The organism is Cellulosimicrobium sp. G4 BAM 1002 (assembly GCF_057126935.1).
Window position 1 is genome coordinate 2,904,556 of sequence record NZ_CP182109.1, and the last position, 922,746, is coordinate 3,827,301.

At 73.3% G+C, this 922,746-nt stretch carries 747 protein-coding genes, 9 tRNA genes, 3 rRNA genes, 3 pseudogenes and 2 riboswitches (2 of these 764 cut by a window edge); of the genes and pseudogenes, 271 read left to right on the forward strand and 491 right to left on the reverse strand.

The annotated features are described in order from the left end of the window. The 14 genes from ACMXGY_RS13200 to hrcA all read right to left on the reverse strand — a co-directional run. A protein-coding gene (locus tag ACMXGY_RS13200) for an isoprenyl transferase (protein WP_483773447.1) crosses the window boundary here: on the reverse strand, positions 1-365 show its start. 439 nt of this gene lie to the left of the window's left edge; 365 of the gene's 804 nt are visible here — the first part of the coding sequence; its start codon is at positions 363-365; its stop codon lies beyond the left edge, outside the window. After that, positions 365-1,189 carry a DNA repair protein RecO gene (gene recO, locus ACMXGY_RS13205; protein WP_483773448.1) on the reverse strand — a complete coding sequence of 275 codons (825 nt, stop codon included), beginning with the start codon at positions 1,187-1,189 and terminating at the stop codon, positions 365-367. Before recO ends, ACMXGY_RS13200 begins: the two co-directional genes overlap by 1 nt. A gap of 558 nt (positions 1,190-1,747) precedes the next feature. After that, a complete protein-coding gene (gene leuA / locus ACMXGY_RS13210) occupies positions 1,748-3,526 on the reverse strand; it encodes a 2-isopropylmalate synthase (protein WP_483773449.1) in 1,779 nt (592 codons plus the stop codon). Positions 3,527-3,717: 191 nt separating this feature from the next. Continuing rightward, positions 3,718-5,874 (reverse strand): DUF7937 domain-containing protein, encoded by a 2,157-nt coding sequence (locus ACMXGY_RS13215; protein WP_483773450.1) that lies wholly within the window; start codon positions 5,872-5,874, stop codon positions 3,718-3,720. A 113-nt stretch (positions 5,875-5,987) separates the two neighbouring features. Beyond that, positions 5,988-7,460 carry an outer membrane protein assembly factor BamB family protein gene (locus tag ACMXGY_RS13220; protein WP_483773451.1) on the reverse strand — a complete coding sequence of 491 codons (1,473 nt, stop codon included), beginning with the start codon at positions 7,458-7,460 and terminating at the stop codon, positions 5,988-5,990. A 44-nt stretch (positions 7,461-7,504) separates the two neighbouring features. Continuing rightward, positions 7,505-9,082: an alpha/beta hydrolase family protein gene (locus ACMXGY_RS13225; RefSeq protein ID WP_483773452.1), complete on the reverse strand. Its 1,578-nt coding sequence runs from the start codon at positions 9,080-9,082 to the stop codon at positions 7,505-7,507. A 95-nt stretch (positions 9,083-9,177) separates the two neighbouring features. Continuing rightward, the gene (era, locus tag ACMXGY_RS13230; RefSeq protein WP_483773453.1) at positions 9,178-10,128 is read right to left on the reverse strand and encodes a GTPase Era; all 951 of its coding nucleotides are present in this window, start codon (positions 10,126-10,128) and stop codon (positions 9,178-9,180) included. Then, positions 10,125-11,492 carry a hemolysin family protein gene (locus ACMXGY_RS13235; protein WP_483773454.1) on the reverse strand — a complete coding sequence of 456 codons (1,368 nt, stop codon included), beginning with the start codon at positions 11,490-11,492 and terminating at the stop codon, positions 10,125-10,127. Before ACMXGY_RS13235 ends, era begins: the two co-directional genes overlap by 4 nt. Continuing rightward, entirely contained in the window at positions 11,489-11,941 is a 453-nt protein-coding gene (gene ybeY, locus ACMXGY_RS13240; RefSeq protein ID WP_483773455.1) for an rRNA maturation RNase YbeY, read from the reverse strand. Before ybeY ends, ACMXGY_RS13235 begins: the two co-directional genes overlap by 4 nt. After that, positions 11,938-13,017, reverse strand: coding sequence for a PhoH family protein (locus tag ACMXGY_RS13245; protein ID WP_483773456.1), 1,080 nt, complete (start codon positions 13,015-13,017; stop codon positions 11,938-11,940). The genes ybeY and ACMXGY_RS13245 overlap by 4 nt, the downstream gene beginning before the upstream one ends. 153 nt (positions 13,018-13,170) lie before the next feature. Then, positions 13,171-13,539 (reverse strand): HIT domain-containing protein, encoded by a 369-nt coding sequence (locus ACMXGY_RS13250; protein ID WP_483773457.1) that lies wholly within the window; start codon positions 13,537-13,539, stop codon positions 13,171-13,173. A gap of 49 nt (positions 13,540-13,588) precedes the next feature. After that, positions 13,589-14,386, reverse strand: coding sequence for a 16S rRNA (uracil(1498)-N(3))-methyltransferase (locus tag ACMXGY_RS13255; protein WP_483773458.1), 798 nt, complete (start codon positions 14,384-14,386; stop codon positions 13,589-13,591). Positions 14,387-14,399: 13 nt separating this feature from the next. Next, a complete protein-coding gene (gene dnaJ, locus ACMXGY_RS13260) occupies positions 14,400-15,524 on the reverse strand; it encodes a molecular chaperone DnaJ (protein ID WP_483773459.1) in 1,125 nt (374 codons plus the stop codon). Positions 15,525-15,645: 121 nt separating this feature from the next. Then, positions 15,646-16,662 (reverse strand): heat-inducible transcriptional repressor HrcA, encoded by a 1,017-nt coding sequence (gene hrcA, locus ACMXGY_RS13265; protein WP_483773460.1) that lies wholly within the window; start codon positions 16,660-16,662, stop codon positions 15,646-15,648. A gap of 180 nt (positions 16,663-16,842) precedes the next feature. Between hrcA and ACMXGY_RS13270 the strand changes: the two genes are divergently transcribed. Beyond that, entirely contained in the window at positions 16,843-17,706 is an 864-nt protein-coding gene (locus ACMXGY_RS13270; protein ID WP_483773461.1) for a DUF3097 domain-containing protein, read from the forward strand. A gap of 336 nt (positions 17,707-18,042) precedes the next feature. Here the strand turns inward: ACMXGY_RS13270 and ACMXGY_RS13275 are convergent, their stop codons facing one another. The 4 genes from ACMXGY_RS13275 to lepA form a co-directional block, all read right to left on the reverse strand. Further along, entirely contained in the window at positions 18,043-19,065 is a 1,023-nt protein-coding gene (locus tag ACMXGY_RS13275) for a DUF2189 domain-containing protein (RefSeq protein ID WP_483773462.1), read from the reverse strand. Positions 19,066-19,190: 125 nt separating this feature from the next. Continuing rightward, positions 19,191-20,258, reverse strand: a complete 1,068-nt coding sequence (locus ACMXGY_RS13280) for a DUF7544 domain-containing protein (RefSeq protein WP_483773463.1) — start codon at positions 20,256-20,258, stop codon at positions 19,191-19,193. Between the two features lie 181 nt (positions 20,259-20,439). Further along, positions 20,440-21,774, reverse strand: a complete 1,335-nt coding sequence (gene hemW / locus ACMXGY_RS13285; protein ID WP_483773464.1) for a radical SAM family heme chaperone HemW — start codon at positions 21,772-21,774, stop codon at positions 20,440-20,442. Then, positions 21,771-23,663 (reverse strand): translation elongation factor 4, encoded by a 1,893-nt coding sequence (gene lepA, locus ACMXGY_RS13290; protein ID WP_483773465.1) that lies wholly within the window; start codon positions 23,661-23,663, stop codon positions 21,771-21,773. Before lepA ends, hemW begins: the two co-directional genes overlap by 4 nt. A gap of 223 nt (positions 23,664-23,886) precedes the next feature. Between lepA and ACMXGY_RS13295 the strand changes: the two genes are divergently transcribed. The 4 genes from ACMXGY_RS13295 (at position 23,887) to rpsT (ending at position 26,308) form a co-directional block, all read left to right on the forward strand. Then, positions 23,887-24,441 (forward strand): type 1 glutamine amidotransferase domain-containing protein, encoded by a 555-nt coding sequence (locus tag ACMXGY_RS13295; protein WP_483773466.1) that lies wholly within the window; start codon positions 23,887-23,889, stop codon positions 24,439-24,441. A 51-nt stretch (positions 24,442-24,492) separates the two neighbouring features. After that, entirely contained in the window at positions 24,493-25,197 is a 705-nt protein-coding gene (locus tag ACMXGY_RS13300) for a maleylpyruvate isomerase family mycothiol-dependent enzyme (protein WP_483773467.1), read from the forward strand. Positions 25,198-25,254: 57 nt separating this feature from the next. Further along, on the forward strand, positions 25,255-25,818 hold the full coding sequence (locus ACMXGY_RS13305; RefSeq protein WP_483773468.1) for a type II toxin-antitoxin system PemK/MazF family toxin: 564 nt from the start codon (positions 25,255-25,257) through the stop codon (positions 25,816-25,818). Positions 25,819-26,047: 229 nt separating this feature from the next. Further along, complete coding sequence (gene rpsT / locus ACMXGY_RS13310) at positions 26,048-26,308, forward strand: 30S ribosomal protein S20 (protein ID WP_483773469.1); 261 nt, start codon at positions 26,048-26,050, stop codon at positions 26,306-26,308. Between the two features lie 116 nt (positions 26,309-26,424). Here the strand turns inward: rpsT and holA are convergent, their stop codons facing one another. From holA to ACMXGY_RS13330, 4 genes are all read right to left on the reverse strand, one after another. Continuing rightward, positions 26,425-27,438 (reverse strand): DNA polymerase III subunit delta, encoded by a 1,014-nt coding sequence (gene holA / locus ACMXGY_RS13315; protein ID WP_483773470.1) that lies wholly within the window; start codon positions 27,436-27,438, stop codon positions 26,425-26,427. A gap of 40 nt (positions 27,439-27,478) precedes the next feature. Further along, on the reverse strand, positions 27,479-30,085 hold the full coding sequence (locus tag ACMXGY_RS13320; protein WP_483773471.1) for a ComEC/Rec2 family competence protein: 2,607 nt from the start codon (positions 30,083-30,085) through the stop codon (positions 27,479-27,481). Then, on the reverse strand, positions 30,082-31,212 hold the full coding sequence (locus ACMXGY_RS13325; protein ID WP_483773472.1) for a ComEA family DNA-binding protein: 1,131 nt from the start codon (positions 31,210-31,212) through the stop codon (positions 30,082-30,084). The genes ACMXGY_RS13320 and ACMXGY_RS13325 overlap by 4 nt, the downstream gene beginning before the upstream one ends. Positions 31,213-31,341: 129 nt before the next feature. Further along, positions 31,342-32,220, reverse strand: a complete 879-nt coding sequence (locus tag ACMXGY_RS13330) for a DegV family protein (protein ID WP_483773473.1) — start codon at positions 32,218-32,220, stop codon at positions 31,342-31,344. A gap of 85 nt (positions 32,221-32,305) precedes the next feature. Here ACMXGY_RS13330 and ACMXGY_RS13335 point away from each other — a divergent pair, with 85 nt between their 5' ends. Further along, the gene (locus ACMXGY_RS13335) at positions 32,306-34,249 is read left to right on the forward strand and encodes a helicase HerA-like domain-containing protein (RefSeq protein WP_483773474.1); all 1,944 of its coding nucleotides are present in this window, start codon (positions 32,306-32,308) and stop codon (positions 34,247-34,249) included. A gap of 87 nt (positions 34,250-34,336) precedes the next feature. Here ACMXGY_RS13335 and leuS read toward each other — a convergent pair whose 3' ends face one another. Further along, the gene (leuS, locus tag ACMXGY_RS13340) at positions 34,337-37,336 is read right to left on the reverse strand and encodes a leucine--tRNA ligase (protein ID WP_483773475.1); all 3,000 of its coding nucleotides are present in this window, start codon (positions 37,334-37,336) and stop codon (positions 34,337-34,339) included. 97 nt (positions 37,337-37,433) lie between these two features. On the opposite strand from leuS, the gene ACMXGY_RS13345 reads away from it, so the two are divergent. Beyond that, complete coding sequence (locus ACMXGY_RS13345) at positions 37,434-37,877, forward strand: YbjQ family protein (protein ID WP_483773476.1); 444 nt, start codon at positions 37,434-37,436, stop codon at positions 37,875-37,877. Positions 37,878-37,915: 38 nt separating this feature from the next. Here the strand turns inward: ACMXGY_RS13345 and ACMXGY_RS13350 are convergent, their stop codons facing one another. From ACMXGY_RS13350 to ACMXGY_RS13375, 6 genes are all read right to left on the reverse strand, one after another. Then, a complete protein-coding gene (locus ACMXGY_RS13350) occupies positions 37,916-38,578 on the reverse strand; it encodes a vitamin K epoxide reductase family protein (protein ID WP_483773477.1) in 663 nt (220 codons plus the stop codon). An 891-nt stretch (positions 38,579-39,469) separates the two neighbouring features. Next, positions 39,470-40,771, reverse strand: coding sequence for an MFS transporter (locus ACMXGY_RS13355; protein WP_483773478.1), 1,302 nt, complete (start codon positions 40,769-40,771; stop codon positions 39,470-39,472). A gap of 111 nt (positions 40,772-40,882) precedes the next feature. Further along, positions 40,883-41,626, reverse strand: a complete 744-nt coding sequence (locus ACMXGY_RS13360) for a metal-dependent transcriptional regulator (protein ID WP_483773479.1) — start codon at positions 41,624-41,626, stop codon at positions 40,883-40,885. A gap of 36 nt (positions 41,627-41,662) precedes the next feature. Then, positions 41,663-42,367 (reverse strand): YceI family protein, encoded by a 705-nt coding sequence (locus ACMXGY_RS13365; RefSeq protein ID WP_483773480.1) that lies wholly within the window; start codon positions 42,365-42,367, stop codon positions 41,663-41,665. A 55-nt stretch (positions 42,368-42,422) separates the two neighbouring features. Next, positions 42,423-44,219: a metallophosphoesterase family protein gene (locus ACMXGY_RS13370; RefSeq protein WP_483773481.1), complete on the reverse strand. Its 1,797-nt coding sequence runs from the start codon at positions 44,217-44,219 to the stop codon at positions 42,423-42,425. Positions 44,220-44,316: 97 nt separating this feature from the next. Next, positions 44,317-45,783, reverse strand: a complete 1,467-nt coding sequence (locus tag ACMXGY_RS13375; RefSeq protein WP_483776863.1) for an MFS transporter — start codon at positions 45,781-45,783, stop codon at positions 44,317-44,319. A gap of 281 nt (positions 45,784-46,064) precedes the next feature. Between ACMXGY_RS13375 and ACMXGY_RS13380 the strand changes: the two genes are divergently transcribed. Continuing rightward, positions 46,065-46,700 (forward strand): TetR/AcrR family transcriptional regulator, encoded by a 636-nt coding sequence (locus ACMXGY_RS13380; protein ID WP_483773482.1) that lies wholly within the window; start codon positions 46,065-46,067, stop codon positions 46,698-46,700. A gap of 66 nt (positions 46,701-46,766) precedes the next feature. On the opposite strand, the gene ACMXGY_RS13385 is transcribed toward ACMXGY_RS13380, so the two are convergent. The 3 genes from ACMXGY_RS13385 to ku form a co-directional block, all read right to left on the reverse strand. Beyond that, on the reverse strand, positions 46,767-48,497 hold the full coding sequence (locus tag ACMXGY_RS13385; RefSeq protein WP_483773483.1) for a hypothetical protein: 1,731 nt from the start codon (positions 48,495-48,497) through the stop codon (positions 46,767-46,769). A gap of 134 nt (positions 48,498-48,631) precedes the next feature. Beyond that, positions 48,632-49,087 (reverse strand): VOC family protein, encoded by a 456-nt coding sequence (locus ACMXGY_RS13390; RefSeq protein WP_483773484.1) that lies wholly within the window; start codon positions 49,085-49,087, stop codon positions 48,632-48,634. 116 nt (positions 49,088-49,203) lie between these two features. Further along, a complete protein-coding gene (gene ku / locus ACMXGY_RS13395; RefSeq protein WP_483773485.1) occupies positions 49,204-50,226 on the reverse strand; it encodes a non-homologous end joining protein Ku in 1,023 nt (340 codons plus the stop codon). Positions 50,227-50,328: 102 nt separating this feature from the next. Here ku and ACMXGY_RS13400 point away from each other — a divergent pair, with 102 nt between their 5' ends. After that, complete coding sequence (locus tag ACMXGY_RS13400; protein WP_483773486.1) at positions 50,329-50,631, forward strand: DUF1905 domain-containing protein; 303 nt, start codon at positions 50,329-50,331, stop codon at positions 50,629-50,631. Positions 50,632-50,651: 20 nt separating this feature from the next. Here the strand turns inward: ACMXGY_RS13400 and ACMXGY_RS13405 are convergent, their stop codons facing one another. Both ACMXGY_RS13405 and ACMXGY_RS13410 read right to left on the reverse strand, forming a co-directional pair. Further along, the gene (locus ACMXGY_RS13405) at positions 50,652-51,344 is read right to left on the reverse strand and encodes a response regulator (protein WP_483773487.1); all 693 of its coding nucleotides are present in this window, start codon (positions 51,342-51,344) and stop codon (positions 50,652-50,654) included. Continuing rightward, entirely contained in the window at positions 51,341-52,477 is a 1,137-nt protein-coding gene (locus ACMXGY_RS13410) for a sensor histidine kinase (protein WP_483773488.1), read from the reverse strand. Before ACMXGY_RS13410 ends, ACMXGY_RS13405 begins: the two co-directional genes overlap by 4 nt. 198 nt (positions 52,478-52,675) lie before the next feature. Here ACMXGY_RS13410 and ACMXGY_RS13415 point away from each other — a divergent pair, with 198 nt between their 5' ends. Together ACMXGY_RS13415 and ACMXGY_RS13420 are read left to right on the forward strand one after the other, a co-directional pair. Next, complete coding sequence (locus ACMXGY_RS13415; protein ID WP_483773489.1) at positions 52,676-53,638, forward strand: ABC transporter ATP-binding protein; 963 nt, start codon at positions 52,676-52,678, stop codon at positions 53,636-53,638. Next, complete coding sequence (locus ACMXGY_RS13420) at positions 53,635-54,453, forward strand: ABC transporter permease (RefSeq protein ID WP_483773490.1); 819 nt, start codon at positions 53,635-53,637, stop codon at positions 54,451-54,453. The genes ACMXGY_RS13415 and ACMXGY_RS13420 overlap by 4 nt, the downstream gene beginning before the upstream one ends. A gap of 23 nt (positions 54,454-54,476) precedes the next feature. Here the strand turns inward: ACMXGY_RS13420 and ACMXGY_RS13425 are convergent, their stop codons facing one another. After that, positions 54,477-55,175, reverse strand: coding sequence for a GTP pyrophosphokinase (locus tag ACMXGY_RS13425; RefSeq protein WP_483776864.1), 699 nt, complete (start codon positions 55,173-55,175; stop codon positions 54,477-54,479). Between the two features lie 268 nt (positions 55,176-55,443). Between ACMXGY_RS13425 and ACMXGY_RS13430 the strand changes: the two genes are divergently transcribed. Continuing rightward, positions 55,444-58,155 carry an ATP-dependent DNA ligase gene (locus ACMXGY_RS13430; protein ID WP_483773491.1) on the forward strand — a complete coding sequence of 904 codons (2,712 nt, stop codon included), beginning with the start codon at positions 55,444-55,446 and terminating at the stop codon, positions 58,153-58,155. An 86-nt stretch (positions 58,156-58,241) separates the two neighbouring features. Beyond that, a complete protein-coding gene (locus ACMXGY_RS13435) occupies positions 58,242-58,733 on the forward strand; it encodes a nitroreductase/quinone reductase family protein (protein WP_483773492.1) in 492 nt (163 codons plus the stop codon). Between the two features lie 6 nt (positions 58,734-58,739). Here ACMXGY_RS13435 and ACMXGY_RS13440 read toward each other — a convergent pair whose 3' ends face one another. Further along, the gene (locus ACMXGY_RS13440) at positions 58,740-59,408 is read right to left on the reverse strand and encodes a GntR family transcriptional regulator (RefSeq protein ID WP_483773493.1); all 669 of its coding nucleotides are present in this window, start codon (positions 59,406-59,408) and stop codon (positions 58,740-58,742) included. Positions 59,409-59,460: 52 nt separating this feature from the next. Here ACMXGY_RS13440 and ACMXGY_RS13445 point away from each other — a divergent pair, with 52 nt between their 5' ends. Next, positions 59,461-60,717: a hypothetical protein gene (locus tag ACMXGY_RS13445; RefSeq protein WP_483773494.1), complete on the forward strand. Its 1,257-nt coding sequence runs from the start codon at positions 59,461-59,463 to the stop codon at positions 60,715-60,717. Then, positions 60,714-61,955, forward strand: a complete 1,242-nt coding sequence (locus ACMXGY_RS13450; RefSeq protein WP_483773495.1) for an amidohydrolase — start codon at positions 60,714-60,716, stop codon at positions 61,953-61,955. Before ACMXGY_RS13445 ends, ACMXGY_RS13450 begins: the two co-directional genes overlap by 4 nt. Positions 61,956-61,974: 19 nt before the next feature. Here the strand turns inward: ACMXGY_RS13450 and ACMXGY_RS13455 are convergent, their stop codons facing one another. Beyond that, the gene (locus tag ACMXGY_RS13455; RefSeq protein ID WP_483773496.1) at positions 61,975-62,832 is read right to left on the reverse strand and encodes an alpha/beta hydrolase; all 858 of its coding nucleotides are present in this window, start codon (positions 62,830-62,832) and stop codon (positions 61,975-61,977) included. 401 nt (positions 62,833-63,233) lie between these two features. On the opposite strand from ACMXGY_RS13455, the gene ACMXGY_RS13460 reads away from it, so the two are divergent. Both ACMXGY_RS13460 and ACMXGY_RS13465 read left to right on the forward strand, forming a co-directional pair. Beyond that, entirely contained in the window at positions 63,234-63,641 is a 408-nt protein-coding gene (locus ACMXGY_RS13460; RefSeq protein ID WP_483773497.1) for a VOC family protein, read from the forward strand. 105 nt (positions 63,642-63,746) lie between these two features. Continuing rightward, positions 63,747-64,682 (forward strand): NADP-dependent oxidoreductase, encoded by a 936-nt coding sequence (locus ACMXGY_RS13465; protein WP_483773498.1) that lies wholly within the window; start codon positions 63,747-63,749, stop codon positions 64,680-64,682. A gap of 84 nt (positions 64,683-64,766) precedes the next feature. On the opposite strand, the gene ACMXGY_RS13470 is transcribed toward ACMXGY_RS13465, so the two are convergent. Then, positions 64,767-65,147 (reverse strand): cupin domain-containing protein, encoded by a 381-nt coding sequence (locus ACMXGY_RS13470; RefSeq protein ID WP_483773499.1) that lies wholly within the window; start codon positions 65,145-65,147, stop codon positions 64,767-64,769. A gap of 137 nt (positions 65,148-65,284) precedes the next feature. On the opposite strand from ACMXGY_RS13470, the gene ACMXGY_RS13475 reads away from it, so the two are divergent. Then, positions 65,285-66,460: an aminopeptidase P family protein gene (locus ACMXGY_RS13475; RefSeq protein ID WP_483773500.1), complete on the forward strand. Its 1,176-nt coding sequence runs from the start codon at positions 65,285-65,287 to the stop codon at positions 66,458-66,460. Positions 66,461-66,523: 63 nt separating this feature from the next. Here ACMXGY_RS13475 and ACMXGY_RS13480 read toward each other — a convergent pair whose 3' ends face one another. Beyond that, the gene (locus tag ACMXGY_RS13480; protein ID WP_483773501.1) at positions 66,524-67,981 is read right to left on the reverse strand and encodes an MFS transporter; all 1,458 of its coding nucleotides are present in this window, start codon (positions 67,979-67,981) and stop codon (positions 66,524-66,526) included. Positions 67,982-68,074: 93 nt separating this feature from the next. On the opposite strand from ACMXGY_RS13480, the gene ACMXGY_RS13485 reads away from it, so the two are divergent. The 4 genes from ACMXGY_RS13485 (at position 68,075) to mqo (ending at position 72,431) form a co-directional block, all read left to right on the forward strand. After that, on the forward strand, positions 68,075-68,650 hold the full coding sequence (locus ACMXGY_RS13485) for a TetR/AcrR family transcriptional regulator (RefSeq protein ID WP_483773502.1): 576 nt from the start codon (positions 68,075-68,077) through the stop codon (positions 68,648-68,650). Next, positions 68,647-69,315: a pyridoxine/pyridoxamine 5'-phosphate oxidase gene (locus tag ACMXGY_RS13490; protein WP_483773503.1), complete on the forward strand. Its 669-nt coding sequence runs from the start codon at positions 68,647-68,649 to the stop codon at positions 69,313-69,315. Before ACMXGY_RS13485 ends, ACMXGY_RS13490 begins: the two co-directional genes overlap by 4 nt. Further along, the gene (locus tag ACMXGY_RS13495) at positions 69,312-70,160 is read left to right on the forward strand and encodes a maleylpyruvate isomerase family mycothiol-dependent enzyme (RefSeq protein ID WP_483773504.1); all 849 of its coding nucleotides are present in this window, start codon (positions 69,312-69,314) and stop codon (positions 70,158-70,160) included. Before ACMXGY_RS13490 ends, ACMXGY_RS13495 begins: the two co-directional genes overlap by 4 nt. Before the next feature lie 750 nt (positions 70,161-70,910). Next, positions 70,911-72,431, forward strand: a complete 1,521-nt coding sequence (mqo, locus tag ACMXGY_RS13500; RefSeq protein ID WP_483773505.1) for a malate dehydrogenase (quinone) — start codon at positions 70,911-70,913, stop codon at positions 72,429-72,431. Between the two features lie 27 nt (positions 72,432-72,458). Here the strand turns inward: mqo and ACMXGY_RS13505 are convergent, their stop codons facing one another. Beyond that, the gene (locus tag ACMXGY_RS13505) at positions 72,459-72,866 is read right to left on the reverse strand and encodes a hypothetical protein (RefSeq protein WP_483773506.1); all 408 of its coding nucleotides are present in this window, start codon (positions 72,864-72,866) and stop codon (positions 72,459-72,461) included. 90 nt (positions 72,867-72,956) lie between these two features. On the opposite strand from ACMXGY_RS13505, the gene ACMXGY_RS13510 reads away from it, so the two are divergent. Continuing rightward, a complete protein-coding gene (locus ACMXGY_RS13510; protein WP_483773507.1) occupies positions 72,957-73,910 on the forward strand; it encodes a helix-turn-helix domain-containing protein in 954 nt (317 codons plus the stop codon). Positions 73,911-74,064: 154 nt separating this feature from the next. Next, complete coding sequence (locus ACMXGY_RS13515) at positions 74,065-75,174, forward strand: fatty acid desaturase family protein (RefSeq protein WP_483773508.1); 1,110 nt, start codon at positions 74,065-74,067, stop codon at positions 75,172-75,174. A gap of 67 nt (positions 75,175-75,241) precedes the next feature. On the opposite strand, the gene ACMXGY_RS13520 is transcribed toward ACMXGY_RS13515, so the two are convergent. Continuing rightward, the gene (locus ACMXGY_RS13520) at positions 75,242-76,084 is read right to left on the reverse strand and encodes a siderophore-interacting protein (RefSeq protein ID WP_483773509.1); all 843 of its coding nucleotides are present in this window, start codon (positions 76,082-76,084) and stop codon (positions 75,242-75,244) included. A gap of 176 nt (positions 76,085-76,260) precedes the next feature. Here ACMXGY_RS13520 and ACMXGY_RS13525 point away from each other — a divergent pair, with 176 nt between their 5' ends. Next, a complete protein-coding gene (locus tag ACMXGY_RS13525; RefSeq protein ID WP_483773510.1) occupies positions 76,261-76,479 on the forward strand; it encodes an SCO4848 family membrane protein in 219 nt (72 codons plus the stop codon). Here the strand turns inward: ACMXGY_RS13525 and ACMXGY_RS13530 are convergent. The 4 genes from ACMXGY_RS13530 to ACMXGY_RS13545 form a co-directional block, all read right to left on the reverse strand. After that, the gene (locus ACMXGY_RS13530; RefSeq protein WP_483773511.1) at positions 76,466-77,350 is read right to left on the reverse strand and encodes an RNA polymerase sigma-70 factor; all 885 of its coding nucleotides are present in this window, start codon (positions 77,348-77,350) and stop codon (positions 76,466-76,468) included. The genes ACMXGY_RS13525 and ACMXGY_RS13530 overlap by 14 nt on opposite strands. Then, positions 77,347-77,940, reverse strand: coding sequence for a carboxymuconolactone decarboxylase family protein (locus tag ACMXGY_RS13535; protein WP_483773512.1), 594 nt, complete (start codon positions 77,938-77,940; stop codon positions 77,347-77,349). The genes ACMXGY_RS13530 and ACMXGY_RS13535 overlap by 4 nt, the downstream gene beginning before the upstream one ends. Positions 77,941-78,036: 96 nt before the next feature. Then, the gene (locus ACMXGY_RS13540; RefSeq protein WP_483773513.1) at positions 78,037-79,317 is read right to left on the reverse strand and encodes an MFS transporter; all 1,281 of its coding nucleotides are present in this window, start codon (positions 79,315-79,317) and stop codon (positions 78,037-78,039) included. Between the two features lie 47 nt (positions 79,318-79,364). Further along, positions 79,365-80,282 carry a LysR family transcriptional regulator gene (locus tag ACMXGY_RS13545; protein ID WP_483773514.1) on the reverse strand — a complete coding sequence of 306 codons (918 nt, stop codon included), beginning with the start codon at positions 80,280-80,282 and terminating at the stop codon, positions 79,365-79,367. A gap of 159 nt (positions 80,283-80,441) precedes the next feature. Here ACMXGY_RS13545 and ACMXGY_RS13550 point away from each other — a divergent pair, with 159 nt between their 5' ends. The 3 genes from ACMXGY_RS13550 (at position 80,442) to ACMXGY_RS13560 (ending at position 82,800) form a co-directional block, all read left to right on the forward strand. Continuing rightward, positions 80,442-81,302 carry an aldo/keto reductase gene (locus tag ACMXGY_RS13550; RefSeq protein WP_483773515.1) on the forward strand — a complete coding sequence of 287 codons (861 nt, stop codon included), beginning with the start codon at positions 80,442-80,444 and terminating at the stop codon, positions 81,300-81,302. Between the two features lie 40 nt (positions 81,303-81,342). Beyond that, on the forward strand, positions 81,343-82,275 hold the full coding sequence (locus ACMXGY_RS13555; protein WP_483773516.1) for an aldo/keto reductase: 933 nt from the start codon (positions 81,343-81,345) through the stop codon (positions 82,273-82,275). Positions 82,276-82,341: 66 nt separating this feature from the next. After that, positions 82,342-82,800 (forward strand): ScoMcrA-related endonuclease, encoded by a 459-nt coding sequence (locus tag ACMXGY_RS13560; RefSeq protein WP_483773517.1) that lies wholly within the window; start codon positions 82,342-82,344, stop codon positions 82,798-82,800. A gap of 69 nt (positions 82,801-82,869) precedes the next feature. Here the strand turns inward: ACMXGY_RS13560 and ACMXGY_RS13565 are convergent, their stop codons facing one another. Further along, positions 82,870-83,715 carry an aldo/keto reductase gene (locus ACMXGY_RS13565; protein WP_483773518.1) on the reverse strand — a complete coding sequence of 282 codons (846 nt, stop codon included), beginning with the start codon at positions 83,713-83,715 and terminating at the stop codon, positions 82,870-82,872. A gap of 271 nt (positions 83,716-83,986) precedes the next feature. Here ACMXGY_RS13565 and ACMXGY_RS13570 point away from each other — a divergent pair, with 271 nt between their 5' ends. Next, positions 83,987-84,832, forward strand: a complete 846-nt coding sequence (locus tag ACMXGY_RS13570; protein ID WP_483773519.1) for a VldE C-terminal domain-containing protein — start codon at positions 83,987-83,989, stop codon at positions 84,830-84,832. A gap of 81 nt (positions 84,833-84,913) precedes the next feature. On the opposite strand, the gene ACMXGY_RS13575 is transcribed toward ACMXGY_RS13570, so the two are convergent. From ACMXGY_RS13575 to ACMXGY_RS13635, 13 genes are all read right to left on the reverse strand, one after another. After that, complete coding sequence (locus ACMXGY_RS13575) at positions 84,914-86,233, reverse strand: hypothetical protein (RefSeq protein WP_483773520.1); 1,320 nt, start codon at positions 86,231-86,233, stop codon at positions 84,914-84,916. Positions 86,234-86,423: 190 nt separating this feature from the next. Beyond that, positions 86,424-86,496 (reverse strand) — tRNA-Ala (locus ACMXGY_RS13580). 80 nt (positions 86,497-86,576) lie between these two features. Beyond that, entirely contained in the window at positions 86,577-87,257 is a 681-nt protein-coding gene (locus ACMXGY_RS13585; RefSeq protein ID WP_483773521.1) for a histidine phosphatase family protein, read from the reverse strand. Next, positions 87,254-87,706: a ribosome silencing factor gene (gene rsfS, locus ACMXGY_RS13590; RefSeq protein WP_483773522.1), complete on the reverse strand. Its 453-nt coding sequence runs from the start codon at positions 87,704-87,706 to the stop codon at positions 87,254-87,256. Before rsfS ends, ACMXGY_RS13585 begins: the two co-directional genes overlap by 4 nt. Before the next feature lie 22 nt (positions 87,707-87,728). Further along, on the reverse strand, positions 87,729-88,910 hold the full coding sequence (locus ACMXGY_RS13595; protein WP_483773523.1) for a hypothetical protein: 1,182 nt from the start codon (positions 88,908-88,910) through the stop codon (positions 87,729-87,731). Beyond that, a complete protein-coding gene (gene nadD / locus ACMXGY_RS13600) occupies positions 88,903-89,508 on the reverse strand; it encodes a nicotinate-nucleotide adenylyltransferase (RefSeq protein ID WP_483773524.1) in 606 nt (201 codons plus the stop codon). The genes ACMXGY_RS13595 and nadD overlap by 8 nt, the downstream gene beginning before the upstream one ends. A 38-nt stretch (positions 89,509-89,546) precedes the next feature. Beyond that, positions 89,547-89,702, reverse strand: coding sequence for a hypothetical protein (locus ACMXGY_RS13605; protein ID WP_021483496.1), 156 nt, complete (start codon positions 89,700-89,702; stop codon positions 89,547-89,549). 186 nt (positions 89,703-89,888) lie between these two features. Continuing rightward, positions 89,889-91,208, reverse strand: a complete 1,320-nt coding sequence (locus ACMXGY_RS13610; protein WP_483773525.1) for a glutamate-5-semialdehyde dehydrogenase — start codon at positions 91,206-91,208, stop codon at positions 89,889-89,891. 74 nt (positions 91,209-91,282) lie between these two features. Then, positions 91,283-92,410: a glutamate 5-kinase gene (gene proB / locus ACMXGY_RS13615; RefSeq protein WP_483776865.1), complete on the reverse strand. Its 1,128-nt coding sequence runs from the start codon at positions 92,408-92,410 to the stop codon at positions 91,283-91,285. 82 nt (positions 92,411-92,492) lie between these two features. Next, positions 92,493-94,013 carry a GTPase ObgE gene (gene obgE / locus ACMXGY_RS13620; protein WP_483773526.1) on the reverse strand — a complete coding sequence of 507 codons (1,521 nt, stop codon included), beginning with the start codon at positions 94,011-94,013 and terminating at the stop codon, positions 92,493-92,495. A 137-nt stretch (positions 94,014-94,150) separates the two neighbouring features. Beyond that, positions 94,151-94,408 (reverse strand): 50S ribosomal protein L27, encoded by a 258-nt coding sequence (gene rpmA / locus ACMXGY_RS13625; RefSeq protein ID WP_047234735.1) that lies wholly within the window; start codon positions 94,406-94,408, stop codon positions 94,151-94,153. A gap of 86 nt (positions 94,409-94,494) precedes the next feature. Then, entirely contained in the window at positions 94,495-94,815 is a 321-nt protein-coding gene (rplU, locus tag ACMXGY_RS13630) for a 50S ribosomal protein L21 (protein ID WP_483773527.1), read from the reverse strand. Between the two features lie 231 nt (positions 94,816-95,046). After that, positions 95,047-95,253, reverse strand: coding sequence for a dodecin family protein (locus ACMXGY_RS13635; protein WP_483773528.1), 207 nt, complete (start codon positions 95,251-95,253; stop codon positions 95,047-95,049). A 207-nt stretch (positions 95,254-95,460) separates the two neighbouring features. On the opposite strand from ACMXGY_RS13635, the gene ACMXGY_RS13640 reads away from it, so the two are divergent. Next, positions 95,461-96,042 carry a protein-L-isoaspartate O-methyltransferase family protein gene (locus tag ACMXGY_RS13640; protein WP_483776866.1) on the forward strand — a complete coding sequence of 194 codons (582 nt, stop codon included), beginning with the start codon at positions 95,461-95,463 and terminating at the stop codon, positions 96,040-96,042. Here the strand turns inward: ACMXGY_RS13640 and ACMXGY_RS13645 are convergent. The 4 genes from ACMXGY_RS13645 to ACMXGY_RS13660 form a co-directional block, all read right to left on the reverse strand. Beyond that, positions 95,979-96,674, reverse strand: a complete 696-nt coding sequence (locus tag ACMXGY_RS13645; RefSeq protein ID WP_483773529.1) for a thymidine kinase — start codon at positions 96,672-96,674, stop codon at positions 95,979-95,981. The two genes, ACMXGY_RS13640 and ACMXGY_RS13645, sit on opposite strands and share 64 nt — an antisense overlap. 64 nt (positions 96,675-96,738) lie before the next feature. Beyond that, positions 96,739-98,208 (reverse strand): 5'-nucleotidase, encoded by a 1,470-nt coding sequence (locus ACMXGY_RS13650; RefSeq protein WP_483773530.1) that lies wholly within the window; start codon positions 98,206-98,208, stop codon positions 96,739-96,741. 53 nt (positions 98,209-98,261) lie between these two features. Next, positions 98,262-98,507 (reverse strand): hypothetical protein, encoded by a 246-nt coding sequence (locus ACMXGY_RS13655; protein WP_483773531.1) that lies wholly within the window; start codon positions 98,505-98,507, stop codon positions 98,262-98,264. A 118-nt stretch (positions 98,508-98,625) separates the two neighbouring features. Beyond that, on the reverse strand, positions 98,626-102,261 hold the full coding sequence (locus ACMXGY_RS13660; protein WP_483773532.1) for an Rne/Rng family ribonuclease: 3,636 nt from the start codon (positions 102,259-102,261) through the stop codon (positions 98,626-98,628). A 531-nt stretch (positions 102,262-102,792) separates the two neighbouring features. On the opposite strand from ACMXGY_RS13660, the gene ACMXGY_RS13665 reads away from it, so the two are divergent. From ACMXGY_RS13665 to cydC, 4 genes are read left to right on the forward strand one after another with little or no spacing between them, the layout of a single operon-like run. Continuing rightward, positions 102,793-104,307 carry a cytochrome ubiquinol oxidase subunit I gene (locus tag ACMXGY_RS13665; RefSeq protein ID WP_483773533.1) on the forward strand — a complete coding sequence of 505 codons (1,515 nt, stop codon included), beginning with the start codon at positions 102,793-102,795 and terminating at the stop codon, positions 104,305-104,307. 41 nt (positions 104,308-104,348) lie between these two features. Then, positions 104,349-105,461: a cytochrome d ubiquinol oxidase subunit II gene (gene cydB, locus ACMXGY_RS13670; RefSeq protein ID WP_483773534.1), complete on the forward strand. Its 1,113-nt coding sequence runs from the start codon at positions 104,349-104,351 to the stop codon at positions 105,459-105,461. After that, positions 105,458-107,233 (forward strand): thiol reductant ABC exporter subunit CydD, encoded by a 1,776-nt coding sequence (gene cydD, locus ACMXGY_RS13675; protein ID WP_483773535.1) that lies wholly within the window; start codon positions 105,458-105,460, stop codon positions 107,231-107,233. The genes cydB and cydD overlap by 4 nt, the downstream gene beginning before the upstream one ends. After that, positions 107,230-109,029 (forward strand): thiol reductant ABC exporter subunit CydC, encoded by a 1,800-nt coding sequence (gene cydC, locus ACMXGY_RS13680; protein ID WP_483773536.1) that lies wholly within the window; start codon positions 107,230-107,232, stop codon positions 109,027-109,029. The genes cydD and cydC overlap by 4 nt, the downstream gene beginning before the upstream one ends. Positions 109,030-109,047: 18 nt before the next feature. Here cydC and ACMXGY_RS13685 read toward each other — a convergent pair whose 3' ends face one another. From ACMXGY_RS13685 to gadC, 3 genes are read right to left on the reverse strand one after another with little or no spacing between them, the layout of a single operon-like run. Beyond that, positions 109,048-110,448: a M20/M25/M40 family metallo-hydrolase gene (locus ACMXGY_RS13685; protein WP_483773537.1), complete on the reverse strand. Its 1,401-nt coding sequence runs from the start codon at positions 110,446-110,448 to the stop codon at positions 109,048-109,050. Then, a complete protein-coding gene (locus ACMXGY_RS13690; RefSeq protein ID WP_483773538.1) occupies positions 110,445-110,978 on the reverse strand; it encodes a hypothetical protein in 534 nt (177 codons plus the stop codon). Before ACMXGY_RS13690 ends, ACMXGY_RS13685 begins: the two co-directional genes overlap by 4 nt. Then, a complete protein-coding gene (gadC, locus tag ACMXGY_RS13695) occupies positions 110,975-112,462 on the reverse strand; it encodes a glutamate/gamma-aminobutyrate antiporter GadC (protein ID WP_483773539.1) in 1,488 nt (495 codons plus the stop codon). The genes ACMXGY_RS13690 and gadC overlap by 4 nt, the downstream gene beginning before the upstream one ends. Positions 112,463-112,684: 222 nt before the next feature. Here gadC and ACMXGY_RS13700 point away from each other — a divergent pair, with 222 nt between their 5' ends. Beyond that, positions 112,685-113,626 carry an NAD(P)-dependent oxidoreductase gene (locus tag ACMXGY_RS13700; protein ID WP_483773540.1) on the forward strand — a complete coding sequence of 314 codons (942 nt, stop codon included), beginning with the start codon at positions 112,685-112,687 and terminating at the stop codon, positions 113,624-113,626. A 12-nt stretch (positions 113,627-113,638) separates the two neighbouring features. Here ACMXGY_RS13700 and mutM read toward each other — a convergent pair whose 3' ends face one another. The 6 genes from mutM to coaD form a co-directional block, all read right to left on the reverse strand. Beyond that, on the reverse strand, positions 113,639-114,628 hold the full coding sequence (gene mutM / locus ACMXGY_RS13705) for a bifunctional DNA-formamidopyrimidine glycosylase/DNA-(apurinic or apyrimidinic site) lyase (protein WP_483773541.1): 990 nt from the start codon (positions 114,626-114,628) through the stop codon (positions 113,639-113,641). Continuing rightward, complete coding sequence (gene rnc / locus ACMXGY_RS13710) at positions 114,621-115,379, reverse strand: ribonuclease III (RefSeq protein ID WP_483773542.1); 759 nt, start codon at positions 115,377-115,379, stop codon at positions 114,621-114,623. Before rnc ends, mutM begins: the two co-directional genes overlap by 8 nt. Positions 115,380-115,384: 5 nt before the next feature. Next, complete coding sequence (rpmF, locus tag ACMXGY_RS13715; protein WP_069387572.1) at positions 115,385-115,579, reverse strand: 50S ribosomal protein L32; 195 nt, start codon at positions 115,577-115,579, stop codon at positions 115,385-115,387. Between the two features lie 2 nt (positions 115,580-115,581). Beyond that, the gene (locus tag ACMXGY_RS13720; RefSeq protein WP_483773543.1) at positions 115,582-116,100 is read right to left on the reverse strand and encodes a YceD family protein; all 519 of its coding nucleotides are present in this window, start codon (positions 116,098-116,100) and stop codon (positions 115,582-115,584) included. Positions 116,101-116,369: 269 nt separating this feature from the next. Beyond that, positions 116,370-116,945, reverse strand: a complete 576-nt coding sequence (locus ACMXGY_RS13725; protein WP_483773544.1) for an ATP synthase subunit B family protein — start codon at positions 116,943-116,945, stop codon at positions 116,370-116,372. 23 nt (positions 116,946-116,968) lie between these two features. Next, positions 116,969-117,484: a pantetheine-phosphate adenylyltransferase gene (gene coaD, locus ACMXGY_RS13730; RefSeq protein ID WP_483773545.1), complete on the reverse strand. Its 516-nt coding sequence runs from the start codon at positions 117,482-117,484 to the stop codon at positions 116,969-116,971. 105 nt (positions 117,485-117,589) lie between these two features. On the opposite strand from coaD, the gene ACMXGY_RS13735 reads away from it, so the two are divergent. Beyond that, entirely contained in the window at positions 117,590-118,393 is an 804-nt protein-coding gene (locus ACMXGY_RS13735; protein ID WP_483773546.1) for a GNAT family N-acetyltransferase, read from the forward strand. Between the two features lie 429 nt (positions 118,394-118,822). Here ACMXGY_RS13735 and rsmD read toward each other — a convergent pair whose 3' ends face one another. The 3 genes from rsmD to ACMXGY_RS13750 are packed head-to-tail and all read right to left on the reverse strand — an operon-like array spanning position 118,823 to position 123,445. After that, positions 118,823-119,419, reverse strand: coding sequence for a 16S rRNA (guanine(966)-N(2))-methyltransferase RsmD (gene rsmD, locus ACMXGY_RS13740; RefSeq protein WP_483773547.1), 597 nt, complete (start codon positions 119,417-119,419; stop codon positions 118,823-118,825). A 31-nt stretch (positions 119,420-119,450) separates the two neighbouring features. Further along, entirely contained in the window at positions 119,451-121,721 is a 2,271-nt protein-coding gene (locus ACMXGY_RS13745) for an ATP-dependent DNA helicase RecG (RefSeq protein WP_483773548.1), read from the reverse strand. After that, positions 121,718-123,445, reverse strand: a complete 1,728-nt coding sequence (locus ACMXGY_RS13750) for a DAK2 domain-containing protein (RefSeq protein ID WP_483773549.1) — start codon at positions 123,443-123,445, stop codon at positions 121,718-121,720. Before ACMXGY_RS13750 ends, ACMXGY_RS13745 begins: the two co-directional genes overlap by 4 nt. Before the next feature lie 321 nt (positions 123,446-123,766). Between ACMXGY_RS13750 and rpmB the strand changes: the two genes are divergently transcribed. Then, positions 123,767-123,958: a 50S ribosomal protein L28 gene (rpmB, locus tag ACMXGY_RS13755; RefSeq protein WP_024840757.1), complete on the forward strand. Its 192-nt coding sequence runs from the start codon at positions 123,767-123,769 to the stop codon at positions 123,956-123,958. Positions 123,959-124,124: 166 nt separating this feature from the next. Further along, positions 124,125-124,640, forward strand: coding sequence for an N-acetyltransferase family protein (locus tag ACMXGY_RS13760; protein WP_483773550.1), 516 nt, complete (start codon positions 124,125-124,127; stop codon positions 124,638-124,640). Between the two features lie 10 nt (positions 124,641-124,650). On the opposite strand, the gene ACMXGY_RS13765 is transcribed toward ACMXGY_RS13760, so the two are convergent. Further along, positions 124,651-125,643: a thiamine-phosphate kinase gene (locus tag ACMXGY_RS13765; RefSeq protein WP_483773551.1), complete on the reverse strand. Its 993-nt coding sequence runs from the start codon at positions 125,641-125,643 to the stop codon at positions 124,651-124,653. A 64-nt stretch (positions 125,644-125,707) separates the two neighbouring features. Here ACMXGY_RS13765 and ACMXGY_RS13770 point away from each other — a divergent pair, with 64 nt between their 5' ends. Next, positions 125,708-126,292 (forward strand): DUF3515 family protein, encoded by a 585-nt coding sequence (locus ACMXGY_RS13770; protein WP_483773552.1) that lies wholly within the window; start codon positions 125,708-125,710, stop codon positions 126,290-126,292. A gap of 20 nt (positions 126,293-126,312) precedes the next feature. Here ACMXGY_RS13770 and ACMXGY_RS13775 read toward each other — a convergent pair whose 3' ends face one another. Further along, positions 126,313-127,527: a D-alanine--D-alanine ligase family protein gene (locus tag ACMXGY_RS13775; protein ID WP_483773553.1), complete on the reverse strand. Its 1,215-nt coding sequence runs from the start codon at positions 127,525-127,527 to the stop codon at positions 126,313-126,315. 205 nt (positions 127,528-127,732) lie between these two features. Between ACMXGY_RS13775 and ACMXGY_RS13780 the strand changes: the two genes are divergently transcribed. The 4 genes from ACMXGY_RS13780 to ACMXGY_RS13795 all read left to right on the forward strand — a co-directional run bounded on the left by ACMXGY_RS13780 (position 127,733) and on the right by ACMXGY_RS13795 (position 132,661). Continuing rightward, positions 127,733-129,145 (forward strand): hemolysin family protein, encoded by a 1,413-nt coding sequence (locus ACMXGY_RS13780; protein ID WP_483773554.1) that lies wholly within the window; start codon positions 127,733-127,735, stop codon positions 129,143-129,145. After that, the gene (locus tag ACMXGY_RS13785) at positions 129,142-130,164 is read left to right on the forward strand and encodes a CNNM domain-containing protein (protein WP_483773555.1); all 1,023 of its coding nucleotides are present in this window, start codon (positions 129,142-129,144) and stop codon (positions 130,162-130,164) included. Before ACMXGY_RS13780 ends, ACMXGY_RS13785 begins: the two co-directional genes overlap by 4 nt. Before the next feature lie 76 nt (positions 130,165-130,240). Then, positions 130,241-131,452: an acyl-CoA dehydrogenase family protein gene (locus ACMXGY_RS13790; RefSeq protein WP_483773556.1), complete on the forward strand. Its 1,212-nt coding sequence runs from the start codon at positions 130,241-130,243 to the stop codon at positions 131,450-131,452. Between the two features lie 57 nt (positions 131,453-131,509). Continuing rightward, positions 131,510-132,661 carry a trans-sulfuration enzyme family protein gene (locus ACMXGY_RS13795; RefSeq protein WP_483773557.1) on the forward strand — a complete coding sequence of 384 codons (1,152 nt, stop codon included), beginning with the start codon at positions 131,510-131,512 and terminating at the stop codon, positions 132,659-132,661. Here the strand turns inward: ACMXGY_RS13795 and ACMXGY_RS13800 are convergent. Both ACMXGY_RS13800 and ACMXGY_RS13805 read right to left on the reverse strand, forming a co-directional pair. Then, positions 132,658-133,344: a GNAT family N-acetyltransferase gene (locus tag ACMXGY_RS13800; RefSeq protein ID WP_483773558.1), complete on the reverse strand. Its 687-nt coding sequence runs from the start codon at positions 133,342-133,344 to the stop codon at positions 132,658-132,660. The two genes, ACMXGY_RS13795 and ACMXGY_RS13800, sit on opposite strands and share 4 nt — an antisense overlap. A 7-nt stretch (positions 133,345-133,351) precedes the next feature. Beyond that, positions 133,352-133,546, reverse strand: a complete 195-nt coding sequence (locus ACMXGY_RS13805) for a hypothetical protein (RefSeq protein WP_483773559.1) — start codon at positions 133,544-133,546, stop codon at positions 133,352-133,354. 156 nt (positions 133,547-133,702) lie between these two features. On the opposite strand from ACMXGY_RS13805, the gene ACMXGY_RS13810 reads away from it, so the two are divergent. After that, positions 133,703-134,434 (forward strand): AMIN-like domain-containing (lipo)protein, encoded by a 732-nt coding sequence (locus tag ACMXGY_RS13810; protein ID WP_483773560.1) that lies wholly within the window; start codon positions 133,703-133,705, stop codon positions 134,432-134,434. A gap of 6 nt (positions 134,435-134,440) precedes the next feature. On the opposite strand, the gene ACMXGY_RS13815 is transcribed toward ACMXGY_RS13810, so the two are convergent. The 6 genes from ACMXGY_RS13815 to ACMXGY_RS13840 form a co-directional block, all read right to left on the reverse strand. Next, entirely contained in the window at positions 134,441-135,511 is a 1,071-nt protein-coding gene (locus ACMXGY_RS13815) for an NAD(P)H-dependent glycerol-3-phosphate dehydrogenase (RefSeq protein WP_483773561.1), read from the reverse strand. Next, positions 135,508-136,233, reverse strand: a complete 726-nt coding sequence (locus ACMXGY_RS13820) for a lysophospholipid acyltransferase family protein (protein ID WP_483773562.1) — start codon at positions 136,231-136,233, stop codon at positions 135,508-135,510. Before ACMXGY_RS13820 ends, ACMXGY_RS13815 begins: the two co-directional genes overlap by 4 nt. 32 nt (positions 136,234-136,265) lie before the next feature. After that, the gene (locus ACMXGY_RS13825) at positions 136,266-136,871 is read right to left on the reverse strand and encodes a response regulator (protein WP_483773563.1); all 606 of its coding nucleotides are present in this window, start codon (positions 136,869-136,871) and stop codon (positions 136,266-136,268) included. Continuing rightward, a complete protein-coding gene (locus ACMXGY_RS13830) occupies positions 136,868-138,166 on the reverse strand; it encodes a sensor histidine kinase (protein ID WP_483773564.1) in 1,299 nt (432 codons plus the stop codon). Before ACMXGY_RS13830 ends, ACMXGY_RS13825 begins: the two co-directional genes overlap by 4 nt. Positions 138,167-138,266: 100 nt before the next feature. Continuing rightward, positions 138,267-139,583: a UDP-N-acetylglucosamine 1-carboxyvinyltransferase gene (murA, locus tag ACMXGY_RS13835; protein WP_483773565.1), complete on the reverse strand. Its 1,317-nt coding sequence runs from the start codon at positions 139,581-139,583 to the stop codon at positions 138,267-138,269. A 185-nt stretch (positions 139,584-139,768) separates the two neighbouring features. Beyond that, positions 139,769-140,665, reverse strand: a complete 897-nt coding sequence (locus ACMXGY_RS13840; protein ID WP_483773566.1) for a formylglycine-generating enzyme family protein — start codon at positions 140,663-140,665, stop codon at positions 139,769-139,771. Positions 140,666-140,792: 127 nt separating this feature from the next. Between ACMXGY_RS13840 and ACMXGY_RS13845 the strand changes: the two genes are divergently transcribed. The 3 genes from ACMXGY_RS13845 to ACMXGY_RS13855 all read left to right on the forward strand — a co-directional run bounded on the left by ACMXGY_RS13845 (position 140,793) and on the right by ACMXGY_RS13855 (position 143,587). After that, positions 140,793-142,151 (forward strand): lytic polysaccharide monooxygenase, encoded by a 1,359-nt coding sequence (locus ACMXGY_RS13845; RefSeq protein ID WP_483773567.1) that lies wholly within the window; start codon positions 140,793-140,795, stop codon positions 142,149-142,151. A 108-nt stretch (positions 142,152-142,259) separates the two neighbouring features. After that, positions 142,260-143,159 (forward strand): alpha/beta hydrolase family protein, encoded by a 900-nt coding sequence (locus ACMXGY_RS13850; protein WP_483773568.1) that lies wholly within the window; start codon positions 142,260-142,262, stop codon positions 143,157-143,159. Next, positions 143,156-143,587 carry a MarR family winged helix-turn-helix transcriptional regulator gene (locus ACMXGY_RS13855; protein ID WP_483773569.1) on the forward strand — a complete coding sequence of 144 codons (432 nt, stop codon included), beginning with the start codon at positions 143,156-143,158 and terminating at the stop codon, positions 143,585-143,587. Before ACMXGY_RS13850 ends, ACMXGY_RS13855 begins: the two co-directional genes overlap by 4 nt. On the opposite strand, the gene ACMXGY_RS13860 is transcribed toward ACMXGY_RS13855, so the two are convergent. The 5 genes from ACMXGY_RS13860 to ACMXGY_RS13880 form a co-directional block, all read right to left on the reverse strand. After that, positions 143,584-144,327 carry a response regulator gene (locus ACMXGY_RS13860; protein ID WP_483773570.1) on the reverse strand — a complete coding sequence of 248 codons (744 nt, stop codon included), beginning with the start codon at positions 144,325-144,327 and terminating at the stop codon, positions 143,584-143,586. The two genes, ACMXGY_RS13855 and ACMXGY_RS13860, sit on opposite strands and share 4 nt — an antisense overlap. Beyond that, positions 144,324-145,568, reverse strand: a complete 1,245-nt coding sequence (locus ACMXGY_RS13865) for a sensor histidine kinase (protein WP_483773571.1) — start codon at positions 145,566-145,568, stop codon at positions 144,324-144,326. Before ACMXGY_RS13865 ends, ACMXGY_RS13860 begins: the two co-directional genes overlap by 4 nt. 10 nt (positions 145,569-145,578) lie before the next feature. Then, positions 145,579-146,448 carry a lysostaphin resistance A-like protein gene (locus ACMXGY_RS13870; protein ID WP_483773572.1) on the reverse strand — a complete coding sequence of 290 codons (870 nt, stop codon included), beginning with the start codon at positions 146,446-146,448 and terminating at the stop codon, positions 145,579-145,581. 50 nt (positions 146,449-146,498) lie between these two features. Then, on the reverse strand, positions 146,499-147,056 hold the full coding sequence (locus tag ACMXGY_RS13875; protein ID WP_483773573.1) for a hypothetical protein: 558 nt from the start codon (positions 147,054-147,056) through the stop codon (positions 146,499-146,501). Between the two features lie 153 nt (positions 147,057-147,209). Next, on the reverse strand, positions 147,210-147,359 hold the full coding sequence (locus ACMXGY_RS13880) for a hypothetical protein (protein ID WP_483773574.1): 150 nt from the start codon (positions 147,357-147,359) through the stop codon (positions 147,210-147,212). A gap of 59 nt (positions 147,360-147,418) precedes the next feature. On the opposite strand from ACMXGY_RS13880, the pseudogene ACMXGY_RS13885 reads away from it, so the two are divergent. After that, positions 147,419-148,454: pseudogene (locus ACMXGY_RS13885) on the forward strand (IS3 family transposase); the annotation flags it as partial. Between the two features lie 72 nt (positions 148,455-148,526). Here ACMXGY_RS13885 and ACMXGY_RS13890 read toward each other — a convergent pair. Together ACMXGY_RS13890 and ACMXGY_RS13895 are read right to left on the reverse strand one after the other, a co-directional pair. Then, on the reverse strand, positions 148,527-149,003 hold the full coding sequence (locus ACMXGY_RS13890; RefSeq protein WP_483776867.1) for a nitroreductase/quinone reductase family protein: 477 nt from the start codon (positions 149,001-149,003) through the stop codon (positions 148,527-148,529). Beyond that, positions 149,000-149,779 (reverse strand): SDR family oxidoreductase, encoded by a 780-nt coding sequence (locus ACMXGY_RS13895; protein WP_483773575.1) that lies wholly within the window; start codon positions 149,777-149,779, stop codon positions 149,000-149,002. Before ACMXGY_RS13895 ends, ACMXGY_RS13890 begins: the two co-directional genes overlap by 4 nt. 146 nt (positions 149,780-149,925) lie before the next feature. On the opposite strand from ACMXGY_RS13895, the gene ACMXGY_RS13900 reads away from it, so the two are divergent. Further along, positions 149,926-150,570 (forward strand): TetR/AcrR family transcriptional regulator, encoded by a 645-nt coding sequence (locus ACMXGY_RS13900; RefSeq protein ID WP_483773576.1) that lies wholly within the window; start codon positions 149,926-149,928, stop codon positions 150,568-150,570. Positions 150,571-151,617: 1,047 nt separating this feature from the next. On the opposite strand, the gene lpdA is transcribed toward ACMXGY_RS13900, so the two are convergent. Continuing rightward, positions 151,618-153,021 carry a dihydrolipoyl dehydrogenase gene (lpdA, locus tag ACMXGY_RS13905; RefSeq protein WP_483773577.1) on the reverse strand — a complete coding sequence of 468 codons (1,404 nt, stop codon included), beginning with the start codon at positions 153,019-153,021 and terminating at the stop codon, positions 151,618-151,620. A gap of 267 nt (positions 153,022-153,288) precedes the next feature. Between lpdA and ACMXGY_RS13910 the strand changes: the two genes are divergently transcribed. The 3 genes from ACMXGY_RS13910 (at position 153,289) to ACMXGY_RS13920 (ending at position 158,084) form a co-directional block, all read left to right on the forward strand. Beyond that, on the forward strand, positions 153,289-155,838 hold the full coding sequence (locus ACMXGY_RS13910) for a leucine--tRNA ligase (RefSeq protein ID WP_483773578.1): 2,550 nt from the start codon (positions 153,289-153,291) through the stop codon (positions 155,836-155,838). Between the two features lie 195 nt (positions 155,839-156,033). Continuing rightward, positions 156,034-157,017, forward strand: coding sequence for a DUF808 domain-containing protein (locus ACMXGY_RS13915; RefSeq protein ID WP_483773579.1), 984 nt, complete (start codon positions 156,034-156,036; stop codon positions 157,015-157,017). 170 nt (positions 157,018-157,187) lie between these two features. Next, positions 157,188-158,084, forward strand: coding sequence for an LLM class flavin-dependent oxidoreductase (locus ACMXGY_RS13920; protein ID WP_483773580.1), 897 nt, complete (start codon positions 157,188-157,190; stop codon positions 158,082-158,084). A 16-nt stretch (positions 158,085-158,100) separates the two neighbouring features. Here the strand turns inward: ACMXGY_RS13920 and leuD are convergent, their stop codons facing one another. Both leuD and leuC read right to left on the reverse strand, forming a co-directional pair. Then, positions 158,101-158,739: a 3-isopropylmalate dehydratase small subunit gene (leuD, locus tag ACMXGY_RS13925; RefSeq protein WP_483773581.1), complete on the reverse strand. Its 639-nt coding sequence runs from the start codon at positions 158,737-158,739 to the stop codon at positions 158,101-158,103. Positions 158,740-158,803: 64 nt separating this feature from the next. Beyond that, the gene (leuC, locus tag ACMXGY_RS13930) at positions 158,804-160,285 is read right to left on the reverse strand and encodes a 3-isopropylmalate dehydratase large subunit (protein ID WP_483776868.1); all 1,482 of its coding nucleotides are present in this window, start codon (positions 160,283-160,285) and stop codon (positions 158,804-158,806) included. Between the two features lie 162 nt (positions 160,286-160,447). Here leuC and ACMXGY_RS13935 point away from each other — a divergent pair, with 162 nt between their 5' ends. The 3 genes from ACMXGY_RS13935 (at position 160,448) to ACMXGY_RS13945 (ending at position 162,498) form a co-directional block, all read left to right on the forward strand. After that, the gene (locus tag ACMXGY_RS13935) at positions 160,448-161,167 is read left to right on the forward strand and encodes an IclR family transcriptional regulator (protein ID WP_024840729.1); all 720 of its coding nucleotides are present in this window, start codon (positions 160,448-160,450) and stop codon (positions 161,165-161,167) included. A 171-nt stretch (positions 161,168-161,338) separates the two neighbouring features. Next, positions 161,339-161,506 (forward strand): hypothetical protein, encoded by a 168-nt coding sequence (locus ACMXGY_RS13940; RefSeq protein WP_483773582.1) that lies wholly within the window; start codon positions 161,339-161,341, stop codon positions 161,504-161,506. A 2-nt stretch (positions 161,507-161,508) separates the two neighbouring features. Beyond that, on the forward strand, positions 161,509-162,498 hold the full coding sequence (locus ACMXGY_RS13945) for a PH domain-containing protein (protein ID WP_483773583.1): 990 nt from the start codon (positions 161,509-161,511) through the stop codon (positions 162,496-162,498). A 142-nt stretch (positions 162,499-162,640) separates the two neighbouring features. Here the strand turns inward: ACMXGY_RS13945 and ACMXGY_RS13950 are convergent. Both ACMXGY_RS13950 and ACMXGY_RS13955 read right to left on the reverse strand, forming a co-directional pair. Beyond that, positions 162,641-162,713 (reverse strand) — tRNA-Glu (locus ACMXGY_RS13950). A gap of 101 nt (positions 162,714-162,814) precedes the next feature. Then, positions 162,815-162,886, reverse strand: a tRNA-Gln gene (locus ACMXGY_RS13955). Between the two features lie 242 nt (positions 162,887-163,128). On the opposite strand from ACMXGY_RS13955, the gene ACMXGY_RS13960 reads away from it, so the two are divergent. Both ACMXGY_RS13960 and ACMXGY_RS13965 read left to right on the forward strand, forming a co-directional pair. Further along, positions 163,129-163,950, forward strand: a complete 822-nt coding sequence (locus ACMXGY_RS13960; RefSeq protein ID WP_483773584.1) for a class I SAM-dependent methyltransferase — start codon at positions 163,129-163,131, stop codon at positions 163,948-163,950. Beyond that, entirely contained in the window at positions 163,947-164,588 is a 642-nt protein-coding gene (locus tag ACMXGY_RS13965; protein WP_483773585.1) for a hypothetical protein, read from the forward strand. Before ACMXGY_RS13960 ends, ACMXGY_RS13965 begins: the two co-directional genes overlap by 4 nt. Positions 164,589-164,606: 18 nt before the next feature. Here ACMXGY_RS13965 and ACMXGY_RS13970 read toward each other — a convergent pair whose 3' ends face one another. After that, complete coding sequence (locus ACMXGY_RS13970; protein WP_483773586.1) at positions 164,607-165,530, reverse strand: LysR family transcriptional regulator; 924 nt, start codon at positions 165,528-165,530, stop codon at positions 164,607-164,609. 70 nt (positions 165,531-165,600) lie between these two features. On the opposite strand from ACMXGY_RS13970, the gene ACMXGY_RS13975 reads away from it, so the two are divergent. After that, positions 165,601-166,833, forward strand: coding sequence for a YeiH family protein (locus ACMXGY_RS13975; RefSeq protein ID WP_483773587.1), 1,233 nt, complete (start codon positions 165,601-165,603; stop codon positions 166,831-166,833). 113 nt (positions 166,834-166,946) lie between these two features. On the opposite strand, the gene ACMXGY_RS13980 is transcribed toward ACMXGY_RS13975, so the two are convergent. The 5 genes from ACMXGY_RS13980 to ACMXGY_RS14000 form a co-directional block, all read right to left on the reverse strand. Continuing rightward, complete coding sequence (locus ACMXGY_RS13980; RefSeq protein ID WP_483773588.1) at positions 166,947-167,714, reverse strand: HAD family hydrolase; 768 nt, start codon at positions 167,712-167,714, stop codon at positions 166,947-166,949. Next, positions 167,711-169,213: a glutamate--tRNA ligase gene (gene gltX / locus ACMXGY_RS13985; RefSeq protein WP_483773589.1), complete on the reverse strand. Its 1,503-nt coding sequence runs from the start codon at positions 169,211-169,213 to the stop codon at positions 167,711-167,713. The genes ACMXGY_RS13980 and gltX overlap by 4 nt, the downstream gene beginning before the upstream one ends. A 436-nt stretch (positions 169,214-169,649) precedes the next feature. Beyond that, the gene (locus ACMXGY_RS13990) at positions 169,650-170,273 is read right to left on the reverse strand and encodes a hypothetical protein (protein ID WP_483773590.1); all 624 of its coding nucleotides are present in this window, start codon (positions 170,271-170,273) and stop codon (positions 169,650-169,652) included. Between the two features lie 2 nt (positions 170,274-170,275). After that, a complete protein-coding gene (locus ACMXGY_RS13995; RefSeq protein ID WP_483773591.1) occupies positions 170,276-171,058 on the reverse strand; it encodes a fumarylacetoacetate hydrolase family protein in 783 nt (260 codons plus the stop codon). Positions 171,059-171,086: 28 nt separating this feature from the next. Then, positions 171,087-171,974, reverse strand: coding sequence for a methyltransferase domain-containing protein (locus tag ACMXGY_RS14000; RefSeq protein ID WP_483773592.1), 888 nt, complete (start codon positions 171,972-171,974; stop codon positions 171,087-171,089). Positions 171,975-172,072: 98 nt separating this feature from the next. Between ACMXGY_RS14000 and ACMXGY_RS14005 the strand changes: the two genes are divergently transcribed. The 3 genes from ACMXGY_RS14005 to ACMXGY_RS14015 are packed head-to-tail and all read left to right on the forward strand — an operon-like array spanning position 172,073 to position 174,825. Next, positions 172,073-173,359 carry a heparan-alpha-glucosaminide N-acetyltransferase domain-containing protein gene (locus ACMXGY_RS14005; RefSeq protein ID WP_483773593.1) on the forward strand — a complete coding sequence of 429 codons (1,287 nt, stop codon included), beginning with the start codon at positions 172,073-172,075 and terminating at the stop codon, positions 173,357-173,359. A gap of 9 nt (positions 173,360-173,368) precedes the next feature. Further along, a complete protein-coding gene (locus ACMXGY_RS14010; RefSeq protein WP_483773594.1) occupies positions 173,369-174,385 on the forward strand; it encodes an aldo/keto reductase in 1,017 nt (338 codons plus the stop codon). 59 nt (positions 174,386-174,444) lie between these two features. Beyond that, positions 174,445-174,825, forward strand: coding sequence for an MmcQ/YjbR family DNA-binding protein (locus tag ACMXGY_RS14015; protein WP_483773595.1), 381 nt, complete (start codon positions 174,445-174,447; stop codon positions 174,823-174,825). Between the two features lie 43 nt (positions 174,826-174,868). Here the strand turns inward: ACMXGY_RS14015 and ACMXGY_RS14020 are convergent, their stop codons facing one another. Both ACMXGY_RS14020 and ACMXGY_RS14025 read right to left on the reverse strand, forming a co-directional pair. Then, positions 174,869-175,798: a hypothetical protein gene (locus ACMXGY_RS14020; RefSeq protein ID WP_483773596.1), complete on the reverse strand. Its 930-nt coding sequence runs from the start codon at positions 175,796-175,798 to the stop codon at positions 174,869-174,871. A gap of 40 nt (positions 175,799-175,838) precedes the next feature. After that, positions 175,839-176,882 carry a DUF4190 domain-containing protein gene (locus ACMXGY_RS14025; protein WP_483773597.1) on the reverse strand — a complete coding sequence of 348 codons (1,044 nt, stop codon included), beginning with the start codon at positions 176,880-176,882 and terminating at the stop codon, positions 175,839-175,841. A 172-nt stretch (positions 176,883-177,054) separates the two neighbouring features. Between ACMXGY_RS14025 and ACMXGY_RS14030 the strand changes: the two genes are divergently transcribed. Continuing rightward, the gene (locus tag ACMXGY_RS14030; protein WP_483773598.1) at positions 177,055-177,999 is read left to right on the forward strand and encodes a 3-methyladenine DNA glycosylase; all 945 of its coding nucleotides are present in this window, start codon (positions 177,055-177,057) and stop codon (positions 177,997-177,999) included. On the opposite strand, the gene ACMXGY_RS14035 is transcribed toward ACMXGY_RS14030, so the two are convergent. Beyond that, positions 177,977-178,447 carry a peptidoglycan-binding domain-containing protein gene (locus tag ACMXGY_RS14035; RefSeq protein WP_483773599.1) on the reverse strand — a complete coding sequence of 157 codons (471 nt, stop codon included), beginning with the start codon at positions 178,445-178,447 and terminating at the stop codon, positions 177,977-177,979. The genes ACMXGY_RS14030 and ACMXGY_RS14035 overlap by 23 nt on opposite strands. Positions 178,448-178,582: 135 nt before the next feature. On the opposite strand from ACMXGY_RS14035, the gene ACMXGY_RS14040 reads away from it, so the two are divergent. After that, complete coding sequence (locus ACMXGY_RS14040; RefSeq protein ID WP_483773600.1) at positions 178,583-179,410, forward strand: phosphotransferase; 828 nt, start codon at positions 178,583-178,585, stop codon at positions 179,408-179,410. Between the two features lie 84 nt (positions 179,411-179,494). On the opposite strand, the gene ACMXGY_RS14045 is transcribed toward ACMXGY_RS14040, so the two are convergent. Then, positions 179,495-179,908 (reverse strand): isomerase, encoded by a 414-nt coding sequence (locus ACMXGY_RS14045; RefSeq protein ID WP_483773601.1) that lies wholly within the window; start codon positions 179,906-179,908, stop codon positions 179,495-179,497. A gap of 156 nt (positions 179,909-180,064) precedes the next feature. Between ACMXGY_RS14045 and ACMXGY_RS14050 the strand changes: the two genes are divergently transcribed. Beyond that, a complete protein-coding gene (locus ACMXGY_RS14050) occupies positions 180,065-180,853 on the forward strand; it encodes a helix-turn-helix transcriptional regulator (protein WP_483773602.1) in 789 nt (262 codons plus the stop codon). A 9-nt stretch (positions 180,854-180,862) separates the two neighbouring features. Here ACMXGY_RS14050 and ACMXGY_RS14055 read toward each other — a convergent pair whose 3' ends face one another. Continuing rightward, positions 180,863-181,456, reverse strand: a complete 594-nt coding sequence (locus ACMXGY_RS14055) for a YdeI/OmpD-associated family protein (protein WP_483773603.1) — start codon at positions 181,454-181,456, stop codon at positions 180,863-180,865. A 115-nt stretch (positions 181,457-181,571) separates the two neighbouring features. Beyond that, positions 181,572-186,503: a glycoside hydrolase domain-containing protein gene (locus ACMXGY_RS14060; protein ID WP_483773604.1), complete on the reverse strand. Its 4,932-nt coding sequence runs from the start codon at positions 186,501-186,503 to the stop codon at positions 181,572-181,574. Positions 186,504-186,892: 389 nt separating this feature from the next. Between ACMXGY_RS14060 and ACMXGY_RS14065 the strand changes: the two genes are divergently transcribed. Then, a complete protein-coding gene (locus ACMXGY_RS14065) occupies positions 186,893-189,628 on the forward strand; it encodes a DEAD/DEAH box helicase (protein WP_483773605.1) in 2,736 nt (911 codons plus the stop codon). 30 nt (positions 189,629-189,658) lie between these two features. Here ACMXGY_RS14065 and ACMXGY_RS14070 read toward each other — a convergent pair whose 3' ends face one another. Beyond that, the gene (locus ACMXGY_RS14070) at positions 189,659-190,063 is read right to left on the reverse strand and encodes a carboxymuconolactone decarboxylase family protein (protein ID WP_483773606.1); all 405 of its coding nucleotides are present in this window, start codon (positions 190,061-190,063) and stop codon (positions 189,659-189,661) included. A 196-nt stretch (positions 190,064-190,259) separates the two neighbouring features. After that, complete coding sequence (locus tag ACMXGY_RS14075; protein ID WP_483773607.1) at positions 190,260-191,117, reverse strand: N-acetyltransferase family protein; 858 nt, start codon at positions 191,115-191,117, stop codon at positions 190,260-190,262. A 94-nt stretch (positions 191,118-191,211) separates the two neighbouring features. Here ACMXGY_RS14075 and ACMXGY_RS14080 point away from each other — a divergent pair, with 94 nt between their 5' ends. Continuing rightward, a complete protein-coding gene (locus ACMXGY_RS14080; RefSeq protein ID WP_483773608.1) occupies positions 191,212-191,937 on the forward strand; it encodes a VIT1/CCC1 transporter family protein in 726 nt (241 codons plus the stop codon). A gap of 26 nt (positions 191,938-191,963) precedes the next feature. Beyond that, a complete protein-coding gene (ybaK, locus tag ACMXGY_RS14085; protein WP_483773609.1) occupies positions 191,964-192,467 on the forward strand; it encodes a Cys-tRNA(Pro) deacylase in 504 nt (167 codons plus the stop codon). An 18-nt stretch (positions 192,468-192,485) separates the two neighbouring features. Here ybaK and ACMXGY_RS14090 read toward each other — a convergent pair whose 3' ends face one another. Continuing rightward, positions 192,486-192,884: a YccF domain-containing protein gene (locus tag ACMXGY_RS14090; protein ID WP_483773610.1), complete on the reverse strand. Its 399-nt coding sequence runs from the start codon at positions 192,882-192,884 to the stop codon at positions 192,486-192,488. Between the two features lie 109 nt (positions 192,885-192,993). Between ACMXGY_RS14090 and ACMXGY_RS14095 the strand changes: the two genes are divergently transcribed. Beyond that, on the forward strand, positions 192,994-193,740 hold the full coding sequence (locus ACMXGY_RS14095) for a YggS family pyridoxal phosphate-dependent enzyme (protein ID WP_483773611.1): 747 nt from the start codon (positions 192,994-192,996) through the stop codon (positions 193,738-193,740). A 39-nt stretch (positions 193,741-193,779) separates the two neighbouring features. On the opposite strand, the gene murQ is transcribed toward ACMXGY_RS14095, so the two are convergent. The 8 genes from murQ to cimA all read right to left on the reverse strand — a co-directional run bounded on the left by murQ (position 193,780) and on the right by cimA (position 204,365). After that, positions 193,780-194,748 (reverse strand): N-acetylmuramic acid 6-phosphate etherase, encoded by a 969-nt coding sequence (gene murQ, locus ACMXGY_RS14100; protein ID WP_483773612.1) that lies wholly within the window; start codon positions 194,746-194,748, stop codon positions 193,780-193,782. After that, complete coding sequence (locus ACMXGY_RS14105) at positions 194,745-196,046, reverse strand: anhydro-N-acetylmuramic acid kinase (protein WP_483773613.1); 1,302 nt, start codon at positions 196,044-196,046, stop codon at positions 194,745-194,747. The genes murQ and ACMXGY_RS14105 overlap by 4 nt, the downstream gene beginning before the upstream one ends. Beyond that, complete coding sequence (locus tag ACMXGY_RS14110) at positions 196,043-197,719, reverse strand: glycoside hydrolase family 3 N-terminal domain-containing protein (RefSeq protein ID WP_483773614.1); 1,677 nt, start codon at positions 197,717-197,719, stop codon at positions 196,043-196,045. The genes ACMXGY_RS14105 and ACMXGY_RS14110 overlap by 4 nt, the downstream gene beginning before the upstream one ends. Continuing rightward, the gene (locus ACMXGY_RS14115) at positions 197,716-198,549 is read right to left on the reverse strand and encodes a carbohydrate ABC transporter permease (protein ID WP_483776869.1); all 834 of its coding nucleotides are present in this window, start codon (positions 198,547-198,549) and stop codon (positions 197,716-197,718) included. The genes ACMXGY_RS14110 and ACMXGY_RS14115 overlap by 4 nt, the downstream gene beginning before the upstream one ends. 65 nt (positions 198,550-198,614) lie before the next feature. Beyond that, the gene (locus ACMXGY_RS14120; RefSeq protein ID WP_483773615.1) at positions 198,615-199,625 is read right to left on the reverse strand and encodes a carbohydrate ABC transporter permease; all 1,011 of its coding nucleotides are present in this window, start codon (positions 199,623-199,625) and stop codon (positions 198,615-198,617) included. Positions 199,626-199,755: 130 nt separating this feature from the next. Further along, on the reverse strand, positions 199,756-201,066 hold the full coding sequence (locus ACMXGY_RS14125; protein ID WP_483773616.1) for a sugar ABC transporter substrate-binding protein: 1,311 nt from the start codon (positions 201,064-201,066) through the stop codon (positions 199,756-199,758). A gap of 291 nt (positions 201,067-201,357) precedes the next feature. Continuing rightward, the gene (gene lplAB, locus ACMXGY_RS14130) at positions 201,358-202,407 is read right to left on the reverse strand and encodes a lipoate-protein ligase LplAB (RefSeq protein WP_483773617.1); all 1,050 of its coding nucleotides are present in this window, start codon (positions 202,405-202,407) and stop codon (positions 201,358-201,360) included. A 299-nt stretch (positions 202,408-202,706) separates the two neighbouring features. Further along, complete coding sequence (cimA, locus tag ACMXGY_RS14135; RefSeq protein WP_483773618.1) at positions 202,707-204,365, reverse strand: citramalate synthase; 1,659 nt, start codon at positions 204,363-204,365, stop codon at positions 202,707-202,709. A 337-nt stretch (positions 204,366-204,702) separates the two neighbouring features. On the opposite strand from cimA, the gene ACMXGY_RS14140 reads away from it, so the two are divergent. Beyond that, a complete protein-coding gene (locus ACMXGY_RS14140; protein WP_483773619.1) occupies positions 204,703-205,287 on the forward strand; it encodes a hypothetical protein in 585 nt (194 codons plus the stop codon). Between the two features lie 130 nt (positions 205,288-205,417). Here the strand turns inward: ACMXGY_RS14140 and ACMXGY_RS14145 are convergent, their stop codons facing one another. After that, positions 205,418-206,551 (reverse strand): branched-chain amino acid aminotransferase, encoded by a 1,134-nt coding sequence (locus ACMXGY_RS14145; RefSeq protein ID WP_483773620.1) that lies wholly within the window; start codon positions 206,549-206,551, stop codon positions 205,418-205,420. A gap of 207 nt (positions 206,552-206,758) precedes the next feature. After that, the gene (locus tag ACMXGY_RS14150) at positions 206,759-207,802 is read right to left on the reverse strand and encodes a 3-isopropylmalate dehydrogenase (protein WP_483773621.1); all 1,044 of its coding nucleotides are present in this window, start codon (positions 207,800-207,802) and stop codon (positions 206,759-206,761) included. Positions 207,803-207,964: 162 nt separating this feature from the next. On the opposite strand from ACMXGY_RS14150, the gene ACMXGY_RS14155 reads away from it, so the two are divergent. Then, positions 207,965-209,185, forward strand: coding sequence for an ROK family transcriptional regulator (locus tag ACMXGY_RS14155; RefSeq protein WP_483773622.1), 1,221 nt, complete (start codon positions 207,965-207,967; stop codon positions 209,183-209,185). 68 nt (positions 209,186-209,253) lie between these two features. Here ACMXGY_RS14155 and ACMXGY_RS14160 read toward each other — a convergent pair whose 3' ends face one another. The 11 genes from ACMXGY_RS14160 to ACMXGY_RS14210 all read right to left on the reverse strand — a co-directional run bounded on the left by ACMXGY_RS14160 (position 209,254) and on the right by ACMXGY_RS14210 (position 223,018). After that, positions 209,254-209,796, reverse strand: a complete 543-nt coding sequence (locus ACMXGY_RS14160; protein ID WP_483773623.1) for an ASCH domain-containing protein — start codon at positions 209,794-209,796, stop codon at positions 209,254-209,256. Positions 209,797-210,121: 325 nt separating this feature from the next. Next, the gene (gene ilvC / locus ACMXGY_RS14165) at positions 210,122-211,147 is read right to left on the reverse strand and encodes a ketol-acid reductoisomerase (protein WP_483773624.1); all 1,026 of its coding nucleotides are present in this window, start codon (positions 211,145-211,147) and stop codon (positions 210,122-210,124) included. 109 nt (positions 211,148-211,256) lie between these two features. Further along, entirely contained in the window at positions 211,257-211,781 is a 525-nt protein-coding gene (gene ilvN, locus ACMXGY_RS14170) for an acetolactate synthase small subunit (protein ID WP_483773625.1), read from the reverse strand. Positions 211,782-211,794: 13 nt separating this feature from the next. Beyond that, entirely contained in the window at positions 211,795-213,720 is a 1,926-nt protein-coding gene (locus tag ACMXGY_RS14175; protein ID WP_483773626.1) for an acetolactate synthase large subunit, read from the reverse strand. A 363-nt stretch (positions 213,721-214,083) separates the two neighbouring features. Next, entirely contained in the window at positions 214,084-215,943 is a 1,860-nt protein-coding gene (locus ACMXGY_RS14180; RefSeq protein WP_483773627.1) for an alpha-glucosidase, read from the reverse strand. A gap of 16 nt (positions 215,944-215,959) precedes the next feature. Continuing rightward, positions 215,960-217,006 (reverse strand): DUF4037 domain-containing protein, encoded by a 1,047-nt coding sequence (locus tag ACMXGY_RS14185; protein ID WP_483773628.1) that lies wholly within the window; start codon positions 217,004-217,006, stop codon positions 215,960-215,962. A 104-nt stretch (positions 217,007-217,110) separates the two neighbouring features. Then, complete coding sequence (locus tag ACMXGY_RS14190; protein ID WP_483773629.1) at positions 217,111-218,082, reverse strand: NAD-dependent epimerase/dehydratase family protein; 972 nt, start codon at positions 218,080-218,082, stop codon at positions 217,111-217,113. After that, positions 218,079-219,800, reverse strand: a complete 1,722-nt coding sequence (locus ACMXGY_RS14195) for a class I adenylate-forming enzyme family protein (RefSeq protein WP_483773630.1) — start codon at positions 219,798-219,800, stop codon at positions 218,079-218,081. Before ACMXGY_RS14195 ends, ACMXGY_RS14190 begins: the two co-directional genes overlap by 4 nt. Beyond that, on the reverse strand, positions 219,797-221,095 hold the full coding sequence (locus tag ACMXGY_RS14200) for a cytochrome P450 (protein ID WP_483773631.1): 1,299 nt from the start codon (positions 221,093-221,095) through the stop codon (positions 219,797-219,799). The genes ACMXGY_RS14195 and ACMXGY_RS14200 overlap by 4 nt, the downstream gene beginning before the upstream one ends. Then, positions 221,092-221,886: a glycosyltransferase family 2 protein gene (locus tag ACMXGY_RS14205; RefSeq protein WP_483773632.1), complete on the reverse strand. Its 795-nt coding sequence runs from the start codon at positions 221,884-221,886 to the stop codon at positions 221,092-221,094. The genes ACMXGY_RS14200 and ACMXGY_RS14205 overlap by 4 nt, the downstream gene beginning before the upstream one ends. Positions 221,887-221,911: 25 nt before the next feature. After that, positions 221,912-223,018, reverse strand: coding sequence for a 3-oxoacyl-ACP synthase III family protein (locus ACMXGY_RS14210; protein WP_483773633.1), 1,107 nt, complete (start codon positions 223,016-223,018; stop codon positions 221,912-221,914). Between the two features lie 128 nt (positions 223,019-223,146). Here ACMXGY_RS14210 and ACMXGY_RS14215 point away from each other — a divergent pair, with 128 nt between their 5' ends. Beyond that, complete coding sequence (locus tag ACMXGY_RS14215; RefSeq protein WP_483773634.1) at positions 223,147-224,508, forward strand: cytochrome P450; 1,362 nt, start codon at positions 223,147-223,149, stop codon at positions 224,506-224,508. A 24-nt stretch (positions 224,509-224,532) separates the two neighbouring features. Here ACMXGY_RS14215 and ACMXGY_RS14220 read toward each other — a convergent pair whose 3' ends face one another. From ACMXGY_RS14220 to ilvD (ACMXGY_RS14240), 5 genes are all read right to left on the reverse strand, one after another. Further along, complete coding sequence (locus ACMXGY_RS14220; protein WP_483773635.1) at positions 224,533-225,201, reverse strand: 4a-hydroxytetrahydrobiopterin dehydratase; 669 nt, start codon at positions 225,199-225,201, stop codon at positions 224,533-224,535. 217 nt (positions 225,202-225,418) lie between these two features. Then, positions 225,419-227,122 carry a dihydroxy-acid dehydratase gene (gene ilvD / locus ACMXGY_RS14225; protein ID WP_483773636.1) on the reverse strand — a complete coding sequence of 568 codons (1,704 nt, stop codon included), beginning with the start codon at positions 227,120-227,122 and terminating at the stop codon, positions 225,419-225,421. A 32-nt stretch (positions 227,123-227,154) separates the two neighbouring features. Next, entirely contained in the window at positions 227,155-228,441 is a 1,287-nt protein-coding gene (locus ACMXGY_RS14230) for a type II toxin-antitoxin system HipA family toxin (RefSeq protein WP_483773637.1), read from the reverse strand. Next, the gene (locus tag ACMXGY_RS14235; protein WP_483773638.1) at positions 228,410-230,020 is read right to left on the reverse strand and encodes a DUF262 domain-containing protein; all 1,611 of its coding nucleotides are present in this window, start codon (positions 230,018-230,020) and stop codon (positions 228,410-228,412) included. The genes ACMXGY_RS14230 and ACMXGY_RS14235 overlap by 32 nt, the downstream gene beginning before the upstream one ends. Positions 230,021-230,227: 207 nt before the next feature. Continuing rightward, the gene (ilvD, locus tag ACMXGY_RS14240; RefSeq protein ID WP_483773639.1) at positions 230,228-232,090 is read right to left on the reverse strand and encodes a dihydroxy-acid dehydratase; all 1,863 of its coding nucleotides are present in this window, start codon (positions 232,088-232,090) and stop codon (positions 230,228-230,230) included. A 283-nt stretch (positions 232,091-232,373) separates the two neighbouring features. Here ilvD (ACMXGY_RS14240) and ACMXGY_RS14245 point away from each other — a divergent pair, with 283 nt between their 5' ends. After that, complete coding sequence (locus tag ACMXGY_RS14245; protein WP_483773640.1) at positions 232,374-232,997, forward strand: DoxX family protein; 624 nt, start codon at positions 232,374-232,376, stop codon at positions 232,995-232,997. A 46-nt stretch (positions 232,998-233,043) separates the two neighbouring features. Here the strand turns inward: ACMXGY_RS14245 and ACMXGY_RS14250 are convergent, their stop codons facing one another. Then, a complete protein-coding gene (locus ACMXGY_RS14250) occupies positions 233,044-234,666 on the reverse strand; it encodes a peptide MFS transporter (protein ID WP_483773641.1) in 1,623 nt (540 codons plus the stop codon). A 52-nt stretch (positions 234,667-234,718) separates the two neighbouring features. On the opposite strand from ACMXGY_RS14250, the gene ACMXGY_RS14255 reads away from it, so the two are divergent. The 3 genes from ACMXGY_RS14255 to ACMXGY_RS14265 all read left to right on the forward strand — a co-directional run bounded on the left by ACMXGY_RS14255 (position 234,719) and on the right by ACMXGY_RS14265 (position 237,065). Next, positions 234,719-236,095 carry a cryptochrome/photolyase family protein gene (locus tag ACMXGY_RS14255; RefSeq protein WP_483773642.1) on the forward strand — a complete coding sequence of 459 codons (1,377 nt, stop codon included), beginning with the start codon at positions 234,719-234,721 and terminating at the stop codon, positions 236,093-236,095. Between the two features lie 107 nt (positions 236,096-236,202). Next, the gene (locus tag ACMXGY_RS14260; RefSeq protein ID WP_483773643.1) at positions 236,203-236,580 is read left to right on the forward strand and encodes an ArsR/SmtB family transcription factor; all 378 of its coding nucleotides are present in this window, start codon (positions 236,203-236,205) and stop codon (positions 236,578-236,580) included. Further along, a complete protein-coding gene (locus ACMXGY_RS14265; protein ID WP_483773644.1) occupies positions 236,577-237,065 on the forward strand; it encodes an SRPBCC family protein in 489 nt (162 codons plus the stop codon). The genes ACMXGY_RS14260 and ACMXGY_RS14265 overlap by 4 nt, the downstream gene beginning before the upstream one ends. Before the next feature lie 59 nt (positions 237,066-237,124). Here the strand turns inward: ACMXGY_RS14265 and allB are convergent, their stop codons facing one another. The 9 genes from allB to ACMXGY_RS14310 form a co-directional block, all read right to left on the reverse strand. Then, positions 237,125-238,483: an allantoinase AllB gene (gene allB, locus ACMXGY_RS14270; RefSeq protein ID WP_483773645.1), complete on the reverse strand. Its 1,359-nt coding sequence runs from the start codon at positions 238,481-238,483 to the stop codon at positions 237,125-237,127. 97 nt (positions 238,484-238,580) lie between these two features. After that, positions 238,581-240,365 carry a glyoxylate carboligase gene (gcl, locus tag ACMXGY_RS14275; protein WP_483773646.1) on the reverse strand — a complete coding sequence of 595 codons (1,785 nt, stop codon included), beginning with the start codon at positions 240,363-240,365 and terminating at the stop codon, positions 238,581-238,583. Positions 240,366-240,406: 41 nt separating this feature from the next. Beyond that, positions 240,407-241,327: a 2-hydroxy-3-oxopropionate reductase gene (locus tag ACMXGY_RS14280; RefSeq protein ID WP_483776870.1), complete on the reverse strand. Its 921-nt coding sequence runs from the start codon at positions 241,325-241,327 to the stop codon at positions 240,407-240,409. Between the two features lie 47 nt (positions 241,328-241,374). Continuing rightward, positions 241,375-242,184: a hydroxypyruvate isomerase family protein gene (locus ACMXGY_RS14285; RefSeq protein ID WP_483773647.1), complete on the reverse strand. Its 810-nt coding sequence runs from the start codon at positions 242,182-242,184 to the stop codon at positions 241,375-241,377. 501 nt (positions 242,185-242,685) lie between these two features. Further along, a complete protein-coding gene (locus tag ACMXGY_RS14290) occupies positions 242,686-243,258 on the reverse strand; it encodes an Ltp family lipoprotein (protein WP_483773648.1) in 573 nt (190 codons plus the stop codon). Positions 243,259-243,809: 551 nt separating this feature from the next. Beyond that, complete coding sequence (locus ACMXGY_RS14295; protein ID WP_483773649.1) at positions 243,810-244,640, reverse strand: bifunctional allantoicase/(S)-ureidoglycine aminohydrolase; 831 nt, start codon at positions 244,638-244,640, stop codon at positions 243,810-243,812. Between the two features lie 74 nt (positions 244,641-244,714). Continuing rightward, on the reverse strand, positions 244,715-246,064 hold the full coding sequence (locus ACMXGY_RS14300) for a DUF6986 family protein (RefSeq protein WP_483773650.1): 1,350 nt from the start codon (positions 246,062-246,064) through the stop codon (positions 244,715-244,717). Continuing rightward, entirely contained in the window at positions 246,064-247,719 is a 1,656-nt protein-coding gene (gene aceB, locus ACMXGY_RS14305) for a malate synthase A (protein WP_483773651.1), read from the reverse strand. The genes ACMXGY_RS14300 and aceB overlap by 1 nt, the downstream gene beginning before the upstream one ends. Positions 247,720-247,760: 41 nt before the next feature. Continuing rightward, positions 247,761-249,263, reverse strand: a complete 1,503-nt coding sequence (locus ACMXGY_RS14310) for an NAD-dependent malic enzyme (RefSeq protein ID WP_483773652.1) — start codon at positions 249,261-249,263, stop codon at positions 247,761-247,763. Between the two features lie 131 nt (positions 249,264-249,394). Here ACMXGY_RS14310 and ACMXGY_RS14315 point away from each other — a divergent pair, with 131 nt between their 5' ends. Then, a complete protein-coding gene (locus ACMXGY_RS14315; RefSeq protein ID WP_483773653.1) occupies positions 249,395-250,204 on the forward strand; it encodes an IclR family transcriptional regulator in 810 nt (269 codons plus the stop codon). 75 nt (positions 250,205-250,279) lie between these two features. Here ACMXGY_RS14315 and pucL read toward each other — a convergent pair whose 3' ends face one another. The 12 genes from pucL to ACMXGY_RS14375 all read right to left on the reverse strand — a co-directional run bounded on the left by pucL (position 250,280) and on the right by ACMXGY_RS14375 (position 264,863). Further along, positions 250,280-251,221, reverse strand: coding sequence for a factor-independent urate hydroxylase (pucL, locus tag ACMXGY_RS14320; protein ID WP_483773654.1), 942 nt, complete (start codon positions 251,219-251,221; stop codon positions 250,280-250,282). 1 nt (position 251,222) lies between these two features. Continuing rightward, positions 251,223-251,591, reverse strand: a complete 369-nt coding sequence (uraH, locus tag ACMXGY_RS14325) for a hydroxyisourate hydrolase (protein WP_483773655.1) — start codon at positions 251,589-251,591, stop codon at positions 251,223-251,225. Next, positions 251,588-252,085, reverse strand: a complete 498-nt coding sequence (gene uraD / locus ACMXGY_RS14330; RefSeq protein ID WP_483773656.1) for a 2-oxo-4-hydroxy-4-carboxy-5-ureidoimidazoline decarboxylase — start codon at positions 252,083-252,085, stop codon at positions 251,588-251,590. Before uraD ends, uraH begins: the two co-directional genes overlap by 4 nt. 212 nt (positions 252,086-252,297) lie before the next feature. Further along, complete coding sequence (locus ACMXGY_RS14335; RefSeq protein WP_483773657.1) at positions 252,298-252,873, reverse strand: GNAT family N-acetyltransferase; 576 nt, start codon at positions 252,871-252,873, stop codon at positions 252,298-252,300. 34 nt (positions 252,874-252,907) lie between these two features. Beyond that, positions 252,908-254,413 carry an Asp-tRNA(Asn)/Glu-tRNA(Gln) amidotransferase subunit GatB gene (gene gatB, locus ACMXGY_RS14340; protein ID WP_483773658.1) on the reverse strand — a complete coding sequence of 502 codons (1,506 nt, stop codon included), beginning with the start codon at positions 254,411-254,413 and terminating at the stop codon, positions 252,908-252,910. Positions 254,414-254,417: 4 nt separating this feature from the next. Further along, complete coding sequence (gene gatA / locus ACMXGY_RS14345) at positions 254,418-255,950, reverse strand: Asp-tRNA(Asn)/Glu-tRNA(Gln) amidotransferase subunit GatA (RefSeq protein WP_483773659.1); 1,533 nt, start codon at positions 255,948-255,950, stop codon at positions 254,418-254,420. After that, entirely contained in the window at positions 255,950-256,246 is a 297-nt protein-coding gene (gene gatC / locus ACMXGY_RS14350; RefSeq protein ID WP_483773660.1) for an Asp-tRNA(Asn)/Glu-tRNA(Gln) amidotransferase subunit GatC, read from the reverse strand. The genes gatA and gatC overlap by 1 nt, the downstream gene beginning before the upstream one ends. A 111-nt stretch (positions 256,247-256,357) precedes the next feature. Then, positions 256,358-256,474: ribosomal RNA gene (gene rrf, locus ACMXGY_RS14355) — 5S ribosomal RNA — on the reverse strand. Between the two features lie 104 nt (positions 256,475-256,578). Further along, positions 256,579-259,686: ribosomal RNA gene (locus ACMXGY_RS14360) — 23S ribosomal RNA — on the reverse strand. Between the two features lie 510 nt (positions 259,687-260,196). Continuing rightward, positions 260,197-261,720, reverse strand: a 16S ribosomal RNA gene (locus tag ACMXGY_RS14365). The 16S, 23S and 5S rRNA genes sit together here, the layout of an rRNA operon. Positions 261,721-262,305: 585 nt before the next feature. After that, positions 262,306-264,066, reverse strand: coding sequence for a 5-oxoprolinase subunit B/C family protein (locus ACMXGY_RS14370; RefSeq protein ID WP_483773661.1), 1,761 nt, complete (start codon positions 264,064-264,066; stop codon positions 262,306-262,308). Continuing rightward, a complete protein-coding gene (locus ACMXGY_RS14375; protein WP_483773662.1) occupies positions 264,063-264,863 on the reverse strand; it encodes a LamB/YcsF family protein in 801 nt (266 codons plus the stop codon). Before ACMXGY_RS14375 ends, ACMXGY_RS14370 begins: the two co-directional genes overlap by 4 nt. 91 nt (positions 264,864-264,954) lie before the next feature. Here ACMXGY_RS14375 and ACMXGY_RS14380 point away from each other — a divergent pair, with 91 nt between their 5' ends. Further along, a complete protein-coding gene (locus ACMXGY_RS14380) occupies positions 264,955-265,548 on the forward strand; it encodes a GNAT family N-acetyltransferase (protein WP_483773663.1) in 594 nt (197 codons plus the stop codon). Here ACMXGY_RS14380 and ACMXGY_RS14385 read toward each other — a convergent pair. Beyond that, positions 265,497-265,832: a hypothetical protein gene (locus ACMXGY_RS14385; RefSeq protein WP_483773664.1), complete on the reverse strand. Its 336-nt coding sequence runs from the start codon at positions 265,830-265,832 to the stop codon at positions 265,497-265,499. The genes ACMXGY_RS14380 and ACMXGY_RS14385 overlap by 52 nt on opposite strands. Before the next feature lie 46 nt (positions 265,833-265,878). Continuing rightward, the gene (locus ACMXGY_RS14390; protein ID WP_483773665.1) at positions 265,879-267,273 is read right to left on the reverse strand and encodes an FAD-binding oxidoreductase; all 1,395 of its coding nucleotides are present in this window, start codon (positions 267,271-267,273) and stop codon (positions 265,879-265,881) included. A gap of 174 nt (positions 267,274-267,447) precedes the next feature. On the opposite strand from ACMXGY_RS14390, the gene ACMXGY_RS14395 reads away from it, so the two are divergent. Then, positions 267,448-268,479, forward strand: coding sequence for an AraC family transcriptional regulator (locus ACMXGY_RS14395; RefSeq protein ID WP_483773666.1), 1,032 nt, complete (start codon positions 267,448-267,450; stop codon positions 268,477-268,479). 36 nt (positions 268,480-268,515) lie between these two features. On the opposite strand, the gene ACMXGY_RS14400 is transcribed toward ACMXGY_RS14395, so the two are convergent. From ACMXGY_RS14400 to ACMXGY_RS14470, 15 genes are all read right to left on the reverse strand, one after another. Further along, positions 268,516-269,193: a hypothetical protein gene (locus ACMXGY_RS14400; RefSeq protein WP_483773667.1), complete on the reverse strand. Its 678-nt coding sequence runs from the start codon at positions 269,191-269,193 to the stop codon at positions 268,516-268,518. A gap of 314 nt (positions 269,194-269,507) precedes the next feature. Next, positions 269,508-275,108 (reverse strand): ThuA domain-containing protein, encoded by a 5,601-nt coding sequence (locus ACMXGY_RS14405; RefSeq protein WP_483773668.1) that lies wholly within the window; start codon positions 275,106-275,108, stop codon positions 269,508-269,510. Positions 275,109-275,214: 106 nt separating this feature from the next. After that, positions 275,215-276,153, reverse strand: a complete 939-nt coding sequence (locus ACMXGY_RS14410; RefSeq protein WP_483773669.1) for a sugar phosphate isomerase/epimerase family protein — start codon at positions 276,151-276,153, stop codon at positions 275,215-275,217. A gap of 219 nt (positions 276,154-276,372) precedes the next feature. Next, positions 276,373-277,599: a substrate-binding domain-containing protein gene (locus ACMXGY_RS14415; protein WP_483773670.1), complete on the reverse strand. Its 1,227-nt coding sequence runs from the start codon at positions 277,597-277,599 to the stop codon at positions 276,373-276,375. 131 nt (positions 277,600-277,730) lie between these two features. Beyond that, positions 277,731-278,813 (reverse strand): ABC transporter permease, encoded by a 1,083-nt coding sequence (locus ACMXGY_RS14420; protein ID WP_483773671.1) that lies wholly within the window; start codon positions 278,811-278,813, stop codon positions 277,731-277,733. Then, positions 278,810-279,856: an ABC transporter permease gene (locus ACMXGY_RS14425; RefSeq protein ID WP_483773672.1), complete on the reverse strand. Its 1,047-nt coding sequence runs from the start codon at positions 279,854-279,856 to the stop codon at positions 278,810-278,812. The genes ACMXGY_RS14420 and ACMXGY_RS14425 overlap by 4 nt, the downstream gene beginning before the upstream one ends. Beyond that, entirely contained in the window at positions 279,853-281,481 is a 1,629-nt protein-coding gene (locus tag ACMXGY_RS14430) for a sugar ABC transporter ATP-binding protein (RefSeq protein WP_483773673.1), read from the reverse strand. Before ACMXGY_RS14430 ends, ACMXGY_RS14425 begins: the two co-directional genes overlap by 4 nt. After that, positions 281,478-282,728, reverse strand: a complete 1,251-nt coding sequence (locus ACMXGY_RS14435; protein ID WP_483773674.1) for a Gfo/Idh/MocA family protein — start codon at positions 282,726-282,728, stop codon at positions 281,478-281,480. The genes ACMXGY_RS14430 and ACMXGY_RS14435 overlap by 4 nt, the downstream gene beginning before the upstream one ends. Before the next feature lie 240 nt (positions 282,729-282,968). Then, positions 282,969-283,970 (reverse strand): sugar phosphate isomerase/epimerase family protein, encoded by a 1,002-nt coding sequence (locus tag ACMXGY_RS14440; protein ID WP_483773675.1) that lies wholly within the window; start codon positions 283,968-283,970, stop codon positions 282,969-282,971. 41 nt (positions 283,971-284,011) lie between these two features. Beyond that, positions 284,012-284,719 (reverse strand): hypothetical protein, encoded by a 708-nt coding sequence (locus tag ACMXGY_RS14445; protein ID WP_483773676.1) that lies wholly within the window; start codon positions 284,717-284,719, stop codon positions 284,012-284,014. Positions 284,720-285,002: 283 nt separating this feature from the next. Continuing rightward, complete coding sequence (locus ACMXGY_RS14450) at positions 285,003-289,982, reverse strand: ThuA domain-containing protein (protein WP_483773677.1); 4,980 nt, start codon at positions 289,980-289,982, stop codon at positions 285,003-285,005. Between the two features lie 254 nt (positions 289,983-290,236). Continuing rightward, complete coding sequence (locus ACMXGY_RS14455) at positions 290,237-291,409, reverse strand: Gfo/Idh/MocA family protein (RefSeq protein ID WP_483773678.1); 1,173 nt, start codon at positions 291,407-291,409, stop codon at positions 290,237-290,239. A gap of 117 nt (positions 291,410-291,526) precedes the next feature. Continuing rightward, the gene (locus ACMXGY_RS14460) at positions 291,527-292,594 is read right to left on the reverse strand and encodes a substrate-binding domain-containing protein (protein ID WP_483773679.1); all 1,068 of its coding nucleotides are present in this window, start codon (positions 292,592-292,594) and stop codon (positions 291,527-291,529) included. A gap of 96 nt (positions 292,595-292,690) precedes the next feature. Beyond that, a complete protein-coding gene (locus ACMXGY_RS14465) occupies positions 292,691-293,731 on the reverse strand; it encodes an ABC transporter permease (protein WP_483773680.1) in 1,041 nt (346 codons plus the stop codon). After that, a complete protein-coding gene (locus tag ACMXGY_RS14470) occupies positions 293,728-295,248 on the reverse strand; it encodes a sugar ABC transporter ATP-binding protein (protein ID WP_483773681.1) in 1,521 nt (506 codons plus the stop codon). Before ACMXGY_RS14470 ends, ACMXGY_RS14465 begins: the two co-directional genes overlap by 4 nt. Before the next feature lie 401 nt (positions 295,249-295,649). Here ACMXGY_RS14470 and ACMXGY_RS14475 point away from each other — a divergent pair, with 401 nt between their 5' ends. Together ACMXGY_RS14475 and ACMXGY_RS14480 are read left to right on the forward strand one after the other, a co-directional pair. Then, positions 295,650-296,831: an ROK family protein gene (locus tag ACMXGY_RS14475; RefSeq protein ID WP_483773682.1), complete on the forward strand. Its 1,182-nt coding sequence runs from the start codon at positions 295,650-295,652 to the stop codon at positions 296,829-296,831. Positions 296,832-296,903: 72 nt separating this feature from the next. Then, entirely contained in the window at positions 296,904-297,569 is a 666-nt protein-coding gene (locus ACMXGY_RS14480) for a ThuA domain-containing protein (RefSeq protein WP_483773683.1), read from the forward strand. Between the two features lie 46 nt (positions 297,570-297,615). Here the strand turns inward: ACMXGY_RS14480 and ACMXGY_RS14485 are convergent, their stop codons facing one another. Then, complete coding sequence (locus ACMXGY_RS14485; RefSeq protein WP_483773684.1) at positions 297,616-298,221, reverse strand: TetR/AcrR family transcriptional regulator; 606 nt, start codon at positions 298,219-298,221, stop codon at positions 297,616-297,618. A 117-nt stretch (positions 298,222-298,338) separates the two neighbouring features. Between ACMXGY_RS14485 and ACMXGY_RS14490 the strand changes: the two genes are divergently transcribed. After that, a complete protein-coding gene (locus tag ACMXGY_RS14490) occupies positions 298,339-300,603 on the forward strand; it encodes an MMPL family transporter (protein WP_483773685.1) in 2,265 nt (754 codons plus the stop codon). Positions 300,604-300,935: 332 nt separating this feature from the next. On the opposite strand, the gene ligA is transcribed toward ACMXGY_RS14490, so the two are convergent. Both ligA and ACMXGY_RS14500 read right to left on the reverse strand, forming a co-directional pair. Then, a complete protein-coding gene (gene ligA / locus ACMXGY_RS14495; RefSeq protein WP_483773686.1) occupies positions 300,936-303,338 on the reverse strand; it encodes an NAD-dependent DNA ligase LigA in 2,403 nt (800 codons plus the stop codon). Positions 303,339-303,385: 47 nt separating this feature from the next. Further along, complete coding sequence (locus ACMXGY_RS14500; protein ID WP_483773687.1) at positions 303,386-303,973, reverse strand: M15 family metallopeptidase; 588 nt, start codon at positions 303,971-303,973, stop codon at positions 303,386-303,388. A 195-nt stretch (positions 303,974-304,168) separates the two neighbouring features. Here ACMXGY_RS14500 and ACMXGY_RS14505 point away from each other — a divergent pair, with 195 nt between their 5' ends. Together ACMXGY_RS14505 and ACMXGY_RS14510 are read left to right on the forward strand one after the other, a co-directional pair. Continuing rightward, positions 304,169-305,395, forward strand: coding sequence for a sensor histidine kinase (locus ACMXGY_RS14505; protein ID WP_483773688.1), 1,227 nt, complete (start codon positions 304,169-304,171; stop codon positions 305,393-305,395). Next, positions 305,392-306,141, forward strand: coding sequence for a response regulator (locus ACMXGY_RS14510; protein WP_483773689.1), 750 nt, complete (start codon positions 305,392-305,394; stop codon positions 306,139-306,141). The genes ACMXGY_RS14505 and ACMXGY_RS14510 overlap by 4 nt, the downstream gene beginning before the upstream one ends. An 81-nt stretch (positions 306,142-306,222) precedes the next feature. On the opposite strand, the gene adhE is transcribed toward ACMXGY_RS14510, so the two are convergent. Then, positions 306,223-308,979: a bifunctional acetaldehyde-CoA/alcohol dehydrogenase gene (gene adhE, locus ACMXGY_RS14515; RefSeq protein WP_483773690.1), complete on the reverse strand. Its 2,757-nt coding sequence runs from the start codon at positions 308,977-308,979 to the stop codon at positions 306,223-306,225. 196 nt (positions 308,980-309,175) lie between these two features. Between adhE and ACMXGY_RS14520 the strand changes: the two genes are divergently transcribed. Then, positions 309,176-311,389, forward strand: coding sequence for a prolyl oligopeptidase family serine peptidase (locus ACMXGY_RS14520; RefSeq protein ID WP_483773691.1), 2,214 nt, complete (start codon positions 309,176-309,178; stop codon positions 311,387-311,389). A gap of 725 nt (positions 311,390-312,114) precedes the next feature. Here ACMXGY_RS14520 and ACMXGY_RS14525 read toward each other — a convergent pair. The 3 genes from ACMXGY_RS14525 to ACMXGY_RS14535 all read right to left on the reverse strand — a co-directional run bounded on the left by ACMXGY_RS14525 (position 312,115) and on the right by ACMXGY_RS14535 (position 316,479). Further along, entirely contained in the window at positions 312,115-314,592 is a 2,478-nt protein-coding gene (locus ACMXGY_RS14525; RefSeq protein ID WP_483773692.1) for a glycoside hydrolase family 65 protein, read from the reverse strand. Continuing rightward, positions 314,589-315,347 carry an HAD family hydrolase gene (locus ACMXGY_RS14530; protein WP_483773693.1) on the reverse strand — a complete coding sequence of 253 codons (759 nt, stop codon included), beginning with the start codon at positions 315,345-315,347 and terminating at the stop codon, positions 314,589-314,591. Before ACMXGY_RS14530 ends, ACMXGY_RS14525 begins: the two co-directional genes overlap by 4 nt. 85 nt (positions 315,348-315,432) lie before the next feature. Then, complete coding sequence (locus ACMXGY_RS14535; RefSeq protein ID WP_483773694.1) at positions 315,433-316,479, reverse strand: uroporphyrinogen decarboxylase/cobalamine-independent methonine synthase family protein; 1,047 nt, start codon at positions 316,477-316,479, stop codon at positions 315,433-315,435. 182 nt (positions 316,480-316,661) lie between these two features. Here ACMXGY_RS14535 and ACMXGY_RS14540 point away from each other — a divergent pair, with 182 nt between their 5' ends. Then, on the forward strand, positions 316,662-317,105 hold the full coding sequence (locus tag ACMXGY_RS14540; RefSeq protein ID WP_483773696.1) for an ester cyclase: 444 nt from the start codon (positions 316,662-316,664) through the stop codon (positions 317,103-317,105). Here ACMXGY_RS14540 and mnmA read toward each other — a convergent pair. Together mnmA and ACMXGY_RS14550 are read right to left on the reverse strand one after the other, a co-directional pair. After that, positions 317,075-318,328 (reverse strand): tRNA 2-thiouridine(34) synthase MnmA, encoded by a 1,254-nt coding sequence (gene mnmA / locus ACMXGY_RS14545; RefSeq protein WP_483773697.1) that lies wholly within the window; start codon positions 318,326-318,328, stop codon positions 317,075-317,077. The two genes, ACMXGY_RS14540 and mnmA, sit on opposite strands and share 31 nt — an antisense overlap. Beyond that, on the reverse strand, positions 318,325-319,635 hold the full coding sequence (locus tag ACMXGY_RS14550; RefSeq protein ID WP_483773698.1) for a cysteine desulfurase family protein: 1,311 nt from the start codon (positions 319,633-319,635) through the stop codon (positions 318,325-318,327). Before ACMXGY_RS14550 ends, mnmA begins: the two co-directional genes overlap by 4 nt. A 256-nt stretch (positions 319,636-319,891) precedes the next feature. Between ACMXGY_RS14550 and ACMXGY_RS14555 the strand changes: the two genes are divergently transcribed. After that, a complete protein-coding gene (locus ACMXGY_RS14555; RefSeq protein ID WP_483773699.1) occupies positions 319,892-320,938 on the forward strand; it encodes a phosphotransferase in 1,047 nt (348 codons plus the stop codon). A 303-nt stretch (positions 320,939-321,241) separates the two neighbouring features. On the opposite strand, the gene ACMXGY_RS14560 is transcribed toward ACMXGY_RS14555, so the two are convergent. From ACMXGY_RS14560 to ACMXGY_RS14570, 3 genes are all read right to left on the reverse strand, one after another. Then, complete coding sequence (locus ACMXGY_RS14560) at positions 321,242-323,362, reverse strand: PhoX family protein (protein ID WP_483773700.1); 2,121 nt, start codon at positions 323,360-323,362, stop codon at positions 321,242-321,244. 172 nt (positions 323,363-323,534) lie between these two features. After that, the gene (locus ACMXGY_RS14565) at positions 323,535-324,566 is read right to left on the reverse strand and encodes an electron transfer flavoprotein subunit alpha/FixB family protein (RefSeq protein ID WP_483773701.1); all 1,032 of its coding nucleotides are present in this window, start codon (positions 324,564-324,566) and stop codon (positions 323,535-323,537) included. 14 nt (positions 324,567-324,580) lie between these two features. After that, complete coding sequence (locus ACMXGY_RS14570) at positions 324,581-325,396, reverse strand: electron transfer flavoprotein subunit beta/FixA family protein (protein ID WP_483773702.1); 816 nt, start codon at positions 325,394-325,396, stop codon at positions 324,581-324,583. Positions 325,397-325,568: 172 nt separating this feature from the next. On the opposite strand from ACMXGY_RS14570, the gene glgX reads away from it, so the two are divergent. From glgX to ACMXGY_RS14585, 3 genes are all read left to right on the forward strand, one after another. Beyond that, positions 325,569-327,842 (forward strand): glycogen debranching protein GlgX, encoded by a 2,274-nt coding sequence (gene glgX / locus ACMXGY_RS14575; RefSeq protein ID WP_483776871.1) that lies wholly within the window; start codon positions 325,569-325,571, stop codon positions 327,840-327,842. Between the two features lie 61 nt (positions 327,843-327,903). Further along, complete coding sequence (locus ACMXGY_RS14580; protein ID WP_483773703.1) at positions 327,904-329,658, forward strand: FAD-binding dehydrogenase; 1,755 nt, start codon at positions 327,904-327,906, stop codon at positions 329,656-329,658. A gap of 50 nt (positions 329,659-329,708) precedes the next feature. Then, a complete protein-coding gene (locus ACMXGY_RS14585) occupies positions 329,709-330,968 on the forward strand; it encodes a hypothetical protein (RefSeq protein ID WP_483773704.1) in 1,260 nt (419 codons plus the stop codon). Between the two features lie 148 nt (positions 330,969-331,116). Here the strand turns inward: ACMXGY_RS14585 and ACMXGY_RS14590 are convergent, their stop codons facing one another. Then, positions 331,117-332,166 carry a DUF559 domain-containing protein gene (locus ACMXGY_RS14590; protein ID WP_483773705.1) on the reverse strand — a complete coding sequence of 350 codons (1,050 nt, stop codon included), beginning with the start codon at positions 332,164-332,166 and terminating at the stop codon, positions 331,117-331,119. A gap of 279 nt (positions 332,167-332,445) precedes the next feature. Then, positions 332,446-335,046, reverse strand: coding sequence for an alpha-glucan family phosphorylase (gene glgP / locus ACMXGY_RS14595; RefSeq protein ID WP_483773706.1), 2,601 nt, complete (start codon positions 335,044-335,046; stop codon positions 332,446-332,448). A 227-nt stretch (positions 335,047-335,273) separates the two neighbouring features. Here glgP and ACMXGY_RS14600 point away from each other — a divergent pair, with 227 nt between their 5' ends. Next, positions 335,274-337,355, forward strand: coding sequence for an alpha-1,4-glucan--maltose-1-phosphate maltosyltransferase (locus tag ACMXGY_RS14600; RefSeq protein WP_483773707.1), 2,082 nt, complete (start codon positions 335,274-335,276; stop codon positions 337,353-337,355). Positions 337,356-337,438: 83 nt separating this feature from the next. After that, positions 337,439-339,163 carry a maltose alpha-D-glucosyltransferase gene (treS, locus tag ACMXGY_RS14605; RefSeq protein WP_483776872.1) on the forward strand — a complete coding sequence of 575 codons (1,725 nt, stop codon included), beginning with the start codon at positions 337,439-337,441 and terminating at the stop codon, positions 339,161-339,163. Here the strand turns inward: treS and ACMXGY_RS14610 are convergent, their stop codons facing one another. Then, the gene (locus ACMXGY_RS14610; protein WP_483773708.1) at positions 339,164-339,322 is read right to left on the reverse strand and encodes a hypothetical protein; all 159 of its coding nucleotides are present in this window, start codon (positions 339,320-339,322) and stop codon (positions 339,164-339,166) included. It lies immediately after the preceding gene. Between the two features lie 126 nt (positions 339,323-339,448). On the opposite strand from ACMXGY_RS14610, the gene ACMXGY_RS14615 reads away from it, so the two are divergent. Beyond that, positions 339,449-340,945: an aminoglycoside phosphotransferase gene (locus ACMXGY_RS14615; protein ID WP_483773709.1), complete on the forward strand. Its 1,497-nt coding sequence runs from the start codon at positions 339,449-339,451 to the stop codon at positions 340,943-340,945. Between the two features lie 73 nt (positions 340,946-341,018). Here ACMXGY_RS14615 and ACMXGY_RS14620 read toward each other — a convergent pair whose 3' ends face one another. The 9 genes from ACMXGY_RS14620 to ACMXGY_RS14660 form a co-directional block, all read right to left on the reverse strand. Further along, positions 341,019-342,350, reverse strand: a complete 1,332-nt coding sequence (locus ACMXGY_RS14620; protein ID WP_483773710.1) for a cellulase family glycosylhydrolase — start codon at positions 342,348-342,350, stop codon at positions 341,019-341,021. A gap of 129 nt (positions 342,351-342,479) precedes the next feature. Further along, positions 342,480-343,733: a cellulase family glycosylhydrolase gene (locus ACMXGY_RS14625; protein WP_483773711.1), complete on the reverse strand. Its 1,254-nt coding sequence runs from the start codon at positions 343,731-343,733 to the stop codon at positions 342,480-342,482. Between the two features lie 292 nt (positions 343,734-344,025). Then, positions 344,026-345,912: a PfkB family carbohydrate kinase gene (locus tag ACMXGY_RS14630; protein WP_483773713.1), complete on the reverse strand. Its 1,887-nt coding sequence runs from the start codon at positions 345,910-345,912 to the stop codon at positions 344,026-344,028. Next, complete coding sequence (locus tag ACMXGY_RS14635) at positions 345,909-347,195, reverse strand: AGE family epimerase/isomerase (protein WP_483773714.1); 1,287 nt, start codon at positions 347,193-347,195, stop codon at positions 345,909-345,911. The genes ACMXGY_RS14630 and ACMXGY_RS14635 overlap by 4 nt, the downstream gene beginning before the upstream one ends. Further along, a complete protein-coding gene (locus ACMXGY_RS14640; RefSeq protein WP_483773715.1) occupies positions 347,192-349,726 on the reverse strand; it encodes a glycoside hydrolase family 2 protein in 2,535 nt (844 codons plus the stop codon). Before ACMXGY_RS14640 ends, ACMXGY_RS14635 begins: the two co-directional genes overlap by 4 nt. Further along, entirely contained in the window at positions 349,723-350,574 is an 852-nt protein-coding gene (locus ACMXGY_RS14645; RefSeq protein ID WP_483776873.1) for a carbohydrate ABC transporter permease, read from the reverse strand. The genes ACMXGY_RS14640 and ACMXGY_RS14645 overlap by 4 nt, the downstream gene beginning before the upstream one ends. A 65-nt stretch (positions 350,575-350,639) precedes the next feature. Next, positions 350,640-351,572 (reverse strand): carbohydrate ABC transporter permease, encoded by a 933-nt coding sequence (locus tag ACMXGY_RS14650; protein WP_483773716.1) that lies wholly within the window; start codon positions 351,570-351,572, stop codon positions 350,640-350,642. A 75-nt stretch (positions 351,573-351,647) separates the two neighbouring features. Then, positions 351,648-352,952 (reverse strand): ABC transporter substrate-binding protein, encoded by a 1,305-nt coding sequence (locus ACMXGY_RS14655; protein WP_483773717.1) that lies wholly within the window; start codon positions 352,950-352,952, stop codon positions 351,648-351,650. A gap of 165 nt (positions 352,953-353,117) precedes the next feature. After that, positions 353,118-354,134, reverse strand: a complete 1,017-nt coding sequence (locus tag ACMXGY_RS14660) for a LacI family DNA-binding transcriptional regulator (protein WP_483773718.1) — start codon at positions 354,132-354,134, stop codon at positions 353,118-353,120. A gap of 88 nt (positions 354,135-354,222) precedes the next feature. Between ACMXGY_RS14660 and glgB the strand changes: the two genes are divergently transcribed. Beyond that, positions 354,223-356,448, forward strand: coding sequence for a 1,4-alpha-glucan branching protein GlgB (gene glgB / locus ACMXGY_RS14665; protein ID WP_483773719.1), 2,226 nt, complete (start codon positions 354,223-354,225; stop codon positions 356,446-356,448). Positions 356,449-357,027: 579 nt separating this feature from the next. Here the strand turns inward: glgB and ACMXGY_RS14670 are convergent. From ACMXGY_RS14670 to ACMXGY_RS14680, 3 genes are read right to left on the reverse strand one after another with little or no spacing between them, the layout of a single operon-like run. Next, positions 357,028-357,984: a tetratricopeptide repeat protein gene (locus ACMXGY_RS14670; RefSeq protein WP_483773720.1), complete on the reverse strand. Its 957-nt coding sequence runs from the start codon at positions 357,982-357,984 to the stop codon at positions 357,028-357,030. 30 nt (positions 357,985-358,014) lie between these two features. Beyond that, on the reverse strand, positions 358,015-359,046 hold the full coding sequence (locus ACMXGY_RS14675) for a DUF8094 domain-containing protein (RefSeq protein ID WP_483773721.1): 1,032 nt from the start codon (positions 359,044-359,046) through the stop codon (positions 358,015-358,017). Next, complete coding sequence (locus tag ACMXGY_RS14680) at positions 359,043-360,161, reverse strand: hypothetical protein (RefSeq protein ID WP_483773722.1); 1,119 nt, start codon at positions 360,159-360,161, stop codon at positions 359,043-359,045. Before ACMXGY_RS14680 ends, ACMXGY_RS14675 begins: the two co-directional genes overlap by 4 nt. Positions 360,162-360,546: 385 nt before the next feature. On the opposite strand from ACMXGY_RS14680, the gene ACMXGY_RS14685 reads away from it, so the two are divergent. Continuing rightward, a complete protein-coding gene (locus ACMXGY_RS14685; protein ID WP_483773723.1) occupies positions 360,547-361,983 on the forward strand; it encodes a hypothetical protein in 1,437 nt (478 codons plus the stop codon). Between the two features lie 15 nt (positions 361,984-361,998). Next, positions 361,999-362,439 carry a hypothetical protein gene (locus tag ACMXGY_RS14690; protein ID WP_483773724.1) on the forward strand — a complete coding sequence of 147 codons (441 nt, stop codon included), beginning with the start codon at positions 361,999-362,001 and terminating at the stop codon, positions 362,437-362,439. 57 nt (positions 362,440-362,496) lie between these two features. Here ACMXGY_RS14690 and ACMXGY_RS14695 read toward each other — a convergent pair whose 3' ends face one another. The 3 genes from ACMXGY_RS14695 to ACMXGY_RS14705 form a co-directional block, all read right to left on the reverse strand. Beyond that, the gene (locus tag ACMXGY_RS14695) at positions 362,497-363,285 is read right to left on the reverse strand and encodes an alpha/beta fold hydrolase (protein WP_483773725.1); all 789 of its coding nucleotides are present in this window, start codon (positions 363,283-363,285) and stop codon (positions 362,497-362,499) included. A 92-nt stretch (positions 363,286-363,377) separates the two neighbouring features. Continuing rightward, the gene (locus ACMXGY_RS14700; protein ID WP_483773726.1) at positions 363,378-364,226 is read right to left on the reverse strand and encodes an alpha/beta hydrolase; all 849 of its coding nucleotides are present in this window, start codon (positions 364,224-364,226) and stop codon (positions 363,378-363,380) included. A gap of 22 nt (positions 364,227-364,248) precedes the next feature. Continuing rightward, entirely contained in the window at positions 364,249-364,554 is a 306-nt protein-coding gene (locus tag ACMXGY_RS14705) for a hypothetical protein (RefSeq protein ID WP_483773727.1), read from the reverse strand. Between the two features lie 226 nt (positions 364,555-364,780). Here ACMXGY_RS14705 and ACMXGY_RS14710 point away from each other — a divergent pair, with 226 nt between their 5' ends. Together ACMXGY_RS14710 and ACMXGY_RS14715 are read left to right on the forward strand one after the other, a co-directional pair. Then, complete coding sequence (locus ACMXGY_RS14710; protein ID WP_483773728.1) at positions 364,781-365,758, forward strand: FKBP-type peptidyl-prolyl cis-trans isomerase; 978 nt, start codon at positions 364,781-364,783, stop codon at positions 365,756-365,758. 100 nt (positions 365,759-365,858) lie between these two features. Next, complete coding sequence (locus tag ACMXGY_RS14715; protein ID WP_483773729.1) at positions 365,859-366,428, forward strand: phosphoribosyltransferase; 570 nt, start codon at positions 365,859-365,861, stop codon at positions 366,426-366,428. Between the two features lie 18 nt (positions 366,429-366,446). On the opposite strand, the gene ACMXGY_RS14720 is transcribed toward ACMXGY_RS14715, so the two are convergent. The 37 genes from ACMXGY_RS14720 to argS form a co-directional block, all read right to left on the reverse strand. Further along, positions 366,447-367,316, reverse strand: coding sequence for a fructosamine kinase family protein (locus ACMXGY_RS14720; RefSeq protein ID WP_483773730.1), 870 nt, complete (start codon positions 367,314-367,316; stop codon positions 366,447-366,449). Between the two features lie 86 nt (positions 367,317-367,402). Continuing rightward, on the reverse strand, positions 367,403-368,383 hold the full coding sequence (gene nrdF / locus ACMXGY_RS14725) for a class 1b ribonucleoside-diphosphate reductase subunit beta (protein ID WP_483773731.1): 981 nt from the start codon (positions 368,381-368,383) through the stop codon (positions 367,403-367,405). Between the two features lie 137 nt (positions 368,384-368,520). Beyond that, a complete protein-coding gene (gene nrdE / locus ACMXGY_RS14730) occupies positions 368,521-370,662 on the reverse strand; it encodes a class 1b ribonucleoside-diphosphate reductase subunit alpha (RefSeq protein WP_483776874.1) in 2,142 nt (713 codons plus the stop codon). Between the two features lie 26 nt (positions 370,663-370,688). After that, positions 370,689-371,120 carry a class Ib ribonucleoside-diphosphate reductase assembly flavoprotein NrdI gene (nrdI, locus tag ACMXGY_RS14735; RefSeq protein WP_483773732.1) on the reverse strand — a complete coding sequence of 144 codons (432 nt, stop codon included), beginning with the start codon at positions 371,118-371,120 and terminating at the stop codon, positions 370,689-370,691. A gap of 105 nt (positions 371,121-371,225) precedes the next feature. Beyond that, positions 371,226-371,471: a glutaredoxin-like protein NrdH gene (gene nrdH / locus ACMXGY_RS14740; protein WP_483773733.1), complete on the reverse strand. Its 246-nt coding sequence runs from the start codon at positions 371,469-371,471 to the stop codon at positions 371,226-371,228. Positions 371,472-372,432: 961 nt separating this feature from the next. Then, on the reverse strand, positions 372,433-373,920 hold the full coding sequence (locus tag ACMXGY_RS14745; RefSeq protein ID WP_483776875.1) for a GH1 family beta-glucosidase: 1,488 nt from the start codon (positions 373,918-373,920) through the stop codon (positions 372,433-372,435). A 126-nt stretch (positions 373,921-374,046) separates the two neighbouring features. Further along, entirely contained in the window at positions 374,047-376,356 is a 2,310-nt protein-coding gene (gene yicI, locus ACMXGY_RS14750; RefSeq protein WP_483773734.1) for an alpha-xylosidase, read from the reverse strand. A 53-nt stretch (positions 376,357-376,409) separates the two neighbouring features. After that, positions 376,410-377,351, reverse strand: coding sequence for a carbohydrate ABC transporter permease (locus ACMXGY_RS14755; protein WP_483773735.1), 942 nt, complete (start codon positions 377,349-377,351; stop codon positions 376,410-376,412). Further along, the gene (locus ACMXGY_RS14760) at positions 377,351-378,343 is read right to left on the reverse strand and encodes a carbohydrate ABC transporter permease (protein WP_483773736.1); all 993 of its coding nucleotides are present in this window, start codon (positions 378,341-378,343) and stop codon (positions 377,351-377,353) included. The genes ACMXGY_RS14755 and ACMXGY_RS14760 overlap by 1 nt, the downstream gene beginning before the upstream one ends. Before the next feature lie 86 nt (positions 378,344-378,429). Next, positions 378,430-379,734, reverse strand: coding sequence for an ABC transporter substrate-binding protein (locus ACMXGY_RS14765; protein ID WP_483773737.1), 1,305 nt, complete (start codon positions 379,732-379,734; stop codon positions 378,430-378,432). A gap of 72 nt (positions 379,735-379,806) precedes the next feature. Further along, positions 379,807-380,859: a LacI family DNA-binding transcriptional regulator gene (locus ACMXGY_RS14770; RefSeq protein WP_483773738.1), complete on the reverse strand. Its 1,053-nt coding sequence runs from the start codon at positions 380,857-380,859 to the stop codon at positions 379,807-379,809. Between the two features lie 210 nt (positions 380,860-381,069). After that, on the reverse strand, positions 381,070-382,350 hold the full coding sequence (locus ACMXGY_RS14775) for an N-acetylglucosamine-6-phosphate deacetylase (protein WP_483773739.1): 1,281 nt from the start codon (positions 382,348-382,350) through the stop codon (positions 381,070-381,072). A 78-nt stretch (positions 382,351-382,428) separates the two neighbouring features. Continuing rightward, positions 382,429-382,950 (reverse strand): DUF1990 family protein, encoded by a 522-nt coding sequence (locus ACMXGY_RS14780; RefSeq protein WP_483773740.1) that lies wholly within the window; start codon positions 382,948-382,950, stop codon positions 382,429-382,431. Beyond that, the gene (locus tag ACMXGY_RS14785; protein ID WP_483773741.1) at positions 382,947-383,945 is read right to left on the reverse strand and encodes a YndJ family transporter; all 999 of its coding nucleotides are present in this window, start codon (positions 383,943-383,945) and stop codon (positions 382,947-382,949) included. The genes ACMXGY_RS14780 and ACMXGY_RS14785 overlap by 4 nt, the downstream gene beginning before the upstream one ends. Beyond that, on the reverse strand, positions 383,942-384,688 hold the full coding sequence (locus ACMXGY_RS14790) for a TetR/AcrR family transcriptional regulator (RefSeq protein WP_483773742.1): 747 nt from the start codon (positions 384,686-384,688) through the stop codon (positions 383,942-383,944). The genes ACMXGY_RS14785 and ACMXGY_RS14790 overlap by 4 nt, the downstream gene beginning before the upstream one ends. 273 nt (positions 384,689-384,961) lie before the next feature. After that, positions 384,962-385,657, reverse strand: coding sequence for an endonuclease NucS (gene nucS / locus ACMXGY_RS14795; RefSeq protein ID WP_483773743.1), 696 nt, complete (start codon positions 385,655-385,657; stop codon positions 384,962-384,964). Between the two features lie 66 nt (positions 385,658-385,723). Next, positions 385,724-386,140, reverse strand: coding sequence for a DUF2550 domain-containing protein (locus ACMXGY_RS14800; RefSeq protein ID WP_483773744.1), 417 nt, complete (start codon positions 386,138-386,140; stop codon positions 385,724-385,726). 19 nt (positions 386,141-386,159) lie between these two features. Beyond that, positions 386,160-386,429 (reverse strand): F0F1 ATP synthase subunit epsilon, encoded by a 270-nt coding sequence (locus ACMXGY_RS14805; protein ID WP_483773745.1) that lies wholly within the window; start codon positions 386,427-386,429, stop codon positions 386,160-386,162. Between the two features lie 133 nt (positions 386,430-386,562). Continuing rightward, positions 386,563-388,044 carry a F0F1 ATP synthase subunit beta gene (gene atpD, locus ACMXGY_RS14810; protein WP_483773746.1) on the reverse strand — a complete coding sequence of 494 codons (1,482 nt, stop codon included), beginning with the start codon at positions 388,042-388,044 and terminating at the stop codon, positions 386,563-386,565. 97 nt (positions 388,045-388,141) lie between these two features. Beyond that, entirely contained in the window at positions 388,142-389,038 is an 897-nt protein-coding gene (locus tag ACMXGY_RS14815; RefSeq protein WP_483773747.1) for a F0F1 ATP synthase subunit gamma, read from the reverse strand. 2 nt (positions 389,039-389,040) lie between these two features. Beyond that, positions 389,041-390,672: a F0F1 ATP synthase subunit alpha gene (gene atpA, locus ACMXGY_RS14820; protein ID WP_483773748.1), complete on the reverse strand. Its 1,632-nt coding sequence runs from the start codon at positions 390,670-390,672 to the stop codon at positions 389,041-389,043. Positions 390,673-390,777: 105 nt separating this feature from the next. Next, positions 390,778-391,593, reverse strand: a complete 816-nt coding sequence (locus ACMXGY_RS14825) for a F0F1 ATP synthase subunit delta (protein ID WP_483773749.1) — start codon at positions 391,591-391,593, stop codon at positions 390,778-390,780. Beyond that, entirely contained in the window at positions 391,593-392,204 is a 612-nt protein-coding gene (locus ACMXGY_RS14830) for a F0F1 ATP synthase subunit B (RefSeq protein WP_483773750.1), read from the reverse strand. Before ACMXGY_RS14830 ends, ACMXGY_RS14825 begins: the two co-directional genes overlap by 1 nt. After that, positions 392,204-392,431, reverse strand: coding sequence for an ATP synthase F0 subunit C (locus tag ACMXGY_RS14835; RefSeq protein ID WP_024839300.1), 228 nt, complete (start codon positions 392,429-392,431; stop codon positions 392,204-392,206). The genes ACMXGY_RS14830 and ACMXGY_RS14835 overlap by 1 nt, the downstream gene beginning before the upstream one ends. 108 nt (positions 392,432-392,539) lie before the next feature. Further along, complete coding sequence (gene atpB / locus ACMXGY_RS14840) at positions 392,540-393,430, reverse strand: F0F1 ATP synthase subunit A (protein ID WP_483773751.1); 891 nt, start codon at positions 393,428-393,430, stop codon at positions 392,540-392,542. A 107-nt stretch (positions 393,431-393,537) separates the two neighbouring features. Next, entirely contained in the window at positions 393,538-394,056 is a 519-nt protein-coding gene (locus tag ACMXGY_RS14845; RefSeq protein WP_483773752.1) for a Cg1360 family ATP-synthase-associated protein, read from the reverse strand. After that, on the reverse strand, positions 394,053-395,279 hold the full coding sequence (locus tag ACMXGY_RS14850; RefSeq protein WP_483773753.1) for an MraY family glycosyltransferase: 1,227 nt from the start codon (positions 395,277-395,279) through the stop codon (positions 394,053-394,055). The genes ACMXGY_RS14845 and ACMXGY_RS14850 overlap by 4 nt, the downstream gene beginning before the upstream one ends. Then, complete coding sequence (locus tag ACMXGY_RS14855; protein WP_483773754.1) at positions 395,276-396,010, reverse strand: L-threonylcarbamoyladenylate synthase; 735 nt, start codon at positions 396,008-396,010, stop codon at positions 395,276-395,278. Before ACMXGY_RS14855 ends, ACMXGY_RS14850 begins: the two co-directional genes overlap by 4 nt. Further along, the gene (prmC, locus tag ACMXGY_RS14860) at positions 396,007-396,921 is read right to left on the reverse strand and encodes a peptide chain release factor N(5)-glutamine methyltransferase (protein WP_483773755.1); all 915 of its coding nucleotides are present in this window, start codon (positions 396,919-396,921) and stop codon (positions 396,007-396,009) included. Before prmC ends, ACMXGY_RS14855 begins: the two co-directional genes overlap by 4 nt. Further along, positions 396,914-398,017, reverse strand: a complete 1,104-nt coding sequence (prfA, locus tag ACMXGY_RS14865; RefSeq protein ID WP_483773756.1) for a peptide chain release factor 1 — start codon at positions 398,015-398,017, stop codon at positions 396,914-396,916. Before prfA ends, prmC begins: the two co-directional genes overlap by 8 nt. Positions 398,018-398,169: 152 nt before the next feature. Beyond that, complete coding sequence (gene rpmE / locus ACMXGY_RS14870) at positions 398,170-398,388, reverse strand: 50S ribosomal protein L31 (protein WP_483773757.1); 219 nt, start codon at positions 398,386-398,388, stop codon at positions 398,170-398,172. 143 nt (positions 398,389-398,531) lie between these two features. Then, positions 398,532-400,673, reverse strand: a complete 2,142-nt coding sequence (gene rho / locus ACMXGY_RS14875; RefSeq protein ID WP_483773758.1) for a transcription termination factor Rho — start codon at positions 400,671-400,673, stop codon at positions 398,532-398,534. A 250-nt stretch (positions 400,674-400,923) separates the two neighbouring features. Further along, the gene (gene thrB / locus ACMXGY_RS14880; protein ID WP_483773759.1) at positions 400,924-401,886 is read right to left on the reverse strand and encodes a homoserine kinase; all 963 of its coding nucleotides are present in this window, start codon (positions 401,884-401,886) and stop codon (positions 400,924-400,926) included. Continuing rightward, entirely contained in the window at positions 401,886-402,989 is a 1,104-nt protein-coding gene (gene thrC / locus ACMXGY_RS14885; RefSeq protein WP_483773760.1) for a threonine synthase, read from the reverse strand. The genes thrB and thrC overlap by 1 nt, the downstream gene beginning before the upstream one ends. Beyond that, positions 402,989-404,326 (reverse strand): homoserine dehydrogenase, encoded by a 1,338-nt coding sequence (locus ACMXGY_RS14890; protein WP_483773761.1) that lies wholly within the window; start codon positions 404,324-404,326, stop codon positions 402,989-402,991. Before ACMXGY_RS14890 ends, thrC begins: the two co-directional genes overlap by 1 nt. A 172-nt stretch (positions 404,327-404,498) precedes the next feature. Continuing rightward, positions 404,499-405,923, reverse strand: coding sequence for a diaminopimelate decarboxylase (lysA, locus tag ACMXGY_RS14895; protein WP_483773762.1), 1,425 nt, complete (start codon positions 405,921-405,923; stop codon positions 404,499-404,501). Next, positions 405,920-407,605: an arginine--tRNA ligase gene (gene argS, locus ACMXGY_RS14900; RefSeq protein WP_483773763.1), complete on the reverse strand. Its 1,686-nt coding sequence runs from the start codon at positions 407,603-407,605 to the stop codon at positions 405,920-405,922. The genes lysA and argS overlap by 4 nt, the downstream gene beginning before the upstream one ends. A 223-nt stretch (positions 407,606-407,828) precedes the next feature. Between argS and ACMXGY_RS14905 the strand changes: the two genes are divergently transcribed. The 3 genes from ACMXGY_RS14905 (at position 407,829) to ACMXGY_RS14915 (ending at position 409,656) form a co-directional block, all read left to right on the forward strand. After that, complete coding sequence (locus ACMXGY_RS14905; protein WP_483773764.1) at positions 407,829-408,635, forward strand: isocitrate lyase/PEP mutase family protein; 807 nt, start codon at positions 407,829-407,831, stop codon at positions 408,633-408,635. Positions 408,636-408,840: 205 nt separating this feature from the next. After that, positions 408,841-408,913 (forward strand) — tRNA-Arg (locus ACMXGY_RS14910). A 119-nt stretch (positions 408,914-409,032) separates the two neighbouring features. Continuing rightward, a complete protein-coding gene (locus ACMXGY_RS14915; RefSeq protein WP_483773765.1) occupies positions 409,033-409,656 on the forward strand; it encodes a CYTH domain-containing protein in 624 nt (207 codons plus the stop codon). A 79-nt stretch (positions 409,657-409,735) separates the two neighbouring features. Here ACMXGY_RS14915 and ACMXGY_RS14920 read toward each other — a convergent pair whose 3' ends face one another. From ACMXGY_RS14920 to ACMXGY_RS14930, 3 genes are all read right to left on the reverse strand, one after another. Beyond that, positions 409,736-410,545, reverse strand: a complete 810-nt coding sequence (locus ACMXGY_RS14920) for a M15 family metallopeptidase (RefSeq protein ID WP_483773766.1) — start codon at positions 410,543-410,545, stop codon at positions 409,736-409,738. Between the two features lie 210 nt (positions 410,546-410,755). Continuing rightward, positions 410,756-411,799: a hemolysin family protein gene (locus tag ACMXGY_RS14925; RefSeq protein ID WP_483773767.1), complete on the reverse strand. Its 1,044-nt coding sequence runs from the start codon at positions 411,797-411,799 to the stop codon at positions 410,756-410,758. Further along, complete coding sequence (locus tag ACMXGY_RS14930) at positions 411,796-413,181, reverse strand: hemolysin family protein (protein WP_483773768.1); 1,386 nt, start codon at positions 413,179-413,181, stop codon at positions 411,796-411,798. The genes ACMXGY_RS14925 and ACMXGY_RS14930 overlap by 4 nt, the downstream gene beginning before the upstream one ends. A 271-nt stretch (positions 413,182-413,452) precedes the next feature. On the opposite strand from ACMXGY_RS14930, the gene ACMXGY_RS14935 reads away from it, so the two are divergent. The 3 genes from ACMXGY_RS14935 to ACMXGY_RS14945 all read left to right on the forward strand — a co-directional run bounded on the left by ACMXGY_RS14935 (position 413,453) and on the right by ACMXGY_RS14945 (position 419,450). Beyond that, positions 413,453-414,133, forward strand: coding sequence for a response regulator transcription factor (locus ACMXGY_RS14935; protein ID WP_483776876.1), 681 nt, complete (start codon positions 413,453-413,455; stop codon positions 414,131-414,133). Continuing rightward, a complete protein-coding gene (locus ACMXGY_RS14940; protein ID WP_483773769.1) occupies positions 414,130-415,287 on the forward strand; it encodes a HAMP domain-containing sensor histidine kinase in 1,158 nt (385 codons plus the stop codon). The genes ACMXGY_RS14935 and ACMXGY_RS14940 overlap by 4 nt, the downstream gene beginning before the upstream one ends. A 350-nt stretch (positions 415,288-415,637) precedes the next feature. After that, positions 415,638-419,450 carry a multifunctional oxoglutarate decarboxylase/oxoglutarate dehydrogenase thiamine pyrophosphate-binding subunit/dihydrolipoyllysine-residue succinyltransferase subunit gene (locus tag ACMXGY_RS14945; protein WP_483773770.1) on the forward strand — a complete coding sequence of 1,271 codons (3,813 nt, stop codon included), beginning with the start codon at positions 415,638-415,640 and terminating at the stop codon, positions 419,448-419,450. A gap of 746 nt (positions 419,451-420,196) precedes the next feature. Here the strand turns inward: ACMXGY_RS14945 and ACMXGY_RS14950 are convergent. Further along, complete coding sequence (locus tag ACMXGY_RS14950) at positions 420,197-421,192, reverse strand: aldo/keto reductase (protein ID WP_483773771.1); 996 nt, start codon at positions 421,190-421,192, stop codon at positions 420,197-420,199. Positions 421,193-421,300: 108 nt separating this feature from the next. On the opposite strand from ACMXGY_RS14950, the gene ACMXGY_RS14955 reads away from it, so the two are divergent. Both ACMXGY_RS14955 and ACMXGY_RS14960 read left to right on the forward strand, forming a co-directional pair. Further along, positions 421,301-422,215 (forward strand): aldose 1-epimerase family protein, encoded by a 915-nt coding sequence (locus ACMXGY_RS14955; protein WP_483773772.1) that lies wholly within the window; start codon positions 421,301-421,303, stop codon positions 422,213-422,215. Positions 422,216-422,295: 80 nt separating this feature from the next. Then, positions 422,296-422,910 carry a GDSL-type esterase/lipase family protein gene (locus ACMXGY_RS14960; RefSeq protein ID WP_483773773.1) on the forward strand — a complete coding sequence of 205 codons (615 nt, stop codon included), beginning with the start codon at positions 422,296-422,298 and terminating at the stop codon, positions 422,908-422,910. Positions 422,911-423,009: 99 nt separating this feature from the next. On the opposite strand, the gene ACMXGY_RS14965 is transcribed toward ACMXGY_RS14960, so the two are convergent. The 3 genes from ACMXGY_RS14965 to ACMXGY_RS14975 all read right to left on the reverse strand — a co-directional run bounded on the left by ACMXGY_RS14965 (position 423,010) and on the right by ACMXGY_RS14975 (position 425,397). Continuing rightward, positions 423,010-423,813, reverse strand: coding sequence for a DUF4097 family beta strand repeat-containing protein (locus tag ACMXGY_RS14965; protein WP_483773774.1), 804 nt, complete (start codon positions 423,811-423,813; stop codon positions 423,010-423,012). A gap of 67 nt (positions 423,814-423,880) precedes the next feature. After that, positions 423,881-424,480 (reverse strand): PadR family transcriptional regulator, encoded by a 600-nt coding sequence (locus ACMXGY_RS14970; protein ID WP_483773775.1) that lies wholly within the window; start codon positions 424,478-424,480, stop codon positions 423,881-423,883. Beyond that, positions 424,480-425,397, reverse strand: coding sequence for a DUF4097 family beta strand repeat-containing protein (locus tag ACMXGY_RS14975; protein WP_483773776.1), 918 nt, complete (start codon positions 425,395-425,397; stop codon positions 424,480-424,482). The genes ACMXGY_RS14970 and ACMXGY_RS14975 overlap by 1 nt, the downstream gene beginning before the upstream one ends. Positions 425,398-425,606: 209 nt before the next feature. Between ACMXGY_RS14975 and ACMXGY_RS14980 the strand changes: the two genes are divergently transcribed. After that, positions 425,607-425,681, forward strand: a complete 75-nt coding sequence (locus ACMXGY_RS14980; RefSeq protein ID WP_375791718.1) for a 50S ribosomal protein bL37 — start codon at positions 425,607-425,609, stop codon at positions 425,679-425,681. Positions 425,682-425,786: 105 nt separating this feature from the next. Here ACMXGY_RS14980 and rsrA read toward each other — a convergent pair whose 3' ends face one another. Both rsrA and ACMXGY_RS14990 read right to left on the reverse strand, forming a co-directional pair. After that, the gene (gene rsrA, locus ACMXGY_RS14985) at positions 425,787-426,122 is read right to left on the reverse strand and encodes a mycothiol system anti-sigma-R factor (protein WP_483773777.1); all 336 of its coding nucleotides are present in this window, start codon (positions 426,120-426,122) and stop codon (positions 425,787-425,789) included. Next, positions 426,119-426,835, reverse strand: coding sequence for a sigma-70 family RNA polymerase sigma factor (locus ACMXGY_RS14990; RefSeq protein ID WP_483773778.1), 717 nt, complete (start codon positions 426,833-426,835; stop codon positions 426,119-426,121). Before ACMXGY_RS14990 ends, rsrA begins: the two co-directional genes overlap by 4 nt. A 287-nt stretch (positions 426,836-427,122) precedes the next feature. On the opposite strand from ACMXGY_RS14990, the gene ACMXGY_RS14995 reads away from it, so the two are divergent. From ACMXGY_RS14995 to hisN, 5 genes are all read left to right on the forward strand, one after another. Further along, positions 427,123-427,668 carry a ferritin gene (locus ACMXGY_RS14995; RefSeq protein ID WP_483773779.1) on the forward strand — a complete coding sequence of 182 codons (546 nt, stop codon included), beginning with the start codon at positions 427,123-427,125 and terminating at the stop codon, positions 427,666-427,668. An 83-nt stretch (positions 427,669-427,751) separates the two neighbouring features. Further along, on the forward strand, positions 427,752-428,429 hold the full coding sequence (locus ACMXGY_RS15000) for a DoxX family membrane protein (RefSeq protein ID WP_483773780.1): 678 nt from the start codon (positions 427,752-427,754) through the stop codon (positions 428,427-428,429). 72 nt (positions 428,430-428,501) lie between these two features. After that, positions 428,502-429,845, forward strand: coding sequence for a 3-phosphoshikimate 1-carboxyvinyltransferase (gene aroA / locus ACMXGY_RS15005; RefSeq protein WP_483773781.1), 1,344 nt, complete (start codon positions 428,502-428,504; stop codon positions 429,843-429,845). After that, positions 429,845-430,903: a ribosome small subunit-dependent GTPase A gene (gene rsgA / locus ACMXGY_RS15010; RefSeq protein ID WP_483773782.1), complete on the forward strand. Its 1,059-nt coding sequence runs from the start codon at positions 429,845-429,847 to the stop codon at positions 430,901-430,903. Before aroA ends, rsgA begins: the two co-directional genes overlap by 1 nt. Positions 430,904-430,988: 85 nt before the next feature. Beyond that, entirely contained in the window at positions 430,989-431,783 is a 795-nt protein-coding gene (gene hisN, locus ACMXGY_RS15015; RefSeq protein ID WP_483773783.1) for a histidinol-phosphatase, read from the forward strand. Positions 431,784-431,801: 18 nt separating this feature from the next. Here the strand turns inward: hisN and ACMXGY_RS15020 are convergent, their stop codons facing one another. From ACMXGY_RS15020 to ACMXGY_RS15030, 3 genes are read right to left on the reverse strand one after another with little or no spacing between them, the layout of a single operon-like run. Then, complete coding sequence (locus tag ACMXGY_RS15020; RefSeq protein WP_483773784.1) at positions 431,802-432,344, reverse strand: DUF6912 family protein; 543 nt, start codon at positions 432,342-432,344, stop codon at positions 431,802-431,804. A 4-nt stretch (positions 432,345-432,348) separates the two neighbouring features. After that, positions 432,349-433,728, reverse strand: coding sequence for a CpaE/TadZ family protein (locus tag ACMXGY_RS15025; RefSeq protein ID WP_483773785.1), 1,380 nt, complete (start codon positions 433,726-433,728; stop codon positions 432,349-432,351). After that, positions 433,725-434,420 (reverse strand): hypothetical protein, encoded by a 696-nt coding sequence (locus ACMXGY_RS15030; protein ID WP_483773786.1) that lies wholly within the window; start codon positions 434,418-434,420, stop codon positions 433,725-433,727. Before ACMXGY_RS15030 ends, ACMXGY_RS15025 begins: the two co-directional genes overlap by 4 nt. 130 nt (positions 434,421-434,550) lie before the next feature. On the opposite strand from ACMXGY_RS15030, the gene ACMXGY_RS15035 reads away from it, so the two are divergent. After that, on the forward strand, positions 434,551-434,766 hold the full coding sequence (locus ACMXGY_RS15035) for a helix-turn-helix domain-containing protein (RefSeq protein ID WP_483773787.1): 216 nt from the start codon (positions 434,551-434,553) through the stop codon (positions 434,764-434,766). Positions 434,767-434,819: 53 nt separating this feature from the next. On the opposite strand, the gene ACMXGY_RS15040 is transcribed toward ACMXGY_RS15035, so the two are convergent. Beyond that, on the reverse strand, positions 434,820-435,359 hold the full coding sequence (locus ACMXGY_RS15040; RefSeq protein ID WP_483773788.1) for a hypothetical protein: 540 nt from the start codon (positions 435,357-435,359) through the stop codon (positions 434,820-434,822). A gap of 175 nt (positions 435,360-435,534) precedes the next feature. Here ACMXGY_RS15040 and ACMXGY_RS15045 point away from each other — a divergent pair, with 175 nt between their 5' ends. Together ACMXGY_RS15045 and ACMXGY_RS15050 are read left to right on the forward strand one after the other, a co-directional pair. Beyond that, a complete protein-coding gene (locus tag ACMXGY_RS15045; RefSeq protein WP_483773789.1) occupies positions 435,535-436,527 on the forward strand; it encodes a LysM peptidoglycan-binding domain-containing protein in 993 nt (330 codons plus the stop codon). Between the two features lie 28 nt (positions 436,528-436,555). Beyond that, positions 436,556-437,152: an Rv3235 family protein gene (locus tag ACMXGY_RS15050; RefSeq protein WP_483773790.1), complete on the forward strand. Its 597-nt coding sequence runs from the start codon at positions 436,556-436,558 to the stop codon at positions 437,150-437,152. 130 nt (positions 437,153-437,282) lie between these two features. On the opposite strand, the gene ACMXGY_RS15055 is transcribed toward ACMXGY_RS15050, so the two are convergent. From ACMXGY_RS15055 to mtrA, 8 genes and pseudogenes are all read right to left on the reverse strand, one after another. Continuing rightward, positions 437,283-437,615 carry an SEC-C metal-binding domain-containing protein gene (locus tag ACMXGY_RS15055; protein ID WP_483776877.1) on the reverse strand — a complete coding sequence of 111 codons (333 nt, stop codon included), beginning with the start codon at positions 437,613-437,615 and terminating at the stop codon, positions 437,283-437,285. 233 nt (positions 437,616-437,848) lie between these two features. Then, positions 437,849-440,345 (reverse strand): annotated as a pseudogene (secA, locus tag ACMXGY_RS15060) (preprotein translocase subunit SecA); the annotation flags it as partial. Between the two features lie 262 nt (positions 440,346-440,607). Then, a complete protein-coding gene (locus tag ACMXGY_RS15065; protein ID WP_483773791.1) occupies positions 440,608-441,843 on the reverse strand; it encodes a winged helix-turn-helix domain-containing protein in 1,236 nt (411 codons plus the stop codon). Positions 441,844-442,866: 1,023 nt separating this feature from the next. Continuing rightward, positions 442,867-443,520, reverse strand: coding sequence for a ribosome hibernation-promoting factor, HPF/YfiA family (hpf, locus tag ACMXGY_RS15070; RefSeq protein ID WP_483773792.1), 654 nt, complete (start codon positions 443,518-443,520; stop codon positions 442,867-442,869). Positions 443,521-443,824: 304 nt separating this feature from the next. Then, the gene (locus ACMXGY_RS15075) at positions 443,825-444,553 is read right to left on the reverse strand and encodes a ComF family protein (RefSeq protein WP_483773793.1); all 729 of its coding nucleotides are present in this window, start codon (positions 444,551-444,553) and stop codon (positions 443,825-443,827) included. Between the two features lie 101 nt (positions 444,554-444,654). Continuing rightward, positions 444,655-446,367, reverse strand: coding sequence for an LpqB family beta-propeller domain-containing protein (locus tag ACMXGY_RS15080; protein ID WP_483773794.1), 1,713 nt, complete (start codon positions 446,365-446,367; stop codon positions 444,655-444,657). Further along, the gene (mtrB, locus tag ACMXGY_RS15085) at positions 446,364-448,199 is read right to left on the reverse strand and encodes an MtrAB system histidine kinase MtrB (protein WP_483773795.1); all 1,836 of its coding nucleotides are present in this window, start codon (positions 448,197-448,199) and stop codon (positions 446,364-446,366) included. The genes ACMXGY_RS15080 and mtrB overlap by 4 nt, the downstream gene beginning before the upstream one ends. Further along, positions 448,196-448,879, reverse strand: coding sequence for an MtrAB system response regulator MtrA (mtrA, locus tag ACMXGY_RS15090; RefSeq protein WP_483773796.1), 684 nt, complete (start codon positions 448,877-448,879; stop codon positions 448,196-448,198). The genes mtrB and mtrA overlap by 4 nt, the downstream gene beginning before the upstream one ends. A gap of 127 nt (positions 448,880-449,006) precedes the next feature. Here mtrA and ACMXGY_RS15095 point away from each other — a divergent pair, with 127 nt between their 5' ends. The 7 genes from ACMXGY_RS15095 to ACMXGY_RS15125 all read left to right on the forward strand — a co-directional run bounded on the left by ACMXGY_RS15095 (position 449,007) and on the right by ACMXGY_RS15125 (position 456,977). Then, complete coding sequence (locus tag ACMXGY_RS15095) at positions 449,007-450,326, forward strand: DUF7847 domain-containing protein (protein ID WP_483773797.1); 1,320 nt, start codon at positions 449,007-449,009, stop codon at positions 450,324-450,326. Continuing rightward, complete coding sequence (locus tag ACMXGY_RS15100; protein ID WP_483773798.1) at positions 450,323-451,000, forward strand: DUF4129 domain-containing protein; 678 nt, start codon at positions 450,323-450,325, stop codon at positions 450,998-451,000. The genes ACMXGY_RS15095 and ACMXGY_RS15100 overlap by 4 nt, the downstream gene beginning before the upstream one ends. Further along, positions 450,997-452,286: a DUF4350 domain-containing protein gene (locus tag ACMXGY_RS15105; RefSeq protein WP_483773799.1), complete on the forward strand. Its 1,290-nt coding sequence runs from the start codon at positions 450,997-450,999 to the stop codon at positions 452,284-452,286. Before ACMXGY_RS15100 ends, ACMXGY_RS15105 begins: the two co-directional genes overlap by 4 nt. Further along, positions 452,283-453,455: an AAA family ATPase gene (locus tag ACMXGY_RS15110; RefSeq protein WP_483773800.1), complete on the forward strand. Its 1,173-nt coding sequence runs from the start codon at positions 452,283-452,285 to the stop codon at positions 453,453-453,455. The genes ACMXGY_RS15105 and ACMXGY_RS15110 overlap by 4 nt, the downstream gene beginning before the upstream one ends. 10 nt (positions 453,456-453,465) lie before the next feature. Next, positions 453,466-454,758 carry a DUF58 domain-containing protein gene (locus ACMXGY_RS15115; RefSeq protein WP_483773801.1) on the forward strand — a complete coding sequence of 431 codons (1,293 nt, stop codon included), beginning with the start codon at positions 453,466-453,468 and terminating at the stop codon, positions 454,756-454,758. An 862-nt stretch (positions 454,759-455,620) separates the two neighbouring features. Next, positions 455,621-455,743, forward strand: a complete 123-nt coding sequence (locus tag ACMXGY_RS15120; RefSeq protein WP_483773802.1) for a hypothetical protein — start codon at positions 455,621-455,623, stop codon at positions 455,741-455,743. 7 nt (positions 455,744-455,750) lie between these two features. Then, positions 455,751-456,977, forward strand: coding sequence for a winged helix DNA-binding domain-containing protein (locus tag ACMXGY_RS15125; RefSeq protein WP_483773803.1), 1,227 nt, complete (start codon positions 455,751-455,753; stop codon positions 456,975-456,977). A 30-nt stretch (positions 456,978-457,007) separates the two neighbouring features. On the opposite strand, the gene ACMXGY_RS15130 is transcribed toward ACMXGY_RS15125, so the two are convergent. Then, positions 457,008-457,997: a stage II sporulation protein M gene (locus tag ACMXGY_RS15130; RefSeq protein WP_483773804.1), complete on the reverse strand. Its 990-nt coding sequence runs from the start codon at positions 457,995-457,997 to the stop codon at positions 457,008-457,010. Positions 457,998-458,048: 51 nt separating this feature from the next. Between ACMXGY_RS15130 and ACMXGY_RS15135 the strand changes: the two genes are divergently transcribed. Beyond that, positions 458,049-458,867 (forward strand): RDD family protein, encoded by an 819-nt coding sequence (locus tag ACMXGY_RS15135; protein ID WP_483773805.1) that lies wholly within the window; start codon positions 458,049-458,051, stop codon positions 458,865-458,867. Positions 458,868-458,882: 15 nt separating this feature from the next. Here ACMXGY_RS15135 and ACMXGY_RS15140 read toward each other — a convergent pair whose 3' ends face one another. The 5 genes from ACMXGY_RS15140 to ahcY form a co-directional block, all read right to left on the reverse strand. After that, positions 458,883-460,250: an acyltransferase family protein gene (locus ACMXGY_RS15140; protein ID WP_483773806.1), complete on the reverse strand. Its 1,368-nt coding sequence runs from the start codon at positions 460,248-460,250 to the stop codon at positions 458,883-458,885. 144 nt (positions 460,251-460,394) lie between these two features. Then, on the reverse strand, positions 460,395-461,054 hold the full coding sequence (locus ACMXGY_RS15145; protein ID WP_483773807.1) for a response regulator transcription factor: 660 nt from the start codon (positions 461,052-461,054) through the stop codon (positions 460,395-460,397). A gap of 100 nt (positions 461,055-461,154) precedes the next feature. After that, positions 461,155-462,627, reverse strand: a complete 1,473-nt coding sequence (locus ACMXGY_RS15150) for a sensor histidine kinase (RefSeq protein WP_483773808.1) — start codon at positions 462,625-462,627, stop codon at positions 461,155-461,157. 184 nt (positions 462,628-462,811) lie between these two features. Next, positions 462,812-463,411 carry a hypothetical protein gene (locus ACMXGY_RS15155; RefSeq protein WP_483773809.1) on the reverse strand — a complete coding sequence of 200 codons (600 nt, stop codon included), beginning with the start codon at positions 463,409-463,411 and terminating at the stop codon, positions 462,812-462,814. 29 nt (positions 463,412-463,440) lie between these two features. Beyond that, complete coding sequence (gene ahcY, locus ACMXGY_RS15160) at positions 463,441-464,997, reverse strand: adenosylhomocysteinase (RefSeq protein ID WP_483773810.1); 1,557 nt, start codon at positions 464,995-464,997, stop codon at positions 463,441-463,443. A 519-nt stretch (positions 464,998-465,516) separates the two neighbouring features. Between ahcY and ACMXGY_RS15165 the strand changes: the two genes are divergently transcribed. The 3 genes from ACMXGY_RS15165 to ACMXGY_RS15175 all read left to right on the forward strand — a co-directional run bounded on the left by ACMXGY_RS15165 (position 465,517) and on the right by ACMXGY_RS15175 (position 468,783). Beyond that, entirely contained in the window at positions 465,517-466,878 is a 1,362-nt protein-coding gene (locus tag ACMXGY_RS15165) for a quaternary amine ABC transporter ATP-binding protein (RefSeq protein WP_483773811.1), read from the forward strand. After that, positions 466,875-467,744, forward strand: coding sequence for an ABC transporter permease (locus ACMXGY_RS15170; protein ID WP_483773812.1), 870 nt, complete (start codon positions 466,875-466,877; stop codon positions 467,742-467,744). Before ACMXGY_RS15165 ends, ACMXGY_RS15170 begins: the two co-directional genes overlap by 4 nt. A 94-nt stretch (positions 467,745-467,838) precedes the next feature. Continuing rightward, positions 467,839-468,783: a glycine betaine ABC transporter substrate-binding protein gene (locus ACMXGY_RS15175; RefSeq protein ID WP_483773813.1), complete on the forward strand. Its 945-nt coding sequence runs from the start codon at positions 467,839-467,841 to the stop codon at positions 468,781-468,783. A 91-nt stretch (positions 468,784-468,874) separates the two neighbouring features. Here ACMXGY_RS15175 and ACMXGY_RS15180 read toward each other — a convergent pair whose 3' ends face one another. Genes ACMXGY_RS15180 through rfbB form a run of 3 tightly spaced genes read right to left on the reverse strand, consistent with a single transcriptional unit; the run spans position 468,875 to position 471,574 of the window. Further along, the gene (locus ACMXGY_RS15180; RefSeq protein WP_483773814.1) at positions 468,875-469,063 is read right to left on the reverse strand and encodes a Trm112 family protein; all 189 of its coding nucleotides are present in this window, start codon (positions 469,061-469,063) and stop codon (positions 468,875-468,877) included. Beyond that, entirely contained in the window at positions 469,060-470,526 is a 1,467-nt protein-coding gene (locus ACMXGY_RS15185; protein ID WP_483773815.1) for a phosphomannomutase/phosphoglucomutase, read from the reverse strand. Before ACMXGY_RS15185 ends, ACMXGY_RS15180 begins: the two co-directional genes overlap by 4 nt. 52 nt (positions 470,527-470,578) lie before the next feature. After that, positions 470,579-471,574 carry a dTDP-glucose 4,6-dehydratase gene (gene rfbB / locus ACMXGY_RS15190; protein ID WP_483773816.1) on the reverse strand — a complete coding sequence of 332 codons (996 nt, stop codon included), beginning with the start codon at positions 471,572-471,574 and terminating at the stop codon, positions 470,579-470,581. 120 nt (positions 471,575-471,694) lie between these two features. Here rfbB and rfbA point away from each other — a divergent pair, with 120 nt between their 5' ends. Continuing rightward, positions 471,695-472,555 (forward strand): glucose-1-phosphate thymidylyltransferase RfbA, encoded by an 861-nt coding sequence (gene rfbA, locus ACMXGY_RS15195; protein WP_483773817.1) that lies wholly within the window; start codon positions 471,695-471,697, stop codon positions 472,553-472,555. On the opposite strand, the gene rfbD is transcribed toward rfbA, so the two are convergent. Beyond that, positions 472,528-473,448 (reverse strand): dTDP-4-dehydrorhamnose reductase, encoded by a 921-nt coding sequence (rfbD, locus tag ACMXGY_RS15200; RefSeq protein ID WP_483773818.1) that lies wholly within the window; start codon positions 473,446-473,448, stop codon positions 472,528-472,530. The two genes, rfbA and rfbD, sit on opposite strands and share 28 nt — an antisense overlap. A 38-nt stretch (positions 473,449-473,486) precedes the next feature. Between rfbD and ACMXGY_RS15205 the strand changes: the two genes are divergently transcribed. Then, positions 473,487-474,104 (forward strand): dTDP-4-dehydrorhamnose 3,5-epimerase family protein, encoded by a 618-nt coding sequence (locus tag ACMXGY_RS15205; RefSeq protein WP_483773819.1) that lies wholly within the window; start codon positions 473,487-473,489, stop codon positions 474,102-474,104. A gap of 3 nt (positions 474,105-474,107) precedes the next feature. On the opposite strand, the gene ACMXGY_RS15210 is transcribed toward ACMXGY_RS15205, so the two are convergent. Further along, positions 474,108-474,461 (reverse strand): DUF3499 domain-containing protein, encoded by a 354-nt coding sequence (locus ACMXGY_RS15210; protein WP_047232115.1) that lies wholly within the window; start codon positions 474,459-474,461, stop codon positions 474,108-474,110. 116 nt (positions 474,462-474,577) lie between these two features. On the opposite strand from ACMXGY_RS15210, the gene ACMXGY_RS15215 reads away from it, so the two are divergent. Then, the gene (locus ACMXGY_RS15215; protein ID WP_483773820.1) at positions 474,578-475,156 is read left to right on the forward strand and encodes a metallopeptidase family protein; all 579 of its coding nucleotides are present in this window, start codon (positions 474,578-474,580) and stop codon (positions 475,154-475,156) included. A gap of 32 nt (positions 475,157-475,188) precedes the next feature. Here the strand turns inward: ACMXGY_RS15215 and ACMXGY_RS15220 are convergent, their stop codons facing one another. From ACMXGY_RS15220 to ACMXGY_RS15230, 3 genes are all read right to left on the reverse strand, one after another. Continuing rightward, entirely contained in the window at positions 475,189-476,934 is a 1,746-nt protein-coding gene (locus tag ACMXGY_RS15220) for a DUF5719 family protein (protein ID WP_483773821.1), read from the reverse strand. A gap of 3 nt (positions 476,935-476,937) precedes the next feature. After that, the gene (locus ACMXGY_RS15225) at positions 476,938-480,327 is read right to left on the reverse strand and encodes a glycosyltransferase (RefSeq protein WP_483773822.1); all 3,390 of its coding nucleotides are present in this window, start codon (positions 480,325-480,327) and stop codon (positions 476,938-476,940) included. A gap of 85 nt (positions 480,328-480,412) precedes the next feature. Then, positions 480,413-480,742 (reverse strand): WhiB family transcriptional regulator, encoded by a 330-nt coding sequence (locus ACMXGY_RS15230; RefSeq protein WP_483776878.1) that lies wholly within the window; start codon positions 480,740-480,742, stop codon positions 480,413-480,415. A 180-nt stretch (positions 480,743-480,922) separates the two neighbouring features. Between ACMXGY_RS15230 and ACMXGY_RS15235 the strand changes: the two genes are divergently transcribed. Beyond that, entirely contained in the window at positions 480,923-481,768 is an 846-nt protein-coding gene (locus tag ACMXGY_RS15235; RefSeq protein WP_483773823.1) for a TIGR03089 family protein, read from the forward strand. Between the two features lie 11 nt (positions 481,769-481,779). On the opposite strand, the gene lhgO is transcribed toward ACMXGY_RS15235, so the two are convergent. The 3 genes from lhgO to ACMXGY_RS15250 form a co-directional block, all read right to left on the reverse strand. Further along, positions 481,780-482,967, reverse strand: a complete 1,188-nt coding sequence (lhgO, locus tag ACMXGY_RS15240) for an L-2-hydroxyglutarate oxidase (protein ID WP_483773824.1) — start codon at positions 482,965-482,967, stop codon at positions 481,780-481,782. Between the two features lie 92 nt (positions 482,968-483,059). Further along, positions 483,060-485,162, reverse strand: a complete 2,103-nt coding sequence (locus ACMXGY_RS15245) for an N-acetylmuramoyl-L-alanine amidase (protein WP_483773825.1) — start codon at positions 485,160-485,162, stop codon at positions 483,060-483,062. Positions 485,163-485,407: 245 nt separating this feature from the next. After that, positions 485,408-486,439 (reverse strand): lysylphosphatidylglycerol synthase transmembrane domain-containing protein, encoded by a 1,032-nt coding sequence (locus ACMXGY_RS15250; protein WP_483773826.1) that lies wholly within the window; start codon positions 486,437-486,439, stop codon positions 485,408-485,410. 340 nt (positions 486,440-486,779) lie between these two features. On the opposite strand from ACMXGY_RS15250, the gene ACMXGY_RS15255 reads away from it, so the two are divergent. Further along, on the forward strand, positions 486,780-487,751 hold the full coding sequence (locus ACMXGY_RS15255) for a Gfo/Idh/MocA family protein (RefSeq protein ID WP_483773827.1): 972 nt from the start codon (positions 486,780-486,782) through the stop codon (positions 487,749-487,751). Between the two features lie 63 nt (positions 487,752-487,814). On the opposite strand, the gene ACMXGY_RS15260 is transcribed toward ACMXGY_RS15255, so the two are convergent. Genes ACMXGY_RS15260 through ACMXGY_RS15270 form a run of 3 tightly spaced genes read right to left on the reverse strand, consistent with a single transcriptional unit; the run spans position 487,815 to position 490,376 of the window. After that, positions 487,815-488,264: an acyltransferase gene (locus ACMXGY_RS15260; RefSeq protein ID WP_483773828.1), complete on the reverse strand. Its 450-nt coding sequence runs from the start codon at positions 488,262-488,264 to the stop codon at positions 487,815-487,817. Further along, complete coding sequence (locus ACMXGY_RS15265; RefSeq protein ID WP_483773829.1) at positions 488,264-489,196, reverse strand: NAD-dependent epimerase/dehydratase family protein; 933 nt, start codon at positions 489,194-489,196, stop codon at positions 488,264-488,266. The genes ACMXGY_RS15260 and ACMXGY_RS15265 overlap by 1 nt, the downstream gene beginning before the upstream one ends. A gap of 40 nt (positions 489,197-489,236) precedes the next feature. Further along, positions 489,237-490,376 (reverse strand): DegT/DnrJ/EryC1/StrS family aminotransferase, encoded by a 1,140-nt coding sequence (locus ACMXGY_RS15270; protein WP_483773830.1) that lies wholly within the window; start codon positions 490,374-490,376, stop codon positions 489,237-489,239. A gap of 66 nt (positions 490,377-490,442) precedes the next feature. On the opposite strand from ACMXGY_RS15270, the gene ACMXGY_RS15275 reads away from it, so the two are divergent. Next, the gene (locus ACMXGY_RS15275; RefSeq protein ID WP_483773831.1) at positions 490,443-492,476 is read left to right on the forward strand and encodes a SpoIID/LytB domain-containing protein; all 2,034 of its coding nucleotides are present in this window, start codon (positions 490,443-490,445) and stop codon (positions 492,474-492,476) included. Here ACMXGY_RS15275 and ACMXGY_RS15280 read toward each other — a convergent pair. Beyond that, a complete protein-coding gene (locus tag ACMXGY_RS15280) occupies positions 492,458-493,444 on the reverse strand; it encodes a glycosyltransferase family 2 protein (protein WP_483773832.1) in 987 nt (328 codons plus the stop codon). The genes ACMXGY_RS15275 and ACMXGY_RS15280 overlap by 19 nt on opposite strands. A 168-nt stretch (positions 493,445-493,612) precedes the next feature. Between ACMXGY_RS15280 and ACMXGY_RS15285 the strand changes: the two genes are divergently transcribed. Next, positions 493,613-495,823: a glycosyltransferase family protein gene (locus ACMXGY_RS15285; RefSeq protein ID WP_483773833.1), complete on the forward strand. Its 2,211-nt coding sequence runs from the start codon at positions 493,613-493,615 to the stop codon at positions 495,821-495,823. Positions 495,824-495,939: 116 nt separating this feature from the next. Beyond that, positions 495,940-497,805 (forward strand): glycosyltransferase, encoded by a 1,866-nt coding sequence (locus ACMXGY_RS15290; RefSeq protein ID WP_483773834.1) that lies wholly within the window; start codon positions 495,940-495,942, stop codon positions 497,803-497,805. A 90-nt stretch (positions 497,806-497,895) separates the two neighbouring features. Here the strand turns inward: ACMXGY_RS15290 and ACMXGY_RS15295 are convergent, their stop codons facing one another. The 8 genes from ACMXGY_RS15295 to ACMXGY_RS15330 all read right to left on the reverse strand — a co-directional run bounded on the left by ACMXGY_RS15295 (position 497,896) and on the right by ACMXGY_RS15330 (position 507,817). Continuing rightward, a complete protein-coding gene (locus ACMXGY_RS15295) occupies positions 497,896-498,615 on the reverse strand; it encodes an ABC transporter ATP-binding protein (RefSeq protein WP_483773835.1) in 720 nt (239 codons plus the stop codon). Then, entirely contained in the window at positions 498,615-499,487 is an 873-nt protein-coding gene (locus ACMXGY_RS15300) for an ABC transporter permease (protein WP_483773836.1), read from the reverse strand. Before ACMXGY_RS15300 ends, ACMXGY_RS15295 begins: the two co-directional genes overlap by 1 nt. Positions 499,488-499,490: 3 nt before the next feature. Then, positions 499,491-501,350, reverse strand: coding sequence for a glycosyltransferase (locus tag ACMXGY_RS15305; protein ID WP_483773837.1), 1,860 nt, complete (start codon positions 501,348-501,350; stop codon positions 499,491-499,493). Then, a complete protein-coding gene (gene glf / locus ACMXGY_RS15310) occupies positions 501,347-502,534 on the reverse strand; it encodes a UDP-galactopyranose mutase (RefSeq protein ID WP_483773838.1) in 1,188 nt (395 codons plus the stop codon). The genes ACMXGY_RS15305 and glf overlap by 4 nt, the downstream gene beginning before the upstream one ends. Positions 502,535-502,653: 119 nt before the next feature. Beyond that, positions 502,654-504,669: a DUF6541 family protein gene (locus ACMXGY_RS15315; RefSeq protein ID WP_483773839.1), complete on the reverse strand. Its 2,016-nt coding sequence runs from the start codon at positions 504,667-504,669 to the stop codon at positions 502,654-502,656. Positions 504,670-504,674: 5 nt separating this feature from the next. Then, positions 504,675-505,505, reverse strand: a complete 831-nt coding sequence (locus ACMXGY_RS15320) for a glycosyltransferase (RefSeq protein ID WP_483773840.1) — start codon at positions 505,503-505,505, stop codon at positions 504,675-504,677. After that, a complete protein-coding gene (locus tag ACMXGY_RS15325) occupies positions 505,502-506,452 on the reverse strand; it encodes a glycosyltransferase (RefSeq protein ID WP_483773841.1) in 951 nt (316 codons plus the stop codon). Before ACMXGY_RS15325 ends, ACMXGY_RS15320 begins: the two co-directional genes overlap by 4 nt. Before the next feature lie 54 nt (positions 506,453-506,506). Continuing rightward, positions 506,507-507,817 carry a nucleotide sugar dehydrogenase gene (locus ACMXGY_RS15330; protein ID WP_483773842.1) on the reverse strand — a complete coding sequence of 437 codons (1,311 nt, stop codon included), beginning with the start codon at positions 507,815-507,817 and terminating at the stop codon, positions 506,507-506,509. A gap of 155 nt (positions 507,818-507,972) precedes the next feature. On the opposite strand from ACMXGY_RS15330, the gene ACMXGY_RS15335 reads away from it, so the two are divergent. Both ACMXGY_RS15335 and ACMXGY_RS15340 read left to right on the forward strand, forming a co-directional pair. Beyond that, positions 507,973-509,481 (forward strand): FG-GAP-like repeat-containing protein, encoded by a 1,509-nt coding sequence (locus ACMXGY_RS15335; protein WP_483773843.1) that lies wholly within the window; start codon positions 507,973-507,975, stop codon positions 509,479-509,481. 102 nt (positions 509,482-509,583) lie between these two features. Then, positions 509,584-511,083 carry an FG-GAP-like repeat-containing protein gene (locus ACMXGY_RS15340; RefSeq protein WP_483773844.1) on the forward strand — a complete coding sequence of 500 codons (1,500 nt, stop codon included), beginning with the start codon at positions 509,584-509,586 and terminating at the stop codon, positions 511,081-511,083. A 34-nt stretch (positions 511,084-511,117) separates the two neighbouring features. On the opposite strand, the gene ACMXGY_RS15345 is transcribed toward ACMXGY_RS15340, so the two are convergent. From ACMXGY_RS15345 to ACMXGY_RS15385, 9 genes are all read right to left on the reverse strand, one after another. Beyond that, entirely contained in the window at positions 511,118-512,221 is a 1,104-nt protein-coding gene (locus ACMXGY_RS15345) for a glycosyltransferase (RefSeq protein WP_483773845.1), read from the reverse strand. Beyond that, positions 512,214-513,284 carry a hypothetical protein gene (locus ACMXGY_RS15350; protein ID WP_483773846.1) on the reverse strand — a complete coding sequence of 357 codons (1,071 nt, stop codon included), beginning with the start codon at positions 513,282-513,284 and terminating at the stop codon, positions 512,214-512,216. Before ACMXGY_RS15350 ends, ACMXGY_RS15345 begins: the two co-directional genes overlap by 8 nt. Positions 513,285-513,418: 134 nt before the next feature. Further along, entirely contained in the window at positions 513,419-514,702 is a 1,284-nt protein-coding gene (locus ACMXGY_RS15355; protein WP_483773847.1) for a glycosyltransferase family protein, read from the reverse strand. Beyond that, positions 514,699-515,808: a glycosyltransferase family 2 protein gene (locus ACMXGY_RS15360; RefSeq protein WP_483773848.1), complete on the reverse strand. Its 1,110-nt coding sequence runs from the start codon at positions 515,806-515,808 to the stop codon at positions 514,699-514,701. The genes ACMXGY_RS15355 and ACMXGY_RS15360 overlap by 4 nt, the downstream gene beginning before the upstream one ends. Further along, positions 515,801-517,591, reverse strand: a complete 1,791-nt coding sequence (locus tag ACMXGY_RS15365) for an ABC transporter ATP-binding protein (RefSeq protein ID WP_483773849.1) — start codon at positions 517,589-517,591, stop codon at positions 515,801-515,803. The genes ACMXGY_RS15360 and ACMXGY_RS15365 overlap by 8 nt, the downstream gene beginning before the upstream one ends. A 63-nt stretch (positions 517,592-517,654) precedes the next feature. Further along, positions 517,655-518,824: a glycosyltransferase gene (locus ACMXGY_RS15370; protein ID WP_483773850.1), complete on the reverse strand. Its 1,170-nt coding sequence runs from the start codon at positions 518,822-518,824 to the stop codon at positions 517,655-517,657. Between the two features lie 42 nt (positions 518,825-518,866). Beyond that, entirely contained in the window at positions 518,867-519,988 is a 1,122-nt protein-coding gene (locus ACMXGY_RS15375) for an acyltransferase family protein (RefSeq protein ID WP_483773851.1), read from the reverse strand. A gap of 70 nt (positions 519,989-520,058) precedes the next feature. Beyond that, a complete protein-coding gene (locus ACMXGY_RS15380; protein WP_483773852.1) occupies positions 520,059-521,159 on the reverse strand; it encodes a DegT/DnrJ/EryC1/StrS family aminotransferase in 1,101 nt (366 codons plus the stop codon). Continuing rightward, a complete protein-coding gene (locus ACMXGY_RS15385) occupies positions 521,156-521,752 on the reverse strand; it encodes an acyltransferase (protein WP_483773853.1) in 597 nt (198 codons plus the stop codon). The genes ACMXGY_RS15380 and ACMXGY_RS15385 overlap by 4 nt, the downstream gene beginning before the upstream one ends. 143 nt (positions 521,753-521,895) lie before the next feature. Between ACMXGY_RS15385 and ACMXGY_RS15390 the strand changes: the two genes are divergently transcribed. From ACMXGY_RS15390 to ACMXGY_RS15405, 4 genes are all read left to right on the forward strand, one after another. Then, complete coding sequence (locus ACMXGY_RS15390) at positions 521,896-522,615, forward strand: glycosyltransferase family 2 protein (RefSeq protein ID WP_483773854.1); 720 nt, start codon at positions 521,896-521,898, stop codon at positions 522,613-522,615. 12 nt (positions 522,616-522,627) lie between these two features. Continuing rightward, positions 522,628-523,023 carry a DUF2304 family protein gene (locus ACMXGY_RS15395; RefSeq protein ID WP_483773855.1) on the forward strand — a complete coding sequence of 132 codons (396 nt, stop codon included), beginning with the start codon at positions 522,628-522,630 and terminating at the stop codon, positions 523,021-523,023. Between the two features lie 91 nt (positions 523,024-523,114). Then, positions 523,115-524,422, forward strand: a complete 1,308-nt coding sequence (locus ACMXGY_RS15400; protein ID WP_483773856.1) for an LCP family protein — start codon at positions 523,115-523,117, stop codon at positions 524,420-524,422. 7 nt (positions 524,423-524,429) lie between these two features. Next, on the forward strand, positions 524,430-525,890 hold the full coding sequence (locus tag ACMXGY_RS15405) for an LCP family protein (protein ID WP_483773857.1): 1,461 nt from the start codon (positions 524,430-524,432) through the stop codon (positions 525,888-525,890). Between the two features lie 48 nt (positions 525,891-525,938). Here ACMXGY_RS15405 and purE read toward each other — a convergent pair whose 3' ends face one another. After that, complete coding sequence (gene purE, locus ACMXGY_RS15410; protein WP_483773858.1) at positions 525,939-526,478, reverse strand: 5-(carboxyamino)imidazole ribonucleotide mutase; 540 nt, start codon at positions 526,476-526,478, stop codon at positions 525,939-525,941. Beyond that, entirely contained in the window at positions 526,475-527,725 is a 1,251-nt protein-coding gene (locus ACMXGY_RS15415) for a 5-(carboxyamino)imidazole ribonucleotide synthase (protein WP_483773859.1), read from the reverse strand. The genes purE and ACMXGY_RS15415 overlap by 4 nt, the downstream gene beginning before the upstream one ends. 111 nt (positions 527,726-527,836) lie before the next feature. On the opposite strand from ACMXGY_RS15415, the gene ACMXGY_RS15420 reads away from it, so the two are divergent. After that, positions 527,837-528,373, forward strand: a complete 537-nt coding sequence (locus tag ACMXGY_RS15420) for a GtrA family protein (protein ID WP_483773860.1) — start codon at positions 527,837-527,839, stop codon at positions 528,371-528,373. A gap of 9 nt (positions 528,374-528,382) precedes the next feature. Here the strand turns inward: ACMXGY_RS15420 and ACMXGY_RS15425 are convergent, their stop codons facing one another. After that, positions 528,383-529,714, reverse strand: coding sequence for an ATP-binding protein (locus ACMXGY_RS15425; protein ID WP_483773861.1), 1,332 nt, complete (start codon positions 529,712-529,714; stop codon positions 528,383-528,385). 41 nt (positions 529,715-529,755) lie between these two features. After that, on the reverse strand, positions 529,756-530,439 hold the full coding sequence (locus ACMXGY_RS15430; protein ID WP_483773862.1) for a response regulator transcription factor: 684 nt from the start codon (positions 530,437-530,439) through the stop codon (positions 529,756-529,758). A 105-nt stretch (positions 530,440-530,544) separates the two neighbouring features. On the opposite strand from ACMXGY_RS15430, the gene ACMXGY_RS15435 reads away from it, so the two are divergent. The 5 genes from ACMXGY_RS15435 (at position 530,545) to ACMXGY_RS15455 (ending at position 540,792) form a co-directional block, all read left to right on the forward strand. Further along, positions 530,545-532,074, forward strand: a complete 1,530-nt coding sequence (locus ACMXGY_RS15435; protein WP_483773863.1) for a sensor histidine kinase — start codon at positions 530,545-530,547, stop codon at positions 532,072-532,074. Positions 532,075-532,116: 42 nt separating this feature from the next. Beyond that, entirely contained in the window at positions 532,117-532,833 is a 717-nt protein-coding gene (locus tag ACMXGY_RS15440; RefSeq protein ID WP_483773864.1) for a response regulator, read from the forward strand. A gap of 197 nt (positions 532,834-533,030) precedes the next feature. Then, positions 533,031-533,852 (forward strand): ABC transporter ATP-binding protein, encoded by an 822-nt coding sequence (locus tag ACMXGY_RS15445; protein ID WP_483773865.1) that lies wholly within the window; start codon positions 533,031-533,033, stop codon positions 533,850-533,852. Continuing rightward, positions 533,852-536,410: an ABC transporter permease gene (locus tag ACMXGY_RS15450; protein WP_483773866.1), complete on the forward strand. Its 2,559-nt coding sequence runs from the start codon at positions 533,852-533,854 to the stop codon at positions 536,408-536,410. The genes ACMXGY_RS15445 and ACMXGY_RS15450 overlap by 1 nt, the downstream gene beginning before the upstream one ends. Positions 536,411-536,541: 131 nt before the next feature. Continuing rightward, complete coding sequence (locus ACMXGY_RS15455; protein WP_483773867.1) at positions 536,542-540,792, forward strand: FtsK/SpoIIIE domain-containing protein; 4,251 nt, start codon at positions 536,542-536,544, stop codon at positions 540,790-540,792. 5 nt (positions 540,793-540,797) lie between these two features. Here ACMXGY_RS15455 and ACMXGY_RS15460 read toward each other — a convergent pair whose 3' ends face one another. Next, on the reverse strand, positions 540,798-541,268 hold the full coding sequence (locus ACMXGY_RS15460; RefSeq protein ID WP_483773868.1) for a hypothetical protein: 471 nt from the start codon (positions 541,266-541,268) through the stop codon (positions 540,798-540,800). A gap of 240 nt (positions 541,269-541,508) precedes the next feature. On the opposite strand from ACMXGY_RS15460, the gene ACMXGY_RS15465 reads away from it, so the two are divergent. After that, positions 541,509-541,757 carry a WhiB family transcriptional regulator gene (locus ACMXGY_RS15465; protein ID WP_021481972.1) on the forward strand — a complete coding sequence of 83 codons (249 nt, stop codon included), beginning with the start codon at positions 541,509-541,511 and terminating at the stop codon, positions 541,755-541,757. A 105-nt stretch (positions 541,758-541,862) separates the two neighbouring features. Here ACMXGY_RS15465 and ACMXGY_RS15470 read toward each other — a convergent pair whose 3' ends face one another. Then, positions 541,863-543,344, reverse strand: a complete 1,482-nt coding sequence (locus ACMXGY_RS15470) for a sensor histidine kinase (RefSeq protein WP_483776879.1) — start codon at positions 543,342-543,344, stop codon at positions 541,863-541,865. A 111-nt stretch (positions 543,345-543,455) separates the two neighbouring features. Between ACMXGY_RS15470 and ACMXGY_RS15475 the strand changes: the two genes are divergently transcribed. From ACMXGY_RS15475 to ACMXGY_RS15505, 7 genes are all read left to right on the forward strand, one after another. Continuing rightward, positions 543,456-543,956 (forward strand): DUF2505 domain-containing protein, encoded by a 501-nt coding sequence (locus ACMXGY_RS15475; protein WP_483773869.1) that lies wholly within the window; start codon positions 543,456-543,458, stop codon positions 543,954-543,956. 250 nt (positions 543,957-544,206) lie between these two features. After that, positions 544,207-545,538 (forward strand): ABC transporter substrate-binding protein, encoded by a 1,332-nt coding sequence (locus tag ACMXGY_RS15480; protein WP_483773870.1) that lies wholly within the window; start codon positions 544,207-544,209, stop codon positions 545,536-545,538. 94 nt (positions 545,539-545,632) lie between these two features. Next, positions 545,633-546,754, forward strand: a complete 1,122-nt coding sequence (locus ACMXGY_RS15485) for a carbohydrate ABC transporter permease (protein WP_483773871.1) — start codon at positions 545,633-545,635, stop codon at positions 546,752-546,754. Continuing rightward, positions 546,751-547,671 carry a carbohydrate ABC transporter permease gene (locus ACMXGY_RS15490; protein ID WP_483773872.1) on the forward strand — a complete coding sequence of 307 codons (921 nt, stop codon included), beginning with the start codon at positions 546,751-546,753 and terminating at the stop codon, positions 547,669-547,671. The genes ACMXGY_RS15485 and ACMXGY_RS15490 overlap by 4 nt, the downstream gene beginning before the upstream one ends. A gap of 119 nt (positions 547,672-547,790) precedes the next feature. Beyond that, on the forward strand, positions 547,791-549,362 hold the full coding sequence (locus tag ACMXGY_RS15495) for a glycoside hydrolase family 1 protein (RefSeq protein ID WP_483773873.1): 1,572 nt from the start codon (positions 547,791-547,793) through the stop codon (positions 549,360-549,362). Positions 549,363-549,420: 58 nt separating this feature from the next. After that, positions 549,421-550,437: a LacI family DNA-binding transcriptional regulator gene (locus tag ACMXGY_RS15500; RefSeq protein WP_483773874.1), complete on the forward strand. Its 1,017-nt coding sequence runs from the start codon at positions 549,421-549,423 to the stop codon at positions 550,435-550,437. A 73-nt stretch (positions 550,438-550,510) separates the two neighbouring features. After that, the gene (locus ACMXGY_RS15505; protein ID WP_483773875.1) at positions 550,511-551,734 is read left to right on the forward strand and encodes a DNA glycosylase AlkZ-like family protein; all 1,224 of its coding nucleotides are present in this window, start codon (positions 550,511-550,513) and stop codon (positions 551,732-551,734) included. On the opposite strand, the gene ACMXGY_RS15510 is transcribed toward ACMXGY_RS15505, so the two are convergent. Next, positions 551,731-555,333 (reverse strand): bifunctional proline dehydrogenase/L-glutamate gamma-semialdehyde dehydrogenase, encoded by a 3,603-nt coding sequence (locus tag ACMXGY_RS15510; RefSeq protein ID WP_483773876.1) that lies wholly within the window; start codon positions 555,331-555,333, stop codon positions 551,731-551,733. The two genes, ACMXGY_RS15505 and ACMXGY_RS15510, sit on opposite strands and share 4 nt — an antisense overlap. Before the next feature lie 53 nt (positions 555,334-555,386). Here ACMXGY_RS15510 and ACMXGY_RS15515 point away from each other — a divergent pair, with 53 nt between their 5' ends. From ACMXGY_RS15515 to ACMXGY_RS15525, 3 genes are all read left to right on the forward strand, one after another. Then, positions 555,387-556,145 (forward strand): helix-turn-helix transcriptional regulator, encoded by a 759-nt coding sequence (locus ACMXGY_RS15515; RefSeq protein ID WP_483773877.1) that lies wholly within the window; start codon positions 555,387-555,389, stop codon positions 556,143-556,145. Positions 556,146-556,336: 191 nt separating this feature from the next. Then, a complete protein-coding gene (locus tag ACMXGY_RS15520) occupies positions 556,337-557,149 on the forward strand; it encodes an aldo/keto reductase (RefSeq protein ID WP_483773878.1) in 813 nt (270 codons plus the stop codon). 215 nt (positions 557,150-557,364) lie between these two features. After that, positions 557,365-558,573, forward strand: a complete 1,209-nt coding sequence (locus ACMXGY_RS15525) for a Glu/Leu/Phe/Val family dehydrogenase (RefSeq protein WP_483776880.1) — start codon at positions 557,365-557,367, stop codon at positions 558,571-558,573. Between the two features lie 28 nt (positions 558,574-558,601). Here ACMXGY_RS15525 and ACMXGY_RS15530 read toward each other — a convergent pair whose 3' ends face one another. Then, positions 558,602-559,438, reverse strand: coding sequence for a tryptophan-rich sensory protein (locus ACMXGY_RS15530; protein ID WP_483773879.1), 837 nt, complete (start codon positions 559,436-559,438; stop codon positions 558,602-558,604). Between the two features lie 142 nt (positions 559,439-559,580). On the opposite strand from ACMXGY_RS15530, the gene ACMXGY_RS15535 reads away from it, so the two are divergent. Then, complete coding sequence (locus ACMXGY_RS15535) at positions 559,581-561,458, forward strand: M48 family metallopeptidase (RefSeq protein ID WP_483773880.1); 1,878 nt, start codon at positions 559,581-559,583, stop codon at positions 561,456-561,458. Between the two features lie 90 nt (positions 561,459-561,548). On the opposite strand, the gene hemQ is transcribed toward ACMXGY_RS15535, so the two are convergent. Then, positions 561,549-562,283, reverse strand: coding sequence for a hydrogen peroxide-dependent heme synthase (hemQ, locus tag ACMXGY_RS15540; RefSeq protein ID WP_483773881.1), 735 nt, complete (start codon positions 562,281-562,283; stop codon positions 561,549-561,551). A gap of 29 nt (positions 562,284-562,312) precedes the next feature. Beyond that, a complete protein-coding gene (locus ACMXGY_RS15545) occupies positions 562,313-563,518 on the reverse strand; it encodes a ferrochelatase (RefSeq protein WP_483773882.1) in 1,206 nt (401 codons plus the stop codon). A gap of 275 nt (positions 563,519-563,793) precedes the next feature. Here ACMXGY_RS15545 and ACMXGY_RS15550 point away from each other — a divergent pair, with 275 nt between their 5' ends. After that, the gene (locus ACMXGY_RS15550) at positions 563,794-565,098 is read left to right on the forward strand and encodes an alkaline phosphatase (protein WP_483773883.1); all 1,305 of its coding nucleotides are present in this window, start codon (positions 563,794-563,796) and stop codon (positions 565,096-565,098) included. A 144-nt stretch (positions 565,099-565,242) separates the two neighbouring features. Here the strand turns inward: ACMXGY_RS15550 and ACMXGY_RS15555 are convergent, their stop codons facing one another. The 6 genes from ACMXGY_RS15555 to ACMXGY_RS15580 all read right to left on the reverse strand — a co-directional run bounded on the left by ACMXGY_RS15555 (position 565,243) and on the right by ACMXGY_RS15580 (position 574,599). Continuing rightward, positions 565,243-566,325, reverse strand: coding sequence for a carbohydrate ABC transporter permease (locus tag ACMXGY_RS15555; RefSeq protein WP_483773884.1), 1,083 nt, complete (start codon positions 566,323-566,325; stop codon positions 565,243-565,245). After that, the gene (locus ACMXGY_RS15560; protein ID WP_483773885.1) at positions 566,322-567,287 is read right to left on the reverse strand and encodes a carbohydrate ABC transporter permease; all 966 of its coding nucleotides are present in this window, start codon (positions 567,285-567,287) and stop codon (positions 566,322-566,324) included. The genes ACMXGY_RS15555 and ACMXGY_RS15560 overlap by 4 nt, the downstream gene beginning before the upstream one ends. 120 nt (positions 567,288-567,407) lie before the next feature. After that, the gene (locus ACMXGY_RS15565; protein ID WP_483773886.1) at positions 567,408-568,805 is read right to left on the reverse strand and encodes an ABC transporter substrate-binding protein; all 1,398 of its coding nucleotides are present in this window, start codon (positions 568,803-568,805) and stop codon (positions 567,408-567,410) included. A 75-nt stretch (positions 568,806-568,880) separates the two neighbouring features. Further along, entirely contained in the window at positions 568,881-570,629 is a 1,749-nt protein-coding gene (locus ACMXGY_RS15570) for a glycoside hydrolase family 13 protein (protein WP_483773887.1), read from the reverse strand. Between the two features lie 455 nt (positions 570,630-571,084). Next, the gene (locus ACMXGY_RS15575) at positions 571,085-572,116 is read right to left on the reverse strand and encodes a LacI family DNA-binding transcriptional regulator (protein ID WP_483773888.1); all 1,032 of its coding nucleotides are present in this window, start codon (positions 572,114-572,116) and stop codon (positions 571,085-571,087) included. A gap of 149 nt (positions 572,117-572,265) precedes the next feature. Further along, a complete protein-coding gene (locus tag ACMXGY_RS15580; protein WP_483773889.1) occupies positions 572,266-574,599 on the reverse strand; it encodes a glycoside hydrolase family 65 protein in 2,334 nt (777 codons plus the stop codon). A gap of 95 nt (positions 574,600-574,694) precedes the next feature. Between ACMXGY_RS15580 and ACMXGY_RS15585 the strand changes: the two genes are divergently transcribed. The 5 genes from ACMXGY_RS15585 (at position 574,695) to ACMXGY_RS15605 (ending at position 581,487) form a co-directional block, all read left to right on the forward strand. Continuing rightward, positions 574,695-576,722 carry a beta-N-acetylhexosaminidase gene (locus ACMXGY_RS15585; protein ID WP_483773890.1) on the forward strand — a complete coding sequence of 676 codons (2,028 nt, stop codon included), beginning with the start codon at positions 574,695-574,697 and terminating at the stop codon, positions 576,720-576,722. Further along, positions 576,719-578,359, forward strand: coding sequence for an N-acyl-D-amino-acid deacylase family protein (locus tag ACMXGY_RS15590; RefSeq protein ID WP_483773891.1), 1,641 nt, complete (start codon positions 576,719-576,721; stop codon positions 578,357-578,359). The genes ACMXGY_RS15585 and ACMXGY_RS15590 overlap by 4 nt, the downstream gene beginning before the upstream one ends. Beyond that, positions 578,356-579,747, forward strand: a complete 1,392-nt coding sequence (locus ACMXGY_RS15595) for a type III PLP-dependent enzyme domain-containing protein (protein ID WP_483773892.1) — start codon at positions 578,356-578,358, stop codon at positions 579,745-579,747. The genes ACMXGY_RS15590 and ACMXGY_RS15595 overlap by 4 nt, the downstream gene beginning before the upstream one ends. Before the next feature lie 38 nt (positions 579,748-579,785). Continuing rightward, positions 579,786-580,193: a RidA family protein gene (locus ACMXGY_RS15600; protein ID WP_483773893.1), complete on the forward strand. Its 408-nt coding sequence runs from the start codon at positions 579,786-579,788 to the stop codon at positions 580,191-580,193. An 82-nt stretch (positions 580,194-580,275) separates the two neighbouring features. After that, positions 580,276-581,487 carry an AAA family ATPase gene (locus ACMXGY_RS15605; protein WP_483773894.1) on the forward strand — a complete coding sequence of 404 codons (1,212 nt, stop codon included), beginning with the start codon at positions 580,276-580,278 and terminating at the stop codon, positions 581,485-581,487. Between the two features lie 7 nt (positions 581,488-581,494). Here ACMXGY_RS15605 and ACMXGY_RS15610 read toward each other — a convergent pair whose 3' ends face one another. Further along, positions 581,495-582,349, reverse strand: a complete 855-nt coding sequence (locus ACMXGY_RS15610; protein WP_483773895.1) for a helix-turn-helix transcriptional regulator — start codon at positions 582,347-582,349, stop codon at positions 581,495-581,497. 121 nt (positions 582,350-582,470) lie between these two features. Between ACMXGY_RS15610 and ACMXGY_RS15615 the strand changes: the two genes are divergently transcribed. Then, a complete protein-coding gene (locus ACMXGY_RS15615) occupies positions 582,471-583,214 on the forward strand; it encodes an SDR family NAD(P)-dependent oxidoreductase (protein ID WP_483773896.1) in 744 nt (247 codons plus the stop codon). Between the two features lie 42 nt (positions 583,215-583,256). Here the strand turns inward: ACMXGY_RS15615 and ACMXGY_RS15620 are convergent, their stop codons facing one another. The 3 genes from ACMXGY_RS15620 to ACMXGY_RS15630 form a co-directional block, all read right to left on the reverse strand. Further along, on the reverse strand, positions 583,257-584,480 hold the full coding sequence (locus ACMXGY_RS15620) for a glycerate kinase (protein ID WP_483773897.1): 1,224 nt from the start codon (positions 584,478-584,480) through the stop codon (positions 583,257-583,259). A 77-nt stretch (positions 584,481-584,557) separates the two neighbouring features. Next, positions 584,558-585,061: a MarR family winged helix-turn-helix transcriptional regulator gene (locus ACMXGY_RS15625; protein WP_483773898.1), complete on the reverse strand. Its 504-nt coding sequence runs from the start codon at positions 585,059-585,061 to the stop codon at positions 584,558-584,560. 58 nt (positions 585,062-585,119) lie between these two features. Beyond that, the gene (locus tag ACMXGY_RS15630; RefSeq protein ID WP_483773899.1) at positions 585,120-585,881 is read right to left on the reverse strand and encodes an isoprenyl transferase; all 762 of its coding nucleotides are present in this window, start codon (positions 585,879-585,881) and stop codon (positions 585,120-585,122) included. Positions 585,882-586,155: 274 nt separating this feature from the next. On the opposite strand from ACMXGY_RS15630, the gene trhA reads away from it, so the two are divergent. Then, on the forward strand, positions 586,156-586,887 hold the full coding sequence (gene trhA / locus ACMXGY_RS15635) for a PAQR family membrane homeostasis protein TrhA (protein WP_483773900.1): 732 nt from the start codon (positions 586,156-586,158) through the stop codon (positions 586,885-586,887). A 63-nt stretch (positions 586,888-586,950) separates the two neighbouring features. Here the strand turns inward: trhA and ACMXGY_RS15640 are convergent, their stop codons facing one another. The 3 genes from ACMXGY_RS15640 to mca are packed head-to-tail and all read right to left on the reverse strand — an operon-like array spanning position 586,951 to position 589,045. Further along, positions 586,951-587,757, reverse strand: coding sequence for a carbon-nitrogen hydrolase family protein (locus tag ACMXGY_RS15640; RefSeq protein WP_483773901.1), 807 nt, complete (start codon positions 587,755-587,757; stop codon positions 586,951-586,953). 2 nt (positions 587,758-587,759) lie between these two features. Then, a complete protein-coding gene (locus ACMXGY_RS15645) occupies positions 587,760-588,110 on the reverse strand; it encodes a hypothetical protein (RefSeq protein ID WP_483773902.1) in 351 nt (116 codons plus the stop codon). Next, positions 588,107-589,045: a mycothiol conjugate amidase Mca gene (gene mca, locus ACMXGY_RS15650; RefSeq protein ID WP_483773903.1), complete on the reverse strand. Its 939-nt coding sequence runs from the start codon at positions 589,043-589,045 to the stop codon at positions 588,107-588,109. The genes ACMXGY_RS15645 and mca overlap by 4 nt, the downstream gene beginning before the upstream one ends. 197 nt (positions 589,046-589,242) lie before the next feature. Between mca and ACMXGY_RS15655 the strand changes: the two genes are divergently transcribed. Further along, positions 589,243-589,701: a DUF4307 domain-containing protein gene (locus ACMXGY_RS15655; protein WP_483773904.1), complete on the forward strand. Its 459-nt coding sequence runs from the start codon at positions 589,243-589,245 to the stop codon at positions 589,699-589,701. Between the two features lie 331 nt (positions 589,702-590,032). Then, on the forward strand, positions 590,033-590,515 hold the full coding sequence (greA, locus tag ACMXGY_RS15660; RefSeq protein WP_483773905.1) for a transcription elongation factor GreA: 483 nt from the start codon (positions 590,033-590,035) through the stop codon (positions 590,513-590,515). An 89-nt stretch (positions 590,516-590,604) separates the two neighbouring features. On the opposite strand, the gene ilvA is transcribed toward greA, so the two are convergent. The 3 genes from ilvA to ACMXGY_RS15675 all read right to left on the reverse strand — a co-directional run bounded on the left by ilvA (position 590,605) and on the right by ACMXGY_RS15675 (position 594,496). Next, complete coding sequence (gene ilvA / locus ACMXGY_RS15665; RefSeq protein WP_483773906.1) at positions 590,605-591,870, reverse strand: threonine ammonia-lyase; 1,266 nt, start codon at positions 591,868-591,870, stop codon at positions 590,605-590,607. Next, on the reverse strand, positions 591,867-593,162 hold the full coding sequence (locus tag ACMXGY_RS15670) for an AI-2E family transporter (protein WP_483773907.1): 1,296 nt from the start codon (positions 593,160-593,162) through the stop codon (positions 591,867-591,869). The genes ilvA and ACMXGY_RS15670 overlap by 4 nt, the downstream gene beginning before the upstream one ends. Before the next feature lie 89 nt (positions 593,163-593,251). Then, the gene (locus tag ACMXGY_RS15675; protein WP_483773908.1) at positions 593,252-594,496 is read right to left on the reverse strand and encodes a cystathionine gamma-synthase; all 1,245 of its coding nucleotides are present in this window, start codon (positions 594,494-594,496) and stop codon (positions 593,252-593,254) included. Positions 594,497-594,629: 133 nt separating this feature from the next. On the opposite strand from ACMXGY_RS15675, the gene ACMXGY_RS15680 reads away from it, so the two are divergent. From ACMXGY_RS15680 to ACMXGY_RS15690, 3 genes are all read left to right on the forward strand, one after another. Then, positions 594,630-595,424 (forward strand): SDR family NAD(P)-dependent oxidoreductase, encoded by a 795-nt coding sequence (locus ACMXGY_RS15680; protein ID WP_483773909.1) that lies wholly within the window; start codon positions 594,630-594,632, stop codon positions 595,422-595,424. Between the two features lie 134 nt (positions 595,425-595,558). Then, positions 595,559-596,233, forward strand: a complete 675-nt coding sequence (gene msrA / locus ACMXGY_RS15685; protein WP_483773910.1) for a peptide-methionine (S)-S-oxide reductase MsrA — start codon at positions 595,559-595,561, stop codon at positions 596,231-596,233. A 137-nt stretch (positions 596,234-596,370) separates the two neighbouring features. Further along, positions 596,371-597,207 carry an aldo/keto reductase gene (locus ACMXGY_RS15690; protein WP_483773911.1) on the forward strand — a complete coding sequence of 279 codons (837 nt, stop codon included), beginning with the start codon at positions 596,371-596,373 and terminating at the stop codon, positions 597,205-597,207. Between the two features lie 6 nt (positions 597,208-597,213). On the opposite strand, the gene ACMXGY_RS15695 is transcribed toward ACMXGY_RS15690, so the two are convergent. Continuing rightward, on the reverse strand, positions 597,214-598,428 hold the full coding sequence (locus ACMXGY_RS15695; protein ID WP_483773912.1) for an acyltransferase family protein: 1,215 nt from the start codon (positions 598,426-598,428) through the stop codon (positions 597,214-597,216). Between the two features lie 50 nt (positions 598,429-598,478). Between ACMXGY_RS15695 and ACMXGY_RS15700 the strand changes: the two genes are divergently transcribed. Next, complete coding sequence (locus ACMXGY_RS15700) at positions 598,479-599,306, forward strand: CPBP family glutamic-type intramembrane protease (protein ID WP_483776881.1); 828 nt, start codon at positions 598,479-598,481, stop codon at positions 599,304-599,306. A 19-nt stretch (positions 599,307-599,325) separates the two neighbouring features. After that, positions 599,326-599,826 carry a hypothetical protein gene (locus ACMXGY_RS15705; protein WP_483773913.1) on the forward strand — a complete coding sequence of 167 codons (501 nt, stop codon included), beginning with the start codon at positions 599,326-599,328 and terminating at the stop codon, positions 599,824-599,826. Between the two features lie 22 nt (positions 599,827-599,848). Here ACMXGY_RS15705 and ACMXGY_RS15710 read toward each other — a convergent pair whose 3' ends face one another. From ACMXGY_RS15710 to ACMXGY_RS15730, 5 genes are all read right to left on the reverse strand, one after another. Next, entirely contained in the window at positions 599,849-600,688 is an 840-nt protein-coding gene (locus ACMXGY_RS15710) for a phosphatase PAP2 family protein (protein ID WP_483773914.1), read from the reverse strand. Positions 600,689-600,877: 189 nt separating this feature from the next. Next, positions 600,878-601,534: an SRPBCC family protein gene (locus ACMXGY_RS15715; protein WP_483773915.1), complete on the reverse strand. Its 657-nt coding sequence runs from the start codon at positions 601,532-601,534 to the stop codon at positions 600,878-600,880. After that, positions 601,531-601,926, reverse strand: a complete 396-nt coding sequence (locus tag ACMXGY_RS15720; protein WP_483773916.1) for an ArsR/SmtB family transcription factor — start codon at positions 601,924-601,926, stop codon at positions 601,531-601,533. The genes ACMXGY_RS15715 and ACMXGY_RS15720 overlap by 4 nt, the downstream gene beginning before the upstream one ends. Positions 601,927-601,965: 39 nt before the next feature. Continuing rightward, positions 601,966-602,571, reverse strand: a complete 606-nt coding sequence (locus ACMXGY_RS15725) for a GNAT family N-acetyltransferase (RefSeq protein WP_483773917.1) — start codon at positions 602,569-602,571, stop codon at positions 601,966-601,968. Further along, positions 602,568-603,443 (reverse strand): LysR substrate-binding domain-containing protein, encoded by an 876-nt coding sequence (locus tag ACMXGY_RS15730; protein WP_483773918.1) that lies wholly within the window; start codon positions 603,441-603,443, stop codon positions 602,568-602,570. The genes ACMXGY_RS15725 and ACMXGY_RS15730 overlap by 4 nt, the downstream gene beginning before the upstream one ends. A 73-nt stretch (positions 603,444-603,516) precedes the next feature. Between ACMXGY_RS15730 and ACMXGY_RS15735 the strand changes: the two genes are divergently transcribed. After that, entirely contained in the window at positions 603,517-603,897 is a 381-nt protein-coding gene (locus ACMXGY_RS15735) for a DUF5997 family protein (protein ID WP_483773919.1), read from the forward strand. Between the two features lie 43 nt (positions 603,898-603,940). After that, a complete protein-coding gene (locus ACMXGY_RS15740) occupies positions 603,941-604,321 on the forward strand; it encodes a VOC family protein (protein ID WP_483773920.1) in 381 nt (126 codons plus the stop codon). Positions 604,322-604,347: 26 nt separating this feature from the next. Here the strand turns inward: ACMXGY_RS15740 and ACMXGY_RS15745 are convergent, their stop codons facing one another. Together ACMXGY_RS15745 and ACMXGY_RS15750 are read right to left on the reverse strand one after the other, a co-directional pair. Then, on the reverse strand, positions 604,348-604,740 hold the full coding sequence (locus ACMXGY_RS15745; protein WP_483773921.1) for an Rdx family protein: 393 nt from the start codon (positions 604,738-604,740) through the stop codon (positions 604,348-604,350). 64 nt (positions 604,741-604,804) lie between these two features. Beyond that, positions 604,805-606,202 (reverse strand): DUF2252 domain-containing protein, encoded by a 1,398-nt coding sequence (locus ACMXGY_RS15750; RefSeq protein ID WP_483773922.1) that lies wholly within the window; start codon positions 606,200-606,202, stop codon positions 604,805-604,807. Between the two features lie 121 nt (positions 606,203-606,323). Between ACMXGY_RS15750 and ACMXGY_RS15755 the strand changes: the two genes are divergently transcribed. After that, positions 606,324-607,604 carry a class I SAM-dependent methyltransferase gene (locus tag ACMXGY_RS15755; protein ID WP_483773923.1) on the forward strand — a complete coding sequence of 427 codons (1,281 nt, stop codon included), beginning with the start codon at positions 606,324-606,326 and terminating at the stop codon, positions 607,602-607,604. Between the two features lie 64 nt (positions 607,605-607,668). Here the strand turns inward: ACMXGY_RS15755 and ACMXGY_RS15760 are convergent, their stop codons facing one another. Beyond that, complete coding sequence (locus ACMXGY_RS15760; protein WP_483773924.1) at positions 607,669-608,079, reverse strand: FKBP-type peptidyl-prolyl cis-trans isomerase; 411 nt, start codon at positions 608,077-608,079, stop codon at positions 607,669-607,671. A 136-nt stretch (positions 608,080-608,215) separates the two neighbouring features. Between ACMXGY_RS15760 and ACMXGY_RS15765 the strand changes: the two genes are divergently transcribed. From ACMXGY_RS15765 to ACMXGY_RS15775, 3 genes are read left to right on the forward strand one after another with little or no spacing between them, the layout of a single operon-like run. Then, positions 608,216-609,118 (forward strand): alpha/beta fold hydrolase, encoded by a 903-nt coding sequence (locus ACMXGY_RS15765; protein ID WP_483773925.1) that lies wholly within the window; start codon positions 608,216-608,218, stop codon positions 609,116-609,118. Next, positions 609,111-609,734 (forward strand): TetR/AcrR family transcriptional regulator, encoded by a 624-nt coding sequence (locus tag ACMXGY_RS15770; RefSeq protein ID WP_483773926.1) that lies wholly within the window; start codon positions 609,111-609,113, stop codon positions 609,732-609,734. The genes ACMXGY_RS15765 and ACMXGY_RS15770 overlap by 8 nt, the downstream gene beginning before the upstream one ends. Then, positions 609,731-610,432: a hypothetical protein gene (locus ACMXGY_RS15775; protein WP_483773927.1), complete on the forward strand. Its 702-nt coding sequence runs from the start codon at positions 609,731-609,733 to the stop codon at positions 610,430-610,432. Before ACMXGY_RS15770 ends, ACMXGY_RS15775 begins: the two co-directional genes overlap by 4 nt. A 16-nt stretch (positions 610,433-610,448) precedes the next feature. Here the strand turns inward: ACMXGY_RS15775 and ACMXGY_RS15780 are convergent, their stop codons facing one another. Then, positions 610,449-611,858: a cystathionine beta-synthase gene (locus ACMXGY_RS15780; RefSeq protein WP_483773928.1), complete on the reverse strand. Its 1,410-nt coding sequence runs from the start codon at positions 611,856-611,858 to the stop codon at positions 610,449-610,451. Positions 611,859-611,998: 140 nt separating this feature from the next. On the opposite strand from ACMXGY_RS15780, the gene ACMXGY_RS15785 reads away from it, so the two are divergent. Next, positions 611,999-612,709: a DUF5701 family protein gene (locus ACMXGY_RS15785; RefSeq protein WP_483773929.1), complete on the forward strand. Its 711-nt coding sequence runs from the start codon at positions 611,999-612,001 to the stop codon at positions 612,707-612,709. Positions 612,710-612,712: 3 nt separating this feature from the next. Here the strand turns inward: ACMXGY_RS15785 and ACMXGY_RS15790 are convergent, their stop codons facing one another. Both ACMXGY_RS15790 and ACMXGY_RS15795 read right to left on the reverse strand, forming a co-directional pair. Next, positions 612,713-613,231: a hypothetical protein gene (locus ACMXGY_RS15790; RefSeq protein WP_483773930.1), complete on the reverse strand. Its 519-nt coding sequence runs from the start codon at positions 613,229-613,231 to the stop codon at positions 612,713-612,715. 2 nt (positions 613,232-613,233) lie between these two features. After that, the gene (locus tag ACMXGY_RS15795; protein ID WP_483773931.1) at positions 613,234-614,121 is read right to left on the reverse strand and encodes a Bax inhibitor-1/YccA family protein; all 888 of its coding nucleotides are present in this window, start codon (positions 614,119-614,121) and stop codon (positions 613,234-613,236) included. A gap of 376 nt (positions 614,122-614,497) precedes the next feature. Here ACMXGY_RS15795 and ACMXGY_RS15800 point away from each other — a divergent pair, with 376 nt between their 5' ends. From ACMXGY_RS15800 to ACMXGY_RS15815, 4 genes are read left to right on the forward strand one after another with little or no spacing between them, the layout of a single operon-like run. Next, on the forward strand, positions 614,498-615,490 hold the full coding sequence (locus ACMXGY_RS15800; protein ID WP_483773932.1) for an ABC transporter ATP-binding protein: 993 nt from the start codon (positions 614,498-614,500) through the stop codon (positions 615,488-615,490). Next, positions 615,487-616,341, forward strand: a complete 855-nt coding sequence (locus ACMXGY_RS15805; RefSeq protein WP_483773933.1) for an ABC transporter permease subunit — start codon at positions 615,487-615,489, stop codon at positions 616,339-616,341. The genes ACMXGY_RS15800 and ACMXGY_RS15805 overlap by 4 nt, the downstream gene beginning before the upstream one ends. Next, entirely contained in the window at positions 616,338-617,828 is a 1,491-nt protein-coding gene (locus ACMXGY_RS15810) for a sensor histidine kinase (protein ID WP_483773934.1), read from the forward strand. The genes ACMXGY_RS15805 and ACMXGY_RS15810 overlap by 4 nt, the downstream gene beginning before the upstream one ends. Further along, complete coding sequence (locus ACMXGY_RS15815; RefSeq protein WP_483773935.1) at positions 617,825-618,538, forward strand: response regulator; 714 nt, start codon at positions 617,825-617,827, stop codon at positions 618,536-618,538. Before ACMXGY_RS15810 ends, ACMXGY_RS15815 begins: the two co-directional genes overlap by 4 nt. A gap of 892 nt (positions 618,539-619,430) precedes the next feature. On the opposite strand, the gene ACMXGY_RS15820 is transcribed toward ACMXGY_RS15815, so the two are convergent. After that, complete coding sequence (locus ACMXGY_RS15820; protein ID WP_483773936.1) at positions 619,431-622,598, reverse strand: efflux RND transporter permease subunit; 3,168 nt, start codon at positions 622,596-622,598, stop codon at positions 619,431-619,433. A 126-nt stretch (positions 622,599-622,724) separates the two neighbouring features. On the opposite strand from ACMXGY_RS15820, the gene ACMXGY_RS15825 reads away from it, so the two are divergent. Next, complete coding sequence (locus ACMXGY_RS15825; RefSeq protein ID WP_483773937.1) at positions 622,725-623,309, forward strand: MarR family winged helix-turn-helix transcriptional regulator; 585 nt, start codon at positions 622,725-622,727, stop codon at positions 623,307-623,309. Positions 623,310-623,343: 34 nt separating this feature from the next. Here ACMXGY_RS15825 and ACMXGY_RS15830 read toward each other — a convergent pair whose 3' ends face one another. Beyond that, on the reverse strand, positions 623,344-624,576 hold the full coding sequence (locus ACMXGY_RS15830) for an MFS transporter (protein ID WP_483773938.1): 1,233 nt from the start codon (positions 624,574-624,576) through the stop codon (positions 623,344-623,346). Between the two features lie 92 nt (positions 624,577-624,668). Here ACMXGY_RS15830 and ACMXGY_RS15835 point away from each other — a divergent pair, with 92 nt between their 5' ends. Continuing rightward, the gene (locus ACMXGY_RS15835) at positions 624,669-625,163 is read left to right on the forward strand and encodes a MarR family winged helix-turn-helix transcriptional regulator (protein WP_483773939.1); all 495 of its coding nucleotides are present in this window, start codon (positions 624,669-624,671) and stop codon (positions 625,161-625,163) included. Positions 625,164-625,169: 6 nt separating this feature from the next. On the opposite strand, the gene ACMXGY_RS15840 is transcribed toward ACMXGY_RS15835, so the two are convergent. Then, on the reverse strand, positions 625,170-626,015 hold the full coding sequence (locus ACMXGY_RS15840; RefSeq protein ID WP_483773940.1) for an oxygenase MpaB family protein: 846 nt from the start codon (positions 626,013-626,015) through the stop codon (positions 625,170-625,172). A gap of 114 nt (positions 626,016-626,129) precedes the next feature. Between ACMXGY_RS15840 and ACMXGY_RS15845 the strand changes: the two genes are divergently transcribed. The 5 genes from ACMXGY_RS15845 (at position 626,130) to ACMXGY_RS15865 (ending at position 634,644) form a co-directional block, all read left to right on the forward strand. Further along, positions 626,130-626,747: an ArsR/SmtB family transcription factor gene (locus ACMXGY_RS15845; protein ID WP_483773941.1), complete on the forward strand. Its 618-nt coding sequence runs from the start codon at positions 626,130-626,132 to the stop codon at positions 626,745-626,747. After that, on the forward strand, positions 626,744-627,007 hold the full coding sequence (locus ACMXGY_RS15850) for a hypothetical protein (RefSeq protein WP_483773942.1): 264 nt from the start codon (positions 626,744-626,746) through the stop codon (positions 627,005-627,007). The genes ACMXGY_RS15845 and ACMXGY_RS15850 overlap by 4 nt, the downstream gene beginning before the upstream one ends. 226 nt (positions 627,008-627,233) lie before the next feature. Then, positions 627,234-633,266: an Ig-like domain-containing protein gene (locus tag ACMXGY_RS15855; protein ID WP_483773943.1), complete on the forward strand. Its 6,033-nt coding sequence runs from the start codon at positions 627,234-627,236 to the stop codon at positions 633,264-633,266. A gap of 95 nt (positions 633,267-633,361) precedes the next feature. Then, positions 633,362-634,030, forward strand: a complete 669-nt coding sequence (locus ACMXGY_RS15860) for a ClpP family protease (RefSeq protein ID WP_483773944.1) — start codon at positions 633,362-633,364, stop codon at positions 634,028-634,030. After that, positions 634,030-634,644: a ClpP family protease gene (locus ACMXGY_RS15865; RefSeq protein WP_483773945.1), complete on the forward strand. Its 615-nt coding sequence runs from the start codon at positions 634,030-634,032 to the stop codon at positions 634,642-634,644. The genes ACMXGY_RS15860 and ACMXGY_RS15865 overlap by 1 nt, the downstream gene beginning before the upstream one ends. Before the next feature lie 2 nt (positions 634,645-634,646). Here ACMXGY_RS15865 and ACMXGY_RS15870 read toward each other — a convergent pair whose 3' ends face one another. The 3 genes from ACMXGY_RS15870 to ACMXGY_RS15880 form a co-directional block, all read right to left on the reverse strand. Continuing rightward, positions 634,647-635,585: a DUF6882 domain-containing protein gene (locus tag ACMXGY_RS15870; RefSeq protein ID WP_483773946.1), complete on the reverse strand. Its 939-nt coding sequence runs from the start codon at positions 635,583-635,585 to the stop codon at positions 634,647-634,649. Positions 635,586-635,669: 84 nt separating this feature from the next. Beyond that, on the reverse strand, positions 635,670-636,116 hold the full coding sequence (locus tag ACMXGY_RS15875; RefSeq protein ID WP_483773947.1) for a helix-turn-helix domain-containing protein: 447 nt from the start codon (positions 636,114-636,116) through the stop codon (positions 635,670-635,672). 154 nt (positions 636,117-636,270) lie between these two features. Next, positions 636,271-637,023 (reverse strand): TenA family protein, encoded by a 753-nt coding sequence (locus ACMXGY_RS15880; protein ID WP_483773948.1) that lies wholly within the window; start codon positions 637,021-637,023, stop codon positions 636,271-636,273. Continuing rightward, positions 637,014-637,143, reverse strand: a riboswitch (TPP riboswitch). Its footprint overlaps the gene before it by 10 nt. Before the next feature lie 126 nt (positions 637,144-637,269). Here ACMXGY_RS15880 and ACMXGY_RS15885 point away from each other — a divergent pair. After that, positions 637,270-637,671 carry a VOC family protein gene (locus ACMXGY_RS15885; RefSeq protein WP_483773949.1) on the forward strand — a complete coding sequence of 134 codons (402 nt, stop codon included), beginning with the start codon at positions 637,270-637,272 and terminating at the stop codon, positions 637,669-637,671. A 3-nt stretch (positions 637,672-637,674) separates the two neighbouring features. On the opposite strand, the gene ACMXGY_RS15890 is transcribed toward ACMXGY_RS15885, so the two are convergent. From ACMXGY_RS15890 to ACMXGY_RS15900, 3 genes are all read right to left on the reverse strand, one after another. Next, positions 637,675-637,748 (reverse strand) — tRNA-Leu (locus ACMXGY_RS15890). Positions 637,749-637,844: 96 nt separating this feature from the next. After that, positions 637,845-639,335, reverse strand: a complete 1,491-nt coding sequence (locus tag ACMXGY_RS15895) for an NAD(P)/FAD-dependent oxidoreductase (protein WP_483773950.1) — start codon at positions 639,333-639,335, stop codon at positions 637,845-637,847. 185 nt (positions 639,336-639,520) lie between these two features. Next, a complete protein-coding gene (locus ACMXGY_RS15900) occupies positions 639,521-640,537 on the reverse strand; it encodes a Ppx/GppA phosphatase family protein (protein WP_483773951.1) in 1,017 nt (338 codons plus the stop codon). Positions 640,538-640,660: 123 nt separating this feature from the next. Between ACMXGY_RS15900 and ACMXGY_RS15905 the strand changes: the two genes are divergently transcribed. Further along, entirely contained in the window at positions 640,661-642,778 is a 2,118-nt protein-coding gene (locus ACMXGY_RS15905) for a SpoIIE family protein phosphatase (protein ID WP_483773952.1), read from the forward strand. Between the two features lie 19 nt (positions 642,779-642,797). Here ACMXGY_RS15905 and ACMXGY_RS15910 read toward each other — a convergent pair whose 3' ends face one another. The 6 genes from ACMXGY_RS15910 to ACMXGY_RS15935 form a co-directional block, all read right to left on the reverse strand. Further along, positions 642,798-643,325, reverse strand: a complete 528-nt coding sequence (locus ACMXGY_RS15910) for a DUF501 domain-containing protein (RefSeq protein ID WP_483773953.1) — start codon at positions 643,323-643,325, stop codon at positions 642,798-642,800. 49 nt (positions 643,326-643,374) lie between these two features. Next, positions 643,375-644,208 carry an FtsB family cell division protein gene (locus ACMXGY_RS15915; RefSeq protein WP_483773954.1) on the reverse strand — a complete coding sequence of 278 codons (834 nt, stop codon included), beginning with the start codon at positions 644,206-644,208 and terminating at the stop codon, positions 643,375-643,377. A gap of 225 nt (positions 644,209-644,433) precedes the next feature. Next, a complete protein-coding gene (gene eno, locus ACMXGY_RS15920; RefSeq protein WP_483773955.1) occupies positions 644,434-645,720 on the reverse strand; it encodes a phosphopyruvate hydratase in 1,287 nt (428 codons plus the stop codon). 186 nt (positions 645,721-645,906) lie between these two features. After that, complete coding sequence (locus ACMXGY_RS15925) at positions 645,907-646,617, reverse strand: nucleoside triphosphate pyrophosphohydrolase (protein WP_483773956.1); 711 nt, start codon at positions 646,615-646,617, stop codon at positions 645,907-645,909. 83 nt (positions 646,618-646,700) lie between these two features. Beyond that, complete coding sequence (locus ACMXGY_RS15930) at positions 646,701-650,813, reverse strand: endo-1,4-beta-xylanase (protein ID WP_483773957.1); 4,113 nt, start codon at positions 650,811-650,813, stop codon at positions 646,701-646,703. A gap of 249 nt (positions 650,814-651,062) precedes the next feature. After that, positions 651,063-653,225, reverse strand: coding sequence for a carbohydrate-binding module family 20 domain-containing protein (locus ACMXGY_RS15935; protein ID WP_483773958.1), 2,163 nt, complete (start codon positions 653,223-653,225; stop codon positions 651,063-651,065). A 250-nt stretch (positions 653,226-653,475) separates the two neighbouring features. Here ACMXGY_RS15935 and ACMXGY_RS15940 point away from each other — a divergent pair, with 250 nt between their 5' ends. After that, the gene (locus ACMXGY_RS15940; protein ID WP_483773959.1) at positions 653,476-653,694 is read left to right on the forward strand and encodes a PLD nuclease N-terminal domain-containing protein; all 219 of its coding nucleotides are present in this window, start codon (positions 653,476-653,478) and stop codon (positions 653,692-653,694) included. Positions 653,695-653,700: 6 nt separating this feature from the next. Here the strand turns inward: ACMXGY_RS15940 and mfd are convergent, their stop codons facing one another. Next, positions 653,701-657,450, reverse strand: coding sequence for a transcription-repair coupling factor (mfd, locus tag ACMXGY_RS15945; RefSeq protein ID WP_483773960.1), 3,750 nt, complete (start codon positions 657,448-657,450; stop codon positions 653,701-653,703). 208 nt (positions 657,451-657,658) lie between these two features. Between mfd and ACMXGY_RS15950 the strand changes: the two genes are divergently transcribed. Then, positions 657,659-658,360: a phosphatase PAP2 family protein gene (locus ACMXGY_RS15950; protein WP_483773961.1), complete on the forward strand. Its 702-nt coding sequence runs from the start codon at positions 657,659-657,661 to the stop codon at positions 658,358-658,360. Here ACMXGY_RS15950 and ACMXGY_RS15955 read toward each other — a convergent pair. Then, positions 658,347-659,552, reverse strand: a complete 1,206-nt coding sequence (locus ACMXGY_RS15955; protein ID WP_483773962.1) for a glycosyltransferase family 4 protein — start codon at positions 659,550-659,552, stop codon at positions 658,347-658,349. The genes ACMXGY_RS15950 and ACMXGY_RS15955 overlap by 14 nt on opposite strands. Positions 659,553-659,712: 160 nt before the next feature. Between ACMXGY_RS15955 and ACMXGY_RS15960 the strand changes: the two genes are divergently transcribed. Beyond that, the gene (locus tag ACMXGY_RS15960; protein ID WP_483773963.1) at positions 659,713-660,819 is read left to right on the forward strand and encodes a glycosyltransferase family 4 protein; all 1,107 of its coding nucleotides are present in this window, start codon (positions 659,713-659,715) and stop codon (positions 660,817-660,819) included. A gap of 17 nt (positions 660,820-660,836) precedes the next feature. Here ACMXGY_RS15960 and ACMXGY_RS15965 read toward each other — a convergent pair whose 3' ends face one another. Beyond that, positions 660,837-664,229: a hypothetical protein gene (locus tag ACMXGY_RS15965; RefSeq protein WP_483773964.1), complete on the reverse strand. Its 3,393-nt coding sequence runs from the start codon at positions 664,227-664,229 to the stop codon at positions 660,837-660,839. A 176-nt stretch (positions 664,230-664,405) separates the two neighbouring features. Here ACMXGY_RS15965 and ACMXGY_RS15970 point away from each other — a divergent pair, with 176 nt between their 5' ends. From ACMXGY_RS15970 to ACMXGY_RS16000, 7 genes are read left to right on the forward strand one after another with little or no spacing between them, the layout of a single operon-like run. Further along, entirely contained in the window at positions 664,406-665,623 is a 1,218-nt protein-coding gene (locus ACMXGY_RS15970) for an ABC transporter ATP-binding protein (protein ID WP_483773965.1), read from the forward strand. A gap of 1 nt (position 665,624) precedes the next feature. Beyond that, positions 665,625-666,455 (forward strand): ABC transporter permease, encoded by an 831-nt coding sequence (locus tag ACMXGY_RS15975; RefSeq protein WP_483773966.1) that lies wholly within the window; start codon positions 665,625-665,627, stop codon positions 666,453-666,455. Continuing rightward, on the forward strand, positions 666,455-667,297 hold the full coding sequence (locus ACMXGY_RS15980) for a glycosyltransferase family protein (RefSeq protein WP_483773967.1): 843 nt from the start codon (positions 666,455-666,457) through the stop codon (positions 667,295-667,297). The genes ACMXGY_RS15975 and ACMXGY_RS15980 overlap by 1 nt, the downstream gene beginning before the upstream one ends. Further along, positions 667,294-668,280, forward strand: coding sequence for a glycosyltransferase family 2 protein (locus tag ACMXGY_RS15985; RefSeq protein ID WP_483773968.1), 987 nt, complete (start codon positions 667,294-667,296; stop codon positions 668,278-668,280). The genes ACMXGY_RS15980 and ACMXGY_RS15985 overlap by 4 nt, the downstream gene beginning before the upstream one ends. After that, complete coding sequence (locus ACMXGY_RS15990; RefSeq protein ID WP_483773969.1) at positions 668,277-669,425, forward strand: glycosyltransferase family 4 protein; 1,149 nt, start codon at positions 668,277-668,279, stop codon at positions 669,423-669,425. The genes ACMXGY_RS15985 and ACMXGY_RS15990 overlap by 4 nt, the downstream gene beginning before the upstream one ends. After that, the gene (locus ACMXGY_RS15995) at positions 669,422-670,579 is read left to right on the forward strand and encodes a GNAT family N-acetyltransferase (protein ID WP_483773970.1); all 1,158 of its coding nucleotides are present in this window, start codon (positions 669,422-669,424) and stop codon (positions 670,577-670,579) included. The genes ACMXGY_RS15990 and ACMXGY_RS15995 overlap by 4 nt, the downstream gene beginning before the upstream one ends. After that, a complete protein-coding gene (locus ACMXGY_RS16000; RefSeq protein ID WP_483773971.1) occupies positions 670,579-671,565 on the forward strand; it encodes a glycosyltransferase family 2 protein in 987 nt (328 codons plus the stop codon). The genes ACMXGY_RS15995 and ACMXGY_RS16000 overlap by 1 nt, the downstream gene beginning before the upstream one ends. Before the next feature lie 67 nt (positions 671,566-671,632). On the opposite strand, the gene ACMXGY_RS16005 is transcribed toward ACMXGY_RS16000, so the two are convergent. Further along, positions 671,633-672,601 carry a glycosyltransferase family 2 protein gene (locus ACMXGY_RS16005; RefSeq protein ID WP_483773972.1) on the reverse strand — a complete coding sequence of 323 codons (969 nt, stop codon included), beginning with the start codon at positions 672,599-672,601 and terminating at the stop codon, positions 671,633-671,635. 22 nt (positions 672,602-672,623) lie between these two features. Beyond that, the gene (locus ACMXGY_RS16010; protein ID WP_483773973.1) at positions 672,624-673,430 is read right to left on the reverse strand and encodes a polysaccharide deacetylase family protein; all 807 of its coding nucleotides are present in this window, start codon (positions 673,428-673,430) and stop codon (positions 672,624-672,626) included. Between the two features lie 180 nt (positions 673,431-673,610). On the opposite strand from ACMXGY_RS16010, the gene ACMXGY_RS16015 reads away from it, so the two are divergent. The 3 genes from ACMXGY_RS16015 to ACMXGY_RS16025 are packed head-to-tail and all read left to right on the forward strand — an operon-like array spanning position 673,611 to position 678,534. Further along, positions 673,611-675,911 carry a BUD32 family EKC/KEOPS complex subunit gene (locus tag ACMXGY_RS16015; RefSeq protein ID WP_483773974.1) on the forward strand — a complete coding sequence of 767 codons (2,301 nt, stop codon included), beginning with the start codon at positions 673,611-673,613 and terminating at the stop codon, positions 675,909-675,911. Beyond that, positions 675,908-676,858: a glycosyltransferase family 2 protein gene (locus tag ACMXGY_RS16020; protein ID WP_483773975.1), complete on the forward strand. Its 951-nt coding sequence runs from the start codon at positions 675,908-675,910 to the stop codon at positions 676,856-676,858. Before ACMXGY_RS16015 ends, ACMXGY_RS16020 begins: the two co-directional genes overlap by 4 nt. After that, positions 676,855-678,534, forward strand: a complete 1,680-nt coding sequence (locus ACMXGY_RS16025) for a methyltransferase domain-containing protein (RefSeq protein ID WP_483773976.1) — start codon at positions 676,855-676,857, stop codon at positions 678,532-678,534. The genes ACMXGY_RS16020 and ACMXGY_RS16025 overlap by 4 nt, the downstream gene beginning before the upstream one ends. A 12-nt stretch (positions 678,535-678,546) precedes the next feature. Here the strand turns inward: ACMXGY_RS16025 and ACMXGY_RS16030 are convergent, their stop codons facing one another. Next, positions 678,547-679,500, reverse strand: coding sequence for a glycosyltransferase family 2 protein (locus tag ACMXGY_RS16030; protein ID WP_483773977.1), 954 nt, complete (start codon positions 679,498-679,500; stop codon positions 678,547-678,549). A gap of 136 nt (positions 679,501-679,636) precedes the next feature. Here ACMXGY_RS16030 and ACMXGY_RS16035 point away from each other — a divergent pair, with 136 nt between their 5' ends. Genes ACMXGY_RS16035 through ACMXGY_RS16055 form a run of 5 tightly spaced genes read left to right on the forward strand, consistent with a single transcriptional unit; the run spans position 679,637 to position 686,433 of the window. Further along, a complete protein-coding gene (locus tag ACMXGY_RS16035; protein WP_483773978.1) occupies positions 679,637-681,658 on the forward strand; it encodes a glycosyltransferase in 2,022 nt (673 codons plus the stop codon). Next, positions 681,655-683,064: an O-antigen ligase family protein gene (locus ACMXGY_RS16040; RefSeq protein WP_483773979.1), complete on the forward strand. Its 1,410-nt coding sequence runs from the start codon at positions 681,655-681,657 to the stop codon at positions 683,062-683,064. Before ACMXGY_RS16035 ends, ACMXGY_RS16040 begins: the two co-directional genes overlap by 4 nt. Further along, positions 683,061-684,233: a glycosyltransferase family 4 protein gene (locus ACMXGY_RS16045; protein WP_483773980.1), complete on the forward strand. Its 1,173-nt coding sequence runs from the start codon at positions 683,061-683,063 to the stop codon at positions 684,231-684,233. Before ACMXGY_RS16040 ends, ACMXGY_RS16045 begins: the two co-directional genes overlap by 4 nt. Next, a complete protein-coding gene (locus ACMXGY_RS16050; RefSeq protein WP_483773981.1) occupies positions 684,230-685,261 on the forward strand; it encodes a glycosyltransferase family 4 protein in 1,032 nt (343 codons plus the stop codon). Before ACMXGY_RS16045 ends, ACMXGY_RS16050 begins: the two co-directional genes overlap by 4 nt. Beyond that, a complete protein-coding gene (locus ACMXGY_RS16055) occupies positions 685,258-686,433 on the forward strand; it encodes a glycosyltransferase (RefSeq protein ID WP_483773982.1) in 1,176 nt (391 codons plus the stop codon). The genes ACMXGY_RS16050 and ACMXGY_RS16055 overlap by 4 nt, the downstream gene beginning before the upstream one ends. Here the strand turns inward: ACMXGY_RS16055 and ACMXGY_RS16060 are convergent. The 6 genes from ACMXGY_RS16060 to ACMXGY_RS16085 form a co-directional block, all read right to left on the reverse strand. Then, entirely contained in the window at positions 686,387-687,583 is a 1,197-nt protein-coding gene (locus ACMXGY_RS16060) for a glycosyltransferase (protein WP_483773983.1), read from the reverse strand. The two genes, ACMXGY_RS16055 and ACMXGY_RS16060, sit on opposite strands and share 47 nt — an antisense overlap. Then, on the reverse strand, positions 687,580-689,478 hold the full coding sequence (locus tag ACMXGY_RS16065; protein WP_483773984.1) for a polysaccharide biosynthesis tyrosine autokinase: 1,899 nt from the start codon (positions 689,476-689,478) through the stop codon (positions 687,580-687,582). Before ACMXGY_RS16065 ends, ACMXGY_RS16060 begins: the two co-directional genes overlap by 4 nt. Beyond that, on the reverse strand, positions 689,475-690,644 hold the full coding sequence (locus ACMXGY_RS16070) for a glycosyltransferase (RefSeq protein WP_483773985.1): 1,170 nt from the start codon (positions 690,642-690,644) through the stop codon (positions 689,475-689,477). Before ACMXGY_RS16070 ends, ACMXGY_RS16065 begins: the two co-directional genes overlap by 4 nt. Positions 690,645-690,756: 112 nt before the next feature. Then, positions 690,757-691,359: an aminoacyl-tRNA hydrolase gene (gene pth / locus ACMXGY_RS16075; protein ID WP_483773986.1), complete on the reverse strand. Its 603-nt coding sequence runs from the start codon at positions 691,357-691,359 to the stop codon at positions 690,757-690,759. Between the two features lie 159 nt (positions 691,360-691,518). After that, positions 691,519-692,124 (reverse strand): 50S ribosomal protein L25/general stress protein Ctc, encoded by a 606-nt coding sequence (locus tag ACMXGY_RS16080; protein WP_483773987.1) that lies wholly within the window; start codon positions 692,122-692,124, stop codon positions 691,519-691,521. A gap of 301 nt (positions 692,125-692,425) precedes the next feature. Further along, positions 692,426-696,700: a LamG-like jellyroll fold domain-containing protein gene (locus ACMXGY_RS16085; RefSeq protein WP_483773988.1), complete on the reverse strand. Its 4,275-nt coding sequence runs from the start codon at positions 696,698-696,700 to the stop codon at positions 692,426-692,428. A 267-nt stretch (positions 696,701-696,967) separates the two neighbouring features. Between ACMXGY_RS16085 and ACMXGY_RS16090 the strand changes: the two genes are divergently transcribed. Then, positions 696,968-698,278, forward strand: coding sequence for a UDP-glucose dehydrogenase family protein (locus tag ACMXGY_RS16090; RefSeq protein ID WP_483773989.1), 1,311 nt, complete (start codon positions 696,968-696,970; stop codon positions 698,276-698,278). 27 nt (positions 698,279-698,305) lie between these two features. Here the strand turns inward: ACMXGY_RS16090 and ACMXGY_RS16095 are convergent, their stop codons facing one another. Next, on the reverse strand, positions 698,306-699,037 hold the full coding sequence (locus ACMXGY_RS16095; RefSeq protein WP_483773990.1) for a GOLPH3/VPS74 family protein: 732 nt from the start codon (positions 699,035-699,037) through the stop codon (positions 698,306-698,308). A 268-nt stretch (positions 699,038-699,305) separates the two neighbouring features. Here ACMXGY_RS16095 and ACMXGY_RS16100 point away from each other — a divergent pair, with 268 nt between their 5' ends. Then, a complete protein-coding gene (locus ACMXGY_RS16100; RefSeq protein WP_483773991.1) occupies positions 699,306-702,047 on the forward strand; it encodes a hypothetical protein in 2,742 nt (913 codons plus the stop codon). Here ACMXGY_RS16100 and ACMXGY_RS16105 read toward each other — a convergent pair. From ACMXGY_RS16105 to ACMXGY_RS16120, 4 genes are all read right to left on the reverse strand, one after another. Further along, positions 702,019-702,630 carry an SIMPL domain-containing protein gene (locus ACMXGY_RS16105; protein WP_483773992.1) on the reverse strand — a complete coding sequence of 204 codons (612 nt, stop codon included), beginning with the start codon at positions 702,628-702,630 and terminating at the stop codon, positions 702,019-702,021. The genes ACMXGY_RS16100 and ACMXGY_RS16105 overlap by 29 nt on opposite strands. Positions 702,631-702,664: 34 nt before the next feature. Then, positions 702,665-703,648: a ribose-phosphate diphosphokinase gene (locus tag ACMXGY_RS16110; protein ID WP_483773993.1), complete on the reverse strand. Its 984-nt coding sequence runs from the start codon at positions 703,646-703,648 to the stop codon at positions 702,665-702,667. A 48-nt stretch (positions 703,649-703,696) separates the two neighbouring features. Continuing rightward, positions 703,697-705,364: a bifunctional UDP-N-acetylglucosamine diphosphorylase/glucosamine-1-phosphate N-acetyltransferase GlmU gene (glmU, locus tag ACMXGY_RS16115; protein WP_483773994.1), complete on the reverse strand. Its 1,668-nt coding sequence runs from the start codon at positions 705,362-705,364 to the stop codon at positions 703,697-703,699. Between the two features lie 30 nt (positions 705,365-705,394). After that, positions 705,395-705,466: transfer RNA gene (locus tag ACMXGY_RS16120), tRNA-Gln, on the reverse strand. A 195-nt stretch (positions 705,467-705,661) separates the two neighbouring features. Here ACMXGY_RS16120 and ACMXGY_RS16125 point away from each other — a divergent pair. The 10 genes from ACMXGY_RS16125 to ACMXGY_RS16170 all read left to right on the forward strand — a co-directional run bounded on the left by ACMXGY_RS16125 (position 705,662) and on the right by ACMXGY_RS16170 (position 715,827). Next, positions 705,662-706,267 carry a TetR/AcrR family transcriptional regulator gene (locus tag ACMXGY_RS16125; protein ID WP_483773995.1) on the forward strand — a complete coding sequence of 202 codons (606 nt, stop codon included), beginning with the start codon at positions 705,662-705,664 and terminating at the stop codon, positions 706,265-706,267. Between the two features lie 108 nt (positions 706,268-706,375). Further along, positions 706,376-707,062 (forward strand): hypothetical protein, encoded by a 687-nt coding sequence (locus ACMXGY_RS16130; RefSeq protein WP_483773996.1) that lies wholly within the window; start codon positions 706,376-706,378, stop codon positions 707,060-707,062. 134 nt (positions 707,063-707,196) lie between these two features. Then, the gene (locus ACMXGY_RS16135; protein WP_483773997.1) at positions 707,197-708,114 is read left to right on the forward strand and encodes an ABC transporter ATP-binding protein; all 918 of its coding nucleotides are present in this window, start codon (positions 707,197-707,199) and stop codon (positions 708,112-708,114) included. Further along, positions 708,111-709,364: an ABC transporter permease gene (locus ACMXGY_RS16140; protein ID WP_483773998.1), complete on the forward strand. Its 1,254-nt coding sequence runs from the start codon at positions 708,111-708,113 to the stop codon at positions 709,362-709,364. Before ACMXGY_RS16135 ends, ACMXGY_RS16140 begins: the two co-directional genes overlap by 4 nt. A gap of 831 nt (positions 709,365-710,195) precedes the next feature. Further along, a complete protein-coding gene (locus ACMXGY_RS16145) occupies positions 710,196-710,708 on the forward strand; it encodes a MarR family winged helix-turn-helix transcriptional regulator (protein WP_483773999.1) in 513 nt (170 codons plus the stop codon). A gap of 63 nt (positions 710,709-710,771) precedes the next feature. After that, positions 710,772-712,157 (forward strand): MFS transporter, encoded by a 1,386-nt coding sequence (locus tag ACMXGY_RS16150; RefSeq protein WP_483774000.1) that lies wholly within the window; start codon positions 710,772-710,774, stop codon positions 712,155-712,157. Positions 712,158-712,308: 151 nt separating this feature from the next. Next, positions 712,309-713,256 carry an ATP-binding cassette domain-containing protein gene (locus ACMXGY_RS16155; RefSeq protein ID WP_483774001.1) on the forward strand — a complete coding sequence of 316 codons (948 nt, stop codon included), beginning with the start codon at positions 712,309-712,311 and terminating at the stop codon, positions 713,254-713,256. After that, a complete protein-coding gene (locus ACMXGY_RS16160; RefSeq protein ID WP_483774002.1) occupies positions 713,253-714,080 on the forward strand; it encodes an ABC transporter permease in 828 nt (275 codons plus the stop codon). Before ACMXGY_RS16155 ends, ACMXGY_RS16160 begins: the two co-directional genes overlap by 4 nt. Before the next feature lie 145 nt (positions 714,081-714,225). Then, a complete protein-coding gene (locus ACMXGY_RS16165) occupies positions 714,226-715,251 on the forward strand; it encodes a TetR/AcrR family transcriptional regulator (RefSeq protein WP_483774003.1) in 1,026 nt (341 codons plus the stop codon). Positions 715,252-715,341: 90 nt separating this feature from the next. Further along, positions 715,342-715,827, forward strand: coding sequence for a MarR family winged helix-turn-helix transcriptional regulator (locus ACMXGY_RS16170; protein ID WP_483774004.1), 486 nt, complete (start codon positions 715,342-715,344; stop codon positions 715,825-715,827). A 24-nt stretch (positions 715,828-715,851) separates the two neighbouring features. On the opposite strand, the gene ACMXGY_RS16175 is transcribed toward ACMXGY_RS16170, so the two are convergent. The 8 genes from ACMXGY_RS16175 to ACMXGY_RS16210 form a co-directional block, all read right to left on the reverse strand. Continuing rightward, entirely contained in the window at positions 715,852-716,187 is a 336-nt protein-coding gene (locus tag ACMXGY_RS16175; protein WP_483774005.1) for a hypothetical protein, read from the reverse strand. Continuing rightward, complete coding sequence (locus ACMXGY_RS16180; RefSeq protein WP_483774006.1) at positions 716,184-718,049, reverse strand: ABC-F family ATP-binding cassette domain-containing protein; 1,866 nt, start codon at positions 718,047-718,049, stop codon at positions 716,184-716,186. Before ACMXGY_RS16180 ends, ACMXGY_RS16175 begins: the two co-directional genes overlap by 4 nt. A gap of 151 nt (positions 718,050-718,200) precedes the next feature. Then, entirely contained in the window at positions 718,201-719,169 is a 969-nt protein-coding gene (locus ACMXGY_RS16185) for a carbohydrate ABC transporter permease (RefSeq protein ID WP_483774007.1), read from the reverse strand. After that, positions 719,159-720,046 (reverse strand): carbohydrate ABC transporter permease, encoded by an 888-nt coding sequence (locus ACMXGY_RS16190; RefSeq protein WP_483774008.1) that lies wholly within the window; start codon positions 720,044-720,046, stop codon positions 719,159-719,161. The genes ACMXGY_RS16185 and ACMXGY_RS16190 overlap by 11 nt, the downstream gene beginning before the upstream one ends. 2 nt (positions 720,047-720,048) lie before the next feature. Beyond that, the gene (locus ACMXGY_RS16195) at positions 720,049-721,407 is read right to left on the reverse strand and encodes an ABC transporter substrate-binding protein (RefSeq protein ID WP_483774009.1); all 1,359 of its coding nucleotides are present in this window, start codon (positions 721,405-721,407) and stop codon (positions 720,049-720,051) included. A 47-nt stretch (positions 721,408-721,454) separates the two neighbouring features. Continuing rightward, positions 721,455-723,086 carry an FAD-dependent oxidoreductase gene (locus tag ACMXGY_RS16200; protein ID WP_483774010.1) on the reverse strand — a complete coding sequence of 544 codons (1,632 nt, stop codon included), beginning with the start codon at positions 723,084-723,086 and terminating at the stop codon, positions 721,455-721,457. A 54-nt stretch (positions 723,087-723,140) separates the two neighbouring features. Next, entirely contained in the window at positions 723,141-724,283 is a 1,143-nt protein-coding gene (locus ACMXGY_RS16205) for a LacI family DNA-binding transcriptional regulator (protein WP_483774011.1), read from the reverse strand. 307 nt (positions 724,284-724,590) lie between these two features. After that, positions 724,591-726,567 (reverse strand): beta-xylosidase family glycoside hydrolase, encoded by a 1,977-nt coding sequence (locus tag ACMXGY_RS16210; RefSeq protein ID WP_483774012.1) that lies wholly within the window; start codon positions 726,565-726,567, stop codon positions 724,591-724,593. A gap of 275 nt (positions 726,568-726,842) precedes the next feature. Between ACMXGY_RS16210 and ACMXGY_RS16215 the strand changes: the two genes are divergently transcribed. Further along, the gene (locus ACMXGY_RS16215; RefSeq protein WP_483774013.1) at positions 726,843-727,868 is read left to right on the forward strand and encodes an acetylxylan esterase; all 1,026 of its coding nucleotides are present in this window, start codon (positions 726,843-726,845) and stop codon (positions 727,866-727,868) included. A 347-nt stretch (positions 727,869-728,215) separates the two neighbouring features. On the opposite strand, the gene ACMXGY_RS16220 is transcribed toward ACMXGY_RS16215, so the two are convergent. The 4 genes from ACMXGY_RS16220 to ACMXGY_RS16235 all read right to left on the reverse strand — a co-directional run bounded on the left by ACMXGY_RS16220 (position 728,216) and on the right by ACMXGY_RS16235 (position 733,091). Beyond that, positions 728,216-729,154: a 4-(cytidine 5'-diphospho)-2-C-methyl-D-erythritol kinase gene (locus ACMXGY_RS16220; protein ID WP_483774014.1), complete on the reverse strand. Its 939-nt coding sequence runs from the start codon at positions 729,152-729,154 to the stop codon at positions 728,216-728,218. Further along, a complete protein-coding gene (gene rsmA, locus ACMXGY_RS16225) occupies positions 729,151-730,083 on the reverse strand; it encodes a 16S rRNA (adenine(1518)-N(6)/adenine(1519)-N(6))-dimethyltransferase RsmA (RefSeq protein ID WP_483774015.1) in 933 nt (310 codons plus the stop codon). Before rsmA ends, ACMXGY_RS16220 begins: the two co-directional genes overlap by 4 nt. Before the next feature lie 25 nt (positions 730,084-730,108). Then, positions 730,109-731,533, reverse strand: a complete 1,425-nt coding sequence (locus ACMXGY_RS16230; protein ID WP_483774016.1) for a transglycosylase family protein — start codon at positions 731,531-731,533, stop codon at positions 730,109-730,111. Between the two features lie 391 nt (positions 731,534-731,924). Beyond that, the gene (locus ACMXGY_RS16235) at positions 731,925-733,091 is read right to left on the reverse strand and encodes an aggregation-promoting factor C-terminal-like domain-containing protein (protein ID WP_483774017.1); all 1,167 of its coding nucleotides are present in this window, start codon (positions 733,089-733,091) and stop codon (positions 731,925-731,927) included. A gap of 233 nt (positions 733,092-733,324) precedes the next feature. Here ACMXGY_RS16235 and ACMXGY_RS16240 point away from each other — a divergent pair, with 233 nt between their 5' ends. Next, complete coding sequence (locus tag ACMXGY_RS16240; RefSeq protein ID WP_483774018.1) at positions 733,325-733,825, forward strand: SdpI family protein; 501 nt, start codon at positions 733,325-733,327, stop codon at positions 733,823-733,825. A 42-nt stretch (positions 733,826-733,867) separates the two neighbouring features. Here ACMXGY_RS16240 and ACMXGY_RS16245 read toward each other — a convergent pair whose 3' ends face one another. From ACMXGY_RS16245 to ACMXGY_RS16270, 6 genes are all read right to left on the reverse strand, one after another. Continuing rightward, positions 733,868-734,833: a TatD family hydrolase gene (locus tag ACMXGY_RS16245; RefSeq protein ID WP_483774019.1), complete on the reverse strand. Its 966-nt coding sequence runs from the start codon at positions 734,831-734,833 to the stop codon at positions 733,868-733,870. Positions 734,834-734,835: 2 nt separating this feature from the next. Next, positions 734,836-736,638 carry a methionine--tRNA ligase gene (gene metG, locus ACMXGY_RS16250; RefSeq protein WP_483774020.1) on the reverse strand — a complete coding sequence of 601 codons (1,803 nt, stop codon included), beginning with the start codon at positions 736,636-736,638 and terminating at the stop codon, positions 734,836-734,838. 172 nt (positions 736,639-736,810) lie between these two features. Beyond that, positions 736,811-738,064 (reverse strand): aggregation-promoting factor C-terminal-like domain-containing protein, encoded by a 1,254-nt coding sequence (locus tag ACMXGY_RS16255; protein WP_483774021.1) that lies wholly within the window; start codon positions 738,062-738,064, stop codon positions 736,811-736,813. Between the two features lie 277 nt (positions 738,065-738,341). After that, positions 738,342-739,607 (reverse strand): PQQ-dependent sugar dehydrogenase, encoded by a 1,266-nt coding sequence (locus ACMXGY_RS16260; RefSeq protein WP_483774022.1) that lies wholly within the window; start codon positions 739,605-739,607, stop codon positions 738,342-738,344. 109 nt (positions 739,608-739,716) lie between these two features. After that, positions 739,717-740,901, reverse strand: a complete 1,185-nt coding sequence (locus ACMXGY_RS16265; RefSeq protein WP_483774023.1) for an aminotransferase class I/II-fold pyridoxal phosphate-dependent enzyme — start codon at positions 740,899-740,901, stop codon at positions 739,717-739,719. Between the two features lie 142 nt (positions 740,902-741,043). Then, positions 741,044-741,517 (reverse strand): MarR family winged helix-turn-helix transcriptional regulator, encoded by a 474-nt coding sequence (locus tag ACMXGY_RS16270; protein ID WP_483774024.1) that lies wholly within the window; start codon positions 741,515-741,517, stop codon positions 741,044-741,046. A 109-nt stretch (positions 741,518-741,626) separates the two neighbouring features. On the opposite strand from ACMXGY_RS16270, the gene ACMXGY_RS16275 reads away from it, so the two are divergent. After that, on the forward strand, positions 741,627-742,238 hold the full coding sequence (locus ACMXGY_RS16275; protein ID WP_483774025.1) for an isochorismatase family protein: 612 nt from the start codon (positions 741,627-741,629) through the stop codon (positions 742,236-742,238). Positions 742,239-742,308: 70 nt separating this feature from the next. Here the strand turns inward: ACMXGY_RS16275 and rsmI are convergent, their stop codons facing one another. Continuing rightward, a complete protein-coding gene (gene rsmI, locus ACMXGY_RS16280) occupies positions 742,309-743,229 on the reverse strand; it encodes a 16S rRNA (cytidine(1402)-2'-O)-methyltransferase (protein WP_483774026.1) in 921 nt (306 codons plus the stop codon). A gap of 34 nt (positions 743,230-743,263) precedes the next feature. On the opposite strand from rsmI, the gene ACMXGY_RS16285 reads away from it, so the two are divergent. Further along, positions 743,264-745,030, forward strand: a complete 1,767-nt coding sequence (locus ACMXGY_RS16285) for a dolichyl-phosphate-mannose--protein mannosyltransferase (RefSeq protein ID WP_483774027.1) — start codon at positions 743,264-743,266, stop codon at positions 745,028-745,030. Position 745,031: 1 nt separating this feature from the next. Here the strand turns inward: ACMXGY_RS16285 and ACMXGY_RS16290 are convergent, their stop codons facing one another. From ACMXGY_RS16290 to ACMXGY_RS16300, 3 genes are all read right to left on the reverse strand, one after another. After that, entirely contained in the window at positions 745,032-746,732 is a 1,701-nt protein-coding gene (locus tag ACMXGY_RS16290; RefSeq protein WP_483774028.1) for a hypothetical protein, read from the reverse strand. Between the two features lie 84 nt (positions 746,733-746,816). Next, entirely contained in the window at positions 746,817-748,277 is a 1,461-nt protein-coding gene (locus ACMXGY_RS16295; protein ID WP_483774029.1) for a family 20 glycosylhydrolase, read from the reverse strand. Positions 748,278-748,443: 166 nt separating this feature from the next. Further along, the gene (locus ACMXGY_RS16300) at positions 748,444-750,087 is read right to left on the reverse strand and encodes a hypothetical protein (RefSeq protein ID WP_483774030.1); all 1,644 of its coding nucleotides are present in this window, start codon (positions 750,085-750,087) and stop codon (positions 748,444-748,446) included. Positions 750,088-750,254: 167 nt separating this feature from the next. On the opposite strand from ACMXGY_RS16300, the gene ACMXGY_RS16305 reads away from it, so the two are divergent. Continuing rightward, positions 750,255-750,773 carry a DUF4190 domain-containing protein gene (locus ACMXGY_RS16305; protein ID WP_483774031.1) on the forward strand — a complete coding sequence of 173 codons (519 nt, stop codon included), beginning with the start codon at positions 750,255-750,257 and terminating at the stop codon, positions 750,771-750,773. Positions 750,774-750,876: 103 nt separating this feature from the next. On the opposite strand, the gene ACMXGY_RS16310 is transcribed toward ACMXGY_RS16305, so the two are convergent. Together ACMXGY_RS16310 and ACMXGY_RS16315 are read right to left on the reverse strand one after the other, a co-directional pair. Then, positions 750,877-753,528: a discoidin domain-containing protein gene (locus ACMXGY_RS16310; protein WP_483774032.1), complete on the reverse strand. Its 2,652-nt coding sequence runs from the start codon at positions 753,526-753,528 to the stop codon at positions 750,877-750,879. Positions 753,529-753,659: 131 nt separating this feature from the next. Then, positions 753,660-757,793, reverse strand: a complete 4,134-nt coding sequence (locus tag ACMXGY_RS16315) for an NPCBM/NEW2 domain-containing protein (protein WP_483774033.1) — start codon at positions 757,791-757,793, stop codon at positions 753,660-753,662. A 364-nt stretch (positions 757,794-758,157) separates the two neighbouring features. Between ACMXGY_RS16315 and ACMXGY_RS16320 the strand changes: the two are divergent. Beyond that, positions 758,158-758,436 (forward strand): annotated as a pseudogene (locus ACMXGY_RS16320) (glycosyltransferase); the annotation flags it as partial. Positions 758,437-758,487: 51 nt separating this feature from the next. On the opposite strand, the gene ACMXGY_RS16325 reads toward ACMXGY_RS16320, so the two are convergent. The 13 genes from ACMXGY_RS16325 to ACMXGY_RS16385 all read right to left on the reverse strand — a co-directional run bounded on the left by ACMXGY_RS16325 (position 758,488) and on the right by ACMXGY_RS16385 (position 773,858). Beyond that, positions 758,488-759,324, reverse strand: coding sequence for a class II fructose-bisphosphate aldolase (locus tag ACMXGY_RS16325; protein WP_483774034.1), 837 nt, complete (start codon positions 759,322-759,324; stop codon positions 758,488-758,490). Continuing rightward, complete coding sequence (locus ACMXGY_RS16330; protein WP_483774035.1) at positions 759,325-760,287, reverse strand: 1-phosphofructokinase family hexose kinase; 963 nt, start codon at positions 760,285-760,287, stop codon at positions 759,325-759,327. Next, positions 760,284-761,327 carry an ROK family protein gene (locus tag ACMXGY_RS16335; protein WP_483774036.1) on the reverse strand — a complete coding sequence of 348 codons (1,044 nt, stop codon included), beginning with the start codon at positions 761,325-761,327 and terminating at the stop codon, positions 760,284-760,286. Before ACMXGY_RS16335 ends, ACMXGY_RS16330 begins: the two co-directional genes overlap by 4 nt. After that, positions 761,324-762,220, reverse strand: a complete 897-nt coding sequence (locus ACMXGY_RS16340) for an SIS domain-containing protein (RefSeq protein ID WP_483774037.1) — start codon at positions 762,218-762,220, stop codon at positions 761,324-761,326. Before ACMXGY_RS16340 ends, ACMXGY_RS16335 begins: the two co-directional genes overlap by 4 nt. 62 nt (positions 762,221-762,282) lie before the next feature. After that, positions 762,283-763,134 carry a DeoR/GlpR family DNA-binding transcription regulator gene (locus ACMXGY_RS16345; RefSeq protein ID WP_483774038.1) on the reverse strand — a complete coding sequence of 284 codons (852 nt, stop codon included), beginning with the start codon at positions 763,132-763,134 and terminating at the stop codon, positions 762,283-762,285. Next, positions 763,131-764,018, reverse strand: coding sequence for a carbohydrate ABC transporter permease (locus tag ACMXGY_RS16350; protein WP_483774039.1), 888 nt, complete (start codon positions 764,016-764,018; stop codon positions 763,131-763,133). Before ACMXGY_RS16350 ends, ACMXGY_RS16345 begins: the two co-directional genes overlap by 4 nt. Next, positions 764,015-765,004 carry a carbohydrate ABC transporter permease gene (locus tag ACMXGY_RS16355; protein ID WP_483774040.1) on the reverse strand — a complete coding sequence of 330 codons (990 nt, stop codon included), beginning with the start codon at positions 765,002-765,004 and terminating at the stop codon, positions 764,015-764,017. The genes ACMXGY_RS16350 and ACMXGY_RS16355 overlap by 4 nt, the downstream gene beginning before the upstream one ends. 106 nt (positions 765,005-765,110) lie before the next feature. Next, on the reverse strand, positions 765,111-766,391 hold the full coding sequence (locus tag ACMXGY_RS16360) for an extracellular solute-binding protein (RefSeq protein ID WP_483774041.1): 1,281 nt from the start codon (positions 766,389-766,391) through the stop codon (positions 765,111-765,113). A gap of 447 nt (positions 766,392-766,838) precedes the next feature. Beyond that, positions 766,839-766,911: transfer RNA gene (locus tag ACMXGY_RS16365), tRNA-Ala, on the reverse strand. Between the two features lie 65 nt (positions 766,912-766,976). Next, complete coding sequence (locus ACMXGY_RS16370; RefSeq protein WP_483774042.1) at positions 766,977-768,206, reverse strand: hypothetical protein; 1,230 nt, start codon at positions 768,204-768,206, stop codon at positions 766,977-766,979. A gap of 61 nt (positions 768,207-768,267) precedes the next feature. Continuing rightward, entirely contained in the window at positions 768,268-768,918 is a 651-nt protein-coding gene (locus tag ACMXGY_RS16375; protein WP_483774043.1) for a GNAT family N-acetyltransferase, read from the reverse strand. A 132-nt stretch (positions 768,919-769,050) separates the two neighbouring features. Further along, positions 769,051-771,507 carry a glycoside hydrolase family 94 protein gene (locus ACMXGY_RS16380; protein WP_483774044.1) on the reverse strand — a complete coding sequence of 819 codons (2,457 nt, stop codon included), beginning with the start codon at positions 771,505-771,507 and terminating at the stop codon, positions 769,051-769,053. A gap of 83 nt (positions 771,508-771,590) precedes the next feature. Continuing rightward, entirely contained in the window at positions 771,591-773,858 is a 2,268-nt protein-coding gene (locus ACMXGY_RS16385) for an NTP transferase domain-containing protein (RefSeq protein WP_483774045.1), read from the reverse strand. 199 nt (positions 773,859-774,057) lie between these two features. On the opposite strand from ACMXGY_RS16385, the gene ACMXGY_RS16390 reads away from it, so the two are divergent. Next, the gene (locus tag ACMXGY_RS16390) at positions 774,058-774,690 is read left to right on the forward strand and encodes a 5-formyltetrahydrofolate cyclo-ligase (protein WP_483774046.1); all 633 of its coding nucleotides are present in this window, start codon (positions 774,058-774,060) and stop codon (positions 774,688-774,690) included. 166 nt (positions 774,691-774,856) lie between these two features. Here the strand turns inward: ACMXGY_RS16390 and ACMXGY_RS16395 are convergent, their stop codons facing one another. Beyond that, positions 774,857-777,376: a penicillin acylase family protein gene (locus ACMXGY_RS16395; RefSeq protein ID WP_483776882.1), complete on the reverse strand. Its 2,520-nt coding sequence runs from the start codon at positions 777,374-777,376 to the stop codon at positions 774,857-774,859. 311 nt (positions 777,377-777,687) lie between these two features. Between ACMXGY_RS16395 and ACMXGY_RS16400 the strand changes: the two genes are divergently transcribed. The 3 genes from ACMXGY_RS16400 to mscL all read left to right on the forward strand — a co-directional run bounded on the left by ACMXGY_RS16400 (position 777,688) and on the right by mscL (position 779,501). Further along, positions 777,688-777,996, forward strand: a complete 309-nt coding sequence (locus ACMXGY_RS16400) for an FmdB family zinc ribbon protein (RefSeq protein ID WP_483774047.1) — start codon at positions 777,688-777,690, stop codon at positions 777,994-777,996. Between the two features lie 150 nt (positions 777,997-778,146). After that, complete coding sequence (locus ACMXGY_RS16405; protein WP_483774048.1) at positions 778,147-778,917, forward strand: SAF domain-containing protein; 771 nt, start codon at positions 778,147-778,149, stop codon at positions 778,915-778,917. Positions 778,918-779,054: 137 nt separating this feature from the next. Then, a complete protein-coding gene (gene mscL, locus ACMXGY_RS16410) occupies positions 779,055-779,501 on the forward strand; it encodes a large conductance mechanosensitive channel protein MscL (protein WP_483774049.1) in 447 nt (148 codons plus the stop codon). An 89-nt stretch (positions 779,502-779,590) separates the two neighbouring features. Here mscL and ACMXGY_RS16415 read toward each other — a convergent pair whose 3' ends face one another. Both ACMXGY_RS16415 and ACMXGY_RS16420 read right to left on the reverse strand, forming a co-directional pair. After that, positions 779,591-779,824, reverse strand: a complete 234-nt coding sequence (locus tag ACMXGY_RS16415; RefSeq protein ID WP_483774050.1) for a hypothetical protein — start codon at positions 779,822-779,824, stop codon at positions 779,591-779,593. A gap of 314 nt (positions 779,825-780,138) precedes the next feature. Continuing rightward, on the reverse strand, positions 780,139-784,236 hold the full coding sequence (locus ACMXGY_RS16420) for a hypothetical protein (RefSeq protein WP_483774051.1): 4,098 nt from the start codon (positions 784,234-784,236) through the stop codon (positions 780,139-780,141). A 769-nt stretch (positions 784,237-785,005) separates the two neighbouring features. On the opposite strand from ACMXGY_RS16420, the gene ACMXGY_RS16425 reads away from it, so the two are divergent. Next, positions 785,006-786,040, forward strand: a complete 1,035-nt coding sequence (locus ACMXGY_RS16425) for a hypothetical protein (protein WP_483774052.1) — start codon at positions 785,006-785,008, stop codon at positions 786,038-786,040. A 36-nt stretch (positions 786,041-786,076) separates the two neighbouring features. On the opposite strand, the gene ACMXGY_RS16430 is transcribed toward ACMXGY_RS16425, so the two are convergent. After that, positions 786,077-788,296 (reverse strand): DEAD/DEAH box helicase, encoded by a 2,220-nt coding sequence (locus tag ACMXGY_RS16430; protein ID WP_483774053.1) that lies wholly within the window; start codon positions 788,294-788,296, stop codon positions 786,077-786,079. A 320-nt stretch (positions 788,297-788,616) separates the two neighbouring features. Further along, positions 788,617-788,689: transfer RNA gene (locus ACMXGY_RS16435), tRNA-Arg, on the reverse strand. Between the two features lie 142 nt (positions 788,690-788,831). Here ACMXGY_RS16435 and uriH point away from each other — a divergent pair. Next, positions 788,832-789,800 carry a uridine-preferring nucleoside hydrolase UriH gene (uriH, locus tag ACMXGY_RS16440; protein ID WP_483774054.1) on the forward strand — a complete coding sequence of 323 codons (969 nt, stop codon included), beginning with the start codon at positions 788,832-788,834 and terminating at the stop codon, positions 789,798-789,800. Between the two features lie 43 nt (positions 789,801-789,843). On the opposite strand, the gene ACMXGY_RS16445 is transcribed toward uriH, so the two are convergent. Together ACMXGY_RS16445 and ACMXGY_RS16450 are read right to left on the reverse strand one after the other, a co-directional pair. Continuing rightward, positions 789,844-790,461 carry a dihydrofolate reductase gene (locus ACMXGY_RS16445; RefSeq protein WP_483774055.1) on the reverse strand — a complete coding sequence of 206 codons (618 nt, stop codon included), beginning with the start codon at positions 790,459-790,461 and terminating at the stop codon, positions 789,844-789,846. Continuing rightward, positions 790,461-791,279: a thymidylate synthase gene (locus tag ACMXGY_RS16450; protein WP_483774056.1), complete on the reverse strand. Its 819-nt coding sequence runs from the start codon at positions 791,277-791,279 to the stop codon at positions 790,461-790,463. The genes ACMXGY_RS16445 and ACMXGY_RS16450 overlap by 1 nt, the downstream gene beginning before the upstream one ends. A gap of 131 nt (positions 791,280-791,410) precedes the next feature. Here ACMXGY_RS16450 and ACMXGY_RS16455 point away from each other — a divergent pair, with 131 nt between their 5' ends. Then, positions 791,411-791,674, forward strand: coding sequence for a GlsB/YeaQ/YmgE family stress response membrane protein (locus ACMXGY_RS16455; protein WP_483774057.1), 264 nt, complete (start codon positions 791,411-791,413; stop codon positions 791,672-791,674). 163 nt (positions 791,675-791,837) lie between these two features. Then, a complete protein-coding gene (locus tag ACMXGY_RS16460) occupies positions 791,838-793,187 on the forward strand; it encodes an NAD(P)/FAD-dependent oxidoreductase (RefSeq protein ID WP_483774058.1) in 1,350 nt (449 codons plus the stop codon). A 94-nt stretch (positions 793,188-793,281) separates the two neighbouring features. Here ACMXGY_RS16460 and ACMXGY_RS16465 read toward each other — a convergent pair whose 3' ends face one another. Next, the gene (locus ACMXGY_RS16465; protein ID WP_483774059.1) at positions 793,282-794,016 is read right to left on the reverse strand and encodes an SDR family oxidoreductase; all 735 of its coding nucleotides are present in this window, start codon (positions 794,014-794,016) and stop codon (positions 793,282-793,284) included. Between the two features lie 170 nt (positions 794,017-794,186). Between ACMXGY_RS16465 and ACMXGY_RS16470 the strand changes: the two genes are divergently transcribed. Genes ACMXGY_RS16470 through ACMXGY_RS16480 form a run of 3 tightly spaced genes read left to right on the forward strand, consistent with a single transcriptional unit; the run spans position 794,187 to position 796,233 of the window. Beyond that, entirely contained in the window at positions 794,187-794,705 is a 519-nt protein-coding gene (locus ACMXGY_RS16470) for an OsmC family protein (protein ID WP_483774060.1), read from the forward strand. Between the two features lie 32 nt (positions 794,706-794,737). Further along, positions 794,738-795,661: a hypothetical protein gene (locus ACMXGY_RS16475; RefSeq protein WP_483774061.1), complete on the forward strand. Its 924-nt coding sequence runs from the start codon at positions 794,738-794,740 to the stop codon at positions 795,659-795,661. Further along, positions 795,658-796,233, forward strand: a complete 576-nt coding sequence (locus ACMXGY_RS16480; RefSeq protein ID WP_483774062.1) for an SRPBCC family protein — start codon at positions 795,658-795,660, stop codon at positions 796,231-796,233. Before ACMXGY_RS16475 ends, ACMXGY_RS16480 begins: the two co-directional genes overlap by 4 nt. A gap of 103 nt (positions 796,234-796,336) precedes the next feature. On the opposite strand, the gene ACMXGY_RS16485 is transcribed toward ACMXGY_RS16480, so the two are convergent. Further along, on the reverse strand, positions 796,337-797,197 hold the full coding sequence (locus ACMXGY_RS16485) for a PadR family transcriptional regulator (protein ID WP_483774063.1): 861 nt from the start codon (positions 797,195-797,197) through the stop codon (positions 796,337-796,339). Between the two features lie 322 nt (positions 797,198-797,519). On the opposite strand from ACMXGY_RS16485, the gene ACMXGY_RS16490 reads away from it, so the two are divergent. The 5 genes from ACMXGY_RS16490 to ACMXGY_RS16510 all read left to right on the forward strand — a co-directional run bounded on the left by ACMXGY_RS16490 (position 797,520) and on the right by ACMXGY_RS16510 (position 803,745). Further along, positions 797,520-798,464, forward strand: coding sequence for a dimethylarginine dimethylaminohydrolase family protein (locus ACMXGY_RS16490; protein ID WP_483774064.1), 945 nt, complete (start codon positions 797,520-797,522; stop codon positions 798,462-798,464). Then, on the forward strand, positions 798,461-799,693 hold the full coding sequence (gene rocD, locus ACMXGY_RS16495) for an ornithine--oxo-acid transaminase (RefSeq protein WP_483774065.1): 1,233 nt from the start codon (positions 798,461-798,463) through the stop codon (positions 799,691-799,693). Before ACMXGY_RS16490 ends, rocD begins: the two co-directional genes overlap by 4 nt. A 10-nt stretch (positions 799,694-799,703) precedes the next feature. Further along, positions 799,704-801,029, forward strand: coding sequence for an aspartate aminotransferase type Ic (locus ACMXGY_RS16500; RefSeq protein ID WP_483774066.1), 1,326 nt, complete (start codon positions 799,704-799,706; stop codon positions 801,027-801,029). Between the two features lie 863 nt (positions 801,030-801,892). After that, positions 801,893-802,894 carry an ATP-binding cassette domain-containing protein gene (locus tag ACMXGY_RS16505; protein ID WP_483774067.1) on the forward strand — a complete coding sequence of 334 codons (1,002 nt, stop codon included), beginning with the start codon at positions 801,893-801,895 and terminating at the stop codon, positions 802,892-802,894. Then, positions 802,894-803,745, forward strand: a complete 852-nt coding sequence (locus ACMXGY_RS16510; RefSeq protein WP_483774068.1) for an ABC transporter permease — start codon at positions 802,894-802,896, stop codon at positions 803,743-803,745. The genes ACMXGY_RS16505 and ACMXGY_RS16510 overlap by 1 nt, the downstream gene beginning before the upstream one ends. 29 nt (positions 803,746-803,774) lie before the next feature. On the opposite strand, the gene ACMXGY_RS16515 is transcribed toward ACMXGY_RS16510, so the two are convergent. After that, the gene (locus tag ACMXGY_RS16515) at positions 803,775-804,326 is read right to left on the reverse strand and encodes a TetR/AcrR family transcriptional regulator (protein ID WP_483774069.1); all 552 of its coding nucleotides are present in this window, start codon (positions 804,324-804,326) and stop codon (positions 803,775-803,777) included. An 88-nt stretch (positions 804,327-804,414) separates the two neighbouring features. Between ACMXGY_RS16515 and ACMXGY_RS16520 the strand changes: the two genes are divergently transcribed. Continuing rightward, entirely contained in the window at positions 804,415-804,918 is a 504-nt protein-coding gene (locus tag ACMXGY_RS16520) for a DUF6463 family protein (RefSeq protein WP_483774070.1), read from the forward strand. On the opposite strand, the gene ACMXGY_RS16525 is transcribed toward ACMXGY_RS16520, so the two are convergent. The 3 genes from ACMXGY_RS16525 to ACMXGY_RS16535 form a co-directional block, all read right to left on the reverse strand. Beyond that, complete coding sequence (locus ACMXGY_RS16525) at positions 804,860-805,810, reverse strand: universal stress protein (RefSeq protein WP_483774071.1); 951 nt, start codon at positions 805,808-805,810, stop codon at positions 804,860-804,862. The genes ACMXGY_RS16520 and ACMXGY_RS16525 overlap by 59 nt on opposite strands. Positions 805,811-805,995: 185 nt before the next feature. Continuing rightward, positions 805,996-806,796: a C40 family peptidase gene (locus ACMXGY_RS16530; protein WP_483774072.1), complete on the reverse strand. Its 801-nt coding sequence runs from the start codon at positions 806,794-806,796 to the stop codon at positions 805,996-805,998. 2 nt (positions 806,797-806,798) lie between these two features. Next, positions 806,799-806,960, reverse strand: a riboswitch (cyclic di-AMP (ydaO/yuaA leader). Between the two features lie 167 nt (positions 806,961-807,127). Further along, complete coding sequence (locus ACMXGY_RS16535; protein WP_483774073.1) at positions 807,128-807,847, reverse strand: iron-dependent transcriptional repressor DtxR; 720 nt, start codon at positions 807,845-807,847, stop codon at positions 807,128-807,130. Positions 807,848-808,009: 162 nt separating this feature from the next. Between ACMXGY_RS16535 and serC the strand changes: the two genes are divergently transcribed. Next, positions 808,010-809,152 (forward strand): phosphoserine transaminase, encoded by a 1,143-nt coding sequence (gene serC / locus ACMXGY_RS16540; protein ID WP_483774074.1) that lies wholly within the window; start codon positions 808,010-808,012, stop codon positions 809,150-809,152. A gap of 120 nt (positions 809,153-809,272) precedes the next feature. Here serC and ACMXGY_RS16545 read toward each other — a convergent pair whose 3' ends face one another. After that, positions 809,273-810,619, reverse strand: coding sequence for an MFS transporter (locus ACMXGY_RS16545; RefSeq protein ID WP_483774075.1), 1,347 nt, complete (start codon positions 810,617-810,619; stop codon positions 809,273-809,275). Beyond that, positions 810,616-811,074 (reverse strand): MarR family winged helix-turn-helix transcriptional regulator, encoded by a 459-nt coding sequence (locus ACMXGY_RS16550; protein WP_483774076.1) that lies wholly within the window; start codon positions 811,072-811,074, stop codon positions 810,616-810,618. The genes ACMXGY_RS16545 and ACMXGY_RS16550 overlap by 4 nt, the downstream gene beginning before the upstream one ends. A 59-nt stretch (positions 811,075-811,133) precedes the next feature. Here ACMXGY_RS16550 and ACMXGY_RS16555 point away from each other — a divergent pair, with 59 nt between their 5' ends. Further along, a complete protein-coding gene (locus tag ACMXGY_RS16555) occupies positions 811,134-811,337 on the forward strand; it encodes a hypothetical protein (RefSeq protein ID WP_483774077.1) in 204 nt (67 codons plus the stop codon). 190 nt (positions 811,338-811,527) lie between these two features. Here the strand turns inward: ACMXGY_RS16555 and manA are convergent, their stop codons facing one another. The 4 genes from manA to ACMXGY_RS16575 form a co-directional block, all read right to left on the reverse strand. Beyond that, on the reverse strand, positions 811,528-812,838 hold the full coding sequence (manA, locus tag ACMXGY_RS16560; protein ID WP_483774078.1) for a mannose-6-phosphate isomerase, class I: 1,311 nt from the start codon (positions 812,836-812,838) through the stop codon (positions 811,528-811,530). A 10-nt stretch (positions 812,839-812,848) separates the two neighbouring features. Continuing rightward, entirely contained in the window at positions 812,849-814,324 is a 1,476-nt protein-coding gene (locus ACMXGY_RS16565; protein WP_483774079.1) for an NCS2 family permease, read from the reverse strand. An 85-nt stretch (positions 814,325-814,409) separates the two neighbouring features. Then, positions 814,410-815,132 carry a hypothetical protein gene (locus tag ACMXGY_RS16570; RefSeq protein ID WP_483774080.1) on the reverse strand — a complete coding sequence of 241 codons (723 nt, stop codon included), beginning with the start codon at positions 815,130-815,132 and terminating at the stop codon, positions 814,410-814,412. A gap of 38 nt (positions 815,133-815,170) precedes the next feature. Next, a complete protein-coding gene (locus ACMXGY_RS16575) occupies positions 815,171-816,688 on the reverse strand; it encodes a sugar transferase (RefSeq protein ID WP_483774081.1) in 1,518 nt (505 codons plus the stop codon). Between the two features lie 448 nt (positions 816,689-817,136). Between ACMXGY_RS16575 and ACMXGY_RS16580 the strand changes: the two genes are divergently transcribed. After that, positions 817,137-817,403 (forward strand): DUF2530 domain-containing protein, encoded by a 267-nt coding sequence (locus ACMXGY_RS16580; protein ID WP_483774082.1) that lies wholly within the window; start codon positions 817,137-817,139, stop codon positions 817,401-817,403. On the opposite strand, the gene ACMXGY_RS16585 is transcribed toward ACMXGY_RS16580, so the two are convergent. From ACMXGY_RS16585 to ACMXGY_RS16600, 4 genes are read right to left on the reverse strand one after another with little or no spacing between them, the layout of a single operon-like run. After that, positions 817,376-820,510: a sacsin N-terminal ATP-binding-like domain-containing protein gene (locus ACMXGY_RS16585; protein WP_483774083.1), complete on the reverse strand. Its 3,135-nt coding sequence runs from the start codon at positions 820,508-820,510 to the stop codon at positions 817,376-817,378. The two genes, ACMXGY_RS16580 and ACMXGY_RS16585, sit on opposite strands and share 28 nt — an antisense overlap. After that, on the reverse strand, positions 820,507-821,427 hold the full coding sequence (locus ACMXGY_RS16590) for a DUF3027 domain-containing protein (RefSeq protein ID WP_483774084.1): 921 nt from the start codon (positions 821,425-821,427) through the stop codon (positions 820,507-820,509). Before ACMXGY_RS16590 ends, ACMXGY_RS16585 begins: the two co-directional genes overlap by 4 nt. Positions 821,428-821,429: 2 nt before the next feature. After that, positions 821,430-821,813 (reverse strand): cold-shock protein, encoded by a 384-nt coding sequence (locus ACMXGY_RS16595; protein WP_483774085.1) that lies wholly within the window; start codon positions 821,811-821,813, stop codon positions 821,430-821,432. A gap of 40 nt (positions 821,814-821,853) precedes the next feature. Continuing rightward, entirely contained in the window at positions 821,854-822,660 is an 807-nt protein-coding gene (locus tag ACMXGY_RS16600; RefSeq protein WP_483774086.1) for a TetR/AcrR family transcriptional regulator, read from the reverse strand. Between the two features lie 120 nt (positions 822,661-822,780). Between ACMXGY_RS16600 and ACMXGY_RS16605 the strand changes: the two genes are divergently transcribed. The 6 genes from ACMXGY_RS16605 (at position 822,781) to ACMXGY_RS16630 (ending at position 833,659) form a co-directional block, all read left to right on the forward strand. Then, positions 822,781-823,719 carry an NAD-dependent epimerase/dehydratase family protein gene (locus ACMXGY_RS16605; RefSeq protein WP_483774087.1) on the forward strand — a complete coding sequence of 313 codons (939 nt, stop codon included), beginning with the start codon at positions 822,781-822,783 and terminating at the stop codon, positions 823,717-823,719. 75 nt (positions 823,720-823,794) lie between these two features. Then, positions 823,795-826,299, forward strand: coding sequence for a helicase-associated domain-containing protein (locus ACMXGY_RS16610; protein WP_483774088.1), 2,505 nt, complete (start codon positions 823,795-823,797; stop codon positions 826,297-826,299). A gap of 103 nt (positions 826,300-826,402) precedes the next feature. Beyond that, positions 826,403-828,082, forward strand: a complete 1,680-nt coding sequence (locus ACMXGY_RS16615) for a DNA repair helicase XPB (RefSeq protein ID WP_483774089.1) — start codon at positions 826,403-826,405, stop codon at positions 828,080-828,082. 267 nt (positions 828,083-828,349) lie between these two features. Beyond that, the gene (locus ACMXGY_RS16620; RefSeq protein ID WP_483774090.1) at positions 828,350-830,536 is read left to right on the forward strand and encodes an adenylyl cyclase; all 2,187 of its coding nucleotides are present in this window, start codon (positions 828,350-828,352) and stop codon (positions 830,534-830,536) included. A 195-nt stretch (positions 830,537-830,731) separates the two neighbouring features. Further along, positions 830,732-832,768, forward strand: a complete 2,037-nt coding sequence (locus ACMXGY_RS16625; RefSeq protein WP_483774091.1) for a TPM domain-containing protein — start codon at positions 830,732-830,734, stop codon at positions 832,766-832,768. 87 nt (positions 832,769-832,855) lie between these two features. After that, positions 832,856-833,659, forward strand: a complete 804-nt coding sequence (locus ACMXGY_RS16630; protein WP_483774092.1) for a PspA/IM30 family protein — start codon at positions 832,856-832,858, stop codon at positions 833,657-833,659. 764 nt (positions 833,660-834,423) lie between these two features. On the opposite strand, the gene ACMXGY_RS16635 is transcribed toward ACMXGY_RS16630, so the two are convergent. After that, the gene (locus ACMXGY_RS16635; protein WP_483774093.1) at positions 834,424-835,179 is read right to left on the reverse strand and encodes a type 1 glutamine amidotransferase; all 756 of its coding nucleotides are present in this window, start codon (positions 835,177-835,179) and stop codon (positions 834,424-834,426) included. A 191-nt stretch (positions 835,180-835,370) separates the two neighbouring features. On the opposite strand from ACMXGY_RS16635, the gene ACMXGY_RS16640 reads away from it, so the two are divergent. Next, entirely contained in the window at positions 835,371-835,970 is a 600-nt protein-coding gene (locus ACMXGY_RS16640) for an NYN domain-containing protein (protein ID WP_483774094.1), read from the forward strand. A gap of 16 nt (positions 835,971-835,986) precedes the next feature. Here ACMXGY_RS16640 and ACMXGY_RS16645 read toward each other — a convergent pair whose 3' ends face one another. Next, positions 835,987-837,216, reverse strand: coding sequence for a DNA glycosylase AlkZ-like family protein (locus ACMXGY_RS16645; RefSeq protein ID WP_483774095.1), 1,230 nt, complete (start codon positions 837,214-837,216; stop codon positions 835,987-835,989). Between the two features lie 94 nt (positions 837,217-837,310). On the opposite strand from ACMXGY_RS16645, the gene ACMXGY_RS16650 reads away from it, so the two are divergent. The 4 genes from ACMXGY_RS16650 (at position 837,311) to ACMXGY_RS16665 (ending at position 841,084) form a co-directional block, all read left to right on the forward strand. Further along, a complete protein-coding gene (locus ACMXGY_RS16650) occupies positions 837,311-838,054 on the forward strand; it encodes a response regulator transcription factor (RefSeq protein WP_483774096.1) in 744 nt (247 codons plus the stop codon). Next, the gene (locus tag ACMXGY_RS16655; RefSeq protein WP_483774097.1) at positions 838,051-839,733 is read left to right on the forward strand and encodes a sensor histidine kinase; all 1,683 of its coding nucleotides are present in this window, start codon (positions 838,051-838,053) and stop codon (positions 839,731-839,733) included. The genes ACMXGY_RS16650 and ACMXGY_RS16655 overlap by 4 nt, the downstream gene beginning before the upstream one ends. 198 nt (positions 839,734-839,931) lie before the next feature. Further along, positions 839,932-840,663, forward strand: a complete 732-nt coding sequence (locus ACMXGY_RS16660; protein ID WP_483774098.1) for an HD domain-containing protein — start codon at positions 839,932-839,934, stop codon at positions 840,661-840,663. A 127-nt stretch (positions 840,664-840,790) separates the two neighbouring features. Further along, positions 840,791-841,084, forward strand: a complete 294-nt coding sequence (locus ACMXGY_RS16665; RefSeq protein ID WP_483774099.1) for a WXG100 family type VII secretion target — start codon at positions 840,791-840,793, stop codon at positions 841,082-841,084. A 64-nt stretch (positions 841,085-841,148) separates the two neighbouring features. Here ACMXGY_RS16665 and uca read toward each other — a convergent pair whose 3' ends face one another. The 16 genes from uca to groL all read right to left on the reverse strand — a co-directional run bounded on the left by uca (position 841,149) and on the right by groL (position 863,562). Then, entirely contained in the window at positions 841,149-844,964 is a 3,816-nt protein-coding gene (gene uca, locus ACMXGY_RS16670) for an urea carboxylase (RefSeq protein WP_483774100.1), read from the reverse strand. A gap of 647 nt (positions 844,965-845,611) precedes the next feature. Then, complete coding sequence (locus ACMXGY_RS16675; protein WP_483774101.1) at positions 845,612-846,310, reverse strand: GntR family transcriptional regulator; 699 nt, start codon at positions 846,308-846,310, stop codon at positions 845,612-845,614. 100 nt (positions 846,311-846,410) lie between these two features. After that, positions 846,411-847,103, reverse strand: a complete 693-nt coding sequence (gene urtE / locus ACMXGY_RS16680) for an urea ABC transporter ATP-binding subunit UrtE (RefSeq protein WP_483774102.1) — start codon at positions 847,101-847,103, stop codon at positions 846,411-846,413. Further along, the gene (gene urtD / locus ACMXGY_RS16685) at positions 847,103-848,092 is read right to left on the reverse strand and encodes an urea ABC transporter ATP-binding protein UrtD (RefSeq protein ID WP_483774103.1); all 990 of its coding nucleotides are present in this window, start codon (positions 848,090-848,092) and stop codon (positions 847,103-847,105) included. Before urtD ends, urtE begins: the two co-directional genes overlap by 1 nt. Continuing rightward, complete coding sequence (urtC, locus tag ACMXGY_RS16690; protein ID WP_483774104.1) at positions 848,089-849,312, reverse strand: urea ABC transporter permease subunit UrtC; 1,224 nt, start codon at positions 849,310-849,312, stop codon at positions 848,089-848,091. Before urtC ends, urtD begins: the two co-directional genes overlap by 4 nt. Further along, the gene (gene urtB / locus ACMXGY_RS16695) at positions 849,309-850,193 is read right to left on the reverse strand and encodes an urea ABC transporter permease subunit UrtB (RefSeq protein ID WP_483774105.1); all 885 of its coding nucleotides are present in this window, start codon (positions 850,191-850,193) and stop codon (positions 849,309-849,311) included. Before urtB ends, urtC begins: the two co-directional genes overlap by 4 nt. 595 nt (positions 850,194-850,788) lie before the next feature. After that, positions 850,789-852,060: an urea ABC transporter substrate-binding protein gene (urtA, locus tag ACMXGY_RS16700; protein ID WP_483774106.1), complete on the reverse strand. Its 1,272-nt coding sequence runs from the start codon at positions 852,058-852,060 to the stop codon at positions 850,789-850,791. A gap of 199 nt (positions 852,061-852,259) precedes the next feature. Beyond that, entirely contained in the window at positions 852,260-855,391 is a 3,132-nt protein-coding gene (locus ACMXGY_RS16705; RefSeq protein WP_483774107.1) for a hypothetical protein, read from the reverse strand. Positions 855,392-855,439: 48 nt separating this feature from the next. Next, positions 855,440-856,465 carry an energy-coupling factor ABC transporter permease gene (locus ACMXGY_RS16710; protein ID WP_483774108.1) on the reverse strand — a complete coding sequence of 342 codons (1,026 nt, stop codon included), beginning with the start codon at positions 856,463-856,465 and terminating at the stop codon, positions 855,440-855,442. A 1-nt stretch (position 856,466) separates the two neighbouring features. Further along, positions 856,467-857,477 (reverse strand): urease accessory protein UreD, encoded by a 1,011-nt coding sequence (locus ACMXGY_RS16715; RefSeq protein WP_483774109.1) that lies wholly within the window; start codon positions 857,475-857,477, stop codon positions 856,467-856,469. A gap of 23 nt (positions 857,478-857,500) precedes the next feature. After that, positions 857,501-858,322, reverse strand: a complete 822-nt coding sequence (ureG, locus tag ACMXGY_RS16720; protein ID WP_483774110.1) for an urease accessory protein UreG — start codon at positions 858,320-858,322, stop codon at positions 857,501-857,503. Continuing rightward, positions 858,315-859,112, reverse strand: coding sequence for an urease accessory protein UreF (locus tag ACMXGY_RS16725; RefSeq protein WP_483774111.1), 798 nt, complete (start codon positions 859,110-859,112; stop codon positions 858,315-858,317). Before ACMXGY_RS16725 ends, ureG begins: the two co-directional genes overlap by 8 nt. Before the next feature lie 3 nt (positions 859,113-859,115). After that, the gene (locus ACMXGY_RS16730) at positions 859,116-860,819 is read right to left on the reverse strand and encodes an urease subunit alpha (protein ID WP_483774112.1); all 1,704 of its coding nucleotides are present in this window, start codon (positions 860,817-860,819) and stop codon (positions 859,116-859,118) included. 3 nt (positions 860,820-860,822) lie between these two features. Beyond that, on the reverse strand, positions 860,823-861,272 hold the full coding sequence (gene ureB / locus ACMXGY_RS16735) for an urease subunit beta (RefSeq protein ID WP_483774113.1): 450 nt from the start codon (positions 861,270-861,272) through the stop codon (positions 860,823-860,825). A gap of 38 nt (positions 861,273-861,310) precedes the next feature. Continuing rightward, on the reverse strand, positions 861,311-861,613 hold the full coding sequence (locus ACMXGY_RS16740) for an urease subunit gamma (protein WP_237840218.1): 303 nt from the start codon (positions 861,611-861,613) through the stop codon (positions 861,311-861,313). A 323-nt stretch (positions 861,614-861,936) separates the two neighbouring features. Beyond that, positions 861,937-863,562, reverse strand: a complete 1,626-nt coding sequence (gene groL / locus ACMXGY_RS16745; protein WP_483774114.1) for a chaperonin GroEL — start codon at positions 863,560-863,562, stop codon at positions 861,937-861,939. Between the two features lie 303 nt (positions 863,563-863,865). Between groL and ACMXGY_RS16750 the strand changes: the two genes are divergently transcribed. Continuing rightward, positions 863,866-865,332, forward strand: a complete 1,467-nt coding sequence (locus ACMXGY_RS16750) for a glycoside hydrolase family 15 (RefSeq protein ID WP_483774115.1) — start codon at positions 863,866-863,868, stop codon at positions 865,330-865,332. A gap of 33 nt (positions 865,333-865,365) precedes the next feature. On the opposite strand, the gene ACMXGY_RS16755 is transcribed toward ACMXGY_RS16750, so the two are convergent. The 4 genes from ACMXGY_RS16755 to ACMXGY_RS16770 all read right to left on the reverse strand — a co-directional run bounded on the left by ACMXGY_RS16755 (position 865,366) and on the right by ACMXGY_RS16770 (position 868,314). After that, on the reverse strand, positions 865,366-866,868 hold the full coding sequence (locus tag ACMXGY_RS16755; RefSeq protein ID WP_483774116.1) for a phytoene desaturase family protein: 1,503 nt from the start codon (positions 866,866-866,868) through the stop codon (positions 865,366-865,368). 18 nt (positions 866,869-866,886) lie between these two features. Then, on the reverse strand, positions 866,887-867,090 hold the full coding sequence (locus ACMXGY_RS16760; RefSeq protein ID WP_483774117.1) for a cold-shock protein: 204 nt from the start codon (positions 867,088-867,090) through the stop codon (positions 866,887-866,889). A 177-nt stretch (positions 867,091-867,267) separates the two neighbouring features. Continuing rightward, entirely contained in the window at positions 867,268-867,915 is a 648-nt protein-coding gene (locus ACMXGY_RS16765; protein ID WP_483774118.1) for a LytR C-terminal domain-containing protein, read from the reverse strand. A gap of 78 nt (positions 867,916-867,993) precedes the next feature. Further along, a complete protein-coding gene (locus ACMXGY_RS16770; RefSeq protein WP_483774119.1) occupies positions 867,994-868,314 on the reverse strand; it encodes a DUF3263 domain-containing protein in 321 nt (106 codons plus the stop codon). A gap of 182 nt (positions 868,315-868,496) precedes the next feature. Between ACMXGY_RS16770 and ACMXGY_RS16775 the strand changes: the two genes are divergently transcribed. Then, complete coding sequence (locus tag ACMXGY_RS16775) at positions 868,497-869,237, forward strand: uracil-DNA glycosylase (protein ID WP_483774120.1); 741 nt, start codon at positions 868,497-868,499, stop codon at positions 869,235-869,237. A gap of 402 nt (positions 869,238-869,639) precedes the next feature. Continuing rightward, positions 869,640-870,470: an SGNH/GDSL hydrolase family protein gene (locus ACMXGY_RS16780; protein WP_483776883.1), complete on the forward strand. Its 831-nt coding sequence runs from the start codon at positions 869,640-869,642 to the stop codon at positions 870,468-870,470. A 57-nt stretch (positions 870,471-870,527) separates the two neighbouring features. Here ACMXGY_RS16780 and ACMXGY_RS16785 read toward each other — a convergent pair whose 3' ends face one another. From ACMXGY_RS16785 to ACMXGY_RS16805, 5 genes are all read right to left on the reverse strand, one after another. Beyond that, positions 870,528-876,740 carry a GH92 family glycosyl hydrolase gene (locus ACMXGY_RS16785; RefSeq protein ID WP_483774121.1) on the reverse strand — a complete coding sequence of 2,071 codons (6,213 nt, stop codon included), beginning with the start codon at positions 876,738-876,740 and terminating at the stop codon, positions 870,528-870,530. Between the two features lie 137 nt (positions 876,741-876,877). Continuing rightward, positions 876,878-876,953: transfer RNA gene (locus ACMXGY_RS16790), tRNA-Thr, on the reverse strand. A 76-nt stretch (positions 876,954-877,029) separates the two neighbouring features. Next, positions 877,030-877,896 carry a DsbA family protein gene (locus ACMXGY_RS16795; protein ID WP_483774122.1) on the reverse strand — a complete coding sequence of 289 codons (867 nt, stop codon included), beginning with the start codon at positions 877,894-877,896 and terminating at the stop codon, positions 877,030-877,032. 71 nt (positions 877,897-877,967) lie between these two features. Further along, complete coding sequence (locus ACMXGY_RS16800) at positions 877,968-878,543, reverse strand: hypothetical protein (protein WP_483774123.1); 576 nt, start codon at positions 878,541-878,543, stop codon at positions 877,968-877,970. Positions 878,544-878,615: 72 nt separating this feature from the next. Beyond that, entirely contained in the window at positions 878,616-880,331 is a 1,716-nt protein-coding gene (locus tag ACMXGY_RS16805) for a protein kinase domain-containing protein (protein ID WP_483774124.1), read from the reverse strand. A gap of 140 nt (positions 880,332-880,471) precedes the next feature. Here ACMXGY_RS16805 and ACMXGY_RS16810 point away from each other — a divergent pair, with 140 nt between their 5' ends. The 5 genes from ACMXGY_RS16810 to ACMXGY_RS16830 all read left to right on the forward strand — a co-directional run bounded on the left by ACMXGY_RS16810 (position 880,472) and on the right by ACMXGY_RS16830 (position 887,450). After that, positions 880,472-881,920 carry an alpha,alpha-trehalose-phosphate synthase (UDP-forming) gene (locus tag ACMXGY_RS16810; protein ID WP_483774125.1) on the forward strand — a complete coding sequence of 483 codons (1,449 nt, stop codon included), beginning with the start codon at positions 880,472-880,474 and terminating at the stop codon, positions 881,918-881,920. Next, positions 881,917-882,819, forward strand: coding sequence for a trehalose-phosphatase (gene otsB / locus ACMXGY_RS16815; RefSeq protein WP_483774126.1), 903 nt, complete (start codon positions 881,917-881,919; stop codon positions 882,817-882,819). The genes ACMXGY_RS16810 and otsB overlap by 4 nt, the downstream gene beginning before the upstream one ends. Before the next feature lie 233 nt (positions 882,820-883,052). Further along, complete coding sequence (locus ACMXGY_RS16820) at positions 883,053-884,177, forward strand: ABC transporter ATP-binding protein (protein ID WP_483774127.1); 1,125 nt, start codon at positions 883,053-883,055, stop codon at positions 884,175-884,177. Between the two features lie 178 nt (positions 884,178-884,355). Further along, positions 884,356-886,062 (forward strand): discoidin domain-containing protein, encoded by a 1,707-nt coding sequence (locus ACMXGY_RS16825; protein ID WP_483774128.1) that lies wholly within the window; start codon positions 884,356-884,358, stop codon positions 886,060-886,062. 128 nt (positions 886,063-886,190) lie between these two features. Continuing rightward, positions 886,191-887,450, forward strand: a complete 1,260-nt coding sequence (locus ACMXGY_RS16830; RefSeq protein ID WP_483774129.1) for a DUF4032 domain-containing protein — start codon at positions 886,191-886,193, stop codon at positions 887,448-887,450. A gap of 66 nt (positions 887,451-887,516) precedes the next feature. Here ACMXGY_RS16830 and rlmB read toward each other — a convergent pair whose 3' ends face one another. The 3 genes from rlmB to ACMXGY_RS16845 form a co-directional block, all read right to left on the reverse strand. Beyond that, entirely contained in the window at positions 887,517-888,551 is a 1,035-nt protein-coding gene (gene rlmB / locus ACMXGY_RS16835) for a 23S rRNA (guanosine(2251)-2'-O)-methyltransferase RlmB (RefSeq protein ID WP_483774130.1), read from the reverse strand. A gap of 126 nt (positions 888,552-888,677) precedes the next feature. Further along, a complete protein-coding gene (gene cysS, locus ACMXGY_RS16840; protein ID WP_483774131.1) occupies positions 888,678-890,108 on the reverse strand; it encodes a cysteine--tRNA ligase in 1,431 nt (476 codons plus the stop codon). A gap of 22 nt (positions 890,109-890,130) precedes the next feature. Next, entirely contained in the window at positions 890,131-891,411 is a 1,281-nt protein-coding gene (locus ACMXGY_RS16845) for an alanine racemase (protein ID WP_483774132.1), read from the reverse strand. Between the two features lie 86 nt (positions 891,412-891,497). On the opposite strand from ACMXGY_RS16845, the gene ACMXGY_RS16850 reads away from it, so the two are divergent. Next, the gene (locus tag ACMXGY_RS16850) at positions 891,498-892,919 is read left to right on the forward strand and encodes a D-arabinono-1,4-lactone oxidase (protein ID WP_483774133.1); all 1,422 of its coding nucleotides are present in this window, start codon (positions 891,498-891,500) and stop codon (positions 892,917-892,919) included. Here the strand turns inward: ACMXGY_RS16850 and ACMXGY_RS16855 are convergent. From ACMXGY_RS16855 to ACMXGY_RS16870, 4 genes are all read right to left on the reverse strand, one after another. Further along, a complete protein-coding gene (locus ACMXGY_RS16855) occupies positions 892,883-893,542 on the reverse strand; it encodes a TetR/AcrR family transcriptional regulator (RefSeq protein ID WP_483774134.1) in 660 nt (219 codons plus the stop codon). The two genes, ACMXGY_RS16850 and ACMXGY_RS16855, sit on opposite strands and share 37 nt — an antisense overlap. 108 nt (positions 893,543-893,650) lie before the next feature. Next, the gene (gene ispF, locus ACMXGY_RS16860) at positions 893,651-894,211 is read right to left on the reverse strand and encodes a 2-C-methyl-D-erythritol 2,4-cyclodiphosphate synthase (RefSeq protein WP_483774135.1); all 561 of its coding nucleotides are present in this window, start codon (positions 894,209-894,211) and stop codon (positions 893,651-893,653) included. Continuing rightward, positions 894,208-894,960: a 2-C-methyl-D-erythritol 4-phosphate cytidylyltransferase gene (ispD, locus tag ACMXGY_RS16865; RefSeq protein ID WP_483774136.1), complete on the reverse strand. Its 753-nt coding sequence runs from the start codon at positions 894,958-894,960 to the stop codon at positions 894,208-894,210. Before ispD ends, ispF begins: the two co-directional genes overlap by 4 nt. Positions 894,961-895,057: 97 nt before the next feature. Next, the gene (locus ACMXGY_RS16870) at positions 895,058-895,540 is read right to left on the reverse strand and encodes a CarD family transcriptional regulator (RefSeq protein ID WP_031315710.1); all 483 of its coding nucleotides are present in this window, start codon (positions 895,538-895,540) and stop codon (positions 895,058-895,060) included. 323 nt (positions 895,541-895,863) lie between these two features. Between ACMXGY_RS16870 and ACMXGY_RS16875 the strand changes: the two genes are divergently transcribed. Beyond that, positions 895,864-896,370 (forward strand): hypothetical protein, encoded by a 507-nt coding sequence (locus ACMXGY_RS16875; protein WP_483774137.1) that lies wholly within the window; start codon positions 895,864-895,866, stop codon positions 896,368-896,370. Between the two features lie 89 nt (positions 896,371-896,459). On the opposite strand, the gene pstB is transcribed toward ACMXGY_RS16875, so the two are convergent. The 6 genes from pstB to ACMXGY_RS16905 all read right to left on the reverse strand — a co-directional run bounded on the left by pstB (position 896,460) and on the right by ACMXGY_RS16905 (position 902,748). Beyond that, complete coding sequence (gene pstB, locus ACMXGY_RS16880; RefSeq protein WP_483776884.1) at positions 896,460-897,239, reverse strand: phosphate ABC transporter ATP-binding protein PstB; 780 nt, start codon at positions 897,237-897,239, stop codon at positions 896,460-896,462. Positions 897,240-897,331: 92 nt separating this feature from the next. After that, a complete protein-coding gene (gene pstA, locus ACMXGY_RS16885) occupies positions 897,332-898,396 on the reverse strand; it encodes a phosphate ABC transporter permease PstA (protein WP_483774138.1) in 1,065 nt (354 codons plus the stop codon). Continuing rightward, a complete protein-coding gene (pstC, locus tag ACMXGY_RS16890; RefSeq protein WP_483774139.1) occupies positions 898,396-899,373 on the reverse strand; it encodes a phosphate ABC transporter permease subunit PstC in 978 nt (325 codons plus the stop codon). Before pstC ends, pstA begins: the two co-directional genes overlap by 1 nt. An 85-nt stretch (positions 899,374-899,458) precedes the next feature. After that, positions 899,459-900,595 carry a phosphate ABC transporter substrate-binding protein PstS gene (gene pstS / locus ACMXGY_RS16895; protein ID WP_483774140.1) on the reverse strand — a complete coding sequence of 379 codons (1,137 nt, stop codon included), beginning with the start codon at positions 900,593-900,595 and terminating at the stop codon, positions 899,459-899,461. A 165-nt stretch (positions 900,596-900,760) separates the two neighbouring features. Next, entirely contained in the window at positions 900,761-901,468 is a 708-nt protein-coding gene (locus ACMXGY_RS16900) for a response regulator transcription factor (protein ID WP_483774141.1), read from the reverse strand. Continuing rightward, on the reverse strand, positions 901,465-902,748 hold the full coding sequence (locus ACMXGY_RS16905) for a sensor histidine kinase (RefSeq protein ID WP_483774142.1): 1,284 nt from the start codon (positions 902,746-902,748) through the stop codon (positions 901,465-901,467). Before ACMXGY_RS16905 ends, ACMXGY_RS16900 begins: the two co-directional genes overlap by 4 nt. A 220-nt stretch (positions 902,749-902,968) precedes the next feature. Here ACMXGY_RS16905 and phoU point away from each other — a divergent pair, with 220 nt between their 5' ends. Then, a complete protein-coding gene (phoU, locus tag ACMXGY_RS16910; RefSeq protein ID WP_483774143.1) occupies positions 902,969-903,652 on the forward strand; it encodes a phosphate signaling complex protein PhoU in 684 nt (227 codons plus the stop codon). 669 nt (positions 903,653-904,321) lie between these two features. On the opposite strand, the gene ACMXGY_RS16915 is transcribed toward phoU, so the two are convergent. After that, positions 904,322-905,059, reverse strand: coding sequence for a phosphoglyceromutase (locus ACMXGY_RS16915; RefSeq protein ID WP_483774144.1), 738 nt, complete (start codon positions 905,057-905,059; stop codon positions 904,322-904,324). Between the two features lie 134 nt (positions 905,060-905,193). On the opposite strand from ACMXGY_RS16915, the gene ACMXGY_RS16920 reads away from it, so the two are divergent. After that, positions 905,194-905,640, forward strand: a complete 447-nt coding sequence (locus tag ACMXGY_RS16920) for a nitroreductase family deazaflavin-dependent oxidoreductase (RefSeq protein WP_483774145.1) — start codon at positions 905,194-905,196, stop codon at positions 905,638-905,640. Between the two features lie 33 nt (positions 905,641-905,673). On the opposite strand, the gene mshA is transcribed toward ACMXGY_RS16920, so the two are convergent. The 17 genes from mshA to folE form a co-directional block, all read right to left on the reverse strand. Further along, on the reverse strand, positions 905,674-906,897 hold the full coding sequence (gene mshA / locus ACMXGY_RS16925; protein WP_483776885.1) for a D-inositol-3-phosphate glycosyltransferase: 1,224 nt from the start codon (positions 906,895-906,897) through the stop codon (positions 905,674-905,676). A gap of 63 nt (positions 906,898-906,960) precedes the next feature. After that, positions 906,961-908,121 (reverse strand): lactonase family protein, encoded by a 1,161-nt coding sequence (locus ACMXGY_RS16930; RefSeq protein WP_483774146.1) that lies wholly within the window; start codon positions 908,119-908,121, stop codon positions 906,961-906,963. 158 nt (positions 908,122-908,279) lie between these two features. Next, positions 908,280-908,612: a histone-like nucleoid-structuring protein Lsr2 gene (locus ACMXGY_RS16935; protein ID WP_483774147.1), complete on the reverse strand. Its 333-nt coding sequence runs from the start codon at positions 908,610-908,612 to the stop codon at positions 908,280-908,282. A gap of 144 nt (positions 908,613-908,756) precedes the next feature. Beyond that, on the reverse strand, positions 908,757-908,942 hold the full coding sequence (locus ACMXGY_RS16940) for a hypothetical protein (protein ID WP_483774148.1): 186 nt from the start codon (positions 908,940-908,942) through the stop codon (positions 908,757-908,759). A 29-nt stretch (positions 908,943-908,971) separates the two neighbouring features. Beyond that, positions 908,972-910,432, reverse strand: coding sequence for a lysine--tRNA ligase (gene lysS / locus ACMXGY_RS16945; protein WP_483776886.1), 1,461 nt, complete (start codon positions 910,430-910,432; stop codon positions 908,972-908,974). A gap of 123 nt (positions 910,433-910,555) precedes the next feature. Then, positions 910,556-911,437 (reverse strand): carboxylating nicotinate-nucleotide diphosphorylase, encoded by an 882-nt coding sequence (gene nadC, locus ACMXGY_RS16950; RefSeq protein ID WP_483776887.1) that lies wholly within the window; start codon positions 911,435-911,437, stop codon positions 910,556-910,558. A gap of 161 nt (positions 911,438-911,598) precedes the next feature. Then, complete coding sequence (locus ACMXGY_RS16955) at positions 911,599-911,805, reverse strand: hypothetical protein (RefSeq protein WP_483774149.1); 207 nt, start codon at positions 911,803-911,805, stop codon at positions 911,599-911,601. Between the two features lie 208 nt (positions 911,806-912,013). Then, the gene (locus ACMXGY_RS16960) at positions 912,014-913,699 is read right to left on the reverse strand and encodes an L-aspartate oxidase (RefSeq protein ID WP_483774150.1); all 1,686 of its coding nucleotides are present in this window, start codon (positions 913,697-913,699) and stop codon (positions 912,014-912,016) included. Further along, positions 913,696-914,145 carry an aspartate 1-decarboxylase gene (panD, locus tag ACMXGY_RS16965; protein ID WP_483776888.1) on the reverse strand — a complete coding sequence of 150 codons (450 nt, stop codon included), beginning with the start codon at positions 914,143-914,145 and terminating at the stop codon, positions 913,696-913,698. Before panD ends, ACMXGY_RS16960 begins: the two co-directional genes overlap by 4 nt. Before the next feature lie 62 nt (positions 914,146-914,207). Continuing rightward, positions 914,208-915,182 (reverse strand): pantoate--beta-alanine ligase, encoded by a 975-nt coding sequence (panC, locus tag ACMXGY_RS16970; RefSeq protein WP_483774151.1) that lies wholly within the window; start codon positions 915,180-915,182, stop codon positions 914,208-914,210. Continuing rightward, a complete protein-coding gene (locus tag ACMXGY_RS16975) occupies positions 915,179-916,132 on the reverse strand; it encodes a Rossmann-like and DUF2520 domain-containing protein (RefSeq protein WP_483774152.1) in 954 nt (317 codons plus the stop codon). The genes panC and ACMXGY_RS16975 overlap by 4 nt, the downstream gene beginning before the upstream one ends. After that, the gene (locus ACMXGY_RS16980) at positions 916,129-917,784 is read right to left on the reverse strand and encodes a PH domain-containing protein (protein ID WP_483774153.1); all 1,656 of its coding nucleotides are present in this window, start codon (positions 917,782-917,784) and stop codon (positions 916,129-916,131) included. Before ACMXGY_RS16980 ends, ACMXGY_RS16975 begins: the two co-directional genes overlap by 4 nt. Continuing rightward, positions 917,781-918,317, reverse strand: a complete 537-nt coding sequence (locus ACMXGY_RS16985; protein WP_483774154.1) for a PH domain-containing protein — start codon at positions 918,315-918,317, stop codon at positions 917,781-917,783. Before ACMXGY_RS16985 ends, ACMXGY_RS16980 begins: the two co-directional genes overlap by 4 nt. A gap of 59 nt (positions 918,318-918,376) precedes the next feature. After that, positions 918,377-918,886, reverse strand: coding sequence for a DUF3180 domain-containing protein (locus tag ACMXGY_RS16990; RefSeq protein WP_483774155.1), 510 nt, complete (start codon positions 918,884-918,886; stop codon positions 918,377-918,379). Then, positions 918,886-921,303, reverse strand: coding sequence for a 2-amino-4-hydroxy-6-hydroxymethyldihydropteridine diphosphokinase (folK, locus tag ACMXGY_RS16995; protein ID WP_483774156.1), 2,418 nt, complete (start codon positions 921,301-921,303; stop codon positions 918,886-918,888). The genes ACMXGY_RS16990 and folK overlap by 1 nt, the downstream gene beginning before the upstream one ends. Before the next feature lie 52 nt (positions 921,304-921,355). After that, entirely contained in the window at positions 921,356-922,195 is an 840-nt protein-coding gene (gene folP, locus ACMXGY_RS17000; protein ID WP_483776889.1) for a dihydropteroate synthase, read from the reverse strand. A 64-nt stretch (positions 922,196-922,259) separates the two neighbouring features. Beyond that, positions 922,260-922,746, reverse strand: partial view of a GTP cyclohydrolase I FolE gene (folE, locus tag ACMXGY_RS17005; RefSeq protein ID WP_483774157.1) — the 3' portion only. The gene runs 149 nt beyond the window's last position; the window shows 487 of its 636 coding nt (coding positions 150-636); its start codon lies off the right edge, out of view; the stop codon is at positions 922,260-922,262.

Sequence of the window (922,746 nt, forward strand, 5' to 3'; positions counted from 1 at the left end):
CCGGCCCAGCGCACGCGCACGCCCCACGAGTCCATCTCGTCGCGGCGGCGCCGGATCACGTCGCGGTTGAACCCCATGAGGAAGCGCACCTCCTCCGGCGAGCGCTTCCAGTTCTCCGTCGAGAACGCGTACGCCGACACGTGCTTCACGCCGATCTCGACGGCGCCCGCGACGACGTCGAGCAGCGCCGCCTCGCCCGCCTCGTGACCCGCCGTCCGCGGCAGCCCGCGCGCGTTCGCCCAGCGACCGTTGCCGTCCATGACGACCGCGACGTGCTGCGGGACGAACTGGGCGGGGATCGCCGGGGGGCGGGCACCGCTCGGGTGCGGGAACGGCGCGGCGTACGTCCGCCGGGTGCGGACCATCAGGCTTCCTGCCCGGCGCCGGTGACGGGCCCGCCGTCGAGGGCGGGGTGCGGGACGACGGCCGGTGCGGCGGGCACGTCCCGCTCCACCATGCGCAGTGATCGCAACGTTCTCTCCAGGTGGTATTGGCTGTAGGCGGCCACGAGGCCGCTCGCTTCCTTGCGGTGCCGCGCGTCGGAGGCGTCGGCGGTGTCCCACTCCCCCGCGAGGAGCGCGGCGAGGAGGACGAAGGTCTCGGGGGCGGGCGCCGTCGACCCGGGCGGGCGACAGCGCGAGCAGACCGCCCCGCCCTGCGCGACGGCGAACGACCGGTGCGGGCCCGGCTCCCCGCACCGCGCGCAGTCGACGAACGACGGCGCCCAGCCTGCGACGGCGAGCGCTCGCAGGAGGTACGAGTCGAGCACGAGCCCCGGAGCGTGGGCGTTCTCGGAGAGCGCGCGGAGCGCGCCGGCGAGGAGCCAGTACTGCTGGACGGCCGGCTCCCGCTCGTCCGCAACCAGCCGCTCCGCCGTCTCGAGCATCACCGTGCCCGCCGTGTAGAGCGAGTAGTCCTCGCAGATGCGCCGCGCGTACGGCCCGATGGTCTCCACCTGCGTCACCGTGTCGAGCGAGCGCCCCACGTAGAGCTGCACGTCCACCGCCATGAACGGCTCGAGCCGCGCCCCGAACCGCGACGACGTGCGCCGCACGCCCTTTCCCACCGCACGCACCTTCCCGTGCTCGCGCGTGAGGAGGGTGATGATGCGGTCCGCCTCGCCCAGCTTCTGGGCGCGCAGCACGATCGCGTCGTCTCGGTACAGGACCACGCCCCCATTGTCCGTCATCCCACCCACGTCCCCGCGCGCGGTGGTCGGGACGGCCCCGCATGGTCGGGTCCGCGCCGGGGGGCGGTCCATGCGCTCGAGTCGTCTTTCGCGACACGTGGTCGGGTCCGCGGTGGGGGCGGACCATGTGCTCGGACTGGCGCGCCGTCACCCTGGTTCGTTCGTCCTCGCTCCACGAGCGCGCCTTGACGTCCTTCGCACACGGCCCGCCCCCACCGCTCGTCCTGCCCGTCACCTTCCCGACGACGCAGGCCGAGTTCGCCCGCGCCTGCCCAGCCGCAGGCCGGGCAGAGCCGAGCCGCTCGGCGAGACGGGCGAGCCGGGCGAGCCGGGCGAGCCGACGACGGTCGGTGCGGGAACGACGTCGGGCAGGAGCGCCGCGAACGGCGAGACGAAGCCGGGTCGGGGCGGGTGGTGTGCGAAGGGCGTCAGAGCCGCGCTCCACACAGCGAGGACGAACGACCGGGGCGACGGCGCGGCAGCCCGAGCACACCACCCGCCTCGACCACCCGACCCGACCACGCGCGGCTCTCGGACAGCCGAGCGAGCACGGGACGGTCAGGCGGTGGTGCGCTCCGCTCGGTTGACCGCCGAGACGATCGCCTTGAGGGACGCCGTCGTGATCGACGGGTCGATGCCCACGCCCCAGAGGACGTCGTCGCCCACCTGGCACTCGACGTAGGCCGCGGCCGTGGCGTCGCCGCCCTCGGAGAGGGCGTGCTCCGCGTAGTCGAGGACCCGGACGTCGACGCCGACCTGGGCGATCGCGTCGACGAACGCGGCGACCGGGCCGTTGCCGGTGCCCTCGAGCGTCAGCTCCTCGCCGCGGTCGACGACGTCGACGCTCAGCGTGTCGGGTCCCACCTCGCTGGACGACGCGCGGGTCGCGCGCAGCTTGAGCCGACCCCACGGCTCCAGGCCGGAGCCCGGCTCGACGGGCAGGTACTCGTCGGAGAAGATCCGCCAGATGTCCTCGCCCGTGACCTCGGTGCCCTGCTGGTCGGTGTGCTGCTGGACCGCCTGGGAGAACTCGATCTGCAGCCGGCGGGGCAGGTCCAGGTGGCGTTCGTTCTTGAGCAGGTAGGAGATGCCGCCCTTGCCGGACTGGGAGTTGACGCGGATGACGGCCTCGTACGAGCGGCCGACGTCCTTGGGGTCGATCGGCAGGTACGGGACGGCCCACACGAGCTCGTCGACAGTCTTCCCCTCGGCCTCGGCGCGGACGGCCATCGCGTCGAAGCCCTTCTTGATGGCGTCCTGGTGCGAGCCGGAGAACGCGGTGAAGACGAGGTCGCCGGCGTACGGGTGGCGCTCGGGCACGCCGAGCTGGTTGCAGTACTCCACGGTGCGGCGCACGTGGTCGATGTCGGAGAAGTCGATCTGCGGGTCGACGCCCTGGCTGAACAGGTTCATGCCCAGCGTCACCAGGCACACGTTGCCGGTGCGCTCGCCGTTGCCGAACAGGCAGCCCTCGATGCGGTCCGCGCCGGCCTGGTAGCCGAGCTCGGCGGCGGCGACGGCGGTGCCGCGGTCGTTGTGCGGGTGCAGCGACAGCACGACGTTCTCGCGGTGGTTCAGGTGCCGGTTCATCCACTCGATCGAGTCGGCGTAGACGTTGGGCGTCGCCATCTCGACCGTCGCGGGCAGGTTGATGATGACCTTGCGGTCGGGCGTCGGCTCGAAGACCTCCAGCACCTCGTTGCAGATGCGGGCGGCGAACTCGAGCTCGGTGCCGGTGTAGGACTCCGGCGAGTACTCGTAGTAGACGGTGGTCTCGGGAACCGTCTCCTCGAACTTCTTGCACAGTCGCGCGCCGTCGACCGCGATCGCGATGATGCCGTCCTCGTCGGAGCGGAACACGACCTCGCGCTGCAGGACCGACGTCGAGTTGTACAGGTGCACGATCGCCTGCTTCGCACCCTTGATCGCCTCGTAGGTGCGGGCGATGAGGTGCTCGCGGGACTGTGTCAGGACCTGGATCACGACGTCGTCGGGGATGCGGTCCTCCTCGATGAGCATCCGGACGAAGTCGAAGTCGGTCTGCGAGGCCGACGGGAAGCCGACCTCGATCTCCTTGTAGCCCATCTCCACGAGCAGCTCGAACATGCGCAGCTTGCGCTCGGGGTTCATCGGCTCGATGAGGGCCTGGTTGCCGTCGCGCAGGTCGACGGCGCACCAGCGCGGGGCCTTCTCGATGCGCTTGTCCGGCCACGTGCGGTCCGGGACGGAGACCTCGATCTGGCGGTGGAACGGCTGGTACTTGTGGATCGGCATGCCCGACGGCTGCTGCGGGTTCGCGCTGGTGGCGTCGGTGACGGGTGCGGGGGTCGAGTTCATCGTGGGTCCTTCGTCGTCGTCCTGATCGGTGTCAGCCGGCACACCAACCACCGCGACGAGGAACCGGCTAGAGAGCCTCGCCGCGGCAACGAAGGAGGAGCTGCCGCTTCAGGTGCACGTCGCCACTGTACCCCGCCGTCGTGCCCGGGTGCGGGACGTCCAGCACCCGGGCACGACGGAGGTCGGGTCCGTCAGCCGCGCCGCGACCGCAGCGCGGCGTCCACGGCGGGGTCGCCGAGGTTGCCGAGCCACTCGAGCAGCGCCGGGTAGGTCGACGGGTTCGCCGCGACCTGCGGGCGCAGGTGCGGGGCGTCCTGGACGATCTGCGCGAGAACCTCGAGCGGGGTCGACGGGTCGAGTGCCTGGGCCGCCGTGAAGCCGGCCGGCTGGGCGGGAGCCGTCGGCTGCTGCTGCACCGGGCCGGTCTGCGGCGCGTACCCCTGCCCGGCCTGCGGGCCGTGGCCGGGCTGGGCGTAGCCCGGCTGCGCGTACCCGGGCTGCGCGTAGCCCGGCTGGGCGTACCCCGGCTGGGCCGGCGAGGCCGTCGTCGGCTGAGGGCCGGTCCCGGGGTTGCTCTCGTCGTACGCGGGCATGACGGCGGTCGTCGAGCTGTCCGGGGGCGTGAGCCCGGGACGCGCGGCGTAGCCGCTGCGCTCCGGCTCGACCGTCTGGACCGGCAGGACCTCGGTCGAGTCGCCGCCGGGAGCCCAGCGCGCGGTACCTGCGCTCGGCTGGGCATGCTCCGGTCCTCCGGAGGCCCCGGCGGGCGTCTGGCCGTGAGCGACGGGCGCCGGGCCGTAGCCGGCGGGCGCCGGGCCGTAGCCGGCGGGCGCCGGGCCGTACCCGGCGGGCGCAGTGGTGCTCGGGGCCGGGCGGGCCGGCTTGGGGGCCGGCGGCTGCCAGACGTAGGCACGCGCGGCCTCGCCCGCCGTCGCGACGGGGACCGGCCGGTGTTCCGCGAAGTAGGCGCGGATCTCGCGCGGCACGGTGAGCGCACCCACCACGAGCAGCGGCAGGCCGAAGGCCAGGAGCACGTGCTCGACACCGCCCCCGAGGACGACCCGGTTCGACGTGACGACGAGCAGGACGATCCCGAGCAGCGCCACGACGCCCGCGGCACCGAGCGCGAGCGGACGACCGGTCGCCGAGTCGCGCACGAGGGAGCGGCGCGCGACGAGCGCGACGACCGCGGCCAGCACGCCCACGACGACGGCGAGGACGACGGGCACGTCCCGGAACCCGTTGGCGAGCGTGAGCACCGCGCTCACGGCGACATAGCCGGCGACCACCATGACGAGGTCGAGAGCGTTCACCGCGACGCGCACCCAGGTCGTGACGGCCTCGGCCGGGGACATCGCGCGGCGCACCGCCGGCGACGCCGCGACGGCCGCGAGCGCCGGCACGAGGACGAGCCCGAACCGGCCCGTGTGCGTGCTCTCGATGGCCGCCAGGCCGTTATTGCCGGAGCCCAGGACGAAGGCCACGGCCAGCATGACGCCGAGCGCGACGAGCGTGAGCCGCGCCGCCTCCGAGCGCCGCCACGTCCCGTACGTCGGCAGGCCGACGAGCGCGAGCAGGAACAGCGCGGAGACCAGGACGGCGAGGACGAACAGCGCCCCCTCGGGGCGCACCCCCGTGACCGTGAGGATGATCGTCAGCAGGACGGAGACGACGAGGACGCCGGACAGCACCAGCAGCGCCTGCATCCACCGTGACGTGACGGCGCGGTCGACGTCCTGCGGCCCGAGCTCGCTCTGGCGCGGCTGCGCGGCGAGCACCGCACCGGCAAGACCCAGCGCGGCAGCGGCTCCGAGCCCGCCCCAGCCGTCGCCCAGGTCCCCGCCGCCGACGACGTCCACGACGAGGTAGATCGCGACGAGCAGCGCGTACGGCGCGTTCGCGAGGAGCCGCACACGACGCGTGGTGTGCACGGTCCACGAGGTCGGGAGCACCCCGGTCCGCGCGAGGTACGGGAGCGCGAGGGTGAGGAGCGAGAGGATCGTCAGGAGCACGACCTCGACCTTGTCGGACGCCCGGTGGGCGACGTCCCACGGCAGCGCGAGCGAGACGAGGAGCAGGAGTGCCGCGACCCCGTCGCGCACGTAGTCGCTCACGGGGATGCCCACGAAGGGCGACACCGCGCCGGGCTCGGTGCCGGGCTCGCCGGCCGCCGTCTGCGGCGCGGGCCGAGGGTCGGCGCCCGCCGCGTCGCCCGCGGCCGCCTGCTCGTCGGTGCCCGGGGTCTCTCCGGTCGTGGAGTCGTCGCCACCCGTCACCCTGCGGTCGGGCGTCGTCCCCGGCCCCGAACCCGCGTGCGGCTCCTCGGCCGCTCCGGTCTGGTTGGTCATCCTGCACTCCCTACGCTGTCGCGTCACGCACGCACGCACGCACGCCGGGCCACGAGGCCCCGACCGTTTCTACCGGTTCATCACGTCCGGCTCAAGCGGCCACGCGGCGCACGTCACGACACGGCCGTCAACCGGTCGCCGTCGAGGAGGAAGAGACGGCCCTCGACGGCGAGCACCTGGAAGGTGTCCTCGGGCGGGTTCCACCGCCACTCCACGGTCCCGTCGTCGAGCGCGACCGACACGATCCCCGGGTTCCCGGCGCGGTCACGCTCCGTGACGAACAACGACTCGCCGTCCGTCAGCACGGGCCACGTGCTCCCCTCCTCCAGGTCGAGGGACCACGCCTGCTCGCCGGTGCGCGCGTCGACGCTCCGGAACGACGAGTCCGTCTGCACGACGACGCGCCCGTCGACGCGCGCCACGGCCCGGAGACCCGCTCCGGGGAGCACCCAGAGCTGCGACCCCGTGGCGGCGTCGACGCCGACGACGCTGCCGAACGTGTTGGTCAGGATGACGCCGGGGACGGACCCGTCGGACAACGGGGTCTCCAGCACGCGGCCCCTGATGCGGAAGGCCGGGTCACCCGCCGAGGTGAAGACGGTCGCGGTGCCGCGGCCGTACTCGTTGCCGACGTAGCGCCCGTCCTGCAGCCGCACGATCGTCCAGACGTCGTTGTCGACGAGCGGGACGCCGTCCTCGGTGAGCACCGCGGTGACCCCGGGTGCGAGGACGTCGACGACCCCGCGCGACACGTCGACGACGACGTCACCGCCCTGTGCGGGTCCGTCCTGCTCGAACGCGCGCTCCCAACGCGGCTCGCCCGACGCCGCGTCCTCCCGCGCGACGACGACCTTCCCCCCACGCCACCATGCGCGCACGAGGTCCGTCGAGCCGATCGGCACGACCGACCGTCCCGCCGTCTCGACGACGCGCTCACCGAGCACGTCCCCGGTCGTCGAGCTGACCGTGGTCACGCGCGCCACCTGCTCGCGCCACCCGGCAGGGGTGACGCAGACGACGACGTCGCTCGGGCGCTGGTCGGGGCCGGGCAGGCAGCTCGTCCGGTCGCCGAGCGGCTCGGTCCGCCACAGCACGGCGCCGTCGTCGACGCCGTACGCGGTGAGACCGTCGTCGAGCACGACGACAGCGCCGGGGGCGGGGACGACGCCTGCGCCGGGCGTGACGGGGACCGACCACTGCGGGACCGGGGGTTGCTCGAGGGGCCGCAGACCACCCGGCAGCGTCGTGACGTCGAGCGGGCGGGCCTGCTCCAGGGACGCCGTGACGGCGAAGGACCCGGCGAACGCGACCGACACGGCCGCGACCACCCAGGGCAGCGGGTGGGCGAACCACGGCCGGGCGCCCGCCGGGCCGTGGTCGCTCGACGGTCCGGACGCCGTCGACGCGTGCCGCGGTGCGCCGGGGTCGTCGAACTGGGCGTCGAACCGCGCGTCGCTGCGCGCGTCGGGCGGGAGCAGCTCGAAGCTCAGGGACCCCGCCCGTGCGGCCGCGCCGTCGGACGTCGGCTCGTGGGCGCTGCGCCCCTCCCGAGCCGCCCGGCCGTGCGCGAGCCACCGGCGCCTCACCGTTCCACTGTAGGCAGGCCGGACGCACCGCGCCCCGCGAGAGGTCAGATGCCGAGCTGGTACACGCCCCAGTACGCGAGGATCACGAGGAGGACGGCCGAGCCGACGACGACGCACCACAGCATGATCCGCGTCGCGACGTCCGGCGCGACGCGGACGACGGCCGCGCGCTCGCCGTCGACGACGTGCCGCGGGTCGTCGGCCAGGGCCCTGCGGGAGGCCCGGACGTCCGCGGACCGGTTGAGGAGCAGCGCCGCCGCGACGAGCGTCGCCAGCCCGAGGAGGCGCACCGCGACCCAGCCGCCCTGCACGACCCACGCGTCCTTCTCGTAGTCCAGCGCGAGCCGCGCGACCGCCACGAGGTACACGACGAGGCCGACGGTCGAGGCGGCGGCGCCGGCGCCGAGCCCGACCAGCGGACCGCGGAACCCAGGGGCGAGCCCGGACGGTGCCGTGGGCCTGCCGGCGACGCGGCGGAGCCGTCGCACCAGCCCTACGGCGAGCCGCACGAGCGGTCCGACGACCAGGAGCGCTCCCGCCACGACGACGAGCGCGACGAGCAGGTCGCCGTTGCCCAGCCACCGCGGCGTCGGGACGGGGCCCGCGAGGAACTGCTGGCTCGGCTGCGCGCCGGCGATCTGCGGCAGCGCGGTGGCGCTGTCGGGCAGCGAGGTGACCCACGCGGCGGCGTCGCGCGGGAAGTCGGGCACGAGGACGTCGTCGATCTTGATGCCGTGGTTGGCACCCTCGTAGTAGCGGACCGTCACGTCCGCCCCCGGGGTCGACGCGGTCGCGTCGAGGATCTGGCGCGCGCCCTGCTCGACGGGCATCGACGGGTCGGCGGTGCCGTAGACGACGAGGACCGGCTGCGTGAGCTCCTCGAGGTACGGCTCGACGTCGAAGTCCGCGTACTCGAAGCCTCCGCCCGGGATGGCCATCCCCACGGCACGGGGGATGGCGCGGAACACGCCGTGCGGGACCTCGGTGTTGCGCAGGTAGCTGTCGACCGCGAAGGCGGCCTGCTGGCGCGGCGGGACGACGGGCGCGGAGACCAGGACCGTGAACGCGATCGTCGGGTCGTCGGCCGCCATGACGGGCACGATCCACGTGCCCTCGGACTCGCCGTAGAGACCGACGCGCTCGGGGTCGACGCCCGGGCGGGCGCGCAGGAGCTCGACCGACCGGGCGTAGTCGCGCGCCATGGCGCCGTAGTCGCGATGCCGCGTCGTGTACGTGTCGAGGCGCTTGTCGGGGACGAGCGTCACGACGCCTGCGCTCGCGAGGTCGGCCGCGACGTCGACGAACGCCTCGGTCGCGAGCCCGGTCCCGGCGCCGTGCACGAAGACGACGCCCGCCAGGTCGTCGCCCGCGCCGACGGGCTCGCGCAGGACGCCCCCGACGGTCGCGCCGTCGAGCCTGACCGTCACGTCGGTCTCACGCACCTCGTAGGTCCCGACGGGGTCGGCCCCGCCGGGGGGCTGCCCGCCGATCGTCGTGTCGGGCGTCGCGGGTTCGAGGTGCTCGGTGACGGGCACCGGGTCCCACTGGGGGCCGGTGACCGCACCGACGATCGCGAGCACGACCGCGAGGGCGGCCGTCGTCGCTGCGGTCCGGAAGATCACCGGGGAATCGTACGTCGCGCGTCGTCCGCCGGTCCCTGGTGCGGTCCCCAGAGCCCGTCGGGGGCTGACCCCCGGGCGGGCCGTGCGGGGCGTCGTCAGAACCCGAGCCGGTGGAGCTGCTTGGGGTCGCGCTGCCAGTCCTTGGCGACCTTGACGTGCAGGTCGAGGTAGACGCGCGCGCCCAGCAGCGCCTCGATGCCCTGGCGGGCCCGCGTGCCGACGTCGCGCAGGCGCGACCCCCCGCGGCCGATGACGATCGCCTTCTGCGAGTCGCGCTCGACGAAGAGGTTGACGCGGACGTCGAGCAGGGGCGGCCGGCCCGTCGACTCGTCCCCGCTGCCCTCGCGCGGGAGGATCTCCTCGACCTGCACGGCGAGCGAGTGCGGCAGCTCGTCGCGCACGCCCTCGAGCGCGGCCTCCCGCACGAGCTCGGCGACCATGACGGCCTCGGGCTCGTCGGTGAGCTCCCCGCCGGGGTAGAGCTCGGGACCCTCGGGCAGGTGGGAGACGAGCACGTCCGCGAGCACGTCCACCTGGTAGCCGTCCTGCGCCGAGACCGGCACGATGTCCGCCCAGCCCCCGGCCTGCTCCCCGAGCCGGTCGACCGAGAGCAGGTGGGCGGCGAGCGTCCCGCGGTCCACGAGGTCGGCCTTGGTGACCACGGCGACCACGGGTGTCCCCCGCCGCCCCCGCATGAGGTCGGCGAGCTCGTTCGCGATGAACCGGTCGCCCGGGCCCACCTTCTGGTCCGCGGGCAGGCAGAACGCGATGACGTCGACCTCGGTGAGCGTGCCGCGCACGAGGTCGTTCAGGCGCTCGCCCAGCAGGGTGCGCGGGCGGTGCAGTCCGGGGGTGTCGACGAGCACGAGCTGCGCGTCGGGCCGGTGGACGATCCCGCGGATCGTGTGCCGCGTGGTCTGCGGGCGGCCCGACGTGATGGCGACCTTCTGGCCCACGAGGGCGTTGGTCAGCGTCGACTTGCCCGCGTTGGGACGCCCGACGAAGCAGGCGAACCCGGAGCGGTGCTCGGGAGGTGTGGTGCTCACGGGGCGTCCTTCGAGGTCGGGAGAGCGGAACGGTGGCGCGTGGCGCCGGAGGGTCGGGTGTCGTCGGGGACCGGGGCGGGCTGGACGTCGACGGGAGCGTCCGCAGGGGTCTCGGTCGGGGCTGTACGGGCCACGAGCACCGTCGCGAGCTGCTTGCGCCGCCCCTGCACGCGGTCGGCCTCGAGCCGCAGACCGTGCACCACGGCCGCGGACCCGGGCAGCGGGACCTTGCCGAGCGCCTTCGCGAGCAGGCCGCCCACCGTGTCCACGTCGTCGTCGTCCAGGTCGAGGCCGAAGAGCTCGCCCAGCTCGTCCACGCCCAGCCGGGCGGGCACGCGCAGGACGCCCTCGCCGAGGTCCTCGACCTCGGGCTCGGGGCGGTCGTGCTCGTCCGTGAGCTCGCCGACGATCTCCTCGAGCGCGTCCTCGATCGTCACGAGGCCGGCGACCCCGCCGTACTCGTCGACGACCATCGCGATGTGCGACGAGGACGCCTGCATCTCGCGCAGCAGGTCGTCCACCGGCTTGGACTCGGGGACGAAGATGGCGGGGCGCGCTACGTCGCCCACGGGCCGCGCGTCCGCGTCCGGACCCTCCTGGAGCACGCGCACGACGTCCTTGAAGTAGGCGACGCCCACGAGATCGTCGGCCGACGTGCCCGTGACGGGGACGCGGGAGAAGCCGGAGCGCAGGAAGAGCGACAGCGTCTTGCGCAGCGGCGTGTCGCTCGGGGTCGTGATCATGTCCGTGCGCGGGACCATGACCTCGCGCGTCAGGGTGCTGCCGAGCTCGAACACCGACCGGATGAGCTCGCGGTCCTCCTCCTCGATGACCTCGGACTCGTTGACGCGGTCGACCATGTCCTGCAGCTCGCGCTGGTGGGCGGCGGAGTCCGGCGCCGGCGCGACGCGCGTCAGCCACCGGGTCGCCGCGACGACCCCCGTGAGCAGACCCGACAGCGCGAGCAGCACCCGCACCGCGTGGCGACGGCCGAGCGAACGAGGGCTGACCCGCACGACGAGCAGCCCGACGACGACGCTCACCGCGAGCGCGACGAGCAAGACCTGCCACCAGGGCTCGAGCCAGGCCGCGACCAGCAGCGTGAGGCACGTGATCGACGCGACCTCCGCGACGACCCGCGCGAAGCCCACCGAGCGCGCCGTCACGACCGGGTCGGCGAGCAGCGCGAGCGCCCGACGCCCGCCCGGACGCGTCGAGCCCGACGCGTCGAGCCCGCCGGTCGCCTCGACGACGGCGGCGCGCGTCACGCGCAGCACCGCCGCCTCGCCCGCGCTCAGCGCGGCCGCGAGCGCGACCGTGAGCACGGTCAGCGCCGCGAGCAGTGCGACCGGTTCGCCGCTCACCGGCCCGCGAGGAAGGTCAGGAGCAGCTTGCGCTGCAGCGCGAACATCTCCTTCTCCTCCTCCGGCTCGGCGTGGTCGTAGCCGAGGAGGTGGAGGATGCCGTGCGTCGTGAGCAGCAGCATCTCCTCCGCGGTCGAGTGCCCCGCGGCGAGCGCCTGCTGCGCCGCGACCTCCGGGCACAGCACGACGTCACCGAGCTGGCCCGGCCCGGAGACCTCGCCGTCGCGGCCGGGCCGCAGCTCGTCCATGGGGAAGGAGAGCACGTCGGTCGGTCCCGGCTCGTCCATCCAGCGCACGTGCAGCTCGCTCATCACGTCGGTGTCGACGAAGAGGACGGAGAGCTCGCTCTGCGGGTGCACGCGCATCGCGTCGAGCACGAAGCGCGCGAGCGCCGCGAACTCGGCCTCGTCGACCTCTGCCTCGGTCTCGTTGTTGACCTCGATGCTCACGTGTCGGTCCTCGCCCGTCGGTTCCGGTCCGCGGTCCGTCCGCGGTGGTCGTCGTCACGGCGCCTCGACGGCGCGCCGGCCGCGACGTCCCACCGTGCGTACGCGTCGATGATGTCGCTCACGAGCCGGTGCCGCACCACGTCCGACGACGTGAGCCGGCAGAACTCGACGTCGTCCACGCCGGTGAGCACGTCCTCGATGACGCGCAGGCCGGAGGGGGTGCCGCCCGGCAGGTCGACCTGCGTCGCGTCGCCCGTGATGACCATGCGGGAGCCGAAGCCCAGGCGCGTGAGGAACATCTTCATCTGCTCGGACGTCGTGTTCTGCGCCTCGTCGAGGATGATGAACGAGTCGTTGAGCGAACGCCCGCGCATGAAGGCCAGCGGTGCGACCTCGATCGTGCCTGCGTCGATGAGCTTGGGGATCGTGTCCGGGTCGATCATGTCGTGCAGCGCGTCGTACAGCGGTCGCAGGTACGGGTCGATCTTCTCCGTGAGCGAGCCGGGCAGGAACCCGAGCCGCTCCCCCGCCTCGACCGCCGGGCGCGTGAGGATGATCCGGTTGACCTGCTTGGACTGCAGCGCCTGCACGGCCTTGGCCATCGCGAGGTACGTCTTGCCGGTACCCGCCGGGCCGATGCCGAACGTGATGGTGTTCGCGTCGATCGCCTCGACGTAGCGCTTCTGGCCGACGGTCTTGGGCCGGATCGTCCGCCCGCGGCTCGAGAGGATGTTGAGCGTCAGGACCTCGGCGGGGCGCGACGCGGTCGCGGCGGTCAGCATCGCGATCGACCGGGCGACGACGTCCGCGCTGAGCTGTGTCCCCGCCTCGACGACCTCGACGAGCTCGTCGAGCAGCCGGGACGCGAGCGCGACGTCACCGGGAGGTCCGGTCACCGCGATCTCGTTGCCGCGCACGTGCACGTCCACGCTGGGGAAACCGGACTCGACCGCCCTCAGGACGGAGTCGCCGCTGCCGAGGAGCGCGACCATCGGCACGTGCGCGGGGATGACGATGCGGTGCTCGACCCGGTGCTCGGCGGGCCTGGGGTCGGGTTCTCGGGAGAGGGATGTCATGAGCCGGCTTGCGCCGCTGCGCTCCTTCGTCGGGCAGGTAATGGCGACCAGGGCGGCAGGGCCCCGGAACCCGACCATCCTACCGAGCGGGACCCGGCCCCACACTCCCTTTCGCGCACGGCTCAGCACGCTGTCCCGCGGTCACCGGTCCCGTCAGGCCGGGGTCCAGCCCAGCTCCGCGCCCGCGATGACGTGGCCGTGCACGTGGAACACGCTCTGTCCGGCGCGCGGGCCGGAGTTGAAGATGAGCCGGAACTGGCCGTCCGCGAGCTGTCCCGCGACCTCGTCCGCGAGCGCCACGACGTCGCCGAGCAGCTCCGGGTCGGCCGCCGCGAGCTGCGCGATGTCGCCGTGGTGGTCGCGCGGCACGACGAGCACGTGCACCGGCGCCTGCGGGTCGATGTCGCGGAACGCGATCGCCCGCTCGCTCGTCGCGACGACGTCCGCGGGCAGCTCGCCCGCGACGATGCGGCAGAAGAGGCAGTCCGTGTCCGTCCGCGGGGGCGTGTCCGAGCTCGTCATGCGCCGAGGGTAGTCCACCGCTCGCGCACCCGCGCGTGGCCGGCGCGGGTCAGGCCTCGACGCCCCAGCGGCCGAGCCGCTGCGCGAGCAGCGCGATCGCGACGGGCCCGGCGGTCGAGGTGCGCAGGACGTGCGGTCCGAGGCGGGCCGCGACGGCGCCCGCGCCGGTCAGGGACCCGAGCTCGCCGTCGGAGATCCCGCCCTCGGGCCCGACGACGACCAGCACCTCGGGCGCGGACGTCTCCTCCGGCACACCGGCCCCGGAGGGCGCGGGCAGGTCGACGTCGGCGAGCGCCGTCGTCGCCTCCTCGTGGAGGACGATGGCGCGGCCGCCCGCCGCGACGACGGCGGCGACACGCGCCGCGAGACCGCGCGAGTCCAGGGAGACCTCGACGAGCGGGAGCCGCGCGCGGCGCGCCTGCTTCGTCGCGGTGCGTACGGTCGCGAGCCAGCGCGCGCGAGACTTCGCCGCGCGCTCCCCCCGCCAGACCACGACCGACCGCTCGGCCTGCCACGGGACGACGACGTCGACCCCGATCTCCGTCGCCGCCTCGATCGCCATCTCGTCGCGGTCGCCCTTGGCGAGCGCCTGGACGAGCGTGACGACGACGCCGGGCGCGGGCTCGCGGTCGACCTCCTGGACGAGCAGCGTCACCCGGCCCGCCTCGGTGTCCTCGACCACGCAGCGCAGGCGCAGCCCGTCGCCGTCGACCACGTCGACGCGCTCACCGCGTGCCTTGCGCTGCACGACGCCCGCGTGGCGGCCCTCGGCGCCGTCGAGCACGTAGCGGTCGCCGGGGACGACCGTGTCCACGCCGCTCTCGGCGAGAAAGACGGGTGCGCTCACGCCCGGGCCCCGCTCAGCGCCCGGAGAGCTTGTCGCGCAGGCGGGAGAACACGCCCGGGTGCGCGGCGGACAGGCGCGGCTCCGGCCGCTCCTCGCCGCGCAGCGCCGCGAGCGAGCGCAGGAGCTGCTCCTGCTCCTCGTCCAGCTCTCTCGGCACCAGGACCTCGATGTGCACGTTGAGGTCGCCGCGGCCGTTGCCGTGCAGGTGCCCGACACCGAGGTTCTTCAGCGTGACGATCTGCCCCGGCTGCGTGCCCGGACGCAGGTCGATCTCCTGGGCGCCGTCGAGCGTCTCGAGCTCGAGCACGGTGCCGAGCGCGGCAGCCGTCATCGGCACCTGGAGGGTGCAGTGCAGGTCGTCGCCGCGGCGGACGAACGTGTCGTGGTTGCGCTCGCGGATCTCGACGTACAGGTCGCCCGCCGGGCCACCTGCAGGCCCGACCTCGCCCTGCGACGTGAGCTTGATGCGCGTGCCCGTGTCGACGCCGGCCGGGACGTTGACGGTGATCGAGCGCCGGCTGCGCACCCGGCCCTCGCCGGAGCACTCCGCGCACGGCTCGGGGATGACGGTGCCGAACCCCTGGCACGCGGCGCACGGGGCGCTCGTCATGACCTGGCCGAGGAACGAGCGCGCCACGCGCTGGACCGTGCCGCGGCCGTGGCACACGTCGCACGTGCGCGGCGACGTGCCGGGGCGACAGCACGTGCCGCCGCACGTCCCGCACACCACGGCCGTGTCGACCTGGAGCTCGCGCTGGGCGCCGAACGTCGCCTCCGCGAGGTCGATGTCGAGGCGCACGAGCGCGTCCTGGCCACGGCGGGCGCGCGGGATCGGACCCTGCTGCGCCTGGCCACCGCCGAAGAACGTCTCGAAGATGTCCTGGAAGCCGAACCCGCCGCCCATCGGGCCGCCGGCCCCGCCTCCGGGCGCGCTCGGGTCGAAGCCGAGGTCGTACTGCTGGCGCTTCTCCGGGTTCGACAGCACCTCGTAGGCGCGCGCGACGTCCTTGAAGCGGTCGCCCGCCTCCTCGCCCGCGACGTCCGGGTGCAGCTCGCGCGCGAGCTTGCGGTACGCCTTCTTGATCTGGTCCTGGCTGGCGTCACGCGTCAGGCCGAGGATCTCGTAGTAGTCGCTCACACGTCACTCTCTGCTGGTGCCGGTCGTGGGCCGGCGGGCCGGCCGGGGTCGGGGATGCTCGGGCGAAGCTCGGGAGCAGGGTCGCGGGCGGCGGGCCGCACCGGTCCGCAGCCGGGGCGGCTCACGTGCCGAGCACCCGCGACATGTAGCGCGCGACCGCCCGTACGGCCGCGATCGTGCCCGGATAGTCCATGCGCGTGGGGCCGATCGAGCCGACCAGCGCGACCGTGTCCCCGTCGCTACCGTATCCGGTCGTCACGACGGAGGTCTCCGAGAGGCCCTCGAGCTGGGTCTCGTGGCCGATCCGCACGCTGACGCCGGACTCCGCCGCCATCTCCGTGAGGAGGCCCAGGAGGACGACCTGCTCCTCGAGCGCCTCGAGGACGGGGCGCAGGGCGTGCTCGAACCGCATGCCCGCGCGCGCGAGGTTGGCCGTCCCGGCGAGGACGATCCGCTCCTCGCTCTCCTCCGCGAGCGTCTGCGCGACGAGGTCGCCGACGGCCTCGACGAGCGGGGCGTCGTCGGGGTGGAAGCCGTCGCGCACCGCCGCGAACCCCGACGTCAGGTCGGCGAGCCGCTTGCCCGCCGCCGCCGCGTTGAGGCGCGCGCGCACCTCGGCGAGCGTGCCCTCGTCGGGCACCGCGGCGACCTCCAAGGTGCGCTGCTCGACCCGCCCGGTGTCGGTGATGATCACGACGAGCAGGCGCGCGTCGCCCACGGGCACGAGCTCGAGGTGACGCAGGCCCGAGCGCCGCAGCGACGGGTACTGCACGACCGCGACCTGGCCGGTGATCTGGGCGAGGAGGCGGCCGGCGCGGGCGATGACGTCGTCGAGGTCCACGCCCTCGGACAGGAACGTCTCGATCGCGCGCTTCTCCGGCGCCGACAGCGGCTTGACGCCCGACAGCCGGTCGACGAACAGCCGGTAGCCCTTGTCCGTCGGCACGCGGCCGGCGGACGTGTGCGGCTGGGCGATGTACCCCGCGTCCTCGAGCGCCGCCATGTCGTTGCGGATCGTCGCGGGCGAGACCCCGAGCTCGTGGCGCTCGGTGAGGATGCGCGAACCCACGGGCTCCCGCGTGAGGACGTAGTCCTCGACGATGGCCCGCAGCACCTCCAGACGGCGCTCCTCGCTCACGTCCACCTCCCGTGCACCGCTCCGCACCGCCGGGCAGGCGGGCTGGTCTCGGCACTCTCGACCTTCGAGTGCCAATCCTACGCGTCCGCGACGACTCGTCCTCGGCCCTCCGCTCGTCGCGAACGCGTACCCGCGTGTCGCGCGCCGGTCCGCGCCGCGCGACGAACCTAGGGTGTCGGGGTGTCCTTCGACCGCTACGGCTCCGACGTCCTCGGCGGCACGCCCGCCCCCGCCCACCACCGGCAGCGACCGGTCTCCCGTCCGCAGCCCGCCGAGCGCGGGCTCGTCGTGGAGGACGTGCAGACCGGGTGGGTCGGCGCCGTCGTGCGGGTCGAGAAGTCCGGCGGCATGCACGTCGTCGTGCTCGAGGACCGCGCGGGCCGCACACGCACGTTCCCCCTCGGCCCCGGCTTCTGGGTCGACGGCGCCCCGGTCGAGCTCACCGCCCCCGTCACCTCCCGCCCCCCCGCTCCCCCGTCGCGCACCGCGTCCGGCTCGCGCGCCGTCGTCGGGCAGCGGGCACGCGTCGCGCGCGGCAGCCGCATCTGGGTCGAGGGCAAGCACGACGCCGAGCTGGTGGAGAAGGTCTGGGGCGACGACCTGCGTGTCGAGGGCGTCGTCGTCGAGCCCCTCCACGGCGTGGACGACCTCGCCGCGGCGCTCGCGGACTTCGGCCCGACGCCGCAGCGCCGGGTCGGCGTGCTCGTGGACCACCTCGTCGCCGGCAGCAAGGAGCGGCGGATCGCCGACGAGGCCCTGCGGAGCGTGCCCGCCGGCACGGTCATGGTGCTCGGCCACCCGTACGTCGACGTGTGGCAGGCCGTGAAGCCGGCGCGCGTCGGGCTGGAGCGCTGGCCCGTGATCGAGCGCGGCACCGAGTGGAAGCGCGGGATCCTGCGCGAGCTCGGCTGGCCCGCCGCGTCGGCGGAGGACGTCGGTCGTGCGTGGCAGCGCATCCTCGGCACCGTCCGGACCTACGCCGACCTGGAGCCGTCCTTGCTCGGGCGCGTGGAGGAGCTCATCGACTTCGTGACCGCACCCTGAGCGACGGCGCCACCGTCTGCCCGTGGCCTCGGCACCTCAGGGGAGGACTGCGACGGCCTCGACCTCCACGAGGAGGTCCGGCTCGCCGAGCGCGGTGACCTCAGCAGCGTGATCGGGCGGACGAGGTCGAAGCCCAGGCGCTGCGCCTCGTGCACGTCGGCGTAGGCCTGCTCGGTCTGCGCGGCCAGGTCGCCCGGGCCTCGACCCCTCGGCGACCGACACCTGCGCGTAGACCTCGGGCTGCGGCAGTGCGGACGGGTCGAGCAGCCGAACCGGCACCGGCACCTCCGTGCTCGTGGGAACTCCCTGGGGCCGGGCGTCGCCCGGCCAGGGCGGTCAGGCGGGCATCCCGCCCGTCAGCCGGCGATAGGCGTAGCCGACCGCGACGTAGCTGAGGGGGATCGTCACGAAGAGACCGAGGCCGCACGGGATCGCGCCGAGGATGTTGATGCCGAAGAGCGCGAGCAGGAGCAGGAACATCTGGCCGAAGTTCTTCGCGACCAGCGAGAAGCTCGTGCGGATCGCGGTGATCGCGTCCTGGCGCTGGTCGAGGGCGACGTAGTAGACGAATGCGGAGAAGAGCAGGACGGCCAACCCGGGCAGGATGCACAGGACGAGCCCGACGCCGGTGAGGATGCCCACGATCAACGCGGCGAGGATCACGTTGACGACGTTGCCGATCCGGAAGAACGCCGCGACGTCGGGACGGCGGCCGTCGACCTCGTCGAGCGCGCCCCGGGTGAAGAAGGCGGTGATCAGGTAGCCGATCACGGTGCCCACGATCCCGAGCAGGATGCTCGTGAACGTGATGCCCGTGACCGCGAAGACGTTGGTGTCCGTGAAGTCGTACTGGTCCTGGAGCTGGTCGAACCCGCCCGTGATCCAGCTCCACGCGATGTTCACCGCGAGGAAGATCAGCGCCACGAGGATCCAGGGGCCCAGGTTCGACGTGACCTTGCGCCACCCGTAGGAGATCGCGTCGCCGACCGCGAAACCCGGCCCGGTCGGCACGGGCCCCACCGGAGTCGCCGAGGGCGGGTACGCCGCACCGGGCGGCGGATAGCCGGGCCCGGCGGGCGGGTAGCCAGCCCCGGGCGGCGGGTACCCGGGCGCACCCGAGGGAGAGCCGTACGCTCCCGGCTCGCCGTACGCCGGCGGTCCCGACGGCGCGGCACCGGGGGCGGTGGACGGCTCACCGGAGGACGGCGCCGCGGGAGGCGTCGGGTCGGACGGCGTCGGGTCAGGGGGCGTGGGGCCGTACGGTGACGGCTCCGGCGGTGTGGCGCCGTCGGCGCCGTCGGCGCCGTGCTCGTCGTCGCGCGGGGGCTCGCCGGTCGGGTTGGCGGGGTCGTGCGTCATGGTCCACCTCGGTTCTCGTCTGCACCGTTGGTGCTCGGTCCTACGATGACGGTCCGCGGGGCTCGGCGCGCGGCGAGACGACGGCGCCGGGCGCCGGGTGGCGCCGCTCGCGGCGCCAGGTCAGGTCACACCGGCTGCTCGTCGTTGAGCCGGCGGTAGACGTAGGCGGTCGCGATCTGCGCCACGGGCAGCGCCACGAGCAGGCCGACGTAGCACAGCAGCGATCCGACGAGCTGCGCGACGTAGACCCCGAGGAACAGCAGCACGACCGTGCCGAGGTTCTTGCTCACGACCGTGAAGCTCGACCTGATCGCGTCGAAGACGCCCTGGTTCTTGTCGATGACGTAGAACAGCGCGAACTGCGCGAAGAAGGCGAACACGATGCCCAGGACGAACGTCACGCTGAGGATGCCGACGGCCAGGCCGACGACGAGAGCGGTGAGGATGACGTTTCCGAGGTGCGGGATCCGGAAGAAGTCGGCGTACTCGATCTTCTTGCCGCGGGTGACGAGCAACGAGACGTTGACCACGACGCCCTGCACGATGAAGCCCAGCACCGCGACGACCGCCACGAACAGGAAGGTGCTGAACCCGAACGCGATGCCGCCGGTGGTCGTGAGCTCGTTCGTCACCGGGTCGACCGACGTCGACGCGGTGCCGATGATGACGAAGAAGAACACCAGGCTCAGGGCGAGCAGCACCGCGGCCCACGTGAGGACGCCACCGATGATGGCGCCGGCGTTCTGGGTGAACCTGTTCCAGCCGTAGCTGAACGCCTCGCCGACCTCCACGGGCTGGCCCGGGTAGCCCGGCTGTCCGTACGGCGCGGCCGGAGGCGGGTAGCCGGGCTGCCCGGGCGGCGGCTGCTGGCCGTACGGCGGCTGGCCGGGCGGGGGGTAGCCGGCGCCGGCGGGCGCGCCGTAGGGCTGCGAGGGCGGAGGGGAGGCTGCGGCGGGCGGTGCGCCGTACGGCGACGCCTGCGGCGGCGCGACCGGTTGATCGGGCGCCGGTGGCGTCTGCAGTGCCGGTTGCTCGGGCAGTGCCGGTTGCTCGGGCAGTGCCGGTTGCTCCGGCGTGAAGGGCGTGGCCGCGTACGGGTCCTCGGGCGCAGGCTCTGCGGTCGGTGCGGGCTCGGCGGGGCGGTGCGGCTCGTTCTCGTCGCGCGGCGGACCGCCGGCGGTGCTGTCGCTCATGTGTCTCCTCGTTCGGGCCGGACGGACCGCAGGACCGGCGCCGCGCGCGACGCGCCGGATGTGGACGTCGTGTGTCGGTCGCCCATCTCAGGCGGTCCTGCTCCACCCTGGCGGGGATCGTCTCGGCGCGCTAGAGGAAACGCCGCGACGACGGCGAACTCACCCGGTCCCGGGCCGGTCGTCAGCCGTCCGTGAGCGCCCGGACCACCGTGTCGGCCAGCAACCGCCCCCGCAGGGTGAGCAGCGCGCGACCGGCCACGGCGGCGCGACCGTCGAGGAGTCCGGTCGCGACGAGCCCGGCGACGGCGTGCCGTCCAGCCGGGGACAGGACCGCGAGGTCGAGCCCGTCGCGCAGGCGCACGCCGAGCATGACCTGCTCGAGGTGCGCCTCGGTGCGGTTGAGGAGCTCGCGCCCCGCCGCGGGGCTCGTGCCCGCCTCGAGCAGCGCCGCGTACCGGCGCGGGTGCTTCACGTTCCACCACCGCACGCCGACACGGTCGCCGTCCGGACCCGACGAGCCGTCGAGACCCGACGTGCCACCGTCCATCGCGGCGACGTACGAGTGCGCTCCCGGGCCGATCCCCCACCAGTCGTCACCGCGCCAGTAGGCGAGGTTGTGGCGGCACCGGTCGTCGTCGGTGCGGGCCCAGTTGCTCACCTCGTACCACGTGAGCCCGGCACTGGTGAGGAGCTCGTCGGCGAGCTCGTACTTCGTCGCCTGGTCGTCCTCGCTCGGCAGGGCGACGTCGCCCCGGCGCACCTGGGCGGCCATCCTGGTCCCCTGCTCCACGACGAGCGCGTACGCCGAGACGTGGTCGACGCCGGTCGCGAGCGCCGCGTCGAGGCTCGCCCGCCAGTCGTCGAGGCTCTCCCCCGGCGTGCCGTAGATGAGGTCGAGCGAGATCTTCAGCCCGGCGTCGCGCGCCCAGCGCACGACGTCCGGGATGCGACGCGGGTCGTGCGTGCGCTCGAGCGTCGCGAGCACGTGCGGCACGGCCGACTGCATGCCGAACGAGACGCGCGTGAACCCGGCGGCCGCGAGCTCGGCGAGCGAGGCGGGCGTCACCGAGTCCGGGTTCGCCTCGGTCGTCACCTCGGCGTCGGGCGCCAGGCCCCACGCGTCGCGCACGCCACGGAGCATGCGCGCGAGGTCCGCCGCGGGCAGGAGCGTGGGCGTCCCGCCGCCCACGAAGACCGTCGACACGCGCCGCTCGGGCAGCCCGGCCTCGCGCAGCACGCGCGCCGCGAGGTCGATCTCGCGCAGCGCGGTGCTCGCGTACGACGCCTGGCTCGCGCCGCCGCCGAGCTCGGAGGCGGTGTAGGTGTTGAAGTCGCAGTACCCGCACCGCACGGAGCAGAACGGGACGTGCAGGTAGACGCCGAACCCGCGCCTCGCCGTCGTGCCCGACGACGCGCCCGTGTCGTCCGTGGACGGCTCGCCCCCGCGCGGCGCGACCCATGCGGGCAGCGAGCCGTCGGGCGGGACCGGCTCGCCGTCGGGCAGGGCCGGGCTCACTTCTTGGACTTGTCCTTGGCGTCCTTGCCGCCCGCGGCGTCGGAGGAGAGCGCGGCGATGAAGGCGTCCTTCGGGACCTCGACGGACCCGATGTTCTTCATGCGCTTCTTGCCCTCCTTCTGCTTCTCGAGCAGCTTGCGCTTGCGGCTGATGTCACCGCCGTAGCACTTCGCGAGGACGTCCTTGCGCATCGCGCGCACGGTCTCGCGCGCGATGACGCGAGCGCCGACGGCCGCCTGGATCGGCACCTCGAACTGCTGGCGCGGGATGATCTCCTTGAGCTTGGCGGTCATCATCACGCCGTAGTCGTACGCCTTGTCCTTGTGCACGATGGCGCTGAACGCGTCGACCTGCTCGCCCTGCAGCAGGATGTCGACCTTGACGAGGTCGGCCACCTGCTCGCCCGAGGGCTCGTAGTCGAGCGAGGCGTAGCCGCGCGTGCGCGACTTGAGGTGGTCGAAGAAGTCGAAGACGATCTCGGCCATCGGGAGGGTGAAGCGCAGCTCGACCCGGTCCTCGGACAGGTAGTCCATGCCGAGCATCTGCCCGCGACGGTCGTTGCACAGGCCCATGACGGTGCCCACGAACTCGCTCGGCGCGAGGATGGTCGCGCGCACGACCGGCTCGCTCACCTGCTTGATCTTGCCGCCCGGGAACTCCGACGGGTTGGTCACCTTGATGACGGTGCCGTCCTCGAGCGTCACGTCGTAGACGACGTTCGGCGCGGTGGAGATGAGGTCGAGGTCGAACTCGCGCTCGAGGCGTTCGCGCACGATCTCGAGGTGCAGCAGGCCGAGGAACCCGACGCGGAAGCCGAAGCCGAGCGCGACCGACGTCTCGGGCTCGTAGTTGAGCGCGGCGTCGTTGAGCTTGAGCTTGTCGAGCGCGTCGCGCAGCACCGGGTAGTCGGTGCCGTCGATCGGGTACAGGCCCGAGAAGACCATGGGCTTGGGGTCGGAGTACCCGCCGAGGGCGTCGGTCGCGGGCTTGGCCGCGTTCGTCACCGTGTCGCCCACCTTCGACTGGCGCACGTCCTTGACGCCCGTGATGAGGTAACCGACCTCGCCGACGCCCAGGCCCTTCGTGACGATCGGCTCGGGCGAGATCACACCGATCTCGAGGAGCTCGTGCGTCGCACGCGTCGACATCATGACGATGCGCTCGCGCGGGTTGAGGTTGCCGTCGATGACGCGCACGTAGGTCACGACGCCGCGATAGGTGTCGTAGACCGAGTCGAAGATCATCGCGCGCGCCGGGGCGTCTGCGTCGCCCACCGGCGCGGGCACCCGCTCGACGATCCGGTCGAGCAGCACCTCGACGCCCTCGCCCGTCTTGCCCGAGACCTTGAGCACGTCCGCGGGGTCGCCCCCCACGAGCCCGGCGATCTCCTCGGCGTACTTCTCCGGCTGGGCCGCGGGCAGGTCGATCTTGTTGAGGACCGGGATGATCTCGAGCTCGTTCTCCATCGCGAGGTAGAGGTTCGCGAGGGTCTGGGCCTCGATGCCCTGCGCCGCGTCGACCAGGAGGACCGCGCCCTCGCACGCCGCGAGCGAGCGGGAGACCTCGTACGTGAAGTCGACGTGCCCGGGCGTGTCGATCATGTTCAGCGCGTGCGCCGTCTCGATCCCGTCGTGGTCCACCGACCACGGCATCCGCACGGCCTGCGACTTGATCGTGATGCCGCGCTCGCGCTCGATGTCCATGCGGTCGAGGTACTGCGCGCGCATGGCGCGCGGCTCGACGACACCGGTGAGCTGCAGCATGCGGTCGGCCAGGGTCGACTTGCCGTGGTCGATGTGCGCGATGATGCAGAAGTTCCGGATCAGCTCGGGCGGCGTGGCCGCCGGCTGGATGCGGGTGCTCAGCTGGGCGCTGGGGATCGGGGACAACGCGGGTGCGCTCCTGGGAGTGGTGCGGGTCGGGACGCGCGCTCGCAGGGCGGCGCGCGCCGACGCTCGCTCTCGGGCGGGCGGGAGGATCCATTGTCCCACGTCCGGCGTCGGACTCGTCCGGCCTCGCTCCCGCTGCCCGCCCTGCGGGGGGAGGGCCTCCGGCCTAGCGTGGAGGGCGGTCGACCAGTCCGCGTCGACCCGCCGACGAGAGGAGCCACTCATGGCCACGGACCTCGCAGGACGCCGCGTGCTGGCGATCGTGACGAACTACGGCGTCGAGCAGGACGAGCTCGTCGTCCCCGTAGAGCACCTGCGCGCCGAGGGCGTGCAGGTCGACGTCGCCGCCACCTCGGCCGACGACGTGCAGACGCTCGTGGGCGACAAGGACCCGGGCCGCACGGTGACGCCGACGCTCACGCACGCGGACGCCGACCCCGCCGACTACGACCTGCTGCTCGTGCCCGGCGGCACGATCAACGCGGACGCGCTGCGCCTCCAGGACGACGCCGTCGGCCTGGTCCGGGCGTTCACGTCGGCGGGCAAGCCCGTCGCCGCCATCTGCCACGGCCCGTGGGCGCTCGTCGAGGCGGCGGCCGTCGAGGGCAGGACGCTCACGAGCTACCCGTCGCTCGAGACGGACGTGCTCAACGCGGGCGGCGCGTGGGTGGACCGTGCGGTCGTGCGCGACGACGGCGCCTACACGCTCGTCACGTCCCGCACCCCGGACGACCTGGACGACTTCCTGCGCGAGGTCGACGCGGTGCTCGCCGCCTGACCGCCGTCGCCGCCTCTTCCGAGGAGCCGGCGCAGCGGGCATGATCCCGCCATGACCGACGCCCTCGACCACGTCGCGCTCCTCGCCCGCCTGCAGGACGCGTTCCTCACCGACGTCCGCGACGCCGACCCGCAGGCGCGCGTCCCCGCGTGCGGCGGGTGGGAGGTGCGCGACCTCGTCGAGCACCTCGGGCAGGTCCACCACTGGGCGGCAGCGCAGGCGCGACGCCGCGAGGAGACGCCGCTCGGCGACGGCCCGTCCGACCTCGCGCCGTTCTACGCCGCGCAGGCCGCCGAGCTCCGCGAGACCCTTGCCGAGCTCGACCCGGACGCCCCCGCCTGGACCCTCCTCGGGCCCGACGACCCGGCGTCGACCGTACGGTTCTGGCACCGCAGGCAGGTGCACGAGACGCTCGTCCACCTCCACGACCTCCGCGCGTCGGCCGGCACGACCGTCGACGACGTCCCGCCCGCCGTCTGGGCCGACACGGTCGACGAGCTCGTCACCGTCATGCAACCCCGGCAGGTGCGCCTCGGACGCATGGCTGCGCTCGCCCGCCCGGTCGCGCTCCGGGCGACGGACGCCGGGGCGTCCTGGGTCCTCGGCGGCGGCGACCCGGTCGCGACGGCGTCCGCACCCGCTCGCGAGCTCGCGCTCGTCCTGTGGGGACGACTGGCTCCGGTCGAGGCAGGTGTCCTGGTCGACGGAGAGCCCGACGCGCTGGCCGCCACCCTGTCCGAGCGCATCGTGCCCTGACGTGACTTCGGTCCGGACGCTCCCCCGTCCGGACCGAGCCCCGGGTAGATTGCGCGCGTGGCACGCAACCGATGGCTGGGAATGCTCACCGACGCGGCGCGCGCCGTGGTCGGGACGATCACGCGCCCCTCGGGCGGGCGCGGCGGGGCCGCGACGACACGCCCCCGTCCGGCGCCGGCGCCCCGCCCGGGCCCGCGTGGGTCGAGCGGTGCGCCCGACGGGTACCCGGGCGACTACGAGGGTCGCGTGCGCTCGGAGTACGCGCCCCGGCTCGACGGCGACCCGGACCCGGGAGAGATCGTCTGGACCTGGGTTCCGTACGAGGAGGACCACTCGCAGGGCAAGGACCGGCCCGTCCTGCTCGTCGGGTCGGACGGCCGGTGGCTCCTCGGCGTCATGCTCACGAGCAAGGACCACTCTCGCGACGCGCGCGACGAGGCGCGGTGGGGCCGGTACTGGCTCGACATCGGGTCGGGTCCGTGGGACGCGAAGGGACGTGCCAGCGAGGTCCGCCTGGACCGCGTGATCCGGGTGGACCCGGGCGCCGTGCGGCGCGAGGGAGCGGTCGTCGGACGGGACGTGTTCGACCGGGTCACGCGGGGCGTCTCCGAGCACCGCTGAGCCCCCTGCCTCGGACGACGCGCCGGTCGGGAGCCCGGCGCCGGAGCCCGTGGCGGCGGATTGGGTTCGGGCCGGGACTGCTGGTAATCTTGTTGGTCGCGTGTCCGCCCAGGTCGGCGGGCACAGCTCCAGCACCTCTCCACGGGTTCCCCACCCCAGTCCCGGAGCTGGAGTCGCCCTCTACGACCTATCCGCTCGCTTCGGCGAACACACACCAGAAAGTCCACACGTGGCCAACATCAAGTCCCAGATCAAGCGCATCCGCACGAACGAGAAGGCTCGCCTGCGCAACAAGGCGGTCAAGTCCGAGCTCAAGACGTACGTGCGCCGCGTGCGTGAGGCCGTCGCCGCGGGCGACAAGGAGGCGGCGACCACCGCACTCCAGGCGGCGTCGCGCAAGCTCGACAAGGCTGTCTCGAAGGGCGTCATCCACGCGAACCAGGCCGCGAACCGCAAGTCGGCCATCGCGAAGACGGTCAACGCGCTCTGAGCCCACGGCTCACCAGGTCGTCGTGACGCGCTGATCGCCACGACGACCGCACAGGCTTCCCACGAGGGGCGCCGACCCGGCTGGGTCGGCGCCCCTCGTGCGTCCCGCTCGCGGCGTCAGCGCCCGTGCGCACGGGCGATCGTGAGGACCGCGCGCTCGACGGCGAACACGGGGTCCCGACCGGCGCCCTTGACCTCGGCGTCGGCCTGGGCAACGGCGGTGATCGCCGTCGCGAGGCCCTCCGGCGTCCAGCCGGCAAGCTCCCGGCGCGCGCGGTCGACCTGCCAGGGCGCGAGGCCGAGGTCCTTCGCCGACGCGCCGCCGCGCCCGCGCATGGCGCCGACCTTCGCGAGCGCGCGCAGCTTCATCGCGAGGGCCGCGACCAGCGGCACCGGGTCCGCGCCGGTCGCGAGCGCGTGCCGCAGGAGCGCGACCGCCTCCCCCGCGTTACCGGCCACCGCCGCGTCCGCGACGCGGAAGCCCGTCGCCTCGACCCGGCCGCCGTAGTAGCGGTCGACGACCGCCTCCGTCACGGTGCCGTCGGTGTCCGTGACGAGCTGGCCGCACGCCGCGGCCAGCTCGCGCAGGTCGTTCCCGAGCGCCTCGACCAGCGCACGGACGCCCGACCCGTCGATCCGGCGTCGGGCACGGCGGAACTCCGCGGTGACGAACGCCGTCTTGTCGGAGTCCTTCTTGATCGTGTCGACCGCGACGACGGGTGCGCCGCCGGCCTTGATCGCGTCGAGCATGCGCTTGCCCCGCACCCCGCCCCCGTGGACGACGACGAGGGTCGTCTCCGGGTCGGCGACGGCGACGTAGTCGACGACATCAGCGACGAGCGCGTCCGTAGCCGACTCCGCGCCCTCGACGACGACCACCTTCGCCTCGCCGAACAGCGACGGGCTCACGGCGACCGTGAGCATGCCCGCCTGGTACGTGGACGCCTCGATCGTCACCTTCTCGACCCCGGGATCGCGCTCGCGCGCGAGCACGAGGATGCCCTCCACGGCACGCTCCGCGAGCAGCGACTCCGGCCCCTGGACCAGCACGACCGGAGCGAGCCGGACGTCGTCCCACGCGGTGGTCGGGCCGGCGGACGGACGGGTGGAGGACCGGGTGGGTGCGGGCATGGCACCAGCCTGCCACGAACCTCCGACCAGCCGGCCGACGTCATCCGCAACCGGCGGCGCCGAGCACGCCGTCCCGCACGACGAGCGCGAACGTGCCGCACATGTCCGTCCGGAGGACTTTCGCACCGACCCCGCGGTACAGGTCGAGCGCCCGGTCCGTGGGGTGCCCGTACGTGTTCTCGCCCGAGCTCACGAGCGCGACACCGGGCGCCAGGACGTCCGCGAGCCGCTCGGACTGCGTCGCGGACCCGTGGTGCGCGACCTTCACGACGTCCACGCGCCCGATCCCGGACGCGGTGAGCGAGCTCGCGAGGGCGGCCTGGCCGGCGTCCTCGAGGTCGCCCAGCGCGACGACCTCGACGCCCTCGACGACGGCCAGCAGCGCGATGCTCGCGTCGTTCGCCCCGCCCTCCTCGCCGTCGTGGTGTGCCGTGCGGGCGCTCCCGTCTCCCACCTCGCCCGCGCCGTGCGGAGGGCCGGCCTGGAGCACCTGCCAGCGCACGCCCGCGACGCCCGCCTCCCCCGTCTCGCCGGCACGCCCCACGTCGACCCGGACACCGGCGGCGTCGAGCAGCGCTCGCGCGCGCTCGGCCTGGTCCGCAGGGTCCGCGGTGCCCGTCACGAGTGCGCGGTCGACCGTGCGGCCACGGAGCACGGGCTCGAGACCGCCCACGTGGTCGGCGTGGAAGTGGCTGAGGACCAGCAGGTCGACGTGGTCGACGCCGAGGCCGTCGAGGCACCGGTCGGCCGCGTCGCCCGCCGGACCCACGTCCACGACGACCGCCGACGCCGGCCCGCTGCGCAGCACGAGCGCGTCCCCCTGCCCGACGTCGCACGCCACCACGGCCCAGTCGGCCGGCACGTCGGTCGCCACCAGGCCGCCCGACGCCAGGTGCGGCCGCACGAGCACGACGACGAGGACTGCGACGAGCACGGCGAGGGAGCCGATCGCGGCCGCGAGTGCCGCCGTCGTGACCGGGCGGCACCGGGTCGCGCCCGACCCGGCGAGACCCCGCCGCACAGCCCGCACCCCGCGCCTCGCCCGCACGCGCCACGGGAGCGCGGACGCCCTGCGGGCGGCCCGGCGCTCGCCCAGCGCGGCCAGGGCGCGCGACCGCACGATCACCGCCGCCACGGCGGCCGTGAGGACCGCGAGGAGCACGAGCCCGCCCACGCCGCCCGGCCAGGGCAGACGCGCGCCGGGCAGAACCGCGAACGCCTGCGCGACCCCGGCGATCCACCAGGTGAAGCCGCCCGCGGCCCAGGCGACCGCCGTCGCTCCCGCAGGCCACCAGGGTGCCACGAGGGTCGCCAGCACCCCCAGGACCGTCGCGGGGCCGAGCGCGGGGGCCGCGAGCAGGTTCGCCGGAACCGCCCAGGTGCTCACGCTCGGGTCGAGCAGCACGAGGATCGGGGCGCACGCGGCCTGCGCGGCGACGGGCACGGCCACGACGTGGGCCGCGACCCGTCCGCACCACGGCGCGAGCCGTCGGGCGATCGGCGCGGTGAGGAGCGCGAGGCCCGCCGTGGCGGCGACGGAGAGGACGAACCCGTAGGCCCGTGCGAGCCACGGGTCGACCACCAGCAGCAGGACGACGCCCGCCCCGAGCGCCGCGACGGCGCGCGACGGCCGGCCGAGCGCGATCCCCACGACGCCGACGGCGCCCATGGCGGCCGCACGCAGGACGCTCGGCTCCGGGTGCACGAGCACCACGAAGCCGGCCATCGCCGCCGCCGTGACGACGACGCGGAGCCCGCGCGGCGCGCGTGCGGCCACGCACAGCGCTGCGACGCACGCCACCACGATCGCGAAGTGTCCACCCGAGACGGCGGTCACGTGGGTGAGTGACGTCGCGCGCATCGCCTCGTCGAGCTCCGGGTCCAGCCGCGACGTGTCGCCGATCGCCACGCCGGGGACGAGGCCGCGGGCCTGGGGGCTCAGGCCGTCCGTCGCCGCCAGGAGGTTCTGCCGCATCGCGTGCACGCCGCGCAGGAGCGGCCCCGCCGGCTCGACGACGCGCGGTGCATCCTCGACCCGCAGCAGGATCCGTTCGCCCTGCACCGCGAGGACGCCGTGGGCATCGACCGTCGACCCGTAGACGAGCCCGGCCCAGCCGCCGGGTCCCGAGACGACGACCTGCCCGGCGGCCGTCGTCCGCGCGCCGCGCGCCGTGATCTCCTGGAGCTCCACGCGCACCTCGGACCGGTCCGCCGCGCCGGTCCAGGGATTGGTGCGCGGCTCGACGGCGGAGCGCACCGTCGCCGTGACGCTCGCCGTCGCGCCGTCCGCGGCGAGCTCCGCGAGCCCGGACCGGGCCACGAGCTGGGCGCCCGTCGACAGCAGCACGGCGACGACGCACGCCGCGACGAGCAGGGCCTGCCCCGCGACCCCGGCACGCACGCTCTCGACGCGCCCCGCAGCGCCCGGCGCTCCGGCACGCCCGGTCCCAGCGCGCGACGTCCCGGCCTGCGACGCCCCGCCCCACGCTCGCCGCACGCTCGGTGTCGCCGCTCCCAGCACGAGGAACATCAGCGCGAGGACGCCCACCATGGTGAGCCGCAGGACGTCCGGCCCGTCCGCACCCACGGCGAGCGCCGCCGTCGTCCAGGCCGCGAGCGCCGCCGGGACGAGTCGCAGGTCGGTCACACGCGGACGAGGTCGCGTACGTCGGCGAGCACCGCGGGGCCGATCCCGCTCACCTCGCCGAGCTCGTCGACGGACGTGTACGGCCCGTTCTCGTCCCGCCAGGCGACGATGCGCTCGGCGAGCACGGGCCCGATGCCGGGCAGGGCGTCGAGCGTCGTGGCGTCCGCGGTGTTGAGGTCGACGACGTCGCCGTCCCCGGTCGCGCCGCCGGTCGTCGGTCCTGCGGTTCCGGGCGGCGCAGCCACGCCCTCCCCTGGGCGTGGCACGACGATCTGCTCGCCGTCGGCGACGGTCCTCGCGAGGTTGAGCGCCCCGAGGTCCGCGTCCGGTGTCGCCCCGCCCGCCGCGTCGAGCGCGTCGGCGACCCGTGCGTCGGGCGCGACCGTCACCAGGCCGGGCGCGACCACCTGGCCGACGACGTGCACGACGACCCCCGTCCCGGGCGCCTCCGCCCCGGGGACGAGACCGACGTCCCCCGCCGGGTCGTCGGGGGCGCCGGCAGCGTTCTCCTCCGCCCCTGCGCCCGGCGCTGCGACGTCGTCGTCGACCGCTCCCTCGGACGCCGTGCCCGGCGACCCGACCGGCACGAGGGGTTCGACGTCGTCGGCACGCAGGCCCGTCACGGCCACACCGGCGCCGAGTGCGAGGACGACGACGAGGGCGGCCACCGCGACACGGGGCGAGGCCGCCCAGCGTCGCCGGCCGCCGTCGTCGAGCCCGGCGAAGCCGGAGTGCGCGGTCGGGTGCCCGTGCGCGGCGGTGTAGGCGCTCGCGACCGTCGTCGCAGCCCGGGACCGCAGGCGGACCGCGAGGTCGTCCTCGCCGCGGACGCCGTCGTCCGCCGGTCGCGCAGGGAGCCAGCCGTCCCCCGGTCCCCTCGGCTCTGCCGGGATGCCGGGGTCCTCGCCCGTCGGGTCGCCCTCGCGGTGCTGCTCGACGTGCGGGAACGCCGCGGTGACGGGCTGCCAGGCGAGGGCCGGGCGGCCGCCGCGCGTCACCGGGACGGGGTCCTCGCGCGCACGCCCGGTGACGGCGCGCAGGCGCTGCCGCACGACGGCGTCGCCGTGCTCGAGGTCGCGACCGGTCCGCGCATGTCGCCGAGGCAGCTCCTGCCGTGGTGTGCTCACGGCGGCCACGCTAGGCAGGCAGGACTCCGGCGGGTCGACGCCGGCGAGGTCCTGTGGACGAGCCCGCCCTGGAGCCGGCCTGTGCACGGTCAGGACCCTTCGGCCGTCTCGGACGGACGGCGTCGGCGCTCAGCCCGGCGGCGGCTCACCCACGCCGGAGCCGCGGTCGGCGAGGTCCGCGACCATCACGGCGAGGACTCCCGGGCCGACGTGCGCCCCGAGCACGGCGCTCACCGGCGTCACGACCGCCTCCAGGCCGGTCCGGGTGGCGAGCTCGTCCGCGAGGCGACGTGCGCCGTCGTCGTCCCCGACATGGTGGACCGCGAGCGCGGGCCGCCCGCGGCGGCCCGCCGACTCCGCGGCGACCGCGGTCAACCGTTCGAGGGCCGCCGCCTTGGTCCGGACCTTCTGGACGACCTCGATCCGGCCGTCGCGCACGGCGAGCAACGGACGGACCCCGAGCACCGTGCCGAGCGCCGCGGACGCGGCGCTGAGCCTCCCGCCACGACGGAGGTGGTCGAGGGAGTCGACGAGGAACACGGCACGGCTCGCGTCCGCGACCTCGAGCGCGCGCCGCGCGACCACACCGACCTCGGCACCGTCCGAGGCCGCGCGGGCGGCCGCAAGGGCGGCGAAGCCCAGCCCCATGGCGACGGTGCGCGAGTCCACGACCCGCACCGGCACGGGCGCGTCGGAGGCTGCGAGCGCCGCGGCGTGCACGGTCCCGGAGAGCTCGCCCGAGAGGTGGACCGACACGATCTCCCGCGCCCCGGCGGCGGCCGCCGCCGCGTACACCTCGCTGAATGCGCGGGGCGTCGGCTGCGACGTGGTCAGCCGTCGACCTGCCTGGAGGTGCTCCGCGACGTCCTCGGCCGTGAGCCCCACGCCCTCGAGGAAGGACTGGTCGTCGACGACGACGTGCAGCGGCACGACGTGCAGGCGCGGCTGCGCACCCGGCGGGAGGGACGCCGTCGAGTCGGTGACGACGTGGACGTGGTGGTCGGTCATGGCCGCGCCACCTTACGGCGGTGGTAGCCCGGCACGCATCTTCCGTCCGGCTGCGCCACGTCGTGGGCGCCCCTACGATCCGAGCATGGCCGACGACGCCGCCCCGCCCCCGCCCGACCTCGCCGCCCTCCGTGCCGCCGCGGCACAGGCCGCCGCCGAGGCGGCCGAGGCCAAGGCAGCCGCCGCACAGGCAGCCCTCGAGGCCGCCGAGGCGGCCGAGGCCAAGGCAGCCGCCGCACAGGCAGCCCTCGAGGCCGCCGAGGCGGCCGCCGCAAGCACTGAGGTGGCGGGCGGCAGCGCCGAGGCCGCTGCGCCGTCGGGCCCGGTGGACGCACCGGACGGGCCGGAGGGCTATGCCGCCGAGGTGGCCACCGGCTACGCGTACGAGGGCGGGACGCTCGCGCTCGGTGCGCTGCTCGAGGGCGAGCCGGGCGGCGACCCGACGCCGCGGGCGGACGTCCAGGTGGGGTTCGCCCTCGGGATGCTCAACCGCCACGGGCTCGTCGCGGGAGCCACCGGGACAGGCAAGACGAAGACGCTGCAGGGCATGGCGGAGGGGCTGTCCCAGGCTGGCGTGCCGGTGTTCCTCGCCGACGTCAAGGGCGACCTGTCGGGGCTCGCCGTCCCGGGCGCGTCGAACGAGAAGATCCTCGAGCGCACGGCGTCGATCGGGCAGGACTGGGTCCCCACGACCTTCCCGGTCGAGTTCTACTCGCTCGGCGGTCTGGGCGCGGGCGTGCCGATCCGCACCACCGTCACCGACTTCGGCCCGCTGCTGCTGTCGAAGGTGCTGGGCCTCAACGAGACGCAGGAGTCGAGCCTCGGGCTGATCTTCCACTGGGCCGACGCGCAGGGGCTCGCGCTGCTCGACCTCAAGGACCTGCAGTCCACGATCGCGTACCTCACCTCGGACGAGGGCAAGGCCGAGCTCAAGGGCATCGGCGGGGTGTCGAGCGCGACCGCGGGCGTCATCCTGCGCGAGATCGTCGCCCTCCAGTCGCAGGGCGCGGACGTGTTCTTCGGCGAGCCGGCGTTCGCGACGTCGGAGCTGCTGCGCACCGCGGCGGACGGCCGCGGCGTGATCTCCGCGCTCGAGCTGCCCGCGGTCCAGGACCGCCCGGCGCTGTTCTCGACGTTCCTCATGTGGCTGCTCGCGGACCTGTTCCAGGAGCTGCCCGAGGTCGGGGACGTCGAGAAGCCCCGGCTCGTGTTCTTCTTCGACGAGGCGCACCTGCTGTTCACGGGTGCGTCGAAGGAGTTCCTGCAGCAGGTCGTGCAGACGGTGCGGCTCGTGCGCTCGAAGGGTGTCGGGGTGTTCTTCGTGACGCAGAGCCCCAAGGACGTGCCGGCCGACGTCCTCGCCCAGCTGGGCAACCGCGTCCAGCACGCGCTGCGCGCCTTCACCCCCGACGACGCCGCGGCGCTGCGCGCGGCCGTCCGCACGTACCCGACGTCGCCGTACGACCTGGAACGGCTGCTGCAGTCGCTCGGGACGGGCGAGGCCGTCGTCACGGTGCTCACCGAGAAGGGTGCGCCGACGCCGGTCGCGTGGACCCGGGTGCGGGCGCCGCAGTCGTCGATGGAGCCCGCGCCCGCGTCCGTGCTCGAGGACGTCGTCGCGGCGTCGCCAGGGTTCGCGCGCTACGGGACGGCCGTCGACTCCGAGTCGGCGTTCGAGCTGCTCCAGGTGCGGGTCCAGGAACAGGCCGCCGCGCGCGCTGCCGCCGAGGCCGCCGAGTCTGAGGCGGCGGCGCAGGAGAAGGCGGCGAAGGAGGCCGCCAAGGAGGCCGAGCGCGCGGCGAAGAAGGAGCAGGCCGAGCTCGAGAGGATGCGCGCGAAGCTCGAGCGCGACGCGGCGAGGACCGGCACGGGGTCGAGGTCCGGATCGGGGTCGAGGTCCGGATCGGGGACTGGCTCGGGGTCGAGCCGGTCGCGCTCGTCGAGCCCGCTGGACTCGTTCCTCCGCTCGGCCGGGACCCAGCTCGGCCGCGAGCTCACCCGCACCATCTTCGGCACGCGCCGCCGCTGAACCGAGTCGTTGTGGGGCATGAAGGGGGCCCGGTTCTCAGCCGAGAACCGGGCCCCTTCATGCCCACAACCACGCGCGGGAGGGGCGTCAGACGACGATGTTCACCAGCTTCGGGGCGCGGACGACGACCTTGCGGACCTCGGCACCGTCGATGGCGCGCACGACGTTCGGCTCGGCGAGCGCGGCGGCCGTCAGGTCTGCCTCCGAGATCGACGGCGGCACCTCGAGGCGGGCGCGCACCTTGCCCTTGACCTGGACGACGCAGGTCACGGTGTCCTCGACGAGGAACCGCTCGTCGGCCGTCGGGAACGGCTCGTGCGCGAGCGAGGTCTCGTGGCCGAGGCGCTGCCACAGCTCCTCCGCGATGTGCGGCGCGACGGGCGCCGTCATGAGCACGAGCGGCTCCACGGCCTCGCGCGGTACCCGGTCGAGCGACGTGAGGTGGTTGTTCAGCGTGATGAGCTTCGCGATCGCCGTGTTGGGGCGCATGTGCTCCATCTCGACGCGCACGTCGGCGATCGCACGGTGCACGGCGCGCAGCGTTGCGGCGTCGGCGGGCTCGTCGACGACCGTGACCTCGCCCGTCTCCTCCGAGACGACGTTGCGCCACAGCCGCTGCAGGAACCGCTGCGACCCGACGACGGCGCGCGTCTCCCACGGACGCGACAGGTCGAGCGGACCCATCGACATCTCGTAGACGCGGAAGGTGTCGGCGCCGTACTCGGCGTACATGTCGTCCGGCGTCACGACGTTCTTGAGCGACTTGCCCATCTTGCCGTACTCGCGCTGCACGACCTCGCCGTTCCAGCGGTACACGACCTCGCCCGAGCCGTCCGCGGCGGGCTCCTCGGTGACCTCGGCCGCGGGCACGTGCTGACCGCGCGCGTCGGTGAACGCGTACGCCTGGACGTAGCCCTGGTTGAAGAGCTTGTGAAACGGCTCGACGCTCGACACGTGGCCCAGGTCGAAGAGGACCTTGTGCCAGAAGCGCGCGTAGAGCAGGTGCAGGACGGCGTGCTCGACGCCGCCGACGTAGAGGTCCACTCCCCCGGCGCGGCCGGCCGTCGCGTTGTGCTCCGGGCCCAGCCAGTAGCGCTCGAGCTCCGGGTCCGCGACGACGTCGGACCCGCCGCCGTCCCACTGCGGGTCCAGGTAGCGCAGGTAGTACCAGCACGACCCGGCCCAGTTCGGCATGGTGTTCGTGTCGCGGCGGTACTGCTTCGGACCGTCGCCGAGGTCGAGCGTGACGTTGACCCAGTCGTCGTTGCGGCCGAGCGGCGCCTCGGGCGACGAGTTCGCGTCGTCCGGGTCGAACGTGCGCGGCGCGTAGTCCGGCACGTCCGGCAGGTCGACGGGCAGCAGCGCGTCGGGGATCGCGACGGGCTGGTCGTTCTCGTCCCACAGGATCGGGAACGGCTCGCCCCAGTAGCGCTGGCGGCTGAAGAGCCAGTCGCGCAGGCGGTACGTCGTCGTGCCCTCACCGACGCCCTTCGCGACGAGCCACTCCGTGATGCGACGCTTCGCCTCGGGCACGTCGAGACCGTCGAGCGAGATCTCCTCGTTCGACGACCCGACGACCACCCCGTCGCCCGTGTAGGCACCCTCGAAGTCGTCGGGCAGACCGTCCGCCGGCTCGACCGTCCGCACCACCGGGAGCCCGAACGCCTCGGCGAACCCGAAATCCCGCTCGTCCCCTCCGGGGACGGCCATGATCGCGCCCGTGCCGTAACCCATGAGGACGTAGTCGGCGGTGAAGACCGGGATCGCCTGCCCGTTGGCAGGGTTCACCGCGAGGTGCCCGGTGAAGACGCCAGTCTTCTTGCCCGCGTCGGCCTGGCGCTCGACGGCGGTCTTCGCAGCGGCCTCGCGGCGGTACGCCGCGACCGCCTCGACGGGCGAGCGGTGCCCGCCGGTCCACGCCGACGACGTCCCGTCCGGCCAGTGCGCCGGCACCTCGTCGAGCAGCGGGTGCTCGGGCGAGACGACCATGAACGTCGCGCCGAACAGCGTGTCGGGACGCGTGGTGAAGACCTCGATCTCGCCGCCGCCCTCGGCCGCGACGTCGTTCGCGCCGTCGGGCGCTCCGAGGACCGCGAACCGCACGAGCGCGCCGTGGCTGCGACCGATCCAGTTCCGCTGCATCGCCGTGACCTTCTCAGGCCAGTCGATGAGGTCGAGGTCGTCCGCGAGGCGGTCCGCGTAGGCGGTGATGCGCATCTTCCACTGCCGCAGGCTGCGCTGGAAGACGGGGAAGTTCCCGCGCTCGGACCGCCCGTCGGCGGTGACCTCCTCGTTCGCGAGGACCGTGCCCAGGCCGGGTGCCCAGTTCACGGGCGACTCGTCGACGTACGCCAGGCGCTGGGAGTCGACGACGGCGCGCCGCTGCTCCGGCGTGAGCGTCGCCCAGTCGGCACCGGCCACGACACCGTCCACGCCCTCCGGCACGGGACGCGCGCCGGACGCCAGCTCCGCCTCGAGCTCGGCGATGCGACGCGCACGGCCGCGACCGCCGTCGGGCCGCGGCGCGTCGGCGTCGTACCAGGAGTCGAAGATCTGCAGGAAGATCCACTGCGTCCAGCGCACGTACTCGGGGTCGATCGTGGCGAACGTGCGGCGCGAGTCGTGCGCCAGCCCGAGGCGGCGCAGCTGGCGGCGCATCGTGACGATGTTGGCCTCGGTGGTCGTGCGGGGGTGCTGGCCCGTCTGCACCGCGTACTGCTCGGCCGGCAGGCCGAACGCGTCGTAGCCGAGCGCGTGCAGCACGTTGTCGCCGCACATGCGGCGGAAGCGCCCGACGACGTCGGTCGCGATGTACCCGAGCGGGTGCCCGACGTGCAGGCCCGCACCCGACGGGTACGGGAACATGTCCATGATGAAGTACGGGCTCGCGTCACCGGGGCCCCGGCCGTCGCCGTCGGTGAGGTCGCCCGTGGGGTTCGCGGCCCAGAACGTGCCGCGCTGCTCCCAGAGCTCCTGCCACTTGAGCTCGATCTTCTCCGCGAGCGCCGGCGTGTAGCGGTGGGCGGGGCCGCCGCTCGCGGCGGCGTCCTGGGCGTGCGAGATCGCGGTGGTGTCAGGGGTGGTCACGGGCCCGATTCTACCGAGCCCTGCGGCGTCCGACGGCGGCCCGAGCGGACGCCCGGCGGCGGTCCGTGCGCCGAGCCGCCGTGGCAGGATGTGCGTCGTGATCGTGGTGACGACCAACGAGGTTCCCGGGTACCGCATCGACGCCGTCCTCGGCGAGGTGATGGGCATGACCGTGCGCAGCGCCAACATCGGCGCCAACTTTGTCGCGGGCTTCCGCGCGATCGGCGGCGGCGAGGTGAAGGAGTACACGCAGCTCGTGTACGAGTCGCGCCAGGAGGTCATGCACCGCATGGTGCAGGAGGCGCAGCGGCGCGGCGCAAACGCGGTCGTCGGCATGCGGTTCGACACGGGCGAGATCGCGCAGTCGTTCTCCGAGGTGTGCGCGTACGGCACGGCCGTCGTCGTGAGTCCGATCCCCGCCGGTCAGCCCGGCGCGACGGCGCAGTCCGCGCACCAGGCGCAGGCAACACCGGCTCCCCCGCAGGGCGCCGGGCACCCCTACCCGCAGGACGCGGCGCCCGACCAGCCCGCCTGGGGCTGACCCATGTCGTCTGGCGCGAGTCGCCCACGGGCGTCGCGTCAGAAGAGCGAGACGATGATCGGGCCCTTGACGAGCAGGATCCACGCGACGAGCGCGACGTAGCCGATCGCGAGGAACAGGTGCCGGTTGCCCACGAGGGTGCGGCGCACGCCGTCGCCGGCCGGCAGGTAGCCCTCCTGCACCGCGTGGACCACCTGGTACCAGAACAGCGGGATCATGGCGAACCACACGACCATGCAGTAGGGGCACATCGCCGAGATGGCGTACATCGTCGTCCAGATGAGGAAGAGGATCAGCCCCATCCCGAGCGTCGTCCCGCCCAGCAGCGCGAGCCAGTACCAGCGGGGCAGCCGAGCACCGACGAGCACGACGACGCCGGTCGTGATGACCACCGGGAACGCCGCCACACCGAGCAACGGGTTGGGGAACCCGAGGAGCGCCCCCTGCCAGGAGTCCATAGCGTCGCCGCAGTCGAGCAGGGCGTTGACGCTGCACGACGCCACGTGGTTCGGGTCCGCGAGCTTGAGGAACTTCTCGATCGCCAGCGCCGCCGACCCGGCGAGACCGATCGCGCCGAGGACCACGAGCAGCCAGCCCATCGTGCGAGAGCTGATCGGGCGCGGACCGTCCGGCTGCAGCAGCTCGTGGTCGTCGTCGGGCGCAGCGGAGAGGCTCGCACCGGCGGTGGCGCTCTTGCTCACGGGGACGCTCCTCGTGGGGTCACCGGCTCGCGCCGGACGTCACGCGCGCGCACGGCGGTGCGCGCACGGCACAACCTACCGCGCGACGCTGGGACACCGCTGAGAGACCGCCGAGGTAGAACGCTGGTCGCGCGAAGTAGAACCGCGGTCTGCCGAGGTAGAACCGTGGTCACGCGAGGTAGAACCGTGGTCTGCCGAGGTAGAACCGTGGTCACGCGAGGTAGAACCGTGGTTCCTTGTCGGACGGCGCGGGTCGCCCTGGGTGTCGGGGTGGGTGGGGGCGCCGCGTCTACCATCCGCGCCGCTCGTTCCTCGCGGCGCCCCCGCCAGGCCCGACCACGACGCGGCGCCCCCACCCACCCCTCCCGGCGTCGTCCCACCCTGGTCTGTGCTCACCCGGGCACGACCCGCGGTGTCGCGCCGAGCATGTCGTTGCGGCTCGTCCTGAGCGCCTGACGGGCGACAACCGCATGCTCGACCCGCCGGGACCGCATGGTCACAACGAGTCCAGGCGCGAACCGAGGCCCCGGTACGGTCGCCGCGCACCCGTGCGCGGCCGGTCCGGCCGTCGTCGGACAGCAATTCTACCTTGGCCGACCACGGTTCTACTTCGCGCGACCACGGTTCTACCTCGGCAGGGTCGCGGCCGGGCGTCCGCCCGGGTGAGGTGATGGCTGAGCGGGTGGGGCGGCGTCGGATGCGAAGGGCGTCAAGGCCGCGCTCCCAAGACCCACGCCCGACAGGCCAGGGTGACGGCGCGGACAGCCCGAGCAGCGACGCCGCCCCGCACGCGGACCCGACCACGAGCTGCCCGACCCAGCCCAAACACCTACGCCGCCCCGCACGCGGACCCGACCGCAGAGCCGCCCGGCCCAGCCCGAGGACCGAGGATCAGCTCGCCGAGGTCAGTCGGTCCGCGACAGGTGCGGGGGCGTCGTCCGACAGGGTGGCGACGACGACGCCGGCGGGGCGGCGCCCGACGACGAGGATGATCCCCAGGCCGAGGACGGTGAGGACGACGCCCGTCCACGCGGGCGCGAGGTAGCCCCAGCCTGCCGCGATGACGAGACCGCCGAGGAACGCGCCGTTGGCGTTGCCGACGTTGAGTGCCGAGTGGCACAGCGCGGCGCCGAGCGACGGTGCGGAGGGCGAGAGGTCCATGAGCCGGGTCTGCAGGGAGAGCCCGAGCACCTGCGACGTCACGCCGAGCAGGAAGAGCGACAGGACGGCGGGCACGGGGTGCTGGCCGGTGAGGGCGAAGAGCACGAGCGCGAGGCCGGTCGTCGCGAACCCGAGGTAGACGGTGCGCATCACGGAGCGGTCGGCGAGCCTGCCGCCGAGGACGGTGCCGGCGGTCATCCCCACGCCGAAGATCGCGAGCACGAGAGGCACCGCGGCCGCCGCCAGGCCCGTGACCTGGGTGATCGTCGGCTCGACGTACGAGTAGACGGCGAACATGCCGCCGAACCCGATCGCCGCCCCCACGAAGCCGACCCACAGCGGACCGTTGCGCAGCGCGCCGAGCTCGCGCCGCACGCTCGACGACTCGTTCCCGGCCCCGGCGGGGATGAGCCACCACAGCGCGGCGAGCGTCACGAGCCCGAGGACACCGACCACGACGAACGCCGCCCGCCACCCGAGCTGCTGCCCCGCGAAGGTGGACAGCGGGACCCCGACGACGTTCGCGACCGTCAGGCCGGTCATCATCGTCGCCACGGCGCGGCCTCGGCGCCCCGGCCCGGCGACGGCCGCCCCGACCGCTGCGCCGACCCCGAAGAACGCGCCGTGCGGCAGCCCCGCGAGGAACCGGCCGGCCACGAGCGTCTCGATGCTCCCGGCGGTCGCGGAGAAGAGGTTGCCCAGGGTGTAGAACGCCATGAGCGCGACGAGGAGCGTCTTGCGCGGCACGCGCGCGGCCGCGACGGTGAGGAGCGGCGCTCCCACCACGACGCCGACCGCGTACGCCGTGATCGCGTGCCCGGCCGTGGGGATGGACACGTCGAGGTCGGTCGCGATGTCGGACAGGAGCCCCATCGTCGCGAACTCGGTGGTGCCGATCGTGAACCCGCCCATCGCGAGGGCGAGGAGCGCCCCGGAAGGGCTGCGCATCCGGAGGGCGCGGCTCCCGGCGGAGGGAGCGTCCGAGGCAGGGGCGGGCGTACCGTCGGTCGGGGGCGTGGAGCGGTCGGTCATGGTGTCCTCGGGGCGTCGGTCGGTCGTCGAGCAGTCCTCGGAACGATGGGTCGAATCGATTCGAGGAGTGTCGGCGCCGTCGACGACGAGAATCGGGATGGAGCCGCCAGTCTAGGCGCCGACCTCGGCGCGCACGACCCACACGTGCTCGGCGGCACGCAGCCCGAGCTGCGACGGAGAGGTCGCGGGACGTGCGTCGTCGGCTGCCCCGGTCGCGCCGCCGATCGCGCCCGGCGCGGGCGGCGTCCAGACGACCGACAGGATGCCGGCGTACTCCCGGCGCTCCCGCACCTCGACGCCCGTGTCGAGCCCGACGCCGATCTCGGCGAGATAGCGCAGGACGTCGGGGTCCGCGTCGGAGATCCGCGCGACCGTCCCCCGGTCCCCCACGACGAGCTCCGCGAGCGGGACGGCCCCCGGGCGGACGACGACGCCGTCGGGCCCGGGGATCGGGTCCCCGTGCGGGTCGCGCGTCGGGTGCCCCAGCCGTGCGTCGATGCGCTCGATGAGCAGGTCGGACACGGCGTGCTCGAGCACCTCGGCCTCGTCGTGCACCTCGTCCCAGCCGTACCCGAGCTCGGAGACGAGGTACGTCTCGAGGAGACGGTGGCGCCGCACCATGGCGAGCGCGAGCGCACGGCCCCGCTCCGTGAGGGTGATCGCACCGTAGGGCGCGTGCTCGAGGAGGCCCTGGGCGCTGAGGCGGCGCACGGTCTCCGAGACCGTCGAGGCGCCCACGCCGATGCGCTCGGCGAGGAGCTTGGTCGTCACCCGCTCGTCGGTCCACTCCTGCGCGGCCCAGACGACCTTGAGGTAGTCCTGGGCGACGGCGGTGAGGTCGGTCGGGCGGTCCACGCCGACCACCCTAGGTCACGGCTCCCGGACGGTGCCTCAGGACGACGGCGCCCGGACGACCTCGAGCCGCACCTCGACGGTCCCGTCGTCGCGCACCTGGACGGGTGCGTCGGGAGGGACGGCGATGCCGAAGTCGGAGAACGTGACGCCGATGGCACCGCTCGCGACCAGGCCCTGCGCCGACCGCCGGATCTCGAGCGCGACGGTCACGGGCTGGGTCTCGTCCCGCAGGGTCAGCGCACCGACGGCCTCGAGCTCGACGGGCTGCGTCGTCGCCTCGAGCTCGCTCACGTCGAGCGGTGTGGTGAGCGAGAAGAGGGCCGTCGGGTAGAGGTCGGTCTCGAGCGCCTGCCGGAGCTGCCGGTCGGCGGCTGCCGACCCGGTCCGGATGCTCGCCACCTGGGCGGTCACGTTCGCGGCCTCGAGCTCCCCCGCACGTACCGTGAACGTGCCCTCGACGTCCGAGGTGACCCCGAGCAGCACCGAGTCGTCCTCCGGGACGTCCGTCCGCACGGCGCGGAATCCCGCCTCCGACCCGGTCCCGACCACCCAGTCGCCGTCCACGTCGAACGGCCCCGGCTCGGGCGGGGCCGCCGGCGCCGTCTCCTCCCCCGGTGGCTGCAGGCCGAGCGGGGGCGGGGTCCGTCCCTCCTGCACCTCCGTGTAGACGAACGGCGCGAGGAGCACCACGACGAGCGCAAGGACCACCGACACGACGATCCAGCGCGTGGACCTGCTCATACGCCCCATCCTGCCGCGTCGCACACGCTGTCGCGAGGACCGACGCGCACCCGTATCAGCCCTCGGTGGCGGGGAGGTCAGCCGGCTCGTCGGCGGGCACCTCGCCCTCGGGTGCTTCGACACCCTCGTCGGTCACGTCGGGTGTCGCGACGCCGGACGGCGTCGGCCACGCGATGCGCGGCCACACCTTCGCGGACTCGTCGACGCCGATCTGCACGAGCTGCCAGTCCACGATGCGCCGCCGCTCGGGGTCGAACCGCAGGACGGTCATCTCGGCCGTCCCCTTGAGCGGGCCGACCCGCAGCTGGTCCTTCACCGCACCGGCCGTGCTCCCGCTCACGTACCGCACGCCTCCGCCCATCCGCTCGGGCCCGGACCGCGTGTGCATGTGGCCGGAGATCTGGTTCGGCACACAGCCGGAGTCGAGGGCCTCGTTGCCCATGCGGGGCGTGTGGATCATGAGGATGTCGATGCCCTCGCCGTCCTCCTCCTCGGCGCAGGCGACCTCGGTGAGGCGCGTGGCGTACTCCTCGGGAGTCTCCTCGCGCGGGGGCTGGCTCCCGAGCCCGAGGCGCGTCTCGAGCGGGTCGCGGTCCCCGAGGATCCGGATGCCCTCGACCTCGACCACCTGCCCGTCGAGGACCGTCTGCCCGTTCGCGCGCTCCTGCGCTGACGTCTCGACGCTGTCGTGGTTGCCGTCCGCGACGACCATGGTCGCGCCCTGCGGCACCGCGGACGCGAACGAGTCCACGCAGAAGGACTCGACGGTCGTGCCGTTCATCGTCGTGTCGCCCGCGTTGAGCACGATCGAAGCCCCCGAGCGCTCGGCGACCGTGCGGATGAGCGGGGTCATGCCGGTGTTGCAGTGCAGGTCGCTCACGATCAGGAGCGTGACGAGGTCCTCCTCCGCGGCGGGCGTCTCCTCGGTCTCCCCGTCGGCCGTCGGCTCGTCGGCGTCCGTGCCCGACGCCGGACCACCGGTCGCCGTGCCGGCATCACCCTCACCGGTCGGCTCGTCGGGCGTGGCGCCGTCCGCGGGGTCCTCGTCGGTCACCGGGGCGGCCAGCCGCGGCGCGGTCAGCCGCTGGATCCGTTCGCGCCGGTCCCACGCGGCGACGAGGTTGGTGTTCGCGCGGTCGTAGAAGTCCTCGTTCTCGCGGTACAGGTCGATGAGCAGGGCGCCGTACGTGTCGACGACGCCGGCCAGCCGGCCGGTGATGCGGGCGCCTTCGAGCGGCGTCCCGTCGAAGACGGCCGACGCGCGCTGGGAGGGTCCGCGCGTCGCGCCGGGGTCGCTCGCCGCGAGCGACGCGGCGACGAGCGACACGAGGACCACGCTCGCCGTGATCTCGTAGGTCCGCGGCGCGACGCGTGCAGCCAGCTCGTGCCGCCGAGCGGCGCCGAGCAGGAGGTACAGCCCTCCCCCGGCGGCGGCGGCGACGAGGACCGCGAAGCCGGTGCGGCGCAGCGCGTCGACGACGAGCGCCCGGGCGACGGAGCCGATCGTCTCCTGCGGGCCGCCGAAGAAGCGCAGGTAGTCCTCGAGGTCCTGCGAGAGCCCTTCGAGGGTGTCGGCCTGGCCGACTGCCGTCAGGTCGGCCGGGATCTCCTGGACCGTGACGTCGGCACCGAGGTTGATCGGCAGCGGCGAGTCGATCTGGAGCGTGCCCAGCGGGCCGAGGTCGACGGTCACGAGACCGTTCGTCGTCACCTCGTAGAGCGCCTCGTGCGGCCCGAGGCTGCGCTCGGCGGTCGCCGTCGTCACGCCCCAGACGACGCACGGGACGAGCGCGAGGAGGATGCCGAGGGTCCAGCGGACCCAGCGGGGCGGGGTGCGGTGCGGACGGCTCATCACCGCCCAGCCTCCCGGATCAGGCCCGGCGCCGCCAACCGCACGGTCGGGGACGGCGGGACCGGGCCACCTCCGGGAGTGCTGGAAGGCCGCGGCGTCAGGACTTCGCGCCGCGCAGCGTGACCAGCGCCACCCCGGCCGCGACGAGCATGAGCACCACGCCGATGAGCGACGTCACGCCCACGCCGCTGCCGAACGCCGCGTGCGCGGAGTCGAGCAGCGCCTGGGCCTGGCCCGTGGGCAGGGTCGACGCGACCTGCGTCGCGCCGCCGAGCGTCTCGGCCGCCGCGACGGCGTCCGAGGCGGGCACCCCGGCCGGGACGACGACGTTCGCGTGGTACGACGCCGTGAGGATGCTCCCGAGGACCGCGGTACCGAGCACGGCGCCGACCTCGTACGCGGTCTCGGAGATCGCGGACGCCGCGCCCGCCTTCTCGGCCGGGACGGACGAGACGATCAGGTCGTTCGACACGGTCTCGGCCGCGCCGACCCCGAGCGAGAGCACGACGAACGCCACGATCAGCAGGACCAGCGTGCTCTCGCCCGCGCCCGTGGCGACGATCGCGTAGCCGGCGGCGGAGAACAGCAGCGCGACCGCGACGACGTGCGCCGGGCGGACGCGCCGCACGACCCGGACGACGCCCAGGCCCGCCACGATCATGACGACCAGCCCCGGCAGGAGCGCCAGGCCTGCCTGCATGGGCGTGAGGCCGAGCACGAGCTGCACGTCCTGCGACACGAAGAACAGGAACCCGACGAGCGAGAACACGGACAGCAGGTTGACGAGCACGGCGCCGCTGAACGCGCCGCGCGTGAACAGGCGCACGTCGATCATGGGGTCGGGACGGCGCAGCTGGCGGCGCACGAACAGGGCACCCGCAGCGAGCCCGACGACGACGCTCCCCACCACGAGCGTGCTCACGCCCGTCTTGGCGAGGGTCTTGATGCCGTAGACGACCGGGGTCATGGTCGCCATGACGAGCATGATCGAGAGCACGTCGACGCGCCCCGGCGCGGGGTCGCGCGACTCGGGCACGAAGAACGGCGCGAGTACGAGGAGCAGGACGAGCACCGGCACGGCCAGGAGGAACACCGACCCCCACCAGAAGTGCTCGAGCAGGAACCCGCCGACGATGGGCCCGAGGGCCGAGCCCGCCGCGAACCCGGCCGCCCAGATCGCGATGGCGAGCCGCCGCTCCTCACGGTCGGTGAAGACGTTGCGGAGCAGCGAGAGCGTCGACGGCATGAGCATCGCGCCGAAGAACCCCAGACCGGCGCGGGACGCGACCAAGGCCTCCGCAGTCGTCGCGTACGCCGCGACGACCGACATCGCGGCGAACCCGACGGCGCCGGCGAGCAGCAGGCGACGACGTCCGACGCGGTCGGCGAACGAGCCCATCGGCACCAGGAGGCCGGCGAGCACGAGCGGGTAGATGTCGATGATCCACAGCAGCTGCGTGCCGCTCGGGCGCAGCGACTCGGAGATCTGCGGCAGCGCGAAGCTCAGCACGGTGTTGTCGATCGACACGAGCAGCACGGGCAGCATGAGCACGGCGAGCGCCATCCAGCGGCGCGCGGCGCCGCTCGCCGGTCCGCGAGTCGCGGGCGCGTGCTGCGCGGCCGGGGTCGTCGTCACGGAGGTCGTCACGGCGAAGGGTCCTTCCACGTTTCCGACGGCGGGGCGACGCGATGGCGCCGAACTTCCAGACCGTCCAGACGGTACAGTAACGAGATTCGACCGCACCGTCATCCCGAGCACGGTGTGATGCTGCGCACCGGTAACTCCTCGCCCGACGTCGCCCAGCGGGATCATCCGTGACCTGCGGTCCTACTACCCTCGGAACCATGCCGCCGCCCCCTGCCGCCCGCGCCAAGGTCCTGCGCGCGTTCGCGTCCCTGCTCGTCGAGCAGGGCGAACGCGCCGCCACGCTCGACGCGGTCGCGGAGCGCGCCGGGGTCTCCAAGGGCGGTCTGCTCTACCACTTCGGCTCCAAGGACGCGCTCGCCGACGGCCTCACCGAGCACCTGCGCGAGCTCACCGCAGCCGACGTCGAGACGATGCGCGCCGCCCCCGCCGGCGCGGTGGACTACCTCATCCGCACGTCCACGCTCGTCGACACCGAGTTCGAGCTCGCCTACCTCGCCGTCACGCGCCTCGCGCAGGGGTCCTACCCGCGCGCCCGTGCCGCGCTCGACGGCGCGCACGACGCGTGGACCCGCGCGGTCCTCGACGAGGTGGGCGACCCCGTCGTCGCGCGCGCCATCGTGCTGCTCAGCGACGGGCTCTACGCGCACGCAGCGCTCGACGGCGGCCTGCTCAGCCAGGCCGCCGCCGGAGACGCACCGCCGCCCGACGGCGGCGGGTCACCCACGAGCGACGGCCTCGCCTTCCGCGCCCCGCGCCCGGGCGACGACGTCGAGGACCTGCTGGACCTCCTCGGCGAGCTCGTCTCGCTGCGTCGCCAGGCGGCCACGGACTGACGCCCCCAGGACGCGGCGAGGCCGGCGACGCCTCGCTCGAGACGTCGCCGGCCGCGTCGTCCGGCGCTACCAGCCGATCCAGAAGGAGACGGTCCGCTCCCGCGTGAGGAACTGGCCGTCGACGTCCGTGGTGAAGGTCACGACGGCCTCGCCCTCCGTGGGTCCGGCGGGACGGACCGCGAACGCCTGGTAGGCGCTCGTTCCCGGCGCGACCCCGGCGAACTCCCTGGTACCGAACGGTGTCACGACGCGGATGTCCGCCGCACTGTCGTCCTCGTTGACGACGCGCACCGCGACGTACGCCTTGCCCGCGAGCCGGCGCTCTCGGGCCTCGACGGAGAAGCGGGGACCAGGATCGTCGGCACAGGGATCGGCGGTCGGAGCGTCCTCGACGCGCGCGTCGTACCCGATCGAGTAGGAACGTCCTTCGGTATCGACCGTCGCGTAGAGGACCAGATCGACGTCGTCCAGACGCCACGTCGGGTCGTTCTTCGGAGAGACGGTCCCGTCGTCGTGCGTGACGAAACCCGGCCATCGATGGCGAGCCGTCCAGGGGTGGCCGAACCCGGCGTCCCCGTAGACGACCTCGTAACCGCCGCCCGGGCCCTGCCACTCGATGTAGAAGGTCGAGTTGTCCTCGGTAGCCCCCGCTGGCGGTGTCACGGAGATGTCGAGGTAGGCGACACCTTCGACGCACACCGGCTGGACGGAGACGCCCTCGAACGCGCACGACGGCCGCAGCGCCGCATACCAGCCGAGGAGGAGCTGTCCGTCGCCGTGCGGCCGCCACTGGTCGAGACCGAACGGGAACTCGTACCCCGGTGCGGCCGTCGCGACGATGCCCGCGTCCGCGCGGGTGTACGAGATCCCCTCGGTGTCGTCCGGCAGCACGACGTCGTCCGGCGTGGCCGAGCAGTCCGTCACCACCGCCGGGGTCACGGGCTCCACCGTCGTCGGCGGCACCCAGCAGGGTTCGGAGACGCCGGACTCGGTCCGGTCCAGCGCGTCGTCGACGGCATCGATCTCGACCGTCCACTCCTGCGCGGACGACCCGTCGACGGGCCAGTCGCCCCAGAAGTACCCGCTCTCGTCGATCGCGCCCTCGCCGACGACGTCGACTCCCACGCGCACGACGACCGCTGTACCGACCGGATATCCGCCGACCGACACCGACATCGACTCGCAGTAGGCGTTGACGTCGACGCTCAGGCTCGGGTCGAACCTGCACGGCTCGGTGGTCCCCGACCACGTCCGGTCGAGCGTGTCGTCAGCAGCGTCGAGGACGACGGACCAGTCGTGCGCAGTCCTCCAGTCGAGCGACCACGCGTGCCCGGAGGAGCCGTCGAACGTCTCGTCCGAGAGGACCGCCCCGTCGATCGTCGTCACGACTCGCGAGCCCGCCGGGTACTTCGAGACGGACGCGACGATCTCGCCGCACGACGCGTCGACCCACGCTGAGATCTCGGGGTCGGAGTCGCACGGAGCGGTGGTGCCGCTGTCGGAGAAGTCGCCGTCCGAGCCTTCCGGGGCGTCGACGACGACGCTCCAGTCGTGCGGTGTCGACCACTCGAGGTCGCGCCAGAAGCCGTGGGACCCGCCGAAGGTGACGGTCTCGGTCTCGCCGTCGAGGACGAAGGTCAACGTCGTTCCGTCGGGGTACCCGTCGAAGCTGACGGAGAGGGCGTTGCAGTAAGGCTGGACGTACTGGGTTGCGGCGACTGCGGGGGTCGCGGTGGCGACACCCAGCCCGCCGAGGGCCAGCACCGTCCCCAGGGCGCCGGCAAGGAGCTTCTTCACTCGGTTCGTGGTCCTTCACGAGGGACGGCGCGGGCCGTCGGCGGAGATGTCGAGCGCATTCAACCAGACCTGGGGACGGTCTGGACATCCCCGACGAACCACCTGTGCATGCGCCACCAGGAGCGGCGCGGGCGTCAGCCGACGTACGCCGCCCGCAAGGGCACGAGGTCGAGCTTGCTCTGCGTCATCATCACGTCGACGACGCGCTGCACCTTCGCCGCGTCGGGGTCCTGCAGCATCGCGAGGAACTCGACGGGCACGACCTGCCACGACAGCCCGAACTTGTCCTTGAGCCATCCGCACTGGGACTCCTGGCCGCCGTCGCCGGTGAGCGCGGACCAGTAGTGGTCCACCTCCTCCTGGGACTCGCACTCGATGACGAACGACACCGCCTCGGTGAACGAGAACTGCGGCCCGCCGTTGATCGCGTCGAACCGCTGACCGGCGAGCTCGAAGTCGGCGGAGACGGCCGTGCCGTCGGGCTGGCGGAACACGTCACCGACCTTCGCGTCGGGGAAGACGCTCGCGTAGAAGGCGACGGCCTCCTCGAGGTTGCCGTCGAACCACAGGCTGGGGACTATCGCGCGCATCGTCTGCTCCGCTCCTCGGTAGGTCTCGGCCGGCCGGCCGCCCATCCGTACGACGGGTCGGGCGCGCCGAACTCATCGGCGGCGTCCGCCGCGGGCGGGCGGGCGGCCGCGGCCGCCTACGCCGACGCCTTCTTGCGCGTCGTCTTCGCCGCGGTCGACTTCTCCTTGGACGCCGTCGAGCGGCTCGCGCTCTTCTTCGCCGGAGTCTTCGCGGGGCTGTCCTTCGCGCTGCTGCTCTTCGAGCGGGTGCTCGACCCCGACGACGAGGCGGCCTTGCGGGTCGAGCCGCCCTTCGACGTCGTGCCCGAGGAGCCCGAGCCGGAGCCCTTCGACGACGACCCTCCCGACCGCGCGCTCTTCGACGACGCGACCGACTTGCGCAGTGCCTCCATGAGGTCGATGACCTCGGCGCCCTCGCCCTCCTCCGCCTGCTCGCCGAACGTCTCGGCGGTGTCGAGCGCGTCCCCCTGCTCGATCTTCGCCTCGATGAGCTGGCGGAGCTGGGCCTGGTACTCGTCCTCGTAGTCCTCGGGCGTGAAGTCCGCCTCGAAGCTGGCGACGAGCTGCGACGACATCGCGAGCTCCTTCTCCGTGACCTTCGCCTCGTCGTCGAGCGACGGGAACGCGGCCTCGCGCACCTCGTCGGCCCACAGCAGCGTCTGGAGCACGAGCACGTCGTCTCGCACGCGCAGCGCGGCGAGGCGGGTGCGCTGGCGCAGCGCGAACTTCACGATCGCGGTGCGGTCGGTCTCCTCGAGCGTGCGCCGCATGAGGACGTACGCCTTGTTCGACTTGGAGTCCGGCTCCAGGTAGTAGCTGCGGTCGAGCAGCATCGGGTCGATCTGCTCGCTGGGCACGAACTCGACGACCTCGATCTCGCGGCTGCGCTCGGCCGGGAGCGCCGCGAAGTCGTCCTTCGTCAGCACGACGGTGCTCTCGCCGTCGTCGTACGCCTTGTCGATGTGCTCGTACGGCACCACCTCACCGTCGATCTCGCACACGCGCCGGTAGCGGATGCGCCCACCGTCCTTGTCGTGCACCTGGTGCAGCGGCACGTCGTGGTCCTCCGTCGCGGAGTACACCTTGACGGGGACGTTGACGAGACCGAACGTGATGGCGCCCTTCCAGATGGCCCTCATCCGTCCATGGTGGCTCCCGGCACGCGCGTCCGCGAGCCCATACCGGCCCCGGACCTCGGAAAGGTCGTGACCGTGTGGGTGCCGCGCGGGACGATGGGACGCATGACGGGGACGCGGTACGAGTTCGAGACCGAGCTCTGGCGGTGGGAGGCACGCACCGACAGCTGGGTGTTCGCCGCCCTGCCCGAGGACGTGAGCGACGAGATCGCGGAGCTGCCGCTCCCGCCCGCGGGGTTCGGCTCGGTCAAGGTCGAGGTGACGCTCGGGGCGCAGCGCTGGTCGACGTCGGTCTTCCCCGACGCGGGCCGCAAGACGTACGTCCTGCCCGTCAAGGCCGCCGTGCGCCGCGCCGAGGGGGTGGACGTCGGGGACCGCGTCCGGATCGGCGTCCAGACCATGCTCTGACGCGTTCTCCGAGCGTCCCCTCAGCCGAGGACGCCGTGGTGCAGTGCGCGCAGCACCGCGCGCGTGCGGTCCCGCGCCCCGAGCTTGAGCAGCAGGGTCGACACGTGGTTCTTCACGGTGCCCTCCGCGAGGAAGAGCGCGTGCGCGATCTCCCGGTTCGAGTACCCCGCGGCGACGAGGCGCAGCACCTCGAGCTCGCGCGCGGTGAGCTCCTGGACCAGCACCGTCCCGTCGGGCTCGTCGTCGACGGAGGCCGCTCCCCCGCGGACGGCCCGCAGGAGCCGGTCGGTGATCGACGGCTGGACGAGCGTCCCGCCACCGGCGAGCGCCCGCACCGCACCGGTCAGCTGCTCGAGCGTCACGTCCTTGAGCAGGTAGCCGCGCGCTCCTGCGCGCAGCGCACGGAGCACGAGCTCGTCGTCATCGAAGGTCGTGAGCACGAGCACGGGGACGTCCAGACCGCTCTCGCGCAGCGCCTCGAGCGCCCAGATCCCGTCGTGGCGCGGCATGCGGAGGTCGAGCAGCACGACGTCGGGCGCGTGCTCGCGCACCGCCGCGAGCGCCGTCATGCCGTCCTCGGCCTCCGCGACGACGTCGATGTCCGGCGCGAGCCCGAGCAGGCTCCGGATGCCCTGCCGCACGAGCGTCTGGTCGTCGACGAGCAGGACCCGGATCATGGCCCTGCTCGCGGGGTCGGTCGCGCTGCCGCTCACCGGGCCGCCCCTCCGTCGGCGAGCACAGGCTCGGCCGCGAGCTCGACCTCGACCCGGAAGCCCGACCTGCCGTCGAGCCGCACGCTGCCGCCGTGGGCTCGCACGCGCTCGGTGAGACCCCGCAGGCCGTTGCCCGGCTCGACACGGTACGCCCCGCGCCCGTCGTCCAGGGCGACGAGGCGGACGGTGCCGTCCCGGGCGTCGACAGTGATGGTGAGCTCGGTCGCGTCGGCGTGCCGGATCGCGTTCGTGACGATCTCCTGGACGGCGCGCACGAGCACGACGGTCTGCTCCTCGTCGACCGCGACGTCGTCGTCCACGAGGACGTGCACGCGGGGCGAGCCGACGCGCTCGACGAGCGCCTCGATCGCCTCGCGGAGGCGGGGCGCTCGGCGCCGCAGCTCCCCCACGGTCGCGCGCACGTCGGCCAGGAGCTCGCGCGCTACCTCCTTGGCGCGCAGCACGTGCTCGCGCGCCCGCTCGTCGTCCTGGTGGCTCGCGGTCTCGAGCTCGAGGGCGAGCACCGTGAGCTGGTGCCCGAGCACGTCGTGCAGCTCGCGCGCGATCCGCAGCCTCTCGTCGGAGCGGGTCGACTCGTCACGCAGGACGGCCGCGGCGCGCAGCTCGACGTGGGCCGCCGCGAGCTGCTCGCGCATGCTGCGTTCGCGCTGGAGCGCGAGCGTCGAGCCGACGCTCGCGACCTGGAGGAGAAGGTAGATCACCCCGGAGAGCAGCGCGTCGGTGAGCGACGCCCGGAGGCCGACGGAGACGCTCACGACGACGACGTTCACGACGACCACGGCGGCGGTCACCGGCACCGGGACCACGTACACGCTCAGGGCCGCGACCGCGACGAGCAGGATCGGGAGCCACCCCGCCCCGGGAGCCGTGAGCACCAGGACCCCGACGAGCACGACCTGGACGGCCAGCAGCGCGTACGCGCGCGGCGTCGCGAACCGTGCGCCGAAGACGAGCACCACGGTCACGACGACGAACGCCGCGAACACGGAGAGCCAGGCGCCGACCGGGATGGTCATCGCCTCGCGTGCGGCGACCGGGACGAGCGCACCGAGACCGAGGACGACGACGAGCATCGCGACACCCGCCCACGTCTCCGGATCCCTGCGCCCCATCCCTCCACCCTACGGACCGCCGTCCCCGGCGCGACGTGCCGGAAGTCACGGTCGGCACCGGTGACGACCGGCACGCGCGCCCGGCACCTCGCGGTCCCTAGCGTCGAGAGCGGCCCTCGGGACCCAGGGGCGTCACCACCAAGGCGACGGACAGACCCGGCGAGGACCAGGCACAGGCCGGACGAAGGGACGTGGACCGTGACGAGCGCCGTCGACGCGAGGAACCTGACGAAGCACTACCGCGGCAGGCACGGCGAGAAGGTCGCGGTGGACGACGTGAGCGTCGTCGCCGCGGAGGGCGAGGTCCTCGGGATCCTCGGGCCCAACGGCGCGGGCAAGACGACGACGGTCGAGATGGTCGCCGGGGTGCGCCGGCCCGACGGCGGGTCGGTCCGGGTCGCGGGGCTCGACCCCTTCACCGATCGCGCCGCGGTGCGCAGCCTGCTGGGGGTGCAGCTCCAGTCCGGTTCCCTGCACGACGCGCTGACCGTGCGCGAGCTGGCGCACCTCTACCGCACGTTCTACCGGACCGGCCGGGACCCCGACGAGCTGATCGACACCCTGGGCCTCCACGAGCAGCGCGACGTGCGGTACGCGAAGCTCTCCGGCGGGCAGCAGCAGCGGGTCGCCATCGTCGTGGCGCTCGTCGGCGACCCGCGCGTCGTGATCCTCGACGAGCTCACCACGGGCCTCGACCCGCAGGCCCGTCGTCAGGTGTGGGCAGTCGTCGAGTCCCTGCGCGACGGCGGCGCGACCGTCCTGCTCGTCTCGCACCTCATGGAGGAGGTCGAGCGGCTGTGCGACCGCGTCACCCTCCTCGACGACGCGCGCGTCGTGGCGCACGACACCCCGGCGGGTCTTGTGGCAGGTGCGGGGCTGGACCAACGGGTGCGGTTCCGGGTCGCCGAGCCGCTCCCGGCCGCGCTCCTGGACGCCGTTCCCGGGGTGGACGGGGTCGAGGTCCGCGGGGAGCAGGTCGTCGTGACCGGCCGTGGCGAGCTCCTCCAGGAGGTGAGCACCGCGCTCGTGCGTGCGGGCGTCGTCGCGACCGAGACCCGCCTCGAGCGCGCCACGCTCGACGACGCCTTCCTCGCCCTCACCGGCCGCTCGCTGGCGCAGGACGGCCCCGTGCACCCCACCGAGAAGGAGACCGTCCGATGACCATCACCAGCCGGACCACCACAAGCCAGTCCCCCACGGGCCAGACCGCCCGGACCTCGTCCGGTCCAGGCCCACGGGCGTGGGCGGCGCTCGTCGTGGCCGAGGCGAAGATGGTGGTACGCGACACCGCCGGCCTCGTCATGCCGTTCGGGATGCCGCTGCTCATCCTCGTCATGTACGGGATCAGCGACGCGACCGAGATCGTCCTCCCCGGCTCGGACGGTCGCACAGCGTTCGACGTGTTCGTCGTGCCGGTCGTCCTCGCGATCGTCGTCGGCATCGTCGGCGTCATCAACATGCCGAGCTTTCTCGCCTCGTACCGCCGCACCGGGGTCCTCAAGCGTCTCTCGGTCACCCCGGCGTCGCCCGCGATGGTCCTCGTGGCGCAGGTCGTGGTGAGCGCCGCCCAGACGGCGCTCGGCGTCACGCTCGCGCTCGTCGTCGCGACGGCGGCGTTCGACGCCCAGCCGCCCGCCTCGCCGTGGGTCGCGGTGGGGGTCTTCGCGCTCTCGGCGACCGCGATGTACGCCGTGGGGATGCTCGTCGCCGCGGTCTCGCCCACGCCGAACGCCTCCCTCGCGATCGGCCTCGTCGCGTTCTTCGCGTTCGGCGCGACGGGCGGCATGTTCGGCGACGTGTCGAACCTGCCCGAGCCGGTCGCCCGCGTCGGTGAGCTCCTGCCGTTCGGTGCCTCGGTGCAGGCCCTGGGCGACGCGTGGGCGGGTCAGCCCGTGGAGGCCTTGCACGTCGCCGCGCTCGGCGGGGCCGTCGTCCTCTGCGCGCTGGTCGCGGCACGATTCTTCCGCTGGACCTGAGCGACGCCACGACGGCGAGCGCGTCAGCCGTCGTGGCGTCGTTCGTGGAACGCCTCGTCGGCGACCTGGGCGGTGCGCATGAAGGTCTCGATCATCTCGCGCGGCGTGACGAGCGCGTCCGTGCTCTCGACCGGCTCGGGCGCGCCCTCGAGGCCGCGGACCTCGTCGTGGATCCGCTCCATGGTCGTGTCGAGGGTCGCGGCGACGTCGGCCGCGAGCTTGAGCGCGTCCGTGAGGTGCTGCGGGACGTCGCGCTGGTACTTGTAGTAGATCTTGTGCTCGAGGCTCGCCCAGAAGTCCATGGCGATCGTGCGGAGCTGGATCTCCACCACGACGTCCTCGACGCCGTCGGACAGGAAGACCGGCACCTTGACGATGAGGTGCAGGCTCTTGTAGCCGTTCGCCTTGGGCCGGGCGATGTAGTCGCGCTCCTCGAGCACCGTCAGGTCGCGCTGGCCGACGAGCAGGTCCCGCACACGGTAGATGTCGGAGACGAAGGCGCACGTCACGCGCACGCCCGCGACGTCGAACATGTGCTCCCGCACGGCGTCGGGGGTGAGCGGGATCCCCTTGCGCCGCGCCTTGGCGACGATCGAGTCGAGCGACTTGAGCCGCGAGCCCAGGTGCTCGATGGGGTTGTCGTCGTGGACGTGGCGGAACTCGTCACGCAGGACCGTGATCTTCGTCATCACCTCGTCGATGCCGAACTTGTACGTCATCATGAGGCGCCGGAACTCACGGACGCGGGGACCGATCTCCGCGGGGAGCGGCACGTCGTCGGTCGTCAGGTGCGTCACGGTGTTCCTCTCGGTTCCTGCCATCGGTCGGGCGGTGCCGGACGGACCGGTCGCCTCCTCCAGTGTCCACGGTCGGGGGCGTCGAGAAGTTCCCGCGAACGTCCCGTCGGGCGGGTCGTCGGTCCCTGACCCTGGACGGCCCCGGCTGCTCTCCGGCGCGCGACCTCGACTCCCGCGCGCCACGATGGGCCCCATGGCCACCTCCTCGAGCCGTAGCGCAGGCGAGACGGTGAACGTCGACGGCCACCGCCTGCGGCTCACGAACCTCGACAAGGTGCTGTACCCCGCGACCGGCACGACGAAGGCGGACGTCCTCGCGTACCTCGCCGCCGTCGCCGACGTCATGCTCCCCCACTGCGCGAACCGTGCCGCGACGCGCAAGCGCTGGCCCGACGGCGTCGACGGACAGGTCTTCTTCCAGAAGAACGCCGGCCAGGGCGTCCCGTCCTGGGTGCGCACCCGCCGCATCCAGCACAAGAACAGCGCGAACGACTACGTGCTCGTCAACGACCTCGCGACGCTGACGTGGCTCGGGCAGACCGGCTCGCTCGAGCTGCACGTGCCCCAGTGGCAGTTCGGGCGCACCGGCGCGCACCTGAACCCGGACCGGCTCGTGCTCGACCTCGACCCCGGACCGGGCGCCGGCCTGCCCGAGTGCGCCGAGGTCGCGCGGCACGCCCGGCAGATCCTCCAGGGCATGGGCCTCGACCCCTTGCCCGTGACGAGCGGCTCCAAGGGCATCCACCTGTACGCCGCGCTCGACGGTAAGCAGGACGCGGCCGCGGTCTCCGCCGTCGCGCACGAGCTCGCGCGCTACCTCGAGGCCGAGCACCCCGACCTCGTGGTGAGCGACATGAAGAAGTCGCTGCGCGGCGGCAAGGTGCTCGTCGACTGGAGCCAGAACAACGGCAACAAGACGACGATCGCGCCCTACTCGCTGCGCGGTCGCGAGCACCCGACCGTCGCCGCACCCCGCACGTGGGACGAGCTCGACGACCCGGACCTGCGCCACCTCGACAAGGACGAGGTGGTCGAGCGCGTCCGCACCCTGGGAGACCCGCTCGCCGCCCTCACCCAGGGCCACCTGTCCGCTCTCGAACCCACGCCCGAGCGCATGGCGACGTTCGAGCGCAAGGGCGCGGCGTCGTCGGGCACGAACGGCGGACGCGCGCGGCGCAGCCGCGCCGCCCGGGACGACGGCGACGACGACCCCGGCGACCGACCGGACCGCCTGCAGACCTACCGCTCGATGCGCGACGCGAACCGCACGCCCGAACCGGTCCCCGACGAGGCCCCGCCCCCGAGCGAGGGCAACAGCTTCGTCATCCAGGAGCACCACGCCCGGCGCCTGCACTGGGACTTCCGCCTGGAGCACGACGGCGTCCTCGTGAGCTGGGCGCTGCCCCGCGGCGAGCCGACCGACCCGAAGAAGAACCACCTCGCGGTCCAGACCGAGGACCACCCGCTCGCGTACGGGTCCTTCGAGGGCGAGATCCCGAAGGGCGAGTACGGCGCGGGCGAGGTGACGATCTGGGACGCAGGCACGTACGAGCTCGAGAAGTGGCGCGACGGCAAGGAGGTCATCGTCACGCTCCACGGCGAGCAGCACGGCACGCGCCGCCTCGCGCTCATCCACACGGGCGGCCGCGACGGCCGTGAGGACAACAACTGGCTCATCCACCTCATGGCGCCGAAGACGGAGGGCACGTCGGACGGTCGGGGTCGGGGTCGCGGCGCGGGGGTCGGGGAGGGGGCGCCGGGTCTACCATCCGCGGCTCGTTCCTCGCCGCTCCCGCCAGACCCGCCACGACCCGGCGCCCCCTCCCCGCCCCCCGCTTCGTCGTCGTCTCACCAGGGCGCCACGCGACCCGACCACGACGAACCCACGCCGGCCCGGACGGACTGGCGGCCGATGCTGGCGTCCGTCGGGACCGCGGGGGACCTGGCCGACGGCGACGCGTGGGCGTTCGAGATGAAGTGGGACGGCTTTCGGACGCTCGCGTACGTGTCGCACGGCAAGGTCCGGCTCGTGAGCCGCTCGGGCAAGGACATGACGGTGACGTACCCGGAGCTGCAGGCGCTCGCGGAGCAGGTGCCGGCCGACGCGCTGCCCGTCGTGCTCGACGGCGAGATCGTCGCGCTGGACGCGCGCGGGCGTCCGAGCTTCCGGCGGCTGCAGCAGCGCGCGAACATCGCGAAGCCGGCGGACGTCGCGGCTGCGCGGCGCAAGGTCACGGTCGACCTCATGGTGTTCGACCTGCTCGAGACGGCGGGCCGGTCGCTCGGGAAGCGTCCGTACGACGAGCGCCGCGAGATCCTGGAGGACCTGCTCGGCGACACCCGGGCGCCGGTGCACGTGCCGCCCGTGTTCGACGGCGACCTCGACGCCGCGATGGAGACGTCCCGGCGGCTCGGGCTCGAGGGCGTCGTGGCGAAGCGGCGCGACGGGACGTACTCGTCGGGCCGTCGTTCGGCGCTGTGGCTCAAGCTCAAGCACGCGCAGTCGCAGGAGGTCGTCGTCGTGGGGTGGCGGCCGGGTCACGGCGACAGGACGCATCTCGTGGGCTCGCTCCTGCTCGCCGTGCTCGACGGCGACCGGCTCGTCTACGTGGGACGTGTGGGCTCGGGCTTCACGGACGCGGAGCGCCGCGACCTCGTCACCGACCTCGGGCGGATCGAGCGCACGACGCCGGCCGCCGTGGGCGTGCCGCGCGACGACGCGCGCGACGCGCGCTGGGTGTCGCCGCGGCGGGTCGCGGAGGTCGTCTACGCGGAGTGGACGACGGCAGGCCAGGAGTCGAGCGAGAGCGAGGGCGACGACATCCCGTTCGGGAAGCTGCGCCACCCCGTGTGGAAGGGGTGGCGGCGCGACAAGTCGCCGGACGACGTCGTCCTGGAGCATTGACTCAGCACGTCGGGAGCGGGACCGTAGGCGCGTCGACCTCCCCTCGACACCTCTTCGACACCTCTTCGACACGGGACGGGTCACCAATGTCCGAGACGTCTGCCGCTGCTCCCGGTCGCCCACCGCGGGTCCCGCCACGCTGGTTCGTGCGCTCGGCGTGGGTGGTGCACCGCGGGTACTACCGCCTCACGGGCGGGCGCCGTGGGCTCTGGAAGCCCCGCCCGCAGAAGTGGGGCACCCTCCTGCTGCGCACCGTCGGGCGTCGCACGGGCCGCGAGCACGCGGTGATCGTGGGCTACTTCGAGGACGGCCCGAACCTCGTGACCCTCGCCATGAACGGCTGGGCCGCGCCCGAGCCGGCCTGGTGGCTCAACCTCCAGGCACATCCCGACACGACGGTCGTCCTCGACGGCGCGACGCGCGCGGTGCACGCACGTGCCGCGCAGGGCGCCGAGCGCGCACGCCTGTGGGAGCGGTGGCGCGGGTACGACGACGGCCTCGACGGTTTCGCCGCGCGGCGCCCCGCGGAGACCGCGGTCGTGGTCCTGGAACCCCGCGCGGAGGACACCGCGACCTGAGGCCGGTCACGCGGTCGGGGTGCGCGCCGCGGCCTTCCGGGACGTCTCGAGGTGGCCGACGACGCGTCGCGCCGCCTCGTCCGCGTCACCCGCGCGGATCGCGTCGAGCAGGAGGCGGTGCTCGTCGGCCATCCCCGCGAGGTCCTCGTGCTGGCCGAGCAGCCACCGCGAGCGGCTCGCGGTGACGGCCGTGAGCTCGTCCAGCACGCCGTTGCCGGCGGCGGCGAGCAGCGCCTCGTGGAAGTCGGCGGCCGCGCGGCGGGCCGCGGTCCCGTCGCCGCGTGCCGCGGCGTCGTCCTCGCGCGCGAGCGCGTCCGCGAGCGCCGCCACGTCCTCCGGCGTCCCCCGCTCGGTGGCGCGGCGTGCGGCGAGCACCTCGAGCGCGGCGCGCACCTCGAGCAGCTGCGCGACGTCGTCGGGCGTGAAGGTGCGCACGACGGCCCACGTGCGGGGGCGTGGCGTGACGAGCCCTTCGGCGACGAGCGACCGCAGCGCCTCGCGGACGGGGACGCGGCTCACGCCGAGCTCGTCGGCGAGGTCGCGCTCGACGAGCCTGCTGCCGGGCGCGCGGTCGCCGTCGACGATCTGGTCGCGCAGGACGCGGGCGACGCGCTGGGCCTCGGGCTCGAACGCGGTGAGCGCGGACGTCTCGGGGCCGGAGGAGCGGGGTGACATGGCGCCATCCTCCCGGATCCGTCGTGGGACTTGTTTGGTATACCATTCTGCCATGGTGGTGAACCCTTCGCATCCCTCCGAGGCTCGCCCGAGCCACGCGCCGACCCGCACACGGCGCCGCGGGGGCACCTGGGCGGCGAGCGCCGTCGTCCTGCTGCTCGCGGCGTGCTCGCAGGCGACCCCGACCGACCCGGTCGGGCCCGACGCCACGCGGACCGCCGAGAGCACGCCGAGCGCGGATCCGAGCCCTGACCCGCTGACGCCCGGGTCGGAGTCCGAGACGGAGCCCGCCGAGGTCCCGCCGCGCTACCTCCTCGCGACCGAGTCGGAGTCCGACGGCCTCGCCGTCGTCGACCCGACGATCCGTGGCGGCAGCGCCGTGGTCGACCGGGTCGAGGTCGGCGCCGCGCCGTGGGGCATCGCCGTGCACGCGCCGACGATGCGCGCGTACGTGTCGACGGCGCAGGGCGTCGCGGTCGTCGACCTCGCCACGCGCGAGCGCGTCGACCTGCTCCCCTACCGGGACGCGCCGTCGCGCGTGGCGTTCGGCGAGTACCGCCGCGGCGGCATGGGCATCGCGGTGTCGCCGGACGGGACCCGGGTGCACGTGGCCGTCCACCGCGGCGACTCGTCGGCGCTCGAGACGATCGACGTGGCCTCGCGCGAGGTCGTCGCGAGCACCCCCGTCGGGCTGCGCCCCTTCGACGTGCTCGTCTCCGCCGACGGGGCCGAGGCCTACACGGTCGACCACGACACGTTCTCCGTGCACGTCGTCGACACGACGACGTTCGAGGCGCGCCGCATCGAGGTCGCGCCGTTCGGCACCGAGGGCGGCCTCGCGTCGTTCGAGAAGGCGCACTACGCCGTCCTCGACGACGACGGGACGCTCCTGCTCCCCTACCAGGGCCGGGTGCTCGTGCGGCTCGACCCGACGACCGGCACGACGACGACGGTCCCGTCAGGCGCCGACAGCCACCAGCACGGCGTCGCGCGCACGCCCGACGGCCGCGTCGTCGTCGTGGGCAACGGCCCGTTCGGCAACGCGACGGGCGGTCCGAACGTGTCCGTGCTCGACCCGGCGACGGGCGAGGAGCGCGTCGCTCCCCTGACCCGCCGCCACGAGACGGTCACGACGTGGACCGACCCCGCCACCGGCACCCTGCAGGCCGTGCTCGCCGGCGGCTACACGCAGGCCGAGGCGTGGGACGGCGCGACCGTCGTCGACCTCGCCACCCTCGCGACGCACGAGATCCAGATCCCCGGTCGACCGCAGGTGGTCGTCCCCCTCCCGGAAGGACCCGCCGCATGACCGCGCCCGCACCGCAGACCGCCCCCGAGACCGTCACCGTCCTCCGCGACGTCCGCCCCTGGGGCGGCGAACCGGTCGACCTGCACGTCGCGGACGGGCGCATCGCCGCGGTGACGCCGCACGACCCGGCCGGCGCGACGGCGTCGGGCACGGACGGCGCGGGCGACGGCGTCGTCGACGGGCGGGGACTGCTCGCCCTGCCGGGGCTCGTCAACGCGCACGCGCACGTCGACAAGAGCTGGTGGGGCAAGCCGTGGGTGAGCTACGGCGGCGAGGCGACGACGCAGGGGCGCATCGCGCACGAGCGCGCCCACCGCGACGAGCTCGGCATCCCCGGCGTGGACGTGACCCTGGCGGTCCTGCGGGAGTTCGTGCGTCACGGCACGACGGCGATCCGCACCCACGTCGACGTCGACCTCGGTCTCGGCCTGCGCGGCATCGAGGTCGTGCGCGAGTCCCTCGCCGCGCTCGGGGGCGCGGTGCACGCCGAGATCGTCGCGTTCCCGCAGGACGGCGTGCTCCGCCGGCCGGGAGTGCTCGACCTCCTCGACGCGGCCGCCGCCGCGGGTGCGGAGCACGTCGGCGGGCTCGACCCGGCGTCGATCGACCGCGACCCCGTCGGGCAGCTCGACGGGCTGTTCGCGATCGCCGAGCGACGCGGCGTCGGGGTCGACGTGCACCTGCACGACGGCGGCGACCTCGGGGCGTTCCAGGTCGAGCTCATGATCGACCGCACGCTGCGCGCGGGGCTGCAGGGCAAGGTCAACGTCGCGCACGGGTTCGCGGTCGGCGACGTGCCCGCGGCGCGCCAGGCCGACCTGGTCGCCGCGATGGGCGAGGCCGGTATCACCATGACGACGGTCGCGCCGATCGGCGCCGCTCCCCTGCCGGTGCACGCGCTACGCGCGGCGGGCGTCGCCGTCGGGCTCGGCACGGACGGGATCCGCGACCTGTGGTCGCCCTACGGGACGGGCGACCTGCTCGCGCTGACGACGCAGCTCGCGCGCCTGTCGCGGTTCCGCCACGACGGCGAGCTCGTCACCGCCGCGCGCATCGCGTCGTCCGACGCCGCGAGGTTCGTCGGGCGCGACCTGCACGACCTCGTCGTCGGTGCCCCCGCGGACGTCGTCCTCGTCGACGCGGAGAACGTGCCCGACGCCGTCGTGCGCGCCCCCCGACGCGCGCTCGTCGTGTCCGGGGGTCGCGTCGTCGCGCGCGACGGCGTCGTGCTCGTCTGAGCCGCTGGAGCCCCGGGCGTCAGGGCTGCGCGACCCGGGCGTGCGCGAGCGCCCAGTCGAGCGTGTGGTCGGCGACGGCCTCCCAGCCGGGGGCCGCGCACGTCCAGTGGTCGCGACCCTCGAACTCGAAGTACTCCGTGAGCGCCGGCGACTTCTCCCAGTGCTTCGCGTTCGACCGGTTCACCGAGGGCGGCATGATGTGGTCCTTCTCGCCCGCGATGAAGAGCAGCGGCGCACGGTCCGTCGAGTAGTCGACCCACGTCTCCTGGTGACCGGGCTTGAAGTTGGCGATGAGGCCGTAGTCCCACACCCAGCTGCCCGGCGCGGGGATGGCGTACCGCTCCCACACCGCGAGCGACTCCTCCTCCGTGAGCGTGTTCGTGAACGCGTAGTGGAACTCCTCCGGCGTGAAGCCCACCGCGCGGCGCCGGTTCGCGGGGTTGCGCAACGCCGGGAAGAGCGACCGCGCCTGGGAGACCGGGTTGACGCGCACGCCCTCGGTCGGCGCGGAGTTCACGACGACGCCCGCACAGCCGAGGCCGCGCGCGAGCAGGAGCTGCGTCAGCGTGCCGCCGAACGAGTGGCCCATGATGATCGGCGGTGCGTCGAGCGCCTCGACGGCCGCCGCCAGGTGGTCCACCGTCTCCGGCACGGTGAGGTCCGCGATGATCTCCGGGTTCTCGCGCAGCGCCTCCACCTCGACCTCGAACCCGGGGTAGCCCGGGGTGACGACCCTCATGCCCCGCTGCTCGAAGTGGGCGACCCAGCCCTCCCAGCTGCGTGGGGTCATCCAGAGGCCGTGCACGAGCACGACGGTGTCGGGGCGGGCGCCCGCGGGCGCCTCGCTCGGGGCCTCGGGCCTGTCGATGTCCGTCATGGTGCTTCCTCTCGTCTCACGTGCTCAGTGATCGATGACGGCCAGGAGGTCGGCGTGCACGCGGTCTCGCACGGTGTCGGAGGTCGATGCGGGCGAGCTCGAGCACGGCCGGCCGGCGCAGCTCCTCGCACCTGGCGTACAGCTCGTCCCCATGCGCCCGCTCCCATGTCTCGACCGTGCTGGCAAGACCTCAGACACCCTCCGACCACGTCGTCGGTGCTGCTTGGGTGCCGCGCGCCGGGACGCCTGCGCCGGACGCTACGGCGACGATCCCACAGCGACACCGTTCCGTCGCGCCGAGCCCTCCCGCGCTCGCGCACCGATGAGTTCGCGCCGAAGCGCTCGTCTACCCCCACGACATCCCACGGAGGGCACCACGCCCACGAGCTCGGAGGACCACCATGAGCACGCAGATCTTCGTCAACCTGCCCGTCAAGGACCTCGACGCCTCCAAGTCGTTCTACACCGCCCTCGGGTACAGCGTGAACGAGCAGTTCACGGACGAGAACGCGTCGTCGATCGTCATCAGCGACACGATCTACGTGATGCTCCTCAGCGAGGGCTTCGCGAAGCAGTTCACGAACAAGGCGATCGCCGACGCGACCACGACGACCGAGGTCATCAACGCGCTGAGCGCCGACAGCCGCGAGGAGGTGGACCGCCTCGTCGACGCCGCGTTCGCCGCGGGCGCGACGGCCGTCAAGGACCCGCAGGAGGAGGGCGGGTTCATGTACTCCCGCAGCTTCGCCGACCTGGACGGCCACCAGTGGGAAGTCCTCTACATGGACCCGAGCGCCCTCGAGGGCTGACCCTGCCAGCCGAGGCAGAACCCCGGTCCGCCGAAGGAGAACCGTGGTCCGCCGAAGTAGAACCGTGGTGGGAATCGCGAGGCGGGTCGCGCGGTTGCCGCCGGTATGCGAGCCATCACGTACTCCCGCTTCGGCGGCCCTGAGGTCCTCGAGCTCTCCGAGCTCCCCACGCCCAAGGTCGGGCCCGACTCCGTGCTCGTGCGCGTGCGCGCCGCGAGCGTGAACCCGGTCGACTGGAAGGTCCGCGAGGGCTACCTGGACCAGGTCATGGACGCCGTCTTCCCGGTGGTGCCGGGGTGGGACGTGGCGGGCGTCGTGGAGCGCGTCGGCCTCGACACCCCGGAGCTGCAGGTCGGTGACGAGGTGTACGGCTACGTCCGCAAGGACGTGGTGGGCGGGCAGGTCGCGGGCGGCACGTTCGCGGAGCTCGTCGCGGCGCCGGTCCGGACGCTGGCTCGGAAGCCGACGGCGTGGTCGTTCGAGGAGGCGGCGGCGGTCCCGCTCGCGGGCCTGACGGCGTACCAGACGATCCGTCGGACGGGGTTGGGAGAGGGCCAGACCGTCCTCGTGCACGCCGCGGCCGGTGGTGTCGGGTCGTTCGCGGTCCAGGTCGCGCGGGCGATCGGCGCGCGCGTGATCGGCACGGCGTCCGAGCGCAACCACGACTTCCTGCGCGCCCTCGGGGCGGAGCCCGTGACGTACGGCGACGGCCTCGCCGAGCGCGTGCGCGCGCTCGCCCCCGAGGGCGTCGACGTCGTCCTCGACTACGTCGGCGGGGACGCCCTGGACTCCGTGCCCCAGGTCCTGCGCGACGGCGGCACGGTCGCCTCGATCACGGACGCGCGGGCGCGCGACGAGCTCGGCGGGCACTACGTCTGGGTGCGCCCGGACGCGGCTGATCTCACGGAGCTCGCGCGCCTCGGCGACGAAGGTCTGCTCCGACCGGAGGTCGCGGAGGTGTTCGACCTCGCTGACGCCGCCGACGCCCACCGCGCGAGCCAGTCCGGCCACGTGCGGGGCAAGGTCGTCGTCCGCGTCTGAGCCGGCGAGGCGACTCCCCGTCCCGGGGTAGAACCGTGAAGCGTGGTGCGATGAGACCGGCCGCCGAAGGTCGTGACCACGGTTCTACCTCGGTGGGAGCTCGCGCAGTGGTGACGTCAGGTCGCCCCCGGCGTCGCCCGTGTTGACGGTCCCCTGCGGCTCGACGAGCACGGCGGCCGTCTCGACGTCGGCGCGGGGGCGGTGCTCGACGCCCCGCGGCACGACGAACACGTCGTTCGGACCGAGCACGACCTCGCGCTCGACGCCGTCCTCGCGCAGGCCGATCGTCAGCTCGCCCGACAGCACGAGGAACAGCTCGTCGGTGTCCGGATGGGTGTGCCAGACGAACTCGCCGAGCACCTTGACGACCTTGACGTCGTAGTCGTTGAGGCTCGTCACGCGGTGGGGCTGCCAGTGCCCGTCGAACGCGTCGAGGGCGGCGAAGAGGTTGCGCGCGTCGGTCATGCGCCCACCCTGCCACGCGGAGTCGGCGCCGCGGCACCCGCGCGAGATTGGGCCCGTGCGGTCGAGATCGGCCCTCGCGGTGCCGGTCTCGCGAGGCTCGGGTCGATCTCCGCGGCCCGGGGTGCCAGGCTGACGACATGACGAGCACCGACGCACGAACGGGGGCCGCGTTCGGCCCCGAGGTCTACGCCGCCCGCCGCGAGCGCGCGGCCGAGCACGCGCGCGACGCGGGGCTCGCGGGGCTCCTCGTCTCGCCCGGCCCGGACCTCGCGTACTTCACGGGCTACGCCCCGCCGGAGACCGAGCGGCTCACCCTCCTGGCCGTCCCGGCGGGCGAGCCGGGCACGCCTGCCCGGGCGACCGTCGTCGTGCCGCTCTTGGAGCGCGGCGACCTCGCGAGCGCCCCGGGCTCGGACGGGCTCGACGTCGTCACGTGGCGCGACGGCGACGACGAGCACGACGCCGCGGCGCGGCTCCTCGACCGGACGGGGACCTACGCCGTCTCCGACGCCACGTGGGCGCTCCACGTCCTCGGTCTCCAGCGCGCGCTCCCGGACGTGCGGTTCACGGCGTTCACCGAGTCGGTCCCGACCCTGCGCGCCGTCAAGGACGCGGCGGAGGTCGAGCGACTCGCCGCAGCAGGAGCCGCCGCCGACGCCGCGTTCGCGCAGGTGCTCCAGGTGGCGTTCGCCGGGCGACGCGAGCGGGACGTCGCCACCGACCTCGACCGGTTCCTGCGCGAGCACGGGCACGAGCAGGTCGACTTCACGCTCGTGTGCGCCGGGCCGAACGGCGCAGACCCCCACCACGACGGCGGGGACCGGGTGATCGAGCCGGGCGACCTCGTCGTGCTGGACTTCGGCGGCCTCCGCGACGGGTACGGGTCGGACACGAGCCGCACCGTGCTGGTCGAGGGCGGTACCGACGACGCGCTCGCCGCCCAGCAGCGCGAGGTGTACGACGTCGTGCGTCGGGCCCAGCAGGCGGGCGTGGACGCCGTCCGCCCGGGAGCTGCGTGCCAGGACGTCGACCGGGCCGCACGCGCGGTCATCGCGGAGGCCGGGTACGGCGAGCAGTTCGTCCACCGCACGGGTCACGGCATCGGCACGACGACGCACGAGCCGCCCTACATGGTCGAGGGCGAGGACCGTCCGATCGAGCCCGGCATGTGCTTCTCCGTGGAGCCGGGCATCTACCTGCCGGGACGGTTCGGCGTGCGGATCGAGGACATCGTCGTCGCGTTCCCGTCCGACGTGCCCGACGGCGCTCGCCGCCTCAACACGTCGACGCACGACCTGCAGACGGTCCGCTGACCGACGTCACCGCCGGCCGACCCGGCGGTCGTGCCGCCAGTCCTGCCAGCGGCCCGACCGTGGTCATCGGCTGGGCTCGGCCTCCGGGTGGTCCGGGGCGTTCTCGACGTCGGCTCCGCTGGACGCGCCCACGTGCTCGTTCCGGATCCCGACCCAGCTGAGAACCCCGCCGAGCACCAGCAGGGCTGCGGTGACGAGGAGCGAGCGGTGGAACCCGTCGAGGTCGAGCACGCCGCCCACGATCACGCCCGCGAGGGCGATGACGACGAGCCCCGCGACGCGCGACACCGCGTTGTTCACCGCGGAGCCGATGCCGGCGTCGGCCGCCGGGATGGACCCGAGGATGGCGGACGTGAGGGGCGCGACGGTCATCGCGAGGCCGAGCCCGAAGAGCACGAGGCCGGGGAGGACCTGAGTGACGTAGACGGCGTCCTCGGTGGTGGTGAGCAGGAGCAGGTAGCCCGCCCCGCCGACGATCGGGCCCACCGTCATGAACAGCCGCGGACCGTAGCGGCCCGCGAGCGCCCCGAACCGCGTGGACAGCGCGAGGAGCACGAGCGTCACGGGGAGCTGCGCGAGCCCCGCAGCGGTGGCGCTGTACCCGCCGACCTGCTGGAGGAACAGCGTCACGACGAACCCGCCGAAGTACAGCGCACCGTAGATCGCGGCGGTCGCGAGGTTGCCCCACGCGAAGTTCCGCACGGTGAACAGGCGCGGCGGGAGCATGGGGTCGGGGGCGCGCCGCTCCCACCAGACGAACGCGACGAGGCACGCCACCCCCACGACGCACGGCCCCCAGACGAGCGGGCTCGCCCACCCGAACCGCCCCTGCTCGATGAGCGCGAACACCGTCCCCGCGAGCCCGACGGCGGCGAGCGTCGCCCCGGCGACGTCGACCCGGCGCGTGGCGACCGCGCCCACCTCCTCCGCTGCCGAGCGCGGGACGCCGCGCAGCAGCCACAGCGTGACGGCGACAGGCAGCACGTTGATCCAGAAGACCCACCGCCAGGAGATCGTGTCGATGAGGATCCCGCCGAGCAGCGGCCCGACGAGCGACGCCGTGCTCGTCCACGCCGTCCAGGAGCCGATCGCGCGCGACTGCCGCTCGCCGTCGAAGGTCGAGATGATCATGGCCAGCGAGCTCGGCACGAGCAGGGCACCCGCCACGCCCTGCAGGCCGCGTGCCACGACGAGCACCAGGCCGTCGGGGGCGACCGCGCATGCGACGGAGGTCACCGCGAAGCCCACGAGGCCGATCGCCATGATCCGACGGCGGCCGTGCACGTCGGACAACGACCCGGCGAGGAGTATGAACGCACCGAGCGTGATCATGTAGGCGTCGACGACCCACTGCTGGAGCGCGAGCCCCGTGACCGGGCCCGTCGTGAGCTCCTCCGAGATCGCGGGCAGCGCGACGTTGACGACCGAGCCGTCGAGGAACGACACGAACGACGCGAGGACCGCCACCACCAGCACCCGCTGCTGCACCGTCACCGACCTACCGTACGACTCGACTCTCATGCCGTACCGACCGAGCGCCGGTCGGGTGTGTGACGGCCAGGCGGACGCGCGTCTGGCTCGCCACCATACCTAGAGGTAGGTATGGTGGCGGTCATGACGACGACCGACGCCCGCGAGCGTCTCGTCGCCGCCGCGGAGGAGCTCTTCTGGGCCCAGGGCGTCGGCGCGACGAGCCCGCGCCAGGTCCTCACCGCGAGCGGCGTGGGCCAGGGCAGCCTCTACCACCACTTCCCCACCAAGCACGACCTGGCGGTGGCCGCGGTGCACGCGACGACGACCACCGCGCTCGACGCCGCGCGCCGCGACCTCGACGCCGGTGGGACCGCCGTCGAACGCCTCGTGCGCTACCTGGAGCGGCCGCGTCCCGCGCTCGCCGGGTGCAAGGTGGGCCGCCTCGTGAGCGACCAGGCCGTCATGGACGACGCGACGCTCACCGCGGAGGTCCGTGACTACTTCCGCGGGCTCGTCGACCTCGCGGCCGCCGTCCTCGTCGCGGACGGCCTGCCCGACGACGCGGCGCGCGACCGCGCGCACGCCGCCGTCGCCGTCGTGCAGGGCGGGTACGTCCTCGCCCGCGCCCTCGACGACCCTGACGCGATGGCCGCCGCGGCCCGCGGCTTCGTCGCGCTGCTCGACCCCGGCACGACCAGCCCCGAGGAGGACGCATGACCGGCACCCCGTCCCTGCGTGACCGCCTGCGCGCCCTGCCGGTCTTCGGCACCGACCTGCCCGGCCTCGACGTCGACGCGGCACCGGACGACCCGGTCCCGCTCTTCGTCGACTGGCTCGACGACGCGATCGACGCCAGGCTCCCCGCACCGCACGCGGCGACGCTGTCGACCGCCGACGCGAGCGGCCGGGTGGACGCCCGGACGCTGATCCTCAAGGACGTGGGCGGCGACGGCTGGCAGTTCGCGACGCGCGCGGACTCGCCGAAGGGCGTGGCGCTCGCGCAGAACCCGAACGCCGCCCTGACCTTCCTCTGGCGCGAGCGCGGCCGACAGGTCCGGGTGCGCGGCCCCGTCGTCCCCCTCGGGTCCGAGGCGTCCGCTGCCGACTTCCTCGCGCGCTCCGACCTCTCCCGCGCCACCGCGCTCGCCGGCCCGCAGAGCGCCCCGCTCGTGTCGCGCAACGCCTACAGGGTGGCGTGGGACGCCGCGCTCGCCCGTGTCCGCGCCGAGCCCGGCCTCGTCCTCGACGCCTGGACGGCGTACGCGCTCGAGCCGACGAGCGTCGAGTTCTGGGCGTCGTCCGGCGCCGGACAGACCCGCCTGCGCTACACCGCGTCGACCGACGCGCCCTCCCCCTGGACCAAGGAGCTCCTGTGGCCGTGACCGACCCCCACCTCGTCGCCGTGCCGGACGTCGAGGAGGTTCGCCGTGACGCGCGCGCGGCACTCGCCGCCGTGACCACCGCGACGCGCGCCCTCGACGACTCGCCGCTCGAGCCGAGCCCCGCCGACGTGCCCTCACCGGCGCGCGCTCTCGCCGGACCGTCGAGCCTGCCCGGCTGGTCCCGCAGCCACGTGCTCGCGCACGTCACCGCGATCGGCGAGGCGATGGCCCGCCAGGCGGAGCACGCGGCGCGCAGCGAGCTCGTCGAGGTGTACGACGGCGGAGCGGCGGGCCGCGAGACCGGCATCCAGGCGGGTGCTCGCCGCACGGTCGCGGAGCACGTGGCCGCGCTCCAGGCGCTCGCCGACCGCCTCGACGCCGCATGGCCCGAGCCGGGGTCGCCCGGATGGACGGCGCCCGTGACGTACCGCGACGGGACCGTCGTCGACGCGCTCGTCGCGTGGTGGCGCGAGGCGCGAATCCACGCGGCCGACCTCGACGCGGGCCTCGGCCTCGACACCTGGCCGCGCGCGCTCGGCCTCCACCTCCTCGACTTCCTCGGCGTCCGCCTGTCCGACGACGTCGTGGTCGAGCTCCTCGACGACGCGGTGCCGGACGACGTGGACAGTCACACCGCCGCCCTCGCCGTCGGGCCGGCAGGGCTCCGCAGCGTCCTCGAACCCGACGACCACCGCACCACCGTCGTCCGCGGGCGACTCACCGACGTCGCCGCCTGGCTCGCGGGCCGCACGCCCGACGTCGAGCCGGTCGCCCGGCGCGCAGGCGAGCCGGTCCCCCTCCCAGATGTCGGCCCCTGGCCCTCCCCCTACTCCCCGCCCAGGTAGCAACCCGCGGCTGCTCGGGTCGCGGACGGCTCGTGGTCGGCTCCCCAGGCCGGCGCGTGGTCGGTTCCGCGTGCGGGGCGGACTCGGTGCTGCCCGGGCCCGCCGAGGGAGAACCCTGGTCGCGCGAAGTAGAACCCTGGTCGCGCGAAGTAGAACTGTGGTCTGCCGACGGCGGGCGCGGGCCGTGCCGGGCGAGCCGGCGCCGGCCGTGCTCGTGGCGACCATGCGGTCCTTGCCAGTCGGGCATGCGGTTGTCGCCCGTCAGACGCGCAGGACGAACCGCAACCGCATGCTCGGCGCGCCACCGGGGTTCCGCCCAGGTGACCCGAGACCAGGGCGAGACGACGCCGGGAGGGGTGGGTGGGGGCGCCGCGTCGTGGTCGGGCCTGGCGGGAGCGCCGCGAGGAACGAGCGGCGCGGATGGAAGACGCAGCGCCCCCACCCACCCCGACACCCAAGCCGACCACGCGCCGTCGGACACGACCACGGTTCTACCTCGCGCGACCACGGTCCTACCTCGCGCGACCACCGTTCTACCTCGCGCGACCACTGTTCCACCTCGGCCGACCACCGTTCTACCTCGGCCGACCACCGTTCTACCTCGGCCGACCACGGTTCTACCTCGGTCCCGCGGACGTTGCTCAGGACTTCCAGAACTGGGTCTCGGGACGTTCGTCCTGCGAAAGTGTGACGCACGCCCGTGATGCACCGCACAGTTAGTGCACTCTTTCACAAGCGTAGAATCGAGGGGTGTCGAGTCGAGCGAGCAACCCCGCAAGCAGCGCAGACCAGATCGACGTAGCCCTCATCGGCGGTGGCATCATGAGTGCCACGCTGGGGGCTCTTCTCAAGGTCCTGGAGCCCACGTGGACCGTGCGCATCTACGAGCGCCTGGACGCCGTGGCGCAGGAGTCGTCGAACCCGTGGAACAACGCCGGGACGGGTCATGCCGCCCTGTGCGAGCTGAACTACACGCCGGAGAAGGCGGACGGCTCGATCGACATCACCAAGGCGGTGAAGATCAACGAGCAGTTCGAGGTGTCCCGCGAGTTCTGGCACCACCTGCTCACGACGGGCGCGCTGCCGCAGCCCGCGAGCTTCATCTCCCGCACGCCCCACATGACGTTCGTGCGCGGCGCGGAGAACGTCGACTACCTGCGGCGTCGGTTCGAGACGCTGCGCCAGCACCCGCTGTTCAGCGAGCTGGAGTTCAGCGACGACCCCGCCGTGATCGCCGAGTGGGCACCGCTCCTCGTCGCGGAGCGCGACGGTGACGAGCCGGTCGCGGCGACGCGCGCGACGAGCGGCACGGATGTCGACTTCGGCGCTCTCACGCAGCAGCTCGTCGACCACCTCGTCGCCCAGGGCACGCAGCTCTACCTCGAGCACGAGGTGAAGAACCTCCGGAAGACGAAGGACGGCCGCTGGCGCCTGACGGTCAAGGACCGCTCGTGGAACGCCCCGAAGCGCCGCTCGACGGTCGAGGCCCGGTTCGTTTTCGTCGGCGCGGGTGGTGGCGCCCTGCCGCTGCTCCAGGCCGCGGGCATCCCCGAGGCCAAGGGCTATGGCGGCTTCCCGATCAGCGGCGAGTTCCTGCGCACCGACAGCCCCGAGCTGGTCGCGCAGCACCAGGCCAAGGTGTACGGCAAGGCCGACGTCGGCTCGCCGCCCATGTCGGTGCCGCACCTGGACACGCGCGTCGTCGAGGGCAAGACCTACCTCATGTTCGGCCCGTACGCCGGGTTCAGCCCCAAGTTCCTCAAGAAGGGCAAGTACCTCGGGCTGCTCACCTCCCTGCGCCTGCACAACCTCGGTTCCATGGTCGGGGCCGGCCTGAAGAACATGGACCTCACGCAGTACCTCGTGGGTCAGGTCGTCGCCAGCCCGGAGACCAAGTTCACCGCCCTCCAGGCGTTCATGCCCACGGCGCACCCGAAGGACTGGGAGACCATCACCGCGGGCCAGCGCGTCCAGGTGATCAAGAAGGACGCCGACGGAAAGGGCGTCCTCGAGTTCGGCACCGAGGTCATCGCCGCCGCCGACGGCTCGATCGCCGGTCTGCTCGGCGCCTCGCCGGGCGCGTCGACCGCCGTCCCAGCGATGATCGACCTGCTGGAGCGCTGCTTCCCGAACCGCTTCACCAAGTGGCGCCCGGAGCTCGCGACGATGATCCCGAGCCTCGGCCAGGCGCCGTGGGAGGCCGAGGAGCTCGAGGGTCTCGACCAGCTCACCGGCGGCGCGGACGTGGACGCGATCGGCTCGCGCGCCTGATCCGACGCCCCTCTCCCGGCTGGGTGGTCAGCGCGCCAGGGGCGCGCGCCGCGACGACGCCTTCGGTGCCCCAGGCGCCGGCCGGGCAGGGGCCGGAAGTACGCCGCGGACGCCGTCGCGCACCGCGGGGTTCGGCACGACGCGCCGCAGCACGAGCTCGGCCGCGACCTCGTGCGGGTCGACCGACGGCGTCCGCACATCCCGCTGCGTCGCCGCTCCCCGCAGGTCCGCGTCGAGCCGCTGCGCGTCGCGGTCCCAGCGCTCGCCGTGGACGGTCCGGTCCGACCGACCGTGCCACGCGTCGCCACCCGGCCATGCGCCGTCGGACCCGGCGGGGAACCAGGGCCGCGCCGGGTCCTCGCGCCGCACCGCGAGCGCCGCCGTCGTCGAGCCGACGACCAGGAGAAGTGCCACCACACCCCAGAAGATGTCCATGACCCCACCCTCGCGCCGCGCCCGCGGAGCGACGAGTGGCAGAACCGACACCTCTCGACAAGATCCCGCCACAGGCGTAGCGTGCGCTGCATGTTGCGCTCCGTCGCTGCCGTCGTGTCCGACGGCCTGGCCCCGTTCGAGTTCGGCGTCGTGTGCGAGGTGTTCGGCCTCGACCGCAGCGAGGACGGCGTCCCGCGCTTCGACTTCCGCGTGTGCGGCCCGGAGGCCGGTCGACCGGTGCGCACCTCGGTCGGGGCGCAGGTCGTCCCGGGTCACGGTCTCGACGCGACCGACGACGTCGACCTCGTCGTGGTGCCCGCGATCCGGATCGGGTCGCACTACCCGCCCGAGGTGCTCGACGCCGTCCGCCGGGCCTCCGAGCGCGGCGCCCTGCTGCTCAGCGTGTGCTCGGGCGTCTTCGTGCTGGCGGCAGCGGGCGTGATCGAGGGACGGCGCGTCACGACCCACTGGATGCACGCCGACGAGCTGCGGCGCCGGCACCCGAGCCTCGACATCGACCCGGACGTGCTGTTCGTCGACGACGGCAACCTCATCACGAGCGCCGGCACCGCGGCGGGGATCGACGCGTGCCTGCACCTCGTGCGGCGCGAGCTCGGCGCGAAGATCGCGAACACCATCGCGCGGCGCATGGTCGTGCCGCCGCAGCGCGACGGCGGCCAGCGCCAGTTCATCGAGCGCCCGGTGCCCGAGTGCGAGGAGGACTCGTTCGCCGAGCTGCTCGGGTGGATGACCGAGCACCTCGACGAGCCGCTGACGGTCCGCGACCTCGCCCGGCGCGCGCACACGTCCGAGCGAACGTTCGCACGCTCGTTCGTCGCGCAGACCGGCACGACCCCGCTCGCCTGGCTCACGTCGCAGCGCGTCGCGCACGCACAGACGCTGCTCGAGGAGACGCGCCTGGACCTCGAGGAGGTCGCGCGCCGCTGCGGGCTCGGGTCGGCGGCACTCCTGCGTCACCACTTCCGACGAGCCGTCGGTATCACGCCCACGGAGTACCGCCAGACGTTCCGCTTCGCGGCCTGAGCTCCCGCACGGGCAGTACGGCTCCCCCACGGCTTCTTCACGTGCACATCTCGCGCGTGCAACCTACGGTCCCGTAGGGTGGGGTGATCTGCACCACGAGCACCTGCTCAACTCCGCGGCTGGGAAGTCGACACCGACCTCAGCGAGGACGTCCATGACCTCAGCCACCGTACGCCCGGGATTCCGGGCGACCCGCCCCCGCACCGACGACGGCAAGACCGTCACGAGCACCTACAGCGCCCTGTCACGCACGGTCCGTGACGCCGGGCTGCTGCACCGCACCCACGCCTACTACCTGTGGATGCTCGCAGTGCTCACGCTGGCGCTCGGCGGGGCCGTCGCGGGCTTCGTGCTCCTCGGTGACTCGTGGTTCCAGCTCCTCATCGCCGGCGCGCTCGGCCTGATCTTCACGCAGTTCGCGTTCGTCGCGCACGAGGCGTCGCACCGCCAGGTCTTCACCTCCGGACCGGCGAACGACCGGCTCGGGCGCGTGCTCGCCAACGGCGTCGTGGGGATCAGCCACTCGTGGTGGATGAACAAGCACACCCGCCACCACGCCAACCCCAACCAGCGCGGCAAGGACCCGGACATCAACCCGGACGTCGTCGTCTTCATCGACGAGGACGCGGCCGCCGCCAAGGGCTTCCGTGCGGTCATCAACCGGTACCAGGGTTGGCTGTTCTTCCCCCTGCTGACGCTCGAGGGCCTGAACCTGCACGTCCAGGCATACCGCTCGCTCCTCGCGGGTGGCCGGGCGCGCGGCAACGTCCGGGCTCGGGTCAACGAGCTCGTGATCCTCACGCTGCGCCTGTCGCTCTACGTCGGCGCGATCTTCTGGTTCCTGCCGCTCGGCATGGCGTTCGCCTTCCTGGGCGTACAGCTCGCCGTCTTCGGCGTCTACATGGGCGCCTCGTTCGCGCCGAACCACAAGGGTATGGCGATCATCCCCGAGGACGCCAAGATCGACTTCCTGTCCAAGCAGGTCCTCACGTCGCGCAACATCCGCGGCGGCTGGTGGATGAACATCCTCATGGGCGGGCTGAACTTCCAGATCGAGCACCACCTGTTCCCGAGCATGCCCCGGCCGCACCTCGCGCGGGCGCGCGAGATCGTGCGCGAGCACTGCGCGAACCTCGGTCTGCCGTACACGGAGACGAGCCTCGTGCAGTCCTACGGGATCGTGGTGCGCTACCTCAACCGCGTGGGCCTGTCCGCGCGCGACCCCTTCGACTGCCCGATGTTCAACCAGCTGCGCAAGGTCTGAGCACCCGCGACCGTAGCGGGGACCTGCCGCCCGACGCCGCGCGGCAGGTCGCCCGAGAGTCGTCGGCTCAGGCCGAGGCCGCCTGCCCGTGGCGCCAGTACCCGACGAAGTCGACGTGCGCCTTCGGCACGCCACGGTCGTTGACCAGGTGCCGGCGCACGCCCGTCGCGAGCGAGGACTCCCCCACCGCGTAGGCGTAGACCGGCCCGGCGGGGAGCTCGGCGGACCGGACGGCCTCGAGGGCGAGGCGGCCGGGCACCCCGTCGTGAGCGTCGCCCGCGCCCGCCTGGGCGCCCGGGAGTCCGTCGCGCGCGATCCAGCGCAGCTCGACACCCGCCGGGACGCGGAAGTCCTGGGTGTCGGCCATCTCGGGGACCTCGACGATCGCGAGGCCGCGCGCGTCGTCGGGCAGCGACTCGCAGATGCCCGCGACGGCCGGCAGGCCCGTCTCGTCGGCGACGACGAGCGTCCAGTCGTGCGGCACCCGCGGGTTGTAGCCCACGCCCTGGTCGAGCAGGCCGACGCGGTCGCCGGGCTGGGCGGTCAGGGCGAACGACGACGCCGGGCCCTCGCCGTCCCCGTGCACGACGAAGTCGACGTCGAGCTCCCCCAGGTCGGGACGCGTGGCCCGCACGGTGTAGCTGCGCACCCACGGGCGCCGCGCCTTGGGCGTCGCGAGGTACTGGACGTACCACAGGCCCGACGTCCGGGTCGGCAGGCTCAGCGCGTCCTGGTCGTCGCGCGTGAGGAAGAGCCGGAACCACTGGTCGAAGCCCATCGGCGTGAAGTGGTCCATGCCCTCGCCGCCGAGCGTCACGCGCACGACGTTGGGGCTCACGCGCTTCGACCCCACGACCTCGAGCGTGACGACGTGGGCGTCGACCGGCTTGACCATCTTGAACGCGGCCACGATGGGCTCCTCGCGGGCGGCCCGGCGCCGAGGCCGGGCGGGACGACCCGCCGCGGGCGCGGCGGTCGGAGGCAAGGCTAACCTCACAGGAGCGACCGCGTCGATGTGGTCGAGCACACAAACCGACGGACGACGCCGGGTCCCGCCGCGCGGTCCCGACCTGTCATGCTCGAGGCGTGGAGCTCCCCGTCGCCTGGTCCGTCGTCCTGCTCGTCGCCGCCGGGTGGAACCTGCTCATCTGGCCGCGCTTCTTCCAGCGCATCGCCAAGGACCCCCGCTCGCGCGACGCCGACGGACGCGCGACGCGCTTCCTCACGGTGCACGTCGTGCTCATCGCGGTCTCGCTCGCGCTCGCCCTGGCGGTCGGGGTGCTGGGCGTCCTCACGCTCGTCTGAGCCCGGCCAGCCGCTCCGGGTTCCGGAACAGCAGGACGCGGACGACGCGCTCGCCGTCGTACTCGACGGTCGCCGCCATGGCCGGCTCCCCGTCGACGGTCCACACGCCACCCAGGGCGCCGTTGACGAGCGCAGGCTCGAAGTCCATCGCGGTCGTCTCGGGCTTCGCGGACAGACCCACGAGCATGCGCGCCACCTTGTCCGCGCCCGCGACGGGCCGCAGCGCCGCGCGTGCCTTGCCGCCGCCGTCGCTCACCACGACGACGTCCGGCGCGAGGATCTCGACGAGCGCGGCCGTGTCTCCCGTGGCGCACGCGACCATGAACCGCTCGACCGCGGCCCGCTGCGCATCGTCGGGCGGGGTGAACCGCGGGCGGCGCGCCCGCACGTGCTCGCGCGCACGGTGCGCGAGCTGCCGGACGGCGTCGGGCGTGCGGTCGAGCGCCCGGGCAACCTCGTCGTGGGGGACGTCGAACACCTCGCGCAGCACGAAGACCGCCCGCTCGAGCGGGCTGAGCGTCTCGAGGACGACGAGCAGCGCCATCGACACCTCCTCCGCGCGCTCCACCTGCAGCGCGGCGTCGGGCGATGTGAGGAGCGGGTCCGGCAGCCACGAGCCGACGTACGTCTCGCGCCGCGACCGGAGCGCGCGCAGTCGGTCGAGGGCGAGCCGGGTCGTGACGCGCACGAGGTAGGCGCGCGGGTCCCGGACGCCGGACCGGGCCGACGACGACCAGCGCAGCCACGCCTCCTGGACCACGTCCTCGGCGTCCGCGGCCGATCCGGTCATCTCGTACGCGACCGTGAAGAGCAGGCGGCGGTGCGTCGCGAACGGCTCGAGGGGTGCCCCGGGCGCGGTGCTGTCGCTCACCCGGCCAGCCTGCCAGCCGTCCCCGCCGTGCGCAGGCCGCCGGCGAGCGGGACCTCGCACCGGTCGCTGAACCCCTGGCTGGACAGTCCCAGGGCCGCGTTGATCCGGCTCCGCAGGTTCTCGAGCGCGACCAGGGCGGTGAGCTCGACGAACGCGGCCTCGCCCAGGTCGTCGACGAGCGCCGCCGCGAGCTCGTCGGTCACGGTGGGCGGGGTCGCCGTGGCCGCCTCGGCGTACTCCAGCACGCGCCGCTCGACGGCCGTGTACGCCTCGCTGTCGCGCCACCCTGGCACGTCGTGGAGCTTGCGGGGGTCGACGTCGCCGTGCTCGGACTCCCAGTAGCCGAAGTCGACGCACCACGAGCAGCCGATCTGCACCGCCGACGCCATCACCGCGAGCGCGGTGAGGGTCGGGTCCAGGCTGCGCCAGCGGGCGACACCGGCCTCGAGGACGCAGTACGTCGTCGCGACGCGCGGGTTGTGCCCGACCGCGGCGAGCGGGTCGAGGACGGCGCCGTACCGACGACGGGACAGCACTGCGAGGGCGCGGTTGAGCAGGGTGCGCGGCGGGTCGAGCGTGATACGGGCCACGACGGTCTCCTTCCGGTCGCCGGCGCGGGAGTGCACCGGACGAGCATGAAGACGTGCGCGGGGCCCGTCACGTGACATCGCGAGTGGTGACCGCCCTCACATGCGGTCGTGCCCGCTGCCCGAGCTGGCCGTCGAGCCACGCGAGGACGCGTCGGACGACCCGTGCACGCCCTTGTGCCCAGAGTCCCGCCGCACCAGGTTCGCGAGCGGCGAGTACCGCGGCACCCAGCGCGCGAGCGCCGCGGCCGAGCCGGCGCCGAGGGCCGCCGTCGCCCACACCCCCGCCGCGAGCGAGCCGAGCGCCGCGCCCGCCGACAGGACGAGCGGGCCGAGAGCGTCGCCCGAGTCCTGGAAGAGCCGCCACACGCTGAGGAACGTCGGACGCGCGTCGGGCGGCGCGACGTCGGCTCCGAGCGTCATGACGATGCCCGATCCCATGCCGTTGCCCACGCCGAGCAGCGCCGCGACGACCGTGACGGCCGCGACCGTGTGGGCCAGCGGCATCAGCGCGAGCGCGACGGCCATCGTGAGCATCGACGGCACCGCGACCCACAGCCGGCCGAACCGGTCCATGACCTTGCCCGCCGGGTAGAAGAGCAGCATGTCGAGCGCACCGGAGACGCCGAAGACGAGCGACGTGACCTCCGCGTCGAGGCCGAGGTGCTCGCCCCAGAGCGGGATCACGGTCTGGCGCGCGCCCCGCACGGCGCTCACGAGGAGGATCGCGACGCCGAGCGTCGCGAAGAGGTGCCGGTTGCGCCGGGCGACGCCCGCGATGCTCACGCGTGGTCGGCGCTCCGTGGCGCGCGTGGTCCGTAGGCCGTCGTGCGGCGTCGGGTCCGGACGCACGACGGCGAGGACCACCACTGCGGCGGCCGCCGCCCCGGCCCCGAGCCAGTACGCCCCGCGGACGTCCGTCGCGGCGATCACGGCCGCGCCGGCGAACGGACCGAGGAACAGGCCGATGCGGTGCACCCCCGCGAGCGTCGAGAGCACACGCGCCCGCCGCAGCGGCGGCGTGATCTCCGTGAGGTACGCCTGTCGCGCGAGGTTGAAGACGGCGGTCGACGCCCCGAGCGCCAGGACCCCGGCAGCCAGACCCCACAGGTCCGGCGTGAGCGCGATCGTCGCGAACGCGGCGACGGCGAGGCTGCCGGCGAGCAGCATCGCCGCGCGGTCGCCGACCCGCTGGGCGAGCGCGCCTGCAGGGAGGTCGAACAGGATCTTGCCGATCGGAACGAGGGCTGCGACGAGTCCGGCGACCGTGAGGCTCGCGCCGCGGCCCGTCGCGGTGACCGCGACGACGGGGAGCATCGCCCCCATGCCGATCTCGAGGACGAGCGTCGGGACGAACGCGCCGAGGACGACGCTCCGCATCGGGAAGAGCGGCGTGGCGCCACCGGTGGGCGAAGGCGCCGACCGCCTCACGAAGCGTCCGCCACGACCTCGACGCCGCGGCACGCGGGCGCGTCGGCGAGCAGCTCGAGGAGCTGGGGCGCGGCGGACGCGCTGCTGTCCCACCGCCCGGTCACGACGGACACCACCCAGCTCGGCGTCCCGACGTCGGGCAGCGCGAGCGTCACGAGCCGCTCCGCCTGGGGCTTGGCCGCGACGTGCCGAGGCACCAGCGCGACGCCGAGCCCGCGGTCGACGAGCTCGAGCAGCGTGTGGACGTCGTTGACCGTGCACCGCACGCGGCGGTGGACGCCGTTCGCGGCGCACGTCGCGTCGTTCACAGGACGCGCGCCCCATGTCGGGTCGAAGTCGACGAACTCCTCGCCCGAGAGGTCGGACCACTCCACGCGTCCGCGTGCGGCCAGCGGGTGCTCGGGCGCGCACACGAGGACGAGCGGCTCGCTGCCGAGGACCGTCTGCGACAGCGGCCCGAGGTGCTCGGTCGTCGCGACGAAGGCCACGTCGAGGGCACCCTCGCGCACGCGCCCGAGCAGGTCGTGCGAGCCGGCTTGGGCGAAGTGGATCTCGACGAGCGGGTAGCGGCGGTGGAAGCGCTCGAGCAGCGCCGCGACGTCCACGATGCCGAGGCACTGCTCCGCGCCGACCCGCAGGGACCCCGACAGCTCTCGCGTCGCCTGGACGACCGCGTCGCGAGCGGCCGCAGCCTGCGCGAGCATGGACCGTGCGTGGGGCAGCAGGGCGAGACCGGCGTCCGTGGGCTCGACCCGGCGCGTCGTGCGCGTGAAGAGGCTCGCGCCGAGCTCCTGCTCGAGTCCACGAATCGCCGCCGAGAGGCCCGACTGCGAGACCCCGACGAGCTGGGCGGCGCGGGTGAACTGGCGCTCGTCCGCGAGCGCGACGACGTACTCCATCTGCCGCAGATCCATTGATGACTCACACTTCTACATACGACAACCAGCAATCGTTGGACTTCTAGGTTACCGCTTCCTAGGCTCGTGGCTGCCGGGACGTCGTCCCACGGGAGCCCAGCGGGCAGCCGGCTCGGCGCCACGTTCTTCCTACCCCTCGACCGTGAGGAAGTCTCCATGCAGCAGCGCACTCTCGGATCCTGGACGGTCTCGGCGATCGGCCTCGGCGGCATGCCGATGTCGATCGAGGGCCGCCCGGACGAGGCACGCTCGGTCGCGACGGTTCACGCCGCGCTCGACGCGGGCGTCACCCTGATCGACACCGCCGACGCCTACCACGTGCACGCCGACGAGGTCGGTCACAACGAGGAGCTCGTCGCCCGCGCGCTCCGGTCGTACGGCGGCGACACGTCCGGCGTCCTGGTCGCCACCAAGGGCGGCCACCTGCGCCCCGGCGACGGGACGTGGACGCGCAACGGCGACCCTGCCTACCTCAAGCGGGCCGCCAAGGAGTCGGCGCGCCGGCTCGGCGTCGACGCGATCGGGCTCTACCAGTTCCACCGCCCCGACCCGACGGTCCCGTACGCCGACTCGATCGGGGCTCTCGTCGAGCTCCTCGACGAGGGCGTGATCCAGCAGGCCGGGATCTCGAACGCCGACGTCGCGCAGATCGACCTCGCGAACGAGCTGCTCGGCGACCGCCTCGCCTCTGTCCAGAACCAGTTCTCGCCGCGCTTCCGCTCGAGCCAGGGCGAGCTCGAGCACTGCGCGACGCTCGGTATCGCGTTCCTCCCGTGGAGCCCTCTCGGCGGGATCGCGAACGCTGGCGAGCTCGGCACGCGCCATGCGGTGTTCCAGGAGGTCGCCGACGCGCACGGCGTGAGCGTCTACCGGGTCACGCTCGCGTGGGAGCTCGCGCTCGCGCCCGTCGTCGTGCCCATCCCCGGCGCGTCACGGCCCGAGTCGATCCGCGACTCCGCCCAGGCCGCCGACCTCGCCCTGAACCCCGAAGAGGTCGCGCGGCTCTCGGCCGCATGACGTCCCGACCGACCCACCCGACATCGAAGGAGCAGCACCGGTGAAGACCTTCACCCTGCCCGGAACGGACCTCGTCGTCCCGAACGTCGTCCTCGGGCTCATGCGCATCCAGGACAAGACCGACGACGAGGTCCGCACGCTCGTGCGCACGGCCCGCGACGCGGGCATCACGTTCCTCGACCACGCCGACGTCTACGGCACCGACCTGCACGGCTGCGAGCGCCGCTTCGCCGAGGCCGTCGCCCTCTCACCCGCCGAGCGCTCGGAGTGGGTGATCCAGTCCAAGGCCGGGATCGTGCCCGAGGGCCCGTACTTCGACTTCTCCTACGAGCACCTCGTCGCGTCCGTCGAGGGCTCGCTCCAGGCCCTGCGCACCGACTACCTGGACGTCCTGCTGCTCCACCGGCCCGACGCGCTCGTCGAGCCCGAGGAGGTCGCACGCGCGTTCTCCGACCTGGAGGCCGCGGGCAAGGTGCGCGCCTTCGGCGTGTCCAACCACACGCCGGGACAGATCGAGCTGTTGCGCCGGTACGTCGAGCAGCCGATCGTCGCGAACCAGCTGCAGCTCTCGATCACGCACGCGCCGATCGTCGCGCAGGGCGTCGCGGCGAACATGCAAGGCCTCGACCAGTCGATCAGCCGCGACAGCGGGATTCTCGACTACTGCCGCCTGCACGACATCACCGTCCAGGCGTGGTCGCCCTTCCAGGCCGGGTTCTTCACGGGCGTCTTCCTGGGCTCGGAGCAGTACCCGGAGCTCAACGCCGTCATCGACCGTCTCGCGTCGCGGTACGACGTCCCGCCCATCGCGATCGCGACCGCGTGGATCACGCGCCACCCGGCCCAGATGCAGGTCGTGCTCGGGACCACGAGCCCCGAACGCGTGGCCGGCGCCGCGCAGGGCTCGGAGGTGCCGCTCACGCGCGCCGAGTGGTACGAGCTGTTCCGCGGTGCGGGCCACACGGTGCCGTGATCGCGCGTGGCCGAGGTCACGCGCCCGTCGTCGGGGACCCCGAGCCGAGCGGTCTAGGCTCGTTCCGTGGCGACCTTCTCGGCAGTGACCCGGCAGCACATCCTCCAGGCGATAGCGGACTGGGACGACCGCGGCCGGGACGCGTTCCTCGGGGTGTACGGATTCAGCCCGACCCCCGGGTCGCCGCTGGTCCACGACGACCGTGTGTACGACGCGCAGGCGATCCTCGGCGTCGCGCACCGCTACGCCACCGGCCGGGTCGCGACGGCCGAGGAGTTCCGCAGCAGCCCCGTCGCCGTGGCCGACCTCCTGCGCAAGCGCGGCTTCGACGTACCCGGCGCTGCGCCCGCCGCACCTGCGGCACCGGCGCGTCGGACGGCCGCGCGGGCGTCCTCCTCGGCCGCGCCGCGCGCCACCCGACGCACGACGACGTCGCGCTCCTCCGAGCCGGAGAGGCCCCCGGCGATCTGCCCGACGTGCTTCACCGTGCTCCCCGCCACCGGCGTCTGCGACGAGTGCGGCTGACAGGTCACGCTCCGACGCCGAGGGGCGCCGTCCGGACCGGACGGCGCCCCTCGGTGTCTGTGGGTCGCGTCAGTGGACCTCGGACGGGTGCGCGCTCACGCGGCCCGAGCCGTCGCCCGTGTCCAGCGCGTCAATCGCTGCGACCTCGTCGCCGGTGAGCTCGAAGCCGAAGACGTCGAAGTTCTCCGCCATGCGCTCCTTGCGCGACGACTTCGGGAAGACGACGAAGCCCCGCTGCAGGTGCCAGCGGATGACGACCTGCGCGGGCGTCACGCCGTGCGCGGCGGCCGCCGCGGCGACGGCAGGGTTCTCGAACAGCGGGTACTTGCCCTGCCCGAGCGGACCCCAGGCCTCGATCCTCGTGCCGTTCGCCTCCGCCCACGCGAGCACGTCGCGCTGCTGGTAGGCCGGGTGCAGCTCGATCTGGTCGACGGCGGGGACGACGCCCGTGTCGGCGACGATCCGGTCGAGGTGCTCCGGAAGGTGGTTCGAGACGCCGATCGAGCGGGCCAGGCCCGCGTCGCGGATCTCGACGAGCTTCGACCACGCGTTCGAGTAGGTGCCCAGGTCGGGCGCGGGCCAGTGCGTCAGGTAGAGGTCGACGTACTCGAGCCCGAGCTTGTCGAGGCTCTCGCGGACCGCGTCGTGCGGCTGCTCCCCGGACTGGCGGTCGTTCCACAGCTTGGTGGTGACGAAGAGCTCGTCGCGCGCGACGCCGCTCTTGGCGATCGCGGCACCGACCCCCTCCTCGTTGCGGTAGATCGCCGCGGTGTCGATGTGGCGGTAGCCCACCTCGAGCGCGTCGGTGACGGCCTTCTCGGCCTCGTCCGGCGGCACGAGGAACACGCCGAAGCCGAGCTGAGGGATGGTGTACCCGGAGTTCAGGGTCACCGGGGGGACGCTGGGAGAAGTCATGCATCCACCCTAGACTCGCGATCCGCGAGCACGACAACCGTGGCCCCAGGGCAGCGGGGCCTCGAACCGAGCGCGCGGGTTGGACAGCCCGTATAACAGTTTGGTTACACTGGCGCGGTCCCCGTCACCGAAATCCCTGGAGCGCACCGTGTCTCGTGGCCGCCACAGCGCAGCACCCGCTGCCCGTGCGCGCTCCTTCCGGCTCCCGACGCCCCCGCGTCCGTCCCGGCTCGCAGCGCCCGCACGATCCCTCCGGCTTCCCGCCCTCGCGATGGTCACCCTTCTCGGAGCAGGAGTCGTCGGCTCCGGCCCGCAGGCGGCCGGCGAGAACGCCGACCTCGCGCCGCTGAGCGCCGAGCCGGTCACGGAGCGGTCCCCCGCCGCGGCGAGCCGGTCCTTCGAGCGCGAGCCGATCGCCGCCGAGGAGAAGGCCCCGACGCCCGACCCCGCCCCCGCACCGCCGATCGCGGTCGTGCCCGCACCCGAGGCCGCCGCGGCGCCCGCCCCGGCTCCGCTGCCCGCCGTCACGGGCCAGATGTGGACCACGGACGCGGTGAACGTCCGTACCGGACCGGCAGCGGACACGGGACGCGTCACGACGGCGGCGTTCGCGACCGCCGTCGACGTCACCGGCGCGATCGAGGGCGAGTGGAGCCAGGTCGTCTGGGAGGGCGCCGTCGCCTGGGTCAACTCGAGCTTCCTCTCCGCGACCCAGCCCGAGGCCCCCCAGGCGGTGGCCGCGAGCGCCGGCGGGACGTCCGGAGCGGCGTGCTCGGTGAGCAGCGGGATCGAGTCGGCGCTGCAGCCCAACGCCCGCGCGGTGTACCGGTCGGTGTGCGCCGCGTTCCCGCAGGTCGGCTCCTACGGCGGGCCGCGGCCCGGCGACAGCGGCGACCACGGCACCGGCCGTGCCGTCGACATCATGATCTCCGGGGAGACCGGCTGGGAGATCGCCCGCTTCCTGCAGGCCAACGCCGGCTCGCTCGGCATCACCTACGTGATCTACGAGCAGCAGATCTGGATGGCGGGCGACCCCACGAGCGCGTGGGAGGGGATGGAGGACCGCGGCGGGGCGACCGCGAACCACTACGACCACGTGCACGTCAGCACGTCGTAGAGCGGCACCTCACGGCACGTCACCGCGCGGCACGCCACGTCACGCCACGTCACGTCACGTCACCGCGTCACGGCACCGCGTTTACGGCACCGCGTTGAGGGACAGCCGCCTCGCGAGGTCGTCCGCAGCCGATGCCTCGCTGGTGAGCCCGACGTACCCCTTGTGCTCGACCACGCAGAGATCTTCTGGCACGGCCGTCAGGAGCTGCGAGACCCACGAACGCTCGAGCCGGGGCACAACAACGTCCACGCCCGCGCGGACCAGCTCCAGCGCCACGTCGACGAGGCCGGGGTGTGCAGCCCGCCGCGCAGGGCCGGACTCGTCGACCCACTCGGTGTCCTCCGGGACCAGGCCGCCCGAGAGCACGAGAGACCGCAGCCGCGGCATGCGCCCGAGGAACGCGCCGTCGGCACCGTCGAGGGAGACGGAGAGGCGCTCGACGGGGGCCTCCTGGAGCACCGTGAGGTCGGCGTTCCTCGTCGTGCCGATCAGGTGCAGCTCCGTGAGGGCAGGGAGGTGCACCAGGGGCTCGACGCTCGTGAGCCCGCGGTTGCCGGTGGCGTTCAGTCGCAACCGTCGAAGGTCGGCGCACTCCCCCAGCGGGGCGAGGTCGACGTCGTCGCGGAGCAGCGCCTCGAGCTGCTCGAGGCCGTGCACGGCGCCGATGCCCTCGAGGCTGGAGCACTCGCCGAGGCTCAGGCCGAGCACCCCGGGAAGGAACATGGTCGCGGCGAACTCGCGCCGGTCGAAGCTCCCCCACGCGCGGTGCAGCTCGGCGAGCTCCGCGTCGGGGTAGCTGTCGCGTGCGTACCCGGCGAGCACCTCGAGCGCAGCCGGGGAGGCCAGTGCGCCCAGGGCGCGCAGCGCGACCCGCCGCTCGGCAGCCCGCTGCGTGGGGTGTGCGGCGAACCGCCGTGGGTCGGTCTCCGGGTGCGCGGCGACCCACTTCGCCACCTGCGCCACCTTGTCGGGGAGCGCCGGGCCGTCGGTCGCCGGGGCGGTCCCCGACGCGGGAGCGCTCGGCATCGCCGCGCCGTGCTTCGCAACCGCTCGGCGGATCATGGCCACCTTCGCGGTGTCCATCTCGGCGACCTCGGCGGGGAGCCGGTCGAGGACGGTCACGTCGGCGCGCGCCGCCAGCGCCAGGAGCGCCCAGAGCGCCTGGGCGTCGAGGGCCCCCTCGAGGTCCCACGAGACGAGCCTGGCGCCTGCCCCGAGAGTCGGGTCGTCGAACACCTGCAGCGCCGCACGCTCCAGCGCGGGGTCGCTCGGCAGCTTCGAGGCGCCCTTGACGGCGTTCGGCTGGTTCGAGTACCGGGAGAACTGGTCCAGGACCTGCTCGACACGTTCCTCGCCCAGGGCGTCCGACAGCGAGGCGAGGATGGTCTTCGTGCCCGGCATGCGAGCCTCCGTCCGTGTCAGGGTCCAGGTGAACGCCGAGGAGCCTCGCGACCACGGACACGACGGCCGGGTCCGCGGGTCCGACCCTATCGACCGATCCCTCCCTCGCGCCCCGCGAGACGCGCCGGGCGGCAACGGAGCCAGAACGCAGAACAGCGGGGCGCCGACGAACGACGCCCCGCTGTGGAGGTGGAGCTGAGGGGACTCGAACCCCTGACCCCCTGCATGCCATGCAGGTGCGCTACCAGCTGCGCCACAGCCCCGTGGATCCGCGAAGATCCTGGTCAAACACTGGATGAACACTCCCCTGGGGCGGTTTCCCGTCCTGCGGAGCGTCGCTAGTCTACGCAGAAACCGGCTCCAGATTCCAATCCGGCCCCGCGTTCCACTCGTCGAGCGGGAATCCCGCCCCGACGTTGTGCGCCACGAGGCGCCACGCCGGCACGGCGTCGGGCGCGGACCGGTGCAGGTGGGACCAGTGGACGTTGTGCAGGCCGGAGATCCCGCGCCACCCGGCGGGGTCGATCCCGAGCAGGGCCGTCACCGCGAGGGTGATGGCGGCGCCGTGGGAGACGACGACGAGCGTGTCGTCGGCGCCGAGCGCCTCGACGTGCTCCGTGACGGCGTCGACCATGCGCGCCGCGACGGCGGCCTTGGACTCCGCGCCGGCCCGTGTCGGCTCGTCGCCACGCCGCCACGCCACGTACTCCTCGGGCCAGCGCTCGGCGATCTCGGGCCCCGTCAGGCCCTCCCACACGCCGAAGCCGCGCTCTCGCAGCCGGGGGTCGAGCGCGACGTCGGCACCGACCGCCGACGCGTAGGCACGCGCCGTGTCCGCCGCGCGCACGAGGTCGGACGCGACGACGCGCGTCGCACGGTGGGCGGTCGCGAGCGCCTTCGCGCCCTGCTCGGCCTGCCACTGGCCCACCGCGTCGAGGGGGATGTCGACCTGGCCCTGGAGACGCATCGACGCGTTGTACTCCGTGCGACCGTGCCGCAGCAGGACGAGCGTTCCCGCGCTCACGCCAGAGGCTCCCCCGAGAGCCGGATCGCGCCGTCACCGCCGCGACCACCGGTGTCGTCGGAGTCGTCCACGGCACCGTCGCCCCCCCGCGCGTCCTCGGGCAGCTCGATGAGCGGGCAGTCCTTCCACAGGCGCTCGAGCGCGTAGTACACGCGGTCCTCCGCGTGCTGGACGTGCACGACGACGTCGCCGAAGTCCAGCAGGACCCACCGGGCCTCCTGCTTGCCCTCGCGGCGGATCGGCTTCGAGCCGGCCTTGTACATGGCCTCCTCGACCGCGTCGACGATCGCGGACACCTGGCGCTCGTTCGTCCCCGACGCGATGAGGAACACGTCCGTGAGGACGAGCTGCTCGCTCACGTCCAGGGCGATGATCTCCTCCGCCTTGCGGTCCGAGGCCGCGCGGGCGGCGGTCACGGCGAGCTCGACGGCCCGTTCTGTTGCAGTCACGTGTCTCCGTTCGTCGGCCGCTTCAGCGGCCGTTGTCGAGGGGTCCGGTGTCGCCCCACGCCTGCGCGGGGTCGCTCACCGTCCAGGTGACGCCCGCGGCGTCGGTCGAGAGGCCGGGGTCGTCGCGTGACACGAGCTCCCAGACCAGCAGACCGAGCACGAAGGCGACCGCCACGAGGATGAGGTAGTGCAGCCAGGTGTACGACGGGCCGCGCGGCTCGTCGTCGAGGTCGTCGTCCGCCTCGGGGTCCTCGTCGGCGCCCGTGCGGGCACCGGCGTGGACGCGGGGGAAGGGGTCGTCGGACGCGGCACCACGCTGGGGCGTCTGCGCCGCGGGCGACGGCGCGGCGCCGCGCACCGATCCGAACGGCGCCGACGCCTCGTGGCCCGAGCCCACGGGCTCGGGCGCCGAACCGGAGGTGATCGCGGACCACGGGAGGCTGGCCGCGGGCGCCTCGGCGGGCGTCGCCGCGGGGCGGCTCGCGGCCGCCGGGGGCTGAGCCGGTGGAGCAGCGGGGGCGACCGCGGTCGCTCCCCAGGGCGACTGCGCCGCCGAGTGCTCGGTGGGCGGTGCCGGAGCGGGAGGACGTGCGGCCGGGGGCGGTGTCGTCGTCGAGGGCGTCGCGTTGGCGAACGCGGACAGCCGCTGCGGCTGCGCGGGGGGCGTGCCAGGCCCGGCCGGCGTGCCGGGAGCCGCGATGCGCCCGACGCTCGCGCCGGCGCCGAGCCCGCCCACCGGGGTGGGAGGACGCACCGGGCCTGACGCGCCGGGAACCTGCGGGCGCGACCCGGGGACGGGAGGCCGCGAGCTCGTGCGCGTCGGGACGGCGGGGGTGGGCGCCGGGGGCCGGATGGCGACGCGCTCCGCGGTCTCCTGGACCGGCGTGAGACGGCCGGTCTCGTCGAGGCCGCGCATGCCGCCCGAGGCCGCAGGCGGGCGGACGACGGACGGTTGCGACGGGAACTCCGTCGGCCCGGTCGACTCGCGCAGCGTCCGCCGCGACGGTGGTGGCGCGGCGGGACGTGCCGGCTGGGCGGGCGACGCCGCCTGACCTCCCCGCGCTCCCCCGGCGGGTGCCGCAGGGGCGGGCGGCGGTGCGCCCGTCTGCGCGGCGCGCTCCGCGGCGGCCGCCTGCTCGCGTTCGCGGATCTCGCGCCGCGTGAGGGGGCGGACGGGCTGCATGTTGCTGCCGTTGTCACTCATCGTGCTGACCTCGATACAAACCGTGCTTGGCGATGTACTGGACCACGCCGTCCGGAACCAGGTACCACACCGGCTGGCCGGCCTCCGCGCGCCGACGGCAGTCCGTCGACGAGATCGCGAGGGCAGGGACCTCGAGCGTCGTGACGACGCCCGGCGGCATGCCCTCGACGCTCAGGTGGTGACCCGGGCGCGAGACAGCCACGAAGTGTGCCATCTTCCACAGCTCGTCAGCATCCTTCCAGGTCAGGATCTGCTCGATCGCGTCGGCACCCGTGATGAAGAAGAGCTCCGCGTCCGGCCGTGCCTCGCGCAGGTCGCGCAGCGTGTCCACCGTGTAGGTGAGCCCGGGCCGGTCGACGTCCACCCGGCTGACCGTGAAGCGCGGGTTCGAGGCGGTCGCGATGACCGTCATCAGGTACCGGTGCTCGGCGGGCGTGACCTGCTGGTGCTGCTTGAACGACGGATGACCCGTGGGGACGAAGACGACCTCGTCGAGGTCGAAGCGCGCCGCGGCCTCGCTCGCGGCGACGAGGTGGCCGTGGTGGACGGGGTCGAAGGTTCCGCCCATCACCCCCAGCCGGGGTCGGCGCGCGCTCATCGGTGCGTCATCGGATCGCGGGGAGCTCTCGTCCGCCGTCAGTGCCGCGTGCCGACGCTGCGGAACGCGTACGTCACGAGCAGCAGGGCCACGAGCCCGCCGAACCCGAGCAGCCCGTACGCGAGCGGCGGGATGGGCAGGTGCGACGCGGCCTCGGCGCCTTCCTCGGCGGCCAGCACGACGGCAGAGATCACGACGTCCTCCTTGAAGGTCGTTCCCGGTCCGGACCGGGTCACGGACCGGGTGGTGCGATGGAGCGGGACATCCGGCGGAACCAGGTCCGACGGCGGACCGGGCGGGCGCCGGTCGCCGACCAGTGTCTCACGGTCGCCCGTGAGACCGGTCCGACCGGTACCGGGTACTTGCCGACGAAGGGCGCGTCACGGACGAACGTGACCGTCGCCGTGCACGACCCATTTCGTCGTCGTGAGCTCGGCGAGGCCCATGGGACCGCGCGCGTGGAGCTTCTGGGTCGAGATGCCGATCTCTGCCCCCAGCCCGAACTGACCGCCGTCGGTGAACCGCGTGGAGGCGTTCACCATGATGGCCGCCGAGTCGAGCTCCGCGACGAACCGTTCGGACGCCGCCAGGTCACGCGTGACGATCGCCTCGGTGTGCCCCGACGTCCAGGTGCGCACGTGCTCGATCGCCGCGTCGAGGTCGTCGACCACCCGCACGGCGATCTCCGGCGCAAGGTACTCGGTCGCCCAGTCCTCGTCGGTGGCCGCGAGCACCTCGGTGCCGTCGGGCGCGAGACGCGCGGTGCGCTCGTCGCCGTGGACCACGACTCCGGCGTCCGCGAGCGCCGCGAGGGCCGCGGGAAGGAACTCGGGCGCCGCGTCCGCGTGCACGAGGAGCGTCTCGGCCGCGTTGCACACGCCCACGCGCTGCGTCTTGGCGTTGAGCAGGATCTCGAGCGCCATGGCCCGGTCCGCGCTCGCGTCGACGTAGACGTGCACGTTGCCGACGCCCGTCTCGATGACGGGGACGCTCGACTCGCGCACGACGGTCCGGATGAGGTCGGCGCCCCCGCGCGGGACGAGCACGTCGACCAGGCCGCGCGCCCGCATGAGCGCGACGGCGCCCGGGCGCCCGTAGCGGTCGATCGACTGCACGAGGTCGCCCGGCAGCCCCTGCGCCTCGAGCGCGCGCGCCAGGACGTCGACGATCACCTCGTTCGAGCTCGCCGCCGCCGACCCGCCGCGCAGGACCACCGCGTTGCCGCTCTTGAGCGCGAGCCCGGCGGCGTCGACGGTCACGTTCGGCCGCGCCTCGTAGATCATGCCGACGACACCCATCGGCACGCGCAGCTGGCGCAGCCGCAGGCCGTTCGGCAGGGTCGAGCCGCGCACGACCTCCCCGACCGGGTCCGGCAGCCCGGCGAGCGCACGCAGCGCGTCCGCGATCGCCTCGATGCGCGGCCCGTCGAGCGCGAGGCGGTCGAGCAGGCCCTCGCTCATCCCGTTCGCGCGCTCGCGCGCCAGGTCGACGGCGTTCGCCGTGACGATCTCGTCCGTCGCCGCGACGAGGGCGTCCGCGAGCGCGAGGAGCGCCGCGTCCTTCGTCGCGCGCGTCGCGGTCGCGAGCGTGCGCGACGCGACCTTCGCCCGGCGCGCGACGTCCTCGACGGCGGCCACGACGTCGTCGTTGCGGTGCTCGGCGGCGCCCGTGACCTGGGGTGCGTCCTGCGTGGTGGTCATGACCCGAGCCTACGACGGTACCGCCGGGCCGCGGGAGCGCCGTCCGACCGCCGGGACCCGCAGCCCGCGCGCGCTCAGCGGGGGCGCTTGCGGACCAGCACGAGGTCGTCGCGGTGCACGACCTCGCGGTCGTACCCCTCCCCCAGCTCGTCCCGCAGGTCCTTCGTCGAGCGGCCCAGGAGGTCCGGGATGTCGCGCGACTCGAACGCGACGAGCCCGCGCGCCACCACGCGCCCGTCGGGCGTCACGAGCTCGACCGGGTCCCCGGCGTCGAACTCCCCCTCCACCGCGGTGATCCCCGCGGGCAGGAGCGACGCGCGCCCGCCCTGCACGGCGCGCACCGCGCCGTCGTCCAGGACGAGCCGGCCACGCGTACGCGCGGCGTGCGCGAGCCACAGCCGACGGCGCGTGGTGCGCTTGCCCGTCGCCGCGAACCACGTGCCCACGGGGTCGCCCGCGAGCGCAGCGGCCGCGTTGTCGGCCTTCGTCAGGACGACGGGGATGCCCGTGCCCGTCGCGATCGACACCGACTCGAGCTTGGTGAGCATGCCGCCCGTCCCGACGGCGCTCCCCCGGCCCGTGACCTCGATGCCCTCGATGTCGGCCGACGAGCGCACCTCGGCGATGCGCCGGGTCCCCGGCCGGGCGGGCGGACCGTCGTAGAGCCCGTCGACGTCGGTGAGCAGGACCATGGCGTCCGCCCGCACGAGGTGCGAGACGAGCGCCGCGAGACGGTCGTTGTCGCCGAAACGGATCTCGTCGGTCGCGACCGCGTCGTTCTCGTTGACGACGGGCACGACGCCGAGGTCGAGCAGGCGCTCGAGCGAGCGCTGGGCGTTGCGGTAGTGCCCGCGGCGCACGGTGTCCTCCGCGGTGAGCAGCACCTGGCCGACGCGCAGCCCGTGCACCGCGAAGGCCTCGGTGTACCGCGCGACGAGCATGCCCTGCCCGACGGACGCGGTGGCCTGGGCCGTCGCGAGGTCCCGCGGCCGGCTCGGGAGGCCGAGAGGGCCGAGCCCGGCGGCGATCGCCCCGGAGGTGACCAGGACGACCTGGCCCCCCGCCGCGCGTCGCGCCGCGAGGACGTCGACGAGCGCCCGCAGGGCCGCGAGGTCGAGGTGGCCGTCGGCGCCCGTGAGCGACGACGAGCCGATCTTCACCACGACGCGGTGGGCGGTGGCGATCTCGGAGCGGGAGGACAGGGCGTTCACGCGACCATCATCGCCGCCACCCGCCGTCCGACGCGCACGATTTCACGTGGCAGGACGTCCGCACGCGCCGTGGTCAGTCGTCGGCCGGGTCCGTCCAGGTGCCGGCCTCGCGCTCGGTCCACAGCTCCGCGCGCGCCTCCGCCTTGGCGTCCATGCGCTCGGTGTACTCGCGGCGCTTGTCGCCGCGCGTGGGACGCAGGCTCTCCTCGAGGCGCAGGTCGGTCCCGCGCGGGCCGCCGAGAAGCTCCGAGCCGGAGATCAGCGTCGGCTCCCAGTCGAAGACCACGGCGTTCTTGTCGGTCCCGATCCGCACCTCGTCGCCCGCGACCGCACCCGTCTTGAGCAGCTGCTCCTCCACGCCCAGGCGCGCGAGACGGTCGGCGAGGTAGCCGACGGCCTCGTCGTTGCTGAAGTCGGTCTGGCGCACCCAGCGCTCGGGCTTGGCGCCCCGCACCTCGAACCAGTAGTCGGTCGCCCCGCCCTTGCGCGTCACCGTGAAGCCGGCCTCGTCCACGGCGCGCGGCCGCAGGACGACGCGCGTGGGCTCGGGGGCGGGGGCGTCGGCACGCGCCTTCTCGACGAGCTCGGCGAGCGCGTAGGTGAGCGGGCGCAGCCCCTCGTGGCTGGCGGTCGAGATCTCGAAGACGCGCAGCCCGCGCGCCTCGAGCTCGGGCTTGACGAACTCGGCCAGCTCGCGCGCCTCGGGCACGTCGATCTTGTTCAGCACGACGAGCCGGGGACGCTCGGTGAGGGGCACCCGGCCACCCTCGATGTCGAGGTCCTGGGCGTAGGCCGCGAGCTCGGCCTCGATCACGTCGAGGTCGCTGATCGGGTCCCGGTCCGGCTCGAGCGTCGCGCAGTCGAGGACGTGCACGATGACGGCGGTGCGCTCGATGTGGCGCAGGAACTCCAGGCCGAGGCCCTTGCCCTCGCTCGCGCCCGGGATGAGGCCGGGGACGTCGGCGACGGTGTACCGCGCGGAGCCCGCCTGCACGACCCCGAGGTTCGGCACGAGCGTCGTGAACGGGTAGTCGGCGATCTTGGGCCGCGCGGCCGAGATCGCGGCGACGAGCGACGACTTGCCCGCGCTCGGGTAGCCCACGAGCGCGACGTCCGCGATGGTCTTCAGCTCGAGGACGACGTCCCGCTCGTCGCCGGGCTCGCCCAGCAGCGCGAACCCGGGCGCCTTGCGGCGCTGCGACGAGAGCGCGGCGTTGCCGAGGCCGCCGCGGCCCCCTGCTGCGATCACGAGCTCCGTACCGTCTCCGACCAGGTCGGCGAGGACGGTCCCGTCGGTGTCCTTGACCACCGTGCCGTCGGGGACGCGCAGGACCAGGTCCTCGCCGTTCGCGCCGTCGCGGTCGTCCCCCATGCCCTGCGTGCCCGACGTCGCGTGGCGGTGCGGGGAGTGGTGGTACTCGAGCAGGGTCGTGGTCTGCGCGTCGACGACGAGCCTCACCGTGCCGCCGTCACCGCCGTTGCCGCCGTCGGGGCCGGCGAGCGGCTTGAACTTCTCGCGACGGACCGAGGCGCACCCGTTCCCGCCGTTGCCGCCGGAGACGTGCAGGACGACACGGTCGACGAAGCTGGCCATGGGTGGATCCTCTCAGAGGTGATGCGGTGCCGCGGGGTCGCGGCGGGTGTCGCTGCGTGCTCTGCCGCGGCAGGAACGGCAGGAGGGGCGCACCGCGTCGGTGCGCCCCTCCTGCTCGAAACCTGCTGGTGTGCTCGTCAGCCCTCGACGGCGACGATGTCGATGACCTTGCGGCCACGACGCGTGCCGAACTGGACGGCGCCGGCGGCCAGGGCGAACAGCGTGTCGTCCTTGCCGCGGCCGACGTTCTCACCGGGGTGGAAGTGCGTGCCGCGCTGGCGGACGATGATCTCGCCCGACTTGACGACCTGCCCGCCGAAGCGCTTCACGCCGAGGCGCTGGGCGTTCGAGTCGCGACCGTTGCGCGAGGAGCTCGCGCCCTTCTTGTGTGCCATGACGAACCTGCTTTCGTGCTGGTGCTGAGGGAGGGTGCCGGTCGGCGCCCGGTCGGTCCCGCAGGACTACCGCGCGCCGGGCGAGATCACTTGATGCCGGTGACCTTGAGGCGGGTCAGCTGCTGGCGGTGACCCTGACGACGGCGGTAACCGGTCTTGTTCTTGTACCGCAGGATCGTGATCTTCGGACCCTTCTCGTCCCGCACGACCTCGGCGGTGACCTTGACCTTCGCGAGCTTCGCCGCGTCGGTGGTCACCTTCTCCCCGTCCACCAGCAGGAGAGCGGGCAGCTCGAGGGACTCACCGACCTTGACGGACACCCGGTCCACCACGACGATGTCGCCGACAGAAACCTTCTCCTGGCGGCCACCGGCCTTGACGATCGCGTACACCACGTTGCTGCTCATCTCTCCTAGTCTTGGCGTGCTCGTCACGGCGAGTTCGTCTTGGAGGACTCCGATCACGCCGCGGCGTGCGAGTGCGAGTCGTCCGTGGGCACACGGGACCGGCGCGCCTGGGCGCGCCGACGTTCAAGACTACGGAATCGCAGGCCCGTAGGTCAAATGCGCTCGACCCGTGCGGGTCCCGCGCTCAGGCACCCACGTCCGGCGTCCGTCGGGGCCACGGCGCGCCGCCTGTCACTCGAGCACGAAGGTCACCTCGAGGACGACCTGCCACGCGACGATACGGCCGTCCTGCACATCGACCTTCTGGTCCTTCACCCACGCGCCCGAGACGTTGCGCAGCGTGCTCGCGGCACGCTCCACCCCGATCCGGACCGCGTCCTCGAAGCTCGTGTCCGACCGCGCGCTGATGTTCGTGATCCGTGCCACCGTGCCGCTCATGCCAGCTCTCCCCGGGGTTCCGGGCGGGCACCGGGTGCGCCCGCGCACCCGTCGAGCATCCCGCCGGGCGCAGGCTCACGCCACTCGGCAGGGCCCGGGGCTCGTGCCTACGCTGGCGGGACGGAGGTGATCGCGGTGGGAACGGACACGGGCACGTGGGAGGGCGCCGGGCCCGACGGCGACGGGCTCGACCCGGTGGCCGCCGCGATGCGGGCGCTGGACCGGCGGGCGTTCCTCCCGCGCGCCCAGCGGCGCTGGGCGGAGCAGGACCGGCCGCTCGGGATCGGGCACGGGCAGACGAACTCCCAGCCGTCCACCGTCGCGGCGATGCTGCGGCTCCTCGACGTCACCCCCGGCACGCGCGTCCTCGACGTCGGCGCCGGGTCGGGCTGGACGACGGCGCTCCTGGCCGTGCTCGTCGGCCCCGACGGCCGCGTCGTCGGCGTCGAGCGCGACCCCGGGCTCGCGGCGTGGGGCGCCGCGAACCTGGCGACGACGCACCTGCCGTGGGCCACGATCTCGCCGGCCCGGCCAGGCCTGCTCGGGACCCCGGGCGAGGTGTACGACCGCATCCTCGTCTCGGCCTCGGCCGCGTCCTTCCCACGTGCTCTCGCAGACCAGCTCGCCACCGGTGGCCGGATGGTCGTTCCGGTCGGCCACACGATGCTGCTCGTCGAGCGCGACCCGGCGGCCCCGGACGGTCTGCGCACGAGCGAGCACGGCTCCTACTCGTTCGTGCCGCTCGTCGAGGACCCTCCCCCGGGGCCGGCACCGTCGTCGGACGGCTGAGCCCGCCAGGGCGCGCTCGGCAGATGGGTGCGGCACCGGGCCTCGTAGCTCTCGGCACCGCCCACGTGCTCGGCCGCCGGGGCGAGCGGGTCGCCCGGTCCGCGACCGGCGTCGGGCACCAGGCGGACGTGGAACGCCGCGTCCTCGCCGCAGACCGCGCACACCGCCGTCAGCTTGTCGACGCGCTCCGCGAGCGCCGCGAGCGCCGGCAGCGGCTCGAACGGCCGGGCGTCGAACGTCACGTCGAGGCCGGCGACGACCACGACGTGCCCCTCGTCGGCGAGGCGCTGCACGACGTCGACGAGCCCGGCCCCGAAGAAGTGCGCCTCGTCGACCGCGACGAGGTCGAGACCGTCGGCCGCGCGCACGATCCGCTCGAGGTCGTGCGCGTCCTGTGCCGTGCGGGAGGGGATCGCGAGCCCCGAGTGCGAGCTCACGGTGCCCGTCCCCCGGCGCGTGTCGAGCACGTGCCCGACCACCTCGACCCGTCGCCCCGCGACCTCCGCACGTCGCACCCGGCGCAGGAGCTCCTCCGTCTTGCCCGCGAACATCGGTCCGCACACGACCTCGACGCGCCCGCGGCGCCCGACGGGTCGGGCACCGGTGTCCAGAGGGCTCGCGGAACGCTCCATGCGAGCAGTGAACCACCCGGGTCCCACGGCCGCCGGGGGGCGCCGGGTCAACGGGCCGCGGCCGTCACCGGTGCCGCGCGCCGCCGTTCGACGACGGACGCACGGGCAGCGGCTTGGGCTCGGGAGCCGGGCCGAGGACCGAGACGCGGTCGGGCATGCCCGGTCGCGCGAGGTCACGACGGCTGACGAGCGAGGTCTCGGACCGTGCCGGCTGATCGGTCGTCGTCGGGGCGGTCACCGGCACGGAAGATGCTGCCGAAGCCCCCGATGCCTCCGTCGTCCCGGCCGACGTCGCGGGCCCGCTCTCTGCCGCCCGCGCCACGGGGTCGTCCTCGCGGGTGACGTCGTCGCCGCGGTCGCGGTCGGGACCCGGCGCGATCGTCGTTCCTCCCGCAATCCCGGCGAGGCCGGTGCCGCCGATGCCCGGTACGGACCGCACGAGCGGCAGCTCACGCGTGCCCGTGCCCGCCGACCGGCTCGGCTCGGACGGGCGCTCGGGCCGGGGCGCCTCGTCCGCGGCGCCAGGCTCCGCCGTCGTGGGCTCAGGACGGGTCGGGGCGTCGGCGCCCTCGCGGACCGGCTCCCGCCCGGCGTCGGCCGGGAGCACCCCGCGGTTCAGGGCGCCGTACGGGACGTGGACCGACGGAGCGACGCGGCGGGCGGCCTCGACGTGCGCCCGCTGGTCGTCGAAGAAGATGTGCGGCCGCAGCACCTCGAGCACGCTGCCCTTGTCGATCCCGCCGAGGAAGAAGGCGTCGTCCACGGTGACGCCCCACGAGGAGAGGGTCGCGACCGCGCGCTCGTGCGCCGGTGCGGAACGCGCGGTGACGAGCGCGACGTGGACGCGCGGGTCGTACGACGGGTCCGCCTCGTGGCGCTCGCGCTCGACGACCTGGATGCGGTGGATGCCGACGAGGAGGTCACGCAGCGGACCGCGCCCGAGCGGGACGTCCGCGTTGAGCTCCTCGTGCGCCCGGTAGGACGCGAGCCCACCGTCCTGGAAGCGGCGCTCGGAGGAGTCGTCGGCGAGCACGCCGTCGAAGTCGAAGGCGATGCGCAGCTCGTCGCCCGGCTCGTCGGCGAACGTCGGGTCGAGCACGTACCCGGCGGGGAGACCGAGGTCGACCGCGTCGCGCACCGACTGCTCGTCGGCCGAGAGGAACAGGTCCACGTGCAGCGGCCGGATGAACTCGTGCGGGCTGCGGCCCTGCCGGAAGACGGCGCGCGTGATGTCGAGCGCGTGGTGGTGGATCGAGCGCATGACGCGCAGGCCCGTCTCCGGGGAGTTGCGCGACATGACGATGACCTCGACGAGCGGGTCGTCCGACGACGGCGCGAGGTCGTTGAGCGCGAGGAGGCGGCGGACGAAGCCGAAGGCCACCCCCGGGGCCAGCGGGTCGTCGCGGTGCTGCTCCTGGAAGTCGCGGTACGCCGCCACTCCGTCGGTGCGGAACACACGGTCGGACTCGGTCAGGTCGAACAGTGCGGAGGAGGCGACGCCGACGACGAGGCGGCCAGAGAGGTCGTAACCCATGCGCGCACTATGCCAGGTGCGGGTGACGTCGAGGCAAGGGGCCCGGGAACCGGTCAGGGCCTGGCGGCCCACTCGCGGCGCAGCACGCCCAGGACGACGGCGTCGTACCGCACGCCGTCGACGACCCGCGCGCCGCGGAACCGGTCCTCCTCGTCGGCGACGACCACGCGCCGCGGCGGGAGTCCGTCGTCGTCGAGGCCGCCTGGGCGGGACGCCTGCGCGGCGGCCGCACGCGCGAGGCGCGCGACCGCCGCGTCGGACGCGGCGTCGTCGGGCACGGGGTAGTAGGGCCGTCCCACCGGTGCCACTCGTGGTCCGGGCGCAACCACTCGCGGTACGCCGCGAGGTCGTCGTCGCGCCAGCCGCGCAGGCGGAGCCGCGAGCCACCGCCATACACGGGGACGATGCCCGGCGAGGTCACTCCTCGGAGTGCTCCGCCGCGGTGTCGGCCGGCTTCACCTCGTCCGTCACGACGGGCTCCGTCGCGACGGCGTCGCTCGTGGCGTCGGTCGGAGCGTCGCCCTCCGGGTGGTCGTGCTCGTGGGCGTGCGCCGCGGCGGCCGCGATCGTGGCGAGCGTGGCCTTGACGGCCTCGCGAGCCTCCGACGAGACCTCCGGCAGGACGGGGACGGCCGGGTGGGGCAGCGTGATGCCCGCGTCGTTCGCCGCGGAGCCGCCCTGGGCACCGCTCCCCGCGCCCCGCTTGCGGCGGGAGCGCGACCGCGAGGAGTCCCCCGCGTCGTCGGCCGCGGGGGCGGACGCGTGCGTGTGCCCGTTGCCGTTGCCGCCCTGCTTCTCGATCGGGTCGGTGTGCACGATGAACCCGCGCCCGTGGCAGTGCTCGCACGTCTCGGAGAACGCCTCGACGAGGCCCTGACCCACGCGCTTGCGCGTCATCTGGACGAGTCCGAGCGACGTGACCTCGGCGACCTGGTGCTTGGTCCGGTCGCGGCCCAGGCACTCCACGAGACGGCGGAGCACGAGGTCGCGGTTGGACTCGAGCACCATGTCGATGAAGTCGATGACGATGATGCCGCCGATGTCGCGCAGCCGGAGCTGACGGACGATCTCCTCGGCCGCCTCGAGGTTGTTGCGCGTGACCGTCTCCTCGAGCGTGCCGCCCGAGCCGGTGAACTTGCCCGTGTTGACGTCCACGACCGTCATGGCCTCGGTGCGGTCGATGACGAGCGAGCCCCCGGAGGGCAGCCAGACCTTGCGGTCCATGCCCTTGGCGAGCTGCTCGTCGACGCGGTGCACCGTGAAGACGTCCTGCGTGCCCGTCCACTTCGAGACGCGCTCGCGCAGGTCCGGCGCGAGCTCCTCGACGTAGGTCGAGATCTCGGACCACGCACCGTCGCCCTCGACGACCAGGGAGCTGAAGTCGTCGTTGAAGATGTCGCGGACCACGCGGATCGCGAGGTCGGGCTCGCCCTGGAGGAGAGCCGGCGCCGACGCGCTCTTCGACTTCTTCTCGATGGCCTCCCACTGCCCGCGCAGTCGCTCGACGTCGGCGCGCAGCTCGTCCTCGCTCGCGCCCTCGGCGGCGGTGCGCACGATGACGCCCGCGCCGTCGGGCACGACCTCCTTGAGGATCTTCTTGAGCCGGTTGCGCTCGGTGTCGGGCAGCTTGCGGCTGATGCCCGTCATGCCGCCGCCGGGCACGAACACGAGGTAGCGGCCCGCGAGCGTGATCTGCGACGTGAGACGCGCGCCCTTGTGCCCGATCGGGTCCTTGGTGACCTGGACGAGCACGGAGTCGCCCGACTTGAGCGCCTGCTCGATGCGGCGCGGCTGGCCCTCGAGGCCGGCCGCGTCCCAGTTCACCTCGCCCGCGTAGAGCACGGCGTTGCGGCCCTTGCCGACGTCGATGAACGCGGCCTCCATGCTGGGCAGCACGTTCTGGACCCGGCCCAGGTAGACGTTGCCCGCCATGGACGCCTGCGACTGCTGGGAGACGTAGTGCTCGACGAGCACGCCGTCCTCCAGCACCGCGATCTGGGTGCGCCCGGCCCGCTCGCGCACGACCATCGACCGCTCGACGGACTCGCGACGTGCGAGGAACTCGGCCTCGGTGATGATCTGGCGACGACGGCCCGCGTCGCGTCCCTCGCGACGGCGCTGCCGCTTCGCCTCGAGACGCGTCGAGCCCTTGAGCGCCGTGACCTCGTCGGCCAGGCTCCGCTCGCGCGGCCGCGGTCGCGCCGAGGTGCCCTCGCCGTTCTCGCGGCCACCGCGGCGACGGCGACGACGGCGCCGGCTGCTGCCGGCGTCCTCCTCGCCCGCGTCGCCCTCAGAGGACTCGGCCTCGGGCTCGTCCGGCTCCGCGCCGGCATCGAGCCCGCCCGTCGCCTCGCGCCCGGGCTCGCCGCCCGCCTCGCGCTCGGACTCACGGGCCGGCTCGTCGGTCTCGTCCTGCTCGCGCACCGAGTCGTTGCGCCCGCGGCGCCCCCGGCCGCCGCGACGACGACGGCGGCGCGGTCCGGACTCGGAGTCCTCCGCCTCGTCCTCGCCGGTCGCCTCGGTCTCGCTCTCGTCGTCGAAGTCCGCCGGGCCGAAGCCCTCCTCGGGCAGCTCGACACCCTCGGCGACGAGCTCGGTCTCGATGGCCTCGACCTCCTCGACCGCCGCACGGTCCTCGCCGCTGAGCACGAGCTCGACGGCGACGTCGGTCACCTCGTCCTCGGCCGTCTCCTGCGCCTGGACCTGTGCGGGCGCCGACTCACGGACGGACGCCCCACGACGCCGCCGGCCGCTCGGACGCTCGGCGCTGGTCTGAGGCGCCGCGGGCTCGGGGGCGGCGCTCGGCTCCGTGACCGCTGCCGGCTCGGACACCGGGGTCGGCTCGACGTGGCGCGGAGGGCCGGCAGGGCTCTGCGCCCGGCGCGGACGACGCGGCGCCGCCGCGGGGTCGGGCGCCTGGAACAGCAGCGCGGTGGTCGCGAGGCGCGGCGCGCTCGTGCCCGCCCTCGTCGCCGCGGGCGACACAGGTGCCGGTGCGTCCGACGTCGGCGGCGCGACGGGCGCCGCGGCGGCAACCGGGGTCGCCTCGACGGCAGGCTTCGACGTCGCGCGACGCGAGCGGCGCGCGGGCTTCTCGGGCTCTGCCGTGGGCGCCGCGGCGGGTGATCCCGGCACGCTCTCGGCGGCCGGGACGTCGACGTCCGTGGTCTCGGCGGTCGCGCTCGCGACCTCCTTGGCCTTCGACGTCGCCCGGCGCGAGCGGCGCGCGGGCTTCTCCTCGGCAGGAGGCTCGGCCTCCGGTGCCGTCGCGTCGGTGGCGGGCGCCGTGTCGGCCTCGGCCCGGGACTCCTCCGCGGGGGTCGCGGCAGCCTTGCGCGACGTCCTCGTCCGCTTCGCCTTGCGAGGCTCGTCGGGAGCGCCCAGGAGCGCGTCTGCGTCGGGACCGGCCTCGACGGCGCGGCCGGGCGCGTCGTCGGCCGGCGGGGCGGTGAGACCGAACGCGGAGAGGACGTCGAGGACGGGGACCGTCGAGTCGTCGGGACCGGCCTGCTCGTCCGCAGGTGCGGCTGCCGGCTCCTCGGAGGGAGCGGCCGGCGGCGTCACCTTCGTGCGCGCCGACGCGCTCGTGGCACGCCGGGGCGCACGGGTCTTGCGCACGGGAGCGCTCGGTGCCTCGTCCGACGCCTCGCTCGACACCTCGGGTGTCGGCTCGGTGCCCGCGGGCGGGAGGTCGGCGGCCGGGGCGTCGCCCGGGCTCGGCTGCTCGGGCGTCGGCGCGACCGGGGTGGACGTGCTCCGCGTCGCGCGGCGCGAGCGGCGCGCCGGCTTCTCGTCCGCCGCAGGGGCCTCGGCCGGGGCGACGGGCGCCCCGGTGCCGGCCGGCGCGGGGGCGACGCTCTCGGCGGTGCGCGGCGGGTCCACCGCAGGGGTGTCGGTGCCGGGCGCGGCGAGAGGTGCAGGCGGGGCCGCGGTGCGCGTCGCGCGGCGGCGACCCGGCTTGCGGGCCGTCGGCGGGGTCCCGCCCTCGGTGGTGGCCGAACCCTGCGCCGTCGTCTCTGAGGGGGTGCTGTCGGAAGTGCTGTCGAGCGTCACGCGTCGTGCTCCTGCTGCCACAGGAACCGCCCCGCACCGTGCGGCCCCTCGGGGCGGTCGGTCGTCGCTCGTGACGAGCGCACCGGAGCGCGTCGTCCGGCGACGGAAGTCGTCGGTCACGGCTGCGGCACGCGTAGACGGCGCGGGCGCCTGCCACCGGGCCCTTCGCCCCGAGGCGGCGCTCCGCCTGCCGCGGTGCGCGGTAGCTGCGAGCTCGTGTGCGTCGGGGAGGCGATGCGGAGCCCACCCGGCTGCGCCCAGTATCGCACAGGGCCACGAACGAACCCCGGCGACACGCGACCCCCACCGGGCCCTTCGGCCCGACGCGCGGGACCAAGGGCCCTCGTTGCTTGTGAACATAGTCACAAGGGCCCACTTTCCAGTGCTTTTCGGCCCCGCGCAGCTCGCCGATGGGGCAGATTGGGCCTAGCGCCGAATTCCGCGCCGGGTCGCACGTCGGTCCGGCCGGTGGGCGCCGCCGTCCCCGACGACCCCCTCCCCCGATCCGGTCCGGCCTCCCGAGGAGCGCACGTGGATGCTCTAGATCTCGCCCGGTGGCAGTTCGCCATCACGACCGTCTACCACTTCATCTTCGTCCCGCTGACGATCGGGCTCTCGCCCCTCGTCGCGATCATGCAGACGGCGTGGGTCCGCACCGGCAACGAGCGGTGGCTGCGGCTGACGAAGTTCTTCGGCAAGCTCCTGCTCATCAACTTCGCGCTCGGCGTCGTGACCGGCATCGTGCAGGAGTTCCAGTTCGGGATGAACTGGAGCGAGTACTCGCGCTTCGTGGGCGACGTGTTCGGCGCGCCGCTCGCGATGGAGGCGCTCGCCGCGTTCTTCATCGAGTCGACGTTCCTCGGGCTGTGGATCTTCGGCTGGGACCGCCTCAACAAGAAGGTGCACCTCGCGTGCATCTGGGCCGTCGCGATCGCGACCAACCTCTCCGCGTTCTTCATCCTCGCCGCGAACTCGTGGATGCAGCACCCGGTCGGGGCGATCTTCAACCCGGAGACGGGCCGCGCCGAGATGAACGACATCGGCGCCGTCCTCACCAACAACACGCTGTGGGCCGCGTTCCCGCACCAGATCACCGCGACGTTCCTCACCGCGGGCACGTTCGTCACCGGCGTCGCCGCGTGGTGGATGGTCCGCCTCGTGCGCACGAGGAAGGCCGAGAACGTCGAGCTGGCCCGCGACGTCTACCGGCCCGCCGTCGCCCTCGGCGTGATCGCGATGCTCGTGGGCGGGATCGGCGTCGCCGTCTCCGGCGACATCCAGGGCAAGATCATGTACGAGCAGCAGCCCGGCAAGATGTCCTCGGCCGAGGCACTGTGCCAGGGCGAGGAGGGCGCCGCGTTCTCCATCCTCACGATCGGCGACCTGTCGAACTCGTGCGAGAACGTGCGGCACCTGATCGAGATCCCCGGCCTCGCGTCCTACCTGGGCACGGGCCACTTCTCGGGCCCCGAGAGCTACCTGCCCGGCGTCGAGGACGTCCAGGAGCAGATGACCGAGCGGTTCGGCGACGTCACCGCGTCCGGCGACCCCGTGACCTACACCCCGAACCTCGCGATCACCTACTGGTCGTTCCGGCTCATGATCGGCATGGCCGCCGGCTCCGTCCTCCTCGCGCTCATGGCGCTGTGGCTCACCCGCAAGGGCCGGGTCACGGACAACGTGTGGCTCGCGCGCGTCGGGCTCGTCGCCATCCCCATGCCGTTCCTCGCGAACTCGTTCGGCTGGATCTTCACCGAGGTGGGCCGCCAGCCGTGGGTCGTCGCGCCCAACCCGACGGGCATCGACCAGATCCGCCTGCTCACCGAGCGCGGCGTGTCCACGGTGGTGAGCCCGGGCGTCGTGCTCACGTCGATGATCGTCTTCACGCTCCTCTACGGCGCGCTCGCCGTCGTCTGGTTCACCCTCATGCGCCGCTACGCGATCGAGGGCGTGCCGCTGAGCGTGCGCGACGAGTCGCCCGAGGCGCAGGAGCCGCCCGACGAGGGCTCCGAGGCCGCCGAGCGTCCCCTGTCCTTCGCGTACTGACCCGACGCGCCTGAACCCGCCCAGAACACTCAGGAGACACCGTGGATCTCGCCGTCGTCTGGTTCGTGCTCATCGCCGTCCTGTGGACCGGCTACCTCGTGCTCGAGGGCTTCGACTTCGGGGTCGGCATGCTGCTGTCGATCCTCCCCCGGGGTGACAAGGAGCACCGCGAGAAGGAGCGCCGCGTCCTCATCAACACCATCGGTCCCGTCTGGGACGGGAACGAGGTCTGGCTGCTCACCGCGGGCGGCGCGACCTTCGCCGCCTTCCCCGAGTGGTACGCGACCCTCTTCTCCGGCTTCTACCTCCCGCTCCTGCTCATCCTCGTCGCGCTGATCGTGCGCGGGGTGGCGTTCGAGTACCGCGGCAAGATCCGCGACGAGGGCTGGGCCCGGCGCTGCGACGTCGCGATCCAGGTCGGGTCGTGGGTGCCCGCCGTGCTGTGGGGCGTCGCGTTCGCCAACCTCGTGCGCGGCGTCCAGCTCGACGCCGACCACCAGTTCGTCGGCGGGTTCTTCTCGCTCCTGTCGCCGTTCGCGCTCCTCGGCGGGCTCGTCACGCTGAGCCTGTTCCTGCTCCACGGGTCGGTGTTCGTCGCGCTGAAGACCGACGGCGAGATCCGGGCCCGCGCCCGGCAGCACGCCTCGGTCTTCGGCGTCGTCGCGCTCGTCCTGGCGGGCGGCTGGGCCCTGTGGGCACAGCTCGCCTACTCCGTCCCGTGGACGTGGGCGGCCGTCGCACTGGCCGCCGCGGGTCTCGTCACGACCCTCGTCGCCAACCGCAAGGGCTCGGAGGGCCGTGCGTTCACGGCCTCGGCCGTGACGATCGTGGCGGCCGTCGTGCTCATCTTCGGCTCGATGTACCCCGACGTCATGCCTGCCGTCGACCCGGCGAACTCGCTGACGATCCACAACGCGTCGTCGACCGACTACACGCTCACCGTCATGACGTGGGTCGCGGTGATCCTCACCCCGCTCGTCATCGGGTACCAGTCGTGGACCTACTGGGTGTTCCGCCGCCGCCTGTCGACCAAGGACATCCCGGCCCCCGCCGGGCTGTCGCTCAAGAAGGTGCGCGAGGCGGCGTTCGGCGGCGCGTCGTCGGGCGGTGCGGCGGGGCGCGACCTCGGCTCCGGCGGGCCGGGCGGCGCGTGAAGCCGCTCGACCCCCGGCTGCTGCGCCACGCGCGGGCCGCACGGGGATACGTCGTCCTGACGGCGGTGCTCGGGTTCGCCACGGCGGGCCTGGTCGTCGCGCAGGCGATCGTCCTCGCGTCGATCCTGGCGCCGGCGATCCAGGGGACGGTCACGCTGTCCGACGTCGGCACCCGCCTCGGCCTCCTCGCCGCCGTGGTCGCGGCGCGGGCCGGCACGTCCTGGGCCCAGGAACGCTTCGCGCTGCGCGCCGCGACGCGGACCGTGACCGAGCTGCGCGAGCAGGTCGTCACGCACGCGGTGGCCCTGGGCCCGCGCTGGCTCGCGTCGGGTCGCGGTCCGGAGGTCGCCACGCTCGCGACGCGCGGTCTCGACGCCCTCGAGCCGTACATGGTGCGCTACCTCCCCCAGCTCCTGCTCGCCGCGACGGTCACGCCCGCGACGCTCGCCGTCGTCCTCGGCCTCGACTGGGTCTCGGCGGTCATCATCGCGGTGACGATCCCGCTCGTCCCGCTCTTCATGGTCCTCGTCGGCCGGCTCACGGCCGGGACGTCCGAGCGGCGGCTGGTCGTCATGCAGCGTCTCGGCGCCCAGGTGCTCGACCTCCTCGCGGGTCTGCCCACGCTCCTCGCGTTCGGCCGGGCGCGAGGACCCGAGAGGCGCGTGCGTGCCCTCGGCGAGGCGAACCGGCGCGCGACCATGGGCACGCTGCGCATCGCGTTCCTCTCCGGCATGGTGCTCGAGCTCCTCACCACCCTGTCGGTCGCCGTCGTCGCCGTCGGGGTGGGACTGCGGCTCGTGCACGGCGGCATGGAGCTCGAGCCCGCGCTCGCGGTGCTCGTCCTCGCGCCCGAGGTGTACCTCCCGCTGCGCCAGGTCGGCATGCACTTCCACGCCTCCACCGACGGCATCGCGGCCGCCGAGCAGGCCTTCGCCGTCCTCGACGAGGAGGCACCGCGTCCCGGGACGGCCCTCGCTCCCGCGCTCGCCGGGGCCACCCTGGCCCTGCGCGGCGTCAGCGTCCGCGCCGGGGACCGCGACGTCCTCGCGCCCGCCTCGCTCGACCTCGCCCTCCGCGTCGACGCGTCGTCGGGCCGGGTCGTGGCCCTCACCGGACCGAGCGGCGCGGGCAAGACGACGACGGCGCTCCTGCTGCTCGGCCTCGTCCGCCCGGACCTCGGCACCGTCACGCTCACCGGGCGGTCGGGCGAGCGCCTCGACCTCGCGGACCTGGACCTCGCCACCTACTGGCGACAGGTCGCGTGGCTCCCGCAGCGGCCGGTGCTCGCCCCGGGGCGCCTGCGCGACGTCGTCGCGGGCGGCCTCGCCGTCGAGGACGCCGACCTGGAGCGCGCGGCCCGCACCGCCGGGCTCGACGCCGTCCTCGCGACGCTGCCCCACGGCTGGGACACCGCGATCGGCCAGGGTGGCGTGGGTCTCAGCGTCGGCCAGCGCCAGCGCGTCGCGCTCGCCGCGGCGCTGCTCGGCGACCCGGCCGACGTCCCCCTCGTCGTGCTCGACGAACCCACCGCCCACCTCGACGCACGCGGTGAGCAGGTCGTCCTCGACGCCGTGCGCGCCTTCCGCGACCAGGGCCGGACCGTCGTCGTCGTGGCGCACCGGGCGTCGCTCGTCCGCGCCGCGGACGACGTCGTCGAGGTCCGCTCCGCGCCGCTCACCGGTGCTCCCACGCCGTGCACCGGCACGGATGCTCCGGGCGCCGCGCCGTCGCTCGCAGCGGCCACCGCTACGGCCGAGAGGAGGCAGCCGTGACCGGACCTCGTGACCGCCTCGCCGCCGACCCGCTGTGGCGGGCGGTCGGGCTGCTCGACGTGCGCTGGCGCCGTGTCGTGTGGGCGGTCGTGCTCGGCACGCTCTCCCTGGGCAGCGCCGTCGGCCTCGCCGCCGTCGCGGCGTGGCTCGTCGCGCGCGCCTCGCAGATGCCGCCCGTCCTCACCCTGTCCGTCGCCGTCGTCGGCGTCCGGGCGTTCGGCATCTCCCGCGGCGTCTTCCGCTACCTGGAGCGGCTCGCGTCCCACGACGTCGCGCTCCGCGGCATGGCCGCGCTGCGCGCAAACCTCTACACCGCTCTCGCCCAGGGGTCCCCCGCTGCGCTCGTCGGGCTGCGGCGCGGGGACCTGCTCGCGCGCGTCGGCGCGGACGTCGACGCGGTGGGCGACGTCGTCGTGCGGGCGCTCGTCCCCGCCGGCGTCGCGCTCATGGTGTCCGTCGGGTCGGTGGTGCTCGTCGGCGCGTTCCTGCCCGCGGCGGGTGTCGCGCTCACGCTGTGCCTGCTCCTGGCCGCGGTCGTCGCCCCGTGGCTGTCCGCCCGGACGGCGCGCACGGTCGAGGCCCGCGGCGCGGCCACGCGCGCGGCGATGACCGCGACGACGCTCGAGATCCTCGAGCAGTCGGGTCCGCTCGCCGTCTCCGGGCGGCTCGACGCCCGCCTCGACGACCTGCGCGCGACCGACCGCGCGCTGGCACGCGTGACCGACGACGGCGCGCGGCCCGCGGGCGTCGCGGCCGGGATCGCGGCGCTCGCCGTCGGGCTCGCCGTGCTCGCGTCGCTCGTGCTCGGCATCCCCGCGGTCACGGCGGGGACGCTCGCACCCGTCGAGCTCTCGGTGATCGTCCTGACGCCGCTGGCCGTGTTCGAGGCCGCGAACGTCCTTCCCGCCGCGGCGGTGCAGCTGCACCGCTCGCGTCAGGCGGCCGCGCGCATCGTCGCCCTGCTCGGCGAGCCGGCACCTCGCGCCGCCACCCCGTCACCTCGTGGCGACACGGGCCTCGTGCTCGACGACGTCGCGGCGGGCTGGCCGACCGTCGACGGCCCGCGCGCCGTCGTCGAGGGCGTCGACCTGGACGTCCGGCCGGGCCGGGCGGTCGCGCTCGTCGGGCCGTCCGGCGTCGGGAAGACGACGCTGCTCGCGACCGCGGCCGGGCTCGTCCCCCCGCTCGACGGCCACGTGACGCTGGGCGGGGCGGACGTGCGCGGGATCGACCGTGAGGACACGGCGCGGGGCGTCGTGCTCGTGGCCGAGGACGGGCACGTGTTCGACACGACGGTCCTGGAGAACCTGCGCGTGGCTCGCGGCGACGTGACACCCGAGGAGGCGACGTCGACCCTGGCCGCCGTCGGGCTCACGGGGTGGCTCGCTGCCCTGCCCGACGGCGTCGAGACGACGCTCGGACCCGACGCCACGACCGTCTCCGGTGGCGAGCGCCGTCGGCTGCTCGTCGCCCGGGCGCTCCTGGCACCCGCTCCCCTGCTGCTCGTCGACGAGCCGGCCGAGCACCTCGACGCGGCAGGAGCGGACGCGCTCGTCGGCCACCTCGTCGCGACGGCGCACGACGGGTCGGACCACGCACCGCGCCGGGGAGTGGTCCTCGCGACCCACCGGCTCAGCGCACTCGCAGCGGTGGACGAGGTGCTGCTCCTCGGGACCCCGTCGGGTTCCCCGGACGGCGCTCCGGCCCGTGTGGTCGCCCGCGGCACGCACGACGAGCTGCTCGCCCTCCCCGCCTACCGCTGGGCTCTCGACCAGGAGGCACCCGCACCCCTCTGACCGCCGCGGTGCGCCCGGTCAGCCCGCGCCGAGGCGTGCGAGGAAGAGCGCCTCGCCGACGGCGAGGTTCTCGATCTCGCTCGGCGCGACGGACTCGTTCGGGGCATGGATGAGGCACGCCGGCTCCTCGACACCGAGGAGCACGATCTCGGCGTCCGGGTACTGCCCGGCGAGCACGTTGCACAACGGGATCGACCCACCCTGCCCGGCCGTGACCGTCTCGCGCCCGTACGCGTCCGCGAGCGCCGTCGTGAGCGTGTCGAACACGTGCCCGCTCGTCCGCGCCGCGAACGGCTGCCCGACGGCGTCGCGCTCGACGCGCACCCGCACGCCCCAGGGCGCGTGGGCCTCGAGATGGGCGACGAGCCGGTCCTGCAGGTCCTGGGCATCCGCACCAGGCGGGACGCGCAGGTTGAGCCGCGCGGACGCGTGCGGCTGGATCGCGGCCGCGGAGCCGACGACGCTCGGCGCGTCGATCCCGAGGATCGTCACGACCGGACGTGCCCACAACCGGTCCGCGACGCTCCCCGTCCCGACGAGGCCGACACCGTCGAGCACGCCGGCGTCGCGGCGGAACTGGTCCTCGTCGTAGGCGACGCCGTCCCACGTGCCGTGCGCGACGGCGGGAGGGACCCCGTCGATGGTGGTGTCACCGCGCTCGTCGCGCAGGCTCGCGAGGATCGCCACCAGGGCCGCGAGGGCGTCGGGTGCCGCACCTCCGAACATGCCGGAGTGGATCTCGCCCTCGAGCGCCTCGACGTGCACGACGACGTTCGCCGCGCCGCGGAGCGTGACCGTGAGCGTCGGCAGCCCGAGCTCGGCGTTGCCCGTGTCCTGGATGAGCATCGCGTCCGCCGCGAGCGCCCCGGGGTTCGCCTCGACCCACCGGTCGAGGCCGCCGGTCCCCTGCTCCTCCGACCCCTCGACGACGAGCCGGACCCCCACGGGGTAGTCGTCGCCGCCGAGCGCGCGCAGGGCGCGCAGCGCGGTGAGGTGCGTGACGACGTTGCCCTTGCAGTCGGCGGCGCCGCGGCCGTACAGGCGCCCGTCGCGTTCGGTGAGCTGGAACGGCGGGGTCGTCCACGCGGCGTCGTCGAGCGGGGGCTGCACGTCGTAGTGCGCGTAGAGCAGGACGGTGGGCGCGCCGTCGGGACCGGGGCGGTGACCCAGCACGACCTGCGACCCGTCGGGAGTGACCTCGAGGCGCGTGTCGATCCCTTCGGCGCCGAACGCGTCGGCGACCCATCGCGCCGCCCGCTCGCACTCCTCACGCGGGAACAGCCGCTCGTCCGCGACGGACGGGATCGCGACGAGGTCGCGCAGGTCGTCCAGCGCGCGGGGCAGGAGACCGTGGACGGCGGCGCGGACCTCCTCGACGTGCCCTGTGCCGCCGGCGCTCGCAGTGCTTGACGGGCTCACGCGTCCTCCTCGGTCGTGGCGGCGCCGTCGTCGGTGCCGGTCTCGGTGCCGGTCTCGGTGGTACGGCCCGGGTCGAGGTCGAGCGAGTCGACGTACGCGTCGAACGCGTCGAGCTGCTCGGGGCAGTAGACCTCGATGACGAGGCGGTCCCCGGCGAGGCGCCGCTCGTCGAGCACCGACGGCCGCAGGCCGGGTCCGGCGGCGCCGTTCGCGGCGGCGAGGTTCGCCGTCGCCTCGACGAGCGCGGCCGGGTCGGTGCAGAAACCGCCGCCGTCGTCACCGAGCACCTGGGCGATCGTCTCCTCGCTGAAGGTCGTGATGCCGATCTCGGCGAACCGCTCGTGGAGCTCGGCGGCCTTCTGCTCCGCCTCGCGTGCGTCGCGGTTGGTCCGGACGTTCTCGAAGACGACGAGCATCACCGCCCCGAGCGCGACGAGGAGCAGCGCGACGGCGGTGAACGTGACCCACCGCCGGGACGTCACCGGCTCGGGCTCGTGCTCGGGGACCCGCGAAGCCCGTGTCGCCGTCATGCCGCGTCACCCTCTCCCGACTCGTCCGCCGCGGCGATCGCCGCCGCCTCCGGGTTCTTCCACGACGGCTTGCGCAGCAGGTAGAACAGCGCGGGCACGAGGAGCCCGATGATCCCCAGGCCACCGCCCACGATCAGCACGTACACGCCCGCGTTCCCGCTCGAGAACTGTGCCGGCGGGACGAACCCGATGACCATCGCGGCGACCGACGCGCAGAACCCGACGACGCACAGCAGCGTCAGGGCGGGCGCGCGATAGCCGCGCGGATGGTCGGGCGCGCTGCGGCGCAGGCGGACGGCCGCCACGAACAGCAGCAGGTACATGATCAGGTACACCTGCGTCGTGATGACGGACAGGATCCAGTACGCGCTCGACACGTCGGGGATGAACGCGTAGAGGAGGGCGATCCCGGTCGTCACGACGCCCTGCGCCACGAGGATGTTCTGCTGCACGCCGTGCTTGTTGAGGCGCTGGAGGAACGGTGGCAGGTAGCCCTCCTCCCGCGCGACGGTGAGCAGACCCTTGGACGGCCCGGCGAGCCACGTGAGCATCCCGCCGAGCGACGCGGCGATGAGCATGAGGCCGAGGATCGGGGTCAGCCAGCTCACCCCGAAGTTGGCGAAGAACGCGTCGAAGGCCTGCATGACGCCGGCCGTGAGGCTGAGCTGGTCCGCGGGGATGACCCAGCTGATGGCGACCGCCGGGAGGATGAAGATCACGAGGACGAGCCCGATCGCCAGGAACATCGAGCGCGGGAACTCCGTCGCGGGCTTGCGCAGGCTCGTCACGTGCACGGCGTTCATCTCCATGCCCGCGTAGGACAGGAAGTTGTTCACGATGAGCACGAGGGACGCGAGCCCGGTCCACGCGGGCAGCAGGTGCTGCGCGTCCATGGGTGCGGCGGACGGGTTGCCCTGGGCGAGGAACACGATGCCGAGCACGACGAGGATCGCGGCCGGGATGAGGGTGCCGATGATCAGTCCCATGCTCGACAGGCCGGCGACCGTCTTCGTCCCCTGCGACGACAGCCACACCCCGGACCAGAACAGCACGACGATGACGATCGCCACGTAGAGCCCGTTGCTCGCGAGGTTCGGGTTGATGACGTACGCGAACGTGCTCGCGACGTACCCGAGCAGGCTCGGGTAGTAGAAGATCGTCATCGCGAACTGGCACCAGATCGCCAGGAAGCCGAGCGGCTTGGACACGCCGTCCGCGACCCATCTGTACACACCGCCCGACCACCCGGACGCCAGCTCGGCCGACACGAGCGACGTCGGCAGGAGGAACACGAGCGCGGGCACGACGTAGAGGAACACCGCGGCGAGCCCGTACACCGCCATCGTCGGCGCGGCCCGCAGGCTGGCGACCGACGACGTGATCATGAACGCGAGCGTGATCCAGGTGATGTAGTTCTTCGGCGTGCGGGCCGTGATCGCGGCGCGAACCTCCGCGCGCGTGGGTGCACCCGTGGACGACCCCATCCGTACCCCCCGATGCCGCGGCCCGCGAGCGGACCGGACGGGACGACGCGCACCGGGCGGCCCGCGTCGTCGGAACACCGCGAACATAACCCCGGCTCGGCCGTCGCGCCTGCGGACCTGCAGGTCGGAGGCGCCGCGCGGGCCCGGTGATACGTTCGCGAGGCGCCCGGACCTCACCGTGGGTCGGTCGCAGCCCGCACGCCGAACGACCCGGGAGCAGCGTTGAAGATCCTCGTGCCCGACACCATCAGCCTCGACGTGCACGCGGAGCCGGGCGACGACGTCGTCGTCTACGACGCAGCGGCTTCCCTCGCGGCCGAGGACGCCGACGCAGAGGTGCTCGTCGCCTGGGCGAACTCGTCGGCGAACCTCGCCGACGCCGCGGCACGGCTCACGCGCCTGCGCTGGGTGCAGACCCTCGCGGCGGGCCCGGACGCGGTCCTGGCCGCAGGGTTCGGGCCGGACGTGACGCTCACCTCGGGCCGGTCCCTCCACGACGGCCCCGTCGCCGAGCACGCGCTCGCTCTCGTCCTCGCGGCCGTGCGTCGGCTCGACGCGCTGGGGACGGCGCAGCGCGAGCACCGCTGGGACGCCGTCGTGAACCGCGCGCAGGCCGAGCCCGCGACGGCGAGCCGCTACACGCTCGACGGCGCCCACGTGACGATCTGGGGGTTCGGGTCGATCGCAGCGCGGCTCGCACCACTCCTCAGCGCTCTCGGCGCCGCCGTGACCGGGGTCGCGGGAAGCCGCGGCGAGCGCCACGGCTTCCCGGTCGTCACGGACGACGATCTCCCCGACCTGCTCGCGACCACGGACGTGCTCGTCTCGCTGCTCCCCGCGCTGGACGCGACGCGGCACGCGTTCGACGCCGCCCGGATCGACCAGCTCCCCGACCACGCGATCTTCGTCAACGTCGGGCGCGGCGCGACCGTCGACGAGGACGCGCTCGTCGCCGCCCTCCGCGAGCACCGCCTCGGCGGCGCCGCCCTCGACGTCACGGAGACCGAACCCCTGCCGGAGACGTCACCCCTCTGGGACGCACCACGCCTGATCCTCACGCCGCACGTCGCGGGCAACCGCCCGCAACGCGCGTCCGACCTCGTCAACGCCAACCTCGACGCCCTCCGCGCGGGCCGCGACCTCCGCAACGTCGTCCGCCGCTGACCTCCGGCCGAACTACCAGCGACCGTTGCGCGGGCGCGGCTGACAGCGGGGGCACGTGTACGACGACCGGTTCATGAACTCGTCGCGCCGCACGGGCGTCCCGCACCGCGGGCACGGCTCGCCCTCCTGCCCGTACACCGCGAGCGAGCGCGAGAAGTAGCCGGACTGCCCGTTGACGTTGACGTAGAGGGAGTCGAAGCTCGTACCGCCCTGCACGAGCGCCTCGCTCATGACCCCGGCGGCGGCGTCGAGGAGGCGGTGCGCCTCGGGCCGGCGCAGCGTGTCGGTCGCGCGTGCGTAGTGCAGGCGCGCGCGCCACAACGCCTCGTCGGCGTAGATGTTCCCGATGCCGGAGACGACGGTCTGGTCGAGCAGCGCGCGCTTGACCCCGGTCCGACGACGGCGGATCGCCTCGACGACGTCGTCCCGCCGCAGCGCGGGGTCGAGCAGGTCGCGGCCGATGTGCACCACCGGCGCGGGCACGGCGGCGAGGTCGGAGCCCCGACCGCCGGGGGCACCGTCGAGGGTGGGCACGAGGTCCTGGACGGACAGGTGCCCGAACGTGCGCTGGTCGACGAAGTCGAGCGCGAGCGCACCACCCGGACCCACGCCGTCGGGCTGGAGCACGATCCGCACCCGCAGGTGGGGCGAGCGCTCGGCGAGGCCGGGACCCGATCGCACGAGGAGCTGCCCGGACATGCCGAGGTGCGCGAGGAGCGCGGCCGCGGGACCGTCGTCGGGCGCATCCGTGTCGTGCGGTGCGGCGAGCGTGCCCTCGGACGGGACCGTCGTCGTCGGGACGAGCGGGAGCCAGAGGAACTTCCCGCGGCGCACGGCCGCGTCGAGCCGGTGGCCGAGGAGCTGGTCCCGGAAGTCCTGCGGACCGCCGTCGTGACGGCGCACGCTGTAGTCGCGCAGCACCTCGACGTCGGTGACGACGCCGCCCAGCACGTGCCGTGCGAGACCGTCACGGACGGTCTCCACCTCGGGCAGCTCAGGCACCGGCGCCCTCGGGCACGTCGTCGGCGTTCGTCGCCGCAGCCTTCGCGTCCTGCCGCTCCGCGTGCTCGACGGCGAGCGCCTCGTAGGCCCGCTCCGCCGCCTCCTGCTCCGCGTACTTCTTGGCGGTCCCGCTGCCGGTCCCGTAGAGACGGCCGTCGAGGTGGACGTAGGACGTGAAGACGCGTGCGTGGTCCGGCCCGACGGCGTCGCTCGAGTAGACGGGCGCGCTGAGGCCCGCGGCGGCGGCCGCCTCCTGGAGGGACGTCTTCCAGTCGAGCCCTGCGCCGAGGCCTGCGGCCGCGGCCAGCGTCGACTCGACGAGGCGGTGCACGAGCTCGCGCGCCGGCTCGAGGCCGTGGCTCAGGTAGACGGCGCCGATGATCGCCTCGACGGTGTCGGACAGGATCGAGTCCTTGTCGTTGCCCCGCGTGCGGATCTCGCCCTTGCCGAGCAGGACGTACTGGCCGAGCCCGAGCGTGCGTGCGATGGCCGCGAGGGACTTCTGGGAGACCGTCGCGGCGCGCATCTTGGCGAGCTCGCCCTCGGACAGGTCAGGATGGCGGCGGTAGAGGGTCTCCGTCACGACCAGCCCGAGCACCGTGTCACCGAGGAACTCGAGACGCTCGTTGGTCGGGATGCCGCCGTTCTCGTGCGCGAACGACCGGTGCGTGAGCGCAAGCACGAGAAGCTCGGGGTCCAGATGGACCCCGAGCTTCTCGAGAAGACCGGATGCCGGTGCAGCCGGTGCCACGCGCCTCAGCCTGCGTGCTCGGAGCGCAGCGCCTCGGCGTACTGGCGGCCCTTGTAGGTGCCGCACGTCGGGCACGCCGCGTGCGACAGCTTGTCGCCCTTGCACTGCGGGCAGGTGGTGAGGTTCGCGGCGGTCGTCTTCCACTGCGAACGACGCGCACGGGTGTTGCTGCGCGACATCTTGCGCTTCGGAACAGCCACGGCTAGCTCTCTTTCGTCTCGTCGGACACGTTCGAGGTGTCGAACATGCTCTCCAGCGCCGACCAACGGGGGTCGGCAAGGTCGTGTGCGTGCCCCGGGTCGTCCGCCAGGCGCGCTCCGCACTCGGAGCACAGGCCCGGGCAGTCCGGTCGGCACACCGGACTGAATGGTAGTGCAGTGACCACCGAATCCCGAAGCGCGGGCTCGATGTCGGCCCGGTCGCCGTCGAGGTCGTAGACGTCCACGGCGTCCTCGAGGTCGTCGCCCGAGTCCTCGGCGGCCTGCGCGCGCTCCGGGTAGGCGAAGAGCTCACCGAGCTCGACGGTGACGTCCTGGTGCACCGTCTCGAGGCAACGCACGCACTCCCCGACCGCGTGACCGGTGACCGTCCCGGAGACCAGGACACCCTCCATCACGGCCTCGAGGCGCAGGTCGAGCTCGAGGTCGCTGCCCTCGGGGATGCCGATGACAGCCGTACCGAGGTCGGCCGGGGCGGCGACGGTCCGCCGGACCGTCCGCATGCTCCCGGGTTGCCGACCGAGCTCGTGCGTCTCGAGCACGAGCGGCGACGTCTTGTCGGCAGTGATGGCGCGCTCCAGGTTCTGTGCCCGCGGGCGCGACGGCCTGCGGACGGGTTTCAACGATGGTCGAGGTGGGCCGGCTGGGACTCCTGCCGGGCACGCGCTCGCGCATGACGCGGAGCCAAAGGTCCATCTTACGGCACCGGACGACCCCGCCGCCACCTGCTCCCCCGGCCGCCTCGCTCTGCGGGCGAGGCGGGTACCCGCCGTCAGCGGCCCGAGCGTTCGCGCATCGTCGCCGGGAAGGGCGACTGCTCGTCGTCCGTGAGGGGTGACCCGAGCCGGTCGGCGAGCTTCGCGCGCCCGGCCTGCACCTGGGCGAGCAGCTTGCCGAGGTCCACCTCGAAGTCGGCGAGCCTCCGGTCGCAGTAGTCGTCCGCGTCCCGGCGCAGCCCCGCCGCGGCCTCCTCGGCCTCGTCGACGATCTCCAGCGCCCTCGACTGGGCCTGGACGACGACCTGCTCGGTCTGGACGAGCTCGATCGCGCGGGCCCGTGCGGTCGTGAGGATCTCCTCCGCCTGGCGGTGCGCGTCCTCGAGGACCTGGTCCGCCTCCGCCAGCACCTCGTCGGCGTGCGCGAGCTGCTCCGGGAAGGCGGCGCGCAGCTCGTCGACGAGCGCGAGCGCGTCCCCCTTGTGCACGAGCACCGACGACGACATCGGCATCGTCCGCGCCGTCTCCACGAGGCGCGCGAGGTCGTCGAGGATCGCGTTGAGCCCGACCTGCGCCTCCTCCGCCGCGCGCTCGTCGGCCTCCGCCGCCATCCGTCGGTCCTGCTCGGTCATGTACCCGGTCCTTCCCGTCGTGCTCACCTGCTGCTCGCGTCCTGCGTCCGTGACGGTGCCTGTGCCAGTGCCGCCCTGACCGCGTCGCCCACGCCCGGGGGCACGAGGTCGTCGACCGGCCCGCCGTACCTCGCGATGTCCTTGACGAGCGAGGACGCGACGTGCAGCAGCGCGGCGTCGCCCGCGACGAAGACCGTCTCGACACCCGCGAGGTGCCGGTTCATGAGCGACATCGGCAGCTCGGCGTCGAAGTCGGCACCACCCCTCAGGCCCTTCACCACCGCCGTGGCCCCGACGTCGCGGCAGAAGTCGACGAGCAGACCCGGGACCACCTCGACCCGGACGCCGTCGAGGCCCGCGCCGTCGACCGCCGAGCGGGCGAGGGCGACCCGCTCGTCGACGCTCAGGAGCGCGGTCTTCGACGCGTTGCGCGCGACGCCCACGACGACGTCGTCGAACAGCGCACGCGCTCTCCGGACGATGTCGAGATGGCCGAGGGTGATCGGGTCGAACGACCCGGGACAGACGGCTGTGGTCACGCTCGTCACGGTAGTACACGAGGCGCGTCAGCCCCTGGAGCCACGGCGGGGACGCCCGCAGGCATCGCCGGGCGGCGTCGGTGCGCGGGGGCGACGATAGGCGTCATGGAGACCCCCGCCGTCGTCCCGCTGGAGACGCCCGCACTCGTGCGCTCGCTGTACCGCGAGGTGCTCGCGCCGTCGTTCCCTCCGGCCGAGCTCGTCGCGGAGGAGAGGTTCGTCACCGACCACGCGACGGGCCGGCTGCTGAGCCTCGGCGTCGTCGAGGACGACCGCGTCGTGGGCGGCGTCGTCGGCTCCTGGTATTCAGGCCCGCGCGTCCTGCTCGTCCTGTACCTCGCTCTCGCGCCGGGGCGCCGTGGCGGCGGGGTCGGCGGGCGTCTCGTGGCGACCGCGCTCGACCGCTGGCGCTCGCTCGGACCGGCCCTCGTCCTCGGCGAGGTCGAGCACCCGGCCCATCACGCGGGCAGCGCCGCCCACGGCGACCCCGTCGCCCGCCTGCGCTTCTACGCGCGCCTCGGAGCGCGGGTCCTCGCTGTCCCGTACTTCCAGCCCGGCGACGGCCCGGGCGGCGAGCGCGTGCCCGCGCTCCTGCTCGTCTCGTTCCCGCTCGCCGAGCACTCGGCTCTCGAGCAGGCGCCAGCCGACGCTCCGGCCGCGCCGCTGCGCGCGTTTCTCGAGGAGTACCTGCGCGAGAGCGAGGGCACGCTCGCCGATGACGCCGCGACCCGCCGCCTGCTCGACGCCGCGAGCGGCGACCGCGTCCCCCTCGTCGACCCGGACGACGAGGCCGCCCTCGCCACGGTCCCGATCGGCCTCCTCACCCCGGACGAGACCCAGGCACCCCCGCACCCCACGCCGAGGAAGAACCCCGGACCGCCGAGGGAGAACCCCGGGCACACGAAGTAGAACCCCGGTCCGCCGAAGCAGAACCCCGGTCACACGAAGTAGAACCCTGGTCACGCGAAGTAGAACCCCGGTCCGCCGAAGCAGAACCCCGGTCGCGCGAGGTAGAACCCCGGTCTTCCGGGTGGAACAGGGTCGCGCCTACGGTCGTGTCCGCCCTGGTGAGCGAAGACCAGGGTGAGACGACGCCGGAGGGGCGGGTGGGGGCGCCGCGTCGTGGTCGGGCCTGGCGGGAGCCGCGAGGAACGAGCGGCGGATGGAAGACGCGGCGCCCCCACCCACCCCGACACCCAACCCGACCACGCGCCGTCGGACACGACCACGGTTCTACCTCGCGCAACCACGGTTCTACCTCGCGTGACCACGGTTCTACCTCGCGCGACCACGGTTCTACCTCGGCCGACCAGGGTTCTACCTCGGCAGACCCGGGTTCTACGTCGCGGTGTCGTCGGGGAGCTCGGGGCCGACGAAGTACACCGCCGTCTCGCCGTAGTCCTTGCGTGCGACGACCTCCCAACCCGCGGGCCAGGTCGGTTCGGGGGTGCGGGTCGAGCGCTCGACGACGACGACGGCCGTCGGGTCGAGGACGCCCGGCACGGCGAGGTGGTGGAGGACGCGCTCGAGCGCCTCGGCCGTGACGTCGTAGGGCGGGTCGACGAGGACGAGGTGGTACGGCCCGCTCACGGCGGTGCCCGAGGCGGACGCGGCGGCGGCGACGAACGACTCGGCCTGCTGCGCGACGACGCGCACGCCGCTCAGCCCGAGCGAGGCGACGTTGCGTCGGGCGACGTCGACGGCGACGCGCGCCGAGTCGACGAGCGTCACCTCCGCCGCGCCGCGGCTCGCCGCCTCCAGACCGAGCGCGCCCGAGCCGGCGTAGAGGTCGAGGACGCGGGCGTCGTCCACGACGCCCAGGTGTTCCAGGCGGGAGAAGATCGCCTCCCGCACGCGCTCGCTCGTCGGGCGCGTGCCCCGCGGCGGGACCTGCAGCGTGCGTCCTCCGGCAGCTCCCGCCACGATCCTCGTCACGCGCCCAGCCTAGACGTGGGCGTCGTGGCGCTCACGCGCGCTCGAGGAACTCCTCGCGCTCGGGGTCGAGCTGCGCGCGGATCTCGTCCGCGAGCGCCGGGTGCTCGGTCAGTTCGGGGTCCTGCGCCACGACAGCCGCCGCGTCGGCGCGCGCCGTCTCGATGACGTCGGCGTCCTTGACGACGCGCAGGAGCCGCAGCGAGCTGGCCCGACCGGACTGCGCGGCGCCGAGCACGTCGCCCTCGCTGCGCAGCTCGAGGTCCACGGTCGCGAGCTCGAAGCCGTCGGTCGTGCGGGCGAGCGTCTCGACCCGCGTGGCTGCGGGGGTGCCGGGCTGCGCCGTCGACACGAGGAGGCACAGGCCGGCAGCCGACCCTCGGCCGACGCGGCCGCGGAGCTGGTGGAGCTGCGAGATGCCGAACCGGTCGGCGTCCAGGACGACCATGACCGTGGCCTCGGGGACGTCGACGCCGACCTCGACGACCGTCGTCGAGACGAGCACCTGCACGGCGCCCGACGCGAAGTCCGCCATGACCGCGTCCTTGTCCGCGGGCGGCATCTGACCGTGCAGCACGCCGACCGTCAGCCCGGCGAGGCGGGGGTGGGCGCGCAGCTCCTCCGCGACCTCGAGCACCGCGCGCAGCGGCTCCCGCTCCGCGTCGGGCTCGGACGGGTCGAGGAGGAAGTCGGGCACCTCGTCGAAGTCGTCGGCGCCCTTCGCCCCGGGGGTCTTCGCGGTGCCCGCGGCGTCGGGCTCGTCGGGGTGGATGCGCGCGCAGACGACGTAGGCGCGGTGACCGGCGTCGACCTCCTCGCGCACGCGGGCCCACGTGCGGTCCATCCAGGCCGCGTTGTCGGCGGGGACGACGTGGGTCGTGATCCCCGCGCGGCCGGCCGGGATCTCGGTGAGCGACGACGTCTCGAGGTCGCCGAACACCGTCATCGCGACCGTGCGCGGGATGGGCGTCGCAGTCATGACGAGCAGGTGCGGGCTGGTGCGCGCCTTGGCGCGCAGGGCGTCGCGCTGCTCGACGCCGAACCGGTGCTGCTCGTCGACCACGACGAGCCCGAGGTCGGCGAACTGCACGTTCTCGGAGAGCAGCGCGTGCGTGCCGACGACGATGCCCGCCGCACCGCTCGCGGCGTCGAGCAGCGCCTCCTTGCGCGCCGCGGCACCGAGCGACCCGGTGAGCAGCGCGACCCGTGTCCCGTGCTCGGCTCCGCCGAGGAAGCCGCCCTCGGCGAGCGGCCCGAGGAGCGCGCGCAGGGTCCGAACGTGCTGGGCCGCGAGGACCTCGGTCGGTGCGAGGAGCGCAGCCTGCCCCCCGGCGTCGATCACCTGCAGCATCGCGCGCAGCGCGACCACCGTCTTGCCGGAGCCGACCTCGCCCTGCAGGAGCCGCTGCATCGGGCGCGAGCGCTCGATGTCCGCGGCGATCTCCTCGCCCACGTCATGCTGCCCCTGCGTCAGCGTGAACGGCAGCGCGGCGTCGAAGTCGGCGAGGATGCTCGGCTCCCCCGGCGCCCGGGGCGGGCGCGCGGTCGCGGGCTCCGCGGCGGCGCGCGCCCGTCGCTGCGCGAGCGCGGCCTGCAGGACGAACGCCTCCTCGTACCGCAGCCGGTCCCGGCCGCGCTGCCACTGGCGCTCCTCGTACGGCTCGTGCACGTCGCGCAGCGCCTGGAGGCGCGAGCCGAAGCCGTGCGCTGCCCGGACGGACTCCGGGATCGGGTCCGGGACGTCCTCCTCCCGGAGCGGGTCGAGCACTGTGCGCACGGCGGGCTGGATCTTCCAGCTCGGGATGCTCGCGCTCGCCGGGTAGATCGGGATGGGACGGCTCGCCTCGAGCAGGGCGCTCTCGGTGTCCTCGGCGTCGTCGTCCATGCCGATGATCTTGTAGTCGGGGTGCGTGAGCTGCCGGGTGCCCCGGTAGAGGCCGACGACGCCCGTGAAGAGCCCGTGCCGGCCGGGAGCGAGCCGCTGCTCGTGGTAGCGCAGGACGTTCGGGCTCTTCGCGAAGAACGTCAGCGAGAGCTGCTGCGGCCCGTCGGTCACGACGGCCTCGAGGATCGCGCCCGAGCGGGCTCGCATCCGGCGCACCGTCGCGCTGCGCACCTGCGCGACGATCGTCACGTGCTCACCGAGCGCGAGCCCGCCCAGGTCGGTGAGCCGACCCGGGTCCCCGTACCGGCGCGGGTAGTGCCGCAGGAGGTCGCCCACCGTCTCCAGGCCCAGCTTGGCGAGCGGTCCCGCGCTCCGTGCGCCGAGAGCCTTGCTGAGCGGCTCGGCGAGACGATCGGTCATGGGCGGCCCTCCTCGACCGGGTGGTGGTCGTGTGCCTCGGCGGCGAGCGTGACCGTGCCCCCGAGGCGGCCCGAGCGCAGCGGGACGACCTCGGCCCCGGCCCCGGAGGCCGTCGCGACGAGAGCGGCGACCGCGTCCTGCGGCACGTCGTCGTCGGCGAGCACCGTGAGGACCTCGACGCGGTCGACGGGGTCGGTGAGCAGGTCCCGCAGCGCGGACGCCGACCCGTCCGTTCGGGCGGCGACCACCCGCGCGCCCGCGACCGCGGCCTGGGCGGCGTGCAGACGCTGCACGCCCTCGCCCTCTCCCGTGCCGTCCCCCTCGACGAGCAGGACGGCCGCGAGCGCGACGACGACGTGCACGTCGGTGGGGGCGGGCAGGACGTCGAGCCGGTCCACCGCGTCCTCCTGCACGGCGGCCCGCAGGGTCCGGACGTCCTCGGCGGCCAGGTCCGCGCCGGGCAGGACGACGACGTGCGCCGCCCGCGTGTCGAGCGCCGCGCGGTGCAGCGCGGCGAGGTCGGGGACGCTGCCGGGCTCACGCAGGAGCACGACGGCGCCGGCGCGTGCGAGATCGGCGACGAGGCCCGGGGCGGACGTGACGGCCACGAACCCGACGTCCGACGCGGGCGGTCCGGCCGGGTGCCCGTGCTGTCCCGGGAGGTGCCGGACGCGGACCTGGCGCAGGCTCGCCGCCTCGCCGTGGGCCGTGCCCGGGAAGCTCGAGAGTGCCGCGCGGCCCACCGCGACCGCGGCACCGGGGTCGTCAGTGTGGACGTGGGCCTGCCAGAGCCCCTGGCCCGCGGGACCGGTGGCGTCCGAGCCACCGACCACGACGACGGAGTCTCCGATGCGGGCGAGCTCGGCGCGCAGGAGGTCGGCGGGGTCGCCGCCGAGCGCACGGGCGCGCTGCGTCCCGTGGTCCGGCGCCTGCACGACGGTCGACCCGTCGACGACGTACATCACCTCGAACTCGCCCCCCTCGTGCGCGGCCCGGTCGGTCGCGCCGGGCACGTCGACCGTCCCGGGCGCGGGCTGCATCGCGGACATCATGCCGAGCACCTCCGACACGCTCGTGCCGGAGGCGTCGCCGGTGGTCCCTCGCAGCGCGGCGAGGAGCGCGTCGAGCACGAGCACCAGGCCGAGGGCCCCGGCGTCGAGGACACGGGCCTGGGCGAGGACGTCGAGCTCGTCGGCGCTGCGCAGCGCCGCGGCGCGTGCACCGTCCCGTGCGGCCGCGACCACGGTCGCGGCGTCCGGGGCGCCCGCCGCGACGGCCTCCGCGGACCGGGCGGCGGCGTCGGCCGCCGTGAGGATCGTGCCGGGCGCGGGACGAGCCACCGCTCCGCGCGCGGTGCATGCCGCGCGGTGGAGCGCCACGGCGAGCGCGTCAGGCCCGATCTCGCGGTGCCCCGCGAGCTCGACCGCCATCCCGCGCAGGTACTCGCTGAGGATGACGCCGGAGTTGCCGCGCGCCCCGACGAGCGCCCCGCGCGCCATCCGGACGAGCAGCTCGCCGGCCCCGGTGCCCTCCGCCGGTGTGCCGGGCAGGGCGCGTGCCGCGTCGAGGAGGGTGAGATACAGGTTCGTCCCGGTGTCCGCGTCCGCGACCGGGAACACGTTCACGCGGTCGAGGGCACCGCGCGCCGCGTGCAGGGCGCTCACCCCGTGGTGGGCCCAGGCGACGACGGCCGAGGCGTCGACCACGTCGGCTCCGGGTCTCACGTCGGTCCGGCTCCTCGCTCGCGGACGGCGGACGCGCAGGCTCGCTGCGGCGGTCCGGACGACCGGGCGGTCGTCGAGAACACCGTAGTCTGCACGAGTCCGCAGCGAGCCGGCTGCGCGGTGCGGGCGGTCGTGCCGAGCGTCACGGGCGCCCTGACCTCGTCGGCTTGAGTCCGCGCCGTCGCATCCGGTACCCTGACGAGGTTGCCCGGGTGCTTCGCGCGCCCTGCCGCCCTCGAGGCTCATCCGGGCGAGACACCCTACAGACCATTCACTACGTCGCCGCTGCCTGCGCGACGTGCACGACGATCAGGAGAAACCGTGGCTGCCAACTGCGACGTCTGCGGCAAGGGCCCGGGCTTCGGGCACAGCATCTCGCACTCCCACATCCGCACGAAGCGCCGCTGGAACCCGAACATCCAGCGCGTGCGTGCCGTGGTCGCGGGGACGCCCAAGCGCCTCAACGTGTGCACCTCGTGCCTCAAGGCCGGGAAGGTCACCCGCCCCGCCTGAGCCCCGCTCGACACGTCTTTCGAGAGCGCCCGCCGGATCCCGGCGGGCGCTCTCGTCGTCCCTGGACAGGTCACGACCACGAAACGTCCCGCCCGATTGCGGAGATCTCCTGGAGGTCGGGACAAACCGGTTTGGTGGATCCCTGCCCCGGTGGCAGTCTTTGTGCATGGTGACGGAACTGAGCGAGGTAACGATCCGCCCGGCCCATCCCACGGACGCGAGCGACATCGCAGCCGTGCACATCGCCTCCTGGCGGGGCGCCTACGCGGGCATCGTGCCCGACGAGTACCTGGCCTCGCTCGACCACGACCAGCGCGAGAAGCACTGGGTCGACAGCCTGAACACCCCCGGGGCCCGTACGTGGCTCGCCGACGCCGACGGCCGCACGATCGGCTTCGCGACGCTCGGGCCCAGCCGCGACGAGGACGCCGAACCGGGCGACCTCGAGATCTACGCCATCTACCTCGACCCCGAGTCGTGGGGCCGCGGCGTCGCGCGCGACCTCATGCGCACCATGTTGGCGGACGTCCGACCCGGTGTGACCGTGACCCTGTGGGTCCTCGCCGACGCCGAGCGCGCCCGCCGCTTCTACCGTCGCCACGGCTTCTCCCCCGACGGCGTCGAGCGCCGCGACGACATCGGCGGCAAGGACCTCACCGCCGTCCGCTACCGCCGCAGCTGACCGCACGCGCTCAGGCGCGGAAGTGGTCCCACCCGGTCGCGCGGTGCGCGATCGCTCCGTCCAGCCGGACGCCCGCTCCGTCGTGCCCCGGGCTCCGGACGGCACCGACCGCCCGGAACCCGGTGGGAAGGGCGACGCCGTCGGGGAACGTCGCGAGCAGCGCGTGGTCCTCGCCCCCGGACAGGACCCACCCGTCGACGCGCTCACCGGCACCGGTCCCGGCCGCGAGCGCCGAGGCGGCCGCGCGCAGGCGGTCGCGGTCGGCGTCGAGCGCCGCCGGGTCGAGGTCCACGACGACGTCGCTCGCCCGGGCGATGCGCCCGGCGTCGCGCAGCAGCCCGTCGGAGACGTCCATCATGGCCGTCGCCCCCGCGTCGGCCGCCGCGGGTCCGGCGGCGAGCGGCGGGTCGGGGCGCAGGTAGGCGGCGACGAGCGCGTCGTCGACTTCCGGTCTCCCGGCGTCGAGCAGCGCGAGGCCCGCGGCAGATCGCCCCAGCGTCCCCGCGACCGCCACGACGTCACCCGGGCGGGCACCTGAGCGCAGGACGGGGTCACGGCCCTCGAGGTCGCCGTGGACGGTCACCGCGACGACGACCTGGTCGCCTCCCGACAGGTCCCCGCCGACCACGGCCGCGCCGAGCGGCGTGCAGGCAGCGGCGAGGCCGCGCGCCAGGCCCGTGACCCAGTCGACGGGCAGGTCCCCCGGCATGACGAGCGACACCACGAGCGCCGCGGGCCGCGCCCCCATGGAGACCACGTCGGCGAGGTTCTGCACGGCGGCCCGCCACCCGACGTCGTAGCCCGTCGACCAGCGCCGACGGAAGTGCCGGTCCTCGACGAGCACGTCGGTCGAGACGACGTAGCGCCCGTCCGGCGCGGCGACGACCGCGCAGTCGTCCCCAGGACCGACGATCGTCGTCGCCGCTGCGGGCAGCAGGGGGAAGATCCGGGCGAGGAGCGCTTCCTCGGGGACGTCGCGGACCAGCAGGGGCGTCTCGCTCACCCGGCAACCCTAGTCGGCGCGCAGGCGGTCACCGGCACGCCTGCCGGGCGGCTACGGTGGTCGCGTGCGCGTCGCCCGTCCCCTCCCGTCCCGTCCGTCCGGCGAACCGTCCGACGAGCCGACCGACCAGCCCCGCCACGCCGTGCACCACCCTGCGCGCCGCCGGGCCGTCCGCACGGGCGCCGTCGTGCCGCTCCTCGCGGCCGTCGTCGTCACGAGCGCGTGCGCGCCGACCATCGGGGTCCCGGTGGCCGACGACGCCGCGAACCCCCTGTGCGCGGACGTCGTGCTCGCGCTGCCGGACTCGCTGGCCGAGGACCTGCCGAAGGTCGGCACCACCAGCCAGGCGACCGCCGCCTGGGGCGAGCCGGGCGCCGCGGTCACGCTGCGGTGCGGCGTCGAGGTGCCTGGCCCCACGACGACGGAGTGCCAGAGCGTGCAGTCGGAGGCCGGGACCGTGGACTGGCTCGTCGTCGAGGACGACGGGACGTGGACGTTCACGACCTACGGCCGGGACCCCGCGGTCCAGGTCGTCGTCCCTCCCGCCGTGACGGAGACCCACTCGACGGCGTTCGTCGCCGACCTCGGCCGGGCCGTCATGGAGGTCCCCCAGACGCGGGCGTGCGTCGGCGTGGACGACCTCGGCTGACGCGCCTTCGGCCCGGTGGCTCAGCGCAGGCCGGTGGGCCGCTCGAGCGCGAGCGCGACGAGCTCGTCGATGAGGTCGGGGTAGCTCAGGCCCGACTTCTCCCACATGCGCGGGTACATCGAGAACGGCGTGAACCCCGGCATGGTGTTGATCTCGTTGACGACCACCTGCTCGTCGGGCGTGACGAACACGTCGACGCGCGAGAGCCCCTCGGCACCCACCGCCTCGAACGTCCGGATCGCGATCTCGCGCACGCGCTCCACGAGGTGCTCGGGCAGGTCGGCGGGGCACGAGAGCTCGACACCCGCCTCGTCGAGGTACTTGGCCTCGAAGTCGTAGAAGTCGTGCGCCTCGCCGGTGACGACGATCTCGCCCGGCAGCGACGCGCGGGCGCGGGCGCCACCGCGTCCGCCGAGCACCGCGCACTCGATCTCGCGCCCCACGATGCCCGCCTCGACGACGACCTTGGGGTCGTGCTCCTGCGCGGCGGCGATCGCCGCGGGCAGGTCGGCGAGGTCATCGACCTTGGAGATGCCGAGGCTCGACCCGGCGCGCGCGGGCTTGACGAACACAGGCAGGCCGAGCGCGGCGACCGTCTCGGTCCACGCGGCGGGGTTGCGCTCGAACTCCCCCGGCCGGATGACGGTGTACGGCCCGACGGGCAGGCCCTCCCCCGCGAGCACGAGCTTCATGTAGTGCTTGTCCATGCCGACCGCGGAGGCCAGCACGCCGGCGCCGACGTAGCGCACGTCGGCGAGCTCGAGCATCCCCTGGAGCGTGCCGTCCTCGCCGTACGGGCCGTGCAGCAGCGGGAAGACGACGTCCACGTCGCCGAGCACGCGCGGCACGTCGCCGGGGGTCAGGACGCGCAGGTCCCGGCGCCCGGTGGACAGCGGCAGGATGACCTCCTCGCCGGTGGACTCCACCTGCGGCAGGCGCCCGTCGGTGATCTCCCAGCGCGCGGGCTCGTCGGCGGCGAGCACCCACTCGCCCGCGGGCGTGATGCCGACCGGGACGACGTCGTACCGCGTGCGGTCGATCGCGCGCAGGACCCCGGCGGCTGTCGCGGCCGAGATCGCGTGCTCGCCGGAGCGCCCCCCGAACAGCACGAGCACGCGAGGCTTACGGGTCGCGCCGGGTGCGGCGGCGTCGTGGGCGGCGGGACCGTCGGCGGACGGCGCGTTCGACGCGCTCGACGCGGTCGGCAGGGGCGGCTCTGGGCTCTGGCTGGACATCGCGGACGACCCTACCGGACGCCCGCCCGCGCGCGGCCCCGCACCTCGGGAACCTTTCGCACGAGCTCCGCGTTGAGGGTGCCGTGGAAGACACATCCGTCGAGGCCCCCACGGCCGACGACCCCGACCATAGTCCCGGCCGCACCGGCCCCGACCCGGCAGGCGCTGCTCCGGCAGCCCGCCACCCGAGGGCGGTGCGGACCCCGTGATCCCCCTCCTCTCCCTCCTGCTCGGCATCGTCGTGATCCTCGCGATCACCGCCGTCACCGCCTACTTCGTGGCGCAGGAGTTCGCGTACATGACCGTCGACCGCTCGCGCCTCGCGGCGCGGGCCGAGTCCGGTGACCCGACGGCGCAGCGCGCCCTCGCGGTGACGCGCCGCACGTCCTTCGTCCTCTCCGGCGCCCAGCTCGGCATCACCGTGACGGGGCTGCTCGTCGGCTACGTCGCGGAACCGCTCGTGGGCGACGCGCTCGGGACGATGCTCGGCGGTGTCGGCGTGCCCACGGGCGTGGGCGTCGCCGTCGGGACGGTGCTCGCGCTCGTCCTCTCCACGCTCGTCCAGATGCTCTTCGGCGAGCTCTTCCCGAAGAACCTGGCGATCGCCCGGCCCGAGCCCACGGCCCTGCGCCTCGCCCGCTCGACGACGCTCTACCTCACGGTCTTCGGCTGGCTCATCGCCGTGTTCGACAAGGCGTCGAACGTGCTCCTGCGGGCGCTGCGCATCGAGCCGGTGCACGACGTCGAGCACTCGGCGACCGCGCGCGACCTCGAGCACATCGTGGCCGACTCGCGCGAGAGCGGGGACCTGCCCGACGAGCTGTCCGTGCTGCTCGACCGGATCCTCGACTTCCCGCAGCACGACGTCGAGCACGCGATGATCCCGCGCTCGCGCGTCGGGACCGTGCGTCCCGACGCCACGGTCGGCGCGGTCCGCGTCCTCATGGCCACGGGCCACTCGCGCTACCCGGTGGTCGACGAGACAGACCAGGCGATCGGCGTCGTGCAGCTCGCGGACCTGCTCCGCACGGCGCTGCCCGACGACGCCCCCGTCACGGACCTCATGCGGCCCGTCGCGGTGCTGCCGACCCTCATGGCCCTGCCCGACGCGCTCGCGGAGCTCTCGAGCTCGCGCAACCAGCTCGCGTGCGTCGTCGACGAGTACGGCGGGTTCGCGGGCGTGCTCACGCTGGAGGACCTCGCGGAGGAGCTCGTCGGCGAGATCACCGACGAGCACGACCCGGAGCAGCCCGTGACCGTGTCCGCCCAGGACGACGGGGCGTGGATCATGGGCGGCGACGTCCACCTCGACGAGGCCGAGCGCGCCGTCGGGCACGACCTGCCGCGCGGCGACCACGAGACGGTCTCCGGGCTGCTCATCTCCCAGCTCGGCTCGTTGCCCCGCGCGGGCGACACCGTCGTCGTGGAGCTCCCGCCCGACCCGGCTGACCTCGTGCACGACGAGCCCGTCGTCCGGCGCCTCGTCGTCGACGTCCTGTCGGTCGAGCGGCACGTGCCGCGGCTCGTGCGCGTCCGGCTCGTCGACGACGCGCCGCAGGACCAGAGACAGGATCAGCGACCCGTCCCGAACGGCACGACCCCCGAGGAGTCCCGATGAGCAACCCGTGGGTCGTCGTCGTCGCGACCGTCCTCATCATCGCGCTCAGCGCGTTCTTCGTCGCCGTGGAGTTCGCGCTCCTCGGCGCCAAGCGGCACCGGCTCGAGGACGCCGCAGCCACGAGCCGCTCGGCGCGTGCCGCCCTGCGGAGCTCGGCCGAGCTCACGCTGCTGCTCGCCGGGTCCCAGCTCGGCATCACCGCGTGCACGCTCGCGCTCGGCGCCATCACCAAGCCGGCGGTGCACCACTGGCTGACGCCGGTCTTCGAGTCGTGGGGCCTGCCCCTGTGGGGCGCCGACGTCGCCGGCTTCGTCCTCGCGCTGGCCATCGTCACGTTCCTGCACCTCGTCGTGGGCGAGATGGCGCCGAAGTCCTGGGCCATCGCGCACCCGGAGACGTCCGCGACGCTCCTCGCTCTGCCCATGCGCGCGTTCATGTGGGTCACGCGCCCTGTCCTGCGCTGGCTCAACGCGCTCGCGAACCGCTGCCTGCGGGCCGTCGGCGTGGAGCCCGTGGACCAGGTCGAGGGCGGGCAGGACCCGGCCGCGCTGCGACACCTCGTCGAGCACTCGGCGAACGTGGGCGCGCTCGACGCGTCGTACACGGCGCAGATCTCGAGCGCGCTCGAGATCGAGACCCTCACGGTGGACGAGCTCGTCCCCGACGGGTCCGCACCCACCGCGGTGACGCCCGACGCCACCGCGGCCGACGTCCGCGCGGCGTCCGTCCGGTCGGGTCACCTGCGGATCCTCCTCGGGTCCGGAGACGACGTCCGCGGGGTCGTGCACGTTCGCGACACGCTCCTCGAGCCGGACGACGCTCCCGTGGCACCGCTCGCGCGCACGCCGTTCCTCCTGGACGCGTCGACGACGGTGCACGTCGCCCTCGCGCGGATGCGCGAGACGAGCGAGCAGCTCGCCCTCGTCACGCGAGACGGCCACGTGGTCGGCGTCGTCACCCTCGCGGACGTGCTGCGCCGTCTCCTGCCGCGCCCGGAGGAGCCCGCGCTCGTCGGCTGACTCCCGGCGTACGGTGGGAAGGCCCTGGCGACACGTGTCGCCGGGGCCTTCCGCACACCTCGACCGAAGGCAGGCCATGCCCACGCCCGTCCCGTTCACCGAGCCCTTCGCCGCGCCGTTCGCTGTGCCGTTCCAGGTGCCCCGGACGCTCCTCACCGACGACCTCCTCGAGGAGGTCCGCTCCCGCGCCGCGGGGTACGACCGCGAGAACGCGTTCTTCACCGAGGACCTCGCCGCGCTCACCGACGCGGGCTACCTGAGCGCCCTCGTGCCGGAGTCCTTCGGCGGTGCGGGCCTCGGGCTGCGGGAGGTCGCGCACGAGCAGGCGCGCCTCGCCGGCGCCGCGCCCGCGACGGCGCTCGCGGTGAACATGCACCACGTGTGGACCGGGGTCGCGCGGTACCTGCACGAGCGGGGCGACGACTCCCTCGACTGGCTCCTCGAGGAGGCCGGTCGGGGCGAGGTCTTCGGGTTCGGGTACTCCGAGGGCGGCAACGACCTCGTGCTGCTCGGCTCGCGCACCGAGGCGCGGCCCGACGGCGCAGGCGGGTACACGTTCCACGGCCGCAAGATCTTCACGTCGAACTCGCCCGCCTGGACCCGTCTCGGCGTGCTGGGGCTCGACTCGGTGTCCGACGACGCCCCGCGCCTCGTGCACGCGTTCGTCCCCCGCGACGCGGGCGGGGTCGAGGTGCTCGACGACTGGGACACGATGGGCATGCGCGCGTCGCAGTCGCGCTCGACCGTGCTCGACGGCGCTCCTGCCGCGGCGGACCGCGTGGTGCGGCGCCTCGCGCCCGGGCCGACGCTCGACCCGCTCGTCGTCGGGATCTTCACGACGTTCGAGATCCTCCTCGCGTCGGTGTACACCGGGATCGCCGAGCGCGCGCTCGAGCTCGGCGTCGCGGCAGCCCGGCGCCGGACGTCGATGAAGAACGACGGGGCGTCGCTCTCGCAGGACCCGGACATCCGCTGGCGTCTCGCGGACGCCGCGCTGGCCCTGGACGCCGTCTGGCCGCAGATCGACGTCGCCGCGGGCGAGATCGACGCCGTGGTGGACCGCGGCGCGGGCTGGTTCCGCGCGACCGCCGGGCTCAAGGTCCGGGCGACGGAGACGGCGAAGACCGTCGTCGACCAGGCGGTGCGCGTCGCGGGCGGGTCGAGCTACTTCGCCGGGAACGAGCTCGGCCGCCTGTACCGCGACGTCCTCGCCGGCATCTTCCACCCGTCCGACGACGAGTCCGCGCACTCGACGGTCGCGCAGTCCCTCCTCGGCCCTCTCGACTGACCGACGGGGGACGGTCGCCCCGGGCACGTGTCGGCGCCTGCGGCGTACGCTGCCGCCATGAACGAACGGCAGCCCTCCGACGCCCTCTCCCCCTCGACCGTCGCCGTGACCGCCGGACGCCCGGAGCGCACGCAGGGCGCGCCGGTGAACCCGCCGATCGTCCTCTCGTCGACCTACGTGTCGCAGGGCGTACAGCAGCCCGGGGAGCTCCTGTACACACGCATGGACACGGAGACCTGGCACCCGTTCGAGGAGGCGCTCGCGGCGCTCGAGGGCGGCGAGCACCCCGGCGTCGTGTTCGGCTCCGGCATGGCCGCGATCGCCGCCGTGTTCTCCTTCGTCCCCGCGGGCGGCAAGGTCGTGCTTCCCCGGCACGCCTACCAGGTGACGCTCGGCTTCGCGGACGACCTCGCCGCACGTGCGGGGGTCGAGGTCGCCCGCGTGGACATCGCCGACACGGACCAGGTCGTCGGCGCGCTCGACGGCGCGTCCCTCCTGCTCGTCGAGTCGCCCACCAACCCCATGCTCGAGGTCGCGGACCTGCCCGTCCTTCTCGCCGAGGCGCGGGAGCGCAACGTGCTCACCGCGGTCGACAACACGTTCGCCACCCCGCTCGGGCAGCAGCCGCTCGCCCACGGTGCGGACGTCGTCGTGCACTCGGTCACGAAGTACCTCGCCGGGCACTCCGACGTCGTGCTGGGTGCCGCCGTCGCGCGCACGAGCGAGCTCACCGCGGCGCTGCGCTCGTACCGGACCCTGCACGGCTCGATCGCCGGGCCGTTCGAGGTCTGGCTCGCACTGCGCGGGCTGCGCACTCTCGCGCTGCGCGTGGAGCGGTCGCAGGCGAACGCGGCCGAGCTCGCACGCCGCCTGGCCGAGCACCCTGACGTGGTGGAGGTGCGCCACCCGAGCCTGCCCGACGACCCGGGTCACGAGCGCGCGTCGCGCCTCATGACGGGGTACGGGTCGATCCTCGGCCTGCGCCCGCGGGGCGGAGCCGCAGGCGCCGACGCCGTCGCGGCAGCCGTGCGGCTCTGGGTCCCGGCAACGAGCCTCGGGGGTGTCGAGTCGAGTCTCGAACGCCGCCGCCGCTTCGCGACCGAGTCGCACACCGTCCCCGAGGACCTGCTGCGCGTGTCCGTCGGGATCGAGGACGTCGAGGACCTGTGGCGCGACCTGGACCGCGCGCTGCGGTCGGCGGTCGGCTAGACCGGCACGAGGGCGTCGGCGGCGACCGTCGCTCTTCCCAGGTACGTGAGGGGTCCGGCGTCGGCGACGGCGATCTCGTGGAACCCGAGCGCGTCGTAGAAGCGCCGCGCCGGAGCGTTCGCCGTGATCATCCCGACGTGCACGGCCGGGGCACCCGCAGCGGCCGCAGCCGCCGACCACGTCTCGAGGAGACGCCGACCGTGCCCGTGACCCTGGTGCTCCGGCAGCAGGTCGATGTGCAGGTGAGCCGGGTAGGGCGCCAGCTCCGGGACGAGCAGTCGCTCCGGGTGGTGGTGCAGGTGGAGCATGACGTCGTCCGGCGACGCGTCGTCCGGGACCGGGTCGCCAGGTCGCGGACGACGGTCCCCGAGAGCCGGGATCCACTCGGCGCGGTAGCGCTCGACGAACCGTGGCGTGTCCGCCGTCCCGACGACGTACCCGACCACCCGGACCCCGTCGTCGAGGACGAAGGCCAGCCCCGGGTCGAGGGCCGTGTAGGGACCGGCGAACAGGTCGCCCATGAGCTCGTCGTCGGCGTACGTGCCGCGAGCGTCGGCTCCCGCGTCCGCGGTGCGCACGCAGACGTCGTAGAGGTCGTCGCGGTCGTCCGTCCGGTACGCACGGATGCCGGGCCGCCGAGCGGAGACCGGCGCGGCGGATGCCGTCACTGCCGAGGGTCGCACGACGCGATCATGGCACGTCGCTCGGCGGCACGTAGAACACGTCGCCGTCGAGGTCCACGTCGAACGGCCGACCCTCGGCGGGGCGCTGCACGATGTCGAGGCGCTGCCGCTCCTTCTCCGCCGTCAGGTGCACGCGGCTGGGCTGGAAGATCTCGACGATCTCCCCGAACATCCCCGAGCCGGCGCTCTCGCCGCTCCCCACGTCGCGCCGTGCACGCGCTTCCGCGCCGGACGTGTAACGCGTGATCCCGCGGACGAGCAGCGCGACGAGCGGCCGTCACCGTGCCGTGACCAGACCGGGACCGGACCGTGCCCCGGCCGCCGCGCGCGTGTGACCAGCAGTTTCTAGGATCGACGCATGAGGACACGAGCAGCGGTGCCGTCGTCGACCCGACCCGAGCGCGACCGACCCCGGAGGACGCTCGGGGCGCGACCGCTCGCGGCCACCGCCTCCGGGCTGCTGGTCCTCGCGCTCACCGCGTGCAGCACGGGAGGCGGCACGGACGACTCCCCCGCACCCGACGCCGGCGAGACCGCGACGACGGCCCCCAGCCCCAGCGAGCCGCCCACGGACGCGAGCTCGCCCACCCCCACGGACGACGGCTCGACCCCGGCCGACGACGCGACCGAGGCGCCGCTCCCGTTCCCCGCGAACATCGATCCCGACACGCAGGACCCCTCGGCGGACGCCGTACTGAACGTCACGGACATCCGGATCGGCCACCACGACGGGTTCGACCGCGTCGTGCTCGAGCTCGGCGGCACCGGGACGCCCGGGTGGCGTGTCGAGTACGTGGACCAGCCGACCGACGACGGCAGCGGCAACCTGGCGACGGTCGCCGGGGACGCCTACCTGCAGGTCATGATCTCCGGCTCGGGCTACCCGATGGACACCGGCGTCGAGGAGTACACCGAGCCCAACCCCGTTGTGGGCAGCGACGACGGGGAGGTCGAGGAGGTCCTGCTGCGCGGTGTGTTCGAGGGGTACACGCAGGCGTTCGTCGGCGTGGACGACGAGCGTCGGCCCTTCCGCGTCTTCGCGCTCGAGGACCCGACGCGCGTCGTCGTCGACGTGCGCGACGACGACTGAACGACCTCAGCGCTCCGCCGAGACTCCCTCGGACTTCTGGGGCCGTGACAGCAGCCCGCGTGCCATGTCGTCGACCGGCATGCCCTCGTGCAGCACCGCGACGACCCCGGCGGTGATGGGCATCTCGACGCCGACCTTCTGCGCGAGCTCGAGGACCGCGCGGCAGGACTTGACGCCCTCCGCCGTGCCGCCCGTGGCGGCGATCGCCTCGTCGAGGGTCATCCCCTGCCCGATGTGCTTGCCCAGCGTGTGGTTGCGCGAGAGCGGCGACGAGCACGTCGCGACGAGGTCGCCCAGCCCGGCGAGGCCGGGGAACGTCTCCGCATCGGCGCCGAGCGCGAGCCCGAGCCGCGTGATCTCGACGAGGCCGCGAGTGATGACGGTCGCTGTGGTGTTGTAGCCGAACCCGCGACCCTGCGCGATGCCGACGGCGAGCGCGATGACGTTCTTCACGGCGCCGCAGAGCTCGACCCCGACGACGTCGCGGTTCGTGTACGGGCGGAAGTACGACGACGAGCAGGCGCGTGCGACGAACCGGGCGACGTTCTCGTCGGTGCACGACACCACGGTCGCGGTCGGCTGGCGGTGCGCGATCTCACGCGCGAGGTTCGGCCCGGAGACGACGGCGACCCGCTCGGTCGGCAGGCCGAGCGACTCCGCGACGACCTCGCTCATGCGGCGGTCCGTGGTCAGCTCGACGCCCTTCATGAGGGACACCGCGACGGCGTCCGGCTCCAGGAAGGCCCGCAGACCGGCGAGCGTCGCGCGGGCGACCTGGGACGGGATCGCGACCACCACGAGCCCGGCCCCGGCGAGGGCCTCGCGCGCGTCGGTCGTGGCGCGGACCCCCGCAGGGAGGTCGATCCCGGGAAGCCGCTTCTCGTTGCGGTGCTCGGTGTTGACCTGCTCCGCGACGTCGGCATCGCGACCCCACAGCCGGACCTCGCACCCCGCGTCCGCGAGCACGGCCGCGAACGTCGTGCCCCAGCTCCCCGAACCCAGGACGGCGGCGACGACCCGCTCGGCGCCGGGCGTGCTGGGCGCGGGCGTGCTGGACGCGGACGGACCGGCGGTCATCGGCGGCGCTCCGAGCCAGGGTTCTTGCGCAGGTCGAACCGCTCGGCGGGTGCCTTCTCGCCGCGGATCTCCTCGAGCTGGCTCGTGATGGCGGCCATGATGCGCTCGGTCGCCTCGCGCAGCGTGGCGGTGTCCTGGGGGCGGTCGTAGAGGTCGGACAGGTCGACGGGCGCCCCGGCGTGGACCGAGACGCGCTTGGGCGGGACCGGCTTGAACACCTTGCCGTACGGCGCGAGCAGCTCGTGCGCACCCCACTGCGCGATCGGGACGACGGGTGCCCTGCTCGTCAGCGCGAGTCGGGCGACACCCGTCTTGCCGACCATGGGCCAGCCGTCGGGGTCGCGCGTGAGCGTCCCCTCCGGGAAGAACACGACGCACTCGCCCTCGTCGAGCCGCGCCGTCGCGTCGACGAGCGACTGCGCGGCCCCCGACGTGCCGCGGTGCACGGGGATCATCCCCGTGCGGCGCAGGATGCTGCCGAAGACCGGGACCGTGAACAGCGAGGACTTCGCCGTGATCTTGGGAGCACGCCCCTGCTTGTAGAGGAAGTGCGCGAGCGTCACGGGGTCGACCTCGGTCACGTGGTTCGCCGCCGCGATGAAGCCGCGTGCGGGCAGGTTCTCGGCGCCCCGCCAGTCCCGACGGGTGATCAGGTTGAGGATCGGGATCAGCAGGAACGCGAGCACGCGGTACGCGCGCGGGATCTCGGGCAGGCTCGGCACGGTCACCGAGCCTACCCGCCGGAGTCCGGCGCTCAGATCCAGCCGTGCCGTCGGGCGGTGTGCGCGGCCTCGTGCCGGTTCGCCGCACCGAGCTTCGCGGCGGCCGACGAGAGATAGTTGCGCACGGTGCCCGGAGCGAGGTGCGCGCGCGTCGCGATCTCCTCGACGGGCGAGCCGTCCGCCGCGAGCTCGAGCACGTCCGCCTCGCGTGGCGTGAGCGGGCTCGCTCCGGCGGCGATGGCCTCTGCGGCGAGCTCCGGGTCGACGTACCGGCCGCCGTCGTGCACCTGACGCACGACGTCCGCGAGGACGCGTGCCGAGACGGTCTTGGGCAGGAACCCGCGGGCCCCCGCCTCGAGCGACCGCTTGAGGTATCCGGGACGGCCGTGGCTCGTGACGATGACGACGCCGCACCCCGGGAGCTCCGTCGCGAGCCGTTCCGCGACCTCGACGCCGTCGAGCCCGGGCATCTGGAGGTCGAGCACCGCGACGTCGGGCGCGTGCTTGAGGGCGGCGGCCACCGCCTCCGGGCCGGACGCCGCGAGGGCGACGACCTCGAGGTCGTCCTCGAGGGCGAGCAGCGAGGCGACGGCGTCGCGGATGAGGTTCTCGTCGTCGGCGAGCAGGATGCGGATCACGTGGGGGTGGTCCTCTCGGGGGTGCGGGCGGAGCGGGAGGACAGTGACGTCGTGCTGTCGGGGACCCGGGCGACGAGGCCGAACCGGCCGCCGTCGGACCACGTGTCCAGCCGGCCGCCGGCGCCGTCCAGACGCTCCGCGAGCCCCACCAGGCCCGAGCCCGAGCTGCGGGCGCGTCCGCCGGCCGCGGCGACACCCGTGGGCACGCCGTCGTTGACGACCTCGACGACGCTCGTCGCACCGTCGCGGTGGACCGTGATCGTGCACGTGCGCGCGGTCGAGTGCCGGACGACGTTCGTCACCCCCTCGCGCACGGCCCACGCGAGCGCTTCCTGCGCGGCCGGCCCGACGGGCGTCTCCTCGCCGTGGACCGTCGTCTCGATCCCGGCGGAGCGCAGGACGGAGCGGGCGCCGACGAGCTCGGCGGCGAGGTCGGCGGTCCGGTAGCCCGCGACGACGGCGCGGACCTCACGCAGCGCGTCCTGCGCGATGCGGCGCACCTCGAGCATCTGCTCGTCGGCCCCGGGGCGACCCCGGGCCGCGAGCTCGGCCGCGAGCTCGCTCTTCACGGCGACGACCGAGAGCGTGCGACCGAAGACGTCGTGCAGGTCTCGCGAGAACCGCAGGCGCTCCTCGGCGACGGCCAGCCGCGCGTGCAGGACGCGCGTGCGCTCCTGCTCCCACACGATGCCGAGCATCCACACCGAGACGCGGTACGACCCGAAGATCGCGACGAGCATGAACGCGGTCGAGAGCGCGAGCGCGAGCGCCACGCCGGCCGTCGTGGGGGTCACCGGTCCGGTCCCGACCCACACCGAGCACCCCGTGAGCGTGGCCAGCACGAGCGCGACGACGCTGAGCCGTCCGAACGTGAGCAGCGGAACCAGGGCGAGGGTCCCGAAGCCGAGGCCGACGAGGAGCCCGAAGTAGCGCCCGCTGCCCGCGACGTCGTCGGACGAGCCGACGGGGAACGCCCAGAACGCGAGGACCGCCACGGCGACCGTCAGCGCGCCGAGCACGGCCAGCAGGACGCGCGGGACGTTCGGACCACCGAGGAAGTGCACGATGCCCGCACGCAGGGTCGCGACGCACACCGCCGTCTGGGCCAGGACGACCAGGAGCCAGTACCGGACAGCCGTCACGTCGAACGTGGGGTCCATGCCGACGACGGCGAGCGCGGCGAGCGGCTCGGACGCCGAGAGCAGGTAGAGCGACCAGCGCGTGTAGGCGTCGAACCGCTCCGGCGCGGTCCGGCGGTTCCACACCTCGAGGAAGGTGCGCGGACGGGTGATCACGACGTCCAGCGTCGCACGCCCGGAGCGTGCGACGCCGTGACAGTCGTCATGACCTGCGACGTCGTGCGCCGTCCACGGTCCCGCCGCGTCCCCGGCGGACTCAGCCGCGCGTGACGTCGGCGCCGAGCGCGACGAGCTTGTCCTGGAAGTTCTCGTAGCCGCGGTCGATGAGGCTGATGCCGCGCACGGTCGAGGTGCCCTGCGCGGCGAGCGCGGCGATGAGGTGGGAGAACCCGCCGCGCAGGTCGGGGACCTCGATGTCGGCGGCGACGAGCGGCGTCGGGCCCGAGACGACGGCGGAGTGGTGGAAGTTGCGCTGCCCGAACCGGCAGTCGCGCCCGCCCAGGCACTCCTTGTAGACCTGGATGGTCGCGCCCATGCCGCGCAGCGCGTCGGTGAAGCCGAAGCGGTTCTCGTAGACCGTCTCGTGCACGATCGACAGGCCCTTGGCCTGGGTGAGCGCGACGACCAGCGGCTGCTGCCAGTCCGTCATGAAGCCGGGGTGGACGTCGGTCTCCAGGACGATCGGGGACAGGTCGCCGCCGGGGTGCCAGAACCGGATGCCGTCGTCCTGGACGTCGAACCGGCCCCCGACCTTGCGGAACGTGTTGAGGAACGTCATCATCTCGGGCTGCGTCGCGCCCTTGACCGTGATGTCGCCGCCGGTGGCCAGCGCGGCCGACGCCCACGACGCCGCCTCGATGCGGTCGCCGAGCGCGGTGTGGGTGTACCCCTCGAGGCGGTCCACGCCCTCGATGCGGATCACGCGGTCGGTGTCGACCGAGATGATCGCGCCCATCTTCTGCAGCACCGCGATGAGGTCCATGATCTCGGGCTCGATCGCCGCGTTCGCGAGCTCGGTGATCCCCTCGGCGCGCACCGCGGTGAGCAGCAGCTGCTCCGTGGCCCCCACCGACGGGTACGGCAGTGCGATCTTCGTGCCCTGCAGGCGCCGGGGGGCACGGATGTGGATGCCGTTCTCGCGCTTGTCCACGACGGCACCGAACTGGCGCAGGATGTCCAGGTGGTAGTTGATCGGCCGGTCGCCGATCCGGCAGCCACCCAGGTCCGGGATGAACGCCTCACCCAGGCGGTGCAGCAGCGGGCCGCAGAACAGGATCGGGATGCGGCTCGACCCCGCGTGCGCGTCGATGTCCGCGACGTGCGCGGACTCCACGTTGGACGGGTCCAGGTCGAGGATGCCCGCGTCCGGGTCGGACTTCACGGCCACGCCGTGCAGCTCGAGCAGCCCCGTCACCACGCCGACGTCGCGGATCTGCGGCACGTTGCGCAGCACGCTCGGCGACTCCCCCAGCAACGACGCCACCATCGCCTTGGACACGAAGTTCTTCGCGCCCCGCACGGTGATCGTCCCGTCCAGCGGGTTGCCGCCGTTCACGTACAGCACGTCGTTCATCTGCTCAGGTCGCCCTCTCGACAGCGGGGTGGTCGAGAGCCGGACGAGACCGGCCCTCGTGCGCCAACACGGGGCACCCGGAGATTATTCACCCCCTGCCGCGCTCTCGACACCGCTGACAGCCCGCCGAGCGCGTTCGCGCCACGTCCTCCACAGGACCACCACACGACGACTGGCGCGCCGCCCTAGGGCTCGACGGACGCGGCACAGCGGAAGCCGAGGTGCGACGTCGCGCTGTCGTCGCTCTGCGGCGAGCGGGCCGCGGGCCGGTACCGGAGGCAGTACTCCGGGGCGCACAGGTGGGAGCCGCCCTTGGTCACGCGCATGACACGGGGCGACGTCGTCGGCGCCAGGAGGCCGCGCCGCTCGCCCTGGTGGACGGGGGTGTCAAGGGGATGGTGCCGGGGGACGAAGACGTCGGACGTGCGTTCCCAGACGTTGCCGATCATGTCGAGGAGGCCGAACCCGTTCTCCGGGTACGAGCCGACGGGCGACGTGCCGCCCCACCCCTCGTTCCGGTGGGGGAAGGCGCCCACCCAGGTGTTGGCCAGGCGACGACCGCCGGGCGTGGGCTCCGCCCCCCAGGCGTACTCCGCGCCGTCGAGGCCCCCGCGCGCGGCTCGTTCCCACTCGGCCTCGGTCGGCAGGCGCCGGCCCGCCCACGCGGCGTACGCGGCGGCGTCGGCGTAGGCGACGTGCACGACGGGGTGGTCGAGACGGCTCTCGGCGTCAGAGCCGGGCCCCTCGGGGTGCCGCCACGACGCGCCGGGCTGCCAGCGCCACCACTGCGACCAGTCCCGCAGGTCCACGGGGACTTCGGTCGGGGTGAAGACCACGGATCCCGGGACCAGGGTCGCGGGGTCGGCCCCCGGGAAGTCGGCGGGGTCGGGCGTGCGCTCGGCGACCGTGACGTACCCGGTCGCGTCGACGAACGTCGCGAACTGCTCGGTGGTGACGGGGTGGCGCTCCAGCGCGAACGGCTCGACCGCACGGGGGTGCGCCGGCTGCTCCTCCGGGTAGTGGTCGTCCGAGCCCATCCGGAACGTCCCGCCGGGGATGGGCACGAGCTCGGTGAGGGTCACCCGCCCAGCATAGGAAGTCCGCTCCCGCCGCGGAGCGCCTGCGTACGAACCGATTAGGCAGGTGTCCCGGCGAACCGTCGTCCGGCATCGTCGTGGTGTTCGACGTCCGTGAGCGAAGGAGCTTGAGATGCGACGCATAGCAGCCTGGGCCGCCGCGGTGGTCCTCGGCGCGGCAGGGCTCGTGGCGGCCACGCCACCCGCCCCCGCCGAGGCACACGGTGCCGAGGTCTTCCCCGGCAGCAGGCAGTACCTGTGCTGGGTCGACGGGATGACGGAGTCCGGCGCGGTCGACCCCCAGAACCCGGCGTGCGCGAACGCGTACGCCGTCAGCGGGACCTCGGCGTTCTACAACTGGTTCGGCAACCTCGACTCGAACGGCGCCGGCCAGACCGAGGGCTACATCCCCGACGGTCAGATCTGCGACGGAGGCGGCAGGGGGCCGTACGACTTCAGCGGGTTCAACGCCGCACGGGGCGACTGGCCGACGACGCACCTCACCGCCGGCGACACGTACCAGTTCCAGCACAACAACTGGGCCGAGCACCCGGGACGCTTCGACGTCTACGTGACCGAGCAGGGCTGGGACCCGTCGAGCCCGCTCGCGTGGAGCGACCTCGAGCTGATCGACAGCGCGACCAACCCGCCCGACACGGGCGGCCCGGGCGCCCTCAACTACTACTACTGGGACGTCACGCTGCCTGCTGACCGCACGGGCGACCACATGATCTTCACCCACTGGGTCCGCTCGGACAGCAACGAGAACTTCTACAGCTGCTCCGACGTCACGTTCGACGGCGGCGACGGCGAGGTCACCGGGATCGGGGACGACGGCGGCGAGCCGACGGAGCCCGCGTGCCCCGACGAGGCCCCGGGCACTCCGGGCTCCGTCATGGCGATGTCCGTCACGGCGACCAGCGCGCACGTCATGTGGGGAGCGGCCGAGTCCGGGTGCGTCACGGGGTACGACGTCCTCGACGCGGGCACCGGCGCGGTGGTCGCGAGCACCGACGGTTCGCCGATGGTCGACCTGACAGGGCTCGAACCGGCCACCGAGTACACGCTGACGGTCCGGTCGCGCAACGACCACACCGACACCGTCTCGGGCACCCGCACCGTCACGTTCACGACCCTGGACGACGACACGCCGGTGCCCACCGGCGACTGCGAGGTCGACTACTCGGCATCCTCCTGGGGCGTCAACAGCACAGGGTTCACCGCGTCCGTCACCGTGACGAACACGTCGACGGCGGCGGTCAACGGCTGGTCCGTCGCGTTCGCCTACCCCGGCGGACAGACGGTCGACGAGCCCGGCTGGAGCGCTGTGGTCGGCCAGGACGGGACGGCGGTCACGGCGACGCACCCGGCGTGGCAGTCGAGCATCGCCGCGGGCCAGTCGGTCACGTTCGGCTTCAACGGCGCCACCGCTGCGCCCGGCGCCCACCCCGACCCGACAGGGTTCACGCTCAACGGGGTCGCCTGCTCCTGACGGCCTCTCGACGGTGCGCCGGCGGGCATCTCCCCCGCCGGCGCACCGTCGTGCGGGCGCTCCGCGCCGCGCTGGTCACGCGGTTCGCCGCTCGCTAGGGTATTTCGCATGCGAAGTGATGAGCCGACGACGATGACGTCCGAGGAGCTGGTGGTCGAGGTCCAGGATGGCGGGCGGGTCGTCGGGACGGTGCGGCACCCGGACGACCGCCCGCCGCGCGCGGCCGTGGTCGTCCACCCGGCGACCGCGGTCCCGGAGCGCCTGTACACGGCGTTCGGCGAGTTCCTGGCCCAGCACGGGTACGCCGTCGTGACGTACGACTACCGCGGCACGGGCCGCTCCGGCAGGCCGCGGGACCACCGGGGCCTGCGCATGCGCGACTGGATGCGCGGGGACGTGCCCGCGGTCGCCGACTGGGCGCGGGCGCGGTTCGACGACGTGCCGCAGCTCGCGGTCGGGCACAGCATCGGCGGGCACGCACTCTCGCTCGACCACGGCTCCCGCGGCCTCACCGGCTTCGTCACGGTCGCGTCGCACGCCGGGGTGACGGCGACCATCCCCGACCGCGCCGAGCGGGCGCGCGTCGGCCTGGTGCTGCGGGCGGTCGGCCCCGCGACGGCCCGGACGCTGGGCTACGTGCCCGGACGCCGCCTGGGCCTCGGGGAAGACATGCCCGCGGCGGCGATGCTCGAGTGGAGCCGCTGGTCCCGGCGCCCGGGGTACTTCTTCGACGACCCGACGATGGACGCCGCCGAGCGCGCCGCACGGGTGGAGGGCGAGGTCCTGGCCGTCGGGTTCACCGACGACCCCTGGGCGACGCCCGCCCAGATCGACGCGATCGCCGACCACCTGACGAACGCCCGGGTCGAGCGACGCACCTGGAGCCCGTCCGACGGCGGCGTCGAGACGATCGGGCACACCGGGTTCTTCCGTCGCGGCCTGCGCGAGACGCTGTGGCCGTCTCTGCTCGGATGGCTCGACGCACGCGTCCAGGACGCGACCCGGTGACGGACGCCCGGGAGGGTCCGCCGCGGCTGGTCTTCCTCACCACCGCGGCGGAGCGCCAGATGCGGCGCTGGATCTCGCGGCGCGGCGCCGACCGTGGGATCAGCGCGGCGGCCGGCGGGGTTCTGCTCTACCTCGCGGAGCACCCCGGAGCGACGATCGGCGACGTGACGGCGGCCCTGGAGGCCTCCGCCGCGGGCGCCAGCGGCCTGCTGGCACGGATGGAGCGTGCCGACCTCGTGCGCCGTCGTACCGACCCCGACGACCGACGCACGGTCCGCCTCGACCTCACGCCCGGCGGCACCGCCGCGGTGAGCGACGTCCGGTCGGCGCTCGGCGAGCTGAACGTCCGCCTGACCGAGGGCTTCACCTCCGACGAGCTGGCGACGGTCGCGCGCTGGCTCGAGCACGCGAGGCGCGAGCTGCGCTAGCCGTTCCCGCGCACGCGGCGTGCGGCGACGTCCACCTGGTCCGTCGGCGAGACCAGGCCCACGCGGTAGGCGAGGACGACCGCCTGCACCCGGTCGCGCAGGCCCAGCTTGGCCAGGATCCGGGACACGTACGTCTTGACCGTCTCCGGGGTGATGACGAGCTCTCGCGCGATCTCCGCGTTGGACAGACCGGCAGCGAGCTGCTCCAGCACCTCCCGCTCGCGCGGGGTCAGGCTGCGCACGACCTCGTCCCGCGCGCGGCCGGACGCGTCGGTCGGCCGCACCCGCTCGGCGTAGCGGCCGATGAGAGTCCGGGTGACGGACGGGGCCAGCAGGGACTCGCCCCGGGCGATCGTCCGGATGCCGTCGACCAGCTCGGCGGGAGGAGCGTCCTTGAGCAGGAACCCGCTCGCCCCGGCACGCAGCGCCTCGTAGACGTACTCGTCGACGTTGAAGGTGGTCACCATGAGCACCTTGGCCGGCGTCTCGGCGTCCGGGCCGGCGATCTGCCGCGTCGCCTCGATGCCGTCGAGCACGGGCATCCGGATGTCCATGACCACGACGTCGGGGCGCAGCCGTCGCGCGGCCTCGACGGCCGCCCGCCCGTCCTCCGCCTCGCCGACGACCTCCATGTCGGCCTGCGCGGAGAAGATCGTGACGTAGCCGACCCGGACCAGCTCCTGGTCCTCGCAGACCAGGACGCGGATCGGGGGTGGTTGGTCCGGCGGCGAGACGGTCATGGGCTGCTCCTGGTCGTGGCGGAGGGGATCGAGGCCCGCACGCGGAAGCCCCCGTCGGGCGTCGGGCCGGCTTCGAGGTCGCCGTCGAGCACGCGGACGCGTTCGCGCAGACCGGCGAGGCCGCGGCCGGCGGGTGGTGACACCGCCGCGGCGGCGAGCCTGCCCGGCGACGTGGTGCCAGTGGTGGCGGCCGGCGTGGCGGGTCCCCCGGTGGTCACCTCGGTCACGAGGTGCTCGGCGCCGTGGCGCACGCGGACCGTGGTCGGCCGTCCGGGGGCGTGCTTGAGCGCGTTGGTGAGGCCTTCCTGCACCACCCGGTAGGCGGCGAGCTCGACGGCGTCGGGCAGGTCGCGCCGTCCGCCCTCCTCGACCCACTCCACCGGCTGGCCCGACCGGCGGGCCTGCTCGACGAGGTCGCCCACCCGGCCGAGGGCGGGCGCCCGCCCCGGCGACGCCGACTCGCCCGTCGCCTCGAGCACGCCCAGCAGGTACCGGAGCTCGGTCAGGGCTCGTCGCCCCGTGCCGCTGATCGCGACCAGCCCGTCGGCCGCACGGTCCGGCGTCGCGGGCAAGAGGTACTGCGCGGCGTCGGCCTGCACGACCATCGCCGTCACGTGGTGCGTCACCACGTCGTGCAGCTCCCTCGCGATCCGGGCTCGCTCCTGGGACGTCGCGACGGCGGCGGCAAGACGCCGACGCTCGACCTCCTCGGCCCGCCATCGACGCATCCCCGTACCCGCCATCCAGATCACCACCAGCACGAGGTAGAACGCGAGGAAGACCGGGAGCCGGTTGGGCGAGCCGAGGCCGGACAGCGTAGCCGCGAGGGCCACGTAGCCCGCGGTCACCAGGGCGGCGGAGCGTCGCCGGAACCGCACCTGGTGGGCCCCTGCGGTGTACAGCGCGATATAGAGCCCGACGCTCGCGAACGTCGGCGGGTACGACAGGACCTGGTCCACGGCGAACGCCGCTCCGACGACGGCGAGGCACGTCCCGGGGCTGCGGCGGCGGAGCGCGAGCGGCACGCACTGCGCGAGGACCAGCGTCACGGCCAGCGAGTCCGCCGGCCGCTCGGGCAGGTCCCCGAGCTCGACGCCGATCGCCGAGAGCGTCGGGACGAACCCGAGCGCCGCGAGTGCGATCGCGAGCGACGCATCCCGGGCGTCCTGCCGGCTCGCTCGCCACCGTCGAGGCGCCTGACCGGTGCGGGGGGCCCGGTCGCGGAGGAGGTTGGCGGGCACGGCCCCGAGCCTACGGGCGACGGCGGCGGGCGGGGACCAGCGTCCCGCGGCGCCGTGCGAGCACGAGCATCGGGACGGCGATGAGCACGCCGAGCGCGACGGTCACCACGGAACCCTCGATGCCGAAGGCACCGCCGGTCAGCGCGGGCGCTCCGGAGACGTCGGCGACCAGCACGCCAAGGGCCGCGTGACCTGAGACCGGGATGCCGAGCAGCGCGACCGTGGCGTTCCAGGCGAAGTGCAGGCCGATGACGAACCAGAGGTTGCGGCGCCAGAGGAACGCGGCGCCGAGCAGGCCACCGGCCTCGATCGCGATGGCCAGCGAGCTCCACGGGGTCGCGCCCGGGTTGAACAGGTGGGTCAGGCCGAAGAACAGGGCCGTGATCGCCAGGGCGACCCAGCTGCCGAGCAGACGCTCGAGAGCCTGGAGGGCGAAGCCGCGGAACGTGAGCTCCTCGGTGACCGCGGCGCCGACGGTGACCGCGAGGATCGGTGCCACCACGGCGAGGAGGTCGACGTCCGCGACGCGGAACGTGTAGCCGCCGAGGGCCGTGACGACGGCTGCGGACACCGCGACGAACCCGAGCCCGAGCGCGGCGCCCAGCAGCGCCTCGGGCACGGCCCGGCGTGCGGCGATCTCGGGCATGCGGCGTCGGGCGACGAAGCGCATGACCACCCGGTAGACGAGGACCGCGAGCGCCGCGCCCAGCACGGGAAGCAGCAGAAACGGTTCGGCCGATGCCGTCAGGCCCGCGACGAGGCCGACGCCGACCACACCGATCAGCATCCACGTCAGCGGATGCCGGAAGAAGCGGGCTACCCGACCGCTCGGGTGATCGTCCAGAGAATCAGGGCGGGGTGTCGTGGTCGTCGTGCTCATGAGGGCCTCCGTTGCTGCGTGGCCGCCCGGATCGGCGACCAGCAGCAACGCTAGGAACTCACGGCCCCGAGCGAATCGCCCGCAGGTGAGCAGTCCGGGTAGCTCTCCCGGGGGATGGTCTGGGCCCACGGCTCGCAAGGCCCAGGCTCGACGTGCTCGCCCAGCGACGCGCGCGGATCTCGGCGCCGGCTCAGGCTCTGCGCGTAGAGGTCCAGCACCCGGAGTATGCCGGCGTGCTGGTAGACCCGGTTGCGTTGCATGCCGGTGCGCTCTTCCAGCACCCCGGCGTCGACCAGCTGGCCGAGCGCGCGCTGGGCACCCATGCCGTTCATGCCGACGCGCTCGATCAGGAAGCTCGCGTTCACCACCGGGTGCGCCACCAGGTGTGGCAGCACCTTCCACGCTCCGGCGTTGCGTCGTACGCCTGACATCCGGCCGCGGGACCACTCCACCTGCGCGGCGAGGTCGTCGACCAGCCGAGCCCCGGACGAGGCGGCGAACCGGCTCGCGTCGCCGAACGCCTCGATGATCGGTCGCGCGTCGCCGTCGCGGAACGCACCGAGTGCACTGCATCGTGAGGATCGCGTCGGTGTCGAGCCGGTCGGCAAGGTCGAGCGCCGTTTCCTTGGCCCGCACGTTGGCTACGACGACCCTTGCGTTCTGCGACGTCGACTGGTCGATCTCCGCGAGCGCCAGCTGCCCCGCCCCGACGGTCAGGTTCTCGATCTGGGAGGACGAGGTCGACTCCGTCCGCAGCAGGATCAGGACATCGGCCCGAGCGTCGGACTGTCCCCGCCGAGCACCGAGCGGGCGTGGGTGTCGAACCGCGCGAGGGCCGCCGTCGCCTCCTCGGCGTCCGCAGCAAGATCCGTCGGCAGGCTCGGCACGTACTGCGCGATGGTCGGGATCACGGCGGACCGGTACTGTCCGCTGGCCGCCCAAGCCCTATCCCGCCGAGTTCCGTCGTGACGTGGTCGCCGTTGCCCGTCAGGGCGGATCGATCGCTCAGATCGCCAAGGACTTCGGGATCGCCGAGTCTTGTCTTCCTAACTGGCTCAGGGCCGCCGACGTCGAGGACGGCGTGCAACCCGGGGTGACGAAGCAGGAGTCGGCCGAGCTGCGTGAGTTCGAGCGGCGCAACCGACAGCTCGAGCCGGAGGTCGAGATCCTGCGCCGGGCGGCGGCGTACTTCGCCAAGGAGATCTCCCCGAAATGACGTACCCGCTGGTCGGTGACCTGGCCGCGGACGGTATCCCCGTCGCGGTGACCCGCCGGGTGCTCGGGTTCTCCGAGCAGGCTTACTTCGCGTGGAAGGCCAGCCCTGTCACGCCCGCAGACTTGCAGCGGGCGCACCTGATCAACGCGGCCTGGGACGTGCACCGAGACGACCCGGAGTTCGGGTAACGGTTCATCGCCGACGAGCTCACAGATGCCGGCCTGAGCGTGTCGCCCAACACGGTCTGGTCGCTGTGCCGCGAAGCCGGCATCGTCTCCACCGTCCGTCGCCGACGCAGGTCGGGGAAGAAGGCCGGCCCGCTCCTGCACGACGACCTCGTCCAACGACAGCTCACCGCTGATGGTCCGGACCGGTTGTGGCTCACGGACATCACCGAGCACCCCACCGGCGAGGGCAGCTCTACCTGTGCGCGATCAAGGACGCCTGGTCCGGGCGGATCGTGGGCTACTCGATGGACCCACGCATGAAGTCCTCCCTCGCCGTCGCCGCGCTCAACAACGCCGACGCCCTACGCCCGGTCACCCCCGCGACCGCCGGGCAGGCCGGCACGATCTGCCACTCGGACCGCGGATCTCAATTTCGCTCCCGGCGCTTCGTCGTCGCGCTGCACCACCACAGCATCACCGGATCCATGGGCCGCGTCGGCGCTGCCGGCGACAACGCCGCCATGGAGAGCTTCTTCGCCCTGCTGCAGAAGAACGTCCTCAACCGCAAACGCTGGGCTACCCGCGACGAGCTGCGCCTGGCGATCATCACCTGGCCCTCGCGGCCTGACTCGAAGAGTCAACCGATGCTGGGGCAGTCCCGCTCCCCTCGTCGGTCGGCTGCCAGGGGTCCGCGATCACGGCCGATGGCGGAAGCTGATGCGCATCAGTCGGCTGTCGGCCCAGTCTTCGAGCCGAGTCGGCCGGATGGTGCCGGGGTCGTGGGGCTGATTGAGGTCCGCGACGATCTCCGCCAGCACGGCCTGACGTTCAGCGGGATCGGTGACAGGCGTGGCCAGTGCGGGCAGGTCTGCGCGGATCCCGTTCTTGAGGTGGAAGGTGAAGTGGGGATCGGCGAGAAGGTTCGCATGCCAGTCGGTCGCGGCACCGCCGGCGCCGCTGCACAGGTAGGTGGCGCCCGCCGCTCGGTAGAAGAAGATCTCGATGCGGCGCGGCCGGCCGGTGCGGCGCCCCCGCGTCGTGATGTCGATGATCCGTTCTCTGGTGCCCGCGGTGGGGGTGATCGCGATGGCTCGCCGGATGTGGTCGGGCAGGTGGGACAAGGTCGCGTCCCGTGCGGAGTCGTTCGGCCCGGTCGTGTCCGCGGAGCTCATGCGGTCTCGGCCCGGAGGGCGGGGCCGAGGAGGAGCCCGCCGTCGATGACGTACTCCGACCCGGTGACGAACGACGCGTCCGAGGAGGTGAGGAACAGGAGGAGCCGGGTGACGTCGGCCGGCTCCCCGAGCCGGGGGACGGCGAACGGCTCGGGTGAGTAGAAGTCGGCGATCGCCGCGGTAGCGCCGGCCGCTGGTTCGTGGATGAAGGGGGTCGCGACCACGCCGGGGTGGATGGTGTTCACCCGGATGTTGTCGCGGCCGAGCTCGAGCGCTGCCGTGCGGGTGAGTCCCCGCACAGCCCACTTGGAGGCGACGTACGGCGCGTAGTGCGCCGTGCCGCCCAAGGCCATCGTCGAGGCGATGTTGACGATGGCTCCCCCTGCCGCACGACGCAGAGCCGGGGTGGCGACCTTGATCCCGAGGAAGGTCCCCGTGAGGTTGACGTCCAGGATGCGCGACCACGTGGCCTGGTCCGTGTCCTCGATCGTCGCCGGCGGGTTCTGCACGCCCGCGTTGTTGACGAGCACGTTCAGGGCGCCGAAGGCGCTCTCGGCGGCGTGCACGGCGGCGGACCACGAGCTCTCGTCCCTGACGTCGAGGCACGCGAAGCGAGCACGAGTCCCGAGCTCGTCGGCCAGAGCAGCGCCACGTTCGGCGTCGAGGCCGCCGATCACCACGTTCGCCCCCTCCGCGTGGAAGGCGCGCACGTGGCTCGAGCCCTGGCCGCCGGTCCCACCGGTCACGAGCACGGTCTGGTTGTCGAAGCGAGGCATCAGATGGTCCTTCGGCATGTGGGTGGATGACCGGGATCACCAGTGATGACCGGCGGCCAGTGGTGAGTCGATCGACTCACCATCCCCTTGACGCTAGGTCAGCGGCGGTGGTGAGTCAAGCCACTCACCTCGTAGGCTCCTGTCCCATGAGCCGGGTCGTGACGACGTATCACCAGCGCGTCGCTCAGGAGAAGCGCGCGTCGATCGTGACAGCCGCGACCGCGCTCTTCCTCGAGCTGGGCTACGACCGGACGTCGCTGGCGCGGATCGCCGAGCGCTCCGGCGTCTCGCGAGCCACCCTCTTCAAGCAGTTCCCGACCAAGGCCGCCCTGTTCGACGCCATCGTGACCGAGTCCTGGTCGACCGCCGACGAGGAGGATGCTCCACCCGCAGGCGACGTCGTCGACGGGCTCAGCACCATCGGTCGCCGCTACGCCGAGCTGCTGTGCCGCCCCCAGATGACCGATCTCTTCCGGATCGTCATCGCCGAGCTGCCGCGATTCCCGGAGCTGGCCCAGGCGCAGTTCTCGCACGGGAAGATGCCCTACTTCGAGTCTGTACGCCGCTACCTCCGGGCTGAGCACGAGGCCGGAACGGTGCGGGTCGAGGACGTGGACCTCGCAGCCACCCAGTTCCTGGGCATGATCTCCAACTACGTCTTCTGGCCGACACTCCTCGTGCCGGGCTGGGAGGTGAGTGCCGAACGCGTCGCTCAGGTGGTCGACGAGGCCGTCCGCACCATCGCAGCCCGGTACGCAACGACTGGATCAGGGGTGTCCACCAGCGATTGAGTCCGCCCATCGCGACGGAGTCCCGCCGGCACCAACGGCGTTCGCGGAACGTCTCGGTCGCCGTCCGGTTCGCAACCCGAGCGGTGCCATCGCGACACGTCCCGTCGTGCCGCCAGGGTCTTTCGCGCGCGCAGTGACAACCCGGTGCCGTTCGACTCCGGGGAGCAGCGGATCCAGATCCCGGCGGGCGGGTCGGCGAGGGCGCCGGTCGTCCCGCTCTTCCGTCGTCGCACGTACAGCGCGGCTGCGGTGCGGTCGGTGTCCCAGACGACGTCGCGCCCTGCAGCCCGAGCACCTCCCCGCGGCGCAGCTGGCACCACGCGGCGAGCAGCACGGCGATGCGCCACGGTTGCGGCACCGCGTCGTACAGGGCGTCGACCTGCTGGGGCGTGGCGACGTCGTCCTCGGGCGCGTGGTCGGCGTCGTGCCGCACGGACCGGTGCGAGGGCGTGGGGACGTCCGGCATCGTCTCGAGAAGCCCGTCGCGCTCGGCGGCACGCAGGATCGTCTTGAGCATGTCGACGGCGTCACCGGCGATCCCGTTGTGCGCCGCGCCCGGCCTGAGCACCGACGGCCGCGCGACGATCTGCGCGTCAGCGCTCGCACGACGGCGGTGTCGATGTCCCGCACCCGCAGGTCGCCGAGTGGCTCCAGCAAGTAGTTGTGCACCCGCCCGCGGTAGACCATCACGGTGCCCGGGCGCCGGGGCCGGCCACCCTTGCGCGGCTCGTGCTGGACCCGCTCGAGCCACGCCAGGGCGTACTCGCGGAACGTGATGTCCCGCAGCGCGGCGGCCGCCGCCTCCGCCTCGCGCCGTCGCACCGCGTCCTCCGGCGACTCCCACTCCCCTCGCGCCGCACCCTCTCGGCCATCTCGATCCTCCTGGTTCGTGCCACCCCCGTGCCACATCTCGTGGCATGGAGGGGGTTCTTCTGTCTCTAGGTTGTCCAGGCCTCACCAAAACAGAAAGGAGGCCCGGACCTGCGGAAAATCGCAGATCCGGGCCTCTGACCAGGCGGTCGATCGGTGACCGATTCGTCCCGATGGCTAGAAGTTGATCATGTGCCCCGCGAGGCCGTGGATCGACTCCTGGACGGCCTCGGACAGCGTCGGGTGGGTGTGGACGTTGCGCGCGACCTCGTGGACGGTGAGGTCCCACTTCTGCGCGAGGGTGAGCTCGGGCAGCATCTCGGAGACGTCGGGGCCGATGAGGTGGCCGCCGAGGAGCTCGCCGTAGGTCTCGTCGGAGATGAGCTTGACGAAGCCCACCGGGTCGCCGAGGCCGTGCGCCTTGCCGTTCGCCATGAAGGGGAACGACGCGACCTTGACCTTGTAGCCCTCGTCGCGCGCCTGCTGCTCGGTGAGGCCGAAGCTCGCGACCTGCGGCTGGCAGAACGTCGCGCGCGGCATCATGCGGTAGTCGCCGAGAGTGAGGGTCTCGGCACCGCCGATGGTCTCGGCCGCGACGACGCCCTGCGCCTCGGCGACGTGCGCGAGCATGAGCTTCGCGGTGACGTCACCGATCGCGTAGATGTGCTCGACGTTCGTGCGCATGACGTCGTCGATCGCGATGGCGCCGCGCTCGGTGAGCTGCACGCCGGTGTTCTCGAGCCCGAAGCCCTCGACGTTGGGCGCGAAGCCGACGGCCATGAGCACCTTGTCGACGACGAGCTCGCCCGGCTTGTCGTCCTTGACGCCCTTGTAGGAGACGGTCACGGAGGTCCCGTCGTCCTTGACCGTCTGGACGGCGGTCGACGTGAGCAGGTTGACGCCCAGCTTCTTGTACTGCTTGGCGATCTCCTTCGACACGTCGGCGTCCTCGTTGGGCAGCGCGCGGTCGAGGAACTCGATGATCGTGACGTCCACGCCGTAGTTCTTGAGGACGTAGCCGAACTCCATGCCGATCGCGCCGGCGCCGACGATCGCGATCGACTTCGGCAGGTCGCGCGTGAGGATCTGCTTCTCGTACGTGACGACGTTCTCGGACAGCTCGACGCCCGGGAGCAGGCGCACCGTGGAGCCGGTCGCGATGATGACGTTGTCGAACGTCACCTGGTCGGTCGAACCGTCGGAGAGCTTCACGTCGAGCGTGTGCGCGTCGCGGAACGTGCCGCGGCCGTCGTACTCGGTGATCTTGTTCTTCTTCATGAGGAAGTGCACGCCCTTGACGCGCCCTTCCGCGACGGTGCGCGAGCGGTCGAACGCCGCGCCGAAGTCGAAGCTGATCTCTCCGGAGATGCCGAAGGTCTTCGCGTCGTGGGTGAACAGGTGCGCGAGCTCGGCGTTGCGCAGGAGCGCCTTGGAGGGGATGCAGCCCACGTTGAGGCACACCCCACCCCAGTACTTCTCCTCCACGACCGCGACCGACAGGCCCAGCTGGGCTGCACGGATCGCGGCCACGTAACCACCGGGGCCTGCACCGAGGACGACGACGTCGTAGTGGGATGCCATGGCCTCAAGCCTACTGGCGCCGCATCGGCCGTGGCGCGCCCGCGCGGGCGACGTCCGCCACACCTGCGGGGGCCCGCGTGGGTTGACCCTGCGCCGTCGGGCGGGTCACGATGTCCGGGATGCGACACCTGCGGCTCCTCCTTCGCCGGCCGCGCTGAGCCCGCCGCGCGGGCACGCTCAGCGCGGCGGTGCCTGCGCGTCCCACGGGACCATCGAGCGCGCGGCGAGTGCCCGACGACGAAGCCCACCTTCTCGAGGAGCCTCACCGTGGACGCCGCACCCCCACCCCACCCCGCCACTCCCCCGTCGACCCGTCAGATCGAGGACCGCTGGCAGCGGTACTGGGCCGAGCGCGGGACGTTCCGCGCGCGCGACGACGGAGCGCGCCCGCGCCGCTACCTGCTGACGATGTTCCCGTACCCGTCGGGCGACCTCCACATGGGTCACGCGGAGGTCTTCGCGCTGGAGGACGTCGTCGCGCGGTACTGGCGGCTGCGCGGCTACGACGTGCTCAACCCGATCGGCTGGGACTCGTTCGGCCTGCCCGCCGAGAACGCGGCGATCCGCCGCGGCGAGAACCCCGCCGTGTTCACCGAGACCAACATCGCGACGCAGGCCTCGACGGCGCGCCGGTACGGGGTGTCGTTCGACTGGTCCCGACGCCTGGAGACGCACCGGCCCGAGTACTCCCGCTGGACGCAGTGGCTCTTCCTCCGGCTGCTGGAGCGCGACCTGGCGTACCGCGCGACCGCCCCGGTGAACTGGTGTCCGGCGGACCGGACCGTGCTCGCGAACGAGCAGGTCGTGGACGGGCGGTGCGAGCGGTGCGGGGCGGTCGTCGTGCAGCGCGAGCTCACGCAGTGGTTCGTGCGCGTCACCGCGTACGCCGACCGTCTGCTCGACGACATGGACGCGCTCGAAGGCGCCTGGCCGGCGCGCGTGCTGACGATGCAGCGGAACTGGGTCGGGCGCAGCACGGGTGCGCGCGTGCGCTTCACGGTCGTGCCCGACGGCGGCGCCGCGGTCGAGCACGACGCCTCGCCGGTGGCCGGTGGCCGCCCGTCGCACGTCGAGGTCTTCACGACGCGCCCCGACACGCTGCCCGGCGCGACGTTCGTCGCCGTCGCGCCCGACGGCCCGCTAGCCGCCGCGCTGTGTGCACCGGAGCACGCGGCCGCGCTCGCACGGCACCGCGAGGCCGCTCTGGCCTCCGGGGAGATCGAGCGGACGAACGCCCAGCGCCCGAGCGCCGGGACGTTCCTCGGCGCGTGGGTCCGGCACCCGTTCACCGGCGCACGGCTGCCCGTCTGGGCGGCGGACCACGTGCTCCCCGGCTACGGGACGGGCGCCGTCATGGGCGTGCCCGCGCACGACGAACGCGACGCCCGGTTCGCCACCGCCCACGGCCTGCCGACCGGCAGTGACGAGACCTGGGCCGAAGTGGACGAGGCGATCGCCCGCCTGGAGACCGACGGCACGGGCGAGCGTGCGACGTCGTACCGGCTGCGCGACTGGCTGGTCTCGCGCCAGCGCTACTGGGGCGCCCCGGTGCCCGTGGTGCACTGCCCCGCCTGCGGCGTCGTGCCCGTCCCCGACGACGAGCTGCCCGTGCGGCTGCCCGACCTGGCCGGGAACGACCTGCTCCCCCGCGGCCGCTCGCCGCTCGCGTCCCCCGCCGCCGACGCGTGGCGGCGCGTGCCGTGCCCGCGCTGCGGCGCGGCCGCGGAGCGCGACCCGGACACGCTCGACACGTTCGTGGACTCGTCCTGGTACTTCCTGCGGTACTGCTCGCTGGGCGACGACGGGCCGCCCGACGACGCCCCGTTCCGCCCCGAGGACGCGCGCCGGTGGATGCCCGCGGCGCAGTACGTGGGCGGCGTCGAGCACGCGATCCTGCACCTGCTCTACAGCCGGTTCGTCACGAAGTTCCTGCACGACGAGGGCTGGGTGGACGTCGTCGAGCCGTTCTCGACGCTGCTCAACCAGGGCCAGGTGCTGAACGGCGGTCGGGCCATGAGCAAGTCGCTGGGCAACGGCGTCGACCTGGGCGAGCAGCTCGACCGGCACGGCGCCGACGCGGTGCGCCTCGCGATGGTGTTCGCGGGACCGCCGGAGGACGACGTGGACTGGGCGGACGTGGACCCGGGCGCGATGCAGCGCTTCTGCACGCGCGTGCTGCGGCTCGCGGACGCCGTCGGGCCGGGGCATGGCGTGGCTGCCGCGGCACCCGAGGACGCCGGGGCGGCTCTCGGCGCCGCCGCGCGAGCCGACACCACGGCCCGACCCGGGACGCGCGCGACCGCCCTGCGCCGGGTCGCGCACCGGACGGTGCACGAAGCCCAGGACCTGCTCGACCGCAGCCGGTTCAACGTCGTCGTCTCGCGCGTCATGGAGCTCGTGACGGCCGCGCGTCGCACCGCTGACGCCGGACCGGGGTCGGGCGAGGACGCCGCGCCGCACGACGCGGCGGTGCGCGAGGCTGCCGAGATCGCCGTCGTGCTGCTGAGCCTCTTCGCCCCGCACACGGCCGAGGAGGCCTGGCACCGCCTCGGGCGCACGGCCTCGGTCGCAGAGGCCGGCTGGCCCGTCCTCGACCCGGCGCTCCTCGTCGAGGACGAGGTCGAGACGGCGGTACAGGTCGACGGCAGGGTACGGGACCGAGTGCGGGTACCCGCCGACGTCGACGAGCGCGCGCTGCAGGACCTGGCGCTCGCCACGGCAGGCGTCGCCCGGGCGACCGCGGGCCGCGAGGTGGTGCGCGTCGTCGTGAGCCCGCCCCACGTCGTGAACGTGGTGACCCGCACCGGGACTGCTTGAGCACGGGGTACGCGGCCCTCGACCACGGGGTTGGCGACCGGTTCCGCCGAGATCCGGTCGCCGACGCCCTGCTCGGCGGGGCCCGGTGCGTGGGCGAGTCGGACGCCGCGCGGCCCGCAGTCGCTACGATGCTGCAGCCGCGTCGACACGACATGCCGGCCCGTGCGCGGCGACACGGGCCGCTTGGAGCACCTCATGGCCTTCGGACTGGCTGCCCTCCTGGACGACATCGCTGCGTTCGCGAAGCTCGCGGCCGCGTCGATCGACGACGTGGGCGCGGCCGCGGGCCGCGCCAGCGCGAAGGCGACGGGCGTCGTCATCGACGACACCGCCGTCACGCCGCGCTACGTCGAGGGCCTCGCTGCGAAGCGCGAGCTCCCGGTCATCAAGCGCATCGCCGTGGGGTCGCTGCGGAACAAGCTGCTCTTCATCCTCCCGGCCATCCTCCTGCTCAGCGAGTTCCTGCCTTTCCTGCTCACACCGCTGCTCATGCTGGGCGGGACGTACCTCGCGTTCGAGGGTGCGGAGAAGGTGTGGGAGCTGGTGTCCGGCAAGCACCACGCCGAGGTCGAGGACAAGGCGGAGAAAAAGGCCGTCGACGAGGACAGCGTCGTGTCGAGCGCGGTCCGCACCGACTTCATCCTGAGCGCCGAGATCATGGTCATCGCGCTCAACGAGGTCGCCTCCGAGGGCTTCTGGTCGCGACTCATCATCCTCGTCATCGTCGCGTTGCTCATCACCGCGGTCGTGTACGGGATCGTGGCGCTCATCGTGAAGATGGACGACATCGGCCTGCACCTGGCCCGGCGCGAGACGCCGTGGGTCCAGTCGTTCGGGCGCGGGCTCGTCGGCGCGATGCCCAAGGTCATGGCCGTCATCTCGTTCGTCGGCATCATCGCGATGCTCTGGGTCGGCGGTCACATCCTGCTCCAGGGCGCCTACGACCTGGGCTGGCACGCCCCGTACGACCTGCTGCACCACCTTGAGGAGGGCGTCCACGGCGTGCCGGGCGTCGGCGGCTTCCTCACGTGGCTCGTCGACACCCTCGGCTCCGCGATCGTCGGGATCGTCGTCGGCGGGATCGTCGTCGCCGTCCTGCACCTCATCCCCCGCCGCAAGCACACCCCGCAGGCGACGCCCGACCAGCCGGCCACCGAGCAGGCGCCCACCGAGGACTGACCGACAGCAGCTCACCGTGACGGGCGGCGCCCGCCGCCGCATCGTCCGCCTCGACGTCACCCAAATCCCACCCGACCGCTGAGTGCATGAAACAGTCGCGACAAGGGCCGCCGATCGCGACTGTTCCGTGCACTCAGCGGGTGTCGGTGGCGGGTCGTAGCGTCGGGCCCATGAGTGCATCGGCGGGGATCAAGGTCGGGGTCGTCGGGAGCTTCGGCTCGGCGACGCAAGTGCTGGAGATGGCGGTCGAGGCCGAGGACGCCGGCTGGGACGGCTTCTTCTCGTGGGACGGGCTGAGCCTGCTGTCGATGCCGGTCGACACCTTCGACCCCTGGGCGATCCTCGCCGCGGCAGCGGTCCGTACCGAGCGCATCGCCCTCGGCGCGATGGTGTTCGCGCTGCCGCGCCGCAAGCCGTGGGAGGTCGTGCGGCAGGCCCTGACGGTCGACCACCTCTCCGGCGGGCGCCTCGTCCTGCCCGTCGGGGTGGGCGTGCTCGACGACGGCGGATTCTCCGCGGTCCCCGATCAGCCCCAGGAGCTGCGCGAGCGCGCCGCGCTGCTCGACGACGCGATCGCCTACCTCGACCGCGCGTGGTCCGGCGAGCCGTTCACCTTCAGCGGCACCCACGTCGAGACGGGCGAGATGCTGTTCCTCCCCCGCCCGGTCGAGCGTCCGGTCGTCGGTCACCACGTGCCGGTCTGGCCGGTCGGCGTCTGGGACGCCCAGCGTCCGCCCCTGCGGTCCCTCGACCGCACGCTCCGCGCCGACGGGATCGTGCTCCAGCTCCGCGGCGAGCGTGGCTTCGACGTCCCCACGCCCGACGACGTCTCCGCACTCGTCTCCTGGCTCACCACCCGCCGCGCCGAGCTCGGCCTCGACGCGTCGCGCCCGTTCGACATCGTCGTCCAGGGCGAGCTCCCGCCCGACCGGCGCGCGGCGCAGGACCAGCTCGCCGGCCTCGCCGACGCGGGCGCCACCTGGTGGGTCGAGTCCCGCTGGAACCCCGACACAGCCACGCCCGAGTCGCTGCTCGACGCGATCCACCAAGGCCCACCCCGCCCCTGACGAGGGCGGTGGACCGTCAGCCGACGGGGCGCGCCGCCTCGATCTCGACCTTCGGCAGGGTCTTCGCCGGCAGCGTCTTCGGACGCCACGACGCACGCGTCGCCTCGAACGCGGAGATCTCGTCGGCGTGCTTGAGGGTCAGGCCGATGTCGTCGAGCCCTTCCATGAGGCGCCAGCGCGTGTAGTCGTCGATCTGGAACGGCACGGTGACGTCCTGCGCGGACGCGGTGCGCGCGACGAGGTCGACGGTCACCTCGGTGCCGGGGTTGGTCTCGAGGATCTTCCAGAGGAGCTCGATGTCCTCCTGCGCGACGATCCCGGCCACGAGGCCCTGCTTGCCGGAGTTGCCGCGGAAGATGTCGGCGAAGCGCGAGGCGAGGACGACGCGGAAGCCGTAGTCCTTGAGCGCCCACACGGCGTGCTCGCGCGACGAGCCGGTGCCGAAGTCGGGGCCGGCGACGAGCACGGAGCCGGCACGGTAGGCGTCCTGGTTCAGGACGAACGTCGGGTCGCCACGCCAGGCGGCGAAGAGCGCGTCCTCGAACCCGGTGCGCGTGACGCGCTTGAGGTAGACGGCGGGGATGATCTGGTCGGTGTCGACGTTGCTGCGGCGCAGCGGGACGCCGACGCCGGTGTGGGTCGTGAACTTCTCCATGGCAGGAACCTCTTCGAGTCTTCGGGGGCGACGGGGCGGGCGTGCGCTGGCGCGGTGCTGTCGCTCAGACCTGCACGAGGACGCGCGGGTCGAGCGGTGCGAGCGGGGTGCCGTCGAAGGACGTGATGTCGGTGCCCTCGGGCAGGTCGAGGTCGCTCAGCGACGAGAGCGTCCCGCGCAGCGCGGTGGCGGCGGCGACGAGCGGCGACACGAGGTGCGTGCGCCCACCCTTGCCCTGGCGGCCCTCGAAGTTGCGGTTCGAGGTCGAGGCGGCGCGCTCGCCGGGCTGGAGCTGGTCGGGGTTCATGCCGAGGCACATGGAGCAGCCGGCGTTGCGCCACTCGGCACCGAAGTCGAGGAAGATCTTGTCGAGACCCTCGGCCTCGGCCTGCAGGCGCACGCGCGCCGACGCGGGGACGACGAGGACGCGCACGTCGTCGGCCTTGCGCTTGCCCTGGACGACCTTGGCGACGGAGCGCAGGTCCTCGATGCGGCCGTTGGTGCACGAGCCGATGAAGACCGTGTCGACCGGGATCTCACGCAGCGGCTGGCCGGGCGTGAGGCCCATGTACTCGATGGCGCGCTCGGCGGCGACGCGCTCGTTCTCGTCGGCGATCTGCTCGGGCACGGGCACGGTCGCGGAGATCGGCAGGCCCTGGCCGGGGTTGGTGCCCCACGTGACGAAGGGCTCGAGGTCGGACGCGCGGAGCGTGACCTCGGTGTCGAACACGGCGTCGTCGTCGGAGCGCAGGGTGCGCCAGTACTCGACGGCGGCGTCCCAGTCGGCGCCCTCGGGCGCATGCGGGCGGCCCTTGAGGTACTCGAACGTCGTGTCGTCGGGCGCGATCATGCCCGCACGAGCACCGGCCTCGATCGACATGTTGCAGATCGTCATCCGCGCCTCCATGGAGAGGCTGCGGATGGCCTCGCCGCGGTACTCCAGGACGTAGCCCTGGCCGCCGCCGGTGCCGATCTTGGCGATGATCGCGAGGATGATGTCCTTGCTCGTGGCGCCCGGTGGCAGCTCGCCGTCGACGTTGATCGCCATCGTCTTGAACGGCGCGAGCGGAAGGGTCTGGGTCGCGAGGACGTGCTCGACCTCGGACGTGCCGATGCCGAACGCGAGCGCGCCGAACGCGCCGTGCGTTGAGGTGTGCGAGTCGCCGCACACGACCGTGAGGCCGGGCATGGTCAGGCCGAGCTGCGGGCCGACCTGGTGCACGATGCCCTGGTCGGCGTCGCCGAGCGAGTGGATGCGGACGCCGAACTCGCGGGCGTTGTTGCGCAGCGTGTCGATCTGCGTACGGCTCGTGAGGTCCGCGATCGGCAGGTCGATGTCGAGCGTCGGGGTGTTGTGGTCCTCGGTCGCGATGGTGAGGTCCGGGCGGCGGACCTGTCGACCCGCGAGGCGCAGGCCCTCGAACGCCTGCGGGCTGGTGACCTCGTGCACGAGGTGGAGGTCGATGTAGAGGAGGTCGGGCGACCCGTCGGTGCCGCGTCGCACCAGGTGCGCGTCCCAGACCTTCTCCGCCAGCGTGCCGGCCATGTTGCTCATCTCCTCGTCGTCTGTCACGGCGCCTCCGCGGGGGCACGGCGGGCCGTCTGGGTCGATCGTCCGTCCTCCGGCGTGCCGCCGGGGAGAACGTCCAGCGGGTGGAACATCCGTGCCGGACTTGCATCTCAGTGCGTGAGACGTCAATATCGACCTATGGACAATACTAGCGGAGTCGGCGTGCTGGACAAGGCGGCCTCCGTCCTGGGCGCCCTGGAGTCCGGACCGGCCACCCTGGCCCAGCTCGTCACGGCCACGGGCCTCGCCCGCCCGACGGCGCACCGCCTCGCCGTCGCGCTCGAGCACCACCGCATGGTCGCGCGCGACATGCAGGGTCGTTTCGTCCTCGGTCCGCGGCTCAACGAGCTCGCGACGGCGGCCGGCGAGGACCGCCTGCTCGCCGCGGCGAACCCCGTGCTCACGGCGCTGCGCGACCACACCGGCGAGAGCGCGCAGCTCTACCGCCGGCAGGGCGACCACCGCATCTGCGTCGCCGCGGCCGAGCGTCCCGTCGGCCTGCGCGACTCGATCCCGGTCGGCGCGACCCTCACGATGAACGCCGGCTCCGCCGCCCAGATCCTGCTCGCCTGGGAGGAGCCGGACCGGCTGCACCGCGGGTTGCGCGAGGCCGTCTTCACGGCGACCATCCTCTCCGGCGTCCGACGCCGCGGCTGGGCCCAGTCCGTCTCCGAGCGCGAGCTGGGGGTCGCCTCCGTCTCGGCGCCGGTGCGTGGGCCGTCCGGACGCGTCGTCGCCGCCGTCTCGATCTCGGGCCCGGTCGAGCGCCTGAGCCGCCAGCCCGGGCGTCTGCACTCCGGCTCGGTCGTCGCCGCCGCGAACCGCCTCACCGAGGTCCTGCGCCGCGCCGGGGAGTGATCGACGCCGTCCGGTCCGGGCGGTCCTCGGCGCGCCGCGGGCCGCAAACGGGACGGGCACTGTCAAAATGACACGGTCTGCTGCCATGCTGTGCGTGCTGAACGACCCGTGCGGCCTGGCGTGCGCAGGGGGCGCTCGTCCTGACCGATCTCAGACCCACGAGGAGTCCCGATGCATCCGAAGGTGAAGGCGATCCTGATCTGGGCGCTGGTGATCTTCGCCCTGTACGCGATCGTCACGAGCCCGGAGCGCGCCGCCGACATCCTCGAAGGGATCTGGGACGTCATCCTCGGGGCCTTCCGCTCCATCGGACAGTTCTTCAGCTCGCTCCTGGACTGACCGTGGCTCTCGGCGGCCCTCGGAGCAAGATCCTCCAGCGCTACGTGCTGAGCGGGGAACGGGTCGTGATCGCGACGCGGCACCACTGGGGGATGCTCGTCGAGCCCGTCGCGACGACCGTCGCGGGCGCCCTCGTCATCGGCTGGCTCGTCGTGCAGGCGGGTCCCGCGGTCGGCGACGGCGTCCTCGTCCTGTGGTGGCTCTGGCTGGTCCTCGCCGCGCGGCTGGTCTGGAAGGTCTTCGAGTGGCGCAACGAGTGGTTCGTCGCCACGGACAAGCGGCTCCTCCTGCTCTACGGGCTCATCACGCACAAGGTCGCGATGATGCCGCTCACCAAGGTCACCGACATGAACTACGGGCGGTCCCTGCTCGGTCGGTTCCTCGGCTACGGCCAGTTCCTGCTCGAGTCGGCAGGCCAGGACCAGGCGCTGCGCCAGATCGACTGGGTGTCGCGCCCCGACGCGACGTACCGCAAGCTCTGCGACACGCTCTTCGGCCCGGGTGGGGCCGCCGGACGCCCCGGCTTCCCGTCCCCGGCGTCGGCCGGCAGCCAGCCAGCTCCCGTCTCGGTCACCCCCGGCACACCGGTGACCGATGCGCCTCGGCGCCCCGCCGAGCCCTCGCCGGTCCCGCCCGCCCCGGCCTGGGACGGGCGCACGCCGTCCGACGTGGCACCCGTGCCGCCGGTGCCGCCCGCGCCGGCGCGGGGCGACGAGCAGGTCGTGGTCGTGCCCGGACGCGCTGACCGCGCCGAACGGGCCGAACGGGCCGACCACACCGCCGGGAGGTCGAGCGGGTCGACCCAGCCCATCGAGGTGAGCGGGCGCCACGAGGCCGGGCAACACGACGCCGGGCACCCGGACGACGAGCGCGGCTGGGCCGTCTCGGGCGAGCACCGTGCGACGTACGTGCCGGTGATCCACCCCCGTCCGATCGTGACCCCGGTCCCCAAGCCCTACGAGCCAGGCCCGGGACGCGACGAGGCTCCCTGACGGCCGCGAGGTGAGTCGCCGTCGGAACCGACGCAGGGAGAGCACGAGACCGTGCTGCGGAGCGCCTGACGCCCGTCGGCATCCGACGAGAGCCGGGGACGACAAAGGCCCGGTCACCGTGTGGTGACCGGGCCTTCCTCTGTACCCCCAACGGGATTTGAACCCGTGTTACCGCCGTGAGAGGGCGACGTCCTAGGCCGCTAGACGATGGGGGCCTGTGGAGCTCTGGACCGTTGCCGGGCCGTTTCTCCGGTGAGAACTCTACCTCATGCTCTGAGCGGTTCTGACCACTCGTTGCAAGAGCCGGAGCTCATCGCTGGGGTACCAGGACTCGAACCTAGACTAAGTGAACCAGAATCACTCGTGCTGCCAATTACACCATACCCCATGGGGGTAGGACCGCCGTCATGGAGAGGGTCTATCGGACCGGAATTCACCAGTCCCCTGACTCCCTCGTGTGGAGGTCTCACCGGGCGAGAACATTACCGGACGTCGGGACCGAGACCAAATGCGCCGCTCCCGCACCCGCTGGTCAGGCTCGCCCTTCGACCGTCACCTCCCGATCCCGGTATGACCACCGTCCGGCACGGCCGCTCGACGGACCGGGTCTCGTCTGGCAGCGTCGTCGCCATGGCTCCCGCACACGCCCCGGATCCTGGTTCCCGCGCCGACCGCGCCGCCTCGTTCGAGCACGGCGCCTCCCGGTACGCCTCGACCCGGCCCTCCTACCCCGACGAGGCGGTCGACTGGCTGCTGCCGCCCGGGGCGCGGCGCGTGCTCGACCTCGCCGCGGGCACCGGCAAGCTCACGGAACGGCTCGTCGCGCGCGGCCTCGAGGTCGTCGCGGTCGAGCCGGCGGACGCGATGCGGGCCGAGCTCGCGCGGGCCGTCCCCCAGGCGGAGGCGCTGCCCGGCACCGCGGAGTCCGTGCCGCTCCCCGACGCCAGCGTCGACGCCGTGCTCGTCGCCCAGGCCTGGCACTGGTTCTCCCCCGCTGCCCTGCCCGAGATCGCCCGGGTCCTGCGGCCAGGTGGCCGGCTCGGGATCGTGTGGAACGTCCGCGACAGCTCGGTGGACTGGGTCGGCCGCTTCACCGAGATCATCCATCGCGGAGACACCCTCGACCACAGCTACCGCGAGCCGGTCCTCGACGACCGATTCACGACCCCTGAGCACCGGACCGTGCCCTGGGCGGACCTGGTCACGACGGCGTCGCTGAGACCCCTTGCCGCGTCACGCAGCTACCTCCTCACGCTCCCCTCGGAGCAGCGGGACGCGTTGCTCGCTGAGATCGACGACCTCGTCGGGACCCACCCCGGCCTCGCCGGACGCTCCGAGGTGGAGCTGCCCTACCTCGCCGAGTGCTGGCGAGCCGACCTCGGGACCTCGCCGTCGCCCCCCGCCCCGGCGGCACCCACGGAGCGGCCGGTCGCGCAGCCGGAGGCACCGTGAGCGCCGTCGGTCCGGCGTCCGGCCGCGAGCGCGTCTCGGGCGACGACGTCCGCGTCGCCGCCCGCTGGCTCGTGGATCGGCTCGTCGCCCACCCGGCCGACGCCTTCGACGTCCAGGCGGGCCCGGTGCGGTGGTCGTGCTGGACCACCGCGGAGCACGTCGTCGACGACCTGCTGGCGTACGCGATGCAGCTCGCGGCGCTCCCCCGGCTCGCCTACGTCCCGCTCGTCGGGCCGCGAGGCGAGGACGAGATCGCGCACGTCGACCGCGCGTCCGGCACGCCTGGTCTCGCCGAGGCGCTCGTGGGCGGCGCGGAGCTCCTCGCCTCGCTCGCGGAGACCCGCCCGGACCACGTCCGCGCGTACCACCCCTACGGCCTCTCGGACCCAGAGGGCTTCGCCGCCATGGGCACCGTCGAGGTCCTCGTGCACGGGCACGACGTGCTCCTCGGGCTCACGAGCGAGCACGCATCGTTTCCCGACGGTCTCGCAGCACGCGTGCTCGCCCGCCTCTTCCCGGACGTTTCCGTGCTGCCGGGCGACGACCTCGACCTCGTCCTCCTCTGGGCGACGGGGCGGGGGACGCTCGAGGGGCGTGAGCGCCTCACGCGCTGGCGGTGGGACGCGACCGTCCGCTGAGCGTCTCGTCCCACAGCGTCACCCGGAGGCGGCCGCGGCAGCGGCGGCGATGCGCCGTGCGGGCGCCGACAGCGCCGTACCGTCCTTCCAGACCATGCGCAGCCTGCGCTCGAGCTCGAGCCCCGGCACGGCGACGCGCACGAGCGCCCCGCGCGCGACGTCGTCGGCGACGGCGAGGCTCGAGAGCACCGCGACGGCGCCACCGTGCTGCACGGCGGTCTTGAGCGCGGCCGTCGAGCCGAGGTACGGCAGGTGGTCCGGCAGGCGTTCACCGAGCGCGGCCAGCCCGCGCTCGAGCGTCTCGCGCGTCCCGGAGCCGCGCTCGCGCACGACGAGCCCTCCCGCGAGCAGCTCGTCGACGCGCAGCGCACTCCGGCGCGCCCACGCGTGGCCGGGGCCGACGACGACGACGAGCCGGTCGTGCGCGACGGTGCGGCTGCGCAGCCCACGGCGCAGCGTCGCGCTCTCGACGAACCCCAGCTCGACGCCGCCGTCGAGGACGAGGTCGGTCACCTCGCGCGAGTTGCGCACGACGAGCTCGACGTCGGGCGCTCCCCCAGGCCCGGGCTCGGTCAACGCGAGCCGGGCCAGCCAGCGCGGCGCCAGGTACTCCGCGACGGTGAGGCTCGCCGCGACGCGCACCCGTGCCGTCGGAGCCTCGCGCAGCGAGACGACCGACGTCTCGAAACGGTCGGAGGCGTCGATGACCTCGCGCGCCCACGCCGCCGTCGCACGTCCCGTCTCGGTGAGGCGGGCACCGCGCGTCGTGCGCTCGAGCAGCTCCAGCCCGAGGCGCCGCTCGAGCGCCCGCAGGCCCGCCGACGCCGTCGGCTGGGAGACCCCGAGCGCGCGCGCCGCCGCACTGATCGAGCCGTGCGAGTCGGTCGCGACGAGCAGGGCGAGCGCTCCCAGCGAGGTGCGGTCCCGTGGCGGAGAGGGCATAGGCGCAGCCTATGGCTTGCGAAGCACCTCGTCCTTCCGTGCACGAACGGCGAGGTGCAGGCTCGACAGCATGGCCCGCCACTCGCACCCGACGGCGTCCAGCACCACCGTGCTGGACGCCGCCTCCCCGCCGCCTCCCGGCGTGCTCGCACCGCGCTCCTGGGCACGTGGGCGTGGATGGCCTGCCCGTGGCCGTGCGCTCGCTCCCGGTCTCGTCCTCGTCATCGTGGCGAGCGCCGCCGTCCTTCTCGGCGCCCGTGCCCTGTCGACGGTCTCCCCGCTCGTCGTCGCGCTCGTGCTCGGTGCGCTGGTGGCCCCCGCGCTGGCGCGCGTCGGCGCGACCCGGCGCGGCCGACCGGTGGTCTCCGCGACCCGACCGGGGATCGCCTGGACGTCGCGCACGGTCCTGCGCACCGGCGTCGTGCTGCTGGGGTTCCAGCTCTCACTGCCGGAGGTGCTCGCACTGGGCTGGCGCGGGCTCGTGGTCGTGACCGTCACCCTGGCCCTGACCTTCGCGGGGACCCTGGCTCTCGGACGCGCGCTGCGCGTGCCGCGTGCGACCGCGCTGCTCGTCGCGACCGGGTTCTCCGTGTGCGGCGCGGCGGCGATCTCGGCGATGCAGGGGGTCGTGTCGCGTCCCGGCCGGTCGCCGGGCCAGGTCCGCGAGGACGACGACGCCGTCGCGGCGTCCCTCGCGCTCGTCACGGTGTACGGGACGCTGGCGATCGTCCTGCTCCCGTGGCTCGCCTCGCTCCTGGGGCTCGGCGACGACCGCGCGGGGCTGTGGATCGGGGCGAGCGTGCAGGAGGTCGCCCAGGTCGTCACGGCCGCCGGGACGGTCTCGGGGTCGGCGCTCGCGACCGCGACCGTCGCCAAGCTCGCGCGGGTCGCGCTGCTCGCCCCGCTCGTCATGGTGGCGGGGATCGTCGTCGCCCGTGGCGCCCGCCGCATGGTCCGTGTCCCGGGCGCGGAGGGACCGGCCTCGGAGCGTGAGGTGGCCGGGGCTGGCGCGGCGCAGAGTTCCGCGGGCGCGACCGCACCGCGCGTCGCACCCGTGCCCTGGTTCGTCGTCGGATTCGTGCTGGCCGTGGCCCTGCGCAGCCTCGGCGTGGTGCCGGCACCCGTGCTCGCCGTGCTCGCGACCGCGACGACGGTGGCGTTCGTCGCCGCGATGTTCGCGCTCGGGCTGGGTGTCGACGTCCCCTACCTGCTGCGGACCGGGCGACGCGCCGTGGTCCTTGGCGGCCTGTCGGCGCTCCTCGTCACGACGACGGCCCTCGTCGGCGTCCTGCTCCTCACGTGACCCTCCACCGTGCCCCGCGAGCTGCTCGCCCGGTGGCTCGGCGAGGGAGAACCCTGGTCGCGCGAGGTAGAACGGTGGTCACGCGAGGTAGAACCCTGGTCATGACCAGGGTTCTACCTCGGCGTAGGGGTCGCGGCAGGGACGCCGAGCGCCGCGGGCAGGTCCGCCAGGCCGTGGACCACGTGGACGCCGGACGCGCGGGCCGACGTCGGGTCCTCCGGGTGCGGGCCGCCGCGGCGCGTGCCGGGCCGGTCGAGCCACACGCCGACGAGACCGGCCGCGACCGCGGCTCGCGCGTCGACGTCGAGCTCGTCCCCGACGTACGCCGTGCGGGCCGGGTCGGTCCCGAGCCGTCGGCACGCCTCCGCGAAGACGCGCGGATCGGGCTTGCCGAACCCCAGGGTGTCCACCCCGACGAGGAGCGGGACGTCCGGGAGGCCCGCCGCGGCGAGCTTGCGCGTCTGGAGCTCGACGCGCGCGTTCGACAGCGACCCGACCCGGACCCCCGCGGCGACGAGCGCGTCGACGACCGGCCGTGCGTCGTCGAAACCGGTCCACGACGCCTCGAACGTGCCCCAGAAGAGGTCCTTCCAGTCCACGTACGCGGCGTCGTCGAGCAGCTCGCCGCCGAACGTCGCCTGCAGCTCGTTGGCCCGCGCCATGCGCTGGGCGTCGAAGTCGACCTCGCCGCGCGTGTAGGCGCGGTAGTGGCCGTTCGGGTCGGCGCGCCACAGCGCGAGGACCTCGTCGTAGCGCTCCTCGGGCAGGTGGGGCAACCACACGCGCGACGCCGCGGCGATCGCCTCGGCAAAAGCCGCGCGCGTGTCGACGAGCGTGTCGTCGACGTCGAACAGGACGCCCTCGACGGCCGGTCCCGTCACAGCGCGTCCCGCAGGCGCACCAGGCGCTCCAGCGTCGAGCCCTTGCCGAGCAGCTCCATGGACTCGAACAGGGGCGGTGAGACGCGGCGGCCCGTGAGCGCCACGCGCAGCGGCGTGAAGGCGAAGCGCGGCTTGACGCCCATGCCCTCGACGATCGCGTCGCGCAGGCGCTCCTCGATCGCGGCGGTGACGAACTCGCCGTCCTGCAGGACGTCGAGCGCCGCGATCGCGGCCGCGAGGATCTCCTTCGCGTCGTCGCGCAGGGCGCCGCGCGCGTCCTCCTCGACGGTCAGCGCGTCGTCGGCCGTGAAGAGGAACCCGAGCATCCCGACCGACTCGCCGAGCAGGACCATGCGCTCCTGGACGAGCGGCGCCGCGGTCGTGAGGATCTCCTGGTTGCGCGGGGACAGGTCCGCGAACGAGTCCGCCGGGACGAGGCCGCCCGCGTGCAGGTACGGGACGAGGCGGTCGCGGAAGTCCTCGGGCGCGAGCAGGCGCACGTGCGTCGCGTTGATCGCCTCGGCCTTCTTGAGGTCGAAGCGCGCGGGGTTGGGCAGCACGTCGTGCACGTCGAACGCCTCGACCATCTCGGTGACGGAGAAGATGTCGTTGTCCGGCGAGATGGACCAGCCGAGCAGCGCGAGGTAGTTGAGCAGGCCCTCGGGCGTGAAGCCGCGCTCGCGGTGCAGGAACAGGTTCGACTCGGGGTCGCGCTTGGAGAGCTTCTTGTTGCCCTCGCCCATGACGTACGGCAGGTGGCCGAACTCCGGCCTGACCTGCGCGACGCCGATCTCGAGCAGCGCCCGGTACAGCGCGATCTGGCGCGGCGTGGAGGACAGCAGGTCCTCGCCCCGCAGTACGTGCGTGATGCCCATGAGCGCGTCGTCGACCGGGTTGACGAGTGTGTAGAGCGGCTGCCCGTTGGCGCGCACGAGCGCGTAGTCCGGCACGGACCCCGCCTTGAACGTGATCTCGCCGCGCACGAGGTCGGTGAAGGTGATGTCCTCGTCGGGCATGCGCAGGCGCAGCACGGGCTCGCGCCCCTCGGCGCGGAACGCGGCCTTCTGCTCGTCCGTGAGGGTGCGGTCGAAGTTGTCGTACCCCTTGGTCTTGACACCCGCGGCGGCGTTGCGCGCGTCGGACTCCTCCGGGGTCGAGAACGACTCGTACACGTACCCGCCCTCGACGAGCCGCGCGATGACGTCCTGGTACAGGTCCGCGCGCTGCGACTGCCGGTACGGCGCGTGCGGGCCGCCCACCTCGACGCCCTCGTCCCAGTCCAGCCCGAGCCAGCGCAGCGCGTCGAGAAGCTGCTGGTAGCTCTCCTCGCTGTCGCGCGCGGCGTCGGTGTCCTCGATGCGGAAGACGAACGTGCCGCCCACGTGCCGCGCGTACGCCCAGTTGAACAGCGCGGTGCGGATGAGGCCGACGTGCGGCGTCCCGGTCGGGGACGGGCAGAAGCGGACGCGGACGGGCGAGGAACCAGGTGCGGGGATCACGGTGCCCAGACTAGTTGCTCTGCCTCGTCGCCCGACGGCGGCCCCGCTCGGGCGGGCGGCTTCGCTCCGTCGTCGTCTCAGTCCGGACGACGGCGCTGCCGGCGCGGGTCATGAGGCTCGTCAGGCTAGCCATCTGGCCGTTCCGGCGTGCACCGGTCGAAGCCGTCGAGCCAGTCGCGGAAGTCCCTGACGGAGTAGTCCCCCGTCATTCCCGGGGGCAGGGGATCCGCACCCGCGAGTCGGTCGAGGGCATCCTGGACGCACTCGTCGTACTCCTGGGAGTCAAGGGTGAGGTATGCCCACGCCCAGTCGCTGGCCTGGTCACGCGAGATCGTCGCGTCGACGAGCCCGGCCAGGACGCCGCGCGTCTCCGCCCGTGTGGGGTAGTCGCGTGGGGCGCCGTCGTCGGTGCCTCCGACGTTGCCGGATGTCGGCCTCAGACCAGGACTCGTTCGTCGCCCGACGCCTGCCAGACGACGACGCGGTCGCCCGGCTCCACGCGGTAGCGGTTCTGGGACACCGACACGAGCAGCAGCCGGAGGTCCGCCTCGTCCACGACGATCGCTGCCGCACCGACCAGCACGCGCGCGCTCCCGGCGCCGACGTTGTGCCACACCGTGACGTCGCGCTCTCCGTCCGGGTCGGCGTCGAACCGGACGTACAGGTCCTCGAGCCCCGGCTCGACGCGCGTGACGTCGACCGAGGCGACCCCGGGGATCGCGCGGACGTCGTCGGCCGTGAGCGCGGTCGGTGCGGGCACCTCGCCGGCGTCCGCGCCTCCGTCCTGCGCCCCCGTCACCCGCCTGTCACCCGCCGACTGCACGGCCGAGCGCCCGCGCCGCGCACGCGCGAGGCCGACCAGCGCACCGATCGCGGCACCGAGGAGCGCGCACGCGGGCACGCTGACGATCGCCAGGACGATCGCGTAGGACATCGCCTCTCCGCCGGGGACGTCCCCGGCCACGATCGCGAGGGCCGTGAGCACCGCGACGACGACGCACGGCACGACCGCGCCCCAGGCCGCCCCGCGCGCGGCGACGCGACCGGGCGTGCGCCGCACGGTCAGGCCCGCCGGACGACCGGGTTGCTCAGGACGCCGAGCCCCTCGACCTCGCACTGGACGCGGTCGCCCGCGTCGACCAGGCCGACGCCGGCGGGCGTCCCGGTGAGGATGACGTCGCCGGGCAGGAGGGTCATCGCCTCGGAGATGTACGACACGAGGAACGGGATGTCGAAGATCATGTCGCTCGTGCGACCGTCCTGCTTGACCTCGCCGTTGACGCGGCTGCGCACGCCGACGTCCTCGGGGTTGAGGTCGGTGTCGATCCACGGGCCGAGCGGGCACGAGGAGTCGAATCCCTTGGCGCGCGCCCACTGTCCGTCGGTGCGCTGCGCGTCGCGTGCGGTGACGTCGTTCGCGACGGTGTAGCCGAGCACGTAGCCCGGCGCCGCCTCGGGCGTCACGTCCTTCGCGAGGCGCCCGATGACGACGGCGAGCTCGGCCTCGTACGAGACCTCCTGCGAGAAGTCGGGCAGGACGATCGGGTCGTCCGGACCCACGACCGAGGTGTTCGGCTTGAGGAAGAGCAGGGGGCTCGACGGGACGTCGTTGCCCATCTCCTTCGCGTGGTCCGCGTAGTTGCGGCCGACCGCGACGATCTTGGAGCGCGGGATCACCGGCGCGAGCAGCCGGACGCCGTCGCCCAGCTCGATCCGCTCGCCCGTCGGCGTGACGGGCATGTACAGCGGGTCGCCCGTGAGGACCGCGAGGTACGTGCGGTCCCCCTCCTGCTGGACGAGGGCGTAGCGGGGGTCGTCTCCGGTGGTGAATCTCGCGATGCGCACGGGCTCAGGGTACGTGCCCGACGTCGCGTCACGCCCGGGCGAGCACCTCGCCGTTGAGCACGGCGAACCAGCCCGCGGGCTCCTCGGCCCAGCGCAGCCAGTCCTGCGCGAGCTGCTCGAGCGCGACGTCGTCCGCGAGCGCCGACTCCTGGGCCTGGACGGCGAAGTTCGACGCGACGCAGCGCTCGGCCCACAGCCCGCCCCACCAGGTGCGGTCCTCGGGGGTCGCGTAGCACCAGGTGCTCGCGGTGGGGACGATCCCGGCGGGGTCGAAACCGGCCTCCTGGACCCAGGCGAAGAGACGACGGCCTGCGTCGGCCTCGAAGCCGTACGCGTGCGTGACCTCGTGATAGAGCGTGTTCCACTCCGTGAGGCCCGGGGACTCGGGGTACCACGTCATGGCGGCGTAGTCGGCGTCGCGCACGGCGATCAGCCCGCCGGGCTTCGCGACGCGCCGCATCTCGCGCAGCGCCGCGATCGGGTCGGACAGGTGCTGCAGGAGCTGGTGGGCGTAGACGACGTCGAACGTGCCGTCCGCGAACGGGAGCTCGTAGGCGTTGGCCTGCTGGAACGCGATGTTCGCGGTCTTGCGCTGGGCGGCGAGCTCGCGCGCGCTGTCCAGCACGGCGGCGGACGCGTCGACGCCGACGACCCGCCCGGTGCGGACGCGCTCGGCGAGGTCGACGGTGACCGTCGCCGGGCCGCAGCCCACGTCGAGGATGCTCATGCCCTCGCGCAGGTGCGGCAGCAGGAAGCCCGCGGAGTTCTCGGCCGTGCGCCACCGGTGGGAGCGCAGCACCGACTCGTGGTGCCCGTGCGTGTAGGACTCGGACTCGTGCGAGGGGTCGCTGCCCGCCCCGGTGGGGGCGTCGCGGTGTTCGGCGGCCACGTCGGCACCGTGAGGGGTTTCCGTCATACCCGCACCGTAGGCCGGACGTGCACCGTTCTCGACCCGGTTCTCACACTCTGGGCGTGCGCTCGGCGCATCACGGCCAGGCGGCGGACAATCCCCCCATGACCGCCGCCGCCGGCACGACGACCTCCCCGGGTCCCTCCCCGGGTTTCGCACGGCGTCACGCCGCGCTCCTCCTGGGCGGGAGGGGCCGCGTGGCGGGGGTCGACGTCGCGCGCGGCGTCGCCGTCCTCGGCATGTTCACGGCCCACGTCGGGTACACGTCCGACGACTTCGGCGAGGTCGCCGGCTGGCTGTCGCTGTCCCACGGGCGGTCGTCGATCCTCTTCGCGCTCGTGGCGGGCGTGTCGCTCGCGATCGTCTCGGGCGGTCGGACGCCGGTCGACGGGCTGCCCGCGCTGCAGGTGCGCACGCGCATCCTCGTCCGCGCGGTCATGCTGCTGGGACTGGTCGGGCTGCTCGACCTGCTCGGGACGCGCGTGCTGCTCATCCTCGGCTTCTACGCCGCCTTCTTCGTCCTCGCGCTCCCGTTCCTGCGCTGGCGACCGCGCGACCTCGTCGTGCTCGCGGCGGGGGTCGCGGTCGTGGGCCCGGTCCTCGCCTACTGGGGGACCGAGGCGCTGGCGCGCGCCGGGCTGCGCCTGCCGGAGGACGGCTCGGGCGCCTTCACCGACTTCGTCGTCTCCGGCCACTACCCCGCGATCGTGTGGATGGCGTACGTGCTCCTCGGGCTCGCGATCGGGCGCTCGGACCTCTCCTCGACCCCCTTCCGGGTGTTGCTGGTCGGCGGCGGTCTGCTCGCCGCGGTGATCGGGTACGGCGTCTCGTCCGCCGTCGTCGACCCGCTCGGGGGGCCGCAGGCGGTCGAGGAGGCGGCCGCGGCGTGGTCGAGCACGTTCCGACCGGACCCGCTCGCGTGGGACGACCCCTGGCCGACGAGCTCCTACCTCTGGCTCGCCGGACCGCACACGGACACGCTGCCCGAGGTCGTCGGATCCGGCGGGTTCGCCGTCGCCGTCCTCGGGCTCTGCCTGTTCGTCGGCCGCGTGGGCCGGTGGGTGCTCGCCCCGGTCGCCGCCGTCGGGGCGATGGCCCTGTCGGTGTACTCGGCGCAGATCGTCGTCCTGTGGTCGTGGGGCGACGACGCCTTCGATCAGACGACGAACGGCCCGCTCCTCGCCCTCGTCCTCGCGACGCTCGCCGTCGCCACGGCGTGGCGCTGGGCTCTCGGGCGCGGCCCGCTCGAGCGTCTCTTCGCGTCCGTCGCCGCACGTGCGTCGAGCGTCACGACGGCGCCGCACGGCTCCCCCGGCACGGCGCCGGACGTGGCACGACCCACCGCTCGCGACGACGGCGCCGCCCCACCCGCGGGAGACGTGCCGTCGTAGGGTCGGCCCATGACGACTTCCTCTGCCCCCTCGTCGACGCCCGACAACGCCCTCGCCCTGCGTCGGCTCGGCCGCTCCGGCCTCGCCGTGTCCGCCGTCGGGCTGGGGTGCAACAACTTCGGCCGCCCCCAGACCGCGACCGAGACGCTCGAGGGGACGCGCGCCGTCGTCGACGCGGCGATCGACGCCGGGGTGACGTTCTTCGACACGGCCGACACGTACGGCGGGCGCCCGGGGCTGAGCGAGGAGCTGCTCGGCCAGGCGCTGGGGTCGCGGCGCGACGACGTCGTGGTCGCGACGAAGTTCGGCATGTCGATGCGCGGGACGGCCGGAGAGGACTTCGGGGCACGCGGGTCGCGGCGCTACCTCGTGCGTGCCGTCGAGGACTCGCTCCGGCGTCTGGGCACCGACCGCATCGACCTCTACCAGCTCCACACGCCGGACCCGCTGACCCCGATCGACGAGACGCTCACGGCGCTCGACGACCTCGTGCGCGCGGGCAAGGTCCTCTACCTCGGGCACTCGAACTTCGCAGGCTGGCAGATTGCGGAGGCGGAGCTCACGGCGCGCGCCGCAGGGACGGCGCGGTTCGTCTCGGCCCAGAACCAGTACAACCTCGTCGAGCGCGCCGCAGAGCGCGAGGTGCTGCCCGCCGTCGCTGCCTACGGCCTCGGGGTGCTGCCGTACTTCCCCCTCGCCAACGGCCTCCTCACGGGCAAGTACGCGCACGGCGCCCGGCCCGACGACGGCCGCCTCGTCCGCACCAAGCCGCACCTCCTCGAGACCGCGCCGTGGGAGGCGCTCGCGCGGCTGGGCGCGTTCTGCCAGGTGCGCGGGATCACGGAGGTGCAGGTCGCGTTCGGCTGGCTGCTCTCCCGGCCGCAGGTGTCGAGCGTCATCGCGGGCGCGACGAAGCCCGAGCAGGTGCGCGAGAACGCGGCCGCCGTGGCCTGGGCGCCGACGGCCGAGGACCTCGCCGAGCTCGACGAGATCTTCCCGCCCGTCGCAAAGGTCGCGCCCTTCTGAGCGAGTCGACGGCTGACGGCCACCTGGTCGACAGGGCGCGTCAGGCCTACCGTTGAACGATGGCCACGTGGGAGGACGTCGAGCGCGTCGTCGCGGTGCTGCCGGACACGGATCTCAAGGGTCCGCGGCAGTGGACCGTGCACGGGAAGGTCTTCGTGTGGGAGCGCCCGCTGCGCACCAAGGACCGCGACGAGCTCGGTGACGCCGCGCCGTCGGAGGCCCCGCTCGCCTTTTGGGTCGCGGACGAGGGTGAGAAGGCGGCACTCGTGGGCGACGACCCGGACACGTTCCTCACGACGAGCCACTTCCACGGGTACGCGATCGTGCTCGCGCGCCTCGATCGCGTCCCCGTGCCCGAGCTCGAGGAGCTTCTCCAGGACGCGTGGCTCGCCCGCGCGCCGAAGCGGCTCGCGAAGGACTACCTCGAACGGACGGAATGACGGCGCCGCCCCAGGTCGAGGCCTGGGGCGGCGGGTCCGCAGGTCAGCGGGAGAACACGGCCGGGTCGTAGCGCGCCCACGTGGGCGCGACGGCGACCGTCACGTCTTGGCGGTCGTACACGTTGTACACGAGGTCCCACTCGGCGCTCGTCCCCGAGGCGACCGTGTCCGGGCGATCGAGCAGTGTGTCGGGCGCGTAGTCGTAGGTCCTGCGCGCGACGAGCCCGCCGGACACCGGCTGGACGTCGAGCTCCGTCGGGTCCACGTCGTGGCCGGTGCCGTTCGTCAGGCGCACCCGGAACCGGACGTGGTCCGCGTGGTCGTGCGCCGACGTCGAGGCGTGCTCGGTCGGCGTGTACTCCTGCGGTGCCGACACCGAGAGCACGAGACCGTCCGTGTACCGGACCGACTCGCCGAACCACACCCGGTCGCTGACGACCGCACGGATCTCGACGGACTCGTCGGAGATCCTGCCGAGGGGGTAGCCGTACAACGTGGTGACGCTGCCGTGCAAGGAACCCGGCACGGGGAGCACGTCGACCGTGATCCACGTGGTGAGGACGACCGCGCCCGAGACGAGCGCGACGAGAGAGCGCGTGTCCCTCTTCACCCCCCGCGCACCACGCCGCCATCGCACGGCACCGACCGCAATCACGACGAGCGCGGCGACCGGGTAGAAGGCACCGACGTGCGTCCAGCCGCGGCGCGACGTCGTCGCCTCCGTGACGAGGACGGCGACGACCAGCAGGACTCCCGCGACTGCCACCACGGTGGCCCAGCCGGGCCGGCGCCGGCGCGCGAGAGCCGGCGTCGGCGTCGCCTGCGCGGTCCCCGACGCGGCGGCCTCGCCCTCGGCCGCGCCTGCGCTCGGCTCGGCTGGTCCTCCGCCGGCGTCCTCGGTGCCGGGTGCGGTCCCCCAGGCCGGGGCAGCCGAGCGCCTGCCGCTCCGCTTCGTCCTGTCCTTCGCGCTCAACGGTCGCCTCTCTCGGTCCGGTCGTCGCAGGCGGCAGGCCTCAGTAGGCGCTGGCGCGCGTGACCTCGAACGTCGCGGTCTTCATCGCCTCGAGGTTCGCCGCGTCGATGTAGTCGAAGACCTCGACGGTCTCGGACGCGCCCGGCTCCAGGGTCTCCGTGTAGGCGAAGTCGGACTCGATCACGGTGCCGTCGGCCGCCACCGCGTCGATGTCCAGGTCGAACGTGAGGGGCTCGTCGGACGTGTTCGTGAGCGTGACCGGCAGCGCCGACTCGACCCAGTCGTACTCGTCGACCGTGCCGGAGAACGCGCCGAACTCGACGCCGAGGTCGTTGGCGAGGATGTCGTCCGTCGCCTCGCCGGACATGCGGTCGGCCTCTTCCTCCCACTCGGACGCGTCCTGCTCGATCTCGGCGAGCGACTGCTCGTACTCGTCGCTGGCGTTGTTCGCGGCGACGAAGATCACGACCCACATGACGACCGTCACGACGACCGCGAGCGCGCCCAGGACGATCGCGCTGATCGAGAAGCCCTTGCCCGTCTTGCCCTTCTTCACCTGCAGCAGGCCGACGATGCCGAGCACGAGGCCGGCGAGGCCCAGCACGGCGCAGAAGAAGTTGACGCCCGGGATCCAGCTCCCGAGGAATCCGAGGATCGCGAGGACGAACCCGACGATCGCGAGCGTGTTCGTCGACGACGGCCCGGGCGCGCCGTAGGCGGGGTACCCGCCGTAGGGAGCGCCGTACGGCGGCTGCTGGGTCGGGTCGGCGCCGTAGGGCTGGCCGTAACCCTGCTGCGGGTCGGCAGCGTACGGCTGGCCGTAACCCTGCTGCGGGTCGGCAGCGTACGGCTGGCCGTAACCCTGCTGCGGGTCGGCAGCGTACGGCTGGCCGTAACCCTGCTGCGGCTCGGCTCCGTACGCCGGGGCGTACGACGGCGCCGGCGCGCCGTAGGGCTGGGTCGAGGGATCGCTCTGGGGCTCCCCTTGCGGGGTGTACGCGTCCTGCCTGGCCGGGTCCGTACCGCCCGGGCGGTACGGGTCGAACTGGTACGGGTCGTGCGGGCCGGTGGGCGGCTGCGTCATGATGCTCCTCCGCGGCGGCGCCGCGACTCGGGTGGCTCGGGGTTCGACCGTGCCGGGTCTTCACAGCACGTTCACGACCATTGTTCCCGGAAGGGCCGACATCGGGGAATCCGTCCACCAGGGTGAGATCGGTCTCGTCGGCGCGGTCGCGTGCCTCTCGTACCCTGGAACGGTGCCCCCGCTCCCCTCCGCCACGTTCCCCGCGCGGCCGACGTCCGCCGTCGGGCCGGTCGTGCTCGGCACGGACGAGTGGCTCGCACGAGAGGGCGCGCACGCCGCGCGCGCGGACGCGTTCACCGCGGGCTGGCGACGACGCAAGCCGCTCGGCGAGAAGCACGCGATCGAGGACTTCCTCTTCACGTACTACCCGACCCGTCCGGCCCACCTGCGCCGCTGGCACCCGGGGCCCGGCGTCGTGCTCGCTCCCCCGTACGCGGAGCGCGCCACGTGGCGCTGGTACCGCGAGACGGGTGACGGGCTGTCCCTCGACACCGAGGCCTTCCTCGCCGACCGGGGCGGCGCGGTACGCCACCTGCAGGGACTGCTCGCGGCGACGGCGTCGCGCCCGGGACGGTTCGGCTGCTTCGGCCTCCACGAGTGGGCGATGGTCTACCGCGACCGCGAGGCCGGGCGCGACCACCGCCACCCGCTGCCCCTGCGCCTCGGCCACGAGGGCACCGACCAGGTCGTCGAGTCGCACCCCGTCCAGTGCTCCCACTTCGACGCGTTCCGGTTCTTCACGCCCGAGGCAGCACCGCTCAACCGGCTCCAGCCCTCGCGGGAGACCCAGCCCGCGACGGAGCAGCCAGGGTGCCTGCACGCGAACATGGATCTTCTGAAGTGGTCGACGAAGCTCGGACCGGCGGTCCCCGGCGACCTGCTGCTCGACAGCTTCGAGCTCGCGCGCGACGTGCGGGTCGTCGACATGCAGGCGTCGCCCTACGACGTCTCCTCGTACGGGCTCGAACCCGTCGCGATCGAGACGCCCGAGGGCAAGGCCGAGTACGTGCGCCTGCAGCGCGGCTTTGCCGAGCGCGGCGCCTCCCTGCGCGACCGCCTGCTCGCCGTGTGCGATGCGCTCGTCGGTGCGACCCCTAGTGCGACAGCATCCCGCTGACGAGGCACCGCCAGGTGACGGGCCCGACGACACCGTCCACCAGCACCTCGGGGAAACCCGCGTGGAGCGCATCCTGGAAGCCGCGCACCCATGCCTCGGTCCTCGGTCCGAACTGCCCGTCGACGACGAGCACCGGGTCGGGCCGCCCCGAGAGGTCGCGGGCGACGGCCTCGCGCTGCACGGCGCGCACGGCCTCGCCGACGCTCCCGCGACGGACGACCACGACGAGCGCGGACCACGTCGCGGGCCCGACGACGCCGTCGACGTCCAGGTCGGCCGCGTCCTGGAACGCGCGCACCGCGCGCTCGGTGAGCGGACCGAGCACCCCGTCGACGACGAGGTCGTGCCCGCGGTGCCGCAGCAGGTGCTGGAGCGTCTGGACCGGGTGCCCGTTCGCGCCGCGCCGCACGCGCGGCCACGGCGGCAGTGTCGTGAGGACGGTGGTCATCGTCGTTCCCTCCCGTGGCCGCGGGCCCGGCGGGTCGCCCGCCGTGGAGCACCCGCGCCCCGTCCGGAGGGAGCGAGGCGGACCGGCCGGTAATACACCGCGGACCCGCCCGGGTCGCATGCGAGGATCGCTCGCGTGAGCCGCGCCCCGACCATCGCCGAGATCCCGACCGGCCCCGTCACCGTCCCTCAGGCGATCCGCGCGCTCGCGGGAGCCGACGTCGTCACCCCCGTGTGGCGCAACGTCCTCGGCGGGCTGACCTTCCGCCTGGAGACCACCGACCCGTCGGCACCGGAGACCACGCGGTACGCCAAGTGGGTGCCGGCCGGGACCCCGGAGCTCGACCTCCCGGGCGAGGCGGAGCGCATCGCCTGGGTGGGTGACCGCTCGCCCGTTCCCCGCGTGCTCGACCGGGGCGAGGACGCCGACGGCGCGTGGCTCGTCACGCGTGCGGTACCCGGGCGCTCGGCGGTCGAGGCGCGCTGGGCGGGGGACCCGGTGGTCGCGGCAACCTCGATCGGCCGTGGGCTGCGCATGCTGCACGACGCCCTGCCGGTCGAGTCATGCCCCTTCACGTGGTCGGTCGAGGACCGGGTGGCGAACGCCGACGCCCGGCTGGCGCGCGGCGACGGCCCCGCGCAGTGGTTCCCCGAGCACCGCGGTCTGGGCACCGCGCGGGCTCGCGCGCTGCTCGACGACGCACCCGCCGTCGACCGCCTCGTCGTGTGCCACGGCGACGCGTGCGTGCCCAACACGCTCCTGCACGACGACGGCACGTTCGCCGCACACGTCGACCTCGGGTCGCTCGGGGTCGCCGACCGGTGGGCAGACCTCGCCGTCGCGGCCTGGAGCACGGAGTGGAACTACGGCCCCGGGTACGACGGCCACGTGTACGCGGGCTACGGCGTCGACCCCGACCCGGAGCGCATCGCCTACTACCGCCTGCTGTGGGACCTCTCCTGACGCGACCAGACCACCCGCCCCGCTGAGTGCATGAAATAGTCGCGCCCGGATCGATTCGACCGCGACTATCTCATGCACTCACGGTCAGTGGTGGTGGGCGTCGAACCCGTCGGGGGCGCGGTCGAGGAACGTGCTCACCGCGGTGATGAGCCCGTCCGGCCGGACGTGCAGCACGTCGGTGCCCGTCGCGAACTCCGACCCGTCGGGCGCCACCGCCCGCCAGCGCAGGCGGAGACGGTCGTCGTACACGTCGGGCTCCTCGCGCGCTTCGAACCGGTGGCTCGCGACGTGCGTGAGCAGCTCGTTCGCGAACGCCAGCACCGCGTCGCACCCCTCGGCGCGGGCGGCGGGCGCGACGTACTCGACCTGTCGCGCGAACGTGTCGCACGCGAGCCGGTCCCGCTCCGCCGCGCCGGGAGTGTTCCAGAACGCCAGGTAGCGGTCGACCGCTGTCGCGGTCGTGGTGGTCGTGGTCGTGGTCGTCGTGGTCTCGGACATGGTTCCTCCTCGTGTCGGGCTCCTGACGAGGCTCGCCAGGTGCCGCCGTTGCGGCCCGGCCGGGTGCCGGACCACCAGCGTCGAGGCGGTGACGTCGTGTCGTCGATGACCTCCGAGGTAGTTGGCTGACGCCGTCGCGCGCGGCAGGGTGGGCCCATGACCCTCGTGGACGCACCCGTCGGCACCCTGCTGCGCGAGTGGCGCGTGCGCCGCCGCCGCTCGCAGCTCGACCTCGCCGTCGGGGCGGACGTCTCGGCCCGCCACATCAGCTTTCTCGAGACGGGTCGTGCGCGCCCCAGCCGCGAGATGATCGACCGCCTGTGCGACGAGCTCGACGTGCCCCTGCGGGCCCGCAACGACGTCTACCTCGCGGCGGGCTACGCGCCGCGGTTCCGCGAGACGGCGTTGTCGACCGCGACGCTGGTGGCCGCCCGGCGAGCCGTCGACCTCGTGCTCGCGGGCCACGAGCCGTTCCCCGCCATGGCGGTCGACGGCCGCTGGAACCTCCTCGCTGCCAACGCGGCCGCCGGCGCGTTCCTCGACGGGGTCTCTGCCGCGCTCCGCGAGCCGCCGGTGAACGTCCTGCGCGCCACCCTCCACCCGCAGGGCCTCGCACCGCGGATCGCGAACCTCGCCGAGTGGGGCGGCCACGTCCGACGGCGCGTGCGCCGCCAGCTCGAACGGACCGGGGACCCGGCGCTCGCCGACCTGCTCGCCGAGGTCGACGGCTACGTGCCGCGACCGGACGACGGGCGCGACGACCGCGTGGCCGCGAGCGACGCCGTCGTGCCGCTCCGCCTGTCGACACCGCAGGGAGAGCTCGCGTTCCTTTACACGATGACCGTGTTCGGGTCGCCGCGTGACGTGACCCTCGACGAGATCGCGATCGAGTCGTTCTTCCCGGCCGACGACGCGACCGCCGCCGCGCTCGGCGTCGAGCGCTGAGCGTTCGACCTACCGACGCGGCTGGTGGGCCGGCACGCCCTGCTCGGCCAGCTCGGCGGTCTCGGCGACACGCCGCGCGCGGGTGTCGGCACGTCGCGCCTCGACGATCCATCCGAGGATCGCGCGCCGCGCCCCGGGCGTGAACGCGTCGAAGTGCTCGCGGGCACCGCGACGCTCCGCGAGCGCACGGGCGAGGTCGTCGGGCACGACGAGCGCCTCGGCGTCGTCGTGCCGGGTCCACGACCCGTCGGCCTTCGCCGCGTCGACGACGGCGCGACCAGCCGCGGTCATGCGCCCGTCGGCCTCGACCCGCGCCACCCGCTCCTTGCTGAGCCGGGTCCAGCGGCTGCCGGGCCGGCGCCGCGTGAACCACAGCGCGTGCCGCTCCTCGTCGACCGTGGACGCCTGCCCGTCGATCCAGCCGTAGGAGAGCGCCTCCTCGATCCACGGCTCGTAGCCGTACGTGTCCCGGCCGCTCTCCCGGCGCCACGTCACGAGCCAGACGCCGGGTTCGGCGTCGTCGTGGTGCTCGGCCAGCCACGCGCGCCACGCCTCGGGCGTCTCGGCATGGAACGCGGGTCGGCCTCGGTACTCGTCGGTCACTGCGCCTCCGTCGTCGGTGGAGCCATCAGCGTGCCCGACAGGTCGGCCCCGCGCCAGGGTGGTGACCGAGGAGGCGACCCGGGAGGCGAAGCAGGCGCCTCCCGGGTCGGCCCGGTCAGCCGCAGGCCGGGACGACGACGGTCTGCTCGACCGTCTGCGTGCCCTCCGGCCCCGTCGCGGTCACCGTCACGACGACCTCGCCCGTGACCGACCGCGCGGCGAACGACTGGTAGGCGCTCGCCCCCGGTGCCACGGCGTCGAAGGTCCGTGAGCCCAGCGCGCTCGCTAGCACGACGTCGACCGGCTGGTCGGACGTGTTGGACGCCCGGACCGCGACGTACGGCTTGCCGGCGAGGCAGCGTGGGCTCACCTCGACCGTGACGAGCAGCGGCTGCATCGGGACGAGCTGTCCGGCCGCCAGCCGCAGACGGCGCGTCTGCTCGTCGACCCGCTCCTGCGCGGCGTCCGCCGTGCCGAGGAGCGCACGCGCCGCCGACAGCTCCCGGGTGAACACGCCGAAGTCGATCCGGCCGTAGCGGTCGGCCTCGGCCTCCAGGTGCTCGACGTCGGCCACCGTCGCGACGAGCGCGGTCGTGTCCGTCGGCGGGACCTCCACGTCGTACGCCTCGGTGAAGAACGTCATGCGGTCGAGGTTCGCGACGTACGGGTGGTCGGCGTACGCCTCGGTCGACAGCCGGACGAACACCTCGTGGGTGCCGCGCACGGTGCTCGGCAGGTCGACGGTCGCGACCCCGTCAGTCGTCCAGCTCGAGCCGGTGCTGGGCAGCGGCACGGTGACGAACGGCTCGCCCGGGTTCGCGGGGTCGAACGCGTCGAGGTACACCGACAGCGCCGAGTTCCGCCCGGACCGGTTGGCGTTGTGCACGTAGTGGACGGAGAGCTGGTCGAGCGCGGCGGAGCCGAGGTCGACCTCGCCGTAGGAGAGCCAGTCGCCGTCCGCGGTGCCGCCGACGTTCGTCACCGGACCGCTCGTCCACGTCGAGGACTCGTTCTTGAGGCCGCGGCCGGAGTTCGACGTCCAGGCCTCGGACTCGACGACGACCGACGTCGGGCCGCCCGGTGCGAACGTCAGGCTGTCGAGGTTCGCGACGTACGGGTGGTCGGCGTACGCCTCGGTCGTCAGCCGCACGAACACCTCGTGCGTCCCCTGCACCGTCTCCGGCAGGACGACGGTCGCCGTCCCGTCCGAGGTCCAGCTCGACCCGGTCGTCGGCAGCGGCACGGTGACGAACGGCTCGCCCGGGTTCGCCGGGTCGAACGCGTCGAGGTACACCGACAGCGCCGAGTTCCGCCCGGACCGGTTGGCGTTGTGCACGTAGTGGACCGACAGCTCGCCGAGCGGGAGCTCACCGAGGTCGACCGCCCCGTAGGAGAGCCAGTCGCCGTCCGCGGTGCCGCCGACGTTCGTCACCGGACCGCTCGTCCACGTCGAGGACTCCTTCTTGAGCCCGCGACCGGAGTTCGCGGTCCAGTCCTCGGCCTGGATCGTCACGGTCGGCGACTCGCCCGGCTGGCCCGGGGCCGCCGGGTCCTCGGCGCTGAACCGGAACCAGTCGAAGTTGCCGACCCAGCTCCGGCCCGACGGCGCGAGGAGCTCGAACGTGACGGCCTTCGCGTCGAGGAGGGCCTGCACGTCGCCGAGCTCCGCCGTCACCTCGGTGTACCTGCCCCAGCCGCTCGTACCCAACAGGTCGACGGTCGCGACCACGGGGCCGCTCACGTCGCCGGCGTGCACGCGCACGGTGCTCGGCGCCTCCGTGGGGCCGAAGCTCGTGTCGTACCGCACGGTGAGGAAGCGCGGCGCGGCGTCCCCCGCAGCGGTCTCGAAGGTCATGTCGCGGTACTGCACCCACGACCCGGAGCGCACACCGCCGAGGTTGCCGGACGAGCTGTTCGCCTCGTTCTTCAGCTCGCCGCCCGACCACGCCTCGGACTGCTCGGCCTCGAGCGTGCGGTAGCCGCCGCCCGTGAGGTCGAGCGCGTCGATCGCCGCGCCCAGGCGGTCGACGGCGAACCGCAGCGCGATGCTCGTCGCGGCCTCGTCGCCGAGGGCCTCCTGCGCCTTCGTCAGCGCGGTGGAGAACCGGTCGAACGTCACCGAGGAGTAGTTCCCGTGCCGCACGAGCTCGGCGTCGTCGACGAGCGCGGCGAGCGCGTCGCGCTCGGCGGACGCCACGGACAGGCGCAGCGGGGAGAGCACCGAGACGCCCTGGCCGCGCAGCGTCGACGCCGCGACGCCGTCGGCGAGAGCGCCGTCGCCCAGGTGGACGTAGAAGCGCGCGTCGGCGGACGCCGTCCCCGTCAGGGAGACGGTGAGCGTGGTCGGCGACGTGACCGTCACGGCCGCCGTGACGCCGTCGGGCAGCCCGACGACGCTCGCGACCCCGCTCGCGACGAGGTCCGTGCCGGCGGACGCGGCGAACCGCGCGCCGTCGAGCGTGAGGGTCACGGTCGCGTCGAGCGCGCCGCCGTCGCCGGTCTGGACCGTCGTCGGGTCGGCACTCACGCGCGGGCCCCCGACGGGCTCGTCCGTGGCGGTGCTCATGGAGAACGCGGGCTCGGTGTCCGTGCCCCAGTCGCTCGGCTGCTCGCCCATGCGGAACGCTAGGTCCGCGCCCCCGATCACCGTCTCGTAGTCGACCCACGTGTTGCCGAACGTCGCGCCGTCGAGCGTCGCCGACTGGACGTAGAACGCGTCCTCGGAGACGCCGTCGGCCGTCACCGTGAAGGCGCTGCCGTCGTCGTACGTGATGGTCGTGGAGTCGAAGAACGGCGAGCCGATCTGGAACTCGGACGACCCAGCGGTCACCGGGAACAGGCCGACGGCCGCGGCGACGAACATCGTCGACATCGTGCCGGCGTCGTTGTCCATCGTGGGGAGCATGCCGCGCGGGTCGAGCTGGTAGACCTTCGTCTTCACGGGCGGCGTGAACTCGCCGCCGCCGCTCGGGACAGCGCTGGAGGAGCCGGTCGCGATGTACCGGTTCCAGGTCTCCTTCGTGTAGATCGCGCGCGCCCACTTCTGCGTCAGGCTCGGCTCGCCCGTGTAGTTGAAGAGGTACGGCGCCTGGAGGTCGATCTCGTTGGCGTTCGAGTGGAGCATGGCCTTGCCGTCGTCCGGCGCGTGCTCGCCGAACATGTGGCGCATCGCGAGGCGCGCCGCCTCGGGGCCGCCCATCGCCTCGACCAGCGCGTCCATGTCGTACGCGTCGTACCAGTGGTACTGCCAGAGCGTGCCCTGGTAGAGGCTGGCGGCCTCGAACCTCGCGTAGTCGGCGCTCTGCCACGAGCCGTCGGCGGCGCGCGGGGTGAGGAGGCCGACCTGCGTGCCGTCGGCCGCGGTCCACGCGCCCGGCTTGGTGAGCTTCTCGATCGGCCACGACGCCTGCTCGCGCATCGTCTGCGCCTCGTCCGTCAGGCCCAGCTCGTCCGCGATCACGGACAGGCCGTACTGGTCGTAGCCGCGCTGCACGGACGCGCCGGGGTTGCCCGCCACGTAGCCGCGCTGGAGCTCGTCCGCGCTGTACTGCCCGACGAGCCGCTGGAGCGCCGGGTACGCCTCGTCGAGCCGGTCGAAGCCGTCGAAGCCCTTGGCGATCGCGTCCGCGACCACGACCGACGACCGCTCCCAGCGCACCGTCGGGACCGAGTGCACGAACCCGCCGAGGCCGCCGCCGGTACCCGTCGCCTCGGCGTCGGCGAACAGGTAGATCAACGACTGCACCATGTCGCGGTACAGCGCCGGGTCGATGTAGGCGATGACGGAGAACTTGCGGAAGTCGTCCCACGTGGCCCACGAGTCGTAGTACGTGAAGCCCTGCGCGGCGTGCACCGCGCCGTCGACGCCGCGGTACGTGCCCGACGTGCTCGTCGCGTTCATCGGCATCGCGAACATGCGGTACAGGTGCGTGTAGAAGAGCTTCTGCAGCTCGCCCGTGGGGTCGGTCGCGGTCGAGGCGTCGACGGCGACGCGCCCGAGCGTCGCGTTCCACTCGGCGCGCGTGCGGTCGCGGATCTCGTCGAACGACAGCTCGCCGAGCTCGACCTGCTGGTCGGTCCGCGCCTGCTCGACGCTCACCGGCGACAGCGTCACCTGCAGGCCGACGTCCCCCGCGTCGGCCGGGTCGAACGTGAGGATCGCGCCGGTGTCGACGCCGTCCTGCGCGGTCGCGTCGACCAGCTTGTCGTCGTCGCCCCACGTCCGCACGGTCGCGGGCTGGAGCGTCCGCGCGGTGTAGTACAGCGTGTAGGCCGCGTTGTAGAAGTAGCCGGTGACCTGACCGGAGAGCTCCACGGTGCCGTCCGCGAGCGTCTCGACCTGCACCGAGGAGGACCGGCGGCTCGTGTTGTTGGTCTCGAGGTCGACGACGAGGCTGGGCGTCGCGCCCTCGGGGAACGCGTAGCGGTGCACGCCCGACCGCGTGGTCGCGGCAACCTCCGCCTCGATCGCGCCGGGTGCCGTGGTGATCCCGCCGTCCGTGCCGGCGACGTTGCCGAGGCCGACCGTGTAGTAGCCAGGGCTCCCGACCTCGTCGTCGTGCGAGAACGGGTGCGCGTAGGTGCCCGTGCCGGGCCGCGCCGTGTACGACCCGGACGTCGGCACCACGAGGATGTCGCCGCCGCCGCCGGAGCCGCCGACGCCGTCGAGGTTGGTGTGCGTGAAGCCCGAGATCTGCGACTGCGCGTAGTCGTAGCCGGTGTTGTTGCGGCCCGGCGTCGTGCGCGGGTTCACCTTCGCCAGCCCGTTCGGCGCCTGCGCGGCGGGCATGTCGTTGCCGTAGTCGCCCTCGGTGCCGACGAACACGTCGACCAACGAGGCGCGGTCCGGCACGTCGGGCGCCGCGGGTGCGACGACCGCCGACGCGGCCGGGACGAGTCCCACGACGGCCAGCGCCGCCGCGACCGTGCCGGCGACGAGGCGACGGCTCCAGCGGCGGACAGGGGTGCTGACCGGTCGTGCAGAGGTGAGCGCGTCGGGAGCCGGGAGGGAGCGGCGCGCGCCCGCGGCAGGGAACCGGTGGTTCATGGTGTCCTCAGGGTGGATGGGTGGCACGGACGGTGGCACGGGGCCGGTTCGGTCACGGTGCCCGCGGCACCGTGACAGACGGGGGTGACGAGCAGGTGATCACCAGGTGGACGGCCGTCGCTCGCGGGACTTCTCGTAGGCTCTCTCGCTCCCACGGCGTCGTGGGTGGTTGTCGTCGATGACACGGAGGTCGACCCGGCACGGCGCCGGGTCGGCCTACTCTCGCACATCCTGACAGCGCTATCAACCACCCCGCGGTCCGCCTGGCAACGCCGCCGAACCCGGGGTTCTCCGCCATGATCGCCGTCGGACGACGCGGAACCCCGGGTTCGGCACCTCGGGTGCTCGCCGGCTCGGGCGCCGGCCGCGCCACCTGACAGACTCTCCCTGTGACCACCACGACCGGCCGGACCCCGGCTCTCCTCGCGCACGTGCCCGCCCCGACGGGCAAGGCCCCGGACCCGGACGCGCTCTACGAGGGGTTCACGACGTGGGCGACCGAGCAGGGTCTCGAGCTCTACCCGCATCAGAGCGAGGCCCTCATCGAGCTGGTCAGCGGCTCGCACGTCATCCTGTCGACCCCTACGGGGTCCGGGAAGTCGCTGGTCGCGATGGGCGCGCAGTTCGCGGCGCTCGCCGCGCACCGGTCCGGTCGCGGCGGCCGGACGTACTACACGGCGCCCCTCAAGGCGCTCGTGAGCGAGAAGTTCTTCGCGCTCGTCACGGCGTTCGGGTCCAAGAACGTCGGCATGACGACGGGCGACTCGGCGGTCAACCCCGACGCCCCGATCATCTGCTGCACGGCAGAGATCCTCGCGAACATCGCGCTCCGCCGCGGCGACGACGGCACCGGGCCCGACGACGAGGACGCGATCTCCCAGGTCGTCATGGACGAGTTCCACTTCTACGCCGACCCGCAGCGCGGCTGGGCGTGGCAGGTGCCCCTCCTCGAGCTGCCGAACACCCAGTTCCTGCTCATGTCGGCGACCCTCGGCGACACGACCCGCTTCGTCGAGGAGCTCGAGGAGCGCTCGGGCCGTCCCGTCGCCGAGGTGACGACCGCCCAGCGCCCGGTCCCGCTCCACTTCAGCTACGTCGTCGAGCCGCTCACCGAGGTCATCGAGGAGCTCGTCACGACGCACCGCGCGCCGGTGTACGTCGTGCACTTCACGCAGAAGGACGCCGTCGAGCGCGCGCAGTCGCTGCTGTCGATGAACGTCGCGTCGAAGTCCGAGAAGGAGGCGATCGCCGCCGAGCTCGGGGACTTCCGGTTCGGCACCGGGTTCGGCAAGACGCTCAGCAAGTTCCTGCGCCACGGCGTCGGCGTGCACCACGCGGGCATGCTGCCCAAGTACCGCCGCGTCGTCGAGCGCCTGACCCAGGCGGGCCTGCTCAAGGTCGTGTGCGGCACGGACACGCTCGGCGTCGGGATCAACGTGCCCATCCGCACGGTGCTGCTCACGAGCCTCGTGAAGTTCGACGGCGAGCGCATGCGCCACCTCAGCGCGCGCGAGTTCCACCAGATCGCGGGCCGCGCCGGTCGCGCCGGGTACGACACCGTCGGCGAGGTGCTCGTCATGGCGCCCGAGCACGTCATCGAGAACCGCAAGATGCTCGCCAAGGCGGGCGACGACCCGAAGAAGCTCAAGAAGATCGTGCGCAAGAAGGCGCCGCAGGGGTCGGTGAACTGGACCGACGCGACGTTCGAGCGCCTCCGCGACGCCGACCCCGAGCCGCTGACCAGCCACTTCACCGTGAACCACGCGATGGTGCTCAACGTGCTCGCGCGCACGCAGCAGCACGGGCACGGGCCCCACGCCGCAGCCGACGACCCGCGCCGCGACCCGGTCGCCGCCATGCGCCACCTCCTCCTCGCCAACCACGACACGGAGTCCCAGCGTCGTGACCACGTGCGCCAGGTGTTCCGGATCTACCGCTCGCTGCGCGTCGCCGGGATCGTCGAGCGCGTGCGGGTCGACGACGCGTCCCGCCCGGAGGGCTACCGTCCGAGCGTGCGGCTCACCGTGGACGTGCCACGCGACTTCGCGCTCAACCAGCCGCTGTCGCCGTTCGCGCTCGCCGCCCTCGACCTGCTCGACGTCGAGGGCGCGACGCACGCCCTCGACGTCGTGTCCGTGATCGAGGCGACGCTCGACGACCCCCGCCAGGTGCTCTACGGGCAGCAGAACGCCGCGAAGGGCGAGGCGGTCGCCGCGATGAAGGCCGAGGGCTACGAGTACGAGGAGCGCATGGCGCTCCTCGAGGAGGTCACGTGGCCCAAGCCGCTCGCCGAGCTCCTGGAGCCCGCGTTCGCGACGTACAAGCGGTCCAACCCCTGGGTGGCCGACGCCGAGCTGTCGCCCAAGTCCGTCGTGCGCGACATGGTCGAGCGCGCCATGACCTTCACCGAGTTCGTGTCGGTCTACGGCCTCGAACGGACCGAGGGCGTGGTGCTGCGCTACCTCGCCGACGCCTACCGGGCGCTGCGCCAGGTCGTGCCCGACGAGCACCGCACCGAGGAGGTGCAGGAGATCGTCGAGTGGCTGGGCGAGCTCGTGCGCGGCGTCGACTCGTCGCTCCTGGACGAGTGGGAGCGCCTCGCCCACCCGGTCGACGACGACGCCGACACCGAGGTGGGTGACGGCCCGCTCTCCGGGGCGGGCGCCGAGGCGCCGACCCGGCCCGTCACGGGCAACCCCCGCTCGTTCCGGCGCCTCGTGCGCAACGCGCTGTTCCGCCGCGTCGAGCTCGCCGCGCGCGAGGACTACCGCGCGCTCGGCGCGCTCGACGGCGGCGCCGGCTGGGACGCCGACGCGTGGGGCGACGCGCTCGACCCGCTGTTCGAGGACCAGGGTGACGACGCGATCGGCATCGGCCCGGGCGCACGCTCCGCCGCGCTGTTCCGGGTCGTCGAGGCGGGCGCCGAGCTGCCGGCAGGGCACGAGGGCCCGACGACGGCGCACGCCCCGGGTGGCGTGGTCCCGGCGGGCACGTGGCTGGTCCGGCAGGTGCTCGACGACCCGGCGGGCGACCACGACTGGGCGATCACGGCGAGCGTCGACCTCGCCGCGAGCGACGAGGCGGGCGAGCCCGTGGTGACCGTGCTCGCCGTCGGGCCCCTGTAGACGACGGACCGGCGGTGTCCCCCGCCCCGCTCACCCGACCGGGAGCAGTCCTCGCGCGGCGAAGACGCGCTTGGCGACGAGCGTCGCGTTCATCGCGCGCGGGATCCCGCAGTAGACCGCCGACTGCAGCAGCGCCTCGACGACCTGGTCCGGAGTGAGCCCGACGTCGAGCGCGGTGCTGACGTGCAGCTCGAGCTGCCGCTCGCAGCCGCCGAGCGCGGCGAGCATGCCGAGCGTGACGAGCTGCCGGTCCCGCGGTTCCAGTCCGGGGCGCGCGTAGATCTCCCCGTACGCCCACGCCGAGATCTGGTGCTCCAGCTCCGGCGAGACGCCCACGAGCGCGTCGACGACGGCTGCTCCTGCCGGGCCGTTGACCGCGTCGAACACCGCCCGGCCCTGCTCGTAGCGCTCCTTGCGGGTCGTGGCGTCGTCCATGGGTGCTCGCTCCTTCGTCCGGGTCCGTCGGCAGGACGAGGAGAGAACCCGGACGGGTCGTCGTCCGACCCTCGGCGCACGCCGTCGCGCGCACCCGAGCGGCCGTGAGCACGCCGTCGCGCCCCCTGCGTCACATCGAGCAGGCTAGGGGGTCGGGCACGGCTGCCGTCAAGGGTCGCGCGTGGTCGACGAGGCGTCAGGCGGAGTCTCGACGCCGGTCGCGCCGTGCGGGCAGGTGACCGAATCCGGCCGAGACGTACGTGGCGACCGCCCCGGCGTTGGAGCTCGGCGTGGCGACGAGCGAGCTCGACGCGCCGAGCTCGCGGAGCGCCGCCAGACCGGCGAGCGTGACCGCCCTCCCGAGCCCGCGGCCGCGGTGGTCGGCGTGCACACCCATGGGCTCGATCAGTCCCGGTCGTCCCGGGCCGGCCGACCACACGCCGACGACGGCACTGCCCTCGCCCACGAGGAGGCACCGTGCGTCGGCGTACGGGAGCCCGGCCGCCAGGGCGTGCCATCGCTCCGGCGCGGGCGTCGACCCGCCGAACGACGACGTGAGCACCTCCGCCCATGCCCGCGCCTCCGCGGGGCCGACCACCCGCACCTGCACGCCCGGGTCCTCGACCGGCTCGGTGAGGTCGCGACGCAGCAGGGCCCACGACTCGTCCTGGCGCCAGCCCGCCGCGCCCAGGTGCTCGTCGACCAGCGCGCCGACCGGTGCCTCGACGGACACCGCTCCCTCTCCCAGCACGCCTCGCTCGGGTAGACCCGCGTCCTCGGCGAGCCGGTGCGCGAGCTCCTCGTCGTGCTGCGCGTCGGGCGAGATCCCCAGACGGAGCAGGTCGGGACCGTCGAGCAGCCCGACGGCGACGATCCGGCCGTCGCGGCGCCACGTCCGGAGCGCGGCGGCGGTCTCGTCCGCGCCGAACCGCCAGAACCAGCCCACGTCGCCCGGGTGCAGCTGCAGCGGCGCCGCGTCGTCCTGCCAGGCGCGCAGCGCGTCGACGACCTCGCCCAGCTCCTCGACCCGCGGTGTACCCGTCTCCGTCGCCATGTCCCGATGAGACACCGTCGCGCCACCGCCACGCACGGCAATTGCGGACCTCGATCCTCTGCGGGTCGAGGATCGAGGACCCTACGGTGGGCCCATGAGCGACGTCCCCCGCAGCGCACCCCACCCCGGCGAGCCGCACCGCGCCGAGGGCACCGGGTCACGGCTCAACCGGCTGCGCGCCGGCGTGCTCGGCGCGAACGACGGCATCGTCTCGACGGCGGGCGTCGTCGTCGGGGTCGCGGCGACGAGCACCTCGATCCCCGTGATCGCGACGGCAGGCGGGGCTGCGCTCCTCGCCGGCGCGCTGTCCATGGCCGCCGGGGAGTACGTGTCCGTGAGCACGCAACGCGACACCGAGAAGGCGCTGCTCGCGACCGAGCGACGCGAGCTCGCCGAGATGCCCGACGCCGAGCTCGAGGAGCTCGCCGGGATCTACGAGGACAAGGGCCTGACACCCGACCTCGCGCGCCAGGTCGCCGTCCAGCTCACCGAGCGGGACCCGCTCGCCGCGCACGCCGACGCCGAGCTGCACCTCGACCCGGACGAGCTCACGAGCCCGTGGGAGGCCGCGGTCGCGTCGATCGTCTCGTTCTCGGTGGGTGGCCTGCTGCCGTTCGCCGCGATCCTCCTCGCGCCCGCGCCCGCACGGATCCCCGTGACGTTCGTCGCCGTCGTGCTCGCGCTCGTCCTCACCGGGTGGGGGTCCGCCCGTCTCGGGAACGCACCGACACGACGCGCGACCGTACGGACCGTGCTCGGCGGCGCCGTCGCGATGGGCGTCACGTACGCGATCGGGTCCGTGCTCGACGTGAACGTGTAGCGGGGCCCTGGGGCAGAATCGGCTCCGTGGCCAAGAAGTCGAAGTCGTCCGCGCACGCCGGGACCCCGGCGGTCGTCCTCCTCGAGCGCGAGGGCGTCGCGCACACGCTGCACCCGTACGAGCACGACCCGTCGAGCGAGCTGAGCTACGGCCTGGAGGCCGCCGCCGCGATCGGCGTCCCGGCCGAGCAGGTGTTCAAGACGCTGCTCGCAGTCCTCGACGGCGGGCCGCTCGTCGTCGGGATCGTGCCCGTCGACCGCCAGCTCGACCTCAAGGCGCTCGCCAAGGCGGCGGGCGGCAAGAAGACGACGATGGCGGAGCCCGCCGCGGCCGAGCGCGCGACGGGGTACGTCGTCGGCGGGATCTCCCCGCTCGGGCAGAAGCAGCGGCACCGCACGGTGCTCGACGAGAGCGCCCTGGCGTTCGACACCGTCTACGTCTCGGGCGGGCGCCGCGGCCTCGACGTCGGCCTCGCGCCGTCGGACCTGCTGCGCCTCACGGCAGGGACGACGTCGCCCATCGCGAGGTAGACGACAAGTCCGCGAGCATCAGCGCTGGTAGGCGGTGTACGGGGCGTCCGTCGGGACGATGTCCTTGCCGAGCGGCAGGAGCGAGACCGGGATCATCTTGAGGTTCGCGATCCCGAGCGGGATGCCGATGATCGAGACGAACAGCGGGATCGCGGTCACCACGTGCCCGATCGCGAGCCAGATGCCGGCGACGATCACCCAGATGACGTTGCCGATCGTCGACCAGGCGCCCGAGGTCGGCTTGTCGACCACCGTGCGCCCGAACGGCCACAGCGCGTAGCCCGCGATGCGGAAGCTCGCGATGCCGAACGGGATGGTCACGATGAGGATGCAGCAGATGATGCCCGCCGCGACGTACCCGAGCGCGAGCCAGAGTCCGGCGAACACGAGCCAGATGATGTTGAGCAGTGTCTTCACGGCACCGTCCTTTCCCCCGCTATTCTCGCCGACGACGACGGTCCTGCCGATCGGTGACCACCCTGACCCGACCCCGAGATCGCCGGTCGTGCGGTCCTAGACTGGCGGCATGCCCCTCCCCGAGCCGCCGTCCGTGCTGCCCGCGCACGTCGCGCAGAACTTCGCCCGGGTGCGCACCCGGGTCGACGACGCCGCACGCGCGGCGGGCCGTGCGCCGTCGGACGTGCGGCTGCTCGTGGCGACGAAGACCCAGACCGCCGAGGCGGTCCGCGCGGTGGTCGACGCCGGCGCCGACCTGATCGGCGAGAACCGCGTGCAGGAGCTCGTCGCGAAGGCACCCGACCTCGCGGACCTCGTCGCCGCCGGGCGCGCCGAGGTCCACATGATCGGCCACCTCCAGCGCAACAAGGCCAACCAGGTGCTCGCGACGGCCACGGGCGTCGAGAGCGTCGACTCGCTCGCGCTCGCCGAGGCGCTCTCCGCGCGCTGCGCGCGCGACGGCCGCAGTCTCCACGTCATGGTCCAGGTGAACGTCTCGGGTGAGGAGTCGAAGTCGGGCGTCCGGCCCGACGACGCCCCCGCCCTCGCGGCCGCGGTAGCCGCGCTTCCGGGCCTGCGCCTCACCGGGTTCATGACCATCGGGGCGAACTCGCCCGACGAGGCGGTCGTGCGCGCGGGCTTCGCGCTCCTGCGGGACGTGCGCGACGCCGTCGTGCTCTCGGGCGCACCCGGCACCGCGGACGCGCGCGAGCTCTCGATGGGCATGAGCGGCGACCTCGAGCTCGCGGTCGCCGAGGGCGCGACGATCGTGCGCGTCGGCACCGCCGTCTTCGGCCCGCGCCCCTCACCGAGGTAGCGCCGGGGGCGGGGAACGCGCACGGGTCGTCGGGCCTGGCTATCTCCCGGGAGGGGCGCCCAGGCGGGCCAGCGCGTCGCGGACGCCCCCGACCCCGTCGCCGCGCAGCGCGTCGCGCGCGGCGTCGACGTCCACGCCGCCCAGGAGCATGACGAGCGCGACGTGCACCTCGCCGTCGGCCGTGTGCAGCACGTCCTCGCACGCCTCCGCCTTGAGGCCCGTGGCCTGGACCAGCATGCGCACGATGCGGGCGCGCAGCTTCTGGTTGGTCGGTCGCACGTCGATCATGAGGTTCGAGTACGTCTTGCCGAGCCGGATCATGACCGCCGTCGAGAACGTGTTGAGCACGAGCTTCTGCGCCGTGGCGGCCTTCATGCGCGTGGACCCGGTGACGACCTCGGGCCCGGTGTCGACGAGGACCGCCACGTCCGCGCCGACCGCGAGCGGCGCGTTCGGGTTCGCGGACACCAGGACCGTGCGCGCACCCCGCTCACGGGCGAGGTCCAGCGCGCCGCGCACGTAGGGCGTGCGGCCGCTCGCGGCGAGCCCCACGACGACGTCGTGCGGCCCGACCGCGTCGACGTCGCGGCGGCCGAGCTCGACGTCGTCCTCCGCGCCCTCGACCGCGAGCATCATCGCGCCCACTCCCCCGGCGAGGTGCGCGACGAACCACTCCTCCCCGACGCCGTACGTCGGCAGGAGCTCGACGGCGTCGAGCACGCCGAGCCGACCCGACGTGCCCGACCCGACGTAGTGCACCCGACCGCCCGCCCGCAGCGCCTCGACGGCGAGGTCGACGGCCGCGGCGATCCGGTCGCGCTGGGCCCGCACGGCGTCGGTGACGCCCGCGTCCTCGTCCGTGATGAGACGCACGACGTCGGCGGTGGGCAGCAGGTCGACGTCGCTCGTGCGCGGGTTGCGCTCCTCGGTCGGCGACGCGAGGCGCAGCAGGTCGTGCCACTCCTCGACTCTCGAGCTCGCGCTCGGAGCGACGGTCGGGTCGGTCATCGGGTGCTTCCCTTCGTCGGGTCCGCGAGCGGACCCCTCTCGCGCGGGCTCGGGACGAGACCGTGCGCGGTGTTCGCGAGCAGCAGGCGGCGCACGGGCCCGCTCGCGGCGGGCCACGGCACCGGCGTGGGCGGGGTGAGCGAGCCGAGCACGACGGCGCGGCGAGCCCCGGTCGCCCGACGGCGGTGCTCGCCCTGCGCCGTCCCCGGCAGCCCGTGCGCGGACAGGAACCCGAGCAGCGCGAAGAGGTAGGCCTCCTTCGCGTCGACGGCCAGCCCGAGGTCGTCGGACGTCACGACGTCGACGGGGTGCGGTAGGCGACCCGCGAGCGCCGCTCGCAGACGGTCGAGCAGGACGGGGTTGCGGGCGCCGCCGCCCGAGACGACGACGCGGCGCACGTCGTGCCCGGCGAGCGCGTCGGCGACGGTGACGGCGGTGAGCTCCGTGAGCGTCGCGACGAGGTCCGGGCCCGTGAGGTCGGGACGGACGGAGGCGAGCCGGCGCGCGACGTACGTCGCGTCGAAGTGCTCGCGTCCCGTCGACTTGGGGGGCGGTGCGGCGAAGTACGGGTCGTCGAGCAGCGCGGCGAGCGCGACGGGGTCGACCGTCCCCCGCGCGGCGAGCTCGCCGTCGCGGTCGTAGGCGAGCCGGCCGTCGGTGATCGCGGTGACCGCCACGTCGAGGAGGCAGTTGCCCGGGCCCGTGTCCCACCCGGTGACGGGGTCGTCGACCCGCCCGACGAGCGAGACGTTCGCGATGCCGCCGATGTTGAGCGCGGCCGTCAGGCCTGCACCTCCCGGGCCGTCGCCCGCGTCGCCGTCGCGCCCCAGCCACAGAGCGTCGAGCACGCTCACCAGTGGCGCGCCGTGACCTCCCGCCGCGACGTCGGCGACGCGGAAGTCGCTGATCACGGGCCGCTTCACGTGCTCGGCGACCCACGCCGCGTTGCCGAGCTGCAGCGTGCCGCGCGCCCGGGTGCCGACGACCCAGTGGTAGATCGTCTGCCCGTGCGAGGCGACGAGGTCGACGTCGCCGCCCGCGACGTCGTCGATCGCCCGCCGGCCCGCGCGCCCGAGCTCCTGGCCGATGAGGGTGTCGAGCTGCGCGACCTCCGCCACGTCGACCGCGGCGGGCGGCAGCGCCTTGAGGATGCGCTCGCGCAGCGCCGGCGGCCACGCGTACTCGGTGTGGCCGAGAGGACGCATGCGCAGCACGCCGTCCGCGCCGAGGGTCAGGTCGGCGGCGGCGGCGTCGATCGCGTCGACCGACGTGCCGGAGGACAGCCCGAGGACGATCATCGCGCGTCCTCCTCGGGCGTCGTCGTCGGTCCGGTGACCAGGCCCGTGACCGAGGCGCCGCGCAGCAGCGCGACGGCGGCCCGCGCGTTGGCCCGCCCGGTCCCGCAGGCGACGACGACGGCAGTGCCGGCGAACGGCCCGAACCACTGCGCGACCGCGCCAGGGAACCCGGTGTGGATCACCACGGCGTCAGGCCGGGCCGTGAGCAGCGCCTCCAGCCGGGTGCGCTCGCCCGAGCCCGGGACGGGCTCTCGCGTGAGCACGACGAGCGGCCGGTCGACCGCGCGCACGGCCGCGAGCGCCAGCGCCCACGCGGCCTCGTCGGCGGGGCGCAGGTGACGCACGCCGGCACCGAACGCCTCGTCGATCGCGCGCTGCACGTGCTGGGCGGTGCGGCCCGCCGCGTGGTCGAACCGCAGACGGAGGTCCAGGACGTCCGGGGCGCTCGTCAGCGGCAGAGGCTGGCGGGCAGCCGCGTCCGGTCCCCCCTCGGCGAACCGCACGGCCCGCGCGGCGACCTCGGTGCCCAGCCGCTCCAGGTCGTCGAGCGCCGCCAGCGCGGACTCGGGCGAGCGCTCGACACCGGACGCCGCCTGGCGAGCGCGGATCGTCGTCCGGGCACGGGCAGTCCGCGCGGCGGACTCGCGCAGACGGTCGAGCGTGACCCGGCGGGAGGTCACCGCGGCGACGAGAGCCTCCTGCGCCTGGCGGAAGAGCGCCTCGTCGTCGCGACCGGCCGTCGTCCCGAGGCACAGCAGGTCCGCGCCCGCCTCGACGGCCCGGACCGCGACCTCGCCCACGCCGCGCGTGGAGCCGTAGGCATCCGCGCTGCCGCCGAACGACGTCACCGCGCCCATGTCGAGCGCGTCGGTGACGATCGGGCCGTCGAAGCCGAGCTCGCGCACGAGCGCACCGACCGCCGGTTCGAGCGTGCCGGGCAGCGGCCCGAGAGCGGGCACCACGAGGTGCGCCGTCATGACGGCGTCGAGCCGGGCGTCGCCGGCGTCCGGGGTGGACGCGTCCGGCGACAAGGTCGCCGCGAACGGCGGGAGGTCGCGTTCGCGCAGCTCGTCGAGGGTCGCGTCGACGACGGGCAGCGCGAGGTGGGAGTCCACGTTCGTCGCTCCGTGCCCGGGGAAGTGCTTGCCGCACGCCCCCGCGCCCCCGGCGTGCAGTCCGCGGACGAAGGCCGTGCCGTGGCGGGAGACGAGCGCCGGGTCGGCGCCGAACGAGCGCACCCCGATCACGGGGTTGTCCGGGTCCGAGTTCACGTCGAGGTCCGGTGCGAGGTCGAGGTCGACGCCCGTGGCGGTGAGGAGACGGCCCAGCGCGCGGCCGACAGCCTCGGTGGCCGTGACGTCGTCGACCACCCCGAGCGCGGCGTTCCCGGGGATGCTCGAGCCGGTCGCCGCCTCGAGCCGCGACACGTCGCCGCCCTCCTCGTCGATCGCGACGAGCAGGTCGGGCGAGATCTCGCGCAGGCGCGCGGACAGCCGGGCCGTCGTCGCGACGTCGGGCGTGTTGTGCCCGAAGTAGAGGACGCCGGCCAGGCCGTGCCGCGCAGCGTCGACGAGCCACGAGGGCGGCTCGTCCGTCCCGGTGAAGCCCGGCAGGAGCACACCGTTGACCGCGCGCAGGACGTCCTCGGACACGGGGGTCGACACCTCGCTCATCCCTTCACCGACCCTGCGGTGAGCCCGGACGAGAGGTTGCGCTGCACGAGCACGAAGAAGACCAGCACGGGCAGCGTGATGATCGTGGACGCGGCCATGACCGCGCCCCAGTCGGTGGTGTTCTCGCCGAAGAACTTCTGCAGCCCGATCGGCACCGTGTACTTGCTCGACTGCTGCAGGAACGTCAGCGCGAAGATGAACTCGTTCCACGCGGTGATGAACGAGAACACGCTCGTGGCGACGACCCCCGGGGCGACGAGCGGCACGAGGATCCGCCAGAACATGCGGCCCCACGACGCGCCGTCGAGGAACGCGGCCTCCTCGAGCTCGACGGGCACCGCGGCGACGAAGCCGCGCAGCGTCCAGATCGCGAAGGGCAGCGCGAACGCGAGGTAGACGATCGTCAGGCCCAGCAGCGAGTTGAGCATGTTGAGGTTGCGCATCTGGATGAACAGCGGGATGACGAGCGCCTCGAGCGGCACCATCTGCACCATGAGGATGAGCACGAGCATCGAGCGGCGGAACCGGAACCGGAACCGGCTCACCGCGACGGCCGCGAGGAGCGCGACGAGCGACGACGCGACGACCGTGCCGGCCGCGACGAGGACGGAGTTGCGCAGGTAGTGGCCGAACCCGCCGTCGTCGATCACGGTGACGAAGTTGTCCCACGTGACGCCGACGGGCAGCAGCCGCGCGCCGCGTGTCGCGGCCTCGGGGTCGATCGCCGACGAGAACATCCAGTAGGCGGGGAACAACGAGAAGACCAGCAGCGCGACGAGCCCGACCGTCTTCGCGGTCGCGGCCCCCGGGTCGCGCCGATGGGCGCGCAGGGTCTGCGTCGGGCGGGCCGGGCCGCCGGGGACGGCGTCGGTGCGGGCGTCGACCGCGGTGGCGCTCACAGCTCCTCCTCCTTGAACAAGGTGCGCATGTAGACGAGCGTGATGCCGAGCAGGATGAGCGTGAGCAGGACGGCGATCGCCGCGCCCATGCCGTACTTGCCCTGCGCGAACGACTCGATGTACGACCACACGCCGAGGTTGAACACGTCCTTGTTGCCGCCGTTGCCGCCGGGCATGAGGTAGATCTGCGTGAAGACCTTGAAGTCCCAGATGGTCGACAGGATCGTCACGACGGCGAACACCGGACGCAGGATCGGTGCGGTGATGGACCAGAAGCGCCGCCACGCCGAGGCGCCGTCGACCTTCGCGGCCTCGTGCAGCTCGTTCGGGATGGTCATGAGGCCCGCGAGCACGGTGATCGCGACGAACGGGAACCCGTGGTGCACGACGTTGAGCGTCGCGATCGCGTAGAACGACAGCCGCTCGGTGAACCAGTTCACCGTGCCCGGCTCGATCGTGCCGAGGCCCTCGAGGATCGAGGCGACCAGGCCGTTGAGGGGGTCGAAGATCCAGATCCAGACGTACGTGCCCGTGATCGCCGGCACGGCCCAGGCGACCATGATCGCCGTCGCGCCGACGCCCCGCCAGAACCCGCCGAGGGTGTTGAGGAAGAGCGCGACCGCCGTGCCGAGCACGACCGTGAGCACGACGCACGCGAGCGCGAAGAGCACCGTGTTCGGCAGCACGACGGTCCACAGGTAGCTGTCGCCGAGGATGTCGGCGTAGTTCTGCAGCCCGATCCAGTTGGACTCGCCGCTCGCGATCTGGCGCAGCCCGTAGTCCTGCAGCGAGAGCAGGACCACCCGCACGAGCGGCCACAGGAGCAGCACGCCGAGCACGACGAGCGCGGGGGCGAGCAACAGCCACGGTCGCAGCGGGGAACGGTGGCCCAGGGTGCCGGGTCGGCGTCGTGGGGCGCGCGCCGTCGTCGTGGTGCCCGACGGCGCGGGGCCGCCCGATCCGTCGGGGTCCACCGACGCGCCGGGCGCGGCTCGAAGGTCTGCCATGGTCATCCTGTCGCGGGTGCGGTTCTGTCGGGGGTGCGCGTGCGCGGCGCGGCGGAGCGCGGGCGCGACGACGCGGGCCGGACGGCGGGCCGGCCCGGCCGCGAGGAGCCCTCGCGGCCGGGCCCGGTCGTCAGGAGCCGAACGTCTCGTCCATGTCGGCGGCGGCGGTGTCGGCGGCCTCCTGGACGGTGGCGCTGCCCGAGAGGATCGACTGGAGCATCGTCTCCAGCGTCTTCTTGCCCTGGATCTGGCCGTACAGCGGCGTCACCGGGACGGAGCGCCCGGCCTCGACCATCTGCTGCGCGAACGGCGCGACCATCGGGTCGTCCTCCTCGATGACCTTCTCGAGGAGCGAGGTCTGGCCCGGGAAGTACCCCGACTGCTGGCCCCACTCCTCCGCGAACTCGCCCGTCGTCATCATCTCGACGAACTCCCACGCGAGGTCCTGCTTGTCGCTCGCCTCGAAGACGCCGAGGTGGGAGCCGCCGAGGAACGAGTCGGACAGGCCCTCGGTCTGCCCCGGGATCGGGAACGCGCCGAGCTTGCCCTCCATGTCGGGCACGTCGGCGAGGATCTTGCCCGGCGTCCAGGAGCCCGAGATCATCATGCCGACCTGGCCCTGCTCGAACGCGGCGAGGAGGTCGGTCTCCTTCCACGTCGTCGCGGCGGCGGTGGAGAAGCCGTGCTCGGTCGCGAGGCCCGTGTAGAACTCGAGACCCTCCACGGACTCGGGTGAGTTGATCTCGGACGTCCACGTGTCGCCGTCCTGCACCGCGAGGTCGCCACCGGCGCCCCAGATGAACGGCATGGCGCCGTACTGGCTGTCACCCGCGACCGGGAACGGGATGATCTCGGGGTTCGCGGCCTTGAGCGCGTCGGCCGCGGCCACGAGCTCGTCCCACGAGGTCGGCGGCTCGATGCCCGCGGCCTCGAAGAGGTCTGCCCGGTAGACCACCGAGCGCACGCCCGCGTACCACGGCATGCCGTACACGCCGCCGTCGAGCGTGGCCGACTCCACGAGGCCCGGGACGAGGTCCTCCTCGAGCCCGGCGTCGGCGATGCGCTCGGACAGGTCCGCCAGGGCGCCGACGTCGGCGAACTCGCCCGTCCACGTTGTGCCGACCTCGGCGACGTCGGGCGTGGTGTTGCCCGCGATGGACGTCGTGAACTTGTCGTGGGCGCTCGCCCACGGCTGGAACTCGATCTGGAGGTCGGCGCCCGTCTCTTCCTTGAAAGCGGTCGTCACCTCGTCGAAGAACGCGTCGGCGTCAGGGTTGGTGCCCTCCATGATCCAGACGGTGAGGGTCTCGCCCGAGAAGTCGCCGGAGCCGGCGTCCGCGGAGTTCTCCGCGTCGCCGCCACCGTTCGACCCGCCGCACGCGGACAGGCCGAGCGCGAGGAGGAGGGTGCCCGTGACGGCCACCGTGCTGCGTCGCTGCATGCCGTGACACTTCCTTTCTGGTCGGCCGCTGGGGAGACGGCCGGGTCGTGTGCCCTGATGTCGCGCGGCCGGACCGGTCACGCTGAAACTTACTTCCATCAGTGAGCGTATGCGTGAAGATTACTGCCACCGGTGCACGAACGGAAGCGTGCCGCACAGATGTTGCACGTTCTTAACAATCGCCCAGGTAGAACCCTGGTCGGCCGAGGTAGAACCCTGGTCCGGCGAGGTAGCACCGCGGTCAGCCGAGGTAGAACCCTGGTCCGGCGCCGGGTTGCCGCGGCGCGAGGGTCACGGCACGCGCGCGGTCCACTCCGGGGTCGAGAACTTCGTCCGGGCCAGCTCCTCGGCGGCTGCCCGCTCCTCCGGCGTGACCTTGCCGTCCACGGTCCCGTACCGGGAGCGGAAGTGGTTCTCGAACGCCTCGATGACCGCCTCGCGGGACATCCCCGTCTGCGAGCGCAGCGGGTCGACGCGCTTGTTCGCGCTCTTCGTCCCCTTGTCCGAGAGCTTCTCGCGCCCGATGCGCAGCACCTCGGTCATCTTGTCGGCGTCGATGTCGTACGCCATCGTCACGTGGTGCAGCACCGCTCCCCCGCGCAGGCGCTTCTGCGCGGCACCGGCGATCTTGCCCGCGGGCGACGCGATGTCGTTGAGCGGCTTGTACGTCGCCTCGATGCCGACGTCCGCGAGCGCCCCGAGCACCCAGTCGTCGAGGAACGCGTAGGAGCGCTCGAAGCTCAGCCCTTCGACGAGCGACGCCGGGACGTAGAGCGAGTAGGTGATCGTGTTGCCGGGCTCGACGAACATCGCACCGCCACCGGAGATGCGCCGCACGACGGTCACGCCGTGCCGCTCGGCGCCCTCCGCGTCCACCTCGTTGCGCAGCGACTGGAACGACCCGATGATCACGGCGGGCGACGCCCACTCCCAGATCCGCAGCGTGGGACCACGCCGGCCAGCATCGAGCTCCTCGGTGAGCACCTGGTCGAGTGCGAGGTGCATCGCCGGGCTCTCGGGCCCCTCGTGGATCAGCTCGAACGTGTGGTCGTGCCACCCCGTCGCGTGCCCGAGTGCGCGGCGCACCGCGATGGCGACCGCCTCGGGCGAGAACCCGATCATCGAGACGTCGTCGCCGAGCGCCCCCTGGACCGCGTTCGCGAGCTGTGTCACGGTCGCGGTCTCGGGCATCCCCGTCAGCGCGCCGTCGATGTCCTCGAGCGCGTCGTCGGGCTCGAGGAAGAAGTCGCCGCTCACCGCGACCCGGGCGAGCCGCCCTTCCTCCACCTCGACGTCGACCGCTACGAGCTTGCCACCGGGAACCTTGTACTCACCACGCACCCGTCCACCCTAAGCCCGCCGCCGGACCCACGGACCGCCGTCGGGCCGACCCGCCTCGCCCGACCACGGTTCTACCTCGCCCGACCGCGGTTCTACTCGGTAGGCGCGGTGACGGGCGAGGTGGCGGGCGAGGTGGCGGCGACGAGGGTGCGACCACGCCGGACGGGGCGGGTCGGGTGCGAAGGGCGTCAGAGCCGCGCTCGTGGAGCGAGGTCGGGAGACCACGGTGACGGCGCGGCAGCCCGAGCGCGCGACCCGCCCCGTCCACCCAGCCCCGCCACGCGCGCCCGACGCAGACCTCAGCGCGGGTCGACGCCCGCGTGGACCAGCCCGTAGATCGCGGAGTCGGTCAACGCCTCCCACGCCGCCTCGATGAGGTTCGGCCCGACTCCCACGGTCGACCACGACGTCGAGCCGTCGGTGGTCTCGATGAGGACGCGCGTGATGGCGTCGGTGCCCTGCTCGGTGTCGAGGATGCGGACCTTGAAGTCGATGAGCTCGAACGCCTCGATCTCGGGGTACACGCGCGTGAGCGCGAGCCGCAGCGCGTGGTCGAGCGCGTTGACCGGCCCGTTGCCCTCGCCGGTCGTGACGATGCGCTCACCTCCGGCGTGCAGCTTGACGGTCGCCTCGGCGGTCGCCTCGGTCCCGCGAGAGCCGGCCCGCTCGATGATGGTGCGCCAGCTCTCGACGCGGAAGTACGGCGGCCGTTCGCCCGTCATCTCCTCGCGCAGCAGCAGCTCGAACGACGCGTCGGCCGCCTCGTAGGTGTAGCCGTTCGCCTCGTCGTCCTTGACGCGGTTCGTCACGCGCGTGAGGAGCTCGCCCTGGCCCGACAGGTCGAAGCCGAGCTCGCGACCCTTGAGCTCGATCGACGCGCGGCCGGCCATGTCGGACACGAGCATGCGGATGTCGTTGCCGACCGCCGTCGGGTCGATGTGCTGGTACAGGTCCGGGTCGACCTTGATGGCGCTCGCGTGCAGGCCGGCCTTGTGCGCGAACGCGCTCGCCCCGACGTACGGCTGGCGCGCGTAGGGCGAGATGTTGGTGATCTCGCTGACGGCGTGCGCGATGCGCGTGGCGTCGTCGAGCCCCTCCCCCGCGAGGGTGCGCAGCCCGTACTTGAGCTCGAGGTTGGCGACGACGGTGAGCAGCTCCACGTTGCCGGTGCGCTCGCCGTAGCCGTTGACGGTGCCCTGCACGTGCGCGGCGCCCGCCTCGACGGCGGCGAGCGTGTTGCCGACGGCGCAGCCCGAGTCGTTGTGGGCGTGTACCCCGAGCAGCGCGTCGCCGGGGAGCGCGTCGCGCCCGTGGCCCAGCCCGACGGCGTCGCGCAGCTCCGTGACGATCTCACCCACCCAGGTGGGCAGCATGCCGCCGTTGGTGTCGCACAGCGCCACGACCTCGGCCCCTGCGTCGAACGCCGCCTGCACGGCGGCGCGGGAGAACGCGGGGTCGTACCGGTAGCCGTCGAAGAAGTGCTCGGCGTCGACGACGACGCGGCGGCCCTCACCGACGAGGAACGACACCGTGTCGGTGATCATCGCGAGGCCCTCGTCGGGCGTCGTGCGCAGGGCCCGCTCGACGTGACGGACGTCCGACTTGGCGACGAGCGTCACGACGGGGGCCTCGGAGTCGACGAGCGCGCGCACCTGCGCGTCGTCCCAGGCGCGCAGGCCTGCCTTGCGGGTGGACCCGAAGGCGGCGAGCACGGCGTTCTTGAGGTCGAGCTCCTTGGCCGCGCGCCGGAAGAACTCGGTGTCCTTCGGCACCGCGCCCGGCCAGCCGCCCTCGATGAACCCCACGCCCAGCTCGTCGAGCAGCGGCGCGATGGCCAGCTTGTCGGCGACGGAGAGGTTCATCCCCTCCTGCTGCGCGCCGTCGCGCAGGGTCGTGTCGTAGACGTGGAAGACCCGCGGGCGGTGAGGGCTGGTCACGGGGGTCGTCGCCGAGGTCATGGTGCCTCTTCCTGCCGTTCGCTTGCGCGGGCGGCGAGATGCCGCCCGTCCAGGACCGTCTCCCAGGATGCCGGGCTGCTGCCCTCGTGAGGCGGGTGGCCCGGCGTCCGTGTCGCCGAGCGGGGGTGGTGCCCAGCAACAAAAAAACCCCCCGAGGGTGCGGGAGGTGAGCGCGTCCGGTGGGTGGTACCGGGCGCGCTACTCGATAATGAGCTGGGAGACGAGGTGTGTCACAGGGCACATGGTGCCACAGGTTCCGACAGGATGGACAGGAGCGTCCATCCACTGAGCCGCTCGCCCCGGACGGGCGCGAGCGGCGACCGACCGAGGAGTGACGATGAGCGACCCGACGCCCGGCGGGTACGACCCGCAGAACCCTCCGACCCGCCGTTACGGCCAGCCCCCCGCACCGCAGGGCCAGCCGCCCGCGCTCCAGCCGAACGGTTCCCAGGCGGCCTTCCCCGAGCCGCAGACCCCGGTCAACCCCGCGGACCCCCGCCTGACGGTCGAGGCCGGGCGGTTCTGGGCGGGTGCCGCGGCCACGGCGCTCGTCGCCGCGCTCATCGGGCTGCTGGGCGTGATCATCTTCGAGCGGATCTTCTCGATCACGCTCGTCCCGCCGCCCGACCTCTTCGGCACCGAGTCGCGCCAGGCGGCATGGGCGATCGACGGAGCCATCCTCGCCGTCCTGGCGGCCGGGATCCTGCACCTGCTCATCCTCAGCACCCCGCGGCCCCGGGCGTTCTTCGGCTGGATCATGGCGCTCGTCGTCGTCGTGATCGCGGTCCTGCCGTTCGCGTGGTCGGACGACACGACCGCGGCCGCCCTGTCAGGTCTCATCAACCTGCTCATCGGCATCGCCGTGTGGTCGCTGCTCGCCGGCGTGGCCGGGCGCACGATCGTCGCGCGGCCCCCGGTCTGAGTCGCGGTCGCCGACGGCGACCCGGGCCCAGGACACGACGACGGCGGGGCGCTCCTCTCCTCGGAGGTGCGCCCCGCCGTCGCGCAGGGTCGGTGCCGACAGGTGCCGACAGGCGCCGACCAGGCGCCGATCAGGCGAGCCGGCGCAGCCAACCGTGCCGGTCGGCCGAGCGGCCGGTCTGGATGTCGGTGAGCTCGGTCCGGATCGCCATCGTGAGCTTGCCGGCCTCCCCGCCGCCGATCGTGAGGTCGAAGTCGGACCCGGCGAGCCGACCGATGGGCGTGATGACGGCGGCCGTGCCGCACGCGAAGACCTCGGTCACGGAGCCGTCCCGGATGCCGCTCAGGATGTCGGTGAGCGGGATCCGGCGCTCCACGACCTCGTGCCCGCGGTCCGTGAGGAGCTGGATGATCGACGACCGCGTCACGCCCTCGAGGATCGAGCCGCTCAGCTCGGGCGTCTCGACGGACCCGTCCGCCTTGACGACGAACACGTTCATGCCCCCCAGCTCCTCGAGGAACGTCCGCGTCCCCGAGTCGAGGAAGCACACCTGCTCGCAGCCGTGCTGCTGCGCGACCACCTGCGGCAGGAGGCTCGACGCATAGTTGCCGCCGCACTTCGCGGCGCCCGTCCCGCCGGCGCCGGCGCGGCTGTACTCGCGGTCGACCCAGATCGACACGGGCTTCACGCCGCCCGAGAAGTAGGGGCCGACGGGCGAGGCGATGACGAGGTACTCCGCCTCGAGCGAGGGCCGGACGCCGAGGAACGCCTCGGACGCGTACATGAACGGCCGCAGGTACAGGCTGGCCTCGTCCCCCGTCGGAACCCAGTCGACGTCCGTGCGCACGAGCGCCGTGATCGAGCCGAGGAAGTCGTCCATGGAGAGCGCAGGCAGGGCGAGCCGTTGCGCGGACTGCACGAACCGCGCCGCGTTCGCCTCCGGACGGAACGTCCACACCGAGCCGTCGGCGTGCCGGTACGCCTTCATGCCCTCGAAGATCTCCTGCGCGTAGTGCAGCACGGCGGTCGCCGGGTCGAGCAGGAGCGGCCCGTACTTCTCGATGCGGCGGTCGATCCACCCCTCGGTCGAGTTCCAGCTGATACGGGCCATGTGGTCCGTGAAGACGGTGCCGAACTTGGGTGCCGCGATCGCTGCCTCGCGCTCGGCGGGCGGCGTCGGCGTGTCCGTGGGCCGGACGTCGAACAGGGCGATGAGGTCCTCCGTCGAGGAGGACGGCTGGTGCTGCGCTGCGAGGGTGCTCATCATGAGGCCTTTCACCTGGCGACCCGGGTGGTCTCCGCCTAGTTTTCCACGACCGTACGGCGCGCGTGGCGATCTGCGCGAGGGCACGACGACGGGAACGGCGTCACCGGGTCAGAACGGGAGGGTTCCGGTCCTGGGGTGATGCCGACCGAGGTGCGGGGACTGCGGAGGACCGCTGCCGGGGCGCCGTGGCACCCCGTGTCCGGATCAGCCGGCGACGCGAGCGGCGAGCTCGCGGCCCACCTCGGCCGTCGAGCGTACTCGGCTCCCCCGCTCGGCGAGGTCGGCCGCGACGGCCGCCTCCACGCGCTTCGCCTCGTCCGAGAGGCCCAGGTGGTCAAGGAGCAGCGCGACCGACAGCACGGTCGCGGTCGGGTCCGCCTTGCCCTGCCCGGCGATGTCGGGGGCCGAGCCGTGCACGGGCTCGAACATCGACGGGGCCGTGCGGTCGGGGTTGATGTTCGCGGACGCCGCCAGACCGATACCGCCGGTGATGGCTGCGGCCTGATCCGTGAGGATGTCGCCGAACAGGTTGTCCGTGACGATGACGTCGAAGCGCGAGGGCTTCGTCGTGAGGAAGATCGTCGCCGCGTCGACGTGCAGGTAGTCGGTGGTGACGTCGGGGAACTCCGCGTTGACGGCCTCGACCGTCCGGCGCCACAGATGCCCGGCGTGCACGAGCACGTTGTGCTTGTGCACGAGGGTGAGGTGCTTGCGGGGACGCGCCTGGGCCCGGGCGAACGCGTCGCGCACGACGCGCTCGACGCCGAACGCCGTGTTGACCGACACCTCGGTCGCGATCTCGTGCGGGGTGCCGACGCGCAGCGCACCACCGTTGCCGACGTACGGCCCCTCGGTGCCCTCGCGCACGACGACGAAGTCGATCTCGCCCGGGTCTGCCAGCGGTGACGTCACGCCGGGGTACAGCTTGCCGGGGCGCAGGTTGACGTAGTGGTCCAGCGCGAAGCGCAGCTTGAGGAGCAGCCCGCGCTCCAGCACGCCCGACGGCACGCTCGGGTCGCCGATCGCGCCCAGCAGGATCGCGTCGTGCCCGCGGATGGCGTCGAGGTCCGCGTCGGTGAGCGTCTCCCCCGTCGCGTGCCAGCGCCGCGCACCCAGGTCGAACGGCGTCGTGGAGACCTTCACGTCCGAGCCCGCCACGGCGGCCTCGAGCACGGAGAGCCCCTGCTCGACGACCTCGGTACCGATGCCGTCGCCGGCCACGACTGCCAGATCAATGGTGCGCGTCATGCCCGCGAGCGTACGCCCGGTGCCACGCCTCGGGACACGGGTCTCACGTCTCGGACGGTCAGGCGATCGCCAGCCGCCCACGGCGAGCTGCCGAGTTGCGCGGCTCGGCCCGAGCGTGCACTATTTAGGAAACTTTCTTAAAATACGCTCGAAGGACCGCCGATGACCGCGCCCCCTCCGTCCAGGCTCCCGGGTACCCCCGGGCTCCTGCGCACGATCAACGACCGCGCGGCGCTCGAGCTCCTGCTCGACTCCGGGCCCCTCACACGGTCCCAGATCGGCGATCGCACCGGCGTCTCGCGCCCGACCGCCTCGCAGATCGTCGCACGCCTCGAGCAGTCCGGCCTCATCGAGCCGACGGGCTCCGTCCAGGGCGCTCGGGGCCCTCAGGCCACGACGTACGCGGCGCGCACGGACGTCGTCGTCGGGCTGGCGCTCGACGTCGTGCCGACCGGCGTGCGGGCGAGCGTCGTCGACGCGGTGGGACGCACGCTCGGCGAGAGCGTCGTCGAGTCCGGTCCGGACAGGACCGCGCTCGCCGACGTCCGGACGGCGTGGGAGGAGTCCTGCGCGGCCGCGGGCGTCCCCCGGGAGCGCGTCGCGTGCGCCGCCGTCGGCGTGCAGGCGGCCCCCGAGCCGCGCAGCGGGGATCTCGCCCTCGTCGGCGAGCTCCCGGGCTGGCCGCGCCACGGTCTGCGCGCCCACCTCGAGAACGCGCTCGGCATCTCCGTGCGGATCGAGAACGACGTGAACCTCGCCGCGATCGCCGAGCGGGACGCCGGCCGGGACGAGAACAGCTTCGCGCTGCTCTGGCTCGGCGCGGGGATCGGCCTGGGGTCGTGGTTCGACGGGCACGTGCACCGCGGCACCGCCGGCGGGGCCGGCGAGATCGGCTACCTGCCCGTCCCCGCCGCGAGCATCGACGACTCCGTCAACGTCCAGGACCTCGTCGGGGGCCTGCGGGTCGTCGAGGTCGCCGCACGCGCCGGCGTGCCGGGGGTCGGTCCGACCACCCCGTACGACGACGTCGTCACCGCCCTCGCCGAGAACGCGGGGACACCCGCGGTCGGCGTCGTCGTCGACGAGCTCGCGCGCCGGGTCGCGGTCGTCCTGCAACCCGTCGTCGCCGTCCTCGAGCCGGACGCCATGGTGCTCGGGGGCCCGACCGGGGTCGCGTGCGGGCAGGCCCTCGCGGAGGCGACGGCGAGCCGGCTGCGGGGCACGGAGCTCTCCGCCGGATCGGTGGTCGCCAGCGCCGTCCCCGAGCTCGCGGTACTGCGCGGCGCACGCTCCGTCGTCGCGCAGGACGTGCGGTCACGGCTGCTCGCCGCGGCCGGCCGGCCGGACCACGTCGCAGTCGCCGCGGCTCCAGTCCCGGGGTAGTCCTCTTCACCTGCCCCGCCGGGCGGTGACCGACCGACCGTGGCACGGTCGGTCACCGCTCACCCTGTTCAGCGGGGGTAGAGCAGCTCGAAGCGCTCGCAGACCAAGGGCATGTCCGGCGTGAAGTCGCGCTCCAGCACCCGGTCGAAGTACTTCTCGTGCTCCGCGCGCCACGACTCGAGCGAACGGTCGTCCTCGCCCTCCGCGCGCGCGAAGTCCGCGTCGACGTCGTCGAACGCGACGATCTCGATCGACGTCGTGCGGATCAGGGCGCGCGGGTGCCCCTCCCCGTCTAGCAGGATGGACAGCTCGCCCTCCTGCGGGACGGGCTCGCCCGAGTCGTCGTACTCCCACAGAGCCGACGACGTCGCGGTCTTCTCGCCCGTCAGCACCGCCGCGAGCAGGTCGTCCGCGAGCGCCGGGTTGTCGCCGAACGACCACGCCGGCGGGGGCACGCTCTCGGACACGGTCGCGCCGACGACGACGCCGATCCTCGCCATGCCCGCGCTCGGCCGGGCCAGCTCCCAGAAGGCGAGGATCTCCGCCGCCCGCTCGTCCACCATCGTCGCGTCCTCGGACACCGGTTCCCCCTCGTGTGCGTCTCGGGTCATGCCCCCATCGTGGCGCACCGCCGGGCGATGTGCCCGGTCCCGCGCCATTCGTCCCGCTCGTGTCGCCCTGCCCGACGGCGACGGTCACATCGCTCGTGCTGGCCGTGCTCCTACCGGTCCGAGGTGACCCGGCAGCACGGGAGCGGGCGGCGGCCTGCGGGCAGGAGCTCTCTCGGTGAGCCGACGACGAGGGGTGGGTGACCCCTGTCGCGCGATCGTGGCGGGCCTGGCGGGAGCGGTGCGAGGAACGAGCACCGCGGATGGTAGATCGCGCGACAGTGGTCACCCACCCCCCGAGGTGAGCAGCGGGTTCAGAATCCGAGGATCAGCGAGCGGCAGAGCCTTCGGTGTAGTCGGCGTCCTGCTGCTTCCACGCGAACAGCGCGCGCAGGTCCTTGCCGACCTTCTCGATCGGGTGCTGGGCCGCCTTCTCGCGCAGCTCCTTGAACTCCGGCGCGCCGGCGTCCTGGTCGCCGATGAAGCGCTCGGCGAACGCGCCCGACTGGATGTCGGCGAGGACGGCCTGCATGTTCTCCTTGACGTGCGCGTCGATGACGCGGGGGCCGGAGACGTAGTCGCCGTACTCGGCGGTGTCGGAGACGGACCAGCGCTGCTTAGCGATGCCGCCCTCCCACATGAGGTCGACGATGAGCTTGAGCTCGTGGAGCACCTCGAAGTAGGCGATCTCGGGCTGGTAGCCCGCCTCGGAGAGGGTCTCGAAGCCGTACTGGACGAGCTGCGAGACACCGCCGCAGAGGACGGCCTGCTCGCCGAACAGGTCGGTCTCGGTCTCCTCGGTGAAGGTCGTCTTGATGACGCCGGCCCGCGTGCCGCCGATCGCCTTCGCGTAGGACAGCGCGACGTCCCACGCCTGGCCCGACGCGTCCTTCTCGACGGCGATGATGTCGGGGATGCCGCGCCCCGCGACGAACTCGCGGCGCACGGTGTGGCCCGGCGCCTTCGGGGCGACGAGGATGACGTCGACGCCCTCCGGTGCCTCGATGTAGCCGAAGCGGATGTTGAACCCGTGCGCGAACGCGAGCGTCTTGCCGGCGGCGAGGTTCGGCTTGATCTCGTCGTTGTAGATCGAGCGCTGGTGCTGGTCGGGCGCGAGGATCATGATCAGGTCGGCCCACGCGGCGGCGTCGGCGACCGACTTCACCTCGAAGCCCTCGTCCTGCGCCTTGGCGACGGACTTGGAGCCCTCACGGAGGGCCACGACGACCTCGACGCCCGAGTCGCGCAGGTTCTGCGCGTGCGCGTGACCCTGGCTCCCGTAGCCGACGATCGCGACCTTCTTGCTCTGGATGATGGACAGGTCGGCGTCGTCGTCGTAGAACAGCTCAGCCACGATGGATCTCCTCGGTTCTTCGTCTGCGGTGCAGTGTCTGTTGCGATGAATCGGTTCTCGGGTGCGCACCGACCGCCCGTGCGGGTCTCGGTGCGAGGGTAGGCGATGGTCAGGCGGACCGGGCGACGCGTTCCAGCGCTCGGTCGGTGATGGAGCGGGAGCCGCGCCCGACGGCGACGGTCCCGGACTTCACGATCTCGCGCACGCCGTACGGCTCGAGCGCGGCGAGGAGCGCGTCCAGCTTCTCGCCCGTGCCCGTGGCCTCGACGGTCACGGCGTCCGGGACGACGTCCACGACCTTGGCGCGGAACAGGTTGACGACCTCGAGCACGCCGGTGCGGTTGGCGCCGTCGGCCCGCACCTTGACGAGCAGGAGCTCGCGCTGCACGGACGCCGCGGCGTCGAGCTCGACGATCTTGATGACGTTGACGAGCTTGTTGAGCTGCTTCGTCACCTGCTCGAGCGGGTGCTCCTCGACGTCGACGACGACGGTGATGCGCGAGATCTCCTCGTGCTCCGTCGGCCCGACGGCGAGCGAGTGGATGTTGAACGCGCGACGGGCGAACAGGCCCGCGACGCGGGTGAGCACGCCGGGCTTGTTCTCGACGAGCACGGAGAGGGTGTGGCGGGACATGGCTGCGTGCTCCTCAGTCTTCGCGGTCCCACGCGGGCGAGATGCCGCGCGCGTACTGGATGTCGTCGTTGCTCACGCCGGCGGCGACCATCGGCCACACCATGGCGTCGCGCGAGACGTTGAAGTCGATGACGACGGGGCGGTCGTCGATCTCCATCGCGCGCTTGATCGCGGCGTCGACCTCGCCCATCGACTCGACCCGGATGCCCTCGCACCCGTAGGCGTCCGCGAGCTTGACGAAGTCGGGGACGCGCGCGGTGCCGTGGCCCGTGTGCAGGTCGGTGTTCGAGTAGCGCTTGTCGTAGAACAGCGTCTGCCACTGGCGCACCATGCCGAGCGAGCTGTTGTTGATCAGCGCGACCTTGATGGGGATCTCGTTGATCGTGCAGGTCGCGAGCTCCTGGTTGGTCATCTGGAAGCAGCCGTCGCCGTCGATCGCCCACACCGTGGCGTCGGGCCGCCCGACCTTCGCGCCCATCGCCGCGGGGACGGAGAAGCCCATGGTCCCGAGGCCACCGGAGTTGAGCCAGGTGCGCGGGTGCTCGTACCGGATGAACTGCGCGGCCCACATCTGGTGCTGGCCCACGCCCGCGACGTAGATCGACTCGGGTCCGGAGATCTCGCCCAGGCGGGAGATGACGTGCTGCGGGGCGAGGTGGCCGTCCTCCGGCTCGGTGTACCCGAGGGGGTACGTCTCGCGCCAGTCGTCGATCTGGCGCCACCAGGCCTCGACGTCGGGCTTGCCCTTGGCCTCGTGCTCACGCTCGAGCTCGGGGAGCAGATCGGCGATGACCTCCTTGAGGTCGCCGACGATCGGGACGTCCACCGCCCGGTTCTTGCCGATCTCCGCAGGGTCGATGTCGGCGTGCACGATCGCGGCGTGCGGCGCGAAGCTCGAGAGCTTGCCCGTCACGCGGTCGTCGAATCGGGCGCCGAGCGACACGACGAGGTCGGCCTTCTGCAGCGCGGCGACGGCCGGGACGGTGCCGTGCATGCCGGGCATCCCGAGGTTCTGCGGGTGCGTGTCGGGCACCGCGCCGCGCGCCATGAGCGTCGTGACGACCGGTGCGCCCGAGAGGTCGACGAGCCGACGCAGCTCGGCCGAGGCGTTCGCCCGCACCACACCGCCGCCCACGTACAGCACCGGCCGACGCGCCGAGGCGAGCAGGCGCGCGGCCTCCTTGATCTGCTTGGAGTGCGGCTTCGTCACCGGGTGGTAGCCCGGGAGCTGCAGCTCCTGCGGCCAGGAGAACGTCGTGCGTGACTGCATCGCCGACTTGGCGATGTCCACGAGCACCGGACCGGGGCGCCCCGTCGAGGCGATGTGGAAGGCCTCCGCGATGGTGCGCGGGATGTCGTCCGGGTTCGTGACGAGGAAGTTGTGCTTGGTGATCGGCAGCGTGATGCCGACGATGTCGGCCTCCTGGAAGGCGTCGGTGCCGATCGCGGACGCCGCGACCTGACCGGTGATCGCGACGAGCGGGATCGAGTCCATGTTCGCGTCGGCGATGGGGGTCACGAGGTTCGTCGCCCCCGGGCCGGAGGTCGCCATGGTCACGCCGACCCTGCCCGTCGCGTGGGCGTATCCCTGCGCGGCGTGGCCGCCGCCCTGCTCGTGGCGCACGAGGATGTGGCGCAGGCGCTGGGAGTCCATGAGCGGGTCGTACGTCGGGAGGATCGCACCGCCCGGGATGCCGAAGACGACCTCGGCACCGGCCTCCTCGAGCGAGCGGACGATCGACTGCGCGCCGGTCATCTCCTCGCCGGTCGAGGTGCCGGTCGAGGTGCCGGTCGTCGCGCCCGCCGGGCGTGCCGTGGCGGGGCGCCTGACGTCCCCGCGCGGGACGACCGACGCGGGCGTCGGGGCGGGCTTCGGCGCCGCGGGCGCGGGCGTCGGGGCGCCCGTTCGCGGAGGTGCCGGGGTGGGACCCTGGGCCATGGTGTCTCCTGCGTGTCGTGGCTCGGCCCGGCGGGCGCCCCGTGGGGCGCTCCGCCGGGTACCGGAGCCGACCGTGGTCGTGCGGTCGTGCTGGTCGCGGGTGCGGTGCCGGTCTGCGCGGGTCTCGCGGGTGCGGCGTGCGCGGTGGCCGTGGGTGGGCCGTTCGCGGTCTGTCTGGCGTTGTGGTGGCAACAAAAAACCCCTCGGACCCGGTATGCCGGGCTGAACGAGGGGTGAGCGCGCTGACGAAGCCTGTGGCGTGGCCTCAGCCGGCGCGCTCAGGAAGTACTACAAGGAGGATCGTCTGCACGTCTGGGACTGTACGCCCATGTTTCGGGGATGTCACGTGTCGAGGCGGCCGTCTCACGCACTGGGATGCGAGGTGCGACGCAGCACCCGTCCCTCCCACGGGCGCAGGTGCCCGACGGCGCCCGGCCGACCGACGTCGTCGGGCTCTTGCGGGTGCGTGGCCACCAGGGTCGGGGCGCTCTCCCAGCCGACGAGCGTCTCGCGCGGAGCGTCGCGCGCCTCGCTGCTCACGTTGACGAGGACGAGCAGCTCCTCGCGCGAAGGCGCACCCCCGTCGACGCCGTCGATGTCGAGCGTCCGGGTGAACGCGTAGATCGCCTCGTGCTCGGGCAGGAGCATGTGGAAGTCGCCCAGCGCGACGACGGGCTCGTCGTGGCGCAGCGCGACGAGGCGTCGGTAGAAGTGCAGCACCGAGTCCTCGTCCGCCCAGGCGGACTCGGCGTTGATCACGGTGTGGTTCGGGTTGACCTCGAGCCACGGCGTCCCGGTCGTGAACCCCGCGCTCGGGCTCGCGTCCCACTGCACGGGCGTGCGCGCTTGGTCCCGGCTCGCGTGCGCGAGGACCTCGAGCATCTCGGAGTCCGTGCGCAGCCGCGCGTGGCCCGCGCGGCCGGTGAGCTCGAGGTAGTACCCGAGCGACTCGACGTCCTGGTACTGCTCGATCCGGGTGAAGGGCGCGTTCGTCATGCCGAGCTCCTCGCCCTGGTAGACGTACGGCGTTCCCCGGTGCAGGTGCAGGAGGAGCGCGAGCGCCTTGGCGGACGCGACACGGTGCTCGGGCGAGTCGTCACCGAAGCGCGAGACGACCCGCGGCTGGTCGTGGTTGTCCCAGTACAGGGCGTTCCAGCCGCGGTCGGCGAGCCCCGCCTGCCAGCGGCCGAGGGTCGCCTTGAGGTCGGCGAGGTGCCACGGGACGGGGTCGTAGCGCGTCGCTCCGTGGTCGATGCCCATGTGCTCGAACTGGAAAACCATGTCGACCTCGCGCCGCGCGGGGTCGGTGTAGCGCAGGCCGTGCTCGACCGTCACTCCCGGCGTCTCCCCCACGGTGAGGATCTCGCGCCCCTGCGCGAGGTAGGGGGCGAACACCTCGCGGTGCATCTCGGCGAGGAACTCGTGCACGCGCGGCCCGTCCGTGTAGTGCGGGCTGCCGTCGCCGAACGTGCCCCAGTGCACCTCGCCGTCGGGGAGCGAGCCGTCGGGGGCGACGGCCTTCGAGACCAGGTTGATGACGTCCATGCGGAACCCGTCGACGCCGCGGTCGAGCCAGCGCCGCATCATCGCGAACACCGCCCGGCGGACCTCGGGGTTCTCCCAGTTGAGGTCCGGCTGCTTGGTGTCGAACAGGTGCAGGTAGTACTCCCCCGACGCCTCGTCGAACCGCCACGCGCTGCCGCCGAAGAAGGACCGCCAGTTGGTCGGCTCGGCGCCGGGCGCGCCAGGCTCCATGCCGTGGCGGGCCGGCCGCCACCAGTACCAGTCGCGACGCGGGCTCTCGGCCGACGACCGCGACTGGACGAACCATGGGTGCTCGTCGCTCGTGTGGTTGACGACGAGGTCCATGACGAGCTTCATGCCCCGCGCGTGCAGACCCTCGATCAGCGCGTCCAGGTCGGCGAGCGACCCGAACAGCGGGTCGACGTCCTCGTAGTCGCTGATGTCGTAGCCGTTGTCGGCCTGCGGCGAGCGGTACACGGGAGACAGCCACACGACGTCGACCCCGAGGCGTTCGAGGTGGTCCAGCCGCAGCGTGACACCCGGGAGGTCGCCGATCCCGTCCCCGTCCGTGTCCTGGAACGAGCGCGGGTACACCTGGTAGACGACGGCCCGCGTCCACCAGGGCGCGGCGTCCGGGGTCTCGGCGCCGGGCCACCCGCCGCGGGGTGCGTCGGCGGCCGGGGGGTGCTGCGGGGTCATCGGGCGTCCTCTCGCGTCAGGGTCTGCTCGTCCCACCCTGCACGATGCTCCGGGCCGCGGCGACGCGGCGACCTGGGTCCATCAGGACGTCGACGTCGTCGACCCACTGCTCGACCGACCCGACGCCGGACGGCAGCCCCCGCACGAAGGGATCCTCGATCGTGGCCGTCACCGCCTCAGCAACCCCTCCCAGCCCGCGGAACGGCCGTCCCCAGAACGGCTCGACGACGTTCTCGACGGTCGGCAGGCCGACGTCGTCCTGGAGCGAGTGCAGCGTCTCGAGCGCCCGGCACAGAGCCGCCTCGCGCACGGGCCACGCGCCGGCCGCGAGCGCCGCGCCCAGGTCCACGCACGCCGTGCCGGCACGCGGGAGGGCGGCGAACATCGTGCCGAACCACTTCGAGTAGGGCGGCCAGCGCCGTTCGAGCAGGAACCCGAGGTGCATCGCGGCGCGCACGAGCCGCGCGGCGACCACGCGCGAGCCGAGGTCGTCGCCACGCTCCCCTGTCCGGCCGACGAACGGCAGCTCCTGCCCGATCCGTGCCCAGTCGGTGGCCACCCCGTACCGCCACACGTCGTCGGGGTACCAGACGAGGCGCTCGCGGGCCGCGGTGATCCGCCCGTCGGTGTCCAGGAAAACCGGACCGGCCGTCACCTCGAGCACCGCCTGGCCGGTGAGCGCCAGCCAGTCGCCCACGGCGAGCGGCCGGGTGGCGTCGACACCCAGCCGGGACCTCACGAAGGTCGCGGGCGAGGCGACCTCCACCTGGTGCGGACCGTGCGGCTGCCACGTCGTGGCGAACCGGGTCGGGTGTCCCTCGACCGTGTCAGGCAGCTCGGCGTCGAGGAGCGCGTCCACCTTCTCGACCATCGTCTCGTCCACCAGCAGCGTGAGACGCAGGCCCCAGTCGTGGTCGCGCGAGGTCTCGTCGTCCAGGCCGAGCACGTCGGACCCGCTGCCGAGCCGCGCACCGGCGTGCGGCAACCCCGGCCACCGCGCGAGCACGAGGGGCGCGACGACGTCGTCGTAGTAGCGGCGAGCGAGGTCGGTCCCGGAGTCCACGCGCACATCCTGCCCGGTCGTGCCCCCGGCGACGACTCTCGGACCTCGACCCGTCCGACGACGCTCGCTGCGCTCGTCGAGGAGCTCGGGCACCGGCTCCTTCGTCACCAGGACCCGGCGCCGGCGAAGGTCGTCGGGTCGGGGTCGACGCCGAGGACGTCCCTCAGGACCGTGAGGTCGTAGGTGCGCTCCGTCGCGAGGTGGCTGAGGGCGTACCTCGTGAGGCGCGGGGGAGCTGGGCGGCGGAACCGCCGCGCGACGGCCTCGACCGCGCCCGCGAACGCCCACGCGGGGCGCACCGGGACGGCGACGACCTGCGCGTCGGTGCCTCGGCGACGCAGCACGTCGACGAGGGCGTCGCGGAGGACGACGGGTTCGGCGTCGGCGACGTTGGCCACCAGGAGACCCGGAGTACCGGCGGTGGCGCCACGCAGCACGCCCTCCGGGCGCTCGAGGGCGGCCCGCACGGCCGCGACGAGCGTGTCGACGTGCGTGAGCGACTGCAGCACGCGCCCGCCGCCGGGCAGCACGAGGCGACCGCGGCGCACGGCGGCCTCGACACGTGGCAGGAGCGTCGTGTCCCCCGGTCCGTAGACCGCGTGCGGGCGCAGCACGACGACGGCGCCTCGTCCGGGGTCCCGCGCCACGTCGCGAGCCAGCGCGCGCTCGGCCTCCGCCTTGGTCGTCCCGTACGCGTCGAGGTAGCGGCCCACGGGCGCCTCGGCCTCTCGGGCGCGCACGCTCGGGCGGAACGGGTCGTAGACGCTGCCCGACGACACGTGGACGAACCGTGCACCGGGGAAGGTGTCGCGGACCGCGAGCGTGCCGGCGACGTTGGTCGCCCGCGCGACGTCGAGCGCGCACCAGTCGGAGACGGCGGCCCCGGCGTGCACGACGGCGTCCACCTGCGGTGCGCCCGCGAGCGGCCCGGCCGTGAGGTCCCACGGGAGGTGCCGGGCGCCGTCGACCACGGCGTCGCGGCGGGAGGACGTCCACACGTCGTGCCCGTCGGCGACGAGCGCCCGGGCGACCGCTCCCCCGACGAACCCGGAGGCCCCGGTGACCACGACCCTCACGCGCGAGCACCGCCCGCGGCGGTCACCCGTGCGGAGACGTACGGCGCCGCGGCGCGGACGAGCGCCGCGCGATCGGGCTTGCGCGAGCGCCCGGAGAGCGGGACGCGGTCGGCGTGGAGCACGACGTCGGGCAGGGCGTCGTGGTCGAGGGCGCCCGGCAGCGCGTCGCGCACCCGTGCGACGAGGGGATGGTGCGGGTCGAGGCGGACGGGTTCGCCGGAGCCGGGCGCCACCCCGGGCGCGGGCGAGCCGGCCGACGTCACGACGAGCGCGACGCGCTCGTCGCCGTCGACCTGCGGCACCCCGACGAGGACGGCCTCGCCCACCCCGTCGAGCGCCGCGACACGCGGCTCGAAGAGACCGGGATAGATGTTCGTCGTGCCGCGGATGATCATGTCGCGCGTGCGCCCGACGAGGACGACGCGTCCGTCGGCGTCGAACCGTGCGAGGTCGCCGGTGCGGTGCGCGGCGACGCGCGCGCCCGCGCCGCGTGCTGGTGAGTCGAGGTCGTGCAGGTAGCCCGCCATGAGGGACGGTCCGGACAGCACGAGCTCCCCGACGTCGTCGTCCTGGTCGTCGACGGGCTCGATCCGGGCGCGCGTACCGGGCAGCGGGGCCCCGACGAGGTCGCCGTCACCCGGGTGCGCGAGCTTGTCCGCGGCCTCCACCACGGCGACGGGCAGGATCTCCGTCATGCCGTACACGCCGACCCAGCGCGTCGCGGGCAGGACCCGGGTCGCGCGGTCGAGCAGGGCGCGGGTCACCGGCGCTCCCCCGACGAGCGCGACCCGCGGACCGGTCGCGCGGACCCGGCCCTCCTCGACCGCGTCGAGCAGCGCGGTGACGTCGGCGGGCACGAGGTAGGTCCCCGCGGCGCCGTCGAGCTGCTGCGCGAACGTCGTGATGTCGCGACCCGGCGGGTCGGCGGGCACGGACCACGTCGCACCCGCGAGGAGCGCGGGCACGCCGAGCAGCATCTGGTCGGTGTGCACCACGTCGCCGGGTGCGAGCTCGAAGACGTCGCGCAGCAGGTCGCACCCCGCGAGCAGCGACCCGGCGCTGTGCACGACGGCCTTGGGCTGCGCCGTCGTACCGGACGTGAAGACGACGAGCGCCTCGCGGTCGGGGTCGAGCGGCGGGAGCGCGTCCGCTCTCGGATCCTCCGGAGGGGCGCCGGTCGCGAGCGAGCGGGCCGAGCGGGAGCCGCGCGGGACGCCCGGGAGCCACGGCCCGGCATGGACGTGCCAGAGGGGAAGGCTGGCGTAGTCCGGCAGGAGCAGCCCGCGCGAGCGCGCGAGGCGGCGCAGCGGACCGCGCGAGACGGCGTAGAGGAGCGACTCCGTGGTCGCGAGCACGGGTCCGGCGGCGCGCACGCGCGCGGCGAACAGCTCCGGCGTCGAGCCGGGGTCGACGAACACGATCGTGCCGCCGGCACGGACGACGCCGAACGCGAGCACGACGCCCTCCGGCCGCGGGCGTACCGAGAACAGGGCGCGCCCGCCCGGCGAGAGACCGTCGGTGGCGAGCGACGTCGCGCTCGCCTCGACGCGGCGCGCGAGGTCGGCGTAGGTGAGCTCCTCGCGCACGCGTGTGCCGCGCCGACGGGACGGTCGGGTCCAGCGTCGCAGCGCGACGGCGTCGGCGGAGGGGTGCCCCGGCGTGCCTCGGGCCAGGATCGGCGCGAGAAGGTGCTGGGACTCGTCGTCAGGCCCGGTCACGCTGCGGCCGCCCCTCGCCGGGCCGGGTCGACGCCCGCCCGCTCGACGGCACGCACGCCGAGCGACCGGTACGCCGGGATGAGGACGCCACGGGCGACCTCGCGGTCGGTGACCTCCAGCGTGCGCCCGGCGGCGACAACCGGTCGCAGGGCGTCCAGCACCGCGTCCACCTGCGCCCTCGCGAGCGGCATCCCGAGGCAGAAGTGCGGCCCGGCGCCGAACCACAGGTGCCGCACCGCGGGGTCCACGGGCGCGTCCGGGTCGAACGGTCCGGCGTCCTTGCAGCAGGAGATCGTCGCGATGACGACGCGATCCCCGGCGCGCACGCGGACGTCGCCCACGCTCGCGTCGGTGCGCACCGAACGCAGCATCGCCGGCGTGGGCGAGGTGACGCGCAGCGCCTCCTCGACGACACGCCCGCGCAGGGCTGCGGCGGCCTGGCCCGCCTCGTCGCGGGCGGTGGGGTCGCTCGCGAGGGTCCGGTCGAGCCACGCCGTGTCCGCGGTGAGCGCGAGGAGCCGCGGCACGAACGACTGGATCGTCTCGGTCCCGGTGAGCACGAAGGCTCCGACGGCGCCCATCGCCTCGTCCTCGGAGAGCCCGAGCTCGCGCATCCGCCCGGGGACGGTGGCGGGGTCGCCGGCGCGGTAGGCGTCGCGGGCCGGCGCCGAGAGACGGGCGAGGACGGCGCGCGCGTGCCGCACCTGCGCGGGCGTGAGGCTGCGCCGGTGCAGGCGCACGAGTCCGACCACGGACTGCGCGGCGGCCATGGCGTCGCGCACCGCGGCGTCGGTCGGCGGCAGTCCGGTCATCGCGCAGATGACGGACCCGGCCATCGTCGCCGTCTCCGCGACGAGGTCGACACGTTCCCCCGCGAGCAGCCGCGGGGCCAGGCGCTCGAGGACGTCGGGCACGCTCGCCCCGACGAGCTCGCGCACGGCGCGGGGCGTGAACAGTCCCGAGAGAGTTCGGCGCAGGGCCGCGTGGTCCGCGCCCTCCATGTTGAGCAGCACCGACGGGCCGAGCACCGGCGTCCACAGGTCCGACGGTGAGCCGGGACCCACCTTGGTGAAGCGTCCGGTGTCGAGGAGCACGGCACGTGCCGTCGCGGCGTCGGACACGACGACGCCGATGCCGGGCACGCGCACCACCGGACCGAGGCGCCGCAGCGCCCGGATCGCCGGGTAGACGACGGGGTGGGCACCGCGCTGGACGCGCTCCTCCCAGCGCATCGCGGCGGCGAGACGTGCCGCCGGCACGACGCTCGCGGCGGGACGGGGTGGGGCGATGCTCATCGGATGTCCACGAGCTCGGGTCGGTAGCGGTGGTCGGCGTACCAGCCGAGCGTGCGCACGAGTCCCCACGCGTGCGCCCGGCGGGCCGAGGCCCGCACGACCACCTCGCGGTGGGCCCCGTAGCGCGTCGTCAGCCGCCGCACGGCGTTGACCAGCGCACGGTCCTCGTGCAGGTCCTCGATCGCGGTGCGCGGGAACCCGCCCGCCGCCTCGTACAGGTCTGCGGTGATCGCCATGTTGCAGCCCGGCGCCATGACGTACGGGCCGAGGTACGACGGGTCCTGGTTGCCAGGGCGGAACCGCCCGAACGCGCTCGCGATGCTCACGGCCGCCGTCAGCACTCCCTGCTGGACGGGCGAGACCGGCCGGTCGTCGGTGCGCGCGACCAGCCGTCCCGCGACGAGGTCGTGGCCGCCCGCGAACGCTGCTCGCACCCGCCGCGTCCAGTCGGGCAGCGGCAGGCAGTCCGCGTCGGTCCGCGCCAGGTGGGTCGCGCCGTGGGCGATCGCCGCGCGCATGCCCGTGTCGGCGGCCGCCCCCGTGCCCTTCTGCGGCTCGTCGACGACCCGCCAGCGCGACATGCCCCACGCCGAGGCGGTCTCGCGGACGAGGTCGCCCGTCCCGTCGGAGGACCCGTTGTCCACGACGACGAGGTCGAAGTCCGTGTCCTGCTGGTCGCGCAGCGCCTCCAGCGTCGCGGCGATCCCGTGGGCCTCGTCGCGCGCGGGCACGACGACCGCGAGCCGTTGCGGGCTCGCGACGTGCCGGATGAACCGGCGCGACCCGCTCATCGGGCCACCCCGTCCCACGACCCGCTCACAGCCGCACCACCGTCGCGCCGATGCTGATGCCGCCGGCGAGGCCGACGAGCACGACGACGTCGCCCGGCCCGACCCGGCCCGTCTCCAGGGCCGTCGCGAGCTGGAGCGGGAGCGTCGCGGAGGCGACGTTGCCGTGGTCGGCGACGGTGACGAGGGTGCGACCGGTGGGCAGGCCGAGCGCCGCGTGCACGTCGTCGAGGTACGCCACGGCGACCTGGTGGACCGCGACGAGCGCGACGTCGTCCCACGTGAGGCCCGCACGTGCCAGCGCGTCGAGCACGACGCCCGGCCCGAGCGCGAGGAACGCGTCGCGCAGGCGCGAGCCGTCGATCTCGAAGTACGTCCGTTCCAGGTCGCGCGGGTGCGCGGTCCCGCCGCCCGGGAGCGTGCCGACGTCCCAGTGGGTCGACTCCGCGCCGAACGCGCTCGCGAGGATGCCTCGGGGGGCCGGCGCGCCCTCGCCGTCGCACGCCTCGACCTCCGCCGGGGTCGCGCGGCGGACGAGGACCGCGGCCCCGGCGTCGGACATCGTGTACCCCGGCGCGGAGAGCAGGTACGTCGCGCGGTCCGGGACGTCCCAGCGCACGGCGCGCGACGGCGCCTCGCCGCACGCGACGAGCACCGTCGCGTACCGTCCGCGGGCGATGAGCGCCTCGGCCACCTCGATCGCGTTGAGCACCGAGTTGCACGCGTTCTTCACGTCCATGACCGGCGCCCGCACGCCGAGCTTCGCCGCGACGATGTGGCTCGTGGCGGGCTCGACCATGTCCTGGCTCGCCGACGCGAAGAGCAGCAGGTCGACGTCGCCCGGCGCCAGGCCCTCGGCCGCGAGGAGCTTCTCGGCGGCCGCGACCGCGAGGTCCGAGGCGTCCCAGTCGTCGGGCAGCACGTGGACGCGGCGCACACCGGTCAGTCGCGCGACCATCGGCACGCGCGGCGCGGCACCCGGGTTGCGCGCGGCGAGCGCGAGCTCCGCCTCGCGCACGTCCACGGTGCGCTCGGGAAGGTGGATGCCGACCGCGGCGATCACCGCGGTCGGAGTGGTCGCCGCGGGCGGGCGCGTGACGGCGCCGGGCGGGTGGGGGTGCGAGAGGTCGGGCACTCGCGACAGGGTAGCGACGGCGCGTCCTCGCACCGCTGCCCGTCCACAGCGCCCGCCCGGGTGAAGTTCGCGGGACGTCCTGTGGATCCCGCCCCCGCCGTCGGCGGCGCTGGACCACACTGAGCGTCGTGACCTCCACCCGCACCTCGGTCCGCACCTCGATCCACACGGCCGTCGCGTCCGCTCTCCCCGCACGCCGGCGTGTGCTCCCCACCACCGGCCAGGAGCTGCGCGTGCTCGCGGCGGCCCGCCCGGAGATGGCCGGGATCCTGCTGGTGGGCCGTCGGCTCGCCGGCCGGCGCGCCGACGGCACGGGCGGGCTGCGCCGGGTCCCGGGGCTCGGCTGGGTGACGGCGGACCCGACCGTCGGGCGTCGCATCCTCACGGACCCCGGGCACTTCACCATCGTCGGCGAGGGCGGCGTCGGGCACCTGTGGGCACAGATCCTCGGCGACTGGGTCCTCGACCTGTTCGACGGGCCGGGGCACCACGACCTGCGCACCCGATCGCGGGAGCTGTTCACCGAGGCGAGCGCCGCAGCCCTGGTCGACGGCGCCTGGTCCAGCGCGCTCGACGACGCGCGGCGGACCCTCGCCGCGGGCGGCCCGGTCGACGTCGGGCACCTCTCGCGCGTGCTCGTCGGCCGCATGATGATCTCGCTGCTCGGCATCCCTGCCTCCGGCGTCTCGACCGGCCGCGTCGGGCGTGACGCGGCGGTCGCCACCGTGCCGAGCGCCGACGACGCGCTCATGGCGTTCGCAACGGGCGAGCGCCTCGCCGCCGTCGCGCTCGGCACCGCGGGATCCACCTACCTCGCGCCCGCGGAGGTCGCCGCCGCCCAGGAGCTCGTCGCCGAGCTCACGCGCGGTGTCCCGGACGGGTGGCGCCACGCACCCGCCGACCGACTCCTCGGACGGTGCCGTGAGCTCGGGCTGAGCCTGGAGGAGACGACCGGCCTGGCGAGCCTCCTCATGGTCGCGGGCACCGAGACCTCCGCCTCGGCGATGGCCCGCACCACGGCCCTGCTGATCGACACGGGCGAGCAGCACCGCCTGCTGCGCCTGCTCGCCGACGAGCGCGACCACCCGGTGGAGCGCGCCGCGGGCGAGCCGGACGCCGTCGAGAACGCGGTGCGCGAGGGGCTGCGCGTCACGAGCCCTGCATCGGTGATCGGGCGCGGTGTGTCCGCCGACGTCGAGGTCGCGGGCCGCACGCTGCGTGCCGGCGAGCGGGTCATGATCCTCACCTGGGCGGCGAACGTCGCCGCGGGACCGTTCCGCGCCGACCGCCCGTACGTGCGCGAGACCCGCCAGCTCTGGTTCGGTGCCGGGCGGCACCTGTGCCTCGGCGCTGCGCTCGCACGGGCCGAGATCGGGGCGCTCCTGCACGCGCTGTGGGACGACGGCGCCCCGCTGCGCGTGGTGTCGCGCCGCGCGAAACGACGCGTCCTCGTCCCGGGCTACGACGAGCTCGTCGTCGCGCGCGCCTGAGGCGACGTCACCTGAGAACCGCGCTCAGTCGCGCGCCTGCCACGTGCACACGCACGCCTCGTTGCCCTCGGCGTCGGCGAGCACCCAGAACGACGGCGCGCGCCGGTCGGAGACCAGGTGCCCGCCGGCGGCGATGGCGGCGGTGACGCGCGCCTCGGCGACGTCGTGCGGGACCGTGACGTCGACGTGGATGCGGTTGCGCTGCTCGCGCGGCGCGTCCATCTGCTGGAACCAGAACGCGGGCGCGTGCGCCGTCGGGTCGACGAGCGAGGGCGCCGCGTCCGCCGGCCCCTCCTCGACGAATCCGAGCACGGCACGCCAGAAGGGCTGCACCGCGGAGCCGACGAGGACGTCGACCGCGATCTCGACGTCCTGCACCGCTGTCGGGTCGGCCACGAGATCGAGCTCGCGCGCGGCGTCGGAGATCTGCCGCGCGAGCTCGACGTCACGACCGCTGAGCCCGCCGACGTCGTGCGACGTGAGCCGGACCGTCACCGTGCCGTAGCGCAGGTCGACGTCCGGGTGGTGGTTCGCGGCGTCCGCGAGCTCGCCGATCGCGTCGACGAGCTCGACACCCGCGGTGAACGAGCCGGTGCGGAACAGCGTCTGCGCCGTGCGGAGGATGACGCGCCAGTCCTCCACGCCGTCGCTGTCATGGAACTGCCGGGCAGTGATGCGGTCGTCCGTGGCCATCCGTCAGCTCCTCCTCCATACCGCGGCACGCGCTCGTCTGGAGGCGGAGTGGTCAGCGCCCGGCCGAGCGGCACGGACGGTCGACGCCCGCACCCCCATGCTGGTCCGCGGTGGGTCCCCTCGCCAGCCCTGGCTGCGCCATGCCGACATGCCGGACCCGGCGGACGGGGCGCGGCCGACGGCACGGGCGTCCGCCCGGAGCACGGCGGCGACGGGCCTACTCGAGGATCGCGCCGCGCGACGCCGACTGGACGAGCTTGGCGTACTTCGCGAGCACGCCGCGCGTGAACGTCGGCGGCAGCGGCGCCCAGCCGTCGCGGCGTGCGGCGAGCGTGTCGTCGTCGACGAGCAGGTCGAGCGTCTTGTTCGCCACGTCGAGGCGGATGCGGTCGCCGTCGCGCACGAACGCGACCGGGCCGCCGTCGACCGCCTCGGGAGCGACGTGCCCGACGCACAGGCCGGTCGTCCCGCCGGAGAAACGGCCGTCGGTGAGGAGGAGGACCGTCTTGCCGAGCCCCGCGCCCTTGATCGCCCCGGTGATGGCGAGCATCTCGCGCATCCCCGGCCCGCCCTTGGGGCCCTCGTACCGGATGACGACGACGTCGCCGTCCGTGATCGTCCCGTCCTCCAGGGCGTCGAGCGCGGCACGCTCACGCTCGAACACGCGTGCCGTGCCCTCGAACACGTCCTCGTCGAACCCGGCCGACTTCACGACGGCACCTTCGGGCGCGAGCGACCCGTGCAGGATCGTGATGCCCCCGGTGTGGTGGATCGGGTTGTCGAGAGCCCGCAGGATCTTGCCGTCCGGGTCGGGCGGGTCGATGTCGGCGAGGTTCTCGGCGACCGTCCGGCCGGTCACGGTGAGCGCGTCGCCGTGCAGGAGCCCGGCGTCGAGCAGGGCCTTCATGACGACGGGCACTCCTCCGATGCGGTCGACGTCGTTCATGACGTACCGGCCGAACGGCTTGAGGTCGCCGAGGTGCGGGACGCGGCTCGCGACGCGGTCGAAGTCGGCCAGCGTGAGGTCCACCTCGGCCTCGTGCGCGATGGCGAGCAGGTGCAGCACCGCGTTGGTCGAGCCGCCGAAGGCCATGACGACGGCGATCGCGTTCTCGAACGCCTCCTTGGTCATGATGTCCCGTGCGGTGATCCCGAGCCGCAGCAGGTTGACCACGGCCTCCCCCGACCGGTGCGCGAAGGCGTCGCGACGGCGGTCCGCCGACGGCGGCGCCGCAGACCCGGGGAGCGACATGCCCATCGCCTCGGCGACCGACGCCATGGTGTTCGCCGTGTACATGCCGCCGCACGCGCCCTCCCCCGGGCAGATCGCGCGCTCGATGCGGTCCACGTCCTCGCGGCTCATGAGACCGCGCGCGCACGCGCCGACGGCCTCGAACGCGTCGATGAGCGTGACCTCCTTCTCCGTGCCGTCGGAGAGCTTCACCCAGCCCGGCATGATCGAGCCCGCGTAGAGGAACACGCTCGCGAGGTCCAGCCTCGCCGCGGCCATGAGCATCCCCGGCAGCGACTTGTCGCACCCGGCCAGCAGCACCGTGCCGTCGAGCCGCTCCGCCTGGACCACCGTCTCGACCGAGTCCGCGATGACGTCACGGCTCACGAGCGAGAAGTGCATCCCCTCGTGGCCCATCGAGATGCCGTCGGACACGGAGATCGTCCCGAACTGCAGCGGGTACCCGCCCCCGGCGTGCACGCCCTCCTTCGCGCCCTGCGCGAGCCGGTCGAGCGACAGGTTGCACGGCGTGATCTCGTTCCACGAGCTCGCGATGCCGATCTGCGGCTTGGCGAAGTCCTCGTCGCCCAGCCCGACGGCGCGCAGCATCCCGCGCGACGCCGAGGCCTCCAGCCCGTCGGTGACTTGGCGGGAACGCGGCTTGAGGTCGGAAGGCATCTCAGTACTCATGCACAAAGCATGCCGCGGCGGGCGCAACTTGACTACCGCGGATACCCACTCTGCTGCCCGGCTGTCGCCACGATTGGCAGAGTCCGCAGTCGAGCTTCCAGCCTAGTGAACGACTCTCGCGGAAGGAGATCGGCCAAGATTGACCACCCACTCATTACCCTCTCCACCGCTTCTCTTGCCCGAAATACCGCCGCATCACCACCGTATCCCGATCTCACACCGAGTTCATAGAAACGCCGATCATCAATCTCTTGAAAGCGCTTGGTACCGCCAACCTTGAGCCCGAGATCATCATCCTCGATGAACAATACGGTCGGCAGAATGTCATACGCCGGACTGAGTCGAGGAGACCGTCCGTCTGGGTAAACCACCGCCCAATTCTTAAGATGAGCGTCTCCGTTCCCAACAAGGATATTGAGTACGATTCGGTCGATCACATCGCCAACAACGTCGGAATCAATCAGGCCAGCCAGGACCGTAGCAACCACCTCGTAATTGGCACTGCGGTACTTTGCATCCTGCCGGCGACTCGGTATGTCGAGGATCTGCGCCAACTCCTCCATGTGGACCCGAAGGCCACCGTCGCGGCGATCAAACCGCTCTACGGCCAGCACGCGACCGCGCACCGAAGACCAGGCTCCGATGCCGGAGATCTCGGACGCATTGACCAGGCTCGCCCCCGCAACCTCGATTCCGGACGCTCTCGCCAACTCAAGCCCTGCAAACTCCGCCTCAGGGACACCGTCGAATCCGATTCGACCGTCGGGGAACTTTGCGATCACATTCCCGGCCACACCTCTAGCGGGCACCGTGAGACCACGTTCATCCGCGAACACTGAGAACTTTAATTGCGCGCCTGCAAGACTAAATTTCAAAATGGGATCGTCGTGCGCCGCATCTGGTTCATCAGCGTCAGCCGACAGACCAGCATCTCCTGCCCACCCCGATTCGACAACCCTGGCACGCACGGCACCCGGCAAATCGTGGAGCCCCAAATGCAGCAACAGTTCAAACTCACGGACAGCATCGACTCTCGCAGCGTTCGCAACCGCCGAACGAAGCCGACCTTCTGGCAGTAGGTGCGAAAACCACCGTGGCAAAGCCACATTAGTGCTCGGATGCCAATTCCGCCCGTGCTCTTCAAAGAGCTGTCCCAGCACTGGCCGTGACGGCAAGTTCCAATATTCGCGATCGCCGAAGAACGTCGAACGCTCGTCTTGACGCACCAAGTTACCGACAAGAACCCAGCCACCATCTGCGGCCTGGATCTCGATGGCCAGTACAGTCTCACGACTCGTCATCATGATCCACGCCGTCAAGCGCAATCGCTACAAGTGAACCGATAGATCGGCGCACGGGCAAGCCAGGCTCCATGCGACTCTCCAGGAACGCGGCCACAACCTGACCGAGCCATTCCCCCCTCCCGTCGATAAACGCCTTCAAGTCCCCAGATAGCAACTGCTCCACCAGCGTCGGGGTGAGTAGATGGGAGGCGAGAACATTTTCACTTGCGTCTGCCAATTCCGTTACGCTTCCTGGCCAGAAACCTCTCGACTCGGCACGGGAATTTAGACCTGGAATGAACGAAGAGACCGCTCCCGCTCCGAGTGCTTCGAACCGTTCAGCGATATCGAGAGGCACGCCAGTAGGCTGGAGTGGGACTCTTGCAGCAAGCGCCAATAGAATAAGGCGCGGATTGGCGTACTTTGCATTGAATCCCGATAGCGGAATATCATCCGCCTTTCGGTCCGGCACGTACGCGAGAAGTGACTTTACCGCGGCGTACGCGTCAGGAGCTGCCGCAGGGTCGCCGAAATCGGGGTTAACCGAGCGCACCGCGCGCCGCAATACAGGCGTTTGCCCCCCTTCCCGACCGAAGCCATGCACCCAGCCCCGCCAAAGCCAGCGGCTTACCAGACGCAATATCCACGGTTCTGGGTCCGGATGCAGATGGAAGAATGCGGCCAGAACCGGAATCGGCAGGGTGTTAGGCATTAAGCGAGAGTGCACGATACCCTCGGCGCGGAGGAACCGAATAGCTCGTTCAAGTGCGTCGCGCGCATGCTCGAACCACTCCTCTGGGTTCTCTCCGCTTCGAAACTCTTCATGCATGTCTCGCTGAACATCTCCACCACGCAGGGCGAGAATGCTCTGGACAATCCTGTTCTCCTCGAGGTCGCCGAAGTTGAGGTGACGCAGATCGCGGACAACCGACTGGGGACTTGCCACACTTCCGCGCTCGCCAAAGAGCGCCTGGAATATCTGCGCCCGACTAATTGGCTTCCCCGCAGAGTTTACTCTGTCGAAAACTTCCCGCAGCAGAGTCTGGTCTTGCTCTTCAATTATGTACGCAGGGATCCGATAATCGCGAAGTTGGCCGATTAGATTGTCGGCGAGATCAAGGTCGTCAGGGGACAACTCCTCAATGTGCGCCCTCGTCCATTGTTGGAGTGTACGGGTGTCAGACGCCGCGCGCACAGGAAGAAACCGAGAACTATCCACTCCTGGTCGCATAGAGACGAACTTTTGAGTTGTGAGGTCGAACGCGACCTGAAAGCGATGGTCGGTGACCGAGTATTCTCGAGTAAGGGCTGCGAATAGTGATGTTACGCGCTGCTGGCCGTCTACCACCCAAAGGGCGTCGTCTCTCGCCGGCACGCTGAGTTGGACCGGGCCCAGTTCAATCTCGGCTTCCGGGGCGGGCTTCTTCCACAGGAGAAGTGTTCCCACGGGGAAGCCTCGATATAGGCTATCAAAGAGGTCGCGAACATCGGTGCTTTTCCAAACGAATTGTCGCTGGAAAGTTGGAACCCGCAGTCGGCCAGATTCGGCATAGTCAACAATATCGGGAATGGAGAAGTTCTGCGAGCCCGAGCGATCGAGAGAGGGGACCACCACGTTGCACTGCTCCCGTCCTGGCCGGAGCGCGGGTCGCTCCTGTAGTTGCAGAGGCTACAGCAGAACCGGTCTTCAAAGTCGGTTGCGCAGCAGCTCAAGTCAGGTCCTTAAGGCATTCGAGCGCGCCTGGTCCCACGGCCGTGCGGGGTGGGGTCAGCACTTTGGCGTATGACCTGAATCGAGAGGTGCGCGCCCGTCGTCGTCGAGTCAGCGGCGCTTGATGAGCGACACGTCGCGCACGGCACCGCGGTCGGCGGACGTCGCCATGGCGGCGTAGGCCTGGAGCGCCGGGGAGACGTAACGGTCGCGGTCGACCGGCTGCCACGGGTTCTCGCGCGCCTCCATCTTGGCGCGACGCTCGGCGAGCACCTCGTCGGGGACGTTGAGCCGGATGAGGCGCGTGTCGACGTCGATCTCGATCTCGTCGCCGTCCTCGACGAGGCCGATGACGCCGCCCGCGGCGGCCTCGGGCGAGACGTGGCCGACGGAGATGCCGGACGACCCGCCGGAGAACCGGCCGTCGGTGATGAGCGCGCAGACCTTGCCTAGACCGCGGCCCTTGATGAACGACGTCGGGTAGAGCATCTCCTGCATGCCCGGCCCGCCCGCGGGTCCCTCGTAGCGCACGACGACGACGTGGCCGGGCTGGACCTGCTTGGTGAGGATCTTCTCGACGGCCTCGTCCTGCGACTCGCACACGAGCGCCGTGCCGACGAAGTGGAAGACGTCCGGGTCGACGCCGGCGGTCTTGAAGACGGCGCCGTTCTCGGCGAGGTTGCCGCGCAGCACGGCGAGGCCTCCCTCGACGGTGTACGCGTGCTCGAGGTCGCGGATGCAGCCGTTCGCGGCGTCGGTGTCGAGCGTCTCCCAGCGGTTCGAGGTGGAGAAAGCCTGCGTGGTCCGCACGCCGCCGGGCGCGGCGTGGAAGAGCTCGACCGCGCGCTCGGTGGCCTTGCCGCCGCGGATGTCCCAGTCGTCGAGCCAGGCGCGCAGCGTGGGCGTGTGCACGGACGTGACGTCGTGGTCGAGCAGGCCCGCGCGGTCGAGCTCGCCGAGGAGCGCGGGGATGCCGCCGGCGCGGTGGACGTCCTCCATGTGGAAGCTCGGGTGGTTCGGCGCGACCTTCGACAGGCACGGCACGCGGCGGCTGATCCGCTCGATGTCCGTGAGGTCGAAGTCGATCTCACCCTCCTGCGCGGCGGCGAGGATGTGCAGCACGGTGTTCGTCGAGCCGCCCATCGCGACGTCGAGCGCCATGGCGTTCGAGAACGCCGCCTTGGTCGCGATGGAGCGCGGCGCGACCGAGTCGTCCTCGTCCTCGTAGTACCGGCGCGCGAGGTCGACGATCGTGCGGCCGGCCTCGAGGAACAGCTCCTTGCGCGCGGCGTGCGTGGCGAGCGTCGAGCCGTTGCCAGGCAGCGAGAGCCCGAGCGCCTCGGTGAGGCAGTTCATCGAGTTGGCCGTGAACATGCCGGAGCACGACCCGCACGTGGGGCACGCGTTCTCCTCGACGGCGTTCAGCGCGTCGTCGGACACGTTGTCGTCGGCCGAGTAGTTGATCGCGTTGATGAGGTTGAGGGGCGTCTTGGCGACCCCGTCGGCGACGATCGCCTTGCCGGCCTCCATCGGGCCGCCGGACACGAAGATCACCGGGATGTTGAGCCGCAGCGCCGCGTTGAGCATGCCGGGCGTGATCTTGTCGCAGTTGGAGATGCACACGAGGGCGTCCGCGCAGTGCGCGTTGACCATGTACTCGACCGAGTCGGCGATGAGGTCGCGGCTCGGCAGCGAGTAGAGCATGCCGGCGTGGCCCATCGCGATGCCGTCGTCGACGGCGATCGTGTTGAACTCCTTGGAGACGCCTCCGGCCTCGCGGATCGCCGACGCGACGAGGTCGCCCATGTCCTTCAGGTGGACGTGGCCGGGTACGAACTGCGTGTACGAGTTGGCGATCGCGATGATCGGCTTGCCGAAGTCTTCCGCGCCCATGCCGGTCGCGCGCCAGAGGGCGCGGGCGCCGGCCATGTTGCGGCCGTGGGTGGACGTCCGAGAGCGCAGGGGGCGGCTCATTCCGGGTCAGCTCCTTCGACGGGGTGCTGCGACCGTTCCTCCGGCCGCCGGGTCACATTACGCCCGATCAGGACCGTGCGAACCGGCCGTCCGTCTCGTGGTCGTCTGGCTACGTACGTGGTCTCCCTACCCACCCGAGGGATGTCCGCCTAAACGTTACGTAAGGGTTGAACCGGGACCATCACAGTGCCACCGTGGGGCGCGCGGCAGACCGGTCGTCGGTTCTCGCCGCGACACCGCCCGACGCGCACGGCGCCGGGTCGTCCGGATCGAGGGGGCTCCCATGAACACGTCCACCACCGGTGCACCGCAGCACCGCACCGCCGCGCCCGACGCCGCGGCGTCAGAAGGCCGCCCCGCCTCGCCGGGGCCGAGGCAGGCGGGGCCGACCGTCGCGCAGGACGACGTGGTCACGCGGGCGTCGGCGCGGCGAGCGCTCGCCCTGGCCCGGCTCGGGACGGCGGTCGTGTTCCTGTGGCCGTTCGCCGACAAGCTCGTCGGCCTGGGCTACGCGACGCCCCCGGAGAGCGCGTGGCTCGCGGGGTCCGCACCGGCGCAGGGATACCTCGAGCACGGCGCCCAGGGCCCGCTCGCGGGGACGTTCGCCTCGATGGCGGGACCCGTCAGCGACTGGCTCTTCATGCTCGGGATGCTCGGTACGGGTCTCGCGCTGCTGCTCGGCATCGGCATCCGGGCGGCTGCCGTGTGCGGAGGGCTGCTCTTCGCGATGCTGTGGCTCTCGCAGTGGCCGTTCGCCGCGGGGTCGAACAACCCCGTCGTCGACCAGCACGTGCTCGTGATCCTGGTCCTGGTCGTGCTCGCCACGACCCTCGCGGGCGACACCTGGGGCCTCGGGCGCCGCTGGGCTGCCGTCCCCGCGGTCCGGCAGGCGCCCTGGTTGCGCTGAGCCCACTACGGCGGGCCGAAGCACCGGGTCGAGCGGCGCGCCCTGGTCAGGCGCCGGCCGTGTGCGCCCCCTCGAGCTCGTCGGCGTGGCGGATGTGCCGCGTGACCCACGGCGCGAGCGCGAACAGCGCGAGGGCGAAGACGAGCGTCACGGCCCCGATCGCACCGAAGTACGCGGTGTCGGACGCGCCCTCGGTGACCTGCACGACCTGGGCCGTGATCGCCTGCCCGGCCGCGGGCGCGAGGAACCACAGCGCCATCGCCTGGGACCGGAACGCCCTGGGCGCGAGCAAGGTCGTCGCGGCGAGCCCGACGGGCGACAGGCAGAGCTCGCCGAGCGTCTGGATCACGTACACGAGGACGAGCACCCACGCGGGCGCCTTGCCGTCGCCGACGACCGCCGACGCGAGGGCGAGGAAGAGGAACGACACAGACGCGAGCGTGAGGCCGATCGCGAACTTGTTCGCCGTCGCGGGCCGGTCGCCGGTCTTGAGCCAGAGCCACGCGAACACCGGGGCGAGCAGGATGATCGACAGCGGGTTGACGGACTGGAAGAACTCGGGGCTGATGCCGATCCCGAAGATGCTGAGCTCCGTGCGGTCCTTCGCGAACGCGGACAGCGTCGTCGCGGCCTGCTCGAAGATCATCCAGAAGAGCATCGCGGCGACGAACAGGGGGATGTACGCGACGACGCGGGGCCGTTCGGCGTCGGTGACCTTCGGCGAGCGGTACATGACGACGAAGTAGGCGATCGGCGCGAGGAACGCGAGGTACGACATCGTGTCGATGAACGTGGAGATGCCGAACCCGCCCGAGACGACGACCGCGACGAGGGCGACCACCACGACGCCCGCCGCGATGATCGCGAAGAGCCGCGCGATCTTCGGGCGCTCCTCCCGCCGGATCGGGTTCGGCACGTGCGCGCCCGCCTCGCCGAGGTAGCGACGCCCCGCGACGAAGAAGACGAGCGCGACGGCCATGCCCACCGCCGCGACGGCGAACCCCGCGTGGTACCCGCCCCAGGCGCGCGCCGCGCCGACGAGGAACGGCGCGAAGAACGAGCCGAGGTTGATGCCCATGTAGAAGATCGAGAACGCCGAGTCACGACGCGGATCGTCGCGCGAGTACAGCTCGCCGACCATCGAGGAGACGTTGGGCTTGAGGAGCCCCGTGCCGAGCGCCACCATCGCGATGCCGACCATCGAGAACACGAGGCCGGGGATGGTCAGGCTCACGTGCCCGGCGGCGATGATGATCCCGCCGTACAGCACCGACCGCCGCGACCCGATGACCCGGTCCGCGAGCCAGCCGCCCACGACGGAGAGCAGGTAGACGCTGGTCCCGTAGATCGAGACGAGCGCGAGGCCGGTGGTCTCCTCGATCCCGAGACCGCCGTTCGCCACCGTGTCGGTGAGGTAGAACAGCAGGATCGCGCGCATCCCGTAGTAGCTGAACCGCTCCCACAGCTCGGTCGTGAAGAGCGTCAGCAGCCCTCGCGGGTGCCCGAAGAACGCATGGTCGCCCTCGATGTGTCCCGCCGCCGGCCCGTCGGCCGCCGCGATCCCGGCGCCCCGGCCGACCGGGGGTGCCCCGGGGTCGGGCTCGGTCGTCGCCTCGCGCTCGAGCCGGCGTCGGCGTGCGTCCCGCCCCTGCTGGTCGTCACCGTCCATGCTTGCGATGCTCCCACCGGCGTGCGCGCCCGGCGACCGTTAGCGTGACCGGATGCCGACGATCTGGTGGTGCCGGCGCGACCTGCGCCTCGCGGACAACCCGGCGTTCGTGGCCGCGACGCAGACCGCCCGGGAGGCGGGCGACGACGTCCTCGCGCTCTACGTCCTCGACCCCCGCCTGTGGGACGCCGCGGGCTCCCCGCGCCGGTCGTACCTGGCCCGCAGCCTCGCCGCTCTCGACGAGTCGACCGGCGGTCGGCTGGTCGTGCGGCGTGGAGACCCGCGGGCGGTCGTGCCGGAGCTCGCGCGCGAGGTGGGGGCCGACGAGGTGCACGTCGCGGCGTCGTACGAGCCGTACGGCGTCGCGCGCGACGCGGACGTCGAGGCCGCCCTGCACGACGGCGGTGCGCGCCTCGTCCGCACCGGCTCGCCGTACGCCGTGGCGCCGGGCCGCGTCCTCACGCGGACCGGCACGCCGTTCCAGGTCTTCACGCCGTTCCGCGACGCGTGGGTCGAGCACGGCTGGCGCGACCCGGTGCCGCGCCCGCGCGACGTCTCCTGGGCGCACGTCCGGTCCGACGGCGTGCCGGTCGACCCCGGGACCCACGCCCGGCTGCCCGCGGCGGGCGAGGCCGCGGCGCAGCGCCGGTGGCGGGAGTTCCTCGACGACCATCTCGTGGGCTACGCGAGCGAGCGTGACCGGCCGGACCGGCCCGCGACGTCGGGCATGTCGATCCCGCTCAAGTGGGGCGAGCTGCACCCGCGCACCCTGCTCGCGGACCTGCGCGCGGCGTTGCACGACGGCGCGCCGTCCGACGACGTGCTCGCCTACCGGTCCGAGCTCGCGTGGCGCGAGTTCCACGCGGACGTGCTGTTCCACCACCCCGACGCGGCCCGGCGGTCGTTGCGCGAGGTCGTGCCCGACGACGCGTGGGCGACCGGCGCGGACGAGGACCGGCTCCTCGAGACGTGGGCCGCGGGCCGCACCGGCTACCCGCTGGTCGACGCGGGCATGCGCCAGCTCCTCGGCGAGGGGTGGATGCACAACCGGGTGCGGATGGTCGTCGCGTCGTTCCTCGTCAAGGACCTGCACGTGCGCTGGCAGCGCGGTGCCGCCCACTTCATGGCGCACCTCGCGGACGGCGACGTGTCGCAGAACCAGCTCAACTGGCAGTGGGTCGCGGGGACCGGCCGCGACGCCGCGCCCTACTTCCGGGTCTTCAACCCGGTCACCCAGAGCAAGAAGTTCGACCCGCAGGGCGACTACGTGCGGCGCTGGGTGCCCGAGCTCCGGGACGTGGACGGGTCGGCGGTGCACGAGCCGTGGCGGCTCCGCGAGCAGCCGACGGGCTACCCGGAGCGGGTCGTCGACCACGCCGAGGAACGTCGGGTCGCGCTCGACGACTTCGAGCGCGGTCGCCGCTCCTGACATTTTCTCAACCAAGGGGTTGACGATGCCCGGCCACGGGCGTAGCGTCGTCATCAACCAAGCAGTTGAGAAGCGAGCGGACCTTCCCGCTCGGACGAGGAGGTCCCGTGACGGCAGACCCGCTCTCCCGCGTGTTCTCGGCGCTCGCCGACCCCACGCGTCGCGACATGGTGGCCCGGCTCGCGTCGGGCGACGCCACCGTCGGCGAGCTGGCCCAGCCGTACGACATGTCCGTCCAGGCGGTGTCCAAGCACCTGCGGGTGCTCGAGGACTCCGGCCTGGTGACCCGCACGACGGACGCCCGCCGCGCCCCCGTGCACCTCGAGGCGGAGGTCTTCGACCTCATGACCAAGTGGATCGAGCGCTACCGACGCGAGGCCGAGGACCGCTACCGCCGCCTCGACGACGTGCTGCGCGAGCTGCCCGACCTCGCCCCACCTGCGGGCGGGCCCGCGAACGAACCCATGACAGGAGAAGCACCATGACCACCACCGGCACCCACGAGACCGAGATCGTCGTCCCCAAGGACCTTCCGATGGTCCGCATCGTCCGCGAGTTCGACGCACCCGCGGCGAAGGTCTTCCAGGCCCACCTCGACCCCGAGGTGTTCGCGCGCTGGAACGGGCCGCGCTACCTCACCCAGCGCAACGAGCAGTGGGACGTGCGCACCGGCGGGTCCTACCGCTACGTGCAGGTCGACCCCGACGGCAACGAGTACGCGTTCTTCGGCAGCGTGCACGAGGTGCGGCCGAACGAGCTCATCGTCCAGACGTTCACGTACGAGGGCTTCCCCGACGGCGTCTCGCTCGACCGCCTCCAGTTCGAGGACCTCCCGGACGGTCGCAGCCGCCTGACGGCGACGTCGCTCGTCGACTCGTTCGAGGGCCGCGACGGCTTCGTCGCGAGCGGCATGGAGGTCGGTATCCGCGAGGGCTACGAGCAGCTCGACGAGATCCTCGCGGAGTCCTGACTCCACCCGCACCCCGCCGAGGCGCGGGTCCCCACCAGCGGGACCCGCGCCTCGGCGCGTCAGGCGTCCCCGCGCGCGAGCAGGCGGCCCGTCGGGCGGTCGAAGGTGATCTCCTCGCCGCGCAGGTACGTCGCGACGACGGCGCCCGACAGCGCGCGGTCGGCGTACGGCGTGATGGGGTTCTTGTGGTGCAGGGCCTTGGGGTCGACGACGAACGCCGTGTCGGGCTCGACGACCGCGAGGTCTGCGTCGTTCCCGAGCCGGATCTCGCCCTTGCGCTGCAGCCCTGCGATGCCCGCTGGCCGGGTCGACATCCACTCGACGACCTGCGCGAACGGGATGCCGCGCGTCCGCGCCTCGGTCCACACGATCGCCAGGCCCAGCTGGAGCGAGGACACCCCGCCCCACGCCGTCCCGAAGTCGCCCGTCTCGAGCTCCTTGAGGTCGGGCGTGCTCGGCGAGTGGTCAGAGACGATGCAGTCGATCGTCCCGTCGACGAGGCCCTCCCACAGCAGCTCACGGTTGTCGATCTCGCGGATCGGCGGACAGCACTTGAACTGCGTCGCGCCGTCGGGGATCTCCTCGGCCGCGAGCGCCAGGTAGTGCGGGCACGTCTCGACCGTGAGCCGCACGCCCTCGCGCTTGGCGCTGCGGATCATGGGCAGCGCGTCGGAGCTCGACAGGTGCAGCACGTGCGCGCGCGCCCCCGTCCAGCGCGCGGTCTCGATGACCGCGGCGATCGCGACGTTCTCGGCGCCGCGCGGGCGGGACGCGAGGAAGACGTCGTAGTGGTCGCCGTGCGGCTTGGGCGCCCGGTCGATCGCGCGCGAGTCCTCCGCGTGCACGAGCATGAGGCCGTCGAAGTCGGCGAGGACGCGCAGGTCGTCCTCGAGCTCGTCGGGCTCGAGGTAGCCGAACTCCTCGACGCCCGAGTGCAGCAGGAAGCACTTGAACCCGAACACGCCCGCGTCCCACAGCGGCCTGAGCTCGTCCGCGTTGCCGGGCACGGCCCCGCCCCAGAACCCGACGTCGACGAACGCCTGGTCGCGCGCGACCTTCTGCTTCGTCTCGAGCGCCTCGACGGAGACGGTCGGCGGGATCGAGTTGAGCGGCATGTCGACGATCGTCGTCACGCCGCCCGCGGCGGCCGCCCGCGTGGCGGACGCGAAGCCCTCCCACTCGGTGCGCCCCGGCTCGTTGACGTGCACGTGCGTGTCGACGAGCCCGGGGATGAGCACCTGGTGCGGTTCCAGCTCGACGACGCGTGCGCCGTCGAGCCCTGCACCGAGCGGTTCGACCGCGCGCACCACTCCCCCGCTGACGCCCACCTCGCGGGGCTGCTCGCCGGACGCGACGAGCACGCGCTCGCCGCGCACGACGAGGTCGTACTCGTGCTCCTGCGGGATCGTCGTGCTCATCCCACCCTCCTTCGCTCCGGGTCGTGACCAGGGTTCTTCCCCGCGGTACCAGGGTTCTCCCCCGCGGTACCAGCGTTCTACCTCGGCGGGCAGACGCTCAGTCGAGCAGGGCGATCGCGGTCGGCGCGTCGTCGGCCGAGATCGCGAGGTCCTCGAACTCGTTGACGCCGCTGAGCTCGGCGCCCATCGCGATGTTCGTCACGCGCTCGAGGATGACCTCGACCACCACGGGCACGCGGAACTCGGCCGCCATGCCCTGTGCCTTGGCGAACGCCTCGGCGAGCGCCTCGGGGTCGGTGACGCGGATCGCCTTGCAGCCGAGCCCTTCGGCGACCTTGACGTGGTCCACGCCGTAGCCGTTCATCTCGGGAGAGTTGATGTTCTCGAACGAGAGCTGCACGTGGTAGTCCATGTCGAACGCCCGCTGCGACTGCCGGATGAGGCCGAGGTAGGAGTTGTTCACCACGACGTGCACGTAGGGCAGGTTGAACTGCGCGCCGACCGCGAGCTCCTCGATCATGAACTGGAAGTCGTAGTCTCCGGACAGCGCGACCACCTGCTCCGCCGGGTCGTCCGCGAGCGCCTTCGCCACGCCGAGCGCCGCCGGGCCGGTCCAGCCGAGCGGGCCCGCCTGGCCGGCGTTGATCCAGTGCCGCGGCTTGTACACGTGGAGGAACTGCGCGCCGGCGATCTGCGAGAGACCGATCGTCGTGACGTAGCGCGTCTCGGGACCGAACGCCTTGTTCATCTCCTCGTACACGCGCTGCGGCTTGATGGGCGTCTCGGTGAAGTGCGTCTTGCGCTGCAGCGTGCGCTTGCGCTCGGCGCACTCGGCGGCCCAGCCGGAGTAGTCGCGCGCCCGCCCGGCGTCGCGACGCTCGCGCGCGACCTCGACGAACAGCTCGAGCGCGGCCCTCGCGTCGGAGACGATGCCGTAGTCCGGGGCGAAGACGCGACCGATCTGCGTCGGCTCGATGTCCACGTGGACGAAGGTCCGGCCCTTGCGGTAGGTGTCGAGGCCGCCCGTGTGGCGGTTGGCCCACCGGTTGCCGATGCCGAGCACGAAGTCGGACGCGAGCAGGTTCGCGTTGCCGTAGCGGTGGGACGTCTGCAGACCTGCCATGCCCGCCATGAGCGCGTGGTCGTCGGGGATGACGCCCCAGCCCATGAGGGTCGGGATCACCGGCACGCCCAGGGTCTCGGCGAGCTCGACGAGCAGGTCCTCGCCGCGCGCGTTGACGATCCCGCCGCCCGCGATCAGCAGGGGACGCTCGGCCGCCAGGAGGAGGTCGATAGCCTTCTCGGCCTGCGCACGCGTCGCCGTCGGGCGGTGCACGGGCAGCGGCTCGTAGGTCGTCGGGTCGAACTCGATCTCGGCCATCTGCACGTCGATCGGCAGGTCGATGAGCACCGGGCCCGGGCGGCCCGAGCGCATGAGGTGGAACGCCTGCTGGAAGACCTGCGGCACCTGTCCGGCCTCGAGGACGGTCTTGGCCATCTTCGTCACCGGGGCGGCGATGCTCGCGATGTCGACGGCCTGGAAGTCCTCCTTGTCGAGCTTGGCGACCGGCGCCTGGCCCGTGATGCACAGGATCGGGACCGAGTCGGCCCACGCGGCGTAGAGGCCGGTGATCATGTCGGTGCCCGCGGGTCCCGACGTGCCGATGCAGATGCCGATGTTGCCGGGCCTGGCACGCGAGTAGCCGTCGGCCATGTGCGACGCGCCCTCGACGTGGCGGGCGAGCACGTGGCCGATGCCGCCGTGGGCGCGCATCGCGGAGTAGAACGGGTTGATGGCGGCACCGGGCAGGCCGAAGGCCTGGGTCGCGCCCTCGATCTCGAGGATCGCGACAGCGGCGTCCACCGCACGCATACGAGGCATGGTTTCTCTCCTTGCTGGAGTGACGTCGTCGTCAGTGAGGGTCAGGAGCCGTCGCGCCCGGACAGGCGCTCGACACCGCGGAACAGGCCGGAGTGGTCGAGGCCGCCGTCGCCGTTGGCACGGGCGGAGGCCATGAGCTGGGCGACGAGCCCGCCGAGCGGGGCGACGACGCCGGCCTCGCGGGCCGCGGCCGTGACGATGCCGAGGTCCTTGTGGTGCAGCTCGATGCGGAAGCCGGGACCGAAGTCGCGGTCGAGCATCTTGCGCGCCTTCTGGTTCAGGACGGCCGACCCCGCGAGCCCGCCGCCGAGCACCTCGATCGCGGCGGCGGTGTCGACGCCGTACGCCTCGAGGAAGACGATCGCCTCGGCGAGCGCCTGGATGTTCGCGGCGACGACGAGCTGGTTCGCGGCCTTGACGGTCTGGCCCGAGCCGTTCGGGCCCACGTGCACGACCGTCTTGCCGACGACGTCGAGGAACGGCTTGGCCGCCTCGAAGTCCTCCGGGGTGCCGCCGACCATGATCGAGAGCGCGGCGTTGACGGCACCGGGCTCGCCGCCCGAGACGGGGGCGTCGACGATGCGCAGCCCGGCCTCGGTGGCCTGCTTCGCGAGCGCGACGGTGACGTCGGGGCGGATGGACGAGAAGTCGACCACGAGCGCGCCCGGCTTCGCGTTCACGAGGACGCCGTCGTCGCCGGTGAGGACGGCCTCGACGTCGGGCGAGTCGGGAACCATGATCGCGACGACGTCGGCGCCCGAGACGGCGTCCGCGACCGACGCGGCCGCGCGCCCGCCCGCCTCGACGAGCGGCCGGGTCTTCTCGGGGCTGCGGTTGAAGCCCGCGACGTCGTGCCCGGCGTTCTGGAGGTGGACGGCCATGGGGCTGCCCATGATGCCGAGTCCGATGAAGGCGATGGAGGCCATGGTGTGCTCCTCAGGGTCGAGTGTCTGGAGGTTCAGGAGAGGCCGACGGCGGTCGGCCGGGTGCGCGGTGCGTCCGCTGCGCGTCAGCGCTCGGCGGCCGGGAGCCAAGCGAACGGGTCGGCGGCGTCGGTCTTGTACTCGAGCCCGATCCAGCCGTCGTAGCCGCCCGCGCGCAGGTCCTTGGTCCAGCGGTCGATCGGCAGGTCGCCCGTGCCGGGCTCGCCGCGACCGGGCGCGTCGGCGATCTGCACGTGCGCGATGCGCCCGCGGTAGGTCGAGAGCGCCGCGTCGACGTCGTCCCCGTTGACTGACAGGTGGTAGACGTCGAACAGCAGGCCCAGGTTCGTCTCGCCGTGATCGGTCGCGACGCGGTCGATGACCCGCACGGCGTCGGCGGCCGTCTTCAGCGGGTACGCGGGCGCCCCGCTGACGGGCTCGACGAGCACCGTCCCGCCGATGCGCCCGACGGCGCGCGCAGCGAGCGCGAGGTTCTCCGCGCCCAGCTCGTCCTGCGCCTCGGGCGACTCGCCCTCCTGGCGGTTGCCGTAGAGCGCGTTGAACGCGCGGCACCCGGTGCGCTCGCCGATCGCCGTGACGACGTCGAGGTTGGCCCGCAGGTCCGCCGAGCGCGCGGGCCACGACACGAGCCCGCGGTCGCCACCGGGCATGTTGCCGGCGTCGAAGTTGAGCCCCGTGAGCTGGACGCCCGCGGACTCGATGGCGCCGACGAACGCGTCGACCTCGTCGCGGTCAGGCGTGGGCGACGTGAACGGCCACCAGAACTCGACGCCGCGGAAGCCCGCGGCCGCCGCGGCGGCCGGCCGCTCGAGCAGCGGCAGGTCCATGAGCAGGATCGAGCAGTTGACGGTGTACGTCGGGGCCTGGCTCGTCATCGTCGTCTCCCTGGGTCCGTCCGCGCCTCGCTGCGTTGCGATTCCATTCTGCGGAAGTTCTCTTCTGCTTTATGGAAGTGTAACCACGGCCGGCAACGACCGTCAACACCCTGGGCACGCGCGGGGTCACTCGCGGCGGAGGAGGGCACGGCGCCCTGAACCGGCTTCGCTCGCCGGCCGACGACGTTGCGCCCCACGCAGGGCGGTTACCCATCGGACATGTGGCGAGCTGCGCTCTGGAACTGCGCTCGTCGCTGATCCCCGGGCGCGCCAGGGGAACCCGGTCCCGCACCGACACGACGAGCTCCTTGACCACGCGCCGGTTGTCGTCGACGGCTGACCACGACGGCCGCCGTTCGAACGGCAACCACGGGCTCGATGTGCTCGCACTGTGCATCGGCCAAGGCCTGGAACCGCGAGGACGTCACCCCGCGATCACCGGCGAGTCCGCTCACGAGACCGTGAGGCACGCCCCACGTCTCGCACAGACGGGTCGACGCGCTACAGGCCCGTCGTGCTCACTCCGTACTCTGCCTGTTCCGGTGTGAATCCTTCGAAGAGAAGCTGGTCGATCAACCCGGAACGAGAGAATGAGGTGTAGTCGAGGTAGCTCGCCGCCTTCGCAGCCGCCTGCGCGTTCCAGTCGACGCCACCCTCGGCCTCGAGACGGGCGAGAGCAAACTCGGCATCGGCAGCGCTGTAGCCCTCGAACTCGAGCTGACCGACGAGACCCGAACGCGAGAAGGCCGTGTAGTCGAGGTAGTTGACGGCCGACTGGTAGGCGTTCTGCTGAGCGACGGTACCGACTCGTGCCGCTTCTGCGGCGGCCGCCTCGGCGGCGGCGGCCTCTTCCGCGAGCCGCTGTTCTTCCGCCAGCCTCTCCTCCTCGACCTTTGCCGCTGCCGCCGCCTCCTCCTCGGCGAGGCGCTCTGCCTCCGCCTGCTCAGCGGCCGCGCTCTGCTCCGCTGTCTTCTCACTCTCTTGCACATCCGGTGCGCTGGTGATGGCGGAGACCTGCGTGCCGCGGTCATCACCCCCACCGTTCAACGCCGCGATGAGGACGGCGAGCAGCACCAGGAATCCCCCGCCTCCAACAAGGAGCTTGTGACGCGCGAACCACGATCGAGTGGTCGGGTTGCCTTCTGCCGCGCCGACGGCGGCCGGGGCGTTGTCTGATGAACCAGGGGTACGGCCAGGCGGTTGTGGCAAGCCACCCAGATCTTCGAGCCAGAGCTGCCAACCCGGCGGTGGCGGCCCCCACGACGGATCCGGAGTCCAGCCTGGAGGAGGCGTCCACCCAGCGGGCGGAGGCGGCCAGTTCGGCGGAGGGTTGAATCGCGGGGCCATGTGCACTCCACTGCAGAAGTGAGGAAGCGGTGCTCATCAGTCTGCATCGTCGTGCGACTGTCGGATATCGAAAGGGTCCGCGAATCTGCTTCTCAAAGGGTGAAATCGACCTTCCCGCGATGGAAAAATCGCCCAATCCAGTGCTTCTTCGCCTCTTTGCTGTCCGTCGCGGGCGCGTGAGCCGATTCTCGGCGAGGCACCATCTTCTGGTGCCGCAGGCATGAGAATGGTCCGGTTCCAGACGCAGAACCGGACCCTTCTCCTGCTCACAGCTGACGTCAGCGACGGCGGTCGAGCTTGACCTGCCGGTTGACGTCCTTGTAGAGCAGGTAGCGGAACGGCTTCGGGCCGCCCGCGTAGCAGGCCTGCGGGCAGAACGCCCGCAGCCACATGAAGTCGCCCTCCTGGACCTCGACCCAGTCGCCGTTGAGGCGGTAGACGGCCTTGCCCTCGAGCACGTAGAGGCCGTGCTCCATGATGTGCGTCTCCGCGAACGGGATGGTCCCGCCCGGCTGGAACGTCACGATGTTGACGTGCATGTCGTGCGCGAGGTCGTCCGGGTCAACGAACCGCGTCGTCTTCCACACGCCGTCGGTGTCCGGCATCGCGCGCGGCTCGACGTCCTGCTCGCGCGTGACGAACGACGTCGCGGTGTGACCCGGGATCGGCTCGTACACCTTGCGGATCCACTGGAACGCGGCCTTGGCGTCCGAGCGGTTGTGCAGCGCCCAGCGCTCCCCCGCCGCGAGGTAGGCGTACCCGCCCGGCTCCAGCACGTGCTCGACCCCGGCGAGCGTGAGCACGAGCGTGCCCTCGGTCACGAAGACGACCGACTGCACCGTCTCCTCGTCCTCACCCTGGTCGGACCCTCCGCCGGGCGAGACCTCCATGACGTACTGGGCGAACGTCGTCGCGAACCCCTCGATCGGCCGGGCCAGGACCCACAGCCGGGTCTTGTCCCAGCCGGGCAGGTTGCTCGTGACGATGTCGCGCAGCACGCCGCGCGGGATCACCGTGTACGCCTCGGTGACGATCGCGCGGTCGGTGAGCAGCTCGGTCTGGCCGGGCAGGCCACCCTGCGGGGTGTAGTAGGGGGTGGTCTGGGTCATGGGTTCACTCCTCGAGATGATGGGCCAGGTCCGTGGTCGGTGCCCTGGCAAGGGAAGGAGACTCGGTGAGGGCGTCAGCCCGCGACCGGCTGCGGGGCGTGGCCCGAGACGCGCACGGCGTCGAGACCCGCGCGGTCGAGACCGGTGGCGGTGCGTACCTCGACCTCGGTGAGCGCGCCGCAGTCGACACCGCGGCCCAGGAACCAGGCCATCGCCTTGGCCGTGGCCGGCTCGTCGAGGACGCCGCCGCCGTCGGGCACGAACCCCACGTAGGCCGCGAGCCGTGCGAGCGCCGAGGCCGCGCCCTCGCGGTAGAATGCGTAGGTCGCCGCGAACCGGCTCGGCAGCTGCGCGGGGTGCAGGTCCCAGCCCTGGTAGTAGCCGCGCTCGAGCGAGCGGCGCACGAGGCGACCGTGCAGTCGCCACGCGGCGTCGACGGCCTCCGGGTCTCCGACGGGCAGGACGTTCGTCGACCCGTCCGACAGCCGCACGCCCGTGCCCGCGACCGCGAGCTGCATGACCGCCTTCGCGTGGTCGGCCGCGGGGTGCTCCATCGACTGGTAGGCCGCGGCGATGCCGAGCGACGCCGAGTAGTCGTACGTGCCGTAGTGCAGAGCGGTGACGCGACCCGGTGCGGCGTGCACGAGCCGCGCGACGGTCGCCGTGCCGTCCGCCGCGAGCACGGCCTGTGGCGTCTCGACCTGCACCTCGAACCGCAGGCTGCCCGGTCGCAGACCGTTCGCGTCCTCGACGCGCTCGCACGCGAGCGCCATCGCCTCGACCTGCTGCGGCGCGGTGACCTTGGCCAGGGTGACGACGAAGCCGTCGGGCAGCGCCGCCGCACCGTGCTCCGGGACGAGCGAGCCGCGGGCCGCGACGAGCTCGGCGACGAAGAGCGCGAGCGTGCGCACGCCGCGCCGTCGCGTCGCCGCCTCGAGACACTTGATCCGGATCCCGCTGAACGGCGTCGCGGTCCCCTGCGCCTCGGCGCGCGCGAGCTCGCGCGCCGCCGTGACGACGGCGGCGTCCTCGGCGGCGTCACCCCGGTCGCCGAACCCGTCCTCGAAGTCGATGCGCAGGTCCTCGATCGCCTCGACCGCGAGCTTGGCGCGCACGCGATCGGCGACGGCGTCGGCGAGGTCACCGGCACGCTCGGGGGCCCCGACCCCCAGCAGGTCCACGAGGCGTCGCACGCCGTCCACCGACCCGCCCGCAACGTCGACCGACGCGCGCGCCCGCGCCGCCCACTCGGGCGCGAGCCCCGCGGTGTACCGGTCGCCCGGCACGTAGACCGTGTGCACGGGCTGGCGCGAGCCGTCGTCGCCGGGATAGCGCGCCTCGAGCTCCGCGTCCCAGGGCGCGAGCAGCCCGTCGAGCGTCGCGTGCAGCTCCGCGACGCCGTCCTCGTCGAACCGCGCCGGCATCAGGCCGTGCCTCCCGTCCCCGCCTCGTGCGCGACGACGTCCTCGTACGCGGGGAGCGTCAGGAAGTCGACGTAGTGCTCGTTCAGCGCGATGTCCTCGACCAGCGCTGCGGCGCGGTCGTAGGGACCGGCGTCGTACACCTCGTGCCCGACGTCGTCGCGCAGCCGGGCGGCCTCCTCGCGCAGGAGCGTGCGGACCAGGTCAGCCGTGATCGCCGTGCCGGCGCCGTCGCCCGCCGTGAACGTCGCGCCCGAGCGCACCCACTGCCACACCTGCGAGCGCGAGATCTCCGCGGTGGCGGCGTCCTCCATGAGGTTGTGGATCGCGACCGCGCCGTTGCCCGCGAGCCAGGCCGCGACGTACGCGACGGACACGTAGAGGTTGTTGCGCAGCCCGGCTTCCGTCACGTCGCCCTGCGCGGACGACACGTCGAGGAGCTGCTCGGCCGTGACGTGGACGTCGGGACGCTGCTTGTCGAGCTGGTTCGGCCGGTCGCCGAGCACGCCGTCGAACACCTCGCGGCACACGGGGACGAGGTCCGGGTGCGCGACCCACGAGCCGTCGAACCCGTCGCCGGCCTCGCGCTGCTTATCAGCGCGGACCTTCTCGAACGCCTGCGCCGTCACCTCGGGCTCGCGGCGGTTCGGGATGACGGCGGCCATGCCGCCCATCGCGAACGCGCCCCGCCGGTGGCAGGTCGACACGAGCAGCTCCGTGTACGCGCGCATGAAGGGTGCGGTCATCGTGATCGCCCCGCGGTCCGGCAGCGTGAACGAGGGCCCCGAGTCGCGGAAGTACTTGATCATCGAGAACAGGTAGTCCCAGCGCCCCGCGTTGAGGCCCGACGCGTGGTCGCGCAGCTCGTAAAGGATCTCCTCCATCTCGAACGCGGCCGGGATCGTCTCGATGAGCACCGTCGCGCGGATCGTCCCGTGCGGGATGCCGAGCGACGCCTCGGCATGCGTGAAGACCTCGTCCCACAGGCGCGCCTCGAGGTGGGACTCCATCTTCGGCAGGTAGTAGTACGGCCCGGACCCCTGCGCGAGGAGCTCGGCCGCGTTGTGGAAGAAGTGCAGCCCGAAGTCGACGAGCGCGCCCACGGCGGGCGTCCCGTCCACCGTCAGGTGCACCTCGTCGAAGTGCCACCCACGCGGGCGCACCACCATGACCGCGAGGCGGTCGCCGTCGGTCTCGGGACGCAGCGCGTACTGCTTGCCCTCCGGCGACGCGAAGGCGAGCGTGCGACGCGTCGCGTCGTGCAGCGCGACCTGGCCGCCGACGACGTTGCTCCAGTGCGGCGTCGACGCGTCCTCGAGGTCCGCGAGCCACACCTTCGCCCCCGAGTTGAGCGCGTTGATCGCCATCTTGGGCGTCGGGGGGCCGGTGATCTCGACGCGACGGTCGACGAGGTCCGCCGGGGCGCCCGCGACCGTCCAGTCGCCCGCCCGCACGTCGGCGGTCTCGGGCAGGAAGTCGAGGCGGCCCGTCCGGGCGACCTCCTCACGACGCGCGGCGCGCGCGGCGAGCAGCTCGTCGCGGCGGGCGCCGAAGCGGCGCTGGAGGTCCGCGACGAAGTCGAGCGCCTCGGGCGTGAGGATCTCGTCGGACCGCTCGACGTCGGGTCCGTGGACGGTGACGGCCGTGGTGGTGGTCATGGTGGTGTCCTTTCTGCGGGCGGGGGTGCCGGGGAACGTGCTCAGGCCCTCGGCGCCGACCCGGCGTGGTGACCCGTCGTGCTTCCCTGAGCCTGCTCCGACCGGGCGCGCTCCGCGACCTCGGCGACGGCCCGCGCCACGGCGGGCGCGACGGCCGGCTCGAACACGCTCGGCACGATGTAGCTCGCGCTGAGCTCGGCGGGGGCGACGGCGTCCGCGATCGCGACCGCCGCGACACGCAGCATCTCGTCGGTGATCTCGCTCGCGCCGACGTCCAGCAGGCCGCGGAAGAGGCCCGGGAACGCGAGCACGTTGTTGATCTGGTTGGGGAAGTCGCTGCGACCCGTCGCGACGACGGTCGCGTGCTGCGCCGCGGCGATCGGGTCGACCTCAGGCGTGGGGTTGGCGAGCGCGAACACGATCGCGTCGTCGGCCATCGTGGCGATGTCGTCGCCCGTGAGGATGTTCGGCCCGGAGACCCCGATGAAGACGTCCGCGCCCGCGAGCCCCTCGCGCAGCGTGCCCGTGAAGCCCTCGGCGTTGGTCGTCTCCGCGAGACGACGGCGGTGCTCGTCGGTGAGGTTGGCGCCGGCGTGGATCGCGCCGTGACGGTCGAAGGCCACGATGTGCTGTGCCCCCTGTCCCTGCAGCAGCGAGATGATCGCGGACCCCGCCGCGCCGACGCCCGAGACGGCGATGCGCACGTCCTCGATCGCCTTGCCGACGACGCGCAGCGCGTTGGTCAGGGCGGCGAGGACGACGATCGCGGTCCCGTGCTGGTCGTCGTGGAACACCGGGATGTCGAGCTCGTCGCGCAGGCGGCGCTCGATCTCGAAGCACCGCGGCGCCGAGATGTCCTCGAGGTTGATCCCCCCGTACACGGGAGCGATGACCTTGACCGTGCGGATGATCTCCTCGGTGTCGGTCGTGTCGAGGCACACCGGCCACGCGTCGACCCCGGCGAACTGCTTGAACAGCGCGGCCTTGCCCTCCATGACGGGCAGCGCCGCCGCCGGGCCGATGTCGCCGAGACCGAGCACCGCCGTGCCGTCCGTGACGACGGCGACCGTGTTGCGCTTCACCGTGAGCCGGCGCGCGTCCTCGGGACGCTCCGCGATCGCGAGGCACACGCGCGCTACGCCCGGCGTGTAGGCGCGGGCGAGGTCGGCGCGGTGGCGCAGCGGGACCTTCGGGTTGACCTCGAGCTTGCCGCCCAGGTGCATGAGGAAGGTCGCGTCGCTCACGTGCCGCACGACGATGCCCTCGAGCGCGCCCAGTGCGTCGCGGATCCGCTCGACGTGCGCCGCGTCCACCGTGTCGGCCGTGATGTCGACGACGAGGACGTCCGCGCCGGACTCCGAGACGTCGACGCCCGTGATCGCCGCACCCGTCGCGCTGACGGCCGCGACGAGGTCGCTCGCCGTCCGGTGCCCGCTCGGGGCCTCGACGCGGAGCGTGATGGAGTAGCTGGGGCTGGTCGCCGACGGCGCAGCGGTCGGGGAGCTGGGCGTCGCCGGTGCGCCGGCCTGGTGTTCGGACGTCATGGTCGTTCCTTCTTCTCGTATGCTGATGCGTGGCTTCCGTGATGCGGAAGTGGAACGTCGGGGAGTCCCCGCGTTCCTGAGGCGAGGTGCCCGGCCCGTCGGGCGGCACCTGGTGGACAGGAGATGGTGAGATGGCCGAGACCTCGGCGGCGACGGAGCCGACGGAGCCGACGGAGGCCCGTGCCGCGCGGCCCGCGGGTGGCGTGCAGTCCGTGGACCGCGCGATCGAGCTGCTCGAGCTGCTCGCCGACTTCGGTGGTGAGTCCGGGCTCAGCGAGCTCGCCCAGCACGCCGGCCTGCCGCTGCCGACGATCCACCGGCTGCTCCGCACGCTGCTCGCCCAGGGGTACGTCCGTCAGACGCCGTCGCGTCGGTACACGCTCGGCCCGCGACTCATCCGGCTCGGCGAGTCGGCGGGGCGCCAGCTCGGCGCCGGCGCCCGCCCCTACCTGGAGCAGCTCGCCCGCGAGCTCGGCGAGTCCGCCAACCTCGCGATGATCGACCGGGACATGGCCGTCTACGTCGCCCAGGCGTCGTCGAGCCACTCGATGCGGATGTTCACCGAGGTCGGGCGCCGCGTCTTCACCCACTGCACGGGCGTCGGCAAGGCCGTGCTCGCCCAGCTCCCGGACCAGACCGTGCGCGAGATCATGGGCCGCGTCGGGATGCCCCCCGCCACGGACCAGTCGATCACCGACGTGGACGCGCTCCTCGTGGAGCTGGCCGCGACCCGCGAGCGCGGGTACGCGATCGACGACGGCGAGCAGGAGCTCGGCGTGCGCTGCTTCGCGGTCGCGGTGCCCGACGCCCCGACACCCACGGCGCTCTCCGTCTCGGGCCCCGCGGCCCGGGTGACGTACGAGTTCGGCGACCGGGCCGTGCCGGTGCTGCACCGGGTCGCGAACGAGCTGACCCGCGAGCTCATCACCGCCGCGCCCTGAGACGGGCGCGCCCTGGCCCGCCGCGTCTGCTCCGCGGTCGGCCAGGGCGCGTCCGTCCGTCATGGTCCCGGCGACTCAGCAGAAGCCGGTGACGGTCGCCCAGGCGCGCGGCTCGGCCGGGACGCCCTCACGCTGGACGGTCGCCTCGATGAGGCCGTACGGGCGGTCGGCCGCGTAGAAGACCTCGTTGGGGTTGTCCAGGCCGAACGGTGCGAGGTCCACGAGGAAGTGGTGCTTGTTCGGCATCGAGAACTTGATCTCCGCGATCTCCGGGACCGCCTCGAGCACCGCCTTGCCCATCGCGAACAGCGACTGCTGGAGCGCGAGCGAGTGCGTCGTCGCGAACGCCTCGAGCTGGATCGCACGCACCTTCGCGTACACGGCGTCGAAGTCGACGTCGGTCGTGGTGTAGCGCCACCGGGAGGTCACGGACGTCGCGAGGATGCGGTCGTTCGTCTCGACGAGGGTCGTGTACCGGTCGCGCGGGAACCCGTGGAACTCCGAGCCCGTCGACTTGAGCACGACGAGGTCGGTGAGCCCCGACACGACGAAGACCTCGTCGCCGTCGCGCTGGACGACCGTCGTGCGGGTCTCCTGGTTGTTCCGGACGAACGCGTGGTCGTGCTCGCCGTCCGCGGTCTCGATGCGGTTCCAGGAGTACTGCTCGATCTCCCAGCGACCGCCCTCGATCCACTCGAAGTCCTCGACGAAGTGCTGCCCGAGGCGGATCGCGAACTCCTCGATCGCGCCCACGCCGTCACGGGCGAACGCGTAGATCGTGTTCTTCTGGGTGTCGGTGGCGACGCACTTCGAGTTGTCGCCCTCCCGGTGCGTGGCCTCCTGCCCGCCCCGCAGCTGCGAGGAGACGTTGAGGTCCGTGATCTCGTGTCGCGGGGTCGACCGGTCGACGCGCACGAGGCGCACCTCCGCCTTGCCCCACTGGTTGTCCCCGAGGACGATCGCCCCGCCGCTCTGCGTGGCGGCCGTCTGCTCGGCCGTGGTCAGGGTCTCGCTCATGTCAGCTCCCTCGATAGGTCGAGTAGGCGAACGGGCTGAGCAGGACGGGGACGTGGTAGTGCTGCTCAGCGCTCGCCACCCGGAAGACGATGACGACCTCCGGGTAGAAGGACACGGTGTCTCGCCGGTCGAAGTACTCGGCCGTGTCGAACACGAGCCGGTACGTACCGGGGACGAGGGTCTTCGGCCCGAGCTCGGGCACCCGACCGTCGTCGTTCGTGCGGGAGGACGCCACCAGGGACCAGCCCTGCCCCGTCGTCCTGTCCGCGATCTCGGGAGCCGCCTCCAGGCGGACCGTGATCCCCTCGGCGGGCCTACCGCTGGCCGCGTCGAGTACGTGCGTGGTGATGTGGCTGGCGTGGGTGCTCATGCGGACAGCATCCCCCTCAGCCGGAGCGCGGCAATCTCGCGCAGGTTGCGGGCGGCGTTGACCCGCTCGGTGTCGGCGTCGTTGCGCAGGCGCTGCGTGAGCTGCTCGAGGATCTCCTCGGCGCTCCGACCCGCAGCTCTGATGAGGAACACGTGACCGAACTTCTCCTCGTACGCGCGGTTGCCCTCGGCGAGGCGACGCGCGACGTCTCCGTCCGTCGTGTCGACCCCGGCCTGCTCGGACCGCGACATGCCGGCGTCCGCGTCGTCTCCTTGGGCTCGCTCCCCGATCCGCGGGTGGCGCGCGAGGGCGGCGTCGATCTCGGCGTCGGTCCACGGGTCGGCAGCGTCGAGCGCGGCGTCCGACGCGGCGTCGACGCTCGCGAACGGGCGGCGCGCCACGACCTCGTCGGCCCACCGCTCCACGTGCGCGCACGCCAGCAGTGCGGCCCGTGCGTCCTGCGGGGCCAACCGGTTGAGCTCGTCCAGCGTCATCGCCGCGCGTCCCTCTCGAGGTCGATGCCGGGACGACGACGTCCTGGCACTTGGGTTCCATATTGCGGAAGTATGTTTCCGTCTAATGAATGTACGCGGGGTGCCTCGGGAATGTCAACCGGCCACCGCAGCGGCCGTCGCCCCGCGTCACCGCCGGCGGGGACGACGAAGGGCCCGGCAGCGTGTGCTGCCAGGCCCTTCGTCTCGGGACATCAGGAGGAGCCGATGCCCGCGCGGAACTCGTCCTCCAGGATGCTCATCACGGTCGCGTCCGCCCAGCCGTCCCCGTCCCGGTAGACGTCGCGCAGGCGGCCCTCCTCACGGAAGCCCAACGACTCGTAGAGCATGCGGGCCCGCGGGTTGATGCTCAGCACGTCGAGGCTCACGCGGTGCAGGTGCGGCCCCTCGTGCCGCACGCCGTCGACGTCGGTCGCACCCTCGAACGCGAACCTCAGCACCTCGAAGATCGCCTCACGCCCGTAGCCCCGCCCCCGGTAATTGGGCAGGAGCGCGAGACGCAGGTTCGCCGATCGAGCGTCCTCGTCGAGGTCGTTGAGCACGATCTCGCCGATCATCTCGTCGCTGACGGGCACGCCGTCGCGCACGGCACCGGGCGTGATCGACCAGTCGAGACGGCCGTCCCGGTCGCTGATCGTCGCCGCCCACTCGTCGATCTGCTCGCGCGTGAACGTCGCCGTGGTGCCCGTGAGCCTGTTCGACTCGGGGTCCTGGAGAGACTCCCACATCCGGGCGGCGTCCCGCGCCTCGATCGGGCGCAGGCGAACCATCTCGCCGAGCAGAACCGGCCCCCGCGTCACGGCGTCAGCCGATCCGCTCGAGGACGAGCTCGCGCACGCGCCCCGCGTCGGCCTGGCCGCGCGTCGCCTTCATGACCGCGCCGATGATCGCACCGACGGGCCCGAGGTTGCCCCCGCGCACCTTCTCGACGACGTCCGGCTGGGCCGCGAGGGCGTCGTCGATCGCGGCGAGCAGCGCGCCGTCGTCGGACACGACCTCGAGGCCCCGAGCGACCACGACCTGCTCCGGGTCGCCCTCGCCGGCGAGCACGCCGTCGAGCACCTGGCGCGCGAGCTTGTCGTTGATCCGGCCGGCGTCGACGAGCCCCTGGAGCTCGGCGATCTGCGCGGGCGTGATCGGGAATGCTGTGAGGTCCTGCTCAGCCAGCTTGGCACGTCGAGCCAGCTCGCCCATCCACCACTTGCGCGCCCCGGCGGGGCTCGAGCCCGCCGCGACGGTCGCCTCGATGAGGTCGATCGCGCCGGCGTTCACGACGTCGCGCATCTCCGCGTCGGCGTAGCCCCACTCCCCCTGCAGGCGACGACGGCGGGCGACCGGCAGCTCCGGCAGCCCGGCCCGGATCTCCTCGACCCACTCACGTGGCGGTGCCACCGGGACGAGGTCGGGCTCCGGGAAGTAGCGGTAGTCCTCGGCGTCGGACTTCACGCGGCCCGACGTCGTGACGCCGGTGTCCTCGTGCCAGTGCCGGGTCTCCTGGATCACGGTGCCACCGGCGTCGAGCACGGCGGCCTGTCGCGAGACCTCGTACCGCACGGCGCGCTCGACGGACCGGAAGGAGTTGACGTTCTTCGTCTCCGTCCGGGTGCCCAGCGGGGAGTCGGGGGTCGGTCGCAGCGAGAGGTTCACGTCGGCGCGCACGTTGCCGCGCTCCATCCGTGCCTCCGACACGTCGAGCGCGCGGAAGATGTCGCGGAGCGTCTGCACGTAGGCGCGCGCGACCTCGGGGGCGCGGTCCCCCGCACCCGTGATGGGCCGCGTGACGATCTCGACGAGCGGGATGCCGGCGCGGTTGTAGTCGACGAGCGAGTACTCCGCACCGTGGATGCGTCCGGTGGCGCCGCCGACGTGCGTGTTCTTGCCCGCGTCCTCCTCCATGTGCGCGCGCTCGATCTCGACGCGGAAGACCGTGCCGTCCTCGAGCTCGACGTCGATCCAACCGTCGTACGCGATGGGCTCGTCGTACTGCGAGGTCTGGAAGTTCTTCGGGACGTCCGGGTAGAAGTAGTTCTTGCGCGCGAAGCGGCACGTCTCGGCGATCTGGCAGTTGAGCGCGAGACCGATGCGGATCGCGTACTCGACGGCCTTGCCGTTGACGACGGGCAGCGCGCCGGGGAGACCCAGCGAGACGGGGGTCACCTGGGTGTTCGGCTCGCCGCCGAAGCTCACCTCGGCCGAGCAGAACATCTTGGTCAGCGTGCCGAGCTCGACGTGCACCTCGATCCCGATGACGGGGTCGTAGCGTCGCGTGGCGTCGGCGTAGTCGACGAGGTCGGTGGTCGTGGCGGTCATCCGGTCAGCCCTCCAGCTCGGTCGTTGCCGTGGGCAGCGCGGGCGCGCGGTCGAGCAGCGGCCCGCCCCACGCGCTCTCGAGCGCGGCCTCGAGCGCGGCGCCCACCCGGTACATGCGGTCGTCGGCCTTGGCCGGCGCGAGGATCTGGAAGCCGACGGGCAGGCCGTCGTCCGACAGGCCCGCGGGCACGGACATGCCCGGCACGCCGGCGAGGTTCGCCGGGATGGTCGCGACGTCGTTGAGGTACATCGCGAGCGGGTCGTCGAGCTTCTCGCCGAACCGGAACGCCGTCGTCGGCGCCGTCGGGGAGACGAGCACGTCCGCCTGCGCGAACGCCGCCGCGAAGTCGCGCTGGATGAGCGTGCGGACCTTCTGCGCGCTGCCGTAGTAGGCGTCGTAGTAGCCCGCGGAGAGCGCGTAGGTGCCGAGGATGATGCGGCGCTTCACCTCGTCGCCGAACCCAGCACCACGGGTCGCGGCCATGACGCGCTCGGCCGTCACCGGACCGTCCTTGGGCTCGACGCGCAGGCCGAAGCGCATCCCGTCGAACTTCGCGAGGTTGCTCGACGCCTCGCTCGGCATGATGAGGTAGTACGCGCCGAGCGCGTACTCGAAGTGCGGGCAGGAGACCTCGACGATCTCCGCTCCGAGGCCCCGCAGCAGGTCGAGCGACTGGGCGAACCGGGCGCTGACGCCCTCTTGGTAGCCCTCGCCGCTCAGCTCCTTGACGACGCCGACGCGCACGCCCCTCAGGTCGCCCGTCGCGCCCTGGCGCGCCGCCTCGACGATCGCGGGAAGCGCCTCGGGGATGGACGTCGAGTCGCGCCGGTCCGGACCGCCGATCAGCTCGTGCAGGAGCGCGGAGTCAAGGACCGTGCGCGTCACCGGACCGGCCTGGTCCAGCGACGACGCCATCGCGATGAGCCCGTAGCGGGACACCCCGCCGTACGTCGGCTTGACGCCCACGGTGCCGGTCACGGCACCGGGCTGACGGATCGATCCGCCGGTATCCGTACCGATCGCGAGCGGAGCCTCGAAGGCGGCCACCGCGGCCGCGGAACCGCCGCCGGAGCCACCGGGGATCCGGTCGAGGTCCCACGGGTTCCGCGTGTTGCCGTACGCCGAGTGCTCGGTGGAGGAGCCCATGGCGAACTCGTCCATGTTCGTCTTGCCGAGGATCGGCAGGCCCGCGGCACGGATCTTCTCGACGAGCGTCGCGTCGTAGGGCGGGATCCACCCCTCGAGGATCTTGGACCCTGCCGTCGTCGGCATGCCCTGCGTCACGACGACGTCCTTGACCGCGATCGGCACACCCGCGAGCGGGTGCAGCTCCTCACCGGCGGCACGGCGGGCGTCGACGGCACCGGCCGTCTCGAGCGCCTCGTCAGTGTTCACGTACAGGAAGGCGTTCACGACGCTGTCGATGCCGGCGATGCGGTCGAGATGCGCCTGCGTCGCCTCGACGCTGCTCACCTCTCCCGAGCGCAGGCGGTCGGCGAGGTCCGCGGCGGACAGCCGCGTCAGGTCGTCGGTCATCATTCCTCCCCGAGGATCTGCGGGACGGCGAATCGGCCGTCCTCGGCCGACGGCGCCCCGGCGAGCACGTCCGCCACGGGCAGCGCAGGCTGCGGGATGTCGTCCCGGAAGACGTTCGTCAGTGGGAGCGGGTGGCTCGTCGCAGGGACGTCGGGCGTCGCGACCTCGCTGACCTTGGCGATGGCGTCGACGATCACGTCGAGCTCGCCGGCGAGCCGGTCCAGCTCCTCGGGTCGCAGATCGATGCGGGCCAGCGCGGCGACGCGCGCGACCTCGTCACGAGAGATGGTGGACATGCTCGCCATTCTAGTGGGGTCGGGCAACCGGGAAGCCGACGCCCGTGATCCGAGCTGGTCGTAGAAATGCCGAAGGCCCACCCCGGTGGGGTGGGCCTTCGGTGAAGGGTTGTCCGGCGGCGTCCTACTCTCCCACCCCGTCTCCAGGGCAGTACCATCGGCGCTGAAGGGCTTAGCTTCCGGGTTCGGTATGGGACCGGGCGTTTCCCCTTCGCTGTGACCGCCGTAACGCTGTGAACCTGTCAACACTCACGGGTGACCCCCTGTGTGTGGGGGTGTGGTGTTGGTGGTTCGGGAACCGCACAGTGGACGCGTAGCACAAAAAGTGTTGGGTGTTGAAGTTGTCGGCTGATTAGTACCGGTCAGCTGCACGGGTCGTTGGTCCCCGCTTCCACGTCCGGCCTATCTACCCAGTGTTCTGCTGGGTGCCTCTCACCCGCAAGGGGTGTGGAAACCTCATCTTGAAGCAGGCTTCCCGCTTAGATGCTTTCAGCGGTTATCCCTTCCGAACGTAGCCAACCAGCGGTGCTCCTGGCGGAACAACTGGCACACCAGAGGTTCGTCCGTCCCGGTCCTCTCGTACTAGGGACAGCCCTTCTCAAGTTTCCTGCGCGCGCAGCGGATAGGGACCGAACTGTCTCACGACGTTCTAAACCCAGCTCGCGTACCGCTTTAATGGGCGAACAGCCCAACCCTTGGGACCTACTCCAGCCCCAGGATGCGACGAGCCGACATCGAGGTGCCAAACCATGCCGTCGATATGGACTCTTGGGCAAGATCAGCCTGTTATCCCCGGGGTACCTTTTATCCGTTGAGCGACGGCGCTTCCACAAGCCACCGCCGGATCACTAGTTCCGACTTTCGTCCCTGCTCGACCTGTCAGTCTCACAGTCAAGCTCCCTTGTGCACTTGCACTCGACACCTGATTGCCAACCAGGCTGAGGGAACCTTTGAGCGCCTCCGTTACATTTTAGGAGGCAACCGCCCCAGTTAAACTACCCACCAGGCACTGTCCCTGGTCCGGATCACGGACCGAGGTTAGACATCCGAAGCGGTCAGAGTGGTATTTCAACGTTGACTCCACCCGCACTGGCGTGCGGACTTCACAGTCTCCCACCTATCCTACACAAACCGCACCGAACACCAATACCAAGCTATAGTAAAGGTCCCGGGGTCTTTCCGTCCTGCTGCGCGTAACGAGCATCTTTACTCGTAGTGCAATTTCGCCGAGTTCGCGGTTGAGACAGCGGAGAAGTCGTTACGCCATTCGTGCAGGTCGGAACTTACCCGACAAGGAATTTCGCTACCTTAGGATGGTTATAGTTACCACCGCCGTTTACTGGGGCTTAAATTCTGAGCTTCACCCCGAAGGGTTGACCCGTCCTCTTAACCTTCCAGCACCGGGCAGGCGTCAGTCCGTATACATCGTCTTGCGACTTCGCACGGACCTGTGTTTTTAGTAAACAGTCGCTTCTCCCTGGTCTCTGCGGCCGTCCACGCTCCCCGAGCAAGTCGGTTCACGTTTCGGGCCCCCCTTCTCCCGAAGTTACGGGGGCATTTTGCCGAGTTCCTTAACCACGATTCGCTCGATCGCCTTGGTATTCTCTACCTGACCACCTGAGTCGGTTTGGGGTACGGGCGGCTAGAACCTCGCGCCGAGGCTTTTCTTGGCAGCATAGGATCACCCAGTTCGCGCATGCGCGCTCACCGTCAGCTCTCAGCCTGTATGCCTGGCGGATTTGCCTACCAGACGGCCTACAGCCTTGGACGTGGTCAACCATCGCCACGCCGGGCTACCTTCCTGCGTCACCCCTGTTAATACGCTTACCTACTACCGGTTCGGGTCCCGTGCTCCGGTGCCCGTTGACCCCGAAGGGTCGGTGGGCACGTTCGGACGGTTAGCATCACCGGGCTCGGTATGGGCGGTTCTTCGCCGGTAGGAGAATATCAACTCCTTGTCCATCGACTACGCCTGTCGGCCTCGCCTTAGGTCCCGACTTACCCAGGGCGGATTAACCTGGCCCTGGAACCCTTGGTCATTCGGCGGACGGGTTTCTCACCCGTCTTTCGCTACTCATGCCTGCATTCTCACTCGTGTGGGCTCCACCGCTGGGTTCCCCCGCGGCTTCACTGCCCACACGACGCTCCCCTACCCACCTGCGCCTCTGGACCACGAAGGCCTGAGTTGAGCGCAGATGCCACGGCTTCGGCGGTGTACTTGAGCCCCGCTACATTGTCGGCGCGGAATCACTTGACCAGTGAGCTATTACGCACTCTTTCAAGGGTGGCTGCTTCTAAGCCAACCTCCTGGTTGTCTGTGCAACTCCACATCCTTTCCCACTTAGCACACGCTTAGGGGCCTTAGCCGGTGGTCTGGGCTGTTTCCCTCTCGACTACGGAGCTTATCCCCCGCAGTCTCACTGCCACGCTTCCACTTACCGGCATTCGGAGTTTGGCTGACGTCAGTAACCTTGTAGGGCCCATCGGCCATCCAGTAGCTCTACCTCCGGCAAGAAACACGTGACGCTGCACCTAAATGCATTTCGGGGAGAACCAGCTATCACGAAGTTTGATTGGCCTTTCACCCCTAACCACAGGTCATCCCCCAGGTTTTCAACCCTGGTGGGTTCGGTCCTCCACGCGGTCTTACCCGCGCTTCAACCTGCCCATGGCTAGATCACTTCGCTTCGGGTCTAGACCCAGCGACTGTATCGCCCTGTTCGGACTCGCTTTCGCTACGGCTTCCCCACACGGGTTAACCTCGCCACTGAGCACTAACTCGCAGGCTCATTCTTCAAAAGGCACGCTGTCACCCCAACCAAGGAGGCTCCAACGGATTGTAGGCACACGGTTTCAGGTACTATTTCACTCCCCTCCCGGGGTACTTTTCACCTTTCCCTCACGGTACTGGTCCGCTATCGGTCACTAGGTAGTATTTAGGCTTAGCAAGTGGTCTTGCCAGATTCACACGAGATTTCTCGGGCCCCGTGCTACTTGGGATCCCCTTCGGGAGGCCACGCCATTTCGTCTACCGGACTGGCACCGTCTGTGGTCCGCCTTTCAATGCGGTTCGACTATGACGCGACTTTCTGACTCCCCGGCAGACTGTCAGATCCACCAGAAGGGTCCCACAACCCCGAACACGCAACGCCTGACAGCTTGAACACGCGCCCGGTTTGGCCTCATCCGCTTTCGCTCGCCACTACTCACGGAATATCTCTTCCTGTCGGTACTGAGATGTTTCACTTCCCGACGTTCCCTCCACACACCCTATATATTCAGGTGCGGGTCACACGACATGACTCGTGCGGGGTTCCCCCATTCGGACACCCTCGGATCACAGCTCGTTTGCCAGCTCCCCGAGGCTTATCGCAGGCTACAACGTCCTTCTTCGGCTCCTAGTGCCAAGGCATCCACCCTGTGCCCTTAAAAACTTCAACAAACAACAAAACTGCAGAAACCAAGAACCACACCCACCAGAACGACCCCGAAGGACCGACCAGCAAGCAGGTCTTGATCTTACAAAGATGCTCGCGTCCACTGTGCAGTTCTCAAACAACCAACGACCCCGACCCCACCCGACCCGCCTACCACCCCAGCACACCCGCCCCCACACCCCCCGAAGGAAGCACAGCGACGAACAACCAGGACAGCGGTTCGTGGTCGAAGGACCGGCCCGTACCAGGCACCCCACCAACCGGTGGCCGGTGACCTGAGGACCCAACAGTGTGCTCGACAAGCGCCCGACCCCACCACCACCGTTCCACCACACCCACCAGCCCCGAAGGACCAGCAGACGCAGGTACTAGGCACCAGCGACGACCCGACGCTCTTTCGTCAATGTTCCACCCATGAGCAACCACCCAAACGCGCGTTCGGCGATGGCGTGGCACCTGAACACCCACCCACCAGCACAGGGCCGGCGACGATGAGTGTTGGTAGCTCCTTAGAAAGGAGGTGATCCAGCCGCACCTTCCGGTACGGCTACCTTGTTACGACTTAGTCCCAATCGCCAGTCCCACCTTCGACCACTCCCCCCGGTAAACCGGTTGGGCCATGAGCTTCGGGTGTTACCGACTTTCGTGACTTGACGGGCGGTGTGTACAAGGCCCGGGAACGTATTCACCGCAGCGTTGCTGATCTGCGATTACTAGCGACTCCGACTTCATGGGGTCGAGTTGCAGACCCCAATCCGAACTGAGACCGGCTTTTTGGGATTCGCTCCACCTTACGGTATCGCAGCCCTTTGTACCGGCCATTGTAGCATGCGTGAAGCCCAAGACATAAGGGGCATGATGATTTGACGTCATCCCCACCTTCCTCCGAGTTGACCCCGGCAGTCTCCCATGAGTCCCCGGCATAACCCGCTGGCAACATGGGACGAGGGTTGCGCTCGTTGCGGGACTTAACCCAACATCTCACGACACGAGCTGACGACAACCATGCACCACCTGTGCACGAGTGTCCAAAGAGACCACCATCTCTGGTGGCTTCCCGTGCATGTCAAGCCTTGGTAAGGTTCTTCGCGTTGCATCGAATTAATCCGCATGCTCCGCCGCTTGTGCGGGCCCCCGTCAATTCCTTTGAGTTTTAGCCTTGCGGCCGTACTCCCCAGGCGGGGCACTTAATGCGTTTGCTGCGGCACGGAACTCGTGGAATGAGCCCCACACCTAGTGCCCAACGTTTACGGCATGGACTACCAGGGTATCTAATCCTGTTCGCTCCCCATGCTTTCGCTCCTCAGCGTCAGTTGCGGCCCAGAGACCTGCCTTCGCCATCGGTGTTCCTCCTGATATCTGCGCATTCCACCGCTACACCAGGAATTCCAGTCTCCCCTACCGCACTCTAGTCTGCCCGTACCCGATGCAAGCTCGAGGTTGAGCCTCGAGTTTTCACACCAGACGCGACAAACCGCCTACGAGCTCTTTACGCCCAATAATTCCGGACAACGCTTGCGCCCTACGTATTACCGCGGCTGCTGGCACGTAGTTAGCCGGCGCTTCTTCTGCAGGTACCGTCACTTGCGCTTCTTCCCTGCTGAAAGAGGTTTACAACCCGAAGGCCTTCATCCCTCACGCGGCGTCGCTGCATCAGGCTTGCGCCCATTGTGCAATATTCCCCACTGCTGCCTCCCGTAGGAGTCTGGGCCGTGTCTCAGTCCCAGTGTGGCCGGTCGCCCTCTCAGGCCGGCTACCCGTCGTCGCCTTGGTAGGCCATCACCCCACCAACAAGCTGATAGGCCGCGAGCCCATCCCTGACCGAAAAACTTTCCAACCACCCCCATGCGAGGACGGCTCATATCCGGTATTAGCCCCGGTTTCCCGGAGTTATCCCAAAGTCAGGGGCAGGTTACTCACGTGTTACTCACCCGTTCGCCACTAATCAACCCAGCAAGCTGGGCATCATCGTTCGACTTGCATGTGTTAAGCACGCCGCCAGCGTTCGTCCTGAGCCAGGATCAAACTCTCCGTAAATGAACAACGCCAACCACCAGGCAAACCCGGCAGCAGACAATCCATACGAAGCAAACCCCCGAAGAGGTTCACAAAACTGGCATCAACACGAAAGATGACATCATCTTCCGAAATTCAACCAAAGGAATCCCAGACACAACCAACCACCCCACCCACAACGGGCAAGACGACCAGCCATGCCACGGGACAAAAAATGGCATTGACTAACAAGCACACTGTTGAGTTCTCAAACAACCGACACACACCAACTCAGCACCACCCGACCGGGCAGAACCTCACTTGGGGCAACCCTTCAACCTTACCAGGTTCTCCCTGGCCTGCCAACTCCGCGCGGTGAGCGCGGTGTGGACGACCGAGGGGTCCGGCATGCAACGCCAGGTTGCCCTGTCGTTGCGACGGAAGGAGTCCGACCCCGGGACCAGCCACCCTCGATCATTCGAGTCGGTGTCTGTTCCTCCCTGTCGGGCGGACATCCAGAAGATTACGCGGCTCTGCGCGGCACGGTCAAGCCGGGTCCCGGTGACCCGGGACACAGGCGCGCGCCGCGCGTTCGGCACGGGCACGATGCGCTCCGCCGAACGGCCTCTAGCCGGGTCGAGCCGCCCGCAGCACCACGCCGTCACCCGGCCGCAGCTGGGCCGCGCGATCGACGTCGGCCGCGCGCAGCACGCCGATCACCGGGTATCCCCCGGTGACGGGCCGGTCGGCGAGGAACACGACCGGACGACCGTCCGGCGGTACCTGGACCGCACCGCGCACCAGCCCTTCCGAGGGCAGCTCACCCGCTCGGCAGGGCACGGACTGACCGTCGAGGCGGAGCGCGACGCGGTTGCTGTCCGGCGTCACTGTCCGCAGCGCCCGCAGCGCGTTCCACGCTCCCGTCGAGAACCAGTCGGCCCGCGGGCCCGGGACGACCCGCAGCACCACGCCCGCGCGCTCCCCCGGCCGGGTCTCGCCCGCCGGGTACCGGACGGGCGCGACGTCGACGCTGGGCCACGCCCCCGACGGCGGCTCCCCGACCCCGAGCACGTCGCCGGCCCGCAGCGGCGCCGGGCCGATGCCGGCCAGCACGTCTCGCGAGCGGGACCCGAGCACGACGTCCGCCGCGAGGCCACCCCGCACCGCGACGTACGTGCGCAGACCCCGGGCCGGGGTGCCCAGGCGCAGCACGCTGCCGTCGCGCACGGGGACCGGCGCGTGCATGCCCACCGGCGTGCCGTCCACGCTCGCGGGCAGCGCCGCCCCGGCGAGCGCCACGAGGGCGTCGCCGGCGAACCGCAGCACGAGGCCGCCGAGCGTCACCTCGAGCGTCGCGACGTCGGGACCGTTCGCCACGAGCCGGTTCGCGAGATCGTGGGAGGAGCGGTCCGCCGCCCCCGACGGTCCGACGCCGATCGCGGCGAGGCCCGGGCGGCCCACGTCCTCGACGAGCACGAGCGGCCCGGTCCTCACGACCTCGACCGCACGCCTCGGGGCGGTGCGCCCGCCCGCTGCGGCAGGTCGGCGGAACCGCTGGTCGCTCGCCCCCGGTGACCCAGCCTGAGACCGCGCTTCCGAGCCCGTCGAGCCCGTGGAGCCCGACGGCCCCGACGGCCCCGACGGCCCCGACGGCCCCGACGGCCCCGACGGCCCCGACGGCCCCGACGTGCCTACCGGGCCCGTTCTCTCGTCCGTACCTGCGACCGCACGCGAGAGATGCGCGGTGGCACGGCCGGCGACGAACCGGACGCGGGACCCGGGGGCGACGAGCGCCGGTGGGTCGCGGTCGACGTCGAACATGCGCGCCGTCGTCGAGCCGAGGAGCCGCCACCCTCCCGGGGACTCGCCGGGATAGACGGCGGTGAGGTCGCCCGCGAGTGCGACAGACCCTGCCGGCACGTGCGTGCGCGGAGTCGCGAGGCGCGGTGCAGCGATGACGGGGTCGACGCCGACGAGGTAGGTGAAGCCGGGCGCGAACCCGCCGAAGGCCGCGTCGTACTCGCGTCCCGCGTGCCGGGTCACGACCTCCTCGACGCTCACGCCGGCCCACCGGGCGACGTCAGCGAGGTCCTCGCCGTCGTAGACGACCGGGATCTCGACGCGTGGCCCGCTCGGTGCGACCGCCGTCGGTTCCGTTTGAGCGGCGCGTCTCAGTGCGTCACCGACCCACGCCTGCGCGTCCCGGACGTCGGCGGACGAGGCGCAGCGCACGAGGACCGTGCGCGCTGCCGGGACGACGTCGACCACGCCGGGCGGCACGTCGCGCGCGAGGGCACCGTGCAGCGACCGGACCGCGTCGAGGTCCGGCAGGTCGACGAGGAGCGCCGACTCCCCGTAGCCGTGCACGACGCCAACGGGTCGCGTCATGCCGCGGTGCCGCCGTCGGGCGCCTCCGGCGGCGCGGGGTCCACGAACGCCCGCACGACGACGCCGCCCTCCTCGAGCGACCGGCGCACCGTGCCGAGCAGCTCGACGGCGCCGGGCGTGTCCGAGTGCACGCACACCGAGTCCGCGTCGACGCGCAGCCAGGTGCCGTCCACCGCGACGACCGAACCGGACGTCACGAGGTCGAGGACGCGGGCGGCGACCTGCGCGGCGTCGTGCAGGACGGCGCCCGCCGCTCCGCGCGGGACGAGCTCCCCCGTCGGGAGGTACCCGCGGTCGGCGAACGCCTCGCGGACCGTCGGCAGGCCGACGGCCTCCGCGAGCCGGAGGACCGCGGACCCGGGCAGGCCGACCACGGGGAGCGACGCGTCGTAGTCGCGGACCGCGTCGACGACGGCGCGGGCCTGTGCCCCGTGGTGGACGATCGCGTTGTACAGGGCGCCGTGCGGCTTGACGTAACGCACGCGGTCGCCGGCGACGCGCGCGATCCCGTCGAGCGCGGCGAGCTGGTAGAGCACGTCGGCGGCGAGGTCGGCCGGGGCGACGTCCATGAACCGTCGCCCGAACCCGGCGAGGTCGCGATAGCTCACGTGCGCTCCGACCCGCACCCCGTGCGCGACGGCGTCGCGCGTGACCGTGCGCATCGTCGTCGGGTCGCCCGCGTGGAAGCCGCACGCCACGTTCGCGCTGGTCACGAGGTGGAGCAGCGCCTCGTCGTCGGCGAGCGTCCAGCGGCCGAAGCCCTCGCCGAGGTCCGCGTTGAGGTCGATGCGCGTCACCCCCACATCATCGCCCAGCCCGGACGACGACGGCTCCCCCGGCCACGCCGGACGCCGAGCGGACCGCACGCGGAGCGGTAGATTCGCGAGCGTGCCCGACCCGACCGCCGCCTCGCACCGCGTCCGCCGCGCCACGCCGGACGACGCCGTCCTGCTCGCCGACCTGGCCGCACTCACCTTCCCGCTCGCGTGCCCGCCCGGGACCGCGCCCGAGGCGATCGCCGAGCACGTCGCCACCCGGCTGAACCGCGACCGGTTCCGCGACTGGGCCACGAGCCACGAGCACGTCCTCCTGCTGGCGGAGAGGTCAGCGTCCGACGGCGGACCGCACCTCCTCGGGTACGCGCTCCTCGTCCGCGAGGCCCCGCAGGACGCCGACGTCGCCTCGGCGCTCGGCCTGGCCGACCGCGCCGCGGGAGCGGCGGAGACGCCGACGGCCGTGGAGCTGTCGAAGATCTACGTGCACCCCGCGGCGCAGGGGACGGGCGTCGCGAGCACGCTCATGGACTCGGCCCTCACGGCGGCGGCGGACCTCGCCGCCGGGCTGCCGGTGTGGCTCGGCACCAACGGCCTCAATGCGCGGGCGCAGGCGTTCTACCGCAAGCACGGCTTCGAGACGGTCGGCAGCCGCACCTACGTCGTCGGCGGCGAGGAGCACTCGGACGTCGTCATGGCCCGCCCCTGACGCACGACGGGAGCGCGCCGTGTCCGGAAGCGGGCGTACCAGACGAGCATGAGCGCCGTGCTGACCAGGTAGAACCCGTGGAGCAGCCAGATGGGCCCGAACGGCAGGGACACCACGTACAGCGTGTGCACCACGTTGCCGACGTTGGCGAGGGCGAGGTTCCCCACGCTGTAGGAGGCGAGGTCGCGCGTCCGGGCCGCCTTGGACAGCATGGGCAGGTAGCTGACCACGAAGAGGACCGTCGAGACCGTGCCGGCGAGCACGCCGGCCGCGTGGAGCGACATCGCCCTCTCCTCTCCTCGTCCACCCTCGTCGTCCGCCGGGTGCTCGTCACGCGCCGGTCGGGCCGGGCGCCGGTGGGACGTTCGCGTTCACGTGGAAGACGTTCGTCGGGTCGTACGCGGCCTTGACCGCGGCCAGGCGGGCGTAGTTGCCGCCGTAGGTCGCACGCAGCCGGTGCTCGTCGCCCATCATGAAGTTCACGTAGCCGCCGTCGTCCGAGTACGGGTGCACGGCGTCCCAGTAGTCCTTCGCCCACCGGGTGATCTCTCCCGCCCGGGCGGGATCGTCGTCGATCCCGGCGATCACCATCGACCACCGCGCGTCCCGCGTCGCCCAGGCGGTCGCGTCGGAGGGCACGCGGTGCACGGCACCGTCGATCGGGTACAGGTGCATGACCGACCGGGCACCCGGCTCCAGCGTCCGGGCCTGCTCGAGGTGCGCCTCGATCGCGTCGTCGGTGAGCTCCCGGACGAAGCCGCCCCGCCAGTACCACTGCAGCCCGGGCGGCATGAGCGCGTCGAACATCGTCTGCGCGCTCGGGTACGGCATCGTGCTGCGCCAGTCGAAGAGCGGCGGGGGAAGCACGTCGAGGAGCGGGGCCATGACGGCTGCGCCCTCGTGCGCGTCGCCGTCGAAGCACGCGACGAGCGCCGCGGCCCGGCGGCCCTGGTGCTCACGCGGGAAGGGATCGACGGGAGGAACCGTCTTGAGCCCGGCGAAGAGCCCGAGGCGCTCGTCCGCACCCGGCAGGAAGTCGCGGTAGGCGGCGAGCACGTCGCGCGCGTCGGCGAGGTCCCAGAACAGCGGTCCGGCGAAGACGTCGCGGACGGGGTGCGCGCGGAAGGTGAGCCGCACGACGACGCCCAGGTTCCCCCCTCCTCCCCGCAGGCCCCAGAACAGGTCGGGGTGCACGGACGGGCTCGCCGTGACGACACGCCCGTCGGCCAGCACGACCTCGGCCTCGAGCAGGTTGTCGATCGTCAGGCCGTGCTCGCGGGTCAGATGACCCGAGCCCCCGCCGAGCGTGAGCCCGCCGACCCCCGTCGTCGAGACGAGGCCGAGCGGGACCGCCAGTCCGTGGGGGTACGTCGCGGCGTCGACGTCCGCGGACGTGCACCCGCCCCCGACCCGGACGGTGCGCCGACCCGCGTCGACGTCGACGGCCCGCAGGTCACCGAGGTCGACCACGAGACCGCCGTCGACGCTCCCGTACCCCGGACCGCTGTGCCCTCCCCCGCGCACCGCCACCTCGACCCCGGCGGCACGTGCCCACCCGAGCGCGGCGACGACGTCAGCCGTGTCGGCGCAGCGGACGACGGCCCGCGGCCGCTTGTCGATCATCGCGTTGTAGACGCTGCGTGCGTCGTCGTAGCCGGGGTCCTCCGGTCGCACGACCCGCCCTCTCACGGCCTGGTCGAGCCCGTCCCGCTGCGTGCCGAGCATCGTCGCTCTCCCTCCGTTCCCCCCGTCGTGGGAGGATCCTGAGAGGAGCGTAGGAAGCGCCGGTGCGGGGTGGGAACGCCCGTGCGACCGCGATCCCTGCCCGACCGTCCGGACCTGGAGCGGTTCGTGCCCAGGCGTCCGGAGGAGCCGCCCAGGAGTCCGGGAGGTGGAGAGATGGACGTGCTGTCCGACGTCCTGCTCGCCGTGCGGCTGACCGGCGCGGTCTTCTTCGACGTCGAGGCCAGCAGCCCCTTCGCCACGGAGAGCCCACGGGGCGAGGTCATCCGCGAGCGCCTGATGGCCGACGCCGGGCACGTCATCGGCTTCCACGTCGTCACCGAGGGCGACTGCTGGGCGGAGGCCGTCGACCGGCCGGAGGCGCCGCAGCACCTGCGGGCGGGCGAGATGGTGATCTTCCCGGCGGGCGACGCGAACACGATGGCCTCGTCCCCGCGGATGCGCGGCCGTCCCGACTGGAGCCTGTACTACCGGCCGGTCGACGAGGCGCTGCCGTTCTCGATCTCGCTCACCTCTCCGGACCGCGAGGCCGTGGACGCCTCGCGGTGCCACTTCGTGTGCGGGTTCCTCGCGTGCGACGCACGGCCGTTCAACCCGCTCGTGGCGTCGCTCCCCCGCATCGTCCGGGCCCCGGTCTCGGACCGGAGCTGGCAGTGGATGTCGGGGCTGCTCGACGTCGCGACCACCCCCGGGGAGCCCGGCGACGCGGGACGCGAGGCGATGCTGGCGAAGCTCGCCGAGCTCATGTTCGTCGAGGCGCTGCGCGCGCACATCGACGCGCTGCCACCCGACGCCCGGGGGTGGGTCGCCGGGCTGCGGGACCCGCAGGTCGGCGCGGTGCTGCGGCTCATGCACGGCCGCCCGTCCGAGCCGTGGACGCTCTCCGGTCTTGCCCACGAGGTGGGCATGTCGCGGTCGACCCTCGCGGAGCGGTTCACGACGTACGTGGAGGTCCCGCCGATGCAGTACCTGACCCGCTGGCGTCTCCAGCTCGCCGCCGGGCTGCTCGAGGGCGGGAACGTCGGCGTCAGCGGTGCGGCCGCCGCGGTGGGCTACCGGTCCGAGGCGGCGTTCCACCGCGCCTTCAAGCGGTACGTCGGCACGTCGCCCGGAGCGTGGCGTCGCGGTCCTGCCGAGGGCGGCGCACCTGTCGACGCCGGAGCGACACGTCGGTCCTGGGGAGCCTGAGGTCTCGGGGAGCCTGAGCGCCCGCTGCGCCCGCCCTCAGTGGTCGTGGTCGTCCTCGCCGCCGCCCTCGTGCCCGGCGTCGAGCCCTCCGTCGAGCGCGTCGTCCGGGTGCACGGGCAGCAGCACGTGGACGTGGCCCTGCCCGCCCGACGTCGCGCGCAGGTCGAGCTGGATCGCGGCCAGCGCCCACGTGTCGACGGCTCGGGTGCGCAGCTCGCCCGCGAGGTCGTAGAGGTCCGGGGTCGACGCCGCGTCGGTCGTGGCCGCGAGAGCGACCGCGTCGAGCGAGTCGCCCACGAGCCGGAGCGACGTGAGCATGCCGTTGCGGACGATGTTGTGCTCGGACGAGCCGCTCGCGAGCGACTCGGTCTCGGCGACCAGACCGTCGACGGTCCCCCGCCAGGTCTCGACCTGCGCGGGGTCGGCGGGGACGGCGGTCGACCCGTCGACCGGCAGGACGGCGTGCAGGCCGTGCAGGACGGGTACGAGCTCGGTCTGGACGTGCTGGGCGTGGTCGATCGACGCGACGAGGTTCTCGGCGTCGCGAGACTCCTCGGCGGCCTCGAGCTCGGCCACGCGCGCGGGATCGACGGCGGGGCCGGCGTCCGCACCGCCGTCGTCGCGGGTGAGGCCCACGACGAGCGCGACCGCGGCCGCCACGACGGCGAGCGCGCCGAGCACGAGGAGCGCCCGACGCCACGCGTCGAGACCCACGAGCCACCGGCGCACGCGGACGTGCGCCGGCGGCCGGGGTTCGGGGTGGCCGGCACCACCCCGGTCGGAAGGACGGGAGCGCGCCGACGGCGGCACGGGAGGCTGGGCGCGGCCGCCTCCACGCGTTCCCCCCGCCGCCGGGCGTGCACCCTTGCGGGTCTCCGGTGGTGCGGGTCGGCGTGCACCGGTGCGCTGTGCCACGTGCTGCTCCTCGTCCTGTGGTCTGTGGTTCTGCTGGGTGGGGGCCGCCGGCCCGACCGTGAGGCCGGGCCGGCGGACCGGGTGACGGAACCGTCAGGTGCCGTCTGGTGCCGTCAGCCGCAGCTCACGGCGTCGTAGGGCACCTCGATCTCCGTCGTGACCTCACCGAGGGTCGCGGTGACCGTCGCCGCACCCGCGTCGAACGACGTCGCACGCGACGCGAACGACTGGTAGGCGTTGGCGCCGACCTCGACCGCGCCGAACTCCTTGGAGCCGAACGGCGTGGTCAGGGTGATCGCGACGGGCGCCTCGTCGGCGTTCGTCGCGCGCACCGCGAGGTAGGCCTTGCCCGCCAGGCAGCGGGCCTCGGCCGTCGCCTCGACGTCGACCGTCGGCTCCGGCTCGGTCTCCGTCGTGAGACGGAACCAGTCGAACGCCACCGTGACCGGCGTCTCCTGCTCCGGGCCGATGGCGACGACACCGATCGACGTCATCGGGACGTCGTTGGTCACCGGCTCGCCGATCGGCTGCCAGTTCACGCCGCCGTCGCTGACCCAGCCCTGGTACGTGTTCCCCACCTTCTCGAGGCGCACGTACCAGTAGCCCGACTCGGTCGAGTCGGCGAGCTCGAGCTGACGGTTGCCACCGTCCCCGAACGCGGCGCCCTTCTCCGAGACGGTCTCCGCGCCGAGGTTCAGCGCGGCACCCGGGGCGTTCTTCGCGACGACGTCCGCCTTGACGTAGTTGTCGTCATCGGCGTACGCCAGCAGCCCGGCGAACTGCCACCGGTGCGCGAGCGGCGCCTTGAACCGCGTCTCGGCGACCCAGTCACCCTCCGGAGCCTCCTGGAGGATGAAGTTGCGCGGGTCGTCGTTGGCGGTGCCGTGGATGTCGCCCGGCTGGGTGGTGATCCGCAGCTCGCTGCCCGCGACGACGGCCTTGGAGCTGTCGTAGCGGACGACGGAGTTCCAGCGGCACCCGTCGAGGGAGTCGCCCTCGAACTCGTCGCCGGGCTCGCGCACGCCGTCGTCCGGGCCACCGGCGCCGGTGACGTGGACGTAGTCGACCTTCGCGACCGAGTCCGCCGCCGCCGTGTCGCCGCCGGCCATGACGCCGAACGTCGCGTCGGCCTTCACGGGCGCAGAGCCCGCGAGCGCCGTCCACGTCTGCCCGTCCGCCGAGTACGCGGCCGTGATCGCGGTGCCGTCCGAGACGAGGCGCAGGTGGATCGTCGACGGAAAGTCCGCCGCGACGTCCGTCTGGCCGTGCCACGTGCGCGCACCGCCGGTCTCGGTCTGGAACTCGAGGAAGCGGGCACCGGACTGGTTCTTCGTGAACCCGAGCTTCGTGTACTCGTCGTCGCTCACGTGCACGAGGAGGCCGGCGTGCTGCCAGTGCCGCGCGAGCGGGACGTCCAGCTTGGTCTCGAGCGTCCACGCACCCGCGGGAGCGGGCTGCCCGAGGTAGCTGATCGGCCCGGTCGCGGCCTCGTTGATGTCGCCCTGCACGACGGGCAGGACGGCCTGGCCGTCGGCGACGGTGATCGGCTGGCCCTCGGCCTGGCGGACGACCGTCCACCGCGGGTCGAGCGCGTCGCCGTCGAACTCGTCCGAGGCCTCCGCGAGGCACTGCGGCGGGTTCTCCTCACCGGGCTCGCCCGGGTCGACCGGGTCGTCGTCGAACACGAAGTCCTGGAACTCGACGGCGCTCGTCGCGGTCGCGTGGTGCGCCGTGACGAACATGCCGACGTCCTGGACGGACGCCGCACCCGGCAGGGCCTGCGGCTCGCCGATCTGCGTGAAGCTCTCCCCGTCCTTGCTCCAGAAGGCGGTGTACAGGTCGCCGTCGCGCACGATCCGCACCCACGCGGGGTAGCTCGTCGAGCTGGCGGCCGACGACGTCGCGAGCTGACCGCTCGCGTTGCCCCGCAGCCACTCGAAGCCGCCGCTCGGGCGCATCCCGAGGGCCGCGTAGCCCTGAGAGTTCGCCGTCTGCGTGACGTCGTTGCGGACGATGATCCCGGCCTTGGCGGACCCGTTGGAGTTGCCCTGGCTGTTGATCTTCACGGTCGCCGACCAGTTCTCGTCGGCGCCCTGCTCGCGGTAGATGGTCGAGTACTCGTTGGTGCCCTGCCACATGTTCGCGCCGCCCGAGGTGACGAGGTACTTGCCCTCGGCGAGCTGCTCGAACGTCCCGTTCGCGTTGGTGAAGGTCTTCATGCCCGCGAAGAGGTCGCCGACCTGGGCGAGGACCACGCGCGAGCGCGTGTACAGGCCCTTGTCGTTGGTGGCCACGGCGGTCAGCTCGTAGTAGTTGTCCGCCGTCACGTCCCACGCGGCCTCGTACGGGGCCTCGGTGTCGGTGCCGATCGACGCGCCGTCCACGAAGAACTCGACCTGGGTGACCGTGTTCTCCGCGTCGTCGGCCTCGGCCGTGACGGTGATCTCGCCCTGCTCGAGCTGCACGCCCGCCTCGGGCGAGGTGATGCGGACCTTGGGCCGCGTCGTCCCCGACACGCCCTTGCCGTCCGCCTCGATGAAGTTGAGGCGACGCTCGCCCTCACCGGGGAAGACGACGTAGAGCGTGAACGGCTCCATGGGGTCGGTGACGTCGACCGTCACGTCGGTGAACGTGCCGAGACCCGTCTCCGGGATCTCGGCGGTGCCCACCAGCTCGCCGTCCGCGGCGTCGCGCCGCAGCTCGATCGTGCCCGCGGCCTCCGCGGCGACGCGCAGGGTCAGCGCGTCGACGCCGTAGAGGCTGACCGGGTCGTACGACGCCCAGGACCCGTTGGACCCGGTGATGACGGACCCGCCGCCCTCGACGTCCCGGCTCGGGATCGTCGTGGTGCCGTCCGAGGCGGCGGCGAACTCGGCCTCGCGCTTCTTGGGGAAGATGAGCGTGGTGTCCGAGCCGGTGAGCGCGGGCACGTCGCCCTCGCCACCGTTGTCCGTGTAGCGCGCGTCGATCACGTAGAACACGTTCATGTCCTCACCGTGACCGCCGCCGAGGCTGGTCGCCACGGTGCCCGTGCGGCCGTGGAGCGGCTCGGACGGGTGCGCGTGCGCGTCGTGACCGAGAGCGGGCTGGATGATGACCTGCTCGTCGTCGATCGTGTCGCCCTCCGGCGAGTCCTCCGCGTCCGTCACCGCGACGTCCCACGTGATGTCGTCGCCGAAGTTGAAGAACGAGCCCGTCGGCGGCAGCCCGAAGTCGACCTCGGGTCGCGTGTTGCCGACGGTGATGGGGACCGTCGCCGTGCCGACCTTGCCGGCAGGGTCCGTGACGGTGAGGCGGGCGTCGAAGACGCCGTTCTCGGTGTAGGTGTTCGTCGGGGCGGCGGACGTCGAGTCCGTCGTCCCGTCACCGTCGAAGTCCCACGCGTACGTGAGCTCCTCGCCCTCGGGGTCGGTGCTCCCGGTCCCGTCGAACGTCACCTCGAGCGGCGCGTGGCCGGAGTCCGGCGTCGCGACCGGCTTCGACACCGGCGAGCGCGAGCCCGACAGGTAGTCGATGCGGTGCAGCCCCGAGTTCGGGTTGTCGCGACCGAAGCCGCCGCCCCAGTCGAGGACGTACATCGAGCCGTCCGGCCCGAACTTCGAGTCGATGGGCGCGAGGAACTGCTCCTGCGGGAGGAACGGGTTGACCTTCTCGACGTCGGAGACGCCGGGCTCGGCGCCCGGGTCCTTGAGGTCGATCGAGTACATCTTGTTGCGCGCCCACTCGTAGAAGAAGGGCTTGCCGTCGTAGTACTCGGGGAACTTCGTGTCGGAGTCGAGCTCCGGGTCGAACTGGTAGAACGGCCCGCCCATGGGCGCGAGGCCGCCGCCGGCGTTGATCGCGCCGGGCACGGAGGACCGCTGGTAGCCGTACCACATGTCCGCCGGCTGGGCCGGGGGCAGCTCGGTCAGGCCCGTGTTGCGCACGGAGTCGTTGACCGGGGCGTCGCAGTCGAAGAAGTCACCGACCGTCACCGGGTTGGTCCGGTAGTCGACGTCGCGGAACGGCTCGTTGTTCCCCATGCACAGGGGCCAGCCGAAGAAGCCGGGCTCCTTGATGAGGTTCCACTCCGCGATGCCCGCCGGACCGCGGTTGGCCAGGTTGTCCGAGCCGTTGTCCGGCGAGTAGTCGGCCACGCCGAGGTTGCCCGTCGCGGGGTCGATGGTGAACCGGAACGGGTTGCGGAAGCCCATCGCGTAGATCTCGGGCAGCGTCTTGCCGTCCGCGTCGGCCGCCTCGTCGAAGAGGTTGCCCGCCGGGATCGAGTACGAGCCGTCGTCCTCGGGGTGGATGCGCAGCACCTTGCCGCGCAGGTCGTTCGTGTTGGCCGAGGTCTCGCGCGCGTCGTGGAACGTCCCGTCGCGCTCCGACAGCGGCGCGTAGCCGCCCGACGGCTCCGAGTGCGGGTTCACGTCGTCGCCGACGCCGATGTAGAGGTCGCCGGTCTCGTGGTCGACGATGAGCCCGCCGCCCGTGTGACCGGGCTCGTCGGGCAGGCGTCGCGCCGGGATCTCGATGAGGACCTTCTCCGACGCCGGGTCGATGACCGTCGCGCCCGGACCGCTCGACGTGACGGTGAAGCGGGAGACGCGGCTGAAGAAGTTCGCCGGGTCGGAGTCGTTCGCGCTCGCGGGCGCGTAGTACTGGTAGAGGTACCCGTTGGTCGCGAAGTCCTTGTCGAGCGCGATGCCGAGGAGCCCGTCCTCACCGCCCGAGTAGACCGGGATGGTGATGGCGGTCGTCGTGTTCTGCGTCCGCGGGTCGTACACGCGGATCTGCCCGCGCACGAGCTCCGTGTAGAACACGCGGCCGTCGGGCGCGACGTCCATGCCGAAGGGCGCGCTCGTGTTGGAGTCGAGCGCGATCTTCTCGAACGAGCCCCAGTCCGTCCCGCCGCAGTCGCCCTCGACGAGGCCGGCGGCCCACTGGACGCCGCCGACGATGTGCTGCACGAGGTCGGGCTCGCCCGTGTAGTGCGCGCCGAAGTGGCCCATGCCGGTCATCCAGGCACGGCCGCCGTCGTACGGCTTGCACCACGAGATCGGGTGGTCGTAGCCCATCTTGTTGCTGCCCGCGTCGTACGTGGACTCGTCCATCGTCGCGAGCACGTGCGCGCTGCCGCGGACGTTAGCCGAGTAGTTGTACCACTCGTCGGCCCGGTTCCAGCGCTGGCCCAGGTGCTCGGTCGACGGGTGCGTCCGGTCCTCGACGCGGACCGTGCCGGGAAGGCCCGGGCTGCTGCCGGTGGCGGCGTGACCGGGCATGAGCGCCCCGATCATGTCGTCCCACCACGCGTAGTTCCCCCGCATGTCCGTGGCGTTGTGGATGGCGACGATGCCACCGCCCGCCTGCTGGTAGCGCTCGAGCGCCGCCTTCTCGTCCGCGTTCCACGGGTCGCCCGAGGTCTGGAACATGACCAGGGCGTCGTACTGGGCGAGGTTCTCGTCCGTGAAGACCGTCGAGTCCTCCGTGTGGTCGGACGCGATGCCGACCTCGGCGAACGCCGCCTCGAGCACCGGGGTGCCCTGCGTGATCGCCTCGGTGTGCCGGAACTGGGTCGTCTTGGTGAAGATGAGGACCTTGCTCTCCTCATCGGCTGCCTGCGGTTCGTCGGCGGCCGTGGCCATCGTCGCGGGCGCGAGCGTGAACGCCAGCGCTGCGATGGTCAGGGCCGCGACGGACCTCCCCCTGCGGGGACGTCGTGCTGCGGTCATCGTTGTGCCTCCAGGGGCATGACGTGCGGGCCCGGGCGTCGTCGTCCGGGCAGGGTGGTCGTCATCCCGCGGCGTGCCGGCGCCGGCGGTCGTGGTGCGACTACGGCTACGGGTGCTCCGGCGTGGGCATCAGTCCCTTCAGGTAGGTGAGGCCGTCGACGGCGAGGGCGTCCTGGGTGGGCGCCAGCGGCCGCCAGATCGAGGCGGCCGTCGCGATCGTCGCGTTCTCGGCCGTGAACGACTCGATGACGAGCGGCCCGTCGTAGCCGGCCGCGTCGAGCGCGGCCAGCAGCGCAGGCCAGTCGAGGTGGTCGGTGCCCGGGGCGCCGCGGTCGTTGCCGCACACCTGGACGTGCGCGATGCGCTCGCCCGCGCGCGCGATCGCCGCGGGCAGGTCTGTCTCCTCGATGTTCATGTGGTAGACGTCGAGCATGAGGCCGATGCCCTCCGCGGGTAGGCGCCGGACGACCTCCAGCGCCTGGTCGACCGTGTTGACGAGGCTCGTCTCGTAGCGGTTGAGGGGCTCGAGCCCGACGACGACGCCCGCGTCCGTCGCGTGCTCGACGACCGGCGCGAGGTTCTCTGCGAGCTCGTCGTACGCGGCCTCGCGCTCGACGTCGGTCATGCGCCACGTGCGGCCCACGGACGCGTACGCCGGTCCCCCGATCACGGGGGCCCCGACGGTCCGGGCGACGTCGACGACGTGGCGCAGGTAGTCCTGGGTGGAACGGACGGTCGCCGCGTCGGTCGCGACGAGCTCGCGGCCGTCGCCCATGACGAGCGACACGCTCGCGGCGAGGCCGTGTTCCGCGAGCACCGTCGCGGCGGTCGCGGGGTCCCAGTCCCCCGGGTTCTCCACCGGCAGCTCGAGGACGTCGAAGCCCCAGGCCGCGACGCGGGGCGCGATCCCGCGGAGCGCGTCGTCGGTCAGCGGGGACGTCCACACCCAGGTGTTGACGCCGATCGCGCGGGGGCGCAGCAGCGCCCCGGCCGAGGCGCCGGAGCGGTCGGTCGAGGTCGGGGCGGTCGGGGAGGGAGGAGCCACGTCGCTCTCAATCGTCGGGTCCGAGCAGCTCGGCCGTCCCGCTCCCGGGCCCGACGGCGTGGGCGCCTGCGTGGGGAGGCGCCCACGACGTCGGGCTGCGGGGCGGGGCGCCCGGCCGGTCGGACGGCGACCGGGCGGCCCCTGGTGGTCCGGCACCTGGCCGGACCGTGGTGGATCAGCCGACCGTCAGCGGTCGGTCACCTGTCGGTCACCTGTCGGTCACCTGTCGGTCCACGCCTCGGGGAACCCGGGCAGGTCCTCGCCGCCGAACTTCGCGTAGTGCAGGGACGGCATGTCCTTGTTCGCCTCGAGGTACGCGTCGAGCTCCTCGGCCTCGATGGGAGCCTGCGGCAGGACCCACTCGGACGGCACCTGCTCGCCGGCCCAGATCATCTGGGCCGCGAGGATCGGCGTGCGCCACTGGAAGTTGGAGTACACGGCGCTGATGGCGGTCATGTCCGTCTCCTTCCACTTGCGCATGAAGCTCATCTCGTCCTCACCCATGAAGACCGGGTAGGGCTTGCCCGCGTCCTCGAACGCCTCGACGGCCGCGACCGCGCCGTCGCCGGCGTCCATCCAGATGCCGTCGACGTCACCGCGCTGCAGGTACTGCGTGACGATGTCCTTGATCTTCGCGCCGTCGCCGCCGGTGAACTCCGCGCCCACGACCTCGAGCTCCGACTCGGAGAAGATCTTGTCTGCCGCGGCCCAGCGGTTCTCGAGCACGTCCACTCCGGGCAGGATGCGCAGGGCGAGGACCTTCGAGCCGGGCTCGAGGTTCTCGACGAGGAACTCCGCGCCGTCGGCGCCGTAGGCGTAGCCACCGATCGGGTGGATGAAGGTCACCATGCAGTCCGTCTCGACGCCGCGGTCGAACACGATGACGGGCTTGCCGGACTCGCACGCGGCCTCGACGGCCGGCGTGAGCGTCGCGGTCGTCGACGGCGAGATGATGATCGCGTCGCAGTCGCCGGCCTCGACGAACGCCTGGATGTCCGAGATCTGCTTGTTGTCGTCGTCGGCCGCGTCCGAGACGCGGAACTCGCCGATGACGCCCTCGCCCTGGAGCACCTCGACCTGCTGCTGCATCGTGATCCAGCCGGTCACGCGCCACGGGTTGGACACCGAGGCGTTCGAGAAGCACAGCGTGTTGCCGCCCTCCGCGTTCGCGAACTCGGCGGTGTCCACGTACTCGGGCTCGATGGCCTGGAGCCACGGCTGGTCGGCCGGGCCCTCGGGCACGACCTCGCGCTGGGCGAGCTGGCGGTCGAAGTCGGCCTGGACGAACCACTCGGAGTCGGCGCCGCCGGTCTCCTCGCCGGCGGGGCTCTCCTCGGCCGAGGTCTCGCCCTCGCCGGGCTCGGTGGGCGTGTCGGTCGTGCAGGCGGCCGTGAGGAACAGCGTGGCTACCGCCGCGCCGGCCAGGAGTGCTCGTGAACGTCGCATGTCCTTCTCTCCTTGGTGAGACGTCGTCGTCCCGCGGGTGCGGGGGAAGTTGCGAAAGGGAGGGTGGTCGGGAGGGGTCGTCGTCGTGCGGTCGGTGAGGCACCGACCCGGGCGCGACCGACCGGCAGTCGTCAGGCGTTCGCGGGGGCGGGCTCCTTCGGTGCGGTGGTCGGGCCCGCCGCAGGCGGGGTCTCGGGGGTCGAGGACCGGCGCCGGGACCGGCGCGGCAAGGCCGCGTAGGCGACGGCCGCGATGATGATCACGCCCTGGACGGCGGGACGGATCGTCGAGGGCAGGCTCAGCTGGTTGAACAGCGTGAACAGCGCCTCGAGGGTCAGCGCACCGGCCATCGCGGCGATCACGGTGCCGCGACCCCCGCCGAGGACCACGCCGCCGAGCACGACGGCCGTGATCGCCATGAACTCGAGACCCTGGCCCACCTGCGCGGTCACGCCGGCGTACCCGCCGATAAGGATCGCGGCGACCGTCGCCATGAGGCCGGAGAGCAGGAACGCCCTGGTCCGCACCCACCACACCGGGGAGCCGGAGTACGAGGCGGCGACGTCGTTGTCGCCGGTGGCGACGAGCGTGCGGCCGAACGGGCGACGCATGAGCAGCGCCGAGAGCACGCCCAGGACGACCACCACGAGCAGCGCGTACGGCACCTGGAACTGGCCCGGGGTGTCGGGGATGCCTCCCCGGCCCCACTGGCGGAAGCCCTCGGTGAGCGCACCGGTCGGCGCGCCGCCGGTCCACAGGCGGATCGCGCCGTACAGGACGAGCATCATGCCGAGCGTCGTGATGAACGACGGCACCTTGAGGAGCGTGGTCACGAGCCCGTTGACGAGCCCGACCGCGAGGCCGAACGCGATCATGAGCGCCATGACGGGCCACGTCATCGCCTCGTCGCCGTCCATGAGCTTGGCCGCGATGACGACCTGGGCACCGACGAGCGAGCCCACGGAGAGGTCGAACTCGCCGGACACGATGACGAAGTACTGGCCGATCGCGAGGATGACGAGCGGTGCCGCCTTCTTCACGAACGCCATGAGCGTCATCGGCTCGCCGAAAGACGGGTTCATCACGAGGATCACGACGAACACCAGGACGAGCAGGGCGAACACGGTCCAGCTCCCGCCTGCGGTGAGGCGCTCGAGCCAGCCGGCGCGCGGGGCGCGCGCGGGGATCGTCCGGCGCGGGGCGTCGGTGGTCATGCGGACGCACCTCCAGTGCGGGTGGGGCGGAAGCGGGCCCGGCTGCTCGCCGGGTCGATCTGGCGGCGGGCGTAGAGGGCGACGGCGGCGATGATGATGACGCCGCGCAGGACGTCCTTGAAGAACGGGTCGACGTCGAGCACGTTGAACACCGTGTCGAGCACGGCGAGGATGAGCACGCCCCCGACCGTCCCGACGACCGAGCCGCGTCCGCCCATGAGCAGCGTGCCGCCGAGCACGACGGCCGCGATGGAGTCGAGGTCGAGCCCGTACGAGTAGACGAGCGCGTTGCCCGTGCCGAAGCGTGCGGCGATGAGCAGCCCCGCGACGCCCGCGCAGACCGAGCACAGCACGTGCGCGAGGATCATGGTCCGGTCGGTCCGGATGCCCGAGAGGCGCGCGACGTCGGTGTTCCCGCCGACGGCGAACATGTGGTACCCGGGCCGGGTGCGCGTCAGCAGGACGACGCCGACCGCCGCGACGAGCAGCATGACGATCGTCGAGACCGGCACGGGGCCCACGCGCGTGTAGCCGAACATCTGGAAGGACGCGGGCACGTCGCCGGCCGGGCCCTTGAACTGGGTGTCGAGGTAGCCCTTGATGATGAGCCCGACGCCGAGCGTCGCGATGAACGAGTTGACCCGGAGCTTGGTGATGACGAGCCCGTTGACGAGCCCGACCACCGCCGCCACACCGAGCGCGGCGAGGACGCCGAGCCACACGCGCGACGGGTCGCCCGCCATGGTCGTCGCACCGACGATCGAGCTGAGCGCGACGACGTAGCCGACGGACAGGTCGAGCGACTTGCACAGGATGACGAAGGTCTGCCCGATGGCGACGAACCCGAGCAGGCTCGTCTGCGTGAGCATGTACGCCGTGTTGGCCGTGCTGAACAGGTTGCCGCCGCCGACGGCGACGAGCACGCCGGCGATCACGAGGATCCCGACGAGAGCGAGGTAGACGATCTCCGTCGACCCCAGGCGGCGCCGGCGCGAGGGCGCGCGGCGCGAGGTGGGGGCGGCGGTCGCGACCGCGGTGCTCATCGGTCCTCCTTCGGTTCGTGGGGCTCGGGGAGCGACTCCGCGTGGGCGACTGCGTCGAGGTCGACGTGCACGTGCTCGCCCGAGTCGGCGGAGTCGTCGCCCGCGCCCGTCGCGAGGGCCATGACGGTCTCCTCGTCGCTGCCGGCGGGGAGCTCGCCCGCGAGCCGGCCGTCGCGCATCACGAGGATGCGGTCCGCCATCGCGACGACCTCGGGCAGCTCCGAGGAGATGAACAGGACCGCCACGCCGCTCGCCGTGAGCTCGCGCATGAGGTCGTACACCGCGCGCTTGGCGCCGACGTCGATCCCGCGCGTCGGCTCGTCGAGCACGATGACCCGCGGGTTCGTGACGAGCCACTTCGCAAGGACGACCTTCTGCTGGTTGCCGCCCGACAGGTACTGGACCTCCGCCTCCTGCGAGCTCGCCACGAGCTCGAGCGAGGAGAGGATCCCCGGGATGCGCTTCGCACGCCGGTCCGCCTTGCCGGGCACCACGGAATCGAGCACGAGGCGGGCGTTGGCGAGGATCGACTGGCCGAGCGCGAGCCCCTCGGCCTTGCGGTCCTCGGTGACCAGGGCGAGGCCCTCGCGCACCGCCTGTCGCGGCGACCGGACGTCGACCGGACGGCCGCCCACGAGCACGCGGCCGCGCGTGAAGCCCGCCACGCCGAAGATGCCGTGCGCGATCTCGGTGCGGCCGGAGCCCTGGAGACCCGCGAGGGCGACGATCTCCCCCGCGCGGACCTCGAACGACACGTCGTCGACCTGCGTGTTCCCGGCTCCCTCGAGAGCGAGGAGCACGTCGCCGGGGACCGTCGACGGGTCCTTGTCCGGGAAGTAGCCCGCGAACTCGCGCCCGACCATGGTCCGCACGAGGCCGTCGGCGTCGATGTCCGCCGTCGGCGTGGTGAGGACGTGGTTGCCGTCCTTGAGGACCGTGATGGTGTCGCAGAGGTCGAAGATCTCCTTGAGCCGGTGCGACACGTAGAGGATCGCGACCCCGCGCTCCTTGAGCCGGTGCACGAGCTCGTAGAGGAGCTCGACCTCCTGGTCCGCGAGCGCGGCCGTCGGCTCGTCCATCGAGATGATGCGCGCGTCGTAGGAGACGGCCTTGACGATCTCGACGATCTGCTGCTGGGCGACCGAGAGCGAGCCGACGCGCGTCCACGACGCGAGGCCCGTGAGCCCGAGGTCGGCGAGGAGCGCGGTCGTGTCGGCGTGCATGCGCCGCGCGTCGACGAGGCCGGCGCGGCGCGGTTCGCGGCCGAGGTAGACGTTCTCGGCGACGGATCGCTCGGGCAGGAGGTTGAACTCCTGGAAGACGGTCGACACCCCGGCGTGCTGGGCGGCGAGCGGCGAGGCGAACGTCGTGGTCGCGCCGTCGAGCTCGATCGTCCCGGCGTCGGGGCGGTGCACCCCCGCGATGATCTTCATGAGCGTCGACTTGCCGGCGCCGTTCTCCCCGACCAGCGCGTGGACCTCACCGGGCCGCACGTCGAGGTCGATGCCGCGCAGCACGGAGTTGCCGAAGAACTCCTTGCCGATCCCCCGCAGTCGCAGGATCGGCTCGTCGCCGCCGTCCCCCGCCGCCGGCGGTCGGGGCTCGCGCGTCGTCGTCGCGGTCATGGCGTCACCTCTACCCATCCTCCGGAGCGCACCGACTCGCCGACGGCCGACGCGAGGCGTGCGGCGCGCAGACCGTCGTCGAACGTGGGCAGCCCGTCGGGGACGGTGCCGCCGATGGCCGTCGCCGTGTCCGCGACGAGCGCGTCGAAGCAGTCCTGGTAGCCCTGCGCGTGGCCCGCGGGCAGGCGCGAGTAGCGCGCGGCCGCCGCGGAGAGGGCCTCGGGGTCGCGCACGAGCAGGCGGGACGCGTCCCGGCGGCCCTCCCAGAGCGTCTCGGGCTGCTCCTGGTCGAACGAGAGCGTCGACTCCGACCCGGAGATCTCCAGGTAGAGGCGGTTCTTGCGGCCCGCCGAGACCTGCGAGATGACCGCGGTCCCGAGCGCCCCTCCGTCGGTCTGGTACTGGAGCGTCACGGCGTCCTCGGTCGCGACCTCGTGCACGACGCCGTCCGCACCACGCCGGCGCGGGTTCACGGTCGCGGACTGCGCGACGAGCCGGACGATGCGCTGCCCGGTGGTGAACTCGAGCAGGTCGCAGAAGTGGGAGCCGATGTCACCGAACGCGCGGCTGGAGCCGCCGAGCGCCGGGTCGACGCGCCAGTTGTCGTCGGAGTCGCGCAGGAGCCAGTCCTGCAGGTAGGAGCCGTGGACGAGCGAGACGGCGCCGACCTCGCCACGGCGGACACGCTCCCGCGCCTCTCGGACCATCGGGTGGAAGCGGTAGGCGAACGGCACGACGGCGACGCGTCCGTCGGCCGCACGGGCGTCGGCGGCGAGGCCGGCCAGCTCGACGGCGCCCGCGACGTCGACGGCGAGGGGCTTCTCGCACACGACGTGCTTGCCGGCCTCGAGCGCCGCGCGGGCGAGCGGGACGTGCAGGTGGTTGGGCGTGCACACGTGCACGACGTCGACCTCGGGGTCGGCGATCAGCTCCTCCGCCGAGCGCACCGCCCGGAGCGCGCCCAGTCCGGGCGCGGCCTCGCGCGCCGCGTCGAGGTCCGCCGCAGCGACGGCGACGACCTGGCCACCGCCGGCGCGGACCGCGCGGGCGTGCACTCCCCCCATGAAGCCGACCCCGAGGATGCCGGCGCGGTAGCCGGACGCGGGCAGGGCACCGTCGTCGGGTGCGCTCGCGGGAAAGGTTCGTCGGGCGGTCGTGGTGGCCCCTGGTGTGGTCGCTGTCGGGAAGGGCGCGTCCGGCTCCAGTACCGGGGTGCGCACGTCCTGCGCGACGTCGTCGGCTCGCATGGATGACAACGTAGGGGCACTTATGACGAGGGTCAAGCAAAAGCCGAACATTGCTCGTCACGGTTGAATAACCTAAGCCGCAAAACAAAAGTGAGCGCTCACACCGCTCGTGGACGCGCCACCGCCCCCGGCCAGGTGCGGGCCGAGGGCGGTGGCGCGTCGGACTCTTCTCCCCACCCGTCCGGGCGATGTCGCCGCCCGGACGGGAGAGCTGTCGCGCCGCGCTCGCGCGGCGCCGCACTACTTGGTCGAGAACGCGGCGTCGAACGCCGCCTCCGGGGCGTCGAACGCGTACTTCTTGACGAACTCGAGCGCCTCGGGGGCGCCGACGAGGCGGTCCATGCCGGCGTCCTCCCACTCGACCGAGATCGGGCCGTCGTAGCCGATGGTGTTGAGCATCCGGAACGCGTCCTCCCACGGCACGTCCCCGTGGCCGGTGGAGATGAAGTCCCAGCCGCGGCGCGGGTCGGCCCACGCGAGGTGCGAGCCCATGCGGCCGTTGCGGCCGTTGCCCATGCGCTTCTTCGTGTCCTTGCAGTCCACGTGGTAGATGCGGTCCTTGAAGTCCCACAGGAAGCTCACCGAGTCGATGTCCTGCCAGACCATGTGGCTCGGGTCCCAGTTGAGGCCGAACGCCTCGCGGTGCCCGATTGCCTCGAGCGTGCGGACCGTCGTCCAGTAGTCGTACGCGATCTCGCTCGGGTGCACCTCGTGCGCGAACCGCACGCCCACCTCGTCGAACACGTCGAGGATCGGGTTCCAGCGGTCGGCGAAGTCCTGGTAGCCGGCGTCGATCGCCTCCTGCGAGACGGGCGGGAACATCGCGACGTACTTCCAGATCGACGAGCCGGTGAACCCGACGACCGTCTTCACGCCCAGCTTCGCCGCGAGGCGGGCCGTGTTCTTCATCTCCTCCGCGGCGCGCTGGCGCACACCTTCGGGGTCGCCGTCGCCCCACACCACGTCGGGCAGGATGTCGCGGTGGCGCTGGTCGATCGGGTCGTCGCAGACCGCCTGGCCCTTGAGGTGGTTCGAGATCGCGTAGACCTTGAGGTCGTACTTCGCGAGCAGGTCGAGCTTGCCCTGCACGTACTCCTCGTCGTCCCACCGCCACGGGTCGAGGTGGTCGCCCCAGCAGGCGATCTCGAGCCCGTCGTAGCCCCATCCGGACGCGAGCCGGGCCACCTCCTCGAACGGCAGGTCGGCCCACTGGCCGGTGAAGAGGGTGATCGGTCGTGCCATGGTCGTGTCTCCTTCGGTCGATCTCGGTGAGGTGCCCGGGGTCACCGGGCGGACGTGCTGGTCAGGGGGCGGGAGCCGGTCCCGGACGTCGGGCCGGACCCGCCGGAGCGGCGGCGCACGACGACGACGGCGCCCGCGAGCAGGAGCGCGGCGACCACGGCCACGGCGATCCACACGCCGGCGCTCGTGGCGCCGTCGTCGGCCGCGCCGTCGGCCGCCTCGGCGTCGCCGGACGGGTCGCCCTCGGCGGCCGGGTCCCCGGCGGCTGCGCCGTCCTCCTCGGACTCGCCCTCCGCGGCCTGGTCCGGCTCGGGCAGGGGCACGACGTCGACCTGCGCGGTCGCCGTCGTCTCGGACGGTGTGGTGATGGTCGCCGTGAGGGTCCAGTTGCCCTCGGCGAGGACGCCGGGGTCCGACTTGTACCAGCCGACGCCCTCGGAGGCGGACAGGAGCGTCAGCGGGCCGACCGTCGCGCCGTCGGCGGACTGTGCGGTCACCGTGACGTCGGCGGCCTCCTCGACGGGGTGCCCGTCGAGCTTCCAGGTGAGGTTCGCCGACACCCCGCCCTGCCCGTCGGTGCCGAGCGAGATGACGACGTCGCCGCCGTGCGCCGTCGCCGGACCTGCGAGCCCCGTGACGACGAGCACTGCCCCGAGGATCGTGGCCAGGAGGACGCCCAGCGCGCGGACGGGCGAGCGGGACCCGCCGGAGGGTCGGAGCCGGCGCATGGGCCGGGAGGAACGGGACATCGGAGCTTCCCCTCGTCGTGCTGGACGGTACTGAGGTCGGTCGGTCGGTGGGTCGGTCGGTGGGTCGTGGTCCGGGGGCCGTGAAGCCCCCGGGTGCCCCGGCGCCGGGGCCGGAGCGCCCGTCCCGGGCGCCGGGGCCGGAGACCCGGAGGTCCCCGTCGTGCTCGTCGTTCGGGCAGCGTCCGGGCGGCCCGGCCGATGGGCCGCCCGTGCGCCGTGCGCCCGCGCGCCGAGCGCGGTGCCCGGCGGGCCGGTGCTCAGGGCACCGGCCCGCCGGAACCTGTCAGGAGCAGGCCCGAGCGGCGTAGTCGACCGTCTCGGAGAACGTCCTCCCCTCGGCGTCCGTCGCGGTCACCGTGACTGACCCTGCGTCCACCGTCGCCGCCCGCGAGGCGAACGACTGGTAGGCGTTGGCCCCGGGCGCCACGGCGGCGAACTCCTTCGACCCGAACGGGGTCTCGAGCGTCACCGCGAGCGGGACGGCGTCGCCGTTCGCCGCGCGGACCGCGACGAACACCTTGCCGGCCATGCAGCGGGTCTCGGCCGTGACCGTCACCGCGATCGGCTCGGGCTCTTCGTCGACCACCCGGAAGTGGCCGAACGACGCCGGAGCACCGGTGTCGGCCGCGGCGCCGAGCGCGAAGAGACCCACCTGGGCGCCGGCGGCCGGTGCGTTGGTCACGCTCTGGTCGAGCGTGGTCCACGTCGTGCCGTCCGCGCTGTACGCGCCGGTGAACGTGTCACCGGAGCGCGTGAGGCGCAGGTGCCACACGTCACCCGTGAGGCTCCCGGTCTGGGGCTGCGGGTTCTGCACGACGCCGCCGACCTCGCTGCGCAGCTCGATCCGGGCGTTCTTGGCCTGGCCCGCCGTGTTGTCGACGACGTAGTCGAGCTTGACGTAGTTGTCGTCGTCGCCGTAGACGAGCAGACCGCCCTGCTGGTACTGCCGGTCCAGCGCGGAGCCGTCGACCACGGTCTCGACCGTCCACTCCTCACCCGGCTGGTCCTGCAGCACCAGGTTCGGCACGGGACGGTTGTCGGTCCCGTAGATGTCGGTCGGGGTCGTGTCGATCTGCAGCGAGCCGTCCGCCAGGCGGTAGCCCGTCGGGTCCTCGTTCACGACCGTCCAGCGGCACGCGTCGAGCGCGTCGCCGTCGAACTCGTCGTCCGGCCCGGGGGCCGTCGCCGTGTCGTCGGGCGTGATGTGGAACCAGTCGAACTGCGCGTCGAGCACGGGGGACGCGGTGTTGTTCCCCTTGAGCGACACGAGGCCGATCTGCGCGTTCTCCAGGTCGGCGATCGACTTGGTCTGCGGCATCGTCGTGAAGGTGACGCCGTCGGCCGAGTACGCCGCCCGGAGGTTCTGCCCGTCGCTGACGAACCGCACGTAGACCGTGTCGGGGTAGGCGGCGCCGAGCGCGGCCGAGTTGGACTCGCCGACCTCGTTCGGGGCGGCGTTCTCCTCCCGGATGAACTGGAAGATGCGCGTGGCCGGGTCGGCGGCAGCCGACCTGCCCTGGATCACCATCTTCGCGTAGTTGTCCTGGTCCTCCCAGATGAGCAGACCCGCCTGCTGGTACTGCTGGCGAGCCGGCAGCGTGAGCTTGGCCGTGGCCGTGAACGGCCCGTCCGGCAGGTCCTGGAGCACCAGGTTCGGCACCGTCGTGTTGCCGGTCCCGTAGAAGTCGGTCGCCGTCGTGGGCACCACGAGCTGACCGTCCGCCACGGCGAGGTTCTGGTCACGGTTCAGCACCGTCCAGCGGTCCTCGTCGAGCTCCGTGCCGAGGAAGTCGTCCGAGCGGCCCGAGAAGCACATCCCCGGGTCGACCTGCTCGGCCTCGACCGTCACGGTCGTGTACTCGACCGAGTACGCGCCGCGCGCGTCCGTGGCCCGCACCTGGAGCCGGTACTCGCCCGGCTCGTCGTACGTGACCTCGAACGAGTCGGTGCCGTCGACGAAGCCGTCGCCCAGCCCCGCGTCCCACGCGAACGTGATCGCGTCGGCCTCGGGGTCGGAGGCGGTCGCCGTGGCCGTCACCGTGAGCGGGGCGGTGCCCGTCGTCGGCGTGACCTCGAACGAGTCGATCGTCGGCCGGACGTTGTCCGTCACGCCGCGCCCGTTGACGACCATCCAGTTGACGTTCGACTGGCCGGCGGTCTGGACGAAGTACAGCGTGCCGGTGCCCGACGGGACGTCGTGCAGCTCGGCCGTGACGTCCGAGTAGGTCTGCCACGCACCGGCGGGAACCGTGAGGCTGCCGATCTCCGGACCCTCCGGGTCGTCCCAGCGCAGCGAGATGCTGCCGCCCGGCTCCGACGCCGCACGCAGCGTGATCGAGTCGACGCCGCTGAGCGAGACCGGCTCGTGAGCCCACCAGTCGCCCACCTCGATGAACCCGATGTTCAGGCCGCCGCCCGCGGTGTCACCCGTGGTCTCGGTCTGCACGCCGGGGTCGCCGGCGCTCGTGGATCCCTCGAGACGCCCCGTGCCCGTGAAGAACTCCGACTGGAGCAGCTTCGGCTGCAGGACCTGCAGGTCGTTCGACGTCAGCGGCACGCCGACCTCGCCGCCGTCGTCGGAGTACATCGCCTCGACCACCCAGAAGATGTTCGACTCGATGCCGTGGCCCTCGTCACGCGCCGTCTGGAGCGTGCCCGAGCAGCCCGTGAGCTCCTCCATGGGGTGAGCGTGCGAGTCGTGGCCGAGCGACGTGAACAGCTTCACGTCGTCGCACGTCACGACGCCGTCGGGGTCCTCGACCGCGATCTCGTACTTGACCTGGTCGCCCCACTCGAAGAACCCGCCGTTCTCGGGGAACGTGATCGAGACGGTCGGGGCCTGGTTGCCCACGACGATCGAGACGTTCGCGACGCCGACGGCGCCCGCCTCGTCCGTCGCGACGAGCTGCGCGGTGTAGCTGCCGTTCTCGGTGTACGTGTGCACCGGGTTCGCCTCGGTGGACGGCGCGGAGCCGTCGCCGAAGGTCCACTGCAGCGTGACCGGGTCGCCCGCCGGGTGGCGTGTGCCCTCCGAGGAGAACTGCACCGTCAGCGGTGCGGCACCGCTCGTCACGTCCGCGCTCGCGCGGGCGATCGGGGCGGGGTCGCCCTGGACGTAGTTGACCTTGTAGACGCCGCTCGAGTCGTTGTTCCCGCCGAAGCCGGAACCCCAGTCGATGACGTACAGCGCGCCGTCGGGGCCGAAGTCGAAGTCCATGGGCCGGTCGAAGCCGGCCGACGGGTCGAAGATCTCCGGGAGCACGCGGTTGATGTCGACGAGGTCGTCTCGCTTCTCGCCGTCGAGCTGGAACGAGTAGACCTTGCCCTGGTTCCACTCACCGAACAGGGCCTTGCCGTCCCAGTACTCCGGCCACTTGACGTCCGACGCGAGCTCGGGGTCGTAGTCGTACACCGGCCCGCCCATCGGGGCGCCACCGCCGCCGATCTCCGGGAAGCTCGGGTTGCCGCCGTAGCCGTACCAGACCTCGGCCTCGATCGCTCCGGGCAGCTGCTGCAGGCCCGTGTTGTTGGGCGAGTTGTTGATCACGCCGGCGGCGCAGTCGAACGCCGCGCCCGACTGGCCCGTGGCGAAGTCGTAGTCGACGTAGCTGTTGTTCGCGCCCGTGCAGTACGGCCAGCCGTAGAAGCCCGGGTCGCTCACGACGTTCCACTCGACCGTGCCGGCCGGGCCGCGCGTCGCGCTGGCGCTGCCGGCGTCGGGGCCGTAGTCCCCGACGAGCACGTTGCCCGTCGAGGGATCGACACCGATGCGGAACGGGTTGCGGAAGCCCATCGCGAAGATCTCGGGCTTCGTCTGCGCCGTGCCCGGCGCGAACATGTTCCCCTCGGGGATCGTGTACGTGCCGTCGTCCTCCGGGTGGATCCGCAGGACCTTGCCGCGCAGGTCGTTCGTGTTGGCCGACGTGCGCTGCGCGTCGTAGTTCGCCCGACCCGCGCGCTCGTCGATCGGCGCGTAGCCGCCCGACTCGAACGGGTTGGAGTTGTCTCCGGTGACGACGACGAGGTTGCCCTCGGCGTCGAAGACCATGTCGCCGCCCGCGTGGCAGCACGTCTCGCGCTGCGTCGGGACCTTGAGCACGGCCTTCTCGGACGCGACGTCGACCGACTTGGACGTCGCGTCGTAGTCGAAGCGCGAGACCCGGTTGTGCGGGCCGTCCGCGCCGACGTCCTGGGGCGACCAGAAGAGGTACACCCAGCCGTTGGTCGCGAAGTCGGGGTCGAGCACGACGCCCGTCAGGCCGTCCTCGTTCGCCTGCGTGACCGGGAGGGTCGCCGCCGTCGTGGTCTGGTTCGTCGCCGGGTCGATGACGCGCACGCGTCCGTCCCGCTCGACGTAGAAGACCGTCCCGTCCGGGGCGACGTCGAGCATCATCGGGTTCGCGGTGTTCTCGTCGAGCGGCACCATCTCGAAGCTGTCGCTCTGCGTCGCGTTGCAGTCCGAGGGGACGACGCCCGCCGCGGTCTGGATGCCGCCGAGCAGGTGCTGGAGGAACTCCGGCTCCGCGTACGACTGGTCGGTGTGACCGCCGCCGGAGTACCACGAACGACCGCCGTCGTAGACCTGGCACCAGGCGATCGGGTGGTCGGCACCCATGGCGCCCGAGCCGGCGGAGTACGACGTCTCGTCGAGGCTCGCGAGCACGTGCACCGTGTCGCGCGGGTTCGTCCGGTAGTTGTACCACTCGTCGAAGCGGTCCCAGCGCGCCGGGAGGTGCGCCGTCGACTCGTGCGCGTGGTCCTCGACCTTGACGGTCGCGTCCTGGTTCTGCGGGTGGCTGTTGAAGTACGCGCCGACCAGCTCCCCGTACCAGGGCCAGTCGTACTCGGTGTCGGACGCCGCGTGGATGCCCGCGTACCCGCCGCCGTTCTGGATGTAGCGCTCGAACGCGGCCTGCTGGTCGTCGTTGAGGACGTCACCGGTCGTGGACAGCCACACGACGGCGTCGTACTGCGCGAGGTTGTCGTCGGTGAACGCCCCCGCGTCCTCCGTCGCGGTGACTCCGAAACCGTTATCGGCACCGAGCTGCTGGATCGCCGCGATCCCCGCGGGGATCGAGCCGTGCCGGAAGCCGGCGGTCTTGCTGAACACGAGCACGTCGAACGGGACGGTGTCGGCGGCCGCGGCGACAGGTGCCGCTGCGACGCCCGAGGGCGCCGGTGCGGCAGTCGCCGACGTCGCCGCCGCCATGGTCAGGGGTAGAGCGACCGCTGCCGCGGCGAGAGCCGCGACCGTGCGCCTCATGGCGAGCGATCCTCCTAGCACGTTTCTCACAAGGTCTCCTCGTCGAGATGGGGAACTGTGCTGCGCTCCGCCGGGTCGGCGCCATCGGCCTGCCGTCCGTCCCGGGCTCGTCGGCGGATATCACGTGCTCCGCCGGGCACCTCCTGCGCCGCGCACGCCGCGCGGTCCTACCTCCTCTCACCGGTCCACTCGCCGGTCCGGCCGCCGGACGCGCACCTGTGCGCGCCGGCGACCGGACCGTGCCCTGGCGACGGCTAGGGCTCTACCCAGCCGCCCGACGCCGCGCTGCGCTCGACCGCGTCGAGCACCCGCTGGACCACGAGCCCGTCGGCGAACGTCGGCGCGGGCTGCGTCCCTGCCGCGATCCCCTCGACCAGGTCGACGACCTGGTGGGTGAACGCGTGCTCGTACCCGAGCCCGTGGCCGGCCGGCCACCAGTGCCCGACGTACGCGTGCTGCGGCTCCGTGACGACGATGCGCCGGAACCCGGCGATCGCCGGGTCGTCCGCGGCGTCGAAGAAGTGCAGGACGTTCATGTCCTCGAAGTCGAACGCGAACGAACCCTTCGACCCGTTGACCTCGAGGCGGATCGCGTTCTTGCGCCCGTAGGCGAACCGGGTGGCCTCGAAGGTCCCGATGCCGCCGCCGGACAGGCGCGCGAGGAAGATCGCCGCGTCGTCCACGGTGACGGGCCCGCGCTCGGTGCCGCCCTGGCCGGACAGCCCCGCGAAGTCGGTCGCGACGGGACGCTCGGTCACGAAGGTCTCCAACAGACCGGAGACGCTCGTGATCCGCTCCCCCGTGATGAACTGCGCGAGGTCGATGACGTGCGCCCCGATGTCGCCGAGCGCGCCGCTGCCGGCCTTGGCCTTGTCGAGCCGCCACGACAGGGGCGCGTCCTCGTCGGCGATCCAGTCCTGGAGGTACTGCGCGCGGACGTGCCGGATCGTCCCGATCTGCCCGTCCGCGACGAGCTGGCGCGCGAGCTGGATCGCGGGCACGCGGCGGTACGTGAATCCGACCATCGCCACCTGGCCGCGCGCGGCGGCCGCCTCGGCGACCGCGACCATCTTCTCGGCCTCGGCCACGGTGTTCGCGAGCGGCTTCTCGCACAGCACGTGCTTTCCGGCCTCGAGCGCGGCGATCGCGATCTCGGCGTGCGTGTCACCGGGCGTGCACACGTCGACCAGGTCGACGTCGTCCCGCGCGACGAGCGCCTGCCAGCTGGTCTCCGTGGACTCCCAGCCGAGGCGCTGCGCCGCCGCGGCGAGCGCCTCCGGGTTGCGGCCGCCCAGGACCCGCATGCGCGGCTCGAGAGGGAGGTCGAAGAACCGGGGGGCCGTCCGCCAGGCCTGCGAGTGCGCTGCCCCCATGAACGAGTACCCGACCATGCCGACGCCGAGCTGCGCGGCGTTGCTTCCTGCCATGACGTTCCTTCCGTGCGCACCGGGTGCGCGTGACGTACGCGCGCCCACGGTCCGGCCGGGTGGTCACCCCGGGCGGACCGTGGGCGCGATCCGCGTGCTGCTGGTCTGGCTCGGGACTCAGGAGTCGAACGCGGTCGGCAGGTACTGCTCGACGTTCTCCTCGGTCACGACCGGCGCGAAGAGCTGGACCGTGCGGGGCACGCCCGACGAGGCGAGGTCGCTCATGCTCTTCTCGTGCGCGACGAGGCGGGCGAGCTTGATGCCGTCAGCGGCCTGGGTCGACGGGTAGACGACCGTGGCCTGCAGGACCGAGTCGCCGGCCTGGATGTGCTCCATGACCTGCTTCGAGCCGGCGCCGCCGACCATGAAGAACTCGTCGCGGCCCGCGTTCTCGATCGCGGAGAGCACGCCGACGCCCTGGTCGTCGTCGTGGTTCCAGATGGCGTCGATCTGCGGCGCGGCCTGGAGCAGGTTGGCCGTCGCGGCCTCGCCACCCTGGACGGTGAAGTCGGCGGCGACGCGGTTGTCGACGTCGAGTCCGCAGTCGGCCAGCGCGTCCTCGAAGCCCTGGCTGCGGTCCTGGGTGAGCGGCAGCGAGTCGATGCCGGCGATCTCCGCCACGACGGCGTCGGGGTTGTCGCCGAGCTGCTCGCAGATGTACTGGCCGGCGCTCACGCCCATGCCGTAGTTGTCGCCGAGCACCGTGGCGCGGGCCGCGAACGGGCTGGAGAACTCGCGGTCGACGTTGATGACGGGGATCCCGGCCTCCATCGCCTTGGTCGCGACGTCGGTGAGCGCCGCGCCGTCGAACGGCAGGAGCACGATCGCGTCGACGCCGTCGTTGATGAAGCCCTCGATCTGGCTGATCTGGACGTTGACGTCGTTCGTGCCGTCGGCGACACGGAGCTCGACGTCCTCGTACTCGGCGGCCTCGGCCTCCGCGGCGGTCGTGATGGCGCCCATCCAGCCGTGGTCGGCGGCGGGGGCCGAGAAGCCGATGACGATCTCGTCGCCGGCGGCGTCGTTGTCGGAGACGGCCTCGTTCGCGCTCCCGCCCCCGTCACCCTCGGCGGTGTCCTCGGTCGTGGGGGTGTTGGAGGTGCACGCCGTGGCGATCAGGGCGATCGACGCGGCGGAGACCGTCGCGAGCGTGATGCGGCGGCGGAGGGTGGTGCGTGCGGACATGGGATCTCCTTCGATGCTGTCCTGCTGGAGGAACTGTGCGGAACTGCGGGGGTGGTGTCGGTGACGAGAGGCGCTGCGAGAGCGCATGGTGCGGGGCTAGGTGGTCCGCCGGGAGAGGCGCTGCTGGAGCAGCACCGCGCCCACGATGATCGCGCCCTTGGCGATCTGCTGGACCGAGCTGTCGATGTTGTTGATGATGAAGACGTTGGTGAGCGTCGTGAAGATGAGGACGCCCAGGACCGTCCCGACGATCGTGCCGCGGCCGCCTGCGAGGAGCGTGCCGCCGACGACCACCGCGGCGATCGTGTCGAGCTCGAGTAGCAGGCCGTTCGTCGAGGAGCCTGCGCTCGTGCGGGCGAGGATCATGACGCCGGCGATCCCCGCGGTGAGCCCCGAGAGCGCGTAGACGTACACGAGGTGTCGCTTGACCTTGATGCCGGCCAGGCGAGCGGCCTCGGCGTTGCCGCCGACGGCGACCGTCCGGCGGCCGAACGTCGTGCGGTTGAACAGGAACCAGCCGAGCACGGCGACGATCGCGAAGATCCACACGATCTTCGGGATGCCGATGAGGTTGCCCTTGAAGATGTCGTTGAACGCGTCGACCTCGACGATCTGCGTGCGCTTCTGCGCGATGAGCTCGGCGAGTCCACGTGCCGCGACGAGCATCGCGAGCGTCGCGATGAACGCCACGACCCTCCCGTAGGCGATGATCAGCCCGTTGAGGAGCCCGGCGCCGATGCCGACCGCGAGCGCGCAGATGACCATGACGACCCAGCCGTACGACTGGGTCGCGAGCGTGGTCGCCCAGACGGAGGCGAGACCGAGCACGGAGCCGACCGACAGGTCGATGCCGCCGGTCGTGATGACGAAGGTCATCCCGATGGCCACGACGCCCGTGACCGACCCGAGGCTGAGGATGGTCATGAGGTTGCTGACGCTCAGGAACCGCTCGCCGCCCGTCGCGAAGCCCACGACGCACAGGAGCAGCAGCGCGACGACGAGGCCGATGTTCCGACCCGCCGCCCCGGACATGAACCCGCCCTTGCGGCGCTCGCTCGCGGCCCTCTCGACCCGGGCCGACTCGTCGGCGTCCGGCTTGTCCGTCGGCACCGATGCCGACACGTGCTGCTCGCTCACGCGACACTTCCTTCCATGACCATGTCGAGCACCTGGTGCTCGTCGATGGAGCTCGAGGGCCCCTCGTGCACGACGCGACCCTCGGAGACGACGAGGACGCGGTCGGCGAGGCCGAGGACTTCGGGGATCTCGCTGGACACGACGACGACGGCGGCACCCTCGTCGGCGAGCCTGCGGATGAGGGCGTAGATCTCGGCGCGCGCGCCGACGTCGACGCCGCGCGTGGGCTCGTCGAGGAGCAGCACGCGGCAGCCGTGGACCAGCCAGCGGGCGAGCATCGCCTTCTGCTGGTTACCGCCGGACAGGGTGCGGATGGCTCGGTCGACGCCGGCCGGACGCAGCTCGAGCGAGTCGGCCTGCTCCTTGGCCGCCTTGCGCTCGGCGCCCTCGTCGAGGAGGCCGAAGCGGGCGAAGCGCGAGAACGTCGAGAGGGTGACGTTGCGGTAGACGGGCTCGTCGAGGAGCAGGCCCTGGCTCTTGCGCTCCTCGGGCGCGAGCCCGATCCCGGCGTCCACGGCCGAGGCCACGGACCCGGCGCGCAGCTTCTTGGAGTCGACGGTGACGGTGCCCGCCGTCGCGCGGCGCGCTCCGTAGATCGTCTCGATGATCTCTGAGCGGCCGGCCCCCACGAGACCGGCGAGGCCGACGATCTCCCCCGCGCGCACCTGGAGCGACACGTCCTGGAACGTGCCGCGCAGGCTCAGCCCCGAGACGTCGAGGACGACGGGCGCCTCGTCGGGGAGCTCGGACGCGTCGGGGAAGACGTACTCGACGGAGCGCCCCGTCATGAGCGTGATGAGCTTCTGCGTCGGGGTCTCGGAGACCGGGAGGTTCTGCGCGACGGTCCGGCCGTCCTTGAGGACGGTGATGCGGTCGCCGATCTCGCGGATCTCCTCGAGCCGGTGCGAGATGTAGACGACGGCGACCCCGGCCTTCGTCAGGTCCTTGACCACGCGGAAGAGGTTGCCCACCTCCTCGGAGTCGAGCACCGCGGACGGCTCGTCCATGATGATGACGCGCGCGTCGTGGGACAGGGCCCGCGCCATGGAGACGATCTGCTTGCCGGCCGCCGAGAGGTTGCCGACCTCCTGGTTGGGCGACACCTCGGAGTGCCCGAGGCGCTTGAGGATCGCCCGCGTACGGCGCACGGCCTCGCGCCGCTGGGAGAATCCCGCGGTCGCGAGCTCGTGGCCCAGGTAGACGTTCTCCGCGACGGTCAGCCCGTCCACGACGTCGAGCTCCTGGTACATCGTCGCGACGCCGTGCCGCAGCGCGGCGACGGGGTCGGAGATGCTGATGGGCTCGCCGTCGAGGAGGATCTGGCCCTCGGTGGGCTGGTGGGCGCCGGCGAGGACCTTGATGAGCGTCGACTTTCCGGCGCCGTTCTGCCCGAGGAGGCAGTGGACCTCGCCGGGGAGGATCTCGAGGTCCACCCCGTCGAGCGCACGGGCTCCGGGGAAGACTTTGACGATGCCCTGCATCTGCAGGAGCGGCTGGGGAGGGTCTGCAGTGACCATGTCGGTGAACCTAGCGGACCTTTTGCCGAGCGTCAATCATAAGCCCCGCCCCTTTTGCTCTTGTTACCGCCTTGTGACCGGCAAAAGTGACAGCGCGGTCAGCAGCCGGGGGAGCGCTTCCAGCCGGTGTGGCGCTGTGAAGCCCGTCGCAGACCCGGGATGGGAGGCGGCCGTTTCGCTGGGGGATGTCTCGTCGAGAGCGCTAGGGCGGTGAACACACCCTGCGCGACGGGCGGGAACGCCCGGACGGGAGGCCTTCGTCGGTCTCCGCACTTACGACGACGTCCATGTCGCCTTGAGAGGGGACGATAGGGTACCTTTTGGCGATCGTCAAGCAAAAGCCGGGTGACTCGTCCGCTCCGACGGACGACCGATGAGAGGCTCCGTGATTCACTGTGCCCATGGAGGAACTGCTGAAGTTCGCGCCGCGACCGACGGGCGCCGGCGACATGTTCCAGCTGCTCCGGGACGGTCAGCCGCGCACGCGCGCCGACCTCGCATCGATTACGGGCCAGGCCCGGTCGACCATCGCCGCCCGCATCGACCTCCTCATGGCCGCCGGTCTCATCGCGCCCGCGGGCGAGGCCAGCTCGACCGGCGGACGCCCCCCCGTGACGTTCGCGTTCAGCCCTGAGGCGCGCGTGGTGCTCGCCGTCGACCTGGGCGCGACCCACGCCCGGCTCGCCGTCACCGACCTCGCGTCGAACGTCCTCGCCGAGACCGACGCGGCGCTGGCCATCGCGGACGGCCCGGACGTCGTCCTGTCCTGGGTCGTCGAGACCGGCGAGAAGCTCATCGCGACCACTGGTCGCACGATCGACGACCTCGTGAGCGTCGGGGTCGGCCTGCCCGGGCCCGTCGAGCACTCGACGGGGCGCCCCATCAACCCGCCGATCATGCCCGCGTGGGACGACGTCGACGTGCCGGGCATCCTCGCGAAGCACTTCCACGCCGCCGTCCTCGTCGACAACGACGTCAACATCATGGCGCTCGGCGAGCACCGCACCGCCTGGCCCGACGTCACCGACATGCTCTTCGTCAAGGTCGCCACGGGTATCGGCTCGGGGATCATCGCCGACGGCGAGCTGCGCCGCGGCGCGCAGGGAGCCGCTGGGGACATCGGGCACGTCGCGGTCCCGAGCGCGGAGCACGTGCCGTGCCGCTGCGGGAACGTCGGGTGCCTCGAGGCCGTCGCGAGCGGGCAGGCGGTCGCCGCCGCGCTGTCCGCGGCCGGGCTCGGAGCGGCCACGAGCGCCGACGTCGTCGCGCTCGTCCGCGCCGGGGACCTCGCCGCGAGCCAGGCCGTGCGGCAGGCGGGCCGGGACATCGGGTCCGTGCTCGCCGCCTGCGTGAGCCTGCTCAACCCGTCGCTCATCGTCATCGGCGGCATCGTCGCCGAGGCCGGCGAGCACCTCATCGCCGGCATCCGCGAGATCGTCTACCAGCGCTCGCTGCCCCTGGCGACGCAGCACCTGCGGATCGTCACGTCACAGGCGCGCGGCCAGGCCGGCGTGCTCGGTGCGAGCGCCATGGCCGTGGATCACGTACTCTCGCCCGCAGCGATCGACGCCCTCATCGCCTGAGGACGCCGCAGCACTGTCCGGGCGCGATCCTGGACCCCCGCACCAGTGTGACGAAGCACGGAGGAGGACTTCATGACCGAGCGGGACCGTCGAGCGCTCGTGGTCCGCGGAGGCTGGCCCGGGCACGCCCCCGAGGAGGCCGCCGAGCTGTTCGTCCCGTTCCTCGAGGCGTCCGGCTACGACGTGACCCTCGAGGGGTCGCTCGAGGCGTACGCCGACGAGAAGTTCATGGCAGGGATCGACCTCGTCGTGCAGTGCTGGACGATGGGCGAGATCCTCCCCGACGAGATGCGCGGGCTGCGGACCGCCGTCGCGAACGGCACCGGCTTCGCGGGCTGGCACGGCGGCATCGTCGACTCGTTCCGCCTCGCGACCGACTACCTGCAGATGGTCGGCGGGCAGTTCGCCGCCCACGCGCACGACCTGCTCGACCACACCATCGACATCGTGCCCGAGAACGCCGATCACCCGATCGTCGCCGGGATCGACTCCATCACCCTGCACTCCGAGCAGTACTGGGTCCTCGCGGACTCCTACAACGAGGTCCTCGCGACGACGACGATCATGCCGCGCGACGGTGACCCGTGGCAGAAGCCCGTCATCTCCCCCGCCGTGTGGACCCGGCAGTGGGGTGCGGGTCGGATCTTCGTGTGCGCGGCGGGGCACCAGCTCGCCGACCTCGAGAACCCGCCCGTCCGGACCATCGTCGAGCGCGGCATCCTCTGGGCGAGCCGCTGACCGTCCCTGAGCTCGCCGCCGTCTCCCGGCCTCGCCGCCGCATCCGTCAGGGCAGGGCCGCCGCGAGGTAGGAGACGACGGCGCGGCGCAGCTCCTCCTCGAACGCGCCGCGCTCGTCGTCGGGCGCGTCCGCGACCAGCGGCATCATGCCCCTCACGACCTGGATCGTGACGACGGCGACCCGTCGGATCGTCTCGGGGTCGACCCCGGGCGAGCGCAGCGTGAGGAGCGCCGTCACCCGGCCCTCGGTCGCGGCGTGCAGGGGCGCGGTCGCCTCGCGCAGCGCGGGCGGCATGTCGGTGCGCGCGAACAGCGCCTTGAAACCGTGGTGCTGGGCGTTGAACGCGACGAGGGGTGCGAGGACGCGTTCGACGAGGACGTCGAGCGGCACCGCGACGAGGTCGACCCCCTCGAACGCCTCCCCCTGGACGTCACGCAGCGCGCCCGTGTAGTGCGCGGTGAGAGCCGCCACGACCTCGTCCTTGCTGCGGAAGAACTGGTACAGCGAGCCGGGCGAGATCTCGGCCTCGCGCGCGATCGCGTTCGTCGTCGTGCCCTCGTAGCCGTCCCGGGCGAGCACCCTCGCGGCCGCGGCGAGGATCTGCTCGATCCGCCGCTCGCCCCGTGCCTGACGTCGCACCGCCTGCGCCATCCCGTGCCCTCCTCGGCCCACCTCTCGACAAACACGAGCGTTCGCTCGTATTCTCGCTCGCACAGAACGCGAGCGATTGCTCGCGTTGACGCTACCACGCACGCCCCTGGAGGCCCCGTGATCGCCCGCGTCGTCACCCGTAGCCCTCGGCTCGTCGTCACGCTCGCCGCACTCCTCCTCGTCGCCCTCGGTGCCGTCGCGGCCGGGACCCTCGACGCGCTCTCCCTCAACCGGTACGAGGCGCCCGGCTCCGAGTCGGTCGCCGCGCGGTCCGCCCTCGCCCACCTCGGGACCGGCACCCCGAACGTCGCGCTCCTCGTCGAGGCGCCGGGCAGGACGATCGACGACCCCGTGGTCGCACGGGCTGCGACCGCGCTCGCCCGCGACCTTGCCGCGCTGCCGGGAGTCGGCGACGTCCGGTCCGCGTGGAGCCCTGGCTCCCCGTCCACGCTCGCGAGCGAGGACCGCACGTCCGGCCTCGTGCTCGCGTGGGTCCCCGGCGATGCGGACCACGTCCGCGGGACCGTGCTGCCCACGATCCAGAGCGAGGTCGTCGACCCCGTCCAGGCCCCCGGGACCGTCGCCGTGACGCTCGGCGGCGGGGACGAGGTGTTCCGCGTCGTCGCCGAGCAGGCTCGTACGGACTTCCTGCGCGCGGAGCTGATCGTCCTGCCCCTCGTCGGGCTGCTCCTGTGGGCGGTCTACCGCCGGGTCGCTCCGGCGCTCGCGACCCTCGCGACGGGGGTCCTCGCCGTCGTGGGAGCGCTCGCGCTCCTGCGCGTCGCCACGACCTTCACCGAGATCTCGACCTTCGCCTCCAACATCGCCCTCGTCATGGGCATCGGCCTGGGCGTCGACTACGGGCTCTTCATGGTCTACCGCCAGCGCGAGGAGCTCCGCGCCGGACGCGACGTCCGCAGCGCGACCGCCGCCACGGTCCGGGGCGCAGGGCGGACCGTGCTGTTCAGCGGGGTGACGGTCGCCGCGTCGCTCGCGGTGCTGCTCGTCTTCCCGTTCCCGTTCCTGTCGTCGTTCGCCTACGCGGGCGTGGCCGTCGTCGTCGCGGCGGTGGTCGCCGCCGTGGTCGTGCTCCCCGCGCTGCTGGTACTCCTCGGGACCCGCGTGCTCCGCCGGTCCGAGGCGCCCGCGCCGACCGACCGACGCGAAGGGCGGCGGTGGGCGCGGCTGGCGGGCGCCGTCATGCGACGACCGTTCCTCGTGGGTGGTGCCGGGGTCGTCGTCCTCCTCCTGCTGGGCTCGCCGGCGCTCGGCATCGCCTTCGGCGCCCCCGACGACCGCGTCCTCGCCGGCGACCATGCGGTCCGCACGATGTACGACACCGTACGCGCCGACTACACGACCGAGGAGGCCGACGCGGTGCAGGTCGTCCTGCCCGAGGCGACTCCGGGCACCTCTGGCGACGACGACCTCGCCGCCTACGCCGCCCGGCTGTCGGCGCTCCCCGGGGTCCTGCGCGTCGACGCCGCGCCGGGAGCGTTCGTCGACGGGACCCTCTCGGCGCCACCCGGGCCCGAGGATCCGGCCCGGTTCGCTCCTCCGGGGGCGACCACCGGGACCTGGCTCTCGGTCCTGCCGACAGGTGAACGGCTCGCGGCCGACCCCACCGGGCTCGTCGCGGACGTCCGCGCCGTCGGCGTCCCCGACGGCCTCGGCGACCGCCTCGTGGGCGGCTCCCCTGCCGAGCTCACCGACTACCGCGACGGCGTGGTCGAGCGCCTGCCGCTCGTCGCGGCGCTCATCGCCGTCGTGACGTTCGTCGTCCTGCTCGTCATGACCGGCTCCGTGGTGGCGCCGCTCAAGGCGATCGTGCTCAACCTGCTGAGCCTGTCCGTGATGTTCGGCGTGCTGGTGTGGGGCTTCCAGGAGGGCAGGCTCTCCGGGTTCCTGGGCTTCGAGCCCACCGGCGCCATCGAGCCGAGCATCCCGCTGCTGATGTTCTGCATCGCGTACGGGCTGTCCATGGACTACGAGGTGTTCCTCCTCGCGCGCATCAAGGAGGACTACGACCGCACCGGTGACGTGGTCGGGTCGGTGCCGCGCGGCATCGCGCGCTCGGCCCCCCTGGTGTCCGCCGCCACGCTCGTGCTCGCCGCGTCGTTCGCGGTGTACGCGACGAGCGAGGTGACGTTCCTCCAGCAGCTCGGGATCGGGATGGCGCTCGCCGTGCTCGTCGACGCCACGGTCGTGCGCGGGATCCTCGTGCCCGCGTTCATGCGCCTCGCCGGCAGCGCGAACTGGTGGGCGCCCGCGCCGCTCGCGCGCTGGCACCAGCGGCGAGGGCTCGGCGAGAGCCGCGGGGCCGACGACACGGCGCTCCCCGCGCCCGAGGACCGACCGGCAGACCTGGTCCGCACACCCTGACCGACGCGAGCTCGGGCGGCGCGTAGGCCGCCGTGGCCGCCCGGACCGCGACGGTCCCCACATTCGGCGCGTGCGTTCCTTCCGCGGCGTCTCGCCTACCTCAGCACGCCCCTCACGCCCGACGACGTCCCCACCTCGCCGCGCTCGCGCGCCTCGTGCGCGAGGCGGTGACGGCGGGGGTCGACGGCGTGGTCGTGCTCGCCTCGTCCGGCGCGCCGCGCACCGGCTCGGCACGTCGACCGCTCCCCCGCGCGGCCCCTCGCTGCCCGTCGCTCCGGACGACGTCGCGCGCCTGCACGACGTCGTCGCCCGGCGGCCCCGTCGCGGCCAGCTCAGCGCTCCGCGCCGTCGTCCTCGGACGGCGGAAGGAGGTGCGCGACGGCGACCGGGCCGCCCTCGAGCAGCGCGACGAAGCCCTCCTCGTCGAGGATCGGGAGGCCCAGGTCGCGTGCCTTGGTCTCCTTGGAGCCGGCGTTCTCGCCCACGACGACGTAGTCCGTCTTCTTCGAGACCGACCCCGACGCCTTGCCGCCGGCCGCGATCACGGCCTCCTTGGCGCCGTCGCGGCTGAAGCCCTCGAGCGATCCCGTGACGACGACGGTCAGGCCGGCGAGCGGCCCGGCGGGCTCCTGCCGGGCGCCCGGACCCGGGTGGTCGGGGATCTCGAACCGCACCCCGGCCGCGCGCCAGCGGTCGACGATCTCGACGTGCCAGTCGACCGTGAACCACTCGACGACCTGGTCCGCGATGACGGGCCCGACCCCCTCGACCGCGGCGAGCTCGTCGCGCGTCGCGGCGCGGATCGCCTCGAGCGAGCCGAACCAGTCCGCGAGCGCGCGGGCCGCGACCGGCCCGACGTGCCGGATGTTGAGGCTCACGAGGATGCGCCACAGGTCCTTGGTCTTGGCGAGCTCGAGCTCCTCGACGAGCTTCGTCGCGTTCGTCGACGCCTCGAAGAGCGGCTCCCCCGCCTCGACCGCCTCGCGCTCCGCGGCCTTGGCGAGCTTGCGCTTCTTCCGGAACGGCCACACGGACTTCACGGTGGCGGTCGAGCCGTCGGGCATCGTGATCTCCGCGGGCTCGCCCGTCCCGTCGTAGGGGCGCGGCAGCCCGGTCTCGGAGTCGCGCACCACGACGCGGATCGGGACGAGCTGCTCGACGCTCAGCTCGAAGAGTCCCGCCTCGGTCCGCAGCGGCGGCTCGGCAGGCTCGAGCGGCTGCGTGAGCGCGGCTGCCGTGACCTCGCCCAGCACCTCGACGTCGAGCCCGCCACGCGAGCCGACATGCTCGACGCGCCCGCGCACCTGCGCCGGGCACGACTCGGCGTTGGGGCAGCGCAGGTCGACGTCGCCCTCCTTCATGGGGCGCAGGGGCGTCCCGCACTCCGGGCAGTCCGCGGGCATGACGAAGTCCTCGCGCGGGTACCCGTCGTCCGCGAGCGCCGCCACCGGGCCGAGGATCTCCGGGATGACGTCGCCCGCCTTGCGCAGCACGACCATGTCGCCGATGCGCACGCCCTTGGCCTTGACGACGTCCTGGTTGTGCAGCGTCGCCTGGCGCACCGTGGACCCGGCGACCTTGACGGGCTCCATCACCGCGTAGGGGGTCGCACGGCCCGTGCGCCCGACGCCGACCTGGATCGCGAGGAGGCGGGTGTTGACCTCCTCCGGCGGGTACTTGTAGGCGATCGCCCAGCGCGGCGCGCGGCTGGTCGCACCGAGCCGTCGCTGCAGCGCGAGCTCGTCGACCTTGACGACGATGCCGTCGAGCTCGTGCTCGATGTCGTGCCGGTGCTCGCCGAAGTACCCGATGCGGTCCATGACCTCGTCGAGGCCGCGGACCACGCGGTTGTGCGGCGAGACCGGCACGCCCCACTGCTCGAGCAGCGTGTAGGCGTCGGACTGCCGTGCGAGCTCGGCGTGCTCGCCCGCCTCCCACTGCAGCGCACCCACCCCGTGCGCGTACATGCGCAGGTTGCGGCTCGCGGTCACGGCCGGGTCCTTCTGCCGCAGCGACCCCGCCGCGGTGTTGCGCGGGTTCGCGTACGGGTCCTGGCCGGCGGCCACGAGCCGCTCGTTCAGGGCCGCGAAGTCCGCGACGCCCATGAACACCTCGCCCCGGACCTCGATGACGTCCGGGTGGGTCCCCGGGTCGCCCGCCAGACGCTGCGGGATCGACGTGATCGTGCGGACGTTCGCCGTGACGTCCTCGCCCGTGCGCCCGTCGCCACGCGTCGCGGCCCGCACGAGCCGCCCCTTCTCGTAGAGCAGCGCGATCGCGAGGCCGTCGATCTTGACCTCGCACAGGTACTCGACGCCGGCGTCCGTGCCGACCCCGAGGTCGCGGTGCACGCGTGCCGCCCAGGCCGCGAGGTCCTCCTCGCTGAAGGCGTTGTCGAGGGAGAGCATCGGCTCGAGGTGCTGGACCGTCGCGAAGCCCGCGGCGGCGCGCCCGCCGACCCGCTGCGTCGGCGACTCGGGCGTCTGGAGCGCGGGGTGCGCCGCCTCGAGCGCCTGGAGCTCGTGCATCCGGGCGTCGTACTCGGCGTCGGAGGAGACCGGCTGGTCCTCCTCGTAGTACGCGCGCTGGTCCGCCTCGATCTGCGCGACGAGCTCGGCCCAGCGCCGCTGGGCGGCGGCCTCGTCGAGCCCGGCGGCCGACGCCGGCTCGGGGGCGTCCGGCTCCGTCGTGGTCGGGGTGGTCGGGGCGGACGTCGCGGGGGTGCTCTCGCTCACCGGGACATCATCGCGCGGACCGCCGACATCCGTCTCCCGCTGGGCGATCACCCCCACCCGTGGGAGGCGTCCTCGTGCATCGGCGGGCACGTGCCACCAGGCTCGATCACGGCCTCGAAGTGCCACAGCTCGTTCGCGTAGGTGCGGCACAGACCGAAGTCCGCCCCGTGCTGCTCGAGCCAGAGCGCGCCGTCGGTCGGTCCGACGTCGATCGCCAGGCCCGCGACGTGCTCCGACGTCTCCGGCGGCAGCACCCAGCGGTGCGCCTCCGCGGCCGACCCGTAGCGCTCGAGCGACGCGTCGACGAGGTCCTGCTGCTCGGCGGCGGTGCGCCAGCCCGAGGTGAGGGTGAGCTCGACGCCGTCGGCGTCCGCGGCGGCGCGCGCCTCGTGGAAGCGCCGCTCGAGCTCGGGGTCGAGCCCGGTCGCCGCGGTCCCCCCCGCGGTGGACGACGCGACCGCCGACGCGGAGCCGCCCTCGTCGGACGCCGCGCGCAGGACGTGGACCGCGCCCGCCGTGACGCCCCCGGCGGCGATCGCCGCGAGGACGAGGACCGCGCGTCGGGCACGGCGGCGTCGCCCCCGGGCGGGGAGGTGGCGGACCGGGGGGCGCGGCTGGAGAGGTGTCGTGGTCATGGTCCGAGGCTCGCCGTCCGGGTGCCGCCGCCACATCGACCCGACGGCGGCACCTCGCCCCCGCCGTCCGGTGCACCCGGGCGTCCAGGGTCCCACCACGGCCCGACGTCGTTCCGCCCTGGGGCGGAGACCGGGACGGTGACGTACCCACTCCGGGCGGTGCCGGTCCGGACGGCCCCCGGCTACGGTGGACGCGTGCCCCCTCCGACCCGTCTGCCCGTCTGGGCGCAGGACCTCGCGGTCGCCCTGTCGGTGGGCGTCGTGTGGTTCTCGGTCGTGACGGTCCTGCAGCGCGGCGACTACTGGTACCCCCGCTCGATCGAGTCCTACCACTGGGTCGGCGCCTGGATCGTGGTGACCCTCGCGGTGCGGCGCGTCGCCCCGGGACCGCTCTTCTGGGCGACGGCGATGGTGTACCCGCTGTGCCTGCCCTGGACGTTCCAGTCCTACTTCGAGGTCGTGCCGCTCATGGTCGCAGGGTTCGCCGCGACGCGGTCGGGGGCGGTCCCGTGGCCGCTCGCGGGCATCGCCGGCGGCCTGTCGGCGTTCTCCCTGCTCCTCTCCGAGCGCCCGCGGCTCGCCCTGCCGCCCTACCCGTTCGACCCCGGCTGGCTCTGGGTGACGCGATCGCCGTCCGACGTGGTGGTCGTCGTCGCGCTCGTGCTCGGGGCGACCGCAGCGGGCTACTTCTTCCGGCGGCTCGCCGTGACGTCGGAGCGGCTGCGCGAGCGCAACGCGGAGCTCCAGGCGCTGCAGGCCGAGCTGGCCGAGCGTGCGGTGCTCGCCGAGCGCACGCGCATCGCGCGCGAGCTGCACGACGTCGTCGCGCACCACATGTCGGCGATCGTCGTGCGGGCGCAGGCCGCGGACCGCGTCGCGGCGAACCAGCCGGACGCCCCGGCCGACGCGGTGCGCTGGATCAGCGACGAGGGCAAGCAGGCCCTCACCGCGATGCGCTCGGTCGTGCAGGTGCTGCGCCGGGGCACCGAGGCCGACGGCGGCACGGCCGCGCTCGCCCCGACCCCCGCCGCCGAGCAGGCCCCCGACGAGCTGCGGGCGGCCGCCCGCCGCCTGCGCGACGCGGGCCGCGTCGTCGACCTCACCCTGCCCGACCCCTGGCCGACGACGAGCGCCGGGTCGGGCCTCGCCGTCGTCCGCATCGCCCAGGAGGCCTTGACCAACGTGCTGCTCCACTCCCTCGCGCGCGACGTCGTCGTGACCGTGTCCCACGACGACCAGCGGCTGCTCGTGCGGGTGCACGACGCCGGGCCGCCCCTGCCGACCTCGGGAGACCGGGTGGGCCACGGCCTCACGAACATGCGCGAGCGCGCGCTCGCCGCCGGCGGCGCGCTGATCGCCGGACCCGACGGGAAGGGCGGCTGGGCCGTCGACGCGTGGATCCCGACGCAGGTGGACGCGTGAGCGCCCCCGACCTGCCGGGCGCGGTGGAGGCGACCGCTGCGCCGGTGCGCGTCGTCGTCGTGGACGACCAGGCGACGATCCGCCTCGGGCTGCGGATGATCCTCGACAACGAGCCGGACGTGACCGTCGTGGGCGAGGCGGGCGACGGCGAGACGGCGGTGTCCATGGCGCGCGCGCTGCGTCCCGACGTCGTGCTCATGGACGTGCGCATGCCCCGGCTCGACGGGATCGAGGCGACGGCGCGCATCGTCGCCGACCCCGACCTCGCCGGGGTCCGCACGCTCGTGCTCACGACGTTCGACGACGACGAGTACGTGTACGGCGCGCTGCGCGCCGGCGCGGCGGGGTTCCTGCTCAAGGACGCCGACCCGCAGACGCTCGTCGACGCTGTGCACCGCGTCCGGGCGGGCGACTCGCTGCTCGACCCGGCCGTGACCGGGCGCATCATCTCGACGTACGTCGAGCTCGCCCGGCAGGCACCGCTCGCGCCCGACGACGCCGCACCCGGCGCGGCCCGGAGCCCCGTCCGCGGCCTGGCCGCGGCCACCCCGCGCGAGCGCGAGGTGCTGCTCGCCGTCGCGCGCGGGCTGTCGAACCGCGAGGTCGGCGCCGAGCTCCACCTCACGGAGGCCACCGTGAAGAGCCACGTGCGGTCGCTGCTCACCAAGGTCGGTCTGACGAACCGCGTGCAGCTCGTCATCCTCGCCTACGAGGCCGGTCTCGTCCGCCCGGGAGCGCACGACTGACCGTCCCGAGCATGACGGTGCCCGACGGCGGGAGGGGCGTCGCGCCGTCGGGCACCGGGTCGGTGGTGGTGCCGGGAAGGGTCAGCCGGCCGCCACGGTCTCGGCACGCGGCGTCGCCGCCTGCCCGTCCTGCGGTCCGGGGGCCGCCGCGAGGCGGTCGGCCCGCACCTCCTCGCGGCTGGAGCCGCGGTAGGCGGCCACGAGGATGTCGCGCATGTCCTCGAGGACCGGCATCCGCGGGTTGGCGGGGGCGCACTGGTCCTCGAAGGACCGCAGCGCGAGCTCGTCGAGGCGGCTCATGAACGCCGCCTCGTCGACGCCCTGCGCCGCGAACGACGCCTCGATGCCGACCTTCGCGCGCAGCTCCTCGACCGCCCGCGCGTACGACGCGACGCCCTCCTCCGGGGTGGACGCCGGGAGGCCGAGGTGCTTCGCGATCTCCTGGAACCGCTCGGGAGCGACGTACCGCTCGTACTTCGGCCAGCTCGTGAGCTTGGTCGGCACCTGCCCGTTGTACCGGATCACGTGCGGCAGGAGCACCGCGTTGGTCCGCCCGTGCACGAGGTGGAACGTCGAGCCCACGGTGTGCGCCATGGCGTGGACGATGCCGAGCATCGCCGACCCGAACGCCATGCCCGCGATGGTCGCGGCGTTGTGCATCCGCTCGCGGGCCTTCGGCGCGGACGAGCCGAGCGTCACCGACTCCTCGATGCTCTCGAAGACCATCTTGATCGCCTGGAGGCACAGCCCGTCGGTGAAGTCGTTCGCGTAGACCGAGACGAACGCCTCGGTCGCGTGGGTCAGGGCGTCGAACCCCGAGTCCGCGGCGAGCCTCGCCGGCATCGTCTCCGTGAGCACCGGGTCGACGATCGCGACCGTCGGGGTGAGCGCGTAGTCGGCGAGCGGGTACTTGAAGCCCGTCTCCTCGTCCGTGATCACCGCGAACGGCGTCACCTCCGCACCCGTGCCCGACGACGTCGGGATGCACACGAGCTTGGCGCGGCCCCCGAGCTCGGGGAACTTGTAGGCGCGCTTGCGCACGTCGAAGAACTTCTCGCGCATGTCGGAGAACTCGATCTCCGGGTGCTCGTAGCGCAGCCACATGACCTTCGCCGCGTCCATCGGCGAGCCGCCGCCGATCGCGACGATCGTGTCCGGCTGGAACTCGCGCATGGACTCGGCCCCGCGGTTCACCGTGCCGACGCTCGGCTCGGGCTCGACCGAGTCGATGATCTGGATCGCGACCTTCTCCTCGCGGCGCGCGAGGACGTCGAGCAGGCGGTCGACGACGCCGATGCGGCTCATGACCTTGTCGGTGACGATCGTGACGCGGTGCACGTCGCGCATCTGCGCGAGGTACTGGATGGAGTTCGGCTCGAAGTACGTCTTCGCGGGGACCTTGAACCACTGCATGTTGTTGTTGCGCCGACCGATCCGCTTGACGTTGATGAGGTTGACCGCGGACACGTTGTTCGACACCGAGTTGGCGCCGTAGCTGCCGCACCCGAGGGTCAGGGACGGGAGCAGCGCGTTGTAGATGTCGCCGATGCCGCCGAGCGACGTCGGGCTGTTCCACAGCACGCGCACCGCCTTGACGCGCGAACCGTACCGCTCGACGAGCGCCTCGTCGGACGTGTGGATCGCGGCCGAGTGGCCCAGGCCGTCGAGCTCGACCATGCGCTCGGCGAGCGTGACGCCGTGCTCGGTGTCCCGCGCCCGGAGCACGGCGAGGACGGGCGTGAGCTTCTCGCGGCTCAGGGGCTCGTGCGGGCCGACGTCGTCGATCTCCGCGAGGATGATCGACGTGTCGTCGGGCACCTCGAACCCGGCCTCGCGCGCGATCCACACGGGCGACTGGCCGACGACCTTCGGGTTGAGCTTCGCACCCGCGCAGTTCGCCCCCGTGGCCTCGACCCCGAAGACGAGCCGCTCGAGCATCGCCTTCTCGGCGGGCGTCGCCCGGTAGGCGTGGAGACGGTCGAGCTCGCGCATCGCGTCGTCGTAGATCGCGTCGTCGAGGATGAGCGCCTGCTCCGACGCGCACACCATGCCGTTGTCGAACGACTTCGACATGACGACGTCGTTGATCGCGCGCCCGAGGTCGGCGCTCTTCTCGACGTACGCGGGGACGTTGCCCGCACCGACGCCGAGCGCGGGCTTGCCCGCGGAGTACGCCGCGCGGACCATGCCGTTGCCGCCCGTGGCCAGGATGAGCGAGACGCCCGGGTGGTGCATGAGCGTGCTCGTCGCGTCGATCGAGGGGTGCTCGACCCACTGGATGCAGTCGTCCGGCGCGCCGGCCGCCACCGCGGCGTCGCGCACGATGCGCGCCGCCTCCGCGGAGCTGCGCTGCGCGCTCGGGTGGAAGGCGAAGACGATGGGGTTGCGCGTCTTGAGCGCGATGAGCGACTTGAAGATCGTCGTCGACGTCGGGTTGGTCACCGGCGTCACGGCGCACACGACCCCGACCGGCTCGGCGATCTCCACGACGCCCGTGAGCGCGTCGCGGCCGATCACGCCGACGGTCTTGAGGTTCGCCATCGAGTTCGGCACGTGCTCGCACGCGAAGATGTTCTTCGTCGCCTTGTCCTCGAAGACCCCGCGGCCGGTCTCCGCGACGGCCATCTGCGCGAGGTGACCGTGCTTGCTCAGGCCGGCGACCGACGCCTTGAGGACGATGCGGTCGACGTCCTCCTGCGTGAGGCCCATGTACTGGTCGAGAGCCTTGCGCGCCCGCTCCACGAGGACGTCGATCTCCTCCGTCGTGCGGGTGCGAGTCTCGTCCGTACGAGCCGCGTCCGTGCCTCCGACCTTCGTGCTGGCGCCCTTCGCGCTCATGCGTCCCCTCCGGTGCCCGGCCTCGCCGGGCGTGCGGGCCGCGGGTGTGCCGAGGCCGGTTGCCCCGGCTCCTTCGGCGGTCTGACTACTTGTGAATGTTTTCACAAGGCACCACGGCGAACAAGCGCTACGGGGTGTCGCCCCGAACACAGGTCTTTGGTCCCGCCGGGCCTGGTGCGCCGTAGGGTGGGTGACCATGACCGCCGAGCAGACCACCGCCACGACGACGCCCGGGCACGACGACGCACCTCACGACCCCTATCTCTGGCTCGAGGACGTCGACGGCGACGAGGCCCTCACCTGGGTGCGCGCCCGCAACGCCGAGGTCGCGCACACCCTCGAGGCAGCAGACGAGTTCGCCGCCACCGAGGCGGCGATCCGCGAGGTGCTCGACTCCGACGCGAAGATCCCCGAGGTCTCGAAGATCGGCGAGCACTACTACAACTTCTGGCGCGACGCCCGGCACGAGCGCGGCGTCTGGCGTCGTACCACCCTCGACTCCTACCGCACGGACGCCCCCGACTGGGAGACCGTGCTCGACCTCGACGCGCTCGCAGCGGCCGAGGGCGAGAGCTGGGTCTGGCACGGGGCGTCCGTCCTGCGTCCCACGCCGGAGCAGCTCGCCGCCGGCGCGCCGTGGCGGCACGCGCTCGTCGAGCTCTCCCCCGGCGGCTCCGACGCCGACGTCACGCGCGAGTTCGACCTCGTCGAGAAGCGCTTCGTCGAGCCCGCCGACGGCGGCTTCCACCGCGCCGAGGCCAAGGGCGCGCTCGGCTGGGTCGACGCCGACACCGTCTACGTCTACACCGACTTCGGGGATGGCTCGCTCACGCCGTCGGGCTACCCGCGCGTCGTGAAGCTCTGGCGGCGCGGCACCCCGCTCGAGGCGGCCACGACGGTCTACGAGGGCACCGACGAGGACATGTACATCTCGGCCTGGCGGTCGCACACCCCGGGCTTCGAGCGCGACTTCGTGCACCGCTCCAAGGCGTTCTACTCCGACGAGCTCTACCTCGCCGAGCACCCCGGCACCGCCGAGCAGCGCCTGACGAAGATCGACGTGCCCGACTCGGCCGAGGTCGGCGTGCGACGCGAGTGGATGCTCGTCGAGCTGCGCGACGACTGGACCGTCGGCGGGAGCACGTACCGGGCGGGCTCGCTGCTCGCGGCCCGGTTCGAGGACTTCCTCGCCGGTGACCGAGGCTTCGCCGTGCTCTTCGAGCCCACCCCGACGACGTCGCTCGCCGGCGCGACCTGGACCCGTCACCACCTCGTCGTCAACGTCCTCGACGACGTGAAGAACCGGCTGCACGTGCTCACCCCGCCCGACCTCGGGGCCGCCGACGCCGCGGCCGACGCGCCGTGGGAGCGCACGCCCCTCGGCGGCCTGCCCGAGCTCGGCACCGTCGCCGTCGGCGCGGTCGACCCGGTCGACACCGACGACCTCTGGCTCGTCACGACCGACTACCTCACCCCCACGACGCTGTCCCTCCTGTCGCTCGGCGAGCACGCGGGAGACGTGGGCGAGCCCGAGGTCCTCAAGTCCAACCCGGCGTTCTTCGACGCGTCCGGCATGAGCGTCGCCCAGCACTTCGCCACGTCCGACGACGGCACGCGCGTGCCGTACTTCGTCGTCGGCCGGGCCGACCTCGTGACCGGTGCGCCGGACGGCGGCGGTGAGACCGAGGGCGGGAACGGCGAGCCGGGCGGCCCCGGCCGCGCGCCGACGCTCCTCTACGGGTACGGCGGGTTCGAGATCTCCCTGACCCCCGGCTACTCCGGCGCGCTCGGCCGGGCGTGGCTCGCCCAAGGTGGCGTGTATGTCGTCGCGAACATCCGCGGCGGCGGCGAGTACGGCCCCGCATGGCACCAGGCCGCGCTCAAGGCAGACCGCCACCGCGCGTACGAGGACTTCGCCGCCGTCGCGCGCGACCTCATGGCCCGAGGCATCACCACGCACGAGCACCTCGGCACGGAAGGCCGGTCCAACGGTGGCCTGCTCGCGGGGAACATGCTCACCCAGTACCCGGACCTCTTCGCGGCCGTCATCGTCGGCGTCCCGCTGCTCGACATGAAGCGGTACACGAAGCTCCTCGCGGGCGCGTCGTGGGCCGCCGAGTACGGCGATCCGGACGACCCTGAGCAGTGGGAGTTCCTCCGCACGTTCTCGCCGTACCACCTGTTCGACGCCGAGCGCGAGTACCCGCCCGTGCTCTTCACGACGTCGACCAAGGACGACCGCGTCCACCCCGGCCACGCGCGCAAGCTCGCCGCGAAGATGCTCGGCGAGGGCAAGGACGTCACGTACTACGAGAACATCGAGGGCGGCCACGGCGGCGCCGCGAACAACGCCCAGGCCGCCCACATGGCAGCAGTGCACTACCGCTTCCTCACCGAACGCCTCGCCTGACGCCTGGCGTCGGTGTTCGGGCTGCGTCGGGCGGTCCGTGGTCGGGTCCGCGGGTGGGGCGGCGTCGGTGCTTGGGGTGCGTCGGGCAGCTTGTGGTCGGGTCCGCGGGTGGGGCGGCGTCGGTGCTCGGGCTGTCCGCGCCGTCGCCGTGGTCCGTCGGGCGTGGGTCTGGGGAGCGCGGCCTTGACGCCCTTCGCATCCGACGCCGCCCCACCCGCTCAGCGATCACCTCACCTGCGATCGGTGCCGCCCCAGCCCGCCGAAGTAGAACTCTGGTCTGCCGAGGTAGAACCGTGGTCGGGCGAAGTAGAACCGTGGTCGGGAGAGGGCGACGCGACGGCGGGCGGCGCCGTGCGGGGCGAGGCGGTGCGGCCCGTGCTGTGGCGACCATGCGATCCCGGCCAGTCGAGCATGCGGTTGTCGCCCGTCAGGTGCTCAGGACGAGCCGCAACGACATGTTCGGCGCAGCACCGGGCTAGGCCCGGGTGCGCACGGACCAGGGCGAGACGACGCCGGGAGGGGTGGGTGGGGGCGCCGCGTCGTGGTCGGGCCTGGCGGGAGCGCCGCGAGGAACGAGCGGCGCGGATGGAAGACGCGGCGCCCCCACCCACCCCGACACCCCAGCCGACCACGCGCCGTCGGACAGTGACCACGGTTCTACCTCGCGCGACCACCGTTCTACCTCGGCAGACCGCGGTTCTACCTCGGCAGTGGGGACACCGGGCTCAGGAGTGCGGGACCGTCGCGGTGATGAGGGTGCCGTCCTCGCGGCGGTTGCCGGAGAGCGCGCGCAGGCTCGGGCGGCCGGGGCGCACGGGTCCCTGGCCGTCGAGCGGGATGCGGGTGACCTCGCCGGGGACGACCTTGACCTGCTCGCCGCGCACGCCGACCTGCGCGCCGTCGCCGGTCTCCGCATCGATCTCGAGCGCGTCGGGCAGCACGGTGACGCGCAGGCGTGAGCCGTGCCACGTGACGCGGTAGGTCAGCGACTCCCAGCCCTGCGGCAGACGCGGGTCGAAGGTGAGCTCGCCGTTGTCGTCGCGCATGCCGCCGAACCCGCACGCGAGCGCCGACCACGTGCCACCCGCGGAGGCGACGTGGACGCCGTCGGCCGCGTTGGCGTGGAGGTTCGCGAGGTCCACGAAGAGCGAGGAGACGAAGTACTCAAGCGCGAGCTCGTGGTACCCGACCTCGGCGGCGATGATCGACTGCACGACGCCGGACAGCGTCGAGTCGCCGGTCGTCAACGGGTCGTAGTACTCGAAGTCGGCGAGCTTCTCCTCGGGTGTGAAGTGCTTGCCCTGGAGGAACAGCGCGAGGACGACGTCCGCCTGCTTGAGCACCTGGTAGCGGTAGATGACCAGCGGGTGGTAGTGCAGCAGGAGGGGTCGCTTGCCCGGCGGGGTGTTGGCGAGGTCCCAGATCTCGCGCTCGAGGAAGTGCGAGTCCTGCGGGTGGATGCCGATGCTCTCCGCGAACGGGATCGACATGTGGTCCGCGGCGCGGCGCCACTCCGTCGTCTCGTCGACGCGCAGGCCGAGCCGTTCGACGAGGCGCGCGTAGTCGTCGGGGTACTGCTCCTTCATGACCTCGACGACGTGGGCGGCGGCGCGCAGGTTGAAGCGCGCCATGACGTTGGTGAACAGGTTGTCGTTGACGACGGTCGTGTACTCGTCGGGGCCCGTGACGCCGTGGATGTGGAAGTTGTCGTCGCCGTTTGCGCGCCAGAAGCCGAGGTCCTCCCACATGCGCGCGGTCTCGACGAGGATGTCGACGGCCTCGCGGCGCAGGAAGTCGGTGTCGCCGGTGGCGCGGACGTACTGCACGAGCGCGTAGCTGACGTCGGCGTCGATGTGGTACTGCGCGGTGCCCGCGGCGTAGTACGCGGACGCCTCCTCGCCGTTGATGGTGCGCCAGGGGAACAGCGCGCCCTTCTGCGAGAGGTCGTGCGCACGACGGCGCGCCGCGTCGAGCATCTGGTAGCGGAAGCGCAGGGCGTTGCGGGCGTACCGCGGGCTGGTGTACGTGAGGAACGGCAGGACGTAGATCTCGGTGTCCCAGAAGTAGTGCCCGCTGTAGCCGGAGCCGGTGAGGCCCTTCGCGGGGACGCCGTTGCCCTCGGCGCGCGCGGTCGCCTGGGCGAGCTGGAAGAGGTTCCACCGCACGGCCTGCTGGATCTCCGGCCGGTTGGGGATCTCGACGTCGGAGCGTGCCCAGAAGTCGTCGAGCCACTCGCGCTGGTGCGCCAGGAGCGCCTCGACCCCGGTGTCCTTGGTCCGGTCGAGCGTGCGGCGACAGCGGTCGACGAGCTCGCGCGAGGGGATGCCGCGCGACGTGTGGTAAGCGACGGTCTTGGTGAGCCGGATCGGCCTGCCGGGCTCGGCGTGCACCCGGAAGACGTGCTTGGCGAGGTCCTCCTCGACCTGGGTGCGCACGTCCCACTCGTTCTCGGTCTCGAGCCGGTCGTCCGCCGCCACGGCGAGCGTCATGCCCGAGTTGGTGCACCGGTAGGACAGGACGAGCCGCTCGTCGTCGCCCCACTGCGTCTGCGGCTGGAGCACGCGGCCGGCGAACTGGTTCGCCTTGCGCGGGTCGAAGCCCTCGCCGAGGGACGCGGAGCGCACGTGGTACTCGTCCTGGCCGTCCTGGCGGTTGAGGATCTGCGAGGAGATCGCGACGGGTGCGGCGTCGTCGAGCAGCGTCACCTCGAACGTCATGATCGCGAGGTGCCGCTCCGTGAAGGACACCATGCGCTCGGTGCGCACCCGGACGCGCTTGCCCGACGGGGTGCGCCACAGCAGCTCGCGCCGCAGCACGCCGTCGTGCAGGTCGAGCGAACGCTCGTAGTCGATGAGGTCCGCGACCGGCAGGAGGAGCGGCTCGTCGTCGACGTACAGCCGGATGACCTTGACGTCGGGCACGTTGACGATCGTCTGCCCGATCTTCGCGAACCCGTACGCCTCCTCGGCGTGGTGGATCGGCCAGGTCTCGTGGAACCCGTTGATGAACGTGCCGTGCGCGTAGGACTCGCGGCCCTCCTCGACGTTGCCCCGCATGCCGAGGTATCCGTTGCCGAGCGCGAAGAGCGTCTCCGTCACCCCGAGGTCCTCGGCGGAGAACTGCGACTCGACGAGCCGCCACGGGTCTGCCGGGAAGCGCAGGCGGTCGACGCTGCCCTGCTCGTCGGCGGTCTTGCGGATCATGCGCGCACCGCCTCCGGACCTGCGCCGGCGGAGCCGGAACGGTCGAGCACGGACGCGTCGAGCTCGCCGAGGTCCGTGACGACGACGTCTGCGCCGTTCGTGTGCAGCACGTCGGCGCCGACGCCGCGGTCGACACCGACCACGAGCCCGAAGCGCCCCGCCGCACCCGCCCGGACCCCTGAGAGCGCGTCCTCGACGACGATCGCCTCGGCGGCAGTCACGCCGAGGAGCTCCGCGGCGCGCAGGAACATGTCGGGGGCAGGCTTGCCCGCGATGCGTTCGCCCTCCGCGACGTTGCCGTCGACCACGACCTCGAACCGGTCGGCGAGCCCTGCCGCGGCGAGCACGGTCGGCGTGTTCCTCGACGACGACACCACCGCCACGAGCGCTCCCGCCGCCGTGACGTCGTCCAGGAAGCGCACCGAGCCCGGGTAGGGCGTGATGCCCTCCTCGGCGAACATGCGGTTGACGATCTCGTCCTTGCGGTTGCCGAGCGCGCACACCGTGCCCTCGCCCGGATCGTCGGTCGTCTCGCCGCGCGGCAGCTCGACGCCGCGCGACGCGAGGAACGTCGCGACGCCGTCGTACCGCGGCTTGCCGTCGATGGAGGCGAAGTAGTCGGCGTCGGTGTACGGCGCCAGACCGCGCGCGTCGCAGAACGGCGCGAACAGGCGCTCCCAGGCGCGCATGTGCAGCGCGGCGGTGGGGGTGAGGACGCCGTCGAGGTCGAACAGGACGGCTCGCAGCACGGGCATGGGGGTCCTTCGCAAGAAAATGGGGGCGGGCGTGGCCAAGCCTACGCAGCCGGACGCCCCGTCGGGAAGCGGGCCGCGCACCCGCTCAGGCGTCCGCGCGTTCCGCGAGCACCTCGGCGACGCGCCCGAGGTTGGCGAGGAGCGCGCGGTGCTCGTCCGGCGTGCCGCCGACGGCGCCTCCGGCCGCCGCGCGCGCCGGGACGGCACCGAGCAGCGTGACGTCGGCCAGCGCGGACAGGGGCAGGCCGATGCGGCGCCAGGGCACGCTCACGAGGTCGGCGAGCTCGCCGAGCGCGGGGCCGGCGCACTGCGAGACCGTCGCGGGCGGCAACGCCGCCCAGAGCCCCAACCCCCGTTCGACGGCGCGCGCGACCGTCTCCCACAGCCGTTCGTCCCAGGCGCCGATCGCGAGCCCGACGGCGTCGGCGCCCGCGAGCACGACGGGAGCGATCCCGACCCAGGCCGACCCCACGTGGACGACGCTCGTCGCCCCGGCCGTGCGGACGGCGTCGAGCACCGGCCGCAACCCGTCCACGAGGTCCGGCCCCGGGACCGCGCGCAGACGGGCGGACCCCGAGAAGGTCGGGAGCACGCCCGCGCCCACCGGGGCGAGCAGGGGCTCGTCGAGCTGCACGACGACGTCCGCTCCCGGGACCTGCCGACGGACCTCGGCGACGTGCTCGCCCACGGCGACGGCGAGCGCGGCCACGAGCTCGCGCACCGCGCCACGGTCCGACAGGACGCGGTCGCCGCGTGCGAGGTACAGCTCGGCGGCGAGGGTCCACGGGCCCGTCACCGCCACGGTCAGCGGGCCCGCGTACCCGGCGCTCGCGATCGCGAGCGCCTCGAGGTCGTCGCGCAGGTACGCCTGGGACCGGCGCAGGTCGGCGCCCGGGTGGTCGGCGAGCTTCCAGCCGTGCGGCCCCAGCTCGACCGGAAGCCCGGGCAGCAGCGCGCCGGTGCGACCGACGGCGTCGGCACCGGGCCCGCGCCCGGGGAGCTGGACGAGGAACGGCACGCCCCGCACCCCCGTCGGCAGCGCGGCGAGGTCGCCGAGCACCGTGAGCTGCGCCTCGAGGACGTCCGTCCCCTCACCGCCGGGCCAGGGCCCGGACCCGCTCACCGCGATCACGCCCAGCCCTCCTGCACGGACGGCTTCCCGGACCGGGGTGTGCACCCGCGGGTCGCGGGCACCTCCTCGTCACGAATCACGTGCGGACGTCCTCTCTCCTGGAGCACACTGAGTACCGAGCCGCGCCGACGCCCCGCCGGGGCCCGGGGGCCGCGCGGCCCGTCCTGCGGAAGGGCGCCGACATGGGCACGCACGACAACAAGGCCGCGGCGATCGCCGCGCACACGCAGGCGATCCCGGGCAACCACGCCGACGCGCTCGCGCGGCTGCTCGCACCGGGGTTCCGCAACCACGACCCCGCCCCCGGCTGCGACGGCGGCGCCGAGGGCCTCGTCGCGACGATGCACTGGTACTCCGACGCGTTCGAGGACCAGCGCGTCGAGGTCCTGCACGCCGTCGCGGAGGGCGACCTCGTCGCGCTCCACGTCGAGTTCAGCGGCCGTCACACGGGGTTCTTCCGCGGCCTCGCGCCGACCGGACGACGCTTCTGCGTGCGCGAGATGCACGTGCTGCGGTTCACGGACGGGCGCGAGTGCGAGCACTGGTGCGTCCGGGACGAGTCCGCCCTGGTGCACGCGCTCACGCGGGCGCCGGTTCAGGACGCCGTCCCCGCTCCGGCCGCCTGACCCGCTCCGGCGGACGCCGGGGCACCGGCCGCACGAGCGCGGTACGCCCGGTCGACCGTGGCCTGGCCGAGCACGCGCGTGCCCGCGTAGACGACAAGCGACTGTCCCGCGGCGACGCCGCGCAGGGGCGCGCCGGTGAGCTCGACCTCCATCGCGCCCGTGGTGCTCCGAGCATCACCGGGAACCTCTGCGGGCACCGCGCGGACGCGCGCCGGCACGGGGGCCCCGTGCGCGCGGACCTGCACCTCGGCGTCGAACCACTCGCCCGGGGCCGCGACGGCGCCCGGTCCGGCAGTGCCAGCGTGGTCGGCGCGCAGCACACCGTCGAACCACACCGCCGCACCGGCCTCGACCCGGTCGACGCTGAGCAGCTCGGCCGGGCCGACCACGACCCGGTTGCTCGTGGGCTGCACGTCGAGCACGTACCGCGGCCGCCCGTCCGGCGCCGGCCGGTCGACCCCGAGGCCCTTGCGCTGCCCGACGGTGTAGGCGTACGCGCCGTCGTGCTCGCCGAGCACCCGGCCCTCGACGTCGACGATCTCGCCCGGGCGCGCTCCGAGCCGCGAGCGCAGGAAGCCCTGCGTGTCGCCGTCGGCGACGAAGCAGATGTCGTACGAGTCGGGCTTCGCGGAGACCGACAGGCCGCGGCGCGCGGCCTCGGCGCGCACCTCGTCCTTCGACGCGAAGTCGCCGAGGGGGAACATCGCGCGTGCGAGCCGCTCAGGCCCCATCACCGCGAGGACGTAGGACTGGTCCTTCGCCGTGTTCGGGGACCTGTGCAGCTCCCGCACGACCCGCGCAGCCCCGGCGCCGTCCTTGACCTCGCGCGTGACGACGCGCGCGTAGTGCCCCGTCGCGACGGCGTCGAAGCCGAGCGCCGTCGCCTTGTCGAGCAGCGCCTCGAACTTGATGTGCTCGTTGCACCGCACGCACGGGTTCGGCGTGCGCCCCGCCTCGTACTCGGCGAGGAAGTCGGCGACGACCGTGTCCTCGAACCGCTCCGACAGGTCCCACACGTAGTACGGGATGCCGAGGACGTCGGCCGCACGCCGCGCGTCGCCCGCGTCCTCGATCGAGCAGCACCCCCGCGAGCCCGTGCGGAACTGGTCCCGGTTGCGCGACAGCGCCATGTGCACCCCGACGACCTCGTGGCCGGCCTCGACCGCGAGCGCCGCGGCGACGGCCGAGTCGACACCGCCCGACATGGCGGCGAGCACCCTCATGCGGCACCCCCGGTGCGGCTCGGGACGGCGGCGCGCGTCGGCCCGGAGGCCAGCCCCGCCGCTCGCGCGCGGTCCACCGCGGCGGGCAGGGCGTCAAGGAGGCGCGTGACGTCGTCGTGCGTGGACGTGGCGCCCAGCGAGAACCGCAGCGCCCCGCGCGCGTCCGGCTCGGCGACGCCCATCGCGAGCAGGACGTGCGACGGCTGCGGCACGCCAGCCTGGCACGCCGAGCCGGTCGAGGCCTGCACGCCCGCCGAGTCGAGCAGGTAGAGCAGCGAGTCGCCCTCGGCCCCCGGGAACGTGAAGTGGGCGTTGCCCGGCAGGCGGCGCACGGTGCCCGGTCCGGGCGGGGCAGCGGGCTCCGGCCCGCTGAGCACGGCGTCGGGGACGAGGCGGCGTACGCCCGCGACGAGGTCGTCGCGCAGCGCCGCCAGGTGCGCGGCGCGCTCCTCCCGGTGGGCGACCGCCTCCGCGACCGCGACGCCGAACGCGCGGATCGCGGGGGCGTCGAGCGTCCCGGACCGGACGCCGCGCTCCTGGCCGCCGCCGTGCAGGACGGGCGTGAGCGGCGCGTCCCGGCGCGCGAGGAGCGCGCCCACCCCGACCGGACCGCCGAGCTTGTGGCCCGAGACCGTCATCGCGTCGAGGCCGCTCGCGGCGAAGTCGACCGGCGCCTGCCCGACGGCCTGCACGGCGTCGGAGTGCACGGGGATGCCGTGCGGGCGGGCGAGCTGCACGACCTCGGTGACCGGCTGGACCGTCCCGACCTCGTTGTTGGCCCACATGACCGAGATCAGCGCGATCTCGTCGGCGTGCGCCGCGATCTCGGCGCGCAGCGCGGCCAGGTCGACGCGACCCTCGCCGTCGACGGGCAGCAGCACGATCTCCGCTCCTGCGTGCGCCGCCATCCAGAACGCCGGGTCGAGCACCGCGTGGTGCTCGACGGCGGAGACGACGATCCGGCGCCGGCCCGGGTCGGTCGTGCGCCGACCCCAGAACAGGCCCTTGATCGCGAGATTGTCGGCCTCGGTACCGCCCGCCGTGAACACGACCTCGCTCGGACGGGCGCCGAGCGCCGCCGCGACCGACTCGCGCGCCTCCTCGACCGTGCGTCGCGCGGCACGCCCGGCCGCGTGCAGCGACGACGGGTTGCCCGTGCGCGAGAGCTCGTCGACGAACGCGTCACGTGCGGCCGCCGAGAGCGGCGTCGTCGCGGCGTGGTCGAGGTAGGCCGCCGCGGGAGTCGCGCTCGGCCCGCTGCGCGCACCGGGCTGAGCGCCGGGGAACGAGCCGGGAGGAAGGGTCACGGTCACCCAGTCTACGAACGCCGGGCGCCTTCTGTTCCCGAGGTGCGGGCCCGGGCTGGACAATCCCGTCAGAAGCGCTACTTTGTCAGGGGTCTGTGTCCGGGCGACCACTCGGGCACAGCGCAGTTTCGGTGCCGGTCACCGCGCCGCTCGACGCCATACGACGCCGTCCGACGCGACAGGGGGCCCAGCACCCGACGCGGTGCTCACCGATCCGGAGCCCGCAGAGCCGCACACCAGGGGAAGTGGCACCTCGATGCCCGACGACGTCATATCGCCCGCCGTCGAGCCGGCCGGTGACGTACCGGTCGCCTCGGGCGGCGGCCGCCTGCGCTGGAACGACCTTCCTCCCGCCGTGCGCGAGGAGGTCGAGGCCGTCGCGGGCGCGCGCGTCGTCGGCGAACGTTCCGTCGCGACAGGTTTCAGCCCGGGGCTGGCGTCGGTGCTCACGTTCGACGGCGGGCAGCGGCTGTTCGTCAAGGCGGCGCGCAGCGCGGACGAGCCCGTCGCCGCCGACCTCCACCGTGCCGAGGCGAAGGTCGCGACCCGGCTTCCGCGGCGGATCCCCGCACCCCGGTTCGCCTGGGGTCACGGCGACGGCGACTGGATCGTCCTCGCGTTCGAGCCGGTCGACGGCCACGTGCCCGCGACGCCCTGGGAGCCCGACGAGCTCGACCGGGTGCTCGCGACGCTCGAGACGGTCGCCACGGTGCCAGGGGCCCGGGCGCTGCGCCTCCCGCCCACCGGACCCGACCTCGCGGACATGTCGACCGGCTGGCGCGCGCTGCGCGACGACCCCGACCCGGCGCTCGCGGACGTCGTCCCCTGGGCCGCGGCGAACCTGGACGCGCTCGCGGAGGCGGAGCGCGGAGTCCTCGTCGCGTGCGAGGGCGAGTCCTTCGTGCACGGCGACCTGCGCGCCGACAACGTGCTCCTCACCGACGAGGCGGTCTATCTCGTCGACTGGCCCTACGCGTCGCGCGGCGCGGCCTGGCTCGACCTCGCGATGTTCCTGCCGAGCGTCGTCATGCAGGGCGTCGCCGGTGTGACCGAGCCCGTCACGACGTCGGCCGACGCGTCCGCGTGCTCCCGCGGCGGCGCCTGGGCCGCCGCGACCTTCGCCGCGCACCCCCTCGGTCGCGACGTCCACCCCGCCGACCTCCGGTCCGTCGTCTCCGGGATCGCCGGCTACTTCCTGCACTCGGCGCGCAAGCCGACGATCCCGTCGATCCCGAACCTGCGCCCGTTCCAGCGCGCGCAGGGCGTGGCCGCCGTCACCTGGCTCGAGGCTCTCGGCCTCTGACCCGTCGAGGTAGCGCCCTGGTCGGTCGAGGTAGAACCGTGGTCGGCCGAGGTAGAACCGTGGTCGGGCACGGGACCCGGGTCGGGCGACGACTGAGCGGTGGGGGTGGGCTCGGTGGCGAAGGGGCGTCAGAGCCGCGCTCCCAGAACCCACGCCCGGCAGACCAGGGTGACGGCGCGGCAGCCCCGAGCGCCGAGCCCACCCCCACCGCGGACCCGACCCCGTGGGCCTGAAACCCAGGCCACACCCACGACGGGCCCACCTCCCGCGGTTCGCGTCCGCGGGAGGTGGGCCCGTACCGGGTCAGTCCTTCCAGACCTGCACGACCGAGGGGCGCGGGCCGGCGAAGGCGCCCGGCGGGACCGGCGCGCCCGGCGTGAGGTAGTCGGGGAAGAACGACGCCTGCGCGTCGAACGACCCGTCCTCCCCCGGGTGCTGCACTGCGACGTACACCATGCGGTCCTCGGAGTCGACGACCGGTCCGCACGTCTCGCCGCCGCGCGGCACGGAGAGGAACTGCTGGACCCGACCGCGCTCGCGGCCCTCCAGGGTCACCTTGAAGAGGCCGTCGCACTTCTGGATCGTGCCCGGCTGGCCGTCGGTCGAGATCCAGAGGTTGCCCTCGGCGTCGAACGCGAGGTTGTCGGGGCACGAGATCGGCGACACCTTGTCGCGGGGGTAGCCCGAGAAGTAGGTCGACCCGTTCGTGGCGGGGTCGCCCGCGACGAGCAGCAGGTTCCACCGGAAGGTGAGCGACGCGGCGTCGTCGCCGTCCTCGACGATCTCCACGACGTGGCCGTCGCGGTTGGTGTTGCGCGGGTTGGGCTCCGTCGCCGCCTCGCTGGCACCGGGGCCGCGCGAGGTGTTGTTCGTGCACGCGACGTAGACGCGGCCCGTGACGGGGTTCGGCTCGACGTCCTCGGGGCGGTCCATCTTCGTCGCGCCCTTCTTGTCCGCCGCGACGCGGGTGTAGACGAGCACCTCCTCGACGCTCATGCCCTCGACCTCGCTGCGCCCGTCCACGACGAGCGGGACCCACTCGCCGAGGCCGTCGAACGCGCCGTCGGACGGGACCGCACCGGACCCGTCGATCTCGGCCGCCGGCGAGTCGCCCCGGAAGCGCGCGACGTAGAGCGAGCCCTCGGTGAGCAGGGTCTTGTTGTGGCGGCGCGCGCCCTCGCTGTTCCCCTGGCGCATGGTGCGCGAGGAGACGAACTTGTAGACGTAGTCGAAACGCTCGTCGTCGCCCATGTAGGCGACCGCGTGGCCGCGGCGCGAGAGGATCACGTTCGCGCCCTCGTGCTTGAACCGGCCGAGCGCGGTGTGCTTCACGGGCGCCTCGTCGGGAGCGTACGGGTCGATCTCCACGATCCAGCCGAAGCGGTTCGGCTCGTTCTCGTAGCCCGCGTTGCGCGCGTCGAAGCGCGGGTCGTCGAGCTCCCAGCCGTAGCCGGTCGCGGCGTCGCGCAGGCCGTAGCGCGCGTCGTGCCCCGCACCCGACGTGCGGAAGTACCCGTGGAAGTTCTCCTCGCCGGACAGCACGGTGCCCCACGGGGTCGTGCCGCCCGCGCAGTTGTTGAGCGTGCCGAGCACGCGCGTGCCGGTCGGGTCGGCGACGGTCGTGGTGAGCGCCGAGCCCGCCGCGGGCCCGGTGAGGCGGAACTCCGTGGTCATGTGCACGCGGCGGTTGTACGGGCTGTCCGCGACGTAGTCCCACGGGGTCCCGGTGCGGCGTCGGCGCACCTCGACGACGGACATCCCGTGCGCGGCGCGCTCGATCGCGCGGCGCGTCGCGGCGTCGTAGGACGCGTCGAACATGATCGCCGGGTTGGTGTACTCGTGGTTGGCCACGAGCAGGCCGCGCGTCCCCCGGCCGCGGCCCTTGCCGCGCCCGCCCCCGCCGTGCTGCCGCTCGAACGGCAGGATGTCGAGGTAGTCGTTGTTGTAGCCGAACTGCAGCGCCTGCTGCTCGGGCGACTGCGCCGCGACGTCGAACGGCCGGCCGCCGGGCAGGATGGGGTCGCCCCAGCGGACCACCGGGCGCCACCGGTAGCCCTCGGGCACCACGAGCGCGTCGCGCGCCGCCGGCTGGGGCGAGATGGCTCCGAAAGACAGACCCTTCTCGGGGCGACCGCTGCCCCAGCCGCCGTGCCCGGCCACGCCCTGGGCGGCGGCGGGGGCGGCACCGACGGTCTGCGCGCCGAGCACGACGGCGGCCGCACCGACCGCGAGCCCGCCGAGCATCGTCCGGCGCGAGACGCCGGCGACGACGTCGCGGAAGGTCTCGTTGTCGCTCGAGTTCGGGGCCGGGTGCGCGCACGCGTCGGCGCACTTCAGCCGGCAGGTGACAGGACTGCGCTTGCCGCGCGCGTGCGACGCGAAGGACAGGAGCTGGCGGTGCTCGGGGGCAGGCGTGATCGTCATCGGTCGTCTCCACGGGTCGGGGGGCTCCCCGTCCACGGGGAGTCGGACCGACGCTAGGAACGATCCGTGACGGGAGAGCCACCTCCGGGGGGACGGCGGGTGAACTCTTGGAACCCGCTGTGCGTCCGTCGAACCCGTGGCCTCACCTTCCGGCGTGCGAGACCGACGACCGCTACCCCTGCGACGCGCGGTGCTCGCGCAGGACCTCGGCAGCCTGCGGCAGCACGTCCGCGAGGTCGCCCACGACCGCGAAGTCCGAGATCTCGAACAGCGGGCACTCCGGGTCGTTGTTCACCGCGACGATCACCTGCGACGCCTGCATGCCGCCCCGGTGGTGGGGAGCGCCGGAGACGCCCGCGCCGATGTACAGGCGCGGCGCGACGGTCACGCCCGTCTGGCCGACGAACTGGTCGTGCCACCCCTCGTAGACCGCGTCGCGGGTCGCGCCGACGGCGGCGCCGAGCGCGTCCGCGAGCTCCATCACGGGCCCGAAGTCGCCGTTCGTGCCGCGACCGCCGGCCACGACGACCGCCGCCTCGCCGAGCGCGGGACGGCCAGCCCCGGCGGACTCGTCGACCGTCCGCGACGCGACGCGCGCGGCGGTCGCCGCGGGCGAGAGCTCGACGCGCAGCGCGGCGACCTCGGTCGCGACGGCGGCGTCCGCGGGCTGCGGCACGACCGAGTTGGCGCGCACCGTGAGCACGGCCGGATCCGTGACGATCTCGCTGCGCACCTCCCACGAGCCCGCGAAGACGCGCTTGTCCGCCACGAGGTGCGTGCCGCCGTCGTGCAGGGCGGACGCGTCGACCACGAGCCCGGCCTCGGTGAGGAACGCGAGCCGTGCGGCAGCCTCCTTGTTCGGGAAGGACGACGTGAGGAGCACGGCGTCGGCGTCGGACGCCCGCGTCGCGGCCGTCAGCACCTCGGCCACGACCGGGGTCAGGTGCAGGGCGTCACCGGTCACGACCTCGCCGCCCGACGAGGGCTCCGCCTGCCGCACGAGCGCGACCCCGTACGCGCCGAGCTGCGCCAGCACGTCCACGCTCGGCGCCTCGAGCGCCACGACCTCGACGCGTCCGAGAGCGCGGCCGATCGTGAGGAGCTCGAGCACCGGCGAGCGCAGCTCGGTGTCGGGGGTGTCGAGGAGGACGAGGACCGTGCGCGTACCGCCAGCCGGGTTCTCGGTGGAGTCGGTGGTGCTCATGATCAGGACGCCTCTCAGACCAGGTCGTTGCGGATGAGGTACTCGGCGAGGGCGCGCCCGCCCTCGCCCTTGTCGACGACGATCTCGGCCTCGGGTCGCGGCGGTCGCGGCGACGCGTCGAGCACGCGGGTGCGGGCACCGGCGTCGCCGACGAGCGCCGGGTCGACGTCGAGGTCGGCGAGGCTCCACGCCTCCACCGGGCGCTGGCGCGCCGCCATGATGAGCTTGAAGTTCGGCATGCGCGGGTCGTTCGCGTGGTCGGTCACGGACACGACGGCGGGCAGCGACGCCTCGAGGACCTCCTCGACGCCGTCGAGCTCGCGCGTGACGCGGGCCGTGCGCGCACCGGGCTCGCCCTCGACCTCGAGCCGGCCCGCGAGCGTCAGCTGCGGCAGGTCGAGCTCGGCGGACAGCAGCGCGGGGACGACCGAGCCGAGGCCGTCGAGCGCGGCCATGCCGGTGACGACGAGGTCGACCGGCGCCTCGGCGGCGAGGCGCCGCACGGCCGCGGCGAGCACGCGCGCGGTGCCGAAGTAGTCGGAGCCCGCGATCGCGTCGTCGCTCACGCGCACCCCGCGGTCGGCCCCGAGCTGGTAGGAGCGGCGGACCGCGCCGTCGGCGTCCGGTCCGGCGACCGTGAGCACCACGACCTCGCTCGTCTCGCGCTCGGCATCGGGGAGGGCCTCCTTGAGCCGCAGCGCCGCCTCGACCGCGTTCTCGTCGAGCTCGTTGAGCGTGCCCTCGTCGGCACGGCGGACGACGCGTCCGTCCTCGAAGCCACGGTCGGCATGGATGTCCGGGACGTACTTCACGGCGACGACGATCCGCATCGACTGCTCTCCCTGTGCGCTGGGCGATCGGCCGGAGAGGTTCCCGGCCCGCTCCGCCGAAGCCTACCGGCGGCCGTCGTGACAGGCCGGTGACACCCGCCACAATGGACACGTGCACGCCCCGCCTCCCACCCCCGCGCCCGCCCGGGCAGCCGCCGTCGCGCCCGGAACCGTGGACCGGCACGCACCGGTCCCGCCGCTGGGCGTCCACCTGGTGGGCGACGGCGTGGACGTCGCCGTGCTCGCGGCGCACGCCGATGCCGTCGAGCTGTGCCTCGTCGACGTCGTGGACGAGGCGTTCCCCCTGCGCCACCCGGGCCGTTACCGGGAACGGCGCGTCCCGCTCGCCGGACCCGCGTTCGGTGTCTGGAGTGCGCACGTACCCGGCGTGCGGGCCGGGCAGCGCTACGGGTTCCGCGTGCACGGCGCGTGGGACCCCGCGGCCGGGCTGCGGCACAACCCCGCCAAGCTGCTCGTCGATCCCTACGCGCGCGGCCTCGCCGGGGACCTCGCCGACGAGGCCGCGATCCACGGGCAGGTCGGCGACGACCCGTACGGGCCGCCCGACAGCCGCGACTCGCTGCCGTTCGTCCCGCACTCGGTCGTGGTCGCGCGCCCGACCGGTCCGCTCGCCCCCCGCCCGCGCGTCCCGTGGCGCGACACGGTGGTCTACGAGGCGCACGTGCGCGGGCTCACGCAGCGGCTCGAGGCGCTGCCCGAACGCCTGCGCGGCACGTACGCGGGCGTCGCGCACCCGGCCACGATCGAGCACCTGCGCGCGCTCGGGGTCACCACGATCGAGCTGCTGCCGGTCCACGCGAACGTGCCCGAACCGCACCTGCTCGCGAGCGGCCGCACGAACTACTGGGGCTACTCGACGCTCGGGTTCTTCGCCCCGCACGCCGCGTACGCGACGCGCGACGCCCAGGAGGCCGGGCCGGCTGCCGTGCTCGACGAGGTGCGCGGGATGGTGCACCTGCTGCACGAGGCGGGGATCGAGGTGCTGCTCGACGTCGTCCACAACCACACGTGCGAGGGCGGTGCCGACGGGTACCACCTGTCGTGGCGCGGGCTCGACAACGCCGGCTACTACCTGCACGACGGCGGCTCGCCCGCCCGCCTCGCCGACGTCACCGGGACGGGCAACTCGCTCGACTTCCGCCGCCCTGCCGTCGTGCGCGCGGCGCTGGACTCGCTGCGGTACTGGGCCGAGGTCGTGGGTGTCGACGGGTTCCGCTTCGACCTCGCCGTGACGCTCGGCCGCGGTGCGGACGGGTTCGACCCCGACCACCCGTTCCTCGTCGCCCTGCAGACCGACCCGGTGCTGTGCGGGCTCAAGCTCGTCGCGGAGCCGTGGGACGTCGGTCCGGGCGGGTGGCGCACGGGCCAGTTCCCGCCGCCGCTCGCCGAGTGGAACGACCGCTTCCGCGACGCCGTGCGCCAGTTCTGGCTCTCCGACGCGCGCGAGGCCTCCCACGGGCGGCGCGGCCACGGCGTGCGCGACCTCGCGACCCGGCTCGCGGGGTCGGCCGACCTGTTCGGGCACTCCGACCCGCCGCTCCTGCGCGGGCCCGTCGCCTCGGTGAGCTACGTGACCGCGCACGACGGCTTCACCCTCGCCGACCTCGTCGCGTACGACCACAAGCACAACCTCGCGAACGGCGAGGACAACCGCGACGGGACGGACGACAACCGGTCGTGGAACCACGGTCTCGAGGGTCCGGTCGCGGCGCCGGACGCGCGGGCGGACGGCGGCTCCGGTGCCGGGCTCGACGCGCTCGGGCTCGGCGTCGAGATCGCCCCGCTGCGCCGCCGGTCGATCCGCAACCTCCTCGCGACGCTCGTCCTCGCCGCCGGCACCCCCATGCTCACCGCGGGCGACGAGATGGGCCGCACGCAGCGCGGCAACAACAACGCCTACGTGCAGGACGACGAGACGTCGTGGGTGTCGTGGGACCTCTCGCCGTGGCGCAAGGACCTCCTCGCGACGACCCGCCACCTGCTCGCCCTGCGGCGCGAGCACGCGGCCCTGCGTGCCGACACGTTCTTCACCGGCCGCCCGCGCCCGGGCGCCGCCCCGCTCGGCGCGCCGCTCGGCGCGCCCGACCTCGTGTGGTTCGACGCCGCCGGCGAGCTCCTCGAGCACGCGGCGTGGCACGACCCGGCCGTGCGCACGCTGCAGATGCTGCGCACCGCGCCCGGCCCGGGAGACGCGGACGTGCTCCTCGTGCTCGCCGGGTCGCTCGACCCCGTGGACGTCACGCTCCCGGGCGTGCGCGACGTCGGGGGTGGCGAGCCGGAGCGCTGGGACCTCGCATGGGACTCGGACTGGGAGCACCCCGAGGACCGGGACCGCACGAACGGCGACGGCACCGCCCGCGCGGGCGACGTCGTCGGGCTCGAGGCCCTGAGCCTGCGGGTCTACGTCTCTGCCCCACCGAGGTAGAACCCTGGTCGGTGGTACGGCAGGGGTGGGGGTGGCGCGCCGGGTGCTCTACTCTTCCCGCATGAGTGACAGCGCGGTCGCCTCCCCCGTCAGCCTCCCTGCGACCGACGACCCGGACGTGATCGTGGTCGGTGCCGGGCTCGCCGGACTCGTCGCGGCGACCGAGCTCACTGCGGCAGGCCGCCGCGTCGTGCTGCTCGACCAGGAGCCGGCCGCGAGCCTGGGCGGCCAGGCGTGGTGGTCTTTCGGCGGTCTGTTCCTCGTCGGCTCGCCCGAGCAGAAGCGGATGGGCGTGACCGACTCGGCGGAGCTCGCGTTCGACGACTGGCTCGGGTCGGCGCAGTTCGCCCCTGGCGCGGACCGCGGCGAAGGCCCGGACCGCCACGGGTACGCGTGGGCCCGCGGGTTCGTCGACTTCGCCGCCGGCGAGATGCGGGAGTGGCTGCACGACAAGGGCGTGCGGTGGTTCCCGCTCGTGCAGTGGGCCGAGCGCGGCGGTTACCCCGTGCGCTCGGGCGCCGACGGGAGCGCGGCGGGCGCGCACGGCAACTCCGTGCCGCGCTTCCACGTCACGTGGGGCACCGGCCCGGCGGTCCTCGAGCCGTTCGTCAGGGCGGCGCTCGACGCCCGCGCCGCCGGGCTGCTCGACCTGCGGTTCCGGCACCGGGTCACGTCGCTCGTCGTGACCGACGGCGCGGTGACGGGCGTGCGCGCCGAGGTTCTCGCGCCCTCGGACGCCGAGCGTGGCGCGCCCTCCTCGCGCGACGTCGTCGGCGAGGTCGAGATCGCCGCGAGCGCCGTCGTCGTGACCTCGGGCGGGATCGGCGCGAACCACGCGCTCGTGCGCTCCCGCTGGCCGCAGGCCGCCGGGCGCCTGCCAGCACGCATGCTCTCCGGCGTGCCGGACTCGACCGACGGGCTCATGATCACCGTCGCCGCCGACGCCGGGGCCGCGCTCGTGCACGAGGACCGCATGTGGCACTACCCCGAGGGGATCGCCAACCACTCCCCCGTGTGGACCGACCACGGCATCCGCATCCTGCCCGGCCCGAGCTCGCTGTGGCTCGACGCCGACGGCAACCGCCTGCCCGCGCCGCTGTTCCCGGGGTTCGACGCGCTCGGCGCGCTCCAGCACGTCACCGAGCGTGGCGACGACCACTCCTGGTTCGTGCTCAACAAGGCGATCATGGAGTCCGAGTTCGCGCTGTCCGGCTCCGAGCAGAACCCCGACCTCACCGGCAAGGACGTGCGGCTGCTCGCGCAGCGCGTGCTGCCCCGCGCCGTCGGGCCGGTGGCCCGGTTCGCCGAGCAGTCGCCCGAGTTCGTCTGGGCCGACACACCCGAGGAGCTCGCCGCGGGGATGAACGCGCTGACCGACGCGACGCCGGGCTCGCGCGGGCACGTCGACGCCCAGGCGCTCGCCCGGGTCGTGCGCCTGCGCGACGAGCAGGTCACCACGGGCCTCGGCAAGGACCCGCAGGTCGTCGCGACGGCGATGGCGAGGCGCTACCGCGTCGACCGGCTCATCCGCGTCTCGCCGCCGCGCCCGCTGACCACCCCGAAGGACGGGCCGCTGCTCGCCGTCCGGCTCTCGGTGCTGACCCGCAAGACGCTCGGCGGCCTGTGGACCGACACGTCCGCGCGCGTGCTGCGCCAGGACGGGTCGGTGCTCCCCGGCCTCTGGGCCGCGGGCGAGGCCGCGGGGTTCGGCGGCGGCGGCATGCACGGCCACCGCGCGCTCGAGGGCACGTTCCTCGGCGGCTGCCTGTACTCCGGACGGGTCGCCGGCCGGTCGCTCGCGGCCGAGCTCGGCTGACCGGCTCGGTTCAGCCGTACGCCAGAGCGTGACCGGTAGGGTCACCGGGCATGAGCGTGCACGACGACGCGTCCCGACCCGCGCCGCCCGACCCCGTGCTGGGCGTGGGATCGACCGAGCACGAGGACCCGGCCCGGTCGCGCGTCGTCGAACCCCCCGGCGCGGACCCGGAGGCCTCGCCGCCCGACGTCGCCGAGTGCGAGCGCATCTTCCGCCGCAACGGGCTCCCGCTCCTGGTCGAGGGCCATTCCGTCGACCGCGACGTGTTCGGGCGGTCGGCGCCGTTCCTGCTCGTCGTCCTGCTCGCCGAGCTGAGCGGCGCCATCCGGTCCGGCTGGCCGGCCTGGGCCAACGCGCTCGCGCTCCTGGGAGGCGCCGCCATCGTCGCGGCCGCGTACGCGGGTCTCAACGTGCTGCGCGGGCGCCCGTGGTCGACCCTCCCTCAGTCGGTCGGCGTGCCCGAGCTCGCGTTCTTCGTCCTCGTTCCGGCGTTGCTGCCGCTGGTGTTCGGCGGGCAGTGGGGGGACGCGCTGCTCACGGTCGTGGGCAACCTGGTCCTGCTGGGCCTGGTGCGCGTCGTCGTCGGGTACGGCGTGCTGTCGTCGCTGTGGTGGGGGCTCGCGCGCGTCGTCGACGAGCTCGGCGCGTCGCTCCTGCGCCTCGTCCGGCTGCTGCCGCTGCTGCTCGTGTTCTCCCTCGTGCTGTTCTACAACGCCGAGGTGTGGCAGGTGTTCGACCGCACGCACGGCGTCGCGGACCTCGTGCTCGGGGCGTTCTTCGCGCTGCTCGTCGTCGTGTTCGTCGGGCTGCGCGTCCCCGGCGAGGCACGCGAGGCGCTCGCCGAGACGTCCGCCGCGATGCCGGAGCACGCGCGGGCCGCCGTCTTCACACGACGGCAGCAGGCGAACCTCGCCGCGATGATCGCGACGAGCCAGCTCCTCCAGGTGCTCGTCGTGAGCCTCGGCATGGGGCTGTTCTTCATGGCCCTCGGCACGCTCACCGTGACGCCCGAGATCATGGCGCTGTGGGACGTCGACGGCGGCACCTGGGAACGGACGCTCTCCCTCGCCGGCGGGGGCGGTGTCGGTGGGGCGGACCTCGTGGTCACGCAGACGCTGCTGCGCGTGTCCGTGGCGATCGCGACGTTCACCGGTCTCTACTACGCGATCTCCGTCCAGGTCGACGCCGTCTACCGCGAGGAGTTCGTCGACGGCATCCAGACCCAGCTGGCCGACGTCGTCCGCACCCGCTCCCGGTACCTCGCCCTCCTCGACACGGCACCCGAGCACGACAGGTCTCCGGCGAGGTAGAACCGCAGTCCGCCGAGGTAGAACGCTGGTTCCCCGAGGGAGAACCGTGGTCTTCTGAGTTGCAGGTCCGGTGACCGACCAGAGTTCTACCACGGCCGACCAGAGTTCTACCTCGGCCGACCGGAGTTCTACCTCGGTGACCAGGGTCCTACCTCGGCACCGGTGCGGTCCTCCGGGACGCCAGGCGTCGGAGCGCGAGCCGGCGCGCCTCCGCGAGGCGGCACCCGACCCCGACCGGGTCGCCGAGGTCGTCCCAGGTGAACCGCACGACCGTCCAGCCCGCGGCGACGAGAGCCGCCTCGCGGACGTCCTGCGCGCGGCGCGTGGCGGCCGGGTCCCCGTACGCCCCGCCGGAGTACTTCACGGCGCCGTCGAACTCGATCGCGACGCGCGCGTCGACCCACGCGAGATCGAGGACGTACCGGCCGCGGGCCGTAGGAACCGGAACCTGCGGTCGGGGCATCGGCATCCCGCCCAGTGCCGCGGCCAGGCGGACCAGGGTCTCGCCCGGCGACTCCGACGCCGGGTCAGCGAGCTCCAGGGCCCGACGAGCGCGGACCACGCCGCGCTTGCCGCGTGACTCCTCGAGGATCTGCTCGACGACCTGCCGGTCCGCGCCAAGACGCAGCGCCGAGTCCACGACGACGAGGCTGCGCTCGAGGGGCAGCGAGCGGGCGCAGTCGACGACCGTGCGCTCGAGGCTCGTCACCGGAACGCCGTCGAGGTGTGCGCGGTCGCGATGCGGGAGGTCGGTCCAGTGCCGCCGGACGGTCGAGTCACGCTCACGCTCGACCCGCGGGTTCGCGAGCTGGGTGGTCTGCACGAACGGCGGCAGCCGCCAGGTCCAGCATCCCCAGAGCAGCGCTGCCGTGTCGTGGCTCACCCAGAACGGCGTGCTGAAGCTCTCGACGACGCCGCGCACCTGGGCGAGCAACCACTGCTCACGAGCCTGGGCGGCCGTGTGCGGGGAGGGGAGGTAGACGCCGCGGCGTACTCGCACGAGCTCCCCGTCGCGCGCGCGAGCCGACAGCTCGGCGCGACGGCGGCGGTCGTACGGGACGGCCGCCGGGACCCCGCGCGGGCCCGTGGTGTCCGCCGTGTAGCGGCCCGGGGGTCGGGACGACCAGGCGACCGGGCGCCTGCGAGGACTGGGGACGTCGAGCGACATCGACTCGGAGACGTGCGGTGACTCGTTCATCGCACCAGCGTGGCGCGAACGAGAATGCTCCGGGACGGGAACTCCAAATCTGTGGAAACCGCGGGGTGACTGTCACCGGGCGCGGCGACGTCATCGGGTGCGCTACCGTGCAGACGACCCGGGCGGCGAGGTGGAGACCGGTCCGTGACCAGGGCTCCACCTCGCCTGACCGGAGTACTACCTCGCCGCCCGGAGTACTACTTCGGCGGACCAGGGTTCTACCTCGGCAGACCGGGGTTCTACCTCGGCAGACCGCGTCCGCCCGGCGAGTCCCCGCCGTCAGGCGTTGGCGACGAGGCCCAGCTCGGCGACGCTCGGGAGGCCGTCGTGCTTCGGGACGACGCGGACCGTGTACCCGAACGGGCCGGACGACTCGAGCACGACGTCGCCGGCGAACGCGTGGCGCCCGGCCTCGTAGGACTCGGCGAGCGCGAGCGGCTCGGCCGTGAACTCCTCGATGACGTCCGCCTCGGTGACGCGACCGTGCACGACCTGCACCTCGACGTCCTGCGGCCGCAGGTCGCCGAGGGACACGTACGCGCGCACGGTGAGCCGGTCCCCGACCTGCGGTACCTCACCGATGCCGGACGAGTCGACGTGGTCGACGCGCACGCGCGACCAGCCGGACCGCACGGACTGCTTCCAGTGCGCGAGCTCGCGTGCGGGGGCGAGGCCGTCGGCCGCGAGCGCCCGACCGGCCGCTGCGGCGGGGGCGTAGAGGCGCGTGACGTACTCGCCGACCATGCGCGTCGCCTGGACCTTCGGGCCGAGCGTCGCGAGCGTGTGCCGCACCATCGCGAGCCAGCGGCTCGGCACGCCGGCCGCGTCCCGGTCGTAGAAGCGCGGCGCGACCTGCTGCTCGACGAGGTCGTACAGGGCCGACGCCTCGAGGTCGTCGCGGCGGTCGGGGTCCTCGACGCCGTCGGCGGTGGGGATGGCCCAGCCGTTCTCGCCGTCGAACCACTCGTCCCACCAGCCGTCGAGGATCGACAGGTTGAGACCGCCGTTGAGCGCGGACTTCATGCCCGACGTCCCCGAGGCCTCGAGGGGCCGCAGGGGGTTGTTGAGCCAGACGTCGCAGCCCGGGTAGAGCGACTGCGCCATGGCGATGTCGTAGTTCGGCAGGAAGACGATGCGGTGGCGGACCTCGGGGTCGTCGGTGAACCGCACGAGCTGCTGGATGAGGCGCTTGCCCTGGTCGTCCGCTGGGTGCGACTTGCCGGCGACGATCAGCTGGACGGGTCGCTCGGGGTGCAGGAGGAGCGCCTTGAGCCGATCGGGGTCGCGCAGCATGAGCGTGAGCCGCTTGTACGTCGGGACGCGCCGTGCGAAGCCGATCGTGAGCACGTCGGGCGAGAGCACGTCGTCGACCCAGCCGAGCTCGGCGGGCGTCGCGCCGCGCTCGCGCCAGGACTTGCGCACGCGGCGGCGCGCCTCGTCGACGAGGCGGCCGCGCATCTCGCGGCGCATCGCCCACAGCTCTCCGTCGCTCACGCCGCCTTCCGCGTCGCCGCGCAGCCAGCCCGACGACGCGCCGTCCGCGGTGAGCTCGTCGAGCCCGAGCCGCTCGGACTCGAGAGCCGCGAACGCGGGGTCGACCCACGTGGGCGAGTGCACGCCGTTCGTCACCGACGTGATGGGGACCTCGCGCGCGTCGAACCCGGGCCACAGCCCCTCGAACATGCCGCGCGAGACCTGCCCGTGCAGGAGCGAGACGCCGTTCGCGCGGCCACCCATGCGCAGGCCCATGACGGCCATGTTGAAGACCGTCGGGTCGCCGCCGTCGTAGTCCTCGGCGCCGAGGTCGAGCACGCGCTCGACCGGCAGGCCGTCGACCGCCATGTCGCCGCCGAAGTACTGCGTGACGAGGTCGCGGCCGAAGCGGTCGATCCCCGCGGGGACGGGCGTGTGCGTCGTGAAGACGGTCGCCGCGCGCACCGCCTCGAGCGCCTCGTCGAACGTGAGCCCCCGCTCGACCAGTTCGCGGATCCGCTCGACGCCGAGGAACCCGGCGTGGCCCTCGTTGGTGTGGTAGACCTCGGGCTCCGGCGCGCCGGTGAGCCGCGACCACAGGCGCAGCGCGCGCACGCCGCCGACGCCGAGCAGCAGCTCCTGCTGCAGGCGGTGCTCGCCGCCGCCGCCGTACAGGCGGTCGGTCACCTTGCGCGCGGCCTCGTCGTTGCCGGGCACGTTCGAGTCGAGCAGCAGCAACGGCACACGCCCGACGGCGGCGACCCAGACGTGCGCGTGCAGCGTGCGGCCGCCGGGCAGGGCGAGCGAGACGCGCGCGGGCGTGCCGTCGTCCTCGCGCAGGAGCGTCAGCGGCAGACCGTCCGGGTCGAGCAGCGGGTACGTCTCGACCTGCCAGCCGTCGCGCGTGAGGGACTGCTTGAAGTACCCGGCCCCGTACAGGAGCCCGACGCCGACGATCGGGACGCCGAGGTCGCTCGCGCTCTTGAGGTGGTCGCCGGCGAGGATGCCGAGGCCGCCCGAGTACTGCGGGAGGACCGACGTGATGCCGAACTCGGGCGAGAAGTACGCGATCGCGGCGGGCAGCGCGCCGTCGGACCCCTGCTCGGCAGCCTGCTGCTGGTACCACAGCGGGTCCTCGAGGTAGTGGCGCAGGTCCGCGGCGGCACCGCGCACGCGCTCGACGAACGCGGCGTCGGCCGCGAGCTCGGCCAGCCTGTCCGGCCCGAGCGCCCCGAGCAGCGCGACGGGGTCGCCGTGCACGGTCGCCCAGGTCGCGGGGTCGATGCCCGCGAACAGGTCCCGCGAGGGGGCATGCCAGGACCAGCGCAGGTTGTGGGCCAGCTCGTCCAGGTCGCGCAGCGCGGCGGGCAGCAGGGTGCGGACGGTGAACCGTCGGATCGCTCTCACGGGGACGAGACTACGCAGCCTCGCGCCGCAGCACACCCTCGCCGTGTCACCCGGGCGTAACGCTTGCATGAACTTTCACGCGGCACGCGCCCCCAGCGGCGCGAGGGCACCCCGGGCTCGCCCGGCACCCTCCCCAGGTGCCCACCCCCCGTGTGCCTCGATACGTTGTGCGTGTGACGTCGACCCCACCGGCCCGCGCGCCGCGCCACTCCGCTTCTCCGCCCCCCGTGTCCATCGTCCCCGCCGCAGCGCTTCCCTCCCCCGCGCCCGCGGCCCCGATCGGCCGCATCCCCGTCCTCGAGGTCTCGCCCGTGGTCGAGGGCGGTCGCTGGCCGGCCAAGGCGGTCGTCGGGGAGATGGTCCCGGTCGAGGCGACCGTCTTCCGCGAGGGGCACGACGCCGTCGCCGCCACGGCGGTGCTGGTCGCCCCGGACGGGGCCGAGCGGACGGCACGCATGGTCGACGTCGCGCCGGGCCTCGACCGGTTCCGCGCCACGCTCCACCCGGACGCGCTCGGCGACTGGTCGCTGCGGGTCGAGGCGTGGAGCGACCCGTACGGGACGTGGGCGCACGACGCGACGGTCAAGATCGAGGCGGGCGTCGACGTCGACCTCATGCTGGCCGAGGGGGTGCTGCTCCTCGAGCGCGTCCTGGCCGACGCCGTCCCGCTCCCCGGCCCGGACGGCACGCCGGGCGTCCGCTCGCCCGAGGACGCGCACGTGCTCGCCGACGCCCTCGCGGCCCTGCGCGACCCGGGCCGACCCGCGCAGGCCCGGCTCGCCGCGGCGACGTCGCCCGAGGTGCGCGAGGTCCTGGACCGCGCCCCGCTGCGCGACCACGTGACCGCGTCGGCCACGTACGACCTCCGGGTCGAGCGCCCGCTGGCGCTCGCGGGCGCGTGGTACGAGATGTTCCCGCGCTCCGAGGGCGCGCGGCGCCTCAAGGACGGGCGCTGGCGGTCGGGCACGTTCACCTCCGCGGCCCGGCGGCTGCCGGCCATCGCGGCGATGGGCTTCGACGTCGTCTACCTCACGCCGGTCCACCCCATCGGCACGACCCACCGCAAGGGGCGCAACAACTCCCTCACGGCGCTGCCGGGCGACCCGGGCAGCCCGTACGCCATCGGCTCGAAGGACGGCGGGCACGACGCGATCCACCCCGAGCTCGGCAGCGACCGCACGTTCCGCGCGTTCGTCAAGGAGGCCCGGCGCAACGGGCTCGAGGTCGCGATCGACCTCGCGCTCCAGTGCTCGCCCGACCACCCCTGGGTCGCCGAGCACCCCGAGTGGTTCACGACGCGCGCCGACGGCTCGATCGCCTACGCGGAGAACCCGCCGAAGAAGTACCAGGACATCTACCCCCTGAACTTCGACAACGACCCCGAGGGGATCTACGCCGAGGTGCTGCGGGTCGTGCGCGTGTGGATCGATCGCGGCGTCACGGCGTTCCGCGTCGACAACCCGCACACCAAGCCGCTCGACTTCTGGGAGTGGCTGCTCGCCGAGGTCCGGCGCACCCACCCGGAGGTGATCTTCCTGTCGGAGGCGTTCACCAAGCCGGCGATGATGCACACGCTCGCACGCATCGGGTTCCACCAGTCGTACACCTACTTCACGTGGCGCAACACGCGCGAGGAGCTGGCCGAGTACCTCGAGGAGGTGTCGGGCGAGGGCGCCGCGTACATGCGCCCGAGCTTCTGGCCGACGACCCACGACATCCTCCCGCCGTACCTGCAGCACGGCGGGGTGGCCGGGTTCGCGGTCCGCGCGGTGCTCGCCGCCCTCGGCTCGCCGACCTGGGGGATCTACTCGGGCTACGAGCTCGTCGAGAACGTGCCGCGGCCGGGGGTCGAGGAGCAGATCGACAACGAGAAGTACGAGTACAAGCCGCGCGACTGGGCGCTCGCGGAGGACATCGGCATCTCGACGCTGCTCACGCGCCTCAACGAGATCCGCGGCGACCACCCCGCGCTGCGGCAGCTGCGGAACCTCACCGTGCATCCCACGACGAACGACCAGGTGCTCGCGTTCTCGCGCCATCTCCCGGCGGAGCACTCGCCCACGGGCGTCGCGGACACCGTCGTCGTGGTCGTCAACCTCGACCCGCACTCCCCCCAGGAGTCGAACGTGCACCTCGACCTCGAGACGCTCGGCCTGCCACCGCTCGCCGACGGCCAGGACCCGTGGTCGCCGTCGTTCGTCGCGCACGACGAGCTCAGCGGCGAGAGCTACGGCTGGGGCCAGGACGTGTACGTGCGGCTCGAGCCGATGCGCCAGGTCGCGCACGTCGTCCACGTGAGGCCGTCGTGACGTTCCCGCGCGAGGCCGCCCCCGGGCAGGTCCCTCCCGTACCGGTCCGGGGCCCGGCGGCCGGTCCCGCGCCCGTCCCACCGATCACGGCGCCGGTACCGATCACGGCGCTCCCGCCACGACGCCAGCCCGTGGCGCCCGCCGACACCCGTCCGGGCCTCTCGGACGACCCCGACTGGTACCGCACGGCCGTGTTCTACGAGGTCATCGTGCGCGCGTTCTCCGACGCCGACGGGAGCGGCTCGGGCGACCTCCGCGGGCTCATCGCGCGCCTCGACTACCTCCAGTGGCTGGGGATCGACGCGCTGTGGCTGCCGCCGTTCTTCCCGTCCCCCCTGCGCGACGGCGGCTACGACGTGTCCGACTACACCGCGATCGCGCCGCAGTACGGCTCGACGTCCGACTTCGCCGAGCTCGTGAGCGAGGCCCACGCGCGCGGCATGCGCGTCGTCATCGACCTCGTCATGAACCACACGAGCGACCAGCACCCGTGGTTCCAGGCCTCGCGAGCCGACCCGGAGGGCCCGTACGGGGACTTCTACGTGTGGAGCGACGACGACTCGCGCTACCAGGACGCGCGCATCATCTTCGTCGACACGGAGTCCTCGAACTGGACGTTCGACCCCGTGCGACGGCAGTTCTTCTGGCACCGGTTCTTCTCGCACCAGCCCGACCTCAACTTCGAGAACCCACGCGTCGCGGACGCGATGCTCGACGTCGCGCGGTTCTGGCTGCAGCTCGGCGTCGACGGGTTCCGGCTCGACGCGGTGCCGTACCTCTACGAGGCCGAGGGCACGAACTGCGAGAACCTGCCCGAGACCCACGCCTTCCTGCGGCGCGTGCGGCGCATGGTCGACACGGAGTTCCCTGGCCGGATCCTGCTCGCCGAGGCGAACCAGTGGCCGCGTGAGGTCGTCGACTACTTCGGCACCGAGGACGAGCCCGAGTGCCACATGTGCTTCCACTTCCCCGTGATGCCGCGTGTGTTCTACGCGATCCGGGACCAGCGGGCGAACCAGATCCTCGAGATCCTCGCCGACACGCCCCCCATCCCGCCGGGCGCCCAGTGGAGCACGTTCCTGCGCAACCACGACGAGCTGACGCTCGAGATGGTCTCCACCGAGGAGCGCGCGTCGATGTACGGGTGGTACGCGCCCGACCCGCGCATGCGCGCGAACGTGGGCATCCGCCGTCGGCTCGCTCCCCTGCTCGACAACTCGCGCAAGGAGGTCGAGCTCGCCCACGCGCTGCTCCTGTCGCTGCCCGGCAGCCCGTGCCTGTACTACGGCGACGAGATCGGCATGGGCGACAACATCTGGCTGCCCGACCGCGACGCCGTCCGCACGCCCATGCAGTGGACGCCGGACCGCAACGCCGGGTTCTCGACCGCCGACCCCGGCAAGGTCTACCTGCCGCTCGTCCAGTCGCTCGTGCACCACTACGGCTACGTCAACGTCGAGGCGCAGCTCGAGCAGTCCACCTCGCTGCTGCACTGGGTGCACGGGATGCTCAAGGTGCGGCGGCGGCACCCCGCGTTCGGCACCGGTGACTTCGTGCCGCTCGAGTGCGACAACGAGTCCATCCTCGCGTTCCTGCGCCGCACGCCGGACGAGACGATCCTGTGCGTCGCGAACCTCTCCGCGACGGCGCGCTCGGCGTCGGTGACGGTGCCCGGTCTCGCGGGCGCGACGCTCACCGACGTGTTCGGCGGCGCACACTTCCCCGCGGTCGGCGACGACGAGCGCGTGGTCATGACCTGGGGGTCGCGCGACTTCTACTGGTTGTCGGTCGGCGCGCCGGGCGCCTGATCATCCCGTCGCCCGGTCCGGCAGGAACATCTCGGTCTTCGTGACGATGCCCGCCCTCTCGCCGCACACCACGCACGTGAACCAGTGCACGACCGAGACGATGTGGCTCAACGGCACCATCTCCTCCGAGAGCTCGACCTCGACGTGCTCGCACTCCATGATCTCGACCTTCCTGCTCCGTGGGCTCTTCCGGTCAGTGTCGGGCTCACCACCCACACCGGCTCGTCCGGCGGGCGGGCCACGGCCGTGATGGCATGGGGGCGGACCCGACGGAGCGGAGAGACGGTGACGGCACGGCGGACGGACCCGCCCTCGGCGGAGCTCATGGCCCTTCTCGACCCCTGGCTGCCGGCGCGGCGCTGGTACCCGGTCAAGGGCGTCGACGTGCAACACGTCCCGTGGCTGTCGTACGCGCTCGACGTCCCGGCCCCGGCGCGCCACGGCCTGCCCGACGGTGCCTGGTCGGGCGTGCGCGTCGTCCTGCACCTCCTGCGGCTCGTGGGCGACGGCGTGGACCTCGTCGTGCAGGTGCCGCTGGTGCTCGCACCGGCCCCCGGGGCGGACGCCTCCGCGCCGGACCCGCACGCAGGGGGCGCCACCGGCGCCGCGATCGGGACCGTCGCCGACGGCGGCGTCACCTGGCTCGTGCACGACGGCGCCGCGCACCCCGCGTGCTGGGCCGCCCTGCTCGCCGCCTCCGAGTGGGACGAGAACGGTCCCGCCACGACGGCGCACGACCTCTCGGGCGGGCGGGCGCTGAGCGTGGAGCAGTCGAACAGCTCCGTGCTCCTGCCCCACGCGGCGGGCGGCACCATGCTCAAGATCCTGCGAGCCATCGCGATCGGCCCGAACCCCGACGTGACCATTCCTCGTGCGCTCGCCGCCCTGGGCTGGCTCGGCGTCCCCCGGCCGCTCGCATGGTTGGAGGTGACGTGGGACGCGGTCGACGACCCGGTCCCACCGACCCCGGCCGCCGGCGGCGCCGACCCGTCCCGCGAGGAGCCGGCGTCGGACGCGCCAGGACTCGAGCCGGTCCGCTCGGCTCACCTGGCGATCCTCGGCGAGTTCGTCGACGGCGCGCGCGACGGGTTCGACCTCGCGTGCGCGTACGCGGGCCAGGACTCCTCGTTCGCCGACCTCGCCGCGGATCTCGGGCGCGTGCTCGCCGACCTGCACTCCGCGCTGCGCCGGGCGTTCGGCGTCGGCTCGCCCGTCGACGCGCGGTGGCTCGTCGCCGACCTGCGACGCCGTTCCGACGAGGCGGTCGCGTCGTCCCGTGCGCTCGCGCGTCGCGGGGAGGACCTCGCCGCGTTCTGGGACCGCACCGCCGCGCGCCTGGCGAACGTGACGCGGGTGCCTGACGCGCTCCCGCGCCTGCAGACGATCCACGGAGACCTGCACCTCGGCCAGGTGCTCCACGCACGCCGGTTCGGCTGGAAGGTCCTCGACTTCGAGGGCGAGCCCCTGCGCCCCGTCGCCGAGCGCACCCGGCCCGACCTCGCGCTGCGCGACGTCGCCGGCATCGTGCGCTCGTTCGACTACGCGGCCGCCGTCGGGCGCGCGACGGACCCCTCCTGGGCGGTCCAGGCACGCACGGCGTTCCTCGACGCGTACGACCGCGCGGACACCGCGGGCGTGGACCGCGCGACCTCCGAGGCGCTGGTCCGCGCGCTCACGCTCGACAAGGCGCTCTACGAGGTCGTCTACGAGTCCCGCAACCGCCCGGACTGGGAGCCCATCCCCCTCGCCGCGGTCGACCGCCTCCTCGCCGGCACCACCTGACCGCAAGGTGCCCGCGGTAGCGCGAGGGAGAACCGGGGTCGACGACCACGGTCCTCCCTCGCAGACCACGGTTCTACCTCGCGGAGCAGTCCACGACCGGGGTTAGTGCGGGTGCGTCACCGCGGCTCGTGAAGCCGTAGGTGATCGTCCTGCCGGACGGCACGCGGGCGTTCCACGACTCGGCAGCGACGGTCGCGACACCGTCGTCGACGACGAGACTCCCGTGCCACGTCTGCACGAGCTCGCTGCCCGCAGGCACTCGCCACGAGGTCGACCACGTCGACACCGGCAAGCCGTCGAAGTCCACCCGGACCTGGCCCTGGTACCCGCCCGGCCACCGGTACAGGATCTCGAGCTCGGCCGAGCAGCCGTCGGTGCGCTCGGCGAACACCGAGGCCTCCTTCGACGTCTGCCGGACGCCGTCCGGCCCGTCCAGCAGGCGGCTCCCCCACGGCGTCGGCAGGGTCGGGTCGAAGCCCTGCACGAGGTCCAGGTCCTCCACGCCGCCGCTGTTCCCGCTCCACGACCAGCCGAACCAGCCCAGACCCAGACGACGCGTCTCGGCGAGGATCGTGTCCTCGTCGACGTCGTTGCCGTAGTGCGCCGCACCGAACTCGCCGACGATCAGCGGCAGGCCGGCGTCCACGAAGTGCTCCAGATAGTCCGTCACCACTCCCCCGTCGCCGTAGACCTCGTACATGTGGACCGAGAACACCACGTTGGCGTCGGGGTCGGCGTCGAACACCTGCTGCGCCTGGGAGTACATGGTCCGCGACCAGTCCTGGCCCCAGTTCGGGGCGTCGACGACGATCGTGTGCTCGTAGCCGATGTCGCGCAGGCGCTGGACCGCCGCCGACGTCCGGGGCGCCCACTCGTCGGCGACCGGGCCGTTGCCGATGGGCTCGTTGCCGATGTTGACGAGGACCCGGTCCTCGGTCCCCGCGAGCGTCGGGTAGAGGTCCTCCCAGTAGTCGACCGCCCGGTCGAGCGACACGGCGTCCGGGGCGTACTCGTCGCCGTATCCGGTGGTGTCGTGCACCTCCAGCGCGCACACGAGGCGGTTGACGTCGCACTCGTGCACGACACGCGCGACGTCCTGCGGGTCGTTGCGGGTCCACCGGTCCCCGCTCGACAGCACGACGCGCACGGAGTTGGCGCCTGTGCCCTTGATGTCGGCGAACGACCGGAGCTCGTGCGTGTACCAGGTGTGCGCGTGGTTGATGCCGCGCAGGACCAGGTCGGACCCGTCGGCCTCGACCAGCCTGCCGTCCTGCACATGGAGGCCGTCGGGTGTCGGGCTCGCCGTCGCCGCCGGGGCGAGCGCGAGCGTGCCCGCCCCGACCACTCCGAGCGCTGCCGCCGACGCGGTGAGGGCGTGCACCCACCGTGCGGTGTTCGTGGTCATGAAACTCCTTCGTCCGAGCCCGGGCGCGCCACGCCCTCCGGCCACCATGAGGGGAATGCCGCGGTCCATTAACTGTGAACCGCTTAATACAATGTTCTCCAGATGTCGTCACAGCGCGTCCGCCACCCGTCAGCGGTCGGCGGAGGAGCCGCGGACGACGCACGACCTGCTGTTCTCCCAGCCCCAGCCGTCACCGTCCGGGTCCGACGACGCGCTCGCGCAGTACGGGTACCCGTTCGGCGCCGTGCTCCCGCCGCCGCCCCGACCAGGGTCGGCTGCCGAGCCGCGCACGACGCACGACGCGTTGCTCTCCCAGCCCCAGCCGTCACCGTCCGGGTCCGACGACGCGCTCGCGCAGTACGGATATCCGTTCGGCGCCGTGCCAGGCTCCTCGCCGTCGCCACCACCGTCGCCGTACACCGAGGCGACGGGGGCGTTGCGCGCCTGCAGCCCGTCGGCCCCGTTGACGAAGCGCTGGCCCCACACCGTGAGGGAGCCGGCCGAGAAGCCGTTCACCATGTCGAGGTACTCGACGCCGCCGCTGTTGCCGGACCAGGACCAGCCCAGCATCCCGACGCCCTGCGAGCGGGTGTAGCTCATGATCGTCGCCTCGTCGGGGTTGCCGTCCGAGTGGTCGTGGCCGAACTCGCCCACCATGAGCGGCAGCCCGCGGCTCCTGAAGGAGTCGATGTACGCGCGGACCTCGGCAGCAGTGTCGAACACGCCGTACATGTGCACGCTGAACACCACGTTGCGGTCCGCCGCGGCGACCGTCGGGGCGTTGTCCCGCATCGTGAAGGACCAGTCCTGGCCCCAGTTCGGGGCGTCCACGACGAGCGTGTGCTCGAGGCCGGCCGCACGCAGGGTCCGGATCGCCGCGATCGTGTCGGCCGTCCAGGCCTGGTACCCGCTGTTGCCGAACGGCTCGTTGCCGAGGTTGATCATCACGTAGCGCTCCTGGCCGCGCAGGGCCGAGGCGACGCTCGTCCAGTACTGGGCCGCTGCGGCGAGCGACCGGGCGCTGCCGTCCTCGCCGTACCCCGTGGTGTCGTGGTTCTCGAGGAGGCACACGAGCTGGTTCTGCTTGCAGCGCTCCACGACGGCGCTCACCTCGGCCGCTGACGTCGTCCCGTAGCGGCCACCGGTGAGCACGACGCGCACGGTGTTGGCACCCGCCGCGCGGATGTCCGCGAAGGACTGCGTCTGGTCCGGGTACCACGCGTGCGCGTGGTTCACGCCGACGGGCACGAACGGGTTGCCGTTCCCGTCGTAGATCGTCGTCCCGCTGACGGAGAACCCGTCGTCGGCGGCTCCGTGCGCGGACACGGGGACCGCGACCAGCGCCAGGACCGCGCCCAGGACGGCGGCGAACAGTCGTCTCATCAGAACCCTCCCGTCGGGCGTCGTCGCCCGATCTGGCGGCGGACGTCGTCGTCGGGCCGTCGGAACCAGCCCCCCGTCCAGCTCTTCCGCCGGACGGCCGCCTGAATCGCACTTAAGCGCTTCATCTTTACGCTAGTGCATTCCCGCCAAGAATTCCAGAGCCAGGGCGAGAAAAGCGTCGCTCGCGCCCGGACGCACGACGGCCCGGGAGCTCTCCGTGAGTTCGGAGAGCTCCCGGGCCGTGTCCGCCGGGCACCGGTCTCGGCGCCGCGCGCCGCGCGCCGCACGTCGCTCAGCCGCGCGAGCGCGCCCGCAGCTCCTCGTACGCCACCCGCACGACGTCTGCGCCGGGCTTGCCGTACATGCAGTAGTCGTCGTTTTCCGCGGCTTCCTCCAGCCGGTACAGGGGCGACGGCCAGTCCCAGAGGAAGAAGCCCGAGACCCACGGCCGGCGCGCGCACGCGTCGAACATCTCGGTGAGCCACGCCGCCTGCGCCTCGCCCGAGGGCGGGCCCTCGAGGGTCCAGTCGTTCGGCCGGGAGGGCGAGCCCTCACGGCTCGGGCAGCCGGCCTCGAGGAAGACGAACGGCTTGTCCTCGCGCGCGACGACCGCCTCGATCCGGTCCAGGTGCTGGTCCCACGTCCCAGCCGGGTAGTAGCCGGAGCTGCCGATGACGTCGACGGCGTCCCACCACGTGACGCGGTCCTCCTGGTACTTGTCGCAGTTGTACGTGACCAGGCCGTCGTACACCTCGCGTACGGCGGCCACGAGAGCGCGCCAGTGCGCGTCCCTACTGTCCGCGCGCACCATCTCGCAGCCGACGCAGAACATCTCGACGCCTTCCTCTGCCGCGATGCGCGCGTGGTGGACGACGAACTCTGTGTACGACGCGAACCACTCGTCCCACGAGGGTTCCCCGGGGACGTCCTCGTCGAAGAAGCCGATGAACGCTCGCCACGTACCGTCGGCGGAGTCCACGACGGGCTTGAGGCACACCTTCCAGCCGCGAGCCCTGGCGGCACGGATCGCCGAGCGCACCTCGTCGTCGGTCACTGTCGGCTCGTCCGCGTAGCGGATCCGCGTCGACTGCGGCGTGTCCTGCTTCGCCGAGAGCGTCACGGCGACCCAGTCCACGCCGAGCCCTCGCAGCTCGTCCATCGAGCGCTCGGCGGCTGGTCCCGTCCACGTGCCCCGCACACCGGTCCACCCCCACGTCATGCCGGTCACGGGCGCGCCGGCGAAGGGCTCCGGACGCACGGGACCTGCGGCCTCGCTCAGCTCCGTGCGCGTCGGCGGGTTCGCGCCGGCGCGGGAGACGGTCACCGACGCGGCGACGGCCGCGGCCCGGGCCGCGGTCCACACCGCCGTGTCCGACAGCCCGCGCAGGACGTCCGCCCCGCGCGGGCCCTGCACGCCGCGCGCCGCGAGCGCGTCGAGCAACGCTCCGGTGAACGTGTCTCCGGCGCCGACCGTGTCGACGACGTCCGCAGCGCATCCGGGCACCTCGAGGACCCGACCGTCGTGGCGGAGGACCGTCGCGCCGTCCGCACCCCGCGTCACCACGACGAGGGCAACGCCCCAGCCGGACCACCGCCGGGCGACGTCGACCGGGTCCGTACCCGGCGCGAGCCAGGCGAGGTCCTCGTCGCTCACCTTCACGACGTCCGCGAGCGCCACCAGCTCGTCGGTCCTGGCGCGCACGGCCGCCGCGTCCTCGACCAGCACGGGCCGCAGGTTCGGGTCCAACGAGATGACCGCGTGTGCCCGGGCGCGGCGCACCGCGTCCCGCACCGCGTCCGCGCCCGGCGCGAGGACCGTCGCGACGGACCCCACGTGCAGGACGTCGACACCCGCCGCGTCGACCTCGTCGAGCTCCCACGCCAGGTCGAACGCGTAGGTCGCGCCGCCGTGCGCGTCAAGGGTGACGTGCGCGGTCGAGGTCCGTCGGGTCGTGGGGGTCGTGGCACGCACGTCGACGTCGCTCGACCGCAGCCACCCGCGCACGAGGTCCCCGCGGTCGTCCGGTGCGAGCGCGGTGCACAGGCGCACGTCCCTGCCGAGCCGACCGAGGGTGAGGGCGACGTTCGCCGGGCTGCCGCCCGGGAGCTCGCGCACGCCGTCGGTGCCGTCGGGCACGACGTCGACGAGCGCCTCGCCGACCACGAGGAAGCGCGTCACGAGGCCACCTTCCCGTCGCGGACCGACCGCGCGATCGACGGACCGAGCGGGAGCCGCGGCAGGAGCGTGGCCTGGACCGCGTGGTAGAGGTCGGGCTTGCCCGGCCACACCGCCCCCGCGGGCCGGTTGGCCGTGTCGAGCTCGTGGTGCCACGACCCGCGTTCGTGGTCGACCAGGTGCGTCGCGGCGTAGTCCCACCATGCCGCGTAGAGGTCTGCGTACCGGGTCTCGCCCGTGCGTCGGTGCAGCGCGTCCGCGGCGGCGACGGCCTCGGCGAGAACCCAGTGCATGCGCTCGCGCACCACCGGACGCCCCGCCCAGTCCGTGGTGTAGACGAAGCCGTCCGCCCCGTCCACCGCCCAGCCGTCGGCGACGGCCCGGTCGAAGAGCGCGACCGCCGTCGCGCACAGGTCGGCCGGCGCCGCGGCGCCGAGCGCGCCCTCCGTGTGCAGCAGCAGGCGGGACCACTCGAGACCGTGCCCGACGGTCGCGCCGTACGGCTTGAAGGGGTCGTCGGGACGGTCCACGCCCCGCTCGAGGTCTGCCGTCCACGACGCGTCGAAGTGCTCGGGCAGGCGGCCGTCGTGCTCGGCGGTGAGGCGCACGACGAGCCGGGTGACCCGTGCGGCACGGTCGTGCCACGCCGGGTCGCCCGTCGCGTCGCCGACGGCGAGCATCGCCTCGACCGCGTGCATGTTGGCGTTGAGCCCCCGGTACGGGTCGAGCGTGGCGAAAGCGTGGTCCCACGTGTCGACCGCGAGTCCCGTGCGCTCGTCCCAGAACCGGTCGAGGAAGACCGCGCACGCGTCGTCGAGCAGGGAGCGCGCTCCGGGCAGCCCGGCGAGGCTCGCGCTGGAGGCGGCGAGCAGGACGAACGCGTGGTCGTAGCATGACTTGCCTGCCGTGACGTCCGCGGCCCCCTGCGCGTCGAGGGCATGCAACCACCCGCCGTGCACGGTGTCGCGGAGCGGCTCGAGCAGACCGTCGAGGGCCCCGCGGGCCACCGGTTCGCACCCCGGGACGCCGAGCATGGTGCCGAGCGCGTACACGTGCACGGTCCGGCACGTGATCCAGGTCTGCACCCCGTGACGCGGGTCAGGCCGGCCGTCGCCGTCGAGGTAGGCCGCGCCTCCCCCGGGCACGACGGCGTGTCGCCCGAACGCGAGCAGCGAGCGCGTGTGCTCGTCGAGCCACGCGAGGTGCGTCGTCCTCCCCGTCCAGGTGACGGCCTCGCTCGCACGGCCGCGTGCCGTCTCCCGGGCGTCGACCGTCGGGGCCGTCACGCCTGGACCGCCGTCCGGCGAGCGACGAGCTGGTTGACGCTCCGCAGCACCCGCGGGTCGGTGAGGGCGGACCGGTCGAGCGGTGCCGGAGCGGTCACGTGGAACGTGACGCTCTCGCCGGCGAGCAGGTCGACGAGCGCGTCGTCGACGACGGCCTCGGGGTGGACCTTGTCCGCGAGCAGGGTCAGGCCGCGCACCGCGGTGTCCGTCGTGACCCGGACGCGGGCGCCGTCGGCCGTCGACGTCACCTCGACGTGCAGCGCGGGGCTGCCCAGCGCGCTGTCGCGGGGCTCGGCGAAGAACCACGTCGCGCTCTCGTGGCCGAGGGACGCGACGAGGAGCTCTGCGCCGCGGTCCTCCGGGGTTCCGACCCCGTCCGGGACGGGGACGACGGCGGTGCCGCGCGCCGCGACGTCGACCGGGATCTTGGTCGCCTCGATCTCGACGCCGTCGTAGCGCGTCCGGCGCACGACGAGGTCGCCCCGCCACGACTCGCGCGTGTCGTTGACGACCGCGACGGCGAGGGAACCCCCGTCCCCGCGCGGCTGGATCGTGACGAGCCGGTCCGCGTACGCGTGCCGCAGGGCGAACAGGAGCGGCTTCGCCCGTCCGTCACCGTCGACGGCGGCCCACGACGTCACGGGCCAGCAGTCGTTGAGCTGCCACACGACAGCGCCCATGCAGCGCGGGCTCCACGAGCGGTAGTGCTCGATCGCGGTGCCCACGGCGGTGGCCTGGTTCCAGGACATCGCCCAGTGCCAGTCCTCCATCGCGTCTGGGAGGGGCACGTGCGCGACCAGCCCGTCGGTGAGCTTGTCGTTGCCCTGCATCGCCTTCTGGTGGACGAGCATCCCCGGCGACTCGGGGGTCAGCGGGTCGTCGCTGATCGCGCGAGTCAGCGTGGACCACGTCGGTGGACCCTGCCACCCGAACTCGGCCATGAAGCGCGGGACCGTCTCGCGGTAGCGCGGCCAGTCCTGGCGGTTCCAGAGCTCCCACTCGTGCATCGAGCCGTGCCGAGGGTCGTTGGGGTGCACGTCCAGGCTCCCGGACCACGGGCTCGACGGCGTGTACGCGCAGCCTGGGTCCAGCTCCGCGACGATGCGCGGCAGGAGCTCCGTGTAGTAGCCGAGACCCCAGGTGCGGCCGTCGAGGCGCTTCTGCCAGTTCCAGTCGTGGAAGCCCCAGATGTTCTCGTTGCTGCCGTTCCACAGCACGAGCGACGCGTGGTGACCGAGGCGGGCGACGTTGTCGCGCACCTCCGCCTCGACCTCGGACCGCAGCGGCTCCTCCTCCGCGTACGCGGCGCACGCGAAGAGGAAGTCCTGCCAGGTGAGGATGCCGCGCTCGTCGCACAGGTCGTAGAAGTCGTCCGATTCGTAGATCCCGCCGCCCCACACCCGCAGGAGGTTCATGTTCGCGGAGACCGCCTGGTCGATGCGCTCGGCGTAGCGCTCGCGCGTCACGCGGTGCGGGAACGCGTCGTCGGGGATCCAGTTGGCGCCCCGCACCCAGACGGGGACGCCGTTGACGACGAACCGGAACGAGGTCCCGTCGTCGTCGGGCTCCATCTCGAGCGTCGCCGTGCGGAACCCGACGCGGCGCGAGGACGCGTCGATCACGTCGAGGCCCGAGCGCAGCTCGATGTCGACGCCGTAGAGGGGCTGGTCGCCGTGCGTGCGTGGCCACCACAGGTCGACCTCGGGCACGACCACGTCGAGCTCGACGCGGTCGGCGTCGGCGGGCACGTGGACGCGGATCCCGGCGACGGTCGCGGCGAGCGCGAGCGTCGAGCCCGTGGACGTGTCTCCGCCGGACCGCGAGCGCTCGATCTCGGCGACGACGCTCACGCGGCCCGCCGTGCTCGTGGCGAGCTCGCCGGCCCCGACGCCGTCGACCGTCGCGTGGACCCGCACCTGGGCGAGCCGCGCGACGGACCAGGACTCGAGGCGCACGGGTCGCCAGATCCCCGAGCTTGCCGTGTCGGGGCCCCAGTCCCACCCGAAGCTGCAGGCCATCTTGCGCATCGCGTTGAAGGGGTGCTGGTTCACCTGCGGCCGGTAGCCGAGGAGCAGGCTCTGCCGGTCCGCGTACGGCACGGGGGCCGAGAACCGGACGACGAGCTCGTTCTCCCCGTCGACGAGCAGCGCGCGCACGTCGAACCGGTACGTGCGGTGCATGTTCGCCGTCGAGCCTACCGGTGCGCCGTTGAGGACGATCTCCGCGACGGTGTCGAGACCGTCGAAGACGAGGTCGTGGCGCTCGTGCCCGTCCGGGCTCCACTCGAACCGCGTGGTGTAGGTCCAGTCCGTGCGACCGATCCACGAGAGCAGCCGCTCGTGGTCGTCGAGGTACGGGTCCACGATCACCCCGGCGGCCATCAGGTCGGTGTGGACGCTCCCTGGCACGGTCGCGGGGACGTCGATGACCGCGGTCCCCGCCGGGACGGGACCGCGCGCAGCGGTCACCGTCCAGCCGTCGTGGAGCGGGCGGCGGGTCGTCCCGAGGACGCGGGACTCGGTGGTCGTCACTTGGTGGCTCCTGCGGTCAGGCCGTTGTAGATGTGTCGTTGGAGGAGGAGGAACGCGACGAGAGTCGGGACGATCACCAGGATCGTGCCGGCGGCGATCACCTCCCACTGCGAGCCGAACGGGCTCTTGAAGCGGAACAGCGAGGTCGAGATGACGCCGAGCTTGGCCGACGGCATGTAGAGGAAGGGGATGTAGAACTCGTTGTACACCGCGATGCCCTTGATGATGACGACCGTGGCGATGGCCGGTCGCAGCAGCGGGAAGATGATCCGGGCGTAGATCGTCAGGCGGTTCGCGCCGTCCAGCATGGCGGCTTCGTCGAGCGAGCGCGGGATCGATTTCATGAACTGCAGGAAGATGTAGATCGCGATGATGTCGGTCCCCATGAACAGCACGATGGCGGCCCAGCGGGTGTTGAACAGCCCGAGGCCGTTGATGATCTGGAACGTGGCAACCTGCGTCGTCACGGCGGGGACGAGCGTCGCGAGCAGGAACAGCGCCATGACGGCCTTCTTGCCCCGGAAGTCGAAGCGGTCGACGGCGTAGGCCGTCATCGTCCCGATGAGGATCGTCCCGGCCAGGGTCACCACGAGGATGATCGTCGTGTTGAGGAACCCCTCGAGCATCTTCCCTTGCGTGAACGCGGTCGCGAAGTTCTCGAGGTTGAACCAGCTCCGCGGCGCGTCGAGGGGACCGGTGGTCGCGTACTCCTCCCGCGACTTGAACGCGGCCATGAAGATCGTGACGATGGGGACGATCGCGAACGCGCACGCCGCCACGAGCGAGACGTACTTGAGCGTCGTGCCGACGGGCCCGAGGACCGGGCTCCAGGCTCGCGCCCAGCGCATCGTCCGCTGCCGGGTGCGTTCGGTGGTCGTCGGCTCCGGGCGCGCGGGGGCGGTGGTCGGGGCGGTCATGCGAGATCTCCCTTGTCATCGGGGAAGAACCGGCGCTGGATCCAGCTGATGACGAGCACGATCAGCAGGAGGACGACGGCCATGGCGGAGGCGAGCCCCACCTTGGAGAACCTGAACGCGGTGTCGACCGTCTGGATGACGAAGGTCTCGGAACCGTTCGCCCCGCCGGTCATGATGAACGGGATCTCGAACACGGAGAGCGCGCCCGAGATCGCGAGGATGAGCGAGAGCCCGACGATCTGCCGGATGCCGGGCAGGATGATGTAGCGGAACTTCTGCCACGACGACGCGCCGTCGAGGTCGGCCGCCTCGTAGAGCTCGCCGGGGATCGACTGGATCGCGCCCAGGAACAGCACGAAGTTGAGACCCATGTAGCGCCACACGGACGTCGCCGCGAGCGAGTAGTTGACCAGCGAGGGGTCGCCGAGCCACATCGGAGGTTCGCTCACGCCCACGAGGGTGAGCAGTGCGTCGAGCGTGCCGCCCGGCCGGAAGAAGAACAGGAACACCAGACCGATGGCGACGCCGTTGAGCAGGTAGGGAAAGAAGATGAATCCCTTGAACAGGTTCCGGAACCGCGTGCTGAAGCTGAGGATCGTCGCGAAGTAGAGCGCGAGGACCAGCTGCAGGAATGCTCCGACGAGGTAGTACACGCTGACGAAGAACACGCGGAAGATCTCAGGCCTGGTGAAGATCTCGACATAGTTCTCGAGACCCACGGGCTCCTTGACGGGATCGAGACCGTCCCAGGACGTGAAGCTGTACCAGACCATGTTCGCGACCGGTACGTAGGTGAACAGGAGCAGGAGCGCGAGCGGGACCACGAGGAACAGCCACGGCGTGATCCGCCAGCCGCGCCGGGTTCGTGGTGCCGTGCGAGCCCCGGCACCCACCGCGCCGGTGGGCCTCGTCGGGCTCAGGACTGCCATGACGGAACTCATTTCTCGAAGGGTGCGTGGGGCCCTGACGGGGCGGTCAGGACCCCACGCGGCAGGGGTGGTCGGTCAGCCCACGACGTCGGCGCGTGCGGCCGCCCAGCGGGTGTTCAGGTCGGCGAAGAAGGACTCCTTGTCCCCGTCCGCGGCACCGCGGGCGACGTCGACCATCGCCCGGCGGTACTTGTCGCCCCAGAGGTCGATCTCCGAGGCGTCGGAGATGTCGCTGTCCCACGACTCCTCGCCCGCGGGCGAGGGCTCGAGCTCGACCTGGTTCACGCCCAGCTCGTCGAACGTCGCGAGGATGTCGGGCGCCGGGGCGCCCACGAGCGGCGAGATGCCGCCCTGCTCGGCGGCGAACGTCGTCTCGCGGAGGAACCAGTCGACCCAGGCGCGCGCCGCTTCCTTGTTCTCGGAGTGCTTCGAGACCGCGAGCTTGTAGTCACCCGAGACCGTCGTCGAGAAGATCCCGTCGGTCTGCCACGGCATCGGCCAGAAGTCGATGTCGTCGGCCGACCCTCCTGCCTGCTCCGCCGCGTCCCGCATCTGGGGCACCGCCCACGAACCGAGCACCATGGAGGCGACCTGCCCCGTGCCGAGGAGCGTCTTGGACTCCTCCCAGTTCGTCGTGGTCGGGTCGGGCTCGGAGTGCCCGCCCGCGACGATGTCGTAGACGAGGCTGTCGATCGCGTACTGCTCGTTGCCCTCGGTCCACGGCGCGTCCTGCGAGACACGCTCCTGAACGGCCGTGGGGCCGGCGATGGTGCCCTGGTTGCTCTGCCACTGGGAGAGCGGCCAGCCGTCGGCGTAGTTCGTGTAGTACGGGATCGCGTCGGTCTTCTCGCCGATCGCGGCGAGCGCGTCCAGGAACTCCTGCTCCGTCGCAGGCGGCTCCGTGATCCCGGCGTCGGCCCACACCTTCTTGTTGACGACGTAGCCCATCGCCGTGCCGAAGGTCGCGAGGCCGTAGACCTGGCCGTCGTACGCCTTCTCGTTCACGAAGCGGAAGTCCTGCGCGAGCTCGTCGACGGTGCCGAGGGGCTCAAAGAACTGGGACAGCTGGTCGGTCCCCACGGAGTTCGGGACCAGGAGGACGTCGCCGTAGTCCTGCGTGTTGAGGCGGATGGAGACATCACCCTCGTAGTCGGTGATCGCCTCGAACTCGACGGTGACCCCGGGGTTCTCCGCCTGGAACTGCTCGGCGTACTCCGCCAGGGTCGTGTCCACGATGTCGGTCCGGTTCGTCAGGACGGTGATGGTGCCCGACAGCTCCCCGTCCTCGCCGCCGTCACCGCTCGAGTCGCTGGAGCAAGCGCCCAGCGTGAACGTCAGCGCTGTCACCGCGAGGGCGGCGCCGATCTGCTTCCTTGCCATGTCCGTTCCACTCCTTGGTCGTCGTTGACGTCGCCGACCCGGGCGACGATCGCTCGCTCCGTCCGGCAACTCGCTTAGTTAAGCGGTTAAGTTGCGTTAAGTCCAGGACTGGGCATCACAGATTGGTATCGTTCGGCGAACTCGCCCGCTGGGTGCTGAAGCGCGTCAGTCGGAGCGGCGAGCAGTCGTCCCTCGGGGGCGGAGCGTCGGGGTCGAGTCCAGGAAGCTGCCTCCGGCCTTCCCCTCGATCCGGTCGAACAGGCGGCGCGCGACGTGCGCGCCATAACGCGTCACGTCATGGCTCAGCGCCGAGAGCCGCGGGAAGGTCGCCTCGCACAAGGGCGAGTCGTCCCACGCGATCATCGAGACGTCCTGGGGCACGCGGACCCCGATCTCGCTCGCGACACCCAGGCCGGCGACCGCCATGACGTCGTTGTCGTAGACGATTGCCGTCGGCGGCTCGGCGCCGGTCAGGAGAGTCCTCGTCGCCACGGCGCCCTGCACCGCCGAGTAGTCGGTCCGGGCGATCAACCCCTCGCCGCCCAGGGTCGCGATCTCGTCCCGGAACGCGTCGTCGCGGATCCCCGTGTGGCCGAACCCCTCGACGCCGGCGACGCGCGCGATGCGGCGGTGCCCGACGGCGTGCAGGTACCGGACCGACTCGCGGACCGCTGCCGCGTCGTCGGTCCAGACGTTGGTCAGTCCACCCGCGAGCGCCGGGTCCCCCACGACGACCGCCGGGAGCGCGTCCGGCTGCGAGAACATCTCGATCCGCGGGTCGTCGACGCTCGGGTCGACGATGATCACACCGTCGACCCGCCGCGCCGCACGCCAAGCCCGGTAGGCCCGGAGCTCGGTCTCCCGGTCCGGGACGACCTGGAGGAGGAGCGCGTACGAGCGCTGCGACAGCTCGGACTCGATACCCGCGAGGAACTGCATGTAGAACGACTCGACGCCGAGCATCGCGGGATCGCGCGCGAGCACCAGCCCCACCGTCTCCGTGCGCGCGCCCGAGAGCGAGCGCGCGGCCGAGCTGGGTGCCCACCCTAGCTCGGCCGCGATCGCGAGGATCCGTGCGCGCGTCGACTCCGAGACACCCGGCCGGTCGTTCAGCGCGTACGACACCGCGCCCGTCGAGACCCCGGCCTCGCGGGCGATGTCAGCGATCGTGATCCTCGCCACGGAACTCCTTCCCTCGGCTCGTGAGCCTACTGCGGCCGTCCGGCGAGCCCGTCATGTCGGGGTCGCGGAAGCGTGGAAAGGTTGCCCCATGACCGGGCCCGCCGATTCCGCCACCCCGCCACCCGTCGTCGTACCGCCGGACGCGCTCGCGGCCGCCGCGGCCGGACGCATGTTCGACCCGCACGCCGTGCTCGGCCCGCACCTGGCACCCGAGCCCGACGACGCGCGCGCCGTCGTGCGCGTCCTGCGCCCTCTCGCCGACGAGGTCGTCGTCGTCACCGCGGACGGCGAGCACCCCGCCGCGCACGAGCAGGACGGCGTGTGGACCGCCGTCGTGCCGGTGCGCCGGGACGACGACGGCACGCGCCACGCGCCCGACTACCGGGTCCGCGCCCGGTACGGCGGCGAGACGACGACGGCGGACGACCCGTACCGCTTCCTGCCCACCCTGGGCGACGTCGACCTGCACCTCATCCGCGAGGGCCGGCACGAGGAGCTGTGGCGCGCGCTCGGGGCCAACGTCCGCACGTTCCCCAGCGTGCTCGGCGAGACGACCGGTACGGCGTTCGCCGTCTGGGCACCCAACGCGCGAGCGGTGCGCGTCATCGGCGACTTCAACGGCTGGGGGTCGACGCACCCGATGCGGTCGCTCGGGAGCACCGGCGTGTGGGAGCTGTTCGTCCCGGGCGTCGTCGCCGGCGCCCGGTACAAGTACGAGATCCTGGGCCCCGACGGGTCGTGGCGCCAGAAGGCCGACCCGCTCGCCAAGGCGGCGGAGGTGCCACCCGCGACGGCGAGCGTCGTCGTCGAGTCGCACTTCGACTGGTCCGACGACGCGTGGCTCGCCGAGCGTGCCGCGCGCGACCCGCACGCCGGGCCGGTGAGCGTCTACGAGGTGCACCTCGGCTCGTGGCGGCAGGGGCTCTCCTACCGCGACCTCGCCGAGCAGCTCACCGACTACGTCGTGGAGCAGGGGTTCACGCACGTCGAGCTCCTCCCCGTCGCCGAGCACCCGTTCGGCGGGTCGTGGGGCTACCAGGTCACCGGCTACTACGCGCCCACGTCGCGCTTCGGCCACCCCGACGACTTCCGGTACCTCGTCGACCGCCTGCACGCCGCCGGGATCGGGGTCGTCGTCGACTGGGTCCCCGCGCACTTCCCGCGCGACGAGTGGGCGCTCGCCCGGTTCGACGGCACCCCCTGCTACGAGCACGCCGACCCCCTGCGCGGCGAGCAGCCCGACTGGGGCACGTTCGTCTTCGACTTCGGCCGCAACGAGGTGCGCAACTTCCTCGTCGCCAACGCGACCTACTGGTTCGAGGAGTTCCACGTCGACGCGCTGCGCGTCGACGCCGTCGCCTCGATGCTCTACCTCGACTACTCGCGCGGCCCCGGCCAGTGGCACCCCAACGTCCACGGCGGGCGCGAGAACCTCGAGGCCATCGCGTTCCTCCAGGAGACCAACGCGACCGCCTACCGGCGCACACCCGGCGTCATGATGATCGCCGAGGAGTCCACGGCCTGGCCCGGGGTCACGCGCCCGACGTCGTCCGGCGGGCTCGGGTTCGGGCTCAAGTGGAACATGGGCTGGATGAACGACTCCCTGCGCTACGTCGCCGAGGAGCCCATCAACCGGCGCTACCACCACCACGAGATCACGTTCTCCATGGTCTACGCGTACTCCGAGCAGTTCGTCCTGCCCATCAGCCACGACGAGGTCGTGCACGGCAAGGGCTCGCTCTACGGCAAGATGCCCGGCGACGACTGGCAGAAGCGCGCCGGCGTCCGCGCGTTCCTCGCCTACCAGTGGTCGCACCCCGGCAAGCAGCTGCTCTTCATGGGCAGCGAGATCGGGCAGCACACCGAGTGGAACGAGGGCGCGTCGCTCGACTGGGACGGCCTCGTCGCCGACCCGGGCCGCCAGGGCGTGCTGCGCACCGTCCGGGACCTCAACGCGCTCTACCGCGCCACACCCGCGCTCTGGGAGCTGGACCACGACCCCGCCGGGTTCGAGTGGCTCGACGCCGACGACGCCGACCACAACGTCCTCGCCTACGTCCGGCGCGGGCGCGACGGGAAGCAGGTCGCGGTGGTCGTGAACTTCGCCGGGACCCCGCACGAGGGGTACCGCGTCGCGCTGCCCGCGGGCGGCGCATGGCGCGAGGTGCTCAACACCGACGCAGAGACGTACGGCGGGTCGGGCGTCGGCAACCTCGGCGCGGTCGAGGCCGAGGCTGTCCCGTGGAAGGGCCGCGCGCACTCGGCGACCCTCCGCCTCCCCCCGCTGGGAGCGCTGTACCTGGTCCCCGCCTGACGCCGAGGGAGAACCGCGGTCTGCCGAGGTAGAACCCTGGTCGCGCGAGGTAAGACTCTGGTCTGCCGAGGTAGAACCGTGGTTCTGGTGTCCGACGGCGCGTGGTCGCCCTGGGTGTCGGGGTGGGTGGGGCGCCGAGCATTGTCGTTACGGCCCGTCCCGGGCGCCCGACGGGTCACAACGGTCTGCTCGACCGGCCGGAACCGCATGGTCGCCACGAGCACGGACCGCACCGCCTCGCCGGGCACGGGCTGCTCCCGCCGTGGCCGTCGCCGGGCCAGGGTTCTACCTCGCGCGACCACGGTTCTACCTCGGCGGACCAGGGTTCCACCTCGGCGCGACTCGGCCACCTGCCGGGTGACGGGAACGGCCGAGCGGGTGGGGCGGCGTCGGAGGCGAAGGGCGTCAAGGCCGCGCTCCTCAAACCCACACCCGACAGACCACGGTGACGGCGCGGACAGCCCGAGCACCGACGCCGCCCCACCCGCGGACCCGACCACGGACCGCCCAACCCGACCCGAGCACCGACGCCGGCCCGCACGCGGACCCGACCACGACCCGCGCCCGACCCGCCCGAGGTCAGTACAGGCTGATCGCGAGGCGCTGGCGGGCCTTGCCGACGCGGGGGTCGGTCGGGCCGATGATCTCGAAGTAGTCGAGGAGGCGGACGCGCACCTTCTCCTTGGCGTCCGCGTCGGCCCCCGGCAGGAGGTCGAGGAGGCGGCCCAGGGCGTCGTCGACGTGACCGCCGAGCAGGTCGAGGTCGGCGATCGCGAGCTGGGCGTCGACGTCGTCGGGCGCGGACGCCGCGGCGGCGCGCACGGTCGCGAGGTCGGCGTCACGCGTGCGCTGCAGGAGCCGCACCTGTGCGAGGCCGGCGACGGCAAGCGCGTCCTTCGGGTCCTGCTTGATCGCCTTCTGGTAGGCGGCGACGGCCGCGTCGAGGTCGTCGCGCTCGATCGCGTCGTACGCCTCCTGGTGCAGCGGCGGGAGCTCGGGCTCGGGCTCCGGCGTCGTCTCGGCGCCCTGGGGCGCCGCCTCGCCGTCCGCGCCCTGCGCCGGCGCGCGACCCGTGACCCCGTTCGCCTCGGCCGCCTCGAGCACCTGGTCGAGGACGGCGCGGACCTGCTCGGCGGGAGCCGCGCCCTGGAACAGGGGGACGGGCTGGCCCTGGAGCACCGCGACGACCGTCGGCACGCCCTGCACCTGGAACGCGGCCGCGATCTGCGGGTACGCCTGCGCGTCGACGCGCGCGAGCAGGAACCGGCCCGCGTACTCGTCGGCGAGGGCTCCGAGGTCCGTGCCGAGCTGGGCGTTGGCCTGGTCGGTGGGGATCCACAGCAGCACCACGACGGGGTACTGCGTGGAGTCCTGGACGAGCTGGCCGAAGGTCTCCTCGGTCACGTCGACGACGTACCCGCCAGCGGCGGGAGCGCCGCCCTCGGCACCCGGCGGGGGTGCCTGCGGCCTGGTCAGCGCGGACAGGTCGACCGCTCCGCGCACGTCGAACGCGGGCTGCTGGGTGGGTTCGCTCATGGGTGCATCCTACGGACGGTCAGGCACGGCTCACTGGTTGGCGACGGACGTCGCGACGTGCGTGTAGCCGAGCAGGCGCGGCGTCTCCTCGCTGTCCGCCGACGGGATGTACATCGCGACGAGGTCGGTGTACCCGACCTTGAGGACGTTCGTCGGTGTGGATGCCCCGAAGAGCGCCTTCTGCGTCTCGGTCGTCGGGCTCACGAAACCCCCTGCCTCGACCTGGAACGTCTCGAGCGACGTCAGCGCGGCCATGACCATCGCCCCGCCGTCGGCGGTGCGCACGGCCCGGACGGGCTCCTCGGTGGTCGCGAACGTCAGGGTGCGGCTGCCCGCCGCGGTCTCGAGCGGCACGCGGTGGCGCTCCGCCTCGGCCGCGAGGAACTGGCGCAGCGTGTCGTCCGGGAACGTCGCGGCGAAGCCGGAGCCTGCGCCGAGGTTGAGCACGTCGGCGTACTGGGCGACGGCGTCCGTCGGGGTGATCAGGAGCGAGTCGTCGTCGGGGGCGACCGCCTCGCTACCGATGCTCGGGTCGGCGAAGCTCGGCATCGTCACGCCGGGGAGCAGCGGGACGAAGCCCCAGAGCGCGTACTGGTCGCGCGCGCCCGCCTGCTCGAGCGCGACCAGCCGCGGCGACTCGAGGTTCTCCGGCTGGACGCTCACGGCGTACGAGGTGCGGGCCCACGTCTGCGTCGTCGGGACGATCGTCTGCTGGACCTCGGTCGGGATCTCGGTCACGAGGTCGCTGTTGCCGCGTGCGGCGGCGACGGCGAGCTGGCTCGTCCGGATCGCGAGGGCGGGTCCGGTGACGCGGCCCTCGAGCTGCGCGGGGTCGTTCGCCTCGCCGGCCGCGGTGAGCGCGGCACCGACGGCGTCGAGCACCTCGGTCTCCTGGCCCTCGGTGAGCACGGGCGGCGGCGGGTCCTGCGTCTCGTCGGGCTGCGGCGTCGGGAGCGGCGCGGCGCAGCCGGCCAGCAGGACCGCGCCGACGAGCCCGGTGGCCACCCCGAGGTGGCGGCGGGCACGGCGCGTGCGGGCCGTGTCTCGGGTGGTCGTCGTCATCGCGTGGTGTCCTTCGTCTCGTCCGCAGAGCTGGGCGGGTCCGCCGGTCCCTGCGCGCCGGGCGTCGCGCTGAACCCCCAGGCGCGGCGCCAGGCGTCGGCACGGGTCGTCGCGCTGTCCTGGGCGGTGGGGTGGGCGTCGGTCGCCTCGACCACCGGCTGGGCCGCGGTCTTCGGGCGCCGCTCGCCCCGCGGGACGACGGGGATCTGCCCGGTCAGCCACGCACGGCGCGGCTTCTGGGGTGCCGCCTGCTCCTGCGCGAGCCGCTGGGCCTCCTCGCGCTCGCGCAGCTCCCGCCGCGTGAGCATCCGCACCTGGGCCGTGTCCGTCAGGGCCTCCCCCGGCGTCTCGGCAGCGCCCGACGACGTGTCGGTCGCGGGCTTGGTGACCTGTCCGTCCGCGTCCGCGGTGCGACGTCCCGTCGTCGGCCCGCGGCGCTTCGGGCGCAGGCTCGCCGCGCCGATGCCCAGACCGAGCAGGATGAGGACGGCGCCGCCGATCACACCGGGCCACAGGAGCGGGGTCTCGACCTCACGGGGCCACGAGAGCTCGAGCGTCGGCGCCACCGCGTCCTCGCCCACCCCGGCGGCCAGGAGCTGGAAGCGGCCCTGCTGGTCGGACCAGCGCAGGCTCGCCGAGCCGGTGCCCGAGGACTCCTCGAGCCACATGTCCGAGCCCGCGGGGTCCGCGCCGACGACGGGAGCCTCCTCGGCGGGCGTCTCGCCCTCCGCAGGCGTCTCGCCCTCCGCAGGGGCCTCGGTCTCCGTCGGCTCCGGCTCCTCGGGGACGACGGCGCGCGTCGACAGCGCGTCCCAGTCGGACAGCCCCGTGACGGCGCCGTGCGGGTCCTGCCCGACCCATCCCGTGACGTCGACCTCGCGACCGATCGCGAGCGTCACCTGCTGCTCCCCGGGCACGGTCGCGCGGATCGTGACGTCCTCCGCGACGAGGTCCAGGACCCCGGGCTCAGTGACGAGCATGGTCCCGTCGCCCGTGTACGCCGTGGTGGCCACGACCGTGTCGCTGTCCCGCCACACCGTGGCGGACGCGACGCCGAGGCCGACGGCGACCAGTCCTCCCACGAGCAGGAGGGCAGCGATGATTCGTTGCAGCACCGAGCTTCCCTTCGTCGATCGACGTTCCAGGATAGGTGCGAAACTCCTCGTAGATCGACTGCGGGCCCCCACGAGCGGATCCTCACGAACTGTTCACGCCCTCGTTTCGCTCCGGTCTCACGAGCATCGGGATCGTTGTCCGGGTCACCGGGCGCTCCCCACGCGCGCACGGCCCCGGCTCTCCGCGTGAGGGCCCCGTTCGTCGTCTCACGGGCGCCATTCCGGGTATTCAGGACAGGGTGATCCCCGTATCCTGGTCGGAGCACGGCGGGGCCGTGGCGTGACCGCCGCCCCCTCAACCAGCTCTGGCGGGCACCCTCCAGGGCTGGCGGGCAGCCGCCCAGCGGCGGCGAGCCCGCGACGAACAGCACCGGAGGTCATCGACGTGTCCGACGAGCGCACGCTCTTCCCCATCACCATGCGCGGCTACGACCGCATCCAGGTCGAGTCCCAGCTCGCGAAGCTGGAGAAGGCGCTCGAGGACGCCCGCTCGCGCGTCGAGGCCGCGGACTCGCGCGCCATGCAGCTCACCAGCGAGCTCGCCGACGCCCAGCGCCAGCTCCGCGAGGCGGACCGTCCGTCGTACGCCGGGTTGGGCTCCCGCATCGAGCAGCTGATGCGCTCCGCGGAGGAGCAGTCGGCAGACATCCTGTCCCAGGCCAACGCGCAGGCCGCGGACATCATGGCGCGCGCCAAGCTCTCGGCCGGGCAGGTCCGGTCTCGTGCGGAGAACGAGGTCGCGGAGCTCCTCAACAGCGCGCGGCTGGAGTCGGAGGAGATCCGGTCGACGAGCACGTCCGAGGCCGAGGGCATCCTCCTCAGCGCCCAGCGCCGCGCCGAGGAGCTCGTCGGCTCCGCCGAGCGCGAGGCGGCACGCATCCAGAGCGTCATCGCGACGGAGGAGAGCGAGCGCCGTGCGTCGCTCGAGCGCGAGCTCGGGACGCTGCGCGCGACCGTCGAGCGGGAGACCACCGAGCTCCGGGTCACCACGGAGCGCGAGGCGGCCGAGCTGCGCGCCCGGGTCGCGGCCGAGACCGCGGCGCAGCGCGAGAGCGCGGAGCGCGAGTCCTCCGAGCTCCTCGAGAACGCTCGCCGCGAGGCGCAGCGCCAGGTGGACGAGGCGCAGCGGAAGGCGACCGAGGCAGCCAACGCGGTGACCTCGGAGATGGAGGAGCTGCGCGACAAGGCCCGCACGGCGCTCGCCGACGCGGAGCTCGAGGTCGTCCGCCGCCGCGAGGAGGCCGAGCGCGAGAACGCGGAGCGGCACCTGGCGGCCAAGGCCGAGACGGAGAAGCTCGTCACGACCGCGGAGGAGCACGCCGCCGAGGCGGAGAAGCGCGTCGCGCTCGCGCTCGAGCAGGCGGAGAAGGTCCGTGCCGAGTCCGACGCCTACGTCAAGGACCTCATGGCCACGGCCCGGCGCAACGCCGACCGCATCGTCGCCGAGGCGCGCGAGTTCGCCGACCAGACCGTCAGCGACGCGAAGACCGAGGCGGAGCAGCAGCGGGGAGTCGCCCAGCGCCAGCTCGAGGACCTCACGCGCCAGCACGACTCGATCAACACCTACCTCGAGGAGCTGCGGGGCCTGCTCGGCGGCGAGAGCGAGGCGGCCAAGACGCCGCCCGCCACGGCGCCCGCCGCCCCGTCGGGCACGCCGGCCCAGCAGGCGCGTGCGGCGACGCTCCTCACGGCGGAGTTCCCCGCCGTCCCCGAGGACGCCGCGCCGCAGCAGGTGGGGACGGTCGAGGCGCCGCCCGCGAAGCGACGGGGGTCGACGCAGGCCGCGGCGGACGCCGAGACCGACGCCCCCGCGCCCGCCTGACGAGAGGGAGCGTCCGTGGTCGCCTCAGTCCCTGACCCCTCCGCTGCCGCCGACGACTGGCGGCGGCAGCGGACGGAGGCGGCCGCGCTCCAGCAGCGGGAGCTCGACCGGCGGCGCGCCCGCGAGGCCGAGGCGGCGCGGGCCCTGCTCGCCGGCTTCGTCGCCGACGCGCGCGAACGAGGGATCGAGCCCGAACCGCTGCGGGCTCGCGCGTTCGACGGCTCGGCGACCTATCGCACGCCACTGCGGGGCTGGTACCTGCGCCGCAACCGGAGCGTCGCCGTGGGGACCGACGGCGAGTTCTACGTGCTGAGCGTGCCCGGGAGCCTCGTGGCCCGTGTGCGCGGGACGACCGTCGAGCCCTCGGACCCGCCGCTCGTGCTGGGCAAGGGCGGCCGCGACGGCGAGTCGATCGACCTCGCGGACGCCCTCGCCCTCGTGCTCGACGGGCGCTGAGGTGGGCGCTGAGATGGGCGCTGAGATCGGACGCTGGGGTCCAGCGCTCTCGTCGCGTCAGCTCGACGCGCGTGCCAGGAGGTCTGCGAGGGCGTCCGCGACCGCGGCGGGATCCTCGATCGCGCTCATGTGGCCGGCGCCCGTGACCTGGACGAGCTGCGCGTCCTGCGCGGCGGCGGTCATGTGCTCCGCCTCGGCGACCGGTGCCACGACGTCCTCCTCCCCCACGACGACCGCGACCGGGCCCGCGAAGGACTCGATCACGGCGGTGCGGTCGGGCCGCGCCGCCATGGCGCGCTGCGTCCAGGCGACGCCGGCCGGCCGCTGACCCCGGATCCACTCCTCGAGCCGGGCGGTGAGATGCTTGCGCGCCGCCTTGCTCGTCTCGCCCAGGAGGACGCCGGGCATGCCGAGGACGGCGTCCACCGTCTGGTCGCGCGTGACCTGGTCCGCGATCCGCAGCCGGTTCTCGCGAGCCTCGTCCGTGTCGGCCGTGGACTTGGTGTCCACGAGGCCGAGGCCGGCGACGACGTCGGGGTGGCGCTCGGCCAGCGCCAGCGCGACGTAGCCGCCCAGCGACAGCCCGGCGACGACGGCGCGCGTCACGCCGACGCGTGCGAGCGCGGCGGCCGTCGCGTCGGCAGACGCCTCGAGCGAAGGCGGGTCTCCGGCGAGCGGGCTCCCTCCGAGACCCGGCAGGTCGACGGCGACGACGGTCGGCTCGCCGGGCAGCACCGCCGCGACGTCCGACCACATCCGGTGGTCGAGCGGGAAGCCGTGCAGCAGCACGAGCGGGAGGCCGTGGCCCTCGCGCAGCGTGAAGGTCTCGAGCGATGGCGTCGTCACGTCCGTCTCCTCAGGTCGTCGTCGCGTTCCGCGTCCCACGCTGCCACGTCGTGCGCCCCTCTGCCGAGGGAGCGGCACGGTCGAGCGGTCAGTCAGTCGGCGAGTCCGTCCGAGCGGCTCGCGTCGTAGCTCGCCTGGTCGGAGTCGGCCGTGTCGCTGTCGGCGGTGAGCGCACCGGGTCCGTCGCCCGACCACTCGGTGGGCAGCGGGAGCGGGAACCCGGGGCGCACGTGGCCGACGATCTCGTTGAGCACGCGCCGCACGGACGGCTCCCCCACCCACAGGTGCTTCGCGCCGTCGACCCCGATGACCTCGGCGTTGCGGACGCGCGCGAAGCGGCGTCGCGCCTCGTCGGGACGCAGGTAGTCGTCGAGCTCGGGGACGAGCACGACGAGCGGCTTGCCGAACGCGTCCCAGCGGTCGAGGTCCTCGTCGGTCGCGCGGTGCAGCGGGGGCGAGAGCAGGATCGCGCCCTCGACCGCCGGGTCGGTCCCGTGCTTGAGCGCGAGCTCGGTCCCGAACGACCAGCCCACGAGCCATCGCTGCGGCAGGTCGCGGAACTCGGCGAGCTCGATCGCCGCAGCGACGTCGAACCTCTCGGCCTCGCCGCCGTCGAACGTGCCCTCGCTCGTGCCCCGCGGCGACGACGTGCCGCGCGTGTTGAACCGCAGGACCGCGAGGTCCGCGAGCGCCGGCAGCCGCCAGGCCGCCTTGCGGTAGACGTGGGAGTCCATGTACCCGCCGTGGGTCGGCAGCGGGTGCAGCGTGACGAGGGTCGCGACGGGGTCGCGGTCCGCGGGGAGGGCGAGCTCGCCGACGAGCGTCAGCCCGTCCGCGGTGTGCAGCTCGACGTCCTCGCGCCGTGCCGGTAGGACGGTCAGGGACCGGATGGGGGTCGGTTCGGCGGCCGGCGCGGCGGCGGGCCCGGGTGCGGTGCTCATCGACCCCGAGCCTAGTTCGTCGTCACCGCGGCCGGCGGCGCCCACGCGCCTGCCAGCACGCCGTGTGCCAGTGCCGGCGCTGGTCGAGCGCCGTCTCGGCGCCGAAGAACGAGTCCTCCTGCCACGCGACGAGGTGCCCCGTCCCGGGCGGGATCTCCTGGTTGCAGCCCGGGCACAGGTAGGTCTTCGTGCCGCCGCGGACCGTGCGGACCGACCACTCGCCGTCGGACCCGGACTCGCGCCGCGCCCCTCCGAGGGCACGGTCGAGGTCGAGCGGCGCGGGCTCCGCACCCCATGGGCGCTTGCGGGAGGGTCGACGGGACGGCATGTCCCCATTCTCACCCGGCCGCCGCGCCGCGCACCGGGCGCCGGGCCCGCCGGTCGGTGCTCCCAGCAAGGATCCAGGCTCGACCGCTAGAGTGTCCGCGCCGGTGCTGCACCCCGGCGCTCGGCCGCGAGGCGCCCCGACCCGGGATGCCGACGACCGCCGTCGTGACGGTGCGGCCCAGACCCGACGGCCCCGCGCCGTCCCACCGACCGAAGGACTTCCCCTCGTGAAGCACCGCACCCTGCGCGGCGTCGCCGCGCTCACCCTGGGCGCCGCCCTCGTCCTCTCCGGCTGCTCGTCCGACGGCGGGTCCGCCGACGAGACGTCGTCGAGCCCGTCCGCGAGCGACGGCGCGGCCGACGGCGCGACGTCGTCGCCCGAGGACGTCGCGGTGCTCGAGGCCGTGACGGTCACGGGCGACCCGGGCACCGAGCCGACCCTCGAGTTCGAGTCCCCGCTCGAGGTCTCGGGCCCGGCCGCCCTCTCCCTCAGCGACGGCGACGGCGACGAGATCGCCGAGGGCAACCAGGTCACGCTGAACCAGGCGGCGTACTCCGGTGCGGACGGGTCGAAGCTCGGGTCCTCCTGGGAGGACGACTCGGCACAGCCGGTCGTGCTCGACGACACCGTGTACCCGCAGCTGCTCGACGTGCTCGTCGGCAAGAAGGTCGGCACGCGCTTCCTGTTCGCCGCCCCGGGCCAGGACGGCGCGGTGGTCCTCACCGTCGGCGAGGTCGTCGCTGCGAAGGACGTGCCGAGCGTCGACGACGCCCCCTCCCGCGCCGAGGGCGAGGCCGTGACGCCGGCCGAGGGCCTGCCCGTCGTGACCCTCGACGACTCGGGCAAGCCGTCCGTCGAGATCCCGGAGGGATACGCCGCGCCGACCGAGCTGGTCGTGCAGCCGCTCATCAAGGGCACCGGCCCCGAGGTGACGGCGGACCAGACCGTCATCGCGCACTACACGGGCTGGAAGCTCGACGGCGAGCAGTTCGACTCTTCCTGGGACCGCGGCGAGCCGTCGACGTTCCCCCTGAGCGGCGTGATCGCGGGCTGGACGCAGGGCCTGACCGGTCAGACCGTCGGCAGTCAGGTGCTGCTGGTCATCCCCGCCGGCCTCGCGTACGGCGAGGCGGCGGAGGGCAACACGAGCGAGCTCGCTGGCGAGACGCTGGTGTTCGTCGTGGACATCCTCGCGGCGTACTGACCGCCGCCTGAGCGCGAAGGGCCGCACCCCTGGGGGTGCGGCCCTTCGCGCGTCCGGGGCCTCGACCGTGGGCACCGGTGTCGGCCCGTAGGCTCGAGGCATGACAGACGCTTCCCCCGTCCCTGTCCCCCCGGCCTCCGCGGTGCCCGACGGCGGCGCACCCGCCGGTCCTGCCGTGTCACCCGAGCGCGAGGTGCTCACGTGGGAGACGTTCGGCGTCGCCGCGCGCGAGCTCGCCGAGCAGGTCGTCGCGAGCGGCTTCCGCCCGGAGGTCGTCGTCGCGGTCGCGCGCGGCGGGCTGCTGCCCGGTGGCGCGGTCGCCTACGCGCTCGGCACCAAGGGCGTCGGGACGCTCAACGTCGAGTTCTACACGGACATCGGCCAGACCCTCACCGACCCGCGCGTCCTGCCGCCGCTCATGGACACGTCCGACCTGCCGGGCGCGCACGTCCTCGTGGTCGACGACGTCGCCGACTCCGGCCGCACGCTCGCCCTGGTCATGGACATGCTGAGCAACCACGGCGCCGAGGCCCGCTCCGCCGTGCTCTACACCAAGCCGCGCACGATCATCCAGCCGGACTACTCGTGGAAGGACACCGACCTCTGGATCACGTTCCCGTGGTCGGCCGACCCGCCTGTCGAGGGCGCGCAGTCGCGCCCGAACGACTGACCGGTCGCCCGGCACCGGTCAGCGCGTGCGGAAGGGGGCCAGCGTCGCGCGGACGGCGTCTGCCGCACCCCAGTCGGGGTCGAACTGCGCGACGACGGCCAGGTGCTGGCGGAGCTGGACGACGGGCATGTGCTCGCGCCAGTCGTCGTCGAGGCTCATGAGCTCCGCATAGAGCCCGAAGAAGGCGTCCGCCTCGGGCGGCGGTGCGGTAGACCACACGTGGGCGAGGTCGACCACCGCCCACGTGCACGAGACGGCCGGGTCGATGAGCGCCGGACGGCCGTCAGGGGTCGCCATCACGTTTGAAGCCCACAGGTCCCCGTGCGTCAGACAGGCGGGCCCTCCGGGCAGCACCTCGGGGAGCCGCGCGCACAGACGCTCGAGCGCGGCGCGGTCCGCGGCGTCGAGCGCCTCGTAGACACGGGGTTCGTCGAGCCAGCGCAGCAACCGGTGCTGCGCGAAGAACTCGAAACCATCTTCAGTCCAGGTGTTCACCTGCCGACGGCGACCGAGCCACCCGTCCTGGTGCCACCCGAAGCGCTCGGTCCGCGTCGTCGTGTGCAGGTGCGCCAGCGAGCGAGCGAGCTCCTCCCAGAAGGCCCGCGTCGACAGCCGCGGAGCGAGCGTCGACAGCACGAGCACGTCGCGGCCGACGTGCACGACCTCAGGGGTCTCCACGCCGGCGGCACGGAGCGCGGCGAGGCCCTCGGCCTCCACGGTGAAGACGTCGTCGCCCGGGGCGTCTGTGTCGAACGCCTTGACGAACAGCGGTGCGCCCTCGGTTCGCCGGGCCAGCCCGGCCGTCGCGGCGAGCCCACCGCTCACCGGCTCCACGGACGTCACGTCGTCGAGCCCCGCGGCGTGCAGCCGCTCCCTCAGCATGCCCATGCTGGGACTATGTCAGACGCCGAAGGCCCGGGCTTGCGATTCCTGCAGGTCCGGGCCTTCGGCACGGCACGGGTCGACGCGCCGGACTAGAAGTCCCAGTCGTCGTCCTCGGTGTTGACGGCCTTGCCGATGACGTACGACGAGCCGGACCCCGAGAAGAAGTCGTGGTTCTCGTCGGCGTTCGGCGACAGGGCCGAGAGGATCGCCGGGTTGACGTCGGTCTCGTCCTTGGGGAAGAGCGCCTCGTAGCCGAGGTTCATGAGCGCCTTGTTGGCGTTGTACCGCAGGAACTTCTTGACGTCCTCGGTGAGCCCGACGCCGTCGTAGAGGTCCTCCGTGTACTGCACCTCGTTGTCGTACAGCTCGAAGAGCAGCTCGAACGTGTACGCCTTGAGCTCGTCGCGCTCCTGCGGGCTGAGCTTCTCGAGGCCCTTCTGGTACTTGTAGCCGATGTAGTACCCGTGCACGGCCTCGTCGCGGATGATGAGGCGGATGAGGTCGGCCGTGTTCGTCAGCTTGGCGCGGCTCGACCAGTACATCGGCAGGTAGAAGCCGGAGTAGAAGAGGAACGACTCGAGCAGCGTGCTCGCGACCTTGCGCTTGAGCGGCGAGTCGCCCTTGTAGTACTCCATGACGATCTCGGCCTTGCGCTGGAGGTTCGGGTTCTCCTCCGACCAGCGGAACGCGTCGTCGATCTCGCGCGTCGAGCACAGCGTCGAGAAGATCGACGAGTAGCTCTTGGCGTGCACCGACTCCATGAACGCGATGTTGGTGTACACCGCCTCCTCGTGCGGCGTGATCGCGTCCGGGATGAGCGACACCGCGCCGACCGTGCCCTGGATCGTGTCCAGCAGCGTCAACCCGGTGAACACGCGCATCGTGAGCTCCTGCTCCTGCGCGGTGAGCGTGTGCCACGACTGGATGTCGTTCGACACCGGCACCTTCTCGGGCAGCCAGAAGTTCCCGACGAGGCGGTCCCACACCTCGAGGTCCTTCTCGTCCTCGAGACGGTTCCAGTTGATCGCGCTCACGCGATCGATGAGCTTGAGCTTCCCCGTGGGCGACATCTGCCTTCTTCTCTCCTGCTGAACCCGGACCGACCGGGACGACTTCGTGGGACCGGACCCTGCGCCGTCGGTCACGCCTCCGTTGAGGGTGGCCGACGGCGCAGGGCATCGAGGCAAGGGTTAGTTGCCTCAGGCGACTACAGCATGCAGCTGACGCAGCCCTCCACCTCAGTGCCCTCGAGGGCCATCTGGCGGAGACGGATGTAGTAGAGCGTCTTGATGCCCTTGCGCCACGCGTAGATCTGCGCACGGTTGACGTCGCGCGTCGTGACCGTGTCCTTGAAGAACAGCGTGAGGCTCAGGCCCTGGTCGACGTGCTGCGTCGCGGCGGCGTACGTGTCGATGATCTTCTCGTAGCCGATCTCGTACGCGTCCTCGTAGTACTCGAGGTTGTCGTTCGTGAGGAACGGCGCCGGGTAGTAGACGCGTCCGATCTTGCCTTCCTTGCGGATCTCGATCTTCGACGGCACCGGGTGGATCGACGACGTCGAGTTGTTGATGTACGAGATCGAGCCGGTCGGCGGGACGGCCTGGAGGTTCTGGTTGTAGATCCCGTGCTCCATGACCGAGGCCTTGAGGGCCTTCCAGTCGTCCTGCGTCGGGATGTGCACGCCGGCGTCGGCGAAGAGCGCACGGACGCGGTCGGTCTCGGGCTCCCAGGCCTGGTCGGTGTACTTGTCGAAGTACTCGCCGGTCGCGTACTTCGAGTCCTCGAACCCGGCGAACGCGCGCCCACGCTCGATCGCGAGCCGGTTGGAGGCCGCGATCGCGTGGTAGGCGACGGTGTAGAAGTAGATGTTCGTGAAGTCCACGCCCTCGGTGGAGCCGTAGTGGATCCGCTCGCGCGCGAGGTAGCCGTGGAGGTTCATCTGGCCGAGGCCGATGGCGTGGCCACCCTCGTTGGCGCGCTTGATCGACGGCACGGACTCGATGCTCGTCTGGTCCGAGACGGCGGTGAGCGCGCGGATCGCGGTGTCGATGGTCTTCGCGAAGTCGGGCGAGTCCATCGTCTTGGCGATGTTCAGCGAGCCGAGGTTGCAGGAGATGTCGCGACCGACGTGGTCGTACGAGAGGTCCTCGTTGAACGTCGACGGCGTCGAGACCTGGAGGATCTCCGAGCACAGGTTCGAGTGGGTGATGCGGCCCTTGATCGGGTTCGCCTTGTTCACCGTGTCCTCGAACATGATGTACGGGTAGCCGGACTCGAACTGGAGCTCCGCGATCGTCTGGAAGAAGTCGCGGGCCTTGATCTTCGTCTTGCGGATGCGCGAGTCGTCGACCATCTCGTCGTACTTCTCGGTGACCGAGATGTCGGCGAACGGCTTGCCGTAGACGCGCTCGACGTCGTACGGCGAGAAGAGGTACATGTCCTCGTTCTTCTTCGCGAGCTCGAACGTGATGTCCGGGATCACGACGCCGAGCGACAGCGTCTTGATGCGGATCTTCTCGTCCGCGTTCTCGCGCTTGGTGTCGAGGAACCGCAGGATGTCGGGGTGGTGCGCGTGCAGGTACACCGCACCGGCGCCCTGGCGCGCGCCGAGCTGGTTCGCGTAGGAGAACGAGTCCTCGAGGAGCTTCATCACGGGGATGACGCCGGACGACTGGTTCTCGATGTGCTTGATGGGCGCGCCGTGCTCGCGGATGTTCGACAGGAGCAGGGCGACGCCGCCCCCGCGCTTGGAGAGCTGCAGCGCGGAGTTGATGCCGCGCGCGATGGACTCCATGTTGTCCTCGATGCGCAGCAGGAAGCAGGACACGGGCTCGCCGCGCTGCGCCTTGCCGACGTTGAGGAACGTCGGGGTCGCGGGCTGGAAGCGGCCCGAGATGACCTCCTCGACGATGTCGAGCGCGGCCTGCTCGTTGCCGTCGGCGAGGCCGAGCGCGACCATGCACACGCGGTCCTCGAAGCGCTCGAGGTAGCGCTTGCCGTCGAACGTCTTGAGCGTGTACGACGTGTAGTACTTGAACGCGCCGAGGAACGTCTCGAACCGGAACTTCTTCGAGTACGCGAACTCGAACAGCGACTTCACGAACGCGCGGTCGTACTTCCCGAGCACGGCCGGGTCGTAGTACTTGTTCTCGACGAGGTAGTCGAGCTTCTCCGCGAGGTCGTGGAAGAAGACGGTGTTCTGGTTGACGTGCTGCAGGAAGTACTGCCGCGCGGCCTCACGGTCCTTGTCGAACTGGATCTCGCCGTTCGGGCCGTAGAGGTTGAGCATCGCGTTGAGCGCGTGGAAGTCGAGCTGCGCGCTCGCGAGCGGGACCTTGACCTCGCTCACCGTCGCCGACCCACCGCCTGCCACGCTCACGCTGGAATCCGTGACTGTCGTTGCCAAAATCGTCCCAATCCGTCGCGGACGCGCACGGCGTCCTCGGCTGTTCCCAGGAGTTCGAAGGCGTACAGGTAGGGCACCTGGCACTTCGCGGAGATGATGTCGCCGGCGATGCAGTACGCCTCGCCGAAGTTGGTGTTGCCCGCGGCGATGACGCCACGGATCAACGACCGGTTGTGCACGTCGTTCAAGAACTTCACGACCTGCCGGGGGACGGCGCCGCCCTCGTTGCCGCCGCCGTAGGTGGGGACCATGAGCACGTAGGGCTCGTCGACCCGCAGGAACTCGTCGGTCGGGCGCAGCGGGATGCGCTGCACGTCCGTGCCGAGCGCCGGCAGGTCGAGCCGCTGGACGAAGCGGTGCGTGTTCTCGCTGACGCTGGAGAAGTACACGAGCGACCCCATGGGGACGCACCTCCGTCCTGCTGAACCTTCCACGTGCTGCGCCGGCCCCGCTCTCGCGGTCCGGCAGGTGCGACGGCCGTCACCGGCCGACCGCTGCCGGTCGCGTCAGGCGACGACCGGTGAGACCTTCTGCGCGAGCGCGTTGATCTGGTCGGGGCGGAACCCGGACCAGTGCTCCTCGCCGGCCACGACCACGGGCGCCTGCAGGTAGCCGAGCCCGCGCACGAGCTCGAGCGCCTCGGCGTCCTGGCTGATGTCGACGACCGAGTACTCGATGCCCTTCTTGTCGAGGGCGCGGTACGTCGCGTCGCACTGAACGCAAGCCGGCTTGCTGTAGACCGTGACGCTCATGGGATGGCTCCTCGTCTCTCGCGCTCTGCCCGGGCTCGGTCCTCGGGGAGGGAGAAGAGTCTCTGACCTCGAAGGACACCGGTGGAACTACGTCTGTGTGATTCACCAGAAGGCCTCCGGCCCCCTGGGTGTGAAACCACTATACCTAGTGGTCGACACCGTGCCACCGCACTAGATGTCGTGGTCGAACTTCACCCACCGGCATGTGGTAGCAGCCATGGATCCATCGTCCCAGGCCCCTCTGACACGCCCCGAGGAGCGTCGTCCACAGCTCGTCGTCCACCGTCGACGAGCACGGAATCGGCTCGTTCTCGCCGTCGCCGAGGCGCCGTCCACAGGGTGGGGACGGCATCGATCCACAGCCTGTGCGACGCGGTGGACGCCCGACGACGAGGGCGACACCCGCCGTCGGCCGGGCGCGCACCCTGCTGGCGAACCACCCAATCCGGACACGACAGGCATCGAAGTTCTCGGCGTGTCGCGTCCCTTCGGCGTGTCGCCGCCGAGAGCCGTGGGTGCGAGAAGGATCACCCGCCCGGCGCGGCCCCGTCCCCTGCCGACCCATTCCCGCCGGACGCCACCGACGTGACCCAGCTCGCCCGACCAGGTCCTACCCTCGACAGACCAGCGTTCTACTTCGGCGGACCACGGTTCTACCTCGCGGGACCACGGTTCTACCTCGCGGGACCACGGTTCTACCTCGGCAGACCAGCGTTCTACCTCGGCAGGTGGGCCGAGGGACGAGCGAGTGGGGCGGAGCGGGCGGGGTCGCGGGTCGTGGTGGGTCTGGCGGGAGGCCGCGAGGAACGAGCGGCCGGATGGTAGACCCGCGACCCCGCCCGTGGAGCCCCACCCGCGGACGCACACTGCGCAGACCCACCCGCGGACGCGCGCCAGAGGCCCTGGAGACGCACGAAGGCCCGCCCGGGAGGTCCGGGCGGGCCTTCGCGGCAGGGACGGCTCAGGCGGTCTCGTGGACCGCGGGCAGCGCGTTGGACGTCGCGAGCCGGCGGTACCAGTGCGCGGAGTCCTTCCACGTGCGCTCGAGCGTCTCGTAGTCGACGCGGATGATGCCGAATCGGCGGTCGTACCCGTAGCCCCACTCGAAGTTGTCGAGCAGCGACCACGCGAAGTACCCGCGCACGTCGGCGCCGGCGTCGATCGCGGCGCCGACGGCATCGACGTGGTCGTGCAGGTAGGCGACGCGGCGGTCGTCGTGCACGCGGGCGGTGCCGTCGGCCTCGACGGTGACCTCGTCGTGGAACGCAGCGCCGTTCTCGGTGACCATCATCGGCTGGCGGGGGTACGTCTTCGCGACCGACACGAGCAGCTCGGTCATGCCGGCGGGCTCGATGTTCCAGCCCATCGCGGTGTAGGGCCCGGGCTGCTGGACGAACTCGACGTCGTCGCCCCCGATCCACGGGCTGTGGGTGGAGGCGCCGTGGCCGTCGTTCTCGGCCCGTTCGCCGTCGCCGGAGAAGTGGCGCACGCGCACGGTGGAGTAGTAGTTCACGCCGAGGATCGACAGCGGCTGGCGCACGGTCTCGAGGTCGCCGTCGTGCACGAACGACCAGTCGCTCACGTGCGCGGTGTCGGCGAGCAGGTCGGCGGGGTACTCGCCATCGAGCATCGGGGCGAGGAACGCGCGGTTGGCGAGCGCGTCGATCTTGCGCACGGCGTCGAGGTCGGCGTCGGACGTCGGGTCGTCGGGCCGGATGACGTGGAGGTTGAGCGTGACGGACGTCTTGGCGTCCTCGCCGAGCTCGTCGCGGATGGCCTGGACGGCGAGCCCGTGCGCGAGGTTGAGGTGGTGCACGGCGGCGAGCGCCGCTGCGGGCTCGGTGCGGCCGGGGGCGTGCACGCCCGAGCCGTAGCCGAGGTAGGCGGAGCACCACGGCTCGTTGAGCGTCGTCCACGTGTCGATGCGTTCGCCGAGCTCGCGCGCCATGTGGCGGGCGTACTCCGCGAACGCGTACGCGGTGTCGCGGTTGGCCCAGCCGCCCGCGTCCTCGAGCTCCTGGGGCAGGTCCCAGTGGTAGAGCGTGACGACGGGCTTGACGCCCTTCTCGAGGAGCGCGTCGACGAGGCGGGAGTAGAACGCGACGCCCTCGGGGTTGATCGGGCCGGTGCCGCCGGGCTGGACGCGCGACCACGAGATGGAGAACCGGTACGCGCCGAGGCCGAGGTCGGCGATGTGCTGCACGTCCTCCTCCCACCGGTGGTAGTGGTCGTCCGCCACGTCGCCGGTGTCGCCGTTGAGGGTCTTCCCGGGCGTGTGGGAGTAGGTGTCCCAGATGGAGGGGGTGCGTCCGCCCTCGGCGGCGGCGCCCTCGATCTGGTAGGCAGCGGTCGCGGAGCCCCAGAGGAAGTCCGTGGGGAACGTCCGGGCGCCCGACGGCGCCGGCGCGGCCTGGGTGCCGACGGCGGCCGGCGCGGTGGTGGTCTCGATGGTCACGGGATCCTCGCTGATCGGGTCTCCCCGGGTCGTGCGCCGCCCGGGTCGTGGATGGTCAGGTCGCTGGTCGATGGGGTAGGGCGTGGAAGCGCTTCCACGCCCTACCCCCAGGATACGTCCTCAGCCGAGGTCGACGGTCACGCTCGTCGCGCCGTGGGCCGACACCCGGGACGGCTCCGAGGCCGACCCGGCCCGCACGGACCAGGCGGCGCGGGCGTCGTCGGACGACACCGTGAGGGTCGCCCCCGACCTGCGCACGCGGAACGTGGCCCCGCCCACGCCGTCCGACGGCGGCACGACCACGAGCTCGTCGTACCCGTCGGGCAGCTCGTACGCGTGCAGCGTGACGCCGTCCGCCCAGTCGTAGTCCGGACGGTCGGTCCGGGCGCCGACCGGCAGGACGGTGCCCGGCCGCACGAGCACCGGCAGGGTGTCGAAGCCGTGGGTCTCGGTGACCCAGCGCGGGCCGGTCACGGTCTCGCTCAGGGCGGGGCCGTCGTCGGGCTGGACGAGGCGCGTCCAGGTGCCCTCGGGGACGTAGTACTCGACGCGGCCGTCGGCGCGGAACACCGGGGCGACGAGGAGCGCGTCGCCGAGCAGGTACTGCGTGTCGGCCGTGTACCCCGCGCGGTCGTGGGGCAGCTCGAGCGCGAGCGGGCGCATCATGGGCACGCCGTCGGTGTGCGCCTCCTCGGCCACGCGGCCGAGGTACGGCATGAGCGACAGCTTGAGGTGCGTGAACTTGCGCGTGACGTCGACGGCCTCGTCGTCGAACGCCCACGGGACGCGCACCGAGCCGGAGCCGTGCAGGCGCGAGTGCGACGACAGCAGGCCGAACGCCGTCCAGCGCTTGAAGACGCCCGGGTCGGGCGTTCCCTCGAAGCCGCCCATGTCGTGGCTCCAGTAGCCGAAGCCGGACATCGACATCGACAGGCCGCCGCGCAGCGACTCGGCCATCGACGCGTACGTCGAGTCGCAGTCGCCGCCCCAGTGCACGGGGAACTGCTGCCCGCCGGCGGTCGCGGACCGCGCGAACAGCACTGCGTCGCCCTCGCCGCGCTTGCGCTCCAGCAGCCGGAAGACGGCCTCGTTGTAGAGCTGGGCGTAGTAGTTGTGCATCTTCCTCGGGTCGGACCCGTCGTGCCACGCGATGCCGTCGACGGGGATGCGCTCGCCGAAGTCCGTCTTGAAGCAGTCGACACCCTGGTCGAGCAGGCCCTCGAGCTTGGCCACGTACCACGCGGTGGCGTCGGGGTTCGTGAAGTCCACGAGCCCCATGCCCGCCTGCCACAGGTCCCACTGCCAGACGGACCCGTCCTCGCGCTTGACGAGGAATCCCTGCCCCGCGGCCTCCGCGAACAGCGGCGACCGCTGCGCGACGTAGGGGTTGATCCACACGCAGACCTTGAGCCCGCGGTCGTGCAGGCGGCGCAGCATGCCCTCGGGGTCGGGGAACGTGCGCGGGTCCCACTCGAAGTCGACCCACTGGTACTCGCGCATCCAGAAGCAGTCGAAGTGGAACACCGAGAGCGGCAGGTCGCGCTCGGCCATGCCGTCGATGAAGCCGTTCACGGTCTGCTCGTCGTAGCTCGTCGTGAACGACGTCGTGAGCCACAGGCCGAACGACCACGCGGGCACACGGGCCGGGCGGCCCGTGAGCGCGGTGTAGCGGCGCAGCACGTCCTTGGGCGTCGGGCCCTGGATCACCAGGTACTCGAGCGACTGGCCCTCGACGGAGAACTGGACGCGCGTGTTCACCTCGGACGCGACCTCGAACGACACCTTCTCCGGGTGCTCGACGAACACGCCGTAACCCTTGGTCGTGAGGTAGAGCGGGACGGACTTGTACGCCTGCTCGCTCGACGTGCCGCCGTCCTCGTTCCAGATGTCGACGGTCTGCCCGTTCTTGACGAACGGGCCGAACCGCTCCCCCAGCCCGTAGACGAGCTCGCCCGGCTCGAGCGCGAGCTGCTCGTGCGTCCAGGCGCCGCCGTCGTCCGACGTGACGTGCCCGACCGACTTGGGCAGCGAGGAGGTGAGCACCTCGCCGTCCGACTCGAAGTCGACGCGCCACCGGTCGCCCCGGTGCACGCGTACGGCGAGGTCCTTGGACCGCAGGACCGCGACGTCGTCGTGCACCTCGACCTCGGGACGGAACCCGGGCTCGCCGGTGACCTGGAACGCCGGTCCACGACGCACCGCGCCCTGGTGGTGCTCGACGCGCACGCGGATCACGCCGGGCGCGGGCGAGGAGTACGTCGTCGTGAGCATCGGACGGTTGAGCGTGTCGCCCCGGCCGCGGATCTTCGCCGTCGGCGCGTACACGGTGAGCGTGCCCGCCGCCTCGTCCGCGCGGACGTCGTCGACCTCGACCGCGTAGAGCGGGTGCATGCCCGGTCGGACCTGCCAGTACCCGTCGGTGAACTTCATGGGTGGTGCTTCCTTCGTCGGTGCGGTTCAGGAGTCTCGGTGACCGGGCGCGGTCACTTCACGGCGCCGGCCGTGACGCCCCGGGTGAGGGTGCGCTGGAAGATGAGGAAGAAGATCAGCGCGGGGATCAGCGAGACGAGCGCGCCCGCGTTGGTCGTCGGGGCGTCCATCATCCGGTCGCCCTGGAGCGACGCGAGCGCGATGGGGATGGTCTGCGTCTCGTTCGTCGTGAGCATGACCAGGGGGATGAAGAACTCGTTCCACGTCCAGATGAAGAAGAAGATCATGAGGACGCCGAGCGTGGGCTTGACGATCGGGTAGACGACCTGCCAGAGGATGCGCCACCGGCCTGCGCCGTCGAGCTGAGCGGCCTCGAGGAGCGCGGGCGGGAACGTCCCGAGCACCGACGCGAGGAGGTAGGTCCCGAACGCGGACTGGACGACCGTGAAGATGATGATGATCGACCACTGCGAGTTCGACAGCCCGACCTGCTGCGCCATGTCGAACAGCGGGTAGATGAGCGCCTCCTGCGGCAGCATGTTCGCGACCAGGAAGAGCGTGACGATCCACATGCGGCCCTTGATCCGCCCGACGCCGATCGCGTAGGCGTTGAGCAGGGAGAGGAGCGTGCCGAACACCGCGACGAGCGCCGAGATGAAGACCGAGTTCCACAGCTTCTGCGGGAAGTTCGTCCGGGTCCAGAAGTTCTGGACGCCGTCGAGGTAGAGCTCCTTGGGGAGGCTGAGCGGCCCGTCCTGCGAGTACTCCGCGGGCGACTTGAACGCGTTGAGCAGCATGATCACGAAGGGCGAGAGCATGAGCAGCGCGACGAGGACCGCCGCCGCGAGGATCAGCCAGCGGCCCACGCCGCGCCGGTAGCGCTGGTCCTGGCCGGCGGCGCGGCGCGGGCGACGCGGCTTCGCGGGCGACCTCGTGCCGGACGACGCGCCCGCCGCGGGGGTCGCAGTGGGGGTGGTGGGGACGACGGTGGACATCAGCGGCCCTCCTGCTCTCGGCGCTCGGCGCGGCTCTGCAGCGCGAGGATCACGACGGCGACGACGATGATGACGAGGGTGAGCACGGTCGCGATCGCGGCGCCGTAGCCGACCTTCGACTTGTCGAAGAAGTTGAGGTACGAGTAGTAGCTCGGCACGAGGGTCGAGCTTTCCGGCCCGCCGCGCGTGAGCACGTAGATCGGGCCGAACACCTTGAGCGCGGCGACCGTGCACGTGAGGGTGACGACGAACGTCTCCGGGCGGATCTGCGGGATCGTGATGGCCCGGAACCGACGCCACCAGCCGGCGCCGTCGAGCTCCGCGGCCTCGTAGAGCTCGGGGTCGACGCGCTGGAGCGCGGACATGAAGATCACGACCGGGTAGCCGACCTGGACCCAGATGAGGACGAGCATGACGCTCGGCAGCGCGGTGTCCGGGTCGCCCAGCCAGTTGGGCGGGTTCTCCAGGCCGAGGCCCCGCAGGATGACGTTGAGGGCGCCGGTCTGCGCGTTGAGGATCCAGTTCCACAGCACGCCGGCGACGGCGACGGGCAGGATCTGCGGGAGGTAGTACGTCGCGCGCAGGAACGCCGCGACGCGGGGCCCGAACCGGCGGCCGAGGTAGTCGAAGAGGACGGCCGCGAGCACGAGGCCGAGGAGCGTGGGCACGACGACCATCGCGAGGATCATCGCGATGGAGTTCTGGAACGACGTCCAGAACGCGGAGTCGCCCATGAGGTCGCTGTAGTTGCCGAGCCCGTTCCAGCGCATCGGCGCCATGCCGCCACGCCACTTGAAGAGGCTGTAGTAGACGTTCATCGCGAACGGGTAGCCGATGACGACGACGAACGCCACCGCACCGGGCAGGAGGTAGGGCAGGTACGCGACCCAGGTGGGGCGCCGCCGACGGCGCACGGCCTGCTGGGGGGCGCGGGTCGCGCCGGGCACCTGGTCTGGTACCTGGTTCGGCACCACGTCGGTTCGGGTGGGCATGACGGGTCTCTTTCGCGGGGAGGTCCTCAGGGGCGGGGTCCGGCCGGCCGCGGCACGGCGGCCGGCCGGACCCGGTGGTGGGCTGCTCAGCTGTCGAGCAGGTCCGCCTTGCCGTCCACGTAGGCGGTCTCGAGGCCGTCGAGCACCTCGGTCGGGGTCTTCGACTGGTTGATGAGCGACTGGAGCTGGCTCACGACGACGTCGTAGTAGCCCGGCACCGGCCAGTCGGGGTAGAACGCCAGGCCGTCCTCGTCGAGGATCGCCTGGAAGTTCTCGGTGAGCTGCTTGGTGCGCTCGTCGGTGATCACGGACGCGTCACCGGCGACGGGCAGGCCGCCGGTCTCCGCGAGGATGTTCTGCACCTCGGGGCGCAGCGTGATGTCGATGAACTCCTCGGCCAGGTCGGGCGAGTCGGCGTTCGCCGGCACGACCCAGAGGTTGCCGGACGAGCCGACCTGGAGCGTGTTGCCCGGGAAGTTGAACTGGCCCCAGTCGGCCTGCATCTCCTCGACGATGCGGCCGAACCACCAGGAGCCGGAGACCATCATCGGGTAGGTGCCGTTGATGAAGGAGACGCCCATGTCCTCGGCGGTGAGCGCCGCGGAGTCGGGAGCGACGTAGCCGGCCTTGATCCACTCGTCGAGCGTCTCGGTCGCCTGGGTCATCTCCGGGCCGTGGAAGTCGGGGTCGCCGTCGAAGAGCTGGTACTGGTCGACGAAGTCGCGGTCGGCGTTCGCGAGCACGAGCTCGTACCAGAGCTGGCCCATCGGGTACTCCGAGCCTGCCTCGGCGAGCGGCGTGACGCCGGCGTCCTTGAAGGTCTTCATGACGTTCTCGAGCTCCTCGAGCGTCGTCGGCACCTCGAGCCCGTACTGGGCGAACATCTCGGTGTTGTAGTAGACCTGCACGAACTCGCCGTAGTTCGGGACGCCGTACCACTCGCCCGACCCCATGAGGCCCTGCTCGTCGTAGGTCGCGGTGGTCTGGAGCGAGCCGCTGAGCTTCTCGTCCCAGCCGCGCTCGGTCGCGGCGTCCGTGAGCGGCGTGAGCAGGCCCTGCGCCGCGAGCTGCCCGGCGGTCGCGTTGCCCTTGTTGTACTCCATGACGTCGGGCACGTCGTCGCCGGTGAGGACGATCTTGGCGTTCTTCTGGATCTGCTCGAACGTCTGCTTCTCGACGACGACGTCGACGTCCGGGTTCTCCTCCTCGAAGATCTCGATGGCCTTGGCCCAGGCCTGGCCCATCGCCGAGTCCTCGTTCTCGTAGTGCCAGATCGTCAGGGTCTGGTCGTCGGACCCCCCGCCGCCGCCGGACCCCCCGCTGCACGCCGCCAGGGCGAGCGGGAGCGCTGCGACGGCAGCGACGAGCGAGATCTTGCGGGATCGCAACATGTGCGTGTCCTCCTCATCGAGTTCCGGCCCTGAGCCGGAGGGTGACCGGGCGGCGCCCGGCCGGTCGGTGTTTCAGCGAGCGCCGGGCTCGCGGTCGACGTCCTCGGCACGGTCGGCCGCCGGGGCGACGCTGCTGCCGGGTTCCAGGACGCACGGGATGAGCACGTTCGGCGTGCTCGGACGGGAGCTGTCCACCAGGGACAGCAGCTTCTGCACCCCCAGGCGACCGAGCCGGGCGCCGGGTGCGTGCATGGTGGTCAGCGGCGGGTTGCTCATCTCGCCGACGCCGGGCGACGTGACGATCGACAGGATCGACATGTCGGTGGGGATCGAGATGCCGCGCTGCTGCAGCTCGGCGACGACGCCGAACGTCGCGATCTCGTTCATGGTCACGAAGGCGGTGAGGCGCGGCTCGCGCGCGAGCAGCGTCGCGACGGCGTCGCGGCCCGCTCGCGGCGACTCGTCGACGCGCAGCGCGATCGGCTCGAGGCCGCGGGCGCGCATCGCGGCGTCGAAGCCCTCCTCCGCGCGGAACGTGGGCGCGTAGCCGTCGTCCGCCGTCGCCTGCGAGTGGTTGACGAACGCGATGCGACGGTGCCCGAGCTCGACGAGGTGCTGGACGGCGTCGTCCGTGGTGCGCTCGAAGTCGATGTCCACCGACGGGCGGTCGGACACGTCGCGCGTGCGGCCGATCATCGTGTACGGGACGCCGGACTCCTGGAGCACGTCGACACGAGCGTCGTCGAGCGCGACCTCCATGAGCAGGACTCCGTCCGCCATGCCCTGACGCACGAGGTCGCGGACCTCGGGGGCCTGGGTCGTGCGGAAGGGCCACAGGACGAGGTGGTAGCCGTTGTCGCGCGCCGTCTCGGCCGCCGAGGAGACGAACTCCGCGACCGTGCCGCCGAGCCCCTTCTCCATCGCGGGGTAGATGAGCGCGAGCACGTGGCTGCGGCGGGACGCGAGGCCCCGCGCCATGGCGTTGGGCTGGTAGCCGAGCTCAGCCATCGCGTCCTCGATGCGACGGCGGGTGGCCTCGGTGACAGGGCGGGTCCCGGACAGCGCGTAGGACACCGTGCTCAGCGAGACCTGGGCGCGTCGCGCCACGTCCTGCATCGTCACCATCGTCACCACTCCCCTGTGGTCCGGTCGGCCGCCTCGTCCGTCGAAGCGCTTCGTCGAAACGCATCGTCGAAGCGCTTCGCCGTTACGAGTATTGGCTGAACTAATGAGGCGAGTCAAGTTCGCTGACCCGGATCGCGCTCTCTGGTTCGGGACCGGGGCCCCGACCTGGGACGACACCGTCCGGTCGGGGACGGTCAGTGCGCGAGCGCGTCAGGCCGAGAGGTCGACGCTCTCGCCCGCCCGCAGCACCTCGCGCACGCGCAGGTCGCCGTCCGTCACGACGACGTCGGCGCGGCGGCCCGCGACGAGGCCGCCGCGGTCGTCGAGGCCGAGCACCCCGGCCGGCGTCCACGACGCGGCGCGGACGGCGTCGACGAGCGCGACGCCCGCTCCCGTCGTCTCGCGCACGACGTCGAGCAGGTGGTACGTCCCGCCGGCGATGGACCCGCCCTCGGCGAGACGCGCGACGCCGTCGGCCACGGTGACCCGCATCGGCCCGAGCTCGTACGCCCCGTCCGCCATCCCTGCGGCGGCCATCGCGTCGGTGACGAGCGCGACGGCGTCGGGTCCGGCCACCGTTCCGTCGGCACCGACGTGCGGCCCGACGAGCTCGACGACGCTGCGGATCGTGCCGTGCGCGAGGTGCGTCCCGTCAGCGACGAGCTCGACGACCATCTCGCCGCGCGCCGCCGCCGCCAGGCACGCCGCGATCGGCCCGGGATCGCGGTGGTGCAGCGGCCGCATCCCGTTGAACAGGTGCGTCGCCGTGAGGCGCGCGCCGGGTCGCCCTGCGGCGGCGAACGCCGCGACGCCGGACGCGATCGCGGCCTCCGTCTGCTCGGTGCTCGCGTCGGTGTGCCCGAGGGAAGGAACCGCACCCACCTCGACGAGCGCCTCGATCACTCCCCCAGGCCCGACGACGCCCGGCACCTCGGGCGCGACGGTCATGGTCCGCAGGTGGCCGCGCGCGGCGGCCGCGATCGCACGCACGAGGTCCGCGTCGCCGTCGAGCATGTCGTGCGGGTTCTGCGCGCCGCAGCGCGCGGCCGAGAGGAACGGGCCCTCGAGGTGGATGCCGACGATCTCGCCCGCATCGGCGAGGTCGGCGAGGTTCGCGGTGCGCGCGAGCAGCACGTCCCGTGACGCGGTCACGAGCGAGGCGACGAGGCCCGTCGTGCCGTGGCGCAGGTGCTCGCGCGCCGCGACGCGCGCCTCGTCGACGCTCGTCGCGTCGGGGAAGCTCGCGCCGCCGCCCCCGTGGTCGTGCACGTCGACCAGCCCCGGCAGCAGCGTCACGCCCGCCGCCGGCTCGGCGGCCTCGTATCCTTCCGCGACGGCCGCGGTCCGCTCGCCGACCCACTCGATCCGGCCGCCGCGGACGACGACGACGCCGTCCTCTACCACCGCCGTCGGGGTGACGACGCGACCGGTCAGGGCGCGGTGCGGAACGGGCTGCTCGTCGGGGTGCGGGAGGCGCGCGTCGTCGGTCATGGCCCCATTCTGGCGCACTTCGTACACCCGGCGTGCAAACTCGGCACGTCGTGGACGCGCACGGTGGGTACGCAAGCGTCAGCGGTCGCGCGACGCGAGCAGCCGCTGCGCGCCGCGGCCGAGATGCACGGCGAAGAGCCGCTGGAACGTCGGCACGGCGAACGCGAGCGGGCGCACCCACCACAGCACCGGACGACTGAACACGTCGATGCTCCACCACAGGTCGCCCGCGTCGTCGCGCTCGACCGCGAAGCGCTCCTCCCCCACGAACGCGTGCCCGGGCAGGGTCCCGTAGCCGAACGCGACCCGCTGCGCCGTCCGCTCGACCCACACGACCTCGCAGGGCTCGTGCAGACGCAGGCGCCCGACGCCGAGCAGGGTCGTCACGCGCGCGCCGGGCTCGGCGACAAGGGCCTGGGTCTCCAGGCGCACACGCGCGGCGGCGTGCACGCGCCAGGTGAGGAGCTGCTCGCCGAGCCACGCGAGGTCGTCCGGCGTGCGCGGCCGGTCCGTGAGCCGGCGCCGCACGTGCAGGTGCCGGTACCCCGCGGGCCAGGTGTCGGTGCGGGTCGCGCCGACCTCCGGGTAGGTGAACGTCACGTCGTGCTCCTCTCCGCCCCCGGGCGGGGGCACGTCTCGTCGGGTCCGGACGGGGCGACGTCCGGGGCGCCGGCCGCCGCGTCCGGCACGGCGGCCGCGTCGTCACGCACGAGCACGCGCAGGCCCAGCAGCGCGCACAGGACGAACCCGAGCGCGTTGGCGACCCCGTGCGTCGCCGCCATGACGTCGAGCCCCGGGTGCGCGAACCCGAGCGCCTCGCCCCCGGCCCACCACAGGGCCAGCACCATCGCCAGGCCCACGACGACGGCCGAGGTTCCCAGCAGGGCCCGCGCGCCGGCAGGGAGATCACCCGGGCGCGCGAGCGACCGCACGACGGCGACTGCGGTTGCCCAGAGGGCGAGCGTGAGGACGACCGCCCCGACGAGCTCGGCCACGTCGCCCGCGAAGTAGCCGACCAGCACGAGGCCCGTGCCGATCGGGACGCCCCAGGCGCCGGCGCCGGCGAGCCGGTCGCGGTCGGCGAGCCGCGCCACCGTGCCCGCGACGAGCGCCGCGCCGAACCCGGCGTAGAGCATGTGCGGGACCGTGAGCGAGAGGTAGGTCCCGGAGAACCCCAGCAGCCCCCAGCCCCCGCGCTCCGCGACGAGTGCGGTCGCCCCCACCGCGGGCAGGGCGAGCGCGGTGGCAGTCGCGATGACCGGCGCGAAGCGGGTGGTCGCCCCGCCGTCGGCGCCCCGTGGGCTCGAGCCGGTTCGAGCGTGGGCCCGGGAGCCGCCGAGCGCGCAAACCACGACACGAGCGGCCGCCACGAGCAGCACCCCCGTCGCGAGGGCGAACACCACCGCGAGCGCGACGGACGCGCCACCGCGAGGCAGCAGGAGGCTCGCCACCGCGGCGGCGCCGGCAGCCGGCCATGCCAGGCTCCGCGGCGCGGGGACGACGCTCGGCCCCAGCAACCTCAGCCCGAGCGGCAGCACGACGACCGCCCCGACCGCGACGAGCACCCCGACGAGCGCCTCCCCGGCCGGGCTCACGAGGGATCCTCCTGCCCGACCCGACGACCGGCGGCCGGGACGGTCCCGCCCCGGTCCGTCCCGGGGGCGACCGCCCACGCCGGGGACGCGTCGCGCACGAGCCGTAGCGCGTCGTCGACCACGCCGCGCGCGAGGGGCAGCCGCGCGAGCCGCACGAGGCTGCCCACCAGAGCGGCGCCGCCGTACACGAGCCGCCGCGTGCGCGCGAAGCCGGGCGACGCGTCGTGGACCCAGTACAGCGTCACCCCGAGCTGCGCGAGCCACAGCAGCTCGGGGAGCTGCGCGCGCAGCCGCGGCGGGACCGGCGGGGTCGCCCCGGCGACCACCTCCTCGAACAGCCCGCGCGACAGGTCGCGCGCCTCCGTCGATGCGGCAGAGAACGGGCTCGCGTCGGACCCGGGCCGGATCGCGACCGACACGAAGTCCCCGCCGAACGCGTGGAACGGCGCGAACGCGTCGACGGCCGCGCCCCACACGCCGCGCAGCCGCTCGGCGAGCGTCCCGCCCGCCGCCAGCACCGGCGCAGCGCGTTCCGCGTGCTCGCGCTGCACCTCGAGGTAGAGCTCCTGGACCAACGCGTCCTTGGACGGGAAGTGGTAGTACGCGTTCCCCGTGCTCACGCCCGCCTCGGCGGCGATCGCCCGCATCGTGGTCCCCTCGTACCCGACGTCCCGCAGCATCCGGATCGCGACGTCGCGCACGAGAGCCCGCGTCCGCGCCGACTTGGCCGTCGCCCCGCTCATCGCACCGGCTGGTCGTCGCTATTTCTGAACATGTTCAAAAAGTACCAGACACGCAAGGCGCGCGGAACGCGAGCGAACGAGAACATCGTGACAAGGGCGAGCAACGAAGAGGGCGCGCCGAAGAGGGCGGACGGGACGGGTCCCGGCGGGTCGTGGCGGGTCTGGCGGGAGGACTCGAGGAACGAGGGTCCGGATGGTAGACCCGCCGGAACCCGTCCCGTCCGCCACCCGACCCGACCCACGGACGCCGGCGCCAACGGGCGCCGCGGAAGCTCAGAAGAGCCGCGAGTCCACGTCGTCGACGCCCCGCATCGCGTCGTAGTCCAGCACGAGGCACCCGATCCCCCGGTCCGTCGCGAGCACGCGCGCCTGCGGCTTGATCTCCTGCGCAGCGAACACCCCGCGCACGGGGGCGAGCAGGGGGTCGCGGTTGAGGAGGTCGAGGTAGCGCGTGAGCTGCTCGACCCCGTCGATGTCGCCGCGCCGCTTGATCTCGACGGCGACCGTGGCGCCGTCGGCGTCCTTGGCCAGGATGTCGACGGGACCGATGGCCGTCGGGTACTCGCGGCGCACAAGCGTGTGCCCGGTGCCGAGCAGCCCGATCTGCGCGGCGAGCATCTCCTGCAGGTGCGCCTCGACGCCGTCCTTGACGAGCCCGGGGTCGATGCCGAGCTCGTGCGAGCTGTCGTGCTGGACGTCGTGCAGCTCGATCTCGAGCCGGTCGTCGCTCTTCGCGTGCTGGACCGCCCAGACCTCGGTCACGCCGCGCTCGCGCGCCTCGTCGGAGGGTTCGCGCACGGCGAGCGTGCACGGTGGGCTCATCCAGTTGAGGGGCTTGTACGACCCGCCGTCGGAGTGCAGCAGCACGCTCCCGTCTGCCTTGACGATGAGCACGCGCGTCGCGAGCGGCAGGTGGGCCGAGAGCCGGCCGGTGTAGCGGGCGGAGCAGCGGGCGACGACGAGACGCAAGGTCGGTTCCTCAGGGTCGTGATGGGCGGTCGAGGCGGTCCCACGAGCCCGCCGACGGCGGGAGAGTCAGACGACGACGTCCCGGCGTCCGGGGGGTGCGGCCTCCAGCCACGAGGAGAGGCCCTCGTAGGCGGCGCGCGACATCGTCAGCTCGAAGTCCTGGCCACGGTAGCGGCAGTGCACGAGGTAGGTGTCGGGGCCGTCGCCGTCGAAGGGTTCACGACCCGCGATGACGAGGTCGTAGCGCGACCAGGTGCGGGCGGGACGGACGGAGACGGACCACAGGCGCCACCAGTCGATCCGTCCGACGCCGTAGTGGGCGATCCCGGCGACCCAGGGCGCACCGGGCACGCCGGCGCGGCGAGCGCCGCACTCGAACGACCCGACGCGGTGCGAGAGCGCCCGCAGCCGCCACACCCCCAGCCCGACCGCGACCAGGACCGCGGCGAGCAGTCCGATCGCGATCCAGGCGGGGAGCGTCATGGTCGTACGGCGTTCGTCGTCAGCGCGCCGGTGCGGACTCGACCGAGTCCGCGACGATCGTGACCTGGTTCGAGTCCACGGAGATGAACCCGCCGGAGACACGGAGCTCGAGGTCCTCCGCGTCTGCGGCGACGATCCGGACGGATCCCTCGCGCAGCACGGCGAGCAGCGGCGAGTGGTCCGCGAGGATGCCGATCTCGCCGTCCGCCGCGGGCGCGGTGACGCGCTGCGCGCGGCCCGACCAGATCTTGCGGTCCGCCGCCACGAGGTCGACGTTCAGCTGTGCCACTGGAACTCCTTCATGCCCGGTTCATACCCTCCCGTGGTGTCCGGGACGGTGTCCGGTCCGCGTCCCGCGGCCGGATGTGGTGCGACGACGCGCGGGGCGGACCCGTTCGGCCCGGCCCCGCGCGTGCGACGTGTCAGGCCCCGTACTCCTTCTGGATACGGGCCCAGTTCTCCTCGAGCATCTCGAGGCCACCGATGTTGTAGAAGGCCTGCTCGGCGATGTGGTCGAACTCGCCGTTCGCGATCTTCTTGAACGCCTCGATGGTCTCGGACAGGGGCACCGTGGAGCCCTCGACGCCCGTGAACTTCTTGGCCATGTAGGTGTTCTGGGAGAGGAACTGCTGGATACGACGCGCGCGCGCGACGACCGTCTTGTCCTCCTCCGAGAGCTCGTCCACACCGAGAATCGCGATGATGTCCTGCAGCTCCTTGTTGCGCTGCAGGATCTGCTTCACCTGGGTGGCGACGTCGTAGTGCTCCTGGCCCACGTACCGCGGGTCGAGGATGCGCGACGTCGACGTGAGCGGGTCGATCGCCGGGTACAGACCCTTCGACGCGATCTCGCGGGAGAGCTCCGTCGTCGCGTCGAGGTGGGCGAACGTCGTCGCCGGCGCCGGGTCGGTGTAGTCGTCTGCCGGCACGTAGATCGCCTGCAGCGAGGTGATCGAGTGACCTCGCGTCGAGGTGATGCGCTCCTGGAGGAGGCCCATCTCGTCGGCCAGGTTCGGCTGGTAGCCCACGGCCGAGGGCATGCGCCCGAGCAGCGTCGAGACCTCGGAGCCCGCCTGCGTGAAGCGGAAGATGTTGTCGATGAACAGCAGCACGTCCTGCTTGCGAACGTCGCGGAAGTACTCCGCCATCGTCAGCGCCGACAGGGCGACGCGCAGACGCGTGCCCGGCGGCTCGTCCATCTGGCCGAAGACGAGGGCCGTCTTGTCGAAGACCCCGGCCTCCTCCATCTCCGCGATGAGGTCGTTGCCCTCACGCGTGCGCTCGCCGACACCCGCGAACACGGACACACCGCCGTGGTCCTGGGCGACGCGCTGGATCATCTCCTGGATGAGGACCGTCTTGCCGACGCCCGCACCGCCGAAGAGGCCGATCTTGCCACCCTGGACGTACGGGGTGAGCAGGTCGATCGACTTGATGCCGGTCTCGAACATCTCGGTCTTCGACTCGAGCTGGTCGAACGCCGGGGGCTTGCGGTGGATCGGCCAGCGCTCGGTGATCTCGATCTTCTCGCCCGGAGCCGCGTTGAGCACCTCACCGGTCACGTTGAACACGCGACCCTTGGTGACGTCACCGACCGGGACGCTGATCGGCGCGCCGGTGTCGGTGACCTGGGCGCCACGGACGAGGCCGTCCGTCGGCTTGAGCGCGATCGCACGCACGAGCGAGTCGCCCAGGTGCTGGGCGACCTCGAGCATGAGCGTGAAGGACTGCTCCCCCTCGCCCTGGGACGAGAGGTCGATCTGCACGGAGAGCGCGTTGTAGATGTCGGGGATGGCGTCCGCCGGGAACTCGATGTCCACGACGGGGCCGATCACTCGCGCTACTCGGCCCACGCCGGGACCGCTGGAGTGCTCGACCTGGGCTTCCACGGTGGTGGCGGTCATTGCTGGCCTCGCTTCGCAGTGCCGGAGGGGTCCCCGGCGGTTTCGGTCAGGATGTCGGTGATGGTGGTGGCGCGCGACGCGGCGCCGAGGCGACGCGTCATGACGCGGCCAACGCGTCGGCACCCGAGACGATCTCGCTGATCTCCTGGGTGATGTCCGCCTGCCGCGCCTGGTTGGCCAGACGGGTGTAGTTGCGGATGAGGTCCTCCGCGTTGTCCGTCGCCGTGTGCATCGCGCGCTGACGAGCGGCCAGCTCCGACGCGGCCGCCTCGAGGAGGCAGCTGAAGATGCGGCTGCGCACGTAGCGCGGCAGGAGCGCGTCCAGCACCGCCTCGGGCGAGGGCTCGAAGTCGTACAGCGGGAGCACGTCGTGCTTGCCCGCCGGAGCGACGCCCTCGACGACCTCGAGCGGGAGCATCCGCACGACGCGCGGACGCTGCGTCACCATGTTCACGAACTGCGTGTACACGATGTGCAGCTCGCTCACGCCGCCCTCGTCCACCGGGGAGAGGAACGCCCCGAGCAGGGTGTCGGCGATCTCGCCCGCCACGTCGGAGTTCGGCGCGTCCGACCCGTACGACCACGAGCCGGCGAGCTGGCGCCCGCGGAACGTGTAGTACGAGATCGCCCGACGACCGGACGCGTAGAGCACGACCTCCTTGCCCTCGGCGGTCAGCCGCTCGACGAGCCGCTCCGTCTCGCGCAGGATCGACGCCGAGTAGGCGCCGGCCATGCCACGGTCGGACGCGACGACGAGGACCGCGACGCGGTTCGTGTCGGTGCGCTCGCTCGTGAGCGGGTGCTGCGTCGACGTGTGCGTCGCGACGGCCGACACGGCGCGCGTGAGGGCACGGGCGTAGGGCGACGCGGCGGACGTGCGGGCACGCGCCTTGCCGATCCGCGACGCAGCGATGAGCTCCTGCGCGCGGAACATCTTCTTGAGGGACTGCGTCGACTTGATCCGCTGCTTGTAGACGCGCTGGGATCCGGCCATCGTCAGGCCCTCTTCTGCCGGACGATCTGCTCCTGCTCGATCTCCGTCTCGGCCTCGTCCTCGGTGTCGCCACCGACGAGCGGCGAACCGTCGCCCTTGAGGAAGCCAGAACGGAAGGCGTCGACCGCCGAGGCGAGCTGCGTCTCCGTCGCGTCCTCGAGCTTCCCGGTCTCGGCGATCGTCGACAGGACGTCGGTGTTGCGGCGCAGGTGGTCGATCAGCTCGGACTCGAAGCGGCGCACGTCCTCGACCGGGACGTCGTCGAGCTTGCCCTTGGTGCCGGCCCAGATCGAGGCGACCTGGTCCTCGACCGGGAACGGCGAGTACTGGCCCTGCTTGAGCAGCTCCATGAGGACCGCACCACGCCGCAGCTGGCCGCGCGAGGCCGCGTCGAGGTCGGACGCGAACATCGCGAACGCCTCGAGGGAGCGGTACTGCGCGAGCTCGAGCTTCAGCGTGCCGGAGACCTTCTTCATCGCCTTGACCTGCGCGTCACCGCCGACACGGGACACGGAGATGCCGACGTCGACCGCGGGGCGCTGGTCGGCGTTGAACAGGTCGGACTGGAGGAAGATCTGGCCGTCGGTGATGGAGATGACGTTCGTCGGGATGTACGCCGACACGTCGTTCGCCTTGGTCTCGATGACCGGGAGACCCGTCATCGAGCCCGCACCGAGCTCGTCCGAGAGCTTGGCGCAACGCTCGAGCAGACGGGAGTGCAGGTAGAACACGTCGCCGGGGTACGCCTCGCGGCCCGGCGGGCGGCGCAGGAGCAGCGACACGGCGCGGTAGGCCTCGGCCTGCTTCGACAGGTCGTCGAAGATGATGAGGACGTGCTTGCCGTCGTACATCCAGTGCTGGCCGATGGCCGAGCCGGTGTACGGGGCGAGGTACTTGAAGCCTGCCGGGTCGGACGCGGGCGCCGCGACGATCGTCGTGTACTCGAGCGCGCCGGCCTCCTCGAGGGCGCCGCGCACCGAGGCGATCGTCGAGCCCTTCTGACCGATGGCGACGTAGATGCAGCGGACCTGCTTCGACGGGTCGCCCGACTCCCAGTTCGCCTTCTGGTTGATGATCGTGTCGATCGCGATCGCCGTCTTGCCTGTCTGGCGGTCACCGATGATCAGCTGGCGCTGACCACGGCCGATCGGGATCATCGAGTCGATCGCCTTGAGGCCGGTCTGCAGCGGCTCGTGGACCGACTTGCGGGCCATGACGCCGGGCGCCTGGAGCTCGAGGGCGCGGCGGCCCTCGGTCGCGACCTCGCCGAGGCCGTCGATCGGGTTGCCCAGCGGGTCGACGACGCGACCCAGGTACCCGTCGCCGACGGCGACCGACAGCACCTCACCGGTGCGGCGGACCTCCTGGCCCTCCTCGATGCCGGTGAACTCGCCGAGGACGACGACACCGATCTCGCGGACGTCGAGGTTGAGGGCGAGCCCGAGGGTCCCGTCCTCGAAGCGCAGCAGCTCGTTGGCCATCGCGCCCGGCAGACCCTCGACCTGGGCGATGCCGTCGGCGGCCAGGGTGACCCGGCCCACCTCCTCGGACACGGCGCCCTCGGGCTCGTAGGACTTCACGAAGCTGTCCAGCGCGGCCCGGATCTCCTCCGGCCGGATCGTCAGCTCAGCCATTGCTCTTCTCCTGTCGTGGCCGCACCTCGTGGTTCGGGTGCGGTCGAACGTTTGTCGGTTGTGCGGCCAGGGGCCGGCAGGACGGTCGTCGGTCGGAAGGTCGCGTCAGCTCACGAGCCGTCGTCGCGCGTCGGCGAGACGGGACAGCACGGTCGAGTCCACGACGTCGGCACCGACCTGGATGCGCAGGCCGCCGAGCACAGCGGGCTCCACGGTGACGTTGAGCTGCACGGCGCGCCCGTAGGCCCGCTCGAGCAGCGCGCCCAGGCGGTCGAGCTGTGCCTGGGTCAGGACGGTCCCGGACGTGATGGAGGCCACGAGGCGCTGGCGACGCTCGGCGGCGACGTCACCGAACCAGCCGAGGGTCGGGACGAACCGACGACCGCGCAGCGCACGCGTCGCGTGCAGCGCGAGGACCTCGGTCACCTGGTCGACCTTGCCCGCGAGCAACGTGCGCAGGAACTCCGCACGACGCTCGGACGCGGTGGTGCCGTCGGAGAGGACCTGCCGGGCCTCGCGCTGGCCCACCAGGGCGCGCGAGACGCGGAACAGCTCGTCCTCCACCTTCTCGAGGTCGCCGCGGGCCTCGGCGGACGCGAGCACCGCGTCCAGGCCCAGGCGCTCGGTCGCGTCCGCGAGGTCGCGGTCCTTCGCCCACCGAGACCGGACCATGCCCGCCACGAGGTCGACGACGCGGCCGTCGAAGCCCGAGCCGAGGACGGCGGTCGCCAGGCGTGCCTTGTCCTCGCCCGACCGTGACGGGTCCGCGAGGGACCGGCGCAGCGGCGCGGACTCGTCGAGCGCCGCGGTGACCGCGAACAGCTGCTCGCCCAGCGCGAGCGCGCCTTCGCCCGCCGAGCGCAGGACCGGCTCGAACCGGTCCCGCGCCTGTGCGAGGGAGTCTCCGCTCGTACCGCGCATCAGCGCTCCTCGGAGGCTGCGCCCGCAGCACCCGCCGCGCTCGCCGCCGCGGGGCCCGCGGCCTCGAGCTCGTCGAGGAACCGGTCGACGACGCGGCTCTGGCGCGCGGAGTCCGCGAGGGACTCGCCGACGATCTTGGACGCGAGCTCCGTCGCGAGCAGACCGACGTCGTTGCGCAGCGAGACCGCCGCCTGCTGACGCTCGGCCTCGATCTGGCGGTGAGCCGTCTCGACGATGCGCGCGGCGTCGTCCGACGCCTTGACCCGCAGGTCCGCGACGATGGCCGAGCCCTCGGCGCGCGCCTCCTCGCGGATCTTGGCCGCCTCGGTGCGCGCCTCCTGGAGCTGCTGGTGGTACTCCGCCAGCGCGGCCGCAGCCTCGGCCTGGGCGGACTCCGCCTTGGCGAGGCCGCCCTCGATCTTCGCGGTGCGCTCGTCGAGGATCGCCTGGAACTTCGGCAGCACGGACCTGTAGAAGACGATCGCGATGATGACCATGATGACGGACGACCAGAGGAGGTCGTACCCGGCGGGGAGGAAGAGCTCGATGCCCTCGTGCTCCTCGCCCGTCTCCGCCGCGACGATGAGCGCGGCGTCAGCCAGCGCCGTCATCAGAACAGGAAGCCGGCGACGAGACCCAGCAGCGCGAGCACCTCGACGAACGCGACACCGATGAACATCGTCGCGCGGAGCTGCCCGGCGACCTCGGGCTGGCGGGCCATGCCCTCGATGGTCTTGCCGATGAGGATGCCGAGGCCGATGCCCGGGCCGATCGCGGCGAGGCCGTAACCGACGGTGCCGATGTTGCCGGTGACCTCAGCGAGAGTGGTGACGTCCACGATTGCTCGTTCCTTCCGTTGGGCGCCCGACCGGGTGACCGGGCGTCGCGTTGGTACTGCGCTTGATGGTGTGTCTGGTGGAGCGGAGTCGGTGCACGACCCGGGGGGTCAGTGCTCCTCCTCGAGCGACATGTTGATGTACACGGCGGCGAGGAGCGCGAAGATGTAGGCCTGCAGGAAGGCCACGAGGATCTCGAACAGCGTGATCGCGAAGCCACCGGCGAACGTCAGGGCGCCGAACGCCTTCATGGCGGGGGCTGCCTCGAAGATGAAGTACTGCGTGGCCGCGAAGCAGAGCACGAGCATGATGTGCCCGGCGATCATGTTGGCCGCGAGTCGGATCGCCAGCGAGGCGGGCCGGATGATGAGGATCTGCAGGAGCTCGATCGGGGTGACGATCAGGTAGATCGGCCCCGGCACTCCCGGCGGGAACAGGCTGTTCTTCAGGTAGCCGCCGAGGCCGTGCTTCTTGATGCCGGCCGCCCAGTAGGCCACGAAGACCCACAGGGCGAGGACGATCGGGAGGCCGATGCGCGAGGTCCCGGCCAGGTTGAGGCCGGGGATGACGCTCGTGATGTTGAAGGCGAGGACGGCGAAGAAGATCGTCGCGATCATCGGGACGAAGCGCTTGGCGTTCTCCTTCCCCATGATCTCCTCGACGATCTGCACCCGAACGAAGTCGATGAGCATCTCGAGGGCGTTCTGGAACCGGCCGGGCACGAGCCTCGCGCGGCGAGCTCCGATGACGAAGATCGTCAGCAGGACGACGGTCGCGATGACGCGGATGATCCAGATGCGGTCGATCTGGAAGATCGTGCCCTCGAAGAGGATGGCCGGCGGGAAGAAGTCGGCGATCGACGGCGCGTGGAAGCCACCTTCGCTCTCAGAAGCAGCGAGGAGCACGGGGGTCGCAAGCGTGGACAGGGTGGACTCCCAATGGTCGTGTGGTCCGGGCAGCAGCCACTCGATCGTGGGCACGCCGTCGGACCTGGCCGTCATGGATTCGCCAGTAGCCTAACGTATGGATCGGCGTGCTCACGCCGATCCCGCGGGCTTGTGACATTTTGCTCATGCGCTCCGGAGCGCCTGCCCGGGTCGCGTGCCGGTCAGTGCGGGTCGGGCTCCACGTAGGGGATGCGGCCCCGGCTCACGGCGCGGTAGTCGAGCACGGCGGACCCGATCACCCCGACGAGCAGGACGCCCGCGAAGACCCACCGGTCGTAGAAGTCCATGCCGCGCAGGACCACGAGGACCGCGATGAGCACGACCATCTTCGCGAGCCAGCTTCCCATGACGACCGCGGCGGTCGTCGTCGGGCTCGAGTCGACCGTGCGCAGCATGGTCCAGACGGTCGTCGCGGAGAAGATCAGCGCGACGCCGACGCCGAGCAGCGCTCCCCACAGCCCCGGCAGCCCGGCGACGAGCACGCCGACCGCGATCCCGACAGCGGCCAGCACCCCGAGCAGCACGAGCACGTCGCGCAGCGCCGTGCGGAACACGGTGCGCACGGCCTGGCCCTGCGACCCCAGCGTCTGCTCGGCGCCCGGGACGGCGGGACGCCCGGCCGTGCTCTCGCCGGCCGGCGGCTCCTCGTGTCGGGCGGGCTCGGGCTGGCTCGTCGTCATCTCAGGCTTCCTTCGGGTGGTGCGGTCACGGCGGGAGTGGGCCCGGTGGGCGCCTCGGCGAGGGGGACCGCGGACGCGGCCGCCGCGTCGTCGTCCAGGAACCGCCCGCGCGTGCGCAGCGGTCCGAGAGTGAGGAGGGCCGCGAGGACGACGGCGACACCGAGACCCACGACGACGATGCGCGCGGGCCACTGTACGAGCGCCACGGCGCCGAACGCGAACACCGCCGTCCAGACGTAGAGGATGAGCACGGCGCGACGGTGCGAGTGCCCGAGCGCGAGCATGCGGTGGTGCAGGTGCAGCCGGTCCGGGTGGAACGGGGACTTGCCCGAGAGGGTGCGGCGGGCGACGGCCATCCCCATGTCGAGCAGGGGCAGGAGGATGACGGCGAGCGGCAGCAGGATCGGGATGAAGGCCGGGAGCCGCTGCCCGGTCGAGAAGCCCCGGGGGTCGATGTTGCCCGTCACGATGATCGCGGCCGCCGAGAACACGAGACCCAGCACCATCGATCCCGAGTCGCCCATGAAGATCCGGGCGGGATGGAAGTTGTGCGGCAGGAAGCCCACGCATATCCCGACGAGCACGGCGATGACGAGCGTCGCGAGGCTCGAGTAGTCGTCCACGCTCGACCTCTGCGTGAGCACGTAGGAGTAGACGAAGAAGGCCAGACCACCGATGGCGACGAGGCCCGCCGCGAGGCCGTCGAGGCCGTCGACGAAGTTCACGGCGTTCATGGCCACGACGACGACGAGGATCGTCGCGGCGAGCTGGAGCCGGGAGGACCAGATCAGCTGCTGCTCGCCGATGGGGATCGGCAGCGTGAAGAGGACGACGCCCTGGCTCGCCATGAGCCCCGCGGCGAGCACCTGCCCGGCGAGCTTCGTCATCCAGTCGAGGTCCCAGATGTCGTCGGCGACGCCGAGCAGGCACACGATCGCGGCCGCACCGACGATGCCCCACACCCGCGCGTCCGCGACGAGCTCGCCGCCGGCCTCCTTGACGAACACGCCCTCGAGGAACGGCATCTGCGACGCGAAGACGACCGCCACGACGAGACCGAGCAGCATCGCCAGCCCGCCGAGCCGGGGCGTCGGGACCGTGTGGACGTCACGGGCGCGGACGGCGGTGATCGCGCCGGTGCGCAGCGCGACCCAGCGCGCGAACGGCGTCGTCAGGAACGTCACCACGGCGGCGACGAGCAGGACGAGCAGGTAGACCCTCACCCGCCGCTCGCCTCCGGATCCTCCGGCCCAGCGGGGTCGGTCGACAGGTCGGTCGGGTCCGCCGACGGCTGGTCGGACGATGCCTGGTCTGCGGGCCCGTCCACGGGCGCGACCTCGCGCAGCCGGTCGAGCGGGATCGCGCCCTGGCGCACGACGCGCAGCGTTCCCGACGTCGCGTCGACGATCGTCGAGGCCACTCCCCCGGGCGCGGTCCCGCCGTCGAGGTACACGCCGACGGCGTCGCCGAGCTGCGCGCGCGCGTCGTCGACGTCGAGCGCGGCCGGGTGACCGGTCGCGTTGGCGGACGACACCGCGAGCGGGCCAGTGCGGCGCAGGAGCGCGAGCGCGGCCGGGTGGTCGGGCATGCGCAGCGCGACCGTCCCGTGGGTCTCCCCGAGGTCCCACGCGAGCGACGGCTGGGCGCGCAGGATGATCGTCAGCCCGCCCGGCCAGAGCTCCTCGACGAGCCGGCGCACGTCGTCCGGCACGTCGGTCGCGAGGCCGTCGAGCGTGCGCGCGTCGGGCACGAGCACGGGCGGCGGCATGTGGCGGCCGCGGCCCTTGGCCGCGAGGAGAGCGGAGACGGCCTCGGCGTCGAACGCGTCGGCGCCGATGCCGTAGACGGTGTCGGTGGGCAGGACGACGAGGCCACCGCGAGAGATCGCGTTGACCGCCTCGTCGATCCCGGGGCCCCAGCTGTTCGGGTCGGTCACGGGGTGGACGGTGCTCACGGGACCATCCTTCCACGGCGCGCGACCACCATCCGGTCGCGGCCCGTGAGGTCCGCGACCGTCCGGACGTCGACGAACGCCCCGGTCTCGGTGACCATCGCGCGGGCGGCGGCGGCCTGGACCTCGGCGTGCTCCATGACGTACAGGCCGCCCGGACGCAGCAGGCGCGCCGCGGCCGCGGTCACGCCGCGCGGCACCTCGAGGCCGTCGGCACCCAGGCCGTAGAGCGCGACGGCGGGGTCGTGGTCGGCGACCTCGGGGTCGCGCGGGACGGCCCCCGGCGGCACGTAGGGCGGGTTGGACACGACGACGTCGCACGCGCCGTCGAGCCCGCCGTCGACCGGCGCACCTGCGAGCGCGGTGCGCGCGTCGCCCCGCACCAGCTGCACGACGGCGCCGGTCGCCTCGTGCACCGCGCTCACGTTGCGCGCGGCCCAGGCGTGCGCGGCGGCGTCGAGCTCGACCGCGTGGACCTCGCTGCCGTCGACCTCGGTCGCGACCGCCAGGGCGATCGCCCCCGACCCGGTGCACAGGTCGACGACCGTCGCTCGTCCGGTGCGCGCGACGACGGCGCGCGCCGCGTCGATCGCGACCTGCGCGACCTGCTCGGTCTCCGGCCGCGGGACGAAGACGCCTGGCCCGACGGCCAGCTCGAGGTGCCGGAACGGCGCGCTGCCGACGAGGTGCTGGAGCGGGACGCGCTCGGCGCGCCGGGCGAGGAGGCCGGCGAAGGTCCGCGCGGCGTCGTCGGGCACGGGCGTCCCGAGCACCGCGCGGCGCGCCACCTCGCCGCGGGGGACGGAGAGGGCGTGCGCGAGCAGGAGCTCCGCGTCGGCGCGCGGCGAGGGCACGCCGGAGGCGCCGAGCGCGGCCGTCGCGCGGCGCAACGCCGCCGTGACGTCCTCAGGCATCGCCGGCCGCGGCGAGGCGCGCGGCCTCGTCCGCCTCGATCGCCGACCGCACGACGGGGTCGAGGTCACCGTCGAGCACGTGGTCGAGGTTGTACGCCTTGTAGCCCGTGCGGTGGTCCGCGATGCGGTTCTCGGGGAAGTTGTAGGTGCGGATGCGCTCCGAGCGGTCGACCGTGCGCACCTGGGAACGCCGCAGGTCAGCGGCCTCGGCGGCCGCCGCCTCCTGCTGCGCGGCCAGCAGCCGCGCGCGCAGCACGCGCATCGCCTGCTCGCGGTTCTGGAGCTGCGACTTCTCGTTCTGCATCGACACGACGATGCCCGTGGGGACGTGCGTGATGCGCACCGCGGAGTCCGTCGTGTTGACGGACTGCCCGCCCGGGCCGGAGGAGCGGTAGACGTCGATGCGCAGGTCGTTCGGGTCGATCTCGACCTCGCCCGCGTCCTCGACCTCGGGGAACACGAGCACCCCCGCGGCGGACGTGTGGATCCTGCCCTGCGACTCGGTCACCGGGACGCGCTGGACGCGGTGCACGCCACCCTCGTACTTGAGGTTGGCCCACACCCCGTCGGCCGGGTCGGACGGCGTGCTGCGCGCCTTGACCGCGACCTGGACGTCCTTGTAGCCGCCCAGGTCGGACTCGGTGGACTCGAGGACCTCCGTCTTCCAGCCGCGACGCTCGGCGTACCGCAGGTACATGCGGAGCAGGTCCCCCGCGAAGAGCGCCGACTCCTCGCCGCCCTCGCCCGCCTTGATCTCGAGGATCACGTCGCGCCCGTCGTCGGGGTCGCGCGGGACGAGCACGCGGCGCAGCCGCTCGCGCGCCTCGTCCGCCGCAGCCCGCAGGGCGGGCAGCTCGGCCGCGAACGCGGCGCCGTCGTCCCCGCCGAGCGCCGCGAGCTCCGCCGCCGCCTGGGCGTCGCCGTCCGTCTCGCGCCACGCGCGGTACGCGCCCACGACCTGGTTGAGCTCGGCGTAGCGGCGCCCGAGCGTGCGCGCGCGCCCGGCGTCCGCGTGGACCGCCGGGTCGGCGAGCTGGGCCTCTATGGCGGCGTGCTCGGCGAGCAGCGGCTCGACGGCGGCGAACGAGTCGGTCACGGACGGCTCCTCGGTGGCGGGCTGGTCGAGGACGGCACCGGCTGGCACGGCCTCGCGCGATCACGCGGGCAAAGCAACAGCGCCGGTGGTCCGAGCTCGCCGACTGCCCCTGGAGAGGTTGTCGGGCTCGGACCACCGGCGCTGCGGTGCCGCTAGTTGCCGGCGTCCTTCTTGCCGTAGCGCGCCTGGAAGCGGGCCACGCGGCCACCGGTGTCGAGAAGCTTCTGCTTGCCCGTGTAGAACGGGTGGCAGGCGCTGCACACGTCGGAGCTGATCTTGCCCGACGTCTCGGTGCTGCGCGTCACGAACGTGTTCCCGCAGGTGCACGTCACCTCGGTGACGACGTACTCGGGGTGGATACCAGACTTCACGGATTCTCCTTGGGGGTGACGTCTCCGGGTCGGGTGCGGCTGCCGCACCCGTGAACCGCAGACAAGCGGCCTGACGACATCAGACCGACGAACCATTGTGCCAGAACGTACGACCGCGCCGAAATCATCCGGGCGGACGGACGTCAGACCGTGCGACCGACGTTGTCGTCGTCCGCGAGACCGCCCGGCGTCGTCTTCTGGACGTGGAGGAGGAACTCGACGTTCGTCTGCGTCTTCTTGAGCTGGCCGAGCAGCAGCTCGATCGCCTGCTGCTGGTCGAGCGCACCCATCACACGGCGGAGCTTGTAGATGATCTTCAGCTCGTCCTGGGACAGCAGGACCTCCTCGCGGCGCGTGCCGGACGCGTTGACGTCCACGGCCGGGAAGATGCGCTTGTCGGCGAGGTTGCGGGACAGGCGGAGCTCCATGTTCCCCGTGCCCTTGAACTCCTCGAAGATGACCTCGTCCATCTTGGAGCCGGTCTCGACGAGCGCCGAGGCGAGGATCGTGAGCGACCCGCCGTTCTCGATGTTGCGCGCCGCGCCGAAGAACCGCTTCGGCGGGTACAGCGCCGACGCGTCGACACCACCGGACAGGATGCGCCCGGACGCGGGCGCCGCGAGGTTGTAGGCGCGCGACAGGCGCGTGAGCGAGTCGAGGAGCACGACGACGTCCTGGCCGAGCTCCACCAGACGCTTCGCGCGCTCGATGGCGAGCTCGGCGACGATCGTGTGGTCGGACGCGGGGCGGTCGAACGTCGAGGCGATGACCTCGCCCTTGACCGTCCGCTCCATGTCCGTGACCTCTTCGGGCCGCTCGTCCACGAGCACCACCATGAGGTGGACCTCGGGGTTGTTCGCGGTGATCGCGTTGGCGATCTGCTGCATGATGATCGTCTTGCCCGCCTTGGGCGGCGCGACGATGAGGCCGCGCTGGCCCTTGCCGATGGGCGCGACGATGTCGATGACGCGCGGCGTGAGCCGGGTCGCCTCGGTGTTCTCCAGGCGCAGCCGCTCCTGCGGGTACAGCGGGGTCAGCTTCGTGAAGTCGGGGCGCTCGCGCGCCTCGTCGGGCGACGTGCCGTTGACCGAGTCGAGACGGACCAGCGCGTTGAACTTCTGGCGGGCGGTGTTGCCCGCGTTCTCGCCCTCGCGCGGCTGGCGGACGGCCCCGGTCACCGCGTCGCCGCGGCGCAGGCCGGCCTTCTTGACCTGGCCGAGCGAGACGTAGACGTCGTTCTGGCCGGGCAGGTACCCGCTCGTGCGCACGAACGCGTAGTTGTCGAGGATGTCGAGGATGCCGGCCACGGGCAGCAGGACGTCGTCCTCGTTCACCTCGATGTCGTCGAGGCCGGCGACGTCCGGGCCCTGACGGCGCCCGCCGCGCTTGCGGTCGCGGTCACGACCACGGTCGCGGCCCCGGCGACGACGCCCGCCGCGCTCGTCGTCGAGGAGCTGGCGGTCCTCGCGACGCTCGGTCTGGCGCTCGCTCTGCTGCGGAGCCTGCTGCTGGCCGGCCTGCTGCGGCGCCTGCTGCTCCCGCTGCTGGTCGCGCTGGCGCTCGGGACGCGAGCCGTCGGCGTCGGTCCGGGGTGCCCCGGTGCCACGGCCGGCGCGCCGCGCGCCGCGCTCACCTGTGACGAGCCCGACGGCGGCGGCCGCGCGGGCGGCGCGCTCGTCGGGGGTCTCCTCGGACGCGTCACGCGGACGCACGCCCTGCTCGCCGAGCGCCTCGGCGACGGCGGCGGCCGCCTCGGAGCGGGCGTCGCGGCGGCCGTTCTGGCCACGGGACTCGGCGCGCGTCTCGGTGCGGCTCTCCGCCCGCGCCTCGCTCCGCGACCCGTCGCTGCGGACCGGCAGGTCGAGCACGGGAGTGACGCGCTCCTGGCTCGCGGCCGCCGGCGCAGCGCGGCGGGCCTCCGCCGCAGAGCCGTCGGACGAGCCGGTAGCAGAGTCGGTGGAGGTGTCGGTGGTCCCCGCGCTCGCGGCGGGCCGGTCGGCGCGGCGGCTGCGGCCGCGTCCCGACGCGACGGGCGTCTCCGGGGTCTCGCGACCGGTCCCGCCGTCGCTCTCACGCGCAGCGGCCGCCGGCGTCTCGCCGGTGCGGGAGCGGATGACGTCCACGAGGTCGCCCTTGCGCATCTTGGACGTGCCCTTGACCCCGAGCTGCGAGGCGAGCGCCTGCAGCTCCGGGAGGCGCAGCGTGGAGAGCGCGCCGGTCCGGGCGTTACCGCCGGCAGCGGCCGAACCGGTCGCGCTGCTGGCGGTGTCGATGGTGTCTGTCACGAAGGACCCTTCCCCCTCGTTTGCGCCCACCTCTCAGAGGGTGGGCCGCGGGTGGTCGACGCCCGGCCGTGACGGCCGGTGCGCAGGTTTTACCACGCGTCAGTGGTACGACGACGTCAGCTGACGTGGGCTGGATGCCTTCTCACGGACTGGCTCTGTCGCGGCACATCCGCTCGGTGAGAGCGCGCTCAGAGGCTGGATGTGCTGGTGCGAGAGCGTGACCGAAGGCTGGATCCATCGTAGCACCGGGCTACGTCCCGGAGAGCCGTTCTCCCTGGACGCCTTGCGTGTCGACGTCGAGCCGGTGCACGGCCCAGTCGGCGGTCCCGCCGACCAGCGTGTCGACGACGCGCACGAGGCGGTCGTCGTCACCCGCCGCGGAGAGGACGAGGACGGTCGGGCCGGCACCGGAGACGGTCGCCGCCAGCCCTTGCGCCCGCAGCGCCTGCACGAGCTCGAACGACGACGGCATGACGTCGGCGCGGTACGCCTGGTGCAGCCGGTCGTCGGTCGCGTCGAGCAGGAGCTCGGGCCGACGGCTGAGCGCCTCGACCAGGAGGGCCGCCCGACCGGCGTTGAACGCGGCGTCGGCGTGCGGCACGCGTTCGGGCAGCACGCCGCGGGCGCGGCTCGTCGCGAGCCGCGCGGAGGGCACGAGGACCGTCGCGCGCAGGTCGGGATGCACGTCGAGCCGGACGGCGCGCGCGCCGTTGCCCGAGGCGGCTCCGGCGCCGCGCCCGGTCGACGCGCCCGTCCAGGCGACGGTCGCGCCGCCCAGGAGTGCGGGCGCCGCGTTGTCGGGGTGCCCCTCGATCGCGGTCGCGAGGCCCAGCGCGACGTCGTCGTCGAGGACCGTCGGGTCGGCGACGAGCTCGCGCGCAGCGACGATGCCCGCGACGACCGCTGCGGCGGACGAGCCCAGGCCGCGCCCGTGCGGGATGCGGTTGACGCAGGTCAGGTGCAGTCCGGTCTGCGGGGCGCCCGCGACGTCGAGCGCGGCGCGCAGCGCGCGGACGACGAGGTGCGTCTCGTCCGAGGGCACCTCGCCCGCGCCCTCGCCCTGGACCTGCACGACGACCTCGTCGCTCGCGAGCGCCCGCACCTCGAGCTCGTCGTGGAGCGCGAGGGCCAGCCCGAGCGCGTCGAACCCCGGGCCGAGGTTGGCGCTCGTCGCGGGGACGCGCACGCGGACGTGGTCCGCGCCGAGCTGCATCAGTCGAGCCCGAGCGCGTCCGCGATGGACACGACGTCGGCGCTCACGCGCGTCGGGGTGACCTCGCCGCCGTCGAGCGTGCGCAGCGCCCACTGCGGGTCCTTGAGCCCGTGGCCCGTCACCGTGACGACGACGCGCGCGCCCGCGGGCACGAGCCCGCGCTCAGCGCGCGACAGGATGCCCGCGACGCCCGCGGCCGACGCCGGCTCGACGAACACGCCGACCTCGCTCGACAGGACGCGGTGGGCGGCGAGGATCTGCTCGTCCGTGACGGCCTCGATGACGCCGCCGGAGTCGTCGCGCGCCGCCTCGGCGAGCTCCCACGACGCCGGGTTGCCGATCCGGATCGCCGTCGCGATCGTCTCGGGCTCGGTGATCGGGTGCCCGGCGACGATGGGCGCCGCGCCGGCGGCCTGGAAGCCCCACATCTGCGGGACGTGCGTCGCGACCGCGGGCAGGCCCTCGCCCGGGTGTCCGGGTGCACCCTGGCCCGCGTACTCCCGGAAGCCCTTCCAGTACGCCGTGATGTTCCCGGCGTTGCCGACGGGCAGCGCGTGGATGTCCGGCGCGTCGCCGAGCGCGTCGACGATCTCGAACGCACCCGTCTTCTGGCCCTCGATCCGGTCGGGGTTGACCGAGTTCACGAGCTCGATGGGGTACGCCTCGGCGAGCTTGCGTGCCGCGACGAGGCAGTCGTCGAAGTTGCCGTCGACCTGGAGGAGCCGTGCGCCGTGCGCGATCGCCTGGCTCAGCTTGCCCATGGCGATCTTGCCGTCCGGGACGAGCACGGCGCAGACCATGCCGGCCCGCGTCGCGTACGCCGCGGCGGACGCCGACGTGTTGCCGGTCGACGCGCACACGACGGCCTTCGCGCCGCGGCCGGCGGCGGCGGAGATCGCCGTCGTCATGCCGCGGTCCTTGAACGAGCCGGTCGGGTTCATCCCCTCGACCTTGACGAAGACCTGCGCCCCCGTCCGCTCCGAGAGCGCCGGCGCCTCGACGAGCGGCGTGCCGCCCTCGCCGAGCGTGACGACACGCTCGGACACGTGCGCGGGCAGACGCTCCGCGTACTCGGCGATGATGCCTCTCCACTGGTGGGCCATCAGGCTCCCTCGACTCTCAGGACGGACGTGATCGTGCGGACGGGCTCGAGCTCGGCCACCGCCGCGACGGTGGCCGCCAGCGCCGACTCGGGCGCGGCGTGCGTGGTGATGAGCAGCTCGGCGACCCCGGTCGCGGCGTCCTCGCTCGCGCCGCCGGGCGCCGTCGGCTGGCGGACGGCCTCGATCGACACCCCGTGCTCGGCGAGCGCGTGCGCGACCTGCGCGAGCACGCCCGGCCGGTCGTCGACCTCCAGGCGCACCTGGTACCGGGTGACGGCAGCGCTCGCGGGGAGGATGGGCAGTTCCGCGTACGTGGACTCCTGCGGGCCCTTGCCCCCGAGGACGCGGTGACGCGCCGCGGACACGACGTCGCCCAGGACGGCCGAGGCGGTCGGCGCACCGCCGGCGCCCCGCCCGTAGAACATGAGCTCCCCGGCCGACTCCGCCTCGACGAAGACCGCGTTGAACGACCCGCGCACGTTCGCGAGCGGGTGCGAGGTGGGGACGAGCGACGGGTGGACGCGCACGGAGACGCCTGTCGGCCCGTCTGCTCCGTCGCGCAGCTCCGCGATGGCGAGCAGCTTGATGACGTGACCGGTCTGCTCGGCCCACGCCACGTCGTCGGCGGTGACGGACATGATGCCCTCGCGCGCGACGTCGTCGAGCGAGACGCGGGTGTGGAACGCGAGGCTCGCGAGGATGGCAGCCTTGGCCGCGGCGTCGTACCCCTCGACGTCCGCCGTCGGGTCCGCCTCGGCGAACCCCAGGTCCTGGGCCTCCTTGACCGCCTCCTCGAGGTCCATACCCGTGGTGGCCATCTGGTCCAGCACGTAGTTGGTGGTCCCGTTGACGATGCCGAGGACCCGGCGCACGTGGTCGCCCGCGAGGGACTCCCGCACGGGACGCACGATGGGGATCGCGCCCGCGACGGCGGCCTCGAAGTAGATGTCGACGCCCGCCGCGTCGGCGGCCTTGTAGAGCGTGGGTCCGTCCTCGGCGAGGAGAGCCTTGTTGGCCGTGACGACGGCGGCGCCCGCGTCGATCGCGCGCAGCAGCAGGGATCGCGCGGGCTCGGTGCCGCCCATCACCTCGACGACGATGTCCGCCCGCTCGACGAGCCCCGCCGCGTCCTCGGTGAGCAGCGACCGGTCGATCGCGCGGTCGCGCGGCGCCGCGACGTGGCGCACCGCGATGCCCACGAGCTCGAGGCGCGCGCCCACGCGCGAGGCGAGGTCGTCCGCCTGCTCGGTCAGCAGCCTCGCGACCTGGGTGCCGACGACGCCGCACCCCAGCAGGGCGACGCGCAGGGGCGGGTGGGACTCGGCGGCAAGGGGCACGGCACTGCTTTCGGTCGGCCGGCGACGGGGCCGGTCAGGCTCCTGGGAGGGGCGGCAGGACGCCGCACGGCACAGGATACGTGCGCGACGGCGCTCCACGGGGCCCCTCCCGAGGAGTGGTCATGCCCTCGTCCCGAGCCGCCGTGCGCGCGCACGGCGGCGGGCTGGGCGGTCAGCCCAGGTCGAGCGCGAGGAGGTCCTCGACGGTCTCGCGCCGCACGAGCACGCGGCTCGCCCCGTCGCGCACCGCGACGACGGGCGGCCGCGTCAGCAGGTTGTAGTTCGAGGCCATCGAGCGCCCGTAGGCGCCGGTCGCGGGCACGGCGAGCAGGTCTCCCTCGTGCACGTCGCCCGGCAGCATGACCTCGTGCACGACGATGTCGCCGCTCTCGCAGTGCTTCCCGACGACGCGCGCGAGCACGGGCTCTGCGTCCGACGACCGTCCGACGACCTCCGCGTGGTAGTGGGCGCCGTACAGCGCGGGACGGATGTTGTCGCTCATGCCGCCGTCCACCGAGACGTAGGTGCGGACGAACGTCGACCCCTGCCCGGCCTTGCCGCCCGTGGGCGACGCGTCGTCGCGGGTGACCGTGACGGGCTTGACCGTGCCGACCGTGTAGACCGTCAGCCCCGCCGGCCCGACGATCGCCCGCCCCGGCTCGATGGAGAACCGCGGCAGCGGCGTGCCGAGGTCGTGCGCCGCGTCGGCCACGGCACGCGCGACGGCGCGCGCCACCGGCGCGGGATCGAGGGCCTCCTCGCCGGGGAGGTAGGCGATGCCGTACCCGCCGCCGACGTCCACCTCGTCGACGAGCACGCCCGTGCGCACGGCGAGGTCGGCGCGCAGGCCGAGGACGGCTCGGGCCGCGACCTCGAAGCCCGACGCGTCGAGGATCTGCGAGCCGATGTGCGAGTGGATGCCGAGCAGGTGCAGCGACGGCCGTTCGAGGACCGCGAGCAGGGCCGTCATCGCGGGGCTGTCGGACACCTCGTCGGTACCCGCCGCGACGGACAGGCCGAACTTCTGGTCCTCGTGCGCGGTCGAGATGTACTGGTGCCCGCCGGCGTGCACGCCCGTCGTCACGCGCACCATGACGGGAGCGACGACGCCGCGCGCCTCCGCGATCCGCGCGACCCGGTCCACCTCGACGAGCGAGTCGACGATGATGCGCCCGACGCCGACGTCGAGCGCGCGCTCGATCTCCGCGTCCGACTTGTTGTTGCCGTGCAGGCCGATCTCGGCGCCGGGGACGCCCGCGCGCAGCGCGACGGCGAGCTCTCCCCCGCTCGCGGTGTCGACGCGCAGGCGCTCCTCGCGCGCCCAGCGCGCGACCGCGACCGTGAGCAGCGCCTTGCCCGCGTAGTACACGTCCACGTCGGAGCCGACGGCGCGGAACGCGTCCTCGAACGCCGTCCGGTAGGCCCGGGCGCGCGCGCGGAAGTCCGCCTCGTCGAGCACGTACGCCGGGGTGCCGTGCTCGGCCGCGAGGTCACGCACGTCGACGCCCGCGACCTCGAGCGCGCCGTCCGCGCGGCGTCGCACGCCGCTCGACCACGGCTCCCCGGGGTACGTCGCGTCGGCCGGGGCGGCGCTCACATGCGCTCCGGCGCGGACACGCCGAGCAGGCCGAGGCCGTTGGCGAGGACCTGGCGCACGGCGTCGTTGAGCCACAGGCGCGTGCGGTGCGTGTCGGTGACCTCCTCGTCCGGGTAAGGCAGGACGCGCTGCGTCTTCTGCTGGTACCAGGTGTGGTAGTCGCCGGCGAGCGCCTCGAGGTAGCGCGCGACGCGGTGCGGCTCGCGCAGCTCCGCGGCCTGCGCGACGATCCGCGGGAACTCGGTCAGGCGCCCGATGAGGGCGGTCTCGGACGGGTGGTCGAGCAGCGCGGGCTCGAACCCGTCGGCGCGCGAGACGCCACGGTCGGCCGCGTTGCGGTCCACGGCAGAGGTGCGCGAGTGCGCGTACTGCACGTAGTAGACGGGGTTCTCGTTCGTCGCGCGCGCGAGCAGGTCGAGGTCCAGGTCGATCGAGGAGTCGGCGGACGAGCGCGCGAGCGAGTACCGCGCGGCGTCGACGCCGACGGCGCCGACGAGGTCGTCGATCGTCAGGACCGTCCCGGCACGCTTGGACATGCGCACGGGGACCCCGTCCTTGACGAGGTTCACGAGCTGGCCGATGAGGATCTGGAGGTTCTTGCCGGGGGTGTCACCGAAGGCCGCGCAGACCGCCATCATGCGGCCCACGTACCCGTGGTGGTCGGCCCCGAGCATGATGATGACCTCGTCGAAGCCGCGCTCGCGCTTGTCGAGGTAGTAGGCGATGTCACCCGCGATGTAGGCGGCCTCGCCGTCGGACTTGATGACGACGCGGTCCTTGTCGTCGCCGAAGTCGGTCGTGCGCAGCCAGGTCGCGCCGTCCTGCTCGTAGACCTGGCCCGCCTCGCGCAGGCGCGCGACGGCACGCTCGACGGCGCCCGACTCGTGCAGCGAGTCCTCGTGGAAGTAGACGTCGAAGTCGACGCCGAAGTCGTGCAGCGACTTCCGGATCTCGCCGAACATGCGCTCCACGCCGCGCGCGCGGAACGCCTCCTGCGCCTCGGCGTCGGGCAGCGTGCGCGGGTCGGGCTCGCCCGCCGCGAGCGCGTCGGCGATCACGGCGTCGGCGATCTCGGAGATGTACTCACCGCCGTACCCGTCCTCGGGCGCCGCCTCGCCCCGGGCGCGCGCGAGGAGCGAACGCGCGAACCGGTCGATCTGCGCCCCGTGGTCGTTGAAGTAGTACTCGCGGGAGACGTCCGCGCCGCTCGCCTCGAGCACGCGCGCGAGCGAGTCGCCGACGGCCGCCCAGCGGACGCCGCCGATGTGGATCGGACCGGTCGGGTTGGCCGAGACGAACTCGAGGTTGACGCGCTTGCCGGCCTCGGAGTCGCCGCGCCCGTACGCAGGGCCGGCCTCGACGATGGTGCGCGCGAGCTCGCCCGCGGTCGCGGCGTCGAGCGTGATGTTGAGGAAGCCCGGGCCGGCGACGTCCACGGCCTTGACCCCCGGCGTCGCGGCGAGGCGGTTCGCGAGGTCCTCGGCGAGCGCGCGCGGCGTCGTGCCCGCCCGCTTCGCGAGCTGCAGGGCGACGTTGGTGGCCCAGTCCCCGTGCTCGCGCTGGCGGGGTCGCTCGACGTGGACGCGCTCGGGGACCGCGGCGGGGTCGAGGGCGAGGGTGCCGTCGGCGACGGCGGCGGCCAGGGCAGCGCTCAGCGCTTCGGAGAGCTCGTCGGGGGTCACCGGGCGATTCTACCGAGGCCCGAAGAGCCGTCGTCGCGGCATGTCGCGGGGCGATCTCTCGCACCTCGACCGTCCGGGCCGGGTCCGGCGCACCGAGCTCCTGGCGGCGAGCGAGGTCCCGGGGGTTGTGGCACCCGGCGATCGGGCGTCAGATGGGCAGGTAGGACCACGGCGACCGGCGTCGTGGGGTGGCCGCACCGACTACCGAGCCTTGGAGGCCGCGATGGACGACCGCGTCGTCGAGTTCCACCGCCTGCACGAAGCCGGGTGCTTCGTGATGCCGAACCCGTGGGACGCCGGCAGCGCCAGGGTGCTGGAGCAGCTCGGCTTCCCAGCCCTCGCCACGACGAGCGCCGGGTTCGCATGGACCCGGGGGGTCGCGGACAACGGGGTCGGGCTCGAGGACGCGCTCGACCACCTCCGTGCAGTCTCCGCAGCCGTCGAGGTGCCGGTGAACGCGGACTTCGAGGGCGGCTACGCGGTGGATCCGGGCGGGGTCGCGGCCAACGTCACCCGGGCCGTTGCGACCGGTGTCGCGGGCCTGTCGATCGAGGACTCCACCGGTGACGCGGACGAGCCGCTCCACGACCTCGACCTCGCGGTGGAACGGATCCGTGCGGCCCGGGAGGCGATCGACGCCAGTGGCACCGGCGTCCTGCTCACCGGCCGCTCGGAGGGGTTCGTCGTCGGTCGACCGGACATCGACGAGACGCTGCGGCGGCTCGTGGCGTACGCCGAGGCCGGTGCCGACTGTCTCTACGCACCTCGGATCTCCCGGCTCGACCATGTCTCCGCGATCGTCGACGCGGTGGCCCCGAAGCCGGTGAACCTGCTCGTCAACGCTCCGTTCACCACGGTGGCGGAGGCGGCCGAGGCCGGCGTACGACGGGTCAGCGTCGGAGGCACCCTGGCACGCACGGCATGGGGCGGCTGGCTGGCCGCGGCACGGGAGATCGCCGAGGCGGGCACGTTCACGCGGTTCGACGCGCTCCCGAACGTCGACGGGCTGCTCACCGGGGGCAGCAGCTAGTCGTACCGACCCGCGCCGTCGTCGACGCGGTCGACGGGCGAGCGCGGTGGCGGCTTCCGACCGAGCAACTCCGCCGTGAGCCGGCTCGGCGGCGGCCGCGTGGACGGGAGCTGCTGCCGAAAGGCCTACCGGTGCCGACCGGGCCCGCGCACCCCGGACGTGCTGGTAGTCTCGTGCATCGCGCCGGCGGTCACCGCGGGCGCACGCCCTCGTAGCTCAGTGGATAGAGCGTCTGCCTCCGGAGCAGAAGGTCGTAGGTTCGAATCCTATCGAGGGCACCTTCCGACACGTCGGACTCCGAGCCCGGACCGCCTCAGGCGTCCGGGCTCGACCCGTCTCGGTGCCGTCGCCCCGACCGGTCCCCCACACCCGGAGCGCCTCCCGCTACGGTGTCCTCATGACCGACGGCGGCTACGGGGACTTCGAGTTCGAGCGCCGCTTCCTCGTGCGCGAGCTCCCCGGCGACCTGCGCGACGCGCCCGCGCTCATCGTCCAGAGCTACTACCTCGCGGACGAGGGCTACGCGCTGCGGCTCCGCGCCAAGGCCTCCGCGGTGGACGCCCCGATGGACGCGTCGACGGACCCGGTGGACCTCCTCGACCGGCACGTGGGGGCCGTCGACCTGTGCACGCTCACCGCCAAGGGACCGATGGCGGGCGGCACCCGCTACGAGGCGGAGCGCGAGATCGACGTCGCGGTCGGCCTGCAGATGATCCGGCGCGGCGGGGCGAGGATCGTCAAGACGCGCTACTCCGCGTGGCTCGGCGCCGACGGATGGGTCGTCGACGTGTTCGGCGGCCCGAACCACCCGCTCGTCGTCGCGGAGTGCGAGCGCACGGGCCCGGTCACGGACCTCGCGATCCCGGCCTTCTGCGTCACCGAGCTCACCGACGACCCGCGCTTCTCCAACGACGCCCTCGCGAGCCGCCCCTACGGCGCGTGGCGCGACGCGTTCGAGGCCGAGCTGGCCACGACCGGCCCGAGGTTCCTCCAGGACTTCGGCCACAACGAGCGCCTCTGAGGGCCTCGACGCAGCGGAAACTACCGGCCCGGACGAGCGGTGGGACCCCGCCACAGCCGCCGCACCCGACGGCGGACGGTCAGGAGTTCTGGATCTCCTCGACGCCCTGCACGAACTCGAAGTGCCACGGCTCGTACGCGCCGCTCCCGCCGCGCTTGGCCCACGCCGGGTTCGCCCAGCCGTAGGTGGCGCCGTTCTGGTTGATCCACGCGTAGACCTCGCGCGAGCCGGTCTCGACGGAGCACAGGTCGATCGCGAGGCCCCAGCCGTGCATGGACCAGCCGGGAGGTGCGGCGAAGGCGCCGCGGGTCGACTTGAGCGACACCTGCGTCGAGAGCGTGCGGTACGACGAGACGAGGCACAGGTCGCGGCCGAAGTTCGCCCGGAACGCCTCGTTCATCGCGGACAGGGCGACGGCGGCGTCGGGCCGCAGGTGCTCGCCGGCCTGCCAGAGCTCGCACAGCGCGTGCTCGTCGAGGTTGCCGTTGGTGCCCGCAGGGCGGACGGCCGGGTCGCAGCCCGGGAGCGGCTCACGGGCGGACGACCGGGACGCGGCCTCGGCGCGCAGCTCGGTGCGCGGGGCGGCGGCGACGCTCTGGGAGACGGCGGGCGCTGTCGACCCTGCGGTCGCGAGGTCGAGAGCGCTCGGCCCCAGCGGCCGGGTCTCGGGCTCGAAGGGCGAGCCCGTCCCGAGGCCGTCCTCGGCACCCGCGGACAGGGGCATGGCGATCGTCGCGACGGCGAGCGTGCCGAGCACCGCGATGCGGGGAGCCCAGCGGTGCTGGCCGGGGACCTGGGCCTGGGGGCGACGACGGCGGGGACCCTGCTCCGCCTCGCGCCGTGCCCGTCGTGACTCGAGGGCGGGTGCGCCGGTGCCGTGCGACTCCACCCGCCACCTGCCTTCCGCGTTCCAGGGCGCCCCCGCGGGGGCGACCGACGAGCACACGTCCGTGGGCCGGGACCTCCCGTGAACGGGGTCCGAACGGCTCGTGGACGGTCGGTGGACGGCACCGACGACCGGGTCAATCACGGAACAGTAACGAAGCACCTCGGCGATGCCAAGTCCCCTGGTCACGGCTCCGCACGCCGAGGCGGGGTCTCAGTGCCGGCGCTGCATCGCGTCGCGCACCTCCCCCACGAGCTCCTCGAGGATGTCCTCGAGGAACACGACGCCGAGCGGACCAGCGCCGCCCGGGCCGTCGACGCGGGCGAGGTGGGCCCCGGACCGCTGCATGGCTCTCAACGCGTCCTCGACCTCGTCGTCGGGCGCCGCCGTGGCGAGCGCCCGCACGCGCCACGCCGGGACCGGGAGCGCCCGCGTCGCGTCGTCCGCGTAGAGGACGTCCTTGACGTGGAGGTAGCCCACGAGGTCGCCCGTCGCGTCGGCGACGGCGAAGCGCGAGTAGCCCGTCCGCGCGACGAGCCGCTCCACCTCCTCGGGCGTGCACCCCTCGGTGACGGTGACGAGGTCCGCGAGCCGGATCATGACGTCGCTCGCCGTGCGCTCGGAGAACTCGATCGCGCCCGACAGCAGCCCTTGCTCGTCGTGGAGGACGCCCTCCGCCTGGGAGTGCTCGACGATGGACTGCACCTCCTCTGCGGTGAAGGCAGAGGCGACCTCGTCCTTGGGCTCGACCCCGGACGCGCGGACCGCGTGGTTGGCGAGCCAGTTGAGCGCGGCGATGATCGGGCGCAGCACGCGGCCGATCCAGACGAGCGGCGGCCCGAACCACATGACGGCGGTCTCGGGGCCGGCGACCGCGAGGTTCTTCGGGACCATCTCGCCGAGCACGACGTGCAGGTACACGACGATCGCGAGCGCCACGACGAACGCGATGGGGTGCGCGAGCGAGGTGCTGACGCCGAGCGCGTGCAGCGGGTCCTCGATGAGGTGCGCGAGCGCGGGCTCCGCGACGACGCCCAGGCCCGTCGAGCAGACGGTCACGCCGAGCTGGGCGCACGCGAGCATGAGGGACACGTTCTCCATCGCCCACAGGACCGTCCGAGCGCGTCGGTTGCCCTGCTCGGCGAGCGGCTCGATCGCCGATCGGCGAGCGGAGATGACGGCGAACTCGGCGCCGACGAAGAACGCGTTGCCGGCGAGCAGGAGGACGGCGACGAGGAGCGCGGTCGTGGAGCTCATGAGTCGGTCTCCCCCTCGGGCTCTGCGCGGACGCCGAGGCGTTCGACGCGCCGCCCCTCCATCGCCTCGACGCGCAGGACCACGCGCGCCGTGCCCTCGCCGACGACGACCTCGTCGCCCTGCTCGGGCACCCTGCCCAGCCCAGCCATGACGAGGCCGCCGAGGGTCTCGTACGCGCCGTCCTCGGGCACCCGCAGCCCGGTGATCTCGGTCAGCTCGTCGGGCCGCACGACGCCGGGCACGAGCCACGAGCCGTCCGCGCGACGGGCGGCGCCCGAGCGGCGTGGGTCGTGCTCGTCGGCGACGTCCCCGACGAGCTCCTCGACGACGTCCTCGAGGGTCACCACGCCGGACGTGCCCCCGTACTCGTCGACGACGACCGCCATCTGGAGCCCGAAGCCGCGGAGCTCGACGAGGAGCGGCCCCAGGCTCACCGTCTCGGGCACGCGCGGTGCGTCGACCATGAGCGCGGCCGCGGGGACCTCGTGGCGCCGCTCGTACGGGACGCCGACGGCGCGGCGCAGATGGACCAGACCGACGACGTCGTCCCGGTCCTCGCCGATGACAGGGAACCGCGAGTGGCCGGTCCGGCGCGCGGCGTCGACCACGTCCGCGGCGGTCGCGTCGCGTCCGACGACGACCATGCGCATGCGGTCCGTCATGACGTCGACGGCGCTCAGCTCGTCGAGCTCGATCGAGTTGGTGAGCAGCGTCGCGACGGAGACGTCGAGCGTGCCCTCCTGCGCCGAGCGGCGCACGAGCGCCGCGAGCTCGGACGCCGAGCGCGCGCCGGACAGCTCCTCACGCGGCTCCACGCCGACGCGGCGGAGGATCGCGTTGGCGGAGCCGTTGAGGACGGCGATGACCGGGCGGAAGAGCTTGGTGAACTGGCGCTGCACCGGTACGACCTGGCGTGCCGTCGCGTACGGGGCGCTCAGCGCGAAGTTCTTGGGGATGAGCTCGCCGAACAGCATCGAGAAGAAGTTGACGACCAGGAGGGCCAGGACGCCGGCGAGGACGGCGGCGGCCGCCTCTCCCAGCGCCGTGCCGCGCAGTCCGGTCCCGAACAGCGACAGGAGGGCCGGCTGGGCGGTGTAGCCGAGGAGGATCGTCGTGACGGTGATGCCGACCTGGGCCGAGGAGAGCTCGGTCGACAGGTGCTTGAGGCCCGCGCGCACGCTGCGGTCGCGGCGGTCCGCCCGTGACGGGCGGTGCGACGGTGGGGACCCCGGTCTGTCGCCCTCCTGGTCGGACGACTCGTCGTCGCTCGTGGGGAGGACGGCGGGGTCGAGGGTGACCAGGGAGAACTCGCTGGCCACGAAGACGGCGGTGCCTGCGGTGAGGAGCACCCCGAGCGCGACCATGACCCAGTCGCCTACCACGAGGTGCTCCACCGATATCGGGGAGTGCGCTTCATCGTGCCGACGATGCTAGCGCCCGTCCTGCCGCAGCCGCACGGTGCACGGGGCGTGCTCGTCGGGGAAATCCGGCCGACCTGGGCCGACGTGTGCCACGCTGTATCCCATGGCAGATCCGAGGGCAGCGAGTGCGTTCCCGACCGGCGCGGGTGCCGGTCCCGTCCCGGGCCGGGCCGCCGTGCCGACGACGGGCACGTCGGCCGGCGTGACCGGTCCCGCCCAGCAGGCCGCCACGGTGCTCGTCGTCGAGGACGAGCCCGCGATCGCGACCGCCATCGCGCAGCGGCTCAGCGCCGAGGGGTGGCGTGTCGAGGTGGCGCGCGACGGCCTCTCTGGCGTCGAGGCCGCGACCCGGCTGCGTCCGGACGTCATCGTCCTGGACGTCATGCTGCCGGGGATCGACGGGCTCGAGGTGACGCGGCGCATCCAGGCCGACCAGCCCGTGCCGATCCTCATGCTCACCGCGCGCGACGACGAGACGGACATGCTCATCGGTCTCGGGGTGGGCGCGGACGACTACATGACGAAGCCGTTCTCGATGCGCGAGCTCGTCGCCCGGATCAAGGCGCTGCTGCGCCGCGTCGACCGGGCGACCCAGGCTGCGAGCGCCGCGCCGGCGGACCCGCCCCTGGCCGTGGGCGACGTGACGATCGACAAGGCCCAGCGACGGGTCTACCGCGCGGGCGAGGAGGTCCACCTCACGCCGACCGAGTTCGAGCTGCTCGTCATGCTCGCGAGCTCGCCCAAGACGGTGCTCACGCGCGAGCGGCTCCTCGCCGAGGTCTGGGACTGGGCGGACGCGAGCGGGACGCGCACGGTCGACTCCCACATCAAGGCGCTGCGCCGCAAGCTCGGTGCCGACCTGATCCGGACCGTGCACGGCGTGGGCTACGCGTTCGAGCCGCCCGCCGGATGACGTATCCCGCCGGCGACCACGGTCCCCAGGGGGACGACCGGCCGCACGCGCCCGGGCACCGGTCGCACACGATCCGCCCGCACCTGCCCGACGTCCGGCCGCTCGACTCGTTCCGCTCGCTGAAGATCAAGCTCGGCGTGCTCGTCGCGGCGACCGTGACGCTCGCCGTCCTCATCACGTGGATCGGGCTGCAGAACCAGCTCGGCCCGTCGCGCACGTTCCCGCTCGCGATCGTGCTGTCCCTCCTGCTCACGCAGCTCCTCGCGCGAGGCATGACGTCGCCCCTGCGCGAGATGACGGCCGCGGCGCGGGCCATGGCCGACGGCGACTACTCGCGCCGCGTGCGCGCGACGAGCCATGACGAGGTGGGTCAGCTCGCCGTGGCGTTCAACGTCATGGCGGAGGACCTCGCGACGAGCGACCAGGTGCGCCGTGAGCTCATCGCGAACGTGTCGCACGAGCTGCGCACGCCCATCGCGGCGCTGCAGGCGCAGCTCGAGAACGTCGTCGACGGCGTCACGCAGCCGACGCCCGCGACGATGGAGATGGCGCTCGCGCAGACCGAGCGGCTCACGCGGCTCGTCTCCTACCTCTTGGACCTGTCGCGCATCGAGGCCGGCGCGGCGGCTCTCAACATCACCGAGATCGACGTGGGCGACTTCCTCGAGGACAACGCCGAGGCCGTCTCGATGGTCGAGGCAGGCAAGCAGCTGCGGTACGTCGTGGACGTCACTCCCCCGGACCTGGTGCTCGAGGCCGACCGCGAGCGCCTCCACCAGGTCGTCGTGAACCTGCTCCACAACGCGATCCGGCACTCGCCCCAGGGGGCGGAGATCCGGCTCGAGGCGTACCCGGTCGACGACGACGTCGTCATCGAGGTCGTCGACGAGGGCCCGGGGATCGCCAAGGAGGACCGCGAGCGCATCTTCGAGCGGTTCGCCCGGGCGAGCGCGACAGGGTCGCACACGACGACCGGCGGCTCGACGGGGGGCACGGGCATCGGCCTCGCCATCGTGCGGTGGGCGGTGGACCTGCACGGCGGCCGGATCGAGGTCGCCGACTCGCGCAGCGGCGCGGTGATGCGTGTGACGCTCCCCGCACGGGCAAGCACAAGCGCCACGGAGGGGCCCGCAGCCGGCCCGGTTCAGTCGTGAGATGCGTCACACGTTCGTCGTCGGATACCTCGCGATGGCACGGAATTCCGCGATCTTGCCCTCCGCCGAGGTGAGCGTGGCACCGCGTTTGCCTCGGGCAGACGCGACGTGAAGAACCGGCGGACAGGTCGCGCGGGAAGCCCTCGAGCGGCCTCCTCGGCGGCCGTCGAGGGCCTAGGCTGGAGTGGTCCGGAATCCGGACGAGTCTGCGCCGACGTCGGTCGCCACGCTTCCCGCGCGCCGTCCCGCGTCGACACGACTGTGACCGACAGCGAACTCCGTGTGTGAAAGTGGGCGATCCTCGCGTGTCCCCGAAGGCTGAGTCAGAGGCGATCAGCGACGCAAGCTCCGTGTTCGGAGCGAACGAGTGGCTCGTCGACGAGTTGTACGAGCAGTACCTCCAGGACAAGAACGCGGTCGACCCCGCGTGGTGGGACTTCTTCGAGGACTACCGTCCGGCGGAGCGGGCCGAGCAGACCGGGAAGCAGGACGAGCAGGCGAGCGACGCCGCCCCGACCGCCCCGGTGAACGGCGCGGCGCCCGCGACGACGGCCAACGGCTCCCCCGCCGCCGCGTCCCGGACGGCACCCGCCGCGCCCCCCGCGGTGACGGACGGGTCCGCCGCCGCCGAGGCCGCGCAGCGGATCAAGCCCCCGAAGCTCCCGGCCGACCCCCAGGTGAACGCGGCGGCCGAGGCCGTGCGCGCGACCAAGCCGGTCGCGACGGCGCAGCCCGCCACCGCGCCCTACGCCCAGGTCCCCGCACGCAAGGTGGCCGGCGCGCCGAGCCCGGAGGCCGAGCCCGTCGACGACGTGCAGAAGCTCCGCGGTCCCGCCGCCCGCGTCGTGACGAACATGGAGACGAGCCTCACGGTGCCGACCGCGACGTCGGTGCGCGCCGTGCCGGCCAAGCTCATGGTCGACAACCGCATCGTCATCAACAACCACCTCGCGCGCGGTCGTGGCGGCAAGATCTCCTTCACGCACCTCATCGGCTTCGCGCTCGTCGAGGCTCTCGCAGACATGCCGGTCATGAACGCGAGCTACACCGAGCTCGACGGCAAGCCCGCGGTCAACCAGCCCGCGCACGTCAACTTCGGCCTCGCGATCGACCTGGCCAAGCCCGACGGCTCGCGCCAGCTCCTCGTGCCGAGCATCAAGAAGGCCGAGACGATGGACTTCGCCCAGTTCTGGGCGGCCTACGAGGACCTCGTGCGCCGGGCGCGCGGGGCCAAGCTCGGTGTCGACGACTTCGCCGGCACGACGATCTCCCTCACCAACCCCGGCGGCATCGGCACGGTGCACTCCGTGCCGCGCCTCATGCAGGGGCAGGGCACGATCATCGGCGTCGGCGCGATGGACTACCCCGCCGAGTTCGCGGGCGCCTCCACGGAGCGCCTCGCGCGCCTCGGCATCTCGAAGGTCCTGACGATCACGTCGACCTACGACCACCGCATCATCCAGGGCGCGCAGTCGGGCGAGTTCCTGCGGATCCTCTCCCAGAAGCTCCTCGGCGAGGACGGCTTCTACGACCGTGTCTTCGCGTCGCTGCGCATCCCCTACGAGCCGGTGCGCTGGGTCCGCGACAACACGACGGACACCGAGATCGAGGCGGCCAAGCCCGCGAAGATCGCGGAGCTCATCCACTCCTACCGCTCGCGCGGGCACCTCATGGCGGACACCGACCCGCTCGCGTACCGCCAGCGCAAGCACGGCGACCTCGACATCCAGAACCACGGCATGACGCTGTGGGACCTCGACCGCACGTTCCCCACGGGCGGGTTCGGCGGGAAGACGAAGTCGTCGCTGCGCGACATCCTCGGCCTGCTGCGCGACTCGTACTGCCGCACGGTGGGCGTCGAGTACATGCACCTCGCCGACCGCACGCAGCGCAAGTGGCTGCAGGAGCGGCTCGAGTCCGGGTACGCCCGTACGCCGCGCGAGGACCAGCTCCGCATCCTGCGCCGCCTCAACTCGGCCGAGGCGTTCGAGACGTTCCTGCAGACGAAGTTCGTCGGGCAGAAGCGCTTCTCGCTCGAGGGCGGCGAGTCGCTCATCCCGCTCCTCGACGCGATCCTGTCGAAGGCCGCGGAGAACGGCCTCGACGAGGTCGGCATCGGCATGGCGCACCGCGGGCGCCTCAACGTGCTCGCGAACATCGCCGGCAAGAGCTACGCGCAGATCTTCGCCGAGTTCGAGGGCAACCTCGACCCCAAGAGCGTGCAGGGCTCGGGCGACGTGAAGTACCACCTCGGCACCGAGGGCGTCTTCACCGCCGAGACCGGCGCCACGACGAAGGTCTACCTCGCGGCGAACCCCTCGCACCTCGAGGCGGTCGACCCGGTGCTCGAGGGCATCGTGCGCGCCAAGCAGGACCGCATCGACCTCGGCGGCGACGGCTTCTCCGTGCTGCCGATCCTCATCCACGGCGACGCCGCCTTCGCGGGCCAGGGCGTCGTGCCCGAGGTGCTCAACCTCGCGCAGCTGCGCGGGTACCGCACCGGCGGCACCGTGCACGTCATCATCAACAACCAGGTCGGCTTCACCACTGGCCCCTCGTCGTCGCGCTCGACGACGTACGCGACCGACGTCGCCAAGGGCTACCAGGTCCCGATCTTCCACGTGAACGGCGACGACCCCGAGGCGTGCGTCCGTGTCGCCGAGCTCGCCTTCGCGTTCCGCGAGCAGTTCGACCGCGACGTGATCATCGACATGATCTGCTACCGCCGCCGCGGTCACAACGAGGGCGACGACCCCTCGATGACGCAGCCGCTCATGTACAACCTCATCGAGGCCAAGCGCTCGGTGCGCAAGCTCTACACCGAGAACCTCGTCGCGCGCGGCGACATCACGCTCGAGGAGGCCGAGCACGTCCTCCAGGACTACCAGGCCCAGCTCGAGCGCGTCTTCACGGAGACGAAGGAGGGCGGCTACACGCCCAGCGCCGACAAGGAGCCGGTGGCCGGGCTCGAGCGCCCCGAGTCCCAGCTCGAGGACGCCGGCACGATGGTCGGCTGGAAGACCGCGATCGACCGCTCCGTGCTCGAGCGCCTCGGCCAGGTGCACGTCGCACCGCCCGAGGGCTTCACCGTGCACCCCAAGCTCGCGCAGCTCCTCGAGAAGCGCCGGCAGATGTCCGTCGACGGCGGCATCGACTGGGGCTTCGGCGAGCTCGCCGCGTTCGGCTCCCTCCTCATGGAGGGCACCCCGGTCCGCCTCGCCGGCCAGGACTCACGCCGCGGCACGTTCGTGCAGCGCCACGCCGTCCTCCACGACCGCGAGACCGGCGCCGAGTGGACGCCGCTGCTCTACCTCTCCGCGGAGCAGGCGAAGTTCTGGGTCTACGACTCGTCCCTCTCCGAGTACGCCGCCCTCGGCTTCGAGTACGGCTACTCCGTCGAGCGCCCCGACGCGCTCGTCCTCTGGGAGGCGCAGTTCGGCGACTTCGTCAACGGTGCCCAGACGGTGATCGACGAGTTCATCTCGTCCGCCGAGCAGAAGTGGGGCCAGTACTCGTCGGTCGTCATGCTCCTGCCCCACGGCTACGAGGGCCAGGGACCGGACCACTCGTCCGCACGCATCGAGCGTTTCCTGCAGCTCGCCGCCGAGGACAACATGACGGTCGCCCAGCCGTCGACGCCCGCGTCGTACTTCCACCTGCTGCGCCGCCAGGCGTACGACCGGCCGCGCCGCCCGCTCGTCGTCTTCACGCCGAAGCAGCTGCTGCGCCTCAAGGCTGCCGCGTCGAACGTCGAGGAGTTCACGACCGGGACGTTCCAGCCCGTCGTCGGCGACGCCGCGGCCGACCCGGCCAAGGTTGACCGCGTGCTCCTGTGCACCGGTCGCGTCTACTACGACCTCCTCGCCGAGCGCACCAAGCGCGGTGACGAGGGCGTGGCGATCGTCCGGCTCGAGCAGCTCTACCCGCTCGACGTCGACGGCATCCGCGCCGAGCTCGCGAAGTACTCCGGCGCCGAGGTCGTGTGGGTCCAGGACGAGCCCGAGAACCAGGGCGCGTGGTCGTTCATCCACATCAACCTGCCCGACGACCTGCCGCGCGTGAGCGTCGTCTCCCGCCCGGCGTCCGCGTCGACCGCGGCCGGCACGGCGAAGAAGCACCAGGCCCAGCAGTCCGTGCTCCTCGAGCAGGCGTTCGCCCGCTGACGATCAGTTCTTCGGCCGGGTCTACGACGAAGGCCCCCTCCACGCGGAGGGGGCCTTCGTCGTCGGTGCGGGGCGTCTTGGGTGCGGGGCGTCGTGGGTGCGGTTGTCGTGGGTACGTCCGGGCGGTGGGTGCGGTGCGGGGGCGCGGGTCTACCATCCGGCCGCTCGTTCCTCGCGGCCTCCCGCCAGGCCCTCCACGACCCGCGCCCCCGCACCGCACCCACCCCCCTCGTGGGGATCTCACCTCCGCGCGCGGCGGACCAGGCCCACGCTCCGCACCTCGACCCGTTCGCAACCGCGAGCGTCTCGCGGCACCAGCGGGCGCTCGGGCGCTCGGGCGCTCGGGCACGACACCACGCGCCGTCGCACGTGACCTGACGACCCTCAGGGACGCAGAACGCCCCCGTGTCGGGCCGGGCCGGGCCAGGCGGGTGGGCCGGGCCAGGCGGCTGGCCGGGCTGGCCGGGCTGGCCGGGCTGGCCGGGCTGGCCGGGCTGGCCGGGCTGGCCGGGCTGGCCGGGCTGGCCGGGCTGGCCGGGACCAGTCAGGTCAGGCCGTCCTGGTCGTCCGCGCGGGTGCGCGACGTGTCGGCGACGAGACGGCAGGTCGGGGCGGGAGGGGCGGCGGCGGGTCGTGGTGGGCCTGGCGGGAGCCGCGAGGGACGAGCGGCGGATGGTAGACCCGCCGCCGCCCCTCCCGCCCCGACCACCCAGCCACGACCGACCCGGGACCGGGACCGCGCTACCTCACCAGCGGTCGTGGACCGCTGCCCGCAGGTGCCGGTCGTAGATCTCGCGGACGCCGGACGCGAAGAGCGGGCCGAGGACGTCGGCGCTGCCCGCGGCGGCGTTGGCGCGCGCCTGGTCGGCGCTGCGCGCGCCGGGGATGACGGTCGTGACGCCGGGCTGCTGCCAGACCCATGCGAGCGCGACCTGGGCGGGCGTGAGGTCCTGCGCGACGACGTCGCGCACGAGGGTGGAGAACTCGTCCGCCGCCTGCACGCCGGTCTCGAAGTCGACGCCGGAGAACGTCTCGCCGACGTCGAAGGCGCTGCCGTCGCGGTTGTACGTGCGGTGGTCGTCGTCGGCGAAGGTCGTGTCCTTGGTGTACTTCCCCGTGAGCAGCCCCGACGCGAGGGGGACGCGCGCGATGACGCCGACGCCGGCGTCGGAGGCGGCGGGCAGCACCTGGTCGAGCGGCTTGAGGCGGAACGCGTTGAGGATGATCTGGACGCTCGCGACGTGGGGCCGGGCGATGGCGGTCAGTGCCTCGTCGACGGTCTCGACGCTCACGCCGTAGGCGGCGATCGCCCCGTCGGCGACCAGCGTGTCGAGCGCGTCGTAGACCTCGTCGCGCGAGTACACGGCCGTCGGCGGGCAGTGGAGCTGCACGAGGTCGAGCCGCTCGGTGCGCAGGTTGGCGCGCGAGCGGTCGGTCCACTCGCGGAACTTCGCGAGCGTGTAGTTGTCGGGGTCCTGCGCCTCGCGACGGCCCATCTTGGTCGCGACGGTGATGCCGTGGCCGGGGTTGTCCGCGAGGTAGGAGCCGATGATCTGCTCGCTGCGGCCGTCGCCGTAGACGTCGGCCGTGTCGAAGAACGTCACGCCTGCCTCCGCGGAGGCGTCGAGGACGGCGCGCGCGTCACCCTCGTCGACGTCGCCCCAGTCGGCGCCGAGCTGCCACGTCCCGAGTCCCACCACCGAGACGAGCCGTCCCGTGCGTCCGAGCACACGTCGTTCCATCGTTCCTCCTCGTGCTGCGTCGGGCACGCAGGTGCACGTACCCGGGCACCGAGTCTGACGGTCGGCGGGCCATCGTGCACCCGCGCACGCCGAGTACCGTATGTGAACGTGAACACCGATGCACCCTCCGGCGCACAGCTGCGCATCTCCCACGGCGAGCATGTCGCCACGATCACCGAGGTCGGAGCGGCCGTGCGCGAGTACGCGGTCGCCGGTCGGCCGGTCTTCGTCCCCTTCGCCGAGCACGAGGTCTCGCCCGCCTTCAACGCGGCGGTGCTGCTGCCCTGGCCGAACCGCCTGCGCGACGGCCAGTACGAGCTGGACGGGGCGACGTATCAGGTGCCCGTGACCGAGTTCGAGCGGAGCACGGCGCTGCACGGCCTGGCCTGCTGGGAGCGCTGGTCGGTCGTTGCGCACACGGACGCCGAGGTCGTCCTGGAGCTGCGCCTCGTCCCGACGCCGGGCTACCCGTTCGCGCTCGTCTCGCGCGTGACGTACACGCTGGGCGACGACGGGCTGCGGGTGCACGTGCGCACGACCAACGCCGGCACCGGGACGGCGCCGTACGGCGTGGGCTTCCACCCGTGGCTCTCCCCCGCGGGCGCGGACCTGGACGACTGCACGATCCGCCTCGACGCGTCCACGCGGGTGACGACCGACGACCGGCTGCTCCCCACGGGCACGGAACCGGTCGCGGGCACCTTCGACCTGCGCGAGGCGCGGTCGCTGCAAGGGGTCGACCTCGACGACGCGTACGTCGACGTGACGCGCGACGAGGACGGCCTGTCGTGGATCCGCCTGGGTGCACCCGACGGCCGCACGGCGGCGGTCTGGATGGACTCGTCGATGGACACGTGGCAGATCTGCACGGGCGACCACGTGGGCGACGTCGCGTTCCGGCGCTCGGGCGTCGCGGCGGAGCCGATGAGCTGCATCGCGGACGCCTTCCGCACCGGTGACCGGCTCGTCCGGCTCACGCCGGGCGACGCGCACGAGGTGACGTGGGGCGCGACGCTCCTCTGAGACGCGCGGACGGGCACCGACACGCCGGGCGGACCGGCCCGGATCGACCGGTGCTCCCGGCGTCGGGGAGAATGACCCCTGTGGAAGACGCGGCAAGTCGAGAGGTACGGATCTGCGTCGTCGGCGACGAGCTGAGCGCCGGCGTCGGTGACGCCAAGGCACTGGGGTGGGCGGGGCGCGTCGTCGCGCGCACCCGCTTCCCGCAGCCGGCCTACGTGTTCCCGCTGGCGATCCCCGGCGAGACGACGACGGCGCTCAGCCAGCGCTGGGAGGCCGAGACCGCGCGGCGGTTCTCCCCCGAGCCGGACGTGGACAACCGGCTCGTCATCGGCCTCGGCCGGCACGACCTCGACGCCGGGCTGTCCGTCGCTCGTTCGCGGCTGAACCTCGCGAACGTCCTCGACGTCGCAGAGTCGCACCGCCTCCCGACGTTCGTCGTCGGGCCGCCGCCCGGGCACCCGCAGGACACCGAGCGCCTCGCCGAGCTCTCCAACGCGTTCTCGGACGTCGCCAACCGCCGTCGGGTGCCGTACGTCGACACGTTCAGCCCGCTCGTCACGCACGAGCAGTGGCTCGCCGACCTCGCGCAGAGCGGCAACGGTTTCCCCGGGCAGGCGGGGTACGGCCTCATGGCGTGGCTCGTGCTGCACACCGGCTGGCACGCGTGGCTCGGCCTGCCCGACGACGCAGCCTGAGTCCCGCGGAGGCATCGCGGGGACGCGCCCGGGCACGACGGCGGCCCGCCGGTCCGAGCAGTCGGACCGGCGGGCCGCCGTCGTGCGGGACCGCGCGACTCAGCCGCGCGAGACCGTGAGGTCGCCGGACACCGTGTTCGCCGACACGTAGGCGCCGCGCGCCCCCGGCTGGTCGACGTGGTCGACGGACGTGGTGCGCTGCGCGCTGCTCTCGAGCCGGACGCCGTCCAGGACGGCCTTTCCCGTGACGCTGCGAGCCTTGAGGTTGACGGGGGCGCCGGCGCCGAGGCGCACCGCGACGTCACCGGAGACCGTGCGCGCGTCGACGAGCGGCGTGCTCTCGCGTGCCTCGACCTCGACACCGCTCGTCACGGTGTTGACCGAGACGCGGCCGAGCGACCCGCCGAGGGTGACCGCGCCCGAGGCGGTGGTCACGTGCACGTCACCGACGTGCTCGGCGACGTCGACCCCGCCGGTCGCCGTCTTGACGGAGACCGTGCCGCGAGCGCCCTGGACCCGGGCGGCGCCCGTCGCGGTCGTGACGGACACGTCGCCCTGCGCGCCGGTGACGGTCGCCGCGGCGCGCGCGGTGGTCACCTTGACGGGCACGCGCGCGGGGACGGTGAGCCGCACGACGGCCCGGTCCTTGTCGCGCAGGCCCTTGGCGCGGTCGACGAGGCCCTCGATGCCGGCGAAGTCGTAGCCGACGCGCAGCTCGCCGTCGTGCACGCTCACCTGCAGCGCGCGCTCCGACACCTCGCTCACGTCGACGCTCGCCCCGGCCTCGCGGCCCGGGTCGGCGACGACGTCGACCGACCCGTCGGTGAGCTGGACGACGACGCGGCGCACGTCCGCGACGTCCACGGTCTGGGGGGCGTTGATGACCCAGGACTCGGTGCTCATAGGTGTCTCTCCTCGTTCGGTGCGGTTCTCGGTCGGTGTGTCGTTCTGTGGTGCCGCTGACCGTCGGTCAGGGCAGGGTCGCTCGCACGGCCTTGCGGGCGCTGTCGAGCACGGTGCGCAGGGTGTCGACCGTGAGCTCGGTGACGACGCTCGCGGCGTCAGCGCGGCGCAGGTCGGCCCGGACGTCCTCGCGGAACCGCTGGAGCACGGCCTCGGCCTCCATGCGCCACGCGTAGGACTCGCGCCGCCGCGGGTCGGGCTCGCCGTCCCGGGGCCGGGCGCGTGCCGTCTGCGCGGCGGCGGCGAGCTCGGCCCGCAGGCCGCGGAGCGACCCCTGGACGTCGTCGCGCAACGCCTGCGCACGTTGGCGCACGGTCTCCGCGATGCCGTGCTCGAGCTCGGCGACGTCGGCCCGGCGGGCCTCGATCTCCGCGCGCCCGGCGGGCGTCAGCGCGTAGGTCGTCTTGCGGCCGTCAGCGCTGCGGAGCACGAGCCCTTCGTCCTCGAGCCGCGCGAGCCGGGGGTAGATCGTGCCGGCGCTCGGACGGTACGTGCCGCCGAACCGGTCCGAGAGCTCGGTGATGAGCTCGTAGCCGTGCTTGGGTCCCGTGTCGAGCAGCGCCAGCAGGTAGAGCCGGAGCTGACCGTGGGCGAAGACGGTCGCCATCAGAGATCCACCGGTCCGGTGGGCGCCGCGGGACGGGCGCCCGGGCTCCCCCAGGCGGGGACGTCGCTCCCCCGGGCGTCCTCGGTCCGGCGGTCGGTCGCCCGCTCGTCGTCGTCCGCCCCGCGCAGGACGGTCACGTCCCCCGAGACGGCGGAGACGCGCACCGGGGCTCCGCGGCCGGACCGCGCCGTGCGGGAGAACGTCCCACCAGACCCGCGCCGCTCCTCCCCGTCCACGAGGAGCCGGCCGCTCACGCAGCGGATCGCGTAGTCCATGGCGTCGGGGTCGGGCAGCCGCACGAGCACGTCGGCCGAGACCGCGCTGACGAGGACCTCGGACGGCGTCGTGCGCGAGTCGACGGTCACGGAGCCGGAGACCGAGTCGAGCCGCAGGGAGCGCAGCGCCCCGGTCGCCGTGAGGCCGCCGGAGACCGAGTCCATGCGGACTGCGCCGTCGTGCTCGCTCGCCGAGACCTCGCCGGAGACGGTGTCGACCCGGAGCTCTCCGGCGGTCCGGCTCGTCAGGAGGGAGCCGGTGACCGTCTGGAGCCGCAGCCCCTCGCGCACCCCGGCGACGAGGGCCTCGCCCTGCACCGTCGCGACCCTGGCGTGGACGGTCGCGGGGACCGCGACGTGCACGTCGGCCGCGTCGCGGCCCGTGTACGTGCGGAAGCGTTCGAGGAAGCCCTTCCAGCCCGCCACGAACGACCCGTAGCCGACGTGGAGCGTCGAGCCCTCGATGCGCACCTCGAGCGCGCGACCGGTCACCGAGTGCACCTCGACCCGGGCGTCGGTCCGCGTCGGGTCGTCGTGCGCGACGACGTCGATGCGCCCCCCGATGACCGTCGCGTCGAGCGCCGTGACGCGCTCGAGCTCGACGATCTGCGGACCCGTGACGGTCCAGCTCTCCTGCGTCATCCGGCGCTCCGTCCTCGGTCGTGGTCCCGGGCCGCTCCTGGCGGCGACGAGTCTCGCGATATATCTCGTTCCGCAGGACACGATATATCGCGTCCGGGAACCTGGCAAGGGATCAGGTGTGGGACCATGGGAGGCGGACCGGACACGCTGAGGGCGGGCCGTCCCCGCCGAGAACGGCAGCACTCACCGAGAACCGTCAGGAGATCACCATGAGCAAGCGCGGACGCAAGCGTCGCAGCCGCAAGGGCAACGGCGCGAACCACGGCAAGCGCCCCAACGCCTGAGACCGCGCCCGTCAGGGCACGGCAGAGGGCCCGGACCGACTCGTCGGTCCGGGCCCCTCTCGCATGTCCGGATGCTCGTGCTCGCCCGGGACCGGGCGGCGCACGTCAGCGCGTCTCGACCACCGTTGTCGTCGAGACCATCACCGTAAGCTGCGTGTGGATGCGCTCACGCAGGCCGGCGGGTGCCGTCTCGTGGCAGGAGCGCCGCACCAGCTGCTTGACGAGCTCCTCGACGCTCAGCTCCGCGAGGCACGGCGAGCAGTGGGCGACGTGCGCCCGCATGCGCAGCTCGTCGTCGGCCGTCATCTCCGAGTCCAGGTACTCGTAGAGGTGCGTGAGCGCGTGCTCGCACTCGGACTCACCCGCGGTCGAGTGCGGGATGGGGGTCACCGGCTCGTCGACCGGGGACACCCCGGGGTTCCGGCTCTCTGACGTGCTCACGACTCACCTCCGGGGGTCTTGGCCCCCACCAGTCCTCGCTTCGCGGCGTAGTCGGCCAGCAGCTCGCGCAGCTGGCGCCTACCTCGGTGCAGGCGGGACATGACCGTGCCGATCGGTGTCCCCATGATCTCCGCGATCTCCTTGTACGGGAAGCCCTCGACGTCCGCGTAGTACACGACCATGCGACGGTCCTCGGGCAGCTCCTGCAGCGCGCGCTTCACGTCCGAGTCCGGCAGGCGGTCCAGCGCCTCGGCCTCGGCGGAGCGCAGCCCCTGCGACGTGTGCGACGCGGCACGCGCGATCTGCCAGTCCTCGACGTCGTCCGTCTGGGCCTGCTGCGGCTCGCGCTGCTTCTTGCGGTACGTGTTGATGAACGTGTTCGTGAGGATCCGGTACAGCCACGCCTTGAGGTTCGTGCCCGGGCGGTACTGGTGGAACGCGGCGAACGCCTTGGCGAACGTCTCCTGCACGAGGTCCTCGGCGTCCGACGGGTTGCGCGTCATGCGCAGCGCCGCGGAGTAGAGCTGGTCCAGGTACTGCAGCGCGTCCCGCTCGAACCGCTCGGCGCGCGCCGCGTCGGTCTCGGCCTCGGGAGCCCGGTTCGTGTCGGTGTCGTCCACCGGGTCGACGGGCGACGGCTCGCCCCGTCCCGGCGTCGTGGACGCCGTCACTGGCATGCCGGAGACGTCGCTGCCGGAGATTCGCTCTGTCATCAACAACGAGCCTAGTCCCCCGTTCGGGTGGGTGTTCGGTGAGGCGACCTTGGTGTCGTGCGGCGCCGACCAGGCAGCCGCGAACGCGGCCTCGGCGAAGCTCTCCGCCGAGGTGCCCGCGACGGTGCCTGGGGACACCGACGGCGCCGCGGACGGTGCGGGTGCGGAGGTGTCGAGCAGCAGGGTCACGAGTGGTGCAACCCGGCGGTCCCCACGGTCATTCCCGCGCCCGTTCCCACGAGGCCCCGCGGATGTGCGGAGGTCACGTCGTCGCTACGGTGGCGAGCATGACGACCGCATCGGAGAACTCCCGCTTCCTCACCCTCCTGCGCGAGCAGGTGGGCCACGAGCTCGACGCGCACCAGCAGTACATCGCGATCGCCGTGTGGTTCGACTCGCACGACCTCCCCCAGCTCGCCGCGCACTTCTACCGCCAGTCGGTGGAGGAGCGCAACCACGCGATGATGATCGTCCAGTACCACCTCGACCGGGACCTGCCGGTCGAGATCCCCGGCACGGGATCGGTCCGCAACGACTTCTCGAGCGTCGTCGAGCCGCTGCAGCTCGCGCTCGACCAGGAGAAGCAGGTCACCGGGCAGATCGAGGCGATCTTCCGCGCCGCGCGCGAGGAGGGCGACGCGCTCGGCGAGCAGTTCCTCCTGTGGTTCCTCAAGGAGCAGGTCGAGGAGGTCGCGTCGGCGACGACGCTGCTCACGGTCGCGCATCGGGCGGGAGACAACCTCTTCGACCTCGAGAACTACGTCGCCCGCGAGACGATCGGCGACTCCGGCGAGTCCTCCGACGCGCCCGAGGCGGCGGGCGGCGCGCTCTGACGGCGCGCCGGCACCGGTCCGCGGGTGGCGCGGCACCCGCGCGAAGGGCAGGCTGGGACCGTCCGGCTCACGAAGGAGATCCGATGCTGCTGCGTCACGTCGCGAGGCCCATGCTGGCCTCCTGGTTCGTCTACGACGGCGTTCAGGCCGCGCTCAAGCCCGCCGAGCACGTCCGCGCGGCGCGCAGCGGCGTCGAGCTCGTCGAGCGGGCCGGGGTCGACGTCCCGCTGAGCGACCGGCAGGTGACGACCCTCGTCCGGGCCCACGGTGCCGTGACCGCCGTCGCCGGGCTGTGCCTCGCCGTCGGGAAGGCACCCCGCACGGCGGCGCTCACGCTCGCCGCGCTGACCGTGCCGCTCGCCGTCGTCAACCAGCCCTTCACCTCGAGCGAGGCGACGCGCGCCGAGCGCACGCGCAGGTTCGTGGCGAACGTCGGGGCCATCGGCGCCGCCCTGATCGCCGGCGCGGACTACGAGGGACGTCCCGGCGTCCAGTGGCGGCTCGACAAGGCGCGCCACGACCTCGCGCTCGCCAAGCAGGCCAAGCAGGAGTCCGCCGTCGCGGGCGCCAAGGACGCCACGCGCACCGCGAAGAGGACGGCGAAGGGGATGGCGCGCTCGACGGGCCGCGCCGCGAAGGACGCGGGCCGCTCGGCGCGGCGCGCCGCGAAGGCCGCCCAGGAGGCGGCGGAGCACGCCGCGGCCAGCGCCTCCGAGGCCGTGCGCGAGGCCGGTGCCGCCGTCCGCGCGAAGGCGGCCTGACGCCGTCGGACGCGCGTCCGCCCGGCGGGACCGTCCGCCGTCGGCCGGGTCGCCTCCACTAACCTGGACGCCATGACGACCCTGCCTCCTGCCGCCAGCGCTGCCGCCTCCGTCGACGAGGGGTGGGCCGCGCCGACGGCGGGCGGGCCGCTCGACGCGACGGTCGAGGTGCCGGGGTCCAAGTCCCTGACGAACCGCCTGCTGGTGCTCGCCGCGCTCGCCGACGGGCCTGGCACGCTGCGGGGTGCGCTGCGCAGCCGCGACGCCGACCTCATGATCGCGGGCCTGCGTGCCCTCGGCGTCGGCATCGAGGAGGGCGCCTCGCCCAGCGAGCTGCACGTCACGCCGGGCCCGCTGCGCGGTCCGGTCGACGTCGACTGCGGCCTCGCCGGGACGGTCATGCGCTTCCTGCCGCCGGCGGCCGCCCTCGCTGACGGCACCGTCCGGTTCGACGGCGACGAGGCCGCGCGGGTCCGCCCCATGGGCCCGGTGCTCGCCGCGCTGAGCGCCCTCGGCGTGCCTGTCGAGAGCACCGACGCCTCGCAGGGCCTTCCGACGACCCTGCCGTTCACGATCCGCGGTCGCGGCCGGGTGCGCGGCGGGTCGGTCGACATCGACGCCTCGGCGTCGAGCCAGTTCGTCTCCGGGCTCCTCCTCGCGGCCGCCCGCTACGACCAGGGCCTGACCGTGCGGCACACCGGGCACACGCTGCCGAGCCTGCCGCACATCGAGATGACCGTGGAGGTGCTGCGCGAGGTGGGCGTCGTCGTCGACGACTCGCGGCCGGCGATCTGGCGCGTCGAGCCGGGGCCGATCACGGCGCGCGACGTGCAGGTCGAGCCGGACCTGTCGAACGCCGCGCCGTTCCTCGCAGCCGCGCTCGTGGCCGGTGGCACCGTGCGCGTCACGGGGTGGCCGGCGGCGACGACGCAGCCCGGCGCGATGGTCCCCGAGCTGCTGGGGTCCATGGGCGCGACGGCATCGCTCGAGGGCGACGTGCTGTCGGTGACGGGGACCGGCGAGGTGCGCGGCGTCGACGTCGACCTGCACGCCGCGGGCGAGCTCGCGCCGACGATCGCCGCGCTCGCCGCGCTCGCCGACTCCCCCAGCCGGCTGCGCGGCATCGCGCACCTGCGCGGGCACGAGACCGACCGGCTGGCCGCCCTCGCGACCGAGATCACGCGCCTCGGTGGTCAGGCGGAGGAGACGCGCGACGGGCTCGTCATCACGCCGCGCCCGCTGCACGGCGCCCTGTTCCGCACGTACCACGACCACCGCATGGCGACGTCCGCCGCCGTGATCGGCCTGCGCATCCCGGGGGTGGCGGTGGAGAACGTCGAGACGACCGCCAAGACGCTTCCTGGGTTCGCGGGCATGTGGGAGCGCATGCTCCGGGGCGGGGCGGCGACCCGCTGATGGCCCGCGTCCCCGACGAGTCCGACTTCCGCTCGCGCCCCGGCAAGCGCGGCAGCCGGCCGCGCACCAAGCAGCGGCCCGAGCACGCGGATGCGGTGACCGGGTTCGTCACGGGCGTGGACCGCGGCCGGTACACCCTGCTCGTCGACGAGTCGACCGGTGACCCGGGGAACGGTGACGAGCGCGTCGTCGTCGCGATGAAGGCGCGCGAGATCGGCCGCACGCGCGTCGTGTGCGGCGACCGTGTGGACCTCGTGGGCGACGTGAGCGGGGACGCCGGGTCGCTCGCGCGCATCGTCCGGATCCAGGAGCGCTCGTCGGTCCTGCGGCGCACCGCCGACGACACCGACCCCTACGAGCGGGTCGTCGTGGCGAACGCGGACCAGCTCGTGATCGTCACCGCGCTCGCCGACCCGGAGCCGCGCACGCGCATGATCGACCGGTGCGTCGTCGCCGCGTACGACGCCGGCATGGACGTCCTGCTGTGCCTCACCAAGGCGGACCTCGCCGACTCCGGGCCGCTGCGCGCGCTCTACGAGCCGCTCGGGGTGTCGGTGGTCGTGACGCGCCGCGCGCCCGACGGCCTCGCCGAGAGCGGGTGGGCGATCGAGCCGCTCGACGCCGTGCGTGACGCGCTGGCGGGGCGGACGTCCGTGTTCGTCGGGCACTCGGGCGTCGGCAAGTCGACGCTGGTCAACGCGCTCGTGCCCGACGCCAGGCGCGCGACCGGTGTCGTCAACGACGTCACCGGGCGCGGCCGGCACACGTCGACGTCGGCGGTCGCGCTCCGGCTCCCGGGTGGCGGCTGGGTCATCGACACCCCGGGCGTCCGCTCGTTCGGGCTCGCCCACGTCCAGGTGGAGAACCTGCTGCGCGCGTTCGACGACCTCGACACCGTGGCCCAGGAGTGCCCCCGCGGGTGCACGCACCTCGACGACGCACCGGACTGCGCGCTCGACGACTGGGTGGCCGCCGCGCCGGAGGACGAGACCCGTGCCGCCCGCGCGGCGCGCGTGGAGTCCTTCCGCCGCGTGCTCGCGTCACGGACGGGGACGTGACCGGCACCTGAGCCGCAGGGGCCCGGTCGGCCCCGTCGGCGGCGCGTCCCCCGCCGCGACGCCCGGCACCGCTACGGTGTGAGCCATGACGCCCCCCTCGACGCGCGGCTACGACGACGACCTGCGCCTCGCCCACGTGATCGCCGACCAGGTCGACGGGCACACGATGTCCCGGTTCAAGGCGCTCGACCTGCACGTCGAGTCCAAGCCCGACAGCACCCCGGTGAGCGACGCCGACCGCGCGGCCGAGGAGATCATCCGGGCCCAGCTCGGACGGGCGCGCGGTCGCGACGCGATCGTCGGCGAGGAGTTCGGCGAGACGGGCCACGGCGCACGCCGCTGGATCATCGACCCGATCGACGGGACGAAGAACTTCGTGCGCGGGGTGCCCGTGTGGGCGACGCTCATCGCGCTCGCCGACGGCGACGAGGTCGTCGTCGGGCTCGTGTCCGCGCCCGCGCTCGGCCGGCGATGGTGGGCCTCGAAGGGCACCGGCGCCTGGACGGGCAAGTCGCTCGCCGCCGCGTCGCGCCTTCAGGTCTCGGGCGTGAACCGGTGGGAGGACGCGTCGCTCGCCTACTCCTCGCTCACCGGCTGGGAGGAGCGCGGGAAGCTCGAGCCGTTCCTCGACCTCATGCGCGGCGCGTGGCGAACTCGCGGGTACGGCGACTTCTGGTCGTACATGCTCGTCGCCGAGGGCGCGGTCGAGGCAGCCGCCGAGCCCGAGCTCGAGCTCTACGACATGGCCGCGCTCGTGCCGATCGTCACCGAGGCCGGCGGGCGGTTCACGTCGCTCGACGGCGCCGACGGCCCGTGGGGCGGCAACGCCGTCGCGAGCAACGGCCTGCTGCACGACGAGGTGCTGAAGCGCCTGGGCTGACCGCGCGCCCGGCGGGGCTCAGCCGCGCGGCACGTCCGGGAGCTCCGACCAGTCGTACCAGAGCAGGTCGCGCTCGGTGACGCGCTCGAGCGCCGCGTCCAGCGCGGCGTCCGCGTCCGGGCCCTCGCCGTCGGCCGCGGCCAGCACCGCCTCGACGTCGCCGACCGCCTCCGGCTCGTCGACGTGCACGCACACGATCGCGACGTCGGCGACCGTGCGGACGATCTCGACCGCGCTCGGTGCCGGCGCGTCCTCGTCGTCAGCCGTCGTGCCCGGGTCGTCCGCCCCGACGACCTGGACCGCGCCGTCGGGCACCTCGAGCGTGACGACGAGCCGCTGCCGCGGGGCGTCGGGGCGCGAGGCGACGAGGGTGAGCGAGTCGTCCGCCGCCTCGAGCGCCGCGGCGTACTCGAGGCCCTCCGCGTCCTCGTCGGGCAGGGACCGGGTCAGGGCCGCCGTGACCGCGTGGGCACCCCGAGGCGCGACCGTCCAGCGGGCGGCCTCGGTGGTGAGCGTCACGGCGTCGAGCTCGTCGAGCGTCGCGGGAAGGTAGATGCGCATGGGTTCAGTGTGAGGCCTCGAGCACGTGGCCGTGCGACGCACCACGCCCGGCGGGCACAGGCGTCGCCTCGCGCACGTGCGCCGCGAGCCGGGCGATCGCCCGCCGCGCCGGGCTTCCGGGCGCGGCCTCCGCGAGCGCGCGGCCCTCGCGCAGCGCGACGTCGAGCGAGCGGTCCTCGGGCACCGCGTGGAGGTCGTCGACGCCCGCGTACCGGGCCATCGCGTCCCGCACGGCCCGCTCCGGCCGCGGGCCGACCACCGCCGACCGCACGCGGTTGACGACGACGACGCGCGCGGCCCCCGCCGCGACGCCCGCGTCGGTGAGCTCGTCGAGCGCGCGGACGAGCCGCTGGAGGCCCACCGGGTCTGCCGCCCCGACGACGACCACCACGTCCGCGGCGGCGAGCGCGCTGAGCGTCGCGTCGTTGCGCTGGGGCGCGCGGGTGTCGTAGGTGAGCAGCTCGTCGCGCTCGACGGCGAAGCCGCAGTCCACCACCGTCCAGTCGGCGACCGTCCGGGCGACCTCCCAGACCGCGTCGAGCGACGCCCCGGGAAGCTCCGGCCAGCGGGTGGCCCGCGCGACACCGGTGAGGACCTGGACGCGGTCCATCACCGCCGGGGCGAGCGCGACGAGGCCGGCGGCGTCGAGCGCCCCCTGGCCCGCGCTGCGGACCGCCGCGGCGAGCCCCGGCGACTCGTCGAGCATCCCGAGGTGCTGCGCGACGGTGCCGCCGTACGTGTCGGCGTCGACGAGCAGGACGTCCGCGGCGGGCCCGGCGGGCGCGCTCGCCGGGAGCTCGACCTCCGCGGCACGCCGGTCGCGCCGCGAGCCGCGACCGCGCCGCCCTGCACCGGAGGGCCCCGCGAGCTCGGCTGCGAGGTTGACCGCGAGGACCGTGCGGCCGGGCGCGCCGGTCGGGCCCCACACCGCGACGACCCGGCCGTCGCGACGCGCCGGCGCCGGTCCCGCCGCCCCCGTCACGACGGGTGCCCGGTCCGCCGGGCTCCCCACCCCGGCCTGCGCGGGAGCCGCCGAGCGGACGGCGTCGCGCAGCTCGTCCGGCGAGGCGCCCAGGTCCACGACGGAGTCGATGCCGAGGGCCCGCAGCCGACCCTCCTCCCAGGAGCCCAGGAGGGCGAGCGCGACGACGCGGACGCCGTGGGCGCGCAGCTCGGCGACCGCCTCCCGGTCCAGCGCGGGCAGGTCCGACGACACGACCGCGACCCTGCCCGCCCCCGCCGCGGCGGCCGCGCGCAGCTCGGTGACGTCCGCGCAGCGACGGGTGACCTGGAGACCGGGTGCGTCGAGCGTCGTGACGACGGCCGCCTCGCGCTCGCCGCGCACCGCGCACAGCACGGTCGCGACGGCGGTCGCGCCGCTCACCCGGCACCGCCCACGGGGACGAGCGCGAGCGTCCCGTCACCCGCGATCGCGCCCAGGACGCCGGGCAGGTCGTCCACCCCGACGAGCAGGTGGACGGTGACCGGTCCCCCGACGACGAGCGTCCCCTCGCCCTCGTCGACCTCCGCGACCGTGACGCCCCCGACGAGGAGCTCGGGCTCAGCCGACGCCGCGTCGTCCGCGGCGCCCGTCGCGGGCTCCTGGTCCGGCGCCGGCACGTACCAGAGGTCGACCGTCGCGCCGGTCACGATCCGGTCGGAGAGGCCGCTCGTCACCGGCACGGCGACCGCGCGCACCGCGAGGTCCTGCGCACCCCCGAGCGCGTCGGCGGGCAGGAGCTCGCCCGCGGCGACGGTCCGCAGGACCACCGGCTCGTCCGGGAGCCCGTCCTCGACGAGGAGGTAGCGGTCCGTCTGCGTGCCGAGACGCACGTCGACGGCGCGCAGGTCGGCCGTCGTGATCGTGCTCCCGGGCGTGAGAACGGACCCGGCAGCGTAGACCGCGACGGTCTTGCTCGCCGTGCTCACGGCCCACGACCCGAGTGCCACGGACAGAGCCACGACGACCACGCCCACGAGGAGGCGCGGGTCGCGCCAGGTCGGTCGTCGTAGCCGCGCGGCGGGTGCCGGTGGCGCGTGCGTCGTCGCGCGTGGTCGTTCCAGCGTGGTCGTCATCGATCTCCCCTGGGTGGTGGTCGCGGGCACGCTACGCGTGCCGCGGGTTCATGATCCTCGGTACGGGCACCGCGTGCGGAGGCCTGTGGACGACCGCCGTCGTGGCCTGGTCGCGTGCCAGACTGACGCCATGTCCCAGCGCTTCCTCACCCTCGCCGACGTCACGGAGGAGCTCAACATCTCCGCCGCGCAGGCGTACGCGCTCGTCCGGTCCGGAGAGCTCCCCGCGATCCAGGTCGGCGGCCGCGGGCAGTGGCGCGTCGAGGTGAGCGAGCTCGAGGCCTACATCCAGCGCATGTACGCGCAGACGCGCCAGCGCATCGAGGCCGGCGACTTCGACGGCTGACGGCCGCGCCGGCCGGACGCGTGCCGTCTTCCTCTGCTCCCCCTGCGCCGTCCTCACCTCGGGACGATCCCCGGTTCCGTGTCGCTGACGCACAGGAGCGCCGCAAAGGGGACCGTGCGGGATCCTCGGGAGTCCCCGGGGCGCGCCTCGACGTCGAGGTGGTCCTTGCCCACGCGCGCGACCCACCCGGCGAACGTGCCCGCCGGTGTGCGCACCTGGACGGGACGACGGTCGCGCATCAGCGCGCGCAGGACGTGGCCAAGCCTGAGCCCGGCCGACCGCGCCGACGCGGCGGGCAGCGCGTGCCGCCCGAGACCCGTCACGGCCGCGAGCGCCGTCGAGGGGACGAGGTGCTGACCGCGACCGTCGCCGACGAGCACCCAGTCCTCGGCGACGTCCCGCACGAGCCCGGAGACGCGTGTGCCGTCACGCAGCTCGAGGTCGACCGGCCCGGCCGCAGCCCGCAGCCGCTCGACGAGCGTGATCGTGGCGTGCTCGGCGCGCGTGAGGTCGGCGACGGCCGCGTCGCGGTCGGCGGCCTCGACCGCGGCGAGCTGGCCGTCGAGGTCCTCGAAGAGCGCGTCCCATCGCACGGGCACACCGTAGCGGTGCGCCCGTGCACCACCCCCTCCCTCGTCCACATCACGAGAACCTGCCCTGGACAGGAGCACGCCGGACCCGATTAGATGAGCTCGTCAACATCAAACAGCATCAAATGACATCAAGAGGCCGTCGCCGGTGAGGCGGTGGTGGGCAGGGGGCCCTTCGATGGACAGACGACCCGCACGCGTGGCTGCTCGGGGCAACGCGACGCTCGCCGTGCTGCTGGTGACGATGACGGGGGCCCTGCTCGCTCTCGCGCTCCGCGCGCGGCAGGTCGTCGGCGACCTGCCGTCCGCGCAGGTCGAGCCCTACCTCGAGCTCGTCGCGTTGGCGGTGGGCGCCCTCGCGGCCGCCTGGGTCGCGGTGAGCGCACTGCTCGGGACGCTGGTGGTGGCCGCCCGCGCCTCGGGCCGCTCGTGGTCGGCCGGAGAGCGTCTCGTGGTCCGCGTCGCTCCGCAGGTCGTCCGGCGGGCGGCGCGCGTCGGGGTCACGGTGTCGGTCGGTGCGGGTCTCGTCCTGTCGGGCGGGGCAGCCCAGGCCGTCGACACCCCGGACCCGACGACGATCGTCGCCGTCGATCTCGGCTGGCGCCCGTCCCTGACCTCCGCACCACCCGACGCACCGGCCGTGGCCGAGGAGACGAACGGGCCCGGAAGCGCGGTTCCCGGGCCCGACGCCGCCGGAGCATCCCCGGCGGCCGGGCGCGGCGACCCGTCCCCCGCAGCCGGCGTGCCGGCCGGCCCGTCCACGACGGGCGCACCGGTCACGGGGAGCGGCGCGCCCCGTCCCGAGGGTACGGGCGACGCCGCCGGAACCACCGAGGTCTCCGCCGGCCCGACCGTGCCCTCCGCAGCCACCGCGGCTCCGGCGTCGGGCAGCATGGCCCCGCCGGGAGCGACGGCCGCCGCGAACCAGCTCGCGCAGCGCGACGCCGCGCTCGCCGTGACGCGGGAGGTACCGGCCGACGCCGCGCCGGACGTCGTGGTGCTCCGCGGGGACTCCCTGTGGTCGATCGCGTCCCGGCACCTGCCCGCCGGGGCGAGCGACGCGCAGATCGCCGCAGCCGTGCAGCGCTGGCACACGACGAACGCCGACGTGATCGGCGCCGATCCCGACCTCATCCTCCCCGGCCAGGTGCTCCGCGCACCCTCGGCCTGACGACCGCGACCCACGAAGGAGCCCGACGATGACCGCTCTGCCGACCGCCCGCCTCGGCTCGACGCCCCCGGCGGCTCCGGCCGCGGCGCCGGAGATGCCGGCACGACCGTCGGCGTCCGCCCGGCCCGCACGGGACGTCCGCTCCACGAGCGCGCCCTCCCCGGCGCCCGCCCGACTCCTGCGCTGTGTCGGCGACCGCCTGGCGCCGGAGGTCGACGTGCGCGACGAGAACCGCCGCGTACCGCGGCACGTCGTACGGGGACGCCCGTGGGGGCCGCCCGCTGCTCCGCTCCCCCTGCCGGACCCGACAGCGCTCTGCTGCGCCGTCGTGCGCGCGGCGATCGAGGTCGTCCGCGGCGAGCGCACCGTGAGCCAGCTCGCGCGCTGGGTGTCCCCGGAGATCTACGACGCGCTGGCCCGACGCGCCCGTCTGGTGCTCGAGTCACCCTCGTCCGATCCCGCGACACGTCCGGTGACGATCCGCCGCGCACGCCTCGTCCGGATCGGCGAGGGCGTCGCCGAGGGGACCGTCGTCGTCGAGGACGGCGACCGCGTCCGCGCCGGAGCCGTGCGGCTCGAGGCGCGCCGCGGCGCATGGCGCGTCGTCGCGCTCGAGATCGGTTAGGGCCTGGTAGGAGCAACGGGCGAAGCCGCGGCGCCCTCAGGGTGCGGGCGCGGCACGACGACGACAGCGAGGTGTGCCGCTCGAGCGGCACACCTCGCTGTCGTGGTCCTGCGTCAGCCCGTCGAGGTCGTCACTCCTCGTTCTGACCGTGGCAGACCTTGTACTTCTTGCCGGAGCCGCACGGGCACTGCGCGTTGCGCGGCGTGCCCGGGAAGGTGCGCCCGTCGCTCTCGACCGCGCTCGCCTCGCCGTGCAGGGCCCGCCGGGACCGTCGGCCCGCGTCGCCGGTCACGACGGCCTGACCGGTGCCGTCCTCGCTCGGTGCGCTGTACGACAGCGGCACCTGGCGGTCGGGGCCGTCGAGCCCCTTCGCGACGAGCGTGCCGGCACGGTTCGTGCTCGCACCGCCGAACGCCGCGGGCGCAGCCACCGGGGCCGGTTCCGCGGCCGGGGCGCCCTCCACGCGCTCGTCGACGACGGGCTCGTCGGTGACCGCCGCGTCCTCGACCGGGGCGCCCTCGGTCGCGGCCGAGCGGGCCGCTGACTGCGCCGCCGCAGCGAGCCCGGCCGTCGCGCCCGCGGACGCGGCGCCCGCGGCGCCCCCCAACGCCTGACCGGCGGCCGACTGCGCCGCCTGCGCGGCGGCCGCCGCGGAGATGCCCGGCGACTGTGCGGGGGTGGCCGCACCCGGCTCCGCGACCTTGACCTCGAGGTTGAAGAGGAACCCGACCGTCTCCTCCTTGATGGCCTCGGTCATCGCCTGGAAGAGCTGGAAGCCCTCGCGCTGGTACTCGACGAGCGGGTCGCGCTGGGCCATCGCGCGCAGGCCGATGCCCTCCTTGAGATAGTCCATCTCGTAGAGGTGCTCGCGCCACTTGCGGTCCAGGACCGACAGCGTGACGCGCCGCTCGAGCTGACGCATGTTCGCCTCGCCCAGCTGGTCCTCGCGGTTCTGGTAGGCGATGCGCGCGTCGGAGAGGATCTCCTCGAGCAGGAGGTCGTGCGACAGGCGCGTGGGACCGCCGGCCTGCTCGACGACCTCGTCGACCTCGATCGACACGGGGTAGACGGCCTTGAGCGCCGTCCACAGCGCGTCGAGGTCCCAGTTCTCCGGGTTGCCCTCCGCCGTCGCGCCCTCCACGTACGCCGTGACGACGTCGACGAGGAAGTGCTGCACCTGCTCCTGCAGGTCCTCGCCCTCGAGCACGCGGCGCCGCTCGTCGTAGATGACGGTGCGCTGGCGCGACAGGACGTCGTCGTACTTGAGGACGTTCTTGCGGATCTCGAAGTTGCGCGACTCCACCTGGCCCTGCGCGCTCGCGATGCCGCGCGTGACCATCTTCGACTCGAGCGGCACGTCGTCGGGGAAGCCCGCGCGGTTCATCATCGACTCGGCGAGACCCGAGTTGAACAGACGCATGAGGTCGTCCTGCATGGACAGGTAGAACCGGGACTCGCCCGGGTCGCCCTGACGGCCGGAACGACCACGGAGCTGGTTGTCGATGCGCCGGGACTCGTGGCGCTCCGTACCGAGCACGTACAGCCCACCGAGCTCGGTGACCTCCTCGTGCTCCGCCGCGACCGCGGCCTTCGCCTTCTCCAGAGCGTCGGGCCACGCGGCCTCGTACTCCTCCGGGTTCTCCGCGGCGTCGAGCCCGCGGCCCGCGAGGTCGGCGACCGCCATGAACTCGGCGTTGCCACCCAGCATGATGTCCGTACCGCGACCAGCCATGTTCGTCGCGACGGTCACCGCGCCCTTGCGGCCGGCCTGCGCGACGATCGCCGCCTCGCGCTCGTGCTGCTTCGCGTTGAGCACCTCGTGCGGGACGCCCTGCTTCTTCAGCTTCGCGGACAGGAGCTCAGACTTCTCGACGCTCGTGGTGCCGACGAGGACTGGCTGGCCGTGCGCGTGCCGCTCGACGATGTCCGCGACGACGGCGTCGAACTTGCCGTCCTCGTTCTTGTAGACCAGGTCGGCCTGGTCGATGCGCTGCATCGGGCGGTTCGTCGGGATGGGTACGACGCCGAGCTTGTACGTGCCCTGGAACTCGGCAGCCTCGGTGTCGGCCGTACCGGTCATGCCCGCGAGCTTCGAGTACAGGCGGAAGTAGTTCTGCAGCGTGATCGTGGCGAGCGTCTGGTTCTCCGCCTTGATCTGCACGCCTTCCTTGGCCTCGATCGCCTGGTGCATTCCCTCGTTGTACCGGCGGCCGGCCAGGATGCGTCCCGTGTGCTCGTCGACGATCATGACCTCGCCGTTGAGCACGACGTAGTCCTTGTCGCGCTTGAAGAGCTCCTTCGCCTTGATGGCGTTGTTGAGGAAGCCGATGAGCGGCGTGTTGAGCGACTCGTAGAGGTTGTCGATGCCGAGGTAGTCCTCGACCTTGGCGATGCCCGGCTCGAGCACGCCGACGGTGCGCTTCTTCTCGTCGACCTCGTAGTCCGCGCCGGCGTTCAGGCGGCGCACGACCTTCGCGAACTCCCCGAACCAGCGGTTCGTGTCGCCGGAGGCGGGGCCGGAGATGATGAGCGGCGTGCGGGCCTCGTCGATGAGGATCGAGTCGACCTCGTCGACGATCGCGAAGTGGTGACCGCGCTGCACGAGGTCGTCCGTGGACCACGCCATGTTGTCGCGCAGGTAGTCGAAGCCGAACTCGTTGTTCGTCCCGTACGTGATGTCCGCGGCGTACTCCTGGCGTCGCTGCGCGGGCGTCTGACCGGACAGGATGACGCCCGTCGTCAGGCCGAGGAAGCGGTACACGCGGCCCATGAGCTCGCTCTGGTACTTCGCCAGGTAGTCGTTGACCGTGACGACGTGCACGCCCTTGCCCTCGAGCGCGTTGAGGTACGCCGCCGTCGTCGCGACGAGCGTCTTGCCCTCACCGGTCTTCATCTCGGCGATGTTGCCGAGGTGCAGCGCCGCGCCGCCCATGAGCTGGACGTCGAAGTGCCGCTGGCCGAGCGTGCGACGGGACGCCTCGCGCACCGCCGCGAACGCCTCGGGCAGCAGGTCGTCGAGGGACTCACCGGCCTCGAGGCGCGCCTTGAAGCGGTCGGTCTCCTCCCGCAGCTCCTCGTCGGTGAGATCCTCGAAGCCCGGCTCGAGCTTGTTGACCTGGTCGGCGAGGCCGGACAGCTTCTTGAGGATCCGGCCCTCGCCGATGCGAAGGACCTTGTCGAGGATCGAAGGCACGCAGGACTCCCGTATCGATCGTGGCCCGGGCCGGGTGGTCCGGGTGCAGCGCCGACGCTCCGCCGCACGGGCACGTGCAGCAGCCGACGTCGGCAACGTCACACAACATCGTAGGCGAGTCAGGGCGCCGTCGGTCCCGCCCGGGTTTCGCCGACGACGAACCCGCCCAGCACCGCCGCGCCGCGGCCGCCCGACGGCGGTCGCACGGGCGACCGGTCGTGCACCCCTGCGTCAGGACGCGCGCAACGCCCCGGAGCACCCCTCACGCCGCGACGGCAACCTCCGCCGCGAGCGCCGGCGCGAGGTCACCGACCGGTGAGACGACGACCTCGGGGACGCCCAGCCACGCGCCGAGCACGCGCAGCTCCACGGCGAGCCGGGCCGCCGTCTGCTCCCCCGCCGCCTGCTCGCGGTGCGCCGAGAGCACCCGCAGCACGCCCGCCCGACGGTCCGCCTTGAGGTCGACGCGTGCCGTGAGGTCCTGCCCCTCGAGGAGGGGCAGCACGTAGTAGCCGTGGACGCGCTTCGCCGCCGGCACGTAGATCTCGATCCGGTAGTGCACGTCGAACAGCCGCTCGAGCCGTGTGCGCTCGAAGACGAGCGGGTCGAAGGGGTTGAGCAGCGTCGTCGCCGTCGCCCGGCGCGGGACCGCGGCGTCGGCGTGCAGGAACGTGGGCTCGTCCCACCCCTGGACCGTCACCGGTCGCAGCGTCCCGGCCTCGACGAGCTCGGCCAGCGCGGTGCGCACCGCCGGTCCGCGCAGCCGGAAGTAGTCCTTGAAGCACCGCAGCGTCCCGACGCCGTGGGCGCGAGCGCCGATCTCGAGCAGTGCCCGCACGGCGTCGGCGTCGGAGACCGGGGGCGCGGCCACGACCTCCGGCGGCAGCACGCGCTCGGTGAGGTCGTAGCAGCGCTCGAACGCCCCGTTGCGACGTGCCGACGTGATCTCGCCCGTGAAGAAGAGGAACTCGAGAGCGCGCTTCGCGACCGTCCAGTTCCAGCCCCACTGGGACCGGTCGCGCGGGTGCGCCCGGCCCTCGGCCTCGAGGATCTCGTGGACCTCGCTCGCCGTGATCGGTCCGCGCTCGGTCACCAGCCGCCGCACGTCCTCGACCGCCTCCGAGTGGCTCATCTCGACCGCGCTGATCGTGCCCCACGCCTCCGTGCGGTACCCCCGACGGCGCCACTCGAGCAGCGGCCACGTGCTCGGCGGGACGTACGACGCCACGTGCGCCCACGTCTCCACGAGACGTCGCGGCGCACGGCCCGCGGCGCGGTCCAGCAGCGCCGTGTCGTACGGCCCGAGCCGCGCGTACAACGGCATGAGGTGAGCACGAGCGAGCACGTTCACCGAGTCGATCTGCAGCAGCCCGAGCCGGTCGATCACTCCCTGCACGTGCCGCATGGTCGGCGCACGCCCGTCGACGCCGTCGAACGGCCGCGGGCGGTGCAGCCCTTGCGCCGCGAGTGCGACGCGGCGCGCCTGGGACAGGGACATCGACTCTGACCTCTGCGAGATGGCGACCACCCTCCGATCGTGCCCCCACCCACCCACACCTGCGTGGACCGGCCCCGTTCCGCCGAGGGAGAACCGTGGTCGGCCGAGGTAGAACCCTGGCCGCGCGAGGTAGAACCGTGGTCGGCCGAGGTAGAACCCTGGCCGCGCGAGGTAGAACCGTGGTCGCGCCAGGTAGAACCGGGGTCGCCATGCGCGACGGCGATCGGGTCGGCTTGGGTGTCGGGGCGGGTGGGGGCGCCGCGTCTACCATCCGCCGCTCGTTCCTCGCGGCTCCCGCCAGGCCCGACCACGACGCGGCGCCCCCACCCACCCCTCCCGGCTTTGTCCCACCCCGGTCCGTGCGCACCCGGGCCAGCCCGGTGCTGCGCCGAGCATGTCGTTGCGGCTCGTCCTGAGCACCTGACGGGCGACAACCGCATGCTCGACGGGCCGGGATCGCATGGTCGCCACAGCACGGGCCGCACCGCCTCGCCCCGCACGGCGCCGCCCGCCGTCGCGTCGCCCTCTCCCGACCACGGTTCTACTTCGCCCGACCACGGTTCTACCTCGGCAGACCCGGGGTTCTACCTGGTGCGACCACGGTTCTACCTCGGCGGGTCCGGGCCCAGTCGTCCGCCCGGGGTGAGGTGATGGCTGAGCGGGTGGGGCGGCGTCGGATGCGAAGGGCGTCAAGGCCGCGCTCCCCAGACCCACACCCGACAGACCACGGTGACGGCGCGGACAGCCCGAGCACCGACGCCGCCCCACCCGCGGACCCGACCACAGCACGCCCAACCCAGCCCAGACGCCGACGCCGCCCCGCACGCGGACCCGACCCACGAACCGCCCAACCCGACCCGAGCACCGACGCCGCCCCGCACGCGGACCCGACCCACGAACCGCCCAACCCGACCCGAGCACCGACGCCGCCCCGCACGCGGACCCGACCACAGCACGGCCGAACAGGCCCGGGCAGCGCGACGCGCCCGGACCCGACGGGGTCCGGGCGCGTCGGCGGTCAGGTCAGGCGGACTTCTCGACCGGGACCTCGGCGCAGTCGCACGAGGTGTCCAGGGCGACGACGCCGTAGGTCCAGCCGCGGCGCCGGTAGGCGACGGACGGGCGCGAGGTCTCGACGTCGACGAAGAGGAAGAAGTCGTGGCCGACCATCTCCATCTCGTACAGCGCGTCGTCGACGGTCATCGGCTCGGCGCTGTGGAGCTTCTGCCGGATGACGACGGGCGAGTCGCCCAGGGTCGTCTCGACGGCCTCGCCGGGCGCGCTCGGCGCGGTGGGCGCCGGCGGCGGGGGTGCGGCGTCCCGGACCGGGTCGTAGGGACGGACGTCGACGGGCGGCACGACGGTGTGGTTCCGGTGGTCCTTGCGGCGGTCGCGTGCGCGGCGGAGCCGTTCGGCCAGCTTCTCGATCGCGAGGTCGAGTGCGCCGAACCGGTCGTCTGCCGCTGCCTCGGCCCGCACGACGGGCCCCTTGGCACGCACGGTGAGCTCGACCCGTTCGCGGACCCCGGAGAGCCGGGGGTTGTTCTCGTGGGTGACCTCGACGTCCACGCGCTGCGCGGTGGGCGCGAGCTGCTGGACCTTGGCGAGCTTGTCCTCCACGTGCCGGCGGAAGCGGTCTGCAACTTCCGTGTGCCTGCCGACGACGACGATCTCCATGTGAGCCTCCGCGAGGATCTGTGCGGCACCCGGCTCGATCGACCGGGCGCCTCTCGGATTCGGTAGAAGGCACCCGTGCGGGGTGCCGGTGGGGCTACCACCTCCTTGCGGCCCGCGGGCCGCGCGCTCGGTACGCTCGCGCGGCGTCCGTCCGTGTGCTGCACGTCCGTCGTCCGCGGCGACTGGCCCTCAGCGTAACCCCGTCCTGAGGGTGTCGGCAGCACCAACGGAAGGTGGATGCGAGGACCTTCGGCCCGCGGCTGCCGGAGCGGCTCGACGAGCCCGACGGCGGTCTGCGGGGTGCTCATCGACGCTCGCCGGGCGCGGGCGTGGCGGCCAGCACGTACGCCCCGAGCACCGGCATCCCGGCGGCCGCGAGGGTGGCCTCGCACGCGGCGAGGGTGGCGCCGGTCGTGAGGACGTCGTCGACGAGCAGGCATGCGGCGCCCTCGTCCAGGAGGCGTCGCGCACGCGCACCGCGCGCCGGCCCGACGGCGTCGAGCCGGGCTCCTCGGGCGCGCGCGCCGAGGCCGACCTGGTCCCTGGCACGCCGACGCTGGACGAGGAGGTCCGCGGTGCGCGCCGGGCACCCGGAGGCTGCCAGCCCGGTGGCGACGGACCGGGCGAGGCCGGCGACCGGGTCGCGGCCCCGTGCCCGTCGGGCGGCGCCCGTCGTCGGCGCGGCCACGACGAGGACCGTGCCCCTGGCCACGGCGGCGAGAGCCGCCGCGAGCCGTTCTCCCCCGCGTCGGGCGGCCTCGCCGAGCGGCGTGTCGAGGTCCGCCCGGCCCCGGTCCTTCCACGCGACGACGACGTCCCGCAGCGGGCCCGTGTAGTGCGCCGGTGACCACACCGGCAGGGGCGGCACGCCGTCGAGCCGGTCGAGGCGCGGTGCGCCGCGCTCCCAGCGGCGCAGCGGCGCACCGAGGGGCTCGAGGCACGTCGTGCACCACGGGACGTCGGGTGTCCCGCAGCCGGGGCACGCGACCGGCAGGACGAGGCGGGCGAGGTCGTCGACGGCGGTGCGGAGCATCCGTCGAGCCTGACGCCGGACCGTGCTCGCCGCGGGGCGGGCGCCCGCCCCTGTGGACGCAGACGTGGAGGGCAGGCCTGTGGACGCCCAGCCCGGGCGCGTCATCCGGGATACGTCGGCAGGCGCACCTCCGTCGTGACCTGGGTCCACAGCGAGGACGTCCCCCGCGCGTAGAGCTTCCCGTCGCTCGTCGCGACGAGCATCGTGCCCACGCCCGTGGCCGAGGCCAGCGTCACCGCGTTCTCGACGGGCGACGTCGGCCGGCTGCGTCCCCCGACGGGGACGAGCTGGACGACGGCCGCCGTCTCGTCCGCGGTGCGCCCGAGGACCCCGAGGAGCGCCCGGTCCACCCAGGTGACCTGGGTCGCAGACGCGATCGGCTGACCCACCCGGACGGCCTCGGACAGGTCGGTCGGCCGACCGTTCTCGTCGCGCACGACCCCCGCGACATGGACCTGGGACCCGCCGGCCGCCTCGCTGACGACCGCGACCCGTGCGCCGTCGGGCGCGACGCGCAGCGACATGACCGTGCGGCCGTCCAGCCAGGGCACGGCGACGGACGACACCGCGCCCTCGAGGTCGACGACCTGCAGCGACCCGTCCTGGATCTGCGGACCGCTCCACACGAAGCCGAAGCGGTCGATGCTCGGCGCGAGCAGGTCGTCCCCCGTGAGGAGCGTCGTCGACCCCGCTTCCGCGGTGGGTGCGGTCACGAGCCGGCTCGAGCCGTCGCGTACGACGTACGTCGCGTCCGACGCCCGGCCGCGGAACGCGAGCGCGGTCGGCTGCAGGTCGACGAGGGGCGCGACCGAGGCGACCGGTTCCGTCGCACGGCCCTCGAGGGTCATGATCTGGTCGCCCGCGAGGACGACAGGGTCGGCAGGGGTCGTCGCGACGCTGATGGCAGGATCCTCGGCGGACGGGAGCTCGGTCCCGTTGACCTGGATCTCGACGGTGCCGCCGAGAGACGCCCGGAGCTGCGCGAGGAGGAGCCCGCGGTCCGCCGGGGAGGCCGCGAGGACGGCATCGTTGAGCGGCACCGAGACCGAGCCGGCGTCCTCGGCGGGGACCGCGGTGATGCTCAGGGCCGTGCCCTCCGGCGCGACCGTGACGACCGAGCCGGCGAGCCACGGCGAGGGCCCGGCGAGCGTCTCGCGCACCGCGAGGGTCTGCCAGTTGCGTCCGGGGAACCAGCGCGCGTCGGGGACGAGGTACTCGCGGTCGGGCGTCGGGAAGTAGAGGTTGACCTGAAGATAGGTCAGCTCGAAGTTCGTGGGCGTGATCGTCAGCCCGTCGTCGAGGGTCTCGATGCGCCACTGGTCGTCCTCGTCGCGCACGAGCCCGTAGGCGACCTCCGTCGTCGTGCCGGGGACCTGCTCGGTGTACACGCCGTGCTCGTCGACGACGCCGAGCACCGTCGCCGTCGCACGCACCGTCGTGACCCCGTCCTCCAGCGTCGCCTCGTCGACGACGAGCTCCGGCTCGGCCTCGATCACCGCGACCTGGGCGAGGGGAGACCACTCCTGCTCTGCGGCGGGCGTGAGGAACTCCGTCGCGACGTCGAAAGAGCTCGACGCACCCTGGGCCTGGGCCGCCAGGAAGCCGGTGACGATCTGCTCCGGCGAGGCGTCGTCGCGCGGCGATGCCGCGCTGACGAACGGCCGGCCGGGGTCCTCCACGGTGGCTTCGCCCTCCGTGACCGGGCCGGACGTGGGGATCGACGCGCAGGCCGCGAGCGCGGCGACCAGCAGCGCGGCGCAGGCTCCCGCGACGGGGCGGTCCGCCCGACGTCGTCGCGTCCGGTGCGTGGTCATCGCGCCTCCCGCAGGTCGGAGGACGGGCCGGCGGCCGGCTCTGCGCCAGGTCCCGCCCCGGTGTCGGTGTCGTGCGAGGTGTCGCGCGGGATGACGACGGGGATGCCGCCGGTCACCGAGGGCAGGTCGGCCGGGCCCACCGTGCCGTCCACGTCCTCGACGACGGGTGCGCCGGAGCTCCACGTGGCCGCGAGGCCGCGACCGGTCGCGGCCTCGGTGACGAGCGGCAGAGGGGAGGACTGGAGGCGGATTCCCGCGCGGCGCGGCAGGGTCAGCCGGAAGCTCGCCCCGCGTCCGGGGCGTCCCCACGCCTCGAGCCACCCCCCGTGCAGGTGCGCGTCCTCGAGCGAGATCGCGAGACCGAGGCCGGTCCCGCCCGTCGTCCGCGCCCGCGCGGGGTCGGCTCGCCAGAACCGGTCGAACACGTGCTGCACCTCGTCGGCGGTCATGCCGACGCCGTGGTCGCGCACGAGGACCGCCACGGCGTGCCCGTCCCCCGCGACCGTGACCTCGACGGGGCTGTCCTCCGCGTGCTCGATCGCGTTCACCACGAGGTTGCGCACGATGCGCTCGACGCGGCGCGGGTCGACGTCGGCCGTGAGGCGCTCGTCGCCGAGGTGGACGGACAGCCACACGCCCTTGCGCTCCGCGAGCGGCGCCGCGTGGTCCACGGCCGCGCCGACGACGTCGCGCACGTCGCGCCGCTCGGCGTCGAGCTGCGCGGCGCCGGCGTCGAACCGACTGATCTCGAGCAGGTCGGCCAGCAGGTCCTCGAACCGGTCGAGCTGGGCCTGCAGGAGCTCGGTCGAGCGACGCGACACGGGGTCGAAGTCCTCCCGCGAGGCGTACAGCACCTCCGAGGCCATGCGGATCGTGGTGAGCGGCGTGCGCAGCTCGTGGGAGACGTCGGAGACGAACCGGCGCTGGAGCATCGACAGCTCCTCCATGCGCCCGATCTGGTCCTGCAGGCTGCGCGCCATCTCGTTGAACGTGTGCGCGAGCGACGCCATCTCGTCGTGCCCCTTGACGGGCAGCCGTTCGTCGAGGTGCCCGTCGGCGAGCCGCTCCGCGACGCTCGCCGCCTGCCGCACGGGCAGCACGGCCTGGCGCGTGACGAGCGCGGTGATGCCGCCGAGCAGAGCGAGCAGGACGAGCGCGCCGACGAGGAGCACGGACTGGAGGAAGCTCAGCGTCTCCTGGTCGGCCTCGAGGTCGTAGAGGTAGTAGAGCTCGTACGTCCCGGCGACGGGCACCTCGACCGTGGACCCGACGACGATGCCCGGCACGACGGGCGAGGCCGGGTCCGCCGGGTCGACCGGGACGGCGACGGACTGGAGCCGCTGCTCGCCGTCGGCCGCGACCGTCGCCGCCCGCATCTCGGGCGACACCAGCCCGCCCAGCTGGTCGTTCGACGAGAGGTTGAGGAGGCCGACCGGGCTCTCGCCGGCCGCCTGCCACAGGAACACGTCGCGCGACCCCGACCCGCTGGACTGGAGCATCGAGAACAGGTCGTACAGGAGCGACTGCGCCTCGGTCACCGTCGCCGTCGGCGCGGAGTCGAGCGTGCGCCGCACCTGCTCCGTGGACTGCGCGCTCTCCTGGTCGATCTCCGCGCGGCGCCGCTCGAACAGCCCGTCGCGCATCGAGTCCGAGAGGTACGCCCCGAGCGCCGCGACGGTCACGACCCCGACCACGAGAGCCGACGTCACGACGCGCAGCTGCATCGACGAGCGCCACCGCCACACGGCCCGCCGGACGGTCGCGCGCACGCGCCGCCGGGCCCGGCGCCACACGTCCCGCGAGCGCCAGCCGGTGCCGGTCGGCTGGCTCACGTGCGTGCCGTGCCCGCCTTGTAGCCGACGCCGCGGACCGTCAGGACGATCTCGGGGTTCTCCGGGTCGTGCTCGATCTTCGACCGCAGCCGCTGCACGTGGACGTTGACGAGTCGCGTGTCCGCGGCGTGCCGGTAGCCCCACACCTTCTCGAGCAGGATCTCGCGCGTGAAGACCTGCCACGGCTTGCGCGCGAGCGCGACGAGGAGGTCGAACTCCAGCGGGGTGAGCGCGACCTGCTCGCCCCCGCGCGTGACGCGGTGGCCGGTCACGTCGATCTCGACGTCGCCGATCGACAGGTGCTCCGGCGCGGGCTCCTCGGTGCGGCGCAGGCGCGCCCGGATGCGGGCGACGAGCTCCTTGGGCTTGAACGGCTTGGAGATGTAGTCGTCCGCGCCGGACTCGAGGCCCAGCACGACGTCGACCGTGTCGCTCTTGGCCGTGAGCATGATGATCGGCACGCCCGACTCGGCGCGGATGAGCCGGCACACCTCGGTGCCGTCCTTGCCGGGGAGCATGAGGTCGAGGAGCACGAGGTCGGGCTGGGAGCTGCGGAACGTCTCGAGCGCGAGATCGCCGTCCGCGCAGAACACGGGCTCGAACCCTTCCGAGCGCAGGACGATGCCGATCATCTCGGCCAGGGCGGTGTCGTCGTCGACCACGAGCACGCGAACCTTCATGCGGGACATCTTGCCATCGACGGGGCTCGGGACCGGGCGGGGGCGCGCGTACTAGGGTGGCCTCGCCGCCGGTACCCCCGCCCGGCGCCCACCGATCGCACGAGCCGACCGCGAGGACCACGAGCCCATGAGCACTCCTGACGCCTCCGGCGCGCCGGACGGCGCCACGCCCGCCCCCGGCGGAAGCCCGTCGGAGCCGACGCCGCCCACCGCCCCCGACGGCTGGGGCACGCCGGCCTACGGCCAGCCCGGCTACGGACCCGCGTCGGGCCAGCAGCCGCGCTACGGCCAGTACGCGCCGGGGCACGACGCGCCGCCCGCCGGCCAGCCCTCGTACGGGCAGCCGTCGTACGGCCAGCCCTCGTACGGGCAGCCGCAGGGGCAGGGCACGCCCGGGTACGGGCAGCCGCAGCAGGGCGCGCCGCAGTACGGGTCGTCGCAGTTCGGCCAGCCGCAGTACGGGCAGCCGCAGTACGCCGGGCCCGGGTACGGTCCGGGCCCCGCGCCGTACGCCCCCGTCGCCGCCAAGCCGGGCATCGTGCCGCTGCGCCCCCTCACCCTGGGCGAGATCTTCGACGGCGCCTTCGGGGCGATCCGGCACAACCCGCGCGTCATGCTCGGCATGAGCACCCTCGTCGTCGTCGCCGCCACGGTCGTCGGCGCCCTCCTCGGCTTCGCGTTCTCCGGCTACGTCGCGGACCTGTTCTTCGCGCTCCCCGAGGAGTCGGGTCTCGGGGGCATGGAGAACGAGTTCGCCATGCTCTACTCGAGCACGATCGGCACCGGCCTCACCACGAGCCTCGCGACGCCGATCGTCAGCGGCCTCCTCACCGTCTCGATCGGTCAGTCCGTGATCGGCCGCAAGGCCACGATCGCCGAGGTGTGGGCGCAGGTCGGACGCCGTGCGTGGTTCCTCATCGGCTTCTCGCTCCTCCTCGGCCTCACGTGGGTCGTGGTGCTGACCCTGATCGTCCTGATCGTCGTCGCCGGGTTCGCCGTGACGACGGGGCTCGGCGTCGTGCTCCTGCTGCTCGCGATCCCGGGCGCGCTCGCGCTCGCGGTGTGGGTCGGCACGCGCACCGGCCTCGTGCCCCCCGCGCTCGCGCTCGAGGGCCAGGGCTTCTGGTCCACCGTGCGGCGGTCGTGGCTCCTCACCCGGGGCGGCTTCTGGCGCCTCTTCGGCATCTACCTGCTCGCCTACGTCGCGATGTACGTCGTCGTGCAGATCATCGCCACGCCGTTCAGCTTCGCCAGCACGTTCCTGCTCGCGGCGGGCCAGAGCTTCGTCGCGAACGCGCTGCTCGCGCTCGGCATCGCCGTCTCGACCGTCGTCATGACGCTGTTCCTCGGCAGCGTCGTCGCGCTCCTGTACATCGACGTCCGCATGCGCCGCGAGGGCCTGGACGTCGAGCTCACGGCCGCCGCGAACGAGCAGCCCCCGGCATGACCGTGCGGTCGCTCGCGGCCGACGTGCCCGTGCAGCCCGGGGCGGACGAGGCGCGCCGCTGGCTCGTCGAGGAGCTCGCGAAGCCCGACTACCGCACCGACCCGTCGCTCCTGCAGCGGTTCCTCGAGTGGCTGGGCAGCCTGTTCGACGGCGCCCCGTCGCTCGACCTGGGCGGCCCGCTCACGGCGGTGGTCGTCGTCGCGGCGGTGCTGCTCGTCGCGGGGATCGCCTACTGGGTCGCCGGGCCGGTGCGCCTGTCGCGCAAGGCTCCGACGTCCGCCGTCGTGCTCGACGACGACGCCCGGACGGCCGCCGAGATGCGTGCCGCCGCCGACGCCGCGGCGTCCGCGGGCGACTGGGCGACGGCTGCGCTCGAGCGCTTCCGCGCCGTCGTGCGCTCCCTCGAGGAGCGCGCCCTGCTCGACGAGCGGCCCGGCCGCACGGCGTGGGAGGCCGCTACGGCCGCGGGCGAGCGCGTGCCCGACGTCGCGGACGGGCTCGCGCGCGGCGCCCACCTCTTCGACGACGTCGCGTACGGCAAGACCGCCGTCGGCCCCGAGGCCGACGCCTTCCTGCGCGCCCTCGACGAGCGCACGCTCGCGGCGCGCCCCGTGCTGCGGTCGGAGCTCGAGCTCGCCGCTCCCGCGTCGAGCCCTGGGGGTGACGACGCATGAGCGCCACGACGCCCGCTCCCCCGAACGCGACGGCCACCTCTCCGTCCGTGCCGGGCTCGACGACGTCCCTCCCGGAGGGAGGCAGTTCGCGTGCCGTGAGCACGGCGCACGTCCCCGTCGTCGGGGACGGCACCACCGCGGGCTCGCGCGCCCGCGGACGCTGGCGGCGCGCACGCTGGTCCGTCGTCGTGATCGTCGTGCTGCTCGCGCTCGCCGGGCTGTCCGCGATCGCCCGCCCGACGACGTCGAGCACCCCGCTCGCGCCGGACAACCCGGGACCGAACGGCGCGCGCGCGGTCGCCGAGGTGCTGCGCGACCAGGGCGTCGAGGTGACGTACGTACGCACGACCGCCGACGCCGTCGCCGCGGCGTCCGACGGCAGCACGCTGCTCGTCGCGGAGAGCGACTTCCTGCTCGACGAGCAGGCCGACGCGCTGGCCGCCACGCCGGCCGACCTCGTGCTCGTCGGCCCGGGCGAACGTCTGCTCGACGCCGCGACCGGCGGCGCCGCCGAGCTCGCCTACGACTGGCCCGACGGCTCCGCGGCCCGCTCCCCGCGCTGCGAGGACCCGGCCGCCCAGGCCGCGGGCACGCTGCGGTCCGACGGCGTCGGGTTCCGCGCGCTCGACGGCACGGTCGTCGTGTGCTTCCCCTCGCCGGACGCCCCCGACCTCGGGGCGTACCTCGTGCACGAGACGGAGGAACGGAGCGTCCGGGCCGTCGACACCGCGGCGTTCCTGCGCAACGACACGATCACCGAGGAGGGGAACGCGGCGCTCGCGCTGTGGACCCTCGGCGCGAACGAGCGCCTGGTCTGGCTCGTGCCCGACCCGTTCGACACGTCGCTGGTCGAGGGCGACGAGGAACCTGCGCTCGCGCTGCCGCCGTGGACGGGCGTCGTCGGGCTGCAGCTGCTCGTCGTCGTGCTCGCCGTCGCGCTGTGGCGCGGGCGCCGGCTCGGGCCGCTCGTCACCGAGGACCTGCCCGTCGTCGTGCGCTCCGCCGAGACGACGCGCGGTCGCGGCCGCCTGTACCGTCGGGCCGGGGCGCGCGGACATGCCGCGGCAGGTCTGCGCGCGAGCGCCGCGGACCGGCTCGCGAACCGGCTCGGCCTGCCCCGCTCGGCGGACGCCGCGACGCTCGTGGACGCCGTCGTCCGTGCGACCGGACGCCCGGGCGAGCAGGTCGCCCACCTCCTGTACGGACCACCACCCGCCGACGACGCCGCGCTGCTCGAGCTCGCGCGTCACCTGGACCGCATCGAGAGCGAGGTCTACCACTCGTGACGTACCACCCCGAGGGCCCGACGCCCCAGCCAGACCGCTACGCGCCGCCGCCGCAGCCCGTGTCCCAGGACCCGAGCGTCGCCGACCGCGTGAGCGCGGCCGCCGGCGCGCCGGGCCAGCAGCCCGGTCCGGAGGGACCGGGAGCGCAGTCCCCCTCCGGGCACGCGCCGGCACCGGCCGCGCCCCAGGTCGCCGTGCACGACGCGCCGCCCGCGCCGTCGCTCGAGCTGCGGCAGGCGCTCGCCGCCGTGCGCAGCGAGGTCGGCAAGGCCGTCGTCGGGCAGGACGGCGCCGTGACGAGCCTGCTCATCGCGCTCCTGTGCAAGGGGCACGTGCTGCTCGAGGGCGTGCCGGGCGTCGCGAAGACGCTGCTCGTGCGCACGCTCGCGGCCTCGCTGGACCTCGGCACCAAGCGCGTCCAGTTCACGCCCGACCTCATGCCGGGCGACGTCACGGGCTCCCTCGTGTACGACGCGCGGACCGCCGAGTTCTCGTTCCGCGAGGGCCCGGTCTTCACGAACCTCCTGCTCGCGGACGAGATCAACCGCACGCCCCCCAAGACGCAGGCCTCCCTGCTGGAGGCGATGGAGGAGCGCCAGGTGTCGGTCGACGGCACGCCGCGCCCGCTGCCCGACCCGTTCCTCGTCATCGCGACGCAGAACCCCGTCGAGTACGAGGGCACGTACCCCCTGCCGGAGGCGCAGCTCGACCGCTTCCTGCTCAAGGTGGTCCTGCCGCTGCCCGAGCGGGAGCAGGAGGTCGAGGTGCTCGCGCGGCACGCCGCCGGGTTCAACCCGCGCGACCTCGCGGGTGCCGGGGTCCGTCCCGTCGCGGGCCGCGACGTGCTCGACCGGGCCCGCGCCGAGGTCGCGCGCGTGCAGGTCGCGCGCGAGGTCCTCGGCTACGCGGTCGACGTGTGCCGGGCGACGCGCCACTCCCCCTCGCTGTCGCTCGGCGTCTCCCCGCGCGGCGCGACGGCCCTGCTCGCGACGGCGCGCGCCTGGGCGTGGCTGTCGGGCCGCTCGTACGTGACGCCCGACGACGTCAAGGCCCTCGCTCACCCGACGCTGCGGCACCGCGTGCAGCTGCGGCCCGAGGCCGAGCTCGAGGGCGTGACGGCCGAGAGCGTGCTCGACACCGTGCTCGCGTCCGTCCCCGTCCCCCGCTGAGGCGTCGCTCGTGGCCCTGACGTGGCGCGCCGTCGTGCTGACGGCGCTCGGGATCGTCCCCGTGCTGCTGTTCCCCGTCGCGGGGACGGTGCTGGTGTGGCTGCTGCTCGTCGTCGCGCTGTGCGCCCTCGACGCCGGGCTGGCCGCGTCTCCGCGGCGCGTCGCGATCGAGCGGCGGGTCCCGGGGTCGGTCCGGCTCACCGACACGACGACGTCGCGCCTCACCCTGACGAACCTCGCGCCCCGACGGCTGCGCGCGCTCGTGCGCGACGCGTGGCCGCCGTCCGCGGGGACCCAGGTCAACCGGCACGCCGTCGACCTGCCGCCGGGCGAGGCGACGCGCGTGACGACCGTGCTCGTGCCGACGCGCCGCGGCGAGCGGGTCGCCGACCGCGTGACGATCCGCTCGTTCGGCCCGTTGCGGCTCGCGGCGCGCCAGGCCTCGATCCCCGTCGCCGGCCGGCTGCGCGTGCTCCCGGAGTTCGCGTCGCGCCGCCACCTGCCGAGCCGCCTCGCGCGCCTGCGCGAGATGGACGGACGGGCCGCGGTCCAGGTGCGCGGCGAGGGCACCGAGTTCGACTCGCTGCGCGAGTACGTCATCGGCGACGACGTCCGGTCCATCGACTGGCGCGCCTCGGCCCGCGGGCGCGACATGGTCGTGCGGACGTGGCGCCCCGAGCGCGACCGCCGCGTGCTCATCGTCGTCGACACGTCGCGTACGTCCGCGACGCGCCTGGGCGACGCCCCCCGCCTCGACGCGAGCATCGAGGCGGCGCTGCTGCTCGCCGCGCTCGCCGGTCGCGCCGGCGACCGCGTCGAGCTCATCGCCTACGACCGCACCGTGCGCTCCCGTGTCGCCGGCGCCGCCGGGCCGCGCCTCATGCCCGCGATGGCTGACGCGCTCGCCCCCGTCGAGCCGGCGCTCCTCGAGACCGACTGGCCCGGGCTCGTCGGCGCCGTCCACGAGCGCCTCTCCCAGCGCGCGCTCGTCGTGCTCCTGTCCACGCTCGACGCCGCCGCCGTCGAGACCGGGCTGCTGCCCGTCGTCGGACAGCTCACGTCCAAGCACCAGGTGGTCCTCGCCGCCGCGGCGGACCCCGACGTCGTGGCGCTGCGCGACGACCGCAGCGGCACGGCGGAGATCTACGACGCCGCAGCCGCCGCGCGCGGTGAGATCGAGCGCGCGGCCGTCACGACCGTGCTCCGCCAACGTGGCGTCGAGGTCGTCGACGCCCTCCCCGACGACCTCGCCCCCCGCCTCGCCGACACCTACCTCGCCCTCAAGGCCGCCGGCCGCCTCTGAGCCCGCCGAGCGAGAACGGTGCTCTGCCGAGGGAGAACCGTGGTCGGTCGAGGGAGAACCCTGGTCGCGCGAGGTAGAACCGTGGTTGCGCGAGGTAGAACCGTGGTTGCGCGAGGTAGAACCGTGGTTCTTTGTCGGACGGCGCGTGGTGGGCTTGGGTGTCGGGGTGGGTGGGGGCGCCGCGTCTACCATCCGCCGCTCGTTCCTCGCGGCTCCCGCCAGGCCCGACCACGACGCGGCGCCCCCACCCACCCCTCCCGGCTTCGACCCACCCTGGTCTCGGGTCACCCGGGTACGACCCGCGGTGTGTCTCGTGCCGAGCATGTCGTTGGGCCCGTCCTGAGCGCCTTCCGGCCACAAGGGTCTGCTCGACCGGCCCGGACCGCATGGTCGCCACAAGCGCGGGCCGCACCACCTCGCACAGCATGCGCGAGCCGTCGCCGTCGCCGTCGCCGTCGCCGTCGCCGGACACGATTCCCCTTCGTATGACCACAGTTCTACTTCGCGGGACCACGGTTCTACCTCGCGTAACCACGGTTCTACGTCGGCGGGCCTCGCTGTGTGCCTGCCCGAGGTGAGGTGGTGACTGAGCGGGTGGGGCGGCGTCGGATGCGAAGGGCGTCAAGGCCGCGCTACCAAGACCCACGCCCGACGGACCAGGGCGACGGCGCGGACAGCCCGAGCACCGACGCCGCCCCACCCGCGGACCCGACCACAACACGCCCCAACCCCACCCGAGCACCGACTCCTCCCCACCCGCGGACCCGACCACGGACCGCCCGGGCCGGGCAACGACGACCGCCGGGTGTCGGGAGCGCGGGGTAGGGTCGGGCCGCACGATCCCTCGACCTCTGGAGGAGCAGTGGCCTGGCAGCCGACGGACCCTCGACAGCGCGCACGGCGCAACCGACGCGTCGCGATGGTCGTCGTGGCGGCGCTGCTCGCGACGTTCCTCATTCCCGCGCTCGCGATCGTGCTGTCCTGACTGGCCGATGAGCGACGGGCGGTTCGGGCCGCGGCTGAGCCACGACGACCTCAACCGTGCGCTGCTCGCGCGTCAGCACCTCACGACGCCGCGGGACGCGTCGGTCCTCGACGAGGTGCGGCACCTCGTCGGGCTGCAGTCGCAGGTGCCGTCGTCGCCGTACCCTGCGCTGTGGGCGCGGCTCGCGACGTTCGCGACGGACGACCTGGGCACGCTTCTCGTGGACCGGGACGTCGTACGGGTCGCGACGCTGCGCGGCACGGTGCACCTGGTCGCCGCGGACGACGTGCTCGAGCACGCGGCTCTCGTGCGGCCCGCGCTCGCCGGCTACCTGCGGGCGAAGAACCAGCACGGCACGGCCCTCACGGACGTCGACCTCGACGACCTCGAGTCCGCGGCGCGCGACCTGCTCGCCGAACCGCTGACGTCCGTCGAGCTCGGTCGTCGCCTCGAAGAGCGCTGGGAGGGCGTCGATCCGAAGCACCTCGCGTACGGCGCGCGCTGCCTCCTCCCCCTCGTCCAGGTGCCGCCACGCGGGATCTGGGGTGCGAACGGTCCAGGCACGACCACCACGTGGACGACGGCCGAGGCGTGGCTCGGACGGTCCGACCCGGGCGCGGCTGCCGTCGCGCACGCGACGGACCCCGACGCCGTGCTGGCGGCGCGTGTGCGCCTCGTCCGGCGCTACCTCGCGGCGTTCGGGCCGGCGTCCGTCGCGGACGCGCAGCGCTGGGCGGGGCTCACGCGGTTCAAGGCGGCCTTCGACGTGCTCCGCCCCGAGCTCGTGACGTTCACCGGCCCCGACGGCAAGGAGCTGTTCGATCTTCCCGACGCGCCGCGACCGCCCGGCGACGACCCCGTGCCCGTGATCCTCGCCGGCGACTTCGACAACCTCGTGCTCTCGCACGACGACCGCACCCGGGTACTCGGTGACGTCCCGGTCAAGAGCGTCGTGAGCATCAACGGCCAGGTCGCGGCCACCGTGCTCGTCGACGGGCGCGTGGCCGGCTCCTGGACGGCGCGCCCGGCCGAGGACGCGATCGTGGACGTGGAGGTGCGCCCGCTGCGCGGACCGGTCACGGACTCCGCCGGCTCGGACCGCGCGACGGTGCGCCCGTCACCGGCCGACCGCCTGCGCGAGGCCGACGTGCTCGACGCGCTCGTCGCGCGGGGCGAGGACTGGGTGCGGTGCGGGTGGCCGGACGCCCGTGCTCGCGTGACCGTCAGCGACTGATCCGCCGCCCGCCCCGTGCTCGCAGGCGGCTCAGGCCGCGACCGGGGCGACGTCGCCCGCGTGGTCGGCGGTGAGGTCGCCCGTCTCCCCTGCCCGCACGGCGCGGCGCCCGAGGACGATGGTGTAGACCCAGAAGCCCGCGAGCGCGATCGCGCCGATGACGATCTTGAGCCACCACGGCATGGTCGAGCCGGTGACGAACCCCTCGATCACGCCCGACACGGCGAGCGCGATGGCGAGGCCGATCGCGACGGTGACGAGCGAACGGCCCTCCTGGGCGAGCGCCTGCGAGCGTGGCAGGGGGCCGGGGTCGATCCACGCCCAGAAGATGCGCAGCCCTGCGGCGCCGGCGACGAAGACCGACATGAGCTCGAGCAGCCCGTGCGGCGCGATGAGCGTGAGGAACAGGTCGAGCTCGCCGTGCGCGGCCATCATGCCGCCCGTGGACCCGATCGCGACGGCGTTCGAGAACAGGACGTACGCCGGGAAGATGCCGGTGATACCGAGGCCGATGCACTGGGCGGCGATCCACGCGTTGTTCGTCCACACGACCGTCGCGAAGTCGAGACCGGGGTCGTAGTACGACGCGAACGCCTCGTTCACGTAGTTCTCCTGGACGCTCGGCGGGCCCATCGACGCGAGCCCCTCGGGCGTCGTCGCGACCCAGACGCCGGCGACGAGCGCGACCGCGAGGAAAGCCGTCGTGACGCCGACTGACCACCACCGGATCCGGTACAGCGCGGCGGGGAGGGACACCGTGAGGAACCGCACGACGTCGCGCCACGCGGGTTCGTGCGCCCCGGCGATCCGCGTCCTGGCCCGGCCGAGCAGGTCGGACAGGCGCGTGATGAGCACCGGGTCGGGTGCGACGGAGCGGACCGTCGACAGGTGGGTCGCGACGGCCTGGTACAGCCGCACCAGCTCGTCCGCCTCCGCGCCGTCGAGCGTGCGCCGCCGCGTGAGGGTCTCCAGGCGGTCCCACTGCGCGCGGTGCACGTCGGTGAAGGCGTCGAGGTCCACGACCGATACCCTGCCACAGGACGAGAACGGACGAGAACGGCTGGAGACCACGTGCGCGACGGCATCCTGATCGGCGAGGGCGTGGTCCTCGACGCGCGACCGGCGTCGTTCCTGACCCGCGGGCTGGGCGTGTTCCTCGACATGCTCGCGATCTTCGTCCTGCTGCTCGCGACGCTCCTGATCACTGCACGGTCGCTCGACGTGATCGACCCCGACCTCGCGCCCGCGATCGGTATCGCGATCGCCGTGCTCGTCATGGTCGTCGTCCCGACCACCGTCGAGACGCTCTCCCGTGGACGCTCGCTCGGCAAGCTCGCCCTCGGCATCAGGGTCGTGCGCGACGACGGCGGTCCCGTCCGCTTCCGGCACGCCTTCCTCCGGGCTCTCGTCGGCATCGGCGAGATCTGGCTGACGCTCGGCTCCGTCGCGCTCGTCGCGTCGCTGACGAACGACCGGGGCAAGCGGCTCGGCGACATGGCCGCCGGCACCTACGCGATCCGTGTGCGCGGCGGGAAGGCGACGCTCGCGCCGCTCGTCATGCCGCCGTACCTCGCGGCCTGGGCGTCGCGGGCCGACATGCGCCGGCTCCCCGACGGGCTCGCGCTCGCCGCCCGTCAGTTCCTCGCCCGCGCCGGACGGCTGCACCCCGCGTCGCGTGTCCGGCTCGGGCAGGAGCTCGCGGGGCAGGTCGAGCGGTACGTGGCGCCCGGTCCGCCGCCCGGCACGCACCCCGAGACGTTCCTCGTGGCCGTGCTCGCCGAGCGTCGCGACCGCGACCGGGCCACCGCCCAGCGCATGGAGGCCGCCGCGCACGAGCAGGCGGAGCTCCTGCACCGCCTGCCGTACTCGGTGCCCGACCCCTCGCGCTGAGCCTGTCGAGAGCTCTCAACGCCCGGAGGGCACACGGACTCGTGAGGCGTCGACACGTCGCGCGGGGCGCGGGTCCTCGAACCCGCCGACGACGCGCGAGATCCCCAGCAGGACGAGCGCGAACGCGCCGAACCACACCGGGCGGCTCGCCCACCAGTCCGCACTGCCCGGCTCCGGCAGCTGCTGACCGAGCACGACGAGCACGACCCCGACGACGACGATCATCGCCGTCAGGTGCCACAGGTACACCGTCATCGACCGCGCGGCGAGGCCGGCCACGACGGCCCGGCCGCGGCCCTCGGCCCACCGCGCGAGCGGCGCACGGAGTGCGAGCGCCAGCGCGACGAGCGCCACGGCGTGCAGGACGACGGGCGCCGTCGGCGGGCCGAGGTTCGACATCGCGTCGCCCGGCATGCCGATGAGCGAGACCGGGTACGGCCCGACCGCGACGAGCAGCGCCGCGAGCGCCGCGGCCGCGAGCCCGACGAGCGCGAGCACTGCCGGTCGAGGCAGGACGGCGACCGGGACGAGCCGTCCCCGCCGCACGGCCCGCACGCCCGATCGTGCGTCCGCGTAGAGAAGGCCGATCGCGTACGGGACGGCCCACACGAGCGCGACGTTGACCAGCGCGAGCGTCTCGTACCCGGCACCGAACCGCAGCGCCTCGACGACGAGCGGCGCGGCGACCAGGCCGCCCACGGTCCACCACCCTGCGGCGTGCAGCGCACGGCGCAGGAGCGGCGTGAGCACGACGAGGCCGAGGTACACCGCGAGGAACCACAGGAGCTGGGGGGCGAGCGTCGCGAGGGAGCGTACGGCGTCGGCGGGCAGGCCGACGGCGAGCAGCACCCCGACGGCGACGACCCACACCCCCACGAAGACCCCGACGGGCCGCAGCAGCCGCCTCGCGCGACGTCCGGCGAGCCGCGCGCCGTCGGCGAGGTCCACGCCGAGCCCCCGGCGACCCAGCGTCCGGCCGAGACCAGGCAGCACCGGCGAGCGGGCGTCGTCGGGCCTGCGGGACACCCCGTAGGCGGCCGACGCTCCCGCCGCGAAGAACAGCAGCGCGAGGACCTGCAGCACCCAGGTGACGGCCCAGCCGCCGCCGTGCGCGAGCGCGTTGCCGATCTGCAGCCGCTCGCCGTCCCACGTCGCGTCGGCCATGAGCCAGTGGGCGGTGAGCACGCTCAGCGTGGCGAGCGCGCGGACGGCGTCGACGAACACGTCGCGCGGGGGACGGCGCGACCCGGCGGGCTCGCGGACCGCGGCGGACGCCCGGTCCGACGGCGGCTGGTGCCGACCGGGGAGCGGCCCGCCCCGGGGGTGCGGTCGCACGGGCGACGACGCGTGATGACGGGTCGGGGGCGGCGTCAGGACGGCCACGGGATGCTCCTCGCTCGGCGGGGCCGGGAGGATCCCCGGCACTCACCAAGTCTCGAAACATCCTGTTCGTCCCGGTACGGGACCGGCCCCCGAGCCTGCGGCGACGAACCGCCGAGTCCCGCGGGGGTTGTCCCCCCGGGCGGCTCAGACCTTGAGGTAGCGCAGCACGGCGAGCACGCGGCGGTGGTCGCCGGCGTCCTGGGGCAGGCCGAGCTTGCCGAAGATCGACGTCACGTTCTTCTCGACCGCTCCGTACGAGAGGAACAGCGCCTCGGCGATGGCGGAGTTGGACCGGCCCTGCGCCATGAGCTCGAGCACCTCGGTCTCGCGCGGCGTGAGGCGCGCGAGACCGTCGTCGGAGCGCGACGCGCCCATGAGCTGGCTCACGACCTCAGGGTCGAGCACGGTCTGGCCCGCGGCGATGCGCGTGAGCGCGTCGATGAACTCGCTCACGTCCGCGACGCGGTCCTTGAGCAGGTACCCGACGCCGCGCGCACCACCGGTGAGCAGCTCGCTCGCGAAGCGCGTCTCGACGTACTGGGAGAACAGCAGCACACCGAGGTCCGGGTAGGTGGCGCGCAGCGCGAGCGCGGCCTGCAGCCCTTCGTCGGTGAACGTCGGCGGCATCCGGATGTCGACGACCGCCACGTCCGGGAGCGTTCCCTCGGCCGCGAGCCGCGCGACCTGCGCGACGAGCTCGTCGCCGTCGGCGACCGCGGCGACGACCTCGTGCCCTCGGCGCGTGACGAGCGCGACGAGCCCGTCGCGCAGGATGGCGGAGTCCTCGGCGATGACGAGCCGCATGGTGTCCTTCCGGTCGGGCGGGCCGTGCGGCCCGGTCGTGGGGTGCCACGGGCCATCCTGCCCGACGACGCGCGCCGGCCCGCGCAGCGACGTCGTCCGGTCAGACCCGCGCGGGCAGGAGCACCGTGACGACCGTCGGGCCGCCGACGGGGCTCGTGAGCTCGAACGTGCCGTCGACCGAGCGCACGCGCTCCGCGAGACCCGCGAGGCCGGACCGCTGGCCGTCCGAGCCGGGCTGCACGACGCGCGCGCCGCCCTGGCCGTCGTCGCGCACGCGCAGGCGCAGGCGCGCACCGCGACCCTCGCCCTGCCGCTCGACGAGCACGTAGACCCCCGTCGCGCGCGCGTGCTTGACGGCGTTCGTCACGAGCTCCGCGACGCAGAAGTACGCGATGGACTCGACCGCGGGCGCGAGCCGGCCCGACGCCTCGACCGCGGGGTCGACGTCGACCGTGACCGGGAGCGGGGAGCGCGCGGCGAGCGTCTCGAGCGCGACCGCGAGCCCGTTGTCGAGCGCCGGCGGGTGGATGCCCCGAGCGAGCTCGCGCAGCTCGACGAGGGCCTCCTTGGTCGAGGAGTGCGCGAGGTCGACGAGCTCGAGCGCGTCACCCTGCTCGCCCGTCGCGAGCTGCTCCTTCGCCTCCCCGAGCTGCATCGCGACGGCGACGAGGCGGGCCTGGGTGCCGTCGTGCAGGTCGCGCTCGATGCGGCGGAGCTTCGCGTCGGCGTCCTCCACGGTGCGGCCGCGCGACTCCTCGAGGTCCGCGACGCGCAGGCTCGAGAGCGTCGGGCCGAGCAGGGCGACGGTGAGGACGCGGAAGAGGCGCGCGAACGCGCGGGTGACGTGCGGCCAGACCCACAGGAAGAGCGCGCCGACGAGCACGAACCCGAGCTGGCGCACGGGGGTGTCCACGAACCAGTCGGTCCCGAAGGAGGCACCGCGGTGCCACGAGCCGTCGCTCGCCTGCTGGAGCGGCAGCCACCGCGACCAGAGCCAGTGCGTCATCGCGCCGAGACCGACCGCGAGGAAGACCGTGCTCACGACGAACGAGATGATCGCCAGCGGGAGGGTCACGACGAGGAAGAGGAGCGCCCTCCATCCCGGTCCGTCACCGAGGCCGCTCCACATCGTGCGCCAGAAGCCGCGCGGCCGGACGTAGGGCGCCGGAGCGGCGACGTCGACGGCGAGCATGGAGCGCGCCATCGACCGGTACATCGAGGCCCAGCCACGCCCGCCGAGCACGACCCAGGCCGCGACGACGAGCCCCACGACCGTCGCGAGGATCCCGACCGTGAACGACACCGTGAAGACCGCGTACGCGAACCCGAACGGCGCGAGCAGCAGCGCGAGCCACAGGTAGCCGTACTCGCGCCAGGTCCGGCCTGCGAACGGTGCGCGGAGGAAGGACACCTGCTCGCGGTGGTCGACGTACCGCGGGTCGGGGCGAGTGCCGGCGAACGTCGTCGGGGTCGTCGCGGCCGCGGATCCGGCGGGCACCGGGGTCGAAGCGCCCGACGACGTCGGCTCGCCCGCAGGGAGGACGCTCGGCTGGTCAGGGGTCACGGCTGTCATGGTGCCAGTCTCGTCGAGGAGCCGCAGGCACCGACAGGGTGGCGTCCGCCTCGTCAGGGTGGGGACAACCCCCGGATCACGCCGTGACCGGGCGCTCCCGCCGTCCACCGCACCCGGGCCGGGACGCCCCGCCGGAGGCCCCCGCCTCGCTCGTGCGACGCGCCCAGCGAGCGGCGCGGAGGGGTCAGTGCAGCAGGTACTTGACGGCGATGGCCACGCTCCCGAGCGCGGTGGCGAGCAGCGTCTCGCCGAGGAGCTGCCCCCCTCGTGCCCCGGCCCGGTACGACGCGAGGAAGCCCACGAGCCCGAGCATGGCCACGGTGAACCACACCGCGACGAGTGCGGCGTCCTCGACCCCCAGACCGAGCCCGTACGCGAGCAGGTAGACGACGATCGCTGGAACCGCACCGAGCAGCACCCCCACGTTGAGTCGCATGGCCGTGAGGGTGCGTTCCCACAGACCGTGGTCGCTGTCGCGGAACCGCCCGCTCACGGCGTCGACGTAGCAGTGCGCGAACCAGTAGCCGATCGCGACGAGGGACACGGCGAGCACGACCCGGTCGCCCGAGGGCGCGTGGACGCTCGAGACCGCGAGCACGAACCCGGCGACGACCGCGCCGTACAGCAGGTCGTGCGGGGGCTCCTGCTCCCAGCGGTCGCCGACCCGGTGCCACAGCGGCCGGAATCTGCGTGGCGTCGACGCAGGACTCGGCCGACCGGGCTCGGCCGGGTCGGAACCCCCCGGGGCGGGATCGTCCGGTGCGGGACCGTGCGAAGTGTCCATGCGCGCTCGTCCTCCCCGCCCCGGCCCGCTCAGTACCGGTAGTGCTCGGGCTTGTACGGGCCCTCGACCGGGACCCCGAGGTAGTCGGCCTGGGACGGCGAGAGCTCGGTGAGACGGACGCCGAGCGCATCGAGGTGCAGGCGTGCGACCTTCTCGTCGAGCACCTTGGGTAGGCGGTACACCTGGCGCTCGTACGCCCGCTCCCGGCCCTCGGCCGCCGCGTCGACCGCGTCCCGGTAGAGCTCGATCTGGCCGATGACCTGGTTCGAGAACGAGTTGCTCATGACGAACGACGGGTGGCCCGTCGCGTTGCCGAGGTTGAGCAGGCGCCCCTCGGACAGGACGATGATCGACCGCGCGGGTCGCTCGGCGCCCGCCGGGAAGGTCCACTCGTGCACCTGCGGCTTGATCTCCGTGCGCGTCACCCCGGGGAGGTCCGCGAGACCCGCCATGTCGATCTCGTTGTCGAAGTGGCCGATGTTCCCGACGACGGCCTTGTCCTTCATCGCCGCCATGTGCTCGGCGCGGATCACGTCCTTGTTGCCCGTGGTCGTGATGAAGAAGTCGGCCTCGTCCAGCACGTCCTCGATGCGGGCGACCTGGTAGCCGTCCATCGCCGCCTGCAGCGCGCAGATCGGGTCGACCTCCGAGACGATGACGCGCGCGCCCTGGCCGCGGAACGCCTCCGCCGCCCCCTTGCCCACGTCGCCGTAACCGGCGACGAAGGCGACCTTGCCGCCCATGAGGACGTCGGTGGCACGGTTGATCCCGTCGGGCAGCGAGTGGCGGATGCCGTACTTGTTGTCGAACTTCGACTTGGTGACCGAGTCGTTGACGTTGATCGCGGGGAACAGCAGCTCACCGGCCTCGGCGAGCTGGTAGAGGCGGTGGACGCCGGTCGTCGTCTCCTCGGTGACGCCCTGGATGCCCTGGGCGATCGTCGTCCAGCGCAGGGGGTCGGCGTCGAGCGCGCGGCGCAGGACGGCGCGCACGACGTTCATCTCGTGCGTGTGGTCGGGCTCGCCCGGGAGCGTGTCCGGCGGCACGACGCCCGCACGCTCGTACTGCAGGCCGAGGTGGACGAGCATCGTCGCGTCGCCGCCGTCGTCGAGGATCAGGTTCGGGCCGCCCGCCTCGCCCGGCCACACGAGGATCTGCTCGGTGCAGTCCCAGTACTCCTCGAGGCTCTCGCCCTTCCATGCGAAGACGGGCACGCCCTGCGGGTCCTGGACCGTGCCGTGCGGCCCGACGACGACCGCGGCCGCCGCCTCGTCCTGCGTCGAGAAGATGTTGCAGCTCGCCCAGCGGACCTCGGCGCCGAGCGCGACGAGGGTCTCGATGAGGACGGCTGTCTGCACGGTCATGTGCAGCGACCCCGCGATGCGCGCGCCCGCGAGCGGCTGGGAGTCGCCGTACTCGGCGCGCAGCGCCATGAGGCCGGGCATCTCGTGCTCCGCGAGGCGGAGCTGGTGGCGCCCCGCCTCCGCGAGGGAGAGGTCGCGGACCTTGTACCGGCCCGGGAGCTCGTCGAAGCCCGGGGTCGTCCCCGAGGTTCCCGACGTCGTTGCTGGCGCTGTGGTGGACATGGTTCTCCTGTGCGTTCTCGGGACCGGCCGCCGGCCGGCTGACGTGCGCTGGGGGCTCCCGTCCGCGCCGGGCAGGGTCTCGCCCGCCTCCGGACCAGCCTACCGACGACGCCGCCCGAGATCGCGACCGCGTCGTCCGGCGCGCGCGAGCGCGCGCGTAACACGAATCCTTGACCATCTCAAGATCACAAACAGATAACGATCCGCGATGGCGTGGGATCCGCATCCTCGCAACGATCCATGGTCAAGAAACGGCCTGGAAACAGCCCTGCCGCGAGTCCCCTCGGTAGAAGTTGAACCTCGAATCAGGCAGGGTGCCGGGGTACCGATCGACGTCGGACCAGCACGTGTCCCCTGCGCGCCGAGCGCGCCGCCCGCCCTGTCACGGCAGCGGCGACCACGCCGCGTGGTCGCGGGTCACGTGCCACGCCCCCGAGACGCCGCCGCCTGACTCCCCTCTGGCGCCGTCCTCGCGCGGGACGTGCCGGTCCCCCACGGAAGGTGGCGAGCCCCGCCCGCATGACTGCACCGAGCATCACCCCGCCAGACCGCACCGGCACGACGGCCGAGCCGTCCGTGCCGACGACACCCCCACCCACCGACGTCGCCGTCTCCGTGCGCGACGTCTACAAGGTCTTCGGCCGCCGACCGGTCGAGGCGATCCGCCGGCTCGAGCAGGGCGCGTCGCGCGACGACGTCAAGCCGCTCGGCACCGCCGCGGTGATCGACGCGAGCTTCGACGTCCGGCGCGGCGAGATCTTCGTCGTCATGGGACTGTCCGGCTCGGGCAAGTCGACGCTCATCCGCATGCTCAACGGCCTGTGGAAGCCGACGTCGGGGCACGTCCTCGTCGACGGCACGGACCTCGCGGCCACGGACGCCAAGGAGCTGCGTGCCCTGCGCCGCAGCAGCGTGAGCATGGTCTTCCAGCACTTCGCGCTGCTTCCCCACCGCACGGTGCTCGACAACGCCGCCTACCCGCTCGAGATCCAGGGCATGGGCAAGGCGGAGCGGCGGGAGAAGGCCCGCGCCGCGCTCGAGCTGACCGGCCTCGGCGGCTGGGAGGACTCGCTCCCGTCGCAGCTCTCCGGCGGCATGCGCCAGCGCGTCGGCCTCGCCCGCGCGCTCGCCGCCGACACCGACGTCCTGCTCATGGACGAGGCGTTCAGCGCGCTCGACCCGCTCATTCGCCGTGAGATGCAGGAGCAGCTGCTCGACCTTCAGCAGCGCCTCGGCAAGACGATCGTCTTCATCACGCACGACCTCAACGAGGCCATGCACCTGGGCGACCGCATCGCCGTCATGCGCGATGGCCGGATCGTCCAGATCGGCACCGCCGAGCAGATCCTCTCCGACCCCGCGAACGACTACGTCGCGCAGTTCGTCGCGGACGTGGACCGTACGCGCGTCCTCACCGCGTCGTCCGTGATGGTGCGACCCGCCGTCGTCGTCCCGGTCACGGGCGGTCCCCGCCTCGCGAGCCGCGCCATGCGCGAGGCGCAGGTGTCGGCCGCGTACGTCGTCGACCGCCAGCGCGTGCTGCACGGCATCGTGCGCGACGACGACGCCGTCGCCGCGCTCAAGGCCGGCAAGGAGTCCATCGCGGACCTCGTGCACGACGGCGTCTCCCCGGTCTCCCCGGACACGCCGCTCGCCGAGATCTTCGCGCCCGCCGCGGAGTCGTCGCTCCCGGTCGCGGTCACGGACGACGAGGGCCGACTCGTCGGCGTCGTCCCGAGGGTCACCCTGCTCGAGGCCATGGTGCCGCCCGACCAGCCACGGACCGGCGAGATCGACCTCGGTCCTCGGACCGGGGAGGACGCACCTCCCGAGGACGGCCGTACGGACGTCGACGCGACGACCGTGGGAGGTGCGCGATGAACGACACGTTCGTGCCCCGCCTCCCGCTCGGCGAGTGGGTCGACGCGTTCGTCGACTGGCTCACGGCCGTCTTCCGACCGGTCTTCGCGGTCATCAAGGACGTCCTGGTCGCCATCTACGACGTGCTCGACGCCGCTCTGTCGTCGCCGCCGTTCTGGGTCGTCGCGATCGTGCTCGCCGGCCTCGCGTTCCTCGCGAAGGGCTGGAAGCTCGGCCTCGGCTCGCTCGTCGGCTTCGTCGTGATCGCCGGCGTCGACCAGTGGGACAACGCGATGGACACCCTCGCCCTCGTCCTGCTCGCCGCGGTGCTCGCGCTCGCGATCGCCATCCCGCTCGGCATCTGGGCCGCGCGCGACGACCGCGTCTCCGCGGTCGTGCGGCCCGTGCTCGACTTCATGCAGACGATGCCCGCGTTCGTCTACCTCATCCCGACCGTCGTCATCTTCCTCACCGGACCCGTCCCCGGGATCATCGCCACGATCGTGTTCGCGATGGCACCCGGTGTCAGGTTCACCGAGCTCGGCATCCGGCAGGTCGACAAGGAGGTGGTCGAGGCGGGCCACGCGTTCGGCTCGACCCCGGGACGCATCCTCCGCCAGATCCAGCTGCCCCTCGCGATGCCGACGATCATGGCCGGCGTCAACCAGGTCATCATGCTGTCGCTCTCGATGGTCGTCATCGCGGGCATGGTCGGCGCCGGCGGGCTCGGCGAGGACGTCGTCGCCGCGCTCCAGCGCGTCAACGTCGCGCTCGGCTTCGAGGCCGGTCTCGCCGTCGTCATCCTCGCCATGTTCCTCGACCGCGTGACGTCCGCCCTCGGCGACCGCGCCCCCGTCGCCCGCGCGCTCGCCGCAGCCCGCGTCTGAACCGCGCCCGGCGCCTGGGCGCCGGGACCCGTCCGCCGGCCCGCACGCCGTCGGGCACGACCGCCGGGCCCGCACGGGCCCAAGGAAGGAAAGCATGACCCCCGCACGCACCCGCACCACCCGCCGCACCGCCCGCGGCACCGTCACAGTCGCCACGGCCGCCGTCCTCGGGCTCGGGCTCTCCGCCTGCGCCTCCGACTCCGGCGGCAGCGACGACGGCGCCTCGTCCACCGGCGAGGACGAGTCCTCGATCTCGCTGGGCATCCCGTCGGGCTGGGACGAGGGCATCGCCGTCTCCCACCTGTGGACGGCGATCCTCGAGGGCGAGGGGTACGAGGTCGAGTCGCAGACCGCCGACGTCGGCGTCGTCTACACGGGACTCGTCGGAGGCGACTTCGACCTCACGCTCGACGTCTGGCTGCCCTACACCCACGCCAGCTACGAGGAGGAGTACGGCGAGGAGGTCACCGACCTCGGCTACTGGTACGACGACGCCAAGCTCACCGTCGCGGTGAACGAGGACTCCCCCGCGCAGTCCCTCGAGGACCTGGCCGCGATGTCCGACGAGTACGGCAACAAGCTCGTCGGGATCGAGGCGGGCGCAGGCCTGACCGAGATCACCCAGGACCAGGTCATCCCCACCTACGGGCTCGAGGGCATGGACTACTCGATCTCCTCGACCCCCGCGATGCTCGCCGAGCTCAAGGGCGCGACCGAGGCGGGCGAGAACATCGCCGTCACGCTCTGGCGTCCGCACTGGGCCTACGACGAGTTCCCCGTCCGCGACCTCGAGGACCCCGAGGGCGCGCTCGGCGAGGCCGAGAAGATCCACATGTGGGGCACGAGCGACTTCGAGGAGCGCTACCCCACGGTGACGAAGATGCTCGGCGCGTTCAGCCTCACCGACGAGCAGCTCTTCTCGCTCGAGAACATGATGTTCAACTCCGACGAGCACACGGACGAGGCCGCCGCCGTCGACGCGTGGCTCGAGGAGAACCCGACGTTCGTCGACGACCTCAAGGAGGCCGCGGGCGTCTGACGCCTCCTGCCCGACGACGAAGGCCGGCTCCCCGAGAGGAGCCGGCCTTCGTGCGTTCCGTGGGCCGAGCCGTGCTGCCCGGGGCCGGCGCTCAGAGCTCGCGCGCGTCGTCCTCCAGCAGGACGGGGATGCCGTCGCGCACCGGGTAGGCCAGCGGGCGCTCCGGGTCGGTGGAGTGCAGCTCCGGCTCGCCGGACGGCCCGACGCCGTCCACGAGCCGGGCGCCCGTCACCGGGCACCGCAGCGCCTCGCGCACCCAGGGGTCGATCTGCAGGCTCATGCTCGCTCCTCGTCGTCGGCCGTGCGCACGAGCGACAGGACGTCGTCGCGCACCTTCTCCATGATGTCCTCGTCCGCGGCCTCGACGTTGAGCCGCAGGAGCGGCTCGGTGTTGGACGCGCGCAGGTTGAACCACCACTGCGGGTGGGAGTCCCAGTGCGAGACGGTGAGCCCGTCGAGCTCGTCGACCTCGACCGGCCCGGCGCCCTGCTGGGTCACGTACGCCTCGACGACGCGCTCCCGGGCCGCCGGGACGTCTGCGACGGTCGAGTTGATCTCGCCCGACGCCACGTACGGCTCGTACATCTCGCCGAGCACGGACAGCGGGTGCGGCTGCGAGCCGAGCGCCGCGAGCACGTGCATGGCCGCGAGCATCCCCGTGTCCGCGAAGAAGAAGTCGCGGAAGTAGTAGTGCGCGCTGTGCTCGCCGCCGAACACGGCGTCGTTGTCCGCCATCTGCGCCTTGATGAACGAGTGCCCGACGCGCGTTCGCACGGTCCGCGCCCCGGCCGCCTCGAGGAGGTCCGGGACGGCGCGCGACGTGATGAGGTTGTGGATCACCGTCGGCGTGCGACCCGCCTCGACCTCCTTCGCGACCTCGCGCAGCCCGACGAGCGCCGTGATCGCGGAGGGCGAGACCGGGTCGCCGTGCTCGTCGATCACGAAGCAGCGGTCCGCGTCGCCGTCGAACGCGAGCCCGAGGTCGGCGTCGTGCTCGACGACCGCCGCCTGCAGGTCCTCGAGGTTCTTCGGGTCGAGCGGGTTGGCCTCGTGGTTCGGGAACGTGCCGTCGAGCTCGAAGTACAGCGGCACGACGTCGAGCGGGAGGGCCGGCAGCCCGGCGCCCGTGCCGAGCACCGCGGGGACGGTGTAGCCGCCCATGCCGTTGCCGGCGTCGACGACGACCTTGAGCGGCCGGATCCCGGAGAGGTCGACCAGGCCGCGCAGGAACGCCGCGTACTCAGCGAGCATCTCGCGGTCGACGACCGTCCCGGGCGCGGCGGCTGCGGTGGGCAGGCCGTCGTCGAGGTAGTTCTCTGCAAGACGCCGGACCTCGGCGAGACCGGAGTCCTGGCCCACGGGCCGCGCGCCCGCGCGGCACAGCTTGATCCCGTTGTAGACGGCCGGGTTGTGGCTCGCGGTGAACATCGCGCCCGGCACGCCGAGGACGCCCGACGCGTGGTAGAGCCCGTCCGTCGAGCACAGCCCGATCCGCACGACGTCCACCCCCGCCTCCGCCAGCCCGGCGGCGAACGCGTCCACGAGCACCGGCCCCGAGTCGCGCATGTCGTGCCCGACGACGGCGCTCGCCCGCGCGGCACCCTCGCCGGTCGGCGCCTCGGGAAGGACCACCGCCCGCGCGAACGCCGCGCCGATGGCCTTCGCCACCTCGGGGTTCAGCTGGTCCGGGACCGTGCCGCGGACGTCGTACGCCTTGATGAGGTGGGAGAGGTCGGTCGTCACGCGGTCCACCCTATCGGCGCGCTCGACAGCATCGACGAGCCGGTTCCAGCGTCTACTGCCCGGTCGCGGCGTACCGCGCCTCGGTGCGCGCCTTCGCGGGACGCCACCACGCCTCGTTGTCCCGGTACCACTGGACGGTCTGCGCCAACCCGTCCGTGAAGGACACGTACCGCGGCGCCCACCCGAGCTCCGTACGAAGGCGCGACGCGTCGATCGCGTAGCGCAGGTCGTGACCGGCGCGGTCGGCCACGAGCTCGTAGTCGTCGCGGTCGCGCCCGAAGATCTCCAGCAGGTCCTGCACGACCTCGAGGTTGGACCGTTCGCCGTCCGCGCCGACGAGGTACGTCTCGCCGACGGCCCCGCGGTCGACGATCGCCCACACAGCGTCGTTGTGGTCGTCGACGTGGATCCAGTCGCGGACGTTCGCACCCGCGCCGTAGACCCTGGGCCGGTCACCGTCGAGGAGGTTGGTGACCTGGCGCGGGATGAACTTCTCGACGTGCTGGTAGGGGCCGTAGTTGTTCGAGCAGTTCGAGATCGTGGCCCGCACGCCGAAGGAGCGCACCCAGGCACGCACGAGCAGGTCGCTCGACGCCTTGGTCGACGAGTAGGGCGAGGAAGGGTTGTACGGCGTGGACTCCGTGAACCGGCCCGGGTCGTCGAGCGCCAGGTCTCCGTACACCTCGTCCGTCGACACATGATGAAGCCGCACGTCGTGCCGTCGGACGGCCTCCAGCAGGGTGAAGGTCCCGACGACGTTGGTGCGGACGAACGGCGACGGGTCGATGAGCGAGTTGTCGTTGTGCGACTCGGCGGCGAAGTGCACCACCAGATCGGCCGCGCCGACGAGACGGTCGACCAGGTCGGCGTCGGCCACGTCCCCGACGTGCAGCGTCACGCGATCGCGTACCGGGCCGAGCGACCGCTCGTCGCCCGCGTACGTCAGCGAGTCGAGCACGACGACGTCCGCGTCCGGACGCGTCTCGAGCGTCCGACGGACGAAGTTGGCCCCGATGAAACCGGCCCCGCCGGTGACCAGGATCCGCACCGACGACCTCCCTGGAACGCCCGATTGGTCCCGCGAGTCTATCGACCGTCCCCTCGCACCCGGGTTGTCGGCCGGCATTTCACCCGACGAGTGCCCGGCCTGCCGTGAGAGCCTTCCGAGGTGAAGGGGATCATCCTCGCCGGCGGTGCGGGCACGCGGCTGCACCCGATCACCCTCGGCGTGAGCAAGCAGCTCCTGCCCGTCTACGACAAACCGATGGTGTACTACCCGCTGTCCACCCTCCTGCTCGCCGGTGTCCGCGACGTCCTCGTCATCACGACACCCCACGACGCGGCCGCGTTCGAGCGCCTGCTCGGGGACGGCTCGCAGTTCGGCGTCTCGATCACCTATGCCGTGCAGGCCGAGCCGAACGGGCTCGCGCAGGCCTTCGTCCTCGGCGAGGACTTCCTCGCGGGCGACTCCGCGGTGCTCGTCCTCGGCGACAACATCTTCTACGGTCCCGGACTCGGCGACCAGCTGCAGCGGTTCGCGGACGTCGACGGTGGGGCGGTCTTCGCCTACCGCGTCGCGGACCCGACCGCGTACGGGGTGATCGAGTTCGACGAGTCCGGGCGGGCGCTCAGCATCGAGGAGAAGCCCGCGCGGCCTCGGAGCAGCTATGCGGTGCCCGGTCTCTACTTCTACTCGGGCGACGTCGTCGACGTCGCGCGGGGTCTGGCACCGTCGGCCCGCGGCGAGTACGAGATCACCGACGTCAACCTGCACTACCTGCGGCAGGACAGGCTCCACGTCGAGGTCCTCCCGCGCGGGACAGCGTGGCTCGACACGGGCACCGTCGACTCGTTGCTGGACGCGAGCGACTTCGTCCGCACGATCGAGAACCGGCAGGGCCTCAAGATCGGTGCACCAGAGGAGGTCGCGTGGCGGCGCGGCTTCCTCAGCGACGACGAGCTGCGCGACCGCGCCACGAGGCTGAGCTCGCGCTACGGCACCTACCTGCTCTCGCTCCTCGACGCGTGAGCAGCATCGTCACCGCCGGTCGAGGTGCCCGCAGTCGGGCCGAGGACCGTCGGCGCCGCCGTGCGCCATCGCTCGCGCCAGTCACCGATGGGCACGACCCCCGCCGCGTCGAGAGCATCGTGCCCGAGCACGGACCACACCGGCCGTCGCGCCGGGCGCGGGAACGCGACGGTCGTCGTGGGACGAACGAGCGCCGGGTCCAACCCTGCCGAGCCGACGACCTCGCGCGCGAGGTCCCACCACGACGCCGCGCCGGAGGAGGTGCCGTGGTACACGCCACCGGGCGCGTCGGCCGCCACCAGGCGCAGGACGAGGTCGGCGAGATCGACGGTCCATGTCGGCTGTCCCACCTGGTCGTCGACCACGTCGAGTGCGCCGCGCTCGTGGGCGACGCGTGCGATCGTCCGGGGGAAGCACGCGCCGTGCGCGCCGTACAACCAGGCGGTCCGCACGACGAGGGCACCCGGGTGCTCGACGCGCGTCGCCCACTCTCCCGCCGCCTTCGTGCGCCCGTAGGCGGACCGCGGGGCGAGCGGCGCGCTCTCCGGGACGGGCTCGTCCGCACCGGCAGCGCGGGTACCGTCGAACACGTAGTCCGTGGAGACGTGCACGAGGCGCGCCCCGTGCCGGGCTGCCGCGCGAGCGACGTGCTGCGCGCCCACGGCGTTGACCCTGAACGCCTCCGCCTCGTCGTCCTCCGCGGCGTCGACCGCGGTGTAGGCCGCGCAACCGACGACCACGTCCGCGCCAACGATCGCCGCGTCGACGGCGACCGCGTCGGTCACGTCGAGCACGGACCGGTCCAGCGCGCGGACGTCGTGCCCCTGCGCGCGCACCGCCTCGACCAGGTCCACGCCGAGCATGCCCGCCGAACCCGTCACGACCCATCGCACGACGACCACCTCCGCACGGAACCCTACCGAGGAGCAGCATGAACGTCCGAGAGCTGAGCGTGCCCGGTGCCTGGGAGCTCACGCCCCGGCAGCACACCGACGACCGTGGCGTCTTCCTCGAGTGGTTCACCGCGCAGTCGCTGCGCGCGGCGTCCGGGCGAGACCTCGACCTGGTCCAGGCGAACGCCTCGGTCTCGCGTGCCGGTGTGGTCCGCGGGATCCACTACGCGGACGTCCCCCCTGGCCAGGCGAAGTACGTGACGTGCGTCGCGGGCTCGGTGCTCGACGTGGTGGTCGACCTCAGGGTCGGCTCGCCCACCTTCGGCGCCTGGGACGCCGTCCTGCTCGACGCCGACGACCGGCGTGCCGTGTTCCTCTCCGAGGGCCTGGGGCACGGGTTCATGGCGCTCGCGGACGGTTCCACCGTGATCTACCTGTGCTCGAGCGGGTACGCGCCCCAACGGGAGCACGGCATAGACCCGACGGATCCCGAGCTCGCCGTCGCCTGGCCGACGGTCGGCGCGGACGGGAGCCCGCTCACGCCGTCGTTCTCGGCCAGGGACGCCGCCGCCCCGTCGTTGCGCGAGGCCCTCGACGCCGGTCGGCTCCCACGAGCCGACGACGTCGACGCGTTCGTCCGCCGGCTGCGCGAGTGACCGCTAGTCGCCCTCGGCGCGCAGCACGCGCAGGTGGCCGCGTCGGCCCACCTCGGTGACGTCCGGCGGCTCGGGCTCCGTACGGACCTTGCCCGCCTCGCGCACGGCGTCCGCGAGCGCCGACAGGTCGTCGTCGCTCGGGCCGGTCTCGACGAACTGCGGCGACAGGCGCACGACCTCCCAGCCGCGCGGTGCGGTGAGCCGCTCGGCGTGCTCGGCGCACAGGTCGTAGCTGTGCGGCTCCGCGAGGTGCGCGAGCGGGCCCAGGACCGCCGTCGAGTCGGCGTAGACGTAGGTGAGGGTCGCGACGGCGGCACGGACGCACGCCGTGCGCGAGCACTGCCTGACGGATCTCACGGGGCGACCCTACGCCTTCTGGACACCTCCTGAGGACGCCACACGCCGTCCACCTGCGCGAGGAGGGCGACGGCTGCTGAGGGGGCGCCCGCGGTCCGTGCGTCTAGAGTCGTCGTGTGCGTGGCTTCCCTCCGTTCCCCGGTTCACGACCCGAGCCGGCCGGCAAGGGTCGCCGGTCGCGCGACCGCTCGTCGCGCCGCCCGGCCCCGGTCGAGCCGACGACGTCGTTCGACGACCTCGTCATCCCCGCCCGCGCCCCCGGTCCGGGCGCGCAGGGACCCGTGCCGCGCCGGCGCGACCGGCGGGGCCGCGGCATCCGCGGTCCGCTCCTGCCGCCGTCGGCCCCCGCGAGCCGCACGCGGGCGGAGAAGTTCGACGACGTCGTCGTGGACGTCATCGAACGCGTCGAGCGGTCGTGGGCCAGGCAGCTGCGTGGCACGGAGTTCGCGGTCGAGGACGTGCCACCGTCCGACCCGGCCCCGTGGGAGGCGGGCACGGTCCCGCTGGGGCGCTGCTTCCCGGCCGAGTCCGGACAGCCCGCGCGGGTCGTCGTGTACCGGCGGCCGGTCGAGGCCCGCGCATTCGACGCGGAGGACCTCGAGGACCTCGTGCGCGACGTCGTCGTGGAGCAGGTGGCGCACCTCCTGGCGCGCTCGCCGGAGGAGATCGACCCCCGCTACTCGGGCGACCGCTGACCGCCTCCGACCCGGGGCCGGATCGCCGGTAGTCAGTCGCCGAGCCCCGCGGTGCCGGAGGCCCGCACCGCGACCTCGTGCGGCGCCGGAGCGTCGGTCACGGGCAGCAGCACCGAGACGAGGCTCGGGACCTCGTCGCCCTCGTCCCCGCTCGGCGCTCCCGCGCTCGCGGTGACGGACCACACCGGCAACACGCCGTCCGGCGAGCCGATGACGTCGACGGTCACCGCGGCGGGTCGTGCGTCGGACCCCTCGGCACGCACCGTCGACGGGTCGAACGTCAGGGTGCTTGCCGTCGCGACGGCGACCGTCTCCTCGCCGAGCGACGCGCCGTCCTCGTCGTAGACCCGGACCTCGAGCTCGAGCTCACCGTCCGCCGCGCCAGCGCCCTCCCCGTCGCCGCCCGCCGTCGGCACGGCGGCGAACGTCAGGCTCGACGACGTCCCCGGGACCAGGGCGACCTGCCCGGCGCGCCGTGGGCCGTCCGCGTCCGTCTCCGTGTCGGCGTCGGTAGCCACGATCGGCTGGGCCGCGAGCCATGCGCGGTCGTACTGGCGTTCCTCGTGCAGCAGGTCGGGGTCGGGCTCACCGCGCCGGTCGAACGACGCGCCCGCGACCACGGGGACGTCGGCGTGCACCACCACCGCGTACCGGCCGGCGGGGAGCCCGCCGAGCGAGACGTCGGTGACGACCCCCGGGGTGAGCGCGACGTCCTCGACGCCACGCAGCGGCACCGGTCCCTCCTCGCCGTGCACGGTCACGTGGGCGGTCCCGGCGACCTCGCCGGGCGCGAGGAGCCGGAGCTGCGGCGCGTGCGGGTCGTCGACCGCCTCCCCCACGCTCTCGATCCCTGCGAGCGCGACGTCCTGCGCGGGCGCCGCGCCCGGCACCACGTGGTCGACCCCGAGCGGCACGAGCCCGTCGAGCGTCGAGTGCTGGAGGTACGCGGAGACGAGGCCACCTGAGGCCGCCACGTGGACCACCATCCGCCGCTGCTCCGGCGCCGCCGCCTCGACGAGGGTCACGACCTCCTCGCCCGGCCCGACGAGCTGCTGGCCGCCGCCCGAGAGGACCGCCTCCCCACCCTGACCCCAGACCGTGACCTGCACCGTGGCTGGGGTCAGCCCCGGGTTCTGCAGGACGAGCTGGGAGCTGCTGCCGATCTGGGTGCTCCCGCCCACCAGCCACTGGTCGATGCCCGGCCGTCCGCAGCTCGCCGCGGCGAGACCCCGGAGGTCGCCCGCGGTCGTCACCGACCCGACGGACGCCGCGACCCGTGACGCGTCGCCGCCGCCCGGCTGCACGGTGAGGACCGCACCCGCCGTCGGGTCGTCGACCGTCGTCAGCGCGAGGCCACCGGCTGCCGGCGGGTCGAGCTCGTGCGGATCGCCGCCGTCCAGCGAGCCGAGCACCCCGGCGCCGTCGCCCCCGACGGCCGCGCGCAGCCCGCTCGAGGTGCCCACCGGGGCGGGCCCGAACTGGGCGTCGCCGACGGTCTCGGGGTCGGTGAGGCGTGCGGGGCCCGGGCAGACCGACACCTCCTGCGCCGGGGCGACGGTGACGCGCTCGACCGGGTCGGCGACAGCGGGCTCGGGGAGGAGGTCGGTGCCTGCCGTCGCGAAGGCCGTCACCGCCCCGACCGCGACGATGCCGAGCAGGCCCGCACCCGTCGTCGTCACGCGGCGCAGGACCGCCCGTGCCCGGCCGGTCCGGGGCGGCGGCGCTGCGGCCCCGCCTGCCGGCCCCTGGCCGGCCCTGCTCTGGTCGTTCTCCGTCACCGACTACCTCGTCCCCGCCCGTCGGCGCCGGACCGGCACCGCGAGCAGCACGTACACGAGCAGGGTCACCCCTGCGACCGTCATCCATCCCGAGCGGTGGTCGACCGCGTGGAACACCTCGAGCCGGCCGCCGTCGGCGCCCAGCTCGAAAGCCTGCAGGCCCCCGGTCGTCGCGGGGTCGGCGGCGTCGAGCGCGCGGCCGTCGAGCGTCGCGCGCCACGCCGACGACGCGTTCTCCGCGAGCACCACGACACGCTCGTCGCCGCCCGGCGCCACCTCGGTGTCCACCGGGCGCAGCGCCTCCCGGTCCGCGTCGAGCGACTGCGCGCCGGCGGTCGGACCGCCCTGCGAGACGCCGTCGGGCTCGACACGTGCGTAGGCGGGCTCGGCACCGTCCGGTGCGACCCGCCAGATCACGCCGTCCTGGCCCTCCGTCATGCGCTCGAGACCCGGGACCGTGTCGAGCCGCGCGACGAGCTCCGCACGCGCCTGGTCGGCGTCGGTCGTGGCGGGCAGGAGCACCGCGCCGACACCGACCCGCCCGAGACCGGCGGCCACGTCGGGTGCCGAGCCGGAGGTCAGCTCCGCGACGAGCCGCGGCAGGTCCCCCTCCGTCGCCCCGGGGTCCTGCGCCTGCCACCCGTGCACCACGACCGAGGAGTCGACCGCTTGCTGCCCGTCGGAGCGCAGCGCCGCGTACTCCACGACGCCGTCGGGACCGAGCTCGAGACTCAGGACCCGGGCCTGGCGCGGGGACGCCTGCATCTGGCGCCCGACCGGCGGGACGACCGACCCGGTGGTGGCGCGCACCGCACCGACCTGCGCCCCGTGGCGGTCGAGGACCTCGGCGGTCCAGGACGCCGCCGCGCCGAGCGGCAGGAGCGTGACGACGACCGCGAGCGCGACGACGCCCCCGGTGCGCCAGGCCGGGGCCTCACGGCCCGGCAACCGCGGCAGGCCGACGAGCGCCGCTCCCAGGAGCGCGAGGAGCACGACCGACAGGCCGGCGCCAGGCCAGCCCGTGACCGGTGCATCCGCGGTCGACCCGGTGGCGACCGTCGTCGAGCCGGCGAGGAGGGCTGCCGCCAGGCCCAGGGCCGCGACGAACCAGGCGCCGGCCGCGAGACGGCGCCCTCTCAGCACCGCGAGCACGGCGAGCAGCACGACGACCGCGCCGGCGACGAACGGTGCCCAGCGCGCGACGAGGTCGAGCCACCCTGCGCCGTCGAGCCCGAACCACGCGCCCGGGTCGACGGGCAGGCCGAGGAGCTGCTGCCACGGGTCGGCGGGGGACGACGCCACCGCCGCACCCGGGTCCGCCAGGAGGAGCCGCCAGCCGCCGTCGGACCACGTGCGCGCCACGTGCACGAGGAACGGCGCGAAGAGGACCACGGCCGGCACCGGGACCAGGACGAGGTAGCGCCGGTGCGCGCGGACCCCGAGCGCGACGACCCCCAGCGCGAGGACGACGACCGGCAGCAGCACCGGCGCACCGGCGACGGCGACCGCGAGGAGCAGTCCCGCGGCCGCGGCCGCCGCGAGCGAGCCGGGCTCGGGGCGGACCGGCCTCGGGGCGGCGTCGGGCGTGGGCGGCGCGACGGCGTCGACGCGCTGCAGCCCGAGCGCCCGGACGACGGCGAGCGCGAGCCACGGCAGCGTCGCGTGCACGAGCACGGCACCGACCCGTCCTGCGCTCACCGCGCTGAGCAGGACGGGCGCCGCGGCCCAGACGAGCGTCGCCCACGCGCGCGCCGGGACCGAGCGCGTGAGGGCCCCCGCGGCGAACCACGCGCCGAGCCCCGCGGCGACGAAGCACGCCGGGACGAGCACGTTCACGGCCGTCTGGGTCGCCCCGCCCGCGAGGAGCGAGGCGGGCACGAGGGCGAGGACGAACGGGTCCGCGGGCGCGGGCGCGCCCAGGTCGGTCGACACCCAGCCGGTCGTCGCGGCCCGCCACACGTCGCCGAGCGAGCCGGTCGCCGGGAGGAGGGTCCCACCCACGAGCCGGCCCCCCGCGAGCAGTGCCCCGACGAGCGGGCCGAAGACGACGCCGGTGAACGCCGCGAGCGCGACGACCGCCGCCGCGAGCCCGGCCCGGCGGCGCAGCGCGAGCGCGCGCAGCTCGCGTCGCTCGATGTCCGTCGGCGCCCAGGCCGTCCGGCGCCGCTCGGCACGTGCCAGACGGCGGTCCCGACGCTCGGCCAGCACCTCGCGCCACGTGCCGCGCAGCGGGCGCAGCGTCCGGCGCGGGAGGCGCCTGGTGCGGCGCGCCGACCGGCGGGCACGCGCGACGGCGCCCACGCGTGCGAGCGCCCAGAGCGGCGCGAGGAGCTCGTCGCGCGCATGCCCCGGCTGCTTGACCAGCAGGCGGTACATCGCGTGGAACGGCGCACCGACCACCATGGCGAGCGCGACGACGGGGAGCCACGGGAGCGCGACGCCGACGAGCCGCGCGTGGAGCTGCGAGCGGCGGCGCGCGACGTACGAGCTGTCCGGATCGGCAGGCGGGATCCCGCTCGAGCCACGACGGCGGTCGCGCAGGCCCAGGAGGGAGGCCTGCGCGTGCCGCACGACCGCCGACGGCACGACGATCACCCGGTGCCCGGCGAGGCGGGCGCGCCGGCACAGGTCCAGCCCGTCCCCGAACGGGCCGAGCTGCGGGTCCGTCCCGCCCAGCTCCTGCCACACCGCGCGCCGCACCAGCGCACCCGCGAGCCCGACCGCGAGGACGTCGTCCCGCGCGTCGTGCTGGCCCTGGTCGATCTCGTCGTCGTCGATGCCCGTCATGCGCCGCCCGAGGGGCGTCGTCGTGACGCCGACCTCGACGAGGCGGCTCGACGTGCCCGGCTCGAACGGCGCGGCGGGCTCGGCTCCCACGCCCGGGTCCCAGCGCTCCTGCTTGGGACCCGCGACGGCGACCGCGTTCGAGTGCTCGACGGCGCGCAGGAGCTCGGCGAGCGCGTCGGGTGCCGGTGCGGAGTCGTCGTGCAGGAGCCACAGCCACGTCCCGGGGTCGACGCTCGCGAGGGCGGCGTCGACCGCCTCGCCGAACGAGCGCGCGCGGGGTGCGACGACGAAGCGCGCGTCCCCGAGCTGGAGACCGCGGTGCTCGCTCGTGGCGTCGCCGGTCGCCGCGTCGACGACCACGACGGCGTGCGGGCTCATGGTCTGGGCGCGCACCGCGGCCAGCGTGTGCGCGAGGAACGGCGTGCTCCCGCGTGTGACGACGACGGCGGTCACGGTCGTCACGACGGGCAGCGCCCCCGTGACCGCCGCGACGACGCCGGGTGCCGGGGCGACGCCGGGCACCGATGCGGCACGCGCCGCCGCGGCGGGCGTGAGGTCGCCGGGCCGGGCCGTGCGCGCTGACGTGGTCAGGTCGGAGGAAGTCATGTCCCGTCGATCATGCGACGGCGACCGCGCAGGACCCGGCATTTGCGCGCCCGGTGTGGCGGGGCGTGTCGTGCGAGGAGGAAGGTCAGACGACGCGGCGCTTGAGCTTGCGGCGCTCCCGCTCGGAAAGCCCGCCCCAGATGCCGAACCGCTCGTCGTTCTCCAGCGCGTACTCGAGGCACTCCGCGCGAACCTCGCAGCCCGTGCAGACCTTCTTCGCCTCGCGCGTGGAGCCGCCCTTCTCCGGGAAGAACGCCTCCGGGTCCGTCTGGGCGCAGAGCGCCCGCTCCTGCCATCCCATGAGCGAGTCGTCGACCGGCTCGCCGAAGAGCGGCAGCACCGGTGCCACGCGCTCCACCTCTCGTTCAGTGTCGGAGGGAAAGACCCCTCCCGTGCCGTCCAGGATGTTCCACATCGTGCGCCCCTTCATGCCGTTCGCGAGATCCCCTGACGAGAACGCCGCAGGAAACTGCATTGAAGAAATTACACGCGTGTCATCCGCGGACGTCAAGCCGAAATGTGATAGCGCCGCGAAGACGCGGGGTGAATTCCCGACATGTCGGGTAGCGCTATCACCACCTCTAGGGTGGTGTCCATGGTGACCACTCCCCATGCCGGGGCCTCCGACGTCGACGCCCGCGGCAACCGTCCGTCCCATGTCGCTGACCTGCTGCGTCTCATCACGCGAGACCCGGGACGGCCCCGCCTCACGTGGTACGGCGACGACGGCGAGCGGGTCGAGCTGTCCGGCGCCGTGCTCGAGAACTGGGTCAACAAGACGACGAACCTGCTCGTCGAGGAATTCGACGCCGGGCCGGGAACCCGCGTCGTTTTCGACCTCCCGGTGCATTGGCGCACGGTCGTCTGGGCGTTGGCTGTATGGCGCGTGGGCGCGACCGCCGTGCTCGTGGAATCGACCGTGCCGGGGGACGCGCCGGCGGTCGGCGCGGACCGCCCGGACGTCGTCGTGACGACGCGGCCGGCCGCGTGGACCGGAGCCGGTGCCGAGCTCGTCGCCGTCGCACTCCCCGCGCTCGCGCGGCGCTTCGACGGCGACCTCCCGCCCGGGGCGATCGACGCGGCGTCGGCGGTCATGACGTACGGCGACCGGCTGGGCTGGACGCCCCAGATCGAGGAGGACCGCGTCGCGATCCGCACGGGGGACGGGTCGCACACCCACGCCGAGCTCGTCCGGCCGTCCCGAGGCGGCCGGGTCCTGCTTGCAGCGCCGAAGGACGTGCGCGCCACGGAGGGTACCGCGGCAACCCTGCTGCGCACGCTCGCGACGTGGGCCGACGCCGGATCGGTCGTCCTGGTCTCGGAGTCCGTGGTGTCGACGCGCGGAGCCGACCCGGGATGGTTCCGCCAACTCGTGGCGAGTGAGGGGATCACGGATCACACGGCGCTCCCGATCATCTGGGAGCCTCCCACAGCCGACTGACGGACGAGCCATCAGGACGCAGCGAGCGTCACCTGTCGCGCGACGTGGTCGGCGATCTCGAGGGCACACGTCGCGGCAGGGGACGGCGCATTGAGCACGTGAACCTGGTTCTCGGCACGTTGGATGAGGAAGTCGTCCACCATCGTGCCGTCACGCCGGAGCGCCTGCGCCCGGACCCCTGCAGGCGAGGGAACGATGTCGTCGATCCCGATCTCGGGGACCAGCCGAGCGAGCGAACGGGCGAACACACGCCGCGACGCGGAGCGGACGACCTCCCCCGCGCCGGTCGCGCCGAACCGGAGGGCGAGCCGCCACAGGCCTGGCCACATGAGGGCGTCGACAGTCTCACGCACGTCGACATCCGCCCAGCGATAGCCCTCGCGCGAGAATGCGAAGACGGCGTTCGGCCCGGCGTGCACCGAACCGTTGATCATCTTCGTCAGGTGCACCCCGAGGAACGGCAGGGACGCGTCGGGAACGGGGTAGATGAGACCGTTGACCAGGCTCTCCCTCCCAGGCACGAGCTCGAAGTACTCGCCGCGGAACGGGATGATGCGCGCCTCCGGGACTAGTCCTGAGCGCTTCGCGACCACGTCGGAGTAGAGACCCGCGCAGTTGACGAGCCAGTCCGCGGAGATCGTGCCCTGGGACGTCCGCACCTCGACGCCGTCGGTGGTGGTGCGGGCCGCCTCGAAGGCGGTCTCGAGCAGGATCTCTCCACCGCGGCCGACGATGTCCTCCGCGAGTGCCCCGCACACGCCGGGATAATCGATGATGCCGGTGGAGTCGACGCGCAACGCCTCGACAGCCTTGACGTGGGGTTCGTGCTCGAGCGCCTCAGCCGCGGAGACCAGCCGGCTCGGAACGCCGTTCTGCTCGGCACGCTCGGCGAGCGCGCGCAGAGCGGGCACCTCGGCCTCGCGCGTCGCGACGACGAGCTTGCCGCAGATCTCGTGGGCGATGCCCCGGCTCGCCGCGTAGTCGGTCATCGACCGGACGCCGGCGCGGCTCATCAGCGCCTTGTGGCTCCCCGGCTTGTAGTACAGCCCGGAGTGGATCACTCCAGAGTTGCGCCCGGTCTGGTGCGCGGCGAGACGGTCCTCCTTCTCGACAACCGTGACGTCGAGCCCTCGCTCGGCCAGCGCCCGAGCGGACGCCAGCCCGACGATCCCACTTCCCACGACCACGACGTGCGGCACGAACGACACCTTCCTCCGCGTCGGCATGCCGTCCGGCGATGCCCGACGCAGAGTCTACGACCCGTCGACGGCCGGCCTTGCGGATCGCGAGGCTAGCCGGTGACCACTCCTCCGGAGAGGACCAAGGTCCCGCCCTCGAACCGCTGCGTGGTCGTGCTCCCGGAGACCTGAGGGTCGGAGACCGGCAGGCCAAGATAGCCGCGCTCGGCGTTCCGGGCTCGCCAGGCGTCCTTGAACGCCTGGGGCATCAGCCGGGCACCGGTGCTCTGGCTCCAGACGATCAGCGAGCCGGTCGAGAAGGAGCTGTATCCTCCCGCCCGGGTCCTGAAGTTCACCGGCTCGGCGTCGGGCATTCCGACGGCCGCTGCACCGCCTGCCTGACGCCACTTGTCGCGGATCGTGGTCCAGATCGAGTGTGCGCCGGTCGCCTGGCTCCAGACGACCGTCACCTTCTTCTCGAAGTCGATCTCGGTGCCTCGGCGGTCGTTCGTCGCGACCTGAGCGGTGATCGGGTATCCCAGCCCGCCGGTCGCGCCGCCACGGCTCCACCAGTAGCTCCGGATCGGGCCAGAGATCGTCCTGGCCCCGGTCGTCGGGGTCCAGACGATCGAACCCGTCTTCTCAAACTCCAGGAAGAGCCCTCGGCCGTCGCCGACCGGTCCTTGGGATCGCGTGGGGTAACCCAGCGAGCCGGTGGCTCCACCGGTGCGCCACCACTCGCTGCGCAGTGCGCCCGAGATCCAGCGCGACCCGGTGGTCGGGCTGTAGATCACCGACCCGGCGCCTCGGAACTCCTGGGCGCGCCCCCTGCCGTCCCCGACGGCGAACTCGAAGGTCGTCGGGAACCCTGCGGCGCCGAGCCCGCCTCCGGCGAGCCAGCCCGGGCGGATGCGAGGCGTGATCTGGTGCACCCCGACCGATGGTTCGTACGTCACCGTGTACCCCGCCGAGAAGTACGCGGCCGAGCCGCCCGGCACGTCGGTCTCGAGCTGGTGAACCGCACCCCACGAGCTTCCGAAGCCACCGAGCCTGTTCCAGTTGCTCCAGATCGGCGTCTTCGCCGCAGATGTCAGCTGCGTCACCCGGTTCCTCAGCCACGGGAGGATGGCGTACCCCGCGTTACCCGGGCACGACGTGTACGCGACGTCCCGGTGCGCGAGGATCCGGTAGATCTGCACGACCTGCCCCGGCGAGAACTTCGACGTCGAGTGGCCCGGGGTCTGGTACCGCTCGATCTCCCAGGCGTTGAAGTGGTAGGAGCCGCCGAGCTTCCAGGCGATGATTCGCGCCACGGACTCACGCATCGCGGCGGAGGGAGCCACCGACGTGTACTCCCCCATCATCGACACACCGAAGGTCCCAGTGTTGAAGCCACCGGCGTGGGCTGCGGTCGTGGGGAGCGAGAGAGCGCCCGCCCGACCTTCGAAGATCTGTCCGTACTGGTCGACTAGCACGTTGTACCCGATGTCGCCCCACCCGCGAGAGACGGCGTGGTAGGCGTAGATCCCCCGGACGATCCCAGGTGACTGCGCCGGGGTGTAGGTGTTGGACCCGGCGGTGTGATGGAGGACGGCAGCGAGCGTCGAGTTCGCGTACCGAGGAGTCCAGGTCATCAGAGCGGGGTCCGCACCCCACTGCGCACGCGTGATGACGGTGGGCATGGCAGGGGCCGGGGCCATCGCGAGCGACGAGGGCGCCGGGGATCCAGCAGCGCTCCCCCGCCCTCCGGACACCACGCCGGCGCTCGGCGCGAGCGCCGCGAGCTCCTGGTCGGTCGAGGTGACCGCGGTGCTGATCGCGGCGAGGGTGAGCTCGTCGGCCACCGGCAGGCCGTCCCGCCAGGCGCGCACCTCGATCGACGCGCTGCCACCGGTCCACCACGGGTCGGATCCTCCGCCCTCACCGTCCTCGTCCGGCTCGACGTCGAGGACCGTCCAGTCGCTCCATCGACCCGCGGTCGACAGAGAGCGCAGCTCGAGCCGTTCCGGACCGGCGCCGTCCCAGGTCACACCGACCAGGTCCGCACCGTCGACGTCGACCCTCTTGCTCTCGACGGCGGCGAGGAGCGGCGTGTCCGAGAGCACCGCGGCGTCGCTCAGCTCGTCCGGCACGTCACCCGCGCGCTCACGAGGGACGGACTGCTCGGCATCGAGCGGGAGCTCCTCGATCCCCGTGTCGGGCTCCTGGGCAGGCACGTCCGGATGGGCGAGACCTTCGGCCGACGGGACGACCGCAGGCGGTGCGAGAACCGTTGGCACCGATGGCGAGGGCTCGCCCATCGCTGTCGGCGCCGTCGCGACACCCGTCGTCACGGCGAGTGCAAGCACTGCCGGAAAAGCCGATCGTCGCCATCGAGCTGCGAACATCACCACGCCCCCTCGCCACCGGAAAGGGCCGTCGTCCTCGGTGACGCGACCCTCGGCCAGTGTAGGAGCAACCCTCAGTCGATGCCCGGGTCACCGTGGTAGTGACCGAGCCGCCGCTTCGCCCAGACCGCGAGCAGGGCGGCGCCACCGGCCGTCGCGAGGTCGGCGACGGTGAAAAGGAGCCTCGATACGGTCGCATAGGCGACAGCGGCCGGGAGACCGACCAGCGGCGCGATCGCCGCGACGATGACGACCTCTCTGACGCCCGCGCCGGACGGGAGGACGAAGGCCACGAGCCCCGCGAGCATCGCGATCGCCATGGCGCCCGCGCACAGGAGCCAGGCTCGGACGCCCAGGTCGGGCTCGCCGCTCCTCGCAAGCAGCCACAGGTGTGCACCGTTGCTGAGGTAGGACGCGAGTGCCCAACCGAGCGAGGTGAGGACGGTGCGGTACGAGACCGGGTGGTCGGGGCGAGGGCGACGCAGCACCCGGAAGCCGAACCGCGCCGCGGCGGTGAGGATCCGCGGGTGCAGGCAGACGAGGGCGACGGGGAGCGCGAGGTAGAACCAGTAGAGCCACCGGAGGTCAGGACGTTCCTCGACGATCTCGGGAACCGCTAGTGCGCCGGCGAGTAGGGCAGCGACGATCGCCACCGCGATCGAGAAGACCGTCGCCGCGAACACCCGCGCACGCGCCAGCCCGGCCTTGCGTCCGAGCTCGAGCTGAAGAACGTACGCCCAGACCGAGCCGGGCAGATACTTGCCGAGCTGGCCGACGAGGAACACCTGCGCACCGCGGCCTGCACCGATCGGCTTGCCGAGGTCGTCGACGAGCACCTGCCAGCTCATGGTCGCGCACCCGATCCCGACGACGACCGCCACCAGCGACAGCGCGAGGGTCCACGGCGAGATCTCGCTGAGCCGAGGAGCGACCTCGTCCCAGTTCGCCCAGAGGTAGGCGAGCGCTGCGACCACGACCACCGCGAGCAAGAGGTACCGGGCGATGTTCAGCACGAGCTCGCGGCGACCGCGGGGTCCTGTCGGTGCGACGGGGTCTTCGACGGGCGACACGGGCTCCGACACGGCGCGGACCCCCTCGTCGCTCACGAGCGCCTCTCCGTCAGCAGCGCCGGGCAGGGAGACCCCGCCTCCTGCGACGCTCTTGCCGTCCGGTGGGCCCGGACGGTCGAGAGCACGGACGAGGGGGCTGGTTCCGAGACCACAGGACTCCTTCTCGGCGGTGCCACGGGTGCGCGGCGCAGCGTTTCGCGGGTCCGCCCGCGCCGCCTTCGGGGCGGACGTCCCGGCCCACGATCTCGTGACTAGGATGGGGCGACGACAAACTGACCCACCGATTCTACCCAGTGTCTCGGTGAGGTCACGGACGACCCGCTGCCGCCGTACACGCCCTGACGGTCGCCACCACACAACGGAAGGTCCTGCCCTGATGGCATCTCCTCGCATCGCTCTCGTCGGCGCCGGCTCGATGGGACAGAACCACGCGCGCGTGGTCGCCGCCTCGCCGGCCGCGGAGCTCGCGCTCGTGATCGATCCCAGCGAAGCCGCAGGACGTACCGTCGCCGATCGGCATGGTGCGCGATGGGCCGCGGACCTCGACTCGCTCGACGGCATCGATGCGGTCGTGGTCGCCGCCTCGACAGAGCACCACTACACGATCGCCACGGACGTGATCGGGGCCGGTCTACCGCTGCTCATCGAGAAGCCGGTCTGCCCGTCGTTGGAGCAGACGGAGGAGATCCTCGAGGCCTCGCGCCGTGCCGACGTTCCGGTGATGTGCGGCCTTCTCGAGCGCTACAACGCGGCCGTCATGGTCGCCCTCTCCATGGTGGAGCAGCCGTACCTCATCCGGGCCGAACGGCACTCGCCGTACGCCCCGCGCATCCGGACCGGTGTCGCCTGGGACCTGCTCGTCCACGACGTCGACCTCGTCAGCCGGTTCTTCGGCAACGCCGATCCTGCGAGCCTCTCCGTCGAGGTGGGCCACTACAACCCGGCCTCGGCACCCGGGGCCGAGGACGTCATCGAGACGTCGATGCGGTTCGACTCCGGTGGCATCGCCACCGTGTCCGCGAGCCGGATCGGGCAGCGCAAGGTCCGCTCCCTGGTCATCCAGGAGCTCGACCGCATGATCGAGGTGGACCTCCTGCGTCGTGGCGTCACTGCCTACCGCCACACGACGATCGAGGGTGCCCGCGACGGTGGAGGCTCCGGCTTCCGCCAGGCGACCGAGATGGAGGTGCCGGAGATCATCGGCGCCGAGCCGCTCGTGACCCAGCTGAACCGCTTCGTCGACCTCATCGAGGGTCGCGTCGACGCCGAGGAGGAGCGCACCTCCATCCTCCCGTCCCACCGCATCGTCTCGCGGGCGCTGGCGAGCTCCGTCCACGCCACCGTCTGAGGCGACGCGCGAGGAGGGCCCCGCAGGAGACGTCCTGCGGGGCCCTCCTCGTGCAGGGTCGGGCTACGGGCCGACGCTGCCGAACGTCGGCGTGCCGTCGTGGTCGAAGACGACGTCCGCCACGACACGTGCGGGTACGCCGGCCACGACGCTGCGCGGTGGGACGTCACGGGTCACGACGGCCCCGGCGCCGATCACGGCCTCGTCACCGATCGTCACGCCCATGTTGACCACGGCGCCGGCGCCGATGAAGACCCGGTCCCCGATGGTGACCGGAGCACGGTCGACCTGGTCGTACCGGCGCCCGCTGACGCAGCGCCGGGCGGACGAGTGGGTGTAGATCTGGACACCTGACGAGATGTCGCAGCCCTCGCCGATCGTCAGGCCGCCGGAGCCGTCGACGACTGTGAACGCCCCGATCCACGTGCCTTCCCCGATCGAGGGCTCCCCCACGACCCATGCCAGCTCGTGGTACGGGTTCGCGGGCAGCCTGCCCGGCTGACGCGGCGCCATCAGCCGCCCATGCGGATCAGCTCGGCCATGCCGTCCTCGACGGAGATGGTCGGCTCGAACCCGAGCACCTCCTTGGCACGCACGACGTCGGCGGCACGACGGCTGACGAGGACGTCGCGCGGGTTGAAGATCGGCTCGACGTCGGCGCCGACGGCCTCGATGAGGATGCGGGCGAGGTCGGCGATCGTCGTGTCGATGCCCGTCCCCACGTTGACCGGGACGTTGGCCTGCTCCGACTCCATCGCGAGGACCACCGAGCGGGCGATGTCGTGGACGTGGATGAAGTCCATAGACTGCTCGCCCTTGCCGTCGATGACGGGCGGCTCGCCGTTGCGGATCCGGTTGACGAAGTGGTTGATCACCGACGTGTAGTAGGCGGTCGTCTTCTGGCCGGGGCCGTACACGTTGAAGAACCGCAGTGCGATCCACGAGAGACCGCTCCGACGCTGGTAGTAGCCCAGCAGGTCCTCACCGGTTCGCTTCGAGATGCAGTAGGGAGTGAGGGGCGAGAGCTCGTCGTCCTCGTGCATCGGCAGCTTCTTCGGGTCCCCGTACACGGAGGCGCTGGATGCGAAGACGAGCCGCTCCACCCCGTGGTCGGCGGCGGCCGCGAAGACGTTGTGCTCGCCGATCGTGTTGATCTCCATGGACTCGTACGGGTCCGCCTGGCTCTTGTTGATCGACACGGCGGCCAGGTGGACGACGTGGGTCGCCCCCTTCATCGCCGCGTGCACGGCGCCGCCGTACCGGATGTCCTGGTCGATGAGCTCCACCGCGCCCTCGGACGCGAGCTGCGCCACCGCGTCGCGGTCGCCCCGGAACATGTTGTCGAAGATCCGGACCGAGTAGCCCTTCTCCAGGAGCTGTCGGACGACGTGGAGGCCGATGAAGCCGGCGCCGCCCGTGACGAACGCGGTACGTGATTCAGGCATGCTGGAAGTACTCCTCGGGATTGCGGAAATGGCTGGGTGCTCAGCGGCGGACGGCCGCGCTGGACGTCACGTCCCGGACCACCGAGGCGACGTACTCCACGTCGTCCTGGCTCAGGTTCGCGTGCATCGGGATGGCGACGTGGCGGGCGAAGAGGTCGGCCGAGACCGGGCAGGGCTCCGTGTCACCGTACAACGGCTGGACGTGGCTCGCGTAGGTGCCGAAGTTGCAACCGACCCCCCGGGACCGCAGCGCGATCGCCACGGCGCCGCGGTCGAGCTCCGGCGCAAGCGTGAGGACGTACGACTGCCACGGGTGAGTACGGTCCTCGAGCTCGACGGGAAGGGTCACCTGCTCGAGGTCGCCCAGGAGCTGCGCATATCCGGCTGCCGCCTTCGCACGGTTCTCGACCAGCGTCGGCAGACGCTTGACCTGGACGCGCATGATCGCGGCGCTCACGTCGGAGAGGCGGTAGTTGTACCCGAGCTCGTCGAAGCTCGGCACCGGCAGCTCGACGGCGGCGTCTCGCACGATCGCCGGCGAGATGCCGTAGGTGTGCAGCTTGCGCGCGTGGTCGACGACCTCCTTGCGGGCGCTCACGAGCGCGCCGCCCTCCCCGGCTGTGATGCCCTTGCGCCCGTGGAAGCTGAAGGCCGCCGCGTCCGCCAGGCTGCCCGCGGGCCGTCCCTTGTACGTCGCGCCCGCGGCACACGCGGCGTCCTCGAGGAGCCACAGGCCGTGCCGGTCGGCGATCGCGCGGAGCTCGTCGTAGTCCGCCGGCTGACCGAAGACGTCGACCGCCACGATGCCCACGGTCCGCGGGGTGATCGCGGCCTCGACCGCTGCGGGGTCGAGCGACCAGATGTCGGGACGCACGTCGGCGAACACCGGACGAGCACCGGTCCACATGACCGAGTGCCCGGTCGCCGGGAACGTGTAGTCGCCGACGATCACCTCGTCGCCCGGTCCCGCGCCGAGCGAGAGGAGCGCCAGGTGCAGGGCCGAGCCGCAGTTGGACGTGGCGAGCACGTGGTCCACGCCGGCGACGGCGGCGAACTCGCTCTCGAGGGCGACGCAGGCGGGCCCTGCTCCGGAGAGCCAGCCCGACGCGAAGACGTCTGCTACCGCAGCCAGCTCCTCCTCTCCGACGGTGGGCTGGCCGAGTGCGACGTTCCGTGTCATGTTCCTCCTAGGTCCGTCGCAGTCTAGCAACGCCGCCGCTCGCACCGGCACGGACAGGAGGCGAAGATGCGGATCCGCTCGCACGCTCGACGCCGCGGCACGCTCGCCGCTCTCGCGATCGCCGTTACCCTCGTCCTGCTCCCAGCGCCGGCAGGTGCGGACGAGACCTACCCCGTGGAGCCCGGGGGCACGTTCACGTTCGTCGGGCACGGCTACGGGCACGGCCGGGGCCTGTCCCAGTGGGGGGCGTACGGAGCGGCCGTCTCAGGGCTGACGACGAACCAGATCCTCGCCTTCTACTACCCGGGCACCTCGATCACCGGCCAGCCCGACACGGACATCACCGTGCGGCTCTCGACGGGTCGGGCGGGCGAGCTGGCCGTCGACGCGGCCCCCGGTCTCGCGCTCCGCTGGCAGGGCGGGACGCTCCCGCTCCCCACGAGCTCCGCGACAGGGAGCAGGATCCTCAGCTGGAGACTCTTCCGAGGACCGAGCTCCCTCCTCCTCGACTACGTCGACACGAGCGCCGCAGTCTGGCGCCGTTACAGCATCGTCCCGGGCACCGCGGGAACGTTCGTGGCGGCGTCCGGGCGCGTGCGGCTGGTCCAGCCCGACTTCCAGCGACGCGAGTACCGGGGAGGTCTCGGCGCGTTCGCCTCGGGCACGTCCGGGCTGACCACGTTCAACGCGGTCCGGATGGAGCAGTACGTGCTCTCGGTGCTCCCCGCGGAGATGCCCGCGTCCTGGCCCGCGGCAGCACTCCGGGCCCAGGCCGTCGCCGCACGGACCTACGCCTCGCACCAGCGGCACTTCGCCACGGGTTCGACCCACACGTGCGACACGACCGCGTGCCAGGTGTACCAGGGCGTCGCGGTCTACTCGGCGGACGGTCGCCTGGTCCGTTCCTACGAGACCGGGACGTCGTCCGCGGCCGTGGTGGCGACCGCCAACCAGGTGCTCATCACGGGAGGCGCGTTCTCCTACGTGTTCACTCAGTTCAGCGCGTCGAACGGCGGCTGGACGGCGGCAGGGAGCCAGCCCTACCTCGTCGCGCAGCCCGACCCGTACGACGGCGTCGTGCCCAACGGGTCGCACAGCTGGACCGCGGCCGTCCCCGCGTCACGGGTCGCGGCTGCCTATCCGTCGGTGGGCCAGCCGCTCCGGCTCACCGTGCTCTCCCGGGACTCCCGCGGGGAGTGGGGCGGCCGTGTCAGGCAGCTCCGCATCGACGGGTCGGCGGGCTCCGTCACGGTCACGGGCGACGCGTTCCGCACCGCGACCGGGCTCCGCTCCACCTGGTGGAGCACGGCCCGCGCCACGCAGACGGCCGGGGGCCTCGTGCAGGACGTCTCCGGCGACGGCGTGCCGGACGTCTTCGGACGCGACGGGAACCGCGGGACGCTGTCCTTCTACCCGGGGCGCGCCGACGGCAGCTTCGCCCCACCGCGTGTCGTCGGGACCGGCTGGGCGATGCACGACTGGATCGGTTCGCCGGGGGACCTCACCGGCGACGGCGTCCCCGACCTCTACGCGAGGGAGGCAGCGACAGGGGTCCTGTGGGTCTACGCGATCGACCGGTCGGGGGTCGCCCGTTCACGCCAGTCCGTGGGGACGGGCTGGCACACGGTCGACCAGATCGTCCTGCCGGGCGACGTCAGCGGGGACGGTGTGCCCGACGTGTACGGGCGCAACGCGACCACCGGATCGATCCAGTTCTACGCGGGCGCGGGCGGGGGTCGGCTGGTCGCTCCCCGCACCGTCGACAGCGGCTGGCACACGCTCGACGCGATCCTCGGTGCCGGCGACGTGTCGGGCGACGGCATACCCGACCTTCTCGGTCGACGCCGCTCGGACGGTGCGCTCGTGCTCTACCCGGCGCGGCGCGACGGGACCATCGCGGGTGCGCAGGTGATCAACCGGGGCTGGGCGCCGTTCGACATGATCGTGGGCGCGTCAGGCGGGACCGGTTCCGCGCTCTACGCCCGCGATCCCCGGGCCGGCTCCGGGACCCTCCTGCGGTACCCCCTGCGGCCCGGCGGCGTCGTCGACCCCGGCACGACCGTGGGGACCGGCTGGAACCTTCACACCTCGCTGTCCTGAGAGGCCTGCACGGCCTCGGTGACCGGGTTCGTCCGCCACGTGCTGCGGGCGACGTACACAGGACGACGCCGAGCATCGTCACCTGCACGCCAGACGTACTCCCCTACGACGCCGAGACCGAAGAGGTTGACGCCGCCCACAAGCAGGACCAACCCGGCCACCAGCGTGGTCCCGGACGGGGCCGTGGGGATGAACGCGAGCACCAGCGCCACCAGCAGCAGGAGCCCGCCGAGCGCACCGAGCGCCATCCCGGCGAGCGTGACCCAACGGATCGGGGCGGAGGAGAACTCGACGAACGAATCGACGACGAGCTTGATCTTCTTCGTCGACGTCCACTTGCTGACACCGTGCGGCCGAGGAAGCTGCTCGAAGAAGACCCGTCGCTGCTCGAAGCCCGACCACGCGATCATCGCGAGGACGTTGCGGTTGTTCTCCGGCATCTGCTCCAGGACGTCGATCACCTGGCGCGTCACAAGGATCTGCGAGGGACCCTCCTGGGGATACGTCGGCACGGTTGACGCACGGTTGAAGACACGTGAGAACGTGGTCGCGAAGGTCTCCGAGGCGCCCTTGCGCGTCGCGCGCACGGATCTCAGCCCCCAGACGACGTCGGCCCCGCCCTGCCACTCCTCGACGAAGCTCGTCACGGCGGACAACGGCTCCTGCCGGTCGGCGCTCAGCGTGAGGGCGGCGTCGCCCGTGCAGGCCACCAGACCAGCCGTGATCGCCGCGTGGGAACCGAAGTTGCGCGAGAGCCTCACGACGACCGCCCGGTCGTCGTCGGTGAGGAACGATCGCAGCGCGTCGGCGGTCCCGTCCTCCGAGCCGTCATCCACGAGCACGAGCTCGATCTCGAGGGCCGGGTGCTCCCGCGCGATCTCACGGTAGAAGTCGACGATCTCGCCGGCGCTCTCCTGCTCGTTGTAGGCCGGCACGATCAAGCTGAGCCGCGGTCGGCGGTCTGCCATCCTCTTCCTCTCCCGGCGGGGGGCGACCTGGTGCCGCCCGAACCGTGCCATGCTAGCGGCCGCCCGACGGCGGTCACGCCCGCCCGGACGCCCGCGATACCATCGAGCGCCCGCACAGCAGCAGGTCGCCCTGCGCCGGACCGCCGATATTAGGGGAATCACTCGTCCATGCGTTCAAAGTCCTCTGCCCGGACCGTCCGGTTCCGGTGGCTGCCGGCCGCCCTCACGCCAGTCGTGACCGTCGTGCTCGGGCTCGTCGCCGCGTGGCGCGGCACCCTCTTCTACTACGTGGGTGACGCGCCTGAGTCGTTCGTCCCGCTCTGGCACCACTTCGGCCAGCAGCTGCGCAGCGGGACCTGGCCGCAGATGGAGCCCTCCGGATGGATGGGCGGCAACTACGCCGCCGAGGCCGCTTACAACCAGTGGAACCCGGTCTCCCTGATCGACTACGTGGTCGTCTCGTACTTCGACGACCTGTCGCACGCCGCAGCGTTCGTGATGATCCAGCTCCTGGCGCTCCTCTCCGTGGGGGCGTACCTGCTGTTCCGGTCCTACGGCGCGGGCTCGTGGCCCGCGTTCGCCATGGCGACGGCCATGCCGGTGACAGGCTTCACGCTCTTCTACGAGGCGGCGGGCTGGCCGGCAGGACTGACGGCGCTCGTGTGGGTCACCTTCTTCTGGTGGGCCGCTCACCGACAGGCGCGGCACGGCGGTGGTCCGTGGCTCACCTTCGTCTTCGGCTTCCTCACGATGACGTCCGGCAACCCGTACGCGGCGCTCGGCCTGATCGTCGTCCTGGGTGCGCTCGCGGTCGAGCTCGCCGTCGCTCGCCGTGTGCGCGAGCTTGTCCACCTCGTCATCACCGGCGCCGCCGTCGGCCTGTGCGCGTGGCTCGTCTTCGGCCCGCTCCTCGGGACGCAGGAGGTGACGCTCCGGCAAGAGCTCGCGATGATCAGCAACGACACGTTCATGGTCCCGGACCTGGGAGACCTCTCGGGCGCGAGCACTCCGTCCTACCTCCCGTCGGTGACGAACTGGGGCGGCGCCCTCCTCGAGTCGTTGCCGTCGATCTACCTCGCGTGGTTCTTCCTGCCGCTGCTGCCGTGGATCCGGTGGCACGCTCTCGCACGCTCCCTCAAGGGGTCCCTGAGCGTCGTGGTCTTCACCGGTGTCTACGCCGCGATGACGCTCGGCCCGTCGAACTTCTGGCTCTTCCGCTGGCCGATCCGGGTGATCGAGTACACCTACCTGGGCCTGCTCGGGATCTTCGCCCTCGCACTGACGCTGGGCCTGGCGCGCGAGAAGGTGCGTCTGCGCGCCATCCTCACGGGCGCGATCATCCTCTTCGGGACGTACATCGCGTTCTCCGTCACGCCGAACCAGGCGTTCCGCCACGTCCTGAGCCTGGTCATGGTCGCCGGACTCGTCGGAGGGGCGCTCTGGGTGTACCGCCGCCACGGGGACCGCCTGTTCGCAGGGGTCCTCGTCGCCGGCACCGTCGTCGTGACGTTCTTCCAGACCTCCGTCTTCCCGGGCGCGATCGACAACGCGATCTATCCCCCGACATCCGTCGCGACCATCCGCGCCGCGGCCGACGAGTACGAGGGGACCTACCTCCAGCTCGCACAGCAGGGGTCGGCAGGCAAGGACGCCGTCGAGTCCGCGCGCATCATGTTCGGCAACCTGCACGTCGTCAGCGGGCACGAGAGCGTCGTCCGGTACACGGGCATCGGCTTCAAGGCGTTCAGCGACGCGCTGTGCATGGACTACAAGGGCAACGTCTGCGAGGAGTCCTTCGAGCGCCTCTGGGAGGACGTCGACGGCACGTCCGGGAACCTCGCCGACTCCCTGCGCCTCGAGACCCTCGTGCTGCAGCGCTCGACGTTCGAGGACGAGATCCTCGACGGACCGCCCGACGGTTGGCGCGTCGCCGAGTCGGACGACGTCCGCGAGGTGTGGACCCGCATCGACCCGCTCGAGCTGCCGGGTCGCGTCTCGGGGACCTCCGAGGGTCTTCGCGTCGTCTCCTCCGACGCGACGGACTACCGCGAGGTCGTGGACGTCGACGGCGACGGCACCCTGACGTTCGCGCGACTGGCCTGGCCCGGCTACACGGCGGAGGTCGACGGACGGCCGGTCGAGGTCGGCTCGACCGACGCCGGCCTCGTCACCGTCGAGGTCCCGGCGGGCTCGAGCGAGGTCACCCTCGACTTCGCCGTCCCGGCCGTCCGCAGCGGCTGGGCCCTTGTCGGTCTCGGAGCGCTCGTCGTGGTCGCCCAGAGCATCGTCCTCGCACGCCGAGCGCGGCGCACAGGACACCGCGAACGTGCGACCGACGTGCCTTCGGCGCTAGCCTCGACCGAGGTCGTCTCGTCCTGACCTGACTCGGTGCACCCTGTCCCGATCACCTCGCGGTCGCGGAGAATGCCCGTTCCGATGGCCTTCGCTCCGCGAACGTGCCGCGCCACGCCACCACGAACACCCGGAGAATGCCGATGACATCACCTTCTGCCACGACGTCGAACTCGTCCACGAGCTCGCCGCAGGAGGCGCATGGGAATACGATCCAGCGGGTCCACTTCGGTCCCGCCACCGACGCGGCCGTGGGGCTCTACGTCAAGACGGCGCACGGCGACGCGGAGCTGTCGAGGACGAGCGCCACGCTGCCCGCCCACGCCCGTCTCACGACGGAGACGTACTTCGGTCGCGTCCCCGCGGCCTACCTCCAGCGGTGGACGACGGCTCGGTCGCTGCGCATCTCGCTGACCGTCACCGGAAGTGGTCTCGTCTCTGTGGTGGCCAACGGAACGGCGCCGACCTCCCGGCCGGTGGAGGTACGCGAGGTGGCGTTCGACACCCCGACGGAGCTCGTCTTCGACGTCGCGCTCGACAAGTACCTCGACGGGGGCTACCTCTGGATCGAGGCGCAGGCCGGTGACGACGCTCTCACCCTCGCCGACGTGCGTGTGACCGCAGGCTCGCCCGCGCAGGACCGTCCGACCTCGGTCGTCATCTGCACGTACAACCGGCCCGCCGACTGCCTGGCGACGCTCGACTCCCTCTCCCGCGACCCCGAGGTGCTCGCCGTCGTGGAGACCGTGTACGTCGTGGACCAGGGCACCTCACGCGTCACGGACCAGCCCGGCTTCGAGGAGGTCAGGGCGCGGTTCGGCGACCGGCTGCAGGTCATCGAGCAGCGCAACCTGGGAGGCGCTGGCGGGTTCACCCGCGGGCTGTTCGAGATCACCGGCAAGAAGTCGGAGGAGCACGCGAACGTCCTCTTCATGGACGACGACATCGTGCTCGAGCCCGAGACCGTCCTGCGCATGACCGCGTTCGCGAACCACGCGATCCGGCCGATGATCGTCGGCGGCCAGATGCTCTACCTGTATCACCCGACCCGCCTCCACACCAACGCCGAGACCGTCAATCTCGCGCACCTGCGCGCCGGGCTGCCCGTCGACGAGAAGTCGCACGACGTCAACCTGCTCCAGCGTCTGCCTCGCAAGTGGATGGACGCCGGATACAACGCGTGGTGGTCGTGCCTGATCCCCGCCGAGGTCGTGCAGGAGATCGGCTTCCCTCTGCCGATGTTCTTCCAGTGGGACGACATCGAGTACGGCGTGCGCGCGCGACAGCACGGGATCCCGACGACGACTCTCCCCGGCGCCGGCGTCTGGCACGCGGACTTCTCGCTCAAGGACTGGGACGACTGGTCCCGGTACTTCTCGCACCGCAACTCGCTCATCACGGCTGCGCTGCACTCGGACGCCGTGCCCGCGGACGTCACCAAGACGCTCGCCAAGCAGTTCGCGCGGTACATCGCCGGGCACCAGTACGGGATGACGGCGACGCTCATCAAGGCCATCGACGACTTCCTCGCCGGACCCTCGGTCCTCGCCGACGGGGGCGAGCAGGCACTGAAGGACGTCCTCGCCCTGCGCAAGGAGTACCCCGACACGATCCGCCGCACGCCGGAGGACCTCGCCGACGCGGGTCTCGACGCCGTGCCGACCGTGAAGCTCGAGGGAACTCCGAGCCTTCCGTCCCTGGTCCTGGCGAAGCGACTCGCCTTCCAGGCGCTGGGACACACGCGCGGTACCGCGAACATCACCGCCGGCGACTCGCAGTGGTGGCACACCGCGCTCTTCCGCCAGGTCGTCGTCACCGACGCCTCGCAGGACGCGTTCCGCGTGCGGACCTACGACCAGAAGGCCGCACGCCAGCTCTCCCGAGAGGCCGGTGCGGCCCTGTGGCGCCTGCGCCGCCAGGGGCCAGCTGCGCGTGACGCGTGGCGTGGGGCCCTGCCGCAGCTCACGAGCCGGGAGAGCTGGGCGCGCCTCTACGCGGCCGGTGACTGACGCACAGGTGGCGTGCGAAGGCCCCGGTGGCCGCTCCCCTCGCGGGGACGGACGCCGGGGCCTCTTCGTCAGTACGGGCAGCCGACGAGATCAGCGCCGGAGCTGCTGCACGGCACCCGCGGACTCGCCGTCGTACACGACGGTGCCTCTCTCGAGCACGACCCCGCGCTCGCAGATCTTCTGCACCATGTCCAGGTCGTGGCTGACGATGACGAGCGTGCGGCCCTCGTCCTGGATCTCACGGATCCGTGCGAGGCACTTCTGCTGGAAGGGCTCGTCGCCGACGGCGAGGATCTCGTCGACGAGGAACACCTCGGGCTCTGTGTAGACGCACACGGAGAAGGCCAGCCGCAGGAACATCCCCGAGGAGTAGAACTTCACCTCGGTGTCGATGAACTTCTCGATCTCGGAGAACGCGACGATCTCGTCGAAACGCCGTCGGATCGTCGCCTCGTCCATGCCGAGGATCGCGCCGTTGAGGAAGACGTTCTCCCGGCCCGTCAGGTCCGGGTGGAACCCGGCGCCGACCTCGATGAGGCCCGCGAGCCGTCCCCGGACGCGGATCGAGCCACGGTCGGGCCGCATGACACCGGAGATGAGCTTCAGGAGGGTCGACTTCCCGGACCCGTTGAGTCCCAGCAGGGCGACGCTCTCCCCCTGCTGGACCTGGACCGAGACATCGTCGAGCGCCTGGAAGGTCTCGTGGCGGTCCTTCTTGCGGACCTTCGACACGACCATGTCCTTGAGAGAACGGCTGTGGTTCAGCCGGAAGTCCTTGCCGACCCCGGCGATCTCGATGCTGGACGTCATCAGAGCTCCTGTGCGAATCGGCCCTCGAGCCGACGGAAGACGAGGTCTCCGAGGGCGAGGATCAACAACGAGATGGCAAGACCGGCGAACCCGAACGCGATCATGTTGGGCGGCAGCTCGGAGCTGCCTGAGGTCGCCGGGTACCAGAAGCACCAGTGGAACAGCTCCACTGCCGCCGTCAGGGGGTTCAGCTGGTAGAGCGTGAAGAGCCACGGGACGTCGGAGAGCGCGTTCGCCACCCGGTCCCAGGTGTAGAGGACCGGCGAGAGCCACGTGGCGACCATGATGATGAGGTCCACGAAGTTCTCGGCGTCGCGGAACATGACGTTCACGGCTCCGAACAGCAGGCCGAGACCGAACGCCAGGATGCACACGATGAGGATCGCAAGGACGCCGCCGGCCAGCTGGGCGAGGTTGGGTCTCCAACCCGCGACGAGAGTCCCGACGACGAGGACGAGGAGCTGCGGCAGGAAGTGCACGAACGCGACCTGCAGCGACGCGAGCGGGAAGAGCTGGCGTGGGAGATAGATCTTGCGGACCAGCGCCCCGTTGCCGACGATCGAGCGCGTCGCGTTGCCGAACGCCTCCCCGAAGAGGTTGATCACCACGACACCGGAGAAGAGGTACACCGCGTAGTCCTCGGTGCCCTTGTTCAGCTCGAGGAAGACACCCAGCGCGAGGTAGAAGACGACGAACTGGACCGCCGGCTTCACGTAGGACCAGAGGATCCCCAGCATCGACGCCTGGTAACGGACACGCAGCTCCTTCTTCACCAGCAGCTGCAGGAGGAAGCGATTCTTGGCCACATCGAGCAGACCGTGCCCGATGCCGGGTTCGGTCGGTTCGATGCCGGCACTGCCGACGGTCGCCACGTCTCAGTCCTTCGCGTTCTCGAAGATGTCGTTCCAGGAGTCGGCGCTGGCGAGTCGTGCCAGCGCCGAACGGTAGGTCCGGCTCAGTGCGGAATGCCGTCGCACCAGCCTGACCCGAGCGCGCAAGGACCGTCCAAGCAGCTCACGGCTGGTCTGCGCGTCCCGGCGGAGCCGCGCCGCAGCCGTCCCGTCCGCGTTCTCGACGACGGCGCCGTCCAGGGTCGCGAGCACCCGCCAGGTCGCCTGCGCATGCGTAAGGTACACCGTCCGCGCCCCTCCGAAGGCACGCAGGCGGCGCAACCGACCCCGGAGCAGGGCCAGGAGCGTGCCCGCCGCGCTCGTCGCCACGGGTTCGCCCTGCGGAGTGGCGGCGCCCGGCGCGGCCGGTGGGAGGTCGTACCGTGCGTCGTGGTGGGCCCTGGCGCGCGCGCGGACCGCACCCAGCGCCGTCGGGAGCGACGTCGCGAGCTCGTGGGGACCCGAGAGCACCGCCTCCGCGGCAGCCACTCTCAGGTCCAGGGCCGAGTACTGCATCGCTAGCGCGTGCTTGAGGTCGACCGCCGACGAGTACAGGAGCGCGGACCACCACGTGGTCCGCCCGTAGTGGAGGAGTGCCGTGACCAACCGGTTGCGCTCGTAGAAATACGCCTGCCAGCCGACGAGGTCGTCCTTCTCCCCCCACGCGACGTGCCAGATCCCCGCGCCGGGAAGGGTGACGGTCGGCACGCCCGCGCTGCCCGCGCGGAGCGCCATCTCGGTGTCGTCCCACTTGATGAAGAACGGCAGCGGGAGGCCGACGCGGTCGACCGCGTCACCGGGGATCAAGCACGCCCACCAGCCGTTGTACTGCGCACGTCCGCGGCGGTGCATCCACGGCGTCGCCGAGAGCGACTGCGCCGCGAAGTCGTGACGTCGCCGCCCTCCGACGTCCAGAGCGGGCATCACGGTCCGCCGGTCGACGGTCTCGGTGAAGGCGTGCAGGACGGTCGGGTGCGACATGTCGAGCATCTGGCCCCCGACCAGCAGGGGCCGGTCCGCGTGGTCCGACAGGGCGATCATGCGCGAGAGCGTGCCCGTCGGGAGGGCGACGTCGTCGTCGAGGAGGATGACCCGCTCCGCACCGTCCGCACGAGCCTCGGCCAGTCCTCGGGCGAACCCGCCCGAGCCTCCGAGGTTTGCCTGCCGCACGACGCGGAGAAGGCTCCCGAGCTGCGCCGCGACCTCGTCGAACCGAGGGCTGTCGGTGACAGGGCGGGTGCCCTGGTCGACGACGACCACTCGGCGTAGACGGTCGGCGAGCCGCTGGTCACGGCCGATCTGACCGAGGACGCGGAGGCAGTCCTCCACGCGGTCGAAGGTCGTGATGGCGACCGAGACGCGGGCCGGCGGTCGCGCCGCAGGAGGCACGCGCCAACGCGCCCCGCGGACGACGAGCGGATCACCGCCGAGGTTCTCGACGTCGAACCAGAACCATCCGCCGTCCCCGAGACCGGTGAGCCGGAGGGTGCGGACAACGGCACCGTTCTCCGGCGAGACGGCGTCGCCCAGCCTGCGAGGCACACCGAGAGGATCGCTCGCGTGCACCTGCACACGTGCGTCGTCCGACGAGAGATCCACCTCGAGGCGCACCTGCGTGTGGGGCGTCCACCTGCTCCAGTACGAGGCCGGGAACCCGTTGAAATAGGTGAGGAACGAGGCGCTCCCACCGGGAGCGATCTCCCACCCGTCGGCGGCGGCCGTCACGTCCCCCAGCGCGTGGAGACTCGTTCCCGGGGCATGGTCGTCATGGAGCGCGAGCTCTTGCACGACCGGCCACGAGCTCTCGCCGTCATGACGCCGCACGGGTGCGGCGTCGTGGGTCACGCGTCGACGCCCCCGCTCTCGATTCCAGCGCCGGCCCCGAAGTGCGGCGCGAGCTTGTTGTCCACCATGGACAGTGCCGCCCCGATGGCCATGTGCATGTCGAGGTACTTGTAGGTCCCGAGGCGACCGCCGAAGAGCACGTCCTTCTCCCCGGCCGCGAGATCGCGGTACGCGAGGAGCCGCTGGCGGTCGGCCGCCGTGTTGACGGGGTAGTACGGCTCGTCGGACTTCTCCGCGAAACGGGAGAACTCGCGCATGATGACGGTCTTGTCCGCCGGATACTCCCGCTCGGGGTGGAAGTGGCGGAACTCGTGGATCCGCGTGTACGGCACGTCGGCGTCCGCGTAGTTCATGACCGGGGTGCCCTGGAAGTCGCCGACCGGGAGCACCTCCTCCTCGAAGTCGAGCGTGCGCCACGAGAGGTCACCCTCGGCGTAGTCGAAGTAGCGGTCCACCGGGCCCGTGTAGACGACGGGGACGTTGCCGACGACGTTGCTCTTGTTCACGGGCTGCGACTCGTCGAAGAAGTCGACGTCGAGGCGCACCTCGATGTTCTTGTGGTCCGCCATGCGCTCGATCCAGGCCGTGTAGCCGTCGACGGGCAGGCCCTCGTGCGTGTCGTTGAAGTAGCGGTTGTCGTACGTGTACCGCACGGGCAGGCGCGAGATGATCGACGCCGGCAGCTCGCGCGGGTCCGTCTGCCACTGCTTCGCGGTGTAGTCGCGGATGAACGCCTCGTAGAGCGGCCGGCCGATGAGCGAGACGCCCTGCTCGTCCAGGTTCTCGGGCTTCTTCCCACCCAGCTCGGCAGAGAGCTCCTTGACCAGGGCACGCGCGGCGTCCGGGCCGTGGGCCGAGCGGAAGAACTGGTTGATCGTGCCGAGGTTGATCGGCATCGGGAAGACCTCGCCCCGGTGCGTCGTGTAGACGCGGTGGACGTAGCTCGTGAACGCCGTGAAGCGGTTCACGTACTCCCAGACCCGCTCGTTGGACGTGTGGAACAGGTGCGCCCCGTAGCGGTGGACCTCGATGCCGGTCGACTGCTCGGCCTCGCTGTAGGCGTTCCCCCCGATGTGCGGGCGGCGGTCGATGACGAGCACCTTGCGGCCGTACCCCTCGGCGATCCGCTCAGCGACGGTCAGGCCGAAGAAGCCCGAACCCACGACGACAAGATCCGCGTCCACACATACTCCTCGTTCTCGATGACAACCGCATCAGCCTAGCGGCTGGCCCGGACCGCTCCGACCAGCGGTCGCGGTCGGATGATGTCACCACAAGACCTTCACGCACCCCGTGGAGGGCCTCAGCAGGCCGTGATCTGGAGCAGGCGTGCCGGCCCTTCCTCGGCGACGACGCGGGCCACTCCCGCCTCCTCCAGGCCGAGCAGGCCGGGGTAGCCGACGGTCACCTCGCCGTTGAGACGCTGGCCCATGTCGAGCACGTAGCCCACGTCGAGCTCGCGTACGGCGTCGCAGACGGCAGGGTCGGTCAGTGCCTCGACGAGCGACGACGCGATGAGCGCCCTGGCGGGATCCTTGACGATGCCCATGTGCGGGTAGATGACGGGTCGGTCGGCGATCGCCCAGGCGAGCGCGCTGCCGTCCCACGGGTCACCGGCGATGGCCACCCCAGGGGGGACCACGTCCTCCACGACGTCCATGAACTCGCTCTCGTTCGCGTCGAGCAGGCCGTCGGACCCGACGGCGACCGGATCCGCACGGTAGGCGTGCGCCACGTAGTCGAACGACGAGCGGAAGTGCTCCGTCCGCGGGAGGAGGAGGACCACCGCGAGAGCGAGGACCAGGCCGATGCCTGCCGGAACGAGGTTCCGTGCGCGAGCCGGGGCCGAGCGCGTGGTGTACCGGCACAGCGCGCCCACGGGCGCTGCCAGGCCGACGATCGCGAGAGGTACCGCGAGAAGGGGCAGGAGCGCGGCGATGCGCTGCGGGTCCGCGTACCAGAACCCCGTGAGGGCGCCACGCATCGGGACGTCGATCCCCCGCACGAGAAGCCACAGCCCGACGACGATCGCGTAGGAGAACGGTAGCCAGCGCCAGCGCCGGACAAGGAGCGAGAGCACACCTCCGACGACGACGAGGATCGCGACCGGCCAGTTCGGCACTCCCCCGGCGAGGTTCTCCGACGCCGGGAAGTTCGGCGTGACCAGGGGGTGCATCGCTGTGAGCGTCGCGGCCTCGCGGAGCGCACCCGCAGGCGTGTTCGTGACTGCCCAGTTGGCCTTGCCGACGAAGCTCGAGAGCAGCGGGACCGTCACCACAAGGCCGTATCCGCACGCGACCAGGACCGCGGTCACCGGCCACGGGACCAGAGCCTTCCACCACGGGCGTCCTCGTCGACGGGACCGGCCCGTCGCCCGGACGAGGGCGAGCACCAGCACGGGTGCCGAGACGTAGAGCAAGGCGAACATCCCGTTGGGCTGCGCGAGACCGATACCGACGACCGCGCACGCCACCCCCGCGAGCGCGGGGATCCTGCCGCGCCCGTGCGTGAGGAGCGCCCCGACGACGACGAGCGCGAGGGCGGCGGGCAGCAGCGCGTACGAGTACACGTTGGGATACAGGAGCCCGAACGAGAATAGCCTGTTGGGGAACTGCGTGAACGCGAGGGCGAACGGCGCCGCGAGCGCGAGGAAGAGGACGCGAGGACCGAACAGCGTCCGAGCGAGCAGCAGCATCCCCGCAGGCCAGACGACAGCGGCGATCACCAGTGTGACCCAGTTCGCCGCGGCGGGGATGCTGCCCCCGCCGAGCTGCGCGACGAGCGCCGTGACACCGTGCCACGCCGCGGGGTAGAACGCCGACGACCTCTCCGGCACCGTGAGCGTCATGTGGAGCGAGGACGCGTCGCCGTTCTCGAGGATCATCCGGACGGCATTGAGGTGGTACGGCGTGTCATAGGTTTGCGCGACCCTCTCCGGCCCCCCGACGGCGCCCAGCATCCGACGTAGCTGGGCGAGCATCGCGAGGACCGTCGTCACCGCGACCACCGTGGCGGGGAGAGCCCGGTTCGGGCCCACGAACAGGCGCGGGGCACCTCGGCGTGAGCCGAGAGGGAGCGGCCAGGCGATCGCGCTGGCGACGACCGACGCCCCGAGGACGACCCAGGGGCTCCAGGCGATGCCCGTCGCGCCCGCGACGATCGCGGAGATCCCGATCACGGCGGCCGACAGGACGGGGGCTGCACACCAGGCGACCGCTCCACGCAGCCGCAGCGCGTAGGCGGGAAGGATCCCGGGCAGGACCAGCACCGCCAGTGCGGCGACGGCCACGGGCCACGAGGCCAGCCAGTCCGAGCTCATCTCGGTCACCGTGCCCTGTTGGTCAGCAGGCCGCGGTAGAGCAGCACCCGGGCCTTCTCAGGGACGAGCCGGTAGCCACCCCGCACGGCGACGTTGCGCAGCCACTGGGCGCGCGTCGTGAACCCGATCGCGCGCATGCTCCGCTGGAGCTCGAGCTCGGAGCGCAGGAGCCGCAGACCGCCGCGACGCGCGTAGGCGCCGGCGCCGACCCGGTAGAGCAGCAGCGGCTCACGCAGGTTGAGCCCGCGTGCGCCCGCGGCCAGCATGCGCGCGAACAACCAGTAGTCCTCGAGCAGGGGCAGGTCCTGATATCCCCCGGCCCGGGCCACCGCGGACCGGCGGTACACGACGGTCGGGTGGTTGAACGGTGAGTGGAACCGCGCGCCCGCCGCGATCTGGTCCGTGGTGAGCGGTGGTGTGCGGACGATTCCCGGCTCGTCCTCCGACACGAACTCCTGGATCGCCGAGCCGACGATGTCGTAGCCGGACGCGACCAGCGGGACCTGGCGCGCGAACCGCTCGGGCAGGCACACGTCGTCGGCGTCGGTGCGTGCGACGATCTCGTGGCTGCACGCCGCAAGTCCCGCCTCGAGAGCGAGCGCCAGACCGACGTTCTGTGCCATGCGGACAACCGTCGTCGGAACCGGGCCCCTCTCGATCTCCTCGATAACCGCGCCGAGCGCGGGTCCGACCGGACCGTCCTGGACGAGCACGACCTCGTCAGGCGGGAGGACCTGGTCGAGCGTGGCCGACCGGAAGGCGCGCCGCAGGTGCGCCGCATCGTCGCCGTGATAGACGGGCAGGAGGAGGGTGAACCGAGCGGGCGCCACGGTCATGCCGTCCTCCCGCGCGCCAGCACCTCGACGGCGGCGACCTCCTCGGACACCGGCCCGAGGTCCGCGAGGACCGTCGAGCTCGCCCGAGGTCGCGTTGTCACTCCGTCGCGCAGGCCGCGGGCACCCGCCTCGCGGAGCGTGCCGCGGTCCGACGACCGGCGGAAGGTCCGCGCCCACCGGCGAAGAGACGCGCCGAGGTACAGCACCCGCTCAGCCGGGGAGAGCGCGCGGGACGACCGGAGCAGCCACAGCTTGTTGCGGACCTCGTAGTAGAAGCGCGCGCCGGGGTCGGCGTCGGCCGCCCCGAAGGTCTTGGTCCGGTGCTCGACGACGGACGCTGGGACGTGCAGCCCTGTCCCGCGGCGCAGGAGGCGGGCGGAGTACTCGAAGTCGTCGTTCCAGATGAAGTAGTCGGCCACCGGCAGCCCGTGGTGCCGCACGGCGCGGGCGTCGACCAGCATCGACACGAACGACGACGAGCGCACGGGGACCGCGCCGGCGGCGGCGGCGCGGGCGATCTGCTCCCGGCTCGCGCCAGGACGGCGGCGAGGCGTGTTCATGGGGTGCTCGCGCCCGTCGTGCCACACGACCTTGCTGCCGAGGATCGCCACGGGCTCCGGGTAGGCGTCCCGTGCCGCCAGCAGCTCCGCGAGCGCGGTCGGGGTCGGGATGGTGTCGTCGTCCATGAGCCAGACGAGGTCCGCCCCGCGCTCGACGGCGTGCGCGATGCCGGCGGCGAACCCCCCGGCTCCCCCGGTGTTGCGAGCCAGCGTGAGGACGTGTGGCCTGAGCGGGTGCCCTGCGGCGACGGTGGCCGAGTCGTCGTGGGAGGCGTTGTCCACCACGACGACCTCGTCGAGCGGGCGGGTCTGGGCGGCGAGCGCGGCGAGCGCCTCGACGAGCAGGTCGCGTCGGTCATAGGCGACGACGACCGCGGAGATGCGCATGGTGGTGGTTCCTCGGTGGTAGGACGGACGCCGGGCGCTTGACTCGCGCGGGTGTCAGCTCGGAGGCAGGACGTCGCCGTGGCCGAGGACGACGCGTGGCGTCCCGACCCACAGGGCGGCGTCCGTGATCCCGCGGCCGTCGACGAGCAGGCGGATCCCGGGCAGGTCGGCCGGAGCGACCGACCGGTAGGCGGCGTGGTCCGTCTGCACCACGGCGGCGTCCACCTCGGACCCGAGGGCGTGCGGGGCGAGACCTAGACGACGCAGCTCGTCGTCAGAGTAGAGCGGGTCGTGCACCGTCACGACAGCGCCGCGTGACTCGAGGGCCTCGACCGTGGCGAAGACGCCGGAGAACGCCGTCTCCTTGACCCCACCTCGGTAGGAGGCCCCGAGCACGACGGTACGCGTGCCCTCGAGCGTCCCGAGGAGGCTCGCCGTACGCTCGACCACGCGCTCGGGCATCGAGGCGTTCACCGCTCGCGCCTCACGGACGATCGACGCCGCCGGGTCGACCGAGAGGTAGAGCCGCGGGTAGACGGGGATGCAGTGACCGCCGACCGCGATGCCCGGCCGATGGATGTGGCTGTAGGGCTGGGAGTTGCACGCCTGGATCACGGCGTGGACGTCGATGCCCTGCGAGTCCGCGAACAGGGCGAACTGGTTGGCGAGCCCGATGTTCACGTCGCGGTATGTCGTCTCGGCGAGCTTCGCGAGCTCCGCGGCCTCGGCCGAACCGAGGTCCCAGACGCCGTTGGCATGCGGCAGGTCGTCGCGGTCGTCGAACTCGAGGACCGCCTCGTAGAACTCGCGCGCGAGGCGCGCGCCGGCGTCGGACAGGCCGCCGACAAGCTTCGGGTAGCGACGGAGGTCCTCGAAGACCCGACCGGTGAGCACGCGCTCGGGTGAGAAGACGACGTGGAAGTCCTGCCCCTCGACGAGCCCGGAGACCTCCTCGAGCAGCGGGCTCCATCGCGTGCGCGTCACGCCGACGGGCAACGTCGTCTCGTACGAGACGAGCGTCCCGGGCGTGAGGTGCTCGGCGATCGAGCGCGTCGCGGCGTCCATCCAGGCAAAGTCGGGCTGCGCCGTCTCCTCGTCAACAAAGAGCGGCACGACCACGACGACCGCGTCCGCACCGGGGATCGCGTCGCCGTAGTCCGTCGTCGCACGCAGCCGTCCGGCGGGCACGAGGTCTGCGAGCTTCTCGGCGAGGTGCGCCTCGCCCGGGAAGGGCTCGAGTCCTTCGTTGATCGTCGCGACGAGACCGGCGTTGACGTCGACACCGACCACCTCGTGCCCGCGGTCCGCGAACTGCACGGCCAGGGGCAGGCCGATCTTGCCGAGAGCCACGACGGCGATGCGCATCAGGGGTGTCCTCTGGTGTTGATGGAGGCGACGGTCGCCCGTCAGCATAGATGCCGGGCGGCAGCACGAGAATTCCGCTGCCGGCGATCCTTGCGCCGAGCGGTACGAGGCCCCATGATGTGCTCGCTCGTGACGTTCTCGAACGATCGGATCCCATGGACCAGCACCTCACCGACGGCACGACGGTCTCGTGGGTGCGCGGCCTTTCGATCCTGGTCGCGACGGTGCTGTTCGCGCTGTGCTCGGTCGTTCCCTCACACGCAGCGGATGCCGTCACTCTGGCGGGGACCCTCCGTGGCCCGGACGGTTCTGCGGCGAGCGACGTCCAGATCTGGGCGCAGCTCCTGAGCGACGACGGCACGGTCCTCACCGACGACTTCACGGTGACCGACGAAGACGGCGCGTTCGTCCTCTCCGACCTGACGTCCCACGAGACGTACGTCCTGTGGGTGAGAGACGACCGCGCAGAGCCGGTGTTCTCGATGGGCTACGTGACGGACGATCCGGATGACGCGGTCCATCGGGACGTCACGAAAGCTCGGGTTTACGTGACGGACGACTCCGGCATCCTTGACCTCGGCATCGCTATCGAAGTCGCGCCGACGATCTCGGGCACCTTGTTGCAGGCGGACGGGACCCCCGTGGTCGGGATCGAGATCCTCGCGGTGACGGTCGAGAGCGGCCCACGCCTCGAGCCGCGCGGAGTAGGGCGAACAGGGCTCGACGGTCGATTTGTTCTTCGCGGGGTCGAACCCGGGAGGTATCGGCTCTGGCTTGAAGGCGAACCGATCTTCGGCAACGGGTTCGTCGGCGCATCTGGTGCAGAGCCCGCCCGGCTGGAGGAAGCGCGCGTGATCGACACCTACGGCGGCAACGCGTCGGGTATCGACGCGTCGATCCCTGACGTTCGCCTGCCTGCGGACCAGTTCGTGCTCTCCCAGCCAATGACGTACTGGACCCCGACGACAGGGATCGTCGAGGTCGGCGACGGTGCATTGTCCTGGTTCAGCCTCGGTCACGGCGATCGACTGAACAGCGGGATGGCACTGAGGACCGGCTTCGACGGCCAGACCGTCTACGCTCCCGGCGACTTCTTCGTGGAGCAGCACGCGGTGTTCAACGACATCCTTTCCGTCGACCGCCGCGGGAAGATGTTCCTCTACCCCGGTGGCGGCGGGTCCCTCGGCCCACCGCGGCAGATCGGGCACGGGTGGGGTTCGCTCCGCATCGTCCCGGGCGGCGACGTGGACCAGGACATGTGCGGCGACATCCTCGCGATCGACACGACCGGGCGCCTCCTGTTGTATCGCGGCGACTGCTCCGGCGGCTTCCGCGGCCCGGGTCGCGTGGTCGGCAACGGCTGGACGGGGTTCGAGCTCCACGCCGCCGGCGACCTCGACCGCGACGGGCGCCGGGACATCGTGGCCGTCGACAGCGCGGGCAGGCTCTGGAGCTACGCCGGAAAGGGCGACGGCACGTTTGCGACACGCAGGCAGGTCGGCAAGGGCTGGGGCACCTACACGCTCGCCGCCGGGGCCGACCTCGACGGGAGCGGCTGGGACGACATCGTCGGACGTGACGACGCGACCGGCGACCTCTACCTCTACCGGGGACAGAGCAACGGCACCTTCGCGACGAAGCGGCTCATCGCGACCGGCTGGTAGCACGAAGCGTCGAAGGACGGCCACCCCGAACGGCTCGACCACGGCCCGGTCGACAGCCCTTTCACCCTGCGCGCAGCTGCGCGCCCCGCGTCTGGAGCCACTGTGAACCACTCCGCCCGTCGTCCTGTCGTCACTCTTGTGACGGCCGTCCTGCTCGCTGCGCTGATGTGCGTCACAGGGTGGGGGTCGTCCGCCATGGCGGCCGACGACGTCTCGATCGCCGGCGTCCTGCGCACTCCCGACGGCGCGGTCGCGCCGGGCGCACAGATCTGGGCTCAGGCGCTGGGACCGAACAACGCCACGACGAACGTCGCCTACGACCTCACGCATCCGGACGGCGCGTTCAGCTTGTCGGGACTGACGCCCGGGCAGCGGTACGTCCTGGCGATCGTCGATGGGCGCACCGATCCCGCATACCCGTGGGGATATCTCACCATGGACCCCATGGATCCCCAGCACTCGCTGATCACCCGGGCGCACGTCTTCGTCCCTGGAGTCGAGGGCATCCACGGTCTCGAGGCGACGGTCGAGCGGACGGCGTCGATCTCGGGAACTCTCCGGTGGTCGGACGGATCCTCCGCGGAGGGCATCGAGGTCAGCGCCCAGAGCGCGCCCGACGGATCGGGGTACGTCACGGGCAGCCGAGTCGTCCGCACGAACGCCCAGGGCACGTACACCATCCCTGGTCTTGACCATGCACGCTACCTCGTCCACCTGCAGGGGCCGGGCGTCGTCTCGAACGCCTTCGTGGGCGCGCCAGGCGGCGAGCCCGTCCCCTACGAGGAGGCCCTGGTGGTCGACACGCGACCGGGAGGTGTGGCGGGCATCGACGTCACGATCCCACTGGTGCACCTCCCTCCGGAGCGGTTCGTGCTCTCCCCTCCCCTGGCCGAGCCCTGGCAGGGTGGTGTCGTCGCGGTCCGGGACGGCGTCATCTCCTGGTTCACGCTCGGGGACGACGCGCTGCTCAGTGACGGTGTCGCACTTCGGGCGGGACTCGCCGACCAGACGGTCTACGCGCCCGGGGAATGGGTGCGGGACGGCCAGGGCGAGCGGAGCGACATCCTCACGGTCGACGGACGAGGCAGGATGTTCCTCTACCCCGGAAGCGGCGGAGCGCTCGGGACGCCGCGCCAGATCGGGCACGGATGGGGCCAGCTCCGCGTCGTGCCCGTCGGCGACCTCGACTTCACCACGTGCGGCGACCTCCTCGCGGTGAACCCGACCGGTCAGCTGCTGTTGTACAGAAGCGACTGCGCCGGTGGCTTCCGCGACCCTGCGCGCCTCATCGGCAGGGGATGGACCGGCTTCGAGCTCCACGCAGCAGGGGACCTCGACGACGACGGGAATCCCGACATCCTGTCCGTCGACACGGCAGGTCGCCTCCGGATGTACGCCGGCAAAAGGGACGGCACGTTCTCGGCGGGCAGGCAGGTCGGCAGGGGCTGGTCGACCTACACACTCGCCGCCGGTGCCGACCTGGACGGAGACGGCTCGCCCGACATCATCGGACGCGACGACGCCACCGGACGTCTCTATCTCTACCGCGGGCTCGGCGACGGGCTCTTCGCGACGAGGAGCCTGGCGGCAACCGGCTGGTAGAGCGGCCCGGGGCGAGAGCGGCGCATGTGCGCTGTCAGAGAGACGCCAGAAGGGACGCGGTCATGAACCGCAGCGGCGCCTCCCGGTGGAACGTCGCGCGCGGGCTCCGCGGGACGAGAGTCTCAGGGCGCCCGAACCTCCGTCGTGCGAGCGCTCGTGCGATGAGCTCGCCCGTCGGGATCGAGACGTCCAGGACAGCGTCCAGCAACCGCCGGTCGGCCACGGAGAGCGGGAGCAGCGCGTCGGGTGCGGCGCGCACCAACAACTCGGCGGTCTCCCGCAGCACCTCGCGTCCGCCCGCCTCCCACTCGGGAGTCCCGCGCCGGTTGTACGCGGCTCCGAAGACGTGGATCCGCAGCAGCTTCGTGACGAACGCCACACGAACGTCGTGCGGTAGGACGCCGAACCACTCGGCGCCGACGACAGCGGTCACGCACGCCATCTCGGTCTTGACAGGACGGGGCGCCGCCGTCACACGGTCCTCGGCCTCCTCCCCGAGCCGGTAGGCCGGGCCCGACCGCGCCAGCACCACCCGGCCGGCCGCCCACAACCGCAGGACGAACGCGATGTCCTCCCCCGAGGGGAGGCCCTCGGTCATGCGGAGCGAGAGCCCCTTGATCGTCGTGCGTGAGACCAGACCGAGCGGAGCACTCCGGTACGCGAGCCGATCACGCACGGGATCGAGCGGGCCCGTGCGCCACAGCCGCGTCACCGGCGTGGGCACCGTGGAGCCGGACGGGCGACGGACCCGGGCGATCACGGCATCGGCCGATCTCCGGCGGGCGAGCCCGTGCCATGCATGGATCGCGCCCGGCTCGAGCAGGTCGTCCGATCCCATGACGGAGACGTACCGGCCGGTCGCCGCGTCGATCCCGTGGTTGAACGGACCTGCTGGGCTGGCGATGCCGTCGTCAAGCGCCAGGAACCGGACCCGAGGGTCCGTCGCGTCCGAGCCGTCCCGCTCGAAGGACGCGATCACGGCCTCGACCGGGATGTTGTGACAGACGACGCTCACGCGGGTCCGCACCTGGTCCCCCTCGAACACCGAGGCGACCGCCCGGCCGACCCGGCGGCGTGCGTCGTGCACGGCGACGACCATGTCGACGTCGGGCGCGGAACCCTCCCCGTGCTCAGCCATGCGGCGCCGTTCCTGTGTTGCTCGCTCTCGTCGGGAACAGGAAGTGCTGCTCGAGCACCTCGCGGGACATCGCGCCGTCGTGCATGCGAGCGACGAACTCGGCTCCCGCGGCGGCGGTCGCCCGGTACGCGTCCCGCCGCTCGACGACGGACCGCAGGACGGTCTCGAGAGTGTCGACGCGCGCCTCGACGACCGGCAGCGCCTGGCCGGAGAGCCGACGGACGACGTCGCGGGCGTCCTCGTCCACGTGGGACACCACGAGGCGGCCGGCCGCCATCGCTTCGCACGCCGCGACGCCGTAGTCGCCGAGCCGGAACTGGTCCAGGACGACGTCGGCCTCGCGGATCACCCGCGGCATCTCCTCGTGCGACACCCCGCTGATGGCGCGGTACTCCACGAGTCCCTCGGCGTCGAGCCGTCGCATCACCTGCTCGATCTCGGCCGTCCCCTTGACGATCGGGTTCGACGGGACGTGAGCCACCACGAGCCGTTCACGGTCCAGGCGCGCCGGCTCGCCCGCCCATCGCCCGGGTTCGATGACGACCGGGAGAAAGTGTGCGTCGGGCAGGTCGAGGAGGAGCCCCGGCGTCGTGACGAACACCGGGACGTCGAGCTCGGCGAGCAGCTCGTGGTTGGCGAGCACCGTCCTCTCCAGCTCGGCGACGGGCACCCACGAGTCGTCGGCGAACGGCGACATCGGCTCGCGAGCGGCGTGGCGTGACGGCAACCGGACGTCCGTGCCGTGGCACACCATGCCTAGCTGCACTCCCCCTGCCTGGATCGCCCGGAGCTGCGCCCGGAGGTCCTTGCCGTAGGCGCTGCCGAGCGGGCGGATCTCGGACTCGACCAGCATGTGGGTGAACTCGTCGACGAGCGCTCGGAGCTGACGACGTTGCCAGGTGCGCGAGTGCGCCCCGATCCGTCCGGGCACCGGGTTGTCCGAGGGGTAGCGGAACGTGTTCACGGACTCGAGCACCATGTTCATGGCGGCGACGTCGGGGTTGTGCTCCACCGCACGTGCCCAGCGGTACCCCTGCCCGGCGAAGTTCGCGGGGGCGATCATGAGGCGTACCGCACGCGGTGCCGGCGATGGCGGCGGTGGGATCCGTTCACCTTGGGTACGCGCGACGAGGAGGGAGACCGCGTCCTGGACCGGCGTCGGCAGCGCCCGCCAGAGTTCCTTGGTGCGGCGACTTCTCATGGTGCCTCGATCCAGCGGTCCAGGAGGACGCGGGCGCTGAGCCGCCCGTCATGCGCGTCAGAGACGAACTCGCGGCCCGACGCCGTCAGCTCCGCCCGCAGCGCGGGGTTCAGAGCGAGCGCGCGCACGACGTCCTCGATCGTGTCCGGGGTCGCCTCGGCCACGGGAAGCGCGCGCCCCGTGTCCCGTAGGACGGCCGCCCGGGTGTCGTCGAGCACGTGGCCGACGACGACGCATCCGGCGGCCATGGCCTCGCACGCCGCGACCCCGTAGGAGCCGAGGCGGAACTGGTCGAGGACGATGTCCGCGTCGGCCCAGACGTCCGGCATCGCGCTCGACGGGACGCCGTGGATCTCGCGGTACTCGATCACGCCCTCGGCGGCGAGACGTTGCAGCGCCGGCCGGACGAGCGCTGTGCCCTTCACGGTTCCGTTGCTCGGGACGTGCGCCACGACGGGGGTCCGTCCTCGGTCCGAGGACCGCGGTCTGCTCCATCGCCCCATGTCGACCACGACGGGACACCAGGTCGCCTGCGGGACGTCAGCGAGGAGGTCGGGCGTCGAGACGAAGACGGGCCGGTCGAGCCGGTCGAGCAGGTCCGCGTACCGTCGCGCCAGCCGCTCGAGGCGGTCCACGTAGATCTCCGGGTCCGCGTACGGCGACCACGGCGTCCTGCGGATGTTCCGGCTCGGGAGCCTGACGTCCGTGCCGTGGCACATGAACGCGGTCGAGACTCCTCGCGACTGGAGTTCGGAGACCTCGCTCTCGAGGCTGCGCCCGAGCATCCGTCCGAAGATCGGCCGGCCGGCCTCGAACAGCACGTGCGTGAACCGGCTGACGGCGTCGAGCTCGCCCTCCTGCCACCGGCGCGAGCGGTGGTAGACGGCGACCGGTACCTCCGTGTCCGCGTCGAACGCGAACCCGCCAGGGACCTCGACCGCCATGTTGCGCGCCCCGATGCCGTCGGAGGACCTCTCCAGCGCACGCGCCCACGCGTATCCCTGGGCCGCGTAGTTCGTGGGCGCGATGTACACCCGCACCGGAGCGTCAGGGACGTCCGTGGGAGCCGGGACCTCGGACTCCGAGATGCGGCCGAGGGACAGTGCGGCCAGGCGCCCGGGGACGCTCTCGGGATGGTCGGCGACGTAGTCGATCGACCGGTTCACCCACCGCGGTAGCCGGTTGCGCGAGCCGAGCACCCGTGCGGCGAGCGCCGCCGGCGCCTTGGCGGCTCCATGGAGGGCGCCGACCACCGCCTGGGTGAGGTGGTGAGACGTCACGACGTCGTCGCCCGACGGCGCACGCGCAGGGCGAGCTCTCGCCGCAAAGGCCCGTCGACGTCGAGCAGGTGCCAGGGCCGGAAGGTCATCGCCCTGCTGAGACGGCCTGTCTGCCGGACCGATGCGACAGCGTGCTCGAGCGCGACCGGGGAGATCTCCCCGCGGATGGCGTCGGCGATCCGTCGCTCGGGGCGTGAGAGCGACTCTTCGGCACGCGGTGCGAGATGTCGGAGCCAGGCGGCCACCGTCGCCAAGGCGGTCAGGTCCTCCGGGGTCCACTGGCCTGCGTCCGGTCGACGGACGGTCGCGGGGACGACGTTGAGCCGCCAGAGCTTCGCCGCGATCGCGTGCCGCTCGCGCGCCGGCAGCCGCGCCGGCCAGGTCGTCGTGACGAGGTGCAGGAGGGCCGCCAGCTCTTCTCGCGCGGGCCGCGGCGCGAGCGTGATCCGGACGGGCGCGTCGGTGCCGATGACGTACGGCGGCAGGTACGGGTCGAAGTCGACCCGCCCCCCGTGGACGAGCAGCGCGAGGCCCAGCTCGATGTCCACACCCGTCGGCACGTCCTCCGTGAGGAGGACGCCTACGTCGGACAGGAAGGAGCGCCTGATCAGGCCGAGGGGCGCGGCGCGGTACGCCAACCGGTCGCGCACGACATCGAGATCGAGAGTGCGCCCACGCCTGGTGAGCGGGTCGTGCCAGACGGCTCCGTCCTGGTCGTGTCGCGGCGCGATGAGGTAGTCGGTCCGGTGAGCATGCGCGTGCTCCACCCAACGGTCGACCGCACCCGGTGCAAGATAGTCGTCCGAGCCGACGATCATGACGAACTCGGAGCTTCCCGCCTGCAGGCCCCGGTTGAACGGGCCGGACGGCGACCGCTTGCCGTCGGAGTGCTCGACGACGAGCACACGGTCGTCGTCGGCATGCGCGCCGATCGCGGCGGCCATCTCGGCGGCCGGAATATGATGGGCGACCACGAGTACCCGGACCTGCGTCGTCACGCCGTCGAGGACCGAGGCGACCGTGCGGTCGACGCGTCGACGCGTGTCATGGGCAGCGATGACGATGTCGACGACCGGCTTCGCCACGGCAGCGTCGTGCTCAGGCATCTCGGCGCCCGAGTCCGGCGAGGCCGACCTGCTCCCCGAAGCTGGCGAGCGTCCGGGCGAGACCGTAGAACGTGTCGAGGCCGAGGACCTGACCGTCGTCGAGGTAGCACACGCGGTCGTAGTCCTTGATCGTCGAGAGACGGTGCGCGACGGAGATGATCGTCAGCTTGCCCTGCAGCCCGCGGATCGCCTGCGTGACGTCGTCCTCGGTCTTCGTGTCGAGCGACGACGTCGCCTCGTCGAGGACGAGGATCAGCGGGTCGGTGTACAGGGCACGTGCGATCCCGAGCCGCTGCTGCTGCCCGCCGGAGAGCGCGACACCCCGCTCCCCGATCTTGGCGTCGATGCCCTCGACACGCTCCTGGATGAGGCTCGTGAGCTGCGCCATCTCGAGCGCGCGCCTCACGCGGTCCCGGTCGTAGTCCGCGTCCCACGTCAGCGCGACGTTCTGGGCGATCGAACCGTCGAAGAGGGCGACCCGCTGCGGGACGTACCCGACCCGCGACCTCCACTGGGAGAGCACGTCGGTGAGCGGCATCCCGTCGATCCTGACCGAACCGCCGGTGGGGACGCTCAGCCCGAGGAGGATGTCGATGAGGGTCGACTTTCCTGCGCCCGAGGGGCCGACGATCCCCAGCGAGGAGCCGAACGGGATCTCGAGCGAGAGACCTCGGAGCACGTCCTCGCGCGAGGTGGGGTAGCGGAACCGGACGTCGGACAGGCTCAGCACGCCGGGCTCGTCGGGCAGCGGCTGAGAGTCCGCCACCGCCCGGACCGCCACGCTGCGCTCGGTCGCCCGGATGTCGCCGATGACGTCCTGCGCCGAGGGGATGCTGGCGGTCGCCTGCACCACTCCGGCCTGCACGCCGTTGAGCGCCGGGATCAGTCTGAAGCCCGTGGCCGCGAAGAGCGCGACGGACACGACAGCCTGATCCATCCCTGCCACGGCGTACGTGGTACCCCCGATGAGCAGGAAACCGCCGACGAGGGCCGCCTCGAAGGCGAACTTCGGGATGACGCCCAGGAACGACGCGTTCGCTCGCGCACGGACGGCCCGACGACGATGGGTCGTGACGACTTCCATCACCTGGTCGAGGCGGTTGCGCAGGGTGAGCTCCTTGAGCGCCTCGACCATCTCGGTCATCACGCTGGCGACCCGGTAGCTGGCGTTCCGGTTGACCCGCCCTGCCTCGAGAGCACGTCGCGTGACGAAACGGTTCACCACGAGCGCGACGAGGCCCAGGTAGGTGAACGCGATCGCGGCGGTGAGCGGCTGGGCGACGACGAGGACGAGGAGGATCAGCACGAACGTGGCGGCGTTGCTGGGGATCAGCGCGAGCGGGAGGATGAACCCCATGATCGTGTTCGCGATGCCGCCGTCGGCGATGCGGGTGATCTCCGCGACGGTGCGCTTCGACCGTTCTTCCCAGGTCGAGCGGAGGTAGCCGCTGAAGAGCCGCCGACCGATCTCGAGCTCGTACCTCGCGAAGCGGCGCGTGGCGTTCCAGTGGAGGACCACCGTCAAGGCGCTCTTCACGACGATGAGCGCGCACGCCGCGACGACGACCCACGGCGCCGCCGAGGCCGGGAGCGTGCCGACGATCGGGATGGTGATGTCCGAGCCGGTCACGACCGGGGTGATGACGAGCGCGAGGAGAGCCATCGCGGCGACGTCGAGGACGGCCAGCGCGCTCGTCAGGAACACGTACAGACCGAAGAACCGCTGCGCCCCGCGGGGAAGGAGGGGGAGCAGCTCACGCAAGGTGTTCCAGACGAGCTTCATCGGGAGAGAACCCTAACAGTCGACGAACGGCCGAGAAGCAGCCCTTGCACCTGCACGGAGATGTCAGCCCCCGGTCGCCGGACCAGCCGCGAGCAGCACACTCAAGGCGACGGCGGCTCCGGTAGCGTCGGAGGACGCCCGCTCCGCGATCCACGAACCGGACCGTGCTCGTACGTGGTCGTCCGGCTCCTGGAGGAGCATCCGCACCATCGCCTCCGCGACGGCCTGGACGTCGTAGGCCACCGCGACGCCCAGCCTGCCCTCGCGCACGAGGTCACCGGTCGGACCTGGGCCGACGTGGAGCACAGGGGTCCCGACCGCGGCAGCGGCGAGCGACTTGGTCGGGATCGCGAAGTCGTACCCAACGCCTGGCCTGATGCTCGAGACCGCGACGCGTGCCGCACGGAACCAGCGGGCGACGGCACGCGGGTCGAGCGTCGGCAGGAAGAGGACGGACGCGCCTCCGTCCGGAAGACCAGCCGCGAGCTCCTCCAGCCTGGGCCGCATGCTCCCGTGGCCCATGACCACCAACCTTGCGTCGGGGACCTGTTCGAGGACGTGCCGCATCGCCTGCACGAAGATCTCCGCACCGTGCCACTCCGAGGCGTTCCCGGCATACAGGGCGAACGGACCGCTCGGTGCAGCGGGCTCTGGCTCGACGTCCGGCCGGAAGATGGTGGTATCGACCCCGTGCCGCACGACCACCACGTCCCGGGCGCCGAGCGCACGGACGCGGTCCTCGACCTCGGGCGTCACCGCCACGGTCCGTCGTGCGCCACGAAGCGCGAACCGCTCGACGGCCCTGACGGCTCGCACCACGACCCGGGGGGCGCCGGTGGACTCCGCGGCGTCCGAGACGACGTCCGCGGCGTAGTAGACGTACGGCACACGCCGCACGGCGCACGCCACGCGGACGACTGCTCCGGAGGTCGGCGGCGGTTCGACGACGACGACGTCCGGGCGCCTGCGGAAGAGGAGACGGACGAGAAGCGGCACGTCGAAGCTCAGGTACTGCACGTAGCCCCGGACGTAGCCGGCTCGGTCACGGAGCACCGGCCAGCGACGAACCCTGACCTCGGTCGGGAGGTCCCCAGCCTCGATCTCGCCCTGCGGGGCCCGCGTCGTGACGACGTCGACGGACGAGCCCGCCGTCGCGAGGGAGCGGACGAGTGCGGCGAGCCGGAACGAGGCAGCTGCCGGCTCGGGGAGGAAGATGCGGCTCGCGACAACCACGTGGCGCCGTCCGTCGCGCGGGGTCCCACCGGTCCTCGGCACCTAGCCACCCCGTCTCGTGGAACCGGCGAACCTTCGCGCAGTCGGAGGCGACATGAAGAGCAGTCGTCCGGCGTACCGCCGGGTCGCGACGTCGTACAGCGCCACCGCGACCACGACGAGAAGCACCGTGACCACCGGGGTGAAGAGGACCCCGATGACTGGCGACTCGGGCGCGACGTCCGTCCTTCCCCACACCGCCCGCGCCGCTGCGACCACGAGATTGAGGAGGAGCGGATGAAGGAGGTAGATCGGGAGCGTCCGGCGGGCGAGGTACTGCGAGGCGTCGCGCACCCGGGCCGACCGGCACGCGATCGAGGAGAGCGACGCCATGCCGAGGATCCCCAGGACGGTCAGGACGTAGCCCCACTTCGAGTCCGCACCGCCGACCCAGTACACGAGGTAGGCGATCGCGGCGAAGGCCACGAGCGTGACGGCGATGGTCGACGGACGCGTTCCCGCCGCCACCACCCGGAGCGCCGCTCGCTTCAGGAAGCAACCCGCGGCGAACCACACGAAGAACCAGGCCCAGCGGCCGACGTTGGTCCCGAGGTGGACCCCGAGCTGGCCTACGAGCATCGCACTCACCGAGCTGGCGCCGATCCAGAGGACTCCCGCGCCGACGAGGACCGCGGGGGCGAACCGCCGGAGCGACCGTGCGACGACGAAGAAGACGACGAGCGCCGAGAGGTACCAGTACGCGTTGCCGCCGCCCGGAATCGACTCGAGCGTCACGCGAGAGCCCGACACGACATCCTGCCCGAGATAGCCCACCGCGTACGCCGGGGCGAACAGCAAGGACCACAGCGCGAAGGGCCAGAGCAGGTCCGCGATCCTCGGGCGGACGACCTCGCGCCACGGACGCTGGACCGCGGACGCCGCGAGCAACCCCGACGCGAAGAAGAACAAGGGCATGCGCACGGGGAGCAGGATCGTGTTGAGCCGACCCCAGAGCGCACTGTTGAGGCCTTGGGCGTCGGGCGGCAGGAGGTACGCCGCGCCAGCGTTCCCGACGTGGTACAGGACGACGAGAACGATCGCGACCGCCTTCGCGGTGTCGATCCAGTCGATCCGCGGCGTCGCGATGACGGGCGCATCGACGACCGCGCGGGTCTCCGTGCTCACGGTCGGAGGCGCCGCAGGCCACGTTGGGGTACGCACGACCCCTCCGTGGCCCGCGATGACGATTCGACGGTCACGCGCCTGCCTTCACGACGGTGTTGACGCCGGCGACGATGCGCTCGAGGTCCTCCTGCGTGAGCGAGGGGTGCACCGGGAGCGAGATGACCTGCTGCGCGGCGATCTCCGTCTCCGGCAGGTCGAGGCCGGGCGCGAAGTGCTTGAGGCTCTCGAGACGGTGGTTCGGGATCGGGTAGTACACGCCCGAACCGACGCCGTGCTCCTCGCGCAGCGCGGAAACGACGCGGTCGCGGTCGTCGGCGACGCGGATCGTGTACTGGTGGTAGACGTGCTCGGCCGTGTCCGCCACGGGCGGCACCACGACGCCCTCGAGGTTCGCCGAGAGGAACGCGGCGTTGCGCTGGCGGTCCGCCGTCCAGCCCTGGACCTTGGTCAGCTGCACCCGGCCGATCGCCGCGTGCACGTCGGTCATCCGGGCGTTGAAGCCGACGACCTCGTTCGCGTACTGGCGCTCCATGCCCTGGTTGCGCAGCAGACGGACGTTGCGCGCGATCTCGTCGGTCGCGCACGACACCATGCCGCCCTCGCCCGACGTCATGTTCTTCGTCGGGTAGAGGCTGAACATCGCGAACGCGCCGAACGAGCCGACCGGGCGGCCGTCGAGCGTCGCACCGTGCGCCTGCGCCGCGTCCTCGAAGAGCAGGAGCCCGTGCTCGTCGGCGATCGCGCCCAGCGCCGGCATGTCGGCCGGGTGCCCGTACAGGTGCACCGGCATGATCGCCTTCGTGCGCTCGGTGACCGCGGCGCGCACGGCGTCGGGCGCGAGGCAGAAGTGGTCGGGCTCGATGTCGGCGAAAACAGGGGTCGCGCCGGTGAGGGCCACGGAGTTCGCGGTGGCCGCGAACGTGAACGAGGGGACGATGACCTCGTCGCCGGGCCCGATGCCTGCGGCGAGCAGCCCCAGGTGCAGGCCAGAGGTCCCGGAGTTCACCGCGACACACGTGCGGCCGCCGACGAGGACGTCGGCGAACTCCTGCTCGAAAGCTGCGACCTCGGGTCCCTGCGCGATCATGCCGCTGCGCAGGACGCGGTCCACGGCCGCACGCTCGTCGTCCCCGACGATCGGCTTCGCCGCAGGGATCAGTGTCTGGCTCATTCGGCCGCAACCTCTCTGATGGTCTCGTCGTGCTCTTCGTACCGGGCCCCCGTGACGGGGCACACCCAGTGCTCGCCGTCGCGGCGGAGCGGCTGCCCCGCCCGACCCACCCAGCCGACGCGTCGCGCCGGCACCCCGACGACGATCGCGTGGTCCGGGACGTCCTTGGTGACGACCGCGCCTGCGGCGACGGTCGCCCAGGCTCCGATGGTCACGGGAGCGACACAGACGGCCCGGGCGCCGATGGCAGCACCCTCGCCGATCGTCACGCCCACGGCGTGCCAGTCGTCAGCGCTCTTCAGGGACCCGTCCGGGTTCACGGCACGAGGGTAGGTGTCGTTGGTGAGCACCACCGCAGGACCGATGAACACGCCGTCGCCGAGAGACGCCGGCTCGTAGACGAGCGCGTAGTTCTGCACCTTGCAGTGGCGCCCCATCTGGACGCCCGTCCCGATGTAGGCACCACGCCCGACGACGCAGCCCTCCCCCATCTGGACGCCCTCGCGCACCTGTGCGAGGTGCCAGATCTGACTGCCGTCACCGATCGTCGCGTCGTCAGCGACGTCAGCGCTCGGCGCGATGCGCACGCCCATGCGTCTGGTGCTCCTTCGTCGGTCTGCAATGGCAGGGGCTCCGTGCGATCCGGGCCGCCGCGTCGCAAGGTTACCCGGCCGACGCCGTCGGCTCGACCGACCAAGGTCCCGAGTCCGGTCGGCGTGCTGCAACAATGGGCGCCATGCCTGAACCGGACGCGGCGGCCCCCGGCCGCCCGCCCATCCACGAAGCGCGTTACGCCGACGCGTGCCTCGTCGTCCCCCTGTACAACGAGGGTGCCGTCATCGGCGAGGTGGTCAAGGACGCGACGGCCGTCTTCCCGCACATCGTGTGCATCGACGACGGCAGTGCGGACGACTCCGCAGAGCGCGCACGACAGGCCGGAGCGACCGTGCTCCGCCACGCCGTCAACCTTGGGCAGGGTGCAGCGCTCCAGACGGGTATCGAGTACGCGCGGGAGCTGCCCGGCGTCCACTACCTGGTGACCTTCGACGCCGACGGGCAGCACCAGGTCGACGACGCCGCCGCGATGGTCGACCTGGCGCGGGAGAACGACCTGGCGATCGTGTTCGGGTCACGGTTCCTCGACTCCCGGACCCGCCCGGGGCTCCTCAAGCGGCTCGTTCTGCGCACCGCGGTCTGGTTCACGAACCAGAGCACGGGTCTGCGGCTCACCGACGCGCACAACGGCCTGCGTGTGATCCGGGTCGACGCGGCGCGCATGATCGACCTCCACCAGGACCGCATGGCCCACGCGAGCGAGATCGTCCTCCAGCTCGGACGCACCCGGTTGCCGTGGCGCGAGCACCCCGTCCACCTCCTGTACACCGAGTACTCGAGGTCGAAGGGCCAGTCGTTGTGGAACTCGGTCAACATCCTCGTCGACCTCGTCTTCAAGTAGGCCGGACCGCCCATGCTCATCGAGATCGTCCTCGTCGTCGCGATCGGCGTCGTCACCGTGCTCCTCACCCGGTCGACCGCGAACGCACGGCATCAAGCCATCCGTCGGCTGCTCCTCGCGGGGTTCGTCGTCGTCGCCGTCGTGTCGGTCCTGTACCCGGCCTGGCTGAGCTATCTCGCGAACCTGCTGGGCGTCGGCCGTGGCACGGACCTGCTCCTGTACGCGCTCGTCATCGCCTTCGTGAGCTACATCGCGACGAGCCACCGGCGCGCGAACGTGCTGGCTCGCAAGATCACGCTGCTGACACGAGAGCTGAGCCTCGCCGAGGCGCGGATCGCGCGCGTCGATGCCTCGGTCGACGAGCTCGGTCACCGCGAGGTGCCACGGGACGAGCGCCCGGGCTCCTGACGTCACACGGGCCGACCCTGCACAAGTCCTCCACCCTGCGAGCCCTCCCCCCGCGCGGTGACGTTGCACACGCCGCCTATGCTCTTTTTCCGTGACATCCCGTTCCCGTGCCCAGAACCGCACCGCGGCGGCTGCCAAGCCGTCGCGCGCGCCTGCGCACGCACGGAGCCAGCGCACGCACCGCGTCGCCCGCACGGTCGGCCTCGTCACGACGGCGGTGCTCGCGTTCGGCGCGGTCGGCGGTGCCTCCGCGCTGTCGAACATCCAGGGCAACATCGGGTCGTCGAAGGGCCTCGAGCTCCTCACCGACCGCCCGGAGCAGACGACCCCCGACCCGAGCGACCCGAACGCCGGGAAGCCGTTGAACATCCTCGTGATGGGTTCCGACCAGCGCGGTGGCGAGAACGGCCACGAGGTCGCGGGCGTCGAGGGCATGCGCTCGGACACGACCATCCTCGTCCACGTCTCGGCCGACCGGTCGCGCGTCGAGATGGTCTCCATCCCTCGCGACTCGCGCGTCGACATCCCGGCGTGCAACACGACGAGCGGCGAGACCACCGCACCGGCGAACACGCGGTTCAACGCCGCGTTCGCCAACGGCGCCATGACGGGCGGCGACGTCGACTCCGCCGCGGCGTGCACGATGCAGACGGTGGAGAGCCTGACAGACGTCTTCGTCGACGGGTTCGTCGTCGTGGACTTCGCCGGCTTCCAGAACATGGTGACCGCGATCGGCGGCGTCCCGATCTGCATCCCGGAGGCGATCGACTCGCCCAAGGCGGACCTCCAGCTCGCCGCGGGATGGCAGACGCTCGACGGAGCCCAGGCGCTGGGCTTCGCGCGTGCTCGGTACGGCGTGGGCGACGGCTCGGACCTCAGCCGCATCGGCCGCCAGCAGCAGCTCCTCGCCGCGACGGTGAACCAGGTCCTGTCGAAGAACGTCCTCTCGGACCTCGGCCAGATCTACGGCTTCGTCGACGCGGGCACCAGGTCGCTGACGATGAGCGAGAACCTCGCGTCCATCCCGAGCCTCGCCGGGCTCGCCTTCAGCCTCAAGGGCGCGACGAGTGGCAACATCACCTTCATGACCGTCCCGAACGCGCCGGACCCGCAGGACCCCGACGCGAAGGTCGTGTGGACCTCCGAGGCCGACGAGCTGTGGGCGAAGGTCCGCGCCGACGAGCCGATCGTCACTCCGCCGGCTCCCGCGACCGAGCAGCCCGCCGCGGAGACCGGCGAGGCCCCGTCCGCCGAGTCGACGGTGCCGTCGCAGACCGAGGGGGGCGACGGCGCGGCAGGCACGGACCCCGCGGCGCCCGTCGAGCCGGCACCGGTGCAGACGAAGGACGCCGGCAAGGAGGCGTTCTCCGCCGCCGACGAGACTGCGCAGTGTGGGTGACCCGGCCATGACGGATCCGACGCGCGACCCTCGTTCCCTCCCCCCGAGCTTCACGCCGCAGGGCGGCCGCTCGCCCCGCCCGTCGTCGATCGACGACGCGATCGCCGTCGGCAACAGCGGCGCGCGTGGAGCCGGACGTCCCCGTGCCGTTCCCGACGACGCCGTCCGCGCCGAGCCGCGCATCAAGCGTCAGTCGTCGCGCGAGATCCCCGTGACCCCGCCGCGCAAGAGCACGCCTCCGCCGGCACCCCCGTCACGCGGCACGCGTGCGCGGTCCGACGCCGTGGCGTCGGCCGCCGCCCCGCCGTCCGTCGCCCCGGCGCGTGCACCGCAGCGCGCGACGGCGACCCCGGCGCGCGTCTCGTCGTCCCCCCGAGCGAGCGCCCAGGCCGTGAGCTCTGCCCCGCGCGCCCGCTCCGCGGCTCCCGTCGTCCGACCACGGCCTGCCCGTGCGCCTGGCTCCGGCGGGGGCCGACCGCCGTCGGGCCCCGCGGCCCCGCGTGCGGCGGCGGGTGGCGGCTTCCGCGTCCGCAAGGGCCGTGTCGTCGGCCTGGTCGCCGGAGTCCTCGTCGTGGCGCTGCTCGCGTGGCCGGTCGGCCTGCTGATCTGGGCCAACGGCAAGATCGAGCACATCGAGGCGCTCTCAGGGGCTCCCGGCACGCCTGGGAACACCTATCTCCTCGCGGGCTCCGACGCGCGGGGAGAGGGCATCAGCGAGGACGGCACCGAGGGCGCGCGCACGGACACGATCATGGTCCTGCACGCTCCGGCGAGCGGGCCCGCGGCGCTCATCAGCCTGCCTCGCGACACCTACGCGGAGATCCCGGGCAACGGAGCGAGCAAGCTCAACTCGGCGTACTCGTGGGGCGGCGCTCCGCTGCTCGTCCAGACCGTCGAGGGGCTCACGGGACTCACGATGGACCACTACGTCGAGGTCGGGTTCGGCGGGGTGGAGGGCATCGTGGACGCCGTCGGCGGCGTGGAGCTCTGCCTCGACTACGACGTGAACGACCCGAAGAGCGAGCTCGTGTGGGCCGCCGGCTGCCACGTCGCGGACGGGCACACCGCGCTCGCGTTCTCCCGCATGCGGTACTCCGACCCGAAGGGCGACATCGGGCGCGCCGAGCGTCAGCGTCAGGTCATCGGCGCGATCAGCGCGAAGGCCGCGAACCCCAGCATCGCCTTCCGCCCGTGGGACCAGGTCTCGCTCCTCGACTCCGGCCTGGGCGCGCTCACGGTGGACGACAGCACGGGGATCGTCGACCTCGGCAAGCTCGCGCTCGCGTTCCGTGCGGCGAACGGTCCCGAGGGCATCACCGGTACGCCCCCGATCTCCAACCCCGACTACCGGCCCGGCGGGAACGTCGGGTCCACGGTCCAGCTCGACCCGGAGACCGTCGGTCAGTTCTGGGTCGACGTCCGGGACGGCAACCTGCCACCCGGCCAGGTGGGCGGTCTCCCGCAGTAGCCGGGGATCCCCGCCGGTCGAGCCGGTCCGGGGAAGAAGGCGGAGAGCTCAGGCGCCGAAGCCCGTGCGCTGCTCCCCCGCACGCGACGCGCGCAGCCGCGCGCCCTTGGCACGGGCCTGGTCGCCCAGGTCCGTCTGGAACGCGACCATGCGCTCGCGCAGGCGAGCGGCGTCGTCGTCCGTACCCGATGCGAGGATGCGCGCCGCGAGCAGGCCCGCGTTGCGCGCGCCGCCGACGGAGACTGTCGCGACGGGCACGCCCGCGGGCATCTGCACGATCGACAGGAGCGAGTCCATGCCGTCGAGGTGGCGCAGCGGGACCGGGACGCCGATCACGGGAAGTGGTGTGACGGCGGCGAGCATGCCGGGCAGGTGCGCCGCTCCCCCGGCACCCGCGACGATGACGCGCAGGCCACGCTCGGCGGCGGTCCGGCCGTAGTCGATCATCTCGACGGGCATGCGGTGCGCGGAGACGACGTCGACCTCGACGGGCACCTCGAACTCGGCGAGCGCGTCGGCCGCGGCCTCCATGACGGGCCAGTCGGAGTCAGAGCCCATGACGATGCCGACGACAGGGTTCACGCTCATGCTCGCTCCTCGTTCGGGGTGCCCTCGGGGCGCTCGCCCCGCAGGATCGCGGCGGCGGCCGACGCCCGACGGCGGACCTCGTCCAGGTCGTCGCCGCTGACGTTCACGTGGCCGAGCTTGCGCCCGGGGCGCACGCCCTTGCCGTACAGGTTGACCTTCGCGTCGGGGTGGGCGGCGAGGACGTCGGGCAGCGCGTCGGTCAGCTCGCCGAGCGCGGAGCCGAGCACGTTCGCCATGACGGTCCAGCGCGCGCTGGCGGAGGTGTCGCCGAGCGGCAGGTCGAGGACGGCGCGCAGGTGCTGCTCGAACTGGCTCGTCACGGCACCGTCGATGGTCCAGTGGCCGGAGTTGTGCGGGCGCATCGCGAGCTCGTTCACCAGCACCCGCGGGCTCGCGTCCTCGGGGCCGGGGGCGACCTCGAACATCTCGACGGCCAGCACCCCCGTGACGCCGAGCCCCTCCGCGATCCGCACGGCGGCGGCGCGAGCGCGCTCGGCCTCGGCGTCGGTGAGGCCGGGTGCGGGCGCGATCACCTCCGCGCACACGCCGTCGCGCTGGATCGACTCGACGACGGGCCACGTCCGCACCTCGCCGCGACCGTCGACCCCGCCCGAGGGCCGGCGCGCGACGAGCACCGCGAGCTCGCGCGTGAAGGGCACCTTCTCCTCGACGAGCAGCTCGGGCCCGCCCGCCGCTGCCGACTCGATCCACTCGGCGACCTGCTCGGGCCCGCCGTCGGCGACCGAAACGACGCGCACGCCCTTGCCGTCGTAGCCGCCGCGCGCCGTCTTGACCACGGCCTCGCCGCCGACCTCGGTGAGGAAGTCCGCGAGGGCCGTGCGCGCGGCGTCGGGCTCGGTCGGCAGCGCGGCCCAGCGCGGGCACGGGACGCCGAGCTCGGTGAGCCGGCGCCGCATGACGATCTTGTCCTGCGCGTGCACGAGCGCGTCGGGCCCGGGGCGCACGGGCGTGCCGTGCTCGAGGAGGTCGGTGAGCAGGGCGTTCGGCACGTGCTCGTGCTCGAACGTGAGCACCGCGGCCGCCTCGCCCTCGGTGGGCGCGATGAGCGTGCGGATCGCCGCCTCGTCCGACGCGACCCCGACGGGGGCGTCGACGACGACCTGGGCTGCCGACGAGTCCGGCGCCTCGACGAGCACGCGCAGGTGCACGCCGAGCTCACCGGCCGCGGGGGCCATCATCCGTGCGAGCTGTCCTCCGCCGACCACGGCGATCACTGGGGCTGCCACGTGCACCCACCCTAGTGCCTGCGCGACGGGCCGCCGCTCCCGCCCCCGAGCCGGTCGCTCGGCGCGGCCCCTCGGCAGGGCGCGCCCAGGGCGAGCCGGTAGCCTCGTCGGATGACCAGCGACCTCGACCGGCGGGCGGACGCGAGCGCGTCGCCGGGCGCGCCCGCCCGCGCACGTCGCGACCGCGTCGTCGCACGGGTGCGCGAGCTGGCCAAGTTCGGGTCGGTGGGTGCGCTCGCGTACGTCGTCGACCTGGGCCTCTTCAACCTCCTGAGCTTCGGCCCCGGCGAGGTGCTGGGCCACAAGCCGCTCACGGCGAAGATCGTGTCGGTCGCGGTGGCGACCCTCGTCGCCTGGGTCGGCAACCGCTACTGGACGTTCTCGGCGCGGCGCACGCAGACCCGCGGCCGGGAGCTCGCGGCCTTCGTCGTCGTCAACGTCGGCGGCATGCTCATCGCGGTCGGGTGCCTCGCGATCTCGACATACGCCCTCGGGCTCACGTCTCCGCTCGCGAAGAACGTCTCGGCGAACGTCGTCGGGCTCGTGCTCGGCACCGCTTTCCGCTACCTCGCCTACCGGCACCTCGTGTTCACGGGCGGTCCGGCGACGGACGACGACCCCCGCGCGGGACGCGTCCCCTCCCGCTGAGCGGGCCGGTCAGCCCCGACGCCGACGACGGCGCCCGCGCGCCGAGACCGCGACACCCGTGGGCAGCACGACGCGCGGGTCGAGTCGCCGGGGGACCCCCGCGAGGAACAGGGCGAAGACCGCGGGGCGCCGCTGCGCGAGCTCGAGCCGCCCGCCGTCGGACGCGGCGAGGTCGCGGGCGAGCGCCAGGCCGAGGCCGGTGCCCGCGCCGGACGTCACCTCGCGCTCGAAGATGCGAGGGGCGAGGTCGTCGGGCACGCCGGCGCCCTCGTCCGAGACCTCCGTGACGATCGCCCCGCTCGTGCCCGACGGGCGGGCGCGGACCGTCGTCGTGCCGCCGCCGTGCTTGAGCGAGTTCTCGATGAGAGTCGCGAGCACCTGGGCGAGAGCGCCCGGCGTCGCGAGCACCTGGTACTCGGCCGGCACGTCGACGACGAGCCGGCGGCCCGCCTTCGCGAACGTCGGGACCCACTCCTCCTCCTGCTGGTGCACGACGTCGAGGAGGTTGACCGCCTCCGTCGTCCCGCCGTGCGCGCGCCGCGAGGACGCGAGCAGGTCGTCGACGACGCCGACCAGGCGCTCGACCTGCTCGAGCGAGATCCGCGCCTCCTCCTGCACCGCCGGGTCGTCCGAGGCCATGGAGATCTCCTCCAGGCGCATGCTCAGCGCGGTGAGCGGCGTGCGGAGCTGGTGCGACGCGTCGGAGGCGAACTGGCGCTCGGCCGCGAGCCGCCCGGCCAGACGGTCGGAGCTGCGCGCGAGCTCCGCCGCGACGAGGTCGATCTCCTCGACGCCGGACGGCTCGAGGCGCGGTCGCACCTGGCCCGACCCGAGCTGTTCGGCCGACGCCGCGAGGTACACCAGCGGGGCCGAGATGCGGTTCGCCTGCCAGACGGCCATGGCGATGCCGGCGGCGAACGCCACGACCGAGGCGGCGACGACGAGCACCACGACCTGCGCGGCGCGCAGGTAGGCGTCCCAGTAGGACACCTCGAGCACGACGACCGCACCCGACTCCGAGTGGGTGGGGCTGCGGATCTCCCGGCCCGTGACCTCGTCGCCCGCGGTGAGGACGCTCCCGTCGGGCAGCTGGACGTACACGTGCGCGGGCGGGTCGTCCGCCCGGGGCTGCACCGCGTCCTCGATGACGTAGTCCGGGATCTCGTCGCCGGCCTCGATGCGCGCGTCGATGCTGCGCGACAGGCGGTCGACGCGCGACTGCACGTCGTCCACCTCGCCCCGGAGGACGAACTGGGCGCCGTAGAACGCGAGCGGGAAGCCGAGCAGGATGACGGCGACGGCGACCGCCGCCACCGTGGCCTGCAGCATCCGACGCCGCACGCTGCCCCTCGCTCCCCGTGCCCTCGACCCGACGGTGCCGGTCAGCCCTCGCCGCTCTCGAACCGGAAGCCCAGCCCGCGGACCGTGGAGATGTAGCGCGGCGCGTTGGCGTCGTCGCCGAGCTTGCGGCGGAGCCAGGACACGTGCATGTCGAGGGTCTTCGTCGACCCGACGGGCTCCGAGCCCCACACGTCGCGCATGAGCGCGTCGCGCACGACGACGGACCCGGCGCTCGCCACGAGCACGCGCAGCAGCTCGAACTCCTTGGTGGTCAGGTGCAGCTCGCGCTCGCCCTGGAACGCGCGGTGCGCCGAGACGTCGATGCGCACGTCCTGCGCGGCCAGCTCCTCCTCGTCGCCCTGCTCGCCGTGCGAGCGGCGCAGCAGCGCCCGGACGCGCGCGAGGAGCTCGGCGAGGCGGAACGGCTTGGTGACGTAGTCGTCCGCGCCGGCGTCGAGACCGACGACGAGGTCGACCTCGTCGGCCCGGGCGGTGAGCACGAGGACGGGCGTGGTGAGACCCTTGTGACGGATCTCGCGCGCCACGTCGAGCCCGTCCATGTCCGGAAGGCCCAGGTCCAGCACCACGATGTCGGCCCCGCTCGCGGAGTCGATAGCTCCTTGACCAGTTCCTTGGACGACGACGTTATAACCCTCACGTGTCAGTGCGCGCGCCAAAGGTTCGGCAATCGCCGGGTCGTCCTCCGCTAGCAGTACGTGGGTCATTCGCTCATGCTAGGGCATCACTACGACTTCGGTCCCATCGTGTCGCGCGGACTCTGCGACCGTGGTCGGACGCCCCGCGGGCGCCCTCTGCCTAGGCTGGAGCGCATGGGATGGTACGAGCGGCTCGGACAGTGGTCCGACCAGCACCGGTTCGGTGTGGACGTCACCGTGACGCTCGTGCTCGCCGTCGTGTTCGTGCCGGCGTCGGCGGCCTTCTCGTCCGCCGGGGCGGGCGGCGTCGCGACCAGCTCGGGATGGGCGGCGTTCTGGGCGGCACTCGTCCTCGCCCCGCTGCCGTGGCGACGCACGCGCCCCGTCGCGTCCGCCGTCGCTGTGTACACCGTCGCCCTCGCGCACCTGCTGTCCGGCTACCTCGTCATCTTCCCCGCCGACTTCGCCGTGCTGCTCGCCCTGTACTCCGTGACGGTCTACGGGCCGCGGTGGGCGCACCGCACCGCCATCGTGGCCTCGCTCGTGGGGTCCGTCGTGCTGGGCACCGCGCTCGGCCTGCTCTCGGGGCGGCTCACGGACCTCGCCGCCAGCGTCTTCTTCACGTCCGCGTTCGGGAGCATGACGTTCCTCGCCGCCTGGGCGTTCGGGCTCGTGCGACGCTCCCGGCGCGAGACGATCTCCGCGCTCGTCGACCGGGCCGAGCGCCTCGAGGTCGAGCGCGACCAGCAGGCGCAGATCGCGACCGCCGCGGAGCGTGCCCGCATCGCGCGCGAGATGCACGACATCGTCGCGCACTCGCTGTCGGTCATCATCGCCCAGGCCGACGGCGGCAGGTACGCGGCGACCGCGGACCCCGACGCCGCGACGCGCGCGCTGTCGACGGTCTCCGAGACCGGCCGCGCCGCGCTCGCGGACATGCGCCGCCTGCTCGGCGTGCTGCGCACCGAGCCTCCGCGCCCTGTGCCGCCGGCAGGTGTCGACGGACCGGACCGTCCTGCCGCCGCGCTGCCACCGGGACACGGCTCCGCCCCGGTGTCCCCGTACGCCCGGCGCACGCACGAGCCGCCGAGCCCGCCGGCCGGCGCCCCGGCTGCGCTCGAGCGCGCCCCGCAGCCCGACACGGCCGACCTCGAGTCGCTCGTCGCACAGGTGCGCGACAGCGGCATGCAGGTGTCGTTCGTGCGCGTGGGGCAGCCACGAGCCCTGCCGCCCGGTGTCGGGCTGACGGTCTACCGCGTGTGCCAGGAGGCACTGACGAACGTGCTCAAGCACGCCGGTCCTCGCCCGGCCGTGACCGTCTCGGTGCGGTGGGGTGCCACGACGCTGGACCTCGAGGTCGAGGACGACGGTCGCGGCGCGGCCGCGGCACCCGACACCCGGCCCGACGCCCGCCCCGCGGGCTACGGCGTCCTCGGCATGCGGGAGCGTGCCGCGCTCTTCGGGGGCACCGTCCACGTCGGTCCGCGGGCGGGCGGCGGGTTCCGCGTCCACCTGCGTCTCCCCGTGCCGCCAGTACCCTCCGCCCCCGTCGGGGCGGGCGCGACGCCGACGGCCCCGGTCGTCGTCGCACCGACCGCACCCCTGCCGGGTCGCGCCGCCCCGCCCGGGCGCGCCGCGCCGTCGGGCAGGATGGGACCGGGCCTCGGGCCCGGGGTGATGCCACCACCGCCGCCCCCGGCCTGACCGCGTGCACCCCCACCGCGACCGCTCGACCGACAGGACCCCATGACCGACGCCCTGCCCACGCCCGGACCCGCCGCCCCGGTGCGGGTCGCGCTCGTCGACGACCAGCAGCTCGTCCGTGCGGGCTTCCGCATGGTGATCGACTCCCAGCCCGACCTCACGGTCACGGTCGAGGCGGGCGACGGGCTGCAGGCCCTGCGCCTCCTCGGCGACCACCCGGTCGACGTCGTCCTCATGGACGTGCGCATGCCGCACCTGGACGGCCTCCAGACGACGGCGCGCCTCACGGCCGCGGCGGCCGACGGCGGGCACGTGCCCAAGGTCATCGTCCTGACGACGTTCGACCTCGACGAGTACGTGCTCGAGGCGATCCGCTCGGGCGCGAGCGGCTTCCTCCTCAAGGACGCGCCGCCCGAGGAGATGCTCGCGGCGATCCGCACCGTGCACCGGGGCGACGCCGTCATCGCACCGTCGTCCACGCGCCGCCTGCTCGAGCACCTCGTCACGGCGCTGCCCGCGGAACAGGTCGAGGACTCCCCCGCCCACGCCGCGGTCGCGGCCCTGACCGAGCGCGAGCGCGAGGTGCTCGTGCTCATGGCGCGCGGCCGGTCCAACACGGAGATCGGCAGCGACCTGTTCGTCGCGGAGGCGACGGTCAAGACCCACGTCGGGCGCATCCTCGCCAAGCTGGGCGCGCGCGACCGCGTCCAGGCCGTCGTCACGGCGTACGAGACGGGCCTGGTCCGCCCCGGCGCCTGAGCGCCCGCGCGCGTCGACGTGTCAGCCCTGGGCGCTGGGCGGCTACGACCACGGGATGACCCGGTCGGCGCACAGGACCCGACCGTCGCAGGACGCGCCGGGACCGGCACGCTCCGTAGCGTCGTCCATGATCCCGCAGCACGCCCCGGCCCACCGGAGCGCGCCGCACGACGACAGATGACGAACCCGGAGATGACGTGGACACGACCGTGTACCGACCCACCGACCCCGCGCCCGACGGCGGCTCCCCCGCCGGACCGCCCGCGGTGCGGGCCCGCTCGCTGCGCAAGACGTACGGCACGGGCGAGGCCGCGGTGCACGCGCTGGACGGCGTGGACGTCGACTTCGAGCGCGGCCACTTCACGGCGATCATGGGGCCGTCGGGGTCGGGCAAGTCGACCCTCATGCACCTGCTCGCCGGTCTGGACACGGCGACGAGCGGCCACCCGTTCATCGGCGAGACCGAGGTCACGGGGCTGAACGACAACGCGCTCACCCAGCTGCGTCGCGACCGCGTGGGCTTCGTGTTCCAGTCCTTCAACCTGCTGCCCATGTTCACCGCGGAGCAGAACATCACGCTGCCCGTCGAGCTCGCAGGCGGCACCGTCGACCGCGCCTGGTTCGACACGCTCGTGCGCACCCTCGGGCTCGAGGCGCGCCTGAGCCACCGGCCGAGCGAGCTGTCGGGCGGCCAGCAGCAGCGCGTCGCCATCGCGCGCGCCCTCATCGCCGGGCCGGAGGTCGTCTTCGCGGACGAGCCGACGGGCAACCTCGACTCGCGCTCGGGGGCCGAGGTGCTGAGCTTCCTGCGCCGCTCCGTCCGGGAGCTGGGCCGCACGATCATCATGGTCACCCACGACCCGACGGCCGCGGCGTACGCGGACCGCGTCGTGCTCATCGCGGACGGTCGCATCGCGGGCGACATCGCCGACCCGACGCCCGAGTCGGTCCTCGCCGGCCTCGACGCGCTGCGCACGTTCGAGACGCCGGGCGCCGGCGACGGGACGGTGCGCGCCTGATGCTCCGTCTCACCCTGGCGCAGATGCGCCGCAGCATCGGCCGCCTCGTCGCGGCCGGCGTCGCGATCGTCATCGGGACGGCCTTCGTCACGGCGACGCTCATCGCGGGCAACGTCATCACCCAGACCACGAACGACTCGATCGCCGCGCAGTTCGCGGACGCCGACCTCGTCGTGTCCGCCCCTGCCGAGCTGACGGCCGCCGACGTCGACGCCCTGCGCGACGTCCCGGGCGTCGACGCGGTGGACGCGGTGACCGTCACCTACCTCGACCTCTCCCACGGCGCCAAGCGCGTGTTCCAGATGGGCGTCCCCGCGCCGTCCGACCCGCGCTTCCAGCCGCTCGAGGTCGTCGAGGGCGCGATGCCGTCGGCTCCCGGGCAGGTCTCGCTCCCGACCGCCGTCGCCGAGCGCCTCGGCGTCGGGATCGGGGACACGGTGATCTCCTCCACGAACGTCTGGGACGAGTCCCAGCCCGACGGCGGCGACTACGTCGAGGTGCGCGACGAGCTGACCGTGGTCGGCACGACCGACGACCCGTACGGCGCGTACGCCCAGATGGGTGGAGCGGTCGTGCTCACGGCCGCCGATGTGGCCGCCCGCAAGGAGGCCCAGGCCATGCCGGACGACCCGGAGGCCACGTACTCCGCGGCGATGGTCGGGCTCGCGCCGGGCACGGACCTCGAGGCGGCTCGCACGGCCCTCGTCGCCGCGTCGCCGGACGAGGCGAAGGCGGTGACGCCCGATGAGCACGCCCAGTCGCAGGCCCAGCGCATGACGGGCGGCCAGGACGTGTTCACGTACGTCATCCTCGGCTTCGCCGCGGTCGCGCTCCTCGTCGCCGCGCTCGTCATCGCGAACACGTTCCAGGTGCTCGTCGCCCAGCGCACGCGCACGCTCGCCCTGCTGCGCGCCGTCGGCGCGAGCAAGAGCCAGCTCTCACGGTCCGTCCTGTCCGAGGCGACCATCCTCGGCGTCACGGCGTCCGTCGGCGGCGTCCTCCTCGGCGGGCTCCTCACGCAGCTCGCGCTCCTCGTCGCCCGGGGCGCCGACCTCGGGGTGCCGATCCCGGCGACCATCACCGTGACGCCCGCGGTCGTCCTGGTGCCGCTGCTCGTCGGCACGCTCGTCACCGTCGTCGCGTCGCTCGCCCCGGCGCGCGCCGCGACGCGGGTCGCGCCCCTCGAGGCCCTGCGCCCCGCGGACGCGCCGAACGTCGCGCGCGGCGGCGGTCGCGTCCGTCTCGTCGTCGCGACGCTGCTCACCGTGGGCGGCGCGGCCCTGCTCGCCGGCGGCATCCTCCTGGGCGCGAACGGGAGCCCGGAGGTCGGCCTCCTCGCCGGGGTCGCGGGCGGCGGCCTGTCGTTCGTGGGCGTCCTCGTCGGCGCGGTCTTCTGGCTGCCGGCCGTGGTCGCGCTCGTCGGGCGCCTGCTCGCCGGCTCGGGCTCGACGGCGCGGCTCGCCACCGCGAACACGCTGCGCAACCCGCGCCGCACCACCGCGACGAGCACCGCGCTGCTCATCGGCGTCACGCTCGTCGCGATGATGTCGACCGGCGCCGCGAGCGCCCGCACGAGCCTCGACTCGGCGCTCGACGACCAGTACCCGGTCGACGTCCTCGTCGCGACGGACGCGTACGGGTGGACGGGCGACGCCGTCCCGGGGGACGTCGTGCGGGCCGTCTCCGCGACCGACGGCGTCTCGCGCGTCGTGGAGCTCTCCGCGACGACCGTCACCCTCCCCGACGGCACCGAGATCACCGCGCACGGCGTGGACCCCGACCAGGCGCGCGCCGTCGTGCGCTCGCCCGCGGTCCTCGAGCCGTTCGCGCCAGGCACGGTCATGGTGCCCGAGCTCGACGCCGAGGCCTGGGGCGTCGCCGACGGCGACACGCTCGAGCTCACCGGCCCCGACGGCGCGACGCTCGACGTGACCGCGCACGTGGGAGCGATCGGCGACGGCTGGCTGCTCGACACGGCCGACGCACGGGAGCTCGCGCCCGAGGCCCTCGTGTCCCGGCTGTGGGTCGGGCTCGACGACACGGGCGACGCCACGCAGGTCGTGCCCGCGATCCAGGACGCGATCGTCGAGTCGGACACGCCCGTCGAGGTGGCCGGCATCGCGGTCGAGCGCGCGGCGATGCAGAGCGTCATCGACACGATCCTCGGCGTGATCGTCGGTCTCCTGGCGGTCGCGGTGGTCATCGCGCTGATCGGCGTGGCGAACACGCTGTCGCTGTCGGTGATCGAGCGCCGTCGCGAGTCCGCGACGCTGCGCGCCATCGGCCTCAGCCGGTCGCAGCTGCGCTGGATGCTCGCGATCGAGGGCATGCTCATCGCGGGGGTCGGGGCGGTGCTCGGCATCGTGCTCGGCGTGCTGTACGGCTGGGCCGGCGCGGCCACGGCGCTGAGCATCATGGGCGACGTGTCGCTCGCGGTGCCGTGGCGTGACGTGGCGCTCGTGCTGGTCGTCGCGCTCGTCGCGGGCCTCGTGGCCTCGGTCGTCCCGGGCCGGACGGCGGCGCGCACCTCCCCGGTGGAGGCGCTGGCCGTCGACTGAGGCGGACGACGCCAGGCGGGAGACCGCCGGACGCACGACGGCGCCCCTGTGGACACGATGTTGTCCACAGGGGCGCCGTCGTCTCCACCGCTTCGACGTCCGCCGTCGGGCAGCATCACCCCGTGCCACCCGTGCCTCTCTCACCCTCGCCCTCCGCGCCCGTCCTCGCCGCACGCGCCTGCTCCGCGCCGGGGACCGTGCGCGTGACGCTCCGTCCGAGCACCGACGTCCTGCTCGACGCCGGCACGCGCCTCGGCGACGCGCGCGCGGCCCTCGCCGACCTCGCGTGCCGGCCGGAGCTGCTCACCTCCACGCTCCTCGTCGACGGGGTCCTGCTGGACGACGACCACCGCTGCGGCACCCGGCCGCTGCTCCCTGGCGCGACGATCACCACGGACGGGGCCCTCGGCGGCAACGCGCCGGACGTGCTCGCCGCCCCCTGGCACGTCGCGGTCGTCGCCGGGGCGGACGCCGGGAGGCTCGTGGCCGCCCCCGGCGCCGATGCGGATCCTGGTGCGGGCGGCCGTCGTGGGTCGGCCCCGGGCGCGGCGTCGTCGCTGTCGCGCGCCCGTGGCCGGTTCACGGTCGACGACCTCGACGTCCGCTGGGTCCGCACCCGCCGCGGCACGCGGTTCGCCATCCGCGCACCGCGCGGCACCCGGCGCGTGCGCGAGGGTTCACGCGTCCCGGGTCGGCGCGGACGACGCGTCGCGTCGTGGCGCCCGGTCCGGTGGCGTGCCGGGCAGACCATCGTCACGCCGGGCGCCGCGTACGAGCTCCGTCCGCGCCCGGTGCTCGAGCACGCTCCCCGCCCCGTGCTCCGCCCGGGTCCCGCGAGCGCCGCAGCGGCGGACGGGCCCGACCGGTCGTGGACGACCCAGCTCACGACGGCGCTCATGCCCGCGGTCGCGTCGCTCGCGCTCGCCGTGACGTTCCGGCAGCCCTTGTACGCGCTGCTCGCGCTCACGGGACCGCTCGCGCTGCTCCTCCCTGCCGTCGTCGCGGCCCGACGGCGGCGCGCGGCCCGGCGGTCGGCGGAGCACCCGGTGGCCGCGACGCGCGGCACGACGGGGGGCACGACGGGGGGCGCGGCCTCCTCCAGCGGGGGCGCGTCCCGGGGTGCGAGCGGCGGCACTGCCGACGCGCCCGGTGGGGCGGACGGCGTCCCCGCGGACCCGCTGCAGCCGCGTCCCGCCGACGTCCTCACCTGGGCGACGGTGGCCCATCGCGCTCCGGCGGTGCGCCGCGCGCAGGCCGACCGGCGCTCGGGAGCGGGGGCGGGCGTGGCGGCGCTCGCCGATGACGCAGCTCCGGGAGCGGTGCCGGGTGCGGTGCCGCTCCCGGACGGGTGCGTGGCCGTGGTCGGACCGCGCGCCGCTGCCCTCGGCGCGGCACGCGCGGTGCTCGCGGAGCTGCTCGTGGAGGGCGCGACGCTCACGGTCCGCCACGCCCAGTCCGCCGCGGCGGAGTGGTCGTGGTGCCGCTGGCTCCCGGGTGCGGGGCCGGTGCCGCGGCTCGGCAGCGACGCACCGGCACGTGCCGACGCCGACGTGCTCCTGGTCGACGGGGATCCGGCTCCCGGCGAGCTCGCGGGTGCGTGGGAGCGGCTCGGCCCGGCGGGGACGCGGCTCGTCCTCGTGACCGAGGACCGTGCCCGCGTGCCGGCATGGTGCCGCACGGTGCTCGACGTCTCCGGCCCGACGGCGGTGCTCACGGGCGCGGACGGCGTGCGCACGTCCCGTCCGCACGTCGGCGTGAGCGTCGCGTGGGCGCACGCGCTCGCGCGCCACCTCGCGGCGGCCGCGCACCTCGGTCGCCTGGGTGGGGGCGCCCACGCCGAACCCGACCCGGGGGACCCCACCGCGCGCTCGCTGCCGGCCGACGTGTCGCTCGCCGCGCTCCTCGGCGCCCCTGCGCAGGACCTCGCCGACTGGGTCGCCGCGCGCTGGTCCGACGCCGCCCGCCGTGACGGTCGTGCGCTGCGCTGCCCGCTCGGCGTCGGGTCGGGCGGCACGCCCGTCACCGTCGACCTCGTGGCCGACGGCCCCCACGTGCTCGTGGCCGGCACGACCGGCGCCGGGAAGTCCGAGCTCCTGCAGACCCTGGTGACGGGACTCGCGCTCGGCCGGTCCCCCACCGAGCTCACGTTCGCGCTCGTCGACTTCAAGGGCGGAGCGACCTTCGGAGCGTGCGGCGAGCTCCCGCACGTCGTCGGCCAGGTGACCGACCTCGACCCCGGGCTCGCCGGGCGCGCGCTCGCCGGCCTGCGCGCGGAGCTGCACCGGCGCGAGCGCGTCCTCGCCGGCCTCGGCGCGGCGAGCGTCGACGACCTCCCCGTGGGAAGGTTGCCGCGCCTCGTGGTCGTGGTCGACGAGTTCCGCGCGCTCGCCGACGACCTGCCGGACTTCCTGCCGGGACTCCTGCGCATCGCCGCGCAGGGGAGGTCTCTCGGCGTCCACCTCGTCCTCGCGACGCAGCGGCCGACGGGTGCCGTCAGCGCCGACGTGCGCGCCAACATCACGCTGCGGCTCGCGCTGCGGGTCGTCGACGTCGCCGACTCGCGCGACGTCGTCGAGTCCCCGCACGCCGCTCTCGTCCCCGCGTCGACGCCCGGCCGGCTCGTCCTGCGTCGCGGGGCCGAGGCGCCCGTCGCGCTTCAGTGCGCGCGTGCGTCGGCGCCCGCCCCCGACCACGCGGCCGGCGTGCGCCTCGCCCCCGCGTGGGGCAGCGCGCCCCGCGCAGCGGACACTCCGCCCCCCGCCGCAGGTGCCGTCCTCGTGCGGCTCGTGGCCGCCGCGCGCGAGGTCGCGGAGCGTACGAGGCTGCCGCGCCCCGCGCCGCCGTGGCTCCCGGCGCTGCCGACGCAGGTCGCGCCGGACGCCCTCCCGGGCACGGACGGGGGTGGCCCGGCCCTTCCCGTCGCCCTCGGCGACGTGCCCGCGGACCAGCGCCGCGCCGTCGTGCGCTGGGACCCGCGTGACGGGCACCTGGCCGTCCTCGGCCGCGCACGCTCGGGGCGCACGACGGCGCTGCGCACGGTCGCGCTCGCCGCCCTGGCGCAGGGGTGGACCGTTCACGCCGTGGGCGCCGGGCTCGTCGAGCTCGCTGCGCACCCGGGCACGGGGACAGTCGTCGACCGCGGCGACGCCCGTCGCCTCGCGCGCCTCCTGCGCCTCCTCGCGGGGCACGACGACGGGCAGGAGCGACCCGACGGGTTCACGACCGGCACCCCGACGCTGGTCGTCGTCGACGACGTCGAGGCGGTGCGCAGCACGCTCGGGGCGCTCGCGGGTGGTGCCGGGGCGGACCTGCTGGCGGACGCGATCGCCGACTCCGGCGCCGCGTTCGCCGTCGCGGGCAGCGGTCCGACGGTCGCCGGGCTGGCCTCGCTGGTCGGGGTGCGCGCCGTGCTGACGTCGCGCGACCGTCACGACGACGTGTCGCTCGGCGTCCCCATGGCGCTCGCCGGGCAGGGCGGTCCCGCCGGACGCGCGATCTGGCTCGGCCCGGGCGAACCGGTCGTGTGCCAGGTGGCACGGGGCGAGGAGGTCTCGCGCGAGGCGCTGCTGGAGAGCACCCGAGCCAGGACGGGCCTGCCGGGGCACCGGGAGAGTCCGGTCCGGCTCGTCCGGCTGCCCGAGCGGGTCGACGCGCACGAGCTCGACCCGGACGCCGGCCGGGCCACCGGCACGGAGCGGGAGGACGGGCCGGGGCCTGGCGGCCTGCGGGTCGCCGTCGGTCGAGGCGGGGACCACGCCGGGATCTTGACCCTCGACGTGTCGCGCGGAGCGCTCGTCGTCGGGCCGCCGGGGAGCGGACGGACGAACGCGCTCACCGTGCTCGCGCGCCGTGCCGCGGAGGCGGGAGTGCTGCGCGGCGTCGTGGCCCGGGACGACGCGCTCCTGGCGCTCGCCGGTCCAGGCGTCCCCGTCGTCACCCGGCACTCGCCCGTCGAGGTCGCGGAGCTCCTGGAGGCCCTCGCGGCACGGACGGGGACGCCCGCGCAACCATCCGGTCGCCCCGCCCGGCCCGACCGCCCTGACCGGCTCGACGTCGTCGTCGTGGACGACCTGGACCTGCTCGGCCAGCTGTGCGTGCTCGAGGCCGACCGGCTGGCCGCCCTGCGCCGTGACGGGCTCGTCCTCCTCGCCTCCGCGACGACCGCGGCAGCGGCCATGGCGTTGCGCGGCCCGCTCGCGGACCTGCGCGGGGTACGGGCGGGAGTCGTCCTGGCACCGGGCGAGCGGGGAAGCGCCGACGTGTTCGGGCACGGCGTCGAGTGGCTGACCGACCCCGGCCGGCCCCGGCCCGGGCGCGGCGTCGTCGTCCAGGGCGGGCGGGTCGCGCCCGTGCAGGTCACCGTCGCGCGGTCAGCCGTGTGAGCGCGTCAGGCCTGGGAGCGGGCGTCGCGCGTCGTGGCCTCGACGACGGGCCGGAGCATGAGCAGGACGAGGACGACGACTGCGAGCACGAGGCCTACCACCACCCACGGCGTCACGCCGACCTGGAGAGAGCTGATCGCCACGACCCCCTGGAGCACCTGCCACGTCGCGACCGGCGAGCGGGACCAGCGCTGCCCCCTCACGAGGCCCCGCAGGCTCGCGGCGAGGATCGCCGCGACCCCGAGCGCGAACACGACCAGGAAGAGGCTGACGCCGAGCGACTGTGACCCGCCACCGACGAGCTCGACGAGGATCAGGACGGCGCCTGCCACGAGCGCGACGATCTCGATCCCGACCCCGACGAGGAGGGCCGTGAGGGCGGCCGGCCGCGCGGGCACGCCGGATGCCCCGGGCATTCCGGGGGTGGGCTCGGACGGGGTTCCGGAGGGCGCTCCGGACGGCTCGGCGGGGGGCACGATCACCCAGCGTACGCGCCGACCTGCGGCTTCACACGCTTGTGACGAACACCTCACGATTCACGTTGAGGAAACTTCCTCGTAACCCCTTGTGCTGGGCTTCACGAGGTGTGAACCTGGTTCAAGCATCAATTACCCCCCGCTCCAGCCTGGTCACGCGAGGCCCCCATCTGCGGCGCCCCTCCACGGAGACTCATCATCTCGAGACCAGGCTCCTCTCATGCCAAGGAGATGACGAACATGGACTGGCGCCACCGCGCAGCGTGCCTGGACGAAGACCCCGAGCTCTTCTTCCCGATCGGCAACACGGGCCCCGCGCTCCTGCAGATCGAGGAGGCGAAGGCCGTCTGCCGTCGGTGCGACGTCGTGGACACGTGCCTCAAGTGGGCCATCGAGTCCGGTCAGGACGCCGGTGTCTGGGGCGGTCTCTCCGAGGACGAGCGTCGCGCGCTCAAGCGCCGCACCGCTCGCGCACGCCGGGCCGGCTGACCAGCCGGCTGACGCTCGACCCACGGCGCCACGGGCGCCCACCGATCGTCCGACGGGCCGTCACCCTCCCCCGGGGTGGCGGCCCGTCGTCGTTCCCTGGAGCCGCTACTGCTGGCGGTTGCCGTCGCGCAGGACCAGCTCGAGCACGACCTGCGTCCCGCCGCCCGGCCGCGGCGACCACTCGATCGTGCCGCCGAGCTCGTTCGTGACGAGCGTGCGCACGATCTGCGTGCCGAGACCGCTCTTGGCGGCCTTCCCTGCGAGCGCGACGTCGCCCTCGGGCATGCCCTTGCCGTCGTCCGACACGACGATGCGCACCGCCGAACCGTCGCGCTCGGCCGAGACCTCGACGGTCCCGGACTCCCGCTTCGCGAGACCGTGCTCGACGGCGTTCGTCACGAGCTCCGTGAGGATGAGCGCGAGCGGCGTCGCGTCCTCCGCCGGAACGAGCCCGAACGTCCCGGTCGCCACGGTGCGCACGCTGGTGTCCGCCGACGCGACGTCGGCCGCGAGCCGCAGCGCCCGGCCGACCATGTCGTCGAACTCGACCTCCTCGTCGAGCGTCTGGGACAGGCTCTCGTGCACGAGGGCGATGGTCGCGACACGACGCATCGCCTCCTCGAGCGCCGCACGCGCCTCGGGGACGTCCATGCGGCGGGCCTGCAGGCGCAGGAGCGCGGCAACGGTCTGGAGGTTGTTCTTCACGCGATGGTGGATCTCGCGGATCGTCGCGTCCTTCGTGATGAGCTCGCGCTCGCGCCGCCGCAGCTCCGACACGTCGCGGCACAGCAGGACCGCGCCGATGCGCTGGCCGGACTCCGTCAGCGGCAGCGCCCGCAGCGAGAGCGCGACGCGCTGCGCCTCGATCTCCGTGCGCCACGGCGCCCGACCCATGACGACGAGCGGAAGCGACTCGTCCACCGGCGTCCGGTGCTCGACGAGGTCCGCCGTCACCTCGGCGAGCGACCGGCCGACGAGCGGGCCGATCACGCCGAGGCGGTGGAAGCAGCTCAGGGCGTTCGGGCTCGCGTAGAGGACCTCGCCCTCGGAGTTGAGGCGGATGAGCCCGTCGCCGACGCGCGGTGCGCCGCGGCGCGGACCGGTCGCCGCGTTCGGGAAGGGGAACTCGCCGCGCGAGATCATCGCGATGAGGTCGTCCGCGGCCTCGACGTAGTTGAGCTCCAGCCTGCTCGGCGTGCGGCCGCTGCCGAGGTTGGTCTGCCGGGCGACCACGGCGATCGGGCGGCCGTCGTGGACGACCGGGATCGCCTCCTCGCGCACCGCGTACGCACCGAACCAGCGGGGCTCGCGCGAGCGCTGCGAGCGCGCCTCGGTGAGCGCGCGCTCGAGCTGCGGGCGCTGGCCCTCGGGCGCGAAGGAGCCGACGATGTCGTCGTAGTGGACGGTGGCCCCGGTCGACGGCCGGCACTGCGACACGGCGACGAAGTTCCCGTCGGTGGTGGGCAGCCACAGCACCAGGTCGGCGAACGCGAGGTCGGAGATCACCTGCCAGTCCCCCACCAGGAGGTGGAGCCACTCGTTGTCCGCCGCACCGAGCTCGGCGTGGCGGGAGATGAGGTCACTCATGGCAGACACGGACCCCAGACTAGAGGGGTCCGGCCGGTAGAGTCCCACTGGGCGCACCGCGCTCGCCGTCGCCCGAACCGTCGAGAGGCCCGTGGGGGCCGAGGAGGTCCCGTGCACCTGAGCGTCGTGCTGCGCTACCCCGCTCCCGTCGACGTCGTCGGCGCCCTCCTCGCGGACGAGGAGTTCGTCCGGTGGCGGGCCGCGCGCTCCGGCGGCGACGGCGCGCGCGTCGAGCAGGTCGACGTCACGGGGAGCGAGGACGAGGGCTTCGTCGTGGTGGTGCGTCGCACCCTGCCGACGGCACAGATCCCCGCGCACGTGCGGTCGTTCGTCGGTGGGGAGCTCGAGATCCGTCAGGCCGAGGCCTGGGAGCCCGCGCGCGACGGCGAGCGCGCCGGCACGGTGTCGCTCGAGATCACGGGTGCACCCGTACGCCTGACCGGCACGGTGGTGCTCGTGCCGGACGGTGCCGGCACCGTCCAGACGTACACCGGCGAGGTCAAGGCGTCCGTCCCGCTCTTCGGTCGGGCCATCGAGGAGGCCGCCGTGGGGGCGGTCCGCTCGTCCCTCGCCGCGGAGCAGGCGGCGACCCTGGAGTGGCTCGCGCGCTGACGCCGGCCGAGACCCGTGCACCGGTCTCGAACCGGTAACGATTTTGCGACCGAGGCGAGCCGCCGCTCCACCGTGCAACGCCCTGACCTGCGAAGATGCTTGGGTGGGAGCGCGACCACAGCCGCGACGACCCCGACGGCGCTTGACACGGGTTCGCCCTGACGGCCACGATCACCTCGTTGCGTGGAAGCGCTACCACTCTGGAGTGGGAGCGCTGCCACAACCCCGCCCCACCGACAAGGGAGTCACCGTGCTGAGCAGCACTCGTACGACCCGCCGCCCCCGCAAGGCGATCGCCGCCGTCGCGGGCCTCGCGGCCTTCACCCTCACCCTGACCGCGTGCTCGAGCGGCTCCGGCTCGGACGACGACGAGACGGGCTCGGGCGACGAGGAGATCACCCTCACCGTCGCGACGTTCAACGACTTCGGCTACTCCGACGAGCTGCTCGCGGCCTACACCGAGGAGCACCCGAACGTCACCGTCAAGCAGACGAAGGCGGCCAAGTCCGAGGACGCGCGCAACAACCTCACGACCAAGCTCGCCGCCGGCGGCGAGGGCCTGGCCGACATCGAGGCCATCGAGGTCGACTGGCTCCCCGAGCTCATGCAGTACCCCGACCTCTTCACCGACCTCACCGACCCCGAGCTCGAGGGCCGCTGGGTGGACTGGAAGGTCCAGCAGGCGACGACGCCCGACGGCGCTCTCATCGGCTACGGCACCGACATCGGCCCGAGCGCGATCTGCTACCGCCAGGACCTCTTCGAGGCCGCCGGGCTGCCGACCGACCCCGCCGAGGTGGCGGAGCTCCTCGGCGGCGAGGACGCGACGTGGGACGACTACTTCGCGGCCGGCGCGACGTTCGTCGGTGCGAGCGACTCCGCCTGGTACGACTCCGCGATGTCGATCTCGCAGGCCATGGTCAACCAGATCGACAACGCCTACGAGGAGTCGGACGGCACCGTCAAGGACCTGGCGACGAACCAGGAGATCATCGACATCTACGACACGGTGCTCGAGCAGTCCACGACGAACGGTCTGTCGGCCGGTCTCGAGCAGTGGTCCGGTGACTGGGACGCCGCGTTCCAGAACAACGGCTTCGCGACGATGATCTGCCCCGCGTGGATGACCGGTCCGGTCGAGGAGCGCTCAGGTGGCGTCACCGGCTGGAACGTCGCCGACGTCTTCCCCGGCGGCGGCCTCAACTGGGGCGGCTCGTTCCTCACGGTCCCGGCCTCGGGCCCGAACGCCGAGGCGGCCAAGGAGCTCGCGGCGTGGCTGACCGACCCGGCGCAGCAGACGACGGCCTTCGAGAACGCGGGCACGTTCCCGTCGCAGCTCGAGGCTCAGGAGTCGGACGCGGTCCAGTCCTTCACGAACGAGTTCTTCAACGCCGCCCCCGTCGGTGAGATCTTCGTGAACCGTGCGCTCGCGATCGACAGTGCCCCGTTCAAGGGCGCGAACTACTTCTCGGTCCACACGGCCGTCCAGGACGGCATCAAGCGCGTGGACGTCGAGAAGACCGACGACGCCGCGTCGTCGTGGCAGAAGACGATCCAGTCCTTCCAGGACCTGGGTCTGTGACCTGACGGGGCCGGGCCGGTGCGCAGCGCGCCGGCCCGGCCCCGCCCGCGTCCCCGCCCGTCCCGGTCCAGACCCAGCAGCCCAGGAATCCCACATGGCCGTCCTCTCGCCCACCCAGCCCTCGCCCGGGCTCCGCGGGCCGACCGAGCGCACGCCGCGCCGCGTCGGCTTCTCCCAGCGCCTCGGGCGCTGGGACGTCAAGCTCTCGCCGTACCTGTACATCTCGCCGTTCTTCATCCTGTTCGCCGTCACCGGGCTCTTCCCGCTCGTCTACACCGCGGTCGTCTCGGTGTACGACTGGAACCTGCTGGGCGGCCAGGGCGACTTCGTCGGCCTGCAGAACTACAGCGACGTCCTCGCCCAGCCGACGTTCTGGAAGTCGCTGCGCAACACCGCCTCGATCTTCCTGCTCTCGTCCGTGCCGCAGGTGATCGCCGCGATCGCCATCGCGGCACTGCTCGACCAGAACCTGCGCACCGCGACGTTCTGGCGCATGGGAGTCCTGCTGCCCTACGTCGTCGCACCCGTCGCGGTCTCGATGATTTTCGGCCGCCTCTTCGCCGACCAGTACGGCCTCATCAACGAGATCCTCGGCGTCGTCGGTATCGAGCCCATCCGCTGGCACGCCGACGCCCTCGCGAGCCACGCCGCGATCGCGTCGATGGTGAACTTCCGCTGGACCGGCTACAACGCCCTCATCTTCCTCGCTGCCATGCAGGCCGTGCCGCGCGAGCTGTACGAGGCCGCGATCATCGACGGCGCCGGCCGGGTGCGCCAGTTCTTCTCCGTGACGGTCCCCCAGATCCGCGCCACGATCATCTTCGTCGTCATCACGTCGACGATCGGCGGGCTGCAGATCTTCGACGAGCCGCGCATGTACGACGCCCAGGGCCTCGGCGGCGCCGACCGGCAGTGGATGACCACGGTCCTCTACCTCTACGACGTCGCGTGGGGCAACCAGAAGAACTTCGGCCGCGCCGCCGCGATCGCCTGGTTGCTCTTCCTCGTCATCATCATCATCGGGATGATCAACTTCCTCGTCACCCGACGGATCTCGACGTCGAGCGCACAGCCCAAGCCACCACGGTGGGTCAGGCGGCGCCGGGAGGCCCAGAAGCGGGCGCGCGCCGAGCGCGCCATGTCCACCCAGCGCGTGAGCACGACCCCCACCCCGGGGAGCACCGCGTCCAGCACGACCGACCGGAGGAAGCGATGAGCTCCGTCCCCGTCATCGCCCAGACCGCCGGCCCGGGCGCGGCCCGCGCCGCCTCCCGCCGTCGGGCGGCCGGCAAGAACGTCGGCGGGACGCAGCGCCGTCCGCGCTGGGTGACGTACACGATCCTCGGCGTCGTCCTGCTGATCTCGGTGTTCCCGCTCTACTTCACGCTCATCCTCGGTTCGTCCACCCCGGAGGAGATCTCGCAGAGCGCGCTGCCCCAGCTCCTGCCCGACGCGAGCCTGTTCGAGCGGTTCGCGGACGTCATGAGCTCGGACGCGATCAACTTCTGGAAGGCCGCCTGGAACTCGGTGGTCATCTCGGTGATCACGGCCCTGTCGGTCGTGCTGTTCTCGACGCTCGCGGGCTTCTCGTTCTCGAAGCTCCGCTTCCGGGGCCGCGGCCCCCTGCTGGTCTTCGTCATCGCGACCATGGCGGTGCCGACCCAGCTCGGCGTCATCCCGATGTACATCCTCATGTCGGACATCGGGTGGATCGGCAAGCTCCAGGCGGTCATCGTCCCGGCGCTCGTCACGGCGTTCGGCGTGTTCTGGATGACCCAGTACCTCGGCGAGGCGCTGCCGTACGAGCTCATCGAGGCGGCCCGCGTCGACGGCGCGTCGATGTTCCGCACGTTCTGGTCGATCGCCCTGCCGGCGGCCCGGCCGGCGGCGGCGATGCTCGGCCTCTTCACCTTCGTCCAGCAGTGGACGAACTTCTTCTGGCCGTCGATCGTGCTGAACCAGAACAACCCCACGCTGCCGCTCGTGGTGCGTTCGCTGCAGTCGAACTTCTTCACCGACTACTCGCTCGTCATGGCGGGAGTCTTCCTGGTGACGCTGCCGCTGATCGTGATCTTCCTCTTCACCGGCCGCCAGCTCGTGGCCGGCATCATGCAGGGCGCTGTGAAGGGCTGAGCCCTCCGCACGACCGCGCACCGCGAGACGTCTCCCGCAGCGCGGACGACCGCCGCGCGGGCGGGCCGCCCAGGCCCGCCCGCGCGCCACTCCTCGACCTTCCGAAGGACAATCGATCCATGAGCCTCTTCGTCCCGTCCGCGCCCCTCACGGCGAACCCGGCGACCGCGACCGGTCGCGTCGAGATGCCGCAGGGCTTCCTCTGGGGTGCGGCGACCGCCGCGTTCCAGATCGAGGGCGCGGGGCACACCGACGGCCGCACGGACTCCGTCTGGGACGCGTTCGCGCGCGTGCCGGGCGCCGTCGTGAACGGCGACGACGGCATGGTCGCGTGCGACCACTACCACCGGTACCGGGAGGACGTCGCGCTCATGCGCGGGCTGAACCTCGGGGCGTACCGCTTCTCGACGTCGTGGGCGCGCGTGCGTCCCGACGGCGGCGCGGTGAACCCGGCCGGCCTCGCGTTCTACGACCGCCTGGTCGACGAGCTGCTCGAGGCCGACATCATGCCGTGGCTCACGCTGTACCACTGGGACCTCCCGCAGGCGCTCGAGGAGAAGGGCGGCTGGACGTCGCGCGACACCGCCTATCTCTTCGCGGAGTACGCGGTGACGATGCACGAGGCGCTCGGCGACCGCGTGGGGGTCTGGACGACGCTCAACGAGCCGTGGTGCTCGGCGTTCCTCGGGTACACCGCGGGCGTGCACGCGCCGGGACGGCAGTCGCGTGAGGACGGTCTCGCCGCGGCGCACCACCTGCTGCTCGGGCACGGTCTCGCCGTGCAGGCGCTGCGCGAGCGCGCGCCCGAGGCGAACCTCGGCATCACGCTGAACTTCACCGTCTCCGACCCGGTCGACCCGGACGACCCGGCGGACGTCGACGCCGCACGTCGCATCGACGGCCAGTTCAACCGGATCTTCCTCGACCCCGTCTTCCACGGCGAGTACCCCGCGGACGTGCTCGACGACGTCGCCCCCTACGGGCTCCTCGACCACGTCAAGGACGGCGACCTCGAGATCATCTCCACGCCGATCGACACGCTCGGCGTCAACTACTACAACGGCGGTTCCGTCTCGGGGCACCCGGAGTCGGCCCAGGCGGGCGAGACGGGCGGCGGGACCCGTCCGGAGGGTGTCCGCGACGACGCCGCCGACGCGACGGGCGCACCCGTGCGCGCGACGTCGTCCCCGTTCCCCGCGGCGGACGACGCGCACGACCGCTCGCGCGGCCTGCCCCGCACGGACATGGGCTGGGAGGTGCAGCCCGAGGGGCTGACGCGCCTGCTCACCCGGCTGCAGTCCGACTTCACGGGCCCTCGCGGCGTGGCCATGTACATCACCGAGAACGGCGCCGCCTACCCCGACCAGGTCGGGGCCGACGGCACGGTCGACGACCAGGACCGCCTCGACTTCATCGACGCCCACCTCCGCGCGACGCGTGACGCGATCGACGCCGGCGCCGACGTGCGCGGCTACTTCGCGTGGTCGCTCATGGACAACTTCGAGTGGGCGCTCGGGTACTCGAAGCGGTTCGGCATCGTCCACGTCGACTACGCCACGCAGGAGCGCACGGTCAAGGCGAGCGGCCACTGGTACGCCGGCGTCGCACGCGACAACGCCGTTCCTGCGCGTCACGCCGCGGCTCCCGCCCACGTCGGCGCCACCGCCCCGGACGCCTCGACCGGGGAGTGAGGTCGTGACGGGGGGCGGGACGGTGCGGTCCGGGGACCGGAGGCGGGATACTGTGCTGATGAACAGCCTGCGTTCCGCGCCGACCCTGGACGAGGTGGCCCAGACGGCGGGTGTCTCACGCTCGACGGCGTCGCGAGCGATCAACGGTGGCCTGCGCGTCTCGCCCGAGGCCCAGGCAGCCGTCGACGCCGCGGTCGCCGAGCTCGGCTACACGCCCAACCGCGCCGCCCGCTCGCTCGTCACGCGCCGCACGGACTCGATCGCGCTCGTCGTGCCCGAGCCCGACGACCGGATCCTCACCGACCCGTTCCTCGCGGGCACGATGCGCGGCGTCAGCGCGGCGCTCGGCGGGACCGACCTGCAGCTCGTCCTGCTCTTCGCGCGGCCGGACGAGCAGCCGGGACGGATCGTGCGGTACCTGAGCAGCGGTCACGTGGACGGTGCGATCGTCGCGTCGCACCACCGGGACGACGAGCTCGAGGAGGCCCTCCTCGCCGCCCGTCTGCCCGCGGTGTTCGTCGGACGCCCGTTCCACCCGACGCCGGACCTGCTCTACGTCGACGTCGACAACGTCGAGGGCGGTCGCCTCGCGACGCGCCGGCTCGTCGAGGCGGGCCGCACGCGCATCGCGACCATCGCGGGGCCGCAGGACATGACCGCCGGCGTCGACCGGCTCACCGGGTGGCGCGAGGTGCTGCACGAGGCGGGCCTGCCCGACGACGCGGTCGAGGTCGGCGACTTCGCGTCCTCGGGGGGCGCGGCGGCGATGGAGCGCATCCTCGCGAGCCACCCCGACGTCGACGGTCTGTTCGTCGCGTCGGACCTCATGGCCGAGGGAGCGCTGCGCGTGCTCGCCGCGCACGGGCGCCGGGTGCCGCAGGACGTGTCGATCGTCGGCTTCGACAACCTCATGAACGCGGCGAGCACGTCGCCGCCGCTCACGACGGTCCAGAACCCGATGGTCGAGATGGTGCGCGGCGCTACCGACCTCCTGCTCGACCTCGTCACGGGGCGCACCGAGCACGTCGCGTCGCACGTGCTCGCACCCGAGCTGGTCGAGCGCGACTCGGTCTGACCTCGCGCGGCGTCCGCCCGACGCGGCGCACCGGGCACGCCGTGCGTGGGAGGTCGCTTCTAGCCTGGGACCCATGAACCACGCGCCCGCCTCGCCGGACGTCGTCGTCCGGCGTGCCGACGTCCTCGCCTTCCGCTGGCACGCCCAGCAGCTCGACCGCGCCCCGGGATCCGGTGCGTCGCCCACCGACGCCGAGGTGCTCGACCTGGGCGTCCAGGACACGGGGCCCGACGGCGCGGCGTGGGCGCTCGAGGTCCGCGGCGCCCCGCCCGCCGGCCCGGACGACCTCGCGCTCGCCTGGACGCTGCGCGGCGCGCCGCACGCCTACCGCCGCCGCGACCTCGCCGCGGTCGCCACGGCGACCGCCCCTCTCTCGGAGGCCGACGCCGCCAAGCGCGTGTTCGACGCCAGCAAGCCCCTGCGCGCGGCGGGGATCGCCGTGCTGGACGCGCTGCGCACCGAGGCGGCGCTCGAGCACGAGATCGTGGCCGAGCCCACCGTGAAGGGCGAGCTGTCGACGCGGCTCACCGCACGGCTCGACGAGCCGTACCTGCGCTGGTGCCGGTCGTGCGGCGCGACGCACAGCTACGAGCAGACGTTCCGCCTCGCGGCCCTGCAGGCGGGCCTCGAGCTCGAGCCGGGGACGTCGCCGCCCGTGCTGCGCCGCGTCCCCGGCCTCGAACCACCCCTCTACGGCAGGCTCGGCGGCGACGCCGAGGACCGCTTCGACGTCGTGCGCGGCTACCTCCGGTTCTTCGGCCCCGCGACCGTCCAGGACGCCGCGGCGTTCCTCGACGCGCCCGTCGCCGAGGTCCGTGCGCACTGGCCCGACGACGTCGTGCGCGTCGAGGTCGCGGACCTCCCCCCGGCCGTGCGACCGGTCGAGCGTTGGGTGCTCGCCGCCGACGCGGACCGGGTCGTCGGCGCCGCCGACCGGCATCTCGACCGGCATCTCGACCGGCATCTCGACCGGCACGGCGACACGACCGGCGGGGCGCCGCAGGTCCGGCTCGTCGGCCCCTACGACCTGTATCTGCAGCTTCGCGACCGCGAGACCCTCGTCCCCGACCCGGCGCGCGCGAAGGACCTCTGGCGCGTGCTCGGTCGCCCGGGCGCCGTGCTCGCCGACGGCGACGTCGTGGGCACGTGGCGACCCCGCACGTCGGGCCGCCGGCTCACCGTTCTCACGGACGAGTGGATCCCCTGGGACGAGGGCCTGACGGAGGCCGTCGCCGAGCAGGCCGAGCGCCTGCGCGCCTTCCGCGGCGCAGCCTCGGTCAGCGTCACCGCGGCCTAGCGCTTCACGTGGCCGTACCGGTGCGTCGTGCGGCTCACCGCCTGCTCGCGGAGCACCGTGAGCAGCTCACGACGACCGCTCGCGACGACGGGGTGGTCGAGGACCGTCACGTCACCGACCCGCTCGGCCGCCGCCTCGTGCAGGCCCGGTGCGGACCCGACGACGCGGACGCGCCCGCGCACCGAGCCCGACGCCACGCGCCGCGCGAACTCCTCGTCGTCGACGTCGCGCTCCGTCGTGCCGCCGTCGCCCGGTCGGCCGAACCCGACGGGCGCCCCGGGCGCCGGGACCACGACGACCGGCACCCCGGCGGTGCGCGCCGCGTGCAGCACCCGCTCGACCTCGACGGCCGACGCATCGGAGCCGACGCGGACGGTGAGCACCTCGACCGGCCGGTAGCGGAACGCGTTCGACTCGACCTGCAGGCCCGAGGGGTCGTGAACCACGGAGAGCTCGCGCGCCCACCAGCGCGCGTCGTCCGCTGCAGCCCACGCGAGCCACGCCTCGGGCGACGTCTCCCGCGCGGGCGGCGCGGCGTCGTCGGGCACCGTTCGCCCGGCCGCCGTGGTGCCTGACGGCGGAGTCGCGCCGCGGTCCGTCCCCTCGCCCGTCGCGTCGCTCCACCGGCCGAGCTGCGCGACGTAGTTCGGTCCGCCCGCCTTGGCGCCCGGCCCGACGGCCGACTGCTTCCAGCCCCCGAACGACTGCCGCTGCACGATCGCGCCGGTGATGTGGCGGTTGACGTACGCGTTGCCGACCTGGACGGCGTCGAGCCAGCGCTCGACCTCGGCGTCGTCGAGGCTGTGGATGCCGCCGGTGAGGCCGAACGGGACGGCGTTCTGGAGCTCGATCGCGTCGTCGAGCGTCGCGGCGGTCATGAGGCCGAGCACGGGGCCGAAGTACTCGGTGAGGTGGAACGGCGACCCGGGCGCGACGCCCTCCTTGAGCCCGGGGGTCCAGAGGCGGCCCTCCGCGTCAGGTCCGCCGTCCAGAAGCCGGGGCCGCACGAGCCACGACTCCCCCGGCTCGAGCGTCGTCAGCGCGTGCAGGAGCTTGTCCGAGGCGGGCTCGGTGAGCGGGCCCATCGTCGTGGCGACGTCGGTCGCGGACCCGACCGCGAGCGACCGGACGGCGTCGACGAGCTGGCGGCGCACACGACGACCCGTCTCGGTGCGCGGGTCTCCCGCCGAGCCGACGAGGATCGCGAGCGAGGCGGCGGAGCACTTCTGCCCCGCGTGCCCGAACGCCGAGCGCACGAGGTCCGCGACAGCGAGGTCGAGGTCCGCCGACGGCGTGATGACCAGGGCGTTCTTGCCCGAGGTCTCGGCGAGCACGGGACGTGCGGGCTTCCACCGCGCGAAGAGCTGCGCCGTCTCGACGGATCCTGTGAGCACGACGCGCGCGACGTCGTCGTGCGTGACGAGGCGCGTGCCGAGCTCGTCGTCCGGGACGCGGACGTACTGCACGACGTCGGCGATCGAGCCCTCGTCCAGGCCCGCGAACGCCTCCGGCGAGGCCGCGACGGCGTCGCGCAGACCCGCGTGGATCGCCTCGACCGCGACCTCGAGGCAGCGCGGCGTCGGGGGTGCCGGCTTGGCGAGGACGGCCGACCCGGCCGCGAGCGCCGCGAGGACACCGCCGACGGGGATCGCGACGGGGAAGTTCCACGGCGGCGTGACGAGCGTGACGCCGTCGGGCGTGAACCGCGCGCCGGGCACCCGGTCCAGCTCCTCGGCGGACCGTGCGTAGTAGGCGGCGAAGTCGACGGCCTCGCTCACCTCGGGGTCGGCCTCGGCGACGGTCTTGCCCGGCTCGTGCACCATAGCGGCGACGAGGCCGGTGCGGGCCTCCTCGAGCCGGCGCGCGACGGCGCGCAGGGCGGCGGCGCGGTGGGCCGGCGCGACCCGCGACCAGGCGGCGGTCGCCCGCACGGCGGTCGCGACGACGTCGTCCACCTCGGTGGTGGACGTGAGCTCGGGCGTGCGGACGGGGACGTACCCGGAGCCCGGCCCGGTGACGAGGCGAGCCCACTCGCGCGACTCTGCCACGGCGGGGTCGGTGTCGGCGGCGTTGGCGAACCCGCCCCCGCCGGCGGCCGGGGCCTGCGCGCGCGGGCGGCGGCGGGGCGTCACGTCGGCTTCCTCGTAGTGCACCCCGTGGCGCACGGACGCGCGGAAGGCCGCCTCCTGGCGGTCCATCGGGCTGTCTGCGGGCGACCCGTCGGGCGCGAACATGGCGTGCAGGAAGTTCTGCTCGGCCGCGTTCTCCTCGAGACGGCGCACGAGGTAGGAGATCGCGACGTCGAAGTCCTCGTCGCGCACCACGGGCGTGTACAGCACGACGCGTCCGCCGCGTCCGGCGTGCGGCCCGGTCTCGACCCGGTCGGTCGCGACCTCGTCGCGTACCGCGCGGGCCTCCCCCGGCGCCATGCCCTGCAGCATCTCGACGTCGAGCGCGTGGCTCACGCCGCGGGCGCGGCCGAGCAGAACGGCGAGGGCGACGTGGAAGAGGTTGTGGCTCGCGACGCCGAGGCGCACCGCGTCGGTGCGCGGTGCGCGCAGCGCGTGGTCGAGGAGGCGGACGTAGTTGGCGTCGACGTCGGGCTTGGTCGGGTACGGCGCCTGCGGCCAGCCGTGCAGCTCGGCCTCGACGGCCTCCATCGCGAGGTTCGCGCCCTTGACGAGGCGCACCTTGATCGGCGCTCCCCCGGCGGCGACGCGCTCGGTCGCGAACCGGGTGAGCCCGTCGAGCGCGCCGAGCGCGTCGGGCAGGTACGCCTGGAGGACGATCCCGGCCTCGAGGTCGTGCAGGTCCTCGTGCGCGAGGATCTCGCGGAAGACCGCGGTCGTCAGGGCGAGGTCCTTGTACTCCTCCATGTCGAGGTTGAGGAAGACGCCGTGGTCGCGCGCCGCCCGGTACAGCGGAAGCAGCCGCTCGACGACGCGCTCGCACGACCCGTCGAGATCCCACGTGACGAGCTGCGACGCGACCGAGGAGACCTTGACCGACACGTAGTCCACGTCCGGTCGGCGCACGAGCGCGAGCGTGCGCTCGAGCCGCGCGTCCGCCTCGGCCTCGCCGAGCACGGCCTCCCCGAGGAGGTTGACGTTGAGCGCGTACCCCTCGGCCCGGGTCCGGGCGAGGTGGGGGCCGAGGCCGCGGCCGGCGTCGGCCACGAGGTGCCCGACGAGCTGGCGCAGCCGCACTCGCGCGGCCGGCACGACGACGCGCGGCAGCACCGGCGCGACGCCCGCCCCGACGCGTAGCAGCGTCCGGTCGACCGGTCCCAGGAACGAGCCGGCGCTGCCGGCGAGCTCACCGAGACGACCGAGCGCCCGGGCGGCGACCTGCACGTCCTGGGGGCGTGCGACGTCGTCGACGAAACGCACCGCGAGCTCGAGGCCCGTGGGGTCGGAGACGAGCGCTCCGAGCCGCTCCGCGGTCCTCCGGGCACGGGCGTCGCCCGCCCCCTCGCTGGCCGCGAGCCAGCGGCGGGCGAGGGTGGCCGCCTCCTCGACGAGGTCTTCCGGGGAGGTGAGGGTCGTGTCGCCGACGGCTCCGGGGGTGGGGAGCGGCCGGGCGGGCGCGTCGTTGCTCATCCCTCCAGGGTGCCCCCGATCGTCCGGGCTCGTCTTGTACGATCCGGGGCGACATGGCACCCGTTCGCGACAACGCCGAGACCTCGCCGCCCGCGGCGGACCAGCTTCTCGCCGCCCTCAGCCCGGCGATGGTCGCGCTCATGGACGAGCTGCCCGACACGATGTTCTGCGCCAAGGACGTCACCGGCCGGTACGTCGCGGTCAACCCCGTCTTCGTGGCGCGCACGAACGAGCGCTCGCGCCGCGCGGTGCTCGGCCGTCGGGCGAGCGACCTGTTCGTCCCCCAGCTCGCGGAGCGTTACGAGCAGCAGGACGCCGAGGTCCTGCGCGGACGTGCCCTGCGGGGCGAGCTCGAGCGCATCCGCCGGCTCGGCGGCACGTCCGGGTGGTTCCTCACCTCCAAGCTCCCGGTGCACGACGGCGCAGGTCGCCTCGTCGGGATCGTGTCCGTCTCGCACGACCTGCGCGCGGGCGCGGCCGACGACGCGACGATGGACGCGATGTCGGGGCTCGTCGCCGCGGTCGAGGCCGACCTCGGGGCGCGATGGACGACGGCGCGGCTCGCCGAGGCGGCCGGGTCCAGCACCGCGGTGCTCGACCGACGCGTGCGGCGCGTGTACGGCGTCACGCCGCGCCAGCTCGTCCTGCGCACCCGGGTCGACCACGCGACGCGCCTCCTCGCCGGGAGCGCCGCGTCGATCGGCGAGGTCGCGGCCGAGAGCGGGTTCTACGACCAGCCGTCGTTCACCCGCACGTTCGCGCGGCTCACGGGCGAGACGCCGGCCCAGTACCGCCGCCGCACCCGCCGCTGAGCTGTCCGCTGCCGCCGAACCCGGACCTGCCGAACCCCCGGGTTGCGCGGCACGAGAGCCGGGGTCTGCCACCTGACCCCGGGTTCGGCAGCCGCCGGTGACCCCTAACCCAGGTCTCGGCGAGGCGAGCCCGGCGCGCGCCGAGGGGTGCGCGGTGGCGAGCGACGGCGTCGGGCACGGAGACTGGCGCCATGACCTCTACCGACACCTCGCCCGGCTCCCCGGGCACAGTCCCGACCGTCGACCTGCCCGGCGGCGCGATGCCCATGCTCGGCCTCGGCACGTGGCAGTCCGAGGGCGACGACGCGTACCGCGCCGTGCGCCATGCGCTCGACGTGGGCTACCGGCACGTCGACACCGCGACCGGGTACGGCAACGAGTCGCAGGTGGGGCGCGCGCTCGCCGACTCGCCCGTGGACCGCGCGGACGTCTTCGTCACGACCAAGCTCCCGCCGGACGCCGCGGGCCGCGAGCGCGAGACGCTCGAGGCGTCGCTGCGCGACCTCGGCACGGACTACGTCGACCTGTGGCTGATCCACTGGCCGCCGTCGGGCGAGGCGTCGCCGTGGGTGTGGGAGCGGTTCGTCGAGCTGCGGGACGAGGGCAAGGTCCGCTCGATCGGCGTGAGCAACTACTCGGTCGAGCAGGTCGACATCCTGTCCGAGCAGGTCGGGGAGACGCCCGCCGTCGACCAGATCCCCTGGAGCCCCGCCGACTACGACCACCGCCTCGTGCACGAGCTGGAGCAGCGCGGCGTCGTGCTCGAGGGGTACAGCCCCTTCAAGCGCACCGACCTCGACGCGCCGGTGCTCGCGGAGATCGCGGCGGCGCACGGTGTCACGCCCGCGCAGGTCGTGCTGCGGTGGCACCTCGACCACGGGTTCGTCGTCATCCCGAAGTCGGTCACGCCGTCGCGCATCGAGGCGAACTTCGAGGTCACCGGGTTCTCGCTCGCGCCTGGCGAGCTCGCGGCGGTCGACGCGCTGGGGCAGCGTCGCGGCTGACACGCCGGTGGACCGGCGAGTACCCGCTCCCGGAGTAGCGTGACCCTCGGTGCCGCACACCCCTGCGGCACCGAGGAGAACCTCGAACCGGAGGAACCGTGACGACGACGTCCGTGCCGCCCACCACGCGCGGCGAGACCACCGACCCCACCACCCGCACCACCCCGCCCGGCGGCGACCGCCCGGCGTCCTCGCTCGACACCGCGCACGCGCAGCTGGCCGGCGCGGTCGAGTTCCTCGGCTACGACGAGGGCCTGCACGAGATGCTCGCGACGCCGCGGCGCGAGGTGAACGTCGCCGTCCCGCTGCGCCGCGACGACGGCCGCACGGTCCTCTTCCACGGCTACCGCGTGCAGCACAACGTCTCTCGCGGCCCCGGCAAGGGCGGCCTGCGGTACGCGCCGAGCGTCGACATCGACGAGGTGCGCGCGCTCGCGATGTGGATGACGTGGAAGTGCGCCCTGGTCGACCTGCCGTACGGCGGCGCGAAGGGCGGCGTCGCGATCGACCCGCGGTGCTACTCCGACGCCGAGCTCGAGCGCGTGACGCGCCGCTACACGTCGGAGATCATGCCGGTCATCGGCCCGGAGCGGGACATCATGGCGCCCGACATGGGCACGAACGAGCAGACCATGGCGTGGGTCATGGACACCTACTCGGTCAACCAGGGCTACACGATCCCGGCCGTCGTGACCGGCAAGCCCATCACCGTCGGCGGGTCGCTCGGCCGCACGACGGCGACCAGCGCGGGCGTCGTGCACGTCACCGCCGCGGCGCTGGACGAAGCGGGCGTGCCGCTGTCGGACGTCAGCATCGCGATCCAGGGTTTCGGCAAGGTGGGCTCCCACGCGGCCGCGCTGTTCGCGGCGCGCGGGGCGCGGGTCGTCGCGGTGTCCGACCAGTACGGCGGCGTGCACGACCCCGACGGGCTCGACGTGCGCGGTCTGGTCGAGCACGTCGCCGCGACGGGCAGCGTCGTCGGGTTCGACCGCGCGGAGCCGATCGACAACACCGCGCTCCTCGCGCTCGAGGTCGACGTGCTCGTCCCCGCGGCGGTGGAGGGGGTCCTCGACGGGGACACCGCCCGCTCGGTCCGGGCCCGCTGGGTCGTGGAGGGGGCGAACGGGCCCACGACGGCCGAGGGCGACCGGATGCTGGCGAAGAACGGCGTCACGGTGGTGCCGGACGTGCTCGCCAACTCGGGCGGCGTCGTCGTGTCGTACTTCGAGTGGGTGCAGGCCAACCAGGCGTACTGGTGGACCGCGGAGGAGATCGGCGAGAAGCTCGAGCACCGCATGCTGCACGCGTACGACGAGGTCGCCGGCCTCGCCCGCCGCGAGGACCTGAGCCTGCGCGACGCCGCGCTCGTCATCGGCGTGAAGCGTGTCGCCGAGGCGCACCAGATCCGCGGCCTCTACCCCTGACGAGCCCCGAGCACGGGGCCGGCGGTGGTCAGCCCCGTGCTCGGCGCGTCGCCGCGACGACGGCCGCGACGAGCGCCACCGCGGAGGCGCCCGCCGCGGTCCAGGCCACCGTCGTGTCGACGAGCGGGCCCTGGAACCGCGCGACGGCGATCCACGCGAGCCCCCAGGCCATGGCGAGGCCGATGCCGAGCACGAGCGCGCGGCGCCCCGCGGCGAAGGCCGCCCACGCCACGGAGAGCGCCGCCGCGAGCACGACGAGCACGACCGACCAGCCCGTGGCGCCGAGCCCGAGGTCCCCGACGCCCGAGTCCGCGAGCGCCGCGGCCACGTTCGCGAGCGTCGCGACGCTCACCCAGCCCGTGTAGAGCCCGACGGTGCCGTCGAGGACGACGCCCTGCGCCGTCGACTCGGGCGCGTGGCGCACGAGCCGGACGACGAGCACCGCGAGCACGGCGAGCAGCGCGGCGATGACGACGACGCTCACCGGGACCCATCCCGCCTGGACCACGCCGATCCAGGCCGCGTTGAGCACCATCGAGGCGAGCACCCACCAGGCGGTCAGGCGCAGCCGGGGGCTCGTCGCGTGCCGCGGGAGCACCTGGTAGACCGCGAAGACGAAGAGCCCGAGGTAGATCACGGACCAGATGCGGAAGGCCGGGTTGTCCGGGGCGACGGGTGTCGCGTCGGCGGCGAGCGCGCCGCCGGCGGTCTGCTCGACGGAGGTCCCGCCGAACGCCCCCGCGCCGTACGCCGCGGCTCCGGCGGCGACGAGGGAGCCGACGAGCACCACCACCTGGCGGACGCGGTCGGACGGGGCCGGCGCGGTCGTGGCGCCGGCGGGGACGGAGGCAGCAGCACTGGTCATGGCTCCACCGTCGCACTGCTCAGCATGCTGAGCATCTCGGGAGAGCGTCGACCGCGCGAGGGACTGGTGCCCGGGGCACACGCGCCGCTATGCTCCGGCGCGACACCGCCGCACCGGCGCGGCGCACGCGAAAGGCACGCCCATGACCACGACCCTGCGCGCTGCGCTGTCGGTCCTCCTCCTCGTCGGCTTCTACGTCCTCGCCCTGGGCGCCGTCGTCGGCCTCGGCGCCGCGACCGTGTGGGCGTTCTCCGAGCACGCGGGTGCCGGGGCGGCGAAGCTCGGCTTCCTGACCATCGTCGTCGCGGTGGGCCTCGTCGTCGCGCTGTGGCGCGTCGCGCGGGCGGAGCAGCACGGACCGAACGGCGTCGTCCTCACGGCGTCCGACGCACCGGAGCTGTGGGCGACCGTGCGCGAGCTCGCCCAGGTCGCCGAGACCCGTGCCCCGGACGAGATCCGTCTCGTCGCCGACGTCAACGCCGCCGTCAGCGAGGACACGCGCCTCCTCGGTCTCGTCGGCGGCACGCGGCGCCTGTTCCTCGGCGTCCCGCTCCTGCAGGGGCTCTCGGCCGCGCAGCTGCGCTCGGTCCTGGCGCACGAGCTCGGCCACTACTCGCGCGCGCACACCCGCCTGGGGCCTCTGACGTACCGCGGTCGCGAGGCGATCCTGGCGACGGTCGCCCAGCTCCAGGGCAACCTCGTGGGCTGGCTCCTCAAGCAGTACGCGAAGCTGTACGTCCTCGTGTCCGCGGCGGTCAGCCGCCGCCAGGAGCTCGAGGCCGACGAGCTGTCCGTGCGCGTCGCCGGTCGAGCGACCGCCCAGTCGGCGCTGCGCGAGATCCCGGTGGTCGACTCCGCGTGGGGCTTCTACACGAGCCAGTACGTCGGCATCGGGTGGGAGCACGGGCTCGCTCCCACCCCCGCGGGGGTCTTCGACGGGTTCGGCGAGCTCCTGCGCGGGCGCGCGGGTGACCTCGCCGAGCTCCGCACGGGCGAGGCGCCGGCGGAGCAGTCCGCGTGGGACACCCACCCGTCGATCTCCGCCCGCGTCGCCGCCATGGCGACCATGCCCGACGGCGGAGCGGTCACCGCGGACGAGCGTCCCGCGACCGCCCTCGTCCCCGGCTTCGGCACCTGGGCGGAGCGCGTCGCGACCGAGGAGGTCGCGTTCGGCACGCGCGCGCAGCTCCCGTGGGACGCGCTCGTCGCCGCGGCCATGCCCATCCACGACCAGCGCACCGCCGACACGCTCTACCGTGCGGTGGGGCGCGCGGCCGGGCGCCCGCAGGGCGACCTCGCCACGCTCCTCGACCTGCTCGCCGCGGGCAGGGTCGACGTCGTCGCGCGCGACCTCGTGCCCGGCGCGCCCGCCGACGAGGCGCGCGAGGCGATCGTGGGCGCCGTCGCGTCCGCGCTGGGCGCCGCGGCGGTCCGGTCCGGTGCCGCCCGGTGGCGCGCGTCGTGGACGGGTCCGGCTCTGCTCGTCGACCCCGACGGCAAGGTCGTCGACGTCGAGCAGGTCGCGCACCTCGCGGTCGACCCCGCGACCACCGCCGAGGCACGCTCCCGGCTCGACGCTCTCGGCATCGACGTCGCGGCGGCGGTCCAGCAGAGCGCGCAGGCGACGGCCCACGGGGGCGACGTGGTCGGCGGCCTCGCGAACGTCAAGGTCGACGGCACGTTCCACGACGTGCTCGTCCTGGACCTCGGGCTCGTCCTCGTCCCGTGCCCGAAGAAGACGGAGGGCGGCAAGGGGCGGCTCGTTCAGCTCGTGCAGTCGGCCCCCGTCGCCGACCTCGCGGCACGGCACCGCTTCGTCCCCTACGAGCAGGTCGCCGAGGCACGCATCCGCAAGGTGACCCCCGCGCGCGTCGACCTCGTCCTGCACGACGGCACGACGCTCACCCTGCACGAGACGTGGTCCGGGGAGCGGCTCACCAAGGACAGCGACCAGGCGCTCGTCGCGCACGTCGCGCCGTACGTCCGCGAGGGCGAGCCCGACGCCGTCCCCGCGGGCTGAGCCGCGCCGCTCCTCCCCCGGTCGAGAACGACGTTGGTGCCGTTATCCCTCGGATAACGGCACCAACGTCGTTCTCGGCGCTGTGCGGAGTCAGGCCAGGGGCTGGCGGTCCGCCCAGGCGGTGAGCGTCGTGCGCGGACCCGTGAAGAACGGGACCTCCTCGCGCACGTGGCGGCGCGCCTCGGTGGCGCGCAGCTCGCGCATGAGGTCGACGATGCGGTGCAGCTCGTCGGCCTCGAACGCGAGGATCCACTCGTAGTCGCCGAGCGCGAAGGACGCGACCGTGTTCGCGCGCACGTCCGGGTAGTCCTTCGCCGCGAGACCGTGGTCGCGCAGCATCGTGCGCCGCTCGGCGTCGGGCAGCAGGTACCAGTCGTACGACCGCACGAACGGGTACACGCTCAGGTAGCCGCGCGGCGCCTCGCCCGCGAGGAACGCGGGCACGTGGCCGCGGTTGAACTCGGCAGGGCGGTGCAGCGCGACGTTCGACCACACCGGCTCGAGGTGCGCTCCGAGACCGCTCTGGCGCAGGCGCTGGTAGGCGCCCTGGACCGACTCGACCGTCGGGCCGTGCCACCACACCATGAGGTCGGCGTCCGAGCGCAGGCCCGCGACGTCGTACCACCCGCGGACGACGAGGTCGCCGTCCGTCGCGGCCGGGTCGTCCCCGCCGCCGACGGCGTCGAGCGCTCGCGTCACGAGCGCCGCCCGCTCCTCCGCGTCGGTGGGCAGCGGCGCCGCCGTCGCGAACACGGACCACATCGCGTAGCGGATGGTCTCGTTGATCTGGTCGTGGTCCGCGGGGACGCGCGCGGCGTCGTGCATCGGAGTGCCTTCCTGGTCGGTGCGAGTTCTCAGCTGTGGATGTCCGTGCTGCACAGCGCGGGGACGCCGCTCGGCTCGCCGTCGCGGCGCAGGCAGCAGCCCGGCGCGCACACCGACCGGAACGCGGGCAGATCGCCCACCGTGGCCTCCTCGACCTCGTCGCCACGCGCGATCGCGGCGCGCTCGACGAGCAGGTCGACCAGACCGCGGACGAACGGCTCGCGCGTGCCCACGGTACCGGCGCGCACGGCGGTCATCCCCAGGCCGGCGGCCGTCTCCATCGCCTCGGTGTCGAGGTCGTACGCGACCTCCATGTGGTCGGAGACGAAGCCGATCGGCGAGAGCACGACGTCGCGCACGCCCTCCTGGGCGAGGGCCTCGAGGTGGTCGTTGACGTCCGGCTCGAGCCACGGCTGGCTGGGCGGGCCCGAGCGCGAGCAGTAGGCGAGGTCCCACGCGACGTCGTGGCCCAGGCGCGCCGACACCTCCGCGACGATCACGCGCGCGAGGTCGAGGTGCTGCTCGGAGTACGTCGCGAAGGAGATGCGCGACGCCGCCTCCATCGTGTCGGGGATGGAGTGCGTGACGAAGACGAGGCGAGCGGCCGCGCCGTCGCCGCCCTTGGCCACGAGAGCCGCGTAGCCGTCGAGCACGGCGTCGACGTTGGCCTGCGCGAAGCCCGGGTGGTTGAAGTACGAACGCACCTTGTCGAACTGCACGCCCGTCGAGCCCTCGGGGCCGAGCTGGCCGCGCCCGTCGAGCACGACCGCGAGGTCCTCGCGGTACTGGCGGCAGCCCGAGTACGACGAGTACGCGGACGTCACGAGCGCGACGGCGTTGCGCGCGCCCCTCGCCTCGAGCTCGTCGATCGCGTCGGTCGTGTACGGCTCCCAGTTGCGGTTGCCCCACACGACGGGCAGGTCGACACCGCGACGTGCGAGCTCCGCCTCGATCGCCGCCTTGAGGGCGAGATTCTGCTCGTTGATCGGGCTCTTGCCGCCGAAGCCGTAGTAGTGCTCGCCGACCTCCTCGAGACGGGAGTCCGGGATGCCCTTGCCCGCAGTGACGTTGCGCAGGAAGGGCACGACGTCCTCGGGCTTGTTCGGGCCGCCGAACGAGTAGAGGAGGAGCGCGTCGTACGGGCGGAGGTCGGGGACCGTGCCGGGGGCGTCGACGTGGGGCGAGGAGACGCCGACGGGGGTGGCAGCGGCGTCCTGGGGGGAGAACGGGGGCATGGTCTCGATCATGGCACCTGGGACGCGCCCCGCCCGGCGGGACGGGGACCCGAGGGACGTGACATTGAGCGGACACCGTGTCACCTCCACCGGTGGCCGAGAACGCCGCCGTCGTCGACGGCCGGCGGCGCCCGGCTTGCCAGTGGGGTCCGCCCGCCTAGCGTGGGCAGGATCCGGCGGCACCGACGCCGTCGGGCGCGGCCCGGGCGCGACGGCGCTCCCGGGCCGGCACCCGCGCCGGCACCCGCATCGGTGCCGGCGGGAAGGAGACGCTCATGAAGGCACGACGAAGCACGTTCACGACGGGGGCGGCCGGCGTCGCCGCAGCCGCAGCGCTCGCGATGGCCCTGCCGCTCGGCGGCGGCGACCGCGGCGGGGAGGGGCCGGGCGGCAACCACGGCAACCACGGCGGCCACGGCGACCGCGCCCGCAACGTCATCTTCATCCAGGGCGACGGCCTCGGGCTGTCGCACCGCGAGCTGATCCGGCTCGCGACCGTGGGCAAGGACGGGCAGCTCGCGATGGACTCGCTCGAGCACGCGGGCTGGACGACGACCGACTCCGCGGACCCCGAGGAGGCCGTGACCGACTCGGCGGCCGGCGCGACGGCGTTCGCGTCGGGCGTGCGCACGTACAACGGCGCCGTCGGGGTGGACGCGTCCGGCAACCCCGTCCCGACGCTCCTCGAGCACGCCCGCGACGCGGGCAAGGCGACGGGGCTCGTCACGACGGCGCAGGTCACCGACGCGACCCCGGCCGCGTTCGGCGCGCACGTGCCCGACCGCGGCGACCAGAGCGAGATCGCGCGCCAGTTCCTCGAGAGCTCACGGCCGGACGTCATCCTGGGGGGCGGCGAGGACTGGTGGCTGCCCGCGGGCGACCCGGGGGCGTGGCCCGACAACCCGCCGAAGGACCCGACGGAGCAGAGCAAGGGCACCGCCGGAGACCTCGTGGCGCGCGCGCAGGAGCTCGGCTACACCTACGTGAGCGACGCCGAGGGCCTCGACGCCGCGGGGCGCGGCAAGCTGCTGGGCCTGTTCGCGAACGAGGAGATGTTCGAGCAGCGCAACGAGGGCGAGGGCGACCTGTACGAGCCGGAGGTGCCGCTCGTCGACATGACGGCCAAGGCGCTCGACGTGCTCTCGCGCGACCGCCAGGGGTTCTTCCTCGTGGTTGAGGAGGAGGCGGTCGACGAGTTCGCGCACCGCAGCAACGCCACCCGCACCATCCAGGCCGGCCAGGCCCTCGACGAGACCGTCGCGCTCGCGCTCGACTTCGCCGAGCGCAACAAGGGCACGCTCGTGCTCGTCGTGGGCGACCACGCGACGGGTGGGCTCGCGATCGAGAACGTCGACGACGAGGACGAGGGCGGCGAGGGCGCGACGGCGGAGGACGGGCCGTACGACCTCGCCGGCACCGACCTGCAGTTCACGGTCGACTGGACGACGGGCGGTCACACCGGCGAGGCCACGCCGCTCACGGCCCAGGGACCGGGTGCGGACCGCCTCACGGGCGCGCAGCGCAACACCGACGTCTACGACGAGGTCCTGCGCGCGATGCAGGGCCGGGGACGCGGCTGAGGCGACTCGACCGCTCGACCCACGGGCCGCCGTCGGGCACCGCCCGCGCGGCGTCGAGCACGACCCTGCTCGCAGCCGAGCACGAGGTTGGTGTTGTTATCGCCGGGATAACGACACCAACCTCGTGCTCGGCGACCGACCAGGTCAGCCCTTGACCGCTCCCCCGAGGCCGGCGCCCTGCAGGAACATGCGCTGGAACACGAGGAACAGCGCGACGGGGATGATCGTCGAGATCGCGAGCGCCGCGAGGAAGACCCCGAGGTCGGTGGACGCCTCGATCGACGGCAGCCGCACGGACAGCGGCTGGATCGCCGGGTCCTTGAGCACGAGGAGCGGCCAGAGGAAGTCCTTCCACGCCGCGATGACCGCGAACACCGACACCACGCCGACGATCGGCCTCGACATCGGCAGGACGATCGACCAGAAGAGCCGGTACGGTCCCGCGCCGTCCACGCGCGCCGCCTCGAACACCTCGCGCGGGAGGCCGTCGAAGAAGCGCTGCACCAGCAGCACGTTGAACGCGCTCGCCCCGGCGGGCAGCCACACGGCCCAGAAGCTGTTGATGAGCGACTGCCCGAGCAGCGGCGGGTCGAGGATCGTCAGGTACAGCGGGACGAGCAGCACGATCGCGGGGACGAACATCGTCGACAGCACGAGCGCCTGGACGACCTTGCCGTACCGGGGCCGCAGCACCGACAGCGCGTAGCCGCCCGTGGTCGCGACGACGATCTGCGACGCCCACGACCCGACCGCGAGCCAGATCGTGTTGAGGAAGTACTTGCTGATCTCGACGTCGTTCCACGCCTTGTCGAGGTTGTCCCACGCGATGCCGTTCGGGAAGACCGCCATCGGCGTGCGCAGGATGTCCTGCGTCGGCGTGACCGCGAACTTCGCGAGCAGGAGCATGGGGCCCAGCCCCGCGACGACGAGGACCACGAGCAGCAGGACGTGGGTCGAGCCCATGCCCCAGAAGATGCCCGGCCGGCGCCAGTCCGCCGGGGACAGCGCCCCGCGGTCCTCGACGCCGTCGAGCGCCTTGCGACGGCGCGAGCGCGCCCGGCGGCGCTCCGCCTCACGACGCTCGCGGCTCGCCTCGGCGGCGCGGGCGGCGGTGCCCGAGGAGGCGTCGGCGGTGGCACCCGAGGCGGCGCCGGTGGTGGCCGTGGTCGTGGCGTCCTGCGAGACGACGCCGATCTCGCTCGGGTTGTCGGTGGGCGAGAGTGTCATGACGTGCTCCAGGACCGGGTGAGCCGGAAGTAGATCAGCGAGAAGACGGCCAGGACCGCCGCGAGCATGAGCGACAGCGCGGTCGCGGCGCCGTAGTCGCCGCCGAGGCTGTTCTGGAACGCGTAGCGGTAGATGAGCAGCAGGACGGTCAGCGTCGCGTTGTTCGGCCCGCCCCCGGTGAAGAGGTACGGCTCGAGGAACACCTGCGCCGTGCCGATGACCTGCAGGATGAGCGTGATGAACAGGACACCGCGCAGCTGCGGGAGCGTGACGTGCCAGATCTTGCGCCACAGCCCCGCGCCGTCGACCTCGGAGGCGTCGTAGAGCTCGGGCGGCACGCTCGTGAGGGCGGCGAGGTAGATGATGATCGTCCCGCCGGCACCGGCCCACGTGGCCGCGAGGACGAGCGACGGCATCGCGGTCGAGGCGTCCTGGAGCCACGGGTAGGGGCCGAGCCCGACCCAGCCGAGGATCGTGTTGAACACGCCCGTCGGGCCACCGTTGTAGAAGAACTTCCACAGCAGCACCGCGACGACCGGCGGCACGACGACCGGCAGGTACGCGAGCGCCGAGTACAGCCCCTTGCCCCGGCGCACCTCGCGCATGAGGACCGCGGCGACGAGCGGGATCGGGTACCCGAACAGCAGCGCGAGGAACGCGAAGTACAGCGTGTTCCGCACGGCCTTCCACAGGAGCGGGTCGGCGAGCACCTGACGGAAGTTGTCCAGCCCGACGAACGTCGGGTCGCTCACGAGGTTCGTCTCCTGGAAGCTCATGATCACCGCCCGCACGATCGGGAACCACGAGAACACCCCGAAGATCAGGATGAGCGGCAGCAGGAACACGAGGTTGCTCAGGCCGCCGCCGCGGTACCACGTCACGGGGCTGCGGCGTCGGCCGTCTCGGGCGGTCCGCGCGTGGGAGGCGGGTCCCCGCCGCGGCGGGGCGGTGGTGGCGGTCACGTCTGGTCCTTCACGTCGGTGGGGGTGCCCGACGGCGCGAGGTGCGTCGCGCCGTCGGGCACCGGCGGGGTGCGGGCCGACCGGCAGGGGGCGCTGCCGGCCGGCCCGGGACTGCCGGGCTCAGCCCTGGTCGAGCAGGGCCTGCGCCTCGGTGTTCGCCTGCTCGAGCAGCGCGTCGACGTCGGCGTTCTCGTCCGTGAGGACCGCCTGGACGACGGGGTCGAGCAGCGCGTAGATCTCCTGCGTCTTCTGCGACGGCTCACCCACGAGCGGGAGGTCGAACATCGAGTCCGTGTAGCCCGTCATCTGGTCGAGCGGAACGTTGATGAAGTCGGCGATCCACTCCTGGTTCTGCTCGTACTGCTCCTGGGAGAACATCGGCAGGACGGGCGTGCCCACGGGCTGGTCGTTCGCGACGAGCGTCTCGGCGTCCGCGACGGCGCGGTCCTCGTCGACGAGCTTCGCCAGGTAGAAGAAGTCGATCCACTTGATGGCCGCCTCCTTCTTCGCCTCGTCCACGTTCGCCGGCATCGCGGCGAGCGTGCCGCCGGTGAGGACGCCGGCGTCGTCACCCTCGAGCGGGAGCGCGGCGAGGCCGTACGTGGCCGGGTCGACGGCGTTCGTCTGCACGAGCGACGTGAAGACGTCCGAGCCCGACGTGTACATCGCGACCTGGCCGGCGGCGAACGCCTGGTTCATCGTGCCCCAGTCGAGGAGGAAGTTGGCCCCGAGGGAGTTGTCCTCCCAGCGCATGGCCTGGAGCCACTCGAGCGCCTCCTTGGTGCCGTCGTTGTCGAGCGTCGAGGTGGCCTTGCCGTCCTCGGCGACCTCCTGGGTGCGGCCGCCGCGCGCGAACGTGTTGACCGTGAGCTGCCAGCCGCCCGTGTTGTTCTGCGACATCTGCATGTAGCCCGCGACGCCGGGGTTGGCGTCCGCGATCTTCTTCGCGTACTCGCGGACCTCGTCCCACGTGGTCGGCGGCTGGTCGGGGTCGAGCCCCGCCGACTCGAACAGCGCGCGGTTGTAGTGCAGCCCGACGCCGTACACGTTCTTCGCGGGGATCGCGTAGACGTGGCCGTCGGCGCCCGTGCCGGCCTCGATGATGGCCGGGTTGAACTTGTCGGCGTAGGGCAGCTCACGGAACTGCGCGTCGAGGTCGGCGAGCTGGCCGTTCTCGACGAGCGTCTTCGCGTCGGTGAACGGGATCTCGAAGACGTCGGGCAGCGTGCCGCCGGCGAGCTGGGGGGCGAACGTCGTCGCCTTCCACTCGTACTCCTCCGGCACGACGTCGATGTCGGGGTTGGCGGCCTCGAACTCCTCGACCTGGGCGTTGAAGGCGTCGATCGCCTCCTGCTCGGAGCCCGGCAGGAGGGACACCACCTTGAGGGTGACCTTCCCGTCGCCGTCGGTGCTGCCGTCGTCGTCGTTGCCCGAGCCGCTGCTCGAGCACGCGGCGAGGGTGCTGATCGCGAGCGCCCCCGCGAGGGTGAGGGCGATCGCCTGGCGTGTGGACTTCATCGTCACTCCTGGTTTCCGGTGGTGCGGGGTGTGCGGGGTGTTCTGATCTGGGGTCTGGTGGTCAGGCCGGCGAGCTCACGCCCGGAGCCAGACCGCGGTGTCGGCGGCGAGGCGCGTCGGTGGCTCCGACGCGCGCGCACCGTCGGGGGTACCGCTGTGGAGGAGGACCTCGGCGCCCGCCGGCAGGGGGACGTCCTCGGCCCCGAGGTTGACGACGCACGTGATCGCGCCGCGCGCGTCGCCGCGTGTGAAGGCGAGCACGTCGTCGCCGAGCGCGACCCCGCCGAGGGAGTCGAGCCAGCGGAACGCGCCGCCGTGCAGTGCCGGCTCCGTGCGCCGCGTCGCGAGGAGGCGGCGGTAGAGCGCGAGCATCGAGGCGTCGTCGTCGGCCTGGGCCTCGACGGACACCTCGCCCCAGCCGGCCGGCTGGGGCAGCCAGGGCTCCGCTCCGCCGTCGGGCCCGAAGCCGTGGCTCGAGCCGTCCCGGGTCCACGGGATCGGGACCCGGCAGCCGTCGCGGCCGGGGTCGACGCCGTCGGAGCGGAAGTGCATGGGGTCCTGGATCGCGGCACGCGGCAGGTCCTCGACCTCCGGCAGGCCGAGCTCGTCGCCCTGGTACAGGTAGAGCGACCCGGGCAGCGCGGCGGTGAGCAGCGCGGCGGCCCGTGCCCGGCGGCGGCCGGTCGCCAGGTCCGTCGGCGTGCCGAAGCGCTTGGCCGTGAAGGCGAACGAGCTGTCCTCGCGCCCGTACCGCGTCACGGGGCGCGTCACGTCGTGGTTCGACAGGACCCACGTCGCGGGCGCCGCGACGGGGGCGTGCGCGTCGAGCGTCGTCTGGACCGACTCGCGCAGCGCCTTCGCGTCCCAGGGGCGCGCCATGAAGTCGAAGTTGAACGCGGTGTGCATCTCGTCCGGCCGCAGGTACTGCGCGAACCGGGCGCGGTCCGCGAGCCAGACCTCGCCCACGAGGACGCGCGGCTCGGCGTACGAGTCGGCGACGGCGCGCCAGCCGCGGTAGATGTCGTGGAGCTCGTCGCGGTCGACGTGCGGGTGCTCGCCGGGGCCTGGGTGCGCCGGCACCTCGGGCAGCGCCGGGTCCTTGACGAGCTGGGCCGCGGAGTCGATGCGGATGCCCGCGGCGCCGCGGTCGAACCAGAACCGCAGGATGTCCTCGTGCTCGCGGCGCACGTCCGGGTGGCTCCAGTTGAGGTCCGGCTGCTCCGGGGCGAAGACGTGGAGGTACCACTCGCCGGGCGTGCCGTCGGGGTTGGTCGTGCGCGTCCACGTGCTGCCCTGGAACTCGGAGACCCAGCGCGTCGGGATCTCGGAGCCGTCCTCGCCCTTGCCCGGGTGGAACCAGAAGCGCTCGCGCTCGGGCGACCCGGGGCCCGCGGCGAGCGCGGCCCTGAACCACTCGTGCTCGGAGGAGACGTGGTTGGGGACGACGTCGATGATCGTGCGGATGCCGAGCGCGCGCGCCTCGGCGATGAGCTGCTCGGCCTCGGCCAGCGTGCCGAACTGCGGGTCGATCGCGCGGTAGTCGGCGACGTCGTAACCGCCGTCGGCCAGCGGGGACAGGTACCAGGGCGTGAACCAGATCGCGTCCACGCCGAGGTCGCGCAGGTAGGCCAGCCGGGAGCGGACACCCGCGAGGTCGCCCGTGCCGTCACCGTTCCCGTCGGCGAAGCTGCGCACGTACACCTGGTAGATCACGGCGCTGCGCCACCAGTCGTCCGGAGCGCCCGCCGGCCGCCGTACCGCCTGCGCGACGGTGGCGTCGGGGGTGTGCTCGCCGTCGGCGACTCGGGGGTGGTCGTTGCTCACCGCGTCCTCTTCCGTGAGTTCGTGGGCTGCGGGAGCTGAGGCTCCAGCGTCCGCCTGCTCCTGCGCACTGCGTCCGTGTCCGTCTGCGTCCGACCGGGACGGGCACCCGGGACGTCCGTCGTCCGGTGCGGACCCCGTCGTCGAGCACGACTGTAACTAGACGACAGATAGCACGCAAGAACCTGACAGTGTCGTTATCGAAACGCTATCTCTCGACGTCGAGGCACCTACGGATGCTTGCGAGCGCGGCGACGGTGTCCCCGATGCGAATCCGGTGACGCCCCGGCCGTGCCGAACCCTGGGTTACGCGTCAGCAGGGCGTCACGAGGCCGCGCAACCCGGGGTTCGGCGCGGGCTGCGGGAGCGCCGGCCGGGCGACTGCTGAGGGCATGACGAAGAGTGCCCCGGTCCGGCGCGCGAGCGGCCGGGCCGGGGCCCTGGAGGAGCTGGGTGCGCTAGGAGGCCGACGTCTCGCGACCGGTGGCGTGCGCCGCCGCGGTCGACCCGCGCACGACGAGCTCGGGCTCGAAGAGCAGCTCGTCCCGCGAGACGTCGGCGCCCGCGATCATGCTCGCGAGCAGGTCGACGGCGGCCCGCCCCATCGGCTCGATGGGCTGGCGGACGGTCGTCAGCGCGGGATCGGTGGAGTTCATGAGGTTCGAGTCGTCGTAGCCGACGACGGAGACGTCGGTCGGCACGTCGAGGCCGGCCCGCCGCACCGCGCGGATCGCACCCAGGGCGAGGGGGTCGCTCGCGCACACGATCGCCGTCGCGCCGGCCTCGAGCAGCCGGTTCGCCGCCGCCTGGCCGCTCTCGAGCGAGTACTGGCTGTGCACGACGAGCGCCGGGTCGAGCGCGTGCCCGTTCCGCTCGGCGAACGCCTGGGCCGCGGCGAGCTTGCGCTCGGACGGCACGTGGTCGGCGGGGCCGAGCAGGAGGCCCACCTTCTCGTGGCCGAGCGAGAGCACGTGCCCGAGCGCCTGGTTCGTCGCGACGAGGTCGTCGCACGAGACGCGGGGGAAGTCGAGGTCCTCGATCGAGGCGTTCATGAGGACGACGGGCAGCCCGAGCTTCTCGAGCCGGCGGAAGTGGGCGTGGTCGGCGAGCCGCTCGGCGTAGAAACCGCCGGCGAAGATCACGCCGGAGACGTGCTGGCCCAGGAGCAGGTCGATGTACTCGGCCTCGGTGACGCCGCCCGCGGTCCGCGTGCACAGCACGGGTGTGAAGCCCTGCTGCGCGAGCGCGCCGCCGATGACCTCGGCGAACGCGGGGAAGATCGGGTTGACCAGCTCCGGCAGCACGAGGCCGACGAGACGCCCGCGCTCTCCCCGCAGCTTGGTCGGCCGCTCGTACCCGAGCACGTCGAGCGCGGTGAGCACCGCGTCGCGCGTCGCCTGGGAGACCCCCGGCTTCCCGTTGAGCACACGGCTCACGGTGGCCTCGCTGACCCCGACCTTCTTGGCGACCTCCGCCAGGCGTCTCGACATGCCGTCGACTATACGCCGCCCTGCAAGCCGCTTGCGTGGGTTGCGAACCATCGACGAATGCTTGCGTCAAGCGCGTCCAGACCCGAAGGAAGCCGGACGAGGCACATCGCTCTCTCGACCGCGTGCGGGCACCGGCGGTCGGCCGACGGTCACGACGCGGCGAAGAGCGGCGCGCGTCCGGGCGGCTGCGCGGGCGGCGGGTCCGTCACGGCGCGCCGGGCCGGTCGCTCCTGCACGGCGCGCTCCGGGGTGAGGTGGAGCTCCTCGCCGTCGTGCACGAGCCGCAGCTCCTCCCCCGACACGAGCCGGTACGTCACCGCTCCGCGGCGCACCTCGACTCTGGCTCTGGCACCAGCATGGCGGACCGCGAACGCGAGCCCGGTCAGGCGCGAGGGCAGGCACGGGGCGAGGTGCAGGGCACCGTCCTCCCGGCGCACCCCACCGAGCCCGGCGACCAGAGCGGTCCACGCCCCGGCGAGGGAGCCGACGTGCAGCCCGCCGTCCGTCGACGCGCGCAGGTCGCACAGGTCGATGAGCGCGCACTCGCGCGCGTAGGCGTAGGCGAGGTCGACGTAGCCGACCTCCGCGGCGACCACGGCCTGCGCCGGCGCGGACAGCGACGAGTCGCGAACGGTGAGCGGCTCGTAGTAGTCGAAGTCCCGGCGCCGCTGCTCGGGGGTGAACTCCTCGCGCGCGGTGTGCAGTGCCAGCACGAGGTCGGCCTGCTTGACGACCTGCCGGCGGTAGAGCTCGGCGTAGTGCACGTGGTCGTCGAGCGGGAACCGGGCCGTGCCCCGGGCCTCGAAGTCCCAGTGCGCGTGCCGCGTGAAGTCCTGCGACTGCTCGGTGACCCGCAGCTCGGCGCAGTACGGCACGACCATCCGGTCGGCTGCGTGGCCCCACGCCGCGCGCTCGTCCTCCGTGACGCCGAGGCCGTCGGCGCGCTCCGGGTACCGCTCGCACAGCACCGCGGCGGCCCGCAGGTTCTTGCGCGCCATGAGGTTGGTGTAGGTGTTGTTGTCCATCACCGCCGTGTACTCGTCCGGGCCGGTCACGCCGTCGATACGGAAGCCCGAGACCGTGTGGTGACCTCGACCGGCCCACAGCCGTGCCGTCTCGACCGCGAGGTCGAGGGCCACGTCGCGCTCGAAGCCCTCGTCCGCCGTGGCGACGGCGTGGCGCACCGCGGCGAGAGCCACGGCGGCGTTCACGTGGAAGGCGGCGGTGCCCGCGGGCCAGTAGCCCGACGACTCGCGGCCGCTGATCGTGCGCCACGGGAACGCGGCACCCGGCAGGCCCAGCTCGGCCGCCCGCTCGCGCGCCCGCGGGAGCGTCGCGCGCCGCCACCGGAGGTGTGCGGCCGCCGCGGCGGGCAGCACGTGGTCGAGCACGGGGAGCACGAAGGTCTCGGAGTCCCAGAAGGCGTGGCCCCCGTAGCCGGTCCCCGTCAGGCCCTTGGCGCGGACGCCGACGCCCTCCACGGAGGCGGAGGCCTGCACCACCTGGAACAGCGAGTGGCGCACGGCCTGCTGCATCTCGTCGTCGCCCTCGACCTCGACGTCGCCCCGTTCCCACACCTCGTCCAGCAGTTCCGTCTGCTCGCGCTGCAGCTCCTCCCAGCCGGCCGACAGCGCGTCCGTCAGCACCTCGTGGGCGTGCGCCGGCAGCGCGTCCGCGTCGTGCCCGCCCACGTACGCCGCGACGACGAGCACCGTGAGCCACTGGCCCGCCTGGAGGTCGACGCTCAGGTCGACGCCGCCGCCGCGGTGGTGCCACACGGGCGTCACGCCGTCCGCGTGCTCGACGACGTGCGCGGCCTCCACGGCGACGCCGCGTTCCGAGCGCACGGCGCGCTGGTGCACGGACGAGCCCTCTGCGTCGTGCCGGCACGACGCCGTCACGAGCCCGGGCGCGGTACGTCCCGCGCCGTCGGCCTCGCCGTGGTCGCACCCCGGCGCGGGCCGCACGGTCACCGTGACGTCGTCGTCCGCGCGCACGGACCACCGGGACGCGACGACCTCGCGTCGAGAGAGCGAGACCAGGCGCCGGTTGCTCAGCGTCACCGTGCCGCCGGACGGCGAGGTCCAGCGCAGCTCGCGGTCGAGGACGCCGCGCCGCAGGTCGAGGGCGCGGTGGTGCGCCTCGACCGACCCCGCCGCCTCGTCCGACCCGGCGGGCGACCCCACCAGGGCGTCGCCCGGCGCGCCGTCCACGGACCAGCCGACGCGCCACGCGTCGACCACCGGGACGAGCCGCTCCTCGACCTCCGGGTAGGCGTAGGCCCGCTCGGCGTACGTCTGGTCGAACTCCTCGAAGACGGACGCGACGAGCGTCGCCGGGTCGGCGTCGGCGTCGCGCTCGTCCAGGACGCCACGCACGCCGACGTACCCGTTGGCCAGGGCGAGGACCGAGGCGGCGGGGTCCGGGCCGTCGAGGTCGAGGTCGGACTCCCGGACCGCCCAGAGGTCGAGGTTGCCTGTCACGCGAGCCACCTCATCACGACCCGCGCGAGCACACCCGTCGAGCGGCGGTCTCTCGACCGGTGCGACGTGACCTCCTGCCCGGGTAGGCTCGTTCAGTGTCCTTCCAAACCTGGTCGGGGCTCGTCCCCGCACCCGTGGCACCGACGCCCGGGGACGGCCTGACCGTGCTCGTCGACGGGACCCGCGTCGTCACCGACCCCGCACTCCGACCGGCCGCCCGCTGGTGGCGCCGCGTCACCGAGGACGCCTTCGGCCTCGACCTCGTCCTGGCGACGACGCCCGTCCACCCCGACCCGACCGCCGCGCCCTCCTCCGATCCCGACCAGCGCTCCCGGCCCGACGCCCACCTGTCTGCGCACCTCGACACCCCGTCGACGGTCACGTTCGCGCTCGACGACGGCCTTCCGCCGTCGGGCTACCGCCTCACCGTGGACGACGACGGCGTGCGCGTCGACGCCGCCGACCTCGACGGCGCCCACGCCGCCGCCCAGACCCTCCGCCAGCTCGCCGGCCCACCCGCCTTCCGCCGCGCACCCGTCGCGCCGACCGACGAAGGGCCCGCGGATCGGGCGAGCGACGGCCCCGCGGTCCAGGCGAGCGACGCACCGAGGGCGAGGGCGGACGAGGAGCGCGCGCGGGTCGTGGCGGGCCTGGCGGGAGCGCCGAGGAACGAGGCGCGGAGGGGAGACCCGCGCGCGCTCCTCGGTAGCCCTCGCCCGGACGCAACCCGCCCACCGACACCGACACCGACACCGACCCCGACCCCGACAGCACTCGCGCTCCCCCACGGAACCCTCACCGACCACCCCCGCTTCCCCTGGCGCGGCGTGCTGCTCGACGTCGCACGCCACTTCCTGCCGAAGTCCGACGTGCTGCGGTTCGTCGACCTCGCCGCGGCGCACAAGCTCAACGTCGTGCAGCTCCACCTCACGGACGACCAGGGCTGGCGTGTCGAGGTCGAGCGCTACCCCCGCCTCACGGAGGTCGGCGGGTGGCGGCGCGAGTCAGGGTTGGGGACGTGGCGCGCCGGGGTGTTCGACGGCCGCCCGCACGGCGGCTTCTACACGCAGGACGACCTGCGCGAGATCGTCGCGTACGCGCGCGAGCGTGGCGTGACGGTCGTCCCCGAGATCGACGTGCCGGGGCACGTCGAGGCGGCCGTCGCGGCGTACCCCGAGCTGGGGACGCGCAAGCGGCCGCACGAGGTGCGCACGACGTGGGGGGTGAGCACCGATGTGCTCGACCCGTCGGAGGAGTCGTTGGCGTTCTTCCGGAACGTGCTCGACGAGGTCCTCGACGTCTTCGACGCACCGTTCGTCGCGATCGGCGGCGACGAGGTGCCGACGACGCTGTGGCGCGAGAACGCCACGATCGTGGCGCGTGCCGAGGCGCTGGGGCTGGCCGACGTGGGCGAGCTGCACGGCTGGTTCCTCGCGCGCCTCGCGGAGCACGTCGCGTCCCGGGGCCGGCGCGCGGTCGTGTGGGACGAGGCGTTCGGGCCGGCGCTGCCTCGCGACGTCCTCGTGACGTCGTGGCGCGGCTGGGCGGTCGGGGCGGACGCCCTCGCGGCGGGCCACGACGTCGTCATGGCGCCCGAGCAGGTCGTCTACCTCGACCATCGCGGCGGCGACACCCCGGACGAGCCGGTGCCGGTCGGGTTCCTCACGACGCTCGACGACGTGTACGCGTTCGATCCGTTGCCCGCGGGCCTCGCGGCCAGGGGAACGCGAACAGGCCCGGTGACCGGCGACCGGCCGGGACGACTCCTCGGGGGCCAGGCCGAGCTGTGGTCCGAGCATCTCGACTCCGCGCGTCGCGTCGACTACGCGGCGTTCCCGCGACTCGCCGCCTTCGCGGAGGTGATGTGGTCTCCGGCCGTCGACCGCTCCCCCGGCTCGCCCGCGTCGCGCGCGTTCCGCGAGCGCCTCGTGGCGCACCACCTCCCGCGGCTCGACGCGTACGGGGTCGAGTACCGCCCGCTCGCGGGCCCGCACCCGTGGCAGACGCGGCCCGGCGTCGCGGGCTGGCCGCGCGACCGCGCGGCCGAGCTCGCCGCCGGGGGGCTGCGCGGCGTCGGCGGCTGGGTCGAGGGGCGCGACGAGGACGCCGGGGGCCCCGCGTGAGCGTGGTGGTGGTCCGCGGCGCGTGCCTCGTCGAGCCCGACGGCGGGGCCTCCTCCCCTGTGGACGTCACGGTGCGCGCGGGCCGGGTCGAGTCGGTCACGCCCGCCGTCGGGAGTGCCGCGCTGCCCGACGCCGCGACGCACCTCGACGCGGGCGGTCGGCTGCTGCTGCCGGGGTTCGTCGACGCGCACGTGCACGGCGAGGCCGCTGTGCTGGACGAGGACGTGCAGCTCGCGATGCTGCGCCAGGGCGTGACGAGCGTCGTGGTCGGGCAGGACGGGGTGTCCTACGCACCCTCTCCCGGACCGGGCGCCGCGGCGTGGGCGAGCGGGTACTTCGCCGCGATCAACGGCGAGCACCCCACGTTCCGCGGCGGGTCCGTCGCCGACCTGCTCGCGACCTACGACGGTACGACCCGGGTCAACGTCGGCTACCTGGCCCCGCACGGCACGATCCGGTACGCGGTCCTGGGCTCCGAGGCCCGCACCGCGACGCCCGCCGAGGCGGACCGGATGCGCGCCTTGCTGCACGCCGCGCTCGACGACGGCGCGCTGGGCATGTCGACCGGCCTGGAGTACGTCCCGGCGACGTACGCCGACGAGGCCGAGCTCGTCGCGCTCGCGCGCGTGCTCGCCGCGCGCGGTCTGCCGCACGTGTCCCACATGCGCGGGTACGAGGACCGGGCCGGGCCGGCGTTCGCCGAGCTCGTCCGCATCGCCCGCGCGTCGGGGGTCGCGACGCACGTCTCGCACTACCACGGGCCTGCCCCCGATCTCCTGGGCTACGTCGACGACGCGCTCGCCTCCGGCCTGGACGTCACCTTCGACTCCTACCCCTACCTGCGCGGGTGCTCGATCCTGTCGATGGTGTCCCTGCCGACCTGGCTGCCGATCGCCGACGTCGACGCGACCCTCACTGCCCTGCGCGACCCGGTCGTCCTGGAGCGCCTGCACCGCGAGCACTTCCCCGCGCTGTCCGACCTGTGGCCGCGCGTGACGATGGCCGTGGTCCCGACGGGGACGGCCGCGGGCGCGCCGCCGGACGAGCCGGCCGTCGACCTCGTCTGGGCGGAGGGCCTGCCCCTGCCCGACGTCGCCGCGCGCCTCGGCCTGTCCCCCGCCGAGGCTGCCGTGCGCCTGCTCGTCGCGACGCGGCTGCGCGCGTCGTGCGTGTTCGCGCAGCCGCCGACGAGCTCGCCCGAGTCCGTCCGCGCCTTGCTGCGGCACCCTGCGCACGTCGGCGGGTCCGACGCGATCTACGCACCCGTGAGAGGTGGCGGCCGCCCCCACCCCCGCGGCTGGGGCGCGTTCGCGCGCTTCCTCGCCGAGCACGTGCGTACGCTCGGGGACTGGACGTGGCACGACGCCGTCACCCACCTGTCCACGCGGCCCGCCGGGCGGTTCGCGCTGACCGGGCGCGGCGTGGTGGCACCCGGAGCGGTCGCGGACCTCGCGCTCGTCGACCCGGACCGGGTCCGCGACGAGGCGACGTACGAGCACCCGCGCCGGCCGGCGTCGGGCGTCGACGACGTGCTCGTCGCGGGCGTGCCCGTCCTGCGCGACGGAGGGCTCACCGAGTCCCGGCCAGGCAGCCCGCTCCGCCCGACCTCGACCACCGACCGACGGAGGACCGCATGACCGGCACCAGCGCCCCGCACGCCGACCGCCCCTGGGCGCGCGACGTCGTCGGGCCCCGCACCAAGGGCCTGCGGCTGAGCGAGGCGACCACGGTCGCCGACGTCCTGACCGGCACGCCGCACCTCACCGACGGCGTGTTCTCCTGGCCGCTGCTCACGCTCGACGACGCGGCGCTCGACCACAACGTGGGGGTCGTCGCGGGCGTGTGCGCGGCGTACGGCGTCGAGCACGCGCCGCACGTGAAGACGACGATGTCGCGCGCCCTCTACGCGCGGCAGGCCGCCGCCGGGGCGTGGGGCGCGACCGTCGCGACGCCGTCGCAGCTCCTGACGGTGCGCGACTGGGGCGTGCCGCGCGTGCTCCTGGCGAACGAGCTGCTCGACCCGCGCGACCTCGCGTGGCTGCGCGACGACCTCGACCGGGCAGGCGGTGGCGGCGAGGACGGCGCGACGGCCGAGGACGAGGACGAGGACGAGGTGTGGCTGTACGTCGACTCGACGCACGGCGTCGACCTCCTCGCCCGGACGTTCGGCGACGCGCCCGCTGCCGTCCGCGCGCGCCTGGGCGTCCTCGTCGAGCTGGGCGTCCCGGGCGGGCGCACCGGCGTGCGCAGCACCGCCGCCGCGCTCGACCTCGCACGAGCGGTGCGGGCCGGCGGACTGCGGCTCGTCGGCGTCGCCGGCTACGAGGGCTCGGTCGCGGGCGGCACGACCGCCGACGAGCTCGCCGCGGTCACCGCGTGGTGCCGCGACCTGCGCGCGCTGGGTGCCGCCCTCGTCCGCGAAGGTCTCGCCGGCGTCGACGAGCCGCTCGTGCTCTCGGCGGGCGGCAGCTCGTTCCTCGACGTGGTGCTCGCCGAGCTGCCCGGACCGCTCGTCGTCCCCGGTTCGGCGCCGGGATCGGACGGGCGCGAGGTGGCGACGCGCGTCGTGGTGCGGTCCGGTGCGTACGTCACGCACGACCACGGCTTCTACTCGCGCACCGACCCGTGGAGCCGGATCCCCGGCGCCGAGCCGCTGCGCGGCGCCGCGACGGTGTGGGGGCAGGTGCTGTCCGTGCCGGAGCCCGGGCTGGCGATCTGCGGGGTCGGACGGCGCGACGTGTCGTTCGACATCGACCTGCCCGTCGCGCTGTGGCTGCGTCAGCAGTCCGACGACGGCTGGCACCCCACGCGCGAGCTCGCCGGGACGCGCGTCACGGCGCTCAACGACCAGCACCTCTACCTCGCGCTGGACCCTGCGACGGACTCGCCCGCGACCGCCGAGGTCCGCCCGGGCGACGTCGTCGGGTTCGGTATCTCCCACCCCTGCACGACGTTCGACAGGTGGCGCGTGGCCGCCGTCGTGCGCGACGACGAGGTCGTGGACCTCGTGACGATCGACCTGTGACCACCCCGCTCGCGCAGCACACCCCGAGAGGACACCCCATGACCAGCGAGAAGACCGCGATCTCCACCCCCGACGCCCCGGCGCCCGCCCACACGTTCCACCAGGGCGTGCGCAAGGGACCGTTCGTCCAGGTCTCGGGCCAGGGCCCCGTCGACCCGACGACGAGCGAGTACCTGTACCCCGGCGACGTCGCGGCGCAGACCACGCGCACGCTGGAGAACGTCAAGGCGATCGTCGAGGCGTCGGGCGCGACGTTCGACGACGTCGTCATGCTGCGGGTCTACCTCACGAAGCGCGAGGACTTCCCGGTCATGAACGAGGCCTACGGCGCGTTCGTCGCCGCGCACACGAGCAACGGCGTGCTGCCCAGCCGGACGACCGTCTTCACCGGTCTGCCGCGCGAGGAGATGCTCGTCGAGATCGACGCGTTCGCGATCACCGACTGACCCGCCGGACCTGACGGTCGGCGTGCCGTGTGGGTGCGCCCACCTACGGTCGGCGGCATGAGGAGCACATGAGGAGCACAGCATGATCGCGACGGTCGCCGTCGAGTCGTACCGCTCGCTGCGCCACCTCGTGCTGCCGCTCGGACGGCTCACGGTGGTCACGGGGGCGAACGGCACGGGCAAGTCGAGCCTCTACCGCGCGCTGCGGCTGCTCGCCGAGTGCGCGCTCGGCGGGGCGGTCGGCGCGGTCGCACGCGAGGGTGGGCTGCGCTCGACCCTGTGGGCCGGGCCCGAGCAGGTCGGGCGCGCCGTGCGCGCCGGCGACCATCCCGTCCAGGGCACGCGGCGCACGGCGCCCGTCGCGCTGCGGCTGGGTTTTGCCGGGGACGCACCGGGCGACCTCGGGTACGCGGTGGACCTCGGCCTGCCGCAGCACCCCGGCTCGGCCTTCGGCCTCGACCCCGAGATCAAGGTCGAGTCGGTGTGGTCGGGGCCGACGCTGCGGCCCGCGACGCTCCAGGTCGAGAGGCGCGGCCCCGCGGTCCGCGTCCGCGACGACGCGGGGCGCTGGATCTCCTCCCCGGCGCGGCTGCGGTCGTTCGACAGCGTGCTCACCGAGCTCGTCGACCCCGTCGGCGCGCCAGAGGTCGTCGCGGTGCGCGAGCGCCTGCGGTCCTGGCGCTTCTACGACCAGTTCCGGACCGACCCGCTCGCACCCGCGCGCGCTCCCCAGGTCGGCACGCGCACGCCCGTGCTCGCGCACGACGGCTCCGACCTCGCCGCCGCGCTCGAGACCGTGCGCGACCTCGGCCGCGGGGACGAGCTCGACCGCGCCGTCTCGCGCGCGTTCCCCGGCGGCCGCGTCGACGTGCACGCCGACGACGGCCGCTTCGAGCTCGCGTTCCACCAGGACGGGCTGCTCCGACCGCTCACCGGCGCCGAGCTGAGCGACGGCACGCTGCGCTTCCTCCTGCTCGTCGCCGCGCTGCTCTCGCCGCGCCCGCCCGAGCTGCTCGTGCTCAACGAGCCCGAGACGAGCCTGCACCCCGACCTGCTGCCCGCCCTCGGTTCGCTCGTGCACGCCGCCGGGCGCGAGACGCAGGTCGTGGTCGTGACCCACTCGCCCGCGCTCGTCAGGGCGCTCCGGGAGGCGACGGCGTCGGGCGCCGCAGGCCTGCCCGGCCCGGACGACCTGCGGGAGGTCGAACTCGTGCGTTCCCCGTTCGGGGAGACGACGGTCGCGGGGCGTGACGGCCCACTGGACCAGCCCGCGTGGACCTGGCCGAAGCGCTGACGGCCGGTCACACCGGCGCCATGCGTTCCGTCCCGACGACGCGCAGCAGCGCCAACGCGTCGGCCTCGTGCGTGCCGGGCGCAGCCGAGTAGATGATCACGGACTGGTCGGCGTCGGGGACGTGCAGGGTGTCGCAGTCGAGGGTGACGGTGCCGAGGACGTCGTGCGCGATCGTCTTGCGCTGCACGCCCCAGTGGCCGGCCGTGCTGTCCCGCCACAGCCGCTCGAAGTCCTCGCTCCGGGACCGGAGCTCTGCGACGAGCCGCGCGAGGCCCGGGTCGCGCGGGTACCGGGCCGCCGTCGCGCGGAGGCTCGCGACGGACTGCGCGTCCGTCGCCTCGCGCTCCTCGTCGGACATCGCCACCTGACCACGGCGCGGCACGCTGCACCCCAGGAACCGCATGCGCACGATGTTGCGCTCGCGAGCGGGCACCTCCGTCCAGTCGCCGAGCAGGGCCGAGCTCATCGCGTTCCACGCGAGGACGTCGCCCTTGGCGCTGAGGACGAGGGTCGGCAGGTCGGCGAACCGGTCGAGCAGCCGCTGGACGCTCGGGCGCACGGCGAGCGGGATCGTGCCGGGACCGGGAGGCGCGCTCCCGGCGAGGTGGAAGACGGCGGCGCGCTCGTCGTCGTCGAGCCGCAGCGCCCGGGTCAGGGCGCCGAGGACCTGCACCGACGGTCTGCTCCCCCGCCCCTGCTCGAGCCGGACGACGTAGTCGACGCTCACGCCCGCGAGCTGCGCGACCTCCTCGCGCCGCAGACCGGGAGTCCGCCGTCGTGTCCCCGCGGGGAGCCCGACGTCCTGGGGGGCGAGGCGCTCGCGCGCGCGACGCAGCGTCGTGCCCAGCTCGTTCCGCTCCATCCGCCCATCGTGCCCGACGCGGGCACCCGGGCTGCGCGGTCCGTTCCGCGCAGCGTGGTACGGCCGCTCCCAGGATCGCCCCGCCCTGGAGCGCGCGACCGGTCGTGACGATCGTGAAGCCATGACCACCGACACGCAGAACACCGTCACCACCGTCGCCCTCGTCACCGGCGCGACGCGAGGCATCGGCCGCGAGAGCGTCCGGCGCCTGGCCGAGCTCGGCTTGACCGTCTGGCTCGGCGCACGCGACGCCGAGCAAGGCCAGACCGTCGCCCGGGAGATCACCGCGGAGCACCCGTCGGCCGACGTGCGCGCCGTGGCCCTGGACGTCACCGACGACGCGTCGGTGACGGCCGCCGCGGACCGGGTCGCCGCGGAGTCCGGGCGGCTCGACGTCCTCGTGAACAACGCCGGGATCGGGGGCACCCGGCGGCCGCCCCGCGAGACGACGCCCGCGGACTTCATCCCCGTCTACGGGGTGAACGTCCTCGGCCCCGTCCGCACGACCCTCGCGTTCCTCCCCCTCCTCGACCGGTCCCCGCAGCCGCGCGTCGTCATGGTCTCGAGCGGGATCGGGTCGTTCGGGGTGACGACCGACCCGGACCGGCTCGAGTCGACGCTCGTCGGCCTCGTCTACCCGTCGTCGAAGACCGCGCTCAACATGATCACGACCCAGTACGCCAAGGGCCTGCCGGGTTACCAGGTGCTGGCCGTCGACCCGGGGTACACCGCGACCGGCCTGAACGGGTTCTCGGGCACGCAGAGCGTCGAGGAGGGGGCCGCGTCGACCGTGGCCGCCGCGACCGTCGCGCCGGGCACGCCGAGCGGCACGTTCACGCACCGGGGCGAGCTGCTGCCCTGGTGATCGCGTGCGTCGACCGCCCGACCGGATCGTCCGGCCGGGCGGTCAGCGGCGCGAGGCCAGGTGGAGGCTCGTCACCGTCGCGGCGAGGTCGACGAGGCGCGACGCCGTGCGGTCGAGCAGGTCGTCGAGCTCGATCGGCCCCGGGGCGATGCTGAAGGCCGCGGCGATCCCGGCGTCACGCGCCTGGTGCGCCGGGAGCAGCACACGCCCGGCGAGCACGACGACAGGCGGGCGGTGCAGCGCCTCGGCGGCGATCGCGCCGATCGCGTCGGCGACCTTGCCGTTGACCGACTGCGAGTCGAACGAGCCCTCGCCCGTGAAGACGAGGTCGGCCCGGTTGATCGCGTCCGGCAGACCGATCGCCTCGGCGACGAGCCGGGCACCGGGCTCGAGCTCGGCGCCGAGGACACCGACCATCCCGGCCGGCACCCCGCCCGCCGCGCCCGCGCCCGCGAGCTCCGACACGTCGAAGCCCGCCTCCTCACCGAGCACGCCCGCCCAACGGCGCAGGGCCTCGTCGAGGAACGCGACGTCGGCCTCGCGCGCACCCTTCTGCGGGCCGAAGACGTGGGCCGCGCCGCGCTCGCCGTGCAGCGGGTTGGTCACGTCGACCGCGAGCCGCCACCGCACCTCGAGCGCACGCGCGTGCAGCCCGGACAGGTCGAGGCGCGCGACCTGCGCGAGGCCCTCGCCGCCGTCGGGCACCTGCTCGCCACGCGCGTCGAGGAGCCGCGCGCCCAGACCGGTGAGGATGCCCGCGCCGCCGTCGGTGGACGCCGAGCCGCCGAGGCACACGATCACCTCGGCGACCCCCGCGTCGAGCACCGCCGCGGCCGCCGCGCCCGTGCCGAGGGTGTGCGCGTGGAGCGGCTGGAGCGCGACGTCGCTCACCTGGGGAAGGCCGCTCGCCTCCGCGAGCTCCACGACGCCGAGCCGGCCGTCGCTCGAGACGCCGTACCGGGCGGTGCGGAGCCGGCCGATCGCGTCGACCGTCGCGACCTCGCGCGCCGGGACCCCCCACACGGCGAGCAGCGCGTCGAGGGTGCCCTCTCCGCCGTCGGCCATCGGGAGTTCGACGACCTGTGCGTCGGGGGCGATGCTCCGCACGCCGGTGGCGACGGCGTGCGCGACCTCCGCGGCGCTCAGGCTGCCCTTGAACGAGTCCGGCGCGACGACCACGCGCAGCGGGTCGCGGAGCCCACCGGGGGACGGCTCGAGAGGGGACTGCTCGGGACGGGGCGAGGTGGTGCTCGGCGTTGAGGACACGCTCAGATACTAGGCAGCGGGACGCGCGTCGGGACGACTGGGAACGGACGGACCGGACGTGTTCCGCGCCACAGCCGTCACTCGTCCGGCACGGCGTCGGGGATCGCCGGCTGTGCGGCCCGCAGGCGGTCGAGGAGGCCTCCGAGGGCCGCCAGCTCCTCGTCGTCGAGCGCGCCGCCCACGTAGGTCGCGATGGCCCGGGCGTGCGCGCGGCCGATCGTGCGCTGGAGGTCGTGCCCTGCCGGGGTGAGACGGACGAGCGTGCCGCGGGCGTCGTCGGGCGCGGACGCGCGCTCCACGAGGCCGCGCGCCGCGAGCCGGTCGACCATGCGGCTCAGGGACGGCTGGCTGAGCAGGATGTAGGCGTTGAGGTCGCGCAGGCGCAAGCCCTCGGGCGGGCCCTTCGTGAGCGAGAACAGCACGTCGTACTCGCGCATCGTCAGCTCGTCCCAGACCGGGTCGGACTGCAGCCGCCGCATGACCGCGACCTGGGTGCGGAAGAGGGACTCCCACGTCTCGACGGCGAGGCGCGCGCTCCCGTGGCCCGACGGCACCGAGCCGCCGCGGTCGTGCTCCGCCATGTCGCCTCCGGATGACGATCGATGCGTTCGCATCGACCCTACCCGGTCGTCTGCCGGCTCAGCGCCCGAGGCGCCGCTCCCGCTGCGAGTAAGCGCGCAGGGCACGGAGGTAGTCGACCCGGCGGAAGTCCGGCCAGTACGCTTCGCAGAAGTAGAACTCCGAGTGCGCGCTCTGCCACAGGAGGAAGCCGCCCAGGCGCTGCTCGCCCGACGTCCTGATGACGAGCTCCGGGTCCGGCTGGCCCTTCGTGTACAGGTGCTCCTCGATGTGCTCGACGTCGAGGTTCTCGGCGAGGTCCTCCAGCCGCGCACCCGCGTCGGCCTGCTCGCGCAGGTACGAGCGCACGGCATCCGCGATCTCGTGGCGGCCCCCGTAGCCGATCGCGACGTTGACCTGCAGGCCGTCGGTCGCGGCCGTGCGCTGCTGCGCCTCGCGCAGGGCGGCCGCCAGACGCTCCGGCAGCAGGTCGAGCCGGCCCATGACGCGCAACCGCCACCGGCCCGAGTCCGCGAGGTCGCGCACGGCGTCCTCGATGATGTCGAGGAGCGCGGAGAGCTCCTCCTGCGAGCGGGACAGGTTGTCGGTCGAGAGCATCCACAGCGTGACGACCTCGACGCCCTGGTCCTCGCTCCACCCCAGGAACTCGGTGATCTTGTCCGCGCCGCGGCGGTGGCCGGTCGCGGTCGACTCCCCGAACGAGCGCGCCCAGCGCCGGTTCCCGTCGAGGATGACGCCGACGTGGCGCGGGACGCTCTCGTGCGAGAGCGACGCCGCGAGACGGCGCTCGTAGAGTCCGTAGACAGGACGGGGTAGACGCACGACGGTTCCTCGACGACGGTGGACGGGTGGGAGCCCGGCGGCGCTCGCCTCACGGCAGCCGCGTCGAACCGGACTCGCACACGCTACCGCCCGGCGGCACCGCGACCGGGCGGCGTCGCGGCCCCTCGCGTCGCCCTGCCCAGGATCTTCACACCCCCGACCGCCCTCGCGGGCCCACCTACGCCGCCGTAACCTACGATGGCGTAGGTTGCTCGGCAGACCCGCCCGACGACCGCTCGAACCGCCCGACCCGCCCCACCCACGAGGAGCACCCGTGGCCCGATCGGCCCCCGAACCCGACCACGCGCCCGGTCCCGGCGCGACCGTGCGCGAGAGCGTCGGCGAGGCCGTCGAGAAGGTCGCCGACGCGGTCAAGCCGCGGCTGCGTGGCTGGATCCACGCCGGCACGTTCCCCGTCGCGCTCGTCGCGAGCATCGTGCTCGTCGTCGTCGCACCACCCGTCGCGGGCAAGGTCGCGTGCGCGATCTTCGGGCTCAGCGCGTGCCTGCTCTTCGGCACGAGCGCCGTCTACCACCGTGGCACCTGGTCACCCCGCGTCGCGGGGATCCTGCGACGCGCGGACCACTCGAACATCTTCCTCATCATCGCCGGCACCTACACGCCGCTGGCCGTGCTCCTGCTCCCCCAGCGCACCGCGACCATCCTGCTCGCCATCGTCTGGAGCGGCGCCGTCCTGGGCCTGCTCGCCCGCATCCTGTGGCTCGACGCTCCTCGCTGGGCGTACGTGCCGATCTACGTCGCGCTCGGCTGGGTCGCCGTCGGCTACATGCCGCAGTTCTGGACCACGACGAACGGCCCCGCGATCGTCTGGCTCGTCGCCGTGGGCGGCCTCGCCTACACGCTCGGCGCCGTGGTCTACGGCATCAAGCGACCGAACCCCAGCCCGCGCTGGTTCGGGTTCCACGAGATCTTCCACGTGCTCACCGTCATCGGGTTCGCGTGCCACTACGCGGCGATCATGCTGGCGGCGGTCGCCGCGCGCTGACGGTTGCCGTCCGGGGGTCGCGGTGTCTGTCCGGGGCGGTGCCGGAGAAACGACGGCGACGGGTCAGTCTCGCGGGACGACGGCGTAGCGGCGGTTGGCGAGGGACGGGTTGCGCTCGCGGACGCTCGCGAGCGCGTCCGGGTCGAGGTCGGCCGTGCGCAGCTCGGCGCGCTCGCCGAGCTCGAGGCCGACCTGCCCGTCCGGGCCGACGAGGAGCGAGCGTCCGGTGACCCCCTTGCCCGCCTGCCCGACGGCGACGACGACCGCCGTGTTCTCGATCGCCCGTGCGCGGGCGAGGGTGCGCCAGTGGTCGGCCTTGAGCTCGCCCGCCGCCCAGGCCGCGGGGACGACGAGGACGTCGGCTCCGGCGTCGACGAGGCGGCGCGCGCTCTCGGGGAAGCGCAGGTCGTAGCAGGTCATGACGCCGAACGTGAGATCGCCGACGGGGAGCACGAGCGGCGGGGCCGTCGGGTCGCCCGGCTCGAGCCGGTCGGACTCCCGGTGCCCGAACGCGTCGTACAGGTGGACCTTGCGGTAGACGCCCACGAGCGCGCCGGAGGCGTCCACGGCGACGACGGCGTTGACCGCCATGCCCGGCGCGGAGCCGGGCAGCAGCGTGCCTGCCACGACCGCCACGCGGTGGTCGCGCGCGAGCCGCCGCAGCGTCGAGACGAACGGGCCGTCGAGCGGCTCGGCGTGCTCCGGTCCCGTGCCGCGCGGGTCGAACGCTGCCGCGTACTCCGGGAGCACGAGCAGGTCGGCGTGCACGCGCGCGGCCTCCCGGAACGCCCCGCCGACGGCTTCAAGGTTCGCCGCACGGTCGGTCGACACCTCGAGCTGGCCGATGGTGACGCGCGCGCCCGTCGCCACGGTCAGGAGTCCCGTCGGCCCGCGTCGTCGCCGTTCTCGTCGGCCGGCGCGTCGTCCTGCTTCTTCTCCTCGAGCGGCCCGTCGGGTCCGATCCCCTGGACCTCGGCGTTGTGGCGCATGCGGCGGAGCTGGCGCGACAGCGCGAAGAACAGCCCGACCGTGGCGAGCGCGACGACGAAGATCGCGAGGAACCCGGCGAGGCCCGGGGACACGTCCGTCGGCTCGAGCTCCGGGCGCAGGGGGTCCTCCGACGGGCTCGGCGTGACGGTCTCGGCGACGACGTCGGACGCCCAGCCCGGGCCCCCGGCCGCGGCGACCCCGGGGACGAGCGCGAGGTCCGTCGTCGGGCTCACGCGGCGCCTCCCTCGGAGGCGGCGACGAGCTCCCGGACACCCGCGAACAGGTCGTCCTCGGGGAGCTGCGTGGGGACGCGCGACTCGGCCAGCTCGTACTCCTCGTACGGCCACACGTCGACCTCGAGGTCGCGCGGGATGGCGAAGAAGAACCCCTCGGGGTCGATCTGCGACGCATGGGCGATGAGGGCGGCGTCACGCTGGGCGTAGTAGCGCGCCACGGGGACCCGCGTCGTGACCGCGCGCTCGGGGATCTCCCGCGCGGAGCGCGACTCGACCCAGTCGCCGAACGGCGACTCCAGACCAGCGCCCTGCATCGCCTCGTGCAGCGTGCGGATGCGGTTCATCGAGAAGTCGTGGTTGTAGTACAGCTTGAGCGGTGCCCACGGCGCGGCCCCGCCGTCGCGGCGGTAGCGGTCGGGGTCGCCGGCCGCGTGGAAGGCCTCGAACGCGACACGGTGGCACATCACGTGGTCGGGGTGCGGGTAGCCGCCCGACGGGTCGTACGTCGTGATCACGTGCGGTCGGAACTCCCGCACGAGCTCGACGAGCGGCGCCGCCGCCTCCTCGAGCGGCACGAGGCCGAACGACCCCTCCGGGAGCGGCGGCAGCGGGTCACCCTCCGGGAGCCCCGAGTCGACGAACCCCAGCCACTGCTGCCGCACCCCGAGGGCGCGCGCGGCGGCCGCCATCTCGACGCGGCGCAGCGCGCGCATGCCCACCAGGTCGCCCGGGCCCTCGCCGAAGCTCGGGTTGAGGATGTCGCCGCGCTCGCCCCCGGTGCACGTCGCGACGAGCACGTCGACGCCCTCGGCCGCGTACCGGGCGGTGGTCGCGGCGCCCTTGCTCGACTCGTCGTCGGGGTGGGCGTGCACGGCCAGCAGGCGCAGCCGCTCCGGCTGCTGGACGGTCGATCCGGCCGCGGGTTCGGCCACTGGTCCTCCCGGGGTGCGTCGTGCGTCTCCCCGCACACCTGGTGCCGTCGTGGGTGCGCGACGACCGCCAGGGCTCTGCGAAGATGGGTCGAGGACATGATCCCCCACCCCGCCCACACCTGACGAACCGCCGAGACGTGACAGACGTCGCTCGCCGGAATCACGTGGGGTACGGCGTCGACCACCAGGACCGCACCATGACGAACGAGACCACCGCACCCCAGCCGGGCGCCCCGTTGCGCCCACCGCCGGGGCGGTACGGGCCCGAGCCGACGGCTCGGCGACGGCGCCTGGCCGTCGTCGGGATGGTGCTCGTGGCGCTCGTGGGTGTCGCGATCACGCTGGCCATCGGGCTCAAGACCGCGAACGAGCCCGTGCGCTTCAAGGACGTCGGGTACGACGTGGTCGGCCCGGAGCGCGTCGACGTGACGTTCGAGGTCTACATGGACCCGGGCACGACGGCGGTCTGCACGCTCGACGCGCTCGCCGCGAGCTACGCCCAGGTCGGGACGGTCGACGTGACGGTCGGACCGGTCGACACCGCGGAGGCGCGCTACACGGTCGGCGTCGCGACGTCCGAGCTCGCCACGACCGGGATCGTCCAGTCCTGCCAGGTCGCCTCCGGTGACGACACGCCCCCGGCGACGCGACCGTGAGCACCGGCGCGGAGCGCGCGACCGGCACCTGACCGCGGCACCTCACCGGCCGCTCCTGGGGACCGCCTGACCTGCGACGTCGCGGTCATGGTCGTCTGCTTTGCTATCCTGAGGGATTCCCGCGCTCGACCACGGGGTACCCGTGACGACCTCTCGTCGTCGCTCGGCACCCGTGGAGACGTCGGGAGAGACCAGCCACACGCGCTGCCACCCGGGCAGCGTCACCGACCCGGGCAGGCAGGCGCACCGCGTGAGCACGCGCCCGGCTGCCCGTACCTGTACGGCCGCGCCACGGCGCGGCCGTCGACCATGGAGAAGGAAGGAGCGAACCGTGACCGAGACCACCGTCACCTGGCTGACCCAGGAGGCGCACGACAGGCTTCAGGCCGAGCTCGCCCACCTGTCCGGCGCGGGCCGCACCGAGATCGCGGAGCGCATCGCGGCCGCGCGGGACGAGGGCGACCTCAAGGAGAACGGCGGCTACCACGCCGCGCGCGAGGAGCAGGCCAAGAACGAGGCCCGCATCCGCGAGCTCACCGAGAAGCTGCGCAACGTGCAGATCGGCACGCCGCCGGACGACGGCAAGGTGGAGGCCGGCATGGTCGTCACCGCGCTCGTGGCGGGCGACGAGATGACGTTCCTCCTCGGTTCGCGCGAGATCGCCGGCACGACCGACCTCGACGTGTACTCGCCGACGTCGCCGCTCGGCGCCGCGATCGACGGCAAGTCCGTCGGCGACGAGACGAGCTACACCGCGCCGAACGGCAACGAGATCGCCGTGAAGATCACCGCCGCGAAGCCCTTCCAGGGCTGACGCCGGCGCACGGCACCGCCCTCGGGCGAGAAGTGAAGTGAGAAGTGGCCCCTCCGACTACGGTCGGAGGGGCCACTTCTCGCACCTCGTCAGAGGCTGGGTGCGCCGCCGTCGCTGCGCTCGACGCGGTAGCCCTCGGAGCGCAGGTGCTCGACGAGCTCGTCGCAGTGCTCGGGGCCCTTGGTCTCCACCTGCATGCGCACCCACGCCTCCCCGATCGCGAGGCCCACGTCGGTGCGGTCGTGGTCGATGTGCATGATGTTGCCGCGCGTGGTGGCGATGACCTCGAGCAGTCGCGCGAGCGCCCCGGGACGGTCGTCGAGCAACACCTGGAGCTGGATGTACCGGCCGGCGGCCGCGAGACCGTGCCGGACGACGCGCAGCAGGACGAGCGGGTCGATGTTGCCACCGGACAGCACGACGACGACCGGCCCCTCGACCGGGTCGGCCTCGCCCGCGTCGACGGCCGCGGACCCGGAGAGGAGCGCCGCGACGCCCGCTGCGCCGGCGGGCTCGACGAGGAGCTTCGCGCGCTCGGCGACCATGAGGAGGGACCGCGAGATCTCGTCCTCGGTCACCGTGCGCACGTCGACACCGTGGTGGGCCACGAGCGCGAACGGCACCGTGCCGGGCGTGCCCACGGCGATGCCGTCGGCCATCGTCGCGGCGAGGCGCGCCGTCGTCGGCTCGCCCGCCGAGAGCGAGCCCGGGTAGGCGGCCGCGTGCGCCGCCTGCACGCCGACGACCCGCACGTGCGGCGCCGCCTCGGCGAACGCCGCCGCCAGCCCGGCGACGAGCCCGCCGCCCCCGAGCGGGGCGACGACGGTCCGCACGTCGGGCACCTGCTCGAGGATCTCGAGCGCGATGGTCGCCTGCCCGGCGACGACGTCCGGGTGGTCGAACGGGTGGATGAACACCGCGCCGGTGCGCTCGGCCTCGGTGCGTGCGGCGGCGAGCGTCTCGTCGACGTCGGCACCGACGAGCCGCACCTCGGCCCCGTACTGGCGCGTCGCGGCCACCTTGGGCAGCGCGGCGTCGACCGGCATGTAGACGACCGCGCGGATGCCGAGGAGGCCCGCGGCGAACGCGACGCCCTGCGCGTGGTTGCCCGCGCTCGCCGCGACGACGCCGCGCGCCTTCTCCTCGTCGCTCAGCCGCGCCATGCGCACGTACGCACCGCGCACCTTGAACGACCCGGCGCGCTGCAGGTTCTCGCACTTGAGCAGGACTTCGACGCCCGCGGCCTCGCTGATCGCGCGGGTCGACTGGACCGGGGTCCGGTACGCGACGCCGTCGAGCAGCCGGGCGGCGGCGCGGACGTCGTCGAGCGTGACGGTCGGGCCGCTCGTGCTCACCGCTCGTCCTCGACGGCGGGCCCGCCCGCGTCCTGGGGCCCGACGACGGGAGAGTCGTCGTCGGTGCGCTCGCCCCGACGGCGTGCCCGCCGCCGGAAGGGCGCGTCCGCGAGGTCGGCCTCCGCGCGCGCGATCACCGGGGCCTGCGGGCTCCCCCGCACGACGACGCGGTCGTCGGTGCCGAGCTCCGGGAACTTGTCGTGGCCGTGCAGGTAGAGCACGACGGTGTTGAGGACCGCGGCGATCGGCACCGCGAACAGCGCGCCCACGATGCCCGCGGCGAAGCTGCCCGCCGCGACGACGAGCAGCACCGCGACCGGGTGCAGCGAGACGGCGTGGCCCATGAGGAACGGCTGGAGGATGTGGCCCTCGATCTGCTGCACGAGCAGGACGATCCCGAGCATGACGAGCGCCGCGGGCCAGCCGTTCGCGACGAGCACGACGAGCACCGCGATCGAGCCCGTGACGATCGCACCGACGATCGGGATGAACGAGCCGATGAACACGAGGATCGCGAGCGGCAGGGCGAGGCTCGGGACGAAGAACGCGGCGCCGATCCCGATGCCGACCGCGTCGACCGCCGCGACGAGGATCTGCGTGCGCGTGTAGGCGGAGAGCGTGACGATGCCGCGCCGGCCCGCCTGGTGCACGGCGTCCCGCGCGCGCAGCGGCAGGAGCCCGACCACCCACGACCAGATCGTGCGGCCGTCGAGCAGGAAGAAGAACGTGCAGAACAGCGCGATGAGCGCGCCCGCGACGACGTGGCCGATGGTCGTCGCCGCGCCGAGCGCGCCGGAGACGATGCTGCTCTGATTCTCCGAGAGCGCGGACTGCGCCTGGTCCAGGTAGGAGTCCAGCGTCACGGAGTCGAGGCCCAGCGGCCCGTCCGCGAGCCAGTCCGTGAACTTCTGGAAGCCCTCGACCGCCTGGTCGCGCAGGTCCTGGAACCCGCTGACGATCTGCTGGCCGGCGAGCGTCACGAGCCCGGCGACCACGAGGATCAGCCCGATGAGCGCGGCGCCCGACGCGAGGCCGCGCGACATGCCGAGCCGCCGGAAGAACCGTTGCACCGGCGTGAGCAGCACCGTCAGCAGCAGCGCGACGGCGATCGGCACGATGATCACCTTGAGCTGCGCGATCACCCAGAAGGCGGCGGCGATGGCCGCGCCGATGAGCAGCAACCGCCACGACCAGGCGGCGGCGGACCGCACGGAGTCGGGGACCGCCGCCGCGCCGGGGCGCCCGGGCGGGAGCGGGTCGGGGGCCTGGTGCTGGTCGGTCTGCGCGCTCACGGGCCAACCCTAGGTGAGCGGTACCGACGCCGCCCCGTGTTTCGTGCCCGTGTGCGCAGGATCTCCCCCGTCCCGTGCCTGGCGAGGGGTCAGGCGAGCGCCTGCGCGAGGTCCGCGAGGAGGTCGTCGACGTCCTCGATCCCGACGGACAGCCGGACGAGGTCGTCAGGGACCTCGAGGGCCGTGCCCGCGACGGAGCCGTGCGTCATGCGGCCGGGGTGCTCGACGAGCGACTCGACCCCGCCGAGGGACTCCGCGAGCGTGAAGACCTTCGTGCGTCCGCACACCTCGAGGGCCTTGGCCTCGCTCCCCGCGCGGAACGAGACCATGCCGCCGAACCCGCTCATCTGCCGCGCGGCGAGCTCGTGCCCGGGGTGCGACGCGAGCCCGGGGTAGATCACCTCGGTCACCGCCGGGTGCGCCTCGAGGAAGTCCGCGACCGCGGCCGCGTTGGCCTGGTGGCGATCCATGCGCACCGCGAGCGTCTTGAGCCCGCGCAGCGTGAGCCACGCGTCGAACGGTCCGGCGACGGCGCCCGAGGCGTTCTGGTGGAAGCCGACGGCGCCCGCGACGTCGGTCCCGCCCGCGGGCGACGCCAGCCCGCCCGGGAGCTGCGCGCCCGTCGCGACGACGAGCGCTCCCCCGACGACGTCGCTGTGGCCGCCGATGTACTTCGTGGTCGAGTGCACGACGACGTCCGCGCCGAGCGCGAGCGGCTGCTGCAGGTAGGGCGTCGCGAACGTGTTGTCGACGACGAGCAGAGCCCCCGCGTCGTGCGCGACGCCCGCGAGCGCCGCGACGTCGCTGACCCCGAGGAGCGGGTTCGTCGGGGTCTCGACCCACACGACGCGCGTCTCCGGACGGACCGCGGCACTGACGGCCTCCACGTCCGTGAGGTCGACGGGCGTGTGCTCGACGCCCCACGGCCCGAAGACCCGGGCGACGAGCCGGTAGGTGCCCCCGTACGCGTCGTCGGGCACGATCACGTGGTCGCCGGGACGCAGCACCGCGCGCAGCAGCGTGTCCTCCGCGGCCAGGCCGGACGCGAAGGCGTACCCGCGCGCGGCGGGCGACCCGTCCGCCGTCGGGCGCAGGCCGCCGGACTCCGCGGCCGCGAGCGCCTCCTCCAGCGCGGTGCGCGTCGGGTTGGCCGAGCGCGAGTACTCGTAGCCGCCGCGCAGGCCGCCGACGCCGTCCTGCTTGTACGTCGAGACCTGGTGGATGGGCGGCACGACGGCGCCCGTCGTCGCGTCCGGGTCCTGGCCCGCGTGGATCGCACGCGTGGAGAAGCCGGTGGTCGTCCAGTCGGGGTGCTCGCTGCTCGGGGTGCTCACCGGCCCAGCGTACGTACGTGCGCACCCGCCCGCCGAGCGCGCACGGTCGACGGCACTGGCGGTGCGCGCCGTCGCACGGCACGGTGGGTGGCGGGCGACGACCGTCGCCGGAGCAGGCGGAGGGAGCGTACGGATGAGGATCGACCTGGACGGCAGGAGGGCGCTGGTCACCGGGTCCGCGCAGGGCATCGGTCTCGCGATCGGACGAACGCTCGCGGCGTGCGGCGCGGCGGTGGTCGTCAACGGGCGGTCGGAGGAGACGGCGCAGCGCGCGGCTGACGACGTGCGCGAGCACGTCCCGGGCGCGGACGTCCTCGGCGTCGCCGCCGACCTCGCGACCGACGAGGGCACCGCGACGATGCTCGATGCCGCGCCTGACGTCGACGTCCTCGTCAACAACCTCGGCATCTTCGGGAGCGAGGACCCGCTGACGATCGACGACGCCACGTGGCGCCGGTACCTCGAGGTGAACGTCCTCGCGGGCGTCCGGCTCACGCGCGCCTACCTGCCCGGCATGATCGACCGCGGCTGGGGACGCGTGCAGTTCATCGGGAGCGACTCGGCGGTCGCGATCCCGGCCGAGATGATCCACTACGGCGTGACGAAGACGGCGCTGCTCGGCGTCTCGCGCGGGTTCGCCAAGGCCGCGGCCGGCACGGGCGTCACGGTGAACAGCGTCCTCGCCGGGCCGACGCACACGGGCGGCGTCGAGACGTTCGCGCGCGAGCTCGTCGGCGACGACCTCCCGTGGGACGAGGCGCAGCGCGTCTTCATGCGCGAGCACCGCCCGCAGTCGCTGCTGCAGCGGCTCATCGAGCCCGAGGAGATCGCGCACATGGTCGCCTACCTCGCGTCGCCGCTGGCGTCCGCGACGACCGGAGCGGCGGTGCGCGTCGACGGCGGCTACATCGACTCGATCGTCCCGTGAGAGGCTCGGGCCCGCGCCTGTCCGGCTCGTGGGGAGCCGGAACACCCACCGGCCCCGAGGCGTTCTACCCCGTGCCAGGACGATGCGTCGTGGGCCAGCGCCCCGGTCGTCCCGGTCCTTTCAGGAGGTAAGCGATGAACTCGATCTTCGACGCGATCTTCGGCTCGTCCGGCAAGACGACGATGGTCGCCCCCGAGGACACCCTCCCCGGCCGCCAGTCCCCCGTCCTGCAGAGCCCGCGCCCGCACACCGTGCTCGGCACGTCCATCACCGGCCCCTGGCCGGAGGGCACGCGTGTGCTCTACCTCGCGATGGGCTGCTTCTGGGGCGCCGAGGAGATCTACTGGCAGGTCCCGGGCGTGGTGAGCACCGCCGTCGGGTACATGGGCGGCACGACGCCGAACCCCACCTACGAGGAGGCGTGCAGCGCGCGCACGGGGCACACCGAGACGGCGCTCGTCGCGTACGACCCGGCGAAGGTCTCCGAGGAGGAGCTCCTCAAGATCTTCTGGGAGCGGCACGACCCGACGCAGGGGTACCGCCAGGGCAACGACGTCGGCACGCAGTACCGGTCCGCCGTGTACTGGACGACGCCCGAGCAGGAGCAGGCCGTGCGGGAGACCGCCGAGCGCTACGGGAAGGTCCTCGAGGCGAAGGGCTACGACCCGATCACGACCGAGATGCGCCCCGCGGCCGAGGCCGGCCCGTTCTACTACGCCGAGGACTACCACCAGCAGTACCTCGACAAGAACCCGAACGGCTACCGCTGCCACGCGACCACGGGAGTCCCGTTCCCCAGCGCCGCGTAGCACCCGCCGAGAGGTGAGAAGTGGCCCCTGATCCTGCGGATCGGGGGCCACTCGTCGCATCTCGCCCGTGCGAGGGTCCCGGCGCCCCCGCCCCGCCGGGGTGCGTGGCGCACCGGCCCCGACGCACGATGGGGCCCATGACGATCCCCACCCTCAGCGCCCAGGACGGCACGACGATCCCGGCGATCGGGTTCGGCACCTACCGGCTCAACGGCGAGGACGGCGCGGACACGATCGCGCGCGCGATCGACGCGGGCTACCGGCTGGTCGACTCGGCGTTCAGCTACGAGAACGAGGGCGCCGTGGGTGCGGCCGTCCGCCGCGCGGACGTCCCGCGGGAGGACGTGATCGTCACGTCCAAGCTCCCGGGCCGTCACCACGCGTACGACGAGGCGGTCCGAACCGTCGAGGAGTCGGTGCTCCGCACGGGCCTCGACCACGTCGACCTCTACCTGGTCCACTGGCCGAACCCGCGCGTCGGGAGGTACGTCGAGGCCTACGAGGCGCTCGTGGCGTGCCGCGAGCGCGGGCTGGTCCGGCACGTCGGCGTGTCGAACTTCCTGCCCGAGCACCTGGACGCGGTCGTCGCCGCGACGGGCGTGACCCCCGTCGTCAACCAGGTCGAGCTGCACCCGTACTTCCCGCAGCCGGACCAGCGGGCCGCGGACGCCGAGCGCGGGATCGTGACCGAGGCGTGGAGCCCGATCGGCCGCGCGAGCGACCTCCTGCAGGACCCGGCCGTGACGCGGGTCGCGGCGGCGCACGGCGTCTCGCCCGTCCAGGCGATCCTGCGCTGGCACGTGCAGCTCGGCGTCGTGCCGCTGCCCAAGGCGTCGACGCCCGAGCGGCAGCGCGAGAACCTCGACGTGTTCTCCTTCGAGCTCACGACGCACGAGATGAACACCCTCACCGGCCTCGCCCGCCCCGACGGGCGCACGAACGACCAGGACCCGGCGGTCTACGAGGAGCTCTGACCCGGCTCAGGCCCGCTGGCCGAGCAGCACGCGCGTGACGCGGGTGCGCCGGACGAGCAGGTCGTAGACCGCGAGCAGCACTGCGGACGAGACCACGACGATCACGGCGTACTTCGCCGTCGCAGGCAGGTCCCACCGCACCACCGGGTAGGCCACCGCGACCACGACCGGCTGGTGCAGCACGTACAGCGGCAGCACCGCCGCGCCGAGGTACGCCCAGGCCCGACGCCGCAGCCCCGGCCCGGCGTCCGGCCCGCCCGCCGCGGCGGACGCGGAACGGCGTCGCGCACCCCAGCGGTCGAGCAGGCCGAGGAGCGCGACGACCCAGCACCACCCGGCGACGCCGTAGAGGAACCGGAACGCGACGCCCGAGCCGTGGGCGCCCGTGAACGCGTCCACCTCCCCGGCCGGCCCGAGGAACAGCGCCATCCCGGCGCCGAACACGCCGAGCCCGACGAGCCCCGCGATCCCGGCGTCGCGGCGCACCGCCGCCCGGAACCGGTCGTCGGACGCGAGCACGAACCCGGCGAGGAAGAACACGAGGTAGCCCCACCGGCTCCACGCCGCGAGGCCCTCCTCGAGCTCGTGCGCCGCGCACACCGCCCCGACCAGGACCGCCGGGACCAGCACCGCTCCGCGGGTGGCCGACGCCCGGGCGAGCCGCTCGCGCGCGCGGCGGGCGGCGTCGTCGGGCACGACGCGCACCAGCACGGCGAGGGCGAGCGCCCCCGTGAGCAGGAGGACGAGGAACCACAGGTGACCCGTCTCGAAGCGCTCGCCGTCCAGGACGAACGGGAAGTCGCCGGGCTCGAACCGCACGTCGAAGAACCGCGGCCAGAACGCGAGGTACGAGCCGGTCCACGTGCCCTCGGCACGGGCGCGAAGGTACTGCGGGAACGGCAGGAGCAGGACCAGCGCGACGAGCAGCGGGACGCCCAGGCGCAGCACACGCTCGCGTGCGAACCCACCCGCGCCGCGCGAGCGCACCGAGTGCCACGCGCCGATGCCCGCGATGGCGAACAGCAGCGGCATCGCGCACACGACGACGGGCGCGACGACGAACGTCGTCAGCTCGGTCGTCTCCGCGTTCTTCACGTAGAAGTCGTCACGCGCGTCGAACACGAGCGCGGCGTGGAAGAGCACGAGCCCCGCGACGACGAGGGCCCGCACCGCGTCGAGCTCGCTGCGCCGGTCCGCCTGCCGCTCGGGGCGTGGCTCCACGCCTCGCATCATGGCACCGTGTGCGGGTGACGTCACCCGCCCTCGCCCCCGTGCCCGACGCCGCACGCCCACCCTGGGCCGTCGGCTCGCCCCTGCGGCTGCTCGCCGCGGTGCTGGTCTCGGGCTCTGCGATCCTGCTCTTCGCGATCCACGTGCGGCCCCTCGGCTACGTGCCGCTCGCGCTCGGGATCGCGCTCGGTCTCGCGGTGGACCGGCGGCTCGGGCGCGACCTCGCGCTCGTCGGGACGGGCATGGCGATCATCTCGACGATCTCGCTCGAGGCGGACCTGTCCGACGCGGGGATCGCCCGCTTCGCCGTCGTGCTGTCGCTCGCGGTGCTCGTCCCGTGGGCGCTGTCGCGGTTCGTCTTCCGGGAGCGCGTCATCACGTTCCCGGTCGCGACGGGACGGCGCTGGTCGCGGGGGCAGGTCGTCTACCTCGTCGTGGTCGTCGCGGCGGGGTACCTGATCCTGCCGTTCTACTTCATCGGCTCCGGCGCCTACCTCAACTGGCCCGAGATCACGGGCGGCGAGGAGATCGCGCGCCTGTTCGTCGGGGTCAACGCGGTGGGCATCTGGGACGAGCTGTTCTTCGTGTGCGTCGTGTTCGCCCTGTACCGGGAGCACTTCGGCCTGTGGACGGCGAACCTGCTCCAGGCCGCCGTGTTCGTGTCGTTCCTGTGGGAGCTGGGGTACCGCGAGTGGGGTCCGCTCCTGACGATCCCGTTCGCCCTCGTGCAGGGCTGGATCTTCTCGTGGAGCAAGTCGCTCACGTACGTCGTCGCGGTCCACCTGCTGTTCGACCTCGTCGTGTTCGCCGTGCTCGTGCACGCGCACCACCCCGAGCTCTTCGACGTCTTCGTGACCGTCCCGCGCTGACCGACGCTACGGTGCCCGCATGACCTCACCCCCGGCACCCGCACCGCGGCGGGGCGTGCGACCGGGCGTCCTGCCCCTGCTGCTCGCGGGCGTGTGCCTGCTCGGCGTGCTGTGGCTGTGGGTGCTGCCGGGCTTCCAGGTCCAGGGCGAGACCGCACTCGGGGAGACCGCGCACCTCGAGCTCGACGCCGGCGACCACACCGTCTACGCCGACTCGCCCGCCCGCTGGGCCGCCGTCCGGTGCGAGGGCATCGCGCCGGACGGCGAGGAGCTGGGGCTCCGGGTCTCGATGTCCCAGCAGGACCTGCGCGTGCCCCGGCACTGGCGGGCTCAGGCGTCGTTCGTCGGCGACGCCGGGACCGTCAGCCTCACGTGCCGGGCGGACGGCCCGACGGCGGCGGGCACGTTCGCCGTCGGGCCGTCGGTCGACCTGCCCCGGGCCGCCCTCGGGACGGTGCTCCTGGCGGCCGCCGCCGTGCTGGGGATCGTGGGCGTCGTCCGGGTACGGCGCCCGTCCTGAGGGTCCCGTCGACCCGTCGCGGTCACGACGGCCCGGCCAGGAGGACGCGCCGGACGCCGTCGACGCGGCACGCCGCGGTGACCGCCGTGGTCGCCGGCCCGGCGAGGACCGTCACCGACGTCACGACCACCGCGACGCCGACGGCCGCCCCTGCGACGACGTCGTGCGGGAAGTGCACGCCCTGCACGACCCGCGCCGACGCGACCGCGACCGCGAGCACCACGGGCAGCACGACCCACACCGCGACGACGCGCGCCGAGGACCGGTACGCGTGCCGTGCGGGGACCGCACCGGGCGCACGGACCGCGGGGGCGCCCGCGAGCACGACCGCCGTCGCGAGCGCGAACGCGATGGCCGTGTGGTTGCTCGGGAACGACCAGTCCCCCGCCGCCGGGCAGTGCGCGACCTCGACGAGGTCCCAGCAGCCGCGCGGCTGGCGCACGAGGGACTTCACGACCTCGCTCGCCGCGTAGGCGACGACGGCGCCTGCCCCCGCCACGATCGTGGTGGCGACGCCGGACGGCCCGGCGCGGCGCGACCGCCACGCCACCACGGCGCACAGCACGAGGAGCAGGAGCACGCCGCCCTCGGCGACGAGCTCGGTGCCCGGGAGGTCCGCCGTGCGCGCCGTGACTGCGAGGTAGAGCGCCTCGCTCGGCCCGGCCAGGAGTCGGGCGAGGAGCACGACCAGCGCCGCCCCGGCCAGCCACGACAGCGCGACGAGGAGCTGCGCGCCCACCCCGACGTCCGGGCGCGGCCGTGGCTCGGGAAGCACCGCGGCCGACGGCCGCGGGCGGACGTCGGGACCGGTCTCGGTGCGGTCGAGCAGGTGGGCGGCGCGGGACGAATCGGGCGGAGTCACCGCACGAGGGTATGCCGGGTGAACGAGAGGTGAACATCCGTCGTACGGCTGACGTCCGCCGTCGGCACGTCCGCCCCCGGTCCCACCCCACGCTGCCGAAGTAGAACCCTGGTCTGGCGAGATAGAACCGTGGTGGTGACCAGAGTTCTACTTCGACCGACCAGGGTTCTACCCCGGCAGACAGCGGTGCTACCTCGCCTCGGGGGCGTCGTCCGCGGGGACGTAGAACGCCGTCGTGGCGGCGACGCGCGCGGCGACCTCGTCCGCGGAGAGCCCGTCCGCGGCGGCGAGCGCCACGCCCCAGGCCTCGCTGCTCGCGATGTTGAAGGCGCGCAGCTCGGGGCTCTCGAGGATCGCCTCAGGGTCGAGCGGCTCGGCGCCGCCCAGGTGCAGGGCGAGGCCGAGCAGGGCGCCGTCCCAGCCGACCCCCACCGCCCCGGGACCGAACTGGTCCCACATCTCGGGCGGCACGACGGCGGTGTGCTCGAGCGTGAGGGTCGTGCCGCCGTCCGAGCCGGACGCGAGCCGCACCTCCACGATCGAGGAGTCCTCCGGCGTCGGCGGGCCCATGACCCACGTGAGCTGCAGGCGGCGCGGTGCGTCGCAGACCCGGATCTCGCCGCCGGCGTTCCCCTCGACCTGGTACGTCCCGCCGACGCGGAAGTCACCCGTGACCGGCAGGAACCAGCGCGGGATGCGCTCGGGGTCGGTGACGGCGTCCCACACGTCGTCGACGTCGGCGGGGTACGTGCGCTCGATGGTGATCACGCGGGCCTCGCCGGCGGGGAGCGTGCCCGTCCCGACGGCGCGGCGTGCGGCCTCGAGCTCGGTGATGAAGTCCTTCATGCTGTCCTCCTGGTGGTGTCGGTCGGGCGCTCGCCGTCCGTCTCCTGGGCAGCCGCCGCGGCGGCCCGGCGCCGCTCGCGCGCACCGCGTGCGAGCTCGGTGCCGAGCGCGTCGAGGCGCTGCTCCCAGAACCGGCGCAGGCCCGCGGCCCAGTCCTCGACCGCGTCGAGCGCCGTCGGGTCGAGCGCGTAGAGGCGTCGCGTCCCCTCGGGGCGCACCGTCGCGAAGCCGCTGGTCCGCAGCACCTTGAGGTGCTGCGAGACGGCCGGCTGGCTGATCCCGAACTCGTCGCCGACCAGCCCGGCGAGCTCCCCCGCCGGTCGCTCGCCGTGCGCGAGGTGCTCGAGGAGCCGACGGCGCACCGGGTCGCCGAGGACGTCGAACGCTTCCATGCCCACCATGTTTCACCGAGTACTTATATAAGTCAAGGGCTATGGAAGACGGAGCTCGCACGCCATGACGCGCTGCGGCCCCGCGTCCCCGCCGAGGTAGGCGCCGCGGTCCGTCAGGCCGGCGCGCGCGTACGCCCGACGGCCCGCCGCGTTGCGCTCGTTCACCGTGAGGACCACGGCCGCGTACGGCCTGGCGCGGCCGAGCACCCGGGCCAGGTCGTCGACCGCACCCGGGAGCAACCTCGTGACCCGCGTGCCCACGCCGGCACCCTGCGACCCCACGTCGACGAGGAACCCGCGGAACAGCACGACGTCTGCTGGCTCCAGACCGCCGAGCAGCGCCTGCACCTCCGGAGGTGCACCACCCGGGTGCAGGACGCCGACCGCGACGACGTCGCCGCCCGGGGCGCGGGCGACGACGAGATGGCGGTCGGGGTCGGCGCGCGCCGCAGCCACGACGTCGGCCGCGGGCGGGACGAACGCCTCCTGTCCCGGCCCCAGCCGGAGCCCGAGAGCCGCGGTGACGAGGCGGTCGCGCACCTCGGGGGCGGCGGTGTCGAGCAGGACGAGCTCGAGATCACCGCGCCCGCGTGCGCCGTCCGCCGCGACCGCGGTCGGCCCCGGCACGGCGGCCGGGTCGCTCACCGCCGCTTCCCGCCGCGCCCGCGAGCGCCACGGCCCTTCGTCCCGCCCCGCCCCTGCTTCCCGCCGCCAGGACGGCCGCCGCCCGCTCCCCCACGCCCGGACCCACCGCGAGCGGCCTGGTTGCCGCTCGCGGGGCGACCGCTCTGCGAGCGCGTCGGCGTCGGCTCCTCGGGGACCGTCTCGGAGCGGCGCCCCCGTGAGCTGTTCACCGTGCGGCCGCGCACGATCCCGACCATCTCCTCGATGAGGTCGTCGTCGCGGTCGGCGATCCATGCGAGCGCGACGGGGGCCGTCGGCGCGTCGTCCAGGCGCCGGTACGTCACGTCCTTGCGGTGGTGCAGGCGCGCGAGCGACTGCGGCACGACGGCCACGCCCACGTTCGCCGCGACGAGCACGACGGCGTCGCCCGTCGTCGCGGGGCGCTCGACCGCGGGCAGACCCGGGAGCCTGGGCGCGTCGTCCGCGGCTCCCGGTTCCCCTGCCCACGGCACGACGTCGTCGAGCGGGTGCAGCACGACGTCGTCGTCGAGGTCGGCGAGCGCGACGGGCTCGTCCGGCTCGAGCGCCGCGAGCAGGTGGTCGCGCGAGACGAGCACGACCGGCGTCTCCTCGTAGAGGCGGATCGCGCTGAGGACGTCGCGGTCGACCGGCAGGCGCAGGATCGCGGCGTCGGCCTCGTCGTCGCGCAGCGCGCGCTCGGCGTCGGCCGCCTCGACGGCGACGAGGTCGAGCGGCACGTCGACGAGCCGCTCACGCCACGTGCGCACCCACTTCGCCGGGACGACGCCGGGCACGTAGGCGAGCCGGAACCGCGGCCCGGTGCTGTCGTCGTCGGTCGTTCCCTCGGGGGCCGTGCCCGCGTCGTCGTCCACCCCACAACCCTAGAGGCCACGCCGCGGGCACGTGCCGACGCCCGACCACCACCGGCCGACTACCCTGGAGCCCATGACCCCCAAGCAGTCCGCGCAGACCATGAAGCCCGCCACCGCGGCGAAGAAGCTCGGGGTGTACCTGCCCGCCACGCCCCCGGAGTTCCAGGAGGGCACGATCACGCGGGCCCAGCTCGAGGAGCTCGAGAAGAACCCGCCCGAGTGGCTCAGCGAGCTGCGTCGCAACGGCCCGCACCCGCGCCCCGTGGTCGCCGGCCGTCTCGGCATCTCGATCTCGGGTCTGACGCGCGGCGGGCTCACCGAGCCGCTGACCACGCAGGAGATCGACGACCTGCGCCAGGACCCGCCCGCGTGGCTCGGCGAGGAGCGCGAGATCCAGAAGAAGGTCCGTGCCGAGGAGGAGCGGCTCGCCGCCGCCCGGGCGAAGAAGGCCTGACCCCACGCGACGTCCCGGTCGGCCGGTGCTCTAACCTGCGGGGATGCTGCGCATCTCCGACGTCACCTTCCTCGTCCGCGACCTCGACGAGGCGATCGCGTTCTTCGTCGACGCGATCGGGTTCGCCGTCCGCCAGGACGAGGTGGTCGGTGGCTCCTGGCGGCGCGTGGTCGTCGGCCCGCCCGAGGGCGGCACGGGCCTCGTCCTCGCCCCCACCACGGGCGACGTCCTGGGTCGGCAGGCGGGCGGCGACGTCGCGCTGTTCCTCGAGACCGACGACTTCGCCGCCCAGCACGCCCGGATGCTCTCGCACGGCGTGGTGTTCCGCGAGGAGCCGCGCCACGAGCCCTACGGCACCGTCGCGGTCTTCGAGGACCTGCACGGCATGCCGTGGGACCTGATCCAGCCGCCGACGCCAGGCTGAGCGTCAGCCCGGCCGGTTCGCGCCGGTCAGTCCGTCTCGTCGGCCGCGCTCGCGTCCGCGGTACGCACCGCGGCGCGGTCCGTGTGCCCGAGCGACAGGTCGGGCGCGACGGCGTCGCGCACCCGGCGCTTGAGGTCGGGGATCTCGGGGAACCCGCCGTCGTCCTTGCGGTCCCACAGCAGCACGGGACCGTCCCCGGCGTCGAGCGTCACGCGGAAGACGCCGTCGGTGCCGGGCACGAGCGCGACCTCGCCGAGGCGGGTGCGGAAGGTCTGCAGCAGCTCCTGGGCGACCCAGGCGGCGCGCAGGAGCCAGCGGCACTGCGTGCAGTACTCGATCGCGACGCGCGCGTCCCCGCGCGGCACGACGGTCGGCACGGCCGGATCGGTCGAGCCGGGCTGCGGGGCGTCGTCGGTCATGGCGCACAGCCTACGGTCGGGGCCGTGCGGACCGGCGTGCTCCCGTCGTGAGGCTCGACCCGTGTCAGGCGCCTCGCTCGGCCGGGAGCCGCCCGCCCCCGACGGCGGCCTCGAGGGCCGCGAAGTCGCTCTCGACGACGTCCGCGTAGGCGCGAGCCCAGCGCGCGACGGCGTCGTCGAAGACCTCCGACCGCCCGAGGTACCCGTAGGCGACGCGCGTGCCGGGCGACTGGCTGTGCGCCCGCGCGAGCACCCTGCCGCACAGCACCGCGTATCCCGCGAACTGCTCGGGCGTGAGGCGGTCCAGCTCGACCGAGCCCTTCATGTCGCGGAACTGGCGCCAGTAGAGGTCGGCGTGCGGACCGCCGCCGACCAGTCCGCCCAGGTCACCCGTGATCCAGCCGAGGAACGGGTCGGACTGGGCCTGGAGGATCCGCTGCGAGACGACGACACGCCGCCCCTGCGAGTGCCGGAGACCGAGCGGCGCGACGCCCGACGGGAGCGCGTCGGCCATGCCGCCGTACGTCGCGAGCACCGACGGCGACGCCTCCTTCGCCTGCAGGACCAGCGGCTCGCCGTCGGGCCCCTCGAGCAGCACGATGTAGCAGCGCGTGCCCACGCTGCCGACACCGACCACGCGCAGGACGTAGTCGACGAGCGCGAACTGGCCGAGCAGGAGCCGCACGTCCCCGCGCAGCGAGTCGCGGTAGCGGTCGAACAAGGTGGCGAGCTGCTCCACGGTGGCGTGGCCGACGTGCTGGGTCAGCGGCGGCTGGTCGACGATCCGGGTCCGCCCGTCGTCGGAGCGCGCGGTGATCCGCTGCACGACCTGCTCCGACGTCCGGCGCCGCGCCTTGCGCTCGAGGCGGTGCAGCTCTTGGCGACCGGCCTTGCGCAGGGTCGACTCGAGCGCAGCCGTCTCGAGCTGGTACGAGTACCGCTCGACCGCCGTGAGGGCGAACAGCCCGACCATCGCCTCGCGGTACCCGCGCACGGCGTGGCGCACAGCGTCGGCGCACTCGTCCTCGCTCATGCCCTTGTCCCGGCCACCGATGTGCACGCTCGCCGCGAGACGCTTGACGTCCCACTCCCAGGGCGCGTCCCCCGCCTCGTCGAAGTCGTTGAGGTCGAAGACCAGGCGCCGCTCCGGCGACGCGAAGAGCCCGAAGTTGGACACGTGCGCGTCGCCGCACGCGACGATCTCGACGCCGGTTCGGGTGTCGTGGCGCAGGTCGTGCGCCATCGTCGCGGCCGTGCCGCGGTAGTACGCGAACGGCGACTCGAGCATGCGACCGATGCGCAGCGGGACGAGCTCGGCGAGCCGGCCCGCGTTCTGCTCCGCGACGATCGCGACCGGGTCGCGCTCGGGCAGGTGCAGCTCGCCGTGGCTGCCCCGCGGCACATGCTCGCGCAGCGCTCGGCCGACAGCACGGGACTCGGCCAGGGTGCGCGGGACGTCCATGGCGCCTCCTCGTAGGGCGGAACCGCACAGTAGCGCGCGGACGCGCTCTCGGCGCGGCGACCTCCGGGCGCGCGCGACCGGCATGGCTCCGGGTCGGCGCAGGTCGGGGAGACTTGAGGGCGTGACGACCCTCCCGCCCGACCTCGACGGACTGCTCGCACGGCTGCGCACCGACGAGACGCACCGCGGCGACCGACCGGCTCGCGAGGACGCGCCCGTCGCCGTCGACGCTGCTGACCGTCTCCTGCTCGACGAGGCGGCCCCCTGCGTCGTCGCGGCCGGCCGGGGTGCCGTCGCCGTCGTCGACGACCGCTACGGCGCCCTCACGCTCGGCGCGGCGGCGATGCTCGGCGTGACGGCCGACGGTGCCGTGACAGCGGATGGCGGAGCCACGGCGCCCGTGCGGGTCCATCAGGACCTGTGCACCGCGGAGGCCGCCATCGACGCGAACGCGTCCGCGCTCGGGCTCTCGGGTGCGTACGCGCGCCACGCTCTCGGGCCGGAGCTGCTGAGCGGTAGCCGTGTGGTGCTGCTGCGCCTCCCGCGAGGGCTCGCGGCGCTGCGGGACGTGGCGGAGCACGTCGCGCGAGAGGCCGAGCCCGACGTCGTGCTGCTCGCCGTCGGGCGGGTCAAGCACATGACCCCCGCCATGAACGAGGTCCTGCTGGAGTCGTTCGGCGAGGTGCGCGCGAGCCTCGCGCGCGGCAAGTCCCGCGTGCTCGTCGCACGCTCACCGCGTGCCGCGGCGGGCGGCGTCCCGCCCGAGGAGCGGCGCCTCACCTATCCCGTCACGGTGGAGCTGCCCGACGTCGGGCTCTCGGTCGTGTCGTACGGCGCCGCCTTCGCGGGCGCGAGCCTCGACCTCGGGACCCGCTTCCTCCTCGAACAGCTCGAGGCCACCGCCTCGGCCGCCACGGGGGCGGACGACCCGCGCCCGGACGGTCCCGGGGCGCCCGTCGACGGGGCGCCCCGGGACGTCGTCGACCTCGGGTGCGGCACGGGCCTGCTCGCCGCGTGGGCGGCCCGTCGCTGGCCGGACGCCGCGGTCGTCGCCACAGACCGGTCCGACGCTGCGGTGCGGTCCACGGCGCTCACGGCGCGGGCGAACGGCGTCGGCGAGCAGGTGCGCGTGGTGCGCGACGACGCGGGCGCGTCCCTCGCGGACGCGAGCGCCGACGTCGTGCTGCTCAACCCGCCGTTCCACGACGGCGCGGCGCTGCGCACGGACGTGGCGCACCGCATGTTCGCCGCGGCAGGACGGATCCTGCGGCCCGGTGGAGAGCTGTGGTGCGTGTGGAACTCGCACCTGCGCTACCGGCCCGCGCTGGAGCGGGCCGTCGGGCCCACGACCCAGGTCGCGCGCGACCGCCGCTTCACCGTGACCCGGTCGGTCCGACGCTGAGTGCTGGGTACTCGTCGTCCGGGACGCGGTGGGACGACAGATACCCAGCACTCAGCGGCTCGGTCTACTGGACGTCGACGACGTCCACCACGAAGACGAGCGTGTCCGTGCCGCCGATGCCGGCCTGGGGCACGCCGCGCTGGCCGTAGCCGTGCTCCGGCGGGATCGACAGCATGACGCGCGAGCCGACGTTCTGGCCGACGAGGCCCTTGTCCCAGCCGCCGATGACGGCGCCGACGCCGATCGGGAACGCGATGGTGTCGCCGCGGTCGTAGGAGTTGTCGAAGACCTGGCCACCCCAGGCCTGCCCGAGGTAGTGCACGACGATGTTCCGCCCCGACGTGACGGCCGGACCGTCGCCCTCGGAGAGCACGACGACCTGCAGGCCGGCGGGCGCGTCCGTCTCGGGGAAGGTGAGCGTCGGCTTCTCGCCGAAGGATCCCGAAGCGGTGGGAAGGGTGGGCTGGTCGGTCACGAGGATGCCTCTCGTCGGGTGCAGGACTCCCGCGCGGACGCGGGTCTCCTTACCCTACGCGGGCCGCGCGGGCCCGCTCGTGGTGTCTCGTCGAGACCTCTTGCACCCGTCGGCTAAATGCATTAGCTTTTTGGCTATGACCACGAGCCAGCAGTCCACCGTGCGCCGCCTTGCCCGGGCCGAAGGGCGCCTCGCCTACACCGACGAGGGCTCCGGCCCTCTCCTCGTCGCCTCGCCCGGCATGGGCGACCTGCGCTCCACCTATGACGACGTCGTCCCGCACCTCGTCGCCGCGGGCTACCGCGTGGTGGTCATGGACCTGCGCGGCCACGGCGACAGCGACACGACGTTCGCCACGCACGGCGACGAGGCCACGGCGTCCGACGTCGTCGCGCTCGTCGAGCACCTCGACGCCGGACCGGCCGTGCTCCTGGGCAGCTCGATGGGCGCGTCCGCCGCCGTGATCGCCGCGGCCGACCGCCCCGACCTCGTGCGCGGGCTCGTCCTGCTCGACGGGTTCCTCCGGGAACCGTCCTCCCCCGCGAAGCTGCGCGCGATGCGCGTGCTCTACAGGGTCGCGCTCGCCCGGCCGTGGGGCGCGGCGTTCTGGGCGTCGTTCTACGGGTCGCTGAACAAGGGCCGTACGCCCCGACGTCTCGCCGCGCACCAGGCGACGATCCGCGCCAGCCTCTCCGAGCCCGGACGGCTGCGCTCGTTCCGCGACCTCTGCCTCCAGCTCGACCACCGTGTCGTCGAGCCGCGCGTCGCACGCGTCCAGGCACCCGCGCTCGCCGTCTTCGGCGCTCTCGACCCCGACTACGCCGACCCTGCCGCCGAGGCGGCGTGGGTCGAGGATTCCCTGGGCGCGACGACGCTCGTGCTCCCCGAGGTCGGGCACTACCCGCAGCTCCAGGCGCCCGAGGACGTCGTCGCCGCGACGCTCGCGTTCCTCGACGCCCTGCCCGACGCCGCGCCGCTCGCCGACCGCGCCACCGGTCGCACCACCACCACGAGCACCGACGGCGGCACCCGTGGCTAGGGCCGGGCTGTCCCGCCCCGCCGTCGTCGCCATCGCGCTCGACCTCGTCGATGCGGGCGGCCCCGCCGGGTTCGCCGAGCTCACGCTCGCGAAGGTCGCCGCTCAGGCCGGCGTCGCTACACCGAGCCTCTACAAGCACGTCGGGTCGCTCGCAGCGCTGCGGCGTGAGGTCGCGGTGGTCTCCGTCGAGGACTACACGCGCGCGCTCACCGACGCGACGGTCGGGATCGCCGGGCCCGACGCCGTCGCCGCGCTCGCGCACGCGACCCGGCGGTTCGCGCACGCGCACCCCGGACGCTACGCCGCGGTGCAGGTCGCGCCCGACCCCGAGGACCCCGCCGACGCCGCGCTGTCCGCCGCGGCCGGGCGCAGCGTGCAGGTCGTCGCCGCGGTCCTGCGCGGGTTCGACCTCCCGGAGGACAGCACGATCGACGCGATCAGGTCGGTGCGCGCGAGCCTCCACGGGTTCGTCGCGCTCGAGCTCGGGGGCGGGTTCCGCCTCCCGGACGACCTCGACCGCAGCTTCGACCTCCACGTCCGCATGCTCCTCGCCGGGCTCGCGACGCTCGACCGCCCGACCCTCGTCCCCGCAACCGAACCTGGAGGCACCTCATGAGCTCGACGACCACCACGGCTCCCGCCGCGACGGCGGACGACGTCGCGACCCGGCGGCGCACCGCCGCCGCACTCGTCGTGGCCGGCGCGGGCTTCGTGCTGTTCCCGGCGCTGCGTCCTTGGCCCGACGAGACCCGCCCGACGGCGGAGCTCGCAGAGCTCGCAGCGGCGTTCGCCTCCGACCGGTGGGTCGCCGCGCACCTGTGCGGCATCCTCGCGATCGGCCTGCTCGCGCCGGCGCTCCTGGGCCTGCGCGCCGTGCTCGCGCCGGGAGTGACGCCTCGCACCACGGACCTGCTGGCGTCGGCGACGGGGCTGGTCTGGGCCGGCGGGTTCCTCGCCGCGCTGTACTTCGGCGCGGAGATGTTCGGCATCCAGGCCGTCGCGGCGTCGGCCGTCGCCTCGGGCGACCCCGCAGGCACCGGCTTCCTGGACGTCGCCACCGACCTACGCACGGGCGGGCTCGCCGTCACGCTGTTCGGCACCGGCCTGATCCTTCTCGCCGCGGGCGGCGTCGTGACGGCGTTCGCCCTCCGCCGCGTCGCACGGTGGTGGTTCACCCTGCCGTTCACGCTGGGCCTGGTCCTGCTGCTGCCGCAGTTCTGGGGCGGCCCGGGCCTCCGGGTCGTGCACGGCGTCCTGCTCGGCCTCGGGTGCGTGCTCCTCGCGGTCGTCGCGCTCCGTCGAGCACGACCCTGATCGCCGCCGAGGAGGGTCAGCGGGCGGCGACGAAGCCCAGGAGGTCGTGGCGGGTGAGGACACCGACCGGGTCGCCGTCCTCCACGACGAGCAGGGCGTCGTCGTCGTGCAGCGCGGCCCGCACCGCCTCCACGCCCTCGCCCGCCCCGATGAGCGGGAAGCGTGCCTCCATGTGGGACTCGACCCGGTCGGCGAGCGACGCCCGGCCGGAGAACACCGCGTCGAGCAGCTCGCGCTCGCTCACCGAGCCGGCGACCTCACCGATCTTCACGGGCGGCTCGGCGCCGACGACGGGCATCTGGGAGACGCCGTACTCGCGCAGGATCTCGATGGCGTCGCGCACGGTCTCGCTCGGGTGCGTGTGCACGAGGTCGGGCAGGCGCCCGTCCTTGGCACGCAGGACGTCGCCCGCGGTCACGCCCTCCTCGTCGGGGAGGAACCCGTACGACCGCATCCACGCGTCGTTGAAGATCTTCGACAGGTAGCCGCGACCGCTGTCGGGCAGCAGGACGACGATGACGGCACGGGCCGCAGCCTCCGGGTCCTCCTCCTCGAGCCGGCGCGCGAGGCGCAGGGTCGCCTCGACCGCCATGCCGCACGACCCGCCCACGAGCAGCCCCTCCTCGCGTGCGAGGCGGCGCGTCATCGCGAACGAGTCGGTGTCGGACACGGCGATGATCTCGTCCGGCACCTTCGGGTCGTACGCCGCCGGCCAGAAGTCCTCGCCGACGCCCTCGACCAGGTACGGCCGCCCGTCGCCGCCCGAGTAGACCGAGCCCGCCGGGTCGGCGCCGACGATGCGGACACGGCCGCCGTCGGCCTCCGCGCGGTCCGCCGAGACCTCCTGGAGGTAGCGCCCGGTCCCCGTGATCGTGCCGCCCGTGCCGACGCCGGCCACGAAGTGGGTCACGCGGCCGTCGGTGTCCGCCCAGACCTCGGGGCCGGTCGACTCGTAGTGCGACGCCGGGCCGTTCGGGTTGGCGTACTGGTTGGGCTTCCAGGCGCCCGGGATCTCCCGGACGAGGCGGTCGGACACCGAGTAGTAGGAGTCGGGGTGGTCCGGCGCGACGGCCGTCGGCGTCACGACGACGCGCGCCCCGTACGCGCGGAGCACGTCGCGCTTGTCCTGGCTCACCTTGTCGGGGCACACGAACACGCACTCGTACCCCTTGCGCTGCGCGACGAGCGCGAGACCGACGCCGGTGTTGCCCGACGTGGGCTCGACGATCGTGCCGCCCGGCTTCAGCTCGCCCGCGGCCTCCGCGGCCTCGACCATCTTCAGGGCGATGCGGTCCTTGACGGAGCCGCCGGGGTTCACGTACTCGACCTTGGCGAGGATCGTCGCGCTGAGGCCTTCGGTGACACGGGACAGCCGGACGAGCGGGGTGCCGCCGACCAGCTCGGAGACGTGCTCTGCGTATCTCATGCCCCGATCATCCCCGATCCCCGGAGACGGCACACAGCGGCGCCCTGCCCACGGCTCCGCGCCCGTCCGACGCACCGGCGGGAATTCCCGTACGGTGTAGAGCGTTACGCCCTCGACCGTCCCCGACCGAGAGGTGACCCGTGCCCGAGACCACGACCGCCCCGCAGCCGACCGCACCCGAGACCACGACCGCGCCGACGCTGCCCGACCTGCCGGACGTCGTCGTCCAGGCCGAGCGCCTGGTCGCGCTCGGCGTCCACACGATCGCCGGGCTCTCCGCCGACGAGCTGCGTGCCGCGGCCGCCACGCTCGCCGCGACCGCTCCTGACGGGACCCTGCTCGTGGTCGACCCGCACCTCGCTCCGCCGTCGGCCCTGGCTCCCCTGCTCCGGCTCTCGGTGCGCGGCGGCGAGAAGGAGGGGTTCGTCGTCGTCGACATGCCGGACGTCGACCGCTTCGCCCCGATCGAGGGCATCGAGGTCCCCGACGGCCCGCTGTACGTCGTCACCGAGCTCGACCGCGGCGACGACCTGGCGAACTGGTCGCCCGACGAGGCCCTGCCCGAGATCACCGGTCGCGGCCGCACTCCCCTGCTGCTGCACGAGGGGATCCACTGGGCGCTCCAGGCACCGGACGTCGTCGCGCGCAACCACTGCTACATGACGATCGGCTCACGCCTGCGGAAGGCGAACGGCACGCTCGACACGCGCACACCCGCCGTCTGGATCTCGGGCGGCACGGGCCGCGACGGCCGCGAGCGCCGTGGCGCCCCGAAGGTCGGCTGGTGCTGGGCGGGCAACCGCCACACGTGGCTCGGCTTCGCCTCGGCCGCCACCCGCCTCCCCGCCTGACCGTCAGCCGAGGAGGCCCAGCAGGGCGACGGCGACCACGACGACGGCGAGCACGACCACCACGACCGGCCTGCCTGCCGCCTCGCGGGCCGTGAGTCGGCCGAGGCAGGCGCCGACCGCCGCCGTGATCCCGGCGACGACCGCCGCCCCCGCGATCAGCGCACCTCCGGCGTCCGCACCGGCGTCGGCGAGCCGGCCCGCGATCCCACCCGCGAGCAGCGACCCCCAGAGCGCCCCGGCGACGAGACCGAGGACGGCGAACACCAGCGCGGCGCGTCCCTCGGACGCGTCGCGCGTGACCCGGGCGCCGACCCACGCGACCGCGGCGCCCGCCGTCGGGACGCTGATGAGGATGAGCAGCGCCGCGAACGGCAGCCACGCGGGCGGCGCGCCGGACACGACCATGTAGACGACCTGGACACCGAGCATCGCCACCGCCGCGACGACGAGACCGGCGACAAAGACCGGCACCCGCGGCGAGACGTCCGCCGCGGGTGCCGTTTCACGAGAGCTGCGCGCCACCGTCAGTCGCTGCTCTGCAGGATGGCGAAGAGGCGCAGGAACTCGAGGTAGAGCCAGATCAGCGTGACGAGCAGACCGAACGCGGCCGACCACGCGAACTTGGCAGGCACGCCGCCCTCGACACCGCGCTTGATGGAGTCGAAGTCGACGATGAGGGACGCCGCGGCGAGGCCGACACCGAGCACGCTCGCGATGATGCCCCAGCCGCTGTACAGACCCCAGCCGCCGAGCACCCCGGTCATGATGAGGACCACGTTGACGAGCGAGAACGCGAGGTAGCCGACCATCGCGATGAGCAGCCAGCGCATGAACTTCGGGGTGACGCGCACCCGGCCGGACTTGAAGAGGAACAGCGCGGCGGCGAACGTCGCGATGGTGGCGACGACGGCGGACGGCACGACGCCGTTCCACGCGGTCTCGTAGAAGCGGCTGATCCCGCCCAGGAACAAGCCCTGTGCCACTGTGTAGAGCACGATGAGCGCGGGGCTCGGGCTGCGCTTGAACGAGTTCACGAGCCCGAGCACGAGGCCGACGACCGCACCGATGATCCACAGCGCGGGCATCTGCGGCGTGACCATCCACGACCCGGCACCGACGACCACGAGCAGCGCGAGCAGCCCGCCGGTCTTCATGATGACGTCGTCGTACGTGAGGCGCTTGGTGTCGGCGGTCGTGGCCGACGGCGCGTCGTACATCTGGTTCAGCGTCGCCGCGTCCGCGGCCTGGGCGCCGTACTGGCCCCACTGGCCCGCCTGGGGCGTGCCGTACGCGGGGCCCTGGCCCTGTGCGGGCGGGGTCCCGTACGCGGGGCCGGCCTGCGTGGCCGCCCCACCGCGCTGGTTCTTCGGATCACCGAAGACCGCGCTGTTGTTGAAGACGGGGTTGCTCATGAGCTCCTCCTGGTCGCGGCGTCCACTCTCGCAGCGGGCCTCGTCATCGGCTTCTGCCTCGAGTCGGGTGTCGCTGGCCTGACGTTCATCCTAGGGAACGTGCGAGTCCCGGTCACTGTTCCCGGGGACTTTCGTCCGGGATCCCGGGAAAGTGCCGACCTGCGGACCACCAGACGACGCGCGGCGTACGCCGCGCGATGTACGCCGCCCGGCCCACGGCAGGGGCAAGATACGTCGCTAGGTGGCTGTCCGACGTCGGGCACGTCCCTAGGCTCGTGGCGTACCTCGCGGTGAGGTCCCCGGCCACCCCCGGCGCGACCCCCGCCCGCGAGCACCAGATCCAACCCGGACGAACGACCCTCGGAGGGGCGAAGTCATGATCGAAGCACGAGGCCTGACCAAGCGGTACGGGCCCAAGACCGCGGTGGACGGCATCTCGTTCACCGTGCGTCCTGGGACCGTCACCGGCTTCCTCGGCCCCAACGGCGCCGGCAAGTCCACGACCATGCGCATGATCATGGGCCTGGACCGGCCGACCGCGGGGACCGTCATCGTCAACGGGCGCCCGTACGCGCAGCACCGCTCCCCCCTCACCGAGGTGGGTGCGCTGCTCGACGCGAAGGCGGTCCACACCGGGCGCTCCGCCTACAACCACCTCCTCGCGATGGCCGCGACGCACGGCATCCCGACCAAGCGCGTCGACGAGGTCATCGAGATGACCGGCCTGCAGACCGTCGCCAAGAAGCGCGTCGGCGGCTTCTCGCTCGGCATGGGGCAGCGCCTCGGCATCGCGTCCGCGCTGCTCGGCGACCCCAAGACCCTCATCCTCGACGAGCCGGTCAACGGCCTCGACCCCGAGGGCGTGCTGTGGGTGCGCAACCTCGCGCGCTACCTCGCGTCGGAGGGCCGCACCGTGTTCCTCTCGAGCCACCTCATGAGCGAGGTCGCGCTGACCGCCGACCACATCATCGTCATCGGCAAGGGCCGCATCATCGCGGACGCCCCGGTGAGCGAGATCGTCAACGGCACCCAGCAGCGCACCGTCAAGGTCCGCACGCCGCACGCGACACAGCTCGCCGAGCTCCTCACGCGCGACGGCGCGACCGTCACGAGCGACGAGCCGAGCCTGCTCGTCGTCGCGGGTGCGGACGCCCCCGGCATCGGTGAGCTCGCGGCCGCGAAGGGCTTCGTCCTGCACGAGCTCACGCCCGTGGCGTCGACGCTCGAGGACGCGTACATGGCCCTCACGGCGGATGCGGTCGAGTACCAGACCGAGTCCGCCCAGATCCACGTCGGCCACGGAGCCACGGGCGCCGCGCCCGCCGGCGCCCCGGCCGCCACCGACTCCCTGGAAGGAGCGCAGCGATGAGCGCCACCGCCCTCGCCCCCGGCGCGACGAGCCCGACGGTGTCCCGCACCTCCCCGTACCGCCTGACGTTCGGTCACGTGCTGCGCTCGGAGTGGATCAAGTTCCGCTCGCTGCGCTCCACGTGGTGGACGATCGGCACGACGATCGTCGTCATGGTGCTGTTCAGCATGTCCATGGCGGCTTCGTTCAACCTCGCCGCCGGCAGCCCGGAGATGGCTGCGGAGATGGGCAACATCTCGACGGTCCAGGCGATCGTCCTCGGCTACATCTTCGCTCAGCTCTCCGTGGCCGTCCTCGGCGCGCTCGTCGTCACGGGCGAGTACTCGACCGGGATGATCCGCTCCACGCTCAGCGCCGTCCCGACGCGCCTGCCCGCCCTGTGGGCCAAGGCCGGGATCATCGGCGTCGTGACGTTCGTCGTCGGGCTCGTCGGGATCGCGCTGTCGTACCTCGTGACCATGCCCATGCTCTCCGGGAACGACCTCGTGCCCGACCTCGGCGACCCCGTCGTGCAGCGCGTCATCCTCGCGTGCGCCGGGTACCTCGCGCTCGTCGCGCTCCTCGCGGTGGGCGTCGGCACGATCATGCGCCACTCGGCCGGGTCCATCTTCACGCTCGTCGCCTTCCTGTTCGTCCTCCCGCTCGTGGCGAGCTTCCTCAGCCAGGAGTGGGTCCAGGACATCGCGAAGTTCCTGCCCATGAACCTGGCCACCGCGATGATGGCGGTCACGGAGGCCGACGCCGGCGGTACCGAGGTGCTCTCGCCCGGTGCCGCGACCGCCGCGATGGCGGGCTGGGCCGTCGTCTCGCTCGGCGTGGCGGCCCTCGTGCTCAAGCGCCGGGACGCGTGACCACCCCGTCCACCACCCCGCCGACGCCGGACGAGCAGCCCGCTCGTCCGGCGTCGGCCGTGACACGCCCGGGCACGACGACGCCGCGCGGCCCCGGCCCGACAGCGCCGGCCCCGCTCGCCATGCGGGCCGCGCCCGAACCGTTCACCGAGCTCGACGCGCGCCGCCTCGGCCCCGTGCGTCGCTACTTCGCCCGGCACCCCGTCGTCATGGACTGGGTGATCGTCGCGATCTTCGTCGTCCCCGGGGTGCTCTACGTCCTGCTCGCGGAGCAGCCGCGCGGCTCGACCGCTCTCTCGCTCGTGTTCTTCCTCGCTGGCGGCGCGCTCCTGTACTGGCGGCGACGACGACCGGTGACCGTCGCGCTCGCGCTCGCCGCGCTCGGGGTCCTGGCGATCGCGGTCACGGGCGACACCGCCGGGTTCGAGGTCGCCGGGATGTTCGCCGTGTACGCCGTCGCGGCGTCGCGACCGTCGCGGATCGCCTGGCCGGTGCTCGCGATCGTGGTGCTCGCGCTGTCCGCCGCGACCCTGCTCTGGTACGACATCGTCACCATGGACGACGGCGAGCTCGTGCGCCAGGCCGTGGAGCCCGGTCGCGCGACCGTCGACCGCGTCGTCGGCATCCTCGTCACGACCATCCTGTGCCTCGTCGCCCTCGCGATCGGCACCAACGTCCGGGCTCGGCGCCAGCACGTCTCCGACCTCGTCGAGCGCGCCAACTCCATCGCGCGTGACCGGGACCAGCAGTCGCAGCTCGCCGCCGCCGCCGAGCGCGCCCGCATCGCCCGGGAGATGCACGACGTCGTCGCGCACTCCATCACCGTCATGGTCGCCCTCGCGGACGGCGCCAAGGCGTCGGGAGCGAAGAACCCCGAGCTCGCGGGCCACGCGCTCGACGAGCTCACCGCCACCGGGCGCGCGGCGCTCGCCGACATGCGGCGCGTTCTCGGCGTCCTGCGCGAGCCCGGCGGCGAGCCGGCCGCACCTCTCGCGCCCGCGCACGAGACCCCCGAGCTCGAGGAGATCGTCGAGCGCTTCCGCACCGCCGGCCTGCCCGTGCGGCTCGTGCGCTCCGGCCCGCAGCCGACACCGGGGCCCGCCCTGCGCCAGACCGCGCACCGCATCGTCCAGGAGGCCCTGACGAACGTGCTGCGCTACGCACCGCTGTCCCCGATCGTCCTCGTCGAGGTCTCCCGTCGGGCCGAACCGGGAGCCGACTGGCTCGAGCTGCGCGTCGTCAACCAGGCCGGCCGCCGGCCGGGCGAGGGCGACGTCGCCGACCAGCGCGACCTCCCACCGTCGGTCGCCGAGCAGCACCCGCCCGGCGTCCCCGTCGGCACCGGGCGCGGGATCATCGGGATGCGGGAGAGGGCCGCCGTCTACGGCGGTACCGTGACGGCAGGACCGAGCGGCACCGGCTGGGAGGTGCGGGCGAGCCTGCGGCTCGACCTCGACCCCGGCCACGAACGACAGGAAGAGCGATGACCGACAGCGTTGACCGAGCCGCCACGCCGATCCGCGTGCTGCTCGTCGACGACCAGGCGCTCCTGCGCATGGGCTTCCGCATGATCCTCGCCGCCGAGGACGACATCGAGGTCGTCGGCGAGGCCGGCGACGGCGAGACGGGCGTCGCGCAGGCGTCCGCGCTGCGCCCCGACGTCGTGCTCATGGACGTCCGCATGCCCGGCACGAACGGCATCGAGGCGACCGAGCGCATCGTCGCCGCCCAGCCGGCGTCGCGCGTCATCATCCTCACGACGTTCGACCTCGACGAGTACGCGTTCGCCGCCCTGCGCGCCGGCGCGAGCGGCTTCCTCCTCAAGGACGCCAAGCCCGGCGAGCTCGTCGGCGCGATCCGCGCCGTCGCGAGCGGCGACGCCGCCGTCTCGCCCCGCATCACCCGACGCATGCTCGAGATGTTCTCCGGCCAGCTCCCCGAGAACGGTGCAGCAGCACCCGGCTCCGCGGCGACCGGCCGGGACGACCCGCGCCTCGCCGAGCTCACCGCGCGCGAGCTCGAGGTGTTCGAAGCCCTCGGCGAGGGCCTGACCAACGCAGAGATCGCCGAGCGCTTCGTCCTGTCCGAGGCCACGGTCAAGACCCACGTCGGTCGCGTCCTCGGCAAGCTCGGCCTCCGCGACCGCGTCCAGGCCGTGGTCCTCGCGTACGAGACCGGCGTCGCCCGCCCGTCCTGAGGCCCACCGCACCGAGGTAGGACCGCGGTCACGCGAAGTAGAACCCCGGTCCGCCGAAGTAGAACCGTGGTCACGCGAAGTAGAACCCCGGTCCGCCGAAGTAGAACCGTGGTCACGCGAAGTAGAACCCCGGTCCGCCGAAGTAGAACCGTGGTCACGCGAAGTAGAACGCTGGTTCATGTCCGACGGCGCGTGGTCGGCTTGGGTGTCGGGGTGGGTGGGGGCGCCGCGTCTACCATCCGCCGCTCGTTCCTCGCGGCTCCCGCCAGGCCCGACCACGACGCGGCGCCCCCACCCACCCCTCCCGGCGTCGCCCCACCTCGGTCTGTGCTCACCCGGGCCAACGGCCCGCGGGGCGGGTCTCCCGCCGTCCCGCCGTTTGCCTGAGGCCCGAGCCGCGGTCACCGCCGGACACGACGTGGCGCGCGGTCGAACACGACCTGAGGGTCTCCACAGCCTGGATGACGACACCCAAGTCGTGTTCGGCGTCTGACCACGGCCTGACCGACCGGCGGTTCGACCCCGACGACCCGGCTTCCTCCTCGCGCGACCACGGTTCTACCTCGGCGGACCACGGTTCTACTTCGCGGGGCCACGGTTCTACTTCGCGGGACCAGGGTTCTACCTCGGCGGACCACGGTTCTACTTCGCGCGACCAGGGTTCTACCTCGGCACGACTCGGCCACCTGGCCAGGGTGACGGGAGGGCTGAGCGGGTGGGGCGGCGTCGGATGCGAAGGGCGTCAAGGCCGCGCTCCTCAAACCCACGCCCGACTGACCACGGTGACGGCGCGGCCAGCCCGAGCACCGACGCCGCCCCGCACGCGGACCCCGCCACGACCGCCCGCCCGCCCGAACGCCCGCCCGCCCGAACGGTCGGACGGGCGGACGGATCAGGCCCGGGCGACCGCTGCTTTCTCGACCTCGGCCTGCGCCGCCGCCTCCTGCTTGGCGGCGCGCCTCGCCGCGCGCTTCTCGCCGCGACGCTCGGCGAGCGTGTAGAGCACCGGCACGACGACGAGCGTGAGCAGCGTGGAGCTCAGCAGGCCGCCGATCACGACGAGCGCGAGGGGCTGGGAGATAAACGCGCCGCCACCGGTGATGCCGATCGCCATGGGCGTGAGGGCGAAGATCGTCGCCGCCGCCGTCATGACGATGGGCCGCAGACGCTTGCGCGAGCCTTCCATGACGGCGTCGTCGAGCGTGCGGCCGCGCTCGCGGTACTGGTTGATGAGGTCGATGAGCACGATCGCGTTGGACACGACGATCCCGACGAGCATGAGCAGGCCGATGAGAGCCGGCACGCCGAGAGGCGTCGCGGTCGCGAGCAGGAGGAGCAGCGCGCCCGTCGCGGCGAACGGGATCGACACGAGCAGGATGAACGGCTGCAGGAGGCTGCGGAACGTCGCGACCATGACGAGGTAGACGATCGCGATGGCGACGAGCAGCGCCAGGCCGAGGTCGGCGAACGCGTCGGCCTGGTCGGACGCGACACCGCCGATCTCGACGGTCGCCCCGCCCTCGAGCTCGAGGCCGTCGATCGCGGTGGTGAGCTCGGTGGTGAGCGCCCCGAGGTCCTGGCCCGCGGGGGTGACGGAGATGGTCGCGCTGCGCTCGCCGTCGACGCGTGTGATCGACGTGGGTACCTCGACCTCCGCGACCTCGGCCACCTGCGTGAGGGGCACCGGCCCGACGGCGGTCGGGAGGACGACCTGCTCGAGCTCGGCCACGGTGGCGGGCGCCTGGCCTGCGAGCACGCGCACCTGGACGGGTCCGTCGCCCAGGTTCACGGTGCCGACCGGCACCGGGGACATGGTCCCGGCGACCGTCCCGGCCACCTGCGTCTCGGTGAGCCCGACGGCGGCGGCCGCGTCGCGGTCCACCGTCACCTGGACCGTCGCCTGGGCGGAGGCGAGGTTGTTCGTGACCTGCGCGGCGCCGTCGGTCCCTTCCGCGAGCTCCTGGACGTCGGCGGCCGCCGCGGCGAGGGTCTCGGTGTCGGGGGCGCGGACGACGAGGTCGACCGTCGTGCTGCCGAACGCGGCGTCTGCCCCGGCGACCTCGATGCCCTCGCTCGCCTCGCTGCTCAGGCCGCCGACGGCGTCGCGCACGTCCTGCTGGGCCGCCACCGGGTCGGCGTCGGGGTCGAGCGTGACGGCGAACGTCGCCGTCGGGGAACCGCCGCCGCCGAAGAACGCCGCCTCGGGGCCGCCCGCGGTCCCGACCGTCGTCTGCACGGTCGTGACGCCGTCGACGCCCATGAGCGCCTCCTCGACCTCGCGCGCCGACGCGTCCTGCGCGTCGAGCGACGTGCCGGGGGCGAAGGACTCCGTGACGGTCAGGGTGTCCTGGCCGGTGTCGCCGAGGAAGTTGGTCTCGAGGCGCGGCACGAGCGCGAGCGTGCCCGCGAGGATCGCGACGGAGACGGTGAGCGTGATGACCGGGTGGCGGAGCGCCGCACGGAGCGTCGGCACGTACCCGCGCTGCCAGATGCCGCGGCGCTCCTTCTCCTCCGCGGCGGCACGGGCGCGCTCGCCCGCGAGGCGTGCCGCCTCGGGGTCGGCGGGCACCGGCGGGGACTTGACGAACCAGTACGCGAGCACCGGGACGATCGTCAGGGCCACGAAGAGCGACGCGAGCATCGCGAGGGCGACGGTCACGGCGAACGGCCGGAACAGCTCGCCCACCATGCCGCCGACGAGAGCGATCGGCAGGAAGACGGCGACGGTGGCCACGGTCGAGGCCGTGATCGCGCCCGCGACCTCCTTGACGGCACCGACGATCGCGCCGCGCTTCTCCTCGCCGTACGACAGGTGCCGCTTGATGTTCTCGATCACGACGATCGAGTCGTCGACCACGCGGCCGATCGCCACGGTCATGGCGCCGAGCGTGAGGATGTTCAGGGTGTAGCCCGTGGCGTTCATGACGATGAAGGTCACGAACAGCGACAGCGGGATCGACACCGCAGCGACGAGGGTCGAGCGCAGCGAGGCCAGGAACAGCAGGATGACGACGACCGCGAACAGCAGGCCGAGCAGGCCCTCGGTCGCGAGGCCCTCGATCGACTCCTCGATGAACGGCGCCTGGTCGAACACGACCTCGACGCGCACGTCCTGGGCCTCGAGCACACCGTCGAGGTCGTCGATCGCGTCCTGGACGGCGTGCGACACCTCGACGGTGTTGCCGGCCGGGGTCTTGGTGATCGCGACGGCGAGCGCCGTCTCCCCGTCGAGCCGCGAGAACGACGTCGCAGGCTCGGGGCCGGCGGTGACGGTCGCGACGTCGCCGAGCGCGACGGGCGGCGTGCCGGGCGCGGCGGCCGGCGAGAGGAGCGGCAGCGCGGCGAGCTCGTCGACGGTCGTGACGGCGGTGCCGACCTGCACGCTGAGCGTCCGGTCGCCCTCGCTCACGGTGCCCGCAGGGATCACCACGCCGTTGTCCTGGAGGATCGTCGTGACCTGCGCGGGGCTCAGCCCGGCCGCGGCGAGCGCGGCGACGTCGAGGTCGATCGTCACCTGCTGGTCCGCGACGCCGCTCACCGCGACGCTGCGCACCCCCTCGACGTCCTCGAGGGCGGGGACCACGCTCGACTCGACCGTCTCGGCGAGGTCGGCGTCGTCGGTACCGCCCGACACGGCGAGCTGGATCACGGGGAGGTCGTCGATCGACCCGGTGACGACCTGCGGCTCGACGTCCTCGGGAAGCTGCGACTGCAGGCGCGTGATCGCGGTCTGCAGCTGGGACGCGGCGGAGTCCATGTCGGTGCCGTAGGCGAACTGCACGGTCGTGACGGACATGCCGGTGGACGACGTCGAGGTCACGTCCTCGACGCCCTTGACGGCACGGGCCGCCGTCTCGACGGGGACGGTGACCTGCTGCTCGACGATCGCGGGCGCCGACCCGGGGTACACCCCCACGACGGCGGCCGTGGGGATCTGGAGGCTCGGGATCAGCTCCTGCTTGAGCGATCCCATGCTGACGACGCCGAAGATCGCGATCGCGACGGTGGCGAGCGCGACGAGCGCACGGTTGGCCAACGACAGCCGGGCAAGACGGGACACGGAGCCTCCAGGGGTTCCAGGTCGGTGGGGAGACGACGTCGGCGTCGCAGATTTCGTTAGCCTAACGCGAAGCATCTGGCGTTGGTTCCCGGGTGTGCCGCGTCAGGCTCGGTTAGAGTCTGCGCCGTGACGCAGCCCGAGCCACCGGAGGAGCCGGACCCGGCCGCCGACGACCGCGCTGCGCTCGTCGGACGGTTCCACGACGCCCAGCGCAGGCTCGCCGAGCTGCTCCTGGCCCAGCGTCTCGAGCCCCTGCTCCGCACGACGCTCACCGTCCCGCAGCTGCGCGCGCTCGCCGTCCTCCAGCTCGACGGCGAGACGAGCTCGCACCGGCTCGCCGAGGTCCTCGGCATCTCGCCCGCGACGCTCTCCGGGATCGTGGACCGGCTCGAGGCCGCGGGCATGGCGGTCCGCCGCCCGGACCCGCAGGACGGTCGCGTGCGGCTCGTGGCCGCCACCGAGCGCGGCGCCGCCGCCGTGCGCCGGATCGCGGCGCAGGAGGACGAGCCGCTCGGCCTGCTCGAGGGGCTCGACGTCGCGGACCTCCGGGCGCTCACCACGGGTCTCGAGGCGCTCACCGAGGTGGCGCACGAGGCCGCTCGGCGCCCGGCGGGCGGACGCCGCCCTGCCGAACCCGGTGACGACGCCACCGAGCAGGGCGGCCCCCGCGGTGGGCGTGGCGCGGCGGACCCGACCGACGGAGCTGGCTGACGGCGCTGGACCGACCTGAGCCGTGCCGGGCGGGTCAGACCTCGCCCAGCGCCTCCTCGGGGCTGCCCTCGACGGCGCGCGCCCGACGGTTCCAGCGCGACCACAGCACGTGCTCGCCGAGCTCCCCGGCCATGCGGTGCGCGAACGCCACGAACACGACCACCCCGACGACGAGGACGCCGGCCCCGAGCCAGAACGGTGCGGTCGCGGACACGGGGTGCAGCAGACCGGCGATCACCGGTGCGGGGGCGGCGAAGCCCCAGCGGACGAGGTTGAAGGCGCCGGTCGTCACGCGCCGGTCGGGGTCGCCGAGCGCGAGCGAGAGGTCGGTGAGGTTGGCGTTCGCGATGCCCATGAAGACGCCGGCACCGACGAGCACCACGACGGACCACGCCGTCCCGAGGTCGAGGGCGAGGAGCACGAGCGCCACGAGCACTCCGGCGATCGCGACCCCGAGGGTCTGGACCGCGCCGACGCGGTGCGCGAGCCGGTGCCCGACGACGAGGATCCCGAACGCGAGCCCGATGCCCCACGCCGTGAACACCAGGCCGAGCGGGACGACGTCGAGGCCGAGGAACACCGGGGTGTACCCGAGGACGACGAAGAAGCAGAAGTTGTACGCCGCGGTGACGGCGGACAGCGCGAGGAAGCCCGGCTTGCGGAACAGCCGGAACACCTGACCGACATGCAGCGGGGCGGGCTTCTCGACAGGGTCCTGGAGCCGCGTCACCGAGACGAGCAGCGCCACGACCATGAACACGCCGCACACGAAGAACGGGACGCGCCACGAGATGCCGCCGAGGAGGCCGCCGATCAGCGGCCCGACGGCGAACCCGAGACCCACGCACGTCTCGAACAGCCCGACGACCCACTCGCGGTCGTTCGCGAGGGACACGAGCAGGACCATCGCCGTCGCGAAGAACATCGCGTTGCCGAGACCCCACAGGCCACGCAGCGCCGCGAGCTGGCCGATCGTGGTGCTCAGCGCCGCGAGCACCGCGGCGACGGCGACGAGGGAGACCCCCGCCACGAGGATCTTCTTGTAGCCGAAGCGACCGGTCGCCAGGACGGCGGGGATCATGCCGAGCGCCATGACCGCGATGTACGCGGTGAACAGGAGCTCGATCTGCCAGGTCGACGCGCCGATCTCGGCCCCTATGACGGGGAGGATCGGGTCGACGACGGCGATGCCGGCGATCGCGAAGAACGCCGTGAGGGCGGTCGCGTAGATCGCGGTGCGGTGCGGTTCGTTGCGCGGGGTGGCCACTCGGGTGCACTTCCTGGGTCGAGGGTGGAGAGCGAACCTTCGCGGTTCGCAACTACCTGTATATAGCAGGTATCTGTCTGTAAGATACACCCATGAACGTTGCCGCAGGAAACGATCTCGCCGCCCACGAGACGCTCGGCGCCATCGAGCTCCAGGTCGCCCAGCTCCTGCGCCGCGCGGAACGCACCCGCGCGTCCGGCGCTCCCGGGACGTCGCGAAGCGGTGGGACGCTCGACCGCTCGGGGTACCTCCTGCTCCACGCGCTCGGCACCCACGGGCCGCAGAACGTCAACGCGCTCGCCGAACGGCTGGGGCTCGACGGGTCGACCGTGACCCGACAGGTCGTCGCGCTCGAGCGCGCGGGACACGTCGAGAGGGCTCGCGACCCGCACGACGGACGCTCCGTCGTCGTGCGGCCGACCGCGGACGGCCTCGACGAGCTAGCGCGGCACCGCGCGGCGCGGACCGAGCTCTACGCCGACGTGCTCGACGGCTGGTCGCGCCTCGACCGCTCGCTGCTCGCCGAGCTCCTCGGCCGCCTCAACGCCGACCTCGACGCGTACCGGCGTCGGCGCGACGGCGACTGACGCGCCTCACGACCTCGCGAGCGACCAGCGCACCAGGCGCGTCACCGCGGCGCCCGCGGGCTTCGCCAGCCGCGCAGGGACCCCCCGGACGCGCGGCATCCCGTCCCGGGCCCAGGCGGGCAGCGACTCGCGCGCCGCGAGCGCGAGCCCCGCGTAGAGCGGGCGGACGACGGGCGGCAGCGGTGGCTCGACGAGCAGGAAGCGCGCGGCGTCGAGCGCAGCCGGCGAGAGCGTGAGCTCGTCGCGGTAGCCGTCGACCGCGGCGTCGAGCTCCCGCCGCGTCAGAGGTGCGTCCTGGACCCCCAGCCGATGGCCGACGACGGCCGCCTGCGTCACGTACTCGTCGCAGCCCGACGCGTCGAGCGGCCGGTGCCCGAAGGCCTGGTGCGCGACGAGGAAGCTCTGCGTCTCGGCGACGTGGACCCAGCGCAGGAGGTCGGGGTCGCTCGCGGCGTAGGGCCGCCCGTCGGCGGCGCGGCCCCGCACCCGCTCGTGCACGGCGCGGACGGCGTCGACCGCCCGTGCGGCGTCGTCCGCGGTGCCGAAGGTCGTGACGGCGATGAACGTCGACGTGCGCTGCAGCCTGCCCCACGGGTCGCCCCGGAACCCCGAGTGGGCGGCGACGCCGGCCATGGCCAGCGGGTGCAGGCTCTGGAGGAGCAGCGCGCGCAGTCCGCCGACGAACATGGACGCGTCCCCGTGGACCCGCTGGATCGGAGATCCCGCCGCGAACCAGCGGGGGCCTGGCGTCTCGTGGATGCGGGCCCGCGTCGCGGCCGCGTCCGGCCCGGCGATCCTGCGGAAGATCGCCTCCTCGGCAGCGCCCCGCGCCCGCTCGACGACGTTCACCATGCACCGATGCTCGCACCCGGTGCGCTCCCATGCCTCACAGGGCCGGCGAACTCCCAAGAACTCGCTGCAAAGAAACACTTGCAAATGTTCCTTTGCACTACTACGGTCGTCGGCATGAGCAAGGACGGAAGCACCCCGAAGGCCGTCGAGGGCCACCCGGCTCTCGGGCCGGCACAGCTCAAGGCGCTCGCGCACCCGTTACGGATCCAGATCCTCGACCTGCTCTCGACCCACGGGGCGCTCACCGCGAGCCGGTTGGCCGACCTGGTCGGCGAGTCGAGCGGGTCGACGAGCTATCACCTGCGCCAGCTCGCCCGGCACGGCTTCGTCCGCGAGGTCGCCGGACGGGGCACGGGACGGGAGAGGTGGTGGGAGCGTTCACCCGGGGGCTTCACCGTGAGCCTCCCGGACGACCACGCCGACGCCGACGCGGCGTCGATGCTCGCGGGCACGATGGTCAGCCGTGAGTTCGAGAGCGCCCGCGCACGCAAGATCCAGGCGTTCCTCGACCGGTCCTCCGAGCTGCCTCCCCGGTGGCTAGACGGCGCGCGCCTGGCGACCGCGAGCATGTGGCTCACGGCGGAGCAGATGGACGAGGTCGCCGAGGCATGGGACGCGTTCGACGCGACCCTGCGCCGGTTCGAGGGCCAGGAACACGTGCCGGGCGCCCGCCCGGTGCAGGTCCACTTCAACGTCTTCCCGACGATCGACGGCAAGGAGAACCCCTCATGAGCGCGTACTCCCCCACCCTTCCCCGTACCGCGGAGCTGCGCGGGACCGACCGTCTGCTCGTCCTCGTCGGGTCGACGCTGACGGACCTGGGCCGCCGGCGCGCCGGCGCGCGCGCTCGTGCGCTCGACGCCCGCCGCGTCCCCGTCCCCGTCTCGACGGCAGCAACCTCGCTCGACGCCGGCCTCGGCTCCACGCTGGACACGGCGAGCGAGCGCAACCAAGACCGCGCCGCGATGTCCCGAGTGTCCCTCCTGCCCTGAAAGTCGGGTGATTCCACCCTCCATGGGGAGTCGTCCCCATAACCCCCGCCCCATCTGCTCGGTTACCCTCGACTGGGCGTTCTGTGGGCACGGGCGCGCACCTCCCGCCCGACGCCACCCTGGCGCGACAGGGTCCGGCTGCGCGGGTGCCCCCGATCCAGGGACTGAGGGAGCATCGGTGGGTCTACTCACGAGCATTCGCGAGCATCGTCGTGGGGTGGCGTCGGTGAGCACCGTCACGGTGTTCTCGACGGCCCTGGTGGGGCTCGCCCTGTTCTACGAGGGTGAGGCGACGGCGGACGTCGACCTGAACGACTCGGGCGTGTGGGTGACCAAGACGTCCGCCGGGCTCCTGGGGCGGTTCAACTACGAGTCGCAGGCTCTGGACGGGTCGCTCGTGGCCGGGAGCGGGTCGTTCGACGTGCAGCAGGACGAGGGCCGGGTGCTGCTCGACGACGCGGGGGCCGGCACCGCCTCTCCCGTCAACGTCGCGCACCTGAAGCTGGACGGGCAGGTCCGGCTTCCCGCGGGCGCGCAGGTCGCGTCGGGGGGTGCGACGACGGCGATCCTCGACGGCGAGGAGGGCCTCCTGTGGGTGCTCCCCTTCGACGGCGCGACCTCGTTCGACGCGGACAAGCTCGACCCGACGGCGGAGGTCGGCGGCGAGGGCGCGCTCACGGTGTCCGGCGACGGGACGGTGTTCGTCGCGATCCCGGAGACCGGGACGCTGTGGACCGTCGCCACCACCGACAAGGGCGCGGTCGAGGGTGAGCCCGCCTCGTCGTCGCTCTCGGTGGGCAAGGGTTCCGAGGTCGAGGTGACGGCGGTCGGCGACGACCCGGTGGTCCTGGACCGGTCGGCGTCGACGCTGGTCCTCCCCGGGGGCACGTCGGTGCCGATCGAGGGCGGGGACGACGCCCGGTTGCAGCAGCCGTCCGACGCCTCGGAGAAGGTGGTCGTCGCCACGGCGTCCGGGCTCGTGTCGCAGCCGTTGAAGGGTGGCGACGCGCAGACGCGCGCGGCCCAGGGCACGCCGGCCGCGCCGGTGCAGCTGGGCGGGTGCACGTACGGGGCGTGGGCGTCGACGGGGCAGGTGATCCGCGACTGCGCCGGAACCGACCGTGACGTTGACGAGCGCCTCGAGGGGATCGACCCGCAGACCCGGCTCGAGTACCGGGTGAACCGGCACGTGATCGTGCTCAACGACCTGTCAGCGGGCACGTTGTGGATGGCGGCGGACGAGTACCAGAAGGTCGACGACTGGGAGCTCGTGATGCCGGAGGAGGCCGAGGGCGAGGAGTCCGACGCCGAGCTGACCAACCCCGAGCAGGTCGACCAGTTCATCGCCGACCGCACGCAGCCGAACAAGCCGCCGCAGCCGAAGGACGACAGCTTCGGCGTGCGGCCCGGCCGCACGACGATCCTGCCGGTGCTCGGCAACGACGTCGACCCCGACGGCGACGTCATGACGGCGTCGCTCGCGGGCGACTCGCCGGGCAACGCCACGGTGCAGGCGATCATGGGTGGCGCGGCGCTCCAGGCGGTGGTCCCCGAGGACGCGGAGGGCACGAGCTCGTTCCGCTACTCCGTCTCCGACGGGCGCGGCGGCGTCGCCGAGGCCGGGGTGAGCGTGAAGGTCTCGCCCTGGGACCAGAACGCTGCACCCGAGCAGACCGGTGACCCGGTGCTCAAGGTCGCGCAGGGCGGCGAGGCCACGATCAAGGTCCTGCCGTACTTCAAGGACCCCGACGGCGACGACCTCTACCTCGCCTCGGCGACGGCCACCGTCGCCGGCGACGACGTCCGCTCGCGCCCCGACGGCACGGTCGAGTTCCGTGACGCAGGAGGGTCGACCGGCCGCAAGATCGTGACCCTGCTCGTCTCCGACGGAGAGCTGTCCTTCGAGGGCAAGCTCCTCGTGGACGTGGTCCCCGGACCGCAGCCGCCCGTCGCGGTCAACGACCACGTCGTCGTGCCCGCCGGGCAGCCGGTGACCGTCGAGCCGCTGCGCAACGACACCGACCCCAACGCCGACGAGCTGCGGCTCGCGTCGGTCTCGGAGTCCGCTCCGGCGGAGATCACTCCCAATTACGACGCGGGCACGTTCACGTTCGTGTCGATGGAGCCGCGGTCCTACGACCTGACATACCAGGTGACCGACGGTCCGAACGCGACGACGGGTCTGGTTCGCGTGGACGTCCTGCCGCCGTCGGAGGCCGCCGGTGCGCCGATCGTCGTCACGGACACGGCGCTGCTGCCCACGGGGGGCAAGACGCTGGTGGACGTCCTGGCGAACGACACCGATCCCGCGGGCGGCGTGCTCGTCGTCCAGTCGGTGCGGGTGCCCGACGACGCCGGGGTGTCGGTCGCGATCCTCGCCCACCAGATGTTGCGCATCACCGAGATCCGGCGCCTGGACGGCCCCGTGACGGTCGAGTACACGGCCTCCAACGGCACCGAGACGGCGACCGGCCAGGTGCGGGTCATCCCGGTCCCGGCACCGACGCGGCTGCAGCCCCCGAACGCCGCGGCGGACGAGGTCACGGTCCACACGGGCGACGTCGTGACGATCCCGGTGCTGAAGAACGACACCCACCCCGACGGGCTCGAGCTGTTCCTGCAGCCCGAGCTCGAGCAGGGCGTCGAAGCCTCGCTCGGTGAGGCGTTCGTCTCCGAGGACACGCTGCGCTTCAAGGCAGGGTCCGAGGGTGGGACCGCCTACGCGATCTACCGCGTGCGCGACGTGAACGGGCAGGAGGACTCCGCCCAGGTCACGATCCACATCCGCGACGACGAGGACAACGCGCCCCCGCAGCCGCGCGAGATCGAGGCCCGCGTGCTCTCGGGCTCGAGCGTGCGCGTGGCGGTCCCGCTCGACGGGATCGACCCCGACGGCGACTCGGTCCAGCTGACGGGGATCGCGTCGCCCGCGTCCAAGGGCACGGCGAGCGTCGTGGACGGGTACCTCGAGTATGCGGCGTCGAAGAACTCGACCGGCCACGACTCGTTCACCTACTCGGTGCTCGACGCGCGCGGCGCGACGGCGACCGGCACCGTCCAGGTCGGCATCGCGCGCCCGGCGGAGGCGAACCAGTCGCCGGTCGCCGTCGACGACGAGGTCACGGTGCGCCCAGGGCGCACGGTCGCCGTCGACGCGCTCACCAACGACACCGACCCCGACGGGGACCAGGTGGGTCTGGTCCCTGCCGGGATCGAGGACACGCACGACATGGGCGCCGAGGTCGTGGCCGACCGGGTCGTCATCACGAGCCCCGCGGACGACGGTTCCTACACCTTCTACTACGCGATCCAGGACAGCTACGGCGCCCGGGCGACGGGCGCGATCACGGTGAACGTGGCGGCCGACGCGCCGCTGCAGCCGCCCGTCGCGCGGGACGACACCGTGCCCGCCGAGGACGTCCTGGGCAAGACCGAGGTCACGGTCCCCGTCCTCGAGAACGACGACGACCCCGACGGTGCGGCGACCGAGCTCACGGTGACCAGCGACGCGACCACGGCGAGCGTGACCGACGACGGCGAGCTCGTCGTCGCCCTCGCCGAGGCCCGCCAGGTCGTGACGTACACGGTCACGGACATCGACGGCCTGACCGCCAAGGCGTTCGTCAAGGTCCCCGGCCTCACGGACCAGGCGCCCACCCTGCGCCCGGGCATCACGCCGCTCGAGGTCAACAGCGGGGAGCCGCTGCCGATCGACATCACCGACTACGTCCTCGTCGTCGAGGGCCGGACGCCGCGCCTCACCACCGAGGACAAGGTCACCGCGCTCGAGGGCACGCGCGAGATCACCTCCACGACCGGGATCACCTACACCTCGAACGCCGGGTACGTGGGCCCGGCGGCCGTGACCTTCGAGGTCACGGACGGCTCCGGACCGGACGACCCCGACGGGAACACCGCGCTGCTCACCCTGCCGATCAGCGTGATCCCGCCCGAGAACCTGCCTCCTGAGCTCAGCACCCCCACGCTCGACGTCGCGGCGGGCGAGGAGGCCTCGGTCGACCTCGCGCGCTTCGCCACCGACCCCGACGGCGACGCGTTGTCCTTCAAGACCAACGGAGGCGCGACGGGCGTCACGGTCACCATCGAGGGCACCACCCTGCACGCGCAGGCCACGCCGGACGTGCCCAAGGGCTCGGTCGTCCAGGTCCCGATCACCGTGACCGACGGCGAGCACCCGCCGGTCGAGGGCACCGCGACCCTCACGGTCGTCGCCTCCACGCGACCGCTGGCGCGCGCCAACACCGACACCGTCGACGACGCCCACCAGGGCAAGCCCACGACGGTCGACGTGCTCTCGAACGACTCCAACCCCTTCCCCGACACCGCGCTCGAGATCGTGGGTGCCGGCGTGGAGACGGGCACGGGGGACGTGTCCTACGCCGGGAACGACGTGACGGTCACCCCCTCCGAGAACTTCATCGGCGTCATGGTCGTCACCTACCGCATCCAGGACGCGACGAAGGACCCGGACCGCATGGTCGAGGGCCGCGTCCAGCTCAAGGTGCTCGGCAAGCCCGACGCCCCACCGACCCCGCAGGTCGAGGAGGTGCGCTCGAAGACCGTCGTGCTGTCCTGGGACCCGCCGAACAACAACGGCGCCGACATCACCGGGTACACCGTGCGCTCCCAGAACGGGTACGAGAAGGCGTGCGGCACCACCACCTGCACCCTCGACGGCCTGACGAACAACGTCGAGTACACGTTCACCGTGTTTGCCACGAACGCCGTCGGCGACGGACCCGCCTCCCCGGCCTCCGCCGTCGCACGCCCGGACGAGAAGCCCGACCCGCCCGCCGCCCCGAAGCTCGAGTTCGGCGACAAGTCGCTCACCGTCACCTGGACGAACAAGACCTACACGGACCGGTCGGCCATCGAGACGGTCAACCTCGAGATCTCCCCGGCCCCGAAGTCCGGCGCGATCCAGATGACGGCCCTCACGGGGAACCAGGTCGTGTGGACGGGCCTCGAGAACGGCGTCGCCTACCGGGTGCGCGTCCAGGCCGTGAACCGCGCACCTGACCCGTCGGAGTGGGGCGAGTACTCCGCCGACGAGATTCCCGCCGGAGTCCCGGAGGTGCCGACGGCGCCGCGAGCGGTCCGCGCGGCGGACACCCCGCTCAACGGCGGCTCGATCGACGTGTCGTGGGAGCAGCCGAACGAGAACGGCGACGCGATCAAGACGTACCGCTTGCAGCGGTACAAGAACGGCGCGGCCGACGGCGCCGCGCTCGCACTCACGGGTCTGAGCCACAAGGCGACCGGTCTCGACAACGAGTCCTCGTACTCGTTCACGGTCACGGCCGAGAACAAGGCCGGCGAGACCGCGAAGAGCGCGCAGTCCGCGGCCGTCGTCCCGTACGGACGGCCGGAAGCGCCGCCCAGGCCCAGCGTGCAGAACGTCGGCTCGTCGTCGCAGGACAGCGGCATCCCGCGCGTGTCCTGGGGCGCGGCCGACGCCAACGGCAGCCCGATCACCTCGTACACCGTGACGGTGTCACCGGGCGGGACGACCCGGCAGGTCAACGGGACGTCGGTCGACTTCACCGGGCTCAACCCTGGTTCGTACACCTTCACCGTCACCGCCACGAACGCAGGCGGCACGTCGACCTCGAGCCCGGCGTCCCCGTCGATCAACGCGTACGAGAAGCCCAGCGCTCCGGGGATCAACCCGAACAAGACCGGCGCGACGACCGGGACCTTCACCATCACGGCACCGTCGTCCAACGGCGGCAACGGCGTCACGCGGTACAACTGGCAGCTGTCCGGGAGCCAGAACACCTCGGGCAGCGGGACCACGGTCAACGTCGGCAGCGACTACGACCAGACCTTCACCCTCATCGCTCAGGCGTGCAACGCCGCGGGTTGTGGGCCCTGGAGCAGCGGTGTCACGATCCGCACGGACCCGAGGCCCGTCCCACCGACCATCTGGGTGACCCGCGGCCCGCAGCAGGACACACAACCGGGCTACGGCAACTGCGTCGGCCACATGTGCACGGTCTTCCGCGTCAACGCGAACGCGACGTTCCCCTCGGGAACGTACGACTTCCAGTGCTACTACGACGGCAACCGGGTCGGGAGCTACACCTGGTCGCGGTACCTCGCGGCCGGCAGCTATGTCGACCTCGGGTGCATCCTGGGGAACCCGTACGGCACGCAGCGCACGGCCCAGGTGACCGTGAGCATCTCGCCCGCGCCCAGTGGAATCGTGGTCGAATCCAAGCCGTGGCCGATCCTGTGACGCCACGACAGCAGGGGTGATCGATCTGCCGTCGGCACATCCGCCGACGGCAGATCAGCCTCCCGCCCCGCCCTCCCGAGGGCCAGGGTGGGGGCATGACCACGCACCTTACCGACCGGCCGCACTCCGACCGACCTCGCACGCTTGCCCCGCGCGCTGAGGCCACCGCCGCGCCCGCGTCGTCCTTCGACGACCAGCTCACGACGCGCCTGCTGCACCAGCGCATCGTCGTCCTCGGCACCGCCGTCGACGACGCCGTCGCGAACCGCCTGTGCGCGCAGCTCCTCCTGCTCTCGGCGGAGGACCCGCGCGCCGACATCGCGCTGTACGTCAACTCCCCCGGCGGCTCGGTGAGCGCCGGGCTCGCGATCTACGACACGATGCGGCTCGTCCCCAACGACGTGTCGACCGTCGCCATGGGCTTCGCGGCGAGCATGGGCCAGTTCCTGCTGTGCGCGGGCACGCCCGGCAAGCGGTACGCCCTGCCGCACGCGCGCATCATGATGCACCAGCCGTCCGCGGGCATCGGCGGGACCGCCGTCGACATCGCGATCCAGGCCGAGAACCTCGTCTACACCAAGGGCCTCATGCACCGCCTCACCGCCGAGAGCACGGGCCAGAGCGTCGAGACGATCGCCGACGACTCCGACCGCGACCGCTGGTTCACGGCGCAGCAGGCGCTCGAGTACGGCATGGTCGACCGGATCGTCGAGTCCGTCGACGACGTCCGTCCCGCCCGCACGGCGCGGAAGGTGGGCCTGTGATGGCGAGCTACACGATCCCGACCGTGGTCGAGAAGACCCCGCTCGGCGAGCGCGCGTTCGACGTCTTCTCCCGCCTGCTGTCCGAGCGCATCGTGTTCCTCGGCACCGAGATCGACGACGGCGTCGCGAACGTCGTCATGGCCCAGCTCCTGCACCTCGAGTCCGACGCCCCCGACCAGGAGATCGGGCTGTACATCAACTCCCCCGGCGGCTCCGCCACCGCGCTCATGGCGATCTACGACACGATGCAGTTCGTGCGCTGCGACGTGTCCACCATCTGCATGGGCCAGGCGGCGTCCGCCGCGGCGGTGCTGCTCGCCGCCGGGACGCCCGGCAAGCGGTTCGTCCTCGAGCACTCGCGCGTGCTGCTGCACCAGCCCTCGGGCGGGGCGGAGGGCACCATCTCCGACCTGTCGATCCAGGCCGAGGAGATCCTGCGCATCCGGTCCGAGACCGAGGAGGTGCTCGCGCGGCACACCGGCCAGACGGTCGAGCGGCTGCGTGCCGACACCGACCGCGACCTCGTCCTCACCGCGCGTCAGGCCGTCGAGTACGGCGTCGCCGACGCGGTGGTCACGTCGCGCAAGCTGGTGGCAGGCCGAGCCGCGGCGTGAGCTCAGCCGCGCCGTCGGAACCAGGACCGACGGCGCGGCTCGGGCTCCTGCCCTTCCGGGTCCCGCGCGGGCTCCGGCTGCGGCTCGGACTCGGCCTGCGGGCCGGGCTCGGGCTCGGGGTCCGGCTCGGGGTCAGCGTCGCCGACCGCGGCGGTGACCTCGTCCTCGGTGTCCGTCCCCGATTCCGGTTCCGGTTCCGGCTCCGGCTCCGTCCTCCGGTCCGCGGCCGCCTGGATGCCGGAGATCCGGCCCGCGTCGTCGAACCGCACGGTGACGGCCCCGTCCGGGACCGTGAGCACCACGGCGTCGTCGCCCCGCGCGGCGAGCGGCAGGCCCCGGCCTGCGGCGTACGACGTCACGGCGCGTCGGTGGTCGACGACCGTCACCGAGAGCAGGCCCTCGCTCAAGGTGCGCACGACGCGCGGCACGCTCGGCTCGGGCAGGTCGAGGCCCGGGTGCTCGAGGAGGAACCACGCGCGCGTGCCGCCGCCGACGGGCGCGCTGTAGTGCGTGAAGGAGCCGGTGGTCGCCTTCGCCGCGAGGGCGAGCCGGTACGGCAGGTCGTCCGCGAGGGTGAGCTCGGCCTCCGTCGCCTCGGGCAGGCCCGTCGCACGAGTCCGCTCGGCGGCGCGCAGCACGTCGTCGGGGAAGCCGTTGACGTTGTGCCAGGACCACATCCAGCTGCCCGGTCCGGGCGCGGCGGTCCCGAGGAACTGCAGGCGGCAGTCCGTCGTGGTTCCGGACGCGGCCGTGAAGGTGAACGTCCCGCTCGACATCTCGGCGTTCCAGGCGTCGTCGCCGTGCCGGTCGACGAGGTGGAGCTGGTGCTCGTGCGAGAGGAACGCGGCGTCGTCGACGAGGTCCTGAAGACGCGCGGGCTCGTCCCGGGGCTCCGTCGCGACCAGCCCTGCCGTGCCCTGCGCGGTGTGCTGCTCCGTCATGATCCGACGGTAACGGCGCCCCGCAGCCACCCCCACGGTGCGACACGCGGCATCGACCCCGCCGCTCGAGCGGCCCTCACGGACTCAGGCCGCGACGAGCAGCACGTCTCCGGCCCGACCGAGGGTGCGGACCGACGTCGTGCCGCGGGCGACCGGGAGGTCGCGGACGGGCGCTCCTGCAGGTCCGGCGTGGCGCGGGGCAGACAACCCGCCGCGCCCACGGACGGACGAGAGCACACGCACCGGGGCGACGGGCCGCAGCTCCTCGCCGGTGCGCGCGACCAGGTCGACGAGCCGGATGCCGAGCGCACCGCACACCGCGGCGAGCACCTCCGACGACGCCTCCTTGCGGCCGCGCTCCACCTCGGACAGGTAGGCGGTCGAGACCCGGGCCGCGGCGGCGACGTCGACGAGGGTCCGCCCCTGCGCGAGCCGCGCCCGCCGGAGGATCCCGCCGATGACGTGGCGCAGCAACGGCTCCGGTCGCGCGCCGTCCCGCCGGGCGGTGTGGTGCCCCGTCGTCCCGCTCATCGTTCTCCCCGTCCGTCGTCCGCCGGCTCCCCGCGGTGCTCGCCACGCTACCCGCGCCTCGCCCGGGTGCCGAGCACCCGGGCGAGGATCTGCTCCTGGCGTAAGGGACGACGTCGGGCGCCCGGCAGCCACCGTCACCGCCGGCGCGGCGGGCTCACCACTCCTCGAGCGACCACGCCATCTGCCAGAACCGGATCTCGTGCCGGCAGCTCAGCTCGAACGCGCGCTCCATGCGCGCACGCTCGGCCTCCCCCGCGTCCGCCGCGAGCGCGTCGAAGCGGGCGCGCAGGTCGGCGAGCACACCGTCGGTGCGCTCGGCCGCGTAGAACTCCCACCAGCCCGCGAGGGGATGGTCGTCCGCGATCGCTCCCGGCGTCGTCGGGCGCTCGGCGAGCCAGAACCGGCGCGCCGACCAGATGTACGTCCACGGGCACGGCAGCAACGCGGCGAGCAGCACGCCGAGCGAGTCGCGGCCGGCCTCGAGCATGTGGTCGACGTACGCCTGCGCGCTCGGCGCGAGGCGCGTCGTCTGCGCCTCCTCGTACGTGAGGCCGAGGAAGTCGCACATCGCGTGGTGGGCGTGCGACTCGTCGTCGAGCAGGAACCCGGCCTTGTCGTGGAACCAGCTGGCCCACTCGCGGTCCGGCGCTAGCGTCATGCCGAGCCCGTAGCAGCGCAGGTACGCCGTGAGGTACTGGTGGTCCTGGCCCACGTAGTGCCGCACGGACACCGGGTCGACCGACCCGTCGCGCAGCCCCGCGAGGAACGGGTGGTCGTAGAACTCGGTGAACAGGTGCACGTACCGGCGGCCGAGGTCGGCGGTGAAGCCGTCCTCGCCGTCCGGCACGAGGACGGTCGGGTCCTCCGCGAGGACAGGGTTCAGGGTGATGGCAGCAGGCGTCGACATGCCCACGTTCCTCCGCTCGTGCTAGCGAGATCAGGTTCGACGGGTCCGGGCGGCCGTACCGCTCGTCTCAGTCCCTCGGCCCGGGCTCGTCGCCCGGGCGGGACACCCCGCGTGGTTCGTCGGCACCCTAGCAGCGGCCCGGCCGCGTCGCACGGACGTCCGTCGCGCGGGAGCGTGGTCGGGGCGCGACCATGGAGGCATCGAGGACCGCGCGCACCTGCGCGTGCGCCCGTGCTGGAGGCGACGATGTTCCGCAGCCTGTTCCCCATCCTCTCCGTGGCCGACGTCGAGCGGTCGCTCGGCTTCTACCGCGACCTGCTGCGCGGGACGGTCGAGTACGCGTTCCCCGACGACGGCCCTCCCGTCTACGTGAGCGTGCACGTGGGCGGCTCCCCGCTCGGGATCGGGCTCGACGACGGCTCGATGCCCGAGGGCGTCGCCCGCACCGCGCTGTGGGTGTACGTCGACGACTGCGACCGCGCCGTCGAGCATCTCGCCGCGGCGGGCGTCCCCGTGACCCAGCCGCCGACCGACCAGCCGTGGGGAGAGCGCGTCGCGCGCGTGCAGGACCCCGACGGCAACGTCGTGGTCCTCGGCCAGGAGGCCGCGCCGCCCGCCGAGCCGGACGGGCCGACGGGGCTCTCGTGACGGTGCCCCCAGCGGGACTCGAACCCGCACTGCGCCGGGTTTAAGCCGGCCGCCTCTGCCAGTTGGGCTATGGGGGCTGCGCCCGACCCTACCGGGACGCGTCGAGGGGCGAGCCGCGCACGCGGCTCGCCCCTCGACGTCGGGCAGCTGTGCCAGGCCGGAGCCCGGCGGCGTCAGGAGGCCTTGGCCGCCGGCGTCCTGTCGTCCGCGTCCACGGTGCCGGTGCCGGACTCCGCGGCCGCCGCCGATCCCTGGGCGGTCTGCTTGACCGGCTCGCCGTCCTTCTTCGGCGGCACGGACGCCGCGCGGAACTCGGCGCGCGGGTCGTGCAGCGAACCGAGGGACACGAGCTCGCGGCCCATGAGGAACTGGCCCATCCAGCCGATGAAGATGCGGATCTTGCGGTTGCCCGTCGGCATCGCCATGACGTGGTAGCCGCGGTGCATGAGCCACGCGAGCGTCCCGCGGAGCTTGAACACGCCGAAGAGCTCGGCGACACCCTTGTACAGACCGAGCGACGCGACCGTACCGACGTTCTTGTGGCGGTACTCGACCGGGGGCTCGCTGTGCAGCTCGAGCGCGAGGTTGTCCGCCAGGCGCGTGGCCTCGCGGATCGCGTGCTGGGCGTTCGGGGGGCAGAACTTGCCGGGGTTGAGCACGTCCGGCACGGCGGCGCAGTCGCCCGCGGCCCACGCGTTCGGCACGACGACGCCGTCCGCGTCGGCGACCTGGAGCGTCGGGAGCACGGTGACGCGGCCCATCTTGTCGACAGGGAGGTCGGACGCCTCCTTGATGACCGGGTTTGCCTTGACGCCCGCGGTCCACACGATCGTGTCGGAGTCGAACTCGACGCCCGTGGACGTGACGACGTGGCCGTCGACGCACGAGGACAGGAACGTGCTGAGGTGGAACTCGATGCCGCGCTTCTTGAGCTCGTCGAGCGCGTAGAGGGCCATGGGCTCGCTGAGCTCGGGCAGGATGCGACCGGCGCCCTCGATCATGACGAAGCGGAGGTCCTTCTCCTCGATCGTGGCGTAGTTCTTGGTCGCGTAGCGAGCCATGTCCTCGATCTCGGCGAGCGCCTCGATGCCCGCGAACCCGCCACCGACGAACGTGAACGTCAGCATGCGGCGGCGCAGGGCCTCGTCCCACGTGGACGACGCCACGTCCATACGGTTGAGGACGTGGTTGCGGACCGCGATGGCCTCCTCCACGTTCTTGAACCCGATCGCGTTCTCCGCGAGCCCCGGGATGGGCAGCGTGCGCGACACCGATCCGAGGCCGACGATGAGGTGGTCGTAGGTGACCGAGTAGTCGTCGCCCTCCTCCGGGTGGATCGTCACGCGGCGCGAGCCGTGGTCGATCGCGACGACCTTGCCCTGCAGCACGTCGACGCCCTTGAGCGCTCGGCGGTGCGGTGCGACGACGTCGCGACCGTCGATCGAGCCCGCGGCCGCCTCGGGGAGGAAGGGCGCGTACGTCATGTACGGGCGCGGGTCGACGACCACGATCGCCGCCTCGCGGCGGCCGAGCTTCTTGCGCAGGCGACGAGCGGCGTACAGACCCACGGAACCGCCGCCGAGCACGACGACGCGAGGCACCTTGCGGGGCCGCGGCGAGGCGGTCTGGGCACGGCTGACCGAGGTCAGGTCATTCTGAGGCATGGTTCCAGAGTATTACCGGTTCCGGCACAGGCGAGCCGGAGCGTCCGTCAGACGGGCGTGACGCGCCCCACGCCACCCCGCTGGTCGCCCCTCGACCCGCCCAACCAGGGTCATTCCGCCCGTACCGGTCGGCCCCGGGTCTACGCCGAACCCGGGCCGACGCCGAACCCGGGTTCGGCAGGGCGTCAGGCGATCGACCAGGCGATCCCGTCGAGGATGTCGTGCTCGCTCGTGACGACCTCGGTGAGCGACCCGCCCGCCGCGGCGACGTCGTCGCGCACCCGGCGCACGACCTCTGACCACACGAGCGCGCCCGCGCCGATGACGTCCACACGGCCGGGGTGCATGAAGCCCAGCGCGGCCCGCTCGGTGCGCGTGCGGTGCAGCAGGTCGTCGCAGGCTGCGAGGACGGCGTCGACCGGCAGCACGGAGCCGTCGATCCGGTCCCGGTCGTAGGCCGCGAGACCGAGCGCGTGCGCGGTCACGGTGGTGACCGAGCCCGCGAGGCCCACCAGCGTGGCGGCCTGCCCCAGCGGCACGACGGCGGCCGCCTCGTCGAGCGCGGCGCGCACGTCAGCGCGCGCGGCGGCCTCCTCCTCGGCGGTCGGCGGGTCGGAGCGCAGGTGCCGCTCGGTCAGGCGCACGCACCCGACGTCCATGGAGAACGACGCGTCGGGGGTCTGCGTGCCGAGCACGAGCTCGGTCGAGCCCCCGCCGAGGTCGACCACGACGTAGGGGCCGGGGCGCACCGCGGCGACGGTCGACGTGGCCCCGCGGAACGACAGCGCCGCCTCCTCCTGGCCCGAGACGACCTCGGGCTCGACCCCGAGCGCGTCGAGCACGCCGGCGACGAACTCGTCGCGGTTCTCGGCGTCGCGCGTGGCGGACGTCGCGACGAACCGCGTGCGCGTGGCCCCGAGCTCGGCGATCACGGCGGCGTAGCGGCGGGCGGCGTCGAGCGTACGCTCGAGCGCCTCGGGGGCGAGGCGACCGGTCCGGTCCACGCCCTGCCCGAGCCGGACGACCTCCATGCGGCGGTCGAGGTCGACGAGCGTGCCCGCCTCCGTGTCGACGTCCGCGACGAGGAGGCGGATCGAGTTGGTGCCGCAGTCGACGGCGGCGACCCGCGCCGTCCCGGGAGCCGGCTCGGAAGGACGGTCCGCGCGGTGCGCGGCGACCGGCGTGGTGGATCCAGAAGTCATGCGACCAGGGTGCCATCCCGCTGCCCGACGACGCGCACCGGGACCACCCCTCGTGCGCGAGCCCGCCGCACTGGAGATGATGTCCGCTGGGAACGCTCGCACCAGGTCGCGGAGGACATCCAGATGCAGCACCAGGTGGGCGACGCAGCGGGAGCCGACCGCCTCCTCGGCGAGAGGCTCAAGCTCCTCGGCTCGGCGGCGGAGGCAGCAGGCCTCGGCACGTTCCGCTGGGACCTGTCCTCCGGCACGCTGCGCTGGGACTCGGCGCTGCTCGAGATCTTCGGGTACGACGAGGACTCCTTCGGCGGCACGATCGACGCCTTCAACGCTCGGCTGCACCCCGACGACGTCGCGCCGGTGACCGCCGCGCTCGACACGGCCATCGCCACCTGCGGGATCTACGAGGCGGAGTTCCGGGTGCTCCGGCCCGACGGCACGACGCGCTGGCTCACCGCGCGCGGGCGCGCGCTCGCCGGGCCGACGGGTGTCGCCGAGCAGGTCGTCGGCGTCACCACCGACACCACGGCCCTGCGCGAGGGCGAGGAGCGCGTGCACCGCATCCTCGAGGAGATGACGGTCGGCTACTACTCCCTCGACGCGGAGTGGCGGTTCCGCTACGTGAACGCCGAGGGCGAACGCATCCTGGGCAGCTCGCGAGACCGTCTGCTCGGTGGCGTCCTGTGGGACCTCTTCCCTGCCGCCGTGGGCTCGGCGTTCGAGGAGAGCTACCGGGAGGTCGCCCGCACCGGCGAGCCGGTCGTCTTCGACGCCTACTACCCCGCGCCGCTCGACGGCTGGTACGAGGTCCGCGCGGTGCCGGAGCGCGGCGGCGTCGCGTCGTACTTCACGGACGTCACGGAGCGCCGTCGCGCCCTGGCCGAGGCGGAGGAGGCGCGGACGCGCTCCACGCTCCTGGCCGACGTCGCTGCGGACCTCGCCGAGATCCTCGACCCCGTACGGGCGCTCGAGGCCGTGCTGCCGCACCTCGTGCCCGGTCTCGCCGACTTCGCCATCGCCAGCATCCTCGACGAGGGCGCCACCGGCTGGCGGCAGCGGCTGCACGACGTCGCCGCGCTGCACGCCGACAGCGCTCTCCAACCGGTCCTCGACGAGTACCGCCGGCTGCGGGTGCCCGCGCTCACGCAGACGTCGCTCGTCGCGGAGACGCTGGCCGGGGCGCCCCACGCCCTGCGCGCAGGACCGCCACGTCCCGGCGACCTCCTCGAGGACGGACCGGCCCGCGAGCTCCTCGCCCGCCTCGCACCGCGGGCCCTCGCCGTCATGCCGCTGCGCGGACGCGGGCGCGTGCGGGGGCTCGTCACGCTCGCCCGCGGGGCCGAGCGCGGCGACTTCTCCGAGACCGAGCTCGGGTCGCTGCGAGACGTCATGGCCCAGATCGGCCTCGCGCTGGACAACGCGCGCCTGCACGCCGTCCAGCGCGACCTCGCCGAGGAGCTGCAGCGCAGCCTGCTCACGGCGCTGCCCGAGCCGGACCACCTGCAGCTCGTCGCGAGGTACGCCCCGGCGACCTCGGGGGCGCAGATCGGCGGGGACTGGTACGACGCGTTCCTCGTCCGCGACGGGAGCACGTGTCTCGTGATCGGGGACGTCGCGGGCCACGACCTGCGGGCCGCGGTCGTGATGGCCCAGGTGCGCAACGTGCTCCGCGGAGGGGCGCACGCGGTCGTGCAGCCTCCGGCGGCCATCCTCACGTCGCTCGACTGGGCCATGCACGACCTCGCCGTGGACACGATGAGCACCGGCATCCTCGCGAGGGTCGAGCAGCCCGAGGACCTCGAGGAGCAGGACCTGCGGCTGCTGCGCTGGTCGAGCGCGGGCCACCTGCCGCCGCTGCTGATCCATCCCGAGGGCACGGCCGAGCTGCTGTTCCGCCAGGCCGACCTGCCGCTCGGGATCCGCGTCCACGCCGAGCGTCACGACCACACGCAGCCGATCCATCCCGGCTCGACCGTCCTGCTCTACACGGACGGGCTGGTCGAGCGCCGCGGGGAGTCGCTCGTCGTCGGGCTCGAGCGGCTCCGCAGCACGGCGGAGGGGGTGCCGGACGAGACGCTCGACGAGCTGTGCGACCGGCTCATCGCCGAGCTCGCGCCGACGCGCGACGACGACGTCGCGCTCCTCGCGCTGCGTGCCTACTCCGGGAAGGCCGCACGGCCGGCGGAGGCCGGTCCCGAGGTCCTGCCGGAGGACCTCCTGGAGTCGCCGCACGACCACGGCTGACCCGCGCCCGCGTCGGACGTCAGCAGGTGCAGCGGTCCGGGCGCCACGTGTCGCGCACCCGCTCGAGCGCCTCGTCCCCGAGCGGGTTGACGCCCGGCCCCGCGGCGAGCGCGTGACCGACGAGCACGTGCAGGCACTTGACGCGCGTCGGCATGCCGCCCGCCGAGATGCCGTCGATCTCCTCGACGTGGCCGAGCGCCTCGCGCTGCGCGAGGTAGTGCTCGTGCGCGCGGCGGTACGCGGCCGCGAGCTCCTCGTCCTCGGCGAGCCGGTCCGTCATCTCCTTCATCACGCCGTTCGCCTCGAGCGTCGACGCCGCGGCGACGGCGCCCGGGTGCGTGAGGTAGAACGTCGTGGGGAACGGGGTGCCGTTCTCGAGCCGCGGCGCCGTGCGCACGACGAGCGGCCGGCCGCACGCGCACCGCGCCGCGATGCCGACGACGCCCCGGGGCGTGCGGCCCAGCTGCTCCGCGAGGGTCTCGAGGTCGTGCTCGGTGACGGCAGCGTCCGGGTGGTCGGCGGGGATGGCCAGGCGGGCGTCGGTCACGGCAGGTTCCTTCGAGGGGTCGGTCGACGACGTCACGAGTGGTGACGCCTCACCCATTCTCCCCGCTCGCGGGCGCCTGCTCGTCGCCCGCGTCGACCCCGCTCCCGGAGCCCGCACCGTCGGGGGCCGGCTGCTCGCCAGCGACCTGCACCGACGTCCAGATCGCCTCGTACCACGGCACGCCGTCGTCGTAGCCCTGGACGGGGCCGTCCGTGATCTCCCGACCGGTCTGCGGGTCGATGTCGTCCACCACGGACTCCGGGTCGAGCACGCGCCACGGCTGCTCCCCCGGCATGACGAAGTTGAGCCGGTCGCGCGCCTCGCTCTCGACGTACGCGGGGTCGTCCCAGCGGTCGAGCTCGGCCTCGAGACCCTCCTGCGTCGCCTGCGCCTCCGCGAGCTCGCGCCGCAGCTCGCGCAGCTCGCCCGTCTGGTTGACGTACGCGCGCACGGTCGGCAGCAGGAGCACCAGGGCGAGGAGCCCGACGACGGACAGCACCAGCGCGCGGACCGTCACCACCTCGGGCAGGAGGAACCCGTACCGGCTGCGCCGCCGGTCCTCGCGGGCCGGACCGGCCGCACGGTTCGCCGAGCGCGACGCCGAGCCGGCGCGCGCGCTCGGGCGGCGCGTGCCTGCCGAGGACGCGCGTGGGGCAACAGGGGTCGTCTTCCGCGGGGGCTGCGGCGTGGCACCGGACGCGGGCTTGCGCGGCGGCTCCGGCGTGGCGGAGCGCCCCGCCTTCGCGGACGCGCTCGGCTTGGCGGTACCGCCCGGCTTCGCAGAGGTGCCGGGCTTCGCGGACGCCCCGCGGGACGGTCCCGACGCTCCCCGCGCCGGGCGCGCGGGGGCACCGGGGCGCGGGGGACGACGCGAGGACGGCATGACCCGATTCTGCCGTCGCGCCGCGCGTCGCCCGAGCAGCACGCGCGGGGCGCGCGTCGGAACGGCAGATCGTCACGACTTCTTCACCCCGGGGCTTCCCCCCGCCCGCCGCCCGCGTGTCGTCGCCCGCGCCGGTGCGCGCACGCGAAAGGCCCGGTGGACCGACCTTCCGGTCCACCGGGCCCTCACGGAGACGTCAGACGACGGCGCCCGGCGTCGCGAGCGTCACGCCTGGGGCGACCAGCGCGGGAACGCGCCGCGACCGGCGTAGCGCGCGGCGTCGTCCAGCGCCTCCTCGATGCGCAGGAGCTGGTTGTACTTGTTGATGCGCTCGCCGCGGGCGGGCGCACCGGTCTTGATCTGGCCGGCGTTCGTCGCGACGGACAGGTCGGCGATCGTCGTGTCCTCGGTCTCGCCCGAGCGGTGCGACACCATCGCGGTGAAGCCGTTGCGCTGCGCGAGCTCGACGGCGTCGAGCGTCTCGGTGAGCGTGCCGATCTGGTTGAGCTTGACGAGCAGCGAGTTCGCGGACTTGAGCTCGATGCCCTTCGCGAGGCGCTCGGGGTTGGTGACGAACAGGTCGTCGCCGACGATCTGCACCTTGTCGCCGACCTGCGAGACGAGCTGCGACCAGGCGCTCCACTCGTCCTCGGACAGCGGGTCCTCGATGGAGACCAGCGGGTAGTCGCGGACGAGCTGCTCGTAGTACGCGATGATGTCGTCCGAGCTCGTGGCCTTGCCCTCGAACTGGTACGCGCCGTCCTTGAAGAACTCGGTCGCCGCGACGTCGAGCGCCAGGCCGACGTCCTTGCCCGGGACGAACCCGGCCTGCTCGATCGCGACGAGGATGAGGTCCAGCGCGTCGCGGTTGCTCGGCAGGTTGGGAGCGAAGCCGCCCTCGTCGCCGAGGCCCGTCGCGAGGCCCTTGCCCTTGAGCACGGACTTGAGGGAGTGGTAGACCTCGGCGCCTGTGCGCAGCGCCTCGCGGAACGACGTGGCGCCGATCGGGGCGACCATGAACTCCTGGATGTCGACGTTCGAGTCGGCGTGCGACCCGCCGTTGAGGATGTTCATCATCGGCACGGGCAGGACGTGCGCGTTCGGGCCGCCGACGTAGCGGTACAGGTCGAGGCCGGCGCTCTTCGCGGCGGCCTTCGCGACGGCGAGCGAGACGCCCAGGATCGCGTTGGCGCCGAGCTTGCCCTTGTTCGGGGTGCCGTCGAGGTCGATGAGGGCGGCGTCGATGAGGCGCTGGTCCTCGGCCTCGAAGCCGATGAGCTCCGGGGCGATGTCGTCGATGACGGAGTTCACCGCGCCCTCGACACCCTTGCCCAGGTAACGGGACTTGTCGCCGTCACGGCGCTCGACGGCCTCGAACGCTCCGGTCGAGGCGCCCGAGGGCACTCCGGCGCGGGCGAACGTCCCGTCGTCCAGGACGACCTCGACCTCGACGGTCGGGTTTCCGCGGGAGTCGAGGATCTCGCGCGCTCCAACGGCTTCGATGCTGGCCACAGGTGCTCCTTCAGGGCAGGGCTCACGGGCGCTGCGTCGGCGACCGACCCGGGCACGGAAACCCGGGACGCCGCGTGCGCGCCCGCGACGGTGGTGGGTTTACGACCCCACCTTAGTGCCCCGATGTGACCTGCGCCGCAGCGTCCGGTCCGTGGGCCCGGTGCCGGGGACCTGCGCGGCCGACGGTCAGGACGAACGTCCCGCCCCGTCGTCGTCGCGCGGGGACGCCTCCGCGGCGACGATCGCGGACTCGACCCGGCGCAGCTCGCCGCGCAGCGCGGCCTCCGCGTCGACCCCTTCCGCCTCGGCGCGCGCCACGAGGGCGAGCAGCTCGCGCCCGAGGCGTGCCTCCGCCGTCGTGCCGCCCGTCTCGACGCCCGACGGCGCCTCGAGCGCCGAGCGGGCGGCGTCGCCCAGGCCGCCGCGCTCGGTGCGGGAGAGCACCTTCTGCGCGCGGGCGAGCGCGCCCTGCGTCTGGGAGATCCCCTCGAGGACCGACGTGCGCTGCTTCTCGGCCTTCTTGATGGCGTCCCACTGCTGGTGCAGGTCGGTGACCGGGGCATCGGCGAACACGTGCGGGTGCCGGCGGACGAGCTTGGCGACGAGGTCGGCCGCGACGTCGTCGACCGTGTACGGGTCCGGCTCCTCGCTCGCGATGCGCGCGTGGAAGAGGACCTGCAGGAGCAGGTCGCCGAGCTCCTCGCGCGTCCCCGCGCGGTCGCCGGTCTCGATCGCCTCGGCCAGCTCGTGCGCCTCCTCGAGCAGGTAGCGCACGAGGGACTCGTGCGTCTGCTCGCGGTCCCACGGGCACCCGCCCGGGGAGTACAGGCGGTCCATCACGGCGACTGCGTCGCGCAGCGGGTCGGTGGACGTGCGGTCGGGCGCCGGGTCGGTCATCGGCCCATCGTAGGTTCGGTGGCCGGGTGCGGCCGTGGCCCGTCCCGGGGCGGGGACGGGCCACGACCGCCGGCCCGGCGGGGTCAGCAGGTGCGCGCGTCGAACGCGACCTCCTGCGTCGACGGTGCCGGCCCGTCGCCCGGGGCGCCCGCGGTCGCGGCCGTCCCCGAGACGGTGACGCTGCCTGCCGGGACCGACGTGGCCCGGACGGCGAACGACTGGTACGCGCTCGCACCCGGCGCGACCGCGGTGAAGGTCCGCGAGCCGTACGGGGTCGTGAGCGTGACGTCGACCGGCACGTCCTCGGCGTTCGTCGCGCGCACGGCGACGTACGCCTTGCCGGCGAGGCAGCGGGGCGCGACCTCGACGTCGAGCGCGACCCCGGGCGCGGTCCCGCCGTCGACGAGGCGCGCGACGCCCCAGCGGGCGGTCGACTGGTAGCCGGCACCCGAGGGGTCGGCCCAGTTGCGGATCGCCGTGCGGGCACCGTCGGCCGCGTCGTTGACCTGGAGGTCCAGGCCGTGGAACGTGCCCTCGCCGCCGTGCTCGAGCAGGCTCACCGCGAGCTCGACGACGTACCCGTCCTCGGTCCGGGCCGTCGCGCTCGTCACGCGTCCCCGCTGGAACGCCTCGTCGCCGGTGCCGAACGACACCGCGTTCTCCGCGCTGACGCGGATCTGCGTGTCGTCGTAGCGGTAGGAGCCGTTCTTCGCGTTGCCCGCGTCGACGTAGACCTCGACCGAGTCCTGGACCCAGGGGTCGGACCCGCTGACGTCCACGACGGGGTCGTCGACCTCCGCGAGCACGTACAGGGTCTGGTCGCGCCAGAGCGTGCGTACCGTCGCGACGGCGCCGCCGGTCCCCTGGACCTCCTTCGCGGTCGTCACCGCCTCGCCGGCCTCGGACCACACGTCGTCGACGTCGCCGTCGACCGCGGGAGCCGCCGACGCCCGGGCGATCTCGAGGTACGACAGCTCCTCGAGCAGCGTGAGCGTGCCCGACGAGCCGGGCGTGTTCCAGGCACCGGTCACCGAGCCGTCGGCCGCCCGCACGTCGAGCGCGAGCGTGCCGCCCTCGGCGGCGGCGTCGAGCGGCAGGTGCGCGACGACGTCGTACCCGCCCGCGCGCTCGGCCACCACGGCGGTCGCGCGCGCACCCGTGACGCTCCCGTCCCGACCGACGACGACGGTCTCGCCCTCGAGCTCGAACGTCACCGCGTCGGCAGGCTCGCCCGTGGTCGACGGCGACGTGTCGTCGACGCGCGCGAGCGCCGTGAGGTGGTCCGGTGCCCAGCGGAGCTGGAACGCGACGGGCGTGCCCCCGGCGTCGAACGTGTGCAGCGGGAGGCGGTCCCACACGGCTGACGTCGTGGCGTCGTCGGCGAGCGGGACGTCGCCCGCGAACACGTTCGCCGTGCGCAGTCGGGCCGGCAGCTCGCCGTCGACGACGCCGTGGTACGCGGGCTTGGCCTTGAGCGCGTCGGTGAACACGAGCGGTGCGCCGTTGTCCGCGCGCCAGCTCCGGCCGTCCGTGAGACCCCAGACCGTGACCGAGTACAGGTCGCTCGCGTGCTCGCGGAACACCCGGAAGGCGTCGCGGTAGTAGTAGCCCTGCTCGACGAGGTTCGCCTGCGTCACCGGGGTGCCCGTCGTCACGTCGAGCTCGGTGACCGCCTGCGTCACAGGGAGGTCCGCGAACCGCTCGATCGCGCCCTCGAGGGCCGAGACGGGCATCGCGAGGCTCACGTGGAACTGGTGCCCCACACCGTCGACCGGCACGCCACGCGCGAGGAGCCGCTCGACGAGCGCGCGGTAGCGGTCCTGCTTGCCGCCCTGCTCGGTGTTGTAGTCGTTGATGAACAGGGCGACGGGACGCTCCCCGCGCTCCTTCGCCGCCGGGTCCGCGTAGACGTCGTTGAACGCCTCGTCCGCCGAGGCGAACGCGAGGTCGATGAACTCCTCGCCGAGGATGCGGAACCACTCCGAGCGCCGCAGGCCGTCGGGGTTCTCACCGCCGTCGGACACGACCTCGTTGACGACGTCGAACGCCGTGACCGGGTTGCCGCCGCCGAACGGACCGTGCGCCTCCGCGAGCGCCTGCGCGACCGAGAACACGTGGGTGCGGAGCCGGTCGCGCAGGACCTGCCGGTCCGCCTCCGACGTGGTGAGCGGGGCACCGTCGGCGCCCTCGAAGAACCAGGCCGGGGTCTGGCTGTGCCACACGAGCACGTGGCCGTAGACGCGCACGTCGTGCTGCGCGGCGTAGTCCATGAGCGCGACGGCCTCGGGGTGCGTGCGGAAGGTCCGCTCGTCGTCGTACCAGGCCTCGGGCTTCATGTGGTTCTCGGCCGTGACCTGGTCGAAGTGCCGCAGGAGCAGCTCCGACGCCGCACCCGCGGTCTCGCGGCTGTCGATCGCGACGCCCACCGGGACGTCCACGGTCTCCTTGATCCCCGTGAGGTCCTCGACCGCGGGCGGCGGCGGCACGCGCAGCACGACGTCGTCCACGAGCAGGTCGGACGTGTTGTCGCCGTTGTAGTCCGTCTCGAGGTAGAGCAGCGCCTCGTCGGCGTCGGCGCCCTGGAACGTCGCGGTGACCTGGGTCCAGCCGGCGTTCGTGATACCGGTGAGCTGCGCGAGCGTCGAGTACGACGTCGTCCCGTCGACCGTGCGCGCGACGCTCAGCCACACGTCGTCCGCGGGCTGGCCCTCGGCGAAGCGGACCCACGCGCTGAGCTCGTACGTGACGCCCGCGTCGAGCAGACCGGTCACGTCGTGACCGATGCCGTCGCCCTGACCGTCGCGGCCGGTGACGACGGCGGCCTGCGCGCCCCCGTGCGCCACGGTCGTGAGGCCGAGCGTGGGCGTCGTCGCGTCGCCCGCGCGCGGCACCCAGCCGCCGAGCCCGTCCTCGAAGCCCGTCTCCAGGAGGACCTCGCCGGCACGCGGGGGCGTGCCGGCGGGGAACGTGAACGTCCAGCCGTCGGCGAGGCGCTCGCCGACGACCGTCTCGACCGCCGCGAGCGTGCCCGCACGGTCGCCCCCGCCGTCGTGCGCGAGGACGACCTCGCCGGGCTTCATGGCCGCGCGCAGGTTGGCGGTGAGCGTCGCGACGTCCTGGGTCTCCCAGTCGGAGATCGTGTTGACGACGGCGAGGGGCTGCATGCCGAGCGCGACCGCGACCTCGGGGGTCGCGCCCCACGAGCCGTTGGGCGCGCGGAAGAACGGCACCGGGTACGCGGGGTCGCCCAGCGCGGTGCGGATGATCCCGAGGTTCTCCACGAGGTCGGAGCGGACCTCGTCCGCGGTCCACGACCCCATGTCCGCGTAGCCCGTCGAGTGGTTGCACAGCACGTGGCCCTCGTCGACGATGCGGCGCAGGATCTCCGCCCCGCCCGGCGCCTCGACGTTCTGCCCGATGACGCAGAACACCGCCTGCAGGTCGTGCTCGGCGAGGAAGTCCAGGAGCGCGGGCGTGGTCCCGGGGTTCGGCCCGTCGTCGAAGGTGAGCGCGGACACGTCGCCCGTCCCCTCGGCGAGGCCCACCGGGGTCGCCACCGGGTTCACCGCGCCTCCGGGCACGACGCCGCCCGGGTCGGTGCCGCCGTCGCCGCGCGTGGTGACGAGGACGTCGTCGACGAGGAACGACGGGTGGACGCCGTCGATCGGGGCGGCCTCGACGTAGAGCGTCGCGGCGCTCAGCCCGTCCGGCATCGTGTAGGCGCCGCCGATGCGGACCCAGCCGTCGGCGGTCGCGGTGACGGCGCCGCCGACCCAGGTGTAGGCGTCGCCCGACGCGCTCGTCTCCTGCACGGTGAAGTGCATCCCGGACGACCCCGTCGTCCCGGCGGGGAGCTTCACCCAGGCCTCGACGTCGTAGGTCGCTCCCGGTGCGAAGAGTGCGGTCACCGACGTCGCCGGTCCGTTCCACTCGCCGGTGCGGCCCGCGACCTGCATGCTCCCGGTGCCGGCGTGCGCCTCGGCGTCCGTCCGCGCGAGCGCGACCGGACCCCGCGGGCCCCACGGGCTCAGGTCGTCCGTCTCAAAATCGTTCTCCACAACGATGTCGATATCGTTATCGAGATGGGCAGACGCCTGCCCGGCCGATCCGTCGACACCCATCGCGGCGCTCGCTCCCCCGCCGGCGACGAGGGCGGCGAGCACCCCCGCGACAGCCGTTCTCCAGGTCCGTCTCATCATCGCTCCCTTGCGATCAGCTCCGGGCTACCGCCCACGGCGCAGCAGTGCGCCCGCCCACACCTTAGGGGTGAGCGCCGCGCCGGCACAACGGTTGAACAAATTCCCACCGCGGTGAGCGGGAACCTGTCGGCGACTGGGCGCCGGGAGCACCGACCGCGCCCTTCCGGCCGTCGAGCATGCGGCTGTGGCCCGTCCCGACGTCAGGACGAGCCACGACCGCATGCTCGGCGGGTCAACGGGTCGGGGTCACGACCGCCAGGTGTCGGAGAGCGTGACGGAGCCGTCCGGCCCGACGGTGGCGGTGCGGTTGCCGCCGCTCTCCCAGACGACGTTCCCGGAGCCGTCGCGCTTGACGTACTTGTACTCGAACGTGGTTCCGGCAGGGAGGTCGAGGGTCGCCGTCCACACGGGGTACGTCGCCGCCGCCAGAGGGGCACCGTTGGCCGGGGACCAGGAGCCGAGTGCGGGGATGCTGCCCACGACGTAGACCGACTGGCCCCACGTGGTGGTCGCCGTGACGGCGAACGCCGCGTCGCCCTGGCCCTCGACGGGACCGCCCGGGCCTGCACCGCCGTCGTCGCAGGGGTCGCCCGCGGTGACGGTGCCCCGCGCGACGGCGACCGCCGCGCCGCTCAGCGTGTAGTTCTTTCCGCCGTTGCTGTCCCAGGCACCTGCACCGTCGTTGAAGGCGGCCGTGATCGTCGCGCCGGCCGTGATCTGCTTCGAGACCCAGCCCGTGCACGCCGGCGCCATCGAGGCACCCGGGACCGTGGTCCACGAACCCGTACCGACCCTGTAGTGGACGTTGTAGGCGTTCCACCCCTTGTCCGTGGAGTAGTAGACCGTGGTGCTGGTCGGGTCGACCGGTCCCGGGCCGCCGGTACCGCCGTCGCCCGTCGCCTTGACGTGAAGGGCAAGAGCGCCGTAGGCGGCGACGGTCGCGGTGAACGTGCCGGACGCGGAGACGGTGTACTTCTTGCTGCAGTCCTTCGAGGCGACGACGTCGCAGTAGGTGCCGGCGGGCAGCGACGTCTGGTAGGTGCGCGTCACTGCGCTCGCGGTGTTGTTGATCGTCACGTACCCCTTGCTGCCCCGGCCGTACGCGATGTGGTTGCTCCCGTCGTCCCACCAGCTCGTCACCGCGGTCCCGGCGACGGCGTTGTGGAAGCCGACCATGCCCGCGATCTCGGTCCAGCGCTGGGTGCACGTCCAGGCGCTGTTCGAGCAGCTCGCGTCGGGCACCGACGTCGCGGTCGCGCCCGGCGCACCGGCGTCCTTGTCGGTCCACCGGTAGCCGGAGTAGACGCTGGGCGACCCGTACGGCCAGGAGAGCATGAACGCGTTGGCGAGGACGTACTTGGCGTTCCACCTGTAGTTCATGGTCTCGCCGTTGCGCTCGGTGTCGTGGTTGTCGACGAACACCCCCGCGCGGTCCGACGGCAGCTTGTTGTCCCCGATGGACCGCAGGTCCTTGATCTGACCGTCGAACCGGGACCTCAGCTCACGGGCGTAGTGGAACTCGTGGGAGTCGCCGGAGCCGAGGTACTCCGAGAGTTGGATCGGCTCACCGTTCGCGCCGATGACCTCGTGCACCCAGAAGATGTTCGGGTTGGTCAGCCTCGCCTTGATCGCGGCGAGGTCGGACGCCGGGATGTGCTTCGCGGCGTCGATCCGGAACCCGGCGACTCCCAGGGCGATGAGGTCGTTCAGGTAGCCCGCGATCTTGCCGCGCACGTAGTCGGAGCTCGTCCGCAGGTCCTGCAGGGAGACCAGACGGCAGTTCTGGACGTTGTACCGGTCGCCGTAGTTGGTGATGTTCGACCGGCAGTCGTTGAAGTCGTTCGGCCCGTACGGGACGCCGGGGAAGCTGTCGACGGCGTAGCTCGTCCCGCCGGTGCCGGTGCCGGACCCGGTGTCGGCACCGGCCGTGTGGTTGACGACCGCGTCGACGACGACGCCCACCCCTGCGGCCTTGCAGGTGCTCACCATGTGCTGGAACTCGGCACGGGTGCCGAGCTTGGACTCGATCTTGTAGCTGACAGGCTGGTAGGACGTCCACCAGGCCGTGCCCTGGATGTGCTCCTGGGGCGGCGAGACCTGGACGTAGCCGAAGCCTGCCGGCCCGATCGTGCTCGAGCACTCGGCAGCCACCGAGTCCCACGTCCACTGGAACAGGTTGAGGATCACGTCGCCCCGCCCGTTCGGCGAGTCGACGACAGGCGTCGGCAGGGGTGGCGCGGCAGCGGCAGGTGCTGCTGCCGGGACCGTGGCGACGAACGCCGTCCCGAGCGCGAGGGCGGCCGAGGCCGCGGTCGCGACGAGACGGTGCAGTCGGCCGCCGCGGCGCGGGGCCACGGTTCCGGCCGAGGCGGGTGCCGGCGGGCCGGCGAGATCGGTGGTGCGCGTCATTGCTGCTCCTTCGAGGTGCGACGAGTCGCGCGCTCGACCTCGAGCGCGCCTCCTGCCACGTTCGTGATGACGACGCCCGGGGTGGTGGGCGGGCCGGCGGGCTCCGCTGCGTTGCAGAGTCTTGCCGGATGTTGCAGCAACCTTACAGAGACCGACACGACCTGTCACGACCTCGGCGCGGGTGCGTCCTGCGTCGGGCGCGCGGACGGCATACCGTCGATCAGGGGCACGACCGTCGAGAGGAGCCGTCATGGGGACGAAGCGTCGTTGGAAGGACCTGAGCAGGGGTCAGAAGGTCACCGTCGGCGTCGTCGGCGCCGCCCAGGTGACGCTCACCGCTGCCGCATACCGAGACCTCGCGCGCCGCCCGGCGGACCAGGTCAACGGCACCAAGCTCGCGTGGGGGCTCGCGCTGCTCGTCAACTGGGTCGGGCCGATCGCGTACTTCCTCGACGGCCGCAAGAGCTGACGCCGCTCAGCGGGCGCCCGACGACGTCCCGACCGTAGCCGCAGCGCTCACCTCGCCCACGATCACGGCGTCGACGAGCTGCCGCGCCCACGCCAGCACCTCCGCGCCCCGCAGCGGCCGACCGCCGATGCGTGCCGTCGTCGGGAACGGCACGAGGAACGCGCGGATCGCGGGCTTGAGGAGCGTCCCGGGGTAGAGGCGCTTGAGGCGCAGCTGCGCCGACTCGGCGAGGTCGACCGGCGCGAACCGGATGAACTTGCCCTGCGCGGTGACGTCGGTGAGCCCGACGCGGCGCGCGTGGTTGCGGAAGTCGGCGACGTCGAACAGCGCGGACGCGACGTCGGGCAGCGCGCCGTAGCGGTCCACGAGCTCCGCCCGGACCTCGGCGAGCTGCGGCGCGTCGGTCGCGGCGGCGATCTTCTTGTACGCCTCGAGCCGCAGGCGCTCGGTCGCGATGTACGACTCGGGCAGGTGCGCGTCGACCGGCAGCTCGATCGAGATCTCCGGCTGCTCCTCCGGCCCGTCGCCGCGGTAGTTCGCGACGGCCTCCCCCACCATGCGCACGTACAGGTCGAACCCCACGCCCGCGATGTGCCCGGACTGCTCGCCGCCGAGGAGGTTGCCCGCGCCGCGGATCTCGAGGTCCTTCATCGCGACCTGCATGCCCGCGCCGAGGTCGGTGTGGGCGGCGATGGTCGCGAGGCGGTCGTGGGCCGTCTCGGTCAGCGGGCGCTCGGGCGGGTACAGGAAGTACGCGTACGCGCGCTCGCGGCCACGGCCCACGCGACCGCGGAGCTGGTGGAGCTGCGACAGTCCCAGCATGTCGGCACGCTCGAGGATGAGCGTGTTGGCGTTCGAGATGTCGAGCCCGGTCTCGATGATCGTCGTGCAGACGAGGACGTCGAGCTCCTTCTCCCAGAACGCCCGGATGACCTGGTCGAGTTGGTGCTCGTTCATCTTGCCGTGCGCGACGCCCACGCGGGCCTCGGGCACGAGCTCGCGGAGCCTGCCCGCCGTGCGGTCGATGGTCTCGACCTTGTTGTGCACGTAGAACACCTGGCCCTCGCGCAGCAGCTCGCGGCGCAGCGCGGCCGCGATCTGCTTCTCCTCGTACGCGCCGACGTACGTGAGCACGGGGTGACGCTCCTCTGGCGGGGTCGCGAGCGTCGACATCTCGCGGATGCCGGTGACGGCCATCTCGAGCGTGCGCGGGATCGGCGTCGCGGACATCGCGAGGACGTCCACGTTGGTGCGGAGCTGCTTGAGCGTCTCCTTGTGCTCGACGCCGAACCGCTGCTCCTCGTCGATGACGACGAGCCCGAGGTCCTTGAACCGGATGCTGCCGGTGATGAGGCGGTGCGTGCCGATGACGATGTCGACCTTCCCCTGCCGCAGCCCCTCGATCGTCTCCTCCGACTCCTTCGCGGTCTGGAACCGCGAGAGCGCCCTCACCGTCACGGGGAAGCCCGCGTACCGCTCCGAGAACGTCTCGAAGTGCTGCTGGACGAGGAGTGTCGTGGGCACGAGCACCGCCACCTGCTTGCCGTCCTGCACCGCCTTGAACGCGGCGCGGATCGCGATCTCGGTCTTGCCGTAGCCGACGTCTCCGCACACGAGCCGGTCCATGGGGACCGTCTTCTCCATGTCGGCCTTGACCTCGTCGATCGTCGCGAGCTGGTCGGGCGTCTCGACGTACGCGAACGCGTCCTCGAGCTCGCGCTGCCACGGCGTGTCCGGGCCGAACGCGTGGCCCTGCGTCGCCATGCGCGCCGAGTACAGGCGGATGAGCTCGCCCGCGATCTCCTTGACGTGCTTGCGCGCGCGGGACTTCGTCTTGGCCCAGTCCGCGCCGCCCATCTTGTTGAGGCTCGGCGACTCGCCACCCGTGTACTTGGTGACCTGGTCGAGCTGGTCCATCGGCACGAAGAGCCGGTCGCCCGGCTGGTTCCGCTTCGACGACGCGTACTCGATCACCAGGTACTCGCGCGTCGCCGCGTTGCCGCCCGTGCCGAGCGTGCGCTGCACGAGCTCGACGAAGCGGCCCACGCCGTGCTGCTCGTGCACCACGAAGTCGCCCGCCTTGAGCTGGAGCGGGTCCACGACGTTGCGCCGCCGGCTCGGCATCTTGCGCATGTCGCGCGTGCTCGTGCCCGCGCGGCCCGTGAGGTCCGACTCGGAGAAGACGGCGAGGCGCAGCTCCGGCACCACGAAGCCCTTGCCGGCCATCGCCGGCGTGACGGACACGATCCCGCCCTCGGGCTCGGCGTCCAGGCGGGCGACGAGCCGCGCCGGGGTGTCTGCCTCTCCGAGCTGCTCGACCATGCGCTTGGCCGGCCCGTGGCCCTCGGTCGTGAGCACGAGGCGCCAGCCCGCGTGCTGCAGGCCGCGCAGGTCGTCGAGGGCGCGCGACACGTCGCCCCGGTACGACTCGACGTCGCGCGCGCCGATCGTGAAGGTCGGCACGCCCTCGGCGCTCTCCCCCACGTGCGGAGCCGTGGTGCCCGACGACGCGCCCGCGCCGCCCGCGGTCGCCGCTCCCTCGGGTGCCGTGTCCAGGTCGGGGTTGTCGAGGGCGAAGGACGACAGCGTCCACCAGCCCAGCCCGCGGCGCTGGGCGACGGCCCGCACCTCGGCGAACGTCTCGAACGACGCCGCAGACAGGTCGAGCGGCGTCTTCCCGCCCGCGACGGCTCCGGTCCACGCGGCGGCGAGGAACTCCTCGGTCGTCGCGACGAGGTCGTGCGCGCGCCGGCGCACGCGCTCGGCGTCGTCGACGACGAGCAGCGCGTCGTCCGGGACGAGCTCGAGCACCGGCACCATGCGGTCCACGAGCACGGGGGCCAGCGACTCCATGCCCTCGACCGCGACGCCCGCGGCGAGCTTGTCGAGCATCTCGACCGCCCCCGGCAGCTGCTCCACGAGGGCCGCCGCGCGCTCTCGCACCGCGTCGGTGAGGAGGATCTCCCGGCACGGCGGGGCCCACAGGCCGTGCTCGGCGATCTCGAGGCTGCGCTGGTCCGCGACCGCGAACCAGCGGATCTCCGACACCTCGTCGCCCCAGAACTCGACGCGAAGCGGGTGGTCCTCGGTCGGCGGGAAGACGTCGAGGATGCCGCCCCGCACGGCGAACTCGCCACGCCGCTCGACCATGTCCACGCGCGTGTACGCCGCCGCGACGAGACGCTCGGCCACATCGGTGAGGTCCGCCGTCGACCCGCCGTGCAGCTCGACCGGCTCGAGCTCGCCCAGGCCGTCGACGACCGGCTGGAGGAGCGCGCGCACCGGCATGACGAGCACGCGCACCGGACCGGACGGCCCCACCTCGGCGTCCGGGTGCGCGAGGCGCCGGAACACCGCGATGCGCTTGGCCACCGTGTCGGCGCGCGGGCTGAGCCGCTCGTGCGGGAGCGTCTCCCAGCTCGGCAGCACCGCGACGACGTCGGCCAGCTCGTCCGGCAGGTACGCCCGCACGCTCGCCGCGAGCTCGTCCGCGTCACGCCCGGTGGCGGTCACCACCACGAGCGGACGCGATCCCGCCGCCCACCCCGCGCCCGACGGCGCCCGGTCGTCCGCGGTGTCGACCGTCGGCTCGTCGGCGGGACCCGTGGCCCGTGCCCCCGCCATCGCGGCGAGCAGCGGCGGGCGCGCGCCCGCCGGGCCGACCACGTCCGCCTCGCCGCGGGCGCGCACGTGCTCGACCGCCGCCGACGCGGCGGGGTCGGCGAGCAGCGCGGGCAGGATGCCGGTGAGGTTCATGCGGGGTTGTTCCCTCCGAGGACGACGCTGACGGGGCAGCACGAACGGCCCGGACCGAGGCATCCCCGAGGTCGGGGCGCAGGTCCGGGCTCACGTCGTGCTGGACGACGGGGTCCAGCGTACGCCCGGGCACCCACGCGGGCTTTTCACCCGGCGGGACAGGACCGGCCCGGTGACACGGTCCGTGCCGCTCCGCCATGCTCGGGGGGTGCCCTCCACCTCGGAGCCCTCTGCGGCCGGACGAGCCCGGTCCCGCTCCGTCGCGCCGCTCGTGCTGCTCGCGGTCCTCGTCGCGGTCTTCGCCGCGCTCTGGGCGACCTCGCACCTGACGGTCGCGGGCCAGCGGGCGGACGCCGGGGCGTTCCGGACGCTCGCGCCCCTGCACGACGCCGGCCAGGGCGTCGCGGGCGCGCTCCGCCGGGGGCTCCCCGTGGCGTGCGCGGGTCTCGTCGCCGTGCTCGGTGTGGTCGCGCTCGTCCGGCGTGCGTGGCGCGACCTCCTCACGGCCGTGCTCGTCGTGCTCGGCACCGTCGGGATCGCGCTCGGCCTGCGCGAGCTGCTCGTCCGCCCGGATCTCGGTGGCTTCGGCTACGCGCACCAGACGTTCCCCAGCGGGCACGTCGCCGTGGTCGGCGGCCTGTGCGTCGCGGTCTGGCTGCTGTGGCCGTGGCCCGCGTCGCGCGCGGTGGTCGGTGGGGTGGCCCTCGTCGTCACGGCCGTGGCCGCGTTCGCGTCGGTGGTGACCTACGCGCACCGGCCGAGCGACGTCGTCGGTTCCCTGCTGGTGACGGCGGCCGTCACCGTCGCGGTGACGTGGGCGCTCGACGTCCCGCGGAGGCCGGACGAGCGGGTCGCCGCAGCGAGGGCGGCCGCGGCCCCTGCGGCGCCCGGCACCGTCAGCGAGCCGTAGTAGCGAGACCCGCGTAGAGGTCCTCGTAGCGGTCGACGACCCGCTCCCACGTGAAGTCCTCGACCCGGCGGCGCCCGGCGGCGCCAATCCGCTCGGCCCGCGCGGGGTCGTCGAGCAGCCCGAGCACGGCGTCCGCGAGCGCCGCCGTGTCCTGCGGGTCGACGAGCACGCCGTCGACACCGTCGGTGACGATCTCCGGCGGCCCCCCGCGCACCGTCGCGACGAGGGGGCGACCCGACCGCCACGCCTCGAGCACCACGAGCGGCGCGGCGTCGGCGCGGCTCGGCACGACGACGACGTCGGCGCCCGCGAGCCGCGCGGCGACCTCGGGCGGGTCGAGGCGCCCGGGGAGCTCGACGCGGTCCTGCAGGCCCGCCGAGGCGACGCGACGCCGCAGCGACGCGGCCTCGCTCCCGTCGCCGACGACGACGAGGCGGGCCCGGTCGCGCAGCGAGGAGGCGGCGAACGCGTCGACGAGCAGGTCGAAGCCCTTGACGTGCTCGATCCGCCCGACGGCGACGACCACGGGCACCCGCGCGGCCGACGCCGGACGGCCGGGCACGACCGCGGTCGTGGCGTGCTGCTCGACGGCTTCCGGCCCGTGCCCGGCCGTGGGCTGCCCCGCGGACAGGTCGACGCCGTTGGGCACCACCGCGGCGTCCCGCGCGCCGAACCGCACGAGGTCGTCAGCCACGACGCGCGAGCACCCGGTGACCGCACCCGCGACGTCGACCGAGCGCTCGAGCGCGGCGCGCAGCAGGCGCGAGTGGTCGAACACGGCGTGGTCGTCCGCGAACGTCTCCCCGTGCGAGCTCACGACGAGCGGGGTCCGCGTGAGCGTCCGCAGCCCGAGCGCGTACGCCCCGTTCGGGCCGAAGCACTGCACGTGCAGGACGTCCGGCCGGAAGGCCCGGTAGGCCTTGCCCCAGGCGAGCGCCGCGGCGGGCGCGGCGAGCGCGAAGCGCGCCACGTCGCCGGGCCTGCTCGAGGGCTGCGGGGTCGGCAGGTACCGCACGAGGACGCCGTCGACGCGGCGCGTGCCGAGATGCTCGCCGCGGTCGACGGTCCAGACCTCGACGGCCGTGCCGCGTCCGGCCAGCACGCGCGCGACGTGGCGCACGTGCGACTCGACGCCGCCCGTGTGCGGGTCGAAAGAGCTCGTGACGAGAGCCACCCGACGTCGTCCGGCCATGCGCCCCTCGCTCTCCCGCGGGACGGCCCGCGCCCGGTCCACGATCACCCGATCATCACCCGCTCGTACCCGTCCTGCGGGGCGCGGGCCCCACTAGAGTGGGCCACTCTACCGACCGCGCCGGACCGGCCGGACGCCACGTCCCGAGGGGATCCGCCCGATGCCGCAGCTCGTCGTCGCGACCGTCGCGGTCGAGGTTCCCATGGGTGCCCAGGTGTACCAGGAGGAGGTCGCCGCCCGCGCGTCCGCGGCGCTCGCCGACGGTGGCCCGGACGGCACGGGTCCCGGTGCCGAGGGGACCGGCGCCACGCGCGCGTGGTCCGTGGACCGCGCCGTGTTCCGCTCGCTCCGGTCCCCGCTCCCCGGGACGCACCGGCTCCCGCTCGGCCGCCTCGGCGCGGCGAGCCCGGCCCTGCGCCGGGCCGTCGGGCGCGCGGTCTACCCGCGCGGTGCCGTCGTGCACCGCGTGGGGCTGGACCTGCCGCCTCACCCCACCCGTGACGTCGTGGCCGTGCAGGACGTCGTGTCGTGGCGGTACGACGACGAGTCGGCGCCCGTGCGCGCCGCCGCCGAGGAGGTCCGCCGCGCGGCGGCCGTCGTGTGCGTGTCGGAGTTCAGCGCCGACGAGGCCGCCGAGGTGCTCGGCCTGGACGAGCGCCCCGCGGTCGCGTACAACGGCGTCGACCCCGTGTACTTCGGCGCCCGACCGCTCCCGCGCGAGCGGCTCGCCGCGCTCGGCGTGGACGGGCCGTACGTGCTGCACGCGGGTGGCGCGTCGCGGCGCAAGAACCTCGACGAGCTCGCGGTCGCGTGGCGCGCGGTCCGCTCGGCGCGGCCCGACCTCACGCTCGTCATGAGCGGCCCGCCGCACCCGCGCCGCACCGCGCTCCTCGGTGACCTGCCGGGCACGCGCCTCGTGGGGCGGCTGCCCGCCGAGGACATGCCGGGGCTCGTCGCCGGCGCGGCGGCCGTCGTCGTGCCGTCGCGCTACGAGGGCTTCGGGCTGCCAGCGCTCGAGGCGATGGCGGCGGGAGTCCCCGTGGTCGCGGCGCGCACGAGCTCGCTGCCCGAGGTGGTGGGCGACGGCGGCGTGCTCGCCGAGCCCGACGGCGCGAGCATCGCCGAGGCCCTGCTGTGGGTGACGACGCGCGACGCCGAGGTCGAGACCCTGGTCGGCCGTGGCCGCGAGCGTGCGGCCACGTTCACCTGGGAGCGCAGCGCCGCGCAGCACGCCGCGATCTGGCGCGCCGTGGCCCAGCGCGGCTGACCGCACCGCGGTGCGGGTCACCCGCCCGGCTCCCACGCCCGGACCGCGCTGATCGTCGCGATCCAGTCGCTCTCCGTCGCCAGCGGGACGAAGTCCGGGTGCAGGCCGCCGACGATCCCCGTGTAGTTGGCCGCGAGCACCGGCACGTCGCGCTCGGTCGTCATGGGGAGCGAGACGCGCACGGCGGTGACCTCGACGGGGTCGAACGAGAAGAGCGCGACGCGGTCGAGGAACTGGTCGGTCTGCTGCGCGACGTCGCGCCACGCGCCGTCGGGCGTCCGGACGGAGACGGTGTAGTCGCGCAGGCCCGACGTGCAGCACCGGATGCCCGCCGTCGCGACGGCGACGCGGTCGATCGTGCGCGGGCCGTCGGTCGTGACCTCGACCGCGGGCGCCTCGTCGACGGACCCGTCGGCGAGCCGCCCCGAACGCCACGGGTCGCGGATCGCGAAGGTGCCGGTGGTGACGACGTCGGCGTCGCTCGCGTCGTCGTGCGTCGAGGTCGCGGTCGCGGGCCGGCCCTCGAGCACGTCGTCGCCGAACGCCTCGACGGGCGTGACCACGAGCGCGGTGCCGACGGGCGCGAGGAGCAGGACGGGCGCACCGTTCACCGGGACCTCGACACCCCCGGCGGGGACCTCGAGCCCGCGCTCGGCGCCGTAGGGGTCGCGCGCGGTCACGGTGACCCCGCCGCCGGGTGCGGCGAGACGCACGGTCGTCGACAGGTCCTCGCTCCACAGCGCGAGGAGCTCGGCGCCCTCGGACTCCCCGGACCCGGGTGCACGCACGGCGTGGACGCCGGGCGTCCCGGTCTCGACCGCCTCCAGCGGCCCGAAGCCGTCGAGGAACGGCGCGCTCGCCGCGAACGCCGCGCCCGCGGGCTTGAGGTACTGCCCGTACTGCAGCAGCGACCACGAGTTCCCGGCCTCGCCGAACCCGCCCTCCGAGAAGAAGTACGTCCACTCGTCGACGTCCTCGAGCCCGTACCAGAGCAGCTTGCGCGCCACGTCGGCACCGCCCGCCCAGAAGTTCGCGACGCCGTCGGACCACCAGCCCGTCTCGGTGTCCCACACGGAGACGTCCCCGCACGGGCCGACCGCCTCGCGCAGCTCGTCCAGCTCTGCCCCGTCCTCGGAGAAACCCTCCTCCTCCCACGACCGGTTGAACCCGGTGTACGGGTGGATCCCGACGACGTCGAGCGAGTCGCACCCGCCCGCGGCGACGAGGTCGGCCCACCACGCCGGTTCGACGCCGAGCGTGTTCCCCCCGACGACCACGACGTCGCCGGAGGCGTCGCGCGCGCCCGCCGCGAACGGCGCGCCGACCTCGTCCTCGTACGCCGCCGCGTCCTCGTAGCCCGTGTTGTTCGGCTCGTTCCACGGCTGCCAGTACCGGATCTGCGGGGCCCGCTCGTGCACGGCGGCCACGATCTCGCGCGCCCAGCCCTCCCACGTGCCCGCCGCGACCGCGGCCTGCTCGGCCTCCCCGCCCGACCCGAGCTGCAGCGTGAGGATCACGCCCGTCTCCTCCGCGAGCTCGGCCGCGGCGGCTAGCTCGGCGAACGGGTCGACGTCGGCCGGCTCCTCGCCCTCCTGCTCGTCGGGCTCGAACGCCGCGTTCGGCAGGGAGTCCCACACGAGGTCGGCGGCGTCCGGCTCGGCACCGGGGTCGGGCACGATCGCGCCGAAGTCGAGCTGGGTGCGGTGGCTGCCCACGCCGAGCTGGTCCGCGAGCTGCACGCCGCGCAGCGGACCGGCGCCGCCCCAGTCGGCGCCGTCCGCGAGCGCCGCGGGATCGAGCGCGCTGCCCGCCGCGGCGACGGTGTACCGCAGGCACGTGCCCGAGACCGCCTCGCCCGTCGCGGCGTCCACGAGCGCGGCGTCGACCTCGTACACCCCGGGGCGCGTCGGGGGAAGGTCGAGCAGCACGTCGCTGCCGTCCACGGGCAGGTCGACGACGGTCTCCTCGCCGACGACCGGGTCCCACACGCGTGGGTCGCCGCGCACCTGGTACCGCAGCCGGTAGGTGCCCGCGTGCGCGCCCCAGGCGTCGTCGAACGCCGCGACCACGCGGGGCTCGACACCGTCGGGGAAGACGCCGAGAGGCCGGTCGACGAGCAGCCCGGCGCCGAGCCCGAGGCCGCCGAAGAGCTCCTCGTTCGCCGCGTTGTACTTCACCGGCGCGCCGAGCTGGTAGGCCATGCGGTCCGCGGTGATCTCGGTGAGCGCGAACCCTCCGTCCTCGCCGTGCACCAGGACGTAGTAGGGCGAGTCGCCACCGGTGCCGTCGCGCAGCACCGGCGTGCTCTCCCACAGCGCGAACGGCTGCTCGAGGTCCTTGTGCGTGTCGGGCCACACGCCCCGGAACACCCCGTCGCTCCCCCACCAGCGGAACCCCAGGTTCTCGTCCGCGACGACGAGGCCGTCGCCGCTCTCGCCCGTGGACGGACCCGTCGTCATGCCCGTCGTGTCGTCGAGCCACGGCACGCGAGGTACCCCGAACGGTCGCCCGCGGTCCCACGCGGCCCCGAGGTGGAGCGCCGGGTCGTCGCCGTCCGGTCCGACGGCACGGACGTCGAGCGACCGACGGTCGCCCTCGCGCACGTCGGTCTGGACGAGCGCGGTGCCGTCGGGCAGCTGGGCGAGGACCGAGCCCTCCAGCGGCTCGGCGCCGAGGACGTCGCCGTCGGCGGACACCTCGTGCAGCACCTCGCCCGCCTCCTGGACGCCGACGACGGTCCGCCCGTCCACGGTCCAGCGCACCGTGCCGTACAGGTCGAGGAGGTCGCCGGTGGTGTGCTCGCCCTCGGGGATCTTCGCCGTCCAGGTCGTGGACCCGTCGGGCGCGACCTTGAGCAGGTCGCGCCGGTGCATGAGGGTGTCGAGGACGTAGACGCTGCCGTCGGCGTCGACCTCGAACGCGTCGGTCGTGAACGTCTCGCTCGCGCCGTCCCAGTCGAGCTCGACCGGGGTCGTCGCCACGGCGTCGCCGCTCGCGAGGTCGTACCGCGTGGCGGTGTACGTCGCCTCGCGGTCCCACTCGAGCACGTACGCGGACCCGTCGAGCACACGGAAGGTCACGAGCTCGCCGTCGTCGAGCGTGACCACGTCGTCGACGACGGTCCGGACGCCGTCGAGCTCCTCGGTGTCGACGCCGTCGTCGGTGACCTGCTCGAGCCGCGGGAACCCGCACAGCGGCAGGGCGCCGACCTGGGTGACGGGCGCGGACCCCGGGACCGCAGAGGGGGTGAACCCGCCCGACGCGGTCGCCGGGTCGGGAACGGCGCCCCCGGTCGCGCCGCCGCCGATCGCGACGGCGGCGAGGACGCTCACGACCGCGGCGACGACACCGCTCACCGCGGTGATGTCCGCGCGACCGTCGGGCTGCGCGCCGTCCTCGTGCGAAGTCATCCACGCCCCTGCCGTCGTGCAGGCCCCGGCACCGGGTGCCGCTGGGCCGATCGTAGGACCGCGGCGCCCTCGATCCGAGCTTCCGGGCGGACTTTCACCCGCCCTCGGCCGGTCCTGCTCGTGATTCACCCGATGGACCCGGCCGACGGCGCGATCCTGGCGACTATCTTTCATCTGTGCAGGCGACCACGACGGAACCGGCGATCAGCGTCGCGGGGCTGGGCAAGACCTACCGGCTCGGCGCCTTCGGCGAGCGTCCGGCGACCGCGGCTGCGGCGGCGATCCAGTGGATCCGGTCGACGGGCAAGCAGAAGTACACGCTGTTCGAGGCCCTCGACGACGTGTCGTTCGAGGTCCCCCGCGGCGAGGCGCTCGGCATCGTGGGACGCAACGGCGCGGGGAAGTCCACGCTGCTGAAGATCCTCACGCGCGTCACCGCCCCCACGCGAGGGCGCATCGAACTCAACGGCCGGGTCGGGTCGCTCCTGGAGGTCGGGACGGGCTTCCACCCCGAGCTCACGGGCAAGGAGAACATCTACCTCAACGGCGCGATCCTCGGGATGACGCGCAAGGAGATCACCAAGCGCTACGACGAGATCGTCGCGTTCTCCGGCATCGAGAAGTTCCTCGCGACCCCGGTCAAGCGGTACTCGTCGGGCATGTACGTGCGCCTCGCGTTCTCCGTCGCGGCCCACCTCGACACCGAGATCCTCGCGATCGACGAGGTGCTCGCCGTGGGCGACGCCGAGTTCCAGCGCCGCTCGATCCAGAAGATGCGCGAGGCCGCGCAGGGCGGGCGCACGGTGCTGTACGTGAGCCACCAGCTCCAGACCGTCCAGGCGCTGTGCTCGTCCGCGATCCTGCTCGACCGCGGGACGCTCACGTACTCGGGCACCGTCGAGGGAACGCTGCAGGCCTACCGGGACAGCTTCGAGAGCTTCGCCGCCGCGCAGTCCGACCCGAAGAAGCGCCCCGGCAACGGCAAGGTGCGGCTGTCCTCCGTCCGCATGGAGGACGAGTTCGTCAAGTCCTCGCAGGACATCGTGGTCGACTTCGAGGCCCCGGCCAGCAAGAAGCTCATCGGGACCTACTTCGTCTCGATGCACATCAACAACGACCAGGGCACCGTCATCGCGCAGTGCGACTCGCGGCTCGTCGGCAAGTGGTTCGACCCCGAGGAGGCGCAGCGCGGGAGGCTCGTGATCCGGGACCTGTGGCTCAAGCCCGGCCAGTACACGGTCGACGTGTACGCGTGCCAGGCGGGCGTGCTCGACGCCTGGGAGGGGGCGTGGCGCTTCGAGGTGCTGCCCGACCTCCCGTACCCGGAGTTCACGGAGTCGTCGAGCACCGAGAAGGGCATGGTCTTCGTGAACTTCGACTACGAGGGGGTCTGACGTGGAGGACACCGTCCAGCGCACCGTCATCACGCCTCCCGGACGGCTCAACCTGCCGTCGTGGCGCGAGCTGTGGGCAGCCCGTGAGGTCGCGGTCCGCCTCGCGCTGCGGGACATCATCGTGCGGTACCGCCAGACGATCTTCGGAGTCACCTGGGTCATCGCCCAGCCGCTCGTGAGCGCGGGGATCTTCACCGTCGTCTTCGGAGAGATCGCCGGGCTGTCCACGGGAAACGTCCCGACCTTCCTCTTCACCCTCGCGGGCATGCTCGCGTGGAACCTGTTCAACGGCTCCCTCGGTCGCGCCTCGGGCTCGATGGTCGGCAACCAGTCCCTCGTGCAGAAGGTGTTCTTCCCGCGGCTCCTGGTCCCGATCTCCAGCCTCGCGTCGGTCGTGCTCGACTTCCTCGTCGCGCTCGTGCTCGCCGTCGTGCTGCTCTTCGTCTACGGCATCAACCCCGGTTGGGCAGTCCTGCTCCTGCCCGTCTGGGTGCTGCTCATCCTGCTGATCGGGACCGGCGTAGGTCTCGCGGCGGCCGCCTACATGGTCAAGTACCGCGACGTCGGCTACGTGCTCCCCTGGATGGTCCAGATCCTCCTCTACGCGAGCCCTGTCGCCTACGCGCTCTCCTCCGTCCCGGAGAACCTGCGCTGGCTCTTCGACATCAACCCGGTGACGTGGTTCCTCGAGGGTTTCCGCTGGTCCCTGCTCGGCACCGACTTCCCCCCGACGTGGCAGGTCGTGGCCCTCGTGGTCGCCGCCCCGCTGATCTTCCTCACCGGGACGCTCGTGTTCCAGAAGAACGAGCGCGAGTTCGCGGACTTCATCTGATGCGCGTCTCCGCGTACGTCCTCCTCGCCGACCCCAGCTTCCTGCGCGCGAGCCTGCTCGCGTACTACCCCCTCGTCGACCGGGTCGTGCTGTCCTACGACGAGACGAGCACGTCGTGGACGGGCACGCCGCTGCCGGTCGACGAGTGCCTCGCGATCGTCGAGGAGATCGACACGGACGGGAAGTGCGTGCACGCCCCCGGGAGCTTCGCCCGGCTCGACGAGCACCCGCTCGACAACGACACGTACCAGCGCCAGTCGGCCCTCGACGCGGCGTCGGAGGGTGCCAACTGGGTGCTCCAGCTCGACACGGACGAGGTCATGCTGGACCCGGCCGCGTTCCGCGCGTCCCTGGACGCCGCCGAGCGGGCGGGGGCGGGCGGGCTCCACTACCCCGCACGCTGGCTCTACTCGCGCGTCGGGCCGGGGCGCTACCTGGAGTCGAGCACGCGCCTCGGCCGGCCCGCCGCGTCGTACCCCGGGCCGCTGGCGGTGCGCGCCGGCACGACCCTCGCGCACGCCCGCCAGGCCGACGTGCCCCTCTACCGCGTCGACCTGGCGCCGTGGAACACGGACCCGAGCCACCCGCACGACACCGTCGTCCACGAGGTCGTGCGCCCCGACCAGGCCGTGCTCCACTTCTCCTGGGTCCGTCGTCCCGAGGCCATGCGGCAGAAGTTCGGGTGGTCGGGGCACACGGCCCACTACTCGCGCCCGAGCGTCTACGAGTCGTGGGTCGCGCGGTCGCGGCACCCGCGGCGCACCGTGCTGACGTCGCCTCTCCGCCGCGAGGACTGGTTCCGCCTCGTGACCGTCCCCGAGCCGCCGGGAGGCGCGCCGTGAGCCCGACCGTGAGCGTCGTCGTCGTGACGTACGGCCGCCCCGAGAGCGTGCGCGAGTGCCTGGAGCACCTGGAGCGGCTCGACACGCCGCCGCTCGAGGTGGTCGTCGTCGACTCGACCCCCGCGGACACGACGCGGCGCCTCGTCCGCGAGCGGTTCCCCGACGTGCGGCTCCTGCACAGCACGCTCGGGCGCGGCACGACGCCGGAGTCGCGGCAGATGGGCTTCGCCGTCACGCGCGGCGACGTCGTGGCGTTCGTCGACGACGACGCCTACGCGGCGCCGGACTGGCTCGACGAGCTCGTCGCTCCCTACGCAGACCCCGACGTCGTCGCCGTCGGAGGGCGCGCGGACAACGGCATCCCCGGCGAGGAGCACGAAGGCCTCGACCGCATCGGCCGGCTGCTCCCCGACGGCCGCCTCACCGGGAGCTTCGCCGCAGACCCCGGCCGCGTCGTCGAGGTCGACCACCTGCTCGGGGCGAACATGTCGTTCCGCCGCAGCGCCCTGGCGGCCATCGGCGGCATCCGCGGCAACTACCCGGGCACGTGCCTGTGCGAGGAGTCCGACATCTCGCTGCGGCTGCGTGCGACCGGCGGCCGCCTGCTCTACACGCCGCGGGCCGTCGTGCGGCACATGGCCGCGCCGTACGGGATCGGCGGCAAGCGCTTCGACCGGCGCTACCTGTACTACGCCCGCCGCAACCACCTCGTCATGCTCGTGCGGAACTTCGGGTGGCGGGACCCGATCGTGCGCCGGTACGCCCTGACGACCGTCCGCGACCAGCGCGACTACCTGCGTACGACCGCACGGCGCCTCGGGCCGACCAAGTCGGACGGGACGCGCCGCCCCCTGCGCAAGCGGGTCACGGCTCCGGTGGTCCTCACGCGGGCGGTGGCCGAGCTGGCCGGCCTCGCGGCCGGCGTCCCCTCCGCCGTGCGCGCGACGCGGCAGGACCGCGCGGACGGGCTCGCGACCCCATGAACCGGGGGCCGGCCCGCCCGCTCGTCCACGCGATCACGCCGGGCGACCACTTCTCCCCGCGGACCGGCAGCGCCGTCCCGACGGTGGTCGACGGGCTCGCCCGGCACCGGCCCGAGGGCAGCGCGAGGCCGACCGTCCTCGTCGCGCGCGGCACGTACCCGGACCGCTACACGAGCGCGGACGTCGTCGAGTACGCACCACGGCGCTCCCGACGGAGCGACCGGTACCTCGACTCCGCGCTCGCGCGCGTCGGCGCCCCCCGGGTGGCGGCACGCCGCGCGTTCGCCGCCGTCGTCGGTGGCCAGGACGAGTGGACGCCGTCGTTCGTGCTCGCCCACAACGCCCCTGCCATCGTGCCGCTCGTCGGGGCGCGGCACGTCCCCGTGCTGTATGCGCACAACCAGGTGCTGCGGACCTACACAGCCCGCGACGCGGGCCGGACTCTTGCGAACGCCCCGGTGCTGGTGTGCGTGAGCGACTTCCTCGCGGAGCAGGTCCGGGCGCGGCTCCCCCGGGAGCTCGCCGACCGGGTCCGCACCGTCCGCAACGGGGTGGACCCGGCGCTCCTCGACGTCGAGCGCGCGGACCCCGCCGACGAGGGCCTGCACGTCGTGTACGTCGGCCGGGTCATCCCCGACAAGGGCGTGCACGTGCTCCTGGAGGCGGTCGGGGCTCTGGGCCGCGCCGACGTCCGCGTGACGGTCGTCGGACGACCGGGCTTCGACGCCCGGGACCCCCTGACGCCCTACGAGCAGGAGCTCCGGCGCACCGCCGACGGCCTGCGCTCCCCGGTCCGGTTCGCGTCGTTCCTCGCGCGCGACGCATTACCGGCCGTCCTCGCGACCGCCTCGGTCGTCGTGGTCCCCTCGACCTGGCCCGAGCCGTTCGGGCTCACCGCGCTGGAGGGCATGGCGGCCGGCGCCGCCGTCGTCGCGTCCGACGTCGGCGGGCTGCCGGAGGCCGTCGGCGACGGCGGGCTGCTGGTCCCGCCGGGCGACGTCGACCGCCTCGCCGATGCCCTGGACGGTCTGCGCGACGCGCAGACCCTCGGGCAGGCCCAGACGAGGGCGCGAGCCGCCGCGCGCACACGTACCTGGGCGGCGTCCGCGACGCGTCTCGACGAGGTCCTGGAGGCGTACCGATGACGGTCACCGTGCGGGTCGTCGCCCTCGACGAGCTCTCGCCCGCCGACGTCGAGGGCTGGTCCGACCTCGCCTCGCGCGCGGCCGAGCCCAACGCGTTCCTCGACCCGGGCTGGCTCCTGCCCGCGACGCGCTGGTTCCCGGCGGCGGACGACCTACGCGTCCTCCTCGCCGAGGACGCCGACCGGGTTCGCATGGTCCTCCCCCTCGGCGTGGAGCGCGGGTTCCACCGGCTCCCGGTGTCGTACGCGACGACCGCGACCCCGTACCTCGCCCGGAACGCCTCCGTCTGCGCTCCGCTCGTGGACCGCGACGACGCCCGTGGGACCATCGAGGCCGTCCTCGACGCCGCGGGTCGTCGCCGCAGCGGCCTGCCCGGGCTGCTCGAGCTGACGCTGTTCCCTGACGGCCCGCTCCTGGCCACTCTCCTCGACGTCGCCGCGGACCGCCGGCTCCCGGTCCTCGAGCGCTACCGGCTGGAGCGCGCATGCCTCCGGGTCCCCGGCGAGGACCCCGTCGCGCACCTGAGCAAGCGGCGACGCCGGCACGTCCGGCAGGACGCGGCCGCCCTGGCGGAGCGCCTCGGCGGCGAGCTCACGATCGTCGACAACGGCGGCGACCCGGCCGCGACCGAACGTCTGCTGGACCTCGAGGCGTCCGGGTGGAAGGGCGACCGGTCGCGCAAGGGCGCGGCGCAGCGCAACAAGCCGCACCAGCTCGCCTGGTTCCAGGAGGCGACCGACGAGATGCGGCGACGCGGGCGGCTGCACGTCTTCGAGCTCGTGGGAGGCGGCACCACGGTCTACGCGAGCGCGGTGCTCCGTTCCGGCGCCGGTCTCTTCGGCTACCTCGACACCTACGACGAGGCCTACGCGGACCTGGGGCCGGGCGTGATCGGCCGGGTCATGACGCAGGAGCACGTCGCCGCGCGCGGCGACGTCTCCCTCTTCGACCCGTGCATCCACCCCAAGTTCACCGTCCCGTCGACCCTGTACCCCGGACGCCGTGACCTCGTCGGGCTCATGGTCGCCGTCCGCGGACCCGTCGCGCGCACCTGCGTCGGTACGGCGCCCCGGGTCTCGTCCGCCCTGCGACGCCTGCGGCGTCCGCGTCACGCGGCGCACACCTCCGAGGGTTCGCCGCCGGGAGGTGGGTGATGGTCGCGGGTCCGGTGCCGGAGCTGAGCGTGGTGATCGCGGCGTTCGACGCGCGGGAGACGCTGGGCGAGCAGCTGGACGCGCTCGCCGGGCAGGACGTGGGGTTCGCGTTCGAGGTCCTGGTGTGCGACAACGGCTCGCGCGACGGCACGCCCGCGCTGGTGCGCCTCCGTCAGGAGCACGAGCCGTGGCTGCGGCTGGTGGACGCCTCGGCGCGACGAGGGCCGTCCGCGGCGCGCAACATCGGTGCCGGGCACGCGCGGGGCAGGTTCCTCGCGTTCTGCGACGCGGACGACGTGGTGGGCCAGGGCTGGCTGGCCGGGATGCACGCCGCCCTCCAGCACGACGAGTTCGTCACCGGCAGCTGGGAGGGCGACCGCCTCAACAGCGGCAACGGCACGGCGGTGTCGTGGATGGTGGAGAGCGTCTATCGCCTGGACTTCCTCCCGTGGCTCCCGGCCACGGGCGCGGGGACGATGGGCATCCGCCGCGACCTCTTCGAGGAGGCGGGGGGCTTCGACGAGCGGCTGGCCACGAACGAGGACACGGACCTGTCGTGGCGGGTCCAGCTCGCCGGGCACCGCCTGGTGCACCACCCCGAGATCGTGCTCCACGTGCGCAAGCGCGACGGGTTGCGCGCGATCTTCCGCCAGGCCTACGCCTACGGCGCGGGCGACCGGCTGCTGCGCCACCGCTACGCCGACGTCGCCGCCGCCTACCGGCGTCGGCAGGGCCCGCACTCGAGGACGGCGGCACCCGTGCCGGAGCAGCGGCCTGCCGCCGGTGCGGAGGCCACGGCCGGGACTGCCGCGCGGGCGATCGGCGCGGCGCGGCGCGTGCTCGGCAAGGTCGCGCAGGTCCGGAGCCGGAGGGACCTCGCCGACCGGGTGCAGCGCGTCGGGCACGACCTGGGCTTCCGGTTCGGGCGGACCAACACGACCGTCGCGCGCGTCCCCGTCCCTCCGGTCCTGCCCGACCCGTCGTAGCCCGGGCCGAGGCGCCGCGCTCGGCCCGGTCCGACGGGAACCGCTCACGCCGGTGCGCTGGCGCCGCTCAGACCGGTGGCGGGAGCACGGCGGGCACCGGGACCCGCGGTGCGGCGGGGTCGACACGGCCCCACCGATACCCGGCCCTCTCGCCCACACGCCAGACCGTCTCGGCGAGACCGGCCCGGCCGCGCGACAGCTTGTTCCGGACCGTGCGCGCCACGCGGCGGACGGCGACGAGTCCTCCGGCGCCACCGGCGCCGGCGGGCGGTCCCGGGGCCGTGGCGCCCGAGACCGGCGACGCGGCACCGGCGGTGAAGGCGGCGGCGACGTCGGCGTAGCGGTGGCGCAGCAGCCGGTCGCCCGCGCCGTAGGCGTAGGCCTGGCGGAAGATCGCGCGCAACCCGTCGCGCTTGCGCACGTGGAGCACGATCTCGGGGTGGTGCACCAGGCGGTGCCCGGCGAGCTGGACCCGCCACGACAGGTCGACGTCCTCACCGGTCACGAGCGACTCGTCGAAGCCGCCGGCCTCCTCGAAGACGGCGCGTCGGATCCCCATGGTGCCCGCACCGGTGCCGGGCAACCAGGGGAAGAAGGGCTTGGTGACGATCGGGTCGGTCGTCCAGGAGACGGAGGCCCGGTTGCCGCTGTTGAGGCGGTCGCCCTCCCAGCTGCCGGTGACGAACTCGTCGTGCTGGAGGGCGGCGTGCATCCCGGCCAGCCAGCCCTGGCCCACCACGTCGTCCGCGTCGCAGAACGCGAGGAACCTGCCCCGCGCGTGCCCGGCACCGATGTTGCGCGCCGCGGACGGCCCTCGTCGCGCCGAGGCGTCCACCAGCCGCAGCCACGGCTCGTGCTCCTGACGGAGGCGCACCAGCGCGGGCGTGCCGTCGCGCGAGCCGTTGTCGCACACCAGGACCTCGAACGCGAACCCCACGTCCTGCCCGGCGAGCGCGTCCAGCTGCTCGCCCAGCGTCTCCCGCGCGTCGAACGCCGCGATCACCACGCTCAGCTCCGGCACACCCGACCCGACCATCACCCACCCCCCGGCGTGGCCGTCACGACGCCGGCCGCTCGGAACGGGACCTGCTTCGCACCGGACGGTGCTCGCGGAGGAGGCCGCCGACCGTCGACGTGCTGTAACCCTGCGCCACCAGCCCGTCGAGCAGCGTGACGAGCACCCGCGCACGGTCGAAGTGCGGCAGCTCCTGCCCCGGCTCCAGCGTCTCGGGGTCGGCCCGGTCGTCGTGGAGCAGCACGATCCCGCCGGGGAACACGTCGTGGAGGGCACGCCCCGCGATGCGTTCCTCGTCGTCGTGCAGCCAGTCGTGCGCGTCCCCCGACCAGATGACCAGCTCGAGCCCGAGCCCGCGGATCCCCCGTGCCTGCGCCACGGTGTGCCGCCCGTACGGCGGGCGGTAGAGGAGCAGCGGCACGCCGATCACGTCCTCGACGCGTCGCTTGGCGTCGCCGACCCGGCGGACCGCCTCCTCGTCGCCGAGCGCCAGGAGAGACCGGTGGTCCTCGCCGTGCAGCGCGACCTCGTGCCCCTCCGCGACGACCCGCCGCGTCACGTCCGGGTAGCGGTCGACGTGCTGCGCGAGCACGAAGAAGGTGGCGGTCGCGCCGGTCCGGGCCAGGACGTCGAGAAGGCGGGGGGTGTGCTCGGGGTGCGGGCCGTCGTCGTACGTCAGGGCGACGACCCGCTCGGTGGTGTCGACGCAGAACACGCCGAACTCGCGCGCGAGCACGGGCGGCACGGGGAAGGGCGGTACGGCCTGGGACCGGAACGTCCCCCCCGAGGGCCGCGGGTCACGGTCGAGGGCTCCCCGGCGGACGAGCACGGGCCACCGGGCGCGGCTCACGGCGCACCCCCGGCGTCGCGGCGACCGTTCACGCCACCACCCCTCTCAGCCGGACACCGAGGCGAGCATATCGACGCGGACGGCGCCGGGGCCGTGACGGCAGGACCGCGGGGCCGCCCGGCCCGGGTGAATTCACCGAGAACCCGCGGCGACGGCCCGTCGCTGACCTAGGGTTTGGCTGTGGAGCCGACGCCTGCGCTGCCCCCGGGGACGCGCGTCCTCGATCTCGGCGCGCGCGACGGCGCCGTCGCCGCCGACCTTCGCGCCGACGGCCTCGACCGCTACCTCGGGCTCGTCGATCCTGGGCACCTGGCGGCGGCCCGCCGTGCGGCCGGCGACCTCGCCGACCGGCTCCACCCCGTGCCGACGCCCGACGTGGCGACGCGCTGCTCGACGGACCTGCTGATCCTCCGCGCCAGTCACGCACGGGTGCTGTGGACGGTGCGCGACCTCGGTCATCTGCGCTATATCGCGGTCGAGCGCGGTGCCGGGGCGCCGGCCCTGGAGGCACGCCTGGCCGTGCTCGTCGGTCGGGCGGGTGGTCGCCTCTCCCCGCTGGGCCGGTTCGTCCGGGGCGGTCGGGCCTTCGACCTGTTCCGCCTGCCGCCGCCGCACGGCCCGGCCCCGCGGACCTACTTCTCCCCCGTGTGGGGCGCCTCCGGCCTTGCGACCCGGCTCAAGGAGGCGGGCCTGCGGTACGCCGTCCTGCGGTGGTTCGAGTCCCTCCCGGTGATCGAGCCCGGGGAGGACCTCGACGTCCTCGTCGCGGACGGCGACGTCGACGCGCTGCGCGGGATCCTGGAGTCGGAGCCGGGGACGATGCCCGTCGACCTCTACAGCGCGTCCGGGCTCACGGCGTCGGACTACCAGGGCGCGGCCTACTACCCGCCGGCCCTCGCCGAGCAGGTCCTCGACCGTGCCGTCGTGCACGAGAGCGGGTTCCTCGTGCCGTCGCCGCAGGACCACCTGCACTCCCTCGCCTACCACGCGGTCTACCACAAGGGCCGCCGCTCGGGCCTGCCCTCGCACGGGCTGGGCCCGGCCGAGCCCGCCCCCGAGCACGACTACCCCGCGGAGCTCCGGCGGCTCGCGCAGGCCCAGGGGGTCGCGCTCGACCCCTGGTACGAGGACGTGGACGAGTACCTCGGTTCCGTCGGGTGGCGGCCTCCGACCGACGCGCTGCGGCGGCTGTCGGCCGGGAACGCGTGGGCACGGGGTCTGCTCGCGTCCGACCACGACGCCAGACTCGGCGGGGCGGAGCTCGCCGTCTTCCTCGTGCGAGCGGCCACTCTCGCCGTGGTCCCGGCAGAGCAGGTCGAGGCGGTGCTCGACCGCTTCGGCTTCGACGTGCTCCTGGCGACGGATCTCGACCCCGCGGCCCGGGAGCGGGCGGCGACCGAGCTGCGCGGCGGGAACTGGGGCCGCGGCCCGTTCCCGCTCAGCGGGGGCGAGCCCGTGCGCGTGGTCGTCGCGCTTCACTACGCCCCGGAGGAGCCCTACGACTGGCTGCGCGAGCGCTACCCGCACCTGACGAACGCCGAGACGTTCGAGGCGAAGTCGGAGGTCCGCCGGCTCGTCGAGCAGCGCGTGCCGGAGCACGAACGGTTCAACCCGCTGCACTCCTCGGACAGCACGGCCGAGGCGTGGGAGTACCTCGACGTCGTCGCTCCCGACGCCGTCGGGGCCGTGCGGGCCGAAGCCGAACGGCGCGCCGCGCAGCACGTCGCACCGCCTGGCACCGTCCGGACGCTCAGTGTGGGCCGGCGCGCGCGCGTGGACGTCGTCGCCGGTGCGGACGGCCTCGTCGTGCGGAAGACGTTCGCCCCTCCGTTCGCCCGGTTCCTCGACCGCGAGCTCACCGCGCTCCGCGAGCTCGCGGGGCGCGTCGCCGCGGTCCCCCCGCTCGTCGCCGCCGGGTCCGACTGGTTCGCGTGCCCCTACTACGAGGACACGCTCCGCGGGGCGACGGCCGGGTCGAGGGAGCGCCTCCTCCCCCTCGCCGTCGTGCGCGAGATGGTCGAGGTCCTGCGCGAGCTCCACGGCCTCGGCTACGACCTCGTGGACGCGAAGCCCGGCAACTTCGTGCTCGACCCTGTGCACGGGCTCAAGGTCGTCGACTTCGAGTTCCTCCACCGGTACGACGACGAGCCGCCCCCCTTCGCGCGCGCCGTGGGGCTCGTCGGCCCCGGCCCCGAGTTCACCGGGGACGTCCCGGTGGGCGACATGGGCTACGACTCGCGGTGGCTCGCCGCGACCGGCCTGCCGCTCGACGTGCTCGTCGACGGACACGTCGCCGCCCAGCACCTGGCCCGGGCGCGGTACCGCCTGCGGCTGCTGACCGTCCTCCCCGGGTCGCCGCCCCGACGAGTCGCACGCCGGGCGCGCGCGACCGCGCAGCACGGCCGGTGGCTCGCCACCTCCCGGTACACCGAGTGGGCCCGACGTCGCGCCGCGTCCGGGCGTGAGACAGGAGCACGATGACCGTCCCCGAACCCGCCGCCCCCTCCGCTGGCCCCCGGCACCCCACCGTGACCGTGGTCGTGCCGGTGTACAACGACGTCGCGCGCCTGCGGACGTGCCTCGCAGCCCTTGCTGCCCAGGACTATCCCGGCGACCGGTTCGACGTCATCGTGGCGGACAACGCGTCGACCGAGGACCTACGTCCCGCGCTCCCCGCCGGGGACGGACGGTTCACCCTCGTCCTCGAGCCGCGGCGCGGGTCGTACGTCGCCCGGAACACGGCCGCCCGACACGCGACGGGCGAGGTGCTCGCGTTCACCGACGGAGACTGCATCCCGCGCCCGGACTGGCTCTCGCGGGCCGTCGCGGCGCTCACGGCCGACGACCCGCCGGACGCTGTCGGCGGTGACATCAACATCCTCTTCCGCAACGGGTCGCGCCCGACGACCGGCCCCGAGCTCTACGAGACGGTCGAGGGCTTCGACCAGGAGCGGTTCGTGACGGTGACACACTTCGCGGCGACCGCGAACCTCGTCGTGCCGCGGACGACGTTCGCGCGCGTCGGCGACTTCAACGCCGCGCTGAAGTCGGGAGGCGACCTCGAGTGGGGCCGCCGGCTGCAGGAGATCGGCGGTCGGCTCGACTTCGCGGCCGACGCGGTCGTCGACCACCCGTCGCGGCCCTCCTGGCGCGACCTCACCCACAAGACGGTCCGGATCACGCACGGCCTCGTCGACCTCACCGAGGCCCCGGAGACCGCCGGCTTCGCGCGCGACAGCTGGCACAACACCAAGCAGACGTTCACGGTGTGGGTCCGCATCTGGCAGGCGCCCTGGCCCGAGGAGCGGGGCGCGAAGCTGCGGTTCGCCGCGGCGCGCAGCTACGCGGGCCTGCTGGAGCTGGGCGTCAGGGCACGACGCCGCCTCACCGACCGGGCGCGGGCCCGGCGTAGCGAGGTGAGCGGGTGACGGACGACGTCGGCGTCGTCCGTCGGGCGGCCGCCGACCGCCCCTGGCACCACGTGCCGGAGCACGTGCGGCGCGCGGTGCGCTCCGCGACGAGCGTCGACCAGGTCGTCGACGCGATGACCGACGCCTCGTCGCCCTGGCCGGTCGACCTCCAGCGCAGGCTCCTCCACCCAGCCTCCGGCGGCCCGGCCGTCCTCGTGCCGCGCGCCGGCGGTCGCGGCCTCGTCCTGGGCGGCGAGCGGCACGCCCTGGCGCCCGCGCTGCGCTCCCTGGGCCTCGACGTCGCACGGGCCGACTGGGTCGGCGACCGGCTGCGCTTCCAGCAGCTCGCGCACCCGGTGACCGGCGCGTCCGCCGTGCACCTGGACCTCCCGGCCCGCCTCCCGTTCCCCGACGCGTCCGTCGACCTCGTCTGGGTCGACGTGGACGAGGTGCTCGCTCTCGTCGGGGTCCGCGGGGCCGTGGGCTTCCTGGGCGAGGTCGAGCGGGTCCTGGCGCCCGGCGGGACGGTCGTCGCCGACGCCCGGCACCGCGGACGGCGCACCGTCGACGCGGTCCGACGGCGCGCGGCCGCGGGCGCGGACGTCGTGCCCGTGCGGTGTCTCCTCGCACGCGCCGGGCTCGTCCCGGTCGGACGGCACGCCCTGCTGCCCCGCCGCGACGACTGGGCCCGCCTCGTCCCGGCTCCGCGGCTGCGCGAGGAGCTCGCCGCCACCGACCTCAGGACGGGGGCACGCCGGGCGGCGGGCCGCGTGCTCCGGGCCCTGGGTGCGTCGGGCGTCCTTGCGCCGGACGCCGTCGTCCTCGCCCTGCGCCGTCGCGACGCCGCACGGGACGTGTCGACGTTGGCCGAACGGGTGGCGGGATCCCGCCGACCGGTCGTCACCGCGCTGTCGGACGCCCGGGTCGCCGTGCGCGGCGAGCGGTTCGTCAAGGTCCCGCTGTCCGCCGACCAGCAGGAGGCCCTCGGCCGGGAGGTCGCGGCGACGCACGAGGCGGCGACGACGGGGTTCGAACCCTCCGTGCTCGACGAGGTCACGACGTCGTCGTACGACGGCGTCCGCGTCGTCGAGGCACCCTTGCTCCGGGCCCGGCCCGTCTCTCTCGACGAGGCCGAGGGCGTCCTGGCAGGGGCGCTGCAGGACGTGGCGGTGCCGGAGGAGCACCGCCCGGTCCGGTCGACGGCGGCCTGGCGGCGTCTCGAGTCCGCTCGGGGCGAGCGGGACTGCGTCGAGATCGGCGCCGCGGGCCTGCGGGACCGCGTCCTGCGGACGTACGGCGCCCTGCTCGTCCCCGTCGGCCCGACCCACGGCGACCTCCACCCGGACAACGTCCTCGTGACCGCCGAGGGCTCCGCACGCCTCGTCGACTGGAACCGCTTCGAGCCCGACAACCCGCTCGTGCTCGACGCGGCGTACGCGACGTGCCAGGTCGACCTGGCACGGACGGGCTCGGGGCTCGCCGAGGCAGTCCGCCGACTCGCGGCCGACGAGCTCGCCGGCCCGCTCGCGACGATCGCGGCCTCCCGGCGCGGCGAGCTCACGCTCGCCCAGGTCGCCACGCTTGTCGTCCTGGACCGGGTCGTCTCCTACAGCCTCCCGCGCCGGCGGTACAAGCCGTGGACGTTGTCCACGATGCGCGCAGCGGTCGTCACGGTCGACGCTCTCGCGGGCTGAGTCCCGGCGGTCTCACGCGCGCGACGTGCGCCGCACCACGTCCCAGGCCCGGCGGACCGGCGCGCCGGGCGCGAACCGGACCGCCCACGCCACCTCGCCGAACGCCGTCGCAGGCTGGTGCTCGCGCAGCGCGTCCCGGGCGGCGCGACCGGCGCTCCACCAGGCGAACCGCTCGTTGGCGGCGAGCCGGTCGTCGTACGCGACGACGAGGTCGCGGCGACCCGCCGCCAGCGCGTCGTCCCGGTGCCGGCGCAGGATCGTGCGCAGGCTCCGCGCGAGGTCCCGGTGGGAGCGCGTCGTGTTCGTCGCGTGGTGGCGGTAGTCCACGAGGACGTCGTCGACGAACGCGAACGGTCCTCGCGCGGCGGCCCGCAGGACGAGGTCCATGTCCTCACCCTGCCGGTACTCCGGGTCGAAGCCGCCGACGGCGTCGAAGACGTCACGGCGGACCACGAGGTTCGGGAGCATGACGCCCGGCCCGCGGATCACGGCGCGCTGGTCGTGCGCGGCACGCTGGTCCGCGGCGACGAGCTCCGCGCCGTCGGCGTCGATCGTGCGCATCCCGCTGTAGCTCACCACGACGTCCGGCCGTGCGGCCATGACCTCGGCGTGGCGCCGCAGCCGGTCCGGGTGCCAGCGGTCGTCGTCGTCGAGGAACGCGACCAGCTCGCCGGACGTCTCCGCGACCCCGGCGTTGCGCGCCGCGGACACGCCCGCGGGTGCTCGCCGCACCACGCGGGGACGAGGGGACGTGACGCCCTGCGCCGCGTCCTCGACGATCCGGAGCACGTCCGCGGGCTCGGAAGAGCCGTCGTCGACGACGACGAGCTCGGCGGCGGGGTACGACTGGGCGAGGACCGAGGCGAGAGCCTCCGCGAGGAAGGGACCGCCGCGGTTCGTCGCGACGACGACGCTCACGCTCGGGAGGACGGTGCCGTCCTCGTCCGTCTGCCGGGCCTCGCCCACGTCGCTCCTCCGTGTCGTCGCCGTGCCCCCGCCGTGACTCCGTCCTGCGCGGCCCCCTCACCCGGCCCGCGGACGGATGGGGTGAAATCGGCGGATTCCCGCGGGATCCGTGGCCTGCTGGGGGACAATCTTCCACATGAGGGTCCTCCGCGTCTCGCACAGCGCCGTGGTCGACGCCTGGCGCGAGCGCGAGCGTGAGCTGCGCGCGCGGGGGGTCGACGTCCGGCTGCTCTCGGCGCGCGCGTGGGACGAGGGCGGCGCGACCGTCCGCCTCGTGCCCCGCCCGGGCGAGCCGGTGCGGGGCGTGCGGACGCTCGGGTCGCACCCGGCGCTCTTCGTCTACGACCCGGTCCTCCTGTGGCGCGCGCTCGGGCAGGAGTGGGACGTGCTGGACGTGCACGAGGAGCCCTTCGCGCTCGCGACGGCGGAGGTCCTCCTGCTGCGCCGGCTGCGCGCGGTCGTGTCGCGTCGGCCCGCCCCGCCGTACCTCCTCTACTCGGCGCAGAACCTCGACAAGCGCTACCCGTGGCCGTTCCGGTGGTTCGAGGCGCGCGCGCTGCGCGGCGCCGCGGCCGTGTCGGTCTGCAACGACGAGGCCGGCAGGATCGTGCGCGCCAAGGGCGCCCGGGGGCGCGTCGAGACGGTCCCGCTGGGCGTCGACCCCGCGGTCTTCGCTCCCGCTCCCGACCCCGCGCCGGACGTCGCACGCCCGGAGCACGGTGCGGCCCGCCTCCGCGTGGGGTACGCGGGGCGGCTGGCGGGCCACAAGGGCGTCGACGTGCTCCTCGCGGCGGTCGCGGGCGACGACCGGCTCGACCTCGTCGTCGCGGGCGACGGCCCGGACCGCGAGGCGCTCGAGGAGGCGGCGCGCCCGCTCGGGGCCCGGGTCCGGTTCGTCGGCGCGCTCGCGGGCGACGACCTCGTCGCGTTCTACCGCTCCCTCGGCGCGCTCGCCGTCCCGTCGCGCGAGACCCCCGGCTGGGTCGAGCAGTTCGGGCGGGTCGCGGTCGAGGCCATGGCGTGCGGCATCCCGGTCGTGGCGAGCCGCACGGGCGCGCTGCCCGACGTCGTCGGCGGCGCGGGCCTGCTCGTGGCCCCCGAGGACCCCGCGGCCCTGCGCGCCGCGCTCGCGCGCGTCCGCGACGAGGACGGCCTGGCAGACCGGCTGCGCGTCGCGAGCACCGAGCGCGCGGCGGCCTGCTCGTGGGCCGAGGTCGCGCGCCGCTACGAGGAGCTCTACCTCACCGCGACCGGCGACGGTCCCGGCCCTGCGCGCGCGCAGGCGACCGACGGGGGCGACCCCTCCGCGGCCGTGCCGCCCGAGGTCGTCGTCGTCGCCTACGGTGCGCCCGCGATGGTGCGCGACGCGCTCGCCCCGCTCGCCGGGAAGCTCCCGATCACGGTCGTCGACAACTCGTCCCTGCCCGAGATCCGGGAGATCACCGAGCTCGCGGGCGGACGCTACCTCGACCCCGGCCGCAACGGCGGGTTCGCGGCGGGGGTCAACCACGCGCTCGCCCACCGTCAGGTGCCTGGCGCCGACGTCCTGCTGCTCAACCCGGACGCCGTCGTGACGCCTGAGGACGTCCAGACCCTCCACCGCGCGCTCCACGCCGCCCCGGGGATCGCGAGCGTGGGGCCGGAGCAGGTCGACGACGACGGCGTCCGGGCACGCGTGGTCTGGCCGTTCCCGTCCCCGGCGGGCACGTGGGTCGAGGCGGTCGGGCTCGCGCGGCTGCGTCGGACCCCGGCGGAGCGCTCGTTCGTCATCGGCTCGGTGCTGCTGCTCAACGCCGCCGCGGTGGACGACGTCGGGGGCTTCGACGAACGCTTCTTCCTCTACGCGGAGGAGACCGACTGGGCGTACCGCGCCGTGCGGTCCGGGTGGCGGCACGCCGTCGTGCCCGAGGCGCTGGCCCTGCACCTCGGCGGCGCGACGAGCAGCGACCCGACCCGTCGGGAGACGCACTTCCACGCGTCGCAGGAGCGATACCAGCGCAAGCACCACGGCCGCGCCGGCTGGGCGCTCGCGCGCGCCGGGGCCGTGGTCGGCGCGGCGGCTCGCGCTCTCGCGCTGCGCGGGGACGGGCGCGAGTCGGCGCGTCGGCGGCTCCGGCTCTACCTCGCAGGGCCCGTGCGCGCGGAGTCGGCGCTGTGACCCAGCGCGCGCCGCTCCTGCGCCGCGGGCCCGTCCTCTACCGCGCGCCGCGTGCCCCCGGCACGATCGTCGCGCGCAGCCGGACCGTCGCCGCCTGGGGCGCGGGCGGCGCCGTCGTCGTCGCGCTCCTCGCCGTGCTCGGGTTCGTCGTGCCCGAGCTCCAGATGGTTGCCGTCGGCGGTGCGCTCGTGGTGCTCGTCGTCGGACTCACGGCGTACGAGCCGGTGGCCCTGCCGATCCTCGCCATGCCCGCGCTCGTGATCGTCCAGCGCGTCGGCGGGGGCGGGGTCGACCTCTCTCTCAGCGACTTCGCGCTGTTCGGCGCGTTCTGGTTCGCGCTCTTCTTCTCGCCGCGGCCGTTCTCGAGGCCCATGCGGGCGATGCTCTGGCTGTCGTTCGTCTACCAGGTCGCGACGCTCTTCACCGTGCTCGTCAACCCCTTCAGCGCGAACGTCGTCGAGTGGTTCCACGCCTGGGTCTCCGTCGCAGGCGCCCTCGTCCTGGGATGGGCCGTCGGCCGCTCAGGTCGCGCCCGGCTCGGCCTGACCCTCTTCCTGCTGCCCTGCCTCGCGATCGCGACGCAGACGTGCCTCGTCGCGCTCCAGCAGCTCGCGGCGGGCAACACGGGGCCGGTGTACATCGACTCCCCGCTCGCGATGCACAAGAACTTCATCGGGTGCGTGCTCGCGTTCGCCGCCCTCACCGCCTACGCGCGGCCCTGGTGGGTCGGCTGGCCGCGCTGGTTCTCGCTCGGAGCGTTCTGGCTGTGCTCGCTCGGCGTGCTCGCCGCCCAGGCGCGCCAGGCCCTCATCGGCCTCGCCCTCGGCATCATGCTCATCACGCTGCGCGGCGACCCGGACCGCAAGCGGTCCAAGCTCATCCTCCTGGCGGCGATCCCCGCGATCTACTTCGTCGTGCTCGCGGTGCAGGAACAGCTCGAGTCGGGGAACGAGTTCAACTCCGCGAACCAGCGGCTCACCTGGTACGCCGACTCGATCGAGGTGTGGCAGCGCAGCCCCTGGGTCGGCATGGGACTGCGGTGGTGGACCGCGGGCGTGACGGAGTTCGTCTTCCAGCCGCCCAACGTCGAGCTCGAGGTGCTCACGTCCGCCGGGATCGTCGGGCTCGTCGGGTTCCTCGTGCTGTTCCTCGGGGGGATGGCCGTGCTCTGGCGGATCAACCCGCGTTTCGGGACCCTCGCGTTCTCGATGCTCATGATGCGCTTCGTCCAGGGCCAGTTCGACCTCTTCTGGGTGTCCGTCCAGGTGACCGTCCCCTTCGTCATCGTCGGCGTGTGCCTGGGCGCCGAGTCCTACGCCGAGTCGCGGCAGCACGCCCGCGACGTGACCGGTCGGGAGCTTCCTCTCGACGAGCTGCGATCCGTGCGGGAGATGGCCGAACGATGACCGACCTGCGGATCCTGCAGATCGCCCCGGAGATCGCCCCGGGCAGCGGCGTGGGCGGCGTCGCGCACCACCTGGAGGAGGCGTTCGGGCGCGCCGGGGTCGCGACCGCACGCTTCACGCTCGCCGACGCGCGGGGAACCTGGCTCCCCGAGCCGGGACCAGGCGTCCGAGGACGGCTCGTGCTCCTCGCTCGGGTCGTGTGGTTCTCCACGGTCGGGAGCGTCCTGGCACGACGCCGGATCGCCCGCGAGCACCGCGCGTTCCGTGCATCAGGGGGTGCCGTGGTCTCGATCTGCCACAACGACGTCCTCGCGGGCGACATGTACGTCAACCACGGCATCCTCCGTGTCGCGATGCGCGCACGCGGCCGCTACGCGTGGCGCATGGTTCGCAACCCGCTCCACCTCTTCACGGCGGCGCGCGACGCGGTCCGGTACCGCGGCGGCACGCACCGCGTGGTCGTCAACCTCACGCGGTCCGAGCGCGACGCGCTGCGCAGCACGTACCCGCGGCTGCGCGCCCGCGCGGTCGTCATCGGCAACGGCGTGGACGTCGCGCGCTTCGCGCCGCCCATGCCCACCGAGCGGGCCGCGGCCCGTGCCACGGCGGACGTGCCCGAGGGCGCCGTCCACGTGGTGTTCGTCGGCCACGAGTTCGACCGCAAGGGCCTCGACCTCGTGCTCACCGCGGCCGCGGACCTGCCCCAGGTCCACGTGAGCGTCGTCGGCGGGACGCCCGACATGCTCGCCGACGTCCGGGCGCGGGTCGCCCGCCTCGGGACGGCCGAACGCGTGCACCTCGCCGGCCGCGTGCCCGACCCGCGGCCCTGGCTCCACGCGGCCGACGCCCTGGCCCTGCCGAGCGCCTACGAGGCGAACGCGCTCGTCGTCCTCGAGGCGCTCGCGTGCGGGGTCCCGGTCGTCGCGACCGCCGTGGGCTACGCGCCTGACGTGGTCGAGGAGGGGGTCACCGGGTGGCTGGTGGAGCGGACGGTCGAGGGGGTCCGTGCTGGGCTCGCGGCCGTCGCCGCCCTGGACGACGACACGCGCCGCGAGGTCTCCGCACGGTCGCGTGCCACCGCCGAGCGGCACGACTGGGACGCCGTCGCACGTCGCTACCTCGACCTCGCGGCAGCGCTCGCCACCGCACGATCGGAGCACCGCCCGTGAGGATCCTCCACGCCGTCCGGTCCGACGGCTTCGCCGGCGTCGAGCGGCATGTGGCGCGGCTCGCGCGGGCGCAGTCGGCGGCGGGTCACGACGTCGCGGTCGTCGGCGGCGCGCCCGAGGGCATGGCCGCGACGGTGGACGACCCGACGGTGCCCCTCCTCCCGGCGGCCTCGACCGGCGACGTCGTGCGGGCGCTGCGCCGGCACGCCGCGGCGGCGGACGTCGTGCACGTGCACATGACGGCGGCCGAGGTCGCCGCCGCCGTGGCGGCCCGCACGACGCGCGGGTTCCCGCCGGTCGTCTCGACGCGCCACTTCGCCCGACGACGCGGCACCGGGCCCCGGGGACGGCTCGTCGCGGTCGTCGCCGCGTCGTCCGTCCGCGCGCAGATCGCCATCAGCCGGTACGTCGCGGAGCACGTGGAGGGCGAGAGCGTGGTCGTCCACCCGGGCGTGGACGACCGCCCGGACGGGCTCTCCGCCGGTGCGCGCGACGAGGTCGTGCTCGTGGTCCAGCGGCTCGAGGCCGAGAAGCGCACCGACCTCGCGCTCGAGGCGTTCGCGGCGTCCGGGCTCGCGCGCCGCGGCTGGCGGCTCGAGGTCGCGGGCGACGGAGCACAGCGGTCGGCGCTCGAGGACCTCGCCCGGTCGCTCGGCATCCACGACGCCACGTCGTTCCTCGGAACGAGAGACGACGTCGACGCCCTCCTGGGTCGCGCCGGCCTGCTCGTCGCTCCGTGCCCCGTGGAAGGGCTCGGACTGAGCGTCCTCGAGGCGATGGCGAGCGGGCTGCCGGTCGTGGCCTCCGCCGCGGGCGGGCACCGCGAGACCCTCGGCGGGATCGACCCGCTCACGCTCTACCCGGCGCCCGACCCGGGCGCCGCCGGCCGGGCCCTGGCCGCCCTCGCGGCCGACCCTGCGCGACGCGACGCGTGCGCCGCCGCCGGCCGCACCGCCCAGCGCGAGCACTTCACGCCTGCGGCACAGGTCGCCGGGACGGACGCCGTCTACCGCACGGTGCTCGCGTGACGGCCGCTGCGGGTGGTGCGAGCACGGGCGACGTCGTCGTCCTGTCGCTCGAGCGCTGGGACGACGTGTGGCGTCGCAACCAGTATCTCGTCGCGGAGCTGTGCCGCGCCGACCCGACAGCCCGGGTGCTGTTCGTCGAGCCGGCGGCCGACCCCCTGCACCGGTTCAGCCGCCGCGGTGTCCCCCGCCCCGGTCGCGGGCTGCGGGCCGCGCCCGACCTGGACGAGATCGCCCCCGGGCGCGTGCTCCTCCACGAGCCGACCAAGTGGCTCCCCCGCAAGGTCGACCCTCACGTGGACACCCGCCTCGCCCGGTCGGTCGAGCGTGCCGTGGCCCGCGCCGGGCTGCGCCGCCCGGTGCTCTGGGTCAACGACCCGTCCGGTGCCGCCGTCGTGCGGCGCACGGGCTGGCCCGCGCTCTACGACATCACCGACGACTGGCTCGCCGCCGACCGCTCCCCCGCCGAGCACACGCGCCTCGTCGACGACGAGGCGACGCTGCTGGACCGGTGCGCCGAGGTCACTGTGTGCTCCTCGGGCCTGGTCGCACGCAAGGGGGCGCTCCGCGACGTGACGCTCCTGACGAACGGCGTCGACCTCGACCGCTACCGCGGCGCCTACGCCCGCCCGACCGACCTTCCGCCGGGCAGGGTCGCGCTCTACGTCGGGACGGTGCACCCCGACCGGTTCGACGTGCCGCTGCTGCTCGCCACGGCCCGCGCGCTGGACGGCCAAGCCCGCGTGGTGCTCGTCGGCCCGGTCGTGGATCTCTCTGCCGCCGAGCACGCGGACCTCGCACGCGCCGGGGTGGTGCTCCTCGGGCCACGTCCCTGGACCGACGTGCCCGCCTATCTGCGCCACGCCGACGTCCTGCTCGTCCCGCACGTCGTCGACGCGTTCACCGACAGCCTGGACCCCATCAAGCTCTACGAGTACCGGGCCGTCGAGCGACCCGTGGTGTCGACGCCCGTGGCTGGATTCCGGGACGAGCCGGGGGTGCGGCTCGCCGCCGGCGAAGAGTTCCCGGCGGCGGTGCTCACCGCGCTCGGCGACGTGTCGGGCCCGAGCACGCTCCCGCTCGGCACCGAGCCTCCCGACGTGCCGACGTGGCGGGGTCAGGCCGCGCTCATGCGCGCGGCGCTCGTGCGGACACGGCGCTCCAGACGTCGGTGAGCACGCGCGCCGTGCGCTCGACGGGGAACCTCCGCAGTGCGGAGGCGCGTGCCCGGGCGGCGCGCTCGCGCGCCGCCCCGGGGTCACCCAGGACGTCGAGCACGGCGACGGCCAGCGCGGCGGAGTCGCCCGGCGGGACGAGCAGGCCGAGCGGCGCGGCCCCGTCCTCCGGGCTCTCGAGGATCTCCTCGACGCCGCCCGCCCGCGTGGCGACGACAGGGACGCCGCGGACCATCGCCTCGACGACGACCTGTCCGAACGGCTCGGGCACGGGCGACGCGTGGACGCACACGGCGGACCGGTCGAGCTCCGCGCGCGGGTCGGGCACGAAACCGACCAGGTCGACGTGGCCGTCGAGTCCCAGCCGCGACACCTCGGCCCGGACCGACGCCGCGTAGTCCTCGGCACCGAACGCCGGCTCACCGACGACGCGCAGTCGCGCCGCCGGGACCGCGTCGACCACGGTGCGGAGGGCGCGCACCGCCTCGAGCTGGCCCTTGGTCGGGCTGATCCGACCGACCATGACGACCACGGGGTCCGGCACCTCGGCCCTGGCCGCGAGCGCATCCTCCGCTCCCGATTCCTGCTCCGGGGAGAAACCGGGGTACGCGACCGCAGTGGTGACCGGGAGAGTGGCGGCCGTGGCGCGGGAGTTCGCGACCACCGCAGCCGGTGCACGGTGTGCGAGTCCTCGGACGAGGCGGACGAGCGGTCGGGGCAGGTAGTCAGGCGCGATCCGGTCGTGGACGTGCCACACGAGGGGCCGCCGCGCGAGAGCCACGGGCACGATCCCCAGCAGGTCGGCCTTGAGGGACGTCGTGTGCACGACGTCGGGCCGCAGCTGCCGGACGCGCCGCGCGAGGCGCCACAGGAACGGGACCGTGCGCAGCGCCGCCACGAGAGCGGAGACCGAGAGGCGTCCCGAGCGCTCTCGGTCGGCGGTCGCGACGGACGGCGCGAGCGGGACGACGTCGACCCGCACGGCGAGCGCCTCGAGGCGTGCACGCAGCGGCCCGTCGGCGAAGAGCAGGACCCGGACGTCGATCTCCGGCCCGAGCGCAGCGCACGTGCGCACGAGCGCGAGCTCGGCGCCGCCGAGCTCGCCCGTGTGGTCGAGGACGAGGACGCGGAGCCGCGTTCCTCCCGTCACCAGTGGAAGGGGCGCTTGCGCGCGTCGGCCGCGGGTCCGTCCTCCGCCTCGTCCGGCACGGCCGGCTCGACCTTGCTCCACGTCGGCGCGAGGACGGCGTTGCGTCTGCCGGCCGCCTGCGCGGTGCCGCCCGAGCCGTGCGACGGAGCCGACGGGGCGCCGCTTGCACCCGGGCCGGTGCCGTCACCCGGCTCGACGGACGACTCGGCGTGTGCCGACGAGTCCTCGACCGCCACCGCCGCCGCTGCGACGGACGCGCGGCGGGTGCCGACCGCTTGCTCGCCACCCGGCTCGGAGACCTCCGCGCCCTCGGCCCGGCCGTCTCGCGCGGTGTCGAGGGGCTCGGCGGCACCGGACGTGGGAGCGGTGGCGCCGGCCGGCGCCTGCCCCGACCCAGCACCCGGGTCGGCGGACGCCGATCCTGCTCCCTCGTCGTCGCCGTACGTCGAGGCGTAGAGCATGCGCCGGTCGCCCGTGACGCCGGTCAGGGCGATGCCGAGGAGCGGGACGTTGCTCACGCGGAGCCGTTCCACGGCTTCGGCGAGCACCGCGCGGTCGGTGCGACCTGCCGACGCGATGAGCACGACGCCGTTGGCGTAGCCACCGAGGATCGTCGCGTCGGCGGCGGCCAGGACGGGGGGCGCATCCACCACGACGACCTCGGCGTGGTCCCGCAGGCTCTGCACGAGCCCTCGGGCCCGCGCGGTCGCGAGGAAGTCGGCCGGGTCCATCTCCTCCTCGGGCACCGGCATGACCCGCAGGTTGGGCACCGACGTCGGCCGCAGCTCCTGCTCCTGCCCCTGCCAGCCTTCCGGCGGCGGCAGCATGCGGTCGAGCTGCGGGCGGCGGAGGTCGCCGGACAGCGCCACCGTGCGGCGGCCGCTCAGGGCGAACGACGCCGCGAGGTTGGCGGTGATGAACGACCGGGGCGCCGACGGGTCGGCCGCCGTGACGACGACGACCGCGTGCTTCATGCCTGCCGTGGAGACCTGGACGGCAGTGCGCAGCTCGCGGATCGACTCCGTGAACGGAGTCGCCACCTTGCTCGCGACGGGCAGCGCGTACGTGTGCGCGAACTCCTTCTCCGCCGGGCGCGTGCCGTAGAGCTCGGCGAGGACCGGCGTCTCGGTGATCCGCGTGGACTCGGCGGCGCTGCGCACGCGAACGTCGAGCCCGCGACGCGCGAACGCGAGCCCGATCCCGGCGACGAGGCCCACGAGGAGGGCCAGCGCCAGCACTGTCAGCCGCGAGAGCCCGAGAGGCTCGGCCCCGGTCGCCGGCGCGACGACCTCGCCAGGCACGGCGATGCCCCGCAGCGAGTTGATCTGCACCGTGAGCGCGGAGTAGTCGCCGACGATGATGTCCTGCTCGGCGAGCGCCAAGGGGTCCTCCGGGTCGGCCCCCAGCCGTTGGCGCACGCCTGCGAGCTGGTCAGCGAGCGCCTGACGGCGGCTCTCGAGCTCGGCGACCTGGTCGGCCTGGATGATGAGGAGCTGGGCTGCGTAGGCGTCGGCGAACGCGTTCGCCACCTCGACCGACAGTGCCTCGTCGGAGGTCGTGGCCTCGACCGCCACCGTCTTGCTCTCTCCGTCGACGTCGCCGGAGACCAGGGCGGCGAGCTCGTCCGCCGACTCCGGCTCGCCGAGCTCGGCGGCCGCGGCGTCCGCGACCTCGGGCGAGGTGACGTCGTCGTCGTCGGTCGAGACCGTCACCTCGACGAGCGACTCTCCGCCCTGCGCGCTCTGCACGCCGTAGAGCTGGACCGTCGCGGTCGCGCGGTACATCGTCTCCTGACGGTCGACGTAGTAGAGCGCACCGGCGACGACGAGGAGGACCGCGGCGAGCACGTAGTACTTGCCCGCCCAGATCGTGCGGAGGAACTCCCTGACGGTCATCGCTGCGCTCTCCCCCCACCGGGTCGTACCACGCTCGGCGTGCGGTCCTGGTGCTGCTCGGCGACGACGCCGTGGAGCCGCGCGACGAACCGGTCCCGACCGAACGTCGCGACGTGCGCCGTGACGGCGCCATCATCCCACGCGCGCCCGGCGGCGACTTCGATCGCCTCCGCGACGCGATCGGGGTGCGGGGCGTCGAAGAACACGCCGTTGACGCCGTCCACCACGGTGTCGAGGTAGCCGCCGTCACGCAGGACCACGCTCGGACGCCCGAACGCGCCCGCCTCCAGCGGCGACAGACCGTAGTCCTCGTACGACGCGGCGACGAGCGCCCATGCGTTGCGGTAGACCCAGCGCAGCGTCGCGTCGTCGACGCGGCCGAGCAGGTGCACACGCCCGCCGCCACGGGCGGCCTGCGCCTCCAACCGGGCACGGTCCGGCCCGTCCCCGACGACGACGAGCTCGCGCCCTGTCGTCTGCGCCGCGGCGACCACGACGTCCACGTTCTTGTACGGCAGCAGTCGCGCCACACACAGGAGAAAGCCCGGCTCGACGCCGGGGACCGCGCGCTCCTCGCCGTCCGGCAGCATCGCGGGAGGGGGCGGGAGCACCTCCGCGTCGATGCCATACGCGTCCCGGATCGCGCGCTGCGTGACCGTCGAGTTCGCGAGGTACACGTCCGCGCGCCCGGCGGCGGCGGCGTCCCACCGGCGCAGGCCCGGGGAGAGGAGGCTGAGCGCCGTGGCCGCCGCCCGGCGTCGGGCCCGGTACGCCGCCGAACCCTCGGCGGGCCCGAGGTAGCGGTCGCGCTGGTAGAGCCAGCGCGCCGGGGCGTGACAGTAGACGACCGTGCGCCGCGCGCCGCGGTACCCGTGGGCCCAGCCGGTCGAGGACGCGACGAGCACGTCGGCGTCCACGCGCTGGCGGTCCACCGCCGGGGCGAGGAGCGGGAGCGCCACGCGGTGGTGGCGCCGCAGGACGCCCGCCCGGTCGAGCGCGGACGTGCGCAGGTCGAGCCCCTCGAACTCCGGGAAGGTCCCCGCGGGGTCGTACAGGCTCGTGTACATCGGCGAGCCGGGGAACGCGTCTGCCAGCAGCAGCGCTACCCGCTCGGCACCACCTCGCTGGGTCGCGTAGTCGTGCGCGAGCGCGACACCGTGGGTCATCGGTCCTCCTCGCGAGCGCAGACGTCCAGCGTAGGTGTGCCGGAGCGCGTGGGGAGGGGGACGAAGCGACGTCACCCGGGTGAAAACGGGCGTCGGAGCGTCGGAGCGTCGGTCAGGCCTTGGTGTGGAACCTTCCCTGGGCCGCGAGGAGCCCCTCGGTGAGCAGCATCTCGACGGCGTCGGCGGCGTCGTCGAGCAGGAACGGCAGCTCCTTCGCCTCCGCGCCCTTGAAGTCCTTGAGCACGTGGTCCGCCGTGTCCATGCGGCCCGGCGGGCGGCCGACACCGGCGCGCACGCGCACGTAGTCCTTGGTGCCGAGGGCCTTGGTGATGTCGCGCAGGCCGTTGTGGCCGCCGTCGCCGCCGCCGATCTTGAGCTTGACGGTGCCGTACGGGATGTCGACCTCGTCGTGGACCACGACGACGTGGTCGGGATCGATCCCGTAGTACTTCGCGAGCCCGGAGACCGGGCCGCCGGAGACGTTCATGTACGTCGTGGGCTTCGCGAGGACGACGCGCGGCCCCGGCCGCCCGCCCGGGAGCATGCCGAGACGCGCCTCGGCGACGGCCGCCTGCGCCCGCGCGTGCCGCGTGAACCGTGCGGCAGCTCGACCGGCGAGGACGTCGAGGACCATGTGGCCCACGTTGTGGCGGTTCCCCGCGTACGTCGGCCCGGGGTTGCCGAGCCCGACGACGAGCCACGGCTGGTCGGTCATGTCGCCTCGTCCTTCGTCCAGTCAGTCTCGACCGGGCCTCGACCGGGTCTCGAGCGGGTGCCCGCGCGGGGCGCTGCGGGCGCGCGGACGCCCGGCACCGTCACGGTACCGGGCGTCCGACGCAAGGTTCGTCGCGGCGTCAGCCGCCGACGGGGAGGGTCACTCGGCGGCGGCCTCGGCGGGGGCCTCCGTGGCGGCCTCCGCGGCCTCGGCCGCGGAGGGCTCCTCGGCCTGCGGCTCCGTCACGGAGACGACGAGGAGCTCGGCGTCGGCGGTGAGCGTCGTGCCCTGCGGCAGCGTCACGTCGCCGGCGAGGATCTGCGCACCGGACTCGAGGCCCTCGATGGACACCTCGATCGACTCGGGCAGGTGCGTCGCCTCAGCCTCGACCGCGAGGGTCTGCAGGTCGACGAGGTGGATCGTGCCGGGGGCGGACTCGCCGGTCACGACGACGGGGATGTCGACGGCGACCTTCTCGCCCTTCTTCACGATGAGGAGATCGACGTGCTCGATGACGTTGCGGACCGGGTCGCGCTGGACGTCCTTCGTGATGGCGAGCTGCGCCTTGCCCTCGAGCTCGATGGAGAAGAGCGCGTTCGAGTGCTTGAGCGCCATCATCGTGTCGTGACCCGGGAGGGTGACGTGCAGCGGGTCGGTGCCGTGCCCGTAGAGGACGGCGGGGATCTTGTCGGCGCGACGGATGCGGCGGGCGGCACCCTTGCCGAACTCGGTGCGGGCCTCGGCGACGAGCTTGATCTCGGACACGTGGATCACTCCTGGAAGAACGTTGCGGGCCGGCCACCAGTGGGGAGCGGTCGGCTGTCCGGACGGTGAGAAGCCACCCGGACGGGCGGCTGCGTCGGCGCGGGACGTGTGACGGGCGCGCAGGAGGACGACCGCCCAGTCGATAACGGAGATCCAACAGGTCTGGCTGACACTCGCGGTCCCGCGCCGCCGGTGTGCTCCACCGGTCCAGCGCTGCCGGCCGTCAGACGTCCCTCGCCGAGGCAACCTGACTACTGTACCCGGCCGCGGCATCCCCGCGAAACCGCGAGGCTGCCGCGCCCTACTGTCCCGGCGCCGTGAACAGCTGCGCGATCTCGGCCGGGCTCAGGGCCCGGTCGTACAGCCGCACCCCGTCGACGCGACCCTTTATCGGTCGCGTCCCGTCGGACTCCGCGCCGATCCCGAGGCGCAGCGAGTTCGTGCCGATGCTCGCCGGCCCGGCCTTCGACGCCTGCTCGACCCCGTCGACGTAGATCCGCATCCGCGACCCGTCGTACGTCCCCACGAGGTGCACCCAGGTCCCGTTCGTCGGGTAGACGCTCGTCGTGTCCACGCGGTACGTGTCGCCCGACGACGCGTGGTTGAGGCGGAGGAACGCGGTCCCGCCGTTCGCGAGCCCGAGCTCGTACCCGTCGGTGGCGCCCTGAGCCGCCTTCTTCAGCACGTACTGCGTGGCCTTCTGCTCCGGGCGCACCCACGCGGAGACGGTCATCGCCCCCGACAGGTCCAGCGAGGCCCTGTCATCGACCCGCGCGTGGTCGTCCGCACCGTCCAGCGCCAGCGAGCTACCGCTCACGCCGGCGGCCCACGCGGCACCCGAGAGCAGGGAGGCGGTCCCGCCGTTCGGCGAGCCGTCGGCCGCCGTGGTCCCCTGCCCCTCGTCGAACGTCCACACCCCGACAGCACCCGACGGCAGCGCGGGCGTCGGGTCCGGCGTCGGCTCCGGCGTCGGGTCCGGCGCGGGGTCGGGCGTCGGGTCCGGCGTCGGGTCCGGCGTCGGGTCCGGCGTCGGGTCCGGAGCCGGGTCCGGCGTCGGGTCCGGAGCCGGGTCCGGCGTCGGGTCCGGCGTCGGGTCCGGAGCCGGGTCCGGAGCCGGCGAGGACTGGCCCGCTCCGGCGAAGAGAGCCGCGACGTCCGCAGCGGAGAGGGCACGGTCGTACAGCCGGACGCCGTCGACCGCGCCCTTGGTCGCACGGGTCCCGTTGGACTCCGCACCGATGCCCAGCGGGAGCGAGTTGGTGCCGATGCTCGCGGGCCCTGCCTTGGAACCCCGCTCGACCCCGTTCACGTAGATGCGCATGCGCGTGCCGTCGTAGGTGCCGACGAGGTGCACCCAGGTCCCGTCCGTCGGGTACGACGCCGCCCCGTCCACCCGGTAGGTGTCGCCGGACGACGCGTGGTTCAGCCGCAGGAACGGCGTGCTGCCGCTCGCGAGACCGAGCTCGTAACCGTCCGTCGTCCCCTGCGCGGCCTTCTTGACGACGTACTGCGTCGCGAGCTGCTCCGGCCGGACCCAGGCGGCGACCGACATCCGCGTCGTGACGTCGAGCGGCGTGGCGTCAGGGATGCGGACGTGTCCCGTGGACCCGTCCGACCGGACGGCAGTCCCGTCGACGCCGGGGACCCAGGTGGCGGCGCCGACGAGCGAACCGTGGTGAGCCCAGCCGGACGAGTCGACGGTCGTGGTCCCCTGGCCCTCGTCGAGGTCCCACGCGCCGACGAGCCCGTCGGGCGAGGCGACCGAGACGCGGACGGTGGCCGCCGTCGACCACTGCCCGCCGGCGCGCACGCGGAAGGTGAACGAGTCGGCCCCCGCCGTGGTGCCGGGCGTGTAGACGAAGGCCCCGGTGGTCGAGTTCGTCAGCGCGGCGCTCCCCCGCGTGGGCTGCGACACGATCTCGAACTGCGGCGTCGCACCCTGCGGGACGCTCGCCGTGAGCGTCCCGGAGACCGGCTGGCCGAGGTCCGTCGTGACGGCGACGTCCTGCGCGACGGGGCTGGGCGCGGGCTGCGTCGTCCCGCCCTGGAACAGTGTCGTCACCTCGCTCGTCGAGAGCGCTCGGTCGTAGAGCCGGACCCCGTCGACCGCGCCCTTGACGGGCCGGTAGCCGTTGCCCTCCGCACCGATGCCCAGCGGGGACGCGTTCGTCCCGATGCTCGCCGGACCTGCCTTCGACGCCTGCTCCACACCGTTCACGAAGATCCTCATGCGCGTCCCGTCGTACGTCCCGACGAGGTGCACCCACGTCCCGTTCGTGGGGTACGAGGACGTCGCGTTGACCCGGTACGTGTCGCCCGAGCTGTCCTCGTTGAGACGCAGGAAGGCCTTGCCGTTGCTCGCGAGGGCCAGCTCGAACCCGTCGGCGGCGTCGTTCGTCGCCTTCTTCACGACGTACTGGGTCGCGGCCTGCTCGGGACGCACCCACGCGGCGACCGTGAGACCGGTGCTGACGTCAAGCGCGCCGGAGTCCGGGACCCTCACGAGGCCGGTCATGCCGTCCGAGCGCACGGCGGAGCCTGCGACGCCCGGCACCCACGACGACCCGCCGACCAGGGTCCCGCCGTTGCCCCACCCGGAGGAGTCGGCGGTCAGGAGCCCCTGCCCCTCGTCCATGTTCCACGCGCCGACCAGCCCGTCCGCGGAGGACACGCGCACGCCGACGGTCGCGGGGGCCGACCACAGTCCGCCGCTACCGACACGGAACGTGAACGAGTCGAGCCCGCTCGTGCCCCCTGCACGATAGGTGAACGCACCCGTGGCGGGGTTCAGCGCCGTCACCGTGCCCGTGGTCGGCGGTGTGACGATCTGGAACGTGAGCGGCTCGTCGGTCGTCGCTTGCGCGCCGAGCTTCCCGGTGACCGATCCGCCCGCGGTCGTCGCGACGGTCGTGTCCTGAGCAGTCGGAGCCCCCGCGGGTGTCCAGGCGAGGCGCGCCGCGCGCGCCGTCGTGGCCGAGGCCGCCATCACGAGCACCTCGCCGGGGACGTTCGACTTCGTCGCGGTGGCGTTGTTCCACGAGCCGTCCAGCACCGTCTCGGCCGCACCGGAGAAGCTGGGCGCGAGCCGGGACGTCTCCTTCACGAGGATGTCGTCGAGGTTGGTGCTGCGCGTGTACACGACGCGGAGCCGGTCCGTGACGTCGTCGACGACGACGACGCCGCGCGTACCGACACGGTCCACCTCGCGCAGCGGGTCCCAGGTGCCGTTCGGGCGCCGAACCAGGAGCCCGATGACGGTGCGGTCCGCCGTGTTGTAGGAGGTCTTGACGGCCGCGTAGAAGGTGCCGTCGTCGGAGACGGCGACGTTCAGGTGGTCGTCGGCCATACCACCACCGACCGGGAGCGCGGACCCTGCTGCGGGGACCTCGTCGGCCGTCCACGTCGAGGGCGACGCGCCGTCGGCGTGCGTCCGGAAGCCGAACCGCTGCGTGTTCTGGTTGGACCACAGCAGGCCGACCTTCTTGCCCGGCATCGCGGTGACGACGGCGATGTCGTCCTCCGTGATCCCCGACGCGACGGTGACGGGTGACGAGAAGGACGTGTACGGGGCGTCGCTCCAGCGCACCTGCACCTGGCTCGAGGTGTCCCACGCGACCCACATGCGGCCGGTCGAGTCGACGTCGATCGTCGCGGTCTCGCTGCCTGGGAGCGAGACCGCCGTCGCACCGGTGCGCGAGACCCACGGGACGTACGTGTTCGACTGCGCGTCACGCTGGATCGAGACGAGCGTCGTCGTCGGGCCGTGGAGCAGGACGTGGGCGACGTCGCCCACGGCCTTGACGTCGGCGCGCACGTCGGTGCGCTCGGAGATCCGGGTGACGTTCGTCCAGGTCTTGGCCACGTTGTCGTAGCGCCACACCCACGTCCCCGCGGGGGACGCGCTCGCCGATGCGAGGACGGACCACCACGTCCCACCTGCGAACCAGAGCTTGGACTGCGGCTTCTCACCGGTGTTGCCGGTGAGCGGGATCCCCGTCGAGGTGATCGCGGCCGTGGCCGGGGCCTGCGGCTCGGCGGCCGCAGCAGGGGCCGGCGGCTGCCACGCGAGCGTGAGCAGGCCAGGGTCGGAGGACTTCGAACCGACCTCGACGAGGTACTCGTCGCCCTCGACCGCGTCGAACGTGACCGACGACGTCCGCACGTCGCCCTCGTCGTCGTTGGTCGCGACGGGAGCGTTCTCGGCGGAACCGGGGTAGACGGTGAGGACGGTGTCGATCTCGCTGCCGTGCGTCGAGAAGGTGATCGGTCCGCTCTCGGGCGCCGTCCAGCGCCACCACATCGACGACGCGGTCGCGTCGGGGCCCTCGGGTCCGGACTGCCCGGGGTCGAAGTTCGCGGCGACCTCCTGGCCGACCGGGCCACCGATCGCGCGGCTCTCGGCCTCGGCGTCACCGACGACGTCGGTGAGCTGCGACGTCGTCGCCCCGCCCGGGATCCCGGGGAGGGCGGAACCGATGCCGACCAGCGCGACGGCTCCAACGAGCGCACCCGCGGTCGCGACGAACCACCGACGGCGGGCGAACCGGTCGGTCGGGGTTCCCTGGGTGTGCGACATCGTCCTGCGCCCTGCTTCCACCTACGCGTTCGAAGCCGCGGCGCCACCTCGTGGCACTCCACCCCCCGCATGCTGCCTCACCGCGAATCGAACCACCCTGTGCACCGCCAGGGCGAGCGCGTGGCACGAAGTTCACCCGTGCGGACCCGCGCGCTCGGGCGGAACAGCACACCGTGTCGGGTATTTCACCCGATCCGCCCGGTCGGTGGTGCTGCTGGCCGGAGTAGCGTGAGCGCTCACCCAGATCGTCTCCACCGGAGGACCGTGATGCGCATCTCCGTCGTCGGGTGCGGGTACCTCGGTGCGGTGCACGCAGCCAGCATGGCCTCGCTCGGGCACGACGTCGTCGGCATCGACGTCGACGTCGACAAGGTCGCGTCGCTCATGGCCGGGCGCGCCCCGTTCTTCGAGCCCGGGCTCCCGGACCTCCTCGCGCAGGAGATCGCGCAGGGTCGGCTGACGTTCACGACCGACGTCGCCCGCGTCACGGGCGCACGCGTCCACTTCGTGTGCGTCGGCACACCGCAGAAGCAGGGCGAGTATGCCGCGGACCTGCACTTCGTCGACGCCGCGGTCGAGTCGCTCCTGCCCCACCTGGCCCCTGGCGACGTCGTCGTCGGCAAGTCCACGGTGCCCGTGGGCACCGCGCTGCGGCTCGCCGCGCGCGTTCGCGAGGTGCAGCCCGGCGCCCATCTCGTCTGGAACCCGGAGTTCCTGCGCGAGGGCCACGCCGTGCAGGACACGCTGCACCCGGACCGGCTCGTCTACGGCCTGGACCCCACGGCGGACGGCGTACCCGTGAGCGTCCTCGACGAGGTCTACGCGAGCGTCCTCGCGGACGGCACCCCGAAGGTCGTCACCGACTTCGCGACGGCCGAGCTCGTCAAGGTCGCCGCGAACTCGTTCCTCGCGACGAAGATCTCCTTCATCAACGCGATGGCCGAGCTGTGCGAGGCCACCGGCGGCGACGTCACGGTGCTCGCGGATGCGATCGGTCACGACGCGCGCATCGGCCGCAGCTTCCTCAACGCGGGCCTCGGGTTCGGCGGTGGCTGTCTCCCCAAGGACATCCGCGCGTTCATGGCGCGCGCTGGTGAGCTCGGTGTAGACCAGGCGCTCTCGTTCCTGCGCGAGGTCGACTCGATCAACATGCGCCGCCGGGTGCGCATGGTCGATCTCGCGCGCGAGGTGTGCGGAGGGTCGATCGTGGGCCGCAACGTCGCCGTGCTCGGTGCCGCCTTCAAGCCGGACAGCGACGACACGCGCGACTCGCCCGCCCTCAACGTGGCGATGCAGATGCACCTGCAGGGCGCGCACGTCGTCGTGACCGATCCCCGCGCGGTCGAGAACGCCCGCCGGACCGCACCCGAGCTGAAGTTCGCCGCAACCGCGGAGGAGGCCGCGCAGGAGGCGGACGTCGTCGTCCTGCTCACGGAGTGGCGCGAGTACCGCGACCTCGATCCGCGTGCGCTGGGCGCGCACGTGGCGCACCGTCGGGTGCTCGACGGGCGCAACGCGCTCGACCCCGGGCACTGGCGGGAGGCAGGGTGGACGTACCGCGCGCTCGGCAGGCCCTGACGCCGCGGCGGAGCATGCCCCTCGAACTCAGCCCGACGTCGCCCCCGCCGTCGCCGCGACCGTCGCTCCGACGAGGATCACGGCGGTGACCTCGTCGACGTAGGCCTTGACCGCCGCGCTGGCCCAGCTCTCGCTCGCGATCTCCTTCGCGCGCCGGTCGACCTCGCGCCGTCGGGCACCGCTCCACTCCACGCCGGCCTCGGCCACTGCGGGTGCGCCCCGGTCCCCGCCCGCGGCGAGGACCCGCCCCGCCTGCCCGGTCGCGGAGAGGATCGTGACGACGGCGGCCGTGCGCTCGTCGGGCACCGCACCGTCGACCAGGACCCGCCACAGGGCGGCGCGGACGCCGTCCTCGTGACGGGAGTCGGCGGCGGGCCAGCGGGTGGTCGGGAAGATCCCGAGGACGCGGCCGTGCTCGCGGCGCAGGACCCCTCGCTCGGCGAGGGAGGCGATCGCGCGCGACGCGGGCTTGAGCTTGGCGAGAGGCCCGACCAGCGCCTTGGGCTTCGACCCCTCGCGCGAGCGGACGACGTCGAGCGCCTCGTCCAGCAGGGGATTGCCCGTCGCGGAGGCGTCGCGGACGACGATCCGTCCCACGCGACCGCCGTCACCGTCGCCCGCCAGGTCGGCCCGACCCAGGAGCGCGAGCTCCAGGAGCAGCGCGCCGGCCGCGACCTGCTCGCGGTACGAGGCGTCGACGACGGCCTTCCCGGTCACGTCGTCGAGCGTGAGCAGCAGGTAGTCCTCGAGGATGAGCATGTCTCCACGCTAGGACGTCACCACGGGCGCAGCAGGTGCCGAATGTCACGGCCGGGCCGTGTGCCGTGCACGCCGCGGGCTCGTCGAGGGGCGCTCGACATGTCCACGTCCGAAAGTTCACCCGCCGTTCGCCGCGCACCCCAGCGGCCGCGGTGGGAACCTGCGGTTCGAGAGCACTGAGCGCACGCCGCTGTTCCGAGCCTCGCCGTCGACGGCTCGTCGCGTTCGACGTCGAACGCCGTTGCCCCGACTTCTCCGGGAGCACGCCATGCGAGCCTGCACCATCCGCGACAGACGCCGACGGGGCCTTACGGCGTCCCGCCTCCTCGCCACGGCCGCGATCGTCCTCACGTCCCTGGCCGTCGCAGCACCCGCCCCGGGCAGCCCGGCAGGTGTCTCGGACGTGTGCGACGGGGTCCGAGACCTGGTCGACGCGGCGCTCCCCCAGGCTGCGACCGAGCTCCTCACCGCCGTGCGTTCCGTGAGGGAGGGCCCTGCCGAGACGTCGTCGGGCACGACGACGACCCTCGGCGAGGACGGCACGACCACCGCGGTCGAGGAGGGGCGGAGCCCGGCCCAGGCCTGCGCACTCGAGGAGGAGCTCGCGAGCGCCGCGGTCGTCCGAGCTCAGGAGCTCGCGGAGGAGGCCGCGGAGCTCGTCCCGACGGACGCGCAGGCGGCCCGGGACAAAGCGGCCGAGGCGTTGGGGATCGATGCGGAGAACGAGACCGCCTCCCAGGCGAAGACCAACGCCGACGTGGCGCTCGCCCAGCCCGTCGGCGAGGCCGCGGAGTCGTGGGACTCCTTCGTCGACCGGTTCGTCGAGCCGCTGGAGAAGCCCGCGCTCGCCGCGGCTCTCGTCCTCGTGGTCCTGCTCGTCCTTGCCCGCTCGCTCGCGGGCGTCACGCTGTACTGGCCGCGTCTGCCCCGTCATGCGCGGCTGACGGCCGCCGCGGCCGGTGGGGTCGCGCTCGTCCTCGCCTCCCTGACCCTCACGACGGCGTTCGCGACCGACGTCCTCGACGCGGGCCGGGACACGTGTCGCGTGAGCGGTCCGTGCACCGCGGCCGTGGGAACCTGGGCCGTCGCCTCTGTGGCCGTCGCGGTGGCGACGCTGCTCGTCGTGGCGCGCGCCCGGAACGACCCTCGCGACGACGTGTGGCCGTGGTGGCGCTGGCTGTTGATCGGCGCCGCGGCGTCGACGGTCTTCCTGAGCGTCGTGGTCGCGGCCTTCGTGCGCCGAGCGCTCCGGGAGACCGACCGGCCCGCGCCCGAGGTCGTCCCGTTCGCGGGCGCCGTCGCAGTGTCGGGAACCCTGCTCGCTCTCCTCGGGGTCGGTCTCGTCGCGCTCGCTGTGGCGACGCGCTTGCGGGTGTCGGTCCAGGTCACGGACGCGACCGGGCAGAGCGAGGCCGGCCGAGCCCGGGTGGTGGCGTTCCTGCGCGAGCTCGGCGCCGAGAGGCCACGCGGGCTCGAGACGCCCACGGGCGCGGACGTCGACGCGCTCCAGAGCGGCGTGCTCGGGGGCATCACCTCTGGGAAGGTCGTCACCGCTGCGGCCGACGTCCTGCGTGCCGTGCTCGGAGCGGCTCCGTGGCGAGTCCACGTGGCGGCGAACGACGGTGACCGTCTCTCCGTCATGGTCACCCGCAACGGGCGAGCGGCGGGCTCGGCCATCGTCGACCGGCACGTGCTGCTCCGGGTCGCACCCGAGGAGAGCGCCAAGCTGGAGACGATCGACCTCTACCGCGGTGCTGCGGCGGTCGTCGTGTCGACGCTCAGCCGGCACCACGACGGCTTCGACGGGCTGTGCGGCACGACGAGCTGGCGCAGCCTCGCCCTGCACTACGTCGCGACGACCGACCTGCGCGCCGACAGCGCGCGCCGTCCGGTGCTCGCCGCCGCGGCGGAGCTCGACCCGTCGTCGGACCTGGTCCAGTTCGCGCTGATGCACGCGTCGCTGCGCGAGTCGCAGGACAACGCCGAGCTGACGTCCTACGTCGAGTGGCTCACGGCGTTCGCGAAACGCCATGAGGATCCGCACCAGAACCATCGTGCGAACCCCGGGTATACGGCACTCCGCCTCCGGGCCCTCTACGTCCGCGCTGCCATGGAGATCAACCGTTCGTACGCTGCGGGCGAGGTAATCCACCCAGGTTCAGCCCTGACGAAGTACCTGGACGAGCTCCGGGGCAGCCTCGACGCCGCTGCGCACGACGCTCCGGACGATCGCGACGCCTCGACGACCGGTGCCCAGGAGTCCGCCACCGTCAGGGAGATCCGCTACGCCACCGAGGAGCTCGTGCCGTACGCGGTGAGGCACGACACGATCGAGCCCCGGACGCAGCAGGACGAAGCGGCCGATCCACGCTCTCCGTCAGCGCGGTACAACCGCGCGTGCTACCTCGCCACCGTCGGCGAGGAACCGGAGGAGGCAGTCCGCGAGCTGCGCCTGGCGGGCGCCGATCCGGAGAACACGCGCTGGATGCGCGAAGATCCCCAGCTGCGTGCCTTCCGCAGGACGACGGCCTACCGTCGTGAGTTCGGAGACCCGGCCGCGGGCTTCCTCGACCTCCGCGCGCTCGCAGCGGTCCGTGACGGGTTGCGGCATGCGGGCCTCGTCGAGGCCGACCTGCTGCCCCGCTCCGTGGCGGCGATCGTCCGTACGACCCGGCTGCCCGTTGCCACCGCGGTACGCCTGCGTCGCGTGGCGAGCCTCGTCGAGTCGGTACCGACGCCCCTGGCGCCCGTCCGTCATGACGTGGCGGACGTCCTGGCGGAAGGCGGCTGTCTGCGCCGGCGCGACGTACCCCGGCGCGACAGTGCTCAGGGCAAGCTCCTCGCCGACGACCTGCGCGATCGCCTCTACCGGCTGAAGGCCCCCGACGGCGTCACCCTGACGCGCTACTTCGCGGCCCTGCACCGGTGGCTCGGTCTCGACGTCACGCCGGAGCAGCAGGCCGAGCGCGCGACGACCACCGTCAGTCCGCAAGCTCCCAGCGCACGGTGACGCTCGCGCGGACCTCCTGAGTGCCCGGCTCGACGACGAGCGCGTCGCTCGTGGTCTTCGCCGCGAGCATCCGCGGCATCGGCCCCGGACCACCGACGTCCTCGCGGACCTCGACGACGGGCCCGAGCGAGCGCCCGGCGAGCCGCGCGTACTGCTCGGCGCGCGAGCGCGCGTCGGCGAACGCGGCGTCGCGCGCGGCGACGGCGAGCGGCCCCGGGTCGCCGACGGCCAGGCTCGTCGAGTCCAGCCGGGCGACCGGGCCGGCCGCGTCGAGCGCCGCGCGCACGATCTCGCCGCACGCCGCGACGTCGCGCACGGTCGCGCGGAGGGTGAGCCGCGCCGTCGTGCGCGGGCCGTCCTCGCGCTGCTCGGTCCACGTCGAGGTCTGCGACGTGCGCACGTCGGCCGCTGCGACGCCCGCCGCGACGAGCGCGTCGCGCGCCGCGGCGAGCCCGGCGTTCGCGCGGTCGAGCGCGTCCTGCACGCCCGGGGCGCTCGCCTCCGCGCCCAGCTCGACGACGGCGACGTCCGGCGCGGCCGTCACCGCGCCCTGGCCGGTGGTCGTGACTCCCGACGTGCCCATCGCGCTACCCTCCCGATCCTCCTGAGCGGAGACCTCAGCTGTTGCCGTCGAAGAGCGAGGTGACCGAGCCGTCGTCGAACACCTCGCGGATCGCGCGCGCGACGAGCGGCGCGATGGACAGCACGGTGAGCTGCGGGAACTGCTTGTCCGCGGCGATGGGCAGCGTGTCGGTGATGACGACCTCGCTCGCACCGCACTCGGAGAGGCGCTGCGCCGCCGGGTCGGACAGCACGCCGTGCGTCGCGGCCACGACGACCGACCGCGCGCCCGCGGCGAGGATGACCCGCACGGCCTCGGCGATCGTGCCGCCGGTGTCGATGAGGTCGTCGACGAGCACGCAGTCACGACCCTCGACCTCGCCGACGACGCGGTTGGCGACGGCCTGGTTGGGCCGCGTGATGTCCCGCGTCTTGTGGACGAACGCGAGCGGGCCACCGCCGAGCTTGGCCGCCCACTGCTCCGCGACGCGGATGCGCCCGGCGTCGGGCGACACGACGGTGACGTTCGACGTGTCCACGCGCGTGCGGACGTAGTCGGTGAGGATCGGCATGGCCCACAGGTGGTCGACCGGGCCGTCGAAGAAGCCCTGCGTCTGCGCGGCGTGCAGGTCCACGCTCATGAGACGGTCAGCGCCTGCGGCGGTGAACAGGTCGGACATGAGGCGGGCCGAGATCGGCTCGCGGCCGCGGTGCTTCTTGTCCTGGCGGGCGTAGCCGTAGAACGGCTGGACGACCGTGATGGTGCGGGCCGAGGCGCGCTTGGCGGCGTCGACCATGAGCAGCTGCTCCATGATCCACTGGTTGATCGGCGCGGTGTGGCTCTGGAGGATGAACACGTCGGCGCCGCGCACGGACTCGCCGAACCGGACGTAGATCTCGCCGTTGGCGAAGTCGTACGCCGTCGTGGGGAGCAGGTCGATGCCCAGCTCCCGCGCGACGTCGTTGGCGAGCTCGGGGTGCGCGCGCCCCGAGGCGAGGACGAGGGACTTGTCCCCGTTTCCGGCGATCGTGCTGCTCATGCGGGTTCCTTCTGTGGTGTCCGGTGACGGGGTCGGGTTCGTGGGGGGTCAGTCCGTCGCGCGTGCGGTGCGCAGCGCGTCGAGCGTGCTCTCGAGGTCGGGGCCCGGCGGGGGCGGCGTCGGGCGCTCGGCCGTGGCGGCCGCGCTCTGGTCCGCGAGCTGCGCCTGGGCCTGCGCGCCGATCGGCGCCGCGTCGGGGTCGGTCGCACGCGCGGCCGCGGCGGCGTCGGCCGCAGCGGTGCCCGGACGACGGCGCTCGACCCAGCCCTCGATGTTGCGCTGCTGCCCGCCGCTGACGCCCAGCGCGCCCGCGGGCACGTCGCGACGGATGACGGAGCCGGCCGCGGTGTACGCGCCGTCACCGACGGTCACCGGGGCGACGAACATGTTGTCGGCGCCCGTGCGCGCGTGGGATCCGATGACCGTGCGGTGCTTGTGCACGCCGTCGTAGTTGACGGTGACCGACGCCGCGCCGATGTTCGTGTGCTCGCCGATCGTCGCGTCACCGACGTACGACAGGTGCGGGATCTTCGACCCCTCGCCGATCTCCGCGTTCTTCGTCTCGACGAACGTCCCGATCTTGCCCTTCGCGCCGAGCACGGTCCCCGGTCGCAGGTAGGCGAACGGCCCCACGCTCGTCCCCGCGCCCAGCACCGCGAGGCTGCCGTGCGTGCGGGTCACCGTCGCGCCGGCGCCCACCTCGGTGTCCGTGAGCGTCGTGTCCGGCCCGACGGTCGCGCCCTCGGCGACCACGGTCGCGCCGTGGAGCTGCGTGCCCGGCAGGAGCGTGACGTCCCGCGCGAGCTCGACGTCGACGTCGACCCACGTCGTGGCCGGGTCGACGACGGTCACGCCCGCGCGCATCCAGTCCTCGAGGATCCGGCGGTTCATCTCGGCCCGCAGGACGGAGAGCTGGACGCGGTCGTTGACGCCCTCGACGACCGTCGGGTCGTCGGAGACGAGCGCCCGCACGGCGCCGCCCTCGGCCCGCGCGGCCGCGACGACGTCCGTGAGGTAGACCTCGCCCTGCGCGTTGTCGCGCCCGAGCGTGGCGAGCCCACGGCGCAGCACCGCGGCGTCGAACACGTAGATCGAGGCGTTGATCTCCCGGATCAGCAGCTCCTCGACCGAGGCGTCCTTGTGCTCCACGATGCGCTGCACGTCGCCGGACGCGTCGCGCACGACGCGCCCGTAGCCGGTCGCGTCGTCGAGCTCGGTCGTCAGCAGGGTCACCGCGTTGCCGTCCGCGACGTGCGCCGCGAGGAGCTGGGCGAGCGTGCCGCCGTCGAGCAGCGGGGTGTCGCCCGCGGTGACGACGACCGGGCCCTCGAGCCCGTCCCCGAGGCCGCGGCCCTCCTCGCCGTCGGGCACGCCGTGCAGGAGCGCCTGCGCGTGCGCCTTCGCGTCGAGCGCGGTCAGCGCGCACTGCACCGCTCGGCCCGTCCCCGGGATCTCGTCCTGGTCGACGACCAGGACCTGGGGGTCCACGCCCTGCGCGTGCTCGGCGACCCGGTCCCGCTCGTGCCGCACGACCACGGCGAGCAGAGCCGGGTCGAGGGAGCGCGACGCGACGAGCACGTGCCCGAGCAGGCTGCGGCCCGCGAGCGTGTGCAGCATCTTCGGGGTGGACGACTTCATCCGCGTCCCCTCGCCTGCGGCGAGGACGATCACGGCAGCGGGGGCGACGCTCGCGTCGGTTCCCTGCTGAGCTTCCATGGGTGTTCCCCTCGGGTTCGGTGGCACGAGCTCCGCCCCCAGGACTCGAACCTGGACCAAGGGCACCAAAAACCCTTGTGCTGCCGATTACACCAAGGCGGACCGGACCCGGCCACGCGTGCGTCCCGGCTCGTTCCCGGGCTGCCGCGGGCGGCGTGGGTCCGGGAACAGTCTGCCAGGTCGGCCCCCGTGCGCGACGACGCCGGTGTCCGACTCGTCCCGTGCGCACCGTGGTCCGCACCACAGCACGGCATGATGGTCCTCGTGGCCGAGCCCCGACGTACCCCCCGTTCCCGCATGACCGCGAGCCAGCGGCGCGAGCAGCTGCTCGTCGTGAGCCGCGGCCTCTTCGCGGAGAAGGGGTTCGAGGGGACGAGCGTCGAGGAGATCGCGGCCCGCGCGGAGGTGTCCAAGCCGGTCGTGTACGAGCACTTCGGCGGCAAGGAGGGCGTCTACGCCGTCGTCGTGGACCGCGAGGTGCAGGCGCTCACCGCCGCCCTCTCCGGCGCGCTCGACCAGGGCGGCCACCCCAAGGTCCTGCTCGAGCGGACCGCGCTCGCCCTCCTGTCGTACATCGAGGCGTCCGAGGACGGGTTCCGCATCCTCGTGCGCGACTCCCCCGTCGCCCAGGCGACCGGCACGTTCTCGAGCCTCATCGGCGACGTCGCCACCCAGGTCGAGCACCTGCTCGCGAACCAGTTCCGCTCGCGCGGGCTCGACCCCAAGGTCGCGCCGATCTACGCGCAGATGCTCGTCGGGATGGTCGCGCTCACCGGCCAGTACTGGCTGGACGTGCGCTCGCCGAAGAAGACCGAGGTCGCCGCGCACCTCGTCAACCTCGCGTGGAACGGGCTCGCCGACATGGAGAAGCGCCCCCGCCTCATCACCGACGCGAAGGGCTGACCCGGCCGGCGCCTGTCGCGCGGACCACACCCGACCCCGCGTCATGACGTCCCGGCCCGCCCGTCTCTCCTCGTGGAAGCAGGGCGAGACGACGAAGGCGGGAACGGGATGCACGGGCACGACCGGTCGCACGACCGCACGGACGACGACTGCCGGGACGAGGTCCGTCCCACGATCTGGGGATACTCGACCTGGACGACGGCGCGCTGCCTCCAGGGCGCCGTCGCCGGTGCGCCGGAGCGGATCGTGCAGCGCACGGACGTGCTGGTGCCCGGCCTGACGCCACGCGAGCTGCACCGCGTGCGCCGGCACGCCGAGTGGCAGGCGTCCGTCGACGGCGCACGGCTCGCCCTCGCGGCGGGCGTGCTCGCGGCCCTGTCCGCCGTCGTCGTCGGGCGCGACCTCTCGGCGGCGGTCCTCGTCGTGCACGCCGCGACGCTCGGCCTGGCGGCTGCGCTCGTGACGGGCGTGCTCCTGCGGCTGACCGGTCCCCGGCTGACGCGCGTCGAACGCCGGGCGCTGCGCGCCGCCGTCGAGATCCGCCGCGTCCGCGTCGCGCCGCCCACGGCGGCGGGCATGCGCGTGCTCGTCGCGATGAGCGCGGTCGAGTCGGTCGCCGACCGGCTCGACGAGCAGGAGTCGGCGGTCGCCCGCGGGCTCCTGTGGTCCGCGCTCGACGCCCTCCGGCGCGACGACGCCGCGGACGTGGACGACGCGACCGCCGCCATGCTGCGGCTCACGGTCCGGGCCGCCAGGTCGCCGCTGCCGCGCGCCCGGGACGAGCACCGCGGCTGACGACACCTGCCCCCCGCCCCCCGCGAACGGCGTGAGGTCATGACGAATGTCCCGGGCACCGCCGTCGTGCGGGTGGTTTGCTGGGCCGCATGGCGACACTCGAGATCGACTCGCTGACCTAGTCCTACGGCGCGGTGCACGCGCTGCGCGGCACCTCCTTCGACGTGCGCGAGGGCGAGATCTTCGGCTTCGTCGGCTCCAACGGCGCCGGCAAGACGACGACCATGCGCATCGTGCTCGGCGTGCTGGCCCCCGACGGCGGCGAGGTCCGGTGGGACGGTCGCCCGATCGACCTCGCCGCGCGCCGCCGCATCGGCTACATGCCCGAGGAGCGCGGCCTCTACCCGCGCATGAAGGTCGGCGAGCAGCTCGACTACCTCGCGCGGCTGCACGGGCTGTCCGGCGCGCAGGCCAAGGACGCGATGGAGCGCTGGACCACCACGCTGGGCGTCGACGCCCGCCGCGGCGACGAGGTGCAGAAGCTCTCGCTCGGCAACCAGCAGCGCGTCCAGCTCGCCGCCGCGCTCACGCACGACCCCGACCTGCTCGTGCTCGACGAGCCGTTCAGCGGTCTCGACCCCGTCGCCGTCGACGTCATGAGCGGCGTCCTGCGCGACCGGGCCGACGCCGGCGTCCCCGTCGTCTTCTCCTCCCACCAGCTCGACCTCGTCGAGCGCCTGTGCGACCGCGTCGGGATCATCAAGGACGGCGCGATGGTCGAGGTCGGGACCATCGACGAGCTGCGCCGCACCGAGACCGAGAGATGGGTGGTCGACGGGCCGCCCGGGGCCACCTGGATCGGCGCGGTGCCCGACGCGCGGGCCGTGCGGCTCGAGGGGTCGCGGACCGTCGTCGAGCTCACCCCGGGGTCGGCGAGCAGCGACGGCACGGGCGGCCGCGAGCAGGCGGTGCTCCGCGCCGCGCTCGCCGCGGGGCCCGTGCACGAGTTCGCGCCCGTGCGCCCGTCCCTCACCGAGCTCTACCGCGACGTCGTCAGCAGCGAGGACAAGCCGGCGGGCACGACCGCCGAGACCGTGGAGGTGGGGGCATGAGCACCGGGACCGCTCGACGAGGCACCAGCACGGGCTCCGGCTCCACCACGACGACGACGCTGTCGTCCTGGGGCGCGATCCGGCTCGTCGCGAGCCGCGAGATCATGACGCGGCTCCGTTCGAAGTCGTTCGTGTGGCTCACGGTGATCCTCGTCGCCGCCGTGGTCCTCGGCGGGTTCGTGCTCAACCTCGCCGGCTCCTCCGAGCCCACGGCCGAGCGCGTCGGCGTCACGTCGCAGACGGCGCCGCTCGCCGACAGCATCGAGGCGACGGGCACCGCGCTCGGGACCGAGATCGAGACGGTCGACGTCGCGGACGAGGCCGCCGGCGAGGCGCAGGTGCGCGACGGCGACCTCGACGCGCTCGTCACCGGCGCACCCGACGACCCCACCGTCGTCGTGGAGTCCGAGCTCTCGACCGGGCTCACGGCCGTCTTCACGACGCTCGCCCAGCAGACCGCCCTCTCCGACGCCGTCGCGAGCCTCGGAGGCGACCCCGCCGAGGTCGCGGGCGACATGGCGACCGCAGAGCCGACCGTGCGCACCATCGGCGAGCCGAGCGAGTTCGACCCCGCCCGCTACGTCACCGGCCTCGTCACCGGGATCCTGCTCTTCATGGCCATCATGATCAGCGGCCAGCTCATCGCCCAGGGCGTCGTGGAGGAGAAGACCAGCCGCGTCGTCGAGCTCCTGCTCTCGACCGTGCGGCCGTGGCAGCTCATGGCGGGCAAGGTGCTCGGGATCGGCCTCGTCGGCCTGGGACAGGTCGCGCTCGTCGTCATCGCGGGGGTCGGGACGGCCCTGGGTCTCGGGCTCGTCGACACCGAGACGATCGACCTCGGGACCGCCGCCGTCTGGGCGCTCGTGTGGTTCGTCGTCGGGTTCGTCAGCTACGCCCTGCTCATGGCGGGCCTCGGCGCGCTGGTCTCCCGCCAGGAGGACGTCGGCGCCGTGACCACCCCCGTCACGTTCCTCATGGTCGTGCCCTACATCGTGGGCGTCTCGGTCGCCCCGTGGGCGCCGGACAACCCGCTCGTCGTCTGGCTGTCGTTCGTCCCGCTGTGCTCGCCGCTCCTCATGCCCGTGCGCATCGCGCTCGGCAGCGCCGAGACCTGGGAGGCCCTCCTGGCGCTCGGCCTGTCGATCGCGATCATCCCGCTGCTCGTGTGGCTCGCCGCGAAGATCTACTCCAACGCCGTCCTGCGCACGGGCGCCCGGGTCAAGCTCAAGGACGCCCTGCGCGCCTCGTGAGCTCGAGGTAGAACCCTGGCCCGCCGAAGTAGAACCCTGGTCCGCCGAGGTAGAACCGTGGTTGCGCGAGGTAGAACCGTGGTTCTTGGGATCGACGGCGCGTGGTCGGCTTGGGTGTCGGGGTGGGTGGGGGCGCCGCGTCTACCATCCGCCGCTCGTTCCTCGCGGCTCCCGCCAGGCCCGACCACGACGCGGCGCCCCCACCCACCCCTCCCGGCATCACCTCACCCTGGTCCGTGCTCACCCGGGCCAGGACCCGCGGTGTCACGCCGAGCATGTCGTCACGGCCTGTCCCGGGCGCCCGATGGGACACAACGGTCTGCTCGACCTGCCGGAACCGCATGGTCGCCACGAGCACGGACCGCACCGCCTCGCCGGGCCTGCTCCCGCCGTGGCCGTCGCCGTCGCCGTCGCGGTCGCCGGACCACGGTGCGGCTTGGAGCGACCACGGTTCTACCTCGCGTGACCACGGTTCTACTTCGGCGGACCACGGTTCTACTTCGGCGGACCAGGGTTCTACTTCGGCGGACCGGGGTTCTGCGTCGGCGGACCGGGGTTCTGCCTCGCGCAGCCACGGTTCTGCTTCGACGGGCCTCGCTCCGTGCCTGCCCTAGGTGAGGTGGTGGCTGAGCGGGTGGGGCGGCGTCGGATGCGAAGGGCGTCAAGGCCGCGCTCCCCAGACCCACGCCCGAAAGACCCGGGCGACGGCGCGGACAGCCCGAGCACCGACGCCGCCCCACCCGCGGACCCGACCACGCGCACCGGACCAGACCGGACCGGACCGGACCGTCAAGAGTCTTGACGTCGAGACACGTCGAGTACCCTCGCGTCATGGAGCAGCAGCACGACGGCGAGCGCCCAGACGAGGTCGACCGCATCGTCGCGGCGTGGCAGCGCGAGCGTCCGGATCTCGACGTCGAGCCGCTCACGGTGTTCTCGCGCGTCGACCGTCTTGCACGGCACCTCGACCGGGCCCGCCGTACCGCGTTCGCGCGGGGGCACCTGGAGACGTGGGAGTTCGACGTGCTGTCGGCGCTGCGTCGTGCCGGGGAGCCGTACCGCCTGTCCCCCGGGGCGCTCGTCACGCAGACTCTCGTGACGAGCGGGACGATGACGAACCGCATCGACCGGCTCGAGGAGCGTGGGCTCGTCGTCCGGCGCCGCTCGCCCGACGACCGCCGCGGCATCCTGGTCGAGCTCACGCCCGACGGTCTCGAGCGCGTCGACACCGCCATGACCGACCTCCTGGCGGTCGAGGCGCGCATCCTCGACGCGCTCGAACCGGGTGGACGGCCTGCGCTCGCGGCGCTCCTGCGTACAGTCGTAGGACAGTTCGACGACTGACCGACGCCCGGGCCCTGCGGGCGTGCGGCTTCGCACCTGCACGCTCCCGGAGGTCACCGGTCCATGCCGCCGCCACGGCCGCCGTCACGTCCGAGCGCGTTCCGCGGCGGGATCGACGGCGTCCTGCTGGTGGCGGTGCTGCTCGTCGCGGTCAACCTGCGGGCGCCGATCACGGCGCTGCCGCCCGTGGTGTCCGACGTCGCGGCCGACCTCGGGCTCAGCGCGGCGGCTGCCGGCCTGCTCACCGGGATCCCGGTGCTGTGCTTCGCGCTCGCCACACCCGCGGTCGCCGGTCTGCTCGGACGGTCGTCTCTGCGTACGGCGATCGCCGTCGCGCTCGGGCTGATCCTCGCCGGGACCCTCGTGCGCTCGGTCGATCTCGCGGCGCTCGTCGGCTCGTCCGCGCTCGGCACCGCGGGCACGTTCGCCGGGACCGTGCTCCTCGGCCTCGGCATCACGACGGCGAACCTCGCCGTCCCGATGATCGCCCAGCGTGACTTCCCCGGGCACGTCGGCACCGTCACGGGCCTGTACACGGCGGCGATCAACGTGGGGACCGTCGCGACGACGGCGCTCACCGCGCCGCTCGCCGACGCCGTCGGCTGGCGCTGGGCGCTCGCGTCGTGGTCGGTCCTCGCCGTCGTCGCGCTCGTGTGGTGGCTGCGCGCGGTCCCCCGCCACGCACCGGGCGGGTCCATTGAGCGGGGCGGCGCGGCGTCGGGCACGACGGCGGGACCGGACCCGGGCGAGGACCGCGGCCCGGCGGAGGTCACGACCGGCGACCAGGACGGCGAGGCGCTCGCCGCGGCCGCGGCCGAGGGCGTCACGGGCACGGACCCGACGGCGGGCCGCGAGCGCCACGTCATGGCGACCGGGTTCACCTGGTGGCTGTGCGCGATGTTCGCGCTGCAGTCGTCGAGCTTCTACGCGCTCACGGCGTGGCTCCCGCTGATCCTCGAGGAGCTGGCGGGCATCCCGCGGTCCGCGTCCGGCGGAGCGGCGTCGCTGTTCCAGGGTTTCGCGATCGTGGGCGGCCTCGCCGTGCCGCTGGCGGCGCGCCGGTGGTCGATGCAGCAGAGCTTCGCCGTCATCGCCGTGCTGTGGCTGGCCCTCCCGGTCGGGCTGCTCCTCGCCCCGGACCTCTGGGCGGTGTGGGCGTCGATGGCGGGCATCGCGCAGGCGGCGAACTTCGTCGTGATCTTCACGCTCGTCGCGCAGCACTACCCGACCGTGCGTCGCGGGCGCCAGGCCTCCGCGACGGTGCAGAGCGTGGGCTACTGCTTCGCGGCGGCCGCGCCGACGGCGGCTGGGGCCCTGCACACCGCGACGGGCACGTGGACGACGCTGGTCGCCGTCGTCCTGGGCGCGCTCGTCGCCATGACGGCGATCGGCCTCGCCCTCACGCGCCGCCGCCCCGCTCCCTCGGGCGACCTTCCCACGTCGAGATAGCGGACCCTGCCGGAATTCGTTGACGCACCGGCACCGTCGTGTTTATGGTGTACACATCGTCTACGGCATACACGGACGTATGCGCCGCACACACACTGCCCGAGACGCACGCACCGACACAGACACCGACACCGACACGAAGGAGAAGGCGATGAACGACCCGATGATCGCCGTGCAGGGGCTCGAGAAGTCCTACGGCGACCATGCCGTGCTGCGCGGCGTCGACCTCACCGTGCGCCGCGGCGAGATCTTCGCGCTGCTCGGCCCCAACGGCGCCGGCAAGACCACGACCGTCAACATCCTCACGACGCTCGTCAAGCCCGACGGCGGGAGGGCGTCCGTCGCGGGCGCCGACGTGGTGCGCGACGCCAGCCGCGTGCGCGACGTCATCGCGCTCACCGGGCAGTACGCGTCGGTCGACGAGTTCCAGTCCGGCACCGAGAACCTCGTCATGATGGGGAACCTCGCGCACCTGCCGGCCCGCACCGTCCGCGCCCGCGCCGCCGAGCTGCTCGAGCGGTTCGACCTGACGGATGCGGCGGACCGCCGCGTCGGCACGTACTCCGGCGGCATGCGCCGTCGGCTCGACCTCGCGATCAGCCTCGTCGCCGACCCGGCCGTGCTCGTGCTCGACGAGCCCACCACGGGCCTGGACCCGGCGTCGCGCTCGCAGCTCTGGGACGTCGTGCGGGGCCTGGCCGCGGACGGCACGACCGTCCTGCTCACGACCCAGTACCTCGAGGAGGCCGACCGCCTCGCCGACTCGATCGCCGTCCTCAACGACGGGAAGGTCGCCGCGCGCGGCACGGCGACCGAGCTCAAGGCGCTCGTCGCGGGCGACCACGTCCGCATCGCGTTCGAGGACCACGCGAGCCTCGCGACCGCCGTCGGGCTCGCGGCGCACCTCGGCCTCACGACGACCGAGACCGACGAGAAGGACCTCTCCCTCACGGCCGCGAGCGACGACCCGGTCCGTACGATCCGCGACGTCCTCGCCGCCGCAGACACGAACGGCCTCGCCGTGAGCGGTGTCAGCGTCGTCAAGCCCACGCTCGACGACGTCTTCCTCGCCCTGACCTCGAAGGAGTCCGCACGATGACCACGACCGCCACCACCACGCTGCCGGCGCGGCCGGCCCGGCGAGCCCCCGCTCCCCGCGCAGGGCAGTCACCCGCGACCGCCCTGCGCGACGTGCGCACGATGGTCGTCCGCGAGACGCGTCGCCAGCTGCGGAGCATCGACGGGCTCATCACCGCGTTCGTCCTGCCGGTGATGATCATGCTCGTGTTCGTCGTCATCTTCGGCGGCGCCATCGCGGGCGACGACTACATCGACTACGTCGTCCCCGGCGTGCTCGTCATGTGCCTCGGCTTCGGGTCGGCGACGGCGGCCGTCGGGGTCGCGCAGGACATGACGTCGGGCACGATCGACCGGTTCAAGACGATGCCGATCTTCGGGCCGTCCGCCCTGTGGGGGCACGTCGTGGCGAGCATCGGCCGCAACCTCGCCTCAGCGGTCGTCGTCGTGGGGGTCGCCTACGCGCTCGGCTTCCGGGCGGATGCCGGCCTCGCCGACTGGCTCGGCCTCGTGGCGTTCGCCGTGCTCTCCGTGCTGACCTTCACGTGGCTCAGCGTGGTCCTCGGGCTCGTGCTGAGCGTCGAGGCCTCGCAGTCGGTGAACTTCATCTTCCTGTTCGTGCCCTACCTCAGCTCGGGCTTCGTCCCGATCGAGACGATGCCGTCGTGGCTCCACGGCTTCGCCGAGCACCAGCCGTTCACGCCGATCATCGAGACCTTCCGCGGGCTGCTGGCGGGTGCGCCCGACGCGACGACGATCCTCACCGCCGTCGCGTGGCTGGTCGGCTTCCTCGTCGCGAGCTGCGTCGCCGGCGCCGTGCTCTACCGCCGCCGGACCGCGCGCTGAGCTCTCCTGGCGCCGAGCACGACGCCGAGCAGGTGGTCCTGTGCCTCCCGACCGCGGGGCGTACCAGGACCGCCTGCTCGGCGTTCCGGCGACACCTTGCCGGCCGCTCGGGCGCACGCCGACGATTCTCGGGGAGGATGACCCCATGACGGACGCACCCGACCTCCCCGCCCGGATCGCGCTCGCGTGGGGCGTCGCCGAACGGCCCGAGCGCGCACCGAAGCGCGAGCTGAGCATCGAGCGCATCGTCGAGACCGCGATCGAGATCGCCGACGCGGACGGGCTCGCCGCGGTCTCCATGGCGAAGGTCGCCCAGAGCCTCGGCTTCACGACGATGTCGCTCTACCGCTACGTGACGAGCAAGGACGACCTGCTGCTCCTCATGCAGGAGGCGGTGCTCGACGTCGAGTACCCGCCGCCGCACGAGCCCGCGGACTGGCGCGCCGAGCTGCGCGAGTGGGCGCAGTTCACGATGGCGGTGTTCGCCTCGCACCCCTGGTTCCTCGACATCCCGGTGACCGGTGCGCCCCTCACGCCCAACAACCTGCGCGGCGCCGACACGTGCCTGCGGGCGATGCGCTCCACTCCGCTCGACGAGGAGGAGAAGATGTCGGTCATCCTCCTCCTCAGCGGGTACGCGAGGAACGCCGCCCGGCTGGCGGCCGACCTCTCGCGTGCGGTGGACGCGGGGGGCGACGAGGACGTCGTGCTCGGGGGTGCGTTCCGCGACGCGCTGCGCGGGCTGGTCGACGAGGTGAGGTTCCCGTACCTGCGCCCGCTCGTCGAGTCCGGCGCCTACGCGGGCGAGGGGCAGATCGACGACACCGCATGGGGGCTCGAGCGTGTGCTCGACGGCCTCGCGGTCTACGTCGACGCGCGTGCGGCGGGCGCCCCCGGCGCCGGACGGGACTTCCGCTCGCCCTCCGCGGCGCCGCAGGAACCGGGGGGTGACGAGACGCCGAGCGACGCGCACGAGGGCGTCGCCCCGGTCGAGGTCTCGGTGCACGTCAAGGACCCCAAGGTCAAGAGGGCGACGCTCAAGCGGCGCGACGCCGAGCGACGCCTCCGCGAGCAGCACAAGAAGGTGCGCGAGCTCGAGAAGGCGCTGCGCGACGCCCAGAAGGCCGAGCGCGAGGCGGTGCGCGTCGCGGTCGAGAAGGCGCGCCCGTAGGGACCTGACAGCGCCGCGCCGGGAGCGCCGGTCGCCCGTGGCCGAACTTGTAGCGTCAATTACTACGATGACGGCACGGGAGGAGGACCCATGACGACGGAACCCCGCTGGCTCGACGCCCAGCAGCTCGACGCGTGGAAGCGGCTCGTGGCGGTGGTCGAGCTGCTGCCGGGCGTCCTGGACTCCCAGCTCCGGCGCGACGCCGACCTCAGCCACTTCGAGTACTACGTGCTCGCGATCCTCTCGGAGTCGAAGGACCGCACGCTGCGCATGACGGACCTCGCCGTCGCCACGAACGCGACCCCTCCCCGGCTCTCGCACGTCGCGGCGCGGCTCGAGAAGCGCGGGCTGATCGAGCGCCTCCCCTGCCCGGACGACCGTCGCGCGACGAACGCGCACCTCACCGACGCGGGGTGGGAGAAGGTCGTGGCCACGGCTCCCGGCCACGTCGCGACCGTCCGCGACCACGTGATCGACGCGCTCACGCCGGAGCAGGTCGACCAGCTCGACGCCATCGCGGGTGCGATCCTCGAGCGCGTCGACCCGGACGACCGGATGGGCTTCCTACGGCGCTGAGCCCGCACCGGCACGCCCGTCGGGTCAGCGAGCCCGCACCGGACCTGCCACGACGACCGGCCGTCCGTCCGGCAGGAGCCCGTCCAGCGCAGCCGGCAGGTCGTCCACGCTGAGCTCGACCACCCCCGGCAGACCCGCCACGACCTCGTCCCACTCGGGCGCGGCGTCGTTCACCTCGACGCTGTGCCCGTTCACGAGGTCGAACGACACGTGCCGTACGGTGCCGACCACGACGTCGAGCGCGTAGGCGGTCACGCGCTGCACGTCCGACCACGGCGCGAGCACTCCGCCCTGCCCGTCGTCGATCTCGACACCGCGCGGCGAGACGCCGACCCGCATCTGCGGGGGCCCCGCCGTCATCCCGCGACCTCCGCGGCCTCGAGCCAGGCGGCCTCCAGCTCGTCCTTCTCGGCCGCGAGCGTGCGCAGCTCGGCGTCGAGCCCGGCCACCGCCGTGAAGTCGGTCGCGTTCGCGGCGATCTTCTCGTGCAGGCGCGCCTCCGCCTCGGCGATCTTGCTCAGCCGCCGCTCGATGCGGTTGATCTCCTTCTTCGCGGCACGCACCTCCGCGGCGCTCGGCCCCGCCGGGGCGGCACCCTCGGCGCTCGCACCGCCGTCGGACCCGCTCTCGGCGGGCACGGTCCGCGCGAAGCCGCTCGACGACGACGTCCCGGCGTTCGCGAGCGCGGCGCGCCGCAGCTCGAGGTACTGCTCGACCCCGCCCGGCAGGTCCCGGACCTTGCCGTCGCCGAGCAGCGCGACCTGGCGGTCCGCGACGCGCTCGAGCAGGTAGCGGTCGTGCGAGACGACGATGAGCGTGCCGGGCCAGCCGTCGAGCAGGTCCTCGAGCGCGGCGAGCGTGTCGGTGTCGAGGTCGTTCGTCGGCTCGTCGAGGAGCAGCACGTTCGGCTCCGCGACGAGCAGGCGCAGGAGCTGCAGGCGACGGCGCTCGCCGCCCGACAGGTCGCGCACGAGCGTCTGCGACCGCTCGCGCGTGAAGCCCAGGCGCTCCACGAGCTGGGACGCGGTGAGCTCCTTGCCGTCCACGACGACCGACCGCTTCTCGTCCTCGATCACCTGGATCACGCGCGACCCGGCGATGTCGTCGAGCTCGCCGACGTCCTGGGACAGCTCGGCGACGTGGACCGTCTTGCCGCGCTTGACCCGGCCCGCGTCCGGCTCGCGCCGTCCGCCGAGGAGCGCGAGCAGCGTCGTCTTGCCCGCGCCGTTGACGCCGACGACGCCGTACCGGTCGCCCGGGCCGAGACGCCACGTGACGTCGTCGAGCAGGACGCGCTCCCCCTGCCCGTCCTGGCGTGGCACCGCGACCGTGACGTCCTCGAGGTCGAGCACGTCCTTGCCGAGACGCTTGGTGGCGGTGCGTGTCAGCTCGAGCGTGTCGCGCGGCGGCGGGACGTCGGCGATGAGCGCGGCCGCCGCGTCGAGGCGGAACTTCGGCTTCGACGTCCTGGCGGGGGCTCCGCGGCGCAGCCACGCGAGCTCCTTGCGCAGCAGGTTCTCGCGCTTCTCGGCCGTGACGGCAGCGGTCCGCTGCCGCTCGGCGCGCGCGAGGACGTACGCGGCGTACCCGCCCTCGTAGCCCTCGACCTCCCCGGAGCCGTCGCCGCGCACCTCCCACATGCGCGAGCAGACGGCGTCGAGGAACCAGCGGTCGTGGGTCACCACGACGAGCGCGCCCCGCGCCCCGGCACGCGCGAACCGGGCCTGCAGGTGCTCGGCGAGCCACGCGACGCCCTCGACGTCGAGGTGGTTCGTGGGCTCGTCGAGGAACAGCACGTCGTGGTCGGCGACGAGCAGCGCCGCGAGCGCGACGCGCCGGCGCTGGCCGCCGGAGAGGGTGTCCGCCGGGGCGTCGAGGTCGAGGTCGCCGATGAGCCCGGCGTGCACGGTGCGGATGCTCGCGTCCGACGCCCACGCGTGCGTCGCGGCGTCGCCGTGGACCAGGTCGCGGATCGTCGCGCCGGTGCCGACGTCGTCGCGCTGGTCGAGCAGGCCGAGGCGGAGCCCGCCCACGCGGGTGACCCGGCCGCCGTCGGGCTGCTGCGTCCCGGCGAGCAGGCGCAGGAGCGTGGACTTGCCGGCCCCGTTGGGGCCGACGATGCCGACGCGGTCGCCGTCGTCGAGACCGAGCGAGACGTCGTCGAGCAGGGTGCGGGTGCCGACGGTCAGCGAGATGCCGTCGGCGCCGAGAAGGTGGGCCACGCGACGAGCCTAACGAGCGCGCGGGCCGCCGACCGACACGGGGACGACCCGGCCGCCCGACGCACACCGCCGAACCCGGGGTCGTGCGTCACCACGGACCGCGGGTGACGCACGACCCCGGGTTCGGCAGCACGAGGGCAGCGGCCCCTCGTCAGCCCTTGAGGCCCGAGTGGGCCAGACCCTGGACGAACTGCTTCTGCGCGACGAGGAACACCGCGAGGACGGGCAGCACCGTGAGGGTGGTCGCGGCGAGCTGCACGTTCCACATCGGGCCGCCGTAGGCGTCGACGTACTGCGTGAGCGCCTGCGGGAGCGTGAACCGGTCCTTGCTGGACAGGTACACGATCGGCTCCAGGTAGAGGTTCCACGACTTGAGGAACGTGAAGATCGCGACCGCGGAGATCGCCGAGCGCGACAGCGGGAACGCGATGCGCCAGAAGATCCCCCACCGCCCGAGCCCGTCCATGCGCCCCGCCTCCTCGAGCTCGCCCGGGAGCCCGAGGAAGAACTGGCGCATGATGAACGTGGCGAGCACGCTCGGCGCCCCGAGGATCGGGATGACCACCAGGGGCCAGTGCGTGTCGATGAGGCCGAGCGAGTTGACCATCCGGAAGAGGGGGACGATCGTCACCTCGGACGGCACGAGGAGGCCCACGAGCACGAGCAGGAACAGCGCGTTCGCCCCGGGGAACCGGATGCGCGCGAACGCGTAGCCGGCCATCGAGGACACGAGGATCGTCCCGAGGGTCACGAGCGCCGCGATGTACAGGCTGTTCCAGTACTGCTGCGCGAACGGCTGCAGCCGGAACACCTCGCCGTACGCCGCGAACGACGGGTCCTGCGGCCAGAGCGTCGGCACGGCCCGCAGGATCTCGCTCATCGGCTTGAGGCTCGACGTCGCCATCCACCACGTGGGGAACACGAACGGCACGCTGAGCACGACGAGCAGGGCGACGAGCCCCCACCGACCCCAGCGGCGCCGGGACCGCGCGGCCCGGTCGTGGCGCGCGGGCGCGTCCCGCGGGCCGTCGGTGCCGGGGCCGCCCGACGCCGCGAGGTGCTCGGGCCTGCCGTCCGCGCCCGGGAGCGTGGCCGGGCCGGGCATCACGTCAGACTTCATGGAAGACCCACCTCTTGCGCGTCTGCCACTGCACGAGTGTCAGGACGAGGACGATGACGAACAGCAGGACGGAGATCGCGCTCGCGTAGCCGAAGTCGTTGAACCGGAACGCCTGCTGGTACAGGTAGTAGACGAGGACGGTGGTCGAGCTCCCCGGCCCGCCGCCCGTGAGCACGGCGATCTGCGCGAACACCTCGAGCGAGCCGACGATCGTGAGGATCGACACGAGCAGGACCGTCGGGCTGATGAGCGGGAGCGTGATCGAGCGGAACCGCCGCCACGCTCCCGCGCCGTCGATGCGCGCCGCCTCCTGGATCTCCTCCGGCACCCCCTGCAGCGCCGCGAGGAAGAGGATCATGTTGAGGCCGACGTTCTTGAAGACCTGCACCACGATCACCGAGAGCATCGCCGTCGTCTCGCCGCGCAGCCAGTTCGGCCCGTCGATCCCGAGCAGCGACAGGAACCCGTTGATCCCGCCGTCCGCCTGGAGCAGGAAGCTCCACACGATCGTCCAGGCGACGAGCGACACGACGACCGGCGAGAAGAAGAACGTGCGGAACGTCGTCGTGCCCGGGAGCTTCTGGTTGAGCAGCACCGCGAGCACGAGGGCGAGCGAGATGTTGAGCACCACGAGCCCGACGGAGAACCACAGGCTCGCGAGCAGCGAGTCGTGCAGGCCGGGGTCGGAGAGCATGCGCTCGTAGTTGTCGGCGCCCGTGAACGTGAACGTGTTCGCGAGCACGTTCCACTCGTGGAGCGAGTACCAGACGACGGCGACCAGCGGCGCGACCACGAACGCGAGCGCGCCGAGCACGGCGGGCGCGACCATGGTGTAACCCACGGCCGCGTCCCGTCGCGCGAGTGCGGAGGAGGCCACGCTCAGTCCTCGAGGAGGGGCTGGATCGCGCCGCACGTGTCGGCCAGCACCGCCTCGACGTCCGCGTCGGCCGTCCACAGCGCGTCGAGCTCGGCGCGCACGGTCTCCTGCAGCTTCGCGAAGTTCTTGTGTGAGGGCTTCGTCACCGCGTCCTGGATGCCGTCGACCACGACCGCCTGGAGCTGGGTCTCGCTGAGCTTCGGGTTGGCGGCGCCGAGCGTCTCGGCGTTCAGGAGCGACTCCCGCGGCGGCGGGAAGTACGCAGCGAGGGTCTCGGCGTTCTCCGGGTTGGTGAACCACGCGAGGAAGTCGGCCGCGACGTCCGGGTGCTCCGCGGCGGCGAAGACGCCGATGCCGGCCTGCCCGATGACGTTCTGCTGGCCCGCCGGGCCCGCGGGCAGCGGCACGACGTCCCACGCGAATGAGTCGTCGAGCGCCGACGCGCGGCTGATCTGCGTGATCGTCATCGCGGCGTCACCGGCGAAGAAGTCCGCCGTCGTGCCCGGCCCGGGCATGGCCTTGTCGACGAAGGTCGCGTCGTGAACCCACGAGAGCGCGTCGAGCATCTCCGGCTCGGTGAACGTGCACTGCGTGCCGTCCTCGCTCCAGGGAGCGGCGCCCCACCCGTCCCAGATCGTCGCGAGGTTCTCCCACACCTTGTAGTCGAAGTCGCGCACCACGAGCCCCTGCTTGCCCGACGTCGCCGCGGCGGCCGCCGAGATGGCGCGGGCCTGGTCGTAGGTCCAGTCGCCCGACGCGACGAGGTCGGCCGGGTTCGGCTGAGCGGCGGCGGCCACCTGGTCCGTGTTGACGAACATCGCGAACGGCGAGTTCGAGAACGGGTAGGCGTAGAGCCCGCCGTCCTGCTCCCAGAGCGAGAGCGACGAGTCGAGCAGGTCGTCGAACTCGTACCCCTCCGTGTCCTTGAGCTTCGGGGCGACGTCGACGAGCGCGCCGCTGGAGACGAACTCCGGCGCGTAGCTCTCGAGGATCCACGCGAGGTCGGGCGCGTTGCCGCCCGCGAGCTGCGTCGTGAGCGACGTCGTGTAGTCCTCGAACGGGATGGTCTCGAACGTCACGCCCGAGACCAGGTCGGGGTTCTCGGCGACGTACGCGTCGGCGATCTCCTGGAACTGCGCGAGCTGGGTCTCGTCGGCGGTCCAGACGGTCATGCGCAGGTCGACGGGCTCGCTCGGCGTGCTCGGCTCGCCGGCGACCTCGTCGCCACCTCCGGAGCACGCCGTGAGGACGAGCGCGAGAGCGGCGCCGCCGGCGGCGAGGGGCACGCTCACGAGGCGCCGCCGGGACGACGTCGTGCGGGGGGCGCGGCGCTGCCGGGAAGACAGGGTCAGGGGGTTCATCAGTTCTCCTTCGGACTGAGGTGGGGTCGGGTGCCGTGGGCGCCCGGTCAGTAGGGGTGGGCCTCGGCCGGCCAGCGCAGCTCGACGCCGGCCCGGACGAGCTCGTCCTGGTAGTCGGCGAGCAGGTCGGCCTTCGACTGGACGGCGTGCGGGGTGCGCCCGGTCGCGAGGCAGTGGGCCGCGAGGTGGCCGGCGGCCTCGCCGATGTTCCACTCGACGGGGTGCAGGCGGTAGCAGCCGTTGGTGATGTGCGTCGTGCCGATGTTCTTGTTGGCGGCGAGCAGGTTGGTGACGCGCTGCGGGAGCAGCGCGCCCAGCGGGATCTCGAACGGCGTCGACGCGACGTCGATGTACGTGTCGCCGCCGGTCGAGGGGTGCAGGTCGATGCGGTACATGCCGAGCCCGACGGAGTCGTCGTACCGGGTCGCGCCGCGGTCGCCGCGCACGGCGTACGACACGTCGTTCTCGGTCACCGTCGTCACCGCGCGCAGGCGGCGGGACTCGCGGTGGTACGCGGCCTGGGCGAGGCCGTCGGCCGAGCCCATGACGTCGGGGCGCAGCCGCAGCCCCGGGAAGCCGGTCCCGCCGTCGGGCCGAGGCGCCTCGGTCTGCATCCAGTACAGCATCGAGAGGCTGAGCTGACGGGCGTCGGCGATCCGCGCCTCCTCGACGTCGCGCGGCACGTCGAGCACGGGCGCGAGGAAGTAGTCGATGCTCGGCCAGTTCACGAGGCACAGGTCGCTCGCGTAGTGGCCCGGGGCGAAGAGGTCGCGCGCGGCGATGCGGCGGAACGTCCACAGGTTGCCGTCGCCCGGGTTCTTCGACTGGTCGGCGTCCACGGCGCGCGCGTCGTCGCCCGGGTTCGGCGTGAACGACCGCACGTCCATCGCGAGCGTGCGCGGGTTGGGCGCCTCCCACGAGAGCATGCGCCGCCCGTTCCACGGGCCCGGGGTGTAGGTGCTCCAGAAGTCGTAGCGCTCGGGGCGGTCGATCGTGTGGTCCCCGTCGACGTGCTCGACGGCGAAGCACACGCTCAGCGCCTGCACGTTGTCAGGCTGCGCCTCGTCGGGCGCGCTCGGCTCGCCGGTCTCGCGGTTCGACTCGAACCCGGTGACGTACTCCGTGCCCGTGAGGGGCAAGAGCTCGCCCGTCTCCGTCGCGTCAACGACGAACGCCGCCTGGACGGTGACGCTCTCGCCGGCCGCACCCCGGGTGACCGGCGAGAGCGTGACCGAGGTGACGCGGTCGCCGTCGGTCGTCGCCGCCGTCGGGCGCACGCGCTCCAGCAGGCGGATCCGGCCGGCGGACCGCCACGGGGCGAGCATCTCCTCGAGCACGCCGACCGCGACGCGCGGCTCGTGGCACAGCTTGGAGACCCAGCCGGCACCGGGGTTGAGCGCGTCCCACGTGCGGGCCGCGTCGGTGAGCGGGTAGGAGCGGCGGTAGACGTCGCGGATGCCGTCGCGCAGGGCGCGGTAGCGCGCGGTCACGCCGAACCGCTCGACCCACGCGCTCTCGTCCGGCGGTACGGCCTGCGACGTGAGCTGCCCGCCGATCCACGGGTGCTCCTCGGTGAGGACGACGCGGGCGCCCCGCTCCGCCGCGGCGAGCGCGGCGGCCACGCCGCCGAGGCCGCCACCGACGACGAGGACGTCTGCCTGCAGGTCTGGATGGGTCACGCTGGGGTTCCGTTTCTCTGGTGCTCGATGCTGCGGTCTGAGGCTGCAGGCCGCTCAGGCGCCGGGGGCGGGCGCCGGTACGACGGCGGGCGGTGCGGTGGGGGGTGCGGCGTGCCGTCGTGCGCTCGACGGCGCCGCGACGGTCTCGCCGTCGACGTCCACGCACTCGAGGAGCTGGTGGAGCTCGTCCTCCGGGACGGCGACGGCGCGCGACGCGCGGCGGCGGTCCGAGCGGCCCGAGCCGGACTCGGCCGCGACGAGCCGGGACAGCAGCACGAGGGCGCGCGCGCCCATCTCCTCGCGGGGGATGGAGAAGCCCGACCAGCGGCGCCCGCCGGGGCGCCCGTGGTGCGGCTGGCCGAGGAGGAGCACCGAGACGTCCGCGGGCACGCGCACGCCCCGGGCCTCGAGCTCGTCGACGAGCTCCTCCGGGGAGTTCTCCGGCGCCACCACGACGGCGGTGAGCCGCTGGTCCACGATCTCGGCCGCCGTCGCGGCGACGTCGTCCAGCTCGACGAACCGCACGGTGAGACCGTGGGCCTTCATCGTCGCGCGGTAGGCGTCGACGCGGTCGAGCGTGGGCTGGTCCGTGCCGCGGGGTCCGACGTACCCGATGCGCTCGTGGCCGAGCGCGACGAGCCGCTCGACCTGGCGCGCGGTCGCCGCGACGTAGTCCGCGCCGACGTAGGGCAGGCGCCCCCCGTCGCTGCCCCGCTTGCCGATGAAGACGAAGGGGTAGTTCGTGTCGAGCAGGTGCTGGAGCTCGCCGCGGTCCTCGTACTGGCCGAGCAGCAGGCAGCCGTCCGCGATGCCGAGGCGCTGCCAGCCGTCGCGCGTGAGCCGACGACGCCCGTCGACGACGCGAGCGCTCGTGAACAGCAGGATGTCGATCCCGAGCTGCTCCGCCGCGTGCTCGATCCCGACGAGGAAGGGGCCGTAGAAGTCGCGGCCGGCACGCGGGAACGTCGCCTCGTACGTGAAGACGCCGAGGATCTGGTTGCGGCCGCCCGCGAGGCGCTGGGCGACGGGGTTCGCCGAGTACCCGGTGATCCGGATGGCGTCGAGCACCCGCTGGCGCGTCTCCTCGCTGATGCGCACACCGGCGGGCGTGCTGTCGTTCAGCACGAAGGAGACCGTCGCCTGGCTGACGCCCGCCATGGCGGCGACGTCGGCCTGGGTGATGCGGTGCCTCGGCATGGATCCTCCTCGATCACGTCATCGGTGACGTGGGAAGGAGTCTCGCGAGCAGGGTGCGCCCGGGTCAACGGGGTAATACGCATTATTAGCGTTGAGCCGCTCTGCGCCAGGCGTCATCGCCCGCATGCTGATCCGCATTACCAGCCGTGCCGAGAGATGCACTCCGACCTCGAGAGATGCACTCCGGGGTGCATCTCTCGGCCGGCGGTGCATCACTCGGGGCGCCGTGCCGACGGCAGGCCCCGGACACGCGTGAGGCCCCCGGCAGCGCCGAGGGCCTCACGCGCGGGACGAGAACCGGCCGCGACTACCCGCAGGTCAGCGCGTCGTAGGGTGCGGACGCCGAGCCGTGCGCGACGCCGTCGGTCCCGACGACCTCCACCGTCGCCTCCCCCTCCCCGACCGACGTCGAGCGCGTCGCGAAGGACTGGTAGGCGCTGCGCCCGGGCGCGACGTCCGCGACCGTGCGCTCCCCGAACGGGGTCACGAGCCGGACGGCAGCCGGAGCGTCGCCGTCGTTGCGTGCCGTCACCGCCACGTACGCACGGCCCGCGAGGCAGCGCGTCGCGGTCTGCACGTCCACGGCGGGCTCGCCGTCGTCGCACGCCGCGGCCTCCTCCGCGGTCGGCGTCCAGCGCAACCAGTCGAACGACGCGGTGATCTCCGGAGGCGTCGCCGACCCGCGCATCGCGAACGGCCCCACGCCCGTCGGCGCGAGCGCGGCCACGTCGACCGTGCGGCCCCACGGCGCGAAGTCGACCCCGTCGACGGACACCGACGCCCGCACGACGGTGCCGTCGCTCGCGAGCCGGAGCCAGAACGTCTCGCCGAGCCCGGCCGGCGGGACGACCGAGTCGAACCCCGTGTTGCGGTCCGTGCCGTTCTGGCGCCAGATGAGCTCGACACGCGGACCGAGCGACCCGTGCACGAGGTCGAGCTTCGCGTAGTTCGCGTCGTCGCGGTACAGGAGCAGGCCACCCTGCTGGAACTTCTCCGTCGGGTCGACCGACACGGCGGTCGTGACCTCCCACGGCCCGTCCGGGACGGCCTGGAGCGGCAGCGACGCACCCGCGACGCCGGTCGGGTACGTCGGGATGTGCAGCGCGCCGTCGGCGAGCTCGTGCCGGGCGGCGTCGGCGCGGACGACCGACCAGCGCGCCGGGTCGAGGACCGCGCCGTCGAACTCGTCGGACGCCGCACCGCTGCACTGCTCGCGCAGCGGGTCGGGGTCCTGCCCCGGCTCGGGCGGGCGGACGGCGTCGGGGTCGCGCTGGGCCCACGCGATCGTCGCGCCCAGGCGGTCCCCGGACTCGTAGAAGAGGTAGGTCTCGTCGCCGTCGGTGACGATCTCGGGGGCGGCGACCCGCCCGGTGTCGTCGCCGACGCCCGTGGCCTCGTGGAGCTCCCAGCGCGGCCCGACCTGCGTCATGGTGGGGTCCAGCGTGCGCGCGTACACCGTGCCCGACGAGCCGTGGTAGATCACGTAGAGCTGACCGTCCCACTCCCACAGGTTGCCGCCGGACACGTTCGTGCCGGTCGCGGCGTCGGGCACGACCAGCGGGTCGGGCCGGACGACCCACGTCTTCCCGTCGACCGACTCCGCGACCTTGATCCGCCGGATGTTGTCGGTCCGGTTCTGCATGTACGTCATCGCGAAGCGGTAGCCGGACGCCGGGTCCGGGTGCTCGACGACGCGCGCGTAGGACGTCTCCGTCGTCCCCGCGCCCCCCTCGGCGTTGGTCACCGCGACACCGGAGTCGTCGAACGTGAGCCCGTCGGACGACGTCGCCCAGCGCGTCGTGGAGTTCTCTCCGTGGAAGTACAGGAGCACCTGGTCCGTCGCGTCGTCCCACAGGACGTCGGGGGACGAGACATGGGAGACGTGCTCGTAGTACGGCAGCCACTCGTTCGCGACGATCGGGTTGTGGGCGTACTCCGTCCACGGCCCCTCGAGCGAGTCGGCGTACATCAGCGAGATGCCGCCCGGCGCGTCGTGCGGGGCGTAGTACAGGTACCACTCCCCCAGCGGGTCGTCGAGGTGGGCGCCCGCGTGGAAGACGCTCGGGAAGATGAACTCGTCCGTCGGGTTGTAGATCATCGACTCCTTGTCGGTGATCACGCCGCGGTACTCGAACACCGGCAGGTCGGACGCCGACGGGCCGTCGGTGTCGCGCGCCACCGCCGTCGGGACGGCGGCTGCTGCCGGGGCTGACGCTGCCGGGGCTGACGCCGCCGGCGCGCCGGCTCCTGTCGCCAGGAGCGCGGCCAGCGTGGCGGCGGCCACCGCGGCCTGGCGAGACGCTCGCCGGCGTGGTGCTGCTCGTCGGATTCTCACAGGGACCTCCATCGGTTCCTCACCGGCGGCGTCCTCGCCGACCGGGCGCCGCGCAGGAGGCGGCGGCTGGTCGCAGTGTCACCGCACACGCACCGGCCAGGTCAAAGGGATGATGCGCATTATTAGCGCAGCGGCCGCTCGGCGGACCGGGCCGTGACGCTAGAGTCGTCCCGTCCGACGCTTTACGTCTGACATCAGACAACCATCTCCGGAGGACCATCGCCGTGCCGCTCTTCGACCTGCCGCTCGCCGAGCTCGAGACCTACTCGCCCGCCCTCCCGGAACCGGACGACCTCGACACGTTCTGGTCCACGACCCTGGCCGAGTCGCGCGCCGCAGGCGGCGACCCCGCGGACACCCTGCGGCTCGAGCGCGTCGACGCCGGCCTGCGCCTCGTCGTGGTCGACGACGTCACGTTCCCCGGTTTCGGTGGTCACCCGGTCAAGGCGTGGCTCGTGCGCCCGGCCGCAGCAGCGCACGCCGCCGAGACCGGCACGGGCGAGCCGCTGCCCGCGGTGGTCGAGTTCATCGGGTACGGGGGCGGGCGCGGCCTCCCGCACGAGCACCTCGCCTGGGCGAACGCCGGCTACGCGCACCTCGTCGTCGACACGCGCGGACAGGGCAGCCACTGGGGAACCGGCGGAGGCACCCCCGATCCGGCCGGGTCCGGGCCAGCCGTCGCGGGCGTCATGACACGTGGCATCGGGGACCCGCACGACCACTACTACCGGCGCGTCTTCACCGACGGCGTCCGTGCCGTCGACGCCGTGCGCTCCGTCCCGGGGATCGACGCCGCACGCGTCGCCGTGCTCGGGACGAGCCAGGGCGGCGGCATCGCGATCGCCGTCGCCGGCCTCGCCGACGGCCTCGTCGCCGCGATGCCCGACGTGCCGTTCCTGTGCCACTACCGCCGCGCCGTCGAGATCACCGACCGCGACCCCTACCGCGAGATCACGCGCTACCTCGCCGTCCACCGCGACGCCGAGGACAGGGTGTTCAGCACCCTCTCGTACCTCGACGGAGCGCTCCTCGGCCGCCGGGCGACCGCCCCAGCCCTGTTCTCCGTCGCGCTCATGGACCCCGTCTGCCCGCCGTCGACGGTGTACGCCGCGTACAACGGGTGGGCGTCCGCCTCGGCGCACCCCGACGTCGACCGCGCGATCGACGTCTACCGCTACAACGAGCACGAAGGTGGCCAGGGCTACCGCTTCGCCCGCCAGCTGGAGTGGCTCCGCAAGCACGCGAGCTAGACCTCGCCCGTCCTGGTGGCGGGCGTCCTGTGGTCGGGCCCGCGGGTAGGGCAGCCCCACCCGCTCAGCCGTCCCGTCACCCGGCAGGTGGCCGAGTCGCGCCGAGGTAGAACCGTGGTCGCGTGAGGTAGAACCCTGGTCTGCCGGAGTAGAACGGACAGACCGGGGTGGGACAGAGCCGGGAGGGGTGGGTGGGGGCGCCGCGTCGTGGTCGGGCCTGGCGGGAGCGCCGCGAGGAACGAGCGGCGCGGATGGTAGACGCGGCGCCCCCACCCACCCCGACACCCAAGCCGACCCACCGCCGTCCGACACGACCACGGTTCTACCTCGCGCGACCTCGGCGGGGGTCAGTGGGCGACGACGCGGGCTCCGGCTGCGGGCGCCGTGGTGCACCAGACGCTGTCGCACGCGTCGTTCGCGGTCCACGCGGCGGCGATGGCGAGCGCGTGCTGGCGGCTGCGGGCGAGGGCGGCGACGGTCGGGCCGGAGCCGGAGACCATCGCGCCGAGCGCGCCGGCCTCGTGGGCGACGTCCAGGGTGTGCCGCAGCTCGGGGCGCAGCGAGAGGGCGGGGCCCTCGAGGTCGTTGCGCAGGACCTGCCCGAGCCCGACGGCGTCCCCGGCGCGCAGCGCCTGCATGAGCGCCGTGTCCTCGGCGAGGTCGAGCTCGTCGGGACCGCCGACGGACTGGTCGAACGTGCGGTAGACGTCTGCGGTGGAGAGCCCCTTCGCCTGGACGGCGAACACCCAGTGGAACTCGCCGCGCGTCATCGCGGGCGTGAGCACGTCGCCTCGGCCCGTGCCGACGGCGGTGTGCCCGACGAGCCCGAACGCGACGTCGGCGCCGAGCCCGGCGGCGATGCGTGCGAGCTCGGTGCGCGGCAGACCGGTCTCCCACAGCGCGTCGCACGCGACGAGCGTGGCGGCCGCGTCAGCGGAGCCGCCCGCCATGCCGCCGGCGACGGGGACCTCCTTGAGGATCTGGAGCCGCACGTCCGGGTCGATGCCCACGTGCTCGGCGAGCGCGACGGCGGCGCGCCACGCGAGGTTCGTCGCGTCGGTGGGGACGACGTCGGCCTGCAGCCCGGTGACGCTCAGGGAGACGCCGGAGCCGGGCGGTACCTGGTGGGCGATCACCTCTTCGCTCAGCCCGACGGCCTGGAAGATGGTGACGAGCGGGTGGTAGCCGTCGTCCTGGAGGGCGCCGACGCGCAGCGACAGGTTGACCTTGCCCGGAGCGCGCACCCGGACGAACGGGGGCGGCGCGGCGGTCAGGTGCGGTGTCACGCGTCCACTGTGCCAGGTCGTTCCCGGGCGGCGCGCGGCGAGCCGGACGCCGCTCGCGGGCCGGCGCCGGCGCCCGCGCCCAGGTGCTCGGCGATCCGGGCGAAGTCGGTGACGTCGAGCGTCTCGCCCCGGGCCTGCGGGTCGACGCCGGCGGCCTCGATCGCGGCGAGCGCGGCGGCGGACGACCCGGCGAGGCCCGCGAGGGCGGACCGCAGCATCTTGCGACGCTGGGCGAACGCGGCGTCGACGACGGCGAACACCTGCTCGCGCGTCGCCGTCGTGGTGGGCGGTTCTCGGCGGTCGAGCGCGACGAGCGCGGAGTCGACGTTGGGGACGGGCCAGAACACGTTGCGCCCGACCGTCCCGGCGCGGCGGGCGGAGGCGTACCAGGCCGCCTTGACCGACGGGACGCCGTACGTGCGCGACCCGGGCGGTGCGGCGAGCCGGTCCGCGACCTCGGCCTGCACCATGACGAGCACGCGTTCGAGCGAGTCGAAGCGCTCGAGGAACGTGAGCAGCACGGGGACCGCGACGTTGTAGGGCAGGTTGGCGACGAGTGCCGTCGGCGGCTCGCCGGGGAGGGACGTGACCTCGAGGGCGTCAGCACCGACGACCTCGAGCCGGTCACCGAGGTCGGGGACGTGCGCGGCGACGGTGGTGGGGAGCTGCTGCGCGAGCACCGGGTCGATCTCGACGGCGACGACGCTCGCGCCCGCCTCGAGCAGCCCGAGCGTGAGCGAACCGAGGCCGGGACCGATCTCGACGACGCGCTCCCCCGGCCGGACGTCGGCGACGCGCACGATCTTGCGGACGGTTCCGCCGTCGTGCACGAAGTTCTGCCCGAGGGTCTTGGTCGGGCGGACGCCGAGGCGCCCTGCCAGGTCACGGATCTCGGCCGGACCCAGCAGGGCGCCTCGGGTATCGCTCATGGTCGGCAAGCCTACCGACCTCGGGTCACAGGAGACCCAGCTTGGCGGCGCACGCCGGCCACTGGCCCCAGCCCGAGCGGGCCTGGAGCGCCTGTGCACGCTGCGTCTGCTCGGCGGCGGACGCCTCGGACGGGAGGCCGGAGCCGCCCATCGCGCGCCACGTCGAGAGCGAGAACTGGTACAGGCCGTAGTAGCCGTTGCCCGTGTTCGTCGCCGGGTTACCGCCGGACTCGCACTGCGCGAGCGCCGACCAGACGCCCTCGGGCGCGGAGCCCAGGTCGGCGGCGGGCGCCGGGGCGGAGGACCCGCCGGACGAGGTGCCGCCCGACGAGCGCGGCTGCGCCGCGGGCTTCGGCTCGGGCTTCGGACGCTCCTTGGTGCCCTGCACGAGGATCTTGTTCACCGGGGGCGTGGTGATGCCCTCGGAGACGAGCTCGCGCGACTCCTCGACGCCGTCGACGGTCGTGACGCGGTGGACCGTCGTGTGGACGCCTTCGGCGCCCTCCTGCTTGACGACCGCGTCGAGGTCCTTGAAGCGGTTCGCGTCCTCCTCGGTGACCGTCTCGAACGGCACGGCCGTCGTCGTCGGCACCTCCTGGACCGCGACCCGCTGGACGACCAGCGAGACCTCGGGACCGTCGGCGGCCGTGTCGTCGGCCGCCTCGTCGGAGGTCGCGGCGGCATCGGCGGCAGCAGGATCGGCGGCGGCCGCCGCGGCCGCCTCGATCTCGGCCGTCTTGGCGACGTGCACGCGGTCGAGGTCGCCGAGGACGACGCCCTGCTGGTCGAGGATCGCGTCGATGCCGATGCTGCCGTCGGGGGCGACCTTGGTCTCGCCGTCGACGACGACGTTGACGGGGCCGTCCGCGTCGAGGCGGATGGGCAGGGACGCACGCTCGCCGGAGCGCGACGCCACGAGGCGCACGTCGCTGCCGCGCGAGGCGAGTGTCGTCAGGGCCTCGTCCGCGTCGAGCGCGGTGAGCCAGACGGAGGACTGGGAACCGTCGACCTGGACGGGGACCTCGCGCCCGTAGCGGACGACGACGTCGCTGCCACCGCTCAGGGCGGCGTCGACGTCGGGCACGACGAGGTCGCGGTCGCCGACGGCGACGTCCTGCTCCTCGAGCAGGCCGGCGACGGAACCGGCGAAGGTCGTGACGGTGACGGTCTTGCCGTCGACGTCGAGCTCGACGGTCTTGCGCGCGTTGCCGTAGGCGACGGCTCCGGTGGCGAGGAGGACGACGGCGGTGGCGCCGGCGACGAGGGGCCAGCGACGACGGCTCGTGGCCGTCGTGGTGGCGGCGGGGCTCTCAGGGCTCTCCGCGGGGGTCTCGAAGGGGGTCAGCGGGTCGTGGGGGTTCGTGTCGGTGCCCTCGGGGGCGCCGGCCGCGTTCGCGGTCCGGTGGAAGGGGTTCTTCACTCGGGTCCAGTCGTCGTGCGTCCCGGGCACGGAGGCTCGACGGCGCGCGTGCACCACCTGCGGCCCGCGTCGGGGGCACAGCGTGCGTGCGTCCCTCCGCGGCGGGCGCACCGAGGTGCGACCACAGGTCTCGAGCGGCCGATCCGGCTGCCGGCGCCTTGTCGCACCCCTTCCCCAGGGCCCGACGGCGGCGCACCGCCCGCATGGTCCGGGCACTCTCAGCGGCCGGTGGGCCGTGGCGAGGGTGCCGTTCGCGCGCGAGCGACGTTCGACCGTAACCGATCTGTTATCGAACTCCAAGCCTTGCCAGGCTAGGATGGGAGGTTCTGTCCGAATTTCTCCGTGAATGTGGGGGCAGCCTGCACCGGGCCCTCACGCGCTGCACACCCCGGACGCGCGGGAGCGTGGCGAGCCCGACGGCTCAGTACCAACCCTTGGCGACCGAGTGCGACCACGCGCCGCACGGCGTGCCGTACCGGCCCTCGATGTAGCCCAGGCCCCAGGTGATCTGCGTCGCCGGGTTGGTGCGCCAGTCGTCGCCGGCGGTCGCCATCTTCGACCCCGGCAGGGCCTGCGGGATCCCGTAGGCGCTCGAGCTCGGGTTGTCGGCGTCGACGCGCCAGTTGCTCTCCTTGGTCCAGAGCTTGTCGAGGCACGTGAACTCGTCGTCGCCCCACCCGCGCTGCGCGGCGAGCGACCGCCCGATCGCCCGCGCCGAGCCCGGGTCCACCGAGACGGAGACGTCCATCGTCCCGATCTTGATGATCTCGTTGCGCGGCTCGGTCGTGACGGTGCGCGTGAGGACCGTGCGCGACACCTCGGCACCCCCGAGCGTCTGCACCGAGTACGTCGTGACCGCCTCGCCGACCCGCCCCGACTGGACGACCACACGGTGGCCCTGCGGCAGGTTCGGGTCCTCGATCTCCTCCGTCGTGAAAGGCAGGACCTCGTTCGCGGTGTCCGACGTCGCGGCGGCCCGGCTGACGAGGACCAGCATCCCGTCGACTGCCGCCGCGTCGAGCGGGGCCGACGTCTCGTCGCCCTCCGCGAGCACGATCCCGGCGGTCGCGAGCACGCCGCGCACGGTCGGCTCCGCCGTCGTGATGGGCATGACCACGCCGTCCACGGCGACGTGCACGGTCTTCAGCGTGGAGACCCGGATCGCCTCGCGGCCCAGCGCCTGCGTGCGGGACACCTCGGTCACGGCGCCCTCGGCACGCGGGCCGAGGTAGGTGAGCAGCTCACCGACGGTGCGGGCCGTCGTCGAGATCGTCTGGACCTCGCCGTCGATCTCGATGGTCACCTCGTGGCTGGTGCGCACCACGATGGTGCCGCCGTCGCGCGCCGGGTCGGCGAGGGCGGGCTCGACGAGGTCCTCCGACGCGACGTCGACGCCCTGGTAGTCGAGCACCTCGGCGACGGTCCGGCCGTACGCCGAGACGTCGTGGAGCTCGCCGTCGACGTCGAGGGTCACGCTCTTGTGCAACGAGGCGAACGCGCCCGTGACGCCGACGAGGCTCGCGACGACGAGGCCCTGGGCCGCGACGCGCAGCAGGCGCCGTCGACCGGTTCCGTCAGGTGCGAGCACGCACGTCTCCTCGTCGCCGGCGAACCGCCGGCAGGTCGCGGGTCTTCGCCGACCGGTGGGCGCACCGGTCGCGCACGGTGGCCGCCCCGCGTCGCGGGTGGCCGCGCGCCCGCAGGGACGCGCTGCACAGACCGTAGCGGACCCGGACGCCCGGGTGAAACCTCACGGGTCGGGCGGACCGCCGTCGCCGCCCACGCTCCTCCGGTGCGGCACGCCCGTCTAGGGTGATCGGCATGAGGACGACGACCCGGCCGCCCCGTACGTTCGAGACGGGCCCGGGGACCCGCGTCCTGCGACTCGCGACGTGGGCGGGCGCCGTCGCGCTGCTCGGGGTCGGCGCGCTCGTCGCACTGCGCGCGACGGGGCCGGTCCCGGTCCACGTCGACGCGACCGGGACGCCCGACCGCTACGGCTCGCCCGCCGAGGCCCTCGTCGCGACCGCGGTGCTCGTGGGGTGCGTCGCCCTGTGCCTCGCGCTCTCCCACGTTCCGCAGGTGTACAACTACCCCGTGGCGTTCCCGGAGGCTCGCGCCCAGGCCGTCTACCGCGAGGGTGAGCGCGTCATGGTCTGGACCGCGGCCGCGTGCCTCGTGCTCGGCGTCGGCGCGACGTCCGTGACGCTGGGGGGCGGCGGAGCGCTCGACGCGCTCCTGTGGGTCGGTCTGGCGCTGGTCGCCCTCGTGCTCGTCGTCGGTGTCGCGCGCATGGTCCGCGCGGCCCGTCCGGGCGACTGAGGGTGACGTCTCGGCGTCATCGGCGCCGCACGCGCTCCGGGCTCACCACGGCCCGTACACCGCGACCGACGTCGCGGCGAGGCGCGCGCAGACGTCGGCGAGCGGGCGCTCGGTCACCTCCGCGACGGTACGGACGGTCGCCGGCAGCACGTACGGGGCGTTGGGCCGACCACGGTACGGGTGGGGCGTGAGGTACGGCGCGTCGGTCTCGACCAGGACCTGGTCGAGCGGCACCGCGCGGAGCGCCGCGCGGAGCTCGTCGTTGGCGCGGAACGTCACCGGCCCGGCGAAGGAGAGGAACCAGCCCTGCTCGGCGCAGAACCGCGCCATGTCCGCGTCGCCGGAGTAGCAGTGGAAGACCGTGCGCTCGGGGGCACCGTCGCGCGCGAGCACGTCGAGCACCTCGGCATGGGCGTCGCGGTCATGGATCTGCAGCGCGAGGCCGAGCTCCTTCGCGAGCGCGACGTGTGCCCGGAAGGACTCGCGCTGTACGGCTTCGCCCTCCGGACCCGTACGGAACAGGTCCATGCCGGTCTCACCGATCGCGCGCACGCGGTCGTTGGCCCGGGCGACGGCCGCGATCTCGGCGATCGCGTCGTCGAGGCTCACGGCGTGGTGGTCCTGCGGGTCGGGTTCCAGCCCGTCGGGGCCGACCTCCCGCACGCCGCCGTGCAGCACCGCCTCGTTCGGGTGGATCGCGACGGCACCGAGCAGCCGCCTCACGCCGTCCGCCACGTGCTCGTGCTCGCTCCCCGCCCACCCCCAGACCTCGGGCTCGCCCCGCAGCAGGGCGTCCGTCCACCGGGCGGCAGGCAGGTCGCAGCCGACCTGCACCACGCGGTCCACCCCCACGGCCGCCGCTCGCGCGAGGTGGTCCGCCACGCTCGGCGCGGGGACGTCGTCCGGCAGCACGTGACCGATCGAGTCGAGGTGCGTGTGGTTGTCCACCACCGGGACCGGCAGCGGCTCCGGGTCCGGCGGCCACCCGCGCTCGCGCTGCTTCGCCACCGTCAGGCGGTCTCGCGCAGGCGGTCGAGCTCCTCCTCGACGATCGAGTCGTCGAGCTTGGTGAAGACCGGGGTCGGCTTCGCCACGGGCGTCCCGGGGACCACCGCCCGTGGCTCCCAGGCCCGGAAACCGGACTCCGTCCCGCGGGCGTAGTCGCCCGTGATCACCGGGTAGTGGCGGGAGTCGTCGTCGAGGTCGGTGACCTCCTCGATGCGCGGCTGCGGCGAGAAGGTGCCCGTGCCGCCGAACGTCTCGTGCACCTGCTGCGCCGAGAACGGCAGGAACGGGGACAGGACCGTGTTGAGGTCGCTGACGGCCTGCGTCACGGTGTGCAGCACCGTCGCGAGGCGGTCCGGGTCCGTCTTGAGCTTCCACGGCTCGGTGTCCGAGACGTACTTGTTCACCTCGCCGACCGTCTTCATGGCCTCCGCGACGGCAGCGCGCTGACGGTGCGTCGCGATGAGCTCGCCCACCCGGCCGAACGCCGTCGTCGTCGCCGCGAGGACACCCTCGTCGATCGGCTGCCGCTGCCCCGGCTCCGGGATCGCACCGAAGTTCTTGTGCACGAGGTTCGCCGTGCGGTTCACCAGGTTGCCCCAGCCCGCGACCAGCTCGTCGTTCGTTCGGCGCTGGAAGTCCGCCCACGTGAAGTCGACGTCCTGCGTCTCCGGGCCGGCCGACGCGACGTAGTAGCGGAACGCGTCGGGCTGGTAGCGCGCGAGCATGTCGCGCACGTAGATGACCAGGCCGCGCGACGACGAGAACTTCTGGCCCTCGACGTTGAGGAACTCGCTCGACACGACCTCCGTCGGGAGCTGCAGGTTCCCGTACGCCCCGGGCTCGCCGCCCTTGCTCCCGCGGCCGTCGTAGCCGAGCAGCTCCGCCGGCCAGATCTGGGAGTGGAACGTGATGTTGTCCTTGCCCATGAAGTAGTACGACCGGGCGTCCGGGTCGTTCCAGAACGCGCGCCACGCCTCCGGGTCGCCGCTGCGCCGCGCCCACTCGATCGACGCGGAGAGATACCCGATGACGGCGTCGAACCAGACGTACAGGCGCTTGCTCGAGTTCTCCTCCCACCCGGGCAGCGGCACGGGGATGCCCCAGTCGATGTCGCGCGTCATCGCCCGCGGGCGCACGTCGTCGAGCAGGTTGAGCGAGAACTTCAGGACGTTCGGGCGCCACTCGGTGCGCGTGCGCAGCCAGTCCCCCAGCGCGTCGACGAACGCCGGGAGGTCGAGGAAGAAGTGGTTCGACTCGACGAACTTCGGCGTCTCGCCGTTGATCCGGCTCTTCGGGTTGATGAGGTCGATCGCGTCGAGCTGGTTGCCGCAGTTGTCGCACTGGTCACCCCGCGCGCCGTCGTACCCGCAGATGGGGCACGTGCCCTCGATGTAGCGGTCCGGCAGCGTGCGGCCCGTCGACGGCGAGATCGCACCCATGGTCGACTGCTCGACCATGTACCCGTTCTTGTGCACCGTGCGGAACATCTCCTGCACGACGGCGTAGTGGTTGCGCGTCGTCGTCCGGGTGAACAGGTCGTACGACAGCCCGAGCTGCTGCAGGTCCTCGACGATGACGCGGTTGTACCGGTCCGCAAGCTCCTGCGGCGTCACGCCCTCCTTGTCCGCCTGGACGAGGATCGGCGTCCCGTGCTCGTCCGTCCCCGACACCATGAGGACGTCGTGACCCGCCATCCGCATGTGCCGGCTGAAGACGTCCGACGGGACACCGAAACCTGCGACGTGACCGATGTGGCGCGGGCCGTTCGCGTACGGCCACGCCACGGCCGAGAGGATGTGGGTCATGGTGCCCGATCCTAGTCGGCCCGCGGGACGGACCGGCTGGCCGTCTCGCGAGTCCGGTAGGGCCCGGGTCCTCAGGTCCCGACGTGCCCAGGGGTGTGGGGCGGCCGGAGCCGAGACCCGTGCGCCCCCTCGGCGCAGGTCCGCGCCGACCCGACGCGCTACGCCGGACCGCTCAGTACCAGTTGACGGCCTGCGAGTGGGACCACGCACCGCAGGGGGTGCCGTAGGAGCCGGCGATGTAGTTCAGGCCCCACGTGATCTGGGTCGCGGGGTTGGTGGCCCAGTCGGCACCGGCGCTCGCCATCTTGGAGCCGGGCAGGGACTGCGGGATGCCGTACGCGCTCGACGTCGGGTTGTCCGCCGACGGGTTCCAGTTGGACTCCTTGGTCCACAGCTTCTCGAGGCACGTCCACTGCGAGCCGGTCCAGCCGCGGGCGGCGGCCAGCTGCTGACCGATCGTGCGCGGGTCCTTCGGGCGCTCCTGGGTGCCCGTGACCACGATCTCGTCCACGGGGGCGGTCGTGACCTCCTGGGCGAGCTGCTCGCGCGACTCCTCGACGCCGTCGACGAGCGTGACCTCGAAGGTGGTCGTCGTGACGCCGTCCGCGCCGGCCTGCGCGACGACGGACTCGTCGGTGTACCGCGCGGCGTCGGCCTGCTGGACGGTGCCGTGCGGGACCGGCGTCGCGACCTGCTGCTGCTCGACGACGACGCGCTGCACGACGAGCGACACGGCGGGCGCACCCGGCTCGGTGGGCTCGACGCGCTGGACGCTCACGCGGTCGAGCTCGCCGAGCTCGACGCCCTGCTGCTCGAGGATCGCGGGGATGCCGATGCTGCCGTCGGGCGCGACCTTCGTCGCACCGTCGACGACGACGTTCACGGGCCCGTCGGTGTCGAGGCTCAGGTCGAGGGACGCGCGCTCGCCGGAGCGTGACGCGACGAGGCGGACGTCGCCGCCGCGCTCGGCGAGCGTCGCGAGGGCCTCGTCGGCGTCGAGCGCGGTGAGCCAGACGTCCGACTGCTCGCCGTCGGTCTGGACCGTCACCTGCTTGCCGAGGCGGACGACGACGTCGTCGCCGTCGGTGAGCGCGGAGCCCGGGTCGGGGGCCACCCGGTCGCGGTCGTCGACCTCGACCCCGGCGGCGTCGAGGGCGCCCCTGACGGAGCCGGCGAACGTGCTGACGGTGGTCAGCTCGCCGTCGACGTCGATCGTCACGGTCTTGCGGGCCTCGCCGTACGCCACGGCGCCCGAGCCGAAGAGCGCGACGGCCGTCGCGCCGGCGACGATCGACCAGCGGCGTCGGCGCGTCGAGCGCAGCGTGCGAGCGGCGCGCGAGGCGCTGCGGGAGGGGGCGTCGGCCGAGGGGGTCGACGTCGCGACGGGGGCGCTCTCGGGCGCGCTCGAGCGGAAGGGGTTGTGCACAGAGGATCCAGTCGTCAGGGGTTCCGGGCACGGGGGGCCGACGGCGCACGTGCGCTCTCCCGGTCGCTCCGCGCCGCGGCACGAGCGTCACCCGGGGTCGGCCAGCCGATCCGGCCGTCCAGCGGCGTCCTGGGCCCTGGAGGCCGCTCCGAAACACCGCACCCGCGCCCGCCTTTACACCTGACTGCAGTGCACGGCAACGCGAGACACCCGACCGTAACCGATTCGTTATCGAGGTCCAAACCGACTGGTCAGCCGCCGCGTTCGCCGCGAGGTGTCAGCCTGCCGGGGTCACCCTGACCCGCAGCAGGCGGTCGTCGCCGTCACGCGGGTTGCCGCGACCGTCCGTGTTGTTCGTCAGCACGTAGAGCACGGAGCTCCCGTCGTCCGCGAGCGGGGTCGCCGGGTCGACGAGGACCGCGCGCAGACGCCCGAGGTCGGTGAGCACCGCCTGGGGGGCGCCGAACGCCTCGACCGAGCCACCACCGTCGGCCGACGCGAACGGCACCCGCCACAGCCGCTCACCCCGCAGGCCGGCGAGGTAGGCGCCCTCGCGCGTCACCGCGAGGCCGCTGGGCGAGGCGTCCGACGTCCCCCACGTCGTCACGGGGTCGACGAAGCCCGCACCAGCGCCGCCGGTGCCCTCGACGTCCGGCCAGCCGTAGTTCCCGCCGGGCACGATCACGTTGAGCTCGTCGAACGTGTCCTGCCCGAACTCGGCGGCGAGCATGCGGCCCGTGACGTCCCAGTCGACACCCTGCACGTTGCGGTGCCCGAGGCTCCACGCCGGCGACGCCGGGTCGGGGTTGCCCGGAGCGGGTGCGCCGTCGACCGTGACGCGCAGGATCTTGCCGTTCAGCGCCGACGCGTCCTGCGCCGCGTCACGCTGCTGCGCGTCACCCGTCGTCACGTACAGGAAGCCGTCGGGGCCGAACGCCAGACGGCCGCCGTCGTGGGTCGACGCCGCGGGGATGCCTCGGACGACCGGGGTCAGGGCCGACAGCTCACGGCCCGAGAGCGTCCCGCGCAGGACCTCGTTCTGGTCCGCCGTCGTCCGGTACACGAAGACCTCGCCCGGCGCGGCGCTCCCCTGCGGACCGACCGCCACGCCGAGCAGGCCTGCCTCGCCCCGCACCCGGGTGTTGTCGCGCAGGTCGTCGGCACCCGGGCCCGTCACCGGCTCGACCGTCCCCGTCGCGGGATCCACGACGACGAGCCGGCGCTCGTCGCGCAACGACATGAGCAGCGTCCCGTCCGCGAGCGCCGCGATCCCCCACGGCGCGGGCAGCCCGGTGGCGACCTCCGCCACGTCGAGGCGAACCTCGGGGACGACCACGAGCCCAGGCTCCGACGGCGGCTCCGGGGTGGTCGCCTCGGTCTGCTCGGGCGTCTCCGGATCGCCCGCGGTGCTCGTCGCGCCCGACGGCGCGGGCGAGGGCTCGCGCCCGTCGTCCGCCGTGCACGCGCCGAGCGCGAGCACCACGGCCGCCGCCGCGCAGGCCACGAACCGGGCGCGACCCGGAGGAACGAGCGGGAGGGACATGCGCCCATCCTTGCGCGGGGCACGCCCTCGCGCAGTGCCGCCCGCTCGCCGCGGCGGGGCGACGAGCCTCCTGGCACCAGGACCCGGCCCCGGGCCGCTCCAGACGGTGCTACCGGAGGCGGGTGAGGCCGCGCTTGAGGCCGCGGACCGCCTGGCCGATGCGGTGCTCGTTCTCGATGAGGGCGAACCGGACGAACTCGTCGCCGCCCGGGCCGAAGCCGACGCCCGGGGAGACGGCGACGTCGCACTCCTCGACGAGGTGGGTGGCGAACTCGATCGAGCCCATGTCCCGGTAGGGCTCAGGGATGCGGGCCCACGCGAACATCGTGCCGCCGGGCTTGTGGATGTCCCAGCCGATGCGCTGCAGACCGTCGTGGAGGGCGTCGCGGCGCGACTCGTAGACGGACGAGATCTCCTGCGGGAACTCGGTCGCCTCGTTGAGCGTCACGGTCGCGGCGATCTGGATCGGCTGGAACGTGCCGTAGTCGAGGTAGCTCTTGAGCTTGGCGAGCGCGCCGACGACGTCCCGGCGGCCTACGAGGAACGCGACGCGCCACCCCGCCATGGAGAACGACTTCGTCATCGAGTAGAGCTCGACCGCGACCTCGCGCGCGCCCTCGCACTCCATGATCGACGGCGGCCGGAACCCGTCGAACGTCATGTCGGCGTAGGCGAGGTCGTGGACGAGCACGACGTCCTTGTCCCGGGCCCAGTCGACGAGTCGCTGCAGGTCCTCCTTGGTCGCGACCGTCGTCGTCGGGTTGTGCGGGAACGACAGCACGACGACGCGCGGCTTGGGCCAGCCCAGCTCCCACGCCTCGATGATGCGGTCGATGTAGCCCGCGGCGTCGGTGCCGTCGCCGATGGGGACCTGGCGCGCGTCGGCGCCCGCGAAGTAGGGGCCCCAGATGTGGATCGGGTAGCTCGGCGTCGGGACGAGCGCGACGTCGCCCGGCTGGAGCAGCACCCACATCAGGTGGCTGAACCCCTCCTTGGCGCCGATCGTCGAGATGATCTCGGTGTCCGGGTCGAGGCTCACGCCGAACCGGCGCTGGTACAGGCCCGCGACGGCCTCCCGCAGCTTCGGGATGCCGCGCGACGCGGAGTACCGGTGGTTGCGGGAGTTCTGCGCCGCCTCGGCGAGCTTGTCGACGGCGATCTGCGGGCTCGGCAGGTCGGGGTTGCCGAAGCCGAGGTCCACGACGTCGCGCCCTGCTCGGCGTGCCTCGATCTTGAGCCCGTCGATGATCGTGAAGACGTAGGGCGGCAGACCGGGGATCCGGCGGAACTCCATCGCAGTGCTCCAGCTCTGTGCGGCGCGCCCGGTCGCGGGGTGCGTACGGGTCGCGGGTCCCGGCAGCGTACGCCCGTGCCCGACGTCGCGCGGTCGCGTCTCGCGTCGGGTCGCGACCTCCTGGGGCGCCGGGCCGGCGGGCTCACTCCCCCGACGACCACCCGAGGTTGCGCGCCATCTGCTGCAAGGTCGCGACGGTCGTCGCGTACCGCTCGGGGGTGATGCCCTCGGCGACGCGCTCGCGTGACCTCGACACCGCGTCGAGGAGGTCGTGGTACGCGTGGTTGCCCGCGAGCGTGACGGACAGCCCGGCGTCGGACCGCGCCACCCAGCCTCGCCGGACCAGGTCCTCGACCTCGGCGCTCACGGACGCCGCGTGCCCGCCTCCGGCGGCACCCGTGAAAGGCGACAGCACGCCGTCGACGGCCGTCTCCTCGCTCACCCCGTCACGGATCGTGTTGAGCACCTGCCAGTGCCGGCGCGTGAGGCCGGTGTGCTGGAACACGTCGTCGAAGCTCTCGTCGATCAGCCGGTCCACGAGCTTGAGCCAGTACCCGACGGGCCGCCCCGTCCCCTCGCTCCCGGCCGTCTCGGGGTTCGGCTGGTCGTCGCTCATCGGTCCTCCCGTGGGCTCCGCGTGCGGGTTCCCTCACTCTCGCACCGCCGCCGGAACCCCGCCACGCGACCCTGGTGTACCAGGCCCTCGCGCGTGGCAGAGTGAAGGCATGAGCGAGAGCACCTCGGGGCCGCGCCGCGCGCTGATCGTCGTCGACGTCCAGCCGACGTTCTGCGAGGGCGGTGAGCTGGGCGTCGAGGGCGGGAACGACGTGGCCGCGCGCATCGCGAGCCACGCGCGCGACCACCGCGACCTCTACGACCTCGTCGTCACGACGCAGGACTGGCACGTCGACCCGGGAGCGCACTGGAGCGGGTCGCCAGACTTCGTGGACACGTGGCCGCCGCACGGGATCGCGGGGACGCCGAACGCCGAGCTCCACCCCGCGCTCGTGGACCTCGCGCCGGACGTGAGCGTGAAGAAGGGCGAGTACCAGGCGGCGTACTCGGGCTTCGAGGGCGTGGACGTGGAGGGCAGGACACTCGCGGACGTCCTGCGCGACGCCGGTGTCGGTGCCGTCGACGTCGTCGGCATCGCCGAGTCCCACTGCGTCCGCGCGACGGCGCTCGACGCGCACGCGCTCGGCCTGCGGACCCGCGTGCTCACCGACCTCACCGTGCCCGTCACGCCCGAGCTGGGTGCGGCGGCCCGGGACGAGCTCGCCGCGGCGGGCGTCGCGCTCGAGCCGAGCAACGCCGTCGGCGCCCGGCCCGTCGAGTGACGCACTCCCGCTCGAGTGATGCACACCGGCGTGCATCATTGGGCCGGGAGTGCATCACTCGGCGCGTTCGTCAGCGCTTCCGGGCGTCGAGCGCCGCGGCGTAGAGGTCTCGTTTGGGCACGCCCGCACCCTCCGCGACGTCGGCCACCGCCTCCTTGAGCCGCTCGCCGGCGTCGACCCGCGCGAGCACCTGCGGCACGAGCTCGCCGATGGCGACCGGTCCGCGCGGGGGTGCCCCGCCGACGACGACGCAGATCTCCCCGCGCAGCGGCGCGTCGGCGGCGCGGGTCGCGAGCTCGCCGAGGGTCCCGCGCAGCACCTCCTCGTACGTCTTGGTCAGCTCCCGCGCGACGGCGGCTGGCCGGTCCGCGCCGAACGCGTCGGTCATCGCGGCGAGCGACTCCGCGACGCGGTGCGGTGCCTCGAAGAACACGAGCGTGCGCGGCTCGTCGGCGAGAGCCGCCAGGGTGCGCGACCGGTCCCCCGCCTTGCGCGGCAGGAAGCCCTCGAAGCAGAACCGGTCCGTCGGCAGCCCGGACAGCGCGAGCGCGGTGAGCACCGCGCTCGGCCCGGGCGCCGCGGTCACGGGGACGCCGCGCTCGACCGCGCGGGCCACGACGCGGAACCCAGGGTCCGACACGCTCGGCATCCCCGCGTCGGACACGACGAGCACGGTCCCCCCGCCCTCGACGACGTCGAGCAGGTCGTCCGCGCGCTCCGACTCGTTGTGCTCGTGGAAGCTCACGACCCGTCCGCCGACCTGGACGCCGAGGCGGCCCGCGAGCCCGTGCAGGCGGCGCGTGTCCTCCGCCGCCACGACGTCCGCCTCGGCGAGCAGCCGCCGCAGGCGCGGGCTCGCGTCCTCCGCGTTCCCGATGGGCGTGCCCGCGAGCACGAGGTGCCCGGCCTCCCGGGAGGTCGCGGTCCGGTCGGGGGCTCCGGACGCGCCCGGCGCGTCGGGCGCTCGAGGCGCAGGGGTGGCGGAGGACATGGCTCCCAGGGTTCCACACGCGCGTGCCCCTACGATGGCCTGCGTGTCCCCGCCGCCCGCCGATGCGCACCCCGGTCCTCGGCACGCCACCGACGACGGCCGACCCGGTCCGCTGCCCGACGACGAGCCCGGCAGGTCCGGCGACACCGAGTCCGCCGCCATGCCCGTCGTGACGGACGACGACCTGGCCGGCACGCCCGCGGACCCCGCCGTCGACGCTCCCTCCCTGAGCCATCGCGAGCGGCTGCTGCTCGCATTGCTCGGGCCACGCCGTCTGGCCCTCGGCACGACGGCGCACGACCGGCTGTGGGGCTGGCTCGGCGTCGCGATCGTCGCCGTCGTCGCCGCGGTCCTGCGGCTGTGGAACCTCGGCCGTCCGGGCACGCTCGTGTTCGACGAGACCTACTACGTCAAGCAGGCATGGACGCTCCTGCAGGTCGGGTACGAGGCGGACTGGCCCGACGAGCCGAACCCGGCGTTCGAGTCGGGAGACGTGAACTCGTTCCTGCCGACCGCCGACTACGTGGTCCACCCGCCCCTCGGCAAGTGGATGATCGCGCTCGGCATGAAGGCCTTCGGTGGGGCCGAGAACCCCTGGTCGTGGCGGGTCGCGTCGGCGGTCGTCGGCGTGGTCGCCGTCGTCCTCGTCGCGCGGATCGCCCGGCGCCTGTTCGCCTCGACCGCGATGGGGATCGTCGCCGGCTCCCTCATGGCCGTCGACGGCGCGGCGATCGTGCACGCGCGCACGGGCCTGCTCGACAACATGCTCATGCTCTGGGTGCTCGTCGCGTTCGGGTGCCTCCTGCTGGACCGCGAGCAGGCGCGGCGGCGGCTCGCCGAACGGTGCGGCGCGATCCTCGACGCGGGCGGGCGGATCGGTCGCTACGGACCTGGGCTGGGCTGGCGGTGGTGGCGGTTCGCCGCGGCCGTCGCGCTCGGCCTCGCGTGCGGGGTCAAGTGGTCGGGCCTGTACTTCCTCGCGGTGTTCGCGGTCGTCTCCGTGCTGTGGGACGCGACCGCGCGACGCACCGCGGGCGTGGGGCGCTGGTGGGAGGACGCGCTGCTGCGCGACGCGATCCCCGCGGCTCTCGTCATGCTCCCGACGGCGGCCGTGGCCTACCTCGCCGCGTGGACGTCGTGGTTCCGCACCCCGGGCGCGTACATGCGCCAGTGGGCCCTCGAGCACCCCGGCGAGGGCGTCCAGTGGCTCCCGCCGGCACTGCGGTCGCTGTGGGAGTACCACCTCAAGATGTGGGACTTCCACAACGGCCTCGCGTCCGAGCACCCGTACGAGGCGCACCCGCTCGGCTGGATCGTGCAGTGGCGGCCCACGTCGTTCTACTGGCGCTCGTACGACCCCGGCCAGGCCGGCTGCGAGGTCGAGCGGTGCGCGCGCGCCATCACGTCGCTCGGGAACCCGGTGCTGTGGTGGGCGGCCGCGCTGGCCGTCGTCGTCACGGTCTTCCTGCTGTTCCGCCTCAAGGACTGGCGTGCCGTGGCCGTGCTCAGCGGCATCGTCGCGGGGTGGGCCCCGTGGTTCCTCTACGCCGAGCGGACCATCTTCACGTTCTACTCGATCGTCTTCACGCCGTGGGTCGTGCTCACGCTCGTCTACGTGCTGACGGTCGCGCTGGAACGGACGGAGCGCGACGCGGTGGCCCGTTCGCGCGCGCGCGTCGCGATCACGGTCCTGCTCACGACGATCGCGGTGGTGAGCGTGTTCTTCTACCCGGTCTGGACGGGGTGGCAGGTCCCGTACTGGTTCTGGAACATGCACATGTGGCTGCCGAGCTGGATCTGAGTCACTGGTAGCTGACGAAGTCCGGCGTCGGCTGGACCGCCCACGTCTGCTCGGGCGTGAGCATGGGCGTGTCCTCGTCGTAGAAGTTCTTCCAGCCCCAGAAAACCCCCGGCGGGGCGTCGCGGTGCAGGTTGGCCCACGTCGCGGCCTTGGCCTCCTGGCCGCCCTGCCCGTCCGCGTGGACCACGGTGGCGAGCTCGGGATGCGCGGTGTCGAGACGCGCGCGGTCGGTGATCATCGCCGACCGGAACTGGTGCAGCAGGAAGATCTTCTGCGGCAGGGCGCGCTCGCGCACGAGTCCCGCGAGGTAGTCCCCCACCGCGTTCACCTCGTCCACGCCGACCGACCCGATCTGCGCGAGGTGCACCTGGTCGGGGCCCAGGCGCCACTCCGGGTCGAGCGCGACGCCGACGTGCGGCTCGACGACGAGGTCCTCGTAGGCGCGGACCTGCGTGAGGAAGTCCGTGCGCCCGGGCTGGAAGTCGAGCACGACGTACACCCCCGCCTCGCGCGCGGCGTCGACGTAGGGCCTGACGAGGTCCGCGGACCGCTCGTTGGAGTAGTTCCCGTCCGCGCCCGCGCTCCCCGACGCGACCGTGGTGATGATCTCGAGCGTCGGGACGACGGGCTCGGCCGTGAACCCCTGGTACCAGGCCGCGTGCTCCTGGGCGCGCGCGATCGTCGCGGCGACGTCCTGCTCGCCGAGCACGCCGAGCACGGGCGCGCCGGGCGACCCGTAGAGCGCGACGTACCGCTTGCCCGGCAGGGCGAGCTGCCCCGCGCCCGGCAGCTCGACGCCGGTCGCCGCGGTCGTGACGCGCCACGCGAGGTCGTCGGGCGTGCCGAACGACGGCCCGAGGCCGACGGTGCCCGTCGGCCCGCCGCCCGCCGCGGCGTCGTGCACCCCCTGCACGGCAGCAGAGGTCGCACGCGGGTCGCCACCAGGGACGTCGAGCACCGTGGCGCCCGACGCGCGGGCGGTCGCGGCGGCCGGGCCGCTGCCCGGGGTGGCCGCCACGTCGGTGAGGGCCAGCACGTCCGCCGACGTCTCGGGGTCGCCCGCCGCGGGGAGCTCAGCCAGCGCCGCGTCGAGGGCGGCGCCCAGCGCGGCGTCGTCGACCTGGCCGCCGGGTGCGACGGTCGCCGGGTCCACGGATGCGGTGGCCACGCCGTCGGGGACGTCGGTGCCCGACGGCGCGGGTGCGGCCCCGGCTTCCGCGTCGCCGCCCGGCGTGACGACGAGGACTCCCTCGACCGCGAGCCGTCGCAGCTCCTCGGCGAGCTCGGGTCCGGCCGCGGCGTCGCCGGCGACCAGGACGGGTCCGGCGACCCGCTCCGCCGCCGCCTGCGCGACGCCGAGCGCACCGGCGTCGGACGCGGCGTCGGCCGGCACGAGGACGGCGAGCGGGGCCGACTCGAAGAACGTCCGGCTCGCGGCGAGCGCGAGCGCGTCGGGCTCCTGCTCCGGGAGCGTCACCGTGCCCTCCGGCGTCGCGGCGCGCGCCGCGGCCGGGGCGGGTTCGCTCGTCGTCGCCGTCGTCCCCGTCGTGCCGCCGGTGGTGCCCGTCGACGGCTGGGGCGAGCCACCTCCCGTGCACGCGGCGAGCCCCAGAGCGAGCACGGCCGTCACTGCGAGGGCGGCGCGGCGCCGGGTCGGGCGCGCACGGGTGAGGACGGAAGGACGGGACGTCGCGGAGGGCATCGGTCGATGCTCGCAACCCTGCGCGGGGTTCGCGACCTCAGCGGCGGCGACGAGGCGTGACGTCCGCCACCGGGCGCGGCACCGTCACCAGTCGATCTGCGGGGACTCGTGGAAGGCGGTGCCCGCGCGTCGCCACGTCGCGGCCTCGACGGCGACCCGTCGGCGGTAGTCCTCCCAGTCCTTGCGCTCGGGCACGGTCCACGCGACCTCGGCGACGGCGGTGAGCCGGGGCAGGAGCATGGTGAACAGGTCGTCGAGCGTCGGGATCCGCTCCGTCCAGACCGCCGCCTCGACCCCCTCGATCGACTCGACGGGCAGGCCGGGGACGACGTCGTCGGGCTCCCACGCGTAGGAGTCGCGGACCTCGACGAGGCCGGCCCACTCCTGCCCGAGAGGGAAGTCGGCGGTGTACTTCATGTCGAGGTAGACCCGGTTCGCGGGCGACAGGATCACGCGCGCCCCCGCCCGCGCCGCGTCGACGAGGTACGTGAGGTCGGCCGGGTGCGTGTCCCAGTACTGCACGACCGTCCCCGGGCGCAGCGGCGCCTTCGCCGCCTCCTGCCAGGCGACGGGCTTCTTGCCCGCCTCGAGCACGATCCGCTCGCACAGCTCGACGAAGCTCGCGTACTCCGCCGGCTCCATCTTCAGCACCTCGTCCCCACCGAAGTGCACGTGCTCGCCGTCGGTCGCGTGCGCGAGGTCGGTGAACACGTCCCGGAGGAACGACTCCGTCGCGGGCAGGTCGAACGTGAGCCGCGAGAACCCGACCTCGATGCCGGAGTACGCCTCGGTGGGCTCTCCGTCGGGCATGAGCTCGCCGTACACGTGCGTCGCCGCGTTGATGTGGCCGGGCACGTCGATCTCGGGGACGACGCGCACGAACCGCTCGGCCGCGTAGTCCTGCAGCAGGTGGAAGTCGGCGAGCGAGAGGCGGCCGCCCTTCCCCCCGGAGGTGTCGCTCCCCGACGAGAGCTTCGCGAGCTCCGGCCGGGACGGCGTCTCGATGCGCCAGCCCTGGTCGTCGGTGAGGTGGAGGTGCAGCACGTTGAGCTTGTAGGCCGAGGCCGCGTCGATCACGGCCTCGAGCTCCGGGACGCCGAAGAAGTGCCGTGCGACGTCCACGGAGAGCCCGCGCCACGGGTACCGCGGCGCGTCGTGCACGACGACGTGCGGCAGCCGGGCGGTCGTCTCGCCCGCGCCGGGCGCCTCGACGAGCTGGCGCAGCGTGTGCACGGCGTGCAGGAGCCCGGCCGGCTCGGGCGCGGACAACGTCACGCCGTCGGCGGCGACGACGAGGCTGTACCGCTCGGTGCTCGACGAGCCCTCCGGTCCGGCGTTCGCGTCGAGCGCCAGCACGACGGCGGTCGGCGGCAGCGCGCGGTCGGCGACGGCCGGCGACACGGCGGCACCGGCCAGGATCTCGGCGGCCAGCCCGGTCAGCCAGGGCGCCCGTTCGAGCCCGTGCGGGCGGACGTCGAGGGCGTCGACGGGGACGTACCCGTCTCCGGCCAGGACCTGCAGCGGCTGGGGGATGATCGAGACCATCGGGAACCTCGTTGTCGTGGGCTGGGCGCGGCACGGACCGTTCACGAACGCCGGACGCGACGGTGCGGCGGGCGGTGTCGAAACGATTCGGTTTTGCTAGGAGCACACCCTAACCCTGTCCCCCGAGCACGACCAAGCGCCGCCGCCTCTCCCGGGAGGGGCCGGTTCACCCCGCCGCGACGTAGCGCGGGCTCGGGTCGAGCGAGAGCACTCCCTCGACGTCACGGGCCGGGTCGGACGAACCCGTCGTCCATCCCCCCACGACGCCCTCGGGCATGCCGTCGAGGAGCTCCTCCCAGTCGTGCACGCGGGCGGCGTACCCGCCGGGAGCCGTGGACTGCAGCACGACCGCCACCTCGCCGGACCCGAGGTCGAGTCCTGCGACGTCCTGGATCGCGTCCTCGTCGGGGCGCTGCACGACGACGAGCTTCTGCGGGAGAGACTCCGTGCGCACGATCGTCCCGACGGCGCCGATCGCCGCGGTGAGCTCGGTCGACCCGACCGTGCCCGAGCCGGAGCCCTGCGCGGCCCGGCGCGCGTCGACGTCGAGCACCACGCCCACGGACGGCCGCGCGAGGACCTCGGCGTACTCGGCGACCTGCTCGTCGAACGTCGATCTGCCCGGCTCGAACCGCAGCACCACCAGGACGCCGGCGGCCGCGGCGGCGTCCACGAGCGGCAGGAGCTCCTCCGGGGGGACCTCGGTCGAGTAGTCGCGGTCGCTCCCGGCACTCGACGACGCCCGCGTCGCCGGTACCTCGAGGACGGGCACCACGACGCTCGCGGGCGGGTCGTGAGGCACGGCCTGCGCGTACGGCGTCGCGGCGTCCTTCGCCCGCTCGACCGCGTCGGCCACCTCGTCCTCTCCCACGGCGACGAGACCCTGCGTCACGGCGTCCGCACCCACCACGACGTACCGGACGCCGTCGGCCAGGGCGAGCTGTGAGCCGCTCGGGAGCAGCACACCGGCCTCGGCCACCTCCAGCCGCCACGCGAGGTCGTCCGCGGTGCCGAAGCTCTCGCCGATGCCCACGACCGCGAGCGCCTTCGCCGCCGAGATCTCCTCGACCACGTCCGCAGACGCGCGCGGGTCTCCCTGCGGGACCTCGATCGGCACGGCGCCGGCGGCACGGGCGGTCGCCAGGGCTGCGGACTGCGTCCCTCCCGGCTCGCCGAGCGCGCCCGGCTCCGTGAGGACGAGGACCTCGGTGAGGGTGTCGGCCTCGCCCCGCTCCGGGAGCGCGGCGAGGACGTCGTCGAGGTCGTGCGGGTCGAGGCTGCCGGCGGGCGAGAGGGCGTCGACGTCGAGGGGTACCTCCTCGACGCCGTCGACCGTGCCGAGGGATGCGCGGGGCACGGAGACCCCGTCGTCGGCCGGCTCCTGACCGGGCGGCACCTCCTCCTCCCCGACCACGACGACGGCCACGGCCCCGAGGCGGCCCAGCTCGGTGCGCAGCCCCGCGTCGGAGATGCCACCGCCGACGAGCAGCACCGGCGCCGCGAGCTCGACCGCGGCGGCGGCCGCGGTCGCTCGCGCCGCCTCGTCGTCCGCGCGGGCGAGCACGACGACCGGCGCGGTCGAGAAGAAGGTCTGGCTCGCAGTGAGGGCGAGCTCGGCGGGGTCGGTCGAGCCGAGCACGAGCACGCTGTCGCTCGGCTCCGCGGCGCGCGCGACGAGTGCCGCCTCGCCCGACGTCGGCCCGTCGGCCTCCGCGCTCACCGCGGCGCAACCACCCAGGGCCGTGCCGGCGCACAGGGTGGCCACGACGGAGAGCGTGACGGGGACGAATCGGACCTTCCGAAAGTTCACGACCCCATCATCGCGCACGGCGCCCACCCCGCCGACCGGGGGATGTGAGGGACTCGTGACGGTCGGCGCGTTCCCCGCGCGCCGGGACGCGCCGCGGGATGTCGGGACGGCGACGGCCCCGGCCCGGCATACTGGGCGGCGCCCATCCCGACCGCCGAGGAGATCGCATGTCGACCCCCGACCAGCCCGACCAGAACCCGCAGCCCGGCGGGACGCCGTCCGGCCCGCCCGCCTACGGGGCGCCGCAGCCCGGCCAGCCCCAGCAGGAGCCGCAGGCCCCGCAGTACGGCGCACCGCAGGCACCCCAGTACGGCTCCCAGCCGCCCCGGGCCCCTCAGTACGGCGCACCGCAGGCGAGCCCGGTCCCCGGCGGCACCCCGAGCTACGCGGCGCCCGCCCAGGACCCGGGCAAGACCATGGGCATCGTCGGTCTCGTCCTGTCGTTCCTCGGCTGCCTGTCGATCGCCGGTCTGATCGTCAGCATCCTCGCGTACAACAAGTCGAAGAAGGCCGGCTACAAGAACGGCATCGCGCTCGCGGGCATCATCGTCGGTGCCGTCGTGCTCGTGATCTCGGTCATCGTCGGCATCGTCACCGGTGTCGGCCTCGCCGCGCTGGCCGAGAAGTGCTCCGAGCTCGGCCCCGGCACGCACTTCGAGGACGGCGTCACGTACACCTGCTCCTGACCGGTCCGGGTGCCCGGCGCACCCGTACCGCGTCGACGAAGGCCCCCGCCACGGCGGGGGCCTTCGTCGTCCGCCGACCGACGCGGTCGGGCGCGTCAGGTCGTCAGCACGTGCGGGCGTCGTACGCGGCCTCCGCCGTGCGACCGTCGCCCACCCGGACGTCCACCGTCCCGGCGTCGACCTGCGTCGACCGCACCGCGAACGCCACGTACGCCGAGCGCCCGAGGACGACGTCGGCGAAGGTCTTCGACCCGAACCCGGTCGTCACCTCGACGTCGACCGGCTCGGCGGCGTCCGGCTGCACCCGGACCGCGACGTAGGCGGCGCCGGCCAGGCACCGCGCCTCGGCCTCGGCGTCGACCTCGGCGCCCGGCGTGGTGCCGCGGACCTCCAGGTCGAACAGCGAGAGGTACGGGGTCATCGACTTGCCCGTGACCGTGACGCGCACGTGCCGCGCGCTGGTCGGGTCGACGGCGAGGACGTCCGTGCGTGCCCCGGCCGTGAGCCCGGTCCGCGTCACGAGCTCGGTCCACGTCGCGCCGTCGTCGGAGACGTCGACCCGGTAGGCGGTGGCCGACGCCGCCTCCCAGCGCAGCGTGACCTCGTCGAGCGTGCGCTGCTCGCCGAGGTCCACCGCGAGCCACGGCTGGGCGGAGTAGTCGGCGGACCAGCGCGTGCTCGGGTCGCCGTCGACCGCGTGGGCCGGGCCGAAGGTGGTACCTGCCTCGGTCCCCGACGCCGTCGCAATTCCCCCGAGCGCGAGGTCCGGGCGCCCGAGCGCCGACAGTCGCCACGCCCCCAGGCCCTGGTCGGTGGCCGGCACGATGCCGGACAGCCGGACCCAGCGCGCCTCGTCGCCCGGGAGGTCGACACGGTCGGCACCCGGCCCGGCGACGGTGTGCCGTGCCACGCGCGTCCAGGTCGTCCCGTCCTGGGACGTCTCGACGTCGTAGGAGGCCGGGTGCGCCGTCGTCCACTCGACCTCGACGGCTCCGACGCGCTGCGCCTCGCCCAGGTCGACGGTCAGGGTCGCGGGCTCGGTCGAGGACGTCGACCAGCGCGTCGTCGTCTGCCCGTCCGTGAGGTGCCCGGCGCCGTGACCGTCGTCCGCCGACGACGCCGTGACGTCCGCGCCGTGGCTCAGCTCGCCCGGGCGCTCGCCGCCGCGGGTGAAGTCGACGACGTCGATCCCGGGCCCGATGCCGAGCGTGCGGGTGAGCGCGGAGAACCCGGAGAACGACAGGTCAGGGGTGCGCGCCGCCCAGGTCTTCTGCGCCATCGCCGGGAAGGAGAGCTCGACGAGGCCGTGCACGTCCTGCTCCGTGTAGTCGGCGTGCACGAGGTCGTTCCAGACCGCGAACATCGCGCCCTTCGGCGCCCCGGGCTCGACGACGACGTTCCCGGCCACGTGCGGCAGCCAGGTGTCGTAGATCCACTGGTTGTTCAGCCCGTTGCCGTGGTAGTAGTCGGCGAACGGCACGACGTAGTGGGTGCCGTCGTTCGTGTTGATGAACTCGTAGCCGTCGGCGACGGCCGACGCCCCCGAGTACCAGCCGTTGTTCCACGTGTTGACGGTGACGTCGCGGTCGTAGCCGTCGGCGTTCCCGTGCATCTGCGTGAAGCTGCCCCACGAGCGCGGGTGCTTGCCCAGGTCGCGCAGGTGCGCGGCGATCGTGTTGAAGTACTCGCGGAACAGCGCCGGGGACGCGGTGTACTCGTCGACGCCCATGTGCACGTCCGGGCCCTCGAACCACGGCACGAACTCGTCGTAGACGGCCTTCATCGTGGCCGTCGTCTCGGGCTTCGCCAGGTCCAGGTGGTCGGAGTTCCCGCCGTTCAGACCGACCTCGGGCCTCCAGCGGGTCACCGAGCGGGCGTGCGCCGGCCCCTCGATCTCCGGGATGATCTGCACGCCGTGGCCCGCCGCGGCGTCCTCGAACGACTGCCACTCCGCCCGGTCGTACGAGCCGTCCTGCGACGCGAGGCCCGCGAACGCCGGGTCGTCGCTCGCGAGGCGGAAGCCGTCGTAGGCCTTCGACCAGTCGTTGTTCGCAGGGAAGATCTCGTTGTCCATGAGGTGGATCTGGAACTCGTTGAGCTTGAACCAGCCCATCATCGCGATGTAGTCGCGGACGAACTCCTCCGTGAAGAACCGGCGCCCGACGTCGAGCATGAAGCCGCGCGTCTCGTAGTCCGGCCAGTCGATGCTCTCGCCGACCGGCACCGCCGAGCGGGCGTCGTCCTGCACGAGCACCTGCAGGATGCTGCGCGTGCCGTAGTAGACGCCCGTCCGGGTGGGCGCGGTGACGGTCAGGACGTCGGGGTCCACGTCGAGCGCGTACCCCTCCTCCGCGAACCGCTCGCCGCCGGGCTCGTGCTTGAAGGACGGGTCGAGGACGAGGACGACGTCGCCCGCCTCCGCCGTGGCGTCGACCGCGACCTCGACGTCGCGCGCCGTGAGCTCGAGGATTTCGTCGGCGAGCTGGTCCCCCAGCTCGGCGAGGGCCGCGGGCACGACGACGCGCGCACCGTCGTCGAGGCGGAAGTCGCCCGTCCCCCCGGTCCACTCCCGCAGCGAGGGCACCACGAGGGGCGCAGGGTTGGTGGCCTCGTCGGCCTGCGCGGGAGCGGTCGCGCCGACGGACGCGGAGACGGCGAGGCCGACGACGAGCGCCCCGCTCGTGGCGGCGGCCAGCGCTCGGCGCCCGCGGTAGCCGGGATCGCTCGTGGTCTGGTGTGCGGACGCATGATGCATGAAGGACCTCCGTCAGGGCTGGGTGGGAAGACGCCGAGCGTTGCTGGTGAGACGGGGGCGGAGCGCGGGGCGGGCCGTCCGGCAACGGCCGACCCCGCGCTCCTGGTACCCGTGACGGGTACGGCGGCCGGCTACCCGGCCGCGTCGTAGCCGACGGTCTGCGAGGACCTGACGTCCTCGCCGTCGACGGTCTTCGTCGCCGTGACGGTCACCTCGCCCGCCTCGATCGCGGCCTGGCGGGTCGCGAACGACTGGTAGGCGTTGGTGCCCGGTGCGACGCCGGCGAAGGTCTTCTCGCCGTACGGCGTGGTGACCGTGACGTCGACCGGCACGTCCTCGTCGTTGACGACGCGGACCGCGAGGTAGACCTTGCCGGCGAGCGTGCGCGGCTGCGCCTCGGCCGTGAACGCGACCTGCGGCGCGTCGTCGCCGCACTCGAACCTGGCGTCGCCCCACACGCCGTGGGCGCCGTTGATCGAGCCGGGCGCGTCGACCTTGAGGTCGACGTACTGCGCGCCCGTGACGTCGAGGTCGACGGTCTCGGTCGGGAACCCGGCCTGGAACGTCGAGCCCTGGTAGCGGTTCACGTCGTCGACGTCCACCGTGAAGATCACCGACCCGTTGAAGCCGTCCTCCAGGCCGGTGTCCGCGGTGAACCGCGTGCACTGGCCGCCGAGGTAGTACGTGACCTTCGACGCCGCGTGCACGCCCAGGCCCTTCGCGTACGTCTTCTTCAGCTCGGGCGTGGTGTTGATGACGAGCGGCTTGTCGGGGGAGGACGCGGAGTCCTTGTTCGCCACGTCGATGCCGATGACGCCGTACCCGTTCGACGCGGACGTCCACTCCAGGTCGGACGCCCACACGTCGCCCGTGGGGGCGTCGGGCAGGCCGAGGGACACCGGCCGCACGTCGAAGAGCTTGGCGCTCGTCCCGGTCGGGAACGTCACGGACCGCAGCTCCTTGGTGGGGTTGAGCGGCGCGACGTTCGCGTACACCTGGTAGCTGTACGTCGGGTACTCGTAGCCGTCCGGGTTGTTGGCGTTGTTGCGGCCCTTGCTCGCCACCGCGACGTTCGCGTCCTTGAGCGGGCCCGACGCCTGGATGAGCCAGTTGGGGAAGTAGAACGTCTGCTTCGACGTCGTCCCGTCCGCGTACGTGACCGTCACCTCGGGCGTGACGCCCGCGCCCGTGGCCGACGAGCCGAGGAACGCGAGGTGCGTCCCCGTCCCGCTGAGGGCCACGGTCTGCCCGTCGAGCGCCATCGAGTTCGGCACGCCGGGCTCGGAGTCCGGCCAGACGAACTCGATCGTGTCCTCGCCGCGCTGGACGGTCAGCGGCTCGCCCCACGTCGCCCCGGCGGCCGCGAGCGCGTCCTCCGAGAACGAGGCGCCGCCGCCGTCGAAGTTGCCGGCGTCCTTCGTCGCGACCGACGTGATCGAGACGTGGTTGAACGCCGCCGCGAGGCTCCCGTAGGCGACGTCGATCTGGTTCGCGCCCACGATCGAGCGCTCGCCGCCCGCGGCATCGACGTACGTCGCCGTGCCGCCGACGCTCTGCGCGCCCGCCGCCGACCCGGATCCGGGCGAGACGACGAACGTCGCCTCGAGCGAGCCGCCCGGCTCGACCGACGCGGCCGTCGTGCCCTCGGCGCTCACGACGTCCCAGCCCTCCGGGACCGTGGGCGTGATCTCGACGTCGTCCTTCGCCCGGGTACCGGTGTTGTGGAAGGTGACGCGTGCCGTCGTCTCCTCGCCCTGGAACACCTGCTCGTCGAGCGCGACGGACACGTGCGCGCGCTGCGCGTCCGAGTCCTCGCCGCCCACGGCGCTCGTCCCGGCGAGGGTGATCGTCGCCGTCGCATCGGACTCGACGGCGGCGACCTTGACGCGCACGACCCCACCCTGTGCGTCGGCGTCGTAGAACCAGCCGGTCTCGGCGGCCTCGAGCGCCGCGGCGTCCGCGACCTCGTCGAGAGTCGTGCCGTCGACGCTCACCGCGTCGGGGGCCGAGCCGGTGTGGACGTCGAGGGCGTACGGCCGCGCGTCGGCCTTGCCCGCGTACTCCCCCGCGCGCTCGCCGATCGTCACGACGACGTCGCCGGCGTCATGCTCCGGAGCGGTGACGGAGAACACCTGGCGCGACGCGGCGCCGTCGGCGTACGCCCGCGTGACCTCGTCGTCCTCGTAGAGCTCGAAGCTGCTCTCGCCCTGCGGGTAGACGTCGAGCGTGACCGGCGAGTCCTCGGGCACGAGCGACGCGTTGCGCGCGACCTCGCCCTGCGGGACCACGGCGCCGGCGCGGACGAACACGGGGAGCGTGTCGAGCGGCGCGGCGTACCCGTCGACGACGCGACCGCCGTCGTAGAGGGTCCCGGTCCAGTAGTCGACCCACTGGCCCTCGGGCAGGTAGATCCCGTTGCGCACGTCGGAGTCGGTGAAGACCGGCGCGACGAGGAAGTCCTCGCCGAGCAGGAACTCGGTGTTGGCCTCGGCGCCGTACGCGTATGGGTCGTCGGGGTGCTCGAGCGCGAGCGAGCGCATCATCGGGGTGCCCGACGTGTGCGACTCGGCGGCCAGCGTGTAGATGTACGGCAGGAGCCGCTGGCGCAGCTGGAGGTACTTCCGGTTGATCTCGGTGGCCTCCTCGCCGTACAGCCACGGGCGCTTGTCGACCGACGCCCAGCCGCTCATCGAGTACAGCGCGGGCGCGAACGCCTTCCACTGCAGGTCGCGCACGTAGGACTCGGCGGACCCGCCGAAGATGCCGTCGACGTCACCGGTCGTGAACGCCTGGCCCGAGTTGCCCGAGCTGAGCAGCGCGGGGACCTGCCAGCGGACCGCGTCGAGGTTGCCCGAGTGGTCGCCCGTCCACTGCATGCCGCAGCGCTGGGACCCGGCCCATCCCTCGACCATGAGCGCCGTGCCGCGCGCGTCGGAGTTCGCCTCGATGCCGTCGTGCGCGGCCTCGCAGCCCGTGAGGGCCATGCGGTAGCCGGAGCCCACCCACGCGACGTCGAGCTTGCGCATCCGGATGCCGGCCTCGCCCACCTCGTACGCCTGGTTGGTCAGCGAGCGCTCGGTCCACAGGCCGGTCTTGATCCCCGTCTCGGCCTCGATCTGGGCGACGGTCTCGGGGAGCTCGACGTACTCGCAGCCGTAGCCGTCGTTGACGAGCATCCAGCCGCCCGGCATGTCGTGCTCGACGAAGTCGCGCGCGATCTCGAGCGCGTCCGGCGTGCGGAGCTTGCCGGGGACGTTCCACGAGTTGGGGTTGCGCGCCTTGTACGTCTCCGACGAGCGGTTGTAGCAGTCCGCGTCGCCGTACTCGAGCGCGTAGACCGGCGGCATGTGCGGGCGGCCCGTGAGCTGGGTGTAGCCGTCGAGCGCCTGCTTGTAGTCGCCGACGAAGTAGTAGGCGTCGAAGCGTCGCTCCTCGTGCGTCGTCGTGGCGTCCTGCGTGAACGCGTACGAGCCGCGCGCGAACGTGTTGCGCAGGACGCCGTAGCCCGCGCTCGTCATGTAGTACGGCACCGCGTTGGGCGAGCCGTCGTCGTCCCAGTCGTACGAGCGCGCGACGTTGATCGTCGCGCCCGTGTGGATCGAGCGGCCGTTCTGCATGCCGCCGCCGAGGAACTGCTCGCCCTCGCGCGGCACGAGGTGCTGCGTCGCGCTGTTCGACCCGAACGTGATCGGCGCCGACTCCTCCCACACGACCGAGCCGTCCGCGCGCGTGAGCGTCATGCGGCTCGTCGTGCGGTCGACCGTGAGCGTCACGGCGTCCGTCGCGAGCGTGATGGTGTCGCCGTCCTGGACGGTCGGGGCCGTCCCGGGGAACTCCTCCGCGCCGACGACGATGTTCGCCGTCCGGGCCGGGTCGCCCTGCGGCGTGTTCGCCGGGTCGGTGAACGCGCCGGTCGGGTCCGCCTCGACGCGGAGCGTCGCGTCGTCGAGGAACGTCACGCGCGCGGCACCGTTCGCGGCGCGCAGCGTGACGACGTTCCCGTCCTGCTCGACGGCGGTGATCGCCCCGATCGGCGTGCCCTCCGCCGCGACCGGGACCTCCGGCGTGACGGGCTTCGGCGTGATGGGGGTGGGGCCGTCGACCGCGGCTGCGGTGGTCTCCGCCTCCGTCGCCGGGGCGGCGCCCGCGGGGACGGCGACGAGCCCGGTGGCCACGAGCGCGACGGCGGCGAGCGTGGCCGCCGCGGCCCGGGGGTGCAGTCCGCGAGCGCGGCTCGCGGGGTGTCGCTGACGTACTGGCTTCATGGAGCTCCCTCGCCCGGGCGGCTCAGCGCGCAGTGTGTCGGCGCTGAACGACCGTTGGTCAGTGATCCGGCAGAGTCTGCGTGATTCTGCGCGATTCGTCGTTGAATCACGCACCAAGCATCACCGATCCCCGTGCGCGGCGCAAGACCCACTTTCCGGCCCGCCGCGGTCACGACGTGCGCGTCTACACCGGGCGGTCGTACGTCACGATGTTCGACGAGGTCGGCGCACGCGGTGTCCCGTGCGACGCCGCGCCCGACTTCGACGAGCGCGACCTCGCCGCCACGTTCCCGCGGCTGCGTGGCACTCGCCGTTCCTCGTCGTCGGGCACCTCACCGACGCCCGGACCGACCCTGCGACGGGCATGCCGCCGCTCCCCGCCTGGTGGGAAGACGTCGTGCACGCGGACGAGGAGGTGCTGGTCGTCGTCGGCCTCGGGCACCGGAGCGACCCGCTTCCCGGGCCCGTGCCCGCCAACGCGCGCGTCGCGCCGCTGGTCCCGTACCGACGGCTCCTCCCGCGCACGTCCGTGATGGTCACGAACGGCGGCTTCGGCGGCGTCCTCCAGGCGCTGCGGCACGACGTACCGCTCGTGGTCGCCGGCGGAGACCTCGACAAGCCGGAGATCGCGGCCCGCATCGGCTGGCACGGCGCGGGCGTGAACCTGCGAGGACCGCCTGCGGTAGCCGCGCGGTCACGCGGCGCGGAGCACCTCGAGGAGCCGCACCACCTCGTCGCGCATCGCGTCGCGACCCGCGCCGAGGTACTTGCGGGGGTCGACGACGGCCGGGTTCGCGTCGAGGTAGGCGCGGAGCGCGGTCGTCAGGGTGTTGTTGAGGTGGGTCGAGACGTTGATCTTCGTCATGCCCGTCTCGACGGCGCGCGTGAGGTCCGCGTCGGCCACGCCCGACGACCCGTGCAGCACGAGCGGGACGGGCACGGCGGCGCGCAGCTCGGCGATGCGGGCGAAGTCGAGAGCCGCCGTCCGGTCGGTCATGGCGTGCGAGGACCCGACGGCGACGGCCAGCGCGTCGACCCCCGTCGCCTCGACGAACGCGACGGCCTCCGCGGGGTCGGTCCGCACGCCCGGCGCGTGGACGCCGTCCTTGCCGCCGACCTTCCCCAGCTCGGCCTCGACGAACACGCCGACGGCGCGCGCCTGGTCGACGACCGCGGCCGTCGCGGCGACGTTGGCGTCGTAGTCGAGCGCCGAGCCGTCGTACATGACGGACGTGAACCCGAGCCCGATCGCCTCGGTCACGAGCTCGCGGTCCTCGGCGTGGTCGAGGTGCACGACGACCGGCACCTCGGCCGCGCGCGCGATCGCGAGCGTTGCGGCGGCGAGCGGCTCGAGCGCGCCGTGCCACCGGGCCGCGTTCTGGCTGATCTGCAGCACGACGCCGCAGCCGACGCGCGTGGCGGCGGCGACGAACGCCTCCGCGTGCTCGACCTGGATGACGTTGAACGCGCCGACGCCGCGGCCCTCCGCGCGGGCGGGGTCGAGCAGGCGGTCGGTGGTGACGAGGGGCATTCAGTCCTCCGGATCGGTGACGACGTGGGTGAGCAGGCGGTCGACGTCGGCGCGGTCGACCGCGCCCGCGACGGGCTGCAGCACGGCCGCGGCGGACGTCGCCGCGGCGAGCGCGAGGCGTCGCGCCCAGGGCAGGGCGGGGTCGACGGCGAGCGCGGCCATCGCCGCGTCGCCCGCCCCCGTGGGGTTCCCGGCCACGGGCGCGGCCAGGCGGGCGCGGCCTACGAGCACCGGATCACCGGCCGGCCCGGCCTCGTACGCGGCAAGCCCACGCTCGCCGTCGGTCACGACGACGGACCGGGCCCCGCGCCGGACCAGCTCGGCGATGGCGAGCGCCGGGTCGGCGAACCCGGTCGCCTCGGCGAGCTCGGACCGGTTCGGCTTGAGAAGGTCCGCACCCGCGTCGGCGGCCCACAGCAGGCCCGGCCCGGACACGTCGACGTGGACCCTCGCGCCCGCGGTGCGCAGCGCGGTGACGAGCTCGACCATGCGGTCGCGCATCGTCCCCGGGGGCAGCGAGCCGGACACCGTCGCGACGACGGCCGGCCCGACGGCGCCCACCACCGCGGCCACGAGCGCGTCCCACTCCACGTCGGCGAGCGCCGTGCCGGGCTCGTTGAGGACCGTGGGGTGACCGTCGTCCTCCGGCCCGGGCTCGGCGGGCACCACGGCGACGGACTGGCGCACGGCACCGGCGACCGGCACGACGACGGACTCCTGGCCGTCGGCCTCGAGGTCCGCCGCGAACGGCGCGGCGAGCGGACCACCGAGCGGGCACACCGCGACGCTCGACGCACCGAGGGCCCGCGCGACGCGCGCGACGTTGACCCCCTTGCCGCCCGCACGCGCCACGACGCTCCGGACCCGCAGCGACTCGCCCGGCACGAGCCGGTCGACGCCGTAGGTGACGTCCCACGCGGGGTTCGGCGTGAGCGCGACGACGTGCGCCGGTCGGGCGGTCACGGGCCGACCCCGTCGGCCGTGACGAGCGTGCGGGGCACCGGCGCCGCCTGCGCGGTCGCCGCTGCGTGGAGCCGGGCCGCGTGCTGCCGCGGCACGTCGAGGCCGGCGGCGCGCGCCGCGTCCCACCCGAGGAGCGCGGCACCGTGGACGCCGGCGGCCGAGCCGAGCTCGGCCGCGACGAGGCGCGGCGCCGGGTGGATGGTGAGGTAGGAGCGGACGGCGGCGTCGAGCGGGCGCAGCAGCGCGTCGCCTGCCCGCACGAGGCCGCCCCCCACGACGACCACGGGGAGTGCGAGGGCGCGTGTCAGCTCGGCGACCAGCTCGCCCAGCCGGTCGACGCCGCGCTCCCAGACGCCGCGCGCGACGTCGTCCCCCGCCTGCGCGCGCGCGAGCACCTCGCGCGCGCCGGGCACCGCGTCCGCCGACGCGCCCGTCAGGCGCCGGTAGGCGCGCGCCATGCCCGCGGCCGACGCGAACGTCTCCGCGCACCCGCGCCCGCCGCACGGGCACCGCTCGCCGTCGCGTGCCCCGCCGTGCCCGATCTCGCCGGCCCAGCCGTGCGCGGCGTACGGCTCGCCGCGCAGCACGATCGCCGCCGCGATGCCCGTGCCGACGGAGACGTAGGCGTGGTTTGGCGCGCCCCGGCCTGCGCCGAGACGGGACTCCGCGATGCCGCCCGTACGCACGTCGTGCCCGAACCCGACGGGCAGGCCCGTCGCGTCCTCGACGAGCGCGCGCACGGGCAGGTCTACCCAGTCGAGGTTCTCGGCGCTCACGACGACGCCCCGCTCCTCGTCCACCGTGCCCGGCACCGCGAGCCCGACGGCCGCCACGGGGCGCCCGTCGGGGACCCGTTCGCGCACCGACGCGATCGCTCCGAGCACGGCGGCGAACGACGCCTCGGGACCGTCGCTCGCGCGCGTGGGCGACACCTGCTCGAGGAGCACGCCGTCGGCGTCGATCAGCGCGGCCTTGACGTCCGTGCCGCCGACGTCGAGCGCGACCACCACGGGCCGTGCGGCGGCCGTGCTCGTGCTCACGACGCCGGGGAGTCGAGGATGATCGAGCGCGTGAGGTGGCGCGGCGCGTCCGGGTCGAGGCCCTTGCGCTCGGCGTTCGCGACGGCGAGGCGCTGCAGGCGCACGAGCGTGACCTGCGGGTCCTCGTCGAACCGCACGGCGAGCGCGCCCGTGCGCTCCACGTCCTCGACCAGGCCGGGAACCTCCTCCCCCAGGAGGTACACGACGCTCGTGCTGTCCGAGATGCTGATCGGCCCGTGGCGGTAGTCCATCGCCGGGTAGGACTCGGCCCACGCGAGCGACGCCTCGCGCATCTTCAGCGCCGCCTCGTTCGCGAGGCCGACCGAGAACCCGCGCCCGAGGAACGTGAACTGCGTGCGGTCGAGGTGCTCGGCCGGGACCTCCCACGTCACGGCTTCCTCGGCCGCCGCGGCGAGCTTCTCGACGTCGTCGCCTAGCGACGCGCGCAGGAGGCTCAGGGCCGCCGTCGCGAACCGCGTCTGCACGACCGACCGCTCGTCGGCGAACTCCATGACGACCACGTCGTCCGCGGCCGTCGCCCCCGGCGAGGTGGGGTCGCCCACGATCGCGAGCGTGCGCTGCTCGCCGCGCAGCTCCTCGAGGAGCTGGAGGACCTCGGTCGTCGTGCCCGACCGGGTGATCGCCACCACGCGGTCGTAGCGGCGTCCGAACGGGTACTCGCTGCCCGCGAACGCGTCGGTCTCGCCGAGCCCGAGCGCCTCGCGCCGGGCGGCGTAGGCCTGCGCCACGAACCACGAGGTCCCGCACCCCACGACGGCGACACGCTCCCCCGGCTGCGGGAGGACGTCCGCGCTCCGTGCGGCGAGCTCGGCCGCCGCGCGCCACACCTCCGGCTGGCTGGCGATCTCGGCGCTCACGTGGGATGTGCTCATGGTGCTGCGTACCTTTCTGCGAAGGAGCGGCCGGCGTGGTGCCGGTCGCGAGGTGGCGGTCGCTACACGACGACGACCTCGACGCCCGCCTCGCGGAGGGGGTCGAGGGCGCCGTCGGTCGCGCCGCTGTCGGTGACGAGGGTGCTGACCTGCGAGATCTCGCAGATCTGGGCGAAGGAACGGGTGCCGACCTTGTCCGAGGTGCCGACGGCGACGACGGAGCGCGAGCGCTCGACGAGCGCGGTCGTCACGCCCGCCTCGTCCGGGTCGCCGCACGTCAGGCCCGCGGCGGCGTCGATGCCGAGCATCCCGAGGACGAGGACGTCGAGCCACAGCGTGCGGGCCATCTGGATCGCGGCCGGTCCCGTGAGCTCGTAGGACTGGGCGCGCGCCGTCCCCCCGAGGCACACGGTGCGCACCTGCGGGCGCAGGACGAGCTCGGTCGCGATGTTCAGGGCGCTCGTCACGACGGTGAGGGCGTGCCCGCTCTGCTGGAGCGCGTCCTCCGACGTCTCCTCGGTCTGCTCCCCGAGCGCCTTGGCGACGAGCGTCGTCGTCGTGCCGCCGTTGAGGCCGACGACGGGCGCGGTGTACCGCTCGAGGACGAGCGCGGCCGCCGCCGCGGCGACGCGCTGCTTGTCGTCGACCTGCTTGCTGTACCGGCGCGGCAGCCCGTACGCGATCGACGCCGCGACGACGCCGCCGTGCGTGCGGTGCGCGAGCTGGCGTGCGGCCATCTGGTCGAAGTCGCGGCGCACCGTCGACTCCGAGATGCCGAACTCGTCCGCGACCTCCGTGACGGAGAGCCGGCGACGGTCGGCGAGGAGCGCGAGCATGCGCTCCCAGCGGACGGACTTGCCCAGCCCGGCGAGGCCCGCCGGGTCGACGTTGAGGTCGTCGTTGGTCGTGGTCATTTGATGCTCCCTGCGGTCAGGCCTCCGACGAGGCGCTTCTCGATGATCGCAAAGAGGATGATGACGGGGACGATCGCCACGATGGAGACGCCGAACACGTACTGCCACGCGGAGTCGTACTGCCCGATGAACTTCGTCAGAGCGACCGACAGCGGCTGGTTCCCGGCCGTCGACAGGATGACGAGAGAAGCGGCGAACTCGTTCCACGCGGCGACGAACGTGAAGATGATCGCCGTGACGATGCCGGGCCACACGAGCGGCAGGTTGATGCGGAACAGCACCGCCCAGCGGCCCGCGCCGTCGATCTGCGCGGCCTCGTCCACCTCCTTCGGCACGCTCGCGAAGAAGCTGTGCATGATCCAGACCGCGAACGCCAGGTTGAACGCGGCGTTGACGAGGATCATCGCGAGCCACGTGTCGACGATGCCGAACGCGAGGAACTGCCGGAACAGGCCGGCGACGAGCACGGCCGGCTGGAGCATCTGCGTCACGAGGACGAGGAAGAGGAACGCGAGCCGCCCGGGGAACCGGAACCGTGCGGTGTAGTACGCCGCCGGCACGGAGACCAGGAGCACGAGCACCGTCGCGAACACCGAGATGACGATCGTCGAGACGAGGTTCTGCGGGAGCGGCGTCTCCGGCGTCGACCACATGGTCAGGTAGTTGTCGAAGTGCCACTCGTTCGGCAGGTACGTCGGCGGGATCTGCAGGATCTCGGGCCGGCTCTTGAGCGAGCCGAAGAGCATGATGCCGTAGGGGGCGAGGAACAGGAGCGCGACGACGATGCCCGCGATCACGCGCCCGGTCACCGATCCGCCCGCACCGGGGCCGCCCGTGCGGTACCTCGAGGCCTTGCGGAGCGGCTGCTGCGTCGTGGCGCTCACTCGTCCACTCCCTTCATCGGCTTGACCATGCGCATGTAGGCGACGATCACGAGGATGACGATCGCGAAGTTCACGACCGACAGCGCCGACGCGAGGTCGACCCGGCGGTCGGACTGGATGAGCTTGAAGATCAGCGTCGTCGTCGTGTCGGCGTCGTAGCCCGGGATGGAGCCGGTCATGATGCGCAGGATCGGCAGCGAGTTGAAGACGTTGATGATGTTGATGAGCGCCGCCACGGACAGCGCAGGCTTGAGCTGCGGCAGGATCACCGAGAAGTAGGTCCGCGACGGCGAGGCACCGTCCATGCGTGCGGCCTCGAGGACGTCGTGCGGCACGGCCTGCAGCCCCGCGAGGATCGTGTACGTCGTGAAGGGCAGCGAGACGAACACGGCGACGAGGATCGCGACGACGAACGCCGACGTCGCGTTCTTCGTGAAGCCGTAGTCCGCGACGTCGAGGATCCCGACGTCGGCGAGGAACTGGTTGATGATGCCGTAGTTCGGCTGGAGGCCGTAGTAGACGACGGTCGTCGTCATGACGACGCTCGCGGCCCACGGCACGATCACCGCGAGCCGGACGATCTGGCGGCCGGGGAACTGCTTGTCCAGGAAGTTCGCGAGGGCGAGCGAGATGACGACCGTGAGCCCCACGACGACCACGACCCACACGACCGTGTTGAGCAGGACCCGCGGCAGGGCCTCGATCGAGAAGACGTCCGCGTAGTTCTCGAGACCCACGCTCCCCCGGTCCACGCCGGCCTGCGAGATCTCGCGCGTCGAGTTGAAGATCATGACGCCCGCGGGGAACAGCACGATCAGGACGATGAGAGCGATGCTCGGCCCGACCCACGGGAGGGCGGCGAGCGTCCCGCGCCACGTGCGGCGCGAGCGGTCGTCCGCGCCGGGCGGCGCGGCGTGGTGGTCCGACGGCGGCGCGGGGCTCGCGGTCGTGGCACCGGCCTGGGTGCCGGTCGTTTCGGTGGTCATCGTGGTGGTCCTCAGGGTGCCGGGGTGAGGGTCTCGGGTGGTCGTGCGGGCGGTGCCGCCGGGCGGCGAGAGGGTCTCCCGCCGCCCGGCGGCCGTCACCGGACGGTCACTCGTCAGCCTTCGCCTGGATCTCCGAGAGCACGGACTGCGCGTCCTTGCCCTGCGCGACCTGCCCGATGAGGGACTGGATCGCCCCCTGCGTGGCGGACCACTTCGGGTTCGTCGACGGGTAGAACTGCGCGTCGGGGAGCAGGTCGAGGAACGGCGCGATCGTCTCCTTGTCGGCCAGCTCCTCACCGCCCGACTTCGTCACGGGGATGAAGCCCTCGGCGTCGACCCACGGCACGTACACGTCGGCCGAGTAGAAGTAGTCGAGGAACGCGGTGATGGCGTCCTGCTTGTCCTCGTCGTTCTTGAACGCCATGAGGTGGTCGGCGACGCCCAGCGTCACGGGCGAGCCGTCCTTGGTCGCGACCGGCGCCGTGCCGTAGTTCAGGTCGGGGTTCTTGTCCGCGATCTGACCGATCGTCGGGGGCAGGCCGACGATCATGCCGATCTTGCCCTGGATGAAGACGTCGATGAGCGGCGTGCGGTCCGTCGCGCCCGCGTCGGGCTGGGTCACGCCGTCCGTCGCGAGGCTCTGGAAGAACTGCGTCGCCTCGAGGTTCTCCGGCGTGTCGACCGTGATCTCCGACGCGTCGCCGTAGCCGCCGCCGTTGCCGAAGAACCAGATAGCCGTCTCGGCCTGCGCCTCCTCGGACCCGAGCGGGAGGCCGTAGCCGTAGGTGCCGCCGCCGAGCGCGGAGATCTTCGTCGCCGCGTCCTTGAGCTCGTCCCATGTCGCTGGCGGGGCCTCGGGGTCGAGGCCGGCCTGCGTGAAGAGGTCCTTGTTGTAGAACATCGTGCGAGCCGACGCGATGAACGGCAGGCCGTACTGCGTCCCGTCGATCGAGGCGTTCTCGACGAACGACTCCTGGAAGTCGGCGATCGTCTCGGGCGAGAGCACGTCCTCGGCCGGGTAGAGCAGGTCGTCCTCGACGTAGCCCGCGAACGCGTCGATGTTGAGGATGTCGGGCGCCTGGTCGGACTGGACCTTGGTGCGGATGACGTCGTTGATGTTGTCCCAGGACTGCACCTCGAGGTTGACCGTGACGTCCGGGTTCTCCTTCTCGAAGCCCGTGATGACGGTCTCCCAGAGCTTCTGGGTCTCGTCCGAGTACGTCGGGACGAGCAGGTCGAGCGTCGTGCCGTCGCCCTCGTCCTCGCCGCCACCGCCCTGGCCGCCGAAGCCGCACGCCGAGAGCGCCAGACCGGCCACCGCAGTGAGCGCCACCAGGCGCAGCGGGCGGCTCACCGGGGTCGTGCGCCGCGTGTTCGGGTCCTTCATGTCTTCTTCCTCCGCTTCGTTGCCATGAGGTCGATCGGTCCGGACCACGTGAGGCACGCGCCCGGGAGGAACGACCGGATCTGTCATCACCATTGATAGATCACGATCATTTCCTGCTCGTTACCGTCACATAGAAGCACGTTACGCGAGGTGGCGTCCAGAGTCGAGCACCTCCGTCACCAAAACGTCACCTTCGAGCATGACGCCGAGGGGCGGTGACCGCGCGGTCGGGCTCGGGCCGCGCGTTCGCGTCGTCGCTGCCGCGCGGCGGGCGCAGAGGTCGTCGGCGGTCGTCGCAGGCAGAGCGATCCGGAGCCCGGGCGTCCTCGGCCGACGAGGGTCGGCCGACTGCGGTCGCGCGCCGCGCCCGGCTCTCGGCCTTGAGTCGCGCGGAAAATGCAAAAGGCCGCTGATCTGCACTGGTGCAGATCAGCGGCCTTCGACCGGTGGAGCTAGGGGGATTCGAACCCCCGACCTTCTCATTGCGAACGAGACGCGCTACCAACTGCGCCATAGCCCCTTGAGCGGTGTACAGACTAACACCCCGGGGGCGGGGTCTCGCAAACCGGCCACCCCCGGGGGGAGCTACTCTCCGGCGACCCGACGGCGCGCGAGGATCTCGTTGAGATCGAGCCCCAGCGTCTCCGTACGGGGCTTGCGCTCGTCGCCCTCCGCCGGCTCGGGGGCGCCGGTCGCCGGGTCGCTCGTGCCTGCGGGCACACCCTCGGCACGGGTCGGCGCACCCGGCGCGGCACCGTCCTCGACGGCGCTCCCCGCACGCGCCGGCGACACGTCGTCGGCCGTGAGCGGAGCGGGCTCGCGACGCGGCGCGGTGGGCTTCATCGTGTACGTCGGCGGCGGCACGGGGACCGGATCCCAGGCGCGCCCCGACGGGACGTCGGCGCGCCGCGTCTCGGCACGCTCCGGAGCGGGCTCCTCGGAGTCCGCGCCGGCGGAGGCCGGCGGGCTCGCCGGGGTGCCACCCTCGCGTGCGGCCGTGGCGGTCGACGCCGGCACGGCGTCGGCCGTCGCCGCGGCGGAGGCTCGAGCGAGGTCCTTGGCAGTGACGCGCGGGATCATCTGGGTACTCACCTGCGAGCCGTGCACGGCGCGGCCGGTGACGCGGGGTCGCACGTTGCGCGGCGCGGCGGGGCTGCCGAGGACCGCCCCACGCGCCGCCCGTGCGGCGGCGCGGCGCTCGGCCAGCCAGGCGGCGTCGGACCGCTGCGCGGCGAGCACAGCCCGCCGGCCCAGGACGAGCACGAGCCCGAGGACCGCCGTCGGGGCGACGCCCGCCCACCACGGCACGAACCCGAGGGCGACGACGACCCACACCACGACGCTCGCGAGGAGCAGCACGACGGTGAGTGCGAGCCGGCGACGCGCCGCGGCGGCGCGCCGCTCGAGGAGGGCGAGCCGGGACGACTCACGACGTGGCTGCGCCCCGCGAGGGGGTGACGCGCTGACGGTGCTCCCCATGGCGTGCGATCCCTCCTCGTCGTGCGTCCGGCCGTCCGGCCGATCCTGCTGCCCTGCTCCCCCGCTCCCCAGGAGGGCGCGGGTCGTGACCGCCGACCCACCGCCCGGTCCGGCCGCGATCGCCGCGACGGCAGTGGTGCCGCCGAGCCTCGCGTCCCACCGGTCGAGCGCCCCGCCGGCCGGGCCGGCGACGGCCAGGACGCGCAGGGATCCCGAGAAGCGGTCCTCCGTGCGCGCCTCCAGCAGCTGCTGCCGATGACGCACCCGGTGCGGGACGTAGAACCCCAGCCACAGCATGACCACCGCGAGCGCGACGATCCCCGAGGCCGATTCCACATCACGACGGTAGGCGAGGCGTGCGGCGACGCCTCGCACGCGCCCCGGCGTGTCGGACGCCTCAGGTGGCCTCGCGCCGAGACGCCTGCCAGCGGGCGAGGAGCCCGTCGGGCACCTCCTCGCTCGTGATCGCGAACGTCCGGTGGTCGCGCCACGCGCCCTGGATGTGCAGGAAGCGCTCGCGCACGCCCTCGTCACGGAGGCCCAGCTTCTCCACGACGCGCAGGCTCGGCCCGTTCTCCGGGCGGATGTTGATCTCGATCCGGTGCAGCCCGAGGACGGCGAAGCAGTAGTCCGTCGCCATCGCGACGCTCGTCGGGATGATCCCGCGACCGGCGACGTGCTCGCTCACCCAGTACCCGATGCTCGCGCCGCACAGCGACCCGTACGTGATGGACGAGACGGTGAGCTGGCCGACGAGCTCGCCGTCGAGCTCGACGGCGAACGGCAGCGACGTCCCGGCACGCGCCTGGGAGGACAGCACGCGGACGTACTCGGCGAACGTCGGCGGGCCGCCTCCCGTCCCCGGACGCGGCGACGTGCCCTCCCACTGCTCGAGCCACTCCGCGTTGCGCGCGCGCAGGCGCATCCACGCACTCGCGTCGCGGCGGCGCAGCGGCCGCAGCACGACCGTCCCGTCGAGCGCGTCCTCCCGGAGCGTCACGGGCCACGGCTTGGCGACGGTCCACCCGCGCGCGATCTTGTGCGTCATCCGGCGGTGACCGTCCTCGGTGTCTCTCGGCGGGCACGGGCGGGTGCCCGGTCCTCGGTGCACAGGGTGGCACCACCGGGCGCCCGCGCGCCACCGGCCGGTGACCCGGGCACCCGACGGCGCCCGAGGCGGTCAGCCCAGCGTGACGACGACGCTCACCTCGGACCCGGCCGGCTGCGCGGGGATCGGGGCTGCCGGGTCGTGCGCGACGCCGTCGACGGTCACCGAGCGCACGCCCGTCGACACGTGGTCGGGGTTGCGGACCTCGATGTCGTAGACCGCGCCGCGCCACTCGCGTCGCACCTCGAAACCGTCCCAGTCCTTCGGGACCGACGGGTCGACGACGAGCCCGTCGAGCGCGAGGCGCACGCCGAGGACGTACTTGGTCACGGCGGTGTACATCCAGCCGGCCGTTCCCGTGAGCCACGGGTTCTGCGCCTTGCCGAACCACTCGTGGTCCCGGCCGTAGAGGAACTGCACGTACGCGTAGGGCTCGGCGCCGCGCACCTCGATGTTCTCGTTCTGGTGGTACGGGAGGATCGCGTCGTAGAACTGCACCGCCTCGTCGCCTCGCCCGAGCATCGCCTCCGCGATGATCGGCCACGCGTTGGGGTGCGAGAAGATCGCGGCGTTCTCCTTGATGCCCGGGTAGACGCGCGTGACGAAGCCGACCGTGTCGTCGACCTTCGTGAACGCCGGCCAGTTGAGGTGGTTGCCGTACTCGGAGCCGAGCAGCTCGCGCACCGCGTCCATCGACGCCTCGCCGCGCTCCTGGCTCGTGATGCCCGCGATGACGGGCCAGGCCTGGTGCTCGAGGAAGATCTTGCCCTCCTCGTTCTCGGCCGAGCCGATCTTCACGCCGTCGCGCGTGTACCCGCGGATCCACCAGCGCCCGTCCCAGAGCTGGGCGTCCGCGACCTTGGCGATGCGCTCGCGCTCGGCCGTGAACCGCACGACGTCCGCCTCGGCCCGCTCGTCGCCCGCCGCGGCGAGCGGCTCGGCGATCTCGAGGAACGCGCCGATCGCCCACGCGTGGAGGAACGTCACGAGCGACGTCTCGCCGCCGCCGAGGTTGAGGCAGTCGTTCCAGTCGGCGCGCAGGCCCAGCGCGACGCCGTTCTGGCCCACCTGCTCGGCCGAGAACTCGAGCGCCCGGACCAGGTGGTCGTAGACGGTGCCGGGCGTGCCCTCCGCGAACGGGATCTCCAGGTCGAGGAAGGACCGGTCGCCCGTCTCCTTGACGTACTCGACGACGGACGGCACGAGCCACAGGTGGTCGTCCGAGCACGTGTCCTCGAGGCCGTGGATGAGGTCCTTCGGGTCCACGGTGGGGACGATGGTGGGTGACGGGACGTCGGGCAGCTTCTCGGCGTCGGGGTCGAACGCCTTCGGGTCGAACAGGTGCAGGCCGTACCCGGCCTCGGTCTGCGCGCGCAGGAGCTCGACGATGCGCTGGCGCGTCTTCGTCGGGTTGGAGTGGATGACGCTCATGACGTCCTGGGCCGTGTCGCGGTACCCGAGGCCGGCGCGCCCGCCGACCTCGACGAACGACGCGAACCGCGACCACTGCACGCACGTCTCCGCCTGGAGCAGGGTCCAGGCGTTGATCATCGTGTTCATGCCCTCGTGGGGCGTGCGGATCCGGAGCTTGTCCTGCTTGGCGCGCCAGTAGCCGCGCAGGCGCTCCCGCTCGGCGTCCACCGTCGCGACGTCGGCGTACTTCGCCTGGATCGCGCGGCCGGCCTCGTCGCGCGAGCCGTACCCGAGCATGTAGACGAGCCGCTTGGTCTCGCCCGGCGCCAGGGTGACCTTGTGCTGCAGCGCGCCGCAGTGGTTCTGCGTCGTGGCGCTGGCGTTCGAGCCGTGCCCGCGCTCGATCGCGATCGGGTTGGCCTCGGAGCGGTACGGGCCGATGAAGCTGTCGCGCAGCGAGTCGTACGACGACGGCGTCTCGCTCGACGCGAAGTAGTGGAACGTCCACGGCTCGTAGTAGAAGTCGTACTCGATGATCCCGTCCTCGTAGGAGGACCCGGACGCGTAGAGCGACATCTGCAGGTTCTGGTTGTCGATCGTGATCGTGTGGAAGCTGAACTCCACGTACGACCCCACGGTGAGCTCGCGCACCTCGTCCGTGGTGTTGGTGACGCGCACGTCCCACAGCTCGACGTCGTCGTCGAGCGGGATGAAGACCGTCTGCTCGGCGTCGATGCCCTTGTACTCGGAGCGGAACGTCGTGTAGCTCAGGCCGTGGCGCGTCGTCCAGCGGCCCGCGCCGCCCGCGGGGTCGAGCTCCTCGCCCGGCCCGACGAACGGCTTGCCCACCGGCTGCCACGACACCGACCAGTAGTCGCCGTCCGCGTCGTCGCGCAGGTACACGTAGTGGCCCGGGCGGTCGAGCGGGACGCCGTTCTGGCGGAACCGCGAGATGCGCCCGTACTGGGAGCTCTTGTAGTACGAGTACCCGCCGCCGGTGCTGGACAGGACCGTGCACAGGTCGCGCGTCCCGAGGTAGTTGGTCCAGGAGACGGGGACGTCGGGACGCTCGACGACGTACTCGTCGCGCGCGGTGTCGAAGTGGCCGTAGCGCATCGTTGCTCGGGTTCCTGTCGTGGGGTGGGCGGGTGAGGCGGCGGGTGGTGACGGGTGCTGTCGAGCCGGGCGGGGTGCGGGCGTCAGACGCCGGCGGTGACGAACCCCTGCAGCCAGTCCAGGAGCTCGGCGGCCTTCTCGGGAGAGTCGGCCTCGACGAACATCCGCAGGACGGGCTCGGTACCGGAGAACCGCAGGAGCGCCCAGTTGTCGTTCTCGAGGAGGATCTTCGTGCCGTCGAGGTGCGAGACCGAGACGACGGCGTACGGGCCGACGTGCGTGAGCGGCTGCGCCTCGAGACGCCGGGGCACCTCGACCCGCATCTCCGGAGTCGCGGGCACGCCCGCCTCGAGCGTGTACAGGCGGCCGGTGATCCCGTAGATCATCGAGCGCAGCTCGGAGATGCGCTTGCCCGTGCGGGCGAGCATCTCCGCGACGAGCGCGCACGCGAAGATCCCGTCCTTGCCGAGGATCCAGCCGCGGACCGTCAAGCCGCCCGACGACTCGCCGCCCAGGACGGCGTCGATCTCCGCCATGCCCGCGGTGACGTGCTTGAAGCCGACCTTGACCTCGCGCGACTCCTCGCCGAGGTGGGCCGCGAGGCGGTCGAGCAGGTGCGTCGTCGCGAGGTTGCGCACGACGCCGCCCTTCTCGCCCCGCACCTCGTGCAGGTACCAGTACAGGAGCAGCAGCAGGTCGTTGGTCGAGATGTACTCGCCCGTCTCGTCGACGATGCCGATGCGGTCGGAGTCGCCGTCGGTCGCCATGCCGAGGTCGTAGCGCCCGCCGCCCTGCTGGATCATCGTCACGAGCGTGCTCAGCCGCTGCAGGTCGGGAGCCGGCGCGATGCCGCCGAACAACGGGTTGTGCGTGGCGTGGATGAACTCGGCGCGGACGCGCATGTCCGACAGGATCGTGCCGAGCGTCAGCTGGCTCGTCCCGTACATCGGGTCGACGACCACCTGCAGGTCGGAGCCGCGCACAGCCTCGACGTCGACGATCCGCTCGATCGCGTCGACGTACGGGTCGGTGAGCACCCGGTCCACGACGACACCCGTGCGGCGCGCGACGTCGATGTCGAGCGTGATGACGTCGTCGACGGACAGGGCGTTGGCCTCGTCCTGGTAGCGGTCCGTCTCGTCGTCGAGCGGCAGCGAGCCGTCCTGGCGGAACACCTTCATGCCGTTCCACTCGGGCGGGTTGTGGCTCGAGGTGACGATGATCCCGTACGCCGCGCCCAGGTACGGGGCGGCGAACGTGACGAGGGGCGTGGGGACGTCGTCGGGCAGGAGCGTCACCGCGATGTTGTTGCCCGCGAAGACCTCGGCCGCCGCGACGGCCGACTCGCGCGAGAGGAAGCGCCGGTCGCCGCCGATGACGACGCCCTTCGCGTCGAGGCCTCGCCGGATCGTCTCGTTGGCGATCGCCTGGCACAGCCGGCGCACGTTCGCGAGCGTGTAGCCCTCCCCGATCACGGCACGCCAGCCGCCCGTCCCGAACACGATCTTCGTGTCGGTGTTCTTCTTCGGGACGAAGAGCCGCTTGAGGACGATGTCCGCCGCCTGGGCCAGCTCGTCGGGCGTGTTGATCCCCCGCACCTCGTCCACGTCGACGATCCGGTACGACGAGATCCGTCGGCCCGCGCCGATGACACGGCGCGCGAGCTCGGTGAGGCGGTGCTCGCCGTCGGCCGCCATGCGCTCGAGCTCGGCGAACAGCAGGCCCGGCGACGCGACGTACGCCCCGACGTTGATCTCGGCCCTCGCCTCGGCGGCAGCCCCCTCGAGCTCAGACGACTCGAGGATCGCCGTGATCTCCCCCTCGGCACGCACGACGCGCCCGTACCCGTCCGGGTCGTCGACGACGGCCGACAGGAGCGACAGGTCGGCGCCCGTGAGGGTGTGCCGGTTGAGCAGGCCCAGCAGGGACTCCGACCGCAGGAGCGGGGTGTCGGCGTAGGCGACGAGGACGGTCGGGTCCGCATCGGCGCCCGTACCGAGGACCGAGGCGATCGCGCCGCGCGCCGCGAGGACGGCGTCGCCCGTGCCGAGCGGCTCGCCCTGCTCGACGTACACGACGTCCTCGCCGAGCAGCTCGCGCACCGTCGGGTCGTCCGGTGAGACGACCACGACGATCCGGGACGCGTCGACGACCCGGCGGACGTTCGCGACCGCGAGCTCGACGACCGTCGCGTCCCCGAGGGGCCGCGTGAGCAGCTCGCGCGACGCGGCGTCGTGCCCGGCGGCCAGCACGACGGCGGCGCGGGTCGTCGCCGGACGCGTGACGCCTCGGGCGCGCGGAGCCCGCGCTGCGGGGATGGCGGTGGAGATCGCGGGCGTGGTCGCGGTCATGGCGTCCTCACTGGTCGGCACCTTCTGGTCGGCACTCTGCCGGGCCGCCTCCAGACCCATTTGTCAGGAGTCCGTACTACCGCCTGGCCCCGATCATAGGCACCTCGACGGCGCGCACGGAAGCGGCACGGGCGCGACACCGGCGCGGCGCGCCCGGCCCTGGGCCGCCGCACGCCTCCGGCCGGGTGACAATAGGGACATGAGTGGCCTGGCCCAGCCCTACCCCCTGCACGGAAGCATCGAAGCCGAGGACGCGAAGGAGATCCTCCGCAAGGCCATCCGCACCAACCGCCAGACGAGGTCCGACCGGCTCCGCAAGGAAGCGGCCGCCGCGATCGCCGACGTCGTCGAGACCATCCCCGAGGTCGCCGCCGCCACGTGCGTCGCGACGTACGCCGCGCGTCCCACCGAGCCCGGCACCCTCGCCCTCCTCGAACGCCTCGCCGCGCGCGACGTCCGTCTCCTCCTCCCCGTGCTCGGCGCCGGTCTGCAGCGCGACTGGGCCGTCTACGACGGTCCCGCCGACCTCCAGGTCCGCGCACCCGGACGACCGCCCGAACCCGGGACGCCCACCCTCGGCCCCGACGCGATCTCGCAGGCCGACGTCGTCATCGCCCCCGCGCTCGCCGTCGACTCGCGCGGCGTCCGGCTCGGCCAGGGCGGCGGGTGGTACGACCGCGCCCTTGAGCACGTGCGCCCGGGGACCAAGGTCGTCGCCATCGTCTTCCCCGAGGAGGTCTACGACGCCGCGGACCGCCCCCTTCCGCTCGAGCAGCACGACAAGACCGTCGACGCCGTCGTGACCCCCCTGGGCTGGCGCTGGCTCCCGTAGCACTTGCTTCCACACGGGTCGGGTTCAACGCCCGCGTGGTCGGGCTGAGTGGTCGGGGTGGGTGGTGCGCTCGGGAGCGGCGGGGCGCAACCACGGACCGCCCAGCCCGAGCCCGACGCGGGCGCAACGACGGTCCGCCCGGGCTAGCCCGAGGTGCGCCGCGGCGCTACGGGACGAGGGTCAGTTCGTCCCTGCCCGCCTCGGCGACCGCGGCGGTCGTGAACGGCCAGGAGTAGGTCTCGCCCGCCGCCCAGGTCTTGAGCTGGTCGGCGTAGTGGTTCGAGGCCGGGTGGCCCGACGTGCCCGTGACGGTGACCCACGTGGAGCGGTCCAGGTCGTCGAGGTCGACGACCATGCGCATGGACGGGCCGGCCGTCACGGCGAACGACCCGGACGCGGCGTCCCACGCGGTCGCGTTGACGATCGACGAGCCGCCGGGCATGCCGACGGGGTTCGGGTTGACGTAGTCGCGCACGGGCCAGGGGATCGACTCCCCGCCGAGGACGGGGTGCTCGAGCGCGAGGACGTGCAGGTCGCCCCACGCCCAGTCGGTCGGGAGCTTGCTCTGCTCGACGGTCAGGTCGAGGCGTGCGGAGATCAGCGCCTGCGTGAGCACCTCGTCGCGCGTCTCGACGAGGTTCACCGTCTGCCGGTCGTCCCAGAACGGGTCGGTCGGGTTCTCCAGGAGGCCCTGGACGACGGCGAGCCAGCGGCTCCCGCCGCTCGGCCGGGCCGACTCGGGCAGGTCGTCCCAGAACGTGAGCTGGAGCAGGTTGCGCCAGACGGCCGCGAAGTACGCGGCTGCGGCCGAGTCGGTGTCGGTGCGGTAGTCCCAGTCGGCGAGGAGCTCCTGGCCCTGCGCCGCGAAGTCGTCGTCGATCTCCTGGTCGAGCAGGAGGGGCACGAGCACGTCGGCGTACGGGCTGCGGTCGTCGACCTGGATCTCGTTCATCGTGTCGACGTCGATGGTGCGGCCCGCGGCGATCTCCGCCTCGAGCAGCTGGCGGATGCGCTGCGAGCGGTAGCCGTAGTCCCAGTCCGTCGTGAGGAACGGTTCGACGCCGGTCGGGAGCACCGCCTGGTTCGCCGCGACGATGAAGCCCTCGGCGGGGTCGACGACGCGCGGCATCTGCTCGCTCGGGACGTAGCCCTGCCAGTCGTACCGCTCGTCGGAGCCGTCGCGCGGCCACGTGCCGTCGGACGGCACCTCGGCGTCGGGCACGGCCTGGCGCACCGGGATCTTTCCGGGCGCCTGGTAGCCGATGTGCCCGTCCGTCGTCGCGAACACGATGTTCTGGGCCGGGACCTCGAAGAGCGCCGCGGCGGCCTGCATGTCCTCGGCGTCTGCGGCGAGGTTGAACGCGAAGACGGCGTCCGCCGTCCGGCCCGGCTCGAGCGCGGTCCACTGGAGCGCGACGGCGTACTCGCCGAGGCGTGTGTCGAGTGCGGGCGTGCCGACGGCCGCCTCGAGCTGCGGGATCGCGGCCGAGACGATCGGGCCGTGCACGGTCGAGCGGATCTCGAGGTCGACGTCGTCGCCGCCCGCGACGCGCAGCGTCTCCGTGCGGGTCTCGAGCGGCACCCACTCGTCGCCGCGCAGGTAGGTGTCGTCGCGCACGCGCTCGACGAAGAAGTCGGTGACGTCCGCGCCCATGTTCGTGAGGCCCCACGCGAGGTCGGCGTTGTGACCGATCACGACGCCCGGGAACCCGGCGAACGAGAAGCCCGCGACGTCGAACCCGCACTGTGGCCCGACGTCGTTGCAGTGCAGGCCGACCTGCGCCCAGATCCCCGGAGCGCCGAGCGCGAGGTGCGGGTCGTTCGCGAGGATCGGCAGGCCGCTCGCCGTGTGCTCGCCCGAGACGACCCAGGAGTTCGACCCCGTGCCCTCGCCCCGACCGATCAGCACGGGCACGGCGTCGAGCGCACGGTCGGCGGACTCGAGGGCCGCCTGCAGGTGGTCGGACCCGTAGTCCTCCTGCGCCTGGGGGCCGAGCTCGAGCGCGACCTGCTGGGGGTTCTCGAGCTCGCCGGGCTGCAGGATCGGCGCGTTGACGTCGCTCGGGTAGGCCGGGAACAGCTCCGCGACCCGGGCCGTGTCCTGCATGGTGCCGTAGGCGAGCGCACGGTCCAGCTCGTCGTCGTAGTTGCCGCGCAGGTCCCACGCCATCGCCTTGAGCCAGGCGAGCGAGTCGATCGGGTCCCACGGCTCGGGGTCCGCGACGTCGACCTGCAGTCCGAGCACGGTGTACTCGAGCGCGATCTCGCTCGGGCTGCGGTTCTCGAGGTAGGCGTTGACGCCCTCCGCGTACGCCTGGAGGTAGGCCTTCGTCTCGGGGGAGACGATCTCCCACTCCCGCTCGGCCACCTCGCGCCAGCCGAACGTGCGCGTGACCGTGTCGGCCGCGATCGCGTCCGGGTTGTCGCCGACCAGCTCGGCCATCCGGCCGGAGGTGACGTGCCGGCGGTAGTCCATCTCGAAGAAGCGGTCCTGCGCCTGGACGTAGCCCTGGGCCCGGAAGAGGTCCTCGGGCGTGCCCGCGTAGATTTGCGGGACGCCCTGCGCGTCGCGGAGCACCGTGACCTCGCCCTGCAGGCCCGTGAGCTCGATCTCACCCGACGCCTGCGGCAGCGGCCGGCGGACCGTGACGACGACGAAGGCCGCCCCGGCGACGAGCGCCAGCACGACCAGCACGGCGACCGCGATCAGGACGCGGCGGCGCGTCGACCGGCGGCGCCGGGGCGGCGGAGCTCCGGTGTCGGCAGGGCTCGCGGGAGCAGCGCCGGGAGGGGCATCACCGGCAGGGGCCTCGGCGGGTTCGTGCACAGACACGGATGCGAGACTACCCCGGCCCGTGTCGCGCACCGGCCCGCGTATGATTGGCACTCGGAAGTTTCGAGTGCCAGGCGGTGTTGAGTCGGTCGGACCGCCGAGCCCGACCCGAGCCCGACCCGCCGCAGGCCGCTCAGCGGCCGTCTCGTGAACGAGGAGAACCCGTGCCCACCTACGCGTACACGTGCACCGCCTGCGGTCACGCCTTCGACATCCACCAGTCGTTCAGCGACGACGCCCTGACCGTCTGCCCCGAGTGCTCCGGGCGACTGCGCAAGGTGTTCTCGTCGGTCGGTGTGACGTTCAAGGGCTCCGGGTTCTACCGCACCGACTCCCGTTCGGGCGGCACGTCGTCCAGCACGCCCGCCGCCAAGCCGGCTGCCGCGTCCGGCTCGTCGACCAGCTCGTCGAGCGGCTCGTCGGGTTCGAGCTCCTCGAGCTCCTCGACGAGCACCTCCGCCGCCTCCTCCTGACCGGCGGGTCGCCTTCGGCGTGACGCCGCCGTCCAGGCCGGTCCACAGGCCACCGACCGCGGCTGCTGACGTCATCTGCCGCACGCGCCGTCCACAGGCGGTGGCTGCGACCGGCTGCGGCGCACCTGCTCGCCGCTACGGTCGGCGACCATGGCTCCCTGGTCGTCCCGCGCCCGTGCGTCGTCCGACGCCGTCCCTCGTCCGACGAGGTCCGCGTTCGCCCGTCGTGCGCGTGCGCTGTGGTGGCGCGGGCGTCTCGTCGTGGCTGCGCTGTGCTGCGGTGTCGCCGCGTCGCTGATCGTGTCGGCGGCGCGGCCTGCTCCGCCTCCGACGACGCCGGTCGTGGTCGTCGCACGCGCGGTCGCCGCGGGCGCGACCCTCACGGCTCAGGACCTTCGGGTGGACCAGGTACCGGTGTCGCTCGCGCCGGAGGGCGCGTCCGCGCGGCCCGACGACGTCGCCGGGCGCCGCGCCTCGGTGGCCCTCGCGCCCGGCACCCTCGTCCAGGGCTCGCTCGTCGCCGCGGGAGACCTCGCGGCCGCCGCGCCCGACGGGACGGTCGTCGCACCCGTCCGCCTCGATCCGGGCGTCGCTGCACTTCTGGGTGCAGGAGACCGCGTGGACCTGCTCGTCGCCTCGGACGGCGTCACGAGCGGCGCCGGCCCGGTCGGTGCGGCCGGCGCGGTCGACCCGGCAGCGGGCCCGACACCCGACCCGGGGACGAGTCCCGCGCACGACCCCTACCTGGCGCGCGGCGCCGTCGTCGTGCCGAGCCCCGAGCCCACGGACGACGGCGGGCTGCTCGGGTCCGGCGGGTCCGGGACCGACACGGTCACGCTCGTCGCCGTCCGTCCCGAGGAGGCCGTCCGGCTCGCCTCGGTCACGGGCTGGGCCACGGTGACCGCCGTGCTCGTCCCGTGACGCAGCCCGTGCCGGTCACCCGTCTCCGACTCGCCGGGCGACCCCGTTGCCCCACCACGCCGACGTTGGAAGGATCGCCCCTGCACAGTCGTGGCACCGCAGCCACGCGGGACCACCGACGTGAAAGGGATCCATCCATGCAGAGCGTGCTCAACGGGTTCAAGGAGTTCGTGCTCCGAGGCAACGCGATCGACCTGGCGGTCGGCGTCGTCATCGGCGCCGCGTTCTCGGCCGTCGTCACCGCCGTCGTCGACGGCTTGATCAACCCGCTCGTCGCAGCGATCTTCGGCAAGCCCGACCTCACCGACGTCGGCAACTTCACCATCAACGATGCAGACTTCAGTCTCGGTCTCATCCTCGACGCACTCTTCAAGTTCCTGTGCGTCGCGATCGCGCTGTACTTCTTCATCGTCCTGCCGATGAACCACCTCGCCGCGCGCCGCAAGCGCGACGACGAACCGGAGCCCGAGGCGCCCGCCGAGGACGTCCGCGTCCTCCAGGAGATCCGCGACCTCCTCGTCGCGCAATCGGCTGGCCCCGGCGGGCCCGCGGCGGGTGGTCCGACCCCGCCGCGCGACCTCTGAGCACACCGCATCCGCCGAGCAGGCGGTCGTGGCCCGTCCCGGACGAGGACGGGCCACGACCGCCTTCTCGTTCTCGAGCTCGACCGGCGTCAGTGGCGCCCGTAGTGCGGAGGCACGTCGCCCAGCAACCGCTCGTCGTTCGCGCCGGACGTGGAGCCGGGCCTCGCCTCGTCGCCCCACCCGTCCGCACGCTCGTCGGCGCTCGCACCGGGAACGGACGTCGTCTCGGTCCCCCGCCGCACCGCGCGGCGACCCCCGCGGCGCCGCGCCCCGCCGTCGGGCACAGCGGGACCGTCGGACGAAGACTCAGTAAAGCTGCTCACGTCCCCATCGTCCCACCCACGGCGAAGGGCCGAGCCGGACCGGAAGCGCCCGCGCCGCAAGCGCGCACGGCGGAGGATCAAGGTGACCCGCGACGTGGCGGCGCCGGGACGTGCGCGCCGTCGTGCCCACCCGCCGGAACGGAGAAGGTGAGCTGACACGGCGGGGTCGGGGGGCGTGCGCGCCGTCGTGGTCGGGCTTGGCGGGAGCGCCGCGAGGAACGAGCCGCGCGGATGGTAGACGGCGCGCACGCCACCCGACCCCGCACCCAGGGCGACCAGTCCCGCACGCCGAGCGACCCCGCCCGTGTCCAGGATCAGAGCTCGTCGTCCCCGTGCTGCTCGTCGTCGTCGATCACCGGCACGACGACGATCCGGTCGCCCCCACCGGTCTGCGCGACGCCCCCGGACTCGGGGAGCCGCGCGTCGCGCACGGCCTGCACGACCCGCCGGATGCGCTCGGCCTCCTTCGCGGGGTCGAGGAACGCTGCTGCGGACCACACCTGCGCGACGGTCCACCCGATGCGTTCGAGACGTTCGGCGACCTGGCGGTCGCGGACGCGGACGCTGCGCTCGGCGACGTAGGCGGCGTCGTCGGTGAGGACGGCGACGAGGAGCTCGCCGGGCAGGTCGGGGTGGCCGACGACGAGGGGGATCCGGTCGCCGTCGCCGATGCCGTAGTCGGTCTCGACGACGAGGCCGGCGCGCCACAGGCGTTCGGCGAGGTCGAGGACGAGGCGGTCGGGGCTGCCTCCGACGTCGACGCCGTTGCCGAGCGTGACCTGGTCGGCGACGCCGCTGCGCTGCTCGGCGAGGTCGAGCACCTCGGCGAGGAGCTTGGCGCCGGCGCCGCGTAGGCGCTCGGGGTCGAGGTCGCCGGCGGTGAAGCACGAGACGACGTGGAGCCTGCGACGGGTCGCGCCGACGGTGTCGAGGAGCATCGCGTCGGCGCCCGGCGTGTTGAGGATGCCGAACCGGTGCAGGACGCGCCCGTGGGGCGTGCGGCCGAACCCGACGGACAGGACGATGGTGTCTCGCACGAGGCCGGCGACGCCGGACACGTCGGCGACGACGACGGGCTCGGGCCGGGACGCGGCGAAGAAGCCGGCGAGCGCGGGGTTCTGCCGCACCTCGACGAGCAGCGCCTCGCGGATGCGGTCGGCGTGCAGCGGCGTGACGGTGACGATGGCGAGCGATTCGTCGGGGCGGGTCAGGGCGTGCTCGATCGCGACCTCGACGACGCGGTCGACCTCGGCCTGCGTGCTCTCGACGGCGCCCGAGACGGGGTCGGGCATCCCGGCGCCGTCGACGACGTCGAGCTGGACGAGCGCCTCGGCGCGCGGCAGCGGGGAGGGGCGCAGGACGCCCGCGTAGCCGTGCTCGGCGAGGAAGGTCGTGACGTAGGGGTCGCGGCGCGACCCGTCGGCGAGGAGCGTCACGGTGGGGAGGAGCTCCGCGAGGTCGCGGACGGTCGACGTGGAGGCGGCGCGGGGGTCGCCGACGGCGACGACCTGCCGCCCGCGGGCGAGCGCGGAGAGCACGAGCTCGACGGGCGCGTGCTCGATCGCGTCGAGCACGACGAGGTCGACGGTGCGCGTGGCGGGCACGAGGTGCGGGACGAGCGTGGGCGTCGCGACGAGCACGGGCCGCAGCCGTCGCAGCACGTCGGGGTGCTTCTCCGCCGTCTCGCGCAGGCTGACGAGCCGGCCCTCGAGCAGCTCGGTGAAGAGGTCCTCGGCCTGGTCGCGGTGCTCGCGCATGGCGACGCCGAGGTGCTCGCGCACCGCGGAGCGCACGGGGGCGCAGAGCGCGGCGACGTGGGCGCGGTCGAGCTCGCGGAACCGACGTGCGAGGGCGTCGAGCCCGGCACCGTCCTGGCCCGCGAGCGCCTGGTCCTGCGCGAGGACCTGCTCGAACACCGAGCTCCACCAGGTGAGCTCCAGCTCGGGCCCCACGAGGTCGGCCTCGACGCGCCGGGCGGCGAGGTCGGCGACCAGGTCGTCCAGGCCCGCGCCCGTGAGCCGGCGCAGGATCGCGGTCCGCGCGGGCAGGGTGTCGAGCGACTCGGAGTCCTCTGCGAGCGCCTCGAGGCGTGCGGCGAGCGCGTCGAGAGGCACGTCGAGGAGTCCGGCGCCCTGGGGCGTCCCGGCGAGCACGGGCTCGAGCTCCTCGACGTCGATCCGCACGGCCTCGTGCGTGTCCTCGATGGCGGACAGGCCTTCGGGCAGGGTCGGCCAGCCGCCGCGCGGGCACTGCGCCTGCCAGACGGCGCGCTGCGCCTGCACCTCGATGAGGGCGGTGTGCAGGTCGGGCACGCGGACTCCGGGACGCACCATGTCGCGTGCCTGACGGCGCAGGCGTCGGCGCACGAACCAGCCCATGTCGATGCCGCGCTCCTCACGCCACGCGCGCGTCGCGGTCGCCTCGACGAGGTCCTGCGCGGTGCGCTCGAAGATCATCGGCTGGAAGACGTCGAGCGTGCCGCGCATGCCGCCGAGCATGGCGAGCTGGTCGCCCCACTGGCGCAGCGTCGTCGCGGGCGTGAGTCCGGTCCTCTGCGCGACCTGGTCGACCTGCGCGCGCAGCTGCGGGAGCGTGTGGGTGCGCAGGCGCTCCACGCGCACGAGCGCGTCGTGCGCCTCCTGCGGGGTGGTCAGGCCCGCTCCGGACCAGGGCGTCGCCGTCGCCCGTGCGGTGAACGCGCCGAGCTCGGCCGCGGCGCGCAGGTCTTCGGCGAGCTGTACCCGCAGCGGTCCGACGGCGAGCACCGCCTCGGGCGTGAGCCGTACCCGCGTGTCGGGCGCGGGCCGTTCGGCGGTGAGCCGTGCGAGGGCCTGGAGGGCGTCGTAGGCCGAGACGTTCCACGGCTCGCGGACGAGGTGCAGCGCCTCGATGTACCCGCCGAGCCGGGCGCGCGAGCCGAGGAGCGCGTCGCGGGTGCGCGCGAGCTCCTCGTCGTCGACGGTCTCGGGCTCGCTCGCCATCGCCGCGAGCAGCCGGTGGGACGCCGTCTCCCGCCAGGTGGGCTCGGGGGCGATGTCGAGCACGAGGCCGCCGAGGCCGAGCGCGTCGAGGCGCGCGACGAGCGCGTCGGCCGCGCGGCGGTGCCCCGGGACGTAGAGCACGTGCCGTCCGGACGCCGCGGCCTCGGCGACGACGGCGGCGAGGGTCCCGGCGACGTCCGACCCCGCGGGCGCGTCGACGAAGAGGTGGGACCCGCTCGCGAGGACGTCGACGACGTGCCGCTGCGACGGGTCGAGGTCGCCCGCCCCGCGCTCGTGCACGGGGTCCGCGTCCCCGACGCGGGGGGTGGGCAGCTCGCGCCGCAGCGCGGCGGCGGACGTCTCGTCCCCGGCGATCGCCGCGACGACCTCGTGCCGCTCGAGCGCGGGCGCGAGCTCGTCGAGGTCGTCGACCAGCACCTGGCCCGGGTGGACGAAGGTCCCGACGAGGACGCGGTGCGTCAGCTCGAAGTCGCCGAGCACGGCGCGGCCCAGCGCGGTGATGCGCGCCATGGCGTCGTTCGGGTCGAACCCGGCACCGGTGAAGGTCGAGCGCGCGAGGGTCACCGGGTCGAGCAGCGCGCCGTGCGCGCGCAGGGTGCGTGCCAGCAGCGGGTTGATCTCCGCCGTCGGCTCGAGCGTGAGCTCGTAGTCGGTCTCACCGTCGCCGCGCGGGGTGACGGTGAGAGGCCGCAGCAGGACGGGCGCGCGAACCGTCCGGGGCGCTGGCGCCTCCGCAGGGCCTCCCGGTGCCGGCTCGTCACCGGCTCTGGCGGGTACCGCGTCGACCGGTGGCTCGTCGTGCGGGTCGTCGTCGTCCCGGGCAGCGGGCTCCCCGTCCGCGTCGGGCGCCGGGACGGGGACGACCGGCGGCGTCAGGGTCGTGGTCCCGCGGCCGGCGACGCGCGCGAGCGCGGCGACGTCGTCCTCCGGCAGCGGGGTGCCGGGGTCCTGGGTCCAGGTCGCGACACCGATCGCCAGGTAGGTGGGCGCGACGCCGTAGCGCTGCGCGTGCTCGGCCGCGCGCACGACGACGGCACGCGCCCGACGGCGTGCGGCCGGGAGCGATCCGCCCTCCCGAAAGAGGTTCGCCAGGCGCGTGGGCCGGCCCGCGAAGAGCTGCGCGACGCCCGACGGGTGCGCCGCCGTGAGGTCGACGACCGCGTCGCCCAGGAGCGAGATGTCCGCGAGCGAGGAGCCTCCCGCGAGCTCGACCAGGCCCGCGCGCCAGCGCGTGACGGCCTGCTCGACGAGGTCGGCCGTGGTCGGCTCGGTCACGAGCACGGGACGCGGGTGGTCGGCTCCCTCTTCGTCGGGGTGCGCTCCTGCGGGGGTCTCGGGGGCGTCGTCGTGCAGCCGAGCAGGATCGGCCACGCTCCGGGCGGCTGAGCTGGTGCGGGCTGCGGCGTTCACCCTCCGACGCTAACCGCAGTGGCGCACAGGGCCCGCCACGGCACGCCGGGCGCGTCACGACACGATCGTGGAGACGTCGCGGCCTGCTCGGACGAAGACCGCGCGCCGACGACACCGAGGAAGAACTGCGAGGTCAGAGGTGTCCACGTGCGGGGACGACGAAGGCCCCGGAACGCGATTCTCTGCGTTCCGGGGCCTTCGTCGAACGTCATTCCAGGATGCTCTCCCGGAGAAGTATGAAACAGCGCGCACCGCGCAGGGGGCAGGCGATGCGCGCTGTCGAGGACTATCTTGCACGGCCCGATGGCTGGCGTCAACACGGCTCCGCAGACCTGGACGGGTGAATCGGGGAAAGGTCGGAAGCCACCCTGAGAACGACCTGGACGAGCGTCCACAAGAACTGTGCGTTTCCGCGAATAAGGTGCGGTAGGGGCGGGCGGTCCCGAGGTGACGAGCATCACACCGCAGGCGTGGGGCGGCTCGTCGGAGCGGGCCGCTGGTCGCCGTGCGCCGTGCGCGGTGCTCCTGCAGGCTACGCCCCCGCCCGGGCCCGTCCCGGCCTCTCGAGGCCTCTCTCCGAGGCGTCACAGGATCTTCTCGGTTCCTCACGGCGCCGGGCACGGCACCCCTGAGCGAGGTCCACACCGCCCGCCTACCGTGGAGGGACGCCCGTGGCCCGACGCCGGTCCTGCGGCGCGCGGCCGTCCCACCCGGCCGGTGGCGGCGGGCGACCAGCCCGACCAGCCTCGACGACCGGAAAACGCACCACGTGACGACACCCCCTGGCAGCACCCGCGACACCGCGCCCACGACCGAGGAACCTTCCGCCAAGGAGCGCGAGGCACCTGCCCGGCTCTCGCTCACCCAGATCCTGGCGAGCGCCCTGGCGGCCGTGAGCACGACCCTGCTCCTGTCGTACTTCGGCACGGCCGGCACGATCATCGGTGCCGGGATCGCGAGCGCCCTCACCGTCGTCGCGAACTACGTCTACACGCGGTCGATCCAGAAGACTCGTGAGCAGCTCGTGCCCGTCGTCGGCAAGGTCGTCCAGGTCACCACCGGGGCGAGCGTCCCGCGGGACCGCGGCGCGACGGCGCGCGTCGTCGCCGTGCCCCGCGGCACCGACCCGACGGCCACGCCGGAGGCCGTCGACGCCTCCGCGGGCGAGGCGGCCGTCCACCGCGACGGGGACGCCGCGCCGGGCGATGCGGTCGCGGCCCCCGAGCCCGCCCTGCCGAGCAGGTGGTTGCGGCTCGTCGACCGGTACGGCCGAGGACGCGTGCTGACCGTGACGGCGCTCGTGCTGTTCGTCCTGGTCATGGGCGTCGTCCTCGTCGTCGAGCTCGCGATCGGCAAGCCGATCTCCGACGCCGTGCGCGGCCAGGAGGGCGCAGGGACGTCGATCAGCAGGACCACGACGCCCGGCGACGGCGCCGTGAAGCCGTCGCCGGACCAGCCGTCCGACGGCGGCACCCTGCCGACCGACGACCCGTCGTCCGTCCCCACCGACGGCACGACGACCGAACCGGCCCCGGCACCCACGCAGGAGCCGACGGACGAGCCGACCGACGGCTCGACCGACAGCCCCTCCCCCGCACCCGTCGACCCCACGACACCCGACGGGGACACCGGTGGCACGGGCGGGACCGGCTCCGACGGCGAGGGCGGGACCGGCGAGCCGTCGACGGGCACGGGTGGCACACCGCCGGGCGGCGGCATGGGGTCCGGCGGCGCAGGCGCGGGCGACACGTCGGGCGGATCGGCCGAGCCCACCCCGGCTCCGACGACGTCGTCGTCGGCCTGAGGGACGGGCCCAGCGCGCCGGGGCGCGTCCCGGGACTCAGCCCTCGTTGGTGGCGAGGGCGTCGGTGAGCAGCTCGACCAGGGCCTCGAGCTGCACGTCCCTGGCCGACGACCCGTCCTCGTCCGCCGCGCCGTCCAGGGCCCTGGCGGCCAGCCCGGACTTGCTGTCGATGAGCTCGGCGATCTTCGAGTCGATGGTCTGCGCGGCGATGATGCGCCACGCGGTCACGGGCTCGTCCTGGCCGATCCGGTGGACCCGGTCGATGGCCTGGGTCTGCTCGGCGTCGGTCCAGGACAGCTCGGCCAGCACGAGGTTGGAGGCGACCTGGAGGTTGAGCCCCACGCCCGCCGCCGTCAGGGAGCACACGGCGACCGCGACGTCCGGGTCGCCCGTGAAGGCGGCGATGTTCCGCTCGCGCACCTTCGGCGTCTGGTCCCCGCGGATCGAGGCGAACCGGATGCCGCGGTCGGCGAACGTCTGCTCGGCCTGGTCCATGACGTCGACGTGCTTGGCGAAGAACACGACCTTGCCGACGTTGCGGGCCAGCTGCGCGGTGTAGTCGGCGGCCGGCCCGGCCTTGGCCTGCCCGATCCGCCGGACCATCGTGAACACGTTCTCGCCGCCGGCCTTCGAGCTCGAGTCCTTGAGCTCTGCCGCCGCCACCCGGCGGGCGAGGTCGAGATCGACGCGGTCGCCGTCGGTCGCCTCGGCGGAGACCTCCACGCCGACGGCGCGCGCCTGGGCGGCGGACCGGTAGCGCTCGACCAGCCGGCGGGTCAGCGCGGCCTCGGCGGCGCGGATCGAGCTTCCGACCGCGCCGTCGAGCTCGACCGGCAGGTCGGCCACCCGGCGAGCCGGGATGTCCGCGACCACGTCGGCCTTGCGGCGTCGGACGATGCCCATGTCGATGACGGCGGACCGTGCGGCGGCGTAGAACCCCCGGTCCGCCGGGGTGAGGCCGGTGTCCTCCAGCGCGGTCATGAGCTTGCCGAGGGGCTTCGTGTCGTCGATCCAGCCGAGGAACTGCCAGATCGCCCGGAAGTCCTCGATGTCGTTGATGAGCGGGGTCCCGGTGAGCGCCATGAGCAGCGGCCGGGCGGTGCGGGCACGGATGCGCTCCGAGAGCGCGAGGACCCGCTGAGAGCGCTGCGAGGACTTGTTCTTGATGAAGTGCGCCTCGTCGACGACCATCCCGCGGAAGCCGAGCTCGCCGAGCCAGCCGGCGTGCCGGTCCAGGATCTCGTAGTTCACGACGACGACGTCCGCGAACGCGTCCACCTGCTCGCCGTCGCCGTGGACGACCGTCACGCGCCGCAGCGGAGTCCACATGCCGACCTCGTGCGCCCAGTTCGCCTTCACGACGTTGGGGACGACGACCAGCAGGGGGAAGGCGTCGGCTGCCTGGGCCGCGAGCAGCGCCTGAGCGGTCTTCCCGAGGCCGGGCTCGTCGGCGAGCAGGAACGTGCGGTGACCACGGGCCGTGGCCGCGACGACCTGCGCCTGGTGCGGCATGAGCGCACGCCCGGGCGGGGCGGACACCGCGCGCGGCTCCGGCAGCGCCATGCACGCCGGTGCCCCGGGTCCGGCCTGCTCGAAGGACCGGAAGAGCGGCTCGAGCAGCTCCCAGCCGGCGAGCCGCCGGGGCCGCGCGGCCATCCGCTCGGCCGCGGCCTCGAAGTCCGGGGCGAGGAACGGGTTCGCCAGCTGGCGCGAGATCGCGGACCGGGGCACGACGCGCTTCTCGGTGACCGGCGCCTGTGCGCTCGGCTCGGCCGGCGCAGCGGGCGGCGCGGAGTCCTCGGGCGGCTCCAGACCCCCGGCGCGCATCACGGTCGCCTTGTAGGCGCGCGCCGCGTCGGAGACCCGGGCGTCCTCGGCGAGCAGCGTGAGCAGGGAGGTGTCCCGGGCGGCGATCCTCGCCAGCAGCGTCGCCACCCCGTCGAGCCGCTTGAGCTCCTGGTCCCGCTTCGACACGGAGAGGGAGCGGTCCGACGTCACCCGGGCCCGCTCCTGGCGCACCAGCAGGGCCACGACCTGGAACTGCGTGCGCACCGACGGCCGTGTCGGCGGCCGGCGTACCGCGCCGTCGAGCTCACGGGCGATCCCCGCGAGCACCGGGATGATCCCCTGCTCCGACGGCCGCGGGGCGCGCCGACGCTGGGCGCCGGGCTGAGACCGCTGAGCGCCAGGCTGCGAGCGCTGGGCGCCCGGCTGAGGGCGCGCGCGGCCGGAACGACCTCGACCTGTTCGAGCCACGCCTCCTCCTTCGTTCGATTCCCCGAGCAGCCGCGTCCGGCGTGCCCGGACGCGACCTCGTTGCGCCCGGTCGGGCGCCGCGTCGCCGCACGGCACCACGGCCCGTGCTGCGGGTGCTCGGTCGTGCCGACGGCGTCCGGCGTCACGCGCCGGGCCGTGCGGGCGACCACGTGTCACGACGGACGACCCGCAGCACGCGACGATCCGCCGGTCGAGCGCTCACCGGGAGCCCTGCGACGCCACGACGTCGCCGGACGCCCCTGCACGCCGGTCGCCGAGGCTCCTCACGGGACGAGCCTCGGTTGAACACACCCACCCTGTGCGCCTGGGCAGATTCGAACTGCCGACACCCGCTTTAGGAGAGCGGTGCTCTATCCCCTGAGCTACAGGCGCGCGACCCCGGGGGGCAGGGCCGGAGCACAGCCTAGCCGCCGGGACCGGTCGGACGCGAAGCGCAGCCCGCGCGCAGGTCCTCCGCCCTAGCGCCGGACCAGCCCGCCGCGCCCGGCGACGTCGGCCGCGCGAGGATGGCCGCATGCCGCAGCCCGCCGACGCTCCCCGACGCATCCTCCTCGACTGCGACCCCGGCCACGACGACGCGGTCGCGATGCTCCTCGCGCACGGGAGCCCGGCCGTCGAGCTCGTCGCCGTGACGACCGTGGCGGGGAACCAGACGCTCGAGAAGGTCACGCGCAACGCCCTCGCGGTCGCGGAGGTCGGCGGGATCGACGTCCCCGTCGCCGCGGGGTGCGACCGCCCGCTCGTCCGACGGCGCACGGTCGCGCCCGACATCCACGGCGAGTCCGGGATGGACGGGCCCGAGCTGCCCGCGCCGCGGCGCTCCGTCGACCGCCGGCACGCGGTCGACCTCGTCGTGGACACCGTCATGGGCGCCGAGCCCGGCGAGATCACGCTCGTGCCGACCGGGCCGCTGACGAACGTGGCGATGGCCGCGCGCAAGGAGCCGCGGATCGTGCCGCGCGTCCGAGAGGTCGTGATGATGGGCGGCGGCTACCACGTCGGGAACCGCACGCCCGTCGCGGAGTTCAACGTGCTCGCCGATCCCGAGGCGGCGCACGTCGTGCTGAACGAGGCGTGGCCGCTGACGATGGTGGGCCTGGACCTCACGCACCAGGCCGTCGCGACGCCCGACGTGCGCGAGCGCGTCGCCGCGCTCGGCACCGCACCGGCCCGGTTCGTCGCCGAGCTGCTCGACTTCTACGGCTCGACGTACCGGTCGGCGCAGGGCTTCCCCTACCCGCCCGTGCACGACCCGTGCGCCGTCGCGTACGTGATCGACCCGGACGTCCTGACGACGCGCCGAGCCCCGCTCGACGTCGAGCTGTCCGGCGCTCTGACGACCGGCATGACCGTCGCCGACCTGCGCGGCGACGAGCCGGGCCCCGACCAGTGCCGCACGCAGGTCGCCGTCACCCTCGACCACGCCCGCTTCTGGGACCTCGTCGTCGACGCGCTGCGCCGCCTCGACCACCTCGCCACCTGAGTGCATGAAAGAGTCGCGCTCGAGCCGTGCGAGCGCGACTCTTTCATGCACTCAGCGGGTGGCGGGGGTCCGGGCGGGCGTGGGTGACGAAGTGGTAGCGCAGGCCGGTGGACGACGTCGCCCACTCGCCCGGGGTGGCGGCCCACCCGGCGGGGACGGCAGGGGCGAACGTGTCGCCCTCGACCTCGGCGTCGATCTCCGTGACGACGCACCGGTCGGCCTCGCCGATCGTCGCCGCGTAGAGCTGGGCACCGCCCATCACCCACACCTCGCCCGACCCGGTCGCCCGGGCGGCGGCACGGGCGAGCCCGAGCGCCTCCTCGACCGACCCGGCCACGAGCACCGGCGCGCCGCTCTCCTCGACCGGCCGACCGTCGTCGTCGTCGGGCACCGTGGCACCTGACACCGCGCCGCCGGGCCCGCGCCCACCGGGCGACCAGCGGTCCTGCCGGGTCACGACGACGTTCGTCCGCCCGGGCAGAGGCCGGAACCGGGGCGGGAGCGAGTCCCACGTCCGCCTGCCCATGACCACCGGGTGGCCGGACGTGAGCCGCTTGAAGTGCGCGAGGTCCTCAGGCAGGTGCCACGGCATCGTGCCGCCCGCGCCGATGACGGGACGGCCGGCGGCGTCGCGCGCCTGCGCCCAGACGAGCCCGATCATCAGACGGCGATCGGCGCCTTGATCGTCGGGTGGTGCTGGTACCCGACGACCTCGATGTCCTCGTACTCGTACGCGTCGATCGAGTCGCGCGGTGCGAGGCGCAGGGTCGGGTAGGGGTAGGGCGCGCGCGTCAGCTGCTCGCGCACCTGCTCGACGTGGTTGTCGTAGATGTGCACGTCGCCGCCGGTCCAGACGAAGTCCCCGACCTCAAGACCGGTCTGCGCCGCGACCATGTGGACGAGCAGCGCGTACGACGCGATGTTGAACGGCACGCCGAGGAACAGGTCGGCCGAGCGCTGGTAGAGCTGGCACGACAGCCTCCCGTCGGCCACGTAGAACTGGAAGAACGCGTGGCACGGCGGCAGAGCCATGGACTCGATCTCCCCGACGTTCCACGCGGAGACGATGTGCCGGCGCGAGTCCGGGTTGGAGCGGATCTGCTCGATCACCTGGGCGACCTGGTCCACGTGGCGCCCGTCCGGCGTCGGCCACGAGCGCCACTGCACGCCGTAGACCGGGCCGAGCTCGCCGTCGGCGTCCGCCCACTCGTCCCAGATGCTCACGCCCTGCTCCTGGAGCCAGCGCACGTTGGAGTCGCCGCGCAGGAACCACAGGAGCTCGTACGCGATCGACTTGAGGTGCACGCGCTTGGTCGTGACCAGGGGGAAGCCCTGCGACAGGTCGAAGCGGATCTGCCGGCCGAACACGCTGCGCGTCCCCGTCCCGGTCCGGTCGCCCTTGGGCGTCCCGTGCTCGAGGACGTCGCGCAAGAGGTCCTCGTAGGGCGTCGGGACGGCGGGCGTTGCGTCGGTGACCACGGCCGCCAGTCTAGGTGCGCGGCCTCGACACCGGCGCGAGCACCGTCTCGACGTGCGTGGTCGCGGGATCGGTGCCAGTGTTCACGGTCGCAGGGGGGAAAGACACATCCCGGATGAAACGGAGATTTACCATGGGTTGGATCGCCTACATCGTGCTCGGGCTCGTCGCGGGACTCATCGCTCGTGCGGTTCTCCCGGGGAAGCAGACCGGGTCCCTGATCATCACGATCCTCCTGGGCATCGTCGGGGCGCTCCTCGGCGGATGGCTCGGCAGCGTGTTCTTCGGCACGAGCCTCGGAGACCTCGGCGACTTCCGCACGTGGCTCCTCGCGATCCTCGGCTCGCTCATCACGCTCGGGATCTACGGCGCGGTCACCCGCCGCAGCCACGCCTGACCAACACCTCGCACGGGCCCGACGTCGTCCCCGGACGAACGTCGGGCCCGTCGTGCTGCCCCCTCCCGGTGCGCCGACGTGACGCACCTCATGTCACCGATCGTCGGGCTGCGCGGTCGTAGGGGTGAGAGCGCGCAGGGTGCGCGACGCACAGGAGGCGGTCATGGCACGCATCGTCGTCGTCGGCGGAGGCTACGCCGGGTTCACGGCGGCTCGGGAGCTCGAGAAGCGTCTGCGGCGCGAGCTGCGCCGCGGCGAGGTCGAGCTCGTGCTGGTCGACCCGCGGCCCTACATGACCTACCAGCCTTTCCTGCCGGAGGTCGTCGCGGGCTCGGTCGAGGCACGCCACGCCGCCGTCGCGCACCGCGGCCACCTGCGTCGCACGCGGCTCGTCGACGGCACGGTCGAGCGCGTGGACCACGCCCGGCGCACGGTCGTCGTGCGGCCCCGGTCGGGCGAGCCGTACGACCTGACCTACGACACGGTCGTCGTCACGGCGGGTGCCGTGACGCGCGTCTTCCCCGTGCCGGGGGTCGCCGAGCACGCCATCGGCATGAAGCACGTCGAGGAGGCCGTCGCGATCCGCGACCGTCTGCTCACGTCGTTCGACCGTGCCGCGAGCCTCCCCCGCGGGCCGGAGCGCGAGCGGCTGCTGACCGTGACCTTCGTCGGCGGCGGCTTCTCCGGCGTGGAGGGCTTCGCGGAGCTGCTGTCGCTCGCGCACGACCTCACGCACGTCTACCCCGAGATCGATCCCGCGGAGCTCCGGTTCCACCTCGTCGAGCGGAACGACCGCATCCTTCCCGAGGTCACCGAGCGGCCCGGCCGCTGGGTCGTGCGCGAGCTCGAGCGGCGGGGTGCGCACGTGCACCTCGGGTCCGGCCTCGTGTCGGCCGAGGGAGGCGTCGTGACGCTCTCGACCGGCGAGTCGTTCGCCACCGGCCTCCTCGTGTGGACGGCGGGGAACGCGGCCAACCCGGTCGTCGCGACGCACACCGACCTGCCGGTCGACGCGCGGGGCTACGTCGTCGTGCGGTCCGACCTGCAGGTCGGGACGGCGGACGCACCCGTGGCCGACGCCTGGGCCGCGGGCGACGGCGCCGCCGTCCCCGACCTCGCGACGCCGCGGCCCGGAGCCCTGACGGTGCCCAACGCGCAGCACGCCGTGCGGCAGGGCCGGCGCCTGGCCCGCAACCTCGTCGCGGCGCGCCGCGGCCGGGCGACGCACCCGTACGTGCACGGCAGCCTCGGCGTGGTCGCGACGCTCGGCCTCGGCACCGGGATCTTCCAGTACCACCGGCTCGTCGTGCGCGGGCCCCTCGCGTGGCTCATGCACCGCGGCTACCACGTCCTCGCGATCCCCACGTGGGAGCGCAAGGCCCGCGTCCTCGCGGTGTGGACGACCGCCGCGCTGTTCGGGCGCGACGTCGTCTCGCTCGCCTCGGTGCAGGACCCCCGGGGGGCGTTCGTCGCGGCCGCCCCGGCCACGGAGCACCGGTCCGTCGCGGCCTGAGCGGAGCACTGCGGCCGGGTGCCGCGGAACGTGTCGAGCGCCCCGAGGTCCTGGACCTCGGGGCGCTCGACGGCGTGAGACTGGCGTCAGGCCGTCACGCGACGTGCTGGGCGAACGTGATCTCGCCGCGCAGCGACTCCCCTTGCGGGACGATGGAGTCCTCGGCGAGCCGCGCCCCGAAGTACGTGGCCTCGGGGTCCGCCACGACCTCCCGGTCGTCGCCCTGCGCGGCGAGGGCGGTCCGGATGAACTCGTCGAACCGCACCCGCTCCGGCCCGGCGATCTCGACCATGCCGTTCAGCGGCGCCCCGGCCGCGACCTCCGCGACCTTGCGCGCGACGTCGGCGGACGCCACGGGCTGGAACGCCACGGGCGGGATCCGCACGACGCCGTCGGCGGTCGCGCCGTCCGCGATGGAGCGCGCGAACTCGAAGAACTGCGTCGCACGGACGATCGACCACCCGCGACCGGAGCCGCGGACGAGCTCCTCCTGCGCGACCTTCGCGCGCAGGTACCCCGCGTCTGTCCGGTCCGTGCCCACGATCGACAGGATCACGTGGTGGCCGACCCCGGCGCGCGCCTCGGCGTCGAGCAGCGTGCGCGTCGACGTCGTGAAGAAGCGCATCACGTCGTCGTCCGCGAACGACGGCGAGTTCGACACGTCGACCACGACGTCGGCCCCCGCGAGCGCCTCGTCCACCCCCGCGCCCGTCAGCGTGTCCACACCCGTGCTGGGCGCGGCGACGACGGCCTCGTGCCCGGCGTCGTGCAGGCGTGCGACGACCTGGCTCCCGATCAGTCCCGTTCCTCCGACGACGACGATCCTCATGACCTTCTCCTCTCCTGCGCGCGGCGTCGTGCCGCCCGTCATGCTGTCGACCGGGCGGCGCCGGCCCGTGTGACAGCGACCGTCGGGCGGGAATCGCCGACGTCCGCCGCACGTTCCTCCGGGTGCGGACGGCCTGCCCGCCGAGAGCCCACGAGTGCGAGGATCGACGCATGACCACCCAGCCTGCCGAGAACACCGTGAACCCCCCCGACGAGGCCGAGCGCGACGTCCCCGCGCCCTCCCCCGCCCCGGCCGACCCGCTGTGGGTCGAGCGCACCGGCGACCGCACCTACACGGGCCACTCCGCCCGTGGCGCCCAGGTCTCGATCGGCCCGGCGAGCGAGGGCGCGGTGTTCACGCCCGGCGAGCTGCTGAAGATCGCCCTCGCCGCGTGCGCGGGCATGAGCACCGACCGCACGTTCGCGCGCCGGCTCGGCGACGACTACCAGGTGACCATCCACGTCGAGGGCGCCAAGCTCCTCGAGGAGGAGCGCTACCCGAAGATCACGGGCACGTACGACATCGACCTGACCTCGCTCGACGACGACGTGCGCGACCGGCTCGTCACGGTCGCCGAGCGAGCGATCGACAAGGCGTGCACGGTAGGACGGACGGTCAAGGCCGGAGCCGAGGTCGAGTACCTCTTCCAGCCGGAGGGTGCCGGCCGACAGGTCGAGACACAGGCCTGACGCAGGACCGACACGGGATGACGGGAGGCGCCATGGCGCACCAGCAGGACCCCTCGAGAACCCCCGCGCCGTACGGCGGCGTGCCCGAGTACGGGACACCGCCGCGCCCGGGCGCCCCCGTCGACGTCCCGACGCAGGACGCCGTCGAGTGGTCCGCGTACCGCCCCACCCCGCTGCTGGACGCCGCGCTCGACAAGGCCGTGACGATCCCGTCGCACGTCATCCGCGCCCACGTCGACTCCGTGCGCCGTCGGAACCCGGAGGCGAGCCCGGCGCAGATCGTGCGGATCCTCGAGCGCGAGTACCTCCTCGTCATCCAGGCGGCCGGCGGTGCCGTGGGAGCCGTGGCGGGGTTCCCCGCCGTGGGCACCGGGGTCGGGATCGTGCTCACGTCGAGCGACATCGCGACCTTCTTCGCGTCGTCGGCGGCATTCGCGCTCGCCGTGGCGGACGTGCACGGCATCGCGGTCGACGACGTCGCACGCCGTCGCGCCCTGCTCCTCGCCACGGTCCTCGGCGAGAAGGGAGCGCGCGACGTGGAGCGCGCGACGCAGGGGTCGGGCCTCGCCTGGGGCAAGGTCCTGCTCACGAGCATGCCGGCGGGGACGCTCGTCAAGGTGAACAAGGCGCTCGGCAACCGTTTCCTGCGCACCCAGCTCGCGAAGCAGTCCGGTCTCGCGATCGGGCGCCTGGTCCCGTTCGGCATCGGCGCGGTCGTCGGGGTCGCGGGAGCACGCGCGCTCGGCCACGGCGTCATCGCCCAGTCCCGGCGCGCGTTCGGGCCGCCACCGTCGGTCTTCGGTCGTTTGATCGAGGTGGTCGAGTCGCCGATCGAGGACGCTCCCCCGCGGCTCGTCCCCGTGCCCGACGACGACGACGCGCAGCCGCGGCGGCGCCGTCGCCTCCTGCCGGGGCGGGGCCGGCGGGACCGCTCCGCCGCGCGCGACGCGGAGTGACGGTCGACGGGCCCCGGGACGGCCCGGGCGCCGGCGTGCCGTCCGGCGACGACGTCCCGGGCGTCCGGCGCGGTGCGGGACGCGGCGGGCGTCGCGTCGCCGTCGGACGTGACCTCGACGTCGACGCGTCGGTCGCGTTCGCGTGGGTCGCCGACCCGCGCACGCATCCACGCTTCATCCCGCTGACGCGCATGACGACGCCCGCGGCGCGCGGGCCGGAGGTGGGCGACCGGTTCACGATGGTGAGCGGTCCGCTCGGGCACCGCGGAGCGCCCGGGTTCACCGACCGCATGGTCGTGGAGGCGATCGAACGGCCCTCCACGGCGGCGGGCCGCACCGGGCGCACGCGCGTGCGCAAGCTCGGGCCCGTCCTGCTCGGCGACGCGGGGTTCGACGTCGTCCCACGCGGCCCGGGCCGATGCCGCGTCGTGTGGTGGGAGGAGGCGTACCTCGCCGGCCCGGTCCCGCGCGGTGTCACCGCGCCCCTCGTCGGCCTGGCACTGCGCGCGATGATGCACGCGTCGCTCCGCCGTCTCGAGTCCCGCTTGACGCGCCGCGCCCCGGAAGCCTGACCTCCGCGGGCACGGCGCCCCAGGCACGCCGAACCCGGGGTTGCGTGTCATCCACGGTCGTGGGTGACACGCAACCCCGGGTTCGGCGGAGTGGGGTGGGTGGTCAGGCGGTCGGCCCGTCGGTCGCGGTGCCCGACGGCGCGTCGTCGGCCGGGTCGGCGGGGCCGGAGCTGTGCGGGGTGCCCGAGGGGACCGGGCCGGCGAGGACCAGGTAGAGCTCGCGGCGCGTGCGCTCGAGGAGCTCGGCCGCGGCCTTCGCCTGCTCGTCGGTGCCCGTGCGGGCGACCTGGTGGACTGCCGCGGCGACGGCCTCGACCCCCGCGCGCAGCTCGCGCCGCGACCGACCGCCACGCCCCGCGGCGTCGGCGAACGGGTCACCGAGCTCGGCGGCGTGCTCCGCGACGTACGCGGTGCCTGCCTCCGTGAGGGTCGCGAGGCGACGCCCGCCGTCGGCCGAGAGCTCGACGAGCCCCTCGTCCTGGAGCAGGTTGAGCGCCGGGTAGACCGCGCCCGGGCTCGGGCGCCACTGGCCCTCGCTGCGCTCGGCGATCTCCTGGATCACCTGGTAGCCGTGCATGGGCTGCTCGGCGAGGAGCAGCAGGACGGCGGCGCGGACGTCGCCGCGACCGGCGCGACCGGGGCCGCGTCCGCCGTGCCGACGGCCGCCGTGCCCACCCGGGCCGAACCCGGGCCCGCCGGGACCGAAGCCCGGTCCTCCGGGACCGAAGCCCCGTCCGCCGTCGGCCGGACCGCCGAAGCCGCCGGGCCTGCCGCCGCGCGGCGCACCGCCGCGACCACGGCCGGAGCCGGCGTCGCCGCGGAACCATGCCGCGTCGTCGGGCACGGGCGGGAAGCCGTCGCGACGGCGGCGACCGGGGCGCGGCCCGGGTCGGCCCGCGACGGGCTGGGAGATGTTCTGGATGTCGTCCGGGGTCCGGCCCCGGTGCTGGTGTGCGTAGCTCATGGGATGTGTCTCCTGTGTTCGTGGGCCCCGGGCGTGCGCCGCAGGGCGGTGGCGGGCCGTGGTGGCCTCGCAGGGATCGCGAGCGCCTCGAGCAGTCGAAGGATCTCCCGAGGCTGGCTCAGCGATACGCTAACGATATATCGATAGAATATCGCTGTCAACACCCGGTCGCCGCTCGCGTGGTCCCAGGACGCACCCGCCCGCCGGACGTACGCTGGCATCCAGCAGGTCACCGGACGGACACACCCGCCCGGCCTTTCGAACCGACGTGCACCCCGGGCCGCACCACCCCCGCGGCCCGACTGCCCGCGAGGAGGCGGCGATGCGCCCTGGACACCCCCGGCACTACCTCATGTGCCGGCCGACGTACTTCACCGTCAGCTACGAGATCAACCCGTGGATGGACCGGCGCACCCCGGTCGACACCCCCCTCGCGGTCGCGCAGTGGGAACGCCTGCGCGACACCTACCGCGACCTCGGGCACACGGTCGAGACGATCGACCCCGTCCCCGGGCTGCCCGACATGGTCTACGCCGCCAACGGCGCGACCGTGGTCGACGGGCTCGTCTACTCCGCGCGCTTCACGCACCCCGAGCGCGGCCCCGAGGGCCCCGCGTACCTCAAGTGGTTCGCCGACCACGGCTACGTGACCCACCTCGCCGAGCACGTCAACGAGGGCGAGGGCGACCTGCTCACCGTCGGCGACGTCGTGCTCGCCGGCACCGGGTTCCGCACCGACCGTGCCGCGCACGCCGAGGCGGCAGGACTGTGGGGTCGGGAGGTCGTGACGCTCGAGCTCGTCGACCCGCGCTTCTACCACCTCGACACCGCGCTCGTCGTGCTGCGCGGGAGCGAGGGGACCCCTCTGGGCGCGGAAGGTCCGGGCACGATGCGTCCCGGCCACGACGGGCCCGACGACGCGCCGCACCCCGGGCTGACCGGCACGCCCGGCGTCGACGTCGCCTACTACCCGCCTGCGTTCTCCCCCGCGTCGCGCGAGGTCCTGCGCGACCGCTTCCCCGACGCGCACCTCGCGAGCGAGGAGGACGCCGTCGTGCTGGGGCTCAACGCCGTGAGCGACGGCCGGCACGTGGTGCTCAACCCGCGGGCCGCGCACCTCGCGGCGGCGTTGCGCGAGCGCGGCTACGAGACCGTCGGCGTCGACACGTCCGAGCTCCTGCGCGGGGGCGGCGGCGCGAAGTGCTGCACCCTCGAGATCCGCTCCACCGTGCCGACGCACGCGCCGACGTCCGGGAGCCCGTCGTGACCGCCCAGGTCGTGCGCACCTCGGGCGCTCTCGCGCACAACTACCACCCGCTGCCCGTGACGGTCGCGACCGCCGAGGGGTCCTGGGTCACGGACGTGCACGGGCGCCGCTACCTCGACTTCCTCGCGGGCTACTCGGCGCTGAACTTCGGGCACCGGCATCCCGCGCTCGTCGACGCCGTGACCCGCCAGCTCGGGCGCGTCACGCTCACCTCGCGCGCGTTCGACCACGACCTCCTGCACCGGTTCGCCGACGCGCTCGCCGTGCTCGTCGGGCCGCTCACGACCGGCGGCCCGGACGCGATGGTGCTCCCCATGAACACCGGCGCGGAGGCGGTCGAGACCGCGATCAAGACCGCCCGCAAGTGGGGGTACGACGTCAAGGGCGTGCCGCCCGGAGAGGCGACGATCGTCGTCGGCTCCGGGAACTTCCACGGGCGCACCACGACGGTCGTCTCGTTCTCCGACGACCCCGACGCGCGCACGGGGTTCGACCCGTACACGCCCGGCTTCCGGCTCGTCCCGTACGGCGACGCCGACGCCGTGGCGGCCGCGGTCGACGAGACGACCGTCGCGGTCCTGATGGAGCCGGTCCAGGGCGAGTCGGGCGTCATCGTGCCGCCTGACGAGTACTGGCCGCGGCTGCGGTCGATCACCGCCGAGCGCGACGTGCTGCTCGTCGCGGACGAGATCCAGTCCGGCCTCGGCCGCACCGGCACGACCCTCGCCACCGAGACGTGGGCCGTGCAGCCGGACCTCGTGACGCTCGGCAAGGCCCTCGGGGGCGGGATCCTGCCGGTGTCCGCCGTCGTCGGGCGCCGCGACGTGCTCGAGGTGCTCACGCCCGGCACGCACGGCAGCACGTTCGGCGGCAACCCGCTCGCGTGCGCGGTGGGCCTCGCCGTCGTCGAGCTGCTGTCCACCGGCGAGCACCAGCGCCGTGCGCGCGAGCTCGGTGGGCTCCTCCACGCACGCCTCGCCTCGCTCGTGGACTCCGGGCTGCTCGTCGGCGCGCGCGGGGTCGGGCTGTGGGCGGGCGTCGACCTCGACCCCGCGCACGGGACGGGCCGCGACCTGTGCGAGGCCCTCCTTGCGCGCGGCGTCCTCGCCAAGGACACGCACGGCTCGACCATCCGGCTCGCGCCCCCGCTGACCATCACGGAGGACGACCTCGAGACCGGTCTGTCCGCCCTGGAGGATGCGCTGACGGCGCTCGGGCGCGGTCGGTAGAGTCCGGTGGGTGACCACCGCGCAGCCTGAGCCCACCGCCCCTGCCGACGTTCCCACCGCCGACGCCACCGCCCCTGCGGCCGACCTCGCGACGTCCCTCGACGACCTGCGCCGCGCCTACGCGGACCTGCAGGCGCTGGGCCTGAAGCTGGACCTCACGCGCGGGAAGCCGTCAGCCGAGCAGCTCGACCTCTCCGAGGCCCTGCTCGCGCTCCCGGGCGAGGGCGTGCACACGGACGCCGACGGCACCGACGTGCGTAACTACGGCGGGCTCGACGGGCTTCTGCAGCTCCGCCGCATCTTCGCCGAGCTGCTCGGCGTGCCGGTCCAGCAGCTCCTCGCCGGCGGCAACGCGAGCCTCACGCTCATGTACGACACGCTCGCGTACGCGACGCTCTTCGGCGTCCCCGGCTCTGACCGGCCCTGGGGCCGCGAGGAGACCGTCCGCTGGATCTGCCCGGTGCCCGGCTACGACCGGCACTTCTCGGTGTGCGAGGCGTTCGGCATCGAGATGGTCACCGTCCCGATGACCTCCGACGGGCCGGACGCCGACGCCGTCGCAGCCCTCGTCGCCGACGACCCCAGCATCAAGGGCATGTGGGTCGTGCCCACGTACGCGAACCCCGACGGGTCGGTCGTCAGCGAGGATGTCGCGCGCGCGCTCGTCTCGATGCCCACCGCCGCACCGGACTTCCGCATCCTCTGGGACAACGCCTACGCGCTGCATCACCTCACCGACGACGAGGTGACCAGCGCCGACGCCCTCGGCCTCGCCGCCGAGGCCGGCAACCCCGACCGCGTGATCCTCTACGCCTCGACGTCCAAGATCACCTTCGCCGGCGCCGGCGTCGCGTTCCTCGGCGCCTCCCCTGCGAACGTCGCCTGGTACAAGAAGCACCTGTCCGCCCAGTCGATCGGCCCCGACAAGGTCAACCAGCTCCGCCACGCCCTGTTCTTCGGCGACGCCGACGGCGTGCGCGCGCACATGCGCAAGCACCGCGACATCATCGCGCCCAAGTTCGACGCCGTCACGAGCATCCTCGCCGAGCGCCTCGGCGACGCCGGCGTCGGGTCGTGGACCGAGCCGAAGGGCGGCTACTTCGTCAGTCTCGACGTCGTGCCCGGCACCGCGTCGCGCGTCGTCGGGCTCGCGAAGGACGCCGGCATCGCGCTCACCCCCGCCGGCGCTCCCTTCCCCTACGGCAAGGACCCCGAGGACAAGGTCCTGCGCCTCGCCCCGACCCTCCCCCCGATCGAGGAGGTCCGCGTCGCGATGGACGGCGTCGCGACCTGCGTCCTCCTCGCCGCCGCGGAGCACGCCGCCCGCGCGAGGTAGAACCCCGGTCACGCGAAGTAGAACCCCGGTCACGCGAAGTAGAACCGTGGTCGTGTCCGACGGCGCGTGGTCGGGTTGGGCGTCGGGGTGGGTGGGGGCGCCGCGTCTACCATCCGCCGCTCGTTCCTCGCGGCTCCCGCCAGGCCCGACCACGACGCGGCGCCCCCACCCACCCCTCCCGGCATCACCTCACCCTGGTCCGTGCTCACCCGGGCAAGACCCGTGGTGTTACGCCGAGCATGTCGTCACGGCTCGTCCTGGTCGCCTGACGGGCCACAACGCCATGCTCGACCGGCCGGGACCGCATGGTCGCCACGAGAGCGGGCCACGGCCCCGTGCCTTGCCGACGCGCGCGACTTGGCCCTGACGGCGGACCACCGTTCTACTTCGGCAGACCAGGGTTCTACCTCGCGTGACCACGGTTCTACCTCGGCCGACCAGGGTTCTACGTCGGCGGGTCCGGGGCCCGGCGTCCGCCTGGGGTGCGGTGATCGTCGAGCGGGTGGGGCGGCGTCGGATGCGAAGGGCGTCAAGGCCGCGCTCCCAAAACCCACGCCCGAAAGACCCGGGCGACGGCGCGGACAGCCCGAGCACCGACGCCGCCCCACCCGCGGACCCGACCACAGCACGCCCGACCCGGCCCGAGCACCGACGCCGCCCCGCACGCGGACCCGACCACGAGCGCACCCCGACGATCCGGTCATGGCCCTGACGAATCTCACTGGTCTTGCGGCACCGACCCGACGCAGGATGGAGCACGTGCGCGACCGATGAGTTCTGCCGGCCCGGACGGTCGGTGGTGGGTGGCTCGGAGACCCGGGCGGCTCGTCGGTACCGGCGAACGACCATCCCGCGGAGGGGACATGACCGACACTGCACGCGGCGACCTCGCCGTCGAGGCCCGCGGCCTCGTCAAGCACTTCACGACCGGCAAGTCGGTGACCAAGGCGGTCGACGGCATCGACCTGCTCATCCCCGAGGGAACGGTCTTCGGAGTCCTCGGGCCGAACGGCGCGGGCAAGACGACCGCGGTGCGCATGCTGGCGACGCTCTTGCGGCCGGATGCGGGCACCGCGCGCGTGCTGGGCCACGACGTCGTGCACGACGCGGACAAGGTGCGCTCCGTCGTCGGGCTCACGGGGCAGTACGCGTCCGTGGACGAGGACCTCACGGGCACGGAGAACCTCGTGATGCTCGCGCGGCTCTACGGGTTCCTCGGTGGCACGGCGCGCAGGCGATCGGCGGACCTGCTGGACGCGTTCGGCCTGGGTGACGCGGGCGACCGTCAGGTCAAGACGTACTCGGGCGGCATGCGGCGCCGCATCGACCTCGCGGCGAGCCTCGTCATGAGCCCGCGCGTGATCTTCCTCGACGAGCCGACGACCGGGCTCGACCCGCGCAGCCGCAACCAGGTGTGGGACATCGTGCGCGTGCTCGTGGCCGACGGCGCGACGGTCCTGCTCACGACGCAGTACCTCGAGGAGGCGGACCAGCTCGCGGACCGCATCGCGGTGATCGACCACGGCAAGGTCATCGCGGAGGGCACCGCGACGGAGCTCAAGCGCTCCGTGGGCGAGGGCGCGGTCACCCTGCGTCTCGCCGACGCGACGCAGCGCGGCCGTGCGGCGGAAGTCGTCGCCGGTCTCCTCGGCACGGAGGTCTCGCTCGCCAACGACCCGTACGCGTTCTCGGCGCGCGTGCCCGACGACGGCGCCCTCGCCGTCGCGCGCATCCTCCCGGCACTGGGCGACCAGGGCATCGTCGTGCCGGAGTTCACCCTGGGCCAGCCGAGCCTCGACGAGGTCTTCCTCGCGCTCACCGGCCAGCCCGTCGAGGAAGACGAGACGATCGAGGAGGTGGCCTGATGGCCGTCGACCCCACCACCACCGCGGCGGACCTGCGCGCGCCCGAGGCGAACGCGCTGCGCGCCGCCGTCGCGCTCGACCGGCGGCCCGACCGGCCCTCGCCCGTGTCGGCGACGTTGACCTACACGTGGCGCGCGCTGCTCAAGATCAAGCACGTGCCCGAGCAGCTCTTCGACGTCACGGTCTCGCCGATCATCTTCACCCTGATGTTCACGTACCTGTTCGGCGGTGCGCTCGCCGGCGACGTGACGAGCTACCTGCAGTTCTTGCTGCCCGGCATCCTCGTGCAGGCCGTCCTCTTCACGACGATCTACACGGGCTACACGATGAACACCGACATCAGCAAGGGTGTGTTCGACCGCTTCCGCTCGCTGCCCGTGTGGCGACCGGCACCGATCGTCGGTGCGCTGCTCGGCGACACCGTGCGCTACACGATCGCGTCGATCGTCACGTTGGCCCTCGGGCTCGTCCTGGGCTTCCGGCCGCCGGGCGGCGTCGTCGGAGTCGTTCTCGGGGTCCTGCTGCTGCTCGTGTTCGCATTCGCCCTGAGCTGGGTGTTCACGGCGCTCGGGCTCGTCCTGCGCTCGCCCAACGCGGTCATGGGCACCTCGATGCTCGTGCTGATGCCGCTGACGTTCGCGTCGAACATCTTCGTCGACCCGTCGACGATGCCCGTGGTGCTGCAGCGATTCGTCGAGGTCAACCCGGTGACGCACCTCGTCACCGCGGTCCGCAGCCTCATGGCCGGCGAGCCGGACATGAACGGGATCATGTGGGTCCTCGTGGCGTCCGTCGTCCTGACGGCGGTCCTCGCCCCGATCACGATGCGCCTCTACCGCAACCGCAGCTGACACCACGGCACGCCACCGTCGGGGCGACGTCAGGGCCGCAGCAACAGCTCGCCCGCGAGGCTCACGGCCTCGCGGGTCGAGCGACCAGGATGGCTCACGACCATGAAGTGGCGTCCGATCGCGAGAGCGAAGAGCAGCGTGCTGCGAGCCTCGACCTCGTCGGCATCGTCGACGAACGTCGCGAAGAGTCCACGCAGCCAGTCCATGCGTCGCTCGTCCGTGCGCCGCAGACGCTCGGCGACGTCAGGCTCACGGCGCGCCCACTCGCGTACCGCGAGGTCGATGCGGTGCAGCTCCTCGGAGAAGGACAGCCGACCTGCCGCGCGGAGGGTGTCCACAGCGTCCCTCGCCTCGGCGCCCGCCTGCTCGATGACCGACTCGGTGCACCGACGCTCCCAGTCGTCGAGCATCGCCTCGAGCAGCTCCGCCCGATCAGAGAAGTGCCCGTAGAAACCGCCCTTGGTGACGCCGAGATGGCCAGCGAGCACCTCGACCCGGACTGCTTCCGGACCGCCTTCCGCGAGTGCGGCGAGCCCGGCGTCGACCCAGTGCTGACGGGGTGTGCGCGTCCGGGCGGGCATGGGACTCCTTGGTGCACCTAGGCTGGTCGGGCATCTATACGCTACCGTACAGATGAAACGTACGGTGGCGTATACATGGAGGTCGGTCATGGACGGCAGCACGAGTCGCGCGCGCACGATGGTCCGCGTCGCCGCGGCGATCCTCGTCACCCTCGGCATCGGACACCTCGCGCTCATGGGCGTGGTCGCGGGTGCTCGGATGGCCGGCTGGGTCGAGTCCGGACTGTGGGGGGCGGTCCCGCTACGGCCAGGCCCGGACCCGGACGAGACTGCGCTGCTGGACTCCACCGCGTTCTGGAGCGGGATCGGCAGCTTCGCCGTCCCGCTCGTCGTGCTCGGCCTCCTCCTGTGGTGGCTCACCGGACGCGGGGTAGTCCCGCCCGCCTTCGTCGGCTGGACGCTCACCGCCTGGTTCGTCGTCGGAGGCGTCGTGCTCGTCCCCTCGCCGATGTTCGTCGGTGCGCTCGCGGGACTGCTCCTCGTCCTCGCCGCGCGGATCCGGGAGCGCCCCGCTGAGACCGTCGAGTCCGACGTCAGCCGACCTCCGGCCCTCCAGCCGTCTCGTCGTCGCACTTCTTCGTCACGACCATGACGGGGCAGGCCGAGTGGTGCAGGACCGCCTGGCTCGTGGAACCCAGGAGCAGGCCGCGGAAGCCGCCGCGGCCGCGCGACCCGACCACCATGAGGTCGGACGCCGTCGAGAACTCGGTGAGCAGCTCGGCGCCGGTGCCGTCGAGGACGATGCGCTTGATCTTGAGCCCGGGGTGCTCGGCCTCGTGCCGGTCGATGATGACGTTGAGTCCTTCGGTCACGTCCGCGAGGACCTGCTCGTGGTCGATCGACGCGGGCAGCCACGCCAGCAGGCCGGAGCCGGCCCCCACGGGGACGCCGGCGACCGCGACGAGCTCGGCGCCCCAGGCCTGCGCCTGACGGATCGCGTGGCGCAGCGCGATCTCGGCCGACGGCGACCCGTCGACACCGACGACGACCCGCTGGAGGGGCTTGATCGCCGGCAGCTCCGACGATCCGCCGTCGTCTCCCTTGCCGCCGGTGCGGAACGGCACGACGACGGTCGGGCAGTGGGCGTGCGCAGGCAGCGCGGACGACACGGTGCCGAGTAGCCGCTCGGTGAAACCTCCGCGGCCACGCGTGCCGACGACGACGAGCGAGTGCTCACGTGACATCTCGACGAGCACGCCGGCGGCGTCACCGGTCGTGACGGTCGCGGTCGTCCGGACGCCTGCCGCCTCGGCCCGCGCCCGGGCCTCTTCGAGGACGGCGCGAGCGCCCTCCTGGATGGCGGTGTCGTCGAGCGCCGCGTAGCCGCCGTCGAGGGACGCCGCGGTGAAGGACGGCAGCGAGTACGTGCACACGACGTGGAGGGGCCAGCCGACCTGCTGGGCGTAGGCCGCGGCCCAGTCGAGGGCGTGGAGGCTGGGCGCCGACCCGTCGACGCCGACCAGGACGGATTCGGTGCGGGTCATCGGTGACACTCCTCTCGACGGTCCGGTGCATCGAGCTCGAGCACCCGACCGAGACGACGACCCGCCGTCCGTCCACCACGGGTCATGAACGAGTCAAGAATGCCACGAACCCCGCCTGCTCGCGACGACTCGCGAGGGACGGGGTTCGTGGATCGGGACCGTGCGGTCCGCGCCGGCCGAGAGACTCAGGCCACGCGGATGAACGTCGGGTTCGACTGCCAGATCTGACGGAACTGGACGGTCTTCCCGGGACGCGGGGCGTCGATCATCATGTTGTCGCCGGCGTAGATGGCGATGTGACCCGGCGTCCAGATGAGGTCGCCCGGCTGCGCCTGGTCGCGCGAGACCTTGGTGCCGATCGAGCCCTGGGCGCTCGACGTGCGCGGGAGCGTGATGCCGACCTGCGCGTAGACGTAGCTCGTGAAGCCGGAGCAGTCGAAGCCGTCCGGGGTGGTGCCGCCGTAGACGTACGGGACGCCCACGTAGCGGGCGGCGATCGAGACGATCGAGGAGCCGTAGGCGGAGGCCGGAACCTCGACCGCGGCCTGCTCCTGCGCGGGAGCCTCGGCCTCGTCGGAGGTGGACTGGCGCTCCTGCGTGCGGCTCGTCTGCGTGGTGCGGACGGGCTCCGGCTCGGGCTCCGGCTCAGGTGCCGGGGTCACGGCCACGGGGGCCTGCTCGACGGTGAACGCTGCGTCGGCCGCGACGGTCACGACGGGGGCGGCCTCGAGCGCCTGGCGCGCCTGTGCGGTGAGGGCGCTGAGGTCGACGGCGTTGAGCTTGCCGGACTCGTTGTCGACGGGTGCTGCGGTCGCGGGCGCGGCGGCGCCGATCATCGAGACGATGAGGCCCGAGGACGCGGCGACGACGGCGGTGCGGCGACCGACGGTCGACATCTGGTCCGAAGCGGCCTGGGCGATGGTGCTGAGTGGCGTCACTGGACGCCGCGCCGCGCGGTGGCGGGCGCGAGTCGTGCTCACGGTCACGTTGTGCCTCTCCATGACGCCTACGAGGTCAGCTGTCGGGTTCGGGTGGAAGAGTCACCCGGCCTGGCAGACCGAGGTCTGTCGGGCTTCACCCCAAGGGCACCGTCTCCGGTACCCGGTTATTGGGTCCCCCGCCCCTGTCTTCGGGTCGTCGTTGGCCTCTTGCGGTGACAGGGTTCGGCGTTCCGCTCGAGGACTCCCTCGGATGGGTATTCCGATGGAGCAGCACCGACCGTACAGGACGCCCCAGCAAAAGTCACGTTTCGATGACGACGGAGGGTGGACGGTCACGTCCTTGCAGGTCATGTGCCCTATCGTCGGGAACGCCGGGTTACTGGCGGGCGACGAACAGGTGGCGCGCGACGTCCTCGGGCAGGTCGAGCACGACCTCCGCGCCCTCGCCCTGGACCGTGAGCCCGCCGTCTGCCTCCGGGCGCACGACGAGCGTGCGACGCGGCAGGACCCCGGCCTCCGAGAACCGCGACAGGAGCTCGACGTCGACCTGGATCGGCTCGGCGATCCGCTGCAGCACGACGCGCAGGTCCCCACCCTCCGTGCGGTTCGCCGCACGCTCGCGCACGTAGGCCGGGAGCGACACGACGCCGTCGAGGAAGTCGACCTCCTCGAACTGCTCCCCCAGCTCCGGGAGCCCCGGGATCGGGTTGCCGTAGGGGTCGAAGTGGGGGTGGTCGAGCAGGCCGATGAGCCGCTCCTCCACGAGCTCGCTCATGACGTGCTCCCAGCGGCACGCCTCGGTGTGCACGTACTCCCAGTCGAGCTTGATGACGTCCGTGAGCAGGCGCTCGGCGAGGCGGTGCTTGCGCATGACGCGCGTCGCCTTGTCGTTGCCGGCGGGCGTGAGCTCGAGGTGCCGGTCGCCCGTCACCACGACGAGCCCGTCGCGCTCCATGCGCGCGACCGTCTGCGACACCGTGGGACCCGAGTGCCCGAGGCGCTCCGCGATGCGCGCGCGCAGCGGGACGATGCCCTCTTCCACGAGCTCGTAGATCGTCTTCAGATACATCTCGGTGGTATCGATCAGATCGGTCACGTCACGCTCCTGTCGCTCGTCGGCTCGGGGCACCGGCCCACACCCGGCCCCGGGGGGCTTCCGCCCGCACCGGCGGGCCGCTGGGGACAGTCTATGGCGCGGCCGTGACTCACCCTGGGGACGGCGCGGAACCCCCCGTGGCGGACCGCGTATCGTGACGCTGTGCCCGAGCCTGCGAACACCCCGATCACGATCCCCGCCGACCTGCTGCCGAGCGACGGCCGCTTCGGGTCCGGGCCCAGCAAGGTCCGCGCCGCGCAGGTCCGTGCGCTGTCCGACGCCGGGACGCAGCTCCTCGGGACGTCCCACCGGCAGGCGCCGGTCCGCTCGCTCGTGCGCCGCACGCGCGAGGGTCTCGCGGAGCTGTTCGCCCTGCCGGACGGCTACGAGGTCGTGCTGGGCAACGGTGGGTCGACGACGTTCTGGGACGTCGCCACGGCGTGCCTCGTCCGCACGAAGGCGCAGCACGCCGCGTTCGGGGAGTTCGGCGCCAAGTTCGCCGCCGCGACGACGGCCGCGCCCTTCCTCGAGCCGTCGCAGGTCATCACCGCGGCCCCGGGCACCGTTGCCCTGCCCGCCCCGGCCGGCGACGTCGACGTGCACGCCTGGCCGCACAACGAGACCTCGACGGGCGCGATGGCCCCCGTCCGCCGCGTGCCCGGCTCCCGCGAGCAAGGGGCGCTGACGCTCGTCGACGCGACGTCGGGCGCGGGCGCGCTGCCCGTCGACGTCGCGGAGACCGACGTCTACTACTTCGCACCGCAGAAGGTCTTCGGGTCCGACGGCGGACTGTGGCTCGCGCTGTGCTCCCCCGACGCGCTCGCCCGTGCGGAGGAGGTCGAGTCGAGCGGCACGCGCTGGGTGCCCGAGTCGCTCTCGCTGCGCACCGCCGCGGCGAACTCGCGTCAGGACCAGACGCTCAACACCCCCGCGATCGCGACGCTCGTCATGCTCGCGGAGCAGGTCGGGTGGCTCCTCGGCAACGGCGGCCTGGAGTGGGCAGCGGCCCGCTCGGCCGAGTCCGCCGCGCACCTGTACGGCTGGGCGGAGGCACGCGAGTGGGCGACGCCGTTCGTCGCCGACCCGGCGCAGCGCTCCACGGTCGTCGGCACGATCGACCTCGACGACGCGATCGACGCGACCGCCGTCGTCGCCGCCCTGCGCGCGAACGGGATCCTCGACGTCTTCCCCTACCGCAAGCTCGGCCGCAACCAACTGCGCGTCGCGATGTTCCCCGCGGTCGAGCCCGACGACGTCCGCGCCCTCACCGCCTGCGTCGACCACGTCGTCGCGCGCCTCGCCTGATACCGCGCGATGTCGCGGGTGGGCGGCGTCGTGGTCAGGTCCGCGTGCGGGGCGACCTGACGAGAGCGGTCGGGGGCGCCACCCGACCCGACCACGCGGGTCGTCGACGAGACCGAAGCCTCAGGCGGCGCGCGCCGCCTCCTCCGCGTCCTCGACGCCGAGGCGGCGCTTCGTCTCGGCGCGGGCAGACCCCTCGGCCGGAGTCCCGGCGTCGAGGTAGCGCACGACGAGGTGCGGACGCTGCAGGACGCGGTAGCGCACCTCGAGGTGCCAGTTGCGCACCGCCCACACCGCGGCGCCGACGGCGACGAGGGCCGCGGTGATGGAGCCGACACCGATGGCCCAGCGCGGGCCCCACGCCTCGGCGATCCAGCCGACGAGCGGCGACCCGACCGGCGTCGCGCCGAGGAACACGATCATGTAGAGCGACATGACGCGTCCGCGCATCACGGGGTCGACGGACATCTGGATGGTGGAGTTGGCGGCGGTCATCATGGTCAGCGACGCGAGGCCCACAGGGATGCACGCGATCGCGTAGCTGGGGTAGGTGGGCATGAGCGCCATGACGCCCGTCGCGACGGCGAACCCGGCGGCCGACCCGATGACCAGACGCACGCGTGGCCGTTCTCTGCGGGCCGCGAGCAGCGCGCCGGTGAGCGAGCCGATCGCGAGGACGGACCCGAGGATGCCGTACTCCCCCGGGCCCTTGCCGAACTCGGTGCTCGCCATCATGGCGGAGGTGAGCTGGAAGTTGAGGCCGAACGTCGACACGACGCCGACGACGACCATGATGACGATGATGTCCGTGCGCCCGCGGACGTAGCGGATGCCCTCGCGGATCTGCCCCTTCTCCCGCGGCGCGCTCGGCAGGGAGTGCAGCTCGCGCGTGCGCATGTAGCCGAGGGCGAGGATCGTCGCGGCGAAGGTCACGCCGTTGACGACGAAGATCCACCCCGACCCGACGACGGCGATGAGCAGGCCTGCGACGCCCGGCCCCACGAGCCGCGCCGCGTTGAACGAGGCGCTGTTGAGGCCGACCGCGTTGGAGAGCTTGTCGGCGGGGACCATCTCCGCGACGAACGTCTGGCGCACCGGGTTGTCGAACGCGCTGACGACGCCGAGCAGGGTGGCGAACGCGTAGACGTGCCACAGCTGGACGTGCCCCGAGAGGACGAGTGCGCCGAGGCCGAGCGCGAGGACGCCCATCGCGCCCTGCGTGGCCATGAGGAGCCGACGGCGCGGCAGCCGGTCGGCGAGCAGACCTGCCCAGGCGGAGAGCGCAAGGACGGGCGCGAACTGCAGCGCCGTCACGACGCCGACCGCGACCCCGGAGTTGTCGGTGAGGTCGGTGAGGACGAGCCAGTCCTGCGCGACGCGCTGCATCCAGGTCCCGATGTTCGCGACGAGCGCGGCACCGAACCAGACGCGGTAGTTGAAGTACTGGAGGGAGGAGAAGGTCGTGCTCATCGGGCGGCGATCCGGTTCAACAGCTCACTGGCGCGGGCCAAGGTCTCTCTCTCGTCGAGGGTCAGTGCGGACAGCTGCTGCGTGAGCCAGGCGTCGCGTCGGCGCCGGGTCTCCTTGACCTCGCGCACGCCGGCCTCCGTGAGAGTCACGACGACCTGGCGCCGGTCGCTCGGGTGCTCGACCTTCTGCACCAGACCCATCTCGACGAGCGCGTTGACCGCCCGGGTCATCGACGGCGGCCGGACGCGCTCGTGCTCGGCGAGCGCGCTCGGCGACATGGCGCCGTGCTTGTGGAGGACCGTGAGGACGCCGAAGCGGCCCTCCGGCAGGTCGGCCTCGCCGCGCTGGGCGCGCAGCTGGCGCGAGACACGCGTGAGGGCGACGCGGAGCTCGCCTCCGAGGGTTGCGGGCCGGCACTGGTTCCGGGTGGGGGCAGTGGGATCCGCAGCAGGCATGATAGTTACCTTAACTCATTACCTATGGTAATGAAAGTGCACCGAGGCCGCACGCGCACGTGGCCCCGACGCCCGCGTGCGGAAAGTGGTCGCGGGCGGGGTGGCGGCTCACCGAGCCGTTCACCGTGGAGCTGAGCGCGACGGCTGCCGTGGGCTCGATCGAGACGGAGTCCGTGCCGTTCATGATCTGCCCGACACGCGTCGACCTCGCGCAGGACCCTGACGAGACACCGCTGTGGTACCTCGTCTCCGCGGCAGCCTAGGTCTACGCGGCAACCTAGGAGGCGACGTACGACCTCGACGCGGCACTCCTGACGGACGACGGCGGCCTCACGCGCGCGGTCGTAGCCGTGGCGGGCGTCCCCGCAGGGCCTGGCGACCCCGTCTCCGCGCTGCCCTCGGCCTGACCGCGCCCCACCGACGGGCGACGGGATGCCATCGGCCGGAGCGGCCTCACGGCACGTAGGCGACCACGACCTGGCCGTCGCCGCGCACGTTCAGCGACCCGCTCGCGTGGGGCACGAACACGGACTCCCCGTGCGAGAGCCGCAGATCGCCGTCCGCCCCTGCAGCGATGCTGACCTCCCCGTCCAGGCACAGGACGACGCGGGGCCCGGCGTCGGGCAGCGCGGCCTCACCGTCCGCCTGGACACGGCCCGAGGTGAGCGCGAACTCCGCGACCGGCGGCCGGTACGTCACGAGGCCGGTCTCGGGGTCCGTCGTCGTGCGCGGCCGGGCCGCCGGGCCGGGGGTGCACGTCGCGCACTCGAGCAGCGCGTCGACGTCGACGTGCTTGCTCGTGAGCCCCGCCCGCAGCACGTTGTCCGAGCTCGCCATGACCTCGACCGCGCAACCCGACAGGTACGCGTGCACGTGCCCGGACGGGACGAACATCGACTCGCCCGGAGCGAGCGTGACGCGGTTGAGCATGAGGGAGACGACGGCGCCCGGGTCGCCCGGGTGCTGCGCCGCGAGCGCGAGCACGGTCGCGTCGGCGCGCCGCGACGTCCTGCCTCGTGCGCCGGGCCTGCCCGTCCCCCGGTCGCCCGGCCCCACGCCTCCCGCGCGCGCCCTGACCGAGGCGACGGTCCTCGTGAGGTCCGCCGCGACGTCGGGCTCGGCACGCGCGTGCAGCGCGAGCGTGAACGCCTCGCGCACGCCCGCCTCGGTCGGGCGCGCGAGGAGCGCGGCGCGCATGCGCGCGACGAGCTCGCCGTCCAGGCCGTCGAGGAGCTCGACGATCCGGGCCGGCCGGCGGAAGCCCGAGAGCCCCTCGAACTGGGAGACGGCGACCACCATCTCGGGCTTGTGCTGGTCGTCGTGGAAGCTGCGCAGCGGCGAGTCGCGGGGCACGCCCTCGCGGTTCTCCCGGTTGAACCCGGCGCGCGCGAGGTGCGGGTGCGGGTGGACCTGCAGGGACAGCGCGCGGTCGGCGGCGAGGACCTTGAGCAGGTAGGGCAGTCGCGGTCCGTACGTGTCGAGGACGCGCTGGCCCAGGACCGCCACGGGGTCGGCGCGCACCAGGTCCGCCAGCGTGCCACCCGACACGACGCGCGAGGGTGCGAGCGGGTGCGCCCCCATCCACAGCTCGGCGGCCGGTCGGCCGTCGGGCTCGTGCCCCAGGAGCTCCTGGATCGCGGTCGTCGACCCCCAGTCGTACGCCTGGACGGTGTTGTCGAGCCGGTAGAACGCAGGAGGACGGGCGGCGGGCACGGCGTCCGTCACCGACACCTCCCCCGCTCGCCCGTCCGCTGCGCTGTTCATGGGCCTGAGCCTAGAGACCCAGCGCCTCCCGGATCGGGCCGAGCAGGAAGTACACGACGAACATCGCCGACGCGACCCACATGAGCGGGTGGATCGCCCGGACCTTGCCGAGCGCGAGCTTGACGACGACGAACGCGAGGAAGCCCGCGCCGATGCCGTCCGCGATCGAGTAGGTGAACGGCATGACGATGATCGTGAGGAACGCCGGGATGGCGATCTCCACGTTCTTCCAGGAGATGCCGGCGATCTGCGTCATCATGAGGAACCCGACGAACACCAGCGCCGGTGCGGCGGCCTCGTAGGGCACGAGCGCGACGAGGGGCGACAGGAACGTCGCGAGCAGGAACGCGACGCCCGTGACGACCGAGGCGAGGCCGGTGCGTGCGCCCTCGCCGACGCCGGTCGTGGACTCGACGTAGCTCGTGTTCGACGACACGGACCCGAGACCGCCCGCGGCGGCTGCGACGGAGTCGACGACGAGGATCGCGCGGGTGCGCGGCGGCGTGCCGTCCGCGTCGAGCAGCTTCGCCTCGGCGCCGACGGCGACCATCGTGCCCATCGTGTCGAAGAAGTCGGCGAGCAGGAGCGAGAACACCAGCAGGATCACGGTGACCGTCGCGATGTTCTCGAACGAGCCGAGGAGGGAGAACTGGCCGAGGAGGCCGAAGTCCGGGACCTCGACGACACCGTCGAACGTCGGGGCGTTGAGGTTGAAGCCGTTCGGGTTCGAGCCGTCAGGCGCCTTCGCGCCGATGTGCAGCGTGTTCTCCAGCACGACGGCGAGCGCGGTCGCCGTGAGGATCGCGACGAGCAGCGCGCCCTTGACCTTGCGCACCCACAGCACGATCGTCAGGACGAGCCCCACGACGAACACCAGCATCGGCCACGTGCCGAGGTTGCCGAGCGCGAGGAGCGTGCCGCTGCCCGCGGTGACGAAGCCCGCGTTGACGAGGCCGATGAGCGCGATGAACAGGCCGATGCCCACGCTGATCGCCGTCTTGAGCTCGACCGGGACCGCCCGGAACACCGCCTCGCGGAACCCGGTGAGGACGAGCACGAGGATGATGAGACCCTCGATCACGACGAGGCCCATCGCGTCCGCCCACGTCACGCCCTCGAGCGACGCGATCGAGTACGCCACGACCGCGTTGAGACCGAGACCCGCCGCCAGCCCGAGCGGGAAGTTGGCGAACACGCCCATGGCGATCGTCATGACGCCCGCGACGAGCGCCGTCGCTGCCGCGATCATGCCGAAGTTCGGTGCGTCGCCGCCGCCGAGGAACTGGCCGGTGCCGTCCTGGACGGTCCCGATGATGAGCGGGTTCAGCACGATGATGTACGCCATCGCGAAGAAGGTCACGAGGCCACCGCGGACCTCGGTGCCGATCGTGGAGCCGCGCTCGGTGATCTTGAAGAAGCGGTCGAGCGCTCCGGTGGCAGGCGGGGGTGCCTGCTCGTCCTCGTGGACGGAGGTGGGGGTGGACATGAGGAGAATGCTGCCAGAACCCTGTGACCGCCCGGTAACACGCGGGACACGGTCACGCATCGGCCCTGGGTGGCGTCGCTGCACGTCAGGCGGCGCCTACGGCCGCGAGCGGCGGCACGAGTGTGCTCGACGCCACGGTCGCCCCGCGCAGCACCTGCTCTCGCGCGGTACCGACGCCGTGGCCGAGCAGCTCCGCCGTCGGGAGGTCGGTGACGTCCCGGCGCGCCCCCGAGGAGAGCTGGACCGCGTGCAGCGCGTCGAGGATCGGGACCGCGCGCTCCCCCTCGGGGCCGTCCGGGACCCCGTACACGAGGCGCGGCGGGCGCAGCAGGTCGACGACGGCGTGGCCCGGACGGTGCTCGTCGGGCACCCACACGACCGTCGCCCGCACGCCGTCGGCCGCGAGACCGGCGGCGAGCCACGCCGCCGTCCCCGCCGGGACGCGGGCGCGCCCGACGACGAGGTCCCCCGGGCCGAGGTGCGGGGCCAGGTCGTCGAGCGCGTCCCGCAGCGCGACCACGCGCGAGACGCCACCAGGGTCCGGTGCCGTGCCCGCGCCGACGCACAGCACGTGCACGCGCGCGCCGGCGATCGCGGTCCGGTCGGGCGTGATGCGGAGGCGGCGGCTCACGAGCGCGAGCGCGATGAGGCGGTGGAGCCGAGGTTCAGCCGTCCCGGCCAGGCCTGCGCGGAGCGCGTCGAGCGCACGGGCGTCCGTGTCGTGCACCACGACCTCGTGGCCCGTCGCCGCGAGGCACGCCGCGTGGAGGACGCCGCGACGCCCGCATCCCGAGACCGAGACCCGCACGTGGCACCACCTCCGCCGACCTGGATCCGCCCCGGGCCTCAGTAGGCCCCGGAGCCGGAGAACACGGCGCGCGCGGTGCGCGCGAGGATGAGGAGGTCGCCGAACATCGTCCAGTTCTCGACGTAGTACACATCGAGGCGGACGCTCTGCTCCCAGGACAGGTCGGACCGGCCGCCGACCTGCCACAGCCCGGTGAGGCCGGGCTTGACGAGGAGCCGCCGACGCACCTTCTTCTCGTACTTCTGCACCTCGCTCGGCAGCGGCGGTCGGGGCCCCACAAGGCTCATGTCGCCGCGCAGCACGTTGAGAAGCTGCGGGAGCTCGTCGAGCGAGTACTTGCGCAGGACGCGACCGACGCGCGTCACGCGTGGGTCGTCGCGCATCTTGAACAGCGGGCCTGCGCCGTCGTTCTGCTCGGTCAGGTGTTCGACCTCGCGGTCGGCGCCGACGCGCATCGAGCGGAACTTGAACATGGGGAAGGTCTTGCCGCCGCGGCCCACGCGCTCCTGCCGGAAGAGGACCGGCCCTCGGCTCGTGAGGCGCACGGCGAGGGCGACGAGCACGAGCACGGGCAGCGCGGCAAGCGTGACGAGCGCGGCGCCGGTCCAGTCGGCGACCGACTTCACGACGAACTTGGGCCCGGTGAAGCGGGGCGCGTCCACATGGAGGAGCGAGACGCTCTCGGCCGGGGTGATGGTGATGCGCGGCCCCGCGACGTCGGCGAGCTCCGCGGTGAGCATGAGGTCCACGCCGTAGGGCTCGAGCTCCCAGCCGAGCCGGCGCACGACCTCCGCGGTGATCGCGTCCGAGCCCGAGACCGCGACGACGTCCGCGCCGACCCGGGTCGCGACCTCTCCGGCGTGCCGCAGCTCGCCCAGGACCGGCACGCCGCGGATCTCCTCACCCGTGCTGACGCCGCCCGACGGCACGCAGACACCCACCACGCGGTAGCCCGACTCGTCGCGACCGTTGAGGTCGCGGATGAGACGCTCGGCCTGGTCGCGGTGCCCGATGACGAGCACGGCCGACCGCATGCGCCCGAGCGCCCGCTGGCGGTGCAGCCACTGCCGCCACGAGTAGCGGCCGAGGAGCAGCCCGCCGAGCCCGATCGGGAAGGCGAACGCGAGATAGCCGCGGGCCTCGGGGAAGCGCAGCAGAAAGGCGAGCACGGCGAGGATCGCGAAGAGCCGCCACGACGCGTCGAACACCCGGTGGTACTCGGTGGGCCCGCTGCCCATGACCCGCGGGTCGCGGGTACGGCTCGCGACGAGCGAGAGCGACCACGCGAGGCCGACAGCGAGGCTGAGCACGACGTACGGCACGCGCACGTCGCTCCGGACCGGTTCGTCGACGAAACGGTCCCAGCGCAGGAAGTACGCGACGAGGACGGCCACGACGATCACCGCGGTGTCGGTCAACAGGAGCCGCCGGCGGTACGCGAGCTCCCAGCCCTGGGCGGCGAACGCCGCTCGTGCCGCCCTGATGCGGGATGCCGGGGAGGTCGCGAGGAGGGTGCGCAGGCTACGCCTCGCGTCCTCGCTGACGCTGTGGGACATGCGTCCACCTCCGGTCGGATCCAAACCCTGCATGGCGACCCATACTAGGGTCGGGAAGTCCTTCTCCACGGGTTTCTCAACGGTATTCACCCGGGTGAGAAGGCGAGAGTGGCACTTCGCCTCGGACGGCGCACGATCCGCAGAATCTCGCGGATTTCCCGCAAGGTCGCCTCGGCGAACAATTAACCTGGACGAGTGTCCAGACCGCCCGTTCCGCATGGGGCACACGGTCGCCGTGCGACGGGACGGGATCCACGGTTGCGGTAAGCGCCGGCCCCGCGCCCGGGAGGATCTTCACCCGGGGAGGCACATGCCGCGGCTGCTGAATCCTAGCGCGCCGCCGCGACCGGTTCGGACCTGTGCTCACACCGGGAAGGATGTCGTGCCCGGTGCCCCCGGGACAGGGCCGACCGGGTGAAAAACGTCGGGGCGTGGATACGATGCGCTCGTGCCCTCGTTCGTCACGCTCCTGCTCCACCCCGACCGCAGACGCCCCGACCCGGCGCCGCTACGGGTCGACCTGCGCGTGACGATCCTCGTCGGCATGGCCCTGTGGACGGTCGCGCTCGTCGTGAGCGCCGTCCTGCTCGCGACCGGGGTGCTCGGACCTCGCGCCGTCGCGACGTGCGGCACGGGCCTCGTGCTCGGGGTCCTCGGCCTCGTGTGGGAGCGCCGGCACCGCGACGGCTACCGAGGCGCCGACTCCGACGGCTGAGGTCCGTCCCAGAAGGTCACCGCGAGGGCGTGCTCGGCACGCGTGGGGTCGACCAGCACCTCCTCGAGCACGTGCCGCAGCTCGTAGCGACCCGCCGCGACGGCGAGCGCTCGGGCCAGCGCCCGGGGGCCGGTCGCATGGACGACCGCCCCCGTTCCCGAGCCCTGCACCCACCACGGGACCTTGGCTCCCCTCACGGTGAGCTCGGCATGACGCTCCCAGGTCGTCGGTACGTCGGCGCAGACGCTCCGTGCCGCCGCCGACACGGTCTCCGTGGTGCCTGCCACGTCCGGCGCGGGCACCGGCTCGGGAGCCACCGCGACGTCGAGGACGTCCGCGACGTCGTCGACGAGTCCGGCCGGTGACGGCACGAGCGGGCGCACGGGTGCCCACATCGGGTCCGGGCCGACGACGACGTCCTCCGCGTCCGCGACGACCACGGCCTCCCCGCGGAGCGCTGGCACGCGGTCGGGTGCCGGGTCGAGCCGCTCACCCCGCTGGGCGAGCACGGCGAGCGCACGCCACAGCGCGAGCGCGTCCCGCGCCGGGACGGGGGCCCCGACGTGGGGCAGCGCGTCGAGCACGTCGACCCAGTCCTGCGGATCGAGCTCGCCCAGCGAACGCACCCCGCCGAGCGCGGCGAGCACTTCGTCGTCGAGACCCGCGAGCTCCGGGGGTGCCGGACGCACGAACGCCACGGCACCCACCGCGAACGGGCCGCCCAGCTCCTCGCGCAGCCACCACGCGGTGTACGAGGGCACGACGCGCGCCCGTCCGCCGACCTCGACCCGCACGGGTGCCAGCAGCGCGACGCGCGCGTCCGGGTCCGCGGCGAGCCGGGCAAGCACGTCGGGCCACGCGTCGTCGGCGACGGCGTCCAGGTCCGCGACCGCGAGCAGGTCGCCCACGTACACCTCCGGACCGAGCACGGCCGCCAGGTGCGCGAGGTAGCCCGACCAGTCGGAGAGCCACGCCTCGGGCGCGTGCGGCGCGAGCACGAGGCTCGGGTCGTCGGGGTCCGTGGTCGCCGGCGTGAGCACGTCTCGCACCCGGTGCACCACCGGGCCGACGACGGCGCCCACCGCCCGCAGCACCTCCTCGCCCCAGCGCTCGACCACGTCGGGCGTCACGAGGTCGAGCCCGTCGAGCACCGTCGCGGCCCACGACCCGGGCAGCACGCAGCCGCGCGCGGGCGCGGACCCGCCGGCCGCCGTCGGGACGGGCAGCTCGCCCCACCAGAACGGCAGGTCGAGGTCGCGGGCCGGGCCGCCCGCCTCGCGCACCGCCGCGCGGACGAGCCCGAGGAGGTGGTCGACGTCGCCCGCCGGGTCGTCGCGACGGGCCTGGCCGGGGAACGGCAGGTCGGGTTCGACGGCGTCCGCCGCGGCGAGGACGCGCTCGCGCAGCGCGTCGTCGTGGAGCACGCCCCGCAGGTCGGTCGTGCGCGCGCCGAGCCGCTCCAGCAGCGGGTGCGCGGCGCGCGGGTCGACCACACGCAGGCCCAGGGCTGCGGCGTCCTGCGGGTCGAGAGCATCGGTGTCGAGCAGGAGCAGGCCGCGGGCGCCGGGCACGACCCGGCCTCCGGCGAGCGGGACGGGCACGGCGCCGAGCGCCTCGAGCACGGCACGGTCGTGCGCGTGCGGGGCGAGCGCGTCGTAGAGCGAGCGCCACCGCTCGGGGTCGGCGACGAGCGGCAGGTCGTCGACGACGTCGGCCAGGTCGAGGACCTGCGCCCCGAGGGATCGCGCGACGGCGCGCAACGGAGCCGGGACGTCCACGAGGTGCGCGACGCCGAGCGCCGAGCGCACGCGCGCGTCCCCCACCTCCCCGGCGAGGAACGTCGCGTCGGCCGGCGCGACGAGACGCAGCCCGCCCGCCTCCGCCGGCGCGTCCCGAGGTGCATCGAGAGGGAGGAGCGGCGTCCGGCGCAGTGCGGCCTCGGCCGCTGACCGGACGGAGGCGTCGACCGCGCTCGCCGGGAGGCCGGTGGGGACGAGACCGAGGACGTCCGCGCCTCGCTCCGGCGCGAGGGCGGCGAGAAGGTCCGCGTACGCGGTGCCCGCCTGCTGCGCGACGTGCTCGGTGAGCGGTCCCGGTGGGACGTGCCGCCGGGACGGGTCGAGGGGGAAGGTCGCGAGCAGCAGCGCGGGGAAGGTCAGTCGCTCGTCGGTCGGCGTCGGGGCCTGCAGGACGGCGGTCCTCGCGGTGGGGTCGCGTGGGAGCGCCCACGTCACGGCCCACCGAGCGGCGGCTCGCTCCTCGACCGGGCGGTCCGCGAGCAGGCCCGGGTCGATCGGGCCGTCGCGCCGGACCACGGTCCAGCGCTCGGCGACGTCCGCGACGCGGCGCTCGCCCATCGGCCCCGACCGCTCGTCCGACGCCTCGTCCCGGTCGTCCGCCACGACGACCTCGACGAGCGCGGGCAGCGCGAGGAGGAGGGCGTCGCCGACGTCGTCGAGCTGCGTCCGGACGTCGTCGAGCGCGGCGCGGTCGCGCAGCTCGAGCTCGACGACGGTGTCGTAGCCCGGCGGGACCTCGACGTGCGCCGGGAAGGGCAGCCGCAGCACGGGCACCCGGTCGCCGCGGCGGGCCACCTCCGCGGCAAGGTCGGGGAGGTCGACGACGGCGTCCGCGAGCGCTGCCCGTGTGCGCGCGAGGGAGAGCTCGACGGCACGGCCGCCGGACCCGACGCGGACCTCGTCCGCGACCGAGCGGACCGCGGCGAACCCGACGCCGAACCGCCCGACGGGCGCGTGCGCGCCGACCGCCCCGCCGTGGGCCTCACCGGTCGCGGACGCACGCATCGCCACGAGCGACGCGACGCCGCGGGTGTCGAGCGGGGCGCCGGTGTTCGCGGCCCGCAGCACCCAGGGCTCCCCCGCGCCCGACGGCGCGTGCAGGCTCAGCCGCAGCCGCCCCGGGACCCCGGCGCGGGCCGCGGCGTCCGCCGCGTTCTGGGCGAGCTCCACGACGACCCGGCCACGGTAGGAACCGTGGGCGTGGTCCTCCTCGGTGTTGGCGTCCTCGCGCAGCCGTGTCGGCGACGACCGCCACGCCTCCAGGACCGCGCGGCGCAGCGCGGCCGTCCCGAAGACGTCGTCCGTCATGCCTCCGGGTCGGCCGACGAGGACTCCTCGGCAGGGGCGTCCGGGGTGATGGCGGTCTCGGCGCCAGCGGGATCCTCGGCGGTGCCGGCGTCCGAGACGGGCGGATCCTCCGAGGCCGCGGACTCGAGCAACGAGACAATCTCGACGTGGAGCTCGTCCACGAGGGGATCGGCGTCGGGCCACTCGCTCCGCTGGGGCTCGACGTCGGTCTCGGAGTGCGCGCCGCAGCCGTGGTCGAGGCTCACGACCTTGCCGTCGTCGGGCGACCACGCGTTGGCGCACACGCCGAACACCTGGCCGAGGCTGCCCTGGAGCGGCACGAGGAACCCGCACGAGCCGCACTCCGCGGCGGACGCGACGGCACCGCGCGCCGTCGGGCCGCGCGAGCCGCGGTACCAGCGCTCGGCGGCCTCGTCGCGGCCCTGCGGCGACAGGACGCGCGCGCGGGCGAGCGCTAGCTCGTCGATCGCGACGGCGTCCTGCTCCTCGTCGCCCGTCGGGACGTACCCAGGCTCGAGGCGAGGGTCGTCGGCGCGGAACGGGAGCACGTCGCCGGGGCCGACGTCGCCCGGACGCAGCCGCTCCGACCACGGCAGCCACGAGGGCGCGAGCAGCGCTCCGTCGCCGGGCAGGAGCTCGACCTCGCACACGGTCGCGGCACGGCCGCGGGGCACGCGCGCGAGCGTGACGGTCCAGTGCCAGCCGCGGTAGCCGCGCATCGTGCACGCGAAACGGTGCGAGATGAGCCGCTCAGCCTCGGCGATCGTGCCGAGGTGCTCGCCGACGTCCTGCGGGTTGTCGGCGACCTGCTCGGCCGCTGCCCGGGCGACCTCGACGGCCCCGGTGAGCACGGCGTCGCGCGCCGCACGGGCGGACACCCCGCGCACGCGCTCCTCGGCTGCTGCGACCGCGACCATCGTCAGGCCTCGATCTCGTCCGCGACGGCGCGCAGCACCGCGGCGACCTTCGTGGCCTTGGCCTTCTCCGGGTAGCGACCGCGGCGCAGGCCGTTGCCGACCCCGTCGAGCTCCTTGATGAGGTCCTCGACGATGATCGCCATCTCGTCGGCCGAGCGACGCTTCGCCTTGACGACCGACGGCGCCGGGTCGAGAAGCTTGACCGCGAGCGCCTGCGGGCCACGACGGCCGTCGGCGACACCGAAGTCGACCCGGGCGCCGGGCTTGGGCGCGGGGGCGTCCGCGGGCAGCGCGGAGGCGTGCAGGAAGACCTCGCCGCCGTCGTCGTTGGCGATGAAGCCGAACCCGCGTTCGGTGTCGAACCACTTGACCTTGCCGGTGGGCACGTGGACCTCGTTCGTGCTCGTAGGGATCAGAACCCCCAGGCTACCGGCCGCGCCGCGCAGTCGTCGCATCGTCACCTCGCACCGGTGCCTCCACCGGCAGGTCCACCGGCACCGCGTCCCCGGCGCCCGACGCGCGCGGGACGACCCCGGCGTCGGCCCCCGCGCGCACCGCCACGGCGTCGAACCACCGCGCGTAGTCGTCCACCGACCGGTGGAGGTGGCCGAACAGCTCGAAGGAGACCGTGCCGAAGAGCGTCGTCCAGGCGACGAGGGTGCGGACGACGGCCTCGGTGGGGACGTCCGGTCCGACGAGCCCGCGCGCCGTGACGTACTGGCGCGCGCCGTCGACGAGCTCGGTCGCGTCCTGCGCGCCGGGCGGTGCGGGGGCCGGGCGTCCGCCAGTGGCCCAGGCGTCGCCGACGAGGCGCACGAGGACCCGCACGACCCGCGTCGCCGGCTCGACCGTGTCCTGCGGCGCGGCGTACCCGGGCACGGGCGTCCCGTAGAGCAGCGCGAAGTCGCCCGGCCGCGCCACGCACCAGTCGCGCAGCGCCCGGCACGCCGCGAGCCAGCGCCCGGGGAGGTCGTCGCGCGCGACGGCGGCCGCGGCGGCCTCGACCGCGGCGCCGAGCTCGTCGTAGCACTCGACGAGGAGCGCGGTGAGGAGCGCGTCGCGGCTCGGGAAGTAGCGGTAGACGGCGGAGGAGACCATGCCGACGTCGCGGGCGACGGCGCGCAGCGAGAGGGCGGCGGGGCCCTCGGCCACGAGGCGAGCGCGGGCCGCGGCGACGATCTCGCGCGTCAGGGTCTCGCGCGCCAGCGCACGCGCGGTCCGGGGTGCGGTCACCGTCCGAGGGTGGCAGACAAGAGCGCTGCGCACAAACGAGAGCAGTGCTCTTGCCTTGTCCGCGCTGGGCATGCCATCCTCCTCAAAGTGAGAGCACCGCTCTCGGAAACGGAGACCGCCATGATTCCCTCCTCGTCCTCCACCGACCGCCACCTGGTCGTCGGCGCCGGCCCCGTCCGACGCCACGTCGCGGCCCAGCTCGCCGCCCGCGGGTCGCGCGTCACGGTCGTCACCCGCAGCGGGCGCGACACGGGTGTCGACGGCGTGACGCACCTCGCCCTCGACGCGTCGGACCCCGACGCGCTGAGCCGCGCGGCGGACGGCGTCGCCGTCCTCTACAACTGCGCGAACCCCGGCGACTACACGCAGTGGGAGCGCGTCTGGCCGCCCCTCGCCGCGTCGTTCCTCACCGCCGCCGAGCGCACCGGGGCCGTCTACGCGATCACGGGCAACCTCTACCCGTACGGGCCCGTCGACGGCCCGATGACCGAGGACCTTCCCGACGCCGCCACCGACCACAAGGGCGTCCTGCGCGCCGGCCTGTGGGCGGACGCGCTCGCCGCGCACCGGGCCGGCCGGGTGCGCGCCGTCGAGGTGCGCAGCTCCGACTTCGTCGGGCCGGGCGTAGGCGCCAACGGCCACGTCTCGCGCGTCGTGCCGGCCGCGACCCGCGGACGCAGCGTGACGATGATGGGACGCACCGACCTCCCGCACACGTTCACCGACGTGCAGGACGCCGCGCGCACGCTCGTCGCAGCCGCTGAGGACCCGGGGGCGCACGGCCGCACGTGGCACACCCCGAGCAACGCGCCCCGCACCCAGCGCGAGGCGATCACCGGCGTCCTCGCGAGCGTCGGGCTGCCCCCGGTCCGGGTGCGCTCGCTGCGCGGCCCCGGCCTCGCCGTCGCGGCCCTCGTGTCCCCGCTCCTGCGTGAGCTCCGCGAGCTGATCTACCAGTGGGAGCGCCCGTACGTCCTCGACGACTCGGCGGCGCGCTCCCGGTTCGGCATCGAGCCGACGCCGTGGGACGAGGTGTGCCGCCGCACCGCCCGGGGATAGCGACACGCCGCCACGGGTGCGCGGCACGGCACGCGGGCACCCGGCGAGGGCGGGACGCCGCGTAGCATCGAACGGATGGCCATCTCCCGGCCCGTGCGGCCCCCGACGTACAGCGAGTCGCTGCGCCAGCGCGACGACGCGGCCCTGGTCGCGCTGCTCGAGCGCCGTCCCGACCTCGCGACGCCCTCCCCCTCGACCCTCGCCTCGCTCGCCGCGCGCGCGATGAGCCGCACGAGCCTCGAGCGTGCGCTCGCCGGTCTCGACGAGCTCACGCTGCACGTGCTCGAGTCGGTGCTCGTGCTCGACTCGGTCGGTGACCCGGCCACCCCGACGGCCGTCGCGCGGGCGACCGGGCTCGACGGTGCGACCGCCTCCGAGGTGCTCGCACGCCTCGACGCCCTGGCGCTGGTGTGGTCGCCGGGCGTCGTGCCCGACGCCGTCCGGCCCGCTCCTGGCCTCGCCGAGGTCCTCGGTCCCCACCCGGCCGGGTTCGGCCCGCCCCACCCGGCCGGGTTCGGCCCGCCCCACCCGGCGGTCCCGCCCGCCGCGGGTACGCCGTCCGACGCACCTCCCGGCGCCGCCGCGATCCTCGACGCGCTGGCCTGGGGACCGCCCGTCGGGCTCGCACCGCGCTCCGACCCCGGCGCGCGCCGCGCGACCGCGTGGCTCGTCGACCACAGGTACCTGCTCGCGACGGACGAGCGGCACGTCGTCCTCCCGCGCGAGGTGGGTCTCGCGCTGCGCGACGGGCGCACGCACCGCGACCTGCGCACGGTCCCGCCCGTACCGGACGTGCGCGAGCTGCCCGCCGCGACGGTCGACGCCGAGGCCGCGAGCGCCGGCCTCGAGGTCGTGCGGCTGGTCGCGCGCCTCGTCACCCACTGGACCGAGCACGCCCCGGGCGTCCTGCGCGGGGGCGGCCTCGGCGTGCGCGACCTGCGCCGAGCGGCGGGCGCGCTGGAGGTCGACGACACGACGGCGGCCGCGGTGGTCGAGCTCGCCGCGGCCGCCGGGATCGTCGCGGACGACGGCGACGACCCGCCGTCGTTCGCCCCGACCGCTGCGGCCGAGGACTGGCTCGACGACGAGCTCGGCGACCGCTGGGCCGTGCTCGCCCGTGGCTGGGCGCGCTCGCGGCGCACCCCGTGGCTCGTGGGCAGCCGGGACGAGAAGGGGGCTCTGCGCGCCGCGCTCGACCCGGAGCTGTGGCGGCCCTGGGTCCCGCGGCTGCGACGGTCGGTGCTCGACGTGCTCGCGCTCGTCCCCGGCCGGTCGTTGGGGGCGAGGGACGTCGTCGACGTGCTGCGGTGGCGCACCCCGCGCGCGGTGCCGCCGGAGCAGGCGGTCGCGGGGCTGCTGCGCGAGGCGCACCTGCTCGGTGTCACCGGGGCGGGGGCGCTGTCCGCGCCCGGTCGGGCGCTCCTCGACGCCGACGACACGGCCGCCGGTCTCGGTGCCGCGTTCGAGGCCGTGCTGCCGCCCGAGGTCGACGACCTGCTGCTGCAGGGCGACCTCACCGGGATCGTCCCCGGCCGTCCCTCGCGCGCGCTCGAGCGGCTCCTGGAGCTCGCGGCCGACGTCGAGTCCCGCGGTGCCGCGACGACCGTCCGGTTCACGGCGGACTCCGTCGTCCGCGCGCTCGACCACGGCGGGACCGCCGACGAGCTCCTCACCCGGCTCGCCGCCCACTCGCGCACGCCGGTCCCCCAGCCGCTCGAGTACCTCGTGCGCGACGCCGCGCGCCGGCACGGGCGCGTGCGCGTCGGCACGGCGTCGAGCTACGTGCGCGCCGAGGACCCGGTGCTCCTCGCGGGGCTCGTCGAGGCGACGGCCCTGCGTCCGCTGGGGCTCGTGCTGCTCGCGCCGACCGTGCTGGTGTCACGCGCACCGGCCGGCGAGCTCCAGGACGCGCTGCGTGACCACGGGGTGGCGTCGGTCGTGGAGGGCCCCGACGGCCAGGTCCTCGTCGCGGAACGCGCCGGACGACGCGGGACTTCCGGGATCGTCGGTGGGTCACCACGCGGCGAGGCAGGGCCTGGGTGGCGACGTGGCGCGGGTCGTCGCGCGGGCGTCGTCGCGGGAACCGGGGCGCGCGCGGGCGATCCGCAGCCCGCTGAGGCGTCGGGCCAGCGGTTCGCCGACCTCGTGGCGCGGCTCCGTTCCGCCGATGCGCGCGCCGCCGCACGGGCTGACGACGGCCCGGACGACCACGCGGACGGGTCGGGCGGACGCGCGGGCGACCGACCGCCGTCGGACGCCGCGGGACGCCGCGGGAACGGCACGTCGCGGGCCGGCGAGGTGACGTCGTCGGGCAGCGCCGGAGAGCGTGCGGGCGCGCGGCGCGCCGAGGGAACAACCGACCCGGTGGAGGCGTTGGGGCTGCTGCGCGAGGCGATCGCGGACGGGGCGATGGTGTGGCTCGAGGTCGTCGGGACCTCGGGCGGGCCCAGCCGCCGTCGGGTCCGACCGCTCACCCTGGACGCGGGCCGGCTGCGCGCGCAGGATCCCGCCCGGGACGCCGAGCTCACGGTCGCGGTCCACCGCATCGCGTCGGTCGCCCCCGACACCCCGCCGACGTAGAGCTGATGGCGCGAGAGAGAACCCTGGTCACGACCACGGCCCTACCTCGCGCGACCACGGCTCTACCTCGCGTGACCACGGTTCTACCTCGGCAAGGAGACACATGACCGACGGACCCCTCATCGTCCAGAGCGACAAGTCGCTGCTGCTCGAGGTCGACCACCCGCGGGCCGACGACGCGCGCCGGGCGATCGCGCCGTTCGCCGAGCTCGAGCGCGCCCCGGAGCACGTCCACACGTACCGGCTCACGCCGCTCGGGCTGTGGAACGCGCGCGCCGCGGGCCACGACGCCGAGCAGGTCGTCAGCACGCTCATCGAGTACTCGCGCTACCCCGTCCCGCACGCCCTGCTGATCGACGTCGCGGAGACCATGTCGCGCTACGGGCGGCTCACGCTCGCGCAGCACCCGACGCACGGCCTCGTGCTCGAGGCGACGGACCGCGCGGTGCTGGCCGAGGTGCTCAAGTCCAAGCGGACCGCGGGCCTGGTGGGCGAGCGGATCGACGACCAGACCGTCGTCGTGCACCCGTCCGAGCGCGGCCACCTCAAGCAGGTGCTCGTCAAGCTGGGCTGGCCCGCCGAGGACCTCGCGGGCTACGTCGACGGCGAGAAGCACGAGATCTCCCTCAGCCCGACGACGCCCCCGCGGGTCGAGGGCGAGGCACCGAAGCCGTGGGAGATGCGGCCCTACCAGGCCCAGGCCGTGGACGGGTTCTGGCACGGCGGGAGCGGCGTCGTCGTGCTGCCGTGCGGCGCCGGGAAGACGATCGTCGGCGCGGGCGCGATGGCGAGGTCCGGGACCACGACCCTCATCCTCGTGACGAACACCGTGAGCGCGCGGCAGTGGCGCGACGAGCTCGTGCGCCGCACCTCGCTCACCGAGGACGAGATCGGCGAGTACTCCGGCGCGCGCAAGGAGATCAAGCCCGTCACGATCGCGACGTACCAGGTGCTCACGACGAAGCGGAAGGGCGTCTACACCCACCTCGAGCTGCTCGACGCGCGCGACTGGGGCCTCGTGGTCTACGACGAGGTGCACCTGCTGCCCGCGCCGATCTTCCGCATGACCGCGGACCTGCAGGCGCGGCGCCGGCTCGGCCTCACGGCGACGCTCGTGCGCGAGGACGGCCGCGAGGACGAGGTGTTCTCGCTCATCGGTCCCAAGCGCTACGACGCCCCGTGGAAGGACATCGAGGCGCAGGGCTACATCGCGCCCGCGGACTGCGTCGAGGTGCGCCTCACGCTCCCCGAGTCCGACCGCATGACGTACGCCGTGGCCGAGCCGGAGGACAAGTACCGGCTGGCGGCGACGGCGGCGGGCAAGAACCGCGTCGTCGAGCAGATCGTCGCGCAGCACCCGGACGACCAGGTCCTCGTCATCGGCCAGTACCTGGACCAGCTCGAGGAGCTCTCGCAGCACCTGGACGCGCCGCTCATCACCGGCGCGACGACCGTCCGCGAGCGCCAGCGCCTGTTCGAGGCGTTCCGCTCGGGCGAGATCTCGCGTCTCGTCGTGTCGAAGGTCGCGAACTTCTCCATCGACCTGCCCGAGGCGTCCGTCGCGATCCAGGTGTCGGGGTCGTTCGGGTCGCGCCAGGAGGAGGCGCAGCGCCTCGGCCGCGTCATGCGCCCCAAGGCCGACGGCCGCACCGCGCACTTCTACGCGGTCGTCGCGCGCGACACCGTGGACCAGGACTTCGCGGCCCACCGCCAGCGGTTCCTGGCGGAGCAGGGGTACGCCTACCGGATCGTCGATGCGGAGGACCTGGGCGTCGTGCAGTGACGGGCGGGGGTGCCGCGACGCGGGGGCCCCACGACGCAGGAGCGCCGGGCCCCCGTTGAGCGCATGAGATGTGTCGTCTCGAAGCGATTCGGGGCGACATTTCTCATGCACTCAACGGTTCCGCCCCACGATGCGAGAGCGCTCTCATAGAATTACTGACAAGTCAGTCAGTCTTGGCTATGCTCGCGCCACCGGTGCACCGCTGCACCGTCCCCGCGACCCGCCTCGAGGCCGTCGCGGGACCGCTGTTCGAAGGAGAACACCCACGTGACCCTGTCGACCACCACCTCTCGCGGCACTCCGCCACGCCGTGCGCGAGCGACGTGCGCAGGCGCGACGGCGCTCGTCGTCGCGGCGACCGGCGTCGCCCTCGCCGCACCCGCGACAGCAGCCGCCGCCGACCCCGACCTCGGCCCGAACGTCGTCTTCATCGACGAGTCCTGGTCCGTCGACGCGATCAACTCCTACCTCGCCTCGATCAACGACGAGGCGGAGTTCAGCCAGAACCGGCACGCCGTGTTCTTCGAGCCGGGCGTCTACGGTGACGCCTCGGGCGAGGACGACCCGGCCACCGCGACCGGCTTCGTCAACGCCGAGGTCGGGTACTACACGGCCATCGCGGGCCTCGGCGCGCAGCCGGGCGACGTGCTGATCAACGGCGCACTGAGCGTCCAGCCTGTGGTGACGTGCCCGAACAACCCGTGGAGCTGCCAGGACCCCGGCTCGCTCACGCGCTTCTGGCGCTCGCTGAGCAACGTCGCGATCAACCCGATCCAGCGTCCCGTGGACGAGGACGTCACGCGTCCCTTCCCGGCCGGGTCGACGGCGCCGCACCAGATGCGTTTCGCCGTCTCCCAGGCCGCTCCGATGCGCCGCGTCGACATCCGCGGTGACCTGACCGTGTTCGGCGCGTTCGGCGAGTACGCGTCGGGCGGGTACCTCGCCAACTCGCGGGTCTCCGGGACCCTGAGCACCGGCTCTCAGCAGCAGTGGTACACCCGCAACTCCGAGGTCGGGAGGTGGGACGGCGGCGTGTGGAACATGGTCTTCTCGGGCGTCGAGGGCGCCCCGGCCACCGACTTCGGGCCGAGGCCCGACGGCACCGCCGGCAACAAGACCACGCTCGACACCACTCCCCTGAGCCGCGAGACCCCGTTCCTCTTCCGCGACGGCGAGAAGCTGGCCGTCTTCGTGCCCCACGCGCGCACCGAGACCCGGGGGGTCGACTGGTCGACCGACACGAACGCGGGGCAGAAGCTCTCGCTCGACACGTTCTTCGTCGCCCACGAGGGCGACACCGCGGCCGAGATCAACGCCGCGCTCGCATCCGGGAAGCACCTGCTCCTCACGCCGGGCGTCTACCAGCTCGACGAGGCGATCCACGTCGAGAACCCGGACACCGTCGTCCTCGGCCTCGGCTACGCCTCGCTCGCCCCGACGTCGGGCGACGCCGCGCTCGAGATCGGGGACGTCGCGGGCGTCAAGGTCGCGGGCATCACGGTCGACGCCGGCCCAGTCGAGTCCGACGTCCTGGTGCGCGTCGGTCCGGCGGACGCGCACGTCGCGGACGCCACCGACCCGACGACGCTCACCGACGTCTTCGTCCGCATCGGCGGTCCGTGGGTCGGCAGGGCGACGACGAGCATCGAGGTCAACAGCGACCACGTCCTCCTCGACCACATCTGGGCGTGGCGCGGCGACCACGGCAACGGCATCGGCTGGGGCTCGAACACGGGCGACCACGGCGTCGTCGTGAACGGCGACGACGTGACCGCCACAGGGCTGTTCGTCGAGCACTACCAGAAGAACCAGACGATCTGGAACGGCGAGCGCGGGCGCACGGTCTTCTACCAGAGCGAGATCCCCTACGACCCGCCGAGCCAGGCCGCGTTCATGGACGGCGACCGCCTGGGCTACGCGTCGTACCGGGTCGGCGACCACGTCCGGACCCACGAGGCGACCGGGCTCGGCGTGTACTCGTTCTTCAACCAAGGTGTCGACGTGCGCGTCGAGAGCGGCATCCAGGCGCCCCTGCGGGCGGGGGTCACGTTCCGGTCGATGACGAGCGTGTTCCTCAACGGCTCCGGCGGGATCGACCACGTCGTCAACGACACCGGCGCCCCAGCGGTCGGGTCGTTCGCGTCGCCGCAGGTGGTGGCCTACCCGACGGACGTGCCCGCGGAGCCGGACGTCGAGGTCACGACCCGCTGCCTCGCGGGCAAGGCGTACGTCGCGGTCCGGGCGACCAACACGGGCGACGTGCCGCTCGCGCTCACGCTCGGCACGCCGTTCGGCTCGCGCACCGTCACCGCGGTCGCGCCCGGTGCGAACACCTACCAGTCGTTCGCGGCCCGCGCGACGTCGGTCGCCGCGGGCGACGCCGTCGTCACCGCGACGGGCGGCACGGGCAGCGCGGACGTCACCGCGTCCTACGCGGCGCTCACGTGCGGGTGATCGTCCCGTCCGGCTGAGCATCACCGGGGCCCGCCTCCTCGGGGAGGCGGGCCCCGTCGTCGTCCGGCACGGCCCGACGTCGGACGGCCGCCGTCCACGCTGCTCGCCCCGACCCCGATTGCGGGACCCCGGGGCCTGGGACAGGATCGGCGCGTGAGCACGGTCCCCCGCTCGTCCATATCGCACGCCCGCAACGTGGCGGGCCGCGGCGCGCGGACGTTCGCCGCCCGGTGGTGCGCGGTCCTGGTCGCTGTGCTCGCCGGTGTCGCGCTGCTCCTGCCCGCCGGTGCGGCGCACGCCGTGCCGCCACTGGATGTCGGGAACGAGATCACCGACCCCGACGGCGTGCTGGGCGAACGGACGGACGACGTCCAGGGCGCGCTCGACCGGCTCGCGCAGGACACGGACCTCCAGCTCTTCGTCGTCTACGTCGCCGACCTCGACGGGATGGACGGCCTCGACTGGGCCAACGCGACCGCGAACGCGTCGGGTCTGGGACCGAACGACATGCTGCTCGCGGTCGGGACGCAGGACCGGCGGTACGGGCTCTCCGTCGACGTCAACGCGCCGCTGAGCGACGCCGAGGTCGACCGGATGGCGTCAGCCGTCGAGGACGAGCTGCGGGACGACGACTGGGCCGGTGCCGCCATCGCCGCGGCCGAGGTGGCGCGCGGCGCGAGCCAGGGCTCCGGCGGCGCGTCGTGGGTGTGGATCCTGCTCGGGATCGCCGTCGTCGTGCTCGTCGTGGTGCTCGTCGTCCGCGCCGTGGCGAAGCGGCGACGCGCCACGGCCCCCACGCAGGGCGCCGGCGGCGAGGACGAGCTCGCGAGCCTCCCGACGGAGGAGCTGAACCGGCGGGCGAGCGCGGCGCTCGTCGCGATCGACGACGCCGTGAAGACGTCCGAGCAGGAGCTCGGGTTCGCACAGGCCCAGTTCGGGCTCGAGGCGACACAGCAGTTCGGCGCGGCGCTCGCCGAGGGCAAGCGGAAGGTCTCGGAAGCGTTCACGCTGCGCCAGCAGCTCGACGACGACCGCCCCGAGACCGAACCGCAAGCGCGTCAGCTCATGGCCCGCATCGTCACGCTGTGCGACGAGGTCGCCGACGAGCTCGACGAGCAGTCCCAGACCTTCGACGAGCTGCGCGACCTCCAGGCGCGCGCCCCGCAGGTGCTCGACGAGACCGAGCGGCGGGCGGGCGAGGTGCTGGCACGCGTCGAGCCGGCGCGGGCGACGCTCGACGGCCTGGCGCGGACCTACCCCGCGACGGCCCTCGTGTCCGTCGCGCAGAACCCCGACCAGGCGCAGGCTCTCGTCGCGAACGCGCGGGAGTCGGTCGCTCGCGGGCGCGACGCGCTCACGCGCAAGGACCGCGCCACCGCCGTCGCGCTCGCCCGGGCCGCGCAGAACGCCGTCGGGCAGGCGGTGACGCTGCTCGACGCCGTCGAGCGCGCGGGCGCCGACCTCGCCGAGGCCGGGCCACGGATCGACAAGGCCCTCGCCTCCATCGGGGCCGACATCGCCGACGCCGGCCGGCTCGCCCCCTCCGACCCGACCGTCGCGCCCGCTGTGACCGAGGCCCAGGCCGCCGTCGCCGCCGGCACCGCGGCTCGCGAGGGCGGCGACCCGCTCGCCGCCCTGCGCCGCCTCACCGACGCCGAGGCAGCGCTCGACGCCGCGCTCGCCCCGTTCCGGCAGCGCGCCGAGCAGGCCGCCCGCGCGAACGCGCTCCTGCGCGACACGCTCGCCCGCGTCGACTCGCAGATCCGCGCGACGAACGACTTCATCGAGACCCGGCGCGGCGCCGTCGGCCCCGAGGCACGGACCCGGCTGTCAGAAGCGATCCGCCTGCTCGGCGACGCCCGGACCCTCCAGCCGACGGACCCCGTCGCTGCCCTCGAACGCGCGCAGCAGGCCGACGCCCAGGCGCAGTCCGCGGCACAGCTCGCCCAGCACGACGCGTCGAGCTGGCAGTCGTCGCAGGGCGGCGGCATGTTCGGCGGAGGCCGCTCGGGCGGCAGCAACGTGGGTGGCATGGTCCTCGGCGGCATCCTGCTCGACTCGATCCTGCGCGGCGGTGGCGGCGGCGGGCGCTCCGGTGGGTTCGGCGGCGGCAGCTTCGGGGGCGGGTTCGGAGGCGGCGGCTTCGGCGGCGGTCGGTCCTCGGGGCGCTCGGGCGGACGGTCCGGTGGCAGGTCGTCCGGCGGGCGCTCGGGCCGCGGCGGGCGGTTCTGACGGGACGGGAAGACGACACGGCACGAGGCACGGAGAACGGCACACGGCAACGACCGGCACGAGACCGCACACCAGAGAGGGACGACCATGGCGGAGAAGCAGAGCATCTTCGGACGGATCGCACAGCTCACGAAGGCGAACATCAACGCGCTGCTCGACGGCGCGGAAGACCCGCAGAAGATGCTGGACCAGCTCGTGCGCGACTACACGAACAGCATCGCGGACGCCGAGCAGGCCGTCGCGCAGACGATCGGCAACCTGCGCCTCGCGGAGCAGGACTACAACGAGGACGTCGCCGCCGTCCAGGAGTGGGGCCAGAAGGCCGCCGCCGCGTCCGCGCAGGCCGACCGGTACCGCCAGCGGGGCGACGCCGCCAACGCCGACAAGTTCGACAACCTCGCCAAGATCGCGCTCGGCAAGCAGATCGCCGCCGAGACCGAGGTCAAGCAGTCGGAACCGCTCATCACGTCGCAGCGCGAGACCGTCGAGAAGCTCAAGTCCGGGCTCGCGCTGATGAAGGACAAGCTCGGCGAGCTCAAGTCGCGGCGCGACTCGCTCGTCGCCCGGCAGAAGAGCGCCGAGGCCCAGCAGACCGTGCAGGGAGCGATCAGCTCCATCAACGTGCTCGACCCGACGAGCGAGATCTCCCGCTACGAGGAGATCGTGCGACGCGAGGAGGCGCAGGCGCTCGGCCAGGCCGAGGTCGCGGCGTCGAGCATCGACGCACAGTTCGCCGAGCTCGAGACGTCCGGCGAGACGATCGAGATCGAAGCCCGCCTCGCCGCCCTCAAGCAGGGCTCCTCCACCGCTCCGCAGATCTCCCCGACCCAGGTCACCCCCGAGATCGGCTCGGGCACCACCACCCAGGACGCCCCGACGACCGGCTGGTGACGCCGAGGTAGAACCCTGGTCGCGCGAAGTAGAACCCTGGTCGCGCCAGGTAGAACCGTGGTCGTGTCCGACGGCGCGTGGTCGCCTGGGGGGTCGGAGTGGGTGGGGGCGCCGCGTCTACCATCCGCCGCTCGTTCCTCGCGGCTCCCGCCAGGCCCGACCACGACGCGGCGCCCCCACCCACCCCTCCCGGCATCACCTCACCCTGGTCCGTGCTCACCCGGGCAAGACCCGTGGTGTTACGCCGAGCATGTCGTCACGGCTCGTCCTGAGCGCCTGACGGGCCACAACGGCATGCTCGACCGGCCGGAACCGCATGGTCGCCACGAGAGCGGCACGACCCCGTGCCGCGCCGCCGCACAAGACTTGGGGACCGCCGTCACCGGACCACGGTTCTGCCCGGGTGAATACGGTTCTACCTCGCGCGACCAGGGTTCTACCTCGCGCGACCACGGTTCTACCTCGCGCGACCACGGTTCTACCTCGCGCGACCACGGTTCTACCTCGCGCGACCACGGTTCTACCTCGGCGCGACTCGGCCACCTGCCGGGTGACGGGACGGCTGAGCGGGTGGGGCGGCGTCGGAGGCGAAGGGCGTCAAGGCCGCGCTCCCAAAACCCACGCCCGAAAGACCAGGGCGACGGCGCGGACAGCCCGAGCACCGACGCCGCCCCGCACGCGAACCCGACCACAGCACGCCCAACCCAGCCCAGACGCCGACGCCGCCCCGACCACGAACCGCGCGACCCGGCCTGCGGCCTCGCTCAGGCGGGGACGCGTTGCCCGACGGCGGTCCGGACGTGGGCGACGAACGCCTGGGCAAGGCGGCGGCCGCCCTCGAGGATCTCGGGCGCGTGCTCGTCGAAGCCTGCGAGGACGGTGTCGGTGTCGACGTCGTCGAGGCCGTCGCAGTACGCCGCGAGCCCGGCCCGGGACGTCTCGGGGTGGAACTGCACGCCGAGCGCCGAGCCGAGGCGGAACGCCTGGTAGGGGTACATGTTCGACGAGCCGAGCCAGAGTGCCCCGGCGGGCAGGTCGACGATCGCGTCGGCGTGCATGCTCGTCACGAACCGCGCCGGGTCGTCGCCGGAGGCGAGCGCGGAGAGCACGGGGTCGGTCTCCGCCTCGGCGCGCCAGAAGATGCGGGTCGCGCCGGACTCGCGTCCGGGGGGTGCGCTGACCTGGACGTGTCCGCCCCCGGCGACCGCGAGGAGCTGGGCACCGAGGCAGATGGCGAGCGTCGGGACGCCGGACGTCGCGGCGGCGAGGAGGAGCTCGCGCAGCGCGGGCAGCCAGGGCGCGCGGGCGTCGTCGTGCGCGGCCATGTGGCCGCCGATGACGACGAGGCCGTCGCCGATCCCGTCGAGGGCGGGGAGCGCCTCGCCCTCGAACGCGCGCACGACCTGCAGGTCGGCGTCGAGCAGCTCGGCGTACGCGTCGAGCGTGACGCCCGGGGAGTTCTGCACGACGGTGAGCCGGACGGTTCCGGTCGCGGTCGTGGCGTCGGAGTGATGGGTCACGAGGTCCGACGGTACCCACTCGGGGGTACTCCGACGCAAACACGCACGTCCTGGACCTGCCGCAGCGGTCCCTGCTCGCGCCCGCCGATGACCGAGCGCTGCACTCCGGTCCGAGCGATGCACTCCGGCGTGCATCTCTCGAGCGTGCGTGCATCTCTCGGCGACAGCCTGTCGCGGATAGGCTGACCGGCATGTCCGACCTCCAGACCTCCGACGGCCGCTCGCTGACGGCGCCGCGCCGCACCTATCTCGTCGTGGACGGCGAGAACATCGACGCGACGCTCGGCATGAACGTCCTGGGCCACCGCCCGAACCCGGAGGAGCGGCCGCGCTGGGACCGGATCGTCGACTTCGCACGTCAGGCGTGGGGCCAGGACGTGACGCCGTTGTTCTTCCTCAACGCGTCGTCCGGCCAGATGCCGATGTCGTTCGTGCAGGCGCTGCTCGCGATGGGCTACCGGCCGATCCCGCTCTCGGGCTCGAGCAACGAGAAGGTCGTCGACATCGGTATCCAGCGCACGCTGGACGCGATCGCGGACCGGCCGGGCGACGTGCTCCTCGCGAGCCACGACGGTGACTTCCTGCCCCAGGTCGAGGCGCTGCTCAGCGACACCGACCGCCGCGTCGGGGTCCTCGCGTTCCGAGAGTTCGTGAACGTCCGCCTCACCGAGCTCACAGCGCGCGGGCTCGAGGTGTTCGACCTCGAGGACCACGTCGGCGCGTTCACGACCGTCCTGCCGCGCGTCCGGATCATCCCGCTCGAGGAGTTCGACCCGCTGCGCTACCTCTGACGCCGGGCACCGCGCGTCAGGCCTGGAGCTCGCGGTACAGCGGGGTCGGGAACGACGCCGTCACGCCGTCTCCGCCGAGCAGCGCCGCGATGCGCTCGGCCTCTGCGGCGACGGCGTGCTCCGCGTCGGTGCCCACGTCCTCGAGCAGGCGGAACGCGGGCTCGCCGCCGGGACGCACGGCCCACGCGCCGACGATCCGGCCTTCCCACCAGACCGTCGCTCCGGCGTTGCCGATCGTGTCGAAGATCGCGGCCTTGTGCGGGCCGAGGTACCAGTCGCGCGCGGCCCAGCCCATCGTCGTCGGGTCCAGCGACGGCAGGAGCGCGACGTGTCCCTCGAGCGGTGACTCGCCGCGTCCGGGCAGGTCGGTCGCCCTCAGCATGACGCCCGGCCGCACGTCGGGTGCGTCGGGCACTCCCGTCTCCACCTCGACCTCCTCGACGTCGAGCGCGGCGAGCGCGGCACGGGTGTCACGCAGGTTCCAGCCGGTCCACCACTTGAGGTCCTCGACCGTGGCCGGGCCGAAGACCCCGAGCCACGTGCGGGCGAGCTCGGTGCGCGCCGACGCCTCGTCGAGCGCCGGGATGCCGCCGGGGAACCAGTTCTCGACGGGCGACCACACGTGCCGGTTGGACGACCAGCTCCCCCGGGGCTCGCCTCGGAAGACCAGGCCCTCGGCGGACAGCAGGGACATGAGCTGGGACGTCATGGTGCGCCGCACGTCCCACGACTTGTCCGTCGTCGGGAGGAACGCGGTGCGCAGCATCGGCGCGACCTTCGAGAGCGTCGCGCCGTCCATCGGGCCGTGCTCGGCGAGCGCCGCGTGCACCTGCGCCTCGACCGCGGCGAGGAACCGCTCGGCGTCGTCCACCGGCGGGTCGGTGGGCAGCGTCGCGAGCTCCTTGAGCAGGCGGGCACGGAGACGACGCGCGACGGCCTCCGCCGCGGCGGCGTGGACCACGGGCACGACCTCGCGCCGCACGACGAACATCGTCCGCCGCATCGCCAGCACCTTCACGAGGGACCGGCGCTCGAAGACGGCTGCGCGGAAGTCGTCGAGCACGAGCCCGGGCACCCGGGCGAGCACCGACAGGTAGACGCTCGGCGCGTCCGTCGCGTGCAGCGCCAGGACCCGGTCGACGACGTCCTCCGGGGTCCGGGCGGCCGCGCGCCCGGGCAGGTCCGTCCCGAGCGCGAGCTGCTGCGCCACGAGCCGACGCCGTCTCTGCTCCACCGTGATCCGCACGTCGCCATCCTGCCTGACGCGACCCACACGCTGGGGTCGACGCGGTGGAGGGGCTTTCCAGGCGACTCCCAGACCACGGGAGGACACTGGAGGCATGAGTACTCCCGAGGCACGGCTGGTCGTCGTCGACGACGAGCCCAACATCCGCGAGCTGCTGGCCACGTCCCTGCGCTTCGCCGGGTTCGAGGTCCACGCCGCGGCGGACGGGCAGAGCGCGCTGCGGCTCGTGCGCGACGTCGAGCCCGACCTCGTGGTGCTCGACGTCATGCTCCCCGACATGGACGGGTTCACCGTCACGCGCCGCCTGCGCGAGAAGGGCCAGCACACGCCCGTCGTCTTCCTCACCGCGAAGGACGACACGCGCGACAAGGTCACGGGCCTCACCGTGGGCGGTGACGACTACGTGACCAAGCCGTTCAGTCTCGAGGAGGTCGTGGCGCGCATCCGCGCGGTGCTGCGCCGCACGCACGCCGAGCCCGTCGAGGACGCCGTGCTGCGCTTCGCCGACCTCGAGATGGACGAGGACTCCCACGAGGTCCGCCGCGCGGGCGTCGACGTCGACCTGTCCCCCACCGAGTTCAAGCTCCTGCGCTACCTCATGCTCAACGCCGGGCGCGTGCTGTCCAAGGCGCAGATCCTCGACCACGTGTGGCAGTACGACTGGGGCGGCGACGCGAACATCGTCGAGTCCTACATCTCGTACCTGCGCCGCAAGATCGACAACCTCACCGTGCCCGGCCCCGACGGCGAGCCCGTCGCGCTGCCGCCGCTCATCCACACCAAGCGTGGCGTCGGCTACCTGCTGCGCCAGCCGCCGGGCGCGTCGTCGACCTCATGACCGCCGGACCCGACCGCACGACGACGGGCGCGCGCCCGGTCCCGCCGCCTCCCCCGGGGTCACGTCCCGGCGCGGCCGGCGCCGCGCCGTCGGGCACGCGCGAGCACGCACCCGGGGCGACCGCGTCATCCCCCGGTGCCGACAGCCCGACGGCGGAGCGGCCCTTCGGCCGTCCCGTGCCCACCTCGGAGTGGGGCTGGTTCGCCCGCATCCCGCTGCGCGCACGTCTCGTCGCGATCACGGTCCTCCTGCTCGCTGCGGGTCTCGGCCTCGCGTCGGTGGTGACGACGACGGTCGTCTCGAGCCATCTCGTGGACCAGGTGGACGCGCAGCTCGAACGGTCCGCCGAGGGCGTCGCGAGCTCGACCATCCGTCAGACCCCTGCGTCGACCACGCTGCCGAGCGACTACTACGTCCTGGTGCGCGACCTCGACGGGAACAGCACGTCACAGGGCTGGCCGCAGACGACGTCTCGCTACGGCACCCCCGACATCCCCGCGATGTCGAACCCCGAGGTCGAGGCCGCCGTCGGGACGCAGTTCACCGTCCCGTCCGTGGGCGGGACCGATCCCGCCCAGTGGCGCGTCACGCCCTTCTTCGTCTCCGACACGTTCACGGGTGACACGCGCGGCACGGCGTTCGTCGCGCTGCCGCTCACGGGCATCCACGAGACGGTCAAGGTGCTCGGGCGGGCGCTCGCGCTCTCGGCGCTCGGCATCGCGCTCGTCGGCGGGGCCATCGCGTACCTGGCGGTCCACCGCGCGCTGCGCCCGCTGCGCGAGATCGAGGAGACGGCGGCGGACATCGCCGCGGGCGACCTGTCGCGGCGTGTGCGCCCCGCCCCCCCGACGACGGAGGTCGGCTCGCTCGCGGCCTCTCTCAACGCGATGCTGTCGCAGATCGAGGAGGCTTTCGCGGCGCAGGAGGCGTCGGAGGAACGGATGCGGCGCTTCGTGTCCGACGCGAGCCACGAGCTGCGCACCCCGCTCGCGACGATCCGCGGCTACGGCGAGCTCTACCGGATGGGCGCCCTCGACACGCCCGACAAGGTCGACGACACCATGGTCCGGATCGAGGACTCCGCGACGCGCATGGGCACGCTCGTCAACGACCTCCTCGCGCTCGCGCGCCTCGACGAGGGACGACCGCTGCGCCACGAGCCGGTCGACCTCGCGGCCCTCGCGCGCGACTCCGCGCAGGACCTGCACGCGCTCGACCCGACCCGCGACGTGCGCGTCGTCGGGCTCGCGCAGGGCGAGGACGCGCCCGGTCCGCTGCGGGTCGTCGGCGACGAGGACCGCCTGCGGCAGGTGCTCGCGAACCTCGTCGGCAACGTCGCCCGCCACACGCCCGCGGGCACGCCGGTCGAGATCGCGCTGGGGACGAGCCGTGCTCCCGGCGGAGCCGGTCCCGAGGTCGGCGGCGGGTCGGCGTCGGACGACGCCGCGGCCGTCCTCGAGGTGCGCGACCACGGCCCGGGAGTTCCCCCGGAGCAGGAGGCACGTCTGTTCGAACGGTTCTTCCGCGCGGACTCGTCGCGCAACCGCGCGTCGGGAGGGTCCGGGCTCGGCCTCGCGATCGTGGCGGCGATCGTCGGTGCGCACCGCGGGCACGTGTCCGTCCGACCGTCCGACGGCGGCGGGCTCACCGTCCGCGTGGAGCTCCCGCTCGCGTCCTGACGCGCCCCTCGCGACGGATGAGTGACTCGTCCGTGACCTCTTCGTTGCCAGATCGCGACGCGCCGGCCGCTACGATGGCGCGTCGTCGTCGGTGGACCGACCTAGGCTGGTGCCGAGGCCCACGGACGATGTCGGGCCTGCCGACCGGAACCTCCGGCCGGTCCCGCACCTCCCTCGTCGTCGAAGAAGGCTGAAGTCATGGGCGTCAACAGCGCCGACGCACCGCAATGGTTCCTCTCCTCGTTCGTCCGCAGCGCTCGCGGCGCCGGGGCGACCGCCCCGGACGACGAGATCCGCGCCGTCGGGCAGGGACTGCTCGACCGGTGGGACCAGCCCGACCGCCACTTCCACAACCTGCGGCACCTGGCCGACGTGCTCGGCCGCGTGGACGAGCTCTCGCAGGAGACCCACGACCCCGACCTGGTCCGCCTCGCGGCGTGGTACCACGGCGCGGTCTTCGACGCGAAGGGCCGCGCGACCTACGCCAACAAGGGCGGCGAGGACGAGTCGGCGAGCGCCGCGCTCGCGCACACGGAGCTCACGGCGCTCGGCGTCCCGGAGCCGGCCGTGCGCCGTGTCACGCAGCTCGTCAACGCGCTCGTCCGGCACGCTCCGGACCCCTCGGACTTCGACTGCGCGGTGCTGTGCGACGCGGACCTCGCGATGCTCGCCGCCGAGCCGCAGCGGTACAAGGAGTACCTCAAGGACGTGCGCGACGAGTACGCGCACATCCCGAAGCCCGACTACGTCCGGGCGCGGATCGCGATCCTCACGAAGCTGCTCGACCGCCGGTCGCTCTTCTCGAGCCCGCTCGGCACGGCATGGGAGGAGCCCGCGCGACAGAACCTCGACGCCGAGCTCCAGCGGCTGCGCAAGGAGCAGATCAAGCTGGCACAGGCATCCTCGTCGTCCACAGCCTCGACGTCCTGAGAGCTGTCCACACGTTCCGCACCGGGCCCAGCGAGCGCGGCCCGTTCCGTCCTAGCGTCCACGTCACACGCCGGGCATCTCCCGGCGTAACACGGCCCACGGGGTCACCGACACGACGGAGGACGGCATGAGCAGGTACGAGGTCGACAGCGCGCGCGTCGCGCAGGCGAGCGCGGCGGTGAACGGCTCGGTCACGGCGATCCGCGGCGAGGTGTCCGCCATGATGCGGCACCTCACGGACCTGCAGGCGTCGTGGCGCGGCACCGCGGCGACCTCGTTCACGGGCGTCATGACGCAGTGGCAGGGCACCCAGACGCAGGTCGAGGCGGCGCTCGACGAGATCACCGCCGCTCTCGGGTCGGTCGCGCAGACCTACGCGGACGCCGAGTCGCAGGCCACGCGCCTGTTCGTCGCCCGCTAGCCGTCCAGGGGCCGACGCCGCGCCGTCGGGGTACCGGCGGTGGCCCCGGTCGGTGACCGGCTCGTCAGGGGTACGTGCGGACGACGGCGAGCCGGTCGCCCGCGCGCACGTGGTCCCCGGGCCGGGCGAACACCTCGACGACGCGGCAGCGGGCGGGCGCGAGCACGGGCAGCTCGAGCTTCATCGCCTCGAGCACGACGACGGCACCGGCCTCCGGGACCTCGTCACCCGGACGGGCTTCGACCCGCCAGACGACTCCGCCGAGCGGGGCGCGCAGGACCGTCCGGCTCGGCTCGTCCGGCTCGGTTGCTGCGTCCTCGTCGGGAGGCGGTCGGCGGCCCTGTGCCCGCGCCGACGTACCGACGTGCTCCCCCGCCTCGGCCCACACCCGCGCCTCGCGGTCGAACGCCGCGCGACGCGAACGCGCGACGGCGTCGATGTCCGCCGCCTCACGAGCCAGGAGCGCCGCGTGCTCGCGCCCCGAGAACGTCCCCTCCTCGATCTCGAGGTCGAGGACCCCGGCGCGCGCCGCGGCACGGCGCTCGGCGAGCTCGCCCGCGTCGACGGACTCCCAGACGATGCGGTCGAAGGGCCGGAAGAGCCAGGGCGTCCCGGTCTCGAACGGGCCGCGCTGACCGTGCGGCGACCAGATCGGGACGGTCCGACCGACGAGCTGGTAGCCGCCGGGGCTCGCCATGCCGTAGACGCAGAGGAAGGCGCCCCCGAGACCGACGGCGTCGGCGGGCGTCCACGTGCGGGCGGGCGTGTACTTCGTCGTCAGGAGCCGGTGCCGCGGGTCCACGGGCACGGCGAGGGGCGCGCCGAGGTACACGTCGCCGAGGCCGAGCACGAGGTGCTCCGTGCCGAGCACCGTGCGGCGCACGTCGTCGACGCTCGCGAGCCCGTTCACGCGCCGCACGAAGTCGACGTTCGACGGCAGCCACGGCGCGTCGGCCCGGACGGCAGCGGTGTAGCGCTCGACGGCCTCCCGGATCGCGGGGTCGTCCCAGCTGAGCGGGAGCCGCACCACCCGGCTCGGCACCTCGATCTTCGCGCTGGACGGCAGATCGTCCTCCAGCTCGCGGAGCAGCCCCACGAGCCGCTCGACGGGCAGCTCGTCGGGGTCGACGTGCACCTGCAGCGTCCGGACCCCGGGCGTCACGTCGACCACGCCGCGGGGCGCGGCGTCGTCGAGCGCCCGGGAGAGAGCGTGCACGCGCAGGCGGTCCAGCAGGTCGAGGGCGCCGTGGTCCCCGCCGTACTCGACGAGCACGTTGTCGTCCGCGCCGCGCAGGTAGCGGACCACGGACGGATACGTCCTGCCCGCCTCCCTCCGGTCGCGACGGTGCGGCGGGTCGCCGTGCGCGACGACGTCGCTCGTGAACGCCTCGACGTCTCGTCCCCGGACGGCTCGGGCCGCCGTCGGGACCCGTGCTGCCGCACGCGCGACGTCGGAGCCACGGAGGAGCCCGGCGCCGTCGTCGCGCACGACGACGAACCGCACGACGTCCCCCGGGCGCATCTGTCCCAGCTTCCAGCGCGATCCCGCGACGACGGTGAGCGGGCAGACGAAGCCGCCGAGGCTCGGCCCGTCCGGCCCGAGGAGGATGGGCGTGTCGCCGCTGACGTTGAGCGACCCGACGGAGTACGGGTTGTCGAGGACGTTGGACGGGTGCAGCCCGGCGTCGCCGCCGTCGGGACGCACCCACGTCAGCGGCGGGCCTTCGAGACGGATCCCGGCGCGGTCGGCGTGCGGCAGGACGCGCCACCACGCCGTGCGCAGCCGGCCGAGCGCGGCCTGCGTCAGCGCCCCCGACTGCGGGCCGGTCGTCACCGCGAGCTCCCACGAGTGGCCCATGCGCGGTCGCTCGGCGGTCGGGACCTGCGCCGGCTCGCCCAACCCCGGGTTTCGCGGCACCACGCGACGTCCCTGACGCACAACCCGGGGTTCGGCGGCGTTCGCGTGCCGCTCGGACCCGACGGCGGACGGCGCCGCCGGGGTCAGCGCGTCGCCCGCTGCGAGCGCACGCCCGGCGTAGCCGCCGATCCCGCCGGGCACGAACGTCGCCGACGAGCCGAGGTACTCCGGCACGTCGAGCCCGCCGTGCACGAGCAGGTACGTCCGCAGCCCGACGCCGTGCGGCGCGCCGACGGCCAGCACGGAACCTGCGGGCACGACGACCGGCTCCCACTGCCGCACCGCCACCCCGTCGACCGTGACGGGGGCGGGCGCGCCCGTCACGCACACCGTGGTCGCGTCCGAGAAGCGCAGGGTCGGCCCGGTGAGCGTGCACTCGAGGCCAGGCGCACCTTCGGCGTTGCCGAGCGCGCGGTTGCCCGCCCGGAAGGAGAGGTCGTCCATCGGGCCCGACGGCGGGATCCCCACGCCCCAGTACCCGGTGCGCCCGGGCCAGTCCTGGACCGTCGTGAGGACCCCCGCGTCGAGCACGTCGATCCACGGCACCGGGTCACGGATGCGTCCCAGCGTCGTCGTGGTCGTCGCCGTGCCCGCCACGACGTCCGGGTCGTCGAGCGCGGCGCGCAGCAGCGAGACGTTGGTCGGCACGCCGTCGACGCGCACCTGCCCGAGCGCCGTCCGCAGTGCCGCGACGGCGTCGGAGTGGGTCGACGCGCGCACGACGACCTTGGCGAGCAGCGGGTCCGCGTGCGGGCCGAGCTCGTCGCCGACGCTCGCTCCCGTCTCGACGCGGACCGCGGTCGTCGCCTGCCGGGCTCCGGTGCGGTCCGGGCGGGCGACCGGTGCCCGGCGCTCGCCACGGTCGAGCACGCCGTCGTGACGGGGTAGGTCCAACCGCGCGAGCGTCCCGGCGACCGGCCGGCCGCGCCGGACGTCCTCCGCGTAGACGCGGGCCTGGACGGCTGCGCCGCGCACGGTCAGGCCCGACGGCGGCAGCGCGTCGAGCACGGTCGTGTCACCGAGGGCGAGACGCAGCATCCAGGCGACCAGGTCGATCCCGGTCACCTCCTCCGTGACCGTGTGCTCCACCTGGAGTCGCGGGTTCACCTCGAGGAACGTCACGTCCCCCGTGTCGAGGTCGAGGAGCGCCTCCAGGGTCGCCGCCGAGCGGAGGCCGACGGACTCGCCGAGGCGACGCGCGCCGTCGTGCAGAGCGCTGCGGACGGCGGGGTCGAGCCCCGGTGCCGGCGCGACCTCGAGCACCTTCTGGTGGCGGCGCTGCACCGAGCAGTCCCGGTCGCCGAGCGTGAGGACGCGACCGGAACCGTCGCCGAAGAGCTGCACCTCGAGGTGCCGCGCCCGCTCGACGTGTCTCTCGACGAACAGCCGCCCGGAGGACCCCGGACGTGACGACTCCCGACGCCACGCGGCTGCGAGCTCGTCGGCGTCGTGGCACACGTGCACGCCGGTCCCGCCCCCGCCGCCCGCGTCCTTGAGCACGAGCGGGAAGCCGATCTCCTGGGCCCACCCGATCGCGTCGTCGAGCCCGCCGAGCACCGGCGACCCCGGGAGCACGCGCAGCCCGCACTCGCGCGCGAGCGCCCGGGCGCGCGCCTTGTCGCCGAGCACCCGGAGCTGGTCCGGGGTCGGGCCCGCGAACGCGACCCCCGCCGCCTCGACCGCGGCGGCGAACCTGGCGTCCTCCGAGCGGAAGCCGTACCCGGGGTGCAGCACGCCCGCGCCCGCGCCGAGCGCGGCGTCGAGGAGCCGCCGGCCGTCGTCGTACGACGCGGCGACGGGCGCCGGGCCGAGCCGCACCGCGTCGTCCGCGAGCCGCACGTGCCGGGCGCCGCGGTCGGCGTCGGAGTGGACCGCCACGGTGCGCAGCCCGAGGTCGCGCGCGCTGCGCAGGATGCGGCAAGCGATCTCACCGCGGTTCGCGACGAGCAGCGTGGCGGCCATCGCCCTCCCCCGAACCGGTGCAAGGCGCGAGGCCGCGCCTCGCCACCCGGACAGAACGACGCCAGACTAGGCCCCCCACCGCCGAGGCAGAATTCTGGTCCACCGCGGCAGCGCCCTGGTCGGTCGTCGAAGTAGAACCCCGGTCGCACGAGGCAGAACCGTGGTCTGCCGGAGGAGAACCGGGGCCACCCCGAGCAGAACCGTGGTCCGGCGACGGCCACGGCCACGGCGGGAGCAGGCCCGGCGAGGCGGTGCGGCCCGTGCTCGTGCTCGTGGCGACCATGCGGTTCCGGCAGGTCGAGCAGACCGTTGCGGCCCGTCGGGCGCCCGGGACGGGCCGTAACGACATGCTCGGCGTAACACCACGGGTCTTGCCCGGGTGAGCACGGACCAGGGTGAGGTGATGCCGGGAGGGGTGGGTGGGGGCGCCGCGTCGTGGTCGGGCCTGGCGGGAGCCGCGAGGAACGAGCGGCGGATGGAAGACGCGGCGCCCCCACCCACCCCGACACCCAACCCGACCACGCGCCGTCCGACACGACCACGGTTCTACTTCGGCAGTCCACGGTTCTACCTCGCGCGACCACGGTTCTACCTCGACCGACCACGGTTCTACCTCGCGCGACCACGGTTCTACCTCGGCGGCGTGATCAGACCGCGAGCGCCATGCGCGACAGCGCTCGCGCCGCGCGCTCCATGACGACGGCGAGCGACTCTCCGACGTGCTTGTGGAGCGCCGTCCGCGCCTCGGGGAGCTGGTCGGCGAGCGCGAGCTCGAGGATCTCGACGTGCTCGTCGATGGTGATGCGGATGCGTTCGGACTCGACGAAGTCGTACATGCGCACGGCGCGCACCTTCTCGTTCACCTCGACGAGCGCCTCGGTGAGCCGCTCGTTGCCCGCCGCCCGGGACAGGACGGTGTGGAAGCGCTCGTCGAGCATGACGAAGCTCGGGTCGGGCTCGGGGGGCGCGCCACGCAGCTCGACCCACTGGTCGAGCTCGGTTCGCAGCGCGTCGGTGTCGTAGTGCAGCTCGGGGTTCTCGATGATGCGCTCGACGCCCCGCAGCTCGAGCGTGACGCGCAGCTCGTAGAGGTCGCGCAGCTCGGCGAGGCTCGGCACGACGACGGCGTACCCGAAGTCGGTGCGCTGGATCAGACCGTCGGACAGGAGCCGGGACAGGGCCTCGCGCACGGGGGTGCGCGAGACCTCGAACCGCCTGCTCAGCTTGGGCTCGGTGAGCCGCTCGCGCGGGTCGACGCGGCCGTTGAGGATCTCTGCGCGCAGGCGCAGGTAGACGAGCTCGCGCAGCGACGTCGCGGCCGGCTCCGGCGCGGTCACGATGTCCATGCTGTTCTCCTGCTCGTCGGCTCCGAAGCGTCCCGTGCCCCGCTCTTATCCTGGCCCATCCCGCCCCCGTCGGTCGCCCTCGCCGGCCCTCGCCCTGGCCTCAGACCGCCATCGCCGCACGCACGCCCTCCTCGGCCGACTCGCCGCCCGAGCCGCGGTTCGTCACGCGCCCGGACTGCAGGACGACGTAGTCGCTCGCGGCGCCGAGGGCGAACCCGACGTGCTGCTCGACGAGCAGGACCGACATGCCGCCCGAGTCCGTGAGCGCGAGGATCGCGTCCTCGATCTCCGTGACGACGGACGGCTGGATGCCCTCGGTCGGCTCGTCGAGCACGAGCACGCGTGGGCCGGTGATGAGCGCCCGGGCGATGGCGAGCTGCTGACGCTGCCCGCCCGAGAGGAGCCCGGCTCGTCGCGCGAGCAGCCCGCGCAGCGCGGGGAACAGGTCGAGCGCCTCGTCGAGGCGTCGCGGCCCCTCGCGCGACGTGTCGGCGACGAGCTGGAGGTTCTCCCGCGCCGTGAGGTCGCCGAACGACTGCTGCCCCTGCGGCACGTACGCCAGCCCGCGCCGCACGCGCTGGTACGTCGGCATCCGGGTCACGTCCTCGCCGTCGAGCACGACGCTTCCCGAGCGGGCCTTGAGCAGCCCGAGCGCGGTGCGCAGGAGCGTCGTCTTGCCGGCCCCGTTGTGCCCGAGCACGGCGGCGACGCCGCCCGCGGGCACGGTGAGGTCGACGCCGTGCAGCACCATGGTCCGGCCGTAGCCGGCGTGCAGTCCCGTGAGCTCGAGCATCACGCCTCCTTCTCGTCGGTCGCCGCCGTCACCGAGGTCTCGTCCGTGCCCGACGTCGCGGGCGCGGTCTTCGCCGCACGCCGCCGCGCGCCGCGGGTCGCGCCGGCGCTGCCGAGGTAGACCTCCTGCACGCGCGGGTCGGACTGGACCTCGGCGTACGTGCCCTCGGCGAGCACCTGCCCGAGGTGCAGCACGGTCACCGAGCTCGCGAAGGTCCGCAGGAACTCCATGTCGTGCTCGACGACGACGACGGTCCGCTGTGCACCGATGCGCTGCAGGAGCTCGCCGGTCTGCTCGCGCTCTGCCTGGCTCATGCCGGCGACGGGCTCGTCGAGCAGCAGCAGGCGCGCGTCCTGGACGAGCAGCATCCCGATCTCGAGCCACTGCTTCTGGCCGTGCGCAAGGATCCCGGCCTGCACGTCGCGCAGGTGCGCGAGCCCCACCGTCTCGAGCGCCTGCTCGACGGACTCGGGCGTCGAGCCCCGGCGCCGCAGGAGCGTGAGCGGACCACGGCCGGCCCCGGCGGCGATGTCGAGGTTCTGCAGGACGCTGAGCTCCTCGAACACGCTCGCGGTCTGGAACGTGCGCCCGACGCCCGCCCGGGCGACACGGTGCGTCTTCCTTCCGAGCAGCTCCACACCGCCGAACTGCACCGAGCCCGACGCCTTGGCCAGGCCCGTGATCGCGTCGACGATCGTCGTCTTGCCCGCGCCGTTGGGCCCGATGAGGAACCGCAGGTCGCCCGCGGTCACGGTGAGGTCGACGCCCTGCACCGCGACGAACCCGTCGAACTCGACGCGCAGGCCGCGCACCTCGAGGTAGTCGTGCCGGAAGCGCGAGTCGTCGACGCCGAGGACGGCCTGCGCCGCCTCGAGGTCGAGCCCGTCGCCCGCCACCCCCGTCTCGAGGACGGTGCCGGGCGCGAGGGCGCCCTCCGTGGCGTCGTGCGTCGTCGGGGCCGACGCCGGTCCAGTGGGCTGGGTGGTCATGCGGTCCTCCCGGTGGTCGCGGGGTCGTGGTCGACGGCGGTCGGTGCGTCGGCGGCCGGCTCACCCGTGCTCGGGTCCGGTCCGGCGACGGCGAGGTCGCCGGGCGGGTGCGCTCCGCCGTCGGGCACGGATCCGCCGCGCGAGCGACGCCACCGCGTGAAGAGCTCGGCGAGCCCGCCGGGCAGGAACGCCACGACGAGGATGAACAGCGCGCCCTGCGCGTAGATCCACCCGGACGGGAACGTCTCGGACAGGCTCGTCTGGGCCCAGCTCACGGCGATCGCTCCGAGGACAGGGCCCAGCAGGGTCGCCCGGCCGCCGATCGCGACGCCGATGAGGAACCCGATCGACGGGACGACCCCGACGTCGGCGGGAGAGATGATCCCCACGATCGGCACGAACAGCGCCCCGCCCACGGCGGCCATGAACGCGGCGACCGCGAACGCGACCACCTTGACCTTCGCGGGGTCGTAGCCGAGGAACCGGACACGGTTCTCCTGGTCGCGGACCGCGACGAGCAGCTCGCCGAACCGGGACACCATGAGCTGGCGCGCGATCGCCACCATGACGAGCAGCGCCCCCGCGGCGATGAAGAAGAGCATGCGCTTGTTCACCGGGTCGGAGAGGTCGTAGCCGAAGAACGACCGGAACCCGTTGAGGCCGTTGGTGCCGCCCGTCGTCGCCTGCTGCCCGATGAGCAGGATCGCGAACGCGGCGGCCAGCGCCTGGGACAGGATCGCGAAGTAGGCGCCGCGCACGCGGCGCGTGAAGACGGCGAACCCGAGCAGCGCCGCCAGCCCGGCGGGCACGATCGCGATGGCGAGGATCGTCACGACCGGCGAGCGGAACGGCTCCCACCAACCCGGGACCACGCCGGAGCCGTAGAGCATCATGAAGTCCGGCACACCACCCGGACCCGCGTCGGCGAGCTTGAGGTGCATGGCCATGATGTACGCGCCGAGGCCGAAGAAGACGCCCTGGCCGAGCGTGAGCATCCCGCCGCGACCCCACGCGAGGCCGATGCCGACGGCGACCATCGCGAGGCACAGGAACTTGCCGAGCAGGCCGAGGCGGAACGTGGACATCGTCGCCGGCGCGACGGCGAACAGCAGGACCGCGGCGACCGCGAACCCGACGATCACGCGAGCCCGTGACGAACGGTAGAGGGCGGCGACCCGGGAGGTCCCCCCGGTCGTGGTGGCTGTGGCGGCGGCGCTCATGCGAGGCTCCTCGTCCGGACCGACACGAGGCCCTGGGGTCGCACCTGGAGGAAGACGACGATGACGACGAACACGAGCACCTTGGCGATGCTCGCCGTCGTGGAGTACTCGAACGTCGCCTGCAGCAGCCCGAGCGCGAACGCCGCGATGACCGTGCCCTTGATCTGCCCGATGCCGCCCGCGACGACGACGAGGAACGCGTCCACGATGTAGCTCGTGCCGAGCGTCGGGCCGACCGACCCGAGGAGCGTGAGCGCGACGCCCGCGATCCCGGCGAGGCCGGACCCGATGAAGAACGTCAGCCGGTCCGTGGCGCGCGTGGACACGCCGCTCGCCTCCGCGAGGTCGCGGTTCTGCACGACGGCGCGGATCCGCCGCCCGAGCGGCGTCACCTTGAGCACGACGGCCAGGGCGACGACCGCGACGAGTGCGAGCGCGAGGATGAACACGCGCGTCTTCGGTACGGCGAGCCCGAACAGGTCGACGGCGCCGCTCAGCCAGGCCGGCGCGCGCACGTCGACGTTCGGCGCACCGAACACGTCGCGTGCGACCTGCTGCAGCACGAGCGCGACACCCCACGTGACGAGCAGCGTGTCGAGCGGTCGCTTGTACATCCGGTGGATGAGCGTCGCCTCGAGCAGCAGCCCGAGCAGGCCACCGACGAGGAACCCGAGCGGCAACGACACGAGCAGCGAGACCCCGGCGTTCCCGACGACCCCCTGCACGACGAACGCCGTGTAGGCGCCCGCCATCATGAACTCGCCGTGCGCCATGTTGATGACGCCCATCTGACCGAACGTGAGCGCCAGCCCGAGGGCGGCGAGGAGCAGGACCGAGCCGAGACTCAGTCCCGCGAAGAGCTGCGAGAACAGCACATCCATGGGCGGTTCGCCTTCCGGTTGGTGCGTCGATGTGGACAGTTGCGTGGTGCTGCGGGTGCTGCGGTGCTGTGGCTGGGGCGGCGGCCTCTGGAGAAGGGGCGGCGGGTCTACCATCCGCCGCTCGTTCCTCGCGGCTCCCGCCGGACCCACCACGACCCGCCGCCCCTTCTCCGCCGGCCGCCGCACTCGCCCGTCACCTCGGGCAGCCCCTCCCCCCGGACCGGCCGGGCGGGGAGGGAGCGTCGTAGTGCAGGCGGCCCGCCGACACGGCGACCCGTCGGGAGAGACGACGACCGCCGTCGTCCCGCGAACCACGGGACGAGGGTGAGCCGACGGGAGAGACGACGACCGCCGTCATGCGGAGGACGGGAACGAGGCGACCCGACGGGAGAGGCGGGGAGCGGGGTGTGCGCGCCGGGTCGTGGTCGGGTCTGGCGGGAGCCCGCGAGGAACGAGCGGGCGGATGGTAGACCCGGCGCGCACACCCCGGTCCCCGCCGGACCCGACCCCAAGACGCACACCCCGGTCCCCACCGGACCCGACCCCAAGACGCGCACCCCGGTCCCCGCCGGAGGCGACGCTCAGAACCGACCGACTACGAGAGGTCAGCCGCCCAGTCGTAGCCCTCGAGGAACGGGTCGGGCTCGATCGGGTCGCCCGAGCTCCACTCGGTGTGGATCAGGCCGTCGGGGCCGATCTTGCCGATGAGCGCGGTCTTGGCGATGTGGTGGTTGTCGCCGTTCACGGTGACGGAACCCTCCGGCGCGTCGAAGGTGACGCCGTCGGCGGCCTCCTGGACGTCGGCGACGTCGAACGACTCGGCCTTCTCGACCATGCCCTTCCACAGGTACAGCGACGTGTAGGCCGCTTCCATGGGGTCGGACGTCACGCGGTCGGCGCCGTACTTGGCCTGGAACGCCTCGACGAACGTGGTGTTCTCGGGGCTGTCGATGGTCTGGTAGTAGTTCCAGGCGGTGAGCTGGCCCTCGACGTTCTCGACGCCGATGCCGCCGACCTCCTCCTCGGCGATCGAGACGGACACGACGGGCATCGTGTCCGGCCCGAGGCCGGCGTTCTTGTACTCCTTGAAGAACGCGACGTTGGAGTCGCCGTTGAGCGTGTTGAAGACGGCGTCGGCGCCGGCGGCCTTGACCTTGTTGACGATGGTGGAGAAGTCGGTGTGGCCGAGCGGCGCGTACTCCTCGCCGAGGACCTCGATGCCGTTCGCCTCGGCGTACGCGTTGATGATCTTGTTCGCGGTGCGCGGGAAGACGTAGTCGGAGCCGACGAGGAAGATCGACGTGGTGCCCTGCTCCTTGAGGTAGTCGAGGGCGGGGACGATCTGCTGGTTGGTCGTCGCACCGGTGTAGAAGATGTTGGGCGACGACTCGAGGCCCTCGTACTGCACGGGGTAGAAGAGCAGGGAGTCCTGGGCCTCGAAGACGGGGAGCATGGCCTTGCGCGAGGCCGAGGTCCAGCCGCCGAACACGGCGGCGACGCAGTCGCTCGTGATGAGCTTCTCGGCCTTCTCGGCGAACACGGTCGGTTCGGACTGACCGTCCTCCTGGACTATCTCGAGCTGCTTGCCGAGCACGCCGCCCGAGGCGTTGATCTCCTCGGCCGCGAGGTTGAGCGAGTCGGCGACGGTCTGCTCGGAGATCGCCATCGTGCCGGAGAGCGAGTTGAGGAAGCCGATCTTGACGGTGTCGCCGGAGGTGTCGACGCAGCTCTCCGCTGCGGCTCCGCTCGTCGCGGCGCCGGCGGTGTCGCCGGTGTCCGTCCGGGCACCGCACGCCGTGAGCGTGAGCGCGAGGGCGACGAGGGCGGCGGCCGGGGCGAGACGTGTCGTGGCGCGTGAAGGTGTCACCGAAGGTTCCTTTCAGCGGGATGCTCAGGAGTGCCGGGCGGCGCCGGGTGACGCGGCCGACAGACGGCAAGCACGGTGTACGGGCATGTATACGTACCTGTGCCCGTTCTCGTGCCCACTGGTGTCGACGCTAGAGAGGCCGTGTTTCGGGCGGTTTCACCCTCGTGTTAACGGTGCGTGTCAGCAGGTCACGATCGGGTCACGCCGTGCCTCGCCTGCGCCCCACCCACCACGCGAAGACCCCGAGCGCACCGACGCACGCACCGGCGACCGCCACGAGGAGCGGCAGCGACGACGGGATGCCGAGGTGCACCGTGAGCCCGAGGATCCTCGACAGCCCCCACGGCAGGACCATCATCTGGTCGTTCCACGCCGTCAGCGTCGTCTCGAGCCCGACGGCGGAGACCACGAGGCCGCCGACGACGAGCGGTGCGCAGACCGCCACGAGCACCCGGCCGGTCGCCCCCAGGACTCCCAGACCGAGCGAGCGCAGCGCGAACCAGGCCGCGACGAGGACCCAGAGGAACGCCGCGACGGCGACCGTCACGTAGGCGGTCCGAGCCGCGGGCTCGGCCCACAGCCCGTACCAGTACCCGCCCGGGCCGGTCGGGGCTAGCGCGACGAGCAGCAGCACCGTGCGCAGGAGGGCCGCACCGCCGACCGCACCGGCGAGCGCGAACGCACCGCGCCGCCCGACGAGGAGCCGCAGGACACCGACGCACAGCGCCCACGCCCCGAGCACGAGCGCCAGGTGCACCCACGACAGCGCCCACGTGTACGCGACGCGGCTGAGCACGACCGCCGCCACGGGAAGCAGCCACACGAGCGCGCGGTCGACCCGCCCGGCGTCGGCGTCGAGGTGGTGGACGCGCCAGGGCCGGGTCGCGCCGAGCCACAGCGCGCGCAGCGCGAGGCCGCGCGGCGGCCGTCGGGCCGGCACCGCGGCGTCGGACGCGCGGCGACCCGTCACCCGGGCGAGCAGGCGCTGTCCCGGCGCCGTCCCGAGGAGCAGCGCGACGGCGAGCAGCGCCCCCAGCCCGCGGGCCGCCCACGCGGCGCCCTCGTCGCGCTCGGCTCGCTGGAGCCCGAGGTCGGCCGCGGTGAACGTGTACGCGGGGAGGTCGAGGTCGTCCCCGTACCGGGCGACGTGCGCGGAGCGGGAAGCGTCGAAGCGGTCGCGCGCGTCGGCCCACGCGGTGCGCGCGGCCGCATCGCCGGTCGCGAGCCACCGGCCGTGCTGCAGCACGACCTCGCGGTAGTCCGCGAGGACCGTGAACAGGTCGGCTTCGTAGTCGAGCGCGTCGAGGAAGCGCTCGCGCAGGACGGGGTCGCGCCACGTCGCCGGGTCGGTGCCCTGGATCGCGTCCCGCATCCGCTCGACCGTCCGCACCGCCTCACGCCCCTCCTCGACCGACGCCTCGACCGCCGACGGGTCGGAGCCCACGATCGAGGAGACCGAGTCGAGCGCGGCGGCGTCGCCCGAGACGATGTCCCACTCGAAGATCCACATCATCGGTGGCGGCTCGAGCCCGAGCGCTCGCACCTGGTTCCGCGCGAACGCCCCGAGGTACAGGCCGTGGGTGACGGCCTCGCGCGACAGCGCCATCGCCTCCCCGATCGCGGCGACCGTCGCCGGGTCGTCGGAGAACGTCGCGCGCGCCCAGGACGCGGTGATCTCACCGGGGTCGGCGCCGGGGTCGACGGCGAGGCGGGCCGCGGCGTACGTGTTGAGGTCGTAGAGCTGCCAGAACCCGGACTTGCGGTACAGGCTCATCGGCCCGGCCTTCCACGGGCCGCCGTCCTGCGCCCACGCCCACACGCCCTCGACGTGCGGGTTCGCGGCGAGGTAGTGGTCGAGCGTCGCGGCGTAGGCGGGGCCGAGGTCGTTGGGCAACGCCCCGAACCCCTCGAACTCGCGCCGCGACTGCAGCTCGACGATGCGCCGCTGCGTCCCGACGTCGAGCGTCGGGTTGAGCGGCAGCCACGAGTAGAAGTCGCCGGCGACGTGCTTGGTCGACACGACGAGCGAGGGCGAGTCGATCCCGGCGAGCACCGCCTCGTAGGAGTCCGGGTTCGTGTGCAGGTCGCCGACCGCGCCGACGCCGACCGACCACGACCGGAAGATCACGTCCTTGCCGTGCTCCTCCGCGACGCGGGTGAACGCCGTCAGCATCGCGCGCACGGCGGCCTCGTCGGTGACCGCGAGCTCCGACCAGTAGTCCCAGCCCGGCAGGTCGTAGATGCGCCCCGCCTCGCCGATGCGGATCATGAGCCCGTCGACCGCGGGCATGGCCGTGAAGAGCTCGTCGAGACCGGCGGCGTACACGTCCCAGAGCTCCGGGTCGTGCACGTCGAGGCCACGCCCGTCGAGGTACTCCTCCAACGGCGTGCTGAGCATGAGCATGTCCGTCTGCAGGTAGACGTCCGTGCCCGCCTCGTCCGCGTGCTCCCACATCGGGCCGAAGCCGTCGCGCATCGCGAGCGCGCGGGCGACGTGCTCGTCGTCGGCGGCGTAGACGTCGTGACCGTCGCCCACCTCGTCGAACGTCACGTACTCGAGGAAGCCGGGGATCACGACGCCCGTGAAACCCTCCGCGAGCTGGGACGCGACGTACCCGCGGAAGTCGTCGGCGTCGTCCGCGAGCGCCGTGGCGTCCACGTAGGGCGCGTCGGTGAGGATCGCGTCGGCGAACGAGCCGCCGTTGTGCGAGTAGGGGTCGCCCTCGCGCCACGCCTCGGCGTCCGGCTCGATGCCCGTGGCGCCCTTGTCCACGAGCCGCGTGCCGAGCGCGGGCTCCCGCACGACGCCGTCGCCGGGCTCCCCCGGCCCGGCCGGCAGGGCGTCGCGGCCGGTGCGGAGGCGGTCCGCCACCTCGTACAGCCCGTGGGCGGCGCCCGCGGGGTCCGTGGCGTCGAGCCGCCAGCCGAGTGCTGGAGCCGCGACGGCGACGACCCGGTACGCCTCGGGGTCGTCCGAGCCGAGGTCGACGCCTGTCGTGACGCGCAGCTCGCCCCGCGCGGGCTCCGCGCCGGAGCCGTCACGCGCGACGACGGCGGGCCTGCCACGCGCAGCCAGCGCGTCGGCGACCGCCCCGGCGGCGAGCTCGAGCCGCAGCGAGTCGTCAGGCACGACGACGGTCGTGACCGCCGGGAGGTCGGCCACCGGGGTCGCGGGTGCCGCAACCGGGTCCTCCGGTGCCGCCACGGACGGCGTCGCCTCCACGGCGAGCACGTCACCGAGCCCCGTCGCGACCACGAACCCCACCGCCAGCAGCACCGCGAAGGCAGCGGCCGCGTACCAGGGGCGGCGGGGGGCGACGTCGTCGTGCACGGCGACAGCGTAGGCGCTGCCGGCGCAGGACCCGCCGCCCGACGGCGGTCAGGCGGTCGTCGAGGTCGCCTCGCTACGGCGGGTGGTCGCGCGCAGCCCGGCAGCGAGGAGTCCGGCGGTCAGCGCGACGACGAGGACCACGCCCACGAACCCGGCGGCACCGACGAAGATCCCCCCGACCTCGCCGTAGTCGGCGAGCGGCATGCCCGCGAACGCGTGGTCGCGCGCCGCGTCGGCGAAGCCGACGGACTCGGCCGTCGCCTCGAGCCCGTCCGGCGTCGCGGCGGCGAAGGACGACACCACCACGGCCGCGAGGAGCGCCGCGCCGCCGAGTGCCACGACCGCCCGGCGGACCGCGGCGACGGGGGCCGCCGACGGACGGACCGTCCCCGCGCCGTCGGGCAGGGCGGTCGCCGCACGGGCGGCGGCACGACGTGCAGCCGGCTCGATGGCCGCGACGCCCGGCGCGACGCCGAGCACGAGGCCCACGACCCCGGCCGTGATGAGCGCTTCACCCAGGCCGATCAGCGCGTGCACGGAGAGCATCTGCCCGACGAGCTCGCCCACGGGCACGGGCACCGTCCCCCCGACCGCGAACAGCCCGGCGAAGACGAGCGCCGACACCGGCACGCTCGCGAGCGCACCGGCTCCCGCGGCGGCGGGCGACCACCGGCCGCGCGTGAGGCGCAGCACGCCGCGCGTCACCGCCCAGCCGACGAGCATCCCGACCACGGCCATGAGCAGCACGTTCGTGCCGAGCGCGGTGAGCCCGCCGTCGGCGAAGACGAGCGCCTGAACGAGCAGCACGAGCGTCACGGAGAGCACGCCGAGCCACGGACCGACCAGCGCCGCAGCCAGCACCCCGCCCATGAGGTGCCCGCTCGTGCCCGCGGCCACGGGGTAGTTGAGCATCTGGACGGCGAAGACGAAGCCGGTCGTCGCGGCCGTGAGCGCGATGCGGCGCGGCGTGAGGTCCTCGCGCGCCCGGTACGCGGCATAGCCCACCGCGGCGAGGGAGACGACGGAGGTCGTCGCCGACGTGGGGTCGTTGAGGAAGTGGTCGGGGACGTGCATGTCAGGCTCCTGTCGTCAGCAGTGTCGTGCGGTGTCCGGCGTGGTCGGTGCCCGACGGCGCAGCGCGCGTGGGCGGGGACGTTTCCTGCGGGTCGTCGGGGTCAGGAGGCCCCGTGCCGCCGGTGCCGAGGGCGCGGTGTTCGCGCAGGGACGTGGCCCAGGCCCGGACGACCGTGTCGATGCCGGCGTCGTGGGTGCTCGCGCCGAGGTGGCGGGCGATCGCGCCGGGGCCGTCGAGGTCGAGCCGCAGCGGACCCGGCGAACCGGGGGCCGGTCGCCCGGTGGGTGCCTGGTCGGGGGCCACCGGCGTGGCAGGCGGGCGGGCGCCCAGGCACAGCACCGAGTCGACGACGCGCGCCGCCCCGAGGATGCCGGGCAGGGCTCGGTCGTCGCCGAGGTCGAGGTCCTCGACGACGAGCTCGCGCACCAGTGTCCGCCGTGCCGGGTCGGTCCGCCATGACGGGTCCGACCCCTCGGGCACGCCGAACTCACCGGTCGTGCCCGGACCAGGAGCCACCCGAGGGGCGTGCGGTGCCGAGAGGTCGACCCGCGTGCGCGACCGCAGCAGCCCACCGCGTTCTCCCGTGCGGCCCAGCACGAGCGTCTCGCGCAGCAGCGCGACGCCTCCCGGCCCGGAGCCGCCGTCGGCGAGCGAGACGGAGGTGGACCGCTCGACGTCCGCGCCGTCGGCGACGACGAACGGCAGCGCGTCCCACACGAGCAGCCCTCCGGCGTCGACGCGCACCGCGACGTCCCACGACGCCGCTCGCCCGCGCCCCGAGTAGGCGACGGTGCCCGAGACCTCCACGAGCTCGAGCTCGACCCCCTCGCCCACGTGCACCTCGACGCGCACGTGGTCACCGCCGAGCAGCAGCGCGCGCGTCGCGACGAGAGCGATGCGCGCGACGCCCCGCCCGGTCGACAGCACGCGCGGGCTGAGGGCGCCCGGGCGCAGGGCGCAGCGCACGCGCCCGCCCTGGGCGCGCACCTCGACCCGCGTCGTGTCGTCCATCGCGTGCGTCGCCCTCGGTGCCGTCAGCCGCGTCCGACGACGGTGGACGCCGGCTCGGCCTCGTCCCCGGCGTGCGAGTGGTCGTGCGCGTGGTCGTCGCCGTGCGCGTGGGAGGAGCCGCCGTCGTCGTGCGTGTGGAGGAAACCGTTGCCCTCCTCGTCCGCGTGGAAGTGCGGCGCCATCGGACCCGGGTCCTGCGGCACGTGCGCGCCCGCGCGGTGCGCGGCGAGCAGGGTCTGCACCCACGTGGTGAGCGCGTCGATCGACTCGCGGTCGAGGCGCGAGAGCGCGAGCACCGGGCCGCCGTCGCGCGCAGCCGTGGCGTCGAGGACCATCCGTTGGACGTCCACGCCGACGTAGGGCGCGAGGTCCGTCTTGTTGACGACGAGCAGGTCCGCCCGCGCGATGCCGGGACCGCCCTTGCGCGCGACGTCGCCGCCACCGGCGACGTCGAGCACGAAGATCTGCGCGTCCACGAGGGCCGGCGAGAACGTGGCCGTGAGGTTGTCGCCGCCGGACTCGACGAGCACGACGTCGAGCGGCGCGAAGTCCTCCTCGAGGTCCTCGACCGCGAGAAGGTTCGCGGTGACGTCGTCGCGGATCGCCGTGTGCGGGCACGCACCGGTCTCGACGGCGCGGATGCGCTCGGGGTCGAGCACGCCCGCCGAGCGCAGGAACCGCGCGTCCTCGTCGGTGTAGATGTCGTTGGTGATGACGCCGAGCTGCAGCAGCTCGGACAGCTCGCGGCACAGCAGCGCGATGAGCGAGCTCTTGCCCGTGCCGACGGGGCCGGCGACGCCGAGTCGCAGGGAACGGGTGCTGGCGGGTGTCGTCTGATCAGGCACTGAACAGCCTCTCGGTGGTGCGGGCGTGGATCTCGGCCCACTGCTCGACGAGCGGTGCGCCGTGCGCGGGGATCGCGCGGGGGTCGGTCAGGTGGGCGACGTCGTGGGCGAGCGCGTCGATCGCGGGCTGCGCGGCGACGACCCAGCCGGTCGCGTCGACCGGGTCGACCGGCGCGAGCTTGAGCGTCGCCGCGGCGACGGTCTGCACGTCCTCGTACCCCACGAGGCGCGCGACCTGCAGGGCGGACAGCCCCGCGCACGCGGCCGTGACGCCCAGGACGACGGGCCGCGGGGGCTGCGGAGCCCGGCCCCGGCGGCCCGACGGCGTCACCTCGGCGGGACGCAGGTCGGCGACGATCTCCGCCGCCTCGTCCAGCGCGACGACGGCGGGGTGGCCCGCCCACAGGCGCCGCAGGAGCCGCAGGTAGCCGCGCCCGAGCCGCTGCGACGTCTCCCGGAGCGCGGGCGCCGGCGTCCTGGCCGCCCAGGCGAGCCACGTGCCGGCGAGGTCCTGGGCCCCGGCCGACCGTGCGCCGTCGGGCACGGGACCCACCGCAAGCACGGCGTGCCGCGCCACGACCGCGGTCGCGGCCTCCGTCCGGGTGACGGTCGCGAGGCGCGCGCGGACGTAGTCGGGGACGCTCGTGGCGGGCATCCCGGCCCGCAGCGCCGGCTCCAGCCCCGCCGACTGCGTGTGCCCGCCGGTCGGCAGACGCGCGTCCGCGAGCAGCGCGAGCATGAGCTCGGCCCTCCCGGCGGCGTCCGCGTCCTGCTCCTGCGTCTCGCTCATGGCTCAGAAGAGCGAGTAGAGCTGCGCGAGGGGCAGCCGGTCGGCCGGGGCGGGGACGATCAGGTCGCCGTCGACCTCGATGGCGAAGGACTCCGGGTCGATGTCGATCTGCGGGAGGTGGTCGTTGTTCTTCATCTGCGCCTTGCCGACGCCGCGCGTGTCGGCGACGGGCACGAGCCGGCGGGCGAGCCCGAGCCGCTCCTCGAGGCCGTCGTCGAGCGCCGCCGGCGAGACGAACGACATCGACACGTCGGCTCCGATCGCGTCCGTCAGCGCTGGTCGCATGAGCACCGGCTGCGGCGACGGGATGGAGGCGTTGGGGTCTCCCAGCGCGCCCCACACGAGCGCGCCACCCTTCATGACGACGCTCGGCCGCACCCCGAAGAACTTCGGCTCCCAGAGCACGAGGTCCGCGACCTTGCCCGGCTCGACCGACCCGACGTGCGCGTCGATCCCGTGCGCGACGGCCGGGTTGATCGTGTACTTCGCGACGTAGCGCCGGGCCCGCAGGTTGTCCGCCGGGAGGTCCCCGCCGAGCGACCCGCGACGCGCCTTCATGACGTGCGCGACCTGCCACGTGCGCGTGACCACCTCGCCGATGCGACCCATCGCCTGCGCGTCGGAGGACGTGATGGAGATGGCGCCCAGGTCGTGCAGCACGTCCTCGGCGGCGATCGTCGTGCCGCGGATCCGGGACTCCGCGAACGCGAGGTCCTCCGCGACCTGCGGGTTGAGGTGGTGGCAGACCATGAGCATGTCGAGGTGCTCGGCGACCGTGTTGACCGTGTGCGGGAGGGTCGGGTTGGTGGAGCCGGGGATGACGTTGGGGTGGCTCACGACGGTGAGGATGTCCGGCGCGTGCCCGCCGCCCGCGCCCTCGGCGTGGAACGCGTGGATCGACCGCCCCCCGATCGCGCGCAGCGTCGACTCGACGAACCCCGCCTCGTTGAGCGAGTCGGAGTGCAGCGCGACCTGCAGCCCCCAGTCCTCGGCGGCCTTCAGCGCGGCGTCGATCGCCGCCGGGGTCGAACCCCAGTCCTCGTGGACCTTGTAGCCGCCCGCGCCGGCCATCGCCTGCTCGCGCAGCCCCTCGGCGCTCACCGTGTTGCCCTTGCCGAGGAGCAGGACGTTGACCGGCAGCCGGTCGAGCGAGCGGTGGATCGTCTCGAGGTGCCACGCGCCGGGCGTGACCGTCGTGGCCTTGGTGCCCTCGCTCGGCCCTGTGCCTCCGCCGGCGACCGTCGTGATGCCCGTCGCCAGCGCCTCGACGATCTGCGACGGCGAGATGAGGTGCACGTGCGAGTCGATGCCACCCGCGGTGAGGATCTTGCCCTCGCCGCTCACCACGTCGGTCGACGGGCCGATGTGCAGGTCCGGGTGCACGCCGTCCGCGACGTCGGGGTTGCCCGCGCGGCCGAGCGCGACGATCCGCCCGTTCCGGATCCCGACGTCCGCCTTGACGACCCCCCACCAGTCCAGCACGACGGCGTTCGTGATCACCGTGTCGAGCGCACCCTCGGCGCGGGTCGTGGACCCCTGCGCCATCGACTCGCGGATCGACTTCCCGCCGCCGAAGACGACCTCCTCGCCCCCGAACGTGCGGTCCTCCTCGACCGCGATCCACAGGTCGGTGTCGCCGAGGCGGACCTGGTCGCCCGTCGTCGGCCCGTACAGCGCGACGTAGCGCTCGCGCGAGATCGCGACCATGCGTCAGTCCTCCTCGGGGGTGGTCGTGCCCGACGGCGCGGTGTCGCGGGGTGCGGACGGTCCGCCCGGGGCCGTGGTCTGCTCGGGTGCGACGTCCACGCGGTCGAGTGCGCCGCCGTCGGGCTTGCCGCGCTGCAGGCCGGGCACGCGCCGTCGGCCGCGCAGGGCGACCGCCTCGACCTCGGCGGACGCGCCGGGCTCGAAGCGTCGTGACGTGCCGGACGGGACGTCGAGGCGGAAGCCGTGGGCCGCGGCGCGGTCGAACGCGAGGGCGGAGTTCGCGTCCGGGAGGTGCAGGTGGGAGCCGATCTGCACGGGCCGGTCGCCGGTGTTGATCACGACCAGGGTGACGCGCTCGTCGTCGGTGCGGTCGGCGTTGAGGACGACGGGCACGTCCTCGGCGCCGCTCCTGAGCCGGACCGCGCCCGGACCGCTCGTGCTGATGCCTGCCATGTGCGTCCCGTCCTCGTTCCTGCTGCCGGCCGGGCCGGTCAGGCGATCGGCTGGTGGATGGTGACGAGCTTGCGCCCGTCGGGGAACGTCGCCTCGACCTGGACGTCGGGCAGCATCTCGGCGACCCCGTCCATGACCTCGTCGCGGCGCAGGACCTCACGTCCGGAGACCATGAGCTCCTCGACGCCTGCACCCTCGCGAGCGCGCTCGATCACCCAGGTGGTGAGCAGCGCGACGGTCTCGGGGTAGTTGAGCAGCACGCCGCGCTCACGGCGGTCGCGGGCGACCATGCCCGCGACGGCGAGCAGGAGCTTCTCGGTGTCCGCCGGAGTGAGGTGCATGGCGCAGATCCTGCCGCGCGTTCGTTTCCGGCGTGTATACACGGCGTTATACGCACGTGTACCGCGCCCCGCACGGCCAGATCCCCGTGCCGAACCCGGGCTTGTGTGCCACCCGCGCCTCGCTGTGCGCACGAACCCCGGGTTGGGCGTCCCGGGCGCCGAACCCGGGGTTGACGGCCAGCTGACGCGTCGGGTGACGCGGAATCCCGGGTTCGGCACGGTGTCCGGGCACGACGAAGGCCGCCGACCGGGCGAACCCGGCCGACGGCCCTCGATGTCCTGCGACGTCACCCGGACGAGCCGGGCGGCGGTTCAGCGGTGGATCAGAAGTCCATGCCGCCCATGCCGCCGTCGCCACCCGGCATCGGCGGGTTCTTCTCCGGCTTGTCGGCCACGACGGCCTCGGTCGTGAGGAAGAGCGCCGCGATCGAGGCGGCGTTCTGCAGCGCGGAGCGCGTGACCTTGACCGGGTCGTTCACGCCGGCGGCGAGGAGGTCCTCGTAGACGCCGGTCGCGGCGTTGAGGCCGTGGCCCGACGGGAGGTTGCGCACCTTCTCCGCCACGACGCCGCCCTCGAGGCCCGCGTTGATCGCGATCTGCTTGAGCGGCGCGTCGATCGCGGCACGCACGATCGCGGCACCGGTCGCCTCGTCACCCTCGAGCTCGAGCTTCTCGAACGCCACGGCACCGGCCTGGATGAGCGCGACGCCACCACCGGCGACGATGCCCTCCTCGACGGCAGCCTTCGCGTTGCGCACGGCGTCCTCGATGCGGTGCTTGCGCTCCTTGAGCTCGACCTCGGTCGCCGCGCCCGCCTTGATGACGGCGACGCCGCCCGCGAGCTTGGCGAGGCGCTCCTGGAGCTTCTCGCGGTCGTAGTCGGAGTCCGACTTCTCGATCTCGGAACGGATCTGGTTCACGCGACCCGCGATGAGGTCGGCGTCGCCGGCACCCTCGACGATCGTGGTCTCGTCCTTGGTGACGACGACCTTGCGCGCCTGGCCGAGCAGGTCGAGCGTCGCGCTCTCGAGCTTGAGGCCCACCGTCTCGGTGATGACCTGGCCGCCGGTGAGGATCGCGATGTCCTGGAGCATGGCCTTGCGGCGGTCGCCGAAGCCCGGGGCCTTGACGGCGACGGACTTGAACGTGCCACGGATCTTGTTGAGCACCAGGGTCGCGAGCGCCTCGCCCTCGACGTCCTCGGCGATGATGAGGAGCGAGCGGCCGGCCTTCATGACCTGGTCGAGGACCGGGAGCAGGTCCTTCACGTTCGAGATCTTGGACTCGACGATGAGGACGTACGGGTCCTCGAGCACGGCCTCCTGGCGCTCGGGGTCCGTCTCGAAGTAGCGCGCGAGGAAGCCCTTGTCGAAGCGCATGCCCTCGGTGAGCTCGAGCTCGAGGCCGAACGTGTTCGACTCCTCGACCGTGATGACGCCCTCCTTGCCCACCTTGTCGAGGGCCTCGGCGATGAGCTCGCCGATCGCGGGGTCACCGGCGGAGATGGCAGCCGTGGCGGCGATCTCCTCCTTGGTCTCGATCTCCTTGGCGGCGTTGAGCAGCTGCTCGGTCACCGCGTCGACGGCCTTCTCGATGCCGCGTTTGAGCGCGATCGGGTTCGAGCCGGCGGCGACGTTGCGCAGGCCCTCGCGCACGAGCGCCTGGGCGAGCACGGTGGCGGTCGTGGTGCCGTCACCCGCGACGTCGTCGGTCTTCTTGGCGACCTCCTTGACGAGCTCCGCGCCGATCTTCTCGTACGGGTCCTCGAGCTCGATCTCCTTGGCGATGGAGACGCCGTCGTTCGTGATCGTCGGCGCGCCCCACTTCTTGTCGAGCACGACGTTGCGGCCCTTGGGGCCGAGGGTGACCTTCACGGTGTCGGCGAGGACGTTGAGCCCGCGCTCCATCCCGCGACGGGCCTCCTCGTTGAAGGCGATGATCTTTGCCATGGGGAATGATCCTCCGCTGGTGGCGTGTGGCGGTCGGCCGGCGCCCGCGACGGACGGCCCGCGACGGGCGGCGTTCATGTCACGCCGCCGGGGCGGGCCTCACCTGTCGACCTGGTGTGGTGCTCCGCAGCCACGCTGAGCGGCTGCCGATGCTGGTCACTGCTGTCACTCTCATGGCGAGAGTGCTAACGCCATTATTGGCACTCGCACCCGGCGAGTGCAAGACAGCACCTCCGCCGTCCGGCGCGTATCGCGACGAGCGGAACCGGCACGGTGCTCGCGCCGTGGTCGCGCTCCCCTAGGATGCGCGGTGTGATCCGCGCAACACCGTCGTGGCGCCTCGCAGCAGCCCTGGCCGGCTTCGTGCTGGTCCCCGCCCTCGGCCTCACCGCGGCGACCGCCGTCGCCGCCGCGCCCACGGGCGAGCACATCGACCTCTACCAGGACGGCGTCGCCGTCGCGTCCGGCCCGGACGGACCCGCACTCCTGCGGCTGGCCCCGGGGTCCACCGCCGTCTTCCTCGAGGGGAGCCGGGTCCTCGACCCCGCCACGCTCGACCCCGCGGCGCTCGCCGGAGGCGTCGACCCTGCCGACGGCGAGGCGAACCGCCTCGCACAGGTCGCCGGCCCGCGGCTCGACGCAGCAACGCTCCTCGACGACGGCCGCGCGCACGACGCAGCCGCCGCCTCGCGCGCGTGGCTCGCGGCCGGCGTCGTCCCGGGCGCAGAGGGGCCCTTCGCAGACCTCGGCCAGGCCGCTCTGCTCGACCTGCGGGCCCTGACGCTCGGCAACGGCGCGTCGCTCGCGGCCGCGTCGCCGAAGTGGCGGTACGTCTGGCCGCGCGACGCCTCGTTCGCCGCCGTCGCGTTCGCCCGCACCGGCCACGTCGACGACGCGCGCGCCGTCCTGCGCTTCCTCGCCGACGTGCAGGAGGACGACGGGTCGTTCCAGGCGCGGTACCTACCCGACGGCTCGGGCGTGCCCGACGACCGCGGGCTCCAGTCCGACGGCGTCGGGTGGGTCCTGTGGGCGGCGGACGTCGTGCTGTCCGAGACGCCCGGGGACGAGCGTCGCGAGGTGGCGGAGGAGCTGCGTCCCCTCGTCGACGCCGCGACCGACCACGCACTGTCGCTCGTCGACGACGGCGGTTCGCAGGACTCGCTGCCCCCGGCGTCGAGCGACTACTGGGAGGTCGAGCCCACGTCCCTCACTCTCGGCACCGCCGGGCCGCTGCTCGCCGGGCTCGAGGGCGCGGCCGACGTCTACGGCGCCACCGACCGCTGGTCGCGGTCGGCCGCGGCGGCGCGCGGTGCGGACCGCCTGCGCGCGGCGGTCGAGGACGCGTTCGGGAGCCAGGGCTACCCCCGGCACGTGACGGGCGGCGCCCGTGACGCGTCGACCGCGTTCGTCCTGCCCCCGTTCCAGCCGGAGCCGCTCGCGGGAGCGACCGACGCGTGGCGCGCGTCCGTCACCGAGATGCTGCGGCCCGCGGGCGGGCTTGCGCCCGGCGCCGGGTGGCGCGAGGACGGCATCTCGTGGACGCCGCAGACGACGCTCTACGCGCTCACGGCCGCGACGTCGTCGGACCCGGACGACCGCGCGGACGCCAGGGAGTGGCTGCGCTGGGTCGACGACCACAGGACCGCGTCCGGCGCGATCCCCGAGAAGGTCCTCGCCGACGGGTCACCGGCGGCCGTCGCGCCGCTGTCGTGGAGCTCCGCGCTCGTCGTGCTCGCGCTCGTCGAGCTCGATGCCGGCTCGCCGCGGTAGGACGCGGGTCCGCTCGGGGAGAACCCTGGGCGTCTACCTCGCGGACACCTCGGACGCCGGTGCGAGGCTCGGCGCGTCCCGTACGTCGAACTCCCGCCGCAGCACCCGGCGCGCGGCGTACCAGCCGCCGAGCCCGTGCACACCGGGCCCGGGCGGCGTCGACGCCGAGCACAGGTACACACCCTCGACACCCACCGCGTACGGGTCGATCCGCGGCGTGGGCCGCGCGACCATCTGCCACATGCTCACAGCCCCGCCGGCGATGTCGCCGCCGACGTAGCTCTCGTCGTGCTCGGCCATCTCCGCGGCGGGGACGCACCGCGACGCGACGACGACGTCCCGGAACCCCGGCGCGAAGCGCTCGATCTGCGCGACGACGTCCTCGGTGACGTCGCGCGTCGACCCCGCGGGTACATGCGCGTACGTCCACAGCGGCCGCAGCCCGGCGGCCTCACGCGCCGGGTCGACGACGGTCGGGTCGCTCACCAGGAGGACCGGCCGTTCCGCGTGGCGACCGGCCGCGACCTCAGCCTCGGCGTGCGCCATGTCCGAGCGCGTGCCGCCCACGTGCACGGTCCCGGCACGGCCGACCTCGGGCTCGGCCCAGGGCACGGGTCCCGAGAGGACGAGGTCGACCTTGGCGGCGGCGTCGCCGTGCCGGAAGCGGCGCAGCGCGGCGTCGACCCGGGGCGCGAGCCGGTCGGCGAACACGTCCGCGACGACGCGCGGCGCCGTGTCGAAGACGTAGGCCCGGGCACGTGGTAGGTCGGCGAGAGTGCCGACACGGTGGCCCGTGACGACGTCGCCGCCGTGCGCGCGCAGGTCGTCGACGAGCGCGCCGACGATCGCACCGGACCCCCCGCGCGGCAGCGGCCAGCCGCCGGGCGCGTGACCGAGCGACGCGAGCAGCACCGCGGTCCCGGCGGCAGCGAGGGACGGCAGCCGCGAGATGGCGTGGGCGGCGACGCCCGTGAGGAGAGCCCCGGCCTCCTCGGTCTCGAACCGGCGCCCCCACGCCGCGGTCCCCTGCTCCAGGACCGCCGCGCCGAACCGGGCCGCGACCGCGGCCCCCTCCGGGCGCAGCACGCGCCCGGGCACGCTCCGCTTGTCGCCGAGCGCGACCGCGACGACGTCCCGCCAGCCGTGCGCGAGCGGGCCGAGCAGCGCACGCCACGCCGCGCCGTCGTGACCTCCGAGGCGCTCGACCGTGCGGTCGAGGTCGTGGTACGCGATGCCTGCACGACCGCCGTCGAGCGGCTGGGCGTACGACACCTCGGGGACGAGCAGCTCGACGCCCCGCGCGCCCAGGTCGAACGCCTCGAAGAACGACGACGCCCACGCCATCGGGTGCACGGCGGAGCAGACGTCGTGCACGACGCCCTCGGCCAGGCCGAGGTCGAGCGTGCGCGAGCCGCCGCCGATCGTGGGCTGCGCCTCGAGGACGCGCACGGCGAGTCCCGCACGCGCGAGGGTCACGGCCGCGGCGAGCCCGTTCGGGCCCGAACCGACGACGACGGCGTCGAGGTTCTCCGTCACGCGACCCTCAGGGCCGCATCAGAGCGGCCGCACCTGCTCGGCCTGCGGGCCCTTGGTGCCCTGACCGAGCTCGAACTCGACCTGCTGGCCCTCGTCGAGCGTGCGGTAGCCGTCGGACTGGATCGCGCTGAAGTGCACGAAGAGGTCCTGTCCGCCGGACGCGGGCGTGATGAACCCGTAGCCCTTCTCGGAGTTGAACCACTTCACGGTGCCCTGAGCCATCTACGTCTCCTCGTGCATCGTCGCCCGCGGGACGACCTCCGCCTCGCGGTACGCCGAGCCTAGCCCGCTCGGCGCGCGTGCGGAAGGTCGAGGGAGACCCGGCTCGTTCTCTTCGCCCCGACGAACGGGCAGGTCAGGCCTATCGCACCCGCACCTCGGAGCGGAGGTGTCGGGCTGTCAGCCGACCGGGGCGAGCGCCGTCTTGACGATCACGACGACGTCACCGGAGCGCAGCGGCTGCTGGCTCACCTGCTCTGCGGGCACACCGAGGATCGCGGCCACGGCGGCGGCACTGTCCGCCCGGTCCTCGCCGTACCAGATCGTCGTCGCGGAGACCTCTTCAGGGTCCCCGTCGTAGTCGGCCGCCTCGACCTGCGTGAAGCCCTGGTTCTGGAGCGCGTCTCGCCCCTTCCCGGCCTCCCCGGCGATGCCGCTCGCGTTGAGGACGCGCACCTCGGCTGCCGGGTCCGCAGCTGCCATGAGGGCCGCGACGTCGGGAGCGGCGGGCGTCTCGACCGGGGGCTCCTCGACGGGGGTCTCCTCCGTCGGTGCCTCCTCGGCAGGAGTCTCCTCGGCCGGGGTCTCCTCCGTCTCGCCCGCGGCGGGGTCGGTGGACTCGGCCTGCGGCGGCGCCTCGGTCGAGCCGTTGTCCGACAGCAGCGCGACACCCCCGTACGCGAGGCCGGCGAAGACGACGGCGACGAGCAGGAACGGCCACGTCTTGCTCCACCCGCTGCGCGGCGTGCGGTGCACCCCGACGGGCGCGCCCTGCTGCGCGGGCGCGTCGAACTCGTCGGGCGCGTAGGGGTAGCGGCTCTTCGTCACGGCGACAGGGTAGCCCGGTCGGGCCCGTTGGCTAAACGCCCTGTTCGCCCGGACTTCACGGGCGAGGGCAGGTGCACGTCAGAGTCCTTCGAGCCGACGGGCGGTGCGCGCCCGCTGCCTGGTGGAACGCATCCGGCGCAGCCGCTTGACCAGCATCGGGTCCTGCGCGAGCGCTGCCGGGGAGTCGATGAGCGCGTTGAGCACCTGGTAGTAGCGCGTCGCGGACATGTCGAAGAGCTCGCGCACCGCCTGCTCCTTGGCGCCCGAGTACTTCCACCACTGCCGCTCGAACGCGAGGATCTCCCGGTCCCGGTCGCTCAGGCCCGACGCCGCAGCCTCCTGCGCGTCCACCTCACCGGCCGCGTCGGGGCCGTCGAGCACGTATGCCGCCTCGCTCATCGGTTCCCTCCTTGCACTCTCTCGTCACGGGACCCCCGCACGCCCGGCCCCAAGCCCGCCCGACGGCGGACTGATGCGGGGCGCCTCGGTCCGCCCACCAGCGTACGCACGAACCACACCGGTGTCATTCGTCCTCGCCGATGCCTGCCTGAGCGGCCGGAGCGGCCGATAGGCTCGGGTGCGTGGAGAGCGCACCCGCCCAGCCCGTCGCCGTCGACCCGGTCACGCACGCCTCGACCGCCGATACCCGCCCACCGCTCGCGAGCATCATGGCCGCCGACTGGGCCGAGGCGCTCGCCCCCGTGGAGTCGCAGCTCCACGCGATGGGAGACTTCCTGCGCGCCGAGGTCGCCGCCGGTCGCGAGTACCTCCCCGCGCCGTCGGCCATCCTCAACGCGTTCTCCCGGCCGCTCGCGGACGTGCGCGTGCTCGTCGTCGGGCAGGACCCCTACCCGACCCCCGGACACCCCATGGGGCTGTCGTTCTCCGTGCAGCCGCACGTCAGGCCCGTGCCGCGCTCGCTGCAGAACATCTTCGCCGAGCTGGCGACCGACGTCGGCGCCCCGACCCCCGCGAACGGCGACCTCTCCGCGTGGGCCGACCAGGGCGTCATGCTCCTCAACCGCGTCCTCACCGTGCGCCCGGGCGAGCCGGGGTCGCACCGCGGCAAGGGCTGGGAGGCCGTGACCGAGGCCGCGATCCGCGCCCTCGTCGCGCGCGACGCCCCGCTCGTCGCGATCCTCTGGGGCCGCGACGCCGCGACCCTGCGCCCGATGCTGGGCGACACGCCCGTCGTCGCGAGCCCCCACCCCAGCCCTCTCTCCGCGCACCGCGGCTTCTTCGGCTCCCGCCCGTTCTCCCGTGTGAACGACCTCCTCACCGCCCAGGGCGCCACCCCGGTCGACTGGACCCTCCCAGCCTGACGCTCCGGCCCCTGAGGGAGAACCGTGGCCTGCCGAGGTAGAACCGTGGTCGCGCGAGGTAGAACCCTGGTTCCTTGTCGGACGGCGCGTGGTCGCCCTGGGTGTCGGGGTGGGTGGGGGCGCCCGCCGTCGGCGAACCACGGTTCTACCTCGCGCGACCGAGGTTCTACCTCGGCGGGACCGGGGGCCCGGCGTCCGCCTCGGTGAGGTGATGGCGTAGCGGGTGGGGCGGCGTCGGATGCGAAGGGCGTCAAGGCCGCGCTCCTGAAGCCCACGCCCGACAGACCAGCGTGACGGCACGGCCAGCCCGAGCACCGACGCCGCCCCGCACGCGGACCCGACCACCTACCGACGCAGGAGCACAATGGGCGGGTGACGACGCAGAACCCGACGACCACTCCCCTGGCCGGCGACTCCACGCAGGGCGCCGCGAACCCACCACGATGGACGAGCTACCTCGCGATCGGCGACTCGTTCACCGAGGGACTGTGGGACCCGTACCCCGGCGACGACGACCACCAGCGCGGGTGGGCCGACCTGCTCGCCCAGCATCTCGCCGTCCGGCGGATCGAGGCGGGCGCGGACCCGCTGCGGTACGGCAACCTGGCCATCCGTGGGCGCAAGCTGCGCTCGATCCTCACGGAGCAGGTGCCGCGGGCGCTCGAGCTGAGGCCCGACCTCGTGAGCCTCGTCGGCGGCGGGAACGACATCCTGCGGCCCAATGCCGACGTCGACCGCCTCGCGCGGAACCTCGAGCACGCGGTGTCACGCCTGCGCGCGGCGGGGATCGACGTCCTCCTGGCGACCGGCTTCGACGCCTCGCACTCGCCACTCGTGGGCCTCACGCGATCGCGGGTCGGGGTGTACAACGCGCACCTGTGGTCCATCGCGCGGCGCCAGGGCGCGTTCGTGCTCGACCTGTGGGGCATGCGTGCGCTCCAGGACTGGCGCATGTGGTCGGAGGACCGCATCCACCTCACGCCCGACGGCCACCGGCGTGTGGCGCAGGCGGCGCTGGTCGCGCTGGGCCAGGCACCTGACGACGCCGCGTGGGACGACCCGCTGAGTCCCCTCCCGCCGTCCCCGGCGATCGACCGCGCCCGGCAGAACGCGATGTGGCTGCGCGCGCACGTCGTGCCGTGGGCGCAGCGACGGCTCACGGGGACGTCGTCGGGCGACGGCCGACTGCCGAAGGCGCCCGAGCTCCTCCCCGTGCCGCTCGCGGAGGGCTGACCACGGTCGGGCCGACGACTCTAGAGAGCGTCGGCCCGACCGTCGCGGGCGTCGTCGTCAGCAGGTCCGCGCGGGGTACGCCACCTCCTGCGTCGTGCGCGGGCCGCCGCCGGCGGGGACCGCCGTGACGGTGACGCTGCCTGCCTCGACGCCGTTCGCGCGCGACGAGAACGACTGGTAGCCGTTCGCCCCGCTGGCGACCGCGGTGAAGGTCTTCTCGCCGAACGGCGTCGTGACCCCGATGTCGAGCGGTCCGGCACCCTCGTTGTGCGCGCGGACCGCGACGTACGCGGTGCCCGCGAGGCAGCGGACCTGCACCTCCGCCCGGACCTGCGGCGCCTGCGGCGTCGCGGCGACCAGGGCGCTCAGCGCGCTCGCCTGGGTCCTCCAGTCGAACACGTTCGGGTGCTCCGCGGACTCGCCCCCGGCCCAACGCACGCCGAGCCGGTCGCCCGACGACCGGTCCTGGGCCCAGATCGTCGCGGCCTGCCGGTCCACGAACTCCTGGTAGTGCTCGGCTCCCGTCGTGTCCGTGAGATCCATGAGGTACCTCATGAAGATGCCCTTGAACTGCTTGCCGTTGTCGTCGCAGGTCCGGTCGAGGGCGTCGCAGCTCTCGGTGAGCACCCCGTCCGAGACGAGCTCTTCCGAGGCCAGCGCCGCGTCCGCGAGGCGCTCGGAGGTCGCCAGGACCTCCGCGTCGCCCGTGGCCCGGTGCAGCTCCAGGCCCGCCCCGATCACGAGACCCTGGTTGTAGCTCCAGACGGTGCCGCCGTTGTTGCGGCAGTCGGCCGTGAGCCCGTCGTTGACGAGCCCCTCGCCGTTGACCATCCCGCTGGCCTGGAGCCAGTCCCACCCGGTCCGAGCGCGCTCGAGCCACACGGTGTCACCGTCGATGCGGTTGTGCAGCTCGGCCGCGAGACGCACGTACAGGCCGTTGGTCACGGCGTTCTTGTACGTCTTCTCGGCATCCCACCACACGCCCCCGCCGCACGTGCCCGGGTCCCAGTAGCCGTGCACGTAGTCGGCGATCGTGACCGACATGTCGAGGTACTTCCGGTCTCCCGTCAGGTCGTACGCGGAGGCCCAGGTGAGGCCCCACCACGCGGCGTCGTCGATCGCGCGGCTCGTGAAGTTGCCGAGAATCTCGTCGCTCGACATCTCGCCCGCGGGGAACGGGGCCTTGTTGCGCTCGAACGTGCGGTCGACCTGCGGCAGGTAGCTCCGGTCGCCCGTGCGCTCCATGTAGTCGATCACGGTGTTCGTCGCGACGGCGGAGTTCCACCAGCTCGACGGCCACCAGGCCTTCTCCGGGTCGTAGTCGCCCATGAGCGTCCGGACGGCGCTCGCCGCGCGCTGGGTCGCGGGCGGGTTCTCGATCAGCCCGTCGACCAGCGGCAGCAGGACCGTGCGGGCGTGCTCGCTCACCGCCTCGGGCGACGCACCCGTGATCGCGTCCCGTAGCGCGGTCAGCGCCTGTGCGACGCCGGCCGCGTGGGCGCCGTCGAGCTGCGCCGCCGCCGCGTCGACGAGGCCGACGAGCGCCTCCGCCGTCGCGGGGTCGACGTCGCCGCCGCGCTGCAGGGCACCGACCTGGGCGCGGATCTCGTCCAGGCCGGTGCTCGGCGTGAGCCACTGCGAGACGAGCAGGGTGAGCTCGTCTCGCGTCCGGTCGTCGAGGAGGTCGGTCGCGGTCGTGTCGACGGCGGCGCGCAGCAGGCGGAGCTGCGCGAGCACCCCGGCCGCGTCCTTCGCGTCCTCGGCCTCCTGCGCCTCGGCCACGATGGCCCCCAGCCGCTCGGCGGTGCTCGCCGGGATACGGTCGGCGTCGCGCGCCGCCGTGATCGCGTCGGCCAGCTCGCTCACCTTCGGGGTGTGCGCGAGGAGCTCGACCTCGGCGAGCGCCGTCGTCGCGCCCGTCGAGGCCGTGACGTGCAGCCGGTACTCGCGGTACACGCCCGGGTCGGCGACCGCGAAGGCCCGGGTCTCGAGGCGTGACGCGAACGACTGGTCCGAGCGCTCGTCGAGCGTCGTCCAGGTCTGCCCGTCCGTCGACCCCTCGAGGGTCCAGGCGCTCGGGTCCGTCCCGTCGCCCGCAGCCGACGTGAGCGTGTACATCGCAGCCCGTGCCGTCGTCCCCGTCGCCTCGTACGTCACGCCCGGCGTGGCCGAGGCGAACGCGACCTCGGTCGATGCCCGGTCGTCCACGAGCGCGTCGCCGTCGGTGCCCTCCTCGTCGGTCGTGACCGTCATGCCTCCCGTGACGTCCACGAGCGGGTCGGGCAGGTCGTCGCCCTGCGTGATCGACGGCGGGGCGTCGTCCGCTCCGGTGCCCCACGCGGACGGCGTCGGACCCATGTCGAACACGATCGTCCCGCCGTCGGCGAGCTGCTCGTGCGTCAGGTACGTCGCGGACTGCGCGACGCCGTCGACCGTCACGCCCTGCACGTAGACGTTCTCCGCGCTGTTGTCCGGCGCCTCGATCACGAGGTCCTCGCCGTTCTCGAGGTGGATCGTCGCCTGCGTGAACAGGGGCGAGCCGATCGCGTACGTCGGGCTGCCGACCTGCAGCGGGTAGAAACCGAGCGCGCTGAACAGCCACCAGGCCGACATCTCGCCGTTGTCCTCGTCACCGGGGTAGCCCTGGCCGAGTTCGTTGCCCGTGAACGAGCGGGCCAGCGCGGTCCGCACGATCTCGGCCGTCTTCGACGGCTCGCCCGCGAACGCGTACATGTACGGGATGTGGTGCGAGACCTGGTTGCTGAGGCCCCACTGGCCTTGGCGCACCGCCTTGGCCTCGCGCATCTCGTGGATGACGCCGCCGTACGACCCGGGCTTGGACGCGGTCTCCGGCGTGGCGAAGAACTCGTCGAGCCTCGCACCGAGCGCGTCCGTGCCGCCGAGGAGGTTGGCCAGACCCCGTCCGTCCTGGACGGCGTGGAACGCGAAGTTCCAGCCGTCGGTCTCGGTGAACTCGTTCCCCCAGACCTCGGGGTCGAAGTCCGCTGCCGACCGGTCCCAGGAACCGTCCTCGGTCCGGCCGCGGAGGAAGCCCGTCGTCGGGTCGAAGAGCGTCGAGTAGTTGAGCGCCCGGTTCAGGTAGTACTCGTAGTTGTCCGCGTACTCCTGGTGACGTGGGTCCGCGGCGTCGGTCGTGTCGAGGAGCTCCTTCGACATCGTCGCGATGCCGTAGTCGTTGAGGTAGTCCTCGAGCGACCAGGACGCGCTCTCGTGCGTCGACGTCGGCGTGTAGCCGAGGAACGTCGACCGGTCCATGCCCTTGCGGCCCACGCTCGCGTCCGGCGGTACGGTCGAGGCGTTCTTCAGTGCGGCGTCGTAGGCGGCCTGCACGTCGATCCCCGGGACGTCCTTGAGGTAGGCGTCGGCGAACGCGACGTCGGAGCTCGTGCCCGTCATGCTGTCCGCGTATCCCGGGGCCGACCACCGCGAGACCCAGCCGCCGTCCTCGTACTGCTGCACGAAGCCGTTGACCAGCTCCCCGGCCTTGCCCGGGTACAGCAGCGAGTATGCGGGCCAGGCGGTGCGGTAGGTGTCCCAGAAGCCGTTGTTGACGTAGACCTTCCCGTCCTCGACGCGCGCGCCCGTCTCGGTCGCCGTCGTGCCCTCGGGCGCCGGGCTCCCGGACGCTGAGGACTGCACGACGTGCTGGTAGACCGGGTCGTCGGCCGTGCCGGTGTTCTCGTGGCCCGAGTTCGGGTAGAGGCTCAGGCGGTAGAGGTTCGAGTAGAGCGAGACGAGCGCGTCGTGGCTCGCGCCCTCCACCTCGACCACGCCGAGGGTGTCGTCCCAGAGCTGCTGGGCCCGGTCCTTCACCGTGTCGAAGGTGTCGTCCGCGGAGATCTCGAGGTCGAGGTTGTGCTCGGCCTGGTCCACGCTCATGAGCGACGTCGCCAGGCGCAGCGTGACGACCTTCGCGTCGGACGTGTCGAACGACAGGTAGCCGGTCACGTCGCCGCCGCCACCGCCCGTGAGACGGCCGCTGCCGGTCACCGGCTGGTCGACCCTGCCGTAGACGAACATGCGCGTCATGCCCGCCGAGCTGCCGGGTGTGCTCACGTCGGTGTAGCCCGAGACCACGCCGTGCTCGGCGTCGAGGGTCAGCCCACCGGCGCTGTTCACGTTGTCGAAGATGAGGTGAGACTCGTCGCCGGTGAACGTGAACCGGAACATCGCCGCGTGGTCGGTCGGCGCGATCTCGGTCCGCATGTCGTTGTCGAACGTGACCCCGTAGTAATGGGCACGCGCGACCTCGGCGTCGTGGCTGAAGGTCAGCGCACGTGCGGACCGGTTCGCGTCCGGCGTCCCGGTCGCCGCGGAGGGCATGACCTGGAAGGTCTGCCGGTCGCCCATCCACGGGCTGGGCTCATGGCTGAGGGAGAAGGCCTGGATCGCCGTCCGGTTCTGCTCGTCGTTCCCGTTCTGGTACTCGTAGATCCAGCGGTTGGTGCCCGCGTTCGTCACCGGGGTCCAGAAGTTGAACCCGTGCGGGACCGCGGTGGCGGGGAACGTGTTCCCGCGCGAGAAGTCGCCGTTCGCGTTGGTCCCGCGGGTCGTGACGACGTAGTCCGACGGGCGCTCGGCGTCCTGCCGCGCGGGCTCGGCGGTCACGGCGACGTCGTCGACCCAGCCGCTGAAGTCGCCCGGCCCGTCGGGGTTGTCGTAGCCGACCAGCACGCGGTCGATCGTCCGTCCCGTTGCGACCTCGCCGATCCGCGACACCACCGCGTTCCACTGGTTGGTGTACAGCGTCTTCGCCGCGCCCTGACCCTGTGGGCTCAGGCCCGCGCCGTGCTGGTCGACGGCGCCGAGGTCGCTGAGGTACGTGCCGTCGGTGAACGCGAGGTCGACCGCGGCGTACGTGCTCGCGTATGCGAGGTCGTTCTCGGCGGCCTCGGGGAAGATCACGTACGACAGCTCGGTGTCCTCGCCGACGGGTACGTCGACGTCGAGCACCTTCGCGTACGCGTACCCGCGACCGTCCGTCGTCTGGCTCCCGCCGTAGTGCAGCGCGGCGACGCCCGTCCAGCCGACCTCCGACGGCGCGGTGTACGCGCTGCTCGGACCGGAGCCGACCTCGGCCGTCATGTCGGTCGCCGCGAGCGGCTCGGTCGCGAGCTGCAGCTCGGCGAGCTGGGTGCCGTCGCTCCCGCTGTTGGACGTGATGGCGAGCCGGTAGAACCGGTACTCCCCGGGTGACGCGACCGTGTAGCCGCGCGTCTGGAAGCGCTCCGAGAAGGTCTGGTTCGTGCGAGCGTCGAGCGTGGTCCAGCTCTCGCCGTCCTGCGACCCCTCGAGCGACCACGCGCGCGGGTCGCGCTCAGGGGCGTCGTTGGCGGACGACAGCGCGTACGCCTGCACGGTGGTCGCCGCGTCGAGCTCGTACGTGATCTGCGCGGTGCGCGCTCCGGCCAGCCACTTCGTCGCGACGTCGCCGTCGGCGAGCTTGTCGCCGGTCTCGTCGGGCGCGTTCTCGGCGCTCGCCGTGACGTGGGCGACGCGATCCGTCACGTCGCCCGGGAAGTCCACGGTCCCGGGGACGAGACGCCGGACCGAGGTTCCCGAGATCACGACGTCCACGGCCGCGGCGTCGTGCGTGCGGACCTGGAACTGCGGCGTGCCGCCCCCGGACGACGGGCGGGTGAAGTCCACGACGACGGTACGCGGCTCGTCGGAGAGCGTCACCTCCGTGCCGCCGACGTCCGAGCCTCCGCCGTAGACGTTGAGGAAGACCTTGCCCGTCCCCGTCAGGGTCGCCTCCGCGCGCATCGTGACGCCGCGCTCGAGGGCCGGCATGGGGACCTGCACCCACGTCTCGCCCTTCGCCTCCATCGCCCAGCGCTGGGCGGGGTCGCCGCCGGAGGTCGTGGTCGCCTCGAGCGTCCCGGGCACCGAGCCCACCCCGTTCTGGAACGGGCCCTCCCACCCGAGCTCGTCGGTCGGGCCGCCGAGCACGTCGTCCCCGCTGGGCGTGCTCGGACTGCGCTCGAGGACGGAGGTGCCGACGACACCGTCCACCCGGGGGGCGCCGGCCGTCTCCTCAGGAGTGCTGGTCCAGCCGAGCGGCGGGTCGCCGGCCTCGAACGAGGTCGAGAGCTCCCCCGGCGTGGTGGTCGTGGGCTCCGCGTTCGCGGCGACCGAGCCTGTCGCGAGAATCGTCCCGCTGAGCAGGAGGCTCAGTGCCACGGTCGCGGCGACGCCTCGGCCGGTCGACTCCCGGGATAGGGCTGCGCGCGTTCTGTGAAGTGACATCGATGTCCTTCTGGGGAGGGCGAGCGACGGTGCTCGCAGCTATGACAGCGCTGACAGGCTCGACAGTGCCAGACGAGCGGGGAGGGGTCAACCCTGAGCTGGTCGGTTCTGGACGCCCGCCGGGGCGCTGTCGTTCGTGGAGCCGCCTGTCGGGTTCGAACCGACGACCTTTCGCTTACAAGGCGAGTGCTCTACCAGCTGAGCTAAGGCGGCGTGCCCGGGGCTGCCGGGCGAGCGAACAGACTACCTGCTCGCCCGGCAGCCGCGGCACTGCGCGAGACGCTGCGGGTCAGCCCTCGGCCGACTGCGCCGCCGTGACCGCCTCGGGGAGCGCGTTGGGGTCGCTCCAGTTCCCGTCCCAGCGCTCGCCGTCGATCGTGATGGTCGGCGTGCCGAACTGGCCGCTCTGCGGGTTGGCGAGGTCGGGGTTCTGCGTGACGAGGCTCGTGGCCGTCGCCGCCCAGTCGCCGAAGGTCTCCACGGCAGTCCCGTCCTCGATCCCGGCCGCGACGTCGGCCGGGACGCCGGCCTGCTCCGCGAGGTCGGCGATCTGGGCGTCGGTCAGCGTGCTGACGTTCTCCTCGGGCTGGTTCTCGAACATGATGGCGTTGAAGTCGTTCATCGCCTCGGGTGCGCGGTCCGCGACCCAAGCAGCGGCGGCGGCAGAGCGCGTGGAGAACTGCTGCGCGTTCGCCATCCGGTCGAGGATCGCGATGGGGTGGAGCACGACGGTGACGTCGCCGGACTCGCGCAGCCCGTCGAGCGTCTCGCCGTTGGTGGCCTCGAAGTCGCCGCAGATGGGGCACATGTAGTCGAGGTAGACGCCGATCTCGACCGCATCCGGTCCGTTGTCGGTACCCGCCTCGCCCTCGGCGCCCATCGGGATGCCGCCGTCGTCGTTGCTCGTGGCCGGGCTCGTGACCTCGCTGAGGTCGCCGGCCGCGACGGCGTCGACCGTCTTGCTGCGGTCGTTCATCGCCGGGATCCACACGGCGAGGAAGACGCCGACGAGGACGAGGACACCCGCGACGAGCGCGCCGATGGTGATGAGGCGGTTCCGCTTGTCGCGCTTGGCCTGCGCCTCGCGCAGCGCGAGGGCCTCCGCGCGGGCGGCGTCGCGGCGCTGGGCCTTGGTCTGGGGTTCGTTGCTGGGCATGGTCGTCCTCCGGACAGATCCGAGATGCTGAGGTGGTCGGGTGCGCGCCGGCGCGCCGCCGGTCGGCGACGTCAGGCGAGAACGAGCGCCGGCGGTCCGCGCCGGGTCCGCACCACCGCGTCGGCGAGGTGGTGCAGAGCGGCGGGCACGGCGTCGGGCACCGGACGGGCGACCCGCCGCGCGACCGCGACGAGCGCGCCCGCGGGACGTGCCACGCCTCGCACGACCGCGCGCAGCGCACGCGTCGCCCCGGCCACGACGGCGCGGGACCGGTCGTGCGCGCGCAGCGCCCAGGACGTGACGCCCCAGGCGACCAGGGCGGCGACGCCGTGCGCCACGACCACGGGCAGCGCGAGCGCGCCGACCACGGTGACCATCGCGGCGGGGTCCCCGCCGAGCGCGGTGCCGGACGGGCAGTCCGGCGTCTCGTGGACCAGGGCGAGGTGCATCCCCGCCACGCCCCACGCACCGGGCACGGTCACGCACTGGTGGACGACGGCGTACCCACGGTCGGCGAGGTGCGTCACCAGGGTGGCGACGAGCGTGAGGACCAGGAGCGCGGGCCCGAGCAGACGCCCGGCGGCGGGCACGACGGACGTGCGCGTCACGCCGCGCGGCCAGGCGCGCGGCACCGTCGTCCGGAGCACGGCGCCCATCCTACGCACGCGCCCTGGCAGCACGCTGGGAGCGGGCGCCGGCCGGCCGAGCGGCAGAACAGGTCAGCGGAGCGACGGCGGGCCGGGGAACGGCCACCAGGTGATCCCGGGGTCGCCCGCGAGCACCACGACGCACACGACCGCGAGCACCACGCCGACCCCGGCGAGCACGAGCGTCCCGGTCCGGCCGGGCGCTACCCGCGCGAGCGCCGTCCGCGTGCCGTACCGCGTGAGGTAGGTGAGGGGGCCGGCCCACGCGAGGAGGACGGCGGCGAACGCGGCGAGGCACAGCACGACGGTCGTGACGACGGGCGAGTTGCCGCCGTCGGGCCCGGCCGCGACGACCCAGCGGTCGGCCTCGAGGAGCCACCACCCCGCCACGACGACGAGCACGGCCGCGCACGCGGCGACGAGCAGCGACGGGATCGCCCCGACGAGAGCGCGCACGAGGTACCAGGGCGACGCTGCGATGGCGCGCGCCGTGTCCCGGGGCGAGACCCCCCGCCGCTCGCGGCGCGTGTGCAGCGACTCGGTCGTCACCCCGACGATGCGCGCGAGGACGACGAGCACGGCGAGCACCACGAACGCGATCCCCGGGTAGAGGGCGCCGAGCAGCACGAGCGGGACACCGAGGAGCACCAGCGCGGTGTGGCGTGCGGCGGGTGCGGGCCGGACGTAGAGCGGCTCGCCGTCCTCGCCGACGGGCGGGGCGCCGAGCTCGTCCAGGAGGTCGGGGTCGCCGGTCGGGACGGCCATCGTCCGGCCGTCGTTGACCTGGGACTGCGACGTCGGCAGCGGCGGCGGCACGACCGGCGGCCCGGGCGGAGGGCCGACGACGGCCGCCGCGGCGAGGGCCGGGGCGACGACCTGCGTCGGCCCCGTCGGCGGACCGACGACCTGCGTCGCGGAGGCGACCGGCACGTCTCCGGTGTCGGCTGCCTCGCGCAGCGCGGCGACGACCTCCGTCGGGCCGAGCCGGCGCGCGGGGTCGGCGTGCAGCGCGCCGGCGAGCGCGCCGGCGGTGACCGGTCCGAGCCCGGCGAGGTCGGGGCGCCCGCTGCGGGCGCGCGCCAGCACGACGTCGGTCGGCCGCACCCCGAACGGCGCGCGGCCCGTCGCGGCGTACGCGAGGAGCGCGGCCCAGCCCCACCAGTCGGTGTCGACGCTGGGCGCGGCGCCCTCGAGCAGCTCGGGTGCGAGGTACCCGGGCGTGCCCATGACGAGGCCGGTCGACGTGACGCGCGCGTCCTCGAGCCCCTGCGCGATGCCGAAGTCGATGAGCACGGGGCCGCGCGACGACACCATGACGTTGCTCGGCTTGAGGTCCCGGTGCACGACGCCCGCGGCGTGCACCGACTCGAGCGCCGCGGCGAGCTGGTCGGCGAGCTCGTACAGGTCCCACGGGTCGAGCGGGCCGCCGTCGGCGACCTCGTCCTCGAGCGTGGGCCCGTCGACGAGCTCCGTCACGATGAACGCGTCGGGCCCGTCGAGCTCGACGTCGAGGATCTGCGCGACGGCGGGGTGACGCAGCCGCTGCAGGGCGAGCGCCTCGCGCCGCAGGCGCTCGCGGCCCTGCGCGGCGGCGTCGAGGTCGACGTGCGCGTGCAGGAGCTTGATCGCCACGAGGCTCCCGCCGCCGTCGTGCGCGCTGTGGACCGTGCCCATCGCGCCGGAGCCGAGACGAGCGCCGATGAGGTAGCCCCCGACCTCGCTCCCCGGCGCCGGTCCGCGCCCCACGGCGGGGTGCTGCGCGTCGACGCGCTGCGTGCGCTCCTCCATGGTGACAAGGTAGCGCCAGCGGGCGCGCAGAGCCGCTCGGAGGGGCCCGGTGGGGCCCACCGACTATCCTGGGACGCCCAGGCGCGACCTATCGAAGCTCAAGGAGAAGTCCATTGGCAGGCAAAGAGGGATTCGATCTCGTGGTGGTGGCCAACCGGCTGCCCGTGGACTTCACGGTCGGACCCGGTGGCGACGTCGAGTGGAACCGATCGCCGGGCGGCCTCGTCACGGCGCTCGAGCCCGTCATGCAGGCGTCCGACGGCGCGTGGGTCGGCTGGTCCGGCGCCCCTGACCTCGCGAGCGAGCCCTTCGACGCCGACGAGATGCGCCTCGTGCCCGTCACCCTCTCCGCCGACGAGATCGAGCGCTACTACGAGGGCTTCTCCAACGACACGCTCTGGCCCCTCTACCACGACGTCATCTCGCCGCCCACCTATCACCGCACGTGGTGGGAGGCGTACCGGCGCGTCAACCAGCGCTTCGCCGACGCCGCGGTCGAGCAGGCCGCGCCGGGCGCCGTCGTGTGGGTGCACGACTACCAGCTCCAGCTCGTCCCCCAGATGATCCGCGCGCAGCGGCCCGACGTGCGGATCGGGTTCTTCAACCACATCCCCTTCCCCCCGCTCGAGTTGTTCCAGCAGCTCCCGTGGCGACGCCAGGTCATCGACGGGCTCCTCGGCGCCGACCTCGTCGGGTTCCAGCGCGCGGGCGACGCCGCGAACTTCATCCGCGCCGTCCGCCGCCTGCGGGCGTACACGACGCGCGGGCCGATGATCACGGTCCCGGACGAGTCCGGGCGCGACCGGCACGTGCGCGCCGCGGCGTTCCCCATCTCGATCGACTCGCGCCGCTTCGACGAGCTGGCCCGCACCCCCGAGGTGCAGCAGCGCTCTCGCGAGATCCGCGCCGACCTGGGCGACCCGGACATCATGATGCTCGGCGTCGACCGCCTCGACTACACCAAGGGCATCCGGCACCGCATCAAGGCGTACGGCGAGCTCCTGCAGGACGGGCGCCTCGACGTCGAGCACGCGACCCTCGTCCAGGTCGCGAGCCCGAGCCGCGAGAACGTCGACGCCTACCAGGAGCTGCGCGAGCACGTCGAGGGTGCGGTGGGGCGCATCAACGGCGAGTACGCCGAGATCGGGCACGCCGCGATCCACTACCTGCACCACTCGTACCCGCCCGAGGAGATGGCTGCGCTCTACCTCGCGGCCGACGTCATGCTCGTGACGGCGCTGCGCGACGGCATGAACCTCGTCGCCAAGGAGTACGTCGCGGCGCGGTCGGACGACCGCGGCGTTCTCGTGCTCTCGGAGTTCACCGGCGCGGCGGACGAGCTGTCGTCGGGCGCGCTGCTCGTCAACCCGCACGACATCGACGGGATGAAGGACATCATCGCCGCCGCCGCGCACATGGACCATCGCGAGCAGCGCAAGCGCATGCGCCGCCTGCGCCGCCGCGTGCTGAGCGACGACGTCGCCAAGTGGTCCGAGTCGTTCCTCGGCGTCCTCACGGCCATGCCGTCGCGCGTCCCGCGCCACCACGCGCACCGCGACGAACAGGTCGCGGCGGAGCGCGGCGCATGAACCGGCCCGACGACGCGGCACGCCTCCCCGAGGCGGTCGCCGACGCCGTGCGGGCGTTCGCCGGGCCCGCCCCCTCGGGATCGCCGGTCGCCGCAGAGGCCGCCGGGTCGGGCGCCGCGGAAGGGTCCGACTCCGACGCGCGGCTCGTCGCGCTCGACTTCGACGGGACGCTCGCGCCCCTCGTCGACGATCCGCTCGCGGCACGCATGACGCCGGCCGCTCGCGCCGCCGTCGACCGCCTCGGCGCGGCGCTCGAGGGCACGACGACGCGGCTCGCCCTGGTCTCGGGCCGCAACCTCGCGGACCTCGCGGCGTGCAGCGAGCCACCGGTCGGGTCGTTCCTCGTGGGCAGCCACGGAGCCGAGACGGGCCGTGTCACCGCGAACGGTGTCGACGCCGTGCCGCTCGAGCTCTCACCGGCCCAGGAAGAGGCGCTCGCCGCGCTGCGCGCGGGCCTCGCCGAGGCCGTCGCCGGCCGCGAGGGTGCGTGGGTCCAGGACAAGCCGAGCGCCGCCGTCCTGCACACGCGCCTCGCCTCGCCGGACGACACGCGCGCGGCCGAGGCCGTCGCCGACGCCGTCGCCGCACGGCTCGGCCTGCACGCCATGCACGGCAAGGACGTCGTCGAGGTCGCCGTGGTCGAGACGTCGAAGGGCGAGGCGGTCGACCGGCTGCGGGACGTCGTCGGGCAGGACGCCGGCCGGCCGGGCCCCGCGCGGGTGCTCTACGCGGGCGACGACACGACCGACGAGACGGCGTTCGCCGTCCTGGGGCCGGGCGACCTCGGGGTGAAGGTCGGCGACGGCGAGACGCTCGCCGGGCAGCGCGTGGCCGACGCCGACACCCTCGCGGCGCTGCTCGACCTGCTCACGGACCTGCTGGGGCGTCCTCGGGGCTGACCGGGCACGGCCGGTACCCGATCGTTACCCCGGGTGTGACCTAGCACTCACGACCGGGGAGTAGGATCGGGTCCACGATGACGTCGGGTCCCCTGCACCACCCGGGGGTCCCGACTTCTTCTGTGTCGTCGAAGACACGCTCGTCCGCCATCGCGAACAGCTACGTCGACGTGGCACGTCACTGCACAACGGATCGTCCGGCACGTACCTGCCGGTGGAGGGATGTACCAGTCATGGCTACGGTCACCTACGACCACGCAACGCGGCTCTACCCCGGGACCGAGCGCCCCGCGGTGGACCAGCTCAACCTGCACATCGAGGACGGCGAGTTCCTCGTCCTCGTCGGCCCGTCGGGCTGCGGCAAGTCGACCTCGCTCCGCATGCTCGCGGGCCTCGAGGACGTCAACGGCGGCAGCATCTACATCGGCGACCGCGACGTCACGGACGTCCAGCCGAAGGACCGCGACATCGCGATGGTGTTCCAGAACTACGCGCTGTACCCGCACATGTCCGTCGCGGACAACATGGGCTTCGCGCTGAAGATCGCCGGCACGCCGAAGGCGGAGATCCGCCAGCGCGTCGAGGAGGCCGCGAAGATCCTCGACCTCACCGAGTACCTCGACCGCAAGCCGAAGGCGCTCTCCGGTGGTCAGCGTCAGCGCGTCGCCATGGGCCGCGCCATCGTGCGCCAGCCGCAGGTGTTCCTCATGGACGAGCCGCTGTCGAACCTCGACGCCAAGCTCCGCGTCCAGACCCGTACGCAGATCGCGTCGCTCCAGCGCCGCCTCGGCGTCACGACGGTCTACGTCACGCACGACCAGACCGAGGCCCTCACGATGGGTGACCGCATCGCGGTCCTCAAGGACGGTCTGCTCCAGCAGGTCGGCACCCCGCGCGAGATGTACGACACGCCCGCCAACGTGTTCGTCGCCGGCTTCATCGGCTCGCCGGCCATGAACATCGGCACGTTCGCGGTCAACGGCGGCGTCGCCGAGGTCGGCCCCGCCCGCCTCCCGCTCGAGCGCGAGGTCGCCGCGAAGCTCACCGAGGCCGACAACGGCAAGGTGACCATCGGCTTCCGTCCCGAGGCCCTCGACGTCGTGTCGCAGGCCAACGAGAGCGCGTTCCCCGTCGAGGTGAACATCGTCGAGGAGCTCGGCTCCGACGCGTTCGTCTACGGCACGCTCAAGGGCGACCTGGCCGCGCAGGCCGAGGTCCACTCGGGCGCCGGTGACAACCAGGTCATCGTCCGCGTCGACCCGCGCAGCGTCCCCGCGAAGGGCGAGCGCATCTACGTCGCGATCCGCCCGGGCAACTCGCACGTGTTCGCGCCGTCCTCGGGCCAGCGCCTCAGCTGACACCTGTCACGCAGCACCGCCGAAGGGCGGGTCCTCCCGGTCGGGAGGGCCCGCCCTTCGTCGTTCCGACGGAGCCGCCGTCCTCTGCCCGCACCGGCAGCGCAACGTTCCGCCTCGTCCTTGACAGCGCAATCGGTGCCCACGAGACTGCTTTTGCACACGCGACAACAGAAGTCGCATGTCCGTCACCCAAATCGACAACGCTGTCAATTGGAGCCCCATGCAGATCTCGAAACCTTCGTCTCGCGCGCGGCGCCTCGGCGCGGCACTGACGGGCGGCGCGCTCGTCGCGGGCACGCTCGCCGCGGCCCCGGCCGTCGCGACCCCGCTCACCGCCAGCAGCCCCCCACCTACCACCGCAGCGGCCGGGACGTGCGCTGAGGGCGAGGGGCTCCCCGACTCCAAGATCTCCATCCAGCTCTACACGCACGTCGGAGAGATCGGGTCCGGGACGCCGTCCCCCGAGACGCTCGACCGCGTGCTCGGCGAGGTGGCGAACGCCGGGTTCACCAACGTCGAGCCGTACGACCAGCCCTACTCGATGCCGGTCGACGAGTACCAGGCGATCCTCGACAAGCACGGCCTCGACGTCTCGTCGAGCCACGGCAGCACGAACCTGAGCACGTGGCCCCAGACCGTCGCCTACGCGGTCGCGCTGGGCCAGGACTACATCGGGACCGGCGGCATGGGCGGAGGCTACGGCACCTACGAGGAAGCGCTCGCGACCGCGGCGTACGTGAACCAGCTCGGCCAGTACGCCCACGAGCACGGCGCCAACAAGATCGCGCTGCACAACCACCAGAGCGAGTTCACGACGACGTACCCCCACCCGGAGACCGGTGAGATCGTCAGCGCCTGGGAGGTCATCGAGGCGAACACCGACCCGCGCTACGTCACGTTCCAGCTCGACGTCGGCTGGGCGGCCGACGCCGGCCTCGACGTACCCGCATGGATCGAGGAGCACGGGGACCGCATCGAGCTCCTGCACATCAAGGACGCCGTGAACGTCGACGCCCCGGGCGACATGCGCCAGGTCGCGCTCGGCAGGGGCGACCTGGACCTGCCGGCGATCATCGCCGCGGCCGAGCCGTACGTGCAGTACTACACCTACGAGTGGGACTGGGCGCCGTCGTTCGAGACCTCGGCGGAGTCCTACCGCTACCTCCGCTGCTTCGAGTCCGACGGCGGGGGTGGGGACGACGAGGAGTCGCTGGCGCTGGGCCGGCCGGTGACGGCCTCCAGCATCGACGAGCCCGCTCACTCCGCCGACCTGGCGGTGGACGGCAACGCCGGCACCCGCTGGAGCAGCGCGTGGAGCGACCCGGAGTGGATCGCGGTGGACCTCGGCGCGAGCTACGACCTGGACCGCGTCGTGGTCGACTGGGAGACGGCGTACGGGTCGGGGTACGAGGTGCAGACCTCGCCGGACGGGGAGACCTGGACGACCGTGCACACCGTCACCGACGGTGACGGCGGCTTCGACGAGCTGGAGCTCTCGGGCACGGGACAGCACGTGCGCCTCTACCTCACGGAACGCGCGACGCAGTGGGGCTTCTCCCTCTACGAGCTCGAGGTCTTCGGCACGCCGAGCGGGCAGCTCGACCTCGACGTCGAGGTGCGGGCGCGGTGCCTGGCCGGCCAGGCGTACCTCGCCGTCCGCGCGGCGAACGGCGAGGCCACCCCGGTCGACGTGACCCTCTCGACGCCGTACGGCACGCGCGAGTTCGCCGACGTCGACCCCGGCGCGAACGCGTACCAGTCGTTCCCGGTCCGCTCGGCCTCGGTCGGGAGCGGCACGGTGACCGTCACGGGCACCGGGACGATCGAGGGCGAGGACGTCACCTCGACGTTCGACGTCGAGCACGAAGAGCTCTCCTGCTCCTGATCCTCTCCCCAACCTCGCGCGGGGCGGCTCCGACCTCCGGGTCGGAGCCGCCCCGCCGTATTCCACCGCGTGGCGAGCCGAGCACCGAGCCGACGCCGGAGCGCCCGACCGACCGGCGACCGTGGACAATGGAGCCCGTGACGGTGCACAACCTGCAGATCACCGCGTCGGCTCCCGACCCGGCTCTCCTCGACCTGCCCTGGGACATCCCGCTCGAGGAGTGGCCGGCGGAGACGCTCGCGGCGCTCCCCCGCGGCATCTCCCGGCACATCGTGCGGTTCGTCCGGCTCTCCGGGCGGGTCATCGCGATCAAGGAGATCGGTGAGACGGTCGCGTACCGCGAGTACGAGCTGCTGCGACAGCTCCGCCGGCTCGAGGTGCCGAGCGTCGTGCCGGTGGGCGTGATCACCGGTCGGCAGGACGCGAACGGCGAGCGCCTGGAGGCCGTGCTCGTCACGGAGCACCTGCAGTTCTCGCTGCCCTACCGCGCGCTGTTCAGCCAGGCGCTGCGGCCCGACACAGCGACGCGGCTCATCGACGCCCTCGCCGTGCTGCTCGTGCGCCTGCACCTCGTGGGGTTCTACTGGGGCGACGTCTCGCTGTCGAACACGCTGTTCCGGCGTGACGCGGAGACGTTCGCGGCGTTCCTCGTCGACGCCGAGACGGGCGACCTGCACCGTGAGCTCTCCCCCGGCCAGCGTTCGTACGACGTCGACCTCGCGCGCACGAACATCATCGGCGAGCTCATGGACCTCACCGCGGGCGAGCTGCTCGACGAGGACGTCGACGAGATCGCGATCGGTGACGCGCTCGTCGCGCGCTACGAGGAGCTGTGGGAGGCGCTGACGACGTCGGAGTCGTTCGACGCGAACGAGCGGTGGCGGGTCGCGGCGCGCATCGAGCACCTGAACAACCTCGGCTTCGACGTGGACGAGCTCGCGATCACGACCGACATCGACGGCACGACGGTCCAGATCCAGCCGAAGGTCGTCGACGCGGGGCACCACTCGCGCCGCCTGCTGCGCCTCACGGGACTGGACGTGCAGGAGAACCAGGCGCGGCGCCTGCTCAACGACCTGGACTCCTTCCGCGCGGCGGCGGAGCGGCAGAACGACGACGAGGAGTTCGTCGCGCACGACTGGCTGAGCGGGGTGTTCGAGCCGACCATCCAGGCCGTGCCGCGCAACCTGCGCCGCAAGCTGGAGCCCGCGCAGCTCTTCCACGAGATCCTCGACCACCGGTGGTTCATCTCGGAACGGGCCGGACGTGACGTGCCGATGGCGGAGGCGACGCGGTCGTACGTCGACACCGTGCTGCAGCACCGTCCCGACGAGAAGTCGATCCTCGGGCTCGCACCCGGCGAGAAGGACCCGGAGTACTACGGCTGAGCGCCTGTCAGCGCCCTACGGGTCCGGAGAGCCGTGGAGCGCTGACAGGTCTCGTGGCGCCCGGGCTCAGGCCTCGCTGCGCAGGCGCGCGACCTCGTAGAGCGAGATGCCCGTCGCGACGGCGGCGTTGAGCGACTCGGTGTCCGACCCGATCGGGATGGACGCCACGACGTCGCACGTCTCGCGGACGAGGCGGGACAGGCCCTTGCCCTCGGAGCCGGCGACGAGCACGAGGGGCTCGCCCGCGAGCTGGAGCTCGCCGATCGTGGTGTCGCCGCCGGCGTCGAGCCCGACGACGAAGCAGCCCGCCTTCTTCAGCTCCCCCAGCGCGCGCACGAGGTTGGTCGCGCGGGCGACCGGCACGCGGGCCGCGGCACCGGCCGAGACCTTCCACGCCGACGCGGTCACCCCGGCGGCGCGACGCTCGGGCACGAGGACGCCGTGCGCACCGAACGCCCCGGCGGAGCGCAGCACGGCGCCGAGGTTTCGGGGGTCGGTCACGCCGTCGAGCGCGACGATCAGGGGCGGGACGCCCGAGGCCGCGGCGGCGTCGAGCAGGTCGTCGACGTCCGCGTACTCGTAGGGCGGCACCTTGACCGCGACGCCCTGGTGCACGGCGCCGTCGGTGAGGCGGTCGAGCTCGGGCTTGCCGACCTCGAGCAGCTCGTAGCCGCGGCCGGCGACGATGTCGATGATCTCGCGCGTGCGGTCGTCGGCGTCGAGGCGGGCCGCGAGGTAGACGACCTCGACGGGGATGTCGGCGCGCAGCGCCTCCAGCACCGAGTTGCGGCCCGTGACGATCTCCTGCGCCGCACCGCGGCCCTTCGGCCCGCCGCCGCGCGAACCGGCCGTGCGGCCGGCCCCCGCGGGCGTGCGAGCGCTCGCCGCGGCCCGGCCGGGCGCGGCGGCACGGCCGGCGCCGCCGGTCTTCTCCGCCGCGGCCTTGCGCTTGTGCGCGGCGTGGTAGACGCGGTCCTCGGCCTTCGGCGTCGGGCCGCGTCCTTCGAGAGCCTTGCGGCGCTGCCCGCCGGAGCCGACGGTCGCACCCTTCTTGCTCCCTGCCTTGCGGGTCGCGCCGCGTCGTTGTGAGTTGCCAGCCATGGGTGTACCGATCGTGTCGTCGTTCAGGTCAGTTCAGGTCAGGTTCAGCGCCCGGCGCCGTCGCGCCACCGTGTCCAGTGTCCCCCAGACGCCGCGCGGACGACGCGCGATCCTGTGGGCCACGGGTCAGGCGAGGGTCCAGCGGGCGCCGTCGGCGGAGTCCTCGACCGCCACGCCCGCCGCGGCGAGCCGGTCGCGGATCGCGTCGGCGGTCGCGAAGTCGCGGGCCGCGCGCGCCTCGGCGCGGGCCGTGAGCTCCGCGCCCACGACGGCGTCGAGCACCGCCGCGTAGCGCGAGTCGCCACGGTCGGCCCACTGCGGGTCGCCGGGGTCGAGCCCGAGGACGTCGAGCATCGCGCGCACGGCCACGAGGTGGTGGCGCGCGACGGCGTCGGCGGCCGTCGTGCGGTCGGCGAGCGCCGCGTTCCCCGCGCGCAGGTGCTCGTGCACGACGGCGAGCGCCGCCGGGACGTTGAGGTCGTCGTCCATCGCCGCGGTGAACGCCGTGGGCAGCTCCGCGTCACCGACGTCCGGGACCTCGCCCACGCGCTCGGTCGCTCGCTCGACGAACCCGGCGAGCCGCTCCCACGTGGCCTCGGCCTCGGTGACGGTCGCGGGCGTCCACTCGAGCATCGAGCGGTACTGCACGGACGCGAGCGCATAGCGCAGCACGGCCGGGCTCGTCGTGGTGAGGACCTCGCGCACGAGCAGGCCGTTGCCGAGCGACTTGCTCATCTTCGTGCCGCCCTGCGTGACCCACGCGGAGTGCAGCCAGTGCTGGGCGAACCCGTAGCCGGCCGCGCGAGACTGCGCCTGCTCGTTCTCGTGGTGGGGGAAGCGCAGGTCGAGCCCGCCGCCGTGGATGTCGAAGGTGTCGCCGAGGTAGCGGCGCGCCATCGCGGAGCACTCGAGGTGCCAGCCCGGCCGCCCACGGCCGAACGGCGTCGGCCACGACGCGGTCTCCGGCTCGCCCGGCTTGGGAGCCTTCCAGAGCGCGAAGTCGCGCGGGTCGTGCTTGGCGGCAGCCTCCTGCGCGTCCGTGGGGACGTCGTCGGGGACGGGGTTGAGGTCCTCGAGGCGCTGGTTGGTGAGCGAGCCGTACTCGGACCAGGAGCGCACGTCGAACCACACGTCGCCCGGCCCGGTCGAGTAGGCGTGGCCGCGCTCGACGAGGCGCTCCATGAGGTCGACCATGTCGGGCACGTGCCCGGTCGCGCGCGGCTCGTACGTGGGCGGCAGGACGCCGAGGGCGTCGTACGCCGCGGTGAACGCGCGCTCGTACGTCGCGGCCCACGCCCACCACGGCTCGCCCGCGTCGGCGGACTTCGCGAGGATCTTGTCGTCGATGTCCGTGACGTTGCGGATGAGCGTCACGCGCGACCCGGCCCGACGCAGCCAGCGCACGAGCACGTCGAACGCGACGGCGGAGCGCATGTGGCCGACGTGCGGGGCCGCCTGGACGGTCGCGCCACACAGGTAGATGCCGACCTCGCCCGGTTCCAGGGGCACGAAGTCGCGCACGTCCCGCGTGGCGGTGTCGAACAGGCGAAGGGTCACGCCCGCAAGGGTACCGGGGACGTCAGCCGAAGTTCTTCCCCTCGCCGCGATACGTCGGCACGACGTCGACCACCTCGTCGCCGCGCACGAGGTGCACGCGGTCGAAGCGCTCCATCGCCTCGCCGGCCTTCCCGTGCCGGAACCACACGCGGTCCCCGACGTTCAGCTCGGGGGCGCGCGCCCCGTCCCGGGCCCGATCGCGGTGCAGCGGCGTCTGGACCTCCCCGGCGCCCTCGCGGCCAGACAGCGACCACCCGGGCGTCGCGACCCGGGGCAGGCGGGTGCGCGACGCGGGGCCGGACGCGACGTACCCGCCGCCGAACGCCGTCGCCCACCCGGCGGCGGGCACCCGCACGACGTCGAGCCCGAAGAACGCGGCCGGGCGCGGCCGGAACGCCCGGTAGCCGTCGAACAGGCCGGGGACGTACAGCCCCGAGCCCGCCGTGACCTCGGTGACCACCGGGTCGGCGGAGGACGTCTCGAGCGACCCCGTGCCGCCGGAGTTCACGAGCTCGAGGTCGTGCCCGACGGCGCGTCCCACCGCCTCGACGACCTCGCCCCGGCGCGTGGCGAGGTCCGCGACCGACATCCGCTTCACGGCGCGCACGGCCGGGCTCGTGTCGGGCAGGCCCGCGACCTGCGCCTCGTAGAACATGACCCCGCGCACCTGCATCCCCCGCTCCGAGGCGGTGCGCGCGGCGAGGGACGCGGCGTCGCCGGGCGCGCGCAGGGGCGAGCGGCGGGTGCCGAGATGGGCGACGAACGGGCCGACGCCGACGCGCAGCGACGCGTCCACGTCGAGGCACACCCGGACCGGCGGCTCGTCCCCCGTCCCCGTCGTCTCGAGGGCCTGGCGGACGAGGGCGAGGTGCGCCGCGTCGTCGACCATGAGGGTGATCTCACGACGGCCGGCCTCGTGCCGCGCCAGGTCGGCGAGCGCCGCGCGGTCCACCGACGGGTAGCCGACGAGCACGTCGCGCAGCCCCGACTCGACGAGCCACAGGGCCTCGCGCACCGAGTAGGCCATGACGCCCCGGAAGCCGCGGGCCGTCGACCGCGCGACGAGCGCGCGCACCCGCACGGACTTCGACGCGACCCGCACGGGCACTCCCCCGGCGCGGGCGAGGAGCTCGTCGGCGTTCGCGTCGAAGCGGTCCAGGTCGACGACGGCGAGCGGGCCGTCGAGGTCGGCCGTGGCGCGGGTGAGGCGGGCGAGCAGCGACGGCGTCGCGGCGCGCTCGTCGGTGCCCGGCACGGCGGCGTCCGTGTCCGTCTCCGTGTGCGACGTCGCATGGCTCGTCATGGGGAGAAGGTACGCCACGCACGGGGCCCCGCGCGGCCGTCGCCGGGCCGTCGGGAGCGGCTCCACCTCGTGAGAAGGTACGTCGTGTGAGCAGCGACGACGCACTCCCCTGGACCAACTGGGCCCGTACCGCCACGGCCACCCCCCGCCGTCGTGCGACGCCGCGCGACGAGGCCGAGCTCGCCGCGCTCGTCGCGCGCGCGGCACAGGACGGCCTCCACGTGCGCGCCGTGGGCGCCGGGCACTCGTTCACGCCCGCCGCCGTGACGGACGGGCTCCTGCTCGACCTCGACCGCGTGAGCCTCGTCGAGCGCATCGCGCGCGACGAGGACGCGGACGAGATCCTCGTGACCGTCGGTGCGGGCATCCGGCTGCACCGGCTCAACGCGGCCCTCGCCGCCGCGGGTCTCGCGATGCGCAACCTGGGCGACATCGACCGCCAGTCGGTCGCGGGCGCGATCTCGACGGGCACGCACGGCACTGGCGCCCGGCTCGGCGGGCTCGCGACGCAGGTGCGGGGCGTGCGCGTCGTCGGGCCCGACGGCACGGTCCGCGAGGCGTCCCCGACGCACGACCCGGGCCTGTTCGAGGCGAGCCGGCTCGGCCTCGGCGCGACGGGCGTGCTGTCGGCCGTGACGCTCGAGGTCGTCCCGGCCTTCCTCCTGCGCGCCCAGGAGGAGCCGTGGCCCCTCGACCGCGTCCTCGAGGGACTGGCGGCCCCGGACGACGACCCGGGCGGTCTCGTCGGCGGCAACGACCACTTCGAGTTCTACTGGTTCCCGCACACGCGACGCGCGCTGACGAAGCGCAACAACCGCCTCGCTCCTGACGACGAGACGGCGGAGCTCGCGCGCCTGCGGGACTCGGGCCCCGGCCCGGTCGCCCGCGCCCGCACGTGGGTCGACGAGGAGCTGCTGTCCAACGGCGCGTTCGAGCTCGTCAACCGGCTCGCGACCGCCGTCCCGCGGGTCACGCCCCGGCTCAACGCCGTCTCGGCGCGTGCGCTCGCGCCGCGCACCTACGTCGCGCCGTCGCACCAGGTGTTCGTGACGTCGCGCCGCGTCCGGTTCCGCGAGATGGAGTACGCCGTGCCGCGCGAGCGCCTCGCCGACGTCCTGGCGAGCATCGACGGCTGGCTCGACCGGTCCGGCGAGCACGTGCCGTTCCCCGTCGAGGTCCGCTTCGCCGCGGCCGACGACGTGTGGCTGTCGACGGCCCACGGCCGCGAGACCGCGTACGTCGCCGTGCACCAGTACGAGCGGCTGTCTCACGAGCGCTACTTCGACGCGGTCGAGCGCATCGTCGCGGAGGTGGACGGGCGGCCCCACTGGGGCAAGCTGCACGGTCTCGGCGCCGACCGGCTCGCCGCGCTCTACCCGCGGTTCGAGGACTTCGTGGCCGTGCGCGACGCCGCGGACCCCGAGGGCGTCTTCGCGAACCCGTACACCGACCGCGTGCTCGGGCCTGCGCCTCAGTCCGTCCCGTCCGACGTGGAGGCCACCGCCTGAGGCCCGTCGGGACGCACGGGCGTCCCGTCCGGGCGCACCATGAGAGAGAGCACGTACTCGGCGAGCGCGTGGAAGCTGCGGATGGCCGTCTCGTCGTCCTGCTCGACGAGCCAGGCGATCTCGATGCCGTCGATGTACCCGGCGACGATGCGCGACAGGAAGCCCATGTCCACCGAGTACGTCACGTCGCCGCGCTCGGCGACGTTCTCGAGGAAGCCGCGGGTCATCGCCCACGTCTGCTCGAGGTGGGTGTGAGCCACCGAGCGCAGGGCCCTGCTGCGCACGCCCGCGGTCGCGAACTCGAACGTCAGGAGACGCATGTGGCGGCGAGGGGTCAGCCCTCGCCACAGCCCGTCGGCGGCCGCGTGCGCCAGCGTCGTGACGTCGCCGTCGACGTCGAGGGCCGCGCGGACCGGCTCGGAGGCGACGAGCGCGAGGCTGTTGCCCATCGCCTGGAGGAGCTCGTCCTTGTCCTCGAAGCAGTAGTGCACGACGCCCAGCGAGACCCCCGCCTCCGCCGCGACCCCGCGGATCGTGACGGCCTCGACGCCCTCGCGGACGGCGACGGTCATCGCGGCATCCACCAGCTGCGCCCGGCGTTCCTCGACGGACATTCGGTTCATGTGCGATTCATCCCTGTGTCGTACTGCGGGAAGTCGAACACCTCGTCGCGCTCCCAGCGATCGTAGTTGCTGGCAGGGGCCCCGGCACCCGCTGCCGTGCCCAGCCTCTCATCCGCTGCGCACTGCCACGAGCGCCGTCGCGATCGCCGCGACACCCTCGCCGCGGCCCGTGAGCCCCAGACCGTCGGTCGTCGTGGCCGTGAGGGCGACCGGGGCGCCCGCCGCCGCGCTCAGCGCTGCCTCCGCCTCCGCCCGGCGCGGTCCCAGCCGGGGCCGGTTGCCGATCACCTGGACCGCGACGTTGCCGATCTCGAAACCCGCGGCTCGCACGCGGCGCGCGGCCTCCGTGAGCAGCCGGGCACCGCTCGCGCCCGCCCACTCCGGCGCGCTCGTGCCGAAGTTCGACCCCAGGTCCCCGAGCCCGCTCGCCGAGAACAGCGCGTCCGCCGCCGCGTGCGCGGCGACGTCGGCGTCCGAGTGGCCGGCGAGCCCGCGCTCCCCCGGCCAGTGCAGGCCGCCGAGCCAGAGCTCGCGGTCCTCGCCCTCGGGGGCGTACGCGTGCACGTCGACTCCCACGCCGGTGCGGGGCAGCGGGGTCCTCGGCGGCACCGTGGGGGTGGGGGCCTGCGCGCGAGGGTCCGACGGCGGCGGGTCTGCGGCGGTGGTCATCTCTCCTCCTCCAGGTCGGCGGCCAGGCTCAGGGCGGCGACGCGCAGGTCGTGCGCGGTCGTGATCTTCGCCGCGGCCACGTCCCCGGCCACGACGTGCACGGGGAGGCCGAGCGCCTCGACGAGCCCGGCGTCGTCGGTCGCGGCGGCTCCCTCGTCGTCCGCGCGGTGCGCGGCGGCAGCGTGCGCCCGCTCGAGGACGGCGCGGTCGAAGCCCTGCGGCGTCTGCACGACGCGCAGGACGGACCGGTCCACCGTCTCGACGACCGTCTCGACCGTCGCCGGGCCCTGCGCTCTCGCGACGCGCTTGATCGTGTCCGCCACCGGCAGCCCGGGCACGACGGCGGCGTGGCCCGCGCGCACGGCTGCCACCACGCGCCGGACGAGCGTCGGCGGCGCCAGCGGGCGCGCGGCGTCGTGCACGAGGACGACGTCGACGGCTCCCGTGAGGGCGTCCGACTCGACCACGGCCCGCAGTCCGGCAGCCACCGACGCCTGCCGCGTGCCGGCGCCCTCGACGACGTGCACCGCGCGGTCGACCGCCGGGTCGTCCCGGAGCAGGGCGGCGACGTGGTCGCGCAGGCCGGGCGGGGCTGTCACGACGAGCACGTCGACGACGCCGGACGCGCACAGCCGGCGCGCGGCGTGCACCACGAGGGGCTGGCCGTCGAGCTCCACGAGCGCCTTCGGCAGGTCCATGCCGAGACGCGTCCCGGAGCCCGCGGCGGTGAGGACGGCGAGTGTCGGCACGGGCACACGGTACCGGCACGACGACGGGGAGGGCACCGCCCGTTCGGACGGCGCCCTCCCCGGTGGTCGAACGCGAGGGCAGGCGAGGCCTGCGACCTCAGGAGGCGAGGACCTCGTCGAGGATCGCCTCGGCCTTGTCCTCCTCGGTGTGCTCCGCCAGCGCGAGCTCCGAGACGAGGATCTGGCGCGCCTTCGAGAGCATCCGCTTCTCGCCGGCCGACAGGCCGCGGTCCGCGTCGCGGCGGGAGAGGTCGCGGACGACCTCGGCCACCTTGATCACGTCGCCCGACGCGAGCTTCTCGAGGTTCGCCTTGTACCGGCGCGACCAGTTGGTCGGCTCCTCCGTGTAGGGTGCACGCAGCACCTCGAAGACGCGATCGAGGCCTTCCTGGCCGACGACGTCACGCACGCCGACGAGGTCGACGTTCTCGGCTGGGACTTCGATGGTCAGGTCGCCCTGAGCGACCTTGAGCTTGAGGTAGATCTTGTCCTCTCCGCGGATGGTGCGCGTCTTGATCTCCTCGATCAGTGCGGCACCGTGATGCGGGTAGACAACGGTCTCGCCTACTGTGAACGTCATCTGCAGATGTCCCCTTTCGCGGAGGTCCATCCTAACACGCGAAATGGCGGAATCCCGAGCCCCACGGGCGCCGCGCGACCCTCCCGGACGGGTGTCCGTGCAGGTCAGGCCCGTGCGCGAGGACCTCGCGATCTGCCCCGGACGTCACCCGGCGACGGCCTCGGCCCGGCGACACAGAACCTCCACCACCAGCGACGCGGGCCCCGGTGGCGTGACACCGCTCACGCAGGGCGTGCGAGCCACCCTCACCGGCCGCCGCGCGGGCGCCGACACACTAGGCTGAGCGGCGGAGAACCTTGCCACCCTCGCGCCTTGGAGAGCACGTGACCAGCACCCCGACCCCCCGAGCAGCGTCCCGAGCGGCATCCCGGACGGCCCGCCGGCCGCGGTACTGGGCCGTCCCGGTCGTGGTCGCGAGCGTCGTCGTCGCCTCTGCCTGCTCCCCCATCGAGACGGACCGTCCCTACTCCCCCTCGGACGGCCTGCGCGTCGACCTGACGGGCGAGCTCCGCGGCCTCAACCTCATGGTCGTGAGCGCCGCGGAGGGCGAGCCCGGCACGCTGATCGGTGCGTTCGCGAACGACTCCTCCGAGGACGTCGAGTTCGACGTCCTGCCCGACGGCGGCGCGGCGCTCACCGTCCCGGTCGCTGCCGGCGAGACGGTCTACCTCGGGGCCGAGGACGGCTTCGAGGCCATGTTCGGCCGCGTCGACGCCGCACCGGGCGCGGTGCTCCCGGTCACCGTGAGCGTCTCGAGCGGCGAGGAGAAGGCCCTGTCGCTGCCCGTCCTCGACGGCACGCTCGAGGAGTACGCGCACCTCGTCCCCTGACGCGGAACGACGACGGCGCCGCCCCTCACGCGGGGACGGCGCCGTCGTGCGTCACGGCCACGCCTCCACGGCGGCGACCGGACCTCAGCTCACCCGAAGCGACCGGAGATGTAGTCCTCTGTCGCCTGCTGCGTCGGCGACGAGAACATCGTCGCGGTCTCGTCCATCTCGATCAGGCGGCCGGGCTTGCCCGTTCCCGCGATGTTGAAGAACGCCGTGCGGTCGCTCACACGCGCGGCCTGCTGCATGTTGTGCGTGACGATGACGATCGTGTACTCGTCCTTGAGCTCGGCGATGAGATCCTCGATCGCGAGCGTCGAGATCGGGTCGAGCGCGGAGCAGGGCTCGTCCATGAGGAGCACCTGCGGCTTCACGGCGATGGCGCGCGCGATGCACAGGCGCTGCTGCTGGCCGCCCGAGAGGCCGGAGCCGGGCCGGTCGAGGCGGTCCTTGACCTCGTTCCAGAGGTTCGCGCCGCGCAGCGACTGCTCGACGAGCTCGTCGGCGTCCTTGCGCGAGATGCGCTTGTTGTTGAGCTTGACGCCCGCGAGCACGTTCTCCTTGATCGACATCGTGGGGAACGGGTTCGGCCGCTGGAAGACCATGCCGACCTGGCGGCGCACGGCGACGGGGTCCACGTCGTTGCCGTACAGGTCGACGCCCTCCATGGCGACCGTGCCCTCGACGCGCGCACCGGGGATGACCTCGTGCATGCGGTTGAGGGTGCGCAGGAACGTCGACTTGCCGCAGCCGGACGGACCGATGAACGCGGTCACCGACTTCGGGTCGATCGTCATGCTGACGTCCTGCACGGCGAGGAAGTCGCCGTAGAAGATGTTGAGGTCCTTGACGTCGATCCGGTTGCTCATGTCGTTCGGTCCTTCCGGGGTCCCGGCGCCCGTGCGGGCCGCGTGCCGAGGGGTCGTGGGTTCGCCGCCGCTGCGGGCGGACGTCGCGGTGCTCATCGGGCCTTCTTGGGTGAGAACCAGCGGCTGACGAGGCGCGCCGCGAGGTTGAGGAGCATCACGAGGATGATGAGGGTCAGGGCCGCGGCCCAGGCACGGTCCACCCCGGAGCCGCCCTGCGCCCACTGGCGGTAGGCGAACACCGGCAGGGTCGCCATGCGGCCGTCGAAGAGGTCCCAGTTGACCTGGTTCACGAGGCCGATCGTCAGGAGGAGCGGCGCCGTCTCTCCGATGACCCGCGCGACGGCCAGCATCACGCCGGTGACGATGCCCGCCATCGCGGTCGGCAGGACGACCTTGACGATGGTCAGCCACTTCGGGACGCCGAGCGCGAGCGACGCCTCCCGGAGCTCGTTGGGCACGAGCCGCAGCATCTCCTCGACGGAGCGGATGACGACCGGGGTCATCAGGACGGCGAGCGCGACCGCGCCCATGATGCCGGCACGGTACGCGGGCCCGAAGATCAGCGTGAAGAGCGCGAACGCGAAGAGGCCCGCGACGATGGACGGGATACCGGTCATGACGTCCACGAGGAACGTGATGCCGCGTGCCAGGGCACCGCGCCCGTACTCGACGAGGTAGATCGCGGTGAGGAGCCCCAGCGGGACGGCGATGACGGCGCACGCGAGCGTGACGAGCAGCGTGCCGACGATCGCGTGGAAGACGCCGCCGCTCGTCATCGAGCCGTAGACGCCCACCATGTCCGTGGTGAGGAACTCCCAGCTGAAGCGCTCGATGCCGTAGGAGACCACCGTCCAGACGAGCGAGACGAGGGGGATCATGGCGAGCAGGAACGCGAAGGTCACGAGCGTCGTCGCGAGGCGGTCGGCGGCGTACCGCGCGCCCTCGACCACGCGGGACGTGATCGTCAGGCCCACCGCGTAGAGCACCGCGCCGAGCCCGAAGACGCCCCCGAGCGTCGGGTCCGCGACGACGAGCAGGACGAGGAAGGCCACGACGAGCGAGCCGCCCACGAACGCGTACGGCACCCAGCGGGGCAGCCGCGTGCCGCCCGTGGTGAGCTGGAGCGCCGTCTGCTGCACGGGAGTGTCGACGGTCATCAGTTGGCTCCCGAGAAGTCCTTGCGGCGGGCGACGATCGCCCGGGCCGCGAAGTTGACGGCGAAGGTGATGACGAACAGGGCCAGGCCGGTGGCGATGAGGACGCTCACCGACAGCCCCGACGCCTCGGGGAACTGCGCCGCGATGTTGGCCGCGATCGTCTGGTGCTGACCGGGCTTGAGGAGGAAGAACGAGTAGAGCATCCCGGGCGAGATGACCATGAGGACGGCCATGGTCTCGCCGAGCGCACGGCCCAGCCCGAGCATCGCGGCGCTGATGACCCCCGAGCGCCCGAACGGGATCACGGCCTGGCGGATCATCTCCCAGCGCGTCGCGCCGAGGGCCAGCGAGGCCTCCTCGTGGAGCGTCGGGGTCTGGAGGAACACCTCGCGCGAGACCGCGGTGACGATGGGCAGCAGCATCACGGCCAGCACGACGGCCGCCGTCATGACGTTGCGCGCCGGCGCCTGGTAGCCCTCGAACAGGGGGATGAACCCGAGGGAGGAGGACACCCAGCGGAAGAACGGGTCGAGCACCGGCGCGAGCCACAGCGCGCCCCACAGGCCGAACACGACGGAGGGGACGGCGGCGAGCAGGTCGACGAGGTACCCGAGGCTCTGGGCGAGCCGGCGCGGCGCGTAGTGCGAGATGAACAGCGCGATGCCCACCGAGACGGGGACGGCCAGCAGCAGAGCCAGGACGGACGCGAGGACCGTCCCGAAGACGAGCGGGCCGATGTAGGCCAGGAGCGACCCGCCGGAGAACCACGAGATCTCCGCGAGGTCCTCGGGGCTGGCGGTCAGCGCAGGCCACGCCTCGATGACGAGGAACGCCGCGACCGCCGCGAGCGTGACGAGGATGAGGATGCCGGCGCCGTGCGCGAGGCCGGAGAAGACGCGGCCGCCGATGCCGGCCGACGTGCGTCGGGTCGCGGGCTTCGGCTCGGTGCGTTGCCGGGGTGGGCTGGTGACGCTCACTGGTGCTCCGTCGGGTGTGGGAGGAGGTGCAGGCAGACCGGCGCGGACGGGCGGGGAGCCGTGCTCCCCGCCCGCCCGCGGTGCGTCAGCCCTGGACCGTGATGCTGTCCAGCGCGGCCTGGACCTCGGCGCGCAGGTCGTCCGAGATCGGGGCGGAGCCGGCGACGTCGGGCTCGGCCGCGCGGGCCTGGCCCTCCTCGCTGGCGACGTAGGTCAGGTAGGCCTTGACGTTGTCCACGTCGGCCTGGTCGTCGTACGTGCCGCACGCGATCGAGTACGAGATGAGCACGAGCGGGTAGGCGCCCGGCTCGGTCGTGGCGCGGTCGAGCTCGACCACGAGCTGGGTCTCGGTCGCGGTCTCCGCACGCGGCGAGGCGTCGACGACGGCGGCCGCGGCCTCCGGCGAGAACGGCACGTACTCCTCGCCGACCTTGATCGCGACGGTGCCGAGGTCGCCCGCACGCGAGGCGTCGGCGTAGCCGATCGCGCCCTCGGCGCCGCTCACCGTGTCGATGAGGCCCTGCGTCTGGGCGCCGGACTGGCCACCCTCGACGGGCCAGTCGCCGCTGGCCTCGTGCGGCCACGCGCCGTTCGAGGCGGCCGCGAGGTACTCGGTGAAGTTCTCCGTGGTGCCCGACTCGTCCGAGCGGTGCACCGGGATGATCTCGATGGCCGGGAGCTCGACGCCCTCGTTCTCGGCGACGATCGCCGGGTCGTTCCACGTCGTGATCTCGCCGTTGAAGACCTTGGCGAGCGTCTCCGCCGACATCTGGACGTTGGCGGCGTCCACGTCGGGCAGGTTGTAGACGACCGCGATCGGGCTGATGTAGAGCGGGAGCTCGAGCACGTCGCCGCCGAAGCAGCGCTCCTGCGCGGCGGCCAGCTCCTCCTCGTCCAGGGGGGCGTCCGAGCCGGCGAACTTCGTCGCGCCCGCGATGAACTGCTCGCGGCCGCCGCCGGAGCCGACGGGGTCGTAGGTGACCGTCACGCCGGGGGCGATGTCACCGAAGCCGGCGACCCAGCCCTCGACGGCCTTCTCCTGCGAGCTGGCACCCGCGCCGGCGAGCTCGCCGCTCAGGCTCTCCAGGTCGCTGCTGCTCCCGGTCTCCTCGGCACCACCGGCGTCGTTCGAGTCGTCTCCGGAGCTGCACGCGGCCAGGGTGAGCGCGAGGGCACCGATGACGACGGCAGATCCAGCACGTGAGTATCGGCTGAGCTTCACTCTTCGTTCCATCCTGTTCAAAGCGTCTGGTGGCACCAGCGAGCGCCGGTGACGATCCCGACGGTAGGAGCGCCGGGTGACGCGCTACCCCAGAGCGGGTGAACGAGGGATGAACAGTGCACAGACCTTCCGTGCCGCCGGTGGACGGCCGCGACAGGCGGTGGCTCAGGCCTGGACGACGGCGCCGTCGGCGATCTTGTACCCCAGGCCGCGCACCGTGAGCAGGTAGCGCGGGGTCGCCGGCTCGGGCTCGATCTTCGACCGGATGCGCTTGACGTGGACGTCCAGCGTCTTGGTGTCGCCGACGTAGTCGGTGCCCCACACGCGGTCGATGAGCTGCCCGCGCGTCAGGACGCGGCCCGCGTTGCGCAGGAGCAGCTCGAGGAGCTCGAACTCCTTGAGGGGGAACGGCACGACCTGCCCGTCCACCGTGACGGTGTGCCGCTCGACGTCCAGGCGCACGGGCCCGACCTCGAGCGCGCTCTCCGGCGCGAGGTCGGCCCCGGTCTCCCCGCCCCGGCGCCGCAGCACGGCCCGCACGCGCGCGAGCAGCTCGCGGAACGAGTACGGCTTCGTCACGTAGTCGTCGGCACCCAGCTCGAGGCCCACGACCTTGTCGATCTCCGAGTCCTTCGCGGTGAGCATGATGACGGGGACGTCGCCACGCTGGCGCAGCTCGCGGCAGACCTCGGTCCCGCTGAGGCCGGGGAGCATGAGGTCGAGGAGCACCAGGTCCGCACCGTCGGCGTCGTACCGCTCCAGCGCCTCGGTGCCCGTCGCGGCCTCGACGACGTCGAAGCCCTCCCGTCGCAGCTGGTACGCCAACGGGTCGCGGTACGACTCCTCGTCCTCCACCACCAGGATGCGCGTCACGCGCCTACCTCCTTGTTTCCGTCCGTGCTCTGTACGCCGTGCCCGACCGGGGCACGTGCCCCGGCGGTGGCGTCATGGTCCTGGGCCGCGGCACGTGGCGCCGGCACGCCCGTCCCCGCCTCGGTCCTCGCGTGCCCGGGCTGCGGGTCCGCCGCCGGGATGCGGAGGGTGAAGGTCGAGCCGCGTCCGGGCTCCGACCACATGGTGACGTCGCCGCCGTGGTCGGCGGCGACGTGCTTGACGATGCTGAGGCCGAGGCCGGTCCCGCCCGTGTCGCGCGAGCGAGCGGGGTCGACCCGGTAGAAGCGCTCGAAGACCCGGGTCTGCTCGTCGGCCGCGATGCCGATGCCCTGGTCGACCACGGCGATCTCCACGAGCTCGCCCGCGCGCGTCACGCCGACACCGACGCGGGTGTTCTCCCCCGAGTACGCGACCGCGTTGTCCAGGAGGTTGCGCACCGCCGTGACGAGCAGGTTGTGGTCGCCGTAGACCTCCGCGTCCAGGTCGCCGCCCGTCGTGAGCGTGATGCCCTTGCCCTGCGCCGTCGTGCGGGCGCGGTCCACGGCCTCCTCCACGACCTCCCGGGTCGGCACGACGGTCACCTGCTGGAGCGCACCCGCCACCTGCAGGCGCGAGAGCTCGATGATCTCCTGCACGAGCGCCGACAGCCGCGTGGCCTCCGACTGCATGCGGGCCGCGAACCGGCGCACCGCGACGGGGTCGTCCGCGGCGTCCTGCACCGTCTCGGCGAGCAGCGCGAGCGCGCCGACCGGCGTCTTCAGCTCGTGCGACACGTTGACGACGAAGTCGCGGCGGATCGCCTCCACCCGCCGGGCCTCGGTCCGGTCCTCGGCGAGCACGAGCACGTGCTGCGGCCCGACCTGAGCGACCCGCACCTGGAGCAGCACCGTGCCGCGGCCGACCGGGCCGCGCGGGAGCTCGAGCTCCTCGTCACGGATCACACCGTCGCGGCGCACGTCGTCGATCATGTCGCGGATCGCGGCGTGCGCGATCACGTCGCCCCGCACGACCCCCAGCGCGTACGCGGGCGGGCTCGCGCGCACGACGTCGCCCTCGTCGTCGAGCACGACCGCCGCCGACCGGAGCACGGCGAGGACCCGCACCAGCCCCTCGTCGAGGTCGGCCTGCGGCTCGGCGTGCGCGGCACGCTGCTGGCGCTCGCTCACCCGGAACGCGATCGCGGCGACGACGCCGACCACCACGCCCACGACCCCGGCGAGCAGCACGGTCGCGCCCTCGATGAAACTCTCGGCTCCCACCCCTCCAGCGTACGGTCGCCCACGGCGCCTCCCGGTCGATCCGAGGCCCGCACGCGGTATGGCGGCGAAGTGTTCACCTCGCGGCGCCCTGGAGTTCACCGCACGGTCGACCGAGCCTGGAACGGTGTGGGGAGCCGACGGCGTGCCGGGCGTGCCTACCGGCGCGACCAGGTGCACGGCGTCATGGACCGGAACGACCGGTCACGACGAGAGGGATGCGATGCGGGAGATCTTCGAGGCCGAGCTGAGGCAGGTCGGCGACGACCTGGCAGAGATGAGCCGGCTGGTGGAGTCGGCGGTGAACCGTGCCGGTCAGGCGCTGCTCACGGCCGACCTCCAGCTCGCGCAGCAGGTCATCGCCGCCGACCACTCCATCGACGCCATCGAGCGCGAGCTCGACGAGCGCTGCGTCCTGCTCCTCGCGCAGCAGCAGCCCGTCGCGACGGACCTGCGCGTCGTCGTCAGCGCCCTGCGCATGAGCGCGACGCTCGAGCGGATGGGCGACCTCGCCCGCCACGTCGCGCAGGTCGCGCGCGGCCGCTACCCCGCCCACGCGATCGTCCCACCGCTGCACCGCACGTTCGAGCAGATGCACGAGGCCGCCGTCCGCGTGGCCCGCCGCACGACGACGCTCCTCACGACGCGCGACCTCACCGTCGCCGCCAACATCGAGCGCGACGACGACCTGCTCGACAAGCTGCACCAGGACACCTTCACCGCGCTGCTCGACGGCACGTGGTCCGGCACCGCCCAGGAGACCGTGGACGTCACGCTCGTCGGCCGCTACTACGAGCGGTTCGGCGACCACGGCGTCTCCATCGCGAAGCGCGTGACGTACCTCGTCACCGGCGACTTCGCCGACGACCGAGGCACCCCGGCAGGCTCGGCCCGCGCGACCGCGTGACCCCTCGGCAGAACCAGGCTCTGCCGAGGTAGAACCGTGGTCGCGCGAGGTAGAACCCCGGTCACGCGAGGTAGAACCGTGGTCACCGTGCACGACGGCGGTATGGGCCGCCCTGGGTGTCGGGGTGGGTGGGGGCGAGAGGTGAGAAGTGGCCCCGGAATCGAACGGTTCCGGGGTCACTTCTCGCGTCTCGGAATCGCGAGGGGCGACGCTGGTTCAGGCCGCCCACCGCCGTCGTCAGCGGGCCACAGGCTCAAGCCGGACGCTCCGGGCCTCCACGCGGTGAACCAGAGTTCTACCTCGCGCCACCAGGGTTCTACCTCGCGCCACCAGGGTTCTACCTCGCGGGACCACGGTTCTACTTCGGTGGACCACGGCTGTCCCGGCGTGGCTCGGCCGTCTGCCCGGGTGCCCGGGTGCCGGGACGGTGGAGCGGTGGGGTGGGCTCGGTGGTGGAGGGGCGTCAGAGCCGCGCTCCCAGGACCCACGCCCGACAGACCAGGGCGACGGCGCGGCAGCCCCGAGCGCCGAGACCACCGCGGACCCGGCCACGCGGGCCTGAGACCCGACCCGCAACGCGGACCCGACGACAGCAACGCCCGCAAGAGACACAGACGGCGGTCGCTCACCAGGAGGTGGGCGACCGCCGTCGTCGTGCGGCGTCGGGGCTCAGCGGCCCTGGTTGGCGACCGCCGCGGCGGCCTCCTTGGCGGCCTCGGGGTCGAGGTAGCGGCCGCCCTTCGTGACGGGCTTCAGGTTCTCGTCGAGCTCGTAGAGGAGCGGGATGCCGGTCGGGATGTTGAGGCCCGCGATGTCGGCGTCCGAGATGCCGTCGAGGTGCTTGACGAGGGCGCGCAGCGAGTTGCCGTGGGCCGCGACGAGCACGGTCTTGCCGGCCTTGAGGTCGGGGACGACCTCGGCCTCCCAGTACGGGAGCGCGCGCTCGAGCACGTCCTTGAGGCACTCGGTGCGCACGACGGGGGCGTCGGCGTAGCGCGGGTCGGTGTCCTGGGAGAACTCCGAGCCGAGCTCGATCTCGGGCGGCGGGACGTCGTACGAGCGGCGCCAGAGCATGAACTGCTCCTCGCCGTACTGCTCGAGCGTCTGCTTCTTGTCCTTGCCCTGCAGGGCGCCGTAGTGGCGCTCGTTGAGGCGCCAGGAGCGCTTGACCGGGATCCAGTGGCGGTCGGCGGCGTCGAGCGAGAGGTTCGCGGTCGTGATGGCGCGACGCAGGAGCGAGGTGTGCACGACGTCGGGCAGGACGCCGGACTCGGCCAGCAGCTCACCGCCGCGCTTCGCCTCCTCGGTGCCCTTCTCGGACAGGGGGACGTCCACCCAGCCGGTGAACAGGTTCTTCGCGTTCCAGTCGCTCTCGCCGTGGCGGAGCAGCACGAGGGTGTAGGTCATGGCGTCCATCCTGCCGCACGGGGCCACGGCGCAGCACCCGCGTCCCACGTGATGGTGACCGTCGCCGTCGGCCGTGGGACGAAGGTCCGCGCGCCTGCGGGAATCGTGAGGCGTGGTCGCGCGTTGGGGCGGGCATGCCGATCGACGGAGAGTACGCACCGAGCCCGAGCGCCTGGTCGCGCAAGCAGGCCGAGTCCTACGAGGCGTCCGGCGGGACGAGGAGCACGACGCTGAACGGGATGCCCGTCGTCGTGCTCACGACCCTCGGGCGCCGGTCCGGGAAGGTGCGCAAGACGCCGCTCATGCGCGTCGAGCACGACGGCACCTACGCCGTCGTCGCGTCGCTCGGCGGGGCGCCGGAGCACCCGGTCTGGTACCACAACGTCGTCGCCCACCCGCAGGTCGAGCTCCAGGACGGGGCCGAGCGCCACGACTACGTGGCGCGCGAGGTCCATGGCGAGGAGAAGGCGCTCTGGTGGGAGCGCGCGGTCGCGGCCTACCCGCCGTACGCGGAGTACCAGACGCGCACGTCGCGCGAGATCCCGGTGCTGGTCCTGGAGCGGTCCGACGACGTCGTCTGATCCCGGCCGCGCGTCCCGCCCGGCGGAGGGTCGTCAGCGGGCCGCGCGGACCTTCTTCGCCTGCGCGTAGACGTCGAGCATGCGGACGGCGGCGGCATCCCAGCCGAAGCGTTCGCTGACCCGGCGCGCGCCCGCGCCGAGCGCCTCGCGGCGCGCGTCGTCGGCGAGGAGGTCGGCGAGCGCGCGCGCCCAGGCGGTCGGCTCGTGGCCGGGGACGAGAACCCCCGAGACGCCGTCCTCCACGACGGTCCGCAGCCCGCCGACGGCGGCCGCGACCACGGGCGTGCCGCTCGCCTGCGCCTCGGCGGCGACGAGGCCGAACGACTCGTTGTGCGAGGGGACGGCGACGACGTCGGCCGCCCGGTAGTAGCGCACGAGCTCCTCGCGCGGGACCGGCGGGCGCACGACGACGCGGTCGCTGACGCCCATCTGGTAGGCGAGGGCCTCGAGCTCGCGCACGGCCGTGAGGCGACCGCTGGGGCCGCCGAGCACGACGAGCGTCGGCACGGGCGCGCCGCGCTCGGCGAGCTCGCCGAGCGCCCGGACGAGCACGTCGGGGCCCTTGAGCGGCTGCACCCGGCCCGCGAAGAGCACCAGGCCGCCGTCCGCGGGGAGGTCGAGGTCCGCGCGGAGCGTGCGGCGCTGCTCCGGCCGGGGCGAGAACAGGTCGAGGTCCACCCCCGGCGGCACCACGTGCACCCGCGCGGGGTCCGCGGCGTAGTCGCGCACGAGGTCCTGCGCCTCGGCGTCGGTGCTGGCGACGAGCGCGTCGGACTCCGCCACGACCTGCTCCTCGCCGATGATCCGGCCGAGCGGCTCGGGCGCGTCGCCCGGGGCGAGCGCGGCGTTCTTCACGCGCGCGAGGGTGTGCATCGTGTGGACGAGCGGGACGTCCCACCGGTCGGCGGCGAGCCAGCCGACCTGCCCGGACAGCCAGTAGTGGGTGTGCACGACGTCGTACCAGCCCACGTGGTGACGGGCCTCCGCACGGAGCACGCCCGCGGTGAACGCGCACAGCTGGCCCGGCAGGTCGTGCTTGTCGAGACCCTCGAACGGGCCCGCGACGACGTGGCGCACCGTGACGCCGTCCGACACCTCGACGCGCGGCGGCTGGGACGACGCCGTCGCGCGCGTGAAGATCTCCACCTGCGCCCCGCGCCGGGCGAGCGCGTGCGCGAGCTCGGTGACGTACACGTTCATGCCGCCGGCGTCGCCCGTCCCGGGCTGGTCCAGCGGCGAGGTGTGCACCGACAGCATCGCGACGCGCAGCGGGCTCGTCGCGCCCGCTGCGGGGTCCACCGGGAGGGCGTCCACGAGCGGTCAGGCCTCCACGACGCACGCCGGGGCCGGCAGCGCGAGGACGTCGAGCACCTCGGCCGTCCCGTCCGCGCGCGAGACGCGCAGGAGCGCGAGGTTCGACGTCGGCTCGTCGCCGCCCGCCTCCCCCGCGCTCTCGGCGCGGGGGACGTCGTCCTGGTTCGCGACGACGACGAGGTCGTGCGCGGGTGCGCCCGCGGACGCCTCGGCGCTCAGGACGGCGAAGTGGCGCGGCCAGGCCCCGCCGACCGGCGAGTCGGCGAGGTGCTCCAGGGCGGGGGCGGCGCCGTCGGCGCCGGGCACGACCGCGTGGACCGCGAGGACGTCCGCACCCCGCACCGCCACGAGGACGCGCGTGCCGTCCGCGCTGACGACCACGTGGGACGGGAAGCTGGGCGCGCCTCCGGGTGCGGCGGCGTGCGTCGCGTCGTACCGGGCCACGACGTCGTAGGTGCCCGAGCCCGCGGGGGCGAGCACGAAGAGCGCCGGGTCGAGCTCGCCGACCACGACGAGGTGACCATCCCGGAGAGCGGCGAGGTGGCGAGGGCCCGTGCCGGGCGGAAACGTCGCGACGACGCGCGCCGGGGTCCCGTCGGGCGCGGCCGGGTCGTGGCGGCGCAGCTCGTCGGTCCCGAGGTCGACGACGAGCACGTCGCCGCTCCCGTCGTCGGCCGCGCCCAGGTCCGCGAGCGGGGCGACGAAGTGGGCGTGCGGACCCTCCTGCCGGTCGGCCACGGGGCCCGAGCCCGCGTGCGCCTGGTGCCGCACACCCGTGCCGCCCGCCGCGTCGAGCGCGCCGCCCTCGGCGGTCAGCACGACCGAGAGGACGCCGTCCCCGTAGTTCGCGACGAGCACGCCGCCACCGGTCGCCACCACGTGGCAGGGCGAGTCCCCGCCCGTGGGGACGGTCGAGCCGAGGGCCGCGAGGCCGCCGTCGGGCCCGACCGCGAAGGCCGACACCGTGCCCTCCTGCGTCTCCCCGACCGCGTAGAGGGTGTGATCCGCGACCGCGAGGAACGACGGCGACGGCGTCTCGACGACCAGCGAGGCACCGACGAAGGCGCCGCGCTCGGTGTCCAGCTCGGCACGCCACACGCCCTCGCCGCGGCCCGTCGCGGGGTGCGGATAGGTACCGATCCAGAGGGCACGGGTCGCGGACGTCATGACCCGAGCCTAGTTTCTCGTCGCGGGTGCCCCGGGCACGCGTCGAGTCGGCAGCGCCGGGTGGTGCCCGTCCTGTCCGGGCACGACGAGGGCGCCCGGCCGACGGGAGAACCGTCGGGCCGGGCGCCCTGCGTCGTGCAGCCGTCGTCGGACGGGCGTCAGTGCGCCGCGTCGTACGCGGTCTGGATCTCCTGGGAGATGCGGCCGCGGTCGTTGACCGTGTAACCGTTGGCGCGGGCCCACTCGCGGACCTCGGTCGCGCGTGCCGAACCGGCACTGCGTCCGCGACGGGCCGGGCGTGCCGCCGCGCCTCGCGACGAGACCTTGCGCGCATTGCCGACCCACGACGCGAAAGCGTCGCGCAGCTCCTGCGCATTCTTCGTGCTGAGGTCGATCTCGTAGGAGACGCCGTCGAGGGCGAACGTGACGGTCTCGTCCGCCGCACCACCGTCGATGTCGTCCACGAGAATTACCTGGACTTTCTGGGCCACCGTGGTTACCTCACGCTTCACCGGAATATGTTGTCCATGTCAGGATGCCAGCACGGGCATCGACCGTCAATTGTCCTGCGGCGCGTGTCGGCACAATTCTTGGACGCCGGTCCATCAATAGCGCGGGCACCGGGCGGTACGGGACTATGCTTCACCGCGCGCGGTGTCGGCCTTTTGCACCGCCGCGGATTCTTGCTGTGCGTCCAGGCGAGCCAGCGCGGCGCGCTCGTTTCGGTCGGCGCGGACGATCGCGCGCATCGCGAAATAGAACAGCACTCCCACGCCGAGCGAAGGGATCAGCGCCGCGACGGCGGGCCAGAGGTCGTCCATGGTCTCGATCCTACGTCCGCGCCGTGGCGCTACTGGACGGGCTTCACGAGCGGGAAGAGGATCGTCTCGCGGATACCCAGCCCGGTGAGCGCCATGAGCAGGCGGTCGATGCCGAGCCCCATCCCGCCCGACGGCGGCATGGCGTACTCCATCGCCGTGAGGAAGTCCTCGTCGATGCGCATCGCCTCCTCGTCGCCCGCGGCGGCGAGGAGTGCCTGCGCCTCGAAGCGCCGGCGCTGGACCACGGGGTCCACGAGCTCGGAGTACGCCGTCGCGAGCTCGACGCCCCGCACGTACAGGTCCCACTTCTCGACCTGCCCGCGCACCGTGCGGTGGTCGCGCGTGAGGGGCGAGGTCTCGACCGGGAAGTCGCGCACGAACGTGGGGGCGACGAGGTGGTCGCCCACGGTGTGCTCCCACAGCCCCTCGACGAGCTTTCCGTGGTTGACGTTCTTCGGGTCGAACGAGAGCTCGAACTTGTCCGCGAAGGAGAGCAGGTGCTCGACCGTCGTCTCCGGGGTGATCTGCTCACCCAGCGCGGCGGACAACGAGTCGTACATCTTCAGCTGCGTCCATTCGCCGCCGAGGTCGTACTCCGTGCCGTCCGCCAACGTCACGAGCGTCGTGCCGAGCGCGTCCTGCGCGGCGCGCTGGACGAGATTCTGGGTGAGCACCGCCATGCTGTCGTAGTCGCCGTAGGCCTCGTACGCCTCGAGCATCGCGAATTCCGGCGAGTGCGTGGAGTCCACACCCTCGTTGCGGAAGTTGCGGTTGATCTCGAAGACCTTCTCCACACCGCCGACGGCCGCCCTCTTGAGGAACAGCTCGGGCGCGATGCGCAGGAAGAGGTCGATGTCGAACGCATTCATGTGCGTCTCGAACTGACGTGCGGCGGCGCCTTCCGGGCGCGTCTGCAGCATGGGCGTCTCGACCTCGACGAAGCCGCGCTCCCAGAAGTTCTCGCGGATCGAGCGCACGACGGCGGCGCGCAGGCGCACCGTGTCCCGTGCGGCCGGGCGCGCGATGAGGTCGACGTAGCGCTGGCGGACGCGCGCCTCCTCGGAGAGCTCCTTGTGCAGCACCGGCAGGGGGCGCAGCGCCTTCGCCGCGAGCTGCCACGAGTCCGCGAACACGCTGAGCTCACCGCGGCGCGAGCTGATGACGCGCCCGTGCGCGAAGAGGTGGTCGCCGAGGTCGACGTCCGCCTTGAACGCGGCGAGCGACTCCTCCCCGACGACCGCCTGGCTGAGCATGACCTGCAGACGGTCGCCCTCGCCGTCCTGGAGCGTGACGAAGCACAGCTTGCCCGTGTTGCGCAGGAACACGACGCGACCGGCGACACCGACCTCGTCCTGCGTCTCCTCGCCCGTCTCGAGGTGCTCGTAGGCGGCTCGGACGGCGGCGATGGTGTGCGTCCGCGGCACGGAGACGGGGTACGCCTCGTCGCCGCGCTCGAGGATCCGCTCGCGCTTCTCGCGGCGGACCTGCATCTGCTCGGGGACGTCGTCGACGTGCCCCTCGGGCTCGGGCGCGTCGGAGGAGGGGGTTCCAGCGGGGGAGGTCACCCGAGGATTCTACCGACGCCTGCCCGAGGGTCCGTGGTCGCCGAGGCCCTACCGCGGCGGGAGGGTGGGCAGGAGGTCGAGCGCGAGGTCGAGGATGGGGGCGGAGTGGGTCAGCGCGCCGACGGACAGGTAGTCGACGCCCGTCCCCGCGACCTCGCGCGCCCGGTCGAGCGTGAGGTTGCCCGTCGCCTCGAGCTCGACCTTCTCCGGTACGCCGTCGCGGCCCTCGCGCGCCCGGACGGCGGCGACGGTCTCGGCGAGGACGGGCGTCGGCATGTTGTCGAGCAGCAGGAAGTCGGCGCCGGCGCCGAGGGCCTCGAGCGCCTGTGCCGTGGTGTCGGCCTCGACCTGGACCAGCACGTCGGGGAACGTCCGACGGATCGCGTCGATCGCGGCGCTCACCGACCCGGCCGCGACGACGTGGTTGTCCTTGACCATCGCCACGTCGTACAGGCCCATGCGCTTGTTCGTCCCGCCGCCCGCGCGCACGGCGTACTTCTCGAGTGCGCGGAGGCCAGGCGTCGTCTTGCGCGTGTCCAGGACCTGGGCGCCCGTGCCGGCGAGCTCGCGCGCCCAGGCGCGCGTCGCCGTCGCGACGCCCGACGCGCGGCTCGCGAGGTTGAGCAGCGTGCGCTCGGCCGCGAGGAGCACCTGGACCGGTCCCGTGAGCGCGGCGAGGATCCGGCCGCGGCCCACGGCCTCGCCGTCGGACGCCGTGAACGTCACCTCGACGGACGCGAGGCCGAAGCGCGCGGCGACCTGCCGCGTCACCTCCTCGACGACCACGAGGCCCGCGACGACGCCGTCGGCGCGCGCCACGAGGTGCGCGGTCCCCGTGCCCGACGGCGGCACGGTCGCCTGCGTCGTGACGTCGCGCCCCGGCGCCGGGCCGAGGTCCTCGTCGAGAGCACGGGCGACCGTCTCGGCGATCCACGCCGGGTCGAGGCCCGGCTCGACGCGCGAAGGGACCCGAGGTGCCGGGGCGTCAGAGGGGTCGACGGGACGAGGATCGGCGGGGGTGCTCACGGTCCCCCACCGTATCCGCTCGCGACGTCACCGAGTCTCGCGACCGCCGTGCCGATCCCTGGGGGTCAGTTCTGGACGCTCCGGATCAGGGTGAGGACGATCGCGCCGAACCCGAGCAGGGAGGGCGGCCCCGCCCACCACGCGATACGGCGCTGCTGTCGCGCGTCGGCCCCCGCAGCCCCCAGCTCGGCGCGCCACCGCGTGTAGCCCTGAGGGTTCAGGGGCGCGGTCGCGACGGCGAAGGGCGCGTAGAGGAGCGTCGCGGGGACCACGAGGAGCAGCGCCCACGGTGGGTTGCGAGAGCCGCCCCCAGGACGTGCCCGAGCGAGGCGAGCGAACCGTAGCCCACGAGCCCGCGACCGAGAGGACGAGGGACCACGGTCCGGCCGATGCCGGCGACCACGACGACCCACCCACCGGTCACTGCCGCCGCCCTCCGCTCGTCGCGCACACCCTAGGTCACGGGGAGACGGAGGCGCGTCAGCGGACGCGCAGCGTCCCGTCGGGGTCGAGCGAGACGAGGACACGGCGCTCCCACGCCGGGTCGGTCGCCGGGAAGTCGGTGCGGAAGTGGCCGCCGCGGCTCTCGGTGCGCAGCGTCGCCGCGGCGGTGAGCGCCGTCGCGACCTGGTGCACGTTCGTCGTCTCCCACTCGGCGGCCTGGGGCTGCGCGACGACGTCGCTCGCCTCGTGGGCGTCGGTCCGGACCGCGGCAAGGCGGCTCGCGGCGGCGGCGAGCCCGTCGCCGGACCGGACGACGCCGGGGCCGGCGGACGCGATCGACTGGATGCGCGAGCGTGCCGCGGCCGCGACGAGCGCGGCCGGGCCGGGCCGGTGCTCGGGCTCCCCCACCTCGAGCTCGCCCGCCGCGACACGCTCGGTGATCTGGCGCGCCGCGCGGTGCGCGAACACGAGCCCCTCGAGGAGCGAGTTGGACGCGAGCCGGTTGGCGCCGTGCACGCCCGTGCACGCGACCTCGCCGATCGCGTAGAGGCCGTCGAGCGTCGAGCGCCCGTGCAGGTCGGTGACCACGCCGCCGGAGTGGTAGTGCTGCGCGGGCGCCACCGGCACCGGCTCCTCGGTCCAGTCGAGGCCGTTCTCGGCGAGGCGCTCCGTGATCGTGGGGAAGCGCGAGCGCAGGAAGTCCGCGCCGAGGTGACGTGCGTCGAGCAGCACGTGGTCGGAGCCCGTCGCGGCCATCTGGCGCACGATCGCGTGCGCGACGACGTCGCGCGGCGCGAGCTCCGCCATCGGGTGCTGCGCCGGCATGAACCGGTGGCCCTCGGTGTCGAGGAGGATCGCGCCCTCGCCGCGCACGGCCTCGGAGATGAGCGGGAGCTGGCCCTTGGCACCGAGCCCGAGCCAGAGGACCGTCGGGTGGAACTGCACGAACTCGAGGTCGCCGAGCGTCGCCCCCGCACGCAGCGCCGCGGCGATGCCGTCGCCCGTCGCCTGCGACGGGTTGGTCGAGGAGCGGAACACCTGGCCCACTCCCCCGGTCGCGAGGACGACCGCGCGCGCGAGCACCGCGCCGACACCGTCGCGCGAGCCCTCGCCGCGCACGTGGAGCGTGACCCCGCACGCGCGCGGGGCGTCGTCGGGCCGCCCGGGCTCCGCGCCACCCGTGGTGAGGACGTCCAGCACGAGCGCGTTCTCGATGACCTCGATGCCCGGGTCGCTGCGCACCGCCTCGAGCTGCGCGACGAGCGCGCGCGAGATCTCCGCGCCGGTCGCGTCACCGCCCGCGTGGGCGATGCGGTCGGCGTGGTGCCCGCCCTCCCGGGTGAGCGCGATGTCGCCGTTCGCGGCGCGGTCGAAGTTCGCCCCGCGCGCGACGAGCTCGCGCACGCGCGCCGGCCCCTCGGTGACGAGGACCTCGACCGCCGCCGGGTCGCACACCCCCACGCCCGCGACGAGCGTGTCGGCGAGGTGCGCCTCGGGCGAGTCCTCCGGGTGCAGCGCGGCAGCGATCCCGCCCTGCGCCCACACGGTGGACCCGGACGACAGCTCGCCCTTCGTGACGAGCAGGACGTGCGGCACGCGCGTGCGCAGCTCGAGCGCCGCGGTGAGGCCCGCGATCCCGGACCCGACGACCACCGCGTCGGCCGTCGTCGTCCAGCCCGGCGCGGGGGCCGCGAGGGTGCGTGCGAGACGGGTCCCGCTCACCCCGGGTGCACCGCGGAGGAGACGTCCACGCTCCCGCGGAACGGCGCGAACGGCAGCCCGCTCGCCTCGAGCCCGTGGCCGGCCGGCACGAGTCCCGGCTCGTCGGACAGCTCGACGATCCGGTTCTGCTCGTCGACGAAGACGACGTGCGGCAGGTAGGTGCGCGCGTCCGCGTCGTCGAGCATGCCGTAGGCGATGAGGATGACGACGTCGCCCGGCTCCACGAGGTGCGCGGCGGCGCCGTTGATGCAGACCTCACCCGCACCGCGCTCCCCGGGGATGACGTACGTCGTCAGGCGGGCGCCGTTGGTGACGTCCACGACGTCGACCTGCTGGCCCGGGTAGAGGTCCGCGGCGTCGAGCAGGTCGGCGTCCACGGTGATCGAGCCGACGTAGTGCAGGTCGGCCTGCGTCACCGTGGCGCGGTGGATCTTGCCGATCATCATGGGTCGCTGCAGCGACGCCGGACGCCTCTGCGCATCGCCGGGGGGCGACGGGGTCTGCGCGGTCACGCGGTACCTCCAGGTGCGGGGGCACGTCCGGCGGGGTCGTCGGCCCGGGTCGCGGGCGGCGCGATCTCGACGGCCGTGTTGTCGATGAGACGCGTGGTGCCCACGCGCGCCGCCACCAGGAGGAGCCCGGGGCCGACGGCGCCGGGCGCCAGGTCGTCCACGGTAGCGGGATCGACGAGCACCACGTAATCGACGTCAACGCCGTCGGCTGCCTCCAGGATTCCCCGCGCGGAGTCGAGCACGCCGACGGCGTCCGCGCCGGCCTCGGCGGCGTCGGCGCCCGCCCGCAGCGCGCGGCTCAGCGCGAGCGCGTCGTCCCGCTCGGCGGGCGACAGGTAGGCGTTGCGCGACGAGCGCGCGAGCCCGTCCGCCTCGCGCACGGTGGGCACGGCGACGATCTCGACGTCCACGTCGAGGTCCGCGACCAGGCGCCGCACCGCGAGGAGCTGCTGGGCGTCCTTCGCGCCGAACACCGCGACGTCGGGGCGCACCAGGTGCAGCAGCTTGAGCACGACGGTGAGGACGCCGTCGAAGTGGCCCGGTCGGGACGCGCCCTCGAGCACCGTGCCGATCCGACCGGACGTCACGCGGACGATCGGGCCGTCGCCCGCGCCGTGCCCCAGGCCCGGGTACATCTCGCCGAGCTCCGGGGCGAAGACGACGTCCACCGATGCGTCCGGGCCCGCCGACGCGAGCAGCGCGACGTCCCCGTCGACGTCGCGCGGGTAGCGCTCGAAGTCCTCGCCCGGGCCGAACTGGAGCGGGTTCACGAAGTCGGTGACGACGACCTGCCCGCCCGGCCCCACCTCCGCCCGCGCACGGCGCACGAGCTCGAGGTGGCCCGCGTGCAGCGCGCCCATCGTCATGACGACGGCACGCCGCTCGCCCGGGTGCGCAGCGGACCAGGCGTCGAGGGCAGCGCGCAGGGCGGCGCGCGTCGCCACGACGCGCGGGCTGGGCGTGGTGGTCATGAGGTCCCTTCGTCGAGTGCGTCGAGGACGGCGTGCGCGGCCGCCTCGTCGATGCGCCCGCTCGCGAGCGCACGGTGCGCGGCGGCGCGGCCCAGCGCCCGGTACGACGGCGGCACGTCGGCCGCGTCGCTCGTCGCCGCGAGCGCGTCGAGAGCCTGGAGGTGCTCGCGGACCGTCCCGACGTCGCCGCGCGACACGGGGCCCGTGAGGCCGAGGAGGGCCCCGTTCCCCGCGCCCGTGCCCGACTCGGCACCCGAGTCCGCGCCGCGCGTGGCGCCGTCGAGCGCCGCCGCGAGCAGCGGCGCGAGGGCACGGCCCGGCTGCTCGACCCCTGCGGCCTCGAGCGCCTGGGCGGCCTGCGCGACGAGGACCACCAGATGGTTCGCGCCGTGCGCGAGGGCCGCGTGGTAGAGCCCGCGCGACTCCTCCGCGACGACGACGGGCTCGCCGCCGAGCTCGACGACGAGCGCCTGCCCGATCGGGAGCACCGGCGCGGGCGCGGTGACGGCGAACGTCGTGCCCTCGAGCCGGGCGAGGTCGAGCGACGTGCCGGTGAACGTCATCGCCGGGTGGATCGCGAGCGGGATCGCGCCCGCGGCGCGCGCCGGGTCGAGGACGGCGGCACCGTACCGACCGGACGTGTGCACGACGATCTGGCCCGGTTGCCACGCCCCCACGTCGGCGAGGCCGCGGACCAGGCCCGGCAGGGCGTCGTCGGGCACGGCGAGGAGCGCGAGCTCGGCGCGCTCGACGACCTGCGGCACCTCGAGGACGGGCACGCCCGGCAGGAGCGTCTCGATGCGCTCGCGCGACGCCTCGGAGATGCCGCTCGCGCCCACCACCGCGTGCCCGGTGGAGCGCAGCGCGCTGCCCAGCACCGCGCCGACCCGGCCCGCGCCCACGACGCCGACGCCGAGCCGCCCGGGGCGCCGCGCGTCGGGCGCGCTCACGCCTGGCTCCCGACGTCCTGCCCGCCGGGCACCGCGCCGGGTACCTCGTCGGGCACCTCGGCCGGTATAGCGTCGAGCGGGACCTCGTCGCGGCGCATCCACAGCTCCGGCCCCTGGTGCGCGCGGGCCGCGTGCGCGCGGGCGGCCTGGGTGTCGAGGAGGCGCGCGGCATCGGCGGAGTCGAGGTGCGCGACCTTCGGGATGACGGGGCCGGGCGTCGAGTGCACGGCGAACGTCGCGACGTCGAACCGGCGCTGCAGCGGGCCCTGCTCGAGACCGAGCGACTGCGTGCGCTCGTGCGGCACGACGACGAGGCTGCGGAAGACGCGGCCGCTGCGGAGGACGAGCGCGCGGTCGGTCACCGTGAACCCGTTGCGCCGCCAGGCGACGAGGTCGAGGAGCCGCGCCCGGCGCGGCGTGACGACGAAGTGCTCGCCCGCGTCGAGGCCCGACAGCCCCTCGTCGAGGAGCGCGCGCGGGTCGGGCGTGCCGAGGTCAGGCAGGACGAGCCACAGCGCCGCGAGCGCTTCGTCGCGCGTCCCGACGGGCAGCAGGACGCTCTTCGTCTGGGACCCGTCGGCGCTCGGCCCGTACCCGGCGACGTTGACGTCGACGCGCCACCAGTCCGGTCCGCGCCAGAACGGGCCCTGGTGCAGCCGCACGGCCTGGACGCGTCCGGGCGGGATGGTCTGCGAGCGCGTCTCGAGGAGGCCGTGGCGCAGGCGGATGCCGTCGGGCGAGATCGCGGACCGGAAGCCGAACTCGCCCGTGAACCGCTGGAACAGGTAGCCGCCGAAGCCCAGGACGGCCGGCAGGGCGCTGAACAGGATGCTGATCTCGCGCGTGCCGATCACGACACCGACGATCCCCAGGATGCCGAGCACGAGGCCGACGGTCGCGCCCGAGCGCACGAGCGACGCGACGAGCCGACCCGGGCCGACGGCGGTGACCGGGTGCTCAGGCGCCTCGAGCAGCGGGGACGACGGCGCGGCGTCGCCCGCCGGCCCGACGGCGGTGCCGTGCCCGGGCCGGTCAGGGCGCTCCGGGTGCTCGGAGAGCTCGGCGTCCTCGGGGTGCTCGCCGGGACCGGCCTGCCTCGTGGCCGGTGCCGGGTGCGCCTCCACGCGCAGACCCGCGGCGCGCGCGAGCAGCTCGACGCGCAGGCGGTTCGCGTCAGCCTCCTTGAGGAACCCGAGCTTCACTCCCGAGTCGCCGCCGCCCGCGACCTCGAGCTTGAGCTCGGCGAGCCCGAAGAACCGGGCGACGAGCGGCTGGACGACGTCGACCGCCTGGAGCCGGTCGAGGCGCGCGCGCCGCTGCTGGCGGAACAGGACACCGGTGCGCAGGTGCACGGACTCGGCGTCGACGGCGTAGCTCGTCATGCGCCACGCGAGCGCCGAGTAGCCGAGTCCGACGAGACCGATGGCCAGCACCCCGAGCAGGATCTGCCACCAGCGGTCGCCCTCGAGGAGGTTCTGCCCCTCGGGCAGGCCGTTGACCGTCTGCTGCCCGACGACGACGAGGAGCACGGCGATGACCGTCCAGCCGCGCACGAGCGGCGTGACGGGGTGCACCCGCTGCCAGTCGAGCGCCGTCGTCTCCTCGTGGACCGGCGCGTCGGGCGTGCCGGCGCCGGGGGCCTCGCCGCTCACAGGCCCGCCAGCCGGGCCTCGCCGCGCGACGCGAGCCGGTCGCGCAGGCGGTCCGCCTCGGCCGGCTCCAGGCCCTCGATCGTCGCGTCCGTCGACGCGGACGCCGTGTGGAGCTGGATCTGCGCGATGCGCAGCTTCCGGGCGAGCGGCCCGGCCTGGACGTCCACGTACTGCATGCGCCCGTACGGCACGACGACGAGCGAGCGGAACATGATCCCCTTGCGGATGAGCAGGTCGTCGTCGCGCTCGGCGTACCCGATGGCCCGCACCTGGCGCGGCACGAGCAGCAGCGCCCAGAGGCCGATCAGAGCCAGCACGCCGAGGACGAGCCACTGCCACCAGTGCGGGAACAGGATCGCGAGCACGACCACCGGGACCGCGATCACGGCGAGCGTGATCCCCGTCGAGAGGAGGCGCGCCGTGACGAGCCGTGGCGACACGCCCGACCACACGACCCCGGGCGGGTCGAACGGACCCGCACCCGCAGGGACGGCACGACGGTCGGTCTCGGGCATCCGGTCGGGATCGGTCATGGGACGATCCTGCCATCTTGCGCCGTCACGACGGCATCCCGGAAGGCACCGCTCCGCGCTCAGGCGGACGCGCCGGCCTCGCCGTTCGCCTCAGCCGGGCCCGGTCGCTCCCCGCGGGCGGTCTCCTCGTCGCTCGGCGGCGGCAGCTCGCAGAACTTCTCGACGACGAGCCCGACCACCGACAGCACGAGCGCGCACAGCACCGCCACGCCCGCCGCGACCATGCGCTCGCGACGCGCGTCGATCGCCAGGTCGGGCAGCGCGACGAGCACCTGTGCGCCGTACCACCCCGTGAGCAGCGCCCCCGTGAGAGACGCGGCCTTCGCGAGCACGAACGTGCGCGCCGCCCGGATCGCGTCGAGCGACGGGCGCCTGCCCTGCTGGTACGCGCGGACCGTCCACCCCGCCCAGAAGATCGCGCCCGCGAGCGCGACGATCGCGACGTCCACGATCCACGGCACGACCGGCAGGTATGTCCCACGACCCTCGAGAGCGCGCACGACGAGCCACCCCACGACCGCCGTCACGACCGCGACGAGCACGAGGGTGCGGACCGCCGTGCGCCGCATCAGCGCTGGGCGTCGGGCGCGGGCCCCGACACCGGCGGGAACGGCGGCCACGGGTCACCCGCGGCGTGCAGCGACGAGTCCGCGAGCGGACCGGGAGCCGACGCAGGCACCGGCGCGACCCCCTCCGAGACGGGCGCGAACGGCACGGACCGGATCATGCCGTCGTCGGGCAGCGGCGCGGGCGGGGCGTCGTCGCGCGGCGCCTCCGGGGCGACGCCCTCGGACACGGGCGCGAACACGGGACGCCGCTCTCGGACCAGCTCCTGCGGTTGCACCGCAGGAGCTGCCACGGGAGGGGCGACGAGAGGCGCCAGGGGCGGAACCGTCGGGACCGCCGTGGGCAGCGCCGCGCTCGGTGCCGGCGGCTGGGCCGGGGGCTGCCGGTCAGGGTCCTGGGGCGCGAAGGGCTGCGGCGCGGCCGGCGTCGGGGTGTACGACGGCGCGGCCTGCGGCTGGACGGGCTGCGCGGCCGGGGGCTCCGGCGTGGCAGCCGGCGCCGGTGCGGGCGGCGGCGCCGCTGGTGGGGCGGGTGCGGCCTGGGCCTGGGCCTGGGGTGCGGGGTGCGGCGCCGGTGCGGCGTCGGTGCTGCCCGTCGCGACGGGGACGGCCCCGGTCGGCTCGGGCGCGGGGTCGGTCAGCCAGTCGAGCGCGAGCCAGCGGATGCCCCCACGGTCGGGGGCCGTCGCGGCGAGCGCGGCGACCGGCCCACCGCCGAGGCCCGGCAGGACGGCGTCCGGGTCGATCTGCGCCCACGGCTCGAGCACGAAAGCGCGCTCGTGCGCGCGCGGGTGCGGCAGCTCCAGGTCGTCCGCGACCGCGGTGAGGGTGCCGTACACGATGAGGTCCACGTCGAGCGTGCGCGGGCCCCAGTGCTGGTCGCGCACGCGGCCGTGCGCCTGCTCCACGCTCTGGCACGCGAGCAGCAGGTCGCGTGCCGAGAGACGCGTGCGGGCGAGCAGGACCGTGTTGAGGAAGTCGGGCTGCTCCGGGCCGCCCACCGCGGCGGTCCGGGCGAGCGGCGACACCTCGGTGATCTCGAGACCGGAGATCCGGTCGAGGTCGGTGATCGCGTCGCGCAGGGTCTGCTGCGCGTCGCCGAGGTTCGCGCCGAGCGCGAGGACGACCTCGACGAACCCGGCCGGCACCTCGTCCATGCGGTCGCGCTCGTGCTCCGCGGCCGCCTCGGCCGGGGCGGCAGGTTCGTCGAGCGCCCCGCCCCCGCCGGCAGCGACGGCTGCGACCTCGTCGACGTCCGTGGGCTGCGCCGCCGCCGGCTCGGCCTGCGGGGCGGCCTCGTCCTCGGCGGGCACCCCGACGGCATGCGCGTCACCGCTGTGCACGGGCCCGGGGTCGGCGACCGGGGCGGATGCCGGGTCCGCGGTCTCTCCTGCCCCGGCGCCGGGCGCCTCCGCCGCCGTCAGGCCGGCCGCGAGCAGCTCGGGCCCGACGGCCGCGGGCGGCGCGGGGACGACCTGCTCCGGCAGGGCGGGCTCGGGAAGCGCGGGCTCCGGGCGGACAGGCTCGGGGACGACGGGCTCGGGCGCGACGGGCTCCGGCGCGACGGACGCGAACTCCGGTGCAGGCACGGCAGGCGTCACGACGGCCGGCTCCTCGCGGGGCGCGTCGAGTTCTGCCGCCGGGAGGACAGGCTCGGGAACGACGGGCTCCGGGTCGACGTGACCGTCCGCCACGGCCTCCGCACCCGTCGCGGCCTCCGCGGTGGGTGCGGGAGGAACGGGCAGCTCGGTGGGTACGGGATCGGCGCGCGCGGTGTCGACCTCGACGACGGCGCCGGTCACCGGGGAGATGCTCGGCGGCATGACGTCCGGTGCGGGCGCGAGGGCGACACGCTCCTCCGCCGCCGGGGCGACGTTCTCGACACCGTGGATCAGCGCGGGCGCGACCGAGCCGACCGGGATCGGCCCGACAGGTGCGGACTGCCGCGGGTCGCCGCCGTCCGGCCGCCCGCCCTGGAGGCTCTGGCGGCGCAGCGGCGCGACCACCGGCACGACCACGCGGTCTCGGCGGATGACCACCTCGACGTCCTCGAACGGCACCGTGATCGGCGCCTGCGGCTTGTGGACCGCGACGTCGACCGCGACCACCTCGGGGTGCGTGAGGATGGTCGCCGCGATGCGCTCGGCGACCGTCTCGACCAGGTCGGCCGGGGAGCCCTCCAGGACCGCGACGACGTCCTCCGCGACGCCCGCGTAGCTCACCGTCTGCGCGAGGTCGTCGCCGCTCGCGGCTGCGCGCGTGTCGAGGTGCAGCACGACGTCGGCGCGGAACAGCTGTCCCTCGGCCTTCTCGTGCTCGAAGACCCCGTGGTGGCCCGTCGCGCTCAGACCCGTGAGACGGATCCGGTCGAAGGGCCTTCCGTCCGCGTCGAGGACCGCTCCTGCGAACGCTGTGGTCACGTCGTGCTCCCGTCCAACCGTGGTTCGTGCGTCGTCGTCCCGCCCCATCCTGCTAGGTCGTGCCCCGCCGCGTCGAGTCGCTTCCGGCGGGCAGGGGCCGGGCGGCTTCCCACGCGGCCGCGACGCGCACCGCGTCGGCCGACGCCCGGACCGTGTGCACGCGCACGCACCACGCACCCGTCGCGGCGGCGAGGGTCGTGACGGCGGCGGTCGCGTCGTCGCGCCGCAGGGGCGGTACGGGCTGCCCGTCGGAGTGCGCGAGGAGGTGCCCGAGGAACCGCTTGCGGGACGCCCCGACGAGCACGGGAAGCCCGAGCGCCTGGAGCTCGGCGAGGCGTGCGAGCAGCGGCCAGTTCGACGAGCCGGCCTTCGAGAAGCCGAGCCCCGGGTCGAGGATCACCTGCTCGCGCCGCACCCCCGCGTCGAGGAGGTTCGTCACGCGCGCGGCGAGCTCGTCGCGCACGTCGGTGACGACGTCGTCGTACTCCTCGAGCTCGTCCATGACGTCCGCGTGGCCGCGCCAGTGCATGCACACGTACGCGACCCCTGTGCGCGCGACGACGTCCGCCATCGCGGGGTCGGCGAGCCCGCCCGAGACGTCGTTGACGATCCGGGCGCCCGCCTCGACCGCGCGCTCGGCGACGACCGCACGCGTCGTGTCGACGCTGACGATCGCGCCGTCCGCGGCGAGCGCGGAGATCACGGGCAGCACGCGGGCGAGCTCGGCCTCCACGGGGACGCGCACCGCGCCGGGGCGCGTCGACTCGCCGCCCACGTCGAGGATGTCGGCACCCTCGCCGAGCAGCTCGCGCCCGTGCGCGACGGCAGCGTCGGGCTCGAACCACTCGCCGCCGTCCGAGAACGAGTCGGGCGTGACGTTGACGACGCCCATGACGAGCGTGCGGCCGACGTCGGCCAGCTCCTCGAGGCCCGCGACGACGAACCGGTCCACGGTCCTAGCGCCCCAGGATGAGGCTCATCGCCTCGGCGCGGGTCGCGGCGGCGCGCATCTGGCCCCGCACGGCGGACGTGACGGTGCGCGAGCCGGGCTTGCGCACGCCGCGCATCGACATGCACAGGTGCTCGCACTCGACGACGACGATCGCCCCGCGCGGCTGGAGGTGCTCGACGAGCGCGTCCGCGATCTGCGACGTCAGGCGCTCCTGGACCTGGGGTCGGCGCGCGTACACCTCGACGAGGCGTGCGAGCTTCGACAGTCCCGTGATGCGGCCGTCCACGTTGGGGATGTAGCCCACGTGCGCGACGCCGTGGAACGGTACGAGGTGGTGCTCGCACGTCGAGTACACCTCGATGTCCTTGACGAGCACCATCTCCTCGTGACCGAGGTCGAACGTCGTGGTGAGGACGTCTGCGGGCTCCTGGCGCAGGCCCGCGAAGATCTCGCGGTAGGCGCGCGCGACCCGGGCGGGCGTCTCGCGCAGG

Excerpts from the sequence above, each read along its gene's own strand:
- ACMXGY_RS13485 (WP_483773502.1), top strand. The coding sequence starts at position 68,075 with ATGACGACGACCGACGCCCGCGAGCGTCTCGTCGCCGCCGCGGAGGAG.
- ACMXGY_RS16095 (WP_483773990.1), bottom strand. The coding sequence starts at position 699,037 with ATGCTCATCCTCGAGGACTACCTGCTGCTCACGCTCGACGACGTGACC.
- ACMXGY_RS15915 (WP_483773954.1), bottom strand. The coding sequence starts at position 644,208 with ATGCCGTCCTCGCGTCGTCCCCCGCGCCCCGGTGCCCCCGCGCGCCCG.
- rsmI (WP_483774026.1), bottom strand. The coding sequence starts at position 743,229 with ATGTCCTCCGCCACCCCTGCGCCTCGAGCGCCCGACGCGCCGGGCGCG.
- ACMXGY_RS15565 (WP_483773886.1), bottom strand. The coding sequence starts at position 568,805 with ATGAAGTCCACACGCCAGGCGATCGCCCTCACCCTCGCGGGGGCGCTC.
- ACMXGY_RS15955 (WP_483773962.1), bottom strand. The coding sequence starts at position 659,552 with ATGGCCGGACGACGTCGGGTGGCTCTCGTCACGAGCTCTTTCGACCCG.
- ACMXGY_RS13970 (WP_483773586.1), bottom strand. The coding sequence starts at position 165,530 with ATGCCCTCTCCGCCACGGGACCGCACCTCGCTGGGAGCGCTCGCCCTG.
- ACMXGY_RS13215 (WP_483773450.1), bottom strand. The coding sequence starts at position 5,874 with ATGACCAACCAGACCGGAGCGGCCGAGGAGCCGCACGCGGGTTCGGGG.
- ACMXGY_RS13355 (WP_483773478.1), bottom strand. The coding sequence starts at position 40,771 with ATGACCGACCGCTCCACGCCCCCGACCGACGGTACGCCCGCCCCTGCC.
- ACMXGY_RS16375 (WP_483774043.1), bottom strand. The coding sequence starts at position 768,918 with ATGACGCACAAGATCGCGCGCGGGTGGACCGTCGCCAAGCCGTGGCCC.
- ACMXGY_RS14645 (WP_483776873.1), bottom strand. The coding sequence starts at position 350,574 with ATGCGCTGGGCGCGAGCCTGGAGCCCGGTCCTCGGGCCCGTCGGCACG.
- ACMXGY_RS16140 (WP_483773998.1), top strand. The coding sequence starts at position 708,111 with ATGAGCACCGGGACCGCTCGACGAGGCACCAGCACGGGCTCCGGCTCC.
- ACMXGY_RS14370 (WP_483773661.1), bottom strand. The coding sequence starts at position 264,066 with ATGACGCGACCCGTTGGCGTCGTGCACGGCTACGGGGAGTCGGCGCTC.
- ACMXGY_RS14485 (WP_483773684.1), bottom strand. The coding sequence starts at position 298,221 with ATGGCGCAGGCGGTGCGACGTCAGGCACGGGGCGAGCGGCGGATCGAG.
- groL (WP_483774114.1), bottom strand. The coding sequence starts at position 863,562 with ATGGCAAAGATCATCGCCTTCAACGAGGAGGCCCGTCGCGGGATGGAG.
- ACMXGY_RS13975 (WP_483773587.1), top strand. The coding sequence starts at position 165,601 with ATGGCCCGCCACTCGCACCCGACGGCGTCCAGCACCACCGTGCTGGAC.
- ACMXGY_RS14950 (WP_483773771.1), bottom strand. The coding sequence starts at position 421,192 with ATGGAACGACGTGTGCTCGGACGCACGGGACGGCTCGTCTCGGTGGTG.
- ACMXGY_RS15335 (WP_483773843.1), top strand. The coding sequence starts at position 507,973 with ATGGACCAGCACCTCACCGACGGCACGACGGTCTCGTGGGTGCGCGGC.
- ACMXGY_RS16185 (WP_483774007.1), bottom strand. The coding sequence starts at position 719,169 with ATGAAGTCTGACGTGATGCCCGGCCCGGCCACGCTCCCGGGCGCGGAC.
- ACMXGY_RS14585 (WP_483773704.1), top strand. The coding sequence starts at position 329,709 with ATGAGCGTGCACGACGACGCGTCCCGACCCGCGCCGCCCGACCCCGTG.
- ACMXGY_RS14520 (WP_483773691.1), top strand. The coding sequence starts at position 309,176 with ATGACCGCCGAGCAGACCACCGCCACGACGACGCCCGGGCACGACGAC.
- ACMXGY_RS16615 (WP_483774089.1), top strand. The coding sequence starts at position 826,403 with ATGACCGACGGACCCCTCATCGTCCAGAGCGACAAGTCGCTGCTGCTC.
- ACMXGY_RS15175 (WP_483773813.1), top strand. The coding sequence starts at position 467,839 with ATGACCCCCGCACGCACCCGCACCACCCGCCGCACCGCCCGCGGCACC.
- ACMXGY_RS15780 (WP_483773928.1), bottom strand. The coding sequence starts at position 611,858 with ATGAGATACGCAGAGCACGTCTCCGAGCTGGTCGGCGGCACCCCGCTC.
- obgE (WP_483773526.1), bottom strand. The coding sequence starts at position 94,013 with ATGGCCAGCTTCGTCGACCGTGTCGTCCTGCACGTCTCCGGCGGCAAC.
- ACMXGY_RS16340 (WP_483774037.1), bottom strand. The coding sequence starts at position 762,220 with ATGAGCACATCCCACGTGAGCGCCGAGATCGCCAGCCAGCCGGAGGTG.
- ACMXGY_RS14200 (WP_483773631.1), bottom strand. The coding sequence starts at position 221,095 with ATGAGCATCGCCCCACCCCGTCCCGCCGCGAGCGTCGTGCCGGCGGCA.
- ACMXGY_RS16575 (WP_483774081.1), bottom strand. The coding sequence starts at position 816,688 with ATGTCCCACAGCGTCAGCGAGGACGCGAGGCGTAGCCTGCGCACCCTC.
- ACMXGY_RS13480 (WP_483773501.1), bottom strand. The coding sequence starts at position 67,981 with ATGAGAGTCGAGTCGTACGGTAGGTCGGTGACGGTGCAGCAGCGGGTG.
- ACMXGY_RS16750 (WP_483774115.1), top strand. The coding sequence starts at position 863,866 with ATGCGCGGTGTGATCCGCGCAACACCGTCGTGGCGCCTCGCAGCAGCC.
- ACMXGY_RS14655 (WP_483773717.1), bottom strand. The coding sequence starts at position 352,952 with ATGGCAAGGAAGCAGATCGGCGCCGCCCTCGCGGTGACAGCGCTGACG.
- ureB (WP_483774113.1), bottom strand. The coding sequence starts at position 861,272 with ATGGCAGGCATCAGCACGAGCGGTCCGGGCGCGGTCCGGCTCAGGAGC.
- ACMXGY_RS16270 (WP_483774024.1), bottom strand. The coding sequence starts at position 741,517 with ATGAGCGACGACCAGCCGAACCCCGAGACGGCCGGGAGCGAGGGGACG.
- ilvD (WP_483773636.1), bottom strand. The coding sequence starts at position 227,122 with ATGAGTACTGAGATGCCTTCCGACCTCAAGCCGCGTTCCCGCCAAGTC.
- ACMXGY_RS15345 (WP_483773845.1), bottom strand. The coding sequence starts at position 512,221 with ATGGCTGAGCACGGGGAGGGTTCCGCGCCCGACGTCGACATGGTCGTC.
- ACMXGY_RS13900 (WP_483773576.1), top strand. The coding sequence starts at position 149,926 with ATGAGCCGGGTCGTGACGACGTATCACCAGCGCGTCGCTCAGGAGAAG.
- ACMXGY_RS13425 (WP_483776864.1), bottom strand. The coding sequence starts at position 55,175 with ATGATGACGTACAAGTTCGGCATCGACGAGGTGATGACGAAGATCACG.
- ACMXGY_RS15555 (WP_483773884.1), bottom strand. The coding sequence starts at position 566,325 with ATGACACTCTCGCCCACCGACAACCCGAGCGAGATCGGCGTCGTCTCG.
- ACMXGY_RS16150 (WP_483774000.1), top strand. The coding sequence starts at position 710,772 with ATGCCGCCGCCACGGCCGCCGTCACGTCCGAGCGCGTTCCGCGGCGGG.
- murA (WP_483773565.1), bottom strand. The coding sequence starts at position 139,583 with ATGAACGACGTGCTGTACGTGAACGGCGGCAACCCGCTGGACGGGACG.
- ACMXGY_RS15325 (WP_483773841.1), bottom strand. The coding sequence starts at position 506,452 with ATGCGCATCTCCGCGGTCGTCGTCGCCTATGACCGACGCGACCTGCTC.
- ACMXGY_RS14455 (WP_483773678.1), bottom strand. The coding sequence starts at position 291,409 with ATGGCAGGAAGCAACGCCGCGCAGCTCGGCGTCGGCATGGTCGGGTAC.
- recO (WP_483773448.1), bottom strand. The coding sequence starts at position 1,189 with ATGACGGACAATGGGGGCGTGGTCCTGTACCGAGACGACGCGATCGTG.
- ACMXGY_RS14580 (WP_483773703.1), top strand. The coding sequence starts at position 327,904 with ATGAGTGACAGCGCGGTCGCCTCCCCCGTCAGCCTCCCTGCGACCGAC.
- ACMXGY_RS16355 (WP_483774040.1), bottom strand. The coding sequence starts at position 765,004 with ATGACCACCGAAACGACCGGCACCCAGGCCGGTGCCACGACCGCGAGC.
- ACMXGY_RS14445 (WP_483773676.1), bottom strand. The coding sequence starts at position 284,719 with ATGTCCCGTTCCTCCCGGCCCATGCGCCGGCTCCGACCCTCCGGCGGG.
- ACMXGY_RS14720 (WP_483773730.1), bottom strand. The coding sequence starts at position 367,316 with ATGGGCATGCTGAGGGAGCGGCTGCACGCCGCGGGGCTCGACGACGTG.
- ACMXGY_RS16940 (WP_483774148.1), bottom strand. The coding sequence starts at position 908,942 with ATGGACGACCTCTGGCCCGCCGTCGCGGCGCTGATCCCTTCGCTCGGC.
- ACMXGY_RS15270 (WP_483773830.1), bottom strand. The coding sequence starts at position 490,376 with ATGACACGGAACGTCGCACTCGGCCAGCCCACCGTCGGAGAGGAGGAG.
- ACMXGY_RS15295 (WP_483773835.1), bottom strand. The coding sequence starts at position 498,615 with ATGACGTCCAGCATCGAGATCGCCGGGGTCGGCAAGGACTTCCGGCTG.
- ACMXGY_RS16345 (WP_483774038.1), bottom strand. The coding sequence starts at position 763,134 with ATGACCACGACCAACGACGACCTCAACGTCGACCCGGCGGGCCTCGCC.
- ACMXGY_RS14610 (WP_483773708.1), bottom strand. The coding sequence starts at position 339,322 with ATGGAGTGCGAGCACGTCGAGGTCGAGCTCTCGGAGGAGATGGTGCCG.
- ACMXGY_RS15575 (WP_483773888.1), bottom strand. The coding sequence starts at position 572,116 with ATGTCGAGACGCCTGGCGGAGGTCGCCAAGAAGGTCGGGGTCAGCGAG.
- ACMXGY_RS16285 (WP_483774027.1), top strand. The coding sequence starts at position 743,264 with ATGGCCTGCGTGTCCCCGCCGCCCGCCGATGCGCACCCCGGTCCTCGG.
- ACMXGY_RS15980 (WP_483773967.1), top strand. The coding sequence starts at position 666,455 with ATGCGCGTCTCCGCGTACGTCCTCCTCGCCGACCCCAGCTTCCTGCGC.
- lysS (WP_483776886.1), bottom strand. The coding sequence starts at position 910,432 with ATGCAGGTCCGCCGCGAGAAGCGCGAGCGGATCCTCGAGCGCGGCGAC.
- ACMXGY_RS14765 (WP_483773737.1), bottom strand. The coding sequence starts at position 379,734 with ATGTTGCGATCCCGCAAGATCTCGCTCGTCGCTGCCGTCGCAGCGCTC.
- ACMXGY_RS15255 (WP_483773827.1), top strand. The coding sequence starts at position 486,780 with ATGGCATCTCCTCGCATCGCTCTCGTCGGCGCCGGCTCGATGGGACAG.
- ilvN (WP_483773625.1), bottom strand. The coding sequence starts at position 211,781 with ATGTCCCGCCACACCCTCTCCGTGCTCGTCGAGAACAAGCCCGGCGTG.
- ACMXGY_RS13745 (WP_483773548.1), bottom strand. The coding sequence starts at position 121,721 with ATGACCGATCGTCTCGCCGAGCCGCTCAGCAAGGCTCTCGGCGCACGG.
- ACMXGY_RS15690 (WP_483773911.1), top strand. The coding sequence starts at position 596,371 with ATGACGATCCCCACCCTCAGCGCCCAGGACGGCACGACGATCCCGGCG.
- ACMXGY_RS16655 (WP_483774097.1), top strand. The coding sequence starts at position 838,051 with ATGACCGCCGGACCCGACCGCACGACGACGGGCGCGCGCCCGGTCCCG.
- ACMXGY_RS15935 (WP_483773958.1), bottom strand. The coding sequence starts at position 653,225 with ATGACGCGCACCACCGATCTCGCCGGCCCGCCGGCACCCGCCTCGGCC.
- ACMXGY_RS14620 (WP_483773710.1), bottom strand. The coding sequence starts at position 342,350 with ATGACCACGAACACCGCACGGTGGGTGCACGCCCTCACCGCGTCGGCG.
- ACMXGY_RS15600 (WP_483773893.1), top strand. The coding sequence starts at position 579,786 with ATGACCAGCGAGAAGACCGCGATCTCCACCCCCGACGCCCCGGCGCCC.
- ACMXGY_RS14415 (WP_483773670.1), bottom strand. The coding sequence starts at position 277,599 with ATGCGACGTTCACGAGCACTCCTGGCCGGCGCGGCGGTAGCCACGCTG.
- urtE (WP_483774102.1), bottom strand. The coding sequence starts at position 847,103 with ATGCTCGAGCTCACGGGACTGCACGCCGGCTACGGCCGGACCATGGTG.
- uraD (WP_483773656.1), bottom strand. The coding sequence starts at position 252,085 with ATGACGCTGGACGAGCTCAACCGGTTGGCCCCGCAGGACGCACGGGCC.
- atpA (WP_483773748.1), bottom strand. The coding sequence starts at position 390,672 with ATGGCTGAGCTGACGATCCGGCCGGAGGAGATCCGGGCCGCGCTGGAC.
- ACMXGY_RS15490 (WP_483773872.1), top strand. The coding sequence starts at position 546,751 with ATGAGCTCCGTCCCCGTCATCGCCCAGACCGCCGGCCCGGGCGCGGCC.
- ACMXGY_RS15095 (WP_483773797.1), top strand. The coding sequence starts at position 449,007 with ATGAGCACTCCTGACGCCTCCGGCGCGCCGGACGGCGCCACGCCCGCC.
- ACMXGY_RS13595 (WP_483773523.1), bottom strand. The coding sequence starts at position 88,910 with ATGAGTGACAACGGCAGCAACATGCAGCCCGTCCGCCCCCTCACGCGG.
- nrdH (WP_483773733.1), bottom strand. The coding sequence starts at position 371,471 with ATGAGCGTCACGGTCTACAGCAAGCCGGCTTGCGTTCAGTGCGACGCG.
- ACMXGY_RS15500 (WP_483773874.1), top strand. The coding sequence starts at position 549,421 with ATGAACAGCCTGCGTTCCGCGCCGACCCTGGACGAGGTGGCCCAGACG.
- ACMXGY_RS14285 (WP_483773647.1), bottom strand. The coding sequence starts at position 242,184 with ATGACGAGCCAGGCCCCGACGTACACCGTCAACTGCTCGATCCTGCTC.
- ACMXGY_RS14420 (WP_483773671.1), bottom strand. The coding sequence starts at position 278,813 with ATGACCACCGACGCCCCGCGCCGGACGATCCCCGCGCGCGCCCCGCGC.
- ACMXGY_RS15835 (WP_483773939.1), top strand. The coding sequence starts at position 624,669 with ATGAACGTTGCCGCAGGAAACGATCTCGCCGCCCACGAGACGCTCGGC.
- ACMXGY_RS15390 (WP_483773854.1), top strand. The coding sequence starts at position 521,896 with ATGCCTGAACCGGACGCGGCGGCCCCCGGCCGCCCGCCCATCCACGAA.
- ACMXGY_RS14095 (WP_483773611.1), top strand. The coding sequence starts at position 192,994 with ATGCCCCTCCCCGAGCCGCCGTCCGTGCTGCCCGCGCACGTCGCGCAG.
- ACMXGY_RS13785 (WP_483773555.1), top strand. The coding sequence starts at position 129,142 with ATGAGCAACCCGTGGGTCGTCGTCGTCGCGACCGTCCTCATCATCGCG.
- ACMXGY_RS15495 (WP_483773873.1), top strand. The coding sequence starts at position 547,791 with ATGAGCCTCTTCGTCCCGTCCGCGCCCCTCACGGCGAACCCGGCGACC.
- nadD (WP_483773524.1), bottom strand. The coding sequence starts at position 89,508 with ATGAGCGCGCGCCGACCCCGGCTGGGGGTGATGGGCGGAACCTTCGAC.
- ACMXGY_RS16390 (WP_483774046.1), top strand. The coding sequence starts at position 774,058 with ATGAGTGGCCTGGCCCAGCCCTACCCCCTGCACGGAAGCATCGAAGCC.
- ACMXGY_RS14995 (WP_483773779.1), top strand. The coding sequence starts at position 427,123 with ATGACGACCGCATCGGAGAACTCCCGCTTCCTCACCCTCCTGCGCGAG.
- ACMXGY_RS14965 (WP_483773774.1), bottom strand. The coding sequence starts at position 423,813 with ATGAGCACCGAGTCCTGGGTCATCAACGCCCCCCAGACCGTGGACGTC.
- ACMXGY_RS15880 (WP_483773948.1), bottom strand. The coding sequence starts at position 637,023 with ATGTCGACGCCTGCTGCCATCACCCTGAACCCTGTCCTCGCGGAGGAC.
- ACMXGY_RS15515 (WP_483773877.1), top strand. The coding sequence starts at position 555,387 with ATGGCACCCGTTCGCGACAACGCCGAGACCTCGCCGCCCGCGGCGGAC.
- ACMXGY_RS14205 (WP_483773632.1), bottom strand. The coding sequence starts at position 221,886 with ATGAGCGGGTCGCGCCGGTTCATCCGGCACGTCGCGAGCCCGCAACGG.
- ACMXGY_RS16515 (WP_483774069.1), bottom strand. The coding sequence starts at position 804,326 with ATGCCCGCCCGGACGCGCACACCCCGTCAGCACTGGGTCGACGCCGGG.
- ACMXGY_RS13810 (WP_483773560.1), top strand. The coding sequence starts at position 133,703 with ATGAGGACACGAGCAGCGGTGCCGTCGTCGACCCGACCCGAGCGCGAC.
- ACMXGY_RS15960 (WP_483773963.1), top strand. The coding sequence starts at position 659,713 with ATGCCGCAGCTCGTCGTCGCGACCGTCGCGGTCGAGGTTCCCATGGGT.
- ACMXGY_RS16305 (WP_483774031.1), top strand. The coding sequence starts at position 750,255 with ATGTCGACCCCCGACCAGCCCGACCAGAACCCGCAGCCCGGCGGGACG.
- ACMXGY_RS15145 (WP_483773807.1), bottom strand. The coding sequence starts at position 461,054 with ATGCGGCTCGTCATCGCCGAGGACTCCGCCATCCTGCGCGACGGGCTC.
- ACMXGY_RS16565 (WP_483774079.1), bottom strand. The coding sequence starts at position 814,324 with ATGTCCACCCCCACCTCCGTCCACGAGGACGAGCAGGCACCCCCGCCT.
- nrdI (WP_483773732.1), bottom strand. The coding sequence starts at position 371,120 with ATGGGGTCGCTCGTGTACTTCTCCAGCGTCAGCGAGAACACGCACCGC.
- ACMXGY_RS15275 (WP_483773831.1), top strand. The coding sequence starts at position 490,443 with ATGCGGATCCGCTCGCACGCTCGACGCCGCGGCACGCTCGCCGCTCTC.
- ACMXGY_RS16870 (WP_031315710.1), bottom strand. The coding sequence starts at position 895,540 with ATGACGTTCACAGTAGGCGAGACCGTTGTCTACCCGCATCACGGTGCC.
- ACMXGY_RS14670 (WP_483773720.1), bottom strand. The coding sequence starts at position 357,984 with ATGAGCGAACCCACCCAGCAGCCCGCGTTCGACGTGCGCGGAGCGGTC.
- ACMXGY_RS15395 (WP_483773855.1), top strand. The coding sequence starts at position 522,628 with ATGCTCATCGAGATCGTCCTCGTCGTCGCGATCGGCGTCGTCACCGTG.
- ACMXGY_RS14045 (WP_483773601.1), bottom strand. The coding sequence starts at position 179,908 with ATGTCCGAGACCACGACGACCACGACCACGACCACCACGACCGCGACA.
- ACMXGY_RS13845 (WP_483773567.1), top strand. The coding sequence starts at position 140,793 with ATGCGACGCATAGCAGCCTGGGCCGCCGCGGTGGTCCTCGGCGCGGCA.
- ACMXGY_RS15065 (WP_483773791.1), bottom strand. The coding sequence starts at position 441,843 with ATGTCCCTGTCCCAGGCGCGCCGCGTCGCACTCGCGGCGCAAGGGCTG.
- mfd (WP_483773960.1), bottom strand. The coding sequence starts at position 657,450 with ATGAACCTCACCGGCATCCTGCCCGCGCTGCTCGCCGACCCCGCCGCG.
- ACMXGY_RS14175 (WP_483773626.1), bottom strand. The coding sequence starts at position 213,720 with ATGGCCCAGGGTCCCACCCCGGCACCTCCGCGAACGGGCGCCCCGACG.
- ACMXGY_RS15265 (WP_483773829.1), bottom strand. The coding sequence starts at position 489,196 with ATGCCTGAATCACGTACCGCGTTCGTCACGGGCGGCGCCGGCTTCATC.
- ACMXGY_RS15470 (WP_483776879.1), bottom strand. The coding sequence starts at position 543,344 with ATGAGTGACCTCATCTCCCGCCACGCCGAGCTCGGTGCGGCGGACAAC.
- pth (WP_483773986.1), bottom strand. The coding sequence starts at position 691,359 with ATGACCGACCAGCCGTGGCTCGTCGTCGGGCTCGGCAACCCCGGGCCG.
- lpdA (WP_483773577.1), bottom strand. The coding sequence starts at position 153,021 with ATGGCATCCCACTACGACGTCGTCGTCCTCGGTGCAGGCCCCGGTGGT.
- ACMXGY_RS15360 (WP_483773848.1), bottom strand. The coding sequence starts at position 515,808 with ATGCCTGAGCACGACGCTGCCGTGGCGAAGCCGGTCGTCGACATCGTC.
- panD (WP_483776888.1), bottom strand. The coding sequence starts at position 914,145 with ATGATGATCGGCAAGATCCACCGCGCCACGGTGACGCAGGCCGACCTG.
- ACMXGY_RS15795 (WP_483773931.1), bottom strand. The coding sequence starts at position 614,121 with ATGAGCAACCCCGTCTTCAACAACAGCGCGGTCTTCGGTGATCCGAAG.
- ACMXGY_RS13645 (WP_483773529.1), bottom strand. The coding sequence starts at position 96,674 with ATGGAGCGTTCCGCGAGCCCTCTGGACACCGGTGCCCGACCCGTCGGG.
- ACMXGY_RS15330 (WP_483773842.1), bottom strand. The coding sequence starts at position 507,817 with ATGCGCATCGCCGTCGTGGCTCTCGGCAAGATCGGCCTGCCCCTGGCC.
- ACMXGY_RS13920 (WP_483773580.1), top strand. The coding sequence starts at position 157,188 with ATGAGTGCATCGGCGGGGATCAAGGTCGGGGTCGTCGGGAGCTTCGGC.
- ACMXGY_RS13335 (WP_483773474.1), top strand. The coding sequence starts at position 32,306 with ATGGCCGACGACGCCGCCCCGCCCCCGCCCGACCTCGCCGCCCTCCGT.
- ACMXGY_RS16730 (WP_483774112.1), bottom strand. The coding sequence starts at position 860,819 with ATGGTCGCGATCTCGCGCGAGCGCTACGTCGCGCTGTACGGGCCGACG.
- ACMXGY_RS14440 (WP_483773675.1), bottom strand. The coding sequence starts at position 283,970 with ATGGCACGACCGATCACCCTCTTCACCGGCCAGTGGGCCGACCTGCCG.
- atpB (WP_483773751.1), bottom strand. The coding sequence starts at position 393,430 with ATGACGGCCAGGTCCGACGGCGTGCCCACGATCGAGTGGCTGCTGCCC.
- ACMXGY_RS15775 (WP_483773927.1), top strand. The coding sequence starts at position 609,731 with ATGAGCTCGACGACCACCACGGCTCCCGCCGCGACGGCGGACGACGTC.
- ACMXGY_RS14335 (WP_483773657.1), bottom strand. The coding sequence starts at position 252,873 with ATGGTTCGCCTGCGCCCGATCGAGGCGCGGGACGCCGCCCGGATGTGG.
- leuC (WP_483776868.1), bottom strand. The coding sequence starts at position 160,285 with ATGGCCGGCACGCTGGCGGAGAAGGTCTGGGACGCGCACCTGGTGCGA.
- uraH (WP_483773655.1), bottom strand. The coding sequence starts at position 251,591 with ATGAGCACCCACGCCAGCCACATCACCACGCACGTACTCGACGCGGCC.
- ACMXGY_RS14625 (WP_483773711.1), bottom strand. The coding sequence starts at position 343,733 with ATGAGACGACTGTTCGCCGCCGTCCTGGGCGCGGTCCTGGCGCTGGTC.
- ACMXGY_RS15995 (WP_483773970.1), top strand. The coding sequence starts at position 669,422 with ATGACGGTCACCGTGCGGGTCGTCGCCCTCGACGAGCTCTCGCCCGCC.
- ACMXGY_RS13690 (WP_483773538.1), bottom strand. The coding sequence starts at position 110,978 with ATGACGGCGACACGGGCTTCGCGGGTCCCCGAGCACGAGCCCGAGCCG.
- ACMXGY_RS15550 (WP_483773883.1), top strand. The coding sequence starts at position 563,794 with ATGAAGGCACGACGAAGCACGTTCACGACGGGGGCGGCCGGCGTCGCC.
- holA (WP_483773470.1), bottom strand. The coding sequence starts at position 27,438 with ATGCCCGCACCCACCCGGTCCTCCACCCGTCCGTCCGCCGGCCCGACC.
- ACMXGY_RS15520 (WP_483773878.1), top strand. The coding sequence starts at position 556,337 with ATGACCTCTACCGACACCTCGCCCGGCTCCCCGGGCACAGTCCCGACC.
- ACMXGY_RS14110 (WP_483773614.1), bottom strand. The coding sequence starts at position 197,719 with ATGAGCGAGGTGTCGACCCCCGTGTCCGAGGACGTCCTGCGCGCGGTC.
- ACMXGY_RS14295 (WP_483773649.1), bottom strand. The coding sequence starts at position 244,640 with ATGACCCAGACCACCCCCTACTACACCCCGCAGGGTGGCCTGCCCGGC.
- ACMXGY_RS14000 (WP_483773592.1), bottom strand. The coding sequence starts at position 171,974 with ATGACGGAAACCCCTCACGGTGCCGACGTGGCCGCCGAACACCGCGAC.
- ACMXGY_RS13375 (WP_483776863.1), bottom strand. The coding sequence starts at position 45,783 with ATGGCGCTCGCCGTGCTCATGCTGCCCGTGCTGCTCGTGTCGATCGAC.
- ACMXGY_RS13515 (WP_483773508.1), top strand. The coding sequence starts at position 74,065 with ATGACCTCAGCCACCGTACGCCCGGGATTCCGGGCGACCCGCCCCCGC.
- ACMXGY_RS16760 (WP_483774117.1), bottom strand. The coding sequence starts at position 867,090 with ATGGCTCAGGGCACCGTGAAGTGGTTCAACTCCGAGAAGGGCTACGGG.
- ACMXGY_RS15045 (WP_483773789.1), top strand. The coding sequence starts at position 435,535 with ATGGACAGACGACCCGCACGCGTGGCTGCTCGGGGCAACGCGACGCTC.
- ACMXGY_RS14830 (WP_483773750.1), bottom strand. The coding sequence starts at position 392,204 with ATGACGGCGCTGGCTGACGCCGCGCTCATCGTCGCGGCGGAGACGGGC.
- ACMXGY_RS15050 (WP_483773790.1), top strand. The coding sequence starts at position 436,556 with ATGACCGCTCTGCCGACCGCCCGCCTCGGCTCGACGCCCCCGGCGGCT.
- ACMXGY_RS15350 (WP_483773846.1), bottom strand. The coding sequence starts at position 513,284 with ATGATCGCCCCCGCGAACTTCGCCGGGCAGGGGTACCGCTGGGCACGT.
- ACMXGY_RS14755 (WP_483773735.1), bottom strand. The coding sequence starts at position 377,351 with ATGTCCACCGTCGTCCCCACCACCCCCACTGCGACCCCCGCGGCGGGC.
- ACMXGY_RS15165 (WP_483773811.1), top strand. The coding sequence starts at position 465,517 with ATGACTGCACCGAGCATCACCCCGCCAGACCGCACCGGCACGACGGCC.
- murQ (WP_483773612.1), bottom strand. The coding sequence starts at position 194,748 with ATGACCGACCCGACCGTCGCTCCGAGCGCGAGCTCGAGAGTCGAGGAG.
- ACMXGY_RS15875 (WP_483773947.1), bottom strand. The coding sequence starts at position 636,116 with ATGAGCGGGACGACGGGGCACCACACCGCCCGGCGGGACGGCGCGCGA.
- ACMXGY_RS13280 (WP_483773463.1), bottom strand. The coding sequence starts at position 20,258 with ATGAGCGACAGCACCGCCGGCGGTCCGCCGCGCGACGAGAACGAGCCG.
- ACMXGY_RS14315 (WP_483773653.1), top strand. The coding sequence starts at position 249,395 with ATGGCCGAGACCTCGGCGGCGACGGAGCCGACGGAGCCGACGGAGGCC.
- ACMXGY_RS15930 (WP_483773957.1), bottom strand. The coding sequence starts at position 650,813 with ATGAGACGGACCTGGAGAACGGCTGTCGCGGGGGTGCTCGCCGCCCTC.
- ACMXGY_RS16260 (WP_483774022.1), bottom strand. The coding sequence starts at position 739,607 with ATGTCCCTCCCGCTCGTTCCTCCGGGTCGCGCCCGGTTCGTGGCCTGC.
- ACMXGY_RS13470 (WP_483773499.1), bottom strand. The coding sequence starts at position 65,147 with ATGACCGACGCGCGCAACCTCTTCGCCGCCCTCGACGCGTTCGACGGG.
- ACMXGY_RS15750 (WP_483773922.1), bottom strand. The coding sequence starts at position 606,202 with ATGGACGTCCCGCGCACCCTGGCCGAGTCCCGTGCTGTCGGCCGAGCG.
- ACMXGY_RS14145 (WP_483773620.1), bottom strand. The coding sequence starts at position 206,551 with ATGAGCACCCTCGCAGCGCAGCACCAGCCGTCCTCCTCGACGGAGGAC.
- ispF (WP_483774135.1), bottom strand. The coding sequence starts at position 894,211 with ATGACCACCGCCGCAGACCCGCCGCCGTCGGACCCTCGCGCGCAGGCC.
- ACMXGY_RS15180 (WP_483773814.1), bottom strand. The coding sequence starts at position 469,063 with ATGAGCCTGCAGATCGACCCCTGGGTGCGCGAGGCGCTGCGGTGCCCG.
- folP (WP_483776889.1), bottom strand. The coding sequence starts at position 922,195 with ATGGGCGTCGTCAACGTCACGCCCGACTCGTTCTCGGACGGCGGCGAG.
- ACMXGY_RS14220 (WP_483773635.1), bottom strand. The coding sequence starts at position 225,201 with ATGGCCACGGACGACCGCATCACTGCCCGGCAGTTCCATGACAGCGAC.
- adhE (WP_483773690.1), bottom strand. The coding sequence starts at position 308,979 with ATGAGCGCGAAGGGCGCCAGCACGAAGGTCGGAGGCACGGACGCGGCT.
- cimA (WP_483773618.1), bottom strand. The coding sequence starts at position 204,365 with ATGACCTCGGCGACGACCCCCGTGACCAGCCCTCACCGCCCGCGGGTC.
- ACMXGY_RS14525 (WP_483773692.1), bottom strand. The coding sequence starts at position 314,592 with ATGATCCGCAAGACCGCCGACGAGCAGGGCAGCGTCGACCGCCTGCGC.
- ACMXGY_RS16170 (WP_483774004.1), top strand. The coding sequence starts at position 715,342 with ATGACGACGGAACCCCGCTGGCTCGACGCCCAGCAGCTCGACGCGTGG.
- ACMXGY_RS15435 (WP_483773863.1), top strand. The coding sequence starts at position 530,545 with ATGGGATGGTACGAGCGGCTCGGACAGTGGTCCGACCAGCACCGGTTC.
- ACMXGY_RS13435 (WP_483773492.1), top strand. The coding sequence starts at position 58,242 with ATGTCCGAGACGTCTGCCGCTGCTCCCGGTCGCCCACCGCGGGTCCCG.
- manA (WP_483774078.1), bottom strand. The coding sequence starts at position 812,838 with ATGAACAGCGCAGCGGACGGGCGAGCGGGGGAGGTGTCGGTGACGGAC.
- ACMXGY_RS14405 (WP_483773668.1), bottom strand. The coding sequence starts at position 275,108 with ATGACCGCAGCACGACGTCCCCGCAGGGGGAGGTCCGTCGCGGCCCTG.
- ACMXGY_RS16610 (WP_483774088.1), top strand. The coding sequence starts at position 823,795 with ATGGCCATCTCCCGGCCCGTGCGGCCCCCGACGTACAGCGAGTCGCTG.
- rsmA (WP_483774015.1), bottom strand. The coding sequence starts at position 730,083 with ATGAGCGATACCCGAGGCGCCCTGCTGGGTCCGGCCGAGATCCGTGAC.
- ahcY (WP_483773810.1), bottom strand. The coding sequence starts at position 464,997 with ATGTCCACCACAGCGCCAGCAACGACGTCGGGAACCTCGGGGACGACC.
- ACMXGY_RS15865 (WP_483773945.1), top strand. The coding sequence starts at position 634,030 with ATGGCGAGCTACACGATCCCGACCGTGGTCGAGAAGACCCCGCTCGGC.
- purE (WP_483773858.1), bottom strand. The coding sequence starts at position 526,478 with ATGAGCGTGAACCCTGTCGTCGGCATCGTCATGGGCTCTGACTCCGAC.
- ACMXGY_RS14390 (WP_483773665.1), bottom strand. The coding sequence starts at position 267,273 with ATGCTCGGCACGCAGCGGGACGGGCTCGACCAGGCCGTGAGAGGGCGG.
- ACMXGY_RS13610 (WP_483773525.1), bottom strand. The coding sequence starts at position 91,208 with ATGACCACCACGCAGGACGCACCCCAGGTCACGGGCGCCGCCGAGCAC.
- ACMXGY_RS14430 (WP_483773673.1), bottom strand. The coding sequence starts at position 281,481 with ATGACCGCGACGACGACGCGCGAGCCCCGACCGCCGGCGGCGGGGGAC.
- ACMXGY_RS13330 (WP_483773473.1), bottom strand. The coding sequence starts at position 32,220 with ATGACCGACCACCACGTCCACGTCGTCACCGACTCGACGGCGTCCCTC.
- ACMXGY_RS16275 (WP_483774025.1), top strand. The coding sequence starts at position 741,627 with ATGAGCGAGAGCACCTCGGGGCCGCGCCGCGCGCTGATCGTCGTCGAC.
- rplU (WP_483773527.1), bottom strand. The coding sequence starts at position 94,815 with ATGAGCAGCAACGTGGTGTACGCGATCGTCAAGGCCGGTGGCCGCCAG.
- ACMXGY_RS15405 (WP_483773857.1), top strand. The coding sequence starts at position 524,430 with ATGACGGATCCGACGCGCGACCCTCGTTCCCTCCCCCCGAGCTTCACG.
- ACMXGY_RS15430 (WP_483773862.1), bottom strand. The coding sequence starts at position 530,439 with ATGACCCACGTACTGCTAGCGGAGGACGACCCGGCGATTGCCGAACCT.
- ACMXGY_RS14915 (WP_483773765.1), top strand. The coding sequence starts at position 409,033 with ATGACCGACGGCGGCTACGGGGACTTCGAGTTCGAGCGCCGCTTCCTC.
- panC (WP_483774151.1), bottom strand. The coding sequence starts at position 915,182 with ATGACCACCACGCCCAGCCCGCGCGTCGTGGCGACGCGCGCCGCCCTG.
- nrdF (WP_483773731.1), bottom strand. The coding sequence starts at position 368,383 with ATGTCGCCCACGGGGAAGCTCAAGCTCATCGATCGCGTGAGCGCGATC.
- ACMXGY_RS15020 (WP_483773784.1), bottom strand. The coding sequence starts at position 432,344 with ATGCGCATCTACCTTCCCGCGACGCTCGACGAGCTCGACGCCGTGACG.
- ACMXGY_RS14475 (WP_483773682.1), top strand. The coding sequence starts at position 295,650 with ATGGAGGAACTGCTGAAGTTCGCGCCGCGACCGACGGGCGCCGGCGAC.
- ACMXGY_RS16785 (WP_483774121.1), bottom strand. The coding sequence starts at position 876,740 with ATGTCACTTCACAGAACGCGCGCAGCCCTATCCCGGGAGTCGACCGGC.
- gatB (WP_483773658.1), bottom strand. The coding sequence starts at position 254,413 with ATGACCGCCACGACCACCGACCTCGTCGACTACGCCGACGCCACGCGA.
- ACMXGY_RS16385 (WP_483774045.1), bottom strand. The coding sequence starts at position 773,858 with ATGACCGCGACCACGCCCGCGATCTCCACCGCCATCCCCGCAGCGCGG.
- ACMXGY_RS14460 (WP_483773679.1), bottom strand. The coding sequence starts at position 292,594 with ATGTCCGCACGCACCACCCTCCGCCGCCGCATCACGCTCGCGACGGTC.
- ACMXGY_RS13935 (WP_024840729.1), top strand. The coding sequence starts at position 160,448 with ATGGACAATACTAGCGGAGTCGGCGTGCTGGACAAGGCGGCCTCCGTC.
- ACMXGY_RS14675 (WP_483773721.1), bottom strand. The coding sequence starts at position 359,046 with ATGACGACGACCACCCGAGACACGGCCCGCACGCGCCGTGCCCGCCGC.
- ACMXGY_RS13725 (WP_483773544.1), bottom strand. The coding sequence starts at position 116,945 with ATGACCGAGCAGGACCGACGGATGGCGGCGGAGGCCGACGAGCGCGCG.
- ACMXGY_RS13815 (WP_483773561.1), bottom strand. The coding sequence starts at position 135,511 with ATGACCGCCGGTCCGTCCGCGTCCAGCACGCCCGCGCCCAGCACGCCC.
- ACMXGY_RS14775 (WP_483773739.1), bottom strand. The coding sequence starts at position 382,350 with ATGACCGACGACGCGCGCCTCCCGCACCCCGACGAGCAGCCCGTTCCG.
- ACMXGY_RS14905 (WP_483773764.1), top strand. The coding sequence starts at position 407,829 with ATGGACGACCGCGTCGTCGAGTTCCACCGCCTGCACGAAGCCGGGTGC.
- ACMXGY_RS13545 (WP_483773514.1), bottom strand. The coding sequence starts at position 80,282 with ATGGATCTGCGGCAGATGGAGTACGTCGTCGCGCTCGCGGACGAGCGC.
- ACMXGY_RS15450 (WP_483773866.1), top strand. The coding sequence starts at position 533,852 with ATGCTCCGTCTCACCCTGGCGCAGATGCGCCGCAGCATCGGCCGCCTC.
- ACMXGY_RS14255 (WP_483773642.1), top strand. The coding sequence starts at position 234,719 with ATGCCGACGATCTGGTGGTGCCGGCGCGACCTGCGCCTCGCGGACAAC.
- ACMXGY_RS14800 (WP_483773744.1), bottom strand. The coding sequence starts at position 386,140 with ATGACGCTCCCCGCCTGGATCGCGATCGGACTGCTCGCCGCGGTCCTG.
- ACMXGY_RS16990 (WP_483774155.1), bottom strand. The coding sequence starts at position 918,886 with ATGCGGCGCACGGCGGTCCGCACCCTCGTGCTCGTCGCGGTCGTGACG.
- ACMXGY_RS14395 (WP_483773666.1), top strand. The coding sequence starts at position 267,448 with ATGGACGTGCTGTCCGACGTCCTGCTCGCCGTGCGGCTGACCGGCGCG.
- ACMXGY_RS13295 (WP_483773466.1), top strand. The coding sequence starts at position 23,887 with ATGGCCACGGACCTCGCAGGACGCCGCGTGCTGGCGATCGTGACGAAC.
- ACMXGY_RS13870 (WP_483773572.1), bottom strand. The coding sequence starts at position 146,448 with ATGAGCACGACGACCACGACACCCCGCCCTGATTCTCTGGACGATCAC.
- ACMXGY_RS15225 (WP_483773822.1), bottom strand. The coding sequence starts at position 480,327 with ATGACTTCCTCCGACCTGACCACGTCAGCGCGCACGGCCCGGCCCGGC.
- ACMXGY_RS15530 (WP_483773879.1), bottom strand. The coding sequence starts at position 559,438 with ATGACCAGTGCTGCTGCCTCCGTCCCCGCCGGCGCCACGACCGCGCCG.
- glgB (WP_483773719.1), top strand. The coding sequence starts at position 354,223 with ATGACCGGGCCCGCCGATTCCGCCACCCCGCCACCCGTCGTCGTACCG.
- ACMXGY_RS15845 (WP_483773941.1), top strand. The coding sequence starts at position 626,130 with ATGAGCAAGGACGGAAGCACCCCGAAGGCCGTCGAGGGCCACCCGGCT.
- rsgA (WP_483773782.1), top strand. The coding sequence starts at position 429,845 with ATGGCCCGCGTCCCCGACGAGTCCGACTTCCGCTCGCGCCCCGGCAAG.
- ACMXGY_RS15510 (WP_483773876.1), bottom strand. The coding sequence starts at position 555,333 with ATGAGCAACGACGCGCCCGCCCGGCCGCTCCCCACCCCCGGAGCCGTC.
- rpmA (WP_047234735.1), bottom strand. The coding sequence starts at position 94,408 with ATGGCACACAAGAAGGGCGCGAGCTCCTCGCGCAACGGTCGCGACTCG.
- atpD (WP_483773746.1), bottom strand. The coding sequence starts at position 388,044 with ATGACCGCCACCACCGTGGAAGCCCAGGTCGAGCACTCCAGCGGTCCC.
- ACMXGY_RS16020 (WP_483773975.1), top strand. The coding sequence starts at position 675,908 with ATGACCGTCCCCGAACCCGCCGCCCCCTCCGCTGGCCCCCGGCACCCC.
- ACMXGY_RS16915 (WP_483774144.1), bottom strand. The coding sequence starts at position 905,059 with ATGACCTACACCCTCGTGCTGCTCCGCCACGGCGAGAGCGACTGGAAC.
- ACMXGY_RS15125 (WP_483773803.1), top strand. The coding sequence starts at position 455,751 with ATGAGCGACGGGCGGTTCGGGCCGCGGCTGAGCCACGACGACCTCAAC.
- ACMXGY_RS16240 (WP_483774018.1), top strand. The coding sequence starts at position 733,325 with ATGAGGACGACGACCCGGCCGCCCCGTACGTTCGAGACGGGCCCGGGG.
- allB (WP_483773645.1), bottom strand. The coding sequence starts at position 238,483 with ATGAGCACGACGATCCCGCAGGAGCACGAGTACGACCTCGTCGTGCGC.
- ACMXGY_RS14435 (WP_483773674.1), bottom strand. The coding sequence starts at position 282,728 with ATGCGAGCCGACGACGTCGCGCAGGACGTGCGCACCCCGGTACTGGAG.
- ACMXGY_RS16825 (WP_483774128.1), top strand. The coding sequence starts at position 884,356 with ATGTCCGTCACCCAAATCGACAACGCTGTCAATTGGAGCCCCATGCAG.
- ACMXGY_RS14125 (WP_483773616.1), bottom strand. The coding sequence starts at position 201,066 with ATGCAGCGACGCAGCACGGTGGCCGTCACGGGCACCCTCCTCCTCGCG.
- ACMXGY_RS15625 (WP_483773898.1), bottom strand. The coding sequence starts at position 585,061 with ATGGCGGAGCACGACCGCGGCGGCTCGGTGCCGTCGGGCCACGGGAGC.
- ACMXGY_RS14650 (WP_483773716.1), bottom strand. The coding sequence starts at position 351,572 with ATGGCAGTCCTGAGCCCGACGAGGCCCACCGGCGCGGTGGGTGCCGGG.
- ACMXGY_RS15715 (WP_483773915.1), bottom strand. The coding sequence starts at position 601,534 with ATGAAGGACTTCATCACCGAGCTCGAGGCCGCACGCCGCGCCGTCGGG.
- ACMXGY_RS14705 (WP_483773727.1), bottom strand. The coding sequence starts at position 364,554 with ATGCCGTCCCGTCGACCCTCCCGCAAGCGCCCATGGGGTGCGGAGCCC.
- ACMXGY_RS15850 (WP_483773942.1), top strand. The coding sequence starts at position 626,744 with ATGAGCGCGTACTCCCCCACCCTTCCCCGTACCGCGGAGCTGCGCGGG.
- ACMXGY_RS13850 (WP_483773568.1), top strand. The coding sequence starts at position 142,260 with ATGCGAAGTGATGAGCCGACGACGATGACGTCCGAGGAGCTGGTGGTC.
- ACMXGY_RS15605 (WP_483773894.1), top strand. The coding sequence starts at position 580,276 with ATGATCGCGACGGTCGCCGTCGAGTCGTACCGCTCGCTGCGCCACCTC.
- ACMXGY_RS13510 (WP_483773507.1), top strand. The coding sequence starts at position 72,957 with ATGTTGCGCTCCGTCGCTGCCGTCGTGTCCGACGGCCTGGCCCCGTTC.
- ACMXGY_RS16985 (WP_483774154.1), bottom strand. The coding sequence starts at position 918,317 with ATGACCGATCCCGACCGGATGCCCGAGACCGACCGTCGTGCCGTCCCT.
- ACMXGY_RS14450 (WP_483773677.1), bottom strand. The coding sequence starts at position 289,982 with ATGAGGCGCACGGTCGCGGCTCTCGCCGCGGCAGCGGTCGCTCTACCC.
- ACMXGY_RS13760 (WP_483773550.1), top strand. The coding sequence starts at position 124,125 with ATGGTGACGGAACTGAGCGAGGTAACGATCCGCCCGGCCCATCCCACG.
- ACMXGY_RS14790 (WP_483773742.1), bottom strand. The coding sequence starts at position 384,688 with ATGAGCGGGGCGACGGCCAAGTCGGCGCGGACGCGGGCTCTCGTGCGC.
- ACMXGY_RS16505 (WP_483774067.1), top strand. The coding sequence starts at position 801,893 with ATGACCGACACTGCACGCGGCGACCTCGCCGTCGAGGCCCGCGGCCTC.
- gatA (WP_483773659.1), bottom strand. The coding sequence starts at position 255,950 with ATGACCGACGACCTGACGCGGCTGTCCGCCGCGGACCTCGCCGACCGC.
- ACMXGY_RS16650 (WP_483774096.1), top strand. The coding sequence starts at position 837,311 with ATGAGTACTCCCGAGGCACGGCTGGTCGTCGTCGACGACGAGCCCAAC.
- yicI (WP_483773734.1), bottom strand. The coding sequence starts at position 376,356 with ATGAAGTTCACCGACGGGTACTGGCAGGTCCGACCGGGCATGCACCCG.
- ACMXGY_RS16005 (WP_483773972.1), bottom strand. The coding sequence starts at position 672,601 with ATGGTCGGGTCGGGTGTGCCGGAGCTGAGCGTGGTGATCGCGGCGTTC.
- ACMXGY_RS14310 (WP_483773652.1), bottom strand. The coding sequence starts at position 249,263 with ATGACGTCCGAACACCAGGCCGGCGCACCGGCGACGCCCAGCTCCCCG.
- ACMXGY_RS13575 (WP_483773520.1), bottom strand. The coding sequence starts at position 86,233 with ATGCCGGGCACGAAGACCATCCTCGCCTCGCTGTCGGACGCCCTGGGC.
- ACMXGY_RS15905 (WP_483773952.1), top strand. The coding sequence starts at position 640,661 with ATGCAGCACCAGGTGGGCGACGCAGCGGGAGCCGACCGCCTCCTCGGC.
- ACMXGY_RS15030 (WP_483773786.1), bottom strand. The coding sequence starts at position 434,420 with ATGACGACCACGCTGGAACGACCACGCGCGACGACGCACGCGCCACCG.
- ACMXGY_RS15595 (WP_483773892.1), top strand. The coding sequence starts at position 578,356 with ATGACCGGCACCAGCGCCCCGCACGCCGACCGCCCCTGGGCGCGCGAC.
- ACMXGY_RS15280 (WP_483773832.1), bottom strand. The coding sequence starts at position 493,444 with ATGGCAGACCGCCGACCGCGGCTCAGCTTGATCGTGCCGGCCTACAAC.
- ACMXGY_RS16295 (WP_483774029.1), bottom strand. The coding sequence starts at position 748,277 with ATGGTCTCGATCATCCCCCAGCCGCTGCAGGTCCTGGCCGGAGACGGG.
- gadC (WP_483773539.1), bottom strand. The coding sequence starts at position 112,462 with ATGGGGTCGTCCACGGGTGCACCCACGCGCGCGGAGGTTCGCGCCGCG.
- ACMXGY_RS16405 (WP_483774048.1), top strand. The coding sequence starts at position 778,147 with ATGGCTCCCTGGTCGTCCCGCGCCCGTGCGTCGTCCGACGCCGTCCCT.
- ACMXGY_RS13960 (WP_483773584.1), top strand. The coding sequence starts at position 163,129 with ATGGCTCCCGCACACGCCCCGGATCCTGGTTCCCGCGCCGACCGCGCC.
- ACMXGY_RS14180 (WP_483773627.1), bottom strand. The coding sequence starts at position 215,943 with ATGACCCCGCAGCACCCCCCGGCCGCCGACGCACCCCGCGGCGGGTGG.
- ACMXGY_RS15465 (WP_021481972.1), top strand. The coding sequence starts at position 541,509 with ATGGACTGGCGCCACCGCGCAGCGTGCCTGGACGAAGACCCCGAGCTC.
- ACMXGY_RS13860 (WP_483773570.1), bottom strand. The coding sequence starts at position 144,327 with ATGACCGTCTCGCCGCCGGACCAACCACCCCCGATCCGCGTCCTGGTC.
- ACMXGY_RS15380 (WP_483773852.1), bottom strand. The coding sequence starts at position 521,159 with ATGAGCCAGACACTGATCCCTGCGGCGAAGCCGATCGTCGGGGACGAC.
- hisN (WP_483773783.1), top strand. The coding sequence starts at position 430,989 with ATGACGCCCCCCTCGACGCGCGGCTACGACGACGACCTGCGCCTCGCC.
- uca (WP_483774100.1), bottom strand. The coding sequence starts at position 844,964 with ATGGCCGCCACGCTGCTCGTCGCGAACCGCGGTGAGATCGCTTGCCGC.
- ACMXGY_RS16920 (WP_483774145.1), top strand. The coding sequence starts at position 905,194 with ATGCCGATCGACGGAGAGTACGCACCGAGCCCGAGCGCCTGGTCGCGC.
- ACMXGY_RS14080 (WP_483773608.1), top strand. The coding sequence starts at position 191,212 with ATGAGCGACGTCCCCCGCAGCGCACCCCACCCCGGCGAGCCGCACCGC.
- ACMXGY_RS16510 (WP_483774068.1), top strand. The coding sequence starts at position 802,894 with ATGGCCGTCGACCCCACCACCACCGCGGCGGACCTGCGCGCGCCCGAG.
- ACMXGY_RS15765 (WP_483773925.1), top strand. The coding sequence starts at position 608,216 with ATGACCACGAGCCAGCAGTCCACCGTGCGCCGCCTTGCCCGGGCCGAA.
- ACMXGY_RS14970 (WP_483773775.1), bottom strand. The coding sequence starts at position 424,480 with ATGGCGACCGTCTTCGCCCACGGTCAGCTCCGGCTCTACCTGCTGGCG.
- leuA (WP_483773449.1), bottom strand. The coding sequence starts at position 3,526 with ATGAACTCGACCCCCGCACCCGTCACCGACGCCACCAGCGCGAACCCG.
- ACMXGY_RS14480 (WP_483773683.1), top strand. The coding sequence starts at position 296,904 with ATGACCGAGCGGGACCGTCGAGCGCTCGTGGTCCGCGGAGGCTGGCCC.
- ACMXGY_RS14035 (WP_483773599.1), bottom strand. The coding sequence starts at position 178,447 with ATGACCACCGTCCTCACGACACTGCCGCCGTGGCCGCGCGTGCGGCGC.
- ACMXGY_RS16205 (WP_483774011.1), bottom strand. The coding sequence starts at position 724,283 with ATGCCGAGGCACCGCATCACCCAGGCCGACGTCGCCGCCATGGCGGGC.
- ACMXGY_RS15740 (WP_483773920.1), top strand. The coding sequence starts at position 603,941 with ATGCTGCGCATCTCCGACGTCACCTTCCTCGTCCGCGACCTCGACGAG.
- ACMXGY_RS16065 (WP_483773984.1), bottom strand. The coding sequence starts at position 689,478 with ATGACCGTCAGGGAGTTCCTCCGCACGATCTGGGCGGGCAAGTACTAC.
- glmU (WP_483773994.1), bottom strand. The coding sequence starts at position 705,364 with ATGGAAGCTCAGCAGGGAACCGACGCGAGCGTCGCCCCCGCTGCCGTG.
- ACMXGY_RS14770 (WP_483773738.1), bottom strand. The coding sequence starts at position 380,859 with ATGGTGACGATGCAGGACGTGGCGCGACGCGCCCAGGTCTCGCTGAGC.
- ACMXGY_RS15615 (WP_483773896.1), top strand. The coding sequence starts at position 582,471 with ATGACCACCGACACGCAGAACACCGTCACCACCGTCGCCCTCGTCACC.
- ACMXGY_RS16175 (WP_483774005.1), bottom strand. The coding sequence starts at position 716,187 with ATGACGGCGGGGCCCCCGCAGATGCGGGTCGGCGTCTCGCCGCGCGGT.
- uriH (WP_483774054.1), top strand. The coding sequence starts at position 788,832 with ATGCCGCAGCCCGCCGACGCTCCCCGACGCATCCTCCTCGACTGCGAC.
- ACMXGY_RS16930 (WP_483774146.1), bottom strand. The coding sequence starts at position 908,121 with ATGACGTCCGCGACCCGTGCCCTCTGGATCGGTACCTATCCGCACCCC.
- ACMXGY_RS14025 (WP_483773597.1), bottom strand. The coding sequence starts at position 176,882 with ATGACGCAGCCGCCCACCGGCCCGCACGACCCGTACCAGTTCGACCCG.
- mnmA (WP_483773697.1), bottom strand. The coding sequence starts at position 318,328 with ATGAGGGTGCTCGCCGCCATGTCGGGCGGTGTCGACTCGGCCGTCGCC.
- ACMXGY_RS13455 (WP_483773496.1), bottom strand. The coding sequence starts at position 62,832 with ATGACGGACATCGACAGGCCCGAGGCCCCGAGCGAGGCGCCCGCGGGC.
- ACMXGY_RS15655 (WP_483773904.1), top strand. The coding sequence starts at position 589,243 with ATGACGAACGAGACCACCGCACCCCAGCCGGGCGCCCCGTTGCGCCCA.
- ACMXGY_RS16630 (WP_483774092.1), top strand. The coding sequence starts at position 832,856 with ATGGCGGAGAAGCAGAGCATCTTCGGACGGATCGCACAGCTCACGAAG.
- ACMXGY_RS15080 (WP_483773794.1), bottom strand. The coding sequence starts at position 446,367 with ATGACCACGCACCGGACGCGACGACGTCGGGCGGACCGCCCCGTCGCG.
- urtB (WP_483774105.1), bottom strand. The coding sequence starts at position 850,193 with ATGGATGTGCTGTTCTCGCAGCTCTTCGCGGGACTGAGTCTCGGCTCG.
- ACMXGY_RS14250 (WP_483773641.1), bottom strand. The coding sequence starts at position 234,666 with ATGGACGGTGACGACCAGCAGGGGCGGGACGCACGCCGACGCCGGCTC.
- ACMXGY_RS14385 (WP_483773664.1), bottom strand. The coding sequence starts at position 265,832 with ATGTCGCTCCACGCGGCCGGCGTGCTCGCCGGCACGGTCTCGACGGTC.
- ACMXGY_RS15105 (WP_483773799.1), top strand. The coding sequence starts at position 450,997 with ATGAGCGCCACGACGCCCGCTCCCCCGAACGCGACGGCCACCTCTCCG.
- ACMXGY_RS15075 (WP_483773793.1), bottom strand. The coding sequence starts at position 444,553 with ATGCTCCGCACCGCCGTCGACGACCTCGCCCGCCTCGTCCTGCCGGTC.
- ACMXGY_RS15035 (WP_483773787.1), top strand. The coding sequence starts at position 434,551 with ATGTCCCAGCGCTTCCTCACCCTCGCCGACGTCACGGAGGAGCTCAAC.
- thrB (WP_483773759.1), bottom strand. The coding sequence starts at position 401,886 with ATGCAGCTCGGCGCGGACCACGTCCGCGTGCGCGTCCCCGCGACGAGC.
- ACMXGY_RS15320 (WP_483773840.1), bottom strand. The coding sequence starts at position 505,505 with ATGACCGTGGCGCCCGCTCGGTTCACCCTCCTCCTGCCCGTCTATCAC.
- ACMXGY_RS14010 (WP_483773594.1), top strand. The coding sequence starts at position 173,369 with ATGACGACTTCCTCTGCCCCCTCGTCGACGCCCGACAACGCCCTCGCC.
- ACMXGY_RS13735 (WP_483773546.1), top strand. The coding sequence starts at position 117,590 with ATGGAGACCCCCGCCGTCGTCCCGCTGGAGACGCCCGCACTCGTGCGC.
- urtC (WP_483774104.1), bottom strand. The coding sequence starts at position 849,312 with ATGAGCGCCGCCGCCACAGCCACCACGACCGGGGGGACCTCCCGGGTC.
- ACMXGY_RS16035 (WP_483773978.1), top strand. The coding sequence starts at position 679,637 with ATGAGGGTCCTCCGCGTCTCGCACAGCGCCGTGGTCGACGCCTGGCGC.
- ACMXGY_RS15285 (WP_483773833.1), top strand. The coding sequence starts at position 493,613 with ATGCGTTCAAAGTCCTCTGCCCGGACCGTCCGGTTCCGGTGGCTGCCG.
- ACMXGY_RS15990 (WP_483773969.1), top strand. The coding sequence starts at position 668,277 with ATGAACCGGGGGCCGGCCCGCCCGCTCGTCCACGCGATCACGCCGGGC.
- ACMXGY_RS15150 (WP_483773808.1), bottom strand. The coding sequence starts at position 462,627 with ATGACAGCCGTGACCCCTGACCAGCCGAGCGTCCTCCCTGCGGGCGAG.
- ACMXGY_RS14565 (WP_483773701.1), bottom strand. The coding sequence starts at position 324,566 with ATGAGCACCACCGACTCCACCGAGAACCCGGCTGGCGGTACGCGCACG.
- pstA (WP_483774138.1), bottom strand. The coding sequence starts at position 898,396 with ATGACCGTCGACACTCCCGTGCAGCAGACGGCGCTCCAGCTCACCACG.
- ACMXGY_RS13940 (WP_483773582.1), top strand. The coding sequence starts at position 161,339 with ATGCATCCGAAGGTGAAGGCGATCCTGATCTGGGCGCTGGTGATCTTC.
- ACMXGY_RS15100 (WP_483773798.1), top strand. The coding sequence starts at position 450,323 with ATGACCGTGCGGTCGCTCGCGGCCGACGTGCCCGTGCAGCCCGGGGCG.
- ACMXGY_RS16000 (WP_483773971.1), top strand. The coding sequence starts at position 670,579 with ATGGTCGCGGGTCCGGTGCCGGAGCTGAGCGTGGTGATCGCGGCGTTC.
- ACMXGY_RS13720 (WP_483773543.1), bottom strand. The coding sequence starts at position 116,100 with ATGCGGACGGTCCGGCGGACCGTCGCCGCCCCGGCCGACCTCGGTACG.
- ACMXGY_RS16145 (WP_483773999.1), top strand. The coding sequence starts at position 710,196 with ATGGAGCAGCAGCACGACGGCGAGCGCCCAGACGAGGTCGACCGCATC.
- ACMXGY_RS14050 (WP_483773602.1), top strand. The coding sequence starts at position 180,065 with ATGACCCTCGTGGACGCACCCGTCGGCACCCTGCTGCGCGAGTGGCGC.
- ACMXGY_RS15420 (WP_483773860.1), top strand. The coding sequence starts at position 527,837 with ATGACCAGCGACCTCGACCGGCGGGCGGACGCGAGCGCGTCGCCGGGC.
- ACMXGY_RS14155 (WP_483773622.1), top strand. The coding sequence starts at position 207,965 with ATGACCGCGCCCCCTCCGTCCAGGCTCCCGGGTACCCCCGGGCTCCTG.
- ACMXGY_RS16360 (WP_483774041.1), bottom strand. The coding sequence starts at position 766,391 with ATGAAGGACCCGAACACGCGGCGCACGACCCCGGTGAGCCGCCCGCTG.
- ACMXGY_RS14005 (WP_483773593.1), top strand. The coding sequence starts at position 172,073 with ATGACCGCCGCCGCCGGCACGACGACCTCCCCGGGTCCCTCCCCGGGT.
- ACMXGY_RS13245 (WP_483773456.1), bottom strand. The coding sequence starts at position 13,017 with ATGACATCCCTCTCCCGAGAACCCGACCCCAGGCCCGCCGAGCACCGG.
- ACMXGY_RS13465 (WP_483773498.1), top strand. The coding sequence starts at position 63,747 with ATGCGAGCCATCACGTACTCCCGCTTCGGCGGCCCTGAGGTCCTCGAG.
- ACMXGY_RS13445 (WP_483773494.1), top strand. The coding sequence starts at position 59,461 with ATGGTGGTGAACCCTTCGCATCCCTCCGAGGCTCGCCCGAGCCACGCG.
- ACMXGY_RS15440 (WP_483773864.1), top strand. The coding sequence starts at position 532,117 with ATGACCGACGCCCTGCCCACGCCCGGACCCGCCGCCCCGGTGCGGGTC.
- ACMXGY_RS16445 (WP_483774055.1), bottom strand. The coding sequence starts at position 790,461 with ATGATCGGGCTCGTCTGGGCGCAGGCGCGCGACGCCGCCGGCCGTCCC.
- ACMXGY_RS13365 (WP_483773480.1), bottom strand. The coding sequence starts at position 42,367 with ATGAGCAGGTCCACGCGCTGGATCGTCGTGTCGGTGGTCCTTGCGCTC.
- ACMXGY_RS16485 (WP_483774063.1), bottom strand. The coding sequence starts at position 797,197 with ATGAGCTACGCACACCAGCACCGGGGCCGGACCCCGGACGACATCCAG.
- ACMXGY_RS14300 (WP_483773650.1), bottom strand. The coding sequence starts at position 246,064 with ATGCCGGCGCGGTTCGACGAGGACGGCGTCGCGGAGCTGCACGCGACG.
- ACMXGY_RS14570 (WP_483773702.1), bottom strand. The coding sequence starts at position 325,396 with ATGCGGATCGTCGTCGCCGTGAAGTACGTCCCGGACATCCATGCCGAC.
- ACMXGY_RS14540 (WP_483773696.1), top strand. The coding sequence starts at position 316,662 with ATGGGCACGCACGACAACAAGGCCGCGGCGATCGCCGCGCACACGCAG.
- ACMXGY_RS13275 (WP_483773462.1), bottom strand. The coding sequence starts at position 19,065 with ATGACGCACGACCCCGCCAACCCGACCGGCGAGCCCCCGCGCGACGAC.
- gcl (WP_483773646.1), bottom strand. The coding sequence starts at position 240,365 with ATGCCTCGTATGCGTGCGGTGGACGCCGCTGTCGCGATCCTCGAGATC.
- ACMXGY_RS13540 (WP_483773513.1), bottom strand. The coding sequence starts at position 79,317 with ATGCGGAGCGTCGTCCTCGGCGCGTTCGTCCCGACGCTCGTCCTCGAG.
- ACMXGY_RS13640 (WP_483776866.1), top strand. The coding sequence starts at position 95,461 with ATGCGGGCGCTGGACCGGCGGGCGTTCCTCCCGCGCGCCCAGCGGCGC.
- ACMXGY_RS16155 (WP_483774001.1), top strand. The coding sequence starts at position 712,309 with ATGAACGACCCGATGATCGCCGTGCAGGGGCTCGAGAAGTCCTACGGC.
- metG (WP_483774020.1), bottom strand. The coding sequence starts at position 736,638 with ATGACCCACATCCTCTCGGCCGTGGCGTGGCCGTACGCGAACGGCCCG.
- ACMXGY_RS14070 (WP_483773606.1), bottom strand. The coding sequence starts at position 190,063 with ATGGACGACGCCACGACCCGCAAGGAGCGCTACGAGCAGGGCCGGGCG.
- ACMXGY_RS13420 (WP_483773490.1), top strand. The coding sequence starts at position 53,635 with ATGACCATCACCAGCCGGACCACCACAAGCCAGTCCCCCACGGGCCAG.
- ACMXGY_RS15155 (WP_483773809.1), bottom strand. The coding sequence starts at position 463,411 with ATGGACACTTCGCACGGTCCCGCACCGGACGATCCCGCCCCGGGGGGT.
- gatC (WP_483773660.1), bottom strand. The coding sequence starts at position 256,246 with ATGTCCACCATCTCTCGTGACGAGGTCGCGCGCGTCGCCGCGCTGGCC.
- ilvD (WP_483773639.1), bottom strand. The coding sequence starts at position 232,090 with ATGAGCCGCCCCCTGCGCTCTCGGACGTCCACCCACGGCCGCAACATG.
- ACMXGY_RS14925 (WP_483773767.1), bottom strand. The coding sequence starts at position 411,799 with ATGAGCTCCACGACCGCGCTCCTCGTCGCCGTCCTCCTGCTCGCCGGC.
- ACMXGY_RS16070 (WP_483773985.1), bottom strand. The coding sequence starts at position 690,644 with ATGACCCACGGTGTCGCGCTCGCGCACGACTACGCGACCCAGCGAGGT.
- mshA (WP_483776885.1), bottom strand. The coding sequence starts at position 906,897 with ATGCTGTCGGTGCACACCTCGCCGCTGGACCAGCCCGGGACGGGCGAC.
- ACMXGY_RS16855 (WP_483774134.1), bottom strand. The coding sequence starts at position 893,542 with ATGAACCGAATGTCCGTCGAGGAACGCCGGGCGCAGCTGGTGGATGCC.
- ACMXGY_RS13775 (WP_483773553.1), bottom strand. The coding sequence starts at position 127,527 with ATGTCCAGCCAGAGCCCAGAGCCGCCCCTGCCGACCGCGTCGAGCGCG.
- ACMXGY_RS16805 (WP_483774124.1), bottom strand. The coding sequence starts at position 880,331 with ATGGAGGAGCGCACGCAGCGCGTCGACGCGCAGCACCCCGCCGTGGGG.
- msrA (WP_483773910.1), top strand. The coding sequence starts at position 595,559 with ATGAACTCGATCTTCGACGCGATCTTCGGCTCGTCCGGCAAGACGACG.
- ACMXGY_RS13460 (WP_483773497.1), top strand. The coding sequence starts at position 63,234 with ATGAGCACGCAGATCTTCGTCAACCTGCCCGTCAAGGACCTCGACGCC.
- ACMXGY_RS16105 (WP_483773992.1), bottom strand. The coding sequence starts at position 702,630 with ATGGGCACGTCGGGAGTCACGACCACCGGCCAGGGCGCGGTGACGGCC.
- ACMXGY_RS15290 (WP_483773834.1), top strand. The coding sequence starts at position 495,940 with ATGACATCACCTTCTGCCACGACGTCGAACTCGTCCACGAGCTCGCCG.
- ACMXGY_RS15235 (WP_483773823.1), top strand. The coding sequence starts at position 480,923 with ATGGTGACCACTCCCCATGCCGGGGCCTCCGACGTCGACGCCCGCGGC.
- ACMXGY_RS14120 (WP_483773615.1), bottom strand. The coding sequence starts at position 199,625 with ATGGCAGACCTTCGAGCCGCGCCCGGCGCGTCGGTGGACCCCGACGGA.
- ACMXGY_RS16085 (WP_483773988.1), bottom strand. The coding sequence starts at position 696,700 with ATGTCGCACACCCAGGGAACCCCGACCGACCGGTTCGCCCGCCGTCGG.
- ACMXGY_RS16520 (WP_483774070.1), top strand. The coding sequence starts at position 804,415 with ATGGACGGCAGCACGAGTCGCGCGCGCACGATGGTCCGCGTCGCCGCG.
- ACMXGY_RS16125 (WP_483773995.1), top strand. The coding sequence starts at position 705,662 with ATGACCGCGAGCCAGCGGCGCGAGCAGCTGCTCGTCGTGAGCCGCGGC.
- ACMXGY_RS16325 (WP_483774034.1), bottom strand. The coding sequence starts at position 759,324 with ATGCCCCTCGTCACCACCGACCGCCTGCTCGACCCCGCCCGCGCGGAG.
- urtD (WP_483774103.1), bottom strand. The coding sequence starts at position 848,092 with ATGACCACCCAGCCCACTGGACCGGCGTCGGCCCCGACGACGCACGAC.
- ACMXGY_RS16475 (WP_483774061.1), top strand. The coding sequence starts at position 794,738 with ATGGCGCACCAGCAGGACCCCTCGAGAACCCCCGCGCCGTACGGCGGC.
- ACMXGY_RS15610 (WP_483773895.1), bottom strand. The coding sequence starts at position 582,349 with ATGGAGCGGAACGAGCTGGGCACGACGCTGCGTCGCGCGCGCGAGCGC.
- ACMXGY_RS13410 (WP_483773488.1), bottom strand. The coding sequence starts at position 52,477 with ATGGGGCGCAGGGATCCGGAGACGTGGGCGGGTGTCGCGATGCTCGTC.
- ACMXGY_RS16545 (WP_483774075.1), bottom strand. The coding sequence starts at position 810,619 with ATGAGCACGACCTTCTCCTCCCTCCAGTACTTCAACTACCGCGTCTGG.
- ACMXGY_RS15000 (WP_483773780.1), top strand. The coding sequence starts at position 427,752 with ATGCTGCTGCGTCACGTCGCGAGGCCCATGCTGGCCTCCTGGTTCGTC.
- hpf (WP_483773792.1), bottom strand. The coding sequence starts at position 443,520 with ATGGAGATCGTCGTCGTCGGCAGGCACACGGAAGTTGCAGACCGCTTC.
- ACMXGY_RS16845 (WP_483774132.1), bottom strand. The coding sequence starts at position 891,411 with ATGACGAGCCATGCGACGTCGCACACGGAGACGGACACGGACGCCGCC.
- ACMXGY_RS16525 (WP_483774071.1), bottom strand. The coding sequence starts at position 805,810 with ATGACCCGCACCGAATCCGTCCTGGTCGGCGTCGACGGGTCGGCGCCC.
- ACMXGY_RS16675 (WP_483774101.1), bottom strand. The coding sequence starts at position 846,310 with ATGGACATCGTGACCGCGCCGGAGCCGGCCGCGACGTCGCTGCGCGAG.
- ACMXGY_RS13300 (WP_483773467.1), top strand. The coding sequence starts at position 24,493 with ATGACCGACGCCCTCGACCACGTCGCGCTCCTCGCCCGCCTGCAGGAC.
- ACMXGY_RS14975 (WP_483773776.1), bottom strand. The coding sequence starts at position 425,397 with ATGACGCAGGAGAGCTGGACCGTCACGGGTCCGCAGATCGTCGAGCTC.
- ACMXGY_RS15505 (WP_483773875.1), top strand. The coding sequence starts at position 550,511 with ATGAACCACGCGCCCGCCTCGCCGGACGTCGTCGTCCGGCGTGCCGAC.
- aceB (WP_483773651.1), bottom strand. The coding sequence starts at position 247,719 with ATGACCACCACCACGGCCGTCACCGTCCACGGACCCGACGTCGAGCGG.
- ACMXGY_RS13565 (WP_483773518.1), bottom strand. The coding sequence starts at position 83,715 with ATGACTTCTCCCAGCGTCCCCCCGGTGACCCTGAACTCCGGGTACACC.
- ACMXGY_RS14715 (WP_483773729.1), top strand. The coding sequence starts at position 365,859 with ATGACAGACGCTTCCCCCGTCCCTGTCCCCCCGGCCTCCGCGGTGCCC.
- ACMXGY_RS16550 (WP_483774076.1), bottom strand. The coding sequence starts at position 811,074 with ATGCCTGCTGCGGATCCCACTGCCCCCACCCGGAACCAGTGCCGGCCC.
- ACMXGY_RS16090 (WP_483773989.1), top strand. The coding sequence starts at position 696,968 with ATGCGCATCTCCGTCGTCGGGTGCGGGTACCTCGGTGCGGTGCACGCA.
- ACMXGY_RS13895 (WP_483773575.1), bottom strand. The coding sequence starts at position 149,779 with ATGCCTCGCTTCGACAACCAGACCGTGCTCGTGACCGGTGGGACCGGC.
- ACMXGY_RS13390 (WP_483773484.1), bottom strand. The coding sequence starts at position 49,087 with ATGCGCGCGATAGTCCCCAGCCTGTGGTTCGACGGCAACCTCGAGGAG.
- ACMXGY_RS16715 (WP_483774109.1), bottom strand. The coding sequence starts at position 857,477 with ATGGACGACACGACGCGGGTCGAGGTGCGCGCCCAGGGCGGGCGCGTG.
- ACMXGY_RS16315 (WP_483774033.1), bottom strand. The coding sequence starts at position 757,793 with ATGAAGCCAGTACGTCAGCGACACCCCGCGAGCCGCGCTCGCGGACTG.
- ACMXGY_RS14245 (WP_483773640.1), top strand. The coding sequence starts at position 232,374 with ATGAACACGTCCACCACCGGTGCACCGCAGCACCGCACCGCCGCGCCC.
- ACMXGY_RS16455 (WP_483774057.1), top strand. The coding sequence starts at position 791,411 with ATGGGTTGGATCGCCTACATCGTGCTCGGGCTCGTCGCGGGACTCATC.
- phoU (WP_483774143.1), top strand. The coding sequence starts at position 902,969 with ATGCGGGAGATCTTCGAGGCCGAGCTGAGGCAGGTCGGCGACGACCTG.
- ACMXGY_RS14590 (WP_483773705.1), bottom strand. The coding sequence starts at position 332,166 with ATGAACGAGTCACCGCACGTCTCCGAGTCGATGTCGCTCGACGTCCCC.
- ACMXGY_RS13490 (WP_483773503.1), top strand. The coding sequence starts at position 68,647 with ATGACCGGCACCCCGTCCCTGCGTGACCGCCTGCGCGCCCTGCCGGTC.
- ACMXGY_RS15895 (WP_483773950.1), bottom strand. The coding sequence starts at position 639,335 with ATGCCTCAGAATGACCTGACCTCGGTCAGCCGTGCCCAGACCGCCTCG.
- ACMXGY_RS16795 (WP_483774122.1), bottom strand. The coding sequence starts at position 877,896 with ATGCCCAGCAACGAACCCCAGACCAAGGCCCAGCGCCGCGACGCCGCC.
- leuD (WP_483773581.1), bottom strand. The coding sequence starts at position 158,739 with ATGGAGAAGTTCACGACCCACACCGGCGTCGGCGTCCCGCTGCGCCGC.
- ACMXGY_RS15385 (WP_483773853.1), bottom strand. The coding sequence starts at position 521,752 with ATGGGCGTGCGCATCGCGCCGAGCGCTGACGTCGCTGACGACGCGACG.
- ACMXGY_RS16725 (WP_483774111.1), bottom strand. The coding sequence starts at position 859,112 with ATGAGCGAGACGCAGGAGCAGGACGCGGACGCCGCCGGGAGGGCCGAG.
- ACMXGY_RS16605 (WP_483774087.1), top strand. The coding sequence starts at position 822,781 with ATGATTCCCTCCTCGTCCTCCACCGACCGCCACCTGGTCGTCGGCGCC.
- ACMXGY_RS16165 (WP_483774003.1), top strand. The coding sequence starts at position 714,226 with ATGACGGACGCACCCGACCTCCCCGCCCGGATCGCGCTCGCGTGGGGC.
- ACMXGY_RS13650 (WP_483773530.1), bottom strand. The coding sequence starts at position 98,208 with ATGGGTTACGACCTCTCTGGCCGCCTCGTCGTCGGCGTCGCCTCCTCC.
- ACMXGY_RS14815 (WP_483773747.1), bottom strand. The coding sequence starts at position 389,038 with ATGGCCGGATCCCAGCGCGTCTACAAGCAGCGGATCAAGTCGACGCAG.
- rlmB (WP_483774130.1), bottom strand. The coding sequence starts at position 888,551 with ATGGCTGGCAACTCACAACGACGCGGCGCGACCCGCAAGGCAGGGAGC.
- pstB (WP_483776884.1), bottom strand. The coding sequence starts at position 897,239 with ATGAGCAACCGGATCGACGTCAAGGACCTCAACATCTTCTACGGCGAC.
- ACMXGY_RS15205 (WP_483773819.1), top strand. The coding sequence starts at position 473,487 with ATGAACGTCCGAGAGCTGAGCGTGCCCGGTGCCTGGGAGCTCACGCCC.
- mtrA (WP_483773796.1), bottom strand. The coding sequence starts at position 448,879 with ATGAAGGTTCGCGTGCTCGTGGTCGACGACGACACCGCCCTGGCCGAG.
- ACMXGY_RS13790 (WP_483773556.1), top strand. The coding sequence starts at position 130,241 with ATGCCCACGCCCGTCCCGTTCACCGAGCCCTTCGCCGCGCCGTTCGCT.
- ACMXGY_RS15805 (WP_483773933.1), top strand. The coding sequence starts at position 615,487 with ATGAGCGCCACCGCCCTCGCCCCCGGCGCGACGAGCCCGACGGTGTCC.
- ACMXGY_RS16380 (WP_483774044.1), bottom strand. The coding sequence starts at position 771,507 with ATGCGCTACGGCCACTTCGACACCGCGCGCGACGAGTACGTCGTCGAG.
- ACMXGY_RS13430 (WP_483773491.1), top strand. The coding sequence starts at position 55,444 with ATGGCCACCTCCTCGAGCCGTAGCGCAGGCGAGACGGTGAACGTCGAC.
- ACMXGY_RS16640 (WP_483774094.1), top strand. The coding sequence starts at position 835,371 with ATGTCCGACCTCCAGACCTCCGACGGCCGCTCGCTGACGGCGCCGCGC.
- ACMXGY_RS15720 (WP_483773916.1), bottom strand. The coding sequence starts at position 601,926 with ATGGAAGCGTTCGACGTCCTCGGCGACCCGGTGCGCCGTCGGCTCCTC.
- ACMXGY_RS14845 (WP_483773752.1), bottom strand. The coding sequence starts at position 394,056 with ATGACGACGAGCCAGCCCGAGCCCGCCCGACACGAGGAGCCGCCGGCC.
- ACMXGY_RS16130 (WP_483773996.1), top strand. The coding sequence starts at position 706,376 with ATGCACGGGCACGACCGGTCGCACGACCGCACGGACGACGACTGCCGG.
- ACMXGY_RS16665 (WP_483774099.1), top strand. The coding sequence starts at position 840,791 with ATGAGCAGGTACGAGGTCGACAGCGCGCGCGTCGCGCAGGCGAGCGCG.
- ACMXGY_RS15485 (WP_483773871.1), top strand. The coding sequence starts at position 545,633 with ATGGCCGTCCTCTCGCCCACCCAGCCCTCGCCCGGGCTCCGCGGGCCG.
- ACMXGY_RS13890 (WP_483776867.1), bottom strand. The coding sequence starts at position 149,003 with ATGAGCTCCGCGGACACGACCGGGCCGAACGACTCCGCACGGGACGCG.
- ACMXGY_RS14825 (WP_483773749.1), bottom strand. The coding sequence starts at position 391,593 with ATGCGCGGTACGAGCGGAGACTCCCTCGCACAGGCGCGGGACCGGTTC.
- ACMXGY_RS13450 (WP_483773495.1), top strand. The coding sequence starts at position 60,714 with ATGACCGCGCCCGCACCGCAGACCGCCCCCGAGACCGTCACCGTCCTC.
- ACMXGY_RS16265 (WP_483774023.1), bottom strand. The coding sequence starts at position 740,901 with ATGGAGTTCCGCCGGATCCCCGGTCTGCCGCCCTACGTCTTCACGATC.
- ACMXGY_RS13250 (WP_483773457.1), bottom strand. The coding sequence starts at position 13,539 with ATGACGAGCTCGGACACGCCCCCGCGGACGGACACGGACTGCCTCTTC.
- ACMXGY_RS14530 (WP_483773693.1), bottom strand. The coding sequence starts at position 315,347 with ATGCCCGTGCTGCGAGCCGTCCTGTTCGACCTCGACGGCGTCCTCACC.
- ACMXGY_RS14500 (WP_483773687.1), bottom strand. The coding sequence starts at position 303,973 with ATGACCACGACACCTCTCCAGCCGCGCCCCCCGGTCCGCCACCTCCCC.
- ACMXGY_RS13400 (WP_483773486.1), top strand. The coding sequence starts at position 50,329 with ATGACGGGGACGCGGTACGAGTTCGAGACCGAGCTCTGGCGGTGGGAG.
- ACMXGY_RS14760 (WP_483773736.1), bottom strand. The coding sequence starts at position 378,343 with ATGCCCACCCGAACCGACGTGGTGCCGAACCAGGTACCAGACCAGGTG.
- ACMXGY_RS15705 (WP_483773913.1), top strand. The coding sequence starts at position 599,326 with ATGACCTCACCCCCGGCACCCGCACCGCGGCGGGGCGTGCGACCGGGC.
- ACMXGY_RS13570 (WP_483773519.1), top strand. The coding sequence starts at position 83,987 with ATGGTCACCCTTCTCGGAGCAGGAGTCGTCGGCTCCGGCCCGCAGGCG.
- ACMXGY_RS13475 (WP_483773500.1), top strand. The coding sequence starts at position 65,285 with ATGACGAGCACCGACGCACGAACGGGGGCCGCGTTCGGCCCCGAGGTC.
- ACMXGY_RS14265 (WP_483773644.1), top strand. The coding sequence starts at position 236,577 with ATGACCACCACCGGCACCCACGAGACCGAGATCGTCGTCCCCAAGGAC.
- thrC (WP_483773760.1), bottom strand. The coding sequence starts at position 402,989 with ATGGCCCACCAGTGGAGAGGCATCATCGCCGAGTACGCGGAGCGTCTG.
- ACMXGY_RS13915 (WP_483773579.1), top strand. The coding sequence starts at position 156,034 with ATGGCCTTCGGACTGGCTGCCCTCCTGGACGACATCGCTGCGTTCGCG.
- ACMXGY_RS14990 (WP_483773778.1), bottom strand. The coding sequence starts at position 426,835 with ATGACAGAGCGAATCTCCGGCAGCGACGTCTCCGGCATGCCAGTGACG.
- ACMXGY_RS16590 (WP_483774084.1), bottom strand. The coding sequence starts at position 821,427 with ATGGTCGCGGTCGCAGCAGCCGAGGAGCGCGTGCGCGGGGTGTCCGCC.
- ACMXGY_RS16585 (WP_483774083.1), bottom strand. The coding sequence starts at position 820,510 with ATGACGGACGACGTCTTCGGGACGGCCGCGCTGCGCCGCGCGGTCCTG.
- ACMXGY_RS15745 (WP_483773921.1), bottom strand. The coding sequence starts at position 604,740 with ATGACCGACGACGCCCCGCAGCCCGGCTCGACCGATCCGGCCGTGCCG.
- ACMXGY_RS15535 (WP_483773880.1), top strand. The coding sequence starts at position 559,581 with ATGACCACGACCCTGCGCGCTGCGCTGTCGGTCCTCCTCCTCGTCGGC.
- ACMXGY_RS14060 (WP_483773604.1), bottom strand. The coding sequence starts at position 186,503 with ATGAACCACCGGTTCCCTGCCGCGGGCGCGCGCCGCTCCCTCCCGGCT.
- ACMXGY_RS16290 (WP_483774028.1), bottom strand. The coding sequence starts at position 746,732 with ATGCCCTCCGCGACGTCCCGTCCTTCCGTCCTCACCCGTGCGCGCCCG.
- ACMXGY_RS13440 (WP_483773493.1), bottom strand. The coding sequence starts at position 59,408 with ATGTCACCCCGCTCCTCCGGCCCCGAGACGTCCGCGCTCACCGCGTTC.
- ACMXGY_RS15545 (WP_483773882.1), bottom strand. The coding sequence starts at position 563,518 with ATGCCCCCGTTCTCCCCCCAGGACGCCGCTGCCACCCCCGTCGGCGTC.
- ACMXGY_RS15260 (WP_483773828.1), bottom strand. The coding sequence starts at position 488,264 with ATGGCGCCGCGTCAGCCGGGCAGGCTGCCCGCGAACCCGTACCACGAG.
- ACMXGY_RS15815 (WP_483773935.1), top strand. The coding sequence starts at position 617,825 with ATGACCGACAGCGTTGACCGAGCCGCCACGCCGATCCGCGTGCTGCTC.
- ACMXGY_RS14140 (WP_483773619.1), top strand. The coding sequence starts at position 204,703 with ATGAGCGACCCGACGCCCGGCGGGTACGACCCGCAGAACCCTCCGACC.
- ACMXGY_RS15885 (WP_483773949.1), top strand. The coding sequence starts at position 637,270 with ATGTTCCGCAGCCTGTTCCCCATCCTCTCCGTGGCCGACGTCGAGCGG.
- ACMXGY_RS13795 (WP_483773557.1), top strand. The coding sequence starts at position 131,510 with ATGAACGAACGGCAGCCCTCCGACGCCCTCTCCCCCTCGACCGTCGCC.
- ACMXGY_RS16160 (WP_483774002.1), top strand. The coding sequence starts at position 713,253 with ATGACCACGACCGCCACCACCACGCTGCCGGCGCGGCCGGCCCGGCGA.
- ACMXGY_RS13550 (WP_483773515.1), top strand. The coding sequence starts at position 80,442 with ATGCAGCAGCGCACTCTCGGATCCTGGACGGTCTCGGCGATCGGCCTC.
- ACMXGY_RS15940 (WP_483773959.1), top strand. The coding sequence starts at position 653,476 with ATGGGGACGAAGCGTCGTTGGAAGGACCTGAGCAGGGGTCAGAAGGTC.
- ACMXGY_RS13635 (WP_483773528.1), bottom strand. The coding sequence starts at position 95,253 with ATGAGCGGCACGGTGGCACGGATCACGAACATCAGCGCGCGGTCGGAC.
- ACMXGY_RS16470 (WP_483774060.1), top strand. The coding sequence starts at position 794,187 with ATGACCACCCAGCCTGCCGAGAACACCGTGAACCCCCCCGACGAGGCC.
- ACMXGY_RS15230 (WP_483776878.1), bottom strand. The coding sequence starts at position 480,742 with ATGTGGAACATCCTGGACGGCACGGGAGGGGTCTTTCCCTCCGACACT.
- ACMXGY_RS14940 (WP_483773769.1), top strand. The coding sequence starts at position 414,130 with ATGACGTATCCCGCCGGCGACCACGGTCCCCAGGGGGACGACCGGCCG.
- ACMXGY_RS15315 (WP_483773839.1), bottom strand. The coding sequence starts at position 504,669 with ATGAGCTCGGACTGGCTGGCCTCGTGGCCCGTGGCCGTCGCCGCACTG.
- ACMXGY_RS16310 (WP_483774032.1), bottom strand. The coding sequence starts at position 753,528 with ATGCATCATGCGTCCGCACACCAGACCACGAGCGATCCCGGCTACCGC.
- ACMXGY_RS14700 (WP_483773726.1), bottom strand. The coding sequence starts at position 364,226 with ATGAGCACCGCACCCGGGCCCGCCGCCGCGCCGGCCGCCGAACCGACC.
- ACMXGY_RS14075 (WP_483773607.1), bottom strand. The coding sequence starts at position 191,117 with ATGGCGACGGAGACGGGTACACCGCGGGTCGAGGAGCTGGGCGAGGTC.
- ACMXGY_RS15170 (WP_483773812.1), top strand. The coding sequence starts at position 466,875 with ATGAACGACACGTTCGTGCCCCGCCTCCCGCTCGGCGAGTGGGTCGAC.
- ACMXGY_RS16820 (WP_483774127.1), top strand. The coding sequence starts at position 883,053 with ATGGCTACGGTCACCTACGACCACGCAACGCGGCTCTACCCCGGGACC.
- ACMXGY_RS15840 (WP_483773940.1), bottom strand. The coding sequence starts at position 626,015 with ATGGTGAACGTCGTCGAGCGGGCGCGGGGCGCTGCCGAGGAGGCGATC.
- ACMXGY_RS13505 (WP_483773506.1), bottom strand. The coding sequence starts at position 72,866 with ATGGACATCTTCTGGGGTGTGGTGGCACTTCTCCTGGTCGTCGGCTCG.
- otsB (WP_483774126.1), top strand. The coding sequence starts at position 881,917 with ATGAACCGGCCCGACGACGCGGCACGCCTCCCCGAGGCGGTCGCCGAC.
- ACMXGY_RS13380 (WP_483773482.1), top strand. The coding sequence starts at position 46,065 with ATGCCGCCGCCCCCTGCCGCCCGCGCCAAGGTCCTGCGCGCGTTCGCG.
- ACMXGY_RS14150 (WP_483773621.1), bottom strand. The coding sequence starts at position 207,802 with ATGACGCGCACCATTGATCTGGCAGTCGTGGCCGGCGACGGCATCGGT.
- ACMXGY_RS16110 (WP_483773993.1), bottom strand. The coding sequence starts at position 703,648 with ATGAGCAGCACGATCGCCGGAAACGGGGACAAGTCCCTCGTCCTCGCC.
- ACMXGY_RS15800 (WP_483773932.1), top strand. The coding sequence starts at position 614,498 with ATGATCGAAGCACGAGGCCTGACCAAGCGGTACGGGCCCAAGACCGCG.
- hemQ (WP_483773881.1), bottom strand. The coding sequence starts at position 562,283 with ATGCACGACGCCGCGCGCGTCCCCGCGGACCACGACCAGATCAACGAG.
- ACMXGY_RS16830 (WP_483774129.1), top strand. The coding sequence starts at position 886,191 with ATGGAGCCCGTGACGGTGCACAACCTGCAGATCACCGCGTCGGCTCCC.
- ACMXGY_RS15735 (WP_483773919.1), top strand. The coding sequence starts at position 603,517 with ATGACCCCCAAGCAGTCCGCGCAGACCATGAAGCCCGCCACCGCGGCG.
- ACMXGY_RS14560 (WP_483773700.1), bottom strand. The coding sequence starts at position 323,362 with ATGACGATCACGCCTGCCCCCGAGCACCGCCAGCTCCTGTCCTTCGCG.
- ACMXGY_RS14015 (WP_483773595.1), top strand. The coding sequence starts at position 174,445 with ATGGCCACGTGGGAGGACGTCGAGCGCGTCGTCGCGGTGCTGCCGGAC.
- ACMXGY_RS14425 (WP_483773672.1), bottom strand. The coding sequence starts at position 279,856 with ATGAGCACCGCGGTCGCGACCGCCGCCCCCACCTCGCGCCGCGCGCCC.
- ku (WP_483773485.1), bottom strand. The coding sequence starts at position 50,226 with ATGAGGGCCATCTGGAAGGGCGCCATCACGTTCGGTCTCGTCAACGTC.
- ACMXGY_RS13370 (WP_483773481.1), bottom strand. The coding sequence starts at position 44,219 with ATGAGCCGTCCGCACCGCACCCCGCCCCGCTGGGTCCGCTGGACCCTC.
- ACMXGY_RS14470 (WP_483773681.1), bottom strand. The coding sequence starts at position 295,248 with ATGGTCACTGCAGACCCTCCCCAGCCGCTCCTGCAGATGCAGGGCATC.
- ACMXGY_RS16660 (WP_483774098.1), top strand. The coding sequence starts at position 839,932 with ATGGGCGTCAACAGCGCCGACGCACCGCAATGGTTCCTCTCCTCGTTC.
- ACMXGY_RS16100 (WP_483773991.1), top strand. The coding sequence starts at position 699,306 with ATGCGAGCCTGCACCATCCGCGACAGACGCCGACGGGGCCTTACGGCG.
- ACMXGY_RS15680 (WP_483773909.1), top strand. The coding sequence starts at position 594,630 with ATGAGGATCGACCTGGACGGCAGGAGGGCGCTGGTCACCGGGTCCGCG.
- pucL (WP_483773654.1), bottom strand. The coding sequence starts at position 251,221 with ATGAGCGAGACCCTGACCACGGCCGAGCAGACGGCCGCCACGCAGAGC.
- ACMXGY_RS15870 (WP_483773946.1), bottom strand. The coding sequence starts at position 635,585 with ATGACGGAGCAGCACACCGCGCAGGGCACGGCAGGGCTGGTCGCGACG.
- ACMXGY_RS16465 (WP_483774059.1), bottom strand. The coding sequence starts at position 794,016 with ATGAGGATCGTCGTCGTCGGAGGAACGGGACTGATCGGGAGCCAGGTC.
- ACMXGY_RS16045 (WP_483773980.1), top strand. The coding sequence starts at position 683,061 with ATGACCGACCTGCGGATCCTGCAGATCGCCCCGGAGATCGCCCCGGGC.
- ACMXGY_RS16490 (WP_483774064.1), top strand. The coding sequence starts at position 797,520 with ATGCGCCCTGGACACCCCCGGCACTACCTCATGTGCCGGCCGACGTAC.
- aroA (WP_483773781.1), top strand. The coding sequence starts at position 428,502 with ATGACGACCCTGCCTCCTGCCGCCAGCGCTGCCGCCTCCGTCGACGAG.
- ACMXGY_RS15925 (WP_483773956.1), bottom strand. The coding sequence starts at position 646,617 with ATGACCGACCCGGCGCCCGACCGCACGTCCACCGACCCGCTGCGCGAC.
- ACMXGY_RS16740 (WP_237840218.1), bottom strand. The coding sequence starts at position 861,613 with ATGCACCTCACTCCGGCGGACACCGAGAAGCTCCTGCTCGCCGTCGCG.
- ACMXGY_RS15900 (WP_483773951.1), bottom strand. The coding sequence starts at position 640,537 with ATGACTTCTGGATCCACCACGCCGGTCGCCGCGCACCGCGCGGACCGT.
- mscL (WP_483774049.1), top strand. The coding sequence starts at position 779,055 with ATGCAGAGCGTGCTCAACGGGTTCAAGGAGTTCGTGCTCCGAGGCAAC.
- prmC (WP_483773755.1), bottom strand. The coding sequence starts at position 396,921 with ATGCCTGAGGACGTCACGGCGGCGTTGCGCCGCGCGACGGCCGCGCTC.
- ACMXGY_RS16770 (WP_483774119.1), bottom strand. The coding sequence starts at position 868,314 with ATGAGCGAGGCGGCATACGTGCTCGACGGCCCCGACGCGGCCGGTGAG.
- ACMXGY_RS14555 (WP_483773699.1), top strand. The coding sequence starts at position 319,892 with ATGCCCGACGACGTCATATCGCCCGCCGTCGAGCCGGCCGGTGACGTA.
- ACMXGY_RS16195 (WP_483774009.1), bottom strand. The coding sequence starts at position 721,407 with ATGAACCCCCTGACCCTGTCTTCCCGGCAGCGCCGCGCCCCCCGCACG.
- ACMXGY_RS14105 (WP_483773613.1), bottom strand. The coding sequence starts at position 196,046 with ATGATCGTCCTCGGGCTGTCCTCCGGCACGTCGGTCGACGCGATCGAC.
- ACMXGY_RS16710 (WP_483774108.1), bottom strand. The coding sequence starts at position 856,465 with ATGCACGTCCCCGACCACTTCCTCAACGACCCCACGTCGGCGACGACC.
- ACMXGY_RS15965 (WP_483773964.1), bottom strand. The coding sequence starts at position 664,229 with ATGACTTCGCACGAGGACGGCGCGCAGCCCGACGGTCGCGCGGACATC.
- ACMXGY_RS15365 (WP_483773849.1), bottom strand. The coding sequence starts at position 517,591 with ATGAAGCTCGTCTGGAACACCTTGCGTGAGCTGCTCCCCCTCCTTCCC.
- ACMXGY_RS16460 (WP_483774058.1), top strand. The coding sequence starts at position 791,838 with ATGGCACGCATCGTCGTCGTCGGCGGAGGCTACGCCGGGTTCACGGCG.
- ACMXGY_RS15860 (WP_483773944.1), top strand. The coding sequence starts at position 633,362 with ATGACCACGCACCTTACCGACCGGCCGCACTCCGACCGACCTCGCACG.
- ACMXGY_RS14160 (WP_483773623.1), bottom strand. The coding sequence starts at position 209,796 with ATGACCCGAGACGCACACGAGGGGGAACCGGTGTCCGAGGACGCGACG.